Source organism: Lysinibacillus sphaericus (genome assembly GCF_000600105.1).
GTDB lineage: Bacteria > Bacillota > Bacilli > Bacillales_A > Planococcaceae > Lysinibacillus > Lysinibacillus sphaericus.
The window spans coordinates 115343-1038088 of record NZ_CP006837.1 but is presented as its reverse complement, the minus strand read 5'-3'; the positions used below and the strand labels follow the sequence as shown (position 1 = coordinate 1038088).

Annotated in this window: 813 protein-coding genes, 21 tRNA genes, 6 rRNA genes, 1 other RNA gene, 10 pseudogenes, 8 riboswitches and 3 other annotated features (2 of these 862 only partly in view); of the genes and pseudogenes, 208 read left to right on the top strand and 643 right to left on the bottom strand. The window is 37.7% G+C overall.

Features of this window, described 5'->3' with window-relative positions; translation table 11 throughout:
- From recG to T479_RS04680, 9 genes are all read right to left on the bottom strand, one after another.
- Positions 1–911 carry the 5' portion of an ATP-dependent DNA helicase RecG gene (recG, locus tag T479_RS04720; protein WP_025218783.1) on the bottom strand. Its footprint begins 1135 nt before the window's first position, so only the first 911 of its 2046 coding nucleotides appear in the window; its start codon is at positions 909–911; its stop codon lies off the left edge, out of view.
- A 291-nt stretch (positions 912–1202) separates the two neighbouring features.
- Positions 1203–2123 (bottom strand): L-serine ammonia-lyase, iron-sulfur-dependent, subunit alpha, encoded by a 921-nt coding sequence (gene sdaAA / locus T479_RS04715; RefSeq protein ID WP_024362069.1) that lies wholly within the window; start codon positions 2121–2123, stop codon positions 1203–1205.
- 14 nt (positions 2124–2137) lie between these two features.
- A complete protein-coding gene (gene sdaAB, locus T479_RS04710) occupies positions 2138–2800 on the bottom strand; it encodes an L-serine ammonia-lyase, iron-sulfur-dependent subunit beta (RefSeq protein ID WP_024362070.1) in 663 nt (220 codons plus the stop codon).
- 348 nt (positions 2801–3148) lie between these two features.
- Positions 3149–4804: a fatty acid kinase ATP-binding subunit FakA gene (locus tag T479_RS04705; RefSeq protein ID WP_025218782.1), complete on the bottom strand. Its 1656-nt coding sequence runs from the start codon at positions 4802–4804 to the stop codon at positions 3149–3151.
- An 18-nt stretch (positions 4805–4822) separates the two neighbouring features.
- Entirely contained in the window at positions 4823–5185 is a 363-nt protein-coding gene (locus T479_RS04700) for an Asp23/Gls24 family envelope stress response protein (RefSeq protein ID WP_024362072.1), read from the bottom strand.
- 417 nt (positions 5186–5602) lie between these two features.
- Positions 5603–7234: a M20/M25/M40 family metallo-hydrolase gene (locus T479_RS04695; RefSeq protein WP_025218781.1), complete on the bottom strand. Its 1632-nt coding sequence runs from the start codon at positions 7232–7234 to the stop codon at positions 5603–5605.
- Between the two features lie 39 nt (positions 7235–7273).
- Positions 7274–8644, bottom strand: coding sequence for an amino acid permease (locus T479_RS04690; RefSeq protein WP_052599552.1), 1371 nt, complete (start codon positions 8642–8644; stop codon positions 7274–7276).
- 158 nt (positions 8645–8802) lie between these two features.
- Positions 8803–9564, bottom strand: a complete 762-nt coding sequence (locus tag T479_RS04685) for a dimethylarginine dimethylaminohydrolase family protein (RefSeq protein WP_025218779.1) — start codon at positions 9562–9564, stop codon at positions 8803–8805.
- 17 nt (positions 9565–9581) lie between these two features.
- Positions 9582–10454 (bottom strand): dimethylarginine dimethylaminohydrolase family protein, encoded by an 873-nt coding sequence (locus T479_RS04680; protein WP_024362076.1) that lies wholly within the window; start codon positions 10452–10454, stop codon positions 9582–9584.
- 212 nt (positions 10455–10666) lie between these two features.
- On the opposite strand from T479_RS04680, the gene T479_RS04675 reads away from it, so the two are divergent.
- On the top strand, positions 10667–11407 hold the full coding sequence (locus T479_RS04675) for an IclR family transcriptional regulator (RefSeq protein WP_025218778.1): 741 nt from the start codon (positions 10667–10669) through the stop codon (positions 11405–11407).
- Positions 11408–11614: 207 nt separating this feature from the next.
- Positions 11615–11803, top strand: a complete 189-nt coding sequence (gene rpmB / locus T479_RS04670) for a 50S ribosomal protein L28 (protein ID WP_024362078.1) — start codon at positions 11615–11617, stop codon at positions 11801–11803.
- 119 nt (positions 11804–11922) lie between these two features.
- On the opposite strand, the gene spoVM is transcribed toward rpmB, so the two are convergent.
- The 15 genes from spoVM to T479_RS04600 all read right to left on the bottom strand — a co-directional run bounded on the left by spoVM (position 11923) and on the right by T479_RS04600 (position 26370).
- Positions 11923–12027 carry a stage V sporulation protein SpoVM gene (spoVM, locus tag T479_RS23480; protein ID WP_103977638.1) on the bottom strand — a complete coding sequence of 35 codons (105 nt, stop codon included), beginning with the start codon at positions 12025–12027 and terminating at the stop codon, positions 11923–11925.
- Between the two features lie 18 nt (positions 12028–12045).
- Positions 12046–12699: a thiamine diphosphokinase gene (locus T479_RS04665; RefSeq protein WP_025218777.1), complete on the bottom strand. Its 654-nt coding sequence runs from the start codon at positions 12697–12699 to the stop codon at positions 12046–12048.
- Positions 12696–13364 carry a ribulose-phosphate 3-epimerase gene (rpe, locus tag T479_RS04660; protein ID WP_025218776.1) on the bottom strand — a complete coding sequence of 223 codons (669 nt, stop codon included), beginning with the start codon at positions 13362–13364 and terminating at the stop codon, positions 12696–12698. Before rpe ends, T479_RS04665 begins: the two co-directional genes overlap by 4 nt.
- A gap of 2 nt (positions 13365–13366) precedes the next feature.
- The gene (gene rsgA, locus T479_RS04655; RefSeq protein WP_024362081.1) at positions 13367–14251 is read right to left on the bottom strand and encodes a ribosome small subunit-dependent GTPase A; all 885 of its coding nucleotides are present in this window, start codon (positions 14249–14251) and stop codon (positions 13367–13369) included.
- Positions 14252–14262: 11 nt separating this feature from the next.
- Positions 14263–16233, bottom strand: coding sequence for a Stk1 family PASTA domain-containing Ser/Thr kinase (pknB, locus tag T479_RS04650; protein ID WP_024362082.1), 1971 nt, complete (start codon positions 16231–16233; stop codon positions 14263–14265).
- A gap of 2 nt (positions 16234–16235) precedes the next feature.
- Positions 16236–16985 carry a Stp1/IreP family PP2C-type Ser/Thr phosphatase gene (locus T479_RS04645; RefSeq protein WP_024362083.1) on the bottom strand — a complete coding sequence of 250 codons (750 nt, stop codon included), beginning with the start codon at positions 16983–16985 and terminating at the stop codon, positions 16236–16238.
- 6 nt (positions 16986–16991) lie between these two features.
- Positions 16992–18134 carry a dual-specificity RNA methyltransferase RlmN gene (rlmN, locus tag T479_RS04640; protein ID WP_024362084.1) on the bottom strand — a complete coding sequence of 381 codons (1143 nt, stop codon included), beginning with the start codon at positions 18132–18134 and terminating at the stop codon, positions 16992–16994.
- Complete coding sequence (gene rsmB, locus T479_RS04635; protein ID WP_024362085.1) at positions 18134–19495, bottom strand: 16S rRNA (cytosine(967)-C(5))-methyltransferase RsmB; 1362 nt, start codon at positions 19493–19495, stop codon at positions 18134–18136. Before rsmB ends, rlmN begins: the two co-directional genes overlap by 1 nt.
- Positions 19492–20433 (bottom strand): methionyl-tRNA formyltransferase, encoded by a 942-nt coding sequence (gene fmt / locus T479_RS04630; RefSeq protein WP_024362086.1) that lies wholly within the window; start codon positions 20431–20433, stop codon positions 19492–19494. Before fmt ends, rsmB begins: the two co-directional genes overlap by 4 nt.
- 1 nt (position 20434) lies before the next feature.
- A complete protein-coding gene (gene def / locus T479_RS04625) occupies positions 20435–20929 on the bottom strand; it encodes a peptide deformylase (RefSeq protein WP_024362087.1) in 495 nt (164 codons plus the stop codon).
- Between the two features lie 122 nt (positions 20930–21051).
- Entirely contained in the window at positions 21052–23466 is a 2415-nt protein-coding gene (priA, locus tag T479_RS04620) for a primosomal protein N' (RefSeq protein ID WP_025218775.1), read from the bottom strand.
- The gene (gene coaBC, locus T479_RS04615; protein WP_025218774.1) at positions 23463–24470 is read right to left on the bottom strand and encodes a bifunctional phosphopantothenoylcysteine decarboxylase/phosphopantothenate--cysteine ligase CoaBC; all 1008 of its coding nucleotides are present in this window, start codon (positions 24468–24470) and stop codon (positions 23463–23465) included. The genes priA and coaBC overlap by 4 nt, the downstream gene beginning before the upstream one ends.
- Before the next feature lie 131 nt (positions 24471–24601).
- On the bottom strand, positions 24602–24829 hold the full coding sequence (gene rpoZ / locus T479_RS04610; protein WP_024362090.1) for a DNA-directed RNA polymerase subunit omega: 228 nt from the start codon (positions 24827–24829) through the stop codon (positions 24602–24604).
- 4 nt (positions 24830–24833) lie between these two features.
- Positions 24834–25451 carry a guanylate kinase gene (gmk, locus tag T479_RS04605; protein WP_024362091.1) on the bottom strand — a complete coding sequence of 206 codons (618 nt, stop codon included), beginning with the start codon at positions 25449–25451 and terminating at the stop codon, positions 24834–24836.
- 43 nt (positions 25452–25494) lie between these two features.
- Positions 25495–26370, bottom strand: coding sequence for a YicC/YloC family endoribonuclease (locus T479_RS04600; protein ID WP_024362092.1), 876 nt, complete (start codon positions 26368–26370; stop codon positions 25495–25497).
- A gap of 304 nt (positions 26371–26674) precedes the next feature.
- On the opposite strand from T479_RS04600, the gene T479_RS04595 reads away from it, so the two are divergent.
- From T479_RS04595 to T479_RS04565, 7 genes are all read left to right on the top strand, one after another.
- Positions 26675–28369 (top strand): Rqc2 family fibronectin-binding protein, encoded by a 1695-nt coding sequence (locus tag T479_RS04595; RefSeq protein WP_025218773.1) that lies wholly within the window; start codon positions 26675–26677, stop codon positions 28367–28369.
- 734 nt (positions 28370–29103) lie between these two features.
- Positions 29104–30789: a methyl-accepting chemotaxis protein gene (locus T479_RS04590; protein ID WP_025218772.1), complete on the top strand. Its 1686-nt coding sequence runs from the start codon at positions 29104–29106 to the stop codon at positions 30787–30789.
- 851 nt (positions 30790–31640) lie between these two features.
- A complete protein-coding gene (locus tag T479_RS04585; RefSeq protein ID WP_025218771.1) occupies positions 31641–33296 on the top strand; it encodes a peptide ABC transporter substrate-binding protein in 1656 nt (551 codons plus the stop codon).
- A gap of 129 nt (positions 33297–33425) precedes the next feature.
- The gene (locus T479_RS04580; protein ID WP_024362096.1) at positions 33426–34355 is read left to right on the top strand and encodes an ABC transporter permease; all 930 of its coding nucleotides are present in this window, start codon (positions 33426–33428) and stop codon (positions 34353–34355) included.
- A complete protein-coding gene (locus T479_RS04575) occupies positions 34355–35275 on the top strand; it encodes an ABC transporter permease (protein WP_024362097.1) in 921 nt (306 codons plus the stop codon). Before T479_RS04580 ends, T479_RS04575 begins: the two co-directional genes overlap by 1 nt.
- 13 nt (positions 35276–35288) lie before the next feature.
- The gene (locus tag T479_RS04570; RefSeq protein ID WP_024362098.1) at positions 35289–36344 is read left to right on the top strand and encodes an ABC transporter ATP-binding protein; all 1056 of its coding nucleotides are present in this window, start codon (positions 35289–35291) and stop codon (positions 36342–36344) included.
- On the top strand, positions 36337–37263 hold the full coding sequence (locus T479_RS04565; protein WP_024362099.1) for an ABC transporter ATP-binding protein: 927 nt from the start codon (positions 36337–36339) through the stop codon (positions 37261–37263). Before T479_RS04570 ends, T479_RS04565 begins: the two co-directional genes overlap by 8 nt.
- A gap of 80 nt (positions 37264–37343) precedes the next feature.
- Here T479_RS04565 and T479_RS04560 read toward each other — a convergent pair whose 3' ends face one another.
- The 25 genes from T479_RS04560 to T479_RS04435 form a co-directional block, all read right to left on the bottom strand.
- Positions 37344–39149 (bottom strand): oligopeptide ABC transporter substrate-binding protein, encoded by a 1806-nt coding sequence (locus T479_RS04560; protein ID WP_025218770.1) that lies wholly within the window; start codon positions 39147–39149, stop codon positions 37344–37346.
- 63 nt (positions 39150–39212) lie between these two features.
- The gene (locus tag T479_RS04555; protein ID WP_025218769.1) at positions 39213–41021 is read right to left on the bottom strand and encodes an oligopeptide ABC transporter substrate-binding protein; all 1809 of its coding nucleotides are present in this window, start codon (positions 41019–41021) and stop codon (positions 39213–39215) included.
- 17 nt (positions 41022–41038) lie between these two features.
- Positions 41039–41941 (bottom strand): ABC transporter permease, encoded by a 903-nt coding sequence (locus tag T479_RS04550; RefSeq protein WP_025218768.1) that lies wholly within the window; start codon positions 41939–41941, stop codon positions 41039–41041.
- Positions 41942–41971: 30 nt separating this feature from the next.
- Positions 41972–42934, bottom strand: a complete 963-nt coding sequence (gene opp4B, locus T479_RS04545) for an oligopeptide ABC transporter permease (protein WP_024362103.1) — start codon at positions 42932–42934, stop codon at positions 41972–41974.
- 1 nt (position 42935) lies between these two features.
- On the bottom strand, positions 42936–43883 hold the full coding sequence (locus T479_RS04540) for an ATP-binding cassette domain-containing protein (RefSeq protein WP_024362104.1): 948 nt from the start codon (positions 43881–43883) through the stop codon (positions 42936–42938).
- The gene (locus tag T479_RS04535; protein WP_025218767.1) at positions 43880–44890 is read right to left on the bottom strand and encodes an ABC transporter ATP-binding protein; all 1011 of its coding nucleotides are present in this window, start codon (positions 44888–44890) and stop codon (positions 43880–43882) included. Before T479_RS04535 ends, T479_RS04540 begins: the two co-directional genes overlap by 4 nt.
- A gap of 1205 nt (positions 44891–46095) precedes the next feature.
- Positions 46096–47007, bottom strand: a complete 912-nt coding sequence (gene opp4C / locus T479_RS04525) for an oligopeptide ABC transporter permease (protein WP_024362106.1) — start codon at positions 47005–47007, stop codon at positions 46096–46098.
- A 13-nt stretch (positions 47008–47020) separates the two neighbouring features.
- The gene (gene opp4B, locus T479_RS04520; protein ID WP_025218765.1) at positions 47021–47986 is read right to left on the bottom strand and encodes an oligopeptide ABC transporter permease; all 966 of its coding nucleotides are present in this window, start codon (positions 47984–47986) and stop codon (positions 47021–47023) included.
- A gap of 92 nt (positions 47987–48078) precedes the next feature.
- Entirely contained in the window at positions 48079–49806 is a 1728-nt protein-coding gene (gene opp4A / locus T479_RS04515) for an oligopeptide ABC transporter substrate-binding protein (protein WP_024362108.1), read from the bottom strand.
- 64 nt (positions 49807–49870) lie between these two features.
- Positions 49871–50860, bottom strand: coding sequence for an ABC transporter ATP-binding protein (locus T479_RS04510; RefSeq protein ID WP_024362109.1), 990 nt, complete (start codon positions 50858–50860; stop codon positions 49871–49873).
- A gap of 4 nt (positions 50861–50864) precedes the next feature.
- Positions 50865–51860, bottom strand: coding sequence for an ABC transporter ATP-binding protein (locus T479_RS04505; RefSeq protein ID WP_029747186.1), 996 nt, complete (start codon positions 51858–51860; stop codon positions 50865–50867).
- A gap of 788 nt (positions 51861–52648) precedes the next feature.
- Complete coding sequence (gene pyrE / locus T479_RS04500; RefSeq protein WP_025218764.1) at positions 52649–53278, bottom strand: orotate phosphoribosyltransferase; 630 nt, start codon at positions 53276–53278, stop codon at positions 52649–52651.
- Complete coding sequence (pyrF, locus tag T479_RS04495; RefSeq protein ID WP_024362111.1) at positions 53275–53985, bottom strand: orotidine-5'-phosphate decarboxylase; 711 nt, start codon at positions 53983–53985, stop codon at positions 53275–53277. The genes pyrE and pyrF overlap by 4 nt, the downstream gene beginning before the upstream one ends.
- Positions 53985–54896, bottom strand: coding sequence for a dihydroorotate dehydrogenase (locus T479_RS04490; protein WP_025218763.1), 912 nt, complete (start codon positions 54894–54896; stop codon positions 53985–53987). Before T479_RS04490 ends, pyrF begins: the two co-directional genes overlap by 1 nt.
- Positions 54893–55666: a dihydroorotate dehydrogenase electron transfer subunit gene (locus T479_RS04485; protein ID WP_024362113.1), complete on the bottom strand. Its 774-nt coding sequence runs from the start codon at positions 55664–55666 to the stop codon at positions 54893–54895. Before T479_RS04485 ends, T479_RS04490 begins: the two co-directional genes overlap by 4 nt.
- A 1-nt stretch (position 55667) precedes the next feature.
- A complete protein-coding gene (gene carB / locus T479_RS04480) occupies positions 55668–58865 on the bottom strand; it encodes a carbamoyl-phosphate synthase large subunit (protein ID WP_025218762.1) in 3198 nt (1065 codons plus the stop codon).
- The gene (gene carA, locus T479_RS04475; RefSeq protein WP_024362115.1) at positions 58858–59958 is read right to left on the bottom strand and encodes a glutamine-hydrolyzing carbamoyl-phosphate synthase small subunit; all 1101 of its coding nucleotides are present in this window, start codon (positions 59956–59958) and stop codon (positions 58858–58860) included. The genes carB and carA overlap by 8 nt, the downstream gene beginning before the upstream one ends.
- Complete coding sequence (locus tag T479_RS04470; RefSeq protein WP_025218761.1) at positions 59958–61235, bottom strand: dihydroorotase; 1278 nt, start codon at positions 61233–61235, stop codon at positions 59958–59960. The genes carA and T479_RS04470 overlap by 1 nt, the downstream gene beginning before the upstream one ends.
- A 1-nt stretch (position 61236) precedes the next feature.
- Positions 61237–62115, bottom strand: coding sequence for an aspartate carbamoyltransferase catalytic subunit (locus T479_RS04465; RefSeq protein WP_024362117.1), 879 nt, complete (start codon positions 62113–62115; stop codon positions 61237–61239).
- A gap of 206 nt (positions 62116–62321) precedes the next feature.
- Positions 62322–63632 (bottom strand): solute carrier family 23 protein, encoded by a 1311-nt coding sequence (locus T479_RS04460; RefSeq protein ID WP_024362118.1) that lies wholly within the window; start codon positions 63630–63632, stop codon positions 62322–62324.
- Positions 63633–63652: 20 nt separating this feature from the next.
- A complete protein-coding gene (pyrR, locus tag T479_RS04455; RefSeq protein ID WP_024362119.1) occupies positions 63653–64195 on the bottom strand; it encodes a bifunctional pyr operon transcriptional regulator/uracil phosphoribosyltransferase PyrR in 543 nt (180 codons plus the stop codon).
- Between the two features lie 278 nt (positions 64196–64473).
- Positions 64474–65385 (bottom strand): RluA family pseudouridine synthase, encoded by a 912-nt coding sequence (locus T479_RS04450; RefSeq protein WP_024362120.1) that lies wholly within the window; start codon positions 65383–65385, stop codon positions 64474–64476.
- Positions 65382–65861 (bottom strand): signal peptidase II, encoded by a 480-nt coding sequence (lspA, locus tag T479_RS04445; RefSeq protein WP_024362121.1) that lies wholly within the window; start codon positions 65859–65861, stop codon positions 65382–65384. The genes T479_RS04450 and lspA overlap by 4 nt, the downstream gene beginning before the upstream one ends.
- An 808-nt stretch (positions 65862–66669) precedes the next feature.
- Positions 66670–68238, bottom strand: a complete 1569-nt coding sequence (locus T479_RS04440) for a sodium/solute symporter (RefSeq protein WP_024362122.1) — start codon at positions 68236–68238, stop codon at positions 66670–66672.
- 23 nt (positions 68239–68261) lie between these two features.
- Positions 68262–68591 carry a DUF485 domain-containing protein gene (locus tag T479_RS04435; RefSeq protein WP_024362123.1) on the bottom strand — a complete coding sequence of 110 codons (330 nt, stop codon included), beginning with the start codon at positions 68589–68591 and terminating at the stop codon, positions 68262–68264.
- Between the two features lie 245 nt (positions 68592–68836).
- Between T479_RS04435 and T479_RS04430 the strand changes: the two genes are divergently transcribed.
- Positions 68837–70015 (top strand): AraC family transcriptional regulator, encoded by a 1179-nt coding sequence (locus T479_RS04430; RefSeq protein ID WP_025218760.1) that lies wholly within the window; start codon positions 68837–68839, stop codon positions 70013–70015.
- 184 nt (positions 70016–70199) lie between these two features.
- Here the strand turns inward: T479_RS04430 and ileS are convergent, their stop codons facing one another.
- The 31 genes and pseudogenes from ileS to T479_RS04275 all read right to left on the bottom strand — a co-directional run bounded on the left by ileS (position 70200) and on the right by T479_RS04275 (position 100904).
- On the bottom strand, positions 70200–72968 hold the full coding sequence (gene ileS, locus T479_RS04425; protein ID WP_025218759.1) for an isoleucine--tRNA ligase: 2769 nt from the start codon (positions 72966–72968) through the stop codon (positions 70200–70202).
- Positions 72969–73160: 192 nt separating this feature from the next.
- Positions 73161–73382 (bottom strand) — a binding site (T-box leader).
- Between the two features lie 111 nt (positions 73383–73493).
- On the bottom strand, positions 73494–74018 hold the full coding sequence (locus T479_RS04420; protein WP_024362126.1) for a DivIVA domain-containing protein: 525 nt from the start codon (positions 74016–74018) through the stop codon (positions 73494–73496).
- Between the two features lie 95 nt (positions 74019–74113).
- On the bottom strand, positions 74114–74902 hold the full coding sequence (locus tag T479_RS04415) for a YlmH family RNA-binding protein (RefSeq protein WP_025218758.1): 789 nt from the start codon (positions 74900–74902) through the stop codon (positions 74114–74116).
- A gap of 115 nt (positions 74903–75017) precedes the next feature.
- Positions 75018–75296, bottom strand: a complete 279-nt coding sequence (locus T479_RS04410) for a YggT family protein (protein WP_024362128.1) — start codon at positions 75294–75296, stop codon at positions 75018–75020.
- Positions 75297–75316: 20 nt separating this feature from the next.
- On the bottom strand, positions 75317–75811 hold the full coding sequence (locus tag T479_RS04405; protein ID WP_024362129.1) for a cell division protein SepF: 495 nt from the start codon (positions 75809–75811) through the stop codon (positions 75317–75319).
- A complete protein-coding gene (locus T479_RS04400) occupies positions 75795–76499 on the bottom strand; it encodes a YggS family pyridoxal phosphate-dependent enzyme (RefSeq protein ID WP_024362130.1) in 705 nt (234 codons plus the stop codon). Before T479_RS04400 ends, T479_RS04405 begins: the two co-directional genes overlap by 17 nt.
- 171 nt (positions 76500–76670) lie before the next feature.
- Complete coding sequence (locus T479_RS04395; RefSeq protein WP_024362131.1) at positions 76671–76907, bottom strand: YlmC/YmxH family sporulation protein; 237 nt, start codon at positions 76905–76907, stop codon at positions 76671–76673.
- Between the two features lie 219 nt (positions 76908–77126).
- The gene (gene sigG, locus T479_RS04390; RefSeq protein ID WP_024362132.1) at positions 77127–77900 is read right to left on the bottom strand and encodes an RNA polymerase sporulation sigma factor SigG; all 774 of its coding nucleotides are present in this window, start codon (positions 77898–77900) and stop codon (positions 77127–77129) included.
- Positions 77901–78014: 114 nt separating this feature from the next.
- Positions 78015–78722 (bottom strand): RNA polymerase sporulation sigma factor SigE, encoded by a 708-nt coding sequence (sigE, locus tag T479_RS04385; protein WP_024362133.1) that lies wholly within the window; start codon positions 78720–78722, stop codon positions 78015–78017.
- Positions 78723–78735: 13 nt separating this feature from the next.
- Positions 78736–79569 carry a sigma-E processing peptidase SpoIIGA gene (locus tag T479_RS04380; protein WP_025218757.1) on the bottom strand — a complete coding sequence of 278 codons (834 nt, stop codon included), beginning with the start codon at positions 79567–79569 and terminating at the stop codon, positions 78736–78738.
- 485 nt (positions 79570–80054) lie between these two features.
- Positions 80055–81212 carry a cell division protein FtsZ gene (gene ftsZ, locus T479_RS04375; protein ID WP_025218756.1) on the bottom strand — a complete coding sequence of 386 codons (1158 nt, stop codon included), beginning with the start codon at positions 81210–81212 and terminating at the stop codon, positions 80055–80057.
- 53 nt (positions 81213–81265) lie between these two features.
- Positions 81266–82549: a cell division protein FtsA gene (gene ftsA / locus T479_RS04370; protein ID WP_024362136.1), complete on the bottom strand. Its 1284-nt coding sequence runs from the start codon at positions 82547–82549 to the stop codon at positions 81266–81268.
- Positions 82550–82643: 94 nt separating this feature from the next.
- A complete protein-coding gene (locus T479_RS04365) occupies positions 82644–83015 on the bottom strand; it encodes a small basic family protein (protein ID WP_024362137.1) in 372 nt (123 codons plus the stop codon).
- A gap of 3 nt (positions 83016–83018) precedes the next feature.
- The gene (locus T479_RS04360) at positions 83019–83738 is read right to left on the bottom strand and encodes a DUF881 domain-containing protein (RefSeq protein WP_025218755.1); all 720 of its coding nucleotides are present in this window, start codon (positions 83736–83738) and stop codon (positions 83019–83021) included.
- A gap of 129 nt (positions 83739–83867) precedes the next feature.
- Positions 83868–84596, bottom strand: a complete 729-nt coding sequence (locus T479_RS04355) for a DUF881 domain-containing protein (protein WP_025218754.1) — start codon at positions 84594–84596, stop codon at positions 83868–83870.
- The gene (locus tag T479_RS04350; RefSeq protein WP_025218753.1) at positions 84574–85407 is read right to left on the bottom strand and encodes a cell division protein FtsQ/DivIB; all 834 of its coding nucleotides are present in this window, start codon (positions 85405–85407) and stop codon (positions 84574–84576) included. Before T479_RS04350 ends, T479_RS04355 begins: the two co-directional genes overlap by 23 nt.
- A 21-nt stretch (positions 85408–85428) precedes the next feature.
- A complete protein-coding gene (ftsW, locus tag T479_RS04345; protein WP_024362141.1) occupies positions 85429–86508 on the bottom strand; it encodes a putative lipid II flippase FtsW in 1080 nt (359 codons plus the stop codon).
- A 40-nt stretch (positions 86509–86548) separates the two neighbouring features.
- Positions 86549–87898: a UDP-N-acetylmuramoyl-L-alanine--D-glutamate ligase gene (murD, locus tag T479_RS04340; RefSeq protein WP_024362142.1), complete on the bottom strand. Its 1350-nt coding sequence runs from the start codon at positions 87896–87898 to the stop codon at positions 86549–86551.
- Positions 87898–88869, bottom strand: coding sequence for a phospho-N-acetylmuramoyl-pentapeptide-transferase (gene mraY / locus T479_RS04335; RefSeq protein WP_024362143.1), 972 nt, complete (start codon positions 88867–88869; stop codon positions 87898–87900). The genes murD and mraY overlap by 1 nt, the downstream gene beginning before the upstream one ends.
- A gap of 125 nt (positions 88870–88994) precedes the next feature.
- Positions 88995–90911, bottom strand: coding sequence for a stage V sporulation protein D (locus tag T479_RS04330; protein WP_025218752.1), 1917 nt, complete (start codon positions 90909–90911; stop codon positions 88995–88997).
- A 58-nt stretch (positions 90912–90969) separates the two neighbouring features.
- On the bottom strand, positions 90970–93186 hold the full coding sequence (locus tag T479_RS04325) for a penicillin-binding protein (RefSeq protein WP_025218751.1): 2217 nt from the start codon (positions 93184–93186) through the stop codon (positions 90970–90972).
- The gene (ftsL, locus tag T479_RS04320) at positions 93183–93551 is read right to left on the bottom strand and encodes a cell division protein FtsL (protein ID WP_025218750.1); all 369 of its coding nucleotides are present in this window, start codon (positions 93549–93551) and stop codon (positions 93183–93185) included. The genes T479_RS04325 and ftsL overlap by 4 nt, the downstream gene beginning before the upstream one ends.
- The gene (gene rsmH / locus T479_RS04315; protein WP_024362147.1) at positions 93552–94502 is read right to left on the bottom strand and encodes a 16S rRNA (cytosine(1402)-N(4))-methyltransferase RsmH; all 951 of its coding nucleotides are present in this window, start codon (positions 94500–94502) and stop codon (positions 93552–93554) included.
- Positions 94503–94563: 61 nt separating this feature from the next.
- Positions 94564–94995: a division/cell wall cluster transcriptional repressor MraZ gene (gene mraZ, locus T479_RS04310; RefSeq protein WP_024362148.1), complete on the bottom strand. Its 432-nt coding sequence runs from the start codon at positions 94993–94995 to the stop codon at positions 94564–94566.
- Between the two features lie 255 nt (positions 94996–95250).
- Positions 95251–96866: pseudogene (bshC, locus tag T479_RS04305) on the bottom strand (bacillithiol biosynthesis cysteine-adding enzyme BshC).
- Positions 96867–96967: 101 nt separating this feature from the next.
- On the bottom strand, positions 96968–97363 hold the full coding sequence (locus T479_RS04300) for a DUF3397 domain-containing protein (protein ID WP_024362150.1): 396 nt from the start codon (positions 97361–97363) through the stop codon (positions 96968–96970).
- Entirely contained in the window at positions 97360–98262 is a 903-nt protein-coding gene (locus T479_RS04295) for a ketopantoate reductase family protein (protein ID WP_024362151.1), read from the bottom strand. The genes T479_RS04300 and T479_RS04295 overlap by 4 nt, the downstream gene beginning before the upstream one ends.
- Positions 98263–98637: 375 nt before the next feature.
- Positions 98638–99015, bottom strand: a complete 378-nt coding sequence (locus tag T479_RS04290; RefSeq protein WP_024362152.1) for a transcriptional regulator — start codon at positions 99013–99015, stop codon at positions 98638–98640.
- Positions 99016–99125: 110 nt separating this feature from the next.
- A complete protein-coding gene (locus T479_RS04285) occupies positions 99126–99893 on the bottom strand; it encodes an enoyl-CoA hydratase/isomerase family protein (protein ID WP_024362153.1) in 768 nt (255 codons plus the stop codon).
- Positions 99894–100172: 279 nt separating this feature from the next.
- Positions 100173–100346: a 50S ribosomal protein L32 gene (rpmF, locus tag T479_RS04280; RefSeq protein WP_010858320.1), complete on the bottom strand. Its 174-nt coding sequence runs from the start codon at positions 100344–100346 to the stop codon at positions 100173–100175.
- A gap of 24 nt (positions 100347–100370) precedes the next feature.
- Positions 100371–100904: a YceD family protein gene (locus T479_RS04275; protein WP_024362154.1), complete on the bottom strand. Its 534-nt coding sequence runs from the start codon at positions 100902–100904 to the stop codon at positions 100371–100373.
- A 257-nt stretch (positions 100905–101161) separates the two neighbouring features.
- On the opposite strand from T479_RS04275, the gene T479_RS04270 reads away from it, so the two are divergent.
- Positions 101162–102373, top strand: coding sequence for a nucleotidyltransferase (locus tag T479_RS04270; RefSeq protein ID WP_024362155.1), 1212 nt, complete (start codon positions 101162–101164; stop codon positions 102371–102373).
- A 335-nt stretch (positions 102374–102708) separates the two neighbouring features.
- On the opposite strand, the gene T479_RS04265 is transcribed toward T479_RS04270, so the two are convergent.
- Complete coding sequence (locus T479_RS04265) at positions 102709–103755, bottom strand: SepM family pheromone-processing serine protease (protein ID WP_024362156.1); 1047 nt, start codon at positions 103753–103755, stop codon at positions 102709–102711.
- A gap of 119 nt (positions 103756–103874) precedes the next feature.
- Here T479_RS04265 and T479_RS04260 point away from each other — a divergent pair, with 119 nt between their 5' ends.
- Entirely contained in the window at positions 103875–104774 is a 900-nt protein-coding gene (locus T479_RS04260; protein ID WP_227665412.1) for a hypothetical protein, read from the top strand.
- A 116-nt stretch (positions 104775–104890) separates the two neighbouring features.
- Here the strand turns inward: T479_RS04260 and coaD are convergent, their stop codons facing one another.
- The 3 genes from coaD to T479_RS04245 all read right to left on the bottom strand — a co-directional run bounded on the left by coaD (position 104891) and on the right by T479_RS04245 (position 107447).
- The gene (gene coaD, locus T479_RS04255) at positions 104891–105433 is read right to left on the bottom strand and encodes a pantetheine-phosphate adenylyltransferase (protein ID WP_052599454.1); all 543 of its coding nucleotides are present in this window, start codon (positions 105431–105433) and stop codon (positions 104891–104893) included.
- Positions 105381–105947: a 16S rRNA (guanine(966)-N(2))-methyltransferase RsmD gene (gene rsmD, locus T479_RS04250; RefSeq protein WP_024362159.1), complete on the bottom strand. Its 567-nt coding sequence runs from the start codon at positions 105945–105947 to the stop codon at positions 105381–105383. The genes coaD and rsmD overlap by 53 nt, the downstream gene beginning before the upstream one ends.
- Positions 105948–106022: 75 nt before the next feature.
- Positions 106023–107447, bottom strand: coding sequence for a hypothetical protein (locus tag T479_RS04245; protein ID WP_025218749.1), 1425 nt, complete (start codon positions 107445–107447; stop codon positions 106023–106025).
- Positions 107448–107503: 56 nt separating this feature from the next.
- Here T479_RS04245 and T479_RS04240 point away from each other — a divergent pair, with 56 nt between their 5' ends.
- Positions 107504–107893, top strand: a complete 390-nt coding sequence (locus tag T479_RS04240; protein WP_025218748.1) for a DUF7147 family protein — start codon at positions 107504–107506, stop codon at positions 107891–107893.
- A gap of 2 nt (positions 107894–107895) precedes the next feature.
- Here T479_RS04240 and T479_RS04235 read toward each other — a convergent pair whose 3' ends face one another.
- On the bottom strand, positions 107896–108168 hold the full coding sequence (locus tag T479_RS04235) for a YlbG family protein (protein WP_024362162.1): 273 nt from the start codon (positions 108166–108168) through the stop codon (positions 107896–107898).
- Between the two features lie 225 nt (positions 108169–108393).
- Here T479_RS04235 and T479_RS04230 point away from each other — a divergent pair, with 225 nt between their 5' ends.
- Complete coding sequence (locus T479_RS04230) at positions 108394–109299, top strand: glycerophosphodiester phosphodiesterase family protein (RefSeq protein WP_025218747.1); 906 nt, start codon at positions 108394–108396, stop codon at positions 109297–109299.
- 280 nt (positions 109300–109579) lie between these two features.
- Here T479_RS04230 and T479_RS04225 read toward each other — a convergent pair whose 3' ends face one another.
- Complete coding sequence (locus T479_RS04225) at positions 109580–110632, bottom strand: tartrate dehydrogenase (RefSeq protein ID WP_025218746.1); 1053 nt, start codon at positions 110630–110632, stop codon at positions 109580–109582.
- 283 nt (positions 110633–110915) lie between these two features.
- Positions 110916–111362 (bottom strand): YlbF/YmcA family competence regulator, encoded by a 447-nt coding sequence (locus T479_RS04220; protein ID WP_024362165.1) that lies wholly within the window; start codon positions 111360–111362, stop codon positions 110916–110918.
- An 86-nt stretch (positions 111363–111448) separates the two neighbouring features.
- Between T479_RS04220 and T479_RS04215 the strand changes: the two genes are divergently transcribed.
- Positions 111449–111952, top strand: coding sequence for a PaaI family thioesterase (locus T479_RS04215; protein WP_025218745.1), 504 nt, complete (start codon positions 111449–111451; stop codon positions 111950–111952).
- Here T479_RS04215 and T479_RS04210 read toward each other — a convergent pair.
- From T479_RS04210 to T479_RS04200, 3 genes are all read right to left on the bottom strand, one after another.
- Positions 111930–113402, bottom strand: coding sequence for a UDP-N-acetylmuramoyl-L-alanyl-D-glutamate--2,6-diaminopimelate ligase (locus T479_RS04210; protein WP_025218744.1), 1473 nt, complete (start codon positions 113400–113402; stop codon positions 111930–111932). The two genes, T479_RS04215 and T479_RS04210, sit on opposite strands and share 23 nt — an antisense overlap.
- Before the next feature lie 284 nt (positions 113403–113686).
- Positions 113687–114163 (bottom strand): IS200/IS605 family transposase, encoded by a 477-nt coding sequence (gene tnpA, locus T479_RS04205; RefSeq protein ID WP_024364892.1) that lies wholly within the window; start codon positions 114161–114163, stop codon positions 113687–113689.
- Positions 114164–114352: 189 nt separating this feature from the next.
- Positions 114353–115465 carry a CAP domain-containing protein gene (locus T479_RS04200; RefSeq protein WP_024362168.1) on the bottom strand — a complete coding sequence of 371 codons (1113 nt, stop codon included), beginning with the start codon at positions 115463–115465 and terminating at the stop codon, positions 114353–114355.
- A gap of 148 nt (positions 115466–115613) precedes the next feature.
- Between T479_RS04200 and T479_RS04195 the strand changes: the two genes are divergently transcribed.
- Both T479_RS04195 and ytvI read left to right on the top strand, forming a co-directional pair.
- Positions 115614–116015 (top strand): YugN family protein, encoded by a 402-nt coding sequence (locus T479_RS04195; RefSeq protein WP_024362169.1) that lies wholly within the window; start codon positions 115614–115616, stop codon positions 116013–116015.
- Positions 116016–116238: 223 nt separating this feature from the next.
- A complete protein-coding gene (gene ytvI, locus T479_RS04190) occupies positions 116239–117303 on the top strand; it encodes a sporulation integral membrane protein YtvI (protein ID WP_081769858.1) in 1065 nt (354 codons plus the stop codon).
- Positions 117304–117320: 17 nt separating this feature from the next.
- On the opposite strand, the gene T479_RS04185 is transcribed toward ytvI, so the two are convergent.
- From T479_RS04185 to cyoE, 7 genes are all read right to left on the bottom strand, one after another.
- Complete coding sequence (locus tag T479_RS04185; RefSeq protein ID WP_024362171.1) at positions 117321–117782, bottom strand: DUF420 domain-containing protein; 462 nt, start codon at positions 117780–117782, stop codon at positions 117321–117323.
- 33 nt (positions 117783–117815) lie between these two features.
- The gene (gene ctaG, locus T479_RS04180; RefSeq protein WP_025218742.1) at positions 117816–118742 is read right to left on the bottom strand and encodes a cytochrome c oxidase assembly factor CtaG; all 927 of its coding nucleotides are present in this window, start codon (positions 118740–118742) and stop codon (positions 117816–117818) included.
- Between the two features lie 327 nt (positions 118743–119069).
- Positions 119070–119414 (bottom strand): cytochrome C oxidase subunit IV family protein, encoded by a 345-nt coding sequence (locus T479_RS04175; RefSeq protein WP_024362173.1) that lies wholly within the window; start codon positions 119412–119414, stop codon positions 119070–119072.
- Position 119415: 1 nt separating this feature from the next.
- Positions 119416–120042, bottom strand: a complete 627-nt coding sequence (locus tag T479_RS04170; protein WP_024362174.1) for a cytochrome c oxidase subunit 3 — start codon at positions 120040–120042, stop codon at positions 119416–119418.
- Positions 120042–121925: a cytochrome c oxidase subunit I gene (gene ctaD, locus T479_RS04165; RefSeq protein WP_024362175.1), complete on the bottom strand. Its 1884-nt coding sequence runs from the start codon at positions 121923–121925 to the stop codon at positions 120042–120044. The genes T479_RS04170 and ctaD overlap by 1 nt, the downstream gene beginning before the upstream one ends.
- Before the next feature lie 39 nt (positions 121926–121964).
- Positions 121965–123053, bottom strand: a complete 1089-nt coding sequence (coxB, locus tag T479_RS04160; protein ID WP_024362176.1) for a cytochrome c oxidase subunit II — start codon at positions 123051–123053, stop codon at positions 121965–121967.
- A gap of 98 nt (positions 123054–123151) precedes the next feature.
- The gene (gene cyoE, locus T479_RS04155) at positions 123152–124069 is read right to left on the bottom strand and encodes a heme o synthase (RefSeq protein ID WP_024362177.1); all 918 of its coding nucleotides are present in this window, start codon (positions 124067–124069) and stop codon (positions 123152–123154) included.
- A gap of 336 nt (positions 124070–124405) precedes the next feature.
- Here cyoE and T479_RS04150 point away from each other — a divergent pair, with 336 nt between their 5' ends.
- The gene (locus tag T479_RS04150) at positions 124406–125329 is read left to right on the top strand and encodes a COX15/CtaA family protein (protein WP_024362178.1); all 924 of its coding nucleotides are present in this window, start codon (positions 124406–124408) and stop codon (positions 125327–125329) included.
- A gap of 378 nt (positions 125330–125707) precedes the next feature.
- Here the strand turns inward: T479_RS04150 and pyc are convergent, their stop codons facing one another.
- The 3 genes from pyc to T479_RS04135 are packed head-to-tail and all read right to left on the bottom strand — an operon-like array spanning position 125708 to position 130677.
- Positions 125708–129142, bottom strand: coding sequence for a pyruvate carboxylase (pyc, locus tag T479_RS04145; protein WP_025218741.1), 3435 nt, complete (start codon positions 129140–129142; stop codon positions 125708–125710).
- 11 nt (positions 129143–129153) lie between these two features.
- On the bottom strand, positions 129154–130335 hold the full coding sequence (locus tag T479_RS04140; RefSeq protein WP_025218740.1) for an FtsW/RodA/SpoVE family cell cycle protein: 1182 nt from the start codon (positions 130333–130335) through the stop codon (positions 129154–129156).
- Positions 130336–130395: 60 nt separating this feature from the next.
- Entirely contained in the window at positions 130396–130677 is a 282-nt protein-coding gene (locus T479_RS04135; RefSeq protein WP_024362181.1) for an Fpa/YlaN family protein, read from the bottom strand.
- Positions 130678–130859: 182 nt separating this feature from the next.
- On the opposite strand from T479_RS04135, the gene T479_RS04130 reads away from it, so the two are divergent.
- Positions 130860–131360, top strand: coding sequence for a hypothetical protein (locus T479_RS04130; RefSeq protein ID WP_025218739.1), 501 nt, complete (start codon positions 130860–130862; stop codon positions 131358–131360).
- Positions 131361–131372: 12 nt separating this feature from the next.
- On the top strand, positions 131373–131576 hold the full coding sequence (locus T479_RS04125) for a YlaI family protein (RefSeq protein ID WP_024362183.1): 204 nt from the start codon (positions 131373–131375) through the stop codon (positions 131574–131576).
- Positions 131577–131672: 96 nt separating this feature from the next.
- Here the strand turns inward: T479_RS04125 and T479_RS04120 are convergent, their stop codons facing one another.
- From T479_RS04120 to typA, 5 genes are all read right to left on the bottom strand, one after another.
- A complete protein-coding gene (locus T479_RS04120) occupies positions 131673–132467 on the bottom strand; it encodes an ABC transporter permease (RefSeq protein WP_024362184.1) in 795 nt (264 codons plus the stop codon).
- Complete coding sequence (locus tag T479_RS04115; RefSeq protein WP_025218738.1) at positions 132460–133227, bottom strand: ABC transporter ATP-binding protein; 768 nt, start codon at positions 133225–133227, stop codon at positions 132460–132462. The genes T479_RS04120 and T479_RS04115 overlap by 8 nt, the downstream gene beginning before the upstream one ends.
- Positions 133228–134220, bottom strand: a complete 993-nt coding sequence (locus T479_RS04110; RefSeq protein ID WP_025218737.1) for an ABC transporter substrate-binding protein — start codon at positions 134218–134220, stop codon at positions 133228–133230.
- A 255-nt stretch (positions 134221–134475) separates the two neighbouring features.
- Positions 134476–134874 (bottom strand): YlaH-like family protein, encoded by a 399-nt coding sequence (locus tag T479_RS04105; RefSeq protein ID WP_024362187.1) that lies wholly within the window; start codon positions 134872–134874, stop codon positions 134476–134478.
- A 31-nt stretch (positions 134875–134905) separates the two neighbouring features.
- On the bottom strand, positions 134906–136750 hold the full coding sequence (typA, locus tag T479_RS04100) for a translational GTPase TypA (protein ID WP_025218736.1): 1845 nt from the start codon (positions 136748–136750) through the stop codon (positions 134906–134908).
- Between the two features lie 141 nt (positions 136751–136891).
- Between typA and T479_RS04095 the strand changes: the two genes are divergently transcribed.
- Complete coding sequence (locus T479_RS04095; protein ID WP_024362189.1) at positions 136892–137077, top strand: DUF5325 family protein; 186 nt, start codon at positions 136892–136894, stop codon at positions 137075–137077.
- A gap of 152 nt (positions 137078–137229) precedes the next feature.
- On the opposite strand, the gene T479_RS04090 is transcribed toward T479_RS04095, so the two are convergent.
- Both T479_RS04090 and T479_RS04085 read right to left on the bottom strand, forming a co-directional pair.
- Positions 137230–138423 (bottom strand): M20 metallopeptidase family protein, encoded by a 1194-nt coding sequence (locus T479_RS04090; protein WP_024362190.1) that lies wholly within the window; start codon positions 138421–138423, stop codon positions 137230–137232.
- Between the two features lie 12 nt (positions 138424–138435).
- The gene (locus T479_RS04085; protein WP_024362191.1) at positions 138436–139962 is read right to left on the bottom strand and encodes an AbgT family transporter; all 1527 of its coding nucleotides are present in this window, start codon (positions 139960–139962) and stop codon (positions 138436–138438) included.
- 146 nt (positions 139963–140108) lie between these two features.
- Here T479_RS04085 and T479_RS04080 point away from each other — a divergent pair, with 146 nt between their 5' ends.
- Positions 140109–141407, top strand: a complete 1299-nt coding sequence (locus T479_RS04080) for a hypothetical protein (RefSeq protein WP_024362192.1) — start codon at positions 140109–140111, stop codon at positions 141405–141407.
- Between the two features lie 52 nt (positions 141408–141459).
- Here T479_RS04080 and T479_RS04075 read toward each other — a convergent pair whose 3' ends face one another.
- Both T479_RS04075 and T479_RS04070 read right to left on the bottom strand, forming a co-directional pair.
- Positions 141460–142257: an inositol monophosphatase family protein gene (locus T479_RS04075; protein ID WP_025218735.1), complete on the bottom strand. Its 798-nt coding sequence runs from the start codon at positions 142255–142257 to the stop codon at positions 141460–141462.
- A 334-nt stretch (positions 142258–142591) separates the two neighbouring features.
- Positions 142592–142789: a YkzI domain-containing protein gene (locus T479_RS04070; RefSeq protein ID WP_024362194.1), complete on the bottom strand. Its 198-nt coding sequence runs from the start codon at positions 142787–142789 to the stop codon at positions 142592–142594.
- A 123-nt stretch (positions 142790–142912) separates the two neighbouring features.
- Here T479_RS04070 and T479_RS04065 point away from each other — a divergent pair, with 123 nt between their 5' ends.
- Positions 142913–143539 carry a YktB family protein gene (locus T479_RS04065; RefSeq protein WP_024362195.1) on the top strand — a complete coding sequence of 209 codons (627 nt, stop codon included), beginning with the start codon at positions 142913–142915 and terminating at the stop codon, positions 143537–143539.
- Positions 143540–144051: 512 nt separating this feature from the next.
- Here T479_RS04065 and T479_RS04060 read toward each other — a convergent pair.
- Together T479_RS04060 and T479_RS04055 are read right to left on the bottom strand one after the other, a co-directional pair.
- The gene (locus tag T479_RS04060) at positions 144052–144339 is read right to left on the bottom strand and encodes a UPF0223 family protein (protein ID WP_024362196.1); all 288 of its coding nucleotides are present in this window, start codon (positions 144337–144339) and stop codon (positions 144052–144054) included.
- A gap of 21 nt (positions 144340–144360) precedes the next feature.
- Positions 144361–145320, bottom strand: a complete 960-nt coding sequence (locus tag T479_RS04055; protein ID WP_024362197.1) for an NAD(P)H-dependent flavin oxidoreductase — start codon at positions 145318–145320, stop codon at positions 144361–144363.
- A 146-nt stretch (positions 145321–145466) separates the two neighbouring features.
- Here T479_RS04055 and T479_RS04050 point away from each other — a divergent pair, with 146 nt between their 5' ends.
- Positions 145467–146936, top strand: coding sequence for an aminotransferase class I/II-fold pyridoxal phosphate-dependent enzyme (locus T479_RS04050; RefSeq protein ID WP_024362198.1), 1470 nt, complete (start codon positions 145467–145469; stop codon positions 146934–146936).
- Positions 146937–147233: 297 nt separating this feature from the next.
- Positions 147234–147830 carry a class I SAM-dependent methyltransferase gene (locus tag T479_RS04045; protein ID WP_025218734.1) on the top strand — a complete coding sequence of 199 codons (597 nt, stop codon included), beginning with the start codon at positions 147234–147236 and terminating at the stop codon, positions 147828–147830.
- A gap of 69 nt (positions 147831–147899) precedes the next feature.
- Here T479_RS04045 and T479_RS04040 read toward each other — a convergent pair whose 3' ends face one another.
- From T479_RS04040 to pdhA, 7 genes are all read right to left on the bottom strand, one after another.
- On the bottom strand, positions 147900–148577 hold the full coding sequence (locus T479_RS04040; RefSeq protein ID WP_024362200.1) for an LrgB family protein: 678 nt from the start codon (positions 148575–148577) through the stop codon (positions 147900–147902).
- Positions 148570–149013 carry a CidA/LrgA family protein gene (locus tag T479_RS04035; protein ID WP_038509463.1) on the bottom strand — a complete coding sequence of 148 codons (444 nt, stop codon included), beginning with the start codon at positions 149011–149013 and terminating at the stop codon, positions 148570–148572. The genes T479_RS04040 and T479_RS04035 overlap by 8 nt, the downstream gene beginning before the upstream one ends.
- A 217-nt stretch (positions 149014–149230) precedes the next feature.
- Positions 149231–150013 carry an SDR family NAD(P)-dependent oxidoreductase gene (locus T479_RS04030; RefSeq protein ID WP_025218733.1) on the bottom strand — a complete coding sequence of 261 codons (783 nt, stop codon included), beginning with the start codon at positions 150011–150013 and terminating at the stop codon, positions 149231–149233.
- A gap of 121 nt (positions 150014–150134) precedes the next feature.
- The gene (lpdA, locus tag T479_RS04025; protein WP_024362203.1) at positions 150135–151550 is read right to left on the bottom strand and encodes a dihydrolipoyl dehydrogenase; all 1416 of its coding nucleotides are present in this window, start codon (positions 151548–151550) and stop codon (positions 150135–150137) included.
- Between the two features lie 5 nt (positions 151551–151555).
- The gene (locus T479_RS04020; protein WP_025218732.1) at positions 151556–152899 is read right to left on the bottom strand and encodes a dihydrolipoamide acetyltransferase family protein; all 1344 of its coding nucleotides are present in this window, start codon (positions 152897–152899) and stop codon (positions 151556–151558) included.
- Positions 152900–152946: 47 nt separating this feature from the next.
- Positions 152947–153924 (bottom strand): alpha-ketoacid dehydrogenase subunit beta, encoded by a 978-nt coding sequence (locus T479_RS04015; protein WP_024362205.1) that lies wholly within the window; start codon positions 153922–153924, stop codon positions 152947–152949.
- 3 nt (positions 153925–153927) lie between these two features.
- Positions 153928–155043: a pyruvate dehydrogenase (acetyl-transferring) E1 component subunit alpha gene (gene pdhA / locus T479_RS04010; protein WP_024362206.1), complete on the bottom strand. Its 1116-nt coding sequence runs from the start codon at positions 155041–155043 to the stop codon at positions 153928–153930.
- A 395-nt stretch (positions 155044–155438) separates the two neighbouring features.
- On the opposite strand from pdhA, the gene def (T479_RS04005) reads away from it, so the two are divergent.
- On the top strand, positions 155439–155996 hold the full coding sequence (gene def / locus T479_RS04005) for a peptide deformylase (protein ID WP_024362207.1): 558 nt from the start codon (positions 155439–155441) through the stop codon (positions 155994–155996).
- 262 nt (positions 155997–156258) lie between these two features.
- On the opposite strand, the gene phnX is transcribed toward def (T479_RS04005), so the two are convergent.
- The 5 genes from phnX to T479_RS03980 are packed head-to-tail and all read right to left on the bottom strand — an operon-like array spanning position 156259 to position 161508.
- The gene (gene phnX, locus T479_RS04000) at positions 156259–157047 is read right to left on the bottom strand and encodes a phosphonoacetaldehyde hydrolase (protein WP_029747190.1); all 789 of its coding nucleotides are present in this window, start codon (positions 157045–157047) and stop codon (positions 156259–156261) included.
- Entirely contained in the window at positions 157037–158137 is a 1101-nt protein-coding gene (gene phnW / locus T479_RS03995; RefSeq protein WP_025218731.1) for a 2-aminoethylphosphonate--pyruvate transaminase, read from the bottom strand. Before phnW ends, phnX begins: the two co-directional genes overlap by 11 nt.
- Before the next feature lie 14 nt (positions 158138–158151).
- Complete coding sequence (locus T479_RS03990; RefSeq protein ID WP_024362209.1) at positions 158152–159135, bottom strand: extracellular solute-binding protein; 984 nt, start codon at positions 159133–159135, stop codon at positions 158152–158154.
- Positions 159136–159137: 2 nt separating this feature from the next.
- Complete coding sequence (locus tag T479_RS03985) at positions 159138–160763, bottom strand: ABC transporter permease subunit (RefSeq protein WP_025218730.1); 1626 nt, start codon at positions 160761–160763, stop codon at positions 159138–159140.
- A complete protein-coding gene (locus T479_RS03980) occupies positions 160756–161508 on the bottom strand; it encodes an ABC transporter ATP-binding protein (protein ID WP_024362211.1) in 753 nt (250 codons plus the stop codon). The genes T479_RS03985 and T479_RS03980 overlap by 8 nt, the downstream gene beginning before the upstream one ends.
- A 147-nt stretch (positions 161509–161655) precedes the next feature.
- Between T479_RS03980 and T479_RS03975 the strand changes: the two genes are divergently transcribed.
- A complete protein-coding gene (locus tag T479_RS03975) occupies positions 161656–162414 on the top strand; it encodes a DeoR/GlpR family DNA-binding transcription regulator (protein WP_024362212.1) in 759 nt (252 codons plus the stop codon).
- Between the two features lie 108 nt (positions 162415–162522).
- On the opposite strand, the gene T479_RS03970 is transcribed toward T479_RS03975, so the two are convergent.
- Complete coding sequence (locus tag T479_RS03970; RefSeq protein ID WP_024362213.1) at positions 162523–163293, bottom strand: Cof-type HAD-IIB family hydrolase; 771 nt, start codon at positions 163291–163293, stop codon at positions 162523–162525.
- Positions 163294–163732: 439 nt separating this feature from the next.
- Between T479_RS03970 and T479_RS03965 the strand changes: the two genes are divergently transcribed.
- Both T479_RS03965 and rnjA read left to right on the top strand, forming a co-directional pair.
- Positions 163733–163942, top strand: a complete 210-nt coding sequence (locus T479_RS03965) for a DNA-directed RNA polymerase subunit epsilon (protein ID WP_024362214.1) — start codon at positions 163733–163735, stop codon at positions 163940–163942.
- Positions 163943–163947: 5 nt separating this feature from the next.
- Positions 163948–165615 carry a ribonuclease J1 gene (rnjA, locus tag T479_RS03960; RefSeq protein ID WP_024362215.1) on the top strand — a complete coding sequence of 556 codons (1668 nt, stop codon included), beginning with the start codon at positions 163948–163950 and terminating at the stop codon, positions 165613–165615.
- 667 nt (positions 165616–166282) lie between these two features.
- Here rnjA and T479_RS03955 read toward each other — a convergent pair.
- On the bottom strand, positions 166283–167116 hold the full coding sequence (locus T479_RS03955) for a TetR/AcrR family transcriptional regulator (RefSeq protein ID WP_025218729.1): 834 nt from the start codon (positions 167114–167116) through the stop codon (positions 166283–166285).
- Positions 167117–167215: 99 nt separating this feature from the next.
- On the opposite strand from T479_RS03955, the gene T479_RS03950 reads away from it, so the two are divergent.
- Positions 167216–170305 carry an efflux RND transporter permease subunit gene (locus T479_RS03950; RefSeq protein ID WP_025218728.1) on the top strand — a complete coding sequence of 1030 codons (3090 nt, stop codon included), beginning with the start codon at positions 167216–167218 and terminating at the stop codon, positions 170303–170305.
- A gap of 210 nt (positions 170306–170515) precedes the next feature.
- Here T479_RS03950 and T479_RS03945 read toward each other — a convergent pair whose 3' ends face one another.
- The 5 genes from T479_RS03945 to T479_RS03925 form a co-directional block, all read right to left on the bottom strand.
- Entirely contained in the window at positions 170516–171013 is a 498-nt protein-coding gene (locus tag T479_RS03945) for a GNAT family N-acetyltransferase (RefSeq protein ID WP_025218727.1), read from the bottom strand.
- Between the two features lie 303 nt (positions 171014–171316).
- Positions 171317–173839: a bifunctional lysylphosphatidylglycerol flippase/synthetase MprF gene (mprF, locus tag T479_RS03940; protein WP_025218726.1), complete on the bottom strand. Its 2523-nt coding sequence runs from the start codon at positions 173837–173839 to the stop codon at positions 171317–171319.
- 110 nt (positions 173840–173949) lie between these two features.
- Positions 173950–174612, bottom strand: coding sequence for a potassium channel family protein (locus T479_RS03935; RefSeq protein ID WP_024362220.1), 663 nt, complete (start codon positions 174610–174612; stop codon positions 173950–173952).
- A 180-nt stretch (positions 174613–174792) separates the two neighbouring features.
- Positions 174793–175245: a TlpA family protein disulfide reductase gene (locus T479_RS03930; RefSeq protein WP_024362221.1), complete on the bottom strand. Its 453-nt coding sequence runs from the start codon at positions 175243–175245 to the stop codon at positions 174793–174795.
- A 239-nt stretch (positions 175246–175484) separates the two neighbouring features.
- Entirely contained in the window at positions 175485–176027 is a 543-nt protein-coding gene (locus T479_RS03925) for a peroxiredoxin (RefSeq protein WP_025218725.1), read from the bottom strand.
- A 404-nt stretch (positions 176028–176431) separates the two neighbouring features.
- Between T479_RS03925 and T479_RS03920 the strand changes: the two genes are divergently transcribed.
- The 7 genes from T479_RS03920 to thiW all read left to right on the top strand — a co-directional run bounded on the left by T479_RS03920 (position 176432) and on the right by thiW (position 182985).
- Positions 176432–176974 carry a type II toxin-antitoxin system RelB family anti-toxin gene (locus T479_RS03920; protein ID WP_024362223.1) on the top strand — a complete coding sequence of 181 codons (543 nt, stop codon included), beginning with the start codon at positions 176432–176434 and terminating at the stop codon, positions 176972–176974.
- A 17-nt stretch (positions 176975–176991) separates the two neighbouring features.
- Positions 176992–178098 carry an ABC transporter ATP-binding protein gene (locus T479_RS03915; protein ID WP_024362224.1) on the top strand — a complete coding sequence of 369 codons (1107 nt, stop codon included), beginning with the start codon at positions 176992–176994 and terminating at the stop codon, positions 178096–178098.
- On the top strand, positions 178088–178897 hold the full coding sequence (locus tag T479_RS03910; RefSeq protein WP_024362225.1) for an ABC transporter permease: 810 nt from the start codon (positions 178088–178090) through the stop codon (positions 178895–178897). The genes T479_RS03915 and T479_RS03910 overlap by 11 nt, the downstream gene beginning before the upstream one ends.
- The gene (locus T479_RS03905; RefSeq protein WP_024362226.1) at positions 178894–179691 is read left to right on the top strand and encodes an ABC transporter permease; all 798 of its coding nucleotides are present in this window, start codon (positions 178894–178896) and stop codon (positions 179689–179691) included. The genes T479_RS03910 and T479_RS03905 overlap by 4 nt, the downstream gene beginning before the upstream one ends.
- Positions 179688–180761, top strand: coding sequence for an ABC transporter substrate-binding protein (locus tag T479_RS03900; protein ID WP_025218724.1), 1074 nt, complete (start codon positions 179688–179690; stop codon positions 180759–180761). Before T479_RS03905 ends, T479_RS03900 begins: the two co-directional genes overlap by 4 nt.
- A gap of 243 nt (positions 180762–181004) precedes the next feature.
- The gene (locus tag T479_RS03895) at positions 181005–182201 is read left to right on the top strand and encodes an MFS transporter (RefSeq protein WP_025218723.1); all 1197 of its coding nucleotides are present in this window, start codon (positions 181005–181007) and stop codon (positions 182199–182201) included.
- 63 nt (positions 182202–182264) lie between these two features.
- Positions 182265–182372, top strand: a riboswitch (TPP riboswitch).
- 121 nt (positions 182373–182493) lie between these two features.
- Positions 182494–182985: an energy coupling factor transporter S component ThiW gene (thiW, locus tag T479_RS03890; RefSeq protein WP_025218722.1), complete on the top strand. Its 492-nt coding sequence runs from the start codon at positions 182494–182496 to the stop codon at positions 182983–182985.
- Positions 182986–183038: 53 nt separating this feature from the next.
- Here the strand turns inward: thiW and T479_RS03885 are convergent, their stop codons facing one another.
- The 10 genes from T479_RS03885 to cbpB form a co-directional block, all read right to left on the bottom strand.
- Positions 183039–185636 (bottom strand): VWA domain-containing protein, encoded by a 2598-nt coding sequence (locus T479_RS03885; protein WP_025218721.1) that lies wholly within the window; start codon positions 185634–185636, stop codon positions 183039–183041.
- Positions 185620–187365, bottom strand: coding sequence for a vWA domain-containing protein (locus T479_RS03880; protein WP_025218720.1), 1746 nt, complete (start codon positions 187363–187365; stop codon positions 185620–185622). The genes T479_RS03885 and T479_RS03880 overlap by 17 nt, the downstream gene beginning before the upstream one ends.
- Before the next feature lie 11 nt (positions 187366–187376).
- Positions 187377–188249 carry a DUF58 domain-containing protein gene (locus T479_RS03875; RefSeq protein WP_024362232.1) on the bottom strand — a complete coding sequence of 291 codons (873 nt, stop codon included), beginning with the start codon at positions 188247–188249 and terminating at the stop codon, positions 187377–187379.
- Positions 188246–189241 (bottom strand): AAA family ATPase, encoded by a 996-nt coding sequence (locus tag T479_RS03870; RefSeq protein WP_025218719.1) that lies wholly within the window; start codon positions 189239–189241, stop codon positions 188246–188248. The genes T479_RS03875 and T479_RS03870 overlap by 4 nt, the downstream gene beginning before the upstream one ends.
- Before the next feature lie 12 nt (positions 189242–189253).
- A complete protein-coding gene (locus T479_RS03865; RefSeq protein ID WP_025218718.1) occupies positions 189254–190654 on the bottom strand; it encodes a DUF8809 domain-containing protein in 1401 nt (466 codons plus the stop codon).
- A 12-nt stretch (positions 190655–190666) separates the two neighbouring features.
- On the bottom strand, positions 190667–191512 hold the full coding sequence (locus T479_RS03860) for an ABC transporter permease (RefSeq protein WP_024362235.1): 846 nt from the start codon (positions 191510–191512) through the stop codon (positions 190667–190669).
- On the bottom strand, positions 191509–192444 hold the full coding sequence (locus T479_RS03855) for an ABC transporter ATP-binding protein (protein ID WP_024362236.1): 936 nt from the start codon (positions 192442–192444) through the stop codon (positions 191509–191511). Before T479_RS03855 ends, T479_RS03860 begins: the two co-directional genes overlap by 4 nt.
- The gene (locus T479_RS03850) at positions 192444–194834 is read right to left on the bottom strand and encodes a DUF8725 domain-containing protein (RefSeq protein WP_025218717.1); all 2391 of its coding nucleotides are present in this window, start codon (positions 194832–194834) and stop codon (positions 192444–192446) included. The genes T479_RS03855 and T479_RS03850 overlap by 1 nt, the downstream gene beginning before the upstream one ends.
- A 264-nt stretch (positions 194835–195098) precedes the next feature.
- Positions 195099–195986 carry a transcriptional regulator CcpC gene (locus T479_RS03845; RefSeq protein ID WP_024362238.1) on the bottom strand — a complete coding sequence of 296 codons (888 nt, stop codon included), beginning with the start codon at positions 195984–195986 and terminating at the stop codon, positions 195099–195101.
- A gap of 68 nt (positions 195987–196054) precedes the next feature.
- Entirely contained in the window at positions 196055–196498 is a 444-nt protein-coding gene (gene cbpB / locus T479_RS03840) for a cyclic-di-AMP-binding protein CbpB (protein WP_025218716.1), read from the bottom strand.
- Positions 196499–196782: 284 nt separating this feature from the next.
- On the opposite strand from cbpB, the gene T479_RS03835 reads away from it, so the two are divergent.
- Complete coding sequence (locus T479_RS03835; protein ID WP_025218715.1) at positions 196783–197619, top strand: alpha/beta fold hydrolase; 837 nt, start codon at positions 196783–196785, stop codon at positions 197617–197619.
- A 109-nt stretch (positions 197620–197728) separates the two neighbouring features.
- Here the strand turns inward: T479_RS03835 and T479_RS03830 are convergent, their stop codons facing one another.
- The 9 genes from T479_RS03830 to T479_RS03795 all read right to left on the bottom strand — a co-directional run bounded on the left by T479_RS03830 (position 197729) and on the right by T479_RS03795 (position 205817).
- On the bottom strand, positions 197729–197968 hold the full coding sequence (locus tag T479_RS03830) for a hypothetical protein (protein WP_024362241.1): 240 nt from the start codon (positions 197966–197968) through the stop codon (positions 197729–197731).
- Positions 197969–198077: 109 nt separating this feature from the next.
- A complete protein-coding gene (fadH, locus tag T479_RS03825) occupies positions 198078–198845 on the bottom strand; it encodes a 2,4-dienoyl-CoA reductase (protein ID WP_025218714.1) in 768 nt (255 codons plus the stop codon).
- Positions 198846–199111: 266 nt separating this feature from the next.
- Positions 199112–199516: a DUF1700 domain-containing protein gene (locus tag T479_RS03820; protein ID WP_025218713.1), complete on the bottom strand. Its 405-nt coding sequence runs from the start codon at positions 199514–199516 to the stop codon at positions 199112–199114.
- Positions 199517–199518: 2 nt separating this feature from the next.
- Positions 199519–199692, bottom strand: coding sequence for a helix-turn-helix transcriptional regulator (locus tag T479_RS23100; protein WP_081769857.1), 174 nt, complete (start codon positions 199690–199692; stop codon positions 199519–199521).
- 149 nt (positions 199693–199841) lie between these two features.
- Complete coding sequence (locus tag T479_RS03815; RefSeq protein ID WP_024362245.1) at positions 199842–201026, bottom strand: iron-containing alcohol dehydrogenase; 1185 nt, start codon at positions 201024–201026, stop codon at positions 199842–199844.
- 17 nt (positions 201027–201043) lie between these two features.
- Entirely contained in the window at positions 201044–201805 is a 762-nt protein-coding gene (locus tag T479_RS03810; RefSeq protein WP_038509450.1) for a 3-hydroxybutyrate dehydrogenase, read from the bottom strand.
- A gap of 15 nt (positions 201806–201820) precedes the next feature.
- Positions 201821–203137, bottom strand: coding sequence for a GntP family permease (locus T479_RS03805; protein ID WP_025218711.1), 1317 nt, complete (start codon positions 203135–203137; stop codon positions 201821–201823).
- Between the two features lie 253 nt (positions 203138–203390).
- Complete coding sequence (locus T479_RS03800; protein ID WP_025218710.1) at positions 203391–204908, bottom strand: CoA-acylating methylmalonate-semialdehyde dehydrogenase; 1518 nt, start codon at positions 204906–204908, stop codon at positions 203391–203393.
- 15 nt (positions 204909–204923) lie between these two features.
- Complete coding sequence (locus tag T479_RS03795; protein WP_025218709.1) at positions 204924–205817, bottom strand: NAD(P)-dependent oxidoreductase; 894 nt, start codon at positions 205815–205817, stop codon at positions 204924–204926.
- Positions 205818–206052: 235 nt separating this feature from the next.
- Between T479_RS03795 and T479_RS03790 the strand changes: the two genes are divergently transcribed.
- Positions 206053–206658 (top strand): TetR/AcrR family transcriptional regulator, encoded by a 606-nt coding sequence (locus T479_RS03790; protein ID WP_024362250.1) that lies wholly within the window; start codon positions 206053–206055, stop codon positions 206656–206658.
- A 404-nt stretch (positions 206659–207062) separates the two neighbouring features.
- Here T479_RS03790 and T479_RS03780 read toward each other — a convergent pair whose 3' ends face one another.
- The 6 genes from T479_RS03780 to T479_RS03755 all read right to left on the bottom strand — a co-directional run bounded on the left by T479_RS03780 (position 207063) and on the right by T479_RS03755 (position 215823).
- On the bottom strand, positions 207063–209075 hold the full coding sequence (locus T479_RS03780) for an EAL domain-containing protein (RefSeq protein WP_025218707.1): 2013 nt from the start codon (positions 209073–209075) through the stop codon (positions 207063–207065).
- A gap of 53 nt (positions 209076–209128) precedes the next feature.
- A complete protein-coding gene (locus T479_RS03775; protein WP_024362253.1) occupies positions 209129–211285 on the bottom strand; it encodes an RNA degradosome polyphosphate kinase in 2157 nt (718 codons plus the stop codon).
- Positions 211251–212828 carry a Ppx/GppA family phosphatase gene (locus tag T479_RS03770; RefSeq protein WP_025218706.1) on the bottom strand — a complete coding sequence of 526 codons (1578 nt, stop codon included), beginning with the start codon at positions 212826–212828 and terminating at the stop codon, positions 211251–211253. The genes T479_RS03775 and T479_RS03770 overlap by 35 nt, the downstream gene beginning before the upstream one ends.
- A gap of 167 nt (positions 212829–212995) precedes the next feature.
- The gene (locus T479_RS03765) at positions 212996–213898 is read right to left on the bottom strand and encodes a chemotaxis protein (RefSeq protein ID WP_024362255.1); all 903 of its coding nucleotides are present in this window, start codon (positions 213896–213898) and stop codon (positions 212996–212998) included.
- A gap of 69 nt (positions 213899–213967) precedes the next feature.
- On the bottom strand, positions 213968–215290 hold the full coding sequence (locus tag T479_RS03760; RefSeq protein WP_024362256.1) for an MFS transporter: 1323 nt from the start codon (positions 215288–215290) through the stop codon (positions 213968–213970).
- Positions 215291–215502: 212 nt separating this feature from the next.
- Positions 215503–215823, bottom strand: coding sequence for a winged helix-turn-helix transcriptional regulator (locus T479_RS03755; RefSeq protein WP_024362257.1), 321 nt, complete (start codon positions 215821–215823; stop codon positions 215503–215505).
- A gap of 152 nt (positions 215824–215975) precedes the next feature.
- Between T479_RS03755 and T479_RS03750 the strand changes: the two genes are divergently transcribed.
- The gene (locus T479_RS03750; RefSeq protein WP_024362258.1) at positions 215976–216368 is read left to right on the top strand and encodes a DoxX family protein; all 393 of its coding nucleotides are present in this window, start codon (positions 215976–215978) and stop codon (positions 216366–216368) included.
- Between the two features lie 180 nt (positions 216369–216548).
- On the opposite strand, the gene T479_RS03745 is transcribed toward T479_RS03750, so the two are convergent.
- From T479_RS03745 to T479_RS03735, 3 genes are all read right to left on the bottom strand, one after another.
- Entirely contained in the window at positions 216549–217415 is an 867-nt protein-coding gene (locus tag T479_RS03745) for an NAD(P)-dependent oxidoreductase (RefSeq protein ID WP_025218705.1), read from the bottom strand.
- A 392-nt stretch (positions 217416–217807) separates the two neighbouring features.
- On the bottom strand, positions 217808–217999 hold the full coding sequence (locus T479_RS03740) for an aspartyl-phosphate phosphatase Spo0E family protein (protein WP_024362260.1): 192 nt from the start codon (positions 217997–217999) through the stop codon (positions 217808–217810).
- A 93-nt stretch (positions 218000–218092) separates the two neighbouring features.
- Complete coding sequence (locus tag T479_RS03735; RefSeq protein ID WP_025218704.1) at positions 218093–218281, bottom strand: protein YkzS; 189 nt, start codon at positions 218279–218281, stop codon at positions 218093–218095.
- 125 nt (positions 218282–218406) lie between these two features.
- Here T479_RS03735 and T479_RS03730 point away from each other — a divergent pair, with 125 nt between their 5' ends.
- The 3 genes from T479_RS03730 (at position 218407) to T479_RS03720 (ending at position 220036) form a co-directional block, all read left to right on the top strand.
- A complete protein-coding gene (locus T479_RS03730) occupies positions 218407–218595 on the top strand; it encodes a YkvS family protein (protein ID WP_024362262.1) in 189 nt (62 codons plus the stop codon).
- An 80-nt stretch (positions 218596–218675) separates the two neighbouring features.
- Entirely contained in the window at positions 218676–219293 is a 618-nt protein-coding gene (locus T479_RS03725) for a CPBP family intramembrane glutamic endopeptidase (RefSeq protein ID WP_024362263.1), read from the top strand.
- 62 nt (positions 219294–219355) lie between these two features.
- Positions 219356–220036 (top strand): hypothetical protein, encoded by a 681-nt coding sequence (locus tag T479_RS03720; protein WP_025218703.1) that lies wholly within the window; start codon positions 219356–219358, stop codon positions 220034–220036.
- Between the two features lie 211 nt (positions 220037–220247).
- Here the strand turns inward: T479_RS03720 and T479_RS03715 are convergent, their stop codons facing one another.
- Entirely contained in the window at positions 220248–220694 is a 447-nt protein-coding gene (locus T479_RS03715; protein ID WP_024362265.1) for a MarR family winged helix-turn-helix transcriptional regulator, read from the bottom strand.
- Between the two features lie 122 nt (positions 220695–220816).
- Positions 220817–222184 carry a PAS domain-containing sensor histidine kinase gene (locus T479_RS03710; RefSeq protein WP_227665411.1) on the bottom strand — a complete coding sequence of 456 codons (1368 nt, stop codon included), beginning with the start codon at positions 222182–222184 and terminating at the stop codon, positions 220817–220819.
- 310 nt (positions 222185–222494) lie between these two features.
- On the opposite strand from T479_RS03710, the gene T479_RS03705 reads away from it, so the two are divergent.
- Positions 222495–224234, top strand: a complete 1740-nt coding sequence (locus T479_RS03705) for a B12-binding domain-containing radical SAM protein (RefSeq protein WP_025218701.1) — start codon at positions 222495–222497, stop codon at positions 224232–224234.
- 519 nt (positions 224235–224753) lie between these two features.
- On the opposite strand, the gene T479_RS23645 is transcribed toward T479_RS03705, so the two are convergent.
- Entirely contained in the window at positions 224754–224912 is a 159-nt protein-coding gene (locus T479_RS23645; protein ID WP_158497863.1) for a hypothetical protein, read from the bottom strand.
- 255 nt (positions 224913–225167) lie between these two features.
- Here T479_RS23645 and T479_RS03700 point away from each other — a divergent pair, with 255 nt between their 5' ends.
- The gene (locus T479_RS03700) at positions 225168–225680 is read left to right on the top strand and encodes a DUF3231 family protein (protein WP_024362268.1); all 513 of its coding nucleotides are present in this window, start codon (positions 225168–225170) and stop codon (positions 225678–225680) included.
- Positions 225681–225818: 138 nt separating this feature from the next.
- Here T479_RS03700 and T479_RS23895 read toward each other — a convergent pair whose 3' ends face one another.
- The 8 genes and pseudogenes from T479_RS23895 to T479_RS03665 form a co-directional block, all read right to left on the bottom strand.
- On the bottom strand, positions 225819–225986 hold the full coding sequence (locus tag T479_RS23895) for a hypothetical protein (protein ID WP_167331263.1): 168 nt from the start codon (positions 225984–225986) through the stop codon (positions 225819–225821).
- Positions 225987–226216: 230 nt separating this feature from the next.
- Positions 226217–226372: a hypothetical protein gene (locus T479_RS23890; protein WP_162832712.1), complete on the bottom strand. Its 156-nt coding sequence runs from the start codon at positions 226370–226372 to the stop codon at positions 226217–226219.
- Between the two features lie 239 nt (positions 226373–226611).
- Positions 226612–227967 carry a TrkH family potassium uptake protein gene (locus T479_RS03690; RefSeq protein ID WP_024362269.1) on the bottom strand — a complete coding sequence of 452 codons (1356 nt, stop codon included), beginning with the start codon at positions 227965–227967 and terminating at the stop codon, positions 226612–226614.
- A gap of 256 nt (positions 227968–228223) precedes the next feature.
- Complete coding sequence (locus T479_RS03685) at positions 228224–228988, bottom strand: MeeY/MeeF family manganese export membrane protein (RefSeq protein WP_024362270.1); 765 nt, start codon at positions 228986–228988, stop codon at positions 228224–228226.
- Between the two features lie 335 nt (positions 228989–229323).
- Positions 229324–230409 carry an SDR family oxidoreductase gene (locus T479_RS03680; RefSeq protein ID WP_024362271.1) on the bottom strand — a complete coding sequence of 362 codons (1086 nt, stop codon included), beginning with the start codon at positions 230407–230409 and terminating at the stop codon, positions 229324–229326.
- 20 nt (positions 230410–230429) lie between these two features.
- The gene (locus T479_RS03675) at positions 230430–233483 is read right to left on the bottom strand and encodes an efflux RND transporter permease subunit (protein WP_024362272.1); all 3054 of its coding nucleotides are present in this window, start codon (positions 233481–233483) and stop codon (positions 230430–230432) included.
- A 358-nt stretch (positions 233484–233841) separates the two neighbouring features.
- Entirely contained in the window at positions 233842–235419 is a 1578-nt protein-coding gene (locus tag T479_RS03670) for a peptide chain release factor 3 (RefSeq protein WP_024362273.1), read from the bottom strand.
- Between the two features lie 180 nt (positions 235420–235599).
- Positions 235600–237065 (bottom strand): annotated as a pseudogene (locus tag T479_RS03665) (UDP-N-acetylmuramoyl-L-alanyl-D-glutamate--2,6-diaminopimelate ligase).
- Positions 237066–237343: 278 nt separating this feature from the next.
- Here T479_RS03665 and T479_RS03660 point away from each other — a divergent pair.
- Positions 237344–238921 (top strand): two-component system sensor histidine kinase NtrB, encoded by a 1578-nt coding sequence (locus tag T479_RS03660; protein ID WP_193768764.1) that lies wholly within the window; start codon positions 237344–237346, stop codon positions 238919–238921.
- A gap of 42 nt (positions 238922–238963) precedes the next feature.
- On the opposite strand, the gene T479_RS03655 is transcribed toward T479_RS03660, so the two are convergent.
- Positions 238964–240352 carry an aldehyde dehydrogenase gene (locus T479_RS03655; RefSeq protein ID WP_024362276.1) on the bottom strand — a complete coding sequence of 463 codons (1389 nt, stop codon included), beginning with the start codon at positions 240350–240352 and terminating at the stop codon, positions 238964–238966.
- Between the two features lie 223 nt (positions 240353–240575).
- Here T479_RS03655 and T479_RS23885 point away from each other — a divergent pair, with 223 nt between their 5' ends.
- Positions 240576–240740 (top strand): hypothetical protein, encoded by a 165-nt coding sequence (locus T479_RS23885; protein WP_162832713.1) that lies wholly within the window; start codon positions 240576–240578, stop codon positions 240738–240740.
- A 62-nt stretch (positions 240741–240802) separates the two neighbouring features.
- Here the strand turns inward: T479_RS23885 and ssuE are convergent, their stop codons facing one another.
- The 6 genes from ssuE to T479_RS03625 all read right to left on the bottom strand — a co-directional run bounded on the left by ssuE (position 240803) and on the right by T479_RS03625 (position 248298).
- Positions 240803–241336 carry an NADPH-dependent FMN reductase gene (ssuE, locus tag T479_RS03650; RefSeq protein WP_024362277.1) on the bottom strand — a complete coding sequence of 178 codons (534 nt, stop codon included), beginning with the start codon at positions 241334–241336 and terminating at the stop codon, positions 240803–240805.
- 268 nt (positions 241337–241604) lie between these two features.
- Positions 241605–242942, bottom strand: coding sequence for a dihydrolipoyl dehydrogenase (gene lpdA / locus T479_RS03645; protein WP_025218699.1), 1338 nt, complete (start codon positions 242940–242942; stop codon positions 241605–241607).
- 165 nt (positions 242943–243107) lie between these two features.
- Positions 243108–244307 carry a polysaccharide deacetylase family protein gene (locus tag T479_RS03640; RefSeq protein WP_025218698.1) on the bottom strand — a complete coding sequence of 400 codons (1200 nt, stop codon included), beginning with the start codon at positions 244305–244307 and terminating at the stop codon, positions 243108–243110.
- Positions 244308–244483: 176 nt separating this feature from the next.
- Positions 244484–246550, bottom strand: a complete 2067-nt coding sequence (locus T479_RS03635) for a catalase (RefSeq protein WP_025218697.1) — start codon at positions 246548–246550, stop codon at positions 244484–244486.
- A 152-nt stretch (positions 246551–246702) separates the two neighbouring features.
- Positions 246703–247761 (bottom strand): acyl-CoA dehydrogenase family protein, encoded by a 1059-nt coding sequence (locus T479_RS03630; RefSeq protein ID WP_025218696.1) that lies wholly within the window; start codon positions 247759–247761, stop codon positions 246703–246705.
- Between the two features lie 18 nt (positions 247762–247779).
- Positions 247780–248298 (bottom strand): DUF4242 domain-containing protein, encoded by a 519-nt coding sequence (locus tag T479_RS03625; RefSeq protein WP_025218695.1) that lies wholly within the window; start codon positions 248296–248298, stop codon positions 247780–247782.
- A gap of 125 nt (positions 248299–248423) precedes the next feature.
- On the opposite strand from T479_RS03625, the gene T479_RS03620 reads away from it, so the two are divergent.
- Entirely contained in the window at positions 248424–248864 is a 441-nt protein-coding gene (locus tag T479_RS03620; protein WP_025218694.1) for a winged helix-turn-helix transcriptional regulator, read from the top strand.
- Positions 248865–248902: 38 nt separating this feature from the next.
- On the opposite strand, the gene T479_RS03615 is transcribed toward T479_RS03620, so the two are convergent.
- The 16 genes and pseudogenes from T479_RS03615 to T479_RS24280 all read right to left on the bottom strand — a co-directional run.
- Complete coding sequence (locus tag T479_RS03615) at positions 248903–249658, bottom strand: ABC transporter permease (protein ID WP_038509438.1); 756 nt, start codon at positions 249656–249658, stop codon at positions 248903–248905.
- Between the two features lie 13 nt (positions 249659–249671).
- On the bottom strand, positions 249672–250625 hold the full coding sequence (locus T479_RS03610; RefSeq protein ID WP_025218692.1) for an ABC transporter substrate-binding protein: 954 nt from the start codon (positions 250623–250625) through the stop codon (positions 249672–249674).
- Positions 250626–250640: 15 nt separating this feature from the next.
- Entirely contained in the window at positions 250641–251411 is a 771-nt protein-coding gene (locus T479_RS03605; protein WP_024362565.1) for an ABC transporter ATP-binding protein, read from the bottom strand.
- Positions 251412–251877: 466 nt separating this feature from the next.
- The gene (locus tag T479_RS03600; RefSeq protein ID WP_024362564.1) at positions 251878–252453 is read right to left on the bottom strand and encodes an RloB family protein; all 576 of its coding nucleotides are present in this window, start codon (positions 252451–252453) and stop codon (positions 251878–251880) included.
- Entirely contained in the window at positions 252450–253727 is a 1278-nt protein-coding gene (locus T479_RS03595) for an AAA family ATPase (protein ID WP_025218691.1), read from the bottom strand. Before T479_RS03595 ends, T479_RS03600 begins: the two co-directional genes overlap by 4 nt.
- Positions 253728–253940: 213 nt before the next feature.
- Positions 253941–254867 (bottom strand): NAD-dependent epimerase/dehydratase family protein, encoded by a 927-nt coding sequence (locus tag T479_RS03590; protein ID WP_024362562.1) that lies wholly within the window; start codon positions 254865–254867, stop codon positions 253941–253943.
- A gap of 316 nt (positions 254868–255183) precedes the next feature.
- A complete protein-coding gene (locus T479_RS03585; RefSeq protein ID WP_024362561.1) occupies positions 255184–255711 on the bottom strand; it encodes a YceI family protein in 528 nt (175 codons plus the stop codon).
- A gap of 282 nt (positions 255712–255993) precedes the next feature.
- Positions 255994–256770 carry a class B sortase gene (srtB, locus tag T479_RS03580; RefSeq protein WP_025218690.1) on the bottom strand — a complete coding sequence of 259 codons (777 nt, stop codon included), beginning with the start codon at positions 256768–256770 and terminating at the stop codon, positions 255994–255996.
- A gap of 12 nt (positions 256771–256782) precedes the next feature.
- A complete protein-coding gene (locus T479_RS03575; RefSeq protein WP_025218689.1) occupies positions 256783–257553 on the bottom strand; it encodes an ABC transporter ATP-binding protein in 771 nt (256 codons plus the stop codon).
- A gap of 6 nt (positions 257554–257559) precedes the next feature.
- The gene (locus tag T479_RS03570; protein WP_025218688.1) at positions 257560–258525 is read right to left on the bottom strand and encodes a FecCD family ABC transporter permease; all 966 of its coding nucleotides are present in this window, start codon (positions 258523–258525) and stop codon (positions 257560–257562) included.
- A gap of 153 nt (positions 258526–258678) precedes the next feature.
- Positions 258679–259584, bottom strand: a complete 906-nt coding sequence (gene isdE / locus T479_RS03565; RefSeq protein WP_025218687.1) for a heme ABC transporter substrate-binding protein IsdE — start codon at positions 259582–259584, stop codon at positions 258679–258681.
- 29 nt (positions 259585–259613) lie between these two features.
- Positions 259614–260861: an NEAT domain-containing protein gene (locus T479_RS03560; RefSeq protein WP_052599453.1), complete on the bottom strand. Its 1248-nt coding sequence runs from the start codon at positions 260859–260861 to the stop codon at positions 259614–259616.
- An 84-nt stretch (positions 260862–260945) separates the two neighbouring features.
- Positions 260946–262469, bottom strand: a complete 1524-nt coding sequence (locus T479_RS03555) for an NEAT domain-containing protein (protein WP_025218685.1) — start codon at positions 262467–262469, stop codon at positions 260946–260948.
- Positions 262469–263065, bottom strand: coding sequence for a heme uptake protein IsdC (gene isdC / locus T479_RS03550; RefSeq protein WP_025218684.1), 597 nt, complete (start codon positions 263063–263065; stop codon positions 262469–262471). The genes T479_RS03555 and isdC overlap by 1 nt, the downstream gene beginning before the upstream one ends.
- 271 nt (positions 263066–263336) lie before the next feature.
- The gene (locus T479_RS24285) at positions 263337–263684 is read right to left on the bottom strand and encodes a manganese efflux pump (protein WP_304364566.1); all 348 of its coding nucleotides are present in this window, start codon (positions 263682–263684) and stop codon (positions 263337–263339) included.
- Positions 263682–263915: pseudogene (locus tag T479_RS24280) on the bottom strand (manganese efflux pump); the annotation flags it as partial. The gene T479_RS24285 and the pseudogene T479_RS24280, both read right to left, overlap by 3 nt.
- Positions 263916–263966: 51 nt before the next feature.
- Between T479_RS24280 and T479_RS23470 the strand changes: the two are divergent.
- A complete protein-coding gene (locus tag T479_RS23470) occupies positions 263967–264167 on the top strand; it encodes a hypothetical protein (protein ID WP_137036909.1) in 201 nt (66 codons plus the stop codon).
- 93 nt (positions 264168–264260) lie between these two features.
- On the opposite strand, the gene T479_RS03540 is transcribed toward T479_RS23470, so the two are convergent.
- Both T479_RS03540 and T479_RS03535 read right to left on the bottom strand, forming a co-directional pair.
- Complete coding sequence (locus T479_RS03540) at positions 264261–265082, bottom strand: thermonuclease family protein (protein WP_038509431.1); 822 nt, start codon at positions 265080–265082, stop codon at positions 264261–264263.
- A gap of 491 nt (positions 265083–265573) precedes the next feature.
- Positions 265574–266155 carry a phosphatidylglycerophosphatase A family protein gene (locus T479_RS03535; RefSeq protein ID WP_024362550.1) on the bottom strand — a complete coding sequence of 194 codons (582 nt, stop codon included), beginning with the start codon at positions 266153–266155 and terminating at the stop codon, positions 265574–265576.
- 112 nt (positions 266156–266267) lie between these two features.
- On the opposite strand from T479_RS03535, the gene T479_RS03530 reads away from it, so the two are divergent.
- From T479_RS03530 to T479_RS03520, 3 genes are all read left to right on the top strand, one after another.
- A complete protein-coding gene (locus tag T479_RS03530; protein ID WP_025218681.1) occupies positions 266268–266987 on the top strand; it encodes an alpha/beta hydrolase in 720 nt (239 codons plus the stop codon).
- Between the two features lie 83 nt (positions 266988–267070).
- On the top strand, positions 267071–267586 hold the full coding sequence (locus tag T479_RS03525; protein ID WP_024362548.1) for a YjcG family protein: 516 nt from the start codon (positions 267071–267073) through the stop codon (positions 267584–267586).
- A 3-nt stretch (positions 267587–267589) separates the two neighbouring features.
- Positions 267590–268018 carry a GNAT family N-acetyltransferase gene (locus T479_RS03520; protein ID WP_024362547.1) on the top strand — a complete coding sequence of 143 codons (429 nt, stop codon included), beginning with the start codon at positions 267590–267592 and terminating at the stop codon, positions 268016–268018.
- A gap of 113 nt (positions 268019–268131) precedes the next feature.
- Here the strand turns inward: T479_RS03520 and T479_RS03515 are convergent, their stop codons facing one another.
- The 6 genes from T479_RS03515 to T479_RS03495 form a co-directional block, all read right to left on the bottom strand.
- Positions 268132–268380 carry a stage VI sporulation protein F gene (locus T479_RS03515; RefSeq protein ID WP_024362546.1) on the bottom strand — a complete coding sequence of 83 codons (249 nt, stop codon included), beginning with the start codon at positions 268378–268380 and terminating at the stop codon, positions 268132–268134.
- A 190-nt stretch (positions 268381–268570) separates the two neighbouring features.
- Positions 268571–268738, bottom strand: coding sequence for a YjcZ family sporulation protein (locus T479_RS24275; RefSeq protein WP_080653321.1), 168 nt, complete (start codon positions 268736–268738; stop codon positions 268571–268573).
- Positions 268739–268802: 64 nt separating this feature from the next.
- Positions 268803–269162 (bottom strand): stage V sporulation protein AE, encoded by a 360-nt coding sequence (gene spoVAE, locus T479_RS03510; RefSeq protein WP_374116275.1) that lies wholly within the window; start codon positions 269160–269162, stop codon positions 268803–268805.
- A 15-nt stretch (positions 269163–269177) separates the two neighbouring features.
- On the bottom strand, positions 269178–270173 hold the full coding sequence (locus T479_RS03505; protein WP_025218679.1) for a stage V sporulation protein AD: 996 nt from the start codon (positions 270171–270173) through the stop codon (positions 269178–269180).
- Entirely contained in the window at positions 270167–270622 is a 456-nt protein-coding gene (gene spoVAC, locus T479_RS03500; RefSeq protein ID WP_024362543.1) for a stage V sporulation protein AC, read from the bottom strand. Before spoVAC ends, T479_RS03505 begins: the two co-directional genes overlap by 7 nt.
- The gene (locus T479_RS03495; RefSeq protein WP_227665410.1) at positions 270622–271026 is read right to left on the bottom strand and encodes a YhcN/YlaJ family sporulation lipoprotein; all 405 of its coding nucleotides are present in this window, start codon (positions 271024–271026) and stop codon (positions 270622–270624) included. The genes spoVAC and T479_RS03495 overlap by 1 nt, the downstream gene beginning before the upstream one ends.
- A gap of 135 nt (positions 271027–271161) precedes the next feature.
- On the opposite strand from T479_RS03495, the gene T479_RS03490 reads away from it, so the two are divergent.
- Positions 271162–271686, top strand: coding sequence for a CotY/CotZ family spore coat protein (locus T479_RS03490; RefSeq protein WP_024362541.1), 525 nt, complete (start codon positions 271162–271164; stop codon positions 271684–271686).
- Between the two features lie 66 nt (positions 271687–271752).
- Here T479_RS03490 and T479_RS03485 read toward each other — a convergent pair whose 3' ends face one another.
- From T479_RS03485 to T479_RS03460, 6 genes are all read right to left on the bottom strand, one after another.
- Positions 271753–272178 carry a hypothetical protein gene (locus tag T479_RS03485; protein ID WP_024362540.1) on the bottom strand — a complete coding sequence of 142 codons (426 nt, stop codon included), beginning with the start codon at positions 272176–272178 and terminating at the stop codon, positions 271753–271755.
- A 53-nt stretch (positions 272179–272231) separates the two neighbouring features.
- Complete coding sequence (mgtE, locus tag T479_RS03480) at positions 272232–273608, bottom strand: magnesium transporter (RefSeq protein WP_024362539.1); 1377 nt, start codon at positions 273606–273608, stop codon at positions 272232–272234.
- 226 nt (positions 273609–273834) lie between these two features.
- Positions 273835–274761 carry an RluA family pseudouridine synthase gene (locus T479_RS03475; RefSeq protein WP_025218678.1) on the bottom strand — a complete coding sequence of 309 codons (927 nt, stop codon included), beginning with the start codon at positions 274759–274761 and terminating at the stop codon, positions 273835–273837.
- A complete protein-coding gene (locus tag T479_RS03470; protein WP_024362537.1) occupies positions 274736–275530 on the bottom strand; it encodes an NAD kinase in 795 nt (264 codons plus the stop codon). The genes T479_RS03475 and T479_RS03470 overlap by 26 nt, the downstream gene beginning before the upstream one ends.
- Entirely contained in the window at positions 275527–276198 is a 672-nt protein-coding gene (locus T479_RS03465) for a GTP diphosphokinase (RefSeq protein ID WP_024362536.1), read from the bottom strand. Before T479_RS03465 ends, T479_RS03470 begins: the two co-directional genes overlap by 4 nt.
- 63 nt (positions 276199–276261) lie before the next feature.
- Positions 276262–276645, bottom strand: a complete 384-nt coding sequence (locus T479_RS03460; RefSeq protein WP_025218677.1) for a UPF0738 family protein — start codon at positions 276643–276645, stop codon at positions 276262–276264.
- Between the two features lie 294 nt (positions 276646–276939).
- On the opposite strand from T479_RS03460, the gene T479_RS03455 reads away from it, so the two are divergent.
- The 4 genes from T479_RS03455 to T479_RS03440 all read left to right on the top strand — a co-directional run bounded on the left by T479_RS03455 (position 276940) and on the right by T479_RS03440 (position 279817).
- Positions 276940–277530: a CYTH domain-containing protein gene (locus tag T479_RS03455; RefSeq protein ID WP_025218676.1), complete on the top strand. Its 591-nt coding sequence runs from the start codon at positions 276940–276942 to the stop codon at positions 277528–277530.
- A gap of 33 nt (positions 277531–277563) precedes the next feature.
- Complete coding sequence (locus T479_RS03450; RefSeq protein ID WP_025218675.1) at positions 277564–278355, top strand: lytic transglycosylase domain-containing protein; 792 nt, start codon at positions 277564–277566, stop codon at positions 278353–278355.
- 252 nt (positions 278356–278607) lie between these two features.
- A complete protein-coding gene (locus T479_RS03445) occupies positions 278608–279015 on the top strand; it encodes a globin domain-containing protein (protein ID WP_024362532.1) in 408 nt (135 codons plus the stop codon).
- Positions 279008–279817, top strand: a complete 810-nt coding sequence (locus tag T479_RS03440; protein ID WP_024362531.1) for a DsbA family protein — start codon at positions 279008–279010, stop codon at positions 279815–279817. The genes T479_RS03445 and T479_RS03440 overlap by 8 nt, the downstream gene beginning before the upstream one ends.
- 615 nt (positions 279818–280432) lie before the next feature.
- On the opposite strand, the gene pepF is transcribed toward T479_RS03440, so the two are convergent.
- The 4 genes from pepF to spxA form a co-directional block, all read right to left on the bottom strand.
- A complete protein-coding gene (gene pepF, locus T479_RS03435; RefSeq protein WP_024362530.1) occupies positions 280433–282250 on the bottom strand; it encodes an oligoendopeptidase F in 1818 nt (605 codons plus the stop codon).
- A gap of 144 nt (positions 282251–282394) precedes the next feature.
- The gene (locus tag T479_RS03430) at positions 282395–283513 is read right to left on the bottom strand and encodes a competence protein CoiA (RefSeq protein WP_025218674.1); all 1119 of its coding nucleotides are present in this window, start codon (positions 283511–283513) and stop codon (positions 282395–282397) included.
- Between the two features lie 188 nt (positions 283514–283701).
- Entirely contained in the window at positions 283702–284370 is a 669-nt protein-coding gene (mecA, locus tag T479_RS03425) for an adaptor protein MecA (protein ID WP_024362528.1), read from the bottom strand.
- A gap of 432 nt (positions 284371–284802) precedes the next feature.
- The gene (gene spxA / locus T479_RS03420) at positions 284803–285198 is read right to left on the bottom strand and encodes a transcriptional regulator SpxA (RefSeq protein WP_024362527.1); all 396 of its coding nucleotides are present in this window, start codon (positions 285196–285198) and stop codon (positions 284803–284805) included.
- Between the two features lie 550 nt (positions 285199–285748).
- Positions 285749–285980: a binding site (T-box leader), on the top strand.
- A gap of 65 nt (positions 285981–286045) precedes the next feature.
- On the opposite strand from spxA, the gene trpS reads away from it, so the two are divergent.
- Both trpS and T479_RS03410 read left to right on the top strand, forming a co-directional pair.
- Positions 286046–287035: a tryptophan--tRNA ligase gene (gene trpS / locus T479_RS03415; protein ID WP_025218673.1), complete on the top strand. Its 990-nt coding sequence runs from the start codon at positions 286046–286048 to the stop codon at positions 287033–287035.
- Between the two features lie 15 nt (positions 287036–287050).
- Positions 287051–287359, top strand: a complete 309-nt coding sequence (locus T479_RS03410) for an immunity protein CdiI family protein (protein WP_025218672.1) — start codon at positions 287051–287053, stop codon at positions 287357–287359.
- Here T479_RS03410 and T479_RS03405 read toward each other — a convergent pair.
- The 3 genes from T479_RS03405 to T479_RS03395 form a co-directional block, all read right to left on the bottom strand.
- Positions 287343–287573 (bottom strand): YuzI family membrane protein, encoded by a 231-nt coding sequence (locus tag T479_RS03405; protein ID WP_025218671.1) that lies wholly within the window; start codon positions 287571–287573, stop codon positions 287343–287345. The genes T479_RS03410 and T479_RS03405 overlap by 17 nt on opposite strands.
- 97 nt (positions 287574–287670) lie before the next feature.
- Positions 287671–288912, bottom strand: a complete 1242-nt coding sequence (fabF, locus tag T479_RS03400; protein WP_024362523.1) for a beta-ketoacyl-ACP synthase II — start codon at positions 288910–288912, stop codon at positions 287671–287673.
- Positions 288913–288942: 30 nt separating this feature from the next.
- Entirely contained in the window at positions 288943–289881 is a 939-nt protein-coding gene (locus T479_RS03395) for a beta-ketoacyl-ACP synthase III (protein ID WP_024362522.1), read from the bottom strand.
- A 420-nt stretch (positions 289882–290301) separates the two neighbouring features.
- On the opposite strand from T479_RS03395, the gene T479_RS03390 reads away from it, so the two are divergent.
- Positions 290302–290496, top strand: a complete 195-nt coding sequence (locus T479_RS03390) for a YjzD family protein (RefSeq protein ID WP_024362521.1) — start codon at positions 290302–290304, stop codon at positions 290494–290496.
- Between the two features lie 54 nt (positions 290497–290550).
- Here T479_RS03390 and T479_RS03385 read toward each other — a convergent pair whose 3' ends face one another.
- Complete coding sequence (locus T479_RS03385) at positions 290551–292677, bottom strand: ATP-dependent Clp protease ATP-binding subunit (protein ID WP_080653320.1); 2127 nt, start codon at positions 292675–292677, stop codon at positions 290551–290553.
- 256 nt (positions 292678–292933) lie between these two features.
- Between T479_RS03385 and T479_RS03380 the strand changes: the two genes are divergently transcribed.
- Positions 292934–293629: a Crp/Fnr family transcriptional regulator gene (locus tag T479_RS03380; protein WP_024362520.1), complete on the top strand. Its 696-nt coding sequence runs from the start codon at positions 292934–292936 to the stop codon at positions 293627–293629.
- A 197-nt stretch (positions 293630–293826) separates the two neighbouring features.
- On the opposite strand, the gene T479_RS03375 is transcribed toward T479_RS03380, so the two are convergent.
- The gene (locus T479_RS03375; RefSeq protein WP_024362519.1) at positions 293827–294135 is read right to left on the bottom strand and encodes a metal-sulfur cluster assembly factor; all 309 of its coding nucleotides are present in this window, start codon (positions 294133–294135) and stop codon (positions 293827–293829) included.
- A 53-nt stretch (positions 294136–294188) separates the two neighbouring features.
- Positions 294189–294953 carry a serine aminopeptidase domain-containing protein gene (locus T479_RS03370; RefSeq protein ID WP_025218670.1) on the bottom strand — a complete coding sequence of 255 codons (765 nt, stop codon included), beginning with the start codon at positions 294951–294953 and terminating at the stop codon, positions 294189–294191.
- Positions 294954–295077: 124 nt separating this feature from the next.
- Between T479_RS03370 and T479_RS03365 the strand changes: the two genes are divergently transcribed.
- Positions 295078–295887: a Cof-type HAD-IIB family hydrolase gene (locus T479_RS03365; RefSeq protein WP_024362517.1), complete on the top strand. Its 810-nt coding sequence runs from the start codon at positions 295078–295080 to the stop codon at positions 295885–295887.
- 239 nt (positions 295888–296126) lie between these two features.
- Complete coding sequence (locus T479_RS03360) at positions 296127–296984, top strand: fatty acid kinase binding subunit FakB (RefSeq protein WP_025218669.1); 858 nt, start codon at positions 296127–296129, stop codon at positions 296982–296984.
- A gap of 104 nt (positions 296985–297088) precedes the next feature.
- Here the strand turns inward: T479_RS03360 and T479_RS03355 are convergent, their stop codons facing one another.
- The 8 genes from T479_RS03355 to T479_RS03320 form a co-directional block, all read right to left on the bottom strand.
- On the bottom strand, positions 297089–298564 hold the full coding sequence (locus T479_RS03355; protein ID WP_025218668.1) for an alpha-amylase family glycosyl hydrolase: 1476 nt from the start codon (positions 298562–298564) through the stop codon (positions 297089–297091).
- Positions 298565–298788: 224 nt separating this feature from the next.
- Positions 298789–299157, bottom strand: coding sequence for a YisL family protein (locus T479_RS03350; protein ID WP_024362514.1), 369 nt, complete (start codon positions 299155–299157; stop codon positions 298789–298791).
- A 288-nt stretch (positions 299158–299445) separates the two neighbouring features.
- The gene (locus T479_RS03345) at positions 299446–300348 is read right to left on the bottom strand and encodes a fumarylacetoacetate hydrolase family protein (RefSeq protein ID WP_024362513.1); all 903 of its coding nucleotides are present in this window, start codon (positions 300346–300348) and stop codon (positions 299446–299448) included.
- Between the two features lie 123 nt (positions 300349–300471).
- Positions 300472–301638 carry a DUF418 domain-containing protein gene (locus tag T479_RS03340; protein ID WP_025218667.1) on the bottom strand — a complete coding sequence of 389 codons (1167 nt, stop codon included), beginning with the start codon at positions 301636–301638 and terminating at the stop codon, positions 300472–300474.
- Between the two features lie 160 nt (positions 301639–301798).
- The gene (addA, locus tag T479_RS03335) at positions 301799–305512 is read right to left on the bottom strand and encodes a helicase-exonuclease AddAB subunit AddA (RefSeq protein WP_025218666.1); all 3714 of its coding nucleotides are present in this window, start codon (positions 305510–305512) and stop codon (positions 301799–301801) included.
- Position 305513: 1 nt separating this feature from the next.
- Positions 305514–309023, bottom strand: coding sequence for a helicase-exonuclease AddAB subunit AddB (addB, locus tag T479_RS03330; RefSeq protein ID WP_025218665.1), 3510 nt, complete (start codon positions 309021–309023; stop codon positions 305514–305516).
- A gap of 167 nt (positions 309024–309190) precedes the next feature.
- Positions 309191–309814, bottom strand: a complete 624-nt coding sequence (locus tag T479_RS03325) for a TVP38/TMEM64 family protein (RefSeq protein WP_029747216.1) — start codon at positions 309812–309814, stop codon at positions 309191–309193.
- Between the two features lie 11 nt (positions 309815–309825).
- On the bottom strand, positions 309826–310377 hold the full coding sequence (locus tag T479_RS03320) for a type II toxin-antitoxin system RelB family anti-toxin (RefSeq protein ID WP_024362509.1): 552 nt from the start codon (positions 310375–310377) through the stop codon (positions 309826–309828).
- 125 nt (positions 310378–310502) lie between these two features.
- On the opposite strand from T479_RS03320, the gene T479_RS03315 reads away from it, so the two are divergent.
- The gene (locus T479_RS03315; RefSeq protein WP_025218664.1) at positions 310503–311234 is read left to right on the top strand and encodes an AzlC family ABC transporter permease; all 732 of its coding nucleotides are present in this window, start codon (positions 310503–310505) and stop codon (positions 311232–311234) included.
- A complete protein-coding gene (locus T479_RS03310; RefSeq protein ID WP_024362507.1) occupies positions 311231–311557 on the top strand; it encodes a branched-chain amino acid transport AzlD family protein in 327 nt (108 codons plus the stop codon). Before T479_RS03315 ends, T479_RS03310 begins: the two co-directional genes overlap by 4 nt.
- Positions 311558–311724: 167 nt before the next feature.
- On the opposite strand, the gene T479_RS03305 is transcribed toward T479_RS03310, so the two are convergent.
- The 12 genes from T479_RS03305 to T479_RS03250 form a co-directional block, all read right to left on the bottom strand.
- The gene (locus T479_RS03305) at positions 311725–311949 is read right to left on the bottom strand and encodes a DUF2198 family protein (RefSeq protein ID WP_024362506.1); all 225 of its coding nucleotides are present in this window, start codon (positions 311947–311949) and stop codon (positions 311725–311727) included.
- Positions 311949–313130: a PDZ domain-containing protein gene (locus tag T479_RS03300; protein ID WP_025218663.1), complete on the bottom strand. Its 1182-nt coding sequence runs from the start codon at positions 313128–313130 to the stop codon at positions 311949–311951. The genes T479_RS03305 and T479_RS03300 overlap by 1 nt, the downstream gene beginning before the upstream one ends.
- 124 nt (positions 313131–313254) lie before the next feature.
- Positions 313255–314703 (bottom strand): S41 family peptidase, encoded by a 1449-nt coding sequence (locus T479_RS03295; protein WP_024362504.1) that lies wholly within the window; start codon positions 314701–314703, stop codon positions 313255–313257.
- Between the two features lie 250 nt (positions 314704–314953).
- Positions 314954–315541 carry a peroxiredoxin family protein gene (locus tag T479_RS03290; protein WP_025218662.1) on the bottom strand — a complete coding sequence of 196 codons (588 nt, stop codon included), beginning with the start codon at positions 315539–315541 and terminating at the stop codon, positions 314954–314956.
- Positions 315538–316158 carry a hypothetical protein gene (locus T479_RS03285; RefSeq protein WP_025218661.1) on the bottom strand — a complete coding sequence of 207 codons (621 nt, stop codon included), beginning with the start codon at positions 316156–316158 and terminating at the stop codon, positions 315538–315540. Before T479_RS03285 ends, T479_RS03290 begins: the two co-directional genes overlap by 4 nt.
- A gap of 260 nt (positions 316159–316418) precedes the next feature.
- On the bottom strand, positions 316419–317720 hold the full coding sequence (locus tag T479_RS03280) for a murein hydrolase activator EnvC family protein (RefSeq protein ID WP_025218660.1): 1302 nt from the start codon (positions 317718–317720) through the stop codon (positions 316419–316421).
- A 186-nt stretch (positions 317721–317906) separates the two neighbouring features.
- Positions 317907–318791 carry a permease-like cell division protein FtsX gene (ftsX, locus tag T479_RS03275; protein WP_025218659.1) on the bottom strand — a complete coding sequence of 295 codons (885 nt, stop codon included), beginning with the start codon at positions 318789–318791 and terminating at the stop codon, positions 317907–317909.
- Positions 318781–319467: a cell division ATP-binding protein FtsE gene (ftsE, locus tag T479_RS03270; protein ID WP_024362499.1), complete on the bottom strand. Its 687-nt coding sequence runs from the start codon at positions 319465–319467 to the stop codon at positions 318781–318783. Before ftsE ends, ftsX begins: the two co-directional genes overlap by 11 nt.
- Positions 319468–319747: 280 nt before the next feature.
- The gene (locus T479_RS03265) at positions 319748–320926 is read right to left on the bottom strand and encodes a DUF4097 family beta strand repeat-containing protein (protein ID WP_025218658.1); all 1179 of its coding nucleotides are present in this window, start codon (positions 320924–320926) and stop codon (positions 319748–319750) included.
- A 288-nt stretch (positions 320927–321214) separates the two neighbouring features.
- Positions 321215–324079, bottom strand: a complete 2865-nt coding sequence (gene uvrA, locus T479_RS03260) for an excinuclease ABC subunit UvrA (RefSeq protein WP_025218657.1) — start codon at positions 324077–324079, stop codon at positions 321215–321217.
- Between the two features lie 7 nt (positions 324080–324086).
- Positions 324087–326066: an excinuclease ABC subunit UvrB gene (gene uvrB, locus T479_RS03255; protein ID WP_025218656.1), complete on the bottom strand. Its 1980-nt coding sequence runs from the start codon at positions 326064–326066 to the stop codon at positions 324087–324089.
- A 371-nt stretch (positions 326067–326437) separates the two neighbouring features.
- Positions 326438–326680: an IDEAL domain-containing protein gene (locus T479_RS03250; RefSeq protein WP_024362495.1), complete on the bottom strand. Its 243-nt coding sequence runs from the start codon at positions 326678–326680 to the stop codon at positions 326438–326440.
- A 231-nt stretch (positions 326681–326911) separates the two neighbouring features.
- Between T479_RS03250 and T479_RS03245 the strand changes: the two genes are divergently transcribed.
- The gene (locus tag T479_RS03245; protein WP_025218655.1) at positions 326912–327421 is read left to right on the top strand and encodes a competence protein ComK; all 510 of its coding nucleotides are present in this window, start codon (positions 326912–326914) and stop codon (positions 327419–327421) included.
- A gap of 176 nt (positions 327422–327597) precedes the next feature.
- Here T479_RS03245 and prfB read toward each other — a convergent pair.
- The 34 genes from prfB to T479_RS03075 all read right to left on the bottom strand — a co-directional run bounded on the left by prfB (position 327598) and on the right by T479_RS03075 (position 359667).
- A protein-coding gene (gene prfB / locus T479_RS03240; protein WP_370510640.1) for a peptide chain release factor 2 occupies positions 327598–328702 on the bottom strand; the annotation gives its coding sequence in 2 pieces (ribosomal slippage) (positions 327598–328626 and positions 328628–328702; 1104 coding nt in all).
- A 536-nt stretch (positions 328703–329238) separates the two neighbouring features.
- Positions 329239–329796, bottom strand: a complete 558-nt coding sequence (locus T479_RS03235) for a competence protein ComK (RefSeq protein ID WP_025218654.1) — start codon at positions 329794–329796, stop codon at positions 329239–329241.
- Between the two features lie 350 nt (positions 329797–330146).
- A complete protein-coding gene (gene secA / locus T479_RS03230; RefSeq protein WP_025218653.1) occupies positions 330147–332660 on the bottom strand; it encodes a preprotein translocase subunit SecA in 2514 nt (837 codons plus the stop codon).
- 256 nt (positions 332661–332916) lie between these two features.
- Complete coding sequence (gene hpf, locus T479_RS03225; protein WP_025218652.1) at positions 332917–333468, bottom strand: ribosome hibernation-promoting factor, HPF/YfiA family; 552 nt, start codon at positions 333466–333468, stop codon at positions 332917–332919.
- A 90-nt stretch (positions 333469–333558) separates the two neighbouring features.
- Positions 333559–333942: a PilZ domain-containing protein gene (locus tag T479_RS03220; protein ID WP_024362489.1), complete on the bottom strand. Its 384-nt coding sequence runs from the start codon at positions 333940–333942 to the stop codon at positions 333559–333561.
- A gap of 218 nt (positions 333943–334160) precedes the next feature.
- Positions 334161–334571, bottom strand: a complete 411-nt coding sequence (gene fliS, locus T479_RS03215; protein WP_025218651.1) for a flagellar export chaperone FliS — start codon at positions 334569–334571, stop codon at positions 334161–334163.
- Positions 334572–334645: 74 nt separating this feature from the next.
- Complete coding sequence (locus T479_RS03210; protein ID WP_025218650.1) at positions 334646–335005, bottom strand: flagellar protein FliT; 360 nt, start codon at positions 335003–335005, stop codon at positions 334646–334648.
- Positions 335006–335039: 34 nt separating this feature from the next.
- Complete coding sequence (fliD, locus tag T479_RS03205; RefSeq protein WP_025218649.1) at positions 335040–337520, bottom strand: flagellar filament capping protein FliD; 2481 nt, start codon at positions 337518–337520, stop codon at positions 335040–335042.
- A gap of 22 nt (positions 337521–337542) precedes the next feature.
- Entirely contained in the window at positions 337543–337932 is a 390-nt protein-coding gene (gene flaG, locus T479_RS03200) for a flagellar protein FlaG (protein ID WP_025218648.1), read from the bottom strand.
- Positions 337933–338129: 197 nt separating this feature from the next.
- Positions 338130–340151: a sulfatase-like hydrolase/transferase gene (locus T479_RS03195; RefSeq protein ID WP_227665409.1), complete on the bottom strand. Its 2022-nt coding sequence runs from the start codon at positions 340149–340151 to the stop codon at positions 338130–338132.
- A gap of 24 nt (positions 340152–340175) precedes the next feature.
- Entirely contained in the window at positions 340176–340838 is a 663-nt protein-coding gene (locus tag T479_RS03190) for a class I SAM-dependent methyltransferase (protein ID WP_025218646.1), read from the bottom strand.
- Between the two features lie 127 nt (positions 340839–340965).
- On the bottom strand, positions 340966–341487 hold the full coding sequence (locus tag T479_RS03185) for a GNAT family N-acetyltransferase (RefSeq protein WP_038509420.1): 522 nt from the start codon (positions 341485–341487) through the stop codon (positions 340966–340968).
- Complete coding sequence (locus T479_RS03180; protein ID WP_025218645.1) at positions 341474–342556, bottom strand: N-acetylneuraminate synthase family protein; 1083 nt, start codon at positions 342554–342556, stop codon at positions 341474–341476. Before T479_RS03180 ends, T479_RS03185 begins: the two co-directional genes overlap by 14 nt.
- Positions 342540–343433, bottom strand: coding sequence for an SDR family oxidoreductase (locus tag T479_RS03175; protein WP_025218644.1), 894 nt, complete (start codon positions 343431–343433; stop codon positions 342540–342542). Before T479_RS03175 ends, T479_RS03180 begins: the two co-directional genes overlap by 17 nt.
- Positions 343434–343435: 2 nt before the next feature.
- Positions 343436–344167, bottom strand: coding sequence for a cytidylyltransferase domain-containing protein (locus tag T479_RS03170; protein ID WP_025218643.1), 732 nt, complete (start codon positions 344165–344167; stop codon positions 343436–343438).
- A gap of 26 nt (positions 344168–344193) precedes the next feature.
- Positions 344194–345156, bottom strand: coding sequence for a UDP-N-acetylglucosamine 4,6-dehydratase (inverting) (pseB, locus tag T479_RS03165; RefSeq protein ID WP_038509417.1), 963 nt, complete (start codon positions 345154–345156; stop codon positions 344194–344196).
- 250 nt (positions 345157–345406) lie between these two features.
- Positions 345407–345730: a DUF8042 domain-containing protein gene (locus T479_RS03160; RefSeq protein ID WP_025218642.1), complete on the bottom strand. Its 324-nt coding sequence runs from the start codon at positions 345728–345730 to the stop codon at positions 345407–345409.
- A 1-nt stretch (position 345731) separates the two neighbouring features.
- On the bottom strand, positions 345732–346085 hold the full coding sequence (locus T479_RS03155) for a hypothetical protein (RefSeq protein WP_025218641.1): 354 nt from the start codon (positions 346083–346085) through the stop codon (positions 345732–345734).
- Positions 346086–346103: 18 nt separating this feature from the next.
- Positions 346104–347417 (bottom strand): motility associated factor glycosyltransferase family protein, encoded by a 1314-nt coding sequence (locus T479_RS03150; RefSeq protein WP_025218640.1) that lies wholly within the window; start codon positions 347415–347417, stop codon positions 346104–346106.
- 166 nt (positions 347418–347583) lie between these two features.
- Positions 347584–348393: a flagellin N-terminal helical domain-containing protein gene (locus tag T479_RS03145; RefSeq protein WP_025218639.1), complete on the bottom strand. Its 810-nt coding sequence runs from the start codon at positions 348391–348393 to the stop codon at positions 347584–347586.
- Positions 348394–348592: 199 nt separating this feature from the next.
- Positions 348593–348811 carry a carbon storage regulator CsrA gene (gene csrA, locus T479_RS03140; RefSeq protein ID WP_025218638.1) on the bottom strand — a complete coding sequence of 73 codons (219 nt, stop codon included), beginning with the start codon at positions 348809–348811 and terminating at the stop codon, positions 348593–348595.
- Positions 348811–349254 carry a flagellar assembly protein FliW gene (gene fliW, locus T479_RS03135; protein ID WP_025218637.1) on the bottom strand — a complete coding sequence of 148 codons (444 nt, stop codon included), beginning with the start codon at positions 349252–349254 and terminating at the stop codon, positions 348811–348813. The genes csrA and fliW overlap by 1 nt, the downstream gene beginning before the upstream one ends.
- 17 nt (positions 349255–349271) lie before the next feature.
- Positions 349272–349835: a DUF6470 family protein gene (locus T479_RS03130; protein WP_025218636.1), complete on the bottom strand. Its 564-nt coding sequence runs from the start codon at positions 349833–349835 to the stop codon at positions 349272–349274.
- 79 nt (positions 349836–349914) lie between these two features.
- Complete coding sequence (gene flgL, locus T479_RS03125; protein ID WP_025218635.1) at positions 349915–350829, bottom strand: flagellar hook-associated protein FlgL; 915 nt, start codon at positions 350827–350829, stop codon at positions 349915–349917.
- Positions 350830–350869: 40 nt separating this feature from the next.
- The gene (gene flgK / locus T479_RS03120) at positions 350870–352417 is read right to left on the bottom strand and encodes a flagellar hook-associated protein FlgK (protein ID WP_025218634.1); all 1548 of its coding nucleotides are present in this window, start codon (positions 352415–352417) and stop codon (positions 350870–350872) included.
- A gap of 34 nt (positions 352418–352451) precedes the next feature.
- Positions 352452–352952, bottom strand: a complete 501-nt coding sequence (locus tag T479_RS03115; RefSeq protein WP_025218633.1) for a flagellar protein FlgN — start codon at positions 352950–352952, stop codon at positions 352452–352454.
- A gap of 27 nt (positions 352953–352979) precedes the next feature.
- Positions 352980–353240: a flagellar biosynthesis anti-sigma factor FlgM gene (flgM, locus tag T479_RS03110; protein ID WP_024362470.1), complete on the bottom strand. Its 261-nt coding sequence runs from the start codon at positions 353238–353240 to the stop codon at positions 352980–352982.
- Between the two features lie 189 nt (positions 353241–353429).
- A complete protein-coding gene (locus T479_RS03105; RefSeq protein ID WP_024362469.1) occupies positions 353430–353843 on the bottom strand; it encodes a TIGR03826 family flagellar region protein in 414 nt (137 codons plus the stop codon).
- A gap of 85 nt (positions 353844–353928) precedes the next feature.
- On the bottom strand, positions 353929–354519 hold the full coding sequence (locus T479_RS03100; protein WP_025218632.1) for a ComF family protein: 591 nt from the start codon (positions 354517–354519) through the stop codon (positions 353929–353931).
- The gene (locus T479_RS03095; protein ID WP_038509413.1) at positions 354512–355879 is read right to left on the bottom strand and encodes an ATP-dependent helicase ComFA; all 1368 of its coding nucleotides are present in this window, start codon (positions 355877–355879) and stop codon (positions 354512–354514) included. The genes T479_RS03100 and T479_RS03095 overlap by 8 nt, the downstream gene beginning before the upstream one ends.
- Positions 355880–356006: 127 nt before the next feature.
- Positions 356007–356849, bottom strand: coding sequence for a fatty acid kinase binding subunit FakB (locus tag T479_RS03090; protein WP_024362466.1), 843 nt, complete (start codon positions 356847–356849; stop codon positions 356007–356009).
- Positions 356850–357062: 213 nt separating this feature from the next.
- On the bottom strand, positions 357063–357614 hold the full coding sequence (locus T479_RS03085; RefSeq protein WP_227665408.1) for a nuclear transport factor 2 family protein: 552 nt from the start codon (positions 357612–357614) through the stop codon (positions 357063–357065).
- 193 nt (positions 357615–357807) lie between these two features.
- Positions 357808–358482: a response regulator gene (locus T479_RS03080; RefSeq protein ID WP_024362464.1), complete on the bottom strand. Its 675-nt coding sequence runs from the start codon at positions 358480–358482 to the stop codon at positions 357808–357810.
- A 36-nt stretch (positions 358483–358518) separates the two neighbouring features.
- Positions 358519–359667, bottom strand: coding sequence for a sensor histidine kinase (locus tag T479_RS03075; RefSeq protein WP_025218629.1), 1149 nt, complete (start codon positions 359665–359667; stop codon positions 358519–358521).
- Positions 359668–359832: 165 nt separating this feature from the next.
- On the opposite strand from T479_RS03075, the gene T479_RS03070 reads away from it, so the two are divergent.
- Complete coding sequence (locus T479_RS03070) at positions 359833–360468, top strand: YigZ family protein (protein ID WP_024362462.1); 636 nt, start codon at positions 359833–359835, stop codon at positions 360466–360468.
- A gap of 145 nt (positions 360469–360613) precedes the next feature.
- On the top strand, positions 360614–361672 hold the full coding sequence (locus T479_RS03065) for an LCP family protein (protein ID WP_024362461.1): 1059 nt from the start codon (positions 360614–360616) through the stop codon (positions 361670–361672).
- Between the two features lie 185 nt (positions 361673–361857).
- On the opposite strand, the gene T479_RS03060 is transcribed toward T479_RS03065, so the two are convergent.
- A complete protein-coding gene (locus tag T479_RS03060; protein WP_024362460.1) occupies positions 361858–362901 on the bottom strand; it encodes a glycosyltransferase family 4 protein in 1044 nt (347 codons plus the stop codon).
- Positions 362902–363126: 225 nt separating this feature from the next.
- On the opposite strand from T479_RS03060, the gene secA2 reads away from it, so the two are divergent.
- Together secA2 and T479_RS03050 are read left to right on the top strand one after the other, a co-directional pair.
- A complete protein-coding gene (gene secA2, locus T479_RS03055; RefSeq protein ID WP_025218628.1) occupies positions 363127–365487 on the top strand; it encodes an accessory Sec system translocase SecA2 in 2361 nt (786 codons plus the stop codon).
- A gap of 2 nt (positions 365488–365489) precedes the next feature.
- On the top strand, positions 365490–366389 hold the full coding sequence (locus T479_RS03050; RefSeq protein WP_024362458.1) for an accessory Sec system S-layer assembly protein: 900 nt from the start codon (positions 365490–365492) through the stop codon (positions 366387–366389).
- A 166-nt stretch (positions 366390–366555) separates the two neighbouring features.
- Here the strand turns inward: T479_RS03050 and T479_RS03045 are convergent, their stop codons facing one another.
- The gene (locus T479_RS03045) at positions 366556–367455 is read right to left on the bottom strand and encodes a C40 family peptidase (RefSeq protein WP_024362457.1); all 900 of its coding nucleotides are present in this window, start codon (positions 367453–367455) and stop codon (positions 366556–366558) included.
- 251 nt (positions 367456–367706) lie between these two features.
- Here T479_RS03045 and brnQ point away from each other — a divergent pair, with 251 nt between their 5' ends.
- Positions 367707–369029: a branched-chain amino acid transport system II carrier protein gene (brnQ, locus tag T479_RS03040; RefSeq protein ID WP_025218627.1), complete on the top strand. Its 1323-nt coding sequence runs from the start codon at positions 367707–367709 to the stop codon at positions 369027–369029.
- A gap of 109 nt (positions 369030–369138) precedes the next feature.
- A complete protein-coding gene (locus T479_RS03035) occupies positions 369139–370527 on the top strand; it encodes a S41 family peptidase (protein ID WP_025218626.1) in 1389 nt (462 codons plus the stop codon).
- Between the two features lie 154 nt (positions 370528–370681).
- On the opposite strand, the gene T479_RS03030 is transcribed toward T479_RS03035, so the two are convergent.
- The 5 genes from T479_RS03030 to T479_RS03010 form a co-directional block, all read right to left on the bottom strand.
- Entirely contained in the window at positions 370682–371281 is a 600-nt protein-coding gene (locus T479_RS03030) for a TetR/AcrR family transcriptional regulator (protein WP_025218625.1), read from the bottom strand.
- 314 nt (positions 371282–371595) lie between these two features.
- Entirely contained in the window at positions 371596–373134 is a 1539-nt protein-coding gene (gene murJ / locus T479_RS03025) for a murein biosynthesis integral membrane protein MurJ (RefSeq protein WP_025218624.1), read from the bottom strand.
- Positions 373131–374231, bottom strand: a complete 1101-nt coding sequence (locus T479_RS03020) for a glycosyltransferase (protein WP_024362452.1) — start codon at positions 374229–374231, stop codon at positions 373131–373133. Before T479_RS03020 ends, murJ begins: the two co-directional genes overlap by 4 nt.
- Positions 374228–375373 carry a polysaccharide pyruvyl transferase family protein gene (locus T479_RS03015; protein ID WP_025218623.1) on the bottom strand — a complete coding sequence of 382 codons (1146 nt, stop codon included), beginning with the start codon at positions 375371–375373 and terminating at the stop codon, positions 374228–374230. Before T479_RS03015 ends, T479_RS03020 begins: the two co-directional genes overlap by 4 nt.
- Before the next feature lie 206 nt (positions 375374–375579).
- A complete protein-coding gene (locus T479_RS03010) occupies positions 375580–377844 on the bottom strand; it encodes an S-layer homology domain-containing protein (RefSeq protein WP_025218622.1) in 2265 nt (754 codons plus the stop codon).
- Positions 377845–378079: 235 nt separating this feature from the next.
- On the opposite strand from T479_RS03010, the gene T479_RS03005 reads away from it, so the two are divergent.
- The gene (locus T479_RS03005; protein WP_025218621.1) at positions 378080–379975 is read left to right on the top strand and encodes an S-layer homology domain-containing protein; all 1896 of its coding nucleotides are present in this window, start codon (positions 378080–378082) and stop codon (positions 379973–379975) included.
- Between the two features lie 208 nt (positions 379976–380183).
- Here T479_RS03005 and T479_RS03000 read toward each other — a convergent pair whose 3' ends face one another.
- Positions 380184–381464, bottom strand: coding sequence for a membrane protein (locus tag T479_RS03000; RefSeq protein WP_024362448.1), 1281 nt, complete (start codon positions 381462–381464; stop codon positions 380184–380186).
- 277 nt (positions 381465–381741) lie between these two features.
- Between T479_RS03000 and T479_RS02995 the strand changes: the two genes are divergently transcribed.
- Positions 381742–383670 (top strand): S-layer homology domain-containing protein, encoded by a 1929-nt coding sequence (locus T479_RS02995; protein WP_025218620.1) that lies wholly within the window; start codon positions 381742–381744, stop codon positions 383668–383670.
- Between the two features lie 92 nt (positions 383671–383762).
- Here T479_RS02995 and T479_RS02990 read toward each other — a convergent pair whose 3' ends face one another.
- The 4 genes from T479_RS02990 to T479_RS02975 all read right to left on the bottom strand — a co-directional run bounded on the left by T479_RS02990 (position 383763) and on the right by T479_RS02975 (position 388997).
- Positions 383763–385661 carry an N-acetylmuramoyl-L-alanine amidase gene (locus T479_RS02990; RefSeq protein WP_025218619.1) on the bottom strand — a complete coding sequence of 633 codons (1899 nt, stop codon included), beginning with the start codon at positions 385659–385661 and terminating at the stop codon, positions 383763–383765.
- 243 nt (positions 385662–385904) lie between these two features.
- Positions 385905–386849, bottom strand: a complete 945-nt coding sequence (locus tag T479_RS02985) for a C40 family peptidase (RefSeq protein ID WP_024362445.1) — start codon at positions 386847–386849, stop codon at positions 385905–385907.
- Between the two features lie 397 nt (positions 386850–387246).
- A complete protein-coding gene (locus T479_RS02980) occupies positions 387247–387711 on the bottom strand; it encodes a hypothetical protein (protein WP_025218618.1) in 465 nt (154 codons plus the stop codon).
- Between the two features lie 428 nt (positions 387712–388139).
- Positions 388140–388997 carry an ATP-grasp domain-containing protein gene (locus T479_RS02975; RefSeq protein WP_025218617.1) on the bottom strand — a complete coding sequence of 286 codons (858 nt, stop codon included), beginning with the start codon at positions 388995–388997 and terminating at the stop codon, positions 388140–388142.
- A gap of 568 nt (positions 388998–389565) precedes the next feature.
- Here T479_RS02975 and T479_RS02970 point away from each other — a divergent pair.
- Positions 389566–390447 carry a helix-turn-helix domain-containing protein gene (locus T479_RS02970; protein ID WP_024362442.1) on the top strand — a complete coding sequence of 294 codons (882 nt, stop codon included), beginning with the start codon at positions 389566–389568 and terminating at the stop codon, positions 390445–390447.
- 39 nt (positions 390448–390486) lie between these two features.
- On the opposite strand, the gene T479_RS02965 is transcribed toward T479_RS02970, so the two are convergent.
- The 3 genes from T479_RS02965 to T479_RS02955 all read right to left on the bottom strand — a co-directional run bounded on the left by T479_RS02965 (position 390487) and on the right by T479_RS02955 (position 396000).
- Entirely contained in the window at positions 390487–391569 is a 1083-nt protein-coding gene (locus T479_RS02965; RefSeq protein ID WP_025218616.1) for a CAP and S-layer homology domain-containing protein, read from the bottom strand.
- Between the two features lie 207 nt (positions 391570–391776).
- Positions 391777–392436, bottom strand: coding sequence for an S-layer homology domain-containing protein (locus T479_RS02960; protein WP_024362440.1), 660 nt, complete (start codon positions 392434–392436; stop codon positions 391777–391779).
- Between the two features lie 81 nt (positions 392437–392517).
- The gene (locus T479_RS02955; protein WP_025218615.1) at positions 392518–396000 is read right to left on the bottom strand and encodes a hypothetical protein; all 3483 of its coding nucleotides are present in this window, start codon (positions 395998–396000) and stop codon (positions 392518–392520) included.
- Positions 396001–396375: 375 nt separating this feature from the next.
- Between T479_RS02955 and T479_RS02950 the strand changes: the two genes are divergently transcribed.
- The gene (locus T479_RS02950; protein ID WP_025218614.1) at positions 396376–397053 is read left to right on the top strand and encodes a hypothetical protein; all 678 of its coding nucleotides are present in this window, start codon (positions 396376–396378) and stop codon (positions 397051–397053) included.
- Entirely contained in the window at positions 397050–398306 is a 1257-nt protein-coding gene (locus T479_RS02945; protein WP_025218613.1) for an efflux RND transporter periplasmic adaptor subunit, read from the top strand. The genes T479_RS02950 and T479_RS02945 overlap by 4 nt, the downstream gene beginning before the upstream one ends.
- A 104-nt stretch (positions 398307–398410) precedes the next feature.
- Here T479_RS02945 and T479_RS24270 read toward each other — a convergent pair whose 3' ends face one another.
- The 3 genes from T479_RS24270 to T479_RS02930 all read right to left on the bottom strand — a co-directional run bounded on the left by T479_RS24270 (position 398411) and on the right by T479_RS02930 (position 405308).
- Positions 398411–400306, bottom strand: a complete 1896-nt coding sequence (locus T479_RS24270; protein WP_038509405.1) for a glycosyltransferase — start codon at positions 400304–400306, stop codon at positions 398411–398413.
- Positions 400307–400518: 212 nt separating this feature from the next.
- Positions 400519–402012, bottom strand: a complete 1494-nt coding sequence (locus T479_RS22710) for an S-layer homology domain-containing protein (RefSeq protein ID WP_025218611.1) — start codon at positions 402010–402012, stop codon at positions 400519–400521.
- 242 nt (positions 402013–402254) lie between these two features.
- Positions 402255–405308: an S-layer homology domain-containing protein gene (locus tag T479_RS02930; protein ID WP_025218610.1), complete on the bottom strand. Its 3054-nt coding sequence runs from the start codon at positions 405306–405308 to the stop codon at positions 402255–402257.
- 580 nt (positions 405309–405888) lie between these two features.
- On the opposite strand from T479_RS02930, the gene T479_RS02925 reads away from it, so the two are divergent.
- Positions 405889–407313, top strand: coding sequence for an MBOAT family O-acyltransferase (locus T479_RS02925; protein ID WP_024362433.1), 1425 nt, complete (start codon positions 405889–405891; stop codon positions 407311–407313).
- 10 nt (positions 407314–407323) lie between these two features.
- A complete protein-coding gene (locus T479_RS02920; protein ID WP_025218609.1) occupies positions 407324–408505 on the top strand; it encodes an alginate O-acetyltransferase AlgX-related protein in 1182 nt (393 codons plus the stop codon).
- Between the two features lie 196 nt (positions 408506–408701).
- Here the strand turns inward: T479_RS02920 and T479_RS24005 are convergent.
- From T479_RS24005 to T479_RS02900, 3 genes and pseudogenes are all read right to left on the bottom strand, one after another.
- Positions 408702–409700 (bottom strand): annotated as a pseudogene (locus T479_RS24005) (acyltransferase family protein).
- Positions 409701–409780: 80 nt separating this feature from the next.
- On the bottom strand, positions 409781–411136 hold the full coding sequence (locus tag T479_RS02905; RefSeq protein WP_025218606.1) for an MATE family efflux transporter: 1356 nt from the start codon (positions 411134–411136) through the stop codon (positions 409781–409783).
- Positions 411137–411189: 53 nt separating this feature from the next.
- A complete protein-coding gene (locus T479_RS02900) occupies positions 411190–411843 on the bottom strand; it encodes a helix-turn-helix transcriptional regulator (protein ID WP_025218605.1) in 654 nt (217 codons plus the stop codon).
- A 204-nt stretch (positions 411844–412047) separates the two neighbouring features.
- Between T479_RS02900 and T479_RS23635 the strand changes: the two genes are divergently transcribed.
- On the top strand, positions 412048–412260 hold the full coding sequence (locus tag T479_RS23635) for a response regulator (RefSeq protein WP_025218604.1): 213 nt from the start codon (positions 412048–412050) through the stop codon (positions 412258–412260).
- Complete coding sequence (locus T479_RS02890) at positions 412217–412495, top strand: hypothetical protein (protein ID WP_144340670.1); 279 nt, start codon at positions 412217–412219, stop codon at positions 412493–412495. The genes T479_RS23635 and T479_RS02890 overlap by 44 nt, the downstream gene beginning before the upstream one ends.
- 577 nt (positions 412496–413072) lie before the next feature.
- On the opposite strand, the gene T479_RS02880 is transcribed toward T479_RS02890, so the two are convergent.
- Both T479_RS02880 and T479_RS02875 read right to left on the bottom strand, forming a co-directional pair.
- On the bottom strand, positions 413073–413486 hold the full coding sequence (locus T479_RS02880) for a hypothetical protein (RefSeq protein WP_025218601.1): 414 nt from the start codon (positions 413484–413486) through the stop codon (positions 413073–413075).
- 205 nt (positions 413487–413691) lie between these two features.
- Positions 413692–418461: an endonuclease gene (locus tag T479_RS02875; protein ID WP_025218600.1), complete on the bottom strand. Its 4770-nt coding sequence runs from the start codon at positions 418459–418461 to the stop codon at positions 413692–413694.
- 594 nt (positions 418462–419055) lie between these two features.
- Between T479_RS02875 and T479_RS02870 the strand changes: the two genes are divergently transcribed.
- Together T479_RS02870 and tnpA (T479_RS02865) are read left to right on the top strand one after the other, a co-directional pair.
- On the top strand, positions 419056–422394 hold the full coding sequence (locus tag T479_RS02870) for an Ig-like domain-containing protein (RefSeq protein ID WP_025218599.1): 3339 nt from the start codon (positions 419056–419058) through the stop codon (positions 422392–422394).
- A 604-nt stretch (positions 422395–422998) separates the two neighbouring features.
- On the top strand, positions 422999–423451 hold the full coding sequence (tnpA, locus tag T479_RS02865) for an IS200/IS605-like element ISBsph2 family transposase (RefSeq protein WP_025218598.1): 453 nt from the start codon (positions 422999–423001) through the stop codon (positions 423449–423451).
- A 213-nt stretch (positions 423452–423664) separates the two neighbouring features.
- Here the strand turns inward: tnpA (T479_RS02865) and T479_RS02860 are convergent, their stop codons facing one another.
- From T479_RS02860 to T479_RS02825, 8 genes are all read right to left on the bottom strand, one after another.
- The gene (locus T479_RS02860; RefSeq protein ID WP_025218597.1) at positions 423665–424555 is read right to left on the bottom strand and encodes a tyrosine-type recombinase/integrase; all 891 of its coding nucleotides are present in this window, start codon (positions 424553–424555) and stop codon (positions 423665–423667) included.
- A gap of 21 nt (positions 424556–424576) precedes the next feature.
- Positions 424577–425422, bottom strand: coding sequence for a helix-turn-helix domain-containing protein (locus tag T479_RS23090; protein ID WP_038509398.1), 846 nt, complete (start codon positions 425420–425422; stop codon positions 424577–424579).
- 284 nt (positions 425423–425706) lie between these two features.
- Complete coding sequence (locus T479_RS02850) at positions 425707–429012, bottom strand: S-layer homology domain-containing protein (protein ID WP_025218595.1); 3306 nt, start codon at positions 429010–429012, stop codon at positions 425707–425709.
- Positions 429013–429473: 461 nt separating this feature from the next.
- Positions 429474–430190: a WecB/TagA/CpsF family glycosyltransferase gene (locus T479_RS02845; RefSeq protein ID WP_024362931.1), complete on the bottom strand. Its 717-nt coding sequence runs from the start codon at positions 430188–430190 to the stop codon at positions 429474–429476.
- On the bottom strand, positions 430187–431458 hold the full coding sequence (locus tag T479_RS02840) for a nucleotide sugar dehydrogenase (RefSeq protein ID WP_024362930.1): 1272 nt from the start codon (positions 431456–431458) through the stop codon (positions 430187–430189). The genes T479_RS02845 and T479_RS02840 overlap by 4 nt, the downstream gene beginning before the upstream one ends.
- A 278-nt stretch (positions 431459–431736) precedes the next feature.
- Entirely contained in the window at positions 431737–432699 is a 963-nt protein-coding gene (locus T479_RS02835; protein WP_025218594.1) for a nuclease-related domain-containing protein, read from the bottom strand.
- Between the two features lie 132 nt (positions 432700–432831).
- Positions 432832–433680 carry a flagellin N-terminal helical domain-containing protein gene (locus T479_RS02830; protein WP_025218593.1) on the bottom strand — a complete coding sequence of 283 codons (849 nt, stop codon included), beginning with the start codon at positions 433678–433680 and terminating at the stop codon, positions 432832–432834.
- Positions 433681–433848: 168 nt separating this feature from the next.
- On the bottom strand, positions 433849–434325 hold the full coding sequence (locus tag T479_RS02825) for a hypothetical protein (RefSeq protein WP_024362926.1): 477 nt from the start codon (positions 434323–434325) through the stop codon (positions 433849–433851).
- A gap of 225 nt (positions 434326–434550) precedes the next feature.
- Between T479_RS02825 and T479_RS02820 the strand changes: the two genes are divergently transcribed.
- Together T479_RS02820 and T479_RS02815 are read left to right on the top strand one after the other, a co-directional pair.
- The gene (locus T479_RS02820; protein WP_024362925.1) at positions 434551–436125 is read left to right on the top strand and encodes a hypothetical protein; all 1575 of its coding nucleotides are present in this window, start codon (positions 434551–434553) and stop codon (positions 436123–436125) included.
- Positions 436122–438890, top strand: a pseudogene (locus T479_RS02815) (DEAD/DEAH box helicase). Before T479_RS02820 ends, T479_RS02815 begins: the two are co-directional and overlap by 4 nt.
- Before the next feature lie 264 nt (positions 438891–439154).
- Here T479_RS02815 and T479_RS02810 read toward each other — a convergent pair.
- Positions 439155–439577: a single-stranded DNA-binding protein gene (locus T479_RS02810; RefSeq protein WP_025218592.1), complete on the bottom strand. Its 423-nt coding sequence runs from the start codon at positions 439575–439577 to the stop codon at positions 439155–439157.
- A gap of 289 nt (positions 439578–439866) precedes the next feature.
- Between T479_RS02810 and T479_RS02805 the strand changes: the two genes are divergently transcribed.
- Both T479_RS02805 and T479_RS23085 read left to right on the top strand, forming a co-directional pair.
- Positions 439867–440295: a YwpF family protein gene (locus T479_RS02805; protein ID WP_025218591.1), complete on the top strand. Its 429-nt coding sequence runs from the start codon at positions 439867–439869 to the stop codon at positions 440293–440295.
- Positions 440296–440390: 95 nt separating this feature from the next.
- Complete coding sequence (locus T479_RS23085; protein ID WP_025218590.1) at positions 440391–441362, top strand: nuclease-related domain-containing protein; 972 nt, start codon at positions 440391–440393, stop codon at positions 441360–441362.
- A gap of 345 nt (positions 441363–441707) precedes the next feature.
- Here T479_RS23085 and T479_RS02795 read toward each other — a convergent pair whose 3' ends face one another.
- The 42 genes from T479_RS02795 to T479_RS02590 form a co-directional block, all read right to left on the bottom strand.
- Positions 441708–442097, bottom strand: coding sequence for a hypothetical protein (locus tag T479_RS02795; RefSeq protein WP_024362919.1), 390 nt, complete (start codon positions 442095–442097; stop codon positions 441708–441710).
- 112 nt (positions 442098–442209) lie between these two features.
- Positions 442210–442593: a hypothetical protein gene (locus T479_RS02790; RefSeq protein ID WP_025218589.1), complete on the bottom strand. Its 384-nt coding sequence runs from the start codon at positions 442591–442593 to the stop codon at positions 442210–442212.
- Between the two features lie 169 nt (positions 442594–442762).
- Positions 442763–443206 (bottom strand): 3-hydroxyacyl-ACP dehydratase FabZ, encoded by a 444-nt coding sequence (gene fabZ, locus T479_RS02785; protein WP_024362917.1) that lies wholly within the window; start codon positions 443204–443206, stop codon positions 442763–442765.
- Positions 443207–443337: 131 nt separating this feature from the next.
- A complete protein-coding gene (locus T479_RS02780; protein ID WP_024362916.1) occupies positions 443338–443622 on the bottom strand; it encodes a DNA-directed RNA polymerase subunit beta in 285 nt (94 codons plus the stop codon).
- A gap of 38 nt (positions 443623–443660) precedes the next feature.
- The gene (locus T479_RS02775; protein ID WP_024362915.1) at positions 443661–444500 is read right to left on the bottom strand and encodes a flagellar hook-basal body protein; all 840 of its coding nucleotides are present in this window, start codon (positions 444498–444500) and stop codon (positions 443661–443663) included.
- Positions 444501–444525: 25 nt separating this feature from the next.
- A complete protein-coding gene (locus T479_RS02770; RefSeq protein ID WP_024362914.1) occupies positions 444526–445359 on the bottom strand; it encodes a flagellar hook-basal body protein in 834 nt (277 codons plus the stop codon).
- 21 nt (positions 445360–445380) lie between these two features.
- Positions 445381–446376, bottom strand: a complete 996-nt coding sequence (mreB, locus tag T479_RS02765) for a cell shape-determining protein Mbl (RefSeq protein ID WP_024362913.1) — start codon at positions 446374–446376, stop codon at positions 445381–445383.
- A gap of 167 nt (positions 446377–446543) precedes the next feature.
- Positions 446544–446804 (bottom strand): sporulation transcriptional regulator SpoIIID, encoded by a 261-nt coding sequence (locus T479_RS02760; RefSeq protein ID WP_004269485.1) that lies wholly within the window; start codon positions 446802–446804, stop codon positions 446544–446546.
- Between the two features lie 133 nt (positions 446805–446937).
- A complete protein-coding gene (locus T479_RS02755; RefSeq protein WP_025218588.1) occupies positions 446938–447594 on the bottom strand; it encodes a M23 family metallopeptidase in 657 nt (218 codons plus the stop codon).
- Positions 447595–447631: 37 nt separating this feature from the next.
- The gene (spoIID, locus tag T479_RS02750; protein WP_025218587.1) at positions 447632–448576 is read right to left on the bottom strand and encodes a stage II sporulation protein D; all 945 of its coding nucleotides are present in this window, start codon (positions 448574–448576) and stop codon (positions 447632–447634) included.
- 550 nt (positions 448577–449126) lie between these two features.
- A complete protein-coding gene (gene murA / locus T479_RS02745; RefSeq protein WP_024362909.1) occupies positions 449127–450440 on the bottom strand; it encodes a UDP-N-acetylglucosamine 1-carboxyvinyltransferase in 1314 nt (437 codons plus the stop codon).
- Positions 450441–450842: 402 nt separating this feature from the next.
- On the bottom strand, positions 450843–451082 hold the full coding sequence (locus T479_RS02740) for a DUF1146 family protein (RefSeq protein ID WP_024362908.1): 240 nt from the start codon (positions 451080–451082) through the stop codon (positions 450843–450845).
- Between the two features lie 58 nt (positions 451083–451140).
- Entirely contained in the window at positions 451141–451548 is a 408-nt protein-coding gene (locus T479_RS02735; RefSeq protein WP_024362907.1) for a F0F1 ATP synthase subunit epsilon, read from the bottom strand.
- A 24-nt stretch (positions 451549–451572) separates the two neighbouring features.
- Positions 451573–452988, bottom strand: coding sequence for a F0F1 ATP synthase subunit beta (atpD, locus tag T479_RS02730; protein ID WP_025218586.1), 1416 nt, complete (start codon positions 452986–452988; stop codon positions 451573–451575).
- Positions 452989–453037: 49 nt separating this feature from the next.
- On the bottom strand, positions 453038–453895 hold the full coding sequence (gene atpG / locus T479_RS02725) for an ATP synthase F1 subunit gamma (RefSeq protein WP_024362905.1): 858 nt from the start codon (positions 453893–453895) through the stop codon (positions 453038–453040).
- A 49-nt stretch (positions 453896–453944) separates the two neighbouring features.
- Positions 453945–455453: a F0F1 ATP synthase subunit alpha gene (gene atpA, locus T479_RS02720; protein ID WP_024362904.1), complete on the bottom strand. Its 1509-nt coding sequence runs from the start codon at positions 455451–455453 to the stop codon at positions 453945–453947.
- Positions 455454–455481: 28 nt separating this feature from the next.
- Complete coding sequence (locus T479_RS02715; RefSeq protein WP_024362903.1) at positions 455482–456018, bottom strand: F0F1 ATP synthase subunit delta; 537 nt, start codon at positions 456016–456018, stop codon at positions 455482–455484.
- The gene (gene atpF / locus T479_RS02710; RefSeq protein ID WP_024362902.1) at positions 456015–456533 is read right to left on the bottom strand and encodes a F0F1 ATP synthase subunit B; all 519 of its coding nucleotides are present in this window, start codon (positions 456531–456533) and stop codon (positions 456015–456017) included. The genes T479_RS02715 and atpF overlap by 4 nt, the downstream gene beginning before the upstream one ends.
- Before the next feature lie 178 nt (positions 456534–456711).
- Positions 456712–456936 (bottom strand): F0F1 ATP synthase subunit C, encoded by a 225-nt coding sequence (atpE, locus tag T479_RS02705; RefSeq protein WP_004269474.1) that lies wholly within the window; start codon positions 456934–456936, stop codon positions 456712–456714.
- Between the two features lie 63 nt (positions 456937–456999).
- On the bottom strand, positions 457000–457710 hold the full coding sequence (gene atpB / locus T479_RS02700) for a F0F1 ATP synthase subunit A (RefSeq protein ID WP_024362901.1): 711 nt from the start codon (positions 457708–457710) through the stop codon (positions 457000–457002).
- 34 nt (positions 457711–457744) lie between these two features.
- Positions 457745–458116, bottom strand: a complete 372-nt coding sequence (locus T479_RS02695) for an ATP synthase subunit I (RefSeq protein WP_024362900.1) — start codon at positions 458114–458116, stop codon at positions 457745–457747.
- Between the two features lie 536 nt (positions 458117–458652).
- Complete coding sequence (gene wecB / locus T479_RS02690) at positions 458653–459774, bottom strand: non-hydrolyzing UDP-N-acetylglucosamine 2-epimerase (RefSeq protein WP_024362899.1); 1122 nt, start codon at positions 459772–459774, stop codon at positions 458653–458655.
- Between the two features lie 194 nt (positions 459775–459968).
- Positions 459969–460598, bottom strand: a complete 630-nt coding sequence (upp, locus tag T479_RS02685) for a uracil phosphoribosyltransferase (RefSeq protein WP_024362898.1) — start codon at positions 460596–460598, stop codon at positions 459969–459971.
- A gap of 126 nt (positions 460599–460724) precedes the next feature.
- Positions 460725–462878 carry an EAL domain-containing protein gene (locus T479_RS02680; protein ID WP_025218585.1) on the bottom strand — a complete coding sequence of 718 codons (2154 nt, stop codon included), beginning with the start codon at positions 462876–462878 and terminating at the stop codon, positions 460725–460727.
- A 284-nt stretch (positions 462879–463162) separates the two neighbouring features.
- Positions 463163–464404 (bottom strand): serine hydroxymethyltransferase, encoded by a 1242-nt coding sequence (gene glyA, locus T479_RS02675; protein WP_024362896.1) that lies wholly within the window; start codon positions 464402–464404, stop codon positions 463163–463165.
- A 62-nt stretch (positions 464405–464466) separates the two neighbouring features.
- Complete coding sequence (locus tag T479_RS02670; RefSeq protein WP_024362895.1) at positions 464467–465009, bottom strand: TIGR01440 family protein; 543 nt, start codon at positions 465007–465009, stop codon at positions 464467–464469.
- Positions 465010–465135: 126 nt separating this feature from the next.
- Positions 465136–465573, bottom strand: a complete 438-nt coding sequence (gene rpiB, locus T479_RS02665) for a ribose 5-phosphate isomerase B (RefSeq protein WP_024362894.1) — start codon at positions 465571–465573, stop codon at positions 465136–465138.
- Between the two features lie 357 nt (positions 465574–465930).
- Positions 465931–467214 (bottom strand): methyl-accepting chemotaxis protein, encoded by a 1284-nt coding sequence (locus tag T479_RS02660; protein ID WP_024362893.1) that lies wholly within the window; start codon positions 467212–467214, stop codon positions 465931–465933.
- Between the two features lie 8 nt (positions 467215–467222).
- Entirely contained in the window at positions 467223–467663 is a 441-nt protein-coding gene (locus T479_RS02655) for a low molecular weight protein arginine phosphatase (protein WP_025218584.1), read from the bottom strand.
- An 18-nt stretch (positions 467664–467681) separates the two neighbouring features.
- The gene (locus tag T479_RS02650) at positions 467682–468179 is read right to left on the bottom strand and encodes a manganese efflux pump MntP (protein ID WP_024362891.1); all 498 of its coding nucleotides are present in this window, start codon (positions 468177–468179) and stop codon (positions 467682–467684) included.
- Between the two features lie 229 nt (positions 468180–468408).
- Positions 468409–469443, bottom strand: coding sequence for an L-threonylcarbamoyladenylate synthase (locus tag T479_RS02645; protein WP_025218583.1), 1035 nt, complete (start codon positions 469441–469443; stop codon positions 468409–468411).
- Positions 469444–469543: 100 nt separating this feature from the next.
- The gene (locus T479_RS02640) at positions 469544–470134 is read right to left on the bottom strand and encodes a stage II sporulation protein R (protein ID WP_025218582.1); all 591 of its coding nucleotides are present in this window, start codon (positions 470132–470134) and stop codon (positions 469544–469546) included.
- A 44-nt stretch (positions 470135–470178) separates the two neighbouring features.
- Positions 470179–471039 (bottom strand): peptide chain release factor N(5)-glutamine methyltransferase, encoded by an 861-nt coding sequence (gene prmC, locus T479_RS02635; RefSeq protein WP_025218581.1) that lies wholly within the window; start codon positions 471037–471039, stop codon positions 470179–470181.
- Entirely contained in the window at positions 471026–472102 is a 1077-nt protein-coding gene (prfA, locus tag T479_RS02630; protein WP_024362887.1) for a peptide chain release factor 1, read from the bottom strand. The genes prmC and prfA overlap by 14 nt, the downstream gene beginning before the upstream one ends.
- Before the next feature lie 266 nt (positions 472103–472368).
- Positions 472369–472941: a thymidine kinase gene (locus T479_RS02625; RefSeq protein ID WP_024362886.1), complete on the bottom strand. Its 573-nt coding sequence runs from the start codon at positions 472939–472941 to the stop codon at positions 472369–472371.
- Between the two features lie 247 nt (positions 472942–473188).
- Positions 473189–473392, bottom strand: coding sequence for a 50S ribosomal protein L31 (gene rpmE, locus T479_RS02620; RefSeq protein ID WP_004269457.1), 204 nt, complete (start codon positions 473390–473392; stop codon positions 473189–473191).
- Between the two features lie 480 nt (positions 473393–473872).
- Positions 473873–475156: a transcription termination factor Rho gene (gene rho, locus T479_RS02615; RefSeq protein ID WP_024362885.1), complete on the bottom strand. Its 1284-nt coding sequence runs from the start codon at positions 475154–475156 to the stop codon at positions 473873–473875.
- A gap of 147 nt (positions 475157–475303) precedes the next feature.
- Positions 475304–476260, bottom strand: coding sequence for a class II fructose-bisphosphatase (gene glpX / locus T479_RS02610; RefSeq protein WP_024362884.1), 957 nt, complete (start codon positions 476258–476260; stop codon positions 475304–475306).
- A gap of 96 nt (positions 476261–476356) precedes the next feature.
- Positions 476357–477643, bottom strand: coding sequence for a UDP-N-acetylglucosamine 1-carboxyvinyltransferase (locus T479_RS02605; RefSeq protein ID WP_024362883.1), 1287 nt, complete (start codon positions 477641–477643; stop codon positions 476357–476359).
- Positions 477644–477703: 60 nt separating this feature from the next.
- Entirely contained in the window at positions 477704–478354 is a 651-nt protein-coding gene (gene fsa, locus T479_RS02600) for a fructose-6-phosphate aldolase (protein WP_024362882.1), read from the bottom strand.
- A 151-nt stretch (positions 478355–478505) separates the two neighbouring features.
- A complete protein-coding gene (locus tag T479_RS02595) occupies positions 478506–479360 on the bottom strand; it encodes a class II fructose-bisphosphate aldolase (RefSeq protein ID WP_024362881.1) in 855 nt (284 codons plus the stop codon).
- A gap of 419 nt (positions 479361–479779) precedes the next feature.
- Complete coding sequence (locus T479_RS02590; protein ID WP_025218580.1) at positions 479780–480139, bottom strand: response regulator; 360 nt, start codon at positions 480137–480139, stop codon at positions 479780–479782.
- A gap of 156 nt (positions 480140–480295) precedes the next feature.
- On the opposite strand from T479_RS02590, the gene T479_RS02585 reads away from it, so the two are divergent.
- Positions 480296–480823 (top strand): DUF2529 family protein, encoded by a 528-nt coding sequence (locus T479_RS02585; RefSeq protein WP_025218579.1) that lies wholly within the window; start codon positions 480296–480298, stop codon positions 480821–480823.
- A 368-nt stretch (positions 480824–481191) separates the two neighbouring features.
- Here T479_RS02585 and T479_RS02580 read toward each other — a convergent pair whose 3' ends face one another.
- The 18 genes from T479_RS02580 to T479_RS02495 form a co-directional block, all read right to left on the bottom strand.
- Positions 481192–482784: a CTP synthase gene (locus T479_RS02580; RefSeq protein WP_024362878.1), complete on the bottom strand. Its 1593-nt coding sequence runs from the start codon at positions 482782–482784 to the stop codon at positions 481192–481194.
- 720 nt (positions 482785–483504) lie between these two features.
- Entirely contained in the window at positions 483505–484032 is a 528-nt protein-coding gene (gene rpoE / locus T479_RS02575) for a DNA-directed RNA polymerase subunit delta (protein WP_024362877.1), read from the bottom strand.
- Positions 484033–484495: 463 nt separating this feature from the next.
- Positions 484496–487744, bottom strand: a complete 3249-nt coding sequence (icmF, locus tag T479_RS02570) for a fused isobutyryl-CoA mutase/GTPase IcmF (protein WP_025218578.1) — start codon at positions 487742–487744, stop codon at positions 484496–484498.
- A 294-nt stretch (positions 487745–488038) separates the two neighbouring features.
- Positions 488039–488671 (bottom strand): TetR/AcrR family transcriptional regulator, encoded by a 633-nt coding sequence (locus T479_RS02565; RefSeq protein ID WP_024362875.1) that lies wholly within the window; start codon positions 488669–488671, stop codon positions 488039–488041.
- A gap of 3 nt (positions 488672–488674) precedes the next feature.
- Complete coding sequence (locus tag T479_RS02560) at positions 488675–489811, bottom strand: acyl-CoA dehydrogenase (protein ID WP_024362874.1); 1137 nt, start codon at positions 489809–489811, stop codon at positions 488675–488677.
- Positions 489812–489916: 105 nt separating this feature from the next.
- Positions 489917–491050 (bottom strand): acyl-CoA dehydrogenase, encoded by a 1134-nt coding sequence (locus T479_RS02555; protein WP_024362873.1) that lies wholly within the window; start codon positions 491048–491050, stop codon positions 489917–489919.
- Between the two features lie 197 nt (positions 491051–491247).
- A complete protein-coding gene (locus tag T479_RS02550; RefSeq protein ID WP_024362872.1) occupies positions 491248–492099 on the bottom strand; it encodes a 3-hydroxybutyryl-CoA dehydrogenase in 852 nt (283 codons plus the stop codon).
- A complete protein-coding gene (locus T479_RS02545) occupies positions 492099–493304 on the bottom strand; it encodes an acetyl-CoA C-acetyltransferase (protein WP_025218577.1) in 1206 nt (401 codons plus the stop codon). Before T479_RS02545 ends, T479_RS02550 begins: the two co-directional genes overlap by 1 nt.
- Before the next feature lie 199 nt (positions 493305–493503).
- Positions 493504–495738, bottom strand: coding sequence for a heterodisulfide reductase-related iron-sulfur binding cluster (locus T479_RS02540; RefSeq protein ID WP_024362870.1), 2235 nt, complete (start codon positions 495736–495738; stop codon positions 493504–493506).
- Positions 495739–496113: 375 nt separating this feature from the next.
- The gene (locus tag T479_RS02535; protein WP_024362869.1) at positions 496114–496677 is read right to left on the bottom strand and encodes a cob(I)yrinic acid a,c-diamide adenosyltransferase; all 564 of its coding nucleotides are present in this window, start codon (positions 496675–496677) and stop codon (positions 496114–496116) included.
- Positions 496678–496689: 12 nt separating this feature from the next.
- Complete coding sequence (locus tag T479_RS02530; protein ID WP_024362868.1) at positions 496690–498150, bottom strand: bifunctional ABC transporter ATP-binding protein/adenosylcobinamide amidohydrolase; 1461 nt, start codon at positions 498148–498150, stop codon at positions 496690–496692.
- Complete coding sequence (locus T479_RS02525) at positions 498147–499148, bottom strand: FecCD family ABC transporter permease (protein WP_024362867.1); 1002 nt, start codon at positions 499146–499148, stop codon at positions 498147–498149. The genes T479_RS02530 and T479_RS02525 overlap by 4 nt, the downstream gene beginning before the upstream one ends.
- Positions 499145–500110 carry an ABC transporter substrate-binding protein gene (locus T479_RS02520; protein WP_024362866.1) on the bottom strand — a complete coding sequence of 322 codons (966 nt, stop codon included), beginning with the start codon at positions 500108–500110 and terminating at the stop codon, positions 499145–499147. The genes T479_RS02525 and T479_RS02520 overlap by 4 nt, the downstream gene beginning before the upstream one ends.
- Before the next feature lie 214 nt (positions 500111–500324).
- A riboswitch (cobalamin riboswitch) is annotated at positions 500325–500510 on the bottom strand.
- A gap of 164 nt (positions 500511–500674) precedes the next feature.
- Positions 500675–502342: an acyl-CoA dehydrogenase family protein gene (locus tag T479_RS02515; protein ID WP_025218576.1), complete on the bottom strand. Its 1668-nt coding sequence runs from the start codon at positions 502340–502342 to the stop codon at positions 500675–500677.
- A gap of 2 nt (positions 502343–502344) precedes the next feature.
- Complete coding sequence (locus T479_RS02510) at positions 502345–503847, bottom strand: class I adenylate-forming enzyme family protein (protein ID WP_024362864.1); 1503 nt, start codon at positions 503845–503847, stop codon at positions 502345–502347.
- Positions 503840–504229, bottom strand: coding sequence for a MerR family transcriptional regulator (locus T479_RS02505; protein WP_025218575.1), 390 nt, complete (start codon positions 504227–504229; stop codon positions 503840–503842). Before T479_RS02505 ends, T479_RS02510 begins: the two co-directional genes overlap by 8 nt.
- A 205-nt stretch (positions 504230–504434) precedes the next feature.
- On the bottom strand, positions 504435–506102 hold the full coding sequence (gene argS / locus T479_RS02500) for an arginine--tRNA ligase (RefSeq protein ID WP_024362862.1): 1668 nt from the start codon (positions 506100–506102) through the stop codon (positions 504435–504437).
- On the bottom strand, positions 506102–506530 hold the full coding sequence (locus T479_RS02495) for a YwiB family protein (RefSeq protein WP_227665406.1): 429 nt from the start codon (positions 506528–506530) through the stop codon (positions 506102–506104). The genes argS and T479_RS02495 overlap by 1 nt, the downstream gene beginning before the upstream one ends.
- A 168-nt stretch (positions 506531–506698) precedes the next feature.
- On the opposite strand from T479_RS02495, the gene T479_RS02490 reads away from it, so the two are divergent.
- The 6 genes from T479_RS02490 (at position 506699) to T479_RS02465 (ending at position 511853) form a co-directional block, all read left to right on the top strand.
- Positions 506699–507808, top strand: coding sequence for a diguanylate cyclase (locus T479_RS02490; protein WP_024362860.1), 1110 nt, complete (start codon positions 506699–506701; stop codon positions 507806–507808).
- Between the two features lie 169 nt (positions 507809–507977).
- A complete protein-coding gene (locus T479_RS02485) occupies positions 507978–508919 on the top strand; it encodes a threonine ammonia-lyase (RefSeq protein ID WP_025218573.1) in 942 nt (313 codons plus the stop codon).
- 13 nt (positions 508920–508932) lie between these two features.
- On the top strand, positions 508933–509307 hold the full coding sequence (locus T479_RS02480) for a RidA family protein (RefSeq protein WP_025218572.1): 375 nt from the start codon (positions 508933–508935) through the stop codon (positions 509305–509307).
- Positions 509308–509531: 224 nt separating this feature from the next.
- Positions 509532–510266 carry a hypothetical protein gene (locus tag T479_RS02475; RefSeq protein WP_025218571.1) on the top strand — a complete coding sequence of 245 codons (735 nt, stop codon included), beginning with the start codon at positions 509532–509534 and terminating at the stop codon, positions 510264–510266.
- 9 nt (positions 510267–510275) lie between these two features.
- Positions 510276–510821, top strand: a complete 546-nt coding sequence (locus T479_RS02470) for a hypothetical protein (protein WP_025218570.1) — start codon at positions 510276–510278, stop codon at positions 510819–510821.
- Positions 510822–511241: 420 nt separating this feature from the next.
- Complete coding sequence (locus T479_RS02465; protein WP_025218569.1) at positions 511242–511853, top strand: hypothetical protein; 612 nt, start codon at positions 511242–511244, stop codon at positions 511851–511853.
- Positions 511854–512071: 218 nt separating this feature from the next.
- Here T479_RS02465 and bioF read toward each other — a convergent pair whose 3' ends face one another.
- The 7 genes from bioF to speB all read right to left on the bottom strand — a co-directional run bounded on the left by bioF (position 512072) and on the right by speB (position 519419).
- Positions 512072–513241, bottom strand: coding sequence for an 8-amino-7-oxononanoate synthase (gene bioF, locus T479_RS02460; RefSeq protein WP_025218568.1), 1170 nt, complete (start codon positions 513239–513241; stop codon positions 512072–512074).
- Positions 513242–513243: 2 nt separating this feature from the next.
- Complete coding sequence (gene bioW / locus T479_RS02455; protein ID WP_038509384.1) at positions 513244–513975, bottom strand: 6-carboxyhexanoate--CoA ligase; 732 nt, start codon at positions 513973–513975, stop codon at positions 513244–513246.
- Positions 513956–514456 (bottom strand): protein BioX, encoded by a 501-nt coding sequence (locus T479_RS02450; RefSeq protein WP_024362855.1) that lies wholly within the window; start codon positions 514454–514456, stop codon positions 513956–513958. The genes bioW and T479_RS02450 overlap by 20 nt, the downstream gene beginning before the upstream one ends.
- 291 nt (positions 514457–514747) lie before the next feature.
- The gene (locus T479_RS02445; RefSeq protein WP_025218566.1) at positions 514748–515854 is read right to left on the bottom strand and encodes a choloylglycine hydrolase family protein; all 1107 of its coding nucleotides are present in this window, start codon (positions 515852–515854) and stop codon (positions 514748–514750) included.
- A 38-nt stretch (positions 515855–515892) separates the two neighbouring features.
- Positions 515893–516876: a choloylglycine hydrolase family protein gene (locus tag T479_RS02440; RefSeq protein ID WP_025218565.1), complete on the bottom strand. Its 984-nt coding sequence runs from the start codon at positions 516874–516876 to the stop codon at positions 515893–515895.
- Positions 516877–516971: 95 nt separating this feature from the next.
- Positions 516972–517817 (bottom strand): MerR family transcriptional regulator, encoded by an 846-nt coding sequence (locus T479_RS02435; RefSeq protein ID WP_038509381.1) that lies wholly within the window; start codon positions 517815–517817, stop codon positions 516972–516974.
- A gap of 729 nt (positions 517818–518546) precedes the next feature.
- Positions 518547–519419 carry an agmatinase gene (gene speB, locus T479_RS02430; RefSeq protein WP_025218564.1) on the bottom strand — a complete coding sequence of 291 codons (873 nt, stop codon included), beginning with the start codon at positions 519417–519419 and terminating at the stop codon, positions 518547–518549.
- Positions 519420–519729: 310 nt separating this feature from the next.
- Here speB and T479_RS02425 point away from each other — a divergent pair, with 310 nt between their 5' ends.
- Complete coding sequence (locus tag T479_RS02425; protein ID WP_025218563.1) at positions 519730–521784, top strand: transglycosylase domain-containing protein; 2055 nt, start codon at positions 519730–519732, stop codon at positions 521782–521784.
- A gap of 345 nt (positions 521785–522129) precedes the next feature.
- Here the strand turns inward: T479_RS02425 and T479_RS02420 are convergent, their stop codons facing one another.
- Entirely contained in the window at positions 522130–522645 is a 516-nt protein-coding gene (locus tag T479_RS02420; protein WP_024362849.1) for a YwhD family protein, read from the bottom strand.
- Between the two features lie 125 nt (positions 522646–522770).
- On the opposite strand from T479_RS02420, the gene T479_RS02415 reads away from it, so the two are divergent.
- Together T479_RS02415 and T479_RS02410 are read left to right on the top strand one after the other, a co-directional pair.
- Positions 522771–522956: a 2-hydroxymuconate tautomerase gene (locus T479_RS02415; RefSeq protein WP_024362848.1), complete on the top strand. Its 186-nt coding sequence runs from the start codon at positions 522771–522773 to the stop codon at positions 522954–522956.
- A gap of 102 nt (positions 522957–523058) precedes the next feature.
- A complete protein-coding gene (locus T479_RS02410; protein ID WP_025218562.1) occupies positions 523059–523727 on the top strand; it encodes a class A sortase in 669 nt (222 codons plus the stop codon).
- Positions 523728–523776: 49 nt separating this feature from the next.
- Here T479_RS02410 and T479_RS02405 read toward each other — a convergent pair whose 3' ends face one another.
- The 3 genes from T479_RS02405 to T479_RS02395 form a co-directional block, all read right to left on the bottom strand.
- A complete protein-coding gene (locus T479_RS02405; protein WP_025218561.1) occupies positions 523777–529218 on the bottom strand; it encodes a collagen binding domain-containing protein in 5442 nt (1813 codons plus the stop codon).
- A gap of 461 nt (positions 529219–529679) precedes the next feature.
- Positions 529680–530984 (bottom strand): HD domain-containing protein, encoded by a 1305-nt coding sequence (locus T479_RS02400; RefSeq protein WP_025218560.1) that lies wholly within the window; start codon positions 530982–530984, stop codon positions 529680–529682.
- A gap of 182 nt (positions 530985–531166) precedes the next feature.
- Positions 531167–531394, bottom strand: a complete 228-nt coding sequence (locus T479_RS02395; RefSeq protein WP_024362844.1) for a YuzB family protein — start codon at positions 531392–531394, stop codon at positions 531167–531169.
- Between the two features lie 232 nt (positions 531395–531626).
- Between T479_RS02395 and T479_RS02390 the strand changes: the two genes are divergently transcribed.
- Positions 531627–532277: an RsfA family transcriptional regulator gene (locus T479_RS02390; RefSeq protein WP_024362843.1), complete on the top strand. Its 651-nt coding sequence runs from the start codon at positions 531627–531629 to the stop codon at positions 532275–532277.
- A 37-nt stretch (positions 532278–532314) separates the two neighbouring features.
- Here the strand turns inward: T479_RS02390 and T479_RS02385 are convergent, their stop codons facing one another.
- Positions 532315–533148: an octanoyl-[GcvH]:protein N-octanoyltransferase gene (locus tag T479_RS02385; protein WP_024362842.1), complete on the bottom strand. Its 834-nt coding sequence runs from the start codon at positions 533146–533148 to the stop codon at positions 532315–532317.
- A 163-nt stretch (positions 533149–533311) separates the two neighbouring features.
- Between T479_RS02385 and hemQ the strand changes: the two genes are divergently transcribed.
- On the top strand, positions 533312–534064 hold the full coding sequence (gene hemQ, locus T479_RS02380) for a hydrogen peroxide-dependent heme synthase (RefSeq protein ID WP_025218559.1): 753 nt from the start codon (positions 533312–533314) through the stop codon (positions 534062–534064).
- 36 nt (positions 534065–534100) lie between these two features.
- Here hemQ and T479_RS02375 read toward each other — a convergent pair whose 3' ends face one another.
- Entirely contained in the window at positions 534101–534283 is a 183-nt protein-coding gene (locus tag T479_RS02375) for a hypothetical protein (RefSeq protein WP_025218558.1), read from the bottom strand.
- A 988-nt stretch (positions 534284–535271) separates the two neighbouring features.
- On the opposite strand from T479_RS02375, the gene T479_RS02360 reads away from it, so the two are divergent.
- Entirely contained in the window at positions 535272–535640 is a 369-nt protein-coding gene (locus T479_RS02360; RefSeq protein ID WP_370510652.1) for a cell wall hydrolase, read from the top strand.
- A gap of 20 nt (positions 535641–535660) precedes the next feature.
- The gene (gene gerQ, locus T479_RS02355; RefSeq protein WP_024362836.1) at positions 535661–535996 is read left to right on the top strand and encodes a spore coat protein GerQ; all 336 of its coding nucleotides are present in this window, start codon (positions 535661–535663) and stop codon (positions 535994–535996) included.
- 101 nt (positions 535997–536097) lie between these two features.
- Here the strand turns inward: gerQ and T479_RS02350 are convergent, their stop codons facing one another.
- From T479_RS02350 to T479_RS02330, 5 genes are all read right to left on the bottom strand, one after another.
- The gene (locus T479_RS02350) at positions 536098–537288 is read right to left on the bottom strand and encodes an amidohydrolase (protein ID WP_025218556.1); all 1191 of its coding nucleotides are present in this window, start codon (positions 537286–537288) and stop codon (positions 536098–536100) included.
- Between the two features lie 236 nt (positions 537289–537524).
- Positions 537525–537905: a DUF423 domain-containing protein gene (locus T479_RS02345; RefSeq protein ID WP_024362834.1), complete on the bottom strand. Its 381-nt coding sequence runs from the start codon at positions 537903–537905 to the stop codon at positions 537525–537527.
- A gap of 61 nt (positions 537906–537966) precedes the next feature.
- Positions 537967–538233, bottom strand: a complete 267-nt coding sequence (locus tag T479_RS02340) for a YwdI family protein (RefSeq protein WP_024362833.1) — start codon at positions 538231–538233, stop codon at positions 537967–537969.
- Positions 538230–538409: a hypothetical protein gene (locus T479_RS02335; RefSeq protein WP_024362832.1), complete on the bottom strand. Its 180-nt coding sequence runs from the start codon at positions 538407–538409 to the stop codon at positions 538230–538232. Before T479_RS02335 ends, T479_RS02340 begins: the two co-directional genes overlap by 4 nt.
- Positions 538410–538485: 76 nt before the next feature.
- Positions 538486–539163, bottom strand: a complete 678-nt coding sequence (locus T479_RS02330; RefSeq protein ID WP_024362831.1) for a uracil-DNA glycosylase — start codon at positions 539161–539163, stop codon at positions 538486–538488.
- A gap of 170 nt (positions 539164–539333) precedes the next feature.
- On the opposite strand from T479_RS02330, the gene thiD reads away from it, so the two are divergent.
- Positions 539334–540164: a bifunctional hydroxymethylpyrimidine kinase/phosphomethylpyrimidine kinase gene (gene thiD / locus T479_RS02325; RefSeq protein ID WP_024362830.1), complete on the top strand. Its 831-nt coding sequence runs from the start codon at positions 539334–539336 to the stop codon at positions 540162–540164.
- A gap of 393 nt (positions 540165–540557) precedes the next feature.
- On the opposite strand, the gene T479_RS02320 is transcribed toward thiD, so the two are convergent.
- Positions 540558–541067, bottom strand: a complete 510-nt coding sequence (locus T479_RS02320) for an acyl-CoA thioesterase (RefSeq protein ID WP_227665405.1) — start codon at positions 541065–541067, stop codon at positions 540558–540560.
- 203 nt (positions 541068–541270) lie between these two features.
- On the opposite strand from T479_RS02320, the gene T479_RS02315 reads away from it, so the two are divergent.
- The 3 genes from T479_RS02315 to bshB2 all read left to right on the top strand — a co-directional run bounded on the left by T479_RS02315 (position 541271) and on the right by bshB2 (position 543186).
- A complete protein-coding gene (locus tag T479_RS02315) occupies positions 541271–541552 on the top strand; it encodes a hypothetical protein (RefSeq protein WP_024362828.1) in 282 nt (93 codons plus the stop codon).
- Positions 541553–542132: 580 nt separating this feature from the next.
- The gene (locus T479_RS02310; protein ID WP_024362827.1) at positions 542133–542483 is read left to right on the top strand and encodes a YojF family protein; all 351 of its coding nucleotides are present in this window, start codon (positions 542133–542135) and stop codon (positions 542481–542483) included.
- 13 nt (positions 542484–542496) lie between these two features.
- On the top strand, positions 542497–543186 hold the full coding sequence (bshB2, locus tag T479_RS02305) for a bacillithiol biosynthesis deacetylase BshB2 (protein ID WP_024362826.1): 690 nt from the start codon (positions 542497–542499) through the stop codon (positions 543184–543186).
- Between the two features lie 40 nt (positions 543187–543226).
- Here the strand turns inward: bshB2 and T479_RS02300 are convergent, their stop codons facing one another.
- A complete protein-coding gene (locus T479_RS02300; protein WP_025218555.1) occupies positions 543227–543973 on the bottom strand; it encodes a MeeY/MeeF family manganese export membrane protein in 747 nt (248 codons plus the stop codon).
- 281 nt (positions 543974–544254) lie between these two features.
- On the opposite strand from T479_RS02300, the gene ilvA reads away from it, so the two are divergent.
- Positions 544255–545517, top strand: a complete 1263-nt coding sequence (gene ilvA / locus T479_RS02295) for a threonine ammonia-lyase IlvA (RefSeq protein ID WP_025218554.1) — start codon at positions 544255–544257, stop codon at positions 545515–545517.
- 193 nt (positions 545518–545710) lie between these two features.
- On the opposite strand, the gene T479_RS02290 is transcribed toward ilvA, so the two are convergent.
- From T479_RS02290 to T479_RS02265, 6 genes are all read right to left on the bottom strand, one after another.
- Positions 545711–547108 carry a right-handed parallel beta-helix repeat-containing protein gene (locus T479_RS02290; protein WP_025218553.1) on the bottom strand — a complete coding sequence of 466 codons (1398 nt, stop codon included), beginning with the start codon at positions 547106–547108 and terminating at the stop codon, positions 545711–545713.
- 123 nt (positions 547109–547231) lie between these two features.
- Entirely contained in the window at positions 547232–548026 is a 795-nt protein-coding gene (locus tag T479_RS02285) for an ABC transporter ATP-binding protein (RefSeq protein WP_024362822.1), read from the bottom strand.
- Entirely contained in the window at positions 548019–549047 is a 1029-nt protein-coding gene (locus T479_RS02280; RefSeq protein ID WP_024362821.1) for an ABC transporter permease, read from the bottom strand. Before T479_RS02280 ends, T479_RS02285 begins: the two co-directional genes overlap by 8 nt.
- Before the next feature lie 226 nt (positions 549048–549273).
- Entirely contained in the window at positions 549274–550296 is a 1023-nt protein-coding gene (locus T479_RS02275; protein ID WP_025218552.1) for an ABC transporter substrate-binding protein, read from the bottom strand.
- A 466-nt stretch (positions 550297–550762) separates the two neighbouring features.
- A complete protein-coding gene (locus T479_RS02270) occupies positions 550763–551278 on the bottom strand; it encodes a hypothetical protein (RefSeq protein WP_024362819.1) in 516 nt (171 codons plus the stop codon).
- A 46-nt stretch (positions 551279–551324) separates the two neighbouring features.
- A complete protein-coding gene (locus tag T479_RS02265; RefSeq protein ID WP_025218551.1) occupies positions 551325–551996 on the bottom strand; it encodes a hypothetical protein in 672 nt (223 codons plus the stop codon).
- Positions 551997–552279: 283 nt separating this feature from the next.
- Positions 552280–552324: riboswitch (PreQ1 riboswitch) on the top strand.
- 6 nt (positions 552325–552330) lie between these two features.
- Between T479_RS02265 and T479_RS02260 the strand changes: the two genes are divergently transcribed.
- Positions 552331–552813: a QueT transporter family protein gene (locus T479_RS02260; RefSeq protein ID WP_024362817.1), complete on the top strand. Its 483-nt coding sequence runs from the start codon at positions 552331–552333 to the stop codon at positions 552811–552813.
- 135 nt (positions 552814–552948) lie between these two features.
- Positions 552949–553145 (top strand) — a binding site (T-box leader).
- Between the two features lie 59 nt (positions 553146–553204).
- Entirely contained in the window at positions 553205–554380 is a 1176-nt protein-coding gene (gene trpB / locus T479_RS02255) for a tryptophan synthase subunit beta (RefSeq protein ID WP_025218550.1), read from the top strand.
- Between the two features lie 401 nt (positions 554381–554781).
- Here trpB and T479_RS02250 read toward each other — a convergent pair whose 3' ends face one another.
- The 3 genes from T479_RS02250 to T479_RS02240 form a co-directional block, all read right to left on the bottom strand.
- Positions 554782–556407, bottom strand: coding sequence for a long-chain fatty acid--CoA ligase (locus T479_RS02250; protein ID WP_025218549.1), 1626 nt, complete (start codon positions 556405–556407; stop codon positions 554782–554784).
- A 272-nt stretch (positions 556408–556679) separates the two neighbouring features.
- On the bottom strand, positions 556680–557633 hold the full coding sequence (locus T479_RS02245; RefSeq protein ID WP_025218548.1) for an L-threonine 3-dehydrogenase: 954 nt from the start codon (positions 557631–557633) through the stop codon (positions 556680–556682).
- 313 nt (positions 557634–557946) lie between these two features.
- Entirely contained in the window at positions 557947–559617 is a 1671-nt protein-coding gene (locus tag T479_RS02240; RefSeq protein ID WP_024362813.1) for a HAMP domain-containing methyl-accepting chemotaxis protein, read from the bottom strand.
- A gap of 214 nt (positions 559618–559831) precedes the next feature.
- Here T479_RS02240 and T479_RS02235 point away from each other — a divergent pair, with 214 nt between their 5' ends.
- Positions 559832–560998, top strand: coding sequence for an FtsW/RodA/SpoVE family cell cycle protein (locus tag T479_RS02235; RefSeq protein WP_227665404.1), 1167 nt, complete (start codon positions 559832–559834; stop codon positions 560996–560998).
- A gap of 172 nt (positions 560999–561170) precedes the next feature.
- On the opposite strand, the gene T479_RS02230 is transcribed toward T479_RS02235, so the two are convergent.
- Positions 561171–562523 carry an aspartate aminotransferase family protein gene (locus tag T479_RS02230; protein WP_024362811.1) on the bottom strand — a complete coding sequence of 451 codons (1353 nt, stop codon included), beginning with the start codon at positions 562521–562523 and terminating at the stop codon, positions 561171–561173.
- A 312-nt stretch (positions 562524–562835) separates the two neighbouring features.
- On the opposite strand from T479_RS02230, the gene T479_RS02225 reads away from it, so the two are divergent.
- Complete coding sequence (locus T479_RS02225) at positions 562836–564404, top strand: PucR family transcriptional regulator (protein WP_025218546.1); 1569 nt, start codon at positions 562836–562838, stop codon at positions 564402–564404.
- An 89-nt stretch (positions 564405–564493) separates the two neighbouring features.
- Here T479_RS02225 and T479_RS02220 read toward each other — a convergent pair whose 3' ends face one another.
- Entirely contained in the window at positions 564494–565294 is an 801-nt protein-coding gene (locus T479_RS02220; RefSeq protein WP_025218545.1) for a carbon-nitrogen family hydrolase, read from the bottom strand.
- Positions 565295–565994: 700 nt separating this feature from the next.
- Here T479_RS02220 and T479_RS02215 point away from each other — a divergent pair.
- Positions 565995–566693 carry a polysaccharide deacetylase family protein gene (locus T479_RS02215; RefSeq protein WP_025218544.1) on the top strand — a complete coding sequence of 233 codons (699 nt, stop codon included), beginning with the start codon at positions 565995–565997 and terminating at the stop codon, positions 566691–566693.
- A gap of 162 nt (positions 566694–566855) precedes the next feature.
- Positions 566856–568025 carry a pyridoxal phosphate-dependent aminotransferase gene (locus T479_RS02210; protein ID WP_025218543.1) on the top strand — a complete coding sequence of 390 codons (1170 nt, stop codon included), beginning with the start codon at positions 566856–566858 and terminating at the stop codon, positions 568023–568025.
- Positions 568026–568076: 51 nt separating this feature from the next.
- On the opposite strand, the gene T479_RS02205 is transcribed toward T479_RS02210, so the two are convergent.
- From T479_RS02205 to T479_RS02120, 18 genes are all read right to left on the bottom strand, one after another.
- A complete protein-coding gene (locus tag T479_RS02205) occupies positions 568077–568928 on the bottom strand; it encodes a MetQ/NlpA family ABC transporter substrate-binding protein (RefSeq protein ID WP_025218542.1) in 852 nt (283 codons plus the stop codon).
- Between the two features lie 20 nt (positions 568929–568948).
- Positions 568949–569617, bottom strand: coding sequence for a methionine ABC transporter permease (locus tag T479_RS02200; RefSeq protein WP_025218541.1), 669 nt, complete (start codon positions 569615–569617; stop codon positions 568949–568951).
- Complete coding sequence (locus T479_RS02195; protein ID WP_025218540.1) at positions 569610–570620, bottom strand: methionine ABC transporter ATP-binding protein; 1011 nt, start codon at positions 570618–570620, stop codon at positions 569610–569612. Before T479_RS02195 ends, T479_RS02200 begins: the two co-directional genes overlap by 8 nt.
- A 239-nt stretch (positions 570621–570859) precedes the next feature.
- Positions 570860–572059 (bottom strand): glycine C-acetyltransferase, encoded by a 1200-nt coding sequence (locus T479_RS02190; RefSeq protein WP_029747246.1) that lies wholly within the window; start codon positions 572057–572059, stop codon positions 570860–570862.
- Positions 572060–572286: 227 nt separating this feature from the next.
- Positions 572287–573363 carry a hypothetical protein gene (locus T479_RS02185; RefSeq protein ID WP_024362802.1) on the bottom strand — a complete coding sequence of 359 codons (1077 nt, stop codon included), beginning with the start codon at positions 573361–573363 and terminating at the stop codon, positions 572287–572289.
- 122 nt (positions 573364–573485) lie between these two features.
- Complete coding sequence (ybaK, locus tag T479_RS02180) at positions 573486–573980, bottom strand: Cys-tRNA(Pro) deacylase (protein ID WP_024362801.1); 495 nt, start codon at positions 573978–573980, stop codon at positions 573486–573488.
- 23 nt (positions 573981–574003) lie between these two features.
- Entirely contained in the window at positions 574004–574792 is a 789-nt protein-coding gene (locus T479_RS02175; RefSeq protein WP_227665403.1) for a putative metalloprotease CJM1_0395 family protein, read from the bottom strand.
- 345 nt (positions 574793–575137) lie between these two features.
- Entirely contained in the window at positions 575138–575710 is a 573-nt protein-coding gene (locus T479_RS02170; protein ID WP_025218538.1) for a VanZ family protein, read from the bottom strand.
- Positions 575711–575834: 124 nt separating this feature from the next.
- Positions 575835–577373, bottom strand: coding sequence for an acyl-CoA carboxylase subunit beta (locus T479_RS02165; RefSeq protein ID WP_024362798.1), 1539 nt, complete (start codon positions 577371–577373; stop codon positions 575835–575837).
- Between the two features lie 24 nt (positions 577374–577397).
- On the bottom strand, positions 577398–578183 hold the full coding sequence (locus tag T479_RS02160; protein ID WP_024362797.1) for an enoyl-CoA hydratase: 786 nt from the start codon (positions 578181–578183) through the stop codon (positions 577398–577400).
- Complete coding sequence (locus T479_RS02155; RefSeq protein WP_025218537.1) at positions 578180–579097, bottom strand: hydroxymethylglutaryl-CoA lyase; 918 nt, start codon at positions 579095–579097, stop codon at positions 578180–578182. Before T479_RS02155 ends, T479_RS02160 begins: the two co-directional genes overlap by 4 nt.
- A 12-nt stretch (positions 579098–579109) precedes the next feature.
- The gene (locus T479_RS02150) at positions 579110–579322 is read right to left on the bottom strand and encodes an acetyl-CoA carboxylase biotin carboxyl carrier protein subunit (protein WP_025218536.1); all 213 of its coding nucleotides are present in this window, start codon (positions 579320–579322) and stop codon (positions 579110–579112) included.
- A 180-nt stretch (positions 579323–579502) separates the two neighbouring features.
- Positions 579503–580861 (bottom strand): acetyl-CoA carboxylase biotin carboxylase subunit, encoded by a 1359-nt coding sequence (locus T479_RS02145; protein WP_025218535.1) that lies wholly within the window; start codon positions 580859–580861, stop codon positions 579503–579505.
- Between the two features lie 15 nt (positions 580862–580876).
- Positions 580877–582517, bottom strand: a complete 1641-nt coding sequence (locus T479_RS02140) for an AMP-binding protein (RefSeq protein ID WP_025218534.1) — start codon at positions 582515–582517, stop codon at positions 580877–580879.
- Positions 582518–582548: 31 nt separating this feature from the next.
- Positions 582549–583691 (bottom strand): acyl-CoA dehydrogenase, encoded by a 1143-nt coding sequence (locus tag T479_RS02135; RefSeq protein WP_024362792.1) that lies wholly within the window; start codon positions 583689–583691, stop codon positions 582549–582551.
- Between the two features lie 88 nt (positions 583692–583779).
- Positions 583780–584430: a TetR/AcrR family transcriptional regulator gene (locus T479_RS02130; RefSeq protein ID WP_024362791.1), complete on the bottom strand. Its 651-nt coding sequence runs from the start codon at positions 584428–584430 to the stop codon at positions 583780–583782.
- A gap of 409 nt (positions 584431–584839) precedes the next feature.
- Positions 584840–586915, bottom strand: a complete 2076-nt coding sequence (locus T479_RS02125) for a serine hydrolase domain-containing protein (RefSeq protein ID WP_025218533.1) — start codon at positions 586913–586915, stop codon at positions 584840–584842.
- Positions 586916–588017: 1102 nt separating this feature from the next.
- On the bottom strand, positions 588018–590213 hold the full coding sequence (locus T479_RS02120) for a DNA topoisomerase III (protein WP_025218532.1): 2196 nt from the start codon (positions 590211–590213) through the stop codon (positions 588018–588020).
- A 517-nt stretch (positions 590214–590730) separates the two neighbouring features.
- Between T479_RS02120 and T479_RS24165 the strand changes: the two genes are divergently transcribed.
- Complete coding sequence (locus T479_RS24165) at positions 590731–590865, top strand: hypothetical protein (RefSeq protein WP_255313808.1); 135 nt, start codon at positions 590731–590733, stop codon at positions 590863–590865.
- Between the two features lie 235 nt (positions 590866–591100).
- On the opposite strand, the gene T479_RS02115 is transcribed toward T479_RS24165, so the two are convergent.
- The 5 genes from T479_RS02115 to T479_RS02095 form a co-directional block, all read right to left on the bottom strand.
- The gene (locus tag T479_RS02115) at positions 591101–592168 is read right to left on the bottom strand and encodes a glycosyltransferase family 2 protein (RefSeq protein WP_025218531.1); all 1068 of its coding nucleotides are present in this window, start codon (positions 592166–592168) and stop codon (positions 591101–591103) included.
- Positions 592169–592274: 106 nt separating this feature from the next.
- The gene (locus T479_RS02110; protein ID WP_025218530.1) at positions 592275–593024 is read right to left on the bottom strand and encodes a hypothetical protein; all 750 of its coding nucleotides are present in this window, start codon (positions 593022–593024) and stop codon (positions 592275–592277) included.
- Between the two features lies 1 nt (position 593025).
- Positions 593026–596808: a DEAD/DEAH box helicase gene (locus T479_RS02105; protein ID WP_025218529.1), complete on the bottom strand. Its 3783-nt coding sequence runs from the start codon at positions 596806–596808 to the stop codon at positions 593026–593028.
- Positions 596809–596994: 186 nt separating this feature from the next.
- On the bottom strand, positions 596995–597549 hold the full coding sequence (locus T479_RS02100; RefSeq protein ID WP_024362785.1) for an NADPH-dependent FMN reductase: 555 nt from the start codon (positions 597547–597549) through the stop codon (positions 596995–596997).
- Positions 597550–597672: 123 nt separating this feature from the next.
- A complete protein-coding gene (locus T479_RS02095; RefSeq protein ID WP_038510114.1) occupies positions 597673–598509 on the bottom strand; it encodes an NAD(P)H-binding protein in 837 nt (278 codons plus the stop codon).
- A 218-nt stretch (positions 598510–598727) separates the two neighbouring features.
- On the opposite strand from T479_RS02095, the gene T479_RS02090 reads away from it, so the two are divergent.
- From T479_RS02090 to T479_RS02070, 5 genes are all read left to right on the top strand, one after another.
- Positions 598728–599774, top strand: a complete 1047-nt coding sequence (locus T479_RS02090) for a PseG/SpsG family protein (RefSeq protein ID WP_024362783.1) — start codon at positions 598728–598730, stop codon at positions 599772–599774.
- Between the two features lie 212 nt (positions 599775–599986).
- Complete coding sequence (locus tag T479_RS02085; protein WP_025218527.1) at positions 599987–600172, top strand: SE1832 family protein; 186 nt, start codon at positions 599987–599989, stop codon at positions 600170–600172.
- Between the two features lie 90 nt (positions 600173–600262).
- Positions 600263–601828, top strand: a complete 1566-nt coding sequence (locus T479_RS02080) for an ABC-F family ATP-binding cassette domain-containing protein (RefSeq protein ID WP_024362781.1) — start codon at positions 600263–600265, stop codon at positions 601826–601828.
- Positions 601829–602107: 279 nt separating this feature from the next.
- The gene (gene spx / locus T479_RS02075; RefSeq protein ID WP_025218526.1) at positions 602108–602512 is read left to right on the top strand and encodes a transcriptional regulator Spx; all 405 of its coding nucleotides are present in this window, start codon (positions 602108–602110) and stop codon (positions 602510–602512) included.
- A 23-nt stretch (positions 602513–602535) separates the two neighbouring features.
- Positions 602536–602982, top strand: coding sequence for a MarR family winged helix-turn-helix transcriptional regulator (locus T479_RS02070; protein WP_024362779.1), 447 nt, complete (start codon positions 602536–602538; stop codon positions 602980–602982).
- A 130-nt stretch (positions 602983–603112) separates the two neighbouring features.
- Here the strand turns inward: T479_RS02070 and T479_RS02065 are convergent, their stop codons facing one another.
- From T479_RS02065 to T479_RS23450, 7 genes and pseudogenes are all read right to left on the bottom strand, one after another.
- Positions 603113–603661: an RNA polymerase sigma factor gene (locus tag T479_RS02065; RefSeq protein ID WP_024362778.1), complete on the bottom strand. Its 549-nt coding sequence runs from the start codon at positions 603659–603661 to the stop codon at positions 603113–603115.
- Between the two features lie 363 nt (positions 603662–604024).
- Positions 604025–605068, bottom strand: a complete 1044-nt coding sequence (locus T479_RS02060) for a zinc-dependent alcohol dehydrogenase family protein (RefSeq protein ID WP_025218525.1) — start codon at positions 605066–605068, stop codon at positions 604025–604027.
- Between the two features lie 198 nt (positions 605069–605266).
- Positions 605267–605509 carry a hypothetical protein gene (locus tag T479_RS02055; RefSeq protein WP_025218524.1) on the bottom strand — a complete coding sequence of 81 codons (243 nt, stop codon included), beginning with the start codon at positions 605507–605509 and terminating at the stop codon, positions 605267–605269.
- A gap of 24 nt (positions 605510–605533) precedes the next feature.
- Positions 605534–606049 carry a hypothetical protein gene (locus T479_RS22700; protein ID WP_025218523.1) on the bottom strand — a complete coding sequence of 172 codons (516 nt, stop codon included), beginning with the start codon at positions 606047–606049 and terminating at the stop codon, positions 605534–605536.
- Between the two features lie 200 nt (positions 606050–606249).
- Positions 606250–606423, bottom strand: a pseudogene (locus T479_RS02045) (alcohol dehydrogenase); the annotation flags it as partial.
- Positions 606424–606596: 173 nt separating this feature from the next.
- A complete protein-coding gene (locus tag T479_RS02040) occupies positions 606597–607295 on the bottom strand; it encodes a hypothetical protein (RefSeq protein ID WP_025218521.1) in 699 nt (232 codons plus the stop codon).
- A 23-nt stretch (positions 607296–607318) separates the two neighbouring features.
- A complete protein-coding gene (locus tag T479_RS23450) occupies positions 607319–607579 on the bottom strand; it encodes a transposase (protein ID WP_024362775.1) in 261 nt (86 codons plus the stop codon).
- Between the two features lie 204 nt (positions 607580–607783).
- On the opposite strand from T479_RS23450, the gene T479_RS02030 reads away from it, so the two are divergent.
- Positions 607784–609169 (top strand): dipeptidase, encoded by a 1386-nt coding sequence (locus T479_RS02030; protein WP_025218520.1) that lies wholly within the window; start codon positions 607784–607786, stop codon positions 609167–609169.
- Between the two features lie 169 nt (positions 609170–609338).
- On the opposite strand, the gene T479_RS02025 is transcribed toward T479_RS02030, so the two are convergent.
- Positions 609339–609911: a nitroreductase family protein gene (locus tag T479_RS02025; protein ID WP_025218519.1), complete on the bottom strand. Its 573-nt coding sequence runs from the start codon at positions 609909–609911 to the stop codon at positions 609339–609341.
- A 100-nt stretch (positions 609912–610011) separates the two neighbouring features.
- Positions 610012–610506 (bottom strand): amidase domain-containing protein, encoded by a 495-nt coding sequence (locus T479_RS02020; RefSeq protein WP_024362771.1) that lies wholly within the window; start codon positions 610504–610506, stop codon positions 610012–610014.
- A 185-nt stretch (positions 610507–610691) separates the two neighbouring features.
- Between T479_RS02020 and T479_RS02015 the strand changes: the two genes are divergently transcribed.
- Positions 610692–611714 (top strand): DUF2804 domain-containing protein, encoded by a 1023-nt coding sequence (locus T479_RS02015; RefSeq protein ID WP_024362770.1) that lies wholly within the window; start codon positions 610692–610694, stop codon positions 611712–611714.
- A 128-nt stretch (positions 611715–611842) separates the two neighbouring features.
- On the opposite strand, the gene T479_RS02010 is transcribed toward T479_RS02015, so the two are convergent.
- Positions 611843–612565: a glycerophosphodiester phosphodiesterase gene (locus T479_RS02010; RefSeq protein ID WP_025218518.1), complete on the bottom strand. Its 723-nt coding sequence runs from the start codon at positions 612563–612565 to the stop codon at positions 611843–611845.
- Between the two features lie 135 nt (positions 612566–612700).
- Between T479_RS02010 and helD the strand changes: the two genes are divergently transcribed.
- Entirely contained in the window at positions 612701–614929 is a 2229-nt protein-coding gene (gene helD / locus T479_RS02005; protein ID WP_025218517.1) for an RNA polymerase recycling motor HelD, read from the top strand.
- A 659-nt stretch (positions 614930–615588) separates the two neighbouring features.
- Here helD and T479_RS02000 read toward each other — a convergent pair.
- The 4 genes from T479_RS02000 to T479_RS01985 all read right to left on the bottom strand — a co-directional run bounded on the left by T479_RS02000 (position 615589) and on the right by T479_RS01985 (position 621417).
- On the bottom strand, positions 615589–616455 hold the full coding sequence (locus tag T479_RS02000; RefSeq protein ID WP_024362767.1) for a GNAT family N-acetyltransferase: 867 nt from the start codon (positions 616453–616455) through the stop codon (positions 615589–615591).
- A 441-nt stretch (positions 616456–616896) separates the two neighbouring features.
- A complete protein-coding gene (locus T479_RS01995) occupies positions 616897–618729 on the bottom strand; it encodes an ABC transporter ATP-binding protein (RefSeq protein ID WP_025218516.1) in 1833 nt (610 codons plus the stop codon).
- A complete protein-coding gene (locus tag T479_RS01990) occupies positions 618729–620450 on the bottom strand; it encodes an ABC transporter ATP-binding protein (RefSeq protein ID WP_025218515.1) in 1722 nt (573 codons plus the stop codon). The genes T479_RS01995 and T479_RS01990 overlap by 1 nt, the downstream gene beginning before the upstream one ends.
- A 73-nt stretch (positions 620451–620523) precedes the next feature.
- Complete coding sequence (locus tag T479_RS01985; RefSeq protein ID WP_024362764.1) at positions 620524–621417, bottom strand: DMT family transporter; 894 nt, start codon at positions 621415–621417, stop codon at positions 620524–620526.
- 186 nt (positions 621418–621603) lie between these two features.
- Here T479_RS01985 and T479_RS01980 point away from each other — a divergent pair, with 186 nt between their 5' ends.
- On the top strand, positions 621604–623625 hold the full coding sequence (locus T479_RS01980) for a bifunctional diguanylate cyclase/phosphodiesterase (protein WP_025218514.1): 2022 nt from the start codon (positions 621604–621606) through the stop codon (positions 623623–623625).
- A gap of 90 nt (positions 623626–623715) precedes the next feature.
- Here T479_RS01980 and T479_RS01975 read toward each other — a convergent pair whose 3' ends face one another.
- On the bottom strand, positions 623716–624183 hold the full coding sequence (locus T479_RS01975; RefSeq protein ID WP_024362762.1) for a threonine/serine exporter family protein: 468 nt from the start codon (positions 624181–624183) through the stop codon (positions 623716–623718).
- Positions 624184–624195: 12 nt separating this feature from the next.
- Positions 624196–624948, bottom strand: a complete 753-nt coding sequence (locus T479_RS01970; protein ID WP_024362761.1) for a threonine/serine exporter family protein — start codon at positions 624946–624948, stop codon at positions 624196–624198.
- Between the two features lie 372 nt (positions 624949–625320).
- Here T479_RS01970 and T479_RS01965 point away from each other — a divergent pair, with 372 nt between their 5' ends.
- On the top strand, positions 625321–626730 hold the full coding sequence (locus tag T479_RS01965) for a polysaccharide deacetylase family protein (RefSeq protein ID WP_227665402.1): 1410 nt from the start codon (positions 625321–625323) through the stop codon (positions 626728–626730).
- Between the two features lie 143 nt (positions 626731–626873).
- Here the strand turns inward: T479_RS01965 and T479_RS01960 are convergent, their stop codons facing one another.
- The 4 genes from T479_RS01960 to T479_RS01945 form a co-directional block, all read right to left on the bottom strand.
- On the bottom strand, positions 626874–628967 hold the full coding sequence (locus T479_RS01960; RefSeq protein WP_024362759.1) for a beta-propeller domain-containing protein: 2094 nt from the start codon (positions 628965–628967) through the stop codon (positions 626874–626876).
- A 203-nt stretch (positions 628968–629170) separates the two neighbouring features.
- A complete protein-coding gene (locus T479_RS01955; RefSeq protein ID WP_024362758.1) occupies positions 629171–630364 on the bottom strand; it encodes an acyl-CoA dehydrogenase family protein in 1194 nt (397 codons plus the stop codon).
- Between the two features lie 9 nt (positions 630365–630373).
- Positions 630374–631546, bottom strand: coding sequence for a saccharopine dehydrogenase family protein (locus tag T479_RS01950; RefSeq protein ID WP_025218512.1), 1173 nt, complete (start codon positions 631544–631546; stop codon positions 630374–630376).
- A gap of 26 nt (positions 631547–631572) precedes the next feature.
- On the bottom strand, positions 631573–633051 hold the full coding sequence (locus T479_RS01945; RefSeq protein ID WP_024362756.1) for an aldehyde dehydrogenase family protein: 1479 nt from the start codon (positions 633049–633051) through the stop codon (positions 631573–631575).
- A gap of 433 nt (positions 633052–633484) precedes the next feature.
- Between T479_RS01945 and T479_RS01940 the strand changes: the two genes are divergently transcribed.
- A complete protein-coding gene (locus T479_RS01940; protein ID WP_024362755.1) occupies positions 633485–634285 on the top strand; it encodes a TIGR00266 family protein in 801 nt (266 codons plus the stop codon).
- A gap of 286 nt (positions 634286–634571) precedes the next feature.
- Here the strand turns inward: T479_RS01940 and T479_RS01935 are convergent, their stop codons facing one another.
- The 7 genes from T479_RS01935 to T479_RS01905 form a co-directional block, all read right to left on the bottom strand.
- The gene (locus tag T479_RS01935) at positions 634572–636347 is read right to left on the bottom strand and encodes an aminopeptidase P family protein (RefSeq protein ID WP_025218511.1); all 1776 of its coding nucleotides are present in this window, start codon (positions 636345–636347) and stop codon (positions 634572–634574) included.
- A complete protein-coding gene (eutH, locus tag T479_RS01930; protein WP_025218510.1) occupies positions 636340–637452 on the bottom strand; it encodes an ethanolamine utilization protein EutH in 1113 nt (370 codons plus the stop codon). The genes T479_RS01935 and eutH overlap by 8 nt, the downstream gene beginning before the upstream one ends.
- A 58-nt stretch (positions 637453–637510) precedes the next feature.
- On the bottom strand, positions 637511–638065 hold the full coding sequence (locus tag T479_RS01925) for a helix-turn-helix domain-containing protein (RefSeq protein ID WP_025218509.1): 555 nt from the start codon (positions 638063–638065) through the stop codon (positions 637511–637513).
- 226 nt (positions 638066–638291) lie between these two features.
- On the bottom strand, positions 638292–639254 hold the full coding sequence (locus T479_RS01920) for a 2-hydroxyacid dehydrogenase (protein ID WP_025218508.1): 963 nt from the start codon (positions 639252–639254) through the stop codon (positions 638292–638294).
- A gap of 408 nt (positions 639255–639662) precedes the next feature.
- Positions 639663–640955 carry a globin-coupled sensor protein gene (locus tag T479_RS01915; protein WP_025218507.1) on the bottom strand — a complete coding sequence of 431 codons (1293 nt, stop codon included), beginning with the start codon at positions 640953–640955 and terminating at the stop codon, positions 639663–639665.
- A gap of 321 nt (positions 640956–641276) precedes the next feature.
- Positions 641277–642110, bottom strand: coding sequence for an undecaprenyl-diphosphate phosphatase (locus T479_RS01910; protein ID WP_024362749.1), 834 nt, complete (start codon positions 642108–642110; stop codon positions 641277–641279).
- 230 nt (positions 642111–642340) lie between these two features.
- The gene (locus tag T479_RS01905) at positions 642341–643420 is read right to left on the bottom strand and encodes a metallophosphoesterase (protein WP_025218506.1); all 1080 of its coding nucleotides are present in this window, start codon (positions 643418–643420) and stop codon (positions 642341–642343) included.
- Between the two features lie 158 nt (positions 643421–643578).
- Here T479_RS01905 and T479_RS01900 point away from each other — a divergent pair, with 158 nt between their 5' ends.
- Entirely contained in the window at positions 643579–644727 is a 1149-nt protein-coding gene (locus T479_RS01900; protein ID WP_024362747.1) for an acyl-CoA dehydrogenase family protein, read from the top strand.
- A 218-nt stretch (positions 644728–644945) separates the two neighbouring features.
- Here T479_RS01900 and T479_RS01895 read toward each other — a convergent pair whose 3' ends face one another.
- From T479_RS01895 to T479_RS01885, 4 genes are all read right to left on the bottom strand, one after another.
- Positions 644946–647132, bottom strand: coding sequence for a sensor histidine kinase (locus tag T479_RS01895; RefSeq protein WP_025218505.1), 2187 nt, complete (start codon positions 647130–647132; stop codon positions 644946–644948).
- A 15-nt stretch (positions 647133–647147) separates the two neighbouring features.
- Positions 647148–647303 (bottom strand): hypothetical protein, encoded by a 156-nt coding sequence (locus T479_RS23880; protein WP_162832719.1) that lies wholly within the window; start codon positions 647301–647303, stop codon positions 647148–647150.
- Positions 647281–647973: a response regulator transcription factor gene (locus T479_RS01890; RefSeq protein ID WP_024362745.1), complete on the bottom strand. Its 693-nt coding sequence runs from the start codon at positions 647971–647973 to the stop codon at positions 647281–647283. Before T479_RS01890 ends, T479_RS23880 begins: the two co-directional genes overlap by 23 nt.
- 101 nt (positions 647974–648074) lie before the next feature.
- Entirely contained in the window at positions 648075–648935 is an 861-nt protein-coding gene (locus T479_RS01885; RefSeq protein ID WP_025218504.1) for a DMT family transporter, read from the bottom strand.
- A 154-nt stretch (positions 648936–649089) separates the two neighbouring features.
- Between T479_RS01885 and T479_RS01880 the strand changes: the two genes are divergently transcribed.
- Positions 649090–649320, top strand: coding sequence for a MerR family transcriptional regulator (locus T479_RS01880; protein ID WP_024362743.1), 231 nt, complete (start codon positions 649090–649092; stop codon positions 649318–649320).
- Between the two features lie 61 nt (positions 649321–649381).
- Here T479_RS01880 and T479_RS01875 read toward each other — a convergent pair whose 3' ends face one another.
- The 3 genes from T479_RS01875 to T479_RS01865 form a co-directional block, all read right to left on the bottom strand.
- Positions 649382–650368, bottom strand: a complete 987-nt coding sequence (locus T479_RS01875) for a homoserine dehydrogenase family protein (RefSeq protein WP_024362742.1) — start codon at positions 650366–650368, stop codon at positions 649382–649384.
- 410 nt (positions 650369–650778) lie between these two features.
- Positions 650779–651165: a hypothetical protein gene (locus T479_RS01870; RefSeq protein WP_024362741.1), complete on the bottom strand. Its 387-nt coding sequence runs from the start codon at positions 651163–651165 to the stop codon at positions 650779–650781.
- A gap of 398 nt (positions 651166–651563) precedes the next feature.
- Complete coding sequence (locus T479_RS01865; protein ID WP_024362740.1) at positions 651564–652865, bottom strand: O-acetylhomoserine aminocarboxypropyltransferase/cysteine synthase family protein; 1302 nt, start codon at positions 652863–652865, stop codon at positions 651564–651566.
- Between the two features lie 114 nt (positions 652866–652979).
- Positions 652980–653093, bottom strand: a riboswitch (SAM riboswitch).
- A 155-nt stretch (positions 653094–653248) separates the two neighbouring features.
- On the opposite strand from T479_RS01865, the gene T479_RS01860 reads away from it, so the two are divergent.
- Positions 653249–653878 (top strand): glycerol-3-phosphate acyltransferase, encoded by a 630-nt coding sequence (locus tag T479_RS01860; RefSeq protein ID WP_025218503.1) that lies wholly within the window; start codon positions 653249–653251, stop codon positions 653876–653878.
- 60 nt (positions 653879–653938) lie between these two features.
- Here the strand turns inward: T479_RS01860 and T479_RS01855 are convergent, their stop codons facing one another.
- Positions 653939–655459, bottom strand: a complete 1521-nt coding sequence (locus T479_RS01855) for a succinyl-CoA:acetate CoA-transferase ScpC (RefSeq protein WP_025218502.1) — start codon at positions 655457–655459, stop codon at positions 653939–653941.
- A gap of 307 nt (positions 655460–655766) precedes the next feature.
- On the opposite strand from T479_RS01855, the gene chrR reads away from it, so the two are divergent.
- Both chrR and T479_RS01845 read left to right on the top strand, forming a co-directional pair.
- Complete coding sequence (gene chrR, locus T479_RS01850; protein WP_024362737.1) at positions 655767–656498, top strand: class II chromate reductase ChrR; 732 nt, start codon at positions 655767–655769, stop codon at positions 656496–656498.
- A gap of 201 nt (positions 656499–656699) precedes the next feature.
- Positions 656700–657125 (top strand): hypothetical protein, encoded by a 426-nt coding sequence (locus T479_RS01845; RefSeq protein ID WP_025218501.1) that lies wholly within the window; start codon positions 656700–656702, stop codon positions 657123–657125.
- Between the two features lie 47 nt (positions 657126–657172).
- Here the strand turns inward: T479_RS01845 and T479_RS01840 are convergent, their stop codons facing one another.
- Entirely contained in the window at positions 657173–658852 is a 1680-nt protein-coding gene (locus tag T479_RS01840; RefSeq protein ID WP_024362735.1) for a hypothetical protein, read from the bottom strand.
- A gap of 190 nt (positions 658853–659042) precedes the next feature.
- Between T479_RS01840 and T479_RS01835 the strand changes: the two genes are divergently transcribed.
- From T479_RS01835 to T479_RS01825, 3 genes are all read left to right on the top strand, one after another.
- Positions 659043–659693: a lysoplasmalogenase gene (locus T479_RS01835; RefSeq protein WP_025218500.1), complete on the top strand. Its 651-nt coding sequence runs from the start codon at positions 659043–659045 to the stop codon at positions 659691–659693.
- Positions 659694–659764: 71 nt separating this feature from the next.
- The gene (pepT, locus tag T479_RS01830) at positions 659765–660994 is read left to right on the top strand and encodes a peptidase T (protein ID WP_025218499.1); all 1230 of its coding nucleotides are present in this window, start codon (positions 659765–659767) and stop codon (positions 660992–660994) included.
- Positions 660995–661236: 242 nt separating this feature from the next.
- Positions 661237–662211, top strand: coding sequence for a DMT family transporter (locus tag T479_RS01825; RefSeq protein WP_025218498.1), 975 nt, complete (start codon positions 661237–661239; stop codon positions 662209–662211).
- 264 nt (positions 662212–662475) lie between these two features.
- Here T479_RS01825 and T479_RS01820 read toward each other — a convergent pair whose 3' ends face one another.
- Complete coding sequence (locus T479_RS01820) at positions 662476–662907, bottom strand: DUF4395 domain-containing protein (protein WP_025218497.1); 432 nt, start codon at positions 662905–662907, stop codon at positions 662476–662478.
- A 117-nt stretch (positions 662908–663024) separates the two neighbouring features.
- On the opposite strand from T479_RS01820, the gene T479_RS01815 reads away from it, so the two are divergent.
- The gene (locus T479_RS01815; RefSeq protein WP_024362730.1) at positions 663025–663735 is read left to right on the top strand and encodes a Fe-S oxidoreductase; all 711 of its coding nucleotides are present in this window, start codon (positions 663025–663027) and stop codon (positions 663733–663735) included.
- 53 nt (positions 663736–663788) lie between these two features.
- Here T479_RS01815 and T479_RS01810 read toward each other — a convergent pair whose 3' ends face one another.
- Positions 663789–664469, bottom strand: coding sequence for a hypothetical protein (locus T479_RS01810; protein ID WP_025218496.1), 681 nt, complete (start codon positions 664467–664469; stop codon positions 663789–663791).
- A gap of 12 nt (positions 664470–664481) precedes the next feature.
- Positions 664482–665594, bottom strand: a complete 1113-nt coding sequence (locus T479_RS01805; RefSeq protein ID WP_025218495.1) for a mandelate racemase/muconate lactonizing enzyme family protein — start codon at positions 665592–665594, stop codon at positions 664482–664484.
- 82 nt (positions 665595–665676) lie between these two features.
- Between T479_RS01805 and T479_RS01800 the strand changes: the two genes are divergently transcribed.
- Positions 665677–666918 (top strand): HTH domain-containing protein, encoded by a 1242-nt coding sequence (locus T479_RS01800; protein WP_024362727.1) that lies wholly within the window; start codon positions 665677–665679, stop codon positions 666916–666918.
- Positions 666919–667100: 182 nt separating this feature from the next.
- Here the strand turns inward: T479_RS01800 and nhaC are convergent, their stop codons facing one another.
- The 11 genes and pseudogenes from nhaC to T479_RS01755 all read right to left on the bottom strand — a co-directional run bounded on the left by nhaC (position 667101) and on the right by T479_RS01755 (position 678333).
- Positions 667101–668549 (bottom strand): Na+/H+ antiporter NhaC, encoded by a 1449-nt coding sequence (nhaC, locus tag T479_RS01795; protein ID WP_024362726.1) that lies wholly within the window; start codon positions 668547–668549, stop codon positions 667101–667103.
- Between the two features lie 277 nt (positions 668550–668826).
- The gene (locus T479_RS01790) at positions 668827–669942 is read right to left on the bottom strand and encodes an amidohydrolase (protein ID WP_025218494.1); all 1116 of its coding nucleotides are present in this window, start codon (positions 669940–669942) and stop codon (positions 668827–668829) included.
- 244 nt (positions 669943–670186) lie between these two features.
- Positions 670187–670330 (bottom strand): hypothetical protein, encoded by a 144-nt coding sequence (locus T479_RS23875; RefSeq protein WP_162832718.1) that lies wholly within the window; start codon positions 670328–670330, stop codon positions 670187–670189.
- Positions 670331–670566: 236 nt separating this feature from the next.
- Positions 670567–672603 carry a TRAP transporter permease gene (locus T479_RS01785; protein WP_024362724.1) on the bottom strand — a complete coding sequence of 679 codons (2037 nt, stop codon included), beginning with the start codon at positions 672601–672603 and terminating at the stop codon, positions 670567–670569.
- A complete protein-coding gene (locus T479_RS01780; RefSeq protein ID WP_227665400.1) occupies positions 672600–673094 on the bottom strand; it encodes a DUF1850 domain-containing protein in 495 nt (164 codons plus the stop codon). Before T479_RS01780 ends, T479_RS01785 begins: the two co-directional genes overlap by 4 nt.
- 228 nt (positions 673095–673322) lie before the next feature.
- Positions 673323–674318 carry a TAXI family TRAP transporter solute-binding subunit gene (locus T479_RS01775; protein ID WP_025218492.1) on the bottom strand — a complete coding sequence of 332 codons (996 nt, stop codon included), beginning with the start codon at positions 674316–674318 and terminating at the stop codon, positions 673323–673325.
- Between the two features lie 426 nt (positions 674319–674744).
- Positions 674745–675311: a superoxide dismutase family protein gene (locus tag T479_RS01770; protein WP_025218491.1), complete on the bottom strand. Its 567-nt coding sequence runs from the start codon at positions 675309–675311 to the stop codon at positions 674745–674747.
- A gap of 577 nt (positions 675312–675888) precedes the next feature.
- Positions 675889–676401, bottom strand: a complete 513-nt coding sequence (locus T479_RS01765) for a superoxide dismutase family protein (RefSeq protein ID WP_227665399.1) — start codon at positions 676399–676401, stop codon at positions 675889–675891.
- A 221-nt stretch (positions 676402–676622) separates the two neighbouring features.
- Positions 676623–677144 (bottom strand): annotated as a pseudogene (locus T479_RS01760) (RNA-guided endonuclease InsQ/TnpB family protein); the annotation flags it as partial.
- Between the two features lie 42 nt (positions 677145–677186).
- Positions 677187–677309, bottom strand: a pseudogene (locus tag T479_RS24370) (helix-turn-helix domain-containing protein); the annotation flags it as partial.
- Between the two features lie 232 nt (positions 677310–677541).
- Positions 677542–678333 carry a 3D domain-containing protein gene (locus T479_RS01755; protein ID WP_024364657.1) on the bottom strand — a complete coding sequence of 264 codons (792 nt, stop codon included), beginning with the start codon at positions 678331–678333 and terminating at the stop codon, positions 677542–677544.
- A 546-nt stretch (positions 678334–678879) separates the two neighbouring features.
- Between T479_RS01755 and T479_RS01750 the strand changes: the two genes are divergently transcribed.
- A complete protein-coding gene (locus tag T479_RS01750) occupies positions 678880–680007 on the top strand; it encodes a response regulator (RefSeq protein WP_025218490.1) in 1128 nt (375 codons plus the stop codon).
- A 52-nt stretch (positions 680008–680059) separates the two neighbouring features.
- On the opposite strand, the gene T479_RS01745 is transcribed toward T479_RS01750, so the two are convergent.
- A complete protein-coding gene (locus T479_RS01745; protein WP_025218489.1) occupies positions 680060–681076 on the bottom strand; it encodes a GGDEF domain-containing protein in 1017 nt (338 codons plus the stop codon).
- Positions 681077–681380: 304 nt separating this feature from the next.
- Here T479_RS01745 and T479_RS01740 point away from each other — a divergent pair, with 304 nt between their 5' ends.
- Positions 681381–684404, top strand: a complete 3024-nt coding sequence (locus T479_RS01740; protein ID WP_025218488.1) for a hybrid sensor histidine kinase/response regulator — start codon at positions 681381–681383, stop codon at positions 684402–684404.
- 107 nt (positions 684405–684511) lie between these two features.
- On the opposite strand, the gene T479_RS01735 is transcribed toward T479_RS01740, so the two are convergent.
- On the bottom strand, positions 684512–684952 hold the full coding sequence (locus T479_RS01735; protein ID WP_025218487.1) for a hypothetical protein: 441 nt from the start codon (positions 684950–684952) through the stop codon (positions 684512–684514).
- A 172-nt stretch (positions 684953–685124) separates the two neighbouring features.
- Here T479_RS01735 and T479_RS01730 point away from each other — a divergent pair, with 172 nt between their 5' ends.
- Together T479_RS01730 and T479_RS01725 are read left to right on the top strand one after the other, a co-directional pair.
- Complete coding sequence (locus T479_RS01730) at positions 685125–685766, top strand: YfbR-like 5'-deoxynucleotidase (protein WP_029747446.1); 642 nt, start codon at positions 685125–685127, stop codon at positions 685764–685766.
- A gap of 95 nt (positions 685767–685861) precedes the next feature.
- Positions 685862–686368: a zf-HC2 domain-containing protein gene (locus T479_RS01725; protein WP_038509369.1), complete on the top strand. Its 507-nt coding sequence runs from the start codon at positions 685862–685864 to the stop codon at positions 686366–686368.
- A 52-nt stretch (positions 686369–686420) separates the two neighbouring features.
- Here the strand turns inward: T479_RS01725 and T479_RS01720 are convergent, their stop codons facing one another.
- A complete protein-coding gene (locus T479_RS01720) occupies positions 686421–686759 on the bottom strand; it encodes a zinc ribbon domain-containing protein YjdM (RefSeq protein ID WP_025218486.1) in 339 nt (112 codons plus the stop codon).
- Between the two features lie 243 nt (positions 686760–687002).
- On the opposite strand from T479_RS01720, the gene ssrS reads away from it, so the two are divergent.
- Positions 687003–687195, top strand: a non-coding RNA gene (gene ssrS / locus T479_RS23075) — 6S RNA.
- A gap of 142 nt (positions 687196–687337) precedes the next feature.
- On the opposite strand, the gene T479_RS23630 is transcribed toward ssrS, so the two are convergent.
- Together T479_RS23630 and T479_RS01715 are read right to left on the bottom strand one after the other, a co-directional pair.
- A complete protein-coding gene (locus tag T479_RS23630) occupies positions 687338–687505 on the bottom strand; it encodes a hypothetical protein (protein WP_158497862.1) in 168 nt (55 codons plus the stop codon).
- A gap of 136 nt (positions 687506–687641) precedes the next feature.
- Positions 687642–688529, bottom strand: a complete 888-nt coding sequence (locus tag T479_RS01715) for a helix-turn-helix domain-containing protein (protein ID WP_025218485.1) — start codon at positions 688527–688529, stop codon at positions 687642–687644.
- 401 nt (positions 688530–688930) lie between these two features.
- Between T479_RS01715 and T479_RS01710 the strand changes: the two genes are divergently transcribed.
- From T479_RS01710 to T479_RS01700, 3 genes are all read left to right on the top strand, one after another.
- The gene (locus tag T479_RS01710; RefSeq protein WP_137036932.1) at positions 688931–689143 is read left to right on the top strand and encodes a helix-turn-helix domain-containing protein; all 213 of its coding nucleotides are present in this window, start codon (positions 688931–688933) and stop codon (positions 689141–689143) included.
- 98 nt (positions 689144–689241) lie between these two features.
- Positions 689242–689763 carry an SHOCT domain-containing protein gene (locus T479_RS23625; protein WP_025218483.1) on the top strand — a complete coding sequence of 174 codons (522 nt, stop codon included), beginning with the start codon at positions 689242–689244 and terminating at the stop codon, positions 689761–689763.
- Between the two features lie 18 nt (positions 689764–689781).
- A complete protein-coding gene (locus T479_RS01700) occupies positions 689782–690684 on the top strand; it encodes a hypothetical protein (RefSeq protein WP_025218482.1) in 903 nt (300 codons plus the stop codon).
- Between the two features lie 122 nt (positions 690685–690806).
- Here T479_RS01700 and T479_RS01695 read toward each other — a convergent pair whose 3' ends face one another.
- From T479_RS01695 to T479_RS01545, 32 genes are all read right to left on the bottom strand, one after another.
- Positions 690807–691475 (bottom strand): M15 family metallopeptidase, encoded by a 669-nt coding sequence (locus tag T479_RS01695; RefSeq protein WP_025218481.1) that lies wholly within the window; start codon positions 691473–691475, stop codon positions 690807–690809.
- Positions 691475–691933: a phage holin family protein gene (locus T479_RS01690; protein ID WP_025218480.1), complete on the bottom strand. Its 459-nt coding sequence runs from the start codon at positions 691931–691933 to the stop codon at positions 691475–691477. Before T479_RS01690 ends, T479_RS01695 begins: the two co-directional genes overlap by 1 nt.
- Before the next feature lie 192 nt (positions 691934–692125).
- A complete protein-coding gene (locus tag T479_RS01685; protein ID WP_025218479.1) occupies positions 692126–692377 on the bottom strand; it encodes a HEPN-associated N-terminal domain-containing protein in 252 nt (83 codons plus the stop codon).
- 139 nt (positions 692378–692516) lie between these two features.
- Positions 692517–693293, bottom strand: coding sequence for a hypothetical protein (locus T479_RS01680; RefSeq protein ID WP_025218478.1), 777 nt, complete (start codon positions 693291–693293; stop codon positions 692517–692519).
- 74 nt (positions 693294–693367) lie between these two features.
- A complete protein-coding gene (locus T479_RS23620) occupies positions 693368–693541 on the bottom strand; it encodes a hypothetical protein (RefSeq protein ID WP_158497861.1) in 174 nt (57 codons plus the stop codon).
- A 2-nt stretch (positions 693542–693543) separates the two neighbouring features.
- Positions 693544–693810: a hypothetical protein gene (locus tag T479_RS01675; protein ID WP_025218477.1), complete on the bottom strand. Its 267-nt coding sequence runs from the start codon at positions 693808–693810 to the stop codon at positions 693544–693546.
- A gap of 4 nt (positions 693811–693814) precedes the next feature.
- Positions 693815–694564 carry a hypothetical protein gene (locus T479_RS22695; RefSeq protein ID WP_025218476.1) on the bottom strand — a complete coding sequence of 250 codons (750 nt, stop codon included), beginning with the start codon at positions 694562–694564 and terminating at the stop codon, positions 693815–693817.
- A complete protein-coding gene (locus T479_RS01665) occupies positions 694565–694906 on the bottom strand; it encodes a hypothetical protein (RefSeq protein WP_025218475.1) in 342 nt (113 codons plus the stop codon).
- Positions 694906–695628: a putative phage tail protein gene (locus T479_RS01660; protein ID WP_227665445.1), complete on the bottom strand. Its 723-nt coding sequence runs from the start codon at positions 695626–695628 to the stop codon at positions 694906–694908. The genes T479_RS01665 and T479_RS01660 overlap by 1 nt, the downstream gene beginning before the upstream one ends.
- 106 nt (positions 695629–695734) lie before the next feature.
- Positions 695735–696082: a phage tail fiber protein gene (locus T479_RS22690; RefSeq protein ID WP_025218473.1), complete on the bottom strand. Its 348-nt coding sequence runs from the start codon at positions 696080–696082 to the stop codon at positions 695735–695737.
- On the bottom strand, positions 696079–697119 hold the full coding sequence (locus tag T479_RS01650) for a baseplate J/gp47 family protein (protein ID WP_025218472.1): 1041 nt from the start codon (positions 697117–697119) through the stop codon (positions 696079–696081). Before T479_RS01650 ends, T479_RS22690 begins: the two co-directional genes overlap by 4 nt.
- Complete coding sequence (locus tag T479_RS01645) at positions 697120–697566, bottom strand: DUF2634 domain-containing protein (RefSeq protein ID WP_025218471.1); 447 nt, start codon at positions 697564–697566, stop codon at positions 697120–697122.
- The gene (locus T479_RS01640; RefSeq protein WP_025218470.1) at positions 697566–697925 is read right to left on the bottom strand and encodes a DUF2577 domain-containing protein; all 360 of its coding nucleotides are present in this window, start codon (positions 697923–697925) and stop codon (positions 697566–697568) included. Before T479_RS01640 ends, T479_RS01645 begins: the two co-directional genes overlap by 1 nt.
- Before the next feature lies 1 nt (position 697926).
- Positions 697927–698904: an XkdQ/YqbQ family protein gene (locus T479_RS01635; RefSeq protein WP_025218469.1), complete on the bottom strand. Its 978-nt coding sequence runs from the start codon at positions 698902–698904 to the stop codon at positions 697927–697929.
- Positions 698904–699326: a hypothetical protein gene (locus tag T479_RS01630; protein ID WP_025218468.1), complete on the bottom strand. Its 423-nt coding sequence runs from the start codon at positions 699324–699326 to the stop codon at positions 698904–698906. The genes T479_RS01635 and T479_RS01630 overlap by 1 nt, the downstream gene beginning before the upstream one ends.
- A gap of 13 nt (positions 699327–699339) precedes the next feature.
- Positions 699340–701466 (bottom strand): phage tail tape measure protein, encoded by a 2127-nt coding sequence (locus T479_RS01625; RefSeq protein WP_025218467.1) that lies wholly within the window; start codon positions 701464–701466, stop codon positions 699340–699342.
- Positions 701467–701675: 209 nt separating this feature from the next.
- Positions 701676–702068 carry a phage tail assembly chaperone gene (locus T479_RS01620; RefSeq protein WP_025218466.1) on the bottom strand — a complete coding sequence of 131 codons (393 nt, stop codon included), beginning with the start codon at positions 702066–702068 and terminating at the stop codon, positions 701676–701678.
- A 21-nt stretch (positions 702069–702089) separates the two neighbouring features.
- Positions 702090–702524, bottom strand: a complete 435-nt coding sequence (locus T479_RS01615) for a phage tail tube protein (RefSeq protein WP_025218465.1) — start codon at positions 702522–702524, stop codon at positions 702090–702092.
- A gap of 14 nt (positions 702525–702538) precedes the next feature.
- Positions 702539–703597: a phage tail sheath subtilisin-like domain-containing protein gene (locus tag T479_RS01610; RefSeq protein WP_025218464.1), complete on the bottom strand. Its 1059-nt coding sequence runs from the start codon at positions 703595–703597 to the stop codon at positions 702539–702541.
- Between the two features lie 3 nt (positions 703598–703600).
- Positions 703601–704098: a phage tail terminator family protein gene (locus T479_RS01605; RefSeq protein ID WP_025218463.1), complete on the bottom strand. Its 498-nt coding sequence runs from the start codon at positions 704096–704098 to the stop codon at positions 703601–703603.
- Positions 704095–704523 carry an HK97 gp10 family phage protein gene (locus T479_RS01600; protein WP_025218462.1) on the bottom strand — a complete coding sequence of 143 codons (429 nt, stop codon included), beginning with the start codon at positions 704521–704523 and terminating at the stop codon, positions 704095–704097. Before T479_RS01600 ends, T479_RS01605 begins: the two co-directional genes overlap by 4 nt.
- Positions 704520–704858 carry a phage head closure protein gene (locus T479_RS01595; RefSeq protein WP_025218461.1) on the bottom strand — a complete coding sequence of 113 codons (339 nt, stop codon included), beginning with the start codon at positions 704856–704858 and terminating at the stop codon, positions 704520–704522. Before T479_RS01595 ends, T479_RS01600 begins: the two co-directional genes overlap by 4 nt.
- Positions 704839–705096 carry a head-tail connector protein gene (locus T479_RS01590; protein WP_025218460.1) on the bottom strand — a complete coding sequence of 86 codons (258 nt, stop codon included), beginning with the start codon at positions 705094–705096 and terminating at the stop codon, positions 704839–704841. Before T479_RS01590 ends, T479_RS01595 begins: the two co-directional genes overlap by 20 nt.
- A 4-nt stretch (positions 705097–705100) precedes the next feature.
- Complete coding sequence (locus T479_RS01585) at positions 705101–706438, bottom strand: phage major capsid protein (RefSeq protein WP_025218459.1); 1338 nt, start codon at positions 706436–706438, stop codon at positions 705101–705103.
- Complete coding sequence (locus tag T479_RS01580) at positions 706431–707018, bottom strand: HK97 family phage prohead protease (protein WP_025218458.1); 588 nt, start codon at positions 707016–707018, stop codon at positions 706431–706433. Before T479_RS01580 ends, T479_RS01585 begins: the two co-directional genes overlap by 8 nt.
- Positions 706984–708198 carry a phage portal protein gene (locus T479_RS01575; RefSeq protein WP_025218457.1) on the bottom strand — a complete coding sequence of 405 codons (1215 nt, stop codon included), beginning with the start codon at positions 708196–708198 and terminating at the stop codon, positions 706984–706986. Before T479_RS01575 ends, T479_RS01580 begins: the two co-directional genes overlap by 35 nt.
- A 14-nt stretch (positions 708199–708212) precedes the next feature.
- On the bottom strand, positions 708213–709931 hold the full coding sequence (locus T479_RS01570; protein WP_025218456.1) for a terminase large subunit: 1719 nt from the start codon (positions 709929–709931) through the stop codon (positions 708213–708215).
- Positions 709928–710461 (bottom strand): phage terminase small subunit-related protein, encoded by a 534-nt coding sequence (locus tag T479_RS01565; protein WP_025218455.1) that lies wholly within the window; start codon positions 710459–710461, stop codon positions 709928–709930. The genes T479_RS01570 and T479_RS01565 overlap by 4 nt, the downstream gene beginning before the upstream one ends.
- A gap of 121 nt (positions 710462–710582) precedes the next feature.
- Complete coding sequence (locus T479_RS01560) at positions 710583–710930, bottom strand: HNH endonuclease (RefSeq protein WP_025218454.1); 348 nt, start codon at positions 710928–710930, stop codon at positions 710583–710585.
- Complete coding sequence (locus T479_RS01555; RefSeq protein WP_025218453.1) at positions 710927–711232, bottom strand: hypothetical protein; 306 nt, start codon at positions 711230–711232, stop codon at positions 710927–710929. The genes T479_RS01560 and T479_RS01555 overlap by 4 nt, the downstream gene beginning before the upstream one ends.
- 165 nt (positions 711233–711397) lie before the next feature.
- Positions 711398–711808 (bottom strand): hypothetical protein, encoded by a 411-nt coding sequence (locus tag T479_RS01550; RefSeq protein WP_025218452.1) that lies wholly within the window; start codon positions 711806–711808, stop codon positions 711398–711400.
- Positions 711809–712293: 485 nt separating this feature from the next.
- Positions 712294–714162 carry a DNA primase family protein gene (locus T479_RS01545; RefSeq protein ID WP_025218451.1) on the bottom strand — a complete coding sequence of 623 codons (1869 nt, stop codon included), beginning with the start codon at positions 714160–714162 and terminating at the stop codon, positions 712294–712296.
- A gap of 93 nt (positions 714163–714255) precedes the next feature.
- Between T479_RS01545 and T479_RS01540 the strand changes: the two genes are divergently transcribed.
- Positions 714256–714522: a hypothetical protein gene (locus tag T479_RS01540; protein WP_025218450.1), complete on the top strand. Its 267-nt coding sequence runs from the start codon at positions 714256–714258 to the stop codon at positions 714520–714522.
- A gap of 42 nt (positions 714523–714564) precedes the next feature.
- On the opposite strand, the gene T479_RS01535 is transcribed toward T479_RS01540, so the two are convergent.
- Entirely contained in the window at positions 714565–716247 is a 1683-nt protein-coding gene (locus T479_RS01535) for a DNA polymerase (protein ID WP_025218449.1), read from the bottom strand.
- A 95-nt stretch (positions 716248–716342) separates the two neighbouring features.
- Between T479_RS01535 and T479_RS01530 the strand changes: the two genes are divergently transcribed.
- On the top strand, positions 716343–716798 hold the full coding sequence (locus T479_RS01530; RefSeq protein WP_025218448.1) for a hypothetical protein: 456 nt from the start codon (positions 716343–716345) through the stop codon (positions 716796–716798).
- A gap of 48 nt (positions 716799–716846) precedes the next feature.
- On the opposite strand, the gene T479_RS01525 is transcribed toward T479_RS01530, so the two are convergent.
- From T479_RS01525 to T479_RS01510, 4 genes are read right to left on the bottom strand one after another with little or no spacing between them, the layout of a single operon-like run.
- Positions 716847–717335: a DUF669 domain-containing protein gene (locus T479_RS01525; RefSeq protein ID WP_025218447.1), complete on the bottom strand. Its 489-nt coding sequence runs from the start codon at positions 717333–717335 to the stop codon at positions 716847–716849.
- Positions 717335–717646 (bottom strand): hypothetical protein, encoded by a 312-nt coding sequence (locus T479_RS01520; protein ID WP_025218446.1) that lies wholly within the window; start codon positions 717644–717646, stop codon positions 717335–717337. Before T479_RS01520 ends, T479_RS01525 begins: the two co-directional genes overlap by 1 nt.
- A 30-nt stretch (positions 717647–717676) precedes the next feature.
- Positions 717677–719533 (bottom strand): AAA family ATPase, encoded by a 1857-nt coding sequence (locus T479_RS01515; protein ID WP_025218445.1) that lies wholly within the window; start codon positions 719531–719533, stop codon positions 717677–717679.
- Complete coding sequence (locus T479_RS01510) at positions 719530–719814, bottom strand: nuclease (protein WP_025218444.1); 285 nt, start codon at positions 719812–719814, stop codon at positions 719530–719532. The genes T479_RS01515 and T479_RS01510 overlap by 4 nt, the downstream gene beginning before the upstream one ends.
- A 110-nt stretch (positions 719815–719924) precedes the next feature.
- Between T479_RS01510 and T479_RS01505 the strand changes: the two genes are divergently transcribed.
- A complete protein-coding gene (locus tag T479_RS01505) occupies positions 719925–720521 on the top strand; it encodes a hypothetical protein (protein WP_025218443.1) in 597 nt (198 codons plus the stop codon).
- On the opposite strand, the gene T479_RS01500 is transcribed toward T479_RS01505, so the two are convergent.
- The 8 genes and pseudogenes from T479_RS01500 to T479_RS01470 form a co-directional block, all read right to left on the bottom strand.
- Complete coding sequence (locus T479_RS01500) at positions 720490–720816, bottom strand: hypothetical protein (RefSeq protein ID WP_025218442.1); 327 nt, start codon at positions 720814–720816, stop codon at positions 720490–720492. The genes T479_RS01505 and T479_RS01500 overlap by 32 nt on opposite strands.
- Entirely contained in the window at positions 720817–722040 is a 1224-nt protein-coding gene (locus T479_RS01495) for an SNF2-related protein (RefSeq protein WP_025218441.1), read from the bottom strand. It lies immediately after the preceding gene.
- Between the two features lie 81 nt (positions 722041–722121).
- Positions 722122–722250: a hypothetical protein gene (locus tag T479_RS24160; protein ID WP_265101564.1), complete on the bottom strand. Its 129-nt coding sequence runs from the start codon at positions 722248–722250 to the stop codon at positions 722122–722124.
- Between the two features lie 117 nt (positions 722251–722367).
- A pseudogene (locus T479_RS24000) lies at positions 722368–722520 on the bottom strand (AbrB/MazE/SpoVT family DNA-binding domain-containing protein); the annotation flags it as partial.
- A complete protein-coding gene (locus T479_RS01485; protein ID WP_025218439.1) occupies positions 722520–722867 on the bottom strand; it encodes a hypothetical protein in 348 nt (115 codons plus the stop codon). The pseudogene T479_RS24000 and the gene T479_RS01485, both read right to left, overlap by 1 nt.
- 53 nt (positions 722868–722920) lie before the next feature.
- On the bottom strand, positions 722921–723100 hold the full coding sequence (locus tag T479_RS01480) for a DUF6877 family protein (protein ID WP_038509361.1): 180 nt from the start codon (positions 723098–723100) through the stop codon (positions 722921–722923).
- The gene (locus T479_RS01475) at positions 723097–723279 is read right to left on the bottom strand and encodes a helix-turn-helix domain-containing protein (RefSeq protein ID WP_025218438.1); all 183 of its coding nucleotides are present in this window, start codon (positions 723277–723279) and stop codon (positions 723097–723099) included. Before T479_RS01475 ends, T479_RS01480 begins: the two co-directional genes overlap by 4 nt.
- Positions 723280–723294: 15 nt before the next feature.
- Entirely contained in the window at positions 723295–723510 is a 216-nt protein-coding gene (locus T479_RS01470) for a helix-turn-helix transcriptional regulator (RefSeq protein ID WP_025218437.1), read from the bottom strand.
- A gap of 187 nt (positions 723511–723697) precedes the next feature.
- Between T479_RS01470 and T479_RS01465 the strand changes: the two genes are divergently transcribed.
- The 3 genes from T479_RS01465 to T479_RS01455 all read left to right on the top strand — a co-directional run bounded on the left by T479_RS01465 (position 723698) and on the right by T479_RS01455 (position 725847).
- Positions 723698–724096, top strand: a complete 399-nt coding sequence (locus T479_RS01465) for a helix-turn-helix domain-containing protein (RefSeq protein WP_024360914.1) — start codon at positions 723698–723700, stop codon at positions 724094–724096.
- A 136-nt stretch (positions 724097–724232) separates the two neighbouring features.
- Positions 724233–724451: a helix-turn-helix transcriptional regulator gene (locus T479_RS01460; protein WP_024360913.1), complete on the top strand. Its 219-nt coding sequence runs from the start codon at positions 724233–724235 to the stop codon at positions 724449–724451.
- A 208-nt stretch (positions 724452–724659) separates the two neighbouring features.
- Complete coding sequence (locus T479_RS01455) at positions 724660–725847, top strand: tyrosine-type recombinase/integrase (RefSeq protein ID WP_025218436.1); 1188 nt, start codon at positions 724660–724662, stop codon at positions 725845–725847.
- A gap of 401 nt (positions 725848–726248) precedes the next feature.
- On the opposite strand, the gene T479_RS01450 is transcribed toward T479_RS01455, so the two are convergent.
- The 5 genes from T479_RS01450 to T479_RS01430 all read right to left on the bottom strand — a co-directional run bounded on the left by T479_RS01450 (position 726249) and on the right by T479_RS01430 (position 732881).
- Positions 726249–727277, bottom strand: coding sequence for a nucleotidyltransferase family protein (locus T479_RS01450; protein WP_025218435.1), 1029 nt, complete (start codon positions 727275–727277; stop codon positions 726249–726251).
- 137 nt (positions 727278–727414) lie between these two features.
- A complete protein-coding gene (locus T479_RS01445; protein WP_024360906.1) occupies positions 727415–728614 on the bottom strand; it encodes an MFS transporter in 1200 nt (399 codons plus the stop codon).
- Positions 728601–730562: an FAD/NAD(P)-binding protein gene (locus T479_RS01440; protein ID WP_025218434.1), complete on the bottom strand. Its 1962-nt coding sequence runs from the start codon at positions 730560–730562 to the stop codon at positions 728601–728603. Before T479_RS01440 ends, T479_RS01445 begins: the two co-directional genes overlap by 14 nt.
- Positions 730563–730616: 54 nt before the next feature.
- Positions 730617–731651 (bottom strand): NAD(P)H-dependent flavin oxidoreductase, encoded by a 1035-nt coding sequence (locus T479_RS01435; protein ID WP_025218433.1) that lies wholly within the window; start codon positions 731649–731651, stop codon positions 730617–730619.
- A gap of 39 nt (positions 731652–731690) precedes the next feature.
- On the bottom strand, positions 731691–732881 hold the full coding sequence (locus tag T479_RS01430; protein WP_025218432.1) for a YbfB/YjiJ family MFS transporter: 1191 nt from the start codon (positions 732879–732881) through the stop codon (positions 731691–731693).
- Positions 732882–732994: 113 nt separating this feature from the next.
- Here T479_RS01430 and T479_RS01425 point away from each other — a divergent pair, with 113 nt between their 5' ends.
- Complete coding sequence (locus T479_RS01425) at positions 732995–733891, top strand: LysR family transcriptional regulator (RefSeq protein WP_025218431.1); 897 nt, start codon at positions 732995–732997, stop codon at positions 733889–733891.
- Positions 733892–734091: 200 nt separating this feature from the next.
- Here the strand turns inward: T479_RS01425 and T479_RS01420 are convergent, their stop codons facing one another.
- Positions 734092–734640, bottom strand: a complete 549-nt coding sequence (locus T479_RS01420) for a GNAT family N-acetyltransferase (protein WP_024360901.1) — start codon at positions 734638–734640, stop codon at positions 734092–734094.
- Between the two features lie 316 nt (positions 734641–734956).
- On the opposite strand from T479_RS01420, the pseudogene T479_RS01415 reads away from it, so the two are divergent.
- Positions 734957–735133 (top strand): annotated as a pseudogene (locus T479_RS01415) (IS3 family transposase); the annotation flags it as partial.
- Between the two features lie 49 nt (positions 735134–735182).
- On the opposite strand, the gene T479_RS01410 reads toward T479_RS01415, so the two are convergent.
- Both T479_RS01410 and T479_RS01405 read right to left on the bottom strand, forming a co-directional pair.
- Entirely contained in the window at positions 735183–736244 is a 1062-nt protein-coding gene (locus tag T479_RS01410; RefSeq protein ID WP_025218429.1) for an LLM class flavin-dependent oxidoreductase, read from the bottom strand.
- Positions 736245–736331: 87 nt separating this feature from the next.
- Positions 736332–737555 carry an MFS transporter gene (locus T479_RS01405; protein ID WP_025218428.1) on the bottom strand — a complete coding sequence of 408 codons (1224 nt, stop codon included), beginning with the start codon at positions 737553–737555 and terminating at the stop codon, positions 736332–736334.
- A 263-nt stretch (positions 737556–737818) separates the two neighbouring features.
- Here T479_RS01405 and T479_RS01400 point away from each other — a divergent pair, with 263 nt between their 5' ends.
- Entirely contained in the window at positions 737819–738400 is a 582-nt protein-coding gene (locus T479_RS01400) for a TetR/AcrR family transcriptional regulator (protein ID WP_025218427.1), read from the top strand.
- Positions 738401–738575: 175 nt separating this feature from the next.
- On the opposite strand, the gene T479_RS01395 is transcribed toward T479_RS01400, so the two are convergent.
- The 3 genes from T479_RS01395 to T479_RS01385 form a co-directional block, all read right to left on the bottom strand.
- The gene (locus T479_RS01395; RefSeq protein ID WP_025218426.1) at positions 738576–739997 is read right to left on the bottom strand and encodes an MDR family MFS transporter; all 1422 of its coding nucleotides are present in this window, start codon (positions 739995–739997) and stop codon (positions 738576–738578) included.
- Between the two features lie 71 nt (positions 739998–740068).
- On the bottom strand, positions 740069–740647 hold the full coding sequence (locus T479_RS01390; RefSeq protein WP_025218425.1) for a TetR/AcrR family transcriptional regulator: 579 nt from the start codon (positions 740645–740647) through the stop codon (positions 740069–740071).
- A 109-nt stretch (positions 740648–740756) separates the two neighbouring features.
- The gene (locus tag T479_RS01385; RefSeq protein ID WP_227665398.1) at positions 740757–741152 is read right to left on the bottom strand and encodes a DUF5071 domain-containing protein; all 396 of its coding nucleotides are present in this window, start codon (positions 741150–741152) and stop codon (positions 740757–740759) included.
- 929 nt (positions 741153–742081) lie between these two features.
- On the opposite strand from T479_RS01385, the gene T479_RS01375 reads away from it, so the two are divergent.
- The 5 genes from T479_RS01375 (at position 742082) to T479_RS01355 (ending at position 744717) form a co-directional block, all read left to right on the top strand.
- Positions 742082–742375: a winged helix-turn-helix transcriptional regulator gene (locus tag T479_RS01375; protein ID WP_227665397.1), complete on the top strand. Its 294-nt coding sequence runs from the start codon at positions 742082–742084 to the stop codon at positions 742373–742375.
- 91 nt (positions 742376–742466) lie between these two features.
- Positions 742467–743087 carry a YbhB/YbcL family Raf kinase inhibitor-like protein gene (locus T479_RS01370; protein WP_025218422.1) on the top strand — a complete coding sequence of 207 codons (621 nt, stop codon included), beginning with the start codon at positions 742467–742469 and terminating at the stop codon, positions 743085–743087.
- A 313-nt stretch (positions 743088–743400) separates the two neighbouring features.
- Positions 743401–743664 carry a hypothetical protein gene (locus T479_RS01365; RefSeq protein ID WP_024360891.1) on the top strand — a complete coding sequence of 88 codons (264 nt, stop codon included), beginning with the start codon at positions 743401–743403 and terminating at the stop codon, positions 743662–743664.
- Positions 743665–743829: 165 nt separating this feature from the next.
- On the top strand, positions 743830–744108 hold the full coding sequence (locus T479_RS01360; protein ID WP_137036933.1) for a hypothetical protein: 279 nt from the start codon (positions 743830–743832) through the stop codon (positions 744106–744108).
- Positions 744109–744261: 153 nt separating this feature from the next.
- A complete protein-coding gene (locus T479_RS01355; RefSeq protein WP_024360889.1) occupies positions 744262–744717 on the top strand; it encodes a hypothetical protein in 456 nt (151 codons plus the stop codon).
- A 237-nt stretch (positions 744718–744954) separates the two neighbouring features.
- On the opposite strand, the gene T479_RS01350 is transcribed toward T479_RS01355, so the two are convergent.
- The 5 genes from T479_RS01350 to T479_RS01330 all read right to left on the bottom strand — a co-directional run bounded on the left by T479_RS01350 (position 744955) and on the right by T479_RS01330 (position 748467).
- The gene (locus T479_RS01350) at positions 744955–745359 is read right to left on the bottom strand and encodes a VOC family protein (RefSeq protein ID WP_036204622.1); all 405 of its coding nucleotides are present in this window, start codon (positions 745357–745359) and stop codon (positions 744955–744957) included.
- A gap of 55 nt (positions 745360–745414) precedes the next feature.
- Positions 745415–746053 (bottom strand): AAA family ATPase, encoded by a 639-nt coding sequence (locus T479_RS01345; protein ID WP_025218420.1) that lies wholly within the window; start codon positions 746051–746053, stop codon positions 745415–745417.
- 66 nt (positions 746054–746119) lie between these two features.
- On the bottom strand, positions 746120–746761 hold the full coding sequence (locus T479_RS01340) for a 3-oxoacid CoA-transferase subunit B (RefSeq protein ID WP_025218419.1): 642 nt from the start codon (positions 746759–746761) through the stop codon (positions 746120–746122).
- Positions 746761–747468 carry a CoA transferase subunit A gene (locus T479_RS01335; protein WP_024360885.1) on the bottom strand — a complete coding sequence of 236 codons (708 nt, stop codon included), beginning with the start codon at positions 747466–747468 and terminating at the stop codon, positions 746761–746763. Before T479_RS01335 ends, T479_RS01340 begins: the two co-directional genes overlap by 1 nt.
- Before the next feature lie 117 nt (positions 747469–747585).
- Positions 747586–748467: a LysR family transcriptional regulator gene (locus tag T479_RS01330; protein ID WP_025218418.1), complete on the bottom strand. Its 882-nt coding sequence runs from the start codon at positions 748465–748467 to the stop codon at positions 747586–747588.
- A gap of 307 nt (positions 748468–748774) precedes the next feature.
- Between T479_RS01330 and T479_RS01325 the strand changes: the two genes are divergently transcribed.
- The 3 genes from T479_RS01325 to T479_RS01315 all read left to right on the top strand — a co-directional run bounded on the left by T479_RS01325 (position 748775) and on the right by T479_RS01315 (position 752339).
- On the top strand, positions 748775–750088 hold the full coding sequence (locus T479_RS01325) for a short-chain fatty acid transporter (protein WP_024360883.1): 1314 nt from the start codon (positions 748775–748777) through the stop codon (positions 750086–750088).
- 202 nt (positions 750089–750290) lie between these two features.
- Entirely contained in the window at positions 750291–750995 is a 705-nt protein-coding gene (locus T479_RS01320) for a hypothetical protein (RefSeq protein WP_024360882.1), read from the top strand.
- A 537-nt stretch (positions 750996–751532) separates the two neighbouring features.
- On the top strand, positions 751533–752339 hold the full coding sequence (locus tag T479_RS01315; RefSeq protein ID WP_024360881.1) for an SDR family NAD(P)-dependent oxidoreductase: 807 nt from the start codon (positions 751533–751535) through the stop codon (positions 752337–752339).
- 165 nt (positions 752340–752504) lie between these two features.
- On the opposite strand, the gene T479_RS01310 is transcribed toward T479_RS01315, so the two are convergent.
- On the bottom strand, positions 752505–753140 hold the full coding sequence (locus T479_RS01310) for a LysE family translocator (RefSeq protein ID WP_024360880.1): 636 nt from the start codon (positions 753138–753140) through the stop codon (positions 752505–752507).
- Between the two features lie 177 nt (positions 753141–753317).
- Between T479_RS01310 and T479_RS01305 the strand changes: the two genes are divergently transcribed.
- Positions 753318–753743, top strand: coding sequence for an SRPBCC family protein (locus T479_RS01305; RefSeq protein WP_024360879.1), 426 nt, complete (start codon positions 753318–753320; stop codon positions 753741–753743).
- The gene (locus T479_RS01300) at positions 753740–754063 is read left to right on the top strand and encodes an ArsR/SmtB family transcription factor (RefSeq protein WP_024360878.1); all 324 of its coding nucleotides are present in this window, start codon (positions 753740–753742) and stop codon (positions 754061–754063) included. The genes T479_RS01305 and T479_RS01300 overlap by 4 nt, the downstream gene beginning before the upstream one ends.
- A 329-nt stretch (positions 754064–754392) precedes the next feature.
- On the opposite strand, the gene T479_RS01295 is transcribed toward T479_RS01300, so the two are convergent.
- On the bottom strand, positions 754393–755172 hold the full coding sequence (locus tag T479_RS01295) for a YqhG family protein (protein WP_025218417.1): 780 nt from the start codon (positions 755170–755172) through the stop codon (positions 754393–754395).
- Positions 755173–755270: 98 nt separating this feature from the next.
- Entirely contained in the window at positions 755271–756785 is a 1515-nt protein-coding gene (locus T479_RS01290; RefSeq protein ID WP_029747050.1) for a DEAD/DEAH box helicase, read from the bottom strand.
- A gap of 322 nt (positions 756786–757107) precedes the next feature.
- Here T479_RS01290 and T479_RS01285 point away from each other — a divergent pair, with 322 nt between their 5' ends.
- The 5 genes from T479_RS01285 (at position 757108) to T479_RS01265 (ending at position 761197) form a co-directional block, all read left to right on the top strand.
- Positions 757108–757779, top strand: a complete 672-nt coding sequence (locus T479_RS01285; protein ID WP_024360875.1) for a carboxymuconolactone decarboxylase family protein — start codon at positions 757108–757110, stop codon at positions 757777–757779.
- 176 nt (positions 757780–757955) lie between these two features.
- Positions 757956–758537: a dienelactone hydrolase family protein gene (locus T479_RS01280; RefSeq protein ID WP_025218416.1), complete on the top strand. Its 582-nt coding sequence runs from the start codon at positions 757956–757958 to the stop codon at positions 758535–758537.
- Positions 758538–758549: 12 nt separating this feature from the next.
- Positions 758550–759506, top strand: coding sequence for a LytTR family transcriptional regulator DNA-binding domain-containing protein (locus T479_RS01275; RefSeq protein WP_025218415.1), 957 nt, complete (start codon positions 758550–758552; stop codon positions 759504–759506).
- Between the two features lie 144 nt (positions 759507–759650).
- Positions 759651–760499, top strand: coding sequence for an ABC transporter ATP-binding protein (locus T479_RS01270; RefSeq protein WP_025218414.1), 849 nt, complete (start codon positions 759651–759653; stop codon positions 760497–760499).
- Entirely contained in the window at positions 760496–761197 is a 702-nt protein-coding gene (locus tag T479_RS01265) for an ABC transporter permease (protein WP_038509355.1), read from the top strand. Before T479_RS01270 ends, T479_RS01265 begins: the two co-directional genes overlap by 4 nt.
- 38 nt (positions 761198–761235) lie before the next feature.
- On the opposite strand, the gene ldmS is transcribed toward T479_RS01265, so the two are convergent.
- Positions 761236–762390: an L-aspartate--L-methionine ligase LdmS gene (gene ldmS, locus T479_RS01260; RefSeq protein ID WP_038509352.1), complete on the bottom strand. Its 1155-nt coding sequence runs from the start codon at positions 762388–762390 to the stop codon at positions 761236–761238.
- Positions 762391–762547: 157 nt separating this feature from the next.
- Positions 762548–763129, bottom strand: coding sequence for a GNAT family N-acetyltransferase (locus T479_RS01255; protein WP_025218412.1), 582 nt, complete (start codon positions 763127–763129; stop codon positions 762548–762550).
- A gap of 99 nt (positions 763130–763228) precedes the next feature.
- Between T479_RS01255 and pdxR the strand changes: the two genes are divergently transcribed.
- Positions 763229–764596: a MocR-like pyridoxine biosynthesis transcription factor PdxR gene (pdxR, locus tag T479_RS01250; RefSeq protein WP_025218411.1), complete on the top strand. Its 1368-nt coding sequence runs from the start codon at positions 763229–763231 to the stop codon at positions 764594–764596.
- Positions 764597–764687: 91 nt separating this feature from the next.
- The gene (locus tag T479_RS01245; RefSeq protein WP_029747048.1) at positions 764688–765482 is read left to right on the top strand and encodes an EcsC family protein; all 795 of its coding nucleotides are present in this window, start codon (positions 764688–764690) and stop codon (positions 765480–765482) included.
- A gap of 36 nt (positions 765483–765518) precedes the next feature.
- Here the strand turns inward: T479_RS01245 and T479_RS01240 are convergent, their stop codons facing one another.
- Positions 765519–766493, bottom strand: a complete 975-nt coding sequence (locus T479_RS01240; RefSeq protein WP_227665396.1) for a quinone oxidoreductase family protein — start codon at positions 766491–766493, stop codon at positions 765519–765521.
- A gap of 83 nt (positions 766494–766576) precedes the next feature.
- On the opposite strand from T479_RS01240, the gene T479_RS01235 reads away from it, so the two are divergent.
- Complete coding sequence (locus tag T479_RS01235) at positions 766577–767203, top strand: hypothetical protein (protein WP_227665395.1); 627 nt, start codon at positions 766577–766579, stop codon at positions 767201–767203.
- A gap of 57 nt (positions 767204–767260) precedes the next feature.
- On the opposite strand, the gene T479_RS01230 is transcribed toward T479_RS01235, so the two are convergent.
- The 7 genes from T479_RS01230 to T479_RS01195 all read right to left on the bottom strand — a co-directional run bounded on the left by T479_RS01230 (position 767261) and on the right by T479_RS01195 (position 774504).
- Entirely contained in the window at positions 767261–767938 is a 678-nt protein-coding gene (locus tag T479_RS01230) for an ABC transporter ATP-binding protein (protein WP_025218408.1), read from the bottom strand.
- Positions 767939–769051, bottom strand: coding sequence for an ABC transporter permease (locus T479_RS01225; protein WP_025218407.1), 1113 nt, complete (start codon positions 769049–769051; stop codon positions 767939–767941).
- 102 nt (positions 769052–769153) lie between these two features.
- Entirely contained in the window at positions 769154–769732 is a 579-nt protein-coding gene (locus tag T479_RS01220; RefSeq protein WP_025218406.1) for a TetR/AcrR family transcriptional regulator, read from the bottom strand.
- Positions 769733–770724: 992 nt separating this feature from the next.
- Entirely contained in the window at positions 770725–771540 is an 816-nt protein-coding gene (locus tag T479_RS01210) for a hypothetical protein (RefSeq protein WP_025218404.1), read from the bottom strand.
- Between the two features lie 284 nt (positions 771541–771824).
- Positions 771825–773009 (bottom strand): NAD(P)/FAD-dependent oxidoreductase, encoded by a 1185-nt coding sequence (locus tag T479_RS01205; protein WP_024360862.1) that lies wholly within the window; start codon positions 773007–773009, stop codon positions 771825–771827.
- A gap of 45 nt (positions 773010–773054) precedes the next feature.
- Positions 773055–773483 (bottom strand): helical membrane plugin domain-containing protein, encoded by a 429-nt coding sequence (locus tag T479_RS01200; protein WP_024360861.1) that lies wholly within the window; start codon positions 773481–773483, stop codon positions 773055–773057.
- A gap of 403 nt (positions 773484–773886) precedes the next feature.
- The gene (locus T479_RS01195; RefSeq protein WP_036204619.1) at positions 773887–774504 is read right to left on the bottom strand and encodes a TetR/AcrR family transcriptional regulator; all 618 of its coding nucleotides are present in this window, start codon (positions 774502–774504) and stop codon (positions 773887–773889) included.
- Between the two features lie 123 nt (positions 774505–774627).
- Between T479_RS01195 and T479_RS01190 the strand changes: the two genes are divergently transcribed.
- Complete coding sequence (locus T479_RS01190) at positions 774628–776814, top strand: MMPL family transporter (RefSeq protein ID WP_024360859.1); 2187 nt, start codon at positions 774628–774630, stop codon at positions 776812–776814.
- Between the two features lie 76 nt (positions 776815–776890).
- On the opposite strand, the gene T479_RS01185 is transcribed toward T479_RS01190, so the two are convergent.
- The gene (locus tag T479_RS01185) at positions 776891–778405 is read right to left on the bottom strand and encodes a DHA2 family efflux MFS transporter permease subunit (protein ID WP_025218403.1); all 1515 of its coding nucleotides are present in this window, start codon (positions 778403–778405) and stop codon (positions 776891–776893) included.
- Between the two features lie 157 nt (positions 778406–778562).
- On the opposite strand from T479_RS01185, the gene T479_RS01180 reads away from it, so the two are divergent.
- Positions 778563–779468 (top strand): TetR/AcrR family transcriptional regulator, encoded by a 906-nt coding sequence (locus T479_RS01180; protein ID WP_024360857.1) that lies wholly within the window; start codon positions 778563–778565, stop codon positions 779466–779468.
- Between the two features lie 63 nt (positions 779469–779531).
- Here T479_RS01180 and cydS read toward each other — a convergent pair whose 3' ends face one another.
- From cydS to T479_RS01160, 5 genes are all read right to left on the bottom strand, one after another.
- The gene (gene cydS, locus T479_RS24325; RefSeq protein ID WP_371830855.1) at positions 779532–779633 is read right to left on the bottom strand and encodes a cytochrome bd oxidase small subunit CydS family protein; all 102 of its coding nucleotides are present in this window, start codon (positions 779631–779633) and stop codon (positions 779532–779534) included.
- Positions 779634–779644: 11 nt separating this feature from the next.
- Positions 779645–780673 (bottom strand): cytochrome d ubiquinol oxidase subunit II, encoded by a 1029-nt coding sequence (locus tag T479_RS01175; protein WP_024360856.1) that lies wholly within the window; start codon positions 780671–780673, stop codon positions 779645–779647.
- Positions 780670–782013, bottom strand: coding sequence for a cytochrome ubiquinol oxidase subunit I (locus T479_RS01170; RefSeq protein ID WP_024360855.1), 1344 nt, complete (start codon positions 782011–782013; stop codon positions 780670–780672). The genes T479_RS01175 and T479_RS01170 overlap by 4 nt, the downstream gene beginning before the upstream one ends.
- A 446-nt stretch (positions 782014–782459) precedes the next feature.
- Positions 782460–784115 (bottom strand): sensor histidine kinase, encoded by a 1656-nt coding sequence (locus tag T479_RS01165; protein ID WP_025218402.1) that lies wholly within the window; start codon positions 784113–784115, stop codon positions 782460–782462.
- A complete protein-coding gene (locus T479_RS01160; RefSeq protein ID WP_024360853.1) occupies positions 784112–784813 on the bottom strand; it encodes a response regulator transcription factor in 702 nt (233 codons plus the stop codon). The genes T479_RS01165 and T479_RS01160 overlap by 4 nt, the downstream gene beginning before the upstream one ends.
- 103 nt (positions 784814–784916) lie before the next feature.
- Here T479_RS01160 and T479_RS01155 point away from each other — a divergent pair, with 103 nt between their 5' ends.
- The 3 genes from T479_RS01155 (at position 784917) to T479_RS01145 (ending at position 787300) form a co-directional block, all read left to right on the top strand.
- A complete protein-coding gene (locus T479_RS01155) occupies positions 784917–786080 on the top strand; it encodes a DUF418 domain-containing protein (protein WP_025218401.1) in 1164 nt (387 codons plus the stop codon).
- A 224-nt stretch (positions 786081–786304) separates the two neighbouring features.
- Complete coding sequence (locus tag T479_RS01150; RefSeq protein ID WP_024360851.1) at positions 786305–786859, top strand: SLOG family protein; 555 nt, start codon at positions 786305–786307, stop codon at positions 786857–786859.
- A 126-nt stretch (positions 786860–786985) separates the two neighbouring features.
- Positions 786986–787300 carry a hypothetical protein gene (locus T479_RS01145; protein WP_024360850.1) on the top strand — a complete coding sequence of 105 codons (315 nt, stop codon included), beginning with the start codon at positions 786986–786988 and terminating at the stop codon, positions 787298–787300.
- Between the two features lie 110 nt (positions 787301–787410).
- Here the strand turns inward: T479_RS01145 and T479_RS01140 are convergent, their stop codons facing one another.
- Positions 787411–788676, bottom strand: coding sequence for an MFS transporter (locus tag T479_RS01140; RefSeq protein ID WP_024360849.1), 1266 nt, complete (start codon positions 788674–788676; stop codon positions 787411–787413).
- 722 nt (positions 788677–789398) lie between these two features.
- On the opposite strand from T479_RS01140, the gene T479_RS01135 reads away from it, so the two are divergent.
- The gene (locus T479_RS01135) at positions 789399–790862 is read left to right on the top strand and encodes a methyl-accepting chemotaxis protein (RefSeq protein ID WP_025218400.1); all 1464 of its coding nucleotides are present in this window, start codon (positions 789399–789401) and stop codon (positions 790860–790862) included.
- 91 nt (positions 790863–790953) lie between these two features.
- Here the strand turns inward: T479_RS01135 and T479_RS01130 are convergent, their stop codons facing one another.
- Positions 790954–792348: an L-cystine transporter gene (locus T479_RS01130; protein WP_024360847.1), complete on the bottom strand. Its 1395-nt coding sequence runs from the start codon at positions 792346–792348 to the stop codon at positions 790954–790956.
- A 194-nt stretch (positions 792349–792542) separates the two neighbouring features.
- Between T479_RS01130 and T479_RS01125 the strand changes: the two genes are divergently transcribed.
- Entirely contained in the window at positions 792543–793304 is a 762-nt protein-coding gene (locus T479_RS01125; RefSeq protein WP_025218399.1) for a glucose 1-dehydrogenase, read from the top strand.
- Positions 793305–793444: 140 nt separating this feature from the next.
- Here the strand turns inward: T479_RS01125 and T479_RS01120 are convergent, their stop codons facing one another.
- Entirely contained in the window at positions 793445–794395 is a 951-nt protein-coding gene (locus T479_RS01120) for a GGDEF domain-containing protein (RefSeq protein WP_025218398.1), read from the bottom strand.
- Complete coding sequence (locus T479_RS01115; RefSeq protein ID WP_024360844.1) at positions 794361–795254, bottom strand: EAL domain-containing protein; 894 nt, start codon at positions 795252–795254, stop codon at positions 794361–794363. The genes T479_RS01120 and T479_RS01115 overlap by 35 nt, the downstream gene beginning before the upstream one ends.
- Positions 795255–795514: 260 nt before the next feature.
- On the opposite strand from T479_RS01115, the gene T479_RS01110 reads away from it, so the two are divergent.
- Both T479_RS01110 and T479_RS01105 read left to right on the top strand, forming a co-directional pair.
- Entirely contained in the window at positions 795515–796672 is a 1158-nt protein-coding gene (locus T479_RS01110; RefSeq protein WP_025218397.1) for a PucR family transcriptional regulator, read from the top strand.
- A gap of 107 nt (positions 796673–796779) precedes the next feature.
- Positions 796780–797655: a DMT family transporter gene (locus T479_RS01105; RefSeq protein ID WP_024360842.1), complete on the top strand. Its 876-nt coding sequence runs from the start codon at positions 796780–796782 to the stop codon at positions 797653–797655.
- A gap of 48 nt (positions 797656–797703) precedes the next feature.
- Here the strand turns inward: T479_RS01105 and T479_RS01100 are convergent, their stop codons facing one another.
- A complete protein-coding gene (locus T479_RS01100; protein ID WP_024360841.1) occupies positions 797704–798276 on the bottom strand; it encodes a YitT family protein in 573 nt (190 codons plus the stop codon).
- Positions 798277–798792: 516 nt separating this feature from the next.
- On the bottom strand, positions 798793–798975 hold the full coding sequence (locus tag T479_RS01095; protein ID WP_025218396.1) for a DUF6366 family protein: 183 nt from the start codon (positions 798973–798975) through the stop codon (positions 798793–798795).
- 257 nt (positions 798976–799232) lie between these two features.
- On the opposite strand from T479_RS01095, the gene T479_RS01090 reads away from it, so the two are divergent.
- From T479_RS01090 to T479_RS01075, 4 genes are read left to right on the top strand one after another with little or no spacing between them, the layout of a single operon-like run.
- On the top strand, positions 799233–800282 hold the full coding sequence (locus T479_RS01090; protein WP_024360839.1) for an iron-siderophore ABC transporter substrate-binding protein: 1050 nt from the start codon (positions 799233–799235) through the stop codon (positions 800280–800282).
- Between the two features lies 1 nt (position 800283).
- Complete coding sequence (locus T479_RS01085; RefSeq protein WP_025218395.1) at positions 800284–801318, top strand: FecCD family ABC transporter permease; 1035 nt, start codon at positions 800284–800286, stop codon at positions 801316–801318.
- On the top strand, positions 801315–802346 hold the full coding sequence (locus tag T479_RS01080; protein ID WP_025218394.1) for a FecCD family ABC transporter permease: 1032 nt from the start codon (positions 801315–801317) through the stop codon (positions 802344–802346). Before T479_RS01085 ends, T479_RS01080 begins: the two co-directional genes overlap by 4 nt.
- A 1-nt stretch (position 802347) precedes the next feature.
- Positions 802348–803181, top strand: a complete 834-nt coding sequence (locus T479_RS01075; RefSeq protein WP_024360836.1) for an ABC transporter ATP-binding protein — start codon at positions 802348–802350, stop codon at positions 803179–803181.
- A gap of 136 nt (positions 803182–803317) precedes the next feature.
- Here the strand turns inward: T479_RS01075 and T479_RS01070 are convergent, their stop codons facing one another.
- The 3 genes from T479_RS01070 to T479_RS01060 all read right to left on the bottom strand — a co-directional run bounded on the left by T479_RS01070 (position 803318) and on the right by T479_RS01060 (position 807475).
- The gene (locus T479_RS01070) at positions 803318–804616 is read right to left on the bottom strand and encodes a nucleobase:cation symporter-2 family protein (protein WP_025218393.1); all 1299 of its coding nucleotides are present in this window, start codon (positions 804614–804616) and stop codon (positions 803318–803320) included.
- Complete coding sequence (locus tag T479_RS01065) at positions 804616–805200, bottom strand: xanthine phosphoribosyltransferase (protein WP_024360834.1); 585 nt, start codon at positions 805198–805200, stop codon at positions 804616–804618. Before T479_RS01065 ends, T479_RS01070 begins: the two co-directional genes overlap by 1 nt.
- A 131-nt stretch (positions 805201–805331) precedes the next feature.
- A riboswitch (purine riboswitch) is annotated at positions 805332–805433 on the bottom strand.
- A 218-nt stretch (positions 805434–805651) separates the two neighbouring features.
- Entirely contained in the window at positions 805652–807475 is a 1824-nt protein-coding gene (locus T479_RS01060) for a potassium transporter KimA (protein ID WP_025218392.1), read from the bottom strand.
- Positions 807476–807649: 174 nt separating this feature from the next.
- Positions 807650–807795, bottom strand: a riboswitch (cyclic di-AMP (ydaO/yuaA leader).
- A 319-nt stretch (positions 807796–808114) separates the two neighbouring features.
- Between T479_RS01060 and T479_RS01055 the strand changes: the two genes are divergently transcribed.
- Positions 808115–809380, top strand: a complete 1266-nt coding sequence (locus tag T479_RS01055) for an Nramp family divalent metal transporter (protein ID WP_025218391.1) — start codon at positions 808115–808117, stop codon at positions 809378–809380.
- Positions 809381–809536: 156 nt separating this feature from the next.
- On the opposite strand, the gene T479_RS01050 is transcribed toward T479_RS01055, so the two are convergent.
- A complete protein-coding gene (locus tag T479_RS01050) occupies positions 809537–811000 on the bottom strand; it encodes an amino acid permease (protein ID WP_024360831.1) in 1464 nt (487 codons plus the stop codon).
- Between the two features lie 82 nt (positions 811001–811082).
- Positions 811083–811258: riboswitch (Lysine riboswitch) on the bottom strand.
- A gap of 178 nt (positions 811259–811436) precedes the next feature.
- Here T479_RS01050 and T479_RS01045 point away from each other — a divergent pair.
- The gene (locus T479_RS01045) at positions 811437–812642 is read left to right on the top strand and encodes a CynX/NimT family MFS transporter (RefSeq protein ID WP_025218390.1); all 1206 of its coding nucleotides are present in this window, start codon (positions 811437–811439) and stop codon (positions 812640–812642) included.
- A 42-nt stretch (positions 812643–812684) separates the two neighbouring features.
- On the opposite strand, the gene T479_RS01040 is transcribed toward T479_RS01045, so the two are convergent.
- From T479_RS01040 to hutH, 30 genes are all read right to left on the bottom strand, one after another.
- Complete coding sequence (locus tag T479_RS01040; RefSeq protein WP_025218389.1) at positions 812685–813731, bottom strand: nitric oxide synthase oxygenase; 1047 nt, start codon at positions 813729–813731, stop codon at positions 812685–812687.
- Positions 813732–813954: 223 nt separating this feature from the next.
- A tRNA-Glu gene (locus T479_RS01035) sits at positions 813955–814026 on the bottom strand.
- A 1-nt stretch (position 814027) separates the two neighbouring features.
- Positions 814028–814104, bottom strand: a tRNA-Asn gene (locus T479_RS01030).
- Positions 814105–814116: 12 nt separating this feature from the next.
- Positions 814117–814190, bottom strand: a tRNA-Ile gene (locus T479_RS01025).
- Between the two features lie 4 nt (positions 814191–814194).
- Positions 814195–814268: transfer RNA gene (locus T479_RS01020), tRNA-Gly, on the bottom strand.
- A gap of 8 nt (positions 814269–814276) precedes the next feature.
- A tRNA-Phe gene (locus tag T479_RS01015) sits at positions 814277–814349 on the bottom strand.
- A gap of 6 nt (positions 814350–814355) precedes the next feature.
- Positions 814356–814448 (bottom strand) — tRNA-Ser (locus T479_RS01010).
- A 15-nt stretch (positions 814449–814463) separates the two neighbouring features.
- Positions 814464–814539, bottom strand: a tRNA-Ala gene (locus tag T479_RS01005).
- A gap of 14 nt (positions 814540–814553) precedes the next feature.
- Positions 814554–814630, bottom strand: a tRNA-Pro gene (locus T479_RS01000).
- Between the two features lie 9 nt (positions 814631–814639).
- Positions 814640–814716 (bottom strand) — tRNA-Arg (locus T479_RS00995).
- A 13-nt stretch (positions 814717–814729) separates the two neighbouring features.
- A tRNA-Leu gene (locus T479_RS00990) sits at positions 814730–814818 on the bottom strand.
- Positions 814819–814823: 5 nt separating this feature from the next.
- Positions 814824–814898 (bottom strand) — tRNA-Gly (locus T479_RS00985).
- A gap of 51 nt (positions 814899–814949) precedes the next feature.
- Positions 814950–815031, bottom strand: a tRNA-Leu gene (locus T479_RS00980).
- A gap of 8 nt (positions 815032–815039) precedes the next feature.
- Positions 815040–815112 (bottom strand) — tRNA-Lys (locus tag T479_RS00975).
- Between the two features lie 15 nt (positions 815113–815127).
- Positions 815128–815202, bottom strand: a tRNA-Gln gene (locus tag T479_RS00970).
- Between the two features lie 11 nt (positions 815203–815213).
- A tRNA-His gene (locus tag T479_RS00965) sits at positions 815214–815289 on the bottom strand.
- A gap of 36 nt (positions 815290–815325) precedes the next feature.
- Positions 815326–815399: transfer RNA gene (locus T479_RS00960), tRNA-Trp, on the bottom strand.
- A 14-nt stretch (positions 815400–815413) separates the two neighbouring features.
- Positions 815414–815497 (bottom strand) — tRNA-Tyr (locus tag T479_RS00955).
- 6 nt (positions 815498–815503) lie between these two features.
- A tRNA-Thr gene (locus T479_RS00950) sits at positions 815504–815579 on the bottom strand.
- Between the two features lie 11 nt (positions 815580–815590).
- A tRNA-Asp gene (locus tag T479_RS00945) sits at positions 815591–815663 on the bottom strand.
- 11 nt (positions 815664–815674) lie between these two features.
- A tRNA-Met gene (locus T479_RS00940) sits at positions 815675–815749 on the bottom strand.
- A 26-nt stretch (positions 815750–815775) separates the two neighbouring features.
- Positions 815776–815851 (bottom strand) — tRNA-Val (locus T479_RS00935).
- A gap of 13 nt (positions 815852–815864) precedes the next feature.
- Positions 815865–815980, bottom strand: a 5S ribosomal RNA gene (gene rrf, locus T479_RS00930).
- Positions 815981–816046: 66 nt separating this feature from the next.
- Positions 816047–818974, bottom strand: a 23S ribosomal RNA gene (locus tag T479_RS00925).
- A 366-nt stretch (positions 818975–819340) separates the two neighbouring features.
- Positions 819341–820892 (bottom strand): 16S ribosomal RNA (locus tag T479_RS00920).
- The 16S, 23S and 5S rRNA genes sit together here with 21 tRNA genes alongside, the layout of an rRNA operon.
- A 717-nt stretch (positions 820893–821609) precedes the next feature.
- A complete protein-coding gene (locus tag T479_RS00915) occupies positions 821610–823466 on the bottom strand; it encodes an SLC13 family permease (protein WP_081769851.1) in 1857 nt (618 codons plus the stop codon).
- A gap of 145 nt (positions 823467–823611) precedes the next feature.
- A complete protein-coding gene (hutI, locus tag T479_RS00910; RefSeq protein ID WP_024360741.1) occupies positions 823612–824880 on the bottom strand; it encodes an imidazolonepropionase in 1269 nt (422 codons plus the stop codon).
- Entirely contained in the window at positions 824877–826547 is a 1671-nt protein-coding gene (gene hutU, locus T479_RS00905) for a urocanate hydratase (RefSeq protein ID WP_025218387.1), read from the bottom strand. Before hutU ends, hutI begins: the two co-directional genes overlap by 4 nt.
- 15 nt (positions 826548–826562) lie before the next feature.
- Positions 826563–827891: a YjiH family protein gene (locus T479_RS00900; protein WP_025218386.1), complete on the bottom strand. Its 1329-nt coding sequence runs from the start codon at positions 827889–827891 to the stop codon at positions 826563–826565.
- Between the two features lie 108 nt (positions 827892–827999).
- Positions 828000–829514, bottom strand: coding sequence for a histidine ammonia-lyase (hutH, locus tag T479_RS00895; RefSeq protein WP_024360744.1), 1515 nt, complete (start codon positions 829512–829514; stop codon positions 828000–828002).
- 206 nt (positions 829515–829720) lie between these two features.
- Between hutH and T479_RS00890 the strand changes: the two genes are divergently transcribed.
- From T479_RS00890 to T479_RS00880, 3 genes are all read left to right on the top strand, one after another.
- The gene (locus T479_RS00890) at positions 829721–831205 is read left to right on the top strand and encodes a helix-turn-helix domain-containing protein (RefSeq protein WP_025218385.1); all 1485 of its coding nucleotides are present in this window, start codon (positions 829721–829723) and stop codon (positions 831203–831205) included.
- A gap of 313 nt (positions 831206–831518) precedes the next feature.
- Complete coding sequence (locus T479_RS00885) at positions 831519–833036, top strand: catalase (protein ID WP_024360746.1); 1518 nt, start codon at positions 831519–831521, stop codon at positions 833034–833036.
- Between the two features lie 485 nt (positions 833037–833521).
- Positions 833522–835207, top strand: a complete 1686-nt coding sequence (locus T479_RS00880) for a methyl-accepting chemotaxis protein (protein WP_025218384.1) — start codon at positions 833522–833524, stop codon at positions 835205–835207.
- Positions 835208–835310: 103 nt separating this feature from the next.
- On the opposite strand, the gene thiC is transcribed toward T479_RS00880, so the two are convergent.
- The 3 genes from thiC to T479_RS00865 form a co-directional block, all read right to left on the bottom strand.
- A complete protein-coding gene (gene thiC / locus T479_RS00875) occupies positions 835311–837089 on the bottom strand; it encodes a phosphomethylpyrimidine synthase ThiC (RefSeq protein ID WP_025218383.1) in 1779 nt (592 codons plus the stop codon).
- A 150-nt stretch (positions 837090–837239) separates the two neighbouring features.
- Positions 837240–837354, bottom strand: a riboswitch (TPP riboswitch).
- Between the two features lie 82 nt (positions 837355–837436).
- Entirely contained in the window at positions 837437–838366 is a 930-nt protein-coding gene (locus tag T479_RS00870; protein WP_025218382.1) for an AEC family transporter, read from the bottom strand.
- A 992-nt stretch (positions 838367–839358) separates the two neighbouring features.
- Entirely contained in the window at positions 839359–841464 is a 2106-nt protein-coding gene (locus T479_RS00865; protein WP_025218381.1) for a methyl-accepting chemotaxis protein, read from the bottom strand.
- Between the two features lie 250 nt (positions 841465–841714).
- Here T479_RS00865 and T479_RS00860 point away from each other — a divergent pair, with 250 nt between their 5' ends.
- Positions 841715–843016, top strand: a complete 1302-nt coding sequence (locus T479_RS00860; RefSeq protein WP_025218380.1) for a hypothetical protein — start codon at positions 841715–841717, stop codon at positions 843014–843016.
- A 117-nt stretch (positions 843017–843133) separates the two neighbouring features.
- On the opposite strand, the gene T479_RS00855 is transcribed toward T479_RS00860, so the two are convergent.
- A complete protein-coding gene (locus T479_RS00855) occupies positions 843134–847381 on the bottom strand; it encodes an S-layer homology domain-containing protein (RefSeq protein ID WP_025218379.1) in 4248 nt (1415 codons plus the stop codon).
- A gap of 710 nt (positions 847382–848091) precedes the next feature.
- Here T479_RS00855 and T479_RS00850 point away from each other — a divergent pair.
- Complete coding sequence (locus T479_RS00850) at positions 848092–849276, top strand: CaiB/BaiF CoA transferase family protein (protein ID WP_024360755.1); 1185 nt, start codon at positions 848092–848094, stop codon at positions 849274–849276.
- An 88-nt stretch (positions 849277–849364) separates the two neighbouring features.
- Here T479_RS00850 and T479_RS00845 read toward each other — a convergent pair whose 3' ends face one another.
- From T479_RS00845 to T479_RS00835, 3 genes are all read right to left on the bottom strand, one after another.
- Positions 849365–850840 (bottom strand): hypothetical protein, encoded by a 1476-nt coding sequence (locus T479_RS00845; RefSeq protein WP_025218378.1) that lies wholly within the window; start codon positions 850838–850840, stop codon positions 849365–849367.
- 446 nt (positions 850841–851286) lie between these two features.
- Positions 851287–851841, bottom strand: a complete 555-nt coding sequence (locus T479_RS00840) for an HPP family protein (RefSeq protein ID WP_025218377.1) — start codon at positions 851839–851841, stop codon at positions 851287–851289.
- Between the two features lie 230 nt (positions 851842–852071).
- Complete coding sequence (locus T479_RS00835) at positions 852072–853415, bottom strand: acetamidase/formamidase family protein (RefSeq protein ID WP_402834685.1); 1344 nt, start codon at positions 853413–853415, stop codon at positions 852072–852074.
- 439 nt (positions 853416–853854) lie between these two features.
- On the opposite strand from T479_RS00835, the gene T479_RS00830 reads away from it, so the two are divergent.
- Positions 853855–854571, top strand: coding sequence for a response regulator transcription factor (locus T479_RS00830; protein ID WP_025218375.1), 717 nt, complete (start codon positions 853855–853857; stop codon positions 854569–854571).
- The gene (locus T479_RS00825) at positions 854568–855941 is read left to right on the top strand and encodes a sensor histidine kinase (protein WP_025218374.1); all 1374 of its coding nucleotides are present in this window, start codon (positions 854568–854570) and stop codon (positions 855939–855941) included. The genes T479_RS00830 and T479_RS00825 overlap by 4 nt, the downstream gene beginning before the upstream one ends.
- 54 nt (positions 855942–855995) lie before the next feature.
- Here T479_RS00825 and T479_RS00820 read toward each other — a convergent pair whose 3' ends face one another.
- The 6 genes from T479_RS00820 to T479_RS00795 all read right to left on the bottom strand — a co-directional run bounded on the left by T479_RS00820 (position 855996) and on the right by T479_RS00795 (position 861147).
- Positions 855996–856355 (bottom strand): YxeA family protein, encoded by a 360-nt coding sequence (locus T479_RS00820; protein ID WP_024360761.1) that lies wholly within the window; start codon positions 856353–856355, stop codon positions 855996–855998.
- Between the two features lies 1 nt (position 856356).
- Positions 856357–858225 carry an FtsX-like permease family protein gene (locus tag T479_RS00815; RefSeq protein ID WP_025218373.1) on the bottom strand — a complete coding sequence of 623 codons (1869 nt, stop codon included), beginning with the start codon at positions 858223–858225 and terminating at the stop codon, positions 856357–856359.
- Positions 858212–858979, bottom strand: a complete 768-nt coding sequence (locus T479_RS00810; protein WP_024360763.1) for an ABC transporter ATP-binding protein — start codon at positions 858977–858979, stop codon at positions 858212–858214. Before T479_RS00810 ends, T479_RS00815 begins: the two co-directional genes overlap by 14 nt.
- Positions 858980–859116: 137 nt before the next feature.
- The gene (locus tag T479_RS00805; protein WP_038509341.1) at positions 859117–859296 is read right to left on the bottom strand and encodes a hypothetical protein; all 180 of its coding nucleotides are present in this window, start codon (positions 859294–859296) and stop codon (positions 859117–859119) included.
- A gap of 24 nt (positions 859297–859320) precedes the next feature.
- Entirely contained in the window at positions 859321–860655 is a 1335-nt protein-coding gene (locus tag T479_RS00800) for an FAD-dependent oxidoreductase (protein ID WP_025218372.1), read from the bottom strand.
- 204 nt (positions 860656–860859) lie between these two features.
- A complete protein-coding gene (locus tag T479_RS00795) occupies positions 860860–861147 on the bottom strand; it encodes a DUF6509 family protein (RefSeq protein WP_024360765.1) in 288 nt (95 codons plus the stop codon).
- 206 nt (positions 861148–861353) lie between these two features.
- Here T479_RS00795 and T479_RS00790 point away from each other — a divergent pair, with 206 nt between their 5' ends.
- A complete protein-coding gene (locus tag T479_RS00790) occupies positions 861354–862538 on the top strand; it encodes a serine-tRNA(Ala) deacylase AlaX (protein WP_025218371.1) in 1185 nt (394 codons plus the stop codon).
- Positions 862539–862610: 72 nt separating this feature from the next.
- Here T479_RS00790 and T479_RS22680 read toward each other — a convergent pair whose 3' ends face one another.
- The 3 genes from T479_RS22680 to T479_RS00775 form a co-directional block, all read right to left on the bottom strand.
- On the bottom strand, positions 862611–865013 hold the full coding sequence (locus T479_RS22680; protein ID WP_025218370.1) for an S-layer homology domain-containing protein: 2403 nt from the start codon (positions 865011–865013) through the stop codon (positions 862611–862613).
- 80 nt (positions 865014–865093) lie between these two features.
- Positions 865094–866515 carry an Ig-like domain-containing protein gene (locus tag T479_RS00780; RefSeq protein WP_025218369.1) on the bottom strand — a complete coding sequence of 474 codons (1422 nt, stop codon included), beginning with the start codon at positions 866513–866515 and terminating at the stop codon, positions 865094–865096.
- 213 nt (positions 866516–866728) lie between these two features.
- On the bottom strand, positions 866729–868831 hold the full coding sequence (locus tag T479_RS00775) for a methyl-accepting chemotaxis protein (protein ID WP_227665394.1): 2103 nt from the start codon (positions 868829–868831) through the stop codon (positions 866729–866731).
- A gap of 231 nt (positions 868832–869062) precedes the next feature.
- Here T479_RS00775 and T479_RS00770 point away from each other — a divergent pair, with 231 nt between their 5' ends.
- Genes T479_RS00770 through tatC form a run of 4 tightly spaced genes read left to right on the top strand, consistent with a single transcriptional unit; the run spans position 869063 to position 872638 of the window.
- On the top strand, positions 869063–869806 hold the full coding sequence (locus T479_RS00770; protein WP_025218367.1) for a gluconate 2-dehydrogenase subunit 3 family protein: 744 nt from the start codon (positions 869063–869065) through the stop codon (positions 869804–869806).
- An 18-nt stretch (positions 869807–869824) separates the two neighbouring features.
- The gene (locus T479_RS00765; RefSeq protein WP_025218366.1) at positions 869825–871537 is read left to right on the top strand and encodes a GMC family oxidoreductase; all 1713 of its coding nucleotides are present in this window, start codon (positions 869825–869827) and stop codon (positions 871535–871537) included.
- A gap of 44 nt (positions 871538–871581) precedes the next feature.
- The gene (gene tatA, locus T479_RS00760) at positions 871582–871785 is read left to right on the top strand and encodes a twin-arginine translocase TatA/TatE family subunit (RefSeq protein WP_024360772.1); all 204 of its coding nucleotides are present in this window, start codon (positions 871582–871584) and stop codon (positions 871783–871785) included.
- Positions 871786–871795: 10 nt separating this feature from the next.
- A complete protein-coding gene (tatC, locus tag T479_RS00755) occupies positions 871796–872638 on the top strand; it encodes a twin-arginine translocase subunit TatC (RefSeq protein WP_025218365.1) in 843 nt (280 codons plus the stop codon).
- A gap of 61 nt (positions 872639–872699) precedes the next feature.
- Here the strand turns inward: tatC and T479_RS00750 are convergent, their stop codons facing one another.
- The 11 genes from T479_RS00750 to T479_RS00700 form a co-directional block, all read right to left on the bottom strand.
- Positions 872700–873515, bottom strand: coding sequence for a metallophosphoesterase (locus T479_RS00750; RefSeq protein ID WP_025218364.1), 816 nt, complete (start codon positions 873513–873515; stop codon positions 872700–872702).
- Between the two features lie 279 nt (positions 873516–873794).
- The gene (locus T479_RS00745; RefSeq protein ID WP_024360775.1) at positions 873795–874517 is read right to left on the bottom strand and encodes an amino acid ABC transporter ATP-binding protein; all 723 of its coding nucleotides are present in this window, start codon (positions 874515–874517) and stop codon (positions 873795–873797) included.
- Positions 874510–875169: an amino acid ABC transporter permease gene (locus T479_RS00740; RefSeq protein WP_024360776.1), complete on the bottom strand. Its 660-nt coding sequence runs from the start codon at positions 875167–875169 to the stop codon at positions 874510–874512. The genes T479_RS00745 and T479_RS00740 overlap by 8 nt, the downstream gene beginning before the upstream one ends.
- An 80-nt stretch (positions 875170–875249) precedes the next feature.
- The gene (locus tag T479_RS00735) at positions 875250–876038 is read right to left on the bottom strand and encodes a transporter substrate-binding domain-containing protein (RefSeq protein ID WP_024360777.1); all 789 of its coding nucleotides are present in this window, start codon (positions 876036–876038) and stop codon (positions 875250–875252) included.
- A 415-nt stretch (positions 876039–876453) separates the two neighbouring features.
- Complete coding sequence (locus T479_RS00730) at positions 876454–876813, bottom strand: Na+/H+ antiporter subunit G (protein WP_024360778.1); 360 nt, start codon at positions 876811–876813, stop codon at positions 876454–876456.
- Complete coding sequence (locus tag T479_RS00725) at positions 876791–877075, bottom strand: Na(+)/H(+) antiporter subunit F1 (protein ID WP_024360779.1); 285 nt, start codon at positions 877073–877075, stop codon at positions 876791–876793. Before T479_RS00725 ends, T479_RS00730 begins: the two co-directional genes overlap by 23 nt.
- Positions 877075–877557 (bottom strand): Na+/H+ antiporter subunit E, encoded by a 483-nt coding sequence (locus T479_RS00720; RefSeq protein ID WP_024360780.1) that lies wholly within the window; start codon positions 877555–877557, stop codon positions 877075–877077. Before T479_RS00720 ends, T479_RS00725 begins: the two co-directional genes overlap by 1 nt.
- On the bottom strand, positions 877557–879062 hold the full coding sequence (locus tag T479_RS00715; RefSeq protein ID WP_025218363.1) for a Na+/H+ antiporter subunit D: 1506 nt from the start codon (positions 879060–879062) through the stop codon (positions 877557–877559). Before T479_RS00715 ends, T479_RS00720 begins: the two co-directional genes overlap by 1 nt.
- A complete protein-coding gene (locus tag T479_RS00710) occupies positions 879055–879393 on the bottom strand; it encodes a Na(+)/H(+) antiporter subunit C (protein WP_024360782.1) in 339 nt (112 codons plus the stop codon). The genes T479_RS00715 and T479_RS00710 overlap by 8 nt, the downstream gene beginning before the upstream one ends.
- 3 nt (positions 879394–879396) lie before the next feature.
- Complete coding sequence (locus T479_RS00705) at positions 879397–879819, bottom strand: Na(+)/H(+) antiporter subunit B (protein ID WP_024360783.1); 423 nt, start codon at positions 879817–879819, stop codon at positions 879397–879399.
- Positions 879809–882220 (bottom strand): Na+/H+ antiporter subunit A, encoded by a 2412-nt coding sequence (locus T479_RS00700; protein WP_024360784.1) that lies wholly within the window; start codon positions 882218–882220, stop codon positions 879809–879811. Before T479_RS00700 ends, T479_RS00705 begins: the two co-directional genes overlap by 11 nt.
- Positions 882221–882869: 649 nt before the next feature.
- On the opposite strand from T479_RS00700, the gene T479_RS00695 reads away from it, so the two are divergent.
- Positions 882870–883556: an adenine nucleotide alpha hydrolase family protein gene (locus T479_RS00695; protein WP_025218362.1), complete on the top strand. Its 687-nt coding sequence runs from the start codon at positions 882870–882872 to the stop codon at positions 883554–883556.
- A gap of 152 nt (positions 883557–883708) precedes the next feature.
- Here T479_RS00695 and T479_RS00690 read toward each other — a convergent pair whose 3' ends face one another.
- On the bottom strand, positions 883709–884917 hold the full coding sequence (locus tag T479_RS00690) for an MFS transporter (RefSeq protein WP_025218361.1): 1209 nt from the start codon (positions 884915–884917) through the stop codon (positions 883709–883711).
- Between the two features lie 117 nt (positions 884918–885034).
- On the opposite strand from T479_RS00690, the gene T479_RS00685 reads away from it, so the two are divergent.
- Positions 885035–885760: a YetF domain-containing protein gene (locus T479_RS00685; RefSeq protein ID WP_024360787.1), complete on the top strand. Its 726-nt coding sequence runs from the start codon at positions 885035–885037 to the stop codon at positions 885758–885760.
- Between the two features lie 16 nt (positions 885761–885776).
- Here T479_RS00685 and T479_RS00680 read toward each other — a convergent pair whose 3' ends face one another.
- From T479_RS00680 to T479_RS00640, 9 genes are all read right to left on the bottom strand, one after another.
- Positions 885777–886484 (bottom strand): CBS domain-containing protein, encoded by a 708-nt coding sequence (locus T479_RS00680; protein ID WP_024360788.1) that lies wholly within the window; start codon positions 886482–886484, stop codon positions 885777–885779.
- Positions 886485–886781: 297 nt separating this feature from the next.
- The gene (locus T479_RS00675) at positions 886782–887564 is read right to left on the bottom strand and encodes an ABC transporter permease (RefSeq protein WP_025218360.1); all 783 of its coding nucleotides are present in this window, start codon (positions 887562–887564) and stop codon (positions 886782–886784) included.
- Complete coding sequence (locus tag T479_RS00670; protein ID WP_025218359.1) at positions 887561–888454, bottom strand: ABC transporter ATP-binding protein; 894 nt, start codon at positions 888452–888454, stop codon at positions 887561–887563. The genes T479_RS00675 and T479_RS00670 overlap by 4 nt, the downstream gene beginning before the upstream one ends.
- Positions 888451–888654 (bottom strand): PLDc N-terminal domain-containing protein, encoded by a 204-nt coding sequence (locus T479_RS00665; protein ID WP_029747045.1) that lies wholly within the window; start codon positions 888652–888654, stop codon positions 888451–888453. The genes T479_RS00670 and T479_RS00665 overlap by 4 nt, the downstream gene beginning before the upstream one ends.
- 288 nt (positions 888655–888942) lie before the next feature.
- Positions 888943–889377, bottom strand: coding sequence for a protein-tyrosine phosphatase family protein (locus tag T479_RS00660; RefSeq protein WP_025218358.1), 435 nt, complete (start codon positions 889375–889377; stop codon positions 888943–888945).
- Positions 889378–889480: 103 nt separating this feature from the next.
- Positions 889481–889879 carry a hypothetical protein gene (locus tag T479_RS00655; protein ID WP_024360793.1) on the bottom strand — a complete coding sequence of 133 codons (399 nt, stop codon included), beginning with the start codon at positions 889877–889879 and terminating at the stop codon, positions 889481–889483.
- A gap of 57 nt (positions 889880–889936) precedes the next feature.
- Complete coding sequence (locus T479_RS00650) at positions 889937–890209, bottom strand: hypothetical protein (protein WP_025218357.1); 273 nt, start codon at positions 890207–890209, stop codon at positions 889937–889939.
- 317 nt (positions 890210–890526) lie between these two features.
- Positions 890527–890688, bottom strand: coding sequence for a hypothetical protein (locus tag T479_RS23615; RefSeq protein ID WP_158497859.1), 162 nt, complete (start codon positions 890686–890688; stop codon positions 890527–890529).
- 533 nt (positions 890689–891221) lie between these two features.
- Positions 891222–892172, bottom strand: a complete 951-nt coding sequence (locus tag T479_RS00640; protein ID WP_025218355.1) for a carbohydrate kinase family protein — start codon at positions 892170–892172, stop codon at positions 891222–891224.
- Positions 892173–892616: 444 nt separating this feature from the next.
- Between T479_RS00640 and T479_RS00635 the strand changes: the two genes are divergently transcribed.
- The 8 genes from T479_RS00635 to T479_RS00600 all read left to right on the top strand — a co-directional run bounded on the left by T479_RS00635 (position 892617) and on the right by T479_RS00600 (position 902891).
- Entirely contained in the window at positions 892617–893180 is a 564-nt protein-coding gene (locus tag T479_RS00635) for a GNAT family N-acetyltransferase (RefSeq protein WP_024360796.1), read from the top strand.
- 18 nt (positions 893181–893198) lie between these two features.
- Positions 893199–894101 carry an EamA family transporter gene (locus tag T479_RS00630; RefSeq protein ID WP_025218354.1) on the top strand — a complete coding sequence of 301 codons (903 nt, stop codon included), beginning with the start codon at positions 893199–893201 and terminating at the stop codon, positions 894099–894101.
- A 181-nt stretch (positions 894102–894282) separates the two neighbouring features.
- Positions 894283–895389 (top strand): extracellular solute-binding protein, encoded by a 1107-nt coding sequence (locus T479_RS00625; protein ID WP_025218353.1) that lies wholly within the window; start codon positions 894283–894285, stop codon positions 895387–895389.
- Between the two features lie 374 nt (positions 895390–895763).
- Positions 895764–897554 carry an ABC transporter ATP-binding protein gene (locus tag T479_RS00620; protein WP_025218352.1) on the top strand — a complete coding sequence of 597 codons (1791 nt, stop codon included), beginning with the start codon at positions 895764–895766 and terminating at the stop codon, positions 897552–897554.
- A gap of 45 nt (positions 897555–897599) precedes the next feature.
- Positions 897600–898670, top strand: coding sequence for an ABC transporter ATP-binding protein (locus T479_RS00615; protein WP_025218351.1), 1071 nt, complete (start codon positions 897600–897602; stop codon positions 898668–898670).
- Between the two features lie 12 nt (positions 898671–898682).
- Positions 898683–900404 carry an ABC transporter permease gene (locus T479_RS00610; RefSeq protein ID WP_025218350.1) on the top strand — a complete coding sequence of 574 codons (1722 nt, stop codon included), beginning with the start codon at positions 898683–898685 and terminating at the stop codon, positions 900402–900404.
- A 28-nt stretch (positions 900405–900432) separates the two neighbouring features.
- Positions 900433–901947, top strand: a complete 1515-nt coding sequence (gene argH / locus T479_RS00605; RefSeq protein WP_025218349.1) for an argininosuccinate lyase — start codon at positions 900433–900435, stop codon at positions 901945–901947.
- Positions 901944–902891: an N-acetylglucosamine kinase gene (locus T479_RS00600; RefSeq protein WP_025218348.1), complete on the top strand. Its 948-nt coding sequence runs from the start codon at positions 901944–901946 to the stop codon at positions 902889–902891. Before argH ends, T479_RS00600 begins: the two co-directional genes overlap by 4 nt.
- 219 nt (positions 902892–903110) lie before the next feature.
- On the opposite strand, the gene T479_RS00595 is transcribed toward T479_RS00600, so the two are convergent.
- From T479_RS00595 to T479_RS00580, 4 genes are all read right to left on the bottom strand, one after another.
- On the bottom strand, positions 903111–904403 hold the full coding sequence (locus tag T479_RS00595) for a transglutaminase domain-containing protein (protein ID WP_025218347.1): 1293 nt from the start codon (positions 904401–904403) through the stop codon (positions 903111–903113).
- A 145-nt stretch (positions 904404–904548) separates the two neighbouring features.
- A complete protein-coding gene (locus tag T479_RS00590; protein WP_025218346.1) occupies positions 904549–905700 on the bottom strand; it encodes a transglutaminase domain-containing protein in 1152 nt (383 codons plus the stop codon).
- Between the two features lie 375 nt (positions 905701–906075).
- The gene (locus T479_RS00585) at positions 906076–906336 is read right to left on the bottom strand and encodes a metal-sensitive transcriptional regulator (RefSeq protein ID WP_024360805.1); all 261 of its coding nucleotides are present in this window, start codon (positions 906334–906336) and stop codon (positions 906076–906078) included.
- A gap of 101 nt (positions 906337–906437) precedes the next feature.
- Entirely contained in the window at positions 906438–907136 is a 699-nt protein-coding gene (locus T479_RS00580; protein ID WP_029747046.1) for a glycosyltransferase family 2 protein, read from the bottom strand.
- Between the two features lie 162 nt (positions 907137–907298).
- Here T479_RS00580 and T479_RS00575 point away from each other — a divergent pair, with 162 nt between their 5' ends.
- Positions 907299–909236, top strand: a complete 1938-nt coding sequence (locus T479_RS00575) for an SEL1-like repeat protein (protein ID WP_227665393.1) — start codon at positions 907299–907301, stop codon at positions 909234–909236.
- Positions 909237–909385: 149 nt separating this feature from the next.
- On the opposite strand, the gene T479_RS00570 is transcribed toward T479_RS00575, so the two are convergent.
- From T479_RS00570 to aceA, 8 genes are all read right to left on the bottom strand, one after another.
- Positions 909386–909790 (bottom strand): hypothetical protein, encoded by a 405-nt coding sequence (locus T479_RS00570; RefSeq protein WP_024360807.1) that lies wholly within the window; start codon positions 909788–909790, stop codon positions 909386–909388.
- 72 nt (positions 909791–909862) lie between these two features.
- Positions 909863–911233: a HAMP domain-containing sensor histidine kinase gene (locus T479_RS00565; RefSeq protein WP_024360808.1), complete on the bottom strand. Its 1371-nt coding sequence runs from the start codon at positions 911231–911233 to the stop codon at positions 909863–909865.
- Complete coding sequence (locus tag T479_RS00560; RefSeq protein ID WP_025218344.1) at positions 911230–911904, bottom strand: response regulator transcription factor; 675 nt, start codon at positions 911902–911904, stop codon at positions 911230–911232. Before T479_RS00560 ends, T479_RS00565 begins: the two co-directional genes overlap by 4 nt.
- 82 nt (positions 911905–911986) lie before the next feature.
- The gene (locus tag T479_RS00555; RefSeq protein WP_024360810.1) at positions 911987–913084 is read right to left on the bottom strand and encodes a DUF1648 domain-containing protein; all 1098 of its coding nucleotides are present in this window, start codon (positions 913082–913084) and stop codon (positions 911987–911989) included.
- A 1-nt stretch (position 913085) separates the two neighbouring features.
- Positions 913086–913481, bottom strand: a complete 396-nt coding sequence (locus T479_RS00550; RefSeq protein WP_024360811.1) for a GntR family transcriptional regulator — start codon at positions 913479–913481, stop codon at positions 913086–913088.
- Positions 913482–913749: 268 nt separating this feature from the next.
- Entirely contained in the window at positions 913750–914922 is a 1173-nt protein-coding gene (locus T479_RS00545) for a pyridoxal-phosphate-dependent aminotransferase family protein (RefSeq protein ID WP_025218343.1), read from the bottom strand.
- Between the two features lie 271 nt (positions 914923–915193).
- Positions 915194–916792 (bottom strand): malate synthase A, encoded by a 1599-nt coding sequence (gene aceB / locus T479_RS00540; protein ID WP_025218342.1) that lies wholly within the window; start codon positions 916790–916792, stop codon positions 915194–915196.
- A gap of 99 nt (positions 916793–916891) precedes the next feature.
- Positions 916892–918175 carry an isocitrate lyase gene (gene aceA / locus T479_RS00535; protein WP_025218341.1) on the bottom strand — a complete coding sequence of 428 codons (1284 nt, stop codon included), beginning with the start codon at positions 918173–918175 and terminating at the stop codon, positions 916892–916894.
- Positions 918176–918389: 214 nt separating this feature from the next.
- On the opposite strand from aceA, the gene T479_RS00530 reads away from it, so the two are divergent.
- Positions 918390–919061 (top strand): LytR/AlgR family response regulator transcription factor, encoded by a 672-nt coding sequence (locus tag T479_RS00530; RefSeq protein WP_024360815.1) that lies wholly within the window; start codon positions 918390–918392, stop codon positions 919059–919061.
- An 81-nt stretch (positions 919062–919142) separates the two neighbouring features.
- On the opposite strand, the gene rrf (T479_RS00525) is transcribed toward T479_RS00530, so the two are convergent.
- From rrf (T479_RS00525) to T479_RS00515, 3 genes are all read right to left on the bottom strand, one after another.
- Positions 919143–919258, bottom strand: a 5S ribosomal RNA gene (rrf, locus tag T479_RS00525).
- 187 nt (positions 919259–919445) lie between these two features.
- Positions 919446–922373: ribosomal RNA gene (locus T479_RS00520) — 23S ribosomal RNA — on the bottom strand.
- A gap of 366 nt (positions 922374–922739) precedes the next feature.
- Positions 922740–922746, bottom strand: a 16S ribosomal RNA gene (locus T479_RS00515); it runs 1545 nt beyond the window's last position.

Sequence of the window (922746 nt, the reverse complement as noted above, 5' to 3'; positions counted from 1 at the left end):
CCAGCTGTCACAGCAGCATATAAGCAAATAGCTGCCACAACTGTTTTTCCCGACCCAACATCGCCTTGTAGCAAACGATTCATGCGATACGGTGCTTTTAAATCTTTACATATTTCATTAACAACACGCTTTTGAGCACCTGTTAACTCGTACGGCAATGAAGCAATAAATGCCCGTAGTTTTTGCAAGTCGAACTGTATAATCGTACCGTGTTCAGTATCCTTACGTATTTTACGTAATGCTTGAATACGGAGCTGAAAGTTTAATAACTCTTCATAAGCAAAGCGTCTTCTAGCTTGTTTCGCATGCTCAGCATTTTGTGGAAAATGAATACCTTCCAACCCATCGCGTATTGACACTAATTTATAGGCATCCTGCAAATGCTGTGGAATCGCATCTGGTAATACCGCACCAAAGTCATCTAACACCTGTCGCATATATTTACGAAACCGTTTTTGTGGAATTAAACCTCTCAAGCTATAGACAGGTTCAAAGTCTACTTGGTCGATTTTCGGTCCAAAAGTGACAGTGGTGCCATTAATAACTTGTCTACCTCTATCCCATTTGCCCGTCACTGTCACAATAGTACCTGGTATAAGCTTTTGCTTTAAATAGTTTTGATTGAAAAATACGACTTTTACTAAATGGCGCCCCGCAAGCACGGTTACTTGCAAGCGAGATTTGTTGCGTCCTAAAAACAACACAGTCGGCTCACGTTCTACTTTACATTCAACGGTAACTCGCTCATTATGTGGTGTTTGCGCTAAATCCTTTAAACGGAAATCCTCATGCCGATGTGGAAAGGTCCATAAAATATCGTTTACCGTCTCGATACCTAATGTTTCTAAGTGTGCTGCGGTTTCTTTCCCGACTCCTTTTAATTCGGAGACAGGACTGCTTAATTCAGTCACCTGTCACAACAGCTCTTGAGATTTGTTGTGTCACAAATCTCAAGAACCTACCTCCCTTCTATGTCAATTGTTTTATTGTTATTCGTAGATACATCCGTTCTCATTTTAACTGTATCATAAATCTTTTCTTTCGTGTCGACACAGTAACTTTCAAATTGCACTTATTCGTGCGCTATCGCAACGAAAATCACTTCTATCGGCACGAAACCTTCAGGTCCCCGCTGTAGCGGATTACAACGACATAACAAAAAAGCGTTAGATTGATTGCAGTCAATCTAACGCTTTTACAATCTACTCTATTGTGATTCTTGCTTTTAGTATGCTTTGTAAATCACCATTATTAAGAATCGCATTGCTAATTGCTTTGCCTGTTGGTGTCGCCGCTAGTCCACCACGCGCTGTTTCTTTCAAGTTCGGGCTCATTGACTGACCGATGCGATACATCGCTCCAATGACTTCATCACATGGGATACGACTCGTAACACCTGCTAAAGCCATATCTGCTGCTACAAGCGAATTCGCTGCCCCCATTGCATTACGTTTAACACAAGGCACTTCGACTAAACCCGCTACTGGATCACAAACGAGACCTAGCATATTTTTCAGCGTAATAGCAAATGCTTCTGCACATTGTTGAGGTGTCCCTCCTGCCATTTCCACTATTGCCGCCGCCGCCATACCCGCTGCCGAACCAACTTCAGCCTGACAGCCACCTGCAGCACCCGAGATAGAAGCATTGTTTGCTACCACAAAACCAAAGGCGCCTGAAGTAAATAAATAGCGAATCATTTGCTCACGCGTTGGGTTTAGCTTATTTTTTACTGCAAATAAAGTGCCTGGCACTACTCCCGCAGAACCGGCTGTAGGTGTTGCACAAATTGTGCCCATGGCAGCATTTACTTCATTCGTAGCAACTGCTTTACTGACCGCATCCAATAATAAATCTCCAGAAAGCGATTTGCCTTGTGCAATATAATTTTGAAGCAGGACAGCATCACCACCAGTTAAACCTGTAACAGACTTTACTCCTTGTAAGCCTCGTTCAACCGCTTCTTCCATCACTGTTAAGTTTTGATCCATTTGTTGCATAATTTCTTCGCGTGTTCGACCACTTATTAGTATTTCTTGTTCAATCATTAGCTCAGAAATTTGCTTTTCTTCACGCTCTGCTCGTTCTACAAGCTCACGGACATTATGAAATAATACATCCATTTTGGGACACCCCCTTAGTTATTAATTTTCGATACTTTTGTAATATGTGGTATTAATGAAATTTGTTGAAGTACTTTGTCCTCAATATTTTGATCGATCTCAATCACCATTAAAGCCGTTAAGCCACGTTCGATACGTGAAACTTCCATATGGCCAATATTGACATTATGCATTGCTAAGCAATTTGCCACATTGGCAATACAGCCCGCGCGGTCATCATGTACAACAAGAATAGCAGGCATGCCACCTGTTAAGCGAAGCTTGAAGCCATTGACCTCGCTTACTTCAATTTTTCCCCCGCCAATTGAAATACCGACAATTGACATTTCGCCATCATCGTCACCAAATACCAATCTCGCTGTATTCGGATGCTCTGTATTAGCTGTTTCAGGAATAAATTCATATTGCATCCCAGCTTTTTCTGCATGCTCAAAAGCCGTTTTAATTCGCTCATCAAATGTATCAAAATCTAATAAACCACCAATTATTGCTACATCTGTCCCATGCCCTCTGTATGTTTCTGCAAACGAACCATATAGGTGGATTTTCACCCATTTCGGCTGTCTGCCAAATAAATCTCTTGCAACACGGCCAATACGCGCTGCACCTGCTGTATGAGAAGAAGATGGACCAATCATAACAGGTCCAATAATATCAAAAACCGATGTAAATTTCATACAAGCACCCCTCTATTCTATTCATATAATAATTTTACTTTTACTTATATCATGCTTGATAGTTACTATAAAAGTAAAGCACTACTTTATCAACTTTCAGAAAATTAAAACGACTATAATTTCTTAATCATTTATATTATTTCTTTATTGTACTCCCTACAAATACAAGCACTCTCAAGAGCTGATATTCCAGCATTTACAAGTTAACTGTCCTTTGAAGAAATACACAAAACAATCTATTTTGCTTATTTCTTCTTGTATTCAACGCTGGCATTCCTTTTACCATAAACAAAAGCAGTACACAACTTGTGCACTGCTTCGTCTACTCGTTCACTCTGCAACCTAATATTATTCTACCGAAATAATATATGGATATAATCCTTGTTTACCATTAAATAACTCCACTTCGACATCTGGATAGTTTTCTTCGATAAATTGGATTAATTCAGAGGCTTTTTCTTCAGACGTATCTTCGCCATAAATAATTGTTACGATTTCCGTATTTGCATCTACTAAATCTGTAATAACTTTCTCAGCAGCGTCTTTTAACGCTGGTGTAGAGAGCACAATTTTCCCTTCAGCAAGCGCCATAAAATCGTCTTTATGAATTTCTATGCCATCAATCGACGTATTACGCACTGCATAAGTGACTTGCCCTGTTTTTACATGAGCAAATGCTTCTGTCATCGCTTTTTGGTTTGTTTCAACTGTCGCTTCTGGATTAAATGAAAGAATGGCTGCCATCCCTTGAGGAATTGTTTTTGTTGCCACAACTGCAGCTTCAATACCCAATAACTCTACAGCTTGCTCTGCTGCCATTACTATATTTTTGTTGTTTGGTAAAATAAGTACTTTTTCAGCACCAATTTCCTGTACAGCTTTCACAATATCTTCAGTTGAAGGGTTCATCGTTTGTCCGCCCTCAATCACATAAGAAGCACCAATCGAACGTAGTAATTCAGCCACACCTTCTCCCATTGCAATCGTAACAATCGCATAAGGATGCTTTTCAGCTTTTTTCGCTGGAGCTGGTGCAGATGCTTTGTGATCCTCGCCAACGATAGCGGAATGTTGCTCACGCATATTATCAACTTTGATTTTAATAAGACTACCATATTTTTGCCCCATCGCTAAAACAGCGCCCGGTTGCTCAGAATGAATATGCACTTTCGCAATTTCTTCATCTGAAATAACAAGCAACGAGTCACCTAATGGGTTTAATTCATTACGGAATTGTTCCTCACTGAATGGCTCTTTATCCTCTTCAAAACGAACCATAATTTCCGTACAATAGCCAAATTCAATATCTGCAGTATTCATAAAGTCTTGGGCTCTATGATGTTCGGCATTAATTAAATCATCTAATGTTGCATCATTTTTCTTTGGTAGTGGCTCGCCTTTTAAAGAGGCTAAAAAACCTTCGTAGACAAATAGTAATCCTTGACCACCACTATCCACGACGCCTACTTCTTTTAACACCGGTAACAGGTCTGGTGTGCGCTCTAGTGAAGCCTTTGCTTCCGCAGTAAATGCTTCCATAACAGCAATGATATCGTTTTCACTTTCAGCAACTTCTACACCTTTTTTAGCCGCTTCTCGTGCAACAGTTAAGATTGTTCCCTCAACTGGTTTCATTACTGCTTTATAAGCTGTATCGACACCAGCTTGGAAAGCACCAGCAAATGCTTTTGCATTAATTGTTGCTTCTTTTTCTACAAATTTACCGAAACCTCGGAATAGTTGCGATAAGATTACACCTGAATTCCCACGTGCACCCATAAGCAATCCTTTTGATAACGCTTGTGCCGTTTTCCCAATATGTTCTGACGCTTGAAGTTCGGTTTCCTTAGCACCAGATGTCATCGATAAGTTCATGTTTGTCCCTGTATCCCCATCTGGTACTGGGAATACATTTAAAGAATCTACATAATTTGCATTTTGGAATAGGTGATGAGCACCCATTTGCACCATTTCAGCAAATTTTAATCCGTCTAAAGACTGCATTCGAATTTGTTCCTCCTCTTACTCATTCGCTACACGAACGCCCTGCACAAAGATATTGACAGATTTAACGCTCATACCTAATGTTTTATCCACTGTATATTTCACTTTCGACTGTACTTGATAAGCAACTTCCGAAATTTTAGTCCCGTAACTAACAATAATATACATATCAATATGTAAATCTTCTTCTTGTTGTCGAATTACAACACCTTTTGCAAAGTTCTCTTTACGTAAAATATCAGTTAGACCATCACGAATTTGATGTTTAGATGCCATGCCAACAATACCGTAGCATTCTATAGCAGCGCCACCAGCAATTTGTGCAAGTACATCTGTTGAAATATCAATTTGGCCGAATTCATTATTTAATTCAATTGACATAGAAATGCCCCCTTGGCTCTTTTTGACTAAATTATATTGTACCACTTCGGGTATACATTAAGCAACCTAAGTTGCCTTGAAAGCGCTTTGTGTCAACGTTTTTAGCGTTCCATTCCTACCCAATTAGCTTGCAACATTTATGGTTCTCTGTTCTGAACGACCTATTAAACAGCATTTCCTTAAATGTTACGGTCGAAACATTGTCATTAAATATCTATGTATTGGTAGACAAAAAAGCTGATGTTTAAATACATCAGCTTTTTTGTGGGATTCTGCTAACACCTAAGATGCTCTCTTTACTACTGGTGTTTCAGTTGTTTCGCGGGTATTTCACTACTCCGCGGGTATTCGCTTTCTTTTCGCGGGTATCTCTCTTTACTCCGCGGGTATTCGCTTTCTTTTCGCGAGTATTTCACTCTACTCCGCGGGTATTTCACTCTCTGCTGCATATAAGCTTTTTATAAGTGTTTCAATCATCACAGGCATTTCTTTAAATGCACTATCTACATGTAAACGCTCTGTCTTTTGATGTGCATCTTTGCCGAATGGCCCCACATTTAACACTGGGCCCTTTAAGGCAGACATGGCTTCAAATGGAATACTATACGTATCACCATAAACAGGTGTGTTGCGCTCAAATGCAGCCCAGCCATTGGAATCATCTGAATAATTGACATAACTTAAATCACAAATACCATTGAAATAGTGTATTTGCTCGACTTCAATAGCAAATGTTTTGGCTGTTTTCTTCATTAATTCGATTGATTGCTTGACGAGCGGATGCTGTGAAGAATTAATAGCTGGGTAATAAGGAGGTGCGTATAACAGCACCGTTGCTGGTGTTAGCTCCTGACATCGAATCATCAATTGATCTACAATACGAATCGATTTCTCCCGATCATCCCACGCTGTATTTTCTAGCACTTGGTTTTTAATATGCTTTACTTCCTCTGCGCCAAGTTTTTGAATAGCATGCTCTAAAACTGCCTCATAGCGAAATACATTTACTTTCCCAACACCTTGCACTTGTTCGCGTTCACAAATTTGCTTATATTGCATATTACAAGCAGCCATTGCCTCCAATGCAACTTGTTCAAAAATTTCCATAACCTCTGTTGCCGTCCGCTTTAACAAAAATACATTATAAAGTGCGGCTGCACGATATGGCGTCTGTGTAGAATACTCCATTTTTAAATCCTTTAATTGTAAGGATACTGGCAATGGTGTACTTTCACCGAGATCTGTTTCGCGGAAAACTGGATTCCACTCCATATGCTGTGTCATAAAGGATGCAATATAGTTGGCTGTCATACCTTTTAACGGCTCACCTACATGCGTCTCTTTTCCATAAAATAAAGCAGCCGGCATAATCTTACCGATTGTCCCTGAATATATATATTCATTTATATCAGAAGGCCCTTGTGAAAACGAAGGTTCACTATTTAAATATAACTTATAGGTTAAACCGTATTGTTCACGCAACCTTACTAACTCAACTACGGCTGCACGCATACCAGCAGAATTGACTTCCTCATCCGGTACCGCTGTTAAAATTAGATTAATTGGCCATTGTTCAATACTCGCTTTTTCAATCAATTGCAAGTGTAAAGCGAGTCCCATTTTCATATCCATTGTGCCACGACCAAATAAATAATTACCCGACTCTAAATCAATTCTAGCCGTCTCTGGCAAATCTTTTTTATATTTAGGTTCCATTAGCATACTCGTCAACTCTTCTGGCCGACAAGCAAATGGCTCAAGCTCTCCATATTCCTCTGTATGAACCGTATCGAAATGACTAATTAGGACTACTGTTTCAGTAGCCGTTGGATGCTTGTACAATGCTGTAACCGCATGGCGACCGAGTCCCGCATCATGCAGTTCTATTAAGTTAGAATTATCTTGAAAATAAGAAAGCGTTTGCAACAGCTCTCTTAATTTAAAGGCGAATTCATTTTCACCTGCTGTTAATGTTCTGCTTTCCCAGCTTACAATTTCACATAATAATGCTCGCAGTTTGTCTGGTGTATTCCATAAATAATTGTTCATATTTAAAATCTCCTTTATCCACTAAAAATGAAATATCCATTAAGCATTCAGTGACTCTTCTTTGTCAGAAGTGATTGTACTCACTTTACTCAATTTCACTTTATAAAATAGCATACACGCTACAAAGAACCCTATGCCATATAACAACCCTATTCTTTGAGTCGGATCAAACGCTAAAAACACTAATATAATGACACAAAAAACAATACAAAATATTGGAATTAATGGGTACAATGGTGTTTTAAATTTCAAATCTGCCACATTGCCTCCCCCTTTTACATAACGGTATCGGAACATTAATTGAGACATGGCAATACCCATCCAAGAAATAGTCACCGAAATTCCCGCAATAGACATAAGCAACACAAATACTGCGTCAGCTTCCATCACACTTGTTAATAACGATAGCAGTGAAAATAGCATCGTAAAAATAAGCGCATTTAATGGCACTTTATTTTTTGTTAATCGACCAAAGTACTTTGGAGCCATGCCTTCTTTTGACATCGACCATAGTAATCGTGTGGAAGCATATAAGCATGAGTTCCCTACAGACAATATCGCTGTCAAAATAACGAAATTCATAATGCCCGCCGCATATGGAACACCCGCAATTTTCATCAATGTAACAAAAGGACTTTCAAGTAGCCCAAGTTCAGATGATGGAAAAATGGCAGACAGTACTATTATAGAAGCAATATAAAATACGATAATTCTAAACAAGATTGTACGTATTGCTCTTGGAATGTTTTTTTCTGGGTTTTCTGTTTCACCAGCAGCAATTCCTACTAGCTCGGAACCTTGATACGAGAAAATAACATTCATCATCGTGACAAAAATAATCGTAATGCCTGCAGGGAATAATCCTGTCGGTGCTAAATTCGTTAAATGTGGAGTCGGCCGATCAGCCAAAGGAATCAAGCCAAAAATAGCAGCTACACCAATTATTATAAAGGCAATTACAGCCACTACCTTAATGCTTGCAAACCAGAACTCTGCTTCTGCGAAACCTTTTGTTGTTAAAGCATTTAATGTAAACAAAAGCACCATAAAGACAGCACACCATATCCAAATCGGCACATTTGGGAACCAATGCTGCATTAATATGCCCGCTGCTGTAAACTCCACCCCCGCGGTGGCAGCAGATCCAACAAAGTACATCCAACCTAACGAAAAGCCTGCTGACGGACTGATAAATCGTGTTGCATATGTTTGGAAAGAACCTGTGACAGGCATATACACTGCCAATTCACCCAGACAGTTCATCACCATATATAAAATTAAACCACCAAATAAATAACCAATTAGTGCTCCACCAGGGCCAGCTTGATTAATTGTAAAACCTACATTTAAAAATAAACCTGTGCCAATCACACCACCAAGTGATAACATCAATAAATGTCGACTCTTCATAGAACGCTTCAATACATTATTATGCTGTTGCTCCCCTTTGCTCAACGTGTTTCCCCATTTCCGTATTTTGTCAAATTATTAAATATTCAGATATTTAAAGTACTAAAACACCCAATCAATTTTCCCCTACAAATTGATTGGGCATGTTTTTTATTGACTTAAAATCGTAGTGATAAACAGCTCAATCCGCCATCATGCTTTCTAAATTCAGACATTTCAAGTTCAATCGTTTGATAGCCTAAGTCATTTAGTTTGCGATTAGTATCAGGATAACCAGCTGGAATAATGATAGTATCGTTTACTTTAATGCAGTTTGCAGAGTATTCATCTTGTTGTGGAATAACAATTTTCTCATAAGATTCAAATGCTGGATGATCGATAAACTCTCCAGCTACAACCATACGATTTTGTCCAACGTACGCGATGCCCGTTTTTAAATGGAAGAAATTTTGTAATGGAATAATCGTCGCTTCATAGCCTTCCCTTTCAACGATTTCTTTAAATTGTCGTGCGCCTTCTTCATTTGTACGATCTGAAATACCTACATAAAATTTCTTTTCAGCTTGCAAAACATCACCACCATCCAGTGTTCCAGGTGCTTCAATATAATATAGCTTGTCATAGAAATTTTTAACTGCTGGTTCAATTGCTTCAATTTCACGATTGCGTGCTGCCGCTCCTGGATTTGTGATAATAGCAAATTCAGAAGTTAGTACCGCCGTATCTTCTACAAAAGTTGCATCTGGGAAAGCTTCATCTGCCTCAAGTTGAGTAACCTCTACACCACATTTTTTTAATGCTTCTACATAGCGTTCGTGCTGTTCAAATAACTTTTCTAAAATAGGTTTTCCTAGATCACTTGTTGTTAAGCCGTTAACAAAACTATTGCCTGGTGTTTTTACAATCACATTTTTAAACATATCATCCGTCTCCCTTTTTATCCTCTGACTACTGGGCAAGTTAGACATGTAGGTCCACCTGTGCCTTTTACCGTAATTTCGTTACCTTTATATTCATATACCGTTGCACCCGCATCTAATAACTGCTGTTTAGTGGAAGGATTACCTTCAGGAATAACACATACTCTCGGCGCTAACGCTAACACGTTACAGCCTAAAGTATCATACTCAGCTTTTGGTACTTCCACTAATTGAATTCCTCTTTCAATCAGAAGCTGACGGAAAAATACTGGCATTAAACGCGAATGTACAACAGCCAAATCCTTGTCTACCATACTAATAAAGGACATTAGATGTAAGCACTCTGCTTCCCCTAAATCATGCGGAAGTTGCACAACGATAAATTCATCGACCATAGTTGCTGTCATTTCCTTAATTTGACGAATTGCTTCATCGTTCGTGCGATATCCTCGACCAACTGCAAGCGTACGGTCATCAAGCCAAACCAGATCCCCTCCATCTGAAACAGCATCACCCGACAATTCACCGATTATTGCAATCCCTTTGTCTTGTAAAAATTCCTTATAAACAACTGCCTCAGGTTGTCTTAACTTTTTACCAGATTTCAAAATAATTGCACCATGTGGTGTGAATTTTACAGGATCATGCGCATAAAGCGAATCTAATCCTACTTCATTTGACGCTGGTAAATAATCAATTTGTTCAACATACTTCTCTAGAACGGCTATAAACTCAGCATATTCTGTAAGAGCCTCCTGATAGTTAGGTTCTGATAAATAGTTGAAAGTTTTCCATTCATCCGCAAGATGCTCTTGGCTTTTAAAAGCGTCTTTTGGATGTTTAATAATTACGTGTTTTAAAGGTGCATACATGGATGAACAATAATGCATACCTTCACCCCTTTTCCGTATAGTGGAAAACGTTTCCGTTAAGAGGAAAGTTTATATAAAAAATATAGGCGTTTTATGATATACTGTCAATATATTTAGAAAAATTTTAATATTATCTTTTTCAAAGAGAAAACTAACTATGGGCGACAACGAAGGAACTAGACGAACAGGAAGAATAAAAATAAAATAAGATTAGAGGAGGTGGGACAATTATGCAATTATTAGAACGAGCAATGACAATTGCGAAAGTGTTAGCTTCAGAAGCATCCGAAGGCAGTTTGTCTATTTCAGAGCTTTCCACCAAATGCGATTTACCATTGAGTACATTACATAGAATTTTAAAAGCGATGATTGCACAAGGAATGATTGAACAAGACACGCAAACGAAGCATTATCGTCTCGGCACAATATGGATGGAGTTAGGTTTGCAAGTGTATGATACGATGGACTATATTAGCAAAATTAGACCAGAATTAGAAAGACTCGCAAGAGAAGTTGAGGAAAGTGTTTATTTAAGCAAACCTGCGGGGCTAGATACAATTATTATCGAACGTATTGATAGTGCAGCCAACCCGATTCGTATTTATGATCAACTAGGTATTCGCATTCCAATGCATATTGGGGCAGCCAATAAAGCGTTGTTAGCCTCTTTACCGACAGTAGAAGCAAAGGAAATTATGCAGCAACTCGTTCCTATTGATGAAATAGCTGACTTAGAAGCGCAGTTAGAACAAATTCGATTACAGGGCTTTGCTATTAGCCACGGGGAGCGAACGGCAGGTACCTCCTCCGTCGCTGTAGCTGTTTTTAATGGATTTGGAGAAATTATCGGTGCAGTCAGTATCGGTTTTGTTAGCTTTAACGTCAGCGAAGAACATATCAACTTCCTTACACAACGTCTTGTAGAAACAGGAAAACGCGTCTCTACAAAACTTGGTTATCGTGGGAAGTAATCTATTAAAAAATTCACTGTGCAATGAATTGAGCACCCATTGTTCAGTGTTTTTTCATAGCTGTTTTTGCCTGTAAAGGTTTTTTTCTTGAAAGGTTATGTGAAAACTGTTGCACTGAACGACTTGGTATGTTAAATTATTATGGTATGTGAAATACCGAACTGAAATAATAATCTTTCAGCATCAACTGTAAGGAGGGAATACAACATGCCAAAACAATGTGTAATCACTGGACGTAAAGCTCGTACTGGTAACAACCGTTCCCACGCTATGAACGCTAACAAACGTACTTGGGGCGCTAACCTTCAAAAAGTTCGTATCCTAGTTAACGGTAAACCAAAACGTGTATGGGTTTCTGCTCGTGCTTTAAAATCAGGTAAAATCGAGCGCGTTTAATAGCCGCTTCTAAAAAATCGATTTCGCATAAAGCGTAAATCGATTTTTTTCTTTCATTTTTCAAGGCACACTACCAACCGCCTTTATATAGCTATTAAACAGGAAAAATCCGACTGGCATCAGTCGGATTTTTTAGCTTCTTTCTTATCTTTTTTAAATAGATTAATACACGTACGCGTAATGCTACTAACAAATTTCGGCAGTTGGAACGTATATACTTTCAGGACTCTCTCCCCCTTACGCTAATCTATGCTTCTTATCATTAAACATATGCCTTGCGTGAAGGATATAGACCCTGAAGTGCCTATTATTTCATTACTTGTAAATCGAGTTGAACCTAACGAAATTTCTTCGTTCGTTGTTTCGTATTTTACATGCCTTAAAGTAACGCCCTGTATTGGTTGCTCATGGGCAAAAAAAGACAAATAGCGATAACGCTCATCCGCTTGAATTGTGTGCGTGCCTGGCACCAAAAACTGTATCATGTTCGCATGGTTGATAATTTTCAACACAAGATCAGGATGTTCAAGCTGTAATCGATAAATGGAACGCACAGCTGCCTCATAATGATCTAAGCGCCCACCTGTAACCCCTGTTAACACAATTTCGCTAGGAGCGAAGGTTAACGCTTTTAACAGCGCTAAATCCGTATCGGTTTCATTTTTTTCTTCACGGAAGCGTTGGGCATCATCCGCATGTTTCATAACATATTGATATTCCTCTTGTGATAACGAGTCAAAGTCGCCAACAATAGCATGCGGTGTAATACCTTGCTCAATTAAATACAGTGCACCTCGGTCCGCACCAATAAATAGAATATCATGTTGTCTACTATACGCATCAAAGGAACATAGCTCCTCTTTCGGACCGCCTGCACAAACGACAACAGTAGTCATCCTTTAATCGCTACCTCACCAGCAGCTAAAATCTCTTGAAGTGCCGCTGTACGATCTTCTTTACTATAAATCGCTGAACCTGCTACAAAAATAGTGGCACCTGCTTTTGCACATGGAACAATTGTTTCGGCATTAATACCACCATCAATTTCAATCGCAACGTCTAAATTACGCTCTTTAATAATTGTGGATAATGCTTCAATTTTAGGTACAACAGAATGAATGAATTTTTGACCACCAAATCCAGGATTCACTGTCATGAATAACACCATATCAATATCTTGTAAAACGTGCTGAATCGTTTCAATCGGTGTATGTGGATTTAAAACGACACCTGGCTTAACACCGTAAGAACGAATTAATTGAATTGTACGATGTAAATGGCGGCAAGCCTCTACATGTACCGTAATATAGTCTGCTCCTGCTTTGGCAAATTGTTCAATATATTGATCTGGATTTTCAATCATTAAATGAACATCTAATGGTAAATCAGTTAAAGGACGAATCGCATCCAACACAATGGACCCAAATGAAATATTCGGTACAAAATGACCGTCCATTACGTCGATATGAATAAGCTTTGCACCTGCTCGTTCTACGTCTTTTACTTCTTCTCCTAGTTTAGCAAAGTTTGCTGCTAAAATTGATGGTGCTATTTGTATCATGATTAATACCTCGGCTTTCGATCCATAATTTCTTGCATAAATTGTTCATAATGTTTGTAACGGTACTCGCGTATTTCGCCAGCTTCGACTGCAACTTTAACCGCACATTTTGGTTCTTTTAAATGCAAACAGCCTCGAAATTTACAATCCTCAGCAATTCGCGTTATCTCTGGGAAACATGCCCCTAGCTCTTCTTTTTCAATTTCATCAAAATCAAACGAACTAAAGCCAGGCGTATCCGCCAATAAACCATCACATACTTCTATCAGCTCAACATGGCGGGTCGTATGCTTTCCTCGCCCTAAGCTCTGTGAAATAATGCCTGTTTTTAAATTTAAATCAGGTATTAACGTATTGAGAAGCGTCGATTTCCCAACACCAGATTGTCCCGCAAGCACCGATGTCTTTCCTTTTAAAATCGGCTGAAGACGTTCTACTAACTCTTCTTCGCCTTTATAAGTTTGAAGCACCGTATACCCTATGTTTTCATAATCTGCGATATAGCCCTGTAATTCCTCACGCTCATCGTCTTGTAATAAGTCCATCTTCGTCAGACAGATAATGGGGTGGACATGAAATGACTCTAAAACAACTAGAAAACGATCCAGTAAAATCGTATTGAAGTTCGGCTCTTTTACTGAAAACACTAAAATGCCTTGATCGATATTGGCGATTGGCGGACGAACTAGTTCATTTTGACGATCAATAATTTTTTGAATCGTACCATCCGAGCCTTCCGTTTCAAGTGTATACTCTACAAGATCACCGACGAGTGGCGATTCTCCCCGATTGCGAAAGACGCCACGTCCTCGGCACTGTATAAGTTCCTTCCCATCGTAAACATAATAATAACCACTTAACGCTTTACGGATTTGGCCATGCGCCATCCAATTCCCCCTTATTTAACATCATCGTAATTAAAACTATCCGACTCAATAATTTCTGAATCACGGATAATTTTATAAGCCGCTTCTTCGCCTTCTACAATGACAAGTTGTATTTTGTATTGTTGGTCACTAGTAATGGTGAATTCATCAAAAGCTTTCACCATTGTATGATTTTTATCTTGAATTTCAATGCGGATTACTTGTTCAGCACCTTCTTCAGTCGGCTCATATGGAATTAAAACATTTTTAATAAATGTTTTCACTGGTTTTTCTGCAGGTCCTTTACTTAAAACAACTGCAATTGTATCACCTTCCATTAAGCTGGTACCTGGTTTTGGCGTTTGCGAAATTACACTACCTGCTGGAACAGTATCATTATACTCTTCGCGAACAGTGCGCCATTTCAGCCCTACTCTTTTTACGTAATCATCCATTTGAGCTTTCGTATAATTCGCTACACTATCAACTGTTATCATTTTTACACCTTGGCTAATCGTAAATGTAATCGTTGCATCTTTAGCGATTATTTCTGCTCCTTCTTGCGGATCTTGCTCAATAATTTGCCCTTCAGGCAGTTTGGAATGTACATAATTTTTTTGGATGATTAACTTATCCTTTAACAAAGCTTCAACTTGACTAATTTGTTGTCCAGTATAGTCATCAATTTTAACTGTTTCGACACCAAGACTAACTATTAATTCGATTTCAGTTCCTTTAACACGCTTCGCATCTTTTTCTGGATCGGTTTCAATGACTTTGCCCTTCTCAATATCTTCAGAATTTCGCTCTTCTTTTTGTTCGGCAACAACAAAGCCAGCTTCTTGTAATTTCTTTGTCGCATCTTCTACCGTTAAATTGGTCACATCAGGTACAGCAATTTTTTTCGGACTAAATAAATCTGTTGCAAATAAAAAGAAAAGGAACATCGCAATCACGACGATGAATAACCCTGCCACATACTTTGGCCACTTTTTCTTTTGTTTGACCGGCTCTACTTTTTCAACAGGCTTTTTCGCTTCTACCTTCTTTTGTGCGATAGGTTCCATTGCTCTTGTTTTAGTCAAATCTTCATCTTTTCGGATAAACTGTTCCTTAATGATTGGGATAGCTCTTGTCGCATCATTATCAATAGGAATTGTAAATTTTGGTTCATTGATACGAGCTGATGATAATACTGTTTCCAAGTCCTCTTGCATTTCTTCTACCGTAGCATAGCGATGGGATGCATCTTTAGCAGTGGCCTTTAAAACGACATTTTCAAGACTTTGTGGAATGGTACCATCAAATGCTCGAACAGATGGCGTCTCTGATTGCAAATGTTTAAGGGCAATTGAAACAGCCGACTCACCAGAGAACGGCAATTCGCCAGTAAGTAATTCATATAAGACAATTCCAAGCGCATAAATATCTGATTTATTTGTTGCCGTTCCACCACGTGCTTGCTCTGGTGATAAATAATGGACAGTGCCCAACACAGAGTTTGTTTGGGTGAAAGATGTGGCACTTAGCGTCATAGCTATTCCAAAATCCGTTATTTTCACATTTCCTTCCGCATCCATTAAAATATTTTGCGGTTTAATGTCACGGTGAATAATATGATTTTCATGGGCATTGGCAATCGCTGACGTTAATTGCTTCATAATATGCACACTTCGAGCAGGAGAAATCGGTGCAAATTCCTGTATGTACTGCTTTAACGTCTTTCCTTGAACATATTCCATGACGATATAATGTAAGTCTCCATCATCACCTACATCATAAATACTAACAATATTCGGATGTGTAAGGCTTGTAACTGAAAGTGCCTCACGTTGAAAACGTCGATGTAATTCATCCTCATTGGTAAAATCATAGCGTAATATTTTTATCGCTACGTCCCTATTTAATATCATATCATGCGCCAAGTATACATTGGACATGCCTCCGCCACCAATGAGTTCTATAATTTTATAGCGGTCACTAATTCGTTTTCCTACAAGCATACTTACACCTCCTCATCTTGCCTTGTGAGTAACACGAGGGAGATATTGTCTTCCCCCCCGCTTGCATTTGCTAGTTCCACAAGCTTTCGCCCTTTTTCTTCAATTACATCTGGATAGGTAATGATAGATGCCATTTCATACACTGATAGTTTATTACTTAAACCGTCAGAACAAATGAGTAAATACGATTTTGGCGCTAGCTCTACTTCATAAAAGTCTGGTTCAATAGTTTCCTCTGTTCCAACAGCTTTTAAAATGAAATTTTTCTTCGGATGCGTCAATGCTTCCTCTTCGCTAATTTCACCATTTTCAAGCAGAACATTAACATAGGAGTGATCTCTTGTTATTTGTTGTGCGCCATCATCAAAGAAATAATACACGCGACTATCACCTACATGTGCAATGAAGCAATAATTCCCTTCAATTAACACGGCGATAAACGTCGTCCCCATTCCTTTACAGTCTTCATGTGATAAAGAATAGTTGAATATATTTGTATTTAAAAGCTTAACTGCTTGTCGTAACCATTCTTTTTTTGATGTCATAGTTGCAAAATGATGTGCCTCTGCTTGTAAAAATACCGTTTCCATCTGTTTCATTGCCATATCACTCGCTACATCACCAGCATTATGACCACCCATGCCATCGGCCACAAGTGCGAGTGCGAGGCCATCTGGACGTTTAAAAAATGCAGCGCGATCTTCATTAATTGCTCGTTTTAAACCAATATCACTTTCGACTGTGTATTTCATCACTGGTCACCTCGTTTCTTCAGATCTCTCTTTCGCACGTAATTGTCCGCAAGCCGCATCAATATCTGAACCTTGCTCTCTACGGATTGTTACGTTAATACCATTTTTCTTTAATGTTTTCTCAAAAGCAAAAATTTTACTACGAGATGTGCGAATATAATCACGTTCTGGTACGTAGTTTACAGGAATTAAGTTCACATGGCATTTAATCCCTTTTATAAGAGCAGATAATTCTTCTGCCACTTCAACTGAATCATTTTCACCAGACATTAAACCATACTCAAAACTAACACGACGTCCTGTTTTTTTCGTATAGTAACGAACGGCTTCCATCAGTTCATCTAATTTGTAGGCACGTGCAATAGGCATTAGTTTTTGACGCGCCTCTTGGTTCGGTGCGTGCAAGGATACGGCAAAGTTAATTTGAAGCTGTTCATCAGCAAATTGATAAATCTTTGGTACAATGCCCGATGTTGAAACGGTAATATGACGTGCTCCAATGTTTAAGCCCTTTTCATGATTGATTACTTTTAGGAAATTCATCATAGCATCGTAATTATCGAAAGGTTCGCCTATGCCCATAATAACGATATGAGATACGCGTTCGTTTACTTCATCTAAAGCTTGCTGTACTTTGACAACTTGCTCTACAATTTCCCCCGCTAGTAAATGGCGTTTTAAACCACCTAACGTAGATGCACAGAACGTACAACCAATTCGACAGCCCACTTGCGTTGTGACACAAACAGAGTTGCCATATTCATGGCGCATTAAAACTGTTTCAATGGAATAGCCATCTTGTAATTGGAATAAAAATTTAATCGTACCATCTTTTGATTCTTGTTTAATAATCGTTGACAATGTTGTTAAAGCAAAACTTGCCTCTAACTTGTCACGTAATGCTTTAGATAGATTAGACATTTCTTCAAATGTTTTTACTCGTTTATTGTATAGCCAATCAAAAATTTGTGCAGCGCGGAATGCTTTTTCCCCATTTTCTTTTAGCCATTCTTCTAATTGGTGCGGTTGTAATGAATAAATGGATTCTTTTAAATTCGGTTTTTCTTTTTTCGCTCGTCGAACAGGCTGATCTTCCGCTTCCTCGACTAAATCATTAATACGTTCATTAAATTGCTCTTGATCCACCATTAGTTGGATTCTCCTTTTTTACGAAAGGCCGCGACGAAGAAACCATCGCTGCCGAAGTCTTGTGGAAAGACTTGAAGCATGCCATTTGCTTGCTTTTCCGCTAATTTTGTTGGTAAAGATTCTAGTTGTATAGCTTCCATTTCTGGATGCTCTGTTAAAAAGGCCTCAACAGTGCCTTCGTTTTCTTGTTTATCGACTGTGCATGTACTATAGACAAGCTTGCCATCTTGTTTTAATACTTTCGTTGCCGCATCAAGTAGCGCCAGTTGAATTTTTTGAAGATTTTCTAAATCCTCTTCACGCTTCGTATATTTAATATCCGGCTTACGACGCATAACCCCTAAGCCACTACATGGTGCATCGACTAACACCGCATCGAACGATTCCAATTGTAAAAAGTTTGGAGCCTTGCGTCCATCAATCGGAGCCGTTTCTACAATATCCAGTCCTAGACGTTCTGTATTATGGTCGATTAAATCTAATTTATGTGGGTGTAAATCCGTTGCCAAAATAGAACCTTTATTGCCCATTTTCTCCGCAAGATGCGTCGTTTTACCACCTGGTGCTGCACACATATCTAAGACGCGCATACCTGGAGAAGGATTCAACACATTTGCAGGAATCATGGAGCTTTCATCTTGAATGGTAATCACACCATCTTGAAACGCTTTTGTACGAGCAGGTTGCCCATTTGTAACATGAAGACATTCTGGCATTAGGTCACTTTGCTGTACTGTTAAGCCTTCCGCTTGTAAACTGGCAATCGCTTGTTCTGGTGTTGCCACGGTTCTATTGACGCGCACCGTTTGCACCGGCGGAACATTATTTTCGTGAAGCATTGCTGTCGCTACTTCCAGACCATAATTATGAACAAAGCGTTCAACTAACCATTGTGGATGACTCGTTTCAATAGCAAGACGTTCGATAGGATCTGTTATATCCTCTATTGCTCTTACGCCTTGACGCAAGATAGAACGCAAAATACCGTTTACTGTCGAAGCAATACCTTGGTGTCCACGACGTTTTGCAATTTCTACCGCTTCGTTTACGGCTGCATGCGGTGGTATACGTGTTAAATAGTGCATTTGATATAACGACAAACGCAGTAGCCAACGCACCCAATGATCTAGTTTACCACGAATAAATGGCTCTAAATAGTAGTCAAGGGTCATTTTATATTGAAGCGTCCCATACGTAATTTCTGTTAAAAGTGCACGATCCTTTGCTTCTATTTTATGGCGTTTAATCGTTTCGTGTAAAAGTAAATTACTATATGCTTGGTTTTTATCTACTGCTAGTAGGATAGAAAGTGCGGCATCTCGTACATTGCCATCCCAAATTACTACGCTTTTTTTACTCATTTAAATTGGTCCCCGATCTGTAATTTCGAACCTGTGCCTCGCAAATAGTCCTCTGCCGTCATTCGTTTTTTTCCTGCTGGTTGAATATCGTATAATGCTAGCGCTGTCCCATTGCCAGCCGCAACTTCAAAATGATCCTTTGCAATTGCTACCACTGTACCAGGTGTCACGTTATGTTTCGCTTGTCCAACTTGTGCCCACCAAATTTTAAAGTTACCTTCTTCAAATGTTGTATAGGCTACTGGCCAAGGGTGTAATCCTCGCACTTGATTGTAGAGAGTCGTGGCATCCTTTGCCCAATCAATTCGCTCTTGTTCCCGCGATATATTGCTGGCAAATGTCACTTGTGTTTCATCTTGTACTGTCCGGCTATTTGTTCTATTAATAATAGAAGGAAGTGTTTCTTTTAATAGCTCACACCCTACAACGCTTAGTTTATTAAATAGACCACCTGTATGGTCATCTTCTTCAATAGCAATTGCCTTTTGAGATATGATATCGCCTGCATCTAACTTCTCCGCCATATACATAATCGTTACGCCTGTTTCTTTTTCACCATCGATAATAGCTTGGTGAATTGGCGCTCCACCTCGATATTTCGGTAAAAGGGAGGCATGCACATTAATGCAGCCAAGCGGCGGTGCATCGAGCAATTCTTTCGGTAAAATTTGCCCAAAAGCTGCTGTAATAACGATATCCGGTTGTAAATCCAGTATTTGCTGTAATTCCTCAGAGCCACGTAGCTTTTCTGGTTGAATAACAGGCAATCCTAATTCCAATGCTGCTGCTTTAACAGGTGGCGGTGTTAGCACTCGCTTACGCCCAACTGGTCGATCTGGTTGCGTCACAACAGCCTTGATATCATAGCCCTCATTGTGTAGCATACGCAAAATTGGCGCTGAGAAATCAGGTGTCCCCATAAAAATAATTGACGTCATATTATTCCTCCTCTTCTGCGTACATTTCTTCTAGCTCTTCTTCTGTCACAATGCGCTTAATTTTAGAATCAAATAATATACCATCTAAATGATCGATTTCATGTAAAATCGCTCGCGCTTCAAAGCCACCAGCTTCAAGCTCATAGACACGCCCTTCTCGGTCACAAGCTTCAATTTTCACATAATCAGGACGTTCAACTTCACCATATAATCCTGGGAAGCTTAAACACCCTTCGATATCCACTTCTGCTCCGTCTGTTTTAATAACAGTAGGGTTAATCATTTCTAAAATATCTCTTTCTTCACCTAGCTCGACAATTGCCACGCGTAGTCCAACATTAATTTGTGGTGCGGCAATCCCAACGCCATCATATTCCACCATCGTGTCGTATAAATCATCAAGTAATGCAATAATATCTTCGTTAATTTCTGTTACTTCAGCACATGGTGTAGATAATACTTTTGCTGGATGTTCGATTACTTTTTTAATCGCCATTTTTCGTTCCTCATTTCTATTATATAAGACGCTCTCTTGCCTTCATTTCACTCTTAGGCAAATCGCCATTTAAATCCATTATGCGGTAGTCAAGCTTGCTCGAAAAGAGCTATTGCGCCTTTTTATATCGTAGACGGGTCTAAATCAACCGTCATTAATATCCCCTGTTTAATCCATTCTGCTCGATACATCGCAAGTAAACGTTGCAAGACAGGTATCAGATTTGGTTCAATTTTATATTTTATCAAACATTGATAGCGATATCTATTTTGGAGGCGGCTAATACTCGCAACTGTTGGGCCAATAATGGACACTTGATTGGATAAATTTCCTCGAAGCCAATCTGCTGCACGTCCTGCATACTCTGCTGCCATCATGACATCTTCATGCGATACTTGTATAAGTGCAACGAAATAATAAGGTGGATAGCCCGAACGACGGCGTAAAAACATTTCCCGTTCATAAAATGGCTCGTAATCTTGTACTTTAGCTAATTCAATTGCATAATGCTCAGGCGTATAAGTTTGGATTACGACTTCACCCGCTTTATCATGACGACCTGCTCTACCACTTACCTGTGTAAGTAATTGGAAAGTCCGCTCCGCAGCACGGTAGTCTGGTAAATGTAATGATGTATCGGCACTAAGCACACCAACAAGTGTAATATTAGGAAAATCAAGTCCCTTTGCAATCATTTGCGTACCGAGTAAAATATCAGCTTGCCCCTCACCAAATGCTTGCAAAATCTCTTCATGTGCCCCCTTGTGCTTTGTTGTATCAACATCCATTCGTAATACCCTTGCTTCTGGAAATAATTTGTAGATTTCTTCTTCTACCTTTTGTGTCCCTGTACCAAAATATCGAATATGCTCACTTTGACATTGCGGGCAAATTTGTGGCACATGCTCTTCATAACCACAGTAATGACACTTAAGTTTTTCCGTTGTGCGATGATAGGTTAATGAAATATCACAGTTCGGACATTGCACGACCGTCCCACAATCACGACATAGCACAAAGGACGAATATCCTCTTCGATTTAAAAACAACACCATCTGTTCTCGTCGTTCAAGTCGCGTTCGTATCCCTTCAATTAGTAGTTCCGAAAACATCGAGCGGTTTCCTTTTTGAAGTTCCTCTCGCATATCTGCAACATATACAGTTGGCATTGCTTGATGCAGCGCACGCTGTTTTAACGTTAATAGTGTATAGACCCCTTTTTTCGCACGGGCATATGACTCAAGAGCGGGTGTCGCACTACCTAAAATAACAGGACAACGGTAATATTGGCTTCGCCAAATGGCTACATCTCTCGCATGGTAACGGGGTGAATCTTCCTGCTTGTAAGTCGATTCATGCTCTTCATCTAAGATAATTAGCCCTAAATTAGTAAAGGGTGCGAAAATTGCTGAACGGGCACCTACTACAACCCTTACTTTCCCTTGTTGAATTTTACGCCACTCATCATACTTCTCTCCAACAGATAACCCACTATGCATCACGGCAACCATCTCACCAAAACGACTACGAAAACGCTCCGTCATTTGGGGCGTTAACGAAATTTCAGGCACTAACATAATAGCTTCCTTGCCGTCATTTAAAACCTTTTGAATCGCTTGCAAGTAAACTTCCGTTTTGCCACTACCTGTAACACCTTGCAATAAAAAGGTGGCAGCAGATTGTGTCTCAATAGAATGCGTAATTGCTTTTAATGCAACTGCTTGTTCGTCCGTTAATTGTAAGGACTGTGTACGTGCAACATCCTTTGTAAAAGGATCGCGATACACTTCTTCTTGTATAAAACTTGCTGCGCCTTTTTCAATAACCGCTTGTAATACAGCAGCCGAGACAGCAGTTGCTTCATAAATTTGCTGTGGTGTAAAAACTTCACCTAAATGCGAAGCCATCCATTCAATTAAAGAACGTTGCTTCGCAGCTCTTGATGCCTCTTGCATAGCATTGCTTAATGCTTGTTCGTCCTCAGTTATCTTTACCATACGAACTTCTTTTACATTGCCTTGTTGCTTCACGACATTTTCTATTTTTACAATTTTATCGGCAATTAACGTTTTTAAGAGTGGCAATAATCCTGCCCGTTCAAATTCCTTAAAGTTTGCCTGTTGTCGCTTCCCAAAAATTTGTTGGACAGCCATTGGCAAAATCGTTTGATGATCGAGTAATTTGACGATTTTTTCATACTTAGCTCGTAATGCGGAGGGTAGCATTACTTGCAAAGCATCAATTTCATAGCAAATTGTTTCATTTTTAAGCCACTTTGCCATCAACAACATTTCTTCAGTAAAAACAGGCTCTATATCTAAAATTTGAGCAATCGGCTTTATTTTATTAGTTGGAACATCTGTCTCATGTTTTAAACCTACAACAAATCCTAGTACATTTCTCGGTCCAAATGGTACTTTTACACGACAGCCTTTCTCTATAACAGCTACCCATTCTACAGGAACCGCATAGTCAAATGAGCGATCTACATGGTATGTTGAAACATCCACTATGATCTCTGCGTATAAAACGTTCATTGCGACTCACCTTGTAATATATGCTGCCATAAAACTTTTGCAAATTGTGTCGTATCTGAAATATTGACAATTTGTCCGTTTATTGTTGCTGTTTGACTATAGTCAATCCATTCATCGGCTATTACTTGTAACACCGGATTCCCTAGCACTTTTTGTCCAAATGTCACTGCCTCTGTACCTGCAATGGATAGAGTAGGGGCACTTTCAATTGTTGGTATGTTGGCTGCGTGGATAAATAAGAGCTGTGCGTTTTGCTTTTTAACGTTCTCTACTTGCGTTATAAGATCATACGCATTTGTTGCTTCTTCACCTAAAAGAATGACATGTGCCCCTAGTGCTTGCGCTTCTCTCGCTAACGCTTGTCCAACCTTACCATTGGCCTTTGTACTAATTACATGCTGATTATCCATAGGGACATAACTTGCTCCTGCTGTTACAAGCACCGTTCGTCCTGCTAATGGCTTTGGAGCGAAAAAATACTGTTGCACAAGTGCCGTAATTTTCTCTGGCTCCTCTAAACGACCTTTCCCAACATAGCCACATGCTAAAAAGCCTTCTGACGGTTCGATAAATTGATAACCATCTGTTGCTAGTTGTGCCAAATTACGCTTTACCGCTGGATGATCATACATATGGACATTCATCGCGGGTGCAATCCAAACAGGTACAGTAGTAGCAAGTAATGTCGTTGTTACCATATCGTCTGCAATACCGTTTGCTAGTTTGCCAATCACATTGGCAGTTGCAGGAGCGACTAATATTAAATCTGCCCAGTCAGCTAAATCTATATGGGCAATGACATTCGAATCTTTTTCATCAAATGTATCGAAGTAGACATCATTTTTTGACATGACTTGAAAGCTTAGCGGATTGACAAACTGCCGGGCTGATGCTGTCATAATGACCTTTACACGGGCACCCGCCTGCGATAGTTTACTCACTAGCGCGACAGCTTTATAAACCGCAATACCACCTGAAACACAAAGTAAAATATTTTTATTCATCTACAATGTCGTCCTTTCAAACGATAAGCTCCCAAAGGACAATTTCCTCGGGAGCTCTCGGCATTTTTGTATAATCAAAAAATCACTGCAGATTTTAACATTAACTTGGCAAAAGCTTTATACCATCAATGTTAGATTTCGTCTTCGTACACAGCGGACTCATCCTGTGATACTTTTGTAAGTACACCTGCTGCTACCTCTTCAAGTGCTTTTCCTACATATTTATAGGAAACATATTTGTGTAGGCGCTCAGTACCTTCTACTTCTTGCATTTGACGAGCACGTTTTGATGCTAAACTTACTAAAGAATATTTTGAATCGATTTCTTTTTTTAAGGCATCTACTGATGGGTATAACATTGGTTTATTCTCCTCTCAACATTGACAAATATCTTTTTTCAACACGTTCTCTTCGACAATGCTCGGCTTTAATAATCGCATTTATACGATCACAGGCATTTGTCACTTCATCATTTTCAACTACATAATCGTATAAGCTCATCATTTCAAGCTCTTCACTTGCAGTTGCAATACGCTTTGCAATAACATCCGCTGTTTCTGTCCCACGGCCAACTAAACGATCTTTTAATTCCGTTAAACTTGGAGGGGCTAAGAAAATAAATAAGGCATCCGGTGCTTTTTTACGAATTTGTGCTGCTCCTTGTACTTCAATCTCCAAAAATACATCACGACCAGCATCAAGTGTTTCATTTACATAGGCTAACGGCGTGCCATAGTAATTGCCTACAAATTCAGCGTGTTCTAATAAGCCACCTTGGTCAATTAACGTTTCAAACTCTTCACGTGTCTTGAAAAAATAGTCTACACCATCTACTTCACCTTCGCGAGGATTTCGTGTTGTCATTGAGATGGAATACTCATAATTCGTATTCGGTTGAGAAAATAATTCTTTTCGCACTGTCCCTTTTCCTACACCAGACGGGCCAGACAGAACAATTAATAATCCACGTTCTTTTATCATTTATTCTCTATATCTCCCTTAATTTATAACAGATGCAGGCATGTTATTCGATATTTTGAACTTGCTCACGCATCTTTTCTAAAATTGTTTTTGCCTGAACTACTGCAACGGCTGCTTCTGTCGATTGATTTTTAGAACCTATCGTATTGATTTCACGATGGATTTCCTGCATTAAAAAGTCTAATTTACGCCCGATTGAAACGGTTTCTAGTAACGTTTCTTCCAGTTGGTTAAAATGACTATCTAATCGATCCAATTCTTCCGTTATGTCCACTCGTTCTGCAAATATCGCTACTTCTGCGAGTAAACGATCTTCTAAAAGCGCTACTTCTGCAATTTCAGCAATCCGTTCTACTAAACGTGTACGATATTTTTCAACAGCAAGTGAAGAACATGAACGTATTTGATTCACTTGTTCCATTAGCTGTTCTTTATATTGTACAACAACATCTTGCAATTCTTGCCCTTCACGCTCACGCATTTGAATCAACTGTCCAATGGCTTCTGTTACCGCATGTTCCACAGCACCTAATAAATCTTCTGGCGTTAGTTGCGGCTTTTCTTGTACCAATGCTTTCTCAAGCGCTAGTAGCTCCTGCATCGTCCATTTTTCTTCTAGCGGTACTTTACTTGCTAATTGTTCTTTTGCCTTACGATACGCTTCAATTAATGACCAATTAATTTCAATAGATTGCTCGACATTTTCTAAATCTTTTACATATACCATCACATCAATTTTCCCTCGGGATAAAGCTTGTGAAATTAATTTCTTCGCAAAAACTTCTGCTTCAAGCCATTCTTTCGGAAATTTTGCATGAATTTCTAAAAAACGATGGTTGACCGAGCGTATTTCTACGGTTAACTGAAAGTCTCTTGTTGTTGTGACACCTCTGCCAAAACCAGTCATACTACGCACCAAGGTTCGTCACACCTTTCTTTGCATACTGGGATAATTATAACATAAGCTCCGTCATTTATGACGTCTCTCCACAAAAAAATCGCTAGAGCAAAAATTAATTCTACCACATCTGAAGCTATATTTTAATATTCACCTAAAAAATGCTATGATAAACATACTAAAAAAGCATTCGTGCTTGAAATGGCTGTTTTGGGAACACTTTATAAAATTATGAATTGCACCATTGTAGTTCGTTTTAGCAGACCTTTTCAGCGCAAATACGAAAACACAATGATGCAATATATCGTTGGAAAGAGGAATTAAAATGGCATTTGATGGTTTATTTACTTATTCAATGACAACAGACCTACAAAAATTAGTAACAGGTCGTATTACGAAAATACATCAACCTAACGCTCAGGAAGTTGTTTTACAAATCCGTGCAAATGGAGGGAACCATAAATTATTATTTTCTATCCACCCTTCCTATGCACGTGTACATCTTACAGAGCAAACAATTGAAAACCCTGCTGAGCCCCCTATGTTTTGTATGCTTTTACGTAAGCATCTAGAGGGTGGTTTTATTTCTTCTATTAAACAGCATGAGTTAGATCGTATTATTATAGTAGAAATCCAAAGTAAAAATGAAATCGGTGATCCCATTGTACGGGAACTACATGCAGAAATTATGGGTCGCCATAGTAACCTGTTATTAATTGATACAGAACAAAATAAAATTATCGACAGTTTGAAACATTTATCACCTTCGATGAATAGTTTCCGAACAATATTACCAGGACAGCCTTATATCGCCCCACCTGCACAAAATAAATGGCAACCTCTTACGGTCGATGATGAGCAGCTAGCTGCATTTTTCGCAGAGCCAAAAACCGCTAAAGATATTGTGTCGCAATTTATTGGCTTTTCTCCATTACATGCAGAGGAGTTATTATTTCGCTTAACCGCCACGTCAAACAAAGTCGGATGCTTCAAGGACTTTATGGCAGATTTTAATGATGGTGGCAAAGAACCGATGTATGTTTACGCGCATGGTAAAACATACTTCTCCCCAATTGCTTTAACACATTTACAAGGAGAGAAAACTGCCTACCCAAATGTACATGAGCTTCTTGACCGTGTATTCTTTGCTCGCGCAGAGCGAGATCGTGTGAAGCAACAAGCAGGTGATTTAGAACGCTGGTTACAAAACGAAATCGACAAACTATCATTAAAAATCAAAAAACTGACGAAAGACTATGAACGCGCCTCCAAACTAGATCAGTTCCAATTGTATGGGGAACTATTGATGGCCAATATTTACGCTTTTGAAAAAGGTGTGAAGGAAGTGACCGTCACAAACTATTACAGTGAATCTGCTGAACAAGTGACGATTCCGGTAAGTGAGCGTAAAACACCGATTGAAAATGCACAAAGTTATTACACGAAATATACGAAGGCTAAAAATGCCCTTATTATGGTGCAAGAGCAACTCGAAAAAACGAGAGAAGAAATAACTTATTTTGAGATGTTAGCGCAACAAGTGCAACAAGCATCGCCTGGTGATATCGAAGAGATTCGTGAAGAATTAGCGGAACAGGGCTATTTAAAACTTCGTCACGCTAAGAAAAAGAAAAAACAGCTTAAACCTGAACCCGAACATTATCTATCATCTACAGGAACGCCCATTTCTGTAGGGAAAAACAACAAGCAAAATGATATGCTGACATTTAAAATAGCAAAGCGTACAGATATTTGGCTACATACAAAAGATATACCGGGCTCTCATGTAGTCATTCACAACGCTAATCCCGATGATACGACATTGCGAGAAGCTGCAACACTTGCCGCCTATTTCTCAAAAGCACGTGACTCATCTTCTGTTCCGGTAGATTATACAGAAATAAGACAAGTGAAAAAACCTAATGGTGCCAAACCAGGATTCGTTATTTACTTCGAACAAAAAACATTGTTTATAGATCCCGACGAAACGGTTATTTTACAATTAAAGAAACAGTCTTAATAATAGCAATAGAGGCTGGGACAAAAGAGAAAAGGTGTTAGATTGATGGCAGTCAATCTAACACCTTTTTTGCTGCGCCGTTGTTGTTGGCTCGGCGGTGCTTTCCGCTCAGCACAGTAAGCCGCAACCCTCGCTAACGCGCGGAATGCCAGCGTCTTACGCTGTGTGCGTTCTGAGCAGGAGTCACCGCATCCGCTACCAACAACTAGTGAACCCTTCTAATGTTTTATTTATTGCAAATGCAAGAATAGATAAGTTCTCCATAGAACAAAAAATTTATTGTTCCTTATATTTTTTTAGTTATATTTCAGCCACTTCTTTTGTTATGCCGTTGCTATCCGCAAGGGGATTGCTTTACGCAGGTACACCGCAAGGCGCTACAACATGTAATATGCTCTTCTATTTATCCTCATTACAAAAGAAAAAATAGCTAAGTACTTGTGCATACTCAATAGCAATCTTGCACCGAAATCCTACGATTTTATAAAAATTTTATCGTTATGTCCTAGCCCCAATTTTTTTCAGTTGTTCATCCACAGCAATCCGTACTATATAACGATAAAAATTTGTGTCCATTTCAATTTTCACAGGCAATGTGCCCTATCATAAAATAAAAAGATTTTAAGCATGAATATTCTGAACTGTTTCTATGTCCGCTTATTGACTTCTCGCTTCTACGATGTCTTAATTTAACTATAAAAAATTTTAAAGCATTTTAGAAAGGGCGTATTACTATGTCTGTTGGCAAAAAATTAAGCTTCGGTTTTTTCTCAATTATTTTGATCTTATTTATGTCTTTGCTTATTTTGTTCAACCAATTTTCCAATATTGAGAAGAAAGTTGAAGCTGCATTAGAAGACCGCGTTTCCCAAGTAGAACTGTCAGATAGTATTCAATTTGAAATGGCGATGCAAGGTCTTTTTATTCGCGCAATGTTTATAGAAGATACAGCAAGTAATAAGGATAGTTTAATTAAACACGCTGGATTGTTAGATGAGCACGTTGCCGAAATTGCAAAAAAAGCAGATTCGCCCGAAATGGTTGAATATGCCAAAGAACTTGATACATATAACGATGCTTTTAACAAAGCAGCTGATCGTGCTTTAGCTTTACATGATGAAGGAAAATTAGATGAGGCGTTAAAAATAGTCAATAGTGATGCACAACAAGCAAACCGAGGACTACTAGAAGTCTCAAATAAAGTTGTCGATTACCAAAAAACACAGCTAGAGAATATTACAGCAGAATCTAAAGAAGCAGTAAAAAATTCACAAATCATTTCGATTATCGCGATTATTATTGGTGTAGCACTTGGCATATTCTTAATGCTTTATGTACATCGCAAAGTTACTACCCCTTTAAAATCAGTTGTAGCCGCTGCCAACAACATTGCAAACGGTGAATTATATCATCAAGATATTACCAACCACTCTAAAGATGAAATTGGACAACTGGCGATAGCCTTTAATACGATGAAAAGTAACTTAAGTAATTTAATGACACATATTCAAAATAACTCAGAACATTTAACAGGCGCAGCCGAGGAGTTAACGGCTTCTACTGAAGAAGTTTCTGCTACAACAGAAGAAGTTTCTTCACGCATTCATGAAACCGCCGCCGCTGCCGAAACCGCAACAATTGCTGCAAAGGAAAGTGCTGCCGCAATGGATGAAACAGCTACAGGTGTACAACGTATTGCAGAAGCAACACAACAGCTTCACCATAGCGCCATCGCTACATCAGAAACAGCCAATACAGGGAACAATATAATAGAAGAAGCCCAACAGCAAATGAATGTAATCAATGATTCTACTCAACTTATTAACACACTCGTTCAAAAACTAAGTAAACAATCAGTAGAAATCAGCAATATTACAGAAGTTATTACAACAATTACAGATCAAACCAACCTGCTCGCTCTAAATGCCGCTATCGAAGCAGCACGCGCAGGTGAACACGGGAAAGGCTTTGCTGTTGTAGCAGATGAGGTGCGCAAGCTAGCCGAAGAATCAAAACAATCCGCTAATAAAATTGTCGCTTTAACACAAGATATTCAGCAAGATACTAAAAATGTAGAAAAAGCAGTAGTCGACGGTCTTCATTCTGTAAATGATGGTGTTAAAATGATTGGAGAAGCAGGTATTGCTTTCGAATCCATTGTCCAAGCAATTACAACGATGTCCGATCAAATAGAAGATATTTCAGCAACATCAGAAGAAATATCTGCCAGCGCTGAACAAGTAGCCGCATCAGTTGCTGAAATTGCTTACGGCGCTTCAGCAAGTGCGGATAATACAAAGATTATTGCCGAAGCTATGAAAGAACAAGCAGCTACAATTCAACAAGTAAACTTCGTTGCAACAGAATTAAGCGAGAAATCTTTAGAATTACAAAATCAGATTCACCAATTTAAGTTATAAAACAATAAGTAAACATTCTAGGTAAATGCTGATAACGAGACAGCGTTTATTCTAGAGTGTTTTTTTACACGGTTTTTTTAGAAATAATTGGATAATTCGAATGATAAAACGTGAAATTTAGATATGAAATCATTTTTATACAAAATTTAGCTGACTTTGTTGATTTCTGTCGAAAAGAGGAAACTGCACAATCAAAAATCTATTCTTAATTGAAAAACACCCCACATTTTTTATAAAAAATAGCGATTACAAAGGCAAATGAATTATTTTAAAAAAACATTAGACTACTTTCTTGTGCTAAAATCCCCCTATAAACAACATAAATAGTCATGTTAAATCATACAAATTTCTCTCAATTTCCCTTTTTTTCTCTCCCAAAGCTAAATACTAGATAAATACAAAACAAAATTTTTATATATCATTTATAGATAGTATTATTCATATTTTTAGATTAGAAACTGCAAAAAATTACCTAATAAAAAATCATATTCACTTAGTTTTACAATGATTTTCTACAAAACTATAAAAATTCTTCAAGGTAGAACATCTATGACTTTAGAATCATTTTTTATTTTGTAATAATATTATCAAAAAAATAGGAATTTTCCGTATAGTAAATCATTTTTTTGATTTTGTTTCATTTTTGATATTTTTAGCTATTTTAAATCAAATTCTCATTATTTAAACACTTTTGTACTCTAAAGTGATAAACAGAAGAAAATTATTATTCTTGTAAATGTCAGATAATACTATATAAATTTGAATCTTTTTTATTTTGTGCACAATGACTTTTTTGGTATATTAAATAGGAGCTTCACAAAAGGCTTAAAAATTGTATAAGGGGGATTCACATGAATAAGAACAAAAAGTTTTTATTACTAACTGTCCTTGCAGTATTTTCATTAGTACTTGCTGCATGTGGCTTTGGTGGAGATTCGTCTGACAAAGCAAAAGACGATAAAAAAGATTCTGGTTCATCAGAAACAGCAAAAGAGCTGAACTTAGTAATACCTTCTGAGCCACCATCTTTACACCCACAACTTGCAACAGATTCTACATCTAGTGCAATCTTAATTAACGTATTTGAAGGTCTAACTCGTGCAGACGCTGATGGACAACCACAGCCAGCTATGGCTGAGAAATGGGATGTAAGTGAAGATGGTTTAACTTACACATTCCACTTACGCGATGCAAAATGGACAAACGGAGATCCAGTAGTTGCTGGCGACTTCGAATATGCTTGGAAATGGGCTTTAAATCCAGAAAACCTATCTGAATATGCTTCTGTATTCTACCCAATTAAAGGTGCTGAAGCTTACAATACAGGTGCTGGTTCTGTTGATGAAGTAGGAATTAAAGCTGAAGATGAAAAAACATTAGTTGTTACTTTAGCAAACCCAACTGCTTACTTCTTAGAGTTAACTGCATTCAAAACTTACTCACCAATCAACCAAAAAGTGGTTGAAGGTAAAGATGATTGGTACGCTGAAGCTGGTGAAAACTACGTAACAAACGGACCATATACATTAGATACTTGGAAACACAGTGATTCAATCGTGCTTAAGAAAAACGACGGTTACTGGGATGCTGCAAACGTAGCAGTTAATACAGTAAACATCGGTATGGTTGAAAACGAAGCAACTGCTGTAACAATGTTCAAAAATGGAGAAATTGATTACTTAGGTTCTCCATACCAAACAGTAGCACTTGATGCTATTGATGGATTCAAAGCTGACAAGTCATTAAATATTGATGACTATGCTGCTATCTATTGGTACAAATTCAACACAACAGATAAAGTTACTGGAAACGCTAACATCCGTAAAGCGTTAACATTAGCAATCGACCGTCAAGGCTTAATTGACAACGTAACTAAAGGTGAACAAAAACCTGCATTAGGTATGGTTCCATCTGCAATCAGTGGTTTTGAAGAAGACCGCGGTTACTACAAAGATAACGATGTTGAAGGTGCTAAAGCAGCACTTGAAGCTGGTATGAAAGAACTTGGTATTAAAGACGCGAAAGATATCAAAATCAACTTATCATTCAATACAAGTGAAGCACACGCTTCTATCGCTCAATACATCCAAGAAGGATGGAGCAAAAACCTTGGAATTACTGTAAGTCTTGATAACTCAGAATGGCAAGTTTACTTAGAAAAACTTAACGTTCTTGACTATCAAATCGGTCGTATGGGCTGGATTGCAGACTACAACGATCCTTACACATTCTTAGAAATGTACGATACTGCTAAAAACGGTAACAACGATACTGGTTGGGAAAATCCGAAGTACAAAGAATTGTTAAAACAATCAGTTGCAGAAGTAGATACAGCTAAACGTCTTGAGCTATTAAAAGAAGCTGAAGCTATCGCAGTTTCAGAATTCCCAGTTGCGCCAATCTACTACTACACAAACCTTTCAGTAAAACAAAAGTATGTTAAAAACATGGGACCAGATAGACTTGGTATCATCCAACTTAAAAACGTTGATTTAGACGCTAAATAATCTAAATAATATTTTTTAAGCTCTACAGCGAAGAGCTGCCTCGAAGCCACTTCGGCGCGAGTCAGCTCTTTTTAAAATACGAAGGCATATATTTGTCAGAAAATTGACAAATAGAAGGAGGAGTTTTATGTGATTAATTATATTTTGAAAAGGCTGATGTATATACTTCTCGCGCTTTTCGTCATCGTAACGGCTACGTTTTTCTTAATGCGTCTTGCTCCAGGTAGTCCTTTTGCAAGTGAACGTAATTTCCCTCCGCAAATCGAGGAAAAGTTAAACGAAACGTATGGATTAAATAACCCTTGGTATATTCAATATAAAGATTATTTAATCGATACGGCCTCATTTAATTTCGGTGAGTCTATGAAGTATAAAGCGCGTTCTACAAATGACATGATTAATGAGAGCTTCCCTGTTTCGTTAACTCTTGGGATTGAAGCTATGCTATTGGCGGTTGGATTCGGTGTATTAATAGGCGTAGTTTCAGCGCTTTATCATAATAAGTGGCCGGATTATTTGGCAACGTCCTTTGCGGTGCTCGGAATATCGGTACCATCGTTTATTTTGGCAGGTTTAATGCAGTATTTCTTAGCCTTTAAATTAGGCTGGTTCCCTGTTAGTGGATGGAAAGGTTTCGTCTATAGTATCTTACCTGCCCTTGCTATTGCGTTCTCACATATGGGCTTTATCGCTAAACTAACACGTTCTAGTATGCTTGAACAAAACAGCAGTGATTATGTAAAAATGGCTCGTGCGAAAGGGATTGGCAAATGGACAGTCGTTTTCCGCCATACTTTACGTAATGCCCTTCTACCAGTTATCACGTACCTTGGTCCATTAACAGCTGGTGTTGTAACAGGTAGTTTTATCGTTGAAAATATATTCGCAATCCCTGGTCTAGGTAAACACTTTGTACAAAGTATTACAAACCGTGATTACACAGTTATCATGGGAACGACAGTGTTCTATTCAATCATCCTTTTATTTGCGGTATTAATTGTCGATATTTTATATAGCTTTATTGATCCGCGAATTAAGTTGAAGGGAGCGAAAAAGTAATGACGCAACAACCGATTAACAAAGATATGTTTAAAATTGTCGGTGGAAATCATGAAGCAACTGATAAATTAGCTGATAAATCCGTTTCCTTCTGGAAGGAAGTATTTATTCGTTTTTCACATAACAAGATGGCGATTTTTGGTTTAGTCACTTTAATCATCATTATTTTAATGGCGATTTTTGCACCGATGCTTTCACAATATAAATACAGCGATCAACTTGGTGTTTTCAACTCTCCACCATCTGCAGAATTTTGGTTTGGGACAGATGATTTAGGTCGTGATATTTTCGTACGTATTTGGGCAGGTGCTCGTATTTCCTTATTTATCGGGATTACAGCGGCGGTTATTGACTTAATTATCGGCGTTCTTTGGGGAAGTATTTCAGGTTTAGCTGGTGGTCGCGTTGATAATATTATGATGCGTATTGCCGACGTATTAACTGCGGTTCCTTACCTATTAGTTGTAATCGTATTATTAGTTGTTTTACAACCAGGTCTATTCCCTATGATTATCGCCCTTTCGATTACAGGTTGGATTAACATGGCTCGTATCGTCCGTGGTGAAGTATTATCGATTAAAAATCAAGAATATGTACTAGCTGCACGTACTTTAGGTGCTAGCACAGGGCATTTAATTTTAAAACATTTAATTCCAAATGCGCTTGGTGCAATTTTAGTAACAATGACATTAACAATTCCATCTGCTATTTTCACGGAATCGTTCTTAAGTTACCTTGGACTTGGTGTCCCTGCTCCACACGCTTCATGGGGTACAATGGCATCTGACGGAAATAAAGCGATTGCTAACGCTCCGTGGCGCTTAATTTTCCCAGCAGTATTTATCTCGCTAACAATCTTTGCGTTTAATGCTATTGGTGATGGCTTACGAGATGCACTAGATCCAAAACTACGTAAATAAGGAGGTGGCCGAAATGAGTAAAACAATTTTAGAAGTAAAAGATTTAAAAATTAACTTTAAAACTTATGCTGGACTTGTCCATGCTGTTCGTGGTGTAAACTTCGATTTAAAAGAAGGTGAAACGCTAGCGATCGTTGGTGAATCTGGTTCTGGTAAGAGTGTTACGAGTAACGCCTTAATGAAATTAATTCCACAGCCACCTGGTATTTATGAGTCAGGACAAATTTTATTCAATGGCCGTGATTTAATTCCACTTAGTGAAAAAGAAATGTCAAAAGTGCGCGGAAATGAAATTGCTATGATTTTCCAAGATCCGATGACAAGTTTGAACCCAACGATGAAGGTCGGACGTCAAATTACTGAAGTAATTTTACAACATAAAAAAGTTTCAAAAGATGCGGCGAAAAAACGCGCGATTGAACTTTTAACGCAAGTAGGTATTCCATTCCCTGAAAAACGTTATAACCAATATCCACATGAATTTTCAGGCGGGATGCGCCAACGTGTTGTAATCGCTATTGCACTTGCGGCAGATCCGAAGTTGTTAATTGCCGATGAGCCTACAACAGCATTAGACGTAACTATTCAAGCACAAATTTTAGAATTAATGAAAGAAATCCAAAAGAATTCTAAAACATCTATCATTTTCATTACCCACGACCTTGGTGTTGTGGCTAACGTTGCTGACCGTGTAGCCGTTATGTACGCTGGTCAAATCGTTGAATACGGTACAGTAGATGATATTTTCTATAATCCAAAACATCCTTATACTTGGGGATTACTTGGTTCTATGCCTGATTTAGATAGTAATGAGGACGAGCTATTACGTACGATTCCAGGTTCACCACCGGATCTTACAAATCCTCCAAAAGGTGATGCGTTTGCTGCTCGTAATGAATTTGCAATGGCCATTGACTATGAGCAAGAGCCACCAATGTTCAAAGTAAGCGACACACACTATGCAAAAACTTGGTTGTTGCATCCTGACGCGCCAAAAATTCCACTTCCAGATGCGGTTGCTAAACGTATTGAAGGCTTTATTGCGAAGGAGGAAGAATTCAATGACTAAAACGGGTGCAAAAAAAATTCTTGAAGTTAAAAACGTAAAGCAATATTTCGGTTCACCAAGCAACCCTATTAAAGCTGTTGATGGTATTAGTTTTGATGTCTACGAAGGTGAAACACTTGGTCTTGTTGGTGAATCAGGCTGTGGTAAATCAACGACTGGTCGTTCAATCATTCGCCTCTATGATATTACAGGTGGCGAAATTATTTTCGACGGTGAAAACGTTCATGGTAAAAAATCTAAAAATGAATTAAAGAATTTTAATCGTCAAATGCAAATGATTTTCCAAGATCCATACGCATCGTTAAACCCGCGTATGACGGCTGGAGAAATCATTGGGGAAGCTTTCGATATTCACGGTTTGTATAAGGATAAGAAAGCACGTCGCGAAAAAATCAACCAATTGCTTGAAGCTGTTGGTTTAAACAAAGAGCACGCTAACCGTTATGCCCATGAATTCTCTGGTGGTCAACGTCAACGTATCGGTATCGCACGTGCGCTAAGCTTAGATCCTAAGTTTATCATTGCCGATGAACCTATCTCTGCACTTGACGTATCGATTCAAGCGCAAGTTGTAAACTTATTAAAACAACTACAAAAAGAACGTGGCTTAACGTATCTTTTCATTGCCCATGACCTTTCGATGGTTAAATATATCAGTGACCGTATCGCTGTTATGTACCGTGGTAAAATTATGGAAATTGGTAAAGCAGATGATATTTACAATCATCCTGTACACCCTTATACAAAATCATTATTATCAGCTATTCCGCTTCCAGACCCTATGTCAGAAAAGCGTCGTCAACGTATCCCTTATACACATACAGAAGTTGACGAAAGCGCCACATACCATGAAGTTGGCGAACAACATTATGTATATGGTACTGCTGACCTTGTGAAAACTTGGGTTGGCACTAAGTAATATATATGATCCATCCACTGCAATTATGCATTGGATGGATCATTTTTTTTAGGATTATTCTTTTAAAGATCTCTTTACGCTTATTTTATTGGCGCATCAGCTATCAATTCAAGATCTTGAATCTCTGTACCTGTTTCACGATCAATATTATAGCTTTTTATTCGTTTATTAATCGCAATCGTGGACGTACTAAATAACATCGGAATAACCATTGCCTTGTCAGCCATATACTCTTGCCATGTACGGAATGCTTGCGCACGATACGTGGCATCTAACGCCTCTTGTGAGTCAATATCATTTAATAGCTTCGTTAAATCATCCGAAACGTAGCGACTAAAGTTAAATGCGGCTCCTTTGCTGTACAATCCTGCTGGTGATGGGTTCGTACCAGTACTCCATGCAGCGATAAAGATATCAATTTCAGGATCATCTGCTTGTACTTTATCGTAGAAGTTGTTAAATTCAATTAACCGACCAGTCGTGAGTTGTACATCTAAGCCAACATCTTTCCAGTTTTGACGGTAGTACTCAATAATGGCTTCAGCCGTATCAGAACCTGACATTGCAGCTAAACGAATCGTAAACTTATTGCCTTCTTTATCTTCACGAATACCATCTCCATCAATATCTTTATAACCTGCTTGATCTAATAATTGTTTCGCTTTTTCAGGATCATAGTGGTAGCCCTCTAGCGTGTCATCATAGTATGTTTTAAACGCTGGTGGAATTAAAGAATTGGCACGCACACGTAGACCTTGATAAAATCTGTCTGTTACCGTTTCAATATCCATGGCATAAGCAATAGCATGCCGTAAATCAATATCATTCATTTTTGCGTTTTCATCATAAATGTTTTCGCCCTTTTCTTGATCGTATTTCCCTAATTTAAAGCCTAAGTAGCTGTAAGATAATTCAGGACGACCTAATATTGATATATTCGTTAAATCCTTTACACTGTCATATTGCGTTGCAGGGAAAGAAGCGATATCAAATTGCCCTGCTTTCAATGCTTCACTAATCGTAGACGTCGAAACCACTTGTACAATCAGCTTATCAATTTTTGGCTTCCCTTTATAATAATGCTCATTGGCAACAAACTGTACGGACTCTCCATTGACGATATTATCAAATTTAAATGGTCCAAGTGTAATTGGATTTTTGCGTACAGCATCGGATGAAATTAAATCTTTTATAGCAATCGATTCGAGTTGATGCTTTGGTGCCGCAGTGCCCCATAAACCATCACCCCCTGAATAAATAGCTGGCGACACTTTTTTAAATGCGATTTCAATCGACTTGTCATTTATTTTTTTAATACCTGCTATCGTATTTGCTTTGCCATCATGGTATTCTTCAGCTCCTATAATATTTCGAAAATCATCATCATAGCGCACACCTTCATAATCGGGATGGGCGATAATCTCATATGGATAAATTAAATCCTCTGCCGTTAATGGCGTACCATCCGACCATTTCACATCGCCTTGAATCGTGATTGTTACTTTTTTATTGTCAGTGTCAACTTCTAACTTAGCAATTCCCTCATCTGTTAATAAAAAATCACCATCGACTTCAAATAGACTATTTGAAGCATAACCTGTAATGGATGAATCCGTAGCATCCGCAGAAAGTTCAGCAAGGAAAATGCCTTTGAACGGCGAGTCCGATACAAGCCCTACATGTAGTGTCCCCCCTGCAATGGCTTCTCCCTCATTTGTTACTTCAGTTGGTAATAAACTTGTGTCTACTTTGTTGTCCTCTATTTGTGTTGGTTTATCATTGCTGCCTTTAGACTCGTTTGCCTGCTCTTTATTCGTGCTACTGCAAGCAGCTAATAACAACATGATTATGAATATCACGGATAACGTCAACGACTTTTTTGCCATCGTTATTCCTCCCCCTTACATTTTCACTTTGTAAAGTTGATTTATTATTTAGCTAAAAAGGCCCTATTTTAGTGGTGTTTCTGCTAGTAATTCAATATTTTGTTGCTCTGTCGTATTTCCATATTGAATAGTGTAGTGTTTAATGCGTTTATTGACCGGAATAATCTCAGTACGGAAATACATTGGAATAACCATTGCCTTATCATTCATATAAACTTGCCATGCACGGAAAGCTTGTGCACGATAATGTGCATCTAGTGCTGCTTCAGAATCAATATTATTTAATAGCTTTGTAAGGTCATCCGAAACATAGCGACTGTAGTTAAATGTGGCTCCTTTACTATAGAGCCCTGCTGGTGACGGGTTTGTCCCCGTACCCCATGCAGCCATATACATATCAATTTCAGGATCATCTGCTTGTACTTTATCGTAGAAATTATTGAATTCGAGAAGACGCCCTGTCGTTAACTGCACATCTAAACCAACATCTCTCCAATTTTGACGATAATACTCCACAATCGCTTCATCTGTATCCGAACCGGCGATTGCTGCTAAACGAATGGCAAACTTATTGCCGTCTTTATCTTCGCGAATACCATCACCATCTGTATCTTTATAGCCTGCTGCATCTAATAGTTCTTTTGCCTTTTCAGGATTATAATAATAGCCCTCTAGCGTATCATCATAGTAAGATTTGAAAGCTGGTGGGATTAAGGAGTTCGCTCGCACACGTAACCCTTGATAAAATTTATCTGTTACCGTTTCAATATCCATGGCATAAGCAATCGCTTTACGTAAATCAGCATCATTCATTTTTGCCTTTTCATCATAAACATTCTCGCCTTTTTCTTGATCATAGTGTCCAAGCTTAAAGCCTAAATAGCTGTATGATAATTCAGGGCGCCCTAATATCGAAATATTCGTTAAATTTTTTATACTATCATATTGATTGGCTCTAAATTCTGATGTTAAATCGAATTTCCCTGTTTTCAGCGCTTCCCCTACCGATGTTGAAGGAACAACTTGCACAACTACTTTCTCAATCTTTGGCTTCCCTTTATAATAATGCTCATTGGCAACAAACTGTACGGACTCTCCATTGACAATATTGTCAAATTTAAATGGCCCAAGTGTAATTGGATTTTTGCGTACAGCATCAGAAGAAATTAAATCTTTTACCGCAATGGAGGCTAGTTGATGTTTTGGTGCCGCATAGCCCCATAAGCCATCGCCACCTGAATAAATAGCTGGTGACACTTTTTTAAGTGCAATTTCAATCGACTTATCATCTATTTTTTTAATGCCTGCTATCGTATTTGCTTTGCCATCATGGTACTCTTCAGCCCCTATAATATTTTTAAAATCATCATCATAGCGCACGCCTTCATAATCTGGATGACCAATAATTTCATACGGATAGATTAAGTCATCTGCCGTTAATGGTGTGCCATCCGACCATTTTACATCGCCTTGTATTGTAATAAGCACTTTTTTATTGGCAGCATCGACATCTAATTTAGCTATTCCTTTATCGGTGATTAAAAAGTCTTCATCTAATACAAATAAGCTATTTGTTGCGTAAGCCATGATTTCTGCGTCATAAACATCAGAGTAATACTCCCATGAGAAAACGCCTTTGAACGGAGAATCTGTCACAAGCCCAACATGTAATGTGCCATCTTGCACAGCATCCCCTTCGTTCGTTACTTCAAATGGAAGTGTACTTGTATCTACTTTGTTATCTTCTGTTTGTGCTGGTTTATCATTGCTATCTTTTGCTTCGCTTGCTTGCTCTTTATCGGAGCTTTTACAGGCAGTTAATAGCAATAGGATTGTCAACGTCACGACAGTTATCAACCACTTTTTTGTCATTGTTATTACCTCCTATATCATCCCAATCTTTGTTTTGCATCAGCGGCACGACGAAGGGCTTGACCGATATAATTAATGCCAAGTATCAAGAGTAAAATTAATAACGATGCTGGTAACCATACCCACCATTTCTCGGCTAACACAAGTGGATTTCGAGCGTAGCTTACTAAAGTACCTAAACTTGGCGTAGAAGGTGGTAGCCCGAATCCTAAAAATGATAAGCCTGTTTCAATCCCAATATTGCCAGCAAGACTTAAAGTAAACTCTACAATTAATAACGAACTTAAATTAGGCAAGACGCCTTTAAACATAATTGCGAAATCACTTGTCCCCATTGTTTTAGAAGCGCTTACATAATCCCTTCGCCCTTCCGATAATGCTTTACTTCGAATTAACCGTGCAATGCCTATCCATTGAAATACACTAATAATCATCACGAGTTCAAAAACACCATATTCAGGGATAATGGACACAAGGACTATAAAAATCATAAATGTCGGCAATGTAATAATAAAATCAATGATGCGCATCATGACATTGTCTACAATTCCGCTGTAATAGCCCATAATAATCCCTAGCGCAATCCCAATTATATTGGCAATAACGGTCACCCAAATGGCGATTAACAGTGAATTTTTAGCACCAATCACTAGTTGCCCAAGTACATCACGTCCTGCTTCATCTGCCCCTAAAATATAGCCATTCTTGCCTGGCTCTGTGTAGCGTTCAAACAGATTGATTTTTAACACGCTCTCTTGATCGAGCAGCCAAGCCGTAATAAAAATAGAAATGATGATTAGTGTAACGCCCACAAAAGAAAACATTGCAACTCTATCTTTCTTAAACTCTCGTAAAACAACTTGTAGACCTGTTGGCGGTGTGCTTTCCATCATTACTGTTTCATTGTTATGTTGTGTCATGTCCTTTCACCTCAACATTATGTTTAGTCGTTAGTCTATACGGATACGCGGATCGACAATGCTCATAATAATATCCGACAACAGACTACCTAATAATGCTAAGAAACCATACAGCATAATCAGTGCGGTAATGACACTATAGTCGCGACTCGTTATCGAACTAATAAACAATTCGCCCATACCTGGATAGCCGTAAATCGTTTCGATAAAAATGGAGCCACCTAATAAACCTGTAATTGTAAACCCTAAAAACGCTGCAATTGGAAGTACTGAATTGCGGAAAATATGTCGCGTATAAATTCTTCTTATTGGAATACCTTTACTGCGAGCAGTTTTGACATAATCCTGTGTTTTCGCATCAATAATTTCTGAGCGTAAATATTGGATAATCCCTGTAGTACCTAAAATAGCTGCCGTCATCGCAGGTAAGAGCAAGTGATATATTTTATTCCAATAATAGGTTAGTGTTCCCGATTCTAGGCCAACATCAACGGTTCCACTCGTTGGAAACCACATTAAGCGATAACCAAAAACAAATAAAAACACGAGTGATAAAACAAATGTCGGAATCGCAAAGCTAATAAAGCTATATAAAATAATGGATTTGTCTAACAATGTATCTTGTTTACGTCCTGCAAGCATTCCAAGCGGTATGGCTAATAAATAAACCAGTATAACACTAAGTAAAGATAGCCAAAATGTATTGAGTGCACGCTCCCCAATCAATGTTGACACCGCAATTTTATATGTATAGCTTTGTCCAAAATCTCCTTGAAGAGCATTTGTAATCCAGCGATAATACTGTTCATACCAAGGGTCATAGAAGCCTGCTTGTATTCGTAATTCCTCAATTCTTGATGGGTCTGTTTCAGGTGTGATTAACCCTGTAAACGGATCACCAGGCATTTGCTTTGCCAATATAAAGACGATTAAACTCAAGATAAATAATTGTGGAATCATGACGAATACACGTCTAACAACGGTTTTCCACATGTTACAATCCCTCCTGCTCAATTTCGGACATCGCCACTTTATGCGTATCGGAAATAGATTTTAAAGGGTATACTTTGCCTTGCTTATCATAGTATTGATGATGGTCTTTTTGATATTTCTCTTCGACTTTTTGTCGTACTGCTTTGCGCTCCATTCTTGTTTCAGGCTCAATATGTGGAATTGCGGACAGTAAGCGATTTGTGTAAATATGCTGTGGATTGCTATAAATATCTTGACGGGTACCAGTTTCCACAAAGCGTCCCTTATACATAATGGCAATGTAATCACACATATGTTTCACGACACCTAGGTCATGGGAGATAAATAAATAACTTAGCCCATATTCTTGCTGAATGTCTTTCATAAAGTTCAGCACTTGTGCTTGCACCGACAAATCGAGTGCCGACACAGGCTCATCTGCAATAATTAATTTCGGATTACAAGCAACCGCGCGCGCTATACCAAGACGCTGCTTTTGCCCTCCAGAAAATTCATGAGGATACTTTAACAGCACATCCTCCGACATACCGACAATGGCTAGTAATTCTTTAATACGCCTGCGCTCCTCCTGATCACTAAGCTTCATAAAGTTACGTATCGGCTCTGCCAGTATATCGATTACGCGCTTTCTAGGGTTCATACTAGAATGAGCGTCTTGAAATATCATTTGAATATCACGACTATAGGCTGACCCTCGCTTGCGACGTCGATTGGTAACATTCTGTCCTTCATAAATAATTTGCCCCGTTGTTACCTTTTCAAGACCAATAATGGCTTTACCTGTAGTAGATTTCCCTGAACCTGACTCGCCAACTAAACCGTATGTTTTTCCCTTTTCAAATGCCATTGTAATGCCATCAACCGCATACACTTTATCTTTTATCGTATTGAAAAAGCCACCTCGAATCGGATAATGGACGTTTAAATCTTTAATTTGCATAAAGCTCATCCTGACACCCCCTCGCTTTCTCCTGCAAAATGAAAGTGTTGCCAGCATGTACAACGGACAAAATGCTCAGGTGCAATTTCATGTAATTGTGGATGACTTTCATGTGCGGATGCGTCAATCCACGGTATACGCGATGAAAATCGGCAACCTTCACGTGGTAAATTGACAAGTGAAGGCACCATGCCTTGTATTACCTCTAGGCGTTCATGTTCCTCATGAGTTTGTGGAATCGAGTTTAATAGGGACCGTGTATAGGGATGTTTGGCATTGTTAAAAAGCTCTTGAACAGGCGCCTCTTCAATCACTTGGCCGGCATACATCACAGCAACTCGATCTGCCACCTCTGCTACAACACCTAAGTCATGGGTAATTAAAATAACGCCAGCATGTGTCTCATCTTGTAACGCTTTTAACAGATCTAAAATTTGTGCTTGTATCGTTACGTCCAATGCTGTTGTCGGTTCATCAGCAATAATGATGGCAGGTTTGCTCGATAAAGCAATCGCAATCATCACGCGTTGACGCATACCACCTGATAATTGATGAGGAAATTGTCGGGCAACTCGTTTAGGATTCGCAATACCTACTTGCTCTAACAACTCTATTACACGTTCGTCCCGTTGTTGCTTTGTAAGTGTTGTATGATAAATAAGCCCTTCTGCAATTTGTTCGTGGATGCGCATTAATGGATTTAATGCCGAAAGAGGATCTTGAAAAATAAAGCCAATATCATTCCCCCGTAGTTGATTGAATTGCTCTTCACTTAACTGTGTTAAATTTTGTTGATTGTAAAGTATTTCTCCAGTCACTTTCGTATTCATTGAATTATGTAAGCCTACAATTGTTGTAGCTAACGTACTTTTCCCACAGCCCGACTCTCCAACTATAGCCAAAATCTCATTTTTTCTAAGCGAAAGCGAAACATCTTCTATTGCTGCATGATAAGTGTCTTTTAATCGAAAGCTCGTCGTTAAGTTTTTTATCGTCAACAAGTCATTTGTACACAAACAGTCTCCCTCCTACAATTATTTATCCACTATCTCTATATTAGAATTGCAATTTATTTAAAATCCCCCTTTCATCACTCTTATTCTTTGTGAAAAATAATGTTTATCAAAATTACCTACCACAAGAAAAAACACACTTTTCTATAGATAGAATAATCAGATAATTAAATGTATTGCTATTTTATCTAGAAATAATACGTAAAATCAAGCTTATTTTGCAAATTACTATTATAAAATTAAGGAGTATCAGCCTAGTTTTCGCTAGAAAAAAATTAGTTTCCTAGTATCAAATTCAATAATTTGTTATCTTTAAAAAATAAATAAGCAAAGTTGTTAGTGTTATTTTAGAATAATTAATTGCGTATGATTTTTTAACTGGTAGTTTTATTTAACTGAATATAGTTACTATCAATAAATTTTATAGATATATTTATCGTTATCTATTTTCCATAATAAATATTCCGCATTAACCACTTCTTATTACATCAATAAAATTAAAATATAACTAATGTAAATAAGTTATATTTTAATTTCACTTTCAGTTGGTGTTATTTAAGTTTGTAACTTTTTACAGAAAATTAGTTAGTTTTTACGCTTTATAAAATCCTTGCATGTACAATTTTGATACCCCCGTTTTCATGCCTTGAGCGGAGGAGTTCACCCTGCTTCGCGGGTATTTCTCCCTGTTCCGCGGGTATCTCCTTGCTCCGCGGATATCTCACCCTGCTTCGCGGGTATTCTCCCTTGCTCCGCGGATATTTCTCCCTGTTTCGCGGGTATCTCACCCTGCTTCGCGGGTATTTCACTCTGTTCCGCGGGTATCTCCTTGCTCCGCGGGTATTCCCACTTGCTCCACGGATATTTCACTCTGCTCCGCGGATATTCTCTCTTGTTCCGCGGGTATTCACCTGCTCCGAGGGTATCTCCTTGCTCCGAGGGTATTTCTCCCTGCTTCGCGGGTATCTCCTTGCTCCGTGGGTATCTCACCCTGCTTCGCGGGTATTCCCCCTTGTTCCGCGGGTATTCTCCCTTCCTCCGCGGATATTTCACCCTACTCCGCGGGTAATCTCCCTTCCTCCGCGGGTATTTCACTCTACTCCGCGTGTATCACTCTGCCAAGCAGGTATTCCCCCTCCCCAAACAAATAGCAAATGGCACCTATCAAAGTAGAGTTTACTTTGATAGGTGCCATTTATTCACCAACATTATCTTCTTGATTTCGGATTCATTGCATCTTTCAGCCCTTCACCGATAAAATTGATCGATAAGATGACCAATGTAATGGCGGTTGCAGGTGGAACCCAAATCCAAATTTTATCTCTTAATACATCTGAGTTTCTAGCCTCAGATAACATATTGCCCCAGCTTGGTGTATCTGCTGGCACACCAAAGTTTAAGAAGCTTAACGCGGACTCGATAACAATCGTTACTGCCATTAATAGCGTAGCTTGTACAATAATCGTAGAAGCGACGTTAGGTAGTAAATGTTTGATAATGATTTTCGATGATTTACAGCCGATTGACTCTGCAGCTAAAATGTACTCATTTTCTTTCTCTGCAAGAATTCGACTTCGAACAACGCGGGCAACACTTCCCCAACTTAATACGGAAATAACAATAATTAATGTCCATAAGCCTGAAACTTTGCCGACTAGAATCGTATTTAAAACGATAACGAAAACTAATAATGGGAACATTAAAACAAAGTCTGTGAAACGCATTAAAATTTGGTCAACCTTGCCCCCAAAGTAACCCGAAATCGCCCCAATCGTTGTCCCAATTAAAACAATAAAAAACATACAGCCTATGCCAACCGTCAATGAAGATCTTCCAGCATATAGCATTCGCGTAAAAACATCACGACCATTTGTATCTGTTCCAAGCCAGTTTTCACTTGAAGGTGGCTGACTAATTTTCGTAAAGTCTACACGCACGATATCTTTTGTCGTAATATACGGTGCCAAAAACGATAGAATAATAACGATTAGTAAAAAAATAAGGCTGATCATCGCTAATTTATTTTTAAAGAACTTTCTTCTCGCTATCACCCATGGAGAGGGGCTTTTATTCGGTGTTTTTTTTGGTGCAGAAGCTTCTTGTTTTGTTACAATCTCCACATATTTCCCCTCCCTAATCTAGTCTAATTCGCGGATCTACTATACCGTACAGTAAATCGGCTACTAAATTTCCAAAAAGCGTTAAGAATGAAAGTAACATAGTGATCGACATCATGACCGCATAATCTCTTCTTCCAACGGAATCTAAGAACAGTGCACCTATTCCGGGATAAGTAAAGATGGTTTCTGTAATAACCGCACCGCTAATTAATGTAGCGATGTCAAACCCAAGAAAAGTAATAATCGGAATAATCGAATTTCTTAAAATATGCTTGTTGTAAATTTTTGATTCCTTTGTTCCTTTTGCTCTTGCCGTACGTACAAAATCTTTTCGACTGTTTTCAATAATATCGTTGCGTAAAAATTGTGTGTAGGATGCCGTTCCCATTAATCCTAAAACAAGGGCTGGTAATAATACATGATGGACCCTACTTAAATAATAAGCAAATGTGCCTTCCTGTAGCCCTACACCAACTGAGCCGTTGAATGGGAACCACCCTAATTGGAAAGAGAACACATAAATAGCGACAATGCCGGCAACAAATGACGGAATCGCTAAAGCTAGGTAATTATACGTAGCTATTAGATTATCACCTAATGTATAAGGTTTTCTTCCTGCATACATCCCCATGATAAAAGCAAAAATATACGTAAAAATTAAAGATATAATGGCTAAAAATAATGTATTTGGAATTCGCTGTGCAATCACTTCCACTGCAGGTTTTTTATAAACGGTTGATTTGCCAAAATCCCCTTGTACAAAATTAGCCATCCATCTTCCATATTGCACGATAATTGGATCATTATAGCCTAACTTCTCTCTCATTTCCTCGATGTATTGTGGGTTTGTATTGGATGGATCAATTTCTCCCGCAAATGGATCTCCTGGCATCATTTTTGCTAAGAAGAACACAACTAACGAAATAAGGAGTAACAATGGAATCATGCCGAGTAGTCTTCGAAGTGTGTATTGAAGCATGTGACGTCCCCTTATCAATTAAAATTTACTACTATCAAGCTCCAATTCGAGCCTGATAGTAGTAGGTTTCTCAGCCTTGATTAGGCACTAACTTACTCAACAATGTGCCATTTATAAACGTCTGTTTGGAATCCAACAGCGTTAATATGAACACCTTGTAGTCGATTGTTAATACCATATAAATCTAGATTTTCCCATAATGGTAGTGCTGGTAATTGTTCGTTGAAGTATTTTTGCCAATTAACATACATTTTTTTACGGTAGTCTTTATCAAATGCTTTTTCACTTAACGCTTCTTTTAATAATTTGTCATTCTCTGCATCTACATAACGACCGTAGTTCCATTCTGCATCATTGGCCCATAAACCTGATGGGTCTGGATCAGAACCCATGCTCCAAGAACCGAAGAATGCCTCTAATGCTGCATCATCGTTGTCTTTCATTTCATTGTACAAGTTAAACTCAACTAAGCTTCCTGTTGCTAATTCTGTTTTTACGCCAATATCATTCCAAGATTGAATGATTGCTTGTGAACGACCTTCAAATGCAGCTGGTCCTGCATAGTGACCAAATAAAATTTTGAATGGTTGACCTTTTGGATCTTCAACAAATCCATCACCGTCTGTATCAACATAGCCTGCTGTTTTTAACAGCTCTTTCGCTTTATCCACATTAAACTCGTATGCATTTAAATCTGAAGCATCTGCAGCAGTCCAGAAAGTAACTGGGATAACTGTGTTCGCTACTTTCGCTTTTCCTTCTAAGAAAGCATCGATCATTGCTGGACGGTTAAGAGCATATAATAGTGCCTGACGTAATTCTTTTGAATTGAATTTATCAAAATCAGCTACATTTTTAAGTGTAGCTTTATCACGATGACCAAAACGAAGCCCGATATAAGAATAGCTCACACCAGTTGTTTCTTCGATACGTACATTGCTTAATGCAGAAAGCTCTTTCACAGATTGTGGTCTAATATCCATGATGTCGATTTCTCCGTTTTGGAACGCACCCGCAGCTAATGATGGGTCAATTACTTTTACAATAACACCATCAAGCGCTGGTTTCCCTTTCCAGTAATCATCAAAACGCTCTAATTCAGAATACTCGCCGTCTACCACTTTTTTCACTTTAAACGCGCCTAATCCTACAGGGTTTTCGCGCACTTGTTTTGATTCACTTAAATCTTTTACTGCAATGCCTTCATAATGTTTCTTAGGCATTGGGTATTGCCAAATGCTTTCTAAGTTATTAATTTTCACTTCTTTAAAAGTGATTTTAATTGTGTAAGGATCTACAACTTCAATTCCTGAAATTTTATCTGCTTTGCCTGCTTTTTTCTCTTCTGCCCCTTTTACGCCTTCAACATAGTTGAAACGAGGACCATCATAATCAGGGTGTGCTAACGTTTCTAATGCGAAAACCCAGTCTTCACCTGTTAGTTCCTCACCATTATGCCATTTTACGCCCTTTTCGAAATTGAACGTATACGTTAATTTATCTTCACTAATATCCCATTTTGCAAGGTTTGGTACATATTCTAATTCATCATTTACATCATACACGCCATCCATCATGAAATTTTGGATATAGCTATCTACGATACTTCCTGCAAAGGCAGGGTCAAATACGCCCTCTGGCGCTTGGTCTGTTCCGAATGTAACTACGCCACCTTCTTTAACATCAGTAGTTGCCGCTGGCGTTTCCTTATCTTTTTGTGCATCTTTGTCAGTTGTCCCTGAATCACTATTACATGCTGCTAGGAATAAAGCCATGACAAGCATCAGTAACAGTGACCATAATGTTTTTGTCTTTTTCATTCTTTTCCCCCCGTTAAAAATTTTATTTTGAAAAACATTGTTTCCTGTTTTTTTCTTGCCGTTTTTAATATAAGTGGCAAGCAACGTTATGGTCTGGCTTCACCTCCTTTAATACTGGTTTCGTTAAGGAACATTCCATCATAGCTTTAGGGCATCTTGGATGGAATGGACATCCTGTCGGAGGATTTGCGGGACTTGGTACATCACCTTCTAATACAATGCGCGTACTTTTTTTGCGAGGATCCGGTACGGGTATCGCGGAAATAAGCGCTTGTGTGTAAGGGTGCAATGGTTCATCATAAATACTCGTCTTGTTAGCAATTTCAACAATATTTCCTAGATACATCACGCCAATGCGATCACTCATATGCTTCACAACACTTAAATCATGCGCAATAAATAAAAAGGTTAAATCAAACTCATCCTGCAATTCTTTTAATAGATTCAAAACTTGAGATTGAACGGAAACATCCAAAGCAGAAACAGGTTCATCGGCGATAATTAGTTTTGGTTTAAGAGCTAGGGCTCTCGCAATACCAATTCGCTGACGCTGCCCTCCTGAAAATTCATGCGCATACTTATAATAGGCATCTTCAGGTAAGCCTACTTTGCGTAATAACTCCACGACTTCCCCTTTTAATGAATTGAGCGTTTTGTTATGGAAATTCATAATGGGCTCCGCTACGATACTGCCAACCATTTGCATTGGATTTAATGATGCATAAGGATCTTGGAATACCATTTGGATATCTTTTCTTATCTCTCTTAATGATTTGCCTTGTAATTTCGTAATATCCTGACCATTAAAAATGATTTGTCCTTCTGTAGAATCTAACAATCGAATAATAGTACGCCCAGTTGTTGATTTACCACAGCCTGACTCCCCAACCAACCCTAGTGTTTCACCATTTTTGATGGAAAAAGAAATATTATCGACCGCCTTCACATGTCCGACTGTCTTTTTTATAAACCCGCCTTTTATCGGGTAATAAGTTTTTAGGTTGTTCACTTCAAGTAAGTTTTCTTTACGTTGTTTGCTTGTTGTTTCTGTCATGTTGTTACCTCACACTTTCTTTAGGATAGCAACCTTCATATAGTAAGCACGAAACCTCATGACCATCAGCCATTTGTGCAAGCTGTGGCGTTACTGTACTACACTCAGGTTTTACAGACGGGCATCTATCGGCAAAGCGACAGCCAAAAGTAGGCATGTTTTTTAATGATGGCACAATGCCTTGGATTGTTGTTAACTCACTCACCTCTAAATCAATACGAGGAATGGATGCCATTAACAGCTTTGTATACGGATGTTGTGGGTTATAAAACAGATTATCTACATTCGTGCGCTCTACAATTTTCCCAGCGTACATAATGATGACTTCATCACACATTTCTGCCACTACCCCTAAGTCATGCGTTATCAAAATAATAGACATGTCATTTTTCTCTTGAATTTTTTTCAGCAGCTCCAGAATTTGTGCTTGCACAGTTACATCTAGTGCAGTAGTCGGTTCATCGGCAATTAACAGCTTTGGATGGCAGGCAATCGCAATCGCAATCATCACCCTTTGTCGCATCCCTCCGGATAATTGGTGAGGATATTCATCTACAATTTTGTCTGGTCTAGGGATGCCTACACTTTTTAACAATTCGATGGCTTGCTGCCTTGCTTCTGTTTTGGAGATTGACAGATGATTCAATAAAATCTCTTCAATCTGATTACCAATTGTAAATACAGGGTTTAAAGATGTCATAGGCTCTTGAAAAATCATACTAATATCTTTTCCTCGTATTTTATTCATTTCATCGCTTGAATAATTTTCTATATTTTGGCCTTGGAACTTTATTTCTCCACCCGTAACTTTGCCAATTCCTTGGGGCAGTAGCTGCATAATTGACAATGACATAACACTTTTACCACAGCCTGATTCCCCTACAATCCCTACAATTTGGCCAGGCTTGACGGAAAACGACACATTATCGACTGCATGATAAATATCTCCTTCTATATCAAAACCAGTTTTTAGGTTCTTTACTTCGAGCATTAAATTCATTTAATCATCACACCTTCGTAAATTTTTTCTAAATAGAAATATGTAGTAAAAACTAGCGATGTCCAAACTTTCCTGATTCAATATTCAGAAAAAAGATTTGAAACAGATTAAACTTATTTCAAAATTATTTCTACTCAAATAATTAATAGTTTTTATTATATTGAATTTAAATACATATTAATAAATTTTTTACAGTATAAACAAAAAAATAACTTACTATTTACTTATAGAATTATCTGAAAATTATCTATACGGCTATTTTATCTAGAAATAATACATTTAATCAAGAGTTTTTTTACAACTCCTCATAATGTTATATACATAATAAACCGTACAACTATTACAAAAATTTTTTTATTTTACAAATTAATTCTAATGAAATATTTGCTAATCTATTTATCTGTTCTACTTTTCATTAGTTTTTTATTATTTAAATATAATAAATAACGGGATTACACAATCCTAACTTCTTCACCTATCACATTCTTTTATTTGGTAAACTTGATTATTATAGGACTTAATTTAATTTTCTGTTTATTTTTAATAATCAATTATTATTAATATATAATTTTTCCCTTTAAAGCATTAATGTTAAAAAGCGATTTTTATTACATTAGAAAACTTTATTTTCATGATTTTTCTTTAACATACATCTCCACGTATTTAATTTTTATATTTCTATCCTTCACAGTTCCTTTCCAATAAAAAAACGACCACAGGTTATCATAACCGTGATCGTTTCATTATTGTTTATCAAACAGATTCGTTATAGCTAGTCAAAAGTGCGATTATAATTCTCCAGCTTTAAGTTTTGCATGCCAATCTTTTAAAAATGGAATATCATCTTCTTTAATGGCACCAGATTCATTCGCTGCTTCAATTAAATAATCGAAGTTTGTTAAAGATACGTACTTTATGCCCGCTTCATCAAACGCTTGTTCAGCACGTGGTAAGTTATACGTATAAACACATACAACCCCTAATACTTCACAACCCGCTGCACGTAAAGCTTCAACTGCTGTAATGGAAGAACCACCTGTTGACACAATATCTTCTACTACGATGACTTTTTGTCCTGCAGCATATTTTCCTTCAATTTGATTGCCACGACCATGTTCTTTTGCTTTTGAACGTACATAGACCATCGGTAAGTCTAAAATATCACTTACCCATGCAGCATGTGGAATACCTGCTGTGGCCGTACCAGCTACGATTTCTGTACCTTCAAAGTTTTCTTTAATTATCGCTGCTAAGCCATTTGCCAATTGTTTACGGATAACTGGGTCAGAGATTGTTAGACGCGTATCACAGTAAATTGGAGATTTAATACCTGATGCCCATGTAAAAAGTTCTGTTGGATTCAATTCGACTGCGCCAACTTTAAGCATAGCGTGTGCGATTTCGTTTTGTAATGTCATATTGATGCCTCCCATAGTTCACTTACCATTTTATATGCTGCTACTGGATCTTGCGCACCTGTTACGGCACGGCCTACTACGATTAAAGAAGAACCATCACGTTTGGCGCCATCAGGTGTAGCGATGCGCTTTTGATCGTGAGCGTCACCACCTGCTAAACGGATACCAGGTGTGACACGTAAAAAGTCTTGGCCGCACACTTCAGCAATTGCCTGTGCTTCATGTACCGAGCAAACCACACCATTTAAGCCAGCTTGTTTTGTTAAGCTTGCGTAGTGCAATACCGATTCTTGCAATGTTAACGCAATTTTTTGCTCTGCTTGCATTTGCGCTTCCGTAGTGGATGTTAGTTGTGTCACGGCAATCAATGCTGCGCGCTCTTGACCTGCAGGTGTCCCTGCTTCCAGACCTTCGAGTGCAGCTTCCATCATTGGTCGCCCGCCCGCTGCATGGACATTAACTAAATTAACCCCTAATTTAGCTAAGCCCTTCATCGCTGAGCCAACCGTATTAGGAATATCATGTAGCTTTAAGTCTAAAAATATATCATGACCTAAATCTTTCACTTTGCGGACAATATCTGGACCTTCTTGCATATAAAGCTCCATACCAATTTTGACGAAAAGAGGCTCTTGAAAATGTGCTAAAAACTTGAAAACTTCTGCTTCTCCTGGGAAATCAAGTGCTAGAATTGGTTTTGTATTCATTAACGATGGCTCCTTCCGATAATATCCGTAATATGTTCTACACCTAAAGCGTCAAGCTTTGCAGGTAATTCCTCAATGATATTCGGGCAAACAAAATGATCGACAAAGTTGGCTGTTCCAACCGCAACTGCTGATGCACCAGCAGACATAAAATCAATTACATCTTGTGCTTCGCTTACGCCACCCATCCCAATAATCGGAATATTGACTACCTTATACACCTCGTATACCATGCGAATAGCAACCGGTTTTACTGCAGGACCTGATAAGCCCCCTGTACCGTTGGCAATGACAGGTTTACCTGTACGTTCATGTAAGCGCATGCCGATTAATGTGTTAATCATCGTAATACCATCCGCTCCACCTGCTTCCACAGCTTGCGCGATTTCTACGATATTTGTAACGTTTGGTGATAATTTCACGTAAACAGGTACTTCCGACACTGCCTTGACAGCTGCAACCAAATCTCTTGCTGTTGCTGGATCTGTACCGAATTGAATACCGCCACATTTTACGTTCGGGCATGAAATATTAAGTTCTAATGCTTTGACATTGGGTACAGCTGAGATGCGACGTGCTACTTCCACGTAATCTGCTGTTTCCGTTCCCGCTACATTGGCAATAATCGGCACATCATAGCCTTCTAAAAACTTTAATTCTTCATTCATTACTTTTTCAATACCAGGATTTTGTAAGCCAATAGCATTTAACATTCCTGCTGCTGTTTCCGCTACACGAGGTGTCGGATTGCCAGGTCTTGTTTCTACAGTTGTTGCTTTAATCATAATCGCACCAAGTATCGATAAATCGTACAGTTGCGCATACTCCCGACCAAAGCCGAAGCAACCTGAAGCTGGCATAATTGGATTTTTTAAATCTAAGCCAGGTAATTGGATATTTAAACGACTCATAATGCCACCGTACCTTTCGGGAATACTGGACCGTCAGAGCATACTTTGACATAGTCTTTATCAATTTGATCTGTTGTTTTACATACGCACGCGAAGCAAGCACCAATACCACAGCCCATTCGCTCTTCAAAAGATAAATAGCCTTCTTTTTCAGGATAGAAACCTTCTAAAGCTTTTAACATCGGTAGAGGACCACAAGAATAGAACACATCAAATTCTGGTGCACGTGATTCTAAAACGTTGGTCACAAAGCCCTTTGTTCCTTTTGAGCCATCGACTGTTACATAATGCGTTTCACCAAGTGCGTTAAATTCCTCTTCGTAGAAGCATACATCCTCTGTTTGGAAGCCTAATACATGGATAGTCTTCACACCACGTGCATTAAGTTGTTTTGACAGCTCATGTAAAGGAGGTACACCGATGCCGCCACCAACTAATAATGCTGTCCCACCTGTCTTTACCGCATCAACTGGGAAGCCATTACCGATTGGGCCAAGGACATTGACTAGCTGCCCTTCACGATTTGTCGCTAACACCTTTGTTCCTCGACCTTCCGCACGATAAATCATGGTAAATTCACTGTTGTCTTTATCTATATTTGCAATACTGATAGGTCGACGTAAAAGCGGCTCCAATGAATCTGACACCTTTACATGGACAAACTGGCCAGGAGTCATATCCTGAACCAGTTCACCACGAAGTGTCAATTCGAAAATGTTTGTCGCAATTTGCTTTTGAGAGACGACCGTCATTTTCTCTTGACGAATCATATTAATGTACTACCTCCGCTTTCGGCATTTGTTCTGCTGTAAATGTCATGGATTCAATTACACGTAGCATTGCTTCTGCTGTATCTAGAGAAGTTAAGCAAGGCACACCATTTTCTACAGACTCACGTCGAATGCGGAATCCATCACGCGCCGGTTGCTTGCCTTTTGTTAATGTGTTCACTACTAACTGTGCTTCACCATTTTGAATTAAATCAAGTAACGTTTGTCCTTTGGCACCGATTTTACCTACTACATCAGTACGAACACCCGCTGCTTCAAATGCTTGTGCAGTACCTTCCGTCGCTACAATACGGTAACCTACTGTTGAAAAGCGTTTGGCAAGCGCAATTGCTTCTTCTTTATCTTTATCAGATACAGTGAATAATACTGTGCCTTCTGTGCGAATTTCCATACCTGCTGCAACTAAGCCTTTATAAAGTGCTTTTTCTAATGTTGCATCTTTCCCCATTACTTCCCCTGTCGATTTCATTTCAGGTCCTAATGTAATGTCCACTCGGCGTAATTTAGCGAATGAGAATACTGGTACTTTAACAAATACACCTTTTTGCTCTGCCGCTAAGCCAGTTGGGTAGCCTTGTGCTACGATTGATTTTCCAAGAATGGCTTTTGTTGCAATGTTCGCCATTGGGATGTTCGTAATTTTACTTAAGAACGGTACTGTACGAGATGAACGAGGATTTACCTCAATGACATACACTTCACCTTGGGAAATAACATACTGGATGTTCATTAAGCCGATAATGCCAAGACCTTTTGCTAAACGCGTTGTGTAATCCACTAATGTATCTTTTTGCGCTTGTGTTAATTTTTGTGGTGGGTATACAGAAATCGAGTCACCAGAGTGTACCCCTGCACGTTCGATATGTTCCATAATACCTGGGATTAAAACATTTTCACCGTCACAAATCGCATCGACTTCAATTTCTTGCCCCGTTAAGTAACGGTCTACGAGTACTGGGTGATCTGGTGATGCCTCAACAGCGTTTTCCATATAGTGTTGTAATTCTTGTTCGTTATAAACAATTTCCATTGCACGTCCACCAAGTACATACGAAGGGCGAACTAGCACTGGGAAGCCTAAGCGTTCGCCAATGGCAAGTGCTTCTTCCGTTGAAACTGCTGTTTCACCTGGAGGCTGTGGAATGTCTAATGCATGTAAAGCTTGTTCGAATTTATCGCGGTTTTCTGCACGGTCGATATCTTCTAATGATGTACCTAAAATTTTCACACCATTTGCAGCTAATTTATCAGCAAGGTTAATGGCTGTTTGACCACCGAATTGGACAACTACACCAATTGGTTGTTCTAAATCGATAATATGCATAACATCTTCGATTGTTAATGGCTCGAAGTATAGCTTATCTGAAATCGAGAAGTCCGTTGATACTGTTTCTGGATTTGAGTTAATAATGATTGCTTCATAGCCTGCTTCTTGAATTGCCCATACAGAGTGCACTGTTGCATAGTCAAACTCTACCCCTTGACCGATACGGATTGGACCCGAACCTAATACAATCACGGATGGTTTATCAGATTTGATGGATTCGTTTTCTTCCTCATAAGTACCGTAGAAATATGGTGTTTCAGATTCAAACTCTGCTGCACATGTATCAACCATTTTGTAGACTGGGATAATGCCGTTTTCTTTACGGTACGCATATATTGCCTCTGGTGTTGTGTCCCATAGCTCGGCAATTTTTTTATCAGCAAAGCCTAGACGTTTTGCAGTGCGTAATATTTCTTTATCGTTTTTATGGTTAGCAAGTGTTTGCTCCATATCTACGATGTTTTTAAATTTATTTAAGAAGAATAAGTCAATTGCAGACCATTCATGGATTTGCTCGATTGTTACACCACGGCGCAATGCTTCACCGATGAAGAATAAACGCTCATCTCCCGCTTTACGGATACGTTTTTCAATCCAAGAGTCAGAGTTATCTTCTGCATGTTTTAGCTCTAAATGTACTTGACCTGTTTCAAGAGAACGAACAGCTTTCAGCATAGCTTCTTCAAACGTACGACCAAGTGCCATTACTTCACCAGTTGCCTTCATTTGTGTGCCTAAGTTACGTTTTGCTGATTCGAATTTATCGAATGGCCAGCGTGGAATTTTTGCGACAATGTAGTCTAGTGCTGGTTCGAAGCAAGCATACGTTGAACCTGTCACTGGATTTTTGATTTCATCTAATGTTAAACCTACTGCAATTTTTGCTGCTAGCTTGGCAATTGGGTAACCCGTTGCTTTTGACGCTAATGCAGATGAACGAGATACACGTGGGTTTACTTCGATGACATAGTAATTGAAGCTATATGGATCAAGTGCTAACTGTACGTTACAGCCACCTTCAATTTTTAGTGCACGGATAATATCTAATGAGATATTACGTAACATTTGGTTTTCACGGTCAGAAAGTGTTTGTGTTGGTGCTACGACGATAGAGTCACCTGTATGAATCCCTACAGGGTCGACATTTTCCATGTTACAAACTACGATGGCATTGTCAGCCGCATCGCGCATTACTTCGTATTCAATCTCTTTAAAGCCAGCGATTGATTTTTCAAGTAAGCATTGTGTAACTGGTGAATATTTTAAACCTGATGTAACGATTTCTTCTAGGTCTTGATCGTTATAACAAATACCACCGCCTGTACCGCCAAGTGTGAATGCAGGGCGTACAATTACTGGATAACCGATTTTTGCAACAAAGTTTTTCGCTTCATCTAAGTTATGAATAATATCTGATTCCGGTACTGGAGCACCTAGTTCATACATCAGGTTACGGAATAAATCACGGTCTTCAGCTTTATGAATAGCATCGAGTTTTGTACCAAGAATTTCGATATTTAGCTCATTTAAAATACCAGAGTTATCTAATTCAATCGCCATATTTAACCCTGTTTGACCACCTAGTGTAGGTAAGATAGCATCTGGGCGCTCTTTGCGTAAAATGCGTGAGACAAATTCAAGTGTGATTGGCTCAATGTATACTTTGTCTGCAATTTCTGTATCTGTCATAATTGTTGCAGGGTTTGAGTTTATTAAAATAACACGGTAGCCTTCTTCTTTTAATGAAAGACAAGCTTGTGTTCCGGCATAGTCAAATTCTGCTGCTTGTCCGATGACGATTGGACCTGACCCGATTACTAAAATAGTTTCTATATCTGTACGTTTAGGCATGTTGTTTCCCCTTCCCTGCTTCTGCTTCCATCATTTCAATGAATTCATCAAATAAGTGGTTTGAATCTTCTGGTCCTGGTGATGCTTCTGGGTGATATTGTACTGTGAAGATTGGATATTTCTTATGACGGACACCTTCACAAGTACCATCATTTAAAGCGACATGTGTTAATTCTAAATCTGTATCTTTTAATGATTCTATATCAATTGCATAGCCATGGTTTTGAGATGTTAAATCTGTACGGCCTGTGCGTAAATCTTTGACTGGATGGTTCCCACCACGGTGACCGAATGGTAATTTAAATGCTTTCGCACCACTTGCTAATGAGAAGATTTGGTGACCTAAGCAAATACCGAACATTGGCACTTTTCCGATTAAATTACGTACTGTTTCGATACCTTCTGCCACGTCCTCTGGGTTACCAGGGCCATTTGACAGCATAATACCATCTGGATGCCATGCTAAAATTTCTGCTGCTGGTGTGTTGTATGGTACAACAAGGACATCACAATCACGCTTGTTTAATTCACGTAAAATACCGTGTTTCATACCGTAGTCAATTAACACTACTCGTTTGCCACGACCTGGTGATGGGTAGGCAGCCTTCGGTGATACTTCGCGCACATGATGTGTAATTGCTGGTGTTGCTTGTAGTTTTGCCACAATTTCTTCTACATTTACTTCTTCGTCAGCCGCAGTCAAAATGGCCTTAACTGAACCTTTGCTACGAATAATGCGTGTTAGCTTACGTGTATCAATACCTTCAATCCCTGGGATATCTTTTGATGTTAAGTATTCATCAACTGTTAAATCACATCTGAAATTCGACGGTGTTTTTGCTAGTTCGCGGACAACAAATCCACGAATTGCCGGTGTGATTGATTCGAAATCATCACGATTAATACCGTAGTTACCGATAAGTGGGTATGTTAACGTTACGATTTGTCCATAGAATGAAGGATCTGAAATCGTTTCTTGATATCCTGTCATCCCCGTAGTGAATACGACTTCACCTTGTGAAGCTCGCTCACTACCGAACGCTGTGCCTGTAAATACTGTGCCATCTTCTAAAATAAGTAAACGTTTTTTCATTACTCTGCCTCCTGGTATACGATATTACCTTCAAAAATTGTTACGACTGGCCAACCTTTTGCAACCCAACCATTGAATGGTGTATTGCGACCTTTTGATACAAATCCTTCTGCATCAATCGTTTGTTCTTTCTGTAAATCAATTAAAACCATGTCTGCCGAAGCCCCTACTTCTAACGTTCCATATGGTAAGTCAAAAATTTGTGCCGCTTTTACAGTCATCCAATCGACCAATTGCTTTAAAGTCCATTTCCCTGTTTCAACAAATTGTGTGTACAATAGCGGGAAGGCTGTTTCAAAGCCTACGATGCCGAATGGTGCACCAACCATGCCACAGCATTTTTCTTCTATTGTATGTGGTGCATGGTCTGTGGCGATGCAGTCAATCGTGCCGTCAAGTAGTGCTGCGTGTAGAGAATCCTTATCATCTGCACCTCGTAATGGCGGGTTCATTTTCCAGTTTGCATCATCAGATGGAATATCCATCTCTTCAAGTAATAAATGGTGAGGACAAACTTCCGCTGTGACGCGAATGCCTGCTGCTTTTGCATCACGTACTGCACGCACTGATTCTTTTGTTGAAACATGACACACATGGTAGCGTGCCCCTGCCGCTTCTGCAAGCAAAACATCGCGTGCAATTTGGACAGATTCACAAATAGACGGAATACCTGGTAAACCTAGCTCTTTGTTACGCTTGCCTTCATGCATAACACCATCATAAATTAATGAATTATCTTCACAGTGTGCGACAACAACCATGTCATGCTTTGCTGCATCCTGCATTTGTTCATACATCGTGGATGCAAGCTGAATGCCTACACCATCATCGGAAAACGCTACTGCACCATGTGCTTTTAATTCTTCAATATTCGTACGAACTTCCCCTGAAATATCCTGCGTTAATGAGCCGTATGGTAGTACACGAATCACTGCACTTTCTTGAATCAGCCCATTTATTAATTGCATGTTTTCAACCGTGTCAGGCACTGGTTTTGTATTTGGCATGGCACAAATTGTTGTAAAACCGCCTTTTGCAGCAGATGCTGAACCTGTTGCTATTGTTTCTTTATGTTCAAACCCTGGTTCGCGTAGATGTGTATGCACATCCACAAACCCTGGTGCAACAACTAAACCATTTCCTTCGATTATTTCTGCACCAGCTACATTGACCTCTTGTCCAATGGCAGTAATTTTGCCATCTACTATGGCGATATTTACTGTTTGCAATTCACCTTGTTCATTTAACATTTGTACATTTTGAAGTACTTTCGTCATGTTATTCTCTCCCTTGTAAGATCGTTTCAATTATTGCCATTCGTGTGTATACACCATTGCGTACTTGGTCAAAGATGCGAGACCGTTCACATTCTACTAGCTCTGATGCAACTTCTACATCGCGGTTTACTGGCGCTGGATGCATAATAATTGCTGTGTCCTTCATTTTCTTCTCTCGTTCTACTGTCAAGCCATACTCTTCATGATAGCTTTCTTTTGAGAAGCTTTTATTTACTTTATGACGCTCATGTTGTACACGAAGTAACATAATGACATCACTTATTTCGATTAAATCGTCCCAAGAATGATGTGATTTAAAATCCCCTGCCCATTCTTCTGGACAAAGAAAATGTACATTTGCCCCTAACCGCTGTAACGCGGATGCATTGGATTTTGCTACACGGCTATGAGAAATATCTCCGGCGATTGTAATATTTAACCCTTCAAAAGAACCAAACTCTTTTTTTATCGTGTACAGATCCAGTAATGATTGGGATGGGTGTTGACCAGCGCCATCTCCTGCATTTATAACCGCAACATTGATGCCTTCTAGTAGCTCGTTATAATATTCATCTTCTTTGGCGCGGATAACGACCGCATCCATACCAATCATTTCTAACGTCTTGACTGTATCGTACAATGTTTCACCCTTTGTTACACTTGAAAAGCTTGCGTCAAACGGGATAACCGTACAGCCTACTTTGCGCTCTGCCATCTCAAAGCTTGTCTTCGTACGTGTACTCGGTTCAAAAAATAAGTTTGCTACGTTATAAGCACGAGATAACGATGATGTTTCGCCATTTTCAAACGCCTGCGCACGATGTAAAATGCGGTTAATCTCTTCAGTTGTTAAATGTTCCATTGATAATAAGTTCTTCATCATGTACCTCCATTAGGTTGTGTGTCATGAACGTCTATGTATGACGTCCTTCATTATTTATTTGTCTAAATAATGTAAAAGCCCCGCTGATGTCATCAGCGAGGCATAAGGAGGCGTGACAAACTATAGTAAGACTATTGCTTACTTATTGCTTGTCCACAACTTCCCTTTTTTTGCCTCTCTGGACAATTCATTAAAAGGTACTACTATGATTGATTATTTTGATCGTATGGTACTGGTATATCAGCTTCTTTTTTACCTGGTAGAATTGCATTTAGTACAACACCGATAATCGCTGCTAACGCCATGCCTTCTAAACTTAATGATTCTGTGACGATAAATTTCGCACCGCCGATACCAATTACGAGAATAACAGAGGCAATTACTAAATTGCGGCTGTTACCAAAGTCCACATGGTTGTCTACTAGCATACGTAAACCGCTTGATGCGATGATACCAAACAGTAGGATGGAAACACCACCAAGAACTGCTGTTGGAATCGTTGCAATAACCGCCATTGCTTTCCCGAAGAATGACAGCACAATCGCTACGACTGCCGCACCTGCTATGACATATACGCTGTAAACTCGTGTAATGGCAAGGACACCAATGTTTTCACCGTATGTTGTTTTTGGTGGGCCACCAATAAATGCACTAATCAAGGTCCCAAAGCCATCACCTAGTAAAGAACGGTGTAAGCCCGGTTCTTTAATATAGTCTCGATTGACTACTTTTCCTAATACAAGTTGGTGACCGATATGTTCTGAAATGGTTACAATCACAATCGGTACCATCGCGAGTAAAATTGTCGATGTAATGGTAAAGTCATAATTTACACCTGGGATAATAAAATGTGGTAGTGCAAACATTTTTGCCTCTTTAATCGGTTCGAAGTTGACAATCCCGATAAAAATCGAGTAGACATAGCCTACTATTAAGCCGATTAATATTGGCATTGTACTTAAAATCCCCTTAAAGAAGATGGTAAAGATAATCGCTGTAAACAATGTGACAAGTGCCGCTGAAAAATGCAGCAAATTATATTCTCCGTCAACATTCATTGCCATGTTAACTGCTGTTCCCGATAAGCCAAGACCGATTACCATAATAACTGGTCCTACAACGATAGGCGGAAGGATTTTCATAATCCATTTATAACCGCTCTTCCAAATTATAAGTGACACAATGCCGTAGGTAATCCCGACTGCCATCGCTCCGATCATAGCGTTACCTGGATTAACACTTAAACCATTGTCATCTAAACCACCTGCAGCGATTAATATCGGTGCGATAAAGGCAAAGGATGAACCTAAATAGGCTGGTACTTGAAACTTCGTAATTAATAAGAAGAACAATGTGGCAATCCCACTGGTTAGAAGGGCGATTGCTGGGCTAAGCCCAACCAGTTGTGGTACTAAAATCGTTGACCCAAACATGGCAAACATGTGTTGGAAACTTAATGTCACCAATTGGACTGGGGTCGGTTTATCATTAATATCTAATACTGCCTTTGACATGACGTTTCCTCACTTTATTATTAGTCTTCTTTATAAATAATGACGCAATCTTCGCCATCAACTTCAAGTAAATTAACGACGATACGTTCCGTTCCTGATGTCGGAACATTTTTCCCAACATAATCCGCTCGAATTGGTAGCTCTCGGTGTCCGCGATCAATTAGCACTGCTAGTTGAATTTGCGCGGGTCTTCCTAAATCCATTACTGCATCTAGTGCCGCTCGAACTGTACGACCTGTATAGAGTACATCATCGACTAAAATAATTTTTTGATTGGCTACCACATAATCGATATCTACTTGCTCAACATGTGCCTGCTCATTTTCATGCTTTGTGGATAAGTCATCTCGATAAAGGGTGATGTCTAACTCCCCTGTGCGAATCGCTTTACCCTCGATTTTTTCTATACGTTCTGCTAAGCGTCTTGCAAGAAAGGCACCGCGTGTTTTAATTCCAACTAATATACATTCGTCAATTCCTTTATTGCGTTCAATAATCTCATGTGCAATACGTGTTAATGCTCTTGTCATCGATGGCCCATCTAATAGCTCATTTTTTGACATTTTTTGTCCTCCTCTCTTTCATCGATGTTCATCGGGTTGTTACAGATGCTACCTACTTGCTGAAGCATCATTGAAACGGCATAAAAAAACCTCTCGAGGCGAATAGCCTGAGAGGGTTGAGTACGTGTTTAAATAGCATGTTGGAAAAATTTGCAGCACAAATTTTAGCAACACGTTCACATGTACCTTCTCAGCCTCTCTGGACTGCCATTAAAGGTGAATATTAAGTTAAAGTCGTTCATTCACTTTCGTTAGTATAGACCTTCTTTCATTATCCGTCAATCCTTATTTCTTAATTCGTCTAATAACTGTACATAATCAACAGGAAGTGGTGCTTCAAACTCCATATATTCGCCAGTAGTAGGATGCGTGAATCCTAAAACTCCTGCGTGCAATACTTGTCCGCCAAAATCCATGGTCTTTCTTGGTCCATATTTTGGGTCGCCAACAAGTGGGAATCCAATATACTGCATATGGACACGAATTTGGTGTGTACGTCCCGTTTCAAGACGACACTCTACTAATGTGTAATCACCGAAGCGTTCAATTACTTGGAAGTGCGTTACCGCATGTTTCCCTTTATCCACAACAGCTTGTTTTTGACGGTCCTTTTGATCACGTCCAATTGGAGCATCAATTGTCCCTTTATCGTGAGCGATATGTCCATGCACAAGCGCTGTATATTTACGTGTGACTGTTTTATTCACAAGCTGCTCAACTAATGATTCATGTGCTTTATCATTTTTCGCTACCATTAGCAAACCTGATGTGTCTTTATCGATTCGGTGTACAATACCTGGACGCATGATACCATTTATGCCCGATAAATCTGTGCAATGATACATTAAACCATTTACTAGTGTGCCCGTCAGATGCCCTGGCGCAGGATGGACCACCATTCCTTTTGGTTTGTTGACAACGAGTACATCTGCGTCTTCATACACGATTTCAAGGTCTAAGTTTTCAGCAATAACGTCTAAAGGTTCTGCCTCTGGCACGATGATTTCAACAACATCGCCTGCTTTCACCTTGTATTTTGCTTTTACTGCTTCACCATTTACTTTAACAATTCCTTCTGTAATCCAATTGCTAATTTGTGTACGAGACCATTCATTCTGTATACTCGAAACCGCTTTATCAATGCGCTCTCCTTGTTGCTGTTCTTCAATTGTATATGATACTTGTGTCATTGTTTCACCTGTTTCTTTTCTTTTTTATCTTCGGCGATTAAACCAATCATTAATACGACAACGGCAATTGTTAATGCTGCATCCGCAATATTAAAAATCGGGAAATCGTAATTAATAATAGGGATTAATACGTCGGCAAAATCTACTACTTCTCCTCTAAATATACGGTCAATAAAATTACCAATGGCACCGCCCAATAACAGCATTAAGCCCACTTGAAATAGAGGCTTGCCCTTTGCCTCTTTATGATAAAAGTAAATGATGGCAATAATAACACCTATTGTCACTATAGAAAATAACCACATTTGCCCTTCAAGCATCCCCCAGGCTGCACCTCTATTACGATGCGATAAAATACCAAACCAAGGATCCCATACGGCAATACGTTCACCAAACTCCATATTTTTCACAATTAGCCATTTTGTCCATTGATCAAGAATAATGACAAAAACGGCCAATCCATAATATTTATACACAGCTATTCCTCCGTTCACTCAACATCCTACCTATTCTACCATAAGAGCTTATATAGCAATAACTAATATAACATGAAAATATGACAGAAACACATGCTGTTGCCCAAAAGTAAAAATCGTAGCTTTCCGCTATCCTACTAAAGCCGTTTCCTAATAAACAACGAGTTGTCCCTCTATTCGAGAAAGCTTTCCATGCAAAAATAGAAAACCGTTGATTTCCGTTCCAGGCGCTCCCTTTCCGCAGGCACGGCTTCAACTAATTTTTGCGGCTGTCGCCGCAAAAATGGATTTTCAGCTCGTGCTGTTCCTGCTGGAGTGTCGCGCCTTCCACTCCAATCAACTAGTATCGACTGCTAATATGATGTTTTGGTTTTAAAAAATACATCAAGATGATTAACGCTTTTCAATAGCGGTCTCACTGTTTAGTTTAGCCGTCTTAATATAGTAAGATTGGACGTTTTTCATACAATTTTTATAGAAGTAAAAAAACGATAGGCGGCTGGGACATAACTAGAAAAATTTAAGGAACAGAGGAAAGGTGTTCATAAATTTTTGCTATATGGAGAACTTGGCTAACTTAGCTATTCTTACTTTTGCAATAAATAAAAAATTAGAAGGGTTACTAGTTGTTGGTAACGGAGGTGGTGACTCCGGCAGGAACAGCACATAATGTTAGACGCGGGCAACAACGGCACAGCAAAAAAGTGTTAGATTGATGGCAGTCAATCTAACACTTTTTCTCTTTTGTCCCAGCCTCCTACCGTCTATGCTATCTTCACTAAAAGAAAAAACGTGCAATGTTAATCATCTATGCAGTTTCCGATTCCTTCGAGTGCACTCGCTTCATGAAATCGTTTACATCAGCAGGTACTTTACGATCTAATAATGACACGACAATAACGGATAGGAAACCGACTGGTACTGTTACGATACCAGGGATTTTGAATTGTAGGAAACTTGGAAGTGTCCCTGGTAAGAAAATCATCCACATCGACACGAGGAGACCAATCACTAACCCTGCAATTGCTCCTTTTTCGGTCATCCCTCTCCACCAAATACCTAAAATAAAGATTGGTGTAAATGTACTTGCGGCAACCGTAAATGCTAAAGCAACTAAATGACCGATGGAAGCATCCTTTACGAGTAACCCAAGTCCCCCATATAGAATACCTAAAATAACAATCGCCACTTTTCCAGCAACTACACGCTGTTTTTGTGTAATATCTTTTTTCATAAAGCTAGCATATAAATCATGCGCTAATGCACCAGAGCTTGTAATAAATAATCCTGATAAGTTAGAGAAAATAGCAGCGAATGCCCCTGCAATCACAAGACCGAGCAGCCAATCGCCCCCTAATGCAAGCGCCGTTGTTGGAATAACCATGTTATTGCCACCAAGCACTAGATCTCTCATTACTTCCTCACTCGCAGTACCTGAAATGAAAATAGCACGACCAACAACCCCTAAAAATACGGCTAACAAGAAGAATGCACTCGCAATACCAATCGCCATTAAAGCAGATTTACGTGCAGCCTTAGCACTCGGATTTGTATAAAAACGCAATAAAATATGCGGTAACCCTATCGTACCTAATGCTAAACCAATGGTCATACTAATCGTTTGCCAAAACGTCGGGAAATAGAAGCCTGTCCCCGTCCACGCGGCACCATCAAAATTTATATCACTTCCATCCAAGGCATACGGTGATGTCCCAGTAATAGGTCCATTAAAGGAATTGATAGCTGCTAAAATTTTATCGTAATGCAAGCCACCATACATCGCTGCAATAAGCATCACAATGAATGCACCTAGACGAATCCACAGCTCTAATGCTTGGTTGATCGTCGTGCCCTTCATACCACCGATTCCTACATAGAAAATCATCACGACACATGTAAAAATAATGCCAAATTCATAAGAAGTCCCAAAGAACATACTTAATATTTGTGCTGCGCCTAGTAGCTGTGGCGCCGCATAGAAACCTGAAATTGCTAAAACTACAATGACTGCGGCTAAACGAGCTCGTCTACTATGAAAGCGATAGGCTAAAAAGTCTGCTACGGTAAATGCACCAAATCTTCTTAATGGCCCAGCAACAAAAATGGCTAATAGCGTCAAACCAATCGAGAAGCAAAATGCATAATAGGCTCCATCATAGCCTAATTGAAAGGTTAAACCAGCAATCCCTAAAAATGTAGCTGCACTTAAATAGTCTCCCCCGATAGCTGAACCGTTCGTAAACCATCCAAAGCTCCGTCCCCCAACGAAGAAATCAGATGCTGTTGTATTTTTTTTCGTTAAATACGTAATGTATACAATCGTTGCCATTAGGGCAATTGTTAATAACATTTTTGGTTCTAAAATTGTCTCTAACATTCAACCTACCCCCTTAAGTTGCACTACTTCGTTGACATCTCATATTTTTTCAAGCGCTTTTCATACAATGTCGTATGCACAAAGGCAATCACAAAAGCCATCAACATCATGACGATTGTCGTGACAAACCAAGTAACGGTCATACCTCCCCACAATTTTTTAAACGCAAATTCAGGAGCAAACCAATTCATTACTGGAATAGTAAAAATTAAAATAAAATAAAATACCGTTAAGCTAAATCCTGTAGTAAACTCATCCTTCATAATTTTATGTGTTGTCGGATCTAACGGTGGCAAATCTTTCACATCTACAGTTCCAGCTTCTACATACTCGTAATCATGACTTCCTGCCATATTACTAACCCCCTTTTGTATAGACGAATAATTATCTGAAATTTCAAATTATTATTCACTACAACTATTCTATTCTATTTTTCCAATAATATAGGTACAATATTTTGCTGTATTAGTACAAAATATTGCTATTTTAAGTTAAAATATTTCTATTAACCTTCATTATATTTTTTGACTTTAGAAAGGGGCTGTTTAGTATTTTAAGCGTCGTATGGTACGTTGAGAATTCAATTGAAAAACAGCAAATGCTAGGGTGGTTAGAAGAATTCCTCCCTAACACATTTACTGAATGTACACAACCACGTGCACACGAGGTAGTTATATTCGTCTATGAAATTAGGGGATTATTTGATTGGATTAAGGTCAATCGGTTAAAGAAACATTATCCTAACAGTATTATTGTCCCAATTGTTGCAGTACACCTAGCGTACTCGGCAGGTATTGCCATTGAATTAAATTTACAAGCACTTCTTATAAAACCGTTGCACAAACAAAAGTTTTTACGAATTGTAAAAAAGCTTTATACTTCCCATAAAGAACAGCAAGCAAGTACAGTCACGATGCTTGAACTTTCGCAACAATTCCCTCAAGATCATACATCGCCGTTTCGCGAAGCGTTTTTAAGACGCTTAATACGGGGAGAAATCAACAATGAACAGGAAATTGTACAAGCCTCTTCCTTTTTATCAACTGACTGTATTCCCAATATCGTTTTCTTAATTCAAGGCTACGTAGATATTCAGCAAAACCGACCAATTCCTTACGATGCTAGTAGTGTAATTACAAATGTTTTTCGTCAACATTTTGCCGATAAAGCACCGTTGTCCTTTTTAAATTTCGAGCGTTACTTATTACTGCTAATGCGGATTCCTATAACGTATACATCTTTTAAACATTGGACAGAAGGCGTCACTACTTTACTGACGGTAATCGAGCAATTGAAAAACGATTATAGTATCCATCTTTTTATGGGCATTGGTGGTGTTTTTTTGCAATCTATGCAAGTCAAAGAATCCTATAGTCAAGCTAGAAAAGCACGTAGAAAGCCACCCGTCGATAATATTCATATACGATTTTATGAGGATTTAACGAAGCATGAACAGCTACAAAAGGCTATTCACTACATTGAAGAGCATTACGATGAACAGCTAGTTATTAGCGATGTAGCGAAATCTATTAATTTTAGTCCTACTCACTTTAGCCGATTATTTAAAAAAGAAACGGGTCGTAATTTTGTCGATTATGTAGCGTATACACGCATTATAAAAACACTCCCCTACTTGCGAAAATTTGACTACACCATTGAAAAAATCGCAGCAAGCTCGGGCTTTAATACACCCAATTATTACAGCCTTACATTTAAAAAATATGTAGGAATATCTCCAACGGATTACCGAAACACAATTGAAATATTGTTTAAATAAAGATTACTTTTGCATGTTTGTATCCTAAAAGCTATTCATCTAGATATCCTCGCTTATCTCCCATTTATGGTCTACTTTCCACTATGTTCTTAATTTGGATCGGTATGTTCAACATGTTCCACGCATTCAAAAAAAAATGAGCAGCCGATCTAAAATCATCGAGCTGCTCATTGTTCATTAATTTTTATACATAATATTTTTCAACAACTTCGGCACAACGAGCACACACTGTTGGATGTGCTTCATTTGTTCCAACTGTTGCAGAAATTGACCAGCAACGCTCACACTTTTCGCCTGTTGCTTTTTCAACAACAATGGAAACATGTTCTAACGCTAACGCTTCAGCAGGAGCTGATTCAATTGCTGCTACCTCAAAAGCAGAAACGATAGAAAGTTGGGCAAAATCAATGTTGGCATCATGCAATAATGTTAACACTTCTTGGTTAGCATAAACTGTTATTTTCGCTTCAAGAGACTTACCGATTGTTTTAGCATTACGCGCTTCTTCTAATGCTTTTAGAATATCATCACGCACTCCGATAATCGCTGCCCATTTGCCACGAAGCTCATCAAAGTTTGCTTGCTCATCTACTGATGGGAAATCAGTTAATTGCACTGACATCTCTTCTACAACACCTTGTGCATGTAAGTAAGACCACACCTCATCCGTTGTATGTGGAATAATTGGTGTCATGACTTTTACTAATGTCATTAATGTATCATACATGACTGTTTGCATTGCACGACGGTCTTTATTGTCATGCCCTTCAATATAAACAACATCTTTTGCGATGTCTAAGTAGAAAGAAGATAATTCTACAGCAACAAAGTTATTCACTGCATGGTAGACAGCCGCAAAATCATAGCGGTCGTAAGCACCACGCACCGTTTTTAAGACATCTTGTAAACGCATATAAATGTATTGATCCATTTCGCGTAAATCTGCATAGGCTACACGATCTTTTTGTGGATTGAAATCAGCTACATTACCATGTAAGAAACGGAATGTATTACGGATTTTACGGTACACTTCAGACACTTGTTTTAACATATCCATAGAAATACGCACATCAGCCGTATAATCTACAGATGCTACCCATAGACGTAAAATATCAGCACCATATTGGTCCATTACCTTTTGAGGGATAATAACGTTTCCTAGTGACTTACTCATTTTGCGACCATCGCCATCAAGAACGAAACCGTGCGTTAATAAGCCTTTATAAGGCGCATAGCCATTAATCGCCACAGATGTAATTAACGAAGAGTTAAACCATCCACGGTGTTGATCAGAACCTTCTAAGTAAAGATCCGCTGGATATTTCAGTCCACGTTCAACTAGCACACCTTGGTGAGATGAACCTGAGTCAAACCAAACGTCCATAATATCATTTTCTTTCGTAAACTCACCATTCGGGCTACCTGGATGTGTAAAGCCTTCTGGCAATAATTCTTTCGCAGTCATTTGGAACCAAATATTTGAACCATGCTCACGGAATAATGCAGAAATATGCGCAATTGTTTCTGGTGTAATGATTGGTTCACCATTTTCAGCATAGAAAATTGGAATTGGTACACCCCATGCACGTTGACGAGAAATAACCCAATCGCCACGATCACGAATCATATTATAAAGACGTGTTTCACCCCAAGCAGGTGTGAATGTCGTCGATTTAACCGCTGCTAATAATTCATCACGGAAGGCATCGATAGACGCAAACCATTGTGGTGTAGCACGATAAATAACTGGTTTTTTCGTACGCCAGTCATGTGGATACGAGTGCGTAAAGAAGCTTAATTTTTCTAATGCGCCAACTTCTTCTAATTTGGCAGTAACCATTTTATTTGCATCATTGTAGAAGACACCTTCAAAACCTGGTGCTTCGTCTGTATAACAACCGCTGTTATCCACTGGACTAAGAATAGGTAAACCATAAGCTTTCCCAATTTGATAGTCATCTTCACCATGTCCTGGAGCTGTATGAACACAACCTGTACCTGCTTCCGCAGAAACATGTTCTCCGACCATCACAAGCGATTCACGGTCGTAGAATGGATGTTGGGCTACAAGACGATCTAATGCTTCCCCTTTTACTTCTTGCACAACTTCATACGTTTCCCATTCAAGCTCTTTTGCAACTGTTTCTAACAATTCTTTCGCGATAATGAATTTTTTATCTGCTACTGCCACAACCACATAGATAAACTCTGGATTTAACGAAATCCCTAAGTTTGCAGGTAGTGTCCAAGGTGTAGTCGTCCAAATAATAAATTTCGCATCGGCTGGCACAACGCCTTTTGCATCTTTAAGGGCAAAGCTGACATAAATAGAAGCTGATTTAACATCTTTATATTCAATTTCTGCTTCCGCTAATGCAGACTCAGATGAAGGCGACCAATATACTGGTTTTAAGCCTTTATAAATATAGCCTTTTTCCGCCATTTTACCGAATACTTCAATTTGACGCGCTTCAAATTCTGGTTTTAACGTAATATATGGATTTTCCCAATCGCCACGAATGCCTAGACGGCGGAATTGTGTACGCTGATTGTCAATTTGCTCATAAGCATATTTTTCACAAAGCTCACGGAAATCTGCAATGGACATTTCTTTACGTTTAACACCTTTGTTTGTTAAAGCTTGTTCAATTGGTAAACCATGTGTATCCCAACCTGGAATATAGTTGACATGATAGCCAGTCATGGAGCGATGGCGTGTAATCATATCTTTTATCACTTTATTTAACGCATGGCCAATATGAATATCACCATTTGCATATGGAGGGCCATCATGTAACACATACTCTGGGCGACCAGCTGTACGCTCCATTTGTAATTTATTGATGTCCATCTCATTCCATTTTTCTTGCATTTTTGGTTCATTTGCTGGTAAGTTCCCACGCATAGGAAAATCCGTTTTCGGCATTAATAAGGTTTCTTTATATTCAACCATTTGTAATTCCTCCTTTATTTTTTGCAAACAGAGAACAACTGCTTAGCATCCATGGCATACAGCTTCTTAAAAGCCTCAGCAAAGTGAATGCAACACGACTTGCGCTTAATATTTAAACAATGCTATTTCGAATGTCCTGCGAATGATGCCCCAAAGTCAAAACAGTAACAACAAAAAAGCCCCTCAATCCCTGTAAGGGACGAGAAGCTTGAACTCGCGGTACCACCCTAGTTGTAGTACATAATATACTACCGCTTGAAAGCACGTTAACGTTGTGCGCTCCGAAATAACTTACTAGCCGTTCAGTTATTTAGCTCAGAAGTGATTTTCTTTGTTATTTGCTTGTATGGGCTCCCACTATCCCCAAATCGCTTGTCAACGCCTAACAAATACTGTCTTCGTCTCTGCCTCTATGCATATAAGTGCTTATTTTATTTACTATTACAATAGTATATGGAAATCCACGAATTGCGTCAAGTCATATTCATCACATGATACCTTCACTTTTTTAAGTAAAAGCCTTATTTACATTTCTTCTGACTCTTGTGCTTCCTCAACAGAAGACTGAATTTCGGTTAAATCAATATCATACTGCAATAAATGATCCCAATCATCTGCATTCAGTAAATCTAACTGTGCTTCTACAAGCATTTTAAAACGATTGCGGAAAACCTTTGATTGTTTTTTCAGTTCATCTATCTCGATTGTTACTTTACGTGCTTTCGTTAATGCCTCATTGACGATGCGATCAGCATTTTTTTCTGCTTCCTTCACAATAAGCTTTGCTTCTTTTTGCGAATTTCTGCGTACTTCATCAGCCGCCTCTTGGGCAACAACTATAGATTTTTGTAATGTTTCCTCTAAAGAATTAAAATGTCTCGCTTGCTCTAAAGCCATTTCTAATTGCTTATCGACTTCTTTTTTCTCACGCAGTAGTTTTTCATAATCTTTAATGATTTGATCTAAAAATTCATTTACTTCATCTTCAGCATAACCTCTGAAAGATTTTGTAAACTCCTTATTATGTATATCAATAGGTGATAATGGCATACGATCCTTCTCTCCTTTACATGTACATTCGTAATTCTTATTATACAATTGTTCTAACAACTTAGCAGTAAAAATAAATGGAAATTACATGTTTTTTAGCCTTTTTGGGTCAATCGACCGATTTGTAAACGGATTTTATCTTTCTTTGTTCGGCCTTCAGTCATTATTATTTTCACTCGACCACTTCCACGTACTGACAAAATATCACCTTCTTGACATTCAAAAGCAACTGCATCTCGTTCAGTCCAGTTTACTCGCACTTTCTTTCCCGTAATAAGTGCTTGGGCTTTTTGACGAGAAATCTTTAATACGGTTGCGATAATGACATCTAAACGCATTGAAGAAACCGTATGTGACTCCTCCTGCCAGTCCTCTTCATTTTCGATCAGCACTTGAAACTCTTTCATCGATTCGACATGTACTTTTACTTTCCCAATCCCCGTTAAATGAAGGCGTACATAATCTGCCACCTCTTTTGCCACCACAAACTGTACTTGTTGTTCATTGACACGAATATCCCCGAATTTGGCACGATCAAGCCCTAAAGATAAAAGGGCACCGAGTACATCTGGATGACGCAATTGCACAAACCTTGCAGGATAGTGAATAGTAAACACTTTCAGCTGGTAATCTTCCTTCTGGGGTTCAAAATACGTTGGGAAAATAAGCATGCGCTGACGTTCTGCCTCATGAAATAGACCATCACTTGTTGTATGGAGCATATTATTTTGCCCAATAACAGATGCTACAATAAAACGCTGCCTTGGGTCTAAAAAGTCAGTAAGTTTAGGGGCATAACGATCTTCTACCTCGCGCTGCCAGCTTACTACCTGCTCAATAAAGGGTTGCTCATCCTTCCTAAAATGTTGTATTAAATGCTCCATCTATCGTTCACCTCATCTACCTCATCCATTTGTTCATTCATTAGAAACTACTACTTTTTTAAGCCTAGTATTTCCCCTTTACACAAAAAATCCCCACCAACTGTGAGGATTTTGACTAAAACATAAAGAATATTTTTTGAATTACAATAAAAAGCCCGTTTTTAATAAAATTCAACATAAATATTGCTACAATCGGAGAAATATCAATCATACCAATAGTTGGAATAAATTTTCTAAAAATCCCTAAATACGGCTCACATACTTTTTCTAAAAAACGGCCAATTGCTGAACTTTGAGCAGCTGGTACCCAAGACATTAAAACATATGCAACTAGCATAAATGAATACACAGTAAATGCTAAATCCACATAATGCAAAATGATATATAAAGTCATATAAACTACAATCCTCGCTATTAATTATCGTCTAAAATAAAATTTGAAATTTCGCCAGACACTTCAACATTATCTGGTGTGCATAAGAAAATATCTTTGCCTATACGTTGAATGTCTCCACCAAGTGCATAGACTGTACCACTTAAAAAGTCAATGATTCTTATACCTTGTTCTCGATCGATACGTTGTAGATTCACAATCGTTGCACGTTTGTTCTTTAAGTTTTCTGCGATATCTTGTGCCTCTGCATAAACTCTCGGTTCTACTAATACAACTTTCGCACCCTTTGTATTCATTGCTGCTTGTAAACTGACAATATTATTATTGGCAGCTGTACTTTGCGGTACAATTTCATGAATCTGTGCTTTACGTTCCTTAATGACCTTTTTAGGTTTAGCTGCATGAATCGGTTGTTGCTGCACGGGTTGTTGCTGTTGAATAGGAGCTTGCGTGATTTCTTCTTCTAATTCTTCTTCAAGATAAAAGAAGTTTTTAATTTTATTTTTCATGCTCATCCTGTTCCCCTCTTTCATTTCCAACAAGAGCCGTTCCGACTCGAACGAATGTAGCTCCTTCCTCTACCGCTATTTCAAAGTCATTAGACATGCCCATTGATAACTCGGTACAAGGCGCGTGTGCGAATCCTCGTTCGGCTATTTGCTGTTGACATTGTTTTAATTGCTTAAAAACAGAGCGAATGATTGTTTCGTCCTCTGTATTTGGTGCCATTGTCATTAGACCTACAACTTGAATTTTCGTAAAGTTTTGTAAAGATTCAATAAATGTAACTGCGTCATCAATCGTTAAACCATGCTTCGATTGTTCACCTGACACATTAACTTGTACAAAACATTTTACAGGTTTTGTTGCTCTTTTTTCAATCTCTTCAGCTAAACTTAAACGATCTAATGAATGTAAGTAATCAATTTCATTAATAACTTGTTTTACTTTTCGAGTTTGTAATGATCCAATATAATGCCAGTGTACATTTGCTTGAATGGCTTCAATTTTTTGCTTTAAGCCCTCAGGACGATTTTCACCTAAATGTATAAGCCCTGCATCAATTGCTTCTTGTGTTCTTTCAACGGAAACCTCTTTCGTTACAGCAATAATTTGAACGTTAGTTGCTTCACGATTTGAGCGTTGTTGTGCTGTTTGAATTTGACTATTAATTTTGTCTAAATTTGTTAAGATTTTCGTCACTGTTTTTCCCAACTTTACAACTTAGTTTCCTTTATTGTAACAAGCAACTCTTGATTTATCAATGAATAGCCTGACCTATTAATACTGATACATCCACGTTGCTTAAACGACATGAGAGGCTACAGTCTTACTGTTCAAAAAATAGAAGCAAGCCACACAGATGCTATGATTCTACGATAATGCCTTTACTAGAATGACATCCTTTCCTACAACAAGAACATCCTTCATATGGACTTTTCTAATCGACTCTTCTCCTCTAAAAAAACCTAGATACTTTCTCGGCTCTGCAATCATAAACGCAGTTACATAGCCAGTTTCTTTCGATACCTCTGCATCTACGACAAAGCCTAAAAAACGTCCATTGCCTGCTTCTATTACTTCTTTTTGCTGTAACATTGAGAAACGCATTTGTATCCCTCCTACTAAATCAATACCACTCATTCCAGTGTCAATTTTAATTTAAGCTAAAACTTGCATTGTTAAATGCTAACTTGCTGCTACACAGAGCAACATGCTCACATTATTGTTCTTTATTAGCTTTAATAAAATCTATGACATGTACCATCGTTTTATTTTTATCAATGAAGATAAAATGCGCACCGAAAGTTTCGGGTGCGCATTGTCTACTCACTTATAATCTTTCTGCATTGTTTCAATGGCATTTTTTTCAAGACGTGAAATTTGCGCTTGGGAAATCCCTAATTCTTTGGCAATTTCAGTTTGTGTCTCACCATAATAAAAACGCTTTGCTACAATCATTTGCTGACGTACATCTAATTTTTGCAAACTTTCCTTCACCGACACGTAGGCAACCCATTGATCTTCCGATACATCATCATCACGTAATTGGTCCATCATATAAACAGCGTCTCCACCGTCTGCATAAATAGGCTCTTGTAATGATACTGGGTCTTGAATGGCATCTAAAGCGAATAATACATCTTCCTTTTTCATGTCAATCATTTCAGCAATTTCTTCAATCGTTGGTTCTCGCAAATTATCGGTTATCCATTGTTCTTTTGCCTGCATCGCCTTATACGCAATATCTCTAAGAGAACGAGAAACACGTAGTGCATGATGATCACGCAGATGGCGACGAATTTCACCAATGATCATTGGTACAGCATATGTTGAAAATCGCACATTATGCTTTAAATCGAAATGATCAATGGCTTTCATGAGGCCAATACAGCCTACCTGAAATAAATCATCTGCCTGTTCACCCCTATAGGCAAATCGTCCGACAATACTTAGCACTAACCTTAAATTGCACATTACAAGCTCTTCCCGAATCTCGGTTTCTCCTGCTTGTAATCGAATGAAGAGTTCCTTCATTTCTTCGTGCTTTAAAATTGGCAAAGTCGATGTATCTAAGCCGCAAAGATCTACTTTTGTTCGCATATTCGATTCCTCCGGATGTTATTCTCTGACTAAACCGTTACATCAGTTTGTCCGACAGAATCGAGAATATGCAGAAAAAGCGCGACCAATTTTAGGTAGGATAAATTTCCCTATCTAAGATATTGGCTGATTTAAATTTTCTCGTAAATCTTGAATAATTTTCTTTTCTAGCCTAGAAATATATGATTGCGAAATACCTAAATGATCGGCTACTTCTTTTTGTGTCATTTCAATTTTTCCGTTTAAACCGAAACGACATTCCATAATATATCTTTCACGTGCACCTAATAAATTAATGGCATGGAACATATGTTGTCGTTCAATTTTCTTTTCAACATTATCTAAAATAATATGTTCCTCTGTGCCTAAAATATCAGACAATAATAATTCATTTCCGTCAGCATCAGAATTTAGTGGCTCATCTAGTGAAACTTCACCCTTCATGCGACTCGTTTTACGTAAATGCATCAAAATTTCATTTTCAATACAACGTGATGCGTACGTTGCAAGTTTAATATTTTTATCTGTATTGAACGTTTCAATCGCCTTTATTAAGCCAATCGAACCAATACTAATTAAATCTTCAATCGGCGTACCCGTATTATCAAAACGTCTAGCAATATAAACAACAAGACGTAAATTACGTTCAATAAGTGTATCTCTAGCTCGTAAATCTCCGTTCATAAAGGATGCAATGACTGTGACTTCTTCTTCTCGACTTAGTGGCACTGGCAATGAATCATTTCCCCCTATATAGTACGTTTCACGACTCCGAAACTTACCCCATAATTTTTTCAAGCTAGCAAGTAGCCTAAGAAGCAATAGTTCTCCCCCTCTATGAGTTATTTGAAAGCGCTGAAAAATGTAAAATTGCTGCTGTGCTATGTGGAAAATTTTTAGCTTTTTTCGTTAACACGATATATTCATTTGTTTTCACTTGTGATGACTCGCCTTTTATATGCCATTCATCAAAGCGAAAACCTAAAACTACTGTTTGTTGCTGTACAGTATTAACATGAATAAATCGAATAAGACGCTGATAATCTACTGAAAACATTGATACATCGTAAGGATCTGTTTCTCGCCATTGCATTAATGCTTCATGAATTGTCGCTGGTAAATAAGGCCGTAGCGCTGCATATGAAACAAAATGGACAGGTTTTCCCGATAACGGCTCGATACATTGATTGCCTGTATCTACAAATGCCGAAAGTGGAATTTCTTTGTCAAAAACCTTCAAGGTTGTTTGAAATACAAATTGTCCACTTACTCGCTCCAGCTTAACAAAGCCCCATTGCTTATAAAAAATGATTAAATTACCAACTGCGAGCAATAAGCAAAGTACAATAAAATGCATGACAGAAAGATTCTTTAAATACGGTTGTAATGCTGTTAACAGTCCGCCGATAACGATGGTAGCTGTCAGGACAATCGGCCCTTGCTTTTGAAAGCTTCGAAGCTTAAAGCGAAAGGCTAGACCGATTAGTACAATGAAACTTAGCACAATCGTAAGTAGCGTTTGACCACCAATTACAGCTATTAAACTACTAATTATTGAACTCATTAATAATCTCGTATTCTTTACAAAAACGCCTGTAACTTTTGCTGTAAACGTCAGTATTGCTAGATTATAAAGCGTATTAATGAGCACCAGCCATTCTCCATACATAACAGCCGCCTCCTACTTACAAAGTTAGCATGCCAGCGCTACAAATATTGTCAAACAATCGCATGATTTCCTAAAAATGTTTTGACAAAAAACATCGTTTCCTTACACAAAAAGTGCCAGTCACGCAAACAATTCAGAATTGTTTGCGTGACTGGCACTTAAAAAGGGGCTGGGACATAACTAAAAAAATTTAAGAAACAGACGAAAGCTGTTCATAATTTTTTGCTATATGGAGACCTTAGCTATTCTTGCTTTTGCAATTAAAAAAATTAGAAGTGTTCACTAGTTGTTGGTAGCGAAGGCACTGACTCCAGCGGGAACAGCACATAATGTTAGACGCAACAGACCGCGCGTTAGCGAGGGTTGCGGCTTACGGTGTGCCCGCGGAAAGCACCGCCGTAGCGGACAACAACGGCATAGCAAAAAAGTGTTAGATTGATGGCAGTCAATCTAACACTTCTTCTCTTTTGTCCCAGCCTCTTTGATTATCCACGATTTTTACGGTTACGTAAAAATGCAGGTACTTCTAACATATCATCTTGTGCATAATTTTGATGATTTTGACGCGGTTGTTCTTGTTGTACATGAACTTCTTGACGTTGCTCACGAATTGGCGCTTGTTGTTGTGGAGCAGCTTGTCGATTATTATTAATGCTCGGACGCGCATTTCCTCGGTGTTGTTGTAATGCCTCTTCTGAGAAACCTGTTGCAATCACCGTAACAATGATTTCATCTTTTAAATTTTCATTAATAACCGAACCGAAAATCATATTCACTTCTTCATCTGAAGCCGATGCCACAATATCTGCCGCTTCTTGTACTTCAAATAAGCTTAGGTTAGAACCACCTGTAATGTTCATCAGTACACCTTTAGCGCCATCAATAGATGATTCGAGTAATGGACTTGAAATTGCTTTTTTAGCAGCTTCTGCAGCACGATTTTCACCTGTCGCAATACCAATACCCATTAACGCAGAACCTTTGTTAGACATAATTGTTTTTACGTCCGCAAAGTCTAGGTTGATAAGACCTGGTGTTGCAATTAAATCCGAAATACCTTGTACACCTTGACGTAAAACGTTATCCGCTTCACGGAAAGCTTCCAGCATCGGAGTCGATTTGTCGACAATTTGTAAGAGCTTGTCGTTTGGAATGACGATCAAAGTATCTACAGCTTCTTTCATGCCTCCGATACCACCGATTGCCTGTGTTTGTCGTTTGCGCCCTTCAAAAGTAAACGGTCGTGTTACGACACCTACTGTTAGAGCTCCTAAATCACGGGCAATTTGTGCGATAACTGGTGCAGCACCAGTACCTGTGCCTCCGCCCATTCCAGCTGTAACGAATACCATATCCGCTCCGCGTAATACTTCTTCTAATTGTTCACGGCTTTCTTCTGCCGCTTTTTTCCCTACTTCTGGATTAGCTCCTGCTCCTAAACCACGTGTAAGCTTTGTACCGATTTGTAGCTTAATTTCAGCTTTCGATAAATTTAAAGCCTGTGCATCCGTGTTCACAGCGATAAAATCAACGCCTTGTACACCATGCTCTATCATTCGGTTAACAGCGTTGTTACCGCCACCACCCACACCAATGACTTTTATAACTACAAGTTGATCGACACTTGTATCAAATTCTAACATTCTTTTTTCCTCCCACGGTAACTCGACTCTGTATCATTCATTACGCATTCAAGTTAATCAAAAAATTTATCAAATAATTTTTTTGCTCTACCGATTACGCTTCCTTTTGATTCTGAAGGTGCAGCATATTCTTGCTTTTTAGATGCAGGCGCTTGTGCACCAACAACCGCATATTCAATAGGCTGCGTATTCGTACCTTTTCCGTAAAAATCATCTTCTAAATAGGCGTAACGAATCAGTCCAACTGCCGTCGTAAATGAAGGCTCTCTAACGCCAATATAATCTGGAGTATATATTCTAACACGCGTTTGCAGTATTTGGCGTGCTAATTGAGCAATACCATCTAGCTTTGCAACACCACCTGTTAAAACAACACCGCCTGGCAAATCGCGAACGCCTAAACGTGCTAACTCATCAATTACTAGTTCAAATAATTCTTCTAATCTTGCACCAATAATTTCAGAAATATAGCGTTGGCTGTACTGATCCCTAGAATCTGTACCTACAACTGGCACTTCAAACAGTTCATCGTCTGAAGCATCATCATAAAAGGCATGTCCAAATTGGTGTTTTATTTGCTCCGCTTGATCTGTCGGTGTTTTTAAAACAATTGAAATGTCTTTTGTAATATGGTCACCACCTACTGGAATAACACCAGTGTGTGTCAGTAGCCCTTCTTCAAATACTGCAATAGTCGTTGAGCCACCACCCAATTCAATAAATGCTGTTCCTTGGTTTTTCTCATCTTCCGTTAATGCAAAAAAACCAGCAGCCAGTGGTTGTAAATATATTTCTCTAATGCTTAATCCTGCTTTCTCTACGCAACGAAGTACATTGTGTAACAACGTTTTAGAGGTCGTAATCATTGTCGCGTCCATTTCGAGACGAATACCTATCATACCTCGTGGATCTTTAATTTCATCTAAATTATCTACTATAAACTGTCTAGGAATGATGTTGACTAATTCACGTTCAGGAGGTATTGACATGACTTGTGCAGATTCTACCACTCTGTCTAAATCATCATCTGTAATTTCTCTATTTTCACTATTTACAGCGACAACACCTTTAACTAGTTGTAACATCGTCTGGTTCGCTGGAACGCCTAAAACGACTTCATCGATTTGATAACCAGTCATCCGCTCTGCTTGTTCTACTGCTTTCCGAATAGACTGAACTGTTGCATCAATATCAACAATCGCACCTTTTCGAACACCATTCGATTTTACATTACCGACCCCAATTACATGTAATTGTCCGTCGCTCATTTCACCTATTAATACTTTGATAGAGGAAGATCCTATATCGAGTGATATATACAATTCCTGCTGATTCAATTCGCTGCACCTCCTTGAAAATGCTCTTAATTTCATTCTATTGTAAATCTTGCATAATGTCTAAGCAAATCGAGTATTTTGGTCAATTTTTCTCTCATTCTATGGAAGTTTTCTTCTTGTTGTGACGTTTTTCATCTAACCGAGTTAGTAAAATACGCCTAATGATTGCTATATTTTGGAACAAACGTACTCCAAAAGCGAAAATGGCTGCTAAATATAAGTCTACGCCTAAATTCACACCTAAAAATGCCAGTCCCGCCGCAAGAACTATATTAAAAAAGAAACCTGATACAAATACTTTATCGTCATATACTTGCTGTAATTGAGCTCGTATACCGCCAAATAACGTGTCTAAAGCAGCCAGCACTGCTATAGACAAATAATTTTCATAAATAGAGGGGATTTGGATATTTGTTAACAAGCCTAATGCTAGTCCAAGCACCAAACCTAGAAATGGTAGCCACATAGTTTATTCTCCTTTTTTGACCTCTGTTAAATAATCATTCGTCAATGGCTGATCGAATGCCGGTATGGTTACCAATTCAGTCGGCTCCTCTATCACTAAATTAAAATTATCTAAATAAAATGAATCGATAAATGTTGAAGCTTGAATGGAATTATACATTTTTTGAGCTGCCTTAAATGTCGTTGTCCCAACATAAATTTCGAATGGTGGCGAAGACAGTGCTACACTGTTCACTGTTGTTTTCCCATTGATGTCCCTAATAGCTGTGGTATGAACAATACGATTTCCATCAATTGCAACACTAGCAGCATCATATTTAAATAATTCATTCAGTAATTGGGTCAGTAAGTCTGGAGAAATCTCTTTTATTTCATACCCCATTGCTACTAATTCTGGGGCTGGCTCCACTCGAAGTATCACCCCAGGACCTGTTATATCCGTAAGACCTGCCTGTTGTTTTAAACGATTTACTGTCTCATTTAAAACACCTTGTAAATTAGTTTTTTCAGATTGCTCATAGCGACCCACTACCTCATTGAGTGAGCGAATATCTGCTAATAATGTGGAATGCCTTTTCTTTTCTTCTGCTAATTCCTCTCGTATGGCCCAAATATCTCGTGTATCTCGCTCAGCTGGTTTTTGAATGGTATTGTATTGTACCGCTATCATCAAACCGATAATAAATAGCACGATCGTTATTCGGGTGTACATATTTTTTTTCAAAATAGCCCCTCCTAGACGCATCGCAAACAATTACTCCTTGATATCATCAAATTTAGACTTTGCATTTCATAAATACAAATAATGATCTAGGACATCCACAGGAGGCTTAACATAACTTTCTGCCCATGTTTAACTTTCTACTTTGACATTAGGCATCATTAACTTTTGATTTTCTTCTAAGGACACCACAATGTTGTCATTTAGCAACTGATCTACTACACCACCACTTAAGTTCAATGAAGCGCGGAGTGTCGCCGAATCCCCAATTGCCTCGATGACAAATGGAGCTGGGTGTTGCTTGCCGTCAATTGTAATAACAGGGCCATTACATCTAATATAAGAATTCGCCATGACCCGTTGTCCATTAATGGCAATCGCTTGTGCTCCAGAAATTTTTAATTCATTTAGCAACTTAAAAACATGACTTTCGTGGACGATATAATCATTAGGGTTTACAGATTTAGGATCGTAATCACCATCTTGAAGTGTAATACGTATACCCTTTCCTTCTGAATCTAAATCACCTAACAATAATCGTAAATCTTCTGCTTCTTGAACTAAGTTCTTAGAATCCTTTTCATTTGATGCAAATTTCTTTTCATAGTGCCGAATCTTTTCTTGTAACATGTTGGCTTCTTCTGTGAGTTCTTTATTGCGCTCTTGTTGTTCAATGAGCTCCTCACGATATGAATCTTCTTGTTCAAATAGCTCTGATTTAATGGCGCTACTTTGGCGATTGTCCTTCGCTTGGTTGTAAGAATAGCCGATGATAAACCCAGTTGTTATGCAAACGATGAGCAGCTCAAATTGTTTCCTCGTAAAGAAATTCCCTTTGCTAGTCTGTTTCTTGTTGTTCATCTTCATTCACTTCCTGATTGGCCACTTTTCCATCAGGGTTGTCCTCCATATCAATGTTCACTTTGTTGTACTCATCATTAAAGGGACGGTAATAAGAGCCGACTTCTATGTCGATAACTCCCTTTTCTAAATCTGCAATTTGCGCAACAATGGATGGATAATAATTTAGCTTTTCAGCTAATGTTGGTATCACTGCACGTACTTCATAGCCGTCATTCATATAAAGCTTGACCGCATTAGGATTGGCCTCATTACTGTTAGTATTGACTTGTGAGATTAAAGCTAAAACTTCAGGTTTTAAACGGGCTAATTGTTCTACAAGCTTGTTAATGGTCTTTTCCCCCGTTATGCCAATAAAAACGGGCGCATCAATCGGGATATTGTCGCCAGCTTGCTCAAATTTTTTACCGTTCTCTAATAATGGGTAATAGGTTCCATCACCCGCTAGATACGCAACTTTTTTCCATTCCTTAATATCAATCGTTACGCCTCTCAGCCATTTACGCTTCACTTGTACCTCTTGCACCCATTTGTCCTTTAGTATAGCCTGTTCTACATCTTTAACCGTAAAACCCCACATCGACTTTCCTGGTGCAAGTGTACTAGCATCTAAGTAATATTGCTCGTCAGCTAGTTTAGCACCGTTCACCGTAATGTTTTTAATATCACTGTAAGGAGATTGAAAATAAAGGAGTACAGCTAGCACCAAAAAGAAAAGTAATATTAGGACTATGAATTTACGATTTGTACGCTTTTTTCGTCGCAGTTTTAGCGTAGGGATGCGATCTTCTATATCAATTACTTTCTCCATAAAAGTACTCCTCCTTTATATTTATTTCGCTAATTGATAAATAATACCTATTATTAACCACATTGTTACTAAAGATGTTCCACCATAGCTAATAAAAGGTAATGTGACACCGGTTACAGGAACCAAACCGATTACTACTGCAATATTTAAAAATGCCTGCACCGTCAACATTGTCACAAGTCCAATAATGGCGTAATAGGATGTTCTTGATTTAGCCTGTACTGCAAACTTATAACCAGCGTATATTGTCAACACAAACAGCGCTAAAATAACAAGTCCACCTACTAAACCGATTTCTTCTAAAATAATCGCATAAATAAAATCATTTTGTGGTTCAGGTAAATACAAGAACTTTTGTCTACTTTGGCCAAAGCCATGTCCAAAAATCCCTGCTGGACCAATTGCCATTAACGATTGTACAGCTTGGAAACCACTGACTAAAGGGTCGGCCCATGGATCAAGAAACGCTTCAATTCGTTTAAGTCGATAAGGTGCTGTTGCAATCAATCCTACTAATCCAGCAACTCCCGCTACCATAATCATTGCATAAAGTTTTAACGGATAACCTGCCACAAATAACAGTAAAAAAACAGAGACAACGAGTATAAAAACAGAGCCAAAATCGGGCTGAAGCATAATCAGTGCAACCGGTATTATTACTATTACGGCATGACGCCAATTTACTACTGGTGTTCCGGTTTTATGTTGCGCCAATATATGACTCATGTAAACAAGAACGGTAATTTTCGTTATTTCAGCAGGTTGTATGGTTAATGGTCCAACACCAATCCAACTTTGTGAACCATTTCGCTCAAGACCAATCCCTGGTATAAGAACAAGGACAAGTAAAACCAACGAAAATAGATAAGCCATCTTCCAAAAGGATTGCTCTTTCAAGATTTCTAATCGAATCGTGATGAAAAACACGACAATGCCTACCCCAAAATACAAACTTTGTTTCATATAAAACGGCATTTTTCCACTATAATGAACGGCACTCCAATAGGTACCTGCAGAATAGACGAAAATAATGCCGATTACTGATAGCATCAAAGTTGTTACGAGCAATAAATAGCTTTCTTTCCCTCTCAGTAATGCCATCCTTCCACGTCAAGTATATTCTAAAATAGTTACAGGCTCGTTACAGCTTCATTACAGCATCAATAAAAACATCCCCACGGATTTCAAAGCTGTCATATTGATCCCAACTTGCACAGGCAGGTGATAATAAAATAACATCTCCTTCTGCAGACATTGGTGCGGCATAATGAACTGCATCCTCTACATTTTGAGCAATGACCGTTTGTGAAACTCCACAAGACTTAGCAAATTCTACAAAGCGTAAGCCCGTTTCACCGAACGCTACTACACCTTTGACATGCCCCATGCAAGGTCGTAACTCTTCAAAAGAATGTCCACGGTCTAAACCACCCGCTAGCAAAATAACGGGTGCTTGGAATGCATCCAGCGCACTTTTCGTTGCTAGGCAATTAGTTGCTTTAGAATCATTATAAATTTTCCGTCCATTCCACTCACGTACAAATTGGGTACGGTGACGGACACCTCCAAATTTAGCTAAAACCTCTTCCATTTTAGCTTTTTCGCAGCCGATCAATATACAAGCTGCTACTGCCGCTAAAATATTTTCTAAATTATGTTTACCTGGCAATGCAATAATCGCTCTGTCCATAAACGGTTCACCTTGCCAATAGATTGTTGTATCATCGGCACTAATCCCTTGCTCGGTACGTCCTTTCGACGAAAACGGCACTTTCTGTGCATTGGATTTTGCAGCATAGCCCACAACAATCGGCTGATCCGCATTGAAAATGAAATAATCTGTTTCATCTTGATTGCGTGTTACGCCAAATTTTGCTTCAGCATAGTTATCAAACGTACCGTGATAATCAAGGTGTGCATCATAAAGATTTGTTAATATAGAAATTTTTGGTTTAAATGTTTTAGTACCCATCAGTTGGAATGATGAAAGCTCTGTCACAATGACATTATCTTCTTGCGCTTCTTTTGCTACTCCACAAGCTACGGTCCCAATATTACCTGCGATTAATGGCTTCTTCGCACCATTTTCCAGCATTTCGAATATTAATGTCGTCGTTGTCGTTTTACCATTAGAACCAGTAATACCAACAAATGGTGCATCACTAATTAAATAAGCAAGCTCTATTTCTGTCCATACAGGAATTTCACGTTTTATCGCATCTGCTACGATGTTATTGCTATATGGGATACCTGGATTTTTGACGACTATTTCAAAGCCTTCATCAAGTAAATCCTCGGGATGACGACCACAAATAACGGTAATGCCTTTTTGCAATAGACCTTGTGCATCAGGGCTTTCATCAAACGGCTTAGAATCATTGACTGTCACAAAGGCGCCAAGCTCATGTAAAATCTCCGCTGCTGCAACACCACTTTTAGCTAGGCCTAAAACAAGGACTTTTTTATGTTGTAAATCTGTATACTCTCTCATTAGAACGCCTCCGATAAGACTGCAATCAATGCTACTGCTAAAGCAGTTGACCAAAAGACAAGTACAACTTTCCATTCTGACCAACCTGATAATTCAAAATGATGGTGGATAGGACTCATTTTAAAAATACGTTTTTTGCGAATTTTAAAGCTACCCACCTGCAAAATGACAGATAGTGTTTCAATAACAAACACTAATCCAACTAATACAAGTAAAAACTCTTCTTTAACTAAGACAGATACCATCGCTAATGCACCACCGAGTGCAAGTGAACCGGTATCTCCCATAAATACCTTTGCAGGGTTTGCATTGAATAGTAAAAACCCTAACAAAGCACCCGTTACCGCAAATGTAAATAAAGCGATATCAGCTTGATCTTGGAATAGCGCAATTACACCGAATGCCGCAAAAGCAATAGAAGCTGTACCTGCCACTAGCCCGTCTAGACCATCTGTTAGGTTAACAGCATTAGAGAAACCAACTAACCAGAAAATTAAAAACGCTACATAAAAAATACCAAGATCAATTGTCCAGTCTGTAAAAGGAATAGCTAATGTGGTATCAAAAGAACTTGCGTGTAATAAGAAGTATGCAAGTATTGCGATGACAATTTGCCCTATTAACTTTTGAATAGATGTCAACCCAAGATTGCGTTTAAAGATAACCTTCAAGCCGTCATCTAAAAAGCCAATCAAGCCAAAGCCTACGAGCACAAGTAAAAGGACCACGGTTTGTGAGGTGAATAAATCTAAAAAGCTGCCAATGCCAACTGTTGTAAGGATGATGGCGATTAAAAAGATAATGCCCCCCATTGTTGGTGTACCTGCTTTTTTCATGTGTGATTTTGGTCCTTCTTCACGAATACTTTGCCCAAACTTCAATCGACGAAGAAGTGGAATACTAATTGGTGCCAAGATAACTGTTACTATAAAAGCAATAGCTAAAATGGTAAGCGTTGTTGCGAGTTTCATTGAAAAATCTCCTTTAAATCTTGTTTCACTTTCTTCTTCACGAAAAAAGCACAAACTCTCATATAATTATTACTACCCTTCATAATAATAGTGGTTCTTTCCCTTTTTTTAAAGGTAAAGTTACATTAGTTCACTAAATATAAATGAATGGTGCCGTCTTGTTTGATAACACTATCCACTTCAGGTAATTGACTACCAATTTTAGCTCCTTCTCCATGCCATTCAATACGGAATGGATAATGTTGCTTGGCAATGTCATCCTTCGTTTGACCAATAAAACTAGGTACTTTCACAGTAAGTGGGTCACCCCAACGATAATCCTTTTCAAGCTGTTCCTTTGATTTTTCAATGCCAATAAAAGGTGCTACATCTTCAATAATTTGACCAACAATCGGAGCCGCTACCACGCCACCAAATTGCGTTGTTTTCTTCGGATTATCCACCGCTACATATACGACAATTTGTGGATTATCGGCTGGTGCAAAGCCTATAAAAGATACGATATACTCGCCATCTTTATACCGGCCATTTTCAACTTTTTGTGCTGTACCTGTTTTACCCCCAATACGTAGACCATCTCGATACGCTTGTCGACCTGACCCCTTCGCTACTACCGACTCTAATGCTTCACGTACTTTTGCAGACGTTTCTTCACGAATTACTTGCCTTTTAATAACTGGTTTTGTTTCGTTAATCGTTTCACCTGTATCTGGATTAAATATTTTCTTTACAACATACGGCGTATACAGCTTGCCCCCATTGACTGCAGCAGCTACTGCTTGCACCTGCTGGATCGGTGTTACGGCTACCCCTTGACCGAATGAAGTGGTCGCTTGTTCTACAGGGCCAAATGCCTCTTTCGAAAATAGTATCCCTGAAGCTTCACCAGCAATATTGGAGCCTGTTTTTTCTCCAAAACCAAAGTCTTTAATATACTGTAATAATCTTTCACTACCCAAACGTTGACCTAATTCTATAAAACCAGGGTTACAAGAATTTTGTACAACTTCTAAAAACGTTTCATGTCCATGACCTTCACGCTTCCAACAGCGCAGTCTAGCACCGGCAACCATTGTATAGCCTTGATCGTAAAAAGTATCCTTTTCTAAGTCCACCAAGTTCTCTTCTAAAGCAGCACTAAGCGTAATAATTTTGAAAGTAGAACCTGGCTCATAGGTCATCCACACCGGCAAATTCCGATTGTAGATAGCCGGCTCGACCTGTTGATATTCAGCCGGATGAAAGGTTGGATAGGAGGCTAAAGCTAGTATTTCACCTGTATTAGGATTCATTGCTACCGCCATTGCCTGATCTGCTTCATAACGTTCCATTGCCTGTGATAATTCACGTTCAACGACTTGCTGTACATCGACATCAATCGTTAGCTCAATTGTTGCCCCATCTTCTCCTGCTTTCCATGCACTTGCAACATTGGGTAAGTTATTACCTTTGGCATCTGTAAAAAGTCGTATAGCTGAAGAATTTGCTCGCAATAGTTTGTCATACTCATATTCTATACCTGCTAGCCCTTGCGCATCATATCCTGTAAAACCTAAAAATCGCGATAGAAGCGTGCCATAAGGATAATCTCTTGAGTAATCCACACCACTATATAATCCCTCAATTTGCATGCCTTGTAGTTGAACAGCTTTCTCGTAGGAAATATTTTTCCCTTCAGGTGCTAGCTTTACTAAGTACGCCTTTTTCTGCATCTTTTCCAACAGTTTTTGTTGGTCTACTTCCAGTACCTGTGCTATTTGTGCGGCTGCTCCTGCAATATCTTTACTTTGCGAAGGCATAAAATATAAGGTAGGCGCCAGCTTATTGGTCACAATACTATTACCATCCCTGTCCGTAATATGTCCTCGCTCATTGGCAAAAGGAATTTCACGATCCCAGTTTTCTTCTGCTTTTTGTGTCAATTCTTTTTGATCAAATACTTGTAAAACAAATAACCGAATAACTATCGCTACAGCTACGCACAAAAACAAAACATATAAAATACGTAAACGTTTTTTGGAATGGATAGAAATCCACTTCATTCGACATCACACCTTGTTTTTTACAACGTATGAAATAAAGTGGACTTCTATTCAATGGCTATTCATCATCTACCTGTTCAATTTCTCCTTCAGACGGCGCTTCAACATCTTGTACAAAGCTTTCAGCAGGTGTTTTTAACTTCACTACAATTGGCGCACTATCTGAAATTACGGTACCTGCAGATACACTTTGACTGACTGCAAAGCCCTCTCCAACAACTTCAATTTCTAGACCTGACATGGATTTAAAAACTAATAGATTACGTAATGACCAGTTTGTAAAGTTTGGCAATGCAATATCCCCTGCTGTTTTCAAAAAGACAAAACTACCTTTGACAAGTTTTTGTCCACTTTTCGGATATTGTTCTAAAACTTCTCCTCCAGCTCCAACAATTACTGGATTTAATCCATCGTTTGCCAGTTCAACTTGAATAGCTTCTGCATGCTGACCAGTATAATCTTGTATAGCTGTATGATTGACATGCTGAACATCAGCAGGGCTAATATTTAAATGTTTTAAACTATTTTGCATAACTGGCTTAAATATTTTGGAAACTGGTACAGAACCTAGCTCACCTTTAAGCTTTGGTTTTTCCACCGACACATACATAATGAGTTGCGGATCATCATATGGCGCCATTCCTAGGAATGAATACAAGAACTGATTGGCTCCCCATGAATAGGTTCCGTTTGCCTTTGGTATCTGGGCTGTACCCGTTTTACCAGCTACTTGGTATTCATCGAGGATAAAGTCCTTCGCTGTCCCAAACTCTGATGTTAATGTCGAAGCAAGAATTTCACGTACTTGTTTTGCTGTATCTGCTGACACTGGTTGACCTTTTTCTTCCGGCTCATGTTGTTGGATAATTTCACCAGTTGATGAATCTACAATCTTATCGATAACATACGGCTGCATCATCTTACCGTCATTCGCAATCGCTGTCATCGCTTGGATTAGCTGTATCGGTGTCACGGTTGAACCTTGTCCATAAGTCGTTGTCACGCGTTGAATAGGATATTTCGATAAAATCGTACCCGTTGCTTCATTCGGTAAATCAATGCCTGTTTTCTTACCAAAACCGAATTTACCTAAGTAATCAACAAATACATCATCACCAATGCTTTTTAATAAATGGGCCATTGCTGTATTAGATGAACGTTGGAAACCTTGTAAATACGAGATTTTCCCCCAACCTACTTGGTTATGATCTCGAATTGTACGGTCATACACTGTATATTGCCCAGACATATATTTTTCAGATGGTAACCATTTACCTGTATCGATGGCAGAAGCAAGTGTGAACGTCTTCATCGTCGAACCTGGTTCAATGGTTTCTTCAATCACAGCATTAAGCCATTTCATATTCGTACTTTCACGTGTATCTGGATTAAAAGTTGGACGCTGTGACATCGCTAATATTTTCCCTGTTTTCGGTTCAGCTACAACGACAATCATTGACTCGGGATTATATTCTTTCTCAACTTGCGTCATAGCATCCTCTACGAAACTTTGAATTGTCTTATCAATTGTTAAAAAGATATTATCGCCATCTTTTGCAGGTGTCACCATTTTTTCACTGTTTGGTAATAAGTAACTAAAGGCATCGGTTTGATATTTTACTTTGCCATTAACACCCGTTAACTCCTTATCATAGGTAAGTTCTAACCCCATTTTCCCTTTCGTCGTTACGGTGCCGTCCTTATTGTCCTGTTTCAGAGCAAAACCAATTAAATGTGAAGCAAAAACACCATTCGGATAATAGCGTTTTAAATCGCTAACAAACAATATCCCAGGTAATTTTTCTTCTTTAATTTTGCTCATGACTTCATGGTTAATGCCTCTACCTGCCACACCAAACTCCACCTGATATGGCAAAGTTCCATCACTGCGGAGCTTCGTTAGCCTTTTATAAATATCCTCTTTATCCATTTTGATATATTCACTTAAGATTTCTGCCGTTTTTTCAGGGTCTACAACATGATGGGGTCTCTTTTCATCTGTAGTAGCCTTATCACTAACTACGGCAATTAGTCGATAACTAAGCGTATCTTCAGCTATAACTTGTCCATTTCTATCAAAAATTTTGCCTCGGTTTGCTGTGATTGCACTTTCTTTGTTATATTTAGCCGCTGCTTTTGCAGCGAGCGCTTGTCCTTCTGCTTCACCTGTCGCCTGTAATGTAATCATTCGCGTGAATAATAGAAAAAAGAGCCCTCCATAAAAAACTAGTAATAGAAAGGCTCCCCATTGGAATCGAAATCTCTTTTTTTTCATTCTCCCGGCACTACCTTTACATTTTTCTCATTTTGAGTTAAACCGAGTTCTTTTGCTTTTTTCCATATATTTTCGTATGTAGAAAGTTCACTTACACGAACTGTTAAGTCAACATTCTGTTTTGCAATCTCATCTGCTTCTGCTTCGATTTTTTGAATGTCCATGCTTGTCGTTTGAATCGCTGCTTGATTATTCAAAACTAACACTGACAATACCATGATGATACTTACTAAAGCTAGTAGCATCATTTTTTCAAACTTCTGGTTCGTTTTTTTACGACGTATGATAGTGGGTTGTGGACTAGGTGGTGTTATCGGTTGTTGCACATGTTGCTGTTGGTGCTGCCTTACACGTACTGCTGCCATTTACTCACGCCCTTTGTCGTTAATTTTCTCCACCACTCTAAGCTTCGCTGAACGAGCTCGATTGTTAACTGCTAATTCTTCCTCAGAAGGTAGAATCGGCTTTCTAGATATAAGCTTTAAAGTTGGCTTCATGTCATCAGGAATTACAGGTAAATTTGGTGGTAATTCCGGTAAAGATGACGCTTCTTTAAAAATAGTCTTGCATAGGCGGTCTTCCAATGAATGGAAAGTAATAACACTAATACGGCCACCTACATTAATCATATCAATCGCATCGACTAACGAATCCTCCGCTGCGCCTAGCTCGTCATTCACAGCAATTCGAATTGCTTGAAATATGCGCTTCGCAGGATGTCCACCTTTACGGCGAGCCGCTGCTGGTATACCCTCTTTAATAAGTTCTACAAGCTGTCCTGTTGTTTCAATTGGAGCTGTTTTACGAGCCTCTTCAATTTTACGAGCAACTTGCTTCGAAAATTTTTCTTCCCCATAACGGAAGAAAATACGAACTAAATCTTCGTATGCCCAGTCATTCACGACATGATATGCTGTAAGCGCTGCCGTCTGATCCATGCGCATATCGAGTGGTGCATCATGATGATAGCTAAAACCACGCTCTGGCGTATCTAATTGCGGAGAAGAAACGCCTAAATCATATAAAATGCCATCTACTTCTTGTATACCAAGTGCTAGTAGCTCTTCTTTTAAATAACGGAAATTCGAATGAACAAATGTAACACGCTCTAAATAAGCAGCTAATCGAATTTTCGCATTTTCAATAGCCGTCGTATCTTGGTCAAAACAAATGAGACGACCTTTATCAGATAATTGTTGTACTAAATATTCACTGTGTCCTGCTCCACCAAGCGTACAGTCCACATATACACCATCAGGATCGATGTTCAACCCATCAACAGTTTCTTTTAATAGCACGGTTGTATGATCGAACATACCAATCGCTCCCCTCAGGCCTTAACCTTTTCAGTTGACGTTTTCACGTCTAATACAAAAATTAAAAATCAAAGCCAATCATATTTTCTGCAATTTCATTAAAAGATTGTTCAGACTCCGCAAAATAAGTTTCCCAAGCATCTTTTGCCCATATCTCAATTCGATTCGAGACACCTAGCACAACACATTCTTTTATTAAATGAGCATGTTGCATAAGTGTTGAAGGAATATTAATACGACCTTGCTTGTCTATTTCTACTTCCGTCGCACCTGAAAAGAAGAACCTCGCAAAAGCACGAGTATCTTTCTTTGTCATCGGTAAACCTTTTAATTTTTCTTCGAGTTTTCGCCATTCATCCATAGGATAGCCAAACAAACAATTATCAAGTCCGCGTGTCACAACAAAGGTTTCACCTAAGGCTTCACGAAATTTTGCGGGCACGATTAATCGTCCTTTCGCGTCAACAGAGTGTTGATATTCTCCCATGAACATGCTAGTCACCCCACTTTATTAAATAATGTACCACATCGCCCCACTTTCCTCCACTTTTTTTAAAAAAAACTTGACAATTTCATCTCATATGTGTGTTTAGACCTTTAGACAAATTTTCATTTTGTGCTAAAGGGCATAAAAAAAGAACTACCCTTAGTAGGATAGCTCTCTTTTTTCCTGCAAAACCGACAGATTCCTTCAAATCTACGTTTACACCCTAGCTTTTAATAGCCCTAAAGGCATACGTTTGTGATATTACAAATAAAGGAAATAGTGGTGATTTCCAATATTGTATGTTTTCTTCAACATTTCTTCAATTAACGTAGGTCCAAACTCATTTATATATTGATACGGATTATAAGAACGCTCTTGGAACCCATCATTTGGATACAGCTCATTTTGAAGTGTCATAAATTTTCGAATAGTCGTTTCATGCTTACTTAGCACTGTTTGTTCTACTTTTTGTTGTAAATACTCAAACTGTCTAACATGATTTTCTTGTTTTTTTCAAGTATTTTATCTAATGATATTTGTTGTTCTGCAAAATAGCGCTCAAGTGTAGCGTATTTTTCTAAAAGCAGTTGTTGCATGTCTAAAATTTGACGCTTCGCTTCAGCATCTTGCACTTCAGCAATAAATTGCTCCTTTAAAGCGATTGCTTTACCATTCCATATATCTTCAACCGTTAAATGATATTCACGTAATAGTTGATCTACATGGCGCGTAATAATCGTAATATTAAGACGTGGCGCAAAAATTGGCATTTGTAAACCTAATACAGCAAACGCATCCTTTAATGTCGCCCAGTATGCAAGCTCACCAGGTCCACCAACAAATGCTAATACTGGTATCGTCATTTCCTGCATTAACGGACGCGTAACAACATTATTACTCAAATTCTCTGGATGTTGCTGTGCCATCGTTAAAAGCTCTTCTTGCGAAAGTTTAATATTTGCTGCTAAATTAACAAATTGATGTTGTCGTCTTTCTAATAAAAAGCGCTCTCCATCTTTAACATAGAACAAATTAGCTGCATCTTCAGTTGCTAATATCGGCTTACCATAACCCGCTCTGTCCAACGCAGCTTCTTTTTCTGTTACTAGTCTTGCAATTTCTTTACTATGATGAATGAGCTGAACAAAATGGTTACGTTCATATTGACGGAATTTCACATCGGCTGCATCAATCATTAGAAGACCTTCGTCTTTGAACAGCGTATTCATTAGTCGTGCAAAGAAATCAGTAAATGTTTCACTCTCGTTCAACGCATCCAAAAGTTGATTGAACAACCTTTCAGTGTGCGCTGTTTCACCAAAGTCCTTGATGATCGTATTAATTAATTGGGTCATCGCTTCTTTGTTTAAGTTTGTAGTCGAAGCCATTGTTTTTCTTCTTGAACGCTCACCATACGCACGCTTTTTTATATCCGTATCGCGCATTGTAAATGTATGGTTAATTTCCTCTAAGTCATGATCTTCCCCAGCAATCCAAAAAATCGGTACAACTGCTCGTTTAAGCTTTTCACTTTGCTCTTTTGCTAATGTTATGACCGAAATTGCTTTATGAACTGAGTAAAGAGGGCCAGTTAGTACACCCGCTTGTTGCCCACCGACAACTGCAACAGCTCCTTGCTCTAGTTGTTGCAAATGCTCATTCGTTTTATCTGATAAGCCAAGTGGCTCCATAAACTGACGAATTATTGCTGTTAACTCTTTTTGATCACCTGCTCGCTGTTCTAAATATTCCGCTCGCATTTCAAACGACTTATCATTGTATTCATATTCAAAAAACTCATGAATGGCAGTATTTGGCGACCAATAATCTGCTAGCACACGATTTTTTACGGGTACTTGGATTGACTCCAGTTTCATTTAACACAAACTCCTCTACTCACTAAATCATCGTATTCCTTGTAAACATTTTTTAATGCTATTATTTTACCCCTTCTGTCTTCAACATGAAAAGAAAATGCTTATACAGATTGTAAATATTCTACAACAGATTGAATCATACCGACTAGACAAATTAAAAGATACGCTGTACTAAGTACTAAAAATAAAAAACGCCAAATTTTTCGCAATAGCGGCCTCACTTCAATTTCCTTTTTCGTACGCCAATCAACATATGTAAAAACAATCGCTAGCACAATTGCTAGCATGACTAAAAGAGCTCCCACATTCACTCCCCACAGCGCACCAATTGCCAATGGCACAGAAAAAAACAGCCAAAACGTCGTGACATCTGATGCGGCACCAAATGCATGAGTGCCTCTAATATTAACCTTTCGACTAACAGCATAGACAATTACAAATAACAGAATTGGACAAAAAATAATAACACTTATGACTATATGTAAAATATCTTTCAATATTGTTCACCGCTCTCTTCCATCGCTAGAACTTGGTGATATAAAGTTCGCAAAGTAGGTAAAGAATAACCGTTTGCTGAAGCTTTTTGTAAAACTGCCCCTACAATCGTGTCAACTTCGCTTTTTCTACCCTGCATGCGATCAGCTAGCATCGAGGATGTATTCTTCCCTGTTTTTTCACACAAAGTTATTACTGCTGAAAATGGAATTGTCTGTTGCATGTCTACAAAGGCCTCTGCTAACTCTTGATATATGGTATGCATTAAAAAGAACGCATGCTTATTTGTTAATAACTCACCATTCTTGATTTGCAATATAGCCGTTAATGGATTAATCAGACAGTTCAATACAGCTTTTTCAAAAAGCATTTGTTCGGCATTTTCAACCATTTCTATTGGGCATAAAGGATTTTGCATCTGTAGCAACTGATGAAATATTCCATCGTTCCCACGCGCTATCCCTATTTTACACAGACCCATCCCTCTATGCTGGACTGTAGTTAGATTAATTATTTGGGCACCAAAAGAAACCGAGCAAAAGGCTATCGTTTGCTGCGGTAAACGTAAAGCTTCATCGAAATGCGCTAAACCATTTTGCACAAATAGCAATGGCACTTCTTTTGGAACATCTAATAATTGTTTATAAATATTTTGTAGTTGCCGATATTTAACTGCTATTATAATCAAATCGGGTTTCGATATCGTCTTCAACTCTACTGTAGAAGCAATTTGATGCACTGTCTGCGTTCCATCTAACTGAACCCTCGTTAAGCGCTTTAATTGAAGTTCATGTGCTTGTTCCTGTCTTCTCACCACTAACGTTACGTGCATATGAGCTTCTGCCAGGAAACTAGCCATTAGCTGGCCTACTGCTCCAGCTCCAATAACTACTACATTCACAATGTTCGCCACCTCCACTTAATGAAAAGAGGCTATCTAACAGTAAAAGCAAACTTTTAAACAGCCTAAATTGACAAAGCCAATCAACACTTTTCCAACATTTACTACACTCGTCCTATCATAACACAATCATTACTTTGCCTTACGCTATAGAAGGAGGTGCCTCAGAAATACCTCTGAGACACCTCCTTTGCAGGTGTTTCTATTATACAAGATTGGTTGGTAATTACGATACAATAATGGTTGTTTTCATACAATGAAGGTAAACATATAGTCAACATTTGCGTTTACACCTTGATTTCTTTAGCTTCATTTTCTTATAAGTACTGTCGCTAATCAGCCATCTCTACTAATAGGCATTTTTCTTTCAAAATGTTAATCTTTCATTAACGAATAACCTTGCTGTAACCATTTCACTAGCTTTTCATGCTCGTTTTGTAATTCACGATGTTTAATTTCAAGATTTTGATAAGCTTCCGTTAATTCATCAAAACTCGTTAACGCTAATTTTAAATGGCTTCGCATAGATTGTTGAGGTTGATTGCGAACAGCTAAAAGCGATTGACTATATTGCCCACGTAATGTTTTATTCCAACGAAAACCACATGCTTGTTTTGTACGCCCAAGCTCATTAGCAGCCATTTCAAATGCCTCTAACTGCGTTTTACCGTTTTGCACATTATGCAAGACAATTTCTGCTAATCTTTCATCGTCTTCCTTTGTCCATTGATCTTTTCTTTTTTTCAGTTCCATAATCTATCACCCTCACATTTTTTACTACTATATGCGTTACCAGGCAAAATAGAATCACAGGACGAAAAAAGACAGTGATTATGTTTCGAGCTAATCACTGCCACTATACACTACTTACTGTTCTTTTTTGTTAGAAAATTATTAACTGCCTCGTGATGCGCTTCACTTTCCCATAATTTTGCACATGTGCGAACTTCCTCCATAACGCGCTCATACATATTACGCTCTCGCCATTTACGAAGTTCAATTTCTTTATACGCTTTGTGCACGGAAGGATGTATTTTGCGCATATGTTCAATAAACTCATTCAAAGCAAGTTCCTTCGATCCTTCAAATACACGCATTGCCCAACCAATCTCATATAGTAAATCAGCCGGATATGGCTTTGCATCCACTAGCATCTTCATTGCTCGGTCATGGCGTAAACCTCGTTCAAATAAGTAGGTTCCACCACCCCAGCCACTTGTAATTGCTAATGTCCCTTGAATAAAGCCACATTTAGCATGGCTAGCCACTAAACGAAAATCACAAGCAGTGGCAATCTCGCAGCCACCGCCTACAGCAGTCCCATTAATCAGTGCTATCGTCGGTACTGGTAATGTAGCAAGATCATATAAGATTTCCCCCATCTTACTTAACATTCCAAAGGCTTCATCTTCAGTTTCAAGAGAATGAAATTCTGATAAATCCCCTCCTGAACAAAAAGATTTTTCCCCCGCTCCTGTCACGACTAAAAAACGCACATCGTCATGATTTTGTATATATGTAATTACTTCTCGAAGACCATTCATTACCTCATCATTCACAGCATTACGCTTTTCTTCACGGTTTATGGTAAATGTCATGATCCCATCTTGATTATCAATACTATAAGCCACTATAGTTCCCCCTTTGTCCCCATCCATTATACGTCGGCTAAATCGGAGCCCACTTGAAAAGACCCTCTGAAAATGTATAACGTTTGCTAATACCTTATCACTTATTCAGCAATCGTTCGAAACCTCACTGAAGCAAGCTAAATAAATTGTATCACACTATTGTTATAGCACTATATAAATTTAAAATATTTATGAAAAATTCTGTTATTTCAAGCAAACAAAAAGGCTAGTAAAGAGCCATGGTCTCTTTACTAGCCTTTTAAGTGAGCAAACACTGTATTATTTGCTTACTACTTCTTTACCTTTGTATTGTCCGCAAGCTTTGCAAACACGGTGTGATAATTTTGCTTCACCACAGTTTGGGCAAGCTACCATACCAGGTACAGATAGTTTGAAATGCGTACGACGCTTTCTTTTTGCAGTTTTAGAAGTTCTTCTAAATGGTACAGCCATTGATGGCACCTCCTTACAGATCGTCTATTCGTCTGTTTGATCAAAATACTTAGCTAAAGCAGCTAGTCTTGGATCCACTTTTGGTTCGTCAGTTTTTTTGTGAAGCGCCACGTCTTCATCTGTTGCGTAAGACCAATTTTTACCACCTTGCACTTGTCCTTCGGTATTCTCTTTGAATACTTGCAATGGTACCTCAAGAAGCACTAGCTCCTCAATAACTGGCTTCATGTCGATTACTTCACCATCAAGATAGTGAATATCACCGTCATCTTCCCCTCTTTTTTCTTCGTCAATCCAGCTGAATATTTCAACTGTCTCAACTTCGATAGGAAACTCAACATCTTCCCATGTGCGAGCACAAGGTAGTGTTAACGTTGCTGTCACAGTTAGCTGACAAGTCATTTGCGATGCACCGAATGTACATAGCCCTTTTACATGAACGGGCGAAATTGCTCGAATATCCTGGTTTCGCTCCATCACCTCATCCAATTGGACATAGGTATCGATCGGCATTCCGTCTTGACGGTATTTAGATAATTGATGAATTGACCATTTCATTCGTTTAATCACCTCGAGACAACACTGTTGATTATATAATGTGTAAAAATAGATGTCAAGATAATTTCTTGTCACCACTCGAAAACCCACCTATAATTAAGTACATCTAATTTGTATTTAGCCTCTTGTCGTAACCGACAGTAAATCATCAGTAGCTATAAGCAAAATTTCAGATAGAGGCACTGTAACACTATTTGTAGCATCTTGACTGGTCAAAATCAAGATGCGAGAAAAATATAAATAAAGGGGTTTTACATGTGAAAGCAGTCGGCATTGTTGTTGAATACAATCCTTTTCATAATGGACATGCTTATCATTTGGAACAGGCAAAAAAAGTAGCGCAAGCGGATATAGCAATCGCTGTGATGAGCGGGACATTTTTGCAGCGCGGTGAACCTGCCATGGTAGATAAATGGACACGTACAAAAATGGCACTCGCTAGCGGTGTGGATATTGTTATTGAGCTACCGTATGTCTATAGTACCGCACCTGCAACTGATTTCGCAAAGGGGGCGATTTCATTATTGTCGGCAATCCGCTGTGATGCATTTGCCTTTGGTAGTGAAGATGGTTCCATTCAGCCCTTTTTGAACACCTATCAGTTAATTTCTCAACACCGTACTGAATACAACTCGCTTATTAAAGAAAGTGTGCAAACAGGTGTTAGCTATCCTAAAAGCTTACATTACGCCTATGAACAGCTTTCTCAAAAGTTCCCTGCACCATACATTGATTTAGCACAACCGAACAACATACTCGGATTCCATTATATTGAAGCAGCTATGATGTTAGGGAGCAAAATTAAGCCTTTAACCATTCCTCGTATAGCAGCAGGATATCACGATGCACTACAGGAGGGGGCATCGATAGCAAGCGCAACGGGAATTCGCAAAGCGCTCGCTTCGACAGGATCTTTACAAAGTGTGCAAGAAGTACTGCCGGATGCATCTTTTCATTATTTACAAGATTGGATTTTACAATACAAGAAATTCGCTAGTTGGGAGGCTTTTTGGCCGCTCTTACAGTTTACCCTTATAAGACATAGTGCAAGCGAGTTAACACGCTATGCAGAAGTTACAGAAGGTATTGAACATGCGCTACTAAAAGCAGCTAAAACAAGTAACTCCTTTAGCAGTTTTATGGAGAAAATTAAATCTAAACGCTATACATGGACACGTCTACAACGCATGCTAACACATATTTATACTGGTTTTACAAAAGAGCAGCTAAAAAGCTTTCAAGCGCCTTCAACAATTCGCTTACTCGGTATGAGTACAAAAGGGCAAGCTTACTTAGGCGTACATAAAAAGGATTTCACATTGCCTTTAATAAGCCGAGTTGCCTCTACGAATGATGCGATGCTAGCAGTAGATATACATGCTGCTGAAGTTTATAGTTCTAGTATTGAACTAGGCGCACAGCAGGCTACATTACCAAAAGATTATCAAATGCCGCCGATACGATTTTAACGAGCGGCCTAACTTATCAATATTGATAGCTACTACCGTGGGAGAGGACGCCTTAAGCTCCTTGGAGGGGACTGGAGTATCACTTTTTATATAATAATAAGGGCATCTCTCATTATTACGCTAATGCCCTTTAATGCGCGCCCTAGTTGCTGATAGCTTAAGACAATGACTTCTGCGAGAACAGCACATAATATTAGACGCAACAGCGATAGTTACGGCTATCCTATGCCAAGCTGATAGCATCGTCGTTGCGGACATCGACAACATAGTAAAAAGTGTTAGATTGATTGTCAGCAATCTAACACTTTTTCAGTTTGACAAGTTAAAATATCACATTATTTTGGTGCTAGCTGTTTTAAATAAGCAATCGCATCATCGACTGTTTTCACAGGGACAATTTTCATTTTCGTCCCAATTTCTTTAGCCGTTTTGACAGCCGTCGCATAGTTCGATTCTAACTCAGGATATTTCGCTTTCATTTCAGGTGTAATCTCATCATCAGGTGCAAAAAATATTTCCATACCGTCACGATCGGCTGCAATAATTTTGTAGTCAATACCACCAATACGCCCAACAGAACCATCGATTAACATTTCACCAGTTCCAGCCACAGCATAGCCTTTTGTTAAATCCTCATCGATTAATTGATTTAATATTTCTAGTGTAAACATAAGCCCCGCGGAAGGTCCGCCAATATCTTCGGTTTTCATCGTAACATTTGGATTAGTTTCAATCGATTTACTCTCCGCATAAGTAATCCCTAACCCAGCTCGCTTTTCCTCTGCTTGCGGAATTTCTTTCAAGGCAATGGTTTCTTGTTGTTCCTTTTTATCGCGTAAAAACTGAATCGTCACTTTATCGCCGAGTTGTTTTTTGGATAAAAGCTCCACAAGCATTTGTTGATTCGTAATTTCGATACCATCCACTTTCGTTATTTCATCCCCAGCTTTTAATAATCCATCTGAAGCGCCACCATCTAAAACATTTAATACAAATACGCCATTGAAATGTATTTTCGCCTCTAGGCCCGCTCTTTGAAAAGCTACATATTTTGCATTGAATTGAGAATCTGACATTAATTTCAGTTGACGAACATTATATTCCTCGTCATCCTCTAATGGATTTCTTACTTGTTTAATATCCATTATTTTTTCATATTTTTGTGTTTTCGCCCAGAGATACGAAAACGGTGTAGCTTGTTGCATAGCAACTGTCATTAAACTCATCGAACCCGCCTCATCAGAATGATTATTGGCGACAGTGACAAATTTACTAACATCGTATGCACTTCCAGGCTTCATAATATACGCGTCTAGTCGGTATAACATAAAAAAACAAAGCGCGACTAAAAACACTGCATAAAGACCAATTTTTTTCTTCATCGAATGGACACCTCCTAAGACGCACGCAAAACTATTAGTTCATGTTTTTGCCTTTTTTACATATATTGATTTTAGCATTTGCCTATGTGAATGACAAAAAGTTGAAACGAGATGATATCATGTTTGCGACAATTCAAATAGCGCTCTGCATACTTCTTATCCTATTACTCTTGTTGTTCCCACAAACTGCTCATAGTGGTACCGATTTAGGATTAAATCTTTTTATGGAGGCGTTATTCCCTTATTTATTGCCTTATCTTATTTTAACGCAATGGTTACTTCGTTTAACCGCTCCTATGCGTGCAAAAACAAAACGAATTTCTCTATACGTACAAGCCTATCTTATTAGCGCACTTGGTGGATACCCGACAGGAGCCACAACTATTGTCTATTTAAAAAATAGTGGACAATTACACCTAAAAGAGGCGAACTTTTTACTTGCCGTTTGTCATGCCCCAAGCCCTCTTTTCGTACTAGGTTTTGTCAGCCTTGATTTATTAAACAGTAATACGTTTGGTTGGCTGTTTTTATGTTTACTACATAGTTTTAATATTTGTTGCTTAGTAGTTGGTTATTTTTTATTTCGTAAAACCGACCCTCCTACCATTTCTGTACACAATACCGTCTTATATACAGCCCCATTTTCAGAGAGCATAAAAGAAACGGCACCAACCATTCTATTAGTTGGCACAACCATCATTTTTTTCACAACCATTCAAACCATATTACAACAAGGATTAGATAAAATGTTACCTGCTATTCCACAAACAGTTGAGCTTGCAATCGCCGCGATTCTTGAAGTAACAAACGGATTAAAAATGACGGTTACTGAGTTTTCTGATTTCCCGTATTTATCATTACTCGTTGTCATAATGTTGACAATGCAAAGCATAAGTATTCATTTACAAATTTTTGTTATTGCAAAATCAGCCAAACTTTCTGTCAGACCTTACATCAAATTTCGCCTTCTTAGCATAATCATTGTACCAACAATTTATGCTGCTTTTTTCTTACTATAGTGCCAGTCACCCAAACAATTCTGAATTTTCCTTGCTTAAGCCGCGTAAAATGGTTGTATATAAAAAAGACTATAGAATGGACTCGAATTTTTTCAAGTCCGTCTATAGTCTACAGATTATTTAGCAAAACCATATTTTTCCTTTAAAGCTCGTTCAACACAAGCTGGAACCAACTCACGGACATCGCTTCCGTATTTCGCTACCTCTTTAACAATGCTAGAGCTTAAGAACGAATATTGATTTTTTGTCATAATAAAAAATGTTTCAATCGTTTCATCTAGAAAACGGTTCATCGAAGTAATTTGCATTTCGTATTCAAAATCCGAAACTGCTCGTAATCCACGAACAATGGCTTTCGCATTCTTTTCTTTTGCATAGTCAATCAGAAGACCAGATGAACTCTCAATTCTGACATTTGGCAAGTCCTTTGTAACTTCCGCCATTAATGACATCCGTTCATCTACAGAAAATAATGGATGCTTGGATGAATTGTTTAACACTGCCACATAAACCACATCAAAAACATCTGCAGCACGCTTGATAATATCTAAATGACCAAATGTAACAGGATCAAAACTTCCAGGAACAACAGCAACTTTCTCCAACCTACTCTCCCTCTTCCCCAGCACAACGATAAACCGAAATAATCGTTCCGCCATATGTTTCTTGTCTCTGTAATAGAAAAGCACCAAAGCTAGAAGGCAATTCTACCTCTTTTGCATGTTCACATAAAATAATACCATTGCGTTGTACTTTATCATGCTCGACAAGCACCTGTACTAAATCATAGTATTCTTTATGATGATAAGGCGGATCTAAAAATACAAGATTAAATGTAATATCACGCTTTAACAGCGCTTTCACAGCACGCTTTGCATCAATGCGAAAAAGCTCTGAACAATCTTCATAACGACACTTCTTGATATTTTCCTGTAATACCTGATAGGCTTTTACGTCTTTTTCAATGAAGACAGCATGTTCTACACCTCGACTAAGCGATTCAATTCCTAAACCGCCACTTCCAGCAAATAAATCGAGTGCTGTTCCTCCATCAAAAAAGGGACCGATTATATTAAAGATGGATTCTTTTACCTTGTCTGTTGTAGGTCTTGTTGTACTCCCCGCAACAGCCTTTAGGGGCATTCCTTTGCGTTCTCCTGCTACTACTCTCATAGATGTAATTCACCGTACTTTCTGCTACATATAGAAAGCATTTTTGCAGCGAAAGACATCCTCCGCTGCAAAAAATTATTCTTGTTCTTGTGTTAACACTTGAATACGACCATCACTTTTTTGTAGTTCTACTAAAAATAGACGTTGTAACCAAGCTTCTTCTACATAATAATGATCCACAATTTTTATAATTGGATCAGAGATTGTGGAATATCTACGTTGATTGAACACGTAAAATCCAGATTCTTTTGGGAAACGGAATGTTCGATTATCACTATTTACATAATAGCCGTTTTTCCCTTCACTAGCTGTATAACCTAGGTATGGTAGCAATGTATCAGCACTGTATAATACTTGACCCTCATATAAAATAACATGAACATCTTTTTTAATTGTGCCATCTACATAAATACTACGCTCATCTTCCAATAATAATGGATACGTACCATTTTCTTGGCTTGCATTCAATTGGAAATACGTAGTTTTTGCATTCAATACCGTTGATAATAGCTTGTCCATTGAAACCGGCGATATCGGCTCTTGTCCAAGATTGTGCATCGCATCTTTCCATGCCACCTGTTGATCTGACGTCATGTACTCTTTTAATGTCTTCACAATTGCCTTTGACTTATCTGAGCCAATTGAATCCTTCACTAAATAGGATGCCACAACTTCCGCTAACCATGCCGGTGAATTTTCAAATGTATATTGCGATTGAATTTGGGAAAGAATCACTTCCTGCTCCACCGCTTGAGGTGTTAGCGTCGGTAAAAATAATAAACGTTCATCATGTTGGGCAACAGGATTTTTCTCTTGAATAATCGCTATGTGCTCATCATTTAAAAACTTGATATTTTCAAGTGATTTTAAGAAATCGTTTGAAATTGCCTGCTGTGCATAAATTGTTAAAACAGGCGTCTGTTCTTGTGCCTTTAAATTACCAGCCTGCCAATAAATATCACTCACTGCACCGTTTCCACTAAACATCGTATAGTTAACAAGTGATAATTGTTGCTGACCTACTAAAGGTAAACCTGTAATCCATTGACCAACAGTTTTACTATCTGTTGAAATATGAATGACAGAATAAGATACTTCGCCATTCGTTAAAGTAGCAAATACATTTTGAAGAAGCATTTTGTCTTTCAGTCCGCCCTCAATAGGGATTATGTATGAAACAGATTGTGATTTTGTTTCGCCTTTAGCAAAATAGGATGCTTCCTCTGATAAACGTTTACAACTATTTTCATTCTCGATAAAACATGTTGGGTTTGTTGCATCGTCCGGCCATTTAATTTTCACCTTTTGATTTGGTAAATTTTTAAAATGATGACGAATATCAAGACTATTTTCACGATACACAATCTCAATTTCTTGAGAATAGTGGAATGGACCACCGTTTCCTGATTCTAAATCAGAAGAATATGCCTGATATTGGAAAAACAACACACCTGTAACGACTAATACTAAAATTGTAAAGAAACTCATTGCAAATTTCATGTGCTTGACCTCCCGCAGCATGATACTATGTGTATTGGAAAGGATGTGCAATATATATGCCACAACAATTTATAGAATTAGGAGAAGGCTATGGCGATGTTTATGAACTACTTGAAATTATTAAAACAAATCAAGGTCGCTTTCACCAAGCCTTTATACTAACGTCTACAAAAGAAGATAAACAGGTTGCTTCTTTAGCTATTGCTTTAAAACCAGTCGGAGAAAGTAAATTCATGCCGATTTATATTTGTCGCGAAGGAATTCCATTTCAAGAGGACAAGCCTTCAAAGCGTCAAATCATGTTCGAAGAAAGTATTGAACAACTGGGTCGAAAAGCGGTTGTTGTAGAAATAAAGCACTCATCTATATTTTCGGAGCCAAAACTATTTTATCAATACTTAATTGGAATAATGAGACTACATCACTATATCCCAGCATTAAATTAATGTTATAGGCCCGTTTTATAGTCATATTCCTTCGCTTTATCCGGCTTTGCATTTTCGAACTCAGTTTTAACGAAGGGACGATAAGATTCCACAACGTCTTTCACAAATGGAAGGCGTTGTAATTTTATTGTCATCATTTCAATGTCCTCTCGATCGCAATACAGTACTACATACTTTTGCTTACGAGAAATGTAATGAACATGACCATATTTTCGAAGTGATTTCGCATGTTTTAATTGATGGACGTAAACGATTAGCCCTTGTCGTTCGTTCATATAGTTTTCCCTCATTTCTTACATAAAAGCATACCATAGACCGGAAAATGATAGCAACAGAGTTTAGCTGACAGAACGCTCATTTTTCCGTTATAATGGAAAAGCATAGCGCGTTTATCGACAGATTTACATTCTCTCATGCTAGATAAAAGTGCTTTAGCTTAAACATTGCAAGTGAATTCGCCAGCACCTTTTATATTAATTTGATTGTTAAGGAGGACGAATATGGGTAAGAAAACGAAGATAGCTATTGCAATAGCAGCAGCCAGCGCAGCTGCTTGGGCAGGTAGTAAAGCTATTTCTAAACCTCAACAGCGTGAAGGGAAACAAGCATTACAATTTGATCGCCCGATTATTTTGGCACATCGCGGCGGAGCACATTTAGAACCCGAGCATACAATGCTTGCTTTTGAAAAATCGGCACAACTAGGTGTAGACGGCTTTGAAATAGACATTCGCTTAACAAAAGACGAAGAAATTATCGTCTTCCATGATGCTACCGTAGACCGTACAACTGAAGGTTATGGTGCAGTATCAGAAATGACATTAGAAGAAATAAACGCATTAAATCATGGTTATCAGTTCGAGAATTTAGCAGGCGAATATCCTTATCGGGATACAAAAGTTGACGTTGTTACACTACGTGAACTGCTAGAAAGCTATCCAAATATGTTAATCAATATTGATATTAAAGATGCACCAGATACGTATGAAGGTAGTTTAATGCCTTCAAAACTATGGCGTTTAATAGAAGAATTAGGCGTAGAGGATCGAGTTGTTGTCACTAGCTTCTATGGTGAACAGATTGACCGTTTTAATTTATATGCACAAAATCAAGTCGCACTTGGCGCAGGTGAGTCAGATGTTCGCAAAGCATTCGCTTCATTCTCAAGTCAATTCGGACATTTATATCATCCAAAAGTAGATGTATTCCAAATTCCTCCAAAGTCAGGTGTCGTGTCACTCGATTCACCAAAGTTTATTCAGTTTTTAAACAACTTAAATATTCCAGTTCATTATTGGACAATTAACGATTTAGTGACTATGAATAAATTAATCCATAACGGCGCAAAAGGTATTATTACCGATCGCCCTGATATCGCAGTTGAATTACTAGTACAACATGACTAAAGACAAAAAGAATCTGGGACAAAAGAGAAAAGGTGTTAGATTGATGGCAGTCAATCTAACACCTTTTTTGCTGCGCCGTTGTTGTCCGCTTCGACGGTGTTTTCCGCTCAGCACAGTAAGCTGCAATCCTCGCTAACGCGCAAAATGCCAGCGTCTTACGCTGTGTGCGTTCTGAGCAGGATTCACCGTCTCCGTTACCAACAACTAGATAGCTAAGTTCTCCATATAGCAAAAATTTATGAACACCTTTCCTCTGTTCCTTAAATTTTTTTAGTTACGCTTATGATAACTGATTTAAAATTGCATCCGTTACCTCTCTCATTGTAGCCGTTCCTCCTAAATCTCCCGTTTTTATGCCTTGAGCTAAAGTAGCTTCCATTGCATTTAACACCTTACTGCCGAGTTCTTGATGGCCTAAAAAATCAAGCATCATTTTACCTGTCCATATTTGCCCAAGTGGGTTGGCAATTCCTTTTCCAGCAATATCAGGTGCAGACCCATGAACCGGTTCAAACATCGAAGGATAGTCGCGTTCAATATTTAAGTTAGCCGCCGGGGCAATGCCAATACTTCCCATAATAGCGCCACCTAAATCTGTTAAAATATCACCAAATAAATTGGACGCAACGATTACATCAAAGTTTTCTGGTTTCATGACTAAAAAGGCAGCTAATGCATCAATATGATTAGTCGTATGTCCTATCGTTGTATAATCTTTTGCAACTTCCGCAAAAACATCATCCCAAAAAGGCATGCTGTATGTTAATCCATTCGATTTTGTCGCACTCGTTACATGCTGGCGACGTGTTTTAGCCATTTCAAAGGCATATCGCATAGCCCGTTCCGTTCCTTTTCGCGTAAAAATTGCATTTTGAATGGCGATTTCATCCTGCCCACTATGCATACGACCACCACTCTCAGAATATTCCCCTTCTGAATTTTCACGGACAACAACAAAGTCAAAGTTATTTGGATTACGCAACGGCGATGGTAAGCCCTGTAAAAGCTTTGCTGGACGGACATTAATGGACTGCTTCATTTCACGACGAATTTTAATCAGCAAGCCCCACAAAGATATATGATCTGGTACTAAATCAGGCATACCCACTGCACCTAAAAAAATTTGGTCATAGCCTCGTAATATTTCAATACCATCATCAGGCATCATTTTACCTGTCTCTAAGTAATAGTCACACCCCCAAGGAAATGTTGTCCATTCAAATTTAAAGCTTCCATCTAATTGTGCAATTTTATCTAAAACTTCTATTGCGGCAGGCACTACTTCTTTCCCTATACCATCTCCTGGTATCACAGCAATTCGATATATTTTCATTTCATGACCCCTTTTTCCAACTTTACTTACACACTTACTATATAATTTTTCTTGCAAAAAAAATAGCGCGATGTCGCTTTGACGTACTTTTTGAACTTATAGAAATAAAACATGTTGCTTTACGTTCCATGCGCCCCAATCAACCAATATCATATACAAATAAGATGATTTGCTCCTCCCTCCTAAAAAGAAGGATTCTTTTATAAATTTTCACAAAAAAAGACACAACACCTCGAGAGGTATTGTGTCTAGACATGAAGCAATGTTAATTCGCACTGCTTAATTATGCTGAACAAGAGCATGAGCCACCTGTGCCACAACCGCTTCCACATGAAGAATTCGATGCAAAGAACGGATTGCTAACTGGTACTTTCACTGCTTCCGATACGGTTTTACCAATAAGCAAGCTTATTTCATCAAGCAAATCTTGAAAATCATTTTCAGCTAACTTTAATGCTGAAATCTTTTCATTTAAATCGAGTGCTCGCTTTTGCTGACGAATCGATTTCATAATTGTATGATAATCCGGATGATATTTTCCGAAACGTTGTACATCTTCGTATTGCTCCTTCATGCGACCAAATGCATAAATAGCTTCTACTAATTGCGTATCACTATAGACAGCATTATACGCGAGCTTTAGCGTATGCGCAGGTTCAGAGGAAAGAATCATTTCACAAAGCGCATCGGCCTCATCCAAAATGATTGCCCATTCAGAGGTCATCATCATTTTAATTCCCCCAATCTATTTCCCATCATAACAGATTTTATGGTAATTTTACATTATTGATATTTCTAAATAAAGGAGTTTTATAATTGGGTACATCATCTAAAGGGCAAATTGAAGAATTACTCGCTACTATTTTACAACATAGTACAGCGGAGGATGAGGAAGTATTGCTACACTTGCTCAATGGCATTCGCGATAAACAACAAGGCATACATCGACGTTATATAAATGCCGCTTTACATATGGTAGGCAACTTTAAACCCGAAGTGAGTGAAGTACGAATACCTATTACGCCCGTTATTCATAATACTATTAAAGTCCCACATGGAGGCATTATTGCAACAATCGCTGATGCAGCAATGGGAGGATTAGCTTCACGTTCTGTTGCAGAAGGCTTTAATGTTGTGACTACTAATCTAAACATTTCGTATATAGCAACCACGACCAATAAAGAGTTAATCGCACGAGGACGTTTTGTTCATAAAGGGCGACAAACGCTAGTTATGGAATGTGATATCGAGGATGAGACAGGGCGTAAACTGGCGATTGCTACCGCTACTTTCTTCGTTATTCAGCGCCGTCCGTCTTAACTTCTGAAAAATAATCTTTAATACATTGTTGGTCGGAAAAAGGGAATTTTTGATTTTTTATTTGCTGCGTTTGTTCATGCCCTTTTCCGGCAACAAGAACAATATCCCCTTTTTGTGCTTTTGCCAATGCCTGATGTATCGCTACTTTACGATCCAAAAAAATTTCATAGTATTGCTGTTCAGAGAAACCTGCAATAATACTTTCATTAATGACTATTGGGTCCTCATCACGCGGATTATCAGTCGTTAAAAAAATTACATCTGCATACTTACTTGCCACAGCCCCCATGGCAAATCGTTTTGCCTTATCTCTATTACCGCCACAACTAAATACAAGATAAATGGTCTTCTTACTATCGAAAGTTTGTAGTACAGCCTGCAATGCTTCTGCTGTATGTGCGTAGTCTACATATACATCAATACCAAGCGGGTTATCAATTCGCTCAAGTCTGCCCTCCGGAAGCTTTAGCGCCCACATATGCTCAGCAAGTTCATCAATGGAGAAACCTAGACGCCACACCGCCATTAGTGCAGCTACTGCATTTTGTACATGATATTTACCAACAAAGGGGATAGCGATGATGTGCTCACTTGCTGTCGTTTGCAGACAGATAACTGTTTTTCCAACGGATTCACTCACAATTTGGATATGTAAATCATTGTGATTGTCAAAACCGAATGAGCATGATTTTTTCTTATCGTAAATACCAACGGAACGACAGAAATTATCATCGCCATTTAACACTAATTTTTTCGATAAATCTGCTAGCCTCTTTTTGGCACGCTTATATGCTTCAAGTCCCCCATGGTCTTCTAAATGATCCTCTGATAAATTTAAAAATACACCACAGTCAATATCACAATGATCTAATCGATGCTGTTGCAAACCCATTGAGGATGCTTCTAACACAACGTGTGTCACACCTTGTCGTACACATTGTTTTAATATGGGATGTAGCTCTTTTGCTTGCAGTGTTGTTAATTGCTCATATTTAGTTTGTTGTTTTTGTCCATTAATAAAGAAGCCCACTGTTCCAATAACTGCTACATTTTTATGTACAGCTTCTAGTAATTGGCTCACAAAATGGCTCACTGTCGTTTTTCCATTTGTTCCTGTAATGGCAATAACTGATAATGCCTCTGCCGGAAAAGCGGCCAGTTTTGCACTTGCATAAGATAAAAACAATGCCGTATTGGGCACCCACACAAACGGGATATTTTGATCGTTAAATGGTATGGCAATACTTTCCTCGGATACAACGGCCGCCGCACCCCTTGCCAGTGCTTCTTTGACAAAACGACTGCCCGATGTCCTTTTCCCTTTCCGTACAATAAAGATATCTCCAGGCTTCACCGCCTGTGCATAATCCTCAACACCAGTAATTATTGTACGAATGGATCCACCGGTTACACTACATGGCCAATCTTTCAATAGCTCAGCTAATTGCAAGGTCTCTCCTCCTTTCAGTTCTCTATCATATGACGGCCTTTATAACGGTGTGACGAAAAATGCAGGTGGCTCCAAGTGCCAAAAACGGTGCAATCTTGTAAGCTATAACCTAGACGAAAAAGAAAAACCATTCAATTTGAAAGTGTTAAGCACAATCAGAACCACCAGTCTAACTGGTGGTTTGCTCTACGCGTGAAACGCTGGGGTACTGGCCCATGTCTAAAGACACACTGAAAGGTCCGCCAACCGCACTCCGTTTTCACGCTACCACTAAAGTGGTTTTATCATTTTCGCTTTTTTGCTTTTATTTCTTCTCCTGTAAATGGATCAATGAATTCTTTCATGCTCATTTGATCCTCAAGAATATCCTCTTGTAATTGATTTTTTATATATTCCTGAATGATTTTTCTGTTTCTTCCTACTGTATCTACATAATATCCGCGACACCAAAACTTCCTGTTTCCATATTTGTATTTCAGGTTCGCATGTCGGTCGAATATCATTAAACTACTTTTCCCTTTCAAATAACCCACAAACGATGAAACACTTAATTTTGGTGGAATACTTACCAACATATGAATATGATCAGGACAGGCTGTTGCTTCTATAATTTCTACTCCTTTTCTTTCACATAACTGGCGAAGAATTCTACCTACATCTACTTTAATTTGTCCATAAATAATCTGCCTTCTATATTTTGGCGCAAAGACGATGTGATACTTACAATTCCATGTTGTGTGTGCTAAACTTTTATTATCCATTTGGATCCCCTTTCGTACGAAGTCGGTTGACCAGACCTGAATTTATTGTACGGCTGGGGATTTTTTCTTGTCCATAGCTAGAAGCTCTTTAGAACCCCTCGCATAGCAAGGGGTTTTCAAAAAATACAAAAAAAAGAATGTCTTGATGTAATCAAGACATTCTCTAAAATTGTGTGAGTGACTGGCACCTTATTCATCGGAATTCTCAACAGATTCTTCGCTTGCATCTTTCTCACTGTCATCCTTTTGCTTTGTAGGTTCCATAAAAATTTGGGTATAGTAATTTAAAAAGACACCTGACCCTACTACCGTATATTTATCATTTAAAATGACTTTGCGATGTTCAGGTGAATTTTGCCAACCATGCATTGCTTCAATAGCATCGAAGTACGCAGTCGCTAGATTTTCATTCGCATTATTAAAAACAATACCCTGTGCATCTAAACGTTTCTTTAAATCGCCGTTCGTTGGTGATTCATGACCAGAAAAATTTTGTACCTTCATATCTTCACTGTGTAGTTTTGCCACTTCTTCTAATTTTTCATCACGTTCCAATGGCGCTAAATGGTGATGAGCTCGCGTGACGTTAATTAAATCATCAAGCTGTCTAGCACTTGCTTCATTAATTTCCTGTTGTAAAAAGGAGGATGGAGGTGTTGGACTCACAAGCTCACCTTGATAAATCATTTCATAAGGCTGATGTAGTACTAACGTCTCACTATCTGTAAAGCGAACGCCTTGTAGCTCACCTGTTTCGCTATCAACATAAAGCTGTGCAAAAAGCCCGTCAAATTTAACGAGTAGTCTTGTCTGCATATCTTCTTCACTCATAGAAAAAATGAAAATATTTTCTCCTACATTCGCTGCTACTTCATAGTCAATAATTGTCATTCGGTAAATATCGTCGCGCTTCTGACCAATTTTAAAAGGTGAAGCATCCAACTTATCTCCGGCTATGTATACTTGTGTCACGATATTATTTTGCACACCTAGCATAAAAAATGTTGACACACTTGTGTTATAAACCCACCATTCGTAACCAAATGACGAAGGTTCTTTTCTTGCTGGTTCACCGTATTGTTCTACAATCATCTGAGTTCCTTGTCCAATGAATGTCGACATACCACTTTGCGGACGGGACATCGCACCTACATCTGGCTGCTCCAGCTCTGTTTTTGGAATAATATTCGAATTGGCATTTGGTCCTTCGAGTGGCTCATTTTCTTTTGCAGTATTAAAGAACATAAAGCCGATAAACGCAATTGTTGCACAGGCAATTAAAATGCGAAATAAAGCTTTCATACACGACTCCTTTTCTTCACCATTATTGTAAGTTATTATATCAATTGTAAACGTGTTGACACAATGTTGTCATTGCAACAATGTCGAATATGCTCTATTATAAAAATGAGCGTATACTTTGTATAAAAAGCTAAAGGAGGATTATTAGATGTATTTTGAGAACACTAACCTTGAAAATTTAACAGCTGACCAAGAACTGATTGAAAACATTATGAAAAAAAATGGTTTAGAATGTGACGGTGCTTGGGATTACGAACGAATGACTTTTGACCGTCGTTTTGATACTCGTGAAGGTCGTTACTACCTACGCGTATTCGCCTATGCGCAATCTGGTGATGTTGGAGCACACGATGCAGTTCTAACATTAATGAAACCAGTTCTTGGTAAATACTACTATCCACATGGCGTTGAGTATGGTGCAGATGAAGTTTTCCCAGCTCACCTTGTCAAAAAATGTGACGAAATCTTAAACAAAGTAAGATTAGACTTAGAAGCATTCGCAATTGAATCTCCTTCTAATAAAAAAGCATTGGAGCCTGTTAACGCATAATTAGCGCTGACGACATTCTTGTGAAAGCCAATGCCTTCACCACTTGCATCTTATTAACGATAGAGTTGCCTCGAAGCGACAACAATCTTTTAAAAATGCGAGCTTGTCATAACAAATAGATATGTATCAAGAAAAGACTGGTGGTCCAGTCTTTTTTATTTTGACTAAAAAAATTTTTTCTTCTCATACTAACAATATCTTTCAAATGATGTAGGTGAGATTCTTGATACAATTTCTTAAACAACCTTTTTTTCGTCATCCAATAATCGTTATCGCTTTAGGATTGATTATACTTTGGTTTTTATCCTTATCTTTTCCCATACTTCTTGCCTATGTAACCGCATTATTATTAGAACCTCTCATTATCCGAATGAGCAAACGCTTTCGAAAAAAACGAAAAATCATCGTCTCCATTTTTTGGTTATTATTTTTTTGCATAACGCTATTACTATGTATTTTGGTAGGCTTTATAAGCTGGAAACAATTTTCATCGATTATTATTCATATTCCAGATTACCTTAACCAATTATCAGCGCTCTGGATTCAAATTCAATCTAAACTAGCTAACTATACGTATCATTTACCTTTAGATCTTGTAACACAAATTCAATTCATGATAGCACGAGCACTTTCTTCCATTGAAAAATTTGCCCTTTCATTAACAAATATAAATGTTTGGCCATCAATACTGACACATATCCCAAATCAATTGTTTGATATTTTCGTTTATTGGATTGTGTTATATATGTTGCTTTTAGATTTACCTGCAATTAATCGAAAACTTCTGACTCCTATCCCCTTTCATTACCAACAAAAAATACTCTTTATTGGGGAACGAGTGAAAGTGGCATTATTCGGCTTTGTGAAGGCACAATTACTCGTGGGTGTTTGCATTTTTGCAGTAGCCTTAATCGCATTTTACTTGTTAAAAACACCTTTTCCATTCATATTAGCACTTTTACTTGTCGTATTAGATATTATCCCCTTTTTAGACTCGTTTATTTTGCTAGTACCTTGGGCAATTTACAAAGCTTTTACAGGTGACTATGTCTTTGCTATTGCCTTAATTGCGCTGACAGTCATTCTTTTCTTAATACGACGCATGATTGAACCAAAAATTATTGGAGACAAGATCGGGCTTTCATCACTTTCCACCTTTATCGCAATGTTTGTCGGCTTTAAAATATTTGGTTTTCTCGGTATTTTAATCGGTCCTTTACTTGTTGTCGTAGCACTATCTTTATTCAATCAGCCTTCTATAAAAAATCTCCCACCTACAAAAGAGTAAGGAGGGAGATTTTTGCGTTAAAATCCTAAAATTGCTTTAATAACAGACGTTGTTTCACCTGGTTCAAATAGTATATATAACAACATGTATACCATTACACCTGTGACTGCTACAAAAAACCAAATAATACTAGTAATTGGTCCAATGCGTTTGTGAAGCTTAATGTTCATTTTTAACCCTGAAATAATACTAACAATCCCAAACACTGCCCCAGTAGTTGCTAAAGTAATGTGGAAAATTAGAAAGAATGTATAATAAGGTTTTAAATCCTCACCGCCACCAAACGCTGTATTACCAATAAAGATCGTACGTGAAGCATAGATGATAAAGAAGCAAAGTGCAGCAACACCAGCAGCTAACATAACTTTTTTATGCGCTTCTACTTTTCCCTTTATAATTAAGCCCCAACCAATTGCTACAAGTACTGCACTTATCACGATAAATGATGTACTTATAGTAGGCAAAATTTGCAATTCCATTCACAAAACCCCTTATACAATATAAATTTCTTATTAAAGCTGATGTTGTTCTCTTTCCCATTTCTGTTGGTGTGCTTTTAATGCATCGGCAGTAATTTTATCAGGATCTTTTTGCTCAGAACGATACCATTTTGTAAAGATAGCCCCGATTAATACACCAAAAATAATTTCTTGCAATATTTTCATAAGCACTCCACCAAGTTGCTGATCCGCCACAGGCTTCATATCTGTAAATAGCTCTGGTCCAGATAATGACAAGCTAGATAAAGTGGAGGCCGGCACACATAACTCCATTGCCTTTAACCACGCTTCACCACTCGTATACGTTTCATACATCGCATTCGGTGCGAAAATAATTAATGCACACGCAGGTGTAATTAAAACCGCATTGGCAATAATGTAAGCCAATTTATGCAAAGGTTTCATTTCAGAGCTATTTGGCATTTTTTGAATTAAAGGCCAGTACATTAACACAGCAGAAACAAATAATACAAAAGTATATGTACCATGTAACGTCTCGTTTAATTTAATGTAGTCTAAAACTGACGGTAAATGATAGAAAGAAAATAGACCAATAAAAACAAATATCGCAACCACTGGTAATGTTAACACTTTAAATAATGATTTGACAACTGGCGCTTCAATTGCAACTTTCCATACCCACCAAGGAATACCCTTAATAAGGAAAATTGGTACAAGTAATAAAAGAATAGCCATTTGCACCATATGCATCGTAAACATGATATGAGCCATAACATCTATTGGAGAGCCTTTTATAATATAAATCGTAATCATTGCCAATACGAAATAAATCGCTTCACCTTTTTTCAGCGGCTCACTGACTTTAAAATCTTTACGCCATTTCGTTGTCACTAAAAAATAGATTGCTGTTATAAAAACGAGAACCCCTATTAAATACGGGCTCCATAAAGCTTGGAAACCAAATATACTAAGTGGCATACTATTAGCGCTCCTTTACCTTATTTCAGCATACATTGCTAACACCTAAAGTGTAATGCACGCTAAAACATTCTACTTATTTTGGAAACAAACTTCTACAAACAAAGTTAAGCCTCTGGCACATGTCCTAGATTTAAAAAGCAGACACTATAAATAAAGACCTATTTATACCGAGACGTAATCAAAACTTCAGTACTCCCATTATAAAACGCTTACAGCTATACTGCAATGAACGAACGGTGAACAATTTACAAGCGATCAATTTCTGTTTATAAACGAAAAAAGCACGTCTCTGCAAATTGCAGAGAACATGCTCATTTTTGGTGATTACCACCAAATAATTGTTAAAAATGCTAAGAAGAATGTAAATGCGATTAATATTCCCATCCACATAAAGAATGCAATCACACCACCGAAGTGTGTTTTTTTGTCTTCTAAGTGCATGAAAGCATAAAGTTGTAGGACAACTTGAACGCTTGCAAGCAATAGTACAAATGGCGCTATAAAGTATTTAGAAAAACCAGCTGCAACAACAGCGAATGCGATAAATGTTAAGAAAATCATAATCGCAAAGTTGATTACTTGTTTACGCATATGAACGGCATTATGATGACGATCATATTCAAATTGAGCTTGAGACTTAGCAACTACAGGTGTATCATGTGATGACATATTATCCGATCACTCCCATCAAGTATACTGCTGTAAAGATAAATACCCAAACTACGTCAATAAAGTGCCAGTATAAGGCAGCCACGAAGAACTTAGGTGCATTATACAAGTTAAGACCACGTTTAGCGTTACGGATAAGTAAAGTTGTAATCCAAACTAACCCTAAAGATACGTGGAAACCGTGTGTACCTACTAGCGTATAGAACGCAGTTGCGAATGCAGATTGGTCAAATGTGAAACCAAGATGCACATAGTGTTGGAACTCATAAATTTCTAGGGCAAGGAAGCCAAGACCTAAAAGTAAAGTGATTGCTAACCAAGTTTGCATACCTTTGTAATTAAAATTACGCATATGGTAAATTGCATAAACTGAAGTTAGTGAAGATGTTAATAATAACATCGTCATAGCAAATGCTAACGGTAATTCAAATAAACCTTGTGTTGTGAACTCCATGCCAGCTGGCCCTTTGTTCTTAAGTGCTAAATAAGTAGCAAATAAACTTGCGAAAAGTACAACTTCACAGGCAAGGAAAATCCAGAATCCAACGATTTTATTTTTACCTTCCATCGTTGCTTGTTCAGGATGGTCTGGCCAAGTATGAGGAGTAAATTTAGTATTGTAATCCATTATTTATTTCCTCCTTTACCGTAAAGTTGTTCTTCAATTTCAAGAATGTCTTCTTTGTGTAGGTGGAAACCGTGATCGTCTTTAACAGAACGGACAATCATTGCACCAAATGTAATAGCAAGACCGATAATTAACACATAAATTGACCATGATTTATCAGCATCTGCATTATAAAGAGCACCGAATGCTGCGATAAATAAACCTAAAGAAATAACGAATGGAATTGCAGAGTTGTTTGGCATATGAATATCACCAATTGGCTCAGCAAATGTTACTTCTTTATTTCCTTCTTGCTTTTCAATCCACCATGGATCTAGACCACGAACAAGTGGTGTTTGACGGAAGTTGTAGAATGGAATTGGTTGTGGAATTGACCATTCTAAAGTACGACCGTCGCCCCATGGATCGCGACCTGCTGGTTTACCTTTGATAGACATTAAGCAGTTGATTACCATTAAGATAACCCCTACGCCCATCATCAATGCACCGATTGTAGAAATATAGTTGAACTGATCCCAACCTTGACCTTCCATGTAAGTGAATACGCGACGTGGCATACCCATTAAACCTAAGAAGTGTTGCACGAAGAATGTTAAATGGAATCCGATAAAGAATACCCAGAAAGTCAATTTACCAAGCGCTTCGTTTAACATACGGTTGAAGAAAATTGGCCAGTAGAAGTGCGCTGAACCGAATAAAGCCGTAACGATACCACCAACGATTACGTAGTGGAAGTGAGCAACGATAAAGTAAGAATCGTGTAATTGGTAGTCAAGTGGAGCAGATGCTTGCATTACCCCAGTAACACCACCCGCAACGAATGACGGGATGAAACCAAGTGCATATAGCATTGGTGTCGTAACTTTAATAGATCCGCCCCAAATAGTTAAGATCCAGTTGAATACTTTCATACCTGTTGGAACGGCGATTGCCATTGTTGCAACAGCGAAGATTGCGTTCGCAGTTGGCCCAAGACCAGTTGTGAACATGTGGTGAGCCCAAACCATGAAGCCTAGGAAACCAATTAAAATTGTTGCGAATACCATTGAAGAGTATCCGAATAGACGCTTACGAGAGAATGCTGGGATAATTTCCGAGAATAAACCGAAAGCTGGTAATACTAAAATATATACTTCTGGATGTCCGAAGATCCAGAATAAGTGTTCCCAAATTACTGTGTTACCACCCATTGTATGGTCAAAGAAGTTACCACCGAACATACGGTCAACTAACATCATTAATAAACCAATTGTTAATGGAGGGAATGCGAATAAGATTAATGCACTTGCTACTAATGTAGTCCAAGTGAATAATGGCATACGCATAAATGTCATACCTGGAGCACGCATTGTAATAATCGTAACGATAAAGTTAAGACCTGAAATTAACGTACCTGCCCCTGAAATTTGTAAACCAAGTACATAGAAGTCAATACCATGACCTGGAGAATATAAAGATAATGATGCATAAGATGTCCAGCCCGCATCAGGAGCGCCACCCATAAAGAATGACAGGTGAAGGAATACAGCACCTAGGAAGAACAACCAGAACCCTAACGAGTTAAGGAACGGGAATGCAACGTCACGTGCACCAATTTGTAATGGTACAAGCATGTTCATAAATGCGAATAGTAATGGAGTCGCAGCAAGGAATAACATTGTTGTTCCGTGCATCGTTAATAATTCATTGAAAAAACCAGCTGACACGAAATCGTTATTTGGTTTCATTAACTGAATACGCATTAATAACGCTTCAAAACCAGCGATAGCGAAGAACAATGTACCGGCTAATAAATACATTACAGCTAACTTTTTATGGTCAACAGTTGTAATGTAATCCCAGACAGCTGCTCCAAAGCCCTTTTTCTGTGTATATGAGCTCACAACTTTTACCTCCCTCAAAGTTTGTTACATAAACAAAAATTATTTCTCTACTGATAAGCCCATGATGTAAGTTGCAAGAGCTTGAATTTCTTCATCAGTTAAATCACCATAAACTGGTGCAGTACCTTCAGGATTCATCATTAAGTTACCTGGTTTGAATTCTCCTGGATTTTTAATCCATGCTTTTAAGCTTTCTTCATTATGGTCTAAGAAACCTGCAACTCGGTTACGGTCACCGAATGTAGTTAAGTTAGGACCAACGCCACCAGTACCGCCTACGCCAGATACAGCGTGACAAGCTAAACAGCTGTTAGCAAATGTTGCTTCACCTAAATCAGTTGAATCTTTAGAAGCAGTTTGTCCTTCAGTTGCTTTCATGTTTGCTACCCAAGCATCGAATGCTTCTGGGCTAACTGTTTTTACTTTAAAGTCCATTAGTGCGTGTGAAGGGCCACATAGCTCAGCACATTTACCATAGAATACGCCATCTTTAAGATCTGCTGATTCTTTATCAAATACTAAGTAGAATTTGTTTAAGTTTTCTACGTTCGTATCCATTTTACCGCCAATCGCGGGAATCCAGAATGAGTGCTTAACATCAGCAGCTTTTAAGTTAAAGTAAACTTTTTGACCTGTTGGTACAACTAATTCTTGAGCTGTTACAATCCCTTGGTTAGGATATTCGAACTCCCACCAGTATAATTTTGCAGTTACGTTTACTGTTAGAGCCGTTTTGTTACCTGCTTCATCTACTTCGTCCATTGCAGCAACATCTGCAAATTTATAAGTAGCTGTAACAACCGGTACAGATAAGATTAATAATAAAATAATAGGAATAACTGTCCAAATTACTTCAAGTGTGTGACTACCTTCTACTTGCTTAGGAATAACATTTTCGCCTACTTTTGAACGGCGGAACTTTAAGAATGCAAGTAAATAGATAACAGATACTACAACTATAACTAACGTCATAATTCCAGTAGCCAACAATAATAGGTTGAATTGTTCTTTACCTACTTGACCAGATGGTTTCAGTGCAGAAATATAATCTTCACCACAACCTGAAAGGAAAACCATCATCACTGCTAGAAGTGAAAAAAGACGCCACTTTTTAAGCCCTTTCATCATAGCTTAATTAAACCCCTCTTTCTTTGTTGTATTTTCATGTGTACCTAGGACATTGGTTCTGTCTATATGAATTCTTGTGAAAGAAAGAATCCCTAAATTTAGCTGAACACCGCAAATATTATAATTGCCACAAATAAGATCGTCATATGATTCAATGAGTAAATAAACATTTTATTTGCCCATTTCATATCATCTTTTGTGGTAAAGCCCTTTAAAGCTAGTATTAACCAGCCTAAGTTCAAAGTAGTCGCAAGCACTAAAAATCCAATTCCAAGCTCAGGTAATAGGAACGGTAACGGGAATAATAAAAGAATCCAGAAAAACATTGAGTACTTCGTTCGTTTAAAACCTTTCACTACTGGTAGCATTGGAATATTAGCTGCACGATATTCTTCAGTACGTTTCATAGCAAGCGCATAAAAATGCGGTGGTTGCCATGCAAACATAATAAGAAAGAGAGCAAGTGCTCCTGGGCCGAGTGCAGGTTCAACAGCTGCAAATCCAATTACAGGTGGAATCGCCCCCGAAATACTTCCGACTATCGTGTTACTAACATGCTTTCTTTTTGACCACATTGAATACAGAACAACATAAGCGAATATTCCTACTAGTCCCCACATGCCGGCTGCAAATGATGCCGTAAATAACAAAATTTCACCTACAATTAAAAATGAGAGGGCAATGGTCAATACAAAATTCGGCTTAAATCTACCTGTAACTGTCGGTCTTGACTTCGTTCGTTTCATAATGGGATCAATATCTCGGTCAATGAAATTATTCATTGCACCAGAACCGCCAATAATTAATGCCGCACCCAGCATGATACAAACGATGACATTAAGCTCTTGCAAGAAATGTCTACCAGTAAACTGAAATGCCAGCCACATCCCTGTAAACGTTGTGACAAGATTCGAGTTAACGATTCCAATTTTTATCAGAGCTAAGAAATCTTTTACAACAGATGTTGATTCTGGATCAGTGTTTCTAGTAGCCGATAACGTACGACCGTTTGACATGTTACCTCTCCTTTCATTTTTGTAAGCATATTCCGCTAACAATAACTATAGCGAAATTTGCGATTGATTTCTAGACGTTTAGTGAAATTTAGATGAAGTTGTAAAAATTAGCTTTGTCTAGAAATATAATTAAAAACAACATATCTATAGTAAAACATTTTCTAAAATGAATTGTGAAGGTTAAAGTACGAAATTATGAACAATTTGTGAAATGGAATCGACATCTATTACTCCCTTCTCTTTACAAGTTGTATTTTAATTGTATTTTAGATATCATCTAGTAGCAGAAACATTACTTTCATGTAATATTGATAGATAAAGTAGGTGACTCATTTTATGCAACATAACAGGTATATGAAGTGGTTTGCTGTTGCCGCTACACTGGGAATGCTCCTTATTTTACTTGGCGGGGCACTTGTTACAAAAACCGATAGTGGCTTGGGCTGTGGTCGAAACTGGCCAGATTGTAATGGTTCTCTTATCCCAAAAGAAATTACAACAGAAGTATTAATTGAATTCTCTCATCGTCTTGTTACAGGAGTCGTATCCATCTCAATTCTCGTTCTAACAATTTGGACATGGCGGAAACTTGGTCATATTCGTGAAGTAAAATTTTTAGGTTTTTTATCGATGTTCTTCTTAATTGCACAGGCACTTATTGGAGCAGCTCAAGTATTATGGGGACAAGGAGACTTCATTCTAGCTCTGCATTTTGGAATCTCGCTTATTTCTTTTGCAGCCGTTCTTCTTCTTTCTATGATTGTATTTGAAGTTGATCGAAAGTTTGATGCAGATAACGTATTTATTGGGAAAAAGCTACGTTGGCATACAATCGCTGTCACAATTTATTCTTATTTAGTCGTTTATACAGGGGCACTTGTTCGACATACAGATTCTAGTTTAGTATGTCCTGACTGGCCATTTTGCTACAATGAAACACCTTTTGCTCAACCAAACAATATGTACGAATGGGTTCAAATGGGACATCGACTGGCAGCTATCATTATTTTCATTTGGATTACATACATAACTTGGCACGCTATAAAAGAATACAAACAACAACGTGTTATTTATTATGGCTGGATTACTGCTTTCATCATCGTTATTCTACAAGTTTTAGCAGGTATGTTAGTAGTCCTTACTCGATTGAATTTAACAGTAGCTTTATTACACTCATTGTTCATTTCACTTTTATTCGGCCTTCTTTGTTACATGATTATGCTCGTAGCACGTAGCAATTATAATGAAAAAAATAAATAACATTCGAAAAGGATTCGACACGTTGCTGTCGAATCTTTTTTATTTTCCATCACATCCTTCCTCCTGACCTCAAAATAATGCGTGCCTTTAATTTTTGCGAAGAAACAACTGGATTATATTATTTTTTTGATGTCTTCGTAGTTAAAGAATAGGCCACCTTCAGCAATAAAACGGTGGACAATTGCAACCTATTTGTGGCTAAGTCAGTGCAATGGCTAAAGACGTTGAATGTCTAGAAAGAAAGTGGGCTTTAATGCTCTTTTCAAACCATCTGTTATGAAAATGGATTTATAACATGCCTTAAGCACTTTCTACTATTAAGAAAAAAGGTTATTAGTGCGCTACAATATAGCTACTAATAACCTTTTTTATCGTTAATTATTCAATTTCAATTAATAAATCACCTGTTGAAATGGCATCTCCTGCACTTGCGTATACCTCTTTCACTATACCATCCTTTGGTGCCTGTACAGTTGTTTCCATTTTCATGGCTTCGGTAATTAACAAGTGGTCACCACGTTTGACAGGGCTGCCTTTAGATACAACGACTTTTAATACAGTCCCTGGCATTGTTGCCCCAATTTGGTTCGGATTGCTTGGGTCTGCCTTGAGAGCTATGCTGCCATCCACTTCTACCGTCATATCTTGAATGACAAGCTCGCGCGATTGACCATTTAATTCAAAGTAAATAACACGTGTACCATCATGCTGTGGTTCACCAATCGATACCAGTTTAATAATTAACGTTTTGCCTTTTTCGATTTCTACTTCAATTTCTTCGCCTAGCTTTAAGCCATATAAAAACGTTGGCGTATCTAGCACTGAAATATTACCGAAGGACTCTAGCGTTTTCGCATACTCTTCAAATACTTTCGGGTAAAGTGCATAAGCGAGTATATCTTTCTTCGTAACAGGACGATTTAATTTATCCGCCAATACTTCCTCTAGCTGTTCAAAGTTAACAGGCTCTAACAGTTCACCTGGTCGAACAGTAATTGGTTCACGCTCTTTCAATACCACTTTCTGAAGTTCCGCTGGGAAGCCCCCATGTGGTTGCCCTAAATAACCTTGGAAAAATTCAATAACGGAATCAGGGAAATCAATCGTTCTCCCTCTCGTTATAACGGTTTCTTCATTTAATTCGTTTTGCACCATAAATAATGCCATATCACCGACTACTTTAGATGACGGTGTCACTTTCACAATGTCTCCAAATAATAGGTTGACACGTGAATACATGCGTTTTACTTCATCCCAGCGATCACCTAATCCGACAGCCTTTGCTTGTTGTTGTAAGTTGCTGTATTGACCACCCGGCATCTCATGGACGTAAATTTCAGAATGAGGGCTAATCATGCCACTTTCGAAATCTTTATAGTATTTACGCACATCTTCCCAGTAATAAGAAAGCTTTTCAAGCGATTCAATCTCTGCACGAATTTCACGTTTACTACCTTTCATCGCATAATATAAAGAGTTAGCACTTGGCTGTGATGTTAAACCTGCCATTGCACCGAGTGCAGTATCTAAAATATCTACCCCTGCCTCGATTGCTTTTGCATATAAATAAATCCCATTGCCACTTGTATCATGCGTGTGCAAATGAATTGGTAGGCTTGTCGCCTCTTTAAGCTCCGATATTAAGCGGTAAGCAGCTTCCGGCTTTAACAACCCAGCCATATCCTTAATCGCTAAAATATGGGCTCCTGACGCCTCTAGCGACTTCGCCATATCTTTGTAATACTGCACGGAGTATTTTGCACGTCCGTCATCTAAAATATCACCTGTGTAGCAAATCGCAGCCTCTGCAATTTTCCCTGCATCTCTTGCTGCATCAATGGCAACTTCCATTCCTTTAATCCAGTTTAAACTATCGAAAATACGGAAGACATCAATACCCGATGCAGCCGACTCAGCAATAAACGCACGAATTAAATTATCGGGATAGTTCGTGTAGCCTACAGCATTCGCCCCACGCAATAGCATTTGGAACAGCACATTCGGTATTTGCTCACGTAGCTTAGCTAAGCGTTCCCATGGATCTTCCTTTAAAAAACGATACGCTACATCAAACGTTGCGCCACCCCACATTTCTAACGAGAAGAAATTATGCATCATACGTGCTGTTTCATCTGCAATTTGATACATATCTTGTGAACGCACACGCGTAGCTAATAAGGATTGATGTGCATCACGGAACGTTGTATCTGTTAATAACACATCATCTTGTTGTAAAATCCACTGCACTAAACCGTTTGCACCTTGCTCATCTAAAATTTGCTTTGTACCCGATAACGGCCGCCCATTCAAATCCACAAGTGGCTTAATAGGCTGTGAGAAAATTGGCTTGGCCTTGTTTTCCACCCCTGGGAAACCATTTAGCGTCACATTACCGATATAACTTAACAGCTTTGTCCCGCGGTCTTGTCGCACAGGGAAATTGAATAATTCAGGCGTTGTATCAATAAAGCTCGTGTCAAACGAACCTTCTAAGAAATTTTTATGCGTTACTACATTATTTAAAAATGGAATATTCGTTTTTACCCCGCGAATACGGAATTCTTTTAAGTTACGGTCCATTTTCGCAGCCGCTTCTTTAAAAGTCATACCTGATGTTGAAATTTTCACAAGCAATGAATCATAATACGGTGTAACAACGGCACCTTGGAATCCGTTCCCTGCATCTAAACGAACGCCAAAGCCACCACTTGAACGATATACCATTAACTTCCCTGTATCTGGCATAAAATCATTCGCTGGATCTTCAGTTGTTACACGTGCTTGAATCGCATAACCAATCATCGGAATATTCGCTTGTTCCGGTATGTGTATTTCTTCGCTATGCAAGCTGTAGCCTGCCGCTACCTTAATTTGCGCATGTACGATATCAATGCCTGTAATCATTTCCGTAATTGTATGCTCTACTTGAATTCGAGGGTTTACCTCGATGAAATAAAAGTCATCGCCCGCAACTAAAAATTCAACTGTCCCTGCATTTATGTACGAGACATTTTTCATTATTTGAACTGCTGCATCACAAATTCTATTTCTTAAATTTTCTGAAATTGAATTCGATGGCGCAATCTCTACAACCTTTTGATGGCGACGTTGAATCGAACAATCACGCTCATATAAATGCACAATATTGCCCATTTTATCGCCTATAATTTGAACTTCAATATGTTTTGGGTGAAGTATGCATTTTTCTACATACACTTCATCAGACCCAAAGGCTGCTTTTGCCTCTGATTTGGCACGTTCATAAGCAGATGCTACATCATCCTTTGTTTGCACGACACGCATGCCGCGCCCACCGCCACCTAAAGAAGCTTTAATCATAAGCGGGTATCCGTATTGTTCACCAAAAGCTTGTACTTCTTCTACTGAAGCAACTGGACCATCAGTACCCGGAATAACAGGAATATCTGCGTTAATAGCTTGTTCACGCGCTTTTACCTTATCGCCAAACATATCTAAATGTTGTGAAGTAGGACCAATAAATAAAATGCCCTCTTCCTCACAACGACGTGCAAATTCCACGTTTTCTGATAAAAAACCATACCCTGGATGAATCGCATCAACGCCTGCATCCTTAGCGATTGCAATGATGCCTTCAATATCTAAATACGCATCGATTGGTTTCTTGCCTGACCCTACTAAATAAGCCTCATCCGCTTTAAAGCGATGGAATGCTCCACTATCCTCACGTGAATAAATAGCGACTGTGTGAATGTTGAGCTCCGTACACGCACGGAAAATTCGAATTGCAATTTCTCCCCGATTGGCTACAAGGATTTTGTTGATTGATTCCATAGGTATCCCCCTTATGTTTGTGATTTCCTTCTTTCTACCTTTTCGAACATGGAAACATTAATCAATATCCCCATAGCTAAAGATAGCAAAATTATAGATGTCCCGCCGTAACTAATGAAAGGCAGCGTGACACCGGTTAACGGGATTAACCCGGTTACACCCCCAAGATTAATAAACGATTGCCAGGCAATCCAGCTCGCAATCCCAGCAGCAATCATACGTGCTAGTGGATCTTTTGTTCGCAATGCAATGGAAAAACCTTTATATACAATAAATCCTAAACCACCTAAGACGATTAGAACTCCCCAAACGCCAAGTTCCTCCATTACAATCGCCATTATAAAATCGGTTTGTGGCTCAGGCAAATAACCTAATTTTTGAATAGATTGACCGAGTCCTCTACCTTCTAGACCACCACCGCCAATTGCATAATAACTATTGACAACTTGGTGACCTACTCCATTTTCAAATTCAAATGGATTAAAATAAGACTCGATACGTCCTTTACGGTTCCCTTTTAATAATTCACCTTTAAATAGCCAGAGCATGCCTAGAATAGCTGTACCAAATGCACCTAACACACCAAAAAACTTCCAAAATGTTTTAAAAGGAATACCACTTGCTGCGACCACAGATACAGCGATACCACATAAAATAATAACTGCCCCTAAATCTGTTTCAAAGGCTACACCAGCTACAACAAGTATCCAAAGGAAAATTGGATAAAAAATCTCTGTCGGCTGAAGCTTTTCAAATGTATACTTTTGAGATTTCCGATAAAATGCTGCTGCAAAATATAAAATTATAAATAGTTTCGCATATTCGGAAGGCTGGAAATTCCCCAATCCTGGTACACTAATCCAACTTTGAGAGCCTACTTCCTCTGCCCCATTACCAGCTACTTTTACCCAAGTAAAAAGCACAATTAACACAATCGTCAGTAACAACATAATATTCTTATTTGCATAATGCTTATAAGGGAAAAATGCTGCGGCCACAAATCCTAAAGACGCGACTGCTAAGTTAGTAAGTTGTTTTCGATAAAAATAATCAGGTGCTTGTTCTTTGTGGACGATTGCCACCATCATACTTGAGCTATAAATCATTACTAAGCCAAATAAACTTAACAACAAAACCGTAAAAAATAATGGGTAATCAAAATTTTGAGCATATCGTTTTAAGTATTGTTTCATTGGAAAACCTCGTTCTAGAAAAAAAACTCAAATCGCAAGCAGCGTTTGAGTTTTTTCTTTTTATTTGTCTGTATACGCGTCATGTAGTACAGAAAGTTCCTTCTCGAGTGAATCGAGAATGGCCTTGCCTTTTTCGCGTTCAATAAGTCCAAGCTTCACAGCAAAGTCAATTTCACGTGAAAGGCCGAACATTTGTGTATCTAATACTTCTTCATATAAAGGGCATTGTGGCATCGTTAAATGATCCATTTGTACTCGAATGAGGCGAGCAATTTTATCTGCATCAGCAACTAAAAGCTCCAAAGCCTTCTCTTGAAAGGAAGTTTGTGATTTCGTATCCATGAGGACGCCCCCATTATCTGATATTTCTTCGATTCTATCTTAATAAAGTTTATCTTTTAGTCGCTAAAAATGCAAGTGTCTTCGTCGGAAAATAAACAATCCGAATTATATTTCTTTATTATCTCCTTGCATTAGCGTTATACTAATTCATGGATATACAAGATTTGAGGAGGATTTCTATTATGGAAACAATTATTCCTATTAAGGGTGCAGTTTCGTATCAACTAACATTAGATCCCACGGTTTGGATTTTTGACGATCGTAAATTAGACTTAAATACGTACTTCCAGGCAAGTGCAGTAGAGGAAGATGCGGATACAAAATATATGCGCGAAGTCGGTGCTCACTGGTCACGCGAAATTATGGAAGGTGCTACTTTCCCACCAACATTAAAATCAGAACGAAAATTCGACCGCAAAGGGATGGAAACGGGCACTTTCGGTATCGAATTAAGTCACTTCTTGAAAAATGCTGAAGTTAAACCCGAAGCGACAACAATCGTCATTGAATGCAAAAACGGGGAAGAACATGCATTTACAATTGAACAAGCACAGACATTAATTTTTAAATACAGTCAGGATGGCAAACCTTTAACCGAAGATGGACCCGTTCATGTATTATTTGGAGACGGCTCCAATGTAGACAGCCCTATTAAAAATGTGTTAGCCATTCGTGCGGAATAGGGAGGGAATGCGATGCGCGTAAAATGTGTCATTTGCGATACTATTAACCAGTTAGACGATGATTTACCGTTAGCAAAAAAACTGCGTAATCGTCCGATTCATACGTATATGTGCGACACATGCCATGATCGAATTAAGGAAAATACGGTGGCACGTATTGAAACGGGAAATTTCCGCTTTTATCGCACCTCACCACAAATGGACAAAGAATTTTAAGTGCCAGGCACTCATACAATTTAAAAAGCGCTCGCTCTAGCAGATTTAACAGTACAAAACGCAAAACCCTATTCATACAGGTTTTGCGTTTTTTACTTAGCCATTATTTTTGATAATCACTTTTTCCAGCAATTCGACAACTTGATACATAATTGTCGCGAAGAAAGCGATAATGAGCAGTGACATAAGGACAAGATTAAAGTTAAATACTTGGAAGCCATAAATAATTAAATAACCAAGCCCCTTTGAAGCAACTAAAAACTCACCAACAATCACACCAACCCATGACAAACCAACATTCACTTTCAAAGTCGAAATAATAGTTGGAAAAGAAGCAGGCAAAATCACCTCTTTGAAAGTTTGCCAACGAGTTGCACCAAAAGTTTGTAACACTTTACTGTAATTGGGATCCACACCTTTAAAAGCGGTGTACACAACAATGGTAGTAATGATGATAGATATCAGAGCACCCATTGCAATAATCGAAAAATAACCTGGTCCAAGTGCAACGATTAAAATCGGCCCTAACGCCACTTTTGGCATAGCATTTAATATTACTAAATACGGATCTAAAATTTTGGATAACATCGGAGACCACCAGAGGACAGTTGCAATCAAGGTCCCTAATAATGTTCCAGCAATAAAGCCGATAATCGTCTCCATTAACGTCACACCAACATGTAATGTGAGTGTGCCGTCGCTTACTTTTTCAATAAACGTTTGCCATACATAGGTTGGTGAGCTAAAGATTAAACGGTCAATCCATTCAAGCCTCGAGAGCAGCTCCCACCCCCCAAAAAAGACCAGTAAAATAATGATTTGATATAGACGAACGAAGCGCTTTTCCTTCTTTAGCAATTGTTGATATTGTTTAAACAATGTATTATCCAAGACTCTCCAGCTCCTTCCAAATCGTTTGGAATACATCTGAATAAGCTGGATGTTGCCTTACATCGAACGGAGATAATTGTTGTAACTCAGAAGGTATTTCAAACACTTTGTGTAACATGCCTGGATTAGCCGAGAAAAGAAATACCCTTTCACTCATAGCGATTGCCTCACCAATATCATGTGTGACAAGAATCGCCGTTTTCTGATAGGCCTTTAATGTTTCGACAACTAAATCTTCAAGCTTTAACTTAGATTGATAATCGAGCGCTGAAAATGGTTCATCTAGCAATAATATTTTCGGATTAACCGCTAAAGTCCTTGCAAGTGCTACGCGTTGACGCATTCCTCCGGATAACTCTCTCGGATAATAACTTCCGACATGTGGCAAACCAATTTCATGTAAGAGCGCATTGGCCGTTACTTTATGCGTTTTATTATCCCGCTGCATGATTTTTAAACCAATGGTGACATTGTCCTCAATCGTTTTCCACGGGAATAGATAATCTTGTTGAAGCATGTAGCCGATAAGTGCCTGATTATGTGGCGCAATAATTTCGCCATCAATAAAAACCTTGCCTTCCGTTGCAGGAAATAACCCAGCAATAATGGACAAGAGTGTGGTTTTTCCACAGCCACTTGGCCCTATAAAAGAAACAAACTCCCCTTCACGAATATCTAGATTAATATCTTTTAAAACTTCCTTTGCCTGCGTACTAGAAAAATAACTATGGTGAATATGATCTAGTTTTAAAAATTCCATTTACTCTGCAGCCTTTTTTGCAAACTTTGTATTCACAAGCTCTTCATATTTTACTCGTTGAGGAAGTTCACCTGCTTCCTCCATAATTGTTTGTAAGTTATCCCACTCTTCTTCATCCAAAATTGGATCTGTTGCATAAGAGCCTTGTGATTTATAACGTTCGACCACCGTCTCAATTAACGCTACATCAACATTTTCAAAATACGGCTGAATTACTTTTGCCACTTCTGCCGCACTTTTCTCTTGTACAAAATCTTGTGCTCGCTTCAGCGCATTAGTAAATCCTTGCACCGTTTTAGCATCATCCTTTAAGTAGCTACTTTTTGCCATAAAGGACGTGTATGGTAAATGGCCTGATTCCGTGCCAAATGAAGCAACAATATAACCTTTCCCTTCTTTTTCAAACACACTCGCTGTCGGTTCAAACAACTGAACATAATCTCCTGTTCCTGAAGCAAAGGCTGTAGCGATATTGGCAAAATCAATATTTTGAATAAGTGTTACATCTTTTGTAGGATCAATGCCATGCTTTTTCAAGACAAACTCCCCAGCCATTTGTGGCATTCCACCTTTACGTTGCCCTAAAAATGTTGATCCTTTTACATCTTCCCATGAAAAATTATCCATCTTTTCACGGGCTACTAAAAATGTACCATCTGTTTGTGTTAATTGTGCAAAGTTTTGAATCGGATCGTTCGCACCTTGAGCTGTTACATAAATGGATGTTTCTGAGCCAACTAAGGCAATATCGATGCCATCTGAAAGTAACGCTGTCATCGTTTTATCGCCACCAGCAATCGTTTGTAGCTCAACAGAAAGTCCTTCCTCTTCAAAAAAACCTTTTTCAAGCGCTACATATTGCGGAGCATAGAAAATCGAGCGCGTCACTTCTCCGACCTTTACTTTTTCTAGCTCCGCTTTATTACACGCTGCCAATGAAAGGAGCAACAAAGCAATACTACTAAATAACAAACCTTTTTTAAGCCAACGCATTCCATTTCCTCCTTGATTGATAAATAGCCTATCGAGACTAACTTATTCACGTTAGAAGATTTAGGTGCCAACCATTTTGTCATATGTCATCAATTGATTGAACATAGATGCACAGCTATTCTTTCATAGGTAGATTGCCTAAGACGTAAAAATTTTCTCTTTCAAAGAAAAAAAGCCCTAGCAAATAAATGCTAAGACTTTTTTTATGCCCTTAAAACTTAAGGTAAGTTTTATGGTAAAGGAGCCAAGCTACTATCATTGATTGGCAGCTTGTTGCTCTTCTCTTTTTTCTCGCCACATACGTGTTTTGTATACAATCAAAATTAACGCCGCTACGATGAGGCCTTCAATCATAGGTAGGAATAACGCGAAAAATGTCAACATAATACACCCCAAAAATAGGAACACATAAATGACAATATTTTGAGATAGCTTTAACTTTTTTGCAAAGCCTAATTTATAGACAATTGCAGAAAGTACAAAGACAAGAAGAAATACAACATAGCCTGCAACTTCATAGCTTGGTAAATTTTCATATAGAAATCTTGTAATACCAGCCATTCTCCCATAAACCTTTGTTGTTTCCTCTGCATTTGTTGATGCAGCAACTTGAATAACATTTAGTTCACCCAATAAAGCGGACTTTATATCCAAGACTCCCTCTCCCTTTCATATCAGCGGAAAATTATTGTTCAGCGTTTTTTAATTTTTTCGCTGCTTTCTCACGTTCGTTTTTATCTAGAATTTTTTTACGAAGGCGAATTGATTCAGGTGTGATTTCTAAGTACTCATCATCCCCTAAGTATTCAAGCGCTTCTTCTAGAGATAAAATACGTGGTTTTTTAATAACATTCGTTTGGTCTTTATTTGCTGAACGGATGTTTGTTTTTTGTTTCATTTTTGTAATATTTACAGTGATATCGGCGTCACGAGTATTTTCGCCAACAATCATACCTTCGTAAATGTCTGTACCTGGCTCCAAGAATAGTGTACCACGGTCTTCAATCTGCATCATACCATAAGTTGTTGATTTACCAGTTTCCATAGAAACGAGTACACCTTGGTGACGACCACCAATTTTCCCTGGTAATAATGGTTGGTAGCAATCAAACGTATGGTTGATAATACCGAAACCTTTTGTCATCGACATAAATTCAGTTGTATAACCGATTAATCCACGAGCTGGTACTAAGAACGTTAAACGCACTTGACCACTGCCGTTGTTCACCATATCAAGCATTTCACCTTTACGAGTACCAATAGATTCAATAATAGAACCAACATTTTCTTCAGGTACATCGATTTGAACACGTTCGAATGGTTCACATTTAACACCATCGATTTCACGCACGATTACTTGTGGTTTTGATACTTGTAATTCAAAACCTTCACGACGCATATTTTCAATCAGGATTGATAAGTGAAGCTCACCACGACCTGAAACTGTCCAAGCATCTGGAGAATCAGTATCTTCAACGCGTAAAGATACGTCTGTTTGTAATTGCGCACGTAAACGCTCTTCTACTTTACGAGAAGTAACCCATTTCCCTTCACGACCTGCAAATGGAGAATTGTTTACTAAGAAAGTCATTTGTAAAGTTGGCTCATCGATACGTAAAGGCGTAAGCGCTTCTTGATGTTCAACAGGGCAAACTGTTTCTCCTACGTTGATATCTTCCATACCAGAAACGGCGATTAAGTCACCAGCTTTTGCTGTCTCAACTTCTTCACGTTTTAAGCCGAAGAAACCAAAGATTTTTGTTACACGGAAGTTTTTCACTGTACCGTCTAATTTCATCAGAGCAACTTGTTGACCTACTGAAATTGTTCCGCGGAATACGCGACCAATTCCGATACGTCCAACGAAGTCATTATAGTCAAGTAAAGCTACTTGGAATTGTAATGGTTCTTCTGAGTTATCAACTGGTGCTGGGATAGCTTCAATAATTTTTTCAAATAGACATTTCATATTTTCTTCTTGTTTAGATGGATCAGCGTCTAAAGAAGCCGTACCATTTACACCTGAAGCATACACAACAGGGAAGTCTAATTGATCGTCATCTGCACCTAACTCGATGAATAACTCTAATACTTCATCTACTACTTCAAGTGGACGAGCTGAGTCTTTATCTACTTTGTTCACTACTACAATCGGTGTTAACTTTTGTTCTAACGCTTTTTTCAGTACGAAGCGTGTTTGCGGCATACAACCCTCATACGCATCGACAACTAGTAAAACGCCATCTACCATTTTTAAAATACGTTCTACCTCACCACCAAAGTCGGCGTGTCCAGGCGTATCAAGGATGTTGATACGAGTTCCGTTATAGTTGACAGCAGTATTTTTTGCTAATATTGTAATACCACGTTCACGTTCGATATCGTTAGAGTCCATTGCACGTTCTTCAACACGTTCGTTTGAACGGAATGTACCAGATTGTTTTAATAATTGGTCGACTAAGGTAGTTTTACCATGGTCAACGTGGGCGATAATTGCGATATTGCGAAGATCTTGACGTAAGTTTGTCATTATTCCACTCCATATTCTTTTTTCGAATGTTTAACTGTGATATTATAGCACAAGAAGGATGTAAATGTCCTTATTAGAATTTCTATCATTCTAAAAAAATATTTTTAATCACAAATTTACTATAAATTAGGGGGCTCGGTTATGAATCGTGGAAAAATCGTAATGGCCATTTATGCACTAGCAGCTGTGCTAGCAATGTGTTCTATCGGGTATTCAGTAGCAGCAAGTAATATTTGGGGAGTAATAGCAGGTATTGTAGCTACTTGTGTCATTTTTATGACAGCTTTTAAAATGAAGCGTAAACTTCGCGAACAAGGCTTACTTTAATGTTAGTATTTGCACTCTAACTACCTATATGTGTCTAAAAAGAGGCATTGTCCATAATAGACAACGCCTCTTTTTGGCTATATTTCACAACATAATTCTTTAATGTTTAGCTACTATCTCCTCAGCCTGCAAGCAAACAAGTGATTCTTTCATTAATAGTCTTTTGCCAAATAATCTAACGTTGCTTGACCTAAAACATTGGCGGCAATCCGCAATGAACGTTCATCAATATCGAATTTTGGATGATGGTGTGGATACACTTCTTGCCATGCTGGATTTTTTGCCCCAGTAAAGAAAAATGCCCCTGGTATTTCCTCTAAATAGTACGCAAAATCCTCACCACCCATCGTAGGGTCAACAAATTCAACCGCTTCGACATCTGCTACTTTTCTTGCTGACGCCATCACATGCTCTGTTTCTGCCGCATGATTCACCACTGGTGGGTAACCACGACGAAACTCATATTCATAGTCCGCTTTTGTTAAATAACAAGTTGCCTTTAATAGCTCTTCAATTTCACGCTCCAGTAAATCGCGCTCCTCCTCATGGAAGGTCCGGACAGTCCCCTTCATATAGACTTGGTCTGCAATGACATTAAAAGGGTTTAACGCCTCAATATGACCAACTGATACTACCGCAGGACGCAATGGATTAATACGACGTGCTACAAGTTGTTGTAAATTTGTAATAAATTGTGCTGCCAGCAAGATGGAATCCTTCGTATCGCTTGGATTTGAGCCATGACCACCCTTTCCTTTAATCTTAATGTAAATGCCATCAGCCGCAGCCATAAATGGTCCAATTGCTGTTTGCACCTTACCAAGTTCTGTTGGTGCCCATAAATGTGTGCCAAATATTACATCGACACCTTCTAAACAGCCATCAGCAATCATTGATTTCGCTCCACCTGGTGCAAGCTCCTCTGCATGTTGATGAATAAAGACAATTGTCCCCGCTAAGTTTTCTTTCATTTGATTTAATGCCTTCGCCAAAATTAATAATGAAGCTGTATGTCCATCATGACCACATGCATGCATGCGCCCTTTTATTTTTGATTGGAATGGCAGACCTGTTTCTTCTGTAATAGCTAAAGCATCAAAGTCTGCACGTAATGCCACTGTTTTCCCTGCCTTAGCACCAACTAACTTCGCTACAACACCGTTACCCCCAACACCTTCACGTACTTCATGCCCTAAAGCACGATGAAATGCAGCAATCGTTTTCGGTGTTTCAATTTCTTCAAAGGAAAGCTCGGGATTTTCATGAAAATGACGACGAAGTTGAATCATTTCCTCTTCATATCGTTTTAATAAATCAACTAACTGCTCTTGCTGTAATACTGCCATTAGTAACACCCCTTATTTTAAGTATATATAATCTCCAGGTCCTAGTGGTAAACCAAGTAGGAACCAAATGGCGAACAGTATAATCCAACCGATTGCAAAGAACACAGAGAATGGTAGTAACGCGGAAATTAGTGTCCCCATCCCGATATTTTTATCGTAGCGTTTGGCAAATGATAGCAAAATAGCAAAATACGGTAGCATTGGTGTAATTGGATTGGTAATAGAGTCTCCTACTCGATAGGCCATTTGCGTAACAGCAGGGGAATAGCCTAAGTAAAGGAACATTGGAACGAAAATTGGCGCAAGTAAAGCCCACTTCGCAGAAGCGCTGGCGATAAGTAAGTTAACGAAAGCACATATTAAAACAAATCCTATCATCATTGGTAAACCTGTAAAATTTAATGCTTGTAAAAGTTCCGCTCCTTTAATGGCTAAAATAGCACCGATATTACTCCAGTTAAAAAAGGCAATCATTTGTGAAGCGGCAAATGCTAAAACAATAAATGGAGCCATATCCGCAATCGATTTAAAAATTTTCTCAGCCACTTCCTTGTCATTTTTCACTTCTTTTGCCGCAATGCCATAGGCAAGACCTGGTAAAAGGAAGAAGAATAACATAATCGGCACAATACCTGACATAAATGGTGAATTTAAAAAGCCCCCTGTTTCCGGATCACGTAAAAGACCGTTAGACGGAATGACCGTAAATGCAATAACTGCACTATAAATGACTGTCACCAGTCCTGCCCATCGTAAACCACGCTTTTCTAAAGCAGTTAGCGGTTCTAACATTTCAACCTTGCCTTCAAACTTACCAAAGCGAGGCTCAGTAAACTTTTTGGCAACCCACGTACCAATCCCAATTAGTAAAAATGTCGAAGCAATTAAAAAATAATAGTTCATCGTTGCTCGACCTGTGTAGCCAGAATCTGCAATCTGTGCTGATGATTCCGTAATTCCCAATAACAATACATCAAGTGAACTAATTAAAATATTGGCACTAAAGCCTCCAGCTACTGCGGCATATGTAATAATTAAACCTGCTAGTGGGTTTCGACCAATGCTCATAAAAATCATCGCTGCAATTGGCGGTAAAATAATGAACGCTGCATCGGCAGCTAGATTCCCCACTAAACCTGTGAAAATAATAAATGGCACGATTAATTTTGTCGGAGCTGACAGCACTAGCTTTTTCATTACGGCAGATATAAGCCCTGTTTGCTCGGCTAAACCAATACCAATCATTGTCACAATCACTAATCCCAAAGGAGCGAAGCCTGTAAATGTTGATACCATTTGCGTTAATATTAAAATAAGACCTTCTTGACTTAGCAGATTTTTTACTTGAATAACATCTTCAGTGCCTGGTTGAACTGCTGAAACACCAAACATCGATAATATCCATGATAAAACAAGCACAATACCTGCTAAAATAATAAATAGCGTGATGGGGTCTGGTAGTTTATTACCCGCCTTTTCAATGCTATCTAGCATTCTATCAATCCAAGATTTTTTTACTGTGTCTAAATTTTTTTGCATAAGCCCCTCTCCTTCTCTGTGTTATTCGACTTGTGCTATTCATCTTAATCCTCATTTAAGACATTGATAGCATGTGTCCTTAATACAAAGAAACCATATTTTTAGAATATTTTCAATATTTAATTTATAGTTAAGGAGCTTACTCTATGTATAAAATTAATGTTTTCACCGCTAAACTATCTCTCTCATGGGTAACGCAACTAGAGAAAATCAAGCCATCTTTTTGCCATTTCCATTACCATCCCTACACAGATTTTGAGCATTTAAATGCGCTGCTACAGCAACATTTACTAGCTGGAGATGGTGCACTTTTTAGCGGGCAAATCCCATACTTTTTTTCGCAAACATATTTTCCAAACACGGCTATCCCCATGCTCTATTTTGATATTTCAGAGCGAGATTTTTACCGTGTCTTAACGGAGTTATTTTATGACAATACAATTGCTATGAATCGGATTGCCATTGATTTTTGTTATGAAGAGAATGAATACCTCGGCATTCATGAATGGTCAATCGGTAGACAGCCCTATCTATTTAGTCAAACAATGAACGAGTTCGCAAGCAACGATATTGTTGAGAAGGCTGCTAATTGGCATATTCAGTTACATCGCGACAATAAAGTAGATTTAAGCTTTACGCGCATTGCAGAAATGCGCGAGCGATTGGCACAGCTAAATATACCGTTTATCGCGTTTCACCCATCACTCCATGCTATGCAATTAACATTGGATCAGTTGGTCAATCAGCTTCAGCTTCGACAACTTGAGCAAAATAAAGTAGTCGTTGTCCATATTTTAATTCCGATTGATAAATCCAATATCGATGAATTGGAATATCGACAAATTGCATTATATAAAGCCATTTTAGATTTTAAGCAACGCTATGCAAGCACCTTTATCGTGCATCGCGAAGCTTCTTATATGGCTCTTATTACAACCTATCAGCAATTTTTAATCACAACCGATGATTATAGCCATTGTCAACTTGTAGATTTTTTAGATGATACATTACAATTTCCTGTAAAAATAGGTTGGGGTATCGGTAACTCTTTAACTGAAAGTCAGAAATACGCAAAAAGGGCTGCTACGCTCTGCTCTTCCAAGGAAACGCAAGGCTATATTATTGAACATGAAAAAGAAATTGGTCCGTTGCTAAACGGGACTTTATTGCAGTTTGATAACGAAAAACAACAGCTCTTACAAAAATTAAGCGTTACCCATGATCTTCCTTTATTACAATTGCAAAAAATCGAGGCTGTTATCGAAAGATTAGCAACAACTATCGTCAATGGCGAACTGCTAAGCAAGCATTTAGGCATTACTGTACGTTCTGCAAACCGCATTTTAAAACAACTGCATGAAAAAAATTTAGCTGTTGAATTACCTAGCACTACTTCCACCACTCGAGGACGTCCGAAAAAATACTATCAGCTCGATTTAAATTAGCGCATACAAAAAACTGTTTAGGAATCAACAGTCCTAAACAGTTTTTTAAAGGTTATACATCATAAGGCACAATATATTTTTCTAATAATTCATGATGAATAGAAGGATTTGCAATAATAAAAGTATCTTGATGTAGTAAATCTACAGTTCGTCCATGTAAATTGGATGCAATAGCCCCAACTTCATTTGCAATAATTGTTCCGCCGGCAATGTCCCATGGGGATAACCGCATCGATACATAAGCGTCTAATTTTCCACTAACAACAAAGGCAATTTCCATTGCTGCAGAGCCATAAGAACGCGTACCTCGAACTTTACGAATTAGGTCAATGACTTTTTCATGATGTATATGGCGATTGGGTGCAACCCAATGTGCATTAATGCCAATAACGGACTCTTCAATGGTCACAGGTTGTAACTTACGTAACGGTGATGCATTATACCAAGCACCCTGTCCAGCAATTGCATAAAATAAATCTTCGCGCATTACATCATATATGTAACCAAGTTTCCCTATACCATCAATAAATATTCCAATTGAAATCATAAAGTGGCGATGTTGCTTTACAAAATTCATCGTTCCATCAATCGGGTCGATAATCCATACAACGCCATCTAATGACTCTACTTTCTCCCCCATACCCTCTTCGCCTATAATATGATGGGTAGGATCAAAAGATTTAATTTTTTCTATAAAAAACAATTCTGTTTCACGGTCTATATTTGTAACAAGGTCATTCGCATTCGATTTTGTCTCGATCACTAAATTATACGAAAAGGCATTACGAATACGGTTTCCCGCTTCAACAATAATACTTTTTGCAAATTGATCGATCTGCTTTAAATCCATAAAAACCCACCCCTCGAATATAGAAAACATTTACGCTCGTCCACACACAACTTGCTTATCTGTGGTATTCAAGCAATAAAACTACCGTAGCTACACACTTTAAACGTACTCTAGTTCTAGACAGTAAAATGGCCTACACACTCTCCACAATAAGAGTGAGCATCATGTACAATGTGACCCTTTAAGAGCTTTGCATGTGTAGCGTCAAATGAAGAAAGATGAAAACTCCATTATCTAACAATGGTATATTGTCTATTTTACCCTTTATAACAACAAAAATCACCTGCTGTCGGAATATTCAGCAAGTGATTTTCATATGGGGGTTAATTTTTTTTTACGCATAGGCGTGCAAACTTTCCAGCTCCATCTGTATTTCAGCTAGACGCTTTTTACTTTTTGCGATTGCACCTTCGTCTTTCTCATTCATCGCTAAGAAGAGTGAGGCTAGCTCATAATCTAATTCTAATTGTAAAATGCGTTCATATTGCTTTTCAATGTCAACTTTACGTATAATTTTTACGACTTGTTTCATAAAAGTCACGTCCCTTTTTTATTTTTTTCCAAAACCTTATACGATTCGCTAAAGTTCTTGTTATAAGATTTTTTCCCATTTTTTTAATAAAATAAACCTTATAATCGAAAGGAGTTATTAAAAATGCCTACACTAAAATGGACTAATAAAGATTTTAATGTGTTTCAAATAAATGGCTTAGAACAAAGAATGGATGCCTTAAATTCTTGTGTACGACCAAAGTTCAATAAACTAGGAGAGAACTTCTCTGCTTTCTTTTCCAGTCATCTTGGAGAAGAATTTTACCCCCATGTTGCTAAACACGCCCGCAGAACGGTAAATCCACCAAATGATAGTTGGGTTGCCTTTGCTCCTTATAAAAGAGGCTATAAAGCATTGCCTCACTTTCAGATTGGTCTTTGGAGCACACATTTATTCATCGTCTTTGCTATTATTTATGAAGCACCGCAAAAAAATTTAATGGCACAACGTTTACTAGCCAACAAACCCTTGCTACAACAGCTTCCGAATGATTTTATTGTTTCTGGGGATCATATGTCACCAGAGGCAATTTCCATCGAAGACGCGAAAGAAGAAAAACTAGATGAATTGCTTATCCGTCTACGTGATGTTAAAAAAGGGGAATTTTTAGTTGGCCGTCATATTCCACGAGAAGACGCGATAAAATTGTCTGTTAGTCAATTCCAACAATTAGTAGAGGAAACATTCACTGCATTACTTCCAATTTATAAAATTATTCAAGAAAAATAAAATGGCCTATTCATTTTTGAAAATGTGGCATAAAAATCTTACAAGAAATTTATAAGGTTTAACAATTTTGGACGAGGTATTTATCCATTAACCGTTTCTGTAAATTGTAAGCTAAAGGACTGAAGCACTTTCTTTTTGAGGTTGTTGAGGATTTTGCACAGCAAGAATTATCAATCACTTGTTGTGGCTAAAGTTTTTTCTATAGCCTTGAGCTATGTCAGTGTATATTATTGGAGAATCCAAAATCTGTGAACATTTTTAAAAAAATTGATATTGCTGTAGTTTATGCAGACAACTATAAATTAACACCATAATGCTAGTGAATTCTTAAGAAGAATTATTATTTTAACATAATATTATAAATAGTAAGCTAGCAAAATCCGCTTTGCTTTCAACGGGCACAAATATTCACAATCCATTATGTACATCTGTCCAGAAGGCAGGGCGGGTTTGTTTTTTTATAAAAAAAGCATGCTAGAGTATTCCCTAGCACACTATTTCCAAGCCAATGTTTAACGTCTTTGCTTTGGTACAACTTTGATTATCGTACCATCAACCGCTTCTTTTGCTTGCTTCACTACTGGATAGCTAACATATCCACTAGCATCTTCGAATTCACGGAAAATGGTTTTTTCCTCTGCTTGTGAAGGCACAATTTCTTTAAATCGACGATATTTTGCCAGCATCACTTCACGTTTAATGCCCTTTTCATACGCAAGTTCAATGCCTTCAAAAAATTTTACAACATCGACAATTTCTTCTGTTGACCAATCAATTGAAAACGGATAAGAATATTCCATTTGAACGTAACCACCTTTACATTAGTGTCCCCATTTTACCCGGATACTTTCCGCTTCTGCAACCATTCTTGTAATTAGCTCGTCCACTGTTGGGATATCATGGATCATGCCCGTCACTTGTCCTGCCCAACCAATGCCAGCATCCTTTTCTCCATCGTAAATAAAACGTTTATTGGCACTGCCACTAATATAGTCTTTTAAAGCCTCATAAGTAGGCGTTTCACGCTCTATTTCTAAAATTTTTGCTGTGAAGTCACTCCGTAACGCGCGTGCAGGCGCCCCAATAGAGCGTTTAATCACCGTTGTATCTGCCTCAGAACTCGCGAGTAATGCGTCTTTATAGGCTTGTGAGGCATCCACACATTCCTTCGTCGCAATAAAGCGTGTGCCCATTTCAATGCCCTCTGCACCAAGTGCATGTGCGGCCATCCAACCCCGACCATCGCCAATGCCACCAGACGCAATCACAGGAATTTTTACACTATCAACCACTTGAGGTACGAGCACCATTGTCCCAACGTCATCACGCCCAAGATGGCCACCACCTTCTTGTCCAACAACCATCACTGCGTCTGCCCCTAGTTCTTCAGCTTTCTGAGCCTGTCTACGGGCTGCAACAAGCACTAGCTTTTTAATGCCTGTTCCTGCAAGTAAATCAAAAATCGGTGCGGGATTACCGCCTGTCATTGTGACAACAGGTACATTTTCTTCAACAGCAACTCGCACCATATCTTCATAGCCTGTGCCATGCATTCCAATGGCAAAATTTACACCAAACGGCTTATCTGTTAATGTTCTTAGTTTTTGTATCTCTGCACGCAATAAGTCTGGATCGCGTAAACTCATCGCCGTTATTTGCCCTAAACCGCCAGCATTTGACACAGCTGCTGCTAAATCAGCATATGCTAAATAGGCTAATCCCCCCTGGATTATTGGATATTTAATCTTTAATAGTTCGGTAATACGTGTCTCCCATTTCATCGAATCTCTCCTTTCGTTCCATACTTTCTTCTCGTAATCACGAAAAAATCCTTTTATTTTTTTAATTAAAGTCTATTTTTTCATGTCGTTAGGTGCTATAATTCATTTGTTTTCTTAGATATTATAAAAGTGAGGTGGTACCTGCGTTGTCACAATTAGAGACTCCATTGTTCGACGTATTACTAAAACATCGGAACAGACATCCAATTCAGTTCCATATTCCAGGCCATAAGAAAGGGCACGGTATGGATCCTGCTTTCCGAGAATTCGTCGGCGACAACGTTTTATCAATTGATTTAATCAACATTGCTCCACTAGACGATTTACATTCACCAAAAGGTGCTATCAAGGATGCGCAAGCACTGGCAGCAGAAGCCTTTGGTGCTGATCATACATTCTTTTCCGTTCAAGGTACTAGTGGCGCCATTATGACGATGATACTGACCGTCGTCGGTCCAGGTGATAAAATTCTAGTACCACGGAATGTTCATAAATCTATTATGTCAGCGATTGTTTTCGCTGGTGCAATTCCTATTTTTATTCATCCTGAAGTAGATAGTGAATATGGCATTTCTCATGGTATTTCGGCGGAAGCTGTAGAAAAGGCTTTAAATGCTTATCCGGACGCCAAGGCTGTCCTTGTTATTAATCCAACTTATTACGGCTTCTCTGCGGATTTAAAACGCATTGTTGAAATTGTCCATCGCCGTAATATTCCAGTCGTTGTCGATGAAGCACATGGCGTGCACATTAAATTCCATGACGAGCTACCATACTCAGCAATGGAAGCAGGCGCGGATATGGCTGCAACAAGCGTACATAAGCTTGGAGGCTCCATGACGCAAACTTCAATTTTAAACGTACGTGAAGGACTAGTTTCAGCTAAGCGCGTACAAGCAGTCTTTTCTATGCTGACAACAACATCAACATCCTACCCATTACTTGCATCGCTCGACACAGCTCGTCGTCAGCTTGCAATTCATGGCTATGATTTAATTGGGGATGCACTACGTTTAGCAAAAGATGCGCGTAAACGCATTAACCAAATTCCACATTTAAAATGTGCAGGTAAGGAAAAGCTTCACTCGTCCGCAACATACGATATGGACCCACTAAAACTGTTAATTAGTGTAAAAGATTTAGGCATATCAGGGCACCAAGCTGAGGAATGGCTTCGTCACAATGCAAATATTGAAGTAGAGTTATCGGACTTATACAATATTTTATGTTTAGTGACATTAGCAGATACGAAAAAAGAAATTAATCTTCTCATCAATGCTTTAAGCCGTATGTCAAAAGCTTTTGATTCAGAAGCTGCTGTTACTGAAACAGTTGTCAATGTACCTGAAATTCCAGCACTTGCAATGTCACCTCGTGATGCTTTTTATGCAGATACAGAAGTAGTCCCTCTTGCAGAAGCAGACAATTGTATTTGCGCTGAATTTATTATGGTCTACCCACCTGGAATACCTATTTTTATTCCCGGGGAAATAATTACACAAGAAAATATTCGTTATATTCAAATGAATATTGAAGCTGGTTTACCAGTTCAAGGACCCGAAGATACAACATTACAAACAATTCGTGTTATTAAAGAACGCAGAGCAATTATTTAAAAAACAAAGCTACCTATTCATTTTAGAAGGGGTAGCTTTTTATAGTTGAATCATACAGGTGTCAGCTTACTTACATATTCAACTTCAACACTAAATTAATTTTAATTATTTGTAAAAAATTACCTTAATTTTACAAACCTATAAATCCCCATTCTTTTCTATCCATATATTTTACCCTTTCATCCAATTGAATAACTTTCCTTTAATTGAAAAAGATTGTATTAATAATTGTATAAAGCAAAAAAATAGCTTATGTGCTGTCCTTTACTTACAATATTTATAAAGGGAGTGAATTGTATGAATACATGGGATGAACGATTTAACACAATTGAATACGTCTATGGCGAACAGCCAAATGCGTTTATAGAAAACTATGTAGAATTTTTAGAGGGGTATGTTAATGTTGCCGCATATGCTGAAGGAGAAGGTAGAAATGCCGTTTATTTAGCTTCTAAAGGGCATGTGGTAACGGCTTTTGATTATGCAAAAAGCGGTCTTGAAAAAACAGCACAGTTAGCAAAAAAGCATGGCGTTACTGTCAACACACAACTGCAAGATTTACTGCAAGATGAACTACCAGTAGAAACATTTGACGCTGCCGTGATGGTATTTGGTCATTTTCCCGCAGAACAGCAACATGCCGTTTTTCAACGCATCGTCAATTCGGTTAAACCCGGCGGTCGTATTATGATGGAATTATATTCCACGTCTCAATTATCCTATGCAACAGGCGGTCCACAAAATATTAATTTCCTATATAATCCAGCATCGGTGCTTATGTGGTGTCAGCCCTATAAAATTATTCATTTCTTTACCGGTGAACAAATACGCCATGAAGGTACTCTACACACAGGGCTTGCACATACCATTCAATTAATCATTGAAAAAAGTTAACTATGCTTGTGTCAAGCGAAAATGCTAGCACCCTTTACAAGCCCATTATGCCTTGTAAAGGGCTTTCTTTTATAAAAATAGATAGACAAAGAGTGGACAGAGAAAAGCTCCTATAATCGCTGTTAACCCCATAGAAAGCGAACCAACCGATAATTCTTGCTCACCATACTCTCTTAGTTTTACAAGCCCAACACCGTGCGAGGCACTTCCTACTGCTACACCTCTACTGACAGCAGAATCAATCTTTCCATATTTCAATACGAATGGCCCAATAATAGCGCCAACAAAACCTGCAATCATAACAAAAACCGCCGTTAAAGGAGGAATTCCGCCAATTGTTTCACTTACCTGCATGCCAACTGGCGTTGTTAAAGATTTAGGTAACGCCGTCAGCATCCAACTTTCTTTAACACCGATCCATTTGAGCATAACAAAAATGGTTACTAATCCAGTTATCATCGCTAATATGATACCGGATAAAATAGAAACTTTATATTTCATAATGATGGCTCTCTGATTATAAAGCGGGTAGGCAAGTGCAACAACAGCTGGCCCCAACATTTTTTGTAGCCATTCTCCTCCTACCATATAGGTTGAATATGGAATATTAAAAACAAGTAAGATAGCTGCACTGACAATAGTTGTCGTCACTAATGGAATTATTAATGGATGGGGAAACCGTTGATACAGCTTTGTAAATAATATAAACAGTCCAATTGTACCAAGTACAACAATAAGTTCAATCAACAAATAATTCTCCCTTCCCCTCTTCAATAGTTACTGCTTGTTCTTTCTTCGCTACTTCTCTTTTTTCAATCAGTTGGGTGAGTATTCCCGTTACATAAATAGCTATTAATGTACTAGCAATAACCGCCAAAATAATCAGCAGACCCGTTGTTGACATCAGTTCTGGATAATCAATAATACCAACAGTTGCTGGAATAAAGAACAATGTTAAAACGCCAATTAAAAAGCCAGCACCATCTTGAATGTATTCTACTTTCATTAGTTTAAAATTGAGTAAAAGTGCCAATAACAGTAAGCCAATTACACTTCCTGGAAGCGGAATGTGTAAGTAAGACACAATGCCCACACCGATGTAATAAAAAATATTAAGTATGCCAATTTGGACAATAATACGAACAACTCGCATCAATATCATAGTAAAATTTTCGTTCATCATTTCGCCACCGTTCCCCCCTGTTACGCTTATTCTACAACTGAAGGAATTTTCTGTCTATTACAATTTTAGAAAAATAATAGAAAAAAGAGTCAACCCAAACACGAATGAGTTGCTCCTTTGTGTACAAAATCCGCTTAACTGCGCACTTTTTCTATATTTACGCTATTGCAATAATTTAAATAAAAAGTACTAAATACAACGACATACTTGTCGCTCCCTATAAGGCGTGCCCTGAACCACCGTCAATATTTACAGCTGTTCCTGTTACATAACTTGCTGCATCTGACACTAAGAAAGTAATGACATTAGCTGCTTCTTGCGTTTCCCCTACACGACCTAGCGGAATAGATTGACCAACTTTACGAGAGTAGTCATCCCACGAAAGATCTTGTGCTTCTTTTTTCCATAACTTCTCAATTTGATCACTTCGAATTAAACCAATACACACTGAATTCACACGAATATTATCTTTTCCTAAATCTTTGCTCATGGCCTTCGTTAAAGCAAGTCCAGCTGCTCGACTAACAGTAGTAGGAAGTGAACTTGCAGGAGGCGTTTTAGCCATTACTGCCGTCACATTAACAATCGCACCGCCGCCTACCTTTCGCATATAAGGCACAGCATATTTAGAGCAATTGATAGAACCAAACACTTTTAAATCGATATCAGCTTGCCACACTTCACTGCTGACCGTTTCAAACGGATTAGCTGACGCTGTGCCTGCGTTATTAATTACAATATCTACGCGTCCATAATGCTCCACAGTACGTTCTATAAGCCTCTTACAGTCTTTTTCCTTCGTAATATCCGTCGGTACAATTAAGACTTCCTCGCCCGTTTCATTTTTAATGCATCCAGCGGCCACCTGTAGCTGTTTTTCACCACGTGCACTAATTACTACCTTTGCACCTTCTTTTACTAGCTGCATCGCCGTATAATAACCAATCCCTTTACTTGAACCAGTAATAATTGCTACTTTTCCCTTTAAGCCTAATTCCATTTCGCCCCACCTCTATGTTTTCAAATAGTTATTTACTAGTTTTACTGTATCAAAGTTAGTAAAATTATACAAAAAAACGACTATAAAGCGAACATGCTTTATAGTCGTTTTATATGTTCAATTATTTTTTCGCTACAATATGGATTGGGTTGCCTAGTAATACTTCAGCAGCTTCCATTGTAATTTCACCTAATGTTGGGTGAGCATGAATTGTTAACGCGATATCTTCAGCAGTCATACCGCCTTCGATTGCTAAGCCCATTTCAGCGATCATATCAGATGCACCAGCACCTACGATTTGAGCACCAATTAATAAGCCATCTTCTTTACGCGCAACTAGTTTCACGAAACCTTCTGTTTGGTTTAATGCAAGCGCACGGCCATTTGCTGCGAATGGGAATTTCGCTGCAGTATATTCAATACCTTCAGCTTTTGCTTGATCTTCGTTATAACCAACCGTTGCCATTTCTGGATCAGTGAAGCATACAGCAGGAACAGCTAGATAATCTACGATTGATTTCTCGCCAGCGATTGCTTCAGCAGCCACTTTACCTTCATAAGAAGCTTTGTGTGCAAGCTGAGGACCTGCTACGATATCACCAATTGCATAGATGTTTGGAATGTTTGTACGGCATTGTTTGTCAACTTTAATAAGGCCACGTTCACCGAATTCAATGCCAACACCTTCAAGACCCATTTCATCTGTATTTGGACGACGACCTACAGTTACTAATACATAATCAGCTTCAACTTTTTTCTCTTCTCCGCCAACTTCATACGTAACAACTACGCCGTTTTCTGTTTCTTCAACGCCTTTAGCAGATGCGTTTACTTCAATTTCAACGCCTTTCTTTTTAAGGCCTTTTTTCACGATTTGTGTCATTTGTTTTTCGAAACCAGCAAGAATATCTTTGCCACCTTCGATAATTGTTACTTGTGAACCTAGGTTTGCATAAGCTGAGCCTAGCTCTGTTCCAATGTAACCTCCACCGATTACAACTAATTTACTAGGTACTTCTTGTAAAGAAAGTGCGCCAGTAGAGTTTAGTACACGCTCAGAGAATTTAAACGTTGGAATTTCGACTGGACGAGAACCTGTTGCAATAATAACATTGTTAAATGTATATGTTTGAGCAGATTCACCATTGATGATACGCACTGAATGAGCGTCAACGAAATACGCTTCACCTTGTACTATTTCAACTTTATTTCCTTTAAGTAAGCCTTCAACACCGCCAGTTAATTTCTTAACAACACTGTCTTTAAAAGCTTGCGCTTTTGAAAAGTCTAATTTCACATCAGAAGCGATGATACCCATGTCATCTGAATGTTTAGCATGCTCAAAGCGGTGACCCACTGAAATTAATGCTTTTGATGGAATACAACCTACGTTTAAGCACACACCACCAAGTACATTTTTTTCAACGATTGTTACTTTTTGGCCAGTTTGAGCTGCACGAATTGCTGCTACATATCCTCCAGGACCTGAACCAATGACAAGAGTATCTGTTTCGATTGGGAAATCTCCTACTACCATTTTTGTTACGCCTCCATTAATAATAATTCTGGCTCACTTAACAAACGCTTTAAGTGATTTAAAGCATTTTGCGCAGTGGCTCCATCGATCATGCGATGATCAAAGCTCAATGATAATGCTAACACAGGTGCAGCTACAATTTCACCATTTTTTATTACAGGTTTTTCAGAAATTCGACCAATACCTAAAATCGCTACTTCAGGGTGGTTAATTACTGGCGTAAACCATTGGCCACCTGCAGAACCGATATTCGTGATAGACATGGAAGCGCCCTTCATTTCATGCGGAGCAAGTTTACCATCTCGCGCTTTTGTCGCTAAGTCATTAATTTCATTTGAAACTGCAAATACTGATTTGCGATCTGCATGTTTAATAACTGGAACTAATAAACCTTTTTCTGTGTCTGCTGCAATACCGATATTGTAGTAGTGCTTTTGAATAATTTCTTGTGTTGCATCATCTAAAGAACGGTTAAATTCTGGGAATTCACGCAATGTTGAAATAAGCGCTTTTACTACGTATGGTAAATACGTTAATTTTACACCTTTTTCAGCAGCAATATCTTTGAATTTTTTGCGATGTGCTACAAGAGCTGTTACATCAACTTCATCCATTAGTGTAACATGAGGTGCTGTTTGTTTCGAGTGAACCATTGCCTTGGCAATCGCCTTGCGAATACCAGACATTTTTTCACGTGTTTCTGGGAAGTCTCCTTCAAGAACAACTGGCGCAGCTTGGGCAGTTTCTTGTTGAGCAACTGCTTCTTCATTTGCCACTGGAGCTTCTGCAGCTTGCACTGATCCACCACCATTTAGGAAATTCTCAATATCTTCCTTTAGAATACGGCCGTTTTTACCAGTACCTGACACTTCATGAATATTTACTTCATTGTCTCTTGCAAATTTACGAACAGAAGGCATTGCAATAATACGTTTTGTACTATCTGCTGTTTCTTGTTTTACAGCTACTTCCGCTGTTGCTGGAGCTTTTGGTGCTTCTTCTTTAGCAGGCGCTTTTGCTACATCCTGACCAGCTTCAGCCGTTGACTGAACTTGTGCCTCCGTTTTCGCCTCTGCATGATCGTCACCTTTAAGTTTTAAATCTTCGTAGCCTGGAGCATCTAAACGGATTAATACATCGCCAACAACAGCAACTGTACCTTCTCCTACTAAGATTTCCTCTACTTTCCCTTCAACTGGTGAAGGAATTTCTACAACTGCTTTATCGTTTTGTACTTCACAAAGAATATCGTCTTCTTTGACAGTATCCCCAGCTTTAACGAACCATTTTACAATTTCGCCTTCGTGAATACCCTCGCCAATATCCGGTAATCTGAATTCAAATGCCATGTGTACCCATCCTTTCTCTTTGCTTTTCTTCAAATATGCAAACTACATTAGAATGTTAAGACTTTTTTCGCTGTTTCCATTACATCTTTATAGTTCGGTAACCAAACACCTTCAGCTTGTGGGAATGGGTACACTGTATCTGGTGCTGCTACTCGAAGTACAGGTGCTTCTAAACTCAAGATAGCTCGTTCTGTAATTTCAGCGACAACATTCGCAGCAATACCTGCTTGTTTTTGTGCCTCTTGAACAACGATTGCTCGGCCTGTTTTCTCAACTGACGCAATGATTGTTTCAATATCGATTGGTTGAATTGTACGTAAATCAATAACTTCTACAGAATGCCCTTCTTTTTCAAGTTCTTCTGCTGCTTTTAAGCTTTCATGTACCATTAAGCCATATGCAATAATTGTTAGATCTTTACCTTCACGTTTTACATCTGCCTTACCTAATGGAATTTCATATGCTTCCTCAGGTACTTCTTCGCGGAATGAGCGATATAATTTTAAATGCTCTAAGAAAATGACTGGATTGTCATTGCGAATAGAAGAAATAAGTAATCCTTTAGCATCGTAAGGTGTTGATGGTACAACGACTGTTAAGCCCGGCTGTGCCGTCATTAAACTTTCTAAGCTATCTGAGTGCATTTCTGGTGTATGCACACCGCCACCAAATGGAGAACGGATTGTAACAGGTGCATTATATACACCACCGCTACGGTAGCTTAAACGAGCTAATTGTCCACTGATTGAATCCATCACTTCATAGACGAAGCCGAAAAACTGAATTTCTGGAACTGGTCGGAAACCTTGAAGCGAAAGACCGATTGCTAAGCCACCAATACCTGACTCTGCTAATGGTGTATCGAATACACGATCTACACCAAATTCTTTTTGTAGGCCTTCAGTTGCACGGAAAACCCCACCGTTGACGCCTATATCTTCCCCGAATAACAGAACGTTTTCATCATTCTTTAATTCTGTGCGAAGCGCATCTGTAATTGCTTGAATCATCGTCATTTGTGCCATAGCTTATTTCGACTCCTTCTCTTTGTAGATTTCATACTGTTCTTTTAAATTCGAAGGCATTTCGCCTTTGTACATATTTTCCATTAACTGTGTTACTTTTTGCTTTGGTGCAGCATCGGCTTTTTTAATTGCGTCTTTAATTTCTTCTTTCGCACGCTCAATAACAGCCTCTTCTTTTTTCTCATCCCATAGTCCTTTACCCTCAAGGTATTTACGGAAACGAACTAACGGGTCTTTTTGAGCCCACTCGTTATCCGTGTCAGACGTACGGTAACGTGTTGGATCATCCCCCGCCATTGTATGTGGACCATAACGGTAACACATTGTTTCGATAAACGTTGGACCCTCACCATTGATTGCGCGCTCACGTGCATCACGAGTAGCAACGTACACTGCAAGTGCATCCATACCATCTACTAAAATACTTGGGATACCTGCTGCAACACCTTTTTGTGCAATTGTTTTTGCAGCTGTTTGTAATTCACGCGGTGTAGAAATTGCGAATTGGTTATTTTGTACGATGAAAATGGCAGGTGATTTAAATGCACCAGCAAAGTTCATTCCTTCGTAGAAATCACCTTGTGATGACCCACCATCACCTGTATAAGTAACTGCTACAGCTTTTTTACCTCGTTTTTGCATACCAAGTGCCACCCCAGCAGCTTGGATAAATTGTGCACCAATAATGATTTGTGGTGGTAAAACATTAACACCTTCTGGGATTTGATTGCCCTCGAAGTGACCACGTGAGAATAAAAATGCTTTATCTAACGGTAAACCATGCCATACAATTTGTGGTACATCACGGTAACCTGGTAAAATCCAATCTTCTTTTTCTAATGCAAAGTGAGAAGCAAGTTGTGAAGCTTCCTGACCAGCTGTTGGTGCGTAGAAGCCTAATCGACCTTGACGGTTAAGAGAAATGGAACGTTGATCTAAAATACGTGTATAAACCATACGCGTCATTAACTCAACTAACTCTTCATCTGCTAATTTCGGATCTGCCTCTTCATTTATAATTTCGCCTTCTTCGTTCAAAATTTGAAACATTTCAAACTTTTCTTCGATTTCAGTTAGCGTTTGTTGTGGATCAAAAATATTATTGTTTTTTTTGCTCATTTGTCACATCTCCCTTTCAACTGTATTAAAATAAATCACTTTCAAACTAGTACAACTTATTCTTAGGACTCAGTATACTGAATAAAATACAGTCGGTCAATCATATATTACGCCTTATACCAAAGAATTTTTCTACAAAAACGTTAAGAGTAGACTGTCCTATACTGTATCACTAACAATAAAAATCTGTATTACAACAACTTCCTTTAAGCGCTCAAACATTACGTTTCTCCAAATAATGACCAATAGTAGAATACCCCAGTTTTCTGTAATCTAATAGCTACACAAAAATTTTTTAAGTTTATTCAAATAAAGTCTTTTTTCATGTGCATGTTTTAATGCGTGATGTATACTTATAAATAAGGTAATACAAAGATTGAAAGGAAGATTCTCACATGATTTTAATGGATGATATAATTCGCGAAGGCCATCCGACACTCCGCACTAAAACAGAGGAAGTTCAATTCCCTTTAACTGATGAAATAAAACAGCTTGCTACAGATATGCTACAGTTTTTAATTAACAGTCAAGATCCTGAAATTGCCGATAAATATGATTTACGCAGCGGGATTGGATTAGCTGCTAACCAAGTAAATAGTCTACACCGCATGTTTGCCCTTCACTTAAAAGATGACAAAGGAGAACAATTGAGCTTTATCGCAATCAATCCGAAAATTGTTAGCCACTCTGTTGAAAATACCTATTTGCCAACTGGCGAAGGTTGCTTATCTGTTGATCGCAATGTCCCTGGGTATGTGCCACGTCACGCACGTATAACCGTGAAATTTAAAACAATGGACGGCGAAGAGAAAAAAATGCGTCTAACTGGCTTGCCAGCTATCGCCTTCCAGCATGAATTAGATCATTTAAACGGCATTATGTTTTATGATCGCATCAATGAAAAAAATCCATTTGCTGAAATTCCAGACGCTGTTCCATACGAACGCGACTAAGACTCACTAGTAGCTACGACGGATGCTTTCCGCTGGCGCACACGTAAGCGCCTACCATCGCTGTCGCGCGGTCTGTTGCGTCTTACATTGCTTGCGTTCCCCCAGGAGTCTACGTGGATTTTTACTTGGCAAGTCATAAATACATGGCTAACACGGAAATTGAATTAGTTGCCTGACACTTACTCTTATATGCATAGCAAAAAGTGTTAGATTGATTGCAGTCAATCTAACACTTTTTCGCTTTTATTCTATCTGCTATCTTTTAAACTAATCGCGCATTAATCGTCTCAATTAATGCCGGCAGTTCACGCATTGTTTGAATCGTATAGTGTGCACCCGTTTGTTCAAAAATAGCTTTTGTTTTTTCAATAACGGCTTGTTGCTCTTCATCAGATAGACTCATAAATTCTTGTTCTGTTAAACCCATTTCAGAACTTCCGACTATAACGCCAACAGCCCAAACTCCGGCATTTAATGCCTCTTGTATATCTGACGTAGTATCCCCGACTTTAACGACTTGCTTTGTCGCTTTCACGCCAAGTTCTTCTAAATTTCTGAAAATCATATATGGATAGGGACGTCCCTTATCTCCTATATCAGTCGGTGTAACTAAAAAATCAGGCTTGTATCCTTTCTCAGCAGCGTGATGTGTCACGACTTCCATCATAGCGGCAGTATAGCCTGTTGTGGAGCCAATGCGTATTCCGGCTTGTCTTAATTGTTGAACCGTTTCTTTCACATGTGGAATCGGGTCCGTATACTTAGCAAGCGATGCCATTAATTTCGTTTCAAACTGCGAATACAGTGCCTGTACATCTTGTTCTGTAAATGAACGGCCATACACACGTGCCCATGCCTCACTCACTCTTGGCATCTCAAGCATCGTCCGAATATGGTCAATTTTCAACATGCCCATCGGTTTGCGTGCTTCTTCTAGTGTCACCGCAACACCTGCATCTTCAAAAATAGTAAGAAATACATTGACAGGTGCAAAACAACCAAAGTCAACCGCTGTACCTGCCCAATCAAAAATTACCGCTTCAATTTTCATTATTTTTCACCGCCATATAGTTTTCAATAACATTACATAATGTAGTCATATCTTCCTCATGAACATCCCCTATATTACCGATTCGGAATGTATCAAATTCAGTTAGCTTACCAGGATAAATAACAAAGCCTGCTTGTTTCATTTCATGATAGAAATGCTCGAAAGAAAATCCTTCATATGGATATAAAAACGTCGTGATAATCGGTGATTGCATTTCCGCTGAAATATAAGCTTCAAAACCACAGCGTGATAATCTTTCACGCAATAGTTGATTATTTTTAGCATATCGTGTGTAGCGTGCCGCAACGCCACCTTCTTCAGCAAGTTCCTCCAACGCCTTTGCAAAGGCCGCTACAACATGTGTTGGTGATGTAAAACGCCATTTCCCGTCTACACTCATCACTTCCCATTGTTTGTATAAATCTAATGCTACACTCTTGGCTTGTCCTTTACATTTTTCTAACGCTTCTATTTTCGCAACAACAAATCCAAAACCTGGCACGCCTTGAATACATTTGTTAGCACTACTGATTAAAAAATCAATTTGCATATTCGATAAATCCATTGGCACGCCACCAAAGCTACTCATTGCATCTACAATAAATGTTTTATTAAACGATTTTACAACTTTGCCTATTTCATCAATAGGATTTAATATCCCCGTTGTCGTCTCACAATGGACAATCGCGACATGCGTAATAGCAGCATCTTTTTCAAGTATAGCTTGTACTTCTAAAGGTGATGGTTGCTCATGATACGGTAGACTGTAAACAACATGCTGTAATTGAAGGACTGTTGCCATTTCTACGATTCGTTCCCCGTACGCTCCATTTGTAATAATGAGTACCTTATCTGCATTTCCAATAGCAGTTGTCAGAACCGATTCAACGACAAAGCTCCCACTTCCTTGCATTAAAATAGCTGTATAGTCTGTTTCATCAACCTGCGCTATCGCCACTAACTGTTTGCGTATTTCTTGTGTAACTTGCTTGTAGTCGTCATCCCATGTACAGCGATCCACTAGCATCTCTTTTTTTACTGCTTCTGTAGTTGTTAGTGGACCGGGAGTTAATAATTTGTAGGTATTCATATTGTTAGGCTCCTTTATTGTTGTGCTTCTTTAAAGAATGTTTGATGTTTTTCTAATAAATCGACAGTTAAAGTCGTATCCCATTTTTTTAAGTATTTTGGAACATATTTTTCCTCTACTTGCTCGCCTTCATAAAGTGCTACAGGATATTGTTTTAACAAATCTGCTCGCGCCTCAGTCGCAATGACCTTTGCTATTTCACTCGCCAATGCCTCGTCCCCTTCTTTATCTACAACGGCAACAGATTCTGTTAACGTGAAGTTACCTTCCGTTGGGTCAATATAGTCGATTGGTAAGCCCTCATTTTTGGCATCAATTGCTTGAATACGTAAGCCAAACCCTGCTGCGACTTCTCCTGTTTTCACCTTTTTAATAGGGCCAGAACCAGAACTTTCAATATGCGGTCCAGCATTTTTAATTAAATCTGCTAATACTTGCTTTCCTTCTTTTTCGCCATATTCACTCATAATCGCCTGTACTAATAGCCAGCCAGTAGAGGAGTCTAAAATATTTGGAAAAGAAACTAAATCTTTATATTCTGGCTTCGTTAAATCTTTAATTGTTTGTGGCACAGGTAGCCCTTTTTGCGCCAATAAATCTGTATTGATAAAAATAGACCCGACATTCCCTAAAATCGGTAATGCATAAGTTGAACCACCATCTAACGGCTTTAACTCAGAAGTTAGTTCAACAAACATTGATTTAGATGTTTGAGCACTTTCGATAAAGTAAGAAGCCATTGTTACCACATCCGCTTCAATATCCTTACCCTCTGCCATCATTTTCCCACCTAATTCAGATGTACCGAATGATTGGATAATATACTTTCCTTCATACCCCTTTTTATCGAGTGTGGTTTGCATTACTTCAATTGCTTCATCATCAGCATTAGAATAGATAATAACTTGATCCTTCGTATCAGCCTCCGCACCTCCACACGCTGCTAATACAATTGCAGAACTAACCGTTCCAAACATCATGACTGTCGACTTTTTCATCATTACATCTCCTTAAACTTTTCTTTATTTGTTGTTATATAGTCACAACCTAATTTCACAATGAGGTTTGTACATAAAATAAAAATTGAGAGAACAAAAATATCCGTATACTTCGCAAAATGCTGCAATTCTTTAATGCGCGTAGAGACAAGCATCGTTTTCGTACTGACAAGGAAAATTACGCCACTAACTGTCACCATGGCATTTAAAAAATAATAGCTAAACATTTGAAAAATAGTAGGTCTTATATTCGGCAAAATAACGCGAACGACCGTTTGAAGCCAAGAGTCCTTTAATAACTCTCCCGTCACTTCCCATGTTGGGTCCATTTTTTGCAAAGAGTTTTTCGCCATTAAATACGGTGTTGTAAAGAAATGGACAACCGTATAGGCAATAATGATAAAGAAGGTCCCTTTAAGCGAACTCCCATTGAAGAAAAATAAATAAGAAAGACCGAGTACCATACCTGGCACTGTATTGGTAATCATTGACGCAAAATCTAATGTACTTCTCCCTTTTAACGGTGTTCTGACATTTAGAAGTGCTGAAACAAACGCGATGCCCACACCTAAAATTGCTGTAAAAAAGGCAACAATAAGAGAATTCATATAAACCCTTGTTAAATTCTTTTCTGCTAAAACATTTTGTACATGTTCCAATGTGAAGCTAAAGTCATATGGATAGCCCTTAGTAAACGGCACGATAAACATTGTTGAGAAGATGATAAAAATCGTACTTACGCATACTAGCGATAGCACTGTAAATGTACTGTCTCGAAGACGATGCACGACTAGAGCACTTTGACTGACATGCTTATATTGAAAATTAAATCGATCTAGCACGCTTAGCATCACGATGCCAAGTACAGCAGGTACAAGCATGAGTACGGAAATTACCGCCCCTTGTTCAAATCGCACAATAGAACCAAGCATCGCTTGATATAGCTCTGTTGCAATCACTTTATAACCCCCACCTACCGAAGCAGGGATACCAAAATCGGTAAAACTTAAAATAAACGTTAAAATAAATGCTCCACCAATTGTTCCTATCATAGGTCGAAATACGGTATGGTAAAATCGACGTGATGGTCTATCATGCATTAGCATCGAGACAAGCAAAAAGCGTTTATCAATGTACTGCATGGAATTTTGCATTAAAATAAATGCAACAGGCAATGTGTAAAGCACATACCCAATCAACAAGCCATTAAATCCATAAATTGTCACTAAGGGCTTCCCCAGAAGTTTTGTTAGTATTCCTTGATTGCCAAATGTGTAAAGCAATACAAAACCATAGGTAATTGTCGGCAAGAGCATCGGCAATGTTACCCCGATATGTACAAGCTTTTTTAAATGTTGATTCATCGTCGTAAAATGCATGGCATAGGCAAGAGCAAACGCTAAACAAGTAGTAATAACGGCAGCGACAAATGACACTTGGAAACTATTAAGAAACGCTTCCCGAATTTCAACGCTCTGTAATGCTTCTACATAGTTTTGAATCGTTACGCTATTGCCTTTTTTCAAAGACTGCCAAAACATATAAAGTAATGGCACAATTAAAAAGAACAGAAAAAAGAAGACAATTGGCAGAAAGAGAATTTTCACCATTTTATTCGTTTTAAGCATAGGATTCTCCAAACAGTTGATAGATGTTATGACGTTTAATATGAAGTTGCTTTAATATAAAGTCTTCCACAAATTGATTTTTTGGTGTTTTCAATATTTCGTGAGGTGTGCCATATTGTGAGACAGTTCCCTCATTAATGATGAGTACTTTATCTGATAATGTGAGCGCCTCCTCAGGATCATGTGTCACAATAATAGTTGTTAATTTAAATTGGCGAGCAATTGATTTAATGCGCTCCTTAATGGATTCTTTAATCACACCATCTAGCGCACTTAACGGTTCATCTAGCAATAAAATTTTCGGCTGCATAACAAGCGTTCTAGCAATAGAGACACGTTGTTTCTGTCCACCAGATAATTCGTGAATCTTTTTATGTAAATGTGGAGCGAGTTCTAAGAAATCCACATACTCCTGAATCTCAGCTTTTGACATTTGCTGTTTTTTATTTTTCAAGCCATAGACGATATTGTCGTAAGCATTTAAATGTGGGAACAACGCGAAATCTTGGAAAACGATATTAAATCCTCTATCCTGCATCGATTGTTTCGATATATCTTGTCCATTGTAAAAAAGTTGCCCATCTGTTTGTTCTGTGAGACCTAAAACAATGTTGAGTAATGTCGTTTTCCCACAACCACTCGGCCCCAATAACGAAACAATTTCACCAGAATCTATCGTTAAATTTATATCTCTTAAAACATTTTTATTTTTATAACTTTTTGAAATATTTTTTAGTTCTAACAAATTGCTCACTCCTTTTGAGTTGTTAACCACAGTATAGAGACAATTTGTAAAGGGAAATCACATGTTTGTGTAAATGTTGAGTAAATTCTGACTAACTGTTGACAAACTTATTACTACTTTGAGTAAATAACAATAAGAGGTGATGTAATGTATACAGTAGAAAGGCAACAACATATTTTGCAATTCATTCGGAATAACAAGGTAGTAAAATTAGTAACCCTGACAAAAGAATTCAATGTATCGATGGAAACTATCCGAAGAGATATTCAACAACTTGTGCAAGAGAAGAAAATCGAGAAGTTTTATGGGGGTGTAAAATATATTGAACCCGTTGAAGGATTAATGGACAATCGATTAACACAGCAGTTAACAGAAAAAATTGCCATTGCCAAAGCTTGTGCTTCTTTAGTTAATAATGGTGACTGCATTTTTATCGATAGTGGCTCAACAACTTATCAAATGACACCATTTCTACTAGGCAAGGAGAAACTAACAGTCGTGACGAACTCTCTTCCTGTAGCATTTGATTTAATTGGTTCTAATATTGAAGTGATGATTATCGGCGGAAGAGTGCGACATTCGGAAAAATCGGTCACTTCAAATGACTTCCTTTTCCACTTCGACCATCTCAATATTAATAAGGCATTTATATGCGCAAGTGGCGTGACATTAGAAAAAGGAATATCCGATTTTAGTTTAGAAGAAGCGATGACGAGGAAACAGCTTATTAATATTTCGCAGACAGTTTATGTTGCAACTGATTCTACCAAATTCAATAAAGATGTGGCTATTCAAGTATGCCCGCTAGAAGAGGTCGATATGATACTTACTGATAACGGACTGCCCAAAGAAACATTACATCAATTTACGGAGGCTGGCATTCAGTTGAAGGTTGTTGATATCTAAAGCATTGTTTGAGTAAATTGTTTGAGTGACTGGCACCAATAATACGTAAAAAACCCACTTCTCGTGGGTTTTCCTTTTAATATTCAAAATTGTTTGAGTGACTGGCACTTAAATAATTTTTAAATAGCGCATCGCTTTCGCAAGTCCGTCCGCATCTACATGATCGGTAATATGTGTCGCGACCGCCTTTACTTTTTCATGTCCATTTCCCATTGCCACGCTCGTACCAACAGCCTCTAACATTTCAATATCATTCATACCATCACCAAAAGCAATGGCATCCTCTAACGTTAAGCCCATTTTCGCGAGCACTTTTTCGATTCCAGCAGCCTTGGAACCTCCTTTAGGTAAAATATCACAAGAATATTCATGCCAACGCACGAACTGGACATTTGGAAATGCCTCATCATACAAATGTTCATCTTTCTCTTCCATAAAGATGAGTGTTTGATAAACATCGTGCTGCATATAATAAGATGAGTCTAATTCTGGGTACGGGTATTTTAACGTGTTTAAACTTTCGGATACCTTGTTATGCCCTCCAACTGACGCAATCATTCGCTTGTCATCTAAAAAAACAACGGGTTCATTGCGCGCTTCTCCAAAGGCAATAATTTTCGCTAATTCTTCTTTTTCCACACCATTTGCGTAGACAACCTCGCCTTGATAAACGACGTACTGTCCATTAAAAGTCACATATGTGTCAATATCAAGCTCTTCTAACAATGGTTCAATCATAAATGGTGCACGTCCAGTAGCAATTGCAAGCTCATATCCTTTACGACGTGCTTCTAATAGCGCTTCTTTCGCAGAAGCAGGCAATACTTTTTCACTGTTATAGAGCGTTCCATCTACATCAAAAAATAAAATTTTTTTCATCCTATAATCCCTCTCTTTATGTATGATGTTGCAAAGGCTAAATCCTTTACACAGGCATTGTTTTTAATTATAATGATCCTAAGGAGTGATGTGCCATGCTGAAGAAACTAAAGCGAAAATTGTTGAAGCGACTTCGTGGCGTACTCGGAAAAAAATCAATTGCCTAACATTTGCCCTTCATTATTTGAAGGGCTTTTCTTTATTTTAGAGTAGCTGCGTGATAATATAAAGGAAATGCATTTATTTGACTATGCGCAACCACTGTCTCATTGCTTTTCATGAAAAGTGCAAGATAAAAGTATTGAGATACAAGAAATTCAAACGCTCATTTCTTTATTCGTCTAAAGTATACTAGAAATTCGCGATTTTTTCTTGTAGTACGTGTGTGGTAATAGCCAAATGTGCAATAATAATGTACGCAATCAAAGGAGAGCAAACTATGATTTACAAAGTTTATTATCAAGAAAAAGCAAATGAGATTCCAGTTCGCGAAAACACTAAAAGTCTATACCTTGAAGCTGCTTCAGAACGTGAAGTACGTCAAAAGTTACAAGACCGTCATTACAACATTGAGTTCATTCAACTGCTTGAAGGTAACTATTTAGAGTACGAACAAGCAAGTCCGAACTTCGTCTTGGAGGAAATTTAACAAACATGAAGTTTGTTAAAAATGACCAAGCAGCTGTTTTCGCGCTCGGCGGACTGGGCGAAATCGGCAAAAATACTTACGGTGTTCAATTTCAAGATGAAATCATCTTAATTGATGCCGGTATAAAATTTCCTGAAGACGATTTACTCGGGATTGACTATGTTATTCCAGATTACACGTATTTAGTACGAAACGTAGATAAAATTAAAGGGCTATTTATTACGCACGGACACGAAGACCATATTGGTGGTATCCCTTATTTACTACGTCAAGTAAATGTTCCTGTTTATGGAGGTAAGCTTGCACTTGGCTTATTGCGCAATAAACTAGAAGAGCATGGTTTACTACGTACAACAAAACTAATCGAAATTAAAGAAGAAGATATTATTAAATTTAGAAAGACATCTGTCAGCTTCTTTAGAACAACGCATAGTATTCCAGATGCTTACGGTATCGTCGTTAAAACACCTCCAGGCAATATCGTGCACACAGGTGACTTTAAATTCGACTTTACACCTGTAGGAGAGCCTGCAAACTTAACAAAAATGGCTGAAATCGGACGTGACGGCGTTCTTTGCCTATTATCTGATAGTACGAATGCTGAAAAACCAAATTTCACAATGTCTGAACGTACAGTTGGAAAAAGTATCGATGAAATCTTCCGCAAGGTTGATAGTCGTATTATTTTCGCAACATTTGCATCCAATATTCACCGCTTACAACAAGCAACAGATGCTGCCATTAAATACGGACGAAAAATCGCTGTATTCGGTCGATCTATGGATAATGCCATTACAATCGGCCGTGAGCTAGGCTACATCAACGCACCAAAAGATACTTTTATTGATGCGCAAAGCATTAACCGTTTACCTGCCAATGAAGTAATGATTTTATGTACAGGCTCACAAGGTGAACCAATGGCAGCACTATCTCGTATTGCCAATGGTACACACCGTCAAATTCAAATCCAGCCTGGCGATACAGTTGTCTTCTCTTCTTCACCAGTACCAGGGAATACGGTTAGCGTAAATAAAATTATCAACTTACTGTTCCGTGCTGGCGCAGAAGTTATTCACGGTGCATTAAATAATATCCATACTTCTGGTCACGGTTCACAAGAAGAACAAAAGCTTATGCTACGACTGATGAAGCCAAAATTCTTTATGCCTATTCACGGTGAATTCCGTATGCTAAAAATGCATACGCATTTAGCAGAAGATTGTGATGTTCCACTGGAAAATACATTCGTCATGGAAAATGGTGATGTTCTGGCATTAAGTGCAAATGAAGCACATGTGGCAGGTCGCATCCCTTCTGGTGATGTCTATATTGACGGTAATGGTATTGGAGACATCGGTAATATTGTCTTACGTGATCGTCGCATCCTTTCTGAAGAAGGTTTAGTCATTGTTGTTGTCAGCGTTGATATGGAAAACCAAAAAATCGTTTCAGGGCCTGATATTATTTCACGAGGGTTTGTCTATATGCGTGAATCCGGCACAATGATTAACGAAGCACAAAAAATGCTAAATCGTCATCTAAATGAAACAATCCAAGGTAAAACACCTCAATGGACAGAACTTAAAAATGAAATCACTGATGTTTTAGGACCTTATTTATTTGAGAAAACAAAACGTCGTCCAATGATATTACCAATTATTATGGAAGTATAATCTTCTATATTAAGAGGCTGGGACATAAGAGAAAAAGTGTTAGATTGACTGCCATCAATCTAACACTTTTTTGCTATGCCGTTGTTGTCCGCTACGGCGGTGCTTTCCGCGGGCACACTGTAAGCCGCAACCCTCGCTACGCGCAATGCCCGCGTCTAACATTATGTGCTGTTCCCGCTGGAGTCACCGCCTTCGCTACCAACAAACTAGTGAACACTTCTAATTTTTTAAATTGCAAAAGCAAGAATAGCTAATGTCTCCATATAGCAAAAAATTATGAACACCTTTCGTCTGTTTCTTAAATTTTTTTAGTTATGTCCCAGCCCCCTTTTTTTGCATAGAAACTCTATTTTTCTTCGATAAAGTAGTATCCTTGTTCAAGCCTTCTCTATGGATGGAGTTGAATAGTTAAATCAGGACATCTCCCATTACTCTTTGTGGCAAAATAATCCGTCTTTATCATTTTTGTTCTGATAGCGCTTATTTTGTCCCACGTTTAAAAATGTTGAATGTGATTTCATAAATTTTTAAAATTTTGAAACCTCCTCCAACATTTTACGTATATAGTAATATCCTCTTGGAAAAGTGCACCATCTCTTTTCAAAAACAAATACAAAAAATAGAATTATCCACAATAACAAAACTGTGAACAATTCTATTTTAACAATTAAAACTGAAAGTATTTATCCAATACATAGACGACCCATTGACACCCCGGCTGCAGACGAATATTTTCAATTAAACCTTTGATAATCGCTTGACTATATGTTGTATGCTCAACCTGATTTTTTAAAAGCTCCAAAGATTCCCGCTCAATAGACGGCTCTAAGTTATGAATACTTTGATCAATTAACTGTAATAGCGATTCCTGCGTTATTTCTTGATCACATGGTCTTGCTACTAATTGAGCAAGTTCCTCGGTAATAAAAGGAATTGTCGTATGTCGAGCAATTATATCGGTCTTTTCCGCTAAAGATTGCGCCAACTGATCTAGGTCGAGCGGTAAATCAGAAAATATAAATAGCTCGGCATAACTTTTCATAAACCCTTTTACACAATACATAACATCGTACTTTGTCTCTTGTAGCTCTTCCTGATACAACTGTTCAAGCATTTGGACTATAGACTTCGACATATCTGCTTCATAGGCACTCACTTTGAGAAACAACTCTTTATTTGTAAGAAAAACCTTTTCATTAAAAAAAACACGTGACGATGCTGCATGTTTTTTGAATGCTTGAAAAATATTTTTGTAGAAATCAACCAGCATGACATCTTTTTTATTCGAATTTCTGACTACGTGGTCAATATCTGCAATAAATTGCTGTAAGTAGTAGTCAACCATTGAGAAAAGAAGCTCATCTTTTGTTTTAAAAGACAAATAAAATGCCCCTTTAGAAATACCACAGCGTTCCGTAATTTGCTGTACAGATGTTGCTTCAAAGCCTTGTTCAGAGAACAGTTCTAATGCTTTCTCCATAATTAATTGCTTTTTTAACATATTTTTAAATCTCTCCTAATGCATTTCGTTGACAAATGACTGATTAGTCATTAGTATAAATAATTGAATCTAGTAAGTCAATAAAGGGTAGGTGTGAAGGTGAAAGGTTTAGTTAATTTTGTATTGAAAAACAAATTGGCAGTGTGGTTATTAACAATTATCATCACTGTCTCAGGGATTTATTCAGGTACAAGAATGAAAATGGAATCAATCCCTGATATATCGATTCCATACTTAATTGTAATGGGCGTGTATCCAGGTGCCACGCCTGAACAAGTCATGAATGAACTTTCTATTCCATTTGAAAAATCCATTGAAAGTTTAGAGGATGTTAAAGCCGTTTATTCCACTTCCTCTTCAAACGTTGCCCAAGTGCAAGTCGAATATGACTATGGCATTGATATGGATGAAAAGAAACGTCAGTTAGAATCCGCTCTCGATAATGTAAAACTGCCTGAAGGCGCGCAAGAACCAACAATCATGGCCATTAGTATGAACATGATGCCGGTTGTCGCATTATCTGTGAGTAGTTCGAAGGAAGACATTGTTGACCTAACATCAACAGTAGAAGATTTATTACTTCCTAAAATCGAAAAAATCGACGGTGTTGCGTCAGCAACGATTACTGGTCAACACATTGAAGAAGTTTCGTTTAAATATGACGAAGAAAAAATGGCTGCTCTTGGCTTAACTGAAGATGCAGTCAAACAAATGATTCAAGCAAGTGATATGTCATTATCACTTGGTTTATATCAATTTACGGTTGGTGAACAAGCGGTTTCCGTAGATGGTAAAGTTAAATCTATCGATGAATTAAAAGATTTATTAATACCTGTCACACCTTCAGCTACACAACCTTCTCCTTTCGTTCGTTTAGGCGACATTGCTACGATTGAAGTTGAAGGTAAAGTACAATCTGTATCTCGTACAAATGGTAAAGATGCCATTGCAATTCAAATCGTAAAAAGTCAAGATGCAAATACAGTAACGGTTGTCAATGCAGTAAAAGAGCTGATTAAAGATGAAGAAAAAAGAATTGACGGCTTAAAAATTGATATTTCACTTGACCAAGGTGCTCCAATTGAAGATTCAGTCTTCACAATGATCGAAAAAGCGGTATTCGGTGGCGCAATCGCGGTTTTAATTATCTTATTATTCTTACGCGATTTCAAATCAACTATTATTTCGATTATTTCAATTCCAGTTTCAGTTTTCATGGCATTACTCTTATTAAACTGGATGGATATTACGTTAAATATTATGACACTTGGTGCAATCACCGTCGCCATTGGACGTGTAATTGATGACTCCATTGTCGTAGTAGAAAATATTTATCGACGTATCCATTTAAAACAAGAAAAATTAACAGGTCGCGCACTAATTCGTGAAGCAACTATTGAAATGTTTAAACCAATCTTGTCTTCTACATTAGTGACGGTAGCGGTATTCGCCCCACTTATGTTTGTAGGCGGTATGGTTGGCGAATTATTTATGCCTTTCGCATTAACGATGACATTTGCTTTAGGTGCGTCATTAATAGTAGCAATTACCATTGTACCAGCTTTATCCCACTTCTTATTCCGTAAAAAAATCTACGGAGAGAAAAAGGAAAGCCAGCATCAAGAAGTTGGTAAACTAGCTAATTGGTACAGAGGTATATTAGAAAAAGCATTAAATCATAAAATCATTACATCTACGATTGCGATTTTAATGCTTGTGGGTTCCCTTGCTTTAACACCATTAATTGGCTTTAGTTTCATGGGATCTCAAGAGGAAAAGGTCATGTATTTAACATATACACCTGGTACTGGCGAGCTAGCTGATGAAACAGAAGTAAATGTAGCACAAGTTGAAAAAGAATTAATGAAACGAAAAGATATTGATATTTTACAAGTTTCAATTACTGATGCTACAAATGCTGACCCAGCAGCAATGATGATGGGTGGCACAGCTGGTGGTGCATTAATGTACCTCATCTTTGACCCAGAGATGGAAGACTTCCCTGCTGCTCGTCAAGAAGTAGAAGACTATGTATTTAATCTTGACCAATCAGGCGAATGGAAAAGCCAAAACTTCTCATCAACGTCTATGGCTTCAAACGAGGTAAGTTACACATTATACAGTGAAGACTTAAACAAGTTACGTAGCGCTGTTAAAGATGTTGAAGGATCACTCAAAGAAGTTAAAGGTCTAGAAGATGTGAAGTCTGATTATGAAGATCCATATGTAGAACATGTCTTAAAAGTAGAGCAAAAAAATGTCTTACAATATGGCTTAACGACTGCTCAAATTGTCATGGCTTTAAATTCTACTGCTTCACAAGAAGTGTTAACAACAGTTGAACGTGATGGCAAAGACATTAACGTCATTGTCAAACGCGATGCCAAGGCAGCAGCCTTATCAATCGATGATGTTTTAAAAACTGAAATTAAAACGGCTTTAGGCACAACGATGACCATTGGTGAATTAGTAAACGTTGAAGAAGGTACTACGCTTAATTCACTATCGCGCTCAAAAGGTGAATATTTCGCCACTGTATCTGCCACAATTATTGGCGATGATATTTCAAAAGCAACGACCGCAGCAGATAAAAAGATCGATAAATTAGACTTACCTAAAGGTGTGACAACAGGCGTATCCGGTGTAGCGGCAGATATGCAAGAAACATTTACGCAACTAGGTATTGCGATGTTAGCAGCTATCGCTATCGTTTACTTTATTCTTGTCGTAACGTTCGGTGAAGGTTTAGCACCATTTGCTATCCTCTTCTCATTACCATTTGCAGTCATTGGCGCATTTGTTGGCTTATATGTAACAAATCAAACGATTTCTGTATCCGTTATGATGGGTCTCTTAATGTTAATCGGTATCGTTGTGACCAACGCCATCGTACTTGTAGACCGTATTATCCATATGGAACGCGACGGACTTGGGATGCGTGAGGCCATTTTAGAAGCAGGTGCAACACGTTTACGTCCAATTTTAATGACTGCCATTGCAACAATTGGTGCAATGATTCCAATGGCAATTGGTAATGGCGGTAGTGGGCTAATTTCGAAAGACCTCGCAATTACAGTAATTGGCGGTTTATTATCTTCAACATTATTAACATTAGTAGTCGTACCAATTGTCTATGAAATGCTATCCAAAATGTTAAAGAAAAACCGTAAAGATGTTGAAGAAAACTAAAGAATACATGCAACAATCCGAAAGAGAGTGCTCCTGCAATGGAGCACCCTCTTTTTTTAAAGAATTGTTTGAGTGCCTGGCACTTCAAATATGATGACTTAGCTAGTGGAGGAAACATTTCTTTGCGTTCGCCAAGAGCTGGAATGGTAATAATGACTTCATTATATTGAAGATAATTTCCTATCTGCTTTCCCTATCCTTTGTTTACTTTTAACAACCATTATTTGTGCTTAGTAACTGATAGACAGCTTGTTCCTGCCCAAACCTTTCTAATACTTGTATTTTTTCCATACCTATTTTTTCTAGCACCCGACAAGAGGCAATATTGGCAGTTTGTGTTTCTGCTACTAGCTTGGATAATTGTAAACTAGTAAATCCATAATGGATGACCGCAGTTAAAACTTCTTGTGCGTAACCTTTACCCCAATATTGTGGCAAAAATTGATAGCTAAGCTCATAGGTTGTTTGTTCATGGTATTCATCAATCGATACTAGACCAATGAAGTCATTCGTGTTCTTTAATGATATGGTAAAGTATGAATTAGGAAATGATGATTGCAACATGCTGTTAAAGGAAGAAAGAATATAGTTTTTATCTGGAATCCCTCCAAGAAATGCTCTGACATCCTGATTACAATATAAAGAATAAATATCGTCTTGATGGTGTGGCTTTAAAGACTCAATTACACAATTTTCAGTTATTAGCATACTATTCCTCATTATTAGAATTTTCTTTATTATGACAAAGACATTGTGTAAAATCAAATATATTTTCCCAAATTTACCACAAAAAAGACTGCATCCAATATAATCTTGAATGCAGTCCCATATTCACTTTAGCTTCCCATCTTCTCTTAACAAGCCCATGCGAATGCCATCATATTAAAAGCCCTCTTTAAAACACACTTTGCAAATTCCGCTTCCTATTGCATCATGAATGTCTTTCATACTTGAATCATGTGCTTGTTTCCTTACCCTGTTGTAAACCTAACCGCGCACTTACAAACTCACTTATTTTCTCTTTCGTCCAATCAATAATGTAATTTGTGCCATCGTAAAGGGCAACGATGATTTTTTGCGATACGCTACATATTTTGGTTCCCAAAAATCTGCATATTTTAATTTAAAGTTTTTTAAGCCTTTAAAATGATAGAAATACTGGCCATGTAAAAATATTTGTGCTGCAATTTTTTCGCTTAAAAAAGAGTATCTAGATTGACCGACATTCGATAACGGAGACATGCCCATATTAAATACACGGTATCCTTGTTCTTTCGCCCATTGAAACAGCGATAAGAAAATGAAATCCATTGTACCAGACGGTGCCCCAGGTTTAAAGCGCATCAGGTCGACTGAAATTCTCTCGCCATTATCATACATAGGCATGATGCTTGCAAAGCCAATGACGCCTTCAGCTCCTCTTAACACAGCAATTTTTGAGGTGTTCAAATAATTTTCATCGAAAAAGCCAAGAGAAAACCCCTTCTCGGCCCTTCCTTGTAGCCATCTTCTTGATACTTCCGCTAGTTCAGTCATAACCTCCTGTGAGTAAGGCGGACTTAATATTGTGACCGTATAGTTCTCGCGTTCAAATCTATTTTTTACCGCCCTGCTGCCCTTCATTTCTTTTCCAGCAAATGTGAACATCTCTAAATCAACAAACGCTTCCTCTCCCAGCTTAAAAAAGCTATAACCATGCTCATGTAACACAGGGAAAATCTTGTTGTTAATTTCATAAAAAACAGGTGTATAGCCATGCCTATCTGCTACTTCCAAAAACTCCTGAATAGCCGATAATAAATCACTTTCTGGACCTACCGGATCGCCTAGTACCACGATTTTATCTGCATAGATTTGATAGGCGAATAACACCGTATTTTCTTTATTCCAATAGACAAATTTGTCATGCAAAAAAATGAGATGCGAAAACTCCGTTCCCGTATACTCCATAAGATGACTTTTGATTTTGTCTTCATGTTCTTTTGATAGTAGCTTGTACATTTTTTTAGGTCCACGTGTAAGATAACCTAAGTAAAAAATAGAGCAAGCGATGAGGATACCGATCATTGCACTGAAAAATAAATCCCGATAATCTGTAAGGATATAATATTGCAATGGTGTCGGAATATGAATTTTTGCGGTAGGTAAATTGATATAACCTATTAATAAGTACATTGCCGTAATGAAAATAACCGCCGCAAGGTCAAATAAGATAGTACCCCATGTTAAGACATAACTTTCCCGATAAAATTGTTTTTTGGATGCCATTAACAATACAGCGACTATCAGTAAAAAAATGGCTTCTTCATAATCAAAACCTTTACTAATTGAAAATAAAGCCGAACTGCTAAGCACGATAATGGCAAGTTGATAAGCCGTTTTCACTTTATATTTAATTCCCCTACACAACCCTAATAGAATAAAGCCTGCCGCAACAGTTAATTGATGGGAAATATTCATAATTGGTGATGATAAAAACTCCTGAGCGATTTTTAATCTGCTTAAAATACCTGGTACCGATGCTGATAACAATAAGACAATGCCCGAGATAAATACTAAACTGGTTAACAACATATGACTAATCTTTTGAAAAATAACATTTGGTACATCGTCCCACGACCGATTCCAACGCTCCCAATAATCTTTCATAAATAATAGTACGGACACTAAAAATGGTAGTACAAAGTAGCCCACACGATACAAAATTAATAAAAAGAGTACTTTTTCTTCGGCAATTCCAACACTTTGCGTCCCCCATAAAAAAACAAGGTCAAATGAGCCAACCCCTCCCGGAATCATGCTTACTATACCTGCACATGAGGCAATTAAAAATATCGGTATGAGCGTAGAGAGCTCCATCGGTATTTGGATGATGATTGTTAACATCCAAATGACAAAAAAGACCGCAAGCCATTCAGCAACAGAAGTAATCATTAACTGTAGGAATACTTTATACGTTAAGGCACTTCTTTTGTTATAGCGAATAAGATGCGTCACTAAAAATACAGGAACATAGAGGCTGACCACAATGACAGCAATTGATAACCAGCGAATTTCTTTTAACATTGGGAAATCCCAAAAGAACAGATACATCAACCAAGTTAACAATGAAATCCCTGTTAAATAAAAAAGAGTAACGGTGGCAATGCTCTTTAACAAGCCTTCACGATCCACTTTATATTTTGAATAAAAATAATTTCGTAGAAATACACCTACTAAACCGCCAAAGCCAATAAGGTTCGAAAATGTGTTGACGATAAACGAATTATTCACTAAAGTACGCTTGTTTATTTTCATTCCTAATAGTTTTACCAAAATAACATCGTAAAAAATCATCGGAGTAATCGCACAAAACGTAATGAAAAAAATCAACAACAGTTCCCATACTTGCAATTGACTAACTTCATTTCGCAGTAAATTTACATTTACCCCCCTTAGCGATTGTTGTATTTCGTAAATCGCTATCGCTAAAAGTATGATTGGAAATATAATTTTTAGAAACCGTAGTAATGGTTCTTTCCTAAATTTAAACATGTGCTAAACCTACTCCCCATCAGCTTTCTTAACATACTTCATAAAAAAAGTTGGATTGTATATTTAAAAAATGGAGTATTGTAAACCAACTACAATATTCCACTTCTTTCTTATTCTTTCATTGCCTTCTTTACAAAACGGTTAATATCCACATCAGCACCGATAAGAAGCATAATATCTCCAAGTAAAATTTTGTCGCTTGCTTGTGGAGAAACGATAATATCCGATCCTCGTTTTATGCCGACAATGTTAATGCCGTATTTTGCGCGGATATCTAAATCCATAATCGAATAACCGGCAATGGCATCATTTGCTTTTAATTCCATAATCGAATGCTCATCTGACAGCTCTAAATAATCGAGCACCGTATTAGATAACATATTATTCGCTATACGAATACCCATATCACGCTCAGGATGAACTACAAAATCAGCTCCAATTTTTCTTAGCACTTTTTCGTGGTAGTCATTTTGAGCTTTTACTGTAATTTGCTGAACACCAATTTCTTTTAAAATAATAGTCGTTAAAATACTTGCCTGAATATCTTCGCCAATAGCGACAATGACATGTTCAAAATTCCGAATACCTAATGAATTTAATACCGATTCATCTGTTGAATCGGCAATAACAGCTTGCGTTGCGATGGCAGCAAACTCATCTACCCGTTCAGATGAATGGTCAATCGCCATTACTTGCGCACCTTGACTCATTAGCTCACGAACAATACTCCCTCCGAAACGTCCAAGTCCAATGACGGCAAACTCTTTTTTCATCATTCAAAATCCCTCCGAAAACTACAATTACTTTATTTTAACTTATTCTCGCTTATATGTATTGTCAAAACAGGAGACCAATCGTCATTTTACCTTTTCTATCTAGTATTTTCGACATTCTATACTATTACTATTAAAAAAAGCGAGGATTTAAACATCCCCGCCTAGCAAATATTAAAATTATGCGTTACGCATTTCATCGAGAACTCGATTCACACGTTTTTCTAACATCTTCATACCGCTACCACCAGCTTGCATATGGCGAAGCTGTCCGTCTTTATCGAATACGAAGTAAGCGGGTACGTATTGGTTTTCAAAAGCATCCGTTAACTTCATTTCATTATCTACAAAAATAGGTTGTGTAATATCATGCTCTGCTGCAACAGCTTTGATCGTATCCAAATCAGTATCTGCTTCAGAACGTGGCATATGCACAGCAATAACGTTTAATTCATCTTTATATTGGTCACGGAAATTATTCACTTCCGGCATTGCCTCTTTACATAAATGACAGCTTACAGACCAAAAATGGATTAGTGTTGGTTTTTCGCCAACTAATTGTGCTTTCGTTACTTCACCATTTAACCATGTTGTTGCACCTGTAAGTTCAGGCATTTGTTCACGAAGTTTCATAAAAAATCCTCCCTTGAAAAAAATATCCCCACAAGCGTGTCGTGGGGACCCATTATTCATTTTATGCATGAATTAAGCCTTGGCGTAATTGCGTCTAGATTTTTTTCAAAAAGCTTGAAAAAAATCTAGACAATGCCAGAGTACTCCGACTTGCTCAATAGCTGTACCGCTACTGATTTCATTGCATAATTCGCATTCATCCCGCTCTTTCTAAAAGTGAAGGACTTTGCTCAATTCAATTAAAGAGTTGCTTGACCTGGGCGCCAGTTTGCTGGGCAAAGACCACCAGTTTGTAAAGCTTGTAATACACGTAAAGTTTCATCAACGTCACGGCCAATATTATTATCAAATACTGTTTGATATTTTAATTCGCCTTCTGGATTAATGATGAATAAGCCGCGTAGTGCGATACCTTCTTCTTCAATTAAAACGCCATATTCTTTCGAAATCGCATGGTTCGTATCTGCTGCTAATGGGTATTTTAATTCTCCAAGGCCATTTTGCGTGCGATCTGTGTTAATCCAAGCTAAGTGCGTGTGGATTGTATCAGTTGAAACGCCGATTACTTCTGCATCTAAGTCTTCGAACTCATCATAACGATCGCTCATTGCAGTAATTTCTGTTGGACATACAAAAGTGAAGTCCATTGGGTAGAAGAACAGTACAGTCCATTTGTCTTGTGCTTTAATTTCTTCTAAAGATACTTTACCAAAAGATTTGTCTGGAAGTACTGCTTCCATTGTGAAGTCTGGGGCTTGTTTACCTACCATGCGTTCTGCCATTATAAATCCCTCCGAATAATATGTAGTTTTATATTCCATTCGCACATGCGAACCGTCTTCTACGATAGCAAAGAAAGCACAGATTTTCAACGAAGTGCACTTCGCCACGCTAATCGTTTCAAGTGTACTGACAAATTTTTGTCAAATACCCAATAAATAATCATCACTACACTATAGTTATTAGCTTCTTTTCGTAAATTTATTCTAGAATAACACAAAAAACTGCTCGAAAATAGAGAAGCTTCTTTTCTTTCAAATACATCTGCATTTTTTCCTCCAAAACGATTGCAAATTTTTCATTATTATGTATAATAGTAATGTTTTTAGTAAACTAAAAGTTTCGTTAAAGTAAACTTCATTTTCTGAAAGTTTATGATTGCTAAACTTCTTCTAGGAGGGAAAGGATGCAAATTGGAGGAAAAATTAAAGCACTTCGTTTGAAAAAAGGTCTTACCCAAGAAGAGCTTGGAGAACGTACAGATTTAAGTAAAGGCTATATTTCACAACTAGAGCGTGATTTGAATTCGCCTTCTATTGAAACGCTTTTTTCATTATTAGAAGTTTTAGGATCGACGCCCAAGGAATTCTTCGATGATGATGCACCTGAGCAAAAGGTTGTCTACACCGAGGAAGATCAATCGACTTATACAGACGAAGAAAAAAAATATGAAATTCAATGGCTTATTCCTACATCTAATGAGAAAGAAATGGAGCCCATCTTTTTGACACTTGCTGCTGACGGCGAATTCAAACAGTTTGAACCATCGCTATCAGAAACATTTATTTATATTGTCAAAGGGCGTATTCGTCTCGTTTTAGGGAATGAACAATATATAGCTAGTGAAGGCAATGCGCTCTATTTTGACGCGGCAGATCATCATCAAATTTTTAATGCCCATGACGATGAAACAAAAATTTTACTCGTCGCAACGGATTCTTATTTATAGCTTAAGGAGGCGCTTCAATGACAACAAATTCTATTATCCGCTTTGAAAATGTATCAAAATCATATAGTGACGGCACAGTCGTCCTAAAAAATATTAACTTAGAGCTTGAAAAAGGGAAGTTCTATACGTTGCTTGGTCCGTCAGGTTGCGGTAAAACAACAATATTACGCATTATTGCTGGTTTCACAGAACCAACTACAGGCGATGTGTTTTTCCACGATAAAAAAATTAACACTGTTCCAGCCAATGAACGTCAAGTGAACACAGTATTTCAGGATTATGCGTTATTTCCACATCTAAATGTTTTTGAAAATGTAGCATTTGGATTACGCATTAAAAAACTTCCTGAAAATAACATTAAAGAACGTGTTGGAGAAGCGCTAAAATTTGTCAACTTAGCCGGCTATGGCAATCGAGAAATTTCTGAAATGTCAGGTGGTCAGCGTCAACGTGTTGCAATTGCACGAGCTATTGTTAATGATCCAGAAGTTATTTTACTCGACGAGCCTCTTTCTGCGCTTGATTTAAAACTTCGTACAGAAATGCAGTATGAACTACGTGAATTACAACAACGACTTGGTAAAACATTTGTATTTGTCACACACGACCAAGAAGAGGCACTTGCCATGAGTGATGAAATATTTGTCTTAAGCGAAGGGCAAATTCAACAATCAGGTACACCAGTAGATATTTATGATGAACCCATTAACCGTTTTGTTGCCGACTTTATCGGAGAATCAAATATTGTTAACGGCGTTATGATAGAAGATTTTAAAGTGGAGTTTGCTGGGAAAGTGTTTGAATGTGTTGACCAAGGAATGAAACCAAATGAAAAAATCGATATTGTTATTCGTCCAGAAGATTTGGAAATCACAACAGTCGACAAAGGAAAACTAATTGTTAAAGTTGATACACAATTATTCCGTGGAGTCCATTATGAGCTCTCCACTTACGATAAAGCTGGTAATGAGTGGCTTGTCCATTCATTGAAGAAAGCTGAAGTAGGGACAGAAATAGGTTTAGACTTTGATCCAGAAGCCATTCATGTAATGCGCCTAAATGAAACTGAGGAAGAGTTCGATAAACGTCTAGAATCCTATGGAGATGACGAAGATGCAAACTAAAACTTCGAAATCAGCGTTATTTCCATACGTTTTATGGATTGCACTATTTGTTATTGCGCCGATTGCCCTCGTTGTTTACTACTCCCTACTAGATTTACATGGCAATTTTACGCTCAATAACTACAAAGCATTTTTTACATCTGTCTATTTAAAAATGACACTTAGTTCGTTTTGGTATGCGTTTTTAATCACCTTCTTTACATTGCTGATTTCATACCCAACAGCTTATTTTTTAACGAAGACCAAACACAAACAGCTATGGCTATTGCTCATTATTATTCCTTCGTGGATTAACCTTTTGTTAAAAACATATGCGTTTATAGGGATATTCGGTTTATATGGTCCTATCAATGCAGCCATTGAAGTATTCGGCTTTGATCCGAAGCAAATGCTATTTACTGATATGAGCTTTGTCTTCGTATCCGTTTATATTTTTATTCCCTTTATGATTTTACCAATTTTCAACTCGTTGGATCGTCTTAACCCAACCCTTGTCTACGCAGCTCGTGACTTAGGTGCTTCAGCCTTTACAACATTCCGTCGCGTTGTACTGCCACTAACAATGGACGGTGTTAAATCAGGAATTCAAGTTGTTTTCATCCCTGCTTTATCACTTTTCATGATTACGCGCTTAATTGCAGGAAACCGCGTTATTACGCTCGGTACAGCAATTGAGCAACAATTCCTTGTAACGCAAAATTGGGGCATGGGTTCAACGATTGCCGTATTTTTAATTTTATTTATGGTAATCATCATGTTCATTACCGGTCAAAAGGATAAAGGAGGTCGCGTACGATGAGCAAACTGTCCACATCTGCAAAAGTGTATTTAGCGATTGTTTTTATCGTCCTGTATGCTCCTATTTTTTACTTAGTCTTTTACTCATTCAATAGTGGGGATTCCATGACAAACTTCCAATCCTTCACATTGGATCATTATAAAGCTGTATTCGAGGATTCTAGATTACTCGTTATTTTAATTAATACGGTGATTGTGGCTTTGCTTTCTGCACTGATTTCCACAATTATTGGCACACTAGGCGCAATCGGGATCGTTACAGTAAAAGATTCGAAAATGCGCAATACCCTGCTTTCCTTAAATAATGTATTAATCGTGAGTCCAGATGTTATTATCGGTGCAAGCTTTTTAATTTTATTTACAATGGTAGGCATTAAACTGGGCTTCGCTTCAGTATTATTAGCCCATGTCGCGTTTAGTGTTCCTATTGTTGTACTGATGGTTTTACCAAAATTATTAGAGATGAATAAGTCGTTAATTGATGCGGCTTTAGATCTTGGCGCAACGAAAAAAGATGTTATGATGCGCGTTATTTTACCGTATATCCAACCAGGGATTTTTGCTGGTTTCTTTCTCGCTTTAACGTATTCACTAGATGACTTTGCTGTAACATTTTTCGTGACAGGAAATGGCTTTAGTACTTTATCTGTTGAAATTTACTCGATGGCACGTGCTGGTATTTCTCTGACAGTGAACGCCATTTCTGGTTTAGTATTCTTCGTTACAATTATAGTAGTAGTCGGCTATTATTTCTTCACAAGTCGTACGAGTAAAAGAACGGAGGGACAACAATGAAGTCTTTAATTCAAGCTACCATCGCCATACTTGTCGTCTCCGCCCTGTTAGTGTACGCGGCTGATGCAATGAGCGCTATCGGTGGTAAAAGTGGAAAAGATACATTAACTATTTTTAACTGGGGCGAATATATAGACCCCGATTTACTAAAGCAATTTGAAAAAGAAACAGGCATCCATGTCATTTACGAAACATTTGATTCCAATGAGGCCATGATGACGAAAATTAAGCAAGGTGGGACGGCATACGATATTGCTGTGCCCTCTGAGTACATGATTGAAAAAATGAAGGAAGAACATTTATTACTTCCTTTAGATAAAACAAAAATCCCGAACTTTAAAAATATCGACCCTTATTTTTTAGATTTGCCATTTGATGATAACAATAAATACTCTGTTCCTTATTTTTGGGGCACAGTTGGCATTGTCTATAATCCGGATTTAGTAGGTAACTTAGATTTCTCTTCATGGCAAGACTTATGGGATCCTTCTTTAAAACGTAAAGTCTTTTTAGTAGACGGTGCACGTGAAGTCATCGGTATGGGTTTGAACAGTCTTGGACACTCCCTGAACTCGTTAGATGACCAAGAGTTACGTCAGGCCACAGACAAACTGATTACACTCGCACCAAACGTCAAAGCGATTATTGGTGATGAGATTACACCGCTTATGATTAATAACGAAGCAGCCATCGCACTCACTTGGTCTGGTCAAGCCGCAGATATGCTATCAGAAAATGAAGATTTAGACTTTGCTGTGCCAGAAGAAGGTTCGAACTTGTGGTTTGATAATATGGTAATCCCGAAAACTTCGAAAAATATTGATGGCGCACATGCTTTCATTAACTTTATGTTAAATGCGGAATCTGGAGCTCAAAATGCAGATTATGTAGGCTACTCTACTCCAAATACTGCAGCAATGAGCTTAATGGATAAAGAAGTTATTGCTGATGAGCGCTTCTACCCTTCAGAAGAACAACGCAAAACGTTAGAAGTCTATAAAAACCTAGGACCCGATTATTTAGGGAAATACAATGAATTATTTTTAGAATTTAAAATGAGTATTCGATAAATACGAAAGAAACGAAGACCAAAAAAGTGTTAGATTGACAGCCATCAATCTAACACTTTTTTGATGGGACTGTTGATGTCCGCTACCGATTCATGATTTTTAGTGGCAATTTTCTTTATTCTGTCGCCTTGTACTTGTATCATAACCATGACAGCTACCTACGACTATAATCTGATAGCCAAGCATTATTTCTTTATGATAGACTTTAGTAATGTTTTAATAGTAAATAAAGGGGGGTATTCGATGACCCAGCAGAAGTCTAATAAGGCCGCGTTGTATATTTTAATGTTTAATATGTTTATCGCAATGGGGAGTATTGGGATTATTATTCCTGTTATGCCAGAGTATTTAAAAATATTTGGAGCAGCAGGACAAGTTCTTGGCATGCTAATTGCAACGTTCGCCTTAGCACAATTCGTTTTTTCTCCAATTGCTGGGAATCTCTCAGATCGATATGGTCGAAAAAATTTGATTATCTTTGGTCTGATTGTCACTGGCCTTGGGCAAATTTCATTTGGTTTATCTACAGATGTATGGATGCTTTTTGTTGCCCGTTTCTTAGGTGGTTTAGGTTCAGCCTTTGTTGCACCGCCTATTATGGCGTTTGTGGCAGATGTCACAACGTATGAAGAACGAGGAAAAGGAATGGGCATGTTAGGAGCTGCCATGTCTCTTGGTTTTATGATTGGACCTGGTATTGGCGGGTTTCTATCGAAAGTTAGCTTGCATTTCCCATTCTTTACGGCTGGTGGAGCAGCTATTATTGCTTCTATTCTATCGGTATTTTTACTACCTTCCACAAAGCCCACTGCAGCTCAGAAAGCTCAAAAACAAGAAAATCTTGCAAAGCAGATGGTACGTTCAGTCAAAATGCCATACTTTGTCATGCTTATTATTATGCTAGTATTCTCGTTTGGCATCGCTAATTTTCAAACGACATTATCATTATTTGTAACGGACAAGTTTAATTACACGCCTGCCGATATTGCTATCTTGCTGACTGTAGGTGGTGCATTTGGTGTTATTGTTCAAATGTTTGTCATTACACCACTCTTTAAACGTTTTGGTGAAATGAAAGTTGTGTTAGTCAATTTATTTATTGCGGCTGTAGCAATTTATGCAATATTATTTGTATCTGGTTTTGCACTAATATTAATTGTTGCAACGATTTTCTCAACAGCCACTACACTAATTCGCCCTGCCGTTAACACATTAATTTCTAAACTGGCTGAAAATGAGCAAGGCTTTGCCGCTGGTCTTAATAATGCGTATATGAGTCTCGGCAATATGATTGGGCCAGCACTAGCAGGCGTTCTTTTTGATTGGAATATAAATAGTCCTTATATTTTCGGGGCAATTATTTTAATGGCCTGCTTCTTCTTAGCACTTATTTGGACTTTAAAAAAGGCGCCACATCTTATGCAACCTGACTCGAAATAATGTGAAATAGCGTTGACTAATATAGATGTTATGTTACATTTATTAGTAGAAATTTAATATCATGTTTACCACTAGGGGAGTCTTTACAAGGCTGAGACGTATATGGTCATATACGGACCCTTTGAACCTGATCTAGTTCACACTAGCGGAGGGAAGTGGCGACTCTTGCTTATTGTGTCATTATCAAATACAAGACCGCTTCCTTTTGTTTAGAGGGAGCGGTCTTTTTGTCATTCATTAGGTCGTTTTACCAACAATTCCACATGTTCTATAAAATAAAGGAGGAACTATCATGGCTATTCAAAAACTAACTATCATGGCTTTATTGGTTGCTATTGCTGTAGCAGGCTCTATATTTGTCTCGATTCCAACTGGGATTGCTCGTGCCTATCCTGTACAACATGCTATTAACGTTATCGGTGCCATTTTACTAGGGCCTGTGCCTACCATTATCGTTGCTTTGCTAACAGCCATTATTCGCATACTAACAGGCACGGGCTCTCTTTTAGCGATCCCCGGAAGTGTCATCGGTGCAGCATGTGCTGCTTTTGCTTATAAATATAGCAGCAAGAAATGGCTAGCAGGAGTTGGTGAAGTATTCGGCACAGGTATCCTTGCTTCACTAATCGCTGTTCCTTATGCGCAATTATTTATGGGAACATCCGTAGCTGCATTATTTTTTATGCCCGCCTTTTTGACATCTAGTTTGATTGGGGCATGTCTCGGCATGATCATCGCGAGCAGTCTTCGGAAAACCGCACCGTCTATTCTTATTCCTAAGTAGCTATGTTCAAAAAAAGATGGCACATGCTTTTTTCGCAATGTGCCATCTTTTTATTATGAGCGTTTTTTCATGCCTTTTAATAACTGCGCAACATTGGTGTTTTCCACCTGCACGGCTGTTTCGTCTACAGGCTTTTCATTGTGCCTGCGACTTGTTATAAAGCGCCAACCAAAGCGTCGAATCGTAATATCCAAGAAGAATAGCAACATCCCTGCTAAGAGTAGCCATGTCGCAATATTTTGGCGCTCTGCTCCTTTGTTTGTGAAATCACGGAACACTTCTTGTGGTTCTTTCAACACTGAGCCGCCAGTTTGCTTTGTTAGTTGCTCTACTACGGTTTCATTCACAGGACGTAATTCATATTCAGCACTGTAAGGTACACTAAGACCTGCTTGGTAAATAGCCTGCTCTTCATCAGCGATGCGGAAGAAAATCAAACCAGGCTTCGCTTGGACAACCGCGCGTACTTGCGAGGCAGATAGCGTTTCCAGCTGTATATCAAGCTCCTCACCAGCTTCATCGACAGCAACAATATCTAAAAATGCTGCTTCATTTGTCGGATCGGTGATAATAAATGAACCATCTGTATCAAGACGTACATCATAGGCGACATCATTATAACTTGGTAGCATTTGCGATATAATGGTTTGCCAAAATGTTCCCCATTCCTGCCATCTTGCCCAGTCACCAGCCCATTTCCCCATTGAATCGGATGTGAAAGCAAAAGTTTTACCCAGTCCATATTGCCATTGTGCTAATACCGGATCTTCTTTCTCACTTTCTGCTATAACAGCAGCTCCCTGCTTCGCTGTTGTGCCAATGTAGGCATTCATTTGTGGCACACCATTCGCAAATAATGCATTCCAGCCAGATGCATTGTAGATTGTTGGATAGAAAGGATTGTCTTCAATATACGTACGTGAAATCATCGCTGTCTCACGTGATAAAATCGAAGGAATTGTCTGTTCATCGATGACATCATAGAAGCGACCACTGCCCATTTCACTTAGCCCTTGCAGAAGATTGCCATCAGCATCTTGTCCAATCGCCACAGTTGACAGTGTCACTCCTTGTTCTTTCCCCGTTTCAATTAAATCCTCATAATTGCCAGCTTGTGATTGTCCATCTGTAAGTAAAATAATATGTTTCCTTTGCAATTTTAAATCAGCTAAACTATCATAGGCTGCTGCCAATGAACGATAAATTTCTGTACCACCACCAGGCGTAACCGATAAAATCGTATCGACGGCTTCTTCTTTATTGCCTAATGGTCCAGTTTCGATGATTTCCCAAGGGCGATCATCAAAGGCGATAAATCCTAGCGTATCTTCATCTCGTAACATTTCAACAGATCGAGCCGCCGCTTCTTTCGCAAGCTCTAGTTTTGAGCCATACATACTTCCTGAACGGTCAAGTACAATGACGAGCCCTAAAGATGGCAATTGTTCTTTGCCTTTTATCTCCATCTCAACAGGTAGTAATGTTTCAATCGGTGTTTTAAAATAACCACCCAAGCCGAAGCTATTTTCACCGCCGACCATTGTAAAGCCAACACCAAAGTTTTTCACTGCCTGTTCAATAACGCTCATCTTTGCCTCTCCAACTAAGTGTCCAGGAACATTATCAAAAATAATCGCGTTATATTGCAAATAACTAGACAGTTCATTTGGTAAGCTTGCTGCATCCACAACATCATAGGAAATTGAATTTGATCCTAGAGCTGCAGCAATTGGTGATGCCGTATCGTAGCCATTGACAATCAGTAAATGTGGCTCGCTTTGTACCATCGTCACACTTGTTAATTTATTATTTTCAAAAATGGCATCCTGTCCAACTTGCACGAGCGCCTCATATTTAACAAGCCCCTCTGCAGTTGCCGTATGTTTATAAGTAAAAACATTGGAACCTTGAGCAAGCTCCACCGACTCACGATGAATCAGTTTGTCATTTTCGTACAGCAATAATTCACCTTGCCCTGCCGCTGTGGCATTGACTTCCGTCACAAGCTGTTGCTGTTCACCTACGTAAGCTATTTGTGGTGTCACAAAACTTTTCAGTGACACATCATTCGTCACATTTTGATGAAACGGCACGACATCTACACTAATATTGGAGCCTTTTAGCTTCGTGGCAAATTCTAACGCATTGCCTTGTGTTTCATTGGCATCTGTTAGTAATACAAGTCTAGTCGCCTTTTTCGGATCAACAATACCTGTTGCAAGCTGAAGACTTTGTTCTATATTTGTTTGGTCTGTTCCTTTAACCTCAGTAAATTTCGGAACATCTTTTAAGGATTTTGATAAAATCGCTTCCGTTTGGAGAGTTGATGAAAATGAGTAAATCCCTGCAAGTTGATCTTCCTTTTTCGATTTCAAACTTTCCTCTATAAAACTAACGATTTCTGCCTCTGTACGATTCATCGAAGCAGAGCGGTCAACTAAATATAATACTTGCTCGTCCTTTACTGGCAATAACAGATAAGGTGCTGCCAATGCAAAAACTAAACAGACGATGGCTATTACTCGAATGCCCAATACAACTAGATGACTTTTTTTCAGGCGCCTGCGCTCGCGCCAATAAGTCCATCCAAAATACATAAACAATGGCAGTAATAACAATAACGCTAATGGCATATCAATTCGTAAATCCACGACGTCGTTGCACCTCCCACTCTGCGACAAGCAAACTTAAAATAATGAGTATTAGCCAAGGTACAAACGAAGCTTTCGACACTTCTTCCTTGCCATTTTGCTGAAGCTCTCCAAGCGTATAGCTTGTTCCTTCTTCTATTACACGTTCCTGTGCTTGTAGTTGCACGATAAGACGCTTTTCCTCACTGTTTGAGCGAGCTGTATACATACCTGGCTTCATTGGAGCAGTTAGTAAGCCATTCGTAATAGTCGATAAAAATTCATCATCCTGAGAATAAACACTCCAATCACCCTGTGATAACGCGACTGAACGTTGCTCATTTGGTGCGAAAATCCCAAGGGAACCTACCGATTCAGATAATTGCTGTTCCACACTCCATAAAAATAAAGGAAACGATGGATAGAGTGGCCAATCTGTATCTGCAATATCAGCAAGGACGATAATATCCCCTTCAGGTGTTCGTTGGATAAATGGTTTTTCTCCAACTGTGGCGATTGTTTTATAATCATCGAATGGAGGATATAAAGTACTGACATAAATATCATTTAACTCACTAAATGCAAATAAAGCATCGCTCGTTGTTTTTACTTCACCATTAACATCTACTTTTTCAATATCATCCCGCCCAAATAATACAATGGGTCTCTCCATCTTTTGAAGTAATGATGTTTGATTCGTTACAATTGTAGCTCCTTGATTATCCGCAAGCTGCAAGGGCGGTACAATTTTTACGTTGTCATTAATAGCTTGAAACCCTTTTTGAATAAGCTGATGCATGTTTTGATCGACTACAATATTCGCTGTAGCCGTTTGTAACACGACTGATTGAATATTATCAATCGCATAATCATCTTTTACATTAATTTTAGCTGTCACGGTATCCATTAATGGTAAATCTTTAAATGATTTAGACACTGCTTCGTTTGCTGCCAAAGAAATAGGTTCGTCTACTAGTACATTACCTTTACTATTTTGTAGTGTAAGTGTTAGCTTTTGCTCTTTATCGGTATCATTTTGGAGCTGCACTAACGCCATCGTAGATTTACCATCTGTCGTCGCAGCAAAGCGCGTAATAGCAACATTCGTTAAATCTTTTGCAGAACCGTGTACAAGCCATTTCACAGATTCCTTTTCCATCGGTAATTGCTTTTTATCAAGTGCATCTGTGAAAACATAAATTGACGTTGGACTATCACCAACAAAAGCTTGTGCCACATCAAGCGCTTTATTCATTTGGGCAGTTTCATATGTTACATGTAAATCTTGTATGGTTTTTTCAATCGTTTTTACATTTGTTTCTTGCTGTAACACTGCTTGTGGAGCATTGCCAGTCGTAATTAATGTAACAGGTCGTCCGTCCAGCTGTTCTACCAATGATTGCATTTCTTTTTTATGAGCATCAAATGTAGATTGCTCTTTCCCTGCTAACATTGTAGCTGATGTATCCACGATAAAAATCGTCTGTGCACCCAAAATCGTACTTTTTTTCATATAAGGATTGATGAGTGTTAACACTAGTAAAAGTAATGCCAGCAATTGCAAATACAGTAATGCATTTTTTTGTAAATGCTTTAAATATGGAGAAACTCTTGTTTCTTGCATAATTTCAGACCAAAAAAGTGTTGAGGACACTGGTTGATCGGTATATTTTTTTCGGAAGAAATAATAGAGCAGGACAATGACCGGGAAGATGGCCGTCCAGCTAAAAATAATTTGACTAAAGCCCATAACGGCTCACCTCACCTAATCCAATGTGCTTTTAGTAATTGTTGAAAGATTGCATGTTGCAAACCGTCTTCTACCTTAAGCTGCAGTTTACGCACACCAAAGCGACGGCAAATAGCTTCAAACTCTTCTTCATGGAGGCGACGCCTTGTGTCATACGTATCTAGTACTTTTGATGACATCGTGACATTGACATCACGCCCTGTTTCACTATCCACTAAACGAACATCTCCCGCATATTGCGGATGAAGTTCTTCTTCTGTGACAACTTGTATAATGCGGACATCTCCTGCAAAACGAGGCAATCTTTTCAATAACTGTTCCCATTCCTCGATCGATTCAAGCCCATCTGTTACGATAAATAATACTGTGCTATCTTTTGGTATAGCCTTTAATGCCCCTTGAGAAAAGCTTGCTGTATAGTTGGCTTCTTCTATATCTGTAACAACTTGCAAAAATGCGCGACGGTACATAGCCCCTTTACGACGAAATGGAGGTTTCACGTCATCTTGCACATAAGAAAATGATAAGCGATCATCACGACCAAGTACCATTAAACCAAGTGATGCAACAATTTGCCGAGCAAATGTCCATTTGACTTGCTCACCCATTGATTTTGTTGCATCCAATAATATATGCACCCGCATTTCTTGTTCATCTAAAAAACGTTTAATAAAATATTTATCGGTTCTCGCAAAGACGTTCCAATCTACTTGTCGCACATCATCACCTAAATGATATTCGCGAAAATCAGAGAAATCGAGGGATGCCCCGAAGCGCTGCGAACGATGCGAGCCTTTATGCTGGCCACGCAATTTGGAGGCAGTCGCCACTTGGAAACGACTTATTTTCGCTAACCAATCCTCGGGCAAAATATTTTTTGTCATCGACTTACGCCTTGTTGGACTTTCTCTAAAATAACGTCTATCACATCATCTGCTGTCTTACCTGAAGCCTCCCCTTCATAATTCAGCAGCATTCGGTGACGTAAGACGGGTTTCGCCACTGACTTAATATCCCCAACAGATACATGAAAACGTCCACTCATTAGTGCTCTAGCTTTTGCCAATTTAATTAAGCTTTGTAAGCCACGTGGACCGCTACCATACATGACATAGCGCTTTACTTCATCTATAGCATCTTCTTTTTCAGGATGTGTTGCCACTACAAGGTCTGCTGCAAACTCAAGCATCTCATCGGCAATTAGTACTTCCTTCACCATTTGTTGTGCCAAAATTAGTTCATCAGTATCCAACACTTTTTGCAAGCTAACTTCGTGCGCACCTGTAGTACGTTTCATAATTTCCATTAGTTCTTTTTTCTCTGGATATGGGACGAGAATTTTGCACAGGAAACGGTCCATTTGCGCTTCTGGTAAAGGATATGTACCCTCCATTTCAATTGGGTTTTGTGTTGCCAAGACGAAAAATGGTTTTGCCATTTTCTTCGTATCTCCTAAAATCGTTACCGTTTTTTCCCCCATCGCTTCAAGCAACGCACTTTGAGTTTTAGGTGTAGCACGGTTAATTTCATCGGCTAAAACCATTTGACTAAAAATTGGTCCTGGCTGGAATGTAAACTGCTGTCTCCCATCTGCTGTTCGCTCAATCATACTTGTTCCTGTAATATCAGCAGGCATTAAATCAGGGGTAAATTGAATACGTGAGAACGATAAATCTAGCACTTCAGAGATAGTCCGAATAAGCATCGTTTTCCCTAAACCAGGAAGCCCCTCTAACAGTGCATGGCCATCTGCAAGGACTGCATATAATGTGTAATCAATTGCTTCCTCTTGTCCAACAATAAAGCGATGAATTTCATCTTTTACTTGTTGTAATTTCGTACCCGTTTCGACATACTGTTGTTCTGTAAATGCCATTTTTTTCTCCTCCTACTGCGACTCAATTGTCGTGAAATAAGATTGCACGACATTTTGTAAATCCTTCGGCAATTGTAAACGCTGTGAGCTTTCTAAATAGCTATCTTTATAGGAGCCAATCACTTCATCATACGGTCTAATGGTACCTTTTGTAATCGGTCCATTACCTTGTTGCTCGGAAACATGCGAACCGTCTCCTAATTGCCCACTATCGACAGTCGTTTCGCTAGAACCGCCAAGCCTTGGTGTAGTCAATAAATCTCGGCTTCCTTGACCACTCCCCGCACCCTTTCCTAGACCTGAACCACTTCCTTGACCTTGACCTTGACCCTGTCCTTGGCCTTGGCCTTGGCCTTGGCCTTGGCCTTGGCCTTGGCCTTGGCCTTGGCTTGGTTGCTTTCCTTGTGACTGGCCATTACTTGTTGCTTGCTGGGAATTATTTTGACCTTGTTGACTACTAGGTTGTGCGTTACCGGAAGAGTGTTGATTCGAATTTGCACTGTTTTGCTGATTATTATTTGTGCTGTTTGCACTAGCAATGGCATTTTGCAATGTATTACTAGCTGGTTTCCCTAAGTTGCTCATCGCTGTTTGCGTTGTATTTGCTCTTTGTGTAAGCTGTTGCTGCATTTGGGCAAGCTCTTTCAACTGTTCGAGTTCCTCTTGTGATAAAGCTTTTTTATCGCTAGCACCATCTTTATTCGCTGTCTGCTTATCTTTTAATTGCTGTTCTTTTAAAGCTAATTCCTTCTGCTTTTTCACGACTTCTCGTAATGCTTCTTCCGCTGTTTGCGTTTCTTTTAACGTATTTTGTAATTCTTTTAGCTGCTCTTTCACTTCTTTTGTCTCAGCTTTTTTTTCTAACTTCGCCACTTCTTTTTTTATGTCCTCAATCACAGCCTTTTCTTTTTCCACTTCAATCGCTTCAATTTGCGTTGCCGCTGGGAACATATAAAGTATTGCTAAAACAATAGCTGTGGCAAAGAGGCCAATAAATGCTTTAGGTCGAAACAAATTTTTCTTTCTTGCTTTAAACTGAGCAAATGCTTGTTCTGACTTTTGAATCGCCTTTGCAAGTAAAGATTGGATCAGTGGGTCATCGTCGTTTTTAAAAGACAGTGCCGTTACAAGTTCATTATGTGAAAAATAATAGTCAAGTGCATACAATGCTTCCTTTTCTTTGACACGTCGCCACCACATCATAACAATTGTTGCAAATAGGCCAAGTATAAAGACAACAACAGCAATTTGACGATAATAAGGCCAAACAAATAATCTTGATACGAGGACAAGTGAAGCACTCGAAAGCAATGCTAAAAACAACCCGTATTGTGCAATAGGTAGGCTTCTCTCAAAAGTTAAACTGTGTTGTGCACGCTGAATATATTTTCGTAATTGCTTCCGACGCTCCATGCTGTTTCCTCCTCATCGATTACTTTTCATATTGGCACGTAATTTCTTAATCGCAATTGTTAAACTTAACACAATAATCAAAACATAAATTAGTAAGTAGGTTATCCATACCGGTATATCAATGCCACTTAGCTCTGCTAACGCATCTCCCATAGAGGGCGAAATTAGCGTAAGCATTAATGCACCTGGATTAATCGAAGCCCAGAAGTACGTCATAAAGGATGAGCTTGTAGCAATCGTATTGCCCATTTGATGGAATGCCATTGATAGGAAGAAGAAAAATGCTGTAATTCCCCCTAAGAAAATGATGGAGCCATACGTAGCAATCATAGCAACAATCGTTTTCTTCGTAATAGTTGAAAACATAACCCCAACGCTACCGATTGCAACAACTGTTAATAGGTAAAATAAAAAGATTGAAATTAGTTGGGAAGGGGATACCCCACCAAATAGAAAGACTAAACTATACAATGGTAGCCCTGCGACTAACATCAATACTAAAAATGCTACCGAAGATAATAATTTACCAATAATAATTTGTGTCGAGCTTTGTGTTGTTGTTAATAAAATATTTAACGTTTGTTTTTCTCGTTCACTACTAATTGCCCCAGCAGTTAAACTCGGTGTAATGAAAAGAACGAGTGCCATTTGCAATATTGTTAGTACGGCAAACATCATAAAACTTGTATCAGGTCTAAAAAACCCTTTGCCCGTAAATTCTGTTGTCAGCAGTAAGAAACCTGCAATAAAAATACAAATCACCGCTAGATAAAACATTAAACCAGAAAAACTTTTAAAAGAACGGAAGCGTAACTTCAATTCTTTTACAAGGACGGGATTATAAAATCTTTCCATCATTGACTGTCCGCTCCCTTCGTAATCGCCATAAAGACGTCTTCTAAATCTTTTTCTTCCTCGCTTAATGCATAAATTGGTAAATCTGCAAGCATCGCTTTTTTCAGTAATACTATTTGTTCCTGATCTGTGCCGCGATAGTTAAAAGCAATTTCTAAACGATTGTCCATAACATCTATTGAAGAAATTAATGGATCTTCCTCTAGAAATGCGCGTACCTCTTGTAAACAATCTGATACTTTGATAACGATTCGCTTTTCACCTTGTAGCTGAGCTTGAATGGAAGCAACATTGCCATGTGCAATCAATTTACCATTATCAATAACGCCGATTTCATCACACATTTCCGCTAGCTCTGGCAAAATATGCGAGGAGATTAAAATAGTTTTCCCCATGGATTTTAAATTTCTTAAAATATCTCGCATTTCTACTCGTGCGCGTGGATCTAGGCCTGAAGCAGGTTCATCCAATATTAAGACCTTTGGATCATGAATCAGAGCTCGTGCTAAACAAAGGCGTTGCTTCATCCCACGCGATAGTAAATCAACATATTCAAAACGTTTATTCGTTAAATTAACTAACTCTAATAACTGCGGTATAAGAACTTTACGCTCCTGCGCGCCAATGCCATAACTCGCCCCATAAAAGTCTAAATACTCATCTACTTTAAGTTGATCGTACACACCAAAGAAATCTGGCATATAGCCTATTTGTTTCCGAACTTCTTTCGGTTCCTTAATCACACTTTTTCCATTGATCAATGCATCGCCTGAAGTTGGGGATAGCAATGTAGCTAAAATCGAAAACGTTGTCGATTTTCCGGCACCATTAGCCCCTACAAAGCCAAATACTACACCTTCCTCCAGTGATAGATTTAAATGATCTAGTGCTGTGAAAGCGCCGTATTTTTTCGTTAAATCACGAATCTCTATCATTACTTCGCCACTCCTTTCAGCTCTATTTCAGGTAATTTTGTCTGCTCGCCTGTTTGATCTGGTCCAAATTTAATCTCCAACAGCAGCTTACCCTTATCATTGAAGTATTGCGTAATATCATTTGTAAACACTTGCTTCGTATCAACCAATGGTTCATAGTTGCCCGTTTTGTTATTCCAAATAGATAACTGCATTCGTTGAACATCTTTATTCGAAATTGTAAGTTCATCTAAGGTTTGAACAAAGTCCATAAAATGGTCTGGCATCTCTATCGACAATTCATATAAACCTTCTGACATGTACCAAGTATTTAATTGCTCATCCATTTTATCGAAAGTGGCATTTGGCGATTGTGCGCTCAAATTATATGAAAAGTTATTACGTTTTAACGTAAATGGACCTGACATTTCAACTTTTCCATCGAATGGCTGTACGAAGTAAGAAATAGGTGACATGTTGACACTTGTTTCAAGTTCTACTCCTACAATTGCTTGCTCTGCCCAAGCTGTAATGACAGGTTGTTTCTCACTTTCTACTAATAGCAGGGCTTGCGACTTCATACGCTCAATACGTAATGGGTCAACTTCTTCCTTCGTCTTTGGATAGTTATAATTATAATTATTAAAGTGTGTTGGCTTTTGAAGAACTGTTGTTTTCAGCTCTTTGTCCACCTTCAGTGTAGCATTCGGTTCAATATCACCAAGTTTCACTTCTTTTGTACCCGATATAATCGTGACATCCTTCAAAGCAAACGGGAAATTATTTTTTACTGTCCCAGACAATTTTTCATTTTTCAATGTAATATCAATATCCATTTTACCTATCTTTTGAGCAGCTGTTTTCCCCCCAAAAGATTGGACAGACCAATAACTTAAATCGCGCAATGTTAATGCGGATCCATTGGCGTGTTCCTTAATATACGACGATTCATGTAACGCGCCTACTGAACCTGTAAGATTATAATTATTGCGGAAAGCTACTGCAGTCGTATCTTTATCAGCATTCACAACAAAATCACCACTGCGATTTGTTAAAATCGATTCTACATAATAACCATTCACGCTGCTATCTTCATTTACTTTAAAGAATGCGGATTGTTGTACTTGTGGTTGCACAATACGATCTTTTGCGCCAAAAACAAATAGGACAATCGACAGTACCACTGAAATCGTAGGAATAACCCACCATGCATGCTCTCGTTTATCCATTCTCTTTAATACAAAGTAAAGGATTGGACCAATTACTAAAATATAAAGAATAATGACGATAAGCATATAGCTAACGGACACTTCGAATGATGGGAATAATTCGTTAATACTACCCAACTCGCTAGAAAGCTGATCCATTGTAGATTGACCTTGCATCACTGTTTGCTGAGACATAGTTTGAATGTCGAACATTTTCGCTGTTAATGCCGCATAGCCGTCCATAGATGCTAATGGCTGGTCTCCTAATGAAAAAGTTGTTTGGACAATTTCTCCACTACCAACCTTTTTCTTAGCAGCTAGAATATTAGTATTGTCTTTTAAAACAGGGATACTGCCTTCATTTTCCGTTGCTGTATAGACCGAAATTGCCTGCGTGAAAATACCGCCTCCCGATAATTTCGTTAAGCTATCTGCTGAAACAGTCGTCGTTTGTTGGGATAATGTAAGTGGCAAATATTCTTTAAAAATACCTGCAGTTGCATTGATTTGCTCAGAGCTGCCAAGCAATAATGTACCACCATCTTGCACCCATCTTAATAATGCTTCCTGCTGTTTTTGCGTTAAATCAGCTATCGCAACCTCATCTACTGCAATGATATCCGCCATTGCATAGCCTTGTGCAACATCAGGTAATGTGTAGTCTTTTAATTGATTTAAGTTAAATACTTCTACACTATTGGATGGAAAAAGTTGCGGTAACTTTAAATAGGCAGTCAAACGGTCGCTTTTATCTGTTAACGTATAAATAAATGTTGAATTGGCTTCTAAAAAATTCGCCTGTAACCGCTTTGTTCCTTTATAAGCAACTTTTTTTCCTTTTTCAATGTTGCCCTCATAAAAGGCAAAAACATCGCCATCGGAATACCCATAATCAGCTAAACCGTCCAAATAAAGTGTAACTGTTTTTTCCTCACCTGCTGCTATATCTATTGGCACAACTAGTGCTGAAGCTGCTTGATAAGAATTAAAGGCATTGATCGCCATATCTCCAGAAAAATCAGGCCCGTTATTTTTTACAGTTACTTGCAAAGGCGTAACTGATTGATATTTTGCCTTTCCTGCAATTCCTGTTTTAGCTTGTACCTCTAAAGTAGGTGCGGCGCTCGCCTCAGAAATAGGCAGAGCATAGCTCATAACAAGCATTAATAAAACTATTAGTGCGGTAATATTTAATTTCTTCAAAAACTCAACCCCTTTTCCTTTGCTTTTAGATGATTACATAATTATACGTTTTTTTGTGCATTTTGTTCCATTTCTTATGATATCTTCATGAATATTCATAAACTCTTAAGATTTAGGGAGGTGCCAGGCACTCAAACAATTTAATTAATGGTAGCGAAGATGCGACCTGCGGGACAGCATGGACAATACGAAAAAGTGTTAGAATGAATGCGATCAATCTAACACTTTACTCTTTAATCCGAAGCCACTTTAGCATGAAAATATTTAATTTGTATAGTCAAACAGGCATCGGGCATGATCTTGTACAACCTCTACAAATGCTTCTACTTGGCGTAATTCAAAGGAAGACTCATAGCCTATTAACCATGTATCTCGTGTTAAACCAAATTCTTTTTCATTGTTAGTGAGCGCAATTTTATTAACCCCATCATGCTCATTTAGCGTGATGGACGGTAGTATGGCATAACCTATGCCATTTAATGCCATTTGCTTACATATTTCAATTTGGTCTACTAAAATTTGTCTTCTAGGATTTGAAGCAAAATGCTGTTGCCACCATTGCTGTATTTCCTGATAGTAATTGGAATCACTTTTAAATTGAATAAATGGGCGATCAGTTGTCAGCACATCTTCAATCGTTTTTAACTCCCGATCTACTAAGTACAACGTATCGCGGAAAAGATGAATCTTTTCTCCTTTCCAATCAACCTGCCCACGCACAATGCCAATATGGGCCTCGCCCTCATATAAAGCTTTGACAATTTCCGAGCTCCAACCAGTCATAAGTGATATTTTAGCTTCTGGATATTTTGTTACAAAATCTTTTATTATTTTAGGAAGCCAGTTTTGCCCGACAATGGAAGCACAAGCAATTTTCAATGTCCCATTTACTTTTGTTGTTAACGATTGAATCATTTCAAAGATTTCTTCTTTTTTAGCAAGCATATCTGTTGCATACGCTATAACGTGTTCTCCTGCAGGGGTTGCTGTAAGCCCCTTTTGCGAACGAATAAACAGCTGTGCACCCCAATCTTTTTCAATCGATTGCAACCGTTGTGAAAGTGCAGGTTGCGATAAAAACAACCGCTCCGCTGCTTTACGCATATTGCGTTCCTCAGCTAAAACTTTCAAAATTTCTGCCTCTGTTGCCATCAATCACCTAAACCTCCAATATAAGTAAAGGGGGACCTCAAGATGTTGCACCTGAGTCCCCTCTTACACTACTTCTCTTTTTGATAGATATATTTTTTCAACTGTTTTAAAATAACGCGTCTTGTTAAAATCCCTGCAAATGTACCATCTTCATCTATTACACATAAAAACGCATGGTTAATAACCAAATCTAAAGCTCGTTGGAAAGTATCCGTCATCTTTAGAACGGCTATATCTTTTTCCATTATTGTATCTACTTTAATATTTGGTAATTTTTCATATTCAATATGTTCGAGACCTAGAATAGATTCTGTAATCATTTTCATGCTCAATAAACCTTGAAGGCGATATTTCATATCTAATACAGGTATGGACGAGTACCCTGTACGTGTCAGTACAAGCAGTGCATGCTCGGCACTATTACCACTTTGTACATGTGCAACCTTTTCGGATGAAATAATAAAATCACTAATTGGCATTGCTAATAAGTCTTTGCTGTTAGTTGAAATCATGAACTTCTTCTCCTTTTCTGTCCTTGCTTTGCAGAACAGGATCCTTCTCTTTTATCATATCACAATGTTTCCGACTATGACCACGACAAGGTCAAGAGAGTTTTTCATAAATAATGTATATTATGGATATTTTTGTTTTAGACAATATGAAATATCAATTTATTTTCCCCGTTTTTCTAAAGTTAATGCAAAAGACCAACTATAAAATCTTTGCACAGTTGTAAAAACTAATTTTTTACATTTTTGTATTGCTATAATGAAATAAAAAACATTGGAGGTATTTTATGTGGACGCAAAATATGGTTGAAACTCCTCGCGGAAACTTCGAGTATTTTAAAATGGGAAAAGGTGAGCCACTCTGTATAACACATCAATATACAGCGTTTAATAGTAATGGCAATATTTTCGCTGCACCTTTTACTACACACTATACAGTCTATTTAATAAACTTAAGGGGCTGTGGAAACTCAAGTGATTCAACAGTACACGATGATTTCAGTTTTAAAAATAGTGTCCAAGATTTAGAAGCTATTAGAAGTGCATTAGGCTTTGCACAATGGAGTTTTGCTGGACACTCTACAGGTGGCATGCTGGGGTTAAATTATGCATTGATGCATCCTAATTCTTTGAAAAAAATAATAATAGGTGGTTTATCCGCATCTTCGCATTATATGTCGCATCCTGATAGCATTTACTGTAAAAGTAATCCGAATAATTCGAGGCTATTAGAAATTTTAAAACTGCTTAAAGATCCGACAAAAAGTCTTGAAGAAAGAAGAGCTTTAAATAAAGAATGGAACCTCATGTCCATTTATAAAAAAGAACACTATGACAAAATCATGGCAAGACCTAATAGCGGAAAGGTAGTAAACAAAAGATTAGATTACTTTATATCTACTGAACTAAAGAACTTTGATCTCACTGAAAGTTTAAAAACAATCAAATTGCCTACTTATATTTATTGTGGCAAATATGACACGCAATGCCCTTTAGTTTTTTCTGAAGAAATTGCCTCTCTTATACCAAATGCTTACTTAACAATCTTTGAAGAAAGTAGTCATAATCTCTTCGTCGAGGAAGAAGGAGTATTTAATAGCTTTGTTAAAACGACAACACAATAATAAAAAATTTTCTTATAATATTTAAAGTTTGTGGGAACATAATCTTTACAAATGTCAAAACGAAGTATCACATAAACCAAAGCAAATGTGATACTTCGTTGAAATCTTATTAATACCCTGTCTTAGTCCAGTAGTAAAAAATCATTATTCCTAAAAAAAGTAAAAAGATGATGTACACCCAAACAATTGGATTTAGCATCGTTGCATATTCTTCGACTGTTTCTGAAATCGGTGTATCCTTTTCTGATTTCCGCTCTGACGTCATTTTGGCAATTTTCATAGTCGAAACAAATGAAATAACCGAAATGATTGTGATTGCAATAAGAGACGGTATCAACCACATACTCATAGGCAAAACTCCTTTCTTTGCCCTTAGTATGTATCAACACCGCTCCTCATTATGCAATGAATTTCAACAAGGAAAAAGTCACTTAACTACATTGACAGCCTAGATAATGCTAAAAAGGATACTGATTTAACCACTGTCCTCCATCTAAAGTGACACATTCACCATTCATATAGCTGGCTTTATCCGACATCATAAAAGTTGCTAAATCCGCTATTTCTTCTGGTGTACCGATGCGTCCAAGTGGTACAGCATCAAGTGTACGAGCTGCTGCTGCTTCTGATTCCCAAAGTTTTGCTGCTCCGCCCGTTCGTTCAATTGGCCCTGGCGCAATGGCATTGACACGTATACCATAACGTTTGCCCCATTCAACAGCTAACGTTCTTGTCATTGATAATACACCAGCTTTTGCAGCCGCCGAATGTATTACACCAGCACCTGCATTCCAAGCATAGGTCGCCACCATATTAATAATCGATCCGTTAATTTTTTGGTCAATCCAATATTTACCGACAGCAGAAGAACAATAAAACGTACCATTTAAAACGATATCCACAACTGCTTTCCAACCATTTGGCGACAAATCTTCTGCACGCACAATAAAATTACCAGCAGCATTATTGACAAGTCCATCCACTCGACCAAATTTTTCAACTGCAAACGCCACCATTGCCTGCGCCTGTTCTGGTATACGAACATCCATCTGGAATGTTTCGATTGTATTGCCTGCTGCTAATATAAACTCTTTTGCCTCCGCTAATCGCTCTTCGTTACGCCCTACAATTACAACGTTTGCTCCTTCAGCAACGAATTGCTTCGCCATATAAAGCCCCATACCACTTGAACCACCTGTAATAATAATCGTTTTCCCCTGCAACATCGTACTTCCCCCTTTAAGAAAAATGAATAACCATTCATTTTATTTTACTATATTTTCTCGTAAATGTCATATTAATTCTACTATTTGTGGATATCTGTATTCTTTAGAATATCAACCTATGAAAAAAAAAAGACTAACTTGACGCTCTTGGTCATTTTAGTGTTATTATGATTTTTCCATGTAATCGAATCGTTCAAACAACAAACTCAAGACAAATAAAAACGAATTATTTAGCATTCCCAATGTTAAATAATCGTTTTTATTTATTAACTTCTGATTTCTTCATACTCAACAATTCCATTTGTGTCAGTAGGTTTATCTGATACATTTGCTATAAATACAGCAATCGCTAAAAAAACAGGGAAAATAATGACCACTACTAAAACAGACAATATAATCCATATCTTTTTGCTACTCTTTTGTTTGATAGGAGGCAGATTTTCAGCAGAAGGTGCACTATACAAGTATTGATACTCAGCTTTAATTTCCTTAGCTAATTCGTTAGGTAAAAGAAAGCTTTTTAATACCTCGTCCACTGATTTGCCATTCGTTACGGACTGCAATAAATGATCTTTTACTTCCATGACATGATTATCTCTATCCTTTTTTGGTAATGGCTCTAACTCCATTTCCAGTTGACGTATATAGTCATTTATCTTGTGATTATCCACGACTAATCCACCCCCTTAATTTCTTCAAAATAGTTTAATATTGTTTCTAACTCCTTCAGTCTATTTTCTACTAATGCTTTTCCTAAATCTGTAATACGGTAATACTTTCTAATTCTTCTTTCGTATTCTTCTGAAAATACATCCACATAATCATTCGCCGTCAATCGTTTTACTATTGGTAAGTATAATTTATATAATTATATTCTTTAATGATATATATTATCTAAGAAATTTTAAGAACACTACAAGTAGCAAATGAAAGCTTCAACTAATCAAAAAGCGCCTTCCTCTTTTGCTTAACGGAAGGCACTCTGTCTCATACTATTTAAAACTCATAATGATAAGCAACCTTGTACAGCTCCATTAACTCATCCTGTGTTGGCACTTTAGGGTTATTGGCAGGACTACCACTTGCCATTGCATCGATTGCCATTTTCGGAATTGCCGCATAAAATGCATCCTCCTCAATACCCCATTGCTGTAAATTGCCAATATTCATCTTTTTACATAATTCTTTTATTGAGTCGATAGCTAAAGTCGCTAGTTCCTCTTGGGTACTATACTGTCCTTTTGCGTTGAAAAATTTTCCTATATCTGCTAGGCGCTCCACGCATGCATCCTTGGTAAATTCTAATACCGCTGGTAGTAACATCGCATTGGAAATACCATGAGGCACATGAAAAAGTGCACCGATAGGACGTGACATACCATGTACTAAAGCAACTGATGCATTGGAAAACGACAGTCCTGCCTGCATTGAGCCTAAAGACATCGCCTCTCGCGCATCAATATCGTCCCCTTGCTCGTAGACCTTCAAAATATTATGAATAATTAAGTCCATTGCTGACAACGCAAGCACATTCGAATAAGGATGTGCTAAACGAGACAAATAACTTTCAATTGCGTGGCTTAATGCATCAATACCCGTCGCCGCTGTAATGGCTGGAGGAGAGGTTACCGTTAGCATCGGATCGACAATGGCAATTGGTGGCATAAAAGCTGGTTGTTTTATCATCATTTTCACATCATTCGTCGTGTTGGTAATCACTGTAGCATCTGTTGCTTCAGAGCCTGTGCCTGCTGTTGTTGGAACAGCTATATGCGGGATAGGTGATTGCTCGGCGATTTTCGCTAGTTTCATATAATCGCCGATATAACCACCATTTGTTGCTACAACAGCAATTGCTTTGGCTGTATCGATACAACTTCCACCCCCAACAGAAATGATAAGATCACACTGTTCTGTTTGCAAAATACTAAGACCTTGTGCTACATACGTATCCACTGGCTCAGTTGTTACACCTAAATATGAAACCGCTTCCAAACCATTCGCTGTTAATAATGCCTTACACTGATTAACAAACCCTAATCCATCCATGATTGGATCGCTAACGATAAGTGCCTTCGAACCTAGTTTTTTGGCATATACGCCTACTTCTTCAAATGCATCTTTTCCATAAACAATCGTCGCAGGAGAATTTACTGTGAAAGTTGTTTTTGTTTGTATCATAACGCATCGCTCCTCCATTATTGGGCAGTATAACCGCCATCTAATACAATCGCCTGACCTGTTAAACCTTTGGCCACATCACTCGCTAAATAAAGTGCAAGCCCTGTAATTTCTGAAACATCAAGCAAGCGCTTTTGCGGGACAAGTGGATATAGCACCTGCTCCAACACTTCTTCTACTTGAATCCCACGTGTCTTTGCTAAATCTGTAAATTGATTACGAACTAATGCTGTATCCACATATCCTGGACAGATGGCATTAACTGTAATACCGTCATTGGCTACTTCAAGTGCAGCGACTTTTGTTAATCCTATTAAGCCATGCTTTGCTGCGTTATAACCCGCTTTACCAGCAAATCCAATAACACCGTTTATCGATGCCATATTTAGAATGCGACCAAATTTATTTTTCTTCATATGGGGTAAGGCATATTTCATCGTAATAAATGGCGCTACAAGCATTACTTTTTGCATTTGTTCAAAGATTTCTGTGGGGAAATCTTCGATGTAAGATACATGTTGAAATCCTGCGTTATTAATCAAAATATCAATGCTATTAAATTTACTAACTGTGAAAGCAATCGCCTCACTAATAGCTTGTTCATCCGTGACATCACATGTATAGGCTGTTAAGTGTGGATTTTGTGCTACCACCTCAGCTAATCGTTGCTCATTTATATCTGAAATAACAACATTCGCTCCTTGTTCAGCAAATGCTTGAGCAATAGATAGGCCAATTCCTCGAGCAGAGCCCGTTATAAAAACTGTTTTACCTTCCATCAATTGCTATCCCTCCTACATTCCAAGTGAGAATAATACGATCGCCACAACAGTCCCAATAATTGGTATAACAACGGTTAAAGCACCGAAAGGCAAATAGGCATCCTTATGTTTTTCATTACATACAGAATTGATTGTCGTCACTACATAACCACCATGTGGTAATGAATCGAGCGAGCCAGATGCAATGGCTATTGTGCGGTGTAATGCTTCCGTATTAACGCCCATATCAATATAGTGAGGAGCTAATAGTGGCATTGCAATTGTTTGACCACCTGAAGCTGAACCTGTTAAACCGGCTATTACTGCGATTGCAACAGCTCCCCCTATAAGTGGATTGCCAGGGATATTTGTCATCACATCGACAGTTGCTACAAATGATGGTGTAGCTTTTACAACGCCCCCAAAGCCTACAACTGCTGCTGTATTTGCAATAGCTACAACAGCGCCCATTGCACCTGCGGCTAACGTTGCACTAACTGATTTTGCATATTTATAGCTTACTAAATACGCCATAATACAACCGCTCGTTAACGCAACAATTAGAGCTGATGTGCCAAGAGAGTCATGGAAGATAAACGAAATCAATAAAACGACTACTAATGGTACTAAACTTAAGATTGGACTAGGTAATTTACGCGTTTCGTCAACGACAGGATCTGTTGAACGTTCGATAAATACCTCCCCTTTTTTCACTGCCCGTTTAATCATCCAATTCAACCATAGTGCTCCACCGATTGCCATAAATAATGCAACGACAATACTCACCTGCCAACCTGCATATGGCGTTGTTCCTAAATAGGGAATCGGAATCCAGTTTTGGATTTCTGGTGAGCCTGCTGACGTCATTGTAAACGTTACAGAACCTAAACCAAGTGCCGCAGGAATAAAGCGTCTTGGAAGATTCGCCTGTTTAAATAAACTAATCGCCATCGGATAAACAGAGAAGGCTACGATAAATACTGAGACACCACCATATGTTAGTACAGCTGCTGCCAGTACTACGGCATATGTAGCATACTTCACCCCAATTTTTTCAACAATCCATTTTGAAACACTATCAGCAGCACCTGTATCTTCCATTACCTTGCCAAAAATGGCACCTGCCATGAACATTAAATACCAAGAACCAACGAAGCCCGTAAATCCATCCATATAACTTGTTAAGAAATTAGCTTGATTGTCATTTGCAGTTTGTGGGAAGAAAGCAAGACCATTTGTTAAAGCTGCAATTAAAGCAGTTAATGGTGCTGAAATTAGTAAATTGACACCCCTCATTGTTAAATAGACTAGTAGTACTAAACTTCCAAAAAGCCCAATATACGCTAACATCCACATCCCACCTATCTTTTAGAAAGTGCTATAGAGTTACATCTTATATTGCTATATGGCGTGCCTGTATACCTTCTTTTCTATCGTTTCTGCGCTTAGTCACTTGACTTCCATTACTTCTTAAAACGTTCTGTACACACAGCAGTGTAAACAATATGTTAGGCTACAGACGGACACTATCTGCTAGCTAGCACCGATTACTTTTTTAGCGTCCGCCTGCGGTCTTTAACATACGTTAAGGCTCTCTATGTCATTAATCATTATTACTTGGAAATGCAAATGTAGATGCTGTTTCAGTATTCGTCACCCAACGCTCTGATATTGTTTTTGTTTTCGTAAAGAAACGTGCCTGATCTGGGCCAAACATATGCCCTTCTCCAAATCGAGAGCCTTTAAATCCTGCAAAGTTATGGTATCCAACTGGAATAGGAATTGGTACATTCACCCCTACCATCCCCACATCAATTTCTGTAGTAAATTTACGTGCTGCAAGTCCATCATTGGTAAAAATTGTGACCCCATTGCCAAGCTCATGCTCGTTAATTAGCTGTATTGCCTCCTCTAACGAATCAACACGCACTACATTGCGAGCAGGACCAAATACTTCTTGCTCATAAATTTCCATTCCTGGTGTTACATGATCTAATAATGTTGGACCGACAAAGAAGCCTTTTGATTCTTTTACAATCGCTAGCTCACGTCCATCACAAACAACAGTCGCCCCTTCTGCTTCTCCTTTATGAATTGCAGCAAGAATCGCTTCTTTTGATTGCTGTGAAATAACCGGGCCAAAATCAGTATCTTTCTCCGTATAAGACCCTACTTTTAATGCTGCAATTTTTTCTTTTAAGATGGCTACTAAACGATCTGCGGTTTCTTCACCCACTGGCATGATTGTTGAAATGGCCATACAACGCTGAGAAGCTGCTCCATAGGCCGCTCCAATAAATGCATTTGCCACTTGCTCAAGGTCTGCATCAGGCATTACGACCATATTATTTTTACCACCACCTAAAGCAGTGACACGTTTCCCATATTTTGAGCCAGTTTCATAAATATATTTAGCAACAGGCGTAGAACCTACAAATGAAATCGCTTGCACAATTGGGTTTTCTAATAGCTCATTAACCGCATCTTTATCTCCATTAACGACTGTCCAAATGCCATCTGGTAAACCAGCTTTTTTCCATAACTCACTTACATATAACGCGGTCATTGGTACTCTCTCTGAAGTCTTTAAAACAACTGCGTTCCCTACAGCAATCGCCATACTTGTTTGCGCTAATGGCACCATAATAGGGAAGTTAAATGGCGAAATTGCCGCTACCACACCTAGAGGATATTTAGCAGAGTAGGCATTAATTTGACCACCAACATTTACAGAGTATTCGCCCTTTACTAAATGAGGAGCCCCAATTGCTAAATCGACGGATTCTAAGCCTCGTGTAATTTCACCTCTCGCATCATCAATCGTTTTACCACTTTCCGTACAAATAATTTGTAATAATTCTTCCATATTATCTGTTACTAGATTGCGAAATTTTAATACTACCTCTGCACGTTTAGCTACTGACGTATCACGCCATTTAGGAAATGCAGCCTGTGCTTTGACAATTGCCTCACGTGTCTCTTCTACTGTTGCTAGCGGTACTTTTGCAATAACATCACCTGTTGTAGGATTATAAACTGAACCGTAACGACCACTTTTTCCCTCTATCATTTCTCCACCAATAAAATGTGTTAATGTTTTTACTTGTTGTGCGGTTGTCATAACTGTTTTCCTCCTTTAATTTTGTTTCATCATGCACTTTTCTTTAAGACTTAAATAAGCAGCAGACATGTCGTTTTCACCAAAGCCTTCTGCTGATATATCATTGTAAAGATTGACCAGTTGTTCACCAATTAGAAGGGGTACACCTGCTTCATCAGCCATATTTTTTGCCAATCGTAAATCTTTTAGTAATAGATTCGTAGAAAAGCCAGGTTCATAATTTTCATTTTTCATGTATTCTAAATAATTTCGCTCATAAATCCGACTTTGACCATAACTATTACTTAATACTTCATAGAGCGTATCTGCTGCAACTCCCATACTTTCTCCAAGTACAATCGTTTCCGCAACAGCTTGCGTATAAAAGCCAATCATTAAATTGTTCAGTAATTTAATACGTGTCCCTACACTCGGGGATGTGCCAAGATGGAAAATATTTTTTCCTACTATTTCGAAAATTCCGACGCCACGTTGGTAATCCTTTTCTTCTCCACCTATCATAATTGTTAACGTGGCATTGATAGCACCAATAACACCTCCACTTACTGGAGCTCCTAAATAACGTAACCCTAATGATTGCGCCTTTTTATGTAACGAATCATTTAATTCAGGATTTACAGTGCTAAAGTCTATTAGTAAACTTCCTTGCTTAGCATGTTGCAAAATCCCATCTTCTGATGTGTAGACATGTTCAACAACTTGTGGTGTTGGCAAGCTGGTCATAATTACTTCGCTTTGCTTTACAACGGCTTGCGATGTTGCTAAACCAATACCACCTTCTGCAATGAATTGCTCCATTGCTTTCGCATTCGTGTCAAAGCCATACACTTCATAACCTGCACGAAGTAAATTAATGGACATCGGTAACCCCATATTGCCTAAGCCGATAAAACCTAATTTGTCTTTCATTTGAGCTCCCCCATTTCCCATGAATTACGTAAATAAGCTAACTGATCCACTAGCCAACTTTACGTTTTTATCGTAACATTAATAACGAGATACTCTTAATGACCGCGGTCACTGACTGTGGTCATTTAAATCATAAACAAATATAATATCACTCGTCAATCAAAAAATTTTCTATTTTCTGAATAAATATTGCAATTATTATTATAGGATATTTTAATTACGGAGGCAGATGGGCATGAATTCGTTAACTACTCGCCAAAAAAAGGCATTAGAAACTCGAGAAAAATTACTGAAAACTTCTTTAGATTTATTTAATAAACATGGATTTGAACATGTATCTGTTGAACAAATTACGAAAGCATGTAAAGTCTCCAAGGGCACTTTCTATACCCATTTCCCATCCAAATACGATGTTATTTTGGAAAAATTTGAGGAGCTTGATAGCTTTTACAGTACTGTCGAAAAAAATATTGATCAATCATTGTCAGCAAGTGAGAAAATTCTTTTGCTTTATAAGGAGCAAATGTTGTATTTAACAAACGTGGTTGGCAAAGATTTATTGAGAACAGTGTATACGGCTGCCATGACGAATCAAGTAGAACAAAATCATTATTTAATTAGTCCTCAGCGCAAAATCTTTCAAATTATTAACACTTATATTGAAGAGGGTATTCAACAAGGAGAGTTTGTTAACGATTTACAAGCGGTACAAATGCAACAAATTATACAGCGTTGCATGAGAGCCAATGTTTATGATTGGTTAATTCATAATGAGGAATTTGATTTAGTTGCACAGATGGCACATTTTACAGCAGTTGTTTTAAACGGATTAAAGAAATAAGTTAATTTGCTTAGAAAAGCAATAGTAAAGGCATCAAGAAAAAGATTTTCTTGATGCCTTTTGTCTGTTTCACTCCGCTCCGCGGGTATTTCACTTTGCTCCGCGGATATTTCACTCCGTTTCGCGGGTATCACTCTGCTCCGCGGGTATTTCACTCCGTTTCACGGGTATTCCACTTTGCTCCGCGGGTATTTCACTCTGCTTCGCGGGTATTTCACTCCGTTTCGCGGGTATTCCACTTTGCTCCGCGGGTATTTCACTCTGCTCCGCGGGTATCTCTCTGCTCCGCGGGTATTTCACTTTGCTTCGCGGGTATCTCTCTACTTCGCGGGTATTTCACTTTGCTCCGCGGGTATTTCACTCTGCTTCGCGGGTAACGCTCTGCTTCGCGAAAACTTTCTTAATTATCCTACAAAATATTGGGCCACAATCGTTTCAACAGGTAATGGTTTATTATATAAGTACCCTTGTCCTTTTTGACAACGATGACGCTTTAAAAACGCTACTTGTGATGGCTCCTCTATTCCTTCTGCAATTACTTCAAGGCCTAAATTATGAGACATCGAAATGATGGCTTTAATAATTGCCTCATTTTTATCATCCTTTTCGATATCCGCAATAAACGATTGGTCAATTTTAATGATATCGATTGGATAACGTTTCAAATAGCTAAGTGAAGAATAGCCCGTACCAAAATCATCCACCGACACATAAACACCTAGCTGCTTTAACTCTGTTAAAATTGAATATGTTTCATGCACATTCGTCATGGAGCTTTCCGTAATTTCCACTTCAATTAAATGTGGCGCTACATTATATTTTTTCAACGTTGCTTTAATTTTACGAGCAAAATTTTCTTTTCTAAATTGTTTAGGCGATATATTGATGGCAATCCTGACTGGACGATAGCCCTTGGCACGCCATTCCTTTTGATAGCGACAAACTTCATTAATAATCCAATCACCAATTTCTACAATTAAGCCTGTTGCTTCAGCAATCGGTATAAACTGCGCTGGGGATACAAAGCCAAATTTCCGATTATTCCATCGTAATAACGCCTCAAAGCTATTAATGCTATTATCGTTTAAATTCATCTGTGGTTGTAGATGAATACTTAGTTCATTAAATTCAATGGCCCGTCTTAAATGTGCCTCCATCAATGCCTCATTTGGAAAAACATTTGTCATATCTTCACGATAATAGCGGTAATGTGAACGTCCGTGCTCTTTAGCAGAGAATAAAGCTTGATCGGCCTTTCGTACGAGAGTCTCCAAATCCTTACCATCTGCTGGGCTTAAAGAAATACCAATGGAAACACTAATAAAATACTCCTGATCATCAATCATAAATGGCTGTTTTAACGAATCTAAAATGGCATTCGCCAATTGCTCTATTTTGTCTATAGTGGCATCTTTTAAAATAAAAATAAATTCATCACTATTATAGCGATAGAGCGAGCATTGCGCGTAACAAAATTCACGAAGCCTATGACAAAACATTCGCAAAAGTTCGTCACCCTTACTTTCACCAAGAGACTCATTAAATTTTTTAAAACGGTCAATATCGACTAAAAGAATGGTTGCTTGTTGATGTTCACTTTGCTTATCATTCAAATGTTGTAGCCAATGCTCTTTAATAGCTTTTCGATTCCAAATACCCGTCAATTCATCCGTTAAGGCTAAATAGTAAAAGGAATCATGATAACTCTTAAATAAGTTCGCGTCTCTAACGAAAAAATGTACCCCAATTATTTCACCATTAAAATATGTTGGATGTGTACGCAAATAAAATGGTTCATTACTTAGTAGGTTACCCTTAAATAAACATTTTGGCATATCCAATGTAGCGCCTTCAATCGTTTTAGCAAATAATAATTGGACTTCGTTTACATAGTTACACTCTAATAATGAAAAAATATCAAGTCCTATAAGGCTGTGATGTTCTCTCGACAATAAAGACGTAGCGGTAACATTTTGATGAACAATACGACCTTGTAAATCAGTCGTTAGTATTGGACATACATGTTGTTCAACAAATTGCAAATATGGCTTCGTATCACGCTGTTCCTCACGTAAAATAACAGCTATTATAGATGGCTCTATTTGCTGTACACTTACGGCAAACGATTTTTGCATTTGCTCAGTCTCTGAATAAAGCGCAATCTTACGAGCAATTTTAAATTCCTGTTGTATTATCTTCCATAATTGTTGCCAACATTGCTTGTTAAAAAATTGCTTTGCTGTCGTTGCTTTCTCATCCTGCAACGCTATAGCTAATGGTAGTTTGTCGTTATAATAAACGATTTCAAAATCCCCATCATCAGCTTGTTTTAAGCATACTACTGCATCGAACGGATTAAGCAGTGCCAACTGTCGATAGTTTGTGAATTGCGCTACATTCTTTCTATATTTTTTCATTATATCCCTCTCTAGGTAGCGTGTTTACTCTAGTCGTCTAAGACGCTTATTATTTATTCCTCATCTAGCGTAGGCTTTAGAGCATCCTTTAAGAAAATTTCCTGACTATTAATAGGGTCTTCGCTGCGATCAAATTCTTTGTAATGATATTTCCCATTGGAATCTTGGATACGAGCCTTTGCTGTATCCTCAAGTTGTTTATTCATAATATCCATAATACGAGCTTTTGCTTCAATTGAATAGACAGGGAAAAGAATTTCAACGCGTTTAATCATATTCCGGGTCATCATATCTGCTGAGGATAAGTACACCTTATTCTCACCATTATGATGGAACCAATAGATGCGTGAATGTTCAAGGAACCTGCCAACAATACTTGTAACGGTTATATTTTCGCTAATGCCTGGAATACCTGGGCGTATGCAGCAAATCCCCCGTATAATAAGCTCGACTTTTACACCAGCAATAGATGCTTCGTAAAGCTTCATCATTAAATCCTTATCCGTCAATGAATTCATTTTGGCACGAATAAATCCATTTCCGTATTTCTTATGACAGCTTATTTCCTCATCCATTAAACGAATAAATTCATCGCGAATATCAAATGGTGCAACGACTAAATGATTAAATGTAGGTTTTTCCGTATAGCCGCTTAAATAATTAAAAAAGTTCGTGGCATCAATTCCAAATTCCTTGTCTGATGTTATGATGCCCATATCTGTATAAATTTTTGCAGTTGCATCATTATAATTTCCTGTTCCAAGATGAACAAAACGTTCAATCTTGCCATTACGACGACTTACAACTAATGTTATTTTGGAATGCGTTTTTAAATTATTCATACCATAAATAACAAGACAGCCTGCTTGCTCTAGTTGTTTTGCCCAATGCACATTATTTTCTTCATCAAAACGTGCTTTTAACTCTACTAAAACAGTCACTTGTTTACCGTTTTCAGCTGCGAGTTTTAATGCTTGTATAATTGGAGAATTCCCACTAACTCGATATAGTGTTTGCTTGATTGCCAGTACATTCGGATTAACAGCAGCCTCTGAAATAAAGTCCACTATCGGTGCAAATGATTCATATGGATGATGGAAAAAAATGTCCTGTTGCAATGCTTTTTCAAAAATATTTTCATCTGACTGTAAATCTAAAGGTGGCTGTGGAATAAAGCTTTCATACTCTAAATGCTCCCGTCCAACAGCTATACCTTTTACAAATGAGAACATAAATGTTAAATCGAGCGGACCGTCAATATGAAAAACATCTGTCTCCTCGATTTCAAATTCTTCTAGTAAGTATGCAAGTACCTCATCATTCATTTCCCCTACACGTACTTCTAGGCGGCTGCCAACACCCCATTTACGTTTTTTAAGCTCTTTTTCAATTTCTACCAGTAAATCACGGGCACCTTCCTCATGAATCGTTAAATCTGCATTACGTGTTAGACGGAAAGCCTGTGCTGATTTCACACTGTAGCCATAGAAAAGCTTTTCGATATGAGCGACAATAACATCTTCAAGTAGAACAATCACTGTCTCACCCTCAGCAGAAGGCACTTTAATATAGCGATCCAAAACAGATGGTACTTGCACTATGGCAACCTTTTCACGGCTTTCTAAATCTGTCTCATCTTGTTCCAATAGGACAAGTATATTTAATGTTTTACCAAGCAAGGTTGGAAATGGTCGATAAGCATCTACTGCTACAGGTGTTAAAACTGGGAAAATGGTTTCAGCAAACATTTCATTGATAAACGCCTTTTGCGTACTATTTAAATCTTTCATGTCTGCAATATGTACATTGTGCTGTGGTAGTAAATCGTAGATTAAGTGACGATATACTTCTGTTTGTCTGCGCACTAAAGCTTGCGTACGTTCAGCAATTTTCGCTAATTGCTCTTTTGGTGTTAAGCCTGACTTATTCTCAGCCTTATGGAAGCCTGCACGCACTTGGTCCTGAAGTCCTGCCACACGCACCATGAAAAATTCATCTAAATTGGAGCTAAAAATCGCTAAAAACTTCAGGCGTTCTAGCAGAGGATTATTGATATCCTCTGCTTCTTCTAATACACGTTCATTAAACGCTAACCAGCTTAGTTCGCGGTTATTATAATATTGAGGTTTTGCTATTTCTTCTAGTAAACGGCTATGTGATTCTGAAAATTCTTCTTCATGTAATCGATTGTTTGTTACTTCTGTTGTCATCTTGGTTCCACCCTTCTTCAATGAAGTTTACTTTTATTGGTATCTTTAGAGCACGTTCTAGATGTTTCTTATGCCGATTTGCTTGATATTTTTCAGCAGCAGCATTTTTTTTGACGTATACGTTAAGCTGAACATAATTGTCTAAAGGTTGCATTTCAATCGCATGTACAATATTTCTTTTTGAAACATTTAATGCATAGACAAATTTTAACAACGTGCCGAATTCGCGCATTTTGCGATATTCTTCACGACTCATCCATTCGGTAAAAGGAGCCGCAAATCGTTCAAAATAATCTTTATTTTTATATGAAGCTAAAAGTGCTAATTTTAGACGCTCTTTATGATTCAAACCATCAATTGATTGATTGGCAATTAAATAAAACGTATGTTGACTAGCGGAGCTTAACTCAATATATTCCCCAATATTAAAAATCTTTGCTGCCTTTCTTAGTAACTGCAAATCATTTTCATCAAATTGTAAATAATTCAAATGGCAACACGCACGATAAAGTTGATCTGCTAAATGCATTAAATAATCAACTTCTCCCTCTGAACGTCCATATTGTCGAGCTAATTTTCTAGCGTTTCCCTCAAAGACATTATATTTGTCAAAAGCATCTTCATCTTCTTGTAAAATACGATGGATAATCAGCCCTTCCCGTAAACCTTTTTTCGTTAACTGGAAGACCTCACTACCTACAATTTCCATAAGTATGCGGAACACTTCTAATGCGGGTACAATAATATCAGCACGATCCGTTGATAACCCATCCAAATGTTTTAGTTCTTGAAAACTTAAATTTCCTAAAAACGCACCAAGCTGATCTAAATCTTCTTTAGATATTTCATAGCCATGCACACTCGCAATAGGATATTGCTGTCGTTGCTGATGAACTTGCGCGATATTTCTCGCACTGCCACCAATTGCAATAATCGGTAATCCCACTTGTTGAATCCAAGGTAGTGATTTGAACTGCTCCTTAACAAAAGCAACCAGTTCTTTCTTCTCACCACTATTCATAATGTCACCCTTTACGAAACGTTGCTTTAATGACACCGTTCCAAAAGGAAAACTAAATGATTCAACTAGTTCCTTATTTTTAAATAATGTTATTTCTGTACTTCCTCCCCCCATGTCAATCGTTACAGCAGACAGAGTACCGATTGAATGGGCTACAGCAACATAACCGAAATACGCCTCTTCCTCTTCAGACAAAAGCTCAATCTGTACGCCCGTTTTCTCCTTCATTAAAGCAATAATCTGGTCTCTATTCGTCGCTTGACGAATGGCGGCTGTTGCAGCTGCTTTCACATCGACAATTTCAAAATCATCAAGCATTGCTTTAAATGTTAACAACGTTTCTGTTAGTACTCGAATACCTTCTTCGGACATGGCTCCTGACGGTTGCAAATATGTTCGTAAACGCGCAACCGTTTTTATATTTCCAAGTTCTCGAAGACCTTCTTCATTATCATACTGATATAGTACCAATCGTATTGTATTCGAGCCGATATCAATAATGGCCGTTTTTAATTCATCCAAATAATTCACTTCCTTCACAGGACAATAGGTGGTGGTCTTTTTATTTTGTGTTAAAAGCATCCTCATTATACAAAAAAAGTCGGAACCAAAAAGGTATCCGACTTTCGTTTGTATTAATATTTCAGGATACCAATTATTAGTATTGTGAAGTTCCTTTTTCGCTAGCTTTATAAAATAAGTTGATCGACACGTAAAATTAGTTCGGCAATTTCAGGTTTACTAATTTGGTCCTCAGCACCTACTTGATCACCTTTATGGCGAAGATCATCAGTAATTAAACTAGAGAAAATAATGACCGGCAGCTTTTGTAAATCAGGATGCTCTTTAATTTTTCGTGTAAGATGGTGACCATCCATTTGTGGCATTTCAATATCTGTTACAACTAATTGAATGTGCTCTGTAACATTATTGCCACTTTTCGCTAATGAATCTAAATATTCATAAGCATCACGACCATTTTCAAAGAACTCTACATTCTCATAACCGGCTTCCTTCATCGTATCAAATAATAATTTACGTAATAATGGTGAATCTTCAGCAATTAAAATGCGTTTTTCAGAACGTTCACGTTTACCAAGCTTTTTCACGGACTCTACATTAATACCCGATTCAGGGTTAATATCAACCATGATTTTCTCAAAATCTAGCAATAAAATCATTTGCTCATTTTGCTTAATAACACCGATTACTTGTGAAGTCCCACCCTGATACATATCAGAAGGCTTTTCGATTTGATCCCATGAAATACGGTGAATTTGCGTCACATTATCGACATGGAAAACAACTCGTTGTTTATTAAACTCAGCAACAATATATTTTTGTTGCGGATTACGTTCTGTGCTTTGTATTCCTAGTACTCGTAGCATATCTACTACCGGTAATACCTCGCCTCTTAATTGAATAATTCCCTCTACATGCGGGTGCGCGTGTGGAATAAACGTTACTGGAATAGGTTGAATAATTTCTTTTACTTTAATAACATTAATACCAAATTTATTGTTAGCTACTTCAAATTCAACGATTTCTAGCTCATTTGTGCCACTTTCTAATAATATGCCCTTATGTTCCAAAGCAACCCCGCTCCTTTCTATTTCAACATCAATTTATAATTCAATTGTATCATAGGCGATACAATTCTCCTACTTGGTATTTCCATTTTTATCATTAACTTTTAGATGCACCAATAGACCAATTACTGTCATTAATATTAATGTTGATAATGCCACTCGACTTGCTAAAGTACCATAATCCTTCATCCATAATGTGACAGTTCCATAAACTGCGGGGCCTATTATTGACGAAACTTTCCCAGAAAAAGCAAATAACCCAAAGAACTGGCCTCTCTTGTTATCTGGGGATAGCGCAATAATATATGTTCTCGATGTCACCCACATAGAACCTAATGAAATACCGAACATACTACCTGCAATCCAAAACATCCATTGCTCGGTTGCAAAGACAGCAAATGTTAAAGCGATAATCATGATAAAAGCAACAATGGTAATCGCTCTCTTCGCTCCAATTGCTTTTGTAATATAGCCAAATGCCAGTGAACCAATAATTGTCGATACGGTGGATACTAAATATAGGATGATAAATTGACCTGAAGTAAACCCGACAATGGTTGTGGCATATACCGCCATCATCGCAATGGTCGTGGCAATCGCATCATTTAAAAAGAAGTACGCAATCATAAAAGTAAAGATTGCCTTATACTGCTTCATATCCTTAAATGTACTAATAATTTCCTTATAGCCTTCAAAAAAATGAGTTGTCTTACGTTGCTCTTTTGGGATCGGTGTATCTTTATTAATGAAAAATAAAGGCAATGAAAATAATAAATACAAAATCGCCGTTGGTATAAAAGCGCGATGGAAATCACTGCTTCCTACATATAAATAAACAAGCAATCCAAAAAGTGTGCCTAAATAACCAATTGCTACACCATAACCGGAAATAAGAGGCATTTCTTCTTTTGTTCCTAAATCACTCATCATCGAATCATAGAATACGAGACTCGAATTAAAGAAAAACTTCGCTATCACAAAACTTGCAACAACTAAAAATAAGCTAAGAGGTACACCTGAGTAATTGATTGTCGTCTGTAAATTTGCAAAAATACCCATCATAAAGGTAAATAGAATAGATATTGATGCAAACCAAACTATAAATCTCTTTTTATAGCCCGTTTGGTCAATCCAGACACCAAAAAGTGGTGAAAAGACTACTAAGAAAAAACTGGCTATGGCATTGGCATACGAAATAAATGTACTTGCTACCTGTTGCATTACCTCATTCGTACCTAAAGCTTCATCCATATAAAATGGAAAAAATATTGTATTAATATTTGACGAAAATATCGTATTAGCAAAATCGTAAAATGCCCAGGATAGTATTGGCAAAGATAAATATATGGCTAACTGATTTCGATGTTGTACGTCTATCGCTGTACCCTTCTTCATAAAACCCTCCCTCCAATCTCTATAATAATCAATTAATTTCTCTCTATAATAAAAAATACCTTTTTTAAAAGAAAATTAATATTATTTACAATATATCAGTAATTCTAGTGAAACATAACTGCCAAATGGCCATAAATTGGTTGACACCTTACCTCCATTTGTCCCTAAAAACAAAAAAGATATTCAAGCCCCTCGCTTGAATATCTTTTCTATCATTCCTCAGCAATCGTTACCCATTTACTAGACCATTCTTCAATAGCTTTTAGCACAGGGGTAATTGCATATCCTTTTTCTGTAAGTTCATATTCAATAACGACTGGAGTAGATGGAATTACAGTACGTAACACGATTTCCTCGGTTTCTAACTCCTTTAGTCGCTCTGTTAACACACGACTGCTAATATTCAACTGATTTTTAATGGTGGAATATCGCTGTGGACCATCAAGTAGCTGATAAATAAGTAACGTATTCCAACGATGGTTCAATATCATAAGCGCTTTTTCAAATCGCGGACACATGTTTTTTTGATTCAAGTTACTATCCTCCTTTTTTACTAGGTTCTACTTAAGAGTATATCACTTTTTAAAAATCCTTTCGAAAAATACACTTAGTTACTTGACAAAAGTTATTTTTAAAAATAAACTAAGTTACGAAATGTAAGTTAAAGAAAAGGAGTTATTACATTATGCAAAATATTGGTTCAACTATTTTACGTGTCGTTCTCGGCATTATTTTTGCAGTTCATGGTTTCCAAAAATTCCAAGGCGGCATTAGCTATACGGCTGACTTCTTTGATAGTCTCGGTATTCCAGGCTTTATGGCGTATGTCGTTGCGATTATTGAATTAGTCGGTGGAGCTGCTATTATTTTAGGTTTCGCAACAAGAATCTTCGGTGCTTTATTGACCATTACAATGATTGTTGCTATCTTTACAGCAAAACTTAGCATTGGTTTTATCGGCGCTAATGGTTTGGCTGGCTATGAGTTTGACTTAGCTTTAGGTGCGATAGCACTTTACTTTGCCCTTGCTGGAGCTTCTAGCTTCTCATTAGATTCTCAACTTTTTAATAAAGAGTAGAGAATTGTCTATGCTATGGATGTTTTTCAAAATGGTACGAGCGATTCAAAGACTTTTTGTGGCGGTTTCATTTAAGAAGGTGGTACCACGAAAAGTGGAGCCAAGCACTCAGACAAACAACATAGCAAAAAAAGTGTTAGATTGATGATTACTCAATCTAACACTTTTCCCTATTGCTGACTATTTATAATACGTTAGCAGAGCCTGCGTACCATTTTCACCATAACCTGCTTCGATCAGTTTTTCATACATTTCATATGCTAATGCTAGCCCTGGTAAAGAAATACCCATTTTCTTTGATTCATCTAAAGCGATTTTCATATCCTTCACGAAATGCTTAATATAAAAACCTGGCGCATAGTCTTCTTTAATCATACGTGGTGCTAAATTACTTAAAGACCAAGACCCTGCCGCACCAGAAGAGATGGATTGTAATACAGTAGATAAATCGAGTCCAGCTTTTAAGCCATAGGCAAGTGACTCACACACACCAATCATGCCAGATGCAATGACAATTTGATTGCACATTTTTGCATGCTGTCCGGCACCTGCTTCTCCCTGATACACGATATTTGCACCAAATTGTTGCAACACTGGAACAGCTCGATTAAAGGTCATTTGGTCACCACCTACCATAATAGACAAGGTACCGTTTTGCGCCCCAACATCTCCACCAGATACGGGAGCATCTAATGCTCCTATCCCTAACGTCTGTGCATGCGCATATATTTTCTTCGCTAAAGTTGGTTCAGATGTTGTCATATCAATGACAATATTACCTGCCTTGGCAGTTTGGAATAAGCCATTTTCACCGAAGTAAACTTCCTCGACATCTGCTGGATAACCAACCATCGTTAGCGCTATATCCTTCTCTTTAAAAGCCTCTGCCGGGGAGCTAGCCCAACTTGCTCCTAAAGCGATTAAGGGCTCTGCTTTTTCTTTTGTACGGGTATAAACCGTCACCTCATGGCCATTTTGCAGTAAGTGTTTAACAATACTAGCACCCATAACACCTGTGCCGATAAATGCAATACGCTCTTTTCCCATATGTAATTACTCCTTTACTTGAATCAATAGTACGCTAAAAGCTGACGCTTTTCTTAGACAAGCACCGAGTCGCGCCATCCGCTCACAATAAATGTGCTCTCAAAATAAGACAATACGATTATTCCTTTTACACATTTCAAATTAGCTAAGGTATTGGGAATAGTAGTAAGTTTTATTTATGTGTACTTAGTGTAGTTGAATCAGTTCAATAATTCAAACTCTTCTTAATACTTGTACTAAAGTTTGTCTGTCTTGCATATATACCGAATAAGCAAAAAAAAGAGAGCAGGTGATGGGAATCACTGCTCTAAAGGGGGAAATGAGAATGTTGCTGTGTTCAATATAATTATTCCCCAGTACATTCACTTTTAATCATCTAATCTAAAAAAATTTTACTCTGAATACTGAAACAAATCATCCTGATCTTCTTCTTCTAATGTTGTCTGTCTATAATAAGTATTCATTAACTGATCTAGTCTGCGACTCAGTTGAATGGTTTTTGCATTCTGTAACCCGTTTTCCACACCAGAGCGAATCATCATCTCACGAGTTTGTTCCATTTGTTTCAAGAGTAGATTGACCATTCATACAACCCTCCAACATACAAATAATCATACCATTATTATACATTTATATTTCATTTCTTACAGCATTATGTTCCGACAATGTTCGACAAATTAACTTCTAGGAATTTCCAAATAAGTGTAGATTATAATCCCATTTTGCTTTGCTTCACCTCTAAAATGTTTAAATAATGGGTGTTTTACTAATACTTCTCGAAAATCATAAAATTGTTCTTTATGAATTTCGATACTTTGGATTTCTCCATTTTGCAATTGTTCAAGCATTGTTTCATATTGTTCCATTTTTTCCAATCCTTTCTCTTACTTTATTTTGTGTAATAAATTATGAATTATTCAAAAAAGGCTTTACGTTTTCCTTTTTTTCATGCAAACTGTATATTATTAGTCGATGAAGGAGCTGACTGTCTGTGAAAATAGCTGAAGTTGGAAATATTATCGAGTTTAAAAATGGTTTGCAAGGCATTGTTGAAAAAGTAAATGAAAATTCGGTGATCGTTGATTTAACATATATGGAGAATTTTGATTCCCTTGAAATTGAAGAAAAAACGGTCGTCAACCATAAACGTTACAAAATCTTATACGCAAGTGAAGCTTAATATTCTGAATAGTCCCTTTTTGTCTTTATAGATGATAAGGGACTATTTTTTTGGTAAAATTAAAGTATGGAGGTCGAATTATGCTTACAAATTCGAAACAAACAATAATACTTCTCCTTTCTTTATTATTCGTTTATGGCATGCTTGCTTTTACATTTGCTAATCCTGCTGTATTTTGGTACTTGTATGCATTTACCCTGCTCGTATGTATAGCTATCGCTATTCTATCAGGTACAATCGAAGATCAATTGCCTACGTGGAAATTTCTGATTTTCGGCATCGGATACGGTACAATCGCATATGGCATTATACGTTTTGGTTATTGGCTCGCACCATTTATAAATGATCGGCTAGTAGGATCCGTACAAAAGTTTTTAACAGTTTACGGTCCACAAAATATATGGCACTATATTTTCCTTGTTTTCATTGTAGCCATTGGTGAAGAACTATTTTGGCGTGGCTACGTACAACAACAATTAAAACGTTTTATGCGCCCTGTTTTAGCAGTTATTGTAACAGCAATTTTATGTGCCATTTCGATTGCATTTAGCGGTTTTAAGCTTGGTATCATCGCAGCTCTTGTAACAAGCCTGATTTGGGGCTTTATCTATGAATGGCGCAAGAGTATGCCTTTAGTTATTGTAGCCCATGTTGTTTTTGTTTTATTATTGTTTTTAGTGTTACCTTTAACATCATAACAAAAAAAATTGGAAACATTTTATCTTTTATTAGCGTTTAATATAGAAAGGGAGGGCTTTTCATGCAAAATAAATTAATTACAATGCTTGCATTATTACTAACAGCTGTTTTAGTAGTGGGGTGCAATACCTCTGATAAGACAGAACAATCAGATGCTGCACAAAACGAACCAGCAAACACAGCGACTGAGGAAAAACCAACTGATAGTGAACCTGCAGGCGACGACGCGCAAGAAACGCCTACATCAGATGATGCACAAACAGAAGTACAATCTAAACCACAACAAGAAGTAAAATACGTACAAAAAGGTGTCGACAAAAAGGAAAATGCAACTGAATCTAAAAGTGTAACTCAGAGCTATAAAATCCAACAGCTACCTGGATTTACTCTTTCTCAAGAAGAACCTGGAAAAGACATGCTAGTCTCAAATGCTGATGACGAAGTATTTATGCGTATTGAAACAACTACTACTGCTGAAACAAACTATGATGCGGCGAAAACAGCTATGCAGGACTATATGAATGCAGTTGGAGGAACAGTTGCATTATCTGCTGAAGAACTTTCCGTATTTAAAGATGTCCAAAATATTGAAGGCTATGTTGTAGACTTTGATACTGAAAAAGTAATTGGCGTAGTATTTGAAAAAGATGGACTTATTATAAAGTTAACAATTCATGATAATGATGAACAAGATTTAACAGCCGCTATGCTCGCAATGGCAGCAACTATTTCTAAAAATTAATTTAATACACATCCCAAGAGGTCTTAGAAGTCTTTCTAAGACCTCTCTTTTATTTACCAATAAAAAACTAAGGTTTGCTTGTAAAGACGTCTAAAAAGCTTCTCAACGGGTAAAAACAGCTATTCTATACAAACTATTCCCCTAAACAATGTTTCCATTCTTTTAACACGCAAAAAAAAGTCGCCTCAAAATCTATTTGAGACAACTCTTTTTAATAAGACAAATCTTTAATGGATAGCCCTAATTTTTTTAATAAGCCAATCGCTACATCCTTTTCCTCGACGGATAATGCACTCATCAATTCATGTAAATGTTGTTCGTGCTTTGGAAATAACTCGCCCATAAACGCCTCACCTTCAGCTGTAATTTCCGCATAGGTAACGCGACGATCTGATGGACAGGAAACCCGTAAAAGATAACCTCTTTTTTCAAGCTTATCAATTACATACGTAATAGACCCACTGGCAAGTAATATTTTATTACCGATTTGCTGCAATGGTTGTCTCCCTTTATGATACAGGAGCTCTAAAACTGCAAATTCAGTAGGATTCAAGCCATTTTCTTGAAAAAAATGGTTTGTCATCTCATTAATTGCTTTATGGGCACGGGATAATACAATATATAATTTTAAAGTTTGCTTTAAATCTTCTGACGTCATAGCCTAGTCCTCACAATTCGCTCTTTATCAATTTCATTATAGCGACTTTTGAAAAGCATTGTCAAAAGCATTCAATAACAGCACACTATGCTAAATAAAATTAGCAAGTTTTTCTCTCTATTTTAGGTAACTAAATAAGCAGAATCCTTCACAGAAACATCTAAAGTATCCAACTGATTGAATGTGTACACTGGAAACTGCATATGGAAGCATGTCCCTTTCTGTACTTCACTTTGAACACCAATTACACCTTCATGCTCTTCGATTACCTTTTTCACGAAAGCAAGGCCCAGTCCTGTCCCTGTTGATTTCGTCGTGTAAAAAGGTTGGAATAGATTTTGGATTGTATTATTATCCATTCCACTGCCTTCATCTTTTATCATTAATTCGACAATCGTACAGTCTGTCACATTCATTTCTACCGTAATTGTGCCGCCTTTATTCATTGCTTCCATAGCGTTTTTAATAAGATTTATAAATACTTGCTTTAAACGATTTTCATTGCCGCCGATATATACTTCTGTCACTGACGGTATATATTGAATCATAATTTTTTTCATTAATGCATCCGGCAACATAAATTCGATTACCTGTCTTACAATATGATCTAAGTTGATTAACTCTACCTTCATACTTGTTGGCTTAGACAATACTAATAGTTCCGATAAAATTTGCTCCATACGCTGTAACTCACTATCTATGACAGATAAATACATACGTGACTCTTCATCTGCATTCAGCTTTAATAGTTCTGTAAACCCTTTTAAAGAAGTAAGTGGATTACGAATCTCATGTGCGATACTAGCTGCCATTTGACCTACCACATTTAGTGCTTCCTGATGCTCTACTTTATGTTGTAGTTGCTTCTTCTCAGTTTCATCATTAATGACAGTGACGATAATATTATTATACTCATCGAAAACACTTGAGATTTCGTAGTAGCAAGTTCTACTTACTTGCGTCTCGTCCACAACATGAATATTGGCATGTTTGTCACCCATCAATTTCGAAAGATAGGTTGTAATTTGTCCATCCTTCATTGTAAATGAATCAAATATATGTTGATGTGCTTTATGGAGTAGTTGTGATTTTTCTATTTTTAAATACATTTCGGCATATTTATTTAAACCAAGAATAATCCCACTTGCATCACTCACAATAACAGCATAAGGTAAATGATCATATGCACTGAAGGATTGAGATTGTTCCTGCTCCTTGCTAACATACAATTTAAGCGCTCTGTCATTATTGATCGTTGATAGTTGTGCGACAATTTCTTCAGTGTTCGGATCATAGAAACATTTAAAGACCATCTTTTCAAATTCATTGTTGTTTGTTTGAATATTAAATATTTCTTCAGATCTTAACTCACATTGTAGTTCTTTGACAAACTTAGCCCATTTTATATTTGAGGACTCGTCCATTGTAATATAGCCAATATACGTTAAATTAAGATTAAAAAGTTTAATAGCTGCCTCATTACAATTCAAAATTTTTCCTGCTTTATTGAGAATAAGTGTTGGTGACGAAGTACTTTTCATAAGATTTCCAAAACATTGATTTATATCATTTTGCTTCAACTTTCTCACCGAACCTTTCAAAAGAGTAAAAAACCTCTCATTCGAATTTTGAGCCTTTACTATACTTTATGACTGTACGATTCTATTATTACAAAATTTAGTAAATTTAAGTATTTAAAATTATTTCACGAACCGTTCACAAAATAAATAGGTAAAAAGGATTATATTGTTTGTCAGCTACTTGACTGTTACAATTAGAAAGTGAAAGGAAGATTAATGCATGAATACTATTTTAACTACATTAAACGCAAAGTATATCCACACTAATTTGGCATTGCGTTATTTAAAATGTGCTGCTTTACCTGAATACAATCCAACCATTGCAGAATACACAATTAAAGACCCCGCTTTTAATATTGTATCAGATTTATTTCAAAAAAACCCTGATATTGTAGGATTTAGTTGCTATATTTGGAATATTGAAGAAACTATTCACGTTATTAAAATGTTAAAAACAGTTTGTCCTAATGTTAAAATTTTGCTCGGTGGGCCTGAAGTATCTTACGATGTCCATCATTGGTTAAGAAGAGTTGAAGAGATTGATTTTATTGTTATGGGCGAAGGAGAAACATCCTTTAAACAGCTACTACGCCATTTGCATGGCGAAATTCCATTAGAAGATGTTCCTGGAATTTGTTACTTAGAAGACGGAAAAGTTCGAATTCATGCGCAAGCACCTAAAATTGACTTACGTGAATTACCAAGTCCATTCCGTTTTGAAGAGGATCTTCCACATCTAGGAAAGCGAATTCAATATATTGAGACGAGCAGAGGCTGTCCTTTTAGCTGTCAATTTTGCTTATCTTCTATTGAAGTAGGCGTGCGCTATTTCAATAGAGAAAGTATAAAGGAAGATATTCGATATCTTATGAATAATGGTGCCCGCACTATTAAATTTGTCGATCGTACATTCAATATTAGCCGTAGCTACGCAATGGAAATGTTCCAATTTTTAATCGATGAACATAAGCCAGGTGTTGTTTTCCAGTTTGAAATTACTGCTGATATAATGCGTCCTGAGGTCATTCAATTTTTAAATGACAACGCACCTAAAGGGCTTTTCCGCTTTGAAATAGGTGTCCAATCTACCAATGATTTAACAAACACGCTTGTACAACGCCGTCAAAACTTTGAAAAACTTAAACGAACAGTAACAATGGTCAAAGATGGCGGTAAGATTGATCAACATTTAGATTTAATTGCCGGTTTGCCAGAAGAAGACTATGCTAGCTTCCGTCAAACCTTTAATGATGTTTTCGCAATGCGACCAGAGGAATTACAACTTGGCTTCTTAAAGCTATTGCGCGGCACTGGTCTTCGTTTGGAAGCTGAAAAATTCGGTTACACTTATGTAGATTTAGCTCCATATGAAATCTTTTCGAATAATGCTTTAACCTTTGATGATATCGTTCGTATTAAACATGCAGAAGATGTTCTCGAAAAATATTGGAACGATCATCGTATGGATTACACCATTGAATACCTAGTTACAGAAGTATTCGAGACACCATTTGATTTCTTCCAAAACTTCGGCACTTATTGGGAAACAAAAGGCTGGTCCCGTATCGGACATCAGTTAGAAGATCTATTCCGTCGTTTACTGGAATTTTTAGAAACAGTGGAAGGTGCTAATTTACAAATTATTCAAAGCTTAATGCAACTAGATTATTTAAAAGCACAACAATTCCAGCCACGTAAATTATGGTGGAATGAGCGGCCAACAGAAGTACAACAAAAAGCACTATACACAGCTCTACGGGAAAATCCGATAATTGCTGGTGAAGAATTTGCTAAGTTTAATTTAACAGAGAAAGAATTATTCAAGCATACACTTATTATCCCGCATTACTTGGACTATCAAAATTTCTCGAATGGCAAAATTGTACAAAAAAATGGTTATCTTTTAACTTACTTCCGTCACGGACAAGCACCTTATTTTGCAACAATCCCTACTGTTTAATAAAAAAACGCTATTCTCTAAAGTGAATAGCGTTTTTTCTATTAGTACCTTATAAAATTGCATTTTCCAGCTCACAACATTCTTTTTTTTTACTAAATAAATAATATATTACAGTTTACTAAAACTAATTAATGGTGTTAGTACAGCTTTCTTAATGAAACCTCCAAAAAGTAGGTCTTTAAACCTTAATTAAATAAAATAAAACTTAGAAATAATACCTATTTAGAAAATTTAAAATTAGGAAACACTTTAATAAATTTTCTAAATTTTTGGACATTTTTTCGTCACAATTACCATTTAAGTGTAAATTACTTAATTTGACTTTGAAAGAAGCAACAAAAGCTATTAGAAATAACCTAAAACACTTTTGCAAACGACCAACGTCTATGCTGTCTTTCGGTTATATATTAAATACTAAATACAATATAATAGAAGAAAGTCAACTTTAAGAAATCTTTTAGCATAAAACTCTAAAAAGTCCAAGCTTGCTTGCTTATAGAATTCATAGCTTTTTAAGTATTATAAAGTACGCTTCACTACTGAAATTAGCAATCCTAAAGCTTCACTATCTGTCATTCTGCTTACTCGATCACTATGGTCTACTTTCGTTATGCCACGTTTATGTGTCTCTTTTAAGAGTTCCTTTAAATCCTGCTTTGCTGTGCTTGTAAGTGTCATGTTTATTTCTCCTTTTATCCCTTTTTCATTACTGGGTTCATTGTTGCTTCTATGCATTTCAAAATATTCTAATGCCCCTCAAATACGTTGTAGACAATTTCTTTTTGACCACTCCTAAAGTGTTTTACCCATTACGTGTCCTATTCAAACTGTAGTTTTACAATGACAGTTTCGTTTGTTTCTTATGAATTAATTTTTATCATTTCACGCATACTACCTCTGTTTCAAAAAACAATGAAAAGAGGATATTCAACTATGGGAATACTTAGTGGCAATCCAAAAGATGAGCCGTTACATTATGGTGAGGTTTTTAGCGTTTGGACGAATTTAGCGGCTGATTACGGCTTAATTGCAGGCTATCAAACATTTTACAATCACACAGGAGATGAAGATCTTCGCAAAATTATTGAAGATATTATCCAAGTATTACGAGACGAAGTAAAACAGTTAGAAAAAATATTGAAAACAAACGGTGTTGGGTTACCCCCTGCTCCACCTGAGCGACCTGTTGCAAGATTAGAGGATATCCCTCCTGGTGCGAGAGTAAATGATCCTGAAATTAGTGCAGCGTTATCAGCGGATTTAGCTGCTGGCTTAGTTGCTTGTAGTCAAGCAATGGGCATGTCAACTAGAGAAGACATTGCCATGATGTACGGACAATTCCATATGAGTAAAGCCCAACTAGGTGCTAAACTGTTACGTTTAAACAAAAATAAAGGATGGCTTGTTCCACCGCCACTACATGTTAACTATCCAGAAAAAGATTAAAATTTAATCTGCATTAGCCATTTGGGGATGGGACAAAAGAGAAAAAGTGTTAGATTGACACCAATCAATCTAACACTTTTTGCTTTGTTATGCTCCTTGAATGGACACTGCTCGTGACCACTGTAAGCCTCTTTTTCATTATTTTTGTTTCTTATTTTTTCCTTGTTGGTCTTTTGCTTTATTCGCATTGTTCACTTGTTCACTTGTGCGTTCATTTTCTTCTCGTACATCTAAATCGTCAGGACTTAAATCTGTCGCAAACTCTTCTTGCTTTAAATCCTTTATATCCTTTTTACCCTTTGTCACTGATATCACCTCCGCTTTATAAAGTATCCAAGTTGCCAACATTTATACTATTGGCTTGTTCCTAAAAGATTAATGCCAAACAAAAAAGAAGTGAATCAACCATTCACCCCTTTCCAAATGCTTCTATATGAAAACTGCTAGATGTTACCCAAATACGTCTGCCAGTTTATATTTAGTCGTTCAATGACTATTGAAGTTACTTTTAAATTAGAGCCACAGTTTTTTTATGTCTATTCTTTACAAAAATCTACAAATTTTTTTGCCTGTATTAAGGACATATCTGTTTGTTCTCTCACAAACTTCACCGCTTTAATTTCACCGACCGACTTTATTTTCTCTTTTACTAAGGCAATCAGTTCCTCATTATAGATTTTAGTATAATCCATTTTTCCGACCTCCTCTAATCGTTAATACCTTATACGACTACTTTAACCTTTTAGTTTCAAATGTATATTAAGACAACAAAAAGACTTTTAAAAATAAGGAAAATCAATTGTAAGGTTTCGAACGAAATGCACTCAAAAAATTCGAAGATTACCTCGAAAATTGACCATCAGGGGACAAAAGGGGGGCAAATCAAAAATCTGCCCCCACTAAACCTCTATATATCAATACTTTAAGATGTTTACCCAATAATTACTCGTTCCTTTGGATAGTGGTATTTAGATTTTTTCCCTCTACCTCCACCACCTACTGAATACAAGAATGATATTAAGCCCACTCGCCCTATAAACATTAAGATAATAATGATGATTTTACCAACTACTGATAAGTCTGACGTAATCCCTAGAGACATACCACATGTTCCGAACGCAGATGTTATTTCAAAAATAATTTGTATAAGTGTCGCGTGCGGTTCCGTAATCAGTAATATAATTGTAGCGATTAACACCATAAAACAAGCCAATAGGATAACGACAAATGAGCGGAAGACATCTATTAAATGGATTTCCCTTCCAAAAATTTGAATATCCTCTTTTCCGCGTGCAAACATTATTAAAAATAATATGGCAATAGCGAAAGTGGTCGTTCTTATCCCGCCACCTACAGAGCTTGGGGATGAACCAATAAACATTAAAAAACTCATGAAAATATCGGTTGCTTCACTAAAGGATGTTACATCATATGTTGTAAGTCCCGCTGAACGCGTAGATATGGAATGGAACATAGCTGAAAAGATTGCCTCATGCCAAACCATCCCTTTAAAGGAGTGAAATGACTCAAGTAGTAAAATAACGAGAGCTCCAACTATAAATAAAATTGCATAAGTAGTCGTCGTTATTTTGGTAAAAAGACTAAAGCGGAAATTGGCATGTCGATTAAGCAAAAATGATTTTACTTCAATCAGCACTGGGAAGCCAATTGCTCCAAGTACAATTAATACCATTGTTATGAGCTGCACAAAATAATCATTATGGAATGGCAATAAACTCATCCCAGTAATATCAAAGCCACCATTCGTAGTGGCAGAAACAGCAGCAAAAACACCATGTATAAGAGCTTCTTCAAATGTATCAAAATAATTCATAAAATGAGCCGTTAAAATAATAGCCCCTGCCAATTCAATGCCAATTAAGATTTTCAATATTTCTCGTATTAACTGGACAACACCCGATAGATTATATTGATTATGATCAATCATAATCAACTGCCGTTCGCGCATACCGATTTTTTTGCCGACAAGCAACCAAACAAAGGTACCTAGCGACATAATACCGATAGCCCCGAGCTGTAAAATCACAAGTACCATAACCAGTCCAAATGTTGTATAGGTCTCGGAAATATTGAAAGTTGTTAAACCAGTCACACTAACAGCACTGACTGCTGTAAATAAACTATCTAAAAAGGACACTTCCACACCCGCTCGATGGACACCAGGGAGTCGTAACAATAGGAAGGAAATTGCTATTGCTATGAAATAATAAGACACAAGTGCCTGAAACGGTGTGATTTGTCTATTCGATGATTTTTTCCAAGGCACCCCATCAACTCCTTCCACTTATGATGCCAAACTTGATAGATATTAGTATAGAAAAAATCGGTTAAAAAAGAAAGGGGTTGTAAATCGTATCAAATACGAAGTAATAAAAAGTGTTTTTGATATAAAGCAAAAATCCGCATAGACTTTCACAAAAAGCAAGCGCACTGACCCTGCTAATGTAGCGAGCGATGTGGCTCGTGCGTTGCCCGCAGAAAGAATGCGGATTAAATCGTTCCATTATAAAATTGTCCGGCGATTATTTTGCTTGTTTTTTATTACGAACACCTACTAAATAACCGACAAATGCAATCGCAATTAATACAACCCAGAAAGTTAATTCCCAGCCTGTTGAATGTGGAAATTCTTCAGGTAAAATACCCACTTTTTCATGAGCTAACGTTAATACAACAAGTTTTACCCCTACCCAGCCAACAATTAAAAACGCTGCTGTTTCAAGTGAAGGATAGTCGTTTAAAATTTTTACAAACCATTGCGCTGCAAAACGCATCATAATAACACCGATAAAGCCACCTAACAACATAATAATGAATTGTCCGCCATTAATGCCGCCAATATCAAAATTACCTAAGTGTGGAAGCGTTACGGCAATTGCAACCGCAGCAAGCATTGAATCGATTGCAAATGCTATATCTGCAAGTTCCACTTTTAAAACAGTCATCCAGAAGCCTGATCCTTTTTTTACAGTAGCATCATCATTTTCTTCTTCCTCATCTTTGCCTTTTCGCAAATCATAAATATTTTTGGCTGACATAAACAATAAGTAAGCTGCCCCAATAGCTTGAATTTGCCAGTAATTAACTAATACTGTAATAACAAAGAGCGCAGAGAATCGGAATATTAGTGCACCAAATAATCCGTAAAAAAGTGCCTTCTTTTGTAGGTCATGCGGTAAGTGTTTCACCATAACAGCCATTACTACTGCATTATCTGCTGCTAGTAATCCTTCTAATACAACTAGTACGATTAATACCCAGCCGTATTGTAATAATATTGCTTCCATTCTCTGTTCCTCCTTTAAACTCTGTATACCCAAAATAGCGAGTATTTACTAGTCAAATGAAAAAGAAAAGACCCCTGCCTAAAAAGAAGGCAAAGGTCTTGCTAAGCAAATTTAATTGGTTACTTCTTACAAACCAGCTATCGGTTATTGCACTTTTTGCAAAGTAACACCATTTGCTATCACATCCGATGGCATTATGCCACGTCATGACGAATGTGAAACCAGATGCATCGCTCGCATCTGCTAGCTACTCCCCTTTAACAAAATGTCTAAGGACATTTCTTTTGTTCATTTATTATATCACTATCATTTAATACTGACAAAGAAATCCATTATTATTTAATTTGAATATGATAGTTTTCATCTTCTTTATGTGCTAGATAAAAATCCACCATCTTTGGCATCGTTTGTATAAAATCAGGGCATGCTATATTCCCTTTTTGTAATATAGCAATTGCTTCTGTTGTATCAAAGGTTGCATGCCATGTTAAGTAATCTAAAGTTTCTTGCTCGACCCCTAACTTTTTGCGAATAAACGGCACTTGTAACGATTTTTTGGCTAGTGCTAAAGGAAAACGTCCTTTTGGATAATGATTTGTCAATAATTTCACCATTGTACGGTATACCTCTTGTACAGGATGAGGATTTGGGTCTGTTAAATGTAATGTTTTCCCTTCAGCACTTTTCTCATCCACTAAAAAAGTGGAGGCATTGATAATATAATCGACGGGCACAACATTAATAGCTGAGCTAGACATTCCTATATAAGGTATAATCGGCAACCATTTTAATTTATCAACCATATTCAAAAAGAAATAGGGCCCATCAAATTTAATTGTTTCCCCTGTCACGGAATGCCCTCGCACAATCCCTGGTCGGATAATCGTGATAGGTACCTCTGACTTTAAATCTTCCACACGATGCTCTGCTTCATATTTCGTTTCCTCATAGTAGTTTTTAAATGCCTTCGGGCGAATCAATTCATTTTCACGTAATACGCCTTCTCGTGTTCCAGCAACATACGCAGTACTAAAATACATATAACGCTTAAGATGGGGCAATGTTCGAACAAAATCATTGACCATCGCAGTTCCATGTACATTGACCTTCCAAGCAATATCTCGTGGAACGGCTAAATCATAAATCGCTGCTAGATGCCAAAACACTTCAATTTGAGGCACGATTTCCTGTATTAATTGATTGGCTAATCCTAAATTGGGTAGAGTGATGTCTCCCTCAACAATCTGTATTTCACATTGAGGATAGTCTACTTCAATTTTGCTCTTTTCAATCATCGCTTTTGGATATTGCCCCGCTAAAACAATGGCGATAACCTTTTGTGTTTTATTTTCTTGAAATAATTCTCGAATTAATTGACTTGAAATAAACCCTGGAAACCCCGTAAAAAAATGAACACCCATCTCCCATTTCCTCCCCGTATCTAAGGCAATTTTCTAGTTTCTTTATCCATTAAGCTATACACAGCTGGCACAATATATAATGTCAGCAAAGTCGATGTAATCAGACCACCTATTACAGCGATACCCATCGGCTGATTCATCTCGGTACCTTCGCCAATACCAAGCGCTAGTGGTAGCAATCCTAATATCGTTGTTAATGCTGTCATTAAAATCGGGCGAAGTCGGTCTTGTGTAGCAAGTAAAATGGCATCATACGCCTGCATGCCCTGCTGCTTTTGCTGATTAATATAATCGACAAGCACAATACCATTATTCACAACAATGCCAACAAGTACTAATATGCCGATAACAGATGTCACACCAAGCAGTGTTTTCGTCGCAAACATTGCCATCGCAACACCTATAATCATAAGTGGTACCGTAAACATAATAACGAAAGGATATTTAAACGACTCAAACTGCGCCGCCATCACAATGTAGACTAGCACTATGGCGAGAGCAACTGCTAAAAGCATGTCATCAATTGCACTATCATATAACTCTCGATCCCCACTAAACACAACTTGCGTTTCAGCAGGCAAATTCGCTTTTTCAAGTGCGTGATCGACCTTTTTAGAAATGCCCCCTAATGACTCCTTGGCTTTATAATCAACGAAAAATGCAACTGCTGCAGCTTGATCGGAACGTCTAATGGATACTGGTCCTTCTTGTATAGATACGTTAGCAATTTCATCAAGCTTAACAAATAGTCCTGCTGGTGAACGTAGCTTCATTGCCTTTAAAGCGTCCATACTTTCGTTAAACGCCTGTCCAAAACCGGTATACACCGATAACACCGTTCCACCATCATCAATCATCTGCGTCGTCAACTGCCCTTTTGTCATTTGATTGACCGTTTGGGCTATTTGAGCCGGTACAAAACCATAATCCTTCGCTTTTTCGCGATCCACCTCTATCTGAATCTCTTGTATCGTTTCGTCTAAATCAGTCAAAACATTTGTGACTGCATCTATACGACTTAGTTCGTGCTGTACTTTCTCAACTGATGCATATAAACGTTGTTCATTTGAATCTGTTAGTCGGAACGTCAATGTATTTGGAGCTGAACCAGATGATGTAGAAACATTAAATGTAATTTCTGCTTGCTCCCCTAACTCATTATTTAGTTCCCTTTCCACTTCTTCTACAAACTCAAAAATGGAGCGCTTGCGATCTGCAAGTGGTACTAGCTTGACATAAATTTCTGCTTGATTTGCACTTGTTTGTCCACGGGATTGAGACTGTTGAGTACCCCCGATTAGGCTAACATAAACATCGACATCTTGTTCTTCTTTTAAACGACTTTCAATGGCTGCGACTACCTTTTCTGTTTTTGTTATAGCAGCCCCTTGGTCAAGATTTACACTAATAGAAGCAAAACCTTCATCTGTTGCAGGTAAAAATTCTGTCCCTATTTTCGATAAGCCAAAGAGCGATAAGCCAAAGAGCACGATTGCCGATAAAATGACCAACAAGCGATGCTGCAATACCCAAACTATAGACGCATTGTAGCGCTTATAAAACGAAGATGTCTTGCGAATTTCATTGATATTATGATCTTTCATTTTTAACAAACGACTTGCCAGCATAGGTACAACGGTTAATGCCACTGACAATGAGGCAATTAAACTAAAGGAAATGGTAAGTGCAAATTCCGTAAATATTTGCCCAATTAAGCCTTCAATAAACATGACTGGAATAAACACAGCAATCGTTGTTAATGTAGATGCTGTTATAGCTAGTGCTACTTCCTTTGTTCCTTGTTTTGCTGCTTCGATTGGTTCCTTGCCAAGCCCTAAATGCCGTTCAATATTCTCTATTACTACGATGGCATTGTCGACAAGCATCCCAATACCTAATGCTAATGCACCTAAGGTCATGATGTTGAGTGTAAAATCAGCAAAATACATTAGCACAAATGTGACAATGACCGAGTACGGAATGGCAATCCCAATAATAATTGGGCTTTTCACACCACGTAAAAAGACAAATAACACAAGCATAGCGAATAAGCCACCTAGCAGTAATGAAGAACCGATATTACTTATTGCTAAATCTACATAATTGCCTTGATCGACTAGTATGTCTGCTGTTACACCTTTGTATTGCTCCTTCGCTAGTAAATCATTTAAAGCTTGTTGAAAGGCTTTAGATACTTCAGCAGTATTAGCACCAGATTCTTGCAAAACGGACATTAACACAGCCGGATGATTATTAGCACGCGTTTCTGTTATTGCTTTTTGCTCTGTGCGCTCGACCGTCGCTACATCTCCCACCGTTAATGTTTGACCATCTATTGGATTGACGGATACGATTAAATCTGCAATATCTTGTGGTGTAGTTAACGTACTAATAATCCTAGTCGTCAACATTTTGTCATCTGCAGTTAAAACTGGCTCTCCAGGAAGTGAGACATTATTCGATTGAATTATTTGGATAATATCTGCTTGGGTTAAGCCCTTTGCTATTAGTTTTGATTCATCCAATGTTACTTGTACTTCTTCTACCAATTTGCCAGAAACATTGACACTCGCAACCCCTTCTGTACGACGAAGCTCTTTTTCCAGTGATTCTGCTAATACTCGTACATCCACTTGGTCATTTTCTGCGCGTAAGGAAAGTTGAATAATTGGAAACTGTGACGGGTCAAATTTCAAAAAATTTGGCTTTTGTGCATCGTTTGGTAAAGGTGTCATATCTATACGTTGCAAAATATCCAATTGAACATCCTCAATATTCGTCGTCCAATTAAACTCTAGCACAATTAAATTTGAACCTTCCTGCGAAGTAGATTGTAGTTTTTTTATGCCTGGCAAGGTGGCCAATGCCGCCTCTAAAGGTTTTGTTACCTTTTCATTTACTTCCGTTGAACTCGCCCCAGGATAGGACGTCACCACGACACCAATAGGGGGATTTAATTCAGGAATTAACGTGATCGGGATTTTTAACAACGATACGCCACCTAAAATAATAACGAGTAGCATTGTAACAAGCGTAAAAACAGGTCTTTTAATTGAAAAGTTGCTAATGTTCATGTGTTTATACTCCTTTTCTTTCTCTTCTTTCCTATGATAGCCGAAAAGGGAGTTTTTTTATAAAGTTTTACATTATATTGAAACAATTTCATTTTTGTCATTGCAACATTGCGCTACAGGTGGCGCTTTCCGCGGGCAAGCACCGAGCCGCTTCCTTCGCTGCGCTCAGTCCAGGGTCTCGGTTTGCTTGCTTTTCCCGCAGGAGTCGCCACCTTTCGCTCCATTGAATTAGTTATTTCGCCACAACCAATGTCAAGGCAGCACCTATTATTTCTTTATATTGTATATATTCTACACCAATCTCTTATTTTCCTTGTAAAAAAACACGAATCGATCATCTGTCGATTCGTGTTTCTTTTTATAGCAGGCTATATAATTTGATGTTTTCGTTTTTATCTGCGAACCAGCGCATTGCAAACTCATTTTCGAATAGGAAAACAAGATTGTCAAAGCGGTCTTTTACAAGCATTGAACGACTTGAAGACATTGACTCTTTAACATCTTCTTCATTTTCAATCCAACGTGCCATTTTCGAACCAATTGGCTCCATTCTCACTTCAACATTGTATTCATTTTTCATGCGGTGTTCAAATACTTCAAATTGTAATTGACCAACTGCACCTAGAATCACTTCTTCTGTATGAAGTGTTTTGTAATATTGAATGGCTCCTTCTTGCACTAATTGCAATATCCCTTTATGGAATTGCTTAGATTTCATGACGTTTTTCGCTGTCACACGAACAAACAACTCAGGCGTGAACTGCGGCAATTTTTCAAATTGGAATGTTTTCTTACCGCCGACGACTGTATCACCAATTTGATATGTCCCTGTATCATATAAACCAATAATATCTCCAGCTACCGCTACATCCACTGTTTCACGGTCGTCAGCAAGAAACTGTGTAGACTGTGTCACTTTAAAAGATTTACCTGTACGAGATAATGTCATATTCATACCACGCTCAAATTTACCCGATACGATACGCACAAAGGCAATACGGTCACGGTGTGCAGGATTCATATTCGCTTGAATTTTAAAAATAAAGCCTGAAAACTCTGGATGCTCCACTGGATCGATATACTGCTCATCTTCTGTAATACGAGGTTGAGGAGTTGGAGCAAATTGTAAATAAGTTTCAAGGAATGTCTGTACCCCAAAGTTTGTTAAAGCCGAACCAAAGAACACGGGTGTTAATTCGCCACGACGGATTTTTTCCTCTGAATAAGCATTTCCTGCTTCATTAAGAAGCATAATGTCATCCATCGCTTGTGAGTAATAAGACGTTACTTTCATCGGATGGTCAATTGCTAACTCGCCATTTTCATCGATTGGTAAGAAACGCTCCTCCTCTTCTGTACGGAATTGCTCAATACGTTTGTTATAACGGTCATAAATACCAAGGAACTCTTTCCCCATACCAATTGGCCAGTTCATAGGGTACGCATGAATACCAAGTACCTCTTCAAGCTCTTCAATTAGCTCTAATGGCTCTTTCCCTTGACGGTCCAGTTTGTTAATAAATGTAAATATAGGAATGCCACGCATTTTACAAACTTTAAATAGTTTTAACGTCTGCGCCTCAATACCTTTAGCGGCATCTACAACCATGACAGCACTATCTACTGCCATTAATGTACGATACGTATCTTCTGAGAAATCTTGGTGCCCTGGTGTGTCCAAAATATTGATGCGGGAACCACTATAGTCAAACTGCATAACAGAAGATGTTACCGAAATCCCACGTTGCTTTTCGATTTCCATCCAGTCTGATGTGGCAAATTTCCCTGTTTTCTTGCCTTTTACCGTACCAGCGTCACGAATTGCACCGCCAAAAAGTAAAAGCTTTTCCGTTATCGTCGTTTTCCCAGCATCCGGGTGACTGATAATGGCGAACGTACGTCGTGCTAATATATCTTTTTCTAAATTTGAAGTCATCTCTTCATTCTCCTTTTTTCATACCTACTAATAATAAAAGAAGTCTTGCCTTTCGTACAACCTTTTTACATGAATTCCCCAAAAAGAAAACCTTTTAGTCACAGCTAAAAGGTTTTCCATAAATGAGTCGTATAAAAATTAGCATAATGTTGTCGCACTGAGCTAAGTTCCATTGTAAATTTATACAAATTTCAATTGTCCAGCCTTAATCGCAATTTCAGCATCACTATGTGGATATTTCGTATTTTCGATAATTTGATAATCTTCATGGCCTTTACCAGCAAAAATAATCATATCCCCAGGTTCAGCTACTTCTATTGCATGTCGTACTGCTTCTGCTCTGTCTCCGATACATGCATAATTTTTATGCAACATTCCTTTTGCAAGATCACCTGTAATACTATCGTAATCCTCATAACGTGGATCATCTGTCGTTAAAATCACATAATCTGCTGCTGATGCCTTTTCAGCCATTGCAGGGCGTTTTGATTTATCGCGATTACCACCTGTACCAACTAAGAAAATAAGCTTACCTTTTTTATAAGGTGTAGCTGCTGCAATAGCCTTTTCAATCGCATCCGGTGTGTGTGCATAATCCACAAAAATTTGTACAGGTAAATCAGAGCATACTTTTTCCATACGTCCTTTAACTGGCGGTAGTTGCTCTATTTGTTCAATAATCGTATCCATTGAATAGCCTCTGCCATAAAAAGCAACCATCGCAGCAAGAACATTGTAAATATTGAACTCACCTAATAAATGCATTTTAACAGGGAATATCCCTTCAGGCATAATGACATCAAATGAAGTCATGTAATCATGATATTCACAGTTCACGGCACGAAAATCTGCTGTCTCATTGTTTAATCCGTATGTCCATACTGGGAATGGCGTCATTGCAGCATAGCGTTCTGACCAAGCATCATCAGCATTGAGCACCACGAATTTATTTTTTCTAAATCTTGTCCAAGTTGAGAGAATAATAAGCCTTTTGCATTCCCATATTCCTCCATCGTACCATGGAAATCAAGATGATCATGTGTAAGATTTGTAAAAATAGCAACATCATAATCGACACCTGCCAAACGGCCCAGTGCTAATCCATGTGATGATACCTCCATTGTCATTAAACGACAGCCTTCCATTTTCGCACGAAAAATCATTTGTTGTGTCGATAATGCATCGCTCGTAGTATTTGCAGATTCATATAAAATACCATTTAAATTAAAGCCTATAGTACCTGATAGTGCAGATTTCTCGCCCATGCCGTGCATAATATTTTGAATAATACCTGTTACAGATGTTTTACCATTTGTCCCTGTTACACCAATCATTGTCATATCCTTTGAAGGATAGTCAAAAAACTTAGCAGCCAACAAACCGACTGCACGATCTGTATCCTTCACAATAACTTGTGCAATTGCGTCTGCTAATGGTAGTTCACGTTCCGTAACAACAATTGTTGCACCACCCTCAACAGCTTTTTGTGCATAATTATGGCCATCTACTGTGTAACCTTTAATACAAACAAACATGCTGTTCGGCTGCACACTTCGAGAATCAATCACAATATCCGTCACTTGGTCTGGTAACACGCCAATTATTTTTTTCAAAGGTAATGCACTTAACAATTCCTCTGCATACATTTCATAGTCCTCCAATCAATCTCAACACTCATTCATTATTTCTTGTTTTTTCGACAAAAAATAACAATATGAATACCCCCACTAATCTAATGAATTTATTTTACTACTTATTCGCCTAGAAATGAAATGCCTCCTGTAACGTTTTTTAAATGAAAACGCTATCATTCATAAAATCAAGCTGAATTTTCCCTATCTTATCAAAAATCGGCATTTATCGACAACAATGAATCATGTATTATGAGAATATCCTAAAAATTGAGGTGCTAAATTTGCAACAAATGGAATTATTACGTATGCGTAATGAAATTGTCTTGCTATTTTATGTGACAGCGATTTTTGCCTATGGCGTGCTCATTATGCTAAATATTTATAGTAGCCTCGAGGTACTAATTGGTATAATGCTCCTTTTGCTTTTACCGTTATTAGCCGGAAAAGTTTTTAACATTAAACCAGTAGCAATGCAGTGGGTAATCATTATATCAGGGAATATGGCTATTCTATATCCTAATATCATTAGCTTTTCCTTACCTAATTTTATTTCCTTTATTTTCTTTATATTATTAATGACGATTTATCAATCGATAAAACTAAATACCCTTATTAGTATTATTTCTTTACTGGAAATTATAGCACTATCTTTTTATCACCGTATTTCTACTGATTCCATTGGGCATTTTCAGTATATTGAAACCTTTGTTTTCGTTATAGTGTTACTTACAATTATCGGCTGGATTCAATCGCGACATTTACAACACTTTTGGTATCGACTCAATGAAATAAACTCTCAAAAAAAACAAGAGTTGCTGTCTCAAGAAGCCTATTTGCATTTATTTTTTCAGCATGCAAATGATTGCATCGCGGTTTTTAGTTTAGATAATCGTATTATCGATGTAAACCCTGCCTTTGAAGAAGTATACGGTTGGACAAGAGCCGAATGTGTTGGCAAAACCATCCCACTCGTTCCTCCAGAAAATGTTTTAGAGGCGGAACAACGCTATGCAAGTTTATTAGAAGGAAAAAGCTTTAAGCTGATAGAAACACAGGATATGCGAAAAGATGGTACGGTTTTTGATGTAGAAATTTCACTTTCACCTATTTATGATCGTACAAACAAAATGATTGCGGTCTCTGCTATTTCACGTGATATATCTTATAAAAAGGTCAATGAACAACTTTTACTACAATCCGAAAAGCTAAAACTGGCAGGTGAGATTGCTGCTGGCGTGGCACATGAAATCCGCAATCCAATGGCCGTTATCTCTGGTTTTGTGCAAATGATGAGTACGGAAAAAGACTCCACTTGTTACGCGTATACGGAAATCATTCAATCTGAAATCGAGCGGATTAACTTAATTATTGGTGAATTTTTAGTGTTGTCAAAACCTCATGTCGAACAATTAAAAGTTGTATCAATTGATGAAGTCATCAATAACATTAGCCAATTGTTTCACCTTGAATTTCAAAAACATAACATCACTTTTTCAATGCATATCGTTAGTGATAATAATCGAATACTGGCTAATGAAAATCAGCTGAAACAAGTATTCATCAATATTATTAAAAATGCCATTGAAGCGATTGAGGCACATACAGCAAATGGAGAAATTATTATTTACATTGCCAAAGATGCTGAAGGGTTGAATATGGTGACAATTACAGATAATGGAGTTGGGATGTCAGAGGCATTGATTAAACGTGTATATGAGCCCTTTTATACTACCAAATCCACAGGGACTGGGCTTGGTATGCTCATTACAAACAAGATTATTCAAGAACATGGTGGAACCATTGCAATTGAAAGCAAAATTAACTGTGGAACAACGATTAAAATAAAACTGCCACAAGCAGAAAACTAAAAAGTAGGAGGTGTCTAAAGTCGATAGACACCTCCTACTTTTTTACTTCATGATCGTACGAATAAGCTTAACCTTTTGTTTATATGGCGGAAAAAGAACATTCGTTTCGAGCTTTGATGATTTTTTTAATATTGATTTTGGATGTGTAAAATTTTCAAAACTTGCCTTGCCATGATATGCATTCACCCCCGAAGGACCAACTCCTCCAAATGGCAAATGCTGATTTCCTACATGAGTTACCGTATCATTTATACAGCCTCCTCCAAATGGCAATTCTTCTAAAAAGTATTGAATCGCTTTTTCATGTTCCGAGAAAAAATATGCCGCTAAAGGCTTAGGAAGTTGACGAATTTGATGAATAGCAAGACGCAAATCATCATATACCATAACAGGTAAAATCGGTCCAAAAAGCTCATCTTGCATTGACGGACTTGACCACTTTACATATTCAATAATGGTTGGCTCAATATATAAGTCATCACGGTCTGTTCGACCACCATATGTAATTGTGTCTCGTTCCTCTACTAAAATTTGTTGAAGTCGATCAAATTGTCTTAAATTCACAATGCGACCGTAATCAGGGCTTTTGAGTGCATTTTTTCCATAGAAAGAACGAATCGTATCCTTGAACAACTTCATAAATCGGTCATAAACGTCTTTATGGACAAGTAAATAGTCTGGCGCTACACAGGTTTGACCAGTATTTGTGAATTTCCCCCATGCTATACGTTTAGCAGCCACTTCCAAATTAGCCGTTTGGTCAACAATTGCTGGGCTTTTGCCCCCAAGTTCAAGCGCAATCGGCGTTAATCGTTCAGCTGCGGCTTTTGCCACTACTTTACCGACAGCTACACTACCAGTAAAGAATATATAGTCAAATGAAGCGTGAATCAGTGCATTCACTTCGTCTTTCTCTCCTTCTACAACACGAATATAGGAAGGTTCGAATGTTTCTTCAATTATTTTCTTTACAATATTGGCGGTATGCACAGACGTTTCCGATGGTTTTACAATAGCCGTATTGCCGCCAATAATTGCGCCAATGAGCGGCTCTATAACTAGCTGAAATGGGTAATTAAAAGGTCCGATAATTAATGTGACACCATACGGCTCTCGAACAATAAAACTTTTTCCCATTTGAAGTTGAATCGGTGTTTTAACTGTTTCAGGCTTCATCCATTCTTCCAGATTTTTCACCATATAAGAAATACTTTCAAGGACAATACCTATTTCTGTTGCATATGCCTCAAACTCGCTTTTTCTTAAGTCTAAATACAACGCATTCAAAATTTCCTTTTCATACTTTAAAATAGATTTTTTTAGTTTCAATAATTGTTGTTTGCGAAACTTTACATCTTTTGTAGCGCGAGAAAAATAAAATTGGCGCTGCTCTGTAATCATATTTTCAACATCTTGTGGCGTAAAATTCATAAAAAAACACCCCTTTTTTTAAAATGCGATACATAGTTCTGTCTTTTTTGAAACAAACTATCTTTGACTATACGATACAACATTTAAGGTCAAAAATCCTCTTTCTGAAATAGGTGGTGCTGTAAAAAAAACAGAAATAGTAACTAAGGATGCCATGTTTTATTTTGAGAATCTCGGGAAATATACAATTACATATTAAACATCGAAACGGGGGCGTAGATAAATGACAACGACAACAGGAACTTGGTGGGAATCCATTTTTTCAGGAGCATTATCGCACGGTATATGTGAAGAGAAATTATTGTTATTACAAGATGAGGCTTTCTTATATCTTTCTACAACACCGGCGGATAAAGACTCGTTATTGGAAGAACCGGAAATAAATTAATAACACAAGGGCATAGCAAAACGTGTTAGATTGATGGCAGTCAATCTAACACGTTTTTATTGTTAATTAATCGCAACAATGTTTTGTAATTTATTAAGTTCAGCTTCTAGTCGATTATTTGCATCATCTTCAATGGCAAAGTTCCCATTCTCTAGACGAATAATTTGTTTGTCGACAATATATACGGAATGGGCAATATTAATAGCACCTAATACTGCCAAGATAGGTTTAAGAGCATATTCTAACGCTAGTAAATGGCCAATAGAGCCTCCCACTGCTATTGGTAAAACTGTTTTCCCAACCAATGCTTTTTGTGGCAATAAATCTAAATAGGTTTTTAAGATGCCTGTATAAGATGCTTTATAAATCGGTGTTAAAATGACTACAATATCTGCCTCCTCAACCTTTTTATTTTCTGCTATAATGTCATCGTTTGCATAGTTTGCTGTTATTAACGCATCCGCAGGCAGCTCATGTACATAATTTGTGTGTAGTGCTACACTGTGCGCGGTAAAAAAACGTTCAACCTTTTCTTGAATGGCCGTTACACGTGAATTCCTTGTATTACTACCATTTATAATCACTACATTTGTCATATAGGACACTCCCTTTATCGTGTTTGTAATCAATTAAATCAAAGCTCCGCAATGGACATTGCACTAAAACAAAGAGGCTTCTATTTACAGTCAACAGGAAAATTGTTGTGTAAATAGAAGCCTCTAGATATCTAGTCAGCATAATTCAATACCAAGTAATCTTATAAATTTAATTTAACATAATATTTTATAAAGTCAATAAACTTTATCGGAATTTAGAAAATAATAAAGAGTTGCCACAACTAACATGTGGCAACTCTTTATTATTTTATTGATGTATCGCTTTGCCAAATACAGCTTTTGCGGCATCACCAATATGCTCTGATACTGTTGGATGAGGAAATATCATGTCTGCCAATACTTTTACTGTACCTCCAGCATTTTTCGTCGCTAAAATGGCGTTGAGCATTTCAGTGGCACCATCAGCTACCACACACGCTCCTAAAATATGTCCATCCTCTTTCGTTGCAATAAGCTTAACAAAACCTTCTTCATTGCCCTCCATCAACGCTTTTGAGTTCGTGTTAATCGGTAGTTTTGTCACTGTATACGCTTGTTCAACTTGATCTTCTAGCAAGCCGAATGTCGCAATTTCAGGATGTGTATAGACGCAACGAGGAATTAGTGCTTGGTCAATCAACATGCGTTTTACCCCTAAAATATGGTCTACAACATAGATACCCTCTGCACTAGCAGCATGAGCTAGCTGGTAACCTCCAACTAAGTCACCTATGGCATAAATATGTGGTTGACTCGTTTCATAATGTTTATTTACAGCAATTAATCGACCATCAAAATCAAGTCCAAGCTGCTGGGCAATTTCCGTATTTGGGCGACGCCCTGTGGCAAATAATAAGTGCTCGTATGTATAAATGCCTTTAGATGTATGAATTTCTTTTCCATTAAAATGCTCAAATTGGAAATCGGTAATAAGTTCAATACCGAGTTTTTTCATCTTTTCTCGAATTATTGGTCGAGCATCAGGTTCTTCTGTCTGTAAAATATCTTCACTATGATTCAACAATCTTACTTTCGTCCCGAGTGGTGCCAAGCTAAATGCCATTTCCACTGCAATAACACCACCACCGATAATCGTTAGTTGTTGTGGAAGTTCTTCTATATCGAAAAAAGTATCCGTTGTATAATAAGTTGCGCTTTCTAACCCTTTAAATGGTGGCACAAATGGCTTACTACCAGTTGCTAAAATAATGTCCTTTGCTAAAAAGGTCTCTTGATTAACCGTTACCGTTAAATCGGCAGCAACCGTCGCCTCACCACGATAAAATGTAATGTGATTGCTCACGATAAAGTGTTCAATATTTTCTAAAAGCTCTTGGATAACAGCATTTTTACGCTGCATTAAGCGTGGGAAATTCACATTCAAAGCTGGCGTTTCGATGCCCCAATCATTGCCTCGTTGTATCTCCTGCACGAGCTTACTATGTTCTAACATAATTTTCGAAGGAATACAGCCAACATTATAGCAAGCTCCTCCCACTTTATTACGCTCTACTAAAGCTACTTTCATCCCACTTTTAGCTGCATGGATGGCTGCAACGTATCCCCCTGGACCTGCACCAATAATTGCAATATCAAATTGTTTCACTTTTTTCACCTCATTTACCACCTTAACATTTACAAAATTTGAATGCAATGACATATAAGGCCACGTGTGTTACCCGCGAAATATGGTGCAATACCCGCGATTCAAGACGGTTTATCCGCGAAATACTGTACTTTACCCGCGATGCAAGGCGAGTTACCCGCGATTCTATTTATTAAAATTAATCCAGAAAACTTCTTTACTTCCGTCTTGCTTTATAAGAATTGTTTTAACAGAATATCCCCCAGCTTCGTAATTTGTAATATTTTCTTCTGTTGACATTGCTCGTGCATTCGTGCTTGCTGCCACTCTGTAACTGCCAAAGTTACGCTGAAGTTGACGTTCTCCATTTACCATTTTATAAAGCTCAAAACGCGCTTCTTTAGCATGGAGCTTGCCTTTATTCATATCACTTTTCAACCAAGCTTTTAGCATAACTTTATTTGCTGCAACTTTTGCCTCTACTTGAATATCTCGATGATAATATTGTTGTTCTGCCTGTGATAAATATTTTTGTAAAATCTTTTTTAATTCATTTGCCGATACACGATTGCTAGAGTCAATTCGTTTAATATGGACAGTTCCTTGACCAAATAGATTATAACCACCTTGTGTAGAATAATCGATTGTATAACCCGTTTCTTTTACAGCTTGCTCTGCAATTCGATCATACACACCATATGGGTAAGCAAAGGATTTTGGTGCTTTCCCTGTATATTTTTCGATTAATTGATGCGCCTTTGTAACATCCTCTTGAATGTATCGTCGACGCTCGTCATTTGTAAGGGGCTCTCCATTTTTCTTTTGATTAAGTATCATGGCCTCATGTTTTGCTGTGTCATTTTTACCACGCCAATGTAAGTCATATGTATGGTTGCCGATATGAATAATGCCAGAGTCGGACATTTCCTTAATTTGCTGCCAATTCGCCATTGGTACATTTTTTCTGAAGCCTATTTCTACGTCATTGGCAATCACAAATAATGTTGCTTGCATACCCATTTCTTTTAAAATAGGATACGCTATCTTATAAACGCTTTCATAGCCATCGTCTATCGTTAAAAATACAGATTTCTCTGGAATACGACCGTGGCCTTGTAAATAAGCGATAAGCTGATCCTCCGTAATTGTTGTATAGCCGTTATCCTTTAGCATCTTCAGTTGCTCACGAAAGAGCTTTTCTGTAATATTAATATTTGCTATTTCCTTATAATCCCCAAACGAATGATAGTTAATGACCGTAACACCTTTAGCATTACTAGATTCGTAAAATTTTGTCGCCTTTGCTGCAAAAGCCTCATCTGATGTAGCTATGAAGAAGCAGACAAGCACAACAAAAAATATTATTATTTTCCTTATGTACTTCATAATATTGGTCCCTCTCTCAAAATATAGTCCATACAAGTATATACGATATAATGAAAGACTGAAAGAGACTAGGACAAAAGAGAAAAAGTGTTAGATTGACTTCATTCAATCTAACACTTTTTTGCTATGCTGTTGTGGCTCGTTACGAGTAGTGCGTTCCCTAAAATGACTTCAACTCAATAAATATTACGTTGCCAAAAACGTTGCTGGGCAATAGCATCGACAAATTTTTTAGCAAACCCTGCATTTCCAGTTGCTAACACAATACCTGGTCCAACGTTTGCATTCGACATATTAAAAAATGTCGTGCCTGTTGCAGCAATTCCAATTGGTTTGTAATGTCGGTATGCCTCATTAATATAATTGACGATATAGGTGTTAAACTTTGCTTGATTATCTGCTCGAACACCCACAACATACAGGGAGTCAAAAAGTACTGCATCTGTCGTAATAAACGTTTCACTTGCCGTTAACTGTACACCATTATTTGCAGTTACGACACCAAGTCTATCCGATATTATGCTATAACGAACCCCTTGCCTTGTTAAATATTTCAGCACTTCCCCAACCTCATTAGCATCAAAGCCATCACCAATCAATACACCAACTTTAAGTGTTTGAGGCAGTTTTACTGTATTTGCCTGACTCAAAGCGGGTGATGATGCCGTAACCTTGGATTGCTCGCCTGTTGGTCGATTGACGCCAACATTATCCGCAATCGTTATTGCCATCGCTTTATCAACATGGACAAACATATCCACAACTTGCTGCCGCACCGATTTACTTTTGACCTTGCCTACCTCGAAACTAAAAGCATCGATGATATGCTGTTTTTCAGGTGGCGACATGCTATTCCAAAATAGTCGAGCTTGTGAGAAATGATCGTCGAAGGATTTACTACGCGCTCTTGTAATTCGTCCCTCAACCTTTTGTTCATAATGCACAAATCCTCCTTCTTTTGCTGTAGAGGTTGAAGGCGTATTGCCTGCAAGCGAATTTTTATGATAACTAACCTTGCCCATATTAATCGTCTGGCGACTGAAGCCATTGCGTTGATTATTATGAATCGGGCAAACGGGTCTATTAATCGGAATCTCAGCAAAGTTCGGTCCACCTAAACGAAGAAGCTGTGTATCAATATATGAAAACAAACGCCCTTGTAGCAGTGGGTCATTCGTAAAATCAATTCCTGGTACTACATTTCCTGGGTGAAAAGCTACTTGCTCTGTTTCCGCAAAAACATTGTCCACATTGCGGTTTAAAGTCATTTTGCCAATTCTTTTTACAGGTACTAGCTCTTCAGGCCATAATTTCGTTGCATCCAAAATATCGAAATCGAACCTAAACTCTTCCTCTGGTTCAATCATCTGGACGCCAAGCTCGAACTCTGGGTAATCTCCAATTTCAATTGATTCCCATAAATCTCGTCGTTGAAAATCGGAATCTTTACCACCAATAATTTGTGCTTCGTCCCAAACAAGTGAATGTACACCTAATACAGGTTTCCAATGAAATTTCACAAATCTTGACCGACCTTTATCATTTACAAAACGGAACGTATGCACACCAAAGCCTTCCATCATCCGAAAACTTCTAGGAATTGCTCGATCAGACATAACCCACATAATCATATGGGCAATTTCTTGATTATTAGCGACAAAATCCCAAAACGTATCATGAGCAGATGCTGCTTGAGGCATATCATTATGAGGTTCAGGTTTTACGGCATGAATTAAATCAGGAAACTTAATCGCATCCTGAATAAAAAACACAGGAATATTATTGCCGACTAAATCATAATTGCCTTCCTCAGTATAAAATTTCGTTGCAAATCCTCGCACATCACGCGCAGTATCCATTGAGCCTAAACTCCCTACTACTGTTGAAAAGCGAACAAATACGGGTATCTTTTTTCCAGGCTCTTGTAAAAATTTTGCTCTTGTATACTCTTTCATCGACTCATATAGCTCAAACTCTCCGTGCGCTGCAAAGCCTCTCGCATGCACGACTCTTTCGGGAATCCGCTCGTGGTCAAAATGCGTCATTTTTTCCCGAAAATGAAAATCCTCCATAATGGTCGGCCCACGCACACCGGCTTTTAACGAGTCTTCATCATTGGATACTTTTAATCCCTGATTAGTCGTCATCTTCGTTCCATCATTATTGACACGAAATGCATCTAGTTGTTGATCCTTCACATTTTCGGTTAAATCCTTATTTTGATTTGAATTGGACTTATCCACGCAATCCCCTTTCCTACTATTACTAATTACGCTCTATATTCACTGTATGTTTTTCTGACATAAACATGCTTCGAAAATGATGATAGGTGCAATGCACTAAGCGCAAAGAAAAACCTTGGCTAGCTATAATGCTAGTCAAGGTTGATACATGTCTATTTCGCTACCTTTGCTATCTGCGTCATCTTTTCAAGCTGTCTAACGGTTGGCGTTAAATTCGCTAAGAAATATGCCTCGCGCAGCTTGCGTGATGGTGTACTTCCAGCAATATAGCCCGCAGAACCATTATGTAGCATGTTAGCTTGAACTGCTGCTAATGTTTGATATACGCCTTGCAAGCGAATCTGACAAATCGCTTGTAACGTAACATCGCCCGATTGTACTAATGCTTGCAGTAATGCTTGTAAATGTTGTAGTTTCTCTTTTAGTTCATCGGCTTGCACCTGCAAATATTCATTGCAGCCATTTTGCTTGGCCTTGACCTTTTCTATGCCTTCAATCGCTGCCGCTACTACTCCAAAGCCAAGTGGAATTTGATACAGTACAAATGTTGGGCGAATACTATCCACGAATGTGCTTGCTTCTTGTGCTACTACATAGTCATCCCCAACAAAGACGTTATCAAATTTACAAGTATACGTAGCACTACCATTTACGCCTAAGAAGTGATTTTTTTCCTTTAATGTAATACGCTCATGGTCCGTATTTACAAAAACCATCACTTCTTGCTCACCGTTATAAGCAATTGCACCAAACCAATGATTGGCTCCTAAGTTTGAAACAGCAGGTAAAATACCATTTACGACATAGCCTCCATCGATGCGTTGTGCTGTTAAATGTAGTTTTTCTAGACCAGCATAATACTTCATTGGATTCGATAAACCCGTTGCACCAAGCACTTCTCCACGTTCAAGTAATGGTAAAATCTTTGCGCGTAATAGTTCATTGTCCGTTTTACGTAAATAAGTTAAAGCTGCAAGGTGGCACCATAGGCAAAATGCAGTTGTCATACAAACTTTCGCCGTCTCTTGTACAATCGTTAGCTCATCTAGTAGTACTGTTTGCTCGTCCTTTTGTGTTGAAGCAAAAAATCCTGCTTTGCCGAGTTCCAATAAAAAATCCTCCGCATAATAAGCTTCCTCATCAATCTTTTTTACAAACGGTTTTAATTTTTCTTCAATCAACGCTTGTAAGACTACTTCATCTACTGCCATGGTTTCCACTCCTATCCTCTACTTATCCGCTAATTCAGTTAACGATGTGATTGGTGTTTGCACTGCCTCACGGGCACGTTTTACAGCGGCTTCATCCGGTGCATCATAGAAGCACAAGCATTTCGTCATATCTTCGCATACATATGTGCGAGAAAAATGTACTTCTGGTACTTCTTCATAATGCACTGAATTTTTCTTTTTACGTGCCAAATATTGATCCATTGTAATTTCTGCTGGTATTTCCCATTCAACTAAATAGTTCACGACTTCTTGATTTGTTTTAACCTCATCAAGCTCTTTTCCAACTAGACGAACTTCTTTGACTAAATCTGTTTGAATGTTTTGCGCAGTTAGTGCGCTTGTCGCTTGCGCTTCTTCATGCGCTTCCAAGATAAAGTATGCACGGCTAAAATCCTTCGCCACTTGTACTTCAATTACCGTTACCTCTTGTGCTTGCCCTACACGCTCTACTAGTGCTGCAAATTGCTCTTTGTTTGATACTTCACTTACTGTTGATTCTACCAAAAATAAACTCATAGTAAATACCTCCGAATAGTTTGTTTTTTCTTTATGTGAGTTATTTTATTATACTTACTTAATAAAAACAACTGAATTTACTAAAAATTATAATTTGTGCTACACTACTGCTTGGAGGGAACACTATGAAAACACGTTATGATTTACCATGCAATATTGCACAAACTTTAAACATTATCGGTGATCGTTGGACATTGCTCATTTTACATGAGCTATTGATTGGTCAAACAAACTTTAATGACATTAAGTTAAATTTGCCAGGCCTTTCTGCAAATTTATTGTCCGCTCGTTTAAAATCTTTAGAAGAAGCAGGTCTTGTCGCTTCTACACTCTATTCAGCCCACCCACCACGCTACGCCTATTCTTTAACGGAATCAGGAAAGGCATTGGAATCCGTTTTTAACGCGATGATTTTATGGGGCAGTGAGCATTTGGATCCTTGCTATAAAGAAATTGTTGATGCCCAATCAGGTGAGCGAGTAGAAATTGGGTACTATTCCAAAACAACGGGCGAACGAATTGACACTATTCAAATACGTGCTATTCAAAACGGAGCTAACCAATGATTCATTGGACTAGCTCTTTTTCTACCCTTTACAGAGATCTAAGCACTTTGCCCACCCCAAATTTTCGCAACCCAACGTTCAAAATAACGAATCGATTTATCGAGTAGTAAGCCGAGTACACCAATCACAATAATCGCTGCCATTACTAAATCAAGACTAAGTGAATTTCGTGCATCCACTATTAAAAAACCTAGCCCGGATTGCGCTCCTACCATTTCCCCAGCAACTAAAAAAATCCACGCACTTCCTAATGCCATATGCAGACCATTTGCAATCATAGGAAATGCCGCCGGAAATACAATTTTTCGCAATAAATTAAAATGGGACATTTCGAAATTGGCTGCAATCCGTAAGTAAGTTGCATCAACTTTTTTCACTGCTGCCACCGTGGATAATAGCACCGGGAAAAATGCAGCAATAAAAATAATAACGATGGCGGGCATATTACCAATGCCGAACCATAGCACGATAAAAGGTGACCAAGCAATGGGTGAAACAGGGCGTAGTACTTGCACAATCGGATCTAGCACAGCCCAAATTCTCCCCAATCTTCCGACAACTAAGCCGATAATAACAGCCACCACAACAGCTAATAAATAGCCACTAAAAAAACGCAACAAACTAATTTGGATATGTTCGAATATTGACCCATCTTTGATGGTCACTAGAAGTGCATTCAAAACAGCCAATGGTGGAGGAAATAATGCGGCATCATGCCCCCCCATAATCGAGACGAGCTGCCAAACTGCTATCAATAATATAAATCCAAGTAATATAGGTCCTATTTTTTTCATACGTATGCACCTACTATTCTTCCAATAATGTCGTATCAACAAATTCCTCATAGCTTGGTGGGTTTTCTGATAACCCCATCTCAATTAATGAATCTCTTAAAATGGCATACGCATCCGCTTCAATTTTCAAGTTATGATACGAAATCCAATTTAACGATAAATCTAAAACATCCTTGTCAACTTTAATATATTTAGCCACTACCTCATGTGCATGGTCTCCTCCCTCATTCATCAGCTCTCCAGCCTCGGCATAATCCTTGACGAATTGTTGGGCAATATCTTTATTTTCTTTGATAAATGCTTGGCGAAGTACTAATCCGCAATCGATTGAATTTGGCCATAATTCCTCCGATTGAAATAATACCTTGCCTTTTTCAAGCGCCACAGAAATCGCACCAAATGGCTCTGCTACTACATATCCTGCTATACGACCTTCTGCAAGCGCAGCTGGCATTTCTGCAGGCGGTAGTTCTACCACATTGACATCCTCATACTTTAATCCCGCTTGCTGTAACATGCGGTACAACAAAATATTATGTGTAGAGTATTTATTAGGAATTGCAAAACTTTGTCCTTTTAAATCCTCGACTTTTTTGATTGTTGGTGCTGTCACGATAACATTGCCATCTCGATGCCCTAAAGCAACTGCCTTTAAGTCAATCCCCTGTTCCTTGGCCTTCATTGCTAACTGAATCAGCACTGATGCGCCTTCAATTTTACCGGTATTTAAAGCATCCATTAGCTCTGGCCATGACCCAAATTTAACGAGCTCAATGGCATATCCTTTGTAGGTTTTATCTGTTTGCATATATAGCGGTGCTGCATGGGTAATTGGTAAATAGCCAATTTTCACAACTTTTTTATTGCTCTCTGCTTGCGATGCTGTACTTTTGTCATCCGTCCCACATGCCGCAAGCGTTAACAATAGCATGAACACGAATAGCAAGATGCCTAATTTCTTCTTCATTTTTTATCCTCCATTTTAAATGTTATATTCAATCGTATCTTGCGGGTGGGTAAACTGGAATTCATTGAAAATAATCTCACGGAAATACTGAAATTCTGAATCTGAACGATCTCGTGGTTTAGCACTTCGTATATACAGCTCACGATGAATGCGACCAGGATTTGGACTCATAATAAAAATGCGATCCGCCAAGTAAATGGCTTCGTCTATATCGTGGGTTACCAGTAAGATGGTTGTCTGCTCCTTTTTTTGGATGGCAAGAAGCTCGTCCTGTAAGTAATAGCGTGTAAAAGTATCGAGTGCAGCAAATGGTTCATCCATTAAAATAACCTCTGGGCGAATTGCGAGTGCACGTGCTATCGCGACCCGCTGTTGCATACCTCCTGATAATTCACTCGGTAAAGCCGTTAGTCGATTTTCTAAGCCGACAAGCTTCAAATAATACTGTGCCCGTTGCTGTCGTTCAACTTTAGATAACGCTTCTCCTTCTAATGCGAGTTCCACATTTTTTTGTACCGAGCGCCAAGGGAGTAACCCGTAATTTTGCATAAGCATCATACAGCGTTTGCTCGCCTTTGTTACAACCTGACTTTCTAGCAATACTTGTCCCGTAGTTGGCTGTTCAAATCCACCTACTAAATTCAATAACGTACTCTTGCCACAGCCACTTTTTCCTAAGATGGCTATAACCTCTCCCTTTTGTATATCCAATGAAATTTGATGGAGCACTGTCTGCTCAGCAAATGCTTTACTTACCTGTTGAATAGAAATTAACGGTGCTGTCATAATGCTATTGTCACCCCATTTTAATCTTTATAATTTTACTAGGTTTAATATGCTTTAAGTTATTTTATTATACTCAGTTTAAAATTTCAACCTAATTTCAAGAAAAATATTTGAATTCCGACAATTTGCCACCTCACTCTATCAGCTCAATAAAAAAAACGAGGCTAAACAAAAGAAAAAAGTGTTAGATTGACTGCAATCTAACACTTTTTCGCTATGTTGTTGATGTCCGCTACGGGCGGTTTGTTGTGTTTGACGTCTTAGGAGTCGTCTCCCTCCGCTACCCTCAACTAGTTTTCACTTCTAATGGTTCTTTTTTGCAAATACAAGAATAACAAATTCTCCTCCATAGAAAAATTTACGAGCACCTTACCTCTGTTTCTTAAATTTTCTAGTTATGTCTTAGCCTCGTCATCATCATCCTATAGAAGATAGCTTCGATTCTATAACAAAAGGGAAACCTCTTTTAAAATATGTATTGAATCATGTCATGTATATTGCAATAAGGATTTTCACGATTTTCTGTATTGCGAAATGACATCATTTTTGAACAATTTTGAATTGCTACCTCATGTCGAAGTGCAATTGGAGCAATAATTGACTCGTCCGCCTTATGACGGAAATAATGTGTTACTCCAAGATGCTCTTCCATTTTGTTATTTAAAACCGCACGAGGATATTTTTCTGAAACATCCACTACTTCGAAATGCAACAATAACCATAATTCAAATGCTTCATTCGTATAAGCAATATGGATATCTTTTTCTTCACAGAATACATTGACTTCCTCTAACTGTTTCTCAGTTAAATCATCCTTATCGAAAACAACCCATACTTCATCAAAGTATTGATAGCTGGAATCACGAAAAGCATGTTGTGCTAACTTAATGGCAGAACGCTTAACGTTTTTTATCTTTACACTCACCATTTTAGAGCGTTTTAAAATACGTAATTGCTCAAAATAAATACGCTCCGTTTCTCCCTCACAATAAATTAAAATCGTTTTACGGACTGTCCGATTCCCCTGCTGGCGTACTCTCACTGCTCAGATACCTCCACTTCATGTAGATATTGAGTTGATAAGTATTCATTAATAACTGGTGTTGCTCCGAACTCACCCTTTAAATAGCGTTTCGCATATGAAATATCCGCTCGTTTTTTCTGCAAATCAGCAAAATCAAATAAGGAGTATAATTCAGATTCATTTTTAAAGCTTTTATTGACAAACCAGATTTGGTCCGTACGTAATGGTTCATCAAGTAAATTAATTTCATGGCTTGTTACAACAAATTGATTATTGGTATTGCGCTCACTGTTCATAATGGTCATTAAAAATTCACAAATGGATACATGAAAAGCTGTGTCAAATTCATCTATAAAAATCGTCTTTCCTTTATTGTATGCATCTACTATGACACATGCTAAATGCAGCAATCTAATAGTGCCTTTAGAATCCATTGTCCAATTGATTGACTCTGTGCCTATCGGCGCTCCAGCTTCATTAAACGATAAATAATGTAAATCGATATCCACCTCATGAATAATATCTTGTGTATCGCTATCATAGCCTATTGTATTTTTTTCTCTGCGTTCAACACGGCGTGCTGTCACATCTTGAATAGAAAAGTCAGCAATTTTCAATATTTTCATGACTTCTCTCTTAAAATCGTCCTCTTCCAGTTTGCGAATAAGCGGGTGGCTGGCTAAATGTTGTGCCTCATCTAAAAACAAAATTTTATGTAAAAACCAATCAAAAATTTTTTTAGCATCTGGGTTATTAAAGACATTTAACACTGATAAAAACGCGGTATTATTCCGTGTATAGTTAGTCAGTTCAACTGCTGTACTTTGTGCAGTTTCATACACGTATTCTGTACCGTCCCATTGTCTAACAAAAAGCTCCTCATTTATCGCTTTCGTAGTTTTTGTTAGTCGCTCATAAAGAACTTGCTCGGCGTTATATTGCACCTCATAATCATAAAGTGAGCCTTCTAGAAATAACGAAATCACGAATTCTGTCGGCTTATCATGTTGTCCCCCAAGCTTAAATGGCTGGTAAGGTAATCGCAGTTGCTTGACATTATTCAAATTTTCAAAGTTAAACAACAATGAGCGTAAAATTTTTAGCGTAGCAAATAAATTCGATTTGCCACTGCCATTCGATCCAAATATAAAGGCACTTTTCACAAGTCTTAATGAATCCATCGTCATCGTGTGTGTATCCTTTAATTTTCGAATTCGGCTCCCAGCCACCATTGAAAATAATGTCTCGTCTTTGTAACTTAAGCAATTTTTCACTCTAAAATCTACTAGCATACTCTAGCCCCCGTTCCCATTCCACCACATTTCTTTAAACAATAATTATACTATAGTCAGAATAAAAAGGCTGTTCCCAATTTTAAGCCAAGCACCGGAAAATATCAGAATTGTTTGTCTTTGTTTGAGTGACTGGCACGTAACAAAAAGCCTGTGCTCGAAATTTCGAACACAGACCCAATATAGTTATAGGATATAGTTGAGTAATCCACTTTAGATTTCAACAATTTTTTCATTTTGTAGAGCTTGTATTGTCAGTTCGATGCCTTCTGCAAATGAATGTTTGGGCTTCCAACCAATCGCCTTCGTCAGTTTTTCATTATTTAAAAATGAATGTTCTATATCTCCTTCTCTTGCAGGAGCATACTGTATCTCTAATGGGTGATTTAAATGTTGTAGTAATAATATAACTTGATGGAGTGACCATGCTTCATTGGTAGAAACATTGTAGATACCTTGCAGTCTAGCTTCTACTCCAGCATAAATAGCATCTGCTATATCATCAACATAGATGAAATCTCGCGTCTGTTCTCCATCCCCATAAATCGTAAAGGGCCTACCTTCTAAACTACTTTTTAACATACTAGGGATAACCGCAGCTTCTCCTTGCATACGCTGTCTAGGTCCAAAGACATTGGCAAAACGGTAAATTAATGTTGGTAAACGATAATCACGTTGCCACTTTTCACAATACGTTTCCCCAATACTTTTATTTAAGCCATACATTGAAATAGGCTCACTCACATCTGTTTCCTCTAGCGGAGGATAATGACTATTACCATACACCGCCGCAGAAGAGGCAAAGACAAAATGTTTCACCTTGTATTTTGACGAAAAGAAGAGCATCTGGCTAAGCCCTACAATGTTCGTTAAAATATCCTTCATTGGCTCCTGTATCGAAAGTTGAACACTCGTTTGCGCTGCACAGTGAATCACCACATCGAATGCAACTTCCTTAAAGAAGTGCTCGCAAACTTCATCCTCAACATTTAATAAGTACGATTTATGCTCAAAATCAATGTTTCGTAGATGTCCCGTACTTAAATTATCAATTATATAAATATTGGCGCCTTCCTCAAAAAATCGTCTTGCCACAGCACTGCCAATAAAACCATAGCCACCTGTCACTAATACATTCATCCCATCGCCCCCAAAAACAATATGATGTTTTATATGCATTAATTGCTAAAAATATGCAAGCAACATATTACTGGTTTATTTTAACAGACTATCAATAACAATACATATTCCTTCTACAGAGATTGTTTGTCCTAATAGACAAACTGCTAGACTCATTCTACTTTTTCGTAAAAATTCATAATAATAACCAACACCTGAAATAAAAAAATCCGCTCAGACTTTCAAGCATGCCATGAGCGCCAAACGGAAGCGTTTAGCTCCGTTACTCATCACTTGCCAATAAAAGTCGAGCAGATGTTTAGTTAAGAGATTTAGTTTAAGCTGGGTTCACTTCAAGTTCAACTGAAATTTTAATATCCTTGCCTACAAGGACACCTCCTGTTTCCAAAGCAGCATTCCAAGTTAAACCGAAATCTTCACGGTTAATTGTTGTTTCTGCCTCGAAGCCATATACTTCCTGACCCCATGGATTTGTACCTTTTCCGTTAAATTCAGTATCGAATGTGACTGATTTCGTTACATCCTTAATTGTTAAATCACCAGTTAACGCATACTCATCGGCAGATTTTTTGGTAATGCTTGTTGATTTAAACGTAATATTTGGATAGCTGTCTGTATCAAAGAAATCACCCGCTTTTAAGTGATTATCACGGTCTTCACTACGTGTGTTAATGCTTGCTGCATCAATTGTAATAGTAATGTTTGCTGTTGTTAAATCTGCAAGATCCGCTGCTTCGATATCAGCTGAATAACTATCGAATACGCCTTTTACTTTTGATACCATCATGTGTTTTACTTGAAAGTTAATTGCTGAGTGTCCTAAATCGATATTCCATTTTGCCATTTTAAATTCCTCCAATTGTTTGTTTTATATCTCGAATTCGAGATATATGTTAAAATATGAAGTAACTACTTTAATTATGTTACCCAAAAATTAATGAGCTAAACATATGTAGTTACTTCGAGTACTTCTTAGCTTATTTTACATTACGAAAAGTAATCAATTACTTTATGTAACTTACTATATATTAATAATCAATTTACGTCAAGTAATTTATTTTCATTATTTTCGACATCGTTCTTGTTTTAAAATTTGTCGAAGTAGCGAACTTCTTGCTGAAGCAAGTTATCGTTTTACTAATTTCCCTTGTACAACAAATCGATGGTCATCACTCATGACAGAATCTTTGCATGTAGATAGTGTCACAATTTTATCATTTGGTCCAATAGCTACATTCAAATCAATTTGAGAACGCTTTTGCACTTCTTCAATAAATTGAATAAAATCCTTATCTGACTTAAATTCGGTTTCAATATAATAAAAATCAATAGTTGTTTCATAAGCTGCAAATACTTCCACATCATAACCTTCATATAAGGTATCCAGATAAATTGTACGATGTGCTTCAGCATAATCTTGTTTCAAGTAATTTTTCAAACTACCAAACATCGTTCCATCTTTCATGGCATGACCATACAAAATCGTATTGCGATTAATATCGAGTGCATCATTACGATAGTCCATAAAGATGCTACCTGCACGACTTTCACGGTTTTTAAAATTATGGGTTAGATAAAAATCATTATCCTCTGCTTGTAAAATTGGATTGTTGAGCTTTGTATCATCTATAGCAATCCAGCCTACAATGCGCTCATTTACAGCTAATAAATCGTGAAATTGAGATCTTATCGTATAGTTTGATTTTATTTCCTCAGTCGTTTTTGCTTTGTCATTAACTTCTTCCTGGATAGTTGCCAATGTTTCGGCATATATCGTTTGTACTTCCTTTAAAGACTTTGCAGACTCATAATAGGTATAGAGATACTTTACAAGAGCAAAACCAGAATACAAAAATATTGCAATATATATAACTGTTAATAGCCTAGATGTCCATTTTTTCATCGTTCCACCAACTTAAATACCTACTGGTACCATATAAAGGCCAAGCTGTTCATCCTCATTGAAGATTGCTTCAACACCATATACTTCTTTTATGACTTCCTTTGTAATGACATCACGTGGAGCTCCCTCTGCCATAATATGTCCATCCTTCATCAAAATAATATTATCACTATAACGAATCGCTTGATTAATATCATGAAGCACCATAACAATTGTTAGACCATAATTCTTATTTAAAGCTTTTACCAGTTCCAATAGCTCCATTTGATAATAAATATCTAAATACGTCGTCGGCTCATCCAAGCACAATATTTCAGATTGTTGTGCTAATGCCATTGCAATCCATACGCGCTGTCTTTCCCCGCCCGATAAAGCCACTAAATCATTGTCTCGTTTTTCTAGTAAATTCGTACAAGACAAAGCCCAATCAATCGCTTTCTTATCATCCTCATCATTGCGTTTTAACATTGTATGATGTGGCAGACGCCCAAAACTCACTAACTTTTCAATCGTTAAATCTTTCGGTACATCATTTTGTTGATAAACAATCGCAAGCTTTTTAGCAAACTCTTTAGGCTTATACTGGACTAAATCCTTATTTTCCAAAGAAACATTCCCTGATTTCGGCATATGATTGCGAGACATTACACTAAGTAAAGTCGACTTCCCACAGCCATTTGGACCAATAATCGTCGTAATTTTACCTTTTTGAATCTGCGTTGAGACACCATCTAAATGATTGCGTGTATTATCATGGGAAACGATAATATCTTGTATTTCCATATTTCTTCACTCTTTTCGTAATAGGAATATTAAGAATGGCCCACCGATAATTGCCATAATGGTTGAAGCAGGAATTTCAATGGGCGCCACTATCGTTCGACCAATTGTATCAGCTACTAAAATTAATAAGGCCCCTGCTAGTGCGGTAAATGGTATAAGTACTCGATGATCATGACCAACCAAACGTCGTGCAATATGTGGAACTAATAAACCAACAAATGAAATAACACCTGCTACAACAACTGACACGGCTGATAACAATACAGCAACCGCGGCAATTATTAAACGGGCACGTGCTACGTTAAAGCCTAGACTTTTTGCCGTTTTATCTTGTAAAACAAGTAGATTACACCAGCTATATAACGCAAATGCTGCAACTAAACCTATTGCTCCATATGTCGCAATGGTCGACACATCTTTCCATGTGCGCATCGTTAAATTTGACCCAACCACACTAGTAGCAGATGTATTGAGTGAGCCCCCAAGGCTTAAAAATGCTTCTGTCAGACCAGTAAACATCGCATTAATAGCAATCCCTACTAATATCAATTTTAGTGGACTTAAACCCGATTTCCATGACAAGGCAAACACTAGTGCACAAGCAAATGCCCCACCTATAAACGCTAATACTGGTGTCATAAAAAATAACGCTGGGAAAAACGAGATAATAAATAATTGAACAAAAGCTGCCCCTGAAGAAATACCAATAACGCCCGCGTCTGCTAGCGGATTACGCATAACAGATTGCAGTAGTACCCCCGAAACTGAAAGCGCAGCCCCAGCAAATAAAGCAACAAAAATACGAGGAAAGCGTAAATCACGAATCGCCTCCATCTGGCTATTCCCTTCTTCAAACAATGCCCCTATAAATTCAAAAAAGCCCATTTTAATACTACCCGTCGTTGCTGAATAAATCATTGACACTAGCAACAACGCTATTACAATTGAAAAGCTTATTATTTTTTTCGTCATATCGGACTTCCTTTATTCCGCTAGTATTTGTGTATCTATTGTGCGATGAAAGATTTGTAAGCTGTTATCATAAAACGATAAGGCTACTAGAAATATAAGAAAAGCGCCCTACGGCAAGATACTTGCTATACGAGCGACAATTTCAAATACATATTAACGATAGAAAATTTCCATTAGCTGTCCTAACGCTTGCGGTACTTGTAAGGAAGCTGTAGTGCCAAATAACTCTTCTTCTAAATCATATACTTTGCCATTTTTTACTGCTTCAAAATGCTTCCAAATATCATTTGTTTTAAATTCCTCGTCAAACATTTTAACTACTTCATCAGGCATACCGTGTGAAAGGCGTAAAATAATATCAGGATTGCTATTGTGCAAGTACTCCGTATTGGACGCTAAGTACTCTGCCTCTTGCCCTTCCATGACATTTATTCCACCAGCCCGTTTAACTAGGTCACCTGCATAAGAATTTTCAGTAGCCACTAAGTAACTCCCTGGAATACCAAGTAAAATTAAAACACGAGGTCCTTCCTTATTAGTAGCGACCGTTTGGATGGCATCAATATTTTTTTGTAGACCCGACACTAATTGTTCAGCTTGAGTAGTACGGTCATAACGTTCACCTAGCGTTTTAATTTCCGCCATCATTGCATCCACACTTTGGAAATTTAAAAAATGTACAGGTATTTTCAGTTGCTTGAATTTATCTTGTAAATCATATTCTAATGTTGACACTGATAATACATCCGTAGGGTTCAATGATTTTACAATTTCCATATCAGGCTCCATTGCATTGCCAATAGTAGGCAGGCCTTTAAAGCGTTCTGCTAATTTTTTTTCAGTCGTCGGTACAGCAATTGCATCCAACTCTAGCTTATCTAAAATTTCAGCTATTACAACTGTGCCAGCAATAATACGATTTTCACTTTTTGCAGTTGTGTCCGTTGAAACTTCAACCTTTTCAGTGGAGTCTTCATTTGCTTGATCGCTTCCACCGCTACAACCAGCGATTAAAAATACGGTCATCAGTGCGAGTAATGCAAACCAGTTCTTTTTTATGTTGCACATATCGTCATCTCCTAATTATTTCAGTCTTTTTTTGAATTTCTTAAACGACGAATGACTAACCAGCCTGATAAAATACAAATAAGCACAAGCAATACAATTTTTACTTTATCTAGCTGTGCGAGTTGCTGATTTACTGTCATTTTGTTATTTGTCTGTTCAGTTTTTGCTTTCTGTTCCTCTTGCATTTCAGCAGGTTCTTCAACTGCTTCCTCCGCATTTGCATCAAGTGTTCGATCAAAAGCTAACTGTTCTTCCACCATTGTTGTAACAGTATGCTGTACTGGAGGAAGGGGGAGCGAATTGGGCTTAATTGTAGGCTCAACTGTATTTTTCTTTAAAGGTTGCTCTATTTTTTCAGTAGCGATAGCAGGAGACTTCCTCATCACGTTTTGCTTAGGAGGCACTGCTTCTATAGGCTTCCCAACAATTTGAGCCACTTGTTGTTCATTAAATTGTAAATCCACAAAATATTGATGATGATACGCTATCTCTGGAATATCTACTTGTACCCACATCCGAAGTGGGCGTTGGAAATCAACGACTGCAAATTCGACAATTCGCACATTGTCATTTATAGAGACAAGTGTTGGTGCTACTTGCTCACCTAGTTGTTCAACGGTTAGACTCGTTACCCAAGATGATTTTAAAATCGTCATCTGAGCAAAATAGCTGCCGTTTTTTTCTATTATTTTAGCCACTGGATTGACATACGTATTCATAATCGATGGTTCTTTTTTTCCATCGACATACAATATGTAGTCGATTGACCATTCTTTTTCAGGCGCACTTTCTGCGATTTCAGTATTCTGTTCAATCTCTTCACTTGGCGCTTTCACTCTTATCTGAAACTCTTGTGCAAACGGACGACTTTCCTTTTCTAATTCAGAAGCCACTAAACCCTTTATTCGAATTGGTTCTTTTAAGTCTTTCACATCAAACTGAACTAAATTTTCAGTCCACGTTAAAATAGTAGAAAGCGATTTTTCAGGCTGTTCAATATGTATATCTTGTAAAGTATATGGATGATTGATTGTCAAAGACAATGTATATTGACCATTATTCATGTCCAGTGTCGCTTCTTCATTAAAAAATCGGTTTTGTTCTATTCCATCGTGAGTTGAAAAACTTAGTTCAACTTGATAGCTTCCATTTCCTAGTGAACTATCTTCTTCAGCTTGCACATACAGCCATTTAAAATGAGGGGCAAATAAGAAAAACATTGCACTAAGTGCTAGTAATACGATGACTTTTCTTTTGCATGTTTTCATGAAAATTCCCCCTATTTCTCTAAAAGCAACAGTAACTTCCTTCCTCATTTATGTGAGAAAGGAAGTTGCTATTGTTAAACCTTATTATTCTTCAAATTCGTAGAAGAATTCTAAAGAGTTATTTAAAATTTTTGCCATTTGACCACGTGTTAATGGTTTGTTTGCATTGATGTATGTTTTACCATCTTTCGCAACAGATCCAGTCATAATGCCTTCTTTGTAAAGTAATGAGAATGCTTCTTTCGCTTCATCATTAGCAATTGACGCTTGGTCTGCATATGGTAATGAAATTTCAACATTTAAGTCGCCTTCCGTTACTGCTTGGATAGCACGGTAAATCATTAGCGCACCTTGTTGACGAGTTAAAATGCCATTTGGATTGAATTTATCACGAGATTCAACAATACCATATTCAGCTAGCGCGTTAATCGCTTGTTCCGCTTCAATTCCTTTAATATCTTGGAAGCCCGCAACTTCAGTAGCTTCTAATTCTAAAGTACGTGCAATCATTAATGCAAATTGTGCACGTGTTAAATTGTTATTTGGATTGAATTTATCTTGTGGCATGATAATCTCATAAGCTAGTAAGTTAAGGATGGCTTCTTTATTTTCGTTATCATCGATATCTTTAAATGGATTTTCAATTGTTGTTTCTTCAGTATCTGTAACTGGTTTACTTAAATCTACATCAAAGCTAAATTGTACAGTATGAACAGAATCATATTTTACGCCTGCTTTAGGCTCATCTACGATAATATGAATTTCAGCGTTTGTAAGTGCTTTTAAATCTTTTACTTCGAAAGTATAAATACGTTCATTTGTTTCTTTATCTTCCTCTGCTAATACAGCGTCCTTACCATCTACTTTAAATGATTGAACATACTGACCTTTAGGGAAATGCATGCCGACTACATATGTGCCATCTGCATCACCAACTGCTACAGTTGGACTAATATAGTCTTTCATAATAGATTCTTCTTTAGTGCCATTTTTATAAACTGTTACAGTACCTTCATAAACATTTACGTCTTCAGTTTCATCTGTAACTGTTGTTGTTTCTTCTTTTACAGGTTGCTCTTCTTTTACTTCATCAACTGGCTTTACTTCTTCTGCTGTTACTGGTTGGAAATCGAATTCATACCATTTATCCATGTTAGCTGGAGCTGGAACAACTACGTGTACTTTTGCCGCAGTTTTCACTTTTGGATCTACTGGGAATGACACGATGCTTGAACCATCTTGTTGCTTTTCAAATGTTGCATCGACATATTTATCGCCTTGTTTTACTTGGAAACCAGTGATTGTTGTAGCAAATTGAGCTGGAACTGTTAGTTTCACTGTGTATGTACCATCTTTTTCGATAAGTAAGCCTGTACCTGTAAAGTATTTATCCATGTATCCCGCTTCATCTGTATCTGGTTTAAATGTTTGGAACTTTACAACTGTACCTTCAGTTGTTTTTGCTTTTTCTTCCACTTTCACATCTGTAGTAACTGTTGTTGTTGTGTCCGCTACCTTTGCTGATGCAAATGATGGTACTGAAAGTGATGCTGCTAATAATGAGGCAAGTACGATTTTTGTTGCGCGAGATTGACGTTTTTTAGTCATTAATGACCCTCCATTTTTGTTTTGTTTTTTGTTCTATAAAGTAAAAATGCTGATCCTGCAAATGCAACAAGTAACAAATAGGGCGTCGCATCGCTTGTTTGTGGATTAGGCACTTGACTTCCAGATGTTGTTGGCGTTGTCGTATCATTTGGTGCTGCTGTAGCTGCTGAACTTCCCGTTGCTGGTGCATCAAATACTAAGGAAACGCTATATTCATGGTGATAATTAATATCATCGATATCAATTTTCATAGATGTTACAACTGGCTTTGATAAATCTTTCACTGTGAATTGTACAACACGTGTATCAGCTGCCTTATCTTCGCTAACAACCGAAGCTCCTCCTGGTGGTTGAAATTTCGTAATCCAAGCACTATTTTTTAATGTAAGTTGTACAGTAGCTGTGCCACCTTTTACTGTCACCGTTGCAGGCTTTACGAAATAATCGTTTGCTATTGATGCAGAGCTACTATCTGGTTTATTGACCTGATATTTTACAGAATAAGTACCATCAGCAAGTTGAGCAGATGCATGTGGTAATGCTAAATTAAAAATAACCATACTGACTAGCATGACCAACATCATTATTTTCTTCATGTGTTGCACGCCTCCTCTAATTATTATGGAAAATTTTTATCCATTTTCCATTAATCATTATAATTGATATGAATAATATTCTCAATATTTCCATGAAAGCAATATTATGAAAATGTAAACGAAAACTATTCTCAATTACACTCTCTAACCAAAGGATAATCTTTGCTACCAATGAATGTCAACTAGCAATCTAAAAACGTCTTTAATATGTCAAAATTCCCTAAAAAAAAAGAATATTACTGCATCAAACAGTAATATCCTATTATTTTTATTATTTGGCAAAAACTTCAAAAACTCCAATAACAATTAACAACCATCCTGATATAGCGGTAGAGTATTTCCCTATAAATGTTTTACTTAGCAGGACACCAAAATGACTTCCTAAACCCACTGTGATAAAAGAAAATGTGCCTATCGAGATGACCGTCCAAATTGCGGATATACCATTTGCACCGATAGCAATTCCGCCTGCTAAACAGTTTGCCGATAACACGAACCCAAGTGTCATTGCCTCTCTCATAGAAATAATATGATTTTTATCTTCGTCAAATATTTCAGGATTTTTAGCAATGCTATGCTTGGAAAAACGATTAGAGAAAAGTGTAAATATCCCAATCACACATAGCAGAAGGCTCCCTAAAAGATTGGCTGTATGTGGCGAAATATACTCTATTACTGTACTACCAGCCGTTACTGCCACAAAAGTGACAATCATTGACAGTACAGCAATTACTGCATTCGATAAGATGGGAATCTTCACTCGCTTAACACCATAGGCCAAACCAATCCCCAAATTATCTAGATTGGCTGCTATACCAATAAAAATAATGGTGATCCAATGCATGATTTCCCTCCTTTTAAACGATTCTCCATTTTCTCATCATATGAGAAGGAAAATTTTATGTTCAATTGGGCGTTTACCGGAAAATGCAATGGAATTAATGAAGTGCGGGGATTTATCCGCGATTGGCACGGCTTTACCCGCGATATAACATGGCTTACCCGCGATTTATTCAACATTACCCGCGATTTGAGCGAAGTTACCCGCGATAATAAAACAAAAACGCGATACAATCACTTTAAGCCCATAAAACCATTGTAAACAATGAGGGATTATCAGGAACATGACTGATTGTTGTAAATTCATATTATCCCGACAATCCCCTAAGTAAAAAATTTAACTTTTCCTACGACATTATTGCCTAGCGGGAATAAACCCCTCTGCTTCTGCTTCTTCTTTCGTACAGAACATGGCTTCTGCTACAGTATTGTCATAATCACGTTGTCCAGGCATGTGATAAATTTTGTTACCTTTTGAATTAATATTTCCTTTAATAGTACAATTCTTTTTACTGCTAGTATTATTCGACTCATCTTTACTTGCTTTAGATGGATTTTCTTCTTTCACAGCATTAGTATAGGCCTCTTTATCGTAACCACGATTTGTTACGTAGTCTTCAACTGACCAAATACCAATGGCAGATTGTTGCGCAGTTTTTTGAATGGACTTAAACCAATCTACATGTTTCGTATTTGGCTCATAAATATAGGCCACGCGTGCTAACCCATTTTTCAATAGTTGCTCTTGTACACTAATACCATCTTTCGTATAAACATAAGCTAATAACCTTTTATATTTATCCCGATAGGAAACGTCGAATTCTAAATAAACGGTATCTTGTCCAGCTAGTAACTGTTTTGTAAATTCTTTCGCTTCTGGCCCAAAAGGTTGCACCCCTAACGTTTTGTGATTCGTTTCAGGCGTATCTACAAGAAGAAAACGTATTTTTTCGGAACTGCCGTTATATTTTATTCTGATTGTGTCCCCGTCAATTATTTCCTGTAGTTCAAATTCTTCAAATTTACTCACATCATGCTTTTCAGCAGATTCCTTTGTTGAAGCTACAATCCCTTGTATATCTTCAGTTTTACCATTGCCGGTGCTAGCCTCTTCTGTACATCCACTAATCAGCAATGTTGAAAACAATAAAGCTAAAAATAATTTTTTCAAATTCATATCCTACTTCCTTAAAGTTAAATCTAGAAAATATCCATTACTAATTTAGAATCGTCCAGACAAAAATAAAAAATGATACATAATAATGATCCCCTTTTTAATTCCTTACGCATATCGCCAAAATCAAAAATCTCCAGCTATATTATAAACTGAAGACCTGATAATTTATCTAAATATTAAATACAATACAACGGCAAAAATAATTGTTCCGCTAGTGATTAACGTTTTAATATCTTTATCACTCATTTTCAGTACCTCTTTTCTTACTTCATACAATACTTTATTTAATTCTATTATCAATAAAGTCGACTAATATCACAATGGATTTGATTAGTTTTCTTCTGAAATTTTTAAGTCTGCTTAAAATATTTCCTATTATACAAAAAAAATTCAGAACGCCCGTTACAAAATAAAGAGTCAACAAACTTGAAAAATACAAGTTTGTCGACTCCCTTAATCCCTCAATTGAGGGCATTTATGCTATTACACTATTAAATTTCATTATGTGGTTTTGGCTTTGGACCGAGCTCTTCTGGCTCAATATCAGCAAATGTTTCGCCTTCTTCTTCTAAATCACGCATGCGGTGAGCAATACGTGATGCTGCCGAAGCTGCAATGCTGGCAACTAAATCATCTAAAAATGTATTAACATGATGTCCAGGCTCTGTGTCGAGTTTTTTAATAATACCGATTTTTTGTTTATCTAAATGTCCAAATGTTGTTACAGCTATACTTCCATATGTAAACACAGACCCCAATGCAATCGTTTCATCTACTCCGAATAAGCCTTCATCGGATTCGATAATTTGTTGTAGAGGTGACGATAATAGCCCTTTTTCAGCTAATTCATCCAACTCTATTCCAACTAATACTGCATGTTGGACTTCTCGTTTACGTAATACACGTTCAACCGAATGAATACAATGCTCTAATGTTAAGCCTACATTGTAGGATTTTTGCATTTCATAAACAATCTCAGCAATGTCTTCTAACTCTACACCACGGCGAATTAGTGCAGCTTGGGCTGCTTTCGCCACTTCTTCTGACTGTACGCGAATACTTTTATCATGCATAACTAACCCTCATTTCAGTTTTTTTGCTAACATAACGCTAGCCCAACCTATTATACCTTTACTTTCGTAATATGGTACAATTTTGTCACAAACACATGAAGGAGTGTCATCATTGGATAAGGGAACTGTACAAGATTTAAAGTTCTATAGTGAAGCATTGCAGGAGGAATTACAGCTATATATTTATGTCCCTGCTAATTATTCTCCACTATACAAATATAATATTCTCATCGCTTCCGATGGTAAAGATTATTTCCAACTTGGAGGTATTACAAAACTAGCCGATGAACTTATCGATGACTATGAAATCGAGAATTTAATCATTGCATTTGTACCATACAAAGATATTAAAGATCGCCGTACTAAATATATTCCAAGTGGTGAGCAACATGAAGCTTACTTACGCTTTTTAGCACATGAACTTGTTCCCTATTTAGATGCTGAATATGCAACGTACCAAATGGGTATGAGCCGAGGAGTTATCGGTGATTCTATGGCTGCAACCGCTTCCTTAATGGCTGCATTAAAGTATCCGAGTATTTTTGGCAAGGTTATTTTACAATCACCTTATGTTGACGAAGATGTACTGAAAGCGGTTGAACAGTTTAAAGATCCAGGAGCTATTTCTATTTATCATATCGTGGGAAAAAATGAAGATAAAGTTGTGACAATGGATAAAACCGTTAAAGATTTTTTAACGCCAAATCGACAGTTGCATAATCTAATGTTAAGTAAAGGCTTCTCTACATTTTATGAAGAGTTTGATGGCAATCATACATGGAAATATTGGAAACCTGACTTAAGACGTGCGTTAATTGAAAATTTCAATTAATGTTAGGCGATTCAAATTACGTATTTTGAAATTTCTGTTATACTTAGATAGAAAAATCGTTTATTTTCGGGAGGTAATGGACTATGAAGTACGGAATTGTGGCATTTCCATCAAAAAAATTGCAAGATTTAGCAAACACGTATCGCAAGCGTTACGATCCTCATTATGCGAAGATTACACCGCATATGACGTTAAAAGACAGCTTTGATGCAACAGAAGACGATATTCAATCTATTGTTAAGCAATTAGATGATATTGCTGCTAAACACGCGCCTTTAAATATTCATGCATCACGCATTAGTTCGTTTTTCCCAACAACAAATGCGATTTATTTCCGCATCGAACCAACTGAACAATTACAAGCATTCCATCGTGTATTGGAAGAACAAATTCCTTTTGGGGACTCTAAGCATGTTTTTGTTCCACACATCACGATTGCACAAAAAATGACGGACTCAGAACATGATGATATTTTTGGGCAACTCCGCATGACTGGGGTTGATGAACATGATAGTATCGATCGTATTCATCTTTTATACCAATTGGAAGATGGGTCATGGACAACATATGAAACATTCCGATTGACTGGAGCTGAATGACTTTTGTATAACGTTAAGATTGTCGAAACAGAGAAAGAACATGCTGATGCATTTGCTGTTCGTAAAAAAGTATTTGTAGAGGAACAAGGTGTTCCGCTTCATTTAGAATGTGATGCTTTAGATGCAACAGCAACACATTTTATTATGTATGAAGGCAATGAACCTGTTGGTGCTGCTCGTCTACGTAGCATTGAAGATCATACTGCAAAAATTGAACGCGTATGTATTTTACAAAGTCAGCGGGGCAAAAAACTTGGCGTTTTAATTATGCAAGAAATGGAGAAATTCGCAATTTCCATTCAACAAAAGAAATTAAAACTCCATGCTCAAAGCTACGCCGTTCCTTTTTACGAAAAGCTTGGTTACACGGTAACATCTCCTGAATTTATGGATGCTGGAATACCTCATCGAGCAATGGAAAAAGAGATATAATGAACAGGTGTTACGATATGCTAAAAGCAAAGTCGTAACACCTTTTTTTTGCCTTTGTAGCGTGTTCTCTATTTGGAGCTCTTTCGCACACCAAAATAGACAAACGTTCATCATTATTTCATCATTCTAGCAAGCTTTTCGAAATCTAGTGAAGCGCCATCTTGAATAATAGAGTTTACGATTTTATCTTCAAGCTCTTGTGTAATTTGTCTATTAGACACTTTGCCTACACGGCGTACTATTTTTCTTACTTGTTTCTCATTGGTGAAATCAGCATGTTGAATTGCATTAGCTAATGCAAAGATTTCATCCATTGATACGCCTGTCTTTTGTTCAATCGAATTAAAAAACGAGCGATGCATGTTCCCCCTCCTATCAATTCCACCTCAACGTTATTGTCGCGAATGATTCATAAACGGTAACTAATCGTACACAAAACATCAATGACAACTGTTGGAGGCTCTAACCTTATTCAGTAAGTTTTTTATATACTCACAGAAAAAAGCTAAAGCCTATATATCTAAAACTCTCTAGAGCTTTTAGCTAGACTAATTAACTTACGAAAGTAGCGCCAACAATAATTAGGAGAATGAATAGGACAACAATTAAGACAAATGTTGAGCCCATTCCATTATTGTTATTGCCTCCGCAATAGTTCCAGCTATTTGCACCAGCAACATTATTACCATAAGGTTGTGCACACCAGCCTTGATATCCCATAAAAGCACCCCTCCCTTCTACAACCTATAATATGTAAAGTTGCAGGCAAGAGAGGGGTATTCGTCTAGTCAATATTCCCTTTTGGTTTAAAAATTAATGCGCCAATAAAGCCAAAAACAATTGCAGCACTGATTCCCGAACTTGTTACTTCAAACATGCCAGTCAATACGCCTACTAATCCATGCTTTTCCGCTTCAGCCATTGCACCATGTGTTAAGGAGTTACCAAATGATGTAATAGGTACAGTAGCACCTGCACCTGCAAAATGAATGAGTGGCTCATACAAGCCCATTCCATCTAGAATTGCACCAACAACGACTAACGTACTTAATGTATGTGCTGGCGTTAATTTACCAACATCCATTAATAATTGACCGATAACGCAGAAAATGCCTCCTACAATAAATGCAAATATAAAAGTCATAACCATGCTGTTGCCTCATTTCATTGTAATTTCTATCGCATGTGCGGTACATGGGATCGTCTCTTTCTGTTGGAACGAAAGTGGAGATAGCAATGCACCTGTCGCCACAAGGAGCACTCGTTTATATGTCCCTGCACGAAGCTCTTGCATTACATAACTAAAAAAAACAGCCGCTGAACAGCCTGCTCCACTCGCCCCCGATTGAAAGGATTCATCTTGACCGTAAAATTCCGCTCCAGCATCGCGTAAAAGTGTTAACTCCTCATTTTTTATGCCACTCTCGACAAGCATGCCTTTAAGCAGTTTTAAGCCAAGCTGTCCTAAATCGCCCGTTAAAATTAAATCATAATGATATATTTCTTGTTTACGTTCCTCTAAATGAGACTTAATCGTTTGGAAGGCAGCAGGAGCCATGGCAGCACCCATATGAAATGGATCATCCATTCCATAATCAATGACCTTACCTATCGTGGCTGCTTCAATAGAAGGAGCATCTTCACGATGTTTACTAACCAGCGCATAACCTGCTGCTGTTACAGTCCATTGCGCCGTTTGTGGTTTCTGTGCACCATAATTAATCGGATAACGAAATTGACGTTCAATCGCATTGTGTTGACTTGATGCCCCAGCAATTGAATAATTTGCAGCTCCGAGCTCCGTTAAAAGGCTGGCTACAATTACAGCTGAAACAGAGGTAGCACAAGCTGAAAATAATCCGATAAAGGGAATAGCTAATTCCCTTGCCGCAAAATTGGTAGGCGTCATTTGGTTAACTAAATCGCCACCTAATAAATAATCAACTTCTGCAGTTGTAATACCACCTTTTTTCATAACAAATTCACAAGCTTCTTCAACCATTTTTCGATGGCCTTGTTCATTTGTTTCCATTTGCCAGCGCTCATCGTCGTAGACCGTATCAAAATATTGTTTGAAAGTACTGCGGTCCTCTAACGGTCCTGCTACTACGCCTCCTGCTAACAACGATGGTTTTGACGGAAAGATGATTACCATGAAACCACCCCTATCGTCACAAGAATATATTTAATAAGTGCAACAAAAAATGCAGATACTACACCAAATAACACAACAGATCCCGCTAATTTGAATAAATTACCGCCAACACCGAGTACTAAACCTTCAGATCTATGTTCAATTGCAGCAGAAATTACCGCATTCCCAAACCCTGTAACAGGCACTGCTGAACCTGCTCCTGCAAATTGACCAATTCTTTTGTATAAACCAAAGCCTGTTAAAATCATTGCGAAAAATACCATCGTTGCAACGGTTGGGTTTCCGGCTGTTGCTTCTGTGAAATTAAAGAAAACGATATAAAAAAGAGAAACCGCCTGCCCAATTGTACAAATGAGACCACCTACCACAAATGCTTTAACGGCATTTTTTAAGTAAGGGGTAGGCGGTGTTATGTTTTGTTCTAGCTGTTGATATTGCTCTTTTTCCATTATGTTTCCTCCTTTGCAAGCTTCTGCAGCTCCGTAATTTTCTTGCTTAGTTTATTATCTTCAAGTTGGTCCTTTTTTATTTTATTGGCTTCATAAAATATTTTATAATCGGCTGAAACAAAAACCTCTTTGCTGGGATACTTTTCATCAAACTTTTTTTGGAGTTTCTTCTCTATTTTAGTCGTATTCCATTTTTTCAATGGTTTAATTTGCACAGCCACAAGCATTTTATCGTCATATTGAATGACAGTTGATTTTTCAACCGATTTTTCTTCTTTTAATACCGATTCAAGCTCTGCTTCATTTTGTGGAGAACCATAGACAATAAATTTTTCTTTTTCCGTGCATCCAATAAGCAATGTCATACAGACGAATAGAGGCAACATCATTCCTAATAACCTCAAGGTATTTACCCTCCTTTTCCTAACAGTTTCTCCACACATAAAAAAACTATTCATTTGAATAAGTAAACGAAAGCCCGAGTCCATTTTTCAAAAGCACATATTGTAGAAGTAGTTAGAAAGAAAGGAGGTGACAATATGGGTTGTGGTAAACCAACAAATCCTATTGGACCTATCCATTCAGCAGGCTGCGTATGTGACGTGGTGCGTGCAATTTTAGATATTCAAAATCAAGCGGTGCGAGATGAGTGTTCTCCATGTACAGCAAACTGTTTCTTAGAACCACTAGGCGGGATCGTAAGTCCTGCACGCTCAACAGCAGATACACGCGTATTCATGCTTATTACAAAAGACGGTACTCCATTTAAAGCATTCTTTAGCTCACCATCAGCAGATCCTTGTAAATGTACATCAGTATTTTTCCGTGTCGAAGATATGTTTGATGAATGCTGTGCTACTTTACGCGTTTTAGAACCATTATGTACTTATGATTCTACTGAAAGCACTGTAGACTTATTAAGTCGTGATGGCTGCTGCGTAAATATGAAGAAAATTTGTAAAGTAGATGATTGGAACTCTACTGATAGCTGTATCACTGTGGATTTATCTTGTTTCTGCGCTGTTCAATGTATCGCTGATGTTGACTTAGGGATTTGTAATTAAGTCTTTCTCCTTTGACACACTACACATAAAAAAAAAGTGTACAGCATCCTCTGCTGTACACTTTTTTTATAATATCGGCAATTGTTTCCCCCGCCATAATATTTGTTCAATATCCTCGAAGTAAATAATTTCTTGTGTATTGAACTCCTTGGACGTCAACAATAGGGAATCCATTTGCATATCTGAAGCAGTTCCACTTAGTCTTCTACCATCCTTTAAAGTGATTAATAATGGTTGATAAGCTTTTTGACGAAACGGTTTTTCTAAAAACTGTAGCTGCTTTATAATATATTCGTCCATTTCTTCGTTTACTTCTTCATTTACTTGTTCTTTCACTAATTTAGGTACCGCTTCATCTAGACTCGACTCACTGTCGTATTGATCTCTTACATAGACAGACGTACTTTCATCCAAATCCAATTCATGTAGCATTTTAGAAATGTTTAAGAAATAAGTTGGTGACTTTATATATAGGCGTGGCTCTCGCTCCACAATTATCACTTCCCTTTTTTCCCTACAATATGCAAAAGTGAAGAAATTGGTTCTTAGCCTATTTGACTTAAAAACACGGTCGCTAGTCCTAAATAAATTAAAATACTCGTAATATCATTTAATGTTGTAATAAACGGACCCGATGCAACAGCCGGATCAATTTTCATACGATGCATTAATAATGGGATAAATGAGCCAGCAAGTGTTGCCACTAAAATCGAACCACAAATTGCTGCACCAACAAGCATCCCTAAAATTAATTCACTTTTCCATATATATACAATACCAATAACAATCAGGCCACAAACAATTCCTGTTAAGATGCCAGTACCTGCCTCTCGAAGTAACAGCTTCATTTTGCTATGTTCTTCGACATCACCTGTCGCAATGCCTCGAATGGCAACAGCAAGTGCTTGTGTGCCACTATTCCCCGAAGTACCTGAAATAAGCGGAATAAAGACAGCAAGCAACGCTACTTTATCTAATGTATCTTCAAACTGCCCCATTAAATTCGCTGTTAGCATACCTAAAAACAATAAAATAACAAGCCAAGGCAAACGTTTTTTTGCTGCTTGCCAAGGATTAGTATCAAACTTATCCATATCGGAAATACCCGCTAATTTCGAGTAGTCTTCCGATGCTTCCTCATCAATAACGTCGATAATATCATCGACAGTAATAATCCCCAAAAGCTCACCTTGATCACCAATAACAGGTGTTGCTAGGAAATTATAATCCTTCATAATTTGTGCTACTTCCTCTTGGTCATCACCCACATGCACCATTACAACTCGTTCATTCATAATGGAGCGAATAAGTGTATCCTCATCAGCAATGATTAAATCACGGAGTGAAATAACCCCTGTTAGTCGATGTGCCTCATCCACAACAAATATATAATAAATCGTTTCGGCATTTGGTGCCTCTTTACGCAATATCGCCATTGCAGAACGAACAGTTGAATTTTCAGGAATAGCTACGTATTCAGTTGTCATAATAGAACCAGCCGTATATTCATCATAACTTAAAAGCTCATTAATCTCTTCAGCTGTTTCTACATCCATCATGCCCAAATAGCTTTCTCGTTGCTTTGTATCCAACTCATTTAAAACGTCTGCAGCATCATCAGCATACATATGGGACAGCATTTCTGCACCGTATGCTGGATCCATCTCAGCTAAATACGCTGTATATTCGTCATCATCTATTTCGATTGCCTCAAAAATATCAGCCATTTCCGTCGGAGACAAGTACGAATAGATGATCTTCCTTATATCAGGCTCCACCTTTTCATAAAACGTTGCCTGATCATATGGATGAAGTTCTAAAAACTCATCACGGAATGCGTTAATTTCATTGTTTTCTAGCATACCACGTAAATGTGCCTCGTCGAATTGCACATCATCCTTTTCATTTCTTTCCTCTATCATGCTTGTCCCCTCCTTCCGAGCGTTGAAATTATTTTACGTTCATTGACGCAAATCTACCTTTTATATAATAGTGTGCATGCACTGTTTGTGCAAACTCTTTTTTTAGATAAAAACAACTTTCTTCTTTACTATACCCTACAATTGCTTATTTTTCTGTTAACATGCTATTAAGATACTATTTAATAGTAAAAATGATAAGGAGATGCTCGATTTCGCGAACACCTCCTCAAATATTTAATATTTGTTGCATATCATCCTTTAACATACTTGTGAAAGAGTACTTCTCATTTGTTAATGGATGCTGCAAAGACAACGATACACAATGTAGTGCTTGCCGATCTATTAGATTACGGCTTCCCCCATATAATTCATCGCCTATAAGTGGGTGACCTACATAAGCCATATGCACGCGGATTTGATGTGTTCGTCCTGTATGCAATTTTAAGCGAATATGTGTCATCGGCTCTCCTTGAACTGTAAAACGCTGTAAGACGGTCACATCCGTATGCGCAAATTGGCCATCCTTCCGTACCTCACGTTCAATAATACTAGATTCTTTTCGACCAATAGGCGCAATGATAGACTGCCTATCCTCTATTAAATGTCCGTGTACAATTGCTTCATATTCACGCGACACATTACCACTGCGTTGGGCTAAACCCATTAAGTGATGGATATGTGCATGCTTAGCGATGCATAACAAGCCTGATGTATCACGATCGAGCCTTGTCACAACATGGACGGTGGAGGCTAAGCGTTGTTGTTCAAAATAGCCACAAACAAAATTAGCTACACTTTTTGACGGATGCTCACGGGATGGAATTGTACTTTGATGTGCTGGTTTATCAAGCACTAACAAAGCCTCATCCTCGTAAATAATAGACAGCGCTCCATATTCAATTGTGAGTCCATCACTTTTCTCTTCTGGTGGAAATTTTATTTCTACCTGATCTCCCATGTGAAGGGGGTAACGTACATTTTGCTCGATACCATTGACCGATAGTAAGCCCCCATCAAACTTAATAGCTGTTAAAGCACGTTTCGATATTTGCCATTGCGCTAAAGCCTCACGGAGCAATTGACCATCCTTTTCAGCTTGAAATTGAAGTGTAAAACGTGTATCGCTATTACTCATTTGCAACGAATGACTCATGCACACGTTCCCAAAACGGAAACGGTCTGAAGCGTGCAAAGCGGACCCTTTCATTTGCTACATTGAAAGCAATGGATTTCACATCACCTTGTGTGACTTGTAGATGATCAACTGTCATATTGAAGTTTTGATCGTTCACTGGGCGTAAAATACAGTGATGATGAGCTGGTAAAATTAGTGGCGAGCCTACTGTTCGGAAGACGCGATTATTTATAGAGGCAATTTCAGTAATTTGAAGTGCCGCTAAAGTAGGGTGGATAATGGCTCCTCCTAAAGCTTTGTTATAGGCTGTACTACCTGATGGGGTCGAAACACAAAGGCCATCCCCACGGAAACGCTCAAACTGATTACCATTTAACTCAACATCCATTACAAGGGTAACATCAGGCGATTTCACGGTCGCTTCATTTAGTGCCAAATAAGTGTTTGATTCTGCATTATGATGTTCCACTTTTACTTCTAATAAGGGATACTCCACAACATTAAAATCTTTTTTCGCAATAGATAGCACTAATTTCTCTAGTTCGGAAGGTTTCCAATCCGCATAAAATCCTAAATGGCCTGTATGAATACCGACGAATGCAACTTGATCTAGCAAATGTGAGTAGCGATGGAAAGCATGTAATAGCGTGCCGTCCCCACCTATCGATACGACAATTTCAGGTGTCTCTTCATCGTATGTTAATCCAAAATCTTGCAAATATGTTTTTGCTAGCTCCATTAATTCATTTGATTGTGCATCTCTACGTGATTGAATAGAAAATTTCATTGTGAGTCACGCTCCTTCTCTGATAGTAAACTAGGATTCGATGCCTCTTTAAATTCACTAAAATAGGCCTGTGCTTCTTGAATTTCACTACGAATCGAAGACATTTCTTCATCTAACCGGAAGGCTGCTTCTGCTGCACTTTGTAGACGATTTTTTATTTCCTCTGGAAACATGCCCTTATATTTATAATTTAGTGAATGTTCTATTGATGCCCAAAAATTCATAGCTAATGTACGAATTTGAATCTCTGCTAGCACTACTTTTTTTCCTTGTATGGTCTCAACGGGGTATTCTACAATCATATGATATGAACGATAACCGCTTGGCTTATTATGGGTAATATAATCTCGCTCTTCCACTACGCGCATATCCTTACGTTGTCGAATTAGCTCTGTCACCGTCGAAATATCATCTACAAATTGACACATAATACGAACACCTGCAATATCGCCAAGCTCGTCGCCAAGTTGCTTCGACGGTTCAAAGGCTAGTCCTTTTTCTAGCGTTTTATCGTAAATGCTTGCCAGTGGCTTTACTCGTCCTGTCACAAATTCAATTGGTGAATTTGCATTGACAATGCCAAACTGAGATCGCATACCTTTTAATTTTATTTTCAACTCATCTACTGCTTGTTTATAAGGACTTAAAAAAATCTCCCATTGTCCCATCGCTAAAACCTCCCGACATTCGGTATCGGACAAAACCAACACCGTCTGTTCGTTTTGTCTTTTTTAATCAGCGAGAACTGCCTTGAAGTGTTGTTCCACTGCTTGAACAAATTCTGCTCCGTAATTGTAATTTCCTTCAATATTATACACGAGCATTTCCAATTCCTCGTAAAAGTTTGTCAGTTCAATTACTTCCCCATCTACTTTTAACATTGGGTTTTGTTTGGCTTGTAAAATATGTACAAGATTGTCCCAACTGTTTTGTGGAAAACGCAAGTAATGATAGTCCTCTCCTGCATCCAGTAAATAGATAAATGCAAAATCATCTGAATCTGCAATTACTTGGGCAGCAGGCTTTAGCTGTAAATTTTTATGATTGTCGTTTAAACTAAAATGAGGTTGCTGATTTTCAAAATAAAATGATTTTATAGTATATATTTTACGCAAATGTGGGTCCCCTTTTCGTCGTTCTCTTCCTCTTATTTTAGCATATGGGGTAAATAGTTGCAGTGTGTAATTGCAAAACAACAAGCAAACTTCGGCTAAAAACCGATTACAACATTCGCTTAATTGCGTCCCGAGCTTTTTCATTTCTGCTTGAAAAAAGCTCCAGTTAAATATCGATGACAACAGTAGGGGTAGAAGCCCCTCCCAATCAAATTATAGTTTGGCAACACACACTTATTAGAAGTAGCGGACTTCCGTTGACGCAAGTAAATTAATAAAAAAGGATGAGCATCTATGGCACAACAACTTGAAATTGAGTTTAAAAATATTTTAACTAAACAACAATATGAGCATTTGCTAGAAGAATTCCAAATCCAAAAAAATGCTATTCATCGTCAAACAAATCATTATTTCGACACACCTACTAATGCTATTCGAAATTTGCAAAGTGGGTTACGTATCCGCATTATTAATAATTATTATGAATGTACATTAAAAGAGAAAACTTCAAATCATACACATTTAGAAACAACCGATGAATTGACCGCTGCACAAGCAGAGAAAATGCTTGCAGGCCAAGGTTTTTATGCACCAGAAGTCGCAAAAAGACTAGCGTCACACAACATTGCATTAGAACAATTAGCCGTTTTTGGTTCCCTTACAACGGACCGTGTCGAAATTCCTTATAAAGACGGACTTCTTGTATTTGATCATTCTTTCTATTTGCAGTGTGACGATTATGAGGTAGAATATGAATCAAAAGATGAAATAAAAGGAAAAGCAATCTTCGACGAATTTCTACAGCAATACGATATAAAAAAACAAATTGCTGAAAAAAAAATTGCACGCTTTATGAAAGCTTTACAATCAACTAAACAACAATAATGCTTATTACAATACGAAAGGGTGACCAGCTCATTGGATATCCAATCTTTGAGAACAATGCTTGAAATCCAAGCACTACAAACATTAGGTTCTACGGGAAATACTTCACCAAATTCTTTCACAAACAGCAATTCTATCTTTTCTGATATGATTGAAGAAATGTTAGGCGATGCGACAACAACGAACAACGCAAAATTATCTAGCCTCCTTGGCATGAGTTCTTCGGGCTCTGCCAACTTTATGGACCAGCTTAGTAGCTTAACAGGTATGACTGGTGGAAATACAAATAGTTCGCTCCAATCATTGCTCTATAATGGAACGAATTCTGTGTATATTCCCGCCTCTCTCCAAGCAACATTATCAAACATGCAAGCCAGCACTAAGCTAGATTCCTATGTATCAGACGATGTGATTGGCTCGACTGCCTATGCAAATTCACTTGCTGGAGCTAACCAATATGCCGCAATTATCGATAAGGCTGCGGCTACTTATAATGTACCAGCTAAGCTTATTGCTGCCGTTATCAAGCAAGAGTCCAACTTTAACACATTCGCTGTCAGTCATGCAGGCGCTCAAGGCTTAATGCAATTAATGCCTAAGACAGCCCAATATTTAGGTGTAACGAATTCATTTGATCCCGAGCAAAATATTATGGCTGGAGCCAAATATTTACGCCAAATGCTTGATAAATTTGATAATGATCCAACACTGGCTTTGGCCGCTTATAACGCTGGAGCTTCTCGCGTAACAAAATATAATGGCATTCCACCATTTAAAGAAACGCAGAATTATGTCAAAAAAGTGATGAATTATTACACTGTTTAAATCGCATAAAGCCTGTAATTACAGTCTTTTTCAGCAAATTTCACCCTCGTTGGTGAAATTTGTGCTTTTCTATCGAAAACATTTTCAAAGTGCTCTTTGTTTGTGTAAACGAATGGACGTTGATAGAATGAAGGTAGTCACAAGATATTCACATTTTTCAATTCAACAAAGTATTAGATAAAATGGTACATGAACATATTGATTTGTACTTTACGATATACTTCTTATAAAGAATAAAAGGAGCATTTACTTATGAGTCGAAAATACACTGTTCCTTATGAGGAGCTTGGAGCTGAAAAACTTTCTGAACTCATACATGCGTTCTATAAAAGAGTTGCACAGCATCCTGATCTTATGCCAATCTTCCCTAAAGATTTGACAGAGACAGCCCGCAAGCAAATTCAATTTCAAACACAATATTTAGGGGGTCCAAATCTTTTTACAGAAGAGCATGGACATCCAATGATGCGTGCGCGTCATATGAATTTTCCAATCACACCTGATCGTGCCCAGGCTTGGCTAGAGTGTATGGCTGAAGCGATGGATGAGGTTGGTTTGGAAGGGAAGTTCCGTGAAACCTACTACCAACGTTTAGTTTTAACAGCTCATCACATGATTAATACACCTAATGACGATGAGGGGGAATTATTACGTGAATAATATTCAAATGTTGCAAGAACCAACACCGACGATTTCTACTGCCAATAAGCCAATTGAATTGTATATTTTCGTAGATCCACTTTGTCCTGAAGCTTTTAGTATGCAATCCATCATTCGTAAACTACAACTAGAGTATAATCATTATTTTTCATGGCGCTTTGTGTTAAGCACAGAGCTCTCTTCACTTAATTGTTTGAGTAAGCGCATGAAGGGCTGTGAATCAGGGATTGAACTGGATATTAATCACCCTGTGTTACCCTCTATTGCCATAAAGGCGGCAGAATTACAGGGTAAACGTTCAGGCGCTCGTTATTTGTCAAAATTACAAGAATATGTTTTGCTGAATTATCAGGATGTTAATTCCTATGCAACGCTGTTAAAAATTGCAGAGGAAGTACAGTTAGATATGAATGAATTCACTGTCGATTTCGGTTCAAAAGAAGCCGCACGTGCATTCCAATGCGACCTTTATATAAAAAGAGAAATGGAAGTTGATGAAGTACCTAGTATTGTATTTTTCAATGAGTGCATTGAGGATGAAGGGCTAAAAGTGAGCGGTAGCTATGACTATGAAGTTTATGAACATATTTTACAAGAAATGATGAATGAACAGTTAATTCGCCAACCGTTACCCACTATTGAAGAATTATTTTTAAAGTACCATACACTTTCTACAAATGACATAGCATTTATTTATTCCTTAACAGAACAAGCAGCAGAACGTGAGTTAAAAAAACGTATGCTTCAACAAAAGATTGAACGTATTCAAACAGATCACGCTACACTGTGGCGTATTAAATAATGCAATTATACTTTTATTCCAAAAGGATAGGAACTCAACCATTTTATAACTGAGTCCTATTCTTTTTTTTATTTCATAACGTTATAATCTTTCATTATAGGAAGTGCCTATTGTAGGTCAAAGGCAGTGATACTAAAACCTTATATGAAAGCAACATGATTCCATCTTTCGGCTTATTATCAAGTTAAAACCAATCTATTCACCTTAGTTAAAGAAGCGCTAAGAAAAAAACTACAAAAGACATGGAACGTATAAAGAATTAGCAGGAAAGAACTATAATAAAAGAGGCGCCACTATCCTCGACAGATAGAGACGCCTCTTTTTCACAAAGGGGATGGGAGAAATGTTCACGTTCAAACAAAGGGGTGTATGTTTGTTTTGTGATTTATTTCACAAGATTCACTTTATCATGGAATAATAAATTTAGCAATGAATCCTGCTTTAGATTCACAAATTTGTCATATAGAAAGCGATTACAGTACAGTATTTTTTCAAGATGGAAACTTTTAATCATTTGTAAATCAAAGAAAAACATTATTATTTACTTTTTTCTCGAAAGCCAATTTCTACATAAAATAGAAAATGGCTGTAGTAATGTTACTACAGCCATACCTATTAATTATTCAACAATAATTTTTCCAATTCATTTAAGCGTTGTTCAAATACTTTACAAGCATCATCAATTGGTTTAGCTACATTCATATCAACACCTGCAGCCTTAAGCACTTCAATCGGGAAATCTGAGCATCCAGCTTTCAAGAAGTTATTAATATAACGTTCTACAGCAGGAGCACCCTCCTCTAATATTTGCTTACTTAATGCCGTAGCTGCGGATTTACCAGTAGCATATTGATAGACGTAGTAATTGTAATAGAAATGCGGAATGCGAGCCCATTCCAGACCAATTTCCTCATCAACTACCATATCCTCACCGAAATATTGCTTATTCAAGTTATAATACACTTCCGTTAAACGTTCCGCTGTTAACGATTCTCCGTTTTTATCCATCTGATGAATTAAATGTTCAAATTCTGCAAACATTGTTTGACGGAATACTGTGCTACGGAAACCGTCTAGCCAATGGTTTAATAAATATATTTTTTGCTGCGGATCTTCTATTGTTTTCAACAGATAATCATTCAATAATTCCTCATTGCATGTAGACGCCACTTCGGCCACGAAAATGGAATAATCTCCATAAACAAAAGGCTGATTATTACGAGTATAATAACTATGGACACTATGCCCAAACTCATGCGCCAATGTAAATAAGTTATCCACATTGTCTTGCCAGTTCATTAAAATATAAGGATTCGTACCGTAAGCACCTGATGAATACGCGCCACTACGTTTACCTTTATTTTCCTTAACATCAACCCAACGATTATCGAAACCACTTTGGACAATGTCTTGATATTCTTTTCCGAGTGGGGCTAACGCTTTCACTAAAATGTCTTTAGCTTCCTCATAAGGAACTTTCATATCTACTTCTTGCACTAGTGGTGTAAATAAATCCCACATATGCAACTCATCTACACCTAATAACTTTTTACGTAATGCAATATAACGTTGCATAGTTGGTAGATGTTTATGAATAGTCTCTACTAACTGATCGTAGACACTTTCTGGGATAAAGTTATTGGACAATGCCGCATGTCGTGCCGATTCATAATGACGCACTCGTGCACTGACATTATGTTTTTTTACATTACCTGTCAATGTAGCAGCGAATGTGTTTTTAAAATGACCATACGTTTCATACATCGCTTTAAATGCTGCTTCACGTACAGATCGATTTTTACTTTCTAAAAACTTAATGTAATTACCATGTGTTAGTTGAACTTCTTCCCCATCCTCGTTTTTAACTGTAGGGAAAACTAAGTCCGCATTATTTAACATACTAAATGTATTGGAAGCAGTGCCTGTCACCTCTGCCATTTGTGCAAGTAATGCTTCTTGTTCTGCTGGTAGAACATGTGGACGGGTCATTGAAATTTCTTTTAATGATTGCTTATATAATTGTAAATCCTGATTATCAGCTAAATAGGATTCAATTGTTTCTTCGCTTAGTGATAAAATTTCAGGTGTTAAAAATGAAAGTGCTGCTGAAATATTTGTCGCTAACGTTTGAATTCGACTATTCATATCTTGATAAAAGCTATTCGTTGTATCTTGATCATATCGCATATGCGCATACGTATAGAGTCTCATTGTACGTTGATAAATTTTATCGTAATAAGTTAGTACAGCTAATAAGGCATCTGCACCATTTTTTAAAGTACCTGCATAGCTAGATGCTTCTTTCGAAAGTTCTGCGACTTTCTTAAATTCCTCTTCCCATAGTGTATCCGTTGCAAAAATATCTTCCAATCGCCAAGTTAACTCTACTGGTATTTCATTTCTCATTAAAACTCGATTACTGTTACTAGCCATGAGCCAGCCCCCTTTATATATGACTTTCCTGTACTCTCATATTTTCTCAATATATTGCGACAATTGCAAATAATACCCTGTAGCTCAACTCATCAAAATCCCAGTTTGATTATCCACAGCGATACATTAGCTCCATGAAGGGATTTAAACAAACGGTTGATTATACATATAGGTATATACTCGCTTCCATATCGCACTAGCGCAATCCATTTGATAAAAACGATGGCCTAACAAGTTTCCATAGTTTTCAACAGCTTGCACGCCCATTTCAGTTGGCTCCACATTAAGAAGCTTTAGAAACAGTCGAATATCTTCTTGCCTTAACTCATACGGTAGCAATTGTAATTCCCTGCAATAATTTAATAAAATTGCTTGCCATTCAATTGAGAACATCGGAATAGCCCTTGCATTTTTAACAGGTATACCAATGTATTGAGGCAGTGCATTCACCGAAAAATTTTGTTCATAGCAACTCCGTAGAAAACGATCTTGAACTCCCTTTCGACTTCGCAATAATTTTTGCATTACATACCGTTGACACAATCTTATATATATCTCCTTGTATATAGTAAATGATTCATGTGTAATCGGCTTAGGCTCATAGAATGGGAATTGCTGTTTGCTGAGTGGAATCGAGAGTACTTTCGCTATAAAAGTATGCCCGTGAACATAAAGTAGATTCGTCCAATAATTAAATTTTGCTGCTCTCGCATCATATGTAACTAAATACGGCACATTGTTGGATGAATAAGCAATTGCATTTTGATGGATAGGGGAAATTCTAATTTTTTGAATTGCATTTGTAGTATATTTTTTCTGTGGTGTTTGAAAAAGCCATAATGCTTGAATGTTATGCTTTTCATAACCTGCTGTACGTCGTTGCCAGTTTTCTTTTGTTATCGCACTACATTGATATTCAATGGCAATCTGCTGATGCTCACCTTGCAGTAGTAAATCGGGCCTTTGCGATAGTGTCCTTAAAAATGGCTCCAGCTTTACTCTATGCCCACGTGCCTGCAACCATTCAAATAATTGAATTTTCCCTTGTAAATGGAGCTCTGATTCCCCTTCCGCAAATCGATGATGACAATCGTTAATAATATGTGCAAAATGCGGGATATTCAGCTTACCAATTTTTAATTGTACAGGCTGTTGACACTGTGGACAAAAAAATTGTAATTGCTGGCGAAGTTGTCGTAAAGCTTGTCTTGAATGTTGATAGGAAATAAATAATTGCTGTTTGTCTGTATAGGCAATAAGCATGTTATCCTTCTCCTTTTTGCCTCATTGTAGTAAAAGTTTTTCTATACGCCAACTAATGATGTGCTTTTCTTTGAAATTTGAGTTATCTTTAGCTCCTTTATCTGAAAACGTAAAAAAAGACTGTAGTCCTACTCATTTTGAGTGTGTCTACAGTCTGAAAGCCTCTGATAATCAGAAGCATGAAGATGTTAACTAAAATATTTTCGTACAGTTTCAAAGCAATCGTATTCCATAATTTTTTCGCCATATTCCTCAAGGCGATGAATTGTGAAATTAGAAGGGCTTAAAAACTCTTTAATAATCGCGTTTTTATCATGACGATTTAAATCATCGTCTGCATTCGCAAAGTCTACTACAAGATAGTAACTACCTTCATATTTGAATAATGAGGAATCCACTAAGTCATCTGTCATCCGTTTTGCAACGGGGATTAACTCATCAATATCTTTAAATTTATAAACATAAATGTCTGTATCCATAAATAACTCTGATTCATCCATGTCACCAAATTGAGTTAATTGACTAAGTAGATCCTCTCCAACTTCGTCAAATGGGGCAAACATACTTTTTTGTTCATCAAAATGTGAATGACCATCTAATGTTTCACCGTCTTTTAAAATATGTGCACGTGTGACAATGATTTCTAAGCCTACTTCTGACGCATTGATATGAATCCAAATCGGACCTTCTACATCAAAATAATCTTCAGTGTTCACTTCATCAATCATATCCCAAAAAAGTTGTTCACCCTTTGCTCGGTTGTACCAAATTTCTTCACGACTATAGCCGCGATCCTCTATATCATTGTACGTAATAAAGAGCTTGAGTGTATTCTCATTTACACGTTCGATGTCCACTAGACCTCATCTCCCTTCACTGTCATTTGTCGAAAAACAGTATTATTTCATTAGTATGCTTTGATTCATTGTTTTTAACCTTCATACTCCTTTGTTTTTCAACCTTTGACCACACCACAGAAAATCATCGAGCAACCGTAATCGTAATTTTTTTGGTCACAGTTGTCTCTAATTCTATTGTATGCTGTTCTTTCATAAAATGAAAAGGATATACACCGTTTCAAAGAAGATATTTGAATAATTGAAATTGTAGTAAACTATTTGTATTAAATCAAGTTTAACATACTTTTACGGAAATATATGACTTTTACCTATTAAATATTAGTTTTGAATGAAGGTTTTTACATAAGTAAAACATAAAAAAATAGATGTCACAACATGCTTTTGCATTTGTAACACCTACTACATCATTCTATGCAGTCTAAGTGGGTTTTAGTTCACCATACGCTGTGCTTCTTGTAATTGATAAGCTCTAACCTTACGCGGTAAAAATCGTCGAATTTCATCTTCGTTATAGCCTACTTGCAGTCTTTTCTCATCTAAAATTATTGGTCGGCGTAATAATCCAGGATATTCTTGAATTAATTCATATAAGCGTTGTAAAGGTAAGCTCTCAACATCTACATTCAATTTTTGGAATATCTTAGAACGAGTGGAAATAATTTCGTCTGTTCCATCCTCCGTCATTCGTAAAATCTCTTTGATTTCACTAATGCTTAACGGTTCAGAAAAAATATTACGTTCTGTATAAGGAATTTCATGCTCCTCTAACCATGCTTTTGCTTTACGACAAGACGTACAACTTGGTGATGTAAATAAAGTAACTATCATACTGACACATCCTTTCTATTTGTATTCGTTATCTATAAACCAATTTCTTAAATTAGAATTAATGTAATGTAAATCTACAGTTCCATTATACAGCACTCTGCTGTATTTGAATATAGTTCCAAGGAAAAAAAGAATACAGGATATATGACTTTGTTACAAAATATTCTGTCTATTAATACTACCTTAATGTATTCAATTAAGTATTCACTTTCTTGGTATGTCCAATGAACTAATAATAATATTCCCAGTAACAAGTCATTTTAAACATGAATTTCTCGAAACTAGTTGTTCTCAATTAAAAAACACAAACGAGAATAATGTCATGTAGACGTGTACAATTAAGACGTACTTTAGATAATATTGGTTTCCTTTTTTTACAACACAAAAAATTTCAGTCATAAGACTGAATTTACAGGCTTGCATTTAACTAAGTCTTTATACTATAATTTTGTGCAACAAGAGAAGCGCATTTGCGCCAGTCTGGATGGTCAACAGTTTTTTGATTGTTGTTCTCGAAAAGACACTCTCTACACATTAAATAGTGTAGTTAAAAACGCTGACGAAGAGTAGTACATTTGCAATATACATGTATAGAGAGTCTGTGGTTGCTGGAAACAGACCATGTATGCATTTGGAATGGACTTCCGAGTTAGCTTTGTGAACGTTCAAGTCTTCACTTGACCCCATTAGCAAAGCTCGTCCCTTCACGTTACGAAGCAAAGTGGCCTTTTAAGGTAAGCAGGGTGGTACCGCGGATTCGAACATCATTCGTCCCTTCATTAGTTTATTCTAATGAGGACGCATGATGTTTTTTTATTTTTCGAACCCCGAGGAGGAACTAATTATGACAACTATTTTTTCAGGCGTACAGCCAACAGGTATTGTAACATTAGGCAATTATCTTGGTGCATTCAAGCAATTCCCAGCACTACAGCATGAAGGGAATGCTATTTACTGTATCGTTGACCAACATGCCATTACTGTTGCGCAAGATCCAAAAGAGTTACGTCAAAACATCCGTAATTTAGCGGCTACTTATATTGCGACTGGAATTGACCCTCAAAAGTCAACGTTATTCATTCAATCTGAAGTACCAGCTCATGCACAAGCGGGATGGATGCTACAATGTGTCACTTCTATTGGTGAACTAGAGCGTATGACACAGTTTAAAGATAAATCACATGGTAAAGAAACTGTTTCAGCAGCTCTTTTAACCTATCCACCATTAATGGCGGCTGATATTTTATTATATAACACGAATATTGTTCCTGTAGGGGATGATCAAAAACAGCATATTGAGCTAACACGTGACCTTGCAGAGCGCTTTAACAAACGTTATGGTGAAGTGTTAACGATTCCTGAAATCCAATTACCAAAAGCTGGAGCTCGTATTAAATCATTACAAGAACCTACAAAAAAAATGAGCAAATCTGATCCAAATACAAAAGCAACGATTAAACTTTTAGATACAGCAAAAGATATCGAGAAAAAAATCAAATCTGCTGTCACTGACTCTGATGGTATTGTGGCATTTGATGTTGAAAATAAACCAGGTGTTTCAAACTTACTAACGATTGAATCCGCTATTTCAGGTGTAGCAATTGAAGATTTGGTGAAAAAGTATGAAGGCATCGGATACGGTGGCTTCAAACAAGGTGTCGCTTCAGCAGTAATCGACCACCTAACACCAATTCAAGAAAGATTTTATAACCTTGTAGAGTCATCTGAACTGGACATTATTTTGGATGAAGGTGCAGAAAAAGCAAATGCTATTGCAAGCGCAACTTTAAAGCGTATGGAACAAGCAATGGGCTTAGGCCGCACAAACCGCTAAGAAAGGAATTAACATATGCTCTGTGAACATTGTCATCAAACAATCAAAACCCTTCTATTAGAAGGTGACTTTGGTGCAGATCCATTATGGTGTGGCCATTGTCACGCCAATTTAGAATTAGAGCAACTGCCTTTAGACGAGTCCCTATTAACGGAGCTGACAACATGGATGTGTAACTTCGGCGAATGGATTGACCTTGAAACAGATTCATTTATTGATGGTATGGATACTTTAGCGAAAAGCCATGATGTACAAGGTGAAGACTTGGCCAAAAAAGTAGCAGAAGCATTCGCCATGCCTGTGATATTCAAGTCTTATCTTTAAGATTCGCTGTTTTATCGAAACCAAAGTCGAGCACAACACTACAAAGAACAATACAAGCTCCAATGGCGATATAAAACTCAGTTGTGTGCATGATAAATTTTAAGACTACTGACCAAGAATAACCAAGTGTCCGATAGTTCAAATATAAAATTAAATTGCCAATAGAAAGTATCATTAAGCCATAGCTCATTAAAAATATAAAAAGACGAAACAAATAAACGGCATCCTTTCTATTTCTTCTTACTTTCTTTTCTATTCGCTAACTTTAAAAAAAAGACGTCAGCCTTGTAAATTAGGCTGACGTTTTTTCATTATTCCTCTATTTTTTTGAATAATAGACTTGCGTTATGACCACCAAAACCAAGAGAATTACTCATTGCATATTCAATGTTCGCCTTACGCGCTTCATTTGGTACATAATCTAAATCGCACTCAGGGTCTGGCTCAGTTAGGTTAATTGTTGGAGGTAAAATGCCCTCTTTCAATGCTAGTGCTGTAAAAATCGCTTCAACACCACCAGCAGCACCTAATAAGTGACCTGTCATCGATTTAGTAGAACTCATTGCTAATTTATAAGCATGTTCACCAAAGGCAGTTTTTACAGCTTGTGTTTCAAATAAATCGTTGTACGGTGTACTTGTTCCGTGTGCATTAATGTAGCCTACTTGTGAAGGGTCTACGCCACCATCTTGTAATGCTTGCGTCATTGCACGTGCAGCACCTTCACCTTCTGGAGCTGGTGCAGTAATATGATGCGCATCGCCAGTTGAACCGTAACCAAGAACTTCAGCATAAATTTTTGCGCCACGCGCTTTTGCATGTTCATATTCTTCTAAAATAACAATTCCGGCACCTTCACCAATAATAAAGCCGTCACGGTTTTTATCAAATGGTCGAGAAGCTGTTTGAGGATCCGTATTTAAAGATAATGCTGTATTTGCACAGAAGCCTGCCACTGCCATCGTCACGATTGGTGATTCGGCTCCACCAGAAATCATCACATCTGCATCTCCACGCTCAATTACTTTAAATGCATCACCGATTGAGTTCGTACCTGATGCACAAGCTGTTACTGAACAAGAGTTGATTCCTTTCGCACCAAAGTGAATAGATACTTGACCTGAAGCCATATCTGGAATCATCATTGGAATAAAGAATGGACTAACACGACGTGCGCCACGCTCTTGGAATGTTAGAAATTGTTGTTCATATGTTTCCATACCACCGATACCAGAGCCAATCCATACACCTGCACGCGGTGCTAACTCTTCATCGATTGTAAGCTGTGCATCTTCCATCGCCATAATTGACGCAGCTAGTGCATAGTGCGTGAAACGATCCATTTTACGAGCTTCTTTACGTTCAATATACTTTTCAATATCAAAGTCTTTTACTTCAGCCGCGATTTTTGCAGCGAATAGGTCTTTATTTAAGCGTGTTAATTCACCAACGCCTGATTTACCAGCTTTAATGTTTGCCCATGTTTCTTCGATGCTATTACCTAGTGGTGTTACTGCGCCAATTCCTGTAATTACTACTCGTCGTTTACTCATTGTCTTACTCCTCTCAAGCAATTATCGTTTTTATTTTCCCCATCTTAATGCAACGGCACCCCATGTTAAGCCACCGCCAAAACCGACAAGTACTAATAGATCATCATCTTTTATCTTACCTGCTTCAAGCTCTTCTACTAAAGAAATACCAATAGAAGCAGCCGATGTATTGCCATATTTGTGAATCGTTTTTGACATTTTTTCCGCTGGTAATGCTAAACGTTCACGTGCCGATTCCATAATTCGAATATTCGCTTGATGCGGAATTAGAAAATCAACTTCTTCTTTTGTTAAACCTGCTTTATCTAATACATTTACTGCTGATTCACCCATTTGGCGTACAGCAAACTTAAATACTTCGCGACCGTTCATCGCAATTGTATCCTGTTGCGTTAAATATAGATGTTTGCCGCCTGTACCGTCTGCCCCAAGCTCAAATGATAAAATCCCTCTACCTTCTGATACTGGGCCAACAATGGCAGCACTAGCACCATCACCAAATAAAACAGCCGTATTACGATCTTCCCAATTAATGACTTTTGACAGCTTTTCAACACCTACTACTAAGACATATTTATAAGCATTTGATTCTACAAATTGTTTTGCTGTCACTAAGCTATATATAAATCCTGCACAAGCCGCTGCTTGGTCCATTGCTGCTGCATTTACCGCACCAATTTGCTCTTGAACCATACATGCTACACTAGGAAATGTTTGATCTTGCGTTACAGTTGCTACAAGTATTAATCCTATTTCTTCAGGCGTAATACCTGCTTTGGCTATAGCATCTTTCGCAGCAGCTACTGCTAAATCTGAAGTTTCTTGATTATCTGCAGCAAAATGACGTTCTTCAATTCCAGTACGAGTTCGAATCCATTCATCCGACGTATCCATAATTTTTTCTAAGTCAAAATTCGTCACGACCTTTTCAGGAACGTATCTGCCTAAACCTATAATACCTGCGTTCATATAGCAACCCCTCTGCTTTCTTACTATCAATTATTAGTAACTGGTCATAATTATAACTCATAATTAAGGAATGGTGCAAGATGATTTAAAATTAGTATAGCAAATGCTTGTACTTCACATAGCTTTCGATAGTTCAATTCACGTTTTCGTTGGTGACACTTCTGTTCTGTACAGCAGGGACTTTGTGAATCGCTGGTAAAACTGTGCAAATCGCTACGAACACTTTGCGTTGCACCACTAAAACCATGCAAATCGCCGCAAACACTTTGCGTTGCGCACTCTACTACTTTGTTGTGACAAAATTGCCATAAATCACAAAACACAATACATCACTTTTTGATAAAAGGTTCTTTTTTTTTCGACTTATGTTATGATATGATAATGTATATGTAATAAAATAGTTCGGTTGAGGTGAAATTAATGCAATATATCGTAACGTTCATATGGTCATTCTTACTAGTTTCCATGTTAAACTACGTAGTAAGTGCTGTAATCGGAGTACCATTTGATTTCCAAACTGGTGCGATTCTTTCAGTTGTATTCTCTGTACTAATTTTTGTTATTGGCGCAATCATTCCAAACGAGCCAACTCCAGAAGCTGCAGACCATCATTAATCAAATTATAAAAAACCTGTCTCGCCTAGTGCGAGACAGGTTTTTTTCTATTTATTATTTTTCCACTACACACTGACCATCACACATTTTAATATGCAAAGTTTCTCCAGGCAGTACTTCACCACGTAATAACTCCTTGGCAACCGCTGTTTCAATATAACGTTGCACAAATCGTTTTAACGGACGAGCCCCAAACTGTGGATCTGCACCTTGCTCGACAACCCAATCTATGACGTCTTGTGCGACATCTAACGTAATTTCCTGTTCAGCTACACGTTTTACAAGCTGCTCAACATATTTCCAAGCAATCGCTGTAAAATGTTCTTCTGATAACGCATGGAACAGAATAATATCATCCATTCGGTTTAATAACTCTGGTTTAAAGTGTTGACGTAGTGCTGCCATCACTAAATCTTCTACTGCCGGATCATCTTTTTGTGCCTCCATTAAATAGCTAGAACCAATATTAGATGTTAAAATTACAACGGTATTTGTAAAGTTAACCATTCGTCCTTGACTATCTGTAATGCGACCATCATCTAAAATTTGCAATAATATGTTCGCTACATCTGGATGCGCCTTTTCAATTTCATCGAGTAAAACGACAGAATAAGGATTACGGCGAACAGCTTCTGTTAATTGACCGCCTTCTTCATAGCCAATATAGCCGGGAGGTGCACCTACGAGACGTGATACACTATGTTTCTCCATATATTCACTCATATCAATACGAATAAAATGCTCCTCTGAATCAAATAGCTGTGCAGCAAGTGCTTTAGCTAGCTCTGTTTTACCAACACCCGTTGGCCCTAGGAATAAGAAGCTACCAATTGGACGATGTGGGTCTTTAATGCCTGCTCTTGCACGCCAAACCGCTTCTGTAACAAGTTGAACAGCATTATCTTGCCCTACCACCCGTTCATGTAACGTATCTTTTAAACGCAATAATTTCTCACGTTCCCCTTCAACTAACTTTGTAACAGGGATACCTGTCCAACGAGATACAATAGAAGCAATCTCTTCCGAAGTCACTTCTTCACGTAAAATACGTGTCTCACTACCGTTTTCTAATTGCTTTTCCATCTCTTGAATTTCTTTTTCAAGTGCAGGAATTTTCCCATGTCGTAATTCCGCTGCTTTATTTAAATCATATTTACTTTCCGCTTCGTCTAAATCACGACGGTACTTATCTAGTGACTCACGTTTTTTCTGGATACCTTGCAGTGTTTCTTTCTCTGCTTCCCATTGTTGACGCATGCCTTCGGATGAACTTTTAAGCTTTGTTAACTCTTCTTGTAATTGTTCAAGACGTTTTTTACTCGCCTCGTCCTTTTCCTTACGCAATGCTTGTTCTTCAATTTCTAACTGCATAATACGACGAGTCACCGCATCTAGCTCTTGTGGCATCGAATCAATTTCTGTTCGAATCATCGCACATGCCTCATCGATTAAATCAATCGCTTTATCTGGTAAAAAACGTTCCGTAATATAGCGATTTGAAAGCTCAGCAGCAGCTACAATTGCTCGGTCATGAATGCGCACTGCATGATGTAGTTCAAAACGTTCTTTTAAACCACGTAAAATCGAAACGGTATCTTCAATAGATGGTTCACGTACAAGCACTTGTTGGAAGCGACGTTCTAAAGCAGGATCTTTTTCAATATACATACGATATTCGTCTAATGTAGTCGCTCCTATACAATGAAGTTCACCACGTGCAAGCATTGGCTTTAACATATTACCTGCATCCATTGCACCATCCGTTTTACCCGCACCAACAATTGTATGAATTTCATCGATAAATAAAATAATGCGCCCTTCAGATTCTTTCACTTCTTTTAGCACACCTTTTAATCGTTCTTCAAATTGCCCACGATAACTTGCACCAGCTATTAATGCACTCATATCCAGCTCATATAGCACGCACTCTTTTAAACCTTCTGGCACATCACCTTTAACAATACGTTGTGCCAAGCCTTCTACGATGGCTGTTTTACCAACCCCAGGTTCACCAATTAACACAGGGTTATTTTTTGTTTTACGTGTTAAAATTCGAATGACATTACGAATTTCTTCATCACGCCCAATGACGGGATCCATTTTGCCGTTTTTTACTTCTTCGACTAAGTTACGACCAAATTGCTCTAATGGTTTTTTATCATCTGTTTGTTGAAATTGCATAATAGCACTCCTCTTCCCTTTTCATATTTTTATCCTAATTTTGTTTTATGAAAGTTTGACCTTTTTTGACTAACTTTATTTTACAACAATCGACAAAGCCAAGCAAAAAAAAAGCTCAAAAATTTTACACTGGCCAGTGGGAAATTACGCTATAATAGTGGTATGTTTCGTTGTTTTAGTATATCGAAATGATTATCATCATCCTTTTGTAATACAGGTAATTTTTATTACAAAAAGAAAGAGATGTGTTTGATATATGGTACTAAAGGATAGTACACAAGAGAAAATAAAGGCTCTTTTTCAAAATAATGGCGTTTTCATCAAAGTGAATAAGGATAGTAAAATTTTCTTAGAAGGAGAACGTGCTAAAGAAATATATTATATTAAAACAGGCGCTATTTCGATTAGTCAGGAAACCGAGAGCGGCAAAGAATTAACCGTTCGAATTTGCGGTCCTGATAGTATAATTGGCGAGGGTTCATTATTTTGTAACCTCACGTATTTTTCGATGACGGCAAAAGTTTTAGAATCTTCCACGTTATATGTTTTAAGTCGTAAATCATTAGAGCACCTATTAGTTGAGCAACCGCAATTAATGGTAGAGTATATGAAGTGGTTGCAAACAGAAAATTTAAAATACCAAAGTCGTCTACGCGATTTAGTATTAAACGGTAAAAAAGGTGCTTTATTTTCAACGCTTATTCGCCTTTCGAATACGTACGGTAAGCCATTAGAAGATGGGTCAATTTTTATTGATTTTCCATTAACAAACTCTGAGATTGCGAACTTGTGTGCAACAAGTAGAGAAATGATTAACCGTATGTTGAACGATTTAAAAAAGCATCATATTCTATCCTTCGAAAAAGGCTATATTACGATTATAGATTTGCAATATTTAAAAGATGAAATTGCTTGTGAAAATTGTCCATTGCAAATTTGCCGTATTGATTGATTTAACAATTAGCCTTTTATTGCATCTTGGTTTTTTCTTCATATATTCACAAGGGGCTTGAACTAATTCCCTTCAGAATGCCCGTGTATATCCGACATTCCGCCTGTTAACAAAAAATGAAGGAAGCTAAATATAAAATCCCCGCTTACAGTTATGTGCAAGCAGGGATTTTTTATTCACTAGAAGAAACCAATTTCCTAACGAACGCCTAACGCCATTTTCGCATAGCGAGACATCTTATCTTTTGACCAAGGTGGATTCCATACAATATTGACATTTGTACTTTTCACTTCTGGTAGTTCACTTAAAGCTGTATTCACTTGATCAACAATCACTGGTCCCATTGGGCATCCCATTGAAGTCAGTGTCATTGTAACGGTCGCTAAACCTTCGTCATCTAACTCTACATCATATACTAAACCTAAGTTGACGATATCAATACCAAGCTCAGGGTCAATTACATTTTCTAATGCACTTAGCATGCTGTCTTTCATATCTTGATCCATTTGTATTTCTCCTTCCAACATAGTGTTAACTTAATCATAGCAGATGCTTCTTATTATGCCAAATGCTGTGCAAGCCATTCCGTTGCTGCTAGCATACCATCACGTGTCACGGCATGACCAGCATGTTTATCTGCAATAAATTTTAAATTGCTCGGATTTTCTTCATAGTATGCACGTAATGTACAATAAAAATCATACGTATCCTGAAATGGTACGGTTTTATCTTGCTCACCATGCCAAAAGAACACAGGTCGTCCAGCAAACTGTTCCGGCGTTAAACTAATATCATACGTTGCGAGAAGTGCGTTTGTTTTTTGTACTTCTTGTTCTGACATCGGCCACTTTACACCACTTTTAGCCAATTGCTGTAATTGGTAGGCTCCTAATTTAATAAAAGTTGGACTACCCATACATATTGCCGCAGTTTGTATCCAATCATAAAGCTTTAAACAGCCAGATGTAACGATGGCTCCCATTGAAGTACCGGCTACACCAATTTTATCGCTAGCTACAAGTTGCTTATTCTTTAATTCTTTATATAATTGTTTTACTTCATGAATAGAATTTAAGACAATGTCCCAAAAATGTAAATTCATTTGAGTCTCTGTTAATCCTTCACTACGTGCACCATGGAATTTTGCATCTGGTAGTAGGACACGCACCCCTTTATTTACCAACTGGTAAGCATAATGTAAATTATGTTCTTTTGCACTCATAAAGCCATGTAAGAAAATAACTACTGGGGTTTTTTCATTCATATTGTCTGTATATATATGTAACAAAGGAATCTGTCCCCATATTTCAGTCTTTACAAACATTCTTGTCACTCCCAACTTTTGTCTGACATTTTTATGTTAGCAAACTTTTTTCAATGTGACAAAATTTTGACGAACGGATAACAAAGCGATACTATTCAAACATATAGGAAAGGGGCAACAAGCTATGAAACAGCATTTAATCGTTTTAGATTTAGACGGTACGTTATTAACGGACCAACAACAAATTTCTTCAAAAACTAAAAAAACATTATTGCAGGCTAAGGAACAAGGGCATCAAGTTATGATTGCCACAGGTCGTCCATATCGTGCAAGTGACATCTACTATCATGAACTTGGTTTAACAACACCGATTGTTAATTTTAATGGAGCCTATGTCCACCACCCTAAAAATGCTGCTTGGCAAACCATGCATACACCGATTGATTTAAGCGTTGTAAAAGAAGTGGTTGGTTCGGTCAATCACTATGAGTATGAAAATATAATTGCTGAAGTGAAGGACGACATCTATGTGCACACGGAGGATGATCGGATTTTAAATATTTTTAACATGGGCAATCCCAAAATTACATTGGGTGATATTTCTACAAATCTATTAGTCAATCCAACGAGTCTACTAATTCAAGCAAACGAAGTAAATTCTATGATTATTCGCGACCATTTACAAGCTGTCCATGCTGAAGTGATTGAACATCGTCGTTGGGGTGCTCCACTTCACATTATTGAAATTGTTCGCCGTGGCTTAAATAAAGCAGTGGGTATTTCACATGTAGCGAAAGATTTAGGTATTCCACGTGAACGTATTATCGCTTTTGGCGATGAGGACAATGATCTAGAAATGATTGATTATGCAGGTATTGGAGTCGCTATGGGGAATGGAATCCCTAGCTTAAAAAACATTGCCAACGAAATTACAACAACAAATAATGAAGATGGCATTGCTAAAATACTTATTGAACGCTTAAAATTATCATAGTTAAAGTATCATTTCCAGTTATTCAAACTTTATTCTGTAGAAGCTTTTCATCTCTAATGCTTGTAAAATTTGATTTTTATTTGTACACTTGAATGCTTATACGTCTAGTAAAGAAAGTTATAGCTTTTGGCAAGCTTCTAGATTTAGAAAAGCGAATCTAATGCTATTATTGTAAATCATGACGAAATAGAATAATACCAGCATGTCTAGTAAATACAGTTTTTTAGGAGGTCAAGATGATGAAAATTTTTACTGATAGTGGCTGTGATTTACCAAAGTCATACTACGAAGAGAATGATGTCATTCTACTTCCGCTACGTGTACAAGTAAATAACCATGAATATGATGATGTCTTGTCGATTGATTCGAAAGAAGTTTATGATGCTATTCGCCAAGGGGCTCATCCAAAAACATCGCAAGTTTCACCAGAGCTCTTTCTGCAACAGTTCGAAAACCTAGCAAAAAGCGGTGAGCAAGGTATCTACATCGCCTTTTCATCTGAATTATCAGGTACGTATAGTACAGCTGTAATGATCCGCAACCAAGTTCTTGAACAATATCCAACATTAAAGCTCGCAATAGTCGATTCGAAATGTGCCTCATTAGGCTATGGCTTAGTCGTTGAAGAAGCTGTGCAACTTCGAAAAGCAGGTACTTCGCTTGATGAAATCGAAACAAAAATACAATTACTCGCTTCACAGATGGAGCATCTGTTTACAGTGGAAGATTTAGATTACCTTGCAAAAGGAGGTCGTGTTTCGAAAGCGAGTGCCTTCCTTGGCGGACTCCTTAGCATAAAGCCTATTTTGAACGTAGAGGACGGTAAACTCGTACCAATTGAAAAATCACGTGGTCGTAAAAAAGCCATTGCGCGTATGTTGGATTTAATGCAAGAGCGTGGTGGCAATTTTGCTGATAAAATTGTCGGAATTAGCCATAGTGATGACTTGGCCTTTGCTAACGAAGTAAAAGCATCCATACAAGAAAGATTTGCACCAAAAGCAGTCCAAATGACAATGATTGGCTCTGTTATCGGCTCCCATGTTGGGCCTGGTACAATTGCAATTTTCTTTACGAATAAAAGTTATCAGGCGTAGTGTGAAGCTGGTAGAAGTCTACTTAGACAAATCGCCATTGCAGGCAACTACGCGCACAGCAAAAAAGTGTTAGATTGATTGCAATCAATCTAACACTTTTTCAATTAGTTATTTTCACTGGCAGCGTCTTGTTGTTGACGACGTTTTTTTCCACGTTTAATAATAATAATAACGAAGCCAATAAATACAACATAGACCAATCCAAGCGCAACCATGTAAGGAACATTTAGCCCCTCATCGTCCTTCACTTGATAAATTTCTACGATTTCACGGTCTAGTATTACTGGATAAACATTTTTTTCATTAATTCGCACCTTTTCTTCTTGTAAAATACCGTTTAGCATTTTACCCTCACCAATTTGATCTGGTGTTAAATCGACACGTTGTGTTTTTCCTGTATTGTTCACCATAATAATCCATTGCTCTTCATCGGATTTTCTCGTAAACACAAGTAAACCATTGTCATTTGTAATAACTTCGAAATCACCTTTTCGTAATGTCGCTGATTGGTTACGTAATGACTGTACGTTTTTAATATAGTCAATTAACTCTTCATCTGTTTTGAAATTGTATAATTGATGCGTGTCAGGTTTCTCTTCCCCATTCATGGCAATTTCGGTACCATACTGAACAACTGGAATACCAGGCAGCATAAATAACGCACCCATCGCCATTTTCAGTCGTGTTGGTGGGAACATATTTTCAGAAGCAGAATCAAATGTAAAGCGATATGTTTGTAATGAATCAATCATAATTTGCGTTGGCTTTTCACCAGCAAGAGGCTCCATTAGCTTTGAAGAGTCCTGATCTACATTTTTGAAAATATTACGGTAAATCTCTGCTGTAGCTGGTGAGAAGGATGCATCAAAATTCGCATCACTTTCTTCATTCGAAATCACATATAACGATTTGTTGGTACTTTTTAACGCCTTAATCATGTCATTAATAAATGCTGTGTCAGCATCCGCAATATTCGTTAAACGTAAGCCACCCACATCATATGTAGAAACAAATTCTGTTGCTGATTCGATTAAAGCAGCTTGAACATCTTTATTCGTTAAATCCCACTGAATGTGCCCATTATTTGTTGAGGCAATCCAGTTTTGCTTTGCTGCATCTTTTGCCCACTCATGATTAGGACTTACATTATTTAAAGGAAAGTCCACCATCATTGACATATTTTTTTCTTTATATGCCTTCACCACACTTTGGAATTCTTCTGCTGTTCCAAAATGCTCTTCGATTGTACTATAGCTCGTTGGCATAGAACCATCGTATACTTCTGTGTCAAAAATTGTCCCAATGGATACGATTGTATAGCCCATTTCGCCAATAAATTTTAGTTTATCTAGTAGACCGGTGAAGTCGCCACCTGCAAATTTCGTTGGGTCTTGCGTATTTGTATCATAATCGTTAGTGCCTGAGCCATTAAAGAAACGGTCAACGAGTAAATCAAAAATGCTTTCTTCAGCAATCGTTCTTTTTTGTACTTCATCCGCGTGTGCAGGTGTTGCGCCTATTAATGAAGTTGCCAGTAAAAGCGATGCAGCTGTCGCGCTTATCCACTTCTTAAATTTCACTTTTATTCCCTCTCTTTCAAACCAATCCAACGTCATTTTACCAAATAAAACAGTAACGTTGCTATCATTTCAAAATATTTTACCGAAATGCAAAATGAATTACGACAAAAAGGTGTCAAATTAAGTTAACTTAAAAACACAGAAATTTCAGAATCGTTCTGGTGTCTGGCACTTCAAGAAAATAAAAGAGCCGTGAAGAACAACTTCACGGCTTTTATTAAACATTATGCAAGGAAATTGAATCCCATTGGTAGCTTGAATCCTAAGAACATTGTAATCAGTAAAAATACTGCAAATAAAATCCAGAACATTGTTGTTGGCTTGTTTTTCTTTTGACGAACTAACACCATTTCCATCATGCCAATAACGAAAATACCGCCTAAAAATTTAAAGCCATAAAGCATTCCTTGACCGAATTTCATCGCTTCAATAAATAATGCCCCGCCAGTAATAATAATTAAAATGTAGAATAAACGTAATAACATATGTAAGCCTTTGGACTGCTTACCACTAAGTGCTGCAATTAAAAAGATTACGATGCCAACTACCCAAGTTGTAATGTGCAAATGTGTTTGGTTAGTTAAAAAATCCATTTTTGTCCCACCTCATTTTTTTTCTATCAAACTCTATCCTATCATGCAGTGGTAATGGTTTCAAATATTACAAGTTGTGTTCACAAAATTGAATGAATTTACGTCTAAACGTCATGGATTCCAGACTTTCGAACTTGCTTAATAAAAAAATCTATGACAGCTACCAGTGCTTGATTTAAGGGAGCTTTCTGTTAGTTATTTGCTATTCGTCCACCTTAGAAAAGTGATGAGCTGTGCTGAGTCAAATTAAAAAATCCGCGGAGCTTACACTCACGCGGACTAGCTATATTATTCAAAATGATTAACTAACGTACCGATACCTTGAATGGATACTTTCACGGTATCACCCGCTTTTAAATATTGCGGAGGATTCATGCCTTTACCAACGCCTGCTGGTGTACCCGTTAAAATCACATCACCTGGCTCTAGCGTTACATGTTGGGATAAAATCGATACGAGCGATTCGACCGTAAACATCATATCTTTCGTTGTACCATTTTGACGTACTTCATCATTTACTTTTGTAACAACTGTTAACTCTTGCGGATTTGGAATTTCATCCTTTGTTACAAGGTATGGTCCTAATGGGCATGTGCCTTCTAGGCTTTTACCTAAGAAAAATTGTTTATGTTTATCTTGAAGGTCACGTGCTGTAATATCATTCGCAATTGTGTAGCCAAATACATAGTCAAAAGCTAAGTTTTTCGGAATGTTTTTCCCACGTTTACCAATGACTACTGCAAGTTCCCCTTCATAATCCATTTTTGAAGAAAGATCTGCATGGATTGATAGTGTTTGACCATCAGCCGCAATAGCAGTTGGCGATTTTGTAAATACCATTAAATCGATTGGTGCTGCTTCTGCACCCATTTCTTTTGCATGCTCATCATAGTTTTTGCCAATACACATAATATTTTTTGGTGTGCGCGGAATTGGAGATAACCATTCAATCACTGTAAATTCACGCTTGAAGCTATTCGCACGGTCTGATTTTTCCGCTGCTTCTACTAATTTACGAATTTGTTCAACAAAATCGAAGCCTAAAGCAATGCCATCAACAATTGAACTTGAAAAAGAAGGGAGAACTTGTAATTCGTTTTGAATAGCGAGTACATCCCATACCGCTTCTTCTTTTTTTACTTTTGGTCCAAAACTTACATGTCCACCTAATTTAAATGATAAAATTTTCATGATTTTAAGAGCTCCTTCTTTTTTCTACATGATACAACAATATGATATAAATTACCTTACTTTTACGATAACAATTTTTAATGTTGCTAATTCTCTATTAATTAAGCATGTTACGCACAAAATTTAGCTTGATTCAGTTTTCGTCTTATATGTTAACTTACGCCAAATTGCTTCTAATGGGCCTTGCTTCCATTTTGTAAGCCAAATTTCTGCAAAAATCATTTGCACGACAATAATACCGATAGCAATTAATACACCTGTAGCTACACTTACTTTCCCATACCAACCTAATCCAAATTGATAAAATATAAATGTGCCAATCATGGATTGCAGTATGTACATCGTTAACGACATGCGTCCAATTTTTGCAAAAGGACTAAGTATTTTTGGTATGACTGGAATCAGACAAAGTAAAACAACAAGGCCAATATAGCCAACTGATAAAATCGGCCCACCGATATAGACCTTTATATAATCAAGTAAATACGTACGTGTAAATAGGATAGGTACACTTTTCAAAAATATACCAAGTGCCAACCCAGCTATCGCAAGTGCTAACCACAGCCATTTCAGCTCTTTTGCACGTTCTACTAAATGCCATTTGGAGGCAGCTGCACCTATTAGCATATACGGTAATATCGTAAATAATGACGCAATCCACATCCCGATTCCCGCTTGAATAGATAAGTCAGATAAACGCTGTAAAAAGGCATCCATCCAACTACCAGTACCATAAGCTGTGATTGCCTTTTCCACACCAGTAATATCCAAGTACGTTTCAATCTCCGTATTAAAGTTAATATAACCTACTACAAGCAACATAAAAACATGCATCAATCCATTGATAAGAATACCCGTTACGAATAGCCAGATGGGATGTAAACGTAAAAGCAACAGCAGAAAAACGCCACAGAAGGCATACATCATTAAAATATCTCCCCACCAAATAAGGAGCGCATGCAGCAAACCGAACATAAATAAAACAGTTAACCTTCGGAGTCCTGTTCCATAAAAGTTTTGTTCACGACTTTGAGCTTTTTGCCATTGTAGCGCTAATCCATAACCAAATAATAAGGAAAATAAAGGATAAAAACTACTTTGCACATAAATATCTAAATTTTGTTGCCAAACAATATCTGACGGTGTTGTAAACCATGACGCTAAATCAATGTGTGGCATTGGCAAATAAAAAGCATACATATTGACGACTAGTATACCTAGCAAGCTAATTCCACGTAAAATATCTAATGTTGCGATTCGTTCCTGCAACATCGTCGGTTTCAAATTCACAAAATAGCCTCCTCTTCTTTCTAAGTCGTTAAACTACAATGCGCATCCTTCTGCGCTTTCAGTAAACTTCGATCAAGCTGACTTTCCACGCAGAAGTTTGCCTATTGTTTTTAACATTGCTGAAAGGAATACTTCATTTTACAGGCAAAGGATATTGACCCTACGCATAAATCGCCTGCTCAATATCAAATAAGTACAACACTTTCTCATATACTTGTATGTGTAAAATCGACTCAAGTGCCTCGCTATAAACACGTAGTTGCACCCCATAGCGACCTAAAAGTTCCTTCGATAACGCCGGCTCCTCTGCAAATTGCCGCCCAATGCGGTCGGTTTTATAATCGAGTAATATCCAGTGACCGTAGACATCCTCAAACAAGCAATCGACAATCCCTTGCACAATTTGAGCGTCGCCATCCTCATCCACGCAGCTTATCGTAAATGGCATTTCTCTTCGAATTTGCTTCGCATTTTTAAAACGTTGGCCAATATCGGTTGTAAAGAAACGGTAAATTTTCTCACACGGAACAATCTTGCTCTCTGCCTCGGTTAGCAGTTGTTTTACCACTAACTCAGTGACAAATTGCTCCACTTCTTGCACTGTGCTAAAGCCACATTGTGGTACATGCTGCATGACCGTATGAATGGCTGTCCCCATTTCCGCACCTGTAAGCTGCTTATCTTGTAAAAAGGTTGGTCGTGGGGCAATCGTACCCTTATTCTTTTTAGGAGCGGTAAAATAGTATTCTGGCTCCTCTAGACGTTGTAAGCTTTCTAGACGTTTAATTTCACTAACAGATGTTTTCGAACGCTTCTGTGTCGATTTTTGATATGCATATTGAGCTTGGAAGCGAGCTGTAATTTCTGCAAGCAGAGCTGCGTCCTCTGGCGTTGTGAACATCTGTTGCACATCTTCATCTAACGCTTGCGTTTCATACATAAAATGATGTGTTGAAATGGCTCTTACCCACCAATGCGAGAGATCTTGTCTTGCTTTATACGAAGTACTTGTAATAGCTGCAAAATCAGCATGTCTCGCAACAGCTGGCCCAACCCAGTCAAAATAACTATTTGCACGCGCGCGTAAATAATCTTGCAAAGGAGCATCCACAGGCAAGTTTTGCGCGTCCAGCCAGGAATCAAGTGTTTTATCCCAATTTTTTACGGAGCCAATTAAAATAAGTCGTTCCTTTGCACGCGTCATTGCTACGTACAACACCCGCATTTCTTCGGCTCTCATCTCCAGCTCTTTTTTCTCCTTCATCGCTAGAAATGGTAAAGAAGTATAGGTAATCCGATTTTCAGGGTCAATTGCTTTAACTGCAAGCCCATAATCTTGGTCAAATAAATACGGATTGTGGAAGTCCATTTTGTTAAAAGGTCGTCCCATTCCTGCAACAAAAACAACTGGGTACTCTAAACCTTTGGATGAGTGAATTGTTACAAGTCTCACTACATCGTCTTTTTCACCAATCGACTTTGCTGTTCCTAAATCATCCCCACGCGTTCGCATTCTATCTATAAAGCGTAAAAAGCGGAACAACCCTCGAAACGCCGTCTTTTCATACATTAATGCGCGATCGTGTAAAATGCGTAAATTTGCTTGTCGTTGTTTACCATTCGGCATGGCACCAACCATTTCATAATAATGTGTATCCAAGTAAATTTTCCAAATTAAATCCGACAAAGAGCCACGACGTGCTAAATCTCGCCAGTTTTCAAATGCCAACATAAAACGTTGAAGCTTCTCAAATGTTTCGGATTGCACACCATGTCCTTCACTGCGTATAAATTGCCTTAATGCATCATAAAACGGTGTTTTAGTATCTGCTAAACGAATTTTTGCGAGCTCATTTTCTGTTAAGCCAACAAACGGTGCACGTAATACAGAAGCTAATGGTATATCTTGATATGGATTATCGACAACTTTTAGTGTGTTCAACATAATCATCACTTCTAAGGCATCGAAATAACCTTTAGATGACTCTGCATAAAGAGGAATGCCTGCCAACTTAAATTCCTCGACCAAATCTGTAGACCACGTCATAGAGCGCATTAAAATGACAATATCACTGTATTTTAAAGGACGTTCTGTTTTTGTTTTCGTATCGTATACCGTTGTTCCCTCTTCCATCAATTGTCGAATGCGATCAATTATAAAACGTGCCTCATATTGTGATTTCTTCAGTTCCTCAAGCTCTGATGCTTCAGTTATACTTTCTTCCATTTCTTCATCCGCTGCCTCTTCCTCTGGCGGATGTAAAATCACGAGCTCAACAGGTACCTCTTTCGCATCATACGGCGCTGCTGGCTTCAATGAAGCATTGTCATCATATTGTATTTCACCGACACGTTCATCCATAATTTGTGCAAACACAAAATTGGTTGCGTTTAAAACTTCACTACGACTACGGAAATTGGCATTCAAATCGATGCGCATCCCCGTCGTATCAGGATTTTCTACAAACTCCCCATACTTCCGCATAAAAAGTTTAGGTTCCGCTAAACGGAAGCGATAGATACTTTGTTTTACGTCACCAACCATAAAAAGGTTGCCATCGTGCTCATCGCCTAGCTTGACCAATTGTAAAATGGTTTCCTGTAGCATATTCGTATCTTGGTATTCATCCACCAGCACTTCTTTAAAACGTCTTTGTAAATCTAACGCAACGGGCGATGGCTGTAATTCGCCCTCTACCTCTTCCGTTAAGATTTGCAGGGCATAATGCTCTAAGTCGGAGAAATCGATAATACCTCGCTCTAATTTCGCAAGACGGAATTGCTGGCTAAAAATAGACGTCAAGTCAACTAATGTTGCAATCGTTGGCGCCATCAGTCTAATTTCTTCCAGCAAACGTGCAGGTGTACGAACAAAATAAGTATCTTTTAACTTATTCATTATTTTTTTAGCAGCCTCACGCTTTTTCTTCGCTAGCTCTTGAAGCTCCAAATCGACTAAAGCATCCTTGGATACCCGTTTTAATGTCGACCACTTGACTGTTGAAAAATAATCAAATAGCTGTTGCCATGTGCCCTCTTGACTGATACGAATCCCTTCCTGAATCATTGCAAAATCAATTTCAGCGGTTTCAGCATATGGAGCCGGTCCATCTGGCTGAAGCGTTATCGCACGCATTTCAGAAATGAGAACGAATGCTTCTTCAAGGCTATGTTTTAAAGTTAATTTTACATATTTAGATAAATCTAAATCATCTATTGTCACATCGTCCGCTAGCTGATAGCTTTCTGGTAAGCTCGTTAACCATTTTTGTGGTTCAGCATGGACACGCGACGTATCATAAAGCTTACTTATTAATGTTTCAATCGCTTGATCATCACGATCTGATGTAAAACTATCGACAAGTTGATAGATTGCATGAATTCGCGCTTCGTCATCTGTATCATAGGCAGATTCTAGCACGTCAGCTAATATATCATCTCGGAGCAAGGCGATTTCTGCCTCATTAGCAATTCGGAAACCTGGGTCTATATCGAGCAAATAAGCATACTGCTTAACAATTGCTAAACAAAAGGAATGCAATGTCGAGATTTGCGCTTTATTGACTAGGCTCAACTGACGTCGCAAATGGCTCGACGTCGGATTTGCTGCAATTGCTTTTTCAAGCGCCTCTGCCATACGATGACGCATTTCAGCTGCGGAAGCATTCGTAAACGTTACGACAAGAAGTTCGTCCACATTCATTGGATTTTCTGTTGCCACAACCTTTTCAATCATGCGATTAATCAAGACCGCCGTTTTACCAGAGCCTGCAGCTGCTGAAACAAGTGTATCTTGCCCACTTGCATAAATCGCTTTCCACTGATCATCCGTCCAAGTGACATTCGCTGGTTTGACAGGTATTTGCTGCACCATGTTAGTTCATCTCCTTGCGAATTTTTTCGACAACTTCTACTGGCTTTACTTGCTGTAGCTGACGATAACTTTGTTTGCCATCAGATGGGTCAAATTGGCATACTGCTGCAAATTGACAGTAATCACACGCTGTTTTTGCTTTTAGCTTATAAGGACTTATAGCCGTATCCCCTGCTAAAATGCCGTTGCCAGCCTCTTGATGCTTACGGCGGACAAAATGCTGGAGATTTTTCATATCATTAACGGGCACGATGCGTGATTGTGATTCAGAAGGGGTACCATCCTTTTTCATATAAACCGGAATAATTTGTGAATGCCCGCTCGCTTCCTCAAGCTGCTCATCCATCGAGTAAATAGCCTCAGGATTTTCAGTTAAAAGTCCCTTCATTTTGTATTGCTTTAACCGATCTTCTTCAATCTCACTGTCACTCAAGTCCTTATCCAGTTTTAACATCGGATTATGGACATGGACATAAAGCACACCAGCAGGCTCTGCATCGCCAGATAACCAATAGGATGCATTCTCCATCGCTACATCTAAATACGTTAGCACCTGCAATGATAGGCCATGATACACTTCATTTAAATCTAAGTCACGAGCAGACGATTTATAATCGACTATTCGTAAATACGAGCGATCATCAATCGATGCACTATCCACACGGTCAATACGACCGCGCATGTACATTTTTTTGCCACCTTGCAAATCAATTTCCAATGGCGGTAGCTGTTCATGCTGCCCCGGCCCGAACGATGCTTCAATAGCAATTGGTTTAAAGTGTGACACATTGGCATGCTGTGTCAGTGCCATCATCGTGCGCTCTACAATGCGAATCAGCTTACGTTGAATATAACGATAACGTGCACTAGATAATAAAATTTGGTGAGAGAAAACGGGCACAATTTGCTCTACTGCCTGTCGTGCAAGTTGTTGAATTTGCTGTTTTGATAAACGAATCCACGACAGTTGTAAACGGTGCGTCTCTTCGGTAATCCATTTCAATGCTTCATGGAACAAATCACCCATTGCAAATGTCTCTAAACGATATTCTGCTCGTTCCTCTAAACGAAGCCCATACGTCGTGAAGTGAGAAAACGGACAACGGAAGTATTTTTCTATACGTGACACACTTGAAGTGAGCTTGCGACCATATAATTCTTGTGTAATATAACCTTCTAGCGGTTCTGCCTCATTTTTATGTGTCATTGGATGCATCAGGCGACGTAAAATTAATGCCCAGTATGGATCTTGTTCATAATATTTTTGTAAAGCAACCCATTCTGGTGCAAGTTCACGACTATGCTCCGCTTGCCTTAATTGCAGCATTAAATGAGCTAACGCTGTACGAGGATGGCGAATATAAGGCAATACATTATCATCAAGTAATTCTATCGGATCAATGACAACACGCTCGACGTTTACCCCACTTAAAAGACCTGCCGTTTTTTCATTTCCTATAATTTTCTTTATATATAACGAGGATATTAAAGCTTTCCCCTCTTCATCCGCCGTTGGATAAGTCATATAAAGCTTGTCAGATGGCGTAGTTATTGCACGATACAATAAAAAGTTTTCCTGTAATAGCCGATTTTTAGATGTCGGTGCTAATTCATAGCCAATATGCGTAAACCATTCACGTTCTACATCAGACAATAGACCTTCATAATCCAGACGTGTAGGATAGACGCCATCGTTCATTCCTAGAACAAAGGCAACTTTTATGTGTGATAGGCGCGCTAAATCGACCGTTGCCACCATCACTTCATCTAAAGTTGGAGGAATACGCGCGAATTCTAATGTATCAAAACCTTCATCTAAAATCTTTGCCGCTTCCTGTACCGACATTTCTTGCTCGCCAAACATGTAAACAAACTGATCGAGTACGGCGATCCATTCTTTCCATGCTTGATCATGCTCACTTGCGGCTAACGCCTCTCCTCTATCCAATTCACGATCTTTCATGATTTGAAGCTTGTCATATACTTGTACTTCTTCTACTAGCTCAAATAACGCTGTTGCCACATCTCTACCCGTTTTCGCCAGTATAAGCTTGTCCTGTAACGCTTTTAATGGTGTGCGAATTTCGTCGCGAATGGCCTCAATTTCTGTCTGCATCGCACGTTCTTCGTCTGTTTGCACACGAGAATGGAATTCAAGCCCGCGATATTTTTTATAAAACCAACGAGATTCGTCAAACCAACGCTCTCCGTAAATTCCTTGCGCTAAACAGTAATTTTCAAGACGGTCAGCACGTTCACGCCAAACACTGTTATCAGCATGTAATGGGAAAAATAAATCTGTTTTCACACTTCTGAAAAGCGGTTCATATTTCCAATTTGAAATAACAACTTCCAATGCAGATCGACTAAATTCAATTAACGGATGGTGAAGCATCGTTTTTTTTGTATTCACAAAAATAGGAATGTCGTATTGCTGAAAAATTGTTGAAATTAGCGGATCGTATACGTCTGCTTGCCTATACAGCAACACTATATCTTGATAACGATAGCCCTCCTGCCTCGTCAGCTTCGTTATTTCCCGGGCAATGGCATGGATTTCAGCCCGACGATTTGAGGCTTCAAAAACTTTCACATCACCTGTGGATTTTTCTGTTTGGGGCACCATATCCGCAAATGTTGCTTCTACATGCTGTAAGTCTTTTGACTGAAATCGATGGGTTTTGATAAAATGCAACGGTGCTTCGACTTCAATGCCATTGTCATATGCTATATCATGCAAGCGTTGACTTGTAGTTGCCGCTTCATTGAATAATGCCTGCTCATCTTTAGCTTCTTCCATATGATCATACGGTAGCACAACCGTTACTTGCTTCGTCACCTTTAGTAATTCTTTTACAAGCTCTAGCTCTCTTACAGTAAAGGCAGTAAAGCCATCTATATAAATTGTTGCCTGTTTCATCGTCTCAGAAAATTTTAAGTGCTCGGTTAAAATCGGGTAATAGCCTTCACTATCGACATAAGTTGTACCGAGTCGAGCTTCTAATGCTTGTAAAACAATGTATAAATCATTGATTTTCGCCTGTAGTGTATGAGGTGCATCAATCGCCTTTAAAGAGGTTGTTACATCACTTAAAACTGAACTGTTCACGCTATAACGGCTAAATTCGCGTAACAACGTTTCAATTTCCTCTGTAAAGCCCCGCTTACCAGCAGCTTGTCGAAATAACGAAAAATCACTCTTCTGCTCTTCTAGCAATTTTCGAATAAGCATTCGATAACCATAGCCATTTACTTCTTGGCGAGCAATACCCCCTGTTTCTTGAAGTACAAGCCAAGCTAAGCGTTTAAACGTCATCACTTGTGCACGTATGAGCCCGTGCAAACCATGTCTATTTGTCAGTTCATATTCAGTTGAATAAGACATTTGGTCAGGGACAATGATAAAAATAGGGTGACCTAATGGATCGGTATTTAATTGTTCGACTATTTCTCTATGAATATAAGCCGATTTTCCGGTACCTGCACGTCCTGATACAATTCGTAATGTCATTCATGCTTCCCCCTATTCATTAAAAAATTATATTCTATCTTCAGAAACTTGTAGTGAGCGTTCCCTAGTAATCGCCAATATAAAACGACTAAAGAAATGAAATAAAAAGACCCTCCTACCATTTTACATGATACAAGGGACCGCATGTGCAGATTCAGCCTAGAAGATTATTCATTTTTCGTCATTTTTCGCCCACGTTTCAAATCTCTTTCTACACGAGCATTCAATCGCTTCTCCATTAGCTTGCCAATCCACCATAGTAAGACGATAGCTACACCCGCACTAATTAGTCGTACCGGACTCGTGATAAGCGATTTTAAATCATAGCCCAATACACTCATGCCAAAAATCATGACGAATTTTCCGGCTAATAAAACAATTAGATAGTATTTTTTATGAATATGTGATAAGCCCGCTACTATATTCACTATTACAGAAGGCGTAAACGGAAAACATAGTAAGACAAACAATGGGCTAATACCATTCATATCCACCCATTTAATAAACTTTTGTACCTTTTTACTGCCTGTTACAAAACGGAGCTTCGGATGCTTTCCAAAGTGACGTACAAGCAAAAAAACAGCATATGAACCAGCTACTGAACCTAACCACGATAACAAAAACCCTATCCATAACCCAAATGCACTCGCATTCGCCACGACGAACACAACCAATGGTAAAAAAGGTAAAAACGCTTCTAAAAAGGGCAGTAATATCCCCATTATTGGTCCAAGTGTTCGATATTGTGCCGCAATATGTTCCATATTTTCTACAGTAAACCATTCATTCACTATTGCCACCTCTATTTATATTGCAAGATTACATGTAAAACCGTAAGTTCTTCTGATATATTTTGATATTCATGTGCTTGATGTCCCGAAAATACCAATGTTTCCCCTTCGGTTATCGTTTCATGCATAACCCCAGCCGAAATAACAGCTTGTCCATGAATCACTGTTACCGTTTCTTCTACCCCTTCTGTATGGGCTTCACTCCTACTCCTTGCACCAGGCTCCATTTCCACTTTATAAAATTCCCAACCTCGTTCAGGATCATAAGGAATAATGGAATAGACCCGATAACGCCCTTCGTCTTCATCGACATGTGGTGCATTTTTACTGCTAAATTTCATAAAATGGGCAATCGGCGGCTGTAAAAGTGATGAAAAAGAGATGCGTAAACCTGCGGCTATTTTCCAAATCGTTGAAACAGTAGGATTCGCTTCACCTTTTTCAATTTGGGCAAGCTGTGCCTTACTAACCCCCGTTGCTTTCGCTACATCATCTAAACTTACACTGCGTTGTTGCCGTATTTTCTTTAATTGGAAAGCTAAATTTCGACTCATTTGTTCCATTACGACTCACCATTTCCTGTTGTTTATTTTATCAGACATATGTATACTTTAATAAACATGTGTGAATGTTCTAACTATTCTATTTTAAGTATACATGGAAACTTTTTTGAAAGGATGACCTTTTTATGACAAGCACAACAGATCTTCATAATGAACCAACAACTGCTTCCGAAGATAGCTTTATACAAGGAGTTAAAGATTGTGTACCTACTTTACTCGGTTATATTAGTATAGGACTGGCATTCGGGGTTGTAGGTTCCGCTTCTGGCCTATCTTTAGTAGAAATTGCATTACTAACAATACTCGTTTATGCAGGCTCTGCACAATTTATTTTTTGTGCACTCTTGTTAACAAGCAGTCCTACCTCTGCTATCATTGTAACCATTTTTGTCGTAAATCTACGTCACTTATTAATGAGTTTAACATTAGCTCCACATTTTACGCGCTATTCGATGCTTCGCAATGTTGGATTCGGTACATTATTAACAGACGAAACGTTTGGTGTGGCCGTAACCAAACAAATGCAAAACGGTAAATTATATGGTCGTTGGATGGATGGTCTAAATATAACAGCGTATGCATTTTGGATTTTATCTTGTATTGCAGGTGCCTTTCTAGGACAATGGGTGGCTAATCCTGAAAAGTGGGGCTTAGACTTTGCACTAATTGCCATGTTTATTGCTCTACTTGTGCTACAACTTAGTAGCGTGGGCAAACATAAAATTATGCATTACCTGATGTTAATTGGCTATATGGTTGTAATTATGTATGGCTTATCATACGTCGTTCCTTCGCATCTAGCAGTGCTTCTTGCCACTGTTATCGTCGCAACGATTGGGGTGGTGACAGACAAATGACGACAACAGCTTCGATGGTGTGGCTAATCATTGGTTGTGCACTAGTGACTTGGTTACCACGCATTATTCCATTTATGTTCGTACGTAGTGTGAAACTACCAGATGTTGTTTTAAAATGGCTAAGCTTCATTCCTGTTTGTATTCTCAGTGCGCTTGTCATTGAAAATTTATTGGATACTGAAAGCAAAAATTTCGTTACATTGGATTGGCCTGTCTTTATTACATTTGTGCCTACCCTTATCATTGCACTTGTCACAAAAAGCTTATCAATTACAGTTGTAGCAGGTGTTATTATCATGGCCTCCGTCAGATTCTTCATGTAAAGAAACTGTTATATGTGTACCTTTTCACTATAAAAAACCCGCTTAGACGCTTGCGAAAATAGCACAAGATGTAAGACGAAACCATCCACTTTAGGAAAGTTACGTCTTACACAGTGCCCGCAAAATCGGAGCGGATTTTAATAGTGAAGGCAGCAACACAGCCCTCCTTATTTTTTGTGCATTTTGCTCGCTAGCCAAAAGCCAAGCGTTAACGAAAAAGCATCAACAACAAAAATAATAGGTGGGGAAGTATAACCTGCATATACTGAAGCGGCAATAAGTGCAATAGCCAAACTTAACGCTACATAGCGGTTATACGTAATACGAGTAAACAATAACACGAGTAATGCTGGTAAAAATAATGCTAGCATCATTTTCCCATATAAATCGATCATAGTTCTTTCGGCTCCGCCAACAATAAACCAATTCGATAATGGTCATTGCTGTAAATAACATGCTGCGTTAGGCGAATTTCATTATTCCGATCCAATACCTCTAAACGGCAATGTGCAGCATTTAATTGTAAAGCTTCATATAATTCAACTTCTGTTGTAATCGTGCGTCCGTTTACTTTACGAATACATTCCCCTGCGAGTAAGCCCATTTTTTCTGCTGGTGAATCAGGCAGCACAGCAGCGATTACCGCACCCTTAGTGCTTGGTGCAACCGCATATGACTCTGTCTTATCTTGCCAAGCATAATAAACTGCTATAATAATCCGTATCAATACCCCTAACGCTAACGTTATAAAGCCAATTAACGCTTCAAAATATGATGCAAGTCCACCTATTACAATCAGCTGTCCTAATAATAAGACAGAGCGTCCTATTTTCGGCAACTGAGCAACAGGCAGTTCTTTCCTTAACAATTTTGAAAATCCGATAACGACTGGGAATAATACGAGTGCAAAGTGACTATCGCCCAATGTAAATTGCGGCCAATAAGGCAATGCCGATGGAATACTATTACCTGGTATGATAAAAAATATAGGTAACACCCAAACATTTCTTGAGCGATATACGATAGCTTGCATTCCGCGCTTCGTATTTTCGATTCTAGGCGTTATTACTTGTTTCGCAGTACGACGAATTAACATACCTTCCACTACTACACTTAGACCTGTTAAAATCGTAATTGTCACAATAGCCCCTTCTAATAAATCGATGCCTTCCAACGAAATCTTCCACCAGGAGAACGACCAGTTGTACTGGTACATTGCCCATAATGCTAACGTTGCCATTGCCATTGTGTAGATGGGTGACAATACATTGATGAAAAACAACAAGAGACCAAGGAAAGATATAGCGGTTAAAATCAATAAGTATGCTTTGGGTACTGTCAGCCCGACACCAAGACTTATTAGTGAAATAACTAAGGCATAAGGCCATCCTCGTTTCCATTGCCCTATCAGTTCGGTCCAACCCCAAATAATACGTCTGTTAAAAAATTTACGCTCTTGCTTTACACGTCTATACCCTAAAAAGATAGCAACTACTATTGCAATATAAACTACTGGGTTCAGTAAAAAGCGGCCAATCGCTGTTACAATTTCTATTAATATATTACTAACCATACGAACACCCGCCGTTTCTATCATGAATACTATGCATTCATTGTATCAAACGACTACTGTCTTGCGTAGTAGTAACTGGTAGAAAGCTTGGTATTTCCCATCATTTTTATTAGATTGAGTATTTCTATTGTTCGATATTGTGCAGTAGGAAGCTCGTCGCCATTTGGAATTGTAAGTCATTTTGGCGATCTTCTTTATAAGCCTTTAACGTGCCATTTAAACTATTGAAAAAGGTAGAATCGACATACATATCATTATCAGGCTGCGCTAATTTTTGTTGTTCGCGATAGAGTTTTACTGCCTCTTGTGTAGTCTCATCTAAGTAACCATCTAATCGGTCAATCTGATAACCTAGCTTTTGCAAGGCTTTTTGCGTATAAGCAATTTCTTCGCTCATATCACCTACTTTGAATTGTCCTGTTAACGGATGCAATTGGAATGCAAATAATTCATTTTGTTCAATCACTAATCCAGCTTCAATTCCTTTCCCATGGATCCATTCACGTTTTGGCGTCAGCCATTTATTTGTTGATAGCTTCAGTTCTCCCCCATTGGCTAGAGACCAAGATTCCTGTACTGTGCCTTTACCAAAGCTTTTAACGCCGACAATGGAAGCACGATTCCAGCCCTTTAACGCACCACTCAGCACTTCACTAGCAGAAGCACTACCGCCATTTTGAATAATGACAATCGGAATTTTATTCATCGTACTTAAATAATTTTCATCAAAGCTTTTCGATTCAGTTTTTAATGGTTCCATGGCACCCTCTGCATTTTGCATATAGGCAAATACTTTGCCATTTTCCAATAGTGTACTTAGTAGCGCTGCGACGCTATGTAAATAGCCTCCAGGATTATCACGAACATCAACAACGAGCCCTTCTATATCTTTGCGTAGTAATTTACTCGTTTCTGTCACCCATTCATTTGCTGTCTTCTCTCCAAATAACGAGATTTGAATATAGCCTATTGGCGTATCCTCAATCTTTACTACCTCACTCGTTACTGTTTTATTGGAAATCGCAGCCCGTTCCATCGTCATTTTAATATGTTTATCCTCGCTAGGACGATAGACAACAATTGTAATCTTTGATCCTTTTTCTCCTTGAATCAAATGCATTAATTCACTCATTGTTTTGCCATCTACTTTTACCCCATCAACTTGTACAATTTCATCAAGAGAGCGCATCCCAGCCTTTTCTGCTGGCGACGAACGAACAGGTGATACGACAATGAACTTCCCTTTGTTTTCTGTCAGTTCAATACCAATACCAACACGTTCTTCTGCTAGCATTTGTCGATGTTGCTCGGCTTCTTCCTTCGTGTAATAAGTACTATACGGGTCCTTAATAGCATCAGCCATGCCGCGCAGAGCCCCTTCTACTAATTCTTCCTTTTTAGTACTATACACAGATTTTTTTTCGATTAATTGTAATGCTTCATTAATCGAATCAACCTCAGTCACTTGCACTTTTTTCTCTGCTCCATCTCCATCAAACCAGTCAAAATAAAATCCACTACCTATCAATAAACTGCTGACAAGTACGCCGACTCCTGCCGTAATTTTGCGCAAACCTTCCCTCCTCTGTCTCTTTACTGTATGAATTATATTTTTCAAACATACAAAATAATGTTTTGGTTTTCAGAATTGTTTAGGTGTCTGGCACTAATTGTTTGGGTGTCTGGCACCCAAACAATTAAAAAACACGAAGATTTCTACGGTCACAACGGAAGCCGCAGAATTCTTCGTGGATTTTACTTAGCTATTTTGAATAATCTTCTGACAAAATTCAGAATTGTTTGGGTGTCTGGCACGCACATACTTAATCTAATGCATTTACAGTGTTTTTTAACATCTCTAAATTCATTGGACCCTCTATCGCTTGCTGAATGGTGCCCGTTGAATCAATAAAATACGTTGTAGGAATCGTAATGACTTGATATTCTGAACCAGCTGCATTTTCAGGGTCCAGTAAAATAGGAAATGTCAGTTCAAAGCCATCTCTAAATGTCATAACTGTATCAATTTTAGCATCGGCTGTGACATCTCGTTCAGCTGATGTTAAGTTGACAGCTAATATTTCAACATTATCTTCCTTGGCATATTGGTCGTAATAATTTTGCATATGCGGCATTTCAGCTTTACAAGGTGGACACCATGTTGCCCAAAAATTGAGTACAACTTTTTTTCCACGCAATTCACTTAATGTCACTTCTTCACCATCTAAGTTTGTTAATGTGAAATCTGGCGGTATATCACCTTTATTCAACCCGACTGTCCGTTCTTCTACTTCTTTACCGAGGGATGCAGATTCAATTTCACGTTCTTTATCAATTTGCTGTTTAACATATGTACCAATCATCGCAACTATTAACAACACGACAATAAGTAACCCAATATTTTTTTTCATTCTTTTCCTCCTATTCGTTGAATTCCTATACCTAATAGAAGTAGTAGGAAGCTTACCCCAACAGCCGTTTGCCAAAAACCAAGTGGCTGTAATGCAGCTACGATACAATAGCCAACGGTATACAGGAATAACGCTGTCTTCGTTGTTGGTACTTTCCATAATATGAAAATCGTTAGCACGCTTAGCACTACTAAAGTGATGAGTTCGCTTTGCAGTGGATTGTCATTCAATAATACCACGAACCATTGATAAATGGATTGCGTTAACATAATTGCCCAACCACACGCCATTATACCCTCAGTGTCAAACTGTAGCTGTTGACGCTTCCGCCAAAATTGTAACAGTATAGCAGCTACCCCTAGTAACACTCCAACTGTTCCTCCATTAAAGTAAAGAAGCGCTAGCGGTTGATTAATGACCGATTGGAAGTCCGTAATAATAAGGCTAAATTTCCAAACGAGTATAAAAGTAAAGATGGCATCTCCATATACCCCTGACCATATTTTCGGAAATTGTATTCGCAAAACAAGCCATACGATGAAAAACGCTAGTAATAAAGCAACAGCTGTTGCTGGTAATGTTAATGCACGAATTGAAAACCACTCAGTATTAATCACCTAAACAAATCCTCCATCAATATAGATACTTTTAGCATAGCATAGATGCTTTTACGAAAACTGTTATTTCACACTGTGTTCAAAAAAACTACTAATGGATATATAGAATGTAAATTTTATTAGTACTTTATTTTAAAATACCCCATATCGTATTTTATTGCAATGAACAGATGAAATTCCGTCCACTTTTTTTCGAACGAGTTGGCGCAAATAAAAAAAGAGAGCCGCCTTAAACATAAGACGACTCTGTTAATTCTTTATTATAATGGAATATATTTTAGTGGATTCACACTACCAACTGCTTGTCCTTGCCAAGAGCCGATATGAATTTCAAAATGCAAGTGCGGTCCAGTAGAACGACCTGTACTACCCATTGCTGCAATTTGCTGTCCTTGGTTCACTACATCCCCTACACTAACGTTAAAGGCACTAAGATGTGCATAAACCGTTGTATAAATTTGTCCATTGATAGAGTGTGTTAAAATAACAACATTTCCATAAGAACTTAGTGGTGCTGCATAGGATACAACTCCGTCAGCAGATGCCCAAATTGGTGTACCTGTTTTGTTGGCAAGGTCAACACCATAATGGAATTCTGGACCGGCTCCAAGGTTACGCCAGCCGTACGGTGATGTTAAACGACCATTTGTCGGCTTAATCCAAGTACCTTCTGATGCTGGTGCATTCACCGTAGAACCAGAGCTTGAACCCGAGTTCCCAGCCGCCGCAGCAGCTGCCGCTGCAGCTTTACGTTTTGCCTCTTGTTGACGGGCAATTTCCGCTAAACGGTTTTGCTCGGAAATGATTTTTTGCTGTAATTCTGCACTAATTTCCAGTGCCTCTGAATACTCTTTTTCAAGTAATACTTTTTCAGACTTTAGTTTCTCTTGTTCTTTTTCTAGCTGATCAACTAATTTGTTTTTCTCTTTTTTCTGTCCATCTAAGGATGCTTTTAAACCTTCTAGCTTTGCTTTCTGTTCTTCAAGCTTTTGGCGTTTGCCTTCTAGAACTTGTTTTTGCTCTTCTAAAGTTTGCTTATCTTGTTTTTGATCGCGAATAATTTGACGATCTGCTTCAAGTAATGAATTGACAGCAGAGAAACGATCGATAAAGTCTACGAAACTATTTGAACCGAGTAGTACATCTAAGTAGCTAACTGAGCCCCCAGCTTGAATTGCTCGTGCACGATCTTGTAACAATAAATCACGCTCTTCAATTTTGCGAAGAAGTTCTTCGATAGTTCCTTCTAATGCTTTTATCTCATCATTTGTAGCATTTATTTCAGCCAATATATTTTTAATATCACTATTTGTTCTGTCAATTTCAGCATTTAACGCTTGAATTTGATCTAATAGTTTTTGTTGCTTTTCTTTATTTTCATTAATGGCGTTTTCTTTACCACTAATAGAAGAATTCAATTGATTTTTCTTTGTTTCTACTTGATTTTTCTCTTCTTTTAAATCCGATAAACTATTTGCATACGCTGATGGAGTTTGGATAAAAAGAAGTAGTGCAGTTGTTGCCGCAAATGCTTTTATAGAGTTTTTCGCTATACTTTTCATCTAATGGACTCCCCTTCGATATTTAATTCCCATAAACTTTGCCGTTTTAAAAGCCTTTAAATTGTGGTGCAAATTTAGCTAAGTTTACGCGTCGGCAGAATCTGCTTTTGAAATCTGTGACATTCTTTGGCACCGTTACTACCTGATTTGGCCCTACAAAACGAATGACTATTGCCACAAAGCAAGTTAAATTTTTAAAAACTTACGTACAGACATGAAACTTCCCCATATACCAATTAACACACCAATAAGAAGTATCAGAGCGCTCACTTGGTAAACAAGTGGTGAGAAATCTAATAGTTGCACGAGCTCACCTTGTAAACGAGGTGCAATAATTTTATAAACATTGTGGTAAAGTGTTGCGACAACCGCAATCGGAATAATAGAGCCTAAAATTCCAAGCCACATACCTTCTAAAAGGAATGGAATACGCACGAATGAATTTGTTGCCCCTACTAGTTTCATAATTTCTATTTCATCACGACGCGCGATAATCGTAATACGAATCGTATTAGAGATTAAGAAAATCGCAGTGAATAATAACCCTAAAATCAGCACAAGCCCCACATTACGACTAATATTTAGGAAGTTGAAAAGTTTTTCTACTTTACCTTCGCCGTACTTAACATCGTATGTATATTCATACTTATTAATTGTCTTTGCAACTTTTGCTGTTTGTTGTGGATCTGCCGCCTTTACATAAATGACATTTCGTAACGGGTTACTTTGCTCAAAAAGCTTAAAGTCATCCCCAAAATCTTTTACTAACTTTGTTAATTCATCCTCTTTTGTGGAATATGTCATTTCCGCAACATCTGGCAATTTTTTAATCTTTGCTAATAACGCTTTTTCAGCAGCTTCATCTGCTGTTTCGTCGATTAACACTTTTATTTCAACGTCGTTCTCTAAATCAGATGCAACTTTGTTTAAGTTCATCATAATGAGTGAGAATACACCTACTAATATTAAAGTCACCGTAACTGCACTGACAGAAGCAATTGTCATCCAGCTATTACGTCCAAGTGATTTAACACTTTCTCGAAAATGGCGTTTTACCGTATTAAATTTCATAGCCGTAGTCACCTCCGTGCTCATCACGGACAATCATACCGCCTTCAATCGCTATAACCCGTCGACGAATAGTGTTCACTATTTCACGGTTATGGGTTGCCATTACGATTGTTGTACCCCGTGCATTAATCTCTTCAAATAAATTCATAATCTCCCAAGATGTCTCGGGATCTAGATTTCCTGTTGGTTCATCTGCAATCACAACTTTTGGTACATTGACGATGGAACGTGCAATGGAGACACGTTGCTGCTCACCACCAGAAAGTTCATTTGGGAACATTCTTGCCTTATGTTTTAAGCCAACAAGTTCTAAAACTTCCATAACCCGTCTACGAATTTCTACGGGCTCCTCTTCAATTACCTCTAGAGCAAATGCTACGTTCTCATAGACGTTCAACCTTGGTAATAATTTGAAATCTTGGAAAACAACACCAAGTTGACGCCGCAAAAAAGGTACCTTTTTATTTTTCAAACTGCCCAAATCAATACCATTAACAGTAATTTCACCTGAAGTAGCTTTTTCCTCGCGGTACATTAACTTGATAAATGTCGATTTACCTGCACCACTTGGACCAACAACATAGACAAACTCACCTTGTTTTATATTAACCGAAATGCCATTTGTCGCAACTACACCATTCGGGTACTTCTTTGTCACATTTTTCATTTCTATCATAATTTTTTAAACCACCTAAACCTCTTATATATGTAAGATGTATTCCTTTTTCTATTATAGCACTCAATCTATGATTTTTTATTACAGTTTTATTTCATTCGTTGGAATATTCTCCTAGTTAATTAATATTTTTTGGAATATTTTATATAAATCTATCAAACACCAACAAAATAAAACAGGAATCGATGGAAAGTTCTAGTCGATTCCTGTTTATTGCTTCATTTGAAAATACAAAAGAGCATTCAAGCTGTTTCATCTCTTTGCTTGAATGCTCCTTATTTTACATTTCTTGCTCGTCAGTCGTTGTATAACGTACTAAAACTGCTCCTGTTTTCGACTCGCCTTCAATAAATAGACGGTTGGCATCTTCCACTTCTTTATCAAAACGGACTACTTTAGATAAAAATTGATCTTGTGTCTCAATTTTCGACGCATCTTGAATACCGACATCTACTTTACCAAAATTCGTTACAATTTTACCGCTTAACGACATTGTACGTGGTACATATATTTCTACAGCACCTGCAACTGTATGTGCTTTAATTTTTGAAGACTTACTAGAGCATGTTGTCACTACAACATGTCCATTTATAGATTTTGCTTCTACTTCATCTAATGCACCATCTAAATATACGCGCCCATTCAAAGTTTCAGCTTCTAAATCTTTACCACGAACATCCGTTAATTCGATGGAGCCATTCGATGAATCCACTTCCGCCTTCGTAAATACTAGCTTCGAGCCCTTAATTGCACCATTCAATGTTTTCAGCTTTAATTGCTCCAACTCGATATTTTGTAAAGTTACGCCACCATTCATTAAACGGACAGATAATTTATCTAATTTTTCCTTTGGTGCAAGTACTTGTACATTTACTTGTACTAGCTTTAATTGACTTAAAATTCGTAGTGAGTCTTCTTCACTTTTCACAACAAATTGCTCCAAGAAATGATTACGTGTTTCTTCCTCACTATCATTCACTAGAGGTGCTTTGACCTTACAAATAATTTGGAAAGTATCACCTTCACACGGTTCTAATGAAAAATTACCATTCGGTAGCTCAACCATAATATTTTCTATATGCGCTGCTGCAAGTTCTTCGGTATGAGTAAATTCAAATTTATCTCCAAATGGTGAAGAGACATCGAATTCTTTTACTTTTTTTACTGCCGTATTCATCATATCCATAAAGAGTGAGCCAATTTGTGTTAAATCTTTACGAAAATCATGGATTTCATCTTGGAAATGCTTTGTGAAATCTTCCTCTTTCTTTTTTTGTTCTTCTTTAAAGATTGGTTCTTTTTCTGCTGAGGATTGCTGATCCGTATTCGACGTATCGTTCATACTGCTATCAGTGGACTTGCTAGGTTGCTCTAATGCTTCTAATAATGTAATCGCCTCTTGCGCTGAGATAGTTCCTTTTTCCACAAGTTCTAAAATTCGTTGACGTTCATTTTGCATAATGGTATAGCCTCCCACAGATTGTTATATTTATTTATACGTCTCCATATGTGAAAAGTTTCACTGAAAAAAGAAAAAGCATGCACTGTCATACAGTAAAAAAGTTTTCATGCCTGCTATCTAGATGTTTTTTTGATACTGTCATTTAAAAAATCTGCTACATTTCCAGAGTGAAAATAAGACTTATACTAGCTGTGCCAAATGCTTTAGCGTACGAGGTCTTAAATCTCACCCTCAGAAACAGAGCAGATTTTTATAATTTTTTTCTTTTTGCTGTTTGTAAAAAATTTATTTTGTTGCTTCTGTTAAAGCCATTTCCATACGTTGTCGATCACGTATTAAAATCGGTTTTAAATATTTACCCGTATAAGAGCCAGCCACTTCCATTACTTCTTCTGGTGTACCCGTTGCAACAATGGTACCTCCTTTGTCGCCACCTTCTGGTCCTAGGTCAATAATGTAATCCGCTGTTTTAATAACATCTAAATTATGCTCAATAACGAGCACCGAATCCCCATTTTCTACAAGTCGTTGTAAAACAATTAGTAAACGCGCAATATCATCTGCATGTAAGCCCGTCGTTGGCTCATCTAAAATATAAAATGACTTACCTGTTGAGCGACGATGTAATTCAGATGCCAATTTGACACGTTGCGCCTCACCACCAGACAGTGTTGTCGCAGGTTGACCTAATTTCATATATCCTAAGCCAACATCAACAATCGTTTGTAATTTACGTTGGATTTTAGGGATATTTTCGAAAAACACGACGGCATTTTCAATTGTCATATCTAAAATATCGGCAATACTTTTGTCTTTATATTTTACTTCAAGTGTTTCACGGTTGTAACGTTTTCCATGGCAAACCTCACATGGCACATATACATCTGGTAGGAAGTGCATTTCAATTTTAATAATCCCGTCACCCCGACATGCTTCACAACGGCCACCTTTAACGTTAAAGCTAAAACGCCCTTTTTTATAACCACGTACTTTCGCTTCATTTGTTGTGGCAAATACATCGCGAATATCGTCAAAGACACCCGTATACGTTGCAGGATTGGAGCGAGGGGTTCTTCCTATTGGCGATTGGTCAATATCGATAACCTTTTCCAATTCATCAATCCCGGATACTTCTTTATGTGCGCCTGGCTTTACCTTTGAACGGTTGAGCTTTTGGGCTAATGATTTATATAAAATTTCATTAATTAGTGTTGATTTACCTGATCCAGATACACCTGTTACTGCTACAAATAAACCTAATGGCACATCTACTTTGACATTCTGTAGATTGTTTTCCTTTGCCCCCACTATAGACAATTTACGCCCATTTGGTTTACGACGCTCTACTGGTAGTGGTATAAACTTCTTGCCACTTAAATATTGGCCTGTTAACGACTGTGGATTATCCATGACTTCCTGTGGCGTACCTGCTGCTACAATTTGACCACCATGTACGCCGGCGCCCGGTCCAACATCAATTAGATAGTCTGCCGCTAGCATTGTGTCTTCATCATGCTCGACAACAATCAGTGTATTGCCGATATCTCGCATATTTTGTAGTGTACTAATAAGACGGTCATTGTCTCGCTGATGTAGTCCAATGGATGGTTCATCTAAAATATAGAGTACACCTGTTAAGCGAGAGCCAATTTGTGTTGCTAAACGAATTCGTTGTGCTTCTCCACCTGAAAGTGTTCCAGCTGCACGATTTAATGTTAAATAATCTAACCCTACATTCACTAGGAAGCCAAGTCGTTCCTCGATTTCACGCAATACGAGTCTCGCAATTTGCATATCCTTTTCAGATAAATCGAGCTCTTTGAAAAACGTATCTGCCTCCTGAATCGAATACGCTGTTACTTGTCCAATATGTTGATCGCCAATTTTCACAGCTAATGTTTCGGGCTTTAATCGGTAACCTTTACAAGATGGACAAGCTTGCTGTGCCATATATTTCTCCATTTGCTCACGTACATAATCAGAAGTTGTTTCTTTAAAACGGCGCTCTACATTACGCACCACACCTTCGAATTCAATCATCTGATCTCGTACATTGCCAAATTCATTTTCATAATAGAAGCGAATTTTATCTTTACCAGAACCATATAAAATCTTATCCATCTTTTCTTTAGGTAAATCTTTGACAGGTACGTCCATCGGAATCGCGTAATGATCACATACTGCCTTTAATAGTTGTGGATAATATTGTGAGCTTGTCGGCTCCCATGGTGCAATGGCGTGCTCTAATAATGAACGTTCCCAATCTGGCACGATTAGTTCTAAATCAACCTCCTGCGTTGTTCCTAACCCGTCACAGCTTGTACATGCTCCAAACGGACTGTTAAATGAAAACATACGAGGCTCTAGCTCCCCTATTGAAAAACCACATAATGGGCAGGCATGATGTTCACTAAATAATAATTCTTCATGTTCCATGACATCAACAAGAACGCGTCCTTCAGCTAATCGAAGGGCTGTTTCTAACGAATCACTAAGACGAGCAGCAATGCCCTCTTTAACAACAACACGATCGACTACAACTTCTATCGAATGCTTTTTATTTTTATCAAGATCAATCGCATCATCTAAATCGCGTAATTCACCATCAATCCGTACGCGTACAAAGCCTTGCTTTTTCAAGTCTTCTAGTAACTTAACATGCGTTCCTTTACGACCTGAAATCATCGGTGCCAGTAATTGCATTTTCGTACGTTCTGGATAAACTAATAAACGATCCACCATTTGCTCAATCGTTTGCGATGTAATCTCTATACCATGATTTGGACATATTGGCTTCCCAATACGAGCGAATAGCAAACGTAAATAATCATAGATTTCCGTAACGGTTCCAACTGTGGAACGTGGATTACGGCTTGTCGTTTTCTGATCGATTGAAATGGCAGGCGATAGCCCCTCAATTGCATCTACATCTGGTTTATCCATTTGGCCGAGAAATTGGCGCGCATAGGCAGATAGCGATTCTACATAACGACGTTGCCCCTCGGCATAAATCGTATCAAACGCTAAGGAAGACTTCCCAGAACCCGATAAACCTGTTAACACGACTAATTGATCACGTGGAATTGTGACATTTATATTTTTTAAATTATGTGCTCGTGCGCCTTGCACGACGATTTCTGTATTTTTCACAAGCCAATCACCCTTCTGCTTTCAATTCAAAAATTGTATCTCGTAGTTCAGCTGCTCGTTCGAAATCAAGCGCTTTAGCCGCTTCCTTCATCTCTACTTCAAGAGATGCCAACAATTTCTCTTTTTCTGCCTTCGTCAACTTCTTGCCTTTCGTTGCCTTTGTAACATACGATTCCTCTTCCTCTGCCACTTGTGTCGCACGAATAACATCCGGAATCTTTTTGACAATCGTTTTCGGTGTAATGCCATGTTCTTCATTGTAGGCCATTTGAATTGAACGACGACGTTTCGTTTCATCAATCGCCTTTTTCATCGAATCTGTCATATTATCTGCGTACATGATAACATGTCCATTTGCATTACGTGCAGCACGACCAATTGTTTGAATAAGCGAACGTTCCGAACGTAAAAAGCCTTCCTTATCGGCATCTAAAATCGCCACGAGCGATACTTCAGGAATATCTAAACCTTCACGCAATAAATTAATGCCGATTAGTACATCATATGTACCTTTACGAAGTTCACGAATAATTTCAATCCGCTCTAATGTCTTAATCTCTGAATGTAAGTATTCCACTTTTAAGCCCATTTCCTTCAAATAAGCAGATAAATCTTCCGACATTTTTTTCGTCAATGTTGTAACGAGGACACGTTCATTGCGCGCAATACGGTCATGAATCTCGTCAATTAAATCATCGATTTGCCCTTCAATCGGGCGCACGTCAATTAATGGATCAAGTAACCCTGTCGGACGAATAATTTGTTGCACCATTTCTGGCGTATGTTCAAGTTCATATGGACCAGGCGTTGCTGATACATAAATGGCTTGATGAATGTGTCGTTCAAACTCCTCGAAACGCAAAGGACGATTATCTAGTGCAGAAGGCAAACGGAATCCATGCTCCACTAGTACCCCTTTTCGTGCTTGGTCCCCGTTATACATACCCCGTACCTGTGGTAATGTCACGTGACTCTCATCGACAATAAGCAAAAAGTCTTCTGGGAAGTAATCGAGTAATGTGTATGGTGTAGCACCAGCTTCACGCAATGTTAAATGACGCGAGTAGTTTTCAATACCTGAACAAAAGCCCATTTCACGCATCATTTCTAAATCATAGCGCGTACGCTGCTCTAAACGCTGTGCTTCCAATAGCTTATCTTCTGCTCGCAATAACGCAAGACGTTGTTCTAATTCTTGTTCAATATTGTCAATCGCTTTCAGCATTTTTTCTTCGCGTGTAACGAAGTGGGAGGCTGGGAAAATTGCTACATGGTCGCGATCCGCCAATATTTCTCCTGTTAACGCATCGACTTCTCGAATGCGATCAATCTCATCTCCGAAAAATTCCACACGAACGCAATGTTCATCGCGAGAGGCTGGGAAAATTTCGACAACGTCACCTCGCACACGGAACGTCCCGCGTGTAAAACTAATATCATTACGTTCATATTGCACGTCTACTAATTTCCGAAGCAACTGATTGCGTTCAATCTCCATACCTGTTCGAATCGATACAACCAATTCGCGATATTCTTCAGGAGAACCTAAACCATATATACAAGACACTGAAGCAATAATGATGACATCATCACGTTCGAAAAGAGCCGATGTGGCTGAGTGACGAAGCTTGTCGATTTCATCATTAATACTTGAATCTTTTTCGATATACGTATCTGTTTGTGGAACATACGCTTCAGGCTGAAAGTAATCATAATAACTCACAAAGTATTCAACCGCATTATTTGGGAAGAACTCTTTGAACTCACTATATAATTGACCCGCTAGTGTTTTATTGTGGGCCATAATCAGCGTTGGTTTTTTTACTTGCTGAATAACATTAGAAATCGTAAATGTTTTGCCCGTTCCTGTTGCACCAAGCAAAGTTTGATGTCGTTTCCCTTCCCGTACACCCTCCACTAATTCCGCTATCGCCTGTGGCTGATCCCCGTTAGGCTGATATGGCGCCTGTAAATCAAATGTTTGCACGCATGTTCCCGTCCTTTCCTTCCAATTTGTACATTTATTTTAGCATAGCAGTACTAAAATATCGAACATTTAACGAACGAATGTTTGTTATTTTTCTCAATTTCGAATTTCTCACTTGATTACAACGCATTTATTATTTTTCATTACTCGTCACTAATTCTAACGCTATCATTCATTTTTCTAGAAGCTAAATACTTTAGCTCCTTGTATCCATGATTAGATATATACCCATTCTTTAATCATACAATTCTATAAATTTACAAATGACAAAGACAATTATCCTTATTGCCCTATTAATGCAATAAGGCACTTTCTATTTCGTTGCAGACAAAAAAATCCGCTCCCCCTTAACGGAGAGCGGTCTTATCGTATTATTCACTTGCTATTTTGTGTAATGCCTCTAGTTCAGCCGCGTATAGATGAAAAGCCTTTTCATCCCGTTCATCGAGTGTTCTATCTATCAGAACCATTAGCTGTTCTTCACGATGCATACGCTGGATATGATTTAAAAATAAATCTAAATAAATCTCGTTCAATAATTTCTCTGCCTCATCAACTTTTTTCGACTGACCAACGGCTTTTAGAAAATCTGTGTACGAATAATATTTATCCAACGATCTCCACCTCGATCCTTTTCTAAATTATAAGAAAATTCAGACCAAATTGCAACGCTAAACAAAATAAAATCAACTATCATTTATTAGAATTATAGCGTATTTTTAAGCAAATTTCTAAAGAAATAGTATCAATTTCTAGATAATTTCGTTTTTTTTCTATATTTTCAGTATTCATCTTTGTCATTTACACTACAAATAAATATTCCCATAAGGAGGCATTACGTATATATGTCCACAAATTATGTAAATGGTTATTTAATGTCTTTCAATACTTATTTATTACAACCTATTCAACATGAATCGAAAATTTTCACAAGGGTCATCGACAAGCATAATGAGTTAATTGTGACACGCAAGCCTTTGCATGTTTTACGAAAGTCATGCATTTCATTGGGCACAACGTATGAAGCAGCAAAAATTTCCGCGAAACGTTTTTTTGGCAATCAACATAAACTGCCAATTGTTGTTGCTTATGATTATGGCTTTCCTTGCATTTTTTTGCCAACCTACTCGCCAAACTCTATACATAATATTTGGATTGGACTTCATGCCATTTCAAATATTTCACCAAGCAATGATGGTTGTATTATTACGTTGAAAAATGATATGAAAATCGAGCTCCCTATTAAATATGGCTCGATTAGTAAACAATTTGTCAATGCCTCTATGCTCTATAAACATTATATGGAAGAGCGCAAGCAACTTAGCCATGATGCCCCCTATCACCCTCCATTTTGAGTGCCTGACACCTAGAAAATTCAGAATTGTTTGAGTGACTGGCACCTTAAAAAACCTCAGAAGCTTGTAATTAATCTTCTGCAGTATATTTGACCATAAAAAAACTGCACCTCCAATTGTTAGATGTGTCTAACAATTGGGGCGCAGTTCATTGTTGCCTCTGAGGTTTTCATTTATTATCCGATTTTAGAACGTAAATAGGCATTGATGAATGGATCTATATCTCCGTCCATTACGGCTCCGACATTCCCTGTTTCTTCACTTGTGCGATGATCTTTCACCATTGAGTATGGATGGAACACGTATGAACGAATTTGAGAGCCCCAGCCTATTTCCTTTTGCTCTCCACGAATTTCATCAAGTTGTGCTTGTTGCTTGTCAATTTCCAATTGGTATAACTTACCTTTTAACATCGTCATGGCTTTTTCACGGTTTTTAATTTGTGAACGCTCTGCTTGACATTGAACAACAGTACCTGTTGGAATATGTGTAATACGGACAGCTGAATCTGTTGTATTAATATGCTGACCACCTGCACCTGTTGCACGATACGTATCAATTTTTAAATCCTCGGTACGAATATCCACTTCAATATTGTCATCAAATTCAGGCATGACATCACATGATACGAATGATGTATGACGACGACCTGATGAATCAAATGGTGAAATACGTACTAAACGGTGTACGCCTTTTTCAGCCTGTAAGTAACCGTAAGCATTATGTCCTTTAATAGACAATGTTACCGATTTAATACCTGCTTCATCACCTGGAAGATAATCGACTGTTTCTACTTTAAAGCCACGTTTTTCAGCCCAACGCGTGTACATACGAAGCAACATCGAACCCCAGTCTTGAGACTCAGTACCACCAGCACCAGGATGCAGCTCTAAAATCGCATTGTTATGATCGTAAGGTCCACTTAATAATAATTGCAGTTCAAAATCATTCATTTTTTGTTGGAATTCCGCTAGCTCATTGCCTAGCTCCTCCTGCAATTCTTCATCAGGCTCTTCACGCAATAACTCCAGTGTCATATCTAAGTTTTCATGTGTATCGACTAATTCTTTATATTCATTAACAATGGCCTTCAAGCCATTCCCTTCATTAATGACTACTTGTGCTCCTTGTTGATCGTCCCAGAAACCAGGCTCTAACATCATTTCATCTAATTCCTGAATACGTGCCTCCTTGTTTTCTAAGTCAAAGAGACCCCCTAAAGTCCGCCAATTTCGTGGCTGTAGTGTCTAACACATTACGTACATCTGCTAATTCAATCATTGTTAAATCCTCCGAACATTTTTAATGGATATTATAAGTAAAATCCGTATCTTTTTATTATAGCGTTTTTGAGGCGGAAAACATACTATTTTCAATATCTCCATAGGTTGCACTAAAAAAGGGAAAGCCTGAATAAAAAATAGTAGTACAAACTAGCTTAGCTTGTGCTACTACTTTCTTGTGTAATTTTGCTAATTTAATTTTCCAAGTAAACTTTTACGCGCTTCTGCATGAATCTTTTGATCACAATGTTCGCAAGTCAAACGTCTATTACGATTCACCTTATAAAGTTGATATTTCCTTGTTCCTTCTAAAAGCTTAAACAGTTTCTTACAACAAATACAAGTCGTTTCGTAATAAATCATCCATTTCCACCCTATCGTATAAACAAGTATTATTCATTTGTATCCAAATGGAGCCCGTGAACTAAAATAGTCCACTAGAAAATTTCCTGCAATTGTTAACAGCATGAAGAAAAATAAAGATGCAATCTTACTTCTGAGTGTTATCATGGGGTAATTATGCGTGGTTAATCTCTAGCTCTCATCTTGCTTTGAATCATCCTCCAATTTAGAATGGATAGCCATTCGTTGAAAAACTTTGACTCGATCAAATTGTACAAGTAAATGCTTTGTACGCTTTTCAAGCTTATATTTTAATAAGAACGCCCTTTGAATACGGTATTCAAATGCTTTTGGGCTAACATCCACAATAATCTCTTGGCCGTTCATAAAGAGCACCTTTGTTTGCTTTTTATCAACCGCGATATAGTCGTCGATATGATGCACAGCAAACCAAATGCATTCAGGATGTAAGGGCGACTTACTAGGGAACCATAAAATATTAAAACGCTCATGGACAACAATAGGATTTTTATTCAGCTTACCTAATATCATCTTAGAGCCATCAAATGCCCCTCGTAGGCTAGATCCAAAATAACGAAGATTAAAATCCATTAATCTCGTAGGTGATAATTTAGAAATATATTGAAAGTCTCTTTCAATTACACGTGTACATAAATTTCCAAAGGCATCATACTCAGGCATATACAACATCGTTTCACTACTCATAATGTCTCCACAATTATAATGCAATGATTACTCCTCCTTAAATAGCATGTCTATTATCTGAATTAAAAAGGAATGTACATGTATCTTGTTGTAACCTATGTACTTCCTCGAGCTTACCCTCGAGAGTTTTGTCTACTGAAGATCTATTCACCTCCCTTTTAGTCAAAAAAAGAAAGTTCACGTGGACTTATTGAAATCATTCAGTAATTTGCTATACTATTCACTTTCATTGTACTAAATACCTATTGTTACAATTATTGTATACCCTTAATTATCTATTGTCTATTAATTCTGACTTTTAGCTCCATATTTTCTAGGAATAGATAAAAAAAAGATCAACTCAACTATCCGTTGAATTGATCTTTTACTTTTATTTATTGACCTGCACCATGACAGTTTTTAAATTTCTTGCCACTACCACATGGGCATAAATCATTTCGACCAATATTTTCTGCCTTACGTACAGGTTGTTTTTTCGGTGCTGGAGAACCGTCTTCTTTCGGATTCACAGCCTGACCTTTGGCAACCTCTTCACGTTCTAAGTTACTGCGAATTTCGGCTTTCATCGCATATTTCGCTACATCTTCACGAATGGAAGCGACCATATCCTCAAACATAGCAAAGCCTTCTTGTTGATATTCGCGTAATGGATCATTTTGACCATAAGCACGTAAGTGTATCCCTTGTCGTAATTGATCCATTGCGTCAATATGGTCAATCCACTTCGTATCAATCGAACGCAATAAGATAACTTTTTCAAACTCACGCATACGCTCTGGTGTAAGCTCTGCTTCTTTTTCATCATAGCGTTGGTGCACAGCGTCGGAAATAAGTGCAATAATGTCTTCAGCAGATTTACCTTGGAAATCAGCTACTTTTAATGTACCCTCTTCTAATAGATTTGCGGACACATAATCCTCAATTGCTTTTAAGTTCCAATCGTTCTGCTGCTCTCCTTGTGTATAAAGGCCAACAACATTATCAATGGATTCCTGAATCATGGACTCTACAAGTACACGCATATTTTCTGTTTCTAAAACATCATAACGTTCTTTGTAAATAATCTCACGTTGCTGACGTAAAACATCATCATATTGTAATAAACGTTTACGTGCATCGAAGTTATTCCCCTCAACACGTTTCTGCGCTGATTCTACAGCTCTTGATACTACTTTCGATTGTAATGGTTGAGAATCATCCATTCCTAATCGCATCATCATCGACTTCATATTGTCAGAGCCAAAGCGACGCATTAAATCATCTTCCAACGACAGATAGAATTGCGTAACCCCTGGATTCCCTTGACGTCCAGAACGACCACGTAGCTGATTATCGATACGACGTGATTCGTGACGCTCTGTACCGATGACTGCTAAACCACCAATTTCTAATACGCCTTCACCAGGTTTAATATCAGTACCACGACCAGCCATATTCGTTGCAATCGTAACGGCACCTTTTAAACCAGCATTGGCGATAATTTCCGCTTCGCGTTCATGGTTTTTGGCATTCAATACGTTATGTGGAATTTTATGTTTATTAAGCAACTGCGAAATAATTTCCGATGTTTCAATTGCAACTGTACCGACAAGTACAGGTTGTCCTGCCTTATGGCGTTCAGCAATGTCAGCCGCCACCGCTTTATATTTCCCTTCCATCGAAGCGAAAATTAAATCTGGACGGTCATCACGCGCGATAGGCTTATTCGTCGGAATCGCAATAACACTCATATTGTAAATATTACGGAACTCTTCTTCTTCTGTTTTCGCTGTACCTGTCATACCCGCAAGTTTCTGATACATACGGAAATAGTTTTGGAATGTAATTGTAGCCATTGTCATCGATTCATTTTGAATCTCAACGCCCTCTTTAGCTTCAATTGCTTGATGGAGGCCATCCGAATAGCGACGCCCTTTCATTAAACGTCCTGTAAAGCCGTCAACAATGACAATTTCGCCATCTTGGACTACATAGTCAACATCATTATGCATACTCACATGTGCCTTCAGTGATTGGTTAATAGCATGATTTAATCGTACATGTGTTAAATCAAATAAATTGTCGATACCAAATGCTTTTTCGGCTTTTTCTACACCAGCATCCGTTAACGTAACACCTTTTGTCGACTCTTCATATGTGTAATCTGTATCTGCACTTAACATGCGGACAAATGCATTCGACTGCTTGTACAATTGTGCTGATTTCCCAGCCTGACCCGAGATAATTAATGGCGTACGTGCTTCATCAATTAAAATCGAGTCAACCTCATCGATAACAGCATAATGTAACGGACGTTGCACACGTTCTTCTTTATAGAGCACCATATTGTCACGTAAATAGTCAAACCCTAACTCATTGTTTGTACTATACGTAATATCCGCTTCATATGCAGCGCGCTTCTCTTCTTTTGACAAACTGTTTAAATTTAAACCTACAGTAAGACCTAAGAAATTATACAGTTGGCCCATCTCAGCAGCGTCACGACTAGCCAAATATTCATTGACTGTTACAACATGCACGCCTTTGCCAGTAATAGCATTTAAATAAACCGCCATCGTCGCTGTTAACGTTTTACCTTCACCGGTTTTCATCTCTGAAATATTACCTTCATCAAGTGAAGCAGCACCCATGATTTGCACGCGGAAAGGATACATGCCTAATACACGTTTGGACGCCTCACGACTCACCGCAAAAGCTTCAGCACGAATAGAATCTAATTTTTCGCCATCTGCATAACGCTTTTTAAATTCTTCTGTCTTCGCTTGTAGTTGGTCATCTGAAAGCTGTTCCATTTGAGAAGCGAATCCCTCAACTTGGTCAGCGATTTTTTCTAATTTTTTTAACTCACGTTTATTGAAATCAAATAATTTATTTAATAGGTTTGCCATGAATATTTTTCACTTCCTATACGAGTCTCAAATTTCATTTTACCATTGTGTAACAGTTTCATGCAAACAGTGTCCTTAAAGCACTAACTGAAATGGGATAAAGTAAGTTTAATTCACGATCTTTTCTATCTTTTATGTAATAAGCGTGTTATACAGATCAAAATTTTGCTAGTCGTATCGCAAGATTTAAATCATGAGCAGATGTAACACTCAAAAAAGCCTCCCGCAAAAGCGAGAGGCTTCCATCATATATAATTTAAGTTGTTTCGATTAAGCCGTACTTCCCATCTTTACGTTTGTAAACAATGTTTGTACCATTTGATTCAGCATCAGTGAAAATATAGAAATCATGTCCTAACATATTCATCTGTAACACCGCTTCTTCTTGATCCATCGGTTTTAAATCAAATTGTTTTGTACGTACAATAGAATACTCGTCATCCTCTGTTACTGTATCAGCTACAGCTTGTGTTGTAGCAAAATAAAGTCCTGCACCTTCACGCTCACGGAATTTACGGTTTACTTTAGTTTTATGTTTGCGAATTTGTCGTTCTAATTTATCGACAATTAAATCGATCGCAGCATACATATCGTTATGACGTTCTTCTGCACGAAGTGTTAAGTTTTTCATTGGAATTGTAACTTCCACTTTTGTTTGTTTGTCATTGTAAACCTTTAAATTTACGTTAGCATTGGCGTTAACATCTTCGTTAAAATAACGTTCAACTTTTTCGATTTTATTTTCAACATACTCTCGAATAGCTGGAGTTACCTCAATATTTTCACCGCGAATGTTAAAGTTTAACATGTAAACTCCTCCTTTATAACTGCTATACTTTATATTTCTACACAAGTGTGTGAAATTCCTCTAAAATAATTCTTTTTTTCACAAGAAATTTTAAGAATTGATTTTTTTCATCTTGGCTTCGGCTGCCTCTTTTTTACGGCGGGCTTTTAGCTCATCAACAATCAAATCCTCGACAGCACCCTGATTATTGAAAAACACGCCATATTGTTTCCCATTGCCATAAGGGCGGCTCCAAATAACCTCTCCGTATACACGAATTTCTCTTGTATCCAAAACAAAACGCAAATCAAGTGGTGCAGGACGTAAACCTAAATCGACCTCGGTAAACATCTTTAATCCCCTCGGACTAATATCTAACAAATCAGCGATTGCCGTTTGTGCATGATTCACTTTGCCATTTTCATATACCGCAAAGGTCATATTAACAGGCTCGTCAAATTTAAACCGGAAGCCTTCTTGACGTTTAAATTTCATTTTCCCCACCCCAATACTTTTCAAACATATCATTAGCTTGATTATGACATGAATGAATGATTTTCATCTAGAGGGAATTAGTAACATATTTGACCATTTAATGACCTAATTTATAACTAGATGGACTATTTCCCTTGTCGAATTTTGTGTTATCGTAATTACACTATCTATTACAAAGAAAAGAGACCATCATCTAGCGATGGTCTCTAATTTTTTTATTAAACTTGTGCATTATTCCCATTACCGAATTGTTGCTGTCGATTAATGCGAATCACTTCTTTCCATGTATCACGGAATTCCGTCACAAATCCTTCAACTTCTTCAATGATACTAACATCATTTTTAATATTTGCTTCTACTAAACGACGATTCATATATTCATAAAGAGCAAACATATTTTTCGACACTTCAATGTCCATATTAAGTGTTGCCATAAGCTCACTAATAATCGCTTGTGCTTTTATTAAATTTGTATTTTTTTCTTGAATATTCTTATCTTGAATCGCAAGTTTAGCTTTACTTAAGAACTTTAAACACCCATTATAAAGCATTAATGTAAGCTCTCCAGGTGAAGCAGTTGTGACACTATTTTGCTTATACGCGTTTTGTGCTGTTAAATTTGCTGCCAAGAATGGACAACTCCTTTTAGATGTTACTTATTTACTATTTTAAACCATTTAACGAAGAAAAGCTAATGGTGAAATTAATTTTTCTTGTCGTAATACATCCCGTCCATAACACGGACATTGCCATATGGATTAAAATATTGCGCTTCACTTTTTTTCGTTTTTTGAAGGTTTGCCATATCCTGCTTTACTGCGCTCATTACAGCAGCCAATCGTTCTTTAATACCATTATCTAATTCAAGCAAAGTACGATGAACACGATCTTGTTCATCAAAATGAAAACCTTCTTGTTTTAAAGCATTGATAATTATTCCGCGCTTGTCCAACATATTATTAATCGTATCTACATAGTCATCACGCTCTTCGCCAATAGGGATATCACCTAATAATTTATATAGATTCGCAGATGCCTGCAATAGTTGATTTGTTAGTTGCATAAACTTCTCCTACCTTGCTTAATTAAAAACTTGATCATCCTTGCGCGAACATGCTTGATTGAGAATTCGCTTTATTAATCGCTTGTTCCATTGCAGTAAATTGCTTCCAATAACGCGACTCGATATCTTCAAGTTTTCGCTTCCAAGTACTAATTCGACTTTCTGTATCTACCAAGTTTTTCCCGATAGCATATTGCGCGTCAGTCATTGTAGAGCGACCAGCTTTTTTCTCAATAGTAATTTCGAACGATTTCATAGATTCACGTAATTTATCGATATAACCACGTGTATCGACCGTTTTTCCATCTACTATATCTTCTTTTTTACCTTCACTATTTTTAAACAATTTTTCAACTGCATCTGGATCTTCTTCTAAAACTTTGCGCAATTTTGTTTCATCGATTTGCAATGAACCGCCATCATTATAGTTTTTAGAGGTAGTTATTCCAATACTAAATAACGTATTATATTTAGAATCGATAGCAGGATTAGATTGATACACTAATGAACGCATGTTAGATAGTCCTTCACGGATAAGCGTATCTCCTCGAAGTAAGCCACTCTTAGCTTTTTCTTCCCAAAGTTTAATTTCATTTTCGGACATACCTTCTTTTTGCTCGCTCGTTAATGGTTTATAATCACGGTATTTTGTTTCTTTCGTTTGATCATTTAAATCTTTTATAAAGCCATTATAAGTAGTGACAAATTCTTTAATTTTATTCATAATATCGTCAACATTGGTTGTTGAAGTCATTGTCACCGCTTGCGCTTTTGGTGCGGCATTGACCTTTGTGTCGTCTACACTACCATCAGGATTTAAAATACCAGCTGCATTAGCATCTGCTTTTGCTGCAGTTTGCGTACTCGTAGCCTCATTTAAACGTGTAACCGCTGCTTTTTCATCAGCATCTGCAGTTAAGTAATCTTTACGCAAAATATTTTGTTCCGCTAGTGCATTAAATTCAGCCTTTTTCTGGGGTTCTAAATTATTCCAAATTTCTTTTTGTTCTGTCGTTAAATCTTCAACTCTCTTAGAACCATCTTGCAAACCTTTAATTAAAGTATCGCCCAATTGACTATACTTTTGTTTTAAATCATCTGCTTGCGCTTTTTCAGAATATGTTTTTAACGTTGCAGAATCAGTTGCAATTAAATTAGTTAAATCACCTTTACTTAATGATTTTAAAGCATCTTTCACTTCTTGTGTAAATTCCGTATTATCGTCTATATCTTTATGAATTTTATCAATTGAATCATTGCTGTTATACGAGAAGCGTTTTAAAGCATCAATAGCATTTTGATCAAAATCTTTTAATTTTGTACCATACTTTGCATAATCAGCTTGAGCTTTAAAATCTGTTAGCTGGTCTTTGTTGGTAAATAAAACATCTAGGGCACTATTTGATAAATCTTTTAATTTTGCTTTACTTTCATCACTTAAAGTACTTCCATCGATATTGTCTTTGATTCCTTGTACGGATGACTGGTTTTTAATGAAATCTATTTCATCTGTTGATAAATTTCTCCATGTATCACTTCCAAGTTTATTGTATTGCACTTGTTGTGACAAAGATAATGTATTACCAAAAGCGGTTGTATATGCCGTTTCATGATTAGCTGTGTAACTATTTATATCACTAGCACCATAAGCATTTTGCTTAGTTATAAGATTTGCTTGTTTAGTTGCTAAATTGTCAGTAGCATTTTTAAATTCTTCAACAGCGGCTTTATATTTATCTGAAATCGTTTGAAGACCATTGAATGTATCTTTTAACGTTACATTATAGCCTGAAATCAAAAACGTATTTGTTGTACGTTCTGTTGCTATACCGTTCACAGTGAAAATAGCATTTTTCCCTTCTGTATTTTGAATTTTACTAGGGTCGGCAAATCCTAACTTATTGAAAATATCTACTCCACCTGTAACTTTGATTTCCTCATCACCTTTAACATCACCAGTGTTTTTGGCAGTAAAGGAGAATCGACCATTTTCAAATACAGCGTCAATCCCTGCATTACTAGAATTCACCTTGCTAATAAACTGATTGACAGTCATATCAGAAGTAATTTCAATTTTTGTTGCCTCACTTGCTAATTGACCGTTCTTTTGAATAGCTTTAAACTCAATAGTCCCTGTTGCCCCTAAATCAGCCATTTTCGTAGAACCTACAGCATTTACTTGCTCCCCTACTTTACGAGCAGCAGTAGCTAATTGTGAAACACCTTCAATTGAAAGTGAGCCAGCAGCACTGCCTGTTGCAGTAGCAGATACTAAATTAGAATTTGAACTTGCCGCAGTTTTAGAAATAAGACTCTTTAATACTAGATTATCTGAAATATACGTATCGAATGTTTTAAGCTTTGTATTCACACCGCGATATGCATCACGTTGCCATTCATAAGTTTGTTTCTTTTGGTATAATTTGTTTAATGGTGCTTTTTCAGCATTCATTAATTTTTTTACAATTGAATCTATATCCATTCCTGATGCTAATCCACCGATTCGATTTACCATTTTAATTTCCTCCTAAATATGCTTATATTTTTTCGTCTACAATCATTCCTAATAACTTTTGCATCTCATAAAAAGCATCCAAAAGTTTTTTAGGAGGAATTTCCTTCACAACTTCTTCTGTTTTAGTATCCACAACTTGTACAAAATAACGTTCTAACCCGTCGTGTAAAACAAATTTAGAAGCATTATGATTGATTTGTAAAAATTCATTTACAGTATCTACTGCATGTTGCAGCTTCTCTTTAGATATTTCTTGTACGTCAGCAGTTTGTAGATTTTCTCCTTGTGATTGCGTTACTAATTGAGACTTACTAGTAGTCATCGTAGTTTCCTCTATTACTGTTTTCTTCACAACTGTAGATGACGCTGCAGTTCCTACATCTGTAGATTGTCCTTGAGCTGCAATACGCATAATATGTAACCTCCTAAACATTTCTTATTCTTATATTTAATATCGGAAGTTTTTAGGAATGTTTCACTTTTTCTCTAGAAGTACTTTGATTTGTTTGTATGACTTCAAAAGAAAAAGCCTCTCGATCAAATAATTCTTTCTTGAACAAGAGGCCTTCGATTCTATTTAATTTTAAATTATCTCACTGTATTATTATTTTACGACTGTAATTTTATTGCTCTTTGAATAGTTATATCTACATATTTCTCTAATTTATCAATAAATTGTACTGATACATCGTCTAATGTTTTTAAGTCTAATAATTGCGCTTCATAATGCTCTAAATCAACTAATCCATTGTCAGTTACATTAGATTTGGTCTTAAATCTAAAAATATGTTCAGCATCTGTAATAGCAACTAGATAAGGTTGATTAGGGTGTATTGTTTCCGTTATGGCTGTATCACGCCCGTTACCTCCAAAATCTTTTAATACAACACCTTCATTACTATCTAACTTAATGTCAACAAGTTTAGCAATTGTAGGGAAAATATCAACAATGGAACATAATTCATTACTAATTTTCCCTTCAACTTTTCCACCTGCCAACATAAATGGGACCTTACGTCTTGGTTCATGTAAGAGAAAGTCGTCTTCTTTTAAATAAGTTTGTCCATGATCAGCTACTAAAGCAACAATAATATTTTCTTTGCCAAAACTTGATTCAAGATAACTATATAGTGAGGATAAATGTAAATCTACTCGTTTTAATTCTGATTCGTACTTTTTAATTTTATTTGGGTCATAAGAAGATAATACAGAAGTTGCCCCAAGATTTTTATTTTGTCTATATTTAGCTGAAACATTGACTTGACTCATTAAATCATTATTTATTTCATCTGCGACATCATGTAAATCCATTAAGCTAATCCATAAAAAATGATTATTATTTTTAAAAGTCTCTAAATGTTCTATTGCCTCTCCAACTACTTCTCCAGCTGTAAAGCCTCCTGCATAATTTTGATATAAAATTCGATCCATTCCCTCTAAATAACCATAGGTAGGTGTAACACGCCAGTCATTATTAATTTGAGCAGTCAAATATCCTTTTTCTTGAAAATTTTTAGTGAATAGATGATTATATTTGTTTAATTCGAAATGCTTTGAAGGATGGTAAAGACTGTGATGTAAGGTAGTTTTTCCAGTGTACATACTGGCAACACTCGGTAAAGTCCAGTCTCCAGTAGTATAACAATTATTATTTATATAGCCATTTGAAAAAAAGTTATATGTACGAGGCATTAAATTGTGTAATTCCTCTTCTATTACACTATTAGCTAGACCATCTACAAAAAGAGTAATTACAGCTCGAGCTGGTTTTAAAGTAGGTTTCAAATTAACTGGTTTTCCAACAAAAAAAGGTTTACTCGACGTTACTTTATATTCACCTACATCAGTAAATGTAAAATAATTAAATTGGTTTGACCTTAAAACATTTCTTGGGAAACGATAATTAATTTTTGGACCTTCCACTACTATTTCATCATATTGTTCAAATAATGCTACTGGTAAAGTTGTTACATTATTAATAGCAAAAGAAAAGGAATCAGTCGCTTTTCCTTGTAACAGTTCAGTTTTAAAAAAGAAACGTGATGATTTATCAATATTCAACACATTTAGCGACTTATACATTTCTGTAAAGTATTCATTGCCGGCTGAATCTTTTACTACTTTTTTCACAAGACTTTCATTAAAGCGATTAATTGGATAGGTGCTTTCGTTTTCTTCTATAAGAATCAATTTAGTATAATCTAAAACTGCCCTGAGTTGATCAGGAATTAGAGTAGAATCTTCTTTTATTTTATCTATTACTTGATTCAAATTTTCCGTCGCTAATTCACGATCTTCCTCAGAATCCGCCAACTTCACACATCGTGCAAACATCCATAAGCTATCAATATGCTCCCCAATTGCACTTTTTAAGATTGCCAAATTATACACAATTTCAAATGAAAAAGGATATTCTTTTAATGCCTCTTCCTCTAGTAACGTTATTCCTAGCTGATACTCACTAAGTAGATAATAATAGTTTGCAAATAGGGAATAATACGATTCATTTCTTATACTTGTTGCATCTAATTTATCCTTAGCTTCTGAAAATAATCCTTCATTTAAGAGCAAAGTGATTTCGTCTTTAAATTTTTTCAAAGCAGTTATATTAACATCTTTCAAAAATATCACTCTTTCAGTATTTTTATAAACAACCTAGTTCTTTTTAAGAATAATTCTAGCTAAAAAGGGATTTTCGTTTTTGTAAATAGAAAACCCTCTTCCTTTTGAGAACTCTTGAATAGAAAATCCTAATTTTATTAACTTGGTAATTAGCAAATCTGTATCTATATATCTTCTGTAATGATCATCAAAAACTTTGTCTAATTCCTCATCTTCTTTGGTTCTAAATTCAGCTACTATTTCACAAGGAATTTGAATATTCGCAAGAATGCTTTGAAAAATCAAATTTTCAGTTTCTTCTGTAATTGCATGTAAGAAAAACCTAGTATAAAACAAAATTTCTTTTTCTTGCGATATTGAAATATCATTAAATTTAGCCATTAATTTTTGAACTTCATTCACATCACTTAAATCAACACAGGCAAAATATATATTATTTGTATCAAAATGTTTTTTCATTATGTCATTATTTATTTTTATTACTTCTTCAGACCCATCAATACCAATAACATCAAAACCATTTTTAGCAAAATAAAATGTATCTTTTCCAGTTCCACAGCCCAAATCAATAAGAATTACATTTTTAATATTCTGTTCCCTTTTCTTTAAAATGAAATCACTGAAAGTTGATGATTCAGTTAAATCTACTCTATCTTTATAAAAATCTTCCCAGTATTGCTTATTTATATAACTCATGAAAAATTCCCCATTCTTATCCATATGGTATTACAACAAATACCTATTTTAAGTATATAAGTATCGGATAGAAAAAACTTTAATCTAAAATATTACTGCACTATGCTTTTGCCTTTTATTAAAGCAATTAAATTAATCTTATTTTACCATAATATACTGAATCTACCCACTTACCTTCCGTCCAATGCGTATCTTTAAATCGACCTTCTTGAGTAAATTCAAGCTCTTTAAAAAATTTTATCTTTGCTTCATCAATAGAATAAATTTCTGCCCATAGTCTATGTAGATTCAGCTCTTCAAATCCATACTTCTCCATTAATTGTGCAGCTTCGATTGCAAATGAAGCGTCAATATAAAGATTATTCTTACCTATATAAATACTAAAATCTGCATTTCGATTAACCCAATCAATATAACAAAGACCACATGCACCAATTAACTTTTCTGTTGCTAGCTCAACAATTGCAAACATTATCGTATTCGGGTCATTTATTACATACTTTTCAAACCACAGTAACTGGTTTTCGCTATTTAGTTCACGATACTCTCGAAAAAAACGTCGAAACTCAGGATTATTACGCCATTGAAGTAGTTGAGTTAAATCTGTTTTCTCAATCGCACGCAATCCTACTAAATTACCTTTCAACATTCATATCACCTCGGTAAATTGGTTGTCCCGCAAGTTTATTAACCTTTAATCTTTTACCAACTACTAGGCTTTTTTCATATGGAAAATAAATATTATCAGGAGCTGGTCGTAAAAATTCAAGATCTTCAGCACAAATAATATCGCCAAGTTTTTTTTCTTTATTTAAATAGATTCCTCTACGTTGAACTATCGCTGTTTCTTGCTCATTGTTCTCAATGATTTTTACTCCATTACCTAATGAGCTCTCAAGTTCTCTTGCGTTTTTGATCATATCTCTCCAAGTATAAGGGTTCATAGAAAATGGGTGATCTGGCCCTTTTCTATTGTTATCATCGGTAAAATGTTTTTCAATGACCCTTGCACCTAGGGTTATAGCACCCAGCACAGTTGCATGTCCTGGTGTATGATCAGACAATCCTAAAATCATATTAGGATACATTGTATTATATGTTTTTAAAACATTTAAATTTATGTATTTAAAGTTTTCAATATCCCCTGTGTAATTAGTATTACATTGCATTAATATGACCTTATCATTGTATTTTATAATTTCTTCTACTGCACGCTGTACATCTGTAAAATTAGACGCCCCTGTTGCAAGAAGAGTAGGTTTATTTTTCTTGGCTATATGTTGAATAAAGTCTATCCATGTAATATCACCAGAGCCAATTTTATATACATCTACCAAAGAATCAATTTCTTCTACTGCTTCAATATCATACGGTGTTGTAAAAAAATCAATTCCTGCTAAATCTGCTTCTTTTTTTAATTCATAATTCCAATCACGCTTTAACTCATAGTCTTTAAAAACTTCAAAAACGCTTTTTTCCCAATTGGCTTGATGGCTTGACTGGTTTAAATGCTGAAAACCGTAATCACTGACAATTTTTTCAGCTTTAAAATGCTGAAATTTTACAGCGTCAGCTCCAGCTTCTTTACAAAGCCAAATTAGCTCCTTAGCTCTTCCCAAATCTGCATCATGGTTGGATGCGATATCTGCTATAAAATAAGTCGGATTATTTATGGAGATAGACTTACCACTAATTGTTATTTCACTTAGGTAATTCATACAAAACACCTTCTTTATATCTTTTTACAACCCAATCTACTACTTCTTTTGATGTTGGTATTTTATCTTTTCCTATCAAGTTAGCTAACTTTTGTATATCTAAGCCCAATGAGTCAGCTCTTTTCACTTCCTGCCTTAAATTTTGGAGCGTGTCTTCATATACTAAATGCTTTTTTCCTAACTTTTCTGCAATTTCAGTAATAAATTCATATTTTGATACTACATCTGAAGCACCTATATTAACTACACCAGTTACTTGTTTTAGAATTAACTCATACAAAATTTCAGAAAAACGCTCCACATCAATACTCGACGTATAAAAATCTGTAAATGCATGTATCTTTTTATTTTCTTCTAATGAATTTAATATCCATTCAATAAAAGTTGGTTTTCCTTCTTGTCCTTTAAAACCTACTATATTAGTCCTAACTATTAATGTCTTCTCATATAAATTTGTCAAAACTTCCCCAATATATTTCGTACGAGCATATTCATTCAACAATTGAACACTATCATCTTCATTATGAACATTATTATTATCACCTAAATAATAATGATCGGTTGAAATTTGTATATAATAGATATTTAATTTATCACACATACCTGCTAATATCGCTGGGAGTCTACTGTTGATTAAATAAGCTTGTTCAGGATTGTTTTCACACTCCAGTAAATTTATAATAGCAGTTGTATTAATAACAACATCCGGTTGCTCTTTAAGAATGAAAGTTGTTAATCTCTCTAAATCTTCAAGTAAATCGACTTGAAGATCAGCCTTTGCTCTAGCAGCTGTTACTACCTTCTGGTTCTTTTTATTTAGCACTTGAACTAACATTTTACCAAGCATTCCATTTGAACCTATTATTAAATATTTCAATGCTACTCACCTAATTTTTTTTGCTCAATATGTTCATTTATTTTTATAAGCGATGGTTCTTTTGTTAATTTTTCTAATAGCATATCTAAATCAAAATCCGGATTTTTTGGATACAAATCATTAAGTAGAATTGATATTAATTCTAGATCTTCAGGAGTATCCACAGTGAGCCGCAGATTACTTTGGTCTCCCCTCTCTAGAGTATATTGACCAATATTATATTTTGTTGAGTTTAAATAAAAATAAGGAGTTACATGCTCTCGTTCATACTCCAAACTAGCATTCATAAATGCTTCAGTTAATATCTCCATTGAAAATACTTCAGTATCCATACCTCTAGGGAATGTTCTCAATTGAGTATTTGATACATAATCATACTCATTATCTAAATACATTTGGATAATATTATTAATAATTACGGGGTCTATTAAAGGACAATCAGATGTTATTCTCACTACTACATCAGCTTCATATTTCAGGGCAGCGTGATAATAACGTGCTAATACATCACTCTCTGAACCAATAAAATAATCAATACCTAACTCATTACATAAATTCACAATTCCTTCATTTCCATAAGGCGTAGTTGCTATTACCACTTGATCAATTAAAGAGGCTTTTTCCATCCTTTCTATTTGATAGGCTAAAAGAGGCTTTCCATTTACTTCTTTTAACACCTTACCTGGTAATCTTGTAGAACCCATTCTTGCTTGTACAATAGCTACTATTCTCACTGCCATCAACTCTTTTATAGATTTTTTTAAATTAATTGTCTTAGCTGCTCAACTGTTAACCACTCTGTATTATTATCACTCGTATAAGCAAATCCTTCAGGCAATGCTTTACCTGCATTTAATTGCTCTTGAGCAAACCAAGCAAGCTCCGGTTGGATAACATAATAATTATCAAACTCTAATGTATGACGAGCATCATCTTCCATAATCATCGCTTCATGTAATTTCTCACCTGGACGAATACCGATTATTTCTATTTCGCATTCAGGTGCAACCGCTTTTGCTAAATCTGTTACCTTCATGCTCGGAATCTTTGGTACAAAAATTTCTCCACCGTTCATCCGTTCTAAATTATCTATTACAAATTGTACTCCCTGATCTAGAGTTATCCAAAAACGTGTCATACGCTCATCTGTAATTGGTAATTTACCTGTGTCTTTAATCTTTTTAAAAAATGGTACTACACTACCACGACTTCCTACTACGTTACCATAGCGTACAACAGCAAACCGTGTTTTCTTTTCTCCTACATATGCATTAGCAGCAACAAATAGTTTATCAGATGCTAGTTTTGTTGCACCATATAAATTCACTGGGCTACAAGCCTTATCTGTAGAAAGTGCAATTACCTTCTCAACACCACGGTCAATAGCAGCTTCAATAATATTTTGTGCACCATGAATATTGGTCTTTACCGCCTCAAACGGGTTATATTCACATGCATCTACATGCTTCATAGCTGCGGCATGAATGACAATATCCACACCATCAAATGCACGATATAATCGGTCTTTATCGCGCACATCACCAATAAAGAATCGAATACGTTCATCTTGGAATTCTTGTTTCATTTCATATTGCTTTAGCTCATCTCGACTAAAAACGATAACTTTTTTTACGCCTAATGTAAGTGCTTTTCCGATAAATTTCTTACCAAAAGAGCCTGTACCACCTGTTACTAATACCACTTTATCTGTTAAAACACTCATTGTATTTCCCCTTATCTATGTATCATATAAATATTATATCGGATAATTTTAACGTATTTCTACATTTGGATAATAAATATAATATTTAATGTATTATCGCTTCTTTTTTGTACAAATTTAGCTTTCAACCTCCGCAACCATTTTTCTACCAATATTTTAATTTTTATAGAAAATAAAAAACACTTTTTGATTTAAAATATACATTCAAAAAGTGTCCTTTAATTTAAATATCAGCTAATAACTATTATTTTCAAGCTTCTATTTGCTCAAAATATGGCAAGACTTCGTATTCAAAAATATCAGCTACAAGGACAAAATCCTGTTTTTCCAAACCTTCATTGATAAGATTTAAATATTCATCCAATTGATTTTTATCTAAATTCGTATTGACCCCTTGGCCAGTTAAAATTTCTTCCATTTGTTTAATCCAAGTAATACCTTCTGAGAAATTCAGGATTTCATTTAATGCTATGGAGATTTTATCAATTCTTAAATTATCTGCAATATATTGTATTCCTGCTGGTATTTTTGCTACATATTTAAAATATTCATCTACAATCTCTGTTTTATCCATGTTAACACCCTCCGAATTCATCTAATGCAACTCTAGTAAATTTTAAAGATTTTTCAGTTGCCTCTAACATATTTTCATAAAGATACATATTTTGTTTATGTATTTGTTTGAAATTATCTATTCTCTCACTTTGTTTTTTATCCGTAGTCATTCGCATTACATCCATAGTAATTGGATCAACAATCCTTTCCATTATAACTTGTGGATAATATTCCTTCAATTTTGAATCTATTTTATCTAATTTTTTTAAAGTACTAGTTGTAAAGACAGTATTAATTCTCTCTTCTTTTAAAAGATGAATTGCATCCACTAGTAATTTTTTGATTTTTAAATAAACTTGTATTTCTTGATTCATAAATTCTTTATAGTTTACTTAATTATCATTTATATATTTTTGCAATTCCAACTTAGTAATTTTATTTGTAGGATTAATATAACTTTCACAAAATGCTACGAAATCTATTTGTGGCATACCATTAATCTTTACACCACCTTCAGTACAATTATAGATTTTATGATGATGCTGTAAGTTTTGATATAATTTTTCTAAACTTTTTCTCATACTATTAAACTGGTGATTCGTCTTTACAGTTTCACCATAGTATCCTTCTACTTCAAATATCATATCTTTCTTGAAAAAATCATCTGTTAACTCACTGTAATGGTTATTATTTTCTGCGTGGGATTTATTGTTCGTATATGCAAGATCTTGTCCAATGATTGCTATAGGTCCCGTACTAATTTTACTTGCAACTTCTAATGCAGTAATAGCAACTGTACCACCAGTTGATAACATTGGTAAATCTTTACCAAGACCTTCTTTAATACGTTTTTGAATACTATCTTCTCCATAAAAACAAAAGCTATAGCGGTTTCCTTTAAAATCCCTTTCTATTTTCCATGCATTCCCTAATCCGTAAATTAAATCGAAATCATAACATTTAATGTTTTTAAAGTGTAAATAGTTACTTTCTCCACCATCCATTGTTACTACATAGTCAGGAATAATGGATGCAGCCAATAAGGAATTAATTGTAGAACCAGCACATATTATCAAACATTTATCTTTAATCTTTTTTAACAATGGTAATTGTTTCGTTAATGATGGTCCACCTGAAGCTAAGATTACTGGGCAATCATATTTATTGTAAAGTGCTTTTAAACTTTGGTCTTTATGAACATAGTATAAATTCATTATGTAATTTTCCTGCCATAAATCACCAAAGAATCTTATTGTATTTTCATTTACAATATCTTCAATTTGAATGTGACGAATAAAATCTAGAAATTCTTTATATTCATTATCAAAAATTTTATCGTAATTTGGTGAGAGTAGTATATTGACCTTACGATCAAAATCAGCAATATAATCTGCTGAACGCTTACAAAAGTCTTGTAAATCGGAAAAAACACCTTCAATTTCATCTTTATTCTCAATATTTAAACTACTAAACAAAGGATCGTATACTAATATATCAGTATTACCATACTTTTTTGCAATAGCATTAGCTATATACCCTAGACCATAACCAAATAGTATGTTTAAATATCCTTCTTTGTAGTTATTATTTATGTATTTTTCAGCTTCTGCTTCTGGATTGTAATTACTATGCAAATAGTACCCGTTAACTTTTGCATTTGGCATTTCGTTTTTTGTTTGTAAATAAATTATTTCTAAATCTTCCATAAGATCCTCCTTGCTTCACATAGTGAGGCCTCTCCTTGTAAGAAGAGTTTATTAAATATCTACTCTTTGTTTATATCGGTGTAAATAAGGATTTTTAAAATTATTATCAAAAAAAGCTTGAACGAAATTTCGTTCAAGCTTTTAATATTTCATGCTAACTAGTCAATTATTGTAATAATTGAAGAACACCTTGTGGTTGTTGGTTAGCTTGAGCTAACATAGATTGAGCAGCTTGCATTAAGATGTTGTTCTTAGTGAAGCCCATCATTTCTTTCGCCATATCAGTATCACGGATACGAGATTCAGCAGCTGTTAAGTTTTCAGATGTTGCACCTAAGTTGTTGATTGTGTGCTCTAAACGGTTTTGAACAGCACCTAAATCCGAACGTTGAGAAGATACTGCTTCTAAAGCTTTGTTAAAGTTTGTAATTGCTTTGTCAGCTTTTGATTGAGTATCAATTGTACCACTAATTTTTAATCCAGCTGTATCCATAGTAGTAATTTTTAATGTAATTGCTTGTCCTTCATTAGCACCAATATGGAATTTTTTACCAGAAAAAGTACCATCTAATAAGCTTTGAGTATTGAACTCTGTGTTTTTAGCAATACGGTCGATTTCTGATTTTAATGCTACAACTTCTTTGTTAAGTGCTGTACGGTCTGTAGATACGTTTGTATCGTTCGCAGATTGTACTGCTAATTCACGCATACGTTGTAGGATTGCGTGAGTTTCGTTAAGAGCACCCTCAGCAGTTTGGATTAAAGAGATTGAGTCTTGAGCGTTTTTAGTTGCCATATCAAGACCACGGATTTGTCCGCGCATTTTTTCAGAGATAGCTAAACCAGCAGCGTCATCACCAGCACGGTTTACTTTGTAACCTGAAGATAATTTCTCAAGGTTTTTAGAAGCTTGTGTGTTGTTGAAAGTAAGGTTACGGTGTGTGTTTAAAGCTGAAATGTTGTGTTGAATTCTCATTTGGAATTCCTCCTTGAATGTTTGTTTTTGTTATTCCACATCCGTGTGGAATATTGTCGGCTTAGGTTGTATGTATGTACTTCCCTTACCCTACACTTTATATATCGTAAGTAGTTGGAAAAGTTTAATAGTTTTTTAAAAAGTTTTTTATTTTTTATGTAATTAATTGAAGGATTTAATTTATCATAATAAGTAGCTACTATTTTTTCTTTAGCTGTTGTAAAAAATTCACTGAAGAAGATAGTGCTTCTTTATTTTGGGCTTGAATTGCTTCAAAAACTTCCGAACGATGTACTTTCACTGCTTTTGGGGCAACTATACCAAGTTTAATTTGGTCACCTTCGACAGCTAATATTTTAATTTCGATTTGATCGCCTATCATGATAGACTCATCTTTTTTTCGTGAAAGGACTAGCATTATTTCGCACTTCCTTCCAATGGCTGCATCGGAAAGCGTAATGGATAGATTTTGTTGTCTTGAAGAACGATTTGTTTCCCGCATTTCTTTTCTATATTTAAAATAACGGGTGCTAGCAAGTTAATCGTAGAATCTTTAAATGTTTCCTTCATTGTAACAATGGCATATGGAAGAACATCTTCTTCTTTTTCAATTTGTAATTGCGTTCGATCTTCATCGCTAATATCAAAGCTATAATCTGGTTTAAATGCAAAAGGATAGGCGACAACAAAACCGATTTCTTTATGCACAACAGATTGTAGTAATGCAAGGGGAAGGTCTGCATCGATTGGCAATAAAACGAATTCTCTTTCTTCCTCTAAGCCTAATAAGCCATGTTCAAACGTCAAAATATCTTGATTGTCTATTTCCACTTCACCTAAAAATTTAGTAGCAATTTTCATATTTTCCGTGCACTCCTTTAAATGACGACATCAATGTCAACATCTGGTCTTTGTATCATTGTACCAGTTACTTTTCCTGGTGTGTATTCATGGATTGGTTTGTTCACTTGCGCGTCAATAATTGGTTCTCTACGTTGAATATTGACGTCGGTTGTACCAGGCGTGTAGTCAATTTTAACAGAGCCAACAGAAGGTACAAATTTCACATTAAATTGCACCCGGTGGGGTCCGTGATTTTGCTTAGCGATATTTTGGATGGTTGCTCTACCTTGATCTTTTCCTGCATTCTCCATCATTTGTCGCCCTTCTCTAGCTCTGCGTGCCATTCCCTTCAATGCTTCTTGTTTGCCCTTTTGTGCATAATTGGCACTTGATTCTAATGGTCCAATTAACCCTAAGTCACGTCTTGCTTGTGACGAATCAATTTTTAATACACTGCGTGTTGTATGAATCTCAAGAGTTGCAGCAGGCTGTTCAATATGTTGGGTAGCTCTTGGCTGTTTAATATATTGCTGTGGCTTAGCAATATGAAGGTCAATTTTTGCGTCGGTTGTACGTATTTGGATTTGTGGGAGTTTCATCTATACCTCTCCTTTCAAGAAAAGCGTCTGAACAAAATGTTCAAACGCTTAATTTTATAGTGGAAAACTAGTGTTAAAATTATCTAATAAAATCGACTAAAGTTTGCTGAATTATTTTAGAGCCCACAGACAATGATGCCTGATGAATTGCTTCTGATGTTACCATTTGTGTTATAGCTTTTGCATAATCGACATCTTCGTTATTCGATAATTGCTTCGTCACGCTAATTTCACGAATTGATAAGCGATTTTCCATTAATTCCACACGATTTTGGCGCGCTCCCACATCGGCTTGAGCTTCCAGTATTTTATTATGCATGTTTGTAATATCATCGGATGTACTTGTAGTTGAAACGCCACCTAATGTAGAGCTGATTTCTTCTCCTGTAGCAAGCGGAACTCTATTCGGGTCTAACAGCCCAGAAATTTTGCTCATCATATCATCAACATTTTTAAATAAATCCTTACCAGCGGTATTTACGGTCATTTGAATGCCATCATATACTTCAATTTTTACATCTTCGGTATTGATATTCGCTGTGTTAATTGCCCCATTTAAAAATAGCGGTTGGCCAGTCTTTGTACCGCTGAATATATAACGGTCTCCTACTTTTGTGTTGGCTATATCTTGAATTTGTTTTTGAATTTGATCCATTTCAGATTTAATCTTCGCTCGATCATCTGGTGTATTTGTATCGTTTGCTGCTTGAATAACAAGCTCACGTACTCGCTTCATTTGTTCGCCTACTTGATTTAACGATTCGTCAGAAGTATCTAGCCAATTATTCACTTCATTCATATTTCGTGAATATTGTTCAACTTGTCCTAAATCACGTCGATAGCCCATACCTTTTACTGCTACTACTGGGTCATCTGATGGTCTTGTAATTTTAGAGCCAGAATTGATTTGATTTTGTAGCTTCGACAGTTTTCCGTAATTGTTATTTAAGTTCAGAAGCATGTTATTCGATAACATAGATTGTGTTACGCGCATGTTTGTAAAAGCTCCTTCCTTTTTGTCAAATTAGATTCGTTTAGATTCCTACACGACCCATGCCGTTAATAATTTTGTCTAATGTTTCATCGACGACAGTAATCATTCGAGCATTGGCGTTATACGCTTGTTGGAATGTAATCATATTGGTCATTTCTTCATCCAACGATACGGAAGTAATTGCAGCACGATTATTACCGATTGTCACAAGCAATGTTTCAGAAGTTCCGTTTAAGCGCGCTGCTTCTTCTCCATCAACACCCAGCTTCCCAATAATTCCTTGATAAAATGATTTAAATGTTGCGCCATCTAAATTCGCTTGAACCTTTGATTGGATATTCGACAGTTCAAGTGCCCACTTACCGTTCCCTTCTTCATTTGCCCCTGTAGAAGCAGCCAATTTCGATGAATCTTTTATCAGCGCATCATTTACTTTAATATTGCCTGCAGACAATGGTTTTGTATTATCTATCGGTTCAAAGAAATCGAGTGTGCTTTGAGCACCAGTGAAATCGAATCCTTGCTTATGCATTGCATTAAAGACATTAGCAAATTCCGAAGCTAATTTGTCAATGTTAGCCATCGTTTCAGGATAATAGCCTTTCGGACCTGTTGCACTTTCATAACCGTATGAATCAATTACAGATAATAATTTACCTTTGCCAGGCTCAAGCTGGTCATATGTAATCGTTCCTGAATCTGCTGTACCTGAGCCGTTTACTTTAATGTTTGTAAAAAGATTCGCTAAATTTGTACCATCAATTTGTGTAGTACCACTGTTGACTTCAATATTCGCAGCATCTTTACCATTAACTAATTTAATTTCTGTATTTGTGCCATATGGCTTAAAAATAACCGTCACACTACCTTCGGCTACACTAGAAGCAAGCCCTCCTGAAGGAACACGTTCAACTGAAACTGGTATATAACTATTTAATTCATCGATTAGCACATCGCGTGCATCGTATAAATCATTCGGTACATGACCATTCGGCTCAACCTCTTGCACTTGCTTATTAATAGAAGCAATTTGTTTAAGTAATGAGTTGATGCGATTTGTCGACACACTAATTTCGTTACCTATGTTGCCTTGAATCGTCTTTAGTTGCGTATCCATATAGTTAAAGGATTGTGCTAAATGATTGGCACGCTCAATCGCCACTTTACGTGATGAGGCATTTTCTGGAGTAGCACTTACATCTTGTAGACCTTTCCAAAACTGTTCCAATGCTGCATTTAAACCAAATTTAGATGGTTCATCCATAATATCTTCCATTTGAGAAATAGCATTCGAACGTGATTCCCAGTAACCTAATTTATTCGTTTCTTGACGGAATTGTCGATCGATAAACTCATCGCGAATGCGTTGAATGGAGCCAGTTTCTACCCCTGTTCCCATATGACCAGGGTAATTTGGTGTATTTAAACCTGCTGTTGGAAATCCTGGTGTAGCTTGCATGTTTACTCGTTGACGTGAGTAGCCAAGTGTATTGGCGTTCGAAATATTATGACCTGTTGTATATAGAGCTGATTGCTGTGTAAATAAACCGCTTCTACTTGTTTCTAAGCCCATAAATGTTGAGCGCATTCTTGTTCCTCCCTTTAATCACGTTTTAATAAAATTATGCTTGAGAATCGAAGTACGATTTTTTTGCCATTGTATTCGTACCGCGCACTTCACGCCCCGAATAATTCATTTGCTCAGGACGCGGACGCAGCGCATCTAATGTCAGATTGACGAATTGCAATGATTGAAATACTAATTTTTGATTGAGTTCATTTTGTTTGCGTAAATCATTAATAATTGACATGAGTCGATCGCGAACAGCTGATAGTGTGTCTTTTTCAGCATTTTGTTCAGCAGCTTCGATGACATCAGCGACAGTCATTTTGTCAGTGGACGCAACTCCTTTTGCTCCCAGGTATTGTGTTACCTGTATCTGACGCTGTTGCTCGAGCTTATCGATAGCCGCTACATGCGCCTGCTCATCCTTGAGCATTTGGTCAAGTGCTTTCATATCGCCAGTTTTTATGATTTCTGTTTTTTTATAGGCTAGTTCGAGCAAGCTTTTATGCATTCTTTCTAGCTTTATTAATGTAGAACAAATCGTCTCTACAGACATTTTGCTAAACACCCTTTCTGTTATTTCCTAGAAACGATAGTATTTCAGCATATCTTCAGCAACTTTGCGCGCATTGACCTTATATTCTCCAGAATCAATATCTGCCTTTAGCTGTTGTACACGCTCTGCACGTTCTGCACTGTAAGTAGTAACACCTTGCATGTTCTGAGCGGCTTTTGAAATTTCAATTTTGTCAGCAAATGACGCTTTATTTGTGTCAGATTTCACATTGCGTACTTGATTTTTATAGGCATTTACCGCATTAACACCATAAGATGTGATTTTCATGTTCATCCCCCTATCTTAAAAGCTTATCTTACTATTATTTCGGATTGTCTCCAACAATGTTAAGTTTTCAAATATAAAAAAGTGTGCTAATTTTGTTTAAAATTAACACACTTTCGCTTATCAACCATCTTGTAAGGTGTAAAATTTATCTTTATTGCGCATTTCACGAAAATTGACGTGATGTCAACATTATTTTTTGCGTTCAGCATGATAAGTTACTTTATCACGTTGTTCTACGCTATCACGAAACTCCTTCGCTGCCTCAAATGTGCGAAGTTCAGCCTTTAATTCATCTTGGCATTTTGTACATAATTTTCCCGTTGTCGTTAAATGGCCGCAGTTATCACATGGATAACCTAAGTTTGGAAACATTGCAGGCTGTAAACGACCTTTGCGCACCCATTTATATAATAAATCTTCTTCAGCACCAGTTGCCTCAACAATTCGTTCTACTGTCGCAGCGCGATTTTCACGCTTGCGTAAAAAACGATAAACAATTTGATATAATTCCTCTTCAGATTGTGCACATTTATGACATACTTCTCTGACCCCTGTATAATTAAAAAACTCATTACACTTTGGACAATTTCGAACCTCAGCCATCTTTTCTTCCTCCTCTTGCCATGATCACTATCTAATTGTACGAATCCTAAATTCGTAATCTATTATACATGATGTGTTAGCATTTTCATCCATTAATTAAAGTGAAGGTTCGAACATTTCGGGCCCCCGCTTCTAGTAAAACTTGTTTGGCATGCCGTAGTGTTGTCCCTGTAGTTTTAATATCGTCAAAAAGAAGGTAATCTTTATGCATAACTTGGGCTTCTGGTATTAGACGAAAAAGCGGAGCTGATTGTATACGCTGCTCTCTATTTTTTGAACTTTGTGTTTCTACTGTTACTTTTTCTAGAAGTTGAGTAAATGAGGTATTAGCTGCTTTTAAGAGCTCCTCCGTATGGGAGAAGGTACGCTCCTTTTGCTTCATAGAATGCATAGGAATCGGTATAATTATCGCCTTTTCCTGTTTGAATCTTGCATATAACTCCTGGCGAAATACTTTAGCAAGTGCAACATCTTGTAGAAATTTATATTGATGTAAATATACTTTCATTGCATCATTATATTGATAAAGTGCCGTTGCTGAAGTGGAACGTACAAATTGCCCTTTACACTTTTCACAAATACATGGTGGAAAGCATCTTAATAAAAGCGTTTGCCAAGAAGGCACAAAATGCAATGGCTGTCCACATAATAAACAAAACTTATCTATTTTATTCATTGTTTGAACCCTCTTTATTGTTAGCTAAAATCTTCTGTCGAGCTTCATCCATTGCCAAAGTCACTCCATGATGAAATAAAACAACTTCCCCATTCGTATAAGAGGCATGTCTTCCTACACGTCCCGCAATTTGAATAAGTGCGCTCGCTGTAAAGATTGTAGACTCTGCCCCAACAACAGCAACTTGTACATTTTTTATCGTAATACCTCGTTCTAAAATGGTTGTCGTTAGTAATCCAGGAATTTTTTCATCGTGTAACTGTAGTACTTTTTGTTTCCTCTCTGGATCTTTAGCATGTACTGCTAATATATTTGCATGTATCCTCTGAAACAGTGGTATTGCCATATTTAGCAGTTCTACTGTCGGGAAAAATATAAGAAATGGCTCATTTTTCGCAAGTCGTTCTTCAGTCCATGTTTTGAGTTTTCGAGGAAGTTTCCCTCGCTTTATATTTTTTTCATAGCCCCATAGCGAACAAAAATATGGCACTGGCAATGGCTTGTGATGGTATCGATTTGGGATAAAAGAATAACTGTTTTTATATTGATTAATTAATGATTGGGAAGGTGTAGCTGTAATAAAGTATATTGGTGCATCAATTGTTTTAGCTTTTTGCACTGCTCTTTCTAATGTTGCATCATATGCATAAGGAAATGCATCCGCTTCATCAACAATCATGACATCAAACGCTCGTTCAAAACGATACAGTTGATGAGTCGTTGCTAGAATTAGCTGTGCAAAACCAAGCTGCTTTGGCGCTCCACTATAGTACGCATGGACAATAGTTTGTGGAAAAGCTTTTTGAAAGCGAGGGAATAACTCCAATACTACATCTGTACGCGGTGCGGCAATGCACACTCGTAACCCTTTTTCTAACGCATAATGTACAGACTGAAAGAGCAACTCTGTCTTTCCAGCCCCACATACTGCATTCAATAAATGAGATTTTCCTGCTATTACACTTTCTAGTAGTTCATCGGCTGCTCGTTGTTGTTGTGCTGTCAATTGCCCTGTCCATTGAAGGGGATGCTGCTTAATTCGACATGCCTTCGGTCCTTTCCATATGAGCAACGGTGTGCAACTGCTTACTCTGCCCATCTTCAGACAATGCCTGCAATAAACACATCGCTGCAGACATTTCGAGCATTCATACTCAACAAAGTCATGTGGATTGTCATTATAGCAACGATTACATCTTAAGCGAGGTATTTTTTGAATACCATCTATTATAAAAAAGTATTTTCTATTAATAGCCTGCTCCATATCATATTTAGCAAATGGTGTATGCTCCTTTAACCAAATTCGTCCCTCATGGAAGTCTCGTAATGCGGGAGGCAACAGCCATCCTTTGTAGTTCATGTATCTAGCTCCTTTCTTTTTGTAATGTTGGTTTATTGCGATTGGTATGATTTTAATGGCGATTCTTCACTGCGCCTATTAAGCAAATAAAAAAGCCCCTACAACAAGTTGTAGAGACTTTTACTTATTATTTTTTTGTCCAACCAAGACCCATTGCACCTTCACCTAAGTGCGTGCCAATAACAGGTCCGAAATAGCTTAATTTAAAGTTTACGTTCGGGTAAGTCGTAGCAAGTTGTGCTAACCATTCCTCGGCTTCTTTTTGGCAATTACCGTGAATAACTACAGCATCCATCTTGTCATACTTGTTTGCATCTTCAGCCAATAACTCTTCTGCACGCTTTAGTGCTTTCTTACGTGTACGAATTTTTTCAAACGGTACAATGACCTTGTCCACAAAATGTAAGACAGGCTTTACTTGTAATAAGCCCCCGATTAATGCAGCTGCTGAAGACAAACGCCCTCCCCGTTGTAAGTGCGCTAAGTCATCTACAATGAAGTAAGCACGAATATACTGCTGCATGTCCGCTAATGCTGCTAGTATTTCCTGTGCTGAACAACCTTCCGCAGCCATTTCAGCCGCGCGTAGCACATAAAATCCTTGAACAGCGCAAGAAATCTCGCTGTCAAATGGATACACATCAATACCTTCCACCATTTCTCCTGCTTGGACCGCACCTTGATATGTACCACTTATACCACTCGATAAATGAATGGAAATTACTTCGTCATAATCATTTGCCAACTCTTCAAAGAGTGAGGCAAACTCACCAATGGGTGGTTGAGTTGTTTTGGGGAATTCTTTTGCACCCCTTACTTTATCATAAAACTCAGATGCAGTAATATCTACTTCCTCTGCGAATAACTCACCTGAAATGTTTACACTTAACGGAATCATACGAATGTTTAAGCGCGCGCGTTCTTCTGGCGTAATGTATGCAGTACTGTCTGTTACGATTGCCGTCCTCATTCATTTCCACTCTCCTATGTTCCAAGTTTACCTCAAAAAGAAATGAATGTGAATTGAATTACGAAATCTCGTAATGACGTCAGGAATTGACTTTATCACTACAAGTTCAGTCCGTAACATACACTAGATTTCAACTTTACTTTGCCATAAGACTCAAATCTAGCGTTCATTTCACATTCATCTTCTATGTATAGTAAAGGGAATAATTTCCCCTTATTGATTGCCCGTGCTAGATTTAGTATCATCTCCAATATAAAAGACGCTCGTTACCTTCCACTTTCCATCTTCTTTGACAAATACCGTTACTTGGCGTCCAGCGCTTTCATGTTCGACGTTAGTTTGCACTTGAAGTGAGTGTGTTGTCATATTGGCAAATACTTGCGCTTCATCCTCATTATACTTTGCAATGGTCACATTTGTTACATCACGTTTCGTATCAAATTGAGCAAATACTTCATCTGCGAATACTTTCTCTTCATCATAATTAAAGCCTTTTGGATCCTTAGATATCGTGTCCATATAACGATCAATTTCTTCATCATTGAACGCGGCAATATATTCATCAAACGCCGCTAAAATTGCTTTTTCCTCATCAGCCGGCACATTTGAAGCTTTTTTAACCTCTTCGCCCATCATTTCAAAGCCTACCGTACCGTTTTCAATTACCTTTTCACGCTCTTTTGCCGTTAAATCTTCATCTTTATTGCCACAGGCAGTTAACACTAATAAGGTTAAAACTGCTAGAATACTTTTCTTTAACATCATAAAACCTCCCGCGCAATATTGTAGCATATAAATGCTTAAGTAGGAATTTTGTTGCGCATTTTCAACTTTTAGGTGCTTATTTCATTAAAAGACGTCTTTCCAATAAAAATGTTGCATAATAAAAAAACTGTCTTAAAAACTACTTTATCTTTTAAAGTAGCTTTTAAAAACAGCCTTCATTACTACTATGCAATTATCGTACTTCAACCCAACCATTTTTAATAGCTGTTACAACAGCTTGTGTACGGTCGTTTACGTTCATTTTTTGTAAAATGCTTGAAACGTGGTTTTTTACCGTTTTTTCTGAAATAAACAGTGTCTCACCAATAGTACGGTTAGATTGTCCATCTGTAAGTAGTTGTAAAACTTCGCATTCACGTTTTGTTAATAAATGGAATGGACGGCGAATTTCTGTTTGATGGAAGTTGCCTTTGTTTTCATGCTCAGACAGACGACGGAATTCTGCTACTAAATTTTTAGTTACTTTAGGATGTAAGTAAGAACCGCCATTTGCCACTACTTTAATCGCTTCCACGATTTCGTCTGCATCCATCTCTTTTAGCATATAGCCAAGCGCGCCTGATTTTAGTGCATGAGTTACGTATGTTTCATCATCATGAATCGATAACATGATGACTTTTGCATCTGGAAATTCTGTAATTAAATCTGCTGTTGCCTCTACACCATTTTTACCTGGCATATTTATATCCATTAAAACAACATCTGGTTGATTTTCCGCATATAAATTTACTACATCTGTGCCATCGTCACCTTCTGCAATTACATCAAACGTATCTTCAAAATCTAAGATACGTTTCACTCCTTCTCGGAATAGCTGGTGATCGTCTACAATAATAATCTTCGTCATTAGTCTTTACCCCCTAAAATTCTGCAACACATTTCTTTACTCTACTTCTAACGGAATTTTAAATAATACAGTAGTGCCTCGATTTATCTCACTTTCAATTGAGATTGTACCATTTAATATTTCAATTCGTTCTCGCATTCCTAAAATACCAAAGGAATGATCTTTCACAACTTTTTGATCGAACCCTACGCCATCATCTTTCACGACAACATTTACCGCATCGTTCAACCATTCAAGTTTTACCCAAATATCCTTACATTTCCCATGCTTCATGGCGTTTGTTACACATTCTTGCACTAAGCGAAAAATGGATACTTCATAATTTGAAGGAATACGTTGTTCTGTGCTTCTTGACTGAAAATGAATTTCTACTCCTGGATTATATTCGGTCACAGTCGACAAATATTTCTTTAATGTCGGCACAATGCCCAAATCATCCAGCGCCATAGGTCGTAAATCATAAATGATGCGTCGCACCTCTGACAGTGCATTACGCACAGTTTTCTTCAAATCAGCAATTTCAGCTATAGCGTATTCAATGCCCTTCTCTCGATACGTTCTTTCTATTAAGTCCGTACGCATTAAGACATTGGCCATCATTTGAGCAGGTCCATCATGAATTTCTCTTGATAAACGTTTTCGCTCTTCTTCTTGTGCAGCGATGATTCGAATACCAAAATCTTGCTTCATTTTCGCTTGTTCAAGCGCTAACCCAACATTTTTTAAATCAGACGTTAAATAATTTAAAATAACATTTACTTGATTGACAATATGATCAGCACGTTCAATTGTATCGAGTAAGCCTCTTAAACGTCGCTCTAAATCATCTCTTTTGTCGCGAAGTTGCTTTTCTTGTGTTTTAATGACGGAGAGCTTCAATTGAAAATCATGTGCCGTTTCATATGCATCTCTAACTTGTTCTTCGGTATAATTATCAAAAGCTTTACTCACTAACACAAGTCTTTGCTTAGCAAGCTGCGTGCTTTTTTCTAAAGCATCGCCTTCATCGATGACAATTGAAATTTGTTTTCGAACAATTTCTAGCTCTTGTTGCATATCTTCAAAGCTTCTTCGGCTTTGTTCACTTATAATGAAAATATCATCTTTAGAGCTCATAATTGTTTCTAACATTCGATTGAATACGTCATCAAGCGACTTTAAATCGAAGGTATCATTTGAAAACATTGTGTACTCCCCAGTCTAATGTCCTTATTATCACATAGTATTTTGAAAGACCAATTTCATAGAATCTAAGTCTAAACCTATTATAGCATCACAATGCTAAAAATTAATGCTTTTTCTTTATGAAATTTATAGCATACAACCCTATTTTAAAGGAGAATGACACTTATGAGAGAGAACTATTTAACTGTAAAAGGCTACGGAGAAAGCGAAATTATAATATCTAAATCTCGCTTTCTTACTTATATAGAACGCGCTGAAACCGAAGAGGATGCAATGACTTTTATAGAACGCATAAAAAAAATGCATCATAATGCGACTCATAATTGCTCTGCCTATATTATCGGCGAGCATGATCATATTCAAAAAGCGAATGATGATGGGGAACCTAGTGGCACCGCTGGCGTCCCTATGTTAGAAGTCTTAAAAAAGCAAGGCTTAAAGGATACGGTCGTTGTCGTCACACGCTACTTCGGTGGCATTAAATTAGGCGGCGGCGGTCTTATTCGTGCTTACGGTAAAGCAACAACAGAAGGATTACTCGCTGCACAAGTTGTCGAACGAAAACTTCATCACCTTATGAAAATTGCAATTGACTACACATGGCTTGGAAAAGTGGAAAATGAGGTTCGCAACTCTGGATATTCTTTAGAAGAAATTAACTACTTGGAAGGTGTCGAAATCATTGTTTCGGTGTTAAAAGAGGAAGAAGATCAGTTTCGTCATTGGATGACAGAACTTACGAATGGGCAAGCAACAATCACTTTTGAGCATGCGCAATTTATCGAATTTATTGTGAAATAAATAGTTTTAATTGTCTAATCCTGAAGGTCCATAGTATAATTTTAATATTGAGCTCGCTTAATCAATTACGCCCATGTGCTAATTTGAATAAATTTTAGCTCAATTGCATAATTATTCCCAAAATCAAGAGGAGAATATACCATATATGAAAAGAACGAATGTAAAAAAGAAGAAGAGGTCTTCTAAAGCTTCTTTGATTATAAAAGTAGCATTACTTCTAGTTGCTAGTTTACTAATTTGCGTTACGGCCTATGGTGTTTATATTACAAAGCAAGCTGAACACGCAGCCAACTCAGCACATGAAGTATTAGAAGGTCGAGATGTCTCTGCTTTACGAGAAGAAAAAGTAGAGCCAGTTAATGATAATGTGTCGATTTTATTTGTTGGTGTCGATGATAGTGAAAATCGTGGGCAAGGTTCTGAAAACTCACGCTCAGATGCACTGATTCTTGCAACTTTAAACAATACTACGAAAACTATTAAAATGTTAAGTATCCCTCGTGATTCTTACGTTTATATCCCTTCAGTAGGCTATAAAGATAAAATTACTCATGCCCATGCGTTAGGTGGTACGCTTTCGACAATTGAAACGGTTGAAAAACTTTTTGATGTTCCGATTGATTACTATGTCCGCATGAACTTCAATGCGTTTATTGATGTCGTGGATGCTTTAGGTGGTATCGAAGCAGAAGTACCATATGCTCTACATGAAAAAGATGAATTTGATCGTAATACAATCAACCTCAAGCCAGGTTTACAGCATTTAAACGGTAGTCAAGCACTTGCACTTGCACGTACACGTAAGCAAGATAGCGATATCCAACGCGGTATACGTCAACAAGAAATTTTAACTGCTATCACAAATAAAGTAGCATCTGTTGATTCTATTACAAAATACGACGATGTTATTAAAGCAATCGGCGATAACATGAAGACAAATATGACATTTAGTGAAATGAAATCCTTCCTGTCTTATTTAACAAAAGGTAAGCCACGTATTGATTCATTAACATTAGAAGGTAACGACGATATGTCTACAGGTGTTTATTATTATCAATTAGACCAACAATCAGTTGATGATGTATCTGAAATTCTTAACAACCACCTTGCAAGAAAAAAATCGTCTTCTGCTTTAACAAATAGTAATACTGATAAAGACAATGCAGCTGGCGATGACAGTTCAACAAACGAGTCAGCGCAATAAAAATAAAAAGCCTTTCCACTATCGAAGTTTGATAGCGGAAAGGCTTTTTTGTGTATCAGGTTCATTACCCGCGAAATCTAGTGTTTTACCCGCGATTCACGATACTTTACCCGCGAAAACCATATTTTACTGAAAAAAAACTGTAGACGAACTCAAATTCGAGTTTGTCTACAGCAGTTCTTTTGTTATTTATTGAATATCCGCATGAAATTTAATAGCGGTTTATAGTTTTTACCAGCAAGTCCAATGACTTCAACAAAAATTTCGATTGCAATTAAGATGACCGTAATTAGTAAAATAGCTCCCCATAACTTTGCCATTGAGAAGATAATGGCAGCTAAACCAAACATCATTGCAATGCCATAAATAATAAGTACCGTTTGTCGATGTGTAAAGCCCATATCCAATAATCGGTGGTGTAAATGAGATTTATCTGGATCAGACCATTTTTTCTTCATTCGGTAACGACGAACAATTGCAAAGAATGTATCAGAAATCGGTACACCTAGCATAATAACTGGGATAATTAACGAAATGATTGTAAAGTTTTTATATCCTAATAAAGCCAAGACAGAAATCATAAAGCCTAAAAATAATGCCCCAGTATCTCCCATAAAGATTTTAGCTGGATGGAAATTATAAAATAAGAAACCAATTGTAGCTGCTGCTAAAATTGCTGCAAAGGCTAATACGAACATATCGCCCATTATAAAGGCCATACCAGATAAAGTAATAAGTGCAATAGAAGAAACGCCTGCAGCTAATCCGTCTAAGCCATCAATTAAGTTTATTGCATTCGTAATACCAACAATCCACAATATAGTGAACGGAATACTTAGAAAACCAAAATCTAATTGCCCACCAAATGGCAAGTTAATGAAGTCAATTTGAATACCGCCTACAAAAATAACGATTAGTGCAGCAACTATTTGACCGAGCATTTTTGCCTTCGCTGATATTTCACGCATATCATCAATGACACCTGTTGCTACAATAATACAAGCTCCGATAATAATCGCTAAACTATATTGACTTTGTGGCTGTAGGACCGCCACACCTATTAAAAACGCAAGGAAAATTGCCAGACCACCGAGCCTTGGCATGATACGTGCATGTACTTTTCGATAGTTTGGCGCGTCAACGGCACCTATTCTAAACGCTAAACGTTTAACTAGTGGAGTTAACAAAATGGAAGCAACGAATGCTGCTATTAAAGACACGTAAAGCATGTCTCTCCTCCTCAAAAAAATAATCTACATTTGAATCCAATTTGATTATAGCACGAACATGCTCTGAAATATACTTTTTCTAATCATTTTCCGCTATTTCACATTTTCCATTTTTCTCTATTATTCTACCTTTATTACTTAATGTCAAATGTAGTCATCATTCGTAAAATTTGATAGAATAATGATGTGTCTAGCATTTAGACAACTTTAAAGGAGCGTAAATTCATGTTCTCAATTTTTAAACGCAACAATGAGCAAACAAGTGCTCGTCAATTAAAACGCTACTATAAAATAGTAGAACAAATTAATAATCTTGAAGAAAAATACGTCAATAAGTCAGATGCTGAGTTAAGAGAAATGACTTTTATTTTCAAGGATCGCTTAGATCAAGGAGAACCAATTACATCCATTATTCCAGACGCATTTGCAGTTGTACGCGAAGCCTCAAAACGTGTTTTAGGAATGCGTCATTTTGATGTACAGCTAATTGGCGGACTCGTATTAACTGAAGGCAATATTGCTGAAATGCCTACAGGTGAAGGGAAAACGCTTGTTGCTTCACTTCCCTCTTATGTACGGGCATTAGAAGGCAAAGGTGTTCATGTCATTACAGTAAACGATTATCTTGCGAAACGTGACTATGAGCTTGTTGGACAAATTCATCGTTTCCTCGGTTTAACAGTCGGCTTAAATGTACCGATGATGGAACCAAATGACAAAAAAGAAGCTTATAACGCTGATATTACGTACGGTGTCGGTACCGAATTTGGTTTCGACTATTTACGTGACAATATGGCACATAGCTTAGCTGATAAAGTACAACGCGCTTATCATTTCGCCATCATTGATGAAGTTGATAGTGTGCTTATTGACGAAGCGAAAACGCCATTAATTATTGCCGGTAAGATGCCTGCAAATGATGAATTACACCGCATTGCAGCTATGTTAGCAAAACGCTTTAAAGCAGAAGAAGACTACGACTTTGATGATGAAACAAAGGCCACTTCTTTAACGGATAAAGGCATTGAAAAAGTTGAGGCTGCCTTTAATGTTGACAATTTATACGATTTAGAACATCAAACACTTTATCACTATGTGATCCAAGCGGTTCGTGCACATGTCATGTTCAAGCGTGACGTCGATTATATCGTGAAGGATGACAAAATCGAGCTTGTAGATATGTTCACAGGTCGTATTTTAGAAGGTCGTTCTCTTTCAGATGGCTTACATCAAGCAATCGAGGCAAAAGAAGGCGTAACGATTACTGAAGAAAACAAAGCACAGGCACAAATTACAATTCAAAATTATTTCCGTATGTATCCGAAGCTTTCGGGAATGACAGGAACTGCGAAAACACAGGAAAAGGAAATCCGCGAAGTGTACGGAATGGAAGTTATTCAAATCCCTACAAACCGACCACGTCAACGTGTAGACCAACCTGACATTATTTTCAAAACACAAGCAGCGAAATATAAATTTGTAGCTGCCGAAGCAAAACGACGCCATGAAAAAGGGCAACCTGTTTTAATCGGTACTACGTCCATTTTGCAATCTGAAACCGTTGCAGACCATTTAAAAAAGGAAGGCTTAAAATTCCAATTACTGAATGCCAAAACAGTTGAGCAAGAAGTAGAGCTAATTTCGCAAGCTGGTCAAAAAGGTCGTATTACGGTTGCAACCAATATGGCTGGTCGTGGTACAGATATCGTGTTAGGTGACGATGTCCATGCCCTTGGTGGTCTTTACGTAATTGGTACAGAAAAACATGAAAGCCGCCGCGTGGATAATCAGCTACGCGGACGTTCTGGTCGTCAAGGTGACGTAGGTGAAAGTCGCTTCATTCTCTCTATTGAAGATGATATGTTCCGCCGTTATGCAAAAGAAGAAGTTGAAAAATTCACAGCAAAAATGATTGTAGATGAAAATGAAGTCATCCAAAACAAAGATGTTCAGGAGCTTATCAACCGTACACAACGTATTGTAGAAGGCTCACAATATGGCATGCGCGAATACAATTTAAAATTAGACGATGTTATTAATGATCAACGTACTGTTATTTATGGTTTACGTGACAAAATTTTAGCTGGTGAAGATGTAATGGGAGAGCTGCAAAAAATGCTGCGTGAAACGGTCGATTTTGCAGTACGCGATGCTGCACCTGAAGAGCTCCCTTCTGTAGAATGGAATTATGACCAAATGGAAAGTGCATTGAATTCATTATTCATTACTCCGGTTACAATTGATCGTGAAGTTGGCAAAGTAAAACAAATTCTAGCGGATATACAGCCTTCTGAACAAGAACTGCTAGATCATATGGAGAAATTCGCAGAAAATGATGAAGTCATGACGGTTATTCCACAAGTAATGTTGAGCTATATAGATAGTGGCTGGGTGAAACATTTAGAAGCAATGGCTCATTTAAAAGAAGGTATCGGCTTACGTCACTATCAACAAGAAGATCCGATGCGCATTTACCAACGAGAAGGACTTGAATTGTTTGGAAAGAATTTCCAAGAATTGCGTCGTTCTATTATTATTGAAATTACAGGCTTCATGAAAATGGTTGAAGGACAACAGGAGGTTTAATAATGGGTTTATTTTCATTCTTTAAAAAATCAGATAAAATCGTACAAGAAAATACAATTGACTCAAAAGATTTACTAGGAAATGCGTCTACAAATAAAGGGGACAATCGTGATGTTGTAACGAAGCTGTCATTCCATCCTGAATGGAATGTACCACAAGAACAAAAGTATATTTTTAACTTCCTTGCAAATGAGCTAGAGCCATTAAAACCGAATCAATTATCGCTATCTTCTATTAGTATTGAAGATGAGCCACGCACAGGTAAATGGCTTGTTCGTGCATTTTTCCGCTCATCATTAGCCGAAGCAATTGAGTTAGGTGAAATTGAATTATTCATTATGGATAAAAACGATGAGCTTGTAGCATCTAAAAAATTCGATTTTAAAGCGCTAGGCACAATTCCAGCTGAAAGTGCTCGTCCATGGGTTTTTGAATTTGAAAAATCAACGATCAAAGTAGACGAAGTGCCAGAAGATGGTTGGAAAATCGCATTTAACCTTGTATCTTTACGCGGTCACCAATTAGAATTAGATCCGTCATGGGAACAACAATTACCAGCAGCACAAAAAGAAGAACTTGCTAAAATCGTTAATACTTTACCGAAATTAGGTGAAACAGAAGTTAACTTTACTGGTCTGCAAGCAAAACTTGCTGATAATGGTAACCTGAATGTTTCAATCTTTATCCGTAACGGTCACAATAAAGCAATTAATCTAGAACAATTACCGCTAGAAATTATCGACGCAACAGGTAAACAAATTGCCAAAGGATCATTTAAAATGGATCCAATCCTAACTGTCCAACCAAATTCAACAAAACCTTGGACATTCATCTTCCCAGCTGAACTAGTTGATGCACAACAAGCAGACTTATCTCGCTGGACAGCACGTGTAACACAATAATAATAAATGAAATCCTTCTTTCTACGGAAAGAAGGATTTTTGATTTCCTAGATGTACGGAGCGATTTGCCCTGGTTTACTGGCGATTCTCACGTTGTTAGTGGCGATTGACTCATTCAATCAAATAAAAAAGCGATTTTTGCCCTAATGCAAAAATCGCCTGTTCATTATTTTACTGTATCGAATCGTTTATACCCTACTAATCTAGTTGACCAATAAGAGTACGTCACATCCGATAGTTCCACACCATCTGTACCCGCATGGATAAATTTATTATTGCCAAGGTAAATACCCATATGAGAAATGCCCTCTTTATAAGTATTTTCAAAAAATACTAAATCCCCTGGCACTGGATTTTTCACATGTGTTGTACTGCCATTAAAGTAGCCTTCGCTGCTATCTCTCGCTATTTTCACACCACTTTGATTGAATGCATAATAAATAAACCCACTGCAATCAAGACCTTCAGGCGTATTACCGCCATAAAGATAAGGTGTTCCAATTAAAGTATTCGCCACTTCCACTGTCTTTTTGTAAATAGCTTGTCCATTCGCTGTAGGATCTTTTGTTGTTACTTTTGATGGAGTCCCCGTATCTGTAGTTACATTATTATGTACTGTATCATCCTCGGGTACGACAGCTACTGGAGAAATTTTCAATACTTGTCCAATATAAATCGTGTCGTTCTCTATGCCATTCCACTCTTTTATTTCCTTTATTGTCACATTATATTGCTTGGCGATTTTTGATAATGTATCACCTTTCGCAACTGTATGAACAGCAGTTGAAGGTTTTGAAGGTGTAGTAGTTGTTGGTTTTGAAGGTTTTCCTGTTTCAGCTGTTGCCTGCTTTGTAATTTCTAACTTTTGTGCTACATAAATCGTATCCTTCGATAGATTATTCCATTTTTTTATATCTTGTATCGTCACTTGATGACTTTGAGCGATTTTGGATAACGTATCGCCTTTTTGTACTGTATATGTTGCAGCTTCAGCATTTTGTATCGCAAAAAATGAAGTAGCAATAGTGCTTAAAGCGAGAATTCTCAATTTTTTTGATTTAAGCATATCCAATAGCCTCCGTTCATGTTAGAATATTTCCTTGTGTGTCTATCATACTAAAGAATTGTCAAAACAAAAATCGGAAATACTGACTATTTTTCAAACAATTTATCAATCCTATATAATACTACAGAATCCGACTGTTTAGCATTACTGTAATAATTGCAAGTTTAATAGTCCTATGATAACATACATTTCTGTATTTAAAATTTTTAGAAAGTTTTAGCTTTTCAATTATAAAGGAGTTTTTATTATTTATGAGAAACATCTTAGTTTTCATCAAAGAGAATTTAGCTGTAGGCTTATTACTTTTTGCCTTGTTCTTAGGGGCAGGTAATATTATCTTTCCACCGTTGCTCGGGCAACAAGCTGGTGAACATATTACAACAGCCATGGTTGGCTTTTTAATAACAGGCGTAGGCTTACCTTTACTGGCAATCGTTGCAGTTGCAAAAGCAGGCGGCGATTTACAACTACTTGCCAGTCGTGTTCATCCAATTTTCGGTATCATATTCACTTCAATTGTCTATTTAGCAATTGGGCCGTTCTTCGCTGTTCCACGTACAGGCTCTGTGTCATATGAAATCGGCATTGTGCCATTTCTTTCAGAGGCAGCACAAGAACATTGGGCTCCACTATTCATTACATCTATAGTATTTTTTGCTTTAATACTTTATTTAGCATTCAACCCATCGAAACTTGTCGATCGTGTAGGGAAAATTTTAACCCCTGCGCTCTTAATTGTTATTTTACTACTAGCTGTTAAGAGCTTTATTACCCCAATGGGTGAATCAGGCACAGCGGTTGGAAATTACACGGATTCACCATTTTACGAAGGTTTTGTACAAGGCTATTTAACGATGGATGTTCTTGGTGCTCTCGTATTTGGTATTGTTATTTTACAGGCATTACGTGGTATGGGAATGAACGATACTAGAAAGCAAGTCAAAACAACCATTTTTGCAGGGATTGTTGCTGCTATTGGCTTGGCCTTTGTTTATATTTCACTTGGCTATATTGGCAATACAAGCATTGGAGCAATTGGTACATCTGATAATGGTGGCGTCATCATTGCAAAATCAGCAGAATACCTTTTTGGCGACTTTGGCAGTATTATTTTATCGGTTACGATTTTATTAGCTTGTATTTCTACTGCTGTTGGCTTATTAACAGCCAATGCACAGTTTTTCAATAAGCTATTTCCACAAATCTCATATAAAACATTTTTAATCGTCTTTACGTTATTTAGTGTAGCAATTACAAATGTTGGATTATCGACAATTATTAATACTTCACTTCCAGTATTATTGATTATCTATCCGCTTGCAATCGTACTGATGGTGTTATCACTTGTCGATCATTTCTTTAAAGGTGGACGAATTGTTTATGTGTTGGCGTTAATTCCGACATTCTTTGTCAGTCTTTACGATGGCTTAAAACAGATGAAAATCACGTTTACTTCTTATGAGAATATTTTAAATATTTTGCCACTGTATGAGCAAAGCCTTGGTTGGCTTGTTCCTGCAATGATTGGTACAATTATAGGTTTTATTATTCATAAGCTTTTTAAGAAAAACTAAACTTCAAACAATCAGACACGTCTTCCTTTTATAGACGTGTCTGTTTTCATTCGCTGTAATTTGGTAATTCATGTATAATAAACATAAGTCATTAGAAAAGAGGTGTCTTATGAAAAAAGTATTATGGTCCTTCATTTTTATTCTGAGTGTTATCCTATTTCCTTTATCAAACGCTTCTGCTGCAAATAACGAACAGCAACTCGTTGAGGAAATAAAGGAAATCATTACGGAAAATTATGTTGGTAAAGTAAACGGTAACTTACAAAATGCGAAAACTATTTCAGAAATCATTAATATGTTAGACCCTTACTCAACATATTTTACTAAGCAAGAATTTGAAGAATTTATGAATAGCATTAATATGTCGACAATCGGTATTGGTGTTGTTATTGAAGAGCATGATGACGGCATTCATATTTTACAAGTAATTGAAGAAAGTGGAGCAGCTGAAGCTGGTGTCGTGGCAGGAGATATAATCATCGGCATTAATGGTCAATCCATTGTAGATAGCTCAACTCAGGAAGCCTCTTCCCTGCTAATCGGTAATGAAGGCACCGATGTGCAAGTTAAGCTATTACACGAGAATGGGACTACTTCTACTAAAACTATTACACGTAAAAAATTCACACTACCAAACGTAGAATCTGCTTTATTGTTTGGTGATGTTGGCTACATAGCAATGTCTTCTTTCTCTGAAGATGGCGCACAACTAGTGAAAGACGCACTGACTCAGCTTAAGCAACGTGGTGCTACTTCTTTTATTTTAGATTTACAAAATAATGGTGGGGGCTATGTTGCAACAGCTGAACAGCTGACTGGATTATTCCCAAAAGCAAAAATCGCCTATTTATTACAGGAAGCCCATGCCTCTTATGAAGTGCGTGCAGTACAACAAAACATGAAATTCCCAACAGATACACGTATTTTAGTAAATCGCTATAGTGCAAGTGCTTCAGAAATGCTTGCAGCTTCGTTACAAGATCAACAATCGGCGATTCTATATGGTGAAACTACTTATGGTAAAGGCGCAATGCAAGGTTTCTTTGAATTACATGACGGTAGTTATTTAAAGCTTACTGTGGGTAAATTTACAGGTCCTGCTGGTCAAACGATTAACGAAGTAGGCGTGAAACCAACTATTCAAACGAAGACTGCACCACTCTTCCAAGCTCATTACGATGCCATTAAAGCACAATACAAAGAGTATCAGGAACTAGTAAGCCTAAAAAATGTACCAACTACAAAAACATTTGTAGTTAAGTTTTCGCAAGCCTTCACTTCACCAATTCCTGAAGGCAGTGTACAGCTTATTGCTTTAGGCGGAGACGAAATTCCAATTACTACAAAAGTAGGAAAAGACAATTCCTTACTCGTTACACCTAAAAATCCTTTGGGAAAAGGCCAAGAATATATGTTGCTCGTTCATCCAACTATTCAAAAACCTACAGGTGACAAACTGCAAAAAGGTATTTATCTTCATATTGCAGTAACTAACTAACAACAAGCCATGAATAAAAGCGTTTGATTGTCGCTCCAAAGCGGGAATCAAACGCTTTTTTTAATAACCAGCCCTTTTATATGCCCCAACCACGAGCGCGTCTGGAACGAAAATAAAAAATCCCTCTCTGTATTGAGAAGGATTTCATTTTCTATCACACATATGGAGGTTCTTTTAATATAAAAAAGACATGAACTAAATTTCGCGCAAGTTCACATGGCTTGCTTTTTTGTTCTAGTAAATTCGTTAATATTAAACGTTCAAAAGAGCCAACAAAACTATCCGCAACTATTTTGATATCGATATTTTGTAATTTAAACAATCTATCACAATCATGTCGATAAACTAGCTCAATAAATCGCTGTGTAAGCTGCGATTTAACGCTTGATGATTGTTTCGATTCAAAAAAGCCAATTTTCGTTAACTTTGGATTTTCAATAATATAGAGAAACATCAAATATAATTTATGTTCTAGCATATGAATAAAGCCTTCCAGCCCTTTTTCAGCCTGTTCGGAATGATTGTCCATAATCTCATAAAACCCAAGCTGAAATTGTATGTTTAAGTCCTCATAAAGCGATTCTTTACTTTTAAAATATAAATAAAATGTGGGCTGTGTTACATCTGCTGCTTTCACTATATCGCTTATTTTCGTAGCATGGTATCCCCTTTCAGCGAAAAGCTCCACAGCCTTTTCCAGTAATAATTGTTTACTTTTTTCACCGTTTGAGTTGATTTTCCTACCTCTTGCCATCATTGTCACCTTACTCTGTTAAAAATTATTACCCTGTTTAAAAATTAATTTTAAATAGTAAACCATCACAAAACCCAACATTTTACTTTTCACTATCTGAATAATGTTAATTATAATATAATTCCAAAAATTACACTATGCATATTCAACAAAATATGATGTTTGGTACTTTTCTAATCTATTGAAAAGCAATGTAATAAGCTAAAAGCATTACCTTAAACAAAATTGATTTATGCTTGACAAGAAATACAAAAAGCATGCTGGAAGTACTACTTCCAACATGCTTTTCGTGCATTTTATTTTAACCATAATGATTATTGCTTTAATAACTTCTTTTTCAGTTTATCCGTAAATTCTTTTACTTCTTTGATGCCAAATACTAAGTAGGAACCTACAAAGACAGCAATAAAGATAGCTAGACCTACAATAAACGTTAACCACTTATATTCAAATACTAAATAGTGGCTGGAGTAATACATAACTACAGCAATGACTATTATTGGTGGCATTGCTCTGAAAAATTGTAACTCTTTGCTAAAGATGCCCATCTTCAAGTCATATTTAGGTATTGCATAAAAAATTAGCATCATAAAGTTTGTAATGGAACTTATTAATGTGCCCCATGCAATTGCCTCAGCACCGTAATTTTCAACCATCAACATAATAACAGCAATATTGACACCAAATACATTGATTAAACTAAAAATAACTGGCGCCATGGAGTCGCCCTTTGCATAATAGAAACGCGTGATATACGTATTCGCCGCTAAGAAATACATGGACAACACGAATATTGCTAAAACAGGTGCAGTTATCGCTGTTGATTTTGCATCAAAATTACCATACTGGAATATCACCTGAACCAAGTTTTCTGAGTAAAAATAAGAATATATTGTTACTGGTACAAGTAGCAATAGTAGATAGTGTAGCCCTTTAGAATAAAGGCTCTTGATTGACACAAGGTCATTGTTGGCTTCTTTTTGACTCAAAATTGGATAAATTACTGTTGTCACAGCTGTAATTAAAATCGCTTGCGGGAATTGCATTAGCTTGGAAGAATAGTTCACAGCTGCCACAGCCCCCTCTGAAAGCATACCAGCAAAAATACGCTGTAACAAAGCATATAATTGAATTGTCGCTCCTCCAAGCATAATTGGTAAGACCATAATCCAAAGCTGCTTGGAGGAGATATTATGTTCAAATGAAAACCCGACTTTATGGGAATCTAATTTGCGATAACCAATTATTAAGAAATACAACATAATCGCCGCACTAGCTAAGGCACTTATACCGTATCCAAGTGCTTTAATACTTTCAATTTGAGATAACCCAACGGCAATGACTAAGAAAATCGCGTTGTAAATTAAAATGGCAAAGCTCGATAAGTGGAATTTTTCATTGACATTCAGTAAACCACTATACCAAGAAGATAAAACAAGTAAGATAGATGAAGGCATCATCCAAAAGTACAAGTTTTTCAATAAATCTAACTCACTTTGACTATAATCTTCCTTATTTTTACCTTGATTAAACATATCCATAATGGGATTGGTAAATGCTAATAAAATAATCGTCATAATAGACACAGTCAACAGTACAATCGTAAAGGACTGTTTTACAAATAATGCTCGGTCTGTTGTTTCTCGATTATAAATTGAGATAACGGCTGTCGTAAAAGCACCACCAACTACTAAATATAAAAAATTCGGGATGGTGTAAGCTGTGAAAATACTATCCGCAGTATGGGAGCTCCCAAATTGGATACCGATAATTATTTCACGTAAAAAGCCGAAAACCCGGGCAACGATATTAATAATCGCTACTGCCCCTACAATTTTAATAAATTTATTCATAAGTCATCCCTACCTTTAATGGCCGACTTATAAATGTCTATACATCTAGCTGTAATATTTTTTTCATCGTGAATAGCTAATATTTCATTAACCGCTTCACGATTCATATATTGATCTTTCGGCGTGTTCACTGCACGCAGCATCTCCTCAGATAAAGCCATAGCGTTCCCAGGCTCCACTAAATGCCCGGCCCCTTCACCAAGTAGCGATACAAGCCCACCTACTTTAGAAGCGATGACAGGCGTATCTGTTGCTAGTGCCTCTAATGCTACAAGACCAAAACCTTCTAAATGTGATGGTAACACAAAGACATCACTTGCCTGGAACCACTTTACAAGTTCTTGTTGTTTTAGTGGGTCTATAAATTTGACGTCTTCACTGAAGAATGGTTGCAAGGATTGGAAAAAACTTTCATCTCTTCTAGATCCTATAATTTTTAGCTCGATAGGTCGCTCCACTTTTGTTTTTAACATTTGGAATGCCTGCAAAAGTTCCTCAACGCCTTTTTGCTTAATGACATTGCCTACAAAAAGAAAAATAAATGGTTCTTTCGCTAATTGCAATTGTTGACGTACTTCAGCCTGGCTCCCCTTTGAAAATACATGACGATTGACACCCATGCTAACAACAGAGATTTTGTCGGGTGCTATATCAAAGTCTTGCTCGATTTGTTTTGCTAACACGGGACCTACTGCAATAACATGGTCACTTTCACGTAAAATGCTCGCTGTCCAATTGCGAATTCTCGCATTTTTCTTTGCCATACGTTCAATGTCCCCACCATGAGCAGTAACAATGTACGGTATACCAAACATTTTCTTTAAAAGTAACGATAACATCCCTGAAGGAAACACATAGTGTGCATGTGTTACATCGATTGATTTTCGATATTTCAAACCCTTCATTAATGTAGAAAATCCCCATTTAGCATATTTGACAATTGTGTTTTTCTTGCCTGTAGCTGGGTTTGTATTCACTGCTATTTCAACGTCTAGTCCAGCTTTTTCAAGTGCTGTCACTTGGTTTTTTACAAAAATACCGAATGATAAATGATCAGATGAAGGATACATATTACTAATGACGAGTATTTTTTTCATAGACGTGTCACTGCCTTTTTCATTAATTCCTGACCATACATGGCCTCTTTATGAATATGTGTAGCAATTTGTTTCGTCTCTGCAATTGACTGTTCCCAATTGCTACTTAGTTTGCCAACTAATTTAGAAAGAGCTTTCTCATCATCTTCTATATCCTGCATCTGTAAGCATCGATCTGATGCGCCGACAAAGGACATAAAATCCTGCACCTTTGTATGATAGGATACAGCAATAATGGGAGTCTCTGAATTGGTCGCCAATATTAGCGAGTGTAAACGCGTACCAATTATAATATCTTGCTCGCCTGTAACTTCAAGTAAACGTTCAGGCACAAGATTTTCCTCAATTATTTCTGTATGAGCATGATGTTGCATTTTTTTCTGAATATCTTTTGTCACGGTTACATCTTGCGGAAACTTTGTTGCAAAAAATGTAATGTGAACGTTTTGCTCAGAAATGACTTGATCTAAATTTTTCGCCATACCTGTTACATATGCATCGTATTTTGCTACATTTCCTTCTGGCCAATAGTTTGCATTATAGTACGGAACAGCTGAAACACCAATTTTTATTGGCTTTTCCGCGTAATCTTTGCGCTCCCCTTTTAACGTAAATGCAGGGTCACCAATGACTTCTATCGGTTTTTTGACCCCAATACTGTGTAAAAGTTTTTTAGACTGAGGATCACGCACAGAGATATTTGCTGCATAACGACACATAACACGGATACTAATTTTTCCTGAAAATGTATCTAGTGGTCCTGCACCACATCCGTAAATAATGTAGGGAATATTATTTTGTTTTGCCATCATTGCATATGTTCCATAAAGATGGGCCTCACGCTTATAAAAATCCATTAAAATACCACCACCACCAATAATGAGGAGGTCAAAGTTTGCTACATATTGTTTGTTATTTTTATACGTATGGATAAACGTTTTATATAAGTTGCCCTTTTTATAATACAATGGATAGCTATGTACCCCATAACGCGCGGATGTTTGTTGTGTGTTATTACTAAAAACGGTAATGTCGTCACTCGTTACCGAAAATGTTTGTTTTACTTGTTGAAGAATGCCGTATAATATTGATTCATCACCATTATTATCATTGCCGTAATTCCCCACAATGCCTATTTTCATTAAAAAACATCCTTTTACTTTTTAATACAGAGATTATACCACAATTGCACTTATTCGTTCTTTTTAAAAATAGTAAAAAAAAGGGGAGCCCCGAATTTCAACGAGATTCCCCCCTTTTCTAGCACCTTATGACAATACTAAATCCTATAAAACAGCAAAAAAGTACTACTTTATTTTTGCTTCTGCTAGTCATCTATTGCTAACTTTTACTTATGAATTGCTCTATAAAGGAACAAACCGAAATGTGCTCGACTAATCGCTTCATTTGGTTTAAAAATGTTACCATCATAGCCTGTCGTAATTTTGTTAGCAGCTAGTTGTTGTACAAATGTATACGCCCAATGATCTTTTGGAACATCCTTAAAGGCAATACCACTTGTTCCATTTAATTGATATGCGATTGCAACAATTTTCGCCATTTGTGCTCGTGTTAATGTTGCATTCGGGTCAAAAGTATTGTTTTCGCGGCCACTCATAATGCCTGCTTCTACAACGGCTGCAATTTCTTTAAAGTAAATGTGATTTGCCGGTATATCTTTGAAGTTTGGATTTTTCACATTTTTTGTATTTAAACCTAGTGCACGGCTAATAATGACAGCTGCATGTGCACGTGTCAGTTTGTCATTCGGTCTAAATGTTCCATCAGCCTGTCCCGTAATAATATTTTGAGACGTTAAATATTCAATCTCTTTAAAGTATACGTAATTATTTGGAATATCTTTAAATAGCGCTGGCTTCGCTACAGTAACCGTAGCAACTTGACTCTTCGTACCTAAAGTTGCAATGACCTTACCTGTTGTACCAGCATTTTGTGCGGTAAACTTACCATCGCTTGTAATGGTACCAATATTGCCTTCTACGGACCATTTCACTTGAGATGGATCATAAACAATCGGCTTACCTGCATCATCTTTTGCGTCGATAGTAAATTTCACAGATTCACCTGCTCCAACTGTTTTAGAGCTTGGCGTAACAGCCATTGTTGTAGGAGCATCTACTACTTTGACTTGGAATGATTGTACCGCGGCGCCATCATAGCCGATGTAAATGCGTTCCTCACCAGCTTGCGTTGCTGTATAGCTTAAACCATTAATCTGTAATGTTTGGTTTTGAGAAGCTAACGTTACATGACCATCTAGTGGTAGTGTCGTAAAGTTATCATCTAAAACGTATTGTACTGCGACACTCGATGAAGCACCTACTAACAATGTTGCATAGTTTGTACTATTCGTAAATTTAATGTGTTTCGCCTTGCCATTTGGCGCCGTACTTACCGCTTGTAGTGTGGCAGATACAAGACGTTGTGTATTCCCTGAATTAGAAGGTAAATTCGCTAAAACAACATTATTACTGCCGTAGTTTCGAATTCCCATCGTTGTTGAACCACCGCCATCTAAATTAAGGGCTCTATCAACCCCAAGTGCCACTAAATAATTAGCAAGTTGCACCATATTCATGCCCTTACTATGGCTTTGACGTCCGTCTACTGTAATAAAATGTACAGTTTGTCCATTATTACTTGTAGCCACTACTGTACGTGGCGCAACTTCTTTTGCACGTGAACTTGTTGTGCTCATCATAATATAAGGTTTGCCATCCTTTACTAGATAAGGACCGCTAGCTAAGATAAATTGTGCATTTTGCCAAAGTTGGTCAATTGAAAAGTTAACACTCATTTCATCGCCAACCGCTACATGGCTTAACTTTTTGTGCCAATCGCCACCCTGTAAAGATACAACGAAGCCAGTAGATGGAATCGTTAATTTATCTTTCGAACCGTAAGGCTTAATTTGTGTGACTTTACCAGTTAACGTTTGACCAAATGTATTTTCTGTAATCGGTGAACCTGTGTCTACTACCATTTCAAATCCGAATTCATTTGTATCTGTTGTTTTACTATAAAACTGTGGTGTGTAAATAATCGCTTCATTTATATTACGAATACGATTTAAGCCTGACATTTCATATTTCGTGCCATTATGGGCTAGTGTGACGTCAAAATCAAAATAATCAATGACCCCACGACCATCCGAATTCATACCAAAAGCCGTTGGAACGTTCATATATTGGTCGGAACCGTTTGAAACTGCACCACCATTTAAAATAACATTATTTTTAGCTAGTAAAAATAATGGATAGCCTTCAGACATATTATAAAAACTTGCATTAATAGCACCAACTACTCGATTTCCCTCACGAGAATGACGATTCGCATTTGCTACTGTCGATTCTTTTCCATTGACTGCTGCGGGCATTCCTAATTGTACTTCTGTCGTTGCATCACCAACATTAATCGTTAAGTGATTAATAGAGTTTGTATAGGTATTGCTGTATGTATATTGGTTATACTGCACACCTTTTGAAAGTGGGTAATCCTTCTTTACTGTTTGAAATGCATAGGCATTTAGCGGACTAACAACAATCGACATCATTACAACTAAAATCAGTAAAATTTTTGCTATTCTTTTCATTTTTCGCGCTCCTCATGAAATGTAGAGCCCTCACCTTCCCTTCTATGTTTTTCTTCTATAAGATTATCAAAAATATGCCAAAATAGCTATGGAACATTTAAGCTATTTTCCAGTTTCATATAATTGGTAAAAAAACTGTTTATATTGACGCATTTTATGATAATACGCATATTTAACCTTATCTCAACTCTTTAACTTTGGTAAAATGATGTTAAAGTTTAGGAGGTTAAAAAATATGAAAAAACTATCAATCATTGCATTGATTATGACAATAGTTAGCTTGCTCTTTTGGCAACCCCAACTAGCATCTGCCGATGAACTTTCAGGGCATGCACACGAAAAGGGTCTTCGTTATTTAATTTCAAAAAATGCTATAGTAACGGATGCTAATGGCAGTTACCGCCCTAATGACAATGTTACACGCGGAGAATTTGCTTCGTATTTAGCAAAGGTCATGAAGCTTGAAGGGAATAACGGTATGGTATTTACCGATGTACCTGATACATATGTGTATGCAACCGATATTCAGCTTGCTGCTACAGCCGGCATTATAACTGGCTACATAGACGGGTCATTTAAGCCTGATGCTGCCATTTCAAGACAACATATGGCCATTATGTTGGAGAGAGCTATTGATTATTTAAAAATTCCTAAAGGTACGTCATCCATTACATTTAAGGATAATGCTTCTATTATTAAAGACTACCGTTCTGCTGTAGCAATCGGTGCACAGTTAGGCATCATCATTGGTTCTGATGGCTACTTTATGCCCGAAAAAAATGCAACAATTGGACAAGCTGCAACGTTCATTCAACGTTTGATGTTACTAGCTGGTGATGGAGCTGCCGACGTCTCAACGTATGCGATTAAGGAAATTTCAAATGGTACACTAGTTGGCAATCAAGGCTTTTCAAGCTTTGAAGCTGCTGAAAAAGCAATCACAAAAAATACACAAGTGATTGTCCAAAAAGATAAAATTGTGAAAATGTCCTCCGGCTATGTTGTCACGAATAATTATGTTGCACTTTATTCTGAAACGATTAAAGATCAAATCGCTGTTGCAGGTAATACAGAGATGGAATATATCAGCAGTGATGCCACACAAGTAAAAGTGAGATTAGCAGGTCAGGTTGGCTATTTAAAACAAGCAGATGTCACGTTAATTCCTTTTTCCCTAAGTAAAGGACGCTCTTACTACTCCGTCGAAAATGGTGAAATTAAACATACGCTATACGATTACAAAACAAATAAATATTCTTCAAGCTATGTTTACGGAAAAGCACCTGCCTTCATGAAACAAGGTGAAAAATACTATAGCTGGAATGGCATTTATTTCACCAATGGAAATAGTTCTTCGAAAGGTGAAGCTTATAACTATTATCAATTTTTACCTGCACGCGCAACAACTCAGTATACAGCAGAAGAAATTGATGCTTACATTTTGAATAAGCTTGCTGAGATTGAAAGTACAGGTATTACGCTTTATAAAGATGCTACAACAAAAAGTAAGTTAATTGGTTTAGGAAAGACGTTAAAAGAAGTTGAGGCAAACTCAAAAATTAATGCCATGCTAATATTGGCACTTGCGCAACATGAAAGTGCTTATGGTATGAGTGACCATGCCCAAAACTTAAACAACCTATTTGGTTTATATGTTTATGACACAAACCCACTTAACAAAAAATTCGATAGCGTCGCTGCTAACATTAACGAACTTGTTGAGAAGTTTTTACAACCAAACTATATAACGCCAGGTGGTTCTCCAGGTAGAAACTACGCAAATGGTGCTGTAGTTGGTTCTAAGGCACTTGGCTTTAACGTAAAATATGCATCCGATCCATTTTGGGGTGCAAAAATTGCTGGCCACTACTACCGTGCTGAAAAAGCATTAGGCTTCAAAGATGCAAATAATCCATATAAAATTGGCTTAACAACTACTGCGGGGTTAAATGTTCGTTTAGAGACTTCAACTAGTAATAGTCCACTCTTCACATATGTGCGCAGTGGTATGCCAGTTATCATCGTTAACACGGACATCAATGGCTGGCATGAAGTACTATCTGATAAGCTTCATACAGGCTCTGCTTACATTAGTAAAGATTATATTAAGCTGATAGATACAGTGAAATAAGAAATAGCGCCAATCCAATAGCTAAAATTGGATGGCGCTTTTTTATGATTTCATCGGTGTGGGTGTGACTTACCCGCGGAATGCACATGTTTACCCGCGATTTTTTGTGACTTACCCGCGAAATATAGCTGTTTATCCGCGAATCACACACGTTTACCCGCGATTACAAAAACAAAAGGGCTGCCTAAAATAGGACAGCCCTTCATTATTAATATTTAAGTTTTCTTTGCTCGGTTTTAATAATTGCCGATGCAATGACGACGAAGCCTAACATTAAAATAAAGATTAAATCAAGTAATCCAGTGTGCATAGACACGGTAAACAATGTAATGACAAATGCGTACGCTACTGAGTGGAAACTACGAATGCCACCTTGTTTCACTTTATTATAGATTAATGAAATTAACACACCGTACAATAAGAAACCAATTGCCACAAGCGCATAGCCACCATCTAGGAATAGCTGTCCAATAAAGGTTGGTGTTGTCGTTCTTGTAGGTCGTGTAATAAATTTACCTTCTTCCACACTTAAAGAGTTAACAACCTCTGTCACCTTCATACGTGGTGAAATTTGCTCACCAGGAAGAATCGTATTAAAGATACCTTTATGAATTTGACCGTTTAAATAGCCCTCTTCTTGTGTGTACTCAATAATTTTACTTAAAACGATATGACCTGTTACACTTTCACCATTTAATGAACGCATCCATTTTGGCGTTAAGTTTACTTTTTGCTCAACTGTTAACAGTTTTTCTTTTTCCGTCTCTGTCAGTTCTACATCTGGTTGATCGCGATTATTAAATTCTTTCGTAGTATCTTCTGTCACCACGCGTAAGAAACCGAACATTGAGAATGCTACACCAATAACAAATAATGCCGTTAAGAACCAAGTTAATTTTACACGTTTCACAACATAGTGGAAAATAATAATTCCAGTAAATAGCATAATAATTAAAGGCGTACGATAGCCCATTAATAGGAATAGGAACATTACAACAGCAAAGATTGAGCCGTATATTATTGCTTTCTTCCACGTCATATTCTTTTCTAAAATCATTTTGTAAGATAATAATAGTAAAATTCCATACCATAATAACTGGCTAAAGAAATTTAGTTTTGGATCAAGATTACGACGATTGGATTCATCGGAAATTCCTAAACCACCGCCAAAGATCATCATTAAATAAGACGCTAATCCGATTAACGTTAATAACACAACAAAGTGAATCACATATTTTCCTAAGAACGATAGCCCAAATGTTGGGATTGTCCACTGTAATCTATCGATTATATATACACCAAGGTAATAGCAAACAAGCGCAACTAATACTGCTGGTAAAATGGATACACGAACATTAAATAATTCAAATCGATGAAAATCAAATAGACTCGTAAAGAAATATAGCACTAATATAAAAGGTAAAAAGAAATACGGTGAAAACGTATCAATCTTATTGACCTTTGTGAAAACTTGCTTCAGTTTATTCATACATGTAATACATCTAAAAAGATGTTATTGCCCTCCTCTATCATGAATCAATAGTTGTCATCACTATTATATTCTTTAGTTTTCCCTACAAAAACAAAGGTTATTATATCATAAATACGGTTAGACTTATAGAAAGGATTGAATTGAATTTACATAAAAAAGCTAAAAAATTTCATTTTTACCTAATTCTCTGCGAATCAGTTAATATTTAGGTGTATGATGAAATTTAGTAATACCAGTTTTGAGAAAAATAATAAAAAGCAAGGATGTGGATTTATTGAAGAAATATGTTATTTCCTTCATCGCTGTCTGTGCTTGTTTGCTTGTTGCAATGCTATCTCCGATAAAGGCCCAAGCTACAACACAAAAAATCGGCATTGTTTTCTCTGAAAGTAGTGAAAAATATGCCAACACTACACACCCTGGTGGTACATATGAGGGACAAACAGTATCTCCAAAGGTCGACTATAGCTCAACGTATAACAAAGAACTTAAAGCATACCTTTTATATCAGCAACAAGGCTTCCATGTAGAGAAAATTTTCGAAAAGGACTTAAACAACCTAGAAAACTTAAGTCAATATGATGCAATCGTCTTTCCATATACGGTCATGATGAATCATCAACAACGCGAAAATATCAAAATATACGTTCGAAATGGTGGCGGTGCTATTTTTGCATTCCAAACAGCACGTAATGAATCAGCAAAATTTCCCAAGGCTGGTCAAATGGATCTTTCTCCATTAATCTACGATGTCGACTCTTGGGTGATGGAATGGGATAACTTATCAGAAGTTTTCAATGCACGCTTTATCGACGATATTGTGCTAGGTAACGCGACCATTAGCAATGCAAATTCAGTTCACCCAATTATCCAAAACGCCACAAAAGAGCTCGGTAAAAGCACGCTTAGTCTGACAAAATCGGATAAAGAGTGGGTTGAAATTATAAAACCTTGGCAAGGTGGCTCCGCTTCACCGATTTTATATTTCTCGAATTACAACTATACCGATAAGCCACAAACGATGAAGAAAAATGAATTTGGTGCAGCTCATGCTATTGAATATGGCAAAGGAAGAGTTGTACAAATCGGCTTCAAAATTTTCGATTATATGACGATTAATTTGAAAGCAGACTGGCAAGACAATGAAAACGGTGCTGCTTACTCGACCACACGGGGCGACACAGATGCTCAAGTATTTATGAAGCACGCTTTACATTGGGTTGCCGAAGATCACGATGGATATGTGCCACGCCGCTATAATCTTTCTCTATACTCTGACGGTGTGCAAAGTTATGTAGCGCCATCTGGTCAATTTGTCTTTTACTCTACAGTAACAGTAAAAAACAACGGTAATGTGCCTGCTCGTGGTACGTTAAAAGTAGAAATTGTTGATGCGAACGACCGTATTGTCGGAAAGGGGCACGATCGTTACATACCAGGTCTAGCCGCAGACGCGACAACATCGAACGCAGACCGGAAAGATATTAGTACCCACTCGGAAAAATATCAAATCTTGATGCCTGGAAATTTAGCCGCTGGAACGTATACGATACGCACTTCCTTCATTGAAGGTCGTGATGATCGTAAAAATGCAGACGAAAAATTTGCAACTATTGCAGAAATTAAAACGCTCACACGCACAAAAGGTTCCAATAAGGCCTCTATTGGCACTGCCTCTTTCTTCCAAGATGTACCAAAACCAAGTGCTGCTTATGATGATATTAAAAACTTACATGCACTGGGTGTTGTGAAAGGCAGTAACGGCAAATTTAATCCCCAAGGCACATTAACACGCTTGCAAGCTACCGAAATGGTGTTACGTGCACTAGGGATTTCACCTTTAAGTTCAGCAACATTGAACGCCAGTGATATTAAAGCAGGCGATTATGGTTATTCAGTATTAGCTACAGGCGTTCGTTACGGGATTATTACTTTAGAAGATGGTAAAATCAACGCGCACCAACCAATGACGCGTGCTGCTATGGCACATGCACTTGTTAAAGGTTTTAAGTTACAAGGCTATTCTAGTAAATCATTTTCTGACGTTCCTACATCTCATATCTATTTTAAAGATATTCAAGCGCTCTATGCGTTAAATATAACAACGGGCTATGCAGATCAAACATTTAAGCCAAACAATACAGTTTCCCGCCAAAACTTTGCTCAATTTGTTAATCGTACGTTACACGCAAATGCGAAATAGATTTTGATTAGGATCAAAATCTACTATCGCCAGTTAAATCCAAATAAAAAAGAGCTACACAGTTCATATTTTGAACAATGTAGCTCTTTTGATTATTGTTTCGCGTAGTATTGATAAATTCCTTTATAAATCGCTTCAGCAAATAACTCAACATATTGATCATCTGTCATTTTACCTCGGTCTTCACTATTCGTTAGGAAGCCTAGTTCAACTAGAATCGATGGAATTAACATGTTACGAATAACATAATATTGTTGTTCTTTCACGCCACGATTTTTCATGTTTAAGTTATTCACAATTTGGTTATTTACAAAAGTAGCTAAATCAATATCTTCTTGATACATATCTCCTGTTGTCACAGCATAATATGTTTCAGTACCTTGTGCAGAGGTGCTAGATGCTGAGTTTACATGAATACTAACAAAGATTTCGCCATAGTTTGCATCTGTAAAGTCAACGCGATCTTGCAGTGATGGGTACGTATCACCTGTACGTGTCATTGACACTTTTGCTCCAGCTGCTTCCAGCTTTTGTCGTACAAGTGTCCCAACTTTTAAGGTAATAGCTTTTTCTGATTGGGAACCTACTACAGCGCCTGGATCTTTACCACCGTGACCAGGGTCAAGAATGATAATACGATTTTTAAGTGGATTGCCATTTTGGTTTAATAGTTTTAAATACGATTTATGCACGTAACCTTTTTGACCATCAAAAGTGATTTCAGCCCAATAGCCATTAATACTGTTGACATGCACATAATCGCCCTTGCTTAATTTACCTAATACCGTTGAAGTAGAGTTCGCTTCTTTACGAACATTTAAACTATCAACAGTTGCACGACCTAGTAAATCTCCTCCTGTTACAGGTGGAGGCGTTGGATCTGGTTTTGAAGGCTGTTCTACTTCTACATCCTCTGTGCTATTTGCAACAACATAACCTGGCAAGCCATTTACGATTGTTAAATGGTAGCCATTAACCGTTTTGTAGACAGGCAGTTTAACATTACTATTAACTGTTGAAATGATTTTAGAAGAGGAAGTTGGCTTCACATAAAGATTAATACCTTGTGTTGTCTTTACTTCTTTTTGAATTTTGCCTAATGCATTACCATCTGCATCTAAAAACTGAGCGTACGTTTTATAAATATAAGCAAAGGCACCTTTATACGTTACTTTTAACCAGTCTCCTTCAATTGCATAGACTGATAGTTTTCCGCCTTTATTGACTGTGCCTACAATGTTTGTATTCGAATTTGAATCTTTTGATTTACGAATATTCAAGCCATCTGTTGTCACTTGAACTAAACCAATTACTTGGGATGTATCAGGAACTGCTACACCTTTTACAGGTAGCTCTAAACGATATTTTTCACTTTTTGCACGAGCAACAAATAATGCAAATTGTGCACGTGTTACCGAGCTATTTGGATTATAGTTTTGGCCGCTTCCTTTTGTAATACCATTATAGTAAATCGCATTGACGTATTGAACGTAAGGATTTGTAATCGCTACATCCACAAAAGGAGAATCCATATTTTCGTATTCACTTGCATCCAATTTAAATGCTTTTGTTAATACATAACTCATTTCATCACGAGTTAAAGGCTTGTTTGGTAAAAACTGACCAGTTATGTTTGTTTTAAAGAACCCTAATTGGATAGCACGTTCAACATAACCTGAAAGCTCTGTACCAACCGTTACATCTGAAAAGTTGGACTTGCTAACCGTTAATGGTTTATTACCTGAAGCCACAACTGCCATTTTGGCAACTTGTCCACGTGTTACCGTATTATTCGGTTTATAATACGTTTTACCTTTTTCTGTATACCCTTTTATAACACCTAAACTAACTAAATAATTGATCTCTTCATAAGCTTCATGCTTTGGTGTAACATCTTCAAAACCACCACTTGCATTTGCACTATGTATCGTAAACATAGAAGCTGAAATGAATAAGACGCATAATATAAGACTGATTTTTTTAAAGTACAATGTCTTATTTCCTCCCTTCATGTTTCGTGTTCTCGTGTTCATTTTAACAAAAATTCACTTGCAAAACTATCATAGATTGTAACTATTCGACATTTTTTTGTTATCACCTCATTTCACAAAGATTCATAAAAAGAAGAGAGCCTGCATGTGCAAACTCTCCTCCATTTATACGTTATTTAAAAGAACTTCCATGCAATGCTTTACTCCAAACGTAGCCCTTGTCCGAAGCAAAGTAGAAATTGATTATTTATTCACTTGCTTAGCACGCTCAATAAATGTCTCTAATTGAGAAATTTTTAACATTTCATCATAACCGAAGTTACCATTATCTTTACCTGCTGTAATTCCGTTTGATGCGATAATTGAAATATATTCTGTTGCCCAATAGTTTTCAGGAACATCTGCAAATGTCACAACATCACCTTGATGCTCAAGACCAAAAGCAACTACTAAAACTTTTGCAATTTGTGCACGAGTCATTGGAGAAGATGGATTAAATTTGCCGTTGTCATCACCAGAAAAAATACCTAATTTCGCTACAGCAGCAATTGCCCCAGCATGTGCATAAGTAGGTTTTACGTCTGCAAATGACGTATTTTTATCAGAAGTATCTAAGTTAAGAGCTTTTGCGATTTGAACAGCAACTTCAGCACGTGAAGCATATACTGTAAAATCAATTGCAGCTTCTTTTACTTCCGCTGCTGCTACTTTCGTTACTTCAGCTTGTTGTTCAGTGTCAAATTGTGCTACGCGTTTTGCGCCAACATAACGTGAGCTCCAGTAATATGGATCGTTTACATCAGAATAACTTACACCTTTACCTGTTTGAGAGTGAATCATTTTACCGTCACCTATGTATATCGATACATGTGAGATACCACTACCACTCGTGTTAAAGAACAGTAAATCGCCAACTTGAAGATCACTCTTCGCTACAGCAGTGCCTTGTTGGTATTGTGAGCTTGAAGTACGATTTAATTTAATGCCTAAATCACTGAAGACTTTAGAAGTAAAGCCTGAGCAATCTAATCCGCTAGTAGTTGTACCACCATAAGCGTAAGGAATACCTAAATATTTCGAAGCTGTTTCAGTGACCTCATCTGCAGTCGCCGCTTCAGCGTTATCTATTTGAATTGTTGAAAATAACATAAAAGATGCAAAAATCGGTAATAACCATTTTTTCTTCATAAGTTTGTAATACCCCTCTCAAAGAACTTTTTTGCCTATACATAGACTATCACAAATGATGGTATTTTAATTTTTCAATTGTGTAACGGTTTTGAAAGTAAAAAAAACGTTGATATACCAACGTTTTGTGGTTTATCAACGCTAAAATATGGGTATTAATTAATGGGTATTCCGGCTTTTTGTAACATTCCTGTAATATAAGCCACGCTTTGTTACAATAGAGGATGACGAAAATTGCCAATAAAAACTCACGAATTGCTCGTAAAACAAGCGTGATCGCCGATAAAGACCCATGAATCGCCCGTAAACCATCAGAAAGTAGTCAACACATTCATATCAAAAAAGTGTTAGATTGAGCGCTCAATCTAACACTTTTTCTTTAAGCCCTCTAACCGACTTATTCAATACGAACATTCCCTACATATTGTACACTGCCTGCTGTACTGCTAAATTTAACTTCCAAAACATAGCTTCCTTTGTCGGTTGGGAATTGAAATTCTCTAAAATCATCAAATTCCAGTTCAATTCGCTCGTCATCTTTTAACAGGAAAGCTGACACTTGTGCATCAGTCCAAATATCTCCACCGTTTTTTTCGTTCTCCTCAAAATCCAATGATGTATGTTGACCTGGAAAGACTTTTATTTCATCCAATGACGATGCGTATTTTTTTATATCTTCGATGGACTTCTGTACATCTTCACTTGCTGTCTTCCAATTGATATTTTCTTCTGTTAATTGAACAGAGACATGATTAAAATTTAAATGAGCAGTTGGCACTCCAACATCATAGTCCTCACCAATACAGCCTGTTAGCATAAAAGCACAAAGCAATCCAATCAATAAATTACCCAATACTTTCATCTTACACCTCATTATTTTAGTTTAGGCTACGTTGTCAATATTAGCGCTTTGGCTTGCTAGTAAAACTAAACTGTGGACATCACTTACACCATCATCATGAATCCGGATAAATCCCTTCAGCATATTCGATTTCTATCGTTTGAATTGCTAACCGACAGTTCTCAACTGCTTCTTCAACATTTCTCCCTTTTGTAATAATAAAGCCATGTTCGTCTTTTGCACTGTTCGTTTCTGTTGTGCCAACGCCTTCTTCAATATTACATTTATAGGCTACAATGGTTTCATCCGCATTTTGGAAATTTAATTTCTTTATTTTTTTATTCGGCTGGAATCTTAAATAAAAAACTGCGGCAGCACAATATTGTTGACTTACATCATATTTTTGCCAATTCTCTGTATAGATGGCATCTAAAGTCCATTGTGTTAAATCAACACCTGAAACGATGCAACGCTACAATCTGGTCGCCACCTGTTCTACAATGCGCAGCAATTATTTTAGGACCATATGCTGTCATTTTTATCTCTATATGGCATGGGCCGAAAACTACACCTGTTAACGTTAAAAAATCCAAAACAAATAATGTAATCTCGGTTATTAATTCATCATTTAAAGTTGTTGGCACACTGTGACCATATGTTACAAAATCAGGTTCTGTATATTTATCTGTAATGCCCACGACATAGTGTTTTCGATTAAAAGAAAAAGTTTCAACACTAATCTCTACCCCTTCTTGGTAATCTTCCGCTATAAGGGTCGCGGGATTTTCTTTATCCAATAATTCGTATACTTCTTTAAATGTGGAGATTTTTTTAGCGACCTTACTACCTGTTTCAATGCATGGTTTTAGAATAAATGGAAATCCATTTTCATTAGCAAATTCGATTAATGCTTCTTTAGAATTAATGAGTTTAACATGAACATAACTAAAATTATTACGGTTTAGGAGATTACGTAAGTTACACTGATTCTTAAATAATTTTATTTGATCTGATTGTTTATATTTGTTTAATGGATATTCCTCTTGTAATGCCACGACAGCATTTTGACCATCTCCTGTAAAGGATAAAATAGCATCTACGGGGTATTTTATTAATATCTTTCCTACTTCTTTTTTTAATAAAGTTATATCCTTATAATCTATTTCAAAGTAAATATCATCTGAATTCATTAAATCTTTCAGCTGTTTTTTTTGTTCTTTCTCGATACATATCACTTTTATGTTTAATTTCTTAATTGTCTTTAATGTATTCACACTACAATCAATAACCATTATCCTTTTTCTCATATTTTTTCTCCTTTTAATCCATTTGTTATGAAAAAACATCCTAAAAAATTAAATAATAGTTACATATCTCTTTATTTGAAGTTTTGTTCATAAAACTTATACAATTGTTATTTGCAGATAAATTAAAAAGGGAGGATAATGCAGATAATTATTATGATAGACAGCGCTATTAGTTCTTTTAATGCTTGATAGGAAATACAATCAGGCATAGTTAAAAGGCCTGAGTCGATACACTACCGATTTCAGACCTTAACTGACTTCCCAATTAACGATGTTGCATTTATTTAAAATTCCGAAGTTAAAAATACTACTTTACGTATTTAGCTTGCTAGCTATTTAAAGTTCGAAAATATCTTTTACCATTATCTAACTAGTATAAAGTTACATTAACTACCGATTAAGTCCCAAATAAAACCGACAATCGCTGAAGAGTTAGCCGTAAAGATTTGTATGCCTGCCCACATCATTATTTCCCTCCTGCCATTCCATTTTCTATATTATCTTATGTTTTCAATATTATTTGTTAAAATGTAAACAAAAGTTAACATTTTACGAAGGGGCGAAGTACATGAAAATTGGAGAATTAATTCGAACGTTACGGCTACAAAAAAATTTACGTTCTAACGTACTCTATAAAAACCTACTAAGTCGACCTGCTATTGCTAAATTTGAACGTGGTGAAAGCGATACAACAGCTGAAAAATTTTTAAAGATGTTAGATCACTTAAATATTACGTTAGAAGAATTTAGTATCATTTATAATGATGGGAATAAGGACTTGGATTACATGAGAAAGTATGTAGAAGCTTTCTATAACCGAGATGTCAGTGCGTTATACATGGTCGCCGAACAAGTTGAAAATGAATACAAATTAACGGGCAATCTGAAGTTTTTGCATTATCGATCTTTAATTTTGTTATTAATTGATGATGTCCGAGGGACCGATGAACATCTTAACGAAATAACGTTGCTTCAAGAATATTTAATGAACTGCGAAAGTTGGGGTTATTACGAAATTACCTTATTCGCTAATAGTTTAAGCTTCTATTCTATAGAATTAATCGACCTTGTTTTTGAGCGTGCCAAAAACACATTACAACGTTATCAAAATCTTACGAGGTACCGTAACGAAATCGCCTTAATGATTTTCAATATTTTAGAGAAAAAAATTACGTGCAAGGATTTAGATGGTGCTAAAACGTATCTCACGGAGTTAGAAAATATAAAAGTAAGTGTAGTAGATAATATGTACATGCAAACAATGATTAAATTTTTCTCTGCCATCATCGCCCTTATCGATGGTGATACAACGAAAAACAAATCCATACTGCAAATTATTGAGGTTTTCTCTTTGTTGGAGCTAAAACTTAAAGCTGCACAATGCCTAGAGTTTTATGACAAAGTAAAAGGAATATATACAATAAAAATAAAAGAGGACATCTTCTCCTAGTAAGTGTCCTCTTGTTCCTATTTCCCCACTGTCATCAAGTTATTGACTAGAAAATAATTGTACCCAATAGAAATTCCCTTTGCCATCCACTGCGATGGCCACACCAGTGTTTGTGTAATTTTCACGTAAAATATTATCGCGGTGTGCTGGTGATGCCATCCATGCTTTAACAGCCGCCTCTGGAGTCGGAATATTTCTTCCTATGTTTTCACCTAGGCTCGTATATGAATAATCAAATAATGTTGCTAAATCCCATGGCATTCCGTAGTAGGGTGATTCGTGTTCAAAATAATGACGATTAACCATGTCCTGTGCCTTGATAACAGCCACTTGTGTTAAAGCTTCATCATAGTTAAGACTCTGTAGTTTTCTTTTTTGTCTTTCGTTATTGACTAACCTAATCACATCATTAGACATGGCAGATGAGTAATTTTTAGTCGGAATATAAGACTTCGATAAGTAATCATAGGCTGCTTCCAAATTGGTTAGTGTCATTGAGAAATCAAGACTCCGTTCAACTATCGAGGCAAATTGTGCACGTGTTACCAATTGATTCGGTGCAAATTGTTTTGCATTGATTCCTTTAATAATGCCCACATCTGCAAGTGATTCAATATAATCCTTTGCCCAATGCCCTTCAGTAATATCACTGAACTTACTATTATTTTGTGAATCGACCTCAATATTGTAAGCAAGCGTTATCATTTTAGCAATTTGCATGCGCTTCAATGGCGCATCAGGATTAAAACAATCGCCATCTTGTAATATCCCTAATTCCACCAATGCACAAACTTCCTTGTAATAAGGATGCGCTGGAGATAAATCTCGAAAATGAGGTGCAGAGGGAGCAGTCATATTTAGTTGCATCGAACGGGCAATTGCCGCAGCTGCCTCCGCTCTCGTAATAGTCTGCTCTGGCTTAAATGTCCCATCCTGATAGGTTGTCATATATTGCTTATCCAACATGTGCTCGATGGAACGATTCGCCCAATGTGTAGATGGAACATCCTTTACTGATTCTGCCGCTAAGGCAACATCTAGTAGGTTTGGAAGAGGCACAGCATGTGGTGTAGCCAGCAAAATAAGCGACAAACCGACAATACTAGGTACTTTTTTTAACATAGCTTCCTCCTTAAATATGTATGAAAATTTTTACATTCATGCCGATATTTCATCGCTTCATCATAAGCAACGAATATCCACTAGTGTATCGTTTTTACCCTATTTACCACATAATAAACATACCATTATTACCTGTTTTTTCCTACATAGATTTTAAAAAAAATCACTCTACAGGCACGTTCATTCCCAAGAGTGATATTTATCTTATTATTCAACCCCAATAATGTATAGGTCATTATTATTTTTTTGTAATATGCGATAAAGGAATAAAGCCATTTGACCACGTCGTACATCTGTATACGGAGAAAATGTCGTAGCGCTAGTACCTTGCGTAATCCCATAATCTACTAACGTTTGAATGTATCGATTGGTTTCAACGTCTTTTGTAAAATCTGTAAAAGGTGCAGTTAACGATGTCGCTTGTTGTAAATGAAAGCCCAGTGTCAGCATTTTTGCCATTTGACTACGCTTAATAGAAGCATCCGGATTAAATTGATTTCCTTTTTGGATAATACCATTAGCTGCTAGTGCTGCTATATAGCCATAATACTGATGCGAAGTTGGCACATCGCTAAAACCTGGATTGTCCACGTTGTTCGTTTGCAACTGGAGTGCTTGTGCTAAAAAATAAGCTGCTTCTCCACGCGTTAATTGTTGATAGGGGCTAAATGTTGAAGGTGTTGTACCAAATACAATGCCTTTATTGTATAGCTCGCTGACTGCATGATAGAGCTCAGTTTCACTATTATTGTTTGTAATATCTACAAATGGCATGGAAGCCGCTTCCGTAGGAATTACGGCAACACAAGGTGCTACAGCTAAAGCCGTAGCAAATGCCCATGCATATTTAGTATGCTTTATTTTCATAGACCTTTGCCCCTTTGTAATTGAATATATATTAACCATTTAAAATAACGAAAAGAGGGACCCCATCCCTCTCTTCATCCATTAGTCCAATCCTAATGTCTTTGCATGCTCTTGTAAAATGCGATAGTTGTAAACTAAATCTTGTTGCTCCAACGTTAGTGAGCTATATAGTTTTTGTGCAGCAATCACTTTCTTTTCAAAAGTTTTTGAATCGGGATCTAGTTCTCCAATCGCATTGACTACTTTTAATACTGCTGCTATATCTTTTTCTGCACCTTTTAGCTTATCGTAGTTGATCACTTGTCCTCTTACTTTGGAGTCTAGCGCCTTATACGCAGCTACTGCATTTTCAACATCTTGGATATACGTACTTGATGTTGGAGAAAGACTAGCGATGATTTCCACCACTTTTTTTACTTCACTCATGTTTTTCTCTGCTTCTAGTAAAATCGAATAATTCGATACTCTTTGTTTATCGGCTGTATTAAGGCTATCGTAGTCTTTACGAACGGACTCAATCATCCCAAAATACATTTTATCGCTCGGTTTTAAAGCTGCAATACTCTTGTAAACGTTAATTACATTATCTAAAGAAAGAAGCACTTGCTCATTATAGACGTATTTACGTTGTGTAGCCGTTAAATTATCATAGGCTTTCAAAATCTTTTGATATTGACTATCCATATTTTTAGATGTCATCAATTTATCAATCTCATTGATAACACTAATAACTGGCTTAATCAATTTTTCTTGGTCTTGTAGTGTTCTATAATTCGCTACTGCCAATTGTTGATCTTTCGGCAATGCATTATAAGCTGCACGAATTTCCTCAATACGTTTGACATATTGTTGTGGTTCAGTATTTGGCAACTCATCAATCATGCGTTGGACATTGCCAGCACCTAATATGCTTGTTTCCGCAGCTTGCAACAACTTGTAATTCGTCACATACTGCTGCATTTCTTTGCTGAGTGCTTCATACAATGCACGCGCATGTACAGTATCTTCTTGGAATGTCTTGCTCGATGCTTTTAACTTACTGATTAATTCGATTACGTTAGCTAATGGTTCATAGCTTTGTAATGTTGCCATATTGTTGACAAACGCCTTTTGTTCTTTTGTCAATTTATCATACGCTTTTCGTGCTGCATTGACCTTGCTAACAAAATTATTGGCACTTGGGTCTAACGTATCGATTTGCACCATGACACTCAAAATTGGCTTCACTTGTCTTTCACGATCCGTTAATGTCTTGATATTTGAAACAAGCTTTTTCTGTCCAGTTGGTAGTTTATCGTAAGCAACACGTGCATTCATTAGCTTAGTTAAATAATCCTCTGCTTCTGGAACTGCCGCATCTATTAATGCAATCACTGTACTTGCGGAAGTAAGCTCCGTTTCCGCTGTCACCAGCTTTTCATAGTTAATGATTTTCTGTTGTTTGTCTGGTGGTAGTGCATCATAATTGGCACGTGCAGTTTTTAAATCGTTTAAAAACGTCTTACTTGTAGGCTTTAACGTTTCAATTAACCCGATTAATGATGCTACATCTTCGACAGCTGTTAACTGTTCATAATTGGTCACGCGCTTTTGAGATGCTGCATCTAATGCATTGTAAGCTTTACGTGCTGCAATTACCTTTTTCGTATAGTCTTTATTGGCTGGGTTTAAGGCAGAAATTAAATTAATAACCTTCACAACGTTGGCATTATTTTTCTCATACGTTGTTAATGTTTTATATTGCGTTACTAATCTTTTGGCATTTTTGTCCATCGCTTTATATTCAGCAGATAATGCCACTACTTTTGCAACAAATGTGGCATCTGGTTCATTGGCTAATGCATTGACTCTATCATCAAACTGTTGAGCAGTGGTGATATAGTTGTTTGCTGTTAACAACGCTGTGTAGTTCGTCACTAATGCTTGCGCTTCTGGCGACAGTTTATTATATTCTGCAAGTAAATTAACAACCGTGTCTTTATAATCTTTGCGTGACGTATTTAACCCCATAATAGGATCAATAAGATTCATAGCGTCCACTTGATTTTTTAAGTTTTTATAGCTTTTAACATACTCGCGTTTGGTCGGATCTAACTTTAAGTAAGCCGTGTTAGCAGCCTTTGCTCTTTTTGTATAGTCCTTCGCCGTTGGATTTAGTTTTTCAACTAACGTAATAACATTTAAAACTGCTTTATGAGAGCTCTCCCACGTTGTTAACTCAGACAAGTTTTTCACGATTTTTTTCACACTTGCCGCGTCAATTTTTTGTCCAGCAGGTGCTACAGGCGTATTATAGGCTAAACGTGCTTCTTCTATTTTAGAGATTTTATCTGGCGCAGCCGCAATTTCAGAAATCAATGACTCAATGACTTCTGCAGCCGCAATATTAGATTCAGCTAATTGTAAATCTTCCGCATTTTTTACAAATTCTTTATTAGAAAGCTTATCATATTCCGCTCTTGCCGCCTTTACTGCTATACGATACGCGTCCGTATTAGAAATACGTAATGCTGTAATTTGCTTGGACACGTTGGCCGCCTCTTGGAAAGGTTTTAAATCGCCATAATTGGAAACTAAACGTTTTGTCTCTGCGTCCTTTAAATTGTTATAAGATGCTTCAATTGCTGCTACAGTACTGATAAAACTTGTAGCTGAAGTAAAATCTTCTGGTTTTTTCGTAGTTAGCTGCGTAATACTTGCAACAATCTTATCTGCAGAAGATAAATTGACTAGTACATCGGTATATTTTTTAAATGGCGTAACTGTTGTGTTATTTGGATTATACGCTGTAACAATTTTCTTTTGGTCAGCAGTTAGAGCATTATAGCTTGTTGTTATTTCAGCGGCTGCTGTAGCAATATCACTAGAGCTCGAAGATGACTCTATTTTAGAAATTAAATCTTCTAAGTTAATAATCGTGATGTCTACTGCATTTGCATCATCATTCATTTTTACAAGCTTGGCGATATCTGCACCGTTCTTTTTAAAATAATTGTTACGTTCCGTGTCGTCATAGCCGTATTGAAGTGATGTACCGCGAACAGACGAGACAATGTCTTTGGCATCATTGGCTAATGCTGTATTGACAGCTACATTAAAATTATTTTGAACAGCCAGATAGGAATTGGCTGCTGAAGTTGAACCTAAAAATGCAGTATACTCTGCTTGCACAGCGGCAACATCGTCAACAAATGTTCTACTTGTATAAGTAATTGCATTAATACTTTTACCTAGTTCATTTAATTTTTTGACGAATCCTCTTTGTGCCACTACATACTCATATTTCGCTTTAATAAAAGCTCGTTCATTATCATTAAAATCAGTCGTGCTTAAAACTTTAACATCGCCGTCTGCAATAACCATCTCATTCGCTGTGGATGTTTCAGAAAGCTTGCCGAATTGTTCAATCGTTTTATTTCTAGTTTCCGTTGTTGCTACAGCGTTGACATAAGCTACTTGTTCAGCTTGTACTACAGTTTGCGCTTGTGCTTCTTGTATATTAGCAAGGGCTGCTGGTGTTAATAAAAGGCTCGTTAAGACGCCCACTTTTAAAGGTTTCTTCAACTTGCTCATCCTTTCTTTTTACGTTATATAGGAAAATCGATATGTATCATATATTGCGAATCTACTATCTTTAGTATCGGTGATAATAACTTGATTTCAAGCTATTGTTGTAAACTCACAAACAACCTTTACTAACTTACAGATAATTGCTATTTTTAGATAGAATAGACTTTTTAAAGGAAGTTATTGTTAGAATACTATATAATTGTGATAGACGCATTTATCCCGCATCGGACGTTTAAAATTAAGCCTAATTAAAGTCCCACCTTATTGAGAGAATTCCTTAAAAAAACTAGCATTTATACTATGTCATTTACCAGTAACTAGGTGTATACTACATCTTTAATATTTAATTTATTAGAAAGGGAGCTAGATATGTTTTATCACTACAAGTTTTGGCATAGCTTAACGCATCCCCTGAACTTTACACAAGCTTTGGAAACAGGAGAAATAAGAGGCTATAAAAAGCGTTCCTTTACGATTTTCTTTCTCTTCATGCTCCTTTTTGCAATACGTGAGTTTTGGGGATTAGGCACTGAAAGTTTAACAACATTATTTGCAACGAACCAGCAAGATGAATATTATACAGCCCGTTTGCTATCAATGGTCGGAGCCATTGTTTGGGGAATCATTTATTTTTGCTTCCACTATTATGGCGTTACATATATATTACATCTATTAACGGACATACCTTACAAATGGATTCAAAAAGTACAACTGTTTGTAATGGCATTTATACTTATTGAAAAGACCATTTTATTTGCAGTGTTTTACGCAGTAGGCTACTCTACAACCTTCTCCTTCTTATCACTTGCCCCTGTGGTACAGCAAGTGATAGATAAAGATGTTGTGTTATTCATTATTAATCAGCTAACAGTTACTACTGTACTGACGATTATTGTGCACTTTACTTTCCTTTCTAAATGGGAGGAAGCAGCAGATCGCAAAGCGCTGTTAGCAAAAATTATCATACTACAAGTAATAATGGCCGTTTTTGTTGGGATGATTAGCGTACTACCACTTCAAGAATGGATTACAAGGGGGCTAGGATGATGCGTTTTATAAAATCCAGACCTTGGACATGCCTTAGTATGATCGTGATGGCGATTTTAGTTGGCTTAAATGCCTTCTACGTATTCAAGGATAATAGCAAAGTAGCGCGTTCCTATTTTGTTGATGAATTTCAACGAGCTACTGTCGGTGACCGTGTAGAAACGGTGAAAAAAGATGCAATAGTTGCACCAGCCGAAACATATACAGTTTCTGCAGATGCGAAAAGTTTATCAGCAGTAAATGTAAAGCGTGGTCAGCACATTCAAGCAAGCGATTTACTCGCTACCTATAAAACAGAGCAAGTTGACGATGAGTTAACGAAGCTTGAGGCTGAACGGGACGCTTATGAAACTGAATTAAGTGACTTGCAATCCGCCTTGTCACAAATAGAATCAGATTTTGGAGGTACAGATAATCCAAAAAGTTCGATTAATACAGATCAAATTAGTGATAAATTAAATGTCACAGTAAAATTGGAGTTAGGTCAACAAAATACTCCATCTACAGCTGTAGCTATTTTAAATCGCCATATTGCAGAAGCTACACGTCAAATTGCCGTAATGGATGCTCAAATTGCCCAAATTCAAGCACGCCAAGGAGTAGTAAGCCCTGTTGATGGTGTTATTGCCAACGTCACAGACGAAGCTGGTACAGTAACATTTGAAATTTATTCAACAGAAAAAGCAATGCTTGTCTACTTATCTGAAGAAGAATGGCAACAGGTTGCGGCTGGGCAAAGGGTCGACTTTGAACTACAGCATTTCAAAGATGACCTATCAGGTATCGTACTTGAAAAATCAATGATTGCTACAAATCATGACGCTATATGGGCAAAAGAATTAGCAAAATCAGCGAAACTACCGAAGCCTACTAATTATGAAGTAATGCTACAACAAGACGATATGTTAGAAAATATTCCGTTTTCAACAGTTGGTCAGGCTGCAATCGTAGTGAATGAAGCTTTTGATGCTTATAAAGTGAATTCTTCTTGGGTTAAATCAGTAAAAGGTGCTAAGAGCGTCTATATAATTGACGAGGATGGAAAAATTCGTCTTGAAGATATTGAAGTTGCTTTTTCAACGAAAGATTCAACGATATTCACAAGCTATATAGATGTTGGTACGCCTATTTTAGCTAATGAAAAACGTAATATTTTAGCACGCACTTTCTGCTCAATGCCCGTGAAAAAAATTGAGTGGCAACACTTTAAAGAAATTGGCTGGAAAGACTACGTCAAATATATAATTTTCTAAACTAAATGGAAAAGTGTTAGATTGACGCAGGTCAATCTAACACTTTTTTGCTATATCGTTATGTCCGCTATAGGAGTGCCTTGTTACATTTCTACTCCATCGTTTTAATCCTTTAATCTGTTTTTAAAATATTGCTGATTATCTAATATAAGTTTATTTGTTGGATCGTATTGTAATGCTTGTTCATTGTAATTATTCGCTATGTCATATTGTCCCAGACGGTCGTAACAAACAGCTAATTGAATATATGGTAGCCATGTCCAAGCGATATGTTCAATTAAATTCCCCTGTTTTGGTTTGTTCTTCATACTGATTGCTTGTTCATACCAATAAATAGCTTGTTCGTATTGTGAATCTGCCAAAAATTTTGCACCTAAACGACAACAACATTCTGGGCGAGGCGTGCTATAAGCGAAAGTTTTTAATAAAAAATGCAACTGTCTATCAGCATCATTCAGCATTTCATAACAATCTGCTATTTTTATACAAGCTGCAATTTCATCCTCAATCCACCCTTGTTTTGTCGCTAAAAATTGTTGATATTTATCAATGGCTTCTTTGTACAATGCATGATCTTTTAATTCATTTCCATAATAAAACAAATCCCGTGCCGTAAATTGCTCTTGTTGCGCTTCCCTGCGCTTATAAATTTTCAAATTACGGTCTGTATAGGCTTTTTCTTTACGATGTGTAATGGCTATATTACGCTGTATAACATTCCCTTGGACAGCTAAATATTCATGTACTGCCCCAACCCATTTAAAATCGCAAGAACGTTTTACTACTCTATTTCTTTTAAGGCTATATGTTGGATTGCCATTCTCATCAAAGGCTAAATGATAATCCATCATCACACTATCCACTTCTTTATTCGTTAGTTCTTCTAGTAAGTTTAGAAAATGTATTCTTTCCCTCTCTTCTATAATATCATCTGCATCTAACCATAAAATATAATCCTTGGTGGCTTTGCTAAATGAAAAATTGCGAGCTTGTGAAAAGTCATCTATCCATTCAAAATCATAAATAAGACTTGTGTATTGCTTGGCAATTTCTTTCGTTTTATCGGAGGAGCCAGTATCTACAATAATTATTTCATCCACAAGTCCTTGAACAGAAGATAAACAACGCGCTAAAACTTGTTCTTCATTTTTGACAATCATACATAAGCTAACAGTCGCTTGTTGCTTTTTTCCAATGATGATTTCATTTTTAAATTTTTCCGCACCTAGTAGGTCTGACTCTCGATAAATATGAAAAGCAGGCAAACGAGTATCAACAAATAACGGTAATTCCAAAGCGGAAGCCCTTATGCAAAAATGTCGATCTTCTCCCCAAAACGATAAATTTTTTAGCTGTTTAAAACGAACACCCTTTAAAAGTGCTTTTCTACTTATTAATGTGCAAGCACCTAGCCCCCCTACTTCATAGATGCCTGGTACTTTTAATTTATTGATAAAAGCGGACGTTCTATTGGCAATATCGATTGGTTCTAATTTTTCGCCATTATTAATCTCGTATAATGTATATTCATCCATCATCCACACTTGAGGTAGTGCTACTTCATTTTTGTTCCACTCAGTCCAGAAAATATTAGAGATAATGTCTTTTTGCGCATTCCATAAGTTTTGAAGTGTATTCGGATACAACATTAAATCAGAATCTATCAGTAGCAAACCATCATATTGTAATTGAATTGCATGTTCAATAATCCTATCTTTCATTTTCCCTACTTTTTCAATTAGCGAGTCGGTCCAATAATGTGTGTGTTCATCCTTCCTATAAAGTTCATTTTGCTGGTTATTTTTAATAATTTTTACACCTTCATTTTGTGATTGAAATAACGTTAAAAGTTCCGTTGATTGTTGGTCATCATTATCATCAATAAATAAAAAATCCACTTTATGCTCGTCTTTGTTTAACGACTGAAGTGAAAACAAAAAATAATCTAAAATTAAAGGTTTTTGTCGTACAGGACTAGCAATTAATATACGAGGTTTCATACAGTTCTCCTTCATTTGGATATTTTCAGGAAATCATACAACATACCATCTATGTCTTCAATTTAGAGCCAAGTAGGAACTTCATCGTACTATCATTATTCATCATGCATTTAATTTGTGACAAACCGTTAATATATACTTCAACTAATGAAAAAAGTGAAATTGACAATTGTCAATTTCACTTTTTCGTATCACGATGTTCTATCGGTGAATTACCACGCATTTTCCATATCTTGTTGTGTCGCTAATTCGTAATACATCGTCGTTATTCCACTTACTTCATACATCATTCCTTGGACAAATAGCTTTTCACCATTCGTACCGTTTAGGCGAATGGCAAAAATGGTTTCACCTTTGCCAACTTTTTTAACTGTTACACCATCAGCAGCATTTTCCACATCAACAATTTTGTGATCATACAATGCTCCTGTAAATTGCTCTACGTGAACATCTTTCACAGTAAAGCCTATTTCACTCTTCGGAATGAAAACACTGCTGACTTCAACTGCTGCTGAAGTATACATTTCATAACCATCTGTTTCAGCATGAATACCTACACGTACAGATTGTCCTTTATCATCCGACAATGTTGCAATGTAGTCACCTGCCTGCAATAACTTCAATTCATAATTGCCGCCTTTTGGAATGCTTTCTGGCTCCCAACCATCAAAATTGAATGGTTGATAGACGTAGACTTTGTCACTTACTTCATGACCATTTGCAGTTGTTAGCTGAATATGAGACGGATTAAAGCCTAAATCCTCTTCGAAAAGTAATGCTGAACCCGGTGTAATTTCATCTGTTTGTTGGCAATCAAGTTGAAGCTTGCCATCCACTTCTGTAACGACCACTTTATATTTTTGCGTGTCAATAATCTCATAGTTTTCTTCTTTATCAATATTGTAGCTTACTAACATAAAGTGGCCAGATCCTTCACGCAATGCCTCTACCGTCAAACCATTCGTTGTTTGATGAATTTTGAAAAATTCGTGCTCCCCATCAGCCGCTATATTATCATAAGAATAGGCTTCCAATTGAGTAGCTCCAAAATCACGCGCAGTGAAACTTTGGACAACGCGATTTGCTTGTATCGCCTCTATACGATGAATAAATAATGCAAGTTGTGAACGTTTGACTGTTTCTTTTAAACCGAATGTTGTAGGTGTAATACCCTTTGTAATATTGTGTTCAAACAATGGACCTACTGCATAATACGCATCAGAGTATTTTACAATATCCGTAAACGGCAGTGTCCAATCTTCAGTATTATTACTTAATTGGAAAGCAGATGTTAACATGCTCGCTAATTGCTCACGTGTGATGGCTTGATTGACACCAAAGCTACCATTGGCAAAGCCTGTCGCAATTCCCTCATTTGCTAATGCCGCAATTGCGCCGTAGTATTCATCACTTTGCTTAACATCGGTAAATTGAGGGTCTATTACATTTTGCGTATCTAAAGCCAATAAATTTGCTAAAATTTTGGCTACTTGTCCACGTGTGACATCTGCAAACGGCTTAAATGTACCATCTGCATAACCATTAATAATCCCGCGGGTAGCTAAATCTTTCACCGCAGTTCCATATTCTTTCGTCATATCCACATCGCTAAATCCTTCAACTGCGTGCGCTGTCGGCACTACTACAATGGCACTTGTAGCTAAAGCCGCAACGATTGCACCTTGAAATAATTTATTTCGTTTCATTCACTCGACCCCCTACGTCTTTTCCCTATCATACTATGATAACACGTGGAAATAATACTAAAAGTTTCATATTCTTCTATAGTTATGTAGTTTATAGCATTGTAGCAAAGTCAAATGTATTCATACCCGCTGTTTTTTCCATTAAAAAAGCCTTGTGACTAGGATGAATCAAAAGATTTCATCTAATCACAAGGCTAGTTATAACACTAGTAAACTAGTGTATAAAGTAACACTTCGTTTTATTAAGGAGTTACAATTGTTGCTTTAAGTTCTTTTGTTGCGTTACCAACTTTAATTTTTAAAGTTACTTTAGCTTCTGTAACGCCAGCTTTTAATGTAGCTGTTGCAGCTGCAGTACCGTTACCAGCAATTGTTACATCAGTAACTTTTTCAGGTACAATTGTAACTGTTTCTGCTGCAAGTGCTTTGATTTCTTTGTTACCATATTGGTCAACAGTTGCAACGTTTACTACTACTGGAGCATCTCCTGTAGTTTTTAAGTTTGCTACAGTTGCACCAGATGCTAATGTAGCTTCTGTAATAGCTTTCGCTACGTTGTAATCAGCTAAATCTACTGATACTGTTGATGCTGTAAAGAAGAAATCTTGTGTTTTTTCAGCGTCAGCTGAAACAACGAATTTTTGTTCTAATACTTCACCAGTTGCATTAATTGTTACTTTTAAAGTGAATTCTGTATCAATTTTGTTTGCTGCTGGAGTTGTATCAGTGTTTAAAGCTGTGTCAGCGATATTTACTTTACCTGCAGTTACAGCTTGTGGCGCAGTTAATTTACCGCCAGTTACTGTTGCTGTATATTCGTTTGGCTCAAGTGCAACTTTACCACCGTTTAATAAACCGTTAACAGTGATTTTTTTGTCAGTTGCTACTTTTGTTTTACCGATTTCAGCAATTTCGTAACCTTTGTATTCTGTACCATCAGTTACTTGTACTTTTACTTCTACAGCAGAATCAATTGTGCCATTTGGCGTTACTAGAGCAACGTTTAATGTTGCAGTACCATTTTTAAGTGGTGTAACTTGGTTTGCACTTACTGATACTACATCAGAAGTACCAACTAATGTAACTGTTACAGGAGCTGCAGAGTTTTTCATTTCACGACCGTATTGGTCTTCAATGATTAAGTGATCTTTTGCAGTAATTGTCACTGGTGCTTGAGCAGTTGAAATTACTAATGGGTTTTTAAGTCCGCGAACTACAGTTGGTACTGCTGCAGCTTTAACATCTACAGTGATAGTAGCAACTTTGAATGTTGAAGTTTGGAATACTAATGCTTGTGTTCCAGCTGCTCCAAATGTTGTTTTGTAGTATACTTGACCGTCTTTTACTTCAAGAGCAGATTCAGCAACTGGTGTGCCGCCAACTTTAATACCTTTGTTAGCATCAGCTAAGATTTTTTTGTTAGTGATAACATTGCCTTCTTTATCAGTAACTGTTAAAGGAATTAATGTAGCTTCGTTAGCAACTGCGATTTCTGGTTGAGAAACAGAGATTGCGTTAGTTGTAGTAGTTTCTGCCACTTTCACAGTGTATTTTGCAGATTGGCCGTTAGTTGTTGAAATTAATAATACATCAGTATCACCAGCTTTTAAGATTGATGATAAAGCAACTACTAATTTATCTTTTTCGCCAATTTTTACTTTTGTTACTTTGTTATCGATTGTTAAGTTTGTAGTGTTAGTGTTTGTAATTACTAAACCACTTGCTTTAGCAGCATCTGTAATTTCTTTACCGTATTGGTCTTTAAGGTTTAATACGATGAATGCTTCAGAAGCTTTAGAGTTATCATTTAAAACTACTTCTTCACCTTTAGCGTTGTAAACACCCGCTACTTCAATAGAAGAAACTGTAGATTCAGCAGATAATTTCACAGTTTTAGAAACTGAAGTACCTGTAGCAGTATCAAATAATACAACTGGTACTAAATCGCCGATTTTTTTACCTTCTACAACAGCGCCTGATAATTTAACTACACCTTTAGCAGCATCAGCTACAACAGTTGTGTTAGCAGTATCATTTGTTTTTAAAGAAGTTGTTTTTGTAATATCTGTACCGTATTGGTCTTTCACTACGTAACCAACAGTTGCAGTTGTACCTGCAGCGAAAGTACCGTTAGATTGGATAGCTGTATCAACTACTGCTACTTCGTCTAAGATTTCGATAGAAGTAACTTTTTGAGCTTCGATTTTAACATCGCTTGTTAATACTTTTTCAGTTAAACCAGAGATGTTTACAGTGTAATCTGCAGCTTGGAAGTTTGTAGCGCCTACTAATTGAACTGATTTTTTGTCAGCAGCCCAAGTAAGAGTTACGTTTTGCTTGAATGTACCGCGTAATAATTCAATTGTAGCTTTAGAAGTATCTTCTACTGCTTTGTTGAATTTTACTTCGATTGTTTTAGCGTTAACAGCTTTTACAGATTCTAATTTAACTTCAGCTACTTCATATGTAACTACAGCTGAATAAGCTTTGCCTTCGATTTCGAAGTCTACTTTAGTTTCTTTGTTTTCTGGAAGTGCAGTTTCTAATTTTACAGTATGTTTTGTATCATCAGAAAGAGTTACTTCTAATGTAGTTGCGTCAACAACTTTAGCTTCTTTTACAGTTAAAGGAGCTTCTGCAATGTTCGTGATTGTACGGTTTAAGAATGATGCGAATTGACCACGAGTTAAAGTGTTTTTAGGGTTGAACGCTTTAACGTTTGTAAGACCAGCATATTCTAACGCGATAATTGCTTCACGGTTTTCGTTAGCTGTAGCGTTATCTAAGTCAGTGATTGTAGATTTGAAGTCAGATTCTTTGTAATCTGCAACTAAGTCTACACCGTAAACAGTGTTGATAGCACGTACTAATACTACTGCCATTTGTTCACGAGACATGTTTTTAGTGTACATTAATTGGTCGTTAGAACCTTTGAATACGCCAGCATCTTTAACAAGTGCTGCATATTGTAGTAATTCTTGGTCTGGAGCTGTAGTTGGTAGGTCAGTGAAACGAGCTTTTGTTGCATAGTCAGCTGGCACTTCATAACCTTCAGATACTAACCATTTACCTAAGAATTTTGTTACGTTACCGCGTGTTACTACTGCATTTGGTTTGAATGTACCGTCAGTGTAACCTCCTACGATTTTAGCGTCCGCTAATGCTAAGATTGCGTCCTTGTGATCACTATTTTCAATATCAGAAAAGCTTGCTGCGCTAGCTACTGGTACGATTGCTGATGCTACTAGAGCTGCTGATGCTGCGCCGACAACCCATTTACTATATTTTTGTTTCATGTGCAAAAACCTCCTAGATAAATTAGCCACTTTTGTGACTACGTTTCTATTATAAAAGAAGTAGAACATACATTTCTATGTGCAATATTTGGAATGAAGGATGTGGTAATAGTTTATCTTCATTGGTTATAAATACATTTATTAGTTTATTTATAACTTGTTTTCCATCCGAATTTTGGCATACTAACGTTTCTTTTGTTCGAAAAATATACCATTTTACCCATAGATATTGAGACTTTTTCCCTTCCAATAATTTTTAAGTAAGCCAAATATCTCACTTAAAGGAATAGTGAACAAATCGTGAATTTAAGTTACAATAATATAGGTAATTTATTCATTAATTCCCTTGGAAAAATGGATTAATATTTTATGGAAACCAGAATCTAGCGATAGCTATTAAAGTAAATGGGTATTACTAGACTTCTAATAGTGGTAAAACTCGGTTTTGTGGCGATTATCTCGGGTTTTGTGGCGTTTTGTTCGGAGTTTGTGGCGTTTTGCTCAAGCTTTGTGGCATTTCATACTGCTAGTCAGCGATTCACGAAGTTTTATTTTTTACAGAGATGGGGAATTGACAGAAATGGTATTTAGTAGTCTTATTTTTTTATATGTCTTTTTGCCATTAGTGATTGTTGTGTACTTCATTTCTCCGAAGATGCTACGCAATACGATTTTACTGTTGGCAAGTTTGTTCTTTTACGCTTGGGGTGAGCCGAAATATGTGCTTCTCATGATGCTGTCCATCGTACTCAATTATGTGCTCGGTATCGTTATTGAAAACACCGCTTCCCAGTCCAAGCGCAAAACATTGCTTTGGTTAGTCATTGTTAGCAACTTAGCCATCTTAGGCTATTACAAATATGCTGGCTTTTTCGTGGATATTGTCAATAATTATTTGTCGCAACCTATTGAATGGCAGGCTGTACCGCTGCCAATCGGGATTTCATTTTACACGTTCCAAGCACTTAGTTATGTAATCGACGTCTATCGTAAGGACGTAAAGGCACAGCGCAATTTTTTAGATTTATCACTTTTCATTACATTATTTCCGCAACTCGTTGCAGGCCCTATCGTTCGTTATCAAACGGTAGCTGAACAAATTAAGAAACGTATTGCGACAGCAGAAGATTGGATGATTGGGTCGCGTCGCTTTGTACAAGGGCTGGCGAAAAAAGTACTGATAGCCAATCCGATGGGCGAAGTTGCCGATCATGTCTTTAGCTTATCAGGTGGGGATTTAACAACGGGGACTGCCTGGATTGGGATTTTAGCGTACTCCCTGCAAATTTATTTTGACTTCTCAGGCTATAGTGATATGGCAATTGGGTTAGCACGAATTTTCGGCTTTAAATTTGAAGAAAACTTTAACTATCCATATATAGCACAATCTGTTACAGACTTTTGGCGACGCTGGCATATCTCACTTAGCAGTTGGTTTAGAGATTATGTCTACTTCCCACTTGGTGGTAGTCGTGTTAGCCATGAATGGAAACTATATCGTAACTTACTTGTTGTGTGGACACTTACTGGTTTTTGGCACGGGGCAAGTTGGACCTTTATGGCATGGGGCTTTTACTACGGTATCTTAATTTGCTTGGAAAAATGGGTGCTGTTGAAATGGTTGGCACGCATTCCACGTATCGTCCGACATATGTATATATTAATGATCGTAATGATTGGCTGGGTGTTCTTTAGAGCAAATGATTTTACATATGCATTTTCATTTATCAAAACAATGTTTGGGCTTTCCGATGCCGCACTGTACAATTATGAAACGATTTTACTGACAAAAGATTATGCTCTTTACTTTGTCATCGCTATTATTTTTGCCATGCCGATTTATAAGCTTTACCAAACATGGAGTGAACAAAAGGCAGCCGCTTCCCTATCATTTGACTGGGGTCTGCGCATTACACAAACCGTTTACTATGGTGCACTTTTGTTATTTATTACGATGTTTTTAGTAAACGCAACACATAATCCATTCATTTACTTTAGATTTTAGGTGGGACATCATGCGAAAAATTCAAACGTATCTATTACCAATTACATTTTTTTGCATTATTTTCGGTGGCTTCGTCGTGCATGTATTAACGGTGGATCGGCCGCAATCAGAAATGGAAAACCGGCCATTAGAATCTGCCAACATTACGCCAAGCGCTAAGGAAATTTTAACAGGGACATGGTCCAAGCAAGTAGAGTCGTATATTTCTGACCAGTTTCCTGCACGTGATACATGGATGCGCAATTATGTAAACTTTCAACGTGTTGTGGGCAAAACGTATTTAAATGATAAGTACGCTGTTGATAATAAAACAGGCTGGATTATTTCGAAGCCGGCCGCAGTAAAACCTGATGAAGAGCTGGCTGCTTTTGCCTCTGATTTACAACGCTTAAGCAAAGGTCTAGCTGAAAAGCATATACCATTTACATTTTACTCCCTACCAGCAAAGGCGACTTATTCACGTGAGCCAAGCCCACGCTATATGCCAGAAGATGCTGGTATTGCAAACAATGTAAAACTGCACGAACTTGTTACCGCTGCAGGCGTAGACAATATTCGACTCTATGATGAAATGCAAGAAAACTTTTCTGCCGAGCGCAACTTCTTTAAAACAGATCATCACTGGACAATTCGCGGTGCCTATTCAGGCTACGAAGCGCTTATCCATACACTAAACAAACGACTGGGCGAAACAATAGCAACCATTCCTTTTGATGAAGCCAATACATTTTGTTTACCAAATAAGTTCGCCGGCTCATGGAATAAAATACTCTATATGACCGTCGAGAATAATGAACAAATTTGCTATAACGAACCTGCATCGTTTGCAACACAGTTTACAATCTACGACGGTACAATTGAAGGTGGCGTCACTGCACCGTACGACGCAGTGTACGGTCGGGCGAAACAGATGAGTCCTGACGCCATAGTGAACTATGCGGATGCCTACAGCCGCGACTTTGCCGAACTTACAATCGTCAAGCAAAACTATGACAGCGACAAACATCTCGTCGTCATTAAAGATTCATACTTTAACACCATTCAATTTCATGTAGCAAGTCACTTTAAAACTGTGACCATTTTAGACTTACGTTATTTAGAGAAAGATATTATTCCTTACTTACAAAACATGCAACCGGACTATGTCATTCTTGCCTATAATGATCGCAATTTAAAACTGATGCCCGAGTAACTATCGGTCAATCACGTGATAACGAGGTACCCGCGGTTTACTTAGGGTTACCCGCGGTTCGTTACGGTTTACCCGCGGTTTACTCTGATTTACCCGCGATTCGCTCCGGTTTACCCGCGATTTACTTCGATTTACCCGCGATTCGCAAAACAATTACAAAAGCAGTGATTTCTATCTAGTTAGAGATCACTGCTTTTTAACGTTTTTTCAACTTTCCCACAATCCATTGACTAAACGGTAGGAATGACAATAGTTTCGTCAGCCCAATGCAAACAACAAGTGTCCACAGCATAAGCATGGAAACACGCGTCAATGTGCTATCAAAATGTGTCACAAACCAGCTTGTCGATAGACGTAGCACTTCCCAATGGATAAGGTAAATCATAAACGCATATTGACTAATAATACGAACCAACTTCGTAGCTGGCAATGACTGCCCCCAAGCAATAACACAAAGCACAACACTAAAGACAAGTGGGACTATATCGAGACGCCTCGAATGCACCTCAGTATAGCCAAGTAACATACGAATCGTCAAAAACAGTACAGCAAGTACAACGAAAACAACTGTTGCACCTCGGTACTTCTTCGCCAATGCAGCTAGTCTCTCATATGAGACTCCCATCGCATAGGCAACTGCAAAATAACCAAGCCATCCTGTAAACAGCAAGCGTAACACGTTCACATGGTCCTCAAAAATTGGATAAGGCAAGGCAATGACCGCATGATGTACTAGCGTAATCAGCACACTGAGCGGTAAAAACCACGTAATCGACCATTTAAAACGCTTCATCAACGCAAATACTACATATAACTGGAAAATAACTACAACAAACCAGCCCACAAACTCTCCATAAACTACATTATAGAATTACTTGTCCCATAACAAACCTTTACGATAAATTGACTCCACCAATAATGCATCGACAAAAGCCCACACTAAAAAAGGCACTAAAATATATTGAAGACGACTCGACCAAAAATAAATTGGTAGCCGTTCACGATAACGGTTTGACAATATGATAATCGATAACACAATAAACGTCGGCGTTGCATAGCAAAGCGCAATCCGCAAAAACAGATAAACCTGTTGCTCGGGTTCTACACCAACCTCCAAAATTACCCAGGATGATGTATGTAATAGTAAAATGGATAGGCATGCCACTACACGTAGGAAATCCCACTCTTTAATCACTACAACATTCTCCTAGTACTATACTCTCTCTATTAAGCATGTCATAGTTTATCAGATAATGCAATGGCACTAGTTGGTAGCTATTTTTGTAGTATTTTTCTACAAAATACAATAGCGATGCTAAGTGTCGCAATATCAGCAAGTGGAATTGACAAAAATATGGAGAAAGCAGGACTAATATCGAACAAATTTTCTTTACGAAAAAAAGTCGGTAAAAGCAGAACGAGCGGCACAATTACGATAACCTGTCTGATTAGACCAAGGATTACGGCATAAATTTCTTTACCTGTAACTTGCAATACAGTCATAATTGTATAGGTAATACCCAATAGCGGAAATGTTAGAAAAATGACCTTTATCACATGTTGTGTTGATGTTAACATCGTTTCATCAGAAGTAAACAAATACAAAATCACATTACTGAACATATACATGGCTACAGTAATACCAATACCATAAATAATCGCATACAACATTGTCTTTTTTACAGTTTTATTTTTTTTCAATAATTCTCCCTTACCCTCAAAATAAGCAAGAATTGTTTGAACTGCCTGCGTGATACCAATAATCGGCATTAATACAAGCATATACATCTTGTTGGCTATATTCCAAATCGCTATTTGACTATGGCTTCCTATTGATATGAGCTGATGGTTTACTATAAATGCAGAAACACCGGCTAATAATTGTATGGCCGTTTGGGCAAAACCAATTTTCAACAGTTGAAAGGACAGCCATCCATGTTCTCCTAAAGATACCTTGCTCGCTAAAAACCAGATATGACGTTTCACCAAATAAACAATGGAAATAATAGCGCATACTAACTCACTAATGAAAGTGCCTAAAGCAATACCAACAACGCCTAATTGAAAACCGAAAGTTAAAATAGCATTGCACACAATATTAATCACCACTGCAATGGTAATAATAATTGCCTCTACTTTTGGATAACCAAATGCTCGAATAACGCTCGTCAATGTATAACCAATAGCACTCAAAATATTACTAAGTAGAATAATAGTTAAATAATCTTTGGCAAGCTTCCATACTTCACCTTTAGCACCCAACATAGTTAAAAGTGGCTCCATCAAAATCCATGTAGTGCCAGATGTAACAAAGCTAACAACACACGTCATCACAAACCCACTCTGAAAATACTTATTTAATTGAAGTTGATCGCCACTACCTAAATACTTTGAAATCATGATTGCCGTTGACGTGGCAAAGAGCGTCTGCAGTGCTACAAAAGCAGCAAGAATCGGCGATAATAAGCCCATGGCAGATAAGGCACTTTCACTTTGGCTACCTATATGCCCTGCAAAAGACGTATCCACTACGGAAGTCATCATTTCAAGAATTAAGGACAAGATTGCAGGAAGTGAGAACGTTGCAATTAATTTACTGATTGAATAGTTGTCGAAGTTATTGGACTTCATCTAGCATCCCCTCCAACACAAACAATATCATGTCAAATAAGACACCTAATGTCTTATTTGAAAATAATTGTGTGATTTTGTTGGTACGGAGTAAAATTTCGTTCAAACTCAATATTCGTTATATGCGAATAAGTAATTGAAGCAATCTTTATTAATACATACTCCCTTTCAAAAGCATATAAATATAACCCATCCGCTTTTAAAACATAACTAATGGGTGCAACGTCCATTTGTTTCTCACCAATAACGACACGAAGATAGTATTCCTCGTCAAGACAATGGTTTATCCGTTGATAGACTGCTTCTGTCATATCGACCTTATTATCGAAAAGATCAACGATAAAATAATCTTTGGCATCTTGTTCATACAGATAAATCAATTCTGGAGAAATGAGTGCCAGTTTCTTTAATATACGCTCCTTATGCATTTGCATTGACAAACTATCATAAACAGATAACGCAAATGTTAAAACTTGCAAATCTTCATCATTAAAGAAGCTATTAGATAATTTATAATGCTCTTCAATATACACGCCACCCCTATGCCCCTGCTTACAAGTAACTGGAACACCCATCATCGATAACTTATCAATATCCCGCTGAATCGTTTTTACACTTACTTCAAACTGACGCGCCAGCGCCTCATGCGTTGTCTTTTTCACCTTCAACAAATGTAGCAATATCTCCATTTGACGATTACGAATCATCCTACAGCTCCCCCCTTCTGTCACTTCTATATTTAGTATGGACTAAAATCTTCAGTACACAAAGTGGCTACAAGTGAAAAATCGTATTTTTGCTTTATAGTAAATTATTTGCGTATAGAATAGGAATTGACTTCCTTTCAGGTATATTGCAATCATTTAGTGATAAAAATAGAAGAAAGCTTCTAGCTATAAGAGAGGTATAAAATGTATAAAATATCAATTGCGGAAGATGACATGGATATTGCTCAAACATTGAAACATCAACTAGATAAATACGGCTATCAAAGCGTTATTACAAGAGACTTTGACAAAGTGCTCGATCATTTTCAAGCATTTCAACCGCACCTTGTTTTGCCTTTGATGGTTACTATCTATGAGCATTCTTTACTTCTACTTACAAACATCAGTGGAAGGTGAAAAAGCAAAATATACAGGCATTCGAAAAATTGGTCTTTCTGTAAAAGAAGTACGTTCTGTAGTGACAAAGGAATTAGCTATGCTAGTTTTTATCCCCTTCACCTTTGCTAGCATTCTATTAGTTTGTGTAATGTTCTCCATGCGCAATATGATATCATCGTCATTTTATGAAATGACGGCAATGGGCATCAGTATATTTTTACTGTTATTTATAGGAAGCTTCTTCATTATCTGACGAAGCTATTTAAAGAAATTAGTAGTAGCACATTAAATAGAACCGTTCCCTTTCATTTACAGCGACGACGGAACTGACACCAATAGAATAGACAATAAAAAAGCACCTTTGATTGAAATAAGGTTTAGATACCTACACTTCAATTGGAGGTGTTTTTCTACGGGAACATGTGCGTAAAAAGGAACGTTACAAATTTAAAATTCTATACAATCCTATACTTATTCAACAAATAATCAAATGTGACAAATATTATAATATAAATGCTCCCCAATAAAGAACTAATATAAAAAGTATCTTTATACGTGTTTATATCAAAATTAAGGAGTGTAAATAACAGCGAAAAAATTAAAGCACAAAGGAGATGTTTAATATACATCAATACTATATGTTTATTTTTACTATGTTTCTCAATAAGTAAGGAAACTCCCAAAGCTACAAGCATAGAAGGTGCCGTAAATGCAGTACCATAAATACCATTAGCAATACTGTATGTAGAAGTAATAAATAATGGAATAATAAAGATGCAAATAATAATTGTAATGACAGCAGCGATTGCTTTGTTTTTAACCATTCTATTTCACATCCTTAATTTTGAAAAAACCATTTTATAAATTACAAAAGCAATTAAATTAAATAGAAGGAAAATAATCGACTGGACTATTGTCACAACTATAATAAATATCAGATCTGCACCTAATACAATCTCGCCCGGAGGCAATTCTTTTTTTGTGCTTTCCACCAAAACAATAGTGCCCCAGACAAAGATAGATACGTATAATCCTAAATATGCGAACAGTGAATATTGATAAAACCTCATTCTAAATTTAAATCCTAACACCACATTCAGAAGAATTATAACGAAAGGAAAAGCTAAAAATTGAACTAACGAATCAAACCTTTCGTCTAACATTGAACCAAGAAATTGACTTATACATGCAATTGCACTATTTGCAACCGCTACTATAATGAAAGTATTTTTTGATGTATCCATTTTTCACCCCTCTATTAACTCCTATAGAGTGTTGTAATATATTTTATCATAAATGGAATACATACCCATGACTTTCGCCACTATATTTTGTATTATGTATTCACTTTCAAGCTCGTTTGAAATCAATTGCTTGTCGCCAATCCATAATAAAACCAGCCAGTTTTCAGCGATTTACCGCTGAAAACTGGCTGGTTTTTGCATTTTGCTAATTCACCATCTGCACCGCTGGTTTGTTGCCATAAATCGTTTCTACCCATTCTGGATGGTCGATAAATGGATTGCGGTTCCCTTGGATTTCGTAGATTCTTTCGTTTCGTCGTTTTTCATAGTCATCTACTGGGTCTTGTAGATGCCATTGTAAAAGAACCGAAAGTTTACCGTGATACGGAGCCGTTCCATTGTTAACTTTGTCATTTAATTCAAGGTCTACTTTATCGCCTAGCTCATAACGCGTTGCCATATAAAACAGAATGCGTGCAACGTCCCCTTTGACACGATTCGGTGGTTCGAAGGAATCGGCGTCTTTCAAACAACCGTTACAGCCAGCGACTGGACTACCGCCATTGTCAAAGTCTAAATTTCCTCTCGCGCTATTTACTTGCACATCGGTAGGGCGTAAATGATGGATATCAGTTCCTGGTCCTTGACTTGTGCCGAAATTCCCATGTGATTTTGCCCACGTATGCTCTCGGTTCCAGTTGCCCACATTGCCGCCGTTGTTTGTTTTTGGACTAGATTTACCAGAATAAAATAACAGGACATTATTTGTATTATTCGGATCTTCATCTGTGTATCTCAAAGCATCCCATGCAGCATCATAGGATAATACTTTTTGGTTTGCAATAATATCGTGCAGCGCCTTTTTAAGTGCTTGCCCCTCTTTGTTATAGGCAGCAGTATAGTAGTCGTTAGCCGTTACAGTAACACTAAAATTGGCCGTAACACTTTTTGTACCATCAGATGCCGTGACACCCACAATATGACTACCCGCTTCTAAAGTTAACGTTAAGCGTTTGCCCTTTATCGAACCTTTTGTAGCGGTAAATGTCAATTCGTCATTATCAGGATCAGCGAAATGTTCTGTTAAATCAATGGTAATGTCCGTTCCTACAGCTACTGTCCGATTTGTAAAAGGCTTTTTGATAATTGGTTGCTTGTTTTCAGCAGGGACAGGAGGGTAGACAATCGGTTGCCCCTTAGAATTTGTAAATTTAATGTTTTCTAACGATGCACCCTTCTTCAATTCAATCAACTGTAAGTCAATATTTTCTGCGCCTCTAATTTCACTTACATTTTTGCCTTCAATTGTAATCTTTTTAAACGTATTGCCCTTTAAGTCGACAATGGACTCTGGATGATTTGGCGTAATAATCACATCTGTCTTGTTAAAGCCTTCACCGTGAAGCTCGACATACTTCCCTTTTAAGTGCACGCCCTTCGTAATATACGACGCTGCATCTAAATGTAATGCTACACTCGGTTTTGTAATAACTAAGATATTTTTCTTAAAGTTCTCATAGTTATATGTGATTTCAGGTTGAATCGGTTCTACTGTAGGACCTTGTTTTAAATCCAGTTGCACCATGACAGGGTCATGGTCACTTGCGCGGCCTGCCATATCTGTAAAGTCTGCATTAATATGAAGAATATCAATTATCGTTTTTTCTTGAAGATTATTGGAAACTAAAATATGATCTAATACTTGCGAATTTCCTTGATACAAATACGTATAACGGTCAGAAGAATCGGCTTTATTGATCATATTGGTCATCCATTCACCTTCATGAATTTTAAGCGCTTTGGCAAATTGGTAATCGTTAAAATCACCTAACGATACAATATTTGCATCTGGATTTTTGGTTTTAACATCCGCAACAAAGTTATACACAATATTGGCGATTTTTTGGCGCTGCACTTCACTTTTATATTGCGGTGGTTGTGCTGCTCCGAATAATGGTGTGTCACCCGATTTAGAATTCCAGTGATTAGCAATCACAATGACATCTTCACCTTGGAACTCAAATTGTGCAGCTAACGGTTTTCGGCTATTATTAAATGCCTCATTCATTGGGTCAATTCGCCCTGGGTTCAGCGTTAATTGACCGTTTTGATAACTAACCGCAGTAGTCGCATCCCCTGCTTGGATTCCTTCTTTCAAGTTCACCCTTGCTGGATTGTATAAGAAACCAACACGAATATTTGCGTTCGGTGCACCACCATCTGCATTATTCACAGGGTCAATATTGACATACTTATAATCAATACCACTTTCAGCTTTAATGGCATCAATTAAGCGTTGATAACTTTGATCTGCCTTGGCATCACCAGCCGACTCGCCGTTATTATCTTGTACTTCCGTGACCCCTACAATGTCTGGCGTTTGCATATCAGTACCAATGGCACGTGCTAATTTTCGCGCCTTATCATCCGATGTGGATGTTTTGTTATTCGAGAAGTTTTCTAAATTATACGAGGCAATTGTTAGCTTATCCTCTGCTTTGACTATTTTAGTTGTCTCAGGTGTTGCCGACCCCTTTACATGGGCTTGCTTCATGTTATCTAATGGCACGTAAATTTTGAAGTTTTGATAAGAGTAGCCCACAATACCCGTAATCGGTCCGCTAAACTTATCGCCTGTGGCAACTTCGAAATCACGAGCTGTTCCGTTCGGTTCCAATCTAAATTGGATACGATTTGGGTTTGTTTTTCCTTCCTCATACAAGACCCCACCATGCAGCGTGTTTGTTGGTTCACTTTCAAGAACCGTTACTAAATCGCCATGTTCCTGTGGAGCAACAGCTTTGACATTGCCCACCTCCACTCGCATCGCTTCAATACTTTCCCAAAAATCAATAGCATCAATTGTTGGGTTGAAAACTTGAAGATTGTCACTATCAATTTGGCTAAATGACATTTTTAATTTATCAATTTGAATGGCTTTTGGTAATGCTACACTGGCATTAAGTACTTGTACTTTGCCCCCTTGATCATTTCGTACATTGATTTGCGTCGTTTTTAAATCAGTTTGGTTCGCATCACTATAGCCATCATACGCATATTCATCTACTTTACCTGTTACCGATACTAAATTTCCTACTTGAATCGGCCAAGCATTCTTTCCGCTATAAAGTAAGATTCCTTCCGATGTATTCGGATTATCATCCGCCAACTCATCAGGTGTTTGAATTGTATAATAATAACTACCATTTAAAGAAAATGAATATGTCACAATTCCTTGAATGCCATCAACGGTTTTGCCAGCAAATGGAGAGCTATGGCCTTCCCCTTGAATATCATGAATTTGCAGCGCATCTGTAATAACATAGTCATAGGTCATCACTTCACTAAACGTGCCATCACTTGCTTTGACAACCGTTTTTAATGTTGTGTTTTGCGTAATATCGATTGGTTTTTCGTATTTAATACCTGATATAGTAGGATTCGTACCATCTACTGTGTAATAGATTTCCCCATTAGCTGTCGATGTTGATAAAGTGACCGTTGTTTGATTAATAAATGTACCACTACTTGGAGACGCAATCGCTGGTTTTAATGCTGCGCTATCCACAACAATATCGTTTACAGAACGTGGTATCACTTGGTAATCCTGATCGAATTGTTGGACAATGCCCGTAATTGATTCATATGTTGTGCCGACCGTTAAGCCTAGCGTATTTGTTTCATCGCGTACTAAGAAATTGCTACCATCACTAGCTGTGTAGTTTGCCCAGCCACTTCCTGTTTGCACATTCGTCAGCGCAACATTTTTTATCGTAACAAGTTGTGATTCATTTGCTTCTGCTACCTCGGCACCGGTTACTACTTTTGCAGTTGGTGCACCAACACCTGCCACTTTGTCGATAATTTGAGCTCCGTCTAATTGCAGTAACCCTCTATAGTCCGCAAGCTTCCCTTTTAGCGTTACTTCATCGCCAATTTCTACATTTAGGCTCGTCGGACGTACAGCGATACCACCTGTTCCATCTTGTACAGAGATGGTATTTTTCAACTTCCCTGCCACAATACCTTTGATTGTTACTGTTGTACCATTCGCTTGTGTTCTTGCATCCGCGATTGACTGAACATCTGCTTGTCCAATAACGGTATAATTAAAAGTTTGCACATCACTATTTTCCAGCCCCTGTGCAACTGCTATCGCTTTAATCGTCATTGTTTTATCAATAACGATTGGTTGCGTATAACTAGCACTTTGCAATGTTGGCTCTGTTCCATCCGTTGTATAATAAATCGTTGCACCAGCAGTGGCAGAAGATAATGTAATGGCAGTGCCTGACGCAACCGTTCCAGAAGGTGTGGAAGCTGTTACGGCTTCTGCCTTTATAATAGGTCCAACCTCACCTCCATCCATTGCATGACTGCCTAAATGTTCGAATGTATCGATTGGATAAGGTTGCCATTCTAATGAAGGGTCAAAGGTGTCACTTGGATTTTTATCGCCAGACGTAATGGAACTCTTTCTAACCAATGTTGTATCAACAGTAGACACCCCATTGTCATTCCACGACTTGCCTGGATCAAACCCCATTTGACCAAAAGAATCTACTACCTCTTCACCTTTCTTTAAAACAATCGCATCATTACCATTAAACGCGGTAACAGCTGAAGCAAGTCCACCTTTCTCTTTGATCGCTGCCACTGCACTAGAATTATAGAGAATGATTGTCTCATTATGTGCTAAAGTGCCACTTAACGTCTGTTTGTTCGTTGGTGTTGTACTACCATTTGTATAAAGTTCAAGCTTGTATTGGCTTAAATCAATCGTTGAACCCGTTCCATTGTAAAGTTCAATCGCCTTATTATTACCGGACCCTTCAATATACTCAGAGATAATTAAATCAGTAGCTAATTCAGCCGCAACAGCTTGACTAGGCATTACTGGCATCGATACACTTGCAACTAATGTCGTTGCAAGTAAAGCATTAAATGACTTGTTCCATTTCTTTTTAGACATCATCAGTTAGCTCCTCTTTAAGTATTTGCTTCATAAAAACCTTCTTCTTAACCGAAGAAGGTCTACCATCTCTCTATCTCGGCTGTCGGTTTGTACCTACACCAGACGCATCAAGCGTGCCATCAATAGTAGTAAAACTTATTTCCCCAGTATATATATATGAAACCATATAACTGTTAATGCACTATTGAATTACTATATAGTAACTGTTAAATTATAGCATTTTTCAAGAATCTAAGCACACAACAAAATAGTACAATTGTTAACCGAAACTTCACTTTTTCTAAACAATTAGTACTTTTTCATGGTTACTCCTCACAGAGGTTAGCTATAGATAATCGTAGGAAAAGCGTTAGATTGATTGGGGGTCAATCTAACACTTTTTTGCTATACCGTTGTTGTTCGCTATGGTGGTGCTTTCCGCGGGCACACACGTAAGCCGCAACCCTCGCTAACGCGCGGTTCGTTGCGTCTTACGCTGTGTGCGTTCCCGCAGGAGTCACCGCCTCTGCTACCAACAACTAGTACACGCCTCTATTTATTGTTTACTGCAAAAGAATAAACAGCTAAGGTTTCCTTTATTTGCATAGCAGATAAATGCCATCAATTGAACGCGCTTCACAAACAATGCAACGTCAACAAATGGCAGTAGTTTTAGTACGTGCTATTAAAGAAATCGCTGGCGTAGACTTAGTAGCTGAGTACAAAAAAGCGAACTTCGTAACAGAAATCTCTGACTTAGACAAAGCTTACTCTGCAGAACAACGCACAGCGATCGTTGCTTTAGAATATGCGGGTATTACAAACGTTGCTCACTTCAACCCAGGTAACAGCGTAACACGCGGACAATTCGCTTCATTCTTATACCGCACAATCGAAAACGTTGTAAACAACCCTGAAGCTGGTGTTGCAGCAGTAAAAGCTATCAACAACACAACTGTTGAAGTAACATTCGACGAAGAAGTAGATAACGTACAAGCTCTTAACTTCTTAATCTCTGATCTTGAAGTGAAAAACGCAGCTGTTAAATTAACAAACAAAAAAGTTGTTGTATTAACAACTGCTGCTCAAACAGCTGACAAAGAGTACACTGTATCTCTTGGCGAAGAAAAAATCGGTACATTCAAAGGTATCGCAGCTGTAGTTCCTACTAAAGTAGATTTAGTAGAAAAATCAGTTCAAGGTAAACTTGGCCAACAAGTAACACTTAAAGCACAAGTAACAGTTGCTGAAGGTCAAACAAAAGCTGGTATTCCAGTAACTTTCTTCATCCCAGGTTCTGCTAATGGCGTGAAAACTCCAGTAACAGTTGAAGCTGTAACAAACGAAGAAGGTATCGCAACTTACTCTTACACTCGTTATGCTGCAACAAACGACACTGTAACTGTATATGCAAACGGTGACCGTTCTAAATTCTCAACTGGTTATGTATTCTGGGCAGTTGACCAAACTTTAGAAATCACTGAAGTAACTACTGGTGCTACTATCAACAACGGCGCTAACAAAACTTACAAAGTTACTTACAAACACCCAGAAACTGGTAAACCAGTATCAGGTAAAGTACTTAACGTTTCAGTAAAAGAAAACATTGACGTAACTGTTGATAAATTACAAAACGTTACTGTTAATGGTATTGCTGTAGTTCAAACAAGCGATAACAACACACGTGCTGCACAAATCACAACTGATTCTAAAGGTGAAGCAACATTCACAGTATCAGGTTCTAACGCTGAAGTAACTCCAGTGGTATTTGAAGCAACTCCAGTACAAGTTACTAACACAAATGGTACAGTAACAACAACTGGTTACACTCAAAAATACACTGCTGATACGTTACAAGCTTCTGCTGCGAAAGTAACATTCGGCGCTGTTCAAGCTGCTTACACTCTTGAAGTAACTCGCGATGGTGGCGAAGTTGCGGCAACTGGTGTTAAAAACGGCCGTAAATATAACTTAGTAGTAAAAGATAAAGATGGTAAATTAGCTGCTAACGAAACAGTAAACGTGGCATTTAACGAAGATATTGATGGAGTAATCTCTACAGTGACTTCTGCACAATTCGTAAAAGTAGAAAACGGTAAACAAGTTGGTTACGAAGGTAAAAAAATCACTGTTAAAACAAACTCTAAAGGTGAAGCAAGCTTCGTAGTTTCAAGTGATGCTGTAAACACTTATGCTACACCAATCGCTTGGATCGATATCAACAACCAAAGCGCTAAAGATGCAAACTTAGACAAAGGTGAACCATCAGCAGTTGCACCAATTTCATACTTCCAAGCTGAATATTTAGATGGTTCTAAATTAGTATCTTACAAAGGTACTGAAGAAACTGATAAATTTGCAGGTGGCGAAGTAGCAACATTTAAAGTACAACTTACAAACCAAAGTGGTAAAGTAGTTGAAAACTCTGGTTACACAACGAAAGAGGTTTCTTACACTGTTTACAACACTGGTGCAAACAATGTAAAAGTTGGCGATGTTGAAATCGCTCCAAACCGCGTGCATACATTAGTTGCAAAAGAAGGTGAAATCACTGTTACTACTGTAGATGGTAAGTCTTCTTCTGTAAAAGTTCTTGCTACTGGTGTAGCTAAACAAACTAACGGAAACAAAGAATTTGCATTCACTTCTAAAGAAGCAACTGCTACATTCACTGCTGCTAAAGAAGTTCCAAATTCATTCACTGGGGAAGCTGTACAATATAACCCAGCAAATACAGGTACTGATAGCAACTCAATTTGGTTTGCTGGTAAAGACCCAGTGAAATATGCTGGTGTTACTGGTAAAACATTTAAATACTTCGGAGCTAATGGTAATGAAGTATTTGGAGAAGCAGCATGGGAAGCTTTATTAGCTCAATATGATGCGGCAAATCAAAATGTTACAATGTCTTACATTGTAGATGGTGATACTGTAACATTTAAAGTAATTACTGTTGGTCAACCTTCAGGTACTGCTACTAATGGTTTACAACAATATGCACCACCTGCAGCAAATAATGCTCCAGTTGCTAAAGTTGTTGAAGATCAAACAATTGCTGCTAATAATACAGCAGGATTAACATTCACAGCAACACAAGTAGCTACTGATGCAGATAACGATACATTAAAAATCTTAACTGCTTATACTAGTGATGCTTCTGTAGCAACTGCAACTGTTGCTGGAGATCAATTAAGCTTTACAGTTAAACCACAAGCTGTTGGTTCAACTACAGTTACTCTTGTAGTATCTGATGGTAAAGCAAACATTAATGTAAGCTTCAAAGTTAATGTTTCAGCAGCATCTTACTTCACATTAGTTGGTAACCCAGCTGTAGATTACAGTGAAGTAGCTGCAACATCAGCAACAGCTCTATTAACACCTGGTGCAAATGCTGCTGGAGCGTTAGGTCTAACTGTAGCAAACACTAATGTAACGCCACAACAAGATACTGTAATTAATGTAAATTTACCAGCTAACGCTACTGCTGCTCAAATTGCTCAATTAATTACAGATGAAGCTAAAACATTAGGTGTAGCAGATAACATTACAGCAGTAGTTGATGGTACTAAAGTAAAAGTAACTTCTGGTAAATTAGTAGATAAAGTTGCAATTACAAACTCTACAGTTCTAACAGGTGTAACATTTGATACAGCTGTAGCAGGTACTCCTGTAGTTAAAAACCCAGCTAAGTATTCATTTAAAGTAAGTGGAGTAGTTCCTGCAACTAAAGTAATTACTGTAAAAATTGGTACAGAAACATTTACTTATACAGTAGATGCTGCTGATACATCTGCAGCTGCAATCGCAACTAAACTTAAAGGTGCAGCTGATGCTAATGCAGCATTCGCAGCTAAATATGATACAACAGTATCAAACGATGTAGTAATCTTTACTCAAAAAGCAGGTCAAGAAGGTCCTACTACAGGTAAATCTTTATCTGTTACAAATAACTAATTAAAATAATTAGTATTTGTTAAATTTAGAAGAAGTTCTTCCTAGTTTTGAACTAATAGAATTTTTCTGAATTGCAAAAAGCTCTGTGGAGAGAAATCTCTACAGAGCTTTTTTGTTGAGTAAAATAATAAGTTATAGGGGCATTCCATTTACTTGTCTTTAGGACATCCAAGTGTATCTATTAATGAATAAAATAAATTATCTCCATTGCAAAAAATGTGACACTCTTATCAGAAATATTTCATTTCTACATAATTCAGTTTATACACTTGGATGGGATTTTTCGTGTTACATTATGTCTAAAAATATATGCATTTCAGTTTTCTTAATTGTCGACCTTAGTTCATCTACTTTTATATGTTAGAAAGTCGCCGTATAGTATAGGTGTCCAAATTGAAATCTATAAATGAAAATGAAATAAAAGTGATGCCATTAATAAAGTTCACGTATTAAACCAACCAATGTTCAATGATTGCTTTTTTTGTTTTGAAATTCCTCTACTATGTAGGTAGTTTCGGAAAGCTTAGCTATAGACAACAAAAAAACTCCAATCGTACAATAAAATCAGGTCTAGTCAACCGATTTTGTACGAAAGGAGCTCCAAATGGATAGTAAAAGTTTAGCACATACAACATGGAATTGTAAGTATCATATCGTTTTTGTACCGAAATATAGAAGACAAGTCATTTATCGAAAAATCAAAGCAGAAATAGGAAAAATACTACGTCAGTTATGTGAAAGAAAAGGTGTAGAAATTGTAGAAGCAACAGCGTGTTCGGATCATATTTATATGTTGGTGAAGATTCCTCCGAAACTAAGTGTATCTGCTTTTATGGGCTATTTAAAAGGAAAAAGTAGCGTCATGATTTTCAATCGGCATGATAGTTTAAAGTACCAATTGGGAAATCGCCAATTTTGGTGTCGTGGATACCTAGTAGATACAGTTAGTCGAAATCAAAAAGTGATTCACAAGTATATCACAAAACAATTACAAGAAGATTTACGCTATGATCAGATGTCAATAAATGAAATCATTGACCCTTTAAATTGTGAATAAATTAACTAGAAGAAAAAAGTCTGCCGCTTTAGCGGCTTGTAGAAAAGAAGTATGGTTGGCGGACCTTTCAGAATATAGTTAGACATAAGGTATTTAAATAGCGTTTACGCGTAAAGAAACCCACCAGTTTTACTGGTGGGTTTTTAACAGAAAGCTCTTACATTGGTATAATTTATTATTTTTTTGAATAAATATTCGCTAGGTATTCTATTGTTATTTCAATTTCTTCATAGCCGACCTTAAATCATCTACTTTCAAATGTTGATAGCGTGCAGTGGAACGGGAATCGGTATGACCTAATAGAGTTGCGATATAATGTTGGTCTACACCGAGTAGTGTTAAGTGTGTTGCGGTACAGTGACGAATCACATGGGGGGTTAATCGTTTTGTAATATTGCATTGGGCGCCAATTTTTTTTAATTTGATACGGATTTCTACTCCGCTAATGGGCATATTACGACTTACGGGAGAGGGAAATAAATAATCTGATCCGTTGTCTTTCGTTTTCTGTAAATATTCCGCTAATATTTTTTGCAGTTTTGGATGTAGGGGTAAGTGAAGATCTCTGCCACCTTTAATCCGTGGGAAGTATATTTTATTATTTTTTATATCAACATTTTCCTTTAACAACGTTCGAGCAGCTGTAATTCTGGAACCCGTATAATAGAGTAAGCTAATTAATACATAGTAAAATTCGGAGAACTTTTTCGCCGTAGCCAACACTAATGCCATTTCTTCCATATCCAGAATTTCGGGTAACGGTACATACACATTTCGAGTAGATATACCAATCGTTGGATCGACTTTAAAGTTCAACTCTATTACAAGATATTTGAAAAATGCCTTCACACCGTAAAAATATCTACTAATCGAATTAGGTTTATAATCCTGATTGCCTAAAAAATCTAGATATTCTAGAATATCATCCTTTGATATTTCCTCTGTTAAAATATGACCATCGTATAATTGATAAATAAAGGACGAGAACTTTTTTATATCATTTTCATAGCCAATAATGGTTTCTTGTGAATAGTACTTTCTTTTTAAATGTTGAAGAAATTTTTTAGAGTACTTAGGCAAATCAAAGTCAGAATGGATAATCAAAGAGATATCAGCTCCTTCTCGTTAGCTAATGTGTTCTTGAATATCTTGCATTGTATTGTGCTGCTCGTAATTATGAACAAACCAACTTAATTTCGCATCACAATAGTTTAACGCAAATGAAAGTAACGCTTTTTGTACGAGGTAGTCATGTTGTTGGCGATAGGACATATTAGGACTTAACCATAAAATATTAACGATTTTCTGTGGTTCACGAATATGCTGTAAATATTCCTCCGTTTGATAATAAAGGGAACAATCGCCTAACCAACTTTCAAACAGAGAGCGTTGTCTTCTATCAGCATGAAGTAATTGAAGATGCAATATATGTTGCTCTACTTGTAATTGAAAATAGATTGGCTCATTTGATAGGGTGATATAGCCCTTGTAGCTTTTATCTTGATCAACTTCTTCACTTTCTGAAAACCAAGCATTTTTTATTTTCGTAATACTTCGTTTAATATCTGAAAGCTCATAGGGTGTCAGCAAATGATAAAGCGTTTGTTGAATTTGCTCCTTAAAGTTTTCAATCATTGTACAACGTATATCTTCATTTAATTTCAGTAATAAATTGTTTAACTCCATTATTTCATTTGTTAAAGGGGGAGGCGTTTCGCTAGATGGACTATGAATGGTAGGAATAGTTTGCAACTGTAAGTCAACTAATTCTGCAAAAGACACATCAAAAAATTCTGCATACTTTTGCAATACTTTTTCAGATGCTTTCCTCGTCCCTTTTTCTATAAAGCCTACATAACTATGCGAAATACCTAATAAATCTGCCAATGCGGCAAGCGTTAGATGATGTTTGTGGCGTAGCATTTTTAGTCGATTTCCTAAAGCAATGGCTTGTCCATCTTTGTTCTTCATTTTCTCACGCCCCTCTCTAAACTATCTTCCATTAGTACATGCTTTATAAAAGGACTAGTAAAAGTAATGTTGGAACTATGCAATATATTGCGAAGGAACAGAAGATAAGTTGGTCACTAATTCAAATTGCACTATATTGGATAATTTCAATAAAAGGATTTATATACTCTATTTGGTAATATTGGTTAGAAAGAAAACCCAATGTATTGCGATAAACAAGACATGGGTTTTCATTTCTACTTATTTTTACTAAATTTATATGCTGATAAAAGTATTGTTGTGTGTTATGGAGTAGGCTTTACTGTAATAGCTAAAGTACGGTTCGTTACATCATCAATTGTAATAGTTGCTACAAAGCTTTCTTTAGCATAACCAGTAGCTTGAGCGTCGAAATAAACTTTTAAAGTCTTCTCGATTAATCCTGTAGCTTCAATAGAAGCAGAAGGTGCTTTAGCTATAGTAATCACATTATTATTAAAAGAAGTAGTAATGTCTAATGCATTATCAGCATCTGGATTTACATTCGCGATTGTGAAACCTGCAAGAGCAGACCCAATATTAAGGGTTAAATCTTTTCCATTTGTACTCACTGCAAGTGAAGAAGTAATAGATTCAGCAGTTACTTTTTGACCAAATTTTGGTGTAACATTTACAGTAGCAGTGCTTGCGCCTTTAGTTAACGTAACAGTATAAGTTCCTGCTGTAGAAGTTTCTACTACACTTATAGTTACTGACGAGTCATTAATTTCAGTTACAACATTTGATTGTACAGCTAAACGTTTATTTTCTGCCGTATCAGTTGAAAGTGTAGCAATATTAGGTGTTACTGTAACTTTAGCTTTTGCAGCTGTAACAGCAGTAGCGTCAGATGCTTTATCTCCAATAATATCAACCGGCTTAGTTCCCCCAGCATTGACAGAAACAACATAGAATGTAACCGTATTTTCTTTTACTTCATACGTTACTTTTACCCCTGAAGTGGCACCTTTAAGAATATTTACGAACTGGTCTTTAGAAAGTGGTGCACCATTTACATTTCTATACACATATGTTTTATCCGTTTCACCAGCATATTTCACCGCATTTTTTAGAACGGAACCATCAGTAAATACGACAGTTTCTTTGTCTGTATCGAATGAATGAATATCACCTGTAAATAGGTTAGGGATTTCTGAAGTAGAAGTGAATGTTGCAGTAGCTTCTTTTGAAGTAAATGCAAATTCTTTATTCCCGTTAACCTCTTTCGCTACACCTGTAGCTAAAACTCGTACAGAAGAAGTTTTACCATCTACAGTAGTAACAGTAATTTCACCACTTGGCGCAACTACTGTATGCACGCGGTTAGGAGCGATTTCTACAGTACCAACTTTTACATTGTTTGCACCAGTATTGTAAACCGTGTACGTAACATCCTTCGTTGTGTAACCAGAATTCGGTACTACTTTACCACTTTGGTTTGTAAGTTGTACTTTAAATGTTGCTACTTCGCCACCTGCAAATTTATCCGTTTCAGTTGTACCTTTATAAGATACTAATTTTGAACCGTCTAAATATGGAGCTTGGAAGTATGAGATTGGTGCTACTGCTGAAGGTTCACCTTTGTCTAAGTTTGCATCTTTACCGCTTTGGTTGTTAATATCGATCCAAACGACTGGTGTAGCGTAAGAATTTACAGTATCACTGCCGATGACGAAGCTTGCTTCACCTTTAGCGTTTGTTCTAACAGTGATTTTTTTACCTTCGTAACCCACTTGTTTACCGTCTTCTACTTTCACGAATTGTGCAGAAGTCACTGTAGAAATTACACCATCAATATCTTCGTTAAATGCTACGTTAACGATTTCGTTCGGTGCTACTTTACCATCTTTATCTTTCACAACGATGTTATATTTGCGACCGTTTGTTACACCAGTAGCTGCCACTTCACCACCATCACGCGTTACTTCAAGCGTATAAGCAGCTTGAATAGCACCAAATGTTACTTTGGCTGCAGATGCTTGTAATACATCTGACGTGTATGTTTGAGAATACGTGTTAGCTACATTGGTTGCAGTAGCTTCAAATACGACTGGTGTAACTACAGCGTTCGAACCTGACACTGTAAATGTTGCTTCACCTCTAGAATCTGTTGTGATTTGTGCGGCTCTCGTGTTGTTTGTACTCGTTTGAACTACCGCTACCCCGTTCACCGTAACGTTTTGTAATTTATCAACAGTTACGTCAATGTTTTCTTTTACTGAAACGTTAAGTACTTTACCTGATACTGGTTTACCAGTTTCTGGGTGTTTGTAAGTAACTTTGTAAGTTTTGTTAGCGCCGTTGTTGATAGTAGCACCAGTAGTTACTTCAGTGATTTCTAAAGTTTGGTCAACTGCCCAGAATACATAACCAGTTGAGAATTTAGAACGGTCACCGTTTGCATATACAGTTACAGTGTCGTTTGTTGCAGCATAACGAGTGTAAGAGTAAGTTGCGATACCTTCTTCGTTTGTTACAGCTTCAACTGTTACTGGAGTTTTCACGCCATTAGCAGAACCTGGGATGAAGAAAGTTACTGGAATACCAGCTTTTGTTTGACCTTCAGCAACTGTTACTTGTGCTTTAAGTGTTACTTGTTGGCCAAGTTTACCTTGAACTGATTTTTCTACTAAATCTACTTTAGTAGGAACTACAGCTGCGATACCTTTGAATGTACCGATTTTTTCTTCGCCAAGAGATACAGTGTACTCTTTGTCAGCTGTTTGAGCAGCAGTTGTTAATACAACAACTTTTTTGTTTGTTAATTTAACAGCTGCGTTTTTCACTTCAAGATCAGAGATTAAGAAGTTAAGAGCTTGTACGTTATCTACTTCTTCGTCGAATGTTACTTCAACAGTTGTGTTGTTGATAGCTTTTACTGCTGCAACACCAGCTTCAGGGTTGTTTACAACGTTTTCGATTGTGCGGTATAAGAATGAAGCGAATTGTCCGCGTGTTACGCTGTTACCTGGGTTGAAGTGAGCAACGTTTGTAATACCCGCATATTCTAAAGCAACGATCGCTGTGCGTTGTTCTGCAGAGTAAGCTTTGTCTAAGTCAGAGATTTCTGTTACGAAGTTCGCTTTTTTGTACTCAGCTACTAAGTCTACGCCAGCGATTTCTTTAATAGCACGTACTAAAACTACTGCCATTTGTTGACGTTGCATTGTTTGTGAAGCGTTTAGGTTGCCATTTGAACCGTTGAATACGCCTGCATCTTTTGCAAGTGCAGCATATTTAACTAATTCTTCTTCAGCTGTTACTGGTAGATCGTTGAAGCGTTGTTTTGAATTCCAGTCAGCTGGAATTTCTTGGCCTTGTGCTTCTAAATAACGACCTAATAATTTAACCACTTGACCGCGGTTAATTGTTTGGTTTGGTTTGAATGTGCCGTCAGCGTATCCATTGATGATACCTGCATCAGCAAGTGCATTGATTGCTACTTCGTGGTCGTTACCTGCTACATCTGAGAATCCTGCTGCAGAAGCCACTGGTACGATAGCAGAAGCTACTAAAGTAGCCGTTGCAGCCGTAGCTACGAATTTTTTGTATTTCTTTGGTTGGTTAGCCATAGAAAAATTTCCTCCTCTAAGTTCAAAAATTATGTCTCTACTACATAGTTATGTAGTAAATAAACAACTACACATAAAAGTATAGTTGTATCCCTAAAAGTTGTCAATCATATTTTGGGAAAATTACTAATTGGTTTCCGGAAAATAGTGGACATCAAACTCTCTTTTACCATTGTCGTTTATCCAACAGTTTTTTTCAAGTGAAAATATGCAACTTTACCAACAAAATCTAATTTTCTATCATTCCTTGTTCATATTTTCTAGAATCTTATAAAATAATGGATAATTAAGTTAAATCAGGGAACGAAAAAAGCTCAAGCATATAAATGCTTGAGCTTTTTTCGCTTGGGCTACCAACCGTTGTTTCCTTGCAGGGAATTCTATTTATTTCATAGAGGAAATTCCTATACACCTACAGTCTAACACTTTCAAATTAAAACGACAATACCATTTTTTAAAAATTATTGACGTTTTTGCCTAGCCACTTCCAATAAAAAAAGTGGTAAAGCGATTTGACGCTTGATACGCTTAGGTTCTTTCATTAATCGGTAAAACCATTCAAGACCAAATTTTTGGAAAATTTCTGGTGCACGTTTTACTGTACCTGCCAACACATCGAATGATCCACCGACACCTTGATAAATCGTTGGGTGCAATCGGTCGCGATTAGCATTAATCCAATTTTCTTGTTTTGGACTACCCATTGCTACAAATAGTAAATCCGGTTGTGCTTCATTAATACGATCAATGACCTTCTGTTCGTCTTTTTCATAGCCGTCCTGTGTGCCGACTATTTTAATAGAAGGAAATAGTGATTTTAGCTTTGCTTGTGCTGCATCAGCTACCCCAGGTTTGCCTCCATACAGGAAAATAGGCTTGCCTCGTTTTGCCGCTTCTTCACAAAGCTTCATCATCATATCAACGCCTGTAACACGTTCACGAATTTGCCCTTTTTGAATTTTAGAAGCAAGAATAACACCAATCCCATCTGGAATTTGAAATTCCGCTTCATTTAATAGCTTTTTTAGTGCAGGGTCTTCTTTTGCTTTAATAATTTTTTCTGGATTAATGGCAACGACGAGCGCTTTTTGTTTCTTTTCAATGCGCTCGAATGCCATATCCATTAATTCATCGTAGCCTTCTGTATTGACGTTAATGCCAAGTACTGTTTCTTTCATCGGTTTTTCGCATCTCCTAGTAAGTGGAACTGGAAGCCAGCTTCTTGCCATTTATCACGGTTTAAGCAGTTTTTCGTATCGAAGACGATTTTTGTTTTCACTGTGATAGCTGCTGCATCCATTGCTTTGAACTCATTGTGGTCTGTTAGTACAACGATGATGTCTGCGTCTTTTGTAGCTTCTTCTAAGCTTTGTGTTTGTGTGGCATGTTTGTTTTCTTTAATGTGCGGATCGTAAGAAATTACTTCTAAGCCTAGATTTTGTAGCTCATCAATGACGATTGTTGATGGGCTTTCACGCATATCATCAACGTTTCCTTTGAAGGCTAGTCCAAGAACTGCTACTTTACCACCTGCGATTTTGTTTTCGTTTAAAATGGCTTGTGTTCTTTGTGCAGTATAGCTTGGCATGCTGTCATTTGTATTACGAGACAAATGAATAATTTGTGCTTGTTCGCCACCTAGCTCTACAAGGAACCATGGGTCAACAGCGATACAGTGACCACCTACACCAGGACCTGGGAAGTGAACATTTACACGTGGGTGGTAGTTAGCAAATTTAATGGCTTCCCAAATGTTCACGTCTAATTTTTCAGCCATTTTCGCTAATTCATTGGCAAACGCGATATTGACATCACGGTATGTGTTTTCCATTACTTTTACTAATTCAGCCGTTGTAGCATCTGTTAGATGAATTGTGCCATTTACAAATGTTTGGTAAAGCTCTTTTGTCATTTGTGCAGATACTGGATCAATCCCACCAACGATACGGTCGTTGTTCACTAATTCTTCAAAAATACGACCTGGAATTACGCGCTCTGGTGAATGCGCTACAAATAAATCAACACCGAACTCTAAGTTTGCTTTAATTAGCTCTGGTAGCATAATGTGTTCTACTGTTTTCGGTGGAACTGTGGATTCAAGAATTACTAAGTTCCCTTTTCTTACATAAGGCACAATAGATGCCGTTGCTTGACGTACATATTCCAAATTCGCTGTATTGTCAGGATTGATTGGTGATGGAACAGCTACAATGAAAACATCTGCTTCTTGTGGTGTTGTTGATGCTGTTAAGAATCCTTCATCTACTGCTTTGTTTAGGCGTTCTTGTAAACCGTTTTCTTCAATATGAAGCTTTTTCTCTTGAATACTTTTTACTGCTGCTGGGTTTACGTCCACCCCATGTACTTTTATGCCGTGGTTGGCAAACATTACAGCCGTTGGTAATCCGATATAGCCAAGTCCAACGACACAAATTGATTTCGTCATTCTCTATTCTTCCTTCCGTTTCAAAAACGAGTAGTAAATTTTTATATGGTCTATAAATGCTGAATTGCATTTTTGTTCTGCATTATAGTATACATCTTTCAAGGGAAAGTGTGAATCAATTTGTTATTTTACAGTATTTTCTGTGTGCGATTTTGCATAATGGTGGGTTTAAAGTAGCTTTCTGGTGGCGATTTGTTTGTGTTTTGTGGCGATTTGTTCGGTCTTTGTAGCGTTTTCTGTACGCTTTGTGGCGATTCATGAGCGTTTTGTGGCGTTATCTAAAATTTTAGTGGCGTTTCCAATAACCTCGACAAATCGTACTTCGTAAGTTTGCCTGAATTACAGCATGTTTGGAATGTTTTTTGCAATAATCGTTTTGTGACATGTTTACACTCAAGCATTAAAAATGCACGACATTCCCTGTTCGTGATCGTATCTCCAACAAGCATGTAATAATCTTTCAATGCTTGTATATGTGCATATGTACATTGATGCTGACATCTTCGGCAAAACCACGTTCTTTTTAACTTTTCCATTCCAAAGTGACCACAATTTTCGCAATAAACACCTCTTTGCAAAGCGGTAACCTCAAGTTGATAATAGCGGCAAAGCGGAAATGGGTTTCTGTCTTGTAATTGTGACAAAATAATGTTTGTTATTTCGTTCGTAGCTATCCCCATATTTTTCTCGATGATTTTGTGCAAATATATCGGAAGTTCTCTGCCCATGACGATTGGCAGTCCATCACTCTCACGATGGATTGCTACATTATTAAAAGGAAAAACAATAGCACCATAAATTGGTACCGTAATATTATGCTCGTTAAGAAAATGATGCATTGCCTGGATATACTGCTCCAATTGAATTTCAGGATGCGTAAATGCTTGAACTTCTCCTTTATCAGTAGTACGTATTAACTGACGTGGGTCATTTTTAAAATGGACGGTTCCCCGTATATTTTTTATTTCTAATATGACGATGCCACTGGCTGTAATAATTAATATATCAATTTGCATGGGGAGGATCGTAGGAAGTATAACATTGTGGAAAAGGTGACAGTCACTAAGCTGCGGTAACTTTTGTAGCTCTTTCAAAATATATTGTTCTGCAAAATCGCCCGCTTCCTTATTTTTAAGTTCCTGTTGTAACGTTATGAATTGGAGATGTGAAGGAGGCAATCGACGAACAAGTGCTTGCAATCCCAATGTCAGTGACGACGGTGCAAAAGGCTTTACGATCAATAACTTCACTCCTTTTCTATTTACTATAACAGCAAAAAAGACCCGAAAAAATAGCTTGCTTGAAATTAAAAATTTGCCATGATTTTAAAGGATAAAACTAAATTTTAATAACATAAAAAAAAGGAATCTCCATTAGTATCGGGGATTCCTCATTGTTCCGCTTTCTAGTAACTTTAAAATAGATTGTGCCTGTTGCATATGCAATGCTAGAACATATTGACTTGCTTGAAGCAATATTTGCGACTTCACCATGTTCATCATTTCCTTCGCAATGTCAGCATCGCGAATTCGTGATTCGGCTGCGGTTAAGTTTTCCGCTGTATTGACGTTTGCATTATAGGCATGCTCTAGGCGATTTTGATAAGCGCCCAAACGAGAACGCTCCGATGATACTCGTTTTAATGCCTCATCCATCGTAGAAATCGCATTATTGGCATTATCTCGTGTTGCAATAGAAGTCGTGGCGTCCAACCCAAGCGCCCCTGCCCCCATATCGTTAATGAACAACTCGATCGTTTGACCAGCGTTCGCACCCGCTTGAATCTTGAGACCATTCGTTGAATAATCGCCATTTAATAATGTCCTCGTATTAAATTCAGTATCTTTAGAAAGACGTTGAATTTCTTTTTTTAGCTCCTGAAATTCCAAATCCAGCTGATGTCGATCACTATCAGTTAATGTGTCATTGGATGCTTGTACTGCTAGCTCCCGCATTCGTTGAATCATGGCATGTGTTTCGTTTAGTGCACCCTCTGCTGTTTGCACAAGTGAAATACCGTCCTGTATATTTTTCGACGCCATATTCAACCCGCGAATTTGAGCCCGCATTTTCTCGGATATCGCAAGACCAGCCGGATCATCAGCCGCACTATTAATCCGATAACCAGTAGAAATTCGCAACATTGACTTGCTCATAGCATTATAGTGCCTATTCATGTTACTTAATATAGATAACCCTGAAGCAGACCACTTACCAAGCATTCCCCCACCCCCATGCTAAAAGTATTATTAGTTATATCGGTTTGTGACAACTTCTTTAAAGTTACATTGGTAAATAATCCAAATAATTGAAGTGTTCTATCTATAAAAGAGTTAAAGCACCCGCTTCTCTTTCTTGAAAAGTGGGTGCTTATTTGATGTACCGAGTATTCAATTTCCGAAACCTCCGAAATGCGTGCTCTTTTGATGTAGTAGCTCAAAAAAGAGTGCTTCATTGTAATCTGCTAATGCTTGGTCTATTAAATAATCAATGTTTTTTTGTTCAATTTCAGCAATCAACTGATCAATCTCACCTACAGTTGCTGAAGAGACAAGGGGTAACTGTGGCAATTTTGGTGTAGCGCTTTCAAGAATTGGCGTTAAATGTTCATGCACATTGGTAATGAGTAATAGCTGATAGAGTGGTAATCGGATAAAACGATTCCCCTTTTGGAAAACAAATACCTCAGATAAATTTTCGATTTGTTGTGTATGCAAGTTAATAATCATCTCTTTCCCTTCAATTGGAATGAAATGAAAAATCTCATTCTCTTTTAAAATTGAGAAATATTGATAAGCAAATACGAGACGCAATTTATCTCCAGAGATTTTCGTGTAAAACGGCTTCATATACTGAACTTGCATCATCCTTCATCCCTCCTCATTATCTGATTATTCAGATTTTAACACAAATCACGCATCTTGTTAACCATCTTATCCTCAAATTTTTTCTTTCTCATCATTCAGCTTATCATGTCTGCATTTTAATCGTATAATGGAAAGACAGTCTTTTTTTCTTCCCACAAAAGATGACATTCAATCATCTAAATAAAGCTAAAGTCATTGGCCAATGCAATTGAGAGGAGTGAGGTTATGGCTTTGTCTATTTCGCAACTAGCTAAGGAACATCAACCATTTATACTTGCTAAATTAAAAGAAGCTGAGCAGGATTTACATCCGTCCTCTAGCGAAGACGAGGAACTGGTGCGTCGTGCTGTATTTTCTGTACGAAACAAATCCATCGTATTTGAACGTTTTAATGGAGCAAGTTCTATATTATATGCAAGTGTACAGGATGTGAGACCTGCAACTGTAGAAATTGATTTTGCTCATGGGACTCTAAGCTGTAACTGTCCCCAACTAAAATGGTGTCGTCATCAAGTTGGCGCATTACTTGCTCTCTATCAGTATTTTGATTCTGTACAAAACTGGTCAGGTGCATGGCGTGCTCAAAAATCTGTGCAGTTAAAATCATTAGCGGATGAGCGTAGTCCTGAAAGCTGGCAGCTAATGGTCGACGAAGTAATGAAACGTCTGTTACCATCTGGTCGCATTTTAGAAGGCTATGGACTTTCAGCAATCCGTTCTGATGCATTGGAACGACTGCGCAAGCATATGCCATTTGAACGTGAATGGCAGCCACTGTATAAGCTATTTATCGAACTTTCGATTTTTAATGCAATTTGGCGGCATTTAAATAATACGCAAGGTCATTCATTAGACTCACCTTATATGAAATACTTTATCGATCAAAGTGTGCAGTCATTTGAAAGTATATTAACTGAATTAACGAATCGTTCTCGACTTTTTGCAACTGATCCATTTTATAATGCCCTTCAAGAAATTGTCCGTAAATTTTTACTAGAGCGTGAAGGGCTGTTTGCTAGTCGATTACAAATCTATATGCTGCTGTGGGCAGTGCTTTTTTATGAGAAGCCTCGCCGTGAACAGGAGCTAACGCTGATTAACAATCTTGAAGAAGTTTCCCCCGAGATTTCTTTACAGTCATTAAAGCTTCTATTTTACGTGTTATTACAAAAAGAACAGTTATTACAGGAAAGCATTGCGCATATTTCCTTACCACAAATGCAAGATTTGTTTGAGTTAGCCACTTTTGCTAAGCGTGCTGGCGAGTCACATTCACAGGCATTCATTTTACGTGCCATGCTCCCATTTGCTGAAGCTTTTTTACAGGAAACTGTGCCCGTCGTACAGCGAGCTCAATACGTACGGCAATTTCAATTGTTATATGAAGATATACAATTAACAGAAGAAGAAGAAACAACACTTTATAGCGCATTTGGTGTGTATGGACTACAGCCCTATTCGTTTTTCCTTATACGAAAAGAGCGCTATCGCGAATGGGCAGCATTGCATCAATTAAATCTTTCCTCTTTTTCTTATTTAGAAATGTGTGGATTAAAAGATGTTCTACACCTAGCTCCAGCAGTTGTTTTACCTTTGTATCACGTCTATGCAATGGCAGAGATTACGCAAAAATCTCGTATGAATTATAAGCAAGCTGTACGTATTTGGAAAAGTATGCGGAGTGCCGCAAAAAGAGCAGGGAAAGTTGCTTATTTTGAAAATTACATGCAAACAATCCGTGCAGAATATAAACGACTTCGTGCACTTCAGGAAGAAATTGAGAAAGGAAACTTAGTATGATGACATTACATGCTCCCTCTCCGTTTACGAAAAAACAACAGTTACGTATTGAATCAGCTCAAAACGGCAATTATACGATGCGGGGTTTTACTACAAGTGGTGCAGCAATCGATGTTGACACACTGATTTCTTCATTATTTTTTAACTATGAAGCAAATACTTATGGTTTAATGACCAGTCGTACAGACATTTCCATCGATATTTCTAGTGCAGAACTACTCGATATCTTTTCTCCACGCTATCAGCACCCGTTTATTAGTTGGCAAGGGATTGACGCTGACAGTAGTGCATTGATTGAACACGCACAAATGTTACAGCAATATTGGCAAGAGCCTAGCCTTTGGTCGTACGCCGTTATTGCAGATGATTTTTCCTCCTTGTCATTTAATATAGACGGGGTAGATACGGCATTACTGGAAGTAGCTGTGCAGCAAAAACTTGCACACGCTGGGTTATTGGTGTCTGATGTACCGAAACTCCTTCCATTTTTCATTCGCGGAGGATGGCCATTAGAGCAAGACCGTCAAGCTGGCACCGTTACTGTTTCTCTACGTTTAAGTGAGCCTGAGGAAGATTCAGAAGTTTGGCTTTTAGAAACGGTGCTTAGTACAGTGACAACGAAAAATTAATGGACACCGGCTGTTCGAAAAAAATCACTACCGCTAGTCGATGCGCTACCAACAAAGTGGCAACCATTTGCACTAGATATTGAACAACAACAAACGCAGATTGTCGAACTCCTTTCCATTGAAAATTTACAGTCTGATATTTTCATTCATGCTACCCTTGACGATTTGGAGGTTCGCACATTTTTACGTGAAGACCTAGCCCGTTTACAGGCACTTGGTTTTGATGTTGTGCTACCCGCTTGGCTAAAAGATTTAAAGCAATCCAAAATGCGTGTACGTGTTAGCACAGGTAATTTATCAACGAAAAAAGTTGCTGGACTCGATGATATTTTAACGTTTAAATGGCAATTTTCTATGAACGGTGAATCAATTTCTGCTGAGCAGTTTAAAAAGCTTGTCGATGAAAAACGTGAATTTATTCGTATTGGTACGGAATGGTTCCGAGTGGATGCCAACTGGATGCAAGAAATGCGTGCTTTAATGCAACAGGCTGAAGATGAAAGTTGGACTGTTCGTGAACTATTGTTCCGCGAGTTACCTGAAGATCTTTCTCCGCTAGAAGAGGAAGATGCTGATGATGCGTTGCGCGATGATCCAATTTTTGCATTTGAACTCCAGCAATCTTTAAAATCGTATATGGAACAGCTTCAGGAGAAAAAAGGTCTTCCAGCAGTTCCAGTCCCTCTTTCATTAAATGCTAGCTTACGTCCTTATCAGCAAGAAGGGTTTGAATGGCTAGTCTTTATGCGTGAGCAAGGTTTTGGCGCCTGTCTCGCTGATGATATGGGACTCGGCAAAACTGTTCAGCTTATTTCTTACTTGCTGCATATCTATGACACAACGGATGCCAAAGAACCATCCATTATTATTTGCCCAACCTCAGTCCTTGGTAACTGGCAAAAGGAGCTTGACCGTTTTGCTCCATCTTTAACTGTGCATACGCATTATCAAGCAAATCGAATGAAAGAGGATGCATTTGTTCGGTTTATTGAACAAGAAAAACCGCATGTTATTTTATCTACCTATGGAACTGTGTCACAGGATGCTGAATTTTTACAAGCAATTGATTGGGCAACTGTTGTATTAGATGAGGCACAAAATATTAAAAATATGCAGACTTTGCAATCTCGTTCCATTCGCAAATTACATGGTAGTCATCATATTGCTTTAACAGGAACGCCTGTTGAAAATCGATTATCAGAACTTTGGGCGATTTTCGACTTTATTCATAAAGGGTATTTAGGTAGCTTCGGTCGCTTTAATGAACAATTTATTTTGCCTATTGAGCGCGATGAATCCGAACCACATAAACAAAAGCTACGGGCAAAAATTCAACCGTTTTTACTTCGTCGTACAAAGCGAGATCCAAATTTACAGCTTAATTTACCTGATAAGCAAGAGTCCCATGCGTACTGCGCCTTAACGGCAGAGCAAGCTTCACTGTACGAGGGCTATATTTTAGAAACGTTGGATCAGCTAGAACAACTAACGGGCTTCCAGAAAAAAGGACGCGTCTTAAAGATGCTAAGTAAATTGAAGCAATTATGTAATCACCCTGCTCTTTATTTAAAGGAACCTTTTGAGGATGCTGCAACGATGCTGACACGCTCGGTCAAATTAGAGCGTATTGTTCAAATGGCAGCGGAAATCGTCGATAATGGTGAACAGTGTCTTATTTTTACGCAATATATTGGAATGGGCCAATTACTTCAGCATTGTTTCAGTGAAATTTATAATGTCGATGCACCGTTTTTAACGGGCGCCATGCCTAAACAGCAACGTGACCGATTGGTGGAGGCTTTTCAGGCAGGAGAATTCCCTATTTTTATCCTCTCATTAAAGGCTGGAGGAACAGGGTTAAACTTAACAGCTGCAAATCACGTACTACATGCCGATCGTTGGTGGAATCCTGCTGTTGAAAACCAAGCAACAGACCGTGCTTATCGAATTGGGCAAACGCAATTTGTGCAAGTGCATAAGTTTGTCACGATTGGGACGATTGAAGAAAAAATTGATAAGATGCTGGCGCAGAAATCTGCATTATCAGAAGAACTCATTCAATCAAGCCAGTGGTTAACGGAGCTAGATGATGATGAGCTTCGAGATTTGATTTCACTCGATTATAACTTGTCTTAAAGATGCGCCAAGAGCTCTAACGTTCTTGGCGCTCTTTTACTTTGCAACATATTCGTGAACAATGTTTACTTCTTTCTACTTACTTCATATTCTTATTTAGTTGTGTGAAATAATCATTGCTGTGCGGTCTTCAGCAACGATAGATGATAGGATAGTCCACAACACCCCTTTTCAACTAAAATGATTACGGTGCAAAGCATTCTATAGGAGAATGGCGAATTGCGTAAATGTTTGGCTTTGCTCCGTATGTATTGCGATAGTCGGTTATACTACTGGTAATTGCAATTCTTTCTTAGGTAACACAAAATCTTTCATAATCTCCTGCTCGACCGATGACGATGAAGGTAATGTGCTTCCATCATTATCTGGCTGTTTTAGCCTATAGAAGCGAACATCTTCTACAACCACTTCTGTCATATAAATCTTGGTACTGTGCTCATTCGTAAATGATCTAGATTGAATACGGCCATTTATGCCAATTAATGAACCTTTACCGCAAAACTTCACAATATGCTCTGCCAGTTTTCCCCATACTGTGCAAAGAATAAAGTCAGTCTCTACTTCTCCACGACTGTTTTTGTAATTGCGATTTATGGCAAGGGAAAAATGAGATTGGACACGATTTCTAGATAGTTGTCGCAACACAGGATCTTTTGTTAATCTTCCAACCAGTCCGACTTGGTTCATTGATTCACCTCCTTTGTGTTTAATTGCCCTCATCTTACAAGAGGCTATTCACTTTTGGCAAAACTCGATTTTTGTTTTTTAGCTCATTTTTAAATAGGAAAATAATTTTTTTAGCTGTTATTTATTTGTTTGTTAAGTTTTTTTATTGTGTGGAGGTCAGACGGCAGTAAGTGTTACACCCCATTTTTAAAAAGATAAATTTAGCATCTTTTCATATTTTAAGAAGACAGTCTTAGCTGTAATTGATTATGTTATACTAAAAGGAATGACCGACTTAGGAGGATACATAATGAAAACATTTAAAATGCTTTCTTTTGACCTTGTCACTCAAGATGGCATGCAAGCATTTCCTTTAGTCGATGGCATTATTATTAACCAGGAAAACAGCCATCAATCTTGGATTCTTGAATTGTTTATCGATCGGCAATATCGTCCGATTTTTGATGAGTTATTAGCGAATGCTACAGTAGTTGATGTTCGTGCGGTTATTTCATTTCCTGATAATGAACCAGCTCCATTTCGGGTAGTTGTGCATACTGTCCAAGAAATTGGCGAGCATGTTTCTGTGCTTTTAAAAGGGACGTTAAAAATTAAGCGTTCTAAATACGCTGAACAATTACTCGCTGATCTTTTAACAGAAGGTGTTTCACAAATAGAATTACTAGACCGTTTCTCAAAAGGAATGAAAGAGCGGCCAAAACTTAAAAATGATGAATGAGCAGCGATACGTTTAAGGACGTATCGTTTTTTTGTACTGGATAGTTTGAGATTTTTGGATAAAATATGGTGTAAAAAACATAGGGGTGAACGTCAATGAATTTAGTCATACGTGAGAAGCCGTTAAAGTTGTTATGGTATGAGGCTTTACTACGACGCTTATGTGATGGAGATCGAGATGCTACCTATTATAGCGAGCAATTTCGAAGGCTTGATGCTGGCTTTGCTGGTGAAAAACGAGTAGACCGAGAATGGCATGAATTAGTATGTCCAAATACTTTTGCTGTATTGCATAATGTTGTACTTGTCAATGCAGCACAGCATTTTCACCAAGTTGATACACTCTTTATTTGTAAGCATTTTATGTTCGTTGTGGAAATTAAAAATATACACGGTCGTTTGGATTTTGATGCTACGACACATCAATGCACACGCACAAAATCTGATGGCACAGTGGAAGGTTTTGCAAATCCCATTATGCAAATTCAACGTCATATGCAATTCATTAAAATTATATTTAAAAATTATTCTCTCCCCATTGAAGGTGCAGTTATTTTGTCTAATCCGTCAGCTATAATTGCAAATCATCCAAAATCCGTCCCTATTTTTCATGTGCCAGGGCTACAAAGTCATATCCAAACTCTTTTTGAAAAGTATCCAACACCTATTTTAACGAATGAGCAATTAACCCGTTTTGTACAACTAATTAGAGCGCAGCATCAACCACAAGAAATACTCCCTCGTATAGATACTTCGAGATTCCGACATGGCGTACTTTGCCCAAAATGCCGATACAAAAATCAAATGCACTTTTACAGAGGCGGTTGGAAGTGTCTAGCATGTCACTATACAAGCACTGAAATTTTTGCAGAAGCCTTGCAAGATTATCGATTGCTCGTAAGTCGTACAATCACCAATAGTCAATTACGTGCGTTTTTCGGTATTACTTCTAGTGATGCTGCTAATCGTTTATTACGGAAATTTCAATTTCCTAGCACTGGTACTTATAAAAATCGAATCTACTATCTTCCTGATAATTTAATAGAATATATGAAACCGTTTTTTTAATGCTACTTTGGGGGAGAGTGGGGTAGTTGAATGTTTGAAGTTATGTTTATCGGAGGTTTATCTTTGTTTCGCGGGTATTCTCCTTCGTTCCACGGATAAACTTTCTACTTTCGCGGGTATTCTCCTTCGTTCCGCGGGTAAACGTTCTACTTTCGCGGGTATCTCCATGCTTTCCGCGGGTAAACGTTCTACTTTCGCGGGTATTCTCCCTCGTTCCGCGGATAAACGTTCTCTTTCGCGGGTATTCTTCTTCGTTCCGCGGGTAATCAAATCATTCCCACATATACCTTCATTCCATAATCATAAAGAAAAAAGTGATTCCGGTTGAACGGAATCACTTTGTTTTTACGGGTTAGTCATTGTGTTGCGGTCTTCTCTCATAGTGCCGTTGTTTCGTTCAACACCATTTACACCATTGGCATTTGGTACGTTGTCATAGCCATTTGTGCCATTGACATCCGCATTTGAACCTGGTGTTGTTGCTTCTGGCATAACAGTATTTTCTCTTACTGTGCCATCATTTACAGTACCGTCGTTAACAGTACCATTGTTGACGTTACGATCGTAGACATTGTGATTCTTATCTGGATCGACAACATCTTCTACATCGTTAACACCTCGTTTAACGTCGTTTTTCACGTTCTCCATCGGGGTTTCAGCTGCATTATTACCCCAGTTACAACCTCCAAGGAATACTGTAGCAAGGATAATGGCTAAAAAAGACATTTTCCACATATAAAAAACCTCCTTTCTTGAGTACTATGTCATCAAATACAACATGTGCATTTGTGATCCTACATAGATTGCCCGAGAAAGGAGGGAACTATCCGATTTTTTTGTGCAAAAACTATTTTTGTTTCTCTTTCAGTAATTGCTCAATGTATGCAGCTTCTGCTTTACAATTATAGGTATAGTTTGTACCTAATTCTTTTTGTAAAGCTTCGATTGTTTCGACTTGTTTAGCGGTTGGTTCTTCATTTAAAATTTTTGCAATTACTTCATCGATTTTTTGTGCCATCTCTTCATGGAATTCAGTACTCATCAAAACATCGGCTGGGATTTTTTCGATCCAAGCGGCATTTTCCTGAAAATAAGACTGCCAGCTAGCAATGAAGTCTTCCATAGAAAAGCGCTCTTCTTCCCAACCAATACTTGCTAAGTATGATTCAAAAGATGTTGAAATCGAACGCGTAATGCTAATTTTAACACCTGAAGACAATTCCTTATACATCTATATAATCCTCCTACTTTTTAAAAAACCTAAAATTACATGTATTTCAATTCACAATACTATCTATGCCATCGCATTAAAAAACTAAACTAAATTCTGTCAAAAAAAATTGACAATAAGAACACTATTCGACAAGATTATTTTATAACTTTTAGCCTATAATTGCAAATTAAGGCTGTTTTGGTTGTTCAGGCCCTATTGCAAATAAAATATCTGCCTCACAAACTAGCTCGCCATCAACGGTAGCTACAGCATGTCCTTTGCCCATTACACCGCGCAGTTTAACGAATTCTACTTCTAATCGTAGCTGATCTCCCGGTACTACTTGGCGCTTAAAACGAGCGTTATCGATTCCTGTTAAAAATACTAAACGTCCTTGGTACTGTTCTGATTTTAATAAAGCGACGCCACCTACTTGCGCCAATGCCTCTACAATTAAAACACCTGGCATAACAGGATATCCTGGAAAATGTCCATTAAAGAAATCTTCGTTAATCGATACATTTTTGATACCTACTGCACGCTTGCCTACTTCTAATTCCACAATACGGTCTACAAATAAAAATGGATAACGATGTGGTAAAATTTCTTGAATCTGCTCTGCTGTTAACATTTCTTTTCCCCCTCTAAGTATGTATATATACCTTACGTCCAAAAGAGGATGTAGGTTTCAACGTATAATCGCTTTTAAATTTAAAATACTCGATTTTTTATGTGAAACACAAAGTATGGTAAAGAATATTATTATTCTTTACCATTCATAATGTCAAATATATGTTGCCATGTTTCTAATTTAAAGACATCCATTGCTTTTCCTTGACCAATTACACTGTAGCCAACCATTGTACCTAAAATAGCGGCAACAACGATTAAAACAAGAACAAGTACAACTCGTAACCAAATCGGAATCAGCCGTATTTGCACCCATCGAACCTCGCGTTGCTCTCCGTTTGAGCGACGTCCCTTTTCTTCTGGTGGCGTTTCGGTTTCTTGTGTCGGCACAGAACGTCGACGTGAATCGTTTGTCATAGATATTGTACCCCTTCATTTCTTACTCAATAATGCACTTATCTAACACCATTAATAAGCCCTAGCATTTGGTCAGCTAGTGTTACAGCTCTTGCATTAAATTGATAAGCACGTTGCGTTTCGATTAAATCTGTCATTTCCTTCGACAAGCTCACATTCGATAATTCGAGTGCTTCATTTTGCATGCCGATTTGTTGACGATTTGCTCCTTGTAACTCTGTTACAACTTCTGCTTGTGTATATCCTAGCTCTGCTAAGTTATCTGGTAAGCCTACATATGTACCAGAAATATGCTCCATTAGTTGCGGCTTTTGGAATTCCGTTACTGCTAAATCCGTACGAATAACATCACCATTCGGATATGTAGCTTCTAACATGCCTCCATTGCGAACAATAAAACCTTTTGCATTATCAGGTAATGTAATAGGCTGTCCATTTGCATCTGCCACTGGATAACCATCTGTATTGACAAGCATCACCGTTCCATTATTTAAAGGTGATAAATAAAAGTCACCTTGACGAGTATACACTGTTTTTGTGCCATTTTCACCATCTGGCATTAAAATGTTGAAATATTGCTTTGGTTTTGTAAAAGCGAGATCCAAATCGCGATCTGTTGTTTGAAGCGAACCTTGCTTATGATTTGTTTGAATTTGTCCAAGCTGTGCTCCAGAGCCATAACGGATGCCTACTGGTGATTGACGCACAGTTGGGTCCTGTTTATCATTATTAAATTGCTGATACATAAGTTCGTTGAACGTTGCTTGACGTGTTTTATAGCCATGCGTTCCACTGTTAGCAATATTATTACTAATTGTATCTAATTTATTTTGCAATTGCCCCATTGTATTTGTTGCCGTAATCATTGTTCGTAGCATGTGAAAACGCCTCCTGTTCGCTTAATTATATTTTACCGATTTCATTTACAGCCTTTTCCATACTTCGATCATACGCTTGCAACACTTTTTGGTTTGCTTCAAAAGCTCGGTATGCTGTCATTAAATCTGTCATTGTGCGTCCAGAGTCTACGTTTGAGCGCTCTAAAAATTTTTGTCCTAATGTAAACGATACACCATTTGCACCGTAAGCAGTCGGCAAGGCTTCTCCATTTTCTGTACGAATTAAGCCATTATCTTGTTTACGTAGCATGTTCGGATTGGCCGCAAAAGATACACCTACGCGCGCTACTTGCTGGTTATTCACATAAATTCCACCGTCCTGATCAAGACGGAAATCATCATTTGGTAGCTGGATGCGTTGTCCATTATCAGATAACACGTAGAGACCTTGACCATTTACTAAATAGCCTTGACCATCTAATGTGAAATTCCCGTTACGTGTATAGGCTTCTCCACCGTCTGGATGTGCTAAACGGAAGAAAATTGAACCAGAAACACCATCTTCATTTTGAGGTAAGTTTCCATCGATAAGGGCCATATCTGTCGTTAAATCCGTGCTATAGATTTGACCTTGTATGTAATTTGGCAATGTTTCTTGCATATATATCCCTGTATTGAGTGCACCAACTTGACTCATATACTGTGAGCCAGCTTGCTGATTAGCGGGTGCATTTGTTTTTCCTACGCTGGACATTAGCATATCTGGAAACGAACGGATGGTAGATTGATCTGCCTTAAATCCAGGTGTACTTGCATTTGATAAGTTGTTTGTCAGTAATTCTGTTCGTCTTTGTTGTGCTATCATACCTGTTGCTACTGTATAAAACCCTTTAAACAAAGGAATCACCTCATTGTATTTTTATAGTGATGCTGGAACACGATCAATATTTTCTAACATAATGCCAGTGCCAATTGCAACACAATCCATTGGATGTTCAGCAATAAAGACTGGAACTTTTAACTCTTCGATTAACAGTTGGTCCATTCCGTGTAATAATGCGCCACCACCAGTAATAATGACACCTCGGTCAATAATATCTGCTGAAAGCTCAGGCGGTGTTTTTTCTAACACGTTTTTCGCCGATTGTACGATCATGGCTACTGATTCATGTAATGCACGTTCAATTTCCTCTGAATGAATTGTAATTGTACGAGGTAAGCCTGTTACCATATCACGACCGCGAATATCCATTGAGTCGTTACGTCCACCTTTGAAGACTGTGCCAATCGTGATTTTGATTGCTTCGGCTGTACGCTCACCAATTAACAATTTATATTCTTTTTTAATATATTGTAAAATATCATTATCAAAAACGTCGCCCGCAACCTTAATAGACTCACTTGTTACAATGTCACCCATAGAAAGAACTGCGATATCTGTAGTACCACCACCGATATCCACTACCATATTGCCACTTGGTTGGAAAATATCCATCCCAGCTCCGATTGCCGCAACTTTTGGTTCTTCCTCTAAATATACTTTTTTACCACCAGATTTTTCAGCAGCTTCGCGAATCGCTTTTTGCTCTACACTTGTAATATTTGTTGGACAGCAAATCAATATACGTGGCTTTGTTAAAAATCCTTTTAGATTTAATTTATTGATGAAATGTCTAAGCATCGCTTCGGTAACATCAAAGTCTGCAATTACTCCATCGCGTAATGGCCGAATTGCTGTTATATTACCGGGCGTGCGACCCACCATTTGACGAGCTTCTTCACCTACTGCTAATACCTTATTTGTCTTTTTATCTATTGCTACCACAGATGGTTCGTTTAGGACGATTCCTTTGCCTTTAACGTGGATTAATACGTTCGCAGTTCCTAAGTCAATGCCTATATCCTTCGAAAACATTTTTTAAATTCTCCTTCCCGCCAGTTCCAACTACATAACGTTCCTATTGTCTATTTATCTAGAATATTTTATCACACCCCATTGGTAATTTCACCTAAATTTAGTTATTCCGCTTGTTTTCCTTCAATTATATGTACACAAATAGAAATGTACAAAAAAAGAACGAATCATTCTTGACTCGCTCTTTCTTTCCACTTGTTTTTCGTTGCCTCTCCTCCACGAATATGACGTACGGCTTTATGGTAGGCGAGAATTTCTTTCACTTGATCAGCTAATCCTTCATGAATTGTTGGTAATCGCTCAGTTAAATCTTTGTGCACCGTACTTTTAGAGTAACCTGTCATTTTCGCGAGGACACGCACAGTTTCACGCGTCTCAATCAGTAATTCACCGAGGCGTATGCAGCGCTTCCGAATGTGCTCGTGCACGTTCTCGTCCTTTCCACACAATTTCACAAAATGGCTTTGGCATCAGATGCACGTCTGCGCATTTCTTCACCTTATGTGAGGACAAAGCTATTCAGAACACGATTTGCACTTTCTCGTTAAATTGCTGACTTTTTTAAAATCCTAGGAATTTTTTCGGATTAACGTATTTACCGTTTTCTAGCACTTCAAAATGCATGTGAACGCCAGCTGCTTGATTCCACTCATTGTCAGTCGCTTTTCCAAGTGCTTGACCTTGTGCTACTTCATCGCCTTCTTTCACAGCGATATCTTTTACTGAACTATAATGCGTTTGCACACCATTTGCATGCTCTATGACGATTTTATTGCCTGTAAACGCATCTAGCTTTACTTCTAGTACTTTACCAGTTAACGCAGCAACTACTTCGAATTCCTCTCCATTCATAGAAAGGGAAATGCCTGATGAAGTTGTAAATGTTTGATTGAATACCATTAAGGCATTCTCACGTGACTCTTCTTTTGCTTCTACATCATAAAATTCCTGCGAAACTTGTACTTTACTAAGCTCTGCTTCCTTGAATGGATACTTCATTGTTTCTGTTTTTGCATTTGTTTCAACTACTGGACCTGGGTCTACTTGCGCTACATCTGGTAATGGTGCTTCTTCTTTTGTCACGAGACTATTGTAACCAAATAACATACCTGCTAACATTAATGCACCACCCGCGTATACCGCCGGCCAAAACCAAGGTTTTTTCTGCAATTGTCCTTTTTCATTTTGAGAAGTTTTACTATTTTTATCCTCTCTCATTTTCATCACCTCTAGTTGCAGTGTGAACAACTAGAAGCTATTTTAAACATGCATCTATTTTTTTTATCTCAATTTGTTGATAATAATAGTGTAAAATCTCTGAAGCGCTCTTTCCTTCACGTGCCATCGCATCTGCACCGTACTGGCTCATACCAACGCCATGACCATATCCTTTCGTTGCTACCTGAACCTTATCCGTATTCTTATTATATGAAATCTTAAAATCTGTTGATGGTAATTGTAAGAGTGTTCTAACCTCTCTGCCCGACCATCCATTTTTACCTAATTGCAGGCGTTCTACACGCTCTGAATCATTGAGAAACACTTGCATACGATTGAAATCATTCGCCTGCCATTTAACTGGCCACAGCGCATTCCATTCGGTTAACGTCCATTCTTTTATTGTTGCAAACTTTGGAGAAGCTTGATCGGACATACTTGCAACGCTTTGTAAATACGGTAAGTCATTCCCACTGTAACCGTAAGCACTCTCTGTTTTACCATTGCTCGTTGAGTGAAACATCGCCGTAATTAATTCATTATTATATAGAAGAACTTGTCCTTCTGTTTCCATAATGGCTTCGACAATTTTCTTTTCATTTCCCGGGAAATTGCTAGTCCAATTGGCTTTTCTTTGTTCTTGATTGTAGTAGACTTGCCTTGCAACAGTAGGTGCAATGGCTTTTTTACCGTAATTTGTCGTTTTCAGCGCATAGGTTCTGGCAGCAATGGCTTGAGCTTTTAAAGCTTCTTTATTAAAGGACACGGGCATTTCTGCAGCTACTACACCAACTATATACGTTTCTAAAGGAATTTTTTCCTTCTGTCCCTCCACTTCTATGAATATTTCACAGGCGTTTTCCGTCTTTTGTGGGGAGTTGTTAGAATGATCATCGATTCGTCTCTCACTGAATGCTACTGGCATCATATATAATGCACCAATTAAACAAATCACAGCAATTATCATTATCCAATTTTTCATAAGGAATAATATGCGAGTACTACAGAAAATATGAGCGTTCCATGATTACGGGAGTTCGTTTTGCTTTGGTTTGTGAGGGGCATTGTGCTTCGCGGGTATTCTGCATTGTTTCGCGGGTAAATCTCTCTGCTTCGCGGGTATCTCTTCGTTTCGCGGGTAAATCTCTCTGCTTCGCGTAGTATTTCACTTCGTTTCGCGGGTAAACCACTCTATTCCGCGGGTATTTCACTTCATTTCGCGGGTAAATCACTCTGCTCCGTGGGCTTCTCTTCGTTTCGCGGGTAAATCTCTCTGCTTCGCGGGTATTTCACTTTGTTTCGCGGGTAAACCACTCTATTCCGCGTGTATTTCACTTCATTTCGCGGGTAAATCGCTCTGCTCCGTGGGCATCTCTTCGTTTCGCGGGTAAATCTCTCTGCTTCGCGGGTATTTCACTTTGTTTCGCGGGTAAACTTCTCTATTCCGCGAGTATTTCTCTCTGCTCAGCAGGTATCTCTCTTTGCATTAATTAAAAACCTCTTTGCTTATGCTGAGCAAAGAGGTTTTGTTGTTAGTTTGCTGGTAATTCGATTGTTGTTTTTTCTTTCGGTGTAACATCCATTGTTGTTACACGTTCAATATTTGCACCAAGTGATGCTAATTTGCCATGGAAGTCTACGTAACCACGGTCTAAGTGATGGAGTTTTGTCACTCGTGTTATTCCTTCAGACACAAGACCTGCTAAAATTAGGGCTGCCGCTGCTCGTAAATCTGTTGCCATAACCTCAGCTCCCTGTAGGTTTACTGGTCCTTCGATAAACACAGAACGTCCTTCGATTTTAGCACCGGCATTCATGCGACGGAACTCTTCAACGTGCATAAAACGATTTTCAAAGACTGTTTCTGTAATGATACTCGTACCTTCAGCAGTTAACATCAACGCCATCATTTGCGACTGCATATCCGTTGGGAAGCCTGGATGTGGCATTGTTTTAATGTCTACAGCTTTTAATGTTTGCGGTACGTGGACACGTATTCCTTCATCAAGCTCTGTAATTTCTACGCCCATTTCGCGCATTTTTGCGATTAAAGCCGTCATATGTTCAGGCACAGCATTCTCAATCGTTACATCACCCTTTGTAATCGCAGCTGCTACCATAAATGTACCTGCTTCGATACGGTCAGGAATAATATAATGCTCTGCTCCATATAATGTGTCAACACCTTCAATACGAATCGTATTCGTACCTGCGCCGATAACACGGCCACCCATACTATTAATGAAGTTTGCAAGATCTACAATTTCAGGCTCTTTTGCTGCATTTTCAATTACTGTCGTTCCTTTTGCTAAAGATGCAGCCGTCATAATATTTTCTGTTGCACCGACACTTGGGAAATCTAAATATACATTCGCACCTTGTAAACGACCCTCTACCTTCGCTTCCACATACCCGTGCCCAAATGAAATTTTTGCACCCATTGCCTCAAAACCTTTTAAATGTAATTCAATTGGACGTGAACCGATTGCACAGCCACCTGGTAAAGCAACTCGTGCAAAGCCGTTTCGTGCAAGCAAAGAACCCATCACTAAAATGGATGCACGCATTTTACTGACATATTCAAATTGAGCTTCACTTGAAAGTTCTTTTGTTGCGTCTATATATACAGTATTGTCTTCTGGTATATATGTAACATCAGCGTTTAGACTTTTTAGTACTTCATTTATGGTATAAACATCTGCTAAGTTAGGGACTTCTTTAATTACATTTTCTCCTTTTGAAGCAAGTAAAGCTGCCGCCAGGATTGGTAACACTGCATTTTTTGCGCCCTCTACACGAACTTTCCCCTGTAGCTTTTGGCCGCCAGTCACTATAATTTTATCCACCTTACGTCCCTCCGAATTCAATCTCTTAACCTATCGAAAATTTATTTTAAAAAAAGATGTATAATGTCATAATAAGTAAACAAACAACTCTATAGTACAACTTTTCACACGCTCGTTCAAGCGTCCAAATCACTATTTTAAGGCATTTATTGATATTTTGCTATTAATTTATTGTACGCATTATTTTTTTTTTGTGAATGACCAATAACACGGTAAAATATGTAAATCCCTAAGCCCTTTTTTTCAAAAGTTCGTGGATACTATATTTCCGTTTCCATAGCTTATTAAACCTCTTAAGTACATATTTCAAAGGACCACATAAGTGAACTTATGGAGCCCTTCGAAATATGCACATATGAATTACGCATCCGTTACTTTAAAGTTAGTTGTCACTAGCTAACTTTAAAATAAGTAAGGGAGTTTTCCAGACCAACTTGAAACTTGTAGAAAGAAATTAGAGACTGCGGTCCCGATTGCAATGCTCAACAAAATATAAATCAACTGTATTTGAAATACTTTGTTTTTTTTAAACAATTTTTCTAGCATGAAGGCCTGCAAAGCGTAAAAAGTGATAGCAATAAAAAAGAGGTGCGATAGAATGCCCATTAAAGCTTCTTGCCCTACTGCTTCATAAATTCCCACATCGTGTTCCTCCATTTAAAAAACGGGCAGATATTACATCTGCCCGTTAAAAATTGAATTAGATATTACCCTCATGAACGTTGATACGATTCAACGCACGTTTTAATGCTAGGTCAGCACGTTTGAAATCAATGTTATCTTGTTTGCTTTGAATTCGTCCTTCAGCGCGTTTAACGGCTTCTTTAGCACGTTGTACATCGATATTATCAGCAATTTCAGCAGAAGGTGCTAAAATTGAGATCTTTTCTGGACGAACTTCAATGAAACCACCGCTTACAGCAACAATCTCAGTTGAACCATTGTCCTTTTTCAGCTTCACTGCACCAATTGCAAGTGGAGCTACCATTGGAATATGGCCGGCAAGAACACCAATCTCACCTGAAGTTGTTTTCGCGATTACCATTGATACTTCAGAATCGTATACCGGGCCGTCGGGAGTGACAATATTGACTGTAACTGTCTTCATATTTTTTCCTCCTCGTCCCTAGTATTAAACCTCTACGCCCATGCTTTTCGCTTTTTCAACTACTTCTTCAATAGAACCTACTAAACGGAAAGCATCTTCTGGTAGGTGATCGTGTTTACCTTCAAGGATTTCCTTGAATGAACGAACCGTTTCTTTAACAGGAACGTAAGAACCTTTTTGACCAGTGAATTGTTCCGCAACGTGGAAGTTTTGAGATAAGAAGAATTGAATACGACGAGCACGTTCAACTGTTTGTTTATCTTCATCAGATAACTCATCCATACCTAAGATAGCAATGATATCTTGTAATTCACGGTAACGTTGGATTGTACGTTGTACGCCAGTTGCTACTGCGTAGTGCTCAGCGCCTACGATTTCTGGTGATAATGCACGAGAAGTCGAAGCTAATGGGTCAACCGCAGGGTAGATACCCATTTCAGATAATTTACGCTCAAGGTTTGTAGTTGCATCTAAGTGGGCGAAAGTTGTAGCTGGAGCCGGGTCAGTATAGTCATCGGCTGGTACATAGATCGCTTGAATAGAAGTTACAGATCCTTTGTTAGTAGATGTGATACGTTCTTGTAATTTACCCATTTCAGTTGCAAGTGTTGGTTGGTAACCTACCGCAGAAGGCATACGACCTAATAGGGCAGAAACCTCAGAACCTGCTTGTGTGAAACGGAAGATATTGTCGATGAATAAAAGTACGTCTGCACCTTGCTCATCACGGAAGTATTCTGCCATTGTAAGACCAGTTAAAGCTACACGCATACGCGCACCTGGTGGCTCGTTCATTTGACCGAATACCATCGCTGTTTGCTTGATAACGCCTGAATCGCTCATCTCGAAGAATAAGTCGTTCCCTTCACGCGTACGCTCACCTACACCAGCGAATACAGAGATACCTGAGTGCTCTTGTGCGATGTTATTGATTAATTCTTGGATTAATACCGTTTTACCTACACCGGCACCACCGAATAGACCGATTTTACCACCTTTAATGTATGGTGCTAATAAGTCTACTACTTTGATACCTGTTTCAAGGATTTCAACTGAAGTTGAAAGTTGATCGAAAGATGGTGCTTCGCGGTGAATTGAATCACGACGAGCATCAGCTGGAATTTCTTCACCTAAGTCGATTACTTCTCCTAATACGTTGAATACACGACCAAGAGTCACTTCACCAACTGGTACTGAGATAGCTTTTCCTGAGTCTGTTACTTCTGCTCCACGTTGTAAGCCATCAGTAGATGACATTGCAATTGTACGAACAGAATCATCACCTAAATGAAGTGCAACTTCTAATGCAAGAATTGTTGGTTCTTCATTAGGACGTTCAATCTTAACTGTTAATGAGTTATAGATTGCTGGTAATTGGCCATTGTCGAATTTTACGTCAACAACCGGACCCATTACTTGAATAACATGTCCTTTATTCATTACTGTGTACCCTCCTATCGTATTCTTATACGACATTGGTGAGCTGAGCCTATTCTAAGGCTGCAGCCCCACCAACGATTTCTGTAATTTCTTGTGTAATCGCTGCTTGACGTGCACGGTTATATTGCAATGAAAGATCTCCGATAAGATCAGATGCGTTATCAGTTGCATTTTTCATAGCAGTCATACGAGAAGCATGTTCACTTGCTTTTCCATCTAATAATGCGCCGTAAACAAGGCTTTCCGCATATTGTGGAAGTAATACTTCAAGAATTGCCTCACCAGATGGCTCGAATTCATAAGAAGCATTGCTGCTTGCAGGTGCAATATCAGTTAATGGAAGAAGTTTTTTCTCTGTCACTTCGTTAGCGATAGCACTAACAAAGTGATTGTAGTACATATAAAGTTCATCATACGTACCGTCAATGAACATACCAACAGCATTACGAGCGATTTCTTTAATATCAGCGAATGACGGTTGGTCAGGAAGAGCAACTACACTGCTAATAACATTATGATCACGTTTCACAAAGTAATCACGAACAACACGACCTACTGCTAAAATCACGTATTCGTCTTTTGATTTATGACGCTCGTTGATTGTACGTTGTACTTGACGTAGGATACTTGAGTTGTAAGCACCTGCAAGACCACGGTCAGAACCAATGACTAAGTAAGCTGTTCTTTTAACAGGACGAGCAGTTAACATTGGATGTCCACTGTCTTTTGTACCTGATGCGATAGCGCCTACTACGTCTTGAATTTTTTCCATGTAAGGAACGTAAGCTTTAGCGTTTTGCTCTGCACGACGTAACTTTGAAGAAGAAACCATCTGCATCGCTTTCGTAATTTGTTTCGTACTCTTTGTAGAATTAATACGACCTTTTATTTCGCGTAAGTTTACCACTGGTATTTCACCACCTTTTGTTTTTTAATCAAGCGACTATTTTTCTTGCTTATTCTGATTTAGCGAAAGTTTTTTTGAAGTCAGTTAAAGCTGCTACGTATTCCGCATCAGGAGCAAGTTCTTTAGTAGTACGAACATGATCTAAAACGTTTGTGTGGTTTGTATCTAACCAGCTTAAGAATTCACTTTCAAAACGAACGATATCTTGAACTGGAATATCATCTAAGTGACCTTTAGTTAATGCGTAAAGGATTGCAACTTGTTTTTCAACTTTAAGTGGTTTGTTTAGGTCTTGTTTAAGAACTTCAACCGTACGTTTACCACGCTCAAGTTTAGCAAGTGTGATTTTATCTAAATCTGAACCGAATTGAGCGAAAGATTCAAGCTCACGGAATGCAGCTAAGTCAAGACGTAGTGTACCCGCAACTTTTTTCATCGCTTTAATTTGAGCAGATCCACCTACACGTGATACAGAAAGACCGGCGTTAATCGCTGGACGTACACCTGAGTTGAATAAGTCAGATTGTAAGAAAATTTGTCCATCAGTGATTGAGATTACGTTAGTTGGGATGTATGCAGAGATATCCCCAGCTTGTGTCTCAACGAATGGAAGAGCTGTAATTGAACCATTTTGATATGTTTCATTTAACTTCGCAGCACGTTCTAATAAGCGGCTGTGTAAGTAGAAAACGTCACCAGGGTAAGCTTCACGACCTGGAGGACGGCGAAGAAGAAGTGAAAGTTCACGGTAAGCTGATGCTTGTTTAGAAAGATCATCATACACGATTAAAACGTGTTTACCTTGTAACATGAATTCTTCAGCCATAGATACACCAGCGAATGGTGCTAAGAATAATAATGGAGCTGGTTGAGAAGCAGAAGCTGTCACAACGATTGTATAATCTAAAGCGCCATGTTTACGAAGTGTTTCTACTACACCACGTACAGTAGATTCTTTTTGACCAATAGCAACATAGATACAGATCATGTTTTGGTCACCTTGGTTAAGGATTGTATCGATCGCTACAGATGTTTTACCAACTTGGCGGTCACCGATGATTAACTCACGTTGACCACGACCGATTGGTACAAGTGCGTCAATCGCTTTAATACCAGTTTGTAGTGGTTCATGTACTGATTTACGAGCCATTACACCGAAAGCTGGGCTTTCGATTGGACGAGATTTTGTTGTGTTGATTGGACCTTGTCCGTCCACTGGTTGACCTAGTGGATTTACAACACGACCAATTAGTTCTTCACCAACTGGTACTTCCATAATACGACCTGTACGACGAACTTCATCGCCTTCTTTGATGTCTGTGTATGGACCTAAGATTACGATACCAACGTTACCTTCTTCTAGGTTTTGAGCCATACCCATAACACCGTTAGAGAACTCTAAAAGCTCTCCAGCCATGGCGTTGTCGAGGCCATGAGCAAGAGCGATACCGTCACCAATACGGATAACTGTACCAACTTCGCTTACTTTAAGTTCAGATTCATAATTCTCAATCTGTTGTTTAATCAGACTGCTGATTTCTTCAGCCTTGATGCCCATGTATGTCACCTCTCACATTTCTAAATTATTAACCGATTAATTCACGTTTTAGACGCTCTAGCTTGTTCACTACTGAGCTGTCATAAATATGGTTACCGATTTGAACACGAATACCACCTAATAATGATGGATCGATTTCGTTTGTAATGTTTAATGATTGTTTCCCAACAAGTTTGGCGAATGCTGCAGAAATTTTAGCGCTTTCTTCAGCAGAAAGTGCACGAGTTGAGAATACAGTTGCATCTGCAGAACCTTGTGCTTGTGCAGCAAGTTCAGCATACGCATTCGCAATAAGCTTCACTTCGTTTACACGCTTTTTCTCAACAAGTAGTTGAACTGTGTGTAAAACTTCTGGCGTTGCACTTGCAAAGATTTCAGCAACCATTTGTTTCTTGCGTTCGATAGAGAACTTAGGCGCATTTAAAAGTGTTAAAAAATCAGGAGATTCATTTACAACTTTTGTTAACTCGTTTAAGTCTGCCCCAACTTCAGCAAGAATATTTTTTTGTTGCGCAAGTTCAAAAAGAGCTTGAGCGTAACGCTTAGCTACAGTTGAATTACTCATTGAGCTTCCCCTGCCTTCGCAATCGTCTCTTCAATTAGAGCACGGTTGTCTGCCTCAGAAATCTCTTTGCTAAGGACTTTAGATGCTGCAAGTACAGATAATGAAACGACTTCATCACGTACAGCTGCGATCGCTTTTTCTTTTTCAGACTCGATTTCACGTAAAGCCGATTCTTTTAAGCGGTTAGCTTCGTTGCGAGCTGCTGTAAGAATTTCTTCTTTTTGCATTTCGCCTTGCTTCTTAGCACCCTCAACAATCGATTGTGCTTCCGTACGAGCTTCTTTAAGAAGACTTTTTTGTTCTTCTAAAAATTTGTGCGAATCTTTGCGCGCTTTTTCAGCTGCTTCGATTTCACTTGCTACTAATTCTTCACGTTGTTGCATGATGCCCATTAATGGACCCCAAGCGAACTTTTTAAGAAGAAGCATTAATACTAAGAAGATGACTAATGTTGAGACGATATCTCCACCATTGAATCCTCCACCTGCACCAAGTACAAGATTGTCTAAAAACACGATTGTTTCACTCCCTTCAAGAGCTTTAACTTCAACATAATAGTTTGTAATACTTAAAAAACTTACCTATTTTAAAAAGCTATATTTGCACATAGCTTTTATCAGTTCCAAAATGAAGGGCGAAGTTTCATCTGGTGAATCCTGCTTCGCCACTAGTAAAATTCAGTATACAACTGAATTATTTGTTCATTACGATGAATGCTACTACTACTGCGATGATCGGTAAGGCTTCAACTAATGCAACCCCGATGAACATAGTAGTTTGAAGAACGCCACGAGCTTCTGGTTGGCGAGCGATACCTTCAACTGTTTTTGATACGATAAGACCGTTACCAATACCTGCACCAAGTGCACCTAAACCGATTGCGATTGCTGCTGCTAATAAACCTAATGAACCTGTCATTTTTAAATTTCCTCCTTGGAATTGTTTGTTTTTTTGGTTCAAGCATAAAATTTATGCTTTATATTAATGGTCATCGCTCACTTTATGAGCCATGTAAACCATTGTTAACATTGTGAAGATAAAGGCTTGGATAAAGCCGATGAAAATAGAGAAACCTTGCCATGCCATCATAGGAACAATTGCCCCTACGAACCCGATTGGTCCTGATACGGCTAATCCTGCGATTAATGCAAGTAAAATTTCACCTGCATAAATATTACCGTAAAGACGCAGACCTAATGTTAAAGTGTTTGCAAACTCTTCAATGATTTTTAACGGGAACATAAATGACATTGGTTTGAAGAATGTACCAACATAATGGCCTGTACCCTTCATTTTGATACCATAGTATTGCGTTAATACTAAAATCATCGCTGCAAGAGTCATTGTAACCGTTGGGTCAGCTGTTGGCGATTTCCACCAAAGTTGATGGTCATAGATGATAGAGAATGGAAGACCTAATAAGTTAGATACTGCGATAAACATAATAAGTGTGATACCTAGAATGTGGAATCGTCCACCCGTTTTCCAGTCCATGTTGCTTTGAATGATATTCTTTACGAAATCCATAATCCATTCCATAAAGTTTTGCATACCAGTTGGTTTTAACTTTAAGTTTCTAGTTGAAATAACTGCGATTAAAAATACGATAGTAGCTGCAACTAGTAACATCATAACTGTAGATAAGTTAAATGTTAAAAATCCAATGGTTACTAACGGAGCTTCATGATTCATTGTTATTTTTCACCTCTCTTTCTAATAAAGCACATTAGTGGTTCCTTACATGAGATACAATTCTCTCGACAAAGAGAAAAACGTACGGAATCATTAGCCCTATGACCGTGCTAATTAAGTGAAAATAGTTTGGCAACGAAATGGCTATAGCAACTGCCGCTACACCTGATCCAAAACGAAGTGCTGTACCAAGTGAACCTATTTTCTTCCCTTCACTAATGGAACGATCAAACTTCTCCATACGGCGAACTAAAATCCAAAAATTATACGTACCAAAAAATGCACCGATTGCGATGCCCGCAAAAACAGTTTGATAGGACGTAAAGCCCCAGCCTAATGCGCAAAGTGCGAGCAAAAAAAATAACGCTCTCTTCTGCACAGCAAAAATGTGATGCAAATCTAGCATTGGTTTGTAGTCTCCTGAATCATTTTTTCGAGTAAAGAAAACGTTTGCTGACCACTTTGTGAAATCAGAAAAGAGCAGTGAAAAACACTACTCACAGCGGAATAGTAATGGGGACGTCATTTGAAATTACAGGTGTAAATCCCTAATAATGCCTTACACCCCATACTTATTCGGTATAAAACCGAAACGCACAAAACGTTGCAAATCGACAGTGATGGTTTGTACTGTCAATTTAGTAGAAACTTGATATAACAAGTGTTTCAACGTCTATCAACGAATAGAAACCCTTATCATTCTTACCCTTTGTAAGCATACAATAGGTGATATTTGAAGTCAATTAGTAAAGGAGAAAAACTTCACAGCCACTATACTCTTGTCAAATTGTTGACAAATTTGTGTATAAACTTTCATAGATTCCAAAAGTTTTTTCGGAATAATGCAAAAAAAAGCTAATTTACGACATAAATATGCTCGTAAATTAGCGACGCATTTACCATTAGTTCTATTTACTCATTTTTTGAACTCAGAATGGTGTATTACTTGCTTTTTTGTAAAAAATCTAAGAGCGCTTCCACAATACGCTGTGAAGCATGCCCATCTCCATAAGGATTAGAGGCTTTTGCCATAGCTTCGTATGCTTCTTTATCCTCTAGTAATTCTTTTGCTAGAGAATAAATCGTTTCCTCTTCTGTACCTGCTAGTTTCAAAGTTCCAGCAGCAATACCTTCTGGACGCTCTGTTGTATCACGTAGCACTAGAACTGGCTTGCCTAATGATGGTGCTTCCTCTTGTACACCGCCAGAATCCGTTAAAATCATATACGAATTAGCAGCGAAGTTATGGAAATCAAAAACTTCAAGCGGTTCAATTAAATGCACACGTTTATTATCACCTAATATTTCGTTGGCAATTTCTCGAACAGCTGGATTCATATGCACCGGATAAACAACCTGAACATCCTCATGCTCCGCCAGCAGTCGAGTAATTGCTCGGAACATATGGCGCATTGGTTCGCCTAAATTTTCACGACGATGTGCTGTTAATAAGATCATGCGGTCATTTGCTATTTTCTCTAACACTGGATGTGTATAATGTTCACTCACCGTTGTAGCTAATGCATCAATAGCTGTATTGCCCGTTACATAAATCGTATTTGGATTTTTATTTTCGTCCAATAGGTTTTTCTTCGATACTTCAGTTGGCGCGAAGTGTAAATCGGCCATGACACCTGTCAACTGACGATTCATTTCCTCTGGATAAGGCGAATATTTATTCCATGTACGTAAACCCGCTTCAACATGACCAATGGCAATTTGATTATAAAATGCTGCTAAACTTGCAATAAATGTTGTTGCCGTATCGCCATGCACTAAGACAATATCAGGTTGCGCTTCTTTCATAACTTTATCTAAGCCTTGTAAAGCATTTGTTGTCACATCAATCAGTGTTTGACGATCCTTCATAATATTTAAATCGTAGTCTGGCGTAATCTTAAATGTTTCTAATACTTGGTCAAGCATTTGGCGATGTTGTGCTGTTACAGTCACAATCGATTCCACTTGCTCGGGATGCTTTTGTAATTCCAATACAAGCGGGGCCATTTTAATCGCCTCTGGTCTTGTACCGAAAATCGTCATCACTTTCCATTTTTTCGTCAAAACGATTTGCACCGTCCTTTGGTTATATTGTACGTTTAAAAAGCAATGCCCCTTCTTCACCTTGAAGTGCCAAGTTCGGGGGATGAATTGCCCAAACATACTATGAAACGTCCTTCAGTACTGAAGGACGCTTTCAAGTGCTATAAAGTTGCTGTTTATAAAACGATATTACTTCGTAAGCAATACACGCAATATTATTTTGTACCGAATAAACGGTCTCCAGCATCACCTAAACCTGGAACAATGTAGCCATGGTCATTTAACTTTTCGTCAAGTGCTGCAATATAGATATCCACATCAGGATGTTCGTCTTGAATCACTTTTACACCTTCAGGCGCAGCAATTAAGCACATAAATTTAATGCTTTTCGCACCGCGTTTTTTCAGTGAGTTGATAGCTTCCACTGCTGAACCACCCGTAGCAAGCATTGGGTCTACAATAATGAAGTCTCGTTCTTCAACATCTGCAGGCAATTTTGCATAGTACTCAACAGGTTTTAATGTTTCTGGGTCACGATAAAGACCGATATGACCAACTTTAGCAGCTGGAATAAGTTTTAATACACCGTCTACCATGCCGATTCCTGCGCGTAAAATCGGTACGATGGCAAGTTTTTTCCCAGAAAGAACTTTTGTTTTTGCAATGGTTACAGGTGTTTCAATTTCAATTTCTTCTACAGGCATATCTCGCGTAATCTCGAATGCCATTAATGTTGCTACCTCATCAACTAGCTCACGAAATTCTTTAGTTCCTGTATTTTTATCACGAATATAAGTTAACTTGTGTTGGATTAGTGGATGATCAAATACGTATACTTTGCTCAAAGGGGTTCTCTCCTAACCGTTCGGATTGATTTTTATCTCAACTAGTATAACAGAAAATATCAACTGTCTCAAAATTAAATTCGAGATATGCCCTTTTCTAGAGTGTTTGCTACATATACAAGCTAATTATACATCAAGTATAGTATCAAGTTGTGCAATTGACATTGGTTTATAATAGAAGTAACCTTGTCCGACTGTACAACCTAGCGCTCGTAAAATCTCAACCTGTTCCTCATTTTCTATTCCTTCCGCAACAGATGTCATGCCTAAATTTAAAGCTAGCTGAATAATGGAACGTACAATGGCTAATGTTGCCGCATCTTTTATGTCATTAATAAAACTGCGATCAATCTTTAACTCTGTGAACGGTAATCGTTGCAAATAGCTCAGCGAGGAAAAGCCTGTCCCGAAATCATCCACCGATGTTTGAAAGCCATAGCTTTTTAATTCTTTGATAATGGTGAATGCAGTTTGGAAATCGACTAAACCGATATTTTCAGTTACCTCTAAAATAATATTGCTTGGATCAATTTTATATTTTTCAACGAGCTGGCGGATATCCCTTACAAAATGAAGATAGTAAAAATGATCTGGCGAAATATTGACTGCAACTTTCACCAGCTTCTTGCCTAATTGTTGCCGCTCTGCTAGCCATGCAAGTACTATCTCTAACACTTGACTATCAATCTCACGAACCTTACCTGCATTTTCTGCAACTGGTATAAACATAGCCGGCGATACAAAGCCGAGAATAGGTGAATGCCAACGAGCTAAAGCTTCAATACTTTGAATTTCACCCGTTCGTAAATCTACTTTCGGTTGTAGATTTACAGAAATTTCTTTATTTTTAAGTGCTTGTGATAAATGATTTAGAACAGTCATTTGTTGCTCTAGTAAATCGTTGCGTTCTTTTGTGAATATTTCCATATGTGAGCCTGGTTTGTTAGCTGCATAAGATAGTGCATTATCAGCAAATCGGATGGCATCAGCTATTTTTATTGCTTTATCAAAATAAGAAATTCCAGTTTTTAACGTAATATAAATGTGCTTACCATTTATTATAAAGGGCTGGCGTGTTAATTCTTTGATGCGTTGTTCATAGTCACTGAATTCTTCTTTATGTGTAACTTGAGAAATAATAAGACTCGAACTTGTAAATCGAGCAATATATTCATTAATTTCGGTTTTATGTTCTTGGAGGCGTCGAGCAACTTGCCTTAATAACTCGTCGCCCGCTTCTCGACCGTATAATTCAACGACTTGATGGAATTCACTAGGTTGTATTATTTTGATAAAGCCAATATGCCCACGTTGTTCTTCCTGTTCAATCTTATTTAAAAAACTATGTCGATTCGGCAAACCCGTTGTAATATCCTTATAGGCTAAATCCCATATCTTTCTTTGTGTTTTTGCATACGTAAATGCTAATGCAACAAGTGCACCTATTTTTTCAAACAACTTATTAAACAATGTACTTTCGCTTGAATATTGCGAAAATATCATAAACAAGCCAATCGCTTGTTGCTTCTGATTACGAATAGGGACAAACCATCCAATTTGTTTATTTGTTGTATTGGCAAAACGTTTAAACTCTATTGGAATAGCAATATCTTCTAAGTTATTTGTAATTATCGTCGATCCCTGTTGCATCACCTGTCTATAAAAGTCGTTCATCTCACAAAATTGTGGTACATGGTCACGCATCCTATTAGAAGTAAACACTTGAAGTTGATTGGATTCTGTTTTAATAAGTATTGTACTAAAGACAAATGGAATAAAAAATTCATCTATGCCGCTACAAATAGTGTCCATTTTTTTGTAAAATGGCTCGTCTTTTTCTATCGCTTCGTAGATGGCTCTCTCTAATTGCATTATAAAATCTTCTGTATGATAATACGTTATATCCTTTACAAGTACTAACACAAATAAAGTTTCATTATTATGACTTTGAAAAGGAAGGGTCTGCATCTCGGCCCAAAATGGCGGCTTTTCAAAGCGATGGTGATGCAACTTTGCTGTCACCATTGCTCCACTATGTATTTTCTCTGTTATCATTTCAACTGTTGTCGTTTGTAACTGATTTGAAAGCATCTCAAAATAATCTTTTTTGAGAATCTCTGTATGACTTGCATTTATTAGCATGCAAAAAGATTCATTGCATTCTAGTATACAATTTGTTTTAGCATCTAAAATAACGTAGCTTTCTTTTGATTGTTCACCTAAGTTACGAATTGTCGTTAATAATATACTATTGTGTATATCCATAGATTTAGTAACCATCCAACCCCTCCCGTCTCTATCCACCAACTATAACTTCATTATATATTGTACATATAAATTCAATAAATTGTCACTTTTATAAAAAAATATTATCCTTTTCAGGACATTAGTTGTCCTTAGTGAATACAATATACCCTTTTATTATATATTTATGTAAAAAAACCCATAAATAAGATGATTTTATTTTTTGGGTAGCAAAAAAGTGATTATTGCAGATATATAAACAAAAAGGCCGTGGCTAAAGTGAACTTTACACTTTAGTCACAGCCTTTTCGCAATAATGATTATGCGTATAATGGATGTTTGTCAGTTAAAGCTTTTACGCGCTCTTTTGCTTCAGCTTTCACCGCTTCATCTTCAGGGTTTTTAAGTACAGCTGCAATAATAGCGCCGACTTCTTTCATATCTTCTTCTTTAAAGCCACGAGATGTTACAGCAGGTGTACCAATACGGATACCAGAAGTAACAAATGGAGATTCTGTATCGTAAGGGATTGTGTTTTTGTTTGTTGTAATACCTACTTCATCTAGTGCATGCTCTGCTACTTTACCAGTTAAGCCAAGAGATTTTACGTTTAATAGTAATAAGTGATTATCTGTGCCACCCGAAACGATTTCTACACCTTCAGCGATTAGCACGTCTGCTAAAGCGCGTGCATTTGCTTTAATTTGTTTGGCATATTCTTTGAACTCAGGTTGTAAAGCTTCGCCAAATGCTACTGCTTTTGCAGCGATTACGTGCATAAGTGGTCCGCCTTGGATACCTGGGAATACAGATTTATTTAATTTTTGCTCCCATTCTTTAGATGCAAGAATTAAACCACCACGTGGGCCACGTAATGTTTTATGTGTAGTCGATGTAACAAAATCAGCGTAAGGAATTGGTGATTGGTGCTCTCCAGCAGCTACAAGACCTGCGATGTGTGCCATATCAACCATAAAGTAAGCTCCTACTTCATCGGCAATTTCACGGAATTTAGCGAAATCAATTTCGCGTGGATATGCAGATGCACCCGCTACAATTAGTTTTGGTTTATGTGCTAATGCTTTTTGACGAACATCTTCGTAGTCAATTACATGTGTATCTTCTGTTACACCGTATTCAACGAAATTGTAAAGCACGCCTGAGAAGTTTACAGGAGATCCATGTGTTAAGTGACCGCCATGAGATAGGTTCATCCCTAGCACTGTATCGCCTGGTTCTAAAATTGTATGGTATACAGCCATATTCGCTTGTGCACCAGAGTGTGGTTGTACGTTAGCATATTCTGCACCGAAGATTTCTTTCACACGGTCACGTGCAATATCTTCAACTACGTCTACGTGCTCACAGCCACCATAGTAACGTTTTCCCGGATAACCTTCAGCATATTTGTTAGTAAGAACTGAACCTTGTGCTTCCATTACTGCTTCAGATACAAAGTTTTCAGATGCAATTAACTCGATATTCGCTTGTTGACGTTTTTTCTCTGCTAAAATCCCATCTAATACTGCTTTGTCTTGTACTGCTAATTTTTCGTATGCCATGTTTGAAAAAGCCTCCTAAGTATTATCGTTATTTACCTGTACCTCTGACAACAGAAGTAGTGTTATTTATATACAGCACGTTCGCCACCAATTAGCTTTGGACGTGTTGTTGCTACTGTGACAATTGCTTCCCCTACTGTTCGTACGGATGTACGAACTGGAACAGCTACTTCCTTTAAATGCATACCAATTAGCGTTTGTCCTATGTCAATACCTGCATGTGCACGTATCGCCTCTACAACAACTGGGTTTTCCAATTTTGTATACGCATAAGCTGACATTGACCCGCCTGCAGTACGAACAGGTATGACTGCTACTGGTTCATAGCCAAACTGTTCTGCAACTGAAGCTTCCATCGTAATTGCACGATTGATATGCTCACAACCTTGGAATGCTAGATATAGCTGATGTTTCTTTGCAAATGCTTGCAACGGCTCAAAAATCGCTTGTGCTGTTTCCAACGCACCCGCTGTGCCAATTTTCTGACCAATCACTTCAGACGTAGAGCAGCCTACGACAAAAATAGTCTTTGGTCGCAACACTACTTGCTCTTCGAAATCACTGAGTAACTGAGTCAATTGCGTTTGTATTTGTTGCACAACCATTAAGCTCAGCCCCTTTTATTGATGTCTTTTCCTTACGCTAAGCCGTACAATGGCATAGGGCAAAGTGACAGCATATGCTGCCACTGCCTATTCGCTATTGTGACCACGACTGAAAAAGCGTATTGTTTATTGTTCTAATTCAGCGATTTTTTCTACGCGGCGTGTATGGCGACCGCCTTCAAAATCTGTTTCAAGCCATGTTTTAGCGATTTCACGTGCAAGGCCAGGACCAATGACGCGCTCACCCATTGCTAAAATATTTGAATCATTATGGCAACGAGTTGCCTTTGCACTAAATACATCGTGTACTAAAGCACAACGAATACCTTTTACTTTGTTCGCAGCGATGGACATGCCAATCCCTGTTCCACAAATTAAAATGCCTTTATCAAATTCCCCGCTAGCAACACCTTCAGAAACTGGCTTTGCATAATCAGGATAGTCTACTGAATCCGCAGATTGTGGACCAAAATCTTCGTAGCTAATATTTAGCTCATCTAACAGTTGCATAATCTCACGACGTAAATTATTGCCTCCGTGATCAGAAGAAATTGCTATTCTCACTGGGTTCCCTCATTTCGAAATATAGTCAACATTAGTTTACCACTTCTCTCCCTAGAATAACATGATTTTTGTTGCATTTTTATGCTGATTTCTCCTAAAAGACGAACGTTTCTTGTAAGTTGATTAAAAAACGTTCATTTTTAGGTCTTTTTTTTGTGGATAATGTGAATATCCTGTTAATAAATTCGGATAATGGTCTTTTGTTCTAATATTCCCTCTTCTGAAGTTTGTCTGTTTTTTCTATTACGGTGGACAAACTATTTTGATATCTTTTCCAAAAGACCCCATTATCGTCCATGCCAGATAAAATAAAAAAACTGTGGGCATGCTTTTTAAGCTTGTCCACAGTCTAATTTTCTATGCTTGTCTATCAAATTGTTGAATCATTTTATGAAGCGCTTCAGATTGCTTTTTTAAATCTTGCGCAAGTTGTTCAACCTGCTCGATTGCATAAGCTTGTTCTTCTGTTGCACTGCTAACTTCCTGAGCACCTGCTGATGTTTCTTGTGCAATTGCTGCTACTTCTTGTGATTGTCGAGCAGTTGTTTCGATATTGTGCATTTGTTTTTCTATTAATGAAGAAATCTCGACAATTGCGTTTGCCATTTCATGCACACTAGAGGACATTCCTTCAACAGCTGTCGTTGTCTCTGATACGCGTGCTGCTTCTTTTGTTGCAAATGCTACCTGTTGATTCATTTGCTTCACGACAATCTCAACATTTTGTTGCATGGATTGGATTAGAGACGTAATGCCCTGTACTGCTTTTGCACTTTCATCCGCTAAGCCACGAACTTCTTCTGCTACAACCGCAAAGCCTTTTCCATGTTCTCCTGCACGAGCAGCTTCAATGGATGCATTTAACGCTAGTAAATTAGTTTGTGCAGCAATATCCCCTACTAAACTAATAATCCGTTCAACTTGTCCCGCATTGTCTTCCAATGTACGAATACTTTCTAACGCTTCGTTGTTGCCTGCTGCAATTTGTTGAATGCTGTTGACTAACGTTTCAATCGCTTTTGTTGTATTAGTTAAATTATGTAAAATCTCTTTCGATTGTGTTGCAGACTGTTCAGCTCTCGTATTGACTTCAGTTGCTAATGCTCGCACATCTTCAATTGCTTCTGCGGTATCTTGTACTGCTGTAGCTGACGCTTCGGCGCCTTCGGAAATATGTCTCACTGTCACCGCAATACCGTCTGCTTTCTTTGTAGCAACAGCGGTTTCATCGGAAAGCTTAATAATAGATTGATTTGTTTGTTGGAAGTTTTGATCGATGCTTTCTACCATATGTCGTAAATTTAACACCATTTGTTGGAATGCTATAGCGACTGAACGAATCTCATCATTTGTTTTCGGCATCACTACATCCTGTCCAATTTTACCTTCTGCAACACGTGTAGCAGAATATTCAAGCTGCTGTAATGGCTTGATTAAAATAACACTGAAAATTGCAGCTAAAATACCTGACCAAGTAATCCCTAATAAATAAGTAATCACTTCAAATAGCTTACGATTGGTTTCCGGGAAAACAGTAGGTTGTATAAATTCAATGAAGATAAAGCTTATACTATATGTGATTAGTGCAAGTATACTTACAAATAATACTAGTTTAAGTCGTAAGCCAAACTGTTTTTTCATAGTGCCCCTCAATTCTTCTCAAGTATTTTTACTAATCGTTCAACTAGTTCCTGTAATTCTGCAAAGGTTTCCTCATAAATTGCTTTACTTCCACCGTAAGGATCTACAACATTTTCATAGCTTCCTTCACTCGTATATTCCTTCAATGTAAAAACTTTTTCTTCCGTATGTGGATAGTTAGCAATGATGGTAGCTTTATGTGCTGTGGTCATCGTTAAAACGAGATCGGCCCACTCCACTTCTGCTATGGATAGTTGTGTAGCTAAATGCTGATGCGCTATATTCGCCTCATGTAAAACTTGCTGTGCATGTGCAGACATTTCTGCGTTCGGCATTGCATAAATTCCAGCTGAACGAACATTAACATCGGCGAGTTGTTTCTGTTTTAAAATGGCCTCTGCCATCGGACTGCGACAAGTATTCCCAGTACATACAAATAATATATTCACACTTATCACCTTCCTTATTTATTTTTTAATTGCAAGGATACTCATAATGATAAAAATAATGCCTGCAATTATTTGAATTTTATTTCCAAAAAAAACCTGACTTCTGCGTGCTAAAACTAAAGACCCATAAGAACAAATAAAAGCACTCAATCCAGCACTAATTATGAAAATTGTCTTTTCTAAGTTAAGCATACCAAAAGAAACACTCACTGAAAAGGTATCTAGGCTAGCAGTCACAGCTAATAAAACGGGTGAAATGGTTATTTTCTCATTTTTGTGAGAAGACAACAGTAAATGGAGGCCAATACTAAATAATAAAATACTTGAAATCCATTGTCCCCATTCTAACAAAAAACGCACTAAGTAGCTTCCTAATTCAAAGCCGAGCAGTGGAAAAAGCATATGTAACGTGGCTGTCCACACTGCCAAAAACAAGCGATATCTAACATTTGGAATTAATACAAATAATCCGATGACATCTACAGACGTTAAAATACCTGCAAGAATCCCCTGCAAGAATGCACTCCTTCGCTTTCTAATATTTTATCATTTTATGCTCGAAAATACAGTATTATCAATAATGTCCATATCAAAAAAAGCATCAAGAACGAACTTCCTTGATGCTTTCATATTACGGGTAAACTTGTGGATATCTCTGGTAAATTCTTGCTTGTCGCGATGAAAACTCGGCGCATCGCTACGAAATTCTCACCAATCGCCAGTAGAGTCTCGATGCATTCCAATGTTAACGTGTATACCATTTACCGCCCGCGGCTTTTTCGAGTCTGTTCATAATGGCGGCACCTACACCTTCAGTGGATGTTGTCGTCGCTAATATAATGGTAGCTTCTGTTTTATCGCAAGCACGTAACGCATGGTATAAAGACGCACCCATCTCTTCTTTGCTACCTGCTTCACCGATTGAAAAATAAAAATCCGTTTTAATATGCTCAAAGCTAGCAGGTGCTAGAAGTGCTACTTTATGTTGCTGTGCTTGAAGTTGCTGTATTGCTTGTTGCACTTTTTGGTCATCACAGTCGATTAAGTAGACAGGTGCATTGGGCGCATAATGCGTGTACTTCATACCTGGCGCTTTCGGTGTTTCTTCCATTGTCTGTTCTATTTTGGACGGTTGAATAACTGGGCCTATTACAGACTCTAACATTTCCTTTGTAATGCCACCTGGACGTAATATAACGGGTGGTTCATGCGTAACATCAAGGACGGTTGATTCAAAGCCAATGCCTGTTGGACCACCATCTAAAATATACGGTATGTACCCTTCTAAATCGTCTTTTACATGTATCGCCTCTGTTGGGCTTGGTTTCCCGCTTCGATTCGCACTTGGTGCAGCTAGTGGTTTTTGTATTTGCTGTAGTAATGCTAACGCAACGGGATGATCAGGCATACGAATGCCTACTGTTTTTAAGCCAGCTGTCACACTTTCTGCTAGCACATTTGGTTTTACTGGCATCACCAGTGTAAGAGGCCCTGGCCAAAATACATCCATACATTTTTTTGCAAGTTCAGAAATATGTTCTATATAAAGGTGAACTTCCTCTTTCGTTCCTACATGGACTATAAGCGGGTTATCGGATGGTCGACCTTTTGCCTTAAAAATCTTTTTGACTGCTTCATCATTTGTAGCCACTGCCCCTAAACCGTAAACCGTTTCTGTTGGAAATGCCACAACTTCTCCTGCATTTAAGATATCCACAGCTTGTGCATAAGTTATTTGACTATTCACATTACTGTCCACAATCTTGCAAACGGTTTCCATATGAAAAACCTTCTTTCAATCGTTGTTTTTTTCTGAATTATCCACATTTTGTTTATAACTTATCCATAATTGTGTATAAGTTATCTGAATTTGTGCACAATTACTCAAAAATTCCTTTAATCCATTCCCAAATAAAAAATGTCACTTGTTCTTTTTCTTCTTTCTTTTCTTCCTTTTTTTCCTCTTGTTCAGGTTCACAAATAGATGGGAAAATGCTGCACCACCAGTTATCGCCACGCGCATCACCAATTTTCACGACAATTGAATGATACATATTTTGTGGGTAAAACATCGATTCCTGTCTTTTCGGTGGAAATAAGTTATCCCCAAGTACAACTTGTGTATGCAATTGTGGATAATTTTCTTTTAATTGTGCTTCAATATTCTTTTTTAATGTCGCAATGCTGTCATTATCCACATCTGTAGTAGCACCTACTTGTAATAAATAAGGCTTTAAGTCTTTTACAAGTTGCTCTTTTTCTAGTTGATCATTCGTTGTATTGCTATTTGCTATAACTCTTATACGAAAATCTTTTTCTTGTTGATGATTCATAGCTTGCTGTGCAGAACCTATTAATGATGGAATATATAAAATACATAGTTGTAAAGCTATCGCAATGATTACTAGTCTAGCAAAGGCTAGTACACTATTTTGTTTTGGAAATCTAACAATCTTGTATTCGTTTAACATAAAAATCCCTCCTTGCTCAACATTGTGGTCAAGAAGGATAATCTTTATACATGAATTTCACAAAAAACCATACGAGGTTTTCCATTAATATCTTTTTCCACGGTAATACTAGCCTGTGGAAAACTTTCTTTAAAAAATTCTGCTACTTGCTCTCCCTGTGTATAACCAATTTCCAGTCCAATTAAAGCTGGCTTGTTCATTAGAGCCGGAAGCTGTTGTGCTAGTTTACGATATAACACAAGCCCGTCCTCTTCCGCAAAAAGAGCGCTATGTGGTTCATGCTCCAACACAATGCTAGACATCTCCTTCGCTTCTTCAAAGGCGATATATGGAGGGTTCGATAACACAATATCAAACTTTTCCCCAACTAAAGGTGCTGTTAAATCGCCTAGACGAAAATCAATATCCGCAGCTAGTAATTGTGCATTTTTTTTGGCAGTAGCTAATGCCGCAACAGATACATCTGTTGCTACAACTGTTAATTCTGGACATTCTAGCTTCATAGAAATGGCAATAGCACCGCTACCTGTTCCGATATCTGCTAGCTTTAGCGTTTTGTTTTCAAATAATTGGCCAATTCGATTGGTTGTTGCCAGCACTAATTCTTCGGTTTCAGGTCTCGGAATAAGCACCGACTCATCTACTATAAATGTACGTCCGTAAAATTCTTCGCTACCAATACAATACTGCACAGGTCGGCCACTTGCATGCTCTTCAATCAATTTTTCAAACCGTTCACTTTGCTCAAAGGTTAAGGTGTCTTGTAAGTGTAACATCACAGCCGAATACGTTGTGCCGAGTACATGCTGCATGACAATACGAGCAGCAGTCTCTTCGCGTCCATTATCCACTAAAAAAGAAGAAGCCCAATCAAGGGCCTCCATTACATTTTTATAGGTCATCATTAAGTCGCTCTAACTTCGATGCTTGCTCTTCTAAGATTAGCGCATCAATAATTTCGTCTAGTCTACCCTCAACGATTTGATCTAGCTTTTGAATTGTTAAGCCAATGCGATGATCTGTGACACGGTTTTGTGGATAATTGTATGTGCGGATACGCTCTGAACGGTCTCCCGAACCTACTGCTGACTTACGTGTTGCATCAATTTCTTTTTGTGCTTCTTGTAAATACATATCTGCTACACGTGCACGAAGAATTTTCATCGCTTTTTCACGGTTTTTAATTTGTGAACGTTCATCCTGCATGGATACAACAACACCTGTTGGTAAATGGGTCATACGAACAGCTGACATCGTTGTATTTACCGATTGCCCACCTGCGCCTGAAGATGCAAATGTATCGACACGGATATCTTTTTCGTGAATTTCAACATCTACTTCTTCTACTTCCGGTAAGCAAGCCACTGTCGCTGTTGATGTATGAATACGTCCTTGTGATTCAGTTGCTGGTACACGTTGTACACGGTGTGCACCATTTTCAAATTTAAATTTAGAATAAGCGCCTTGCCCGTTAATCATAAAGATTACTTCTTTGTAGCCGCCCATTGGGTTTGGTGTTGCTTCCATAATATCAATTTTCCAGCCTTGTGTTTCAGCATAGCGAGAATACATACGGAATAAGTCACCTGCGAAAATATTTGCCTCATCACCGCCGGCTGCACCACGAATCTCCATAATAACGTTTTTATTGTCATTCGGATCTTTCGGAATTAATAAAACACGAAGACGTTCTTCCAACTCTTCTTGCTGTTCTTTTAATGAGTTGAATTCTTCTTTTACCATCTCGTGCATATCCGGATCTTTTTCATTCTCTAACATTTCTCGTGTATCAACTAGTTGATCTTTAACACTTTTATATTCACGATAAGCATCCACTGTCTCTTGAATATCCGATTGTTCCTTTGAATATTCACGTAATTTTTTACTGTCGTTTACAATATCAGGATCACTTAAAAGCTCATTTAGCCTTTCATAACGATCCTCTACTGCTTGTAGTCTATCAAACATGGGCTTCACCTCTATTTAGTTCATTTATCTATATTCAAGTAGAAGTTCGCCTCTCTTTAAAGTGAATGAGACGAACACTATTTTCCTCTATTTATTAATTATTCCGGCTACGGATTACGTTAGGCGTAATTATATGCATGGAATATTTCCCTTACTTAGTATAAGGAAAATTCCGCGTGTATGCTACAATTATTCGGTGGATTGCTTAAAATCATGATAGCCATACGATGAAATTAACAATAGTCCACTTCCATGTTAACACAACTTTAAAGCGGTGGATGTGCGTGGCACTTTCGACAAACAGGATAGTAAGAATCGTTACCTCCGATTTTTATTTGATCGCCTGTATACACAGGTTTACCATTATCATCGACACGTAAATTCATCGTTGCTTTTTTATGGCAGAACCAGCAAATCGTTTTCATTTCTTCAATTTTATCTGCATATGTAAGCATATACTGACTACCCTCAAATAATTCATTTTGGAAATCATTCTTTAGGCCAAAGCCCATCACAGGAATATCTAGTTCATCCACAATATTCGCTAATTGTAGCACATGTGCCTTTTTTAAAAATTGCACTTCATCTACAAGCACGCAGTATGGCTTTACTTCATTATTTTTTACAAGTTCAAAAATATTTGTATCCTCATAAATTGGAATAGCCTCTTGTCTTAAGCCTACTCGACTTGAAACAAATCCAACCTCATCACGTGTATCAAGACCTGACGTAAAGATCATGACAGGCTTTTGCTGTTCTTCATAGTTATGGGCAACTTTTAAGATTTCTATTGATTTGCCACTATTCATCGCGCCATGTTTATAGTATAGCTGTGCCATTGTATTTTCTCCCTCCCTGTTGTCATTGGATTTTGAAAGGAATTATTTAAGCAATTAGCTTTAAGCCCGAACGATTATAGCTGTGGGTTGGCTTAAAATTTCAAAATCCGCTCTACTGCTGTTATATATTAAACGCCCGCAACGTTGCGAAAGAAACCTATACTCTAAGACGCAATGATTGCTTGCACTTTTTAAATACTGAAAAAAATACCTGCCAAGCACATGCTTGGCAGGTATTAAACTAACATTAGTTTTTAAGACCGTATTTTTTGTTGAAACGATCCACGCGACCATCAGCAGACGCGAATTTTTGACGGCCAGTATAGAATGGGTGACATTCGTTGCAGAACTCGACAACGATGTTTTCTTTTACTGAACCAGTTTTGAAAGTGTTACCACAAGAGCAAGTTACTGTTGCTTCTTTGTAGTCTGGATGAATTCCTTGTTTCATATTCGTTTTCTCCTCTCGCCCTGAACCATCTGGAACAGAGTAATTCGAACTGTACCTTACATAGCCCGAATATGTCGGCTACATATGTACACGTTGCATACTTTTGAAGTATAACATAGTTATTTTATTGTTTTCAAGCAAAAAATATTGAAAACTAATTTCATGTCATTACCCACGAACTTCGCAAAATAGCTTGGCACTATTTAACGCTAAAAGCCATCTGCAAATGCACCCGCAATTAATCTTACTTTACTAGAATGCAATAAAATCTAATGTTCTGTGCTCTTTTAAAGGCTCTACTTCAAGTAGTATTCACTTCGTAGCTAAAAGAAATACGTTCTTCTCAACCACTTATTGATAATGATTATCATTTTAGCTATACTTTTATTGAAGCCGTAAAAAACACCAGTAACGACAATTCGTTACTGGTGTTTCTGAGTGTAGATAAATTGTTTGAGAATTGTTTGAGTGACTGGCACCTTAAAGTAGGCCTTTACCTTTAGTGGCTTTTTTCATATCTTCATTTAACTTTTCGAAAAATTCTTCGTTTGATTTTGTTGTGCGTAGCTTTTTCAAGAAACGCTCTGCAAAATCTGGCGCATCTGAAAATGTTTTTCGGATTGCCCATAGTTTTTCAAGTTGTTCTGGCTCAAGAAGCAATTCTTCCTTACGTGTACCTGAACGACGAATATCAAGCGCAGGGAAAATACGACGCTCTGCTAATTGACGATCTAAGTGCAACTCTAAGTTACCCGTCCCTTTAAACTCTTCATAAATAACTTCGTCCATACGTGAACCTGTATCTACTAAAGCTGTAGCTAAAATTGTTAAGCTACCACCTTCTTCAATATTACGAGCAGAGCCGAAGAATCGTTTTGGTCTATGGAAGGCCGCAGGATCGATACCACCTGACAGCGTACGACCACTTGGCGGAATAACTAAGTTATATGCACGAGCAAGACGTGTAATGGAGTCCATTAAAATAATCACATCACGTTTATGCTCTACTAAGCGGCGTGCACGTTCTAACACAATTTCTGCTACCTTCACATGATTTTCCGGAACTTCATCGAAAGTAGAACTTACGACATCCGCATTTACAGAACGCTCAATATCCGTTACTTCCTCAGGACGTTCATCGATAAGTAATACGATTAACTCTGCCTCTGGATGGTTAGTTGTAATAGCGTTAGCAATTTCTTTTAATAATGATGTTTTACCAGCCTTAGGTGGCGCAACAATTAATCCACGTTGACCAAATCCTACTGGTGCTACTAAATCCATAATTCGAGTCGATAGATTGCGCTGTGTAGTTTCAAGCTTGATTTGGCGATCAGGATATAACGGCGTCAATGCTGGGAAGTGAACACGTTCTTTTGCTACTTCAGGATCTTCTCCATTTACAGCATCCACCTGTAGTAATCCATAGTAACGTTCATTTTCTTTAGGGGGACGCACTTTACCAGACACTTTATCCCCATTACGAAGATCAAAACGACGTATTTGAGAAGCAGAAATATAAATATCCTCTTTACTTGGTGAGTAATTAATTGGTCGAAGGAAGCCAAAGCCCTCTTGCGATACAATCTCAAGTACCCCTTCCATAAAGAAATAACCCTCTTGCTCTGAACGCGTTTTCAAAATAGCAAAAATTAATTCCTTTTTCGTTAGTTTGCTATAATACGAAATTTTGTATTGGCGTGCGAGGGCGTAAAGCTCCTTTAACGTCATGTTTTCTAATTGAGCGATTGTCAATGTAGACATATGCACAACTCCAGTCTTTTTCAAAATATAATGCATGTATTGGGGTAAACATAGAAGTTTTAAAGTAAAACTATGGGATGGTTTAAATGAAGAAGAAGGTACCTAGTGCAAATAGTTGCACTAGGTATATTTTAGAAGAAAATATTATTAATAGCTAGGTTTTTTATCAAGAGCGTGACGACCTTCTACAAAACGGACAGTACCTGACTTCGCTCGCATAACGACTGAATGCGTTAAAGCATAAGCACCTTTGTACTGCACACCTTTTAATAGCTCACAATCTGTAACAGCGGTTGCTGCAAAAATTGCATCGTCACCTTTTACTAAATCATCTAAGTAAAGAACTTTATCTACATCTACGCCCATTTGTTTACAGCGTTCTAACTGTTCTTCATCTTCTGGCACTAATTTAGCCTGGAAGTCTCCGCCAAGGCATTTTAATGCAACAGCCGATATAACACCCTCAGGTGCACCGCCCATACCAAACATAATGTCGATGCCTGTTTCATCAAAGGCAGTGTTAATCGCTGCTCCCACATCACCATCTTGAATAAATTTAATACGAGCTCCCGCTTCACGAATCTCATCTACTATCGCTTGATGGCGTGGGCGATCTAATAGAGTAGCTACTACATCTGAAATATCTTTATTTTTTGCTTTTGCTACTTGTAATAAATTATAAGTAACAGAGGCGTTAATATCAACTTTTCCTGCCGCTTCTGGTCCTACAGCAATTTTCTCCATGTACATATCTGGTGCATTTAATAGATTACCTTTATCAGCAATTGCTAATACAGTCATAGCACCGTTTGTACCTTTTGCCACTATATTAGTACCTTCTAAAGGATCGACTGCTATATCTACTTTGGGACCGCCATTACGAAGACCAAGCTCCTCACCAATATAAAGCATTGGTGCTTCGTCCATTTCGCCTTCCCCAATTACTACTGTAGCATGCATTGGAATCGTATCGAACATTGAGCGCATTGCTGTCGTTGCTGCATCATCTGCCTCAATTTTCAAACCGCGACCCATCCATTTCCCGGATGCGATTGCTGCTGCCTCTGTTACTCGTACTACTTCCATCGATAAACTGCGTTCCATTGTTGTTTTGCCTCCCGTTATCGGCATGTTTTATTTTACCGAAACATTCAAATTACCTTTATTGTAACATAATTGGCTCAAAACTTTTACCTTACATTACTCCTTTGCCTCTGCAACGCTAACCATAATTGTTTCACGTCGAATATCTGCGCCTAAGTCACGTAATTTTTCAATAAGTGAGCTATAGCCACGTTCAATATGATAGATATCATGAATTTCAGTTTCACCTTCAGCTAATAAGCCAGCTAGAACTAATGCTGCACCTGCGCGAAGGTCTGTCGCAGTGACACTTGAGCCATGTAATTTACTTGGACCAGTAATTATCGCTGTATTTCCTTCTACACGTGCGTTGGCATTCATACGACGTAGTTCATCAATATGCTTAAAACGAGCCGTATAAATGGTATCTGTGATCTTTGAAGAGCCAAGAGCTTGCGTCATTAACACAGAAAGTGGTTGCTGAATATCCGTAGGGAACCCAGGATAAACTATCGTTTTGACGTCAACCGCTTGCAATGTAGATAGGTCTGTTTTAGGAACAAAAATACTTTCCTCGTCTATGTCAATCTTGACGCCCATTTCACGAAGCTTTGCTGTAATTGCCTCTAAATGCAATGGAATGACATTATCTATCGTAATGCCGTCGCCAACTGCTGCTGCCATTATCATAAATGTAGCGGCTTCAATACGGTCTGGAATAATTGTATGTTCCGTTCCATGCAGTTCCTCAACACCTTCAATGCGAATAACACTTGTACCCGCACCTTTAATATTGGCACCCATATTCGTCAGGAGTGTGGCTACGTCAATTATTTCAGGTTCTTTTGCGGCATTTTCAATAACCGTACGTCCCTTTGCACGTACCGCAGCAAGCATAATATTGATTGTTGCACCAACGCTTGCGACGTCTAAATAAATTTTAGCGCCGATTAATTCTTCAGCACGCAAATAAATCGCACCATGCTCGTTAGTAATTTTAGCGCCAAGGGCTTCAAACCCTTTAATGTGTTGATCGATTGGACGCGGCCCTAAGAAACAGCCACCCGGCAAACCGATGACAGCCTTTTTAAAGCGACCAAGCATGGCACCCATTAAATAATAAGAGGCGCGGAGTTTTTTTACATTACCATTTGGCAACGGTAGTGCAACCATATCGGATGGATCAATAATCATTTTGCCATCCTCAAATTGCACTTCTCCACCAATCTCTTCTAACAAGGCTTTTAAAGTCCAAGCATCTGAAATTTCGGGAATCCCTCCAATTGTCACTGGAGAGTTCGCCAAAATTGATGCTGGAATTAAGGCGACTGCACTATTTTTTGCACCACTAACTTTAATTGTACCCTTTAGACGATTTTCGCCTGTAATTTTATAAACATCCATTTCGCGTTCTCCCTCATGATTGGAAAGTAATTTTTGCATTTGACTCACTTTATAATCTTATTATTCACCTTTTCGCTTATTCCAATCCGCTAAAAATCCTTCAATTCCTTTTTCCGTTAATGGATGGTGGAAAAGTTGTTTTAACACTTTGAAAGGAGTTGTTGAAATATGTGCGCCAGCAAGAGCTGCTGCCGTTACATGTTGCGGGTGACGAATAGAAGCAGCAATAATTTGTGTTTCAATATTATGGATTGTGAAAATATCTGAAATTGTTTCGATAAGTTCAACACCATTTTGACCAATATCATCTAAACGGCCGATAAATGGTGATACATATGTAGCACCTGCACGCGCAGCCATTAATGCTTGGTTGGCACTGAAAATAAGTGTTACGTTTGTTTTAATGCCTTTGTTTGCAAAGAAGCGACACGCTTCTAAACCAGCGGGTGTCATTGGTAATTTCACTGTAATATTCGGTGCAATAGCCGCTAATTCTAGACCTTCTTTAATCATACCTTCAGCATCTAATGCAATAACTTCTCCACTTACTGAGCCATCAACTAGCTCGGCAATTTCACGTAGACGATCATGGAAAGATACGTTCTCCTCTTTTGCCACTAATGATGGGTTTGTTGTAACGCCTGATAAAATGCCCCATGCGTGTGCTTCTTTAATTTCATCAAAGTTTGCTGTATCAATAAAAAATTTCATAATATTTCCTCCCTAACCCTATTTATTTATATTATTAATTTTTTTCAAAAAAGTTATGATTTCAAAAACAAGAGAAGGTCGATTGCTAGCATCAACACTTCTCTTATTATGTGTATTCATCTATGCTTTTGTACCATATGTGAAGCAAAAATTATGCTTTTTGTGCACTACCAAATTCACGGATTTTACCGATAACTGTTGTTTTAATTGCTTCACGTGCTGGTGCTAGGAATTTACGTGGATCGTAAACAACTTTATCGTTGTCAAGGATTTCACGAATCACTTTAGTCGCAGCGATTTGATTTTCAGTATTCACATTAATTTTAGCGGTACCTAATGAAATGGAACGTTGAATATCTTTTGTTGGAATACCTGTACCACCATGTAATACTAAAGGAAGATCTGCTAATTTAGAAATTTCTTCCATTTCTTTGAAACCTAAGTTTGGTTCACCTTTGTATGGACCATGAACAGAGCCGAGCGCTGGCGCTAAGCAATCAATATCTGTTAATTCAACCATTTTACGGCACTCTTCTGGATCAGCGTACATAATACCACCAATTACGCCATCTTCGTCGCCGCCAACTGTTCCAAGCTCAGCTTCTACAGAAACGCCTTTCGCATGTGCATATTCAACTACTTTTGAAGTAATTGCAATATTTTCTTCGAAAGGATGATGTGATGCATCAATCATAACAGAAGTAAATCCTGCATCAATCGCTTCTTTACATTTTTCAAAGCTTGAACCATGGTCAAGGTGAATAGCTACTGGCACTGTCGTACCATAAGATTCCATTAAACCTTTTACCATGTGTACAACTGAAATAAATCCGCCCATATATTTACCTGCGCCCTCAGATACGCCAAGGATAACCGGTGATTTTTCTTCTTCTGCTGCTTGTAAAATTGCTTGCGTCCATTCAAGGTTGTTGATGTTGAATTGACCAACTGCATAACCTTCTGCCTTTGCTTTAATTAACATCTCTTTCATAGATACTAACGCCATACTAAAAATCCTCCTTTTAGGACTATTCTTTATACATAATTGTGCTATTCAATCATAGCAAAAATATAATCCCCTGAAAAGAAATTTCAGGGGATTATATTTTCTGCACCGAAAGCGTAGTGCTAACGCAGCGGCAGGTGCCTCTTTAAATAAAAAAAGAAATTTCAGGGGCTACTATTTTTGCACCGAAAGTGGAGAGTAACGTAGCAGTTAGTCTGAGTTGATGGTAGCGGAGACGTCGACTTCTGCGGGAACGCATACAACGTAAGACGCGTGCATTCTGCGCGTTAGCGAGGGTTGTGGCTTACGTGTGTGCCCGCGGAAGGCGTCCGTTGTAGCACACATCAACAGCACTAGCATGCGCAACAAATAACACCTATGTATAAAAAAACAGGCGGTGTTTGCCACTGCCTGCTTAACTATGTTTTTAACGTTTTATTTACTTCGTCACGCACTTCAAAAATATCAAACGGCTTCGTAAAATATCGAATTGCCCCTAATTCCAACGCCTCCTGCACAACATCTAATTCACCGTATGCTGTCATCATAAAGACAGGTAATTCGGGCCATTTCTCTTTTAAACACTTTAAAATTTCTATGCCATCCATGCCAGGAATCTTCATGTCTAGCAATACACAGTCTATCGATTCTTCCTCTGCATAACGTAGTGCCTCAGCGCCATTCGCTGCTAAATATGTAACGTAACCTTCTTTTTTTAATACTTCATTTAATAGCAAACGAATTCCCTGCTGATCATCAACAATTAGTAATCGTTTCACATTGCATTCCGCCCTTTTTGAATTATTATTCTTGCACAAAAAGATCTATATATGTAATATTCTCCTTTTACAGCTTAATACCTTCTAGTATTATAAATTATCTACTCTTTTGCTTTATGCTTCACACATCCATATAATATTGATTGAGGTGGAATCATGTCAAAAATTCTAACAACACAGTTGAGCGGATTATTACAAAGAATAACACAAAATGAAGAAGAAGCTATTGAAGAAACAGCACGATTACTTGCACAAGCTGCGATAGGCGAAGGCAATGTCTATTTTGCTTGCTTTGGTGAAATGCAAGTTGTCGAATTAAATGCACTTCAAGGTGTTGAGCGTTTTTCTAAGCTACTCCCTTGGACCGAGCATACAGTCGTTAGCAAAGCAGATCGCATCTGTATTTTTACACGCAGTGCTCATGATCAGGAAGCATTAGCCTTAGCACAAAAATTGAGTGCTCAATTTATACCATTTGCAGCAGTGGCGAGTGAAGTAGCAAATAACGAAAATCCATTAGCCGATTTAGCGTATACATATATCTCAACTCGTATGCGCGGTGGTTTAATGCCTAATGATTTAGGTGAGCGTATTGTTGTACCGCATGCAATAGCTGCACTGTTCATTTATGAAGCTGTAAAAGTAATTTATGATGAAATGCTTGGCTTGGATGAGGAACTATAATCGTTTCTTAATATGCACACAAAAAAGCTATAAACAAGAGGCTGGGACATACATAAGAGAAAAGGTGTTAGATTGATGGCAGTCAATCTAACACCTTTTTTGCTATATCGTTGTTGTCCGCTACGACGGTGCTTTCCGCTCAGCACCGTAAGCCGCAACCCTCTGCTTTCGCGCGTATGCCCGCGTCTTACATTATGTGCTGTTCTGAGCTGGAGTCACCACCTTCGCTACCAACAACTAGTGAACACTTCTAATTTTTATTAATTGCAAAAGCAAGAATAGCTAAGGTCTCCATATAGCAAAAATTTATGAACACCTTTCCTCTGTTCCTTAAATTTTTGTATTTATGTCCCAGCCTCTTCTTACTATTATTTAAATGTTGCACCAATGAAATCACGGAATAATGGTTGTGGACGGTTTGGACGTGACACGAACTCTGGGTGGAATTGGCATGCTACAAAGAAATTGTTTTCTGGTAGTTCAATGATTTCTACTAATTTTCCATCCGGGCTTGTTCCTGAGAACACAAGACCTTCTGCTTCCATTGCTTCACGGTATTCATTGTTAAATTCATAACGATGACGGTGACGTTCATAGACAAGCTCTTTGCCATAAGCATCACTTGCTTTTGAGCCTTCTTTTAACTTACATGGATATAAACCTAAACGTAATGTTCCACCAATATCTACGCTATCGTTTTGATCTGGTAGGAAATCAATAATAGGATACTGTGTTTCTGCATCAAGCTCTGTAGAATGTGCTCCTTTTAAGCCTAGTACGTTACGAGCAAATTCAATTGTTGCTAATTGCATACCTAAGCAAATTCCTAAGAATGGTACATTATTCTCACGAGCATATTGCGTAGCTAAAATTTTGCCCTCAACCCCGCGATCACCAAAGCCACCAGGAACTAAAATAGCATCTGCACCTTTAAGTAACGATACAACATTATCAGCATCTACATGCTCTGCATTAATCCAATCAATATCAATATCAGAGTTAAACGCATAACCTGCATGTTTTAACGCTTCTACTACTGAAATATAAGCATCTTGTAGCTCAACATATTTCCCTACTAATGCCACTCTGCGTTTATTTGGTAAGCTCTTCACTTTTGCCACAAGGTCACGCCATTCTTCCATATCTGCCTCTGGCGCTTTAATGCCGAAATGATCAAGCACGATATCATCGAAATCTTGTGCATGGAGATTTAAAGGTACTTCATATAAGTGCTCTGCATCACGAGATTCAATAATTTCATGAGGTTGTACGTCACAGAACAATGCTAGTTTTTCTTTCATATCTTGTGGTACTTCTTGTTCTGTACGCACAACGATAATATTTGGTTGAATCCCTAAAGAACGTAATTCTTTAACAGAATGTTGCGTTGGTTTTGTTTTTAATTCACCAGCAGCTTTAATGTAAGGAATTAGTGTACAGTGTACATACATGACATTGTTATGACCTAAGTTTGTTTTCATTTGACGAATGGCTTCTAGGAATGGTAGTGATTCAATATCGCCTACCGTTCCCCCAACCTCTGTAATAACAACATCTGCGTTTGTTTCACGTCCAGCGCGTTGGATACGATCTTTAATTTCATTTGTAATATGAGGAATTACTTGGACTGTTCCACCGTTGTAATCACCACGACGTTCTTTTTGTAAAACAGATTGATAAACGCGACCAGATGTCACAGTTGAATGTTTTCCTAGGTTAATGTCAATGAAGCGTTCATAGTGACCTAAGTCTAAGTCAGCCTCTGCACCATCATCTGTTACAAATACCTCACCATGTTGATAAGGACTCATTGTACCTGGGTCGATATTGATATATGGGTCAAATTTTTGAATTGTAACTTCTAACCCACGGTTTTTTAATAAACGTCCTAGAGATGCTGCAACAATCCCTTTTCCAAGTGATGACACTACCCCACCTGTTACAAAAATATACTTTGTCATGAAAAATTCCTCCTTATGTTGTTCTAGATCTTGTTAGTAAAAAAAGTATATTGCGTCCATCCAATGTGTCACTTATGTTTACCGATTCGCCTAATTGCAGGAAGGTAATGTAAACGTTCAACACCGTTGTATGGACCTGAATAAGAAACATCTATGCTTTCCTATCCCTAAAATAAGAAAAGCCGAGAATGCCTACATAAGATGCAGTCAATTCGAAGCTGTAATCGTTTCTATCTCTTTTTTACTTTCCTTTTCTACATTGTCCTTCATCGTAAAGTGATTTTGCATTCCTCTCTTGTGAGCAATTTCATTATCCCTCCACTAGAAGCACTAACATATTCTCAGTCACCGATTTACTTTACAGAAAGAATAGTTCTGCAACATATAGCTTGCTATCCTTATCTATACGTATGGGAGTGCTTGACTGAATATTGATTAATTACCCTCTCGGCGTATGCGTTCAGATTTATTCAAACCTGCTAAAAAAGCGGATTTTAAAACTGTACCTTCTGCCAAGCCTTTAACTTAATTTAGCTTCCCAAAGCAAGTTAAAAACAAAAAAAACGCCCCTCCTGCATAGGTTTGCAGGGGGAGCGTATTATATACACGGTCTTTCTCCTTTTTTTAAGGAGCCCAAGTAAAAGATTAAACGTAACCGTGATAGAAGTCAAGAATTTTTACTACATGTAAAAAAGTAAGAAAATTCAAAGCAAGTTAGTCTTACACTTCTTCCTCTTCTTCTTCTTCAAATTCTTCATCATCTTCAATGAAATCTTCATCTATTTCTTCATCAATATCTTCTATATCTTCTTCATCAAAGTCGATATCTTCTTTTTCTTCATCGATTTCTTCTTCAACAAATTCTTCATAGTCTTCATCGAAGTCAATTTCTTCTTCGTCTAAATCTTCCTCTATATCATCTTCATCATCAAGAGCAGCTTTAGATTTTTTCTTATGTGTTTTCACAGAAGGAGCTGTTTCTTCTTCGATTTGTTCAACTTTAAACCATTCACGTAAGCCCCAACCAGTTTCTTGATTGAATAAGAAACGTCCATCAATGTTCATATCTGTGTAAAATTGTAGTAAGCGTGATTTTATTTCTTCATCGCTATAGCCAACAAGCTCTTTAATAATTGTAAGCAGGTCATTAAATGACACTGAAGCACGTTTTTCTGTTAAAATTGCATAAGCTAAGTTAATTAACGATTCTTCCGCTAATTGTTCCTTTGTCATTTCACGAAAATTCAATTCGTGCACTTCCTTCCTCTCATCACAATGGACGTTTTAAAATTAAATAGTGCTTTATTTTCGGAGCGCAGCTAAAAAAGACCGCACAAAAGTAACTTTCCATACCATAAGCATAATACCCATTATATACAATGTTTTAGTCTCTTTGCTACCTTCAATTACTGTTTTTTATATTACACATTTTTTTTATCCCTAGAAAAAACAAATATATCGATAATAAAAGTAAAGGAATAGCGCCAATTTGCTTATTATACAGGAAAATGACTCCTAATACTAAAGCTAAAACAATAATGTAGTGAATTATTGATTTCATCCTCCGCTGCGCCCCCCTCTTTTTTACATTTCTATTATAACGAAAATAAAAAGAAGTGCCTAATCGTATGACTAGACACTAAAAAATTAGCAGTTTTTCGGATAGACTAGCATTGCCGTTCCTCATTAAGCAAATTCACAGTCTTTTGTTTTACATATTGCGACGGAATTGTCCTCCGACTTCATATAAAGCCTTTGTAATTTGTCCTAGACTCGCTACTTTTACAGTTTCCATTAGCTCTTCGAAAATATTGCCATTGTTTACAGCTACCTCTTGTAAGCGGGCTATCGCTGCTTCTGTTGCCCCCTCATGCTGTTGCCAGAATAACTGTAAATTGCGAATTTGTGTTTCTTTTTCTTCTGATGACGCACGAGCAATTTCCATATTATCAATCGCATCATCTGTAGGCGGATTCGGGTTTAAGTATGTGTTAACACCGATGATTGGTAATTCACCTGAATGCTTTAACATTTCATAATGCATCGATTCTTCTTGAATTTTACCGCGTTGATATTGGGTTTCCATCGCACCCAGTACACCGCCACGATCATTAATACGATCAAACTCTTCTAACACAGCTTCCTCTACTAAATCCGTCAATTCCTCTACGATAAATGCACCTTGTAATGGATTTTCATTTTTCGCTAAGCCATGTTCTTTTGTAATAATCATTTGTATTGCCATTGCCCGTCTTACTGATTCCTCTGTTGGCGTAGTAATGGCTTCATCATATGCATTTGTATGCAAAGAGTTACAATTATCTTGCAATGCCATAAGTGCCTGTAATGTTGTTCGAATATCATTAAAATCTATTTCTTGAGCATGCAAACTTCGCCCAGAAGTTTGGATATGATATTTAAGCTTTTGTGCACGGTCATTTGCACCGTATTTATCACGCATGACAACTGCCCAAATACGACGTGCTACACGGCCAATTACTGTATACTCCGGATCTAAACCGTTTGAGAAGAAGAATGATAAATTTGGTGCGAAATCATCAATATTCATACCTCGGCTTAAATAATATTCAACATACGTAAAGCCGTTTGCAAGTGTAAATGCTAGCTGTGAAATTGGGTTCGCTCCTGCTTCTGCAATATGATAGCCCGAAATAGAGACAGAATAGTAGTTACGCACTTTTTTGTCGATAAAATATTGTTGAATATCGCCCATCATGCGAAGCGCAAATTCCGTAGAGAAAATACATGTATTTTGCCCTTGATCTTCTTTTAAAATATCAGCCTGTACTGTACCACGCACAACCTGCAATGTTTTCTCACGCGTCTCTGTAAATTCTTCAACTGTTAATGGTCTTCCTAGTTCTTTTTCTCGTAATTGAACTTGTTGATCAATAGCTGTATTCATAAACATCGCCAAAATAATTGGCGCTGGTCCATTAATTGTCATAGATACAGAGGTTGAAGGTGCACAAAGGTCAAAGCCTGCATAGAGCTTTTTCATATCCTCAAGCGTACAAATAGAGACGCCTGATTCACCAACTTTACCGTAAATATCCGGACGGTAATCAGGATCCTCGCCATAGAGCGTTACCGAGTCAAACGCGGTTGATAAACGTTTAGCATCATCATCTTTCGATAAATAGTGGAAGCGTTTATTTGTACGTTCTGGCGTACCCTCGCCAGCAAATTGTCGTTTCGGGTCTTCTCCTTCACGCTTGAACTGGAATACACCTGCTGTATAAGGGAATTCTCCTGGTACATTTTCACGATATACCCAACGTAAAATTTCACCGTAGTCCACAAACTTCGGCAGTACAACTTTCGGTATTTTTGTGCCTGAAAGACTCGTTGTCGTTAAAATTGTACGAATTTCCTTATCGCGCACTTTGGTTACAAACTCATCCCCAGCATAAGCTTCTTTCAATGCTTGCCAATTATCTAAAATACGCTTTGATTCTGCTGTTAATTCATCTCGTACACCTTCCGCTAAAGAAGTAAGTGATGCAACAAGGGCATCATCTGGCGCCTTTTCCATTACTGCTGCGATGGCACCTTCTAATTGGAATAAGCGACGAGCAAATGCAACCTGCTGCTCTGTTTTTTTATGATAGCCACGCACTGTATCAGTTATTTCACGAAGATAATAGCGACGATCATTCGGAATAATAACATCCTGCTTTTGCGTTTTGGCAAATTGTTCGTAACCTGTTTCCCAATCGCTTCCTGTTTTTTGGTTAATAATCTGAACCAATGCAGCAAATAACGCATTCGTTCCTTTATCATTAAATTGACTGGCAATCGTGCCGTAAACAGGCATTTTATCGATTGGTTCATCCCAAAGCTCTCGAGAACGTTGGTATTGCTTCTGTACTTGACGTAGTGCGTCTTCTGAGCCTTTTCGTTCAAATTTATTGATGGCAATGACATCAGCAAAATCAATCATATCGATTTTCTCAAGCTGTGTCGGTGCTCCAAATTCGCTCGTCATTACATACATGGATAAATCAGTGAATTTTGTAATTTCTGCATCGCCTTGACCAATACCACTCGTTTCAACGATGATTAAATCATAGCCTGCCACACGTACAACATCCAATACATCGCCAATAGAAGCCGAAAGCTCCGTACGAGAACCACGTGTTGCTAAACTTCGCATATAGACACGGTTATTGAAAATAGCATTCATACGAATACGATCTCCAAGTAAAGCGCCACCAGTTTTTTGCTTTGTTGGATCCACCGATAAAATTGCTACACGCTTTTCTGGGAATTCTTTTAAAAAACGACGGATAAGCTCATCCGTTAAAGAGGATTTACCAGCACCACCTGTACCTGTAATCCCTAAAATCGGTGTTCCTTTTGAGCGCTTACGTGCTTCCTCTAGCATTCTTTTCGTTTCTTCATCGTTATTCGATTCAGCTGCAGTTATTAAATTTGCTAAAATTTCTGGTGTTTCAGTTGTTAAAGCATCTAGCTTTTCTAAATAGTCACCAGTTGCAGTTGGAAAATCTGTACCTTTAATTTGCTCATTAATCATACCTTGCAGCCCTAATACACGACCATCTTCTGGTGAGAAAATACCTGCAACGCCGTAAGCATGTAATTCTTTAATTTCACGAGGCAAGATCACACCGCCACCGCCACCGTATATTTTAATATGCGGTGCACCTTTCTCACGCAGTAAATCATACATATATTTAAAGTATTCCATATGGCCGCCTTGATAAGAAGATACAGCAATGCCTTGTGCATCCTCTTGAATCGCAGCATTGACGACTTCTTCTACAGAGCGATTATGTCCCAAATGAATGACTTCCACACCGCTCGATTGTAAAATCCGTCGCATAATATTGACCGAAGCATCATGACCATCAAAAAGACTTGATGCTGTAACAAAACGTACGTGATTTTTTGGACGATACACATCTACCTTTGTCATATGAAACCCCTACTTTCTCCCCTTAGTAAATCTTTTCATCAATGTTTGCATTGATTTCATCATTTAAAAAGTACAAACACAGAACCATTTTGCTTCGTACCGATGCTTTGCTAGCAAGCAGTGAATCACTGTTAAATGCCAGCTTCCGACTCGTTCAAATGAAAAATCGACACATTGTATGGGCTTCTTGAGCCTAGTGAAATACCATCAGCTCTGCGCCATACGCCATTATGAAAAAAATCGGTAATTGCAATGTCGCATTATGCAATTACCGACAAACCCCTTTGGAACTTATTAAAACCCCTTAATGCCTGAAATGAACAATGTTGTTTGCATTTCAATATACTCGTCAAGCGTATGTTGACGGTGAAGCGCCCATTTGCGGAACGCCCAGCTTTGACCTTGAACAACTAAATTATTTGCTGCTAAATGAATTTGCTGATCAGTCATTGTTAGTTCCCCTGACTGTACGCACCGTTTTAACAATCGTTCAAAAGTGGCAACCATCTCAAACTCTTTACTAAAAACATAACGCTGTGCTTCTTTGGATAATGATTTCGTTTCCTGATACATGATTGTTAATTCATCTACCATGCTATCGATTTGTAAAAAATACTCACGAATCATTTCTTTTAACTCTTCTATCGTTCCTGCCTTTATCTCATAGCTTGATAGACGTTCCATCGCATGGTGGTAGATGCTATCACAAACGAGGTATAGTACATCTTCTTTTGTACGAATATATTCATATAATGTACCGATACTAAAACCTGCTGCTTTAGCAATTTCTCTTGTAGTAGCACGATGGAATCCTTTTTCTTTAAATAATTTAATAGCACCTTGAATCATTTGTTCTCGGCGGATGGCAATGAGATTTTCGTCTTTCACGGTTGACTGGACTTGGGGTCTTTTGTTCTTTTCTGTCATAAATTATTTCGTCAACATACGCGAGATAACAAGACGTTGAATCTCTTGTGTACCTTCGTAAATTTGAGTAATTTTCGCATCACGCATAAAGCGTTCTACTGGATAATCTTTCGTGTAACCATAACCACCAAAGACTTGAACTGCCTCAGTTGTGACGCTCATTGCTGTATCACCAGCCATTAACTTTGCCATTGCCGATGCCTTACCGTAAGGAAGATTGTTTGTCTCTAACCAAGCAGCTTGGTATGTAAGCAGACGAGATGCTTCAATTTGCGTTGCCATATCCGCTAATTTAAAGGACACACCTTGGTTTGCAGTAATTGGCTTACCGAATTGTACACGCTCTTTGGCATATTCAACCGCAGCATCTAAAGCACCTTGCGCAATTCCTACTGCTTGAGCTGCAATGCCGTTACGTCCACCATCAAGTGTTGTCATTGCAATTTTAAAGCCGTCTCCTTCAGCCCCAAGTAAGTTTTCTTTTGGTACACGGCAGTTATCGAAAATAATTTCTGTTGTCGGTGATGAACGAATCCCTAGTTTTTTCTCCTTTTTACCGACTGAAAAACCTGCAAAACCTGCTTCAACGATAAAAGCGGACGTGCCGTTTTTCGCTTCTGGGTCTGTTACTGCAAATACGATATATGTATCTGCTACGCCACCGTTTGTAATAAAAATCTTTGAACCATTTAGAATATAATCATCGCCATCGCGTTTTGCATACGTTCTCATACCACCAGCATCCGAACCAGAACCTGGCTCTGTTAAACCATAAGCACCGATATGTTTGCCTTCTGCCATTGGTCGCAGGTACTTTTGTTTTTGTTCTTCAGTACCAAATTTATATAGCGGCCAACCTGCTAAAGAAGTATGAGCAGATAATGTTACCCCTGTCGAAGCACATACACGAGATAATTCTTCAACAGCAATGACATAGGCAAGGTAGTCAAAGCCTGCACCACCATATTCTTCTGGCCACGGAATACCTGTTAAGCCTAATTCAGCCATCTTATCAAAAATGGCACGATCAAATTCTTCATTTTCATCGCGTTCTGCGGCTGTTGGTGCTACCTCATTTAAAGCAAAGTCGCGAATCATTTCACGTAATTGTTCATGTTCTTCTGTTAATTGAAAGTTCATTGTCCATTTCCCCTTTAATTTTAATGAAGTTCGCCTGTTCCTTTATTGAATTGCCTATAAATACGTGTGCATAAACTAAATTCTTTTACGAATGTTGGCACTCTATTAAATTAAATATTTACTAATCACTAGTTTTTGAATTTCACTTGTACCTTCGTAAATTTCTGTCACTTTAGCATCACGGAAATAACGTTCTACTGGATAATCCTCGGTGTAGCCGTAGCCACCAAAAATTTGTACGGCTTCAATCGCTGTTTGTACAGCTGTTCGAGAAGCAAAGAGTTTTGCCATTGATGCCTCTGCTCCACATGGTAAACCTTTCGCACGTAAATCAGCTGCACGATACACAAGCAATTTTGCCGCTTCTACAGCCGTTGCCATATCGGCTAGCTTAAAGCCAACTCCTTGCTGTACGGCGATTGGTTTGCCAAATTGCACACGCTCTTTGGCGTATGCAGTCGCTGCTTCAAGAGCTGCTTCAGCGATTCCTAAAGCTTGTGCCGCGATTCCTATGCGCCCCACATCCAAATTTGCCATTGCGATTTTGAAGCCCTCTCCTTCTTCCCCTAGAAGGTTAGCGACCGGAATTCGACAGTTATCAAATGTTAATTGGACCGTACGTGAACCATGTAGCCCCATTTTGTGCTCATCCTTGCCTATAATTAGGCCCGGCGTACCCTTTTCAACAATAAATGCTGAAATGCCACGTGTTTTTGCAGCTTGATTAGTGGAGGCAAAAACGATATAAACATCTGCTTCGCCTCCGTTTGTAATAAATACTTTTGAGCCGTTAATGACATATTCATCACCATCACGCACTGCTTTTGACTGTAAGGAGCCTGCATCCGAACCCGCACTTGGCTCTGTTAAACAAAATGCCCCTAAATATTCACCTGCTGCTAGCTTCGGAACATAACGTTGTTTTTGCTCATCGTTACCAAAATAAATAATTGGGTTTGTACCTACAGACGTATGTACTGATAATATAACACCCATCACTGCGCTCACTTTTGATAATTCATTGATTGCGATAATATACGAAGTAAAATCCATCGCAGAGCCACCTAGTTCTTCTGGGGTTGTGATGCCCATTAAACCTAATTCACCCATTTGTGTAAGCAGTTCACGCGGAAACTCACCAGCCTCCATTCGTTCTACCCACGGTGCGATTTTCTCCTGTGAGAAATCGCGCACCATATCACGCATCATTAATTGCTCATCCGTAAATTGTAAATGCATCTATAATGTCACCCCTCTATGCTGTCACGTAGCATTACACATTAACATACTTTTAGCAAAAGCCCTCTAAATGTAACGCCTAGCTAAAGTAAGTTAAGACCTCGATGGCTAGCACAAATTTTATTGAGCCTGCACTCCAAAATCTGAACACCATTACGCCTAGGTGTAATTATTGTGAATATCCCATCCCCATAGGACTATTCGTAAACGTAAAAGCCTCTTCCTGATTTTTTACCTAGCCAACCTGCTGCTACATATTTGCGTAATAAAGGACAAGGTCTGTACTTACTATCACCTAGGCCCTCATGTAAAATTTCCATAATAGATAAACATGTATCTAAGCCGATAAAGTCTGCTAATGTTAATGGCCCCATCGGATGATTCATGCCCAGCTTCATCACATCATCGATCGCTTCTTTCGATGCGACTCCCTCATATAATGCATAAATTGCTTCATTAATCATCGGCAGTAAAATGCGGTTTGCAATAAAGCCTGGGAAGTCATTTACTTCCACTGGTGTTTTTGCTAACTTTACAGTCATTTCTTCCACAGCTTTGTAAACCTCGTCAGCCGTCGCTAAACCTCTAATAATTTCGACAAGCTTCATAACAGGTACTGGGTTCATAAAGTGCATCCCGATTACTTGCTCTGGCCGGTTTGTGACTGCTGCAATTTCTGTAATCGGCAGAGATGATGTATTTGTCGCCAGTATGGCGTGAGCAGGTGCAATTGTATCTAATTGCTTGAAAATGGATTGCTTCACTTCCATATTTTCAACTGCTGCCTCGATAATAATATCAACATCACTAGCATCCTTTAAATCTAGTGACATCTGAATGCGACTTAGAATAGCCATTTTTTCATCTGCTGTTTTACGACCCTTTTCAACATCACGTGTTAAGTTTTTTGTGATAACGCTTAATCCACGCTCAAAAAAGGATTGCTGTATATCATTCAATAACACGTCATAGCCAGCTTGTGCACAAACTTGCGCAATCCCTGAACCCATTTGCCCTGCACCAATTACCATTACTTTTTGAATTCCCATTATTCATGTCCCCTTTGTTTTGGTACTTCAATCATTATGGCATCGCCTTGCCCGCCACCTGAACAAATTGCCGCAATCCCGATTCCACCACCACGGCGTTTTAATTCATGTGCCAGTGTTAAGATAATGCGTGCACCGGATGCGCCAATCGGATGACCTAGCGCTACTGCACCACCGTTGACATTTACTTTTTCTGCATCAAGATCTGCCAACTGGTTGCTAATAAGCGCTACTGCTGCAAAGGCTTCGTTGATTTCAATTAAATCGATGTCAGCTAATGATTTCCCCGTCTTTTTTAGTAGGCTGTTAATCACAAGACCTGGTGTTTGCGGGAAATTTTCTGGTTCAATTGCCAGTTCTGCATGACCGATAATGACAGCGAGTGGCTCTCTACCTTCCCGTATTGCGCGGTCTTCATTCATGATGACAAGAGCACATGCGCCATCATTGACACCTGGTGCATTGCCTGCTGTTATGGAACCATCCTTTTCAAAGGCTGGCTTGAGCTTAGAGAGCACTTCCTGCGTAGTGCCAGGTCTTGGTGCTTCGTCGGTATTGACTACAAGCGGATCACCCTTACGTTGTGCGATTTGTACAGGCACAATCTCCTCGGCAAAATAACCTTGTTCAATGGCTGCAATCGCACGTTCATGACTGCGGACAGCCCATGCATCTTGTTCTTGACGACTTAAGGAAAATTCACCTGCTGCCTTATTACCGTAGCTCCCCATAGGTGGTCTTGCCTGATTAAAGGCACAAGTTAAACCGTCATAAAGCATGCCGTCTACCATTGTTGAATCGCCCATTCGTAAACCTGTGCGACCATTTTGAAGATAATACGGTGCATTTGACATCGATTCCATACCACCAGCAATCATTACTTCTTCGTCCCCTAAACGAATTAACTGATCGGCTAATGTTACTGCGCGCATCCCCGACGCACAAACTTTATTAATCGTTTCAGTTTTGACTGCTACTGGTAATTCTGCCTTCAGTGAAGCCTGTCTTGATGGTATTTGTCCTTGCCCACCTTGTAAAACTGACCCTAAAATTACTTCACCTACTGCATCTGGCGCGATATTTGCCTTTTCCAATGCGCCCTTAATGGCGATAGCACCTAAGTCACTGGCGCTAAGAGTGGAAAGTGAACCACCAAATTTACCAAATGCCGTTCTTGCTCCTGCTAATATTACAGCTCTATTCAAGTAAAACACCCCTTTTGTTTTACGTTACTCGAAGAAGTATCAAAGCGATCATTGTTGACTGAACGCTCGCTCGACTCTTCTCGATAAAAAATGGGAGTTTTTTAATAACTCCCATTTCCAATTAATCTTATTCTACAAAACAATTAATTATTGTGCAATTTATATTTTTCAGATAAAGAAAATATTTCTACAATAATTATCATTTCTCTGCGTTTAGCTCTTCATTCTTGTCTTGCTCTTGTGAGTCAACAGATGCTACCACTTCTTCTAGCATTTCTTCTGTTAGTTCATCAACATTGTCTGCGACAGTTTTCACTTTTTCCCCAAACACAGAGCGTTCTAGTAATTCTGCTACATCGAATGTGCTGATAGTATCTTCAACCTCTTTTGCCTTTGTACCGTCCTCTAACATCGTTAAACAGTATGGGCATCCTGAAGAAATAACTGAAGCATTCGTTGCTAACGCTTGCTCTGTTCGTGCTACATTGATGCGATTGCCAACATGCTCTTCCATCCACATTAAGCCACCACCTGCGCCACAGCACATGGCTGTTTCACGATTGCGTTCCATTTCCACCAGCTTCACACCTGGAATGCCTCGTAAAATTTCACGTGGCGCATCGTAGACATCATTGTAACGACCTAAATAACAAGAGTCGTGGAAGACAATTGTTTCCTCTACTTCATAGTTCAGTACTAAACGATTTTCTTCAATCAATTGATTTAGTAATTCCGTATGGTGATAGACTTCGCCTTTCCAACCAAAATCTTGATATTCATTTTTAAAGATATTATATGCGTGCGGATCAATTGTGACGATTTTCTTTACATCATTTTTCTCAAACTCATCAATATTGGCTGTTGCCAACTCTTGGAATAAAAATTCATTTCCTAAACGACGTGGTGTATCCCCAGAGTTTTTCTCTTTATTTCCTAGAATTGCAAACTTCACGCCCGCTTCGTTCATTAGACGGCAGAAAGCTAAAGCAATTTTTTGAGAGCGATTATCAAAAGCACCCATAGAGCCTACCCACAACAAGTACTCCATTTCCTCGCCTGATTTTTTCAGTTCCTTCACGGTTGGAATATGGATTGTTGGGTCTAAATCACGCCAGTTTTCTTTTTCTTTTCGATTTAGTCCCCAAGGATTTCCTTGGCGTTCAATGTTTGTCATTGCTCGCTGTGCATCTGAGTTTACTTTTCCTTCCGTCATCGTTAAGTAGCGACGTAAGTCAATGATTTTATCGACATGCTCGTTCATAACAGGACATTGATCTTCACAGTTACGGCAAGTTGTACATGCCCAAATCTCTTCCTCTGTAATTACATCCCCGATTAAAGATGGACTATAAATATCCTCAATTACTGCCCCTTCAGCACCTGCTGCCATTGCAAGCTGATTGCCCTTTGTATTTGCAAAAAATTGATAAGGCACCCACGGTTTTTGCTTTGTTACAACCGCACCCGTAAATGTTAAATGATCCCGAAGCTTGACGATTAAATCCATTGGTGAAAGCATTTTGCCAGTTCCTGTTGCTGGGCACATATTTGTACAACGGCCACATTCTACACAAGAATATAAATCTAGCATTTGTTTTTGCGTAAAGTCTTGAATACGTCCTACCCCGATAGATGGGATATCGTCTTCACTTTCAGCATTTTCTCCAGCTTCCTCAAGCGCCTCGAAGTCGATTGGCGTTAACGTACCTGTGCGATCTAAGCGGTTCATATACACATTGATAGGGCTGACAATCAAGTGGAAATGCTTCGATTGCGGTACATAAATTAAAAACGTTAATAATATTAATAAATGAGCCCACCATGCTATATAGAAAACAGTTGCTGCTGCAGACGTTGGTAAAAAACTAAAAATTGCTGCAATGCTAGAAGCAACAGGCTCTGTGTACGTTAAACCTTCGCCATGCCAGATAAGACCCATACCGTTTGCCAGCAATGTTGAAAGCATTAAGCCACCAATAAAAATCAATACAAGACCATTTTTCCAGCCTCGTTTTAGACGTACTAGTTTTTCCACATAGCGACGATAAAATGCCCAGACAACCGCCACTAAAATCATTAATACTACTAGCTCTTGGAAGAATGTGAATACACCATAGAACATGCCAAGTGGTAAATGAGAGCCTGGTACTAACCCCTTCCAAATTAAATCGATAGCCCCTAACTGAACCATTAAGAAACCATAAAAGAACATCACGTGAATTAAACCACTTTTAGGATCCTTTAACAGCTTATTTTGACCAAACACATTCACCATTAAATAACGAATGCGTTCTTGGACACTTTCATCAAACTCAACCTTTTTCCCCAATTGCACAAATTTATAGCGTGTTTTTAACAGATAGATAAATAACCCTACTGCATAAAGCACAACCACGACTGTTAGAACAATGTTTGCAATTACTAATGGACTCATGGTTGGTCCCCCCTTTAGTTTGTCGTAAATTTTCTCTCTTTGTGTTAATATTTCTAGCTCAAACGTAAATGTATGACATTTCACCACTATATCCACATTCTAATAAATGAGTGAGCATTCAGTCAACATAAAACGAAAAAATTTCTGATAATTTTATATTCTTACATTTTATAAGCAAAAAAGCTACCCTGATTTTTACTTTCGGAGTAGCTTTTTGGCATTTGAATTTATCGTTTTATCTTACAATTACTTGTATTCATCGTCATAAATTCCGCTTAAAATATTTATTTTAAAAATGGTTCTTTTTTTGCATCGTTAGGCTCAAATCTTTTGTTTATTTGCTGTTATGCGTTGCTGCCTTCTTCTCTACTTAAGTTATTTTTTAAAGACATTGCCACTACGAATATATTCAATATCAGGTAAGTTTAAACGTGCATTCACAACACGTGCTGCGGCAAATAAATAATCTGATAAACGATTTAAATATTTTTGTACAATAGTCGGTACATCTTCAATTTCTTTCATTAGCGTTACCATTTGGCGCTCTGCTCGGCGTGCAACTGTACGTGCGATGTGTAATGTTGCAGCGGCCGGCGCTCCACCAGGTAAGATAAATTTCTCTAATGGTGGCGCTTCGTCTGACAATGCATCTATTCGCGCCTCTAGTACTTCAATCGGTGCTTCCGTTAACTTATAATGACGTTCCTTCATAACATTTGCTAAATCACCGCCTGCATCAAAAAGCTCATGTTGAATCGTTTCTAAATCCACTAAAATATCTTTAAATAACGCGCGATCTAATTCACTAACAGCCTTGCCGATAAATGAATTTAATTCATCAATTGCCCCGTATGTTTCCACACGTAGACTATCTTTGTCGACACGCCCACCAATTAAGCTTGTTTTCCCTGTATCGCCTGTTTTTGTGTAAAGTTTCATCCTGTTCCACTCCTATGCTTTATTTTTATAATTTTGAATTGCTTGCACCGTCGTCTCATAAACACCTTTACCAATAATCTTACCAACAGCCGTAATCGGTCCACCATAGCGCATTTCCTCACCCTTTTGCGTTGCCGCAATAAGCAAACTATCGGTCGCAGTACCAGTCGCAATCGTATCAGTTAAATGATCCCGAATGTTTTCTGATTGTAAAGCCTTTGTTTTAGCTTCATTTGCAGTCATCAATGCTTGAAAAAATGCCTCTTCCGATAAACAGCCATTGATGACAACCCACGTATTGATAGTACCAATATATGGCGTATCCTGCCGTTCGTGTGTACGAGAGACATCTACAGCATTGCCAACACCTGCTGTTACCACAACAAACACACTCCCAAAGGCAGTGCTATATTCATTAAGTGCAAACAGTTGTGTAGGAACAGCCGTTAACATAACAACTGTGCTTGTCGGTGAAAAATGCTCCCTTTGTAAAAAGTCCGCAACTTCTTGTTTAACATCACTAATAACATAATCTCCTGGCACTGAACGATTTAATAGACAGTCATACCATCCTATACCAGGATTATGAACAGCCGAAGAAACGGTTTTTAAAGGAATGGTTGATTTTAGTTGAATATAATCTGGCGTTACTCGAAAGTCTTCTTTTACGATGTCAGCGCGTTGCTGATATTCATTGGTTGATGGCATAATTGTAATTTGCGGTTTCGGTATTTCAGGGTGGGCATAGGTTGTTACCCGTGCCTGATATACATCCTCAATTTGTGAAGCTATTAACACCTTATGTGGTACACCTAAAGCACGTACAGAGCCACTCTCCATTAACAATAATTCATCACAATAAAGAGAGGCTAAATTCATGTCATGTAGCACCATAATAACTGTTAAACCGCACTCGATTGCTTCCTTACGCACCATATCCAAAAGTTGACGTTGATGGGCAATATCTAAGTGATTGGTCGGCTCATCTAGCAATAATACTTCTGCTGTTTGCGCCAAAGCTTGCGCTACAAAAACCCGTTGTTGCTCGCCGCCCGATAGAAATTCCATCGATGTATGCTCATAGCGTGCTACGCCTGTTTGATCCATGGCATATTGAACAGCTCGTTCATCCTGCTCTGACCAATTGGAAAAAAAACCAGTTTGATGCGGATAACGACCGAGCGATACCGCTTCCCGCACGGTATTTGAAAATGCATTGGCATGTAATTGTGGTAAGACGGCCATCTTTTTCGCCAGCGCGCGTGGACTATAGTGTTTAATATTTTTGCCATCTAAAAAAACCGTTCCTGCTGTTGCAGGCAATAGACCACTAATGACTTTCAATAATGTCGATTTACCACTACCATTCGGTCCTAAAATGCCAAGGATTTTCCCCTTTTCAACGGTAAAACTAACATCTTTGACGATAGGTACGTCCTCATAGCCACCCGATAGGTGTTCAACGATAATCATACACGTACCCCCTTGCTTCGACGTTGCTTATAGAAAATATAAGAAAAGACAGGAGCACCGATAAATGCAGTAATAACGCCTATTGGTAATTCCCGAGGAATAATGATCGTTCGCGCCACTAAATCACAAATAATTAGCAATGTTGCGCCATTGATAAATGATAACGGCAATAGATGACGGTGATCCGAACCCCAAATCATGCGTGTCATATGTGGCACAACTAAACCGACAAAACCGATTGTGCCAGAAACAGCAACAGCCGCACCAGTCAGCATAGAGCCCCCTACTAAAATTAAATATTTACTACGCTTTACATTGACACCTAAATGCTTTGCACGTTCTTCTCCGTATAATAGAACATTGAGCTCTCGTCTTTGCGTCCACAGAATAGCAGAGCCTATGACAACAAATGGTGTAATCATCTGCACATACGGCCAGCCCCGCATCGAAACTGAACCAAGCAACCAGCCTATCACTTGGCGGAGCTCTTCTCCTGATAATGCAATCATTAAGGAAATAAGAGATCCTAAAAAAGAACTAAAAATAACGCCTGTTAAAATAAGTGTTTCCATTTTCAGTGCACGGTCGACTATTCTGGCAAAGCTCATGACAGCTACCATTGTTAGTACCGCACCCACCATACTAAGCGTTGGTAATGCATACAGCCCGACAACCGGTATCGAGATACCAAAAAATAATGTCACCACAGCACCTACTGACGCTCCCGAAGATACACCTAGTGTATAAGGGTCTGCCAATGGATTCTTTAATAATCCTTGGAAGGCTGCCCCTGCAATCGCCAACGATGCGCCAACAAGTCCTGCCAGCAATACGCGTGGCAACCTAATTTTCCATAAAATATTAGCGGCTGTTTCATCTGCCGCCCTATTCCAAAATACTTCAAATGGAATATGAACCGAGCCTATTGATACGCCACACCAGATGCTAACAAGAAGTAACGTAATGGCTGTAATATAGGCTAATAATGCTCTACTCACTCGAAAGCCTCTGGATAGATGGCTTTCGCTAACTCTTCAAGCCCATCTGCTAAACGCGGGCCTTGACGACTTGTTAAATTTTCATCTACTTGTACAATTGCTTTATTTTTTACAGCTGTAATAGTATCAAAGCCTGCACGTTGTGGAATTTTCGTTAAAATATTTGGCACATAATCGTATGTGACAACGATGACATCTGGATTTTTTGTAATAATTTGCTCCGCATCAATTTTGAACCAACCAGTTGTATCGGCTGCAATATTTTCAGCATGAATCATATTTAGCATTTCCTGCATAAATGTATCCTTACCAGGTGTGTAGATTTCAGGCTCATCTGACGTTTCGACAAAGACTTTCTTTGGTTCCACATCCTGCAATTTCGCTTGGATTTCTTCCACTTTGGCTTTCATATTAGCAATAATTTTTTGTGCCTCCGGTAACTTACCAGTTGCGCGTCCTAATTGCTCAATCGTCGTATAAGTTTCATTAAAATCGCTTGCATTCGCCACTACAAATACCTTTACACCTGCTGCCTCAAGCTGCTCCATCGCTCCATCTAAAGAAGCCATTCCTGATTCATGAGCAAACACAATATCTGGCTGTAAGGCGATAATTTGTTCAATATTGAACTCCATACTGCCGACTTTTTCTTTTTTAGCTGCCTCCGGTGGATAATCATCATAATCATTGACGCCGACAATTTCGTCATCTAGGCCAAGCCCAAATAATATTTCTGTATTACTCGGAATAAGAGAAACAATTTTTTCTGGCGGTGCTTCTAGCACGATATCTTTGCCAGTAGCATCTTTTATTGTCACTGGAAATGTTGCTTCTTCTTGTTTGGTTACTTGTTGCTCCTGCTGCTCTGATGCAGATTGCTCGTTTTTCGGTTGTGCTCCACATGCTGCAAGTAAACCCATTGCCAAAAATGCTGATAATCCTATCTTCCAATACTTTTTCATTGTGAATCCTCCTTAGATTGTATGTGCATTTTTTAGCTCTGTTAACTTGATTGATCGATAGTATAGGGATTGTCATTATTAAATATGGAGATTGCTCACCTTTATTTTCAATGGTTATCGATAGTCGCCTTACAAAACATAAAAAAAGCCCTCGTCCATTTAACGAGAGGCGGGCTTGCACAAAAAAACCACCATCCTATCCTCGTAGGCTGAAATGTAATGTTCTATAAAGGCAGGTCTCCTGGCTCGTGCTCCAAATGCTTTTTCATGCCTTCCCAAAATAGCTTTCAGTGGCATCCATTGAAAAAACTCACACTTACAGTGGCGGGACCGCATCGGAATTACACCGATTTCCCTTTTCACTTTACTTAAGTAAAGAACCTTTATAATATTCAGTTGATTTTATTATACATGAAAATAGAAATAGGGAACGATAAAAAAAGTGACACCATTCTATGTGCTTCAAAAATTGTGTGCGTGCCTGACACCCTAAAGACGGTAGATAAACTCACAAAAATTTGAGTTTATCTACCGTCTGAAAACTTTTTAAAAAGGCTTATTTCCTTACATAATATCTGAAAAATACTGGACCGTTTTCATGGGTGCGCCAATTTCGCGTAATGCCCATGTATTTTCTAAATATATATCTGCTAGCTTTTCGTATTTGCCACCAAATTTAGCTGCCCATTCGACTGCTACTACACTTTCATAGAGATGAGCCATTTTTTCGGCTACTCCCTTTGCCTCGTATGATTTAGTAGCTTCATCCAGACAACTAAATATTTGTAATGTACCTTCTAATTTCGCTAGTTGCTCTTCCACAATTTGCACTAATGAGCCATTTGCTAATTTAGTCAACCGCTCATGCATTACTCGTACAAATAATTCATGGGCAAAATATTTATCGACTAAGCGAATAAGCTCTAATGCTAAAATATTCGCTGTACCTTCCCACACCGTAAGTACTTGCGCATCTCTAAGCAAACGAGGCGTAACAAAATCTTCAATATAGCCATTTCCCCCATGTAATTCAATCGCTTCGCTTGCATAATGTACCGCTTGTTCAGCCGTTTCTTTCTTCATAATGGCGATATTCAAGCGATTAAGAATCATATCCTGCTCATCGCCCTGACCACTCGTTACCCTGTCATACAATTGAATAAGGTCGAAAACAGTAGCCACTTCTACATGGACCTTCGCCGCATATTTCCCTAATGTATCTTGAATCATAGGATATTGAATTAAAGGTTGCCCAAATGCATTCCGATTAGTCACATAATGCTTCGCCTCTAAAAATCCGCGACGCATAATACCGATAGAAGCCACTGCATTGCAAATTCTAGATAAATTAAGCGCCTCTAACATATAATAGATTCCTTTATTTGGTTCCCCAACGACATATGCTAACGAACCATCAAACTCTACCTCACCTGATGGCACTGCTCTCACACCGAGCTTATCTTTTAAACGACGAATGCGAAGGTTGTTTATCTTACCATTGTCTAGACGCCAAGGGACCGCAAATAATGTTAAACCTTTCGAACCTGTAGATGCGCCCTCAATGCGTGCTAAAACCATTGCCACACCACACATTCCTACATTCGATGCAAAATATTTTTCTCCGTACATAAGATAATGCTGTCCATCTTGTCTAGCCTTTACAATATTTGCGCCAACATCTGAACCACCTTGCCGCTCTGTTAAAAATGTTGCTCCCTCATATAGCTCTGTATCTCCTGTTGCACAAACATGTGGTAAAAATCGTTGCTTCAACTCTTCACTTGCATAATGATCCAGCAAATAGGCTGTTGCCATCGTTAACGTGACGGGGCAATAGAAGCCTGGCTCCGCGTGAGATAGTAAATAGCCTTGCGCAAAGCTATAGACATAATTCCCCTTCCTACCTAACTGCGGAATGTTCTTATGCACATAGCCTACAATTCCCGTGTTGTATGTTTCTTCAATGGTTTTTTTGTAGCCTTCATTGACCCAAACTTCCGAAACTTCCTCACCATATGCATTATAGCGTTGCAATCGAGGTTCGCCCTCTCGATCAGTATGCTTTGCCCTTACGTCAATAGCACCTGCACAAAGCTCACCAAAATCCGTTAATTCTCGCTTAGCATAGACGAATAACTCTTTATCTAGCATCATGTCTAATAGTTGTTGGAGCGTCTCATCCTCTGTGAAAAAATTAGTGGTCTGTCTTGCATCCTGCTGTAGCACTTTCATAACTATCTCACCCCTTGTTCCTTCAATGATTGTTTAAGTATTTTCCCAGAAGCATTTCTCGGAAGCGCTTCCACGCGTTCAAATAGACGTGGAATTTTATATTTTGCTAGATGCTCCTCTAAATACGCCTTAAGTGCGCTCTCATCAATCTCTATCTTTGTAGCGTACACAGCCTTTACGGTTTCGCCCCACTGCGGATGTGGAACTCCGATAACAGCCACCTCAAATATGCCGTCATAGCTTAAAAGCAAATCTTCAATCTCTTTCGGATATATATTGACACCGCCCGAAATAATCACATCTTTTTTTCGATCAACAATCCAAATAAAGCCGTCTTCATCTTTCCGCGCTAAATCTCCCGTTTTCAACCAACCATCTACAAACGCTGCCTTTGTAGCGATTTCATCTTTGTAATAGCCCATCATGTTGCCTTCACCGAATAACACAATCTCCCCGACCTCATTCACACCAACTTCTTCCCCACTATCGTTAATAATGCGTAGCTCCGTACCGAGTGGTGCACGTTGACCAATACTCCCTGCTTTCGCTATATGCTCTTGCCCGAACATTAAAGAACCACTTGGCCCAGCCTCTGTTAAACCATAAACACATGTTAGATTTTCTGTTCGAAAAGCTTTTTGTATATGACGAATTTCATTTTGTGATAATGGCGCCCCTCCGTAAACCCACCATTTCATTGAAGATAAATCTGCCGTTTGCAGTCTCTTTGTTTGAGCAGTTAATAAGTAAGCGACTGGTGCCCCGAAAAAATGCGTCGTCTTTTCTTGTTCTACCATGTCTAGTAACAAATCTGGTGTAAAGGTTGGCGTTAATACATTTGTGGAGCCAACAAGGACGCCTGCCATTAAAAATAAATGTAATGGGGCTGAATGCGTTAACGGCATCATTAGAAGAATACGGCTTGCAGGCTTTACTTCCATTTCGACGGCAATCATCTGTGCTACTGTTAATATATTACGATAACTAAATAGCACACCCTTTGGTTTTCCTGTTGTGCCTGAAGTATATAAAATCGTTGAGGCATCCTCTTCATTTAGCTGGCAATCTATTGTTTGTGTACTTGCATGTTGTATTAACGTCTCATAATGAAGCCACCCTGCCTCCATATGACCCGTCTTAATCTTTAAAGGCACGACGTTGATATGCTCGACAGTAGCAAATATAGCTTCATGTACTAAAATGGCTTTAGCCTCAGCATGCTGTGCAACATACTCAACCTCCTGCAATGTAAATTTGGCATTTACAGGAACGACAATAGCGCCTATACGCTGAATCGCAAAATAACTAACAACAAACTCTACAACATTAGGCATAAAAATAATCACTTTATCATTTTGGCGAACACCCTGTTCCATCAAAGCATGACCAAGTCGCGTCACTTGCTCATCTAATTCGCGGTAAGTCACGCTTTTCCCATGACAAACAACAGCTTCTTTCATAGGGTACTTTCGGGCATTTCGCGCTAACAAATTTGAACTATTCATCGTGCATCTCTCCCTTTAAAGTCAATAATTTTTCACTAAACATGCCATGTAATTGCTGTAATTCATTTTTCATTTGTGTAAGCTCAGCTATTTTACTCTCAATTTCTTGTATTTTTTGATTTCCGTATGCCACAGTCCGTTCCAATTGTTGAATCCCTGAACGATCAAAATCAAAGAGCAACACCATCTCCTTGATTTCTTCCAATGAGAAACCATAACGCTTTCCTCTAAAAATAAGCTTGAGCTTCGCCATTTCCTTTTTGGAAAAGGTTCGTTGATTCGTAGAAGATCGATGTGGACTTAGTAGCCCCAACTCCTCGTAATAACGAATCGTACGTGTAGAAACATTAAATTGCTTCGCTACTTCCTGAATCGTTTTCAAAACCAACTCCCCCTTCACAATTTTTCATCAGTATATCATTAACGTTAACGTCAACTTCAACAGAAAATTAGAAATAAACAGAAAAATACACACACAAAACACAAAAAAAAACGGTGCCAGTCACTCAAACAATTCTCAAACAATTTTGTTCGTAAAAACAGAAAAACCCCGACACGCAATTGTGTCGGGGTGATAATCATGTACATTACATTTTTTCTGGTGCAGATACGCCAATTAGACGTAGTGCGTTGGCAATCGTTGTACGAACAGCTGTAATCAGTGCTAAACGCGCTTCTGTTAGCTCTTTATTCGATGCATCTAACACTTTTTCAGCGTTATAGAAGCTATGGAATGCAGCTGCTGTTTCTTGAATATAGTTAGCGATACGGTGTGGTGTACGGTGTTTTGCAGCATCCGCCACTACTTTCGGGAAATCACCAATTTTTTTCAATAAATCAATCTCTTTTTCAGCAGTTAACAGGCTTAAATTTGCTGTTGAAGTAGCGAAGCCTTGTTCTGTCGCTGAACGTAAAATAGAAGAAATACGCGCATGTGCATATTGTGCATAGTACACTGGGTTTTCATTTGATTGAGAAACCGCTAAGTCAAGGTCAAAGTCCATATGTGAATCACCAGCTGTTTTCACAAAGAAGTAACGCACAGCATCTAGACCAACCTCTTCCACAAGCTCACGCATCGTTACAGCATTCCCTGTACGTTTGGACATTTTGAATTTCTCGCCGTTTTTGTATAACTGCACCATTTGGATAATTTCCACTTCTAGTGTGTCACGGTCATAGCCAAGTGCTTGAATAGCCGCTTTCATACGTGGAATATAGCCGTGGTGGTCTGCTCCCCAAATGTTAATTAGTTTATCGAATCCACGAACAATTTTATCCTCATGGTAAGCGATATCTGGTGTCAGATATGTGAAAGAGCCATCGTTTTTAATTAGTACACGGTCTTTATCGTCACCGAATGTTGTTGAACGGAACCAAGTCGCACCGTCCTCTTCAAATACATGACCATTCGCTTTTAATTTATCTAATGCTACTTCGATTTTGCCGTTGTCATATAATGATGTTTCAGAATACCACACATCAAAATTCACGCGGAAGTTCGCTAAGTCTGTTTTTAATTTATCTAATTCTAAAGCAAGACCATGTTGACGGAAAAATGCAAAACGTTCTTCATCCGGTTTTGATAAAATCGAATCGCCATGCTCGCTCGCTAATTTACCTGCAATGTCGATAATATCTTGACCATGATAGCCATCTTCAGGCATATCAGCAGCAAGGCCTAATGCTTGCTTATAGCGCGCTTCCAGAGAATAAGCCAAGTTATTAATTTGATTACCAGCATCGTTAATATAGTACTCACGAGATACAGCATAACCAGCCATATCTAAAACATTACACAATGAATCCCCTACAGATGCTCCACGTGCATGACCTAAGTGTAGGTCGCCAGTTGGATTTGCTGAAACAAATTCAACTTGCACTTTTTCACCAGCTCCTGCGTTAGAGCGACCATAATCAGCACCTTGTTCAAGGATAGCTGTTACAACTTCTGTTAAGAAATCTTTACGAACCGTTATATTCATAAAACCAGGACCTGCGATGTCGATTTTTTCGATATCAGTTCCTGCTGTTTCAAGGTTTTCTAAAATTGCCTCTGCAATTGCACGCGGTGGCTTTTTCGCTAATTTCGTTAATTGCATGGCAATATTTGTTGCATAATCACCGTTTGCTTTGTCTTTTGGTGTTTCAAGGTGAATCGTTAACTCTGTGCCAGCTTCGACTAAGCCTGCTTTGTCAACAGCCTGCGCAATTGCCGTTTTAATGGCTTGTTGTACTTGTTCTACTGCGTTCATCATTGTACCTCCGTAAATGTAATGTCTAATGTATAATTGCCAACGCTTTGTCCACCCATTAATAAATCGTATTGCACATGAAAATCTCCGCACATTTCATGTCTAGTAAATAGCATGTTTTTGGTTTGTGTTACGAGTGGCATCGAACCTAATTCACTTTCATAATGGCCAATTTGTTGTTCAAAAATATTGAGTGGTAAGCGCATTTTGACTGCTCCAGCGCGCATAATAAGTGCCCGTTCCGTGTCTAACTTCATCGTCGTGCGGATTGTTTTATCATCCTGCATCTCTTCATATTTTAAATATAGGGAATCTGCTTTATTGATTAGCTGCCCATCCAACCACATTTCCAAGGTTTCGGACTCCCCATCAATCGGACGAATCGTCGAAATGAGCTTAATGTTCACCTGCGATTTTACTTCGTTCACCTTCATGGACGCTCCCTTTTAATCTTTTTACTATAACCTTTTTATTATAGGATAAATGTCCGCTTTTTTTCAAGATACAAGTGCGTATTGTTTTCAAGCATTGGCAAAAGAAAGTGAAAAGATTTACTATTATCTATATATGTTCGAGAAAGGAACTACTATTAATAGATGTTACTTCATATTTATGTCAGCTTTTGTATTACCTTTACTTTAATTATTTTAACGTATTGGCCATTTACTCATCCGACTCGAAGAAAATCATTTATCAAAGATTTTAAACCAATTTTAGTCGGCATTATTTTTGGTATGACAGGCCTTGTATTAAGTGCTATATCGTTACGTTTTTTACAAGGGACGCTTATAAACATTCATATTGTACCGCTACTATACAGTGGGCTGATTGGTGGTCCGTGGTCAATTATTATAAGCGGTGCAATTATGGGGGTAGGGAGTCTATATATCATTCCTACACAATCTTTATTGTCCATATCAAGTTTATCAAACATTAATTTAATCGTTCTTTCGATTATCCTTGCCTTTGTCGCTTGTAAAAAGCCTATTACACTTCACACTTTAACAACTTATTTTTTTAGTGTCATGGCAGAAATTATTGTAATGCTTGTACTAGCAATCTGCATGCCACCTATACTGAAAATAGAGACCATTTTAGGATTCATTGCCTATGCCCTTTTTACATTTTTTACAATTTTCACAGTTATTACACGTTTACAAGCAACTAGTGAAAAAGTACAGCTCATTTATCGACTTAAGGAAAAAGACTATTTAACACAACTACCAAATAATTTGGCGATACGATCATTTGCACAAGAAATGGTACTAGAAACGGACAATTTTTCTGTACTCCATTTTGATGTCGACAATATGAAAGATATAAATATTAAGTATGGCCATTTAGCTGGTGATGGGATTATTAAGCAACTCGCTACCATTATTCATCATTATATTGAAACGAAAAACGGAATGGCCGCACGTGTTGCTGGTGAGGAGTTTTATATTATTTTAAAAGATGCCCCACCTGCTATCGCCCTCTATCATGCTGAAAAACTAAGACATGTAATTGCACATCACTCTTTTAAAATTAATGACAGGCAAACTACGCCATTGACGGTTTCTATTGGTATTAGTTCAAGTCCCGATAACGCTGTAGACTTTGATGAACTTACCATTATCGCCACACAGGTTACTACAGAAGTGAAAGCTTTAGGTGGCAACCAAGTAGTACATGCCAACAATAGTGAATTTCATAAAGGATGCTAATGTTAGGTCCTCTATACCAGAAACTGCGAAACTTTGCGATATTTGCAAACGTCTTGCAGTTTCTTTTTATGTGCCATGCTAGCAAACATTGACAGATATTAACTCTAATACTACATTTATATTGTTATTTCAGAATTTTCAAATTGTTAAAAGAAATGAGGTATACTTTATGCTATCGCTTGAAAAAATCCAAGCTGCCAAAATGAAAGTCGCACCTTATATTTATGAAACACCTGTTATTCGCTTGCAAGGACTCGATAATTTATTACATTGCAACGTTTCGATAAAAGCCGAAAATATGCAAAAAACCAACTCTTTTAAATTGCGTGGGGCTCTTAACAAACTACTGTCGATGCCAGTTGAACAATTACAACATGGCGTTGTGGCAGCTTCCTCCGGTAATCATGGCAAAGGTGTGGCTTTTGCGGCTCAACTATTAAATATTCCAGCAACCATCGTTTTACCCGATTCAGCACCATCTGTTAAAGTCGAAGGCATACGAGCCCTTGGTGCACGTATTGTCCAATGTACGCTTGCAGAAAGACATCAAGTGACTGAAACCCTAAGCTTAGAACATGGTTATGCCATTGTGCATCCTTATGATGATTACGATATTATGGCGGGGCAAGGGACAGTAGGATTGGAAATTTTAGAACAGTTCTCTCAGGTAAGTGCAATTGTTGTTCCTATTGGTGGTGGTGGTCTGCTAAGTGGTGTCGCAACTGCGGTAAAATCTTTAGCACCACATATTAAAATCATTGGTGTTGAACCAGCCGTCGTCCCTCGCTATTCCAAAAGTATTCAAGTTGGTAAAAGATTACTATTAGCTGAACAACAATCGTTAGCGGATGCTCTATTAACTTTACAACCTGGGGAGCGAAACTTCCCGATTGTTGAAAAATTAGTTGATGACATTGTGCGTGTAGACGAGGCTTCCATACTTAACGGGATAAAAACATTGCTACTAGAAGGCAAAATATTAGCTGAACCCTCCTCTGCCATCGGGATAGGAGCAGCTCTTCGAGGCAATTTACCGATTACGAAAAACGACCATGTTTGCTTCCTTATTTCAGGTGGCAATATTGGGCTAAATCAATTACAACGTTTATAAGGAGGAACTTATTATGAAGAAAGTTTTGATAGAACAAGAGCCAATCGGGCATTATACACCAGGCATGATTAGTAACGGGAATTTATATATTTCGGGGCAAACTTCAGTCGATCCAGCTACAGGCAAACCTGCAACTGGTGGCATTCACGCTGAAACATTCATGGCTCTTCAAAAGATGGAAGTCGTGCTTCAAGCAAGCGGTCTGACGAAGGAGGCTGTTGTGATGTGTCGCGTCTATATAACATCTGCTGATTTATGGGCGGACGTAAATGAAACTTATGCACAATTTTTCGGTAGTCATAAGCCTGCCCGCGCCATTATCCCAATTAAAGAATTAAGCCATGGCTGCTTAATTGTATTAGAGGCAATTGCAGAACTTGAAGGTTAGTGCTATGTACTTAATAAGAAAAAGCATCAAAACATGCTCTTTTTCGTTCGAAAAATATATATTCACACCGGCTAAATATTTTCGAATTTTCAAATTATTAATCCCGAAATAATTGAAATAATAGTTTTAATTATGATATTTTTTAAGTAACTCGAGTATAAGTAAATTTGTTATAACAAATTATCATTATAAGAATGTTTCATATAAACAGGAGGTAATTTGTTTTGAAAAAAATAGCTTATATTTTAACTTTCTACTTATGTTTCTCAGTAGTACTTACGCCCATAAGCAGTAGTATCGCACTAGCAAAAACAACCTCAAGTAATTTTGATTTAATAAACAACGCTACTCACAATACAGATTTTGATTGGGATTCCGTCCGATGGGAAGAAACGTATTTCGAAAACTCAAACGATAGTTTCCCTGTTTATCTTGATGAACAAGACGAAAACATTGAAATAGTAGACCTTGAGCCTGGAGAAGTCTATGATGGACAATATCATATTATTAATGAAGAAGATTTCCCTAAAATACAACCACGCTTATGGAATTTGGTAGCTAGAGTTGTTTTATCAGGTGGACAATACGTAGTTAAATTTGGTTCAAGAATATTTAAAAAACAACCTGCTAGTGCTGCACAAGTAGAAACGATAGCATTCCAGTCTGCTACTGTAAATATTGGGAATGGAAATACGGTGCTTTTACAGAGAAGTAGTATGGTGCATATTTTACAACAACACCATCCACGTTTTTGGACAGGTTCAACTGGAAAAACTCTTTTTAATCCTAACATCACTACTTCTCAACTAAGATCACAAATAATTCAAATCCTAAATCAAAATAGACATAAGATTGATCTAAACGGCTATGGAAGAATAAATGTAATGATTGAGGGACAAGTTTATAGATTAGTAGTCTCTAATAATCGAGTAACTACTTTTTATCCTGTGGGCTTATAGGTGAACTATATGATTAAAATAGATACATTTATTGCCATCGAAACAAAAAGTCTTTATTCCCATACGATTGAACAGCTTCAACAGGAATTTACTAGCATTCAAAGTAACAATGCACTACAGATTATTGCAAAAAATCTAACGAAAAGTAAAGGTCATTTTTTACATGGTGCTATTATTGTAGAAATAGACGATGTTCAAATTACGTCGTTGTTTGATTGGGACGATTGTGATTTAATATGGCCAGGATTTTTAACGATGGTCATTGATTTCTTGCATGATGGATTTGGTGAAACTGCTACATCATTGAATGATATTCAATGGACTTTAGAAAAAATTCTGACGAAACCAAGCCCTTTGGTTGTTTTTTCCTCAAAACATGGTCGGGGGGAAATCACCAAAGGAGTTTGCAATGAATATGACTTTCTTCAAGCAGTCTTACTTAGCGCACGCCAATACCTGACGTTAAGGCAACAAGATACCCGAACACACACTTTAAATGGCATGGCTGAAAAATATCATTATCTAAAAAGTTTAACGGAAAATTACTTCGGCTAAAAGATTTCATAGCCATTATTTTGTTTGAAATGCACTGTCTAAAATGTGCAGTACTTACATGCTAGAAGCAATGTATTGGGCTAGAGTAGTAGCTATCCTTGCTATTTTACTGGTTGTGACAATGTTATTAGTAAAGTCTAGCAATGTTAAATTGAACATTATATAACGATAAACAAGAGTGTGATGACTGTAGATATTATTAAAGGAACTAAAAACAGTTGTTTTATCGTAAATTTATAGGGATTCACAATAAGTTTTTGAAAAGTATAATTGAGAATCAACACTGTAATAGTTGTGAAAATAAATGTTAGGATGACTGTATACATTTGAAGAAGCCCCCTTCCCACCTTAATAAACTGAATATTCACATTATTGATAATATATTATAACATAGTTTCATAGAAATAGAGGAGATTGAAAGTGAGAAAGTTCTATTTCAGCTTTTTGTTAGCTGTTGCCGTCTTTGTGTCACTGTCATTTGAATCGTTCAATGTAACTGCAATAGCGGCAGAAAAAGAAACTCAGGTATTAACGCCTGCCCAAATAGAAGAAATAAATGTGGTATTAGAGATTTTAAGAAATCACGTGAATACTAGATTAGAACATGGTGAAACAAATATAACTTTGTTTGGTAGTTTGAGTTTTCAGAAGGAACCTATAAGTCTTTCGTTTCAAGTCGAAGAACTGGGTTCTAGTATTTCGCCATTTTCAGTACAACAAAGAAAGACTTTTAGAACAGAGGTAAAGAATACAGCTGGATTTGATTTTGGCCATGTTTTGACAGGTAGTTTTTTGTGGGGTTCGGGTAAAGTAGGGAATTATTCTTATGATGCTTTTTTATATGGTTCTTTTTATGGTAAAACACATTCTACGAGAGCTACTAGATTGGATCCTAGTGTCGTTGAAATTTCAAGTATGGGTACTTTTAAAGCTTTGAAATATGCTCCTGTAGAGTATAACACGCATATGAAAGTAGAACTTTATGGAAGTGGTACATATCGTTTAATGGAATCTAAGTTAGCCATTAAGTAAAGCTGTATTATTTATGGATGAGAGTGAAAAGATAGAGTAGCACATATAGCTACTCTATTTTTATTTCACCGTGCCTAATATGGAATTGTTGCAAGTTTAACGTGAAATACTAATAAAACATAGATGTATCAATGTTTTTAAATTTAGCACCCTACCCCTACTAAAAACGCTCCCTAAACATCATTTACAATGCCTCTAAAACTTGAGGTTAATGCTTTTTATACAATCCCCATTTCTTTTCCTATTTTCTTAATTTTACTAATGACCATATCGAGCTGCTCTATTGTATGTGTAGCCATTACCGTTATACGCAACCGACTTGACCCTTTCGGCACTGTTGGTGGTCGAATCGCTGGAATAAAGACACCTTCATCCAGTAGTTTCGCAGAAAACTGCATGGCTTCATGAGAACCACCAATAATAAGAGAAATAATAGGTGTTTCCCCTTCTTTCATTACAAAACCAGATTCCTCTAATTTCAATCGTAAGTACTGCGCATTTTTCAGCAATTGCTTTCTCCGCTCGGGCTCATTCTGTATGATGGAAATGCCTTCTCGCGCTGCTTCAATCGCACTTGGCGATAAAGCTGTTTGGAAAATAAAAGATCGGGCGTTATTTAACAAATAGTTCTTAGCAATGGATGACGTCGATACAAATCCACCCTCTGCACCAATCGCTTTACTCAACGTGCCTACTGTAAAATCAATCTCATCTTTCAAACCAAAATAATCAGCGGTACCACAACCATCATTGCCAAGAACACCTGTTGCATGCGCATCATCAATCATTATGTACGCTTTGTATTCTTTGGCTAGCTCAACTATTTTTGGAAGTGGCGCAATATCACCATCCATACTAAAAACGCCATCCGTTACGATTAACTTCAATCCATCCCCATGTGATTGCCTTAATTTACGCTCTAAATCCGCCATATCCGCATGTTCATAAACAATGGTTTTGGCTTTACTTAATCGACAACCGTCTATAATACTCGCGTGATTCCAAGCATCAGAAAAGATAGTATCTCCTGTTTTCACCACACTCGAAATCACACCTACGTTCGCTAAATATCCACTGCTGAAAACAATGGCTGCTTCAGTCTTTTTAAAATCTGCAATTTCAGATTCTAGCTGTTCATGAATGTCGAAGTTTCCAGTTGTAAGTCGAGAACCGCCAGCCCCTGTCCCGTATTTACTAATACCTTCAGTTGCTTTCTTTTTCAAACGACTATCTGTTGCAAGGCCTAAGTAGTTATTGGATGAAAATAGCAAAAATTTCTTACCATTCATCACTACCTCGCTTTCATTTCCAGTTGAAAACAAACGTAACTTCCTTGTCAATCCTTGCTCTTCTATTACTTGCAGTTCCCTTCGAAAGCGATCATTCATTTTTAATGCCCCCTAATGAGAATAGGTTCTCTTTCTAAATAGTGTATATATGATTCTAGCTCAACTTCATCTGACACAAAAAAAATACGTCCGCCACTTTCACAGCCTTCCCTTTTTAAAGGCGTAATTCTGACATAACCAATCTCATGATTGCTTACATAGCCAGTAACGTATTCTGGATCATCTGACCAACATAATTCTGCGATGGTATACGGAGAATTTGCCACTTTCGTTGCCAGAGCTAGCGCTTCACGAACACGCTCATTGTAACCTACATCAGCGTCTTGCCAATCGATTCGTGATACACGAACGCCTTTCAGTCCGCGATTGTCAAGTCGCAAGCCAGTTTGACAATGAAGGAGGATAGCCCCACGAAGATTTTGATTACTAGAAAGTAGATGAAAAGCAACATTTTGTGCCTGCTTGGAAACACCTACTGAGGTTAATATGCTCCTAGCTTCATTATGTGCCCTTTCAATTGAACTCTCATCAATTGTCGTTATTTCTAACGGTGGCATATACAGTATCTGATCACCTGTAAGTTTTTCAACGGTAATTTGAATAAAGTCAGCATCTCCGCGCGAATGATTCCTTGCTTTGTTCAATAACTGTTTTACAATTGGCTCTATTTGAAATTCACTCCCTATCCGTTCCCCACCAGATATATGCTTTTCTCCTCCTTCGAGATTTTTTTCAGCTGCACGCATTCGAATGCTATAACACGTTTCTAACATGATGATCACCTGCTACTTTCTTATTAATTGCATATAACATTTTCGTTATTGGATAAACACTGACAGCCGTAATGACCATCCCTGGAATCGCCAAAACGAATAGTGGCAAAAACGGGGTCCCTAACGTAAAAGCCAATCCAAGTCTAGCAACCATTGTTCCAATCGGTCCTGCCACAACTAGTACCGGAATTGAAGTTCCTAATAAAACAATGATTAGACCAACAGTCAATCGGAAAATTATTGAAATTTCAACATTTAAGATGGAGTGTATACCTAGTAAAAATAAGATTAGACTTGCAATGATTCCCGCAAGAAAATATCGCTTAAATCCAAATACTGCTGCAATCGCAACGGCAATCGGTGCAGATAATTGAAACTCAGATCCAGGAATACCTGTTGGAATCTTAAACATGCCTGTAACGATAATAAGACAAGCTAGTAATGAAATCTGAGCAAGATCATATGTAGAAAACTTTCGCATCCTCCTATTCCTCCCATTCTAACTTCTTCGATTTGAGTTAACTTTAATAATAATTAAGTTAACACATTTATAGATAGGAAGGTAGATTAAAATTGTTTTTCTATATTTTTTTCAAAAAAGGATAGAGCTTTAACAGTGCTTCGTCAAAAAGGAAAACGCCAGAAACCTATGAAACAAGAGGATTTCAAACGTCCACGAAGGTGAAATAAGCGATTTATTATTGGATAGAGGAATGACAAAAAAACACTCTCGGCTCATCATGCAGCTGAAAGTGTTTCTTTGGCCATATTATTATTTGATTAGCTTCCAGAAGTTTGGTCCATAGTTTGAGTTCTCAATGAAAACTTCTAATTCATTAAAAGGAAAGGTTTCTCCTACTTTTAATTTATAGATTTTATTATTTATAGGGGAACCAAAAGAAATATCTAATTGTTTGTCGTTAAGATTAAATAGAATTGAATGAACAGTTCCGAAATTTTCTTCGAAATTGTGCACTGTTACACCATTAGGGTATTCATTAAACATTAATTGTTGTAATTTATTCTTTGTAAAAAAATCATTACTCTCTAAGTTATTTTTCAAAAAATTATAACGTATTTCAGATTGTTCTAATTTTCCGTCTTCAAGCTTCATTATTTTTGGCATTACAGCGTGATTAGTTGCAATCAGAAATCCTGATTTTTTATTGCCCCTTTTTACGACCTTTTCTCCATCATACGTTTCTACTAAAGCTACATTACCTTTGGCATCTGACAGTAGCAAATTCATATTTGTTCCAATAGGCATATTCCCTAAATAAGTAATTCCTTCCTCAACATCTTTACAATTTTCAAGTAAAGCTCTTACTATTACCATAAACTGAAGTCCTTTTAGGATAGGCTTTTTCATTCCTGGATGTTTTCCAACTGGAATACCGCATGAGGCAAAAGCTACACAGAATCCCTCTTCATTTAAGCCTTCACTTCGACCAAAGTAAGAAACGGAGAATCCCGTATGACTGTATTTCCCTTTTACCTTAGTTGTACAAAGTCTCATATCAGATATAGCTGGTGACAAATCGTAATTTCTAAGGACATAAGTTTTACCATCACTTGTTTTGGATGGTAAAACAGCGCCTAAACTACATCCTCCTGGTTGTAGTAAAGTTTCATCAAAAAAGTTAAGACAACTAGGCTTTATATTTAATGAATCTGCAAATCCTTGTAGCTCTTCGTTTAAACCAGGAACATATTGATCAATTAGTTGTTTCGTATCCTTATATTTTGTTTCATCTATTGATTCAGATGATAAAATGACATTCATTGCATTAGGATTCTTTCTTATTTCCTCTCCTTGCAGTCTACCAATTTCATAACTGGTGCCTTTAAGATAAGAAATAGAAGCTTGAATTGAATTCATATTTGTCACTCTCCAATTCGAATTTTCGATTAATGTATTTATTTTAAAACAGCATCTGTCAATCGTTTATCTGATTTATATTTTGCTTTGTTTGGTTGACCTTCGGCTCTAAGTATATCTAATGTATTTAAGTTTGCTACAACAGAAAAGAGCGTACCAAAATTATATTCTTTTAAATTTAAACAAACATGTCCCTTGGTTTCTGACATAATTGATTGTGCAGTGGAAAGATTCATTTTATTGACGTTTTCTTTAAGACGTATATCTAATGTTTCAAAACGTTCTTTTGATTTGCTCCAATTCCAACTTTCAGATAGTGATGTACTTTCATGGTGATTTGTACAATGAATATAATTATTTGTAGGAAGGCGGACTTGATAGTCATTAGGGGTAACTTCAACAACAGCCATATTCCCTAATGGATCTGCTAATAAGTAGTTATTAGATACCGAACTTGGAAATCTTTTTAACACTTTTATGCCTTCTTCCACAGTACAACAATTTTCTAAAATATATTTAACAGCAAAATAAAAATTCAATCCTGGCATAATTCCCTCATGAGGAACTGATGTAATTCCTACAAATAAACCATGTTGATTTATACCATCAACTTTTCCAATAAAACAATCTGAATGACCTACATACTTATTTCTCCCTTCAAAACAAACAAGTGAGGACTCTGTAAAATTTTTTAGATTAAAGAGCATATCATAATTTCGACCAATAATAATTTCTCTCCCGTTAAAAGCTGAGAAAATACTACATTGACCGGCCAATTCAAATACCCCAATACTTAAAAGAAAAGAACTTACTTCTTCATAAGAAGTATGACAGCCTTCTGCAAATCCTTTTATCTCTTTAACAACATTAGGATCAAATTCTGTAAGAATATGTTTGCATGACTCTCCAAATTTTAATTTTTCTTCGGATACTTTCGGAAACCGAAATCCATTTTTATAAAGAATTTCTGCATAATGCTTTCCGGCCCCATAAGCATCTCCCTTTAATCTCGGATGATACATTTTAATTCCCTCCAATATATTAGTATATAAAAAGAATAAACCCTCCAGTTGGTGGAGAGTTTACCCTGTTTTTTATATAAAACTATAAGCTAACTTTATTTCTTAATTACTGGTATACAAATTTTAGTAACAAAATCTGATGGATGTCTGTTTAAATCTGGTTTTATATCTCTACTATTAAAATTGACAGGTACAAGACCTTCTTCATAAATTTCAATCTCTTTCGCTATCTGAGTTAGATTTTGTTCGAAGATCCAACTATTCAATTTTTTATAGCCTTCATCCAACTCCGAATAGGGGCCTTTAACAGTAATACATGCATATATCCCGCTGGATAAAGTCCTAAAGCCCTCTATTTTGTTCATATGTTCTACTGGAAGAAGCAGCTCTATATCAGCCTCTTTTTGACTAAATTCTCTTTCATGAAAGATAGCCATTAATTTCCCTGTATTTACGAGATTAAAAGCGTAAACTCGATTAAATAAATTTTTAACCAATTCATCAATAAATTGGACCTTTATTTTCTCACGAATCGTATACACTAGGGTCTCCTCTCGGTTTTCAATAAAGCAATCGGATAAAAAAGGCCCTGGGATTATAGAAATTTCTTTCTCTATTTGCATGTTTAATCGTTTCAATTCTTCTATTTGTTCGGAGATTTGTTCTTTTTTTCCCTCAAGTTCATCAATTTTATATGCTAATATACTTTTTAGTTGTACTTGTTCAGTGCTGTTAATAAATTCCTTAACTGTAGTTAAAGAAAATTGACAACTCTTTAAAAGCATAATTTTTTTCATGATTTGAATTTTGTCATAGTCATAATACCGATAGTTTGTTACAGGATCTATGTAAGAAGGTTTTAGTAATCCAATGTCACTATAATAACGTATTGTTTTAACTGGAATATCACATATTTTTGAAAATTCACCTATAGAATACACTGCATTCTCCCTTTACAATTAAAAATTTTTTATTTTAAATCAGTAAATATTTAGTTTGTGATAAATCGAAGTCTTCGTCAGAGAGGGAATAAGCATAGAAGAAATCTATTCCCTCTCCTTTATAACCCCTTTTACTCCTTTAACTTCATCAAAAACTTCATCTTGCTACCATCATTACCGCATGCATCGGGATGAAACTTCTTGAATACCATGCGATAAATCCATGAAGAATCTTCTTTTCATCATTGTTGTAGTTCCTGTTTAAAGTTATTTGGTAATTACTATCATCATTTTAAAATGTTCTTCGAAACGTCTCCAACTTTATCATTGTTAGCTACTTCTTGTATATTCTTCACTAGCCTTTTTAGTTGCAATAACTTTCTTTAAGTTTAAGTACTCCTCATTGCCTAACGTACCAAATACATCAGAATTCGACTGTAAGTACGGCTCTCATATAGTTTTTCAAACTCATTCATAACATTTCTATGAGTAATTTGAATAGCCATGTGTTCTTAGTGTACCTTGTATTCTTCTGTTTGTTCATATTTTGCCCTGATTACCTCCTCCATGGGATTTAATTTATCGGAAATCATTTTATATAGTTAGAGATGGCGACGCAAACCTTATCCTTATTTAGTGAGAGTTTAAAGGCAATTGGAGCTAAAAATGGGGTTAGCTCTTCGCTAACCCCATTCAAACCGCCTTATAACAACCTATACAAAGCCTGTATTATTTTACCCAGCCTAAAATCATTTCTCTTAATAATTTACTTGCCGTATTGGCTGTCATTTCTGATGTGTCATAGATTGGTGCTACTTCAACTAAATCAAAGCCTACTACATTGACGCCACTTGCAGCAATTGCATGAATAGAAGCTAATAACTCTTTCGACGTAATGCCTCCACAATCTACAGTACCAGTACCAGGTGCATGCGCTGGATCTAGCACGTCGATATCAATTGTTACGTAGACATTGCGCCCTGCTAATGTTGGTAACACTTCTTTTAACGGTTCTAACACTTCAAATTTTGATATATGCATACCGTTTTCTTTCGCCCATTCAAATTCTTCCTTCATACCTGAACGAATGCCAAATGAATAGACATTTTTAGGCCCAATATGCTCGGCAATTTTACGAATCGGTGTTGAATGGGAAAGTGGCTCCCCTTCATATTCCACACGTAAATCTGTATGTGCATCGAAATGAATAATGGCTAAGTCATCGTACTTTGCAGCAACTGCCTTCATTACAGGCCAAGACACTAAATGCTCGCCGCCCATGCCGACAGGAATTTTATCATCTTCTAATAATTTCACAATGAATTTCTCAATTTCATCTAAAGAACGTTGAGCATTGCCGAATGGTAATGGAATATCCCCAGCATCAAAATACTTTACCTCTTCTAATTCGCGATCTAAATATGGGCTATACTCTTCTAGGCCAATCGACACTTCACGAATACGTTGTGGACCAAAACGTGACCCTGGACGGTAACTTACTGTCCAGTCCATCGGCATGCCATAAATAACTGCCTGTGCATCCTCATATGTAGGATGACTTTTTATAAAAACATTTCCTGAATAAGCTTCATCAAATCTCATATCTAGCCTCCATTAATCTCTGAACTTCCTATGAAATTCAGTTGTTATAGTTATTACGACGAAGGACTTACAGGTTTGTAATGAAACCTCACTCAGCAAATCCTCGTATACATTATTGGAACGTCTAGCAAAATTCATTTAAAATCTACAAAGTGCAATGCTGTTGTCGAAAGCTAGCGTTTCATATCAGTACAAAAAAAGTATAGATGTTTTTGAATAAAGTGCAATAGTTTTTGCTTACAATTCCGATTAAAGAATAATATTCAGACACATACTAAACGCAAGTTGTTAGAAATCGAGGTGAAGTCGGATGAAAAGAAAAAGCTATCAACGTAAGCAAAAGCGTATAAAGCGTACACGCAAAACGCTTACACTTTTTGTCGCCTTTGCATCTGCAATAGTAGTAGCATTTATTGCCCTACGCGTCTATGTTCAAGTGGCTGGTGCACCGCCATTAACTGTACCGAAAGCCTCTATTTTCTTAGATGAAAACGAGAACCAAATAGGAGACCATTTTACAAATGAACGTCGCTATTGGGTAAGTCTTGATGAGATGTCACCCTATTTAGTAAAGGCAGCCGTCGCTGTAGAGGATAAAGATTTCTACAAACATAGCGGTTTTGACTTTTCTCGTATTGCCGGTGCGTTATTAGTTGATATTAAAGCTGGTAGTAAGGTGCAAGGTGCAAGTACAATCACCCAACAATATGCTCGAAACTTATATTTATCCCATGAAAAATCATGGACTCGAAAAGCAAACGAGGCATTGTATGCTTATAGATTAGAAGTTTTTTATAACAAAGACGAAATATTAGAAGGTTATTTAAACACAGTTTACTACGGACATGGTATGTATGGCGTAGAAGCTGCAAGTCGCTATTATTATGGAAAATCAGCAAAAGATTTGACGTTAGCGGAGGCATCCATGCTGGCAGGTGTACCGAAAGGACCAAGTATTTACTCACCCATTGCCAATCTTGAAAAGGCAACAAATCGCCAGCACGTCATTTTAAAACTGATGGCAGATCAAGGCGCAATAACACAAGAAGAGAAAACGCGTGCACAAGAAGAGCAACTTGTTTTGAAGAACGATATGTGGGTTGCCTCTAAATCCGTGGCACCTTATTTCTTGGATGTAGCATGGCAAGAAGCTAGTGAAATTTTAAAAGCAAAAAATCTTGATATTAGCGAAGGCGGTTGGACAATTCAAACAACGCTTAACCTAGGTCATCAAAAAGCAGCAGAAGAAGCTGTAGCTAAAAATATGCCTGCTAATGATTTGCAAACAGGGTTTGTCAGTATGCAATCGAAAACAGGAGCTGTTACAGCGCTTGTTGGAGGGAAAGATTATGCCGCAAGCTCATTTAACCGTGTGACACAAGCTAAACGTCAACCAGGGTCAACGATTAAGCCCGTTTTATATGCAGCAGCGTTAGAAAATGGCTATACGCCTTTAACGTATTTAGATGTCGGACAAACTACGTTCACTATTGATAACGGACGCAGCACTTACTCTCCTAAAAACGTCAACGGTGAATTCGCAGACCATGACATGTCAATGGCTCAGGCAATTGCAATTTCCGATAATATCTATGCAGTTAAAACGTTAGAGGATATTGGATTTAAAGCATTTCATAATATAGCAGACCGTTTTGGTGTAAATATAGGCTCAAAAGACAATCTATCACTTGCTCTTGGAACGATGGAAACAACACTGTACGATATGACAAATGCTTATAATATTTTAGCGTCACAAGGACAAAAAACTGTGCCGACAACGATTATCTCCATTAAAAATGCCAATGGAGAAGTTATTTACGATAATAAAAACGTTGAAAAACAAAATGAAACGGTGCTGTCAAAAGAAAATACCTATATACTAACAGAAATGATGACTGGTATTTTCGATCCTGTATTTAGTGACTACTCACCTGCTACAGGGATTAGTATTCGTTCACGTATGACACATACGTATGCCGCAAAATCTGGTTCTACCAATAGTGATCAGTGGCTTATCGGCTTTACACCAAATTTAACAGCGGGTGTTTGGAACGGCTACGACCAAGGTAAAAACCTTACTTCGAAAGAAGATTCGGCTGCAACAAAGCAAATTTGGATCGACTTTATGGAAATTGTGAATAAAGGGACTAAAAACGAAGACTTCACAAAACCAAAAGGCGTTAAAGGAGTAGTAATTGATATTGAAACAGGAAAGCTTGCAACAGATGCCTGCCCTAAACAACGTCTTGTATATTTAGAAACGAAAGATGTACCTAGTGAAAAATGTACAAACTTTGATATTCTGGATAGCAATACGTGGGGAGAATTTTGGAATATGCTACCGTTTTTCAACAATAAACAATAATGCGCAACCTTTAACGGGGCATCATCGTTTTATTTAATGAAAGCTCTCGACAAAGGCTATAGACATAAAGCGAAAAAGAAAAGCTTTCTCTTCCCCGGAGACGTGTCCGTGGGAACAGAAAGCTTTTCTTATTTTTGGTCCTGGAAAGGATGAGAATCATGGGGCATTTGGCTTGGGTTTGGGTTGTTCAAATGCCGCATAGCACTCATCACATTCTGGGACCAAGTGTCCTAGCTTACTAAAATGTAAGCTCTGAATCAAGTGTACTTTTTTTCATATCTACTTTCAACCTTATATCGAAAGCGATTGCAAAATGTCACAGATTGTTCAATCATTGTAGGTCTATTATACAAATAAGTCTTGACGTAATTGCTCCTCACTGCGCATCCACAGCTCTGGATTCAGCTCCTCTAGGAAAGAAGCTAATACTTTTTTAGACGCTTCATCCATATGGTCTACAATAATTTGTCGTTTCATCGACTTATCCATTTTATTAACGTGATCCGCCAAAATTTTATATCCACGGCGTTTTTCACGATTTACCACCATTTCACAAGCTGTTACACCAGCATAGTAAGGTCCATCTGCTTTATGGTCAATCGTTACCCAAACCAACCAGTAAGGCTTCCCACCTTCTGAATCAGCACGATCGGTCGTAAATTTAATGCCCCGTTCTACATCGCTACGTGCATGCATCGCCCCAATTTCAACTGAAGCTTTCCCTTCTTCTATATCAATAATGACTGGTGACACGTTTTCAAGTGAAAGCGAACCAATACCAAATCCTTTATGGCCGTCTGTCGGGTCATTTTTTATAATGGTAAAGCCCATTTTTTGTTTTGGTTTCTCTTCATTTGCCATACTTTAATTCCCTCCATTCTGCTATTATAAAGTAAAGCATATTCTTGCACTTTTGTGCATAAGTAAGAAGTTTATAATTTCTTATAAACTAACTATACAACATAATTCTAAAAGGAGGCACTATTATGCCATATGTAACAGTAAAAATGATTGAAGGCCGTACCGAGGAACAAAAACGCGCACTAGTAAAAGAAGTAACAGAAGCCGTTTCACGTACAGTAAACGCACCTGTTGAAAACGTAACAGTTTTCATTGAAGAAATGTCCAAAAACCATTATGGTGTGGCAGGCGTCCGCTTCAGCGATAAATAACTATAATTCGGGTAGAGCAACAGTCCGCTCTACCCATTTTTTTAGCCAAAGCATTCACGTTGCTATCCGCTATTCTTTCTTATAAGGAGGTGACCTTACAATATGAACAAGCTGAAAATATCAGTACTTATTTGTTTATTGATAATCGGTCTACTACTTATTTTTATTAATCCGATTCAAAATGCAGTTATTGCCCACTTAAGTCAACAATTAAATACAACCGATTACAGTGCCAAAGATATCGAAAAGAACAATCAAGCGACAGCAGATTTTGCATTTGAAGATGTTCAATCCCTGTCCATAGCTGAAGTTTTAAAAGCACAGACACAGTTGGATAACTTACCGGTCATCGGCAGTATTGCCGTACCGACTGTAGAGCTGTCTCTTCCTATAATTAAAGGCGTCGGGAATGCCTCCCTTGCTGTTGGCGCAGGTACGATGAAGGCAGACCAAACGTTTGGGCAAGGAAATTACGCCTTAGCAGGTCATTATTTTGAAAATAAAGATATATTATTTAGTCCATTGTATAATGCAAATATTGGTGATGCGATTTACGTAACGGATTTAACAACTATTTATGAATACAAATTAACAACTAAAAAAGTGATTGCAGCAACAGATGTCTATGTCATTGATGATATCCCAAATCAAACTATTTTAACGCTTATTACATGTGCAGATAATGGCACAAAACGCCTGGCTATCCATGCAGATTTTGTGGAGCAATATCCTTTAAACGATGCACCTGCCAAGCTATCAGAAGCTTTTTAGTATAGGAAACCCCCCAAGACTGAATGGTCATGGGGGGTTATTTTATACATTATTTCATTTCTGCCTTACGACGACGTAAGAAGAACAATGCGCCTAAAACAAGCGCTACACCCGTTAGAGTAAGAGCTGTTTGATTGGCTCCATCTGTTTGAGGCAACTTACCTTGTGCCTGTAATTGCGTTTCTAAACGTTTTGCATCTGCTTTGATTTTATCTACATCAAGTGATTTTGCAATTTCTTCCTGCTCTTCTTTTGATAATTGGTTATAGTTATCAATGAAATCTTTATACGCATCTAGCGTATCTTTATTTGCAGTAGAAGTATTAATTGACGGCAAGTTTTTCCCTTGATCAATAACATCTTGTACAGATGGTTTAGACGTATCTGTTTTTCCAGGAGCCGTTGGATCTTTTGAATCTGTTGAAGGATTCCCTGGATTACTTGGCTCTTCTGTATTTGTTGATGGATTTTCAGGATTCACCGGTTGTTCTGGTTCTGGTGTTGGCTTGTTCGGATCAACCGGTTTACCTGGTTCTGGTGTTGGCTTGTTTGGATCCACCGGTTTACCTGGTTCTGGTGTTGGCTTGTTTGGATCCACTGGTTTACCTGGTTCTGGTGTTGGCTTGTTCGGATCAACCGGTTTACCTGGTTCTGGTGTTGGTTTATTTGGTTCCACCGGTTTACCTGGTTCTGGTGGTGTTGAACCACCGCCACCGCCTCCACCGTTATCACCTGGTAATGACGGTTTTACAAGTGCAGAACATGTATCTTTTACAACGAATGAGCCAATTAAACGACTTCCTTCGTATACATTATACGTTCCTTGTTGAATTGCTTTATCTGGTAAAACAATTGTTCCAGCAACAGTCGTTGTTAACTTGTCGTTACCATTCGCATCTTTAATCGTATTTCCTTTCACATCTTTCACAGTGACTGTCGCATTTGCAAGCGGCGTACCAAATGCAGTTTGTACAGTCAATGTAAACGAAGGACATGTAGGTGCTGCTACAATTTCCGCATGACAATTAACGGAATATTGAACTGTAATTTGACCAATAAATAGGTCGCCTTGATACACGCTATAGTCCCCAGAAGGAATATCTTGAGATGGCATCGTCACTTGACCTAATGCATCTGTTGTTTTGTTTGAAGCAATTGTTGCGCCATTTTTATCTTTAATCATAATATTACTTACATTCGGGCGAACATTACCGTTTTCATCTTTCACCGTTAATGTAAAGATTGGACAAGACGGTGCTGGTTGCACTGTTGCTGCACAGTCAACATTCGATTGGAAGCTACCATTTTCTTTGCCATTGACTTCAACTTTATAAATACCTGGTTGCAGATTTGTTAATTCCAGCACACCATTCGTTGTTGTTTTTGTCGCAACAATTTTATCATCTGCATCTTTCACTGTTACAGAAGTACCGTCCGCAACTAAGTTGCCATCAACATCCTTAACAGTTAGTTTAAACGTTTCACATTTTGGTGCTTGTGTAATCGCAGTTTCACAATTCCCTTTATATGAGATATCAACTGTACTTAAAAATTGATTGCCCTCATATAAATAGTATTCTCCTGCTTTAACACCATTTACATCTTGAATTGACGGCACTGTAAACTTACCATCTTTATCAGTTGTTACAGTTACAATTTCGCTACCCGTTGAATCTTTCAACGTGACAGTTACTCCTGCACGAGGTACATCAACTCCAGCTTTTTTCTCATTTAATGTAATTGTAAATGCTGGACAAGCTGGTATTGGCGCAATTTCATCTTTACAGCCATCTGTATATTTCACAGTTACATTTCCAATTTTTGTATCATTCGCATCATAAACATCGTATTGTCCTGCTAATACAGTGTTCGGCACTTTTACAACACCATTAGTAGTTGCACTCGTGTATTTCACTGTACCGTTTGCATCTTTAAATGTTACATTTTGGTCTGCTATAGCAGAACCATCTAAATCTTTAATTGTTAATTCAAATTCTTTACACGCATTTGCTGGTGGTGCAATATCTTCAACGTTAACAATTGTATAAGGTTTTTTTGTAACCTCGAAGTTGTTGCTATCATTAAACCTTACTTCAACTGTTGAAACTGCTTTATAGCCTGCAGGTGTTGTTTCTTCTAGTTTATAAATACCGTAGCGTAAATTTTCGAATGAAAGTTCACCATCAACTGTCGACCCTTCTGCTAAGACAATGGATTTGTCACGGTTATATAACTTGAATTCTACGCCATCAAGTGTTGTTGTTGCACCTGTATTCGGATTTACACCTTGTTTCTTAATTTTAAACGTACCCTTTTTAGCTGACGCATTTGTATCAGATGTACTGTACTTAAATAACTTGTTATCTCCACCTGTAGCGGATGTACCTGCGGAAGTAGCACCTGCATAGTTAATGGATGCATTATTCGATACATTTTCACCCGTGTTTGGGTCACCCATAAAGTACGTTTTGTATTTAATAATATAGCCCTTACCATCGACATTTCCTAAATCTAATGTAAAGGTACCATCTGGCTGTACTTGAATATCGCTAGGACTAATCACAGTTGCTGTACCAACGTTTTGTGATTTTCCTGTGGCATTTAACTTAATTTCTTGCTTTGTAAATGTGTTTGTTAATAGCTTTTGGTTAGCTGAAGGCGTATCCGTTAACGTAATATTACCTAGCTTTGAGTTGGATTCGTTAATCGTGACTGTCCATTCAATCGTATCTGATGTTGGTTGAGGACTAGCTGTCTTAGTAATTAACTTGTTCGCTTTATCTGTAATCGTTGCGATTGCATCATACGAATATTTACCATTATCTGGAGTATCTAAAACGGCACTATTCGTATATTTTCGAGCATCCGTACTTCCATTTCCATAAACATCATCTGAATCTTTTGATTTGTACTCTATCAAGTACGCTTCATTATTTTCTGCAGCCGTTAACCCTGTAAATGTAAGTTCATAACTTGTCACATTGCCTTGGGCATCTTGTGTAACAGATTTCACATCCCATTTAGTAGGATCTAATGGCGCATCTTTTGTTCCTCTTTCATCATTCACACCTAATTTTAAAAGATTTACAGTAATAGCATCTTTTAAACTTTGACCATCTGGAACAATAATATGGTGTCCTGTACCTAATGTATCTATTAGTTTTGCACCTTCGATGTTTTGCTTATTAATGTTAATACCAATTTTCCAAGAAAATTCTTGTTTACTATTATCGACAATTGCATTGTCTTTATAACCATTTTTACCTGTAGGCGATGTTGCGGATGGTTTATAGCTAGCATTTTTTTGTGCTTTATTATTTGTACTTGTTTGACCATCCCACGTAGCATCTGCTACATTGTCATAGCTTTGTGCCACGCCACCGTTTGATTCAATATCGAACTTTGTTTTGTATTCAATTGTTACAGTTCCTGAAGGGATCGATGGGAATGTCATTGTAAATGCTTCGTCTCCGATTTCTCCTCCATTATTAATTGTTGGTGCACTACTATTTGTAACATGGAATACTTTACTCGAACCATCCCACGATGTTAACTTATGCTTCAACGTTTTACCGCTCGCATTTTTCGTAGAAATAGTATCTGCAATGACAAAGTTTGTTAATGGTTTTTCAGCATTAATTGTTAGTTTCCAAGTAATTGTTTTGTTGACATAGTCAATTGCGCCACGTTCTTTGCTAAAGATATTTGATACAATGCTTACAGTATCTGATGACGAACTATCATCATCTAAGCGCTTTACAGTATTTGTGATACTCCCTGCATTTGCATCTGTGACAAATTCTTGATCAAACTCTGTATTATACTTAATCAAATAAGCTGCACGCGGATTAGCAGCAACATCTTTAGAAAAATCAATAGTGAATCCTTGCGCAGTATCATCACTTAATGCATAATCTGTATCTTTCGTTAACAGTGTTTCTGACGCTGCTGTTTGACCATCATCATTTAACGTTACACGATACACTTGGAAATTAGCATCATATTGTATATCGTGCTTTGCCCCATTATTGTTTGCTGGAATGGTATCAGTTAATGATTGGGAAGATTTTTTGCTAAGATCTTCTCCTAACCAGTTATACTTAATCTCCCAAGATGCTTCGTATTTATTATTCGACGTGATAGTTTTTAGTAAGGCAGGTCCATACGGGATATTTACTTGTCCTGGACTTGTCTTAGGAACGCCATTATTTGTCAATTCCGCAGTGTTCGTATACGTCATATTGGAGCTTGTTGGATCTGCTGTAACTTTCGTTTTATACGTTAGTTTGTAGGCAAAACCTCCCGCATCCAAATTGACAGGGAATGCTGTTGAACCACTGTCATAACTTACTGGCGCTCCTGGATTACTTTTGTTAATACCGTTTAAGCCGATTGGATATTTCTCAACTACTAAACTACCTGCTATAAATGCATGATTTGCATCTGGCGTATCGTCTACTGTAGCACCTGAAACAATTGGTTTACCTTCTGTGTTGACCCAGACTGTCCAATCAATTTCAGCGCCATCCGCTTCACGTGTAATTGCACCGGAAGATTTAGTGATCGGCTCACCACTACCAGTAGGCTGAAATATGAACGGTAACGTAATATCTGCTTTGCCTAACACAGGCATTACTAATTCTTGATCAAGTTTAGACTCGTCTTGGAAATTACCAAACTTGGCCATAAAATCAAATTCAATCTCTCCATCAACACCGTCTTCGATGTCACTCTCTAATGTTACGAGTATTTTACCAGCAGAATAGCTATACGAATATGTAGCGTATTCCGTAGTTTTCGAACCTGAAAACGAGTTACCTACTTGCTCAATCATATATTGTGGTAAATCAAACGTAAATGTAGAACCTACACCATAACCCTGCGTAGGTTTCACTTCAAATACATAGTTTAGATAAACTGTGTCACCTTTTTTTGGTGCAGCGTCGGCTGGAATTTGTGATGAGTTCTCGATTACCTCGCCTGTTGGACCAGTTAGTCGAATACCCGCAGATAATCCACTTACATCACCTTGCATATCACCAGCAGTTAACGCTAATGGTGCTATGTTCATAGGTGCTATTTCCGGTGTCGTTGCGTCAGTCGCCTCTTCACTTGGCTTTGCTTCACCTTCAGCTCCGTCAACTTTGTCAGATTCATCCGGTGGTGTCACGGTTGAATTATCCGTGCCCCCCGTATTAGCATCTGTCCCATCAACTTCCCCTGTATCACCAGGTGTTGGCACTGTTGCATCCGGATTACCTGTGTCACCAGGTGTTGGCACTGTTGCATCTGGATTGCCTGCGTCACCAGGTGTCGGCACTGCTGCATCTGGATTGCCTGTGTCCGGCGAATTAGAATTAGTTTCACCATTTCCAGCTTCAACTGCTGGAGGTACAGAAGAACCTGTATCTTCTGCAAATACGGAAATCGGTGACAGTACCGTTTGGAACACTAGCAACAATGTAATGATTGCTAAATTTAATTTTTTCATGTTTCTCTCCCTTTTTAAGTTCAGAGAGATCCCTTAAAGTGTTTGCGGACGACATGTAAGTTTTCACACTATGCGAAAACTTTGCTACAAACATTCGGTTTGCCCCTCTTCCCCTCTAATAACGTGTCGTCTCATTGATACATAAGAACCTTTCATCACTGGGTACACATACCGTTTTTGTATCGAAAACTGGTGTGTGGCGCCTCTGCTGTATAGAATGGCCTCACCCCCTTTTGGTTTTCATTCATTATAAGAAATGATTCTAAACAAATTCTAAACATTGCCATTTTTTTCATTAACAATTCCTATATTAATGACATCTTCACTAATCGAATATGTATTTGTGCACAAGAAAAAGCACTAAACCGTCACTATTTTTTAGTGAGTTTAGTGCTTTTGTATTACTTATATAAAATAAGGCGTTTATATATAACCAAATTAGATAGATTTACACTTGATTTTTAATGTATTTGTAATAACTTTATAATTTGCTGTTTCACTGATGCTTGTGTACTAGAATCCTCTAATATATCAAGTGGAAAATATACTTTATGATCTCGTTTCATGCGTCCTGAAATGGAATCAACGATAATAGATTCGCGTGATAATTCACGTAATTCTCCGTTTTTCATTTCTAAAAAGATAGGGACTCGTACTTCTTCCTCACCTGGTCGATAAAAATCGTAAGGGAGATCTGCCGTTGTATCATGGACAAGGTAGTAGTCTGGATTGATGTCTGCTTGTTTAAATAACGCTTGTAACTTTTGATATTTTTCCAGTTCTACTCCTGGATCTAAATCAATGTATTGGAATAGCTTACGATTCACAAAACGGCGACTTAAATCACTTAATATCGCATCATCCTCTTGCATCCATAATTGAAAATATGTAAACAGAATACTTTCATCTAGGGCAAGGTAATCTTCCAACGTAATCGTATTTTGGAAAAATGCCAAAAAATGTGTAGGCTCATGCTTAAACTTATAGCCTGCATTACTTAATTGCTTCGCTCGCTTTAAAATATTATTCAAAATTACTTCTGCACTTCGCGATACAGGATGGAAATAGATTTGTAAGTACATTTGATAGCGACTCATAATATAATCTTCTACAGCATGCATGCCGGTTGCTTTAATTACTACTTGATTTTTACGTGGACGCATTACGCGTAATATACGTTCCATATCAAAATGACCATAGCTTACACCTGTAAAATAGGCGTCACGTTGTAAGTAATCCATACGATCCGCATCAATTTGGCTTGATATTAAGCTAATGACTTGTTTGTTCGGATACGTTTTTTCAATTACTTGTGATACTTTTTCAGGAAAGTCGGGTGCAACTTTTTTTAGCACCGCATGTACTTCCGTATCCCCAAGCAAAATTTGTCTTGTGTAAAATTCATGATCTAACTCAAACACATTTTCAAATGCATGTGAAAATGGACCATGTCCTAAATCATGTAATAGGGCTGCACAAAGCACTAGCAGTCGCTCGTCTTCATCCCAATCAGGGCGACCTACAAAAACATCATCGATAATGCGACGCACAATTTCATAAACACCAAGTGAATGACTAAAGCGACTATGCTCTGCTCCGTGGAATACTAAAAACGTAGTGCCTAGTTGGCGAATTCTACGCAAACGTTGAAATTCTTTTGTTCCTACTAAATCCCAAATAACTTGATCTCGTACATGTACATAACGATGTACAGGATCTTTAAATACTTTTTCTTCTTGTAATTTTGCCTTTGCATAATGTGTCATTTGTACAGCACCTCCATTTCATCTTTCTTCTATTATATGCAAACATTATAGAACTAGCATAGAGATTACACTGTAATTATAGAGACTATCAACCTAATTAAACGTAATTTCCACTTCATACAGGTTATTATCGTCCTAAAACAAACAAAAACTACCTTCAGCCGTGTGAAGATAGTCTTTTATTACTTATTTTTTAATTTAGCTAAAACTTTTTCCATTAGTTCTTCTTCCGTTAATGCAGCAACAGGGCGACTATTTACAAATGTAAATGTTTTTTTACGACCTGGGCCACAATAAGAGTGACAGCCAATTTCGATGGTTGCATCAGGATCGATTTCCTTTAATTTTGGAATTAACGTTTTTAAGTTAACGGCCTGACATTCATCGCAAACTTTAAATTCGTTTGCCATTTTGTCAACAACCCTTTCTATATAGTATTTTTCAATAAAATTATCTAATGTCCGCATAACCTTCACATATTTAAGTATGTAGCATACGCACAAACCTACAATCGGTATTGTATCGTATTATTCCCCTTGTATTCAAGCATAATTCCTTTCACATAGATGAATAAAAGGTTAAAAGATTGGTCATGCTAGACATAAATAAAGAAATTCCAAATAAAGGTGGGAGGATTTTATAATGAGTAAAGTAAGACAAGATGCTTGGTTAGAAGAAAATGATGAATTGCTAGCAGAGGCAGTAATTCGTCACGTAACGGAAGGTAGTACACAATTAAATGCTTTTGAAGAAGCTGGTGATGCGTTAAATCGTACGGCGGCTGCATGTGGTTTCCGTTGGAATGCAGTTGTTCGTAAAGCTTATGAGGAGCAACTAGCTGAGGCGAAAAAAGAAAGAAAAGAGAGAATGCGAGTGTTGGGTGCACCAGCAAGACGTCGTTCCACAAACATGTTTACAATAAATAATAGTGATACAGATAGCAAGTCAATTCCTTTATCTGCCCTATCTCTTGATATTGTCATAGCATATTTACTACGTTTACAACATTCTGGTGAAATAGGTAATGAGTCTTCAAAATGGAGACAACTTGTGCACGTAACATCCGAGAAAAATAAAAAGCTAGAGAAAACAATTGCTCAGCTTGAAGAAGAAAACCGTGCAATTCGTAAAGATTATGAGCAGTTTGTACAAATTATGAACCGCGCTAGACGCCTTGTAACGCTAGATGAAGAGGAAGAACGTATTGCTCCGGTTTTTAAAATGGAGAAAAACGGAAATCTAGTTATTAGTGGTCCAACCTATCAAAAAGAAAATGGCGATGTGCTTAGTTAGCACCATCGCCTTTTTTTGCTAGAAAATATGATTACATTTACTTCAACGCAAGCATTTTGGCATTTCGCTCTAATACCCGTTGTAAATAAAATGCATATAATGGTAATTCTTCATCATGAAATGGCTCTAACCGAACTTCTTCAGCCATTGTATGCAGCATTTGCTGTAAACGAATGACTACGTCTTTGACTGTTAAAGAGGCATCCACTAATTCACTTAACGAAGCCATTACATCTGGTAGTATTTGAGGATACGTAAATTTCGTTACCTCTCCTTGTAAACTTTCAGCGTAAAAATCACGAATTAGTGCCGCACGCTCCGCTCCGCTTCCTTCAATACATAAATAAATTTGCACTGCTACACCTTGTCGTAATCGTCTTTGGGAAATACCTGCAAATTTCTTGCCTTCAATACTTAAATCATAGGAACCTGGGCAATAGGAGCCGACAATTTCATAGGCTTCGATTTTATCAGCAGCTTCAGGAAATAGTGCTTTAATCAACGCAACCATGACATCATAGCCATCATTAATGCCAATGGCTGTTGTTTGTTCAGATAAAACAACTGATATATTTAGTATCCCTTCATCCAGCACAACGGCAAGACCACCTGAATTGCGAACAATGGGATGATAACCTCGCTTCTCAAGCAACTTCATGCCTTGCTGTACATAAGGTAACCGATGATCTTGAATGCCAAGTACAACTGACGCATTATGTACCCACGTACGGATAGTCGGTGGGGAGACTAGCTGTCCTACCAATTGACATAATGTATCATCTGTTGCAAATGATTCAAGGGGGCTGCTATTTATTAAGCTGATAGATTGATCATAAAAACGCCAAATGGGCTGTTGTAAATTACTGTTCATGTATTTTAAAGCTCCTCTATTTCCATCATCTTTTCTCTTTAGCATACATTATCCATAGATGGTGTCAAATTCGTGAAAATCAATCATGAATTTAGGGATTTTGTACAAACTATGATAAACTAAATTAAGAATGATTTTCACTTATAAAGGAGTGCTTTGCATAATGAATGAAGCAGCAATTACATTAGACGGTTGGTACGCTTTACATGATTTCCGCTCAATCGACTGGGCTTCTTGGAAACTTGTATCCGCAGAAGAACGTCAAGCAGCAGTTGAAGAATTTATTGCTTATTTAGAAAAGTTAAATGAAGCAGATGTTGCTAAAACAGGTGCTCATGCTTTCTACGCGATTGTTGGTCAAAAGGCCGACTTTATGATTATGACACTACGCGAAACAATGGATGAATTACAAGAGCTGGAAGCGGAATTTAATAAATTAGCTATTGCTGATTTTACTATTCCTACATATTCTTATGTATCTGTTGTTGAGCTTTCAAACTACTTAGCTGGTGAGTCAAACGAAGACCCATACCAAAATCCACATGTCCGTGCACGACTATACCCTGAACTACCTCGTTCTAAGTATGTTTGCTTCTATCCAATGGACAAACGTCGTCAAGGGAATGATAACTGGTATATGCTATCAATGGACGAGCGTAAGTCATTAATGCGTTCTCACGGTATGATTGGTCGCGGCTATGCTGGTAAAGTAAAACAAATTATCACTGGTTCTGTAGGTTTTGACGACCACGAATGGGGCGTTACACTATTTGCAGATGACGTATTACAGTTCAAAAAACTAGTTTATGAAATGCGTTTTGACGAAGTTTCTGCTCGTTACGGTGAGTTCGGTGAATTTTTCGTCGGCAACCTACTTGATAACGAAAAATTGGTTAATCTCCTATCAGTTAAATAAAAAAACGCGAGTCCATATCGAATGGGCTCGCATTTTTTATACTTCATTTTCCTCACTGTATTCAGATTCTACTATTAAAATAATGGTATGAATAAAAAATCCAATAAGAATCATGAAAAATACTAAATACCAATCATATGGCTGATCATAATACTCAGCAATTCCAACAGCCATAAATGCACTTGCGATAATGGCTACAAACATACCGAAAATACGCATTGTACTACTCCTTTTTATAAAAACAATAATCAGTTTCACTTTAGTATGTCACAATGCATTTTCAATATACTTGCAAATCATAAGTTTTTTCACATTTTTTCGCAAAAAGATAATAAAAATTTTATCGCATTATTCAAGTGGGAAGAACAAATACATCTTCTTGTTAATTGTACTGAGGCTGGGACAAAACTAAAAAAATTTAAGGAGCAGAGGAAAGGGATTCATAAATTTTTGGTATATGGAGACTTAGCACACTTAGCTATTCTTGCTTTTGCAATAAATAAAAAATTAGAAGTGTTTACTAGTTGTTGGTAGCGGAGGCGGTGACTCCTGCGGGACAGCACAGAACGTAAGACGCGGGCATTCCGCGCGATAGCGAGGGTTGCGGCTTACTGTGCTGAGCGGAAAGCACCACCGAAGCGGACAACAACGGCGCAGCAAAAAAGTGTTAGATTGACTGCCATCAATTTAACACTTTTTCTCTTTTGTACCAGCCTCTTATGAATGGGACATTACGTAAAGCTTTAAGAGCTTTCATCCTTCACTTTTAAAATAATAATAATCGTATTTATGAAAAAACCTACCAAGATTATTACTATAAAAAGATACCAATGGAGGGGTTGACCATAGATATTCCCAAGCAAAAATGCGAGCACTGCACTTACTAAAATTGCAACCCAAACACCTTTCTCCATCTCTCGTCACCTCACATGTATTCATACACATGCAATTTTCTCTTATAATCCCCTAATGTAATGTTTATTTTATCTTTACCCCATTGAATATAGTAACTATCGTAAAACCACCTTTTATTGACGGACTCCCCCGTTATTACTAATATATGCTTCATCATTTTGATTTGTGAATTTCTTTCTTATCAAAATTGAACATGTCTACAATACCTTCATGCATATACTGTTTGCGAGGAGGTTTGAAAATCGCTGTAATAAAGACGAATGATGCACAAACAGCTTTGCTTGCAAGGCTTATGCGTGCGGAAGCTGAAGGCGAAGGTGAATTAGGCATGCTGATGGTCGGCAATGTTGGCGTCAATCGTGTACGAGCAGATTGTCTAGATTTTGGTGATATTCGAACACTGGAACAAATGGTTTATCAACGACCAGGGGGGTTTGAAGCAACAACAAAAAGTTATTTTTATCAACGGGCACGTGAACAAGATCTTCGATTAGCAAAAAGGGTTATTGAAGGTGAAAGATTTCATCCGGCTACCCGCTCTCTGTGGTTTTTCCGACCTGCGGGTGACTGCCCTGCACAATGGTATGGACAGTGGAATACAGGACGTTTCAAATCGCATTGCTTCTTCTCTCCAACGGAAGAAGATTGCCCTCAAATTTAAATGAAAGAAGGTTGATACTTATGATGCCTTACTATTGGACACCGACAACACAGCAACAAATGACGCCTCCTCCAGTGACGCTTCCAAGCGGACGGCCACCTGGACGTGAGGAATCGTATATTGAAAACATCTTACGTTTGAATCGAGGAAAACCTGGTACTTTCCACTTTTCCTTCGAACATGCTGTTGAGCAAGGGAAAAATACCAAGACTGTACGAGGTGTTGTAGAAGCTGCGGGTCGGGATCACGTTATTTTACGAGAAATCAAATCGAATCATCGTTTTTTATTCCCAATGATTTACTTTGATTTTGCTGAATACGATGAGGAAATGTCTTATTTCAATCAAAATCCATAACTGAAATGAGGTTAGAAAAAAAGAAAAAGTGTTAGATTGACGCAATCAATCTAACACTTTTTTGCCGCGCAGTTGTTATCCGATGCTACAACTACCAGCAACTATTCATTTTCTTCTGATGTTTTTTGTAAATATTGTAAAGTCGCTTTTCCTAATGTTTTTGCTGCAATGAGCATTGCACGTTCATCAAAATCAAAGCGGGCATGATGATGTGGATAGGCTGTTTGCCATTCTGGCTTTTTGGCACCTGTAAAGAAAAACGCACCAGGCACTTGTTCAAGATAATAGGCAAAATCCTCCCCAATCATAAACGGCGGACATGTAATGACATTTTCCACCCCTGGAATTTCTGCCGCAAGCTGGGCAACAAATTGGGTTTCATTTGCATGATTATAGACAGGAGGATATCCTCTTGTATAACGATATTCATAGCTTGCTCCGAAAGCAAGACAAGTAGCTTTTAAGACTGCTTCAAGCTCTTGTTCCATTTGTGTACGCACCTGCTCCTCAAATGTCCGTACTGTACCAGTTAATGCCACTCGTTCTGCAATAACATTAAATGGATTAATGGCTTCAAAATGCCCAATTGTCAAAACTGCTGATTTTAATGGATCTATTCGTCGAGCGACTAATTGCTGGGCATTGATAACAAATTGAGAGGCTAGTACAACCGCATCAATGGAATGGTGTGGTTCTGCTCCATGACCACCTTTTCCTTGAATAAGAATTTCTGCTTTATCGGCGGCTGCCATTATAGCTCCCTCTCTTACTAAAATATCCCCAAGTGGTGTTGGTGCCCATAAATGTGTCCCAAAGATCACATCTACCCCATCTAGGCAACCATCTTCAATCATCGGCTTTGCCCCGCCTGGTGCAACTTCCTCCGCATGTTGATGAATAAACACAACATTACCTACTAGGTCATCCTTCATTGCATGAAGTGCTTTAGCCAACCCAAGTAAAGTGGCTGTATGTCCATCATGTCCACATGCATGCATTTTACCGTCGATTAATGATTTATAAGGCACATCATTTTCTTCTTGAATAGCTAATGCATCAAAATCAGCACGTAACGCTACTGTTTGTCCTGTCTTTGCACCGCGTAACGTTGCCACAACGCCTCGTCCACCTACTTGTTCCCGTACTTCATGCCCTAACGCTCTATGAAAAGCTGCTATGTATGCAGGTGTTTCCACTTCTTCAAAAGATATTTCCGGATACTGATGTAGATGACGACGAATTGCTACCATCTCCTCATAGCCATCATCCAATAACGTAAATAATTTTTCCATATACCATTAACCTCGCTTTCTACTGTCGTTCCTTTATTAGTAATACTAGTGTACCCTACAAATCCTTACAAAAACAATAGGAATTAATATAATGAAAATGCTGTTTCTATTGTGGAAAGACGTTCTATTGATAAAAAAATAGTATGCCAGTTTACCTAGCATACTATTTTAAATTTTAGGGACATACCCTCGTTACATATTTTTTGTACAAATAACTGTGGGGAAAAATTCATTTATCATTTTGCATGTTTTAACGCACTAACGATAATTAGCACCCAACCAGCTAAAAATAACACACCACCAATTGGTGTAATTGCCCCTAATACTTTAATGCCACTTACAGCTAACACATATAAACTTCCTGCAAAAAAAACAATACCTAAATTAAAGAAAATACCTGCTAACTTTAATTGTTTTACCTCACCTAGTAATTTAGAGCTCATTAAAAGACCGATGACTAGCAGACCTGTAGCATGGAACATTTGGTATTGCACAGCTGTTTCCCAAATGCTAAGACCGTATTCATCTACAACATCTTTTAATGCATGTGCACCAAATGCACCTAGTGCCACTGCTAAAAAGCCATGAAGTGCACCTGTGACAATAAATTTTTTCATCGTTATTTACCCTACCTTTTTTCTAATACTCAATTTTTTAGTCTAATGTTGCCAGCACTAATTAAAAATCAAAGATTGAATCACCATTTGCACCATCATCATGTTGGATTTTTGCGGTATATAAATTGGATGGCTTTTGTTCAGTAGCTAACATTTGCGGTATAGGTTTTGACTGAACATTGGAAGTTTCAATAGGTAAATCCAGCACTACATCGCATAATGCCCGAATAGCTGTCAGTGCTTCACGCATTTGCTGTTCATTCGTTGCATTTTTTACACTAGCTAATTGTTTTTCAAGCTGCTGTATGACAGCTTCATATGATATCATTGCGCTCTCTCACCTTCTGCTTTTGGCACGAATTTTAGGCAGTTCATACCAGACGATTGTTTAACAACAACTGATGGCATTTGCTTCGTTTTAAAGCCATATGCCACACAAGCACGCGGTGTTTGCGGGTCCCACGTTACTTTGAAATATTGACATTTAAAACAATTTACCTGCATCGCTGTGCCCCTCTTTCTTCTATTATAAACTGTACCATGATTTTTCTAGTGTATAAAGCAAACGATTTGTGCCACTTTATACTAAACACCAATCAATCGGTTGCTCTCCCCACGCCAGTAGTTGTGCATTGACTTGTGAATACGGTTTGCTACCAAAAAAGCCTCTATATGCACTTAATGGACTCGGATGTGGCGCTTCTAAGATGACATGTGGGGTTGCGTACTGATGAATTATTTGCTTTTTACGCTGCGCAGGCTTGCCCCATAGCACAAAGATAATTGGTTTTTGTCGTGCTGCAAGTTTATCAATAACCGTATCCGTAAACTGTTCCCAGCCTTGCTCCTTATGGGAGTGAGCTTGTCCTGCTCTTACTGTCAGCACTGTATTTAAAAGCATTACACCCTGCTCCGCCCATTTCGTCAAGGTGCCATGCTGTGGTATTGGACAACCAATATCATCTTGTAATTCCTGTAGCATATTGCGTAAGCTTGGTGGATGTGGGACATTGGGCTTTACAGAAAAGCTTAGACCATGCGCTTGATTCGGTCCATGGTACGGGTCTTGTCCTAAGATTACCACTTTTACATCATGATAAGCTGTGCAATAAAATGCATTCATAACATCATGCATTGGTGGATAAATGGTCTGTGTCGAATATTCATGGGCCACAAATTGACGTAAACGTTGATAATATGGTTTTTCTAATTCTTCTGCTAGTATTGTTTGCCAATCATTTGGGAATACTTCTTTCATTGAAATGCCCCTTTCTTTTATTTACAACGGTACAAAAAATAACGTGTTATTCAAGTTTCAATTGATACTGACCATATAAAAATATTGATTTCTGACTATTTTTACAGAATCAGATTAAGACTATACTAAACGGTAGATTAAACTATTCTTTCATGAAGGAGATCTTTCACATGGCTCTTAAAAAAACTTTAACAATCGCAGGTTCAGATACATCTGGCGGCGCAGGCATGCAAGCCGACCTTAAAACTTTCCAAGAACATGGCACATACGGGATGGTGGCATTAACAGTAGTTGTGACAATGGATCCAAATGGATGGACACATAATGTAACGCCATTGCCAACAGAGCTTCTTCAAAAACAAATTGATACAGCATTATCAACAGGCATTGATGCAGTAAAAACAGGTATGCTTTCGACTGAGGAGATTATTCGTATAGCTGGTGAGGCGATCGCCAAGTCTGGTACTTCAAATGTTGTGATTGATCCTGTTATGGTATGCAAAGGGGATGACGAGGTTTTAAACCCTGGCAACACTGACGCTATGATTCAGCACTTGCTACCGCTTGCTGCCGTGACAACACCAAACCTTTTTGAAGCTGGACAATTAGCTGGTACAGGTACACCAAAGTCAATTGATGAGATGAAAACAGCGGCCAAAAAAATTCATGAACTAGGTGCAAAAGCAGTTGTCATTAAAGGCGGAAAAGCATTAGCAACTGAAAAAGCAACAGACTTATTTTTTGATGGTGCAACATTCTACTTATTAGAATCAGAAAAAGTCGCTTCTACGTTTAACCACGGTGCAGGCTGTACATTCGCTGCCTCTGTGACAGCTAATCTTGCCAATGGACTATCTGTCAAAGAAGCTGTAATTGAAGCAAAAGAATTTGTATCGGCTGCCATCGCACATGGTTGGGCGTTAAATGATTATGTAGGACCAGTTATGCATGGTGCTAAGTCTCGATTTGGTGCTCCAGCAGTTACTGTAACTGAAATTTAATAAACCGTAAAAAAGAAAAAGAGGCTAGGGCAAAAGAGAAAAAGTGTTAGATTGATGGCGGTCAATCTAACACTTTTTTGCTGAGCAGGAGTCACCTCCTTCGCTACCAACAACTAGTGAACCCTTTTAATTTTTTATTTATTGCAAAAGCAACAATAACTAAGTTAGCTATGTTCTCCATATAGCAAAAATTTATGAACACTTTTCTTCTGTTCCTTAAATTTTTCTACTTATGTCCCAGCCACTTTTTTGCGTAAATCGGTAGACGCTTGCCGAAAGGTTTACCAGCGTTTTTTTCTAGCTTATCAGCGATTTTTGAGCTTTTACCGGCGTTTTCTCGTCGCTTACCCGCGAAGTACTGGCTTTTACCGGCGTTTCCCCTCTATTTACACTTTACATGTAATTTTCCATCAGTTCGAGCCGATAATCCCATGGATCATTCATGGATATAAAACTAGCTAATGCCTTGCTTTCTTTTTTGCGCTCAGCCCGCACTTTTGCTCTTTCAGAAGCAGTCTCGTGCAATTTTGTTTCCTCAACTGTTTCAGGTATAACGCGTGGTACTGCAGCAGGCCGATTTTGTTCATCTAGTGCTACAAAGGTTAATAAAGCAGTGGCTGCAACTTTACGTTCACCTGTTTTTAAATTTTCGGAGATGACTTTCACAAACACCTCCATCGAGGAAGTTCCAGTCCATGTTACATATGACTCAAAATAGACAGAATCTGTAGGACGAATCGGATGTAAGAAATCGACCGAATCGGTGGAAGCAGTGACACAATCTCTCCGACTATGCTTAGCAGCGGAAATTGATGCGACCTGATCAATATCGCTCATTAAACGACCACCAAAAAGAGTATTATGATTGTTTACATCATTCGGAAAAACACGACTTGTCCGCATAACCCTTGATTCCTTACAAAACTTATAATCTTTTATCACATCAATTCCCCCTATTACTTTTTTCTACTATAATGCAATATATTTCTAAAAAAAGCAATTAAATTATCTGAATATTACAATACTTTACATTTGCATAATAAAAGCGGACAAGATACCGTAGCACAACACATGCCATATATTAGCTGTATATGGGAGGGAGACGTATGAAAAAACATAAATCTGAGGAGACAACTGAAGAATCACGCTTGTTAGCTGGAGAAATAACATCTTCTAAAATGGAAGTAATCGCTTCAATTGTATTAACCCTCGGGTATTCACTATCCACCCTCGCAACAATATTAGCGTTACAAGAGGAAGAGGAAGATGCGCAATTACTCGCTTCCAATTCACAAGATCAAAATCAACAATTTAAACAAATGTGTAAACAACTACAAAATGTTAATAATCGTTTAGAATCCATTGAAAAGAAACTTAATCGTTTTTAAAAGAGACATATCTTACTCCCACACGCTCCGCGATTAACCTTAGGAAGCTTTAAGAGCAATCTGATTTTGATGCCCATTATTGCAAAAAAACCACAATTCTCCGTCATAAAAGAGAATTGTGGCTTTTTTACTATACTATGATAATGAGCTTTCATGTCTTCTTTGCACGCTACAGCCCTATACCAGATGGAGAAGGACGTCATCTATTGTACCAAGATAGAAATCGTTTTTGTCTAGCTTATATTCCCCTTCTGCATGGTGAACTGTCACTCTACGTGTGAAGAAGTCAAATATGCAACATCTTTTCGTATTGTGAAACCGCATACAAAATAAAACGACACTTTTTGTACAAATTTGCTTTCACACTTTATATATTGATACATCGCAATAACTTTTTCAAGAATTTTGCTTAAAGAAATAGCAAGGGAATTATAGCCATTTTCAATTCCTATTTCTATGCAATTTTCAAACACTCCACAAAAGAACCCAACATAAATTTGTCATAAAAAGGGCATTCAATTTCCCTTTATGACCTTTTTTGACTATACTTAATAAAGAAATAATCGAGAGGAGTGTTAAGATGCAAGAAGTACAAGTAGAGACGTTGCAGGAATTATTGAATTCTTTCGCCAACAAAGACGTTTATATTCATCTTGAGACGACAAACGGTTCTTACGCAGCACACTACGATGAAAAATTTTTTAATGCTGGGGCTTTTATTCGTAATGCCAAAATTAATTACGAACTGGCTAAAGTAGTGGATGACTCTCCACATCGTGTCGGTTTAAAAATGGCACATGGTTGGGTTTATGCTCAAGGTATTACACATTATGAATTAGATGATTTAGGCCGTTTGTTAATGGCTGGACTAGACTATTCAGGTAAATTGGCGATAGCACTGGAAATTAGCGAAACGCCATTTACTTATTAAGGGGGACGACTATTTGAATTTACAACCACAACGTCATATTTTAATTGTTTACCCTCACCCAGATGATGAGGCTTTTTCAGTTGCTGGAACGATTGCCTATTATACTAAAAAGATGAATACACCTGTTACATATGCCTGTTTAACATTAGGTGAAATGGGTCGTAATTTAGGAAATCCACCATTTGCTACGCGTGAATCGTTGCCAGAAATACGCCGCAAGGAGCTTGTCGCTGCTGCTGACGCTATGGGCATTCAAGATTTACGTATGCTAGGCTTACGCGATAAAACAATTGAATTTGAAGACGACGAAAAAATGGTCAAGCTTGTAGAAGGTTTAATTGAAGAATTAATGCCGTCGCTTATTTTTACTTTCCTTCCTGGCTTCGCGGTGCATCCTGACCATGAAGCAACTGCACGGGCCGTTGTAGAGGCTGTGCGTCGCATGCCTAAAGCAGCGCGACCTCAAATTTTTGGCTGCGCCTTTGCTAATGATACAATTGCTAAAAATGGTGAACCACATGTCGAAATCGACATCCGTGAAATGAAGATGGATAAAGTAAAGGCTTTACAAGCGCATGCTTCTCAAACTGGTTGGATGATGCAAGAAACAGAAAAACGCATTGATGACGGCGAGCCAATGAGCGAGAGCTGGCTGAATGTTGAAAAGTTCTACATTGTTAACCCTGATAATTATGTAAAATAATACAAAAAAGCGGTTGTAACCTTTTAAGGCACAACCGCTTTTATTTAGCTATTTTTAATTTATTAAACACATGGATAATCATCGTCAAACCAAAGGCAATGACTAAAATAATAAAAAATAAATAATGCGGTACATATATACCAAATACAGTCACTAACATTTTAAGCGCAATAATCCCAATTATGATAAATGCCGTCGCCTCAAGCTCTGGAATTTTTTCGATAATAATTAAAAATAATCCTGCAATTGTTCGCATCATTAATATACCAAGCATGCCGCCTATTAATAACACCCAAACCTGATCAGATATTGCAAAGGCAGCAAAAATGGAATCAACCGAAAACGCAATATCCATTAGCTCTACAGAAATAACAGTAGCCCAAAATACGCCAAATATCCGCACCATTATTCCAGACTTTTTTACTTCTTTGACACTGTCCTCTTGTCCTAGTTGTAAAAAATGCGCAATACTAATCCACCCTAAATACAACGCTCCCAACACTTTAATAAACCAAAACTCTACTAAATACACGCCAATTCCGATAAATAAAAAACGGAAAAAATAAGCCCCTAGCATACCATACATTAACGCCCGTTTACGTTGCTTATCGGGTAAATGTTTGACAAGTACCGCTAGTACGAGCGCATTATCTGCCGACAGTAATCCCTCAATGACAATGAGCGATGAAATTAATCCCCACGATACTGGATCTGCTAATACTTTTTTCCACATATCCCAATCGAAAAATTGCATATATGTAGATAGTATCCCATGAATAATGTCCAAATGCTTACCCCCTACTTGTCCTAAACTAATATATGCTCGGCGTTCTTCGTTATGAAAGTTTCTCCTTCTGTCATTTTTAAAAAATTTTTGATAATTCAATTTCTAGAAAACTCGAACAATAGACGTTTTTTCTCGAACATCATAAATTATGCTACTTCCATGTAATAAGATAAGAAAATGGACACCGAAAATTTAGAATTTACTAAAAATTTATAACAAAAATCGAAAAAAATATGCTATCATAGATGAATGTTTTACACGTAAAACGGAGGATGAATACTATGGAAGTTGCTGACACTAAAACAGTGCAAGTAGAGAGTATCTTAATTGCACATCACTTTTTAAAAGATGTAGTCGTGCATACGCCACTACAGAAAAACGATTATTTATCAGAGAAATACGGAGCTAATATTTATTTCAAACGTGAGGATTTACAGCATGTTCGCTCATTTAAACTTCGCGGTGCTTACTATAAAATTAAAAAAATCGAGGAAGAAGCACGCATTAACGGCGTTGTCTGTGCCAGTGCGGGAAATCATGCACAAGGTGTTGCTTATGCCTGCGCACAGTTAAAAATTCAAGCGAGCATCTTCATGCCTCAAACAACCCCAAAACAAAAAATCGACCAAGTGCGTATGTTTGGCCGTGATTACGCTGAAATTATTTTAGCAGGAGATACGTTTGATGATGCTGCTGAAAGTGCAATGGCCTACTGCGAAGAACAAAGTAAAATTTTTATCCACCCATTCGACGATTTTGACGTCATCGCTGGACAAGGCACAGTTGCTGTTGAAATTATGAATGACATGGAAGAACCAATCGACTATGTTTTCGGAAGTATTGGCGGCGGTGGATTAATGTCAGGTGTTTCAGCTTATGTGAAAAACCTTTCCCCAAACAGTAAAATTATCGGTGTAGAGCCAGCCGGTGCAGGCAGTATGAAAGCTGCATTTGCAGAAGGTGGCGCAGTGGCACTCGATTGGATTGACAAATTCGTTGACGGTGCTGCCGTAAAATGCGTCGGTCACCACACTTATGATGTTTGTCGCCGTTATTTAGACGATATCGTGCTTGTTCCCGAAGGAAAAGTATGTACAACCATATTAGATTTATACAATAAACACGCGATTATAGCTGAACCCGCTGGCGCATTATCAGTTGCTGCTCTTGACAGTTATAAAGAAGAGATTAAAGGCAAATCTGTTGTAGTTATTATTAGTGGTGGTAATAACGATATTGGGCGTATGCAAGAGATTAAAGAGAAATCTTTAATTCACGAAGGATTACTATACTACTTTATCGTAAGTTTCCCTCAACGTGCAGGTGCACTTCGTCAATTCCTAACAAGCGTCCTTGGACCAAATGATGATATTACAACTTTTGAATATACGAAGAAAAACAATAAAGAGAGTGGTCCTGCATTAGTGGGTATCGAGCTAGGCAATCGCGATGATTATGAAGGATTGTTAAAACGCATGAAAGAGTTTGGTTTCAACTACAAAGAAGTAAATAACGACATCCAATTATTTGGCCTACTCGTATAAAGTCTTTTAGGACTACTAAAAGGAAAATAGCGCACTAGAAATAGTTCTAGTACGCTATTTTTTATAAGTGCCAGGCACTCAAACAATTCTGAATTCTGACATAACGAAGCTCCCTAGATTATAGCATGGAATTATTAACAGTAGCATAGACCCACAAAACAAATAAGAACAATACGAGTCCTAGAATACAAAATCAAAATACAATTTTTCTTGCAAGAGAATCCTCTTTTAACCTAAAATCATATTTGTTTGCATTTTGATATTTCGGATCTATATAGCTAGACTTCTCATCACTTTTTGAGGCTTTTTGAAATTTAGGAAAAGATGTATATTCTTTCTCTTTCCATATCCAAATACCTGTTTCTCCTTTTTCTTTATGGAATACATTCTTTTGGAGTTTATTTTTTTGATTGGCTGTAAAATAGTTGGAGATAAAAATCCGCGATGGTCCAGCGGTTAAAACATTTCTTTCTATCACATTGTTTTTTGTATCATATTGTAATAATAGCTGTCCCCCATCTAGCCCCTTCGTGTCATTTCGATAAAGAATATTTTTAGAGATAGTAGAATTAATCGTACCTCCCCGATTTTCATCATACCCACCAATCGATATCCCAGTGTAAAAGTTTTCATAAATAATATTGTTTATTATTTTAATGTTATCAGCGTATTTTTTAGCATGCTCAGAAGTTGCTTCTATTCCAATATCACTTTTATAAACGGTATTCTTTTCAATGGTTATATTTTTGCCACCATCTACATAAATTCCGCCAGCAGCATAATCCTCCCCATAAGCTGGATTGCCATAAGAGGATATTTCATAAACTATATTATTCTTTACGATGCCATTCCGTACAAAGTCCTCTTTTTTATCATTTGAAATGCCTTCATAACCAATTAGGTCAATTCCGATATTATCACTACGGCGAACTATATTATTTTCTACTTTAAAAACGTCAATATTGCCATTTAGAACAAGAGATTCACTTGCCCCTAGTTTCAAGTCTTCCAACGTATTATTTGAAATATTTATATCTTTCATTGTGCCAGTCCCGTATATAGCAATCCCATGGCCATTCCCATCATCTGCATGGGTTTCAATGCGCTGCACATGATTATTGTCTAGTGTAATATGGCTACTAGAACCTGTTACATAAATCCCCATTATTGTTTCGCCTGCTAAATCAGTAGATAAATCCTGGATAGTTAGTCCACTGATGGTCACGTAATTTTTATTATTTATCACCACTAAGGCTACATCCTCTTCAACATCCTTCAAGTCCTTTCCACTCAGAACAACCTTTTCCTTGTTGTAGGCTTTAAATGTAATTGGCTTTGACTTGGTGCCACTATGTTTTACGACAAGTTTTTCATGATAATATCCTTTTCGTATGAGGACGGTAGTACCGGCGCTTGCTTCTAAAGCCGCTTTTTTTAATGTGCGAAATGGCTTTGATTTTGTACCAACATTATCATCATGTCCATTTGTCGCAACGTAAATAACTTGATCCTGCTTATTTTCATTATTGTTTAAAACAAAGACAATCACCATAGCAACTGCTACCAAGAGGATAAAATAAAATTTTTTCATTAAATCATTCCTTATTGAATATATTTCATAACTTAAATAATACAAGTAACAGGCACCAAAACAATTCAGAATTTTCACTAGCACAATAAAAAACGCCCATACCTATGTATGGACGTTTAATCATTAACCTAGCAATGCACGGTCAGAATTCATTTTTTCACCGCGAATGCGTTCGAATTCAGCCATTAAATCAGGAATTGTCAGTTCATGTTTGCGATCCTCGCCGACCTCCAAGATAATCTGACCTTTATCCATCATAATAAGACGGTTTCCTAAATCCAATGCTTGTTGCATATTGTGCGTGACCATTAGCGTCGTAAGATTGTCCTTTTCAACTAAATGCTTCGTAATACGCGTAATAAGCTCCGCACGCGAAGGGTCAAGCGCTGCGGTATGCTCATCTAGCAATAGAATGGATGGCTTCGTAAACGTAGCCATTAACAGTGATAATGCCTGACGCTCACCGCCCGAAAGCAAGCCAACCTTTGCGGATAAGCGACTTTCTAAGTTTAACCCTAGCATTTCTAATGATTCCTTAAAAAATTGTCGACGTTTCTTATCAACGCCAATACGTAGACCGCGACTTTTGTTTCTTGAATACGCAAGTGCTAAGTTTTCTTCAATCGTCATAGTCGGTGCTGTTCCCGCCATTGGGTCCTGAAACACGCGACCAATGAAATGAGACCGTTTATATTCTGGCAAACTTGTGACATTATTACCGTCTATTAATACGGAACCAAAGTCTGGTGTTAACGCACCAGAAATCATATTCATCATCGTAGATTTACCCGCACCATTACTGCCGATAATTGTAACAAAATCGCCTGGTTTTAAATGTAAGTTTATTTCAGCGAGTGCAATTTTCTCATCGGGTGTACCTTCATTAAAAATTTTATTAATGCCGTCTAATTTAAGCAAGGCCTTTTCCTCCCTGCTCTACCGTTTTCACTTGCGAACGTTCTGCTGCCCGTTTTGCTTTGCGCTTTCGCTCTTTGTTTTTTTCGACAAACTGAGGAACGACAAGCGCTAAAATAACAATAATAGCCGTAATGAGTTTCATATCACCTGAATCAAGGAAATCGACGCGCAATGCTAACGCTAAAATAATGCGGTAAATAATAGCACCAGCGATTACAGCCAATGTAGTACGCATAATTGTTTTTGTACCAAAGATGGCTTCCCCTATAATAACCGAAGCAAGACCGATAACAATCATACCGATCCCCATACTAACATCCGAAAACTTCGAATATTGTGCGATTAAAGCTCCAGAAAATGCGACAAGTGCATTCGAAAGACCAAGACCAAGAATAATAAGCGTATCTGTATTCGCAGAGAAACTACGAATCATACGTTTATTATCACCTGTTGCTCGAATAGCTAGCCCGACTTCTGTTTTTAAGAACCAGTCCGCAATAAATTTAATTAAAATCGTGATGAGTAAAACTACAATCAACGTACCCCAAGTTGACGGTACTTGCTGAATGCCGATGCTTTTTAATACGTTATTTAATGCCGCATCGATACCTAAATTACTCCAAAATGTTTGAAACTTTGAAAACAAGGTTTCAGAGTTTAATAATGGAATATTCGGACGACCTATCGTATTTTCTGCAGTTAACCCCATGATGCGTAAGTTAAGCGAATACAAGGCAATCATCATTAAAATCCCTGATAATAGCGGATTAATCTTCCCTTTTGTGTGAAGAATTCCTGTCATACATCCTGCAATAAATCCAGCAACAATTGCCACTAAAGTCGCTAAGATTGGGTGGTAGCCAAGCAGAATCATTGTTGCTGCCGTAGCCGCCCCTGTTACAAAGCTTCCATCAACCGTTAAATCCGGAAAGTCTAACACACGGAATGTTAAGTAAACACCGAGTGCCATAATTGCATAGATGATTCCTTGCTCCACTGAGCCAAATATTGCTGTAAACATTGTTGAATCATCTCCTAAAAATTATCGTATCAATTATACCGAGCCGTCATTGCGCCAAGATGTTATCTAGCTTGTTCAAAAGCTTCTCTTAAAATCTGTAAAATTTACTTGGAACTCAAATCTCTTATTGATAAACGTAAAGATTGTCTGCTTGAACAAGTTAAAATGAAGAGAAAGCGGGGATAGTTCTCCCCCGCTTCAGCTCAAATGTAACATGACATATGCATTATTTTTCTAAAAGCTCTGCGCCCCAAGAATCTTTAATTTCAATCCCTAATTCATCAGCAACTTTTTTGTTCACTACTAATTTTAAGTTTTGTGGATATTGAGCTGGTGTATCAGCAGGTGTTGCTTCACCCTTTAAGATTTTGACAGCCATTTGACCAGCTTCATAGCCGATATCATAGTACTCAAAGCCGTATGCAGCTAAGCCACCACGTTCTACAGAATCAAGCTCACCAACAATAAGCGGTAATTTATTTGCTTTTGCTACATCAATAACAGATTCTAATGCAGAAACAACTGTATTATCCGTAATAATATAAAAAGCCTCTACTTTACCAATTAACGATTCAGCCGCTTGTTTAACATCCGCTGAAGTTGCAGCTGAAGCCTCTTTTACTTCAAGACCTTGTTCAGCCATCACTTTTTTCACTTCTGTTACTTGTGCTACTGAATTTTGCTCACCAGCATTGTAAACCATACCGACGTTTTTAGCGCCAAGTTCTTTTAATAATGCTACCGTTTTAGAAATCGTATCAGGATGTAAATCAATTGTTCCCGTTACATTTTTCCCTGGTTTGTCCATCGACTCAATTAACTGAGCGCCCACTGCATCTGTCACAGAAGTAAAGATAATTGGAATATCGCCCGTTGCCGTAGCTGCTGCTTGTGCAGAAGGTGTAGAGTTAGCAAAAATTAAATCTACGTTTGCACTTACTAGGTTATTGGCAATTGTTGTATTTAAGCTGTTATCACCTTGTGCAATTTGTGCATCATATTCCACTTTTAAGCCAGAATCCTCAATCGCTTTTTTGAACCCTTCTGTTGCAGCATTTAAAGATGGATGCTCTACAATTTGAGTAATCCCGATTTTATATGTTTTTTGATCTACACTACCGCTCTCACTTGCACTATTTTTTTCGTCACCTTTTGCATCTGATGAACTAGAACTACCGCTACCACAAGCAGCAAGCAATAATAATAATCCAAATAATAGGAACGAAAGCTGTTTCATATTGCGCTTCACAAATAATCCCCCCGACTAATACTCTATTATCTATCACACTTCACTCGAGCAAAGTGTGAATGTATCGCTATATTATCGTTATTATCGCTATTCGTCAACAACATTATGAATGTTCTGACTTTTAAATTTGACAAAATATTTTACTTTTTCACTTAATTTGTCGCTTTAAACCGCTAAACTACTACATTTCTTAATTTATAATTCTTTTGTAATATAATAATAATTGTATGGCAATTTTTCGAAAGTTAAAGGTTGCCTTCATAATCCAAAAATCGATAAGAGCATAATAGAATTTGGGACAAAAGAGAAAAGCGTTAAATTGACCGCAGTCAATCTAACGCTTTTTTACTATATCGTTGATGTCCACTTCGGATGGTGCTTTCCGGGGGCACACCGTAAGCAGCAAGGATGAGAGGTGTCCTCATCTTGCATTGAGTGCACGTCTTGCCTTCACTGCGCCATTTAATTAACTACTTACAGATTCAATAGTAGCAAAAATTCGCGAGTAAACATCTTGAATATTCTGTTTCTTTTCCAACTTATATCTCCATGTATGTTCTTTAATTTTCTCATCAGTTCCTAAATCGAGAAACCCTGTTGCGAAATTAGCAGGGTCAACATCAATAATATCATCATACTGAACACCTTCATTGACAAATGGTACATGTACTTTAGTCGATTGCATAAAAAATGTAGGAATTTTTAACGACCTATAAGCAGCTACATATTGGTCATCATCTGCTTCATGTAAAAATTCTTTCATAATCATAATGGCATCTAGCTCTTTAGATAGGGATTCCGTATTATTTTTTAACTTCTCAAAAGTAATATCTTGAAAATCTATATTTTCTTCCCTTACTTCTGGAATCGCCCCAATTACCCCAATTTTTAAATCCCGCCCTTGGTAAATGCCAAATTCTGTATTGTTACACCCAACGAGACAGATTAAAACCCAGATAAGCAAAGATGCAATTTTCTTCAAACGACATCCCTCCAGTTACGGATAATATCATTTTACTTTATCCTATCTAATAACCTAACACATCCCGTTTTGTCCTTAAGATTGTTAACGATGCATAATAATTACTAGTTGAGGCAACTGAATAAGTAGCACTAAAAACTGTAGTGACTCCAGCAGTGCCTGTATGTGTAGTTGATGTAGATTCATAAAAATTTCCATTCACTGTATAATAAAAGTGACCATTGTATAATTCAACTACTATTGTACCTTGAAAAGATATTGGGTTTGCACGAAACTCTTGAAGAAGTGGTTTCGTATTTGTATCTATATATTGCGCACCACCACGGCACACATTCACATACACAAGAAGAATTGGTTTATATGATCTATTTGGAATTGTTACTGGTGTACTTGTAGCTAACCATCCACAAGACGGATTTGATGTAACAGACCTTGCTCTTGGCTTAGCTTGTGCTAAACTATCTGACATTGCCTGGTAAGCTTCGTCTAAAGAAACACCTTTTATTTCTGCATAATGTTCAGCTACTTGTTCATCAGTTAGTTCTATCGTAAATTCTTCACCTGAGTTTAAGATTGCATCCAACTCTTCCTCACTCATATTTTTCCCATCTAATATTTTAATTATGTTTGAATTAGTTTCATCATTAGCCTTTACATCCGAATCAACTAATGGAAAAAAAATCAAAAGAAATAGTGTGAGTTTAAGTATCCTCATCATGCTTTGCACCCCTTTTTCCTTTTCAAATTCATCTTAAAATTATTAAGTCCTCTGAATGGTTGCTATAGCAAATTTGAATATACTCGAGTTAATTTAATTTTATCGAGAACAGTACCGACATTTCAACCGACATTTTTTCTGTCGGTACACCCGTTCTTTATCCTTAAAAACAGGAAATTTTTACATCCCACACAAAAGATGAAATACTACGAATATTCGTGCTATATCTATTTTTCATAGAGCTATTTACAAACCCGCACCATTACTGCTATGATTGCACTTGCTTTACGTGGTTCGTAACCATCCCACGAAAAAAAACTAAGGAGAAATGAATATGAAAGTGAAATTTTTAGCAGCAAGTGGCATTATTGCCGCGCTCTATATTGCTGTTACAATGCTCGTCGCACCATTTGGTTTTACAGAGGTGCAATTCCGCGTATCGGAAATTTTTAATCATTTAGTTGCCTTTAACCCTCGCTTTGCCGTTGGGATTATTATGGGTGTGTTTATTTCAAATCTATTTTCACCACTTGGTGCCTATGATTTAGTGTTTGGCGTTGGACAGACAATGATTACGCTTGGCTTGTTAATTGTGATTTGTAAATTTGTCCAAAATATATGGGCGCGTTTAATCATAAACACATTTTTATTTACATCCACAATGTTTATCATTGCCTTCGAGCTGAACTTAGCATTAGAATTACCATTCCTGTGGACATGGTTAACTGTCGCAGCCGGTGAATTTGTTGTATTAGCAGTCGGTGCACCGATTATGTATATGCTCAACAAGCGCCTAAATTTCAAAAATATGATTTAATAGACGAGTCTTTTCGATTCGTCTTTTTTTACTTTCGGGCGCACTCCCCCTGCTTTTCCTCTTACAATTAAGGCTACAAAAGTATTTTTTCTTTTTCTTGACACTATTCTGAAAATATATTAAAATTTTTCAATAATAAATGTGTAGAAGAAGAGGAGTAGCAAGCAATCGTACTTTTAGAGAGCTGATGGTTGGTGCAAATCAGTAGTATGGACTTGTGAATGGACTTCGGAGCAGCCTTACTAAAATAAGGTCGAACTAACTCCCCGTTACAGGAGTACAAGCGCGCATTTTTGCGAATAAAGGTGGCACCACGGTTACTCGTCCTTTTTATAGAGGATTGGAGTGACCTTTTTTTATGGAAAATTTAGAATAGAGGAGTCGAGAACAGATGGGTACAGCAGTAGAGCAAAAAGGATATTTTGGTGAATTTGGAGGCAGCTTCGTTCCTGAAGAGCTTCAAAATGTATTAAATATTTTAGATGAGAACTTCCAAAAATATAAAGATGATGAAGCGTTTAATCAAGAACTAGACTATTATTTCCGTGAATATATTGGCCGAAAATCGCCACTGTATTTTGCAGAAAATTTAACGAAGCAACTTGGCGGCGCTAAAATTTATTTAAAGCGTGAAGATTTAAATCATACTGGTTCACATAAAATCAATAATGTACTAGGTCAAATTTTACTTGCAAAACGCATGGGCGCTAATCGTGTTATTGCTGAGACGGGCGCAGGTCAACACGGTGTTGCAACAGCAACTGCTTGCGCTATGTTTGGCATGGATTGCACAGTCTACATGGGACTAGAAGATACAAAACGACAAGCATTAAATGTATTCCGTATGGAGTTATTAGGTGCTAAAGTTGTTGCCGTTGATAAAGGCCAAGGTCGTCTGAAAGATGCCGTAGACGAAGCATTTGCTGATTTAGTAGAAAACTATGAAACAACTTTCTATTTATTAGGCTCTGCAGTAGGACCGCATCCATTCCCTTCGATGGTGAAACATTTCCAATCAGTGATTAGCCGTGAGAGTCGTGAGCAAATTTTAGAAAAAGAAGGCAAACTCCCTACAGCAGTTCTTGCATGTGTCGGTGGCGGTAGTAATGCAATCGGTGCATTTGCAGAATATATCGCCGATGAAGGCGTTCGTTTAATCGGTATCGAACCAGAAAAAGCAGCAACATTAAATGAAGGTACTCCTGGTGAATTGCATGGTTTTAAATGTTTAGTATTGCAAGATGCACAAGGTAATCCATTACCAACATATTCAATTGCAGCTGGTCTTGACTACCCTGGGGCTGGCCCTGAACATAGTTATTTAAAAACAATTGGCCGCGCTGAATATGTAATCGTATCAAATGACGAAGTGCTAGAAGCATTCCAAGTACTTTCAAAAGTGGAGGGAATTATCCCCGCGCTAGAGAGCTCGCATGCTGTAGCACACGCTATAAAATTAGCACCAACACTATCACCTGACGAAAGTATTATTATTAATATCTCAGGTCGTGGAGATAAAGACGTTGAACAAGTATTCAATATGTTAAAAAATAAAGCTACACTATAAATTACTTTTTTACATTCAGATGCGTTCCGCGGGCACATGGCAAGCCACAACTCGCATCATATCGATAAAAAAGACAAAGCAGGCTTGGACAAAAGAGAAAGTGTTAGATTGATGGCAGTCAATCTAACACTTTTTTGCTGCGCAGTTGTTGTCCGCTTCGGCGGTGCGTCCCGCTCAGCACAGTAATCCGCAACCCTCGCTAATGCGCGGAATGACAGCGTCTTACGGTGTGTGCGTTCTAAGCAGGAGTCACCGCCTTCGTTACCAACAACTAGTGAACACTTCTAATTTTTTATTTTTGCAAAAGCAAGAATGGCTAAGTTCCCATAATAGCAAAAATTTACAAACACCTTTCCTCTGTTCCTTAATTTTTTTTAGTTATGTCCCAGCCTGTTTTTCAATTACACAAGCGTATTTAGCTTCGGATAAATTTCCGCTACATTGTCACGTAACTTAGCTTTTAAGAACTTTCCTACAGATGTTTTTGGGATTTCATCTAAAAAGACAATATCGTCTGGCACCCACCATTTCGCAAATTGACTTTCTAGAAATGCTAGCAATTCTTCTTCCGTTGCTGCCATCCCTTCCTTTAAAACGACACAGGCTAGTGGACGTTCTTGCCATTTGGCATGTGGAATTGCAATAACTGCTGCTTCAAATATAGCATCATGCGTCATTAGTGCATTTTCCAAATCTACAGAAGAAATCCACTCACCACCAGATTTAATTAAGTCTTTTGTTCGGTCAGTAATTTTAATAAAGCCGTCCGCCGTACGAACCGCAATATCTCCTGTAAATAACCAGCCATCTCGATAGGCATCTTTTGTACGCTCATCTCGATAATATTCATGTGAAATCCACGGACCACGTAAACGTAATTCGCCCATGGTCTCACCATCCCATGGCACTTCTCCATGATCATTAATAATACTTGACTCAATCCCAGCCATTGTCATTCCTTGCGTAGCACGAGCTTCAATACGTTTTTCAATCGGCCATTCTTCCATCCATGACATATAATTTGATAACGCAACGATTGGCGTTGTCTCCGTCATCCCATAAACAACGATGTATGGAATACCGTATTTTTCTTCAAACGTACGGATTAAACGTGTTGGTGAAGCTGAACCACCACAACAAATCGCGCGAAGCGAACTGATATCTCGCTCACGCTTCTCCTGCTCTTGTAATGCTCCAATCCAAATGGTCGGCACACCTGCAGTCAATGTCACCTTTTCTTGCTCCACTAAATCTAAAATCAAATCAGAAGTAAATTGAGGCCCTGGCAGTACTTGGGTTGCACCGACATTGACACTTGCAAATGGCAACCCCCAAGCATTTGCATGAAACATTGGCACAATTGGCATCACAACATCGCGCTCTGAAATACCCATGGAGTCGGACATACTTAGCATCATACTGTGTAACACTAAGCCACGATGTGAATAAACCACCCCTTTTGGATTTCCTGTTGTGGCACTTGTATAACACATACCAGCAGGTGCTTCTTCCTCTAAATCATCTGGAAATTCGAAGTTTTCATCTGCAGCAGCTAATAATTCTTCATAGGATAAAGCATTCGGTAACGTTGTCTCTGGTAACGTCTCTTCATCAGTCATAATAATATAATGTTTTACTGTTTTTAACTCACTAGCAATATTTTCTATGATAGGGAGCAAATCAACATCAATCATTAAAATCTCATCCTCGGCATGGTTAATGATATAAATTAAATGCTCTTCAGATAAGCGAATATTCACCATATGCAAAATGGCACCAGAACATGGCACTGCAAAATACGCCTCTAAGTGGCGATGCTGATTCCACGCGAAGGAACCAATCTTTTTCCCCTTTTCCATCCCCAGCTTTGTCAGCGCATCTGCTAAACGACGCGTCCTTTTCGCCCATTCTCCATATGTTAAACGGTGAATTTTATGTGCACTTGTACGCGACACGATTGTCTTTCTAGCGAAGTAACTCTCAGCTCGCTTAAAAAAGTTTGTTAATACTAATGGTGTTTGCATCATTTTACATCCATCCCTTCTTCTAAGTGAATTCCCCCAAACACTTGTAGAACATCTATGTATTCTTTAACAGAATACTATTAATATTCTGAATATGATTATATTAGAAAATTAATCATTATGCTATATATTCCAAAAATTTTCTTTTTTATACTCTGTTTTTCTATCCTGTTTTTTATTGAATAGTGCCACGTCAACAAAAAACAGGTAAAGAAAAACAATGTCGTTTCTCTTTACCTGCGTTAATTTATTTTCATTTGAAAAAGCTTTTATTTTTATGAAATAGCCTTCTTTTGCAGTTTAATTTTTAATTTCTCCAACATATCGATAGTCATCTTGGCTAAATCATATTCTGCTTTAAAGCCCCATTCATTTTTGGCTGCATCAACATTGATAGAATTTGGCCAACTATCCGCAATTGCTTGACGAATCGGATCGACGTTATAATCCATTCGGAAATGTGGCAAATGTTTTTTAATTTCGGCTGCAATTTGTGATGGTTCAAAGCTCATCGCAGTAATATTAAATGCATTGCGATGAATTAGTTTACTACTATCAGCCTCCATTAAATCCACAATCGCTTGTAACGCATCTGGCATATACATCATATCCATATACGTTCCTTCTTGAATATATGATGTATACTTCCCTTGTTCAATCGCTTCATAGAAGATTTCTACGGCATAATCCGTTGTACCACCGCCAGGAGGCGTTACATAAGAAATCAATCCTGGGAAGCGTACACCACGTGTATCTACCCCAAAACGATTGAAATAATAGTCACATAATAATTCTCCCGCGACTTTATTTACACCATACATCGTTGTTGGACGCTGTAATGTATCTTGTGGCGTATCATCCTTAGGTGTTGTTGGACCGAATGCACCAATAGAACTCGGCGTGAAAAATTGTAACTTCAACTCACGCGACACTTCTAATGCATTCATTAAACCACCCATGTTTAAATTCCAAGCAAGCAATGGATTTCTTTCTGCAGTTGCAGATAGTAGTGCAGCTAAATGCATCATCGTATCTGCACCAAAATCCTTAGCTAAATCATGCATCCTTTGTCCATCCGTCACGTCCAGCACTTCGAATGGCCCCTTTGTATGTTCAAGCTTTCGTATATCTGTAGCTAACACATTGTCCTCTCCATAAATACTACGAAGTTTTTCTACTAGCTCAGAGCCTATTTGACCAAGAGCACCTGTAACCATAATCTTTTCCATTTCTCCAAACCTCCACATATGAACAATTGTACTTCTCAGGAGTACAATATTTTATACTGAAACATTGATTTAATAACACTTCTGATGCATTTCATTATAATGTGTTCATATAAAAAATACAACAACAATCTATACGAGTTTCAAAAAAGGACGTAAATTTCCTTGTTATCAGTATATGGTTTTTGATAAATCTTGTGCTGTCTCACAACACAAAAATACATTTGTACTTTCTAAAAATACAATAATCTATTTTTCATAAAAAAAGAACCTCTTTACACATACATAAAGAGGTTCAACTTTTTTTCTTGTTCCATTAAATTGAAAAACGTTTAACAGCAATTTGCAACACCTTTGAAACTTTTCGTAATTCTTTAATCGTATGATGAAATTGTTGCTGTGCATTTAATTGATCTGTCGTTAACTTCGCTACATGTTTAGTCGAGGCTGCATTCGTATCTGAAAGAGCTGTTAACATACCTGCATCTTCGTTAACCTTCTTTGTATGTTCAGCTATATCTTGCACTGTCGTCGATACTTCTACAATATATGGCTGAATGATATTGACCTTTTCTAATATTTGATCGAAGCTTGTTGCAGTTTCTGACGTTACATTTACACCTTTTTCTGTAGCACTTAGTACACCTTCCATCATCTTTACAGCGTAGTGAGAATCGGTTTGGATATTTTGTACAATGGACGTAATTGTTTGAGTTGAATGTACTGTTTGCTCAGCTAGTTTACGTACTTCGTTGGCGACGATGGCAAACCCTTGTCCGTGTTCGCCAGCTCTCGCCGCTTCGATGGACGCATTTAGCGCCAGTAAATTGGTTTGGGCAGTTATTTTTTCAATCACTTCAACCATATGGTCGATTGTAGAGGCTCTTTCCACTAGTTTAAAAATAGCTATATTTGATTTTTCAACAGCGCGCTTTATGGCTTGAATTTGGGTTAAATTCGCCTGTACAATATCTGTACCACTTTCTGCTTCACGGGCAGTCTCATGTGCAAAGCTCTCTACAAGCTGCACTTTTTCTAAGACAATCTGTACACCGTTTAATACTTCTTCTAATGAGGCAGAATTGGACGCTAATTTACTAGTAGATGCAGTGGTCAAATCTGCAATACTTTGCACATCCTTTGCTATTTTTACTGTAGCTGTAGAAGATCGCTCCGAGGATTCTTGTAAATTTTCCGTCATTCCTGCAACCTCTTGCGCACTATTTGTAACCGTATGTAACAATCGCTTTACTTCTGTTGCCATCTGATTATATGACAATACAACTTCTCCAAGCTCATCATGCGCCACATAGCTCGCATTGGCTGTAAAATCACCTTGTTCTGCACGTTTTAATAGTGATTTCAATTGACGTGTCGGTACATTAACAGCCTTCGTTGCGATGAAACCAATGAAAACGACTAATAGTACGACAAATGTACAAACACTCCCCAATAACCAATAACCAAATTGCACATCCTTTTGGTACGCTTGTTGCTGTTCATCAGCTCTTTGAACTAAATAACTCTGCGTCTCTTCTAAAATTGCATGGCTTTGTTGGCTAACCGGTAAATAGGACTGCTCATAAAACTGCTGACGTTTTTGCGTATTTAACTGTTGATAACTTTCAACTAATTCTATCTGCTGTGAGAATACCGAATTATACTTCTTTACTTGATGATTCATTTTTTTATCAATTACTATTTTTTCTAAATTACTTAAAGGCTGTTCAATATTTTTTAGTATAGCTGCCATCTCTTGATATTCGCCACCTGAATCCATTAAATAATCCAAGTGTCGTTGCGCTTCCTCAAGCTCATTAAGCCATCCAATCGGTACAAGTGCCTCGGTATAACTTTCGCTTGCATGCCATGACATTTTCCGTAAATAATCCACACTAAATATACCTAGTAGGACATTCGATAGTACACAAACAATCATGAGTACAAGCAGCTTATCTTTTACCTTAATATAACGAAAAAAATGCATTATTTTCGGCTCCTTCTCCAACTATTACCATTAATCATAGTATGGAGATATAAAGCTAGTGTTATGTTTTTGTAAAATTTTCTAACAGAATTATAGAACATTCGATTCTTTAATAAATTCGACACAATATAAAAACTTGCGCAACCTTCTTTACATTCTATCGTTTACTATTAATAGATAATTTTTACAATTATGAAGGAGAGGTGTTTGACTGTTGCAGTTAAAAAAATTAGATAGCAGTTTAGCAATAAGTCTATTGTTGCTAGGTATTACTAGTTGCCTCTTCGTACACTCTAGCAGTACAGCGTTTGAACAGTATGCAAGTTTGTTTATCATAAAGCAATTTATCTATTATAGTTTGGGCTTTTTAATGATGTATGGTGTAGCAACACTTGATATTGAGCAACTAAAAAAAATCGGCTGGCCCTTTTATTGGGTTATAGTAGCGCTAACATTCGGATTATTTATTGCACCTGAAAGCATCGCGCGCACCATAAATGAAGCAAAATCTTGGTATCAAATTCCACTTTTAGGGTCGTTACAACCCTCTGAATTTTTGAAGTTCGCATTTTTAATTGTTGTCAGTAAAGTGATTGTCGCCCATCAAGCAAAATATGTGCGTCCTTCCTTTTTATCAGATATGCGATTGCTATTGATGATTGGCATCATTACACTTCCACCAACACTCGCTGTATATAAGCAACCAGATACAGGCATGGTTATGTTATATATGGCGATGATATTACCGATGATTTACTTTTCAGGTATCCAAACAAAATTACTCGTCATTTTCACAGCTATTCCTGTGACCATCGTTAGTGCAATCGTTATTCTCTATGTAAAATTTAATGATTTTTTTACAGAAAAAATACTAAGTAAGTTATCTGGGCATCAAGTTTCCCGTATTTACGGGTGGATACAACCCTATGAATATACGGATTCCTCCTTTCAAACTAGACAAGGCTTTATGGCCATCGGTACAGGAGAATTTACTGGTAAAGGCTATTTACAAAATAATGTCTATGTTCCAGAAAAGCATACAGATTTTATTTTTTCTGCCATCGCTGAAGAATTAGGATTTGTTGGTGGAGCCTTTGTCATTACATTATTATTTTTTGTAATTTATCGTATTGTTCTTATTACAGTAGAAGCAAAGGATCCATTTATGACCCTTATGGGTGCGGGTATCTCCAGTTTACTAGCATTTCAAATTACACAAAATATTGGCATGACGATTGGACTTTTACCTGTAACCGGTGTAACGTTACCGTTTTTAAGTTACGGAGGTAGTTCACTACTATCAAATTTCATGTTAATGGGTATTGTTATGGTTATCCATAATTCTTATAGCGGGTATATGTTTAAAACCTCACAAGTTTAGGAGGACGCATTTATCGATGAATACTCATGTAAAGAAGCGAATTGTATTATTACTTTTCCTGACAGGAGGCGTGTTGTGCATACTCATTCTTCGCCTAGCCTTTCTGATGCTTTAAAAGCTGTCCTGAAAGCCCTTGATAGCGACTTTTAGAGACAGCTTTCTTTGTACATAATTATATTTTTTTAATATTTTCAATAACAACTTCAATTATTTTATCTAAATCATGTTGGACAATATTAAGTGGTGGTGATAGCGTTAGAACATTGTTAAACCCTGCTACTGTTGCACCATTTTTCCCTATTATCACACCCTGCCCTTTGCATGCAGCAATGACGGCGTTCACTTTATCCACTGGTAAGGGCTCTTTTGACTCTTTATCTACGACTAATTCAATTCCTATTAATAAGCCTTTACCACGTACATCTCCAACATGTGGATGTGTTTTCAAAGCTTGCTGAAGCGTTTGAAGTGTACTAGCCCCCACTACCTTGGAGCGCTCGAATAATGCTTCTCGCTCTAGAATTTCGATATTCTTCAATGCGACAGCACAGGCTACAGGAGAGCCACCAAATGTATTGACATGGCGGAAATAACCATATGCATCTGAACCTGTAAACGCCTCATAAATTTCGCGTTTCACTGCCGTTGCTGATAATGGTAAATACCCACTTGTAATACCTTTAGCCATTGTAATAATGTCAGGCTTCACCCCATAGTTCATAAAACCAAACGGCTTTCCTGTGCGACCAAATCCACAAATGACTTCATCGACAATCATTAATGCCCCATGTTTTTGACAAACCGCCTCGATGCCCTTCATGTAATTTTCCGGTGGCATGATTACACCACCACCCGTAATAATTGGTTCTAATATCATCGCAGCAATCGTATCGCTAAGTTCCCATGTCATCAACTTATCGACAGCCTTAACACTTGCTAGCTCAACTGGAGCTGTTGCATCATTTTCTGGATCTCGATATTGGTCTGGTGGCGCGACATGAATAAATCCTGGTGTTAGCGGTTCATATTTATATTTTCGTTCTGCTTGCCCCGTTGCAGCTAAAGCTCCAAACGAACTTCCGTGGTAAGCCCGATAGCGTGAAACAATTTTATAGCGCGCACTTTGCCCTTTCTGCTGATGGTATTGGCGGGCAATTTTAAATGCCGTTTCATTTGCTTCAGAACCACTATTCGAAAAGAAAATAACATAATCGCCACCAAGCATTTGATTAATCTTTTCAGCTAATTCAACTGCAGGTAAATGCCCTTGCGATAGAGGTGCATAGGCGTTTTTCATCATCTGCTCATGTGCAACATCTGCTAATTCCTTCCGTCCATAGCCTGCATTGACACACCATAAACCTGCCATCGCATCAATGTATTCAATACCTTCCGTATCAACGATTCTTGCCCCATCCGATTTCTCTACTACATAAGTGGCTTGCGGATTATAAGGCTTCATTGAATGCCAGACATACTGTTCATCCTTTTTTAATACGTCACTCTTCAGATTTGTTTGAACCATTTACATGCACCCCTTTAATTTATAATGTTGTTCCATTATTAAAGCAGTTTGTATTGTTCTAGCGAATATAAAAAACGACCTGATGTCACCCCTTTTTCAAAATTGCACTATTTCTTACAAAAAATTTTACAACTTTTAGCAAAACGAAGGAATAGACAACTTGTATAATTCTATGACTTTGTTTTTAACATAATGTAAAATTAGAATAAACTTTCTTTAAAGAAGATATTTCGTAAACTACTAGCTAAATATTCACAGTTGTCGTAAGTTACTATTTTTTATATCATGCAATACTTTGAGTGGAGGGCTACGATGAGTCAATTTAAACTTCAAGTGAAGGATGTATTAAAAAATGAATACTTTCAAAGTGCAGAGGTCATTGCAGGAAAAGACGGATTATTACGCATTGTTAAGTGGGCACATGTTATTGAAATTGTGCAAGTGGATAATTTCTTAGCAGGGGACGAATTAATTTTGACGACGGGGATTAGTTTACAGCATCATCTTGAGGACTTTATCTTTTTCGTCGAGATGTTAATTAAAAAAAATTGTGCAGCACTGTGCATAGAATACGGTCCTTACTTACAGACAATACCTGAAGCTATACAATCACTGGCCAATCGCCATGACTTTCCAATCATTGTATTTCATGAGACAGTGCCTTTTGTTCGGATTACACAGGATTTACATAGCCAAATTATGAATCAACAATATTTCATGATTTCTTCATTAGAAAATTACGCACAAACGTTAAATAAAAATGCCCTTCATGGACAAAGTACTGATGACATTTTACAAACAATTTATCATACATTACGTACACAAATCATTTTTTCCATTAAAGACCGAGACGTTATCTTTTTCCCAAACATGCCTCTAGCGAAACGACAGCAATTATTAACGTTGCCACAATCAGCGCCACAATTTAAACATGCACCTATTTTTATTGTTGATCAACATTATGCCGATTTGACCCTTTATCGAACGGATGGATTATTTTCTGAATTTGAATTACTCATTTTAGACCGCACAGCAACGGCGCTCGCACAGCTTTTAATGCGTGAGTTCTATATAGAAGAAAAAAGAGATATTGAGGATGCCACTATTTTAGCAGATTGGATTGATCACAAGCTGACGAAAGAAGAAATCTATAAATTTATCGTATCCCATCATGCTAACTTTACACACTATAGTAACGCTGTCTTTATTTTATCGTCGCCTTATACAATGATGAAAGGTCAAGAGGATATTGTTTATAGCAAACTTTACTATAGAAATTTATTTGAACAAAATGGTTTTGTCCCCTTTTTGTTCGAGCGAAAGAGCTACGTTGTATTTATCTTACTCCACACTAAAGATTGTAAAGCGAGTCGTGATTTATTAAATTCGCTCTTTTCTACGCTCCAGACAACGGATTTTTATAAAAAGCAGCAAGCACAGGGCTATCAACTAGCTATCGGTAAGATTGTGGCGGATGTCGAGGAAATTCCGAAGAGTTATCAAACCGCTTTGGAAACATTATATATTTGTCGCAAAGTTCAAACGACATCATTTTTTTATGATGACTTACATTTATATTACCTAATTTATAAATTACAAATGCAAGTAGACTTGCAAGAAGTCATTCAGGATTATTTACAGCCTGTGATTGAATATGATAAAAAATACAACAGCAAGCTATTAGAAACATTGCAAGTCTACTTACAAACGAATGGCTCGAAACAACAAACAGCAAATCAATTGTTTATCGTGCGACAAACTCTCTATCATCGCCTAAAGAAGCTTGAAAATTTGCTAGGAGAAAATTTCATGAAAGGGCACAATCGGATTACACTTGAGTTTATGCTTCTAGCCCATTCGTTAATTGAAGATAAAAAATGAAATTAGTCAGAATTGTTCGGGTGACTGGCACCACAGCAGGCATCTTGTGGCTTACGATACACGCGTTCCCATGGGGCCTTTGTAAATTTTCAGAATTGTTTCGGTGACTGGCACATGCTATACAATCCTGGTCTGCGGTCATCGTACACTGGAATTCTGCCGCGCACTTCATCGACAATTGAAAAATCAACATCAATAACTGCTACTTCTTCATCGTCTGCTCCAATCCATAACACTTCTCCCCAAGGTTGAATTACCATGGATTGCCCATTGAAGTTTTCTACTTTGTTGGCAATACGGTTAACCGCAATGACGAAGCATTGATTTTCAATCGCGCGTGCCTGTAATAATGTTTTCCAATGGTCAATACGTGGTGTTGGCCATTGGGCTGGCACGAATAACACCTTTGCGCCTGTTAATGCGTGCGCTCTCAACCATTCTGGAAAGCGAATATCATAGCAAATAACGCCTGCCGCCTCAATATCTCCTAGTGCAAAGCGATTCATTTCATCGCCTGCTTCTAAAAATAGATGCTCATCCATCAAACGGAATAAATGTGCCTTACTGTATTCGCCAACTAGTTTTCCATCTTTATCAAACGTATACATCGTATTGAAAAATTTATCGCCCTTCTTCGTTGCCACAGAGCCCCCGACAATATGTACACCAAGTTCCATTGCTAAACCTTGTAAAAATGCTTTCGCTCGTTCTCCATCCACATCTGCAAGCTCAGGTAATTTTTCAAGCGCGTAACCTGTATTCCACATTTCTGGAAGCACAATAATTTCTGCACCTAATGTTGCAGCCTCACGAATCTTTTCTTCAGCCCTTGCAAAATTCTCTTCCACTTTGCCAAATCCTACATTTAATTGAATACAACCTATTTTCATTTTTCATTCCCCCTGTGTAAAAAATAGTTTTTAAATTCGAGGTATAAATAGCTTTAAACATTTCCAAAAGCGCTGATCCTACTACCGCTTTTCTACTGTTCATTATACTACAGTTAAAAGTGCACTAATTTAGATTTTTTGTACAATTAGTCGATTAAGCTAACTAACAGGCTCCAATTTTACTTAGACCCACTTACACTAAGAATGTATTTTTTTAACGTATGTACGGTTGAAGAAAATCAAATTCGGATATCTGTTACTGCCCTTCCATTTTTAACGTTTAATGACAATAACCATGTTTATTGCTATATTTAATACATACAAAAACGACAGATTTCTCGATATTATACGAAGGAAGGTAACATCATTTATGGACAGTACATTAATCGCATTTTTGCCTCTTTTAAGTTTATTCATCTACATAGCGCCCGTGATTTTTATCATTTGGTTTCTCCTTAAATTTCTTAAAGTACAACAGGAACAAGTACAAATTCTTAAACGTATATCTGATAAGTTAGATCAACGCTAAAAGGATGGGATTTCCCATCTTTTTTAGTTACTCTACTATTTTTTAAAATACATATCAGTAAAATTTCTCTTTTCGTAATGACATACTTTTCTTCTATATACAAAGAGGAATATGGCTTTCCAATACAATAAAGCGCTTTATCAAAAATGCTAAATGGAAAGAAGGCGTATGATGAAAAAGAAAACAATAATTATCGGGTCTGTATGGCTATTCGTTGCCCTTCTATTACTAGGCACCTATAAATTAATGAATTCTAGAACCTATCAGTTATTCGGGAATATAACTAAACAAGTAGAGACCACCCAAAAAGTGGTCGCTTTAACTTTTGATGATGGCCCAGCAGAAAACGTCAACATAATATTACCGCTATTAGCTAAGTACAATGCTAAAGCTACCTTTTTTCTAATCGGTGAAGAAATCGAAAAGTACCCTGAAGAAACGAAAAATATTGCAAAAGAAGGACATCAAATTGGCAATCACAGCTATTCTCATCATCGAATGGTTTTCAAAAGCCTTTCTTACTACAAGGCAGAGATTGAAAAAACAGATGTATTAATTCGAAATGCTGGATTTAACGGAGAAATCGATGTTCGTCCTCCGAATGGCAAAAAATTAATCGGACTTCCTTATTACCTAAATAAACAGCATCGAGACACGATTACTTGGAATCTCGAACCTGATAGTTATTTCAATACAGTTTCAGACAAAGTAAATGATGAAAAAGAAAATATTAAGCCTGGGTCGATTATTTTGATTCATCCAATGTATGATGACACAGACAAAGTACGTCAAACAATCGAAGGCATTTTACAAGCACTTTCAAATAAAGGCTATACATTTATTACCGTAAATGAACTGCAAGATATATAACATAAAAACAGCGTTAGTTTTGAACTAATCTTCTTTTCTAACCTGCAATATAGTGAAGCGCAACTTATTTAGCCATCTAGGGTCTAGACAATCAGTTGAAAAAGTACTAGTATTTGCAACATATCTACAATAATTATTATATTCTGAAAAAGGTGAACATTCATGGAATTATCTAAAAAACTACAACAACTCCCTACTCAGTTTTTTGCAGCACTTGTGCAAAAGGTCAATGCGGCATTAGTAGAAGGACGGGACATTATTAATCTTGGGCAGGGCAACCCTGACCAGCCAACCCCTCCTCATATTATTAAAGCGCTACAAGAAGCGGCGGAAAACCCTCAGCATCATAAATACTCTCCATTTCGTGGTATAGCCGAATTACGGCAAGCTGCCGCTGATTTTTATAAACGAGAATACAATGTAACAATCAATCCCGATACAGAAGTTGCTATTTTAGGTGGTACGAAAATTGGACTTGTTGAGCTACCAATGGCTGTGCTAAACCCTGGTGATACAATGTTATTACCTGACCCTGGGTATCCCGATTATTTATCTGGAGTGGTCTTAGGAGATGTTCAATACGATGTCATGCCACTTTTTGCGGAAAATAACTTCTTGCCTGACTATGATGCATTGTCCGACGAAGTAAAGGACAGAGCTAAGCTTCTTTACTTGAATTACCCTAACAACCCTACTGGTGGAACAGCAACGCTTGAATTTTTTGAAGAAACTGTACGTTTTGCTAAAGAACATCAGATTATTGTAGCACACGATTTTGCCTATGGTGCTATTGGCTTTGATGGCAATAAACCCGTAAGCTTCTTACAGGCAGAGGATGCCAAAGAGGTCGGCATCGAACTATATACATTATCAAAAACTTATAATATGGCTGGCTGGCGCATCGGTTTTGCAGTCGGTAATGCTCAAATTATCGAAGCGATTAATCTTATTCAAGATCATTTATTTTGTAGCCAATTTCCAGCAGTTCAACAGGCAGCCGCTGTCGCTTTAACATCTTCACAAACTTGTGCACAAGAGCTTAGTGCGACATATGAGCGACGTCGTAACGTATTAATCGAAGAAGCACAGCGCATCGGTTGGCAAGTAACAGCGCCAAAAGGCTCGTTTTTTGCATGGCTCCCTGTTCCCTTAGGCTATACGAGCGAACAATTTGCCGATTTATTGCTCGATAAAGCTGATATTGCAGTAGCGGCTGGCAATGGTTTCGGGCAGTTCGGCGAAGGTTATGTACGTGTCGGTTTACTTGTAAGTGAGGAACGCTTACAAGAAGCGATTCACCGTATAGAAAAACTTAATCTGTTTAAACAATAATTCCACAATACAAAAAGCACCCGCCATATGACGAGTGCTTCTTGTTTCATTTTATTTACGATTTTTCATCCATTCTGGTTTCCCAAAGCCTTTGAAGTCTGCATCAATAATTTCTTCAAATTTAGCTGATTCTACAATTTCCACTAGATCCTTTGATAATTGCGAATCTTTATTCTCTGCCTTTACTGCGATAACGTTGCGGAATTGGTCAGGCATATTTTCTAAAAATACAGCATCTAGTAAATCTAATCCAGCCGCTAAAGCAAAGTTACCAGGAACTCCTGCTAAATCAACACTTTCTACTGTACGTGGAAGTGCTGCCGCCTCAATCGGTTGGAATACTAAATTTTTGCCGTTTTTCACAACATCTTTTTCTGATGCTTTTAATTCTTCGATTTTAGGATCAATCTCGATTAAGCCTTGTTCTTGCAATGATAACAATGTACGTGCTGCATTAGAAGGGTCATTGGCAATTGCCACTGTCGCCCCATTTGGAATTTCATCAATCGATTTATATTTGTTTGAGAAGAAGCCCATTGGCGCTGTCGGCACAATAATTAATGGTTCTAAATCCATGTTATTCTGTTCTTCAAAGTTTTCTAAGTAAATTGTATGCTGGAATAAGTTTGCATCAATATCCCCATTATCTAAAGCTTTGTTCGGTTGTACATAATCACTGAATTCTACTAATTCTACTTCATAACCCTTTTCTTCAAGCTGTGGAATAATAGCTTTTTTCAGCATATCACTATAAGGACCTGCTGTTGCACCTAATTTAATCGATTTGCTTTCCCCTGCTGCATCTGAACCTTTTTTTGAATCTGCTCCTTTGTCGCTTGCGCCACATGCTGCTAAAACAACAGCAAAGATGATTGTCAAAAATGCTAATAACGATTTTTTCATCTTATCAATCTCTCCTCTTTTTATCTTTTATCAATTGATTTTGCAAACCAGTCACCTGCAATTTGTATCGCTTGCACGAGCAAAATGAGTATCGCAACGGTAGCAATCATAATTGTATTATCATAACGGTAGTAGCCGAATCGAATGGCTAAATCACCAATACCACCACCACCAACTACACCTGCCATTGCAGAGAAAGCTACTAAACTAATCACCGTGACTGTCACTGCTTGAATAATGCTCGATTTTGCTTCAGGAATTAAGACATCCTTAATTATCATCCACGGCGTTGCTCCTACTGCAATAGACGCTTCTATTACCCCTTTATCAATTTCTCGTAACGACGTTTCCACTAAACGTGCAAAAAACGGAATGGCTGCAACCGATAATGAAACACTCGCTGCAATGGGTCCAATTGTTTGTCCAACAAGCAACTTCGTCAACGGGAATAAAGCAACCAATAAAATGATGTATGGAATCGAACGAATCAAGTTCACCGCAAAGCCAAATACGCTTTTAATCAATCGATTTTCCCAAAACAATCCCTTATCCGTAACGAATAATAAAATACCCAGTGGTAGACCTAATACAATCGACACAGATAAGGAAATACCAATCATAATAATGGTTTCTTGAAAGGCCTTTAATAAATCTGGAACCATATCTATAAAATGTGTAACATCAAACATGCAAAACCACCTCCACAATCGCACCACGTTCGGTCATATAGGCCCTAGCTTTTGCTAACTCGCTGTCCTCACCTTGTAGCTCCATTAAAAAAATACCCAGTGGTCGCTCTTGAATGTACTCGATTGTGCCATGAAGGAAATTCCCTTTTACCTCAAAACGTTGCATCGTATCTGAAATAACTCCTTCACCTGCAACATTTCCTTTGAATAAAATTTTAACGATTTGACCCCGTACATCTTTTAGAATTGTTTTTGGAATATCAAAAGATACAACACTACTAATAAACTCCTGTGTTAATATCTTTTGGGGACTGGCAAAAATATCATACACATCCCCTTCTTCTATCACTTTTCCGTCCTGCATCACAGCCATACGATTACAAATTTCCTTCACAACATCCATTTCATGTGTAATAAGGACAATTGTAATGCCTAACTTTTTATTTATTTCCTTTAATAATCGTAAAATCGACACTGTCGTTTTTGGATCGAGAGCTGATGTTGCTTCATCGCATAGCAACATCGCTGGATTGTTTGCTAAAGCTCTGGCAATACCTACTCTTTGTTTTTGACCACCACTAAGCTGTGCAGGATAAACATCTCGTTTTTCTGCTAAACCAACCATCTCTAGTAGCTCATCCACTCGAGTAGGAATCGCATTGGCTGGCATACTCGCTGCTTTTAGGGCAAAGGCAATATTATCACCAACTGTTTTTTGACTGATTAAATAAAAATGCTGGAATATCATGCCGATTTTTAAACGGGCTAAACGCAGTTCATTTCGGGATAGCTTCGTTAAATCCTTACCATTTATTAATATTTCACCACTAGTAGGTCGTTCTAGTAGATTTATACAACGCAGGAGGGAACTTTTCCCCGCCCCCGAATAGCCTACAATACCGAAAATATCACCACTATTAATTGTTAAGGATACATTATCTACACCAACAACCTCTTTTTTCTTTGCGCTATAAACTTTTGATACATTACGGAATTCGAGCATATTGTTCTCCTTACTCAATTATTCAATATCTAAAAACCTACTATTCTAATATGTTTTATAGAATAGTTTGAATTATGTTATTTGTCAATCTCTTTTGACAATAACCTTATCCCTCATTATCTAATTTCCGTTTAAAACGATGAATATTGAGCAATATCTCGAAATTTCACAGTAAAACTAACAATGCAAGAAAAAAAAGAGCACTATTGTTCAAATTGAACAATAGCGCTCTGTCTTTATTATTTAATTACACCTAGTTCACGACCTACTTTTTCGTAAATCGCCAATGCATTGTCTAGCATTTCTTTTGTATGAGCCGCTGTCGGCATATTACGGACACGCCCAGTGCCTTTTGGAACAGTTGGGAAAACGATAGATTTTGCATAAACGCCTTCCTCAAATAAGCGACGTGAGAACGCTTGTGTAAGCTTTTCATCCCCAATAATACATGGTGTAATCGGTGTTTCAGAGTCACCAATATTGAAGCCTAACTTCGCTAATCCTGCTTTTAAGTAGTCGCCATTTTCCCATAGCTTATCATGTAGCTCTGTTGAGTCAATAAGCATTTGCACTGCTGCTGTAATGGCCGCAACATCACCTGGTGGTAATGCCGTTGAGAATAAAAATGGACGAGAACGTACTTTCAGCCAGTCAATTAAATTTTTCTTACCAGCTACATAACCACCGACTACGCCAATTGCCTTTGACAACGTGCCGATTTGGAAGTCGATTTCTTTTTCAAGCCCGAAATGTTTTACCGTACCTTTGCCTTTGCCTGTCACACCTGAACCATGTGCATCATCGACATACGTAATTAAATCAAATTCCTTGGCAATTTCGACGATTTCAGGCAGTTTGGCAATATCCCCATCCATTGAGAATACGCCATCTGTAATGACCATCACTTTATTATACAAACCTGATTCTGTCGCTTCTTTTGCCTTTGCGCGTAAATCCTCCATATCCGAGTGATTGTAGGCAATAATTTTTGCGCGCGATAAGCGACATCCATCAATAATCGACGCATGGTTTAATTGATCTGATAAAATCGCATCGTTTTTATCCATAACAGCTGAAATAGCCGCCATATTACAGTTGAAGCCCGATTGATAGGAAATCGCCGCTTCCGTTCCTTTAAATTCAGCGAGCTTTTCTTCTAATTTAACGTGTAGATCGAGCGTGCCGTTAATTGTACGAACAGCCCCTGCGCCTACACCATATTGTTCTGTTGCTTCTTTAGCAATTCGCTTTAATTGCTCATTTGTTGCTAAGCCGAGATAGTTATTAGAGGAAAGATTGATGAGATGCTGACCTCGAACCTGAATAATTGGTCCATTTGCGCCTTCTACTGCGTCAATTTCATTGTATAAGCCTTGATCTCGTAAGGCTTGTAAGTTTTCATCTAAAAATGCGTTTAGTACTTTAGACAAGAGTATCATCCTTTCTACAATTCATTTCTTCTCGGCGTCATAATATTCGGATTTTAGTACATGCATGCATTGTAAAATCCAAGGCTTCAGCCAGAGGCATTCTCTTCATTTAGCTGGCTTTTGAACATCTTTGCAACTAAGGGGTCACTTGCATCGATATTTCTTGAGCAATTAGCTATTAATTGAAGATTGACTAGTCTACCCATAGTGTAGCATAAGCGTGCAATTAGAATAAATTACTTTGCTAATCTTTCAAATAAAGGTGCTGTTTTTTCACGCCATATCGCAGTCGATACACAATGATCCATTAGCTGGCGAATCGTTTTCTCCGCTTCAGCATAACGCGTCGTATAGCCAATTGCATCTTGCATGGCGCTTTTATATTTCACACGGATATCTTCAATTTGAGCTTCGGCTTGTTCTGATAGCTTACAATGCTGACCCATATCAAAAATTTCATCGCCTAATCTTCCATCCTGTGGATTAAATACATGCGGTTCTGTGCTATCAAATATACAAAAATTTAATTCTGGTATGATGACCATATCCACTGATCCAGCATCTAAGCCACACCAAACAATTTGTGCATCTAATCCCCTTGCATTTGCTTCATCAGCCAATCCTTTCATTAATGAAGATTTACCTGTACCGGGCTTCCCTTTAATCATCAATCGTCTTGTCAAATTTTTTGTCATGCTGTCTACTGTATTTTCTGCTCCACGAGGTGTAAGTGTTCCTAATAATCGATGTGTACGTCGGCCTGTTTTATTTAACACGATGGATTGAAAAATAGTTGACTTTAAACGAGCAACTTGTTCATCTAACGCTTGCCAATCCATGCAACTTTGCGTGACTACTTCCCAGTCATCATGTATTTTTTTTGCAATTTCCAGCATTGTAATACACTTCTCACGCCACAAATCTCGCTCTTTTATCGCAACAGCCAGCTTTTCACCTATTTTTTCAAGCTGTTGTTCTTCTAGGCAATCATAAAAGGACAGCACACGATGCTTCGTACCAAGTAAAGTTGGTTCAATGCCCCATGTTGAAGTCCAAATAAAAAGTCGATTACAACCTCTAACAAATACTCCTTCTATTACGTTCTCTAACAATGCGTGTTGAAACCACTCTACTGCAAAGCCCTGTTTTACATAAAAATAACCAAGCTCCTTCAGAAGCTCTGACCCTTTAAACGTTGATGCGCCTTGCAGAACGTAAACAAGTTCTGCTTCGTCCATCATTTCTTTATATAAATGTTTGATTCCTTGCCCTGTAAGTGCGTGTCCAAAATAGTAGGTCACATTTCCGTTCAATGTCGCTCCTCCTTTTTTTATGCCATGACAGTATATGAACTATCACAGAAAAAAATGAAAGGGAGCTAGCTCTAATTGTGTGAGAATTGTGTGAGTGCCTGACACTAAAAAACTATCCAAGATTATTCTTGGATAGTTGTAATTGGTGCCAGTTGCGCCTTTGTTACGGCGAGTAAATCATCTAGTTGTATATGCATTTGCATGCCGATTTTTCCTGCACTTACAATAATACTTCCTTGCTCCCGTGCAGATGCATCCACAACCGTCGGATACAGTTTTTTCATGCCGACAGGTGAGCAGCCACCACGAATATAGCCTGTATAACCTAGAAGCTCCTTTACTGCTAGCATCTCAATCTTCTTCTCTCCAACTACTTTAGCCGCAGCTTTTAAATCCAATTCTTCCGCAACTGGAATGACAAAAACAAATAGCTGTTGAGCGCTTGCCTTTGCGACTAATGTTTTAAAGACACAGGACACAGGATGACCAATTTTTTCAGCCACTGAAACCCCATCTACTTGACCATCACCTGTTTCGTATTCCAATACATCAAATTGTATTTTTTGCTGCTCTAATAGTCTAATCGCATTTGTTTTCGTATGCTTTGCCTTTGCCACAGTTAATTCCCCTATCTACACCATTAAGCTGTCATTGAAAACAACGCGTTATCCCCAAAAAGATAACCGTTTTTAGCCATTTTAATGTGTGCTGCATATGTTGCAGACGCCAGTTTAAATGTTCGTGCCTTCAACGCCTCTTCATAACTCTTACCGAAAATTGTATCTGCAAATGGGTCCAATTTCAATGCCTTCGCAAATCGCTCTGGCACCTTTACATCTACCATTTCCGTAACATAAGCTGGTTCTAGAGGCGCTTCTTCCAGCTCTAGTCCATTTAACATTGCCTGAATTTGTTGTATTTGAGTATCTGCACTAGCCGCTACACGTAAATCCTGTGAAGATGGGGCAGTTGGCGCAAGTGCAGCACTTCGAACCTGCTGTAAAATTTGCAACGTATCAACATCACCACTATCTTTATCAAGTGCAACAATCGATGAATCGTCTAATGCTATAGATCCTTCAGCATTCACTTCTGAAGGCAATAACGAGTCATCAGCCTCACCGCCAACTGCTTTATAAGCTTGCTCATGTGCTCTTACACTTTTCTCTGCTTGTTGTAAGTCTTGAATCATAGCTTGTTGTTGTGGCGTTACATCTTTCGCTTCTTCTTTATGTTGCTCATATAAATCTTGATCTGTGCGTCCTAATAAAAGATTTTCGAGCTCTTGCAAAATGGGATTTTTTTTCGGTTGGAAATACTGTGCATTTTTACGATAAGCATCACCAGCCTCTTTACGCTGAAGAATCTTTTTTCGATTATAAAAGGCTGATTGTCTTTCTTGTTCTATTACATTTGATAGTTTCATCATATCACCTCGACTTTCTTTTTTAATATGCAAGTTACATCGTAAATATGAACAATTCACTCATAACGATTTTTATTCGAACAAAAGCATTCTGTACTCTTATTATCGGAATTTTCCATTATAAATTCAAGTGCAAATTGATACTAACCTCCTAAAGAAACAATAATCTAATTATCAGATAGGTAAAAAGACACTACATAAATCCATTTTTTCAGCGAGCATTCCATTTCTTTATTACTTTATAATTTAGTTTCAATAAATTTTATCACTTTAAACACGTGGTAAATAGTGTAAACGTAACAATAAAAAACAGCCCATACATAAACGGACTGTTTTTTCTCTTCTTTTTTAAACGTTTCTTTTTGGAAAAATGAGAATACATTTGTAAGCTAAGTATCCAAACCAAGCGCCTAGCGTATTTAAAATCAAGTCATCGACATCCGCAGAACCTACCCTGAATATAAACTGGACTGTTTCCACAGCAAGGCTTGAGAAAAAGCCTGCGCAAACTACAATCCACACCTTCCGAAAGCGCTTTGATAGTAATGGTAACAAAAAGCCCATCGGTGTAAATATTAACAAATTGCCTAATAAGTTTAGGATAATTAAATCTAAATTAAAATATTGGGAGTAGTTAATATAACGTAAAATCGTTTCAAACGGTATAAAATTTGTCGTTACGCGCCAGCTACTATAATCAAATAAACCAATTTCACTTAAAGAATTTTCGCCTCGGAACAAACTAACACTGACATTCACTAAGCGATTAATGACTAATTTGTAAAAGGCGATAAATGTGTAAAAGCTGAAAAATACCCAGCCTATTACTTTAAGCTGTATGTAATACGTATCAATCCACGCGCGATATGGTAATGGTAGCTTGGCATCATCTTGAATACTAGGTATATTATTTTTTACCATGCTAATTCACCCACTTCCTCTTATCCATCCCATATTTTAATATGTCTGACCATCTCCATGCAAGAGGTGAAATATATCAAAAAATGCACACCAGCATGAACTGGGTGCATTTAAGTAAATCCTCTTAGACAGGATTTACACCATGTTTTCGTTGTGAAAATAACAAGTATTTTGACATATACAACTCCAAACGTGTTTCAAGTGCTCTACGTAAGTCATTCGGCTCAATGACATCATCAATAATTAGCTCAGAAGCTAAGCGATAAATGTCAATTTCCTCTTGATACTCTTTCCGTTTTTCCGCAATAAAGCTAGCTTGTTCTTCTTTTGGCAATTCAGCAATTTTATTGGCATATACTGCATTTATCGCTGCCTCTGGACCCATTACCGCAATTTGTGCGCTCGATAAGGCAATACAACAATCCGGTTCAAAGGCTGGGCCTGCCATAGCATAGAGTCCCGCGCCATACGCCTTGCGAACAATTACAGTTAGCTTTGGTACAGTTGCCTCACTCATGGCAAAAATCATTTTGGCACCATGACGGATAATACCCGCCTTTTCAACTTGTGTGCCAATCATAAAGCCTGGCACATCTACGAGGAAAATAAGCGGTATATTAAAAGCATCACATAACGAAATAAATTTTGCCGCTTTATCTGCCGAATCGTGGAACAATACGCCACCCTTCACACGTGGTTGGTTAGCTATAATCCCTACTGATTGTCCATTAATGCGCCCAAGCCCTGTTATTAATTCTGAAGCAAATAATTTCTTTATTTCACAAAATGAATCTTCATCAATCAATCGATCAATTAACTGATACATATCAAACGGCGAGTTCTGATTTTTAGGTATTAAGTCTTCAATTGATTTTTCAAAAGAAGCTGGTGGCTTTGGTGCTTCAACTTTGCTACGCTCAGCATAGTTATTCGGAAAATAGCTCAAGTATTTACGAGCATAAGCAATCGCTTCCTGCTCTGTTTTTACAAGCACGTCCCCACAGCCAGATACGGAACAGTGCATTTTCGCGCCACCCATTGTCTCTAAATCTACCTTTTCACCAATCACCATTTCCGCCATACGCGGTGACCCTAAATACATGGAAGCATTACCTTCCACCATCACCACAATATCAGAAAATGCAGGAATATAAGCGCCACCTGCTGCTGAAGGCCCAAACAACAAGCAAATTTGTGGCACTTTACCAGAAAGCTTCACCTGATTGTAGAAAATGCGTCCTGCGCCACGACGCCCTGGGAACATCTCTAGTTGGTCTGTAATACGCGCACCTGCCGAATCGACTAAATAAAATAATGGACAATTTAGCTTCTCCGCCGTTTCTTGAATACGAATCATTTTTTCGACAGTTCGTTTTCCCCAAGATCCAGCTTTAATGGTTGAATCATTGGCTAACACACATACTGTACGACCATGGATTTTACCAATACCCGTAATGACACCATCTGCCGGTAAATCACCTGCTAAACAGTTTGCGTACAGGCCATCCTCTGATTGAAGTCCATCATCTAATAATAATTCCAAGCGCTCTCGGACAAATAGCTTGCCTTGTTGTGCATTTTTATCGTGATATTTTGGCAAACCCCCTGCTAAAATTTGATCTTTCATCGCATTGGATGTGTTTTCTGTAGAGATATTACTCATGTTCCATTCCCCCTTTGCAGTCCATTACTTCCCTAAGTATTGCGGTGCTCTTTTTTCTTGGAAAGCTTGTAAGCCCTCCAAACGATCTTCAGTTGGAATAAGTGCACTATAGGCCAGTGATTCAATTTTCAAGCCTGTAGCCAAATCTACTTCCATCCCATTATTGATAGCATTTTTCGCCTGAATCAATGATAGCGGCGCATTTTTCGCCATTTCCAGTGCAAGTTGAAGCGCTCTTTCCTGCACTTCATGCCCCTCATAGACATATTCCACAATACCAAAACGCTGTGCTTCCACGGCATCGATTCGACGTGCTGTATAAATGAGTTCCTTTGCTTTTCCAATGCCGATTAGTCGCGGTAAGCGCTGTGTTCCTCCTGCCCCAGGGATAATACCAAGAGAGGTTTCAGTAAGTCCCACTTTTGTATGTGTAGCTGCTACCCGTAAATCGCAAGCTAAAGCAAGTTCTAGCCCGCCCCCAAATGCAACGCCATTTAATACGGCAATCACAGGTTGCGCCAATGCTTCAACTTTAGCAATTGTTGTGCCGATTTGTTGCACAATTTGTTTTACTTGTCGGTCGGACATACCATTGCGTTCTTTTAAATCAGCACCTGCACAAAACGCCTTTTCTCCTGCACCTGTTAGTAAAACAACCCGCACTACTGGATCAGCATTTATTTTATCTAGTGTCGCACTAAGGTCGTTTAGTAATTGTACAGACATGGCATTTGCAGCTTCGGGTCTAGAAAGTGTAATAAGCCCGATATTACCTGGTAATACATCAAATTGAACGAGCTGTTGTGTCACGTGACATTCGCACTCCCTTCATTACGAACAATTGCCATTTGCTTAGATGCAACGTCCTTCCCTAGCCTCTGTTCGATAAATCGTACAGCATCTAGCAACTTTTCCATGTTAACGCTGGTTGCTATGCCCATGCCGTCTAATAGATACAGCAAATCTTCTGTGGCAACATTGCCGGTTGCCCCTTTTGCATAAGGACAACCTCCTAAACCACCAAGGGAACTATCAAATTTTGTAATCCCCATTTCTAAGGATTTCGTAATATTGGCAAGTGCTGTACCACGCGTATCATGAAAATGCATGGCAAATTTTTCAACCGGATATCTCTTTAACAGCTCTTCTAAAAGATACTCAACTTGTGTCGGTACGCCGACGCCGATTGTATCCCCTAGCGATATTTCATCAACGCCCATTTCTAATAATTTGTCTGTAACTTGTAAAACCTTTTCTGGGTGTATGTAACCCTCGTAAGGGCAACCAATTACTGTTGAGATGTAACCGCGTACATGCTTGTTTGCAGCCTTTGCCCCAATAACTACTTCCTTTAAAATCGGCAATGTTTCAAGTATCGTTTTGTTAATATTTTTTTTGTTATGACTTTCACTTGCCGACATAAAAATACTTGCTTCATCAATACCCGCTTGCAATGCACGTTCTAGTCCTCGCATATTCGGCACAAGGGCTGCGTACGTTATATCTTTTTCTCGTTTAATCGCTTGCAACACTTCTACCGCATCTGCCAATTGTGGAATCCACTTCGGATGAACGAAAGACGTTACTTCTATATAATTTAATCCCGACTGACTAAGTAAATTGACTAGCTGTATTTTATCTTCAGTTGCGATGTGTACCTTTTCATTTTGCAGGCCATCACGAGGACCAACTTCCTTCAACGTAACATGCTTCGGTAATTGCATAGAAATGCCTCCCTATTCAATTTCTAAAATATCATCATCTACGTTAATAAAATCGCCCTCATTCGCGATGATTTTTGTGACAATGCCATCCTCTTCAGCGGCAATCGGAATCTCCATTTTCATCGACTCTAAAATCGCAACATCTTGCCCAGCTATCACCTTTTCTCCTTCTGCCACTACGATTTTCCATACTGTTCCTGCCATGCTTGCTTTTACTGTTGCCATATTAACCCCTCCAAATTGTTAATGACTGTATTTAAGTGCTTAAATCACACTTACATCCATACATTGATTATCATTTTGTAACGCACGCTTACTCACTCCACGCTTTGCATAAGCTACTCAGTATGAAAACATCTTTTCGTCATCTCGTACTTTAAAGCACGCATGCCGAATGCTCATATCTTATTTTGTTTCTGTTAATTGTGGTAAATAGAATTCCTCGACAAATTTTGTTGTTGTATGCCCTTGTAAAAATTGCTCGTGACTGACAGTTTTCAAAAGCATCGGTATATTTGTTTGAATTCCTTCAATTTTATATTCTTTTAGTGCCTGTATAAGGCGTTGACATGCAATTGTCCGCGTATCTCCCCAAACGATTAATTTACTAATCATTGGATCATAGAAAGGAGTCACCGTTGTGCCTGCTTCTACACCGCATTCATGTCGAATGCCTTCACCTATTGGCAATACCAGTTCTGTAATTTTGCCTGGAGACGGGAAAAACGTTGTAGGGTTTTCTGCATAAATTCGTACTTCAATGGCATGCCCCTGTTTATCAATGCTGTCACGCGTAAAGCTCAATGACTGTCCCGCAGCTACTTTCAATTGCTCTTCCACAAGATCTAGTTTTGTTATTTCTTCTGTGACGGGATGCTCGACTTGCAAGCGTGTATTCATCTCTAAGAAATAAAAATTTTGCTCTGCATCGACTAAATATTCAATTGTTCCTGCATTGACATAACCGATGTGCTTCGCCGCCTGTACAGAAGCTTCTAACATCCTTGCTCTCGTCTCTTCAGAGATGAATGGAGAGGGAGCTTCCTCCACCACTTTTTGATTGCGTCGTTGAATGGAGCATTCTCGTTCAAACAACGGAACGACATTGCCTTTTCTATCTGCAATAATTTGCACTTCCACATGATGAGGATTCGCAATAAAACGTTCCATGTACATCGTGCCATCACCGAAAAATGATTGTGCACGTTTCTGATTACCCTCGAATGCTTTTGCGAGCTCTTCTGCATCTGCCACCAGTTGCATGCCGATGCCACCACCACCAGCAGAGGCTTTAAGCATAATGGGATAACCTAAGCGTGCAGCGATTTCAACTGCTTCTGTTACATCTTTAACAGGCGCTTCTACCCCTTCTACAATCGGTACACCCGCAGCTTTCATCGTTTTACGCGCTTCTAATTTACTGCCCATTGACGCAATCACAGTTGCACTTGGTCCAATAAATACGAGTCCTGCTTCCGCACAACGTTTGGCAAAATCAGCGTTCTCTGATAGTAAGCCATACCCTGGATGTATGGCATCAGCACCGCTTTCCTTGGCGATTTCAAGAATGCGTTCAATATTTAAATAGCTTTGTACAACAGGTGGTTTACCTACGCAGTATGCTTCGTCCGCATCTTTGACGTGTAAACTTTCTGCATCCGCCTCGGAATAGATCGCAACCGTTAGAATATTTAATCGCTTACATGTGCGTATAACCCGTCTAGCAATTTCACCACGGTTGGCAATTAATACTTTTTTAAACATTATGTTGCCCCCTTCCTATTTCACCTTCACTGCTGCCAGAAATTCTTCGCGTAGCTTAAATTTCTGTACTTTTCCTGAAGCAGTCATTGGGTAGCTATCGATAAAGAAAATATGTCTTGGAATTTTATGTTTAGAAATTTTATCGCGACAAAATGCTCGAATTTCTTCTTCTGTCGCCTGTTCCCCTTCTCGTAAAATAATCCATGCTGCCGCTTCTTCTCCATACTTAGGATCGGGAACACCAGCGACCTGCACATCTGCAATTTTTGGGAACGTGTATAGAAATTCTTCAATTTCTCGTGGATATAAATTTTCTCCACCACGAATAATCATGTCCTTCAAACGACCTGTTACTCTGACATAACCATCCTCATCCATCGTCGCTAAATCACCCGTATGCAGCCAACCGTCTTGATCGATTGCAAGTTGGGTTTCTTCTTGGTTGTTATAATAGCCTTTCATCACATGGTAGCCTCTTGTACAAAGCTCACCTTGCTCGTTTATCGGCGCTTCCACATCTGTACCAGGAACAACAATTTTAACTTCTAGATTTGGTAATGCTCGACCTACTGTCTCTACTTTTAAATGGAATGGATCATCTGCTCGTGTTTGTGTAATAACAGGTGAAGATTCCGTTTGACCATAACAAATGGTTATGTCAGTCATCCCCATTTTTTCGATGACCGCTTTCATGACTTCGATTGGGCAATTAGAGCCTGCCATTACGCCCGTACGCAATGTCGATAAGTCGTATGACGAAAAATTCTGCAAATTCAATTCACTTATAAACATTGTTGGTACACCGTGTAATGCTGTACATTTCTCTTTTTCAACTGTTCGTAACACTTCCGCAGGTGCGTATTCTTGTACTGGGACCATTGTTCCACCACTTGTCGTAATGGCTAGTGTACCGATGACACAGCCGAAACAATGGAAAAATGGCACAGGAATACATAAACGATCTGCTGAAGTTAGACGCATACATTCAGCGATGTTAACGGCATTATTAACTAGGTTATAATGTGTTAACATAACACCTTTTGGAAAACCCGTTGTACCTGAAGTATATTGAATATTAATGACATCATCATAATGTAATGAAGCCTGTATTTGATCTAATTGTTGTTCTGTTACTTGCTTTGCAGATGCCAATACATCTGACCAATTCAGGACACCTGGGTACTTTGTTTCGCCAATTAAAATAACATTTTTTAATAGAGGTAGTCGCTTCGATTGCAAATTACCTGGTTCACAATGTTCAAGCTCAGGACATATTTCTTGGAGTGTATGAATAAAAGAATGGTCGCGATAATTTTCGATTAAAATAATCGTCTTTGCATCGGATTGTCTTAGTAAATATTCCAGCTCATGGGCACGATAATTGGTGTTAACAGTGACAATGGGCGCACCCATTTTTCCTGTAGCAAACTGTAACTGTACCCACTCTGGAACATTTGTTGTCCACACGGCAATATGGTCTCCTTTTTCAATTCCAAGGGCCAGTAACCCCCTTGCCACTAAACGACTTTGCTGGTTTAACTCCTCATAAGTCAACCGCAAGTCTCTATCTGCATACACTAGCGCTTCATATTTAGGATATTTTTTAGCCTGTTCATCGAGCAATTGACCAATTGTTTGATACACAAGTTCTGCCATGAAAATCCCCCTTCAATATGCTATTTAATTTTTAACAGCCAATTAGACGAGAAATAACGAGACGTTGAATTTCAGATGTTCCTTCACCGATTTCCATTAACTTAATATCACGCAAATGACGTTCTACATCATATTCCTTCATATAACCTGAACCACCATGAATTTGAATGGCTTGATTACAAGTACGGAAGCCCATCTCAGAAGCAAATAATTTCGCCATCGCTGCCTCTTTAGCAAACGGTTTTTTCTGATCTTTAAGCCACGCTGCTTTATGTACTAGCGTACGAGCTAGCTCAATTTCCATTGCCATATCTGCCAACTTAAACTGTATTGCTTGAAACTTGGCGATTGGTGCCCCAAACTGCTCTCGTTCATTGGCATACTTTAATGCTTTTTCATATGCAGATTGTGCAATGCCGACTGATAGCGCAGCTATGGAAATACGGCCACCATCCAATGTATTTAAAAATTGACTGAATCCACGTTTTTCGTCCCCTAATAAATTCGTTCTTGGTACGCGAACATTTTGCAAAATAATTTCACAAGTATTGGAACCACGCACACCCATCTTGTCATAATTACAATTGATTGTGACACCAGGCGTATTCGTTGGCACAATAATGGATGAAATGATTTTTTTGCCATCTTCACGTTTACCTGTTACTGCCGTGACAATAATTTGGCGCGCATGACCTGCATTAGTAATCCAGCATTTTTCTCCGTTAATAACGTAATCATCACCATCTATAACTGCTGTTGTACGGGTACCGCCAGCATCAGACCCCGCATTAGGTTCCGTTAAGCCGAAAGCACCTAATGTTTCCCCTTTCGCTAAAGGAACAAGCCATTCACGCTTTTGCTCTTCCGTACCAAAATTATAAATAGGAGCGGCGCCTAAACTTACTGCTGCTGCATAGCTTAAACCCGTACCACCACACGCACGTCCAATTTCTTCAACAGCTATTGCATAGGAAACCGTGTCTCCTCCAGAACCACCATATTCCTCTGGAAACGGGATACCTAATAAGCCTAGCTCAGCCATTTTTTCAAAGCTTTCTATTCTCATTGTTGATGTCTCGTCGACTTCACGAGCATAAGGTTTAATCTCTTTCTCTGCAAAATCACGTACCATGTCTCGAATCATCGCTTGCTCTTTCGTTAGTTCAAAGTTCATTCCCATTTCCCCCTAATATCCAATTTGCCATAGCGGAATTCATTCAGACGACAGTTACACAATATTTAGACCGACTAGTCGGTCTGTACTAAACATTAATAAAACCAGCTTGTTCTTCTGGCTTCATCTTTACCATAAATTGAGTTGCTTCTTCCATAGCTTGGTCTGTCACAATAGCTCGTAATATCATATCTGTAAATACTTCTGTAATTTCCTCCATTGTTAACGGACCCGTTTGTTTAAACCACATATATGTCCAGTTAATCATCCCTACAATGGCCATTGTTACAATTGTACAAGGCAATTCAGCACGAAAATCCTTTGTCTGTTGCCCTTCTTCAATCACCTTTTGTAAAATATCCCGATATTGATCCCGCTTCTTATGAATGATTGCACTATATTCTTCTGATAAAGAACGGCTTTCCTCATAAAATACGGTAATATGAGATTGGTACACATCAAACACTTGGGTCAACGTTTGAAGCATTGCACATAAGCGTTTAATCGGTGTATCGTATTTGTCATACGCTTCCTGTGACTGTTTAATCACATAGGAAATAAACACGTCATGAACCTCATACAACAGTTCATCTTTCGATTTAAAATTATGATAAAACCCACCTTTTGATGCGCCAATATACTCCACAATGCGTTCAACTGTTACATTGTGATAGCCATCTTGCTGAAACAGTACTACAGAAGCATCTACAATTCTTTGTTTTAACGTTTTTTTTACCATAGGCATCTATCATCCTTCTTTTATAACACTTACCCCTTTGTTCCCTATAACTAGGACTAACATTTTCTTAATTTTCCTAATTATAAAAACTATGACACTCTAAATATAGCATCACAAAAATTCACTGTCTAGTTTAAAAAAGAATTTTAATGACATTAAAAAGAAAATAAACTACATTAAACAGAATAAAATAATGTACCACTTTCACAAAACACATACAATAACTGTATGCACACCATTTAAAATTCATTACTTGCGTGCCAGTCACTCAAACAATTTATAAAAAATACCTCGAGGCGTTGGTGTCGATGCCGAAAGTAGCACGCTGATATAACCTTATACAAACAAAACCAGCAAAACATCTTTCCGATGTCCTACTGGTTTTGTTGAAGTCCCTCTTGAATTGTAGCTAGTTCAACGTGATTGCAAATTCCGAATTCGATGCACCAGCAAATACTACCGTTCCGTTCTTCGGCAGTTTTACTTTGTTATTGCCATTTACAACAGTAAAATTAATACATAGTCCCTTGTCATCATACACCGCAAACGAACTATTTGATGGCAACTCCACCGTCATCGTTTTCCCTGCTAACGCTTCCGGGATTGTAAACCAGCTCGCATGTCCATTTGCTTGTAGTGTAACTTTGGATGATTGGCTTGCATTAAGCGGTTTTAAGTTGGATTCACTTACGTATAAAAATCCGGACATCTCTAAATATTCATCGTCACCTTCTGTATAGAAACGGGCTTCCGCCGTATCACGGCCACCCATCACAGGTATTTGGAGCTGATGCATCGCCGTGTTAGGGCCTGTAATCTTACTGCTTCCCCAATAGCCATCTATCCCTTCCTTGCTCATTTGGATGGGTACGATTGGTGCAAAATATAGCAAAGAACTAAATTTCTCACTCACAAGATAAAACTTGACGCCTTCTCGCTTTGCCCATGCGGCAGCTGTTTCTTTCGATAGCACATTGTCTTCAAGTTTCTCGGCTACATAATGCGTAATCGCTATTTGCCCTAAATCTGGCAGAGACGAATATGTGCTCTCCTTCAAATAAGTTCGTCCATTCTTCTCCGTGACGAAGTTAAGCTTGGCGGTACCATTCTCATTCATAAAGCTTCCATCGGCAGTATATATATATTTTTCTTCTGGATTAGTTGGCAAGATTAGTTCGTCATTCTTCGTAATTTCTATTTTGAAATGACCGGAACTATTGCCATAAAAACCTGCATTCTTTGCTAGGTCTTCAGGCATTTTGTCCTTGACTGGCTTGCCAAAGGATTTACTCGGCTTGATGTCCTTAATTGTGCCCTTCTCTTTAAGCGCAGCGAGCAGTATTTCAGTCGCCATCAGTTGATTTGTCATACTGCTACCGCCAGATGATAACACAGCCATTGCCATCTTCTGTTCAGGAAGTACAACCAGTGAAGCATGTTGCAATCCCGTGTCGCCGCCTTTAGCCAAACCTTTTATCCCATATTCACTAAATGGATATAGTTTCACACTATCCCAACCAAGACCATAGTTGATAATACTATCTCCATCCTCTGGCCACATTCCTTTTTTATATTCCTCTTGCTCCATCGCCTGAACTGCCTTGTCAGAGAGGATTCCTTTTCCCTGTCCCATAAATATTTGTGAGAATTGCACAACATCTTCGGCAGTGGAAGAAATCCCTCCCGTACCAATCACATTCACTGATTCAGGTGGAAGCTGTCCTTGATATGTTGGAAAATAAAGTCCTGCCCGCTTATCATTTTCCCATTCGTCCTGTGGCGTTTTCGTATGATTTAGCTTTAAAGGTTCTGTAAACTGTTGATGGATAAATTCCGTAAAGCTCATACCGCTGACTCTTTCGACCATTATCTCGGCTAACGTAAAACCGTCGTTGCAGTATACTGAGAACGCGCCAGGATCAGCCTTCAATTGTTGGTTGGATAATTGGCGTAACAAGTTATCATGGGCATAAGTATCATTATCGTTAAATAAAAAAGTATTAGTAAACGTACTACCTTGCAAGCCAGAGGAGTGGTTTAATAGCATACGTGGCGTAATGCTTTTGTAACGCTCATCTTTCATCTTGAAATCAGGAATATAGTGGACAACAGGTTCATCCAAATCGACTTTTCCTTCATCGACCAATTTCATAACAGCTGCAGTTGCATACATTTTACTGACTGAACCAATCCCGTATAAAGTATCTTTAGTCAGCGGCTGTTTCCCTTCCATATCATTCTTGCCTGTCTGACCTGACAAAACAAGTTTACCATTATCAATTAGCGCATACTGCACGCTAGTCGTCTCATAGGAATTCGTAAGTAGCGCAGCCTTCTCTTCCGCAATCTTTTTTAGTTCTTGACTAGCTAATTCTTGGCTAGCCACAACCGCAGTCTGACTATTAGAAAACGCCAACGCCCCAGTTGGTAGACTTATTGTTAATGCTAATGTAGCGGCTAACACCGCAGATAGTTTATTTTTCATAATTGCCCCCTTAGATAAGTAATCAATTTGTTTTTGCAGTATAGCTCAACTAATCTAGATCAGAACCTCTCCTTCCAACTAATTTGGTAAATATCCACAGCAAATCTGTTATACACAAGATAACACAGTTTTGTTATTACAGTCAAATATTTCTATTAATATAAATATCAAACAAAAAATCTCTCCACTATAGCGTGGAGATGATGTTAATTTTCTTATGTCCTCCGTTCACATAGTCTTTAAGTGCGGTGATTAAAATAACTGTTAGTGGAGAGAGTTGGTGTTTGAGAGAAATTGAAAAGTAAGAAGAACTAGCAGAAAAATGTGGACTACAAACTTCGTATTGAATAGAAATGGAGCGTGGAGCTAGGAATATTACTTTACTAACGTTAGGCAAAATTCCTAAATACGGATTGGAGGACGGAGATTTTCTACAAAATGCCCTCGAACATTGGTGTTAGGGAATTTTATTACTAATAATTTGTTGTTTCTACCTTTATGTACATATAAAATATATAGCTTAATCCTAAAAAAATATCTCCCTGTTGGATAAACAGATTAATCTGGCTATCCAACAGGGAGCAAATCAAATGCATGTATTTCATTAAGAGCGCTACGTTAAATATCATTCTATGCCTCGTTCAGCTGCTTTGTTAGCGAGTAATATTCTATCTACCCGAAAATAATAGACCTACGATATTCTGCAAAGATTTATTTTTTACATCGAGAAGCTTCTGGTTTAGGTCAATTTATTAGTGATACCGATATTGAAACGTATTTGCCAGAATGAAAACTAAATTTCTACTAGTTAACACACTTTTTTGCTATGCCGTTGTTGTCCGCTACGGCGGTGCTTTCCGCGGGCACACCGTAAGCCGCAACCCTCGCTAACGCGCGGTCTGTTGCGTCTAACATTATGTGCTGTTCCCGCTGGAGTCACCGCCTTCGCTATCAACAACTAGTGAACACGTCTAATTTTTAAAATTGCAAAAGTAAGAATAGCTAAGGTCTCCATATAGCAAAAATTTATGAACACCTTTCCTCTGTTCCTTAAATTTTTTTAGTTTTGTCCCAGCCCCATAGTCCTAAATCTTCTGATGATTTAATTATCAGAATTAAAGCCTTTTAATAGATCTGCAAACGGATTATTCAAAGGTTCTTCTTCTTTTGCTTGTTGTTTCAAATACTTTTGTACACTTCGCTTATCCACTTTTCCGCCACCTTCTTTTTTGCGACGAGCTTCAAAGGCAGATAATTTTTCACGATGTCCGCATTTACATACGAAGATTTGACCATCGCCTTCACCACGTAACTCTAGTTTTTTCTTACATTGAGGACAACGAGCGTTCGTTATGCGAGCTACATTTTTCTTGTATCCACATTCACGATCTTGGCATACAAGCATCTTACCTTTCTTACCGTTCACTTCAAGCATTGGTTTGTTGCAATCAGGGCATGATTTCGTTGAAATATTATCATGCTTATACTTCTTATCGCTTGATTTGATTTCTGCAACTATTTTTTTCGTGTGTTGCTTCATTTCATTGATAAATACTTCTTTCTTCAATTTCCCTTTTGCAATCAACTCCAACTTTTGTTCCCATTCAGCAGTCGTTGCAGGTGAGCGTAATTCTTCAGGCACTAAATCTAATAGCTGGCGACCTTTTGAAGTAATATAAATTTCTTTACCGCCTCGTTGCTCAATCATAAAGGAATTAAAAAGCTTATCAATAATATCGGCACGCGTTGCTACAGTACCTAATCCCCCCGTTGATTTTAAAGTATCGGCTAACTGTTTATCATTACTCTCTAAATACTTTGTTGGGTTTTCCATCGCAGATAGTAATGTTGCTTCAGTAAAACGTGCTGGAGGTTTTGTTTGACCCGTTGTTTGTGCAATTAAATGAACTTCTAATGTTGTGCCATTTTCGATTCGAGGGAAAACTTGCTCTTTTAAGTCGTCATTCGATTCCTCATCATCAAAGCGGTTTTCATATACTTCCTTCCAACCAGCTACAGTGATTGTTTTTCCTTTTGCAACAAAATTTTCATCACTAATTTTCGCGCGTAACGTTAATTGTTCAAATTCATGTGCTGGGAAAAATACCGCTAAGAAACGTTTTACAACTAAATCATAAATCTTACGTTCTTTATCATTAAAGTTTGCGAAATTTACGTATTCTTCAGTTGGAATGATCGCATGGTGATCAGAAACTTTAGCATCGTCTACAAACGCTTTAGTTGCTTTTATAGGTTTAGATAAAATTTTATTAGCAAACGGGCGGTATTCGCCAATTCCGCATGCTTTTAGACGTTCTGGTAACGTTGCTACGATATCGCTTGAAATATATCGTGAATCAGTACGAGGATACGTTAATACTTTATGTTGCTCATATAGCTTTTGCATAATATTTAAAGTTTCTTTCGCAGAGTAACCAAAAATTTTATTCGCATCGCGTTGTAATTCTGTTAAATCATACAGCCCAGGTGCAAACGATTTTTTAGGCTTACGCTCTACTTCAATTACCTTTGCGTTGTTGTTACCTAGTTTTTTAATGATGGTATCGATTTTACCTTTTTCAAAGCTACGGCTATTGCCTTTTGCATCTTGCCAAGTAAGTTTTAAATTATCTTTTGTTTTTGCTTCAATACCGCAATATGTTTGAGGTTTAAAATTTTTAATTTCTTCTTCGCGAGCTGCAACCATGGCAACAACAGGTGTTTGTACACGCCCGCAGTTTAATTGTGCATTAAAACGTGTTGTTAAAGCACGTGTTGCATTCAATCCGATATACCAGTCGGCTTCACTACGAGCTACAGCAGCATGATATAGATTTTCATAATTTTTGCCTGGCTTAAGATTTGCAAAGCCCTCTTTAATTGCTTTGTCGGTTACAGAAGAAATCCATAGACGTTTGATTGGCTTTTTAGTGTTTGCTTTTTCAATAATCCAGCGTGCTACTAATTCGCCCTCTCTCCCAGCGTCCGTAGCTACAATTATTTCTTTTACATCATTTCGAGTTAGTTGCGATTTCACCGCATTATATTGTTTACCTGTTTGCTTCATTACAACCAATTTCATGCGTTCCGGAAGCATTGGTAAATCTTCTAAATTCCATGTTTTATACTTCACGTCATATGCTTCTGGGTCCGCTAATGTTACAAGATGTCCCAGTGCCCACGTCACAATATATTTGTCGCCTTCTAAAAAACCATTCCCTTTTTTTGTGCATTTTAGTACATTTGCGATGTCACGCGCAACGGATGGTTTTTCGGCAATTACTAAACTTTTTGCCATATTTTCATACTCCTTTACTTACATCTGTCATGTTAAATATACCACAAGTAAAGCGTAAAATTTTTTTAGCCACTCTTACTTAGAAGTCCTACTAAGGTGATGAGTGGAATTTTCAAAAGTATTAAAGATGATTTTAAGTATGCATAGGAAGGCTGCTAGTTTATCAGGAGCAGCTAGGCAGTCTAGTTTAACGACAATTTTCATATGAAAATGTAGTTTCACATTGCAAACAACTGGTTCAACATTCAATGGGCTGTAGAAGAAAAGTTGTGTGAAATGATTAGTTGCGTCTTGAATTTTCTTTTTTTCATCTAGTAAAATGTACATAAGCTAGTAAAATTTTTAACTGTTGCATCATTCATCGTTCCATCCCTCATATTTGCCTATATTGTATTCCTTTAAGGTTTTATAATTAAACATTTACATAAAAAAGTATTTTTAAAACTGCATACTCCTATTCCCTTAACATATATTGAATTGCCATAATATTCTCAAAATTATGAAGGAGGAGAAGAAAATGCAAGCTCAAGACTTTAGACCACGAAATGTGATTATTATTACGATTATTGTTGTTTTGTCACTTATTATTGGTCACGCGATTTATGTAGATTATATTGATGTTTCTTCATATGTAAATGAAATCGTTGAATAAGTTCTAAGGTATTCCATTGGATTGTGCAAAACTGAATCAAAGTGAAGCTTGTGGCAGTCATTAATATGTAAGTGGAATCATGCCATAAATTTATATAGTAATAAAAAGAAGAATCTGCATAGCACTCTTTACTGTTACGAGGAGGGGTATAGGCAGATTCTTTTTTCAACACTGATGGGAGTTTATAGTGCTTTCGCGGGTAAACCTCTTTACTCCGCGGGTATTTTGCAACCAGTCATTTGTGTAGCTGTTTGCGAAGATATTGTTGATGGTCAAGTATGCGTTGATTGTTTGGTTTATGGTGGCGTGCTGCTTCATTGTGTTCATAGGCATTTTCATAAAGCCGTAATCGATCATATAATAGACTTAATTGATAATGCGGTATCCATGTTGAGTATGCTCGTTTGTAAACGCCAATAGTGCAAGGCGTTACTTGTAAAGCTTGGGAATACCAATAAATTGCTTCCTTATTTTTCGATTGCGCCATAAAGTGTTGGCCGATTCGACAGCATGTTTCCGGTTTTGGCTGATCATACAATAATGATTGAAAAACAGCCTGTGTCGCATTCTTGGTATCTTGTAATTGCTCATAGCAATCTGCTAAATTTAAACAAGCTTGAACTTGGGCCTCAGATGTTTCGAGTGCTGTATCTAAAAATGTATGATAGTGATTAATTGCTTCTAAAAAACGGCTGTGTTGTTTTAATTCATTTGCATAATGGAAAAAATCTCTTGTCGCAAATGTATATCCGTCTGCTATTAACCGCTCATATATGCGTAGATTACGAGCTGTTTGTTGCTTTACTGGTACATGCACAACTGCTACATCACTTTTATAGATGTTACCTGTTACATCCAAAAACTCATGCACTGCTCCCCGCCACTGATAATGACGTGCTCGCTTTACTAACCGGTATCTTTTTTCACTCGTTGCGACAGTCCCATCCGCCTCTAGCGTTACAACATAATCCATTGAAACTGCATCGATGCTTGGATAAAGAAATTGCTTTAATTGTACTAACTTTTGCTGATGTTCAGATGTGAGCACATCATCTGCATCAAGCCACAAAATATAATCTTTCGTTGCTTGCTGGAAGGAAAAGTTCCGCGCCTTTGCAAAATCATCGCACCACGGAAAATCAAAAATTCTAGAGGTATAGTGCTGTGCAATATCCTTTGTACGATCAGTTGAGCCAGTATCAATAATATTGATTTCATCCACTACATGTTGGACGGAATCTAAACATCTTTCGAGCAAGCTTTCTTCATTTTTGACAATCATACATAAACTAATCGTTATCATTAGGACCCTCCTTTATGTAAGTAATATATGCAGGCTAGAAAATTTGCACGCTGTTATCTAAATGCACAAAAAAAACGAACGGCAACTGCGCCGCTCGTTCTCGCATTTATAAATATTGTGCTCGCCATTGTGGCTGCTCTTGGTCTGTAAGTTGCTGTTCTAGCTCTTCGTCCCATTTATTTAACAAAGTATTCCATACACGAACGTAGATAATATCTTGTTCCTTATCGTAAAGAAGAAATTCTAGACATGGAATATCATTGATTTGTTTCGCTTCTGATGTCACAATGGTTTCGATTATTTTCTGCGAGCTTGATGCTTCTTCCTCTCCCTGCTGTAAAGCTATAAGCAACATTGCCTCATCAAATTGTTCTTGTTGCTCCGCCTCTTTATCAACATAACGATAAGGAGCTGGCAACTCATCAAATTCCTCTATCTCGTCTTCTCCAACAGGGAGAATCGCTTGGTGGCATGGACTAAATAACAAAGTCGCTGTTTCGACTTCTAACTCCTCTTCGAAAATGCCACGTGCCAACTGTTGTTGTCCTTTAGGGGTTAATGTATAGAAGCCCTCTGATTGCTCGATAAGACGCACGCGAGACATTAATGATACTAAATCCTCAATAAACAGTGGGTCTACTAGTAAAAGCTCACTTAACTCCTGCACATTTTGAAAATTCGCTTCCTGCATGCTTATTAACAGCATTTGCATCAAGACATCCATCGTAGAGCGACGAATCGGCTCATATGTTACCTCAATGGTACGAATTGGAATGCACCAATCCGTTGCCTTTACTATTTTGACATGACGATTTTGTTGTAACTCTCTCATTAAACGTTGCTGTATTTTCAACACCCTACATCACCTGTCCTTTATGATTACGTAAGCCATTGTAGGATTTCACCGTTGTTAAAAGATTGCTGTACATATCACGTGTATCCTGATGTTTCGCACGTTTTGCAAACATATCAGCACTGCCGACAAGCATTAACAGTTCTCGCGCACGAGATAGCGCGACATTTAACCTGCGATAATCTCTCGCAAAGCCAATGTCCCCTCCCTTTGGCGTATTCCGCACCATACTCACTAAGATGACATCCATCTCCATCCCTTGGAACTTATCGACTGTGCCCGTTCTAAATTGGAGATGTGGTAACTGTAATTCCTGTTGGAGAAGGCGATTAATTTTCTTCACCTGCTCGCCATAAAAGCTAATAACGCCTACACTTTTTTGTGCATCCTGTGGTATGCGACCAGCCTTTTTCGCTTCCATTACAGCACTATTTAAGTCTGTTAAAATACTGCGGATTGTTTGTAGTTCTCCTTCATTATAACGACTTGTGCCACCCTTAACTTGTTCCTCTAAAAACGGTCTTTCCGCTGGCATATCAATCCACAGCAAATGATCATCACGACCGACAAATTGCCCTTCTAAGCCATGGTCACGGGCTGCATCCGAATCTGGTAATCCACATTGCAAGCCGTTTTCTTCCTTAGCGTAAAATGGTGTAATGCTGTGCATGATTTTTTCATGCATACGATACTGCAATGCAAGCATTTGCTTATGTGTTGAAGGTAGGTTATTAAATAATCGCTCAAATAGCGACTCACGAAGCAAGCTTTTCAACTCTTGCGCCCCATCAAAATTAGGATTTTCTTCTAGCATTCCTTTCAATGTTTCCTCCAACGTATCATCACCAAGCAACGGAGGTAATTGATGATGGTCACCCACTAAAATAATTTTTTTGCCTTTTAGCATTGGTAATAATAGCTCTGGCGGTGTAGCCTTCGATACTTCGTCGATTATTACAACATCAAACGTTGGATAGTTCTCCATAAACTCCTTGCTTGCCGAAGCAACGCATGTTGTGCCGATTACGTTGGCATGACGCACATACAATTTACGAATTTCATCTAAATCATATTCCGTAGCGTTTTGTAGCTTATCGCGCCATTGCTCTTGTAATTTCTTACGTAGAGGTAGCTGCTGTTGTTTTCGATGTAGCTCTTCTAAACTTTCAATTGCTGTTTGAATAGCTTCCTTCACTTCTTCTAGTGTGCGCTCTGGTGTAGCTTGTAGCAATGTTGTTAAAGCCGTTAGTTGTTTTTCCTTTTTTAGTCCTTCTATATTAATAGCTTTAATTTTTTCTTCTAATTGCGCTAGCTCTTCGTCAATCTCTTGTAAGCTTACCTTAGCTGTTTGATGTGCCGCTCTTTTCGGTAAAAGCTGTGTATTTGCTTGTTCAACAGCCTGAAGCTGCTGACGGGCTGTTTGCACAGAGGATTGCGTTGTAGTTACGAGCATTTTCAACTGCTCTACAGATTCTTCTGGCATAGTCTCAGCTTGGAACGTATTTGCAAGTTGTTGTAAACGCTCGGTATGAGCTATATACGGCTGCAATTGACGCTGCAAGCTTTGTACATCGAAGCTTGTAATTGCACATTCTTGGTGTATTAAACTCGCGATATTTTTACGGAGCGACTCAAATTCACGATCTTTATGCTCCTGTTGTTGGCGAAGTGCCATCCCCTTTTGCCACACAAAATCGCGACGCATATACAGTCCCAGTAAATAGCTTTCTAACTGTTCCACTGACGGTGTTTGCCCTTCTTGAAATGAGGCATTTAGCTGTGCAAAAACGCCGTTTAAATTTTGTAGGGAGAACGATTGAACAGGCTGTTGACGACTTTTCGCAAGCGCCCGCTCTTTCCCATCAGGTGAAACCGACGCTTCAAGTTTTGCAATCGCTTTTTGTAGACGCGTATTTATGGTTGCCCATGCTTCTAAATCTTTCGCATCCTCTAAATGCTCTAGTCGTCGAATTTGCTGCGCTAACACAGGTGAAGGTTGAACTTGATAATGCTGTAAAAACCGTTGGATACGGTCATAGGTTGTTAATGAAGCGATATAATTTTGACTTTCCTTCATGAAAAGCAATCGCTTATTTTCTTGTTCATATTTCACTTGAATATCTTGAAACTGGGTTGTGAGCTCTTGTTTTTCTACAAGTAATTCTTTATATTGAATAGCCGCTTGCCATTGCTCTATTTTGATGGTGTTGTCTTGAATCGTTTGTTGTAACTGTTCAGCGGATGCGTATTCAGCTACTATGAGCTCCTGTGATTGAATAGCGGACTCTAACTGTGCAAGCTGTTTTTCATAATGCTCTTTTTGTGCTTCACTCGCTTCTTTTTCCGCTTTTGCCGTTTTTAACTCTTTTTTAAGCGATTGAATTTCTTTTTGTAAAATGGGTTCGTCGATTGCCGCTTGCTCCTTAGCAGCAATTTCCTTTGTTAGTTCTTCAAGCCACGCTTGCAATTTCGTTAGCTCATCAGTTGTTTTACTTATACTGGCTTGTAATTCTTGTTCACGTTCAGTAAAAGCCGTAATTTCTTCTTCAACAGCAGCTAATGTTTGCTCACGCCAATGTAGGGCAACATTTTCCTCAATGAATTTTTTCCCCTCTTCTTCAATACTTTCTGTTCGGCCATATCGTAAAATACGAATTTCTTGATTGGAGAGAAGTCTTCCTAAGGCATTATCAACAGCTAAGTTTGACTGTGAGGCAACGAGTGTTTTTAAGCCTGCTTTTACGTTTTGCTGGCAAATCTCTGAAATAACCGTTGTTTTCCCTGTTCCAGGGGGCCCTTGAATAACATACAAATCTTCTACAGATAACGCGCCGATGACAGCTTTCCGTTGATATTCATTTAAATTATTATGAAACTCAATATCTTCACGAAGCTTTGCTGTACGGACAGTCGGACGCTTTTCAAATAAAATCGTTTCTAAGCTAGCATTTACTGCTTCACCTTTTTCAAGCTTTGTAAAGCCGTTACGTAAGCGTCGAATTTGACTTAGTGTCGCAAAATTACTAAAGCTTGCTTGTTTTGAACGCAAATTTAGCTGGTCTTTGCGTGCTTGCTCCTGTGCAAAAGGCTTTAAGTCAACTTCCACTGTTTGCTTACCCGCGTTCGCTTTTAACACTTGTCCAATTTCACCACGTACCCCTTGGATGCTCACACTTAAACCTTCAAGTTGCTTCCATTCCTTCGCTTTCACATAGGGACATACTAGTGTTAAACGTGAAAAATCTTCATTATAGTAGCTTTGTTTAAAGTCCGTATGAATATCATCAATCGTCGCATCACGTTCTTGAATTTTTAAATAGCCTTCCCAACTTGCAATACGCTTTTTCACATATTCTGTCCGTTCCTCTGCAATCGGTAGCTCTCTAATTTTCGTGTGAAGATCAAGCGGGATACCAGCCCCATTATTGGGCTTTGTGACAAATTGCAATGCCGCTGGTAAACGACGATTCGTACTAATTGGACCACGAATATGTACAAAACGTATATTTGTTGCTAATAACCCTTCCACTTTTAACACACAATCCATAATCGCTGTTTTTCCGGCCAATATACTGTCTAACTTTTCATTATGCTCTGCATTAAAATAAATCGATAAAAACGTTTCGCCAATTGTTTTTGCTTTTCTTTTTTCAATATAGACGGTCAATGTTTTTTGTAACGCAAAAAAGGCATGCTCATTTGCTGAGCATTCCTCTACCGCCTCCTTCGCCTTATTCGTCAAAATTAAATTACAGCGTTGTTTCTCTAGTAAAGCGATGTTCTGCATGAGCTGCCCTCCCTTCCGAATTCACTAAAGTACTATTTTATCATATCGTAAAAGGATTTCAGAAAAGAAAAATCCCCTGCACAGTGATTTCCTTCCACTGCACAAGGGACTTTATAATATTGCAAAATTACGCATCAGTGTGACTCTTGCTCGTCATAACTGTTTAGGAACAGTACTTACCTTTGTTTAATGTTGGTCTATTGTTTCTTTCGGTAATGATTTACTCATTTCACAGTACTGGACAAAAACGCGAGCCATTTCACGTAAACGATTATGAACATCCTCGTCTACAATTTTATTGTCTGCATCAAAATGTGATGTATGTGTATAGACATAGTTTGGTGTTACAAGCGCACGGAAGTAGTCTAAAATTGGTTTTAGTTGATTTTCAACTACTAAATGGTGCTGATATGTGCCACCATTCGCTACGATAGAAACAGGCTTATAACGCATCGTTTTCGGATGTAAGAAATCGAATGCATTTTTTAACACACCTGGAATTGAAGCTTGGAAAATTGGCGTAGCAATAATATACGCATCCGCTTCTTCAAATTTTTGTATCATTTTTTTCATATCATCATTTAATGGTGAACCATCGACAATTTGATGCTTATATTCACTAAAATGCATAATTTCTAAGTCGAAACTAGCATCGAATTCTTTAATATAATGCTCTACTTGCTCTAAAATAGCACCAGTTTTACGCCCAAACATTGTGCCATCAACGAGTAAAATTTTCATATTCATTTTGCCTCCACATTCATCTTCTACAATAATATTGTAACAAATGAATAGAGTCACGGGAAGAATTGTAGCAGTCAAAACATGAAATTCAGTCTTTAGGCGGAATGATATGAAAGGTACCTATTTTTCATTTTTGCGATGAAATGTTACCTCTTTGTCTACTACGCTTTCCTCCACTTTAAATTTATCTCGATTAATGATAACCTCTCGATTTACCTTGTCCGCTTCAGTTACATCTGCACCTTTTCGCTTTTGCCAATTAAATAGCTCCTCACGTGCAAACTCTTCGTGAACCACTTTTGGAAAATCCATTGTAGCTAGCTGTTGGGAAGGATAGATGGTCACTGGTTGCTTCTTGCCATGTAACGCAATAACAAGCATCGCTTTTGCCACCTGTGAAGCATCGATAGCACGCATACGTTTTAATGGTCCTATTAGCAAAGGTTTAGCAAGCTTTAACACCTTTTCCCCAGCCTTCTCACCAAAACGAAACTCATCTCGTTGCCCTACTAACAGAGATGGACGAATAATGGATAAGCGTTGCATACCTAGCTCTATTAAAGCCTGCTCCAACTTCCCCTTCACCCGATTATAGTAAATTTTCGACCGTTCATTTGCACCCATTGCCGTTATAACAAGCAAATGGGGAATCCCTTGTTTTTTCGCTAATGAAGCAATAGCTAGTGGAAATTCAAAATCCACTTTTTCAAATTCTTCACGTGAGCCTGCCTTTTTGATAGTAGTACCTAAACAACAATATAACTCATGAGCAAATTCAATATCCTTTTCTTCTAGTGTGTCAAAGTTACGAATCTTGACCTCTAACTTCGGGTGTTCATAGTGAAGCTTTCTTCGTGCAATAACGATGACCGAAACGTATTCATCATTTTCACATAACTGTTCTATGAGCGAGCTTCCCGTTAACCCAGTGGCTCCCACAACAATTGCCGAACGCATACCCAATCTCTACTCCTCCTATCTGCCTTAACATAGACGGTTACTAGATATGTATAGTATGAATAAGAATATAGCTTATCCTCTCTATTATTCATCGGTATGACAAACGCCATTTTTGAAGTTTAACTACATACTTTCTTTATCTAATGTTAATTTTTACACATACTTGCCCATTTTTCACCATAATTTAAATAGACAGATGAAAGGATGGGATACATTTGCAAAACGAAACACAAACAATAAAACCGAAAAAATCGATTGTTTTCATAATTGAAAGCTGTATTGATAAAGGGCTGTATCCTTTTGAACGGGTTGCAACATTGGCTAAGTTGCTTGTGCAAGAGGACGTTTTCATATTCGTCAAAACCCCTTCTAATGATGGGATTCAAATTTTAATGCATCACAATCTTTCACCAATACTATTCGATCTTTTTGACGAATTACCTAAGCAAATCAAAGCTATACAGCCTGATTTAATTGTCAGGGACGGTCGTAACTCCGAAAGTTGGCAAGTGGAAAGTTTACGACCATTCTGTAAAACGATGATTCATTTTGATGACTTTGGTGATGGTGGCCAAGCCTGTGATTGTGTGTTACTCGCACTCTATCAAGAAGTGAAAGATTATTTTCCATCTCATTATATTGGTGGCAGTTTTGCCTTTGCATTACCAGAAGCCTATCAACATACGGAATCATTACCTGATGTTAAAGTCTCTGAAAACCCTCCTCATATTGTTGTTGCTTTTGAGGATGGGGACGAGCATAACTTAACGTATCGAACTCTTCGCCACCTAACCCAGCTACAAATCCCACTACAAATTACAGTAATGATAGATGATAGCTATCGCCATGCGACGGATGACTTGCAAATGATGGTACTTAGTCGTCGTAATACTGCCCTATTGCGTGATAAAGACGCACTTCTCAAATTGTTACCTAAAGCCGATGTCATTATCTGCAATGCGAACTATACACCTTATAAAATTGCTTCTTACGGTGTGCCTTGTATTACACTTGCACAAACAGAGAACGAGCTATTACATGCTTTTCCTCGTGAGCATAACGGCTTTATACACCTCGGTCTCGGCCGTAAGATGAAACAATCACAAATACAAAATGCGGTGATGGAGTTTTTATTGCATGAGGCTCGTAGTGAGCGGGCTGTAAAAAAACAGCGACAGCTGAATCTCGCAAGTAATAACCAAACATTGGAATCATTATTACTCGATTTCGCTTATGATCGACATAATATCGCTTCAACTTAGTGATTCTTTTAAGGTGAATATGATACAATATATTAGAATTTTTCACTTCTTTTCCCCTTGCTTCTAGTTGAATGTAGGCTAGAATTTTCAAGGGAGTTTAAAGCATCAGTACCCGATTGATTTTAACAATTAAGCGGTGGAGGGATGATATAACCTCCATCGCTTTTACACGCATTAGTAATACAAATGAAACGATAAAGGAGCGACAAACCATGCCAACAAAAAGCGATATTGAATATCAAATTAAAGAATTAAAAATGGATTATATGAATTTACAAGGCGACATTGAAAAACTTGAATCTACAGGCCATAATGACCAAGTCGCTAATGCAGAGCAACGCCTAGCTAACATGGAAACAAAGCTAGCCGAATTAAACAAACTACTAGCAGAGCTTTAATATTTTGCATATTGCAACTGTATGTAATAACAGTCGTACAGCGAATCTATCTACACAAGACGTAATCGAAATTATGGAGGAACAACCTATATGGCAATATTAACAGTTGAAAACTTAGGTCATTCGTTTGGTGACCGCACACTTTTTAAAGATGTTTCTTTCCGCTTAGTTGAAGGCGATCATATTGGTCTTGTCGGCGCTAACGGAGTTGGAAAGTCTACTCTAATGGGAATTATTACAGGGCAAACAATTCACGATGCCGGAAAGGTTGAATGGCTACCTGGTACACATTATGGCTATTTAGACCAACATACTGTGCTGACTGCTGGACGTACTATGCGCGATGTATTGCGTGATGCCTTCCTCCCTCTATATAAAAAAGAAGAAGAGTTAAACGAAATTACAGGTAAGATGGCTGAAGCGACACCTGAAGAATTAGAAGAGTTACTAGAACAAATGGCAGATGTTCAAGATGCACTTGATGCTGGTGATTTTTATTCACTCGATATGAAAATCGAAGAGGTTGCACGTGGTTTAGGTTTGGATGCGATTGGACTTGAACGTGATGTAGCTGCCCTGTCTGGTGGTCAACGTACGAAAGTATTACTGGCAAAGCTTTTATTAGAAAAGCCAAAGGTATTATTACTCGATGAGCCAACGAACTATTTAGACGAAGAGCATATTACATGGTTAAAAAACTATTTAAAAAACTATCCACATGCTTTCTTATTAATTTCCCATGATACGGAATTTATGAATGAGACTGTAGATGTGATTTTCCAATTAGAGTTTTCAAAACTGACTCGCTATACAGCTACGTACGAGAAGTTTTTAGAGCTAGCTGAAATCAATAAACGTCAACATATTGATGCATATGAAAAGCAACAGGAATTCATCAAAAAACAAGAAGACTTTATCGCCAAAAATAAAGCGCGTTACTCTACAACGGGTCGTGCTAAATCTCGCGCGAAGCAGCTTGATCGTCTAGAACGAATTGACCGTCCTGAAACAGCAGTAAAACCTGAATTTGGTTTCAAAGAAGCTCGTACACCAAGCCGTTATGTAGTGGAAGCTGAAAATTTAGTCATCGGTTACGATAAAGACAAGCCCTTACTACCACCACTTTCATTTATGATTGAACGCGGCGAGAAAATTGCCTTAGTCGGTATGAATGGTGTTGGTAAATCTACATTATTGAAAACGATGCTCGGTAAAATCAATCCGCTAAGTGGTACAGTTATTCGTGGGGATTATTTAGCCCCTTCTTACTTTGAACAAGAAGTAAAGGCAGATAAAATTACACCAATTGACGATGTCTGGAACGCCTTCCCATCCATGGAGCAGGCACAAGTACGCGCCGCATTAGCACGTGCTGGATTAAAAACAGATCACATCACTCGCCCTCTTAATTCTTTATCTGGTGGTGAGCAAGCGAAAGTTCGTTTATGTAAGCTCATGATGGAAGAAGCCAACTGGTTACTATTTGACGAACCGACAAACCACTTAGATGTCGATGCAAAAGAAGAATTAAAACGTGCTATGAAAGAATTTAAAGGCACAATCGTACTCGTTAGCCATGAACCTGATTTTTATGAAGGTTTAGTAACGAAAGTATGGAATGTACAAGACTGGTTCACATCTGGTCAACAAAGCTAAAGTGCAAAGCTAAAGTGCCAGTCACCCACACAATTCAAAATTGTGTGGGTGACTGGCACTTCCTCTAAACTTACATCATTGTAAGCTTATTTAATGAAACTTTTCCCTCTTCCCAGCGTATATTTAGTATAGATTAAAAAATATCATATTCTCTTAAAAGATTTTTAAATAACTATTGATTTATATATAGCTTACTAGTAAGATATATGTATAACCTATTTAACTTACTGATAAGCTATTCATAAAATATAATCTAACAAAGAAAGCGGGGAATGAAGAATGACAGTTACAATTTACTCACAAGCGAGCTGCTCTTCATCCAGAAAAGCATTAAAATGGTTAAAAGAACACAACATTGAATATAAAGAAAAACGTATTACATCACATCCTCTTACACTTGCTGAATTTAAAGAAATTTTAAGCATGACAGAAGATGGCACGGATGAAATTATTGCTACAAACTCTAATGATTTTAAAAATCTTAATATTGATATTGAACAGCTTTCTATTCAAGAGCTATACGCGATTATTCAGGCGCACCCAAGAATGTTACGTAGCCCTATCCTTATAGATGAAAAACGTATCCAAGTTGGGTACAATGAGATGGACATTCGTCGTTTTATTCCACGTAAAGTACGTGCTTACGAGTTAAACGCGATGACAAGATTGGCTCAAGAAAGTTAAAACTGTTTTGGAGATGACCTTATATGGATCAAGAAAAACAACAAGCCATTACCTCATTATTTGAAGTTGTCTCTTCTATCGAGCGTAAATGGGCAAACGAGTGGAATAATCATAATGTACTCGGCTTTTCAAAATCCCATATTTTAATTTTAGACTACTTATCGCAGGAGGGACCAAAGCGCCCTTCTGCTATAGCTGAGCGCTTAAAAGTTACAACAGGTGGCGTCACGGTATTAACGACCAAACTGATTAATGCTGGCTTTATCGAAAAAACACAGCACGCTACCGATCGCAGAGCCTCGCAATTAGTTATTACGACCGAGGGTGAAGATATCCTTGAAGAATCACGTCAACAAGTTAGCGAAATTATTAACAATATGTTTGGCATGCTGTCAGCAGAAGAGGTGCAAACATTACGTGATATTTTTGCCAAGTGTTTACTAACTGTCGATACTAATCGTCAAGATTAAATTTTCAGCTTTGTGTAGAAACACGAATAAGGATGCATCGCAAATTATTGTTTGCAATGCATCCTTATTTTGATTGGCCGAACGAATACTTCCGTCTAAGTAGTTAAGATAGTGCGACCAATTGTTTTTATTACGCTGGTAGCACAGCCTCGACGATTGACACATCAGCCATAAGCATTTCTTTTAGGCGCGCTTTCGCACGGAATAAACGAGATTTCACCGTCCCAATAGAAACCTTCATAATAGTAGAAATTTCAGCAAGTGAATATTGGTCTATGTAGAAATACCATAAAGTTTTTCTATAGATTGCATCTAGCTGTCCCATTTTATCCTGTACTAGCTTTGTCACAATTTCTTTTTCAATTTTTTCTTCTGTTGAAATTTCATTATTGGGAACCAAATCTAAAATCGGTACGTCTAATGTTTCAGGTTGGTTCATCATGTACTTACTGCGTCGTACTTTTTTTCGATAGCGATCTCTAAATGTGTTCATTGTAATGGTTGTTAGCCAAGCTTTAATATGTTCTACTTCGGCAACGCTATCTTCGTAGCGTACGACTTTGACCCAAACTTCTTGCATCAGATCTTCTGCTTCTACATTATTACGAGTAAGTTTCAAACATAAATGGTATATATAACGATTATATTCCTCATATACGCCTTCTAATTTTTCATTCATTGTGTATTCCTCCGCTTCTTGTTCTTGCTTCTATACACATTCTCGCAAAATAATGTATTACACTCTATCGTATTGGCTTTCAATTTCATTACAATCGTGTAAGCTTAAATGCTTTTACTTGTAATATTCGTAAAAAATGTTTTACTACTATATCTCTTTTATACGGAAAAACCTATGAAAACCCTTCCAAATTCAAATTTACATAGTCGCATTTAATTATTGTAGGCTTAATATTACTTTTGCTTACATAAAGATTTGTTTATAACTAATAGCGAAGCTTTACACAGTACCTTTATCACTATCATCAAGATATACAAAAAGCTCTTAAAAGGTATTACCCGCTTTAAGAGCTTTTTAAGCTATTTATTGAAAATCTATAATGATTTTTAATGCATGCTCATCCGCCGCATTAGCAAAAGTTTCGTAAGCTTCCATCATGTCGTCAAATTTATAGCGATGTGTAGCTAACCTTTCTGGCTTAATCTTCCCTGTTTCTAACGTTTTTATTAGCATCGGTGTTGTGCTTGTCGATACTAAACCTGTGGAAATTGTCACGTTGCGAATCCATAAATCTTGTAATTGCAAATCGACAGGTTTACCATGAACACCAACATTAGCTAAACGACCTCCTGGTGATAAAATTCGCTGGCAAATATCGAATGTTGCAGGGTAACCTACAGCTTCAATTGCTACGTCAACTCCACGGCCATCTGTCATGTCAAATATTTTATCAATTGCAGCTTGGGCATCACGTGAATTGATTGTCTCTGTAGCACCAAATTTCTTGGATTCTTGTAAACGATTATCATCGAGATCAATCATTATAATTTTTGAAGGAGAGTAAAATTGCGAAGTTAATAGTGCAGACATTCCAATTGGACCTGCACCTACGATAGCTACTACATCACCTGGTGACACTTGACCATTTAATACGCCAATTTCCAAACCCGTTGGTAAAATATCAGAAATCATAACAGCAGCATCATCGGATATTCCTTGTGGAATGTGGTATAGAGAGTTATCAGCATGTGGAATATGAACATACTCTGCTTGTGTTCCATTGATTAAATGACCTAAAATCCAGCCGCCATCTTCACAATGAGCATATAAAGATTTTTTACAATAGTGGCATTTACCACATGACGTCACGCATGAAATAATTACTTTATCGCCTACTTTAAAGTTTGATACGCCTGCCCCTACCTCTTCAACAATTCCAATACCTTCGTGACCTAAAATTGTCCCCTCTTTAACAGCAGGTACATCGCCACCTAAAATATGCAAATCCGTACCACAAATAGTTGTTTTCACAAGACGCACCACTGCATCGCTATCTTTCACCACACGAGGTTTGTCTACTTCACGTAATTCCTTTTTACCTGGTCCTGCAAATACTAGCGCTTTCATTTAGAATTCTCCTCTCTCAATAGATTTGTAGACTTAATATACTTTAAATATAATTAATTATTCAGAAAACGTCAATTAACTGGACTATTTTTAGTTAATTTTTATAATTTTTTAGAGACAAAAAAGCCTTCTTAAATATCGCCATTTAAGAAAGCTCTCGTATTCGCATTATTCTCATTACAGATTGAAACATGATCTCTAATCAGTATATTTTACCCAAACTTTATATCTCTCACCATTATCTATTGTGATTTCTGTAAGAACTCTGAATTCATTTATTTGAGCAAGTCTAAAAGCTAAGGAATAAGCTATTTTATAATCTGGTGTGTCATAACCATCAAACAGTCTTGCATAAATTTCATTTCCTATTGAATCGGCCCATACATCTGCTTCGTATAAACTATCAAATATAATATTTTCTCGTTTCCATTTAAGTTGCATCTTTAATCCTTCTATCTAGTAAATTTATTTTACTGCACATTCAAGGAAAATCAGTGTAGTATTTTTAACACCTTTGATTTCGGTAGGGTTAAGTGCGAACCAATTAAAGTTAACTATATCGCCGGATTTAAGACCATAATTTTGACCTACTACCTGATAATTTTTCAAACTACCATGAAAACTATAACTCGGTCTTTCATAGTGAGAAGAGTATGGTGAATTAATTCGAGTACCATTTATAGATGCGCTCATACTTACATTTACTGCAGGTCTGAATAGTTCGTAAGCACTTGGTCTTATGTAAAATCCCCATTGGAGTGAACGATTAACTGAACTCGTGTTTGTTTGTATCATCACATAAGAGTGTCCATCAGAACTACTGAATGTTCCTTCGCAAGCACGAACCTCATCATCATACCCTAAACGTTCTATTAAATTACTAGTATTAATAGCCGAAACGGATTCTAGATGGGAAGAAGAAGAAAATGTTAATATTAATACAAGTGAAAAAGTAATAATAGACATTAGCAGCTTTTTCATAAAAAATCCTCCCCTAGTTTTGTTGTTCCAACATAGTCTAAATACATGGAATATTCCAACAAAAATCCAATAAATATTACTAACCTGTAAATTTTTCTACTAAAGAAAGATAGCTTAGAAAATTGAAAAAAAGTAGCCTACTCGGATGTTCTATATGTGCTTCAAATAACTAGGTCAGTTCAGGAAAACTAGTCTTTAGTCAACATCATCCCCTCTTTAACAGCAGGTACATCGCCACCTAAGATATGCAAATCCGTACCACAAATAGTTGTTTTCACAAGACGCACCACTGCATCGCTATCTTTCACTACACGAGGTTTGTCTACTTCACATAATTCCTTTTTACCTGGTCCTGCAAATACTAGCGCTTTCATTTAGAATTCTCCTCTCTCAATAGATTTGTAGACTTAATATACTTTAAATATAATTAATTATTCAGAAAACGTCAATTAACTGGACTATTTTTAGTTAATTTTTATAATTTTTTAGAGACAAAAAAGCCTTCTTAAATATCGCCATTTAAGAAAGCTCTCTATTCGCATTATTCTCATTTATCTATGGAAGCATGGCCTCGACGCAATCGATATTGTGCACCCGTTAAAAATGGCACCATCGCTTGTAAACATGCATCATCATATAAATACTCTTTAAAAACAATTGGTGGTACTAACAGCTCTTTTTCTTTACAAGCTTCTTTACAATGTTCAATAAACGCTGGTTGTAGGCCAGTATACAAAACTAATGGCATTGGAAACTGGTCATACGCTTTCTGTATAGCCATTACCATTAAGTCTTCACTTAGTAATTGATCGAAGCTGAAGCCTGTTATTTTCTTTGTATGAACATCTATAATAGACGCCATATAAGCCCATCCTTGATGCCAAGTTGGTACGTAACTTATATTGATTACCCACTTTTCGTTAGCTTTTGTCGTTTCAAAGCCTACATTTACTATTGGTTCCGGAACTTCTTCTACTTGTGCTTCCCTTGCCTTTTTTAATACGCGCTGGACCTTCCGCAAACTCCCTTGAAAGCCTCGCATTTTCAATATTTCATAAAGCTGTGCACCATTATAAAGTTGCCCATCTTCGATAAATATTTGTTCAATTTCCTCTAATAACTCTTCCGATGCCGACTTTTTTGATGACTGTTGCTTTTTTTGCAACCCACTATAGTAAGTACTTTTGGGCAAGTCTAATAGCTCACAGAGTACTTTAACAGCATGTTTTTTACTTTCCCGTTCCATATAATCAATTACATCTGTATCATCTAATTGGCTGCGAATATGGTAATAGCCTTTTTTAATATATCGACCTCTTGTTTTAATCGTTCGTTTTCTTTTTGAACGGTTAATACTTCTGCCTTCGTCATGTCGGTGACACCATCAACTGGTGTATATAACTTTATCCATTTATAAATGGTTACTTCAGATATACCATATTCGCTTGATAATTTACTGACAGCGGTGCCGAGGCGATATTGTTTTACAAGCTCTAATTTAAAGTCAGATGAATATCGTTTATTCCCCATACAACTCCCCCTTTTTTCTCCTATTTATAATAGTTGCTTGTCATAACAATGTCTAGGTTGCTGAAAAATTAAGGATGGTTCCGTATGAATCATCACGATTTCAGCAATAAATAATGTTTTGGAAAGCATTGCTACAACAGGATTCCCCCACCACATTATGCTATACTATTTCTATTATCGAAATATTGAAAGAGGGATGAATGTATGACGCAATTACAGACATTAAATGCTTATTTTGCTGAACATCGTGAGGCGCACTTAAATGAATTAAATGAATTTTTACGTATTCCAAGTATTAGTTCATTATCTGAGCATAAAGGCGATATTCAGCATGCCGCAGAGTGGCTAGCTGATGCCTTCAAGAAACTCAACTTAGAAAACATTTCTATCACTCAAACTGCTGGTCACCCTGTTGTTTATGCTGACTGGTTACATGCAGAAGGCAAACCAACTATTCTATTTTACGGTCACTACGATGTACAGCCAGTTGATCCATTACATCTATGGGATAGCGAACCGTTCAACCCTACAATCCGTGATAACAAATTATTTGCACGTGGCGCAAGTGATGATAAAGGTCAAGTGTTTATGCACTTAAAAATGATTGAAGCACTATTTGCAACGACTGGTACTTTGCCAGTGAACGTAAAATTCATCTATGAAGGTGAAGAAGAAATCGGTAGCCCTCATCTGCCTGCCTTTGTTGAAGAACATAAAGAAAAATTAGCAGCTGATTTAATTTTGATTTCTGATACAGGTCTTTATGGCCCTGGTAAACCAGCAGTATGCTATGGTTTACGCGGTCTTACAGGCGTACAAATTGACGTGCGTGGCGCAAAAGGCGATTTACACTCAGGCCTATACGGTGGCGGTGTACAAAATGCCATTCATGCACTAGCAGAAATTTTAGCATCCTTCCGCGATGAACACGGTACAATCCAAGTAGAAGGTTTCTACGATAAAGTATTACCATTAACGGAAGAAGAACGTGAAGCTTATCGAGCACTAGGCTTTGACGAAGACTCCGTAAAAGAGGAAGTCGGCGTATCTGAATTGTTCGGTGAAGCAGGCTATTCTTATTTAGAGCGTACTTGGGCTCGCCCAACGTTAGAAGTAAATGGTGTATTCGGTGGATTCTCTGGTGAAGGCATTAAAACTGTACTTCCTGCTGAAGCTGGTGCAAAAATTACTTGCCGACTAGTACCAAATCAGGAGCCAGAAGAAATCGTTGCTTTATTAAAAGCACATATCGACAAACATAAGCCTGCCGGTGTAGACGTAACGATTTCAGAATTCGATAAAGGCCGTCCATTCTTAACACCATTTGATCATCCATTTATTCAAGCAGCCGGTCGTTCCTACGAAAAAGTTTATAATGTACCTACCGCTTACACACGTGGTGGTGGTTCGATTCCAATCGTTGCTGCCTTTGATGAAATTTTAGATTTACCAGTTGTTTTAATGGGCTTTGGTCTATCGAGCGAAAACTTCCATGCACCAAACGAGCATTTCCATTTAGAAAACTTCGATAAAGGTTTACGTGTATTAGGAGACTATTTATATGAGGTTGCAGCACTAAGTCAATCGTAAACAACACAACTTATCCGCGATGTACTTTGCTTTACCCGCGAAGTACTTTGGGTTATCCGCGCTTTATTACCATTTACCCGCGGAATACCCGATTTTACCCGCGCTTTACTGCGGTTTACCCGCGATAATAAAAATCCCCTCGCCATCTGGCAGGGGATTTTTCATTTGTTTATTCACCAAAATTCGTTACAAACTGTGCTGATGTTTTTCGTTCTTTGCCTTTTGGTACTTCATCAAAATAACCGACCTGTAACATCGCTATTACACGTTCACCTGGCTGTACTTTTAATGCTTCACGGAATTTAGGATTATCTAAGAAGCCTGGTGTTTTCCAGCAAGAGCCAATACCTTTATCCCAAGCTAACAGCTGGATATTTTGAATAAAAATACTCGCTGCTGCGTAATCTTCTAAACGCTCTTTTTGACGTGCATCCTCTGGCACAATAACAAATGCATAGCCACCAGGCAATGTGAATTTTGCCATTTGCTTCGCTAAATCTTCACTCGAAAGCTCCTGCCATTTTGGAACAGCTAGCTCTCGTAATAGCTGATGTAGTGCAACTAAATCATCATCGCAAGCAATAACTAAACGCCACGGTTCGCGATTACCATGGTTCGGTGCCCAGACAGCATCGTCAACAATGCCCAGTAAATCTTCACGTTTCACCAATTGCCCATTAAACTTCTTAATTGAACGGCGATTTATAATTGCATCTCTTACCGATAAAAATTGTTCGCTCATTTTTTTCTATCTCCTTCTAATAATAGTAGTATATATCATTATTCTTCATTTCTATCTCCAACATTATCATAAAATGATGAGCTTTAAAACTGCTAACACTCTAAGCAAAACTATCATCTATATGATAAAAATAATAGGTCATATTTGGGGTATACGCCGTAGAATCCTGATAAAAATAAGCCCTATTAATACTATCTGATGTATGTGCATTGACATAGGGAATTCCATTTTGAATACTCGTAACAATGACCGAATGATCAATTCTGCCATCTCCTTGAAAATCATAAAATATAACGTCCCCAATGTCTAATTGTTCTGCCGTTTGCACGCGTGTTGCCTTTAAACCCGTCTTTGAGCCCTCTAAATACCATCTTAGAGAATGTGCCACAGACCAGCTAAAGCTCCAGTTTCCTTGCTGAATCCACCAGCCTCTTTCCCTATTTGGTGCCCCTCGCATCGGTGCTCCTCCAGCAAGTAAGCACTGTGAAATATAATTCGTACAATCGACATCAAAATTCGGAAATGCCGGATTACGACTATTCCACCATAAATTCGCATATTGTACAGCTGCCTGTCTGTTATACATTTTGGCCACGCTCCCCCTCCTTATGTCCATCATATGACTCCATCGTTCGTTCTATTAATTAGGCGATTCAACGCAAAATTGCTGAAAGCGGTCACATTAGGCGCTATCTTTTCCAATTTCAAGATAGTTTTTGCTACAATAAGATTAAACAAATTGGCAATTTTTTTATTTTACGAACAGAAGGGATGTTGAATGTGAAGCAGCATGCTGAGAAAGAAATTTTACAGCCTACTCTTTTATGCGATAAAAAAGGGAATTTAAATCCAGCTGCTATTGGATTTGCACGAAAACCTCTCATAAATAGCAATTTAAGCGGACATATCATGCGTAAAAAGAAATGGAACTATTGGTGCATCTATGGCGATGAGATTTTATTCTCCGCAACGATTAGTCATCTCGATTACGCAGCTGTGTGCTTCGTGTATTTCCTTGAATATGAAACTCAGCGCTATTTTGAAAAAACAATAACAATTCCACTCGGTGGCAAGCTCAAAATGCCAACACATGTACTGGAATCGGTATCTTTCACGAATAGTGAAATGACAATTGATATGACCTATATTCAAAACGAAACACATTTATCTGTTTCAATCCCTACTTTTGATGGCGATGCCTTGCGTGCCAATTTAATTATTCAGCATCCACCTTCAGACGAATCGTTAAATGTCGTCATTCCTTGGAATCGTAGGACATTTCAATTTACAGGAAAGCATCATATTCTTCCTACTTCAGGAGAAGTAATCATCGGCAATCGCCACTTTACGTTTACCCCTGAAGAAAGCTTTGCTGTACTTGATTATGGACGTGGCGTTTGGCCACGGGAAGCCACTTGGAATTGGGGCATGGCATCTCAACGTGTTCGAGGTAGACGCATCGGGCTCAACTTAGGTGGTAAATGGACAGATGGTACTGGCATGACTGAAAATGCTGTTTTTGTGGATGGGAAGATGACAAAAATACATGAAGATTTGCTGTTCACTTATGATCGAGAGGATTATATGCAACGATGGACAGTCAAAACAAAATTTTCAAATCAAGTATCTCTAACATTCTCTCCATTTTTCGAACGGGTTGCCGCAACTAACGCAAAACTTGTTAAATCAGAAGTACATCAAATGTTTGGTTATTATGATGGAACGATTTTATTAGCTAATGGTGAAACATTAGTTATTAAGCAAATGCTAGGATGTATCGAAGAACATCAAGCAAAATGGTAATAACTATTTCCCATTTCAACCTAAAACACAAAAAAATTCGCCCTCTTTTCGCCATCGATAAAAGAGTGTCGCGAATTTTTTTGTTTCCTTTGGAGTCATTAGTTGTCGTTCAGCAAAGGGTAACTTTGTTAATCTTTATTGATTCCATCTAGTATAGCTTCTGGGTCATCTGTAAATAGGGCTTGTATGCCGAGCTGTTGCAATTGCTGTGCATACTTAACATCATTAACGGTGTAAACACGCACGGTTGCCTCTTTCTCTAGTGCTGTTGCTATAGGTTTCCTAAATGCAGTAGGTAAACTAACATGAATCGCATTAGCAGGAATGGTTGCTGTATAGGTTGTAAAATCGACTAAAACCTCCGCAAATAAGGCAGCGGTTTCAATGTATGGCGCCATCTGATATACAGTTTGAAGCGATTCATGGTTAAAGGAAGAAATAATGACCCTCTCCGTCATTTGGTGCGTCGCTATTTCCTTTAATACAAGCGCCTCAATTCCTTCGTAAGGAAAGACATCCGTTTTTAACTCAATATTGATACGATGGTGTGTAGCGACAAAAAGCTCTAAAACTTCACCTAATGTAGGAATACTTTCACCTTGAAATTGTGCTGCAAACCACGAACCATAATCATAAGCACGCAGTTGCTGAAGTGTAAAATCTTTTACATAACCAGAACCATTAGATGTTCGGTCAATTGTTTCATCATGAATCACTACAAGCTCACCATCTGCGGTGACATGAACATCCAATTCAATACCTGCAATTGGTAGCTTAGATGCTGCATAAAAAGCGGCTTTTGTATTTTCGGGAAAATGAGCTGAAACGCCACGATGGGCAAATAAATCCAAATGCAAAACCTCCTTCTACTCTTTACTTCATAGTATAACAATAAGCTAAATAGAACGTTTACACTTGATAGGTAAAATTTTGTATAGTAGTATGAGAATCTACTTAAAATTGTAAGTACTTAGGAGGTGCTAAAAATGACTGCACAACACCCGGATTTTCAGGCTGAGTTAGAGCGCCTTGCATACACGCAAAATTATATGCAACAGATTTTAAATGAATCGCAACGAGACCTGCAATCTGCACAAGAAAATATACGAAAGTCTATGGCGGATTTAGATTATCTAGATTCAAGTTTAAGTTATTTAAACATTTTAACAAATGCTCGTTTTTTTGAAATGGCTCGCAATCAAAAAGAAGGTTTAGAGGCTGTACAAAAAAAGCCTTACTTCGCCCGCATTCACTTTCAAAAAACGGGCGATCCTGAAGAGTTTTTGTATATCGGAAAAACATCCTTATTTCATCGTGAAACACATGAACCTATTATTGTCGATTGGCGTTCGCCTGTAGCAAATGTCTATTACGACGGCCGTCTTGGTGATATGGAATATGATGTTCGCGGAGAAGTTCATAAAGGACATTTATTTGCCAAACGACAATATAAAATTGAAGATGGCGTATTGCTCGATATTCGGGATATTGACTTAACAACAAATGATGAATTACTACAAGAAGCATTGGCAGGAAAAGCAGATGTACGCTTAACAGAAATCGTCTCTACTATTCAAAAAGAACAAAACGATATAATACGCGCTCATCTGCGTCAGCCAATTATTGTCCAAGGTGCTGCCGGTAGTGGGAAAACAACGATTGCTTTACACCGTATCTCGTACTTCCTCTATACGATGGGCGAACATTTTAATCCTGAGCAGCTCATGATTTTAGCACCGAATAAGCTTTTTATTGATTATATTGGAGATGTTCTCCCAGAGCTTGGTGTTGATAAAATATGCCAAACAACATTTGCAGACTATGTCCTTGCCGCAACAAAACTAAAGTTAAAGCTACGCAATCCGAATGAACAATTGGAATCACTCGTAATAGGCGGTGCCAATCAGCCAACTGCTTGGATTTCTGAAGTGAAGGGCTCCCTTTATTATCGTGATATAATCGAACGATATTTACAAAAAATTGAATTGCAAATAGCTGAACAATTCGAGGATGTCTATATTGAAAAATATCGTATAATGCGGGCTTCACATTTAAAAAAATTATTCTTATATGAATTTTCTTATATGCCGATTGAAAAACGGTTAGCCCATATTAAAAAGGTACTTGCAAGTCATGTTCGGCAAAAGAAACAAGCCGTCTTAAATACGTTGCATGCAAAATACGATGAAGCCCTTGGAAAAGCGCTCAATGGTATTCGTGATGCTGAGAAACGAAAACACATTGTTACAAAATTTATCGATGAACGCGATGAACGTTTACCCGCCATTGAAAAGGAAGCAAAATCTACCGTTGCTGTCTATATGCGCCGCTTTACAAAATATAATGTAAAAACAGTCTATCGTACGCTGTTAACGAATGCTGAGCTATTAGCAGAAATCGCACCAGAATGGCATTATATGGAACAACAACAATTTTTACAAGCACACGCTAAAGAGCAATGGATGTTAGAAGATTTAGCTGCCCTCTATTATTTACAAGCAAAGCTAAAAGGGATTGCAGATGAATGGAAAATGCGCGTTGTCTTTATCGATGAAGTACAGGACTACAGTCTATTCCAGCTAGCCGCTCTAAAAGCAGGGCTAGAAACGGATATGTTTACAATGGTAGGTGATTTAGCACAAGGAATTCATAGCTATCGTTCCCTAACCGCTTGGGAGCCTGTGCAAAATTTATTTCCCCGCGCTAGCTTTAGAACACTTCAAAAAAGTTACAGAACAACCATTGAAATTATGGAGGTCGCTAACAAAATTTTAATGCAAATGGATGAGCAACTGCCATTAGTTGAGCCTGTAGTCCGTCATGGAGATGCGCCAACATTTGTACAGGCAGCTTCCTTTAATACGCAGCAAATTAGAGAAATTTTCGCTTCCATTAGAGCAAATGGGCACCAATCAATCGCCTTAATTTGTAAAACTACGGCTGAAGCCAAATCAATGCAACAGGCGTTAACGAATGACGCGATTCCTTGTCAACTTCTCACAGAAGATGAATCGATTAATCAGCAAGTATTACTTGTTGTACCAAGCCATTTAGCAAAAGGTCTTGAGTTTGATGCTGTCATTGTTGCTGCCTTTGATACGCCCTTCTTTGATTCGAAAATTGATAGAAAATTACTTTATGTGGCATTAACTCGTGCCATGCATGAGCTATATTTAATTGGTCCTACGAAAAAGGCATTTCTATTAGAAAATTAAATAACACAATAAAAAATAGCACAGTAGGATACAGTCCCTAACATGCTATTTTAGCAGTTGGATAGCCGTGCTCATTTATAACGATTAAATAAATACTGTAAAAACTATTTATGGCGCGGTGGTAATCTGTAAAACTTTCCTTTCGATAAATAAGCTTTCACAACCTTCCACCATGAGCGAGGTGCTTCCCTCGGAGGAGACTTTTTTTTCGGCAATGCTGGCATACGCATGACAACGCCCCCTTTCTTCATCCTTATTAATACTATATGGGCATAGTACACATTTATGATAAAAAAAGAGGAATATAACAGAAACTTAAACTTCTTAGCAATAAAAAGGCTGGGACATAAGAGAAAAAGTGTTAGATTGAACCTAATCAATCTAACACTTTTTTGCTATGCAGTTGTTGTCCGCTACGACGGTGCTTTCCGCTCAGCACCGTAAGCCGCAACCCTCTGCTTGCGCGCGGAATGCCCGCGTCTAACATTATGTGCTGTTCTGAGCTGGAGTCACCGCCTTCGCTACCAACAACTAGTGAACACTTCTAATTTTTTTAATTGCAAAAGCAAGAATAGCTAGGTCTCCATATAGCAAAAATTTATGAACAGCTTTCGTCTGTTCCTTAAATTTTTTTAGTTTTGTCCTAGCCTCTCTTTCCATTAATTTTTCACATAATAGTCTAGTTGCTGTGCTTTCATAAAGCCTGCCTTCTCATAAACAGAAAGAGCTTTTCTATTCTCGATTTCTACATCAAGCATAACAAATTTAGCGCTTTGTTTACTAGCATAGTCTTTTGAAAAGGATAATAAAGCTGTACCGATTCCTTGCCCTTGATACTGAGGATGAACTGCAAGTGCTGTCACCCATTGAATTTCATTTTCTTCTGCTGTGGTCACCGTACCTACAACGTGACCATCTTTATGTGCCACCCATAGTTTTCGGCCATGCGTTGACGTATTAAAGTCGATTAGCTCCTCCGATTCTGATGGCAAATCCCCAAACGCATCACTATATATAGCAATTAGTTCAGTCTGCTCCCCAGCGTATGGGGCAATTTGAATATCATCTCGAAGTTCAACTGGCTCTGCTTTCGTTTCCAATGTTGCTTCTGAAAAACTGTATGAATAGCCAAACTTTTCGATAAATGTATGCCCGTAAGGAGAGCCATCAATAACAACTGCTAACTGACCTTCTGCTCCTCGCTCTTCTAGTCCAGCTTGTAACACATTGACTAAAGCTGTTCCAATTCCTTTTTGGCGATAAGCTGGTGTCACTACTAACGACCATTCATACGTATGCAGCCCCATCAAATCAATGGCACTTGCAGCACCTACTAATACATCATTGTCATCTTCATAAGCAAGCACCATAAAACCTTTCGATTCAAAAGAACCTGCCGATGGTATATTCATAATCGTTTCATATACACGATAATCGTTTAAAGTTGCTTCTTCACATAATATTTTTAATTCATTCAATGTTTCCCCATCCAAAGGGAATGACACTGTAATCACTGAAATGTTCATTGTTTACTCCGTTCTTATATCAGACTATTGCCCTATTGTAGCAAGAAAGAAAATAAACTGGCAACAAATTATCATACCCGTTTCTAATAATCAGCAATTTTACTTCCAATACAGAATAAATAGAAAGATTTGTACTACTATAGGTCTTTAAAATAAATGAAATTTACTAGAAGCTATTAGTTATAAATCATTATATGGCTTCTCATCCTAAGAAATCGGATAATTACATTTATTGTAATTATTATAACATTAATACAAATAAATTACATTAATAAAAGTACTAAATTTCTACAATAAATTATTATACAACCATTACTATTGGCAGGTGCTTCCAATTAAAAAAGAGCGATTTCTAGAAAAATCGCTCTACAATCAAACTTATCCTACTTTCGTTTACCAGTAATTTGCGGTTCTTTTCCACCGCCATAGTTCTTCCAAACATTACTCTTCTAAATGATATGCGGAGGCGCTTAGCATCTGGGCGTAAATGCCCCTAGATTCAATTAATTCTTGCTGTAAACCTGCTTCAACTAGCTCACCCTTCTGCATAACGAGTATGACATCTGCATTATGCACAGTATTTAATCGATGTGCAATGACAAAGCTTGTGCGTCCTTGCATCAGTCGGTCGAGTGCCTCTTGGATTGCTAATTCTGTTACGGTATCAATGCTGCTCGTTGCCTCATCAAGCAATAAAATTTTCGGATTAGCAATTAGTGCCCGTGCAATGGATAATAATTGCTTTTGCCCTTGGGAAATTTCACGACCATCTGCTTTGAGAACAGTATCATAACCATCCTTTAGTTTCATAATAAATTCATGCGCATTAGCGAGCTGCGCCGCTTCTATAACTTCCTCATCACTAGCATCTAAACGGCCATAACGTATATTTTCCCTTACTGTAGTTTCAAACAAAAAAGGGTCCTGTAATACAAAGGCCATTTGGGAACGGAGTGCTTGCCGTTCAATTTGCTGTACATTTATACCATCAAATAGCACTTCGCCCTTCGTCACCTCATAAAATCTAGCAATTAACTGTAAAATCGTTGTTTTCCCTGCACCAGTTGCCCCTACCAAAGCAACCGTCTGCCCTGGCTCAACCGTAAAGTTAATATCTTTTAGTGTGTAAGATTCCTGTGCCACATCATATTTAAAAAACACATGTTTGAATGTTACCTGTCCTACTAATGGATGATTCTTTGCAGTAGACATTTCCATTTCAGACTGTTCATCGAGTAATGAAAATACACGCTCAGCTCCTGCAATAGCTGAGAGTACTGTATTAAACTGATTCGCCAAATCATTTAATGGTCTTGTAAATTGGCGAGCATATTCTGTAAAAATTACAATTACACCTATTGATACATGACCGTAAAGTGCAAGCACCCCACCAATACCAGCAACAATCGTAAAGCTCATATTATTTAAAAAGTTCATGACTTTTGGTATATATCCAGAGTACGTCTGTGCCCAAAAGCCTGTTCTTTTCAAACGTAAACTTTTGTCGCGAAATTCTGCTTTTACACGCTCTTCCTGTGAAAAGGCCTTTACAATTCGCTGTCCAGAAATAGTTTCTTCAATCATGCCATTGAGCGCTCCCATTGCTGATTGTTGCTCTTTAAATAACGGAGCAGTTCGACGTGTAATCCAGCGCATTGCCCAAAACATAATTGGAATAATTGTCATTGTTAAAATCGTTAACAATGGGCTCAAGCTTAGCATGATAATAAGCGTGCCCCCAAGCGTTAAAACGCTGGAAAACACCTGTATAAAAGAACTATTCAAAGTAGAGCTAACCGCTTCAATATCATTTGTCATGCGACTCATTAACTCGCCATGTTGCCGTCTATCAAAAAACGAGATAGGTAACTTTTGAAAATGAGTAAAGACACTTGTTCGCAGCCTATATATCGTCTGTTGGGCAATCCCAATCATCCAATAATTTTGTAAAAATAACGAGATAGCTAAAAGCACATAAATTCCGATTAACAGCGTAATTTTACTGCCTAGTCCATTGAGCTCGCCTTGCATCACATATAGATCGATTATTTTGCCGACTATATACGGTCCTAATAGCGCCAAAAGTGAGCTGACCATAACAAGGAATAGCACGATGACTAATAACATCCGTTGTTCATCGACAATTTTCCATAGACGCCATAATGTACTTTTCCAATCTGCTGCTCGTGGCCCTTTCTTTTTCTTTACAACCTGTTTTACATCCTCTTTCGATAAAATCGGCTCATAGCCAAAAGGTTTTTGGAAAAATCCCATTATTTCACCTCCTGCTGGGAGATAGCGATTTTTTGATAGAGCTCAGAAGTTTGCAAAAGGGCTTCGTGTGAACCATAGGCAACCACTTTACCCTCGTCTATTAACAAAATATGATCTGCACCTTTAGCCGTACGAATTTTTTGTGTGACAACGAGCATCGTTGCACTTTCTTCACTAAGCGCATCCCATAGTGCCTGCTCTGTTTTAACATCAAGTGCACTTGTACTATCATCAAGCATTAATATATGCCCTTTTCTTAATAGTGCCCTCGCAATCGATAATCTTTGTTTTTGACCACCTGATAAATTAACTCCCTTTTGCCCAACGCGCGTATCATAACCACTCGGGAAGTCTTCCACAGATGCATGGATTTGTGCCTGCATCGTTGCATTTAACACTTCGTCCATTTCCGCTTTCGTATCCCCCCAACGTACATTATCAGCAATACTACCTGTAAATAATAAAGATTGCTGCGGAACATAGCCTATAATGTCGCGTAGTTCTTGCAAGTCCCATTGTTGAACATCTTTTCCTTCGACATATATTTGTCCTTCTGTCACATCATAAAAACGAGGAATAAGCTGTAGTAATGTCGATTTACCAGCACCAGTAGCCCCCATAATGGCTAATTTTTCACCTGACTTCACTTGAAAACTTACGTTGGACAAGACGGTCGCATCTGTACCTGGGTATTGGAAGCTGACATTATGAAATACCAGCTCCCCTAATTTCAGGTCACTAGATGCCCCCACTATCGATGACGAAGTACTTTCTACTTCATTGTCAACAGCCAACACCTCTGTCATGCGTTCTGCTGAAGCTTTCGCACGGGCATAAAAAATAATAATAAAAGCAAACATTGAAAACGAACCTGTGATACGCATTGCATAGTTGACAATCGCTACAATATCTCCAAGCGGTGCTGTCCCTGTAGCAACTTGCTTTGTACCAAACCAAAGAACTGCCAATAAACTCATGTTCATTACGAATAATAAGACCGGCATAATATATTCCATCGTGCGCAGTGCTTTAACAGTATCCACCTTCAAATGTGATGCCACCTGCTCAAAACGTGAAGCCTCATATTTTCCACGTAAATAAGCTTTCACGAGGCGCATTGCTTGTAAATTTTCTTGAAGCACTCGATTTAATCGGTCTACACGCTTTTGCACTTTCCCAAAATAAGACACACCTTTTGCAACCATAAAAATCAGGAAAACAAAAATGATTGGTGCCCCAATAACTAAAAACAACGCTAGTTTTGCATTGACAACAAATGCCATAACAATGCTCCCCACAACAGCAAGTGGTGCTCGGAGCATAATACGAAGGCTCATAAACAACACTGTTTGAACTTGTGTGACATCATTTGTTAGCCGAGTAATGAGCGAAGCTGTAGAAAATTTTTGATACGTAGCCAATGTAAAAGATTGTATTTTTTCAAACAAAGCATTACGCAAATCAAAAGCAAAGCTTTGCGCAGTATGTGATGAAAAATATGAATTAATGACACCGGCTAAAAAGGCGATAAAAGATAAAATAAGTAATACGGCTCCCCATTGTATAATCATCTGTTGATTTTGAGCACGTACACCATCATCAATAATTTTGGCCATAATAAGCGGTTGAATCAGCTCTACGAATAATTCCATAAGCATCAAACATAATGCAATAACGGCTGTCCACTTATAAGGTTTTACATACGAAAAAATTACTTTCACATTCTCTCCCCCTTGTTTGAGAAGAACTAGTATTCTATAAACCTAGTCAAAAACACCTATACAAATAATATTTTTATGCCTTTTCTCCTGCGATTGATAGCCATGTTACACAAACAAGCATAACGAAAACTCCCACTAATTGCCACAATCCAAGTGATGTACCAAATACAATAACTGAGATCACCATCGCCGTTAACGGTTCGATACTTGATAAGATACTTGTCTCTACAGCAGTAATATACTTCATGCTACTTAAAAATAGAATGAAGGCAACTGTGCCCGTAACGATTAGCGCCAGCATTAAACCTGTAATTTTGAAATCTGTAAAAACCGTCCACTGATTGGATTGCCATACACGACTTACTATACCTAACGTCACACCACCGATTAGCATCCCCCAGCCTACGACAAGGAGCACATTCCATTCTTTCATCAGACGTGCGGGATACAATGTGTAAAAAGCAAACGTTAATCCAACTGCTACTCCCCACAATAAGGCTTTATTACTAACTAATAAAGATTCAAAAGAAGCGTTCGTTAGTAGTAGAAATAAACCGAGTAATGTGCCTATAATACCTAATACTTGATATTTAGGTGGCCATTTCTTTAAACTAAGAGATACATAAGCAACAACAAATATTGGCGCTAAAAATTGTAGTAACGTGGCTAATACAGCATTACTTTCATTTATCGCTCCAACGAAAGCATATTGCACACCGAGCATTCCTACAATACCAAAGGTTATAAGCTGTCTACTCCAAAATTTTTGTTGCCATATGCTAAAAATATCTTTACCTGTTAACAATAAGTATGTAAGTAGAAAAATACCTGCAACCGATAGACGAATTGTCAACATAAAAGAAACTGTCAATGCTGTATGATTGAGTAACCATTCCATTAAAGGTCCTGTTGCTCCCCACAACATCGCTCCAGTGATAATAAAAAGTATACCTTTTAATCGTTCCATTCAATTCCCGCTTCCTATATACGTACTAAAAACTGTTATTTTTCTTCAAAACTTTTCTTTAATTTCGTTAGAAAAGTCCTATTTTTTCTCATTATCAAATATTTACAATTATATTCATAATGACTAATTCCCGATAATTATCTATAATATTAGTATATATTGATTACCCAAGGAGATCGAATACTCATGAGTCTTATGCATAAATCATTTACGATAGATGAACATTATATAAATTCACTTCCTTTTCCTGCAATTGTCATAAAGCAAAATGGACAAGCAACAATTTCGGGAAAACACGCTGAAGAACTATTTGGTTTCTCAGTTACTGACATTACAGGACATACTACTCCATCCATACATGAAAATCTACTAAGAAATCTTACATCTGAGACGTTTCAAGCGATTTTACACAATACAGAAAGTACATATATAGATAAAGTTCAAGTGTACACACATTCTGAAGAAGAAATCTCTTCAGCATTGCTGGCAAAACCATTTATTGAACAAGGTGAACACCTTATTTTAATTATGTTTATGTTACCAGAGTTAATGATTAATTCTGTTTCAAACAGCAGTACATATGTAGACTTAAAGCAAGGTTTAGACTCTACATTTATGACAGTGACTTTGGATCGTGATGGCTTTATATTAGAGTGTAATGCAGAATTTTTAAAAATTAGCCAATGGACACCAAAGCGAGTAATCGGCAAAACTTTCTGGCAACTATTCCCTGAAAACGAAGCGAGTGAAAAAATTACAAATACGATATGGCGCAATTTGAATAATGGCCATACGTGGCAAGGGGAAATCGAGAAGGTTACGAAAACAGGGCAGTCCTATTGGGTACTTCTCACAGCTATCCCAACTTTTAATTTAGAGGCAAATGAACAACAGTTTATTTTAATTGAGAAGGATATTACAAAATCTAAGACCATTCAACACCAACTTGAAAAAATTGCTTATATCGATACAGAAACAGGCTTAATGAATGCCCACCGTTTAGAAAAAGTGATTACAAAAATGATTGAGGAAGAAAAACACTTCTCCTTCGTCTATTTAAGTATCGATAAATTTTATACATTAAAGGAATTACACGATCAACAAATCAATCAAAGCCTAATTATCGAATTTACAAACCGCATCAAAATGTACTTCCAAGACAGTACGATGGCTCGTATTAACGAAAATGATTTTGTTGTCATTACGCCATTAAGTGAATGGTTTATACAAGGCTTCTTGTCCTATTTACAACAGCATCCAATCTATAGCAGCAATATCGCAGTACCTATTTCAATTAGTGGTGGTATTACACGCTACCCTGAGGATCAAACAACCTTCTCTCAACTAATGAAGGCCTCAATCGCAACGATTACGAATGTGCGTGAAGCAGGTGGTGACAAAATTGTCTCCCTTTCAAAAGCAACACATAAAGCATTAAATCGAAAAGCTTTAATTGAAAAACGTCTGCTACAAGCACTAGACCAGAAAAACCTAAAAGTACTTTATCAACCACAAGTTGACATCTATTCAGGTAAAATTACAGCGGTAGAAGCGCTCGTTCGTTGGGAAGATGAAGTGATTGGTGTCGTTTCACCAGATGAACTAATTCCAATCGCTGAGGAAACGGGTCTTATAAACAATATTGGATCGTTTATGATAGAAAAAGCTTGCGAGCAAGCACTTATTTGGAAGAAGGCTGGTCATAATTTAAAAGTGGCTATTAACTCATCTGTGCGTGAATTCCGCGATAAAAACATGGCCAAATCCATTCTTGATATGTTAGCCAAAACAAATTGCCCTGCCAATCTCATTCAAATTGAAATTACTGAAAAATTCGCATTAGAAGCAGAAGCTGCTACCTTTATTACACAGCAAATGCGAAAACTTGAAAACGAAGGGATTGCTTTTGTTTTAGATGATTTCGGTACTGGTTATGGTTCATTCCGATACATGCAAATTTTACCAATCGAAACATTAAAGATTGATAAAACATTTACTAGTTCGTTATTAAAGTCCGAAAAAACACAAAAGCTTATGCATGGCATGGTACAGTTAGGAAAATCTATGGAGTTAAAAGTGGTAGCTGAAGGCGTTGAAACAGCCGAGCAAGCTGATCTATTAATCACTTACGGCTGCGATGCTATTCAAGGTTTTTATATTAGCAAACCTGTTACACCAGACGAAATCGAAGCATTACTTATAAAATAAATAATGTGATAAAAAGCTGTTCCGAAGTATCCAACACTTTCGGAGCAGCTCTTTTTATTCACCATATTTTATATAATGTAAAGTGATACTTTATTTTCGATAAGTTCTTTGCAACTTCGACTTGCTTGAGCGGATAGCACGAAATACAAATTGCATTAGGACCTCTGCAAACACTAAGCCCATCACGATTGCACCTGTAATTAAAAACGCCTTCAGCCCATATTGTAAGCCCTGTAAATAATCATCTTCCACAACATTACGCATTGCATTGTAGGCCATCCCCCCTGGCACAAGCGGAATGATTCCTGCCACAATAAAGATAATCATCGGCATTTTAAAGCGGCGTGCATATAAATGTGCAACAATTGCAATGATAAATGAGCTGAAAAACGAAGCGTCTACAACGTCCAATCCCTGCTCAGTCAAAAGATAATAAATCATCCAGCCAATCACACCAACAAAACCACAATGAAACAAGGTTTTTCTTGGTACATTAAAAATAATCGCAATACCTGCTGTTGAAAAAAAGCTCACAATTAATTGTGTAATTATATCCATCTCTTCCGCCTCCTAAAACGATAGGATGACGGCAATCGCTGAACCAATAGCAAAGGCTGTTAAAAAAGCCTCTGCTCCCTTTGCCATCCCTGACATAAAATGACCTGCCATTAAATCCCTTACCGCATTGGTGATTAAAATACCTGGCACTAGTGGCATAACAGAGCTAATAATAATTTTATCGATTTCTGTACCATAGTTAAACTTCACTGCTAAAAAAGCAATAACGCCAATAATTAACGAAGCCGTAAACTCCGAGAAAAATTTCACTTTTGTTAAATGATTCATTAGAATAAGAGTAAGAAATCCTAGCCCACCTGCAATAAATGCTGTAGGGAAATCAGACCATCCACCCTTAAACATAATCAGAAAACAGCCACTGGCAAGTGCTGCTGCAAATATTTGTATATAAATTGGTAAAAAATAATTTGTTTTTTGTATCGACTTTAGCTCGTCATAAGCGTCTTCTAATGATATTATGTGAGATGTGAGTCTACGAGATACTGAATTTACCAAGGATATTTTTTGCAAATCTGTAACCCTACTGGAAATAGAAGTGATTCTCGTCGGCTGTGTCTTGCCTAACGAAAAAATAATACCTGTAGGTGTAGCATAACATTGCGCATCTAGCATATTTTGAGATTGTGCCATACGCAGCATCGTATCTTCAACACGATATGTTTCTGCACCACTTTCAATCATAATTCGCCCTGCAAGAAGCAAGCAGTCAATAGTAAGTTCATTATCCACTTCACGTGATAGCATTCCAGTTATCTACCTCCTTCAAAAGGTTCCTTGCATATAGTAACGAACTGTAAATAAAAACTCAACAAAAAATCTTCGATATTATCAATTATATTTTGTCATAATTGTATCTGTCGCTAAATGATACAATGCCTTCAGTACAAAATCCATTTATCCGTCGAATTTCATTGAGCTAAAATGTGCAAAATACAGTTTGCTTTGAACGAGTCTTTTATAAGTTCTTGTCGTGATAGTTTTTAAACACTGTTACATACTATTTTTTATTGTATTTCTATTAAATTCAACAAAAACTTTGTAGATTTCTACAACTTTTCCGTTGACTCGCACGTCTGATTTTATAGAAGAATAATTATAGAGAGGAGCGTACCAACATTGATTCAGGAACGCAGAAAAAAACGCGGCCCTATGATTGACTTTCTGTTAATTGGGCTTATTGTTACATTAATATCCATCATCCTTGTCATTGTATTGTCTAAGGACCATTTTAAATTCCAAAAAATTAGTGCCTCAAAAGACACAAATAGTGAAGCTACTAGTAATCTATCCACTGAAAACTCTGCGTTTCCAGGTATACGTATTGCATCTGACGTTTCTAAAGATAAACGCGCACCTTTTGCCGTTCACTATCCACAAACAGAAAGTGAAATTTTTAACGATGCCGTACTGCAGTATATAACAGAGGCAAAAGAAGACTATCTGTTATCTATGAAAAAAAACAAAGATAAAAAGGCAATAGGTGAGCTTACGATAAATTTAGAGACTTTCCCATATCAGGATCACTACTATTCTTTTGTCTTGACGAAAATGCTGTATTTAGGTGGAGCAAATCATGTCGTCTCCACTAAAACATTTTTCTTTAATAATGAAACGGGTGAAGCAATCAATATCCAAACATTATTACAGAACGACAACAATAACCTGACAACTTTAGCAGCCTATGTTCGCAAAGACTTACAGCAAAATCTTGAGCTAAAAGATCAACTCAATAATGATGAGCTACTGAAAGTAACTGAGCCGAAGTGGGAAAACTTTAATCGATTTGCTATTATCGATGATTCAATCAATTTTTACTTTGATGAGTACGAAATTGCCAGTGGCGCAGCAGGTGCACCGATAGTGAAGCTTGCTCTTTCACTTATTAATCCATTATTAGCATCCGATTTTCAAATTGCTATGGAAACAATGGAACCTTCAAAACCTGTTTCTCCAGGGGATCCAAACGCCAAACGTATTGCATTAACGTTTGACGACGGTCCACACCCGAAAGTAACCGAACAAATTTTAAATACGCTCGATAAATACCATGCGAAAGCGACGTTCTTTATGCTCGGAAGCCGTGTGAAACACTATCCTAATATCGCGAGAGATGTTCTCGCACGTGGTCATGAAATCGGCAACCATTCTTGGAATCATCCAGTATTGACTAAAATGCCAATGGACCAAGTTTTAAAAGAATATACGTCTACTGCAAATGAAATTGAATTAGCGATTAATCAAGGCGCAACTGTTTTTAGACCTCCATACGGCGCTACTAATGACGACATCAATGCGAAAATACCTGTTCCTGTAGTACTGTGGAGCATTGACACTTTGGACTGGAAACATCGTAATTCACAATTATTACTGACATATATTAAAAAAAATATGCACAACAATGCCATTGTGTTAATGCATGATATTCACCAATCAACAGCAGATGGACTTGACGCTGTATTAGCCTACTTACAGAGTGAGGGCTATGAATTTGTGACTGTCTCTGAAATTCTCCCTTATCGTGAATAGTACGAATAGAAAAAGTGTTAGATTGACCGCAATCAATCTAACACTTTTTTGCTATGTCGGTGTTATCCGCCTCACCACGCACACGCTAGTTGCCTCTTACGTTGTGTGCATTCTAAGCAGAAGTCACCACTCGATTTAATCTATTATTTAATAACCAGTGTATCTAGCGCTTTGAAATCTTTTAATTGGTAGCTCTTTACTTCATTGCGAGCAACGGTGTATAAAGTATCGCCAACATAGACAACACGTTGTACAACTTGCTCCCAATTCTCATATTGCTCATTTGTCTTTCCATTTATAATATTTCCTTTTAGCACAATGCCCTTCTCTGCTGTAATTTCATAAATTTGTGCACCCTGACCTTGGTAGACTATCTCATCGCCTTTTCCTTCTTCATAAAGCACGACTGGGAAGCCGAAGTAATGATAGTCTTTATTGCGGAATAAAGCTTTTGGATTGTATTGTACATCTGAATAAGAGCCTTTACCGCCTATTTTAACGGTAGATTGCTCTTTAGGATTTTTAAAATCTGTCACATCAAACAAGGACATTTTCATATTCGTTGACACTGTGAAATTGCGTTTCGTATAAGCATCATAACGTTCTTCCGTATCATAACCAATGCCTATTAAGTGTGTATCATCAAGCGGATGTAAATAATTGCTATACCCTGGAATTTTCAATTCTCCTAGTATTTTTGGTTTTCGTGGATTAGCTACATCAATAACAAATAGCGGATCCACTTGCTTAAACGTTACGACATAAGCTTTCTCCCCCATAAAGCGGGCAGAATACACCTTTTCCCCTGGTGCCATATCCTTTACTGCACCAATTTCTTTTAAGTTCTCATCTAATATGAACAGATGGTTACGAGAAATATTTTTTTCATCCCACGTATTTCCTTCAGTCGTCACAATGCGGAATTTCCCGTCATACTCATCCATTGAATATTGGTTTAACACGGATCCTTTCACTTCACTCGTACCTACAAACTTCAAGACCGTTCCATCTAAGTCCCACTTAAACACTTGTGTATCATTTGATTGAGGCATCCAGATTCTATCCTTTATACCTCCCATTGGTGTTATTTGTTTATCGTCATATTTTGGTGTAGTTAAGTAGAGGGCATCTTCTGACATATAAAGTCCACTACTACCACCTAAATAACCTTTCGTACTCGCTGATGTTTTGGCACCATTTTTTAAATCAATTGCTGTAATTAAACTATATGAGCCATCCATCGTGTTTGGTAAAATAGAAATTTTCTCGATAGCTAAGCTTTTGTATTCCTTACTTACTACACTATCATACGTTTTAGGTTTTAAATCTGGTTTACTTCCCTCTTGAAGTATCCAATAATTCGGATGCATGTTACCAATTAAATACAACGTATCATTCGTAATACGTATATCCTGTAAAGAGCCCTCCTGTGCAACTTCCCGTATCACTTTGGGATTTTTCGGATTTGAAATATCATAAAAAGTTGCCGTTGACATACTTGTGCCTGCTTGCTCAATATATTCTTCTCCGATAGCAATTAATAGCTGATCGTATAATGCAAGTTTCGTAATATATTGAGATTCCTTTTGTTTAATTGTCGTTGCAAGTTTCAAATCTTGGGGATTATTAGCGTCAACAACCGTTATACTTTGATCTTTTATAGCGTAAATAAAGCCATCTTTAACAACGACGATATCCCCCTCCTCGACACCTTCTACTTGGTTGTTTGTTGTAGAAGAATTATCTGCAACTGGGGCACTATCTTTACTACTAGAAGCACTATCTTCAAGGACGTTTATTTCTGGTCCTCTATTTCCATTTGCCACAACGGCTTCAAAATATTGTTGTAACTCTTTTTCAGATTTAACAGCCTCTATTTTGTCAATAACAGTAAAGGCAATATCATGCGATGTTGCTTTCAATGTACTATAAGCAAAAGCTTCCTTTTGCACATGTAAGCGGTAACTCCCAGCAGGAAGGTTACTGACAAAAAGAGATTTTTTATCTTCTCCTAATGTAATCGTTGCCGTCACCTTTTTGCCCGACTCATCCGTAACATAGACATATTCATCTGTTACATTTTTTAATGTTTGTGAAAAGGAAGCTCGCCAACTTTGCGTTGTCATTATTGTACTTGCTGCTTTAGCTTGTGCCTCTGGGGAAATCATCAATGTAAAAATCCCTGGTAAAGCAGCTAAAACGATAATCATGAATATAGCTAGCCATTTACTTCTCATTATTTTCCACTCCTTCATATTACTTGTTTTATAATTAGACTACTAAAAGGTTATAAAGTTACATTACATGAAAAATTTTCATAAAAAATAAAAGTGACTACCACCAAATTCAGAATTGTTTCGGTGCCTGGCACCATAACAAAAGACATCTGGAATAGGTCATCCGGATGCCTTTTGTACAATAAATTTAAAATATCTGTCGTTTACTCATCAAATGGCCACTTCGGTAACATTTTGGCTAATGGCTTATCGTTTCTTCGACCAAGCACATAATCTGCTTGCATAATTGTATGGATTTCTCGTGTACCTTCATAAATAACGGGCGCTTTCGAGTTACGTAAATAACGCGCTACAGGATAATCATCCGAATAGCCGTACGCACCATGAATTTGCAGCGCGTCATCAGCCGCCTTATTGGCAAAATCACATGCCTGCCACTTCGCCAAGGACGTTTCTCTTGTATTACGAATACCTTTATTTTTCAACTCGCCAACCCGATAAACGAGCAGTCGGCTCATTTGATAGCCCGCTTCCATTTTGGCAATCATCTGTCCGACAAGTTGATGCTCGCCAATAGGCTTCCCAAATGTCTCTCGTTCATGGCAATATTTCACACTTGCCTCAAGACACGCTTGAATAAGCCCAACTGCGCCTGCAGCCACTGTAAAGCGACCATTATCCAGTGCAGACATCGCAATTTTAAAACCCTCTCCCTCTTCTCCTAAACGATTTTCAACTGGAATGCGTAAGTCTTCGAAAAAGAGCTCACCTGTATTGCCAGCACGAATACCGTACTTGCCCTTAATCGCCTTAGAAGTAAAGCCAACCATGGAGCGTTCTACAATAAAAGCACTGATACCGTGGTGCTTTTTTGCTTTATCTGTGTAAGCAAAGACAATAAAATGATCTGCTATATCACATAAGGAAATCCATGTTTTTTGCCCATTTAACACATAACAATCACCATCTCGTATGGCTGTTGTCGTCATGGCTGCTACATCCGAACCCGCACCAGGTTCAGTCAGCCCAAAAGCCCCAATCCGTACCCCCTTCGCCTGTGGTACAAGGTATTGCTGTTTCTGCGCCTCGGTGCCCCATTGCATTAACGTCATACTATTTAACCCGATATGGACGGATACAGCTGTTCGAAAGGCCGTATCCCCCCGTTCAAGTTCCTCACATACAATGGCTAGTGCGTTATAATCCATGCCGCTACCACCGTACTTTTCTGGCACGCAAACACCCATTAGTCCGAGCTCAGCTAGTCTTGACCAAATGCTTGTATCAAAACTTCCTGCGGCGTCCCATTTTGCAATATGTGGCATTATTTCATCATCCACAAACTGGCGTACGGTTTTTCGTAAGATTTCCTGCTCCGTTGTAAAATCGAAATTCAAGGACTTCACCTACCATTTCACAATCATTGCAGACTTATGTGATGTTTCTTTAATGACAACACCGCGCTTCGCCATTTCTTTAATATACGTCTCCCCTGGAACGATCGTTTCTGGAGCAAACACGCCACGTTCTGTAATCGCGCCATCACCAATCATTTGGGCAACGACAGAAATTGTATTCGCTGTTGCACGAGCCATCGCTGTTTCATTATTCGTCATATCTTTACGTACGACCATTTCGTATTCATATGTGACCTGCTGTTGCGCCTTTTCTCCTGAAACAATTACTCGTAATAACACCGCATCAGGCTTTGTTCCAAGTTCAAGCTTCTTCTTAAGCGCCTCCCTGACAACAGCTCTAACAGGCACTTCTAGGTTATCGACTTCTACATTATTACTTGCATCTAAAAAGCCTAAATCAGCTAGCAATTTAAACTTTTCTGCATGCCCTTTATATCGAATTGTCTTATATTCTAATGTGTGGACATTTGGGAATGTCTTATAAAGAGTGGATATACCACCCGATGTATAAAATGCCTCAAGCACACCAAAATCATCGAAATAGATAGGCTCAATCCCTGATAATGATGGAACTTCTTCAAGTTTCCCCTTTTGAATCATTTTAGAAGGCTCTGTATAGTGGTCAAATACACCATCCAATGAAAAGACACGTGTATAGTGCAACGGTGGCTTCGGCTCTGTTGGAATACCTCCTACATAGAGTTTAATAGATTCCACTTCATCTAGTTTTGTTGCGCCATAGCCCGCTAATATATTGACCATACCTGGAGCTACACCTAAGTCAGGAATAAGTGTCACACCTTTTGCCTTTGCTTCTTCATGTAAAGCTAAAATCTTATCCGTTACACCGCCAATATGCCCCCCTAGATCGACAGAATGGACACCGGCTTCTATCGCAGCTCGTGCTACACGTTCATTGAACGAATAGAACAGTGCATTGACCACAACATTACCTTTCGCAATAACCGATGTTAAAGAGTCATCATTTTCCGCATGAAGCTCTACGACTTCAACTTTATCTGTCTTTAACGTCTCAACAAATTGTTGGGCTGTCTTTACATCAATATCCCCTAAAATGACCTGTTCCACTTTACTATTTTTTATTAAATCACGAGCAACCTCTTTCCCCATCAATCCTGCACCTAATACAACAACTTTCATCAAGAACATCCCCTTTCATTGATCTGTTACTTTGTATCGATTTGTGCTCTTTGTAATTTACCGCTGTAGTCAACGTAGATGCTCTTCCATTCTGTGTAAACGTCCAATGCTGCCACACCGGAATCTCGATGTCCATTCCCTGTTCCTTTCGTTCCGCCGAATGGCAAATGGATTTCTGCACCTGTCGTACCTGCATTGATATAAACAATACCTGTATCTAAGTCGCGTTGAGCGCGGAAAATCGTGTTCACATTTTGTGAGAAAATAGAGCTTGATAAGCCAAATTTCACACCATTATTGACTTCGATTGCTTCATCTAAATTTGCAACTTCAATAAGAGAGACGACCGGACCAAAAATTTCTTCCTGTGCAATAATCATATGAGGCTTTACATTTGTAAACAATGTGGGCTCATAGTAAAACCCTTTATCATAAGGTGCTTCATTTAAAATTTTGCCACCTGTTAATAAGGATGCACCTTCTTGTTTACCAATCTGTACATAATGATTAATTTTTTCTAATGCCGCTCTATTAATGACTGGACCGATTTTCACAGTTTCATCCAAACCGTCTCCAATTGTTAAAAACTGCATTGCTTCTAATAGACGATTTTCTAATTCTTCTTTTACATCTTTATGCACAATTACACGACTACATGCTGTACATCGTTGACCAGCGGTGCCAAATGCACTCCATAATATCGCTTCTGTAGCGAGCTGCAAGTCTGCATCCTCCATTACAATGACAGCATTTTTGCCGCCCATCTCTAGCGAAATTTTCTTTAAATGTTTGCCGCCAAGTTCCGCCACCTTACTTCCTGTTGAGGTAGAGCCGGTAAACGATATGACTTTTACATCGGGATGCTCTATTAGCGCCGTTCCGACAGTTGGCCCTGTACCAAAAACAATATTTGCTACTCCTTTCGGTAAGCCAACCTCTTCAAAAATTTTCCCCATTTCATAAGCCATCATCGGTGTTTCATTTGATGGTTTCCAAATAAATGTATTGCCAGCGACAATTGCAGGGAAGGATTTCCACGTAGCAATTGCCACTGGGAAATTCCAAGGAGTTATTAACCCTACTACGCCTATTGGTGCGCGTACACTCATAGCAAATTTATTGGCAAGCTCTGACGGTGTCGTCTCTCCAAATAACCGTCGACCTTCACCCGCCATATAATAAGCCATATCAATTCCTTCCTGTACCTCACCTCTAGCTTCTTCAATCACCTTACCCATTTCTTTTGTTAAAACGGTCGCCAAATATTCTTTCTTGTCTTTCATCTTTTGACCGATGGCATATAAATAATCTGCACGCTTTGGTGCTGGCACAAGTGCCCAACTTTTTTGTGCTGCCTTCGCTACAGCTACCGCTTCCGTCACTTCATTTGCAGTTGAAAGTGGTATTGTTGCTAAGTGCTCTCCGTTTGCAGGATTCGTCACTGCTATACTTTGTAAATGCGAATGTGTAACCCATTTACCACCGATATAGTTTTTAATCTCCATTACACACACCCCCTGATATATCTATGATGCCTTGGCTTCTTTGAACATGTCGCTAATGCTACAGAAAATATCCGTCGCTCTCGCCCTCTATGTGTACTGCATTATATATATGCAGATACAAAATGCCAAAATTCCGAATTTTCATAACAAATATATGACTCGAATAATAATTTCGAAGCAATGTTAGGTTAAAATATCGGTGGCACTTGCCAAAGGCTTTATCTTCATTTCCAGTAATTTTAACTAGATGATGATACTTTCACCACTAGTAGTAAAACAACTGACAAAAGATAAATAATACACATTCTAGTTTTTTATATTCGACATTTTCTATCTTAATCCCTTTTTTTCTAAAATTATTAATTATGTAATGAAACTATCCTGCATAATAATCGTATACAATAACAACAAATGATATTGGAGGAATTACACGATGAATAACCATGAGATCGACTACAAAGTATTTGGGGATGACATGCAATATGTGCAAGTTGAACTTGATCCGCAAGAAACGGTGGTAGCAGAAGCTGGCGCCTTAATGATGATGGATGATGCGATTCAAATGGAGACAATTTTCGGAGATGGTTCGAAAGGCAATGGCCAAAGCGGTCTTATGGGGAAATTACTTGGCGCAGGGAAACGTCTAGTAACTGGTGAAAGCTTATTCATGACAACATTTACAAATAACGGTACAGGGAAACGTCATGTCTATTTTGCGTCTCCGTACCCAGGTAAGATTATTCCGATGGATTTAAGTCAACATAAAGGGAAAATTATTTGTCAAAAGGATGCTTTTTTAGCAGCTGCTAAAGGCGTTTCTGTTGGTATCGAATTTCAGAAAAAAATTGGCGTAGGCTTCTTCGGTGGTGAAGGTTTTATTATGCAAAAGCTTGAAGGCGATGGTATGGCTTTTGTACACGCTGGTGGGGCAATTCATCGAAAAACGCTACAACCAGGTGAAGTTTTACGTGTGGATACAGGCTGTTTAGTGGCGATGACTTCTGACGTTGATTATAATATCGAAATGGTTGGCGGCGTAAAAACGGCACTATTCGGTGGAGAAGGTATCTTCTTTGCAACTTTACGTGGCCCTGGTACTGTATGGGTTCAATCATTACCATTTAGCCGATTAGCAAGCCGCGTCTTCGCTGCAGCACCGATTTCACAAGGCGGTGGCGGACATTCATCAGGTGAAGGTGGTATCGGTGGTCTATTTGATATGTTCAATAAGTAACTAGCCAAAAAGGTCTTAGGCTTCTTTAAAAAGGCTGGAACAAAAGAGAAACAGTGTTAGATTGACCCCAATCAATCTAACACTGTTTTGTTATGGCGTTGATGTCCGCTACGGCGGTCGCTTTCCGCTCAGCACAGTAAGCTGCAATCCTTGCTTTCGCGCGGAATGCTCGCTTCTTATGTTTTGTGCGTTCTTGCAGGAGTCACCACCTCGCTACCATCAACTAGTTTTCACTATGTTTTATCATTGCATGGTGATTGGATAGCGTTTTATCCGCTAAACTTTTTTATATCGCTTTTGTTTCTTCCCTTAGCCATACTTGTTCTTCTTCGTTTAAATAAGGAGCTAACGTAGTGTATACCTCTTGATGGTAATGATTTAGCCATTGCTTTTCACTTTCTGTTAACATGTCTTGATTGATACCTGCTAAATCAATAGGACAATACGTTACTGCTTCAAACTTCATAAATTGACCAAATTCTGTTTTCTCATCTTCTACTACTGACATCATATTTTCAATTCGAATGCCATACTTACCTTCAAGGTAAATTCCCGGTTCATTCGTAATAATCATGCCTTTTTCTAATGGCACATGATTGGTATTGCGGATGCTTTGTGGCCCTTCATGAACATTCAAGAAAAAACCTACACCATGGCCTGTGCCACATTTATAATCCAAGCCATACTGCCAAATTGGTTGTCTTGCTAAAACATCTAAATTAGCTCCTGTTGCACCGTACAAAAATTTCACTGAGCTTAATGCAATAAACCCTTTTAACACTAAAGTAAAATCTCTTTTTTGTTCATCCGTAAGACTCCCTAAAACAATTGTCCGTGTAATATCTGTTGTTCCATCATAATACTGTCCGCCTGAATCAATTAAAAATAGACCTTCATTTTTCAGCGTATATTGTGTTTCTTTATTAGCTTTATAATGCATCATCGCAGCATGGTCTTGATAACCTGCAATCGTATCGAAGCTAGGCCCTACAAATCCTTCTTGCTCTCTTCTGAAATTTTCTAATCTTTCTTCTGCAGCAATCTCTGTAACTTCTTCTTTATCTACAACGTGTTTTAACCATTTTATAAATTTCACCATAGCTAAACCATCTTTTATTTCACACCATTTTAGATTTTTTATTTCCACTTCATTCTTAATCGCTTTTAAGTTAGTCGTCATGTTAGGACTTTCCATTTTCGTTACATGACTGTTAATGGCATTATACAATCTAATATTGGTTTTATTTGTATCTAGACTAACAGTATCTCCGCCCGAAAGGTTTGCTAAAAAAGTTTCAATTTCATGATACTCCCTTAACTCAATACCTTCCCCCTCCAGTTCTGATTTCAGCGCAGTAGGGACCTTGCAAGAATCAATAAATAAATAACATGTATGTTCTGCTACGATGACATTCGCTATAGCCACTGGATTGTTCGGTACATCTGCTCCTCTAATATTCAATAGCCATGCAATATCATCAAGAGAAGTTAAAATATAATAATTCGCTCCTTGATTTTTCATTTCTGCCCTTACTTCATCTAATTTCTCCGAACGTGATTTTCCAGCATAGTTGACGTCATGACTAAAAATCGTTCCTTTAGGAATTTCTGGTCTATCTCCCCATAACTCACCAATTAAATCTTGATTCATTTTGAATAAGATTGCCTTCGCTTTTAAATCTTTTTCCATACTTCTAACCATATCAATTGAAAAAACATTTCCATCAAAGCCAACATTGCTTCCTTCTTCAAGAACCTCTGCTAGCCATTCTGTATAAGAAGGCACCCCTGGATCCATCATTCTAAATAATCTAATACCTGAGTTTTCAAGTTGCTTGTCAGCTTGAATATAATATCTGCCATCTGTCCATAAACCAGCATCATTTAAAGTAATGACTACCGTCCCTGCCGACCCTGTAAAACCTGATAGCCATTCTCTACCTTTCCAATGTTCTGCTACATATTCTCCTTGATGTGCATCAAAACTTGGAATGATATAAGCATCCAGTTGATGTTTTACCATGAGCTCTCTTAACTTTTCGACTCTATCTTTACTATTCATTACGAATACCTCCATTTTCCTTTACATGCATTTTTTTATTTTCACGATCATACAGCCATAAGACCAATGCTATACTAATAGACCCTGCAGTCAGTTTTGCTACTATAAACGCACCTAGCATTTCCGGAGCTACTTCTGATACAAAACCAAATTGACCCCCAAATACAAATGCTCCACTTACGCCAAAAGCCGTACATACCACTTTTCCTTTAGGGTTCATATCCTTATATGTTCCAAATATTAATAGATTACTAGCCAAATTTCCGAGAAGGCCCGCTACTGACACAGCATTTATGCCAACTTTCTCTCCTAATGCTTTAAAACTTTTTTTGAAAATTGCACTTAGCATGGCTAGCATCGGATATGCTCCCGCTAAAATAAATGCAATTTTTCCTACTATAATAATCGATTCAGATAGCGGTGCTAATCCTGAAACAAGCTTTACACCAAATATCACGTCAATGCCTTGTAATAGTAATCCAACAGTACTTAACGTCACTATAAACTTTCCAAATAGATTAAAAGCTTTTATAAAAATATGTGGAGCCTTGAGTAATCCGACCCCTAACATAATAGTAAAAACAAATATAGGAACCAGATTCCATACAAGTAAAATGATATTTATTTTTTGCCATAAGCCTGCTACAAGACATCCGATTGGTATAGTAATAATGCCAATTAGCACACCTTTAGCAAAATATTTTTCATCCTCTTTAGCAAGCATCCCTAACGCAACAGGTATTGAAAAACTAACGGTAGCTCCTAAAGTAGATGCAATAATAATTCCTGAAAATGCTCCCATCTCATTTGACAAAGCAAGCTTTTCAGCCATTTGAAAGCCTCCCATATCGACAGCTAGAAATGCTGCTGGAATAATGGAAGGGTCCAGATGAAATACTTTACTTATTGGACTAATTTGAGCGGATAAAAAATTTGTTAATACAGGTGCTAAAGACAGTATTCCTATCATACCAAGCCCCAATGCCCCCATCGTTTTTATGCCTTCCTCAAATTTTTTGCCCAATTTCAAATGATTACCAGTAATATAATCAATCCCACCGATTACAAAAAAAGAACCAATTAGGTATAATACAAATTTATCCATTCCCATTATCACTTTCTATAAGCTTTATTACTGCTCGCTAGCTGTAGTGTACATCCTACTATTTGAAAAGATAATTAGGTGTGTTAACAGCGATAAGCTTAACCTTTTTATTAGTGTAATTCGCCCAATTGTGAGAGATAGTTGAGTCCATATGAACACAATCACCAGGATACACTTCATGTCGATTACCATTTATGTAAACGGTTAATATACCTTCTAAAACGTAAATAAACTCTTCGCCCTCATGCGTATAAGATAAAATTTCTTCATCTTGCTTTTGCGGTAGAATTTCGATAAGCCTTGGAACAAGTTGTTTATTTTCCAAGTTGGTGCTTAAACTATACTTAATAAATCCACCTTCTACGGCTTCCATTATTTCTTGCTCATAACTCCTTAAAACGATATCTTTCCGCTTATGTGGATAATCAAAAAAATATGTTAAATGGACTCCCAATATTGTAGCTAGCTTTTCAAGTGAATCGACTGCTATCGTCGTAAGCCCCCTCTCTAATTGAGACAAAAACCCAACAGATAGTTCGCTTCTTTCACTTAACTCTTTCAATGTAATACCTTTGTCCGTCCTCAATTTTTTTATTTCCATCCCTATATTCATCATCTCACCCCTATTCTTTCATATTTGTGAATAATATAATATATATCAATCTTATTCGCAATAAATTGTGAAATAAATTCATAATAATGAAATTCATCTTCTAGACATTTCACTAAATATCCCAAGTAGTATCTGCACTATCAATCTATAGGCACAAAAAAAGGCGCTTGATCCATTTAGATCTGCGCCTAGATTTATTTACTTTCTATGAGCCAAGCTCCATTCGTTAATCGATTCTATTTGAAAGTGGCTTACCCTGCCCATATGCTATTAGTGCATTGACATTAAGCATTAGCATAGCTGTTCTTGTCTTTAAAGATGCACTACCAATATGCGGTAATACAACAACATTTGGTAGGGTTAATAGTGGATGATCCAATGCAACTGGTTCCTGTTCAAAAACATCTAGACCAGCAGCCCATAGCTTGCCATTTTTCAAGGTGTTATAAAGGGCATTCTCGTCAATAATACCACCACGAGACGCGTTAATTAATACCGCATCTTCCTGCATTAAGGCAAGTTCCTTTGCACCAATTAAACCGACCGTATCTTTATTATAGGGTGTCATAATCACAACAAAATCAGATTTTGTTAAAAGCTCTTCAAGTGATGCATAGCAAAACCCATACATTTCTTCTGCTTCATGGCGACGTCTACGGTTATGATATAAAACTTTCATATCAAAACCTTTTGCTCGTCTTGCAACAGCCTGCCCAATCCGCCCCATTCCGATTATTCCAATTGTTGCGCCTGATACATCTTTTCCAACTAATTGCATAGGGTACCAGCTTTGCCATTTACCTTCACGTAAATAACGCTCGCTTTCTGGTATTCTACGTGCTGTAGCTAGCAATAAACCGAATACTAAATCAGCCGTCGTATTAGTTAACACACCAGGAGTGTTTGTTGCCATAATGCCTCTTTTACGTAATGCTGGCACATCAATATTATTAAAGCCCACTGCTAAATTTGTCACAAGTTTTAAATTGGGGGCGTGTGAAAGCAATTCCTCATCGACTTGATCCGCTATCGTTACCCACAAAACTTCACAGTTTGCAACGGCTGCTAAAAGTTTTGCGCGAGGTATAACGGTCTCCTCTTCCTCCCATTGTTCAATATCATAATGCTCCTCTAAAGGCTCGACAAACTGAGCCGGGAATTTACGTGTAATAAACAATTTCTTTTTCATCATCCAACACCCCTTATTCGTTTCCCCATTTTGCCTATAGCGTAACACTAATATGGGAAGGTCACAAGCAAGCTTTTACATTGATTTTCCCCACTAAATCCCTTTTTAAAAAGCGTTTTATTACTTATTCATTCCATCCTTCTTTTTAGTAAATCTATCCTTCTGTTCAGGCATTCTATCCGTTCGCTTCAAAAATATCCCATCTAAATTCCGACAGTTCTAGGCAAAAAAATCCCTTTTGTTGTACCTAGCCAAAATAATATTAAAAGGCATCAAGTAGTTGAACTTAATACCTTTAGTCATGTTTATGCTTTTTTATAGAAAATGAATTTTATATCCAATTGTTAATTGTAGTAAAATGCGGTGATTGTGCTACTTTAAACGTGCAGCAAAATGCTACGTGTTCTGTTAGAAATCTTTAATGGTCGTATCTAGACGACTCGCAACTCGTTCTAATTCCTCGGAAGATTCTCCAATGGATTCAATGACATTCGCCAATTCCGTTATTTGACTTCCGACATTTTGAAAGTTGACAATAGAGCCTTCCACCGAGCCGGATATTGCGTCAAAGGCTTTTAATGAATTCAAGTTTTGCTCGATACTATTATTAACAAGCACTTGAATTTCTTGAATGGCTTGTACAACGTGTTTTGTAATCCCATTGGACATACCGATTAACACCGCAATTTGCTCTACAGATTCTTTCGTTTGGTCTGCCAGCTTACGCACCTCATCTGCGACAACTGCAAAACCTTTACCATGTTCTCCAGCTCTTGCAGCTTCAATTGCTGAATTCAATGCTAGTAAATTGGTTTGTCCAGAAATGTTTTTGACCATTTCAATAACATTATTTATTTTTGAAGAGGAATGATTGAGTTCCTCCACCATCATTGCCATTTCAATCGTTTTATCATTGATTTTGCCTGTTTGCTCATTTAACAATACGATTTTCGAATAGCCTTCAGATGAAACCTTTTGCATCATTTTAGCCTCATCGATACTGTCTTTTAAGTATGCATTCACTTGCTTTGTGCTAGAAATAAGCTCCATTACTGACTCATTTGTCTCATGTGACTGTGCCTCTAATTGCGTCGAAATCCCACCCACTATATCCTTTACATGTGTCCGTACACTCATTCGTTGCTCTTCTATTAAAGAATTGGAGTAGTTATTATATTCTTCTAGTACAATCTGTTGTTCGAAATTACACATTTTACTTACTGCATCACAATACTTCTCTTCTTCTTCTTTAGACAAATATAAATTATAAACAGTCTTGCGCAAAGATTTTTCTAAGTTTTGAAACGCAGCTAAATACCATTTGGGATATAAGTTAATCTTTACATGCATCTTGCCTACATTTCGCCTTTTTTCTATAAAGGCATTATCTATTCTTCCTTCAAACATTTCAATTATATGGTGGCGAAGTGTTTGGCGAAGGCGTTCACTCGAACTGTACTTTTGAATAACATCCCGTAAAGTCGGTACACTCTCAACAGCCTTATAAAATGTTTCAACAATATCCACAACATTTTGTTCGATATAAGGCTTTAAACTTTTTATTAACTGCAAGTCCTGTTTTGTGAGATTGACAAGGTGTAACTGTAGCAAACGTTCCTGATCTTGAATAATTACACCTGTATTTGACACATCATTCATAACAATTGTATTTTGCTTAGGTCTATTTCTAAATTGAAACATCTCTCCACCCCATAAATTAAAATATTATGTCTATTCTTTTTGAATGTTAAAACCTATTAGCTAAAATAAGTATTATGATCTTTTCTATTATTGATTATAAAGTGTATATAATAATAGTTACAATAGTTCGGTAAATTTTATCTACTATACCACGATTTTACACTAATTTCACCCTTTTTATATATCCTTATACCTAATAAATTTTATATTTATTATTATCAATTTGACAATAATAATGTTTAGGTAGTACTTATTCTAAACAAAAAGTTGTAAAATCAAAAAAAAGCCACTCATTGTTGTGACAAATGAGTGACTTTTTAATTACATAAATATAATAACACTAAGAATTGCTGCTAACACTAAACGATAGATTGCAAATGGCATTAGTTTTACTTTTGAAATAAGTGCCAAGAAAAACTTAATGGATAATAATGCGAATACAAATGAACTGATAAAACCAACTACATAAAACCCTAAATAATCCATTGAAAGCGTATCCCAGTTTTTCAATACTGATACAAGACTGGCACCTGCCATTATAGGAACTGCCATAATAAATGTAAAATCAGCAGCTACACGGTGACTAATCCCAAAAAGAACCCCACCTGAAATTGTTGCACCTGAACGAGAGAATCCTGGCCATAACGATAAGCACTGTACTAAACCAACTTTAAACGCCATGCCATAAGAAATCTCATCTAATGAATTAACTTTTGGTCTTCTTGGAGCCAATTTATCAGCCGCAATCATTAAAATTGACCCTGCAACTAATGCATAAATAACATGCTCTACTTTAAATAAATGGTCATCAATAAAATCTTTAAAAGCAAAACCTAGCACTACTGCTGGTAACATACCAACAATCACGTGCATTAAGTTAAAACGACCCGTCATCGATTTTGACTGTCCATCAATATTATAGAGACCAACTAGACTTAGCATACGCTTCCACATGACCACGATAACCGCTAAAATTGACCCTAGCTGAACAACAATTTTAAACGTATTAGCTGGATATTTTCCTAAAAACTCTTCTGTCTTCAACCACATATCATCGACAATAATCATATGACCTGTAGATGATACTGGTGCAAACTCTGTCATTCCTTCGACAAAGCCTAAAATAAGTGCCTTTAATAATTCTATTATCTCCACATTGTCACCTTACCTTTTAACGTTATTCTACTTTTGTTCTACGCGGGGGAATCAGAGCTTCCGCAACATAAAGAAATGCCACAAATGATAAAAAGGCTCTGTGTACGTTCCATTGACAATCACCTAGACTACATTCTTTTGTGCCCACGATATTTGAAAGACTTAGCTTTAAGCGATTTTTGCGCACACCAACTTATTATAAGCTACTCCTTTTTCTTATACTACCTCTTTTACTGAAAAGTAATATCAACTACCCATAGCTCAGAGCGACTGCCGATGCGCATTGGTGGTCCCCAAAATCCAAAGCCCGATGAAACAAGTGTATGCATTTGTCCCTTCAGCTTATAACCATAATCTAGTTCAAATACACGTGCCGTAATATACTGATTCGGCCATAGCTGCCCTTTATGCGTATGTCCAGACATATGAAGGTCTACCCCTGTACGTGCAGGTGTTGTCAAATCATCTGGTGTATGATTCATAACAAACCAAGGCAACTGGTCGCTCAATTTCAAAGCTTCAAGATGTTTCCTTTCTTTATTCGTTTTATCTTCTTGGCCTGTTATTATAAACGCATTGTTCACTCGAATTGTTTCATCTCGCAAAATTTTAACACCAGCTTTTTTCATTTCTTCTACAAATTTGGGAATTTTCTTTCCGTAATATTCGTGATTACCAAGTACTCCGTACACACCATAAGTCGCTGTTAGCTGTTTCATTACTTCAGCCATTCCCTCTTGAACAAACCATTTTGGATCATCATCCACAATATCTCCTGCTAAAAAAACCACATCTGGCTCCGCTTCATTTGATAACTTAACAAAACGTTGTAAATGCTTTTTGTTTGATAGCACGCCTAAATGAAAATCCGATGCAACGACAACACGCATCGAGGATAGCTCACTATCCTTTTGAGGCATTACAATATTTAAATGCCGGACAACTGGAGAGTATGCAAAATAAGAACCGAAAACCCATAATATAAAGAACATAGCAACTGCTAAACTACCAATTATGCGAATATTATGAAATGGCGTTAGCCACATTACAAGCTGTACAGTTAAACATAATAACAAGCCATATTCAAATATAAACATCCAATAGTTACCGATAACTGAAAATATGCGTAAAGACTCATGTAGCCTACCGATAATAATGCTAAAAGAAACAATATACAGTATGAGCCAATAAAAAATGGGATAGTGAAACCAATTCATTGCGTCAAGCCAATGCTTGATGCCCCAGCCCAAATAGAAAGTTAAAGCGCTATATATACTTATAACAACAAATCCTACAACAATTTTTGCCATATAGTAGTCCTCTTCTTTCATATATTCATTGTGATTATAGCATTCCATATAAGAATCGTATTTTTAAAAGCACTTTTATTTTGCACTGTATTTCAGTAACATTATAGATGTACTAGAAAATTTTTGCATAAACGAGCGAATAAAGGGGTGTTGTCTCAATGGGGAAGTACAAATTTGAATCAACTGAGCATGAGTTATTCCGTAAAACATTACGTAAGTTTTTAGCTGAAGAAGCAGAGGTACACTATGATCAATGGGAAAAAGATCACCTTATTCCACTAGAGTTTTGGCACAAGCTCGGACAATTAGGTTATTTATGTCCTCAAGTTGAAGAAGCGTACGGAGGCCTCGGGTTAGATTTCAGCTTTGGTGTTATTATTCAAGAGGAGTTAGAACGCGTAGGTTCAAGCCTGATTGGTGTCGGTTTGCATAATGATATCGTTGTGCCGTATATCGAGGCATATGGAAGCGCTGCGCAAAAATCGCGTTGGCTTCCAAAATGTGTAACAGGCGAGACGATTACTGCGATTGCTATGACTGAACCAGGAACAGGCTCCGATTTAGCCAATATCCAAACAACGGCTATTCGCGATGGCGATCATTTTATTGTCAATGGTCAAAAGACTTTTATCACAAATGGTATTCATGCAAATTTAGTGGTGGTTGCCGTAAAAACAAATCCTCATGCAGAGAAAAAGCATCGAGGTATTAGCCTTATCGTGATTGAGGAAGGAACACCAGGCTTTACAAAGGGACGCAAACTTGAAAAAGTAGGAATGCATGCACAAGATACAGCTGAACTATTTTTTGAAGATTGCCGTGTCCCAGTAGAAAATTTACTCGGGGAGGAAGGAAAAGGCTTCACCTATATGATGGAAAAGCTCCAACAAGAGCGTCTAGCTGTTGCAATTGCTGCCCAATCAGCAGCAGAAGATATGCTTGCTTTGACGGTTGATTATGTGAAATCACGTCAAGCTTTTGGAAAATCCATTAGTGACTTCCAAAATACGCAATTTAAAATTGCTGAAATGGCCACTAAAATAGAACTTGGCAAAACTTTTTTAGAATCATTAATTGAAGAGCATATTGCGGGTCAAGATGTTGTGACAAAGGTCTCTATGGCGAAATACTGGATTACCGAAAATGCACGCGACATAGCAGCCCAATGTATGCAGTTACACGGTGGCTATGGCTATATGGAAGAATATAAAATTGCAAGACGTTATCGTGATATACCCGTAATGTCAATCTACGCAGGCACAAATGAAGTAATGAAAATGATAATTGCCAAAAATATAGGCTTATAAAAGCATTGTTAGTGAACACTAGTTGTTGGTAGCGGAGGCGGCGACTCCTGCGGGAACGCACAGTACGTAAGACGCAACAGCCCGCGCGTCAGCGAGGGTTGCGGCTTACTGTGCTGAGCGGAAAGCGCCCGCTGTAGCGGACAACAACGGCATAGAAAAAGTGTTAGATTGATTGCAATCAATCCAACACCTATCTCTTTGTACCTGCCTCTTGTCTGTTACACTGCCGGTATACGTACAATTACTTTAAATAAATCTCCATCTACTTCTATACTCATACGCGCTCCGTGTAAATCAACAATAGATTGCGCAATGGCTAAACCTAAGCCTGAGCCTTCTGTATGACGCGATGCATCGGCTCGCTTAAAGCGTTCAAACAATTCATCAGCATTTTCGCTTATTTCATATTTCGCAACATTTTTCACCGTGAATTCAGCATCACCATTTGCCACTCTTTTTAACGTAACATAGACACGTGTACCTTCTAGTGCATATTTCAATACATTGACGATTAAATTATCAATCAATCTCCACCATTTTTGCCCGTCCACATAAGCGTAAATCGGCTCATTCGGCATTGTCATACGCAAGTCTAAGCGTGCCTGTGATAAATCCTCCTCATGCTCTCCAACTGCTTGCTGTACAAGCTGTGTGACATCCACACGACTTCGATGGAGCTCAATATTGCCACTCGCCATTTTGGATACTTCAAACAAATCCTCGATTAGCACTTTTAAACGGTCTGATTTTTTATCGAGAATATGAATATACTGCTTACGCTCCTCTTCCGTAATATCTGGATTTTTCAATAAATCCGTATACGTAATGATTGAAGTTAAAGGCGTACGTAAATCATGGCTAACGTTTGTAATAAGCTCTGTTTTTAAGCGTTCACTCTTTGCCTGCTCATGCATTGATTTACGAACACCTTCACGTAAGTGATTAAGATTTTCGGCATGAGCTGCTAATGGGGATTTCCCCTTCACTTTTACATCTCGATTAAGGCGCCCTTCTGCCATATCCTTTGTATCTTTCATAATGCGATTTAAATAGCCCATTTTAGATAGGAAGACAACCATTGCTGGGATACCAACAATCCCACAGATGCCGAATACCATAACCGGAAATCCTCCGCCCATAGTAACACTCGCAACAAAACTACCACCACCAAAAAAGGCAGCTGCGACCATGACAATCGAGTTTAGTGCGATTGATCGATTTAAAAATAAATCAGTCATGGATTCTCCAATTCCCCATAAATAACTGTCTTGTGCATGTTCACTTAGCTTTTCAACAGTATTAACGCGACCATATAACCAAATAACTTGCACGAAAAACGCAACACCAATAATGATCAAAATCAATGCTTTAAAAGCAAAGTCAATTAAAAAACGTACATAATTGTATTGATACATATATTCAATTGCTTCAAATGCAGCATATGAAGAAAACCAATAGATACATCCTGTAATAAACAATATGACAATTTGGATATCAATGCGAAACTTCGCTAGAGATTCTTTTTCTTTTAGTGCCCCAATCGTTGGCAGCAATTCTTTCCGCCCTTTCCAAGCAAAGAATGCCGCGATAAGACTTGATATCCAAATCATAAAGAACATATATTGATTGCGTTTAAATTGGTCATAGCCTCCCATAATTGCTGCGGATTGGGCTGCTTTTTTAGAAATCGTAATCGTCCCAGTGTAATCAGTCATTTCATTTAATACGTCGGATTCGATGTATACATCCGAACCGTATAGTAAATTACTTGAATTGTTACTAATACTTCCTGTTCTTAATGGATGTTGTATATACATTTTTTTGTATACATTACTGTCAGTAATATTTCCTGAACGATAGGTTTCACCATTTTCATTTGTTAATTCATAAGAAAAATAATTATAATTTTTTGCGAAATCTTTTGCTTCATCTTTTACAGATTTTATATATTTATCAATAAGCGCGCCCTTTTGCGCCACAATTTTCTTACGAACATATTCATCATCTTCAAAGTTTTTCGTAATATCTTTTATTTTGGCATCTCGCTCATTTTCAAGCTTTGTCTTTAAATCATTGGCATTATTATCAGCTGCTTCTTGAATACGAGACTCATATTGACTTTTTATATTGTCGATTTGCGTGCCGAGTGAGCCATAATAATTTCGATGTTCCTCAATTTCATTTTGCGAAACTGTAATCTTGCTCTTCAATTCCTCTGCGGTTGGTATATTTAACGCCAGCGGTCCTATTTCTGCTAGGAAATTGTCCAGTTCATGTTGAAAGTTTTCAGATTGAAAATAAGATTTCCCTACATACTGATAACCAATTTTTGAAAATGTAAACACACCAAATATAAACCACGTTAAACAAATAAGTGTAAGAAGAGGTTTCCAATTTTTCATCATGTTTTTAACGCTCCTCTAAAAAATTTTTTCAAAAAACTGTAGCATTTCGGAGGAGCGAGCATTGACCATTTGATAGGCATAAATACCGAAATAAATTAGACCGATTACACCTGCCACAAACCCTGCTATCGTGGCATACTTTTCTATTTTATTTTTCCATTTTATAGCCAACGCCCCACACCACCTTTAAGTAACGTGGATTTTTCGGATCCGCTTCAATTTTTTCCCGTATTTTTCGAATGTGGACTGCTACAATATTTTCTGCATTATAAGCTTCCTCATTCCAGACACGTTCATAAATTTCTCGAATCGAAAACACACGCCCTGCATTTTTCATTAATAATTCTGTAATTTTGTATTCAATGGGTGTTAAGCGAACTGGTTCGCCTTCTAACACTACTTCCTTGGCATCTTCATCTAGCACTAAACCATCAATTTCCACCTTCGCAACCCCGTCATGATACGTCCCAAGTTGTACATAACGACGCAATTGTGATTTAACACGCGCCAACAGCTCTAGTGGATGAAATGGCTTTGTTACGTAGTCATCTGCCCCAACAGATAACCCATGAATCTTGTCTCCATCTTCAGCTTTCGCACTAAGCATAATAATTGGAATATTGCGTTCTGCTCGTATTTTAAACGTTGCAGTGATACCATCCATATTGGGCATCATAATATCTAAAATAATCAAATGGACTTCATTGTTTTCCAGCTTTTCAATCGCTTCCACACCATCTGCTGCCTTAATAACATGATAGCCTTCATTTTTTAAGTAAATTTCAATACCATCACGAATATCTTGATCATCATCTGTTACAAGAACTGTTAACTTCGTCATGATATACACCTCGCTCTCAATTAATAGTGTACAGTTTAAATCTTAAAAACCAACTAGGATAAAAATGAAGAATTTCTTAAGCTTTTACCTATTGTTCATCCTTATTTATTTTTTCTTCCAGTCAATGTTAGAACCACAATTCCTCCAAGCAACATGGCTACACCTACCCAAGATGTTGAACTTAGATGTTCTCCAACTAGCAATACCCCGAGCATTGCGGCGGTCAATGGCTCTGCAAGTGACAACGTTACAGCAGAGGACGAGCTAATTTTCTGGAGCCCACTTAAAAATAATAAATACGCTATGCTTGTACACATAACGCCCATAAAAATCATTGTCCATAAATTTTGCATCTCTGCAAGCCAGCTAAAGCCACTACTGATGGAAAACGGTAATAACAATACTGCACAAATCGAAAATGTCATCGCCACTGCAGGCAATGCTTCCTGCTGCGCCATTAATTGTTTACTCATATTTGTGTACACGGCAAAAGATAATCCTGCACAAACGGCTAGCCCAACCCCGCCTAAATGAATAGCACGATCTCCACTATTGATGAATAATAAAATACAACCTGTAATCGTCATGATTGTAGCAATACCCCATATTTTAGAGGGGCGTGTTTTCCAAAATAACCACTCTAGTACGCCTGAAAACATAGGAGCACTCCCAATTGTCACAACGGTTCCAATCGCTACACCTGTTAAACGGATGGAAGTAAAAAAAAGACCTTGGAATAAGGCAATACTTGCGGCCGCTAATATTGTCCATTTCCAGGACCATGTCCGAAAAGAGATTTTACGTAATAACACGACTACGACTAATAATAAACCCCCTCCAATTGCTGAACGAATCGTCGCTACAGCGATGGGAGATACACCTTTATCTAAAAAAGTTTGTGCTGTCCCTGTCATTCCCCATAAAATAGCTGCTAGAAGAACAAAAAAATATGGATAGACCATTGCTTATCCCTCCTGCCTATAACACGATTACTACTAACTATACAGATTTATCCAAAATCAAACAATTCCCAATTTCCTTTCCTTACATTAATCCATCATTATGCTTTCCATTCGAGAGAAGGTATAATAAGTACATCAAAAGGAGCGACCGCTTATGTATAAAACCATTGAAGAAACAGCCATTGATCTTGGCATGCCAGAGGAGCAAGTACTACGACTTGTTTATGAAGGACGCATCCGTTCCATATATGATGGTCATCAATTACTAATTAACAGTGCACAATTTAGCACCTATTTTGAACAACTAGAACGGATAAAAGAAGAAATAGAAATTTGGCGTAACACACCCATTCCTGAAGATATCGACGTTAAAGATGAAGACTAAAGACTAAAAGTGCCAGTCACTCAAACAATTCAAAATTGTTTGAGTGACTGGCACCACATACTTAAATACTTACAACGAACCCAGCGCGTTTTCCGATAATTTCAGCGTAGTCTTCCACCATCACGCTTGCTGTTGGATACATGCCTGCACCTGGTCCTACCAATGTTAATGTACCAATATAGTTTGTTTCTAGCGCAACCGCATTATTAACATCATCTACTGGATAAAGTGGATGCTCTTTATCTACTAGTTGTGGCCCGACTTTTGCCACCACTTTACCGTTCGCTAATTTCTCCACTTCGGCTACATGGCGATAACGTAAGCCTTTTTCACAAGCATCTTTCACCTGTTCAGCAGAGATACAGTCAATACCAATTACTTCAACATCAGCCCAATCTGGTTGTTCACCAAATGCTAAAGCACTTAAAATCATTAGCTTTTTAAAAGCATCTTGACCAGACACATCATTATAAGGATCTGCTTCTGCATACCCTAAGTTTTGTGCTTCTTTTAAGGCTTTCTCGAAGGACCAGCCTTGCGCACGCATTTTTGTTAAAATATAGTTTGAAGTGCCATTCAAAATACCTTGAATTCGACTCACATCATTTACAAGCAAAATATTTTTCATCGTTTTGATAACAGGCACACCACCTGCTGTAGTTGCTTCAAAGCCAACGAAAACACCATTTGCCTTTGCAAGCTCCTGTAACTCTAAGCCACGTTTGGCAAACATCACTTTGTTCGCTGTAATCACATGACATTTATGTTCAACCGCACGCTTTAAATAGCCAAATGCCGGCTCTTCATTGACAATCGCTTCGAATACAACTTGCATGCCAGGCTCTGCCAACACTTCATCCATACTCGTTGTCATTAAGTGAGCTGTGCCCGGAACACGTTCACGACTAGCATCCGTTACTAATATTTTTGCTACTTCTAACTCAATGCCTAATTTATGTTTTAGCTCTTCACGCTTTTCATTTAAAATATGATAAATCCCTTGACCTACAGTTCCAAATCCTAAGATCGCTGCCTTTATAGTTGCCATACTTGATTCCCTCCAACGTACATTTCTCCAGTTTTCTCTCTATATAAAGTTTGTGCCTACAAGCACATATTCAAATAATTCAAAATTTAACCTAAAGAAAATTGTAACGCAAATAAATCCATTGCACAAGAAAAATCTTTCTAGGATGGACATTTGTTTTCTCTAGGCGTGCAAAAGAAATCGGTTTCATTGCCTTTATTATACGTTTTTTTTATAAATCTATAATTTTTGAACAAATATTGACGATTCTTTTATAAAAAAAATGCCTTTCTTCTATTATATATGTACGAAGATACTACCTATAGAATGGCTGTCTTGAAAAGTCGAAACAAATTCAACAAATAACTTAGCACAACAAAAAGCTCATTCCCTATAGCAGTAGAGAATGAGCTAAAAAATATAAGGGAAAGTTAACTTGCTAGTAAAAATAATCGATAACGATATTGTGCTAAAGCTGATTGTACTAGTTTGATTTCTTCCTGTGTAAAGTTCGGTATGGCATATGTGCGCTCAATTAGTTGAAATGACCCATATTGTAAGTAATACTCTGTCGCAGGTAGCGCGATATGGTCTGTACCATGAACTTTATACTCTTCAAAAACTTCTTTTACAGTATAGCCTTCTTCTTTAGCATATACGATTTCTTCAAAAGCACTATGTCCAAAGGTTTGTTGCCATTTTGATTCAACTGTCGAAAGTAAGTATTGAATGGCCATATTATTTACAAAATGATGGCTTTCATTTAATTCATATATAAGATAAGCAGTTACATTTTGTGCACGATAAATATTTGCCATTGATAACACTCCTTTTTCGATCAGTTATGGAAAGCGAGAGTAGCTACTGGCTATGTAGCTACCCCCTTTCATGTATATATTCAAAAGTGGGGGAGCACTTATGAAAACAAGTTAGTTGTTTTCGCCTAATGAATGGCGGTGAAAGTTTAGTAACATCAACACTTTGTTCAAGGTTGGTAGCCTTTCGAACGTTTTACTTAATCCCTAGTATACAGCATGGTATTAACCAAGTCAACAATACTTATAAAATTACTAGGTATTATTTATAAAAAATTTCTGAAAACTCACCAAATGAGGTAAGGATTAATGTAGCAACGTTATACGCATTACCAAATGAGGCTTTTCGAATGAGAAAATACGTAAACGCTACAACATACATCTTTGTTTATCTAAATAGGTTATGCTTCTACTTTTTGTTCAGTAGTTGTTACTTGCGCAATAGCTTGTTCTAAATCTGCAATAATATCCTCAACTGCCTCTAAACCGATTGATAAGCGAATGAGCGACTCGGAAACGCCAGTTTGGATTAATTCCTCAGCAGATAACTGTTGATGAGTTGTAGACGCTGGGTGAATAATTAGTGATTTTGCATCGCCTACATTTGCTACGTGTGAAAATAATTTTACGCTGTCTATTAATTGACGGCCCGCTTCTCGTCCACCTTTAATGCCAAATGTAAGCACTGAACCGAAGCCATTTTTCAAATATTTCTTCGCTAAATCATGTGTAGCAAAATCTTCTAATCCATTATAGTTTACATACTCCACAGATGGGTGGTTACGTAAATATTCTGCAACTGCTAATGCATTTTCATTATGTTTAGGAATACGCAAATGAAGCGTTTCTAAACCTTGTAATAAGTTAAATGCAGCATCTGCACTTAATGTTGGTCCAAAATCACGTAGTAATTGCACGCGCAGTTTTGTGGCAAATGCAGCCGCTGCCGTATCAATACCGTATCGTAATCCATGATAAGATGCATCAGGTTCTGTAAATCCTGGGAATCTACCTTGAGTCCAATCAAATTTCCCCGCATCCACAACTACACCACCTAAAGTTGTACCGTGACCGCCAATCCATTTTGTCGCTGAGTGAACGACGATATCTGCACCGAAGTCGATTGGTGTTGAGCCATATGGTGAAGCAAAAGTGCTATCAATAATTAAAGGTAAACCGTTGTCATGTGCAATTGTAGCTACTGCCTCTACATCTAGCACTTTTAAGCTTGGGTTTCCGTAAATTTCAGCGAACACTGCTTTTGTCTTTTCATTAATGGCAGATCGGAAATTTTCAGGATTTGTTTCATCTACGAAAATTGTTTTAATACCGTAGTTTGGTAGTGTATTTGCTAATAAGTTATATGTTCCTCCGTATAAAGAACTTGCTGCTACGATTTCATCCCCTGCTCCTGCAAGATTTAAAATTGAAAATGCGATAGCTGCTGCACCTGATGAAAGTGCTACTGCTGCTGTACCGCCCTCCAATAAAGCGACGCGTTTTTCAAAAACATCTACAGTTGGGTTTGTAATACGTGTATAAATATTGCCCGCTTCTTCTAATGCGAAAAGACGTTGCGCATGAGCAGTGTCTTTAAATACGAAAGCTGTAGAACGGTACACCGGTACAGTTCGAGAGCCTGTCACTGGGTCTGGCTCTTGGCCACCGTGTAATAGTAAAGTTTCTGGTTTAAAATTCGACATGTTTTCTTCCTCCTAAATGGGTTTTTACGATGGTACCGGAGATGAGGAGGATTTATGTGAGAAAACAAAAACCCCCTTCAGTTAAGAAGAGGGTTGCGGTTGCAAGTTTTCCTCCCCTTATCTGCCAGATCCAAGTAAGAATCTGTAGGAATTAGCACCTTAGCAAGTTCGTCACTCACTGGTTGCCGGGCATCATAGGGCCTATCCCTCCGCCGCTCTTGATAAGAGTATGTGATTCAATTTCCATCGTTGTTACACAGTATAAACATAGACTTTTTTTCTGTCAACAGTAAAATTTATTTTTTTCTGAAACTTCTGTCTGCTCCTTTACGTAATAAGAACACATACACTATATAAAAATATAGTTTGAAAGGAGTATTTTTATGGTAAAAGCCATGATTATTTTTATTATTATTGGTTATCTAATTGGCTGTATTCATGGCTCTAAAGTGGCACAGTTTCTATCTGGAGTAGATTTAAAAAAGACTGGCCATGGCAATGCGGGTGCCTCAAACGCAACGCTTTCTCTTGGATGGAAATACGGCATATTAGTAGCACTTATTGATATAGGTAAAGGAGTTGCTGCTGTGCTATGCGCACTTTACTACTTTTCCTCCAATGCTTCACAGTTTACTGAAGTACAAATGTGGTTATTAACCTATGCAATAGCTGCTAGTGTAATACTAGGTCATAACTTCCCGTTCCATATGGGTTTCAAAGGCGGCAAAGGAACTGCATCAATCATAGGCATATTGCTCGCTATTGATTGGAAAATTGCATTATTTGCACTTATGTTATTTGTCATTTTATCTTTAACAACAAATTATTTAATCATTGGTGTGCTTGTATTTTATATTGTTTTTTGTACAGCAACTTACTTATGGATACCTGGTATTGGACCAACAATGATTTCAATTGTTCTTTTTGGTATCGCGCTTATGTTGCATATTGAAAATATTAAACGGCTTATCCAAGGGACAGAGCCTAAAGTAACATCTGCCTTTAAAAAATAAACTTAAACAAATTAAAGCCTTGAGAGACAACAAACAAACTCTCAAGGCTTTTTTATATCATTATTTTGCAAATGATGGATCTTGCATTGTACCGTTCTTAGCTAAATTGACATGCCAAGAAAGCGCTTTTTCTAAAATATGTGGTGTATGGTGGCCACCTGTTGCCTCGTTCGCTTCGTTAAAGTACGCCCATAATTGTTCCTTATAATCTGGATGCGCACAGTTTTCAATAATACGACCTACACGCTCTTTCGGTGCTAAACCACGCAAGTCTGCAACACCTTGTTCTGTGACAATAATATCTACATCATGTTCTGTATGGTCTACATGCGAAACCATTGGTACGATACTAGAAATTTTACCGCCTTTTGCATACGATTTCGTCACAAAAATACCTAACCGTGCATTACGAGCAAAATCACCAGAACCACCAATCCCATTCATCATTCGTGTGCCAGAAACATGAGTTGAATTTACATTACCATAAATATCTAGCTCAAGCGCTGTATTTACAGAAATTAAACCGAGTCGACGGATAATTTCCGGATGATTAGAAATTTCCTGTGGACGTAATACTAATTTATCAGCATATTTTTCAAAATTTCCATAAACATGGTTTCCTACCTCTTCCGATAGGGTAATAGAAGTAGCAGATGCAAAGCTTACTTTTCCAGCATCCATTAATTCAAAAACAGCATCTTGCAGTACTTCTGAATAAACTTCTAAATTCTCAAACTCGGAATCTTTGAAACCTAGTAATACAGCATTTGCTACTGAGCCTACACCTGATTGTAACGGGCGTAAACTTGTTGTTAAACGACCTACTTTAATCTCTTCGCGCAGGAAGTTCAGCAAATGATTTGCCATAATATCTGTTTCTTCATCAGCTGGAACAATTGTTGATGGCGCATCTAAAATATCTGAAATAACAATACCTTTTACTTTGTCTAAGTCTAGTGGAATGCCAATTGTGCCAAGACGATCTGACGCATTTAGCATTGGAATTGGATCACGTTTACCTTGTGGTCCTGGTACAAAAATATCATGCACACCCTCTAATGCATCAAGCTGGGCTACGTTTAGCTCGATGATTACTTGATCTGCTTCTTGTACGAAAATCGGAGAGTTACCAACTGAAGTTGTAGGAATTAATAAGCCATCTTCTGTAATTGCAGCAGCTTCAATAATAGCAAAGTCAATCGGACCAATAATACCTTGGCGTACTAGTTCCGCATTATGTGATAAATGGGCATCAACATAAGTGACTTCTCCACTATTGATCATATTTCGGATACCTGGGTCTCCTTGGAAAGGACCACGTTTGCGAATTACACCCGCTTCGGCTAAGTATTGGTCGACTTCTGGTCCAAGTGATGCACCTGTATATACATCTACTTTGAAGCTTTCTGTTTTCGCTTTCTCCACAAGTGCAAGCGGTACCACTTTCACATCGCCTGCACGTGTAAATCCGCTCATACCAAGTACCATGCCGTCCTTAATCCAAGATGCTGCTTCTTCTGCTGTTACAACTTTGTTTCGTAACTGTTCATTACGAAGCTTTTTTGCTAACTTTTCATCCATTCCTTATTCCTCCATCCCACATTTAATTGCTTCAACTAGATTATTTGTCCTATACATCCGTACACCCACAAATGTCAAAATACAGTAGATAAATAATCTGTCGCCATACATAATTTTACACCAAAGAGAACATTTAAGCTATATCTAACAATATATTTTACTTTACGAGGTATTTTTGTCCTAGCTCAAATTATTTAAAAATAGTTTTTTATAAATGATTTTAAGTTTTTTATTGAAGTTTATTCGATTTTAGCGAAAAAGCGTGATATGCTCTTGGTATATTTAAGGGGAAAAGGAGAATTTTTAAATGGTGAAAGAATTATTGCGTAACCACTCTTCAGTTCGTATTTACGATGGAAATCCTATTTCTAAAGAAATTATTGAAGATTTAATTGCCACAGCACAGATGGCGGCAACCTCTCACTTTGTACAAGCCTATAGCGTAATTTGGGTAACAGACGAAGCGAAAAAGGAACAGCTCGGTTTGCTCTCTGGCAATCCACGTCAATACGAAACTTCGGGTGGTGCTTTTGTCTTTTGTGTAGACTTTAAACGTCTGCAAATGGCTGGGAAATTAGAAGGTGTTGATATTGTGGCAGACTCGGCTGAAAATGTCCTCGTTGGTGTAGCAGATGTTTCGTTATTCGCACAAAACTTTGTGATTGCTGCTGAATCAATGGGCTATGGCATTTGCTATATTGGGGGTGTACGTAATAAGCCTGAGGAAATTAGCGAATTATTGAATCTACCAGATTATGTATTCCCATTGTTTGGTTTAACAATTGGCGTTCCTGCACGACGCAATGAAGTCAAACCTCGCTTACCAGTAGCTGCTGTCCTACATGAAAATGAGTACAATTGTGATAAATACGAGGAACTTTTACCAGCTTACAATGAAACAATGGAAGCTTATTACAATAGCCGCTCCTCCAATCGTAAAATTGATAACTGGACAAAGCAAATGGCTGATTTTTTAATTGAACAACGTCGTCCTTTCATCAATCGCTTCTTAGCACAGAAAGGTTTTAATTGGAAATAACTTTTTCTTTTGGAGTTACTATCGTATGATAATAACTCCACTTTTTTTATATTTTGAACCCTTTTTTATAGCTTATGTAGTATTTTTGTCTTGAATGGTCTGTTAAATTCAGGTACAAATTAAACGAAAAGACTCTTTCCTTTTCCTACCTTTTCATTAATATTAATAGAAGGACCCTATCTCGAAAGGAGTTATGCAAAAATGTCTTATGTTAATAAGCATCTTGCTCGTACCCTAGAACAACAACATAAGAGAAGCGTAAGAAGTTTATTTTTAAAAATACAAGACTTAAATAACGACTGTGTACTTTTAAGAAAGAGGCTAGAACAACATATTGATATCAAACAATACAAAGAAGCTATTGCCTACGTCGATCAATTCGTTTCCTATACAACCATTTTAAATTTAAAATTTGTCACGAATACGCAGAACCTAGAAGTGGTTGTGCTACACGCACTTTTATTGGAGCATATTATAGAAAGTGAAACATCGTTCTCTTTCGAATATGAAACGAATTTGTTACATGGTTATATTCAAGAGATACTGGCATTAAATGATCATGCCTCTACACTTTTTACAAATCATAAAGAAAAAATGCACCGTTACATTGAAACGCAAACTACATAAAAAAGACGATCAAGCCAACAAAATTCATTGTGCTGATCGTCTTTTGTTTATTGTAACCCTTTAATAATTAGCGAGCGTACTGGTAAAAACTGTTCTCCTGTTTCACCATACGTAATAACTACTTCGTCACCTTCTTGTAAATAAATCGCAAGAGGCTCCGTCTCTGCACTTACTGAATAGTTTTCACCATTATTCAGTAAAAACGATACAATGGTAAAGTCGCCTAGGCGTTCCTTATAAACGCGTAGTACTGTTCCACTTGCATTTTTCTCTTCTGCATTCGAACTACCTTCAACCGTACTTCCTCCACGACTAAGCGCTGTTTTATATAATTTCAACGCCTCTTTTGGTGTTGTTGCATAGGCTGAGATTTCAGGATTTGCTGCGGAAACGATAAAATAATTTTGTAAGAAGCCATTCGCATCGAGCACTGCTGTTAACCAACTTGCTTCCCCGTAAAAGTTATACAATACAGGCATTTCTCCTGCCCACTTCTTCTCAATAAATTTCTTTTCAATAATTTGTAGATTTCCTTGTGAATCCATATATGAAGCATCTTGATTTCCTGTATAATATGTCGCTTCACCAGTTCGTGCATTCGTTAATGAATAGCCCAGCATTGAATCCACGCCCTCTTTTGGACTCGTGAAGTCTGTGAAATAGTACATTTCGCCTTCCTCATTAAATATCGGACTTACATTCGATTCAGTCCCTTCATCAGAAGGTAATTTGACATCTTTTTTGCCAAACATACTATTCCAGTAACCATGAACATATTTTCCGTAATAGCTATTTTGTAAACTTACTGTCTCAGGTGAAACAGCTCCATCAATAAATGCTGGAACATCTGCTAATTTCACAATTTCAGATTTACCTGTTAATGCATCTACAAGGACAATCCCTTGTACATCAAAGCCATTTCGAGCAGATATAAACTCCCCGTAGGAACGGATATAGTACGGTTTACCGTCATCATCGATTTCCAGCTGAACATCCCCATAAAAAATAAGGAAAGGATGTTGCAAGCGCATATGACGCTCCAAATTAGCATTTAAATAGGCAGAAGGAACATATTTCATTTCCTGTGCGATAAATTTTGGGTTATCCGCTGAGTCTGTCGCACTCATTGTAAAATAACCAGGTGTCGTTTTGCCGTTCATCCATTTAAAGAAACCTGAAAATTCAACAGGTGCAATATAAACATATTCACCATTTACCTTTTGGATTTGTAAGCGTCCTAGTTCATAATAGCTTGTATTCGGTACTTGGCCGAAAGCTTTTTTCATTTTATTGCGGACGAATTTTGGTGGAACACTCGCTGGCGTTTGTGTTTCATCAAACGGCTTGATTTCAACCTCTTCTTTCATTTCCGCGGATTTGAATTTATCGTTAGCATTCCATAGCGGTGCGGACAATACATATACGCCGACGAATAAGCTTGCTAAAAATAAACCACCTTTAACTTTTCTTTCAATACCACTTGCAAGAAATGCACCACTCAAAGTGAGTAGTATAATCACTGGCCAAAAGACAAGCCAGTTAACATCAATTTTTGTAACATATAGCGTAATACCTGATGCAATAAATCCTATCACAAAGACTCCGATAAAAAAGTAGCCAATTACTTTTTTCGATTGTCCATCTTCACGCTTTTTCGTTATTAACGGTGTTAATAATACACTCGCAATAATTGCAATGACTGCAGAAGCTATCAATAGCTTAGTCATTTCGTTCACCCTCTCCTCACTTACTGTCTTCTTATTTACGGTTACATACTAAAAAAGTTTCAAACATAAATTATACGGACACTTCTTCCCTTCTACTCTTTGGTAAAACAATTCTGAATAATACAGCTTAATGACGAATAAAGGATTTTAAGCATCGATAGAGAATTTCAAAGAAAAGGGGCTGAAAAATTTGGCGAAAAAATGGTTGTTAACGTGTATCATTGTGCTTGGTCTTTATTATATTTTTTTCTTCTCGCATATTGACCAAAGTGTAAAACTGATATTCAAGGTCATACCGATGATTTTGATAATCTTTATGGCGATAACCCAAAAAGTACAATCAATTAAAAAATATCAACTATTCATTATTATAGGTCTAGTTTTTTGTATGATAGGAGACTACACATTACAATGGTTTCTTATTGGTCTTACAAGTTTCTTAATCGGTCATGTTTTTTATATCTTCGCCTTTTCAGGTACTAGTGAACAGCCAGTACCAACTTGGGCAAAAATCGGATTACTTCTATATGGTGCCGCAATGGCTATCTGGATTGCCAGTACCGTATTTAAATCCGGAGAAACCGTACTTACTTTTGCAGTTCTTGCTTATATTTCTATCATTTTAACGATGGGCTGGACGGCTATTCGTACAGGTTCTCCCTTTGCTATTATTGGCGCTTTATTATTTATCGCATCCGATTCCTATTTAGCGATTAATAAGTTTATCATGCCATTACCTTTTGCGCATGAGGTTATTATGATGACCTATTATAGTGCGCAAATACTTATTGCATTGAGCATCCTTCAATATTCCGAAATCCGAAGTAAAGTGGTACAATGAAAGTGCCTGGCACTCAAACAATTCAGAATTGTTTGAGTGCCAGACACCTACAAAGGAGGCTGCATATACCTATGAAAGAACAAGTAATCGAGCGATTAATTCGCTACGCAAAAATCGATACACAATCCGACTTCACAAGTGAAACTACTCCTTCCACTCAAAAGCAATTTAATTTATTGCATGTATTGAAGGATGAATTGGCTGCAATCGGCTTAACAGACATTACACTAGATGACAATGGCTATTTATTTGCAACACTTGAAGCAAATACAGATAAAATAGTTCCCACAATTGGCTTTTTAGCGCATGTGGATACAGCTACAGACTTCACTGGTACAAATGTGAATCCTCAACGCATCGATCACTACGATGGCGGTGACATTCAATTAAACGAAAATTTAATCATGTCTCCAACTGAATTTCCTGAACTAAAAAATTATGTAGGCCAAACGCTAATTACAACAGATGGTACAACATTACTAGGTGCGGACGATAAAGCTGGCATCGCTGAAATAATGACTGCTATGGAATACTTAATAAATAACCCTGCTATTAAGCATGGTAAAATTCGCGTAGCTTTCACACCTGATGAAGAAATTGGCCGGGGCCCACATAAATTTGATGTTGCTGCATTCGGCGCTGACTATGCCTACACAATGGATGGCGGACCACTTGGTGAGCTACAATTTGAAAGCTTTAATGCTGCTGGCGTTAAAGTAACAACAAAAGGGACGAGTGTACACCCAGGTTCAGCGAAAAATAAAATGGTCAACTCTATCACGATGGCAATTGCCTTCCAAAATGAAATGCCTACAGATGCAGTACCTGAAAAAACAGAAGGTTATGAAGGCTTCATCCATTTAATGGACTTCAAAGGAGCTATTGAACATACAGAGCTTTCTTATATTGTACGTGACCATGATCGTCAAAAATTCGAAGAGAAAAAGCAATTAATGCGAGATGCTGCTGCCAAAATACAAGCACAATTTGGCAAAGATGCACTGACAATTTCTATCGAAGATCAATACTATAATATGGGGGAAAAAATCGAGCCTGTAAAAGAAATTGTTGACATCGCCCGTCAAGCAATGGAAAAATTAGATATTACTCCGAATACATTACCGATTCGCGGTGGTACTGATGGTTCTCAACTTTCCTACATGGGTTTACCTACACCAAATATTTTTGCAGGTGGAGAAAACATGCACGGTAAATTCGAATATGTCTCTGGTGAAACAATGGAAAAAGCAACACAAGTTATTCTTGAAATCGTGCAACTATTTGAACAACAAGGCAAGTAAGTTTAACTTTACTTCGAGCAATAAGAAATATTAAAAAAGAAAGACTTTGTACAAAGTCTTTCAGATACTAAAATCCGCTTGGCTCCCAAAGAGCAAGGCACGATAAGCACTGCTTACGCAATGTCGTGCATTTACTTTCTTAGGAGGCAACGCGGATTTTTACTTAACCTTCAGATATTACTTTTTCTGCCGAAATTAATGACTGAATTTTCAAACTACATAAAAGTTAAGGGTGATGAATTATGAAAGAAATTGCATTAGGCATCTTAGCCTCACTTTTTTTTGCGGTGACATTTATTTTAAATCACGCGATGGAAATGCAAGGTGGTAGCTGGCTCTGGAGTGCATCACTTCGTTATTTTTTCATGTTGCCGTTTTTACTAGCTATTGTCTTTTATCGTAAAGGCTTTTCACCACTTACCAATGAAATGAAAAACAAACCAAGGGCTTGGCTTTTATGGAGCTTCGTTGGATTTGTACTATTTTATGCACCACTTACATTTGCTGCAGCATTCGGCCCAGGTTGGCTCGTTTCGGGTACATGGCAATTTACAATCGTTGCTGGTGTCCTTTTAGCTCCACTTTTTGTATCAGTAATCGCTGGAAAAACAGTACGTCAGAAAATCCCGTTAATTTCCTTACTTATTTCATGTGTGATTCTAGTTGGAATATTGCTTATTCAAGTACCACAGGCACAGTCTGCCCCAACTAAAAATCTACTGCTAGGGATTTTACCTGTAGTGATTGCTGCTTTTGCTTATCCACTCGGTAATCGAAAAATGATGGAAATATGCGGAGGACGTATTGATACATTTCAGCGTGTGCTTGGTATGACTATCGCTTCCATGCCTGCATGGATTATCATGGGGCTATATGCTGTTTTAACGGTTGGTCTACCTTCACTAAACCAAGTTCTACAATCATTACTAGTCGGGATTAGCTCTGGTGTCATTGCAACCATTCTATTTTTTATCGCAACAGACCGTGTGCGCGAACATCAAGGCAAACTAGCCGCTGTGGAAGCAACCCAATCAACCGAAATACTATTTGTCATTATTGGTGAGGTGCTACTACTTAACATTGCCTTTCCTGATCCAATTGCCCTTGCTGGACTTGGTATTATTATTGTCGGTATGTTGTTACATAGCTACTATACAATGGTACTTGAAAAAAAGAATGTGGCTCAACACACCTCCCCATCTGAACAGTCTTCATAACATATGAGGGTGCTGCTAAAAAATAAAAAGGACGGCTCATTCATCATAGGAATAAGCCGTCTAGAGATTTTACGTTCCCAAAAAATGAGGGGGGTTTTAGGAGCGCTTTATGAACTAGCAAACTTCTGGAGAAAAGTAGCTAAAGTTCATCCTCTCTACACTCGTTTTGTAGAGGAGGAATAATCTTTATAATGATAATGATAATCATTATCAATTAAATTGTCAACTATTATCTTTAAATTAACTTAAAAATTTTTCAAATAATTACAATGCCTTCTTAAGTGACCTTCTGTATTGCCACTGTTTTAGCTGAAAATGCAAAAAGCAACCGATACAAAAACCAGCAATAGCAACAGATGAAGCGATGGCTACCATTGTTGTCAATACATACCCTACTACATGCCAGTTAAAGAAAAACCCAACGAATCCTCCAGCTAAACATATGCTAGCAATACTAGAGTTAAATTTTTGTTGTTGGGCGTCTTCAGGTATATAGGAAGCTGGTGCTTTTTTCAAAAACAGTTTTCCCAATCGGATAATGGGATTAAAATTACATAAAACACCAAGTAAATTAGCGACTAAAGGAATGACTAATATCCAAGCAAGCCCTGTTATCCATGTCACTATGACACTTAACAAAATGGTCCATTGATTGAGTCGTACAAGTGGTCTTGGAATTGCATATGGCAATGACATTTAAAAACCTACCTTTCAGATATGTTTAATGTATTTTACTATATCGCATTCCATTTGTGAAGTAAAAATGATTAATTTATAATGGATGTTAATGATTGAAAAGAAAAGGTGATGACAGTGCCAGCTTTAACGATGGATCAAGTAAGACAACTGAATTCCTACAGTATTTATACAACAGAACCAAAACGAACATTATTTACATTAGCTGATATACATAAAGACTTTTACCATCCCGATTTTTTAAACCTTATGATGGGTATTACGGATGCGGCAACGGAAACCGCAGCTATTTCCCATTTTGCACGTCGCTATGGTATGTTTTTTGCAATGCAGCTATATATGCTTGCTGCCTATGATGAAGTATGGGATGGAAAGCCAATTGACATTCGTTTTGATGCGGCCAAGGAATTCAATAGCTTTACAGTTGCCATGTTTGTGAACCCTAATGATTGGCGTTACGTGGATGAAGATGAAAGACAATCTGTGATTGAAAAAATTTTATATGATGGGCATGTCATCGTTCAGCAATTGCGCAAAGTAACATCCATCTCTCCTTTAACCATTTGGGAAAATTTCTTTGGTTATCTACTTTGGCATTATCATCAACTGTTGTCTAACCCTGGCTTAGCAGACCAGGCAATGGAAGACATTGAGGCTTTAGAGAACCCTAAAACTTGGGCCCGTTTTTCACAAAAATCTTGGTGGGCTGACTATACTGGTGGTCAAAGCCCTACAAATTTAGTTAACGTTCCTGTCCGTAAATCTTGCTGTTTTTCAAAAGATATCCCTGGCTTACTTGCTTGTGGATTTTGCCCACTCAAGAAATAAAAAAAGCCTTCCCTCTCACACTTTGTGAAAGGAAGGCCTCCTTTTATTCCAAGCTATTTTTCATAAAGTACGAACCAGTCATTTTGTTCTTCATACATGGCAGTTCCCGTATATCCCGCTTTTAACAGTTGCTGCTGCAGGGCAGTATCTCCCATCAAAACAGCTTGTTTTTCAGTATAAGCTGGTTGCTCCTGTTGTAAATCTTTATAGAAAATATATCGCAATTTATCAACATACTTAATCTTCAAGCCCTTTATGACAAGACCTTGTGAAAATTTATCTTTTAAGCTCGGTATATTATACGGTTTAACCGTAGAGCAAACATAATCGTAGCAATCCAAATCAATAGCGTTCATCACAATCGTTGCTAATGTTTTTTGTAATCCGTAGCCGCGATAATGTGGGGAAACATTGGATATCTCTTGATATAAAACACGATGGAACTGATCCTCTGGAATTCCGCAATCATAGCCAAGGTGATCGTTATCAATAGGTGGATTTAATAATGCTCGAAAGCCGATTAACTCATGCTCTACATATGCCCCAATCATCAAACCATTTCCTTGCAAAATGTACTCGAATTCTTCCGTCGTTAAAGGCTGTAAAATGCTTTGGTCTGGCAAAGTCTCGTAAACTTCTTGCTGTAACTTCTCAATCGCAGGTAAATGCTGAAGTTGTAATTTCGTAACATAAAAAGGCGTTTCTCCTAGCATTCCTTCATAAATTCTATCCATGTTAACGCCTCCTTAAGCTGTGACTACTGTTGAAAATTCACATAGTTCCTTAAGTACTGCTTCATCTACATCGACACCTAAGCCTGGTTTTTCTGTTAGACAAATGAACGGTACATCATAGTGTAAATTACCAATATCCTTCGAGAATTTAAGTGGACCTGTTAATTCTACACTAGTCATAATTTTTTTCGAGAATGCTACATGGAAACCAGCCGCTGAACCTACAGATGACTCAACCATTGAACCAATTTGACATTCGATACCTGCCATTTCCGCCATGACAGCTAATTTCATAGCAGGATAAATTCCACCGCATTTCATTAGTTTAATATTTACTTTATCTGCTGCACGCTTTAAAATGATTTCACGCATCTCACGTACGCCTCGAAGTCCCTCATCAATCATTAACGTGACATCAGATTTAGATTTAATTTCTACCATGCCGTCAATATCTTCACTATCAACAGGCTGTTCTAACCAATCAATATTTAAATCTTTTAGTAAACGTAAACCTTGTAAAGTTGTAGAGGCGTTACCCCATCCTTGGTTGACATCTACTCGAATGGCAATCTCCTCGCCTACACGCTCACGTACCGCTTTAATACGAGCAACGTCACGTCTAACTTCCGTTCCTACCTTCATTTTAAATGATTGATAGCCCATTTCTACGCGTCTAGCTGCTTCATTTGCCATTTCTTCAGGAGTGCCAATACTTAACACGTGGGTAATCGGGAATTTCTCATGATAGCGACCGCCAAGTAACTGATATACTGGTACTTGAAGCGCTTTACCAGCAATATCAAAACATGCAATATCAATTGCCGCTTTAGCAGCAGGTACATCCTTTACAATGTGATTCATTTTATCGTGGAGTTTTTCAAAAGCCATTGGATTTTCTCCAATAATCGCAGGGACAAGTTGGTGTTTTAACACTGCATACGTACTTTCCCATGATTCGCCTGTTACATGCTCATCAGGTACCGCTTCACCATAACCAACAATGCCTGTATCTGTTGTTATTTTCAAAATGATAGAAGGCATTGTATCATAAGTAGCATAACTAATAATAAAAGGATCGATAAGTGGTAATTGGATTGCAAAAATTTCTACTTGTTGGATTTTCATTTTATATCATACTCCTGTAATTTTATAGTTGTCGTTAATACGTCGTTAATTGCTTAAAAAATATAGAAAAGGAACGATGCCTATGCCTACAAAAATAGCAATTATATGTTCTAAAGCTTTTATGAAACGTATACTTAGTATCGCACAAAACATAGAGAATATTCAATTAGAATTTTACCTTTACAATCAGCCTTCCGAAGCACCGTCATTATTAAAACAAATCAAACCATGTGATGCTCTTTTACTTGGGGGAACATTACCCTATTTACATGCCCAATCATCCCTCGAATCATTGCCGATTCCTTGGAATTATTTAAAGCAAGATGAGGTAACCATTGCGACGACTTTATTATCACTTATTGCAAATAAAGCAATTTCTTTACAAAGGGTATCTATCGATGTCATGCACCCTATCTTTGTCGATAAGGTTCTATCAGAGATAGAATATACCGGAACAAAACCATATGTTCACCCCATTTGCATTACTGAAACATCAAAACATATTTTGAAAAAACATGTCGCTCTTTGGGAAGCCAACCAAATTGATTATGTTATTACAAGCATTCATAGTGTATTTGATGAATTACAGCTACAGAACATTCCTGCAATGCGCATGTTAGATGCAAAAAGTTCCATTATCCAATGTCTTGAAGAAACGAAATCAAGATCACTGCTTACTAAATCCGAATCGGCAAAAGCAGTCGTAGGATTTTTAGCTGTTCCTGAAAATAACCAATGCGCAGACATTGTACAGCAAATTACAGCAGCGATACGTGCAACCTATAAGGAAATTACCCCTCATTATTATGAGCTTTATACAACAGCTGGACATTTACAAAATGCACTCGACATGGAAAATTTATCGCACCTAATGCAACAAATAAACACGCCCTTTAGGCTCGCCTTTGGCTATGGACACTCCATATATGAAGCTGCTGAAAATGCGACATATGCATTAAAATTTTCCAAACCATATGAAATTTATATTTTAGATGAACAAAAAAATCTTTTGGGCCCATTTCCAAAATCAGCAGGTAAACTTTCTTTAAAAACAAAAGATCCGTATATTTTACAAATGGCTAAACAGACAAGCTTAAGCCCGTTAAATATCTCGAAAATTATACAATTTAGTAGAGAACGACAATCTTCACAATTTACAGCGCAAAATCTTTCAGAATACTTACAAGTTACTCGTCGGACTACTGAACGTATTATCAAAAAATTAGTTGACCACGGTTATGCGAACATTGTTGGTGAAGAAATGACCCATCAGCAGGGGCGACCACGTACAATTTACGAATTAAATTTTGCAACCTATTCTTAGAACTAACAAGCCCCATCACAACACGTTCCTTGGCGAACGAGCACCTCATCTCATGGTATACATCATGATTACAAAGTCTCTTCTTGCCAACAGTTAGCTGCGTGATGGGGCTTGCCCTCTTTGGCTTTACTAAGCAAAATTCTTCAGAGTATTCCCTCTATTTGAGCAAAACTCGTTTTAATTTAGTCTGCTACGACCATATTATTCATTTCATTTTCTTGCGCATCTTTTTTACGTTGGTTTGCCTCTTCAATTTCTTCTGGTGTCATCTTAACAATGGCAAATCCGACATAACCATAAATAATTGAAATAATTGGCACAACAAAGTTTAGTATTGCATAAGGTGCATATTCCATTGCGCTAACACCTAACGTTGCTAATATAAATACACCACAAGTATTCCATGGGAAGAATACGGATGTTAACGTTCCGCCATCTTCAAGCGCACGCGATAAATTTTTCGAATGTAAGCCGCGGTTTTGATATACGCCTGCAAACATACGAGAAGGTACAACAATCGAAATATACTGTTCTGAACATGTTGCATTTGTTGTAATACATGCGGCAATTGTTGAAGCAATAAGGCTGCCTGTAGATTTAGCAAATTTCACAACGACATCCATCAGTGCTTTTAACATGCCTGAATATTCTAACACCCCACCGAATGTCATGGCTACAATCGTCATTGAAACCGTATACATCATTGAATCTAAGCCACCACGATTAAAGAGCTCGTCCACCATTTCATTTCCTGTCGAAATAGCAAATCCTTCTTGTAATGCTTGAACAGCCATCGTTGGCGATCCACCTTGCACAAAAATTTGTAATAAGAATCCTGAAATAATCCCAATAATTAATGCTGGTATCGCAGGAACCTTTTTTGCCACCATGACAATAACGCCAACTGGGACAAGTAATAACCACGGAGAAATCACAAAGCTTTTTTCCATAACATCAAGCGTAGTCAGTATTTTTTCAGAATTCATGGCTACGTCAGCAAAACTTCTGCCCATAAACCCAAATGCGACAAGTGTAATAATTAATGCAGGTATTGTCGTATATAGCATATGTTTTATATGGTCGAACAAATCTGTATTTGTTAAGCCCGCTGCTAGATTTGTTGTATCCGATAAAGGTGACATTTTATCACCAAAATATGAACCTGAAATTACTGCTCCTGCAATCATCGGTGCAGGAATCCCCATACTTAAACCGATACCCATACCAGCAACACCGATTGTTGCCATTGTTGACCATGAGCTACCGATTGCTAGCGAAACGATTGAACATAATAGCAAGATCGTTACTAAAAACCAAGCTGGCGAAATTAACTTTAAGCCGTAAAAAATCATGGTAGCAACGACTCCACCACCAATCCATGCTCCAATTGTCAAACCTACTAAAATAATAATGACAATGGCTGGAAGTGCTAGACGAATACCTTTATACATCATTTCCTCTATTTCCATCCACTTAAAGCCGTGTTTTTTGGCAACAATTGCTGCCACAATTGTTCCTACAATAAGTGGCACGTGTGGACTTTGCTCTAACATAACTACTGTCACTAGCATTGTCGTTATCATTATTGCAAAAGTCAGGAGCGCCCAACTTGCACTAATATCCTTTTTCATTGTCCCATCCCCTTTTTTTGCACCCAATTATAAATTTGCATTTCATCAGTGCAAATATATTTTTACGATTTTTAGCTTAATATTCAAAAAATATAAAGTCAACGCAAAAATTTTATGCTTCTATAGCAATTCTGAATATTAAAGGGCAAAAAAACGCTTCCAAATAGCAATTACAAACCATTCAAAAACGCGTATTTTTATGCATTTCTTCCCGAAAAGCAAGGAAAAAGAGGCTCTATCCAACGTGTAGAGCTTGGATAGAACCTCTTTGAATTACCTATTCATGGATGGGCTTTTTTTCTAATACACACGCAAGAACTTTCGATGCGTCTATTAATGCACTTCGTTCAAAAGTCATTTTTGGATGATGCAGCCCAGGAACTAAATTAGCACCAATGCCAATCATTGTAGCTTTTAGTTCGGGTTTTTTGACTGTATAAAAATGAAAATCATCGCTTCCTGGTGTTGTAATTTCATCCGCCAAAAATTGCTCTCCGAGTGTTTCTAAAATAGCATTTTTAGCCATTTCAGCAGCAATTGGTGAAACCTCTGCACCAGGTGTGAAATCGACCCATTTCCAATTCATTTCAATTTCAAACTGCTGTTGTATTGATTTTAGTCCCGATTCAATGCGGCTTCGAAGTAATTCTAACTGATGATTATGCTGCGCCCGAATATCCATTGAAAAGCTAGCACTACCTGGAATAATATTCGTGCTACCACCATCCGCAATAATCTTAGTTAGTTTGGCAGAGTGTGGCTCGAATGGAGATAAATGAATGCTATTTAACATTAATTGTATTGCCATAATGACATCAATCGCATTTTTACCTTGATGCGGTCTTGCACCATGGGCATCAATACCATGAATTGTTCCATCTAAAAAATAGGCAGCACCATGGTGGATAGCAGGTGAAACCTTTCCTAAAGGCAACTCTTCAATCGGTCTCAAGTGAACACCGAATAAATGCGAAACATCGTCAACTGCTCCACGGTCAAATGCTGCACAAGCACCATTTCCCACTTCTTCAGCAGGTTGGAATATAAATCTGACGCGATGTTGCAGCGGTCGATCTTTAAGCAATAATAGCGCTCCTAGTACCATTGTAATATTAGCATCATGACCACAGGAGTGATTCGCTTGCCATTTACCATCTACTTCTTGCCATAACGCATCAATATCTGCACGAACTGCTACAATCTCATCGCCTGTACCAATTTCAGCAATTAACCCTGGCACATCACCTAATAAACGGTAAGATACGTTTAAGTCATCTAAAATAGATGCAATTTTCTTAGTTGTTTCATACTCCTTCCAACTTACTTCTGGATAATTATGAAAATGTTCAAACCATTGATACATTGATTCTTCTAACATTGCTGCACTTGTCATAACCACACCTCGATATACCTTTTTTTCTCCCCCATTATACATGAAAGCTTTTTAGAAAAGTATATATGAAATTAGTACTATATCCATTTTAAAATCATATAACTTCATAATAAAACGCTTCAACACTTCTTACTATTTTATGTAAACTTCATAAAAAGGTGACTGTACTATACTTTTATGCAATAGTAAAAGGCTGTGTTAAAAGTAGTCGTTCCACTTTTAGCACAGCCTTTTTGAAAATGCGTTATAAACTTGAAAAAAAACCTTCTGGATATTCTTCATATTGGAGTTGATTTGTTTGCTCCTCAATATTTTGGTTTGATGTCAGGAATTCTGCCTCTTGATCCATCAAATACGTTTCAAATTTCGAGTTTAATAATTGTTCCATTCCTCGTCACCCTCCTTCGTTAATTGAATTTTCTGATAATTTTATTATATACTAACTTTTTATTAAAAATCAATAAATAATACTCATTATGCATAATATATATCGATTTCATCTCTTTTTGATATAAGATATACTTAAAATAAATTCGAATAAACAGCAATGGTCATCCCTCTCCATTTTTCCATATCAAAAAAGCATCCAAGTGACTACTTTACTTGGATGCTCTTACGATTTCCTTAAGCTGTTACGCTTTTATTATCATTGTCCATACCGTTACCGCCATACTTATGCTGTGTTAAAATTTGAATCACTACAAGCACAATAAAGATTGCGAGACCTGCCCAGTCAGAGAATTTTTCAGGATAGATGAGCAATAATCCAGCTACGATGGCAATCAGACGTTCAAACCACAACACTTTACGATACCAATAGCCAATTACGCCAGCACCAATTGCAACCATTCCCGTAACAGCCGTAAAGACTACCCATAATATTTGCGGTATCGTTGTATCAATCATTAATAAAGCTGGTGAGAAAACAATCATATACGGAATAATAAATGCAGCAATGGCAAGTTTTGCAGAGTTTACACCAGTCTTAATTGGATCGCCACCTGATATTCCAGAAGCAGCAAATGCAGCAAGTGCTACTGGCGGTGTAATATCGGCAATAATACCAAAATAGAACACAAAGAAGTGCGCCGATAATAAGACAACAACTGGCACTAATTCTTGTGGTGTATTAGGCGATAATAATGCCACAATCGCTGGTGCTGCAATGGTTGATGTAATAACATAGTTTGCCGTTGTTGGAGCACCCATTCCTAAAATTAGTGAAGCAATCATAACGAAAACAAGTGTTAAAATAATACTTCCTCCAGCTAAAGCTACTAAACTATTAGCTAAACTTAAGCCTAAACCTGTTTTAACCACTACCCCTACAATAATACCAGCGCAAGCTGTTGCCGCAACTACACCAAGTGCTGTACGAGCTCCTTCAACTAGTGCATCGATAATATCTTTCGGCTTTAAGCGCGTATCTTTGTTAAACATCGCGACTGCAATGGATATTAAAATCCCATACAGTGCAGCATGCATAACAGGCGTACCTGTTAGCATCAGTATAATAATAGAAACAATTGGTAGTAACAGGTAAATCTTCTTAAATACCTCTTTACGATTTGGCATTTGATCATCACGTAAGCCTTTTAAGCCGACACGCTTCGCTTCAAAATGCGTCATAATCCAAATACCTGTAAAATACAGCAACGCAGGAATAGCAGCTGCTTTTGCAATATCCCAATATGTAATTCCACGTCCAATGAACTCCACCATTAGAAATGCCGCAGCACCCATAATCGGAGGCATTAACTGCCCGCCAGTAGAAGCAGCCGCTTCAACTGCACCAGCAAATTCTTTACGGTATCCTAGCTTTTTCATCATCGGAATCGTGTATGAACCAGATGTGACTACATTGGCAACAGAGCTTCCTGAAATCATACCTTGTAGAGCACTTGAAAAGACAGCTACTTTTGCTGGCCCACCAATTAATTTTCCAGCGAATGCTACAGCCAGATCATTAAAATATTGCCCAACTCCTGTTTTTACAAGAAATGCCCCAAATAATAAGAATACAAAGATAAATGTAGCCGATACACTAATCGGTGTTCCTAAAATACCATCTGTCGTATAAAACATCAGATTCACAATACTTTCAAAATCCTGACCTCTATGCGCCATAAAGGCTGGGAAATAAGGACCGAAATAGGCATAAATTAAAAAACATACTGCGATAATCGTTATCGGTAAACCTACTGCTCGACGTGCAGCCTCAAGCACAAGAAAAACAGCTATTAAACCGACTATAAAATCCAACTGTGTAATGGTCCCATTGCGATTAACAAGTTCTGTATAATTCAATGCCCAATATGAACCGACTACTACCGATAATAACGATAAAATATAATCAAACCATGCAATTTTATGCTTTGGCGCCTTTCTACGGGCTGGAAATAATAAGAAAATCAGAGCTAAGCCAAACCCTAAGTGAATCGTCCGTTGAATGGGTGCTGTAAATTGCCCAAAAATCGCTGTATACAATTGAAACAATGAAAATGCCAATAATCCAAAGAAGATTATATGTTTCATAATGCCTGATATCGTTCGCACATTGGATTCGATATCGTATTTTTCAAGTATCGCTTGTTGCGCTTCAGCGGATATTTGTTCAAATTCTTCTTTTACCTCGGTGTTACGTTCATGCTGTTTTGTCATTTCATCCTAACTCCTTTCCATCGTTCATAAAGCGATAATCGCTTCACCTCAAATAAATAGGACTTACCCCTTTGCAAATCTTTTTTTAAATCGTATTCTTGTTCCTTGTAAACAAACACAAGGTCTAAGTCTAAATCCCCGATATAAATTGTGAAGTTTTCAATGACTTCCTTGTCAAATTGCAAAAAATATTTACCATCTCGTTGTGTTAACGTTTGATTTTCCTCAGCGTAGCCAGGCATCCCAATTGCTAAGTCTTCATACTCCATTCCAATCATTTGAATACGCTGTTCTTCTATACAACGATAATATTCCAGTACATCTGATTTATGGATAGAGTGTGTGTACCTTATACGAAAATCCTCATCAGATGTTAGTGGAATATAATGTACGATTGGATCGTCTACCCTTGTTTCTGTAAATGCGAATACCTTTTGAAGAGGAAGAAAAATAATGATGCCGAGGCATATACAACATACGGCTATTACCAAACCTATTCTCCTCTTTCGCATCACATCTGTTCCCCCACTTTAAAAACTATTCGCTATTTTGCTAGCATCTTTATGTAACAAAAAGGGGCCCGAAGCTTTACGCAATCCGAGCCCCTTTCATGTTTAAGAAAATATAAAAAACCATTATCAATGTCCAAAAATCACCTTGTTAAACCACGAGCAAATGTTCGTTTTTCAATAGCTTGGAACATGTAAAGCGATGTTGTCCTATTTATTTTCATCAAAGTATTTTTGAGCACCTGGATGAATATCAATACTGATACCATCTAAAGCTGTTTCAGCTTTAATAAATGCACCTTTAGCATGTGAAATTTTGTCTGTATTACTATAAATCGCTTTTGTCATAGCATATACAACATCTTCTGGTAAATCCTTATTCACTGCTAACATCGCAAGAACAGAAACAGTCTCTGTATCATTCGCAATACCGTAAGTACCAGCTTTTACTGTATCTTTTGCATAGTAAGGATATTTGGCAATAAGCTCATCTGCTTTACCAGCATCTACACCGATAATATTAACTTTTGTCGTCGCATTTAATGCCTCTACAGCCCCTGTTGGTGTACCAGCAGTAATAAATGCCGCATCGATTTGACCTGATTGAAGACCATCAGTAGACTCACCAAAATCAAGATTTTGCGCTTTAATGTCATTCATTGTTAAACCATGAATTTCAAGTAATTGTTCAGCATTGGCATAAGTCCCAGAACCCGGAGCCCCTACAGAAACTTTTTTCCCTTTTAAATCTGCATATGTTTTAATACCAGAAGCTTCAGTTGTTACTAATTGAACAGTCTCTGGGTAAAGTGCACCTAATGCCGCAATCGTATCAATTTTTTTACCTTCAAACATGAATTTACCTTCAGTTGCGTAATAAGCGATATCTGTTTGCACAAACGCAATCTCACCTTTACCTTCTTGCAAGGCAGTCATATTTGCTGCAGAGGCTTGAGAAACTTCTGCTGTCGTTTTAATACCTGTTTCTGTTGTAATTAAATCAGCAAATGTACCACCTAATGCATAGTAAGTACCTTGCGTTCCACCCGTTAATAAACTTAAAAATTTTGGCTTTTCAGAGCTAGCTGTATCACCATTCCCATTTTCCTTATCCGAACCTGTACTACTATCAGATCCACATGCCGCTAAAATTAATAGCGCAATGGCACTTAATAGCATGAATAATCTAAATTGCTTTTTCTTCATATTAACCTTCCCCCTTTGGTTATAATTAAGAATCAATTTAAAATTATCAAATTTAGTATAATTATGTCAACCTATTTATAGTAAATTCAGATAATTATAATTATACAAAATGACATAAATACGAACAACACCCAATTATAATACGCTGTTATTTACCCTTCTTTTTTCTCTAATAAACTAAAAAATACTCTACTACAATAAAATATACTAGTGTAGAAATGTATACATATTGTATAAAAATATACTCCTTGCTAGCTATTTATTTTTATTACATGGAAAATAGGATGAAACTCACAACCAACTACACAACGTAGTGGTGGAGAATGCATAAGCCCCGCCCGTCTATGCGAGCAGCCTGTAACGCAAAAAACCCCCCACAATACGTAGTGGTAGGGTGTTTCAACTTTATGTTAACAAATTAGCCAACTAACTTCCTGACTGGATTGCTCCACATGCAATTCTTGCACCTGAATTACCAGCAGGGTCTGTTTTATAATCGTCTGCTGCTTCATGGATAACTAATGAAGTACCTTCTCCATCCATTAAGGAATTTTCAGCATTCTTTTGTAATGTTACACCTTCAGCTAAGAAATTTAAATCTACCGTCCCATCTTCACCAACTTCTAAATTTGGTAAATCACCTAAATGATAACCGTTAGGATTTAATTTTCCATGCTCCTTATTTGTTGGATTAAAATGCGAACCTGCCGATTCAAACTTAGGTGCTTCACACTTCGCTACTGAATGGATATGAATACCATGTGTGCCCGCTGGTAAACCACTTAATGCTAAAGTTACTTTAACCCCATTGCCTTCTTGCTCAAAAAAAGCATTCCCATAGCTCTCATTATTTGAACCAATTACTTTTGCAGTTGCCGTTAAAGACGAATTGGCATTAGAGTTAACGGTTACTTTTTCATCTTTCTTATCAAAAAGATTGCACCCTCCGACAAAGACAGTCAAAGAAATAATTAAGATAGATATTTTTTTCATGTTATTACCTCCTCTATTTCTGATGGTACCCATCTCTACCAATAGTTATGCAATACATACTGGTGTTTTCTGATCACACCATCAAAAGGTAATATCATAAAAACTGCTTGTAACAGTAATTAATGGCTGAAGTCTTTATATTGAGCGTATTGGATTGACCCCATTCAATCCAATACTTACTATGCCGTTGATGGCCAAGCATAGTAAGCCGTAACCCTATGCTTACATTTGTACTGTTTAAGCAGGGGGCAACATTTGCGTTTCCATCAGTTAGTAGTGAAACCTTGTTATCAGTGCAAACTACTATAATAAAACAGGCTAGGACAAAAGAGAAAAAGTGTTAGATTGATGGCAGTCAATCTAACACTTTTTTACAGCGCCGTTGTTGTCCACTTCGGCGGTGCTTTCCGCTCAGCACAGTAAGCCGCAACCCTCGCTGTCCCGCAACACTTCTAATTTTTTATTTATTGCAAAAGCACGAATAGCTAAGTGTGCTAAGTCTCCATATAGCAAAAATTTATAAACACCTTTCCTCTGTACCTTAAATTATTTTAGTTTTGTCCCAGCTCCTTTTCTATTATGATTGAATAACACCACATGCAATTCTTCCGCCTGATTCACCAGTAGGGTCTGTCATATGGTCGTCCTCGTTTTCATGAATAACAAGCGCAGTACCTTCCCCATCCATCAAAGAGTGTTCAGCATCTTTTTGTAACGTTACACCTTCTGCCAAGACACTCATAGTTGCAGTACCGTCCTCCGCTACCTCTAAATTCGGTAAATCCCCGAGATGATGGCCATGCGGATTATCCTTGCCATGCTCTTTCTGCGTTGGATTGAAATGCCCTCCTGCAGTACCGAAATCCGGCCCTTCGCATTTCCCTACTTCATGTATATGCATACCATGTTTTCCAGCAGGTAAACCACTTACCGTAACGGTTACTTTCACACCATCAGCCTGTTCTTCAAATTTGGCTTCTCCTAAACTTTTATTATCCGAACTCATTACTTTCGCAGTGGCAGTTAAAGCAACCGAGCTATCTGATACTGATTGTTGTTCCGCTTTCTCATCCTTATCAGCGCAGCCCACTAAAAAAACACCTAAAGAAATAATAAATAAAGTTGTCAATTTCATTTTATTACCGTTGCCAAAAATCTATAAATATCTATAAATCTTGTTTAATTCCCTGTTCAACAAGTCCGATTTCGATCGCTACAAGTAACCCATCTACTTTCGTTTGATGTAACTCTCCGAGGGCGTAAATTCGGATACAACGCATCCTACATATTAGCGTTATCTTGTTGGTGATATTATGCTAATTTATATTTTGCAAGATTAATACTTGCATTTAAATCCCTATCAATACATAAGCCACAACTACAACTATAAACTCGATCTTTGAGTTTTAAGTCTTTGTTAATCTCCCCACAGTGACTACAAGTTTTGGATGATGGATAAAATCTATCTGCTACTACGAACTCAATTCCTCTAAATTTACACTTATATTCAAGTTGTCGTTTAAATTCATAATAACCTTATTTTGAGATAACTTTAGATAGATGCTTATTTTTCATCATGCCTATAATATTTAAATCTTCTATTACAACTCTGTATGGCTTGGTTTTCACTATACTTGTTGTCGTTTGGTGAAGATAATTATTCCGTATATTAGTCAATCTTCTGTGGACTAGTCGTATCCGATTTTCAAGTTTTATAATATTTTTAGTTTTGACATACTCCTTTCCTTTTTTATTTTGTTTATATTTTCTAGTTACTTGTCTTTGTAGTCTTTTTAAGCTCTTTTCATTTTTTCTAACTACATAAGATTTATTTTTCCTAAGAACTGTATCGGCTAAAAATTCGCCTCCATTTTTATAATTTTCTTCTTGTTTTGCAAGTGTCCAATTATAGATAAATCTTGCTGTTCCTACTGATTGCCACAACTTTTGTTCTTGCGATTCACTTGGGTACAATCTAACTTTCTTTGCCAGTATCATTCTCTAGCAACTCTCTTTTGAACTGTTTTGCCTATCTTATTTGCAACAATGCGATTACACTGCAACAACTATAAAATTAACTATTTTTGTATAGATTCATTTAAACTGTATCATCCTCCTTTTTTATAGTTTATCATTTATCAGAATACTCTCGCAACTCATAAATAGGTATTTATCCTCATTACAAATAAAGGGATTTCTCAGAAAAATACTGAGAAATCCCTATGTTGTATTAATTTAAAATTTTTACCGTAACTGTTCGAACACCCCAATTACGAGCTTGTCCATCAGAAGGAATAAATACATCAATTTTATTTCCTTTTATCGCACCACCAGTATCAGCAGCTATCGCTTCGCCATAACCTTCTACCCACACCTTCGTTCCAAGGGGAATAACACGGGGATCAACAGCAATCACCTTTAAATTTGGATTTGAGCGTATGTCTGTCCCGTTTGCTGTAATACCTGAACAACCTTTACAATATGCTGTATAAGCTGTTGCACGCATTGTATATGTCTGACCATTTTGACTCGCTGGAGCACTTGCTGTTGTTGTCGCTTGTTTTGTTGTGGCCGTTTTTGTTGTAGCTTGTTTTGTTGCAGGCTTCTGTGCAATGGTTTTTGCTGTTTTTGGCTTTGCTGCTGAAGCTTTAACAGCTAACGTTTCACCAACTAAAATTAAATCTGATGTGAGGTTATTCCATTCTTTTAAATCGTCCACCTTAACATTGTGAACTTTAGCAAGACTGAATAATGTATCACCGGCCTCAATAAGGTGGGTGTCATCTGTCTTTTCTTCCTCCAGTATTTTTTCCATACTCAAGGTCTGATCAGGATTAATCCATATCGAATCAAATTCGTCTAACTGTTGCAACTCGGCTAAACTCAAATTATAAATAGGTGAGATGCCCCAAAGTATGTTGCTCGTCTGACCAGTATATACTCCCTTAGCAGAAGTGGTACTCCCGAACATCCCCATGCCAAGAGTCAATGCTACAGCTAATGCTATTGCCTTTTTCTTCATAATAAGTAATACCTCCAGTTGTTTTATATTTCTGCAATCTGTTGCTAGCACACTAGAGAATTAGGCTCTTAAGTATACAAGCATTATTGTAGAATGCATCTAAATATCACAGGACTTGGACCTGATATTACAAATTATTACTATTTAATCAGTAAAATATACAATTTCAATCAATTTTTTCTCCAATTAAACAATTATATGGAAAATTAAGATCAAATCTCTACAATCTATTTGCATATTTTATATAATGGAAATACAGTTTTTATAGCCGATAAAGTAGAAAAGGAGACGCCTTGAACTCGATTTTATAAAGTGAACTTTGTTAATGGGTTAAACCAAACAGTAATCAAATGGGGATTCACACTACTCTAGTTGATGTAGAAAAAATGTGTTTAGCAAGTGAATCACTCTGTATACTTATTGCGTTTACTCTGTTAATGTAAAATAAAGTTTTATTAACCTAATAATTACAATTTGAATACTATATGTAATACCTAAAATACAAATAGTTAGGTCATATACTAATTTGAAAGTTGGTGTCCTACTGTGATTCGAGTAATCATTGCAGATGATGAACCGTTAGCTCTTTTAAACATGGAAAAAAAGTTGAAAGAATTTGATTCAGTAGAGGTTGTTAAAGCTTTTTCAACAATTAAAGATTTGCTTGATGAGGCACCTACATTGGACTATCATGTCGCTTTTTTAGATGTTGAAATGCCAGGAATGGACGGTTTGCAAATTGCTCAAATATTAAAGGAGTGGAAGAAAAATGTCTGTATTGTTTTTGTGACAGCGTATCGAGATTATGCTGTACAGGCATTTGAAATTAATTCCTTAGACTATTTACTAAAGCCTATTTCTAAATCTCGACTTGAGATGACTATCAATAGGATACATGAACTATTCCAATTAGAAATAGCCCCCCCTACTCGAGTGCAACAGAATGAGTACTCCCTTAGTATCCAGTGCTTAGGCGGATTCACTGTTTTACATAATAAGAACATCGTGCATTGGCGAACTGTTAAAACAAAAGAATTATTTGCCTTTCTTTTATCTAATCTCAACAGCCATGTGCCTAGAGATACAATCATCGAAGCATTATGGGCTGAAACTGAATACAAAAAAGCAAGAGTGCAACTTCATACAACAGTTTCTTATCTACGTACGACTCTCTCAGCTTTAGGGTACTTTAACGTTTTACAATATGTAAACGGCTGTTATATTTTACAGCTAGAGAATTTTCAATCTGATGTCTTAGAATTAGAGCACCTGTTAAAGCACAAAGAGGAATTCGGGGAGCTAGATATAGAAAGAGCGGAGGCATTTATTCAAAACTCTCATGGAGAATACATGGCTACATTAGATTACTCTTGGATTCATAGTAAGTCGAATTTCATTCATAACCAAATTACGCTTTTACTAAATTACTTAGTTGAGCATTACAAGGCAACAAACAATGTAGAAAAAATGGAGCGTACTTTACTAGTGATGCTGGACTACAATCCTTATTCAGATAAAATCATCCAAGAGCTTCTTCAACTCTATATTCAAGAAGATAATCGTGCTAATGCAGTAAAAGTTTACAAAGACTTTAAGAAGACCTTGTTTACTGACCTAGATATTTCACCTAATCAAGAGACCATAGAATTATACGCAACAATAGCGCAAGAGTAAAAATGTAGCTGCCTCCTAAGAGACAGCTACATTTTTTGGTTGTTGAAGGTAATTAACTACTAATTCGAGAGAAATCCTCCACCACACGTATACAGTTTCTACCTGATTGTTTTGCCTCATACAATGCCTGATCAGCAATAGCTATTAACTGATTCGGGTCACAAATCGAAGAAGAAAAAACTGTAACACCTGCCGACAAGGTAACTGGACGACCACTAGGATTTTCAGCTTGCGCTTGTTTAACTCGCAATTCCTCTGCTAATTTAACGGCGTCTTCAATTGCCGTATAAGGCAAAATAATTAAAAACTCCTCTCCTCCATATCTAAAACAGCTTCCCTGAACGCTTTCCTTCATTTTGTTTGCAAAAGCTTTTAAAACCTCATCCCCCACTGTATGCCCATATGTATCATTGACACTTTTGAATTCATCTAAATCGATTAAAATAATGGCATGTGGCACTTTCTCTGCAATTAAATTACTTAATACTTGATCCATGCTTCGGCGATTCGGAATACCTGTTAAAGAATCTAATTTCAACTGGTCAGTCAATTCCTTAATTTTATTTTGTGAATCAGCTTTTACCTTTAACATGGCATCTTTCAAGTTACTCGCCTCAGCATACCAGTCATTCACTAATTTTAAATCGTTAATTCCACAGCCCTCTTGTCCACTTTTAACAATATCTTGTAGAGGTCGAATAATTTTCAACACAAACCACAGTACCAATATGAAAACAATTGCTACTATTAACAATAAAGGAAGAAGTATTTTTTTTAAAAACACACTAACAGAGACAACACTTTCTTTTTGTAACTGACTTACTGCCTGTTCAAGCCTATCCTTAACTAAAAATTCTGTTTGTGAGTTTTGTAATGACTCTTGTACATAGATTTCAGCTATATCAGAAACTTCCTCTATAAAAGCTTCCTGTAAAGCATGGTTAGGCTGTGTTAGCATTTCACTGTAACTTTTATAACTAATCCAAATACTGATACTTGATGTAACGAGTACAACAATTATTATCATACTAACAATGACAAACGATAAATTTAACTTAAATTTCTCCACAATAGATCATTTCTCCCATTGAGATGATATTTTGCTAAAGCTATATATAATAAGTTCAATTCTCATATTAAAAGTTTTTATTTCATCATCATACGTCATACCTCTTAAAAAATACTTAACAACTAATCGTTTTAACCTCTGTAACTCAAAACACAATTACTCAAAAAGAACTAATAATGTGTGAAAATCTTCAATTTATATACATAAAGTTTTCTTTAGAGCGAAATGCATATTTTCTTTTTCTTTATTTCATGGCATGGTAAAACAATACAATCTAATATTTTAACTTACAGGAGGCTTTATATTGGCGTTGAGAAAACCTATCGTAAGACATTTGCTAGTTATTTTAATCATTTTTATCGTCTTAACGATTTTCCGTCTACTCTGGCTAGCATATTTTACACCTTCTAATAATCAACCACTTGCACAAGCAGGTGTTTTAGATATGCGCCAGCAAACTTTAACAGAAGATGAGATCTATCAAATCAATGGTGAATGGCTCTATTATCCTGAAGTGTTGTTAAAAACACCTAACAGCAATGAGACAAGCAGTTCCATCGAACAAACTGTCCGTAAAATTCCTATGCAAAGGGGTTCAGCGACAAAACAGCATTTTGGTACATATCGTGTAAAAATCTTATTAAGTGCTAATGCCCATTCAAATCACCGTTATGCTATCCGAGTTCCTGCCATTTCTACTGCATCAGCGCTATATATTAACGGGAAACTTGCGGGGCAGTCTGGAGTAGTGTCATCAAATCCTAGCACTCATAAAGGACAGGTCGCACCTTACACCATATATTTCACTGCAGAGCAGTCTGAAATCGACGTCATTTTACATGTATCCAATTTTGATACTCCCTCCAATATGGTTATAGATAAACGTCTTTCTTTTAGCTCTGCGTCAGCCATGATGCACCATCAGTTCATTACACAATTATCACTTGTAGCTATTTCGATGTTGCTTATTTTATTTGCGTTATTTAGCATTCTTGTTTTTCTCTTTATTTACCGCAATAAAAAAGTGTTGCTGTTCACTGTCGGCTTTCTTTTACCTTTAGCTGACGAACTTATTACTTATGATCGTTCAATACTTGATTGGTTACATTTGGATTATGTATGGTCGTTAAAGCTATCCAATCTTATTTATCTCGGTGCTTCCTATTTCTTTGTACAGTTTATTCGTGTCTTATTAGTGCGCTATCAACAAGCAAAATATTTCCGATGGTTTACAACATTGTATGCCTTAGGCGCGCTACTTATTATACTCTTACCTATTCAATGGCTACACACAGCTAACCTAGCCTTCTTTATGCTTTATGTCATGTCATTTTTATATGTTGTTGTACTGGCCTTAAAAGAGTATATAGGAAATCAAGAAAGTTCAGCTTTTATTGCATTTACAGCTATTGGCACAACAAACGGAATTATATGGGGCCTTATAAAAATGTCTTTTGTATTAGACATCCCGTTTTATCCATTTGACTATTTAATGATTGCACTGGGCTTTGCAGGTTATTGGTTTAAACGCTTTTACGAAAATCAACAACAGATTAATCTGCTTGTTGCCAAATTACAAAAAGATGGGGAAATGAAAGATGAGTTTTTATTAAGCAATGCACAAAAGCTTTGGGACCCTATGAATAAAATGATTACTTTAGGACAAACAATTTATGATAATCCAAACAATTGTTTTGTTATGGAAGACAAGCAGAATTTAAAATATTTAATTGATATAGGACGCAGTATGTCCTTTACGCTCAATGACATCGTGGATTATACACGATTAAAAGATAATAATTTACACCTTCATAAAAAGAATGTCCGCATTCAAGGCGTGGTGTCTGGCGTATTTGATATGCTACGTTTTATTGCTGTGGGAAAACAAATTCAAATGACATCTTCTATTGCAAGAGACTTCCCTCTTGTGCTAGCCGATGAAAAACGGCTTATTCAAATTCTGTTTAATCTGCTACACAGCTCTATTAAAAATACGAACGCTAGTTCAATCGAAATTAGCGCAACAATAGAAAGAAAGATGGCTGTAATTTATATCAAACTGACAGAGTCTGGAACGAACAATCCTGATATTAATCTTCACGAACATCTCTTTTCTTCTGACAAAGGACTTTCAGATAATGAAGAAATTCATCTTAGTTTTTTGATTTCTAAGCAACTAATTGAATTACACGGAGGTTCATTACTTAATAAAGGAGCAGATTTGCTTTTTACTATACCTATTGTAGATGTCATGGAAGAGATAGAACAATTGGATGATGAGCGAACAGAGGATATTCATTTACAGGAGAATAACACGCAGTTAAAAGCTTCCGCTACTGAAAAACAGTTTAAAATTTTAATGGTCGATGATGACCCTGTAAACTTAACAATGATGCGAAGTCTATTCTCTGCTACAGAATATAATATTACAACCATTACAAGTAGTGAAAAGGCACTGGATTTATTGCGTTTACAAAGATGGGATTTAGTCATTATTGATGCAATGCTCCCTTATATTTCTGGATATGCCTTAATTGAAAACATTCGACAGCATTATACCTTGCTAGAGCTACCAATTTTATTGTTAACTGCTCGAAATAATCCTGAAGATGTGTATACTGGGTTTGCACATGGGGCCAATGATTATGTAACGAAACCCATTAATTCTTTGGAATTAAAAGTACGCTGTCGTGCGTTAATTGATTTAAAATATAGCATCAATCAGCAGCTACATTTGGAAACTGCTTGGCTTCAAGCACAAATACAGCCTCATTTTTTATATAATACACTTAATACAATTGCTTCACTGAGTACAATTGATCCAGATCGAATGATTGACTTAATGCATCAATTCGGAAAATATCTCCACGCAAGCTTCGATGTAAAGAACCTGCAACGAGTTGTACCTCTGCGTCATGAACTCGAACTCGTCCGTTCATATCTTTATATCGAACAGCAACGTTTTGGGGAATTATTACAAATTGATTGGGATATTGATGAACAAATTGATGTTGAGATTCCCCCAATTTCTTTGCAAACGCTTGTAGAAAATGCATTACGACATGGTGTATTAAAACAAAAAGGTGGCGGCACTGTTTGTATTCGAATTAAAGAGCTTGCCGATTATGTGACCGTCAGTGTAATTGACAACGGTATTGGTATGGACGCCACGACATTAGCACAATTACTATCCGATACGGATATAACGAGTAGAGGCATTGGATTACGCAATACGGACCTACGTCTTAAAAGGATTTATGGTCAAAGGTTACAAATCAAAAGCACTCCAAACGAAGGCACAACCATCACCTTCCACATCCCCAAATAATAGTAGTGCCAGTCACTCAAACAATTCTTGCAACCACTCAAGGCACAAGACGCAAAAACCCTCGCATCAGCGAGGGTTGCGGCAGTGCCAGTCACTCAAACAATTTATTACCAAAGCACTGGTTTTGCTACCATCAGCCATAACATAATCAGCAATAATACAATATATATCCATGCTTTACGCTGTAATAATGAAGCAAATTTTTGCTGATGATAGGCGGGCGTATCGAACGTGCGAATAGTTGGTTTAAAGGCTCTAGCTAAAAAGACAATCGAACCACCCATCACAAGAAATGTTAGGATTACCCACGATGTTGTCCATGGATATCCTCCACGCCACATTAATAAAATACCCGAGGCGACTAGCACATGCCCCGCGTGTTTAACGATCGTAATTGCACCTTGAAATACTTGGATATATGGTGGCATTTCAACATGTGCAGCTGTACGCATTTTCTTAACAATTACTAAAACAACAAACAATGGCCCAATCGAAAGGACTGCACTTAAAATATGTATATATAGAAGAAGTGTATAAATCGATAGCATATTGCATACTCTCCCTTTAACAAGTCTTACTCATTATAGCATTCCCCATTGCGTTCTCTCACAATAATTGTGAATCCTTTGTAAATGCAACATGAATCATTGTTAAATTGTTTGAAATTTGAACAAAGAGGGTATGGATTATAGTAACATGCACTTATAGAAACAAAAAGGAGTGATTCTTATAGGAATTCATCAATTTTTTACAAGTCTTAATGATTTAGAACGTATTATTCGTTGCCCTGGCCGCTTCAAATTTGAAGAACATAATGTAGCAGCACATTCTTGGAAAGTCTCACAGTATGCCATGTTCTTTGCAACACTGGAAGAAATGAATGGCGCTACAGTGAATTGGAAATCGCTATATGAAAAAACCATCAATCATGATTTCGCGGAAGTATTTATTGGAGATATTAAGACACCCGTAAAGCATGCTAGCCCAGAGCTAAAACAAATGCTTGCACATGTGGAAGAAAAAATGATGGAAAAATTCATTATGAACGAAATCCCTAAAGAGTTCCAAGACATCTTTTTTGAACGCATGAAAGAAGGAAAAGACGAAACACTAGAAGGTCGTTTACTTGAATTCGCAGACAAATTAGATCAATTTTACGAAGCCTTTGCAGAATTAAAACGCGGCAATACCGACATGGAATTTGTCCACATGTATCAAACGGCATTATCGAAGCTGTTATTGATTCCTCTTCCAGCAACAGTCCGCTATTTCAGAACTGAAATATTAAAAGATGCTGTAAAAGAAAAAACACATATTGATATACAAGCGCTCACAAATGAAGTATTAGACACAAACAAATAACGTGCATGTACAAGTTTTCCGATGAATTGATCGACGGAAGGCTTTTTTTATTTCCTAAAAAAAGTCGTATAATAGGAGTGATAGGAGGGAAAATATTGTCACATGAATGTTCAATTGTAGAAGATTTACTACCTTTATATAAAGCACATGGCCTCCAAGCCGATACGACCGAATTTATTGAACAGCATTTAGCTACATGTAAATCATGTCAGCAGTTGGCCGCTACACAATTATCCACTAATCAAAACTTATCGATGAAAAGCACATTAACCTTTTTTCATCTTGTTTTTATCGTGCTATCTTTTATGTTTGCCCTTAATTCATCTTTACTTGGCAATCATAAAAGCTTCGTCATACTATACGGTCTTTTCGGTTGCCTAACTTATTTATTTTATAAAAACATTTGGATTGTCTTTGCCATAAGCTCTATACCTGTGTTCGTCTGGGCCATTATTAATAATTTTAGCAATCCACTCTATATGAAGAACTTCTCTTTTATCGATATTGGTTCACTTATAGTTGGTGCAAGCTATATAGCTCTTTTACATACTATATTTGCCCTACTCGGTGCCGCTTTTGCCATTGTTTTACGTAGGCTTTGAAATGATAAAAGCATCTCTCCTTACGAAAGATGCTCATTTATCATTTTAATTTTTAAGCTTTTTTCACGAACTCTGATTTTAGCTTCATTGCACCGAAGCCATCAATTTTACAATCAATATTGTGATCCCCTTCAACAAGACGGATACTTTTCACCTTTGTTCCGATTTTTAATGTTGAAGAACTTCCTTTTACTTTTAAATCTTTAATAATTGTTACCGCATCACCATCTGCTAACAAGTTGCCATTTGCGTCTTTTACAATGAGTGTATCTGACTCCTGCTCTGTTGCATTAGTGCTCCATTCATGTGCACATTCTGGACAAACAAAATTTGTGCCATCCTCATATGTGTATTCAGAATTACATTTTGGACAATTTGGATATGCTGCCATCTCTGCTTCCTCCCTCTATTTTTTCGATAGATAAATGATTACGCTCCTATCTTCACACACTTAGTCTGATTTCGCAAAGGTTGTTCGTATTTTTTGTTCGCATTTGTGAAAAATATATGAAACAATCCCTTATTATCCAACTATTTTTCGGCCATAACTTTTTATTTTACAACATGTGCCCATTGACTTTTTTTCATAAACCATCTTACTTGCAACTTTGTTTTGCATGCCTTATTATATCCTTAAAGGCTGCATTGTTCGTATAATATTAAGTTTTAACCTTTAAGCTGTAAAAGGGAGTTTTATTATTGGAGTTGGAATGACGGGCCTCACACCAAGGTGCATGAGGATAAGCAGGAAAACTTCTGCGAACACCCACTTTGAGGAGTGGTGGTTTAAAACTTTCTATAATAACTACGGCATACGCGGCTTTTAACTTTACCATTAGAGCCTCAGGGCTTCAAAGCGACTCACCCTTCTTTATTGGAGGGTGAGTTTTTTATTGCCCAAATAACCGATGGGGTTAAATTGGGGTTAAACTTCTTTGTAATTAATAACAAATTAACATAATCGACTGTTTACCTCCGCACAATATACCCTCTTATACGAGGCACAATGAAAGTCCTTTTATCAACAGGCTTATTAACATTTGTGGAAAGCTTTTTAAATTGCATTTCTTCATATTGATCCTCTAAATCAAATATCGTTAATTGTCCTTGTTGTTCCATGTATTCGAAATGAGTCACGTTCTATTCCCCCTCTCTATAAATATTTATTGTTTAAATCATTCCAGTTAAGTAAATGATGAAGTTTGTAAGGGGGAATCGCTATGAACTCCAAATTGACTAAACCCCTTTTTCTTTCCCCTATAGTTCATAGCGATCACCATTCAAGCCAATTTTCTAAATTGGGTTTACTACATGTTTGTGTACTGGTATCACGTTCCTTTAACCAATTATAAAAAGGTACAGGACGTTCTTTATATGGAGTTTCTTCTATAGAAGATGATTTATATAGCTTGTTATTTGAACGCTCTACAACCTTGCTATACGCCCCTACAAATACAGCTCTTAATGTATTTGCTACAGTTAACGTACCTTCTTTAATATCCATAGCAATTTTGAATAGCGCATTTTTAGCTTTAATGAAGTCAGGTGCACTTTGAACCTGTGAAGCCAATACAACCTTGTGCAATTCATCTTTTAAGCTATCTCCTAATGGTAAGCTATTCATGAAATCGAACAGCATTACCTGGTACTCATTCATATACTCTTTTTTCTTTTCAGCTTGCAAAGCCAATTCATTGCCCAGACTCATAATATTATTTGCTTGTTTAGAACTTAAAAGATTAAAAGAATTAGATGGTTGGTTTTCAGATTGTGGACGACAAACCTCGTCATTACTAGCTTCATCGGCTGTCATTCGTTGGGACACGCTCGATGGGACATAAGGTAATATGCGATAAATACTTGCCCCTTTGATGCCGTTTAATTTCGTTCCTGGTACTTTTTCAATGATGCCTAATGACTCTAATTTTTTAACACTTCGATAAACTGTCTTGGTGCTGATCTCCAATGCATCAGCAATTGTAGATGCCTTTAAATGACATGCTCCAGTATGTTCTAAGCTGTGAGAAGCAAGTTTGTAAACGATGGCACGCTCTGATTCTGTTAGGTCATAATAGTGAACCGCCATGTGGTCTTCCACACTCTTATCCATATCTGCTACTGAATCAAATGTTTTGTATTGTGCTAAGTATTCAAATGCCATCGTTTTTCGCCTCGCTTTCTAATCACGAACTTTTACGGATCCAAAGAGTTGATATAGTTCGTGTTTACTTAAATGTTTTTCGTAAATTCTCACGTATCTCTTTTACTTCTAAATCAGTCAACAGACTGTGATACCTTATAATCCATTTCAAGCGTCGTTGATACTTATGAGCATCAGATATTGAATCATGTTGTTTCATCTTTGCTTGAAGGTACTCATTTCGTTGTTGGATTGTTTTCAATTTGTTCACCCCACTTAAATTAATTTAATTAATATTTATTTCGTTAAATTAATATTAAATCATGATAATTAAAATATCAACTAAATTATTAATTTAATTAATATTTATTAAGTAAATGTGTTATAATATCTGTATGAATTAATTAAAAAAAGAAGGTGAAATGATGGAATTAACTAAGAAGGTAAAACGTTTAATTGTGGAGATGGATTTAAATGCTACTCAATTAGCTGATAAAATCGGAACTTCACAATCAAATTTATCTCAAAAAATGAAAAATGAATCTTACAGTGTACAAGATTTGATTAAAATTGCAGAAGCAACAAACTCTAAATTAGAGATTAATTTCATAATGGAAGACGGTACGAAGATTTAAAACAGATAACTAATAAAGGTTGTCTGTCTTTTTTTTTATGTACTATTGGTAACATTTTCTATAGAATGAAATTACAATTATCTGTAAGGAGCGATTACATGGATACAATAGCAGAAACAATAAAATTTGCAGGCTTTGGTAAGAAGAAAGCAATGGCTAAACAGATTCAACTATTTGATGATAAGCTCACAGATCAAGGTGAAACACTACTTGCTGTATGTGCATCAGTAAAAGGTACAAAACAGCTCTATGTAACGGACAAACGTATTATCTTACATGAAATCAAAGGTATTGTTTCAAATGATGAAAGAAGCATTCCTTTATCATCTATTAGTAGCATTAACATTTCTAATAAGCTTGTTTACTCAAAAATTGAAATAGTATCTACTGGAAACAAAGCAATCATTGACGATGTGCCAGCACATATTGCACTTGAAATTAAAGCAGGTATTGAGAACTTAAAAACAATGGCCAAAACATCATCTGCTCCTGCAGCTAAAGAGAAAAAGGATATGTTTGATGTTGCTGACGAAATTCGTGAGTTGAAAGATTTATTGGATGATGGGATATTGACACAAGAGGAATTTGACGCGAAGAAAAAGCAATTATTAGGGATCTAGAAAGAGAGAAAAAGGAAAATGATTACTTCTACAAAAATAGACGATACTCCAAACATTAAATACGAAAAAAGATTAGTACTTTTCATTGATATTTTAGGATTTAGTAACTTAGTATTGGGAAGTGCCTCTGATCATGAAAAGCTATTAAAAATTAGAGACAGTTTAAAAGTTTTGGAAAGGGAATTAAAAAGAGAAAAAGAACTTCAAGAGCTTCTCGAAAAGAACCAACAAACCCTACGTAATTCTCCACATACAGCATATTGGAAAAATGACAAGCCTTATGTAAATCCAGGTAAAATAGATTACACACAGTTTTCAGATAGCATTATTATTAGTAAGCCGTATATAAATGCACAATCTCTTATTTCATTAATTTCAAATGTTTCTTTACTCCAAGCAAGATTTTTACAAGAGGGAATTTTATTCAGAGGCGGGCTTGCATACGGTGATATGTACCATAAAGAAAATTTATGCTTTGGACCTGCGTTTAACAGAGCATATTATCTAGAAAGCAAAGTTGCAAAATATCCAAGGATTGTAATTGACAACGATATTATTAGCGGACAAGCACAACCAACCGATTGGACAAAACATGAAAAATTTGAATTTGAAGCCCTTTTTCAGTCAAGTATAGATACATCCAATCCGTTCAGTTTTAAAGATACAGACTCAGAAGGAAACGATTTATATTACGTAAACTTCATGCTTTTGAACACATTTAGGAGCGCAAAAACAAAAATCCTTGAAATATTTAATGGACAAAAGCAAGGCTTAGATCGATTAGATAAAGATGAAGAAAAAGTATATCTTAAACTTGATTGGCTTACTTCTACAATAGAAAAACATATGAAAGCCTTCGAAATAGCGGACGCTAAGAATAAGGAATTTATGAGACAAATTGCGAGAAAACAAGGATTTTAAAAACACAAAATGCCCAGGCTCAAAATTAATTGAGTACCTGGGCTTTTAAAACGGGTTGTTTACCCTATGACAAGATTACCTACTTAGATTACTACAGTGTTCTGAACAAACACTGAACAATACTACTTGTTTCGTCGTTGCTGGATTGTAATGTATAAACCAACCAAACGATCCGTTGTCATCGCACCACTTTGTAAATCTTTTAAATGTGATTCCTGAATAATACCTTCCTTAACTGCCTGTGCAATAAAGTTTTCTGTTTCAGTTTTCATAGCCGGTGAACCCGGATTCCAATTTGTATTTACCACTGTAATTTCCTCCTTCTTGTCTTCCACAATTAATTGGACTTTCAATTTGCTGTTACTTGGTACAATTACTTGTCCTTCTAATTTATAGCCTTTAGGCATCTTCCAATTCGCTTTTACTTCAAAGTGTGGACGGTCAATGGCTTTTGTCCATGTTCCGCCCCATTCAATACCTAGCTTTTTCGCAATGGCTCCTACTCGACTTAATGTAGTGGCATCATACAATGACTGTGGAGGACCAACAGCTATATCCCATGCTAGACGTGATTTATGGTTACTGTTTAGTGTCCAAGTTACAACTTGTCCTGGACGCGTCCGTCCTTGTGCATACAGGTATTTTTGCCGTTCCTGTGAGCGATATGTTTCAGTGATGAAGATGTTCTTAATGCCTGCTTTGTAACACTCCTGAAATAGCAATCGACACGCAGTTTGTGCACTAGGTAAAAGCTCTGCTAAGTCTCGACATGTAGTTGTAACGCTTGTCATCACTTCTCACCATCCTTCAATTCACTATCAACATTCTTACCTGCTAATTCATCTAAAATTTCAGTGCCGAAGCTTTCATTTTGTTCCTTTTCACCTTCAATGACCTTTAACTTTTCAGCAAGATTTGTTGGCACTAGGACACCTAATTCAGCCATATTTTCAGTTATAGATAATGCTTCATTGGCAATGTAAAATAACACTGTCGCGAATGTTAACGTGCCGTTTAAAGCTAATACTTGGTCAACAATGTTAGCTGTAATAATTACGATTAACACTAACAATTTACGTGCATAACCAAATAGACTTTTACGACTCCATAGGTTACCATTTTTCGTTGCTTTGAAAAGCCCTGTTAAGATGTCTAACCCCATTAATAAAAGTAATAGGTGTAGAAATTTTACTCCTCCAAATAAATATAAATGCGCTACCTCTAAGTATTGCAAATCCATACCTCCCATAAGCTCACGCTCCTTTTTTGCATAATAAAAGCCCACACATCATTAATTGTGGAAGGCATAAAAACTTATTGATTTTTTATTTAAGTCTATTTATTTTGATTGCTTAATTAAAAAAACAGCCTATTTTTGATTTAAGGCAATATAAAAAGAACGCCCGGATGGACGTTCTTAATAAAAACATTTTTACTGATTTTAGTATTGACCCTTTTTCACCCATTCCGTACCTTCATTCGTAATTATTTGAACAGCACGAGAAATTAAGCTTTCATCTATTTCGGGATACTTCTCAGACAAAACTTCTAAAGCATCGTACGGACCACCATTGAAATATTGGTATCCGCCTTCACGGCTATCATAGGAAACATGTTGTGCAGGATCCTCATATTCTTCGTTAAACCAATCAATCATTTCGTTAATTTTGTTGTCGTCATTTTCGTGATTCATTTTAACACCCTCCTCATTGTATATATAATTCCACAAAAGATAGGAAATCCCTTCATTACATGTTACGACACATAATGGTCCGATTACTCTCACGATTTATAATAAAAGTACCCTCGATTGAGAGTACTTCATAAATTTATTAAAATTTTTCTTTGTTTGATAATAATTCTTGTCGAATATTATCGTAATCTTTACCAATACGTAATAAAGACGCCACCACAGTTTCAACTTCAACAACTCTTCGCAAATCTTCTGTTGTCAAATTGTCCCGTAATTGATCTCTTTTTTCCAACCCGTAAAGTTCTTTTAATTCAGCAGCAGTGGAATCGAATAATGTTCCGTAGACTAAATTTGTGAAAGCTGCATATTCATTATACGGCAAATTTCCCGTAAAAAATTCTTGAATAGAATCTGTCAATTTTCTACGTTCTCTTTTTGAAATCTCTCTTTCGACAGCCCATCTTTTTTGAGCATCATCGGAAATTTCTTCAACGTTCAATAGGTAGTTTCGAACTACCTTAGCTACCTCTGATTCTGTCAATAGCATACCAAGCCTTAAGAGTCCACGTCTGTTCAAAAGCTGTAATGACGGGGCTGAAGAAAGGTCTGGTACATCTTGTACTAGACCCTTAAACTCTTGTAATGCCTTACCTTTAAGTAATCTTAATTCCTCATACTCATTAAACTCAGCGCGGTTGCGTTTAACGGCTTGTCTAACTGTTTCTACATTTACTTCATAGTATTCTGCCGCCATTTGTAATGTCGCTTCGAATTTTTCACCTAACAATGAAATCACTTTTACTTTATCGAGTACTTCATCTCGATATACAAAATTGTCTCGCATAGTACGACTTTCAATTAGTACTAGTTCATTACCTTCGTTTATTTGCGCTGTTATTTGATTTTTATTTGCCATAGGCACCTTCCTTTCATCTACTTAATTCGACAAATGGAAAGGATTACCTTCTCCTTTAGACAATAAAAATAACGCTAAGCTTTTGCTTGCGTTTCAATTAATGTACATAGCTCTTTATATTCATCTTGTGAGATACGTTTTGATAAAACAAATAAATCCATACTTGATAGCAATTCATCTTTTTGTTTTTCTGTCATATTTTCTTGCTCCGCTAATTTTTTGCACGCTCGATAAGTAATGTTGTTCATGTTTATACCTCCAACTCTTTTATAGCAAGAAGTGTTTCTGTATTGACTAGAATCTTAGCTTGTATTTCGTCTATCTGTGGTTCGATTGGTGTTGGCTCAGGAATGATAGGAGCCGTAAACTCGCCTGTTTCTCGATTGTAATCCCAACCTTCTTGTACATCAGGTTTGCTTGTAATATCAACTAAAACGATATTTGGTGCAAACTCCGGTTTTTCGTCTGCTTCAAATATCCAATGTGCTTTGTCGTATAAAATTTGTGTGAATTTCATTTAATCACTCCCACCATTCAATAATTAGTAAGCCATTCCCCCCATTACCACCCGTTGCATAAGATGATCCTGAACTAGTTCCTGTTCCACCTCTACCACCGATACCTACAGTTATTGCATAAGGTGTGCTTGGTGTCACAACTATCTCTTTTTTGATAATGAAATCCCCTGCACCGCCACTACTAGCACTTGAGCCTCCTCCTCCAGAACAGTAAGCACCATCACCAGCTTTAACAGTTATACCATTACCACCTCCAGTAGTACCGTATCCACCAGAAAACCACCCACCATTACCACCATTCGGTGGATGTGCGCTGTTCCAAGAGAGAGAGCCCTGACTTCCTCCAGGACCACCAGAGGGCGTAGGTGTAGGCATACCACCACCTGCGGTTGCATAACCGCCACTCCCACCGTTAAGCGTCAATAAATTTCCAAAGCTAGAAACACCTCCAGCAGTTCCAGGGCTACCAGTTGCGTTTCCAGCGCCACCACCGCCACCACCAGCACCACCGCCAGTAATATAAACTTCGGTAACTCCTGCAGGTACTGTGAATGTGCCGTTAGATGTATAAACTTTTGATCTCATAACTTTGCTTGCATTTTTGTTTTCGATTTGTTTGCTTATATCAGCTACATCTTGCTTAACTTGGTCTACACTTGTTTTCGTTGAGTCCGTAGTATTTTTAATACCATTGACTGTGTTTTTAATGGCTTCTTGCTGTTCATAACTCGGCCAATTCCCGTCAACATTCATCTATATCACCTCTCGAATACTATATGTCATACAACCTAGTGTCGGATTGTAACCCAACGCAATTTGATGTAATTTACCTTCATAAATAAATTGATTATGTTTAGCCATATCTCCCGAATGTGTATCAAGTTCTTGTTTCACTGTGCTTGATTCTTGCTTGACCTCATTAATGGCCCCTGCCAATGTTTTATCAACTGTTTCTAAATCGGGAATAGATGCTGTCCCTTCCTTTAGTTCACTAATTGCAGCATCCAAGACATCCATATTTTCATTAATGTCTGTGATTAATACGTTGTCTGTTGATCCGGGCTTCTTTAAACCTAAATTTGGTGTATGTTCCATCAGCTCACCTCATTTTCATATATCTTAATTTCATCCCATGTCATGTTTGTTACACTTCCCCAGGTTCTATTGCTGACAAATTCCCAAACGTTGAAGGTATATGCATAGCCAAATTCTAAATGCGCTGGCACAATGATTTCAATTGCTTGCATAAGACCTTCCAAGTTATCAGGAATGCCCTTTGTGCCAACAAATTTGATTTCATATACGCCAGGTATATTTGTTGGGTTAATGTCTACTTCACCATTACTATAAGCAGAAGCCACGGCTTTAATTGTTTCTTTAGTCGTTTGGTCAAAGCTTGCGCGATTTCTTGAAGAAATCTGTTCCCTACGTTGGTCATAGCGTAGTGTGTTATTTGGTTTAATGCCAAGATCACGTTCATAAATAGGCAAGGCTTCAATGGCCGCATCGATAAAAATGTTTCTATTTACAATTTCAAGCTGTTGTTCTGTATTTCGAAGCTCCCGATCATCGGCTGTAAGTATCGTTCTAAAGGTATTGGATTTACGCTCATACAAAGGTAAATACTTCATCATGTCCGATAGATAATCTTTTGTGGAAACAACAATACTTGTAATCATTTCAGCTCTTGTCTGCATGATAATAGGTGATTGAACAACCTTAACACCTTGCGTAACCTGTTCTGTGCTGACCTCATTTGTTGCACCGGTTGAAGCAATTGAAACACCTTGCGTCTGTAACTCAGTTTCAGTAATCATCAACGCAAGTCTAAAGCACTCCCATTGGTGAGGTGTTAGATCACCCCAGGTAAACACTGACACTTGGCCCCACTCAGATTGTGGTATTGCATGCATGGTTTATCACCTACCTCAATCGGACAATTAAATAGTTTTTAGGAATCTTGTATTGGCTAGATATATCGATGTTTTTCGTAAACTCTGCTTGCGATTTAAACAGCAAATTGCCACTTGTTTTAGCATCAAGAATCCCAATGTGCGTAATATCTCCCCATGACTCTGTAGCAATAGGAAACAGAATATCAGCGTTGTTCGATGTTTGGCCATCTGCAGGTGATGCAAATACGCCTGGTTGTCGTGAGTAGCTTGCTGTAGTTACTTCAATGTCTCCATTGAACAAGGCAACAAAGACTGGCGTTGTTCGTAAATTGTCCGTTAGAACTTTATTCTTTAAATACACTGTCATGTGATTCATTCATTAATACCTCCCATTACTGGCACCCCGTCATCAGGAATAACCACATTAGCAGTTGATCCATTGATTAATAGATTCTGATAATCGAAAACACCATCACTATCAATAATGAGCGCCCCAACCTTTGCATAGCTTACAAATGATGTTTTAAAAGCTATCTCTTTCAAATGCGTTGTAATGTTCTTTTTAATATTTGTTTTAACTACTTCCTCTGTGTAACCAGGCATTAAAGTTAAGGCTACTGACAGATTAATTAATAATTCTTCTGCAGATATAACAAGCAAATCCTCAACTCCAAACGGCATTTCTATTTCAATATGCATTTTTACATCTTCAATTAATTCGCTCGTTGCAGGTAATTTGTTCGCATCGATCACGACCACTTTCATTGTCAGTGGACCATTATAGCGTGGAAATACTTTTGCATCCCCAACACCTGTTACTTCTAATGCCCATTCACGATATTGATATTTGTTTCCTGCTTTACCTGGACGCTGTAGCTTATCATAATAACGCTGACGTAAATCATAATCTGTTTCCTCATCGTAACCATCAACAACAGCATCAGGATTGTACACATTTACCAATCCATTGATAGATGAAGGGAAATTTATAATGGTGTTCGCTGGCACATTTCCTATTTGGCCAAAATCATTACATTGCACTCGAACATGAGCGAACCCACTTTCATTTAGAACAGCTTCTTCAAGGACTGTGTATAAAATTGTATCTGTGCCTACTAGTTCGCCAACTTTCACAAGTGTGCCAGCTGTACCCGAAACAATGACGGTTGTTGTTGCTTGGGTAGCAGGTTTACGGCTAATTCCTGTGCGCTGATAAACAAACCGAGTAAGCTCGTCATCGGTTAACTTTTCAACATCTAACTTTTCTTGTACTGCAGCAATCTTCTTTTGTTGTTCAGCAAATTCTACGGCCACTGGTTTTGTCACATCATAAACAAAGTTGCCTTTAGACTTGTCGTAATCATTACTAATATTGGTCATCATTCGATCATGAATGATTTTTTCATCTTCCATCTACGCTGCCACCTTCTTTACTGGCTCGTCAATTTCGAATGCACCTTCTACCGTGACGACTCTGAATTTTATCCGCATCCATTTTCCATCATGGCTAAACTGCCATTCCTGGATCTCTTGAATGTGTGTATGTTCTAACAATGAAGCTGTAACCTCGCGTTTAATTTCTGCTTCGATAAAGGCACGTGGTAGGCTAGACCCTATTAAATCCTCTAATGTCACGCCATAAGGAATATCTTTATAAATCCTAAAGCGAAAGCGTTCTGTCTTTAACACTTTTAAAATCCATTGCTTTAATGTTTCCAAGCCATGAATCTCAACCATTTTCCCGTTTTTAAAGACAAAATCACCTTTATCAAAGTCATACAAAAAAGACTTACCACCACTTGGTAAGTCCGTTTCAATTTCTTGCGTATTAAATTCTAGTTGAGCAATCTTAGGTAACATTATTCGAACCTCACCGCCTTACCTACAACATAATATAAATTCTCGTCATGAGTAGGTAGTAGAATCACCTCGTCACCTTCTTTGAGTGTATCTTTTGTTTTAGATTTCACTTCTTTCGCTTCAAAGGTTTGAAATGGGCTTTCAGTGAATCTAATTTCACCTTTTAGCTCTATGTCACGTTCATAATCTCCTAGAACATGAGCTGCAAATACTAATTGATTATTATATAAAATAACTTTTTCATTCAAGCGTATTTGAGAATTAGGCGGTGGCGAAATAACAATGCCCGTAGACATTGAAACTTGCTTAGGATTTTCATTATTTTTAAACATTTTTGCAAGATCCGTTACTGCATCCATTTTATTTCACCTCTAATGTAGGCTTCATTGTATGAATACCTTTACTAATCGTGTGCAACACATCTTTAATCAAGAAAGTGCCTTTAATTCCCGTGGTTGGTTCTTCTAGTGCAAACAGTCGGCCAGCCCTAAAATCATCGTGGCCCATCAAATCAACACTATTTTCTTCTGCCACTTTTGATAACTGTTTTAATTCATTCTCAGCTACTTGTTTAGCACTTTTCTTTTCATTCTGATCTAACTTCACGACCTTAGTAATACGGCCATACTTCTCAGCCATTTTATTATCAGACTTGGTTAAAACTACTTTGTCATTGTTTCCTACAACCTGGATTGTATTAGCCATTTCTGTAATGCTACACCTTTTAGAAGGATTCATAAGCGCTGAATGAATATCGTACTGTGGACCACCCTCGAATAATTGAAATGTACCGGTTACTACTACATCCCCTTGTTTTTCGATGTATAGTTTACCTTGGCGCATTTCCATGAGATATTTAACGCCTAATGATTGTTCTGCAGTCGTTAGAATTTCTTTGATAATTTCACTTACTTTTTTGTCATTGAATATTTTAGTAATGGCTTTAGGAATAGATACAATGTTACCTATTTGGATATTAAAATCTTTAGCTATTTTTTTGATACAAGCGTCTGCAGATAATTTATTAAACTGATATACAGCTGTAGATTTATTTAAGTAAAAGGCATAATCAAAGGCAACATATGCAATTGGTGATCTTCCATTTTTCAACTCGTCCACAATAATAGCTCGCGTTATTTCCTTGCCATTGTTGTATAGAGCCACCATATCACCAATATCACATGGATTCACAGGGAAGTAATTTGTATCAGTAAAAGCGATACTAAAATTAATTTCATCCCCTAACTCCTCCATGTTGCTACGCCAGGTTAATGTGCCAAGCAAAGGTGTAATATTTGTCATGGTTTCGCCTTTGATTAACCATAGTTCATGAGCCATCATTTCACCTTCTTTGTTTCTAAAATAATCTCTTTAAATTCTGATAGAGCCAATGAATAATAAACATCACCTGAACCATCTTGTAACCCTGGTTCAAAGTTTTCAATCGTCACTAGCATATTAATAGGAGTATTGGACATAATCAGTCGAATTGGCATTCGTTTGTCTATCCAGCCCTCAATGATCTCGTAGTACTCCCACCCAAAATATTTATTGCTTCGTGAAAATGGATACACCTTTGAAGGAAAAAAAGAATCAATCGTAAGAGATTTCAAGCCTCTACGACCAAGTAATTTAATGTCACCTTGATTAATCGTAGTGAAAACTTCATTATTCACAGGACTAGGTATTTTAAATTCAGCTGGCACTATAGGAAGTTGAATAATTTGTTTTCTATCCATCGTACTTAAAAAAATATCCATCTATTCAACCTCCCTATAAATTGGCCAATCTTAATTGTAGTAATGGCACAAGTTCATTCGCCACTTCCATTGCTGTAACACCTTTAGCATTTAAGTTTTCAATAATTACCTGTACATTGCCGTTATTTGCAGGCGCGGGCTGAGGGGTACTTCCTGTAGTTGTAGGCGTTGCTACAGCAACAGGTGACGGTTGAACCATTTTATCTATGTTATCAATATTCCCACCTGCAGCACGTACACGTTCAGCTTGTCGAGCTGGAATAATCATTTCGCCTTTATGGATTTGTGCTAGGTGATCCTCCTCAATGCGGTTAGAACCAACATCATACTGCGGTACTTTACCACCTGCTGAGGCTTTATTAATACTGTCCACACCCGTTTTTACATCTCCCCAACTGACTTTAGGGACAATGGGGATGTTTACACCAGGGATGTTATTAATTACCTTAATAAGCCCATTGAGCTTATCGATAACAAAATTAACACCACTTCCAGCCGCGCTTTTAATAGTATTCCACGTTGTATCCCAACCAGCGCGAACCTTGTCCCAATTTTGATATAGCGTGATTCCTGCAGCAATGAGTGCTCCGATTGGACCAGCTACAAGTGCTAGCATTGGATTATCGAGTAATCTTTGCCACAATTCACTTGCTTTTTGTTTTACAACGTCCCAATTTCGATATAGTAAAACACCTGCAGCAACTACTGCTGCAATTCCGATTACTACCCAAGTAAGTGGACTGGCAAGCATGGCCGTGTTCATTGCCCATTGTCCTGCGGTTGCAAGTCCCATAGCTGTTTTAAAGCCTTGCACCATCGTGGTAACAGTAGTAATCACTTTTAAAGTGCCCATTCCAACTGCTAGTACACCAGCTGCTGTACTCACTCCAATGAGCGTTTCTTTAATTGGTCCCCAATTCTCTCTTACTGTATTTCCAAACTCAAATGCCTTTTCCACAATACCTTGAATTTTCGGTACTAATTCATCAGCTTTTTGAGCAACTCCTTGTAAAAATTCTTGTGCGCCTGCACCGTTTACAACATCGGCTATACCAGTCTGCAACTCCCGCCATGACTGTGTTAATTTCGATTTAAAGCTACTTTGTAGTGCATCTGCTGCTCGTCCTGTTGCTCCTTCGAAACCTTCAACGGCTGCTGCTGAATCAGCCATTGATAAAATAACATCTTCGCGCACATCTTCCCATTTAGTACCAAATAATGCTACACCTGCGGCATTTCTTTCAATAGGATTCTTCATTGCTGCTAAACCTGCAATTGTAGCCTGAAATGCCGTATTAGCTTCTTCACCGCCAGTTGCGAATTTTTTGGCCATTTCCTCTGCATTAAAACCTATTGCTTTGAAACCTTCTGCTGTTGTCTTAGATTCATCAATAACACGAATACCTAACTCTTTAACACCATCTGCCACAAAATCCATGTTGAATGCACCATTTTCAGCACCTCGAATTAAAATTCCTGTAAATTCTTCAGCGCTCAGTCCTAGCTTACTAAAATGCATACTGTATTCGCTAAACGTATCAAGTAGGTCGTCTGAATAGTCACCAGTTTTTTGGAATGCAAAAGTCATTAAATCTAATGCTTTATTTTCTCCCAACCCATTAAAATTGTTGGTCATTGCTTGGACAGCTCTACCTACTTCTTTCGATTCAGATCCCCAAGCTTGTGAAATAGTTGCAGCTCCTTTGGCTACCTCTGTTAATGAATCTCCTTTTAAATTTTTAAACATAGCACTTAAAGTAGAAACATCATCAGCTACTTGATCCATGTTTTCACCAAACCCTGCTTTGAACACATCTTTGGCCACATTTTCAAGGCCTTTTAATTTAGCGCCTGTTGCTCCTGTACGTGCTTCTAAGCGTTTGAAAGCTCCATCTGTATCAACTATCGATTTTGCAACACTTGCGCCAAATGCAGCGATTCCAGTTGCACCCAAAGCACCAGCGCCCATTGCTACTGATTTAAAAACTCTAGTTGCCCCTTGTCCAAAGCGTTGAATCTGATTACCTACTCTTACAACACCCCGACCAAAATCATCTGCTCGATCACCGGCCCGCCTTAAATTACTGGAAAAATCACGATCTTGTAATGTAAGAACTGCCGATATAACCCTATTCGCCAATTCCTCACCGCCTTTACAAAAGAAAAAAAGCTAGAACGGTACTGTTACCATCGCTCCAGCTTTTACATATTTGTTTCTTTCCTCTAGTTCCTTATCCAAACTTGCTGTCATGAACAGCTTCTCGTCATAAGGTAAATTTAACAATTCATCAAGTTTGCGGCCCTTTTGAACATAGTGATGAAGAAAATAAAAATCATCATCACTATCAATTAGTTTTTTACAATTGTAACGCCACCATCTTTGTACTTAGCTAAATCAAATGCCATTTCTGATAGACTTGCTATTTCTCCAGCTTCAAAGATTTTTTCTACAATATCAGTAGGTAGTACACAACCAAATTCTTTTTGTAGCTCCTTATTCTTCAAGTCAGGTTCTGTCATAGTGTTATACACCATGTACACATCGGCATCTGTATCATTGTTTTTATCCCGAGTCATTCGTAATGCATCGACACACAATGATTTTTCAGGTTTACGAATAACCACTTCTGCATTTAAACGCTCCACCAAAACTACTGCAACTTCGTCATTTTTTGTTTGAAATTTTTCCTTTTCCTTCATCAAATCTGTAACTGTTAATCGTTTTTTAGTTGTTTCACTCATTCTAATTTCCCTCCGATTGTTTTAAGCTGTAATTGAATCAATAAGATCATAATCTGCAAAACTAAAAGGTAATTCCTCTGTACCAATTGTTTTTTGTGCGAATTGCATAAGCATGAATTCACTAAATGTAACTTCACCAATAGCAATTCGCTCTGTACCGAATGCGTCAGGATCTGCTAATTTACCAACCATATTTATCTCGGGAACTATACCTTTTTTAACTGCCTCTGCTAGTAAGTTTGCTCCGCGACTATATACTTTTTTCGCTTTTAAATTCCCTTCACCTGTCCAGCCTGTCATTTTCTTATGCGTAGCCAAATCTTCGGCCATGTTGATATCTTCATAATCAATAGTTACTTTAGCTTCAAATTCCTCAACATCAAGCCATTTTTCGTTATTAACCCATACGCTGCCGAATGTGCCATTAATTACGCGATTAGATTTTAATTTACCCATGTGTCAATCCCTCCTTAAATTGCAATATCCATATCTAAGTCCTCTATAGCATCTACAATCTTAATGTTGCCCCCTACAAAAACATTGCGTTTAAAGGACATTTCTTTTACTTTTTGATCGTCCCAATCTGTTGTATCTACTCCGATATTTTCCCACGCCAAACGTTGTTTTCGGACATTTATTTCAGCTTTATTTTCATAGTTCGAATCAAGAATTCCCTCTCCTTCTAAGCCGTCATAGTAAGCGTTAATTGAACGAATAAACAACACTTGATTATCGTAGGTATTGTTGTGTTTACCGATGTAATTTTTATCAAATGTGGTGCGAATATCGTCTTTTATTAAGTCCTGCACTTCCATAACACGGATTGATTTAAAGTCTTCTGTCTTTTTACCTGTTGTTGTTGTCAGACTGTTAACACCTCGTCCGATTTTAATGTTTTCACCATCGTTAATAAGTATTAGCTCACCATTATCCACAGCTGTGTCAGGATCTTCAATATCTGTAATAGCATCTATTTCATTCAACTCGTAATAAGTAGATGAACGTGTAAATGGCAACCCTGCTAGGATGCCAGCAATCCGCGCTGTGTATTCTGCAGTTTTATAATCCTTCTCGCCAACTTTAATTCCTGTTGTTGTGAAATTAATGATTCCTTCATGATCTGCATCACAGTTTGGTAAAACTGCCTTAAATGTTTTCTTATTATTGTCACGTTTAGTCTTAATCCAAGTTGCAATAGTTGTTGTATCCTTGTCTTCGATACCCGGAATGGCCAAGTAGTTAAATCGCTTATTGTTTAAGCGTGTTAATGCGGCATTATAATCAACTGCAGTTGTTGCCAAACGTTCAATAATGACTTTACTTGGTGTACCCATGAAAGTTTTTTGAATGTAATCTAAGTTTTCTGCTGACCATGCATCGGTTTTTGCTTCCTCTATGCTTTTATACGTTACTGTATCAGCCGTTTGCACGTCGTCTTTTAGTATCAATGCAACAATTCCAAGCTGGCTACGCTTAATAGCTGTAACGGCTTTCCCATTAAACTCAATAATAATTTGTGGTAGGCCCATTGTTTAATCCCCTTCCTCGTCATCCAACTCACCCATAAGTTCAATTGGATGTTTCTCATACCATTCTTTCCCGTTTTTAATTTCATCCTCGATATTAGTATTTGAACTTGAACTTTCCTCACCGTATTCACGGCCGTCAAAGAATTGAAGGTCAAATTCAAATTGCAATACACCATCGATCTCATCAAAATTAGGTTCGACTATATTTAAATGGCGATCACCTACAGAAAATTTAAGGTCAAATAAATTACCAAGTGCTTCTTGAACATCTAGCAATTCAATCGAATTATCATTTTCATCTGTAGGAAAATAAAAAATGCGAACCGTACAAGACTTTTCAACTTGTGTTAAATAGCCCTCACGCTTCACATTATCTAATTCCAATTTAAACGACGGCCTTGTAAAGCCATCCTTTACAGATTTACTTGATACCTTTAATCCTTTGAAATTTGCTTTTAGTTTTCTGGTCACTATTGTTCTAATGTTTTCAAATGTAATCATAGTTTCTTTTTCCTCAACAAATCATCTAGCCATTTCACTGTTTCCTTTTCAACATCACCTGACGTTTCAAATTCTCGCATACCCTTATCAAGTGGTTTTTTCCCATGAACAAAATCGCCTGTTTTATTACCTTCATGGTCTACCATCCAGTGACCATCCTCAACCAAATGTGCATGTGGTGCTGAGTTAATTACACGGACAACCAACTCGCCACGATAGCCTATAAAGACTTTTCCTCGTTTCCATTTTTTATGGTAGATGTTGTTCTTTTTCTTCACTAGGCTACGCGCTTTTTTTGCCACTTTTGATTTAGCTTTGTTGCCAATTTTACGCATTAATTTTGGTGCTTCTTTTGGTAGTTCCTTGGTTGCAACATCAAATAAATCTTTCTGAAATTGAGTGAGTCCATTCATTTGAATACTCATTGCAACACCTCCTGGACAAAGATTTCTAGCCATTTGTTTTCAAAATAAGGATCAATAATATATTTGATTTCAAATGTGTGGTTTTTAAATCTAATCTGCATTTCCTTTGTGATGTCTTTTCCAGCTGTATAGCGAACCTTAATTTTATGCGTAACATTTGTGAGGATAGTTTCAGCAACTTGTTTTTGAAGCGATCCTGTCTGTGGGATAATTTCAGCCCAAATTGTTTTAATGGGCTCAAATTTATAAGTCGTTTCTTCTAGCCGATTTTCGACCTCCACATTACCCCAAATACTAATTCTCTTTGTCAGTTTATTAGCTTGGTGTTTCGGCATCGCCATAAGCCTCCTGAACGATAAAAGGTGTGATGGCGTCAAGTGCTTTTTGCAATTCATCATCTGCAACACGGTATTCATACATAATTCCTGCAACCATTAGTACCAAATATTCTTGTTCGGCACCTGTTGCAGTTTTTACATATCGCCTGGCATTTCTTAAATAAAAGGACAGTGAAGCATCTCCCTCACCGTCCTCTCGAATATGTTCCTTAAATTGTTCTAATAGTTCATCCATCTAATCAGCTCCCTGGTTTAGTGGCTCCTACTTCGTAACGGTAAACGGCTGGCTCAAATGGTGAATAGATTAATTGGCCATCAATAAGGTTGTATATTTGGAAGCCAATTTCATTGGTACCTGCATACTTTTCTACTAGCTTTTGAAGCTCCATGCCACCTTTAATTTCTTGAATATAGAATTTCGAGAAATCGCCAAAATAGAATACTGGTTTTGTTGGATCTTCTCCATCTGCAGCATCAGTGAAGTCTAACTTGTGACCCAGTAATTTATAGCTTAAACCTTCCGTTGCTTCATGTAATAATGGTTTACCAGTAGAATCTGTCATACCCTCAAGTAAAGTAAGTGCTGCACGGTTTACAATCCACATAGATTTTTTTAGCACTTCTGTTACTGGTTGTCCTTTTAATTTTACTAATTGCTTGTATAATTTTAGATCGTCTACAGCTACAGGATCAATTGTGACTGTTTCATAATAATGAACAGCTTTCTTAGCAAGCGCGCCATCATTTTCGTTATCAGGATCATTACCATTAAACATGTAGTTAATTTCTTTACGAACATAAGCCTTTGTTAATTCTTCAATAATAATTTGCTCAATTTTTACACCTGTACGTTTTAATAATTTTTTTGTAACAGTTGCAAGGGCATCAAATTCAGCTGGGTCTAAATCAATTGAATCAAATTCAATGTCTGTTTTAGGAACCTCTTTACCACCTGCTGCCGCTCGTTCCTTTTTAGAAACATTAGCATCTGCTTTCTTTACAAGTACAGGATATTTTACATCTGCATCTGTTGGAATGTAAGTACCGTACTTTCGTAACAAGTTTTCTTCTTGTGCGTAGGAAATAACTTCTTTTGAAATTTCTACTGGCACAGTAACCATACCGTTATTAATTGCTATTCCTAATGATCGCGCCTCTGATTCAGTAATATTACCAACTACAAAGTTAGCAAATGCTGAACGAATTTCAGCTTCACGTTTTTTAGTAGACTTAGAATTACGAGTTGATAAAGCTTTTCCAATAGCATTTACTGCTGTCTGCGCTGATTGCGAAATACCACCACGTTTTTCAGGATCAGTTTTTTCCTTATCTTCTTCTTCTTCTTCCTCGTCAGGATTGTCAGCACTACGGTTTTCAGGATCATCGTTTCCTGGATCATCTTCTAGATCTGCAAGTGCTTGTTCTGTTTCTTTAAGCTCGTCGGATAGTTCTTGAATTTCAGCTGTAACACCTTCGATTGCTTCTTCTGCAATATCGCCAGCTTCTAACTGTGATCGTAGTTCTGTTAAACGTCCTTTCAGACGTTTCTGTAATGCTTTTAATAGTTTTTTATTCATGCTTGTTTTCCTCCAAAACTGAGTTTATTTGTTGTATTAATTTCAATCGTTGTTCAATCGATTTATTTGCTTCTTTTGACCGTAATGACACTTCTGTGTCTTCATATGCTGGAATACTTACCACGCTGATTTCATGTAGTTCAACGCTGTTAATTGTTCGGACAGGAATTTCAGGTTCATAATCCCATGTTTCACTTGTGGGAACAAACCCGAATGAACATTGTGAAATATCGCCACGTTTTAAGCTCTCTGATAAATCCCTAGCCAATGTTGTATTTGGTAAATCGACTTCGAATTTAAGCCCTCTAGCGTCCTCTGACAAGCGCAAAGTCCCGCTCTTGGTTCTTCCTAAGACATTGTTCCAATCATGGTTAAATAGCGCGCGTATGTCGTCATTTGAGGCAATCGCATCCGCAAAAGCACCAGGCGCGATAACTTCTGTAAACATGCCCCATATATCTGTAGGGGAATTAAATACAGCTGCATAACCTTCTATCACATTCGACTCACTATCGCCCTGGCTCCTTGTTTGAAGTCCCTGAATATCAAGCGTCCGAATTTCCTTCTGCTTGGCCACCATCTTCCCCCCCTTTCAAGCTGTTATCTGTCGCTTTATTAATGTCTTCGCCAGCAATTAAATCTTTCGAAATGTACAGCTTCATTGATTCCTCAGTGAATAAACGATCAAAGCCTAGTAAATTATCGCGAGCATCGTCAGGGGTTGCGACCATTGTTCTAACCAGGTTATAAGCAATATTTGTTTTCGTGCTGTATGGTACAAAGTCCAAAATATTAATCTTGAATTTCAAACGTAAATTCGAATTTTGACCGAAAAAAAGAAGACTTAAATGGTCTTCAAAGTTTTGCATTATAGATTTAATAGACTTATTGTGTAAGTACATCATGGCTTTCTCTAAGTCCGTCTTTAACATTGATCTGTAAGTTTCAACATCAATATTTAAAAACTTTCCAAGATCCTTTTTATAAACATTTAAGTAAGCCAGGTTTTTAGAATCATCAATTGGACTCTTTAAATCACTAATTTCATATCCTTTTCCTAACGGAATAAGCTTTATTGTCCTACTATCGTCAATTCCTTCTAGTTGATCCAGGATTGAATTGATTAGAATCGATTGAGCACCATTTTTCGGATTGATATGAGCATCTAATTTTAATAAGAATGCAAGAATACCGCCCTTTCTATACTTATCTGTCAGTACCTTTTCAGCACTCATAACGCCCTCTAACGTATCCTTACCTAACTGCTTTAGTCCAACCCCTGTTAAATGATTGAGACCAATATTTTTAATATGACGAATCATACTTGAAGGTATCTCAGTGCCGTTTATTTTAAAATGTTCGGTTAGTTGACTGTCTATTTCAGTTTCAACATTCGATACAATATGAATTTCCTTGCCTGTGTAAAAGGGAAAAACCTCACCTTCTACTAAATAAGTGTTCACCATCAACTTCATAAATTCTGTGCCGGTTAAATATTTGTTTGGATTGCGTAACAGCTTTAGAACATGATGGCTCGTGATATCCTTGCCTGTTTCCTGGTCTTCAACTACCACCTGGGCCAATGCTATTTGACTACTTATGTCTTGTAATAGTTCGTACACATCACTTGACTGTAATATGTTTTCATCATTAGCAAACCATCCATTTAACCGAACACTCCCGCCTAATGAATCCTCTATTAAGCCTCGTTTTTCAAGTTTTTTTACTAAATATCTTGAAAGCCTATCTCTTATTCCCACTTTCTCACCTCGCTTTATCGATAAATTGATTTCACATATTCATCTAAACCATCCATGCTTTCGGCCATCATATTTAATGTCTCTTTATGGCCAATTAAAAAAGCGACAAAGCCGTCTATATGTTCCGGGCTTTTTCGCTTGGATGGTGTTTTTAAATTGTTTATATTCGTTATGACTTTTGCATTAGATGCACAGAAAATTAGTAATGGATTATCTGTTATTACTTTATCCTGCAAAAGAAGAATTTCAAAATCATCAAATGGTTCATTCATTACTGCTGGATACTGTGGCACTTCTACACACGGTATACCGAGCATTTCCCATTGTTCAACAAGCTTTTCAGCCAATGCAGGATCATAATTTATTTGTCGTAAATCAAAATTATCAAATACCCATTCTACATATTCGTTTACCATATCTTCGCTTACTGTTTTACCAGGGCATAGTGTAACAAATCCTTTTTCAGCAAGCTCACGATAAGGAACGTTACGCTGCAGTTCCTTTTCTTCAATCCCAAACTCAGGAATAAAATACATTTGCTTTACCTTTAAGATTGGTTCACCATCATCATCAAATGTTGGCACGTTAATATTCACACATGTTAAATCTGTACGTCTTGATAAATCGACACCCACAACACATGTCAAACCTTCAATCTCTCCAAGATCTTCAACAAGCATTTTTTCTAATTGGTCAAGTTCGAAATATGTTTCCGCATAGTTTACGAATACATTGAGGTGCTTAGATAAAAACTCGGCACGATTGAAGCTATTATTTTGAGCTTCTTTAAATGCATTCTCTAAAAACTCCATGCTTACTGATACACCGATATTCGGATTTACCATGCGCCAAACTTCGCGGTCTTCCCAATCATAGCCCTTGTTAGGTTCATAAATCATTACAAACCAAGAATCGTCATTATCATTCTTCATAGCTTCTTTTGCATAAGCGTGAATTTGTGCGCCCAATGCTCCAGTTTGTTTTCCAGCTGTTGTTGTGATGATATTCAATGGTTCTTCTTGGGCTATTTGAGCAGATCGCAAGTTATCATATTGTTCTCGGTCCATTTGGGCGTGGACTTCATCGAAATAGTTACAATATGGATTTTTACCCTCGTTCCCTGCGTTGTCTTTTGTTAAGACTTTCAATGTATTGGCATACTTAATACTATCTTCTACGAAAGTATATTTGATAGAGCGAATCGTATCTTCTTTACCTTTGTAAATACGTGTACCTGGACGCAAATCAGGACTATTTTCAATCGTTAGGCCGATGGGAATAGCAGCGTTTTGACATTGTTCAAATGTATTTGCTGATATGTAGAAGTCAGCGCCCTTAACACCCTCACCATACATACCATAAATTACAGGACTACCGCCCATAATTGTTTTACCGTTTTTCTTTGGCACCTGCAGGTATGCATTTCGAACAACTCGTACAGCTTTTCCAAATTCATTTTCTCGCTGCCATCCATAAATGTTAGCAAAGTAAAACTTCTGCCATGATTCTAAGATTAATGGTTGGCCAGCCCATTTCCCTTTTGCATGTTTCAAGAATGTTTCGGTGAAATATAACATGTCATTGGCTTTATCATTATCAAACCAAATGTCTTTACGCTTCTTCCATCGTTTATATCGCTTCACCATTAATTTAATACTGTGTGGATAAGCTTTTGGATTAGAATCGAACTCTTTTACAAATTCATCAGCATAATTTACATCAAAATCTATCATGGTCGCATTTTCCTCTTCCTAAATTGAACAAGCTTACTACTTTCATTCACCTCAGGATCCGGTTCTTTTTTCTTTTCCTCGTCTCCTTTAGCAAGTAATGTCCCTGATTTTTTAATAAGATCCTTATTTTTACCGTCTAATCCAAGTTGGCCAAGTAAACGAGCTAATTCTTTTCGAAGCTTTTCAGTATTTTCACCAATTTCTTTTGCTTGTTCATATTCTTCGAAACAATCCAGGTACACTTCAATTAATAAATCTAAAGCAGGCGAATAGGTTCCAGCCTCCACCAATGAGTCAATTATTCGTTTATGCTGCAGTTCACGATTTGAAGGTTTACTTTTCGTCACACTTTCTTTTTCCTCTACTGTGACATTCTGAACTACACCCAATTGTTCAAGCCATTTATAGCGACTTTTCCACTTTCTAACTGTAGACTCTGCAGCACCAACAGCCGTTGCTATTTCTGCATTTGAAAGACTTCCTTCGCTCTCTTTAAAAAGCTCAAATGCTTGTTCGTGTTTTTTGGTCAATACCTATTCACCTGCCTTTGTCACACTTAAATTTTTTCAAAAAATCAAATTGAGGCGCGCGTTTCCATGCTCATACGGTCTACAGAAAAATGGCCAAAATTATTATTTGGTAGGGGGGCTATCACCATTTAAAATTATGTTTTGGCTTCGGCTTTGTCTCATGTTCAACTATCATGTGACACGTTGGACATAAGGTTGTGACGTTGCCTGGATCAAGCTTCAAGTCTGGCCTCTTATTGATTGGTATGATGTGATGATGCTGTGCTGTCTTACCAAACACAAACTTATTGCATCGTGTACATCTTCCTTTATCTCGCCGATAACAATCAGCCTTTAAATCCCTCCATGCCTCCGTGCTATAGAACGGCTTATTGCTGGCACCTACATTCCTTTTCTTTCTTCTATGATTATCACAATACCGCCCTTTACTAACTAACTGTCGGCATCCTTGTTCACTACAATATTTCATTCTGCATCAACTGCTAATTGTTCCTCAATATACTCACGGATTGTATCAGGCTTCTTTAAATTACCTGGTACATCGATATTGTTTTCTTCTGCAAACTCTCTCAGCTGTGTAGCAGTCATGCCCTCTAAATTAATTACTGGTTCATCTAATGGCTTAACTGTTTCACCTTTATGAAGCATTGTTGTAGGACTTTCAGTTACATTAAATGATGGCTGTTCACCTGCAGGTACAAACAATGTTTTCTTAGCTTCATTATCCCAGTATTCAGTTCCGTTAGCTGTTGTGCGAATTTGTACTTTCATTTATTAATCGCTCCTTTCATTTGTCCTCTTTTCAGACATAACAAAAGACCGTACTAATTTGTACGGCCTCATGCTGAAAGGAGGTTTTCATGGCGTGATGTAATTATCACATTACCATCATATAACGGTTTTTCAATACTTAACATTGCATCTATTAATGGTAAATCAATGTGAAGTTACTAAATCAAGGGCAAACTCAATCATTCGTTTTATTTGAGCATGTTTGTTGTAAATGTAGCTGGAACTATAATTCATTTCCTCTGCTATCTTTTCTAGTGTCTTTCCTTCAATGTATTTTTTATAAACAATTTTGTATTCAAGATCATTAAATGAACAAATGAATTTTCTCATATCTTCTAAATCATTCATTTTATGCGCTAATTCATATTGAATTGCCTCAATGCGTTCCTCTAATCTTGCACCGTCACTTTCTGCTGTTAATTTATATTTTGCTAAGTCCCCTGTTGTCCATCTACCTAATTCTCTTTTACTTCTATTTAGGTTATTTTCTAATCTCATGATTTCAAATTCTAATTCTTTATAGTCTTTCAACCATTCATAAGACAATTTGGTCATTCGCAACCACCTTTCGGTCACTATTTTTGAGGAAAATGCGTAACAAAGCGTTACAATCTGTAACACCTTCAAACCCTTATGGCTCTAAGCTTCAAGTAACTTAACTGTGTTACGTGTTACGCATTTACCCCCTATATTTCTTATATAAGATAAAAAAATATTATTTATTTATATATAAAATATAAAGAAAGTCATTTTATCTGTAACAACTGTAACGCACCTTACAAACTCTTGATATGACTGCATTTATCACGTTACAGATAACTGTAACATGTTACGCATTTGACCCACTTTTTCATTATAAACTGCTAAAACGGTCACTTTTTCAGAACATTTTTTGACCTAAAATCGGTCACGTTTTTAAAAAAGGTGTTGATATATCAACGTGTTTCCCCAGGGAAAAAGTCAAACGGCAAAATCACATGTTTTTTAGACATTTTCTCTATTTTCATCTGTAACACTATTTTGGGAAGCGCAAATTTTTATCATTCTTCATCGATGATAAATAGACGTTTTGTTTTACCATCCACACGTTGTACTTTTGTGCTATAACCATACATCTGTTTAATCATTTTACTAAAACTAATATTACTTACAGGTTGGAAGCCATTTTCACTGCAGTAAACTTTGTATTGTAAATACACATCACTTACTACAGCACGTTCTAATTCAATATCTTCAAGATGCATAAAGCTAATAATTGGATTGTTTTCTTCATGGTATTTCTCCATCTCTTTCTCAACGGCTTTGGATTGTGTGAATTTTTTATTGTTAAGTAGTCGTTTTAAAGCATTCAAAGCTAAATTCAATACATAATGCATCGATTCATCAGAAAGCAGTTTGTCTGTAATAAATGGATCATAGTCTTCATCATCTACTGAGAACTTTGCTTTAAAAGGGACAATTTGAAGACGTCTACCAAGACCATCCGTGTAATCATTAATTCGTGGCATCTCATTGGCCGAAAAAATCAATTTTGAGTAGTTGGTGAAATCAAATGGATCTTTCCCTTTCCGCTCGACGTTCAAAGTTTCACCTGTTGCTAATTTTTTAAGTACAGATGATTCTTTTATATAGCTTTTCGAAATATCATCACCAATATTGACTAACTTTCCAAATAACTCAGCTGTTTTGAATCGTTGGTCCAGCTCTTTTAAATCTAGTGAAGCAGTATTAAATTCACCCACTAATTTGCGAATGATTTTTAAATATGATGATTTACCATTACTACCATTACCAGTGAGGACAAACAAAGCCGCGAACTCGTTTCGTCTAAATAAAATGTAGCCTAAGATTTCCTCTAAGATGGATCGTATCTTTTTGTCATGGACCGCAATTTTATTTAATGTTTTGTCTGTCACCTCATAATAAGCACCTGGCACATAAGCGATTGGTACTTTATTACGAGTAATTATTTCAGGTGAGAAGTCCTGCAGTTCCCAAGTTTCTAAATTAAATACACCATTCTTTAGGACCACATACTGAGTAGATGCAAAATGTTTTTCTTTAGCATTAAGTTGAATGTATGCTAACGTTTCCTGTCGTCGCGCCCTGGTCAATGATGATATATGTTTGACCATCATTCGTTCAATGTCTTCCTCACGGTCCGAATATACACCTTCATGGTAAATGTGCAGCACGTTTGCGATTTTACAAATGTGATGTTCATTTATTAAGAAATCACCAAATTTATCATGATGAAATACACCTTTAATGAAAAAAGATTCTTTCATAAATGCATCATCACGTAAAATAATGTTCAGCTCATTCTTATCAACCGGTTCCTCTAAAATATAATTGTTAATAATAGCAATAGTTTCTTTAATATCCTTTTTAGCCATACCTTGCGATTGCATTTTTAAAATGTAAGTGAAAAGTTTATCGTTACGTCCATCACCATCTGATAACTTGGCCAAGTTAGGATTTTTCTTGTTATATGGATATAACCAGGCAGGCAAAGGATCATGTTCTTCACACTTACGGAGCCACTTGCGAATATGGCCATTTATTTTAAGTGGATCGGCAGTATTTTTTATACCTAGCTTGTAATCGCAATGTATCCCCATATTGGAATACCACTTAATTTTATTTGCTGTTAAAGCGTAGCCTTTAAAATAAAAATGCATGCCATTATTCGTTTGTAATACGGAACATTTAATATCCTTATCTTCTACTATGTTGAGTAGTATTTCAGCTTCGTCTATGTCATCAACATCAACCATGATAAAATCATCTGCCAAAATACCAACATAAGAATCTTCTTTTCTAGCTGTATTATAGGAAAGTAACTTGCTACCATCTTTGAATGATGTGGCAGCATGCTTACCATTTCCTTTCAGGTAGCCTTTATAAATTGTAATCACCACTCTCTATACAATAATTGTAATTAAATAAAGGATTTTCATATTATTTGTCGAAATAGGTATCTTACTAGGAGGTGAAATCACATGGCAGTTTATTCAGTAACGTATGACCTAAATAAAGATGGTCAAAACTACCCTGATTTAATTAAAAAACTAGAAACGTTCCAACATTGTAAATATCAGAAGTCTGCTTGGCTAGTTAAATCTAATCTTTCTGCACAGGGATTATACGAGCAATTAAAACCTTATTTAGATACCAATGACTTCATCTTGGTAATAGCTGTAACTAATCAATACTATGGATGGTTGCCCGAGAAAAAATGGGAAGAAATCCGTGCATTATTTAATTAGATAATCATGGACCATTAAAAATAATGGTCCTTTTCATTACAATCACTCCCCAATAAATGCATTGATTCGTTCATTAGCTAAGTCTAAGTACCACCAGTAATCAAGCTTTGTGGGTACTTTCATGTCACTTATATCTTCATTAATGATGAAACATTTTTCTGGTACATACGGTATCTTTTCGGGGGTACCGTTTTTCACTTTTTTCAATTCCTTGTCGTTTTGATCTACACTAGCAAATACGCGGAATACTTTTTCATTCATTCGTCTTAATCCATAACGAGCATAATCATATTTGTTACTGATTTTTACAATCTTTTGAAATTTAATTAGCTCTGTACATTCGAAAATAGTTTCTTCGGGATCTATCCCTTTTACGAACCAATTAACAATGGCTTCATTCACTATGGGAAGATCATTGTCTAGTGGGTTAAGCTTTTTTACATAGGCACCTTTAGCTTTATAGTTGCCAGTTGCATCAACAAGAATATAATTGTTTACATCCTTTTGAATAACCTTTGTAAATTCCTCAAATTCCAACTCCATTTTTGTACGTTTTTCCCACTCGTAACAAATATCATCGATTAATTCGTAATCCTTATGATTTCTTAATTTAACAAGAACACCGTCAGTATTGGATTGGATGATGTCACAATATGGCTCTAATTTTTCAATTAAATCTAGAAGCAATGTCATTCCACCAATACATACGTTATTGGCCATCAATGGATCATAAAGACTGTTATATTTGTCCTTCATGGCACCATAGGTACCGTTAATAACGATTTTTAGTGGAGCCTGACGTTTATCCTTCGCTGCTTTATATTCAAGTCGTCTATCACGTATCTCAGTGAATTTTTTAGGATCTTTTACGTTCCTGGACAAGTAACCATATTCAATCATTAGTGCTGGATAATAACTTGCCACATCTATATTTAAAAAATGACCGGTTCCAATATAGTTATTCCTTGCACCGTGTAAGCCACCCCAAGCAAATAGGTGAAGTACACCTGCAACATCTAATTCAAAGACTTTGCTGTAATCTTTGTTTTCCTTATAAAAATCAAGCACCTGAGTATATTTGTTAATTCTTAAAGTAGACGGAAATGAGAAATCAAATTCATCATTACGCTCAACTTTAGGTTGCTGTGCTTCTAAAATTACAGCTGATAACTGAGCTTTTGTTTTAGATATTTGTTTCAGTGGCAAATTAAACATTTTTAGTAATTCAATCTGTGATTCAAATTCTGATATTGTTTCCATGAAAATATGAATCGTTTCATGTACATCATGACGGCAATATTTCAGCACTTCTATAATTTCATCGTCTGTTAACTGTCTGTCAGTATTGAAAGAAACTGTAGTTTCTTGAATATCATGCCCCTGGAATCCTTCTAGCTGTTTCAATGATCTAAATTTATTTGTCATTACATCGAAGTTAAATAATTGTATTTTCCAAAAGTCCTTATAAAATTTCCATCCTGGCTCACGTTTAACTATGATCCAGTGGTTTATTTCTTGTGGTGTAAAGCCACATATAATTGCCTTTAAGATGTATTGGTCATAATGACGGGAATTGTAACCTACCCAAATATCTTGTTTATGTGTATTGTAAAATTCAATGAGACCAGGCACGTCGTTTATTAATTCATGTTCTTTCTTTGTATCCGTATCAACGATGACAACTAGCCAGTCATGGTTAAATACTTCAAAGTCATAGAAAAGCATATTATCACCTAACTTTTTTAATTGAGCATCTTGAATACAAAATTTTTATTAACTCATAATAGAACTGTTTGTATGAATAACTAGGAGGTTTTAAAATGGATACTCAGCAAATTATTGTTTCTCTGTCCAACAAACTTAATGGAAAGCCTTTTTCAGATCATGAGGATAATGTTACTCGTAGAAATCGACTAGGCGTGCCTTACTGTAATGGAAATGAAAGATGGGTGGATGGACAAACCGGCACATCTGAAATTACAGTTAGTGTTGAAAATGAAAGTGACATATTTAATGTAAAAGTTTCATGTCATGTCAAACTCTCATATACAGCAAAATACAAAAGAAAAATTTTCCACGGAATAGGTTGTGAGTATGACACTGAAGATTTAGATTGCTCAGGTACTTTAGAGTTTGATGCTATACTTACAATGGGCGGTGGAACTATTCAAAATTTATCCAACGTATCACCTACCCCTTCAGGTGGACATGATTCAACTCGCATGTGTGAAGAGGGAATACATGAAGATGTTCTTAATCAGTTATTTGTAAAATAATTTATTACCATTTAAAATAAAGGGAGCTTATAGGCTCCCTTTATTCATTTATTCAACTTCGAAAACTTCTTCGATTTCAAACTGATCGTAGCCTTTATCATCAGTTTCTTTTTTCAGTAAGTATTCAAACTTACCTTCAATATCTTCATGAATATCCAGGACTAAATCGGCATAATCTTCGAATCCTGTAAATTTAACATCATCCTTTTCACAATCCCACAATGCACGTAACATTTCATTATTTTGGTGAACCTGTAGACCAAATGCTCGGTCATTTTGTGGCTGCATCACTTTGTTATAGAAAATTCGTTGTCCTTCATATTCACCTTCAAGAACTTTAAACCAAATTTTCAGCATTGGATCGCCTGCCTTTGATGTAACAAGCTCCATTACTTCGACTTCTACTTCATATTGACCATCAGGAATAGGCTCAAAATTCCCACCACCGTTTTCTTCAACTTCTTTTACATCAGCTTCTAATGCCTCAATATCAACGTTTTTATCAAATTTTGACCAATCGAATTTTTTATCTGCCATTATTCTTCATCCTCCTTATTGTTAACTGAAACGGTACCATCTTTATCAACTAATACCTCAACACCATCATGCTGTGGACCATCAGGCTCTTTTTCTCGCTCTTTTTTAGCGGCTTCATCTTCCATTAATTCACGCGGTGTATTGTAGCTGAATTGCAAGTCTACTAAATGATATGTCCCATATTTATTGTGCTTTTCAGAAATAGCATGCTTGATTAAGCCCTCTGACTCTTTGGCTTCTGCTACAATTTCCTCAGCTTCTTCCGCTGTATCGGCATACCATTGTTCTTTTTGATTAAGTAATTTTTTCATGTAAATACCCTCCTAAAATTGGTTTAGTTTTTATGATCTACGGCGACGACGACGTGAAGTTGTTTCTTCTGCAGGTTCATCCCCATCTACTTTTTCACCTGGTGGCGTATCATCGTCTACCGGCTTACGTTCGCGGCGTTTTCGTTCGCGCGGTTTTTCCTCCTCTTTCGATTCATCTGTACTTGCAGCATCATTATTTGAACGCTCTCGGCGTTGACGTTGGCGTGTTGGTTTTTCTTCTTCACCAAGATTATTATCTTCATTCTCGTTGGAAGTTTCGTCATTCTTAGCGGTATCATTACTACTTTTACGTGAAGAACGCTCACGTTTTGGAACCGCATCGTCTTCATTCTTTGCACGTTCTTTTCGACCAGGTGTGTCATCTGTATGTGTTGCTTTACCTTCCTGAGCAACTTTTAATTCTTCAATGAATGCCTCGTAATCTAGTGGAATAGTTTCAACCTGGAAGTCAAAACGACCACCACCGAACACATTTTGCTTCTTAGCAAGTTGTAAGAAACGTTCATCATCTGAATTAACAAATGCTCGAATTGTTAAGTCCACCGTACCAGTAAGGAAATTTGCTGTCTTTTCATCGATGTTTGGACGGTATGTTGTGCGTTTAGCTCCACCTTTTAGCGTTACTTCATTAATGATTTCTTTCGAAATATAGACAACTTGATAACCTAGTGATTTTAAACGCTTGATGGCATTGTTAAACTCGGTTTTAACCTTGTCCCAACCTTTACCGTATGAGCCGTCTGATTCATGCTCCCAGCCGTTCTTCTCAAATACATAAATACGGCAATGTTCTTTTAAGTCCTCAACTAAATCAATAGCAACCGTTTCAAATGTGTTTTCTTCTGTTTCTAAATCAGATACACGGTCTAGGAAAACTTCCCAAGCTAGTTTACGATTAGTAACACGACCTGTCTTTGTTACTTCGTCTTTGATTGAAATTACTGGCGCTGTCGTATTATCTGTATTCCCATCTGTATTAAAGAAAAGGACATTCGGGAAATGGTCCACAAATGTTGATTTACCAACATAAGAATCTGCGTACAACCATAAGTCCGGTTTTGTATCAATTAATCGCTCTCTGCGCTCATTTTTAGGTAATGCCATAATTATCTCTCCTTTGTCATTTGTGATTGCATCCAGGTAATCCGGAGCAAATTTTGGATTGCAGCTAAAACAATTTCCACTAACATTTCGTGGATATTCTTTAGCAGTTTCGATTTTTTCAATACTATTGAGGAAATACACTGTTTTCATTTCATCAAATTCAATAGGAACAAATGTGACGTTCATTTCTTCAAGAGTAGAAATTAGTCGTTTTCTAAATTGAAATAGATCCTCGTCTTTCTTTTGTTTAATGCTTGTTTTTGGGACAAATAAATAGGCTAGTTTCTTCACCTTAAAGCCGTCTTGTTCCAGGTAATCTTTATAGATGTGTAGTTGGCCACTATCTAAGTAATTCTTAATGTGATTAGAGTATTTAAAATCGATGACCATACACTGACCATCATTAGCAACTGCAATCAAATCAACAAACCCTTTGTACTCAGGCTTATCGATTTCATACTCATGAATAAGCTTCCAACCATCAAACATTTCATTCAAAAAAGCTTGTACTTTCGGAATTAAAATTTCTAGTTTAATAGCTTCTTCTAACATGCGATCAGTAAGCACAGGAAACGAATTATAGTAGTAATCAAGTGCCGTTGGTACATCATGCTCAATGCCGGTGTGTAATGCCTTACCTATCGTTAAAGCATTAGCTGCGTCATAGTTTGGTAGCTCAGTGAGTTTATCGATGTACCGTAATTTAAAGTGATAAGGACAATCTTCAAAGAGTGATACACGACTATAGCTGTATTGGGTCACCCGAACCACCTCTCTTTCCAGGCTTCAAAATCTTTTGGCCGTAATATATACGCCTCACCACCTGTATCATTAATTTTTCGAATGTTATACAGCTGTAGCTTACTAGGTGTACCCACATCGGTTTTAAGCTCTATTCCATGAAATACACCATCTATACAGGCTAGAATGTCAGGAATACCTTCTTTTGTGTATTGAGATCCTGCCCAATACTTGATATGCCACACGTTCGGCTTCTCTTTTAGGAATTTAATAACTTTCTTCTGAAACTGCGATTCTCTCATTCTTCAATCACATCCTATTTAATATCAAAATTTGTCATCTTCTGGTCTCCTTTTTGAAGGATTCACACTCATCTTTGTCGAATATTGGAAATGTAAGGAGGTGAATAAAAATGGATTTTCAAACAGAATATGAAATTTTAAACTCTTTAAATTCTGATGAAATATTAGAGATTGCATTCATTTTTAACGATCATCAAATTAAAGTTTTCTTTGCTCAAAAAGAGGATTATGAGTTTTTAACTCTTGTATGTGAAAATGATCAATTCTCATTTGTTAAGAACTTTGGAATTTATTTTGAAAATGATATAGCAAAAATAAATGGATATTGGGGTAAATACTATGCTCACGCTAAAGGATTAGAAAACAAGGAAAACTACGGTTTCAGTGAATTCTACAATAAACTTAAACAGTCCATTCAAAGTGTAAATAACCCTAACGATGAATTTAGAATTTCATATCTTCATAATAATGAAGGTATACGAAGAATCAAAAATGCCAGTAGAAGTTCTGTATCACCAAATGATGCCATCTACTTCCATTACATTCGTAGACAAGCAATTACCCCGAAGCAATTTGATAAAGTAAAAGATATACTCGGAATAGATGTAGCCAAATATTTAAAGTATTCCAATTTAAATGCTGTATTCACACCTGATATTACTAAACAAAGATCCTTTATACTTGCTCCTCGTGAAGATAATGATTAATTATCTGGACTTTTTTATCTTTACTAATCATAATCTCAACTGCTCCAATATTATTTTGGAGCAGTTGCTCTATGTCTTGTTTTGTAAAAATCCAAGATTGATCAAGTTTTAAAATATCTAAACCTGATTCCTTGAAGAGGACATCGGGCACAACCTCGTAAATTACTCCTACAGATTCAAAAATTTGACCATTCTTGTTTAACTCAACACTAAGTTCCTTAATTGTTGGATTGCCAAATAAATTAGAGAGTTTAACTTCAATTTCCTGAAGTTTTCTTTTGTCAGAATTAATCATTTACATTTCCTCCTTTTCAAATAACGCATTTGTATAATCGCGCCTTTCGTCTAGCACCTCTTTCATTCGCCATTCAATGCTACCTACTGTTAGCAAGTAGTAATAAAAACATGGGCGTTCTTGACCTATACGGTGTATGCGTTTCTTGCTTTGTTCAAACAACTCACTCTTATCTGTGAGCGTGAAATATATGATTTTATTGGCTTTTTGCAAGTTAAGGCCCATTGCCCCAGCTTGGTACTGAATAATCGTTACACTGTCCTCAAACTGCTCATATGCTGATAAATCTTTGATGTCTCCATTAACGGTACTGATTGGTCTATCAATGATTTCAGTCAATGCAACATATTCTTTTTTGAAGTTGTAAAAGATGATAACTCGATCATTGGTACTCTCAATTAAATCTTTGACATACTGCAGCTTGTGATCGTTATACACGCCTGCAAGTTGCCGTAGATACAATTTCTTAGAAGGTGCAGTGTCACCAATCAACAACTCATTTTCAAGCTCTAAAATGTGATGCTTTGCAAATTCGTTATACAGTTTTGTCCCTGGTATTTTGACAATGTTGTCATTAGCTGCAGGTAAATCGAATACCTCTTCCGTCTTCATGAATACCGCACCATAAATGTGTAATTTCGCCTTCAAACGCTCTATATTTTTGTAACCGGTGATTTTCATCTTTTGATTTTTGTCGTCCCATTCCTGAACAACAAACTGCTTTAAAAATAGCTTTTTACTAATCTTCCAACCTAGCAAATGTAGCTGTGACCACAATTCTTCATATTTTCCGCCTGTCGGTGTACCTGATAACAAAATGACGTTTTCGGCATTTAATTTAAGGATGAATTTAGTTTGCTTAGAGTTTTCATTTTTTATCTTGGAAGACTCGTCCAACATTATTGTTAAATCCTTTAGCTTCAATAATTCATCCCTACGCCATGCTCTTTCATAATTAATAACCAGGACACTTTCAGGCGGTATATCCTCAACCTTTTGCTTATCAAATACAATTACTTTATAGTCGTAAAACTGCTCAAAATGCTCTTTCCATTCGTCTATTTTGGACTTTTGACAGATTAATAGATTAAATGGCGTATTAAGCTCCCACATCTTCTCAGAACCTACAAATGTCTTCCCTAACCCCATGTCTAAGTAATATGCGACACGGTTATATTCATAGGTTTTATCAAGTGCTTGTTCTTGGTGTGGGAATAGTTTCATTCACATCACTTCATTTCGTGTTATAATGTCATTGTTATTTACTTGTATCTGAGCCTGAACCGTTGCACCGGTATAGGGCTCTTATTTTTTTGCCATTACAATAGTTCCACGCTGCCATTCGGCAACAAACTCATGAAATTTCCAACCTTTATTGGCCAGGTTATGTTTTACAAAATAATCACCTAAGACTTCTAAAAGACAATCATTCATTAGACTCAACCCCTACCGAATTAATTTAATAGCACGTTCAATAACATCAATCACATTTGGATTTTTTGCGCTCTCAGCCATTTTTACTAAAGATGAAATTACATCTTCTTTTTCACCGTTTGGTAAATATTTTTTTAAGATGATTTTGTCATCATCTACGTAGATTTCTAAAGCGTCTTTTTCAGCGATACCTAAAGTACGTCTTAGCTCTTTTGGAATAACCACACGACCAAGTTCATCTACCTTACGTACAATACCTGTTGATTTCATTAAATTTCTCCACCTTCCAATGTTTTTCGTATTTCAGAGCAAACCCCTGTAATTTCGCTATCATGTACTCTATCTAATCCTCTGATTGAAATTAATTGGCTTTGTGCACTTTCAAGTGCTTCTCGTAAAAGTTGATTTTCTTTCTCAACTTTTAATAATTTTTCTATATCAATTTCGTAAAAGACATCACGGTTGTACTTTGTAGCTCCTGTAATTTTTACAAAAGGCTCTAATAATTTGCTATTCAAAGTGGCTACCCATTGCTTCGCATAAGCTAATTGCTTGTCCGGTTTCAAGTAGTTATAAAAATTTGATTGCCTACGAGATTGATGGAAACTTCCCTTCATTTACACTCACCTCCTCTCAATGCCTGATGAACTTTCTTTGCATAAGCAACTTGTTACTTAATGTATGGATCCGTTTCTTTTCCACCACTTGCTAGCCAGTCACCTATTTGCTGTTTAACATCTGATAGAACGTTTAAAGGTAACTCGCAAGCAATTTGATGTAGTTCATACAATGGCGTAACACTCGTTAAGGCTTCACCGACTAATGCAACTGGTACTGGTTTAATGTTCATTTGTTTTCACCATCTGTATTAGTAACTAGCCAATCTTCAATAGTTTGACGATGAAACAAAATACGACCACGCACTTTTTTATGTGGAATCTCATTTTGACGAGCCATAGTGTAAATAGTTGTTTTACCTACACCAATTAATCCAGCAACTTCATTAACTGATAAAGTTATTTTTTCCACGACTATCACCTCACATTATAAAAATTCGGTATCACCGAGATTTCTCGGTAAAAAAATTTGCTCCATTGATAATTTAAAATAATCACTAAGCTTAAACATTTCATCAGCTGTAAATTCGACCTCTCCTCTTTCTTTCATTCCGTACGAACCTACGCTAATACCCAATATCTTCGCTACATGTTCTTGATAAAGTTTATTTTTTTTACGGAGCATCAGCAAATTCCATTGCATATGTTCACCTCCTATGCACCAATTCTATTCGGTATCACCGAATAATGTCAACAAAAAAATTCACTTATAACGAATTTTTTAGTTTTGAGTACAATATATTAATGGTATACTCGTTATAAATAAAGATAAAATAAAAGCAATAATAATAAATTTTGATAAATGTTAATAAAAAATTCGGAGGTTTATGATGGATAAGATAGAAAAAGACTTAGCTATATTTGTAGGTGAAAAAGTTAAATTTTTTAGGAAGAAAAAAAAGATGACTCAAAAAGAGTTAGGTGCAAAAATCAGTAAAAGCGATAATACCATTTCTAATTACGAAAAGGGTCTTATCGCTCCATCTCAAGATGCTTTATTTGCTTTGGCTGAGGCATTGGATATTAAAGTTGATGATTTATTTCCAAAGAGGGATACTTCTGAATCACTACATCAAGCATTACTTGATTCAAATGAAAATTTCGATATAAACGACATGTTATTTTTAAAACAACTAATGGAATACATTCAAACACTTGATGAAAACAGTCGTAAACATTTACTTGGAAATATTGAGATTGCGGTTGAGCTTTTCAAAAAGCAGCATTAATTCATTGGAATCTTTACCTGTCTTAATTGCTTTATTTTTCAAATTAATAAATTCAATAAGTAATTTAACTTCTTTTTTGTTCATGCTACGCTCCACCTTTTTATAGTAAAAATTATGTAAGAAATGAGGGTGTCAATTGACTTATCAAGTCGGTAGATGCCAACTTCGAGAATTGCTCTTAAAAAACGATATGACACAAGTAGAGTTAGCTGAAAAATTAAGTATTATGCCTCAACAAATACAACATTATATTCAAAATAATCGAGTCATGTCGCTAAAAGTAGCAAAAAACATATCTACAATTCTTAATTGTAATATTGAAGAACTGTACGAATGGATTGAAGATGGCACTTAAGAGTAGAATTTTTCTACTCTATCCGACCTAGAATAAGTCAATTGACTTATTAACACTATACCAAATTTCTTTCACTAATAGCGTATTTATTTGGAAATAAAGCAAAAATATATAAATCAACATAACTTACCCATTAATTGTTTTTTATTATATCATAAAAGAGAACAAATGTTCTTATTTTTTCAAAAAAATATAAGGAGTGGTCGGCATGGCTAATATTGAAAAACGTGGAGATAATTCTTTTCGTTTTACAGTATATCTTCCTAAAGATGCTCAAGGAAAATATCCTAAAAAACGAAAGTCAATAATTGTGGAAGGTAAATATACGCCAAAGCAACTTAAAGAACATCTAGATAGCGAGTATTTAAAATTTAAAAATGAAGTACTTTCTGGAAATTTTATTGAAACAAAAAAGATGTTTTTTTCTGATTTCGCACATCAATGGGAAGAAAAATATGCTTCAACACTCGCTGGAACAACATATGGAAATCACCAACGAAAACTAAGTGATCACATTCTTCCAATAATAGGACATATGGAAATTAATAAAATCAACGAGCTTATTCTCCTTGATCTTCTTTCTAACTTAAAACGGAAAGATGGGAAAAATGGCGAATTATCCTTCCACTCAAAACAAGACATATACCGCACACTACAAAGTATATTTAAGTATGCAACAAAATGGAAAGTAATAAAAAGCAATCCAATGGAAGGTATTGAAAAACCGAAACCTAATGATACAGAATATGAACAAGCAGATTTGCAAGTATACGATGAAAATGAAATTGCTCAATTAATGAAACTTGTTCAACATGAACCTGAACATTGGAGAATTATGTTTACATTGGCTTTAGCAGCTGGTCTACGTCGCGGTGAACTGCTTGGACTTGAATGGAAAAATGTCGATACTGTAAATAATCAAATAGAAATTAAGCAAACAATTGTTTTGACAAAGAATGGCCCACATATTAAAAAAACAAAAACAAGAACTTCAAAACGAATTGTTACATTACCTACAAGTATGATTGAAGAATTAAAAGCATATCGCAAACAATGGGTTAAAAATAAATTGAAGTATGCAGATCAATGGGTTGAATTTGAAAATGAGTGGGTTTTCTGCAATGAAAAAGGACATCATTTACACCCATCTAGTCCAACAAATAGATGGAGTAAATTTCTTAAAGCAAATGAATTTAAATATATACGATTACATGACTTGCGCCATACATCAGCAAGCCTTTTAATTGCTCAAGGTGTACATGCTAAAATTATTTCAGAACGCTTAGGTCATTCAGACATTTCAATCACTATGAATACTTATGGACATGCATTTAAATCTGCTGATCGCGCTGCGGCTGATAAGTTAGAAGTATTATTCAATACCAAAATTAAATAGTTGGGGTTAATGGGGTTAAATTGGGGTTAAAATTGATGATAACCCCAATTAAATATGGATAAGATACAACAAGTTGATATTCAAAAAAGCTTTATTATTGCTATTTGCGATAATTTATAACATAGAATAACATGCCCGTTTTCACTTTTGAGGAGTGGTGGTTTAAAACTTTCTATAAGAAATACGGCATACGCGGCTTTTAACTTTACCATTAGAGCCTTAAGGCTTCAAAGCGACTCACCCTTCTTTATTGGAGGGTGAGTTTTTTATGTTATTTTCTAACGTGTGCAAAAAATCTCCTGTACCATTATTAAGTGGGAAGAAAACTTAGCGAACCTAAAAGACAGCAAAAAAAATGCATCGAAAAATGCGTAGAACTTCACTCAGTCTTTCAATCCTACTCAATTTAATAACTTACTTAACAAATCTTCATGCCAGTCATTATGATTCTGATTGACAACTACATCTTCTTCAATGAATTTATCCGCAGACAACTCTTTTAGTGTTAACAGCGGTATTAGTGGATAATATAATTCCTCAACCTCGTAAAGGACCTCAAATGCTAAATACTCCACATTGTGCGTCTTAACTTTTTTAATAAAAACATCCCAATTTATATCCTGTGACTTAATTAACCGATAGATATCCGTATATTTAAAAAGAGGTACATCCTTGTTATATTTTTTATCCTTATAAACGTCTACACATAAAGAGAGTAACGTATCTTCCCATAACAAAACTTTAAATTGAACCCCATCTATTGTTAATATTTGTACATTTTTTAGCAATTCTTCCGTTACATCTTCTTGAAGATTACGCTCACCGAATGAATATGGAAAAAATTGCAATCTAATTTTAAATATACTTAAAAATTTCATCTCGGTGGATTTAACTAAATCAAGCGGTTTTAGGTTTTCAAGTATCCTATCCCCAGTGTCCAAATTCACATCAGCGTTATTTGGCATGTAACCAATAGACTGTAGACATTGTACGACCTTGCCTTTATCTTTATAATTCACTAACACCTTACTATCGTAGTACGGACTGTGAAGACTGTCCTTATAGATCGTTTGGCAATTTGGCAGCCCGTCTAATAAAGCATACGGAATTTCTGCTGTATTTAATATTTCTATCAACTGTAATTGATGTTGTAACTGTTCATTGGCGATCTCTTTGTGCAATTTATATTCTAAATTAGCCATTGTTTTTAATTTTACATACCCGTATTCAAAGTTAGTTTCATCCACTATGTACTTTCTTATAATTACAGATACATTTGGGAAAATATGATGCATTTTTAATAGCCCTATTACTCGTACCCAATCTAAAGGCATTTTAAGTAATTGTTTTAAAGTATCAACCTCTACATACGATAAACTTTCTTTCGAGAGTAATAATATAAGATTATTTTCCCAATCAGTATATACCAATTACTCTTTCTCCTTCCATTTCCCAATAAAATTGAATCAATGACAATATAAAAGGAAAAGGCACCTATAAATGTGCCTTTCTCCATAACCATTCATCTATTCAATTTATTTAACGACTAATAGAAACAAATCCATTACTAACTAAACTTTTCTTGGATAGGCGTTTCTTTAGCATTCACTCGATACGATTCTACTACTGATATACATGCTAGTATTCCAGCAATAGACATTAGAAACCAAGCTACATTGGAACCTAAAGTTGTAAACACAAAACCAAAAATTAATGGTCCGACAGCTGCCCCTAGAGAAACACCCATTTGACTAATAGCAGTTGCTTGCCCTTCTCTTCCAGGATAAGCAGCTCCTGTTACATAGTGTAGTAATCCAGCCCAGCCCCAGCCACCACCATAGGCTAGAATAGCCCCTACTACTTGTAGAGTGTGTGAAGGCATGGTTAATGCTGCTGTACCTAATGATCCAACGATAAACATTGATAGTAACAATATTTTTTCAAGCCCTCTAAAACGGTCAATTGCTAACCCAGCAAAAACCCTTACTAGAATATTTGTTATCGATGCAACTGCGGCCACCATACTAGCCTTTACTAATGTAATTCCTCCATGTGTTAGAGACGTAATCAAAAATCCACCTAAGCTATTTCCAATTGCAGCGCCTAGGCCTCCTGCTATCGCCAACAACATTAAATGTCTATTTAAGCGTAGTTTTGTTGCATTTTTCTTTTTAGCATTGCCATGTTCATCATCTTTTGAATTCATCAGTAAGATTATGCCATAGAATAAAGTTAGTCCAGCAACAAGTCCGAATAGATTTCTCCATCCTATAGGCACTGCTAAAAAAGGAACAGAAAGGCTACAAAACAAAGTTGCTGCAGGTATGGCTGCTTGTTTCAACCCAAACGCAAATCCTTGAATCTTCTCCGGGCACCGTCTGATAATTAGCATATTAGTAAATGGTTGACTGTACCCGTAGACAGCTCCCCCAAAAGCAGCACCTACCCATAACCCAATTTCCGGATATACGAACGTTAAGAAAAGGCTGAATGCAGTAACTAGAACTGCTATACCTATTATCTTATCTATGGAATGATGGCTGTTTATTTGCCTACTAATATAGGCTCCCATAAGTGATCCTAACCAATATAATGTTATTGTTACGCCTATAGCTCCAACACTAAACCCTGTATCCTTCCTTATTAAATCATTTACTGCACCTGGTAAAAATACAGGAGTTGAAGTCAAAATTGTAACAAAAACTACGGTTAGCGCTGTGAAAACACTTCTTGATGTTTTTCTTTCTGATTTATTATGCTCTAACAAGAATTTTTCTCATCTCTTTCTCTTTGTTTTCGTGTTCTGCATGTAATAGACTAATAATTTCTCGTGCAATTGCATCGGATTCACATAATGTAACTGAATTAACTCCAGGTCTAATACCCGCTGCAGTGACCCAGTGAACGCCTTCAGTTGGAACACCAAAAGCAAACCTTCTTGCATGCTCTTTGCCCTCACCGTCTAAAACTTTGTTAAGAGGTCTACTTACAGCTAATCCCCCTGTATCATAAATCAAACCATTGCAACTAGGTATTTTATAAGTTTGACATTGGTTTGTTTTTAACAAATAGGACATTAATGGATCCGCATTTCGCTTTAAATTTGTCTCAGGAAGACGTGCTTCAATGAGGGCCTTAGCCTTTATACCACTATTGTTAACGAAAGGAGACACAGCATAAAATATCGATTCTTCTTCCACTACTTCTACTTTAAGTTTCGGTCCGATAATGTTAACAATTCCTGCTTCCATCAAAGCAATCATTTGTTCAATTCTAATTGCTGGTGGACCAATCGAAAAGAATGCATTTAACGGCGTATACCAATTCTTTAATTCGATTTTATACGAATCTCCATTAATACCTGCGTAATCTACGATAAGACGAATTTCATTACGTAAATCTCGTAACGCGTCTAATGCCGATTTTAAAGGACTGGTCACATTACCTCTTTTGGCCTCCTTTAAGTCTAAAGAAAGATAATGAATTAACCAATCATTAAATTCTTCGGGATTATCATAAAAATGATTTTTGACAGGATTAGCAAGCGTTTCCCAATCCCACATTAAATCATCAGGAATGCCAAAGTCCTTTAAAATGCTTCTCTCATGTTCACTTCCATAGGAATAGAGACTATATTTAGCCTGAAACTCCTGTCCAGCATTCAAACCTGATTTCTCTTCAATAATTGCCTTGTAATAAATCGTTTCTATTTCTTTCGCAATAAGTGGCCATACATCATTTTTAAAATCTACGGCTTGTCCGTCTAGCGTTTGGTTATGAAAATTTTTAATCACCTCTGGAGTGATATATATTGGTGTGTGTCTGCCTGATGCACCCTTCTCATTTTCACCACGAGCGTGATATGGAATACCTCTTCGAGAACCTGCATAGATGATAGGCTCTTCCCCTGAAGCTTGGTATACTAATTTGTTTCCTGTTCGTATGAATTGCCCGCCTCTTCCCTGTGTAAACAGTGACATGTAATCGAAGAAATTCAAACCGAGTCCCTTTAAAATAACAGGCTCTCCTGCTTTTATGCACTCTAATGAAACATCGGCTGGATTACTCGGGGTAATATAAATCATTCCCTTTTCAGCTGCGATTTTTCTTAATTTCTCTTCTTCTGGAGATAAACTTACAGGTGTATGACCTTGCGCTAACACGACAGCGTCCACTCTTAAATGAACATTATCCTTTTCAAGCTGTACAATCTGGCTTCCATCATATGCATCATCAATCGCAATAGCTCGTGTTTGATGAGTATATACCATGACGTTACTTGGCATAGTTAAGACAACTTCTTTAAATACCCATTCCAAGTAGTGACCATAAAAGGCACGTGTAGGATAGGAATCTGGTTTTAATTCTTCTGCCTCTCTCATGACTAATTCGCTATATTCCAAATTAGCATTCGCGATCTTTGTTAAAGACTTAGCCCATTCATACAAACAAGGACCTTGCATAATAGGACCTTCACATTCAACACTAAAATCCGTAAACAAAGTAATTTGAGAAGCTACTGTGTTCATCAATAATGTTTTCGACTGATTTGTTCTCCACACTTCTCCAGAACCTGGAAGGAAAGGGTCTATCATATAAATTTCAATTTTACCTGCATAAGAGTCTTCTTTAAAATTTGTACGAAGTCTTTCTAACACAGAAAGTCCTCTTGGTCCGCAACCTACTAAAGCAATTCTAAAAATATCTTTTGTCATTTTAAAACTCCTTCTAATAAATTTATAATGACCAACCCTGTATATTAGCTAAAGTCATACATGATTTTTGTTTACTTGCAGCATTAATGTTTTTATTAAATCTGCCGCTGGAAGAGATTGAGCAAGTTTATAGCCCTGTCCAGCCCATAAAGACATGTACTTTGGATTATCTGACTGAACAGCCTCTTTTCTTAATTTTTGTGTCATATAATGAACTTGTGGATACGCAGCGGGTGCTTCCTTGTCATAAGTGGATAGAAAATAATTTACTAACCCTCTTGCACGCCTGCCCGTAAATGCACGTGTAATATGAGTTGTTGTATAGTCCGAATCCGTTAAAGCTTTTCTATATACTGGATTCGTCCCACTTTCTGGACAAAGGAGAAAAGCGGTACCTAATTGAGCAGCACTAGCCCCTGCCCCTAAAACAGCAGTAATCGTACAACCATCCATAATCCCTCCTGCCGCTATAATAGGAATATCGATTTCCTTTTTCACGATACTTATAAAAACGAGTAATCCATACTCTTCGTGAGGTTCCATATTATTTGAAAAGGAAGCTCGATGTCCTCCCGCCTCAATGCCTTGCAAACATAATGCATCGGCACCCGATTCATTTGCTATTTTTGCTTCTTCTAAATTTGTAACGGTAACAATTACGAAACTTCCATTTTGCTTTAATTCTTTTATAGTTTCAGTAGACGGACATCCAAAAGTAAAACTTACAACAGGTATTTTTTCTTCTTTGATTAAGTCAATTTTGTTATGCCAGTCATCATCATCCACGATTGGATCTCCAACTGTAGTTCCTAATAGTAATGCTTCTTTTTCTAACTTCGCTCGATAGTCGTCCACATTACAATTATCATTGATTTCATTTAGGTTAGGGACAAATAAATTTACACCAAAAATATTAGAAGACAAATTACGAAATTCTTGAATATCTTTTCTTAAATCTTCAGTTGTTTTGTATCCAGCAGCTAGAAAACCTAATCCTCCTGCATTGGATACCGCTGCGGCAAGAGCTGGCGTCGATACCCCTCCCGCCATAGGAGCTTGTATAATTGGGTATTTTAATTTATCTAACATACCGTTCTCCTTTTCATCGATGATTTAATTTTTCGAAAATTAAATTTGTTTTTTTAGAAACTCAGGACTCTTCTCAAATCGAATACCAGTTAGAAGTAAGCCTGCGCCTACTAAAACTACACTGGCCGCACCCAGTAACACAGCATCATAATTCTGAGTGGCAGTTGAGATAATTCCAGCAATTGATGGCCCAATCATTTGTCCACCTGCATAGATAGATGTAAGAATGCCAATAATCCGACTACTATTAAATGGACTCATTTGGCGTGCTAATGTTGTAGCAAGGGTTGTGATTCCCATAAAAGTGGCCCCAAATAATAGAGCACTTAAAACTACCCCTATTTGAGATACCCATAAAGCTGGTAGCGCTATTCCAAAAGCTTGCAGTGTCATTGCTAACACCAAGGATTTAACAAATCCAATTTTTTTAGCTAACTCTGACCAGATAATACAAGATGGAATTGCAGCCAATCCAACCACCATCCACACTACGGTAGCATCACCATGAAAGCTCGGTATTTCTTTCGCGATAGATACAATAAATGTACCTGTCACAATATACCCTAACCCTTCTAATCCATAAGCTACAATTAGCCAAGGAATCCATTTTAAAGGAGGTACCCATAGAGCACTTTCTTGTTTACTAGTTTTCTCAAAAGACAGTGGTTCGTCTTTCATGCTAATCCAAACTATCAAAACTAGTAGCATACTAACACCGGACAAACCTAACCATACGCCTTCCCAGCTGTATAAACGATTTAATATGGGTATCAGTAAACTTGATAAAAAAATGCCCAGCCCTACTCCACCATAGAAAATGCCAGACCAATTCAATTTATTTCTGATAGCTAGTTTATCTAGCACAATGCCAGAGGCCATCACAAAAACAATAGCGCTGGAAATACCGGATATAAAACGCAACCCATACCAAATAAAATAAGATTGAAATAAACCCATACTAGCTGTTGTTAGAATACTAATAACCAGACTCAACCTTAATATAAACGTTCTATGTTGCTTTACAGGAATAACTCCTACTAAAAATGCCCCAAGTAAATAGCCTGCATAATTACTTGTAGCAAGATAACCCCCTACTGCATTTGAAAACGAAAGATCACTTTGCATCAGTGGAAGAATTGGCGTATATGCAAACCTGCCAATTCCCATAGCAACGATTAAAGATAAAATACCGCCTAATAAAAAAATAGAAGAATGTTTAAATAAAATCACACCCCTTGTAAAATCATTATATAAATATCATAACTTTTTTTTGAATTATAGTATAATTCAGGTAAGTGATAGTTACCATCTTTTATTTATATAGCTAAATGGAGGGTTTACTTATGGACTTACATGCTTTGAATATTTTTAAATCTGTTGCCGAAAAAGGGAGTATTTCGCAAGCCGCTCGTGATCTTAATTACGCACAATCCAATATCACTACTAAAATTCAACAATTAGAAAACGATCTTCAAACCACACTATTTTATCGGAATAACCGTGGCACTACCTTAACTTCCAAAGGGAAGGTCTTATTAACATACGCTGAAAATATCTTTAATTTAATAGAAGAAACAGTCAAGGTGATGCAAGATAATCAAATTCCACAAGGCCCATTATCTATAGGCTCTATGGAAACAACTGCTGCTGTTCGCTTACCATCCTTACTATCGAAATATCACCACGAATATCCAAATGTAGACTTGAATTTAAAAACAGGGCCAACTCAACAAAATATTCAAGGGGTTTTGCATCATGAACTAGATGGGGCATTCGTTGCTGGTCCTATTGACCACCCAGAACTAACTCAAAAGACTGTTATCGAAGAGGACTTGGTACTAATTACAGATACTGTTCATCCTCCTTTGTCATCTATTAAAGATATCCAAACAAGGACGCTACTAGTGTTTCGAAGTGGCTGCACTTATCGGGCAAAACTCGAACAATGGTTGCATGATGAAGGAATTACACCAAATAAAATAATGGAATTTGGTACACTTGAAGCAATTCTTGGCTGTGTCTCTGCAGGGTTAGGCATAAGTATGCTCCCCTATTCTGTTATAGAAATGCATTTACAAGCTGGGACAATTAGACATCATTCAATCCCAAATCCTTATGGAAAAGTTGAAACAATATTCATCTATAGAAAGGACACATTTATACCTACATCTTTAATTAAATTTATGGATATGTTTTGTGAGGAGAGAAACGCTTATCAACATCCTATTTCTGTTCAATAATCAGAATAGTCAGTTTTAAATAACTAAAAAATAATAGCGTTAATTTACAGTGCTGTGCCTTATGTATATGGATATTTCCAATGAAGCTAAGCATAAAAATAGTAACGGCTTATGCGTCTTTTATCCCCTCTTACATTTATAAAGCATCTTAACCAATTTGGCTAAGATGCTTTTTTAATACATGTGTACAAGCGTAGGCACTACTTTGCATTGATATAGTAGACGAGATGATCAGTCCATTCATCGTCCTCATAGATAAAGCCTTTTCTCGTGCATTCATAAACCATTCCAACACTTTCTGCCAACTTTATTGATGCATTATTATCAAGGTTTATATGCGCTTCGATTCGATGATAATTTAATTTCTCAAACGCTAGCTCAATCGCTGCCTTTACAGCCTCTTTACCATAGCCCCTTCTCCAAAAGTGGTTATGGATGGTATACCCGAATCTAGCCCATTGAAATTCTCTCCTCATAATTGTTGAAAAATCGATAACACCAATATGTGCATTATCCTCTTTTCTAAACACACTAAATACATAAACATTGTCATCCACAGCCATCTGATAATGTTGAGTGACTAACTCACTAAACCATTCTTTTGTACAAATACCCATGTCTATTTTCCCGTCATCGTATTTATGCTGAGAAGGTAAACGATTTTCATATTCAGTAAGCCAAGAAGAATAATCATCCTCTTCTATAAATCGAATAACTAATCTTTCTGTTTCCGTTCTTATCTTATGCAATTGAACACCTCGTCTAAAAATATTCCCCACTATTCAATAGCATATTCTACATAATGGAAATATATCCTCCTTAATTAGCGGCTGTATGGCCCTTTTAAAATTTTCCCAACTACTAAACGATAGGCAACATAAGATAGAAGTTCTCTGTAGTTAACATAAAAAATAACAGCACCCTAATATTTAACGATTAGGGTGTTGTTTAAAAACCTCATATATAAAATGGAACTGACCCCAATAGATATAGACAAATAAAAAAAGCATCTTCGATTGAAATCGGGTATAGATACCCAAACTTCAATTAGGAGGTGTTTTTTCTATGGGAACAAGAGTGAGTTATCCATATGATGTAAAAATGAAAGCGATTGAGATGCGATTAGCAGATGTACCTATCAAACAGATTTTATTGGAATTAAATATACGTCATAAAACACAGGTGGAAACATGGATGCGTTGGTATAAAAATGGCGAAATCAATCGTTTGAAACAACCTGTAGAGGTATCGGCAATTTCTAAAATCAATGGTCGTATTCTTTAATAAAATATTATATATTCTGTTCCTCGTTAGCTTCCCATTTAGCAATTTCCTCTCGAACACGGGGGGCAACCTCTGTCCCGAGCAATTCGATGGCACGCATTACTTGATGATGTGGCATTGTACTTAACGGCACATACATCATAAAACGTGTAATCCCTACATGCTTACGCAAATGAATGATTTTTTCAGCGACTGTATCTGGATCACCAACATACAATGCTCCTTCAAAACTCCTTGCAGCATCAAAGCTTGAACGGTCATAATAAGCCCAACCTCGCTCTTTACCAAGCTTATTCATACCAGCTTGCGTAGATGGGAAAAATGTATCTGCTGCCAATTCTCTGTTTTCCCCTATAAAACCTATCGAGTGAGAACCTACCTGAAGTTTAGATACATCATGTCCGGCACTTGCTGCTGCTTTCTTATATAACTGTACAATCGGTGCAAATTGCATAGGGCTTCCACCAATAATTGCTAGCATAAGTGGCAACCCTAGTAGGCCTGCACGGATGGCAGAATCTTGATTTCCACCACTACCTACCCATATAGGTATAGAATTTTGAACTGGTCTTGGATACACACCTAAATTATTTATTGCAGGTCGATGTCTGCCCTGCCAAATTACTTTTTCCGATTGACGAATTTTGAGCAGCAAGTCCAAATGTTCTTCATACAATTCATCATAATCGTTCAAATTATAGCCAAACAGCGGAAATGACTCAATAAAAGAACCTCTCCCCGCCATTATTTCTGCACGTCCATTTGAAATGCCGTCAAGTGTGGAAAAATCTTGGAAAACGCGTACGGGATCTGCTGAAGAAAGCACAGTTACGGCACTTGTAAGTCGTATATTTTTTGTTTGCGGTGCCGCTGCCGAGAGAACCATCGCTGGAGAAGAGGCAGCATAATCCTTCCTATGATGTTCACCAACGCCAAATACATCCAGCCCTACTTGATCCGCAAGAATAATCTCTTCGACCACTTCACGTAATCGTTGTGCATGACTAATCACTTCACCACTATAAACATCTGGCTTCGTTTCTACAAAAGATGTAATACCAATTTCCATTAAAATCTCTCCTAATCTAATTAAATTGAAAGTAAAAGTAGTCAGTACCTTTATAGTAGTACTCTGTTTCTAGTAGCTATCTTACAGCTATCCAATCTTTACTCGACTACTAATAAACCAAAAAAGCAGAGCAACAGCGCTGACAGAGGCACCAAGTGAAGAAACCCCTTCCCAGCCAAAATGTGCGTATATTTGAGTCGAAGCAATTGATCCAGCTGCACTACCAATAGAATAAAAAATCATATATCCAGCAGTAAGTCGACTCTGTGCTTCCCTACGCAATGGAAGAATCATCGTTTGATTCGTGACATGTATTGCCTGTACGGCTAAATCCAGTAGCACAATGCCAACCACTAATGCAAAGAATGATTGTTGTAAATAACTAATAAACAACCACGCAATTAACAATAATGTTAATGCAATACCAGTCGTTCGTTGTCCATAACCTCGATCGGCAAGTTTTCCCGCACTTGCCGCAGCTAATGCTCCCGCAACACCAACTAGACCGAATGCTCCTATTGCGCTATGAGATAGAGCAATAGGCGGTGTACTAAGTGGCAACACTAGCGAAGTCCATAAAATACTGAAATCCGCAAAAATCAACATAGCTAACACGGAACGAACACGTAATGTTCTTTCTTGGCTAAACAATGTGAATGTTGATCTAATCAACTGAGAATAGGTTATTGATTTTACTTCACGCTCTACATTAGGCAACACTTTAAAAAATAAACTAGCTAACAAAAGCATGATGGTTGCAGAGACAATAAATACCGAACGCCAACCCGCCAAATCTGTTAGAATACCGGCAAAAGTCCGTGCGAGCAGTATGCCAATCACTATTCCACTTGTTACAATACCCACGATACGCCCTCGTTCTGTAGGAGAAGCAATGTTCGCCGCAAACGCCACGAGCGTTTGTGTAACAACTGCAAGAAGACCTACCAACGCCATACCTACAAAAAGTATTGCACTCGAAAAGGCAGTCCCTACTATAATCAGCGCTATTGTGGATAATAGCATCTGGCCAACAATAAGACGTCGTTGATTTAACAAATCTCCAAGCGGAACGAGTAATAGTAAACCGATTCCATAAAAAATCTGTGTAATAGTAATCACTAAACCAATGAAGGAATCGTCAATACCAAAGTCATTCGATAATTGATCGAGTAATGGCTGAGCAAAATAAATATTGGCAACAGAAATTCCACAGGCAGTTGCAAACAACAATGCCATAATGCGAGACATAGATGATTGTTGTTGGCAATGAGGATTTGATGGATCCTCCATATTTGTCTCTGTTTTGAACACACCTATCCCTCCAATCACAATAAGTTTACAAATATAACATACCGAACGGTACGATATAATTTATTGGTAAATATAGCTTAAACACTTTTCCAATGTCAATAACTTTGTTTTACAAAATAAAGTTTTGCATGAAATAAAAGGATGTGGTTTGACTAATAAAGCAGGTAATCATATAATAATTACATACTGATTGGTATTGAAAAAGAATTATCATTGCAGTATTTAAATCATAAATAATCAAAATTTGAAGAGGAGTATTTTTAATGGCAAGAACCCGTGAATTTGATGAGGATCAAGTTTTAGATGCAGCTATGCAGTTATTTTGGGAGAAAGGATATGAGGCTACCTCATTAAGTGATCTTACTTCTAGAATGGGGATTCAACGTCCTAGTATTTATTCAACTTTTGGTGATAAGAAAGAATTATTTGAAGCAGCACTTCGCAAATATACAATGACTAGGGCATCCGATATTCGGACTACTCTTCAAAGCCACTCCTCTGTAAAAGAGGCATTTACTATTTTTTTTACTGATATCATTAATGACGAATACGCAGAAGAGCTTAGTAAAGGTTGTTTTTGTATTAATACAATGGTTGAACTAGCGCCACATGATGAGCGTTTTGAAATCTTAACCAGAGAACATCAAATGTATCTAACTGTCATCTTTCAGGAGACGATTGAACGAGGAATACAATCTGGGGAGCTAGAAGCCAACACAAACGCAAAATCTTTAGCACAAGCACTTATTGTCTCATTAATTGGTATAACGGTTATGATGAAATCTCGCCCTCAACGTTCTTTTATTGACAATGCTATCGCCACAACTCTTACATTACTTAAGTAAAAAGATACAATATATAACTTTGAAAATTAGAACGTTGTAACTGAGATTAAATTCTTTTCTTTCTATGGCCACAAAGGCGCTATCCCCTGATAGCTGCCCTTGTCCCACAAAAGTCTACATGGATTTTTACGTTACATCAAACAGGCGAATTACGACATATTTAATTCATCAAAACTTAATTTTTTTCTACACGCTTTCCATTAACAAAACACGATAATACTAATCCAGTAAGAGCAATAGCTGCTATAAAGAAGAAAGCATATTTTGTTCCTTCTGCAATTAACTCTAATAACGAGGCATTTTGGAACTGTTCCATATGCTTGTTTTGTCCACTAACCATTAATGTAATGGCTAAAGCAGTTCCTATTCCCCCTGCAATTTGTTGTAATGTGCTCATGACTGCGGCACCATCAGCGTATAATTCACGTGGCAACTGATTTAATCCGTTTGTTTGTGCCGGCATAATAATCATTGATATTCCTATAAAGAAGATTGTATTTGCCAAAATAATTTGCCAAACAGGTGTATGTGCGGAAATCGTAAAAATAAATAGTAAACTTGCACTGAACGTTAACAGAAAGCCCAATGGCAAAAATTTTTTAGCTCCAAATTGATCAAAAAGTTTCCCTACTACTGGTGATAAAACAGCATTCATTGCACTACCCGGTAGAAGAATAAGACCTGCTACTGTAGCACTGAATAGCAATGAACCTTTTAAGTACATTGGTAGCAAAATAGCGGTAGATAAAATTAACAGCATACCACTAAACAATAGCAATGTTCCTAACGTAAACATCGGATATTTGAACGTCCGCAAATTAATCATAGGCTGCTTCATTTTAAATTGGCGAATAGCAAATAGGATAATTGCCACTAATCCCACAATAAAAGGTAGATATACCGTGGCTGAAGCAAATGATTTTTCTGAAACGGTACTTAAACTGTAAATGAAGCCTCCAAACCCAAGTGTTGATAAAATAATGGAGAAAACATCAATCGCTGGTTTTGTAATCGTAGATACGTTATCGATTTGCTTTAACCCAGCTATCACTAGTGCTGCGTAAAACACAAGGCTAATCCAAAAAATATAAGACCAATTCAACGAGTCTACAATTAAACCTGCCAGTGTCGGTCCAATCGCTGGTGCTGTTGTAATAACAAGACCCATCAAGCCCATAACCGCTCCTCGTTTATGAATTGGAAAAATTAACAAAATGACATTCATCATTAAAGGTAGAATAATACCTGTTCCAAATGCTTGAATAATACGACCTATTAATAAAATCGGAAAGTTTGGCGCTAAAGCTGCTAAAATCGTCCCCAAAATCGAAAAAATTAATGAACCCACAACTAACTGTTTTGTTGAAAACCATTGAATAAGAAGAGATGAAACAGGTACTAAAATACCAATTGTTAATAAATAGCCAGTAGTCAGCCACTGTGCAGTTGCAGCTGACACTGCAAAATCAGCCATAATATTGGTCAGTGCCATATTTAAAGCCGTCTCACTAAACAGTCCTATAAAAGTCGCAAACATAAGTACAAAAGCCATGCTTTTAGGTTTATGTACTGGCACAACTTGCATTGATGAAGCCATAAAATACTTCCTTTCTTTCTCCACGATTAATTAGACCGGTCTATATAATATTAACAAAAGAAAGACCCTTTTTACTTTGAAAGCAATAAAGGGATCATTTTGTTAATTTGAATTAAAGGTTCACTCGATTTTTTTGTTACACATAATGTAATGCCGCCTTCAATTAATGCACTTATTGTTTTGCTAATTAAGAAAGCACGCTCCTCACTATATCCACTAACTTTTAATTTCTCAAAGTAAAGATTTCCCCAAATTTCAAAGGTTTCTTCACAAGCCTGACGTAAATTCTCATTTACAAATGCTGTTTCCATTGCGAGTAATCCCATTGGAACATTTTTCAATTTAGATATTGGATCGATGTCATGAAAAATTCCCGAAATATTTTCTATATGGAATTGAAATGCCTTAGCTGGATCATCATAAGCTGCTAAATTTTGCTCTATTTCTGCTGCAATTCTTGTTGCCGATAAGTTAATCGCTTCAACAGCTAATTGTTCCTTACCATTAGGAAAATGATAATATAAAGAGCCTTTAGGGGCCCCACTCTCTTGAATAATTTGACTCAAGCCAGTAGCATGGTATCCTTTCAAATGAAAAAGCTCTGTTGCAGCTTCCAAAATTTTTTCGCGAGATGATTTTTTGCTAGACATAGGCTGTACCTCCCTTAAAATTATAACGAACGGTCTACATAATAATATAAGTCTTTTTGAATGTTGTCAATTTGATTAATGCTGAATTTCACAAAGAAGCACTCCAAATTTAGAGCATGTCTACAATTTCTTTGGCAATTTCATCAAGTTCTTCTGCGATTTCATTTTGCGTAGGGGTTTGGGCAACTCTTATTAAATACTGTTTAAACTGAACTTGCGACTCTACAGGTAATTTAATAACCAAAAAATGCAAAATAAACCACTTCCAGTTCTCATCATTTGAAGATAATATCGCTTGCACATGAGAGACAATTTCCTTAGGGAAAGTTAATAGGATCTCCACCACGCCAGAAGCAACAGGCCAGTTCATATCTTGCGTATATTCTAGGAGGTCTGGCAGTAAAGGTTCTAATACATTTCTATCTAATTTTTTTAGTTTTTCAACCTTATCAACATCGTATATATTTAAAGGGAGATAATCTTCATACCCTTCCAAATCCAGCACCTCCTTGTTTTTCCTTGGTTAACACTCTATTAAAAAACTACGCTACATTAGTAGGACCTTGCTTACTAAGCAATCTTATAAATAACTGACCTAGAATATAGATACTTGAGACAAATATCATAGCACCGTTTTTGCCAAAAGGTTTAAACCAACTGCCATCATCCAATATAAAAAAATGACCCAATACTAATGAAATAACGAGCATCATAATATTTAAACTAAAAAACAAAGATAAATTCATTTTTCTCGTTAATAGACCTATAACGACTATGCACACTATAAATATAGGAAATAAGAAATCCGCGTCCTCACTATTAAGATAAAAATGATATTCATAAAAATAAAAGAAAAATGGAACTGGAAATAAAGACATTATACAAATAATAAATTTTTTCATTTATATAAACCTCACTATATTGAACAAATAAGGAAATCAATATTTAGTGTAATTTTACACCAAAAATTGGTTTTTTCATATATTTAATAATTCTTATTTAAGACTCTATTATGTGATTCTCTACCCTCTTTTCTACTTACTTTAGGCAAAAATAAAATGCTGACAATCCACCCTAAATACAAAGGGTATTTTAATATTTCATTTGTTGAATACCCTAATAAATAAGGTAAATGATTATACCGGTTATATACAATCGCAATCCTATTTTGTTCAACATAAGTCACCCCTTCTTTTCAAGAACAAAATGTTTTGTTAATTATAACACCGCCTTTTTATTATACCATTTATTTACATATATTAATTTATGCAATATTGCTCACATAGCATTTTATTTAGATAACCGTTCGTTCAAGAATTGCTTACAGTTGTCCGTTTTTTACGTTTGTGTTATAAAAAACTAAAAATAGAGTAGGAGGAGATTATCATCAAATTAAGAGAAGAATACACTTGTCCGTTAGAATTAGTACAAGATATGATCAAAGGAAAATGGAAATGTATTATTATTTGGCGATTACGGCTTGGACCCACATCTCCATCTAAACTAAGACGGGATATTAAAGGAATCACTGAAAAAATGCTGTTAGAACAATTAAAAGAACTAATGGATTTTCAATTAGTCGATAAAGAGGAATACCTTTCCACATATCCACTACGAGTGGAATATAGCTTAAGTACAAAAGGAAAAGAAGTATTAAAATCATTAGAAATTATGCAGCGATTAGGTATTCAATATCTCGAGGAGAAACAAATAATAGGTAGTCGTTAAATAGAGTACCCTTACAAAAAAGTGGGTAATTTACGATAGTTTTTTCTCCATGTTATCATGACCTCAACAACAACATATGGAGGTAATAACCATGAAGAAAAAATTTATACTATTCCTATCCATCCTTTCACTGTTAGCTATAGGTATACTAGCTGGATGCAGTAATCTAAATAAAAATATTACTGAATCCACAAAAGAAAAATCATTTGTCGTAACAAGTACTGGTATAGTAGATGGCGTTATTCAAGATCAATATGGACAACTAGGAGATTCCTTTAACGAGCATGGCATGCCGACTTATTCATTACCATTAAAGTTTGAAAATGCACCAAAAGAAACTGTGTCATATGCGTTAGTTTTAGAAGATAAAGACGCTTTCCCTATTAGCCAAGGGTTCTCTTGGATTCATTGGACAGCAGCTAATATTCAAAAAGATGAACTGAAAGAAAACGAAAGTCAAACAGCGACTGATTTTGTCCAAGGCGTAAATAGTTGGATAAGTCCTCAAGGAGGTAGCCAAAGTACAGAACTCTCTAGCTTTTACGGGGGGATGGCTCCGCCCGATAAACCTCATACTTACGAGATTCATGTCTATGCATTAGATACGACCGTCGATTTAGAAAATGGATTTTTACTGAATGAACTCTATCATGCTATCGAAGGGCATGTGTTAGCTGACTACACTTTAAAGGGTACTTACCCAAATAAGTAATTACTTATTATCCTAATTTATCTCAACATTATCTCAATTTAATTTCAAATAAGTCCGGGACTGTTCGATTTTTTGAGTCTCTGGACTTTTTTCTTTGCTCCTAGTAACATTGTTTTAAGAACAAATTGATTTGGTTTTCTACGTTAAATCACTGAAACTTTAGCCAGCTATAGCAACAATTTAGACAAAAAGAGCTTGGCTAATAATTTTTTTGTTTTCATTACTGAAACAATATAGGATATACTTTTATAGTCCTGTTATTGGCACGTAAAATAGAAAGTTAATTTCAAGAAAGTTTTATTGGAGGTTTATTATGAATTACAGAATTATTAACAAACAAGTATTTGAACAAGCACAGCTTCGTTCGGTTTCAGATGTACCATTCACCGAAGAAGAACTTCAACATGGGATGAAAATTGCCGTCTCTAAAGCAGATGATACTTTAGCTTTATATTTACTAGATATCGAAGGTCATAGAAAATTTGAAGTTCGTTGGGACGATTCATCAGAAATTTTCAACGGTTGGTATTCAGCATGGGATAATTTCTCTTGGTGCCTAGATGTAGTAAGCAAATAAATAGCCTTGTGGAATAATATCAACTAGAAACGAACATTCTTTTGTTTTCAGTTGATATTATTTTATTTAACTAGTATTTCTACTTTAGAATAAAGGGTTTCTCATTAAACTATTTAGTAGCAACATTTGCAACTTCATAAACAGTAAATTTCTTGAAGGAGTGATATGATGAAATTTTTTAAGAAGATTACATTTATCCATCCTATAAGAAAGTACATACATGTCATACTAATCATTTTCATGTTTGCTCTTGTCGTTCCTGCTGGATTCGATCCGCTATATTTAAATTTAATCATGGTCCTTTTTGGACTCGTCATATTAAATCGTGGTTTTGATTACAAAGGAACGGACACTAAAGCTTATTACAAATGTTTGTATATGGGCGTAGCGATGTGTTTATTATTTATTGTTTTATTTATTGTCCAATTTATAAAAAATGGATAACATATGTTACGCATGCCTCTCACTTTCCGATAGTCAGTAATGCACAGAAGATGATTTTCTTTCATTCGTTAGAAAAAATACTTTAACTCCCTGTCCCTTTGTATAATTCATACGCAATTTGAACATATATGGAGTAACAAGGGAGGAATGAACATGAAAAAACTACTTTACATGTTAGTACTATTCACGCTATTGTTATCAGCCTGTGGAAAGAATGCAGAACCGAAGGAAGCAGCAGTGAATCAAGAGACATCTGTTAAAGATATTGTGGGCGCAACCGTTAAAAATAAATTTACTGTAGAAGAAACGAAAGGTATTGTTACTATTTCGATTCAGGATACAGATGTCCGAGAAGGTTCAAAAAACCAAATGCTAAAAGATTCAGGGAAAATATTTGCAGAGATGTCGAAACTAAAAAGCGTGAAAACACCTTCGATTATTTGGTATGCCCCATTAACAGGTGCTAATAGCAATGAAGAAATGACCGAAGTATTAAGCATTTATTTTAATGAAAAAGATTTTAGAACTGTCAATTGGGCCGACTATTCTCGATTAAATATAGAATCCATTGCTACTGAATATAGGGAAAACCAAGCATTAGGAGATTAAGCATTTAGAAGCGAGTGCAAAATGGAAAAAGTGTAAGATTGACTGCCATCAATCTTACACTTTTTTGCTCTGTTATTGTTTTTCGCTATGGCAATTGCTCCAAAGGGTACTTCTATGCCCGTACTCGCTTGCGTGCAGTATGCCTGCGTCTATTTTTATGCGTCAATCTATGTAATGATTGCGTCGCTTCATTGGCCTCTCAACCGCTTCAGACCTCTAGACAATCAAAACATTCATTTATATGCCCATTGTATTCATTAATACAATACGCCAGCCATCCGGATCTTCAATTGTTACACCTTTTTCAGCCCAATAAAGATTTTCAGGCTCTACTTCTGGATACCCCATCTGCGCCAAACGTTGCGCAATTCGTTGGATTGTTTCAATATTTGGCATATACAACACTAGAAGATTATCTTTTGTCGGTGCTGGACACGGGCTCCCCTCAATATGCTCGGTAAACTCCAAATGATAATTAGCATTTGGCAGGCCAATCATAATGCCATCGTAGCCTTGATGGCCTGAAAAAGAACCTATTTTTTCTAATCCTACCCCTTCACAATAAAATCTTTCTATTGCTGCTAATTGATTTGTAGGTCTTGCAACACGAACTTGTACAACTTCCTTTGTCCAATCTTTCATTGCCATCTCCCCTTTCAGGACCATTATATACTGGAAAAACTTGAGAGTAGAACGGTCAATAGTCTGAGATTTTAGCCGATTGCCAGATTATATTTGCTTTTTGTAATGGTGATTCCTTTTCTAAGTAATATTGTTCTGCCATCCAATATCTCTGTTTATACTTCTTCATTATTGCTAATTCATCGCCTATATACGAATCACGCTTTAGTACTCTTTCTTTCCTAATCTCTAAAGAGCATTCTAAAAAAACCGTATAATCATAAAATTGTTCCCACTCATGGCGCTGGAGAAAGACTCCTTCTATTAATAAAATACTATTTGGTGGAAATACGCTTTGTATATTTATGATAGTATTCGTTTCCCGATTATAAAAAGGAAGCGTTAGCTCCTGATAATCTTTATGTATTTTGGAAAAGCAATATTTTATGTACGCTATATCCCATTGTAAGTAATAATATTCGTCCCATTCTTCATAACCCGTATTATAGCGTTTTTCGCTTTCTACAATGTAATCGTCAATATGTAACACATGGATCGTACATGCATTTTCTAGCATGCTCACTAACTCTTTGACAAAGGTCGTTTTTCCTGCCCCACCTAATCCGTCAATGGCAACAATAAATGGCCTTGCTCCTCGATCCGAACTGCAATATTGTTTCATTATTTCGTTTGTAACCTGCTGTAGGCAAAGCAATTCTTCACTCTCCTTAAAATTCAAATAACCAGCTTACCTTCACAAGGTAAACTGGTCTCTTATTAATTAATGGGATAAAGCAACATTAAATGAAGCAGCCGTTTTCTCTTTTACCTCTTCCAATGTCACACCCTCTGCTAATTCGATGAGTTGCATGCCTGCATCTGTAAAATCGAATACAGCCAAGTCCGTTATTAATCTGTGCACGACACCTTTTCCTGTTAACGGTAGCTCACACTGCTTTTTAATTTTTGATTCTCCATTTTTATTGACATGCTCCATCACCACGATAACTCTTTTCGCGCCGACAACAAGGTCCATAGCACCGCCCATGCCTTTAATCATTTTTCCTGGAATCATCCAATTCGCTAGATCCCCAGTTTCCGAAACTTCCATACCACCTAAAATTGCAAGATCAATATGCCCCCCACGTATCATGGCAAAGGAATCAGCGCTATCAAAAAAGGATGCGCCTGGCACGGCTGTCACCGTTTCCTTCCCTGCATTAATGAGGTCAGGGTCTACCATACTCTCCTCTGGATAAGGGCCAATGCCAAGAAGGCCATTTTCAGATTGTAATAACACCTCGTAGTCAGCAGGAATAGCATTGGCAATAAGTGTTGGGATACCAATACCTAAATTGACATTCATACCATTTTCAATTTCTTGCACTGCTCTATTCACTATTCTATGTCTTGTATCCACCATCATGCTTCCTCCTTTTTCACTGTCAAACGCTCAATACGTTTTTCATATTTGTCACCGAGTAAGACACGTTGCACAAAGACACCTGGTGTGTGGATATGATCTGGATCTAGTTCGCCCACTTCCACAATTTCTTCTACTTCTGCAATTGTAATTTTGCCAGCCATTGCTGCTAACGGATTAAAATTACGTGATGTTTTTCTATAAATTAAGTTGCCTAGCTTGTCTGCTTTCCATGCTTTGACAAGCGCAAAATCTGCAACAATCCCTTGTTCTAAAATATATTCTTTGCCATCGAAAACCTTTACTTCCTTGCCCTCTGCAATAGGCGTGCCAACCCCTGTCGCTGTATAAAATCCTGGAATACCTGCTCCACCAGCTCGTAGCCGCTCAGCTAACGTTCCTTGTGGCGCGAGCTCTACTTCTAACTCGCCGTTTAAAAACTGCTGTTCGAAAATTTTATTTTCGCCAACATAGGAAGCAATGATTTTTTTTATTTGTTTATTAGCTAGTAATAATCCTAATCCCCAATTATCCACTCCGCAATTATTGCTTACAACGGTTAAGTCTTTTGTTCCCTTTTGTTGTAATGCTGCAATTGCCTTTTCTGGAATACCACATAAACCAAATCCCCCAACTGCTAACGTAGCACCTTCTTTAATATCTGCAACGGCTTCCTCAAACGAATGCCACACTTTCCCGTTCTCCATATCGAAACCCCCTAAAATTGCTCGTTTATTAAGAAAAATTCTACATCATTCTTGTTTTATAAGTAAAGGAATTAATTGGAATGTTATTTATTCTAAAATCGAATAACTGCATTGTTACTATGTTTCTTCCGATCGTATTGTCTTTAATAATTGCTTTAAAGCATAAGATTGATATGTATTTTTTTTCGTAATAACGCCAAGGCGCCACGGCATATGATAGTTCTGTAACGGTATAATTTTTACATTTTGATTCGTTTGCTTTGCCGCAATAGAATAAGGCAACAGCGTTACACCCAAATTTGAAGACACTAACTCCACGATTAAATCCCATTGTGAGCTTTTGTATCCGATAATCGGCGTAAATCCAGCACTTTTACAGGATTTAATCACATAATCATGCAACGTAAATTCCTCTGTAAAAATAATAAACGATTCATTTTTTAAATCTTGTAATAAAATAGTATCCTGCTGCGCTAAAGGATGCTGTTCATTTATATAGACAAAAAACTGATCTTCCACAAAAGATTGCACAACAAATTTTCGCTCGTCGGTAGGTAAAACGACAATCCCCATATCCACTTCACCATTTTCCACTAAAGTGCCTATTAACTTCGCTCCACGTTCCACTAGCTCTAAATGAACATTTGGATATTGCTGATGAAACTTACGAGCAATTTCTGGGAAAAACAACGTGCCTATCAGTGGTGGAATACCTAATTTTATAGTTCCTGTTTTAATATTTAACAAGTCATCTAGCAATATATGCAAATCATGGACTGAGCGCATAATTTTTTGTCCTTGCTTATATACAATATGTCCTGCATCCGTTAACTCTACATGTCGTGTGGACCGATTCAATAACTCGACGTGAAGATTATCCTCTAATTTTTTTATGCTCTTACTTAATGAGGGCTGGGATACAAAGGACTCACTTGCTGCTTTTGTAAAACTTCCGTATTCCACCACATCCATAAATGCCTTTAAATCACGTAATTCCATTTAATGACCCCTTATTTATTCTTATTTGTTATAAAAAAAGTTCTAAAAGTGTTTATTAGTAATAAATTCTACTCCTTATCTTTTAATCCTTCTTGCAAAACGTAACGGGAATAAATTCAAGAATGATAAGGTTTTCTTATATGTTCCATAATATTTAAATAGCTAATTTCAGAAGAGCTGTTCCAATTCTTTATTTCTATTTTACGTTTCATTTACTGTCTTTCATACCATTTTTATCTTTATTTACAAGCCACCCTATGTAATATTAGGAATAAGGGATGGTAGAAATAAAAGGGGGTTTACTAGATTGAAAACGTTAACAAAACTATCGAATGCTATTATGGAAAAGTATTTGCCTGACCCATACATATTTGTCACTATACTCACAGTACTAGTGTTATTATTAGGGGTCACACTAACAGATTCCTCTCCATTAGATATGGTTACTTACTGGGGAGACGGCTTTTGGGAGTTATTATCCTTTACTATGCAAATGGTCATTGTTTTAGCTGCTGGACATATTTTAGCGAATAGCCCTGTCTTTAAAAAAGGCTTATCAGCAGTCGCTAGTAAAATTAAAACGCCAAGCATGGCAATTATAATTGTGACATTTATTTCATTAATTGCTTGCTGGATTAACTGGGGATTCGGACTAGTCATAGGGGCACTTTTTGCAAAAGAAATTGCACGTCATGTTAAAAAAGTGGACTATCGTTTATTAATTGCCAGTGCTTATTCAGGATTTGTTATTTGGCACGGAGGTTTAGCAGGTTCCGTTCCATTATCAATTGCAACGGAGGGGCATCCTTTTGCAAATATTATGGGTGTAATCCCAACAGACGTTACACTTTTCTCTACATACAACTTATTTATTGTCATTGTCATTGTTCTGACATTGCCATTATTTAACCGTTGGATGATGCCAAAGGAAGAGGATGTCGTAGAAATTGAACCTTCTTTATTAATTGAGGAAAAAATAGAGCTGCCAAAAGCTGAAAATCATTTTGCAAGCCGTTCAGAGCGCAGCTACATTCTAACAATATTAATTGGTCTTATCGGTGTTATTTATTTAATTCAGCATTTTATTACAAAAGGCTTTGTTTTAAATTTAAATGTTGTAAATACGATTTTTATTGTACTGGGAATTATTTTTCATGGTACACCGCAGCGTTTTCTTGCCGCTGCACAAGATGCAATTAAAACAACAACAGGTATAGTATTCCAATTCCCTTTTTACGCCGGTATTATGGGGATGATGACCGCTTCTGGCTTAGCGGCGGTATTTTCTGAATGGTTTGTCAACATTTCAAACGACCATACTTTCTATTTATTCACATTTTTCTCTGCGGGGCTTGTCAACTTTTTTGTACCTTCTGGCGGTGGCCAATGGACGGTTCAAGCACCCATTATGTTAGATGCTGCAACGACTCTAGGTGCGGATTATGCCAAAACGGCTATGGCTATCGCTTGGGGAGATGCTTGGACAAATATGATTCAGCCATTTTGGGCCCTCCCAGCACTCGCAATTGCAGGTTTAAAGGCAAAAGATATTATGGGATTCTGTTTATTTATCCTGATCTTTACAGGAATTATCATTAGTATCGGACTGTACTTCTTCTAGTTACTATTGAATTTTTTAGAACCTCACAAAGAGCGTTAATACCGTTCTTGTGGGGTTTTTTGGTTTAGTTTAAGACCTAAGTAACCATTTTATTTTTTATAATGTCGATATATTAGACTAGTTGAGAGTTTTTTGAGAGTTTCATTTCCTATAATCAAATAAGAAATTTGTCATAATTTATCAAAGATTGGAGATAGCACAGATGTTGAAGCAATTGCTTGAAAATCGTACCGTTAATTTGGATTATATGGGTTTCTCATTTCAGCACCACGTATATGAACTACAAAATTGTGTAGAAGTATTAGGAATTGAAGCGAAGTGGCTACAAGTTGAAAATAATCAAATTGCAGTGGCTTATATGGACGATAATAGTATTTTTATAAAAAGTATGCACTACGGGAAAACAATGATGAAGTTAACAGATGGTATTCATGAAGCAAATGTACATCTATCTGTTTTACCTTCAGGAGAGATAAATGTAGAAGTTAAGCCTTACATAGGAAATGCTAATATTGTATCTGTTTATTTCCGAGCAATTTTAGCAGATACTGCAATTGCCATTGATTTAAAAGGGGCACTCAAAAATTTCCTCATTGCTAATCGGTTTATGAACGATGGGGACAGTATTTTGGAAGTACACTATCAATCCATGCATCCCAATGTCTTAAAAGATTCTTATGCAGGTAATTTTGTATTAGGTTGTCATCCTATGGGAGGTTCCATTACAAATTGTAATGAATATGCTTTGGCTAATCGCATAGCCAATTTAAAATTTACAAAAATCGTTATTTTACAAGATGGCGCCCACAAAATTATTGCCTTAAAAATGTTATTATCTTTCGTCATTAGCAATCGAATTTTCGTTAATAATGAGCTATCAATGGACTCTCATCTGCCGTTGTTTTAATTATGCTTTCGGATGGGCTTAATTGCTTCTTTTAGGATGTTCATTATTACTGTTAAAAAGACAAATAGTCTTCAGCGACGTGTAGCTGTCAATTGCAGCATGTACAGAAAATGATTTGCGTGCAGCCCCTCTCTCTATACAGAGGGAACGTCATTATAGCTACACCTATGTTCTATCAAATTATATAAAAAGGAATTTTTTTGATGCTGATTTTTTTAATACTGTTTTGTGTCGTAATCATAGGAAGCTATTTGATACGGAAAACGCTGCATATTAGAAAGTGCCGAAAGGAAAAGAAAAAGGTTATGGAGGAACGGCTTAAGCACCTTATTTTTACGAACACTAAGCAGCCACAAAAATAATTTTAACGTACTTTGTTATAAGCAAATATTTTTAAATACGAGCTATACTTTTTATTTCATTTCTCATTAGTTTAGTGTTAAACTATCTATTGTTATTTAAATGAAGTTATATTGAATATGATTTATTTTTATCTGTCAATATTCTGTTTATCACTCATTCTAGGAGGAGTTATGTATGAAACGTGTGGAAAATAAAGTAGCGCTTGTTACTGGCGGCGCGTCAGGCATCGGTTTATCCGCAGCAACTTTGTTAGCGAAAGAAGGAGCAAAAGTTGTTATTGCTGATTTTAATATTGAAGGAGCAAAAGAAGTTGCAGCTTCTTTAGTAAAAGAAGGTTATGAAGCATCCGCAGTGTTCTTAGATGCAGGCGATGCGCAATCTATTGAAGATGCAGTAGAGTTTACGGTTGCACAATACGGTACTATTACCGTTCTATTTAATAATGTTGGTTTAACAAACTTACAAAAAGATTTAGATGTTGTAAATATCGATTTAGATGAGTGGGATCGTCTAGTAAATGTAAACTTAAAATCAGTTTTACTAGGTAGCCGCTTCGCTATTCCTCATATGCAAAAAGCTGGTGGTGGTTCTATCATTAACACAGCTTCTATGGGCGCATTTGCAAGTGACCAAATACGTACAGCTTATGGTACGACAAAAGCTGGCGTCGTTCACTTAACTAAATACATTGCCACTCAATACGGTAAAGATAAAATCCGTTGTAATGCGATAGCACCAGGGTTAATTTTAACACCTGCAGCTAAAAACAACTTACCACAGGATTTACTAGATATTTTCACAAAATACAACGCCCTACCATACAATGGTGAAGCTGATGATATCGGCTACGCAGTAGTGTATTTAGCATCTGACGAATCGAAATTTATGACTGGTCAAACACTTCAAATCGAAGGTGGCCATTACATGGCAAATCCAACTATTGCAGATACAAATATTTGGGCTGCAAATCTACAAAAATAATTACCTTTTTAACTGATTGAACTAGCTTAAAATTGCTATTCGTGTTCAAATTTATCGATATTTATATCCTTGTTGTCTCAGGCTGTAGATCCATTCCGAAATCCGGAATTGTCTACAGCCTGTTTTAATTGTTTGAGTGCCTGAAATTGTTTGAGTGCCTGACACCTAACCCTTTTCTAAGGCTAATTTAATGCCGAAGCCAATTAAAACGGTTCCTGTTAGGCCTTCGATTACTGCCTTTGTCATAGGCTTCTTCATAAAAGCACTAATTTTATCTAATAAATAGACATAGAAAACAAACCATAAAGCGGTTAAAGCAGTATAAATAAGCCCCATTAGTAGAAATGGAAAAAATGTACTGTTAGAACCGTCTACAAATTGCGGTAAGAACGTTAAAAAAAAGACTGCTACTTTTGGATTTGTAACATTGGTTAAGAAGCCTTGTTTAAAGCAAGATTGATGCGCATATTTGTTGTCAATTTGCGTTTCTTCATCGACAACGGATGACTGCACGGGCATCTTTTTTAACGTCCATAACGTCTTGGCACCTAAGTAACATAAATACACTGCTCCGACGTATTTTAAAATCGCAAATAGATAGGCTGATTTTACAATTATCGCTGATAGACCAATAACCGCCGCTAATGTATGAATAAATAATCCACAGCAAGAGCCTATAATCGTTTGTAAGCCTCCTCTTTTATTGATTGTTAATGTATTTTTTGTCGCAATAGCTGTATCAGGTCCAGGCAAAATAATTAACAAAATACACATCAGTAAAAACATCGGTATATTTTCCATGCTAACTCCCCCCCATTCGTCTGAAAATTATAAAAATAATTCTATCATACGTAATCTGCTTGAAAAAGGGGCGGACTTCAAAATCGGTTACATTCTAATTAATTGACATATAACCATTAGGTGTTATATATTCATAACACCTAATGGTTATATTTTTAAAATAGAGGAGACTATATGATGTCAGAGCAACTGCAAAATATTGTGAAAACTGTTACGTTCAACGCGCCAATCGAGAAGGTTTGGGACACTGTTACAGATGCTAAAAAACTAGGTTCTTGGTTTATGCCCAATGATTTTAAACCAATAGAAGGGCATGCATTTACACTCCAATCACCCTTTGGCCCATCGCCCTGTAAAGTTGAAAAAGTAGATGCACCACATTTTGTCCGTTTTGCATGGGATACTGATGGGTGGTTTGTTACATTTGAGTTAAAACAATCTGGAGAGCAAACAGTATTTACATTAACTCATGGTGGCTGGAAAGAAGCATCTCATCTAATTCCAAAAGCAAACATGCCTGCTGACGCTGTTCGTCAAAATATGGACAATGGTTGGTCGATGCTTGTTGGCAAAAAATTAAAAGAGACTGTGGAAACTGCATGACGCAGCTTGCAAACAAGGTTGATGTTTTTCAAGCAATTGCTGACCCGACAAGACGTCATGTACTACAACTATTAGCATCAAGCGATAAACCCATTGCACTAATTGCTGACCACTTTACTATTAGTAGAACTGCTGTCGTCAAGCATCTGCACGTTTTAGAACAAGCCGAGCTAGTATCCGCCCAAAAGAAAGGGCGTGAAAAAATTTACACGTTACACACTGATCGGTTAAAAGAGATTGAAGACTGGTTACAATATTTTGACTTGTTTTGGAATAATAAATTGGCGCAGTTGCAACATATTATTGATAACGACGAATAGCGCAAAACTTAAGCCGCTGGGACAAAAGAGAAAAGGTGTTAGATTGATGGCAGTCAATCTAACACCTTTTTTGCTGCGCCATTGTTGTCCGCTTCGGCGGTGCTTTCCGCTCAGCACAGTAAGCCGCAACCCTCGCTAACGCGCAAAAATGCCAACGTCTTACGCTGTGTGCGTTCTGAGCAGGAGTCACCCCTTCGCTACCAACAACTAGTGAACCCTTCTAATTTTTTATTTATTGCAAAAGCAAGAATAGATAAGGTCTCCATATAGCAATACCTTTCCTCTGTTCCTTAAACTTTTTTAGTTAAGTCCCAGCCTCTTACATGTTTTTATCTCATATAAAATAATCCACCATTCACAATTTCAATTTTAATTTTTGCATCATATTGTTCTTCTAATGCTTTTTTTTCAACCTCATAACACTCCGGCTTTTCCTCTACATCTTCATAAAAGTAGTCTAAAACACGCTGGTCTCGTTGCCATCTCTTTTTTGCTTGTTCAGCCCATGTATGGTCATCCTGTTGAATAATTGCATCGATTGCTTTATCCAAGCGCTGAAGTGCACGTTCTGGCTTAATAATATGTTGTACATAAAATGCGTTTTCAGACTGTGTGCTGTCCCAATCGATGCTATCTATTGCTTCATGGAAATTATTATTTATCGTTCCTGTCAGTAAGTTAATACCAAAAGAGTACAGCATTTCTTTCGTTCGATCGCAACAATACGACACTTTATAATTTACGCCAAGCCATGGGGTAAGCAATACTTGCCCTATCTCTGCATCCACTTTTTGAAACATTTGAACAAAGGCTCCAAGCTCTCTTGTTGCTTGAAATATTTGATTGAGCCTAGGTGAGCCAAAATGGACAACTTCCCCGATTACCTTTCCTGACATTGCATTTTGCTCTGTAATAAAGGTAACTTGTGCAGGGTTAGGTTCGCCATTGGTTGCTTCAACATATTGCCAGTAAAAAGGGCGGTTCATAATTCTTTTATCCATAGCAATCGTTAATTGTACTGTTAAATAATGCTCATCCTCAAAGACCATATCACATTCATTTTCTAAGAAAAATTGTCGTAAATAATTATGAACTTGTTGTGGATACATGCCCTCTCCCCTTACAATAATTTCATTCCCGCCAAAAATGAAGTACATCTTGGACATTCAAACTTCATTAGCAACAATGCACTTCTACCAAAGCAAGTTTAGACTGTTTTTTTGAAATTCGTTAAAATGGCATCTAGGTCGCCAACTACCTTTTCAAACACATCAATTTTTGTATGCAGCAATGCTAAAATATCTATTTCAATCGTATCTTCTACTGCAAGATTATAAATATGAACGTCATGTTCTTGACCTAGACGATGCACACGACCTATGCGTTGTTCCAGCTTCATTGGATTCCAAGGCAAATCGTAATTAATTACATGATGGCAAAATTGAAGGTTAATCCCCTCTCCCCCTGCCTCAGTTGCAATCAGCACTTGCGCTTTTTCCTTAAATACGTGTTTCATGTAATCCCGCTTGTTTTTATTGAACTTACCATTAAATAAAACACTCGTAATACCGTGTGAGTGTAAATACCACTGCAAGTAAATTTGCGTTGCACGATACTCTGTAAAAATAATGACTTTATCTTTCGCTTGTTCAATAATCTCAAGCGTTTTTTGGGCCTTCGAGTTGACTTCTAACGCCATAACTTTTGCTAGAATTTCTTCTAACGCTTCACGTTCAGCACTGTTTTCAAGCATTTTAGATAATGTAAGTGCAGTCGCCTCTTTACTGCTGCACATTTCCTTTTGCAACGTAATTAATGAAAAGGAGGCTGTAGATGTTAGCGTACCAAGCAGGTGATACACTTCCATTTCTTCAGGGCTAAAGTGAATTGGCACAATTTGAACACGTCTATTGGTCCACTCAATGCCTGTATCCTCTCTTCGATTTCTTACCATCACTTGATTGACTAATTCTTTTAAATAGTCATCATGCTGTAAATCGTGCTTGCTTGCAGAAAATGCAGACTGGAACGTTTCATAATTACCAAGATGACCTGGTTTTAGTAGCGAAATAAGATAATAAAGTTCAAAAACATCATTTTGAATAGGAGTTGCCGTTAGTAATAAGCAAAACTTCTTCTTTAATCCTTGTACGAAATCGTATATTTGGGTTTTATGATTTTTTAATTTATGCGCCTCGTCAATAATAATCATGTCATAATCTTGCGCATAAATAAGTTCTTTATGTGGGCTTTTTTTGGCGGTATCCATGCTCATAATAACAATATCGTAACGCTCAATTGGGCAATTTTTTTTATACGCCATTGCGGGAATGTGGAATTTTTGATTCAATTCTTCTATCCATTGGTTAATCAGAGATGCTGGTGCTAAAATTAAAGCCTTTTTTACAAGCCCTCGTATCAAATATTCCTTTAAAATAAGACCTGCTTCAATCGTTTTACCAAGTCCCACCTCGTCTGCTAATATCGCTTTCCCATTCATACGTTCAATAACGGTTTGCGCTGCTTCTAATTGATGGGCAAGTGGTGTTAGTTTGGGCAAAAATTTAGGTGCTTGTAAACCAGTAAATTCCGGAATTAAATTCATTTTCACAATTTCATAGTTCATTTTGTACAAAGTCCAACTATGCCATTTTTCAGCATTATTTAGCCTATTTAAAAAGCCTTCTTGCCAATCGGACGACCTCTCCACTATCATGATCATCACCTCATGCTATTATTTCTAAATTAGGTTGTCCAAAAAAGAAAAAGCTATGACCATTATTTATAGGAATATCTCAGTAAGTAAGACAATCTTTTAATCGAATAAAACCAACCCTATTTTCTAGTCTTCGTAAAAAATACATATTTCCTTTGATTTTTAGTTCTATTTTTAAATTTTTCAAAATAAATTTACATTTATAGGATTATTTAATATTCTTTAGTAGAAATAAGCACACAACTTTTCACTAGATTTTAGTAATTGCTTTGAAAGACGGAAATTTTTGCTAGAATAACAAAAATACAAATGTTGAGGAGAGGGTTCCATGTCAACTAATAGTCTTTATCAAAAAAATTATTTTAATCGTTTAGGTGAATTCGCCAACCTTTCACCTGAATCTTTTCATGCCTTTGTTAAATTCGATACACTCGCTTTAAAGGAAGGGAAATTATCAGCTAAATTAAAAGAGTTAATCGCCATTGCTGTGGCTCATACGACAGGTTGTCCCTATTGCATTGAATTGCATATTACACAGGCTAAACAAAAAAATGCTTCAAAAGAAGAGGCTAGTGAAGCTATTATGATTGCTACCGCACTCAAGGCGGGTTCTGCTCTAGCCCACGGGGTCAATGCCTTAAACGCCTATGATGGCAATACGGATGAGGAACTATATAAAGAACAGTATTTTTTACGAATTAAAGAATTTTCTACTCTACATTCTAGCGCCTTTAACGCTTTTATTGACTTTGATACAAAAACAATGAAGGACGGGCTATTAACAGGATATGAAAAAGAACTCATTGCTATTGCTGTTGCCCATACTACAGGCTGCCCTTATTGCATTTCTCTACATGTCCAAGCAGCAAAAAAATTAGGCGTTTCCAAAGAGGAAATTGCTGAGTCTATTATGGTTGCTACTGCATTAAAGGCGGGTTCTGCCTTAGCCCATGGTGTCAATGCCTTAAACGCCTACGATCAAGTAGCCCTTCTTACGTAAAATATTTAGACTGTTTGTTAAAAGAGCAAGAGTGTTAGATTGACCGCAATCAATCTAACACTTTTTTTGCGGTAATCGTTATTATTCGCTAAGGTAACTCGCTTATAAATTCAATGTTTTTTATTAAATGTACGCTTTAAATACTTTTTGTTACACTATTGGAAAAAGAGGTTACTATGAAAAGAAAAAAAATCTTTATTCTACATGAAATTTACGGTGTAAATGATTTTATAAAAGATCAAGGACAAACATATAGTGATTCAAATACAAACGTAGAAAGTATTTCTCTGTATTCCAACGGCAAAGTATTTTCATATAGTCAGGAAAAGGAAGCTTATCAATATTTCACGCAAGAAATCGGCTTTGATCGCCCACTTGAACGACTAACACTTCTTCTATTGGAAGCAAAAGTACAATATGATGAAGTGGTTTTAATCGGATTTAGCGTCGGTGCAACATTGGCATGGAGACTCTCTAACTTACCAATTCATCGTATTATTTGTATTTACAGCTCAAGAATACGTCAATACTTAGACGTCCATCCTACATGTCCAACATTGGTCATTTTACCTAGTCATGAAAAAAGCTTTGATGTAAATGAATTGAAAAAGGCAATAGAGCGATTGCCGTTTGTACAAACTGCTCAATTAAGTGGGAAGCATGGCTTTATGGACTACAACAATTCAAACTATTGCAACAATAGTTATTTACAGGCGCAATCTGTCATTCATTATTTCTTACATAAGGAACAGCTATAAGGAGTGCTTAGCATGAACCAAAATAAATATATTGAAATCGAACCTTTTATTGAATCAGGAAATATTATTTATCCAAGCTTTCAATTTCCACTGCAACCAGACTGTATTATTGGCATTTATACTGACGTTGCTAAAATCAAGCCATTAATGGAATGGTTTTTAAAACAACCTAATTGTTATACTTGTTTGCGAGAAAGTGCTTTATATGAGCGCCTGACAGTGATGGAGTATATTCAATTTTGTTTGAAGCTTTATACAATTCCCTTGCACAATAAAGACGAAATTTTAAAGCTTTTAACACTTACCGAACACAAAAACAAAAAAATCAATAAACTTCAAAACGGTGAAAAGCAACGTTTAAAACTGCTTCATACATATCTTAATTCAGCACAAATTCAAGTAATCGAGGAACCATTTCAAAATCTAGATGAATTTTCCAAGCATAGCGTACAACAATTACTTGCCGCTCTACAAAAAAAAGAAAAAACCGTTATTTTACTTTCAAATAATTTGGAAGACTTGATTATTTCGAGTGGCGAAATATATAGATTAGATGCATTAGGTTTACATGCATTGGATGTAAAAGAGGATGAAATTGAAACAGTTTCCACACCAATCGACAATGCACCTATCCGCTTTGATAAAATCCCAACAAAGAAAAATGACAAAATCATTTTATTTAACCCACCAGAAATAGATTATATTGAAAGTGTGGAAGGCGTTGTAAGCGTATATGTTGCAAATGAAGCCTATCCTTGCACACTATCTCTTAATGACTTAGAACAGAAATTGACACCATTCGGCTTTTTTAGAAGTCATCGTTCTTATATCGTTAACCTCCAAAAGGTGCGTGAAATCATTACTTGGACCCGCAATAGCTACAGTCTTGCGTTAAATAGCAATGAAAAAACGGTTGTCCCTTTGTCGAAAAATAAACTTGCGGATTTAAAAGAAATACTCGGAATATAGTAGATTTCCCAGGAAATAAACGACTCCTGTCAGCTTAATATTTCTCCCTTGAAGGTCATTTTTCCGCCTTTCACCTGTAATTTAATGTCTACTTCTCCATCACACTGTAAAGTTAGGTTAACAACAACCACAGGAGGTTTACACATGGAGACAGTTATTGATGTACAACATTTAAATAAGGTGTTTAATAGGGAAACTGCCTTACAGGATGTTTCTTTCACGATTAAAAAGGGTGAAATATTCGGTTTTCTTGGCCCAAGTGGCTCGGGCAAAACGACGACTATTAAAATTTTAACTGCACAAACAGAAAAAACTGCAGGTGACGTTTCATTATTTAATCGCCCTGTTAGTGAAATGAAGAGCAGTCAAAATCGTCAACGCTTTGGCATTTTAACTGATAATAGTGGACTGTATACGAGACTTTCAATCGAGGAGAATTTATTACTCTATAGTAGTTTATATCAATTGCCAACTTCAGCAGTAAAAGATGCATTAGATTTTGTGAACCTTTATGCAGAACGTAAAAAGAAAATAAGTCAACTTTCTAAAGGGATGATACAGCGTGTGACATTAGCTCGTGCTATTATGCACAAGCCTGAATTATTATTTTTAGATGAGCCAACTTCAGCACTTGACCCTGTCAATACGCAACATATTTACAATGGTTTACGCAAGCTAAATGAGCTCGGGACAACAATCTTTTTAACAACACATGATATGAGTGAAGCAGAAATACTTTGTGATCGAGTTGCCTTTTTACATCAAGGTAAAATACGTGCGATTGGTTCACCAAAGCAATTAAAAAAAGAATTTGGAGATGAAACCATTACAGTCGAATTAACAAATGGTCACTACGAAACGATTCAACATGGCGAACAGGATGCACAAAAACTATATGATTGGATGCAATCGAATGCAGTTGCACGTCTATACACAAACGAGCCAACTTTAGGAGATATTTTTATGCAAATAACAGGGAGTGATTTAATATGAACATGTCATTTACACGTATTAGAGCAATTTTTATGAAAGACTACAAGGAATTCTCACGAAATTATGCAGTATCTGTTATGGTTTTTTTACCCCTTATATTAGCGTTTGCTTACAACAAGATTGGCACGAGCAGTATTGATGCATACTTTTTACCAATCAACTTAGTATTCGCAGTTGTAACTGCCTATGTACAATGTTGTTTAATAGCTGAAGAAAAAGAAAAAAATACGCTTCGAAATTTAATGCTATCCCCTGCTTCACTGGAAGATATTTTAATAGGAAAAAGCTTGTTCGTCTTTATAGTTACCGTTGTTGTAGTTAGTTTGGCCATTTTCCTTGTTGGTTATGAGCCTGCCAATCTTTTAATCCTAGCAATTGCCCTATTGCTCTCTACCGTATTCTATATTGCTTTAGGAACATTATGTGGATTATTTGCCAAAACGATTATGGAAGCATCCATCATCGTGATGCCCGTGATGCTTATTTTCTCCTTCGGACCGTTTGCCCTATCACTGGCTTCTGCCTACCCAATTTTAGAATTGGCGAAATGGCTACCAAGCTCACAGCTAGTGCTATTAGCAGAAGCTTTAGAAGGTCCCTACACAATGATGGATTGTATTATTCCAATCGTTACGATTACCGTTTGGTCGTTGTTAACATGGGGAATCACAGGATTTATTTATAAAAAATTAAATTAGGTAGATTAAGTGCCAGGCACCCAAACAATTTCACTTACTTAAAGTAATTGTTGTTCAAGTTGTTCGATTTCTTGTAATGTATCTGCATACCAAATACCAATAAATCGCGATGCTACTTTATTTTCAAAATAATCCCCATCATAAAAGGATAGTGGCACTAGAACACCTTGTTTAATACATTGCTCGATCGTTTGAAAAAATGATGCATTCTCCTCTACACCTTTTGATGCGTAGGAAGCAAATTTATTAACCGGTTTGCCTAACGCTTCATGAAACATAAGCATAGATGTCGAGCCGTTTTGACGGAAGTTTAAATCAATCGCTTGCACATCTCCTGCTTCTGTTACGATTAAATCAAATCCCGCAACACCCACAAAGCCTTCTGCTACTCCACGCTCCATTATATGGCGTCCTACTTCAATCACTTTTTCTGGTACTTTCTCTACAATAACATTTCCTTCATAAATGCCATTGTCATCTGTCATTTGTTTAGAAGCACCCAAATATTGTATACCAAGCGCTTCTGAATAGACGAACTGGCAACTATAATTATCCTTTGCTTGCAATAACTCTTCAATAATAATACTTTCTGTCCCATTCATTCGGAATTGACGTAAACCTTCTGTGAGCTCATCCTGATTCTGGCAAATAATAACACCGTATCCACCAGAAGTGGGCGAATCATCTCCAGGCTTAAGTACAACAGGTGGCTTCCAATTTTTCATTGCATCCGATAATTTATACAGCTCAATGTTTAATCGGCTTGGCACGTATTTACTGTCAATTAAATGATCAATGTAAGCTTTCGTATTAAGCTCATTAAATTTTGCTGCATCCATCCAATAACAATTTCGATTCATATCTTCTGCATCATGTAAATACTGACAAACAATCGTTTTTCCTTCCGCACACCATGCATCCAATTGTGCTAAATATTCTTCTTGCGTTTCATACGTATACGGTTGCTCTATCCAAGCTAAACCAGCTACTTCGTGTAGCTTTTTAGCTTTTGCTGTTTGTGTTGCACGGTGCACTAAAACAGGAATATCTGCAATAGCTACTTCCCTTGAGGTTAATGCATCTAGTTTATGACAATCATCCATCATCCATGGATTATCGCTATATGGTGTACGAGGTGTATAAACAGCATTGTCACCATATATTTGTCGCAATGTTAATTTTGGCTTCAACATACTAGTCCCCCACTTTTCAAAAATAGATTTTAAATAATCTACCCTTGAATAACTGAAACCACACTTTTTTTGACAAAAACTAGATTATTAGACTACTAATCATCCATTTTTTTACTGATTTTTAATAAGTAAGAGGAAGAGTTAATGTATTTTGAAGTTACTCCATTTCTAACAATATTTCTAAGTGTGCCTTTACTTTTGGCCATTCTTGTAATGTAATACTATACATCACTGTGTGCCGCGTTGAGCCATCTTTACGAATCATATGATTGCGTAGAACCCCCTCTTTTGTAGCTCCTATACGTTCGATTGCCTTTTGTGAACGTAAATTGTCATGATCTGTTTTAATTTGAACTCGTTGTAGACCAAGTACTTCAAAACAATAGGTAAGCAATAAATATTTACAATTCGTATTGACCGCAGTACGCCAAAATGAAGGAGTAAGCCAAGTAGTCCCTATTTCTAACCGTTGATGCTTGCTATCAATATCCATAAAACGAGTTGAGCCGATAATTTGTCCTGATAACTTATCCACAATGACAAATGGATACTCCTTCATGAGGTTTTTGTTAGACAATGCATTTTCCACAAAGTTATGCACATCACTTTCATCCTCAATCGTTGTGGACATATACGACCAAATCTCTGGATAACTGCCTGCAGCCAATAGCGCTGGACTATCCTCTCTCACTAAAGGTCTTAATAATACAACGTTATTTTCTACCATGTTAAATTTCATTGTCCTTCACTCCTTTTTTCATTATTAAACAGGATTTTTGATATGATGAATATAACCAATTTTCAAAATTCCAACCATACCAAGGAGCTGTGAAATGAAATGGAACTAGCTATCTCCTTTATCGGAAATAAGCCTAAATATGCACAGATTTATGAAAACATTAAACATGCTATTCTTTCGAAAAAGCTTCTAGCCCATGAGCAATTGCCTTCCAAACGAATGCTTGCAACAACATTACATGTTAGCGTTCATACAATAAAAGAAGCCTATGAGCAACTGCTTGCAGAAGGTTATATTTATAGTAAAGAACGCTCAGGCTACTACATTGCGCAATTGGAGTTTGAATGGCTCCAACCATTACAAACAGAAAAACCCGCTTCATTGCCTATGACCGAACAATCAGTAACCTATGATTTTAGTAATGGTCATGTGGATAAAGACACGTTCCCCTTCTCCATTTTCCATAAGTTAATGAAACAGCATTTTACTATTAACAGTTTATCAACAAGCCCATGGCAGGGAGAAGCAGCTTTACGACAGGAAATTGCCAAGTATGTTGGACGCTCCAGAGGTATTCATTGCGATCCATCACAAGTATTTGTCTATAGTGGTACACAAAGCCAACTGCAAGCATTATGTCATTACTTTGGTCCACAAACGCATGTTGGCTTAGAGGAACCTGGGTTTAAACGTGTGAGGGCTACGCTACAGCAATGTGGTTTACCCATCTATCCGATTACTGTGGATAACTTAGGCGTAACGGTACCCCAAAAGGCTATTCACATGTTATACACAACGCCAGCTCATCAGTTTCCACTGGGGATGGTTATGTCGGCTGAACGACGTGTAGCACTATTACAATGGGCGAACTTAAACGAGGCATTTATTATAGAGGATGATTATGATGGAGAATTTCGTTATAAAGGGCTTCCGATTCCTTCCCTAGCAAATATGGATCAACTACAGCGGGTCATTTATTTTGGGACATTTTCAAAAACATTACTGCCGTCTCTCCGGATTAGTTATATGATTTTGCCTCAATCACTCATTGCATCATTTTCTAGTTTTTATCAAGAACAAAAGTCCGTTGTGTCAAAAGTAGACCAGCTTGTACTAGCTGATTTTCTTGGACAAGGGCTATTTGACAAACATTTAGCTAAAATGCGTACGATTTATCGAAAAAAACAGCAAACGCTACTAGCAGCTATTGCTAATCATTTCTCCAATGAATTTAAAGTTATAGGCGAACACGCTGGTCTACATATTATTGTGAAACTACCAAAAAGATTATCGGAACAAGATGCTCTTCATCTTGCTCATACAGTAGGCATTAATGTTTATCCTTGTTCGACTTCATTTCAATCCCCTCCTGAACATGCGATGATAATTATTGGCTATGGAGGATTGTCACTAGAACAAATTGAAGAAGGTATTTCCTTACTTGCTTCTGTATGGCATGCCTCTTAATCATTATTCATTAATGTTTATGCATGTACTTGAAACTTTTTAAACTAAATAACGTATTCTAACTAAATGCATTCATAAGGGGAGTAGATAAATGGAGAATCGAGAGCAATTAATCAACTATTTACAAGAAATTGAAGCGTGGGAGAAAGACCAAAAAGGACTATGGTTTTGGGAGAGATTAGGGCGCATTCCATTTAAAATTTTAGATAAGATGACCCCTGCCTTTATTCAACAAAAACTAGCTTTACTTGTCGATGAGCTAGGAAGTTATATTCAATCTGGTGGAAAATATTTAATTAATGAACAAATGATGATTCAAAAAATCCGTAATCAGTCTTCGAATCCTAATATATTTGCAATCTCTGATATCGGGAATATTCCTTTAGAGGAGATGATTGCTCTTAGTGACAAGCTTCAAAAAGAACGCGTGAAATTAGCAACAGTACAAGGTGCTTCGACTGGTTTTGGTGGTATTTTCACATTGGCGATTGATATTCCTTTTATATTAGGAATGGCTTTAAAAACGTTGCAAGAAATAGCCATTATTCATGGCTACGATCCGAATGATAAAATGGAACGTATTTTCATTGTAAAATGTCTACAATTTACGTCAGCGGATATTGTGGGTAAAGAAGCTATTTTAGAAGAGCTGTCCTCCATGCACGACAACAAAAACGCATCAGAAACGATGATTTCACAGCTTCAAGGTTGGCAGGAAGTATTTTTCACGTACCGCGATCAAATGGGCTGGAAAAAACTCTTCCAAATGGTACCGATTGCAGGCATGATTTTCGGAGCATACGCTAATAAAGGCATGATGCAGGATGTTGCGGAGACAGGCATCATGCTATATCGAAAAAGAAGAATATACGAAAAACTAAATTAGTGCCAGTTAAATGGGTGCCAGTCACCCAAACAATTCTTACACAATTTTAATTAGGATTTTTCCTTGATGTTGACGGCTCTCCATAAAGGTATGTGCCTTTTCCATATCCTCTAAAGCAAACTCTGCTGCTATAGGCACTTGGAAACTTTCATTCTGTAATAATGAAAATATTTCTGGAGCTACTTGTTGCAATAATTCCGGCTTTAAAGCACGCGTCGTTCCTAAGCTAAAGCCTTTTACATTGCGGCAACTACTATGTAAGTCAGCTGTTTTTATTTGACCCACCTGACCGCTACTGTTACCAAATTGCACAAGAGTACCATATGGAGCTAAGCAACGGAAACTTTCTTCGGTAATGGCTCCTGCAATCGAATCAAAGACAACATCGACACCAAGACCATCCGTATAGTCATTCACTTTGGCACTAAAGTTTTCATATGTCAGAACATGATGTGCACCTAGCTCATAGGCAATGGCAGCTTTTTCTTTAGTGCTAACAGTACCTATTATTTTCTTCACTCCACGCCTTTTTGCCATTTGAATAAGCATCGTTCCGACTCCACCTGATGCAGCATGAATTAAAATACTATCGTCTGTACCTAGTTGTGTAATTTGATGTGTTAACATATAAGATAAAAATAAAACAGTCGGTATAGCAGCTACCTTTTTAAGAGGTACGTCATTTGGAATGCGAAACACTAGCTGTTCATTTGCGACGACATATTGCGCATATGCACCATTTTTTGGAAAAGCAATCACTTGGTCTCCCTTTTGAAAACCACTGCTATCATCAAAAACCTCTTCTATAACACCCGCAACATCTAATCCAAGAATCATTGGAAAATTCGCTTTCGCTTTATTGCCCGTTCTATTTTTGATATCCGCAAAATTAACACTTGTATAGGACGCCCGTATTAGCACTTCCCCTTTGGAAATCGCTGGTTTTGGACAATCCACAAAAGTTAATACGGAGGGTGGTCCAAAAGCATTTATTGTAACAGCCTTCATCATTTTCCCCCTTCCTGTTATAGTAAAATTATAACTTACTTTACATAAAAGAGTTACCATTTTTCAAACCGATAGGAGGAATGATGATGAAGGCTAGAAAAGATATTTATAACGGTTCTGCTTACAATTTTTTTAATATGAATAGTGACAAAATTTGTTTTATGTTCTGTGGTACAGGCTACAACTATGACAAACCCTTACTACATTACGCTACTTCTTTGATGCTTGACTTCGGTTATGATATTGTCCAAGTATGTTATACATTTGAGCAACAGTTGTTCAACAAGCCGCCAAACGTTATTTCTGAAAAAGTTTTTAACACTGTGGATTCTATTGTGACCTATTATTTACAAACAAAAGCTTACAAAGAAGTTGTTTACATTGGAAAATCGCTAGGAACCATGCCAATTATTGATTTTTATATGCAACAGGAGACCGTTTTACCTTCTCGTTATATACTATTTACACCACTGCTAGCCTTGGAACATACTATGCAAAATTTAATCCATCGACATTCCTTTTTAGCTATAGGAACAGCTGACCCTCACTTCACAGCGGAAAGACTAAATCGACTAACTTCTCATCAGCTTACTATTGTAGAAGATGCAAACCATTCACTTGAAATAGCAAACAATACAATAGAGTCGATTAATACCTGTCACACTATACTAAACGAGCTCAACATTTTTCTTCAAAACGGTAGTTCTTTCTAAAGAACACCAGATGCGTAAAAAGCCTAAGAGGTCGTGAATAAATGCTGTTAAAGCATATTAAGACTGCAGTGTTAAAACACCGTCTTCCATGCGGTACACTCGGTCACAGTAAGTTAACATACGCTCATCATGCGTTACCATGATAGCCGCCTTTTTACGCTTTTTAACCTCATTAGAAATTAGCTGCACAACTTCGAAAGCACGCTTAGAATCTAAACTAGCTGTTGGTTCATCTGCTAAAATCACACTTGAATCATTCATAAAAGCTCGGGCTATTGCTACACGCTGACGCTCTCCCCCAGATAGCTCATTTGGGAATTTTTTAAGCTTTTTTTCTAGTCCTAAATCTGCCAACAATTGCTTTGCAAACTGCTGATCAGTACTTGATACTTTACCTGCCATTTTTTTTACTAGCAGTAGTTGATCTAGTACATTTAAATAAGGAATTAGGTTAGATGTTTGTAAAATAAACCCTATTTCATTTAGACGGAATTTAGCAAGTTCTTTCTCCTTTAGCGTCTCAATTTTTTTACCATTGACGATGACACTACCTGAAGAGGGCTGTAACAAGGCTCCAACTGCCGATAATAATGTACTTTTGCCTGAACCCGATGGACCAATAATGGCTACTATTTCACCTGCATCTACTTCCATTGACACATTGTTAAGAGCTGTAATTGTTGAACTGCCTTCGTCATAGGTTTTTGTCATATTTCTCACTTCTAAACGTTTCATCTACTCCACTCTCCCTAATGCTGTTAATGGATCTACTTTAGATACTTGGCGAACACATACAAACGAACTTAACACACTGATTAATAAAAGTGCGAAACCGTAAAGTACAACAAGGGTAGGGTCTAAATTAAATGGCATGTCTTCCGGGAAAACTAGTGCTGTTAAATATGTAAGCACTACGCCTACTAAAATACCTACTAAAGAAATGACAAACACTTGGGAAACAATTGCCTTTGTGATAAAACTATTTTTTGCACCAATGGCTTTCATTACACCAAATTGTTGTGTCTTTTGAATCGTTAAAACATAAAAGAAGACCGCGATGACAAACGCAGAAATAGCAACGAGAAACACTAACATCATGACAATCGTCCCGTTTTCTTCCATATATCCTGGCATTCCATTAATTGCCTGACTTTTCGTTGCGGTTTCGATGCCCCCGATTATTTCACTAAAATTCTCTGCATCTAAGTTAGGTGCCTGTATCGCTATCGCATTTACTACATCTTCAATGCCGTTATTGGCACCTGGTGCAGCAAATTGATAGGCTCTCCATTGTTCTACTGTGCTGAATAGTACTGGTAAATGGTTATATGTTTCGTTTTCAACAAAGCCGACAATTTTTAATACAATTGTGGAACTGTCCATTTTGATTTCGTCACCAATTGCATAGCCTTTGTCTTGTAACGTTTTATTGGCTAAAACGCCATTTTGAATGTTTTTATCTAACTTCTTACCTTCTATTACTTTGGGTTCGATAAACGACCCAGGTTCAATCCCTAGAAGTGCAATATCTGTTTTTTCATCGATACCCTTCTTAGAAACAGCCGCCATTGCAGAGCCAAATAGTGCACTATCTTCTACTTTACTTTGTGCATCAATCTTTTCTTTTAAAGATGCGGAAATTAAAGATTTACTAAATTTTGAACCTGAACCCTCCTCGTATACTACATAATGCGCATCTAGATTTTTAATAGAAGCTGCACTTAATGTCGAAAGTCCATTTCCAAGCCCTGACAAAATAAACGTTAACCATGCTATTAATACAATAATCATTGTAATCATTGAGTAGCGTAACTTTGCATGTTTAATTTCTTTTAAAGCTAAAAACATCGATCGTTTCCTCCTATTATCTTTATAAGTTACACATGTGTCACTTTTAAATAAAAAAGTACACATACGCAACTAGTATTATACTCATTAGTTACACATGTGTCACTTATTTTTACCTCTCACACCGTTTAAAATTAATAGTTTCGTAAAGTTAAAAAACTGTACTTCATCCATTTGACTATGATTTGGAATATTAATACTCTGAAAAATAAATCCAAGGACAAGATCATTAGGAATATCAGCATCCACAAACCCTTCTTTTTTTCCTTGTTGGACGATACGCATTAAAGGTCCATACATATTAAAATGCATCGCTGACAGCTTTTCTTTTTTTTCTTGCATGTGAGGTTTATTGGTTGTTGGGATAATTTCAGCAATACCTAATAGTAAATGTAAATCCTTTGAACGAAAAATACTATGCAATAACTCGTCTAATTGGTCAAGATAAGATAACTCCGCAGGAATTGATAATAAATCTTTTACACTTTTATCCATCTCATGTAACATAAAATCCATCAGTAGTTCATCTTTATTTGTATAGTATTTATAAATGGCAGCTCTTGAAACTTCTAATGATTCAGCTAGTCGAGCAATCGTAAATCCTTCATAGCCAACAGCTAATACCAATTTTTTCGATTCCAAGAATAAATCGAGCGTACTAAACTTACGATCGCGGCCCATATATTCCTCACTCCCTACACGAATTGTTGGATACTTTTAGCATACGCTACAATTAAATAGTTCACAATAATTACGGTACTTTCTATTAGTGAAATAAACACTAGAAAATAACTGCACTGCTAGTATTTTGTTTTATCTAGTCGCATAAGTAGTTAATTCAGCAGAAATTTCACCTTTTTTTATTAATGATTTCCGATATTGAAAAACAAACGTTAGGGCATACTTTGAATGGCTAATACGAATTAGCCCTCGCGTAGATTAGAGTTAGACACTTTAATTTTACACAAAACTTTTTACATATCAAAAGCTAATTAAAATCTATTGGAGCTAAGTTTGGAAACTATATGGCATCTACCAATTAAATTCAAATGACAAATTATTCTAAAATAATATTTCCCAAAAATTTTAAACATTCTTCTATTGATTGCTATAAAGGCAGTAATAACAAGGATCAAAAAACCTGTTATTACTGCCTAATTCATTGTTATGCTATGTTATCTTATTGATATGATGGCTATTACTTACGTTAACACAAGATAAATCATCTGAATATAAGTATGCATACCAATGTATATACTATTTTATTTATGTGTTAGATTTGCCTTATAATTTAAATAAAAAAAGGGAGTGACAAGATGAGCAAATTTGTAAAAATATTTGTTGTGGTATTTTTATATTTCTATATGGTGTTTTATTTAGGATATTATGAATTACATCCTATCTTCTTTCTTGCTAGTATTTTATTTTTTCTAGTTATCATTCTTAGTTTTCGTTTTAAACAACACTATATCGTTAATATTCTGTTTATCCTTGCCCTTATTAGTCTTGCCATGATATTTGCAATATCATATCATTTTGAAATAGGTATTTTCTTATTTTTTTCATTAGTCATACTATTATATATTTATTGTCTTGTACTTATTTCAAATCAGAAAAATCAAAATAATCAATGAATAGAGGGGCGTTTAAAAAAGAGTCTCATGGAGACTTTTTTATCTAGGAATATTATAAAAACCATTAACACAGTTATTATAATAATAGAACCATTGACCAATAGCCCAAGCATTAGCTGCAAGTGCTACAGGACCTGCAATATTCTTTAAGATGATTTGTGCTGTTTTCCAAGAAAGTAATGTACCTATAGCTAATCCACCACCGCTGAAGGCACTTATTAACCACCCAACAAGAGTACCATTTTCCGTAGATCTTAAACTGTCAACATTTCGCGTATAGTAATTATATGCATTTCTATCCTTTGGAGACCCTGTTGTAATATTAACTGTACGTGTTTTTAGATTTGCATAATCTGCATAACCTATATTCCTTATATGATTGGTTGTATAACTAATTCCTAAAACGGATACCAACGATTTATTAGATGTTATATAAGCGCTAGAAGCAAATCGGTAATTCGTGAAATTCGTAGCTGCGAAGTTAGTATGGTTGAACATTATTGAAACTTCTTGTTGTGATAAGTCTTTGAAATCAATTACATCTTGTTCAATTATTTTATCATCCTCTACTACAGTGACGAAATGTTGCAAAAGCTCATTTGTTTCCTTATTAAATACTTTGGTGTCAATTTCTTGGGTATCTTCATCAATTATTTTTACTGTCTCAATGTAATGGATTTCTTGACCACCTACTTTTACAATATATTCAGATCGTTCTTCTGTATCAGTAATAATTTTGAAATTATCAGAATAATAAGTTAATTCTGAAGCTAAAGTTTTTGTAGTTGGGGTCGCAAATGCTAAAGTACTTATTACTAGAGTAAAGCTTAATAAAGTAGAAACAATTTTTTTCATCTTATGTAAACCTCCTACTAAAATACTTTAATGAGTATATTTTAATGTAAATAATATAGATAAGTAAAGAAATATGATAGAAAAGAACTACAAAAATAGAATCCTAAAAAGTTTTATTTTTGGTAAAAAATTCAAAATATTGTACTAGCACAAGTGGAGGCAGGAAGTGTAAGAGGGTTTTAGTACTCTTACCGAACAAATCAATAGTATCTATTCTATAGCAAATAAATATTGTAAGAAAAAAACCCTTACAACTGTAAATAGTTGTAAGGGAAACGCTATGCTTAGTATGCTAAGCCGAATAATGCTTTAATGTGTGTGAGATAGCGAATGTTAGACGCTTCTTTCATAAGTGTTGCAGGTAGACCTTTAAGTTGTGTGTTGCTAGCACCAATAGTCGCAACTGCATCTTTACGTCCTAAGCTTGCAAGTGTACCAGAGTTAACTGCAGAGAATGTTTTCATCTCTTGGTTTTTGTATTGTGCAAATAAATTGTATCCTGCACATTCACCCATTTGCCAAGCAACTTGTGCAGTTGGCGCATAAAGTGGACGTCCGCCGTCAGCTGGTAATGCCACAGAAGCATCTCCGATTACAAATACATCTTCGTGTGATGTAGATTGTAGGAATTCGTTGATTGTTGCTTTGCCACGGTCAGCAGCAAGGCCTGATTCAGCAACGATTGGAAGTGCAGCTACACCACCAGTCCAGATGAATGTATTGGCAACGATTGACTCACGGTCTTTAAGTGAAATAACGTTACCATCAACACCCGTTACTGGAGTACCTGTGATAAATTCTACACCGCGTTTTGTTAAGCTTTCCGTTGCACGTTCAATTAGTACATCTGGAAGTACTGGTAAGATTTTAGGACCAGCTTCAACTAGCTTAATTTTAAGATCTGCAAAGTTTACACCGTGTTGTGCTGCGATTTTTGGGAAGTTGTCCACGATTTCACCAACAAGCTCAACACCTGTTAAACCGCCACCGCCAATAACGATTGTTGCATCTGCTTCATCTTTAGATTGTGCATATGCTTTAATACGATCTTCAATGTGTCGGTTAATTTTGTTTGCATCGTTAACAGATTTAAGTACCATTGAATTTTCTTCTAATCCTGGGATACCGAAGAAACCAGTTTGGCTACCTAAAGAAACAACTAATGTATCGTAAGATAAAGTGTAACCAGTATCTAGGTCAACCTTTTTAGTATCTACATTAAATTTCGTTACTTTAGCGATTTGTAAATCAATATCTAAACCTTTAAAGATTTTTTTAAGCGGTAGCGCTACTGCACCTTCTGCAATAGTACCACCAGCTAAACGGTGAAGTTCAGTGATGATTTGGTGCGTTGGGAATTGGTTTACTACAGTGATTTTAGCTTCATCAGCTGATAAATACTTACGCGCTGTTAATGCAGTTAATACACCTGCGTAACCAGCACCTAAGATGACGATTTCTTTTGACATGATTAATTAATCCTCCGTCCTTACGAATTGAATATATCTCGAACTTTATTTTGATTTACGTTCAGCGTTAACTTGTAAAAATGCATTAACAAAACGGAAAACATTTTGAACTTGTGGGTCTTTTAACATTTTCACAAGACCAAATAAACCGATGACTTCTTGGCTTTCAGAAGCGCGATCTTTTGCTTCAATAGCTGTAGCTGCAAGTTGTTTAGCCGATCCTACTACTGGTCCAGCCATTTCTGTTACAGCACCAACAGTATCACTTTTTAACACTTCGTCGGTTGCAACTGCTTGCGCAAACTCATATGATTTAGTTAATAACGTCATCATTTCAGTTAGCTTTGGTAATTGTTCAACTAAAGTTGTTAGAGATTCTTGCACCTCAGGCTTTAATAGTTGGTCTAGTACATCTAATTGTTCTTGACTCACAGTTAATTGTTCAGACTGTGCTTGGTTATTCGTTTCTGACATTTTGAACTCTCCTTTGCCGTCACTAATACTATTTTTTATATTGCCTCCATGTAAAAAAGACCATTAAGCGATCTTCTTAACAGTCGTTACAGCGGATATCTTACATTCACCAGTCACAAGGGCTGGAAAGCGAATTTCATGATTTGTTACATATTTTCCATTTTGCACAAAGCGCATCACAATTCCATCCTTATCTTATCTTGGTGACATTACATCATCCATTATAAGACTGTTTGCGCATTATTTCAATCAACTATGGCACAATCTTTGAAAAATAGTTTAATGGTAAACTATTTTTAGCAGTCTGTACTCTTTTTCTGTTCTTTTTGGAAGAAAAATCAATATTAACCATGCGATAAAACAACTCAAACGCCATAAATTATGTTATTAGCTACAATTTTTCTCACTTTTCGATGGATAACCAAAAGAAAGCAATAATTTCTTTTGACGCCAAAGATACTGTGTCAAAAAGCCTTTTTCCTTCACCATCTTTAAAGTAGCCCACTGACATTAGCGCCATAAACGTATGGGCAAAAAATTCTGCATTCCCTTTGCGAATTGTCCCTTTTTCCATTTCACTTTGCATCGCTCGCTCAATCGTTTTATACATCTCATTTTCAGAAGCATGTACTTCTTTCAATTGCGTTTGTGATAGATTGATGGTCGCCTCTCGCATAAAGTTCTTCATATCAATATCAACAGTTGCTGATAAATGGACTTCAATCAGTTGCTCTAATCGATCTCTAAATGGAATCGGTTGCTCTAAAATTCGTTCAATATGATGTCTAATTCTATGCATCATTTCAACTAAGGCCGATGTATATAAATCCCCTTTAGTTGGGTAGTAGTAATAGATAGTGGCTTTTGTAACATTACAGGCTTTGGCAACATCATCCATGGACACGTTTTTGTAGCCATCCTTAATAAACAGCATGGTCGCTGTTTCTAAGACAATATCTTTTGTAGGTTTAGCCTTGTCATCATGGCGAGGTCTTCCTAGAACACGCGGTGATTGTTTCAACAAGATCGCCTCCTTATAATGTGTAGTACTAAACATATTATAACATATCAATACTTCTGTATTGATTAATTAACCTTCTAGTATATATAATTAGTGTACATTACATGAAACGGAGGTTTTCTAATGAAAAAACATCCACTTGAGCAATGGGGCTCAATGGTAGCCAGTAAAAAAGGGCGTTTTCTTGCACTTGGATGCTGGGTATTACTTGTTCTCGTCCTTTCGTTTGCTTGGCCGCAAATTAATAGCATCGAAAGTGAAACGGGTAAAAACTTGCCTGACACCGAAATGTCCGAGCAAGCAGCAGCCATTATTGCTGAAGAATTTCCAAATGATGCAGGTACACCTTTATTACTCGTTTGGCATAGAGAAAGCGGCCTAACACCAGCTGATTTTGGAGCTATCCAAAAGGTTTATGCAGAGCTAAATAGCAACCCTTTAGAGCATCAAACATTAGTTCCACCATACGATAAAATGCCACCACAGGCTTTATCAGCATCTGCATCTGACAACGGTTCTACAATTGTCACACCTGTTTTCTTTGAAAAAGATGTTGCCACTGATGTTTTACAAGAAAGTCTAGATACATTATCAAAAACAATGGATTCAAACAATGTTCAACTGGATCAAGATTTATCAAGCGACGCACTACATGTTCGCTATTCTGGACCAGTCGGTATTGCAACGGATGCTGTTAGCTTATTTTCACAAGCTGATGTAAAACTAATGATTGCAACCGTACTGCTTGTATTAGTGTTATTAATTTTAATTTATCGTTCGCCATTACTTGCCATTATTCCTTTAATTGTTGTAGGGCTTGCCTATGGTGTTATTAGTCCAACACTCGGTTTCTTTGCAGAGCAAGGATGGATTGACAAAGATTCACAAGCTGTATCCATCATGACAGTTTTATTATTTGGTGCTGGTACGGACTATTGCTTATTTTTAATTTCAAAATACCGTGAAATTTTACTTGATGTTGAAGATAAAGCGACAGCGATGAAGCTCGCTGTAAAAGAGTCGGGTGGCGCTATTATGATGAGTGCGCTTACCGTTGTTATTGGTTTAGCTACACTTAGTCTTGCCCATTATGGCTCATTCCAACGCTTCGCAGTGCCATTTAGCTTTGGCGTATTGGTAATGGGCATTGCTGCGCTAGTTGTTTTACCAGCAATCCTTGTGATTATAGGGCGAGTAGCCTTTTTCCCATTCACGCCACGTACAGAAGAAATGGCAAAAGCAAAGGGCAAAAAACAGCACAAACCTTCTCATAAAGTGAGTCATAAAATTGGACATTTTGTAACGCATAAGCCATGGATTGTTATTGCAGTCACTGTCTTGCTCCTTGGTGGCTTAGCGGCCTTTGTACCACGCATTCAATATACTTTCGACTTATTATCTTCTTTCCCAGAAGATATGCCATCACGTGAAGGCTTTACTTTAATAGAAGAGAATTTTTCACCTGGCGAGTTGGCACCTGTTCAGCTAGTAATTGATACGCAAGGCTCGGATGTTAATTTACAACAACAGCTTACAAAAATTCCATATATCGATAACGTGTCTGATGTACAAATTGGTACGAAAAATAATTCGATACAATTGTATGAATTATCATTGAATGCCAATCCGTATGCACAAGAGTCTTTAGAGCATATTCCGGAATTGAAAGCTGAAGTTGTTAAACTTCTTAAAGATTCTGGTATAAAAGATGCTGACTCACACGTATGGCTTGGCGGGGAAACAGCAAGCCAATATGATACAAAGCAAATTACCGAGCGCGATGAATCTGTTATCATGCCGACAATGATTGCTTTAATCGCATTATTATTATTTGTTTATTTACGTTCAGTAACAGCAACTGTTTATCTGCTTGCTACAGTTATTATTTCTTACTTTGGTGCGCTTGGTGCGGGCTGGCTTATTTTGCACCATGTCATGGGTGCAGAGGCAATTTCAGGCTCTATTCCGCTATATGCCTTTGTATTTTTAGTTGCACTTGGCGAGGATTATAATATTTTCATGATTTCTGAGATTTGGAAGAAACGAAAAACGAAGGACCATTTAACAGCGGTAGAAGAAGGCGTTGTGCATACAGGTAGTGTTATAACATCCGCAGGACTCATTTTAGCAGGTACGTTCGCGGTGCTTGCTACATTACCAATTCAAGTCCTTGTACAGTTCGGTGTTGTAACAGCAATCGGTATATTACTGGATACGTTTATTGTACGACCTTTACTTGTACCTGCCATTACAACGGTGCTCGGCAAATATGCATTCTGGCCAGGAGCGCTCTTTAAAAAAGGTCATTAAATGGTGACAGGCACTCAAACAATTTAGCATTTAAAATCCCACCGACAGTTTGATCGGTGGGATTTCTTTGTCTATCTTAATTTGTTGGTTTTTTTAAATCCATCGTAGCTGCTGCACTTTCAACTTTTACACGTTTTAAGAAGAACGCTAGTATTAGTGCTAGTACCGTCACAAAAGCAGCGATTAAGAAAGAATGTGTAATGCCGTCTAGTAAAGCTGTTTGCATAATTTGCTCTTTCATTTGTTGCATTTGCTCCGCTGTTGGTGCAACACCAGATTGAGCTGCATGTGCTTTAGCCTCTGCAATTAAATCTTCTGCTGTTGATTTTGTACGGTTATTCATAAATGTAACTAATACCGCACTACCAATAGCTCCAGCTACTTGTTGCAAAGTATTATTAATAGCTGTACCATGTGGATTCATCATCTGTGGTAATTGGTTTAAACCATTTGTCATAATTGGCATCATAACCATCGACATACCAAACATCCGAATTGTATACATCGATACGATAAATGTATAACTAGAATCCATCGCTAATTTCGTTAAGCCGAAAGTAGCCATTGTTGTTATTGTTAGACCGATTATCGCTAATATACGCGGTCCAAATTTATCGAAAAGTTTACCAGTAATCGGAGACATAATCCCCATTGCAAGGGCACCAGGAAGCATCATTAAACCGGCTTCGAATGGTTCAATCCCACGAATTGATTGTACATACGCAGGGGTTAAAATCATCCCCGAGAACATCGCCATTGAAACGATTACGGAAATCGCAGAACTTAATGCAAACATAGGATATTTGTAAATACGTAATTCTAATAAAGGCTGATCCATACGTAGTTGTTTAAAGATGAAGATAATTAAAGCAGCAAACCCCACTATAATCGTACCGTATACCCAAGGACTCGACCATCCTTTGTCACCTGCCGTACTGAAACCGTATAAAATTCCACCAAACGCTACTGTTGATAATAATACAGAAGGAACATCTAAGTGTACTTCACGTGTTTCCATTACATTGTCTAATTTCCAAATACCAAATAGTAGACTAATAATGGCAAATGGTATAATCATTTGGAACAACATACGCCAATCATGATGTTCAACGATATAACCAGATAATGTCGGACCTATTGCTGGTGCTGCGATCATAACTAAACCGAAAATACCCATTGCCGCTCCACGTTTTTCTTTTGGGAAGCTAGTTAGCATGACGTTCATTAATAATGGTGACATACTAGCAGCCCCTGCCGCTTGCACCATACGCCCTGCCAATAACATGCCAAAGTTTGGAGCAAAGCCAGCCATAATTGTACCTATCGTAAAGATAGACATTGCCGTAATAAATAAATGTCTATTTTTAAAGCGCGTCACAAAGAATGCTGATGCAGGTACTAAAATACCGCTGACCAGCATATATCCAGTTGCAAGCCATTGTACCTTTGCATACGTAATACCAAAATCTTTCATGATTGTTGGCAACGCAACATTTAACAATGTGTTGTTAAGAAAAGCAACAAAAGCACCCACGAACAAAATAGCAATCATACCATAAGGGGGCTTTTTCATTGTTAAGTCATTATTCATTTATATCCCTCTATTCTCTCTTGTTGTTTACGATAAAACTTATTTTATACTCGCAGTCTACTTTTTTCAAGAATTAAGATTAATAAATTTCAAAACGTTGATATAATAGCGTTTACATTGTAGAATACTAGTATAATAACTTTAAAAAGGTGAGGTCATGAATAAAAGAAAAAGACAAATAATTACTGCAGCTCGGGAACTTTTTATAGAAAAAGGTTTTTTAGATACATCCATTAACGATATTATTAGTGCGGCCAAAGTTTCAAAGGGCACTTTTTATAATCATTTTGTTTCTAAAAATGAATGTTTGATTGCCATTTTAGATGAGGGACGTGAGGAGGCTAGTAATCGTCGACACGAGCTTCTTTATGGAAAGGATCCCACTGATTTAGAAATATTAACACAGCAAGTGGCAGTGTTGATGCATGTCAATCGCGAGCATAATCTCGTACAAATTTTCGAATCGATTTTCCATTCACGGGATAGTGAACTTAAAAAAATCCTTTTGAATTATCACTTACAAGAATTAGAATGGCTTGCCAATCGACTTGTCCAAGTTTTTGGTGAAGAAATTAGACCGATGAGCTATGAATGTGCCGTACAAACATTGGGGATGGTGAACCTTTCCTTACGTGCAGTCCTAATAGCGGACTACAAATATATAAACCGCGAAGCCATTGTACGAGTAGCATTACGCAATATAAGTGTCATTATACCTACTATGCTTGAATCCAATGAAGTCCTTATAAGTGCTGAAATGTTTAATGCAATACAAAACGTAATTAATTATCAACAAGTAAGTAAAGATGTCGTCATTGACCAATTAGCAGGCTTTACTAAGGGGCTGTCAGAAGATGACACGCTTGAAGGTTTTGAATATGCAACATTTCTTTTAGAGGAATTGCAGCAACAAAAACCAAAACTCTTTATTATTGAATCCTTGCTCACCCCTTTCAGAAAAGCATTCGTTGGAACGGAACATGCTGCTGAAGCACGTGATATTGCCAATAGTCTATGGCGCTATGTAAAAATGCAACAACCATCAGAGCAATGTAAAAAGTAATCAAAAACCCCCGATTAGCAATGCTAATCGGGGGCTTTAGTGGTGCCAGTCACCCAAACAATTTTAACGATTTACTTTACGGTCTTTCGGGCCTACCCAGAAGCCAATTATAATACTTAAAGCAACCACTAGAAACGGTGCATAAAAAATAATAAATTGATTCACTGTAAAACCTCCTATACGTGATGATTCCGTTTACCACAAGCATAATCACGATCAAATACAAACCATTTCATCACTAAATAAAGTGAAGGTATGAGTAAAACAAGACCACCAATAAAGGCAATGACCAATGCTATGGCCATCGATTCATTTGTAAAACTATCATGAACCGATAAATATGGGTACAACAAGTAAGGATAATGAGAAATGCCATAGCCGAAAAAGGCGAAGCCAAACTGTACGACCAATAATATAACGGCTAGCCCATATTTTTTCTTAACGCCTAAAAGGATTAAAGTCATGATAAAAAGAACACCTGACATGGCGAATAGCCACCATAAATTCAGCATATTTTCATAGTGTGCAGGATTGTGCCCCTTTAATTCCACCATAATCCCGATAACACTTGCAACAAGTGGAATTGACCAGCCAAGTGCATATTTTCTCATTAAATCGGAAGCGTGTTCATCGTTCGCTCTTTTACCGTACCAAGTTAAAAATACTGCGGAAATATACAGAACCGCTACAACACTTAACAACACGATTGACCAAGTTAAAGGACTAGTAAAAAGTTTCGCAATTTCCAAATGAGGCTGATCCTTTACCATTGTTACGAATCCACCCTCGGAAATCGTCAATACAATGGAAAGGGATGCTGGGATAAATAAACCAGTGACACCGTACATTAGCTTATAGCCAATGTGTCCACTTTTTGCACTATAAGATTCAAATGCATAATAACTCCCCCGAATTGCAATTAAAATTAGAGAAATACTTACGGGCACTAGCAAAATTGTGCCATAATAGTAAGCTGATTGCGGAAAGAAACCAACAATACCTACAAAGAAAAAAACTAAGAAAACATTTGTAATTTCCCACACTGGTGATAAATAGCGTTTTATCACTTGTGATAAAATATGATCTTTCCCAATCATGACACTATAGGCATTAAAAAAGCCTGCCCCAAAGTCAATAGATGCAACGATGACATAACCAAAGAGAAATAACCATAGTACAGAAATGCCCAAAACTTCTAAGCTCATGGTTCTTCACAACCTTCAACTAATTTATGTTCTGCAAGTTCACGTTCAATTGGATTGTCACGGAACATCCGAATAAGCGCTATGATACTACCAATTGCTAAAACGATATATAAGCCCGCAAATAGAATTAACATCGTATCTACTTGCCCACTCGTAGTCGCACCTTCCGATGTTTTCATGTACCCTCTTAAAATCCATGGTTGTCGCCCTACTTCAGCTAACCACCAGCCCGCTTCTATTGCAATAAGTGCAAGTGGACCACCTGCAACAATTACTCTTTTAAATAGTTTAGACGAAACAAATTGCCAATTTCGCCATTTACCCAGAACATAAACAGCTGCCACTACAATTAATAACGTGCCAATCATCACCATTACATCGAATAAATAGTGAATATAGAGTGGTGGTTGTTCATCTTTCGGAAATTGATCAAGCCCCGTCACTTCTGCAAACGGATTATTATGCGCTAATACACTTAAAGCATAAGGTATTTTAATAGCGTATTTTATGTCTTCTCCATCCAATACACCAAATAAAACAAGGGAAGCGTCTTCTTCCGTTTCAAAATGCCATTCTGCTGCTGCTAATTTTTCAGGTTGATATTCCGCTAAATATTTGCCTGAAAAGTCTCCTACTACAAGTGCTGCCAGTGAAAAGACTAACCCTAATTTCATTAGTAAATACAGCGCTTTTTTATGATATACGTGCGCAGACCCTCGTAGCATGCGATAGGCAGCAATGGAAGCTAATAAAAAAGCTGCCGTCATATAAGATGTTACTAAAACGTGCGCTACCTTTGTCGGCATTGCCGGATTAAACATGGCTAGTACGGGCTGAATATTGATTAGCTCCCCATCCACAATATCAAATCCTTGTGGTGCATTCATAAAGGCATTCACGATTGTAATAAATACTGCTGACATAGAAGCACCAATGGCTACTGGTACTAATAATAGTAAATGTCTCTTCGGATTTTTGAAGCGATCCCATGTATACAAATACAACCCTAAAAAAATGGCTTCAACGAAAAACGCGAACGTTTCCATAAATAGTGGTAGAGCAATAATTTGACCAGCTAATTCCATAAAGTTTGGCCATAATAAAGAAAGTTGCAAGCCAATTGCAGTTCCTGTCACAACGCCAATTGCTACTGTAATAACAAATCCACGTGCCCAACGTCGAGCGAGTAATAAATAATGCTCATCATTATTTTTAATCCCAACCCATTGAGCGATCATAATCATCAGCGGTATACCAACACCAATTGTTGCATAAATAATATGGAAAGATAATGTTAATTCGGTTAAGGCACGGCTCCAAAATACAGCTGAATCATTCATATTTATACATCTCCTAGCTACTAAATATTCTCCCGACAAATGACATCAACATTATCCCAGCTATTACAAAACTAATAATGATTAACTTTTTTTCTTGGGATTTATATGCAATACGATTTTGTTGTTTATTTACCACACGAATCAACCCATTGATTCCTCATAAAATTGCATCTCCTTTTTCTTCTATGCCACCAGTATAAGCAACCCAACTTTTTAGAAATATAGGGGTTTTCCACTATAAAAAAACGACATTGACAACTTTGTGAATAGCATGACACTTTCTATTTACATAAAAAAGATCACTCCAACAACGAGTAATCTTCTTCATTCATATTTTGTTTGTGGCATTAACTAATGAACAGTCCCACCCCAAATAATTAAAAAACCGCTAAGAAGCATGAGCCTCTAGCGGTTTTTTAATGGTTAGCTTGTATGATTAAACATTGTTAGCATAAGGGCAATTTTTCAAGAAATTTTAATTCAAAGATAGTACCATTATTATCTGAATGAACGCATATTGTTCCATTATGCAAATCAATCAGTTGTTTCGTAATGGCTAAGCCAAGACCTGTGCCCGTTGCATCATCTGTTGTATTTGTACCACGATAATAGCGTTCAAAAAGATTGTCTAATTCATCTTGTGGAATACCTGGACCTTGGTCTGTAATCGTTAGCTTAATGCCTTTTTCTATATTTTGAGCCTCTACAAGAACCTTCGTACCTTCTGGTGTGTATTTTTTAGCATTGGTAATTAAATTATCTAAGATGCGCTTTAATAAAAGCTCATCTGCTTCAAGCATTACGTCCCCATATACTTTGATTGATACTTGCTCATCTGCAAATTGGGGTAACCATGTGGCAAGTGCTAATGATACTTTCTCGAGCTGGATTGCTTTATTCTTTAATTGATAAGAATACGTTAAATCTTGTATAAGTAAATCCATATAGTTGGCTTTTTCACGCATTGTATTCGCAAATATTCGCATCTCTTCTTTCGTCCATTCATACTCTTCGGAAGCAAGCATTGTAGAATACCCATAAATCGAGCTTAATGGTGTCTTTAAATCATGCGACAAACCCGTTATCCATTCCTCTCGTAGTTGCTCGGATTGCTGAATTTGTCTTTCGTTGGAAGCAAGACGTTCAGATAAATGATTAAGCGATTCATCAACAGGTTGGAATAACTTAAATTTCCTTTTCAATTTACCTGTCTTTTGATGATGGATTTTATTATCACTTACTTCCCTATAATCGAACTGCGTTAGTCGTTCAATACGAGAGATTACATATACAAGGGGCCGTACAAATTGACGTGAAATGCTCATGGATAACAAAATAATTCCTACCAACAAAATACTATGCCCGCCAAAAAATATAGACACAAATAAAATCATTGCTTTATTAAAAGGCTCTTCAAATGGCTTATAGGAAGGGTTTGGCATACGTACTATTAGCGTTGAACCATCTTCTAATGACGTACTTTGCCTAAGCTCGGCCTGCTCAAAAATATCATATTTTTCATCTAGCAACTGCGGCTTATGCAATTTCTTATAATGCTCCCCGATTACCTTTACACGATTCCAACGCTCATTATAAATTTCAATCGCAATCTGATTAGCTTGTAAGCGTTCGAGTAGCTCCGAAGGGAATTCTTTCTTTTCACGAATCACCTGCAAGACCTCATTGAACATAGGCTGCAAAGGCGATGTAGGTAAAAACAACAAATAGTATTTGGGTATTTCCCACGTATGCATGCCTGGACGTTTAAGCGCCATAATTTCACGGTCCGTCATGCTACATAGCTCACAACTATCCCCTGTATAATCGACAATTTCCATGGCATTGTTCAATAAATATAACTGCCCTACATTTTCCTCTGCGCGTTTTTCTAAGAAATCTGCTATTTTTACGGATTTACCATTTTTCACAATTGCATTATCTTCGATTTCAAAAGAACTCATCGTATGGATGTTATCACCGACTCGTTCATTTATAAAAAGTCCAAAAACCACTAAACTAATAATGAAGCCCAAAATGATAAGTAAATAAAATATGATAAAGTAGGATACAAAACGCAGTGATAATTTCCCTGCCGGCTTCATACTTGATCATCTCCAACTAATTTATAGCCAATCCCTCTCACCGTAATAATGCAAGTTGGTTTACCAGGATTCCTTTCTATTTTTTCACGTAACTTGCGAATATGAACCATTACCGTATTATCGTCAAATAAAAAATCGCCCCACACACGTTCATAAATTTGTTCTTTGGATAATACTTGCCCCTCGTTTTCACATAAATACTTCAATAAGTAAAATAAACGACCGCTAATCAATTCCTTTTTTCCGTCTACAGTTATTTCTGCTGCATCTATATCAAAAGTAAAACGGCTACATGTGTAAACGTGACTTCCAGATACATTCTTTTGCTTCATATATCGAGTAAATTGGACTTTTACCCTTGCTACTAGCTCAAGCGGATTAAACGGTTTCGTAATATAATCGTCTGCGCCATTCATAAACCCTCGAAGTTTATCTGCATCACTGCTCTTGGCTGTTAAAAAAAATAGCGGTGCATCACTTTGCTTTCGAATAACTTCCGCCAAATCAAGCCCACTACCGTCTGGTAGCATAATATCTAATAAGTAAAAATCAAAAACATTTTGCTCGATCGCTTTTTTCCCATCTTCTATCGTCGTGCATAACGTAATATTTACAAAACCTTCTTTTCTTAAAATAATTTCAATCATTTCCGCAATGGCACGTTCATCCTCTAACACAAATATCGCCGCTTCTTGCACCTTGTCACCTACTTTTAAGATTACTTTAAGGTAGTCGTTAATTCACGATAAGCTTTCCCAACTACACTATATATAAGTTAACCAATAAAGGAGTTAAAAGGCAATGACAGCACATCGTGTACGCTTCATCGATGCAATGCGTGGATTTAGTTTATTTGGTATTTTAATGGCCAACTTGCTCATTTTTCAGTATGGAATGTATGGCAAAGAAAAGTTAGGTGATCTTTCCTTTCTTGATACAGGAGCTTTATATTTTGTAAAAATATTTATCGAAGGCTCATTTATGCCGATTTTCACTATATTATTCGGCTATTCCCTTATTAAAATGATACAGTCCGTTCGCAATAAAAAAGGCAAAAGTCGCTGGTCTATTTTACGTAGAGCGATAGGATTAATCGTTTTAGGCGGACTTCATGCAACATTTTTATGGGAAGGTGACATTTTACTGTTTTATGGATTTATTACATTATTTTTAATTCCATTTATAAATCGCAAACCAAAAACATTAGTTATTTGGGCTAGCGTATTGTTTGTATTAACAACCGCTTTAACTTATGGTTCAGATGAAATATCAGCAAAAGATGACAAAGAAATGGCCGTATATATTGATAAAGCAAATACTACCTATGCAAATGGTAGCTATCAAGAAATTTTCGACTTTCGATTAAACGTCATGCCTCCTGACATAGATGACCCAGTTATGATTTATATAATGATTTTATTTGCACCGTTATTTTTTGCACCATTATTTCTTTTAGGTATGGGGCTAGCGAAAAATCATGCATTTGAAAATATGCAAGATGAAAAGAAATGGTATATCCTCGGCTCATTATTTGTTCCAATAGGCATCACTTGTAAAAGCATTAGTTTTATCGATAGCCCATTTTCTTCTATGTTGCTCGTAGGTGGCTCAATGGTGTTAGCAGTTGGTTATATTTGTTTGGCCGCTCTACTATTTCATTTCCGACCTATTCAACGTCTGTCTATCGCTTTTGAAAGTGTGGGGAAATTATCGCTTACCAATTATTTATTACAAACGGTGATTTGTACGACCGTGTTTTACGGTTATGGACTAGGTTTATTTGGCAAATTGGGCGTTTTTGGCGGCGTTATTTTGGGAATTGCAGTATATAGTTTGCAATGCATTTTAAGCATTGTTTATTTAAAGAAATTTAAACGAGGCCCATTTGAAGCGTTGTTACGTATGTGGACAAATTGGTCTTGGACTGGACGCATTAAACAGAAAGGGAGTATGTCCTATGAATAGTGAAACGAAAGAAGATTTCTCAGACACTTGGTGGTTTCTTGGCATTTGTGCAACAGCAACTGTAGTCTTAACAATTTTTGCATTTTAAGCGTCATTATTTTCTTGGGAACTACCGTAAAATAAATAAATAAATACATGGCATCACACCTGCTAGATTTGTCATTCGTGTTCATACGTCCCCTGCTGTATACTTGATACATACAAACAGCTTAGGGGGCGTTTTAGTGCTTCAGCGAATAATTATTACAGGCTATAAACCACATGAGCTTGGCATTTTCAATGATAAACATCCTGGTATCTCCATTATCAAAAAAGCTTTAGAAAATCGCTTGAGAAATCTTTTAGATGAAGGTTTAGAATGGGTCATTATCAGCGGACAACAAGGTGTTGAAACATGGAGCGTAGAGGTTGTCTTAACATTAAAAGAGGAATTTCCTGACTTAAAATATGCAGTTATCACACCATTTTTAGAGCAAGAAAAAAATTGGCAAGAAATGAAACAAGAAAAATATTTGTCACTAGTAGCACAGGCAGACTTTGTAACAAGTGTCACGAAAAAGCCGTATGAGGCTCCTTGGCAGTTTACAGAGAAGGACAAGTTTATTATTCAAAATTCGGACGGTTTGTTACTTGTTTATGATGAAGAAAACGAGGGCTCTCCGAAGTATATCAAGCACTTGGCAGAAAAATATATGGAAACCCACGACTATACGCTTCTAACCATTAATTCCTATGATCTTCAAGTAATCGCAGAGGAAATGCAACAGCAAGATTGGTAGATTACCCTATCCCTCCCCTACAAGTTACATTTCTTCATTCTTCACTATAGATAAATATTGATATAATTTTCTGACAATTTTATAATAGAGAGAATAGTTAGGAATCTTGAAAGGAGCTGTTGACATTTGAATAGAAAAATCGAAATGACCCTTGAGTCTTCACCAGTGAATGTCTCACACGATACGTATCGCCGAGAGTGCCAGTATACGCGAGGAATTCATATTGAGGAACAGGAGTTTAAAGCCATTTTAAACTCGATGTGCCACGATTCGCGCTTATATTTTGATTTTCACAATCCACGTAAAGAGGTGAAAAAGGGAACTTATTTAAATGGACACTCCGGTTTAGCACGAAATATTTATGATTACTATAAAATTCATTACAACATTGAAGTAACTGACATTATAAACGGCAAAGACTTTTATGTAAAAATTATTTAACTGGGTGCCAGTCACTCAAACAATTCTCAAACAATTATCCTGAAAAACAAAAACTACACCATTACTTGTCTAGCAAGTTAGGTGTAGTTTTTAGTTTGCCAATTAATATCTTATTTCCACAATCCGTTTTGCACCATTTTTTCTTTATTACGGAAAGCAACTAAGACAGAAACAATATTCATGATTAACATAATTACAATAATATATAAAACAGCTGTGTAGCTTCCTGTGAAATCAAAAATATAGCCATACGCTGGAAGTGCAATAATTCCCGCTACTGCCAAACCGATTGAAACTGTCGAATAGATTTGACTGTAATTTTTATTACCAAATAAAGCAGAAGTAATAGCAGGCGCTAATGTTCCTATACAAGCTGTGACAAATCCGAAAAGACCAACAGCTACAACGATCGCAATTGTACTTTCAACAAAGAAGAGCAACAAAATCATAGACACTAAACCAATAGACATGGCGATAACAGTCGTATTTTTAGCACCAATTTTATCAATTAAATAACCGAAAATAATTGACCCTAACAGTACACCAACCATTAAAGCAGCCATCACATTACCAGTAAACTTCACACTAAATCCTTGATTTACAAGGTATGTTGGAATATGGATTGAAAAACTTGCTATTGATGTAATAATGAAGAAGAACAGAATTAACAATGAAAATGACAACGATTTTTTAGCATCCGCAAACGAGATTCCCGTATTGCTAGTATCCGTTTCTACTTTCTTCTCTACATTGTTATTGTCCACTGCACCATAAGGTAATAGCCCTTTTTCTTGTGGTGATTTTCTTAAAAATAGCATAATTGTTGGAACGATAATAATAATCGCTGCAACACCTACAATAATATATGCACTTCTCCAACCTTGAGTGGCAATTAAGTTACCAATTAAAGGTTGTGTAAACGCCCCGATTAAACCACCAGAAGCAGTAATAATACCTAATGCTAGTCCACTGCGTTGTTTAAACCATTGATTGACTAAAACAGGTCCTGCCAATACTGTAATTAATACGCCACCAACAGCTAATGGCATTGCAAGAATATACCATCCCCATACAGAGCTCATCATACCGAATAAAGCAAATGCACCCGCTTGTAAAATAATTGCAATGCTAAGTAACATACGTGTATCATACTTCGCCATTAACTTCCCGCCAATCGGTAAAAATACCATTGTAACGATAGATGAAATACTTAGATATAACGTTAAATTACCCAGACCTACACCAATGTCTTCAGATACTGGTGATAGGAATAGTCCTGCCGAACTGTTTAATCCTGACTTTGCTAAACCAACTGAAATACATAAACCTAGTAATACTAGCCATGCAAAGTGAAGCCTTTTCTTATTAGCACTCATTTCTCTATTTCTCCTTTTATATAAACGACTTTATTTTACACAAAACGTCAAATTTCGCCATTTGGATACCAATTGGCACATATGCAATGATTGAAAAGATATTTTGTTATATATTTGCATTACTTAACTTGTCCATTAGCTTAAGCTATTGCACATGGTTCAAGTAAGAACTACTTCATAAAAAGAATGAACGGCTTCCTTGTTTAAAGAACAAATGCAGAGGAATCCTTGTACATAGATTGTCTCCAAAAAGCTACTACTTTCTTTTTATTAAGTCTGCGGTAGCTTACTTGTCATAATTCTGCAAGCGAATTCGCAGTTGACCATTTATCCTCTAAAACCGCGCTGTATTAGACTTTATCCTGCTTTCTTGCCACATAATCACCTCCAATAAATGTGAAACTTTTGTGACCTGCAATTTATTTTAACATTAAACTGTTTAATATTAAATTAATTAATTTCACAGAAAATTTATTTATTGAACGAGAAATACTTGCCATAACATTTTCTCTCTAATTGAAAATTTATTTTTGCAATTTCAATATTGATTACGTAGGTAGTTCTAACTAACATCGGTAAAAATTAAAAATAATTCTTTACTACTTCCAGTTAAAATAACTATAATCAATCTTAATAACTAGTTTAAAGGTAAACAATCCCCTTAATTAGTGATTAATTACTATTTAAAAATAATAAATTAAACAGGAGGTCTTCAGTGCAATATGATTGAGCAATTAAAATTAATGGACTTGAAAAATAAAAACAAGCTGATGCTTTTCACTTATTTAGCTTCGACAATTTTAGGTTTACTCGGTACATTATCTTTAAAACCGGATTTTTGGATTATCTTTTTCTATAGTGTTCAAATAATTTTTTATCCTTTGTTATACATAGTCATTAATCGATATAAAAAAGAGTATGTCTTCCCCTACTTGATAGTAATCATTATGAATATCTTTAATATTAGTTTAGTCATGATTTATGGTGGGGAATTATCCACTGCTCTTTCTATTTTTTTCTTTGCTATCTTCTCTGCTGTTCAATTTAATGCCAAAATATTTAGCATCGGCTATAGTTTAGGATTTATAACGCTTGGTTTAATTTATCTCTTCCCTAAACCTGAATTTGCTAGTGAAAAAATGACTTCTTTTGTTATCATTTATTTGTTTATTGGATTTCTGTTAACAATCTTAATACGTATGAATCAAAATCAATTTAAAAAGTTACAAGCTTATAGTGAAATCGCAGAAGCTGATGCAAAAACAAAAGGAGAACATAAACTTCATTTAGAACGGGAAATCGCTATTATTGCTGAAAGCATTAGTAAAATTAACGAAAAAGTTCAATTTGGTTTAAGATCACAAGAGGAAATTCAACTAGCCATGAATGAAGTTTCATCAGGGAGTATGTTACAAAGTGAGCAAATATCTAAAATAGCGGACAGTGCACAAAGTAACTTAGCAGCAATCCATTCTATGAATGACATAACCGTTCGTTTAATAGATGACTCTATTCAATCTAGCAACTTAGCGGTTGAAGGACAAAATAAAATAAATCATCTTACAACAGAGATGAATAGTCTGCAAAATGTGATAACCAACTTAAGTGAAAACTTTAAAACTTTAACGGAAAAAATTGAAGAAACAAATCAGTTTGCCAATGATATTCAACAAATAACAGAACAGACAAATTTATTGGCATTAAATGCTTCTATTGAGGCGGCTCGTGCTGGGGATGCTGGAAAAGGATTCTCTGTTGTGGCGCAAGAAATACGAAATTTAGCGGATTTAACGAATAATCTTACTGTCAAAATCAGTGAAAATTTAACGGATGTCAATACAACGAATAAATTAGCACAGGTGAACATGACAAAAAGTAGCGACACATTGCATCAAAGTGTCGAATCTACAAAGTTAGTTAATTCAAACTTTATTCAATTAAGCGATATTTTACATTCATTAAAAATAAAATTTAATGAATTTGAGCATTTATCAAATGAAGTAGCTGTGAACAGCAAAAATGTTGACTCGTCGACAAATGATTTTGCTGCCATTATTGAGGAAGCCACTGCCACCTTACAACAAATGAATGCATCAATTGAAAACATCACAGCTGACAACCATATTATTGCAAAGTACATTGATGACACAGCCAAAAGCACTGAAAACATAAAAAATACTTATTGACTGTACAAAAGAGAAAAAGTGCTAGATTGACTTCAATCAATCTAACACTTTTTTGCTATGTTTGTTATGTTCGAAACTTATTTTTACAAGCCTATAAGTCCGAAACTTGTGCACTAACCGCTTTATTATTATACATTTCTGTATCCAACTCTTTCGTTACACGTGCTGTGGTAACACCTGCTGTCATTGACCCACTTACATTTAGAGCCGTACGCCCCATGTCGATTAATGGCTCAATTGAAATCAAAATACCGGCAAGTGCAACTGGTAGGTGAAGCGCTGATAGCACAAGGATAGCTGCAAATGTTGCACCACCACCAACACCTGCTACACCGAACGAACTTATTGCTACCACTGCAATAACTGTAATGATAAATACAGGATCAAGTGGATTAATGCCGACAGTTGGTGCAATCATAATTGCAAGCATTGCAGGATATACACCAGCGCAACCGTTTTGACCAATTGATAAACCAAATGAACCTGCGAAGTTTGCTATCCCCTCTGGTACACCAAGTCTACCAGTTTGCGTTTTAATATTCATAGGTAAAGTCCCCGCACTTGAACGTGAAGTGAAGGCAAATAACAGTGTTTCAAGTGATTTTTTTAAATACGTAAACGGATTTAGACCGCTTAATGAAATAATTAGTAAATGAACAAGGAACATAATAATTAACGCAACGTAAGAAGCAATAACGAATTTACCTAAGTTGTAAATTGCCCCAAAATCAGATGTTGCGACCGTGCGTGCCATAATGGCTAAAATACCATATGGTGTTAAGCGTAAAACAATTGTTACAACACCCATTACTAATGCATGCACTGCATCAATGCCTTTTTTAATGGTTGCAGCCATCTCACTATCTTTACGTGCGACACGTAAATAAGCAAAACCTAAAAATGCTGCAAATATAACAACTGCAATTGTAGATGTTGAACGAGCACCTGTTAAATCAAGGAATGGATTCGCTGGGAATAATTCTATAATTTGCGTTGGTAAATCAGGTGCAGTCATGCCCGTTGTCTTTTCTTCTATATATGCCCCACGCTCTGTTTCAGCGTCGCCTTGCATAATTTGAGTAGCATCTAAATCAAATATTGTAGCCGAAAGAATCCCTACTGCGGCTGATACTGCTGTAGTACCGATTAAAATTGCTAAAATTAAAGCGGCCATTTTGCCAAAATTTTTGCCAATTGTCATTTTCGTAAAGGCAATCAAAATAGAAATAAATACTAGAGGCATTGCCACCATTTGTAACAGTTTCACATAACCCGTACCAATAATGTTGTACCAAGATGTTGTCTTGGTTAAAACTTCTGAGTCAATACCGTAAAACAATTGCAGCCCTAGACCTAGTGCGATACCTAAACCTAGACCAGCAAAAACACGATTTGAGAATTTCACGTGTTTTTTATTCATAATAACTAAAATTCCAACGCAGGCAAGTAACAGTGCTACGTTCAGAATGACTTGTAAAGTTGACAATAGAAAGCCTCCTAAGATGTTTTATTAGAATGTAAATCGAATTATATACCTATAATACCTATTATTCAAGTATGTTTTATTAAGATTAAGATTTTTAAACATGTAAGCGGTTCAATTTCTTTGATTTAACAATTGAAAAGGACTAAAATCAAATTAGTTTAATAGTAAACTTATATTGAAAGAGGGGAATAATTATGGGTAAATTGCAAAATAAAGTGGCTATTATTACAGGTAGTGGAGCAGGAATCGGTAAAGAAATTGCGCGTAAATATGCACAAGAAGGGGCAAAAGTTGTTATTGCTGACTTCAATGAGGACGCATTAAATGCTACTGTGAATGAGTTTAATGAAGTTGGTTTTGAGGCATTTGGTGTCAAAGTAAATGTTGCGGTAGAAGAAGATATTCAAAAAATGATGGCTACTACGGTGGCTCATTTTGGTCGTATAGATATTTTAGTCAATAATGCCGGAGTTGGTGACAATATGCAGGCGGCGGCAAATGTTGAAGATGCGGTTTGGCAACGTGTGATGGACATTAATGTAAGTGGTGTGATGCGAGCTATTCGACAAGTATTACCAATATTTATTGAAAATGGCGGTGGAACAATTGTCAACATGGCTTCCATTGCAGGATTAACAGGCGGCCGCGGTGGACTAGCTTATACTACAGCGAAACACGCAGTTGTAGGTATGACAAAAAATATTGCCTCCCACTACGGTTCACAAAATATCCGTTGCAACGCAATTGCACCTGCACATGTAGAAACTGGCTTTGCAGCAGCCATGACGAATGTAGATCCATTTGGTATGCAACAATCTGTACGCGGTGTGCAACTTATGCCAAAAGCTGGTCAAGTTTCAGATATTGCTAATATTGCACTATTTTTAGCTTCTGAAGATTCCGGCCTTATTAACGGTGTCGCTTTAGCGGCAGATGCTGGCTGGAGTGCTTACTAATAAAAAGCCTACCTCGTTTATAAGACGAGGTAGGTTTTTATGTTGTTCGCGGGTATTCCTCTCTGCTCCGCGGGTAATCTACCCTATTTCGCGGGTATTCCTCTTTATTCCGCGGGTAATTCACCCTACATCTTAAAAATCTAATGTATAAGGTAGGTTGCTTTGTCATTAATTAAATAACAGCTTCCACATATCTTTTTGCATTCCTTTTTTAATCGTGCTACTGCATCGGATAGTTGGTCAACTGAAGTAAATTGCTGGTATTCATTTGTAATAACAGCAATAGATAACGAAGTACATGTAAAACGCTCTAATTTTCCAGTCCTATTAGGAACTTGTAATTTTACTAAATCCTCTAGCTCATAAAAATCAATAATTTGCGCATCAAACTCTTCTATAATCGTTTGACAGATGATTGCGACTTCATAGTGTGGGAGTATAGCAACAAAATCATCGCCACCTATATGCCCTAAAAAATCTTCTCCAGCTGCAATATTTCTTTTGAGAACATCTGTTAAATACAGTAAAATTTTGTCTCCTTTATTAAAACCATAGGTGTCATTATACGTTTTAAAGTGATCCAAATCAAAATAAATGAGACTATATTTTTCAAGATGTAATGCAGCTTGTAATTTTTCTTCTATTAATTTATTGCCAGGTAAGCTTGTTAGTGGGTTTAAAAAACTAGCAATCGCTACTTGCGTCTCTACAAGCTTTAACAACAGTTCTCTAATACTAACCACACCGAAATAGACACCTTTTTTAATGACAATAATATCATCATATAGGTCCTCTGCTCGTCGGCCCATCGCTTCCGTGCTGACTTCGATAATAGGTGTGTCATAATCTACAATTAGAGGTTTATCTTTAATAATAAGCTGATTTTGTCGACCCATAAATAAATTATAGCCATAGCGTGTACCAATTTTTTGATAGAAATGTGTGCGGGTAATATGTCCAATTGGACTGCCATCTCGTACAACAACAACACTTCGCAATGATGGATTGCTTGTAAAAAGTATATCTACATCTTTGTTTTTCACAAATTCATCAATACTAGGAACGTTTTCTGTGACTTCTCCTATCTGCATGGTCATCCACCCTTAATTCCCCCAATTGAATGTCTTTTGATGGCCTCCCTAACGCATACCCTTGTGCATAATGGATGCCAATGTCTTGCAAATAATTGATCTCCTCTTGCCGTTCTATGCCTTCTGCTATAATTTTTGTTCCAGCTTGCTCCGCATATTTCATAAGCAATGTAACAAGCTGCTGCTGCTCACTGTTTTTATCGATATATTGAATTAACGAACGATCCAACTTAATAAATTCAGGTTTTAAATAAATCAATGTTTTTAAACTATTATAGCCGGACCCCATATCATCCACTGCAATTCGATAACCCTGCGAACGATAATGTGATAATACCCTTTCGAACTCTACAAAATCTAACACAGCGCTGCGTTCTGTTAACTCAAAGACTACCTGCTGTGGTTTAATACCGAGCTCTTTTAGCAGTTGTAATGTTTCTCCACTATTATATTTTTTATCCAGTAATACATTAGGGTGGATATTAAGAAATAGGATATAATCTTGGTTCAGTAACTCCCCGTGAAGGCGCTCTTTGAAGCGTTGCAATGATAGGTTACGACAAAAGCATTCAAATAAAAACACGCAATCCGTTTGCCCTACAAATTCATAAAATTGATCGACACTGTTAAATAAATCAGAGGGCGTTGGTCTATTTAATGCCTCAAATCCCATTGTTTGCTCTGTTTGTAAATCTACAATCGGTTGAAAAAAAGTATGTAAATCTTTTGTTTCGATAATTTTATTTAATGCTTTTAAACGTTTTATATATAAAGTATTACTTTGATGCTGTTCATATAGATGATTTAAATATAAGAATAAATTGCTTGTCTTTACGCTTTGTCTCACAACAGACTCCATTTTTTGCACCTCTTAAATTGGTTATTAGTATCCATTGTAAGCTTTAATTGTAAACGCTCTGTGAAGTAGTTGTAAAAAGAACGAAGTTGATTTCAGAATCATCAAGTGAAGGGATTGTACATGAACATAGTTATTTTTTGAACATAGGCTCTATGCAAACAATAAAATTTGCAATAAAAGACAATAACTATATTCATTTATCTTAAAATGATGGTACGATACTTAATAATAAATTACTGGAAAGGTAGCTAGATTCCATAATGAACGTAAAAAACTTTTTGCAATTGCCGATTACAAAGGATTTTACAGTCGTTGCAGGTAGCAACGGTTTACATAAACCTGTCCAAAATGTTGAAATTCTAGATTTTGAATTTTCGCCTGATATTCACACTGTTCGAGAAACGATATTTACACCAAATAGTGTAATCCTTAGTAGCTTATTATTTGCAAAACAACAGCCTGATTATTTAGTAAATGCTGTAAAAAATCTGATTCAGTTAGAAGCAAGCGCTTTAGCATATAAACCCGTTATTTATAACGAACTACCAGAGGAAGTACTCGCCTTAGCAAATGCACATCATTTCCCAATACTGCGATTTGGTGGGGATGAATTTTTTGAAAAAATTATTTTAGAAACAATGGCTTATGCAAAAACGCAAGACTATACATTCTTTCTAGAAACCATTATGAAACGTCTCATTAACGAAGATGTCTCTGCAGAACAAATCACATCTTTTTTACAACAATTGAACAAACCATTTGAAAAATATGTATTCGTAGCGAATTTTCAAATGCAAGCCGTATCGAATGCACAATGGATGCAACCTTTTTTGCAATTGGAACCACTATTAAAAACAGGCGTTATTTGTAAATATAAAAATAGCCTCTTTATCTTAATGACCAATCTATCACAGCATTTTCAATTTGAAAAATTTCTTAATGAATGGCTTACAATGTATGATATTTCGACAGACAAACTGACTGTTGGCTATAGCCAGGTGCATAGCACACAAATGGCACTTCACCTTGCAGTACGGGAAGCTTTCGCTGCCCGCTTAATGGCAGAAATTGATATGACCCCTACTTGTCATTACACACAGCTTGGTTCTGATAGTTTGCTTATTGAGCTACATCGCAAAGATCCTCAATTTGCCATGCATTATGTAAAAAACTATCTAGGGCCCTTACTTGATGAAAAGGTTGATACCGATTTCATCAATACCGCAATCACGTATATCGCAAAAAAGGGTAACATAAAAGAAGTAGCAGTTGCGCAGTTCTGCCATCCAAATACTATCCGATATCGCATGACAAAAATCCGCCAATTGGTAGCACCGCAAGATAATGATTATGTTTTTTATGAACGCTTATCAGCAGCCGTTAAATTGTACTTATTACATAGCAAAATAGCAGAATAAATATTCGCTTTGGAATAAGTACAAAAAAACGCCTGAAAGTTTAGAAACAAAGTCAAAATATTTTCTTCCTTCTCATGCTATTCTTATTGGAGTTAGGAGGAAGAAAGATGAAACAATACATAGCTGATGGCATGTTGCTTACAACCGCTATCGTTTGGGGTAGTGGGTTTGTTGTTACAGCCATTGCACTAGAATATTTAACTGCTTATCAAGTGATGGCAGGAAGATTTATATTAGCTTCGATTATACTAACCGTCATTTTTGGATACAAATTAAAAAAAGCAACAAAATCAGTCGTTTGGAAAGGTGTTTTACTAGGCACGATATTGTATATTGCCTTTGCCCTTCAGACAGTTGGTTTACAATATACGACTCCCTCTAAAAATGCATTTTTAACCGCTGTTAATGTAATCGTTGTTCCACTTATTGCTTATGCCGTCTATAAACGCCGAATCGATGGTTACGAAATCATTGGCTCTATTATAGCGCTTGTTGGAATTGGCTGTTTATCATTACAAGGTTCCCTCACAATGAATATAGGAGATGCCCTTTCTCTAGCATGTGCTGTTGCCTTTGCTTTCGATATTTTTTGTACAAACCTTTTTGTACAAAAGGAAGATGCAATCGCTCTTACCATTGTGCAGTTTATAACAGCATCCGTTTTGGGTATCTTGGTCGTTGTCAGTCAAGGCGATATCCCTACTAATCTTGAAAAAGAAGCAATCTATTCAATCATTTATTTAGGGATTTTTTCAACTACTATTGCGTACCTTTTTCAAAATGTGGCCAATCAATATACAACTGCTACAAAGGCAGCCATTATCTTGTCAACAGAATCCTTTTTCGGTATGGTGCTTTCGGTAATATTTTTGCATGAAGTACTGACAGGCAGAATGGTGATAGGCGCAGTATTAATTTTACTAGCTATTTTAATTGCGGAAGTAAAACCCGCCTATCCAAAAAAGCGGATGATGAATAACTGACCTTAACGCTCACCTATAAATAGTTTCAGTGTTTACTGAAGCTATTTTTTATTTTGCATAACTGGTTATCATACTTGTCGTAATACCCACTACTAACACAGTAATTATGGAAAGGATTAATGTATTAGAAGATAATAGAAACCCACCTAAAACAATAACAATCGAATCAATAAAAAAAATAAGAATCCCCACATTAATGCCTGTTTTATCACTTAAAAACTGTGCAACTAGATCTGTTCCACCAGTGCTTGTCTGAAAGCGAAGCATTAAACCGATGCCAAAACCTACTAAAATCCCTCCAAAAATTGCACTATAAATCGCATCGATTTGAATTATATTTCTTATAGGCCTCAACAGGTCAATGATAAAAGACGAGCCAATTAACCCATGTACACTATTATAGAAATAAGCTCTGTATTTAAACCAAGCTATAACAAATATTGGAATGCTTAAAATAATAATCATAAGTCCGATTTTTAGCTGATACAAATAGTACAAAATAAGCGCTACCCCTACAACGCCTCCGTCTAGTATTTGGTACGGTGTTAGAAATAGATTAATGCCTAATGATATACAGATACTACCTATTATGATGACCAAGCCTTTCTTCAGAAAAAACATACAACCCCCCTCCGAGACTAAGCATGTCTTATAGTATGAAAAAATTGATTTGAACATGTTTGTGGACTTTAGCTAACCACCAAGAGCGTGGGGCAAAAGAGAAAAGGTGTTAGATTGATGGCAGTCAATCTAACACTTTTTTGCTGTGCCATTGTTGTTCCCTTCGGCGGTGCTTTCCGCAGGCACACACGTAAGCCGCAACCCTCGCTAACGCGCGGAATGCCAGCGTCTTACGATGTGTGCGTTCCCACAGGAGTCACGCCTTCGCTACCAACAACAAGTGAACCCTTCTAAATTTTTAACACCTTTCCTCTGTTCCTTAAAGGGATATTTAGATTGAAGACAGAAGCTGAACTAGCCTCCTACTTTATCAATTGAGGAGAGATGTATTACTTGCCAAGGAGCTAAAAAATATAGATGCAGAAGAGATTATGCAACAACTAAATCATGCTATCCTAGAAAAAAGAAACACTATCCAAACTAAAGGATAGCGTCCCTTTTTATAAGTTGAAAACTTTAATTTGCACATGCTTTTACCAACAAAATAATAACGATGATCATGATAGTGGAACCAATATTAACTAAACACCCTTTGCTAGGTGAACCAGTATGCGCTTGTGCCGATGCACTGTTCAAAGCACCTCCAGGGTTTTTTCGCTGTTCTTTCGCTTTTAAATTTTCTCGTTCTTGTTCTGACATGAAAGCCCCCCTTTTTTCAAATTGAACTTCCTCTTCCTTCTTCATAGTATCATTTCCAACAACCAATTCTGCATAAAATCAGAATATTCATTATTTAACTATATTGCAGATTAATGAAGAGAAAAGATAAGATGTTTAGACTTCGCAATTTTTAATTTAAAAAATATTCTATTGAAATATATATGTATTGGTTATATACTACAATCGATAGTGATAATCATTATCAATTATTTTGTTAATAGGAGTGTTATTCTAATATGAATTCAAAGCGTTACTTTTCATTATTTACAATGTTATTTATAGCTATTTTTTCTTTAGCTTTAGCTGGATGTGCAGAAAAAGAGTCCGGTGCTGCATCTAGTGATTCAAAACCAGAATCCGATGCTAGTGATACACAGTATCCAATTGTTATTAAGCACGCTTTTGGAGAAACTGTAATCGATAAAAAACCTGAACGCGTTGCAACGATTGCTTGGGCAAACCATGATGTCGCATTAGCACTTGGTGTTGTGCCAGTGGGCTTCTCTGCTGCAAACTACGGCGTACAGGATGATAGTGGTATGCTGCCATGGACAGCTGACAAGTTAAAAGAGTTAGGTGAAGAAAATCCTAATATTTATCAAGATACGGATGGTTTAGATTTTGAGGCAATTGCTGATTCAAATCCAGATGTAATCTTAGCTGCCTATTCAGGTATTACACAAGAAGACTACGATACATTAAGTCAAATTGCACCAGTTGTGGCGTACCCAGAAATTCCATGGGTTATTTCATGGCGCGACCAAATCCTATACAATGCAAAAGGCATGGGTATGGAAAAGGAAGGCAAACAATTGATTGCTGATACAGAGAAGTTAATTGCTGATAAGGCAAATGAATTACCAGAATTAAAAGGTAAAAAAGCTGTATTTGCTTCGTTCAATGCAACTGATTTATCTAAGTTTTATATTTATACGCCTGCAGATCCTCGTGGTGAATTTTTAGAGGAATTAGGTATGGAATATCCACCAAGTATTAAAGAGCAAGTAAAAGATGACTCTAGCTTTTATATTGAGTTAAGTGCTGAAAATGCAGATGCTTTAAAGGATGCAGAAATTTTTATTACATATGGGGATGATAAAACTTTAGCTGCACTTCAAGCTGACCCTATTTTAGGAAAAGTGCCAGCAATCCAAAATGGTTCAGTCATTGTCATTACTGATAATACGCCATTAGCTGCCGCAGGTAATCCAAACCCATTATCCATTCAATATACAATTGACGAGTACTTAGCATTAATCTCTGATGTTGCGAAAAAGCTGAAATAATATGATGAATACTTCCGTTTCAGAAAATAAGCATGTATGGATGCCACGTAACTTCGGCAAGCTGATTATTTTGCTCGCCATATTGCTTTGTCTAAGTGTGATGGCATCGCTTATATTTGGTTCTCGGATGATTACTTGGACGCAACTTCTGGATGGTCTATTCCATTCAGAAGTCGCTTCTCATGAGGCAAGTGTTGTTCGACAAAGAGTTGTTCGAACAATTTTTTGTTTTATGTGTGGTGCCGCTTTAGGTGTATCGGGTGCATTAATGCAGTCTGTAACGCGTAATCCAATTGCGGACCCAAGTATACTAGGTGTAAATACAGGGGCATCCTTATTTGTTGTTTGTGGGATTGCCTTTTTTAATATTAGTTCCGCGAATCAATATATTTGGCTGGCCATCGCAGGGGCAATGCTTACCGCTATTTTTGTCTTTACTGTTGGTTCAATCGGGAGTGGCAGCGCAACACCAATCAAGCTCGTCTTAGCCGGCGCTGCTACAAGTGCCATACTGTCTTCACTCGTTGTGGCCGTTATGATTCCACGTACGAAAGTAATGGACCAATTTAGATTTTGGCAAGTTGGTAGTGTAGGTTCTGGTAGCTGGGATCATATCTCACTGTTTATCCCATTTTTAATAGTTGGACTTTGTATTGCTATCTTTTCTGCGCCAGCATTGAATGCGCTAGCATTAGGAGATGATGTAGCGACTGGCTTAGGTGTTAAAACGGGGACAATTCGCCTGCTCGCTTCATTTGGCGGTGTGTTATTGTGTGGTGTGGCAACAGCATTAGCTGGACCGATTGGGTTTATCGGTTTGTTAGCGACGCATTTAATTCGATTAATTATTGGCCCAGACGTGCGCTATGTTATTCCACTTTCAGCATTTGCTGGGGCAATTATTTTAACCATTGCTGATGTGTGTGGAAGACTATTAGGGAGTCCGAGCGAGCTTGAAGTAGGTATTGTAACTGCCTTCATTGGCGCTCCCCTATTAATTTTTATTACAATGAAAGCGAAAATGCGTGCATTATGATGAATGAAACAATGATGTCTATTTATAATTCAAGAATGAAACGAAAACGTCGTTTCCTACTTATGACATGTTTGCTAGCAGTTATTTCAATTGTACTTATGGGTTTGATGCTCATGTTAGGCAATACCATTTATCCTGTAAAAGATGTTGTCAGTGTACTTTTAGGTGAGAATGTCAAAGGCGCTTCCTTTGCAATCGGCACAATCAGATTACCCCGAATGATCGTCGGACTATTTGCTGGCTTTGCATTTGGTGCTGGTGGCTACATTTTCCAAACAATGTTGCGCAATCCATTAGCCAATCCAAATGTAATTGGCATCACTGCTGGGTCAAGTGCTGCTGCTGTTTTTTGTATTATTGTCCTGCATGCGAGTAATGCACTTGTCTCGATTGCCTCAGTAGTTGGCGGTCTTTTAACTGCTATCGTTATTTTTATTTTATCTAAAGGTAGCTCTTTTTCAATTGGTCGATTAATTTTAATCGGTATCGGTATTCAAGCAATGTTAAATGCGTTTATTTCTTATTTAATGGTTATTGGTAATACGCATGACCTACCTTCTGCTATGCGTTGGTTAAGTGGCAGTTTGAATGGGGCGAAAATGGAAAACCTCTATCCATTAATCATAGCTGTTTTAATTTGCACACCCATTGTTCTTTGTTTGGCTAGTCGATTAGAAATATTAGAGCTTGGCGAACTAGCAGCGACATCACTCGGTGTTGCTCCAAACAAAACGAGGTTGGTGCTATTACTTAGCTCAGTTTTAATGATTGCGTTAGCTACAGCAGCTGCGGGACCAATTGCCTTTGTTGCATTTCTAGCAGGTCCTATTGCCAAAAAGATTGTTGGTGTAGGCTTTTCAAATATCGTGCCTGCAGGCTTAATTGGCGTTATTTTAGTATTGGCCGCAGATTTAATCGGTCAGTTTGCATTCGATACCAGATATCCTGTTGGCGTAATTACGGGGATTATTGGTGCACCGTATTTAATTTATTTATTAATTCGTATCAATCGAAAAGGAGATTTATAATATGAAGCCAACACATACATTTCGAGCGGAGCAAATTACTGCTGGTTACGACAATAAAACGATTTTACAAGACGTTAGTGTAACGATTCCTAGCAATAAAATAAGCATAATTATCGGAGCCAACGGTTGTGGAAAATCTACGCTACTAAAAACGATGGCACGACTCATTACGCCGACTTCAGGGCAAGTAACGTTAGATGGGCAAGCTATTCAAAAAATGCCACCGAAGCAACTTGCCAAAATACTAGGCTTGTTACCACAAAGCCCTATCGTTCCAGAAGGAATAACAGTTGCGGATTTAGTTGGTAGAGGGCGCTTCCCCCATCATAGCTTTTTAAAAGGTTGGTCTAAAAAAGATTATGAGGCTGTCGCAGAAGCGATGGAAATGATGAACATTACAGAATTTGCTGATCGCCATATTGATGAATTATCAGGTGGGCAAAGACAGCGCGTATGGATTGCCATGGCATTAGCGCAGCAAACAGATATTTTATTTTTAGATGAGCCAACAACGTACTTAGATATTACGTACCAAGTAGAAATTTTAGATTTACTGACAGATTTAAATCGTAAATATGGCACAACGATTGTCATGGTGTTACACGACATTAACTTATCAGCACGTTATGCAGATTATATATTTGCCCTACATGAAGGGAAGCTCGTGGCAGAAGGACCGCCATCTGACATTATTACTAATTCATTAATTAAAGATATATTCGCACTCGACTGTATGGTAATCGAAGACCCCGTTTCGAACTCACCATCCGTCGTGCCAATTGGACGACACCACAACCACATTGACAGCATAGCGCTGAAAGCCAAATCATGCTAACGAAATCGCAAGCCATTTCATTGACAAGACAAGGGAAATTGAACAGAAGTTTGACGCTTGCTTCATTTCCCTTGTCTTGTTTCTTTTCTCATCAAACAATGCCACCTCCTTTTATCAGGAAGTGGCATTGTTTGATTTAAATTTCCCCATGCATTGGGTCATTTTTACGCTTTGGCCCAATCATGTTAAATAAAATGTTTAAGATAATCGCTGTGACTGAACCACAAACGATACCATTGGACGTAAGAACTGATACGTATGATGGCAATGATGCGAAAATATCAGGAACTACTGATACACCAACGCCTAGACCAACTGCAATCGCAGCAATCATCGCGTTTTCCGCTGATTCGTTCATAACAGGTACAAGCATCCCCATACCTTGTGTAATCACCATACCAAACATCGCAAGCATTGCCGCACCAAGTACTGGTGTTGGAATGATTGTAGTGAGTGCTGCAATTTTTGGTAGGAAACCAAGTGCTACTAGTAAACCACCTGTGATGTAGATGACTTTGCGATTTTTCACGCCAGACATACGCGTAAGCCCTACGTTTTGTGAGAATGTAGTATATGGGAAGGCATTGAAAATACCACCAATAACAGAAGCAAGACCTTCTGAACGATACCCACGTGCTAAATCTTTTGAATCTAGTTTTTTATTGCAAATATCGCTCAGTGCAAAATAGACACCGGAAGATTCTACTAATGAAACCATTGCTACAAGCGTCATTGTTAAAATCGCTGTGGCATCAAATGTTGGCATTCCGAAATAGAACGGCTGAACCATATGGAATACGCCTGCATCTGACACAGGACTGAAATCCACTTTGCCCATAAATGCGCCGAGCACTGTACCAACAACTAAGCCAATTAAAATTGAAATCGCACGCACAAAGCCTGTAGTAAAACGGTAAACGACTAAAATAATTACTAATGTAATAAATGCTAAAGCAACATTAGAACCCGATGCAAAGTCTTCTGCACCTTGTCCACCCGCCATATTGTTCAATGCAACTGGTAATAAAGAGATACCAATAATGGACACAACAGAACCTGTTACAACTGGCGGGAAGAATTTTACAAGCTTACCGAAAAAGCCTGCAATGACCATAACGATTAAACCTGATGCAATAATGGAGCCATAAATATCGGTAATGCCTTGTTCAGGGTTTGTCCCAATTGCAATAATTGGACTTACTGCTGTAAAGGTACATCCTAGAACTACTGGTAAACCAATACCGATAAATTTACCTGAATACACTTGAAGTAATGTTGCGATCCCACACATCATAATGTCAATCGCTACTAAATAAGTCATTTGCTTTGAATCAAAACCTAAAGCGCCACCAATAATAAGCGGAACTAAAATCGCACCTGCATACATCGCAAGTAAATGTTGAATAGCTAGCGTCGTTGACTTAAAGGCATTCATTACGCGCGATCCTCCGTTGCAAATGTTACTTTGCCGTCTTCTAAAGAATCCACAATTGCTAATGATTCAACGCGAACACCTTGCTCACGTAATAATTTACCACCGTCTTGGAAGCCTTTTTCAATCACGATGCCGACACCGACAACATGAGCCCCTGCTTGCGCTGCAATATCTAGTAAGCCTTTTACCGCTTCACCATTTGCTAAGAAATCGTCAACAATTAAAACATTGTCATCTTCACTTAAAAAATTACAAGATACTGAAATATCATTCGTTTCGTTTTTTGTGAAAGAATGTACTTTTGACGAATAGAGATTGTCTGATAATGTTAAAGATTTACGTTTACGGGCAAATACTACCGGTGCACCGATTTCAAGACCTAACATTACAGAAGGTGCAATTCCTGAAGATTCAATTGTTAGCACTTTTGTAATAATTTCATCAGAGAAGCGATTTGCAAACTCGTGCCCAATTTCTTTCATAAGCTGTGGATCGATTTGATGATTTAAAAAAGAATCAACTTTTAATACAGACGAAGATAAAACTTTACCTTCCTGCATAATTTTGTCATGTAATAACTTCATTGCTGCTTTTCCTTCTTTCATAAAATAATAAAAACGCTGAATACTTTGATTCCATTCATCTACGAGTGGAGCAAGGCATTCAGCGCAAAAACGTCGAAACTAATAGAAAACATCATCGCTAGTATGAGTTTTTCTAAAGCAATGCTACCCATAGTCGATTCATTTACGGTAAATCGGTAGAAACTTACGAGCCATATTCTCGCTATTATATGAGTGAAACAGTATTAAGCTGGTTGAACTTTCTTATTATAAATATCCATTTTTATAATTTCAATATGAATATGCATAATAAGCAGATGCATATCTTCTTTCGGCAGATGCTTATATCTACTACTGAAAAAAGTTTAAATTTTCGGAATTTAATGGTATTTACACATTATTTCATGGTAAACGTTCGTGTTTTGCAATCAATGCTCTGATTATATCAGACTATTTTCGACCTTGCTAGTCATTATTTAGATAAATGGAAAGGTACTGTCATAATGACGACATTTTTGTGAAATAACAGCGATGTACGAATTAATAGACTCGATTGATTGTGTAGCATATGATGCCAACCTTTCTTCGGTAAAAACTGTGGAATGACCACAGTTACTTGATAGCCCGTTTTCGCATATTGGTGTTCTACCTTATCAATAAATTTTTTTAAAGGTTGCTTAATGCTTCGATATGGCGAATAGTACGTAACGAGACGTATATCGGGTTGCCATGCCTTCCACTTCTCTTCAAAAGCTTTGGCATCAGCCTGATCAAATGCTACATAAAAGGCTATAATTTTTTCTACATTCAATGATTGCACATAATGCAGTGAATTTTCTACCACTTTCGTAATCCCCGCTACCGGTACAATAAAAACATTTCCATCTACTATCGGCAATGCTTCTCCATTTAGTCGTAGTTGCTCTCCGACTGCATTGTAATGTTGCTTAATGCGATGGAACATCCAAATAATCATTGGTAAAAAAATAAATACTGGCCATACTTGAGGTAATTTTGTAACAAAGAACATCATCGCCACTACAAAGGAAATGGCTGCACCTATTGTATTTATAACGAATTTCATCACCCAACCATCTGGCTTTTCACGCCACCATTTTCGCATCATTCCAGTCTGCGCTAATGTAAATGGTATAAAGACACCTACTGCATAAAGAGGAATTAAATGCTCTGTAGCACCATCGAACAACACAATAAGGACAATCGCTGCTAATCCGAGCATCATAATCCCGTTAGAATAGCCAAGGCGATCTCCACGAATTTGAAAAATTCTTGGTATAAAGCCGTCTCTTGATAAATTGACTGCGAGTAAAGGGAAGGCTGAATAACCCGTATTGGCAGCAAGCACTAAAATCATAGCTGTCGTACCTTGCACGATATAATAAAATACATTGCGTCCAACACTCGCTTCGGCAATTTGTGAGACAACCGTTGCCTGAGCGTTTGGTACAACTCCGTAGAAATAGGCTAAGGCCACAATACCAATAAACAGCACGGCTAATATACTCCCCATTGCTAATAGCGTTTTCGCTGCATTATTTGGTGCAGGGCTTTTAAAATTCGGAATAGCATTGGATATCGCTTCTACGCCCGTCAATGCCGAGCTTCCTGAAGCAAAAGCCTTTAATAATAAAAACAAACTAATGCCCGCAACTGGCGTCCCGATTTTTGGATGCAACTCAGCAGGAACTTGCCCCGTTGCGACGTTATAGATACCTATTCCAATAAGCATTAACATCACAACAACGAACAAATATACGGGATACGCTAAAACGGATGCTGATTCTGTAACACCACGTAAATTTAATAGTGTTAGGCAAATAACAAAAAACACTGCAATCGGTACATTATAAGCATGTAAACTTGGGAATGCTGATGTAATAGCATCTGTCCCCGCAGAAACACTTACTGCAACCGTTAAAATATAATCAACGAGTAATGACCCACCCGCTACAAGACCTGCATTAACGCCTAAGTTTTCGCGGGACACAACATATGCTCCACCACCATGTGGATAGGCGAAAATAACTTGTCGATAGGATAACGTGAGTGCCACAAGTAGCACCACTACGCCTGCTGCAATCGGTAACGAATACCAAAAGGCAACCGTACTTACTGTCATGAGCACAAGTAAAATTTGCTCTGGTCCGTATGCTACTGATGACAATGCATCAGATGATAATATAGCCAATGCCTTTGTTTTACTAAGCTTTTGTTCCCCTAATGCATCGGATCTCAATGGTTTACCGATAACATAACGTTTGAATGAGGATTTCATTTTTAACACCTTCTAGATTTTTAGAGTGTGTTTCGCCTTTCTAAATCAATTACACCTTTGCATAATTGCTCTTTCTAGCTACTGGGGCTTTGGGTGCCAAATGACAACAAAAAACGTCTACAAGTCATCACTAAATACGACTTGTAGACGTTGTAACGTCTGACAAGCTCCAACTTTTCTGCTCTTAACGCTTACGAGGTTAGCTGTCGGATTCGGGCCTGAGTAGCCCTACTCTTGTAAAGAGATTCACCCCAAGAATTGTAGAGACAATCCATCAAAATTGGGTCCCCCGCGTTTAGTTGCTTCAGCGATTTAGAAATTTGAAACTTTTATAATGATGTCATATTACGCCTGTATTAATAAAAAGTAAAGAACAGATTATACGGTTTTCGTAAATTTTTTCCTTATATGTAGAAGCCCATTACTGGTATACGTTTCGGATTATTTTTGCTGATTCCCATGGTTTTATCCGCGATTTAACTCACTTCAGCAGTGATTTCCCTTTGTTTTTTGGCAATGCTAAAAAATTTGAGCAAACTTCTTCACATTTTTCAGTTCTAGCTATAGAATAGTAGTATCATTATTTTCCTATAGGAAACTTTATTTCACTTACGATACTTTTTGAAACGAGGGAACAACATGGCCTATAAACCGATTAATAAGTCGGCAGCCGAAGCTGTTTTAGATGGCGACATAAAAGGCTGGCAACGGATTTTACCCTTTCTAGGTCCGGCATTTATTGCAGCGGTTGCCTATATAGATCCCGGCAACTTTGCCACAAATATTACGGCTGGCTCACAGTACGGTTATTTACTTCTTTGGGTTATTGCCTTTTCCAACTTAATGGCTGTACTAATTCAATCTTTATCAGCAAAACTTGGCATTGCAACAGGAAAGAATTTGCCGGAAATAGCAAGAGAGAACTTTTCTAAAAAAACTTCAATATTTTTATGGATACAGGCTGAACTTGTAATTATCGCAACTGATCTTGCAGAGTTTATCGGTGCTGCCCTCGGTCTATATTTATTATTTAACATCCCAATGCTACCAGCGGCACTAATTACGGCAGTCGGCTCATTCGCCATTTTAGAGCTACAACGCAGAGGTTTTAGAGCCTTCGAAGCTGGTATTTCTGGTATGGTGCTAATTGTAGTGCTCGCATTTGCGTTCCAGACATTTTTAGCCCAACCAAATTGGGGTGAAGTGACACTCGGAATGCTGACACCACATTTCGATGGAGTCGATTCCCTATTACTTGCAACAGGTATTTTAGGTGCTACTGTTATGCCGCATGCAATCTATTTACATTCTTCTTTAACACAAAATCGCGTTATTGGTCGTAATGATAATGAAAAACGACGTATTTTCCGTTTTGAGTTTATCGATATTGTAATTGCAATGATTATTGCCGGCGCGATTAATATGAGCATGCTGATTATTGCAGCAGCGGTGTTCCATACGCAAGGATTAGTAGTTGAGGATTTAGACATTGCCTATAATGGATTACGAGATGCACTTGGCCCTATGGCAGCCGTTTCTTTCGGCCTTGGTCTTCTTATTGCAGGACTTGCAAGTTCTTCAGTCGGTACACTAGCAGGAGATGTTGTCATGCAAGGCTTTATCCAGCGTAGAATTCCTCTCTATTTGCGCAGAGCCATTACAATGATTCCACCATTGGTCATTATTGCATCTGGCGTCAATGCAACCTATGCGCTTGTATTAAGCCAAGTCATCCTGTCATTCGGTATTGCCTTTGCGCTTATCCCGCTTGTGATGTTCACAAGTAAAAAGGACATTATGGGTAGCCTCGTCAATCACCGTATCACAACCATTCTTGGCTGGTGTGTCGTTGTCATCGTCGTAGCGTTAAATATTTACCTATTATGGGAAACGCTATTTGCTTAATAAAATAAAGATGAAATAATAGAAAAAGTGTTAAAGCGACTGCGTCACTTTAACACTTTTTGCTATGACAATTAGCTGTTACTGCGGGGTTTATTGGCTGACAGATGTGTACAACAAAAATAAAAACTGCCCTAACATTTAGGACAGTTCTCATTATTATTTTTCCACTTTTAAATCACATTTTTGTAGTGGAATCATTTTTGTTTTATGTTTTATTTTATAGCCTAGCCACAGTATAACAAAGAGTGGGATACCAATATATGAAACAAGCACGCCATACCAGTCAATTGAATCACCCGTGAATGCTGTATAGTTTTGTCCAATGACAACAATCATACATACGGTGAAAGCAAAGAGCGGACCAAATGGATATAGCTTTGCCTTGTATGGTAGTAATTTCGGATCCAGCCCTTGTGCTTCAAACGCTCGACGGAAGCGATAATGGCTAAAGGCAATACCAAGCCATGCAATGAAGCCTGACATCCCAGAAGCGTTTAGAAGCCACATATAGACAACGCCATCACCAAAAAATGATGCTAAAAATGCTAGACAGCCTACTGCCAATGTAAGCAGTAATGCATAAATTGGAATGCCGCGACGGCTTAATTTTGTGAAAATTTTAGGTGCATGTCCATCTACCGCTAATTGCCATAACATGCGGGATGATGCATATAAACCAGAGTTACCTGCAGACAACATTGCAGTTAAAATAATTGCATTCATTAATGAGGCAGCAAAAGCAATGCCTAAGCGATCGAATACTAATGTAAATGGAGATACCGCAATATCTTCAGATAATAAACGCGAATCCGTAAATGGAATCAACATCCCAATCGCCGCAATAGCTAAAATATAAAATAAAATAATACGCCAGAAGACAGATTTTACAGCCTTTGGAATATTCTTTCCAGGGTCATCCGTTTCTCCAGCAGTGATACCTAATAATTCTGTTCCTTGGAACGAGAAACCAGCTGCTAAAAATATACCGAATGTTGCAAGGAAGCCACCATGGAATGGACCATCACTTATAAAGAAATTCGTGAAACCAACCGGTGCTTGCCCTCCTAAAATACCAAAAATCATCAATAGGCTGACGATAATAAAAACAACAACAGTCGCCACTTTTATCATGGCAAACCAATATTCACTTTCACCATAGCTTCTAACAGATAGTAAATTGAATGTTAGTACAATCACAATAAATACTACTGTCCATAGTGCAGAGGAACTGTCAGGAAACCAATACTTCATAATAAGCGAAACAGCTGCAATTTCTGCTGCAATTGTGATCGCCCAGTTATACCAGTAGTTCCAACCAAGGGCAAAGCCAAGTGCAGGATCTACGAATTTTGTTGCATACGTACTAAATGAACCCGATGACGGCATATAGGCTGCCATTTCGCCCAAGCTAGTCATTAAAAAGTACACCATTATACCGATTAATGCGTAAGCAAGTAGTGCACCACCTGGTCCAGCCTGTGCAATAGCGCCACCGCTTGCTAAAAATAGCCCAGTCCCAATTGTACCGCCTAATGAAATCATCGTAATATGACGGCTTTTTAATTCTTTTTTCAGCTTCGGTGCTTTATGGCCGAGCTGATTAACTTTTATCTCACTCACGTTAAAGCTTCCTTCCTTTTATAAGAGGCAAAAAATGCCATCACATGAACGTTGTGATGGCTAAGTAAATCCTCTGTTTCTTCAAAATGATAGCGCAACACGTTGTCCAACGTGACAGTTCTGTTCCTTTCGGAGACAGCCCCAGCATGAGGTTTTCAAGTCCCCTCACACTTCGGCGATATTTCCTTTCAGCTAACATCTTTAATGCTTGTCATTTCCATTAGCGTACTCATAAATACCGCGACCTCTACCTCAATACAAACATGAGGCATATAATTATTAAATTTATGATGTCTCTTAGTTTAACATACGACCTTAGACATTTCAATAAAACCATTAATGTTCCGTATTTTATGAATTTTCTACTATTTTTAATAGTGTGATAAAGTGTTATAGTGGTTCGAATTATAATTGTTCTATCAGGGAGGTACAAGTTTTGACAACGAACGAACAATCTACTTATCCTAGCAAAAAGATTAACTGGAAGGGAACAACCCTACTGTTGGTCATCGGTGTAATTTTTCTAGCATCTACATTACGTATGCCCTTAACAGTTGTAGGTCCAATTATATCCTTTATACGTGAAGATCTTGGTATATCCAATGTACTTGCAGGCTTCCTTACAACGATACCATTACTTGCATTCGCAATAGTATCCCCTTTTGCACCAGTAGTTGCAAGAAAACTCGGACTTGAACTAACACTATTTTTATCAACAATTTTATTAGCCGTAGGAATTGTCCTGCGTTCACTTGGGACAACGGGATTACTCGTACTTGGTACAATGATTATTGGTGTCGCCATTTCATTTGGTAACGTCCTTATTCCAGGTCTACTAAAATTAAAATTTCCATATCATGTTGGCTTACTAATGGCGTTTTTTACAATGTCTATGAATTTAACAGCGGGAATCGGTGCTGGTATTAGCTATCCTATAGCGAATGCAGTACTGGGCTGGCAAGGTGCACTTGCTATTGCTCTAGCGCTAGTCATATTAACAATTGTGATTTGGTTACCCCAATTAAAGTTTAATAAACCTGAGCCAACTGTAATCTCTACAAAAGCGCGTATACCATTGTGGAAATCACCAGTTACTTGGGCAGTTACTGGGGCAATGGGGCTACAATCGTTATTATTTTATACTACCGCAGCTTGGATTCCTGAAATTTATATTGCACAAGGCGTAGCCGCTGATCGTGCGGGTTGGATGTTTTCCATCATGCAAATCTCACAAGTGCCTATGGCATTAGTTGTGCCTATCATTGCTAGCAAAATGACATCTCAGCGTCCACTCGTTTTAATGTTTACAGCATTTTATGTCATCGGTTTTACAGGCGTTGTGATGGAATGGACTAGTCTTGCTGTGTTATGGATGATATTGCTTGGTTTAGCAGGTGGAGCTTCATTTGCACTTGCCATGATGTTCTTTACATTACGTACACGTACGGCTTTTGAGGCGGCAGATTTATCTGGCTTTGCACAATCATTAGGTTATTTATTAGCCGCAGTTGGTCCAATTTTATTTGGCTATTTACATGATTTATTTGGCGGCTGGGATATCGCTGGGTGGCTATTTGTTGCCGTTACAGCTCTACTCTTCTTCTGTTCATTTAGAGCTTCTAAAAATGAATATATCAATTAATAAGAGGCAGTTCATTTTCTACAATGAGCTGCCTCTTCATCATTAGTATGGGGGTTTTTGGTAAAAATAATTAGGTGTATGATAGACATTTACATACGGCTTATGGAAAATATGTGTCGTTGCAGGCGACAATGGTGGAATCAACCAAGTCCAGTTGCCTGTTAAATCGCGCCCTGCCTTGTGCTCTGCTTCTTCAAATAGCTTAAATTGCTGTGCTGCGGTATGATGATCAACAATACTTACGCCATCTTCTTTAAAGGAATGAAGAACAGCAATATTTAATTCTACTAGCGCACGATCACGCCAAAGAGATGCTTGCTTTGTTGTATCAAGATTAAAAATTTCTGCTATCTTCGGTAACATATCATAACGGTCATGATCAGCTAAATTCCGCGCTCCAATTTCTGTCCCCATATACCAGCCATTAAAGGGGGCTGCCTGAAAGTCAATACCCGCCATTTGAAAGCGCATGCTCGATATAATTGGCACCGCATACCACTTCATTCCTAGTTCTTCTACCTTAGGATGTTCAGGGTGACGAATCGCAACCTCTAATACATCACCACTTGGGATTGGAAACCATTGCGGTTTACGGCTATCTACTTGAATCACGAGTGGTAGCACATCAAATGCTGTTCTTGCTCCCTGCCAGCCAAGTGACTCGCACACTTTTGTAAATGGCACCGAATGGGAATCACCAATAATCCCTGCTTCTGTTTCATAACCTGCATAACGTATAAGCTGGTGATTCCATATTTTTACTCTATCAGAGGCAAATACCGTTATAGTCGGACGAATCTTACCGCCATTTGTTGCATATCGAATATGGTGAAGTAATTTCTCAAAAATAGCATGCTCATCTAAAACCTCACGTGCATCCTCAACATGAAGTGATTGCCAAAATAATCTCCCAATACATTTATTACTATTACGCCATGCTACTCTTGCGCCAAAAGTAAGCTCTTCCGTTGTAGGAATATATGCTCCCTCTGTGGCAACTTGCTGTAATCTATTTGTAAGCCATTGTTCCGACTCATTTTGTTCCAATTGATAAAGTGCTAAAAAACGTTGTATCTCTTGTAAATTCATATCGTTTTCCTCCATCTATCCCCATATTAGATGAACAGCATACAATTCACCACGAAAAAATCCGTAAGAAAACATACATCTTTTATATATGAAATACTTTGTTCAAATTTAAAACGGCAAATTAAAAGTTAGATGATTTACACAATACTTAATGCCTTAATGACAATAATTAAATGCTTAAAAAACAAAAAAAAGCATGTAGCAAAATTTGCTACATGCTTGATGACCCCTACGGGATTCGAACCCGTGTTACCGCCGTGAAAGGGCGGTGTCTTAACCGCTTGACCAAGGGGCCGTGGCTCCGAAGGCAGGACTCGAACCTGCGACAACCTGATTAACAGTCAGGTGCTACTACCAACTGAGCTACTTCGGAATAATTTTAAAATGGGCCTAAATGGACTCGAACCATCGACCTCACGCTTATCAGGCGTGCGCTCTAACCAGCTGAGCTATAGGCCCCTCTTGGAGCGGGTGATGAGAATCGAACTCACGACATCAGCTTGGAAGGCTGAGGTTTTACCATTAAACTACACCCGCAAAAATGATGGGTCAGGACGGAATCGAACCGCCGACACTTAGAGCTTCAATCTAATGCTCTACCAACTGAGCTACTGACCCGGAAAATGGAGGAGGTAGAGGGATTCGAACCCCCGCGCGGTGTTACCCGCCTGTCGGTTTTCAAGACCGATCCCTTCAGCCAGACTTGGGTATACCTCCGGAATGAAACAATTATGGTGGAGCCTAGCGGGATCGAACCGCTGACCTCCTGCGTGCAAGGCAGGCGCTCTCCCAGCTGAGCTAAGGCCCCATTTGTTAAAAAGATGGTCGGAATGACAGGATTCGAACCTACGACCCCTTGGTCCCAAACCAAGTGCTCTACCAAGCTGAGCTACATTCCGTTCATTTATTGGCGCGCCCGGCAGGAGTCGAACCCACAACCTTCTGATCCGTAGTCAGACGCTCTATCCAATTGAGCTACGGGCGCTAAATATTAAAAATGGTGCCGAGGGCCGGAATCGAACCGGCACGGTAGTCACCTACCGCAGGATTTTAAGTCCTGTGCGTCTGCCAGTTCCGCCACCCCGGCACATTTGGAGCGGAAGACGAGGTTCGAACTCGCGACCCCCACCTTGGCAAGGTGGTGTTCTACCACTGAACTACTTCCGCATGTGCATAAGATTATTTATCCTGGCAATTATAAATTTGAAATATAGATGATGCGGGTGAAGGGAGTCGAACCCCCACGCCTTGCGGCGCTAGATCCTAAGTCTAGTGCGTCTGCCAATTCCGCCACACCCGCAAATATGATGAGCCATGAAGGACTCGAACCTTCGACCCTCTGATTAAAAGTCAGATGCTCTACCAACTGAGCTAATGGCTCATATTAAGAAATAAATGGCTGGGGTACTAGGATTCGAACCTAGGCATGACGGAATCAAAATCCGTTGCCTTACCGCTTGGCTATACCCCAATATTTTATTATGGGGCGACTGATGGGAATCGAACCCACGAATGTCGGAACCACAATCCGATGCGTTAACCACTTCGCCACAACCGCCATATGTAATATAACAGTAGTCTAACCTAAAAAATTTGGCAGGGGCAGTAGGAATCGAACCCACACCAAAGGTTTTGGAGACCTCTATTCTACCGTTGAACTATGCCCCTATTGAATAAAGAGCTGGTGGAGGGGGACGGATTCGAACCGCCGAACCCTAAGGAGCGGATTTACAGTCCGCCGCGTTTAGCCACTTCGCTACCCCTCCAAGGGATGGTGCCGGCGATAGGAGTCGAACCCACGACCTACTGATTACAAGTCAGTTGCTCTACCAACTGAGCTACACCGGCACAAATAAGGACGGTCCCGACCGGGATCGAACCGGCGATCTCCTGCGTGACAGGCAGGCATGTTAACCGCTACACCACGGGACCTTAATTTTATTTGGTTGCGGAGACAGGATTTGAACCTGTGACCTTCGGGTTATGAGCCCGACGAGCTACCACTGCTCCACCCCGCGATAATAGTACTTTCATAATAAATAAATGGTGGAGGATGACGGGCTCGAACCGCCGACCCTCTGCTTGTAAGGCAGATGCTCTCCCAGCTGAGCTAATCCTCCACATAAAAAATAAGCGAAGCGACGTCCTACTCTCACAGGGGGAAGCCCCCAACTACCATCGGCGCTAAAGAGCTTAACTTCCGTGTTCGGTATGGGAACGGGTGTGACCTCTTTGCCATCATCACTTCACTTATTCAGTTGAAAGAACTCGTTCTCTCAAAACTGGATAAACGTTCATTGAATGTTTCAAACTTTTTGGTTAAGTCCTCGATCGATTAGTATTCGTCAGCTCCATGTGTCACCACACTTCCACCTCGAACCTATCTACCTCATCGTCTTTGAGGGATCTTACTTACTTGCGTAATGGGAAATCTCATCTTGAGGGGGGCTTCATGCTTAGATGCTTTCAGCACTTATCCCGTCCACACATAGCTACCCAGCGATGCCTTTGGCAAGACAACTGGTACACCAGCGGTGTGTCCATCCCGGTCCTCTCGTACTAAGGACAGCTCCTCTCAAATTTCCTACGCCCACGACGGATAGGGACCGAACTGTCTCACGACGTTCTGAACCCAGCTCGCGTACCGCTTTAATGGGCGAACAGCCCAACCCTTGGGACCGACTACAGCCCCAGGATGCGATGAGCCGACATCGAGGTGCCAAACCTCCCCGTCGATGTGGACTCTTGGGGGAGATAAGCCTGTTATCCCCGGGGTAGCTTTTATCCGTTGAGCGATGGCCCTTCCATGCGGAACCACCGGATCACTAAGCCCGTCTTTCGACCCTGCTCGACTTGTAGGTCTCGCAGTCAAGCTCCCTTGTGCCTTTACACTCTACGAATGATTTCCAACCATTCTGAGGGAACCTTTGGGCGCCTCCGTTACCTTTTAGGAGGCGACCGCCCCAGTCAAACTGTCCGCCTGACACTGTCTCCTGCCCCGCTAAGGGGCATGGGTTAGAATTTCAATACAACCAGGGTAGTATCCCACCGACGCCTCCTTCGAAGCTGGCGCTCCGAGATCTCTGGCTCCTACCTATCCTGTACAAGTTGTACCAAAATTCAATATCAGGCTACAGTAAAGCTCCACGGGGTCTTTCCGTCCTGTCGCGGGTAACCTGCATCTTCACAGGTACTATAATTTCACCGAGTCTCTCGTTGAGACAGTGCCCAGATCGTTACGCCTTTCGTGCGGGTCGGAACTTACCCGACAAGGAATTTCGCTACCTTAGGACCGTTATAGTTACGGCCGCCGTTTACTGGGGCTTCAATTCGCAGCTTCGCTTGCGCTAACCACTCCTCTTAACCTTCCAGCACCGGGCAGGCGTCAGCCCCTATACGTCACCTTACGGTTTTGCAGAGACCTGTGTTTTTGCTAAACAGTCGCCTGGGCCTATTCACTGCGGCTCTCATGCGCTTGCACGCTCAAGAGCACCCCTTCTCCCGAAGTTACGGGGTCATTTTGCCGAGTTCCTTAACGAGAGTTCTCTCGCACACCTTAGGATTCTCTCCTCGACTACCTGTGTCGGTTTGCGGTACGGGCACCTCTCACCTCGATAGAGGCTTTTCTTGGCAGTGTGAAATCAGGAACTTCGTCCATACGGACTCGCCATCACAGCTCAACGTTACAGTGTGCGGATTTGCCTACACACACGCCTTACTGCTTGGACGCGCACAACCAACGGCGCGCTTACCCTATCCTACTGCGTCCCCCCATTTCTCAAACGGTGAGGAGGTGGTACAGGAATATCAACCTGTTGTCCATCGCCTACGCCTATCGGCCTCGGCTTAGGTCCCGACTAACCCTGAGCGGACGAGCCTTCCTCAGGAAACCTTAGTCATACGGTGGACGGGATTCTCACCCGTCTTTCGCTACTCATACCGGCATTCTCACTTCTAAGCGCTCCACCAGTCCTTCCGGTCTGACTTCAACGCACTTAGAACGCTCTCCTACCACTGACATCGTAGATGTCAATCCACAGCTTCGGTGAATCGTTTAGCCCCGATACATTTTCGGCGCAGCGTCACTCGACCAGTGAGCTATTACGCACTCTTTAAATGATGGCTGCTTCTAAGCCAACATCCTGGTTGTCTGTGCAACGCCACATCCTTTTCCACTTAACGATTACTTTGGGACCTTAGCTGGTGGTCTGGGCTGTTTCCCTTTTGACTACGGATCTTATCACTCGCAGTCTGACTCCCGTGTATAAATATCTGGCATTCGGAGTTTGTCTGAATTCGGTAAACCGGGATGGCCCCCTAGTCCAAACAGTGCTCTACCTCCAGTATTCTCATCACGAGGCTAGCCCTAAAGCTATTTCGGAGAGAACCAGCTATCTCCAAGTTCGATTGGAATTTCTCCGCTACCCACACCTCATCCCCGCACTTTTCAACGTGCGTGGGTTCGGGCCTCCAGTAAGTGTTACCTCACCTTCACCCTGGACATGGGTAGATCACCTGGTTTCGGGTCTACGACCACGTACTAATTCGCCCTATTCAGACTCGCTTTCGCTGCGGCTCCGCCTTCTAAAGCTTAACCTCGCACGTAATCGTAACTCGCCGGTTCATTCTACAAAAGGCACGCTATCACCCATTAACGGGCTCTAACTACTTGTAGGCACACGGTTTCAGGATCTCTTTCACTCCCCTTCCGGGGTGCTTTTCACCTTTCCCTCACGGTACTGGTTCACTATCGGTCACTAGGTAGTATTTAGCCTTGGGAGATGGTCCTCCCGGATTCCGACGGAATTTCACGTGTTCCGCCGTACTCAGGATCCACTCTGGAGGGAACGAACTTTCGACTACAGGGCTTTTACCTGCTCTGGCGGACCTTTCCAAGTCGCTTCATCTAACTCATTCCTTTGTAACTCCGTATAGAGTGTCCTACAACCCCAAGAGGCAAGCCTCTTGGTTTGGGCTCTTCCCGTTTCGCTCGCCGCTACTCAGGGAATCGATTTTTCTTTCTCTTCCTCCAGGTACTTAGATGTTTCAGTTCCCTGGGTCTGCCTTCAAGACGCTATGTATTCACGTCAAGATACTACGCGATTAAACGTAGTGGGTTCCCCCATTCGGAAATCTCCGGATCAAAGCTCACTTACAGCTCCCCGAAGCATATCGGTGTTAGTGCCGTCCTTCTTCGGCTCCTAGTGCCAAGGCATTCGCCGTGCGCCCTTAATAACTTAACCTATCGGCTTCCAATCCACTGCGCATTTCGTTGTCAGCTTCTCTCGTTCAATCAGTCACGTACGTAAGTACGCTCCTTCATTCACTCGTTCGCTTCCTAGAACTGCTTGTGTCTTGAAACCCTATTTCGTTATTAAGCCTATAAAAAACTTAAAAAAATAAATGTGTTTGTTACAATTTCAATGTCGTTTTATCCAGTTTTCAAAGAACAAATTCACTACCTGTTTCTACTTCTTCGCAAATTTGCGACGAAAGCGTAGCGACAGGAGCACAGTTTTGAAGTATTTCATCGTAATGATGAACCTTCAAAACTGAACGCAAAACGTAATCTTACAAACCCAAGGTTTGTATTCCGAAAATATCCTTAGAAAGGAGGTGATCCAGCCGCACCTTCCGATACGGCTACCTTGTTACGACTTCACCCCAATCATCTATCCCACCTTCGGCGGCTGGCTCCAAAAGGTTACCTCACCGACTTCGGGTGTTACAAACTCTCGTGGTGTGACGGGCGGTGTGTACAAGGCCCGGGAACGTATTCACCGCGGCATGCTGATCCGCGATTACTAGCGATTCCGGCTTCATGTAGGCGAGTTGCAGCCTACAATCCGAACTGAGAACGACTTTATCGGATTAGCTCCCTCTCGCGAGTTGGCAACCGTTTGTATCGTCCATTGTAGCACGTGTGTAGCCCAGGTCATAAGGGGCATGATGATTTGACGTCATCCCCACCTTCCTCCGGTTTGTCACCGGCAGTCACCTTAGAGTGCCCAACTAAATGATGGCAACTAAGATCAAGGGTTGCGCTCGTTGCGGGACTTAACCCAACATCTCACGACACGAGCTGACGACAACCATGCACCACCTGTCACCGTTGTCCCCGAAGGGAAAACCATATCTCTACAGTGGTCAACGGGATGTCAAGACCTGGTAAGGTTCTTCGCGTTGCTTCGAATTAAACCACATGCTCCACCGCTTGTGCGGGCCCCCGTCAATTCCTTTGAGTTTCAGTCTTGCGACCGTACTCCCCAGGCGGAGTGCTTAATGCGTTAGCTGCAGCACTAAGGGGCGGAAACCCCCTAACACTTAGCACTCATCGTTTACGGCGTGGACTACCAGGGTATCTAATCCTGTTTGCTCCCCACGCTTTCGCGCCTCAGTGTCAGTTACAGACCAGATAGTCGCCTTCGCCACTGGTGTTCCTCCAAATCTCTACGCATTTCACCGCTACACTTGGAATTCCACTATCCTCTTCTGCACTCAAGTCTCCCAGTTTCCAATGACCCTCCACGGTTGAGCCGTGGGCTTTCACATCAGACTTAAGAAACCACCTGCGCGCGCTTTACGCCCAATAATTCCGGACAACGCTTGCCACCTACGTATTACCGCGGCTGCTGGCACGTAGTTAGCCGTGGCTTTCTAATAAGGTACCGTCAAGGTACAGCCAGTTACTACTGTACTTGTTCTTCCCTTACAACAGAGTTTTACGAACCGAAATCCTTCTTCACTCACGCGGCGTTGCTCCATCAGGCTTTCGCCCATTGTGGAAGATTCCCTACTGCTGCCTCCCGTAGGAGTCTGGGCCGTGTCTCAGTCCCAGTGTGGCCGATCACCCTCTCAGGTCGGCTACGCATCGTTGCCTTGGTGAGCCGTTACCTCACCAACTAGCTAATGCGCCGCGGGCCCATCCTATAGCGACAGCCGAAACCGTCTTTCAGTATTGTCCCATGAGGGACAAAAGATTATTCGGTATTAGCCCCGGTTTCCCGGAGTTATCCCAAACTATAGGGTAGGTTGCCCACGTGTTACTCACCCGTCCGCCGCTAACGTCAAAGGAGCAAGCTCCTTCTCTGTTCGCTCGACTTGCATGTATTAGGCACGCCGCCAGCGTTCGTCCTGAGCCAGGATCAAACTCTCCATAAAAGAAATTTGATTAGCTCAAATTGTTTTGCTGGCATCAATTTTGATGTCCAAAATTTTGTTTTGTTCACTAACGAAGTTAGCTAGTAAAAACTATATTGATTACGTTTTGCTTGTTCAGTTTTCAAGGTTCATTTTGTCACCGTTTGTTTTTAGCGACTTTTACATAATAACATTTTCTTTTTTGGTTGTCAACAAGTTTTTTATAACTTTTTATCTTCTTTCAGAAGCAACAACTTTTATATCATACTATTTACAAACATTCTTGTCAACACTTTTTTGTAATGTTTTTAAGGAGTTTGTGTTATTAATGTTACGTCGTCTTAGCGACAAGTAATAATTTATCATGATTCTATAACCTTTGCAAGTGTTTTTTCTATAAAAATATCAAATTATATTAAATACCTTTATATAATTATACTTTATAAATTAGAAAATCGAAAACCTTCCTATATATATGCCCAATTTTTTTATTGTCCTATTAATTCTACTTTCTTTTTAAAACGCGCATCTTTCTTTACTCGAATGCCTAGCTTTACATAAAGGATTATTCCTAAAATAAATAAGTTCTTATATAAAACAAACCTCATCCCTCTTTCTCGTTTTCATTATACAAATTTCTATTTGCTTTAAATCTAATGCCATTGCTTTTCGCTTTCCACTGTAGCTTAACTAACACTACAGTGGAAAACAGCAAGAAACTAAACAAAAATACAAATTCTAAAATGGAAAGAAAAATGGCACTGCAAGCATCATCACAATAAACATAATAACTTGTAAAGGTACGCCAATCTTTACAAAATCCATAAATTTATAGCCACCAGCAGTCATAACTAACGCATTAGTAGGTGAGGCAATTGGCGTGGCAAACGCCATACTTGCTGCTACCGCTACACCAATCATAAAGGTTGTAGGATTTGCATCCATTGCAATCGCTGCGTTCATAGCAATGGGTGCAAACAAAACAGCGGTTGCGGTATTACTAATAAATTGACCAAAAATAACTGTCAGTACATAAATACCTATCAATACCCCGTAAGGACCGTATTTACCAAGAACATCAATGATGCCGTTGGATAAAATAACCATGCCCCCTGTTTTCTCTAATGCTGTAGCCATCGGAAGCATTGCCGCAACGAGTACAATACTTTCAAAATTCATATTGTTATACGCATCTTCCATATTCCGCAAACAGCCAGTTATAATCATCAATACTGCCCCAACCATAACGGAAATAACAGCAGGGAATACTTCAAAAGCCATGAGCCCAATCATTAAAAGCATAATCGCACCAGCTATTCCTGCTTTACCAGTTGCCGCTGCAACACTCGCATGCTCTTTCGGTTGACCGACAACAACAACGTCCTGTGTCTCTCGAGCAAGCACTAATATTTCATCCCATGCGCCTTGTACTAAGATGGCATCTCCAAATTTCAACTTATGCGTCACCATATCTTGAAGCTTATAGCCACCTCTATGGTTAATGCCAATAATATTGAGATTATACTTTTCTCGGAATCCTAGTGAACTGACCGTCTCATTAATAAAACTTGAATTTGGCGTTAATAGCACTTCCGCAATACCAAGATGCTTTGTTACCAACTCATCCGCTTCATTCTCAGTCAATTCTTGCATCACTAAACCGTAATCTGCAGTTAAATTACCAATCGCCCCTTCCTCACCTTGTACATAGAGCTCATCTAAAGCATGGATTACACTCGTTGGGCCTGCCATTTCTTGATAGGTCATCGGGAGTAAATTGATTCCATCTTGTGATTTACGGTGAATTTTCATCATACAAAGTCCATATTTTGCGGGAAGCTTTAATTCTGCCAGTGATGTTCCTATAATTGTAGAATCCTCAGGTACAAACACCTTAAATAATCGATTGTTTAAATCATATTGCTTCATAATTTTCTTTGGCGAGAGCTTATAGCCAGTAGATGTTTGCGTTCTTTTTTTATCATTTGGTAACAGAATATTACGCACAAGCACCAAATATAAAATACCGACAATCATCCCAACTAGGCCAATAGGCGTCACCTCAAAAAACCCAAGCTTCGGATAGCCTTGATCGACTAAAAGCTGGCTGACAATTAAATTGGGCGGGGAAGCAATTAATGTCATTAAGCCCGATAAACTAGCGACATAAGATAGTGGTAATAAAAACTTTGAAGGACTTTCCTTCATACTAATCGCGATGCTGACAACAATCGGCATCATCAAAGCAACTGTACCCGTATTACTCATAAAAGCACCTACAGAGCCTACAATAATGAGCAATAGGATAAATAACTTGAGCTCGCTATTACCTGACCATTTCAATAATAGTTGTCCAGCCATTGCTGCAAGACCCGTACGCAAAATACCAGCACCAACTACAAAAAGGCCAGCAATCATTAGCACAACCGAATTTGAAAAGCCTGCCAAAGCCTCTGCTGGCGTTAAAATATTAGCGATAACAAATGCGAGAAGAGAGACAATAGCAACAAAATCTGCACGCACTCGATTCGTCATAAATACAATAATCGTCATTCCTAAAATAAGAAATGTTAATGTTAGCTGCACGCAAAGCATTCCTTTCTAACTATAGTAACAACTACATTCTATACGAAAAAAAGCATAAATAACGGAATTCTCCCTATTTATGCTTTTTCTGTAATATTTAATTGGTAAATATATGCACAACTGAGATTAATCGTTCACCAAAACTCTTTATTTATTACAAAAGAATACCATGACGCACTACAACTTGCCCTTTTTTAATTACCGTATCGGTATGATTCATGCCGTAAAAGTATTGTAGCTGTTTGTAATTGGCAACATCCAATATAATAACATCCGCTTGTTTACCCGCTTCTAGCGTACCAATCTGGTGGCCTCTGTTCAATGCATGCGCAGCATTAATGGTCGTAGCAGTGATTACTTCCTCTAATGTCAACCCCATATGCATACAAGCTAAATTCATTATAAATGGCAAACTCATTGTCGGCGAAGAGCCCGGGTTAAAGTCTGTTGAGATGGCTACTGGCACTCCTTCATCAATCATTAACCTGCCTCTAGCAAACGGTGCGCGTAAGAAGAAGGCAGTGCCAGGTAGCAAGACGGCAATCGTTCCTGCTTCAGCCATATTTTGAATACCTTCATCCGAAGCAACTAACAAATGCTCTGCCGAGATAGCTCCCACATCAGCGGCTAATTCCGCACCGTTATACGGCTCTATTTCATCAGCATGAATTTTCGGTGTTAATCCAAGCGCTTTACCCGCCTCTAAAATGCGTCTAGATTGCGCTGGTGTAAATACGCCTTTTTCACAAAACACATCATTGAATTCTGCAAGCTCTAATGCCGAAACTTTTGGCAGCATATCATTAATAATAACGTCGACAAATTCATCTTCTCGTCCTTTAAAATCGCGTGGTACCGCATGTGCGCCCATAAAGGTACTGATGACATCTACCACATGTGTGTCCTGTAGCTTTTTAGCTACTTCCAGTTGTTTCTTTTCCGTTTCCCAATCCAGACCGTAACCTGACTTCGCTTCCACAGTAGTCACACCATGCTTTAAAAAAACATCTAAATGGTGCATCGTTTTTTCATATAACGCTTCAAAACTTGTTTCTCGTGTGCGCTTTGTTGTAGCATGAATGCCTCCACCTGCATTCATAATGTCCATATAAGTGGAACCGTTAAGTCGCATATTAAATTCCTGCTCACGTGTACCGCCATGCACTAAATGTGTATGGCAATCCACAAGACCTGGCATGACAATCTTTCCAGATGCATCTATAACCTCTGCTTCCTCCACTAAATGAGGGAAATCTATAACTAACTGCTCGTAAGCCCCGACAGCGACAACCTGACTTCCCGCTACGAGCACACTTCCCTTTTCTACAACGGCAATCTCTCGCATTTGTTCTTTTATTCGAGGCCCTTGTAAAGCGCTTTTCAAAGTAATGACTTCATTTGCATTTTTAATTAAAAGGGTCATTTCACATCATCCTTTAACATTGGCATATGGACACCCTTATTCTTTGCTGTATTGATAGCAATGTCATAACCTGCATCTGCATGCCGAACAATGCCCATTCCAGGGTCTGAAATCAACACGCGCGCTATTTTCTCAGCCGCTAGTGTTGATCCATCAGCAACTAACACTTGACCTGCATGCTGTGAATAGCCCATTCCTACACCGCCACCATGGTGAACACTTACCCAGCTAGCTCCACTCGCTGTGTTAACAAGTGCGTTTAAAATCGGCCAATCGGATACTGCATCTGACCCATCCAACATTCCTTCTGTTTCACGGTTGGGAGAAGCCACCGAGCCAGAGTCTAAATGATCCCGTCCGAAAACAATTGGTGCAGACAACTCGCCATTTGCCACCATTTCATTCACCTTCAATGCAAAGCGATGGCGATCACCATACCCTAACCAGCAAATACGTGCAGGTAGTCCCTGCCATTTCACCATTTTTTGCGCCATATCAATCCAATTGACAAGACCTTCATCTTCAGCAAACATTTCTTTCGCTAAAGCATCTGTTTTATAAATATCTTCCGGATTACCAGAAAGTGCTGCCCAACGGAACGGCCCCTTACCTTCACAGAACAATGGACGAATATACGCTGGTACAAAGCCTGGGAAGTCAAAAGCATTTGTCACACCCATCTCTTTTGCGTAAGCACGAATATTATTACCGTAATCAAATACTTCAGCACCCGCCTGTTGAAATTCAAGCATTGTACGAACATGCTCTGCCATCGTTTCTTTCGCCTTTTGCTCATACGTTTTGACATCATTTCTCCGTAACGCTAACGCTTCTTCAAACGTCATACCATTCGGTACATAGCCATTGATAGGGTCATGCGCAGATGTTTGGTCTGTCACAAAATCTGGAATGATACCTCGGTTTAGCAATTCACGGTTAACATCTGCACAGTTGCCAACTAGCCCAATTGACGCTGGCTCCCGTTGAGCACGGAGTTGATTGACTAATGCCACCGCTTCATCTACTGTCTCAACAAGATAATCACAGTAGCCTTCTTTTATTTTTCGTTCAATACGAGCACGTTCCACTTCAACTACTAAAATGACTGCCCCTGCCATTTTCCCAGCTAAAGGCTGTGCACCACTCATACCACCCATACCACCAGTAAGAATGAATTTCCCGCGTAAGTCCGCACTACCAAACACTTTCTTTCCAGCCTCTACAAACGATAAATATGTGCCTTGTAAAATACCTTGAGCACCAATATATATCCAACTACCAGCAGTCATTTGACCGTACATCATTAAATCACGGTCCTCTAGCTCATAGAAATGCTCCCAATTGGACCATGCAGGCACTAAGTTTGAATTGGCGATTAAAACGCGTGGTGCATGTTCATGCGTACGGAAGACAGCTACTGGCTTACCCGATTGAATAAGCAATGTTTCATCATTCTCTAATTCTTTTAAAGAAGCAATGATTTGTTCATAGCTTTGCCAATTTCGCGCCGCTTTTCCTATTCCTCCATACACAATAAGCTCATCAGGATTTTCTGCAACTTCAGGATCTAGATTATTCATCAGCATGCGCATCGCCGCTTCCTGTGTCCAACCTTTACATGTTATTTCATTCCCTCTTGGTGCACGAATATTAGTTTTATATACCATTAAAAACACGCTCCTTTAAAATAGTAAAAATGCTATTGGTGTTACAATAATTAAAGATAAGACGACACGCTCAAACCAAATCAGCAAGATTTCACGCAATGTCAATGGAATTTCTGATGACAAGATCAGTGGAATTACAGCAGAAAAGAATAATATTGAAGAAATAGATACGACAGACACAATAAATTTCGTTATCAATGTTGCTTGTGTGACAACAAGTGCTGGTAAAAACACTTCCGCCAACGATAAAGACAATGCTTTTGCTGTTAAAAATGGTTCTGGAACTTGTAATACATATGTAAAAGGAACAAAAATATACGCAAGCCAATCAAAAACAGGCGTATATGTTGCGAGTACAAGCCCTAGAAGACCAATTGATAAAATAGAAGGCATAACAGCCATTGCCATCACAAGGCCATCCTTTAAATTCATCCATAAAATTTTTGCTAACGGCGGATTTTGCTCAACCGCCACCATCGCTTGACGCCACGCTTCTTTAAAACGATTTTGCATTACTATTTTTTCTGGCATCGGTGTCGAGCCTGCAAAGTATTCATCCTTCATTGAACGCAGTGGATACATACGTGCTGTTATTGCCGTAACTAGAAATGTCACAACGAGCGATACCCAAAAAAATGTATTCCAATGTGGCATAATATCGAGCGTGCTTGCAATGACAACCATAAATGTGGCAGATACAGTTGAAAAGCCTGTTGCAATAATTGCGGCCTCCTTCGCTGTATAACGACCTTCCATATAGACACGGTTCGTTAAAAGTAACCCGACTGAATAACTGCCAACAAATGAGGCTACTGCATCTACTGCCGAACGGCCCGGCGTCTTAAAAATAGGTTGCATAAAACGCTGTGTTAAAACACCAATAAATTCAAGTAACCCAAAGCTAACAAGAATAGCTAAAAATAAAGAGCCTATCGGAATAAGTACCCCTACTGGCTTAATTAGTTTCTCCATTAAGTAAGGGCCGATATTTTCATTGGCAAGCCATGCAGGAGCAACATTAAAAATTAGCAAAACCCCAGCTACCATTCCACCCACTTTAAAAATTGACAACAACATATCGATTGACGACTTTTTCCACCTATAAGTAATAAATGGATAGATTGCTCCTCCAACAAGCATCATAACCACATAAACAGTGACAAGCGAGGGTGCTTCTGTACGAATATAATTCACAATATGATCGATTAGAATTGTGTTTTTTCCATGCCATTCAAACGAAATGAAAAAGCTGAATATTCCGACTAAGCTACAGATAACCATTTTTATAATTGAGGAAACTCTAAATGACGAGTCGTGCCTCAACGCCTGTTGCTTATAATCCATCGCCGTCCTCCTTGCTTATTTATAGCAAATCAGTCACCCAATAGTGCCCACCAAATTCATTTAAGTAAAAGAACTTGGCGGGAACATAAAGGATGTTATGCAAGAAGCTTAAATGCTCTCATCTAATAGAACATCACTTGCTAATAAGTACTTCGCTAATGCTTCAATTTCGTCACCAATAGGTTGATCTGCCAATAAAGGCGGACAGAATTCACGCACTTTTTCTAAATACTTTCTTGTTGTTGGCGATAACTGCTCTTCCGCCTTATCTAGATGGATAGCTTGCGACGCACAAATCATTTCTATTGCAATAACCCTAGCTGCATTGTGGACAATTTGTCGCACTTGACGAGCGGATGTTGTCCCCATACTGACATGATCTTCTTGATTGCCTGATGTAGGTATCGAATCCACACTTGAAGGATGTGCCAGCACTTTGTTTTCTGACACAATCGAAGCAGCTGTATATTGTGCAATCATCAGTCCACATTCAATACCAGGATTTGTTGCTAAAAATGGTGGCAAACCATCATTAAGTTGCGGATTGACCATGCGCTCTGTACGTCTTTCGGAAATATTAGCCCATTCACTGACCCCAACCTTTAAAAAGTCCATAGCTAATGCTATCGGCTGACCATGAAAATGACCTCCTGATAGAACTTCTCCATTTTCTAAAACGATAGGATTGTCTGTCGTAGCGTTCATCTCTATTTGCACACGCTGCTCCGCATAGAAAAATGATTGCCAAGATGCCCCGTGTACTTGGGGAATGCATCGCAGAGAATACGCATCCTGCATCCTTATTTCCCCCTGCTTGGTCACGCGTTTACTACCATCAAGCCATTTGCGAATACGCCCTCCTACCAACTCTAATTCTGGATGTGGTCTTACAGCTAATAGTGCCGGATCAAATGCAGACGTAATCCCTTTTAACGCCTCTAATGACAGACTCGCAGCCATATCCGCGGCAAGCCCAATACGCTCCGCCTCGTTTAATGTCAAAACGCCAATACCAGTCATTGCTTGCGTACCATTTACTAGCGCCAATCCTTCCTTTGCCTGTAATCGCACAGGTGTTAAGCCTGCTTTCTGTAATGCGATGTCACCTGACACAAGCTCGCCCTTAAATTCAGCTTTCCCTTCACCTACAAGCACTAATGCTAAATGCGATAATGGTGCTAAATCTCCACTTGCTCCAACTGATCCTTGGGATGGCACGATTGGATGTACCCCTTTATTGATGCAGTCTAGCAATAATTGCAATGTTTCTTGTCGAATACCAGAAAACCCACGTGCTAATGCATTTGCGCGTAAAATCATCATCGCACGCACGACATCCGTTGGAAATGGTTCGCCAACACCTGTAGCATCTGAACGAAGTAAATTTAATTGCAGTAACTCAATATCTGATTCTTCAATTCGTATATTACTTAACTTGCCAAACCCAGTATTGACACCGTAAATTACTTGCCCCTCTGCTAAGCGTTTTTCAATTCTTTCTCTACTTGCTCGAACGCGTTCCGTACTGTCAGCAGATAATACGACCGAAGCCTGCCCCCTCACGATTTTCTCAATTTGTTGCCTTGTTAACGTATTGCCATCAAGTTCGATGATTGTTTGCATACGATATCCCCCTATCCTTAACAGCTTATGTAAATGTATTTGTATAAAAAAATAATTTCTCTATATCCATTGTACAAACTACTTTTTTCAGAAAATATAGAATTTTAAAAGAGAAAACAGGAATTATTTCAGATTTTTATGTTATTTTTAATAATATAATCGTATTTTTTTACGAAACAAGATTTTTTTAAGAAAGGCTGATTTAAATGAAATTATTATTAATTGATCGAGATCTTACGGAACTTTCGGGCATTCGTTGGTTTTTGCATACATACTTTCCAGGAGATTTATCAATTGAGATGTGCACGACTATTTCCGAGGCCGCAAAAAGCATTCAACAATTTGTACCAGAAGTTATTTTGTTAAATATCGACATGCTACCGAATAATCGTTTAACGGCTCTTTACGGGCTTTTACAAAAACACTCAGGAAAAATCCTAGCCATCACCACAGAGCCGTTATTTAAAAACGCATTAAAAGCAATAGATTTACAGGTGGCGCATCTTTTTGTAAAACCAATTGATTTAGAAGTTTTAAAGCAAAAGCTTAGTGCTATTTCGCTTCATACACCTCAAATCCCAAAAGTTAGTGCTGATGCTAAAGGTGAATCTTTTTACTATCAATTATTTTTAGAGAACACAACTAACTCATTAACAACCGATATGCAGTTCACAATGATTGAACCTGAGCATCCAGAAACATTAAATAAATTGTTCATTTGGCTTCAACAAACACCGATTTATTATCAAATGAGCATTTATCCGTTATCAGGTGCAATCATTTGCCTCTTTCAAACAAGCGATTTAAAAATTATTGAAAAAGATATAAGAACCTTGCTAAAGGAATGGCAAATGACGAATAACGGCGCTCTGAATATCGGCGTTTATGATGGTGCGCCGACAACTTTAAAAGAAATGTATGCATTAACAAAGCGAGCCCTACTGCAAAGCTTTTATGAAGGCTACGGCCATATTTTTTATGCAACGAAACAATACCAAACACACCCTCTCGACCCTTTACTGACACCAGAGGAGCAACAACTACTTATTAAAAGTTTAGAGGAAGGTAATATTGAAGCAGTAAAAACGTTCTTATATCGCTTATCAAATGGAGGTATCTATTACGAGCAAGATGATTTGCGCATCCACCTTACCAGTGTACTGGCGCAAATCCGCCGATTTATGCTGAAATACAAACTGCATGAAAAAGCTGCTATCGAGCAAAATTATCGCCAACTTTTTCATTTGATTATTGAACACCCTATATTCTATACAATTCTCAATGGCATTATTTTATTCACACAGCGACTTATTGAATTGGCACGTGAAGCTCGAATGGAGAAAAAAGCGGACTATATAGAATTAGCTTTGGAAATAATCGATCATCAATATCATAATCATGAACTATCCTTACCATTTATCGCGAATAAGTTAGGGATTAGCCCCAATTATTTAAGTACAATATTTTCACAAAAACAAGGCCAGCCATTCAAACGCTATTTACAGCAAGTTCGGATTCAAAATTCAACTAAAATGCTTATTGAAACCGATTTTGCCATTAGTGAAATTGCGCTGTTAAATGGCTTTGATGATCCGAATTATTTCAGCAAATTATTCAAACAGTTCATAGGGACTACACCTAACCGCTATCGAAAAGGATGGAAAAATCAAGGAGGCATTATCCAATCGTAATTTTCATTTAGACTACCTTATTTTCAATATCAATATTAAATAAGAAGGATTCCCAAATATACTTTGTCTTTAATCTTATATACTTGCAAATCACTTATTCCTTTAAAATAACCGTAAAAACTATAAAAACAGTGAAAATATTCTAAAAAAATATGTATTTTGGTTGAAAGCTATGCATATATTTATAGTTTATACATTGCTATATAAATTCTTTAACAATAATTATTATAATGTACTAGCAATTCTATTTTATATTTGTTATAGTTATTTACGAGGAGTTTGACTCACAATATTTTTCAGGAGGTAAACTAATATGACAAACGCAAATGATCGTAGCCGTCGTTTCACAACAGCAGGTGGTGCTCCAGTAGTAAGCAACCACGACTCTATGTCTGCAGGTCCTCGTGGTCCACTTTTACTTCAAGATGTATGGTTAGTTGAAAAATTAGCAAACTTCAACCGTGAAGTTATTCCGGAGCGCCGTATGCATGCTAAAGGTTCAGGAGCATTCGGTACATTCACTGTGACACATGATATTTCTCAATATACGAAAGCTAAAATCTTCTCTGAAATCGGGAAGAAAACACCAATGTTCGCTCGTTTCTCAACTGTAGCGGGAGAACGCGGTGCTGCAGATGCAGAGCGCGATATTCGAGGCTTTGCATTGAAATTCTATACAGAAGAAGGTAACTGGGATTTAGTTGGTAATAACACACCTGTATTCTTCTTCCGTGATCCGTTACACTTTACAGATTTAAACCACGTAGTAAAACGCGATCCACGCACAAATATGAAAAACGCAAACTCTAACTGGGATTTCTGGACTTTATTACCAGAAGCGTTACACCAAATTACAATTGTTATGTCTGACCGTGGTATTCCAACAGGTTATCGTAATATGCATGGTTTCGGCTCACACACTTACAGCTTCATCAATGCACAAAATGAGCGTGTATGGGTGAAATTCCACTTCCGTACAGAGCAAGGCATTAAAAACTTAACAGGTGCTGAAGCAGCTGAAATTATCGGTAAAGACCGCGAATCTTCACAACGTGACTTGTACGAAGCTATCGAACGAGGCGATTTCCCAAAATGGAAAATGTACATTCAAGTCATGACAGAAGAACAAGCGCGTGAATTACCTTATAACCCATTCGACTTAACAAAAGTTTGGTATAAAAAAGACTTCCCACTAATTCCAGTTGGCGAATTCGAGTTAAATAAAAACCCTGATAACTACTTTGCAGAAGTAGAACAATCATCGTTTGCACCATCTAACATTGTGCCTGGTATCAGCTACTCTCCAGACAAAATGTTACAAGCTCGTATTTTTGCATACGCAGATGCAGCTCGCTATCGCTTAGGCGTAAACCACCACAGTCTGCCTGTAAACGCACCAAAATGCCCATTCCGTTCATTCCACCGCGATGGCGCTATGCGTTTTGATGGCAATCTCGGTTCTACATTAAGCTATGAACCAAACAGCTACGGTGAATGGGAGCACAATCTAGACTATAAAGAGCCACCATTACGTATTGATGGTCATGCTGATATCCACGACTTCCGAGAAGATGACAATAACTACTTCGAACAACCAGGTAAATTATTCCGTCTGTTATCTGCGGAAGAGCAACAACGCTTATTCGAAAATACAGCAAATGATATGGCTTCAGTTGAAGAATTCATCAAACGTCGCCACATCTTACACTGCTATTTAGCTGACCCTGCATATGGTGAGGGTGTAGCGAAAGCAATGGGTCTATCATTAGAAGGTATGGATCTTTCAAATCCGTATGTAAAAAAAGAAGTAAAACAAGTAGCAAACATCTAATATTCCCCTATATTGATATCCAATAATACTTGCAGTCATTGGCAAGTAGACAAAAGGTAGCGAGAATGTGCATTTCTCGATGCCTTTTGTCATTTTTACTTCGTTATTTTGCTAGTCCCAATAAGCTTTATAACAAGTAGCTACATTGGAAGACTATCGTACATATTTCAATCTTCCTTCGTTCTAAAGCTTTCGCATCTGTCACTTAGACTATCTTTACCGTTTACTATTCAGTAGATTGGCGTAAGCTGCCTCAACTGACTTAAAGGTAACTCCCCCACTCACTGAAAAAGTAATATGCAGTGGAATTCATTTTTTTATTGTTTCCTTTTACTATGTATATCTGTCATCGTCATATAGGTGTTCTTGTATACCATTTATATGAAAATTCCACAACTTTGTACTGTTCTTATTCCTAATGTCGCTAAAATTTTTTGGGCATTGATACGTGACAACTATTACAAAACTGGAATGGAGGAAAAAAGATGTCGATTCGAATGAAACTATATATTGGATTTAGTACAATCATTCTTTTATTACTAACTATTTCCTCAATCGCTTACTACCAACTGAATCACATTAATAATTTAAATAAAGACTTATTTGAAAACCGTGTTTATAAGCTGATTCAAGTCGATAAAATTGTCATTGCTTCTTCAATGCAGAGCAACTATCTTCGTTCATATATTCTCGAACCCAATGAAGCAACCATTAAAAACCTCGAGGACCAAGAAAAGTTGATTCAAGACAAGGTGGAAGAGCTAGATAGCTTATTCACTTCAGAAACGACACAAAAGCAAATGGAAGTTATTAAAGCCAATCAGGCGATTTTTGAAAAAGCAGCACTGGAGATTATTAATACATACAGTCCCGATAATTTACAACCTGCCATTGACATTCTTCGAACAAAAGCACGCCCTGCTGCTGCTGCAATCCAACAAGCCGCACATGAAATTGCATTTTATGAGGAAAGACAAGTACAGTTAGCACGTGCTGAGTCGTCAAAAGTGGAAACTATAAGCTCATCGATTATCTTAATTCTCGCTGCCTTTTCCACAAGTTTAGCCTTTCTCATCGCCTTCATTATGACAAGGATTATTACAAAGCCTGTCAATCGCCTAGCTAAGGCAGCAAATATCATTGCTACCGGTGATTTACGTCAAGAGGATGTGAAAGTAAAGACAAAAGATGAGATTCGAAAGTTAGCCGATTCATTTAATGTAATGAAAGCAAATTTGCGCTCTCTCATTGACAATATAGCGATCAATGTAGAACATACTACTACAAGTGCAGGAGAATTAGCCGCAAGCACTGACGACGTTACTTCTTCTTCAAATGACGTTGCTAAACGCGTAGAATTAATGGCTCGAGGCGGTAGTCAGGCTGTCATGACAGGGCAAGAAACCGCTATGGCCATGGACGAAACTGCACGTGGAGTTCAGCGCATCGCTGAAGCCACACAGATGCTTCATTCGAAAGCGCTTGATACACAAAGCGTTGCGACTAATGGTGAAAAGATGTTGCAAAAGACCGAAAATCAAATGATGGTTATTCAACAATCTTCAGATAAGACAAATGCGCTTATTAAACAGTTAAGTACGCAATCGACTGAGATTGAAAATATAACGAAAGTCATTACTGAAATTACCGATCAGACCAACCTACTAGCTTTGAATGCTGCCATCGAAGCAGTGCGGGCTGGCGAACATGGGCAAGGATTTGCTGTCGTGGCAGATGAAGTACGTAAATTAGCGGAGGAATCCAAAATATCAGCCAACCAAATCATTAACTTAATTAATGATATTCAGCAAAATACATTGGAAGTCGAAAAAGCGGTGAGCGTTACAGTACAAAATATTGATGAAGGCGTTTCTTACATTCAACATGCGCAAAACGCATTTAATGGCATTATGGGCGCAATTGAAGATATGGCATCCGAAATAGAAGACGTTTCTGCTTCTACTCAACAAATTTCTGCAAGTACTGAAGAGGTTGCTGCATCTGTTAATGAAATGTCTGCGGTAGCAAAAAACGTGGCAGCACAATCCGAAACGATTTCAAGCGCAATTGAAGAACAAACATCCACCATCCAAGAAATGAATGCTGTTGCACAATCTTTAAACGACGGGGCTACCACCCTTCAAGCACATATAAATAAATTTAAAGTCTAAAAAGCTAAGACAAAAAAGTGTTAGATTGATTGCAGTCAATCTAACACTTTTTGCTACTATGGTGAATCGGATGTTGTCCGCGGTTTATCGGTGATTTCTTTTGTTACTGATACAATCGGCTACCAGCTTTTTTAAACTCTAGAGCCTTTTCCTTCATTCCTTGATGGATAGCTTCTGTCGTATTTAAATCTTTTTCTTTAGCATAGTTACGAATATCTTGAGAAATTCTCATACTGCAAAACTTAGGGCCGCACATTGAGCAGAAATGGGCTGTTTTCGCTCCCTCTGCGGGTAATGTTTCATCGTGGTATTCTACTGCTCGTTCTGGGTCTAATGATAAGTTAAACTGATCGCGCCAGCGGAACTCAAATCGCGCTTTGGATAGCGCATCATCTCTTTGTTGTGCCCCAGGGTGCCCTTTCGCTAAGTCAGCCGCGTGTGCCGCAATTTTATAGGTAATGACCCCTACACGAACATCTTCTCGATTTGGTAAGCCTAAATGTTCTTTCGGTGTCACATAACATAGCATCGCTGTGCCAAACCAGCCAATCATCGCTGCGCCAATGGCAGATGTAATATGGTCATAGCCTGGCGCGATATCCGTTGTAAGAGGCCCCAATGTGTAAAAAGGTGCTTCTTTGCAAACTTCCAATTGTTTGTCCATATTTTCTTTAATGAGATGCATCGGTACGTGCCCAGGTCCCTCTACCATTACTTGTACATCGTGCTTCCATGCAATTTGCGTTAACTCTCCTAACGTATCAAGCTCCGCAAACTGTGCCTCATCATTGGCATCAGCAATTGAACCTGGGCGTAAACCATCCCCTAATGAAAAAGCAACATCATACGTTTTCATAATTTCACAAATTTCTTCAAAATGAGTATATAAGAAGTTTTCTTGGTGATGGAATAGGCACCATTGCGCCATAATCGAACCACCACGCGACACAATGCCCGTTACGCGATTAGCTGTGAGTGGTACGTAACGAAGCAATACGCCTGCATGAATCGTAAAGTAATCCACCCCTTGTTCAGCTTGCTCGATCAACGTATCACGATACACTTCCCATGTTAAATCCTCGGCTACACCATTGACCTTTTCGAGTGCCTGATAAATTGGCACAGTTCCTACAGGTACAGCTGCATTACGAATAATCCATTCGCGGGTTGTATGAATATGCTTGCCAGTAGATAGATCCATTATATTATCTGCGCCCCATCGTGTAGCCCATGTCATTTTTTCAACTTCCTCTGCTATAGAGGAAGAAACAGCCGAATTACCAATATTGGCATTAATTTTGACATGAAAGTTTCGGCCAATAATCATCGGCTCTGCCTCTGGATGATTAATATTGGATGGCATAATGGCACGTCCTGCAGCAATTTCTGCACGTACAAATTCTGGTTCTACATGTTCACGAATCGCTACAAATTCCATTTCCGGGGTAATAATCCCTTGTCTTGCATAATGCAGTTGTGTCACGTTGCGACCTTTTTTTGCACGTAATGGTTTTCGGGAAAGCTCCGGAAAAACGTTTTCCTTCATACGAGGGTCGTCTGCTTTGCGGAAACCATTATCCTCTGGTTTAATCGTCCGCCCTTCGTACTCCTCTACATCTCCACGTTCTTTTATCCACGCACTACGCAATGCAGGTAAACCTTTTGTAATATCCACTTTGTAAGTTGGATCTGTATAAGGACCGCTCGTATCATAAACACGCACTGGTGCATTATCTTCTTCTCCAAAACTACCCGTTGTTGGGCTTAGCTGAATTTCACGCATCGGTACTAAAATATCTGGGCGTGTTCCTTCTACATATACTTTTTTACTTCCGTCAAAACTTGTCATAATGGTAATGTTCTTTTCGCTAACTGTTGTCATATACTATTCCGCTCCCTTTTCCATAAATTTTCAAAAAGGACCGAATCTAGCTCACGCCAATAGGTAGCATTACAAATAAAAAAGCCGAATCCAAAAATATTGGATCCGGCTGTACATGTAAGGTTTATTTATCGCAAAAAATTCTAGGAGTGCGATGTTCATTAACTTTCCCACGCTGGTATGAGCCAGATCAGGTCCAAAGGGTCAAGAAACCTCTATGCGTTTCCCTCTCAGCCCGACTCATCGGACTCCCCTAGTTATAGCTATTAAGTTTGATGATAGTGTAACAGATTTTTCTAATAGATGGAAGTTATAATTAGATTTATCTTGCTATTATCCTTGAGTAATTACGTAAATAGCAGTTCTGCTAGATAAATGACAATTGTTACTGTTAGACAGCTAACAATCGTGGAAAAAAGAACCGTTTGCGCAGCAGTTGCCGACTCAACATCATATTCTAATGCCAAGCTAGAGCTATTGCGTGAGGTCGGAAATGCACTTGCAATGAAGAGTGACTGAGCGACAACACCATCTAAACCGAGGACAAAAATAATAAGCAATGCAACGGCTGGGCCTACTACTAGACGTGTAATGCAGCTAACAAACACCGTTTTATTGAACATGGACTTGATTTCAAGCTGTGATAGTTGTGCACCCAGTGTAATAAGCGCTACGGCAATAAAGCCATCAGCTACGTGGTCAATAGAAATACGGATAAATTGTGGAATGCCAATATTAAAGAAATTCATTGCCACCCCTATTATAAGGGCATGAATAATGGGCATTTTCAGGAAGTCTTTTATGATTGCCATCCCTGATTTAGTCGAAGAGATTAAATTATATAAACCATATGTATAGGTCGTCATATTTTGAAAAATAACGAGAATCACTTGGATTGCCACCCCAATGGGCTGCGTTGCGAAAATCATTTGTGCAACTGGAATACCATAGTTGCCGGAGTTAATAAGGACAACACTATTTTTAAACACTGCCGTCTCTGTTTTCGCTAGACCAAGCCCCTTCGCTAAAAAATGACTAAGCACCATTTGACTGCCGATAAAGAGCACAATAAATAATGCCACTTCCCCCAGCACTGATAACTCCACACTTGTTTCATATAAATTCACAAATACCGCAGCTGGCATAAAACAATACGTAATGAGCTGAGATAATGCTTTTAAGTTAAAAGAAAATTTCTTTTGTAAAAATGCACCAAGTACAAGCAACACTAAAATAGGGGCAACTATTTTAAAGAAAATCATACCGAGATACATCATGGAGGTGACCCCCTTTCATCTCTTTCTATAGTAAAACTGTTCACGACATGGGTCAATGCTCCCCCGCTAGTATAAGTTTACATAAAAAAGAACTGCCCCTTGCTAGGACAGCCCCTTTTTATGTTTGTAGGTTTTTGCTTTGCTTTGGGGTATTTAATCTTGCTTCGCGGGTAAACCTCCCTATTTCGCGGATAAATCGCCCTGCTCCGCGGGGAAATCTCTCTGCTCCGCAGGTAAATCACTCTACTCCGCGGGGAAATCTCCCTATTTCGCGGGTAAATCACCCTGCTCCGCGGGGAAATCTCTTTGCTCCACGGGTATCACCCTACTTCGCGGGTATCACCCTGCTTCGCGGGGAAATCTCCCTATTTCGCGGATAAATCACCCTGTTCCGCGGATATTTCACTCTATTTCGCGGGTAAATCACCCTGTTCCGCGGATATTTCACTCTATTTCGCGGGTAAATCACCCTGTTCCGCGGATATTTCACTCTATTTCGCGGGTAAACCTCCTTGCTTCGCGGGTAAACCTCTTTGCTTCGCGGGTAAACCCCTTTGCTTCATGGGTATCACCCTGCTCCGCGGGGAAATCGCTCTGCTCCACGGGTATCACCCTGCTTCGCGGGGAAATCTCTCTGCTCCGCGGGTAAACCTCCTTGCTTCGCGGGTAAATCTCCCTGCTCCGCGGGTAAATCACCCTGCTCCGCGGGTAAACCTCTCTGCTTCACGGGTATCACTCTGCTCCGCGGGTAAACCTCCTTGCTTCGCGGGGAAATCACCCTGCTCCGCGGGTAAATCACCTTGCTTCGCGGGTAAACCTCTTTGCTTCGCGGGTAAACCCCTTTGCTTTATGGGTATCACCCTGCTCCGCGGATATCACCCTGCTTCGCGGATAAACCTCTCTGCTTCGCGGGTATTTCATCTTGCTCCGCGGGTAAACCCCTTTGCTTCATGGGTATCACCCTGCTCCGCGGGTATTTCCATCTCTCTTTATTATGCAAGTTTAAATCGATTCACGACCTCTTGAAGTTCTTTAGAAATTTGGTTCATGTTGTTGATAGATTCTGAGACCTTTTCCATTTCTGCCTGTTGGTCTGCGGCTGATGCACTCACCTGTTCTGCAGAAGCAGCAGTTTCCTCTGAAACGGCAGAAATACTTTGAATCGCCGTAATGGCTTGGTCCTTTTGCTCCAACATTTGTGAAAGCTCTGACAATAGTTCATTAATTGCTGTTGCAATTGATTGAGATAGCTCGTTATTATCCTTAAAAGCTAACTCTGTATTTTGTACCGATTCATTTTGCGCTTGCATTAAGCTTGCATTGGAAGCAATAACGGATACCGTTTGCTTTGAATCTGCTAGAATGCTAGAGACCGTTTGTTTAATAACTTCTGTTTCGTTTTTAGACTGCTCTGCCAGTTTACGCACTTCCTCTGCTACTACTGCAAAGCCTTTGCCGTGTTCTCCCGCTCGAGCAGCTTCTATACTTGCATTCAGTGCTAATAGATTCGTTTGCTCTGTTATTCCTTGAATAGATGCAATAATTTGATTGATATTGTTAATATTGCTAGACAAAGATTCCATTTGACGTTGGATACGTCCATTCATTTCATTCGTTTCCGCATTTCGGTCACGTAAACTTTCCACTTCTTTCATGCCCTGCTCTGTAGAAGTTTGTGTTTTGATTGACAGCTCGTCCATTTGCTTTGACAACCTTGTAATGGCGTCAATTTGGTCAGATAAGTCAATCATTCGATAATTCGTTTCTTCTGTATCCTCTGATTGTTTTGATGCACCTTGCGCTATTTCGTTAATTGCGACAGATACTTCCTGACTTGATGCTACAATTTCATTAAAGGCTTCATGAACATGGTCGGATGATTGATTGAGCAATGTTGAAGAATTTAATACCGTATGTATGGCATCATTCGTCTTATCCAGCATATTATTATAAGCTAATGCAACAGCACCAATTTCATCGGATTTTATAAATTTATCATCTATCTTTTTCGTTAAATCGCCTTCTGCTGCTGTTTCAATCGATGTACGTAAAACCTTTAAAGGCTTCAACTGCTTATATATAAACATTGCACTAGCAGCGGCCATTAAAATTACCATAATAATTGCTGATACAATCGTGAAGACAAGGATTTTATTATACGTTTCTAATATTTTAGAATTAGGTAAAACTAATTGCACTGACCATACTTCATCGATATTTTCTAACATCATGGGAGCAAAAGCATTAAATGATTTTTCCCCAAGCTGCTTCGAGTCTACATATAGACTGTCCGGTTTTCCTTCATCCATAGATTGTCTAATACTTGTCCAATCAACCGCATCCTGCATATTTGTCCCATCTAACTTTTCGTTAATACTATTGACCGTTAACATGCCTTGATCTGTAATAATGCCTGCATAACCACCATCAGGCTGTATAGAGTCAGCTAATTCCTTTAAAAAGTCGATAGATAAGTCGGCTGTTAATACGCCAAAATATGTACCTGATGCGTTATACAGTGGCACAGCAATAGTCGTCATCGAGATAGTTTTACCGTTCACATTATAATCATATGGCTCTGTTAATACAGCACGCCCTTCTCCTTTTGGAATCCGATACCAAGCATCTTCCGCTTTCGGATCGTCAATTCCTTCTATAGGGTCTGTGTTGATTTGGTTGCCATCTTTAGTTAGGTAAGGGATAAAGCGATTTTTTACATCAATTAATGCCGTATCAGTAGTTGGTCCAACTTTTACCGCACCATTTTCTATAACGGCCCCTACACCAAGTAAATCATCATTATTCGTTAAATTCGTATTCAGTATATCCATTACACTTTCTGTCGAAAGCGCATCATTTTTTTCCATTGCTTCAACAATACGTTTTGTTGTTTGTAATGTATCATTAGCTTTTTTAAACCGTTCGCTCATTTTTGCAGCAGATAACTCCGCATTTTGCAGCGTTGCCTTCTCTGAATCATCAACACTTTGAGTATGCAGAGTAGCGCTAGTTACCAATGTATAAGCAACAAATAATACTAAAAATACACCTAAAATTAAAGAAGTGAGCTTTAATGCAATACTTTTGGATTTTTTCATTACAAACACCTCCATTTTTATAAAATAATCATAATGTATCATTGGTAGTATAACAATAAAAGTTTCACTGAATTTACCAAGCAACGTAAAGTTTTCAATTAATAAAGTCTGTTTACAATCCTATTTGTCGTAAATAAGACGTATTGAGTTAAAGAAAACATCGGACCTTTTTACCTATTCAGCTAAAATATGCATATAAAATCCTTAAGCTATGATAAAATTAAGTATAAAATATAGGAGGTTTGCCCATATGAAACACAAAAGAAACCTAGCCTTGCTTGCACTAGTAGCAGTACCTTCACTTATCTATTCAACACCTATAACGTCTGCCTCAGCTGCTGATCATTCGGCACATGCCAAGACTGCTTACATATATAATAATTACTATAATGCTAACGTTAACAACGTTATCCAGTTGATTTCCAATATTAATGATACATCCTTCTCGTTTCAGCCATACTTAGAAGCTGCACTAAAGGCGTACAATGCGTTAACAGAAACTGAAAAGCAATATGTAACGAATTATGGGACACTATCCAATCATCAACAAACAAGAGTAAGTTATCGTCGACTAGCTGCACAAATAGAAGAAAAATTAGCTTCCGTTGACTCTACTTCTGTTAACTATTATCAAAATGTAATTGAAACGAGAGATTGGTACAATAGGTTAAATGCTGCGCAAAAAACCTTTGTAAGTGAAGCAACCCAAAAAATACTGACGTCAACAATTACACCGAATACTTCTGTTGATAAAGTTGTTAATAAAATTCAATTGTTAAACGCTTCTCGACTTAGCTTCCATAAAGATGTGGCAGAGGCGCGCGCTGAGTATAATGCATTGCGAAAATTCTCCAATGTTGTTTTACCTTCAGGGATTGAAAAACAATTATTAGATGCCGAACAGGTCGTTATATTGGATAAATCCGCAGCGAAGCAAGTAGAAAATACCATTGCTGCCTTATCGCCAAAAACGTCTACAACACAGGATGTCCAAGCAGCAAAAAACGCTTTTGAAGCATTAACACCCGTACAACAACAGCTTGTTCCAAACGTTTGGAAATTAGTAGACTTTGTAAAAGGGAAATATAAACTACCTGAAAATGGTCATACAATCGATACACCAACATTGTCAGACTCGGCAGCAGTACCTGGTAAAAACACACTAATGTCTAAGAGTAGAAGAAACACGTATAAAGCAAAAATTAATGTTGCTGATTCTGAAAATAAAAATGAACGTTTTGTTTTAACAACGAAAGCAAATATGGTCTTAATCATCCCACCGCTCAATACACTTGTTAATAAGGATTCGGGTGTAATGGATGTTCAGCTTACAAGAAACTTAAATCGCATTACTTTCCAAGCAGTATTAAATAATAAACCTGTTAAATTTGATGCGAATATTGAAATTATTTTAGAAAATTTACCTGACAATGCTTCCATTGTTCAGCTTAATGAATTCGGTGACCAAGAGCCTGTTTCCTATACAGTCAATGGCAATCAATACATTATAGAAACTCAAACTTCTGGTACGTTCCAAATTGTTAGAAATTAACTTATAAAAATCCCATACCCTGTCTTAAGTGGTGTGGGATTTGTCATTGCAAATAAACCACAATTAAACAGTAAGCCACTAGCATGAATATTAGCTAGTGGCTTTCTCTTTTTATATTTATTGTGTTCTAGGTTGAATTAATACATAATCTAAAGCTGCTGGATCTGTTGAAGCTTTTGCATAGACAATATTTCCATATTTATCTTTCGTGAATAGATAAATTCGTTGATCTTTTTGGAATACGTTTGTTGAATTTGGATCACTACCTGTTTGAATCGCTGTGAAAGTCTTCGCAGAACTTGCATCAGAAGGCGCTGTAATCTTACCTTTACCATAGGAAACAATTGCTCCCCCAGGAATATACGTAAAGTTATTACTATCTGCTTTCGTAATAACATCCATAACATTATCAGGCGTTAGATTATATCCTGAGTTCAATACAGCGTAGTAATACTGCTGATCCCATGTAATATCGGCATTCAGATTCGCAACAACTTCAACTTTCTTAGAAATATTTAAATTACTTGGGAATTGCGTATCTGGTAATAATGTCGCAGAAGTAATTGTATTCTCTTTTGTAGGATATTTATACTCTGCTCGATCCTTACTAAATGTCCAGCCACCTTTATCTTTCGCTGCAGCATTGACACTAATATCAAAGCTTTCTTTTACTTCGGTATTAAACTTGATAATGAGCTTGCGAGATTCCCAATCATTTGTACCCGTAACATCTTTCCAGCTATGTGTGTAAGTTGGTGTAATAGGCGTTGTTGTACCTGGTTGAACTAATTTAAAATCAAATCCTGTATCGACAGCCTCTGAAAATGTTACTTCAAATGTTTTGCCATCAATTCGTTTATAGATTGGATCTTCTACCTTTGGTGGTGTTCCATCTGCAAAGAATGTATATTTCATAACACCCGTACCATTTAAACCAGGCGTTAGCGTTATAAGTTTATTTTGCTTCTCATCAAATGTGTAAACTTTTGATTCTGTCCCTTTTTGCACCATCGTGACATTATTATATCGGTCTTTTACTGCTACATACAGCTCATACTCTTGATGTGGCTCAAGCGTTAAAGAAATCTCATTGGTATCTTTACGCATACTGCTCGTAATTCCCTTAGCCATTACTTCTTCAGGCGTTGTTGGTCCAGGCGTTGGATCGCCAACCTTTCGAAGGACGTAGTAATACGAACCATCCTCATCTGACATAAATTTAAAGGTTGCTTTCCGATCACCTTCCAATATTTTAATTGACGTATTGTCAATAACAGGAGCTGTACGGTCATCAATTACATGTTTTGTTTGAATATCCGAGACATTTCCTGAACGGTCTCGCAACACCATATAGATGGAATAACTCTTAAAAGGATCTAACGGCGGGATTGTATTAGGGAGCGGAACTGTCACCTTTTGTTTCCCTAATTGTGCTGGCTTATTGCCACCACTACCGATAATCGGAATATTTTTGCCCCCTACATTAAATTCTTTTGAATTTAATTGTACAGCTTCGATTAATCGTAGACGGTCATCTCTTGTTAAATTTAAATCGGATTCCATAATTAAATAATGGTAGGTTCCGGCTTTTGTCGCATTAAATTCAACTAGTGTTTGGTCTTTAGCAGCGTTAATAGCAGGTTCTCCGATAATCGTTAAATATGGCCATTCACCATCTTTATGAATATACTCTGCAGTATTGCGCGGAACAGTATTCACTGGTGTATTGTTAATATTTTCGAATTCATTATCAGCAAGGTCTTTTACATTTGGAGATATCGTTACAACCAAGTTATCTCCATTAACGAAACCTGTTAAAGAAGGGATTGTGAACGTTAATCTTTTTTGAGCTTTATTATAAACAACCTTTTCTGGTCGAATTGGCTTTTGTAATCCTTGATTGACAATACCTGTTCCTGTCAGTTCATAGTTTTCAACTTTTTCAGCTGCAATCGGATCTAACTCCTCACTGACCGTTACATAAAATTCATTTTTAATTTCATCTTGTAAAAAGAGCTCTCCACCCACAATATATGGAGGTAGATTGTCTAAAGCACCTGTTTTGAATTCTTTGATTGCTTCTTTTGGAATTGGATCAATTGAATTATTCCCTGAATCATCCTTCATCACTACAAAAAGTTGATAATCTTGTTCAGGGTCTAAACCTGTCAGCAATCCGGAAATTCCTAATTTACCTGCAAGTGCCTTCCCTTTACCTGTTGGGTTAGCTATTACATCTGCAGTTGTCGGATCTGCGGCAGTTGTCTTTTTACGTACATAGTAGAAGTATTCCCCTGGTTCACTCGCTGTAAATGTAAACTCTGCCCGTGTTCCACCATGTAGAGGGGTCACCGTTAGCGATTTTACTGATGGTGGTGATGAATCTTTCATTTGGAACGATTGCGATTTAATATCTGAAGCATTTTTCGCTCCATCTACTACCATGACATAGACAACGTATTCTTTTTTCTCACCTAAATTAGAAATTTTGAACGTATTTTTACCGTTTACAGCTGATGCCGTGCCACTTGCTGCATTATCTGTAGAAATGCGATTCACCATTTCTCGTTTGGTTGGTACTTCTACGCCCTTTTCTCGCACAATATAGTAATACGTGCCTACTTTATCTGACGTAAATTCTACTTGAACATCGCTACCATTCAAGACCGTTAACTTGGTAATATCAATTAACGGTTTTGTTTTATCCGCTGGCTTTTGGTTATCAATATCATCTTTATCGATTGGTTTACCGTCAGGGTCAGTAATATTTCCCACATTATCTTTATCATTTAAGAAGTCATCAAAAATATTATTTGGTCCTTCGTCTTTTGGCAGAATTACTTTATCGATATATGTGTAATCACCAATATCAACCCAACCATATGCATTATCTACATAAAGCGTGCCTACGCGACCATCAATATACAGTTGTAAATCGGTATAGCTATTGTAATTTATCCAATCGATATTGCTATCTCCGTATATTGTAAGGGCTGTTTCTGTATCTAAATTTAACGTACCGATATTACCTTGGATTTCAAACTCACGTACGTTTCCGATAATATCAACACGTGGTAATTTTGTATTTGTTTCAATTTTTGTACCACTTTGCGACACAACAAGTCTTGATACGGTACTATTGTAAAACTCAATGTGCTTTTCGACATTTTTCATTGTCACTTTGTCTTTTGACCAGTTTTCAAAAGGCTTGTTTTTATCTGGATTTTGATTGGAGTCGGTCCAGTTTTGAAGATCGCCTGATGGGTTGCTATTAGAGCTTTCATCTTCTGGCTTATCTGGATTTGACCAGTTAATAAATGAAAAATTATTGCTTGCTACACGGCCAATTGCTAATGGCTTATAGTAGGATACATCTAAATGTAAAGGTGGACGAACTGTTTCATTTACTAACATTGTGCCGGTTAGCGTAACATTATCGAACGCAATATAGTTCCCATTGACAACGATTGTGCCACCAAACGATTTATAGTCACCGTCAAACTGTAACTTTCGAGAGCTCGTCCCGCTTGCATTCAACGTTAACTTTGCAACTGAATAGATAGATTTCCCTGAAATATCTCCCTCAATAAATGCACCCTTTAATACATCTGCATTGTATTCATTGAAAATATGTGAAAGGTTTTCAGGTACTGAATAAGGTTCAGAATTTATGTAAACAGTATCATCTTCAACACCAGTAATCTTATAAGTTGATACATTCCCCTTTTTCTCTTGTGAACGAACAATAAAAGAAGCAATTTGACCTCGAGTTACTGCATTGAACGGAGAAAATGTGACAGGTGTTGTTCCTTCTGTAATCTTTAAATCTACTAATGTTTGAATATAGTAAGCATTGCTTGATTGGCTATTAATATCTTGGAAGCTATGATTAAAATTCGATGCTACCTCGAATTTAAAGCCAAGCACTAAAATTTTGGCTAGTTGCCCGCGTGTAATTACTTCATTTGGCATAAATGAGCCATTTGCATAACCAGACATAATGCCTGCATTTTGCAACGCTGCTACATATTTATAATATTCATTGCTCTTTGGTACGTCTCTAAAATAGGGATCTTCTACATTCTTTAAATCTAACTTTAAAACTGTAGCGAGCATTTTTGCTGCTTGACCACGTGTTACATTTTGATTTGGTCGGAATGTTTTATCTGCAAATCCACTAATTGCACCTTGAGCGTATAATTTTAAAATATTGTCATAGTGACTTGAATATTGGTTAATATCTACAAATGGTGAAGTAGCTGCTGCTACTTTTTGTGGTGGTGGTACAACAACAGCAATCCCGCTAGTAGCAAAAACAGTTGCGATCAGTGCTTTGTTCACTTTTTGGATTTTTGTTTTATCCATCTCACTCTTCCTTTCACATCTAATTGATACGCACAAACTTCATTTTCATCATACCCTTTATATCGACAGGTAGATAGCGAACCTTCATAGTATTTCTAAAATAATGGAAGAAAGTCTTGCCCAAATTAAAAAGCCAAGAAGCATCGGTGCTCTCTTGGCTTTAACAAAATATAGGCATACATCATATCATACTTGTTTTGTCATAAGGGAAAGGGGGATAACCTTAAGTCCTGTCAAGTTTGATCAAGAGATGTGTCCCGAATTTACATATCAATTTCATAATAAGCGTGTGTCACACAAGGATGACTTATACTTAAGCTTACCCAACTATTCGTCACATTAATCAAGTACCCTAAAATAAAAAATGTAAACATCATTTTTATGAAAATTCTATCAGTGATTTACTCACCCGTATCAGCATTTCTACCAGCTTTCACTCCCTTCGCACGTCCTCCACCATCTAAATTCTAAATTTTTTTACTTTTATTGTTATTCTGACATATAATTTTCTGATAAATTAATTTATAATGAAAATTAACATAGTCAATCTAATTGTTCATCTGTTATAATACTGATTAAAATAAATAAAATCTGTATTAATACAGAATGGTATAAAGCTTGCTTTTCACACTATGGGGATAATGAGAAAAGCGCTACCAATGCATGTTAAACGACTGCATTGTAGCCTACACAAAAAGGGGTTGGAAGATTTGGGTATTTTAAAGGGGTTAAAAATTCTCGATTTTTCTGCATTACTACCAGGGCCAATGGCGACAATGATTTTTGCTGACCTAGGTGCGGAGGTTATTCATGTAGAATCCTCCAAACGCGTTGACTTAACGCGTATTATGCCTCCCTATGATGAAGATCATGAGGCATATATTCATCAACACTTGAATCGTTCTAAAAAGTCTCTTACATTAAATTTGAAAGCGCCTGAGGCTATAGATATTGTAAAGACACTCGTACAAGAATATGACGTTATCATTGAAGGTTTTCGACCAGGGGTTATGCAAAGACTTGGTATCGGCTATGAAACGTTAAAAGAAGTGAATCCAAAATTGATTTATTGTGCGATTACAGGCTATGGTCAAACGGGTCCGTATAGCAACCGACCTGGGCATGATAATAATTATTTGGCACTAGCAGGGGTGCTCGATTACTCTCGTCATAAAGACAAAAAGCCCGTTTCTATGGGGATTCAGCTAGCAGATATTGCTGGCGGTACGATGCATGCTGCCATCGGGGTACTTGCTGCTGCACTGCACCGTGAAAAAACTGGAGAAGGTCAGTTTGTGGATATTAGTATGACCGATGCGGTATTTTCTCTTAATGCAATGTATGGCTCTGCCTATATCGGCGGCGGTCGTGTACCGCAACCCGAACAAGAAATTTTAAATGGAGGTAGCTACTATGATTTTTATAAAACAAAGGATGGTCGATTTTTCTCCGTGGGCAGTCTTGAGCCACAGTTTCGTAGGTTGCTCTGTGAAGCACTAGATATTCCTGAACTAATTGATAATACGTTTAATGATTCGTACTATACACAAATTCGCTTTAAAGAGGCTGTGCATGATGCCTTTTTATCGAAAACCTACAACGAATGGCTTGAAGTCTTTAATGAAGATTTTGAAGGTTGTGTCGAGCCAGTGTTAACTTTTCCAGAAGCATGCGAGCATCCACAGTTACAAGCTCGTGGCATGATTGTGGAGATTCCGAAAAACGATGGTACGACGCAAAAACAAATTGCATCTGCTTTTAAATTTGATGGCGTCAATCCAGCTTACAAGCATGTTGGCGCAAAGCTTGGTGAACATAACGAAGAAGTACTGACATCACTTGGCTATAGTGCTGAACAAATCAACGCACTTCAAGAAAAAGGAGTTTTAGAGTAAGTAGTGTCAGGCACGCAAACAATTTAAAAAATTAAAATGAGTGTCCAAGTAAGTCATTGTTTGACTTCAGTGGACACTCTTTTGTCTATTACACATACGCACTAATAAATATCCGTAATTGTTCGAAATGGTCTTCAACAAGTAAATATTTTTTATATACTTCGATTAATTTCTCAAATAGCTCAAATTGTTCCGTAACAAAAAGAATTTTGAGTATATTAATCATATGCAATGAAGAGCTTTGAGCGACTAAATAATACGAGCTATCAGGTTGACGATAATGTTGGCGCCATTCTTCTACAGATAGTCCAATATGTTGTAATGAGTTATTAACATGAAGGGCAATATCTTTTTGCACAGATGCCTCAAGAGCGATTAATTGCTCTTTACTGTAGTCTTGCTGTACCAGTACGGCGTTTATTTTTTTATTGGATGCCAGTACATGTTCTTTTAAGAGCAGTAGCCCCTCTTCGTAACGTTCCATTCTGACATACGTATCTAGCAATACCGCATACAAATTTTCTAAATAATTAAGATGATAATTTTTAATAATGGCCGGCGGTGTTGGCTTTCGATTTGGCAGTAAATCCTTATATTCTAGCAAAATTTCGATTGCGTAGTTATTAAGCCGTTCATCTTCTAATAAATATTCACCATAATGAAGAACATTGTCATAATCTCGCTCTTGATGTGCTATATGCAATAAAATATAGGCAATTAAGACCTTTTCTTTCTCTGTTAATGCATACATAGAATAACGCCAATCAGCCTCAAATGAAGTAATTAAATCTTTAATATGTTGATATTGCCCCTCTGACAAACGATAGTGGGTCACAATTTGATAAAGACGTAACTGTTTTTTCGCTAAACAGGAAGAATTGCATTTATCCACATAAGTTATACACTTATCCAGATTTTTTCTGTAATTATGCACAAAGTTATTCACATGTGTATAAGTAATTGCTGAAGATTGTTCAAAATGTCCCATAATTTCATAAATAAATGTGAATTGTTCTAATGGTTTGTGGATAAGCAGTGAATAAACTTTTTTCATAAACAGCCAATGCCAAAATAAATGATCTTCTTTATAAATCATATGCACAAAATAATCATTTTCAAATTTATATAAATATATCGTTTGTAAGTCATCTTCTGGCAACTGTACCTGCCATCGCTTGCCAAACACAAGCCAGACTAAACGCTCCAAATCCATTGTATGCTGGGCAAAAAGTTGGTCAAAAAAGATTTCCTTCCCTTTTTGAGTGTAAAAAAAGGCATTCAGTCGGTCATTCACATATTTTGTATCCAGGCCCTGCTTAGTGAAAAAAAGTTGTAACGTCGTAGAAACACGTCCCCAATATTTTCGAGCTGTCGAAAATGCAATGTTCATCGCCGCTTCTTCATTCACTAAAAATAATTGTGGTGATAAAGCAGAACCTAATATTTTAGGATCAGCTTGTGCTGTGACCTCAGCCTCTGCCCATTTTGAAAGTAACTTTTCGGCTCCGTTTTCGCCACTTTGTCTATATGTTATGAATAATTGCTCATCACAATCCAACAGCATACAACCAGAGCCCCCCATCAATTTCACGCAACAAAGATCTTCCCCTATCATGGTATAATTCGTTTTTAAATTATTTTTATTCTTTCTTCAATATAACAAATCCTATCCAAGATATGCTAATAAGTTATGAATAAGCACAGACAAAAGAGCTAAAGTGTTCATCAAGACAAACACTTTAGCTCTAATTAGCTATATATACTTACAAAGCTCATTACTTTACATACTAAGGCAAATGAGCGCATCTGACAACTGCTCTTAAGTTGGTAGCCCAGTGCATTGTCTCAGACGGCTCATTGCTGACGCTATTTTATGGCAGCGTCCATTTATTAAATATTTAAAGTGTAAACTGTTTCCAAAATCAGTTCATACTTTACTTCCTAGACAGTAGACGGACAACGAAACAAAATAGTTACACACTTTAATAAAAATTTTTCAAAAAAATTTGTTTACCAAAATTGTGGGTACTTTCTCGTTTGTCGTAAATTATTAATTAGCAAGCCAAAAATGACAATAATCACTGCCCCTATGAATACTGGCATTATTAAATAGCTCCAGCCGTAGCCGCCTAAAATAATGATAATCGGGTTTGCTCCTGCCGGTGGATGTATTACCCCAGCAAGTGCCATACAGAAAATAGTCAAGCCGACTGCAAGGCTAATCGAAATAACGCTCGATCCTAACAATAAATACATCGCCACGCCGATAAAAGCTGAAATCATATGCCCACCTATAATATTTCGAGGTTGTGACAGCGGCGCATTCCATACGACAAATACCAGTACACAGCTCCCCCCAAGTGATGCCATTAACCACGGTGTCCCTGTATAGTTTGTTAAACAAAGTAATACAAAGATACATAGTAAACCACCAGCAGCACCTGTTAACGCATCAGCGAAATTAGTTCTAGAAGGAGCATGTCCACCTCCACTCATCTTAGCTAAATATGCTTTTAAACGATGATTTTTTACATCTTTTTCTTGTAAACGTACGAAATCGGCCATAGTCACCATCCTAGAAATCAACTTTATATGAATTGTCATCGTCTATACATGTAGAAGCTTTTTCTATTATATCAGCTAAAAATAAGATTTCAATTTCAGAACTTCATATTTTTGACAATGCTGAAAAGTTAAAATAGTAAAGCACGAGCCCAATGTATGCATACATTGGGCTCGTGCCGAGGTATTTAAAATATCGTTTTTATGGTAAAAGTTTTCATGTTTACTTGTTTTTAATCATATTGCTTTTTAATCGGTTTGTATATTCGTGCTTTTTTTAGCACCGTCTTCGGAACTTGGAATGTTGCCGTAACGACACCTGGATGGCGGCCGATTTCTATGGAACCCGTAATGGTTGCACGATTCATTACTTCTGGCTCAGTCATTTCAAATAGCTTTGCGGCTCTGCTAATTGCATTAGTTGTCGCATCATTTAATGTTGTACCTGTACCCACTATCGAAACAGGGAACACTTCTTCCACCTGTTTGACCCCAAATTCCTCCGCAAGTTCGCGGGCTCTACGTTTTTCTTCTTTTGAAAAAGGCTTTGCTGTGTATGGAAGATCTTCTTCATTTGGTAATAATATCGGGCCTTCAAGTGCTACTTTTTTCAATACACTTACCTGTAGTTGTACGATTCCTGCGACATCTGTTGTATGTCCAGCAATTTCACCGTCTCCTTGCATGGCATGCATATCACCAATGTACACGCCACCACCTGGTACTTTTACAGGGCAAATAATTGTAGCCCCCTCACGAACACGGCTAATATCCATGTGCCCATCTGTTCGGTGAGTATCCAATTCTGCTTGTGTAAATGCATATTCATGTGGAGCTCCTATTAAAAATGAGCCAAAATCACCAGCATTATGAGAATCTGGCATCGCCTTTGAAGGCGTTGTCCCTAGCTGACCTAAAAATGGTCGCATTCTTGCCATAACGCCGATTAAGTCACTTGGTGCAAGAGCAACGACAGGGTTTTGCACAGAATTTTCAGGCGTGCGCATATAATTTTTTGCATCCAATGCAATACGTCGAGCACCCTCTCGCCCTACGGTTAAACCGATATTCCCCTTTTGGTCTAGTGCCATTGTATAACCATTTGTCATTTTAAATGGCGCAGTTTCAGTATCACAAGTTGAACAGCGTATTGCATGCGGTCCAATACCATCCACTACAGTAGCTGGATGAAGTTTACCACAGCCGGGACATTTTACTGATACGAACGGATCACCGATAAAACGGTCAATTATTGCCTCGTCATGCCCAGATGCCGTCGCAAGTGATGTTACCTGTATAGATTTTATTGTGATAACAATTGCATCGCCTACTTCGGCACCTTCTACAAAGACCGGCTTTGTTACTTCGTGTCCACCACGAATGGTTGGCGTTAACATCGGCCCCCAACACCCTGGTGTCGTATTGGCAATAATTGTGCCACCATTTTTGACAGGACCAAGCATTTTTTGCTGTGGATCTAAAATACCGTCTATGAAATCATTCACAAACAATGTTTCCACAGCTTTAGGCTGCTGAACACTTTCGTCATTTTCTGGTTGATTAGCTTTTTCATGCATTTGTAAATCAGAAATCATGTTTATTCACTCTCCCAATCCAAAAAATTATTTTATGTAGTCTACACAAGGGTAAAAGATAGCTCTCCACCTATACGAGCAGAGAGCCATTATTATTAGTTATTCAAGAACAAATCTACTATGTGAGAAGACTTCATTTAAAGCTTATTGCGTTTACTTGATAGCTACGCATCACTGCGTATACCATTCATTTCGACAGCGAGTTCGATAGTTCCTGCAAATACGAGTAAAACTACTCTAAATTTACAATTATCATGTCGAAGTATGAGCGGTGCTGGTTAACAGCGTAGTTGTTACTTGTTGCTCCATTCATCGTGCTTCGTCTTTGTCTCACTTTCATTTATAATAAGGCTGATAAAGAAGTAATATTTAACAACAAGACCTTTATTTAAACTAAAAATAGAAAGGGTGTAAGCATCCGATGGCAGAACCAACCATATTAATTGTAGAAGATGAAGCTGATTTAGCCAATCTTCTAAAGGTCAGTCTCCTAAAAGAAGGCTATAAACAAATTCATACAGCTGACTCCATTGAAAAAGCTTGGATAAGCTTTCAACAAACAACCCCCGACATTGTGCTCCTTGATGTCATGCTTCCAGACGGTGAAGGCTATGATTTGTGCCGTCGTATTCGTGAAGTTTCGCATATCCCAGTGCTGTTCTTGTCAGCCAAAAATGAAGAAATCGATAAAATATTAGGGCTCGCTATTGGTGGTGACGATTATATTACAAAACCTTTTAGCCCTAAAGAAGTTGCTTATCGTGTAAAGGCTCAGCTACGTCGAGCCGGCTATCAAATACAGGAGACGCCACCTGTTGCAAAGGCGATTCAAGTTGGACCATTCGTGCTCAATAGTGATGAAACAGAAGTACATAAAGATGGTACTTTATTAGAGTTAACGGCTAAGGAGATTGGTTTAATGGCTTGTTTTATGCATAATCCTAACCGTATTTTAAGCAAGGAAACATTATTTGAACGTGTATGGAGCGAGGATTTCTTTGGCTCAGACAATACAGTTATGGTGCACATACGTCGTCTTCGTGAAAAGATTGAAGTGGATCCATCTAAACCGGTTTTTATTACAACTGTTAAAGGGCTTGGCTATAAATTAGTTGTGCCAAAAGAGTTACAACGATGAAATGGCGCTTAACAGCACGCTTTTTACTTTCCATCTTATCGATTGTCATCATCGTTATTTTTGTTAATACTGCCATATTATTTGGACTAATTCTCTATCAGCAATTTAACAAATTTAATGATGCTACCGCAGATACCGAGGAAATTTTTGTACGCGAGTTCCAGCAGTATATTGATGTGAGCAATGGGCTTCCTTCTGTCAGTAAAGAAGGGCTTCAACAATTACACCAACGAAATGCTTGGATTCAATTGCTTGATGTAAATGGCCAAGTGACGGATGCTTATTTTGAACCTCAAGAGGCACTTTCTCATTATGCGCCAATTGATTTAATTCAAGTTTATAAATATAAAGAATTCGATGTTGATACAACAGTTTATGTAGGAAGTAAAGATAACATTAACTATTTAATCGGTATTAAAGGCAGTGGCGTTTCAAGATACGTGGTTCATCTTTCAGGCGCATCTACATTACAACTTATCGGAAAGTATGGCTTGCTTATCATTATTGCGGATTTACTAGTTGCAACGCTTGTTGGTTGGTTATTCGGTCGCACGCTCACTAAGCCCCTTTACGCCATGATTGAACGCATTCAGCATTTGAAAAATCACAAACATTTACCTATAAAAGTGCCAAAAGGTCTGTATCGTCCAGTATTTGAAAATTTAAGTGAAGTATCGAGCGAGTTGGCTGCCCATGAGCAAGAACGCAAGCGTTTAGAGATGATGCGTGAGGAGTGGATTAGTAACGTCTCGCACGATATGAAGACGCCACTTGCATCCATTCGGGGTTATGCAGAGTTATTAAATGATCGGAACTTATCGCCAAGCGATCGAACGGAATATGCACAAATTATTGAAAAGCAGTCTTTGCATATGCAAGAATTACTAGATGATTTAAATTTAACAATGCGACTTAGACATCAGCAACTTCCGCTAACTTTAACGGAAGTGAATATGGTACAGTTTATGCGCGAAATTGTCATTGACACACTCAATACACCTCCCTATGAGCAAGCAAATATCGACTTTGATGCTACAGCAGAGGTTATTCTACATTCTATAGATGAACATTTTATGCGACGGGCTGTAGTGAATTTTTTATACAATGCATTGCTGCATAATCCTCCCGATGTAAACGTACATGTAACGGTTGATACGAACACCATTACTATAGCCGATAATGGTCGGGGCATAAGTGCCGAAGATTTAGCCCATATTTTTGAGCGCTATTACCGTGGAACCAATACTGAGCAAATACAAGGTACTGGACTGGGAACTGCAATTGCACGAGATATTATTGAAGCTCACGGAGGAACCGTAACCATCCTATCTGAAGATCAAAAAGGAACTACAGTAACTATTCAATTATAAACAATCAAAATGTAAAAGGAGCAGCCCCCATTCTTTATGGACTGCTCCTCTTTATTATTTCATTTGAGCCTGCACTTTTGCTGGCATATCATCAAATTGTATTTCATCATAAGATGTCACTTCATTTTCCTTTTTCACGTAAAGCTTTAAATAGGCGTCCAGACGCAGATTTTTTTGTGCAGAAAATTTCAATGTCATCTCTTCTCCGTTTTCTTTAAATGCTGGTAGCTCATACCAATACGTTTGGAGTATTTGTCCATCATCAGCCTTATATTCTTCCAATTCCCCATCTGAGGTAATATGCACATAGTAAGTATCTTTATTTAAACGATTAAAGTCTACGGTCATAAGTACAATTAGACCTGCCACAAACAGAATAAACAGTGCTCCTATACTAATAAACATCTTTTTCATATTAATTCCCCTGTCTCACAATTTTATAAAACGACCGTACAGTAAAGAGATAATACAAGCCGTAAATGATTGAATAAGCAATCATCCATAATAGTACAGGCTTCGTTATATCCATATTAAATAATTGTGAAAACGCTAGTAGCGCGAAAGCACTGTGTACGATACCGACCACAAGTGGTGCGCTAAATATAACAGCAACCTGTCCTGCGACTGTCTTCAATATTTGCTTACTATTCACACCGATTTTATTTAATACTGCATACTTCGCCTGATCTTCTTCTGCCTCTGTTAACACTTTAAAGTAAATAATACTGCCAGTAGCGGCTAAAAATACAAGCCCTAAAAAACTGCCTACAAATAGTAATGAGCCGACTGTACCTAAACTATCCTCATAGCTTTGAGGAACACTTGAAAACCATTCTTGTTGCTCAGTTGATAGTTGTTCATAAATTTCTTTAGACACACTTTGCTGCTTTAAATCATCATCCATAGCAATAAGCTGCATGGTTACCGCTTCGGCATTGGTCGCAGCAAAAACTTGGTCGTTTACGACAAGCACCGTACCAGCTGACATAAAGTTTAGCACACTATCTGTGTACATTTTGTCGATATAAAAGGATTCCCCACTCTGCAATTTAAAGTTTTCACCCGTAAAGTTATGTGAAAAACGTTCATCAAAATTAACATCTAGTAAAATAGCTGAACCATCTGCTATATGCAGTTCACGATTTGTCCCCTGTAATGTCGCTAAACGATTGTAATCGGATTCCTTCAATAATGTATATTCAAAAAAAGCAAATTCATTATCGACACGTAAATTTTTGGCATCAATCGTTTCATTGTATAACACGTTTTGTTGGTCAAACTCTACTGCTTCACCTTTCCACATAAATGTGTTTGGTAACATATGACGCACCGTTGCTTCGGTATTGTAGTACATTCCAAAAACGCCACCACCTGCGGTAATCGTTGTAGCACTTAGAATGGCGATGATAGACAACGATTTAGCATTTGCACGTATACGATACAATAGTTGTGAAACACCTATTAAATTTAACCCTCTCCACGACCAAGATGTAGCGTTTTTTAGCGCCGTCAGCACGAACACGCTGACACTATGAAACAATAAGTATGTCCCTGCAATTGTCAAACCTATTACTAGAAGTGGCGTACCAAGAATCGAGAATAATTTCCAAATAGAGCTTGTGAAAATATCTGTAGAGGCTGTGTAATAACTAAATCCAATAAACACTGTGCCCAGTATTGCTGCCAAAAGGGATGCACGGGGAATTTTCTCCCCTTGCTTCTCTGCATGAAACAAGTCGATTAATTTAAATTGGTAGATAACTCTGTAGCCCTGTAAGGACGTAAATAAGAATAGCACCGCAAAAATCCCTGCTGTTTGAAGCACTGCTTCCGGTGTAAATGTTAAATTTGCTACGACTTGATAGCCCATCAGTCGCACTAAAATTGTTACTAGCACCTTTGACATAAAAAAGCCTAGTACAATGCCTAAAATCAATGATAAAAGCCCAATAACTAAATTCTCAAAAAAGAGCATTAATCCTATTTTTTGCTTACGTACACCTAATAGTGAATAGAGTGCCACTTCTTTTTTCCGCTTCTTCATAAAAAACGAATTGGAATACGCGATAAAAATCACAATGAAAAATAACAGTACAATCGACGATGCACTCATTAGTCCTTTAATTTGTTGCGACATATTTGTTGAAGCCGCAAGCTCATCATTGTATTTTAACGTGACAAATGTAAAGTAAATGACGATACTAAACACCATCGAAGCGATGTATAAAAAATAATTCGACAAATTGCGCTGAATATTTTTGCGCGCCAAGCTAAATAACGTCATTTACTCCACCTCCGATGCCTGCAAGCACCTGTAATATCTCCTGGAAAAACTGCTTTCTCGTTTGTATCCCACGATGAATTTCCTTGGAAAGCTGCCCATCTTGGATAAAGAGAATGCGCTGACAGAAGCTTGCTGCAAACGCATCATGTGTAACCATCATGATGGTTGCCGCATGGGATTGGTTCAAATCACTTAAACTTTCGAGTAAATCTGTCGCTGATTTTGAATCGAGTGCTCCTGTTGGTTCATCAGCGAAAATAAGCTTCGGTGCTGTTACTAATGCACGAGATGATGCTGTTCTTTGCTTTTGACCACCTGAAATTTGGTAAGGATATTTTTCAAGTAGCTCACTAATGCCAAATAACTGTGCAATACGCTCTACCCGTATAGCAATTTCCTTCTGTGGCACCTTTGCAATGGCAAGTGGTAGTACAATATTTTCGCGCACGGTTAATGAATCGAGCAAATTATAATCTTGGAAGATAAACCCTAAATTATCACGACGAAAATCTGCTAATTGCGTATCTTTCATATGCGCTAAATTTGTATTACCTATCACAATATCGCCCGTTGTTGGCGTATCAATGGTTGCTAAAACATTTAAAAGCGTCGATTTCCCTGCACCAGAAGGTCCCATTACACCGACGAACTCACCTTGCGCTACTTCAAATGTTATATTTGCTAGCGCTGTAAATGTATTCGCGCCTTTGCCATACGTTTTACCTACATTTTCTACTTTTAATAATGGCGTCATATACGCTCACCTCTTTCTGATTACAGTATACGACCCCAAACTTACAGCAAAATTGTCGCAAGCTTACAGCAACCTTAACTTTATCCATTACAAACAAAGGATTCATACACAAAATGTGCATGAATCCTTTGTTTTGTTTACGTTGTATTCATCTGTTCGCGGATATTTCTCTCTACTTCGCGGGTATTCATACTTTTTCCGCGGGTATCACTCTCTATTTCGCGGGTATTCATACCTTTTCCGCGGGTATCACCCTCTATTTCGCGGGTATTCATACCTTTTCCGCGGGTATCACCCTCTATTTCGCGGGTATTCATCCTTCATTGCTAACTAACTATTCACTAGATCCGTCCATTCATTCTTGCAGCTTGTTGTAAAGGATCCCATACCCCATTGAAAGGTGGGGCATATGCTAAATCTAAATCGAGTAAGTCCGGTAATGTCATTTTATTGTATAAAGCGGTAGCAAAGACATCAATACGTTTATCTACACCAGCAGGTCCAACGATTTGTGCCCCTAATAGTTGCTGATCTCTCTTTTGCACAACAATTTTAATATACATCCGTTGTGCGCCTGGGTAGTAGCCTGCAATATGACGTGCTGAGAGTTTATATGCCTCGTAATCGAACCCAAGCTTTTTGGCAGTGTTTTCATTGATGCCTGTAGTAGCGATTGTCAAATCAAAGAATTTCATTATAGAGGTGCCAACAATGCCCCGAAACGGTGCAAACTTTCCAGACATATTCAGTCCAGCTAAGCGCCCCTGCTTATTTGCTGTCGTTCCAAGAGGTACATAATCTAAGCGTTCCTTTACAATATGAAAATGGGTTGCACAATCTCCAGCCGCATAGATATTCTCAACCGACGTCTCTAAATGGCGGTTAACAACGATGGCTCCATTTTTAGCTAGTGCAATGTTTGTCCCATCTAAAAATTGTGTGTTCGGTTTTATGCCAGCAGCGACAATTACTAAATCCGTCTCTAACACGCCATTATTTGTAATGATTCGTTCAACTCGTGAAGAGCCTTCAAAGCCTTCAACATTCGTATTTAATAGAAGCTCTATTCCTTGCTTTTTCGCCTCATCATGAACATGCTTTGCTAGTTCTTCATCTAAAACATTGGCAACTTGACTACCTCGTTGTATCAGTCGAACTTTTTTATTACATGCATGAATCGTTTCGGCCATTTCAAGTCCGATATAGCCTCCACCAAGAATGGTCACCTGTTCAATATTTGGCGATAAATCGGCCAGTAATTCTTCTAATCCAGGTATTGTTTTAATTTTATGAATACCAGCTAATTCTGCACCTTTCTTTACTGGCATTATCGGATCCGCTCCAGTAGCGATAAGAAGCTTATCATAAGCAATTTCGAATGGTTCGCCTGAAAATTGCGTACCCATAACAAGCTGGTTCTCTACATCGATGCGTTCGACCTCATGTCCAACGCGCGCATCAATACCGTATTTATCACGGAATGTCTCCACATCTCGCGCGATTAGGCGCTTTGTCGATGAAATCCGACCATCTACTACATAAGGCAATCCACATTGTCCATATGAATAAATAAATCCACGCTCTAAAGAGGTAATTTCTGCCCCTGGTACATTTCTATAAATCTCCATAGCGGCTGACATTCCCGCCGCATCTCCCCCAATAATTACGAACTTCATCCTACAAACCCCCTTATTCATATCCTAATTCTATATACTGGTTCATATATAGAGGACACGTTCCGCCTCACACAGCGACTTTAAATCAATGTTAACAAAAAGCGAAATACAAATGCACGTTTCCAGTACTACCATTTTCTAATTTATCGTGACAAAAAAACAGGTAAAGAAAAACAATTGTTTTTCTCTACCCGTTTTACGTACTTAAGCTTTTGTGATTTCTTCTTTGCAGAACGTTAAAATTTCTTCTAATTCATCATCTTCCAGTGCAAAGTCTAAATACTCTCCCTCTGCCTTCTCCATAATGAAATAATTTAAAATAAATGGAGCTCCTTCTTTTTCACCAATTAAAACACGAATTTCAATACCTGCTTCATGGTATAGCTCATCCTCTTCGTCAATGTCCACATCTAAAATAAATTCAAAACGTTTACCTTCAATAATATTCGTCGGATCTAAAATTTCTTCCATCGAGAATTGTGTAATATCCATTTATACTAGCTCCTTTATCTTTACCTATTCTTTTCTATAATAAATCAATTTCAGCATGGGTCAACTAGAAAACCTGTATACACCTTCATGCAATTATGACACAATAAAATAAAACTTTTAGCCGTATGCTATTTTTCAGCAATCAAAATGAGCTAACAGTTAACGCTTGGCAAGCTACATACCTATTACATAAAGGAGGCTTTTTAATGAAAGAGCTACTATATTATCAAGACGCTATGCAACAAGAGTTTACAGCAACGGTTGTACGTACCGGTAGTGAGCCGGATGGACGCCAGTACGTTGTGCTTTCTAATACCGCCTTTTACCCTACCGGTGGTGGTCAACCACATGATACAGGTACTTTAAACAATACTAACGTAATCGATGTCGAAAAGATTGACGATGAAATACGCCACTATATCGAGGGTGAAGCTTCCACTCTTTCTGGCGAAGTACATGGCAAATTGAACTGGAAGCGCAGATTTGATCATATGCAACAGCACGCTGGACAGCATATTTTAACAGCAGCATTTGTCGAACTTTTTGATGCACCAACCGTAAGCTTTCACCTCGGTAGTGAGCAAGTTACAATAGATATTGCTGTAGACTCATTATCAACTGAACAGCTTGCGGCAGCTGAAGCTCGGGCAAATGCTATTATTTTAGAAAATCGTCCAATAGAAACAAAATGGATTACCGAACAGCAACTTGCTGACTATAACTTGCGTAAAGAGGTAGCTGTCACAGGAGCTATTCGTTTAGTCATCATCCCTGATTTCGACTACAATGGCTGCGGTGGAACACACCCGACATCTACAGGGCAAGTTAGCGCAATTAAAATTCTAGGAACAGAAAAAATGAAAGGCAATGTACGGGTCTCCTTTGTATGCGGAGGGCGAGTTTTAGCAGAGCTAGCGATGCGCAAGACCGTACTGGCGGACGTGGCTAGACAGTTAAGTGTGCCAGAAACCGAAGCAGCAACTGCCCTTACAAAGCTTTTAGCAAGCCAAAAAGCGACAGAAAAAGCGCTTGTAGCGGCAAGAGAGGAATTGCTTACCTATGAGGCAAAAGCATTAGCTGCTAGTGATACACATATTATCGCTATTGCTTTTCATAATCGTACGATACAAGAGCTCCAAAAATTAGCTCGTTTTATTGTCGCTGAACGTGCTGATGTGATTGCCCTACTTGTTTCAGAAAATGAAGATAAATTACAATTTGTAGCTGCTCGCGGTACACAAGTAGACACCAGCATGAAAGAGCTTGCTACAAACGTTTTACCATGTATTAATGGTAAAGGCGGTGGTAGCGATCAAATGGTGCAAGGCGGTGGTGAGCGTATTATTGCTTGCGAACAACTGCTCACTGCTATGCAAGAAGCGCTACAATAAATCTATATACAGTAACAAGCCTCGCACAGCAAAACTGCTTTGCGAGGCTTGTTGTATAATGGCTTAATTTTTTTAATCAATTAACTTTGAAGTTTTTAGGAAGCGCTCGATTATTACCGCAACCTCTGCACGTGTAATATTATCTGCTGGGGCTATCATTTGATTGCTTCTTCCTGTAACAAGACCTGTTTTCACCGATAGGGCAATATAACGTTTTGCATCATCAGCTATTTTTTGATTATCACTAAATGGGGCTAAAATTGAATTAATTTCATCCTCTGTGATACTTGTCTTGATATTCGTTAGGGACAATGCTCTGGCTAAAATAGTCATCGCTTGCTGACGTGTTATTTTATCATTTGGTCCAAATTTGCCGTTACCATAACCTTGAATAAGATTATATTCTGTAGCTGTATTTAAATAGTGCGCGTACCATGCATCTTGTGCAACGTCGCTATATTTTATTGTACCTTCACTTGGCTTCAACCCTAAACCGCGCACCATTATTGCGACAAATTGCGAACGTGTAATATCTTTATTTGGTTCAAATACACCCTGACTCGTGCCATCAATAATGAAGCGAGAGCCAAGATTATTAATGCTATCCTTTGCCCAATGGGTTGTTACATCATTAAATGCAACAGGATGCCATACGACCGTATATAAACTATTTGTTAAACTATTGATTACTGCATAGTGCTTTCCTTCTTTTTGAACAACTTTCGTTGGCACGTGGTAAGTTGTGCCATCTGGTCTCACCACAACAGCTGTTGTGATTTTGCTTAAATCCGTATCGTTTGGAAGTGCAATTGTACGTTCTATATAGGTGTTAAATTTACTAATTTCACCTGTAGTGTTTCCAAATGTATAAGTCACTTTAAAGTCAATTGGCTTTGTCACTAAAGAGAAATTCTGTTCATTTGCGGCAGTATCTACTATTTGTGCTGCTTCTGCCGTTACTTTAGAAAACTCTATACGAATTTTAATATCTTTTAGTGCAACTGTTGCGCCTAATTGTTGCGAGATAGCATCAATATTAATTTGTTGGGCAGGTAATTTATAAGAGGCTGTCGGTGTTTGGACGACAATTGTTGCCTGCTTATTCTCCATAGTTTTCACGATTTCACCATTTAGCTCACCGATCATCATGTCTGCATTGGTGTCACTAATAGGAATCGTTATGATAGCGTTATTACCTGTAGTTTGTAGCTTTTCTTGAAGTTTGGCTGAATCCGCCAGTAGTGTAATTACCTTCTGATTATTAACTGTCGATTTTATAGCCTTACCAAGTGACATCTCTTCACCATTGACGATAATAATTGCTGCATCTGACGGTGCCGGATCTGGTGTCGGCGTTGTGCTTGGTGTGTCAGAGCTATTGTTACTATCACTTGTAGCAGGAGGCGCTTCCTTTGAAATTAAAATTGTGTAGAGCTGATACGCTCCATCAACCGCCGTTACTATCACAGAAATTGTATTTAAACCTGTAGCTAGTTTTACAGACTGTGTAGCGAGTGTTCCGTTTACAGTCACTGTGGATTTGCTATCTTCTACAGTCGGTGTAATGATGACACTATCTACTCCAGCAGAAACTTTCGCTGTATATGTTTTTATATCTTTGTTAAAAGCAGGGCTTAATGTACCGCTTGAAATCGTTAAATTTTTCAAATTCGCATTTGAAGAATTTGATAAAGCTTTCACAATAATTGTGAATGTTTTCGATTCTGTTACATTTCCTTTTGAAATGGTCGCCGTTAACACTACAGATTGATTACCCTGCATTGCAGTCGGTCGAGTCACCTTACCATCATTCGCTATAATGTCAGACATATTGGATGACCAACTAATTGTTGTGCCATTCTTACCTACAGTCGGTAATGTAAGTTTTTCTGTGACTGATATTGCTGAATCCCCTGCGCTATATATCACTGCCAAGGAACTTTTATCGTTTTGCACTTTATTCGACAGCACTTGATAAAGTATGGTATTGATTTCAGTTTGTAACATTTCAATTTTATCAAAACCTTCAGTAGGTCGAACTTGAAGCAATTGTTTACACACTTCATCTTGTTCTTCCGTAGTTAACAAATTGTAGTCACTCAAGTCCAACTGTGTTTCTTCTTCAAATACTGTCCATAACTCAAAAGCATCAACAGCACTATTGACATTTATTAATAATGAACGAGCTATGAGAGCATTTAAATAGGTCTGTCTTAATAGAGTAATTGAATTATAACCAGCTTGTGGACGCTTCTCTATCATCCAATTGGCTAATTCGTTCTGATCCGCTAATTCGAAATTCAAATACAATTGATGTGCACCAGATGTATAGTGTAATACATTCCAATCACTAAGCATTGCGGATTTCATATCCTCTATATTACTAGCATTATTAAAAGAACCTAAGTCATTTTGTGCTGCTGAGGCGTTAGACATTGGCGCTAAGCATAGCGCCAATGCAATTAAAATGAGCAATAAGCTTGATCCTTTATTTTTTTGTATCGAATACGACTCACCCATTTCTGATCAAAATATAAAACACTTATTAGTTCGCTTTATTTATTAATAGTAGAATAATCACCAAGCTGTAACTGTCTCCATTCAGAGCTTTCAAAGATAGAAGACCCTGATTGGAATCTGCTATATCGTGCAAGACCACCATTATTCGGTAAAAGAGCAGTTGTCGAAGTTGGATCTCCTAGTAAATCGACGATTTGGCCATTGCGCTCTAAAGCGATTGCTACAATATAACTACCATTTTCAACATGGAACTCATTATTATAATATTGAGCATTTGTTAGATCAAAAAAATCATAAAATATTTCATTAATTATGATGTAATTTGCATTATTTGCTCTAAAAATCTCTACTCTCTCAACATTGCGAGTGCTGGCTGTTGGATTATACTGATGGAGTACAATTTCATATCCAATAGTGTCTTCTAATGTATTAGGATTAGATAGTTTAATGACATCTCTACCACTCCCACCTTGCAAAAAGTCAGATATAAAAAATGTCGGTGCTTCAATAGTTACTATAAAGATTGTTGACACTTGTCCACCATTACCATCACTAGCAGTTACCATAATCCTGCTAGTTCCGATTGCTTTCGGGTGTAGTGAGAGAGTAGTCCCATTTAAAGTAACAGCAGCAACTGCCTCATTACTTGAATTCACACTTAATGTTAGGGCATCTTGATCTTCGTCGGTAAATATATCGTTTAGTTCTATATTCCAAATAACTCCATTTTCATTTCCTCGTTGATCTTTAATCGTTTTCGCTACGATTGGCGCATGATTAGAAGAAGCTGCTGTAACTGTTACTGTAAAGTTTGTTGAAATAGTGCCCCCATTGCCATCAGTAGCCGTTAAAGTAATCGTAGCTGCACCAACTTTTTGGGGTGAAATGCTCAAAATTGTGCCATTCAAACTAACAGTAGCTATGTCTGTATCATTCGATACGGCACTCAATGTTAAAACATCATTATCTGCATCTGTAAATACATTGCTAATATCAATAGTACTATCCGCGCTATTAACAGCTAATGTTTGATTTGTAAGAGCCTCTGCTACTACGGGATCTGTATTGGCTTGAAGTAAAACCTCTACATCGAAGCTGGTCATAGCTCGTCCTACCTTCCCATCATCTGCAGTTACTTTTATTCTTGTATTGCCAGGTGCTACCCCTTCAATAATAAGTTGGTCGCCGGTAACTTGTGTCGCAACAATTCCAAAAGGAGATGGCACCACCTTATAAGTTAATGTGTCTCCATCGGCATCATAGAAAACCTTACTTAAGTCAATCACCTTTTGCGGTTGTCCCAGTGTAATAGTTTGCTTTGGGATTCTCTCAGATGCTACAACAATGGGCGATTGATTGTTAGAAGCCGCATAAGTAGAGAAACTAAGAATAGTAGAAATGACCAACATTAAACAGAGCGTTACTAAAATTTTTCTCGTATTTACTTTAATATCCAACACGAAGCCTCCTCTAATAATGTAATTGTTTTTTCTTTTGATAATGCTTGTTATGTAACCCTTAAAAACGTTAAAACATCTAAAAATGTATAGATGTCCTGACTGATTATATCAATCGAAACTCTCCAATTTCTCTCCAATCCAGTGTGTAAATCCTTTCAATTCATAAAAAATAAGCTGTCCAAATCACTTTGGACAGCTTTAACATGTATTTTATAATTTAAATTTTTGGATGGCTCCATGTAGACGGTTTGCCATGTCCGACATTTTTACAGTTTGCTTGTTCATTGCCTCTACCGTGTTCATTTGCTCTGCAGTAGCATTTTTTACTTCCGCTACATAATCACTTGCAGCATGGGCAGTTGCCGCCATTTCTTCCATAGAGGCAGAAACCTCTTCCGTATTAGCTGACATTTGTTCTGCGGAAGCATTCATTTCCTCAATTTGACCTGCTATTTCACCGACAGCTTGAACTATCTCTTCAAAGCGCTCTCCTACTGCTTCAATTGCTACTAAACCTCGCGCTACATTCTCTTCGCCATTTTCTGCTGCTTTTACAACCTCTAATGTGTGTGCCTGTACTCTATCAATTAATATATTAATTTGAGCAGCAGAGCCAGCTGTTTGCTCCGAAAGTTTTCTTACCTCCTCTGCGACTACGGCAAAGCCTTTGCCTGCATCTCCTGCACGTGCAGCTTCAATTGAAGCGTTTAATGCTAATAGGTTTGTTTGGTCTGAAATATCCGTAATCATTTTAGAAATTAGCTCTATTTCTTTCGATTCCTGTTCAAGCTTATGGATAATGTCCAGTTCTATAGCTGTTCCACGTTGTATTTCATCCATACGGCTAATCGATTGCTGGACTGCTCCGTTACTTTCACTTATTTTCTCGGAAATAAAATCCGTATTCGTAGCTATCGTTGAAGCAACTTCAGCAAAGTTTTGAATACCAAGTGCCATTTGTTCCATCGCTGAGGCACTTTCCTCCGCCATTGCCGTTTGACTTTGTGCGCCACGATCTACCTCACCTATTGCAAGTGCGATTTGCTCGGAATGTTTAGTGACGGCAATTACATCCCCCATTAACTCACAAGAGGTTTCATTTACCGCAGTCGCTTCTTTACCAGCTTGCGATATCATATCTCGCATATTATCTGCCATTTTATCTAAAGCTCGCACCATTGTCCCCATTTCATCAATACGCTTCAAATATTTAGCTGGGATTTCTTGTGTAAAATCTCCCTCTGACAATCCCTCACTAATACGAAGTACGTGGCGAAGCGGTTTACTTACAGATTTCGATATCGCAAACGAAATTAACATTCCTAAGATAGAGACGATAATCGTCATTATAATAAAGTTTGTCTTCAATTGTGAAAGCCCTGCTAGCATTTCATCCTCTAGTGCGACAACCCCCATTTTCCAACCATTATCTAACGTATGAAACCCCATTAAACTTGTACCTTGTTCCTTTGTATCGAAAGAGAAATAGCCATTTGTATTAACAATCATTTCTTTTGCAGCTAACGATTCCCCTGTTATTTCGCCAGATTTTTCTGCGGCAGAAATTGCATTCACTTGCTCTTTCACAAGGGCATGGTTCTTATGTCCGATAACGGTACCTTTTGCATCTAACATAAGGGCATAACCATTTTCTCCAACTTGAATGTCTTCAACAATGTTAGATAAATAATAACCATCTATACGCGCTAACAATAATGCTTTTTCACCTGTCACAGTATCGATTGGTGCTACGATTAAAATAACTGGTTCACCTGTGACACGACTAATCGTGATTTCTGACATTACTGTCTTGCCTGTAAACCCTTCCTTTATATAATCACGATCACCTAAATCTGCTGTTGTATTATCTAAATAATGGGCTACCCCATCAGATGTGATAATGCCAAAGCCTAGATAATTTTTACTATCATCCATACGCTTTGTTAAATAGGTTTTTTGCTCCTCAAAGTCCATACCACGGATAACTGCTTGCTCCGCAATAGCCTCCACCTCCACTAAAGCTAGCTGAAAGTGCTCCTCTATATATTTTGAGACATCTGCTGCTCTCGCTATCAAATTCGATTCAACCTGTTCTTCAACTGCTTTTGTACTATTCATCCATGTAGAAAAACCAAGGGTACCACATGTAACAAATACTAAAGCGATAATTGCTATAACTAATTTACCACCAATACCTTTAATCCACATATTCGCTTTGCTCATTTCTCCAAATTTATTTTTCATTATCATTTTAATTTTTGTAATTTTTTGCCCTTCTTCTTCAAGAGTAAGGTCACTAAAACTAGAAGTCAATAAAAGTTTTCCAATAAGAATAAAAATTGTATAAAATTGTATTTATCATCATACTCATAGTGCTTATAGTCTAATACATTTTATCCATACACTTCCTAAATCGTTATTAAATAGATTGTTTTAATGGATAAAATTAAAACTTTTTCCATGGTAATTTGATTATAATTTGCTTTTTTTGTTGATTATAAAAAATAGAACACAATCTGTTTACTTTGGAGGGGTGTATTTTATATGAGTGCAGATAAGAATGTCTCACGTCGTGATTTTTTAAAAACAACAGGTATTGCAGCTGGTACATTAGTCGGTGGTGGATTAATTGGTGGTCTTGTTGGCTATAACATCAACGGTAAAGGCACTTCTACATTAGAGAATGATAATGGGACGACAAATGAAGCTGCCGGTTCACCTAAAGCAAAAATGTTTTTCATGAACGAACGCGATTTTAAAATTTTATCGAATGCTACTGAACGTATTTTTCCTAAGGATGATTTAGGACCTGGTGCAATTGATTTAGATGTACCTTACTTCATAGATCATCAGTTAGCCGGACAATATGGCAGTAATTCCAAAGAATATATGCAGGGACCTTTTGGTGAAGGCTCCCCTACACAAGGCTATCAAAGTCGCTTAACACGCGCTGAAATTTTTAAACAAGGCATTGCCAAAATGGAAACGGAAGCTCAAAGTCGATTCAAAAAAAGCTTTAATGATTTAGAGGGCAAGCAAATGGATGAACTATTAACAGCTTTTCAAAAAGGTGACATCCAAATGAGTGGTGTAACTTCCGCGTTCTTTTTTGCACTATTACGTGCCGCTACTTTAGAAGGTGCATATTCAGATCCTTTATACGGTGGGAACCGAAATATGGAGGGTTGGCGTATGAAAGGCTTCCCTGGTCATCAAATGGCTTATATCACAATGATTGAAGATCCTAAGTTCCAAAAAATTGAACCAAATCAATTAGGCAATCACTAATCTAAGGGGGGTTTATAAATGGCAACAACATTACCAAGTGTAGACGTTGTAACAGTAGGTGTTGGGTGGACAGGTGGCATTGTCGCTGCTGAGTGCTCGAAAGCTGGATTAAAGGTCGTTGGTTTAGAACGTGGTCAGAAGCGTGGCACCGAGGATTTTTTAAGTATTCATGATGAATACCGCTACGCAATTCGCTATGATTTAATGCAAAATCTTTCAAAGGAAACAGTTACTTTTCGTAATAATCGAAAGATGCAAGCTTTACCGATGCGTCAACTCGGTTCCTTTTTATTAGGTGAGGGGCTTGGAGGAGCTGGGACGCACTGGAATGGTATGACATTCCGCTTTTTACCGTATGACTTTCAGATTAAAACAATGACAGACGAGCGTTATGGGGCAAATAAATTAGGGCCTGACTATCTATTGCAGGATTGGGCACTAAACTACGATCAATTAGAACCCTATTTTGATAAATTTGAAAAAACACTCGGCATTTCAGGGGATGATAAAAATCCGTTTGCAGGTAAACGCTCAAGTGCCTATCCAACACCTCCTATGAAAATGACGCCTATGCTACAACAATTTGAGAAAGCAACGAAAAATCTAAAATTATCACCTTATATGGTTCCTTCTGCCAACATCTCAGAAGTCTATAAAAATCCTGATGGTGAAACAATTAATGCTTGTCAATATTGTGGCTTCTGTGAACGTTTCGGTTGTGAATATGGGGCAAAATCTTCCGCGGAAATTACCGTAGTACCTACTGCTTTAAAAACAGGAAATTTCGATTTGCGCTTTAACTCTAACGTTGTAGAAATTTTAAAACAGGGTAACAAGGCAACCGGCGTAAGATATATCGACACGGTATCTGGTGAGGAGTTTATACAGCCTGCGAATATTGTCGTATTAACAAGCTATGTCTTCAACAACGCTAAGCTGTTAATGGTTTCTAATATTGGTCAACCATATGATCCAACAACAGGGAAAGGAACATTAGGCCGAAACTATTGTTATCAAATATTACCTGGTGCTAGCGGATTCTTTGATGAACAATACAACACTTTCATGGGTGCAGGGTCTCTTGGGATGAGTATAGATGATTACAATGGGGATAACTTTGACCATAGTGAATTAGATTTTATCCACGGTGGCAATATAGCGCTTACTCAAACAGGCACACGTCCTATTAGCTCTAACCCAACCCCTCCTGATACGCCAACATGGGGACCCGAATTTAAAAAGCAGTCTATTCATTACTATACACGTTCGTTTGGTATTGGTGCTCAAGGGGCCTCTATGCCACATAAAGAAAATTATCTGTCTCTTGATTCCAATTACAAAGATGCGTATGGGTTACCGCTCGTACAATTAACCTACAACTTTACTGATCAAGATCGTGCACTGCATAAATTTATTTCAGCTCGCGCTGCGGACATTATGAAAGAAATGGGTGCCAAAACGATTGTACCTAATGCAGAAATTACAGATTATAACATCGTCCCTTATCAAACGACACACAATACAGGCGGGACAGTTATGAGCTCAACACCAGATAAGGGCGTTGTGAACAACTATTTACAACATTGGGATGTAGAAAATCTTTTTGCTATAAGTGCTGGAAGCTTTGCTCATAATAGTGGCTATAATCCAACTGGTACCCTCGGCGCACTAGCTTATCGTTGTGCAGAAGGTGTTGTGAAATATAGCAAATCAGGTGGTTCTTTAGTGTAGGGCAGCTATCTTTACTATAGAAAATGGGAGAGGAGGATGAAGCGATGGGAGGTCTTGGTGCAATCGGCATTCCTGGGTTAATTATCATTTTGGTCATTGTACTTATCGTTTTCGGTCCAAAAAAATTACCGGAAATCGGTGGTGCAGTCGGTAAAACATTTGCAGAGTTCAAAAAGTCAACAAAAGGATTAATGGATGACGACGATGAGCCTGCGAAAAAAGTAGAAAAAAAATCTGATGTTTCGTAGGAGGTTTCCTATGGATCCTTATGAAGAAAAAAATTATTTAAGTCCGCTCGATAAAAAGCAAACAGAGCCTCCATCCTTACAGGAGGCTTTTGTTGAAATAGCCAGTATTGACGATGCGCAGACAATTGTCGAAGATCAACCACTTTTCCCTGTAGACTCTCTACTGGAGCATATTACAGAACTGCGAAAACAAATCATTAAAGGGCTTGTCGTCTTTCTATTATTTTTTATTGTCGCATTTTCTACCATTAATATTTGGTTTCCTTATGTAACCCGTGGCCATTCACTTATTATATTAGGGCCTTTAGAAGTCGTTAAGTTTTATATGACCATTTCAACTACTCTAGCCTTTGGTCTATCGATGCCCTTTCTCGTTCACTTTCTTTGGAGCTTTGTAAAACCCGGCTTAAAGGAAGAGGAAAGCCGTTTTCTCGGGCTCTATGCACCTGTAATGTTTGTGCTCTTTTTATTAGGTATCGCATTTGGCTATTTTGTTGTAAACCCACTTAGCTATTCATTTTTAGTAAGCTTAGGTGCTGCTAATTTTGATGTAATGGTATCTGCTAGTGAATACATGCATTTTTTAATTATGACGACTGTACCACTCGGCTTATTATTTGAGTTACCCATCGTTGCACTCTTTTTATCGTCCATTGGTTTACTAACTGCCGAATCCATGAAAAAAATACGAGGCTGGTCCTATATCGCTATGGGTGTTGGTTCTGCAGTTATTACACCACCTGATTTCATTAGTCAATTACTTGTATTAATACCGATGATTATTTTATACGAAATTAGTATTCATCTTGTTAAACGTATAGAACGTAAACAACTAGAAAGCACTGCGTTATAGTTACGCAGTGCTTTCTAGTTATTTATTTCGGTTGCGGGCTTGAGTGCCTGGCAACCTGTGCTTATTTTTTCTTTAAATCCATGACAATAATTTCTGGTAGATTAAAAATTCGATATGGTACACTACTATTTCCTAGACCTCGGCTAACGACCATTTTGGTGCGTTCTTCCTCGTATAAACCAGCAGTGAACTTAGGAAACAGTCCCTGTCCTGGCGCCACAAGTCCTCCCATGCCAGGAATCCGTACTTGCCCACCATGTGCATGTCCCGAGAATACCAAATCTATTCCTTGATTTACATACGTACTAAACACTTCTGGTCGATGCGCCAGCAATAACTTTAGCATATTTTCTGGAACATACGCTGTCGCCAACTCTAGCATTTCTTCTGTCGATCTACCCATTAACGGATCTTCAATACCAAGAATCGCCAAGCGCTCCCCGTCGCGCTCTAGCACGGTCGATTCATTAGCCATCACATGTACACCTAACGATGAAAGCGCCTCATAAATTTCATTAACCTTATTCGACGCCACTTCATGGTTTCCTAGTACATAATATACATCCGCTAATTCAACTAGTCCTTTAACTGCCTGTAGACTTTGTTTTAAATCGTAACGATTGCTATCAATCACATCACCCGTGATAAAAATATAGTCAGGATTCGTATCCTTAACCTTAGCAATCAGTTTTTGCTGATTGTTACCAAAGCGGGCATCATGTAAATCCGATACTTGTACAATGCGTAGCCCATCAAAGTTGGCAGGCACCTTTTCTGATTCGAATACATGTTTACTAACGACTAGCCAGTGATTGTTTACGTACAAAAAAATGACTATAAAAAGAATAAAAAAGATACCATATAATAATTTTTTCAATCGCAATCGCTCACTTTGCGGCTACTTTTTTTCAGAATAAAACTCTGACTACTCTATTATAAGCAAAAACCAAAGTGATTGTAAGTATATGCACTTTAATAATATAAAATGCACACAAGTACTATCTTCATATTCCTTCATTCTTTAGCATATGGCATCCAAAATCCACACTACTTGTTAGATTGAGATTCTCGTTGCGCCATCATTATTACTAGAATACAATTTCAAAAAAAACGCATTTAGTTCTCTTCTTTAAAGGAGCTAAATGCGCTTCACTATTTATAACACTTTTTCTAAGAAGTCTTTTGCACGTTGTGTAGAAGGAGATGTGAAAAATTCTTCTGGAGGTGCATCCTCTATTAGCTTTCCACCATCAAGGAATAAAATACGATCCGCTACCTCTCGAGCAAAGCCCATTTCATGGGTAACAATTAACATCGTCATCCCTGAATCTGCTAAATTTTTCATAACTGCCAATACTTCTTTAACCATCTCCGGGTCCAGTGCTGAAGTCGGCTCATCAAATAGTATCACTTTTGGGTCCATTGCTAGTGCTCTGGCAATTGCCACGCGTTGTTTTTGACCACCTGAAAGGCGACTTGGATACTCATTGCGTTTTTCAAAAAGCCCTACTTTTGTTAGTAAATCTTCAGCTACTTTGATCGCTGCGGTCTTATCCATTCCCTTTACATTGATAGGTGCATACGTTAAGTTTTCTAATACGGTTTTATGTGGGAATAGGTGAAAATGTTGAAATACCATACCTACTTCTTCACGTATTTTCATAATATTTGTCCCTTTGTCTGTCAGGACATCGCCAGCAATTGTTACCTTCCCACTCGTCGGTTCTTCTAATAAATTTAAGCAGCGTAGGAATGTAGATTTACCAGAACCGGAAGGCCCTATAATGGCAATTACTTCTTTTTCTTTTATTTCAGTTGAAATACCTTTCAACACTTCGTTTTGCCCATATGATTTGTGTAAATCTTCAATTTTAATCACTTTTTCTCATTCCTTTCTCGATTCGTTTACCAAGGAACGTTAAGACAAGCGTCATAATATAGTAGATTATCCCTGCAAATAATAATGGTTCAAGATATCGATAGGTTGAACCCCCTACAATATAGGCACGGCGCATAATATCAAGGGCACTAATGACTGTTACAACTGCTGTTTCTTTGTTTAATGTAATAAATTCATTTACTAAAGAAGGTAAAATATTTTTCACTGCTTGTGGAATAATAATATCCTTCATCATTTTTGAATACGGAATACCTAGTGCTTGAGCTGCTTCCATTTGACCTTTATCAACGGCATTAATACCCGCACGAATAATTTCTGAAATATAAGCTCCAGAGTTTAAGCCAAACGCAATAATTGCAGTTGGAATTGGCTGAATTTGAATGTCTAGTAGCTGTGGAACAGCGTAGTAAATAATTAATAATTGTAATACAAGTGGCGTCCCGCGGAAAATTGACGTGTAAAAGTCCGCTAACCAGCGTAGCATTTTTACTTTCCCAATTTTACATAATGCTAGTAATATACCAACGATAAACCCAATGAGAGAAGCACCGATTGCTATTTGAAGTGTAACACCTATTCCTTTTAAAATATAAGGAATAGAGGGAATGATTGCTGAGAAATCTAAATTCACAGCGTACCCTCCTTTCTCGTTTCCTTTTAGTGAAATGGACAAGCGATAGCCCTAAATAGGGCTATCGCATATCGATACTATTATTCAGCTTTTTCTAACCATTTTTCTTCAAGCTGTTGAATTTTGCCTTCATCTGCTAATTCTTTTAATGCTTTGTTAATTTTATCTTTTAAATCGCTACCTTTTTGAACAGCGATTGCTTTATAGTCTTCTGGCTGTTCTTCTACTGGGAATGCGGCTAATTTATCGTTTGTTTTCAGATAACCTTTCGCTACGCCACCTTCTAGAATTGCTGCGTCTAAGCGTTTAGACATCATATCTTGGATGATTTCAGGAATACGTGTGCGTCCTTCAACTGATACATCTACTTTTTTAGCAATGGCATTACCTAAATTTTCTTGAATAGAAGCCGTTTGTACGCCGACTTTTTTACCAGCTAAGTCCGCTTCTTTTTTAATGCCACTATCTTTTTTAACGATGATAACTTGTTCTGTTTGATTGTATTTATCTGAGAAATCTACTACTTTTTCTCGTTCTTCATTTGGTGTCATACCAGAAATAACAACATCTACTTTACCTGCTTGTAAAGCTGGCACAAGGCTGTTAAAGTCCATATCTTGAACTTGCATTTCTACACCTAATTTTTCACCAACTAATTTAATTAAATCAATATCGAAACCAATGATTTCTTCACCTTTAGCAGCGTCTACATATTCAAATGGTGCATAGTCTGCTGATGTACCTACTTTTAATACTTGTTTGTTTTCTGTATCTGAGCTTGAATTTGTTGCTTTATCTTCTTTAGCGCCACATGCTGCAAGTAAACCAATTACTAAGACAAGCATAAGCATGAAAAATTTGTTCTTCATCTTTTATATCTCCTTTTGATGTTTTTTTATTGTCTATGAGATAGGAATGTCTCGAAAATAGTCGATTGGATATTTATTCATATAGCAGAATAAAAAATCTATCTGCTAATTAAGATATACTCTTTCAAAATATTTTTCAAGCTATACATGAAATTTTTTAGCAAAATATTTTACACAGAATTTTCTAATAAATCAATGTTTTTTATTTTTCGGTCCATATATTTTTAAATTGCTCCTTTATAGGCGCTACTATATATTTTCCTTCTTCTAATTTTTTATTCCTATCGTTAAGTAAATACCCTATATTTCCTTTAATATAAACAACTAATGTAGCAGGCCAAATAAAAAAGCAAGGTATGGACGTTTTAAACGCCTTATACCTCGCCTTGCAAACGATAGCAAATTTTTGCTTTCGCTATTCTTTTTCTGGAAATAGCTTCGATTTTAATTCATCTTCACCAGAACCTTCCGCTAATGGTACACGAGATCGATAGGCGGCACGGCATATTAAATGCCCTGCTACTGGTGCTGTGACAAATACAAAGAGAATACCTAATATTAGTCGAACACTTACATATCCGTCATGTATCCAGAAATAAATAAAAGCTCCTAACAAACAGGTTAGTACTGACAACGTCGAGCTTTTTGTAGCAGCATGTGAACGCGTATAGACATCTGGCAAACGAATCATCCCAAACGCACTAATAACACTAACAATAGAACCGACAAGTATAAGGATGACTGCCGTCCACTCAATCATTTGATTTACGCTCAACAATCACACCTCTTTCAATATATTTTGTAAAAGCAATTGTACCGATAAACGCCAATATACCTAAAATTAAAATCGCCTCTAAATACGCTTTGGTTTTTAAAACAATCGAAACAATGGCAATCGCCGAAAGTAGATTAATACCAATTGTATCAAGGGCTATTGCTCGATCCGGCATGGATGGACCTTTAATGACACGATATAGAGACAATGCAATTGACACACTAAATAACGCTAGTGCTAAAAGTAAAATTTTTTCAACCATTAGCGTGTCACCTCCATAATTGCTTCTTCAAATTTTCCAATGGAGCGAATAACGGCATCTTTAGATTGTTCTATATCCATAGCATGGATATAAAACATATCTCCCTCCTCCGAGACCTCCATCACTACTGAACCAGGTGTGAGCGTTAGCAAGAGTGCAAGAGCTGTAATTTCCCAATCTCCGTTCAGCTTTGTTTTATACGTAAAAATGCCAGGAGTAATATTTAACTTTGGTGTTGTGATTTGTTTTAGGACATTATAGCTTGAAAGTAATAGCTCCCAATTAAATAGCCATAGTAGTTTAATAATAGAGAAAACACGGCGCAAATAAAATTGCGTTCCATAAAACCGATGCATCGCATACAGAATCCCAATACCGACGACAAACCCCATTAAAAAGGTGGAAAACTGTGGCGTGATTTCGTCCTTTAGCAATAACCACAAGGTAGCGATAAATAAATTTAAAATAAACTGCATAGCCATTACTTATTCACCTCACCTTCCCATTTTTCGCCATTTAACACTGCGTCAATATAAATAGAAGGTGTATGAAGCGTTTCTGCTGCATCCTTCACATAAGGCGCCATCGACTCGGCTCCAATCCCTAAAGCAATTGTGCAAACAGAAAGTAATGTTAAAGGCAACACCATTCGCTTTGGCAGTGGTGTTTCATCTTCAATACTGAGGATCGTTTCGCCAAAAAAGGACGATAGAAAAATGCGCAGTAATGAATAGAGGACAATTAAGCTAGAGAAAAATCCTAGCCCTAGTAGGACAAAATTTCCTCCCTCAATCGCGCCTTGTCCAATTAAAACCTTGCCTAAAAATCCACTTAAAGGTGGAATTCCTGCGATTGAACACATCATAATAAAGAACAGCCATCCAAAAAAGGGATAATTTCGAATAAGTCCACTCATATTATCGATAAGCGTTTCACCGGTTACATAAATCATCATCCCTACCGCCAGAAACAACATGGCCTTTACTACCATATCATGCATTAAATAATACGTTACACCTTGCAGTGCTGACTCTGTTCCTATAGCTAGTCCAGCAACAATAAAACCAACACCAATTAGGACATTATATGAAGCAATTGTCCTCACATCTCTTCCAGCAAGGGCACCCATGCAACCAGCAAGTATTGTTAGTCCAGCCATAATACCGAGAGTTGTATGGGTTACCCCCGGATTCGTAGTAAATAATAATGTAAATGTACGAACAAGGGCATAAATACCAACCTTAGTTAAAAGTGCAGCGAAGAGTGCAGCTATAGCGGTTGGAGGTACACTATAAGAACCTGGCAACCAAAAGAATAGAAGTAATCCTGCTTTAAGGCTAAAAACAATTAGAAACACTAGTCCAACTGTAGTAATAAGTGGGTCAGCTCCAGCTTCCATAACCCGCAATGAAATATGAGCCATATTTAATGTGCCGATCGTTCCATATAAAAATGCTAACGCTACTAAAAAAATCCATGAAGCAACAATGTTAATAAGTACATATTTTAACGCCTCGCGTAGTTGGACTTTCCCTCCACCTAAGCTAATAAGGGCATAAGAAGCAAGCAACATCACTTCGAAGCACACAAACAAATTAAAAATATCTCCCGTTAAAAATGAACCATTTACACCTGCTACCATTAAAAGAACAAAAGGATAGAAATACATTTTTTCATAGTGTTCTCCAATTGTAAAAAAGGCGTAAACTACACAAATTGCTGCGACAATATTCGCTACGAAAACAAGTAATACTGCAAAAGAGTCTGCAACAAATAGAATGCCGAATGGCGGTATCCAACCACTAAAATCAATTCGCATTACACCTTGCTGCTGAACTTCTAACAAAAGGACAACGCTAATGAATATAACAAAGCCCAAAGTACACAAGCTCAAAATGCGTTGAATCATTATATTTTGTCTTAAAAACACAAGTAAAATAGCCGTTATTACCGGCACGATTAATGGTAAAACGATTATATTACTCATCAGACGTACCTCTCAATTCATCAAATTCCCCAGTGCCATTTGTTTTATAAGCACGATAGCCGAGAACGAGCACAAATGCTGTCACTGCGAAGCTAATGACGATAGCTGTTAAAATCAATGCTTGTGGAAGTGCATCTGTATAAGGACCTGCTGATTCCCCAATAAGTGGCACATCCCCTTTTTTAAGGCCACCCATCGTTAAAATCAGTAAATGTGCAGCATGTGAAAGGACTGCTGTCCCTAAAATGACACGCAATAATTGTTTAGAGAGGATAAGGTACGTCGCGACAGCAACTAATACACCAACTAATAATAGTATTAAAGACTCCATTGGCTATTCATCCTCACTTATACTTAAAATTATGGTTACAACAACGCCAACGACAGTTAGCGCCACGCCAGCCTCAAAAATAGTGACGGTCGAGAAGCCCATTTTCCCGAAAACCGGTACATTGACATATTCATACGTCTGCGTTAAAAATGGCACATCAAAGAAAAGCGAACCGATGGCTGTCCCCGTCGCAAGTAATACGCCCAGTGCAGCAACCTTTTTGAAATCAAACGGCATTCCTTTATGAACTGTTTCAATGTCATAAGCTAAATACAGTAGTACTATTGCAGAAGCAAGCACAAGACCGCCGATAAAGCCCCCACCAGGAGCGTGGTGGCCTGCAAAGAATAAATACACACCAAGCGTTAAAATTATAAATACGATAGCCTTAGTAATCGTTCGTAAAATAACATCATTAATTTTCATGGTCTGCCTCCTCTTTTCGTGGCTTTAGCTTAGTTAATGTGTATACGCCTAAGCCAGCTATTAAAAGAACGACAACCTCTAACATCGTATCAAATGCACGAAAATCTCCTAAAATTGTGTTAACGATGTTTGACCCACCTGCTAAATCATAAGCATCATTAAAATACAGTGCTACCGTTTCAAAACGGTCATAATGTACAACAGCCAAGCCGACTAATGTCACTGTAGCCCCTGCAAAAATAGCAATAACAGCATTTGCCCACTTCACTCTCATGCGTGAGTTTTCAGGCAATAAATCCGGTAAATATTTAAAACATAGCAGGAACAATGCTGTAGTTACGGACTCAACAACTAGTTGTGTCAGCGCTAAATCAGGTGCGCGAAATATAACGAAAAAGAAGGCAATCGAATAACCGAGAACTCCATTTAAAAGCATCGCTGTAATTCGTCCTTTGGCAAAAATCATCCAGATTGCAGCAAACATCATGACAAACACTAAAACTAACTCATAGGATTCAACAGGTGAATCCTTTGCAAATTCAAATACTATGGCATCAGACCAAATAAAGTACCCTGCAATCAGCGCAACAAAAAATACATAGATATAGACAAAGTAATGAGTTAAATTGCCAGACATATAGCGGTTCGTAAGCTTCATTGAACCTTTTTCACTAAAATTAATAAGGTGATTATAATAGCTATTGAATGTAAAATTTTGCGAAAAAACTCGGTATAGTGGCTTCCAGCTTTTTAATGTTTTAAATAATACAAAGCCAATAATGATTACACCAAGGGTCATTAATAATTCTATATTCACACCATGCCATGCAGAAATATGAGGTGTTAACTCGCTAACCGTTGGAAAAGTTGGATATATACTAGCCATCGCAGGCTGTAAGATATAATGTCCTAGAACATTTGGAAAGAAGAAAATAGTCACTACTAATAAACAAAGTACTATTGGCGAAATTAGCATCCCAATTGGTGCCTCGTGTGGTTTTTTGTCCAACTTGTACGGCTGTAGCTTTCCAAAAAAAGTATGGCCAATTAAAATCATGCTGTATACAAACGTAAAAATACTGGCAACCCATGCTACAACGGGGAACAATATGCCCCAAGTATCGATGGAAAAGACCTCAACTTCACGAATAGCCAAAACCGCGGCAAAGAACATCTCCTTACTTAAGAAGCCATTAAACGGTGGTAATCCTGCCATCGAAAAACCACCTATTACTGCAATCGTAAATGTCACAGGCATCAATGCCATTAAACCACCAAGGCGTCGAATATCGCGCGTACCTACTTCATGATCGACAATACCGACCATCATAAATAACGCCCCTTTAAACGTGGAGTGATTAATAAGATGGAACAATGCCGCAAAGCTTGCCTGTGTGTATATAATGGAACTTTCTGCATAGCCAAAATAATGACCCACAGAGCCCAAGCCAAATAAACTCATAATCAACCCAAGCTGGCTAACTGTTGAAAAGGCAAGTAACGCCTTTAAGTCTGTTTGACGAACAGCATTGAACGAGCCCCAAAATAAGGTTACAAGGCCAATTCCACTTACTAACCAAAACCAAACTGGCTCACCGCCAAATACTGGGGAGAAACGCGCAACTATATAAATTCCAGCCTTCACCATCGTAGCTGAGTGGAGGTAAGCACTAACTGGAGTTGGTGCCTCCATCGCATCAGGCAACCAAATATGAAATGGAAATTGAGCTGATTTAGTAAAAGCACCTACTAAAATTAACAATAAGGCAGGAACAAACAATGTGTGCTCGCGTATCATCTCAACGTTCGATACAATGTCACGAATACTAAATGTGCCAGATGCTACATATAGCATTAGAAAACCTGCGAGCATGGAAAGACCACCGAAGACTGTGATCGTCATGGCTTTTCGTGCACCAGCACGTGAAGCTTTACGATGATGCCAGAAGGCGATTAACAAAAATGATGAGACGCTTGTTAATTCCCAAAACGTATATAGCACCATTAAATTATCTGAAAAGACGACGCCGAGCATAGCGCCCATGAATAGTAATAAGTAGCAGTAAAAATGATGAAGAGATTCTTTCGTTGATAAATAAAAAATTGAATATAAAATAACTAAACTACCTACACCTGTAATCAGCAAGCCAAAAATGATACTGAGTCCATCGAGGTATGTCGTGAAGTTTATATTAAAAGAGGGAATCCACTCATATGTATCAATAAATGTTTTACCCTCGGCAATTTGAGGAATGTACCGTGCGAGTAAAATAAACAATATGATTGGAACGGATAAAACAAACCAGCCTAAATGTGCCATTCGCCTTAGTCGCCTATAAAGCAAGGGAATTAGCGCAGCACAAACAAATGGTAAAAGTATCGCAAAGAGAACTGTGACCAAATGAAAACCTCCTACAATCAAATTCATCCAGCGAATTAGCATCTTCAATTTTGTATGTTTCTTAAGCATTGCATAATACAAGTCCGTTAGAGCATGAATAATGTATTAGCATAACTTTCTCATTACAAAAATTTGTGATATTCGCCGGTGTGCTTTTATTTACACAGCAAGCATTGAACAACCTGCCCATAAAGCAAAAGCGTGCTATATCTACCATTCTTTGAAGGAAGGTAGATTTTATACGAAAAAAGATGAACGAATATATCAGAATTCTTGTACATTTAGGTATTTTCTATACGCATGGCTGAGCGTACGAGACATTTATCATGCCTAAAGTAACCGAAAAGTGTTTCAATGCATCAATACTTGACTATCCATTTAACTCACTGCATAATAATGTGGCATATGGAAGCTATTTATTTAAATGCATATCATGCATAAACAAAGTAGCCTTAGAACATGGACATTAGCCAAATCTCTTAAGGGTTTTCCGTATATCGTCATTAACTTTTATTCATTTTTAAGTATACAATATAAATAAGCATAATGCACTGTAACAGCATTGATTTTAGCTGTTTTAGGATAATTTTTTCATAATACGCAGTACAAATAACAAAATAACAATAGGATAAAGAGGTGTATTTTTTTAATGAAGCATGTAAAAGGGAGATTGGACGAAAGTATTTTAGTATGTGTCTATTATGGGCTTAACGGGGAACGCTTAATTCGTCGCGGTCATAAAATGGCCACGATGCTCGATTGCCCACTTTATATTCTTTCAGTCGATTCACAACCTCTTGATGCATTTGATGCAGAGAAATCTGGTTATATTGAACAGTGGAAAAACCTATCTGAAGAACTTGATGTTGAAAAATTTATTTTAGTAGATAATGAAAAACGCCCGATTCAAAAGGTTATTGCTGAAGTGGCTAAAAATTACGGTATTTCACAAATTATCGTAGGTCAAAGTGCACAAAGTCGTTGGGAAGAAATAACAAAGGGGTCATTCCTGAACGTTCTGTTAAAAGAAGTACCTTTTGTAGATTTTCACATTGTAGCAGTCCAACGTCCTACTGAAGATGACGCGTATGATACATACGAAAAAGGTGTACGTGCCTATTTAATTAAAGAACAGGACAATTTCAAAGTAGCCTTTACCTGTCCAAAATATGTTTCAATTGAAGGTATTTTCTTTAAAGAAATTGGCACTGATTTTGACAATGGCATTTTTAAATTCACATACAATGATAAAATGCATGAAATCCATATTTCTGAAGGTCTAGTAATGGATAAAGAAAAATTGCCACAAGAGTTTACATCTCCGTTACGTCAATAGTAGCCTGTTACTTAAAAATTGCAGGGACAAAGATATTAATTTGGACAAACTAAAAAATTTTAACTGCTGTAGGGAACCACAACGGCATAGCAAAAAGTGTTAAATTGACCTCAATCAATCTAACACTTTTTCTCTTTTGCCTAGTCTTATATTTATAAAGCTGAAGCCGGTGTATCTTTAGGCAAGAAAAATGCCACTAGTAATAACAACGGAAGTAAGGAAACGACTAACATTGTAAAATCAATACCTTTATGATCCATTAAAACACCAATAACCATGGCACCAATTGCTCCCATACCAAATGCAAAGCCAGTTGTTAACCCTGCCATTGTACCAATCTTAGTTGGTACGAGCTCTTGCGCATAGACAACCGTTACAGAGAAGCTAATCATAATTAATGTTCCGATAATGACTAAAAATATTGTTGCAGTCCATAGCGGTACATAAGGCAAAGCTAAACAGAATGGCATCGGCACGACAACTGAAAGTAAAATAACATTTTTTCGTCCAATACGATCTGATAATGAACCCCCAAAAAAAGTACCAACAACGCCAAAAGCCATAAAAGTAAATATTAATATTTGTCCAAGACGCAGACTTACATCATAATGATCCATTAAATAGAAAACATAAAAACTTGTTATATTCGTTGTATAAAATGATCTTGCAAAAATAATAGTAAATAATAATGTTAAAGCAATTCCTACCTGTTTCTTTGTTAATGGTGGCAAAGATGATACCAATGTACGTTTTTTCTTTGCTAACCGTTCTTGCTCCAACTGCTTCTTATACCATTTAGCAATTTTACTCAATAAAAGAATCCCAAAAGTTGTCGCGATTAAGACAAATGCCGCTCCGCGTTGTCCAAAAATATCTAATATATATGCACTGATTAATGGTGCTAGCGCTTGTCCAGAATTTCCCCCGACTTGATAAATCGATTGTGCAAGGCCTCGTTTAGAGCCTGCTGCCATAAAAGATACGCGCGAACCTTCTGGATGAAATATAGCTGAGCCAAAACCTAAAAATAATACAGCTACAAGTATTACCCAATATTGCGCTGTGAAGGCTAAAATCGCGATACCTATAAACGAGCTAATCATCCCTATTGGTAAAGCATAGGGCATCGGTTTTTTATCACTGACATAGCCGACAACTGGTTGTAAGGCAGAAGCAAACATGTTTAATACGAATGAAATAAGCCCGATTTGTGTAAAGGTCAAACCGAGCTCACTCTTCAATATTGGAAACATCGCAGGGATGACAGCCTGCATAGTATCATTGATTAGATGGGCAATGGCAATAGCAATCATAATCGGAAATACCGGGTTGTTGTTCGAATGTACCATTTGTTTGTTCATGCTATCACCACACTTCCTTATTTATTCGAATTTTTTTAAAAACAGATTGTCGCATACAATTCCTCTTTTTGCACAAGCTATTCTTCGACGATAGCAGTTTAAGGAGTTGATTGTTGTATGACTGTAGATGAATTTTTTCACGCCAATGTTTTTGAAATGATACTTAGAGCATCTCTATCCTTTTTTGCACTACTCATTGTTACACGAATACTTGGCAAAAAGCAGCTAGGACAGCTTACATTTTTCCACTATACAACAGGTATTACGTTCGGATCCATTGCTTCTGAAATTGCAGCACAGTCTGAAACACCTTTTTTAGAAGGACTTATTGCATTAATTTGGTGGAGCGTTTTAACGTATCTTATGACCATTATTACGATAAAATCTAAAAAAGCACGTGTGCTGATTGACGATAAGCCCACTATTGTTATTCAAAATGGGCTTATTTTAGAATCTGCGCTCAAGAAAAATCGTTTACACATGGATGAGTTAACGATGATGTTACGTGAACAAGCTGTATTTTCCGTGCAAGACGTGCAATATGCCATACTGGAGACTACGGGTAATTTAAGTGTATTAGCTAAGCCTACGGAGCAACCCGCTACAAAACAAGATGTAAAGGCAGATGTTACCCCACCTACCTACTTACCAACAGAAGTCATTTCCGATGGACAACTGATTAAAGAAAATATCGTCGAACTTGAATTAACCGAAGATTGGGTCATGAAAAAATTAAAAAAACAAAATGTCCAAACTTACGAAGATGTCTTTTTTGCACAAGTTCAAGCGAATGGCTCTTTATATATCAGTCTAAAAGATAAAGCGAGACGGTCAAGCCCTTAAGCTTGTTTCGTCTTGCCTATTCTACTTGCATTATATCCAATGGGGTAATAATACCAATCAGTTTTTGGTGTGTTTTGCCGTGCTCGGTAATTAACAACGCTTCAAAACGTCTTCCTCTCTCCACACCTTGCTTAAATATTTCCTCAGCCTCATAAATCGTTATGTATCTACTCACAAATTTGTAATTCACTCTATTTTTTTCGTGTAATAATATATCATGCAATGTAGGAACGTGCCTCGGTACATGATTGCCTCCCATGACAGATGCAAGCCAGTTAGTAATACCAACAGTCGTCACAAGACCTTTAAATTGCGTTTTATTGTAAACCGGAAATTGAGTGAATTTCCGACTGCGAATCACTTTTAATACATGCTTTAAAGAATCATTTTCTTGAAAGACCAGCACCTTTTTTCGGAACATTTGTCCTACAAGTGTTGGTTTTGCCAGCGTAGCGTCCATATATTCAATGCGCTCTACGACATCTACATGCGGTTCTGCAATTACATATTCCATAGATGTACGATGGTGAACAATCGCATTACGTAAATCTGCATAGGACCGTAAATCATCCTCATATTTACGTACCAATACATCCTTTTTCTTTGCCTGATCCACTAAACGGTAAAATGGCATAAAATCTTTTGCACCAATAATATCTCTTAGCCTATGGTCAATTCGATTAAATGCCGTTAGAAAGCGATCAGAATTTTGAGTAGTAACCAATCTTATCACCTACCATAGCAATATTTTATATTTTTCGAGTTATTTGACAAATATTGAGTTATAGCTACATTATATTCCTAAGTAATGGATATTCCAAGAAAAGTTCGTGTAATAAGTTTGGGTGCCTGGCACTCACACAAATGTGAAAAATCTGAATTGCTCAGGTGCCTGGCACGTAAAAATCCACTTCGCTTTCCGCAGGCTCAAGGTAAGCCGCGAGAATCAAAGTGGATTGGGGTGTCAGGCACCTAAACAAATTTAAATATTCCGAATTATTTGGGTGCCTGGCACTATAAATTAGATTTTAGTAGATGAAGCATTTTTCTTCATTGAAAAAACGCCGATACTCGTACACATACATATAAGAACAACTGTCATAACTAGGCTCCACCAATAATCAGACATCTCCATCGTGCCACGAATAAGCTGAACACCGTATAGTGGTAATTTCCAAGGTGATATAGTCCAAAATGTACCTACAAGTCCATCAATAATTTGACCAATAAAAATAATAATAAATGCAGCTGTTGCCGCAACAGTTGTTTTAAATGCAGCACTCATCATTAGCGTTAACGCTAAGACAAATAAAACCCATATAAAATACGAACCAATACTTGCTAAAAGGGTCGCAACTTCAAATGTTCCATACAGTACAACCGTATAGTACACACTTGCTGCAAATCCCGCTATTATACTGACAAAGCCAACTGCACTGATCACAATAAACTTACTTATAAAAAAAGAAGCAAATGAAATAGGTCGTACATACAATAAGGTTGCTGTTCCATTTGAACGTTCCTTACTAATAGCTCCTACAAAAGAAGCCATTAGCACTAGTAATCCAATTAATTGAAACTGGCTAATTGTAGCAAGTAACAAATCGGCTGGTACTAATTCTGGCATTAACATTTCAAATCCTTCAGGCATATTGCCAACCGCCTCTAGTATATCCATCATATAATAGTTCGTTAGTGGTTCGCTCATACCTAAAAGTGCAAAAACAAGTGGAATCCATAAAAACTTTCTACTTCGCCATGCTTCGCGGAATTCCTTCTGAAGAAGTACGTTCATGCCACTCATACTCGTTTCGCCACCTTCATAAAAATTTCTTCGAGCGATGCTGTTTGACGTGCAACATTTCTCACTAAATACGGATAAACAGTAAGGCTTTCGAGCAATTGCTGCATGCTTGGTTTATCTTCTTGAATGGCTACAGACACATAGCAACCATTGACTGTACATTTAAATGTAGATTGACTGACAAAATACTGCGCCTCTTCTACTGTGCTAAACTCTACTACATAATTTGGCTCGTCATAACGTTGGCGTACCTCACGTAATGTCCCTTGTTCGACAAGTTTGCCATCACGCAAAAATAATAGCTGGTCCGTCATCTCTTCCGCATCATTTAAAATATGTGTGGAATATAAAATTGTCGTCTGTTGCTGTAAGCCTTTTAATAAATCAAGTACTTCCCTACGTCCAACAGGATCTAAAGCAGATACTGGTTCATCTAACAACAGTAGTTTAGGCTTATGGACAATTGCCTGGGAAATACCTAGCCGTTGTTTCATCCCACCGGAAAACGTTGCAATTTTTTTATGAAGATCATTTCCTAAGCCGACAAATTCTAACGTTTTTTGAGCTTCCTGCTTTGCCTTTTTAGCAGATACACCGCTTAACTTTGCAGCCATCTCCGTAAACTCTAATGCACTTAACCACGGCTGAAATTGTGGATATTGCGGTAAAAACCCAATATTTGCTCGTAAATCTCCCCCCACCATGTTTACACTACCGAAAGAGGGTCTTAATAAACCTGTTAACATGGATAAAGTTGTTGTCTTTCCTGCTCCATTTGGTCCGATTAACGCTGTAGAGGTATGCTCTTCTAAAACAAAATCAATGGCATCCACTACAGTTTTTTCCGCAAAACGCTTCGTCAACCCTGTTACCTGTAGTAATGTAGTCATGATTGTTTTCTCCCAACGATAAAATATGCTATTGGTCCAAGTAAATTAATAAATAATATTATCAATACCCATAAAATTTTCGGTCCATTCGTTGCATGAATTTTACTAAGATCAATTAATGCAACAATAACTAAAATAATTTGTACGCCGATTAGTGGCGCTATAATCGCCCAAGGGATATTTGCTAACTCCTCCATCATCCAAACCACCTCGCCTTTTGTTCTAATATCACTATAACAACTTTGTTATAATATGTATAGAACAATTTTTTATCTTGCTTATAAATTTTGCACTAGGCGTTAAATCAAGAAAGACGGCTCTGACAGAACTGTAACTTGTATTTCTGACTTACCTACAAATTAGTCATACCGCAGTTACTTAAATTTATTAAAAATTATAAAAAGCCCACCATTTGAACATGGCAGGCCGCGTTTACATATAGATTTGTTTCGTAAGACGATAACATGTAGATGCTAAGGTTGATAGCACTACTTTTCATACAATTTCTTTAAAGCAGTAGCCATATTTGGGCGTATCTTTACTTGGGAACGAGCCTGTTTAACAGCTAACTCCGCTTCCTCCAAAGAATCGGCTAAGCCAAGCTCCATTAACACAGCCGTCGCAGCTACACCTGCTCGTCCACCCCCACTTCCACAATGGAAGTAAACCTTCTGTCCAGATTCATAGGCAGCGACTATTTTTTTCGCTACTGTGTCAATAGACTGAGCTACTTGTGCTTCTTCATCAGCGATAGGCAGATGGTTGTAGTTATAGTGTGCTGATTGCTGTTCTAGTTCAGTTAATCCATTTACTCGAACATCAATGACAACGTTTACCTGCTCATTTGAAAAAGCAGCTTCAGCATCTTGTGCACCACCAAAAAATAATCGATCTTTCACTAACACATCATAGTTTTTTTCCATCCGATTCACGCTCCAAGCTGTTATTTCTCTAATAAATGTCCGATCTTATGAAGATAATTAAGTTGAACAGGTTCCGCCTTAATCGCTCGTTGTCTAAATACTTCTAGGAAAAACCAAGCTTTTTCATTACCTCCATTACTCGTTGTTTCAATGCTTCTAGGGAAAACCAATCTTCTTCGGTTTCATCAATTTCAACAACGCTAGATTGTACCCTCTCAATTGCTCGTTGTCTAAATACTTCTGGGGATACCCAATCTTCTTCTTCAAATTCATCAATTTGAGAAACTTCAATGCCTTCTAGGCCGTCTCCCCATGTAACTGTAGCTTTTACTTCCTCTAAAATTTCTATATATTGTTGATGTAATTCTTCTTTTTCTTGTTGACTTAACTCAGTTACAGGTGCTGTATCAATTTTTGTAATAAAGAATATAAAGGGGATACAAGCCAAGGCAAAAAGGATTGTGAACAATTTGTACGTTTTTAATCGACGTTTTTTTTCCATTCTATCCTACTCCTTATGATGTTCAGATGTCTCATAAAGAAATATTTTTTGTTTATGTTATGAAACTACACCAGTTGGACTGCAATAGAATTTTGTATTTAATGTATGATAAGTTGTTAAACCAACATACTTTAAACTTCCACCAATCGTAAATGCGTAAGTTGTGCCTCTATTAGTAATACGAGCGTCTACTCCTGTACGGGTAAAAAAACCTCTTGAAGGAATAGTGCGTAAATTAGAATAGCCAGTTAATACTTGGCGACCATCAGAAAGCTGTGTTGTAAAAGTCGCAAATATTGTTATATCAATAGGAGTTGATTCATGTAACACTCTAACCTTACGTGATGCAGAAGTAGTAGACAATAGCGTTATGTTATTTGCAAAAGCCGCAACAGGGTTAGCTTGTGTCGCCCCAATTGCTCGCCGTTCGAATATTTTTTCTGAAAACCTATCTTCTTCGAATTCATAAAAAGGAATTTCAGGAATTTCAGGAATTTCAATTTCAACAACGCTAGATTGTACCCTCTCAATCGCTCGTTGTCTAAATACTTCTGGGGAAACCCAATCTTCTTCTTCAAATTCATCAATTGGAGAAACTTCAATGCCTTCTAGGCCGTCTCCCCATGTAACTGTAGCTTTTACTTCCTCTAAATTTCTATATATTGTTGATATAATTCTTCTTTTTCTTGTTCCTGTTGACTTAACTCAGCTGCCGATGCGGTACTATTATTTGTAATAAAGAGAATACAAGCGAAAATAAAAAGAACTGTGAACAATTTGTACGATTTAATCAATGACTTTTTTTCCATTTTATCCTTCTCCTTATCTTTCGGAATAATTAAATAATACATCATTAGCAAAAGGCAAGAGCAAAAGAGAAAATTTATTTATACATTTTAATCGACTATTTTCAGCTACTCTATCCCTCTTCGTAGTTTTTTGAATAATTAAATAATATATTATTTATTTAGGGGCAGTCTAGTAAAAATGACAGAAAATATAGTGTTTTTTAAGCTATAATGTCAAAAAAGCTAAGTAAAAAACTACTTTATGGTCATGAACTTGAATAATATTTTGTATCTTGGAAGTTAGTATGCGGAAAGGAAATACACAGCTTTAGCTGCTACACTATTGTGTAAAAAACTATCCGTTACATAAAAAGAAAAGTACTTACGTTCTCATCCTGTTAGCTACTTGGACAATAGCATGTTCCTAAATAAACTACAAAAATAGTTTTGGAATATGTTAACTTAATAACTTTGTAAAAAAGAAAAAGATGTACCATAATCAGCACATCTTTTAATTAATATTTATTTATATAGACCTACACCCACTATAACTCTTATTTCTCTAATAAATGTTTGATATCTTCATAATACGGTAATGCAGTTAACGCCCCTGGCTTTGTTGCTGCCATAGCACCTAAGCGATTACCAAAGCTCACACAACGAACTAGTTCTTCCTCAGTTGTTGGTAAACCGTTGTAATGGACATCGCGCAGAACGCCTGCCATAAATGCATCTCCCGCACCCGTAGTGTCCACTGGCACAACCTTCTCGGTCGGTACATGTATAACCTCACCGTTTAATACTGCATACGTGCCCTCTTCCCCTACTGTTACTAAAATAATCGGCACTAAATAACTGTTTAATTGTTCGATGCCTTCTTCTAAAGTAGCGGTCTCTGTTAAGAAAAATAACTCATCATCCGTGACTTTTAAAATATCTACATTTTCAAAGAAAGAAGTAATGGTCTCACGACAAATTTCTTCACTGCTCCAACGTAAAGGTCGAATGTTGGCATCCATTGCGATAATAGCACCTTTTTCCTTTGCCATATCAACAGCAGCACTAGTCGTTGCAAGTGCAGTTGGATGGAACATTGTGCCTGAGCACACAATGAGAGCAGAAGCATGTTTAAAGGCCGCCTCATTTAATTGTGTTGCTTCCACTTGTAAATCGGGTGTCTCATCGACATAATCTTTGAAAATTCGCTCACATGCTTCTGTTAAATGTACGTATACACCACTTACACGTTTTGCAGGGTTAAATACCGCAAAATCGAGGTTCACGCCTTCTTGTGCAAGACCATCTCGGACAAATTGTGAGCCTTCGTCATCTCCTGTAATCGTAATCAGCGCAGATGGAGCCCCGATACGGCTAATGCCTGCAGCCACATTTACCGTTGCGCCACCCATATATTTAGTAAAAGATGTATTCGTTACATCATCAGCAATATAGTCAATAAAAGCATCTCCATAGACTAAAATATAATCCTTATCTTCCTTTATCATTGTAGTCCCCCCGAAAGTCTATTCATTCTAGATTAACATGAAAGTTGAATTCCAATAAAGTTTTAAACTTTCGGAAAAATAATGAAAGACATACATCATTTACGCCAGCACAACTTCTTTAGCTTACTTTGGCCATCCAAAGGAGGAAAACCCGCCCGTAAAGGCAACCAACAGCAGTGTTTTCTATATTTAATTTGATACATTTTTCTGTTTTATTCTTCTAACGATTATATTTTTTTCCTTTCAGCAATGGCGACATCTACTGATAGTTCGTAAGACGAGGAATCACAGCGCCTGCAAGGGTTGTGCTAAGCGGAAAGCACCGACGGCAACGTCTATCCATAGCCATACTATTTGCTAAATATAAAGTAGCGAATATTTCAAAAGCTTGAGACATCATCTATCTTTGTTATACTTGCCTATAGAAAGGTAGGGATTTTAACAATGAGTATTACGATTCGACAAGCACAACCACAGGATGCCCGTGCCGTTGTGCCACTAATTATTGATGCGATTGGTGAGATTGCCAACCGTTTAACAGGTGAACAGACAGCTTCAATGGTTGAACAAGAACTAACAGTCCTCTTCAAACGTGAAGACAACAGACACTCTTATTTAAATACTTTTGTTGCTGTGGAAGGTGAACAAGTATTAGGCATCCTTGTTTACTATAATGGTGAACAAGCCATTCAAATGGATGCCAATCTCGTAAAATGGCTTGAAGAGAAAAATGCTCCTTCAATCGCTATCGATCAAGAGGCGCATCAAGATGAATATTATATTGATACAGTTTGTGTAGCACCAGAGGCTCGTGGTAAAGGAATCGGTACACTATTAATCCAATTCGCCATTGAGCAAACAAAACAACGAGGTTTTACAAAATTATCACTGAATGTTGAAACGCAAAAAGAAGATGCTCGTCGCTTATATGAACGTATGGGCTTTGTGATTACTGAACCATGGTCCATCATAGACGAACCTTTCCATCATATGGTGAAACAGATTTAGGATGTGGATTAATTAAGCATGAAAACAAATGTATTATATCCTCTGTTGATAGTCATCGCTTCTAGTAGTTATGGCATTTTATCGACCATCGTGAAAGTAGCTATGTTGCATGGCTTTACATCATCAGAGGCGGTATCGAGTCAATACATCATTGGCTTTATACTTGTTTTAACAATTTTTATCTTCACCCAAAGAAAACTACCGAAACTTTCAAAACACGGACTATTTATATTAGTAAGCGCAGGGATTTTTACAGGTATTACAGGCATCGTTTACGGCGAGTCATTAAAATATTTACCTGCATCTCTAGCCGTCGTTATGCTTTTCCAATTTACTTGGATTGGTTTGCTGTTAGATTGCGTTATCCATAAGCGTCTGCCAAGTAGACCTGAAGTTATTTCGATACTGATTCTATTTGCGGGGACTATTTTGGCTGCCGGTGTATTGAATGTCGATTTAAGCGGTATTGCGATTCAAGGCTGGTTATTTGGGTTAGCTGCTGCATTTACCTTTGCCTGCTTTATCCAATTTAACTCTCGTCCCGTTGAAGGTGTTACAACGACATCAAGAGTTTTAATTGTTTCTTTTGTAGCACTAATTATAGTTAGTATTTTCCTCAGTCCTGAAATTGCATGGAATGGCAAATTATTTGCTGAAGGCTTATGGAAATATGGATTAGCACTTGGACTATTCGGTATAATCTTACCCATTTATTTATTTTCAATTGCAGTACCCAAAGTGGGTGGCGCACTGGCCTCTATTTTAAGTGCGATTGAACTACCTGTAGCTGTGACCGTTTCTGTTATCGTATTGCATGAATCACTCACTGTTTTACAAGTAATTGGCATTGCTTTAGTGATTATCGGCATGATGTTACCTAGTATGCTTGCCAATCGAAAATCACCCGTAAAAACTCCTTAAAAATGGATAAAACCATTTTTAAGGAGTTTTTAATTTTTACAATATACCGTTGAAAACAGTCAATTTTTTAAATTATGATAGTAGTAACGTTAGAATTTTTTAATTATTCTAACATTAATGTTTTATTTTAGTATTATACTGCACTATGTAAGCAACTCACTAAAGGAAGGGGAAGATGATTATGAAAAAAACACGTATTTTTGGATTTTTGCTTGTGTTGATGCTGATCGTTGTAGCTGCTTGTAGTAGCACTAACGATCAGGGTTCGACAAAAGATGCTGCAAAAAGCGACACGGCATCTAATGCTGAAAAAGCAGATGGAAACACATCTCCGTCAGGTAAGCTGGTCATTTACACAGGGCGTGATGAAGAAATGGTGCAAGGCGTAATCGATCAGTTTAATGAGAAGTACCCGGACATTCAAGTGGAGTTTTTAACAATGGGGGCTCAACAAATATTAGAGCGTCTACGCGGTGAAAAAGCAAATCCTCAAGCAGATTTTTGGTGGGGTGGTACTCAATCCGCCTTAATGGTTGGAGCAAACGAGGATTTACTCCATGCATGGCAACCGAGCTTTATCGACACAATCGATGCAAACTATAAAGATACAGAAGGTCGCTGGTTCGGTGAAATGCTATTACCTGAAGTCATTATGATTAATAGTGACTTACTAACAAAAGAAACCGGTCCACAAGATTGGGATGATTTATTAGATCCGAAATGGCAGGACCAAATTTTAATTCGTGGGGTATTAGCGTCAGGAACTATGCGCACGATTTATTCATCCATGATTGTTCGTCAAGGTGCCGACACACCTGACAAAGGTTATGAATGGCTATTAAAATTAGATGCCAACACAAAAGAATATACGCAAGATCCTAATGCACTTTATTTAAAGCTTACACGTCAAGAAGGTAGTGTTTCATTATGGAATCTACAAGATATCCTATTGAAAAAGTATACAACAGATTATCCGTTTGATTACATTTATCCAAAGAGTGGTGCACCAATTTTAGTAGATGGTGTTGCGGTTGTTAACAAGGCAAAAAATTTAGAGAACGCAAAATTATTCGTTGAATTTTTATTTGAAAAAGAGATGGTTACCAAATTAGCGAACGACTATTACCAAATTCCAACACGCTCCGACATTGATCAAGCGACAATGCCAGAATGGTATCAGGAATTAGATTTAAAAACTTTTGATATTGATTGGCAGTTAATGTCGGAAAAAGAGGCAGCATGGATGGAACACTGGGATACTAATATAAAAGGTAGAGGAAAGAAATAGAGCAACTCAGAAAACCCGTGCTGACTAAAGGTATCAAGAAGCCCCTCTTGATGCCTTTTATTAAAATTTAAGTACCTCATAAAATAACCTGTAATGAAACATAAAGTTATAATACTAGCATGGTCTAATTTTAGACTAATTTGTTTTTTCAGATTATTCAATTTATAATTATTATACTTAAAATCGAGGGAGGATTACCTATGATACTATTAAAAGTATTTTTAGAGGAATCGCTTTTCTGTCATTCGGATTTTAATCTCTATCCTTAAAATTGGCGATTTTATCAGTTAATTAAACAATTCCGCGTGACAGGCTAACGCAAATTGTATTTGGAATATAAATACAATATATATTGTATAATTAGGTGAAGAATCATGAATACATTTTACTCTTATTTGAAACTTCTTGTAAAAACTCTGCCTCTTTTTTGGGGTGCTTCGAAGTTTTATTCTATTATTTTGTTTGTTATTATTCCTTTTCAAGCTATATTACCATCTCTAACTCTATGGTTTTCGAAAGGATTAATCGATGCTATTTCTACTACCAATGCTATCGTATATTCTGTCATTATTTTCTTTGTACTATCTTGGATAATCGTGTCATTTATTAATGCCATTTTAGGTCCTGTTGAAATGACCTTTCAAGGTTTAATAACGGATAGATTAATTGCCCAATTAAATAAAAGCTTGATGGATAAATCCTCAGAAATAAAGGGATTATACTACTTCGAAAATCCAGAATTTTATGATGATATACAAATACTTGAGCAAGAGGCTGCGTGGCGACCAGTAAACCTTATTGTTTTTACTTCGGGCATGATTAGTAGTGTACTAACAGGCATTTCAATGTTGGTGTTATTAACAAACTTTAATATTTTGATAGCAATCATTGTGTTTGTTGCGATTATTCCTCAGGCTATTGTTACCTATAAATTACAAAAAGAGGCATTTGAAACACTTGTCATAAATAGTCCTGAAGCTAGAAAGATGCAATATTACAGCTCAGTCATGCTATCAAAAGAACATATGAAAGAAGTGAAAATATATAATACTGCTGACTTCTTCATTAATAAATACATGTTAACGTTCGATAAAATCCATGCAGATATTAAAAAAATTAGATATAAGCAAACTTTCTTCTCAATAATATTTGTCGGAATTGGCATGATTGGAATTGGGTTGAGTTTTTGGTGGGTAGTCACTGGTGTACTAAATAATACATTTACCGCAGGAGATATAGTAATTTTCGCTTCATCAGTTTTACTCGCACGTCAAAGTTTGGCAAGTTTCATAGAAAATTCAAGCTTACTATATGACACGCTACTTTATATGGAAAAATACTTTAAATTTATCTCTTTAAGATCAGATATTTCATCAGGTGAAAAGCTATTATGTCTAGAACAAAATGAATTTACTATTCGGTTTAAAAATGTATCTTTTCATTACCCTAATTCCTCCAAGCCTATACTTCAGAATGTAAGTTTTACAATCAGCATGGGACAAAAGATTGCATTAGTCGGCGAAAATGGTGCTGGGAAATCGACTATCGTTAAGCTGATTACAAGATTATACGAGCCAACCGAAGGAATCATTGAATTAAACGGCATTAATATTACCGAATATGAAATCGACGCATACCGCAAAATTATCGGTATAGTGTTCCAAGACTTTTCACGTTACCAGTTAACTTATAAAGAAAATATTTTAATTAGTGACACAGGGAATACTAATGATGATGGAATGTTAGCAATTGTTACCGAAAAAAGCGATCTTGTGGATTTGGTTGCAAGTTTTGATTATGGCTACGAGCAAGTTTTAAGTAAAAACTTTGATAATGGAACCGAACTTTCAGGTGGTGAATGGCAAAAGGTAGCAATTGCTAGAGCTTACTTCCGCAATGCAGCATTTCTTATTTTAGATGAACCTTCAGCGTCTCTTGACGCGAGAAGTGAGCATCAAATGATTGAATCATTAGCAGATCTCTCATCAACGAAAACATTACTATTAATAACACATAAATTATCTGCTTTAAATATGGTGGATCGTATCATTGTATTGCAAGACGGACATATAGCAGAGGAAGGTTCGATGCAAGAACTGTTGACCAGCAAAGGCTATTTTGCGGAATTGTATCAACTACAGGCTAATAAGTATGTCAATTGGTGAAATCAATGCATATCTGTCTTTTCAAAATAGAAAGGAGCATTGCATTTGAAAAATGTCAAAATCGAAAATGTCTCTAAGCAATTTGGGAAAGTGCAAGGTGTAAAAGATTTAAATCTCGAAATCAAAACGGGCGAATTCTTTACCTTCCTTGGGCCTAGTGGCTGTGGGAAAACGACGACATTGCGAATGATTGCAGGGTTTTATTATCCTACTGAAGGAAAAATTTTTTTCGATGATCGCGATGTGACATTACTTCAGCCAAATAAACGCAATATTGGTATGGTGTTTCAAAATTATGCGCTGTTTCCACACATGACAGTAGACGAAAATATTGCTTTTGGCTTACAAGTACGAAAGCTCTCTAAACAGGAAATAACACAAAAAGTTGACCGCATTCGAGGACTTGTACATTTAGGGCAATATGGCAGCAGGAAAATTAATGAATTATCTGGTGGTCAGCAGCAACGCGTTGCCCTAGCAAGAGCACTTGTGATTGAGCCTGATATTTTATTACTCGATGAACCGTTGTCGAATTTAGATGCAAAGTTACGTGAGGAAACGCGAATTGAAATTAAAAGAATTCAATCCGAGTTAGGTGTTACAACCATTTATGTAACACACGACCAAATGGAAGCGATGTCCATGTCGGACCGCATTATGGTGATGGACAATGGTTATGTAAAACAAATCGGCACACCTCAAGAAATTTATAATCGACCAGTAAACCGCTTCGTTGCCGATTTCATCGGGGAAACCAATTTAATCGAAGCGACAATCTTTGCCATTAACGCAGATGAAGTGCAAGTAAAAACAAAGCATGGACTTGTTCTAACTGGGCGAAAGCAACACAGCTCCCCTACTTTAACGCATATGATTGGAGACAACGTGTTTATTTCGATTCGTCCAGAGTCTGTCAATCTGGGCCCTGGAGAAAATACATTAACTGGAACAATCACATTTGTTGAATTTACAGGAATAAGTGTAAATTACATTGTCGATTTTATTGAATTCTCATTGAAAGTTATGATAATCAATAAAAATGTGCAGCTAAAAAACATTGGCGAAAGCATTACTTTAAATATAGCGCATGAATCACTATATTTTTTAGGAGAATAGGAGGCAGACCACATGGAAAAACCACCTGTACATTCTTATCAAAGTAATGTTTGGACACGGCTAACGCAATCTAAATGGTTTGTCTATATTTTAATTTCGCCTTTGTTTTTAGTATTGTTTGCTTATGTCATTTATCCTTTCTATCAAACTTTTCTTCAAAGTTTTTCAGGAGAGCACGCACTTAGTCATTATCAAAAGTTTTTTAGCCTTGCTAGCCCTGCTAATCTTGAGGCGCTATGGACTAGTTTATATATATCCATTATTAGCGTGATTTGCTGTGCACTTGTTGGTGTAACAATGGCATTTTTATTGGAACGCTATGAGTTTCCAGGAAGACGCATATTATCTATTTTAGTATTAGTGCCAATGGCTCTTCCACCGCTTGTTGGCGTACTCTCTTTTACATTCCTATACGGGGAGAGTGGCATTTTTCCACGCGCAATTCAGCATTTATTCGGCTTAAAGCAAGTACCCTTTTCTTTAAAAGGTATATGGGGTGTCATCGTTGTCCATACATTTACCATGTACACCTACTTCTATTTAACCGCTTCGGCTGCTATTAAAGGACTTGATCCATCATTAGAGGAAGCAGCAACTAGTTTAGGTGCAGGGCGTATTCGTGTATGGACAAAGGTTATTTTACCGATGTTGACACCTTCTATTATTGCATCTGCCTTGCTCGTCTTTATGGTATCAATGGCATCTTATACGGCACCATTAATGTTTGGTGTCGAACGAACGATGACCATGCAAATTTACTTATCACGGACAAATGGTAATTTAGAAATGGCCGCTACACAGTCAATGATTTTATCGTTTGTATCCATTTCATTTTTAATTGTTATGCGCTGGTACCAAAACCGTAGAAATTACCAAAATTTGAGTAAAGGCATTAGTGTTCATCGCTCAGAAGTATCTTCAAAATTCATGAAAATAATTGCTACAATAGCTTCTTTTGGCGGAACACTGATTTTAATTTTACCCATTTTAGTGCTGATTTTAATTTCCTTTTCAGTCGATGGTGCATGGAAAACCCAAATACTGCCCACCGACTACACCGTCGATCATTATGTGGCACTCTTTACTGATGAGCGAACGTGGAGACCTATTTGGAACTCCATCCAAATGGGTATTGTCGCAACGTTTGGTAATGTACTTTTTGGTGTCGCTGCAGCCTACGCGATGGTGCGTCTCAACTTTAAAGGGAAAACATTGCTCGATATTTTAATTATGGTTCCTTGGGCACTGCCTGGAACTGTTGTTGCTGTCAATTTAATTGCTGCCTTTAGCACTGAAAATATATTTGCCTTTAACCAGGTACTGATTGGTACGTTTTGGATTTTACCGCTTGCTTATTTTATTAGACATTTACCACTTGTTTTCCGTTCAACATCAGCCTCTCTTGTGCAATTAGATCAGTCGATTGAGGAGGCGTCACGAAGCTTAGGTGCAAATTGGTGGTATACGTTTCGACGTATAATCCTGCCGCTAACTTTTTCGGGCATATTAGCAGGAACATTACTAGCGCTTGTCCAAAGTTTAGGTGAATTCGTAGCTTCTATTCTTATTTATAGCACTTCTACGATTCCGCTATCTGTGGCTATATTTCAAAAATTATATGCCTTTAAATTTGGAACTGCTTGTGCCTATGGTGTTTTACAAATTTGCTTAATTTTAATAGTACTTATTATTTCGGAAAAGCTATCAAAGGGCAGTGCTGGCTCAGCCATATAACTGTTATTCTATTAGGAGGCCATTAATTATGTTTGAAGATTTCCGTAACAAAATTCAGCAAGAGGATGGAATAATTTTTCCTTCGAATATTTACCGGAAAATTGTATTGCAACCGGCTTATGATGAAGCAAAGAAAAATTTTTTAACGATTATGCTTCAAATTAATATTGCCCATTTAAAAATGCTAGAAGAACAAGGACTTGTAAAAAAAGAAGAAGCGAAGCAAATTGCTTTGGCACTGAAAAAACTAGATTTGAACTATTATCGAATAGAAGATTACAGCCCGCAATACGAAGATTTATTTTTCCGCATTGAAAATAAATTAATTGAACTTGCTGGTGATGTTGCCGGAAATCTTCATATCGGTAGAAGTCGGAATGATATGGGGATTGCCATTTATCGAATGACATTGCGCAAAAAATTATTAATGCTTATGGGAGAATTGCTTAAATTACGCGGTGATTTAATTGCAGCTGCCGAGGAGCATATTGATACGATAATGATTGGCTATACACATACGCAACAAGCTCAACCGACCACTTTTGCCCATTATTTAAAAGCTGTTATTGATCAGCTAGATCGTGATTTTGAGCGCATGCAGCATTGCTATAAAACGATAAATCGGAGCAGTATGGGGGCAGCCGCCTTAACGACAACAGGCTTTAACATTAGTCGTGAGCGTATGCGAGACTTATTAGCTTTTGACGATATTATTGAAAATGCATGGGATGCGGTTGCTGGAGCTGATTATATTGCTGAAACAGCAAGTATTGTGCAACTTGCGGCACTGAATCTTGGCCGTACATCACAAGACTTTTTACTATGGGCTACGCAGGAATTCAACGCCTTTACACTTGCAAGTCCATACGTTCAAATTAGCTCTATTATGCCTCAAAAGCGAAACCCTGTGTCCATTGAGCATACGCGCTCATTACTATCTGCGGTTGTTGGAGATGCAAGTACAGTGCTACAAATGGTACATAATACACCGTTTGGTGATATTGTTGATACAGAGGACGATATGCAACCGTATTTATGGCGAGCGATGGATCGATTAATAGGTATATATAAATTATTTGGCTCGCTTGTTGTCACAATGGATGTCAACAAGAAAAAGCTTCGAAACCGTGCAGAAAATAGCTTTGCCAATGTAACAGAACTTGCTGATACGTTAGTGCGTTCGGAAGGTATTTCATTTCGCCAAGCCCATAGTATCGTAAGTAAATGTATTAAAGTATTGCTTGCTCACGGTGAAGAATCATTGGCAAGTCTTACGTGGGGATTAGCCAATACACAAGCCAAATTGGTTACTGGCAAACCGTTAGTTATTTCTGAAGAAGATTTCTACCATACTTTAAAACCCGAGTTCTTCGTAAATGTCCGAACATTACTAGGTGGTCCCTCACCTGATACGATGCGGGCTTCGATCGAACGTTCGAAGGCACAAGCCAATACCTTACTTGAGTGGATTCAACAGAAAGAATTAGCTATTACAGAGGCGGAGAAGCAATTAATTTTGTTTATAGAGGAATGGGATCAATGAATAAATGGCTACTAATAATAGACGGTGGTGCAACTAAAACGGCATGTGCCATCGTACATGCCGAGTCAGGTGAAATTCAATATACAACAACAATGGGCGGATCCAATTATCAGGCGATCGGCATAGAGTCTGCAACAGAAATACTACGAGCGTTATTAAGCAAAGCTCGTGTATTTTTGCAGGAACAAGCTATCTCTAAAATCGCCGTCGCCACGTTTGCTATGGCTGGAATTGATTCTCCAAAGGATCATCAAAATGTGACCGCAATGGTTCGTGAGGCAATTACAGCGGAACAGCTAGATATCCATACGTTAATCGTCGAAAATGATGCACAAGCTACTTTATTAGGTGTCACTGAAGGACAAGCAGGTGCGCTACTAATCGCAGGAACAGGGGCTATTGCCTATGCATTCGATGGGCAACAAATTGCCCGCACTGGTGGTTGGGGCCATCGTGCGGGCGATGAAGGAAGTGGCTATTGGCTTGGGCAGGAAGTCATACGTGCCATTTTTCGGATGGAAGATGGCCGAGGGGAAGCGACGCTATTAAAAGATGCTGTTTATAACTATTTACGTATTCAGGATGTCACCGAGCTCGCAGCATGGTTATTCCGCCCTTCTTATACAAATGCACAATTAGCCAAAATGGGGGCATTTTTGGCCGATGCCGTTGCCAAAAAAGATACATGTGCTATTCAAATATCCACTCAGGCAGCCCATGAATTAGTGCTCCTTGCTTGTGCGGTACTTAAAAAAATCAGTTATCAAGGCCAACCATTTAACTTTTATTGTAATGGGGGTGCTATAAAACATAACCCTCTGATTTTAAAAATATTTTCACAAGAAATGACTTCAATGTATCCGAAAATTAATGTTTCCTTATGTCAACATCAGCCAATATCTTATATTATTAATCGTTCAAAAAGGGCGTATGACAATTTGTAATACCCCACGCCCCCAAGTGTCGACAAAGAGGCTGGGACATAACAACGGCGCAGCAAAAAGGTGTTAGATTGACTACCATCAATCTAACACCTTTCTCTTTTATCCCAGTCTCTTTGTTATTTTTTAGCCTTTTAATAGCTTGAACAAAATATGATTGAAGTAAAGAGTGGCATCCTACTGTAAACTGCGTAGCCAGCAACAGTAATGACTGCATTTAAATTATAGTTGCATTTTCTTTAGTTCATTCGTCATGAAATATAAATAACCGTCCTTAATAAATAAATCCTTCGTGTCTTCCTTATTCAGCAGTTGTTCGCCACTTCCATCGGGGCGAATTTTCGTTAAATAAGCACCATGTGAATAATTACTAAAGTATAGCCATCCATCTGCATAAACGATATATTGTGCACGCGTTTTCGTGACACGCTGTGCTTTGCCTGTAGTCATATCAAGCACATATAATCTATTGTCATCAGAAATACTGCTATAGAATAGTTGATTTCCTACCTGTGCAGCAAAATCAATATCTTGATAATAGCTATAAGCGGTACTTGTTGCTTTCGGATAATCGTCTGCTATCCATGTGTGATCGCGTGCCATCGTGCGATCATCCACTAAAAAGTATTGATATCTTATAGCCCCTTTACGATCAGGCACCGGATCATTCCACGTTGTATCAAGATGATACCATTGACCGTCGAGTTTTACTAAATTCCAAGCATGGCCTTCTTGACCGACATAACCCACAATATATTTTGTCTCGAAACCAAGTTTTTGCAACATTGAGTGTGCTAATAACGCATAGCCCTGACAAACACCACCATGCTCGGCCAGCACCGTATAGGCACTATGTGGGCTTGACTTTGTTTGCTCAGTATAAGCTGTATTGGCTACTATATAATCATTTACTGCTTTAATCTTTTCTACATCGGTTTTCGCGTTTTTTGCAATCGTAGCAACGATCTCTTGCGCATTCATCTCTACATAAGCCGCTTGCTCCGGTGTCATTAAATAGCTTTGTTCTCCAAAAATCTTAGCAGTTTTTTTACCATATTCAAAGCGTATGGAATGCTTACTAATATGACCATAGATATAATCGTCTCGTTTAATGGCACTATCATAAGCCTCCTCCACAATTTTCTCGATTCGTTGCGTACTTCCTTTATATTGAATTTCAAAGCTAGGCGAAAAACTACTATAGTAGGCGTACATTGCATCCGCCATTTCCTTCGCATTAGTGACAACAAGCTTTGTTTCAGGCTGCTTTACAACTGGAGCAGTGACCGCTAGCTCTTGGTTCTTTACATCTTCAGGGTTGGCTGTTTGAATTGAGGCATCTTCTGAAAATTTGGTGGTAACATCAACAATTTTTTCTTTTGTTGCTAGTAGCATCGTTTCGATGTCATCATTATTTGCCCAAGTTACGACTTGCTTAACTGTCGCTTTACCCGCTGTATAGATTGGTTCCATAAAAACGATAAATATTACTATAATCGCTAGCTTCTTCCACAAAAATCTTCACCTCACACAGTTTCACTACTTTCATTATATACAAAAAAAGCACAAAGAACTCATTTAAGAGTCCTTTTGTGCTTATAAATAATATATGCATTCAACAGGTAATCTAGAAACGTCCTGTTGTTTCGTCCACTGCATACTAGTTCATTTTTTGCTTTTGTTCTTTACCGTTAACTTTATACACTAAATAACCGCTACCAATCATTAAATCCGTTACAGATTGTTTCACTACTACATTTGTTTTTAATGTTTTAAGATTTAGTTTTGTTAAGTAGCCGCTATTACTATAGTCGCTATAATAAAGATAATCGCCAGCGCCTGTAATGTACAGTGCACGAGTATCAATCACCTTCGTCTTCTTACCACTTACTAAGTCAAGTTTATACAACTTATCATTATCCGCTGTATTGCTGAAGTATAAAGTATTTTGGATTTGGTGTGCAAAATGTACATTTTGCATGAAATTATAGGTAGTACTTGTGGCCGCAGGATAATCTGTAGTAATCCAAGTATGGTCTTTGTTTAGTTGTGCATCGGTTACAAGGAAGTAATCATAGGAAGATGCCCCTATTCGATTTGGTAACGGATCATTCCAAGTTGTATCCAGATGATACCACTTGCCATCAAGCTTCACCATATTCCAGGCATGTGCTTCAGTGCCATTCACATAACCTACTACATATTTTGTTTCAATCCCTGCCTGCTCTAGCATTTTATAAGCTGATAACGCATAGCCCTGACATACAGCTTGTCCTTCGAATAGTAAAGCGTAAGCGCTATGGGGACTTGCTTTCGTTTTTGTACCATAAGTAGTATTTGACACAATATAATCATTAATAGCCTTTACTTTTTGAAACGGTGTCATAGAAGGCTTAATAATCGTCTTTAAAATGCTATCAATCTTCTTTTGTACAGCAGCTTCTTGTGTGGCATTTGTAAAGTATTTTACTTTATAGGTTACATTCCCGACAGAGTCAGCAGACATTGAAATGCTTTGAAGATGACCACTAGCATACGTAGCTTGTTGCTGCGCCTTTTCAAATGCCTCCATAAACTTGTCCATATCCGTCATTGAACCACTATATGTAACTTTAATTTCAGTCGCAAAATTATTAAGTTGCTTTGCTATTTCTTTTGTTAATTGATCAACAGTTGCTATCTTCGTACTAGCCATCGCATTGTATACAATCGGTGCAGGAGTGTTTAATGGTTGAGTCTGTGCACTTTGTGCATTGGCTACAGTTGGGCTTAACATCAACAATGTGGCACTGCTTAATAACCATTTTTTCAAGATAGATTCACCTTCTCTTATATAATATCTTTATATTAATTATAAAAGAAAATGCAACTTTAAATCTATCATACAAGTTCACTACATACGACTTTTTTCTACAATATTTCATTCCAATAATTAGGTTTTTACACCTACCTTTACTATAAATCTACTAAATTAAAGTAATTTTTTGCAAAATTCATCAATTCACTTCTTTTAGACTACTAAGACCTGTAAGACGACACAAGCCCCGCTACATCGACTTTTATTGAAAAACGAATTCATCGAGCCTTCAAGAGGCTTACCGTTGTCCAATGAAAAGTGAAGAAGCAGAGCTTGTCGATTTAACAATAATCCATTTTAATTTTATGCTTTTTATATTAGCCTTAACAATCAACGGCTTTTAACAACTAAATTAACCGCTTCTTGAATCAATTCATTCATTTTCTCGCCGTCACCTTCCGCATTTTGGACACATTCCAACAGATTCGTACTTACAATGACACCTACTGTACGATCTACTGCTGAACGCACTGCTGATAATTGCGTAATAACAGCCTTACAATCCTTTTCTTCTTCCATCATTTTTAAAATACCGCGTAGCTGACCTTCCATGCGCTTTACACGATTTTTTACTTGATCTGAATATTCCACATTCATTACCCCTTCTTTTTATACTCGCGACGTCCAGTTGAGTAATTATTATTCTTATCCTAGCACAAAATATAAGAAATAAACCTGCCACATCATTCTTGCTAAGGTTTTAAATATTTTATAAGCATTTTAGTCATTACAGTACCTGCATTTGTTAGTTCATCGTATTGCATAATTGAATTCTTTTTTATGCGTAGCTGACCAATTTCTACTTCGAAAATGGGACATTTTCTTCTTAGAGCGACGACAAGCATATTTGTATCGTAGTCAAAACGATCACCTTGCACTTTAATAAGCCATGGTAATTCATTGATTGCTATGTAACGCAAACCTGTTTGTGTATCCATCAGTTTTTTATGGAATAGTAATTCAAACAACAAACTAGTCGCTCGATTTCCCCAATAGGAAAAAAATGTACTATCCGAAGAATGAAAATTTCGTATGCCTAGCACAATACCTTCTGAAAAAACTTTTGTCATGTTCAATACTAGTTTGATATCTTGTAACGTATGTTGCCCATGTGCACCTACTGTTAATACACCATGAAACTTCACACGTTTAGACCATACATAGGAGAATGCAGTTTTTAATGCGCCTCCCTTTCCAATATTGTGTTCATGCTGAAGAACCTTGCAGCTATCTATTTTCTTTAACTCTTCAAAAATACTTGTATATTTTTGATCGCTACCGTCATTCACAATAATAACTTGGGAAATGGAGGTAGCTAATAATTGATGTACGAATGTTACAAATGATTGTTGCGGATTATATGTTGGAATAATTGCTGCAATGTTTTTCATCAATTAAACAATCCCCCCAATAACTATAAACAAACTCTTATATCAAATAGTAACATGGAATGTCGACAATTCAACCGATGATTTCATTGTAAAAACATCAATAACTTTAATATTTTCCCGATATATGAAAAAAGGCTGCTACCGTGAATTGGTTAAGAAGAGGTGAGTACAATCGTTATACAATATGAAATCCTACATGAACAATGTAAAAAGTTACACATATTATCGTTTACGCATTTAGCAGAAAGTCTAGAAGAAGCTAGCACTCATGCTATATCCCAACCTTCCATCTCCTTACATAAGTCACGCCTCGTTGTCGAGGAGATTGTTTATGACTTTTACGAGCTGGAAATGCACGCCAAACCTAAAATAAAAAATATGCGAACACTATTAAATAATCGTACGTTTATAGCAAAAATACATCCACGTCGCATTTATTTATTAATGGAACTTGTCCTAAAAATGACAAGTACTAGCAATAATGACATTGTTGAAGCAAAAGCCGCCAAAATTGTCCTCGATTATGTTAGTGATATCGTTGAATGGTTTATTCATCGTTATGATCGGAAACTTAAAATGTCCATGTCCTCGCGAAAAGGCGCTAAATTTGAAGATATTTTGCCGCCAATCGATACGAAGACGCTGGATCACTACTCTGTGAAGGACTATGAACATGCGGCTAATTGGTTTGAATTAGCTGCTAAAAAAGGCAATGCAAGTGCACAATACAATTTAGGCTTCCTTTATAATCATGGTCGTGGCGTCCAAAAAGATTATACAGCCGCCAAAACATGGTATGAGAAAGCAGCCGCACAACAAGATGCGAACGCACTTTATAGTCTCGGCGTGCTTTACCATTTAGGGCAAGGTGTTGTACAAAATTATGAAGAGGCTGCAAAATATTATAAATGTGCTGCAGATTTAGGAAATGCCGATGCACAGTACAATCTAGGTGTACTTTATAATCAGGGGCTGGGGCTTCCTGTTAATTTTACAGAGGCCGCAAAATGGTATATTTCAGCTGCCAATCAAGGTAACACTAGTGCACAAAATAATCTCGGCTTTCTTTACCATAATGGGACTGGTGTGCAACAAAGCTTTGAGGAAGCGATAGCCTATTTTGAAATGGCAGCACTTGCTGGAGATGCAAGCGCGCAATACAACCTTGGGTATATGTATCTTAAAGGTCGTGGTATCTCACAAAATATGGAGGAAGCTGCGAGATGGTTCCATTTAGCTGCTCTTCAAGACCATACCAATGCCGAATTTCAATTAGCGATGCTATACAATTCAGGATTAGGTATACAGCAGGATCACGTTGAAGCAATGAAATGGTTTAAACTTGCTGCTCATAACGGACATACCAATGCGCAATATTGCCTTGGTATCCTCTACCAAAAGGAGAAGGATAACACACGAGCAGAAAGTTGGTTACAACTTGCCGCTGACAGTGGTCATATTAGTGCTGGCTACGAGTTGGGGCTTCTTTATGTCTATCAACTTCAACAGCCCGATAAAGCATTACCCTATTTTAAGATGGCTGCTGACAAAGGCTATGCTGATGCTCAATTCGAGCTAGGGCTTCTTTATGCAAAAGGGACAGGTGTTACATTGAATTATACTGAAGCAGTGAGATGGTGGAGAGCTGCAACCGACCAATCCCATATTCAGGCGGAGTATCAGCTAGGATTATTATATGAACAAGGTTTAGGTGTTCCCCAAGACTTAGATGAGGCTCGACGTTGCTATAGGCTTGCCGCTCTTCAAGGGCATTCAGGTGCGCAATATCAACTTGGTAATTTATTTGATAAGGGGAAAGGTGTAAAGCAGGATTTTACAGAGGCTGCAAAATGGATTGAACAAGCGGCGAGTAAAGGACATGCTAAAGCTCAATTCCAGTTAGCCCAAATGCATAGTCATGGACAAGGTGTGCCTAAAGATTTTGCCAAAGCAGCACAACTTTATCGACTTGCTGCCAATAAGGGACATCAAAAAGCGCAATTTCAGCTTGGTATGCTTTATAAAAAAGGACAAGGCGTTGCTCAAGATTATAATGAGGCAACACGTTGGCTAAAAAAATCTTTAGAACATTTAACATAAGTGCTTCCTGAGACGAACTAGTGCGAGTCGTACTTGTAAAAAAGAGTACCTATAAAAAGAAATCCGTAAAATTAAAAATGGAGGCAAACTCAAATTTTATTGAATTTGCCTCCATGCTAACCGCGTTAGTTATTGACGCGGTTTTTATATTAGTTTTTCATTTCTTCTTTTTGATTAATCATAAATGTTACAACGATAAATAGCGCAAAACTAATTAATAAAGTTGTACCACCGACAATAAAGAAAACTAAAGTCAATGTATGATTAAAGTTGAATGGATTAATATTGTAGAACCACATTCCAAGTGTTAAGCCGAAGACGCCAATAATTGCCGTCCAGCCGTGTAATGTCACTAACTTTTGTGATTTTACTTTAAAGGCACGGTAGAAAATCCCCCATGCAAACATACTTAACCAACCAACAAGTAAAACGTGTGCGTGAATTGGTCGAAACTCATAACTTCCTGACCCTGACATATGCGAACCTAAATACGTACCCACCAATGCGAAAATCGCAGCGAGTCGAATAAGACGTATACTCCATTTTTGCTCCATACGATAACTCCTCCAAGTTTTAACTTACGTAGAAGTTTATCGTTTGAATATGAACTTTACATGAACTCCATATTACAATTTTGGTAGGTGTATACAAACACTTGTCCCTTCGTTCAACGCACTTTCCATTTGCACTTTACCACCGTGCAATTCAATAATTTGTTTAACAATTGCAAGACCGAGACCTGTCCCCTGTTTCGTTCTAGACTCGTCAGCTCTATAAAAACGGTCATATACCTTTTGCAATTGTTCTGTAGTCATACCAATGCCGCTATCCTTTACTAATACCTCTACAAAAGTGGTTTGTTCCTGAAGTTGGATATGAATGTCTCCACCATTAACATTATATTTAATGGCGTTTGTTAATAAATTATCCCAGACATTTTGCAATAGACTTGCATCGCCATTATAAATTACTGGCTCAATCTGATACGATAATTGCACATTCGCTTCCTCTAACTGCCAACGATATTTTCGCACTGTTTCCTTCAATTGCTCATCTAACGGATACGGTTCTCGCTTTAACATTCTGGTAGATTGATCGAGTGATGTCAGCAATAATAGTTGCTTTGTCAATGTCGATAATCGCTTTGTTTCTAGCTCTATAATCGTTGCGTATTCTTGCCGTTCAGGTTCTGCAAGCGTAGGATTTTTCAATAAATCGACATACCCTTGAATATTCAATAACGGGGATTGAAAGTCATGGGATACATTACTTATAAACTGTTTTCGCATTCTGTCATTTTCCTGTAGTTTTTCTGTCATGACATTAAAACTATCCGCCAGTTGTCCAATTTCATCTGCTCGGTCAATTTCAAGCAACGTATCAAACTTTTCATGGGCGAGTTGATGAGTTGCTTCGGTTAACTTTGTAATCGGACGAATAAGTGCCTTTGCAAATAATAACATGGCAAGTAAGCTCATCACCGCCATCCCAAGAATGAGACCACCTAATAACGTATGAGCCTCTGAGAACAAGAATCGAATATCTGGTCGAATAAACAATGCATATTGCTCGTTATGATACGTAAAGGGTACACCAATAGTATTTATTAACTCATTCGCAAAAAAGCCTGTCATAAAAGTCTCTTTTGGAAAATCCCGCATCCCATGATAGACTTCCCCATCTAATACTTGCTGGATAATATCAGTGGGCAATTTCTTATCTCGGTATTCGCCACCAAAAAAACGATGTTCCTCTCCAGTTGTAACATATATTTGATACCCAATATCGCCAAGCGTTGTTAAATAATTATCTAAATCCATTTCTTTCGCTGATTCAATATAGTCGGCAATATCTTGTGCAATCGCAACGTTTTTTGCATCATTTTTTTCTTTAGTCACTTGGTGATAATATGTATTCGTCATTAAAAATCCAATACATAAACTGCCAATCATAATGAGCATTGTCGTGATAACAAATTTACTATATAACGTCTTCATGGTGCACTTACCTCAAGCTTATAACCGACACCACGCACCGTTGTAATTTCGACATCTGTATTGTAACGATGCAATCGCTCGCGAATCCGCTTCACATGTGTATTTAATGTTTGTTCATCACCTTCATAGTCGTAACCCCATACTTGCTCCATAATAATGCTCCGTGTAAATACTTGATTTGGACGAGAGGCAAGTAGCGCTAACAGCTCAAACTCTTTTAAAGGTAACAGAAGCGTGTCACCACCAATTGTAACCTCAAAGCTACGGCGATCAATTTCAAGCTTACCCACCTGTATCGTTACTTGGTTTTTTTTATCAAGCCTACGCAAAATAGCCGCAATACGAAACAGTAATTCCTTTGGCTCGAACGGCTTAACGACATAGTCATCCGAACCTGCTAAAAAGCCTCGCTCCTTATCTTCAAGCTCTCCCTTAGCCGTTAATAACAGCACAGGGATATCATAATCCTTACTTAAAATTTCTGTTAGCGTAAAACCATCCATTCCGGGCATCATAACATCCACTACTGCCAAATCGGGAATATTTCCATCCAGCAATTGCAAAGCTTGTTCCCCATTCTCTGCCTGCATGACTTGATAGCCTTCGCGAGTTAAATAAATATTCACTAACTGTAAAATATGCACATCATCATCGACAACTAAAATTTTCATTCCCTCTTGCCTCCGTTCAATATACTAGCGCCCTCCACCCTAAATTATCAGAATTGTTTGGTTATTGTTTGGGTGACTGGCACTAAAAAGAAATTATAGAAATCAGCAGCAATATCAGTAGTGGTAAAACAATGACAATATAGCCTCTTGGATTTGCAAAATTCATTGTCCAGCCTACACCAAAACGTTTTTCTACAAAAACAGATGGGTCCTGACGATTCATATAAATAAGACCGCCTTTCCAGTAACGATCCTCATCAATATCCATTACCTCTGACACCACATTATCTTCATATTTCAACCGTAATTGTCGCTTTTTCCATGCATAAACTAGCACTGAACCTAAAATTAAAAATAGAAATGCAATAAAGAATGGTAATAGTTTATTGCCTTCAGCCATTGAAGGATAAATATTACTTAGCTGTAGTATGGTCAATAATGCGGTTAAACTATAGCTAATCAATGCTATATTCCAGCTCATAAACTTTCGTGTTTTTAATTCATTTTCTAATGACTCCTGCTGACGATTAATAGACATGCGAATAGCCGAACGCTTAAGTGAATCTGCAGTGCCCCACATCATACATTGCATCATCAACATAACTAGTGGTAATGAAATCGCAATAAAATAGGTTTTTTCTCGCCATGCATCCGCCGCTCCACTTGGTCCCCAATGCACCGCTACAGCATTTGGTATTTGACTATAATGTAATAATGTAAAAATAATAAGAAAAATCGTAACGCCTATAGGCACCACATAGAAGGGCCATGGAAGCATTTCATCACGACTACGAGCAGTTAAATCAACTGCTCGTACCTGTTTTATATTCATGCCCCATTGCTCGCGTATTTTTAACTTCATCACTTTCTGATGGTTTAACCAGTATAACACCATACTAATCGCCAGCATGCCAAATAAACAGCTTAGTAAAAGGATGCCTTGTGCACTTTCAGAAGGTGCAAGCGACCAGTTAAGCATTAGCATAAGTATTAAAATCAGCACGCCAAAAAGCCCTACTGTTTGCGCATATCGTTTTTTCGCAAGAGCTAATGCAGAATGCTTTATATTTTGCTCTGGTACAGTAACGCCAAATACAATAGTCTCACGTACAATGTAAGGGACAAAAACTTGCATAGCTAATGTCATCACATACATTATTGTAAAAATACCTAGTAGCATGCTACACCCCTTCTGCTGGCAGTTGCAAGTCAGCGAATACCTTTTTCATCATGTGCTCAATTTGATCCACTGTTGCACCGAGCACCATTCCTTCTGCCACAACAGGCTTTAAATTTTTTTCAATCTGCTGCAACTGTTCAGGCGTTAATGCACGCTCCTCCGTTGAACGAATAATTGCTCCTGATTTAGCACGAATCGTTATAATGCCCTTCGCCTCAAGTTCATGGTAACTCTTATTAACCGTATGCATATTGACACCTAAATCGGCTGCTAAACTTCGTACCGACGGCAATGTATCCCCCGGTCCCATGTCCCCTCTCGCAATACCCTCTATAATTTGCCGTGTAACCTGTTCATAGATAGGTACATTCGATAATGGCTCTATTTGAATAAACATCTAAATCAACTCCATATTTGTTATATAATAAGTATAACAAATAACCAATTTTATGCATAGAAAAAGGAGCTATTCTGTAAGGGCTTAAATTGTTTTGCAATGAACTTTCTTACAAGTACACTTTGCTTCTCATTATTTTTGTACAGATCGAAACTTTATTACTATCATCCCAAACATGCTTGCCGATTTTCTACCTTATTTGCAAGCGATTCTTAGGTTAAATAACAAAAAAGATGTCTCATGTACTTTTGAGACACCTTTTCTAATATTAATTCGTTCCTACTGCTAATTGTTCTTTTAAGCGTGCAACTGCTTCTTCTACTACTACTGCATGTCCTAATTCATTAAGTGATTCACCAATTCGTCTCACGGCTTGTTCAAGCATTGCGGGTGTTGTATTGCCCATATGCCCAATACGGAATGCTTTACCTGCTAAATGAGCCAAAGCCCCAGCAACAATTACACCTTTTTCAGCAAGCTTCGCACGGAACTTGGCATCCTCTACGCCCTCCGGATAGAGCATACAACTTAAAGTTGGAGCTGCTACTGTTTCGTCAGCTAGTGCTTTCATACCATACGTAGATAATGCTAAACGCATAGCGCGACCGTACGCTAGATGACGTGCCTCACGCTTAACAATACCTTCATCTAAAACCATCTTCATAGCAACATCATAAGCATAAATTAAATTTACAGGTGGTGTTGCAAAATATTTCCCTGGATCATTCATAACCGGAATCCAATTTTCTATATCACTATAGTATGCGGGTATCGTTCCTAGCGCTTCACGAGCCTTTAAGGCCGATTGATTAAAGGCGATAATGGCTAAACCTGGTGGTATCCCGATTGCTTTTTGTGAGCCAGTTAGTACAACATCTAATTTATAGTCAGGATGACCATATGTTTTATTCATATTTTCATCTAGCGCTGCTGTTGCGACAACACCATCTAAAATAATTAATGCCCCTGCACTTTTAATAATAGGTACCAATGCATCGAGATCCGAAGCGACGCCTGTAGATGTATCTGCATGTGTAATAGTGACTGCCTTATAATTAGCTTCAGCTAATTTTGCCTTTACTGTTGCTGGTTCAACTTGTTTTCCCCATTCTGCTTGTATCACGTCTACCTGAATACCATAAGCAGTTGCTAAAGGCGTAAAACGATCACCAAAATATCCGTGACTAATAACGAGTATTTTTTCTCCCTTACCCACAGTATTAACAATCGCCATTTCCATTGCTAGCGTTCCAGAACCTGCTAGTACAAACACTTCGCCATCCGTTTGGAATAGTTTTTTTGTTTGTGCTAATGCGTTTTTATAAATTGCCACAAAACGTGGATCTGTATGCCCACGGGTTTCGCTTGCCAAAGCATCATATATTTCCTCAACTACGGGTGTAGGACCAGGAATTAATAGTATTTCTTTATTAGTACTCATCTCTTTTCCCCCTCTAAATGATTTCTAAGTATAGAAAAATGCCTTACAAGCCCCCCATCAAAGCTTGTAAGACATCTTGCACCCCATTTTTAAATCTCAATACTTACGATTAATATAAGTAGACCCCTTTTATTAAACAGTGCTCATTTTTTGTAAGAAACGGAGGAACAGACTCCGTTCGTTACATTAGTTGGAATTAGTGAGCTGCATTCGAGTTCAGCCCACAGTGTTTAAGGAAAGTTAGATATGTTCGTTAGTAGATTTCTATCAATTAACTTAATTTTTCATAGCCTGGAAGTGTCAAGAATTCCACGAATTCATCTTGCTCAATTAAAGATTTAAACAGTTCAGCAGCTTCAGCATAGCGACCACTGTTATAGGCTTGTTCCCCAACAGCCTCTTTAATTTTCACAAGCTCTTCTTCCAATATTTCCAGCACAAATGCTAATGTAATACCACGCCCATCATCTAAAATACCCTTTGGATGACGAATCCATTGCCATACTTGTGTACGGGAGATTTCTGCAGTTGCAGCATCTTCCATCAAGTTGTTAATTGGTGCAGCTCCGTTGCCTCGTAACCAAGAAGCAATGTACTGAACTCCTACGCTACAGTTAATACGAAGACCTTCAAGGGTAATTGTCCCTTCTGGAACAGCTACTAAATCTTCAGCCTTTACATTCACATCTTCGCGTTTTTTATGGATTTGGTTTGGTGTTTTCATAATCGCATCAAACTGCTCCATAGCTGTTGCCACCATACCAGGGTGTGCTACCCAAGTTCCATCATGACCATCCGTTGCTTCACGACGTTTATCTTCCGCAACCTTTGCAAATGCTACTGCATTCGCCTCATCATCGCCTTTAACAGGTATTTGTGCAGCCATACCACCCATAGCAGGTGCGTTGCGCTTATGACATGTTTGGATACATAAAGACGTGTAAGCCTTCATAAATGGAACTGTCATTGTTACTTGACCACGATCAGGTAAAATCACATCAGGTTGATTGCGCAGTCGTTTAATGTAGCTGAAAATATAATCCCAACGACCACAATTTAGACCTGCTGAATGATCGCGAAGCTCGTATAAAATTTCATCCATTTCAAATGCAGCTAATATTGTTTCAATTAAAACTGTCGCTCTAATTGTACCTTGTGGAATACCAATATAATCTTGTGCAAAGATAAAGACATCATTCCACAAGCGAGCCTCTAAATGACTTTCTAACTTCGGTAGATAGAAGTATGGGCCCGTGCCTTTTGCCAATGCATTTTTAGCATTGTGGAATAAATAAAGACCAAAATCGAAGAAACTACCTGAAACTGGCTCACCATCTACCAACACATGTTTTTCAAGTAAATGAAGACCACGTGGACGTACTAGTAATACCGCTGTTTCTTTATTTAATTTATACGTTTTACCGTTTGACGCTTGAGTAAATTCAATCGTCTTATTAATGGCATCACGCATATTAATTTGACCAGAAATCATGTTTTCCCAAGTAGGAGCTGAAGCATCCTCAAAGCAAGCCATGAACATTTTCGCACCAGAATTTAATGCGTTAATAACCATTTTGCGGTCTACTGGTCCAGTAATTTCTACGCGTCGATCTTGTAAATCTGCAGGCAGTGGCGCAATTGTCCAATCTCCCTCACGAATATGCTTTGTTTCTGGTAGGAAGTCGAGTTTCTCACCAGCATCTAGACGCTTCTGACGATCTTGACGAGCCTCTAAAAGCTCTTTACGACGAGCATCGAATTTTTCATGCAGGGCAAGAACAAACTCAAGGGCCTCCGGTGTTAAAACTTCTTTTGTTTGCTCGTTTTGTTGTCCAACAATTTTAAGCTTACCTGTAGTTGCCTGTTCCATTAGTAGTTCCCCCACCTCTCGTGATTTAAGTTTCCCCCGCTTAGGAGGTGCGAGGGAAACTTATCTATGATTATGAATTTAGGAATTAACGTAATCGAATTAAACGAATTGTTCTGTTTCTGTAGAACCAGCCATCGCTGTTGTTGAAGAAGTACCACCAGAAATAACTTGTGACACATCATCGAAGTAACCTGTACCTACTTCGCGTTGGTGACGAGTAGCTGTATAGCCTTTAGATTCAGAAGCAAACTCAGCTTGTTGAAGTTTAGAGTATGCAGCCATGCCGTTATCTTTATAGTCATGAGCTAACTCAAACATAGAGTGGTTTAATGCATGGAAGCCAGCTAATGTTACGAATTGGAATTTGTAACCCAATTTACCTAACTCACGTTGATATTCTGCAATCTCTTCTTCTGAAAGGTTTGCTTTCCAGTTAAATGAAGGTGAACAGTTGTAAGCAAGCATTTTACCAGGGAATTCAGCATGAATCGCCGCTGCGAACTCACGAGCTTCTTCAAGTGACGGCTTAGACGTTTCACACCAGATTAAATCTGCATATGGTGCGTAAGCTAGACCACGAGCAATCGCTTGTTTAATACCTGGTGTTGTACGGAAGAAGCCTTCTGGTGTACGTTCGCCAGTAATAAATTCAGCATCACGTGGGTCAATATCAGAAGTTACCATATCTGCAGCATCAGCATCTGTACGTGCGATTAAGATTGTATCTACGCCCATTACATCTGTTGCAAGACGAGCAGCAATTAAGTTACGAACTGCGTTTTGTGTAGGAAGTAATACTTTACCACCTAAGTGTCCACATTTTTTCTCAGAAGCTAATTGGTCTTCTAAATGCACACCAGCAGCTCCTGCTTCAATCATTCCTTTAACAAGTTCGAATACGTTTAAAGGACCACCGAAGCCAGCTTCAGCATCAGCTACGATTGGTGCAAACCAATCGAAATCGTCTACACGACCTTCAGCATGGTCGATTTGATCAGCGCGTTGTAGCGCTTGGTTGATACGTTTTACTACAGCTGGTACAGAGTTAGCTGGGTATAAAGATTGGTCAGGGTACATTTGACCTGAAAGGTTAGCATCAGCAGCTACTTGCCAGCCAGATAAGTAGATTGCTTTTAATCCTGCTTTTACTTGTTGAACCGCTTGATTACCAGTTAATGCACCTAATGCATTAATAAACGGTTCTTCGTGTAATGATTTCCAAAGTCGTTTAGCGCCTTTTGTTGCTAAAGTCTGTTCAATTACAACAGAACCTTGTAATTTAACTACCTCTTCAGCCGTATAAGCGCGTTCAATACCAGCCCAACGTGGGTTTTCTGCCCATTGTTTTTCTAAAGCTTGAATTTTTTCTTGACGTGTTGACATATTGAAATTCCACCTTCCCCTTTGTGTAAAATATACTCTGTTAAAAAACTTTTTAATTTCTGTTCCATAACAGGTTTATTTGTTGTAAATTAATATATAACAGTACATCTGAATTTTCACTATTTTTTGATAAAAGACCAAATTTTGATGATGAAACCGCTTTTTTAAGCGACAAAATTTGGTAAACTGTTTACAAACAAGGGGGCTATTCACAATGAAAAATGAAATCAATGCTGTACAAAAAAGTATTGCACAACAATTTATTACGATGTTACAAGACTGGATTCCACCCAACTCGTCCATCGCCATTGCTGTAGAGAACTCCTATATTTACTTTAACTCTGGATATCATGGTATTCATTTAGAAATAGGACGGCAAGTTGAACCAGGCAGTATTGCAGAGCAAGTATTGCGTACAAATAAACGTACAGACGCAATATTAGATAATACTCTATTTGGTACACCCTATTATGGTATTGGCTACCCAGTACATATTCAGGATACGCCAGCAGCATTAGTAGTTGTTTTACCTTCAACTTTTACTGCACAGAAATTGGAGCCTTATCAATTTTTAACAGGGAAACAGGAAGAAGAATGGACCCCTGTAGTAATCGATAAAATTTCTTATATTGAGAGCCTTCAGAAAAAAACTTGGTTTTATGTAGAAAAGGAACAATTTAAAACAAGTATTACACTTAAAGAATTACAAATGCGTTTACCTCCGTTTTTTATACGCATTCATAGATCCTATATAGTGAATATTCATTTCATAAAAAAAATGGCGCGTGATCTTACTTCGAATTTCATTGTTACTTTAAAAGATGGTACAGAATTACCTGTCAGCCAATCCTATCTTAATAACCTACGTAATGCGCTAGAATTTTAACAAAATAAAAACAGCTGCCTTCTGCAGCTGTTCAAATATTGACACAAAAAAACCTGAGAATAAATTCTCAGGTTTTTATTTGCCTAGCGACGTCCTACTCTCACAGGGGGAAGCCCCCAACTACCATCGGCGCTAAAGAGCTTAACTTCCGTGTTCGGTATGGGAACGGGTGTGACCTCTTTGCCATCATCACTAGACTATTTACGGCTTTCAATATACATCGTATTTCTTTGTCAGCTTCATTCGTTCAGTCAGTCACGTACAGACGTACGCTCCTTCCTTCTCTCAATCGCTTCCGCGAACTACTCGTATCTTGAAACCCTTTTATGAAAGATTGTTCTTTCAAAAACTGGATAAACGGTTCATTGAATGTTTCAAACTTTTTTGGTTAAGTCCTCGATCGATTAGTATTCGTCAGCTCCATGTGTCACCACACTTCCACCTCGAACCTATCTACCTCATCGTCTTTGAGGGATCTTACTTACTTGCGTAATGGGAAATCTCATCTTGAGGGGGGCTTCATGCTTAGATGCTTTCAGCACTTATCCCGTCCACACATAGCTACCCAGCGATGCCTTTGGCAAGACAACTGGTACACCAGCGGTGTGTCCATCCCGGTCCTCTCGTACTAAGGACAGCTCCTCTCAAATTTCCTACGCCCACGACGGATAGGGACCGAACTGTCTCACGACGTTCTGAACCCAGCTCGCGTACCGCTTTAATGGGCGAACAGCCCAACCCTTGGGACCGACTACAGCCCCAGGATGCGATGAGCCGACATCGAGGTGCCAAACCTCCCCGTCGATGTGGACTCTTGGGGGAGATAAGCCTGTTATCCCCGGGGTAGCTTTTATCCGTTGAGCGATGGCCCTTCCATGCGGAACCACCGGATCACTAAGCCCGTCTTTCGACCCTGCTCGACTTGTAGGTCTCGCAGTCAAGCTCCCTTGTGCCTTTACACTCTACGAATGATTTCCAACCATTCTGAGGGAACCTTTGGGCGCCTCCGTTACCTTTTAGGAGGCGACCGCCCCAGTCAAACTGTCCGCCTGACACTGTCTCCTGCCCCGCTAAGGGGCATGGGTTAGAATTTCAATACAACCAGGGTAGTATCCCACCGACGCCTCCTTCGAAGCTGGCGCTCCGAGATCTCTGGCTCCTACCTATCCTGTACAAGTTGTACCAAAATTCAATATCAGGCTACAGTAAAGCTCCACGGGGTCTTTCCGTCCTGTCGCGGGTAACCTGCATCTTCACAGGTACTATAATTTCACCGAGTCTCTCGTTGAGACAGTGCCCAGATCGTTACGCCTTTCGTGCGGGTCGGAACTTACCCGACAAGGAATTTCGCTACCTTAGGACCGTTATAGTTACGGCCGCCGTTTACTGGGGCTTCAATTCGCAGCTTCGCTTGCGCTAACCACTCCTCTTAACCTTCCAGCACCGGGCAGGCGTCAGCCCCTATACGTCACCTTACGGTTTTGCAGAGACCTGTGTTTTTGCTAAACAGTCGCCTGGGCCTATTCACTGCGGCTCTCATGCGCTTGCACGCTCAAGAGCACCCCTTCTCCCGAAGTTACGGGGTCATTTTGCCGAGTTCCTTAACGAGAGTTCTCTCGCACACCTTAGGATTCTCTCCTCGACTACCTGTGTCGGTTTGCGGTACGGGCACCTCTCACCTCGATAGAGGCTTTTCTTGGCAGTGTGAAATCAGGAACTTCGTCCATACGGACTCGCCATCACAGCTCAACGTTACAGTGTGCGGATTTGCCTACACACACGCCTTACTGCTTGGACGCGCACAACCAACGGCGCGCTTACCCTATCCTACTGCGTCCCCCCATTTCTCAAACGGTGAGGAGGTGGTACAGGAATATCAACCTGTTGTCCATCGCCTACGCCTATCGGCCTCGGCTTAGGTCCCGACTAACCCTGAGCGGACGAGCCTTCCTCAGGAAACCTTAGTCATACGGTGGACGGGATTCTCACCCGTCTTTCGCTACTCATACCGGCATTCTCACTTCTAAGCGCTCCACCAGTCCTTCCGGTCTGACTTCAACGCACTTAGAACGCTCTCCTACCACTGACATCGTAGATGTCAATCCACAGCTTCGGTGAATCGTTTAGCCCCGATACATTTTCGGCGCAGCGTCACTCGACCAGTGAGCTATTACGCACTCTTTAAATGATGGCTGCTTCTAAGCCAACATCCTGGTTGTCTGTGCAACGCCACATCCTTTTCCACTTAACGATTACTTTGGGACCTTAGCTGGTGGTCTGGGCTGTTTCCCTTTTGACTACGGATCTTATCACTCGCAGTCTGACTCCCGTGTATAAATATCTGGCATTCGGAGTTTGTCTGAATTCGGTAAACCGGGATGGCCCCCTAGTCCAAACAGTGCTCTACCTCCAGTATTCTCATCACGAGGCTAGCCCTAAAGCTATTTCGGAGAGAACCAGCTATCTCCAAGTTCGATTGGAATTTCTCCGCTACCCACACCTCATCCCCGCACTTTTCAACGTGCGTGGGTTCGGGCCTCCAGTAAGTGTTACCTCACCTTCACCCTGGACATGGGTAGATCACCTGGTTTCGGGTCTACGACCACGTACTAATTCGCCCTATTCAGACTCGCTTTCGCTGCGGCTCCGCCTTCTAAAGCTTAACCTCGCACGTAATCGTAACTCGCCGGTTCATTCTACAAAAGGCACGCTATCACCCATTAACGGGCTCTAACTACTTGTAGGCACACGGTTTCAGGATCTCTTTCACTCCCCTTCCGGGGTGCTTTTCACCTTTCCCTCACGGTACTGGTTCACTATCGGTCACTAGGTAGTATTTAGCCTTGGGAGATGGTCCTCCCGGATTCCGACGGAATTTCACGTGTTCCGCCGTACTCAGGATCCACTCTGGAGGGAACGAACTTTCGACTACAGGGCTTTTACCTGCTCTGGCGGACCTTTCCAAGTCGCTTCATCTAACTCATTCCTTTGTAACTCCGTATAGAGTGTCCTACAACCCCAAGAGGCAAGCCTCTTGGTTTGGGCTCTTCCCGTTTCGCTCGCCGCTACTCAGGGAATCGATTTTTCTTTCTCTTCCTCCAGGTACTTAGATGTTTCAGTTCCCTGGGTCTGCCTTCAAGACGCTATGTATTCACGTCAAGATACTACGCGATTAAACGTAGTGGGTTCCCCCATTCGGAAATCTCCGGATCAAAGCTCACTTACAGCTCCCCGAAGCATATCGGTGTTAGTGCCGTCCTTCTTCGGCTCCTAGTGCCAAGGCATTCGCCGTGCGCCCTTAATAACTTAACCTATCGGCTTCCAATCCACTGCGCATTTCGTTGTCAGCTTCTCTCGTTCAATCAGTCACGTACGTAAGTACGCTCCTTCATTCACTCGTTCGCTTCCTAGAACTGCTTGTGTCTTGAAACCCTATTTCGTTATTAAGCCTATAAAAAACTTAAAAAAATAAATGTGTTTGTTACAATTTCAATGTCGTTTTATCCAGTTTTCAAAGAACAAATTCACTACCTGTTTCTACTTCTTCGCAAATTTGCGACGAAAGCGTAGCGACAGGAGCACAGTTTTGAAGTATTTCATCGTAATGATGAACCTTCAAAACTGAACGCAAAACGTAATCTTACAAACCCAAGGTTTGTATTCCGAAAATATCCTTAGAAAGGAG

Bases quoted from the DNA above. Each gene is read 5' to 3' on its own strand.
- sdaAA (WP_024362069.1), bottom strand. From the start codon at position 2,123: ATGGATGTATTATTTCATAATGTCCGTGAGCTTGTAGAACGAGCAGAG.
- sdaAB (WP_024362070.1), bottom strand. From the start codon at position 2,800: ATGAAATTTACATCGGTTTTTGATATTATTGGACCTGTTATGATTGGT.
- T479_RS04705 (WP_025218782.1), bottom strand. From the start codon at position 4,804: ATGCAGTCTTTAGACGGATTAAAATTTGCTGAAATGGTGCAAATGGGT.
- T479_RS04700 (WP_024362072.1), bottom strand. From the start codon at position 5,185: ATGTCAATTGAATTAAATAATGAATTCGGCCAAATTGATATTTCAACA.
- T479_RS04695 (WP_025218781.1), bottom strand. From the start codon at position 7,234: ATGAACAATTATTTATGGAATACACCAGACAAACTGCGAGCATTATTA.
- T479_RS04690 (WP_052599552.1), bottom strand. From the start codon at position 8,644: ATGAAGAGTCGACATTTATTGATGTTATCACTTGGTGGTGTGATTGGC.
- T479_RS04685 (WP_025218779.1), bottom strand. From the start codon at position 9,564: ATGTTTAAAAATGTGATTGTAAAAACACCAGGCAATAGTTTTGTTAAC.
- T479_RS04680 (WP_024362076.1), bottom strand. From the start codon at position 10,454: ATGCATTATTGTTCATCCATGTATGCACCTTTAAAACACGTAATTATT.
- T479_RS04675 (WP_025218778.1), top strand. From the start codon at position 10,667: ATGCAATTATTAGAACGAGCAATGACAATTGCGAAAGTGTTAGCTTCA.
- rpmB (WP_024362078.1), top strand. From the start codon at position 11,615: ATGCCAAAACAATGTGTAATCACTGGACGTAAAGCTCGTACTGGTAAC.
- T479_RS04665 (WP_025218777.1), bottom strand. From the start codon at position 12,699: ATGACTACTGTTGTCGTTTGTGCAGGCGGTCCGAAAGAGGAGCTATGT.
- rpe (WP_025218776.1), bottom strand. From the start codon at position 13,364: ATGATACAAATAGCACCATCAATTTTAGCAGCAAACTTTGCTAAACTA.
- rsgA (WP_024362081.1), bottom strand. From the start codon at position 14,251: ATGGCGCATGGCCAAATCCGTAAAGCGTTAAGTGGTTATTATTATGTT.
- pknB (WP_024362082.1), bottom strand. From the start codon at position 16,233: ATGCTTGTAGGAAAACGAATTAGTGACCGCTATAAAATTATAGAACTC.
- T479_RS04645 (WP_024362083.1), bottom strand. From the start codon at position 16,985: ATGAAATACACAGTCGAAAGTGATATTGGTTTAAAACGAGCAATTAAT.
- rlmN (WP_024362084.1), bottom strand. From the start codon at position 18,134: ATGGTGGATCAAGAGCAATTTAATGAACGTATTAATGATTTAGTCGAG.
- rsmB (WP_024362085.1), bottom strand. From the start codon at position 19,495: ATGAGTAAAAAAAGCGTAGTAATTTGGGATGGCAATGTACGAGATGCC.
- fmt (WP_024362086.1), bottom strand. From the start codon at position 20,433: ATGACGTCAATTATTTTTATGGGGACACCTGATTTCTCAGCGCCAATT.
- def (WP_024362087.1), bottom strand. From the start codon at position 20,929: ATGGCGATTAAAAAAGTAATCGAACATCCAGCAAAAGTATTATCTACA.
- priA (WP_025218775.1), bottom strand. From the start codon at position 23,466: ATGAACGTTTTATACGCAGAGATCATAGTGGATGTTTCAACATACCAT.
- coaBC (WP_025218774.1), bottom strand. From the start codon at position 24,470: ATGAATAAAAATATTTTACTTTGTGTTTCAGGTGGTATTGCGGTTTAT.
- rpoZ (WP_024362090.1), bottom strand. From the start codon at position 24,829: ATGTTATACCCATCAGTAGATGCCTTAAAAAAAGAAATCGATTCAAAA.
- gmk (WP_024362091.1), bottom strand. From the start codon at position 25,451: ATGATAAAAGAACGTGGATTATTAATTGTTCTGTCTGGCCCGTCTGGT.
- T479_RS04595 (WP_025218773.1), top strand. From the start codon at position 26,675: ATGGCATTTGATGGTTTATTTACTTATTCAATGACAACAGACCTACAA.
- T479_RS04590 (WP_025218772.1), top strand. From the start codon at position 29,104: ATGTCTGTTGGCAAAAAATTAAGCTTCGGTTTTTTCTCAATTATTTTG.
- T479_RS04585 (WP_025218771.1), top strand. From the start codon at position 31,641: ATGAATAAGAACAAAAAGTTTTTATTACTAACTGTCCTTGCAGTATTT.
- T479_RS04575 (WP_024362097.1), top strand. From the start codon at position 34,355: ATGACGCAACAACCGATTAACAAAGATATGTTTAAAATTGTCGGTGGA.
- T479_RS04570 (WP_024362098.1), top strand. From the start codon at position 35,289: ATGAGTAAAACAATTTTAGAAGTAAAAGATTTAAAAATTAACTTTAAA.
- T479_RS04565 (WP_024362099.1), top strand. From the start codon at position 36,337: ATGACTAAAACGGGTGCAAAAAAAATTCTTGAAGTTAAAAACGTAAAG.
- T479_RS04560 (WP_025218770.1), bottom strand. From the start codon at position 39,149: ATGGCAAAAAAGTCGTTGACGTTATCCGTGATATTCATAATCATGTTG.
- T479_RS04555 (WP_025218769.1), bottom strand. From the start codon at position 41,021: ATGACAAAAAAGTGGTTGATAACTGTCGTGACGTTGACAATCCTATTG.
- T479_RS04550 (WP_025218768.1), bottom strand. From the start codon at position 41,941: ATGACACAACATAACAATGAAACAGTAATGATGGAAAGCACACCGCCA.
- opp4B (WP_024362103.1), bottom strand. From the start codon at position 42,934: ATGTGGAAAACCGTTGTTAGACGTGTATTCGTCATGATTCCACAATTA.
- T479_RS04540 (WP_024362104.1), bottom strand. From the start codon at position 43,883: ATGAGCTTTATGCAAATTAAAGATTTAAACGTCCATTATCCGATTCGA.
- opp4B (WP_025218765.1), bottom strand. From the start codon at position 47,986: ATGCTTCAATACACACTTCGAAGACTACTCGGCATGATTCCATTGTTA.
- opp4A (WP_024362108.1), bottom strand. From the start codon at position 49,806: ATGAAAAAGACAAAAACATTATGGTCACTGTTACTGATGCTTGTCATG.
- T479_RS04510 (WP_024362109.1), bottom strand. From the start codon at position 50,860: ATGACAGAAACAACAAGCAAACAACGTAAAGAAAACTTACTTGAAGTG.
- T479_RS04505 (WP_029747186.1), bottom strand. From the start codon at position 51,860: ATGAATTTAATGCTCGAAGTAAAGAACCTAAAAACTGGTTTTGATATA.
- pyrE (WP_025218764.1), bottom strand. From the start codon at position 53,278: ATGACATTACAAAACGAAATCGCACACGCTATGCTTAAAGTTGGCGCA.
- pyrF (WP_024362111.1), bottom strand. From the start codon at position 53,985: ATGAATACAAAACCAATTCTAGCACTTGATTTCCCAGGAGAAGCAGAA.
- T479_RS04490 (WP_025218763.1), bottom strand. From the start codon at position 54,896: ATGAGTCGTTTAAATATCCAATTACCTGGCTTAGATTTAAAAAATCCA.
- T479_RS04485 (WP_024362113.1), bottom strand. From the start codon at position 55,666: ATGATTCGTCAAGAGAAAATGACGGTCGTCTCTCAAAAGCAAATTGCG.
- carB (WP_025218762.1), bottom strand. From the start codon at position 58,865: ATGCCTAAACGTACAGATATAGAAACTATTTTAGTAATCGGGTCAGGT.
- carA (WP_024362115.1), bottom strand. From the start codon at position 59,958: ATGAAAAAACGTTTACTTATTTTAGAAGATGGCACAGTATTTACAGGC.
- T479_RS04470 (WP_025218761.1), bottom strand. From the start codon at position 61,235: ATGACGAAAGTACTTCAAAATGTACAAATGTTAAATGAACAAGGTGAA.
- T479_RS04465 (WP_024362117.1), bottom strand. From the start codon at position 62,115: ATGAAGAACTTATTATCAATGGAACATTTAACAACTGAAGAGATTAAC.
- T479_RS04460 (WP_024362118.1), bottom strand. From the start codon at position 63,632: ATGTCAAAGGCAGTATTAGATATTAATGATAAACCGACCCCAGTCCAA.
- pyrR (WP_024362119.1), bottom strand. From the start codon at position 64,195: ATGTCAAAAAATGAGCTATTAGATGGGCCATCGATGACAAGAGCATTA.
- T479_RS04450 (WP_024362120.1), bottom strand. From the start codon at position 65,385: ATGACACAAGTATCATATACAATTGAAGAACAGCAACAAGGAGAGCGC.
- T479_RS04440 (WP_024362122.1), bottom strand. From the start codon at position 68,238: ATGTTAGAGACAATTTTAGAACCAAAAATGTTATTAACAATTGCCCTA.
- T479_RS04435 (WP_024362123.1), bottom strand. From the start codon at position 68,591: ATGGCAGGAAGTCATGATTACGAGTATGTAGAAGCTGGAACTGTAGAT.
- T479_RS04430 (WP_025218760.1), top strand. From the start codon at position 68,837: ATGCTAGGGTGGTTAGAAGAATTCCTCCCTAACACATTTACTGAATGT.
- ileS (WP_025218759.1), bottom strand. From the start codon at position 72,968: ATGGTTGAATATAAAGAAACCTTATTAATGCCGAAAACGGATTTTCCT.
- T479_RS04420 (WP_024362126.1), bottom strand. From the start codon at position 74,018: ATGCCATTATCACCTATTGATATACATAATAAGGAGTTTACAAAATCT.
- T479_RS04415 (WP_025218758.1), bottom strand. From the start codon at position 74,902: ATGGAGCATTTAATACAACATTTTAGGAAGGATGAGCAACCCTTTATT.
- T479_RS04410 (WP_024362128.1), bottom strand. From the start codon at position 75,296: ATGACTTTATATATCATTTTGCATTATGTGGATTTAGCATTTACTGTG.
- T479_RS04405 (WP_024362129.1), bottom strand. From the start codon at position 75,811: ATGAGCATGAAAAATAAAATTAAAAACTTCTTTTATCTTGAAGAAGAA.
- T479_RS04395 (WP_024362131.1), bottom strand. From the start codon at position 76,907: ATGCGTTTCTCAATGTTACAGCAAAAAGAAGTAATAGAAGCAGGCAAT.
- sigG (WP_024362132.1), bottom strand. From the start codon at position 77,900: ATGCGAACAAAAGTAGATCTTTGCGGCTTAGATACATCGACTTTGCCA.
- T479_RS04380 (WP_025218757.1), bottom strand. From the start codon at position 79,569: ATGTATGGAGAATGGCTGGTGCTCATTAATACGCTTTATAATCTAGCA.
- ftsZ (WP_025218756.1), bottom strand. From the start codon at position 81,212: ATGTTAGAATTTGATACAAGTGTCGATCAACTTGTAGTTATAAAAGTC.
- T479_RS04365 (WP_024362137.1), bottom strand. From the start codon at position 83,015: ATGTGGCTACCATTTCTAGGTTTGGTGCTTGGACTAGCATTAGGCTTG.
- T479_RS04355 (WP_025218754.1), bottom strand. From the start codon at position 84,596: ATGAACAACAAGAAACAGACTAGCAAAGGGAATTTCTTTACGAGGAAA.
- T479_RS04350 (WP_025218753.1), bottom strand. From the start codon at position 85,407: ATGGAGAAAGTAATTGATATAGAAGATCGCATCCCTACGCTAAAACTG.
- ftsW (WP_024362141.1), bottom strand. From the start codon at position 86,508: ATGGCATTACTGAGAGGGAAAGAAAGCTATTTATTGCTCGTAACAACT.
- murD (WP_024362142.1), bottom strand. From the start codon at position 87,898: ATGAGAGAGTATACAGATTTACAACATAAAAAAGTCCTTGTTTTAGGC.
- mraY (WP_024362143.1), bottom strand. From the start codon at position 88,869: ATGAAACTCGCAACAACGCTTACCATTTTAGCTATTGCTTTTATAGTA.
- T479_RS04330 (WP_025218752.1), bottom strand. From the start codon at position 90,911: ATGAAGTGGATTTCTATCCATTCCAAAAAACGTTTACGTATTTTATAT.
- T479_RS04325 (WP_025218751.1), bottom strand. From the start codon at position 93,186: ATGAAAAAAAAGAGATTTCGATTCCAATGGGGAGCCTTTCTATTACTA.
- ftsL (WP_025218750.1), bottom strand. From the start codon at position 93,551: ATGGCAGCAGTACGTGTAAGGCAGCACCAACAGCAACATGTGCAACAA.
- rsmH (WP_024362147.1), bottom strand. From the start codon at position 94,502: ATGTTCGATCATACAACCGTGCTATTAAAAGAAACTGTTGATGGGTTG.
- mraZ (WP_024362148.1), bottom strand. From the start codon at position 94,995: ATGTTCATGGGAGAATATCAACACTCTGTTGACGCGAAAGGACGATTA.
- T479_RS04290 (WP_024362152.1), bottom strand. From the start codon at position 99,015: ATGGAACTGAAAAAAAGAAAAGATCAATGGACAAAGGAAGACGATGAA.
- rpmF (WP_010858320.1), bottom strand. From the start codon at position 100,346: ATGGCTGTACCATTTAGAAGAACTTCTAAAACTGCAAAAAGAAAGCGT.
- T479_RS04275 (WP_024362154.1), bottom strand. From the start codon at position 100,904: ATGAAATGGTCAATTCATCAATTATCTAAATACCGTCAAGACGGAATG.
- T479_RS04265 (WP_024362156.1), bottom strand. From the start codon at position 103,755: ATGAAGAAAAAAATTGGTCTTTATGCAGTGTTTTTAGTCGCGCTTTGT.
- T479_RS04260 (WP_227665412.1), top strand. From the start codon at position 103,875: ATGTTTGCGACAATTCAAATAGCGCTCTGCATACTTCTTATCCTATTA.
- coaD (WP_052599454.1), bottom strand. From the start codon at position 105,433: ATGGCGGAACGATTATTTCGGTTTATCGTTGTGCTGGGGAAGAGGGAG.
- rsmD (WP_024362159.1), bottom strand. From the start codon at position 105,947: ATGAGAGTAGTAGCAGGAGAACGCAAAGGAATGCCCCTAAAGGCTGTT.
- T479_RS04245 (WP_025218749.1), bottom strand. From the start codon at position 107,447: ATGAAATTTGCAATGAGTTTCTTTACAATTTTAGTATTAGTCGTTACA.
- T479_RS04240 (WP_025218748.1), top strand. From the start codon at position 107,504: ATGCCACAACAATTTATAGAATTAGGAGAAGGCTATGGCGATGTTTAT.
- T479_RS04235 (WP_024362162.1), bottom strand. From the start codon at position 108,168: ATGAACGAACGACAAGGGCTAATCGTTTACGTCCATCAATTAAAACAT.
- T479_RS04230 (WP_025218747.1), top strand. From the start codon at position 108,394: ATGGGTAAGAAAACGAAGATAGCTATTGCAATAGCAGCAGCCAGCGCA.
- T479_RS04225 (WP_025218746.1), bottom strand. From the start codon at position 110,632: ATGAAAATATATCGAATTGCTGTGATACCAGGAGATGGTATAGGGAAA.
- T479_RS04220 (WP_024362165.1), bottom strand. From the start codon at position 111,362: ATGATGATGACCTCTGAATGGGCAATCATTTTGGATGAGGCCGATGCG.
- tnpA (WP_024364892.1), bottom strand. From the start codon at position 114,163: ATGGATAATAAAAGTTTAGCACACACAACATGGAATTGTAAGTATCAC.
- T479_RS04200 (WP_024362168.1), bottom strand. From the start codon at position 115,465: ATGAAAGCTTTATTTCGCATTTTAATTGCCTGTGCAACAATTGCGTTT.
- T479_RS04195 (WP_024362169.1), top strand. From the start codon at position 115,614: ATGTATTTTGAGAACACTAACCTTGAAAATTTAACAGCTGACCAAGAA.
- T479_RS04185 (WP_024362171.1), bottom strand. From the start codon at position 117,782: ATGGAATTGCAAATTTTGCCTACTATAAGTACATCATTTATCGTGATA.
- ctaG (WP_025218742.1), bottom strand. From the start codon at position 118,742: ATGCCACTTAGTATATTTGGTTTCCAAGCTTTATGGAGCCCGTATTTA.
- T479_RS04175 (WP_024362173.1), bottom strand. From the start codon at position 119,414: ATGTCATCACATGATACACCTGTAGTTGCTAAGTCTCAAGCTCAATTT.
- T479_RS04170 (WP_024362174.1), bottom strand. From the start codon at position 120,042: ATGGATTACAATACTAAATTTACTCCTCATACTTGGCCAGACCATCCT.
- coxB (WP_024362176.1), bottom strand. From the start codon at position 123,053: ATGATGAAAGGGCTTAAAAAGTGGCGTCTTTTTTCACTTCTAGCAGTG.
- cyoE (WP_024362177.1), bottom strand. From the start codon at position 124,069: ATGTCAAACGGTCGTACGTTATCGGCTACTAGAAACACTGATCCAGAA.
- T479_RS04150 (WP_024362178.1), top strand. From the start codon at position 124,406: ATGCAACATAACAGGTATATGAAGTGGTTTGCTGTTGCCGCTACACTG.
- pyc (WP_025218741.1), bottom strand. From the start codon at position 129,142: ATGGAATCAATCAACAAAATCCTTGTAGCCAATCGGGGAGAAATTGCA.
- T479_RS04140 (WP_025218740.1), bottom strand. From the start codon at position 130,335: ATGAAACAATACTTAAAACGATATGCTCAAAATTTTGATTACCCATTA.
- T479_RS04135 (WP_024362181.1), bottom strand. From the start codon at position 130,677: ATGGATACGAAATCACAAACTTCCTTTCAAGAGAAGGCTTTGGAGCTT.
- T479_RS04130 (WP_025218739.1), top strand. From the start codon at position 130,860: ATGGAAACAATTATTCCTATTAAGGGTGCAGTTTCGTATCAACTAACA.
- T479_RS04125 (WP_024362183.1), top strand. From the start codon at position 131,373: ATGCGCGTAAAATGTGTCATTTGCGATACTATTAACCAGTTAGACGAT.
- T479_RS04115 (WP_025218738.1), bottom strand. From the start codon at position 133,227: ATGGAATTTTTAAAACTAGATCATATTCACCATAGTTATTTTTCTAGT.
- T479_RS04110 (WP_025218737.1), bottom strand. From the start codon at position 134,220: ATGCGTTGGCTTAAAAAAGGTTTGTTATTTAGTAGTATTGCTTTGTTG.
- typA (WP_025218736.1), bottom strand. From the start codon at position 136,750: ATGACAAACTTACGTCAAGATCTTCGCAATATCGCAATTATCGCCCAC.
- T479_RS04095 (WP_024362189.1), top strand. From the start codon at position 136,892: ATGAATCGTGGAAAAATCGTAATGGCCATTTATGCACTAGCAGCTGTG.
- T479_RS04090 (WP_024362190.1), bottom strand. From the start codon at position 138,423: ATGGCAGTATTACAGCAAGAGCAGTTAGTTGATTTATTAAAACGATAT.
- T479_RS04085 (WP_024362191.1), bottom strand. From the start codon at position 139,962: ATGCAAAAAAATTTAGACACAGTAAAAAAATCTTGGATTGATAGAATG.
- T479_RS04080 (WP_024362192.1), top strand. From the start codon at position 140,109: ATGTATAAAATTAATGTTTTCACCGCTAAACTATCTCTCTCATGGGTA.
- T479_RS04075 (WP_025218735.1), bottom strand. From the start codon at position 142,257: ATGGATTTAAAGCAGATCGATCAATTTGCAAAAAGTATTATTGTTGAA.
- T479_RS04070 (WP_024362194.1), bottom strand. From the start codon at position 142,789: ATGAAACAAGTCGTAAAAATTATACGTAAAGTTGACATTGAAAAGCAA.
- T479_RS04065 (WP_024362195.1), top strand. From the start codon at position 142,913: ATGCCTACACTAAAATGGACTAATAAAGATTTTAATGTGTTTCAAATA.
- T479_RS04060 (WP_024362196.1), bottom strand. From the start codon at position 144,339: ATGGAATATTCTTATCCGTTTTCAATTGATTGGTCAACAGAAGAAATT.
- T479_RS04055 (WP_024362197.1), bottom strand. From the start codon at position 145,320: ATGAAATGGGAGACACGTATTACCGAACTATTAAAGATTAAATATCCA.
- T479_RS04045 (WP_025218734.1), top strand. From the start codon at position 147,234: ATGAATACATGGGATGAACGATTTAACACAATTGAATACGTCTATGGC.
- T479_RS04035 (WP_038509463.1), bottom strand. From the start codon at position 149,013: ATGATGAACGAAAATTTTACTATGATATTGATGCGAGTTGTTCGTATT.
- T479_RS04030 (WP_025218733.1), bottom strand. From the start codon at position 150,013: ATGGAATTAGGCTTAAAGGGAAAAGTAGCAATTATTACTGGTTCAAGT.
- lpdA (WP_024362203.1), bottom strand. From the start codon at position 151,550: ATGGTAGTAGGAGATTTCCCAATCGAAACAGATACTCTTGTCATTGGT.
- T479_RS04020 (WP_025218732.1), bottom strand. From the start codon at position 152,899: ATGGCATTTGAATTCAGATTACCGGATATTGGCGAGGGTATTCACGAA.
- T479_RS04015 (WP_024362205.1), bottom strand. From the start codon at position 153,924: ATGGCACAAATGACGATGATTCAAGCAATTACAGATGCGCTTCGCACA.
- pdhA (WP_024362206.1), bottom strand. From the start codon at position 155,043: ATGAGCAAAAAAAACAATAATATTTTTGATCCACAACAAACGCTAACT.
- def (WP_024362207.1), top strand. From the start codon at position 155,439: ATGATTTTAATGGATGATATAATTCGCGAAGGCCATCCGACACTCCGC.
- phnX (WP_029747190.1), bottom strand. From the start codon at position 157,047: ATGAAAATTGAAGCGGTAATTTTTGATTGGGCAGGTACAGCGGTTGAC.
- phnW (WP_025218731.1), bottom strand. From the start codon at position 158,137: ATGAATACCTACAAATTATTAACTCCCGGTCCACTAACAACTACAGAA.
- T479_RS03990 (WP_024362209.1), bottom strand. From the start codon at position 159,135: ATGAAAAAGTCGACAGTCATGATGTTTGGAACGGTTAGTTCTGCAATT.
- T479_RS03985 (WP_025218730.1), bottom strand. From the start codon at position 160,763: ATGCTTAAAACGAATAAAATGGTGAAAATTCTCTTTCTGCCAATTGTC.
- T479_RS03975 (WP_024362212.1), top strand. From the start codon at position 161,656: ATGTATACAGTAGAAAGGCAACAACATATTTTGCAATTCATTCGGAAT.
- T479_RS03970 (WP_024362213.1), bottom strand. From the start codon at position 163,293: ATGAAAAAAATTTTATTTTTTGATGTAGATGGAACGCTCTATAACAGT.
- T479_RS03965 (WP_024362214.1), top strand. From the start codon at position 163,733: ATGATTTACAAAGTTTATTATCAAGAAAAAGCAAATGAGATTCCAGTT.
- rnjA (WP_024362215.1), top strand. From the start codon at position 163,948: ATGAAGTTTGTTAAAAATGACCAAGCAGCTGTTTTCGCGCTCGGCGGA.
- T479_RS03955 (WP_025218729.1), bottom strand. From the start codon at position 167,116: ATGTTAAAAAAGCAATTAATTATGGAGAAAGCATTAGAACTGTTCTCT.
- T479_RS03945 (WP_025218727.1), bottom strand. From the start codon at position 171,013: ATGCTAATAACTGAAAATTGTGTAATTGAGTCTTTAAAGCCACACCAT.
- mprF (WP_025218726.1), bottom strand. From the start codon at position 173,839: ATGTTTAAATTTAGGAAAGAACCATTACTACGGTTTCTAAAAATTATA.
- T479_RS03935 (WP_024362220.1), bottom strand. From the start codon at position 174,612: ATGAAAAAAGAGTTTGCCGTCATTGGACTTGGACGTTTCGGAGGGAGT.
- T479_RS03930 (WP_024362221.1), bottom strand. From the start codon at position 175,245: ATGAAACTTCGTGAACAAATGCCTGAACTTACAGGTGCAACAACATGG.
- T479_RS03925 (WP_025218725.1), bottom strand. From the start codon at position 176,027: ATGGCAGAACGCATGGTAGGTAAACAAGCCCCAGACTTCACAATGGAA.
- T479_RS03920 (WP_024362223.1), top strand. From the start codon at position 176,432: ATGCAAATTGGAGGAAAAATTAAAGCACTTCGTTTGAAAAAAGGTCTT.
- T479_RS03915 (WP_024362224.1), top strand. From the start codon at position 176,992: ATGACAACAAATTCTATTATCCGCTTTGAAAATGTATCAAAATCATAT.
- T479_RS03910 (WP_024362225.1), top strand. From the start codon at position 178,088: ATGCAAACTAAAACTTCGAAATCAGCGTTATTTCCATACGTTTTATGG.
- T479_RS03905 (WP_024362226.1), top strand. From the start codon at position 178,894: ATGAGCAAACTGTCCACATCTGCAAAAGTGTATTTAGCGATTGTTTTT.
- T479_RS03900 (WP_025218724.1), top strand. From the start codon at position 179,688: ATGAAGTCTTTAATTCAAGCTACCATCGCCATACTTGTCGTCTCCGCC.
- T479_RS03895 (WP_025218723.1), top strand. From the start codon at position 181,005: ATGACCCAGCAGAAGTCTAATAAGGCCGCGTTGTATATTTTAATGTTT.
- thiW (WP_025218722.1), top strand. From the start codon at position 182,494: ATGGCTATTCAAAAACTAACTATCATGGCTTTATTGGTTGCTATTGCT.
- T479_RS03880 (WP_025218720.1), bottom strand. From the start codon at position 187,365: ATGGGCTTTAGTCAAATTATTTTTAGCTGGACGGCCATCTTCCCGGTC.
- T479_RS03875 (WP_024362232.1), bottom strand. From the start codon at position 188,249: ATGACAAAAAATATTTTGCCCGAGGATTGGTTAGCGAAAATAAGTCGT.
- T479_RS03870 (WP_025218719.1), bottom strand. From the start codon at position 189,241: ATGGCATTTACAGAACAACAGTATGTCGAAACGGGTACGAAATTACAA.
- T479_RS03865 (WP_025218718.1), bottom strand. From the start codon at position 190,654: ATGGAGCGTCGGAAGCAATTACGAAAATATATTCAGCGTGCACAACAC.
- T479_RS03860 (WP_024362235.1), bottom strand. From the start codon at position 191,512: ATGATGGAAAGATTTTATAATCCCGTCCTTGTAAAAGAATTGAAGTTA.
- T479_RS03855 (WP_024362236.1), bottom strand. From the start codon at position 192,444: ATGATAGAGATTCGTGATTTAACGAAAAAATACGGCGCTTTCACAGCA.
- T479_RS03845 (WP_024362238.1), bottom strand. From the start codon at position 195,986: ATGGCAACAGAGGCAGAAATTTTGAAAGTTTTAGCTGAGGAACGCAAT.
- cbpB (WP_025218716.1), bottom strand. From the start codon at position 196,498: ATGATTTCAACTAACAGCAAAGACTTATTAGCAATGCCAATTAGTGAT.
- T479_RS03835 (WP_025218715.1), top strand. From the start codon at position 196,783: ATGTGGACGCAAAATATGGTTGAAACTCCTCGCGGAAACTTCGAGTAT.
- T479_RS03830 (WP_024362241.1), bottom strand. From the start codon at position 197,968: ATGAGTATGTGGTTGATACCGTCTCTTATTGCAATCACAATCATTTCG.
- fadH (WP_025218714.1), bottom strand. From the start codon at position 198,845: ATGTTGCAGGGGAAAACGATTATTATTACAGGTGGTTCAAGTGGTATG.
- T479_RS03815 (WP_024362245.1), bottom strand. From the start codon at position 201,026: ATGATACAAACAAAAACAACTTTCACAGTAAATTCTCCTGCGACGATT.
- T479_RS03810 (WP_038509450.1), bottom strand. From the start codon at position 201,805: ATGGAAGGTAAAACAGTTTTTATAACGGGCTCTGCTCGAGGAATTGGC.
- T479_RS03805 (WP_025218711.1), bottom strand. From the start codon at position 203,137: ATGTTAGCGTATATTGGGCTTTTTGGAAGTTTAGTACTACTAGTCTAT.
- T479_RS03800 (WP_025218710.1), bottom strand. From the start codon at position 204,908: ATGACAACCGCACAACAAGTAAAAACATTAACACATTTTATTGGTGGA.
- T479_RS03795 (WP_025218709.1), bottom strand. From the start codon at position 205,817: ATGAAAGACAAATTAGGTTTTATCGGCTTAGGCAATATGGGGTTACCG.
- T479_RS03790 (WP_024362250.1), top strand. From the start codon at position 206,053: ATGAATTCGTTAACTACTCGCCAAAAAAAGGCATTAGAAACTCGAGAA.
- T479_RS03780 (WP_025218707.1), bottom strand. From the start codon at position 209,075: ATGAAAAAATATAGAAAGAATGTAGCGCAATTCACAAACTATCGACAG.
- T479_RS03775 (WP_024362253.1), bottom strand. From the start codon at position 211,285: ATGACAACAGAAGTAACAAACAATCGATTACATGAAGAAGAATTTTCA.
- T479_RS03760 (WP_024362256.1), bottom strand. From the start codon at position 215,290: ATGAAGAAGGGTACAGCGATAGACGTACAACATCGAAATCAGTTAGCC.
- T479_RS03750 (WP_024362258.1), top strand. From the start codon at position 215,976: ATGCAAAATATTGGTTCAACTATTTTACGTGTCGTTCTCGGCATTATT.
- T479_RS03745 (WP_025218705.1), bottom strand. From the start codon at position 217,415: ATGGGAAAAGAGCGTATTGCATTTATCGGCACAGGTGTTATGGGTGCT.
- T479_RS03740 (WP_024362260.1), bottom strand. From the start codon at position 217,999: ATGGTCAATCTACTCTTGAAACAAATGGAACAAACTCGTGAGATGATG.
- T479_RS03735 (WP_025218704.1), bottom strand. From the start codon at position 218,281: ATGGAACAATATGAAACAATGCTTGAACAATTGCAAAATGGAGAAATC.
- T479_RS03725 (WP_024362263.1), top strand. From the start codon at position 218,676: ATGCTTACAAATTCGAAACAAACAATAATACTTCTCCTTTCTTTATTA.
- T479_RS03720 (WP_025218703.1), top strand. From the start codon at position 219,356: ATGCAAAATAAATTAATTACAATGCTTGCATTATTACTAACAGCTGTT.
- T479_RS03715 (WP_024362265.1), bottom strand. From the start codon at position 220,694: ATGACGTCAGAAGATTTAAAGCAAACTTTAAAATTATATATTGTATTA.
- T479_RS03705 (WP_025218701.1), top strand. From the start codon at position 222,495: ATGAATACTATTTTAACTACATTAAACGCAAAGTATATCCACACTAAT.
- T479_RS23645 (WP_158497863.1), bottom strand. From the start codon at position 224,912: ATGACACTTACAAGCACAGCAAAGCAGGATTTAAAGGAACTCTTAAAA.
- T479_RS03700 (WP_024362268.1), top strand. From the start codon at position 225,168: ATGGGAATACTTAGTGGCAATCCAAAAGATGAGCCGTTACATTATGGT.
- T479_RS23890 (WP_162832712.1), bottom strand. From the start codon at position 226,372: ATGGATTATACTAAAATCTATAATGAGGAACTGATTGCCTTAGTAAAA.
- T479_RS03685 (WP_024362270.1), bottom strand. From the start codon at position 228,988: ATGGAAGCAATATTATTACAATACGGCTGGGTATTAATCGTACTAGTT.
- T479_RS03680 (WP_024362271.1), bottom strand. From the start codon at position 230,409: ATGGGTGTTCATTTTTTTACGGGGTTTCCAGGGTTTATTTCAAGTCAA.
- T479_RS03675 (WP_024362272.1), bottom strand. From the start codon at position 233,483: ATGAACATTAGCAACTTTTCAATTAAAAGACCTGTTTTTACGCTTGTT.
- T479_RS03670 (WP_024362273.1), bottom strand. From the start codon at position 235,419: ATGACTTCAAATTTAGAAAAAGATATATTAGCACGACGTACGTTCGCC.
- T479_RS03660 (WP_193768764.1), top strand. From the start codon at position 237,344: ATGGAATTATTACGTATGCGTAATGAAATTGTCTTGCTATTTTATGTG.
- T479_RS03655 (WP_024362276.1), bottom strand. From the start codon at position 240,352: ATGAATTTTACGCCACAAGATGTTGAAAATATGATTACAGAGCAGCGC.
- T479_RS23885 (WP_162832713.1), top strand. From the start codon at position 240,576: ATGACAACGACAACAGGAACTTGGTGGGAATCCATTTTTTCAGGAGCA.
- ssuE (WP_024362277.1), bottom strand. From the start codon at position 241,336: ATGACAAATGTAGTGATTATAAATGGTAGTAATACAAGGAATTCACGT.
- T479_RS03640 (WP_025218698.1), bottom strand. From the start codon at position 244,307: ATGAAGTACATAAGGAAAATAATAATATTTTTTGTTGTGCTTGTCTGC.
- T479_RS03630 (WP_025218696.1), bottom strand. From the start codon at position 247,761: ATGGCAGTAGATGAAGTAGTCTTACAAGCGTTGATTGAAGAAAAATTA.
- T479_RS03625 (WP_025218695.1), bottom strand. From the start codon at position 248,298: ATGAGTTTATTTTTGGTAGAATCAACAGTAAGTGAAGTATCAAACAAA.
- T479_RS03620 (WP_025218694.1), top strand. From the start codon at position 248,424: ATGAAAACACGTTATGATTTACCATGCAATATTGCACAAACTTTAAAC.
- T479_RS03615 (WP_038509438.1), bottom strand. From the start codon at position 249,658: ATGAAAAAAATAGGACCTATATTACTTGGATTTATATTATTGATAGCA.
- T479_RS03610 (WP_025218692.1), bottom strand. From the start codon at position 250,625: ATGAAGAAGAAATTAGGCATCTTGCTATTCGTGTTCATGCTATTGTTA.
- T479_RS03605 (WP_024362565.1), bottom strand. From the start codon at position 251,411: ATGACAGCACCGTTAATTTCTATTCAACAGGTAAGTAAAGCATTTGCT.
- T479_RS03595 (WP_025218691.1), bottom strand. From the start codon at position 253,727: ATGCTAGTAGATTTTAGAGTGAAAAATTGCTTAAGTTACAAAGACGAG.
- T479_RS03590 (WP_024362562.1), bottom strand. From the start codon at position 254,867: ATGAATGTATTAGTGACAGGTGGCTATGGTTTTATTGGCAGTGCTGTG.
- T479_RS03585 (WP_024362561.1), bottom strand. From the start codon at position 255,711: ATGGCAAAATGGAATATCGATTTAGGACACTCAGCAATTAACTTTCAA.
- srtB (WP_025218690.1), bottom strand. From the start codon at position 256,770: ATGAAAAAATGGACATCTAGGCTATTAACAGTTATATATATTGCAATA.
- T479_RS03575 (WP_025218689.1), bottom strand. From the start codon at position 257,553: ATGGAAATACAAGATATTATCGTTTCCCATGATAATACACGCAATCAT.
- T479_RS03570 (WP_025218688.1), bottom strand. From the start codon at position 258,525: ATGACGAAAAAAATAATAAGCTTTTCAATTGTAATAGCGTTGTTGCTA.
- T479_RS03560 (WP_052599453.1), bottom strand. From the start codon at position 260,861: ATGAAAACATGCAAAAGAAAAGTCATCGTATTACTAGCACTTAGTGCA.
- T479_RS03555 (WP_025218685.1), bottom strand. From the start codon at position 262,469: ATGACTAAAAAACGTCAATCTCGCGCAACAAAAATCGTACTTGCCTCA.
- isdC (WP_025218684.1), bottom strand. From the start codon at position 263,065: ATGAAGAAAATAATGATGTTGGTCATGCTAGTCAGTATGGTTATTTTT.
- T479_RS23470 (WP_137036909.1), top strand. From the start codon at position 263,967: ATGTTCAATTGGGCGTTTACCGGAAAATGCAATGGAATTAATGAAGTG.
- T479_RS03540 (WP_038509431.1), bottom strand. From the start codon at position 265,082: ATGAATTTGAAAAAATTATTTTTAGCTTTATTGTTTTCAACATTGCTG.
- T479_RS03535 (WP_024362550.1), bottom strand. From the start codon at position 266,155: ATGCATGATAAAAGTATTCGCGTACAGTCAGAAGAAGTGGCGAAAGCA.
- T479_RS03525 (WP_024362548.1), top strand. From the start codon at position 267,071: ATGAAGTACGGAATTGTGGCATTTCCATCAAAAAAATTGCAAGATTTA.
- T479_RS03515 (WP_024362546.1), bottom strand. From the start codon at position 268,380: ATGCATCGCTCGTTTTTTAATTCGATTGAACAAAAGACAGGCGTATCA.
- T479_RS24275 (WP_080653321.1), bottom strand. From the start codon at position 268,738: ATGGGATATCAAGGCTGGTGTGCACAACCTTATGGTAATAATGTTGCT.
- spoVAE (WP_374116275.1), bottom strand. From the start codon at position 269,162: ATGACTTTTATATTTGCATTTATTGTAGGAGGCATTTTCTGCGTTATC.
- T479_RS03505 (WP_025218679.1), bottom strand. From the start codon at position 270,173: ATGGTAATCATCTTTCCGTCAAAACCATCGTTGTTAGCAGGAGGCGTA.
- spoVAC (WP_024362543.1), bottom strand. From the start codon at position 270,622: ATGGAAAAAGAGCAATATCAACAGCTAGAACAAAACATAACACCGCCT.
- T479_RS03490 (WP_024362541.1), top strand. From the start codon at position 271,162: ATGGGTTGTGGTAAACCAACAAATCCTATTGGACCTATCCATTCAGCA.
- mgtE (WP_024362539.1), bottom strand. From the start codon at position 273,608: ATGATAGAGGAAAGAAATGAAAAGGATGATGTGCAATTCGACGAGGCA.
- T479_RS03475 (WP_025218678.1), bottom strand. From the start codon at position 274,761: ATGAGTCATTCGTTGCAAATGAGTAATAGCGATACACGTTTTACACTT.
- T479_RS03470 (WP_024362537.1), bottom strand. From the start codon at position 275,530: ATGAAATTTTCTATTCAATCACGTAGAGATGCACAATCAAATGAATTA.
- T479_RS03465 (WP_024362536.1), bottom strand. From the start codon at position 276,198: ATGGGACAATGGGAGATTTTTTTAAGTCCTTATAAACAAGCAGTAGAT.
- T479_RS03455 (WP_025218676.1), top strand. From the start codon at position 276,940: ATGGCACAACAACTTGAAATTGAGTTTAAAAATATTTTAACTAAACAA.
- T479_RS03445 (WP_024362532.1), top strand. From the start codon at position 278,608: ATGAGTCGAAAATACACTGTTCCTTATGAGGAGCTTGGAGCTGAAAAA.
- pepF (WP_024362530.1), bottom strand. From the start codon at position 282,250: ATGGCTAGTAACAGTAATCGAGTTTTAATGAGAAATGAAATACCAGTA.
- T479_RS03430 (WP_025218674.1), bottom strand. From the start codon at position 283,513: ATGCTTATTGCCTATACAGACAAACAGCAATTATTTATTTCCTATCAA.
- trpS (WP_025218673.1), top strand. From the start codon at position 286,046: ATGACAACTATTTTTTCAGGCGTACAGCCAACAGGTATTGTAACATTA.
- T479_RS03410 (WP_025218672.1), top strand. From the start codon at position 287,051: ATGCTCTGTGAACATTGTCATCAAACAATCAAAACCCTTCTATTAGAA.
- fabF (WP_024362523.1), bottom strand. From the start codon at position 288,912: ATGAGTAAACGACGAGTAGTAATTACAGGAATTGGCGCAGTAACACCA.
- T479_RS03395 (WP_024362522.1), bottom strand. From the start codon at position 289,881: ATGAACGCAGGTATTATAGGTTTAGGCAGATACGTTCCTGAAAAGGTC.
- T479_RS03390 (WP_024362521.1), top strand. From the start codon at position 290,302: ATGCAATATATCGTAACGTTCATATGGTCATTCTTACTAGTTTCCATG.
- T479_RS03385 (WP_080653320.1), bottom strand. From the start codon at position 292,677: ATGCAATTTCAACAAACAGATGATAAAAAACCATTAGAGCAATTTGGT.
- T479_RS03380 (WP_024362520.1), top strand. From the start codon at position 292,934: ATGGTACTAAAGGATAGTACACAAGAGAAAATAAAGGCTCTTTTTCAA.
- T479_RS03375 (WP_024362519.1), bottom strand. From the start codon at position 294,135: ATGGATCAAGATATGAAAGACAGCATGCTAAGTGCATTAGAAAATGTA.
- T479_RS03370 (WP_025218670.1), bottom strand. From the start codon at position 294,953: ATGTTTGTAAAGACTGAAATATGGGGACAGATTCCTTTGTTACATATA.
- T479_RS03365 (WP_024362517.1), top strand. From the start codon at position 295,078: ATGAAACAGCATTTAATCGTTTTAGATTTAGACGGTACGTTATTAACG.
- T479_RS03360 (WP_025218669.1), top strand. From the start codon at position 296,127: ATGAAAATTTTTACTGATAGTGGCTGTGATTTACCAAAGTCATACTAC.
- T479_RS03350 (WP_024362514.1), bottom strand. From the start codon at position 299,157: ATGGATTTTTTAACTAACCAAACACATTTGCACATTACAACTTGGGTA.
- T479_RS03345 (WP_024362513.1), bottom strand. From the start codon at position 300,348: ATGAAAATTTTATCATTTAAATTAGGTGGACATGTAAGTTTTGGACCA.
- addA (WP_025218666.1), bottom strand. From the start codon at position 305,512: ATGGTGCAGCAAATACCTGTCAAACCAGCGAATGTCACTTGGACGGAT.
- addB (WP_025218665.1), bottom strand. From the start codon at position 309,023: ATGACATTACGAATTGTATCAGGACGTGCAGGTACCGGAAAATCGGCT.
- T479_RS03320 (WP_024362509.1), bottom strand. From the start codon at position 310,377: ATGGAACAAATGAGTCGAAATTTAGCTTTCCAATTAAAGAAAATACGG.
- T479_RS03315 (WP_025218664.1), top strand. From the start codon at position 310,503: ATGACAAGCACAACAGATCTTCATAATGAACCAACAACTGCTTCCGAA.
- T479_RS03310 (WP_024362507.1), top strand. From the start codon at position 311,231: ATGACGACAACAGCTTCGATGGTGTGGCTAATCATTGGTTGTGCACTA.
- T479_RS03300 (WP_025218663.1), bottom strand. From the start codon at position 313,130: ATGGTTAGTAATATATTAATAGAAATTGTAACAGCGATTGGCCGCTTT.
- T479_RS03290 (WP_025218662.1), bottom strand. From the start codon at position 315,541: ATGAAAAAAAATATTGGGTTACTTATTGTCGTGTTGTTAATAGTTGCG.
- T479_RS03280 (WP_025218660.1), bottom strand. From the start codon at position 317,720: ATGAAAAGTATAGCGAAAAACTCTATAAAAGCATTTGCGGCAACAACT.
- ftsX (WP_025218659.1), bottom strand. From the start codon at position 318,791: ATGAAATTTAATACGGTAAAACGCCATTTTCGAGAAAGTGTTAAATCA.
- ftsE (WP_024362499.1), bottom strand. From the start codon at position 319,467: ATGATAGAAATGAAAAATGTGACAAAGAAGTACCCGAATGGTGTAGTT.
- T479_RS03265 (WP_025218658.1), bottom strand. From the start codon at position 320,926: ATGCAAAATGAACGTCAACGAATTTTAGAACTTGTGGAAAAAGGAACT.
- T479_RS03245 (WP_025218655.1), top strand. From the start codon at position 326,912: ATGTCCACAAATTATGTAAATGGTTATTTAATGTCTTTCAATACTTAT.
- secA (WP_025218653.1), bottom strand. From the start codon at position 332,660: ATGGCAAACCTATTAAATAAATTATTTGATTTCAATAAACGTGAGTTA.
- hpf (WP_025218652.1), bottom strand. From the start codon at position 333,468: ATGTTAAACTTTAACATTCGCGGTGAAAATATTGAGGTAACTCCAGCT.
- T479_RS03220 (WP_024362489.1), bottom strand. From the start codon at position 333,942: ATGAAATTTAAACGTCAAGAAGGCTTCCGGTTTAAATTTGACGAGCCT.
- T479_RS03210 (WP_025218650.1), bottom strand. From the start codon at position 335,005: ATGCAACTAACAAATCAACTATTGCAGGCATCTGCGAATCTATATAAA.
- fliD (WP_025218649.1), bottom strand. From the start codon at position 337,520: ATGGTAAATCGAATCGGTGGATTAGCATCAGGAATGGATATAGATTCA.
- flaG (WP_025218648.1), bottom strand. From the start codon at position 337,932: ATGCGTATTGCAGCTCAAGGACAATCTACAGATGTAGGAACTGCAGCG.
- T479_RS03190 (WP_025218646.1), bottom strand. From the start codon at position 340,838: ATGAGTTATATAAATAAGCAATACTGGGAAGATTTTTATAAAGATAGA.
- T479_RS03185 (WP_038509420.1), bottom strand. From the start codon at position 341,487: ATGTTGAAAGGTAATTTAGTAGGATTGCGTGCGATTGAGAAAACAGAT.
- T479_RS03180 (WP_025218645.1), bottom strand. From the start codon at position 342,556: ATGAATTACCTAAGTGAAATAACAATTAGTGGTAAGTCTATCTCCATA.
- pseB (WP_038509417.1), bottom strand. From the start codon at position 345,156: ATGAGTGTTTTAACAGATAAAGTGGTATTAGTAACAGGTGGTACAGGC.
- T479_RS03160 (WP_025218642.1), bottom strand. From the start codon at position 345,730: ATGGATAAAACAGAGATTGTAGATGAATATTTTAAATATGTAGCAAAA.
- T479_RS03155 (WP_025218641.1), bottom strand. From the start codon at position 346,085: ATGAATCAAGAAATACAAGTTTATTTAAAAATCAAAAAATTACTAGTG.
- T479_RS03150 (WP_025218640.1), bottom strand. From the start codon at position 347,417: ATGGAAGATTTAGAAATAATTTATTTACAAACAAAAAACGAAATGCCA.
- T479_RS03145 (WP_025218639.1), bottom strand. From the start codon at position 348,393: ATGAGAATTCAACACAACATTTCAGCTTTAAACACACACCGTAACCTT.
- csrA (WP_025218638.1), bottom strand. From the start codon at position 348,811: ATGCTAGTCCTTTCACGAAAAAAAGATGAGTCTATCATGATAGGCGAT.
- fliW (WP_025218637.1), bottom strand. From the start codon at position 349,254: ATGAAAATTGCTACTAAATTTTTAGGTGAAGTGGAAATAGACAATCAA.
- T479_RS03130 (WP_025218636.1), bottom strand. From the start codon at position 349,835: ATGAAACTCCCACAAATCCAAATACGTACAACCGACGCAAAAATTGAC.
- flgL (WP_025218635.1), bottom strand. From the start codon at position 350,829: ATGCGCGTAACACAATCTATGTTATCGAATAACATGCTTCTGAACTTA.
- flgK (WP_025218634.1), bottom strand. From the start codon at position 352,417: ATGCGCTCAACATTTATGGGCTTAGAAACAAGTAGAAGCGGTTTATTT.
- T479_RS03115 (WP_025218633.1), bottom strand. From the start codon at position 352,952: ATGTCTGTAGAGACGATTTGTTCTACATTAATAAAGCTAGAAAGAATG.
- flgM (WP_024362470.1), bottom strand. From the start codon at position 353,240: ATGAAAATCACATCTTATGGTGTTAATGCGGTAAATGCCTATAAAAAT.
- T479_RS03105 (WP_024362469.1), bottom strand. From the start codon at position 353,843: ATGGCTGAGGTTCGAAATTGTCCAAAGTGTAATGAGTTTTTTAATTAT.
- T479_RS03100 (WP_025218632.1), bottom strand. From the start codon at position 354,519: ATGAATAAAATAGATAAGTTTTGTTTATTATGTGGACAGCCATTGCAT.
- T479_RS03095 (WP_038509413.1), bottom strand. From the start codon at position 355,879: ATGAACTACAAAGGATGGCTGTTGCCTCCCGCATTACGAGACTTCCAT.
- T479_RS03090 (WP_024362466.1), bottom strand. From the start codon at position 356,849: ATGAGGACGGCAATCGTAACAGACAGTACTGCATACATTACGCCAGAA.
- T479_RS03085 (WP_227665408.1), bottom strand. From the start codon at position 357,614: ATGATGTTAAAGAAAAGTATTCTAGCAGTTTTAACCTTATTAGTGTTA.
- T479_RS03080 (WP_024362464.1), bottom strand. From the start codon at position 358,482: ATGACGAAGATTATTATTGTAGACGATCACCAGCTATTCCGAGAAGGA.
- T479_RS03075 (WP_025218629.1), bottom strand. From the start codon at position 359,667: ATGTTTTCAAATGATACCTTCGATTTAAAGTCGCTTGATGACGTATTC.
- T479_RS03070 (WP_024362462.1), top strand. From the start codon at position 359,833: ATGAGAGAGAACTATTTAACTGTAAAAGGCTACGGAGAAAGCGAAATT.
- T479_RS03065 (WP_024362461.1), top strand. From the start codon at position 360,614: ATGAAAAGAACGAATGTAAAAAAGAAGAAGAGGTCTTCTAAAGCTTCT.
- T479_RS03060 (WP_024362460.1), bottom strand. From the start codon at position 362,901: ATGCTTTACGTGTCTTTAATAGCAGCATTCGTTGCTTCCATTTTGTTA.
- secA2 (WP_025218628.1), top strand. From the start codon at position 363,127: ATGTTCTCAATTTTTAAACGCAACAATGAGCAAACAAGTGCTCGTCAA.
- T479_RS03050 (WP_024362458.1), top strand. From the start codon at position 365,490: ATGGGTTTATTTTCATTCTTTAAAAAATCAGATAAAATCGTACAAGAA.
- T479_RS03045 (WP_024362457.1), bottom strand. From the start codon at position 367,455: ATGCTTAAATCAAAAAAATTGAGAATTCTCGCTTTAAGCACTATTGCT.
- brnQ (WP_025218627.1), top strand. From the start codon at position 367,707: ATGAGAAACATCTTAGTTTTCATCAAAGAGAATTTAGCTGTAGGCTTA.
- T479_RS03035 (WP_025218626.1), top strand. From the start codon at position 369,139: ATGAAAAAAGTATTATGGTCCTTCATTTTTATTCTGAGTGTTATCCTA.
- T479_RS03030 (WP_025218625.1), bottom strand. From the start codon at position 371,281: ATGGCAAGAGGTAGGAAAATCAACTCAAACGGTGAAAAAAGTAAACAA.
- murJ (WP_025218624.1), bottom strand. From the start codon at position 373,134: ATGAATAAATTTATTAAAATTGTAGGGGCAGTAGCGATTATTAATATC.
- T479_RS03020 (WP_024362452.1), bottom strand. From the start codon at position 374,231: ATGAAAAAAATACTCGTCATTAGTAATATGTATCCTTCATCTGATCAT.
- T479_RS03015 (WP_025218623.1), bottom strand. From the start codon at position 375,373: ATGAAAATAGGCATTGTGGGGAATTACGGCAATGATAATAATGGTGAT.
- T479_RS03010 (WP_025218622.1), bottom strand. From the start codon at position 377,844: ATGAAAAGAATAGCAAAAATTTTACTGATTTTAGTTGTAATGATGTCG.
- T479_RS03005 (WP_025218621.1), top strand. From the start codon at position 378,080: ATGAAAAAACTATCAATCATTGCATTGATTATGACAATAGTTAGCTTG.
- T479_RS03000 (WP_024362448.1), bottom strand. From the start codon at position 381,464: ATGAATAAACTGAAGCAAGTTTTCACAAAGGTCAATAAGATTGATACG.
- T479_RS02985 (WP_024362445.1), bottom strand. From the start codon at position 386,849: ATGAAGAAAAAATGGTTATTACCGATTTTTGCATCTTTTATGTTATTT.
- T479_RS02980 (WP_025218618.1), bottom strand. From the start codon at position 387,711: ATGAAAGTATTGGGTAATTTATTGATTGGATTGCTTTGTGCTTTTATG.
- T479_RS02975 (WP_025218617.1), bottom strand. From the start codon at position 388,997: ATGAGAAAAAGGATAATGGTTATTGATTGTAGTGTGAATACATTAAAG.
- T479_RS02970 (WP_024362442.1), top strand. From the start codon at position 389,566: ATGAAAATTGGAGAATTAATTCGAACGTTACGGCTACAAAAAAATTTA.
- T479_RS02965 (WP_025218616.1), bottom strand. From the start codon at position 391,569: ATGTTAAAAAAAGTACCTAGTATTGTCGGTTTGTCGCTTATTTTGCTG.
- T479_RS02960 (WP_024362440.1), bottom strand. From the start codon at position 392,436: ATGAAAATAAAGCATACTAAATATGCATGGGCATTTGCTACGGCTTTA.
- T479_RS02950 (WP_025218614.1), top strand. From the start codon at position 396,376: ATGTTTTATCACTACAAGTTTTGGCATAGCTTAACGCATCCCCTGAAC.
- T479_RS02945 (WP_025218613.1), top strand. From the start codon at position 397,050: ATGATGCGTTTTATAAAATCCAGACCTTGGACATGCCTTAGTATGATC.
- T479_RS24270 (WP_038509405.1), bottom strand. From the start codon at position 400,306: ATGAAACCTCGTATATTAATTGCTAGTCCTGTACGACAAAAACCTTTA.
- T479_RS22710 (WP_025218611.1), bottom strand. From the start codon at position 402,012: ATGAAACGAAATAAATTATTTCAAGGTGCAATCGTTGCGGCTTTAGCT.
- T479_RS02930 (WP_025218610.1), bottom strand. From the start codon at position 405,308: ATGAAACAAAAATATAGTAAATGGGTTGTCGGCGCAGCATCAGCAGCT.
- T479_RS02925 (WP_024362433.1), top strand. From the start codon at position 405,889: ATGGTATTTAGTAGTCTTATTTTTTTATATGTCTTTTTGCCATTAGTG.
- T479_RS02920 (WP_025218609.1), top strand. From the start codon at position 407,324: ATGCGAAAAATTCAAACGTATCTATTACCAATTACATTTTTTTGCATT.
- T479_RS02905 (WP_025218606.1), bottom strand. From the start codon at position 411,136: ATGAAGTCCAATAACTTCGACAACTATTCAATCAGTAAATTAATTGCA.
- T479_RS02900 (WP_025218605.1), bottom strand. From the start codon at position 411,843: ATGATTCGTAATCGTCAAATGGAGATATTGCTACATTTGTTGAAGGTG.
- T479_RS23635 (WP_025218604.1), top strand. From the start codon at position 412,048: ATGTATAAAATATCAATTGCGGAAGATGACATGGATATTGCTCAAACA.
- T479_RS02890 (WP_144340670.1), top strand. From the start codon at position 412,217: ATGAGCATTCTTTACTTCTACTTACAAACATCAGTGGAAGGTGAAAAA.
- T479_RS02880 (WP_025218601.1), bottom strand. From the start codon at position 413,486: ATGGATACATCAAAAAATACTTTCATTATAGTAGCGGTTGCAAATAGT.
- T479_RS02875 (WP_025218600.1), bottom strand. From the start codon at position 418,461: ATGATGTCTAAAAAGAAATGGAACAAGTCATTTAATGCTTTACTTGCA.
- T479_RS02870 (WP_025218599.1), top strand. From the start codon at position 419,056: ATGCCATCAATTGAACGCGCTTCACAAACAATGCAACGTCAACAAATG.
- tnpA (WP_025218598.1), top strand. From the start codon at position 422,999: ATGGATAGTAAAAGTTTAGCACATACAACATGGAATTGTAAGTATCAT.
- T479_RS23090 (WP_038509398.1), bottom strand. From the start codon at position 425,422: ATGAAGAACAAAGATGGACAAGCCATTGCTTTAGGAAATCGACTAAAA.
- T479_RS02850 (WP_025218595.1), bottom strand. From the start codon at position 429,012: ATGGCTAACCAACCAAAGAAATACAAAAAATTCGTAGCTACGGCTGCA.
- T479_RS02845 (WP_024362931.1), bottom strand. From the start codon at position 430,190: ATGAAAGAAACAGTACTTGGCATTAACGTCAATACAGAAGGCTACGAT.
- T479_RS02840 (WP_024362930.1), bottom strand. From the start codon at position 431,458: ATGACGAAATCAATTTGTGTCGTTGGACTTGGCTATATCGGATTACCA.
- T479_RS02830 (WP_025218593.1), bottom strand. From the start codon at position 433,680: ATGCTTGGTAAGTGGTCTGCTTCAGGGTTATCTATATTAAGTAACATG.
- T479_RS02825 (WP_024362926.1), bottom strand. From the start codon at position 434,325: ATGATGCAAGTTCAGTATATGAAGCCGTTTTACACGAAAATCTCTGGA.
- T479_RS02820 (WP_024362925.1), top strand. From the start codon at position 434,551: ATGGCTTTGTCTATTTCGCAACTAGCTAAGGAACATCAACCATTTATA.
- T479_RS02810 (WP_025218592.1), bottom strand. From the start codon at position 439,577: ATGAACCAAGTCGGACTGGTTGGAAGATTAACAAAAGATCCTGTGTTG.
- T479_RS02805 (WP_025218591.1), top strand. From the start codon at position 439,867: ATGAAAACATTTAAAATGCTTTCTTTTGACCTTGTCACTCAAGATGGC.
- T479_RS23085 (WP_025218590.1), top strand. From the start codon at position 440,391: ATGAATTTAGTCATACGTGAGAAGCCGTTAAAGTTGTTATGGTATGAG.
- T479_RS02795 (WP_024362919.1), bottom strand. From the start codon at position 442,097: ATGTGGAAAATGTCTTTTTTAGCCATTATCCTTGCTACAGTATTCCTT.
- T479_RS02790 (WP_025218589.1), bottom strand. From the start codon at position 442,593: ATGTATAAGGAATTGTCTTCAGGTGTTAAAATTAGCATTACGCGTTCG.
- fabZ (WP_024362917.1), bottom strand. From the start codon at position 443,206: ATGTTAACAGCAGAGCAGATTCAAGAAATTTTACCACATCGTTATCCA.
- T479_RS02780 (WP_024362916.1), bottom strand. From the start codon at position 443,622: ATGACAAACGATTCACGTCGACGTTCTGTGCCGACACAAGAAACCGAA.
- T479_RS02775 (WP_024362915.1), bottom strand. From the start codon at position 444,500: ATGCTACGAACAATGATTACGGCAACAAATACAATGGGGCAATTGCAA.
- mreB (WP_024362913.1), bottom strand. From the start codon at position 446,376: ATGTTTTCGAAGGATATAGGCATTGACTTAGGAACTGCGAACGTATTA.
- T479_RS02755 (WP_025218588.1), bottom strand. From the start codon at position 447,594: ATGAGAGAGGATAAAAATAGTAAAACTTCTCAAAATGAAAAAGGACAA.
- spoIID (WP_025218587.1), bottom strand. From the start codon at position 448,576: ATGAAAAATTGGATAATGATAATTGCTGTGATTTGTTTAATTGGTGCA.
- T479_RS02735 (WP_024362907.1), bottom strand. From the start codon at position 451,548: ATGAAGACAGTTACAGTCAATATTGTCACTCCCGACGGCCCGGTATAC.
- atpD (WP_025218586.1), bottom strand. From the start codon at position 452,988: ATGAATAAAGGACATGTTATTCAAGTAATGGGTCCGGTTGTTGACGTA.
- atpA (WP_024362904.1), bottom strand. From the start codon at position 455,453: ATGGGCATCAAGGCTGAAGAAATCAGCAGTCTGATTAAACAACAGATT.
- T479_RS02715 (WP_024362903.1), bottom strand. From the start codon at position 456,018: ATGAGTAATTCAACTGTAGCTAAGCGTTACGCTCAAGCTCTTTTTGAA.
- atpE (WP_004269474.1), bottom strand. From the start codon at position 456,936: ATGACAGGTTCATTAGGTTTATTAGCAGCAGCAATCGCAATCGGTTTA.
- atpB (WP_024362901.1), bottom strand. From the start codon at position 457,710: ATGAATCATGAAGCTCCGTTAGTAACCATTGGATTTTTAACATTTAAC.
- T479_RS02695 (WP_024362900.1), bottom strand. From the start codon at position 458,116: ATGCTAGATTTGCATCACATTTTTGCTGTGCAGAAGAGAGCGTTATTT.
- T479_RS02680 (WP_025218585.1), bottom strand. From the start codon at position 462,878: ATGGTTACTAAATCTATGGATATACACAATAGTATATTATTAACGACA.
- glyA (WP_024362896.1), bottom strand. From the start codon at position 464,404: ATGGCATACGAAAAATTAGCAGTACAAGACAAAGCAGTATTAGATGGG.
- T479_RS02670 (WP_024362895.1), bottom strand. From the start codon at position 465,009: ATGGTTGTGCAACAAATACAAACGCAATTGACTCAGTTACTCAGTGAT.
- T479_RS02660 (WP_024362893.1), bottom strand. From the start codon at position 467,214: ATGAAAAAACAGTTTGGCTTACGACTTAAACTAGTATTATTTGTAAGT.
- T479_RS02645 (WP_025218583.1), bottom strand. From the start codon at position 469,443: ATGGAAACCGTTTGCAAGATTGTGGACAGTAATGTGAATAGTCAAATA.
- T479_RS02640 (WP_025218582.1), bottom strand. From the start codon at position 470,134: ATGTTAAACGAATACAAGATTGTTAGATTTCCAAAACAAAATAGTGTA.
- prmC (WP_025218581.1), bottom strand. From the start codon at position 471,039: ATGATGACCTATAAAAATGTAATGGAGGCCCTTGATTGGGCTTCTTCT.
- prfA (WP_024362887.1), bottom strand. From the start codon at position 472,102: ATGTTTGATAGACTACAAGCAGTAGAGGATCGTTATGAAAGGCTAAAT.
- T479_RS02625 (WP_024362886.1), bottom strand. From the start codon at position 472,941: ATGGCACAGCTATACTATAAACATGGCGCGATGAATAGTGGCAAATCA.
- rpmE (WP_004269457.1), bottom strand. From the start codon at position 473,392: ATGAAACAAGGAATTCATCCAGACTACAAAGAAGCAACAGTAACTTGC.
- rho (WP_024362885.1), bottom strand. From the start codon at position 475,156: ATGTCTACATTGACAATCGCTCAATTAGAAAACATGACGTTAAAGGAG.
- glpX (WP_024362884.1), bottom strand. From the start codon at position 476,260: ATGGAACGCAGTTTATCGATGGAAGTAGTACGAGTAACAGAGGCAGCA.
- T479_RS02605 (WP_024362883.1), bottom strand. From the start codon at position 477,643: ATGGATGTTTATAAAATTACAGGCGAAAATCGTCTAAAGGGTACAATT.
- fsa (WP_024362882.1), bottom strand. From the start codon at position 478,354: ATGAAATTTTTTATTGATACAGCAAACTTTGATGAAATTAAAGAAGCA.
- T479_RS02595 (WP_024362881.1), bottom strand. From the start codon at position 479,360: ATGGCGTTAGTATCTATGAAAGAGATGTTAATTAAAGCAAAGGCAGAA.
- T479_RS02585 (WP_025218579.1), top strand. From the start codon at position 480,296: ATGTCAAAAATTCTAACAACACAGTTGAGCGGATTATTACAAAGAATA.
- T479_RS02580 (WP_024362878.1), bottom strand. From the start codon at position 482,784: ATGACAAAGTATATTTTTGTAACAGGTGGGGTAGTGTCATCACTTGGA.
- icmF (WP_025218578.1), bottom strand. From the start codon at position 487,744: ATGACAAAGGTAGATGTGTATCGTCCAAAAAATCACGTACGTTTTGTT.
- T479_RS02565 (WP_024362875.1), bottom strand. From the start codon at position 488,671: ATGACAGAAAAGAACAAAAGACCCCAAGTCCAGTCAACCGTGAAAGAC.
- T479_RS02560 (WP_024362874.1), bottom strand. From the start codon at position 489,811: ATGAACTTTCAATTAACAGAAGAACATGAACAATTACGTGAAATGATT.
- T479_RS02555 (WP_024362873.1), bottom strand. From the start codon at position 491,050: ATGCATTTACAATTTACGGATGAGCAATTAATGATGCGTGATATGGTG.
- T479_RS02550 (WP_024362872.1), bottom strand. From the start codon at position 492,099: ATGGGAATTCAAAAAGTAATGGTAATTGGTGCAGGGCAAATGGGTTCA.
- T479_RS02540 (WP_024362870.1), bottom strand. From the start codon at position 495,738: ATGAGTCCATTAGTAATTGCAAACATTGTTCTAACAGTCGTGGTTGTG.
- T479_RS02535 (WP_024362869.1), bottom strand. From the start codon at position 496,677: ATGAAACTTTACACAAAAACAGGCGATACAGGGAAAACAAGCTTAATT.
- T479_RS02530 (WP_024362868.1), bottom strand. From the start codon at position 498,150: ATGATTATCGTTGAACACCTATCGGGTGGCTATGAGGACGTACCTATC.
- T479_RS02520 (WP_024362866.1), bottom strand. From the start codon at position 500,110: ATGAAAAAGTATTGGAAGATAGGATTATCAGCATTTTTGGCAATGGGT.
- T479_RS02515 (WP_025218576.1), bottom strand. From the start codon at position 502,342: ATGAAAGTGCTACAGCAGGATGCAAGACAGACCACTAATTTTTTCACA.
- T479_RS02510 (WP_024362864.1), bottom strand. From the start codon at position 503,847: ATGAATAGTTCAAATTTGTTAGCGCGAAATGCCCGAAAGTACCCTATG.
- argS (WP_024362862.1), bottom strand. From the start codon at position 506,102: ATGAACGCAGTAGAACAAGTACAACAAGCCATTAAAACGGCAATTGCG.
- T479_RS02490 (WP_024362860.1), top strand. From the start codon at position 506,699: ATGTTACTTCATATTTATGTCAGCTTTTGTATTACCTTTACTTTAATT.
- T479_RS02485 (WP_025218573.1), top strand. From the start codon at position 507,978: ATGCTATCGCTTGAAAAAATCCAAGCTGCCAAAATGAAAGTCGCACCT.
- T479_RS02480 (WP_025218572.1), top strand. From the start codon at position 508,933: ATGAAGAAAGTTTTGATAGAACAAGAGCCAATCGGGCATTATACACCA.
- T479_RS02470 (WP_025218570.1), top strand. From the start codon at position 510,276: ATGATTAAAATAGATACATTTATTGCCATCGAAACAAAAAGTCTTTAT.
- bioF (WP_025218568.1), bottom strand. From the start codon at position 513,241: ATGAATGATCGCTTTCGAAGGGAACTGCAAGTAATAGAAGAGCAAGGA.
- bioW (WP_038509384.1), bottom strand. From the start codon at position 513,975: ATGTTAGAAACGTGTTATAGCATTCGAATGCGTGCAGCTGAAAAAAAT.
- T479_RS02450 (WP_024362855.1), bottom strand. From the start codon at position 514,456: ATGCGAAAGTTTTCTACATATGATCTTGCTCAGATTTCATTACTAGCT.
- T479_RS02445 (WP_025218566.1), bottom strand. From the start codon at position 515,854: ATGAATTCAATTCAAGCTTCTATTTCTTATCTTAAAGGCACCAGTTAT.
- T479_RS02440 (WP_025218565.1), bottom strand. From the start codon at position 516,876: ATGTATCATCCGAGATTAAAGGGAGATGCTTATGGGGCCGGAAAGCAT.
- speB (WP_025218564.1), bottom strand. From the start codon at position 519,419: ATGAGATTTGATGAAGCTTATTCAGGAAATGTTTTTATAAAAAGTCAT.
- T479_RS02425 (WP_025218563.1), top strand. From the start codon at position 519,730: ATGAAAAGAAAAAGCTATCAACGTAAGCAAAAGCGTATAAAGCGTACA.
- T479_RS02420 (WP_024362849.1), bottom strand. From the start codon at position 522,645: ATGGCAAATGAAGAGAAACCAAAACAAAAAATGGGCTTTACCATTATA.
- T479_RS02415 (WP_024362848.1), top strand. From the start codon at position 522,771: ATGCCATATGTAACAGTAAAAATGATTGAAGGCCGTACCGAGGAACAA.
- T479_RS02410 (WP_025218562.1), top strand. From the start codon at position 523,059: ATGAACAAGCTGAAAATATCAGTACTTATTTGTTTATTGATAATCGGT.
- T479_RS02405 (WP_025218561.1), bottom strand. From the start codon at position 529,218: ATGAAAAAATTAAATTTAGCAATCATTACATTGTTGCTAGTGTTCCAA.
- T479_RS02400 (WP_025218560.1), bottom strand. From the start codon at position 530,984: ATGACACATTATGCAAAGGCAAAATTACAAGAAGAAAAAGTATTTAAA.
- T479_RS02395 (WP_024362844.1), bottom strand. From the start codon at position 531,394: ATGGCAAACGAATTTAAAGTTTGCGATGAATGTCAGGCCGTTAACTTA.
- T479_RS02390 (WP_024362843.1), top strand. From the start codon at position 531,627: ATGAGTAAAGTAAGACAAGATGCTTGGTTAGAAGAAAATGATGAATTG.
- T479_RS02385 (WP_024362842.1), bottom strand. From the start codon at position 533,148: ATGAACAGTAATTTACAACAGCCCATTTGGCGTTTTTATGATCAATCT.
- hemQ (WP_025218559.1), top strand. From the start codon at position 533,312: ATGAATGAAGCAGCAATTACATTAGACGGTTGGTACGCTTTACATGAT.
- T479_RS02375 (WP_025218558.1), bottom strand. From the start codon at position 534,283: ATGCGTATTTTCGGTATGTTTGTAGCCATTATCGCAAGTGCATTTATG.
- T479_RS02360 (WP_370510652.1), top strand. From the start codon at position 535,272: ATGCGTGCGGAAGCTGAAGGCGAAGGTGAATTAGGCATGCTGATGGTC.
- gerQ (WP_024362836.1), top strand. From the start codon at position 535,661: ATGATGCCTTACTATTGGACACCGACAACACAGCAACAAATGACGCCT.
- T479_RS02350 (WP_025218556.1), bottom strand. From the start codon at position 537,288: ATGGAAAAATTATTTACGTTATTGGATGATGGCTATGAGGAGATGGTA.
- T479_RS02345 (WP_024362834.1), bottom strand. From the start codon at position 537,905: ATGAAAAAATTTATTGTCACAGGTGCACTTCATGGCTTTTTAGCAGTG.
- T479_RS02340 (WP_024362833.1), bottom strand. From the start codon at position 538,233: ATGATATCATATGAAGCTGTCATACAGCAGCTTGAAAAACAATTAGCT.
- T479_RS02335 (WP_024362832.1), bottom strand. From the start codon at position 538,409: ATGCAGGTAAATTGTTTTAAATGTCAATATTTCAAAGTAACGTGGGAC.
- T479_RS02330 (WP_024362831.1), bottom strand. From the start codon at position 539,163: ATGAAAGAAGTATTCCCAAATGATTGGCAAACAATACTAGCAGAAGAA.
- thiD (WP_024362830.1), top strand. From the start codon at position 539,334: ATGGCTCTTAAAAAAACTTTAACAATCGCAGGTTCAGATACATCTGGC.
- T479_RS02320 (WP_227665405.1), bottom strand. From the start codon at position 541,067: ATGCGGACAAGTCGTGTTTTTCCGAATGATGTAAACAATCATAATACT.
- T479_RS02315 (WP_024362828.1), top strand. From the start codon at position 541,271: ATGAAAAAACATAAATCTGAGGAGACAACTGAAGAATCACGCTTGTTA.
- T479_RS02310 (WP_024362827.1), top strand. From the start codon at position 542,133: ATGCAAGAAGTACAAGTAGAGACGTTGCAGGAATTATTGAATTCTTTC.
- ilvA (WP_025218554.1), top strand. From the start codon at position 544,255: ATGGAAGTTGCTGACACTAAAACAGTGCAAGTAGAGAGTATCTTAATT.
- T479_RS02290 (WP_025218553.1), bottom strand. From the start codon at position 547,108: ATGAAAAAATTTTATTTTATCCTCTTGGTAGCAGTTGCTATGGTGATT.
- T479_RS02280 (WP_024362821.1), bottom strand. From the start codon at position 549,047: ATGTTTACAGCAATATTTGGCTCAGTGGAGCAAGGAATCATCTATGCA.
- T479_RS02265 (WP_025218551.1), bottom strand. From the start codon at position 551,996: ATGATGAGGATACTTAAACTCACACTATTTCTTTTGATTTTTTTTCCA.
- T479_RS02260 (WP_024362817.1), top strand. From the start codon at position 552,331: ATGAAAGTGAAATTTTTAGCAGCAAGTGGCATTATTGCCGCGCTCTAT.
- trpB (WP_025218550.1), top strand. From the start codon at position 553,205: ATGGGTACAGCAGTAGAGCAAAAAGGATATTTTGGTGAATTTGGAGGC.
- T479_RS02250 (WP_025218549.1), bottom strand. From the start codon at position 556,407: ATGATGCAAACACCATTAGTATTAACAAACTTTTTTAAGCGAGCTGAG.
- T479_RS02245 (WP_025218548.1), bottom strand. From the start codon at position 557,633: ATGGAAAAGATTATGGTTACAGGTGCTCTTGGTCAAATAGGCTCTGAG.
- T479_RS02240 (WP_024362813.1), bottom strand. From the start codon at position 559,617: ATGCATTTTTTTCGTTATATTAAGGTAAAAGATAAGCTGCTTGTACTC.
- T479_RS02230 (WP_024362811.1), bottom strand. From the start codon at position 562,523: ATGGTTCAAACAAATCTGAAGAGTGACGTATTAAAAAAGGATGAACAG.
- T479_RS02225 (WP_025218546.1), top strand. From the start codon at position 562,836: ATGAGTCAATTTAAACTTCAAGTGAAGGATGTATTAAAAAATGAATAC.
- T479_RS02220 (WP_025218545.1), bottom strand. From the start codon at position 565,294: ATGAAAATAGGTTGTATTCAATTAAATGTAGGATTTGGCAAAGTGGAA.
- T479_RS02215 (WP_025218544.1), top strand. From the start codon at position 565,995: ATGAAAAAGAAAACAATAATTATCGGGTCTGTATGGCTATTCGTTGCC.
- T479_RS02210 (WP_025218543.1), top strand. From the start codon at position 566,856: ATGGAATTATCTAAAAAACTACAACAACTCCCTACTCAGTTTTTTGCA.
- T479_RS02205 (WP_025218542.1), bottom strand. From the start codon at position 568,928: ATGAAAAAATCGTTATTAGCATTTTTGACAATCATCTTTGCTGTTGTT.
- T479_RS02200 (WP_025218541.1), bottom strand. From the start codon at position 569,617: ATGTTTGATGTTACACATTTTATAGATATGGTTCCAGATTTATTAAAG.
- T479_RS02195 (WP_025218540.1), bottom strand. From the start codon at position 570,620: ATGCTCGAATTCCGTAATGTATCAAAAGTTTATAGCGCAAAGAAAAAA.
- T479_RS02190 (WP_029747246.1), bottom strand. From the start codon at position 572,059: ATGATACTCTTGTCTAAAGTACTAAACGCATTTTTAGATGAAAACTTA.
- T479_RS02175 (WP_227665403.1), bottom strand. From the start codon at position 574,792: ATGATGAAACTATCAAATGTAATAGAACAAGAAAGACAATCAGCCTTT.
- T479_RS02170 (WP_025218538.1), bottom strand. From the start codon at position 575,710: ATGGTAAAAAATAATATACCTAGTATTCAAGATGATGCCAAGCTACCA.
- T479_RS02165 (WP_024362798.1), bottom strand. From the start codon at position 577,373: ATGAGTAATATCTCTACAGAAAACACATCCAATGCGATGAAAGATCAA.
- T479_RS02155 (WP_025218537.1), bottom strand. From the start codon at position 579,097: ATGCAATTACCGAAGCATGTTACGTTGAAGGAAGTTGGTCCTCGTGAT.
- T479_RS02150 (WP_025218536.1), bottom strand. From the start codon at position 579,322: ATGGCAACAGTAAAAGCAAGCATGGCAGGAACAGTATGGAAAATCGTA.
- T479_RS02145 (WP_025218535.1), bottom strand. From the start codon at position 580,861: ATGTTTAAAAAAGTATTAATTGCCAACCGTGGTGAAATTGCTAGACGG.
- T479_RS02140 (WP_025218534.1), bottom strand. From the start codon at position 582,517: ATGGCAGAACTTGTGTATCAAACAATTGGTCAATTGCTCGATGAACAG.
- T479_RS02135 (WP_024362792.1), bottom strand. From the start codon at position 583,691: ATGAACTTTGAACTAACGAAAGAGCAAGCGATGATTCGAGACATGGTA.
- T479_RS02130 (WP_024362791.1), bottom strand. From the start codon at position 584,430: ATGGTAAAAAAAACGTTAAAACAAAGAATTGTAGATGCTTCTGTAGTA.
- T479_RS02125 (WP_025218533.1), bottom strand. From the start codon at position 586,915: ATGAAAAATAAACTATCTGCGGTGTTAGCCGCTACATTAGCATTAACA.
- T479_RS02120 (WP_025218532.1), bottom strand. From the start codon at position 590,213: ATGGCAAAAAGTTTAGTAATTGCCGAAAAACCATCCGTTGCGCGTGAC.
- T479_RS24165 (WP_255313808.1), top strand. From the start codon at position 590,731: ATGCAAGCTCAAGACTTTAGACCACGAAATGTGATTATTATTACGATT.
- T479_RS02115 (WP_025218531.1), bottom strand. From the start codon at position 592,168: ATGATAACGATTAGTTTATGTATGATTGTCAAAAATGAAGAAAGCTTG.
- T479_RS02105 (WP_025218529.1), bottom strand. From the start codon at position 596,808: ATGCAGAACATCGCTTTACTAGAGAAACAACGCTGTAATTTAATTTTG.
- T479_RS02100 (WP_024362785.1), bottom strand. From the start codon at position 597,549: ATGAAAATTTTACTCGTTGATGGCACAATGTTTGGGCGTAAAACTGGT.
- T479_RS02095 (WP_038510114.1), bottom strand. From the start codon at position 598,509: ATGCGTTCGGCAATTGTTGTGGGAGCCACTGGGTTAACGGGAAGCTCG.
- T479_RS02085 (WP_025218527.1), top strand. From the start codon at position 599,987: ATGCCAACAAAAAGCGATATTGAATATCAAATTAAAGAATTAAAAATG.
- T479_RS02080 (WP_024362781.1), top strand. From the start codon at position 600,263: ATGGCAATATTAACAGTTGAAAACTTAGGTCATTCGTTTGGTGACCGC.
- spx (WP_025218526.1), top strand. From the start codon at position 602,108: ATGACAGTTACAATTTACTCACAAGCGAGCTGCTCTTCATCCAGAAAA.
- T479_RS02070 (WP_024362779.1), top strand. From the start codon at position 602,536: ATGGATCAAGAAAAACAACAAGCCATTACCTCATTATTTGAAGTTGTC.
- T479_RS02065 (WP_024362778.1), bottom strand. From the start codon at position 603,661: ATGAATGAAAAATTAGAAGGCGTATATGAGGAATATAATCGTTATATA.
- T479_RS02060 (WP_025218525.1), bottom strand. From the start codon at position 605,068: ATGAAAGCGCTAGTATTTGCAGGACCAGGTAAAAAGGAATTACGTGAA.
- T479_RS02055 (WP_025218524.1), bottom strand. From the start codon at position 605,509: ATGCAACTTAAATGGAAACGAGAAAATATTATATTTGATAGTTTATAC.
- T479_RS22700 (WP_025218523.1), bottom strand. From the start codon at position 606,049: ATGAAAAAGCTGCTAATGTCTATTATTACTTTTTCACTTGTATTAATA.
- T479_RS02040 (WP_025218521.1), bottom strand. From the start codon at position 607,295: ATGGAACGGGAAAGTAAAAAACATGCTGTTAAAGTACTCTGTGAGCTA.
- T479_RS23450 (WP_024362775.1), bottom strand. From the start codon at position 607,579: ATGGGGAATAAACGATATTCATCTGACTTTAAATTAGAGCTTGTAAAA.
- T479_RS02030 (WP_025218520.1), top strand. From the start codon at position 607,784: ATGACGCAATTACAGACATTAAATGCTTATTTTGCTGAACATCGTGAG.
- T479_RS02025 (WP_025218519.1), bottom strand. From the start codon at position 609,911: ATGAGCGAACAATTTTTATCGGTAAGAGATGCAATTATAAATCGCCGT.
- helD (WP_025218517.1), top strand. From the start codon at position 612,701: ATGACTGCACAACACCCGGATTTTCAGGCTGAGTTAGAGCGCCTTGCA.
- T479_RS02000 (WP_024362767.1), bottom strand. From the start codon at position 616,455: ATGAACATTTCAGTGATTACAGTGTCATTCCCTTTGGATGGGGAAACA.
- T479_RS01995 (WP_025218516.1), bottom strand. From the start codon at position 618,729: ATGGGATTTTTCCAAAAACCTTTTGGCTATGAGCCGATTTTATCGAAA.
- T479_RS01985 (WP_024362764.1), bottom strand. From the start codon at position 621,417: ATGGAACGATTAAAAGGTATACTTTTTATTATCACTGGAGCGATGTTG.
- T479_RS01980 (WP_025218514.1), top strand. From the start codon at position 621,604: ATGAGTCTTATGCATAAATCATTTACGATAGATGAACATTATATAAAT.
- T479_RS01975 (WP_024362762.1), bottom strand. From the start codon at position 624,183: ATGGATATAATTACACAATTAATTGTGAGCTTTTTTTCAACAGCAGGT.
- T479_RS01970 (WP_024362761.1), bottom strand. From the start codon at position 624,948: ATGCTATCACGTGAAGTGGATAATGAACTTACTATTGACTGCTTGCTT.
- T479_RS01960 (WP_024362759.1), bottom strand. From the start codon at position 628,967: ATGAGAAGTAAATGGCTAGCTATATTCATGATTATCGTTTTAGCTGCT.
- T479_RS01950 (WP_025218512.1), bottom strand. From the start codon at position 631,546: ATGAAAGTTGTTGTATTAGGTGCAGGATTGATGGGGAAAGAGGTTGCT.
- T479_RS01945 (WP_024362756.1), bottom strand. From the start codon at position 633,051: ATGGAGATTAAAAACTATATCGGTGGTAAATGGGTTACACATTCGCAT.
- T479_RS01940 (WP_024362755.1), top strand. From the start codon at position 633,485: ATGAATAACCATGAGATCGACTACAAAGTATTTGGGGATGACATGCAA.
- T479_RS01935 (WP_025218511.1), bottom strand. From the start codon at position 636,347: ATGAATAGTAAAGATAGAGTCGAAAAGTTAAGAGAGCTCATGGTAAAA.
- eutH (WP_025218510.1), bottom strand. From the start codon at position 637,452: ATGGATAAATTTGTATTATACCTAATTGGTTCTTTTTTTGTAATCGGT.
- T479_RS01925 (WP_025218509.1), bottom strand. From the start codon at position 638,065: ATGAATATAGGGATGGAAATAAAAAAATTGAGGACGGACAAAGGTATT.
- T479_RS01920 (WP_025218508.1), bottom strand. From the start codon at position 639,254: ATGAAAAAGAAATTGTTTATTACACGTAAATTCCCGGCTCAGTTTGTC.
- T479_RS01915 (WP_025218507.1), bottom strand. From the start codon at position 640,955: ATGTTTCAATTTAGAAATAGACCTAAGCAAAATACAATTGTTATGAAT.
- T479_RS01905 (WP_025218506.1), bottom strand. From the start codon at position 643,420: ATGGCAAAAATTGTTGTAGGATTTGTTGTTATAAGTATATATAGCGCT.
- T479_RS01900 (WP_024362747.1), top strand. From the start codon at position 643,579: ATGGGGAAGTACAAATTTGAATCAACTGAGCATGAGTTATTCCGTAAA.
- T479_RS01895 (WP_025218505.1), bottom strand. From the start codon at position 647,132: ATGATGAAAAATTGGAAACCTCTTCTTACACTTATTTGTTTAACGTGG.
- T479_RS01890 (WP_024362745.1), bottom strand. From the start codon at position 647,973: ATGACGAAGTTAACAGTTCTTGTAACAGATGATGATCAAGATATTCGT.
- T479_RS01885 (WP_025218504.1), bottom strand. From the start codon at position 648,935: ATGGTCTATCCATATTTTTTTGTTCTTCTAGCAGCTATTTTATGGGGA.
- T479_RS01880 (WP_024362743.1), top strand. From the start codon at position 649,090: ATGTATAAAACCATTGAAGAAACAGCCATTGATCTTGGCATGCCAGAG.
- T479_RS01875 (WP_024362742.1), bottom strand. From the start codon at position 650,368: ATGGCAACTATAAAGGCAGCGATCTTAGGATTTGGAACTGTAGGTCAA.
- T479_RS01870 (WP_024362741.1), bottom strand. From the start codon at position 651,165: ATGGCAAATATTTATCGTGCACAAAATGTAACTGCTTATCTTATATAT.
- T479_RS01865 (WP_024362740.1), bottom strand. From the start codon at position 652,865: ATGTCGAATTTTAAACCAGAAACTTTACTATTACACGGTGGCCAAGAG.
- T479_RS01860 (WP_025218503.1), top strand. From the start codon at position 653,249: ATGGTAAAAGCCATGATTATTTTTATTATTATTGGTTATCTAATTGGC.
- T479_RS01855 (WP_025218502.1), bottom strand. From the start codon at position 655,459: ATGGATGAAAAGTTAGCAAAAAAGCTTCGTAATGAACAGTTACGAAAC.
- chrR (WP_024362737.1), top strand. From the start codon at position 655,767: ATGGTGAAAGAATTATTGCGTAACCACTCTTCAGTTCGTATTTACGAT.
- T479_RS01845 (WP_025218501.1), top strand. From the start codon at position 656,700: ATGTCTTATGTTAATAAGCATCTTGCTCGTACCCTAGAACAACAACAT.
- T479_RS01840 (WP_024362735.1), bottom strand. From the start codon at position 658,852: ATGACTAAGCTATTGATAGCTTCTGCAGTCATTGCAATTATTGCGAGT.
- pepT (WP_025218499.1), top strand. From the start codon at position 659,765: ATGAAAGAACAAGTAATCGAGCGATTAATTCGCTACGCAAAAATCGAT.
- T479_RS01825 (WP_025218498.1), top strand. From the start codon at position 661,237: ATGAAAGAAATTGCATTAGGCATCTTAGCCTCACTTTTTTTTGCGGTG.
- T479_RS01820 (WP_025218497.1), bottom strand. From the start codon at position 662,907: ATGTCATTGCCATATGCAATTCCAAGACCACTTGTACGACTCAATCAA.
- T479_RS01810 (WP_025218496.1), bottom strand. From the start codon at position 664,469: ATGGATAGAATTTATGAAGGAATGCTAGGAGAAACGCCTTTTTATGTT.
- T479_RS01805 (WP_025218495.1), bottom strand. From the start codon at position 665,594: ATGAAAATCCAACAAGTAGAAATTTTTGCAATCCAATTACCACTTATC.
- T479_RS01800 (WP_024362727.1), top strand. From the start codon at position 665,677: ATGCCTACAAAAATAGCAATTATATGTTCTAAAGCTTTTATGAAACGT.
- nhaC (WP_024362726.1), bottom strand. From the start codon at position 668,549: ATGAAAAAGGATATTAGTGCAAGTTGGGCGCTCCTGACTTTTGCAATA.
- T479_RS01790 (WP_025218494.1), bottom strand. From the start codon at position 669,942: ATGACAAGTGCAGCAATGTTAGAAGAATCAATGTATCAATGGTTTGAA.
- T479_RS23875 (WP_162832718.1), bottom strand. From the start codon at position 670,330: ATGGAACAATTATTAAACTCGAAATTTGAAACGTATTTGATGGATCAA.
- T479_RS01785 (WP_024362724.1), bottom strand. From the start codon at position 672,603: ATGACAAAACAGCATGAACGTAACACCGAGGTAAAAGAAGAATTTGAA.
- T479_RS01775 (WP_025218492.1), bottom strand. From the start codon at position 674,318: ATGAAGAAAAAGCAATTTAGATTATTCATGCTATTAAGTGCCATTGCG.
- T479_RS01770 (WP_025218491.1), bottom strand. From the start codon at position 675,311: ATGAAAAAAATATCTATCTTAATTATTTCTTTGACTGTCTTTGTCGGA.
- T479_RS01755 (WP_024364657.1), bottom strand. From the start codon at position 678,333: ATGAAGAAAAAGGCAATAGCATTAGCTGTAGCATTGACTCTTGGCATG.
- T479_RS01735 (WP_025218487.1), bottom strand. From the start codon at position 684,952: ATGCTATCGATTTATACACTTCTTCTATATATACATATTTTAAGTGCA.
- T479_RS01720 (WP_025218486.1), bottom strand. From the start codon at position 686,759: ATGGCAGCATATCCAAATTGTCCAAAATGTAATTCTGAATACACATAT.
- T479_RS01715 (WP_025218485.1), bottom strand. From the start codon at position 688,529: ATGGCATTTGAATACTTAGCACAATACAAAACATTTGATTCAGTAGCA.
- T479_RS01710 (WP_137036932.1), top strand. From the start codon at position 688,931: ATGATGGAATTAACTAAGAAGGTAAAACGTTTAATTGTGGAGATGGAT.
- T479_RS23625 (WP_025218483.1), top strand. From the start codon at position 689,242: ATGGATACAATAGCAGAAACAATAAAATTTGCAGGCTTTGGTAAGAAG.
- T479_RS01700 (WP_025218482.1), top strand. From the start codon at position 689,782: ATGATTACTTCTACAAAAATAGACGATACTCCAAACATTAAATACGAA.
- T479_RS01695 (WP_025218481.1), bottom strand. From the start codon at position 691,475: ATGACAAGCGTTACAACTACATGTCGAGACTTAGCAGAGCTTTTACCT.
- T479_RS01690 (WP_025218480.1), bottom strand. From the start codon at position 691,933: ATGGGAGGTATGGATTTGCAATACTTAGAGGTAGCGCATTTATATTTA.
- T479_RS01685 (WP_025218479.1), bottom strand. From the start codon at position 692,377: ATGAATCACGAAAATGACGACAACAAAATTAACGAAATGATTGATTGG.
- T479_RS01680 (WP_025218478.1), bottom strand. From the start codon at position 693,293: ATGGCAAATAAAAATCAAATAACAGCGCAAATAAACGAAGGTAATGAA.
- T479_RS23620 (WP_158497861.1), bottom strand. From the start codon at position 693,541: ATGAACAACATTACTTATCGAGCGTGCAAAAAATTAGCGGAGCAAGAA.
- T479_RS01675 (WP_025218477.1), bottom strand. From the start codon at position 693,810: ATGAAATTCACACAAATTTTATACGACAAAGCACATTGGATATTTGAA.
- T479_RS22695 (WP_025218476.1), bottom strand. From the start codon at position 694,564: ATGAATGTTGACGGGAATTGGCCGAGTTATGAACAGCAAGAAGCCATT.
- T479_RS01665 (WP_025218475.1), bottom strand. From the start codon at position 694,906: ATGGAACATACACCAAATTTAGGTTTAAAGAAGCCCGGATCAACAGAC.
- T479_RS01660 (WP_227665445.1), bottom strand. From the start codon at position 695,628: ATGATTACTGAAACTGAGTTACAGACGCAAGGTGTTTCAATTGCTTCA.
- T479_RS22690 (WP_025218473.1), bottom strand. From the start codon at position 696,082: ATGAATCACATGACAGTGTATTTAAAGAATAAAGTTCTAACGGACAAT.
- T479_RS01650 (WP_025218472.1), bottom strand. From the start codon at position 697,119: ATGGAAGATGAAAAAATCATTCATGATCGAATGATGACCAATATTAGT.
- T479_RS01645 (WP_025218471.1), bottom strand. From the start codon at position 697,566: ATGTTACCTAAGATTGCTCAACTAGAATTTAATACGCAAGAAATTGAA.
- T479_RS01640 (WP_025218470.1), bottom strand. From the start codon at position 697,925: ATGGATGCAGTAACGGATCTTGCAAAAATGTTTAAAAATAATGAAAAT.
- T479_RS01635 (WP_025218469.1), bottom strand. From the start codon at position 698,904: ATGGCTCATGAACTATGGTTAATCAAAGGCGAAACCATGACAAATATT.
- T479_RS01630 (WP_025218468.1), bottom strand. From the start codon at position 699,326: ATGGATATTTTTTTAAGTACGATGGATAGAAAACAAATTATTCAACTT.
- T479_RS01620 (WP_025218466.1), bottom strand. From the start codon at position 702,068: ATGAGTGAAACAACTAAAAAACGATTAACAGTTACAGATTTGATGAAG.
- T479_RS01615 (WP_025218465.1), bottom strand. From the start codon at position 702,524: ATGGGTAAATTAAAATCTAATCGCGTAATTAATGGCACATTCGGCAGC.
- T479_RS01610 (WP_025218464.1), bottom strand. From the start codon at position 703,597: ATGGGCCTACCACAAATTATTATTGAGTTTAATGGGAAAGCCGTTACA.
- T479_RS01605 (WP_025218463.1), bottom strand. From the start codon at position 704,098: ATGATTACATTTGAAAACATTAGAACAATAGTGACCAGAAAACTAAAA.
- T479_RS01600 (WP_025218462.1), bottom strand. From the start codon at position 704,523: ATGAGTATTCAAATGAATGGACTCACTCAATTTCAGAAAGATTTATTT.
- T479_RS01595 (WP_025218461.1), bottom strand. From the start codon at position 704,858: ATGCCGAAACACCAAGCTAATAAACTGACAAAGAGAATTAGTATTTGG.
- T479_RS01590 (WP_025218460.1), bottom strand. From the start codon at position 705,096: ATGGATGAACTATTAGAACAATTTAAGGAACATATTCGAGAGGACGGT.
- T479_RS01585 (WP_025218459.1), bottom strand. From the start codon at position 706,438: ATGAATAAAAAACTATTAAAAGCATTACAGAAACGTCTGAAAGGACGT.
- T479_RS01580 (WP_025218458.1), bottom strand. From the start codon at position 707,018: ATGGTGGCCAAGCAGAAGGAAATTCGGACGCTTGATATTCAGGGACTT.
- T479_RS01570 (WP_025218456.1), bottom strand. From the start codon at position 709,931: ATGATAGATTTTGATGTAAATTATGCTGATGAATTTGTAAAAGAGTTC.
- T479_RS01560 (WP_025218454.1), bottom strand. From the start codon at position 710,930: ATGAAATATTGTAGTGAACAAGGATGCCGACAGTTAGTTAGTAAAGGG.
- T479_RS01555 (WP_025218453.1), bottom strand. From the start codon at position 711,232: ATGAAAGTACAAATTCGCACAACAGCTAACGGAACTGAATACTGGGAT.
- T479_RS01550 (WP_025218452.1), bottom strand. From the start codon at position 711,808: ATGACCAAATTGTCTTATGAATGGTTGAAAGACTATAAAGAATTAGAA.
- T479_RS01540 (WP_025218450.1), top strand. From the start codon at position 714,256: ATGGCAGTTTATTCAGTAACGTATGACCTAAATAAAGATGGTCAAAAC.
- T479_RS01535 (WP_025218449.1), bottom strand. From the start codon at position 716,247: ATGCTTTTCTATGACTTTGAAGTATTTAACCATGACTGGCTAGTTGTC.
- T479_RS01530 (WP_025218448.1), top strand. From the start codon at position 716,343: ATGGATACTCAGCAAATTATTGTTTCTCTGTCCAACAAACTTAATGGA.
- T479_RS01525 (WP_025218447.1), bottom strand. From the start codon at position 717,335: ATGGCAGATAAAAAATTCGATTGGTCAAAATTTGATAAAAACGTTGAT.
- T479_RS01520 (WP_025218446.1), bottom strand. From the start codon at position 717,646: ATGAAAAAATTACTTAATCAAAAAGAACAATGGTATGCCGATACAGCG.
- T479_RS01510 (WP_025218444.1), bottom strand. From the start codon at position 719,814: ATGAGAGAATCGCAGTTTCAGAAGAAAGTTATTAAATTCCTAAAAGAG.
- T479_RS01505 (WP_025218443.1), top strand. From the start codon at position 719,925: ATGGATTTTCAAACAGAATATGAAATTTTAAACTCTTTAAATTCTGAT.
- T479_RS01500 (WP_025218442.1), bottom strand. From the start codon at position 720,816: ATGATTAATTCTGACAAAAGAAAACTTCAGGAAATTGAAGTTAAACTC.
- T479_RS01495 (WP_025218441.1), bottom strand. From the start codon at position 722,040: ATGAAACTATTCCCACACCAAGAACAAGCACTTGATAAAACCTATGAA.
- T479_RS24160 (WP_265101564.1), bottom strand. From the start codon at position 722,250: ATGAATGATTGTCTTTTAGAAGTCTTAGGTGATTATTTTGTAAAACAT.
- T479_RS01485 (WP_025218439.1), bottom strand. From the start codon at position 722,867: ATGAAGGGAAGTTTCCATCAATCTCGTAGGCAATCAAATTTTTATAAC.
- T479_RS01480 (WP_038509361.1), bottom strand. From the start codon at position 723,100: ATGAACATTAAACCAGTACCAGTTGCATTAGTCGGTGAAGCCTTAACG.
- T479_RS01470 (WP_025218437.1), bottom strand. From the start codon at position 723,510: ATGCAATGGAATTTGCTGATGCTCCGTAAAAAAAATAAACTTTATCAA.
- T479_RS01465 (WP_024360914.1), top strand. From the start codon at position 723,698: ATGGATAAGATAGAAAAAGACTTAGCTATATTTGTAGGTGAAAAAGTT.
- T479_RS01455 (WP_025218436.1), top strand. From the start codon at position 724,660: ATGGCTAATATTGAAAAACGTGGAGATAATTCTTTTCGTTTTACAGTA.
- T479_RS01440 (WP_025218434.1), bottom strand. From the start codon at position 730,562: ATGACAAAAGATATTTTTAGAATTGCTTTAGTAGGTTGCGGACCAAGA.
- T479_RS01435 (WP_025218433.1), bottom strand. From the start codon at position 731,651: ATGTTAGATAAATTAAAATACCCAATTATACAAGCTCCTATGGCGGGA.
- T479_RS01425 (WP_025218431.1), top strand. From the start codon at position 732,995: ATGGACTTACATGCTTTGAATATTTTTAAATCTGTTGCCGAAAAAGGG.
- T479_RS01410 (WP_025218429.1), bottom strand. From the start codon at position 736,244: ATGGAAATTGGTATTACATCTTTTGTAGAAACGAAGCCAGATGTTTAT.
- T479_RS01400 (WP_025218427.1), top strand. From the start codon at position 737,819: ATGGCAAGAACCCGTGAATTTGATGAGGATCAAGTTTTAGATGCAGCT.
- T479_RS01395 (WP_025218426.1), bottom strand. From the start codon at position 739,997: ATGGCTTCATCAATGCAAGTTGTGCCAGTACATAAACCTAAAAGCATG.
- T479_RS01390 (WP_025218425.1), bottom strand. From the start codon at position 740,647: ATGTCTAGCAAAAAATCATCTCGCGAAAAAATTTTGGAAGCTGCAACA.
- T479_RS01375 (WP_227665397.1), top strand. From the start codon at position 742,082: ATGATCAAAGGAAAATGGAAATGTATTATTATTTGGCGATTACGGCTT.
- T479_RS01370 (WP_025218422.1), top strand. From the start codon at position 742,467: ATGAAGAAAAAATTTATACTATTCCTATCCATCCTTTCACTGTTAGCT.
- T479_RS01365 (WP_024360891.1), top strand. From the start codon at position 743,401: ATGAATTACAGAATTATTAACAAACAAGTATTTGAACAAGCACAGCTT.
- T479_RS01360 (WP_137036933.1), top strand. From the start codon at position 743,830: ATGATGAAATTTTTTAAGAAGATTACATTTATCCATCCTATAAGAAAG.
- T479_RS01355 (WP_024360889.1), top strand. From the start codon at position 744,262: ATGAAAAAACTACTTTACATGTTAGTACTATTCACGCTATTGTTATCA.
- T479_RS01350 (WP_036204622.1), bottom strand. From the start codon at position 745,359: ATGAAAGATTGGACAAAGGAAGTTGTACAAGTTCGTGTTGCAAGACCT.
- T479_RS01340 (WP_025218419.1), bottom strand. From the start codon at position 746,761: ATGGTGGATACAAGACATAGAATAGTGAATAGAGCAGTGCAAGAAATT.
- T479_RS01335 (WP_024360885.1), bottom strand. From the start codon at position 747,468: ATGGAGAACGGGAAAGTGTGGCATTCGTTTGAGGAAGCCGTTGCAGAT.
- T479_RS01330 (WP_025218418.1), bottom strand. From the start codon at position 748,467: ATGGAATTACGTGATTTAAAGGCATTTATGGATGTGGTGGAATACGGA.
- T479_RS01320 (WP_024360882.1), top strand. From the start codon at position 750,291: ATGTTGAAGCAATTGCTTGAAAATCGTACCGTTAATTTGGATTATATG.
- T479_RS01315 (WP_024360881.1), top strand. From the start codon at position 751,533: ATGAAACGTGTGGAAAATAAAGTAGCGCTTGTTACTGGCGGCGCGTCA.
- T479_RS01310 (WP_024360880.1), bottom strand. From the start codon at position 753,140: ATGGAAAATATACCGATGTTTTTACTGATGTGTATTTTGTTAATTATT.
- T479_RS01305 (WP_024360879.1), top strand. From the start codon at position 753,318: ATGTCAGAGCAACTGCAAAATATTGTGAAAACTGTTACGTTCAACGCG.
- T479_RS01300 (WP_024360878.1), top strand. From the start codon at position 753,740: ATGACGCAGCTTGCAAACAAGGTTGATGTTTTTCAAGCAATTGCTGAC.
- T479_RS01295 (WP_025218417.1), bottom strand. From the start codon at position 755,172: ATGTATCCACAACAAGTTCATAATTATTTACGACAATTTTTCTTAGAA.
- T479_RS01290 (WP_029747050.1), bottom strand. From the start codon at position 756,785: ATGATCATGATAGTGGAGAGGTCGTCCGATTGGCAAGAAGGCTTTTTA.
- T479_RS01285 (WP_024360875.1), top strand. From the start codon at position 757,108: ATGTCAACTAATAGTCTTTATCAAAAAAATTATTTTAATCGTTTAGGT.
- T479_RS01280 (WP_025218416.1), top strand. From the start codon at position 757,956: ATGAAAAGAAAAAAAATCTTTATTCTACATGAAATTTACGGTGTAAAT.
- T479_RS01275 (WP_025218415.1), top strand. From the start codon at position 758,550: ATGAACCAAAATAAATATATTGAAATCGAACCTTTTATTGAATCAGGA.
- T479_RS01270 (WP_025218414.1), top strand. From the start codon at position 759,651: ATGGAGACAGTTATTGATGTACAACATTTAAATAAGGTGTTTAATAGG.
- T479_RS01265 (WP_038509355.1), top strand. From the start codon at position 760,496: ATGAACATGTCATTTACACGTATTAGAGCAATTTTTATGAAAGACTAC.
- ldmS (WP_038509352.1), bottom strand. From the start codon at position 762,390: ATGTTGAAGCCAAAATTAACATTGCGACAAATATATGGTGACAATGCT.
- T479_RS01255 (WP_025218412.1), bottom strand. From the start codon at position 763,129: ATGAAATTTAACATGGTAGAAAATAACGTTGTATTATTAAGACCTTTA.
- pdxR (WP_025218411.1), top strand. From the start codon at position 763,229: ATGGAACTAGCTATCTCCTTTATCGGAAATAAGCCTAAATATGCACAG.
- T479_RS01245 (WP_029747048.1), top strand. From the start codon at position 764,688: ATGGAGAATCGAGAGCAATTAATCAACTATTTACAAGAAATTGAAGCG.
- T479_RS01240 (WP_227665396.1), bottom strand. From the start codon at position 766,493: ATGATGAAGGCTGTTACAATAAATGCTTTTGGACCACCCTCCGTATTA.
- T479_RS01235 (WP_227665395.1), top strand. From the start codon at position 766,577: ATGAAGGCTAGAAAAGATATTTATAACGGTTCTGCTTACAATTTTTTT.
- T479_RS01230 (WP_025218408.1), bottom strand. From the start codon at position 767,938: ATGAAACGTTTAGAAGTGAGAAATATGACAAAAACCTATGACGAAGGC.
- T479_RS01225 (WP_025218407.1), bottom strand. From the start codon at position 769,051: ATGTTTTTAGCTTTAAAAGAAATTAAACATGCAAAGTTACGCTACTCA.
- T479_RS01220 (WP_025218406.1), bottom strand. From the start codon at position 769,732: ATGGGCCGCGATCGTAAGTTTAGTACGCTCGATTTATTCTTGGAATCG.
- T479_RS01210 (WP_025218404.1), bottom strand. From the start codon at position 771,540: ATGAAAAAAATTGTTTCTACTTTATTAAGCTTTACTCTAGTAATAAGT.
- T479_RS01205 (WP_024360862.1), bottom strand. From the start codon at position 773,009: ATGTCAAAAGAAATCGTCATCTTAGGTGCTGGTTACGCAGGTGTATTA.
- T479_RS01200 (WP_024360861.1), bottom strand. From the start codon at position 773,483: ATGTCAGAAACGAATAACCAAGCACAGTCTGAACAATTAACTGTGAGT.
- T479_RS01190 (WP_024360859.1), top strand. From the start codon at position 774,628: ATGAAAAAACATCCACTTGAGCAATGGGGCTCAATGGTAGCCAGTAAA.
- T479_RS01185 (WP_025218403.1), bottom strand. From the start codon at position 778,405: ATGAATAATGACTTAACAATGAAAAAGCCCCCTTATGGTATGATTGCT.
- T479_RS01180 (WP_024360857.1), top strand. From the start codon at position 778,563: ATGAATAAAAGAAAAAGACAAATAATTACTGCAGCTCGGGAACTTTTT.
- T479_RS01175 (WP_024360856.1), bottom strand. From the start codon at position 780,673: ATGAGCTTAGAAGTTTTGGGCATTTCTGTACTATGGTTATTTCTCTTT.
- T479_RS01170 (WP_024360855.1), bottom strand. From the start codon at position 782,013: ATGAATGATTCAGCTGTATTTTGGAGCCGTGCCTTAACCGAATTAACA.
- T479_RS01165 (WP_025218402.1), bottom strand. From the start codon at position 784,115: ATGAAGCCGGCAGGGAAATTATCACTGCGTTTTGTATCCTACTTTATC.
- T479_RS01155 (WP_025218401.1), top strand. From the start codon at position 784,917: ATGACAGCACATCGTGTACGCTTCATCGATGCAATGCGTGGATTTAGT.
- T479_RS01140 (WP_024360849.1), bottom strand. From the start codon at position 788,676: ATGAGTGCTAATAAGAAAAGGCTTCACTTTGCATGGCTAGTATTACTA.
- T479_RS01135 (WP_025218400.1), top strand. From the start codon at position 789,399: ATGATTGAGCAATTAAAATTAATGGACTTGAAAAATAAAAACAAGCTG.
- T479_RS01125 (WP_025218399.1), top strand. From the start codon at position 792,543: ATGGGTAAATTGCAAAATAAAGTGGCTATTATTACAGGTAGTGGAGCA.
- T479_RS01120 (WP_025218398.1), bottom strand. From the start codon at position 794,395: ATGCAGATAGGAGAAGTCACAGAAAACGTTCCTAGTATTGATGAATTT.
- T479_RS01115 (WP_024360844.1), bottom strand. From the start codon at position 795,254: ATGGAGTCTGTTGTGAGACAAAGCGTAAAGACAAGCAATTTATTCTTA.
- T479_RS01110 (WP_025218397.1), top strand. From the start codon at position 795,515: ATGAACGTAAAAAACTTTTTGCAATTGCCGATTACAAAGGATTTTACA.
- T479_RS01105 (WP_024360842.1), top strand. From the start codon at position 796,780: ATGAAACAATACATAGCTGATGGCATGTTGCTTACAACCGCTATCGTT.
- T479_RS01100 (WP_024360841.1), bottom strand. From the start codon at position 798,276: ATGTTTTTTCTGAAGAAAGGCTTGGTCATCATAATAGGTAGTATCTGT.
- T479_RS01095 (WP_025218396.1), bottom strand. From the start codon at position 798,975: ATGTCAGAACAAGAACGAGAAAATTTAAAAGCGAAAGAACAGCGAAAA.
- T479_RS01090 (WP_024360839.1), top strand. From the start codon at position 799,233: ATGAATTCAAAGCGTTACTTTTCATTATTTACAATGTTATTTATAGCT.
- T479_RS01085 (WP_025218395.1), top strand. From the start codon at position 800,284: ATGATGAATACTTCCGTTTCAGAAAATAAGCATGTATGGATGCCACGT.
- T479_RS01080 (WP_025218394.1), top strand. From the start codon at position 801,315: ATGATGAATGAAACAATGATGTCTATTTATAATTCAAGAATGAAACGA.
- T479_RS01075 (WP_024360836.1), top strand. From the start codon at position 802,348: ATGAAGCCAACACATACATTTCGAGCGGAGCAAATTACTGCTGGTTAC.
- T479_RS01070 (WP_025218393.1), bottom strand. From the start codon at position 804,616: ATGAATGCCTTTAAGTCAACGACGCTAGCTATTCAACATTTACTTGCG.
- T479_RS01065 (WP_024360834.1), bottom strand. From the start codon at position 805,200: ATGAAGTTATTACATGACAAAATTATGCAGGAAGGTAAAGTTTTATCT.
- T479_RS01060 (WP_025218392.1), bottom strand. From the start codon at position 807,475: ATGAAATCCTCATTCAAACGTTATGTTATCGGTAAACCATTGAGATCC.
- T479_RS01055 (WP_025218391.1), top strand. From the start codon at position 808,115: ATGGCCTATAAACCGATTAATAAGTCGGCAGCCGAAGCTGTTTTAGAT.
- T479_RS01040 (WP_025218389.1), bottom strand. From the start codon at position 813,731: ATGAATTTACAAGAGATACAACGTTTTTTAGCACTTTATCAATTGGAA.
- T479_RS00915 (WP_081769851.1), bottom strand. From the start codon at position 823,466: ATGCTTTGCGTGCAGCTAACATTAACATTTCTTATTTTAGGAATGACG.
- hutI (WP_024360741.1), bottom strand. From the start codon at position 824,880: ATGACCCTTTTAATTAAAAATGCAAATGAAGTCATTACTTTGAAAAGC.
- hutU (WP_025218387.1), bottom strand. From the start codon at position 826,547: ATGGTATATAAAACTAATATTCGTGCACCAAGAGGGAATGAAATAACA.
- T479_RS00900 (WP_025218386.1), bottom strand. From the start codon at position 827,891: ATGGATTATAAGCAACAGGCGTTGAGGCACGACTCGTCATTTAGAGTT.
- hutH (WP_024360744.1), bottom strand. From the start codon at position 829,514: ATGCAAACAATCATCGAACTTGATGGCAATACGTTAACAAGGCAACAA.
- T479_RS00890 (WP_025218385.1), top strand. From the start codon at position 829,721: ATGAAATTATTATTAATTGATCGAGATCTTACGGAACTTTCGGGCATT.
- T479_RS00885 (WP_024360746.1), top strand. From the start codon at position 831,519: ATGACAAACGCAAATGATCGTAGCCGTCGTTTCACAACAGCAGGTGGT.
- T479_RS00880 (WP_025218384.1), top strand. From the start codon at position 833,522: ATGTCGATTCGAATGAAACTATATATTGGATTTAGTACAATCATTCTT.
- thiC (WP_025218383.1), bottom strand. From the start codon at position 837,089: ATGACAACAGTTAGCGAAAAGAACATTACCATTATGACAAGTTTTGAC.
- T479_RS00870 (WP_025218382.1), bottom strand. From the start codon at position 838,366: ATGATGTATCTCGGTATGATTTTCTTTAAAATAGTTGCCCCTATTTTA.
- T479_RS00865 (WP_025218381.1), bottom strand. From the start codon at position 841,464: ATGAAAAAATCCAAAAGTATTGCATTAAAGCTCACTTCTTTAATTTTA.
- T479_RS00860 (WP_025218380.1), top strand. From the start codon at position 841,715: ATGAAACACAAAAGAAACCTAGCCTTGCTTGCACTAGTAGCAGTACCT.
- T479_RS00855 (WP_025218379.1), bottom strand. From the start codon at position 847,381: ATGGATAAAACAAAAATCCAAAAAGTGAACAAAGCACTGATCGCAACT.
- T479_RS00845 (WP_025218378.1), bottom strand. From the start codon at position 850,840: ATGCTGTTGGATTGTGATGAGCAATTATTCATAACATATAGACAAAGT.
- T479_RS00840 (WP_025218377.1), bottom strand. From the start codon at position 851,841: ATGGCCGATTTCGTACGTTTACAAGAAAAAGATGTAAAAAATCATCGT.
- T479_RS00835 (WP_402834685.1), bottom strand. From the start codon at position 853,415: ATGCATGAAAAAGCTAATCAACCAGAAAATGACGAAAGTGTTCAGCAG.
- T479_RS00830 (WP_025218375.1), top strand. From the start codon at position 853,855: ATGGCAGAACCAACCATATTAATTGTAGAAGATGAAGCTGATTTAGCC.
- T479_RS00825 (WP_025218374.1), top strand. From the start codon at position 854,568: ATGAAATGGCGCTTAACAGCACGCTTTTTACTTTCCATCTTATCGATT.
- T479_RS00820 (WP_024360761.1), bottom strand. From the start codon at position 856,355: ATGAAAAAGATGTTTATTAGTATAGGAGCACTGTTTATTCTGTTTGTG.
- T479_RS00815 (WP_025218373.1), bottom strand. From the start codon at position 858,225: ATGACGTTATTTAGCTTGGCGCGCAAAAATATTCAGCGCAATTTGTCG.
- T479_RS00810 (WP_024360763.1), bottom strand. From the start codon at position 858,979: ATGACGCCATTATTAAAAGTAGAAAATGTAGGTAAAACGTATGGCAAA.
- T479_RS00805 (WP_038509341.1), bottom strand. From the start codon at position 859,296: ATGAATACCCGCGAAATAGAGGGTGATACCCGCGGAAAAGGTATGAAT.
- T479_RS00800 (WP_025218372.1), bottom strand. From the start codon at position 860,655: ATGAAGTTCGTAATTATTGGGGGAGATGCGGCGGGAATGTCAGCCGCT.
- T479_RS00795 (WP_024360765.1), bottom strand. From the start codon at position 861,147: ATGGATATTACACAATTCTCGATGGAAGAAATTTTAGATCCGACGAAT.
- T479_RS00790 (WP_025218371.1), top strand. From the start codon at position 861,354: ATGAAAGAGCTACTATATTATCAAGACGCTATGCAACAAGAGTTTACA.
- T479_RS00770 (WP_025218367.1), top strand. From the start codon at position 869,063: ATGAGTGCAGATAAGAATGTCTCACGTCGTGATTTTTTAAAAACAACA.
- T479_RS00765 (WP_025218366.1), top strand. From the start codon at position 869,825: ATGGCAACAACATTACCAAGTGTAGACGTTGTAACAGTAGGTGTTGGG.
- tatA (WP_024360772.1), top strand. From the start codon at position 871,582: ATGGGAGGTCTTGGTGCAATCGGCATTCCTGGGTTAATTATCATTTTG.
- tatC (WP_025218365.1), top strand. From the start codon at position 871,796: ATGGATCCTTATGAAGAAAAAAATTATTTAAGTCCGCTCGATAAAAAG.
- T479_RS00735 (WP_024360777.1), bottom strand. From the start codon at position 876,038: ATGAAGAACAAATTTTTCATGCTTATGCTTGTCTTAGTAATTGGTTTA.
- T479_RS00725 (WP_024360779.1), bottom strand. From the start codon at position 877,075: ATGGTTGAAAAAATTTTACTTTTAGCACTAGCGTTATTTAGTGTGTCA.
- T479_RS00720 (WP_024360780.1), bottom strand. From the start codon at position 877,557: ATGGCTATGCAGTTTATTTTAAATTTATTTATCGCTACCTTGTGGTTA.
- T479_RS00715 (WP_025218363.1), bottom strand. From the start codon at position 879,062: ATGAGTAATATAATCGTTTTACCATTAATCGTGCCGGTAATAACGGCT.
- T479_RS00710 (WP_024360782.1), bottom strand. From the start codon at position 879,393: ATGGAGTCTTTAATACTATTATTAGTTGGTGTATTAGTTGCTGTCGCG.
- T479_RS00705 (WP_024360783.1), bottom strand. From the start codon at position 879,819: ATGAAAATTAATGATGTTATTTTACGAACGATTACTAAGGCTATCGTA.
- T479_RS00695 (WP_025218362.1), top strand. From the start codon at position 882,870: ATGAAGCATGTAAAAGGGAGATTGGACGAAAGTATTTTAGTATGTGTC.
- T479_RS00690 (WP_025218361.1), bottom strand. From the start codon at position 884,917: ATGAACAAACAAATGGTACATTCGAACAACAACCCGGTATTTCCGATT.
- T479_RS00685 (WP_024360787.1), top strand. From the start codon at position 885,035: ATGACTGTAGATGAATTTTTTCACGCCAATGTTTTTGAAATGATACTT.
- T479_RS00675 (WP_025218360.1), bottom strand. From the start codon at position 887,564: ATGAGTGGCATGAACGTACTTCTTCAGAAGGAATTCCGCGAAGCATGG.
- T479_RS00670 (WP_025218359.1), bottom strand. From the start codon at position 888,454: ATGACTACATTACTACAGGTAACAGGGTTGACGAAGCGTTTTGCGGAA.
- T479_RS00665 (WP_029747045.1), bottom strand. From the start codon at position 888,654: ATGATGGAGGAGTTAGCAAATATCCCTTGGGCGATTATAGCGCCACTA.
- T479_RS00660 (WP_025218358.1), bottom strand. From the start codon at position 889,377: ATGGAAAAAAACTATGATGTGTTAGTGAAAGATCGATTATTTTTTGGT.
- T479_RS00655 (WP_024360793.1), bottom strand. From the start codon at position 889,879: ATGGAAAAAAAACGTCGATTAAAAACGTACAAATTGTTCACAATCCTT.
- T479_RS23615 (WP_158497859.1), bottom strand. From the start codon at position 890,688: ATGGAAAAAAAGTCATTGATTAAATCGTACAAATTGTTCACAGTTCTT.
- T479_RS00640 (WP_025218355.1), bottom strand. From the start codon at position 892,172: ATGATAAAGGAAGATAAGGATTATATTTTAGTCTATGGAGATGCTTTT.
- T479_RS00635 (WP_024360796.1), top strand. From the start codon at position 892,617: ATGAGTATTACGATTCGACAAGCACAACCACAGGATGCCCGTGCCGTT.
- T479_RS00630 (WP_025218354.1), top strand. From the start codon at position 893,199: ATGAAAACAAATGTATTATATCCTCTGTTGATAGTCATCGCTTCTAGT.
- T479_RS00625 (WP_025218353.1), top strand. From the start codon at position 894,283: ATGAAAAAAACACGTATTTTTGGATTTTTGCTTGTGTTGATGCTGATC.
- T479_RS00620 (WP_025218352.1), top strand. From the start codon at position 895,764: ATGAATACATTTTACTCTTATTTGAAACTTCTTGTAAAAACTCTGCCT.
- T479_RS00610 (WP_025218350.1), top strand. From the start codon at position 898,683: ATGGAAAAACCACCTGTACATTCTTATCAAAGTAATGTTTGGACACGG.
- argH (WP_025218349.1), top strand. From the start codon at position 900,433: ATGTTTGAAGATTTCCGTAACAAAATTCAGCAAGAGGATGGAATAATT.
- T479_RS00600 (WP_025218348.1), top strand. From the start codon at position 901,944: ATGAATAAATGGCTACTAATAATAGACGGTGGTGCAACTAAAACGGCA.
- T479_RS00580 (WP_029747046.1), bottom strand. From the start codon at position 907,136: ATGAAAAACATTGCAGCAATTATTCCAACATATAATCCGCAACAATCA.
- T479_RS00570 (WP_024360807.1), bottom strand. From the start codon at position 909,790: ATGGAGCAAAAATGGAGTATACGTCTTATTCGACTCGCTGCGATTTTC.
- T479_RS00565 (WP_024360808.1), bottom strand. From the start codon at position 911,233: ATGAAGACGTTATATAGTAAATTTGTTATCACGACAATGCTCATTATG.
- T479_RS00560 (WP_025218344.1), bottom strand. From the start codon at position 911,904: ATGAAAATTTTAGTTGTCGATGATGATGTGCATATTTTACAGTTAGTG.
- T479_RS00555 (WP_024360810.1), bottom strand. From the start codon at position 913,084: ATGCTACTAGGTATTTTTACAATAATGTATGTGATGACATTAGCTATG.
- T479_RS00550 (WP_024360811.1), bottom strand. From the start codon at position 913,481: ATGTTTATTCAAATAGAGCCATTATCGAATGTACCTATCTATGAACAG.
- T479_RS00545 (WP_025218343.1), bottom strand. From the start codon at position 914,922: ATGAGTACTAATAAAGAAATACTATTAATTCCTGGTCCTACACCCGTA.
- aceB (WP_025218342.1), bottom strand. From the start codon at position 916,792: ATGGAACAGGCAACTACAGGTAAGCTTAAAATTGTTGGACAACAAAAC.
- aceA (WP_025218341.1), bottom strand. From the start codon at position 918,175: ATGTCAACACGTCAAGAAAAAATTCAAGCTTTAGAAAAACAATGGGCA.
- T479_RS00530 (WP_024360815.1), top strand. From the start codon at position 918,390: ATGAAAAATGAAATCAATGCTGTACAAAAAAGTATTGCACAACAATTT.